General features: G+C 64.5%; 769 protein-coding genes, 21 pseudogenes and 1 riboswitch (1 of these 791 running past the window's edge). Of the genes and pseudogenes, 455 read left to right on the top strand and 335 right to left on the bottom strand.

All coding sequences use genetic code 11. The features are described 5' to 3' along the window. Positions 1–145 precede the first annotated feature (145 nt). The 5 genes from ACVIW0_RS27110 to ACVIW0_RS27090 form a co-directional block, all read right to left on the bottom strand. The gene (locus ACVIW0_RS27110; RefSeq protein WP_461355136.1) at positions 146–361 is read right to left on the bottom strand and encodes a hypothetical protein; all 216 of its coding nucleotides are present in this window, start codon (positions 359–361) and stop codon (positions 146–148) included. A 286-nt stretch (positions 362–647) separates the two neighbouring features. Beyond that, positions 648–845 (bottom strand): hypothetical protein, encoded by a 198-nt coding sequence (locus tag ACVIW0_RS27105; RefSeq protein ID WP_461355135.1) that lies wholly within the window; start codon positions 843–845, stop codon positions 648–650. Between the two features lie 511 nt (positions 846–1,356). Next, positions 1,357–1,494 carry a hypothetical protein gene (locus tag ACVIW0_RS27100; protein WP_461355134.1) on the bottom strand — a complete coding sequence of 46 codons (138 nt, stop codon included), beginning with the start codon at positions 1,492–1,494 and terminating at the stop codon, positions 1,357–1,359. A 541-nt stretch (positions 1,495–2,035) separates the two neighbouring features. Further along, positions 2,036–2,530, bottom strand: coding sequence for a hypothetical protein (locus ACVIW0_RS27095; RefSeq protein ID WP_461355133.1), 495 nt, complete (start codon positions 2,528–2,530; stop codon positions 2,036–2,038). A 189-nt stretch (positions 2,531–2,719) separates the two neighbouring features. After that, a complete protein-coding gene (locus ACVIW0_RS27090) occupies positions 2,720–3,295 on the bottom strand; it encodes an SOS response-associated peptidase family protein (RefSeq protein ID WP_461357433.1) in 576 nt (191 codons plus the stop codon). Positions 3,296–3,825: 530 nt separating this feature from the next. Here ACVIW0_RS27090 and ACVIW0_RS27085 point away from each other — a divergent pair. After that, positions 3,826–4,053, top strand: coding sequence for a hypothetical protein (locus tag ACVIW0_RS27085; protein WP_050401582.1), 228 nt, complete (start codon positions 3,826–3,828; stop codon positions 4,051–4,053). Between the two features lie 219 nt (positions 4,054–4,272). Here the strand turns inward: ACVIW0_RS27085 and ACVIW0_RS27080 are convergent, their stop codons facing one another. Further along, positions 4,273–4,806 (bottom strand): hypothetical protein, encoded by a 534-nt coding sequence (locus ACVIW0_RS27080; RefSeq protein WP_461355132.1) that lies wholly within the window; start codon positions 4,804–4,806, stop codon positions 4,273–4,275. Between the two features lie 332 nt (positions 4,807–5,138). Then, positions 5,139–6,054, bottom strand: a pseudogene (ligD, locus tag ACVIW0_RS27075) (non-homologous end-joining DNA ligase). A 174-nt stretch (positions 6,055–6,228) separates the two neighbouring features. Here ligD and ACVIW0_RS27070 point away from each other — a divergent pair. Together ACVIW0_RS27070 and ACVIW0_RS27065 are read left to right on the top strand one after the other, a co-directional pair. Then, positions 6,229–6,450, top strand: a complete 222-nt coding sequence (locus ACVIW0_RS27070) for a hypothetical protein (RefSeq protein WP_461355131.1) — start codon at positions 6,229–6,231, stop codon at positions 6,448–6,450. A 162-nt stretch (positions 6,451–6,612) separates the two neighbouring features. Continuing rightward, on the top strand, positions 6,613–6,837 hold the full coding sequence (locus tag ACVIW0_RS27065) for a DUF3606 domain-containing protein (protein ID WP_461355130.1): 225 nt from the start codon (positions 6,613–6,615) through the stop codon (positions 6,835–6,837). A 235-nt stretch (positions 6,838–7,072) separates the two neighbouring features. On the opposite strand, the gene ACVIW0_RS27060 is transcribed toward ACVIW0_RS27065, so the two are convergent. The 4 genes and pseudogenes from ACVIW0_RS27060 to ACVIW0_RS27045 form a co-directional block, all read right to left on the bottom strand. Continuing rightward, complete coding sequence (locus ACVIW0_RS27060) at positions 7,073–7,282, bottom strand: DUF1236 domain-containing protein (protein ID WP_461357432.1); 210 nt, start codon at positions 7,280–7,282, stop codon at positions 7,073–7,075. A gap of 528 nt (positions 7,283–7,810) precedes the next feature. Further along, positions 7,811–9,170 (bottom strand): annotated as a pseudogene (locus ACVIW0_RS27055) (carbohydrate porin). Between the two features lie 435 nt (positions 9,171–9,605). After that, positions 9,606–9,791, bottom strand: coding sequence for a hypothetical protein (locus ACVIW0_RS27050; RefSeq protein ID WP_461355129.1), 186 nt, complete (start codon positions 9,789–9,791; stop codon positions 9,606–9,608). 30 nt (positions 9,792–9,821) lie between these two features. After that, complete coding sequence (locus ACVIW0_RS27045) at positions 9,822–9,950, bottom strand: hypothetical protein (protein WP_461355128.1); 129 nt, start codon at positions 9,948–9,950, stop codon at positions 9,822–9,824. A gap of 410 nt (positions 9,951–10,360) precedes the next feature. On the opposite strand from ACVIW0_RS27045, the gene ACVIW0_RS27040 reads away from it, so the two are divergent. The 3 genes from ACVIW0_RS27040 to ACVIW0_RS27030 all read left to right on the top strand — a co-directional run bounded on the left by ACVIW0_RS27040 (position 10,361) and on the right by ACVIW0_RS27030 (position 17,726). Beyond that, a complete protein-coding gene (locus ACVIW0_RS27040) occupies positions 10,361–10,525 on the top strand; it encodes a hypothetical protein (protein WP_461355127.1) in 165 nt (54 codons plus the stop codon). Between the two features lie 1,805 nt (positions 10,526–12,330). Continuing rightward, positions 12,331–15,483 (top strand): DEAD/DEAH box helicase, encoded by a 3,153-nt coding sequence (locus tag ACVIW0_RS27035; protein WP_461357431.1) that lies wholly within the window; start codon positions 12,331–12,333, stop codon positions 15,481–15,483. A gap of 674 nt (positions 15,484–16,157) precedes the next feature. After that, the gene (locus ACVIW0_RS27030; protein WP_461355126.1) at positions 16,158–17,726 is read left to right on the top strand and encodes a porin; all 1,569 of its coding nucleotides are present in this window, start codon (positions 16,158–16,160) and stop codon (positions 17,724–17,726) included. Between the two features lie 204 nt (positions 17,727–17,930). On the opposite strand, the gene ACVIW0_RS27025 is transcribed toward ACVIW0_RS27030, so the two are convergent. The 4 genes from ACVIW0_RS27025 to ACVIW0_RS27010 form a co-directional block, all read right to left on the bottom strand. After that, positions 17,931–18,965: an LLM class flavin-dependent oxidoreductase gene (locus ACVIW0_RS27025; RefSeq protein ID WP_461355125.1), complete on the bottom strand. Its 1,035-nt coding sequence runs from the start codon at positions 18,963–18,965 to the stop codon at positions 17,931–17,933. A 220-nt stretch (positions 18,966–19,185) separates the two neighbouring features. Next, the gene (locus tag ACVIW0_RS27020; protein WP_461355124.1) at positions 19,186–20,109 is read right to left on the bottom strand and encodes a glutathione S-transferase family protein; all 924 of its coding nucleotides are present in this window, start codon (positions 20,107–20,109) and stop codon (positions 19,186–19,188) included. A 93-nt stretch (positions 20,110–20,202) separates the two neighbouring features. Continuing rightward, positions 20,203–20,961, bottom strand: a complete 759-nt coding sequence (locus ACVIW0_RS27015; RefSeq protein WP_461355123.1) for an SDR family NAD(P)-dependent oxidoreductase — start codon at positions 20,959–20,961, stop codon at positions 20,203–20,205. A gap of 38 nt (positions 20,962–20,999) precedes the next feature. After that, positions 21,000–21,569 carry a TetR/AcrR family transcriptional regulator gene (locus tag ACVIW0_RS27010; protein ID WP_461355122.1) on the bottom strand — a complete coding sequence of 190 codons (570 nt, stop codon included), beginning with the start codon at positions 21,567–21,569 and terminating at the stop codon, positions 21,000–21,002. Between the two features lie 104 nt (positions 21,570–21,673). Between ACVIW0_RS27010 and ACVIW0_RS27005 the strand changes: the two genes are divergently transcribed. Continuing rightward, positions 21,674–22,462, top strand: coding sequence for a crotonase/enoyl-CoA hydratase family protein (locus ACVIW0_RS27005; protein WP_461355121.1), 789 nt, complete (start codon positions 21,674–21,676; stop codon positions 22,460–22,462). A gap of 210 nt (positions 22,463–22,672) precedes the next feature. Here the strand turns inward: ACVIW0_RS27005 and ACVIW0_RS27000 are convergent, their stop codons facing one another. Next, complete coding sequence (locus tag ACVIW0_RS27000; RefSeq protein ID WP_461355120.1) at positions 22,673–22,915, bottom strand: hypothetical protein; 243 nt, start codon at positions 22,913–22,915, stop codon at positions 22,673–22,675. On the opposite strand from ACVIW0_RS27000, the gene ACVIW0_RS26995 reads away from it, so the two are divergent. Continuing rightward, positions 22,914–23,699, top strand: a complete 786-nt coding sequence (locus ACVIW0_RS26995; protein WP_461355119.1) for a division plane positioning ATPase MipZ — start codon at positions 22,914–22,916, stop codon at positions 23,697–23,699. The two genes, ACVIW0_RS27000 and ACVIW0_RS26995, sit on opposite strands and share 2 nt — an antisense overlap. 15 nt (positions 23,700–23,714) lie before the next feature. Here the strand turns inward: ACVIW0_RS26995 and ACVIW0_RS26990 are convergent, their stop codons facing one another. From ACVIW0_RS26990 to ACVIW0_RS26980, 3 genes are all read right to left on the bottom strand, one after another. After that, positions 23,715–25,226, bottom strand: coding sequence for a glycosyl hydrolase family 79 N-terminal domain-containing protein (locus ACVIW0_RS26990; RefSeq protein ID WP_461355118.1), 1,512 nt, complete (start codon positions 25,224–25,226; stop codon positions 23,715–23,717). Between the two features lie 162 nt (positions 25,227–25,388). Continuing rightward, positions 25,389–26,732 carry an MFS transporter gene (locus ACVIW0_RS26985; RefSeq protein WP_461355117.1) on the bottom strand — a complete coding sequence of 448 codons (1,344 nt, stop codon included), beginning with the start codon at positions 26,730–26,732 and terminating at the stop codon, positions 25,389–25,391. Between the two features lie 76 nt (positions 26,733–26,808). Continuing rightward, positions 26,809–27,681, bottom strand: a complete 873-nt coding sequence (locus ACVIW0_RS26980) for a phytanoyl-CoA dioxygenase family protein (RefSeq protein ID WP_461355116.1) — start codon at positions 27,679–27,681, stop codon at positions 26,809–26,811. 96 nt (positions 27,682–27,777) lie between these two features. Here ACVIW0_RS26980 and ACVIW0_RS26975 point away from each other — a divergent pair, with 96 nt between their 5' ends. Further along, entirely contained in the window at positions 27,778–28,788 is a 1,011-nt protein-coding gene (locus tag ACVIW0_RS26975) for a LacI family DNA-binding transcriptional regulator (protein WP_461355115.1), read from the top strand. 216 nt (positions 28,789–29,004) lie between these two features. Here ACVIW0_RS26975 and ACVIW0_RS26970 read toward each other — a convergent pair whose 3' ends face one another. The 8 genes from ACVIW0_RS26970 to ACVIW0_RS26935 all read right to left on the bottom strand — a co-directional run bounded on the left by ACVIW0_RS26970 (position 29,005) and on the right by ACVIW0_RS26935 (position 37,467). Then, the gene (locus ACVIW0_RS26970; protein WP_461355114.1) at positions 29,005–29,532 is read right to left on the bottom strand and encodes an NADH-quinone oxidoreductase subunit B family protein; all 528 of its coding nucleotides are present in this window, start codon (positions 29,530–29,532) and stop codon (positions 29,005–29,007) included. Positions 29,533–29,544: 12 nt separating this feature from the next. Beyond that, entirely contained in the window at positions 29,545–31,056 is a 1,512-nt protein-coding gene (locus tag ACVIW0_RS26965; RefSeq protein ID WP_461355113.1) for a hydrogenase large subunit, read from the bottom strand. A gap of 15 nt (positions 31,057–31,071) precedes the next feature. Then, a complete protein-coding gene (locus ACVIW0_RS26960; protein WP_461355112.1) occupies positions 31,072–32,520 on the bottom strand; it encodes a hydrogenase 4 subunit F in 1,449 nt (482 codons plus the stop codon). After that, positions 32,517–33,179, bottom strand: coding sequence for a hydrogenase-4 component E (locus ACVIW0_RS26955; protein ID WP_461355111.1), 663 nt, complete (start codon positions 33,177–33,179; stop codon positions 32,517–32,519). The genes ACVIW0_RS26960 and ACVIW0_RS26955 overlap by 4 nt, the downstream gene beginning before the upstream one ends. Further along, complete coding sequence (locus tag ACVIW0_RS26950; protein WP_461355110.1) at positions 33,179–34,135, bottom strand: respiratory chain complex I subunit 1 family protein; 957 nt, start codon at positions 34,133–34,135, stop codon at positions 33,179–33,181. Before ACVIW0_RS26950 ends, ACVIW0_RS26955 begins: the two co-directional genes overlap by 1 nt. Further along, positions 34,126–36,141, bottom strand: a complete 2,016-nt coding sequence (gene hyfB / locus ACVIW0_RS26945; RefSeq protein WP_461355109.1) for a hydrogenase 4 subunit B — start codon at positions 36,139–36,141, stop codon at positions 34,126–34,128. Before hyfB ends, ACVIW0_RS26950 begins: the two co-directional genes overlap by 10 nt. After that, positions 36,138–36,410, bottom strand: coding sequence for a helix-turn-helix domain-containing protein (locus tag ACVIW0_RS26940; protein WP_461355108.1), 273 nt, complete (start codon positions 36,408–36,410; stop codon positions 36,138–36,140). Before ACVIW0_RS26940 ends, hyfB begins: the two co-directional genes overlap by 4 nt. A 157-nt stretch (positions 36,411–36,567) precedes the next feature. Beyond that, positions 36,568–37,467, bottom strand: coding sequence for a CHAD domain-containing protein (locus tag ACVIW0_RS26935; RefSeq protein ID WP_461355107.1), 900 nt, complete (start codon positions 37,465–37,467; stop codon positions 36,568–36,570). A 233-nt stretch (positions 37,468–37,700) separates the two neighbouring features. Between ACVIW0_RS26935 and ACVIW0_RS26930 the strand changes: the two genes are divergently transcribed. The 3 genes from ACVIW0_RS26930 (at position 37,701) to ACVIW0_RS26920 (ending at position 39,984) form a co-directional block, all read left to right on the top strand. After that, positions 37,701–38,135 carry a MarR family winged helix-turn-helix transcriptional regulator gene (locus ACVIW0_RS26930; RefSeq protein ID WP_461355106.1) on the top strand — a complete coding sequence of 145 codons (435 nt, stop codon included), beginning with the start codon at positions 37,701–37,703 and terminating at the stop codon, positions 38,133–38,135. A 70-nt stretch (positions 38,136–38,205) separates the two neighbouring features. Then, on the top strand, positions 38,206–38,973 hold the full coding sequence (locus ACVIW0_RS26925; RefSeq protein ID WP_461355105.1) for an enoyl-CoA hydratase-related protein: 768 nt from the start codon (positions 38,206–38,208) through the stop codon (positions 38,971–38,973). A 120-nt stretch (positions 38,974–39,093) separates the two neighbouring features. Continuing rightward, positions 39,094–39,984: an aldose 1-epimerase family protein gene (locus tag ACVIW0_RS26920; RefSeq protein ID WP_461355104.1), complete on the top strand. Its 891-nt coding sequence runs from the start codon at positions 39,094–39,096 to the stop codon at positions 39,982–39,984. Between the two features lie 26 nt (positions 39,985–40,010). Here ACVIW0_RS26920 and ACVIW0_RS26915 read toward each other — a convergent pair whose 3' ends face one another. Together ACVIW0_RS26915 and ACVIW0_RS26910 are read right to left on the bottom strand one after the other, a co-directional pair. Further along, entirely contained in the window at positions 40,011–40,211 is a 201-nt protein-coding gene (locus ACVIW0_RS26915) for a hypothetical protein (RefSeq protein ID WP_461355103.1), read from the bottom strand. Between the two features lie 322 nt (positions 40,212–40,533). After that, entirely contained in the window at positions 40,534–41,268 is a 735-nt protein-coding gene (locus ACVIW0_RS26910) for an SDR family NAD(P)-dependent oxidoreductase (protein ID WP_461355102.1), read from the bottom strand. Positions 41,269–41,468: 200 nt separating this feature from the next. Between ACVIW0_RS26910 and ACVIW0_RS26905 the strand changes: the two genes are divergently transcribed. The 3 genes from ACVIW0_RS26905 (at position 41,469) to ACVIW0_RS26895 (ending at position 44,107) form a co-directional block, all read left to right on the top strand. Beyond that, positions 41,469–41,882 carry a DUF3830 family protein gene (locus ACVIW0_RS26905; RefSeq protein ID WP_021077459.1) on the top strand — a complete coding sequence of 138 codons (414 nt, stop codon included), beginning with the start codon at positions 41,469–41,471 and terminating at the stop codon, positions 41,880–41,882. 1 nt (position 41,883) lies between these two features. Continuing rightward, positions 41,884–42,822, top strand: a complete 939-nt coding sequence (gene puuE, locus ACVIW0_RS26900; RefSeq protein WP_461355101.1) for an allantoinase PuuE — start codon at positions 41,884–41,886, stop codon at positions 42,820–42,822. A gap of 142 nt (positions 42,823–42,964) precedes the next feature. Further along, a complete protein-coding gene (locus ACVIW0_RS26895; protein WP_461355100.1) occupies positions 42,965–44,107 on the top strand; it encodes a mechanosensitive ion channel family protein in 1,143 nt (380 codons plus the stop codon). 13 nt (positions 44,108–44,120) lie between these two features. On the opposite strand, the gene ACVIW0_RS26890 is transcribed toward ACVIW0_RS26895, so the two are convergent. The 5 genes from ACVIW0_RS26890 to ACVIW0_RS26870 are packed head-to-tail and all read right to left on the bottom strand — an operon-like array spanning position 44,121 to position 49,493. Next, complete coding sequence (locus tag ACVIW0_RS26890) at positions 44,121–45,653, bottom strand: ABC transporter ATP-binding protein (RefSeq protein ID WP_461355099.1); 1,533 nt, start codon at positions 45,651–45,653, stop codon at positions 44,121–44,123. Further along, the gene (gene biuH, locus ACVIW0_RS26885) at positions 45,650–46,333 is read right to left on the bottom strand and encodes a biuret amidohydrolase (protein WP_461355098.1); all 684 of its coding nucleotides are present in this window, start codon (positions 46,331–46,333) and stop codon (positions 45,650–45,652) included. Before biuH ends, ACVIW0_RS26890 begins: the two co-directional genes overlap by 4 nt. Before the next feature lie 16 nt (positions 46,334–46,349). Continuing rightward, positions 46,350–47,276 (bottom strand): ABC transporter permease, encoded by a 927-nt coding sequence (locus ACVIW0_RS26880; protein WP_461355097.1) that lies wholly within the window; start codon positions 47,274–47,276, stop codon positions 46,350–46,352. 1 nt (position 47,277) lies between these two features. Continuing rightward, entirely contained in the window at positions 47,278–48,387 is a 1,110-nt protein-coding gene (locus ACVIW0_RS26875; protein WP_461355096.1) for an ABC transporter permease, read from the bottom strand. Further along, positions 48,384–49,493 carry a BMP family ABC transporter substrate-binding protein gene (locus ACVIW0_RS26870; RefSeq protein WP_461355095.1) on the bottom strand — a complete coding sequence of 370 codons (1,110 nt, stop codon included), beginning with the start codon at positions 49,491–49,493 and terminating at the stop codon, positions 48,384–48,386. Before ACVIW0_RS26870 ends, ACVIW0_RS26875 begins: the two co-directional genes overlap by 4 nt. Positions 49,494–49,866: 373 nt before the next feature. On the opposite strand from ACVIW0_RS26870, the gene ACVIW0_RS26865 reads away from it, so the two are divergent. The 3 genes from ACVIW0_RS26865 to ACVIW0_RS26855 all read left to right on the top strand — a co-directional run bounded on the left by ACVIW0_RS26865 (position 49,867) and on the right by ACVIW0_RS26855 (position 53,066). After that, the gene (locus ACVIW0_RS26865) at positions 49,867–51,138 is read left to right on the top strand and encodes an allantoate amidohydrolase (RefSeq protein ID WP_461355094.1); all 1,272 of its coding nucleotides are present in this window, start codon (positions 49,867–49,869) and stop codon (positions 51,136–51,138) included. Positions 51,139–51,456: 318 nt separating this feature from the next. After that, positions 51,457–52,695 carry an ATP-binding protein gene (locus ACVIW0_RS26860; protein ID WP_461355093.1) on the top strand — a complete coding sequence of 413 codons (1,239 nt, stop codon included), beginning with the start codon at positions 51,457–51,459 and terminating at the stop codon, positions 52,693–52,695. Between the two features lie 149 nt (positions 52,696–52,844). Further along, positions 52,845–53,066 (top strand): hypothetical protein, encoded by a 222-nt coding sequence (locus ACVIW0_RS26855; RefSeq protein WP_461355092.1) that lies wholly within the window; start codon positions 52,845–52,847, stop codon positions 53,064–53,066. Here the strand turns inward: ACVIW0_RS26855 and ACVIW0_RS26850 are convergent. After that, complete coding sequence (locus tag ACVIW0_RS26850) at positions 53,053–53,985, bottom strand: LysR substrate-binding domain-containing protein (RefSeq protein ID WP_461355091.1); 933 nt, start codon at positions 53,983–53,985, stop codon at positions 53,053–53,055. The two genes, ACVIW0_RS26855 and ACVIW0_RS26850, sit on opposite strands and share 14 nt — an antisense overlap. A gap of 86 nt (positions 53,986–54,071) precedes the next feature. Between ACVIW0_RS26850 and ACVIW0_RS26845 the strand changes: the two genes are divergently transcribed. Then, positions 54,072–55,121 (top strand): YeiH family protein, encoded by a 1,050-nt coding sequence (locus ACVIW0_RS26845; protein WP_461355090.1) that lies wholly within the window; start codon positions 54,072–54,074, stop codon positions 55,119–55,121. Between the two features lie 232 nt (positions 55,122–55,353). Here ACVIW0_RS26845 and ACVIW0_RS26840 read toward each other — a convergent pair whose 3' ends face one another. Continuing rightward, positions 55,354–56,367 (bottom strand): formamidase, encoded by a 1,014-nt coding sequence (locus ACVIW0_RS26840; RefSeq protein WP_461355089.1) that lies wholly within the window; start codon positions 56,365–56,367, stop codon positions 55,354–55,356. 492 nt (positions 56,368–56,859) lie between these two features. Between ACVIW0_RS26840 and ACVIW0_RS26835 the strand changes: the two genes are divergently transcribed. From ACVIW0_RS26835 to ACVIW0_RS26815, 5 genes are all read left to right on the top strand, one after another. Further along, entirely contained in the window at positions 56,860–57,609 is a 750-nt protein-coding gene (locus ACVIW0_RS26835) for an SDR family oxidoreductase (RefSeq protein WP_461355088.1), read from the top strand. Between the two features lie 317 nt (positions 57,610–57,926). Beyond that, positions 57,927–58,421, top strand: a complete 495-nt coding sequence (locus tag ACVIW0_RS26830; protein WP_461355087.1) for a DUF308 domain-containing protein — start codon at positions 57,927–57,929, stop codon at positions 58,419–58,421. A 177-nt stretch (positions 58,422–58,598) separates the two neighbouring features. Then, positions 58,599–59,024, top strand: coding sequence for an organic hydroperoxide resistance protein (locus tag ACVIW0_RS26825; RefSeq protein ID WP_461355086.1), 426 nt, complete (start codon positions 58,599–58,601; stop codon positions 59,022–59,024). A 166-nt stretch (positions 59,025–59,190) separates the two neighbouring features. After that, on the top strand, positions 59,191–60,573 hold the full coding sequence (locus tag ACVIW0_RS26820) for an FAD-containing oxidoreductase (RefSeq protein WP_461355085.1): 1,383 nt from the start codon (positions 59,191–59,193) through the stop codon (positions 60,571–60,573). Positions 60,574–60,601: 28 nt separating this feature from the next. Next, the gene (locus tag ACVIW0_RS26815) at positions 60,602–61,360 is read left to right on the top strand and encodes an alpha/beta fold hydrolase (RefSeq protein WP_461355084.1); all 759 of its coding nucleotides are present in this window, start codon (positions 60,602–60,604) and stop codon (positions 61,358–61,360) included. Positions 61,361–61,629: 269 nt separating this feature from the next. On the opposite strand, the gene ACVIW0_RS26810 is transcribed toward ACVIW0_RS26815, so the two are convergent. Next, positions 61,630–62,418, bottom strand: coding sequence for an HpcH/HpaI aldolase family protein (locus tag ACVIW0_RS26810; RefSeq protein ID WP_461355083.1), 789 nt, complete (start codon positions 62,416–62,418; stop codon positions 61,630–61,632). Between the two features lie 509 nt (positions 62,419–62,927). Between ACVIW0_RS26810 and ACVIW0_RS26805 the strand changes: the two genes are divergently transcribed. From ACVIW0_RS26805 to ACVIW0_RS26795, 3 genes and pseudogenes are all read left to right on the top strand, one after another. Continuing rightward, positions 62,928–63,263 (top strand): DUF1330 domain-containing protein, encoded by a 336-nt coding sequence (locus ACVIW0_RS26805; RefSeq protein WP_461355082.1) that lies wholly within the window; start codon positions 62,928–62,930, stop codon positions 63,261–63,263. Between the two features lie 471 nt (positions 63,264–63,734). Beyond that, the gene (locus ACVIW0_RS26800) at positions 63,735–64,043 is read left to right on the top strand and encodes a DUF1330 domain-containing protein (protein WP_456784869.1); all 309 of its coding nucleotides are present in this window, start codon (positions 63,735–63,737) and stop codon (positions 64,041–64,043) included. Between the two features lie 263 nt (positions 64,044–64,306). Beyond that, positions 64,307–65,757, top strand: a pseudogene (locus ACVIW0_RS26795) (DUF5939 domain-containing protein); the annotation flags it as partial. A 68-nt stretch (positions 65,758–65,825) separates the two neighbouring features. Here ACVIW0_RS26795 and ACVIW0_RS26790 read toward each other — a convergent pair. Continuing rightward, positions 65,826–66,746, bottom strand: a complete 921-nt coding sequence (locus ACVIW0_RS26790) for a LysR family transcriptional regulator (RefSeq protein WP_461357430.1) — start codon at positions 66,744–66,746, stop codon at positions 65,826–65,828. 260 nt (positions 66,747–67,006) lie between these two features. Here ACVIW0_RS26790 and ACVIW0_RS26785 point away from each other — a divergent pair, with 260 nt between their 5' ends. Beyond that, positions 67,007–67,684, top strand: coding sequence for a cysteine hydrolase family protein (locus ACVIW0_RS26785; RefSeq protein WP_461355081.1), 678 nt, complete (start codon positions 67,007–67,009; stop codon positions 67,682–67,684). Positions 67,685–67,858: 174 nt separating this feature from the next. Here the strand turns inward: ACVIW0_RS26785 and ACVIW0_RS26780 are convergent, their stop codons facing one another. The 4 genes from ACVIW0_RS26780 to ACVIW0_RS26765 form a co-directional block, all read right to left on the bottom strand. Further along, the gene (locus ACVIW0_RS26780) at positions 67,859–68,683 is read right to left on the bottom strand and encodes a carbohydrate ABC transporter permease (RefSeq protein WP_461355080.1); all 825 of its coding nucleotides are present in this window, start codon (positions 68,681–68,683) and stop codon (positions 67,859–67,861) included. Then, a complete protein-coding gene (locus ACVIW0_RS26775) occupies positions 68,680–69,618 on the bottom strand; it encodes a carbohydrate ABC transporter permease (RefSeq protein WP_461355079.1) in 939 nt (312 codons plus the stop codon). Before ACVIW0_RS26775 ends, ACVIW0_RS26780 begins: the two co-directional genes overlap by 4 nt. Then, positions 69,615–70,937 carry an ABC transporter substrate-binding protein gene (locus tag ACVIW0_RS26770; protein WP_461355078.1) on the bottom strand — a complete coding sequence of 441 codons (1,323 nt, stop codon included), beginning with the start codon at positions 70,935–70,937 and terminating at the stop codon, positions 69,615–69,617. Before ACVIW0_RS26770 ends, ACVIW0_RS26775 begins: the two co-directional genes overlap by 4 nt. Before the next feature lie 111 nt (positions 70,938–71,048). Beyond that, positions 71,049–71,903 carry a VOC family protein gene (locus ACVIW0_RS26765; protein ID WP_461355077.1) on the bottom strand — a complete coding sequence of 285 codons (855 nt, stop codon included), beginning with the start codon at positions 71,901–71,903 and terminating at the stop codon, positions 71,049–71,051. A gap of 78 nt (positions 71,904–71,981) precedes the next feature. On the opposite strand from ACVIW0_RS26765, the gene ACVIW0_RS26760 reads away from it, so the two are divergent. Continuing rightward, positions 71,982–73,355 carry an NAD(P)/FAD-dependent oxidoreductase gene (locus ACVIW0_RS26760; protein WP_461355076.1) on the top strand — a complete coding sequence of 458 codons (1,374 nt, stop codon included), beginning with the start codon at positions 71,982–71,984 and terminating at the stop codon, positions 73,353–73,355. A 9-nt stretch (positions 73,356–73,364) separates the two neighbouring features. Here the strand turns inward: ACVIW0_RS26760 and ACVIW0_RS26755 are convergent, their stop codons facing one another. The 4 genes from ACVIW0_RS26755 to ACVIW0_RS26740 all read right to left on the bottom strand — a co-directional run bounded on the left by ACVIW0_RS26755 (position 73,365) and on the right by ACVIW0_RS26740 (position 78,609). Next, positions 73,365–74,990, bottom strand: a complete 1,626-nt coding sequence (locus ACVIW0_RS26755) for an ABC transporter ATP-binding protein (protein ID WP_461355075.1) — start codon at positions 74,988–74,990, stop codon at positions 73,365–73,367. After that, entirely contained in the window at positions 74,987–75,817 is an 831-nt protein-coding gene (locus ACVIW0_RS26750; protein ID WP_342723393.1) for an ABC transporter permease, read from the bottom strand. Before ACVIW0_RS26750 ends, ACVIW0_RS26755 begins: the two co-directional genes overlap by 4 nt. Positions 75,818–75,819: 2 nt before the next feature. Beyond that, positions 75,820–76,797, bottom strand: coding sequence for an ABC transporter permease (locus ACVIW0_RS26745; protein ID WP_461355074.1), 978 nt, complete (start codon positions 76,795–76,797; stop codon positions 75,820–75,822). Between the two features lie 198 nt (positions 76,798–76,995). Next, positions 76,996–78,609 (bottom strand): ABC transporter substrate-binding protein, encoded by a 1,614-nt coding sequence (locus ACVIW0_RS26740; protein WP_461355073.1) that lies wholly within the window; start codon positions 78,607–78,609, stop codon positions 76,996–76,998. 441 nt (positions 78,610–79,050) lie between these two features. On the opposite strand from ACVIW0_RS26740, the gene ACVIW0_RS26735 reads away from it, so the two are divergent. Further along, positions 79,051–79,350, top strand: coding sequence for an HU family DNA-binding protein (locus tag ACVIW0_RS26735; RefSeq protein WP_021077434.1), 300 nt, complete (start codon positions 79,051–79,053; stop codon positions 79,348–79,350). Between the two features lie 186 nt (positions 79,351–79,536). On the opposite strand, the gene ACVIW0_RS26730 is transcribed toward ACVIW0_RS26735, so the two are convergent. From ACVIW0_RS26730 to ACVIW0_RS26720, 3 genes are all read right to left on the bottom strand, one after another. Then, positions 79,537–80,316 (bottom strand): SDR family oxidoreductase, encoded by a 780-nt coding sequence (locus tag ACVIW0_RS26730; RefSeq protein WP_461355072.1) that lies wholly within the window; start codon positions 80,314–80,316, stop codon positions 79,537–79,539. 308 nt (positions 80,317–80,624) lie between these two features. After that, the gene (locus ACVIW0_RS26725) at positions 80,625–81,611 is read right to left on the bottom strand and encodes an ABC transporter substrate-binding protein (RefSeq protein WP_461355071.1); all 987 of its coding nucleotides are present in this window, start codon (positions 81,609–81,611) and stop codon (positions 80,625–80,627) included. Positions 81,612–81,629: 18 nt separating this feature from the next. Beyond that, positions 81,630–81,953: a hypothetical protein gene (locus ACVIW0_RS26720; RefSeq protein ID WP_461355070.1), complete on the bottom strand. Its 324-nt coding sequence runs from the start codon at positions 81,951–81,953 to the stop codon at positions 81,630–81,632. A gap of 131 nt (positions 81,954–82,084) precedes the next feature. Here ACVIW0_RS26720 and ACVIW0_RS26715 point away from each other — a divergent pair, with 131 nt between their 5' ends. The 8 genes from ACVIW0_RS26715 (at position 82,085) to ACVIW0_RS26680 (ending at position 91,029) form a co-directional block, all read left to right on the top strand. Beyond that, on the top strand, positions 82,085–83,179 hold the full coding sequence (locus ACVIW0_RS26715) for an ABC transporter substrate-binding protein (protein ID WP_461355069.1): 1,095 nt from the start codon (positions 82,085–82,087) through the stop codon (positions 83,177–83,179). Next, positions 83,157–84,173: an ABC transporter permease gene (locus tag ACVIW0_RS26710; RefSeq protein ID WP_461355068.1), complete on the top strand. Its 1,017-nt coding sequence runs from the start codon at positions 83,157–83,159 to the stop codon at positions 84,171–84,173. The genes ACVIW0_RS26715 and ACVIW0_RS26710 overlap by 23 nt, the downstream gene beginning before the upstream one ends. Continuing rightward, entirely contained in the window at positions 84,167–84,964 is a 798-nt protein-coding gene (locus tag ACVIW0_RS26705; protein WP_461355067.1) for an ABC transporter ATP-binding protein, read from the top strand. Before ACVIW0_RS26710 ends, ACVIW0_RS26705 begins: the two co-directional genes overlap by 7 nt. Then, positions 84,958–86,130: an acyl-CoA dehydrogenase family protein gene (locus ACVIW0_RS26700; RefSeq protein WP_461355066.1), complete on the top strand. Its 1,173-nt coding sequence runs from the start codon at positions 84,958–84,960 to the stop codon at positions 86,128–86,130. Before ACVIW0_RS26705 ends, ACVIW0_RS26700 begins: the two co-directional genes overlap by 7 nt. 131 nt (positions 86,131–86,261) lie before the next feature. Continuing rightward, the gene (locus ACVIW0_RS26695) at positions 86,262–87,356 is read left to right on the top strand and encodes an LLM class flavin-dependent oxidoreductase (protein WP_461355065.1); all 1,095 of its coding nucleotides are present in this window, start codon (positions 86,262–86,264) and stop codon (positions 87,354–87,356) included. Continuing rightward, positions 87,353–88,294, top strand: a complete 942-nt coding sequence (locus ACVIW0_RS26690) for an ABC transporter substrate-binding protein (protein ID WP_461355064.1) — start codon at positions 87,353–87,355, stop codon at positions 88,292–88,294. The genes ACVIW0_RS26695 and ACVIW0_RS26690 overlap by 4 nt, the downstream gene beginning before the upstream one ends. A 402-nt stretch (positions 88,295–88,696) precedes the next feature. Next, positions 88,697–89,542 carry a CmcJ/NvfI family oxidoreductase gene (locus ACVIW0_RS26685; RefSeq protein WP_461355063.1) on the top strand — a complete coding sequence of 282 codons (846 nt, stop codon included), beginning with the start codon at positions 88,697–88,699 and terminating at the stop codon, positions 89,540–89,542. Between the two features lie 251 nt (positions 89,543–89,793). Further along, the gene (locus tag ACVIW0_RS26680; RefSeq protein WP_461357429.1) at positions 89,794–91,029 is read left to right on the top strand and encodes an MFS transporter; all 1,236 of its coding nucleotides are present in this window, start codon (positions 89,794–89,796) and stop codon (positions 91,027–91,029) included. Between the two features lie 13 nt (positions 91,030–91,042). On the opposite strand, the gene ACVIW0_RS26675 is transcribed toward ACVIW0_RS26680, so the two are convergent. Genes ACVIW0_RS26675 through ACVIW0_RS26660 form a run of 4 tightly spaced genes read right to left on the bottom strand, consistent with a single transcriptional unit; the run spans position 91,043 to position 94,285 of the window. Further along, positions 91,043–91,807, bottom strand: coding sequence for an anti-sigma factor family protein (locus ACVIW0_RS26675; protein WP_461355062.1), 765 nt, complete (start codon positions 91,805–91,807; stop codon positions 91,043–91,045). Then, entirely contained in the window at positions 91,804–92,334 is a 531-nt protein-coding gene (locus tag ACVIW0_RS26670; RefSeq protein WP_461355061.1) for an RNA polymerase sigma factor, read from the bottom strand. The genes ACVIW0_RS26675 and ACVIW0_RS26670 overlap by 4 nt, the downstream gene beginning before the upstream one ends. Then, positions 92,331–93,791, bottom strand: a complete 1,461-nt coding sequence (locus ACVIW0_RS26665) for a YncE family protein (protein WP_461355060.1) — start codon at positions 93,789–93,791, stop codon at positions 92,331–92,333. Before ACVIW0_RS26665 ends, ACVIW0_RS26670 begins: the two co-directional genes overlap by 4 nt. Then, positions 93,788–94,285 carry a DUF305 domain-containing protein gene (locus ACVIW0_RS26660; RefSeq protein ID WP_461355059.1) on the bottom strand — a complete coding sequence of 166 codons (498 nt, stop codon included), beginning with the start codon at positions 94,283–94,285 and terminating at the stop codon, positions 93,788–93,790. The genes ACVIW0_RS26665 and ACVIW0_RS26660 overlap by 4 nt, the downstream gene beginning before the upstream one ends. A 236-nt stretch (positions 94,286–94,521) precedes the next feature. On the opposite strand from ACVIW0_RS26660, the gene ACVIW0_RS26655 reads away from it, so the two are divergent. The 3 genes from ACVIW0_RS26655 to ACVIW0_RS26645 all read left to right on the top strand — a co-directional run bounded on the left by ACVIW0_RS26655 (position 94,522) and on the right by ACVIW0_RS26645 (position 99,641). After that, on the top strand, positions 94,522–96,174 hold the full coding sequence (locus tag ACVIW0_RS26655; protein WP_461355058.1) for a hydantoinase B/oxoprolinase family protein: 1,653 nt from the start codon (positions 94,522–94,524) through the stop codon (positions 96,172–96,174). Between the two features lie 7 nt (positions 96,175–96,181). Further along, positions 96,182–98,221, top strand: coding sequence for a hydantoinase/oxoprolinase family protein (locus tag ACVIW0_RS26650; protein ID WP_461357428.1), 2,040 nt, complete (start codon positions 96,182–96,184; stop codon positions 98,219–98,221). A 187-nt stretch (positions 98,222–98,408) separates the two neighbouring features. Beyond that, positions 98,409–99,641, top strand: a complete 1,233-nt coding sequence (locus ACVIW0_RS26645) for an ABC transporter substrate-binding protein (RefSeq protein WP_461355057.1) — start codon at positions 98,409–98,411, stop codon at positions 99,639–99,641. A gap of 137 nt (positions 99,642–99,778) precedes the next feature. Here ACVIW0_RS26645 and ACVIW0_RS26640 read toward each other — a convergent pair whose 3' ends face one another. The 3 genes from ACVIW0_RS26640 to ACVIW0_RS26630 all read right to left on the bottom strand — a co-directional run bounded on the left by ACVIW0_RS26640 (position 99,779) and on the right by ACVIW0_RS26630 (position 103,468). Then, positions 99,779–100,615: an IS5 family transposase gene (locus ACVIW0_RS26640; RefSeq protein WP_461350771.1), complete on the bottom strand. Its 837-nt coding sequence runs from the start codon at positions 100,613–100,615 to the stop codon at positions 99,779–99,781. Positions 100,616–100,743: 128 nt separating this feature from the next. Further along, the gene (locus tag ACVIW0_RS26635) at positions 100,744–101,958 is read right to left on the bottom strand and encodes a mandelate racemase/muconate lactonizing enzyme family protein (protein WP_461355056.1); all 1,215 of its coding nucleotides are present in this window, start codon (positions 101,956–101,958) and stop codon (positions 100,744–100,746) included. A gap of 253 nt (positions 101,959–102,211) precedes the next feature. Continuing rightward, complete coding sequence (locus ACVIW0_RS26630) at positions 102,212–103,468, bottom strand: amidohydrolase family protein (RefSeq protein ID WP_461355055.1); 1,257 nt, start codon at positions 103,466–103,468, stop codon at positions 102,212–102,214. Positions 103,469–103,622: 154 nt separating this feature from the next. Here ACVIW0_RS26630 and ACVIW0_RS26625 point away from each other — a divergent pair, with 154 nt between their 5' ends. Next, positions 103,623–104,042 (top strand): nuclear transport factor 2-like protein, encoded by a 420-nt coding sequence (locus ACVIW0_RS26625; protein WP_461355054.1) that lies wholly within the window; start codon positions 103,623–103,625, stop codon positions 104,040–104,042. Between the two features lie 182 nt (positions 104,043–104,224). On the opposite strand, the gene ACVIW0_RS26620 is transcribed toward ACVIW0_RS26625, so the two are convergent. Further along, a complete protein-coding gene (locus ACVIW0_RS26620) occupies positions 104,225–104,983 on the bottom strand; it encodes a GntR family transcriptional regulator (RefSeq protein WP_461355053.1) in 759 nt (252 codons plus the stop codon). 194 nt (positions 104,984–105,177) lie between these two features. Here ACVIW0_RS26620 and ACVIW0_RS26615 point away from each other — a divergent pair, with 194 nt between their 5' ends. The 7 genes from ACVIW0_RS26615 to ACVIW0_RS26585 all read left to right on the top strand — a co-directional run bounded on the left by ACVIW0_RS26615 (position 105,178) and on the right by ACVIW0_RS26585 (position 116,570). Beyond that, a complete protein-coding gene (locus tag ACVIW0_RS26615; RefSeq protein ID WP_461355052.1) occupies positions 105,178–106,038 on the top strand; it encodes an ABC transporter ATP-binding protein in 861 nt (286 codons plus the stop codon). A gap of 2 nt (positions 106,039–106,040) precedes the next feature. Continuing rightward, positions 106,041–106,817: an ABC transporter permease gene (locus tag ACVIW0_RS26610; RefSeq protein ID WP_461355051.1), complete on the top strand. Its 777-nt coding sequence runs from the start codon at positions 106,041–106,043 to the stop codon at positions 106,815–106,817. Positions 106,818–106,859: 42 nt separating this feature from the next. Further along, positions 106,860–107,885 carry an ABC transporter substrate-binding protein gene (locus tag ACVIW0_RS26605; protein ID WP_461355050.1) on the top strand — a complete coding sequence of 342 codons (1,026 nt, stop codon included), beginning with the start codon at positions 106,860–106,862 and terminating at the stop codon, positions 107,883–107,885. Positions 107,886–107,990: 105 nt separating this feature from the next. After that, positions 107,991–109,427 carry an amidohydrolase family protein gene (locus tag ACVIW0_RS26600; protein ID WP_461355049.1) on the top strand — a complete coding sequence of 479 codons (1,437 nt, stop codon included), beginning with the start codon at positions 107,991–107,993 and terminating at the stop codon, positions 109,425–109,427. Positions 109,428–109,593: 166 nt separating this feature from the next. Next, complete coding sequence (locus tag ACVIW0_RS26595) at positions 109,594–112,017, top strand: CaiB/BaiF CoA transferase family protein (protein WP_461355048.1); 2,424 nt, start codon at positions 109,594–109,596, stop codon at positions 112,015–112,017. A gap of 13 nt (positions 112,018–112,030) precedes the next feature. Next, positions 112,031–115,345, top strand: a complete 3,315-nt coding sequence (locus ACVIW0_RS26590; RefSeq protein ID WP_461355047.1) for a carboxyl transferase domain-containing protein — start codon at positions 112,031–112,033, stop codon at positions 115,343–115,345. 142 nt (positions 115,346–115,487) lie between these two features. Beyond that, positions 115,488–116,570 (top strand): ISAs1 family transposase, encoded by a 1,083-nt coding sequence (locus ACVIW0_RS26585; RefSeq protein WP_461352951.1) that lies wholly within the window; start codon positions 115,488–115,490, stop codon positions 116,568–116,570. 196 nt (positions 116,571–116,766) lie between these two features. Here the strand turns inward: ACVIW0_RS26585 and ACVIW0_RS26580 are convergent, their stop codons facing one another. Further along, on the bottom strand, positions 116,767–118,401 hold the full coding sequence (locus ACVIW0_RS26580; RefSeq protein WP_461355046.1) for a flavin-containing monooxygenase: 1,635 nt from the start codon (positions 118,399–118,401) through the stop codon (positions 116,767–116,769). A 332-nt stretch (positions 118,402–118,733) separates the two neighbouring features. Between ACVIW0_RS26580 and ACVIW0_RS26575 the strand changes: the two genes are divergently transcribed. The 13 genes from ACVIW0_RS26575 (at position 118,734) to ACVIW0_RS26515 (ending at position 131,417) form a co-directional block, all read left to right on the top strand. Further along, a complete protein-coding gene (locus ACVIW0_RS26575) occupies positions 118,734–120,332 on the top strand; it encodes a GMC family oxidoreductase (protein ID WP_461355045.1) in 1,599 nt (532 codons plus the stop codon). A 19-nt stretch (positions 120,333–120,351) separates the two neighbouring features. Continuing rightward, positions 120,352–120,801: a hypothetical protein gene (locus ACVIW0_RS26570; protein ID WP_461355044.1), complete on the top strand. Its 450-nt coding sequence runs from the start codon at positions 120,352–120,354 to the stop codon at positions 120,799–120,801. Positions 120,802–121,101: 300 nt separating this feature from the next. After that, positions 121,102–122,136, top strand: a complete 1,035-nt coding sequence (locus ACVIW0_RS26565) for a S1C family serine protease (protein WP_461355043.1) — start codon at positions 121,102–121,104, stop codon at positions 122,134–122,136. Positions 122,137–122,788: 652 nt separating this feature from the next. Then, positions 122,789–124,084, top strand: a complete 1,296-nt coding sequence (locus ACVIW0_RS26560; protein ID WP_461355042.1) for a serine hydrolase domain-containing protein — start codon at positions 122,789–122,791, stop codon at positions 124,082–124,084. Positions 124,085–124,375: 291 nt separating this feature from the next. Then, a complete protein-coding gene (locus tag ACVIW0_RS26555; RefSeq protein ID WP_461355041.1) occupies positions 124,376–125,131 on the top strand; it encodes an outer membrane protein in 756 nt (251 codons plus the stop codon). 360 nt (positions 125,132–125,491) lie between these two features. Further along, a complete protein-coding gene (locus ACVIW0_RS26550; protein WP_461355040.1) occupies positions 125,492–125,962 on the top strand; it encodes a DUF2147 domain-containing protein in 471 nt (156 codons plus the stop codon). A gap of 83 nt (positions 125,963–126,045) precedes the next feature. Beyond that, on the top strand, positions 126,046–126,168 hold the full coding sequence (locus ACVIW0_RS26545) for a hypothetical protein (RefSeq protein WP_461355039.1): 123 nt from the start codon (positions 126,046–126,048) through the stop codon (positions 126,166–126,168). After that, on the top strand, positions 126,165–126,545 hold the full coding sequence (locus ACVIW0_RS26540) for a DedA family protein (RefSeq protein WP_461355038.1): 381 nt from the start codon (positions 126,165–126,167) through the stop codon (positions 126,543–126,545). Before ACVIW0_RS26545 ends, ACVIW0_RS26540 begins: the two co-directional genes overlap by 4 nt. Positions 126,546–126,702: 157 nt before the next feature. After that, positions 126,703–127,533 carry an oxidoreductase gene (locus ACVIW0_RS26535; protein ID WP_461355037.1) on the top strand — a complete coding sequence of 277 codons (831 nt, stop codon included), beginning with the start codon at positions 126,703–126,705 and terminating at the stop codon, positions 127,531–127,533. A 9-nt stretch (positions 127,534–127,542) separates the two neighbouring features. Further along, entirely contained in the window at positions 127,543–128,559 is a 1,017-nt protein-coding gene (locus ACVIW0_RS26530; protein WP_461355036.1) for an AraC family transcriptional regulator, read from the top strand. Positions 128,560–128,653: 94 nt separating this feature from the next. Then, complete coding sequence (locus ACVIW0_RS26525; RefSeq protein ID WP_461355035.1) at positions 128,654–129,799, top strand: L-dopachrome tautomerase-related protein; 1,146 nt, start codon at positions 128,654–128,656, stop codon at positions 129,797–129,799. A gap of 132 nt (positions 129,800–129,931) precedes the next feature. Continuing rightward, complete coding sequence (locus ACVIW0_RS26520) at positions 129,932–130,780, top strand: SDR family NAD(P)-dependent oxidoreductase (RefSeq protein ID WP_461355034.1); 849 nt, start codon at positions 129,932–129,934, stop codon at positions 130,778–130,780. Between the two features lie 25 nt (positions 130,781–130,805). Beyond that, the gene (locus ACVIW0_RS26515) at positions 130,806–131,417 is read left to right on the top strand and encodes a class I SAM-dependent methyltransferase (protein WP_461355033.1); all 612 of its coding nucleotides are present in this window, start codon (positions 130,806–130,808) and stop codon (positions 131,415–131,417) included. Positions 131,418–131,633: 216 nt separating this feature from the next. On the opposite strand, the gene ACVIW0_RS26510 is transcribed toward ACVIW0_RS26515, so the two are convergent. The 5 genes from ACVIW0_RS26510 to ACVIW0_RS26490 form a co-directional block, all read right to left on the bottom strand. Beyond that, entirely contained in the window at positions 131,634–132,413 is a 780-nt protein-coding gene (locus ACVIW0_RS26510) for an alpha/beta fold hydrolase (RefSeq protein ID WP_461355032.1), read from the bottom strand. 5 nt (positions 132,414–132,418) lie between these two features. After that, complete coding sequence (locus ACVIW0_RS26505; protein WP_461355031.1) at positions 132,419–133,714, bottom strand: O-acetylhomoserine aminocarboxypropyltransferase; 1,296 nt, start codon at positions 133,712–133,714, stop codon at positions 132,419–132,421. Between the two features lie 45 nt (positions 133,715–133,759). Next, complete coding sequence (gene pncB, locus ACVIW0_RS26500; protein ID WP_461355030.1) at positions 133,760–135,064, bottom strand: nicotinate phosphoribosyltransferase; 1,305 nt, start codon at positions 135,062–135,064, stop codon at positions 133,760–133,762. A 61-nt stretch (positions 135,065–135,125) separates the two neighbouring features. Beyond that, positions 135,126–138,668 (bottom strand): molybdopterin cofactor-binding domain-containing protein, encoded by a 3,543-nt coding sequence (locus tag ACVIW0_RS26495; protein ID WP_461355029.1) that lies wholly within the window; start codon positions 138,666–138,668, stop codon positions 135,126–135,128. Beyond that, positions 138,668–139,135 (bottom strand): (2Fe-2S)-binding protein, encoded by a 468-nt coding sequence (locus ACVIW0_RS26490; protein ID WP_461355028.1) that lies wholly within the window; start codon positions 139,133–139,135, stop codon positions 138,668–138,670. Before ACVIW0_RS26490 ends, ACVIW0_RS26495 begins: the two co-directional genes overlap by 1 nt. Positions 139,136–139,412: 277 nt before the next feature. Here ACVIW0_RS26490 and ACVIW0_RS26485 point away from each other — a divergent pair, with 277 nt between their 5' ends. From ACVIW0_RS26485 to ACVIW0_RS26450, 8 genes are all read left to right on the top strand, one after another. Next, positions 139,413–140,855, top strand: a complete 1,443-nt coding sequence (locus ACVIW0_RS26485) for a 6-hydroxynicotinate reductase (protein WP_461355027.1) — start codon at positions 139,413–139,415, stop codon at positions 140,853–140,855. Continuing rightward, a complete protein-coding gene (locus ACVIW0_RS26480) occupies positions 140,852–141,760 on the top strand; it encodes a UPF0280 family protein (RefSeq protein ID WP_461355026.1) in 909 nt (302 codons plus the stop codon). The genes ACVIW0_RS26485 and ACVIW0_RS26480 overlap by 4 nt, the downstream gene beginning before the upstream one ends. A 16-nt stretch (positions 141,761–141,776) precedes the next feature. Continuing rightward, positions 141,777–142,361, top strand: coding sequence for an amino acid synthesis family protein (locus ACVIW0_RS26475; RefSeq protein WP_461355025.1), 585 nt, complete (start codon positions 141,777–141,779; stop codon positions 142,359–142,361). 28 nt (positions 142,362–142,389) lie between these two features. Further along, positions 142,390–143,604 carry an ABC transporter substrate-binding protein gene (locus ACVIW0_RS26470; protein ID WP_461355024.1) on the top strand — a complete coding sequence of 405 codons (1,215 nt, stop codon included), beginning with the start codon at positions 142,390–142,392 and terminating at the stop codon, positions 143,602–143,604. Between the two features lie 135 nt (positions 143,605–143,739). Beyond that, positions 143,740–145,632 carry an ABC transporter permease gene (locus ACVIW0_RS26465; protein WP_461355023.1) on the top strand — a complete coding sequence of 631 codons (1,893 nt, stop codon included), beginning with the start codon at positions 143,740–143,742 and terminating at the stop codon, positions 145,630–145,632. Continuing rightward, positions 145,629–146,420 carry an ABC transporter ATP-binding protein gene (locus ACVIW0_RS26460; protein WP_461355022.1) on the top strand — a complete coding sequence of 264 codons (792 nt, stop codon included), beginning with the start codon at positions 145,629–145,631 and terminating at the stop codon, positions 146,418–146,420. Before ACVIW0_RS26465 ends, ACVIW0_RS26460 begins: the two co-directional genes overlap by 4 nt. Further along, complete coding sequence (locus ACVIW0_RS26455) at positions 146,417–147,121, top strand: ABC transporter ATP-binding protein (RefSeq protein ID WP_461355021.1); 705 nt, start codon at positions 146,417–146,419, stop codon at positions 147,119–147,121. Before ACVIW0_RS26460 ends, ACVIW0_RS26455 begins: the two co-directional genes overlap by 4 nt. A 15-nt stretch (positions 147,122–147,136) precedes the next feature. After that, positions 147,137–147,592 (top strand): MarR family winged helix-turn-helix transcriptional regulator, encoded by a 456-nt coding sequence (locus ACVIW0_RS26450; RefSeq protein WP_461355020.1) that lies wholly within the window; start codon positions 147,137–147,139, stop codon positions 147,590–147,592. A gap of 351 nt (positions 147,593–147,943) precedes the next feature. Here ACVIW0_RS26450 and ACVIW0_RS26445 read toward each other — a convergent pair whose 3' ends face one another. Continuing rightward, a complete protein-coding gene (locus ACVIW0_RS26445; RefSeq protein WP_461355019.1) occupies positions 147,944–149,140 on the bottom strand; it encodes an amidohydrolase family protein in 1,197 nt (398 codons plus the stop codon). A gap of 169 nt (positions 149,141–149,309) precedes the next feature. Between ACVIW0_RS26445 and ACVIW0_RS26440 the strand changes: the two genes are divergently transcribed. Beyond that, a complete protein-coding gene (locus ACVIW0_RS26440; RefSeq protein WP_461347304.1) occupies positions 149,310–150,083 on the top strand; it encodes a ferredoxin--NADP reductase in 774 nt (257 codons plus the stop codon). A 137-nt stretch (positions 150,084–150,220) separates the two neighbouring features. Here the strand turns inward: ACVIW0_RS26440 and soxA are convergent, their stop codons facing one another. The 8 genes from soxA to ACVIW0_RS26400 all read right to left on the bottom strand — a co-directional run bounded on the left by soxA (position 150,221) and on the right by ACVIW0_RS26400 (position 157,811). Further along, positions 150,221–150,994, bottom strand: coding sequence for a sulfur oxidation c-type cytochrome SoxA (gene soxA / locus ACVIW0_RS26435; RefSeq protein WP_461355018.1), 774 nt, complete (start codon positions 150,992–150,994; stop codon positions 150,221–150,223). Continuing rightward, positions 150,991–151,311, bottom strand: coding sequence for a thiosulfate oxidation carrier complex protein SoxZ (gene soxZ / locus ACVIW0_RS26430; protein WP_461355017.1), 321 nt, complete (start codon positions 151,309–151,311; stop codon positions 150,991–150,993). The genes soxA and soxZ overlap by 4 nt, the downstream gene beginning before the upstream one ends. Continuing rightward, entirely contained in the window at positions 151,311–151,775 is a 465-nt protein-coding gene (locus ACVIW0_RS26425; protein WP_461355016.1) for a SoxY-related AACIE arm protein, read from the bottom strand. Before ACVIW0_RS26425 ends, soxZ begins: the two co-directional genes overlap by 1 nt. Before the next feature lie 63 nt (positions 151,776–151,838). Next, positions 151,839–152,294, bottom strand: coding sequence for a sulfur oxidation c-type cytochrome SoxX (gene soxX / locus ACVIW0_RS26420; protein ID WP_461355015.1), 456 nt, complete (start codon positions 152,292–152,294; stop codon positions 151,839–151,841). Then, positions 152,281–153,555, bottom strand: a complete 1,275-nt coding sequence (locus ACVIW0_RS26415) for an FCSD flavin-binding domain-containing protein (protein WP_461355014.1) — start codon at positions 153,553–153,555, stop codon at positions 152,281–152,283. The genes soxX and ACVIW0_RS26415 overlap by 14 nt, the downstream gene beginning before the upstream one ends. A 58-nt stretch (positions 153,556–153,613) precedes the next feature. Then, complete coding sequence (locus ACVIW0_RS26410) at positions 153,614–155,800, bottom strand: xanthine dehydrogenase family protein molybdopterin-binding subunit (RefSeq protein WP_461355013.1); 2,187 nt, start codon at positions 155,798–155,800, stop codon at positions 153,614–153,616. A gap of 10 nt (positions 155,801–155,810) precedes the next feature. Next, positions 155,811–156,260 carry a (2Fe-2S)-binding protein gene (locus tag ACVIW0_RS26405; protein ID WP_461355012.1) on the bottom strand — a complete coding sequence of 150 codons (450 nt, stop codon included), beginning with the start codon at positions 156,258–156,260 and terminating at the stop codon, positions 155,811–155,813. Positions 156,261–156,413: 153 nt separating this feature from the next. Next, the gene (locus ACVIW0_RS26400) at positions 156,414–157,811 is read right to left on the bottom strand and encodes an MFS transporter (RefSeq protein ID WP_461355011.1); all 1,398 of its coding nucleotides are present in this window, start codon (positions 157,809–157,811) and stop codon (positions 156,414–156,416) included. A 986-nt stretch (positions 157,812–158,797) separates the two neighbouring features. Here ACVIW0_RS26400 and ACVIW0_RS26395 point away from each other — a divergent pair. From ACVIW0_RS26395 to ACVIW0_RS26375, 5 genes are all read left to right on the top strand, one after another. Next, positions 158,798–160,540 (top strand): ABC transporter permease, encoded by a 1,743-nt coding sequence (locus tag ACVIW0_RS26395; RefSeq protein WP_461355010.1) that lies wholly within the window; start codon positions 158,798–158,800, stop codon positions 160,538–160,540. 23 nt (positions 160,541–160,563) lie between these two features. After that, a complete protein-coding gene (locus ACVIW0_RS26390) occupies positions 160,564–161,595 on the top strand; it encodes an extracellular solute-binding protein (protein ID WP_461355009.1) in 1,032 nt (343 codons plus the stop codon). A gap of 10 nt (positions 161,596–161,605) precedes the next feature. Next, complete coding sequence (locus ACVIW0_RS26385) at positions 161,606–162,709, top strand: ABC transporter ATP-binding protein (RefSeq protein ID WP_461355008.1); 1,104 nt, start codon at positions 161,606–161,608, stop codon at positions 162,707–162,709. A gap of 114 nt (positions 162,710–162,823) precedes the next feature. Then, the gene (locus ACVIW0_RS26380; protein WP_461355007.1) at positions 162,824–164,641 is read left to right on the top strand and encodes a flavin-containing monooxygenase; all 1,818 of its coding nucleotides are present in this window, start codon (positions 162,824–162,826) and stop codon (positions 164,639–164,641) included. 48 nt (positions 164,642–164,689) lie between these two features. Then, positions 164,690–166,633, top strand: coding sequence for an alkyl/aryl-sulfatase (locus ACVIW0_RS26375; RefSeq protein ID WP_461355006.1), 1,944 nt, complete (start codon positions 164,690–164,692; stop codon positions 166,631–166,633). Between the two features lie 134 nt (positions 166,634–166,767). On the opposite strand, the gene ACVIW0_RS26370 is transcribed toward ACVIW0_RS26375, so the two are convergent. Beyond that, on the bottom strand, positions 166,768–167,835 hold the full coding sequence (locus tag ACVIW0_RS26370) for a glycosyltransferase family 4 protein (protein ID WP_461355005.1): 1,068 nt from the start codon (positions 167,833–167,835) through the stop codon (positions 166,768–166,770). A 317-nt stretch (positions 167,836–168,152) separates the two neighbouring features. Between ACVIW0_RS26370 and ACVIW0_RS26365 the strand changes: the two genes are divergently transcribed. The 5 genes from ACVIW0_RS26365 to ACVIW0_RS26345 all read left to right on the top strand — a co-directional run bounded on the left by ACVIW0_RS26365 (position 168,153) and on the right by ACVIW0_RS26345 (position 175,934). After that, positions 168,153–169,916 carry an ABC transporter ATP-binding protein gene (locus ACVIW0_RS26365; RefSeq protein WP_461355004.1) on the top strand — a complete coding sequence of 588 codons (1,764 nt, stop codon included), beginning with the start codon at positions 168,153–168,155 and terminating at the stop codon, positions 169,914–169,916. Between the two features lie 87 nt (positions 169,917–170,003). Next, positions 170,004–172,205, top strand: coding sequence for an amylo-alpha-1,6-glucosidase (locus ACVIW0_RS26360; RefSeq protein WP_461355003.1), 2,202 nt, complete (start codon positions 170,004–170,006; stop codon positions 172,203–172,205). Positions 172,206–172,247: 42 nt separating this feature from the next. Further along, positions 172,248–172,766, top strand: a complete 519-nt coding sequence (locus tag ACVIW0_RS26355) for a PRC-barrel domain-containing protein (RefSeq protein WP_461355002.1) — start codon at positions 172,248–172,250, stop codon at positions 172,764–172,766. A gap of 88 nt (positions 172,767–172,854) precedes the next feature. Continuing rightward, positions 172,855–174,093, top strand: coding sequence for an MFS transporter (locus ACVIW0_RS26350; RefSeq protein WP_461355001.1), 1,239 nt, complete (start codon positions 172,855–172,857; stop codon positions 174,091–174,093). Positions 174,094–174,308: 215 nt separating this feature from the next. After that, a complete protein-coding gene (locus tag ACVIW0_RS26345; RefSeq protein ID WP_461355000.1) occupies positions 174,309–175,934 on the top strand; it encodes a L,D-transpeptidase family protein in 1,626 nt (541 codons plus the stop codon). Between the two features lie 83 nt (positions 175,935–176,017). On the opposite strand, the gene ACVIW0_RS26340 is transcribed toward ACVIW0_RS26345, so the two are convergent. Beyond that, complete coding sequence (locus ACVIW0_RS26340) at positions 176,018–177,076, bottom strand: class I SAM-dependent methyltransferase (protein ID WP_461354999.1); 1,059 nt, start codon at positions 177,074–177,076, stop codon at positions 176,018–176,020. 194 nt (positions 177,077–177,270) lie between these two features. Further along, positions 177,271–178,698 carry a glycogen synthase GlgA gene (gene glgA / locus ACVIW0_RS26335; protein ID WP_461354998.1) on the bottom strand — a complete coding sequence of 476 codons (1,428 nt, stop codon included), beginning with the start codon at positions 178,696–178,698 and terminating at the stop codon, positions 177,271–177,273. Positions 178,699–178,851: 153 nt separating this feature from the next. Here glgA and ACVIW0_RS26330 point away from each other — a divergent pair, with 153 nt between their 5' ends. The 8 genes from ACVIW0_RS26330 to ACVIW0_RS26295 all read left to right on the top strand — a co-directional run bounded on the left by ACVIW0_RS26330 (position 178,852) and on the right by ACVIW0_RS26295 (position 187,929). After that, complete coding sequence (locus ACVIW0_RS26330) at positions 178,852–180,084, top strand: CaiB/BaiF CoA transferase family protein (RefSeq protein ID WP_461354997.1); 1,233 nt, start codon at positions 178,852–178,854, stop codon at positions 180,082–180,084. A 162-nt stretch (positions 180,085–180,246) separates the two neighbouring features. After that, positions 180,247–181,743 (top strand): ABC transporter substrate-binding protein, encoded by a 1,497-nt coding sequence (locus ACVIW0_RS26325; protein ID WP_461354996.1) that lies wholly within the window; start codon positions 180,247–180,249, stop codon positions 181,741–181,743. Between the two features lie 6 nt (positions 181,744–181,749). Beyond that, positions 181,750–182,700: an ABC transporter permease gene (locus ACVIW0_RS26320; RefSeq protein ID WP_028334331.1), complete on the top strand. Its 951-nt coding sequence runs from the start codon at positions 181,750–181,752 to the stop codon at positions 182,698–182,700. After that, a complete protein-coding gene (locus ACVIW0_RS26315) occupies positions 182,687–183,556 on the top strand; it encodes an ABC transporter permease (protein WP_461354995.1) in 870 nt (289 codons plus the stop codon). The genes ACVIW0_RS26320 and ACVIW0_RS26315 overlap by 14 nt, the downstream gene beginning before the upstream one ends. Next, positions 183,553–184,536, top strand: a complete 984-nt coding sequence (locus ACVIW0_RS26310; RefSeq protein WP_461354994.1) for an ABC transporter ATP-binding protein — start codon at positions 183,553–183,555, stop codon at positions 184,534–184,536. The genes ACVIW0_RS26315 and ACVIW0_RS26310 overlap by 4 nt, the downstream gene beginning before the upstream one ends. Next, positions 184,533–185,501, top strand: a complete 969-nt coding sequence (locus ACVIW0_RS26305) for an ABC transporter ATP-binding protein (protein WP_461354993.1) — start codon at positions 184,533–184,535, stop codon at positions 185,499–185,501. The genes ACVIW0_RS26310 and ACVIW0_RS26305 overlap by 4 nt, the downstream gene beginning before the upstream one ends. Positions 185,502–185,641: 140 nt before the next feature. Then, positions 185,642–186,712: an alcohol dehydrogenase gene (locus ACVIW0_RS26300; protein WP_461354992.1), complete on the top strand. Its 1,071-nt coding sequence runs from the start codon at positions 185,642–185,644 to the stop codon at positions 186,710–186,712. Between the two features lie 134 nt (positions 186,713–186,846). Further along, positions 186,847–187,929: an isocitrate/isopropylmalate dehydrogenase family protein gene (locus tag ACVIW0_RS26295; protein WP_461354991.1), complete on the top strand. Its 1,083-nt coding sequence runs from the start codon at positions 186,847–186,849 to the stop codon at positions 187,927–187,929. Positions 187,930–188,094: 165 nt separating this feature from the next. Here ACVIW0_RS26295 and ACVIW0_RS26290 read toward each other — a convergent pair whose 3' ends face one another. Continuing rightward, complete coding sequence (locus tag ACVIW0_RS26290) at positions 188,095–188,403, bottom strand: hypothetical protein (protein ID WP_461354990.1); 309 nt, start codon at positions 188,401–188,403, stop codon at positions 188,095–188,097. Positions 188,404–188,891: 488 nt separating this feature from the next. Further along, the gene (locus ACVIW0_RS26285; protein ID WP_016844123.1) at positions 188,892–189,287 is read right to left on the bottom strand and encodes a helix-turn-helix domain-containing protein; all 396 of its coding nucleotides are present in this window, start codon (positions 189,285–189,287) and stop codon (positions 188,892–188,894) included. Positions 189,288–189,908: 621 nt separating this feature from the next. Between ACVIW0_RS26285 and ACVIW0_RS26280 the strand changes: the two genes are divergently transcribed. Continuing rightward, positions 189,909–190,163 carry a hypothetical protein gene (locus ACVIW0_RS26280; protein WP_461354989.1) on the top strand — a complete coding sequence of 85 codons (255 nt, stop codon included), beginning with the start codon at positions 189,909–189,911 and terminating at the stop codon, positions 190,161–190,163. Between the two features lie 50 nt (positions 190,164–190,213). On the opposite strand, the gene ACVIW0_RS26275 is transcribed toward ACVIW0_RS26280, so the two are convergent. The 3 genes from ACVIW0_RS26275 to ACVIW0_RS26265 form a co-directional block, all read right to left on the bottom strand. Continuing rightward, the gene (locus tag ACVIW0_RS26275; protein ID WP_461354988.1) at positions 190,214–191,533 is read right to left on the bottom strand and encodes a dicarboxylate/amino acid:cation symporter; all 1,320 of its coding nucleotides are present in this window, start codon (positions 191,531–191,533) and stop codon (positions 190,214–190,216) included. A 100-nt stretch (positions 191,534–191,633) separates the two neighbouring features. Then, positions 191,634–193,142: a sensor histidine kinase gene (locus tag ACVIW0_RS26270; protein ID WP_461354987.1), complete on the bottom strand. Its 1,509-nt coding sequence runs from the start codon at positions 193,140–193,142 to the stop codon at positions 191,634–191,636. A gap of 179 nt (positions 193,143–193,321) precedes the next feature. After that, entirely contained in the window at positions 193,322–194,596 is a 1,275-nt protein-coding gene (locus ACVIW0_RS26265; protein WP_461354986.1) for a serine hydrolase domain-containing protein, read from the bottom strand. A 145-nt stretch (positions 194,597–194,741) separates the two neighbouring features. Here ACVIW0_RS26265 and ACVIW0_RS26260 point away from each other — a divergent pair, with 145 nt between their 5' ends. The 11 genes from ACVIW0_RS26260 (at position 194,742) to ACVIW0_RS26210 (ending at position 205,912) form a co-directional block, all read left to right on the top strand. After that, a complete protein-coding gene (locus ACVIW0_RS26260; protein ID WP_461354985.1) occupies positions 194,742–195,656 on the top strand; it encodes an intradiol ring-cleavage dioxygenase in 915 nt (304 codons plus the stop codon). A gap of 345 nt (positions 195,657–196,001) precedes the next feature. After that, complete coding sequence (locus tag ACVIW0_RS26255; protein WP_461354984.1) at positions 196,002–197,312, top strand: CmpA/NrtA family ABC transporter substrate-binding protein; 1,311 nt, start codon at positions 196,002–196,004, stop codon at positions 197,310–197,312. Positions 197,313–197,378: 66 nt separating this feature from the next. After that, positions 197,379–198,281 (top strand): nitrate ABC transporter permease, encoded by a 903-nt coding sequence (ntrB, locus tag ACVIW0_RS26250; RefSeq protein WP_461354983.1) that lies wholly within the window; start codon positions 197,379–197,381, stop codon positions 198,279–198,281. Between the two features lie 10 nt (positions 198,282–198,291). Next, positions 198,292–199,086: an ABC transporter ATP-binding protein gene (locus ACVIW0_RS26245; RefSeq protein WP_461354982.1), complete on the top strand. Its 795-nt coding sequence runs from the start codon at positions 198,292–198,294 to the stop codon at positions 199,084–199,086. 76 nt (positions 199,087–199,162) lie between these two features. Continuing rightward, entirely contained in the window at positions 199,163–199,588 is a 426-nt protein-coding gene (locus tag ACVIW0_RS26240; RefSeq protein WP_461354981.1) for a globin family protein, read from the top strand. Positions 199,589–199,720: 132 nt separating this feature from the next. Beyond that, positions 199,721–200,620 carry an SMP-30/gluconolactonase/LRE family protein gene (locus ACVIW0_RS26235; protein ID WP_461354980.1) on the top strand — a complete coding sequence of 300 codons (900 nt, stop codon included), beginning with the start codon at positions 199,721–199,723 and terminating at the stop codon, positions 200,618–200,620. Positions 200,621–200,875: 255 nt separating this feature from the next. Next, positions 200,876–201,715: an aldo/keto reductase gene (locus tag ACVIW0_RS26230; protein ID WP_461354979.1), complete on the top strand. Its 840-nt coding sequence runs from the start codon at positions 200,876–200,878 to the stop codon at positions 201,713–201,715. A 247-nt stretch (positions 201,716–201,962) separates the two neighbouring features. Then, a complete protein-coding gene (locus ACVIW0_RS26225; RefSeq protein WP_461357427.1) occupies positions 201,963–202,919 on the top strand; it encodes a DMT family transporter in 957 nt (318 codons plus the stop codon). Between the two features lie 196 nt (positions 202,920–203,115). Next, positions 203,116–204,198 (top strand): zinc-binding dehydrogenase, encoded by a 1,083-nt coding sequence (locus tag ACVIW0_RS26220; RefSeq protein ID WP_461354978.1) that lies wholly within the window; start codon positions 203,116–203,118, stop codon positions 204,196–204,198. A gap of 178 nt (positions 204,199–204,376) precedes the next feature. After that, on the top strand, positions 204,377–205,135 hold the full coding sequence (locus ACVIW0_RS26215; protein ID WP_461354977.1) for an SDR family NAD(P)-dependent oxidoreductase: 759 nt from the start codon (positions 204,377–204,379) through the stop codon (positions 205,133–205,135). Between the two features lie 108 nt (positions 205,136–205,243). Then, positions 205,244–205,912, top strand: a complete 669-nt coding sequence (locus tag ACVIW0_RS26210; protein WP_456798478.1) for an amino acid ABC transporter permease — start codon at positions 205,244–205,246, stop codon at positions 205,910–205,912. 60 nt (positions 205,913–205,972) lie between these two features. Here ACVIW0_RS26210 and ACVIW0_RS26205 read toward each other — a convergent pair whose 3' ends face one another. From ACVIW0_RS26205 to ppk2, 3 genes are all read right to left on the bottom strand, one after another. After that, entirely contained in the window at positions 205,973–206,851 is an 879-nt protein-coding gene (locus tag ACVIW0_RS26205; RefSeq protein WP_461354976.1) for a transporter substrate-binding domain-containing protein, read from the bottom strand. Between the two features lie 175 nt (positions 206,852–207,026). Further along, the gene (locus ACVIW0_RS26200) at positions 207,027–207,449 is read right to left on the bottom strand and encodes a DUF6294 family protein (RefSeq protein WP_461354975.1); all 423 of its coding nucleotides are present in this window, start codon (positions 207,447–207,449) and stop codon (positions 207,027–207,029) included. Positions 207,450–207,579: 130 nt separating this feature from the next. After that, positions 207,580–208,527, bottom strand: coding sequence for a polyphosphate kinase 2 (gene ppk2, locus ACVIW0_RS26195; RefSeq protein WP_461354974.1), 948 nt, complete (start codon positions 208,525–208,527; stop codon positions 207,580–207,582). A 146-nt stretch (positions 208,528–208,673) separates the two neighbouring features. Here ppk2 and ACVIW0_RS26190 point away from each other — a divergent pair, with 146 nt between their 5' ends. Further along, positions 208,674–209,846, top strand: a complete 1,173-nt coding sequence (locus tag ACVIW0_RS26190; RefSeq protein ID WP_461354973.1) for a fumarylacetoacetate hydrolase family protein — start codon at positions 208,674–208,676, stop codon at positions 209,844–209,846. Positions 209,847–210,310: 464 nt separating this feature from the next. Beyond that, positions 210,311–211,705, top strand: a complete 1,395-nt coding sequence (locus ACVIW0_RS26185) for a cytochrome P450 (protein ID WP_461357426.1) — start codon at positions 210,311–210,313, stop codon at positions 211,703–211,705. A gap of 88 nt (positions 211,706–211,793) precedes the next feature. Here the strand turns inward: ACVIW0_RS26185 and ACVIW0_RS26180 are convergent, their stop codons facing one another. The 3 genes from ACVIW0_RS26180 to ACVIW0_RS26170 form a co-directional block, all read right to left on the bottom strand. After that, complete coding sequence (locus ACVIW0_RS26180) at positions 211,794–211,964, bottom strand: hypothetical protein (protein WP_461354972.1); 171 nt, start codon at positions 211,962–211,964, stop codon at positions 211,794–211,796. 170 nt (positions 211,965–212,134) lie between these two features. Then, the gene (locus tag ACVIW0_RS26175; RefSeq protein ID WP_461354971.1) at positions 212,135–213,760 is read right to left on the bottom strand and encodes a Spy/CpxP family protein refolding chaperone; all 1,626 of its coding nucleotides are present in this window, start codon (positions 213,758–213,760) and stop codon (positions 212,135–212,137) included. A gap of 421 nt (positions 213,761–214,181) precedes the next feature. Further along, a complete protein-coding gene (locus ACVIW0_RS26170; RefSeq protein WP_461354970.1) occupies positions 214,182–214,643 on the bottom strand; it encodes an Lrp/AsnC family transcriptional regulator in 462 nt (153 codons plus the stop codon). A gap of 130 nt (positions 214,644–214,773) precedes the next feature. On the opposite strand from ACVIW0_RS26170, the gene ACVIW0_RS26165 reads away from it, so the two are divergent. Both ACVIW0_RS26165 and ACVIW0_RS26160 read left to right on the top strand, forming a co-directional pair. Further along, complete coding sequence (locus ACVIW0_RS26165; protein ID WP_461354969.1) at positions 214,774–217,140, top strand: transketolase; 2,367 nt, start codon at positions 214,774–214,776, stop codon at positions 217,138–217,140. A 286-nt stretch (positions 217,141–217,426) separates the two neighbouring features. After that, positions 217,427–218,860, top strand: a complete 1,434-nt coding sequence (locus ACVIW0_RS26160; protein WP_461354968.1) for an aldehyde dehydrogenase family protein — start codon at positions 217,427–217,429, stop codon at positions 218,858–218,860. A gap of 248 nt (positions 218,861–219,108) precedes the next feature. Here the strand turns inward: ACVIW0_RS26160 and ACVIW0_RS26155 are convergent, their stop codons facing one another. Continuing rightward, positions 219,109–220,071 (bottom strand): SMP-30/gluconolactonase/LRE family protein, encoded by a 963-nt coding sequence (locus ACVIW0_RS26155; protein ID WP_461354967.1) that lies wholly within the window; start codon positions 220,069–220,071, stop codon positions 219,109–219,111. Positions 220,072–220,184: 113 nt separating this feature from the next. Between ACVIW0_RS26155 and ACVIW0_RS26150 the strand changes: the two genes are divergently transcribed. Beyond that, positions 220,185–221,006: an NAD-dependent epimerase/dehydratase family protein gene (locus ACVIW0_RS26150; protein ID WP_461354966.1), complete on the top strand. Its 822-nt coding sequence runs from the start codon at positions 220,185–220,187 to the stop codon at positions 221,004–221,006. Here ACVIW0_RS26150 and ACVIW0_RS26145 read toward each other — a convergent pair whose 3' ends face one another. Together ACVIW0_RS26145 and ACVIW0_RS26140 are read right to left on the bottom strand one after the other, a co-directional pair. Next, on the bottom strand, positions 221,007–221,579 hold the full coding sequence (locus ACVIW0_RS26145; protein ID WP_461354965.1) for an invasion associated locus B family protein: 573 nt from the start codon (positions 221,577–221,579) through the stop codon (positions 221,007–221,009). 34 nt (positions 221,580–221,613) lie between these two features. Further along, positions 221,614–222,306, bottom strand: a complete 693-nt coding sequence (locus ACVIW0_RS26140; RefSeq protein WP_461354964.1) for a GntR family transcriptional regulator — start codon at positions 222,304–222,306, stop codon at positions 221,614–221,616. A 172-nt stretch (positions 222,307–222,478) separates the two neighbouring features. Between ACVIW0_RS26140 and ACVIW0_RS26135 the strand changes: the two genes are divergently transcribed. The 4 genes from ACVIW0_RS26135 to ACVIW0_RS26120 all read left to right on the top strand — a co-directional run bounded on the left by ACVIW0_RS26135 (position 222,479) and on the right by ACVIW0_RS26120 (position 227,428). Further along, entirely contained in the window at positions 222,479–224,182 is a 1,704-nt protein-coding gene (locus ACVIW0_RS26135) for an IlvD/Edd family dehydratase (protein ID WP_461354963.1), read from the top strand. 153 nt (positions 224,183–224,335) lie between these two features. Continuing rightward, the gene (locus tag ACVIW0_RS26130) at positions 224,336–225,337 is read left to right on the top strand and encodes a TRAP transporter substrate-binding protein (protein WP_461354962.1); all 1,002 of its coding nucleotides are present in this window, start codon (positions 224,336–224,338) and stop codon (positions 225,335–225,337) included. 169 nt (positions 225,338–225,506) lie between these two features. Beyond that, on the top strand, positions 225,507–226,091 hold the full coding sequence (locus ACVIW0_RS26125; protein WP_461354961.1) for a TRAP transporter small permease: 585 nt from the start codon (positions 225,507–225,509) through the stop codon (positions 226,089–226,091). Then, positions 226,088–227,428: a TRAP transporter large permease gene (locus tag ACVIW0_RS26120; RefSeq protein WP_461354960.1), complete on the top strand. Its 1,341-nt coding sequence runs from the start codon at positions 226,088–226,090 to the stop codon at positions 227,426–227,428. Before ACVIW0_RS26125 ends, ACVIW0_RS26120 begins: the two co-directional genes overlap by 4 nt. Positions 227,429–227,489: 61 nt before the next feature. Here the strand turns inward: ACVIW0_RS26120 and ACVIW0_RS26115 are convergent, their stop codons facing one another. Next, entirely contained in the window at positions 227,490–228,281 is a 792-nt protein-coding gene (locus tag ACVIW0_RS26115) for an enoyl-CoA hydratase/isomerase family protein (protein ID WP_461354959.1), read from the bottom strand. 248 nt (positions 228,282–228,529) lie between these two features. On the opposite strand from ACVIW0_RS26115, the gene ACVIW0_RS26110 reads away from it, so the two are divergent. Beyond that, entirely contained in the window at positions 228,530–229,747 is a 1,218-nt protein-coding gene (locus ACVIW0_RS26110) for an NAD(P)/FAD-dependent oxidoreductase (RefSeq protein WP_461354958.1), read from the top strand. A 1-nt stretch (position 229,748) separates the two neighbouring features. Here the strand turns inward: ACVIW0_RS26110 and rbsK are convergent, their stop codons facing one another. Next, positions 229,749–230,687 carry a ribokinase gene (gene rbsK, locus ACVIW0_RS26105; RefSeq protein ID WP_461354957.1) on the bottom strand — a complete coding sequence of 313 codons (939 nt, stop codon included), beginning with the start codon at positions 230,685–230,687 and terminating at the stop codon, positions 229,749–229,751. A 21-nt stretch (positions 230,688–230,708) separates the two neighbouring features. Beyond that, positions 230,709–231,602, bottom strand: coding sequence for a sugar kinase (locus ACVIW0_RS26100; protein ID WP_461354956.1), 894 nt, complete (start codon positions 231,600–231,602; stop codon positions 230,709–230,711). 223 nt (positions 231,603–231,825) lie between these two features. On the opposite strand from ACVIW0_RS26100, the gene ACVIW0_RS26095 reads away from it, so the two are divergent. From ACVIW0_RS26095 to ACVIW0_RS26050, 10 genes are all read left to right on the top strand, one after another. Further along, on the top strand, positions 231,826–232,674 hold the full coding sequence (locus ACVIW0_RS26095; protein WP_461354955.1) for a VOC family protein: 849 nt from the start codon (positions 231,826–231,828) through the stop codon (positions 232,672–232,674). Positions 232,675–233,003: 329 nt separating this feature from the next. Beyond that, a complete protein-coding gene (locus tag ACVIW0_RS26090) occupies positions 233,004–233,657 on the top strand; it encodes a TetR family transcriptional regulator (protein ID WP_461354954.1) in 654 nt (217 codons plus the stop codon). A 256-nt stretch (positions 233,658–233,913) separates the two neighbouring features. After that, on the top strand, positions 233,914–234,723 hold the full coding sequence (locus ACVIW0_RS26085; protein ID WP_461354953.1) for an ABC transporter permease: 810 nt from the start codon (positions 233,914–233,916) through the stop codon (positions 234,721–234,723). A gap of 58 nt (positions 234,724–234,781) precedes the next feature. Continuing rightward, positions 234,782–235,780 (top strand): ABC transporter substrate-binding protein, encoded by a 999-nt coding sequence (locus ACVIW0_RS26080; protein ID WP_461354952.1) that lies wholly within the window; start codon positions 234,782–234,784, stop codon positions 235,778–235,780. A gap of 169 nt (positions 235,781–235,949) precedes the next feature. Further along, a complete protein-coding gene (locus tag ACVIW0_RS26075; protein ID WP_461354951.1) occupies positions 235,950–236,798 on the top strand; it encodes an ABC transporter ATP-binding protein in 849 nt (282 codons plus the stop codon). A 13-nt stretch (positions 236,799–236,811) separates the two neighbouring features. Further along, complete coding sequence (locus ACVIW0_RS26070) at positions 236,812–238,218, top strand: hypothetical protein (RefSeq protein ID WP_461354950.1); 1,407 nt, start codon at positions 236,812–236,814, stop codon at positions 238,216–238,218. Then, positions 238,215–239,366 (top strand): Gfo/Idh/MocA family protein, encoded by a 1,152-nt coding sequence (locus ACVIW0_RS26065; protein WP_461354949.1) that lies wholly within the window; start codon positions 238,215–238,217, stop codon positions 239,364–239,366. The genes ACVIW0_RS26070 and ACVIW0_RS26065 overlap by 4 nt, the downstream gene beginning before the upstream one ends. Before the next feature lie 15 nt (positions 239,367–239,381). Beyond that, positions 239,382–240,575: a dihydrodipicolinate synthase family protein gene (locus ACVIW0_RS26060; RefSeq protein WP_461354948.1), complete on the top strand. Its 1,194-nt coding sequence runs from the start codon at positions 239,382–239,384 to the stop codon at positions 240,573–240,575. Next, entirely contained in the window at positions 240,575–241,438 is an 864-nt protein-coding gene (locus ACVIW0_RS26055; protein ID WP_461354947.1) for a sugar phosphate isomerase/epimerase family protein, read from the top strand. The genes ACVIW0_RS26060 and ACVIW0_RS26055 overlap by 1 nt, the downstream gene beginning before the upstream one ends. 110 nt (positions 241,439–241,548) lie before the next feature. Beyond that, a complete protein-coding gene (locus ACVIW0_RS26050; protein WP_461354946.1) occupies positions 241,549–242,694 on the top strand; it encodes an alpha-hydroxy acid oxidase in 1,146 nt (381 codons plus the stop codon). 23 nt (positions 242,695–242,717) lie between these two features. Here ACVIW0_RS26050 and ACVIW0_RS26045 read toward each other — a convergent pair whose 3' ends face one another. Both ACVIW0_RS26045 and ACVIW0_RS26040 read right to left on the bottom strand, forming a co-directional pair. Then, positions 242,718–243,410: an ion channel gene (locus ACVIW0_RS26045; RefSeq protein WP_461354945.1), complete on the bottom strand. Its 693-nt coding sequence runs from the start codon at positions 243,408–243,410 to the stop codon at positions 242,718–242,720. A 129-nt stretch (positions 243,411–243,539) separates the two neighbouring features. Beyond that, entirely contained in the window at positions 243,540–244,619 is a 1,080-nt protein-coding gene (locus ACVIW0_RS26040; protein WP_461354944.1) for a Spy/CpxP family protein refolding chaperone, read from the bottom strand. Between the two features lie 114 nt (positions 244,620–244,733). On the opposite strand from ACVIW0_RS26040, the gene ACVIW0_RS26035 reads away from it, so the two are divergent. Continuing rightward, positions 244,734–244,973 (top strand): hypothetical protein, encoded by a 240-nt coding sequence (locus ACVIW0_RS26035; protein WP_461354943.1) that lies wholly within the window; start codon positions 244,734–244,736, stop codon positions 244,971–244,973. Positions 244,974–245,467: 494 nt separating this feature from the next. Here ACVIW0_RS26035 and rocD read toward each other — a convergent pair whose 3' ends face one another. Together rocD and ACVIW0_RS26025 are read right to left on the bottom strand one after the other, a co-directional pair. Further along, positions 245,468–246,682, bottom strand: coding sequence for an ornithine--oxo-acid transaminase (gene rocD, locus ACVIW0_RS26030; protein ID WP_461357425.1), 1,215 nt, complete (start codon positions 246,680–246,682; stop codon positions 245,468–245,470). A 118-nt stretch (positions 246,683–246,800) separates the two neighbouring features. Next, positions 246,801–248,024 (bottom strand): cytochrome P450, encoded by a 1,224-nt coding sequence (locus ACVIW0_RS26025; protein ID WP_461354942.1) that lies wholly within the window; start codon positions 248,022–248,024, stop codon positions 246,801–246,803. Positions 248,025–248,241: 217 nt separating this feature from the next. Between ACVIW0_RS26025 and ACVIW0_RS26020 the strand changes: the two genes are divergently transcribed. The 6 genes from ACVIW0_RS26020 (at position 248,242) to cnbZ (ending at position 255,378) form a co-directional block, all read left to right on the top strand. Continuing rightward, positions 248,242–248,775 carry a phosphonopyruvate decarboxylase gene (locus ACVIW0_RS26020; protein WP_461354941.1) on the top strand — a complete coding sequence of 178 codons (534 nt, stop codon included), beginning with the start codon at positions 248,242–248,244 and terminating at the stop codon, positions 248,773–248,775. Further along, positions 248,772–249,362, top strand: coding sequence for a thiamine pyrophosphate-dependent enzyme (locus ACVIW0_RS26015; RefSeq protein WP_461354940.1), 591 nt, complete (start codon positions 248,772–248,774; stop codon positions 249,360–249,362). The genes ACVIW0_RS26020 and ACVIW0_RS26015 overlap by 4 nt, the downstream gene beginning before the upstream one ends. A 64-nt stretch (positions 249,363–249,426) precedes the next feature. Further along, a complete protein-coding gene (locus ACVIW0_RS26010; RefSeq protein WP_461354939.1) occupies positions 249,427–250,128 on the top strand; it encodes a TetR/AcrR family transcriptional regulator in 702 nt (233 codons plus the stop codon). 1 nt (position 250,129) lies between these two features. Continuing rightward, positions 250,130–251,323, top strand: coding sequence for an efflux RND transporter periplasmic adaptor subunit (locus ACVIW0_RS26005; protein ID WP_461354938.1), 1,194 nt, complete (start codon positions 250,130–250,132; stop codon positions 251,321–251,323). Between the two features lie 83 nt (positions 251,324–251,406). Next, positions 251,407–254,508, top strand: coding sequence for a multidrug efflux RND transporter permease subunit (locus ACVIW0_RS26000; protein WP_461354937.1), 3,102 nt, complete (start codon positions 251,407–251,409; stop codon positions 254,506–254,508). Between the two features lie 126 nt (positions 254,509–254,634). Further along, the gene (gene cnbZ, locus ACVIW0_RS25995) at positions 254,635–255,378 is read left to right on the top strand and encodes a 2-amino-5-chloromuconate deaminase CnbZ (protein WP_461354936.1); all 744 of its coding nucleotides are present in this window, start codon (positions 254,635–254,637) and stop codon (positions 255,376–255,378) included. A 148-nt stretch (positions 255,379–255,526) separates the two neighbouring features. Here cnbZ and ACVIW0_RS25990 read toward each other — a convergent pair whose 3' ends face one another. The 12 genes from ACVIW0_RS25990 to ACVIW0_RS25935 form a co-directional block, all read right to left on the bottom strand. After that, the gene (locus ACVIW0_RS25990) at positions 255,527–256,414 is read right to left on the bottom strand and encodes an ABC transporter permease (RefSeq protein ID WP_461354935.1); all 888 of its coding nucleotides are present in this window, start codon (positions 256,412–256,414) and stop codon (positions 255,527–255,529) included. 4 nt (positions 256,415–256,418) lie between these two features. After that, positions 256,419–257,360, bottom strand: coding sequence for an ABC transporter permease (locus ACVIW0_RS25985; protein ID WP_461354934.1), 942 nt, complete (start codon positions 257,358–257,360; stop codon positions 256,419–256,421). A 31-nt stretch (positions 257,361–257,391) separates the two neighbouring features. After that, positions 257,392–258,903, bottom strand: coding sequence for an ABC transporter substrate-binding protein (locus ACVIW0_RS25980; protein WP_461354933.1), 1,512 nt, complete (start codon positions 258,901–258,903; stop codon positions 257,392–257,394). A 17-nt stretch (positions 258,904–258,920) separates the two neighbouring features. Next, a complete protein-coding gene (locus tag ACVIW0_RS25975; protein ID WP_461354932.1) occupies positions 258,921–260,024 on the bottom strand; it encodes an ABC transporter ATP-binding protein in 1,104 nt (367 codons plus the stop codon). Then, entirely contained in the window at positions 260,021–261,010 is a 990-nt protein-coding gene (locus ACVIW0_RS25970) for an ABC transporter ATP-binding protein (protein ID WP_461354931.1), read from the bottom strand. Before ACVIW0_RS25970 ends, ACVIW0_RS25975 begins: the two co-directional genes overlap by 4 nt. Next, positions 261,007–261,717: a DUF1028 domain-containing protein gene (locus ACVIW0_RS25965; RefSeq protein WP_461354930.1), complete on the bottom strand. Its 711-nt coding sequence runs from the start codon at positions 261,715–261,717 to the stop codon at positions 261,007–261,009. The genes ACVIW0_RS25970 and ACVIW0_RS25965 overlap by 4 nt, the downstream gene beginning before the upstream one ends. A gap of 220 nt (positions 261,718–261,937) precedes the next feature. Beyond that, entirely contained in the window at positions 261,938–263,743 is a 1,806-nt protein-coding gene (locus ACVIW0_RS25960; protein WP_461354929.1) for a gamma-glutamyltransferase family protein, read from the bottom strand. A 108-nt stretch (positions 263,744–263,851) separates the two neighbouring features. Beyond that, positions 263,852–264,847 (bottom strand): ABC transporter ATP-binding protein, encoded by a 996-nt coding sequence (locus ACVIW0_RS25955; RefSeq protein WP_461354928.1) that lies wholly within the window; start codon positions 264,845–264,847, stop codon positions 263,852–263,854. After that, positions 264,844–265,827 (bottom strand): ABC transporter ATP-binding protein, encoded by a 984-nt coding sequence (locus ACVIW0_RS25950; protein ID WP_461354927.1) that lies wholly within the window; start codon positions 265,825–265,827, stop codon positions 264,844–264,846. The genes ACVIW0_RS25955 and ACVIW0_RS25950 overlap by 4 nt, the downstream gene beginning before the upstream one ends. Next, the gene (locus tag ACVIW0_RS25945; RefSeq protein WP_461354926.1) at positions 265,824–266,783 is read right to left on the bottom strand and encodes an ABC transporter permease; all 960 of its coding nucleotides are present in this window, start codon (positions 266,781–266,783) and stop codon (positions 265,824–265,826) included. The genes ACVIW0_RS25950 and ACVIW0_RS25945 overlap by 4 nt, the downstream gene beginning before the upstream one ends. A gap of 11 nt (positions 266,784–266,794) precedes the next feature. Next, positions 266,795–267,775 carry an ABC transporter permease gene (locus ACVIW0_RS25940; RefSeq protein ID WP_461354925.1) on the bottom strand — a complete coding sequence of 327 codons (981 nt, stop codon included), beginning with the start codon at positions 267,773–267,775 and terminating at the stop codon, positions 266,795–266,797. A gap of 103 nt (positions 267,776–267,878) precedes the next feature. Beyond that, entirely contained in the window at positions 267,879–269,477 is a 1,599-nt protein-coding gene (locus tag ACVIW0_RS25935; RefSeq protein ID WP_461354924.1) for an ABC transporter substrate-binding protein, read from the bottom strand. Between the two features lie 379 nt (positions 269,478–269,856). Between ACVIW0_RS25935 and ACVIW0_RS25930 the strand changes: the two genes are divergently transcribed. The 6 genes from ACVIW0_RS25930 (at position 269,857) to ACVIW0_RS25905 (ending at position 277,701) form a co-directional block, all read left to right on the top strand. Further along, complete coding sequence (locus tag ACVIW0_RS25930) at positions 269,857–270,105, top strand: DUF6489 family protein (RefSeq protein ID WP_229195877.1); 249 nt, start codon at positions 269,857–269,859, stop codon at positions 270,103–270,105. A gap of 8 nt (positions 270,106–270,113) precedes the next feature. Beyond that, complete coding sequence (locus tag ACVIW0_RS25925; protein ID WP_461354923.1) at positions 270,114–270,905, top strand: lipase family alpha/beta hydrolase; 792 nt, start codon at positions 270,114–270,116, stop codon at positions 270,903–270,905. Positions 270,906–270,964: 59 nt separating this feature from the next. Next, a complete protein-coding gene (locus ACVIW0_RS25920; RefSeq protein ID WP_461354922.1) occupies positions 270,965–272,515 on the top strand; it encodes a WS/DGAT/MGAT family O-acyltransferase in 1,551 nt (516 codons plus the stop codon). A 10-nt stretch (positions 272,516–272,525) separates the two neighbouring features. After that, positions 272,526–273,521, top strand: a complete 996-nt coding sequence (locus ACVIW0_RS25915) for an alpha/beta fold hydrolase (protein ID WP_461354921.1) — start codon at positions 272,526–272,528, stop codon at positions 273,519–273,521. 138 nt (positions 273,522–273,659) lie between these two features. After that, the gene (locus tag ACVIW0_RS25910; RefSeq protein WP_461354920.1) at positions 273,660–276,893 is read left to right on the top strand and encodes a bifunctional cytochrome P450/NADPH--P450 reductase; all 3,234 of its coding nucleotides are present in this window, start codon (positions 273,660–273,662) and stop codon (positions 276,891–276,893) included. 133 nt (positions 276,894–277,026) lie between these two features. Next, entirely contained in the window at positions 277,027–277,701 is a 675-nt protein-coding gene (locus ACVIW0_RS25905; RefSeq protein WP_461354919.1) for a spermidine synthase, read from the top strand. Positions 277,702–277,911: 210 nt separating this feature from the next. Here the strand turns inward: ACVIW0_RS25905 and ACVIW0_RS25900 are convergent, their stop codons facing one another. Next, positions 277,912–278,307 carry a nuclear transport factor 2 family protein gene (locus ACVIW0_RS25900; RefSeq protein ID WP_461357424.1) on the bottom strand — a complete coding sequence of 132 codons (396 nt, stop codon included), beginning with the start codon at positions 278,305–278,307 and terminating at the stop codon, positions 277,912–277,914. Positions 278,308–278,497: 190 nt separating this feature from the next. Further along, positions 278,498–279,424, bottom strand: a complete 927-nt coding sequence (locus ACVIW0_RS25895) for an alpha/beta fold hydrolase (RefSeq protein WP_461354918.1) — start codon at positions 279,422–279,424, stop codon at positions 278,498–278,500. 172 nt (positions 279,425–279,596) lie between these two features. Between ACVIW0_RS25895 and ACVIW0_RS25890 the strand changes: the two genes are divergently transcribed. The 17 genes and pseudogenes from ACVIW0_RS25890 to ACVIW0_RS25810 all read left to right on the top strand — a co-directional run bounded on the left by ACVIW0_RS25890 (position 279,597) and on the right by ACVIW0_RS25810 (position 295,666). Beyond that, positions 279,597–279,980 (top strand): hypothetical protein, encoded by a 384-nt coding sequence (locus ACVIW0_RS25890; RefSeq protein ID WP_016842898.1) that lies wholly within the window; start codon positions 279,597–279,599, stop codon positions 279,978–279,980. Then, positions 279,977–281,059 carry a PHA/PHB synthase family protein gene (locus ACVIW0_RS25885; RefSeq protein WP_461354917.1) on the top strand — a complete coding sequence of 361 codons (1,083 nt, stop codon included), beginning with the start codon at positions 279,977–279,979 and terminating at the stop codon, positions 281,057–281,059. The genes ACVIW0_RS25890 and ACVIW0_RS25885 overlap by 4 nt, the downstream gene beginning before the upstream one ends. A 26-nt stretch (positions 281,060–281,085) precedes the next feature. Beyond that, positions 281,086–281,683, top strand: a pseudogene (locus tag ACVIW0_RS25880) (GNAT family N-acetyltransferase). A gap of 183 nt (positions 281,684–281,866) precedes the next feature. Beyond that, positions 281,867–282,343 carry a phasin gene (locus ACVIW0_RS25875; protein WP_050420022.1) on the top strand — a complete coding sequence of 159 codons (477 nt, stop codon included), beginning with the start codon at positions 281,867–281,869 and terminating at the stop codon, positions 282,341–282,343. A gap of 227 nt (positions 282,344–282,570) precedes the next feature. Next, positions 282,571–283,854, top strand: a complete 1,284-nt coding sequence (locus ACVIW0_RS25870) for a DUF445 domain-containing protein (protein WP_461354916.1) — start codon at positions 282,571–282,573, stop codon at positions 283,852–283,854. 194 nt (positions 283,855–284,048) lie between these two features. Further along, the gene (locus ACVIW0_RS25865) at positions 284,049–284,819 is read left to right on the top strand and encodes an esterase/lipase family protein (RefSeq protein ID WP_461354915.1); all 771 of its coding nucleotides are present in this window, start codon (positions 284,049–284,051) and stop codon (positions 284,817–284,819) included. A 213-nt stretch (positions 284,820–285,032) separates the two neighbouring features. Continuing rightward, positions 285,033–285,902 (top strand): phenylacetic acid degradation operon negative regulatory protein PaaX, encoded by an 870-nt coding sequence (paaX, locus tag ACVIW0_RS25860; protein ID WP_461354914.1) that lies wholly within the window; start codon positions 285,033–285,035, stop codon positions 285,900–285,902. 76 nt (positions 285,903–285,978) lie between these two features. Beyond that, complete coding sequence (paaA, locus tag ACVIW0_RS25855) at positions 285,979–286,971, top strand: 1,2-phenylacetyl-CoA epoxidase subunit PaaA (protein WP_461354913.1); 993 nt, start codon at positions 285,979–285,981, stop codon at positions 286,969–286,971. Between the two features lie 13 nt (positions 286,972–286,984). Then, positions 286,985–287,272 carry a 1,2-phenylacetyl-CoA epoxidase subunit PaaB gene (gene paaB, locus ACVIW0_RS25850; RefSeq protein WP_024579339.1) on the top strand — a complete coding sequence of 96 codons (288 nt, stop codon included), beginning with the start codon at positions 286,985–286,987 and terminating at the stop codon, positions 287,270–287,272. Between the two features lie 147 nt (positions 287,273–287,419). Then, entirely contained in the window at positions 287,420–288,196 is a 777-nt protein-coding gene (gene paaC / locus ACVIW0_RS25845; protein WP_461354912.1) for a 1,2-phenylacetyl-CoA epoxidase subunit PaaC, read from the top strand. Next, positions 288,190–288,693 (top strand): 1,2-phenylacetyl-CoA epoxidase subunit PaaD, encoded by a 504-nt coding sequence (gene paaD / locus ACVIW0_RS25840; RefSeq protein ID WP_461354911.1) that lies wholly within the window; start codon positions 288,190–288,192, stop codon positions 288,691–288,693. Before paaC ends, paaD begins: the two co-directional genes overlap by 7 nt. Positions 288,694–288,695: 2 nt before the next feature. Then, on the top strand, positions 288,696–289,772 hold the full coding sequence (gene paaE, locus ACVIW0_RS25835; RefSeq protein WP_461354910.1) for a 1,2-phenylacetyl-CoA epoxidase subunit PaaE: 1,077 nt from the start codon (positions 288,696–288,698) through the stop codon (positions 289,770–289,772). A gap of 176 nt (positions 289,773–289,948) precedes the next feature. Next, positions 289,949–290,419, top strand: a complete 471-nt coding sequence (paaI, locus tag ACVIW0_RS25830) for a hydroxyphenylacetyl-CoA thioesterase PaaI (protein ID WP_461354909.1) — start codon at positions 289,949–289,951, stop codon at positions 290,417–290,419. Positions 290,420–290,438: 19 nt separating this feature from the next. Further along, the gene (gene paaK / locus ACVIW0_RS25825; protein ID WP_461354908.1) at positions 290,439–291,770 is read left to right on the top strand and encodes a phenylacetate--CoA ligase PaaK; all 1,332 of its coding nucleotides are present in this window, start codon (positions 290,439–290,441) and stop codon (positions 291,768–291,770) included. Between the two features lie 33 nt (positions 291,771–291,803). Continuing rightward, positions 291,804–293,234, top strand: a complete 1,431-nt coding sequence (gene iaaH, locus ACVIW0_RS25820; RefSeq protein ID WP_461354907.1) for an indoleacetamide hydrolase — start codon at positions 291,804–291,806, stop codon at positions 293,232–293,234. 99 nt (positions 293,235–293,333) lie between these two features. Next, positions 293,334–294,368: a quinone oxidoreductase family protein gene (locus ACVIW0_RS25815; RefSeq protein ID WP_461354906.1), complete on the top strand. Its 1,035-nt coding sequence runs from the start codon at positions 293,334–293,336 to the stop codon at positions 294,366–294,368. A 242-nt stretch (positions 294,369–294,610) separates the two neighbouring features. Beyond that, positions 294,611–295,666 (top strand): YeeE/YedE family protein, encoded by a 1,056-nt coding sequence (locus ACVIW0_RS25810; RefSeq protein WP_461354905.1) that lies wholly within the window; start codon positions 294,611–294,613, stop codon positions 295,664–295,666. 108 nt (positions 295,667–295,774) lie between these two features. Here ACVIW0_RS25810 and ACVIW0_RS25805 read toward each other — a convergent pair whose 3' ends face one another. The 3 genes from ACVIW0_RS25805 to ACVIW0_RS25795 form a co-directional block, all read right to left on the bottom strand. After that, positions 295,775–296,506, bottom strand: coding sequence for a phosphotransferase (locus ACVIW0_RS25805; protein WP_461357423.1), 732 nt, complete (start codon positions 296,504–296,506; stop codon positions 295,775–295,777). Positions 296,507–296,609: 103 nt separating this feature from the next. Further along, the gene (locus ACVIW0_RS25800; RefSeq protein ID WP_461357422.1) at positions 296,610–297,140 is read right to left on the bottom strand and encodes an AAA family ATPase; all 531 of its coding nucleotides are present in this window, start codon (positions 297,138–297,140) and stop codon (positions 296,610–296,612) included. Between the two features lie 244 nt (positions 297,141–297,384). After that, positions 297,385–298,284, bottom strand: coding sequence for a DMT family transporter (locus ACVIW0_RS25795; protein ID WP_461354904.1), 900 nt, complete (start codon positions 298,282–298,284; stop codon positions 297,385–297,387). An 88-nt stretch (positions 298,285–298,372) separates the two neighbouring features. Between ACVIW0_RS25795 and pdxR the strand changes: the two genes are divergently transcribed. Further along, entirely contained in the window at positions 298,373–299,830 is a 1,458-nt protein-coding gene (gene pdxR / locus ACVIW0_RS25790; RefSeq protein WP_461354903.1) for a MocR-like pyridoxine biosynthesis transcription factor PdxR, read from the top strand. Positions 299,831–300,098: 268 nt separating this feature from the next. On the opposite strand, the gene ACVIW0_RS25785 is transcribed toward pdxR, so the two are convergent. The 13 genes from ACVIW0_RS25785 to ACVIW0_RS25725 form a co-directional block, all read right to left on the bottom strand. Next, the gene (locus ACVIW0_RS25785) at positions 300,099–301,319 is read right to left on the bottom strand and encodes a bifunctional alpha/beta hydrolase/OsmC family protein (protein ID WP_461354902.1); all 1,221 of its coding nucleotides are present in this window, start codon (positions 301,317–301,319) and stop codon (positions 300,099–300,101) included. A 49-nt stretch (positions 301,320–301,368) separates the two neighbouring features. After that, on the bottom strand, positions 301,369–302,031 hold the full coding sequence (locus ACVIW0_RS25780; protein ID WP_461354901.1) for a sulfite oxidase-like oxidoreductase: 663 nt from the start codon (positions 302,029–302,031) through the stop codon (positions 301,369–301,371). Positions 302,032–302,043: 12 nt separating this feature from the next. Then, the gene (locus ACVIW0_RS25775; protein WP_461354900.1) at positions 302,044–303,366 is read right to left on the bottom strand and encodes an MFS transporter; all 1,323 of its coding nucleotides are present in this window, start codon (positions 303,364–303,366) and stop codon (positions 302,044–302,046) included. Positions 303,367–303,443: 77 nt separating this feature from the next. Further along, positions 303,444–304,670 carry a cytochrome P450 gene (locus ACVIW0_RS25770; RefSeq protein ID WP_461354899.1) on the bottom strand — a complete coding sequence of 409 codons (1,227 nt, stop codon included), beginning with the start codon at positions 304,668–304,670 and terminating at the stop codon, positions 303,444–303,446. 60 nt (positions 304,671–304,730) lie between these two features. Further along, positions 304,731–304,937, bottom strand: coding sequence for a ferredoxin (locus ACVIW0_RS25765; protein ID WP_029078045.1), 207 nt, complete (start codon positions 304,935–304,937; stop codon positions 304,731–304,733). 197 nt (positions 304,938–305,134) lie between these two features. Continuing rightward, positions 305,135–306,418, bottom strand: a complete 1,284-nt coding sequence (locus ACVIW0_RS25760; protein ID WP_461354898.1) for an aspartate aminotransferase family protein — start codon at positions 306,416–306,418, stop codon at positions 305,135–305,137. Between the two features lie 4 nt (positions 306,419–306,422). Then, on the bottom strand, positions 306,423–307,487 hold the full coding sequence (locus tag ACVIW0_RS25755; protein ID WP_461354897.1) for a phosphotransferase: 1,065 nt from the start codon (positions 307,485–307,487) through the stop codon (positions 306,423–306,425). 22 nt (positions 307,488–307,509) lie between these two features. Continuing rightward, entirely contained in the window at positions 307,510–308,439 is a 930-nt protein-coding gene (locus ACVIW0_RS25750) for a 2-hydroxyacid dehydrogenase (protein ID WP_461354896.1), read from the bottom strand. Positions 308,440–308,442: 3 nt separating this feature from the next. Beyond that, positions 308,443–310,062 (bottom strand): ABC transporter ATP-binding protein, encoded by a 1,620-nt coding sequence (locus tag ACVIW0_RS25745; RefSeq protein WP_461354895.1) that lies wholly within the window; start codon positions 310,060–310,062, stop codon positions 308,443–308,445. Positions 310,063–310,065: 3 nt separating this feature from the next. Continuing rightward, on the bottom strand, positions 310,066–310,905 hold the full coding sequence (locus ACVIW0_RS25740; protein ID WP_461354894.1) for an ABC transporter permease: 840 nt from the start codon (positions 310,903–310,905) through the stop codon (positions 310,066–310,068). Then, a complete protein-coding gene (locus ACVIW0_RS25735) occupies positions 310,902–311,873 on the bottom strand; it encodes an ABC transporter permease (protein ID WP_461354893.1) in 972 nt (323 codons plus the stop codon). Before ACVIW0_RS25735 ends, ACVIW0_RS25740 begins: the two co-directional genes overlap by 4 nt. 73 nt (positions 311,874–311,946) lie before the next feature. After that, positions 311,947–313,497 carry an ABC transporter substrate-binding protein gene (locus ACVIW0_RS25730; RefSeq protein ID WP_461354892.1) on the bottom strand — a complete coding sequence of 517 codons (1,551 nt, stop codon included), beginning with the start codon at positions 313,495–313,497 and terminating at the stop codon, positions 311,947–311,949. A 27-nt stretch (positions 313,498–313,524) separates the two neighbouring features. Next, positions 313,525–314,298, bottom strand: coding sequence for a class II aldolase/adducin family protein (locus ACVIW0_RS25725; protein WP_461354891.1), 774 nt, complete (start codon positions 314,296–314,298; stop codon positions 313,525–313,527). Positions 314,299–314,447: 149 nt separating this feature from the next. On the opposite strand from ACVIW0_RS25725, the gene ACVIW0_RS25720 reads away from it, so the two are divergent. The 3 genes from ACVIW0_RS25720 (at position 314,448) to ACVIW0_RS25710 (ending at position 317,085) form a co-directional block, all read left to right on the top strand. Beyond that, entirely contained in the window at positions 314,448–315,152 is a 705-nt protein-coding gene (locus tag ACVIW0_RS25720) for a GntR family transcriptional regulator (RefSeq protein ID WP_456755947.1), read from the top strand. 46 nt (positions 315,153–315,198) lie between these two features. Then, positions 315,199–316,224 carry a histone deacetylase family protein gene (locus tag ACVIW0_RS25715; protein WP_461354890.1) on the top strand — a complete coding sequence of 342 codons (1,026 nt, stop codon included), beginning with the start codon at positions 315,199–315,201 and terminating at the stop codon, positions 316,222–316,224. Positions 316,225–316,452: 228 nt separating this feature from the next. Continuing rightward, positions 316,453–317,085 (top strand): TetR/AcrR family transcriptional regulator, encoded by a 633-nt coding sequence (locus ACVIW0_RS25710; protein ID WP_461354889.1) that lies wholly within the window; start codon positions 316,453–316,455, stop codon positions 317,083–317,085. A gap of 6 nt (positions 317,086–317,091) precedes the next feature. Here ACVIW0_RS25710 and ACVIW0_RS25705 read toward each other — a convergent pair whose 3' ends face one another. Continuing rightward, positions 317,092–318,513: an amidase gene (locus ACVIW0_RS25705; RefSeq protein ID WP_461354888.1), complete on the bottom strand. Its 1,422-nt coding sequence runs from the start codon at positions 318,511–318,513 to the stop codon at positions 317,092–317,094. A gap of 88 nt (positions 318,514–318,601) precedes the next feature. Here ACVIW0_RS25705 and ACVIW0_RS25700 point away from each other — a divergent pair, with 88 nt between their 5' ends. After that, positions 318,602–319,453, top strand: coding sequence for an alpha/beta hydrolase (locus tag ACVIW0_RS25700; protein WP_461354887.1), 852 nt, complete (start codon positions 318,602–318,604; stop codon positions 319,451–319,453). A gap of 137 nt (positions 319,454–319,590) precedes the next feature. Here ACVIW0_RS25700 and ACVIW0_RS25695 read toward each other — a convergent pair whose 3' ends face one another. Beyond that, positions 319,591–320,367, bottom strand: coding sequence for an SDR family oxidoreductase (locus ACVIW0_RS25695; protein ID WP_461354886.1), 777 nt, complete (start codon positions 320,365–320,367; stop codon positions 319,591–319,593). A gap of 168 nt (positions 320,368–320,535) precedes the next feature. Here ACVIW0_RS25695 and ACVIW0_RS25690 point away from each other — a divergent pair, with 168 nt between their 5' ends. Then, the gene (locus ACVIW0_RS25690; RefSeq protein ID WP_461354885.1) at positions 320,536–321,609 is read left to right on the top strand and encodes a tartrate dehydrogenase; all 1,074 of its coding nucleotides are present in this window, start codon (positions 320,536–320,538) and stop codon (positions 321,607–321,609) included. A 105-nt stretch (positions 321,610–321,714) separates the two neighbouring features. On the opposite strand, the gene ACVIW0_RS25685 is transcribed toward ACVIW0_RS25690, so the two are convergent. The 3 genes from ACVIW0_RS25685 to ACVIW0_RS25675 form a co-directional block, all read right to left on the bottom strand. Further along, the gene (locus ACVIW0_RS25685; RefSeq protein ID WP_461354884.1) at positions 321,715–322,626 is read right to left on the bottom strand and encodes an NAD(P)-dependent oxidoreductase; all 912 of its coding nucleotides are present in this window, start codon (positions 322,624–322,626) and stop codon (positions 321,715–321,717) included. Positions 322,627–322,655: 29 nt separating this feature from the next. Beyond that, on the bottom strand, positions 322,656–323,906 hold the full coding sequence (locus tag ACVIW0_RS25680) for a Zn-dependent hydrolase (protein WP_456755940.1): 1,251 nt from the start codon (positions 323,904–323,906) through the stop codon (positions 322,656–322,658). Positions 323,907–324,046: 140 nt separating this feature from the next. Continuing rightward, positions 324,047–324,964 (bottom strand): LysR family transcriptional regulator, encoded by a 918-nt coding sequence (locus ACVIW0_RS25675; RefSeq protein ID WP_461354883.1) that lies wholly within the window; start codon positions 324,962–324,964, stop codon positions 324,047–324,049. A gap of 119 nt (positions 324,965–325,083) precedes the next feature. On the opposite strand from ACVIW0_RS25675, the gene ACVIW0_RS25670 reads away from it, so the two are divergent. The 6 genes from ACVIW0_RS25670 (at position 325,084) to ACVIW0_RS25645 (ending at position 330,555) form a co-directional block, all read left to right on the top strand. Then, a complete protein-coding gene (locus tag ACVIW0_RS25670) occupies positions 325,084–325,902 on the top strand; it encodes a putative hydro-lyase (RefSeq protein ID WP_461354882.1) in 819 nt (272 codons plus the stop codon). 84 nt (positions 325,903–325,986) lie between these two features. Next, positions 325,987–327,228, top strand: a complete 1,242-nt coding sequence (locus ACVIW0_RS25665; protein WP_461354881.1) for an ABC transporter substrate-binding protein — start codon at positions 325,987–325,989, stop codon at positions 327,226–327,228. Positions 327,229–327,259: 31 nt separating this feature from the next. Beyond that, on the top strand, positions 327,260–328,138 hold the full coding sequence (locus tag ACVIW0_RS25660) for a branched-chain amino acid ABC transporter permease (protein WP_456755936.1): 879 nt from the start codon (positions 327,260–327,262) through the stop codon (positions 328,136–328,138). Then, complete coding sequence (locus ACVIW0_RS25655) at positions 328,138–329,124, top strand: branched-chain amino acid ABC transporter permease (protein WP_461354880.1); 987 nt, start codon at positions 328,138–328,140, stop codon at positions 329,122–329,124. Before ACVIW0_RS25660 ends, ACVIW0_RS25655 begins: the two co-directional genes overlap by 1 nt. After that, entirely contained in the window at positions 329,121–329,867 is a 747-nt protein-coding gene (locus ACVIW0_RS25650) for an ABC transporter ATP-binding protein (RefSeq protein WP_456798394.1), read from the top strand. Before ACVIW0_RS25655 ends, ACVIW0_RS25650 begins: the two co-directional genes overlap by 4 nt. Then, the gene (locus ACVIW0_RS25645; protein WP_461354879.1) at positions 329,851–330,555 is read left to right on the top strand and encodes an ABC transporter ATP-binding protein; all 705 of its coding nucleotides are present in this window, start codon (positions 329,851–329,853) and stop codon (positions 330,553–330,555) included. The genes ACVIW0_RS25650 and ACVIW0_RS25645 overlap by 17 nt, the downstream gene beginning before the upstream one ends. 112 nt (positions 330,556–330,667) lie before the next feature. On the opposite strand, the gene ACVIW0_RS25640 is transcribed toward ACVIW0_RS25645, so the two are convergent. Together ACVIW0_RS25640 and otnC are read right to left on the bottom strand one after the other, a co-directional pair. After that, the gene (locus ACVIW0_RS25640) at positions 330,668–330,955 is read right to left on the bottom strand and encodes a hypothetical protein (protein WP_461354878.1); all 288 of its coding nucleotides are present in this window, start codon (positions 330,953–330,955) and stop codon (positions 330,668–330,670) included. Positions 330,956–330,986: 31 nt separating this feature from the next. After that, positions 330,987–331,643 carry a 3-oxo-tetronate 4-phosphate decarboxylase gene (gene otnC / locus ACVIW0_RS25635; protein WP_461354877.1) on the bottom strand — a complete coding sequence of 219 codons (657 nt, stop codon included), beginning with the start codon at positions 331,641–331,643 and terminating at the stop codon, positions 330,987–330,989. 177 nt (positions 331,644–331,820) lie between these two features. On the opposite strand from otnC, the gene ltnD reads away from it, so the two are divergent. The 6 genes from ltnD (at position 331,821) to ACVIW0_RS25605 (ending at position 341,445) form a co-directional block, all read left to right on the top strand. Beyond that, on the top strand, positions 331,821–332,732 hold the full coding sequence (gene ltnD / locus ACVIW0_RS25630) for an L-threonate dehydrogenase (RefSeq protein WP_461354876.1): 912 nt from the start codon (positions 331,821–331,823) through the stop codon (positions 332,730–332,732). 12 nt (positions 332,733–332,744) lie between these two features. After that, entirely contained in the window at positions 332,745–333,527 is a 783-nt protein-coding gene (otnI, locus tag ACVIW0_RS25625; RefSeq protein ID WP_461354875.1) for a 2-oxo-tetronate isomerase, read from the top strand. Beyond that, positions 333,524–334,825 carry a 3-oxo-tetronate kinase gene (gene otnK, locus ACVIW0_RS25620; RefSeq protein WP_461354874.1) on the top strand — a complete coding sequence of 434 codons (1,302 nt, stop codon included), beginning with the start codon at positions 333,524–333,526 and terminating at the stop codon, positions 334,823–334,825. The genes otnI and otnK overlap by 4 nt, the downstream gene beginning before the upstream one ends. Before the next feature lie 169 nt (positions 334,826–334,994). Then, positions 334,995–336,686, top strand: coding sequence for a methyl-accepting chemotaxis protein (locus ACVIW0_RS25615; protein ID WP_461354873.1), 1,692 nt, complete (start codon positions 334,995–334,997; stop codon positions 336,684–336,686). A 390-nt stretch (positions 336,687–337,076) separates the two neighbouring features. Next, positions 337,077–340,256 (top strand): efflux RND transporter permease subunit, encoded by a 3,180-nt coding sequence (locus ACVIW0_RS25610; RefSeq protein WP_461354872.1) that lies wholly within the window; start codon positions 337,077–337,079, stop codon positions 340,254–340,256. After that, positions 340,243–341,445: an efflux RND transporter periplasmic adaptor subunit gene (locus ACVIW0_RS25605; protein WP_461354871.1), complete on the top strand. Its 1,203-nt coding sequence runs from the start codon at positions 340,243–340,245 to the stop codon at positions 341,443–341,445. The genes ACVIW0_RS25610 and ACVIW0_RS25605 overlap by 14 nt, the downstream gene beginning before the upstream one ends. Before the next feature lie 132 nt (positions 341,446–341,577). Here ACVIW0_RS25605 and ACVIW0_RS25600 read toward each other — a convergent pair whose 3' ends face one another. Then, on the bottom strand, positions 341,578–343,089 hold the full coding sequence (locus ACVIW0_RS25600) for an acetyl-CoA acetyltransferase (protein WP_461354870.1): 1,512 nt from the start codon (positions 343,087–343,089) through the stop codon (positions 341,578–341,580). A 140-nt stretch (positions 343,090–343,229) separates the two neighbouring features. Further along, positions 343,230–344,363 carry a nitronate monooxygenase gene (locus tag ACVIW0_RS25595; RefSeq protein WP_461354869.1) on the bottom strand — a complete coding sequence of 378 codons (1,134 nt, stop codon included), beginning with the start codon at positions 344,361–344,363 and terminating at the stop codon, positions 343,230–343,232. Between the two features lie 275 nt (positions 344,364–344,638). Between ACVIW0_RS25595 and yghU the strand changes: the two genes are divergently transcribed. After that, entirely contained in the window at positions 344,639–345,511 is an 873-nt protein-coding gene (gene yghU / locus ACVIW0_RS25590) for a glutathione-dependent disulfide-bond oxidoreductase (RefSeq protein ID WP_461354868.1), read from the top strand. Between the two features lie 106 nt (positions 345,512–345,617). On the opposite strand, the gene ACVIW0_RS25585 is transcribed toward yghU, so the two are convergent. From ACVIW0_RS25585 to ACVIW0_RS25570, 4 genes are all read right to left on the bottom strand, one after another. Then, complete coding sequence (locus ACVIW0_RS25585; RefSeq protein ID WP_461354867.1) at positions 345,618–345,893, bottom strand: GNAT family N-acetyltransferase; 276 nt, start codon at positions 345,891–345,893, stop codon at positions 345,618–345,620. Between the two features lie 14 nt (positions 345,894–345,907). Further along, positions 345,908–346,525: a flavin reductase family protein gene (locus tag ACVIW0_RS25580; RefSeq protein ID WP_461354866.1), complete on the bottom strand. Its 618-nt coding sequence runs from the start codon at positions 346,523–346,525 to the stop codon at positions 345,908–345,910. A 154-nt stretch (positions 346,526–346,679) separates the two neighbouring features. Next, entirely contained in the window at positions 346,680–347,954 is a 1,275-nt protein-coding gene (locus ACVIW0_RS25575; protein WP_461354865.1) for an acyl-CoA dehydrogenase family protein, read from the bottom strand. Positions 347,955–348,133: 179 nt separating this feature from the next. Then, entirely contained in the window at positions 348,134–348,916 is a 783-nt protein-coding gene (locus ACVIW0_RS25570) for an SDR family NAD(P)-dependent oxidoreductase (protein ID WP_461354864.1), read from the bottom strand. 151 nt (positions 348,917–349,067) lie between these two features. Between ACVIW0_RS25570 and ACVIW0_RS25565 the strand changes: the two genes are divergently transcribed. The 3 genes and pseudogenes from ACVIW0_RS25565 (at position 349,068) to ACVIW0_RS25555 (ending at position 351,226) form a co-directional block, all read left to right on the top strand. Next, positions 349,068–349,862, top strand: coding sequence for an enoyl-CoA hydratase/isomerase (locus tag ACVIW0_RS25565; protein ID WP_461354863.1), 795 nt, complete (start codon positions 349,068–349,070; stop codon positions 349,860–349,862). Beyond that, positions 349,859–350,846, top strand: a pseudogene (locus tag ACVIW0_RS25560) (phosphotransferase family protein). The gene ACVIW0_RS25565 and the pseudogene ACVIW0_RS25560 overlap by 4 nt, the downstream one beginning before the upstream one ends. A gap of 2 nt (positions 350,847–350,848) precedes the next feature. Beyond that, positions 350,849–351,226 carry a DUF6285 domain-containing protein gene (locus tag ACVIW0_RS25555; protein ID WP_461354862.1) on the top strand — a complete coding sequence of 126 codons (378 nt, stop codon included), beginning with the start codon at positions 350,849–350,851 and terminating at the stop codon, positions 351,224–351,226. A gap of 130 nt (positions 351,227–351,356) precedes the next feature. On the opposite strand, the gene ACVIW0_RS25550 is transcribed toward ACVIW0_RS25555, so the two are convergent. Beyond that, complete coding sequence (locus ACVIW0_RS25550) at positions 351,357–352,136, bottom strand: enoyl-CoA hydratase-related protein (protein WP_456755912.1); 780 nt, start codon at positions 352,134–352,136, stop codon at positions 351,357–351,359. 220 nt (positions 352,137–352,356) lie between these two features. Between ACVIW0_RS25550 and ACVIW0_RS25545 the strand changes: the two genes are divergently transcribed. After that, positions 352,357–353,631: an acyl-CoA dehydrogenase family protein gene (locus tag ACVIW0_RS25545; protein WP_461354861.1), complete on the top strand. Its 1,275-nt coding sequence runs from the start codon at positions 352,357–352,359 to the stop codon at positions 353,629–353,631. Positions 353,632–353,822: 191 nt separating this feature from the next. Here ACVIW0_RS25545 and ACVIW0_RS25540 read toward each other — a convergent pair whose 3' ends face one another. After that, positions 353,823–355,403 (bottom strand): fatty acid--CoA ligase, encoded by a 1,581-nt coding sequence (locus ACVIW0_RS25540; RefSeq protein ID WP_461354860.1) that lies wholly within the window; start codon positions 355,401–355,403, stop codon positions 353,823–353,825. A gap of 284 nt (positions 355,404–355,687) precedes the next feature. Continuing rightward, complete coding sequence (locus ACVIW0_RS25535) at positions 355,688–356,563, bottom strand: SDR family oxidoreductase (RefSeq protein ID WP_461354859.1); 876 nt, start codon at positions 356,561–356,563, stop codon at positions 355,688–355,690. Between the two features lie 101 nt (positions 356,564–356,664). Here ACVIW0_RS25535 and ACVIW0_RS25530 point away from each other — a divergent pair, with 101 nt between their 5' ends. Continuing rightward, the gene (locus ACVIW0_RS25530) at positions 356,665–357,474 is read left to right on the top strand and encodes a crotonase/enoyl-CoA hydratase family protein (protein ID WP_461354858.1); all 810 of its coding nucleotides are present in this window, start codon (positions 356,665–356,667) and stop codon (positions 357,472–357,474) included. Between the two features lie 166 nt (positions 357,475–357,640). After that, a complete protein-coding gene (locus ACVIW0_RS25525; protein WP_461354857.1) occupies positions 357,641–359,185 on the top strand; it encodes an acyl-CoA synthetase in 1,545 nt (514 codons plus the stop codon). A 180-nt stretch (positions 359,186–359,365) separates the two neighbouring features. On the opposite strand, the gene ACVIW0_RS25520 is transcribed toward ACVIW0_RS25525, so the two are convergent. Further along, positions 359,366–360,793 (bottom strand): IS1182 family transposase, encoded by a 1,428-nt coding sequence (locus ACVIW0_RS25520; RefSeq protein ID WP_461354856.1) that lies wholly within the window; start codon positions 360,791–360,793, stop codon positions 359,366–359,368. Positions 360,794–361,013: 220 nt separating this feature from the next. Here ACVIW0_RS25520 and ppc point away from each other — a divergent pair, with 220 nt between their 5' ends. Then, on the top strand, positions 361,014–363,782 hold the full coding sequence (ppc, locus tag ACVIW0_RS25515; protein ID WP_461357421.1) for a phosphoenolpyruvate carboxylase: 2,769 nt from the start codon (positions 361,014–361,016) through the stop codon (positions 363,780–363,782). A 153-nt stretch (positions 363,783–363,935) separates the two neighbouring features. On the opposite strand, the gene ACVIW0_RS25510 is transcribed toward ppc, so the two are convergent. The 4 genes from ACVIW0_RS25510 to ACVIW0_RS25495 form a co-directional block, all read right to left on the bottom strand. Beyond that, complete coding sequence (locus ACVIW0_RS25510) at positions 363,936–365,105, bottom strand: SMP-30/gluconolactonase/LRE family protein (protein WP_461354855.1); 1,170 nt, start codon at positions 365,103–365,105, stop codon at positions 363,936–363,938. Between the two features lie 111 nt (positions 365,106–365,216). After that, positions 365,217–366,131 carry an SDR family oxidoreductase gene (locus ACVIW0_RS25505; protein WP_461354854.1) on the bottom strand — a complete coding sequence of 305 codons (915 nt, stop codon included), beginning with the start codon at positions 366,129–366,131 and terminating at the stop codon, positions 365,217–365,219. 110 nt (positions 366,132–366,241) lie between these two features. Then, positions 366,242–367,381, bottom strand: a complete 1,140-nt coding sequence (locus tag ACVIW0_RS25500) for a thiolase C-terminal domain-containing protein (RefSeq protein ID WP_461354853.1) — start codon at positions 367,379–367,381, stop codon at positions 366,242–366,244. Positions 367,382–367,385: 4 nt separating this feature from the next. Then, positions 367,386–367,799, bottom strand: a complete 414-nt coding sequence (locus ACVIW0_RS25495) for a Zn-ribbon domain-containing OB-fold protein (RefSeq protein ID WP_050420086.1) — start codon at positions 367,797–367,799, stop codon at positions 367,386–367,388. Between the two features lie 221 nt (positions 367,800–368,020). Between ACVIW0_RS25495 and ACVIW0_RS25490 the strand changes: the two genes are divergently transcribed. From ACVIW0_RS25490 to ACVIW0_RS25445, 10 genes and pseudogenes are all read left to right on the top strand, one after another. Continuing rightward, positions 368,021–369,268, top strand: coding sequence for an amino acid ABC transporter substrate-binding protein (locus tag ACVIW0_RS25490; RefSeq protein WP_461354852.1), 1,248 nt, complete (start codon positions 368,021–368,023; stop codon positions 369,266–369,268). A gap of 43 nt (positions 369,269–369,311) precedes the next feature. Further along, positions 369,312–370,235: a branched-chain amino acid ABC transporter permease gene (locus tag ACVIW0_RS25485; protein WP_461354851.1), complete on the top strand. Its 924-nt coding sequence runs from the start codon at positions 369,312–369,314 to the stop codon at positions 370,233–370,235. 16 nt (positions 370,236–370,251) lie between these two features. Further along, the gene (locus ACVIW0_RS25480; protein ID WP_461354850.1) at positions 370,252–371,148 is read left to right on the top strand and encodes a branched-chain amino acid ABC transporter permease; all 897 of its coding nucleotides are present in this window, start codon (positions 370,252–370,254) and stop codon (positions 371,146–371,148) included. Beyond that, on the top strand, positions 371,138–371,869 hold the full coding sequence (locus ACVIW0_RS25475; protein WP_461354849.1) for an ABC transporter ATP-binding protein: 732 nt from the start codon (positions 371,138–371,140) through the stop codon (positions 371,867–371,869). The genes ACVIW0_RS25480 and ACVIW0_RS25475 overlap by 11 nt, the downstream gene beginning before the upstream one ends. Next, a complete protein-coding gene (locus ACVIW0_RS25470) occupies positions 371,859–372,578 on the top strand; it encodes an ABC transporter ATP-binding protein (protein ID WP_456755901.1) in 720 nt (239 codons plus the stop codon). The genes ACVIW0_RS25475 and ACVIW0_RS25470 overlap by 11 nt, the downstream gene beginning before the upstream one ends. A gap of 111 nt (positions 372,579–372,689) precedes the next feature. Continuing rightward, positions 372,690–374,040, top strand: a pseudogene (locus ACVIW0_RS25465) (amidase). Then, a complete protein-coding gene (locus ACVIW0_RS25460) occupies positions 374,033–374,719 on the top strand; it encodes a DUF2848 domain-containing protein (protein WP_461354848.1) in 687 nt (228 codons plus the stop codon). Before ACVIW0_RS25465 ends, ACVIW0_RS25460 begins: the two are co-directional and overlap by 8 nt. Positions 374,720–374,973: 254 nt before the next feature. After that, on the top strand, positions 374,974–375,717 hold the full coding sequence (locus ACVIW0_RS25455; protein ID WP_461354847.1) for a 2OG-Fe(II) oxygenase: 744 nt from the start codon (positions 374,974–374,976) through the stop codon (positions 375,715–375,717). Between the two features lie 13 nt (positions 375,718–375,730). Next, on the top strand, positions 375,731–376,384 hold the full coding sequence (alkB, locus tag ACVIW0_RS25450) for a DNA oxidative demethylase AlkB (protein ID WP_461354846.1): 654 nt from the start codon (positions 375,731–375,733) through the stop codon (positions 376,382–376,384). A 38-nt stretch (positions 376,385–376,422) separates the two neighbouring features. After that, on the top strand, positions 376,423–377,637 hold the full coding sequence (locus ACVIW0_RS25445) for an MFS transporter (RefSeq protein WP_461354845.1): 1,215 nt from the start codon (positions 376,423–376,425) through the stop codon (positions 377,635–377,637). Here ACVIW0_RS25445 and ACVIW0_RS25440 read toward each other — a convergent pair. The 6 genes from ACVIW0_RS25440 to hpaH form a co-directional block, all read right to left on the bottom strand. Further along, positions 377,634–379,262 carry a thiamine pyrophosphate-dependent enzyme gene (locus tag ACVIW0_RS25440; RefSeq protein WP_461354844.1) on the bottom strand — a complete coding sequence of 543 codons (1,629 nt, stop codon included), beginning with the start codon at positions 379,260–379,262 and terminating at the stop codon, positions 377,634–377,636. The genes ACVIW0_RS25445 and ACVIW0_RS25440 overlap by 4 nt on opposite strands. Positions 379,263–379,286: 24 nt before the next feature. Further along, on the bottom strand, positions 379,287–380,159 hold the full coding sequence (locus ACVIW0_RS25435) for a fumarylacetoacetate hydrolase family protein (protein WP_461354843.1): 873 nt from the start codon (positions 380,157–380,159) through the stop codon (positions 379,287–379,289). 155 nt (positions 380,160–380,314) lie between these two features. Then, positions 380,315–381,298 carry a 3,4-dihydroxyphenylacetate 2,3-dioxygenase gene (gene hpaD / locus ACVIW0_RS25430; protein WP_461354842.1) on the bottom strand — a complete coding sequence of 328 codons (984 nt, stop codon included), beginning with the start codon at positions 381,296–381,298 and terminating at the stop codon, positions 380,315–380,317. A gap of 127 nt (positions 381,299–381,425) precedes the next feature. Further along, the gene (gene hpaE / locus ACVIW0_RS25425; protein WP_461354841.1) at positions 381,426–382,970 is read right to left on the bottom strand and encodes a 5-carboxymethyl-2-hydroxymuconate semialdehyde dehydrogenase; all 1,545 of its coding nucleotides are present in this window, start codon (positions 382,968–382,970) and stop codon (positions 381,426–381,428) included. Next, positions 382,963–383,361 (bottom strand): 5-carboxymethyl-2-hydroxymuconate isomerase, encoded by a 399-nt coding sequence (locus ACVIW0_RS25420; RefSeq protein WP_461354840.1) that lies wholly within the window; start codon positions 383,359–383,361, stop codon positions 382,963–382,965. Before ACVIW0_RS25420 ends, hpaE begins: the two co-directional genes overlap by 8 nt. 21 nt (positions 383,362–383,382) lie before the next feature. Next, positions 383,383–384,189 carry a 2-oxo-hept-4-ene-1,7-dioate hydratase gene (hpaH, locus tag ACVIW0_RS25415; RefSeq protein WP_461354839.1) on the bottom strand — a complete coding sequence of 269 codons (807 nt, stop codon included), beginning with the start codon at positions 384,187–384,189 and terminating at the stop codon, positions 383,383–383,385. Between the two features lie 111 nt (positions 384,190–384,300). Here hpaH and hpaR point away from each other — a divergent pair, with 111 nt between their 5' ends. Next, positions 384,301–384,828: a homoprotocatechuate degradation operon regulator HpaR gene (hpaR, locus tag ACVIW0_RS25410; RefSeq protein ID WP_461354838.1), complete on the top strand. Its 528-nt coding sequence runs from the start codon at positions 384,301–384,303 to the stop codon at positions 384,826–384,828. A gap of 7 nt (positions 384,829–384,835) precedes the next feature. Here the strand turns inward: hpaR and ACVIW0_RS25405 are convergent, their stop codons facing one another. Beyond that, positions 384,836–385,831, bottom strand: a complete 996-nt coding sequence (locus ACVIW0_RS25405; RefSeq protein ID WP_461354837.1) for a GntR family transcriptional regulator — start codon at positions 385,829–385,831, stop codon at positions 384,836–384,838. 269 nt (positions 385,832–386,100) lie between these two features. On the opposite strand from ACVIW0_RS25405, the gene ACVIW0_RS25400 reads away from it, so the two are divergent. The 11 genes from ACVIW0_RS25400 to ACVIW0_RS25350 all read left to right on the top strand — a co-directional run bounded on the left by ACVIW0_RS25400 (position 386,101) and on the right by ACVIW0_RS25350 (position 402,190). Next, positions 386,101–387,246, top strand: a complete 1,146-nt coding sequence (locus ACVIW0_RS25400; RefSeq protein ID WP_461354836.1) for an ABC transporter substrate-binding protein — start codon at positions 386,101–386,103, stop codon at positions 387,244–387,246. Positions 387,247–387,525: 279 nt separating this feature from the next. Next, positions 387,526–388,398 (top strand): branched-chain amino acid ABC transporter permease, encoded by an 873-nt coding sequence (locus ACVIW0_RS25395; protein WP_461354835.1) that lies wholly within the window; start codon positions 387,526–387,528, stop codon positions 388,396–388,398. Then, complete coding sequence (locus tag ACVIW0_RS25390) at positions 388,395–390,167, top strand: branched-chain amino acid ABC transporter ATP-binding protein/permease (protein WP_461354834.1); 1,773 nt, start codon at positions 388,395–388,397, stop codon at positions 390,165–390,167. The genes ACVIW0_RS25395 and ACVIW0_RS25390 overlap by 4 nt, the downstream gene beginning before the upstream one ends. Continuing rightward, positions 390,167–390,895: an ABC transporter ATP-binding protein gene (locus ACVIW0_RS25385; RefSeq protein WP_461354833.1), complete on the top strand. Its 729-nt coding sequence runs from the start codon at positions 390,167–390,169 to the stop codon at positions 390,893–390,895. Before ACVIW0_RS25390 ends, ACVIW0_RS25385 begins: the two co-directional genes overlap by 1 nt. A gap of 36 nt (positions 390,896–390,931) precedes the next feature. After that, positions 390,932–392,017: a malate/lactate/ureidoglycolate dehydrogenase gene (locus ACVIW0_RS25380; protein WP_461354832.1), complete on the top strand. Its 1,086-nt coding sequence runs from the start codon at positions 390,932–390,934 to the stop codon at positions 392,015–392,017. A 59-nt stretch (positions 392,018–392,076) separates the two neighbouring features. Next, positions 392,077–392,853: an HpcH/HpaI aldolase family protein gene (locus ACVIW0_RS25375; protein WP_461354831.1), complete on the top strand. Its 777-nt coding sequence runs from the start codon at positions 392,077–392,079 to the stop codon at positions 392,851–392,853. A 181-nt stretch (positions 392,854–393,034) separates the two neighbouring features. Continuing rightward, positions 393,035–394,558 (top strand): UxaA family hydrolase, encoded by a 1,524-nt coding sequence (locus ACVIW0_RS25370; RefSeq protein WP_461354830.1) that lies wholly within the window; start codon positions 393,035–393,037, stop codon positions 394,556–394,558. A gap of 189 nt (positions 394,559–394,747) precedes the next feature. After that, on the top strand, positions 394,748–395,242 hold the full coding sequence (locus ACVIW0_RS25365) for a GDSL-type esterase/lipase family protein (protein ID WP_461354829.1): 495 nt from the start codon (positions 394,748–394,750) through the stop codon (positions 395,240–395,242). A 223-nt stretch (positions 395,243–395,465) separates the two neighbouring features. Beyond that, the gene (locus ACVIW0_RS25360; protein WP_461354828.1) at positions 395,466–398,726 is read left to right on the top strand and encodes a transglutaminase family protein; all 3,261 of its coding nucleotides are present in this window, start codon (positions 395,466–395,468) and stop codon (positions 398,724–398,726) included. Between the two features lie 54 nt (positions 398,727–398,780). After that, the gene (locus ACVIW0_RS25355; RefSeq protein WP_461354827.1) at positions 398,781–401,315 is read left to right on the top strand and encodes a circularly permuted type 2 ATP-grasp protein; all 2,535 of its coding nucleotides are present in this window, start codon (positions 398,781–398,783) and stop codon (positions 401,313–401,315) included. Continuing rightward, the gene (locus tag ACVIW0_RS25350; RefSeq protein ID WP_461354826.1) at positions 401,312–402,190 is read left to right on the top strand and encodes a transglutaminase family protein; all 879 of its coding nucleotides are present in this window, start codon (positions 401,312–401,314) and stop codon (positions 402,188–402,190) included. The genes ACVIW0_RS25355 and ACVIW0_RS25350 overlap by 4 nt, the downstream gene beginning before the upstream one ends. Positions 402,191–402,210: 20 nt before the next feature. Here ACVIW0_RS25350 and ACVIW0_RS25345 read toward each other — a convergent pair whose 3' ends face one another. Both ACVIW0_RS25345 and ACVIW0_RS25340 read right to left on the bottom strand, forming a co-directional pair. Further along, positions 402,211–403,713 carry a sensor domain-containing diguanylate cyclase gene (locus tag ACVIW0_RS25345; RefSeq protein ID WP_461354825.1) on the bottom strand — a complete coding sequence of 501 codons (1,503 nt, stop codon included), beginning with the start codon at positions 403,711–403,713 and terminating at the stop codon, positions 402,211–402,213. Between the two features lie 1,107 nt (positions 403,714–404,820). Further along, positions 404,821–406,528 (bottom strand): annotated as a pseudogene (locus ACVIW0_RS25340) (methyl-accepting chemotaxis protein). A gap of 350 nt (positions 406,529–406,878) precedes the next feature. Here ACVIW0_RS25340 and ACVIW0_RS25335 point away from each other — a divergent pair. The 4 genes from ACVIW0_RS25335 (at position 406,879) to ACVIW0_RS25320 (ending at position 413,457) form a co-directional block, all read left to right on the top strand. Next, positions 406,879–408,261 carry an ethanolamine ammonia-lyase subunit EutB gene (locus ACVIW0_RS25335; protein WP_461354824.1) on the top strand — a complete coding sequence of 461 codons (1,383 nt, stop codon included), beginning with the start codon at positions 406,879–406,881 and terminating at the stop codon, positions 408,259–408,261. Between the two features lie 129 nt (positions 408,262–408,390). Next, positions 408,391–409,977: a B12-binding domain-containing radical SAM protein gene (locus ACVIW0_RS25330; RefSeq protein ID WP_461354823.1), complete on the top strand. Its 1,587-nt coding sequence runs from the start codon at positions 408,391–408,393 to the stop codon at positions 409,975–409,977. A gap of 4 nt (positions 409,978–409,981) precedes the next feature. Beyond that, positions 409,982–410,776, top strand: a complete 795-nt coding sequence (gene eutC / locus ACVIW0_RS25325; RefSeq protein WP_461354822.1) for an ethanolamine ammonia-lyase subunit EutC — start codon at positions 409,982–409,984, stop codon at positions 410,774–410,776. Between the two features lie 296 nt (positions 410,777–411,072). Then, positions 411,073–413,457, top strand: coding sequence for an efflux RND transporter permease subunit (locus tag ACVIW0_RS25320; RefSeq protein WP_461354821.1), 2,385 nt, complete (start codon positions 411,073–411,075; stop codon positions 413,455–413,457). Positions 413,458–413,541: 84 nt separating this feature from the next. On the opposite strand, the gene ACVIW0_RS25315 is transcribed toward ACVIW0_RS25320, so the two are convergent. Beyond that, entirely contained in the window at positions 413,542–414,045 is a 504-nt protein-coding gene (locus ACVIW0_RS25315; RefSeq protein WP_461354820.1) for a hypothetical protein, read from the bottom strand. Positions 414,046–414,450: 405 nt separating this feature from the next. Between ACVIW0_RS25315 and ACVIW0_RS25310 the strand changes: the two genes are divergently transcribed. The 9 genes from ACVIW0_RS25310 to ACVIW0_RS25270 all read left to right on the top strand — a co-directional run bounded on the left by ACVIW0_RS25310 (position 414,451) and on the right by ACVIW0_RS25270 (position 422,649). Continuing rightward, entirely contained in the window at positions 414,451–414,684 is a 234-nt protein-coding gene (locus ACVIW0_RS25310; RefSeq protein WP_461354819.1) for a hypothetical protein, read from the top strand. A gap of 196 nt (positions 414,685–414,880) precedes the next feature. After that, entirely contained in the window at positions 414,881–415,759 is an 879-nt protein-coding gene (hpnC, locus tag ACVIW0_RS25305; RefSeq protein ID WP_461354818.1) for a squalene synthase HpnC, read from the top strand. Further along, positions 415,756–416,592: a presqualene diphosphate synthase HpnD gene (gene hpnD / locus ACVIW0_RS25300; RefSeq protein WP_461354817.1), complete on the top strand. Its 837-nt coding sequence runs from the start codon at positions 415,756–415,758 to the stop codon at positions 416,590–416,592. Before hpnC ends, hpnD begins: the two co-directional genes overlap by 4 nt. Beyond that, complete coding sequence (gene hpnE / locus ACVIW0_RS25295; RefSeq protein ID WP_461354816.1) at positions 416,592–417,842, top strand: hydroxysqualene dehydroxylase HpnE; 1,251 nt, start codon at positions 416,592–416,594, stop codon at positions 417,840–417,842. The genes hpnD and hpnE overlap by 1 nt, the downstream gene beginning before the upstream one ends. A 72-nt stretch (positions 417,843–417,914) precedes the next feature. Next, positions 417,915–419,876, top strand: a complete 1,962-nt coding sequence (gene shc / locus ACVIW0_RS25290; RefSeq protein WP_461354815.1) for a squalene--hopene cyclase — start codon at positions 417,915–417,917, stop codon at positions 419,874–419,876. Positions 419,877–419,945: 69 nt separating this feature from the next. After that, positions 419,946–420,629 carry a phosphorylase gene (locus ACVIW0_RS25285; protein ID WP_461357420.1) on the top strand — a complete coding sequence of 228 codons (684 nt, stop codon included), beginning with the start codon at positions 419,946–419,948 and terminating at the stop codon, positions 420,627–420,629. A 351-nt stretch (positions 420,630–420,980) separates the two neighbouring features. Next, positions 420,981–421,625 carry a TetR/AcrR family transcriptional regulator gene (locus ACVIW0_RS25280; protein WP_461354814.1) on the top strand — a complete coding sequence of 215 codons (645 nt, stop codon included), beginning with the start codon at positions 420,981–420,983 and terminating at the stop codon, positions 421,623–421,625. Beyond that, positions 421,622–421,762, top strand: a complete 141-nt coding sequence (locus ACVIW0_RS25275) for a hypothetical protein (RefSeq protein ID WP_461354813.1) — start codon at positions 421,622–421,624, stop codon at positions 421,760–421,762. The genes ACVIW0_RS25280 and ACVIW0_RS25275 overlap by 4 nt, the downstream gene beginning before the upstream one ends. After that, on the top strand, positions 421,759–422,649 hold the full coding sequence (locus ACVIW0_RS25270) for a Rossmann-like and DUF2520 domain-containing protein (RefSeq protein WP_461354812.1): 891 nt from the start codon (positions 421,759–421,761) through the stop codon (positions 422,647–422,649). Before ACVIW0_RS25275 ends, ACVIW0_RS25270 begins: the two co-directional genes overlap by 4 nt. Before the next feature lie 78 nt (positions 422,650–422,727). Here the strand turns inward: ACVIW0_RS25270 and hpnH are convergent, their stop codons facing one another. Beyond that, a complete protein-coding gene (gene hpnH, locus ACVIW0_RS25265; RefSeq protein WP_461354811.1) occupies positions 422,728–423,888 on the bottom strand; it encodes an adenosyl-hopene transferase HpnH in 1,161 nt (386 codons plus the stop codon). A 45-nt stretch (positions 423,889–423,933) separates the two neighbouring features. After that, positions 423,934–424,860, bottom strand: coding sequence for a 4-hydroxy-3-methylbut-2-enyl diphosphate reductase (gene ispH, locus ACVIW0_RS25260; protein ID WP_461354810.1), 927 nt, complete (start codon positions 424,858–424,860; stop codon positions 423,934–423,936). A gap of 452 nt (positions 424,861–425,312) precedes the next feature. Between ispH and hpnN the strand changes: the two genes are divergently transcribed. After that, the gene (gene hpnN, locus ACVIW0_RS25255; RefSeq protein WP_461354809.1) at positions 425,313–427,928 is read left to right on the top strand and encodes a hopanoid transporter HpnN; all 2,616 of its coding nucleotides are present in this window, start codon (positions 425,313–425,315) and stop codon (positions 427,926–427,928) included. Positions 427,929–428,004: 76 nt separating this feature from the next. On the opposite strand, the gene ACVIW0_RS25250 is transcribed toward hpnN, so the two are convergent. Beyond that, a complete protein-coding gene (locus tag ACVIW0_RS25250; protein ID WP_461354808.1) occupies positions 428,005–428,652 on the bottom strand; it encodes a DUF2147 domain-containing protein in 648 nt (215 codons plus the stop codon). 102 nt (positions 428,653–428,754) lie between these two features. Between ACVIW0_RS25250 and hpnO the strand changes: the two genes are divergently transcribed. Then, positions 428,755–430,146, top strand: coding sequence for an aminobacteriohopanetriol synthase HpnO (gene hpnO / locus ACVIW0_RS25245; RefSeq protein WP_461354807.1), 1,392 nt, complete (start codon positions 428,755–428,757; stop codon positions 430,144–430,146). Between the two features lie 103 nt (positions 430,147–430,249). Here hpnO and ACVIW0_RS25240 read toward each other — a convergent pair whose 3' ends face one another. The 4 genes from ACVIW0_RS25240 to ACVIW0_RS25225 form a co-directional block, all read right to left on the bottom strand. Next, positions 430,250–431,014: an anti-sigma factor family protein gene (locus ACVIW0_RS25240; protein ID WP_461354806.1), complete on the bottom strand. Its 765-nt coding sequence runs from the start codon at positions 431,012–431,014 to the stop codon at positions 430,250–430,252. Next, entirely contained in the window at positions 431,011–431,568 is a 558-nt protein-coding gene (locus tag ACVIW0_RS25235) for a sigma-70 family RNA polymerase sigma factor (RefSeq protein ID WP_461354805.1), read from the bottom strand. Before ACVIW0_RS25235 ends, ACVIW0_RS25240 begins: the two co-directional genes overlap by 4 nt. A gap of 94 nt (positions 431,569–431,662) precedes the next feature. Beyond that, a complete protein-coding gene (locus ACVIW0_RS25230) occupies positions 431,663–431,986 on the bottom strand; it encodes a cupredoxin domain-containing protein (RefSeq protein WP_461354804.1) in 324 nt (107 codons plus the stop codon). 12 nt (positions 431,987–431,998) lie between these two features. Continuing rightward, positions 431,999–432,949 (bottom strand): metallophosphoesterase family protein, encoded by a 951-nt coding sequence (locus tag ACVIW0_RS25225; protein WP_461354803.1) that lies wholly within the window; start codon positions 432,947–432,949, stop codon positions 431,999–432,001. A gap of 239 nt (positions 432,950–433,188) precedes the next feature. Here ACVIW0_RS25225 and ACVIW0_RS25220 point away from each other — a divergent pair, with 239 nt between their 5' ends. Next, positions 433,189–433,596, top strand: coding sequence for a GFA family protein (locus ACVIW0_RS25220; RefSeq protein ID WP_461354802.1), 408 nt, complete (start codon positions 433,189–433,191; stop codon positions 433,594–433,596). A 297-nt stretch (positions 433,597–433,893) separates the two neighbouring features. On the opposite strand, the gene ACVIW0_RS25215 is transcribed toward ACVIW0_RS25220, so the two are convergent. After that, the gene (locus tag ACVIW0_RS25215) at positions 433,894–434,400 is read right to left on the bottom strand and encodes a Spy/CpxP family protein refolding chaperone (RefSeq protein WP_461354801.1); all 507 of its coding nucleotides are present in this window, start codon (positions 434,398–434,400) and stop codon (positions 433,894–433,896) included. A 226-nt stretch (positions 434,401–434,626) separates the two neighbouring features. Here ACVIW0_RS25215 and cax point away from each other — a divergent pair, with 226 nt between their 5' ends. Then, positions 434,627–435,730, top strand: a complete 1,104-nt coding sequence (gene cax / locus ACVIW0_RS25210; protein WP_461354800.1) for a calcium/proton exchanger — start codon at positions 434,627–434,629, stop codon at positions 435,728–435,730. 759 nt (positions 435,731–436,489) lie between these two features. Then, positions 436,490–436,654 carry a hypothetical protein gene (locus ACVIW0_RS25205; protein WP_461354799.1) on the top strand — a complete coding sequence of 55 codons (165 nt, stop codon included), beginning with the start codon at positions 436,490–436,492 and terminating at the stop codon, positions 436,652–436,654. 17 nt (positions 436,655–436,671) lie between these two features. Here ACVIW0_RS25205 and ACVIW0_RS25200 read toward each other — a convergent pair whose 3' ends face one another. After that, entirely contained in the window at positions 436,672–437,568 is an 897-nt protein-coding gene (locus tag ACVIW0_RS25200; RefSeq protein ID WP_461354798.1) for an alpha/beta fold hydrolase, read from the bottom strand. 6 nt (positions 437,569–437,574) lie between these two features. Next, on the bottom strand, positions 437,575–439,206 hold the full coding sequence (locus tag ACVIW0_RS25195; RefSeq protein ID WP_461354797.1) for a GMC family oxidoreductase: 1,632 nt from the start codon (positions 439,204–439,206) through the stop codon (positions 437,575–437,577). A 201-nt stretch (positions 439,207–439,407) separates the two neighbouring features. Between ACVIW0_RS25195 and ACVIW0_RS25190 the strand changes: the two genes are divergently transcribed. Beyond that, positions 439,408–440,034, top strand: a complete 627-nt coding sequence (locus tag ACVIW0_RS25190) for a pyridoxamine 5'-phosphate oxidase family protein (protein ID WP_461354796.1) — start codon at positions 439,408–439,410, stop codon at positions 440,032–440,034. Positions 440,035–440,037: 3 nt separating this feature from the next. Here the strand turns inward: ACVIW0_RS25190 and ACVIW0_RS25185 are convergent, their stop codons facing one another. Beyond that, the gene (locus ACVIW0_RS25185; protein ID WP_461354795.1) at positions 440,038–440,463 is read right to left on the bottom strand and encodes a hypothetical protein; all 426 of its coding nucleotides are present in this window, start codon (positions 440,461–440,463) and stop codon (positions 440,038–440,040) included. Between the two features lie 115 nt (positions 440,464–440,578). Beyond that, positions 440,579–441,040 (bottom strand): T6SS immunity protein Tdi1 domain-containing protein, encoded by a 462-nt coding sequence (locus tag ACVIW0_RS25180; protein ID WP_461354794.1) that lies wholly within the window; start codon positions 441,038–441,040, stop codon positions 440,579–440,581. Between the two features lie 213 nt (positions 441,041–441,253). On the opposite strand from ACVIW0_RS25180, the gene ACVIW0_RS25175 reads away from it, so the two are divergent. Continuing rightward, positions 441,254–442,426 carry a M20 aminoacylase family protein gene (locus tag ACVIW0_RS25175; RefSeq protein ID WP_461354793.1) on the top strand — a complete coding sequence of 391 codons (1,173 nt, stop codon included), beginning with the start codon at positions 441,254–441,256 and terminating at the stop codon, positions 442,424–442,426. Between the two features lie 9 nt (positions 442,427–442,435). Here ACVIW0_RS25175 and ACVIW0_RS25170 read toward each other — a convergent pair whose 3' ends face one another. Next, positions 442,436–443,263: an oxidoreductase gene (locus tag ACVIW0_RS25170; RefSeq protein WP_461354792.1), complete on the bottom strand. Its 828-nt coding sequence runs from the start codon at positions 443,261–443,263 to the stop codon at positions 442,436–442,438. A 96-nt stretch (positions 443,264–443,359) separates the two neighbouring features. On the opposite strand from ACVIW0_RS25170, the gene ACVIW0_RS25165 reads away from it, so the two are divergent. Beyond that, a complete protein-coding gene (locus ACVIW0_RS25165) occupies positions 443,360–444,274 on the top strand; it encodes an AraC family transcriptional regulator (RefSeq protein ID WP_461354791.1) in 915 nt (304 codons plus the stop codon). Positions 444,275–444,309: 35 nt separating this feature from the next. On the opposite strand, the gene ACVIW0_RS25160 is transcribed toward ACVIW0_RS25165, so the two are convergent. Next, entirely contained in the window at positions 444,310–444,954 is a 645-nt protein-coding gene (locus ACVIW0_RS25160) for a cytochrome P450 (RefSeq protein WP_461354790.1), read from the bottom strand. Between the two features lie 100 nt (positions 444,955–445,054). Between ACVIW0_RS25160 and ACVIW0_RS25155 the strand changes: the two genes are divergently transcribed. Further along, complete coding sequence (locus ACVIW0_RS25155; RefSeq protein ID WP_461357419.1) at positions 445,055–445,585, top strand: LysR substrate-binding domain-containing protein; 531 nt, start codon at positions 445,055–445,057, stop codon at positions 445,583–445,585. A 122-nt stretch (positions 445,586–445,707) separates the two neighbouring features. Continuing rightward, complete coding sequence (locus tag ACVIW0_RS25150; protein ID WP_461354789.1) at positions 445,708–446,007, top strand: hypothetical protein; 300 nt, start codon at positions 445,708–445,710, stop codon at positions 446,005–446,007. 151 nt (positions 446,008–446,158) lie between these two features. On the opposite strand, the gene ACVIW0_RS25145 is transcribed toward ACVIW0_RS25150, so the two are convergent. The 6 genes from ACVIW0_RS25145 to ACVIW0_RS25120 form a co-directional block, all read right to left on the bottom strand. Beyond that, complete coding sequence (locus ACVIW0_RS25145) at positions 446,159–446,401, bottom strand: DUF6894 family protein (RefSeq protein ID WP_461354788.1); 243 nt, start codon at positions 446,399–446,401, stop codon at positions 446,159–446,161. 145 nt (positions 446,402–446,546) lie between these two features. Then, a complete protein-coding gene (locus ACVIW0_RS25140) occupies positions 446,547–447,152 on the bottom strand; it encodes a Crp/Fnr family transcriptional regulator (RefSeq protein ID WP_461354787.1) in 606 nt (201 codons plus the stop codon). A gap of 330 nt (positions 447,153–447,482) precedes the next feature. Further along, the gene (locus tag ACVIW0_RS25135) at positions 447,483–447,974 is read right to left on the bottom strand and encodes a DUF3147 family protein (RefSeq protein ID WP_461354786.1); all 492 of its coding nucleotides are present in this window, start codon (positions 447,972–447,974) and stop codon (positions 447,483–447,485) included. Continuing rightward, a complete protein-coding gene (locus tag ACVIW0_RS25130) occupies positions 447,971–448,372 on the bottom strand; it encodes a DUF3147 family protein (protein ID WP_461354785.1) in 402 nt (133 codons plus the stop codon). The genes ACVIW0_RS25135 and ACVIW0_RS25130 overlap by 4 nt, the downstream gene beginning before the upstream one ends. A 427-nt stretch (positions 448,373–448,799) precedes the next feature. Continuing rightward, positions 448,800–450,422, bottom strand: coding sequence for an inorganic phosphate transporter (locus tag ACVIW0_RS25125; protein WP_461354784.1), 1,623 nt, complete (start codon positions 450,420–450,422; stop codon positions 448,800–448,802). Between the two features lie 483 nt (positions 450,423–450,905). Continuing rightward, entirely contained in the window at positions 450,906–452,336 is a 1,431-nt protein-coding gene (locus ACVIW0_RS25120; protein ID WP_461354783.1) for a UdgX family uracil-DNA binding protein, read from the bottom strand. 257 nt (positions 452,337–452,593) lie between these two features. Between ACVIW0_RS25120 and ACVIW0_RS25115 the strand changes: the two genes are divergently transcribed. From ACVIW0_RS25115 to ACVIW0_RS25105, 3 genes and pseudogenes are all read left to right on the top strand, one after another. Then, entirely contained in the window at positions 452,594–453,388 is a 795-nt protein-coding gene (locus ACVIW0_RS25115) for an ImuA family protein (protein ID WP_461354782.1), read from the top strand. Positions 453,389–453,449: 61 nt separating this feature from the next. Further along, positions 453,450–455,069, top strand: coding sequence for a Y-family DNA polymerase (locus ACVIW0_RS25110; protein ID WP_461357418.1), 1,620 nt, complete (start codon positions 453,450–453,452; stop codon positions 455,067–455,069). After that, positions 455,066–455,389, top strand: a pseudogene (locus ACVIW0_RS25105) (PHP domain-containing protein); the annotation flags it as partial. The gene ACVIW0_RS25110 and the pseudogene ACVIW0_RS25105, both read left to right, overlap by 4 nt. Positions 455,390–455,443: 54 nt before the next feature. On the opposite strand, the gene ACVIW0_RS25100 reads toward ACVIW0_RS25105, so the two are convergent. Further along, positions 455,444–455,917: a hypothetical protein gene (locus ACVIW0_RS25100; RefSeq protein ID WP_461354781.1), complete on the bottom strand. Its 474-nt coding sequence runs from the start codon at positions 455,915–455,917 to the stop codon at positions 455,444–455,446. Between ACVIW0_RS25100 and ACVIW0_RS25095 the strand changes: the two genes are divergently transcribed. Then, positions 455,898–458,723, top strand: a complete 2,826-nt coding sequence (locus ACVIW0_RS25095; RefSeq protein WP_461354780.1) for an error-prone DNA polymerase — start codon at positions 455,898–455,900, stop codon at positions 458,721–458,723. The two genes, ACVIW0_RS25100 and ACVIW0_RS25095, sit on opposite strands and share 20 nt — an antisense overlap. 916 nt (positions 458,724–459,639) lie before the next feature. Here the strand turns inward: ACVIW0_RS25095 and ACVIW0_RS25090 are convergent. Continuing rightward, entirely contained in the window at positions 459,640–459,927 is a 288-nt protein-coding gene (locus ACVIW0_RS25090; RefSeq protein ID WP_461354779.1) for a hypothetical protein, read from the bottom strand. Positions 459,928–460,032: 105 nt separating this feature from the next. Between ACVIW0_RS25090 and ACVIW0_RS25085 the strand changes: the two genes are divergently transcribed. The 3 genes from ACVIW0_RS25085 (at position 460,033) to ACVIW0_RS25075 (ending at position 466,050) form a co-directional block, all read left to right on the top strand. Beyond that, positions 460,033–461,424 (top strand): CoA transferase, encoded by a 1,392-nt coding sequence (locus tag ACVIW0_RS25085; protein WP_461354778.1) that lies wholly within the window; start codon positions 460,033–460,035, stop codon positions 461,422–461,424. A 150-nt stretch (positions 461,425–461,574) separates the two neighbouring features. After that, positions 461,575–462,825: an efflux RND transporter periplasmic adaptor subunit gene (locus ACVIW0_RS25080; RefSeq protein ID WP_461354777.1), complete on the top strand. Its 1,251-nt coding sequence runs from the start codon at positions 461,575–461,577 to the stop codon at positions 462,823–462,825. A 90-nt stretch (positions 462,826–462,915) separates the two neighbouring features. Continuing rightward, positions 462,916–466,050, top strand: a complete 3,135-nt coding sequence (locus tag ACVIW0_RS25075) for an efflux RND transporter permease subunit (RefSeq protein WP_461354776.1) — start codon at positions 462,916–462,918, stop codon at positions 466,048–466,050. Here the strand turns inward: ACVIW0_RS25075 and ACVIW0_RS25070 are convergent. Together ACVIW0_RS25070 and ACVIW0_RS25065 are read right to left on the bottom strand one after the other, a co-directional pair. Continuing rightward, positions 466,043–467,011, bottom strand: a complete 969-nt coding sequence (locus ACVIW0_RS25070) for an amidohydrolase family protein (RefSeq protein ID WP_461354775.1) — start codon at positions 467,009–467,011, stop codon at positions 466,043–466,045. The two genes, ACVIW0_RS25075 and ACVIW0_RS25070, sit on opposite strands and share 8 nt — an antisense overlap. Positions 467,012–467,149: 138 nt before the next feature. Beyond that, positions 467,150–468,569: pseudogene (locus tag ACVIW0_RS25065) on the bottom strand (TolC family outer membrane protein). A 240-nt stretch (positions 468,570–468,809) separates the two neighbouring features. On the opposite strand from ACVIW0_RS25065, the gene ACVIW0_RS25060 reads away from it, so the two are divergent. After that, entirely contained in the window at positions 468,810–470,672 is a 1,863-nt protein-coding gene (locus ACVIW0_RS25060; protein WP_461354774.1) for an acetyl-CoA hydrolase/transferase C-terminal domain-containing protein, read from the top strand. Here the strand turns inward: ACVIW0_RS25060 and ACVIW0_RS25055 are convergent. After that, complete coding sequence (locus tag ACVIW0_RS25055; RefSeq protein WP_137476460.1) at positions 470,669–471,448, bottom strand: enoyl-CoA hydratase; 780 nt, start codon at positions 471,446–471,448, stop codon at positions 470,669–470,671. The two genes, ACVIW0_RS25060 and ACVIW0_RS25055, sit on opposite strands and share 4 nt — an antisense overlap. A gap of 118 nt (positions 471,449–471,566) precedes the next feature. After that, complete coding sequence (locus ACVIW0_RS25050) at positions 471,567–472,226, bottom strand: hypothetical protein (protein ID WP_461354773.1); 660 nt, start codon at positions 472,224–472,226, stop codon at positions 471,567–471,569. A 325-nt stretch (positions 472,227–472,551) separates the two neighbouring features. Here ACVIW0_RS25050 and ACVIW0_RS25045 point away from each other — a divergent pair, with 325 nt between their 5' ends. Beyond that, on the top strand, positions 472,552–473,097 hold the full coding sequence (locus ACVIW0_RS25045) for a sigma-70 family RNA polymerase sigma factor (RefSeq protein ID WP_461354772.1): 546 nt from the start codon (positions 472,552–472,554) through the stop codon (positions 473,095–473,097). Positions 473,098–473,099: 2 nt separating this feature from the next. After that, positions 473,100–473,738, top strand: coding sequence for an NrsF family protein (locus ACVIW0_RS25040; RefSeq protein WP_461354771.1), 639 nt, complete (start codon positions 473,100–473,102; stop codon positions 473,736–473,738). Between the two features lie 121 nt (positions 473,739–473,859). Here ACVIW0_RS25040 and ACVIW0_RS25035 read toward each other — a convergent pair whose 3' ends face one another. Both ACVIW0_RS25035 and ACVIW0_RS25030 read right to left on the bottom strand, forming a co-directional pair. After that, complete coding sequence (locus tag ACVIW0_RS25035) at positions 473,860–474,990, bottom strand: DUF2336 domain-containing protein (RefSeq protein ID WP_461354770.1); 1,131 nt, start codon at positions 474,988–474,990, stop codon at positions 473,860–473,862. Between the two features lie 62 nt (positions 474,991–475,052). Beyond that, positions 475,053–476,201 carry a GGDEF domain-containing protein gene (locus ACVIW0_RS25030; protein ID WP_461354769.1) on the bottom strand — a complete coding sequence of 383 codons (1,149 nt, stop codon included), beginning with the start codon at positions 476,199–476,201 and terminating at the stop codon, positions 475,053–475,055. 414 nt (positions 476,202–476,615) lie between these two features. Here ACVIW0_RS25030 and ACVIW0_RS25025 point away from each other — a divergent pair, with 414 nt between their 5' ends. The 3 genes from ACVIW0_RS25025 to ACVIW0_RS25015 all read left to right on the top strand — a co-directional run bounded on the left by ACVIW0_RS25025 (position 476,616) and on the right by ACVIW0_RS25015 (position 479,173). Further along, positions 476,616–477,185, top strand: a complete 570-nt coding sequence (locus tag ACVIW0_RS25025) for a sigma-70 family RNA polymerase sigma factor (protein ID WP_456755824.1) — start codon at positions 476,616–476,618, stop codon at positions 477,183–477,185. After that, a complete protein-coding gene (locus ACVIW0_RS25020; protein ID WP_461357417.1) occupies positions 477,185–477,922 on the top strand; it encodes a hypothetical protein in 738 nt (245 codons plus the stop codon). Before ACVIW0_RS25025 ends, ACVIW0_RS25020 begins: the two co-directional genes overlap by 1 nt. 756 nt (positions 477,923–478,678) lie before the next feature. Beyond that, positions 478,679–479,173, top strand: coding sequence for a TIGR03809 family protein (locus ACVIW0_RS25015; RefSeq protein ID WP_461354768.1), 495 nt, complete (start codon positions 478,679–478,681; stop codon positions 479,171–479,173). A gap of 59 nt (positions 479,174–479,232) precedes the next feature. On the opposite strand, the gene ACVIW0_RS25010 is transcribed toward ACVIW0_RS25015, so the two are convergent. Further along, positions 479,233–480,603 (bottom strand): TIGR03808 family TAT-translocated repetitive protein, encoded by a 1,371-nt coding sequence (locus tag ACVIW0_RS25010; protein ID WP_461357416.1) that lies wholly within the window; start codon positions 480,601–480,603, stop codon positions 479,233–479,235. Between the two features lie 245 nt (positions 480,604–480,848). Between ACVIW0_RS25010 and ACVIW0_RS25005 the strand changes: the two genes are divergently transcribed. Further along, complete coding sequence (locus ACVIW0_RS25005) at positions 480,849–481,139, top strand: hypothetical protein (RefSeq protein WP_461354767.1); 291 nt, start codon at positions 480,849–480,851, stop codon at positions 481,137–481,139. A 32-nt stretch (positions 481,140–481,171) separates the two neighbouring features. Here the strand turns inward: ACVIW0_RS25005 and ACVIW0_RS25000 are convergent, their stop codons facing one another. From ACVIW0_RS25000 to ACVIW0_RS24950, 11 genes are all read right to left on the bottom strand, one after another. Further along, on the bottom strand, positions 481,172–481,819 hold the full coding sequence (locus ACVIW0_RS25000) for a pyroglutamyl-peptidase I (protein WP_461354766.1): 648 nt from the start codon (positions 481,817–481,819) through the stop codon (positions 481,172–481,174). Next, positions 481,816–482,808: a methylmalonyl Co-A mutase-associated GTPase MeaB gene (meaB, locus tag ACVIW0_RS24995; protein ID WP_461354765.1), complete on the bottom strand. Its 993-nt coding sequence runs from the start codon at positions 482,806–482,808 to the stop codon at positions 481,816–481,818. Before meaB ends, ACVIW0_RS25000 begins: the two co-directional genes overlap by 4 nt. A 297-nt stretch (positions 482,809–483,105) precedes the next feature. Continuing rightward, on the bottom strand, positions 483,106–483,906 hold the full coding sequence (locus tag ACVIW0_RS24990) for a DUF3298 and DUF4163 domain-containing protein (RefSeq protein ID WP_461354764.1): 801 nt from the start codon (positions 483,904–483,906) through the stop codon (positions 483,106–483,108). Positions 483,907–483,942: 36 nt separating this feature from the next. Beyond that, on the bottom strand, positions 483,943–486,099 hold the full coding sequence (gene scpA, locus ACVIW0_RS24985; RefSeq protein WP_461354763.1) for a methylmalonyl-CoA mutase: 2,157 nt from the start codon (positions 486,097–486,099) through the stop codon (positions 483,943–483,945). Between the two features lie 12 nt (positions 486,100–486,111). Beyond that, the gene (locus ACVIW0_RS24980; protein ID WP_461354762.1) at positions 486,112–486,582 is read right to left on the bottom strand and encodes a GFA family protein; all 471 of its coding nucleotides are present in this window, start codon (positions 486,580–486,582) and stop codon (positions 486,112–486,114) included. Next, a complete protein-coding gene (locus ACVIW0_RS24975; protein WP_461354761.1) occupies positions 486,579–488,453 on the bottom strand; it encodes a methylmalonyl-CoA mutase family protein in 1,875 nt (624 codons plus the stop codon). Before ACVIW0_RS24975 ends, ACVIW0_RS24980 begins: the two co-directional genes overlap by 4 nt. A gap of 105 nt (positions 488,454–488,558) precedes the next feature. Next, on the bottom strand, positions 488,559–489,050 hold the full coding sequence (gene folK / locus ACVIW0_RS24970; protein WP_461354760.1) for a 2-amino-4-hydroxy-6-hydroxymethyldihydropteridine diphosphokinase: 492 nt from the start codon (positions 489,048–489,050) through the stop codon (positions 488,559–488,561). A 4-nt stretch (positions 489,051–489,054) separates the two neighbouring features. Beyond that, entirely contained in the window at positions 489,055–489,435 is a 381-nt protein-coding gene (gene folB / locus ACVIW0_RS24965) for a dihydroneopterin aldolase (RefSeq protein WP_456755810.1), read from the bottom strand. Continuing rightward, entirely contained in the window at positions 489,432–490,289 is an 858-nt protein-coding gene (gene folP, locus ACVIW0_RS24960; RefSeq protein ID WP_461357415.1) for a dihydropteroate synthase, read from the bottom strand. Before folP ends, folB begins: the two co-directional genes overlap by 4 nt. A gap of 98 nt (positions 490,290–490,387) precedes the next feature. Then, a complete protein-coding gene (locus ACVIW0_RS24955; RefSeq protein WP_018270650.1) occupies positions 490,388–490,795 on the bottom strand; it encodes a DUF4332 domain-containing protein in 408 nt (135 codons plus the stop codon). A gap of 56 nt (positions 490,796–490,851) precedes the next feature. Then, positions 490,852–491,217, bottom strand: a complete 366-nt coding sequence (locus ACVIW0_RS24950; RefSeq protein ID WP_461354759.1) for a DUF2267 domain-containing protein — start codon at positions 491,215–491,217, stop codon at positions 490,852–490,854. A gap of 368 nt (positions 491,218–491,585) precedes the next feature. Here ACVIW0_RS24950 and ACVIW0_RS24945 point away from each other — a divergent pair, with 368 nt between their 5' ends. Together ACVIW0_RS24945 and ACVIW0_RS24940 are read left to right on the top strand one after the other, a co-directional pair. Further along, positions 491,586–493,205 carry a helicase HerA-like domain-containing protein gene (locus tag ACVIW0_RS24945; RefSeq protein ID WP_461354758.1) on the top strand — a complete coding sequence of 540 codons (1,620 nt, stop codon included), beginning with the start codon at positions 491,586–491,588 and terminating at the stop codon, positions 493,203–493,205. A gap of 81 nt (positions 493,206–493,286) precedes the next feature. Then, positions 493,287–494,690: a M20/M25/M40 family metallo-hydrolase gene (locus tag ACVIW0_RS24940; protein ID WP_461354757.1), complete on the top strand. Its 1,404-nt coding sequence runs from the start codon at positions 493,287–493,289 to the stop codon at positions 494,688–494,690. A 222-nt stretch (positions 494,691–494,912) separates the two neighbouring features. Here ACVIW0_RS24940 and ACVIW0_RS24935 read toward each other — a convergent pair whose 3' ends face one another. Together ACVIW0_RS24935 and ACVIW0_RS24930 are read right to left on the bottom strand one after the other, a co-directional pair. Further along, the gene (locus ACVIW0_RS24935) at positions 494,913–495,692 is read right to left on the bottom strand and encodes a class II aldolase/adducin family protein (RefSeq protein ID WP_461354756.1); all 780 of its coding nucleotides are present in this window, start codon (positions 495,690–495,692) and stop codon (positions 494,913–494,915) included. Positions 495,693–495,856: 164 nt separating this feature from the next. Then, complete coding sequence (locus tag ACVIW0_RS24930) at positions 495,857–497,506, bottom strand: glycosyltransferase family 39 protein (RefSeq protein WP_461354755.1); 1,650 nt, start codon at positions 497,504–497,506, stop codon at positions 495,857–495,859. A gap of 338 nt (positions 497,507–497,844) precedes the next feature. Here ACVIW0_RS24930 and ACVIW0_RS24925 point away from each other — a divergent pair, with 338 nt between their 5' ends. Next, positions 497,845–498,717, top strand: a complete 873-nt coding sequence (locus ACVIW0_RS24925) for a DUF308 domain-containing protein (protein WP_461354754.1) — start codon at positions 497,845–497,847, stop codon at positions 498,715–498,717. A 175-nt stretch (positions 498,718–498,892) separates the two neighbouring features. After that, entirely contained in the window at positions 498,893–499,306 is a 414-nt protein-coding gene (locus ACVIW0_RS24920) for a Ros/MucR family transcriptional regulator (RefSeq protein WP_461354753.1), read from the top strand. 94 nt (positions 499,307–499,400) lie between these two features. Here ACVIW0_RS24920 and ACVIW0_RS24915 read toward each other — a convergent pair whose 3' ends face one another. Then, positions 499,401–499,832 carry a SufE family protein gene (locus ACVIW0_RS24915; RefSeq protein ID WP_461354752.1) on the bottom strand — a complete coding sequence of 144 codons (432 nt, stop codon included), beginning with the start codon at positions 499,830–499,832 and terminating at the stop codon, positions 499,401–499,403. A gap of 167 nt (positions 499,833–499,999) precedes the next feature. Beyond that, positions 500,000–500,383: a DUF5330 domain-containing protein gene (locus tag ACVIW0_RS24910; RefSeq protein WP_461354751.1), complete on the bottom strand. Its 384-nt coding sequence runs from the start codon at positions 500,381–500,383 to the stop codon at positions 500,000–500,002. Positions 500,384–500,826: 443 nt separating this feature from the next. Between ACVIW0_RS24910 and ACVIW0_RS24905 the strand changes: the two genes are divergently transcribed. Both ACVIW0_RS24905 and ACVIW0_RS24900 read left to right on the top strand, forming a co-directional pair. Beyond that, on the top strand, positions 500,827–502,629 hold the full coding sequence (locus tag ACVIW0_RS24905) for a PAS domain-containing sensor histidine kinase (protein WP_461357414.1): 1,803 nt from the start codon (positions 500,827–500,829) through the stop codon (positions 502,627–502,629). Then, entirely contained in the window at positions 502,622–503,371 is a 750-nt protein-coding gene (locus tag ACVIW0_RS24900) for a peptidoglycan-binding domain-containing protein (protein WP_461354750.1), read from the top strand. Before ACVIW0_RS24905 ends, ACVIW0_RS24900 begins: the two co-directional genes overlap by 8 nt. 58 nt (positions 503,372–503,429) lie before the next feature. Here ACVIW0_RS24900 and ACVIW0_RS24895 read toward each other — a convergent pair whose 3' ends face one another. Next, the gene (locus tag ACVIW0_RS24895) at positions 503,430–505,073 is read right to left on the bottom strand and encodes an ankyrin repeat domain-containing protein (protein ID WP_461354749.1); all 1,644 of its coding nucleotides are present in this window, start codon (positions 505,071–505,073) and stop codon (positions 503,430–503,432) included. A 225-nt stretch (positions 505,074–505,298) separates the two neighbouring features. Between ACVIW0_RS24895 and ACVIW0_RS24890 the strand changes: the two genes are divergently transcribed. Continuing rightward, a complete protein-coding gene (locus ACVIW0_RS24890) occupies positions 505,299–505,643 on the top strand; it encodes a DUF1491 family protein (protein ID WP_461354748.1) in 345 nt (114 codons plus the stop codon). Here the strand turns inward: ACVIW0_RS24890 and ACVIW0_RS24885 are convergent. Then, positions 505,640–506,572 carry a DUF2336 domain-containing protein gene (locus ACVIW0_RS24885; RefSeq protein ID WP_461354747.1) on the bottom strand — a complete coding sequence of 311 codons (933 nt, stop codon included), beginning with the start codon at positions 506,570–506,572 and terminating at the stop codon, positions 505,640–505,642. The two genes, ACVIW0_RS24890 and ACVIW0_RS24885, sit on opposite strands and share 4 nt — an antisense overlap. Before the next feature lie 296 nt (positions 506,573–506,868). Between ACVIW0_RS24885 and ACVIW0_RS24880 the strand changes: the two genes are divergently transcribed. After that, entirely contained in the window at positions 506,869–507,063 is a 195-nt protein-coding gene (locus ACVIW0_RS24880) for a hypothetical protein (RefSeq protein WP_212018878.1), read from the top strand. 16 nt (positions 507,064–507,079) lie between these two features. After that, a complete protein-coding gene (locus tag ACVIW0_RS24875) occupies positions 507,080–507,847 on the top strand; it encodes a hypothetical protein (RefSeq protein ID WP_461354746.1) in 768 nt (255 codons plus the stop codon). On the opposite strand, the gene ACVIW0_RS24870 is transcribed toward ACVIW0_RS24875, so the two are convergent. Then, positions 507,844–508,704 carry a LysR family transcriptional regulator gene (locus ACVIW0_RS24870; RefSeq protein ID WP_461354745.1) on the bottom strand — a complete coding sequence of 287 codons (861 nt, stop codon included), beginning with the start codon at positions 508,702–508,704 and terminating at the stop codon, positions 507,844–507,846. The genes ACVIW0_RS24875 and ACVIW0_RS24870 overlap by 4 nt on opposite strands. 91 nt (positions 508,705–508,795) lie before the next feature. Here ACVIW0_RS24870 and ACVIW0_RS24865 point away from each other — a divergent pair, with 91 nt between their 5' ends. Further along, positions 508,796–509,638: an MBL fold metallo-hydrolase gene (locus ACVIW0_RS24865; protein WP_461354744.1), complete on the top strand. Its 843-nt coding sequence runs from the start codon at positions 508,796–508,798 to the stop codon at positions 509,636–509,638. On the opposite strand, the gene ACVIW0_RS24860 is transcribed toward ACVIW0_RS24865, so the two are convergent. Genes ACVIW0_RS24860 through ACVIW0_RS24850 form a run of 3 tightly spaced genes read right to left on the bottom strand, consistent with a single transcriptional unit; the run spans position 509,635 to position 513,138 of the window. Then, positions 509,635–510,261: a DUF1254 domain-containing protein gene (locus tag ACVIW0_RS24860; protein WP_461354743.1), complete on the bottom strand. Its 627-nt coding sequence runs from the start codon at positions 510,259–510,261 to the stop codon at positions 509,635–509,637. The two genes, ACVIW0_RS24865 and ACVIW0_RS24860, sit on opposite strands and share 4 nt — an antisense overlap. Next, positions 510,258–510,836: a DUF1214 domain-containing protein gene (locus ACVIW0_RS24855; protein ID WP_461354742.1), complete on the bottom strand. Its 579-nt coding sequence runs from the start codon at positions 510,834–510,836 to the stop codon at positions 510,258–510,260. The genes ACVIW0_RS24860 and ACVIW0_RS24855 overlap by 4 nt, the downstream gene beginning before the upstream one ends. A gap of 1 nt (position 510,837) precedes the next feature. Continuing rightward, positions 510,838–513,138, bottom strand: a complete 2,301-nt coding sequence (locus ACVIW0_RS24850; RefSeq protein ID WP_461354741.1) for a transglycosylase domain-containing protein — start codon at positions 513,136–513,138, stop codon at positions 510,838–510,840. Between the two features lie 286 nt (positions 513,139–513,424). Between ACVIW0_RS24850 and ACVIW0_RS24845 the strand changes: the two genes are divergently transcribed. From ACVIW0_RS24845 to ACVIW0_RS24815, 7 genes are all read left to right on the top strand, one after another. Then, entirely contained in the window at positions 513,425–513,961 is a 537-nt protein-coding gene (locus ACVIW0_RS24845) for a YcgN family cysteine cluster protein (RefSeq protein ID WP_461354740.1), read from the top strand. Between the two features lie 159 nt (positions 513,962–514,120). After that, positions 514,121–515,716, top strand: coding sequence for an MDR family MFS transporter (locus ACVIW0_RS24840; protein ID WP_461354739.1), 1,596 nt, complete (start codon positions 514,121–514,123; stop codon positions 515,714–515,716). 571 nt (positions 515,717–516,287) lie between these two features. Then, complete coding sequence (locus tag ACVIW0_RS24835; RefSeq protein ID WP_461354738.1) at positions 516,288–517,511, top strand: ABC transporter substrate-binding protein; 1,224 nt, start codon at positions 516,288–516,290, stop codon at positions 517,509–517,511. Positions 517,512–517,605: 94 nt separating this feature from the next. Next, positions 517,606–518,481 (top strand): branched-chain amino acid ABC transporter permease, encoded by an 876-nt coding sequence (locus tag ACVIW0_RS24830; protein WP_018270667.1) that lies wholly within the window; start codon positions 517,606–517,608, stop codon positions 518,479–518,481. Position 518,482: 1 nt separating this feature from the next. Continuing rightward, positions 518,483–519,409, top strand: coding sequence for a branched-chain amino acid ABC transporter permease (locus tag ACVIW0_RS24825; protein WP_461354737.1), 927 nt, complete (start codon positions 518,483–518,485; stop codon positions 519,407–519,409). Continuing rightward, on the top strand, positions 519,409–520,887 hold the full coding sequence (locus ACVIW0_RS24820; RefSeq protein WP_461354736.1) for an ATP-binding cassette domain-containing protein: 1,479 nt from the start codon (positions 519,409–519,411) through the stop codon (positions 520,885–520,887). Before ACVIW0_RS24825 ends, ACVIW0_RS24820 begins: the two co-directional genes overlap by 1 nt. A 42-nt stretch (positions 520,888–520,929) precedes the next feature. Beyond that, positions 520,930–522,171 carry an ABC transporter substrate-binding protein gene (locus ACVIW0_RS24815; protein WP_461354735.1) on the top strand — a complete coding sequence of 414 codons (1,242 nt, stop codon included), beginning with the start codon at positions 520,930–520,932 and terminating at the stop codon, positions 522,169–522,171. Between the two features lie 55 nt (positions 522,172–522,226). Here the strand turns inward: ACVIW0_RS24815 and ACVIW0_RS24810 are convergent, their stop codons facing one another. Then, entirely contained in the window at positions 522,227–523,441 is a 1,215-nt protein-coding gene (locus ACVIW0_RS24810) for an NAD(P)/FAD-dependent oxidoreductase (RefSeq protein ID WP_461354734.1), read from the bottom strand. Positions 523,442–523,524: 83 nt separating this feature from the next. Continuing rightward, entirely contained in the window at positions 523,525–525,159 is a 1,635-nt protein-coding gene (locus ACVIW0_RS24805) for a thiamine pyrophosphate-requiring protein (protein WP_461354733.1), read from the bottom strand. A 263-nt stretch (positions 525,160–525,422) separates the two neighbouring features. Here ACVIW0_RS24805 and ACVIW0_RS24800 point away from each other — a divergent pair, with 263 nt between their 5' ends. Next, positions 525,423–525,647 carry a Flp family type IVb pilin gene (locus ACVIW0_RS24800; protein ID WP_461354732.1) on the top strand — a complete coding sequence of 75 codons (225 nt, stop codon included), beginning with the start codon at positions 525,423–525,425 and terminating at the stop codon, positions 525,645–525,647. A 104-nt stretch (positions 525,648–525,751) separates the two neighbouring features. Here ACVIW0_RS24800 and ku read toward each other — a convergent pair whose 3' ends face one another. Beyond that, positions 525,752–526,729 (bottom strand): non-homologous end joining protein Ku, encoded by a 978-nt coding sequence (ku, locus tag ACVIW0_RS24795; protein ID WP_461354731.1) that lies wholly within the window; start codon positions 526,727–526,729, stop codon positions 525,752–525,754. A 255-nt stretch (positions 526,730–526,984) separates the two neighbouring features. Here ku and ACVIW0_RS24790 point away from each other — a divergent pair, with 255 nt between their 5' ends. The 8 genes from ACVIW0_RS24790 to ACVIW0_RS24755 all read left to right on the top strand — a co-directional run bounded on the left by ACVIW0_RS24790 (position 526,985) and on the right by ACVIW0_RS24755 (position 530,344). Further along, positions 526,985–527,137 carry a hypothetical protein gene (locus ACVIW0_RS24790; protein ID WP_461354730.1) on the top strand — a complete coding sequence of 51 codons (153 nt, stop codon included), beginning with the start codon at positions 526,985–526,987 and terminating at the stop codon, positions 527,135–527,137. 66 nt (positions 527,138–527,203) lie between these two features. Then, positions 527,204–527,473, top strand: a complete 270-nt coding sequence (locus tag ACVIW0_RS24785; protein WP_461354729.1) for a hypothetical protein — start codon at positions 527,204–527,206, stop codon at positions 527,471–527,473. Positions 527,474–527,483: 10 nt separating this feature from the next. Continuing rightward, complete coding sequence (locus ACVIW0_RS24780; RefSeq protein WP_461354728.1) at positions 527,484–527,660, top strand: hypothetical protein; 177 nt, start codon at positions 527,484–527,486, stop codon at positions 527,658–527,660. A gap of 160 nt (positions 527,661–527,820) precedes the next feature. After that, positions 527,821–528,018, top strand: coding sequence for a hypothetical protein (locus ACVIW0_RS24775; RefSeq protein WP_461354727.1), 198 nt, complete (start codon positions 527,821–527,823; stop codon positions 528,016–528,018). A 151-nt stretch (positions 528,019–528,169) separates the two neighbouring features. After that, complete coding sequence (locus ACVIW0_RS24770) at positions 528,170–528,439, top strand: hypothetical protein (RefSeq protein WP_461354726.1); 270 nt, start codon at positions 528,170–528,172, stop codon at positions 528,437–528,439. Between the two features lie 56 nt (positions 528,440–528,495). Next, the gene (locus ACVIW0_RS24765; protein WP_461354725.1) at positions 528,496–528,912 is read left to right on the top strand and encodes a hypothetical protein; all 417 of its coding nucleotides are present in this window, start codon (positions 528,496–528,498) and stop codon (positions 528,910–528,912) included. 87 nt (positions 528,913–528,999) lie between these two features. Next, positions 529,000–530,028: an NAD-dependent epimerase gene (locus ACVIW0_RS24760; protein WP_461354724.1), complete on the top strand. Its 1,029-nt coding sequence runs from the start codon at positions 529,000–529,002 to the stop codon at positions 530,026–530,028. Between the two features lie 58 nt (positions 530,029–530,086). After that, on the top strand, positions 530,087–530,344 hold the full coding sequence (locus ACVIW0_RS24755; RefSeq protein ID WP_461354723.1) for a hypothetical protein: 258 nt from the start codon (positions 530,087–530,089) through the stop codon (positions 530,342–530,344). Positions 530,345–530,379: 35 nt separating this feature from the next. Here ACVIW0_RS24755 and ACVIW0_RS24750 read toward each other — a convergent pair whose 3' ends face one another. Then, complete coding sequence (locus ACVIW0_RS24750; protein ID WP_461354722.1) at positions 530,380–530,652, bottom strand: hypothetical protein; 273 nt, start codon at positions 530,650–530,652, stop codon at positions 530,380–530,382. Positions 530,653–531,112: 460 nt separating this feature from the next. Between ACVIW0_RS24750 and ACVIW0_RS24745 the strand changes: the two genes are divergently transcribed. Further along, entirely contained in the window at positions 531,113–531,322 is a 210-nt protein-coding gene (locus ACVIW0_RS24745; RefSeq protein ID WP_461354721.1) for a hypothetical protein, read from the top strand. Positions 531,323–531,507: 185 nt separating this feature from the next. Here the strand turns inward: ACVIW0_RS24745 and ACVIW0_RS24740 are convergent, their stop codons facing one another. Beyond that, positions 531,508–531,696 carry a hypothetical protein gene (locus ACVIW0_RS24740; RefSeq protein WP_461354720.1) on the bottom strand — a complete coding sequence of 63 codons (189 nt, stop codon included), beginning with the start codon at positions 531,694–531,696 and terminating at the stop codon, positions 531,508–531,510. 697 nt (positions 531,697–532,393) lie between these two features. Here ACVIW0_RS24740 and ACVIW0_RS24735 point away from each other — a divergent pair. Further along, positions 532,394–532,768 (top strand): transposase, encoded by a 375-nt coding sequence (locus ACVIW0_RS24735; RefSeq protein WP_461354719.1) that lies wholly within the window; start codon positions 532,394–532,396, stop codon positions 532,766–532,768. A 15-nt stretch (positions 532,769–532,783) separates the two neighbouring features. Here the strand turns inward: ACVIW0_RS24735 and ACVIW0_RS24730 are convergent, their stop codons facing one another. Then, the gene (locus tag ACVIW0_RS24730) at positions 532,784–533,089 is read right to left on the bottom strand and encodes a hypothetical protein (protein WP_461354718.1); all 306 of its coding nucleotides are present in this window, start codon (positions 533,087–533,089) and stop codon (positions 532,784–532,786) included. Between the two features lie 95 nt (positions 533,090–533,184). Between ACVIW0_RS24730 and ACVIW0_RS24725 the strand changes: the two genes are divergently transcribed. Further along, complete coding sequence (locus tag ACVIW0_RS24725) at positions 533,185–534,627, top strand: undecaprenyl-phosphate glucose phosphotransferase (RefSeq protein WP_461354717.1); 1,443 nt, start codon at positions 533,185–533,187, stop codon at positions 534,625–534,627. A gap of 24 nt (positions 534,628–534,651) precedes the next feature. Here the strand turns inward: ACVIW0_RS24725 and ACVIW0_RS24720 are convergent, their stop codons facing one another. The 5 genes from ACVIW0_RS24720 to ACVIW0_RS24700 all read right to left on the bottom strand — a co-directional run bounded on the left by ACVIW0_RS24720 (position 534,652) and on the right by ACVIW0_RS24700 (position 538,168). Further along, complete coding sequence (locus ACVIW0_RS24720; RefSeq protein WP_461354716.1) at positions 534,652–535,236, bottom strand: hypothetical protein; 585 nt, start codon at positions 535,234–535,236, stop codon at positions 534,652–534,654. Next, positions 535,229–536,044 carry a metallophosphoesterase family protein gene (locus ACVIW0_RS24715; protein ID WP_461354715.1) on the bottom strand — a complete coding sequence of 272 codons (816 nt, stop codon included), beginning with the start codon at positions 536,042–536,044 and terminating at the stop codon, positions 535,229–535,231. The genes ACVIW0_RS24720 and ACVIW0_RS24715 overlap by 8 nt, the downstream gene beginning before the upstream one ends. Before the next feature lie 7 nt (positions 536,045–536,051). Further along, entirely contained in the window at positions 536,052–537,347 is a 1,296-nt protein-coding gene (locus ACVIW0_RS24710; protein ID WP_461354714.1) for a hypothetical protein, read from the bottom strand. A 128-nt stretch (positions 537,348–537,475) separates the two neighbouring features. Next, entirely contained in the window at positions 537,476–537,736 is a 261-nt protein-coding gene (locus ACVIW0_RS24705; protein ID WP_461354713.1) for a hypothetical protein, read from the bottom strand. A gap of 123 nt (positions 537,737–537,859) precedes the next feature. Continuing rightward, the gene (locus tag ACVIW0_RS24700; RefSeq protein ID WP_461354712.1) at positions 537,860–538,168 is read right to left on the bottom strand and encodes a hypothetical protein; all 309 of its coding nucleotides are present in this window, start codon (positions 538,166–538,168) and stop codon (positions 537,860–537,862) included. Positions 538,169–538,394: 226 nt separating this feature from the next. On the opposite strand from ACVIW0_RS24700, the gene ACVIW0_RS24695 reads away from it, so the two are divergent. The 12 genes and pseudogenes from ACVIW0_RS24695 (at position 538,395) to ACVIW0_RS24640 (ending at position 550,870) form a co-directional block, all read left to right on the top strand. After that, complete coding sequence (locus ACVIW0_RS24695) at positions 538,395–539,579, top strand: polysaccharide biosynthesis/export family protein (protein WP_461354711.1); 1,185 nt, start codon at positions 538,395–538,397, stop codon at positions 539,577–539,579. Between the two features lie 31 nt (positions 539,580–539,610). Continuing rightward, positions 539,611–541,065, top strand: coding sequence for an O-antigen ligase family protein (locus tag ACVIW0_RS24690; protein ID WP_461354710.1), 1,455 nt, complete (start codon positions 539,611–539,613; stop codon positions 541,063–541,065). After that, positions 541,040–541,813, top strand: coding sequence for a hypothetical protein (locus tag ACVIW0_RS24685; protein WP_461354709.1), 774 nt, complete (start codon positions 541,040–541,042; stop codon positions 541,811–541,813). The genes ACVIW0_RS24690 and ACVIW0_RS24685 overlap by 26 nt, the downstream gene beginning before the upstream one ends. Before the next feature lie 129 nt (positions 541,814–541,942). After that, complete coding sequence (locus tag ACVIW0_RS24680; protein ID WP_461354708.1) at positions 541,943–544,216, top strand: polysaccharide biosynthesis tyrosine autokinase; 2,274 nt, start codon at positions 541,943–541,945, stop codon at positions 544,214–544,216. A 13-nt stretch (positions 544,217–544,229) separates the two neighbouring features. After that, on the top strand, positions 544,230–545,042 hold the full coding sequence (locus ACVIW0_RS24675; RefSeq protein WP_461354707.1) for a hypothetical protein: 813 nt from the start codon (positions 544,230–544,232) through the stop codon (positions 545,040–545,042). Beyond that, positions 545,039–545,791: a class I SAM-dependent methyltransferase gene (locus ACVIW0_RS24670; RefSeq protein WP_461354706.1), complete on the top strand. Its 753-nt coding sequence runs from the start codon at positions 545,039–545,041 to the stop codon at positions 545,789–545,791. The genes ACVIW0_RS24675 and ACVIW0_RS24670 overlap by 4 nt, the downstream gene beginning before the upstream one ends. A gap of 3 nt (positions 545,792–545,794) precedes the next feature. Next, positions 545,795–546,235: pseudogene (locus ACVIW0_RS24665) on the top strand (glycosyltransferase family 4 protein); the annotation flags it as partial. A gap of 128 nt (positions 546,236–546,363) precedes the next feature. Continuing rightward, entirely contained in the window at positions 546,364–546,912 is a 549-nt protein-coding gene (locus tag ACVIW0_RS24660; protein ID WP_461354705.1) for a glycosyltransferase, read from the top strand. After that, the gene (locus tag ACVIW0_RS24655) at positions 546,909–548,201 is read left to right on the top strand and encodes an O-antigen ligase family protein (protein WP_461354704.1); all 1,293 of its coding nucleotides are present in this window, start codon (positions 546,909–546,911) and stop codon (positions 548,199–548,201) included. The genes ACVIW0_RS24660 and ACVIW0_RS24655 overlap by 4 nt, the downstream gene beginning before the upstream one ends. Beyond that, positions 548,198–549,517, top strand: a complete 1,320-nt coding sequence (locus ACVIW0_RS24650) for an MATE family efflux transporter (RefSeq protein WP_461354703.1) — start codon at positions 548,198–548,200, stop codon at positions 549,515–549,517. The genes ACVIW0_RS24655 and ACVIW0_RS24650 overlap by 4 nt, the downstream gene beginning before the upstream one ends. Next, entirely contained in the window at positions 549,514–550,140 is a 627-nt protein-coding gene (locus ACVIW0_RS24645; RefSeq protein ID WP_461354702.1) for a class I SAM-dependent methyltransferase, read from the top strand. The genes ACVIW0_RS24650 and ACVIW0_RS24645 overlap by 4 nt, the downstream gene beginning before the upstream one ends. 58 nt (positions 550,141–550,198) lie before the next feature. After that, entirely contained in the window at positions 550,199–550,870 is a 672-nt protein-coding gene (locus tag ACVIW0_RS24640) for a class I SAM-dependent methyltransferase (RefSeq protein ID WP_461354701.1), read from the top strand. 21 nt (positions 550,871–550,891) lie between these two features. Here the strand turns inward: ACVIW0_RS24640 and ACVIW0_RS24635 are convergent, their stop codons facing one another. From ACVIW0_RS24635 to ACVIW0_RS24625, 3 genes are all read right to left on the bottom strand, one after another. Continuing rightward, entirely contained in the window at positions 550,892–551,608 is a 717-nt protein-coding gene (locus ACVIW0_RS24635; protein WP_461354700.1) for a class I SAM-dependent methyltransferase, read from the bottom strand. 8 nt (positions 551,609–551,616) lie between these two features. After that, positions 551,617–552,927, bottom strand: coding sequence for a nucleotide sugar dehydrogenase (locus ACVIW0_RS24630; RefSeq protein WP_461354699.1), 1,311 nt, complete (start codon positions 552,925–552,927; stop codon positions 551,617–551,619). 79 nt (positions 552,928–553,006) lie between these two features. Next, positions 553,007–554,314, bottom strand: a complete 1,308-nt coding sequence (locus ACVIW0_RS24625; RefSeq protein WP_461354698.1) for a glycosyltransferase family 4 protein — start codon at positions 554,312–554,314, stop codon at positions 553,007–553,009. A 117-nt stretch (positions 554,315–554,431) separates the two neighbouring features. On the opposite strand from ACVIW0_RS24625, the gene ACVIW0_RS24620 reads away from it, so the two are divergent. The 12 genes from ACVIW0_RS24620 to ACVIW0_RS24565 all read left to right on the top strand — a co-directional run bounded on the left by ACVIW0_RS24620 (position 554,432) and on the right by ACVIW0_RS24565 (position 574,905). After that, positions 554,432–555,682: a glycosyl hydrolase gene (locus ACVIW0_RS24620; protein ID WP_461354697.1), complete on the top strand. Its 1,251-nt coding sequence runs from the start codon at positions 554,432–554,434 to the stop codon at positions 555,680–555,682. A 107-nt stretch (positions 555,683–555,789) separates the two neighbouring features. Beyond that, entirely contained in the window at positions 555,790–557,976 is a 2,187-nt protein-coding gene (locus tag ACVIW0_RS24615) for a bi-domain-containing oxidoreductase (RefSeq protein ID WP_461354696.1), read from the top strand. Then, positions 557,973–559,976 carry a heparinase II/III family protein gene (locus ACVIW0_RS24610; protein ID WP_461354695.1) on the top strand — a complete coding sequence of 668 codons (2,004 nt, stop codon included), beginning with the start codon at positions 557,973–557,975 and terminating at the stop codon, positions 559,974–559,976. Before ACVIW0_RS24615 ends, ACVIW0_RS24610 begins: the two co-directional genes overlap by 4 nt. Beyond that, positions 559,973–561,133 carry a glycosyltransferase gene (locus tag ACVIW0_RS24605; protein ID WP_461354694.1) on the top strand — a complete coding sequence of 387 codons (1,161 nt, stop codon included), beginning with the start codon at positions 559,973–559,975 and terminating at the stop codon, positions 561,131–561,133. Before ACVIW0_RS24610 ends, ACVIW0_RS24605 begins: the two co-directional genes overlap by 4 nt. A gap of 251 nt (positions 561,134–561,384) precedes the next feature. Then, positions 561,385–562,443 carry a calcium-binding protein gene (locus tag ACVIW0_RS24600; protein ID WP_461354693.1) on the top strand — a complete coding sequence of 353 codons (1,059 nt, stop codon included), beginning with the start codon at positions 561,385–561,387 and terminating at the stop codon, positions 562,441–562,443. 910 nt (positions 562,444–563,353) lie between these two features. After that, positions 563,354–564,625, top strand: a complete 1,272-nt coding sequence (locus ACVIW0_RS24595) for a calcium-binding protein (protein ID WP_461354692.1) — start codon at positions 563,354–563,356, stop codon at positions 564,623–564,625. A 384-nt stretch (positions 564,626–565,009) separates the two neighbouring features. After that, positions 565,010–565,624 carry a class I SAM-dependent methyltransferase gene (locus ACVIW0_RS24590; protein WP_461357413.1) on the top strand — a complete coding sequence of 205 codons (615 nt, stop codon included), beginning with the start codon at positions 565,010–565,012 and terminating at the stop codon, positions 565,622–565,624. A gap of 197 nt (positions 565,625–565,821) precedes the next feature. Then, positions 565,822–568,056, top strand: coding sequence for a peptidase domain-containing ABC transporter (locus ACVIW0_RS24585; protein ID WP_461354691.1), 2,235 nt, complete (start codon positions 565,822–565,824; stop codon positions 568,054–568,056). Further along, complete coding sequence (locus tag ACVIW0_RS24580) at positions 568,046–569,392, top strand: HlyD family type I secretion periplasmic adaptor subunit (RefSeq protein ID WP_461354690.1); 1,347 nt, start codon at positions 568,046–568,048, stop codon at positions 569,390–569,392. Before ACVIW0_RS24585 ends, ACVIW0_RS24580 begins: the two co-directional genes overlap by 11 nt. Positions 569,393–569,394: 2 nt before the next feature. Then, a complete protein-coding gene (locus ACVIW0_RS24575) occupies positions 569,395–571,425 on the top strand; it encodes a tetratricopeptide repeat protein (protein ID WP_461354689.1) in 2,031 nt (676 codons plus the stop codon). A gap of 333 nt (positions 571,426–571,758) precedes the next feature. Continuing rightward, positions 571,759–573,969: a glycosyltransferase WbsX family protein gene (locus ACVIW0_RS24570; protein WP_461354688.1), complete on the top strand. Its 2,211-nt coding sequence runs from the start codon at positions 571,759–571,761 to the stop codon at positions 573,967–573,969. Between the two features lie 12 nt (positions 573,970–573,981). Further along, complete coding sequence (locus ACVIW0_RS24565) at positions 573,982–574,905, top strand: glycosyltransferase family 2 protein (RefSeq protein WP_461354687.1); 924 nt, start codon at positions 573,982–573,984, stop codon at positions 574,903–574,905. A gap of 153 nt (positions 574,906–575,058) precedes the next feature. On the opposite strand, the gene ACVIW0_RS24560 is transcribed toward ACVIW0_RS24565, so the two are convergent. Beyond that, complete coding sequence (locus tag ACVIW0_RS24560) at positions 575,059–576,231, bottom strand: glycoside hydrolase family 71/99 protein (protein ID WP_461354686.1); 1,173 nt, start codon at positions 576,229–576,231, stop codon at positions 575,059–575,061. A 169-nt stretch (positions 576,232–576,400) separates the two neighbouring features. Between ACVIW0_RS24560 and ACVIW0_RS24555 the strand changes: the two genes are divergently transcribed. After that, on the top strand, positions 576,401–577,369 hold the full coding sequence (locus ACVIW0_RS24555; RefSeq protein ID WP_461354685.1) for a glycosyltransferase family 2 protein: 969 nt from the start codon (positions 576,401–576,403) through the stop codon (positions 577,367–577,369). Positions 577,370–577,484: 115 nt separating this feature from the next. On the opposite strand, the gene ACVIW0_RS24550 is transcribed toward ACVIW0_RS24555, so the two are convergent. The 3 genes from ACVIW0_RS24550 to rfbA all read right to left on the bottom strand — a co-directional run bounded on the left by ACVIW0_RS24550 (position 577,485) and on the right by rfbA (position 580,240). Beyond that, complete coding sequence (locus ACVIW0_RS24550; RefSeq protein WP_461354684.1) at positions 577,485–578,033, bottom strand: hypothetical protein; 549 nt, start codon at positions 578,031–578,033, stop codon at positions 577,485–577,487. Between the two features lie 238 nt (positions 578,034–578,271). After that, the gene (rfbB, locus tag ACVIW0_RS24545; RefSeq protein ID WP_461354683.1) at positions 578,272–579,339 is read right to left on the bottom strand and encodes a dTDP-glucose 4,6-dehydratase; all 1,068 of its coding nucleotides are present in this window, start codon (positions 579,337–579,339) and stop codon (positions 578,272–578,274) included. Beyond that, a complete protein-coding gene (rfbA, locus tag ACVIW0_RS24540; RefSeq protein WP_456755739.1) occupies positions 579,329–580,240 on the bottom strand; it encodes a glucose-1-phosphate thymidylyltransferase RfbA in 912 nt (303 codons plus the stop codon). The genes rfbB and rfbA overlap by 11 nt, the downstream gene beginning before the upstream one ends. Before the next feature lie 112 nt (positions 580,241–580,352). Here rfbA and rfbC (ACVIW0_RS24535) point away from each other — a divergent pair, with 112 nt between their 5' ends. Continuing rightward, complete coding sequence (rfbC, locus tag ACVIW0_RS24535) at positions 580,353–580,907, top strand: dTDP-4-dehydrorhamnose 3,5-epimerase (RefSeq protein ID WP_461354682.1); 555 nt, start codon at positions 580,353–580,355, stop codon at positions 580,905–580,907. Then, entirely contained in the window at positions 580,907–581,818 is a 912-nt protein-coding gene (rfbD, locus tag ACVIW0_RS24530; protein WP_461354681.1) for a dTDP-4-dehydrorhamnose reductase, read from the top strand. Before rfbC (ACVIW0_RS24535) ends, rfbD begins: the two co-directional genes overlap by 1 nt. A 434-nt stretch (positions 581,819–582,252) precedes the next feature. Here the strand turns inward: rfbD and ACVIW0_RS24525 are convergent, their stop codons facing one another. Continuing rightward, positions 582,253–583,560: a UDP-glucose dehydrogenase family protein gene (locus ACVIW0_RS24525; RefSeq protein ID WP_461354680.1), complete on the bottom strand. Its 1,308-nt coding sequence runs from the start codon at positions 583,558–583,560 to the stop codon at positions 582,253–582,255. Between the two features lie 227 nt (positions 583,561–583,787). Between ACVIW0_RS24525 and ACVIW0_RS24520 the strand changes: the two genes are divergently transcribed. After that, positions 583,788–586,136, top strand: a complete 2,349-nt coding sequence (locus ACVIW0_RS24520) for a glycosyltransferase family 2 protein (protein ID WP_461354679.1) — start codon at positions 583,788–583,790, stop codon at positions 586,134–586,136. On the opposite strand, the gene ACVIW0_RS24515 is transcribed toward ACVIW0_RS24520, so the two are convergent. Both ACVIW0_RS24515 and ACVIW0_RS24510 read right to left on the bottom strand, forming a co-directional pair. Beyond that, positions 586,077–588,632, bottom strand: a complete 2,556-nt coding sequence (locus ACVIW0_RS24515) for a glycosyltransferase (protein WP_461354678.1) — start codon at positions 588,630–588,632, stop codon at positions 586,077–586,079. The genes ACVIW0_RS24520 and ACVIW0_RS24515 overlap by 60 nt on opposite strands. Positions 588,633–588,818: 186 nt before the next feature. After that, on the bottom strand, positions 588,819–589,619 hold the full coding sequence (locus ACVIW0_RS24510; RefSeq protein WP_461354677.1) for a hypothetical protein: 801 nt from the start codon (positions 589,617–589,619) through the stop codon (positions 588,819–588,821). Positions 589,620–589,814: 195 nt separating this feature from the next. On the opposite strand from ACVIW0_RS24510, the gene ACVIW0_RS24505 reads away from it, so the two are divergent. The 5 genes from ACVIW0_RS24505 (at position 589,815) to galE (ending at position 594,249) form a co-directional block, all read left to right on the top strand. Continuing rightward, on the top strand, positions 589,815–591,020 hold the full coding sequence (locus ACVIW0_RS24505; protein ID WP_461354676.1) for a glycosyltransferase family 4 protein: 1,206 nt from the start codon (positions 589,815–589,817) through the stop codon (positions 591,018–591,020). A gap of 48 nt (positions 591,021–591,068) precedes the next feature. Next, positions 591,069–591,731 carry a nucleotide-binding protein gene (locus ACVIW0_RS24500; RefSeq protein ID WP_461354675.1) on the top strand — a complete coding sequence of 221 codons (663 nt, stop codon included), beginning with the start codon at positions 591,069–591,071 and terminating at the stop codon, positions 591,729–591,731. Positions 591,732–592,063: 332 nt separating this feature from the next. Further along, positions 592,064–592,693 carry a transglutaminase-like cysteine peptidase gene (locus ACVIW0_RS24495; RefSeq protein ID WP_461354674.1) on the top strand — a complete coding sequence of 210 codons (630 nt, stop codon included), beginning with the start codon at positions 592,064–592,066 and terminating at the stop codon, positions 592,691–592,693. Positions 592,694–592,856: 163 nt separating this feature from the next. Further along, on the top strand, positions 592,857–593,114 hold the full coding sequence (locus ACVIW0_RS24490; protein WP_461354673.1) for a hypothetical protein: 258 nt from the start codon (positions 592,857–592,859) through the stop codon (positions 593,112–593,114). A 139-nt stretch (positions 593,115–593,253) separates the two neighbouring features. Further along, complete coding sequence (galE, locus tag ACVIW0_RS24485; RefSeq protein ID WP_461354672.1) at positions 593,254–594,249, top strand: UDP-glucose 4-epimerase GalE; 996 nt, start codon at positions 593,254–593,256, stop codon at positions 594,247–594,249. A gap of 18 nt (positions 594,250–594,267) precedes the next feature. On the opposite strand, the gene ACVIW0_RS24480 is transcribed toward galE, so the two are convergent. Both ACVIW0_RS24480 and ACVIW0_RS24475 read right to left on the bottom strand, forming a co-directional pair. Further along, positions 594,268–595,254: a UbiA family prenyltransferase gene (locus tag ACVIW0_RS24480; RefSeq protein WP_461354671.1), complete on the bottom strand. Its 987-nt coding sequence runs from the start codon at positions 595,252–595,254 to the stop codon at positions 594,268–594,270. 37 nt (positions 595,255–595,291) lie between these two features. After that, positions 595,292–596,842: a hypothetical protein gene (locus ACVIW0_RS24475; protein WP_461354670.1), complete on the bottom strand. Its 1,551-nt coding sequence runs from the start codon at positions 596,840–596,842 to the stop codon at positions 595,292–595,294. A gap of 119 nt (positions 596,843–596,961) precedes the next feature. Between ACVIW0_RS24475 and ACVIW0_RS24470 the strand changes: the two genes are divergently transcribed. Together ACVIW0_RS24470 and ACVIW0_RS24465 are read left to right on the top strand one after the other, a co-directional pair. Further along, complete coding sequence (locus ACVIW0_RS24470) at positions 596,962–597,336, top strand: hypothetical protein (protein WP_461354669.1); 375 nt, start codon at positions 596,962–596,964, stop codon at positions 597,334–597,336. Next, the gene (locus tag ACVIW0_RS24465) at positions 597,333–597,566 is read left to right on the top strand and encodes a hypothetical protein (RefSeq protein WP_461354668.1); all 234 of its coding nucleotides are present in this window, start codon (positions 597,333–597,335) and stop codon (positions 597,564–597,566) included. Before ACVIW0_RS24470 ends, ACVIW0_RS24465 begins: the two co-directional genes overlap by 4 nt. 5 nt (positions 597,567–597,571) lie before the next feature. Here the strand turns inward: ACVIW0_RS24465 and ACVIW0_RS24460 are convergent, their stop codons facing one another. Next, positions 597,572–597,931, bottom strand: coding sequence for a VanZ family protein (locus tag ACVIW0_RS24460; protein WP_461354667.1), 360 nt, complete (start codon positions 597,929–597,931; stop codon positions 597,572–597,574). 395 nt (positions 597,932–598,326) lie between these two features. Between ACVIW0_RS24460 and ACVIW0_RS24455 the strand changes: the two genes are divergently transcribed. The 11 genes and pseudogenes from ACVIW0_RS24455 (at position 598,327) to ACVIW0_RS24405 (ending at position 614,224) form a co-directional block, all read left to right on the top strand. Next, complete coding sequence (locus tag ACVIW0_RS24455) at positions 598,327–598,989, top strand: response regulator transcription factor (protein ID WP_461354666.1); 663 nt, start codon at positions 598,327–598,329, stop codon at positions 598,987–598,989. A gap of 360 nt (positions 598,990–599,349) precedes the next feature. Beyond that, positions 599,350–600,726 carry an ATP-binding protein gene (locus ACVIW0_RS24450; protein WP_461354665.1) on the top strand — a complete coding sequence of 459 codons (1,377 nt, stop codon included), beginning with the start codon at positions 599,350–599,352 and terminating at the stop codon, positions 600,724–600,726. Between the two features lie 253 nt (positions 600,727–600,979). Continuing rightward, a complete protein-coding gene (locus ACVIW0_RS24445) occupies positions 600,980–602,374 on the top strand; it encodes a hypothetical protein (RefSeq protein WP_461354664.1) in 1,395 nt (464 codons plus the stop codon). 569 nt (positions 602,375–602,943) lie between these two features. After that, the gene (gene ccmI / locus ACVIW0_RS24440) at positions 602,944–604,074 is read left to right on the top strand and encodes a c-type cytochrome biogenesis protein CcmI (RefSeq protein WP_461354663.1); all 1,131 of its coding nucleotides are present in this window, start codon (positions 602,944–602,946) and stop codon (positions 604,072–604,074) included. Positions 604,075–604,133: 59 nt separating this feature from the next. Continuing rightward, the gene (gene ccmE, locus ACVIW0_RS24435) at positions 604,134–604,631 is read left to right on the top strand and encodes a cytochrome c maturation protein CcmE (RefSeq protein WP_461354662.1); all 498 of its coding nucleotides are present in this window, start codon (positions 604,134–604,136) and stop codon (positions 604,629–604,631) included. Continuing rightward, complete coding sequence (locus ACVIW0_RS24430; RefSeq protein WP_461354661.1) at positions 604,628–606,613, top strand: heme lyase CcmF/NrfE family subunit; 1,986 nt, start codon at positions 604,628–604,630, stop codon at positions 606,611–606,613. Before ccmE ends, ACVIW0_RS24430 begins: the two co-directional genes overlap by 4 nt. After that, the gene (locus ACVIW0_RS24425) at positions 606,613–607,119 is read left to right on the top strand and encodes a cytochrome c-type biogenesis protein (RefSeq protein ID WP_461354660.1); all 507 of its coding nucleotides are present in this window, start codon (positions 606,613–606,615) and stop codon (positions 607,117–607,119) included. The genes ACVIW0_RS24430 and ACVIW0_RS24425 overlap by 1 nt, the downstream gene beginning before the upstream one ends. 170 nt (positions 607,120–607,289) lie before the next feature. Next, a pseudogene (locus ACVIW0_RS24420) lies at positions 607,290–608,877 on the top strand (Do family serine endopeptidase). A gap of 266 nt (positions 608,878–609,143) precedes the next feature. Next, positions 609,144–609,824, top strand: a complete 681-nt coding sequence (locus ACVIW0_RS24415; protein ID WP_106319421.1) for a winged helix-turn-helix domain-containing protein — start codon at positions 609,144–609,146, stop codon at positions 609,822–609,824. After that, the gene (locus ACVIW0_RS24410) at positions 609,808–611,262 is read left to right on the top strand and encodes a sensor histidine kinase (protein WP_461354659.1); all 1,455 of its coding nucleotides are present in this window, start codon (positions 609,808–609,810) and stop codon (positions 611,260–611,262) included. Before ACVIW0_RS24415 ends, ACVIW0_RS24410 begins: the two co-directional genes overlap by 17 nt. Then, positions 611,259–614,224, top strand: a pseudogene (locus tag ACVIW0_RS24405) (bifunctional [glutamine synthetase] adenylyltransferase/[glutamine synthetase]-adenylyl-L-tyrosine phosphorylase). Before ACVIW0_RS24410 ends, ACVIW0_RS24405 begins: the two are co-directional and overlap by 4 nt. Before the next feature lie 136 nt (positions 614,225–614,360). On the opposite strand, the gene ACVIW0_RS24400 reads toward ACVIW0_RS24405, so the two are convergent. The 5 genes from ACVIW0_RS24400 to ACVIW0_RS24380 are packed head-to-tail and all read right to left on the bottom strand — an operon-like array spanning position 614,361 to position 620,323. Further along, positions 614,361–614,582 (bottom strand): formate dehydrogenase subunit delta, encoded by a 222-nt coding sequence (locus ACVIW0_RS24400; protein WP_461354658.1) that lies wholly within the window; start codon positions 614,580–614,582, stop codon positions 614,361–614,363. Then, positions 614,566–615,402 (bottom strand): formate dehydrogenase accessory sulfurtransferase FdhD, encoded by an 837-nt coding sequence (gene fdhD / locus ACVIW0_RS24395; protein ID WP_461354657.1) that lies wholly within the window; start codon positions 615,400–615,402, stop codon positions 614,566–614,568. Before fdhD ends, ACVIW0_RS24400 begins: the two co-directional genes overlap by 17 nt. Positions 615,403–615,404: 2 nt before the next feature. Beyond that, positions 615,405–618,281 carry a formate dehydrogenase subunit alpha gene (gene fdhF, locus ACVIW0_RS24390; protein ID WP_461354656.1) on the bottom strand — a complete coding sequence of 959 codons (2,877 nt, stop codon included), beginning with the start codon at positions 618,279–618,281 and terminating at the stop codon, positions 615,405–615,407. A gap of 12 nt (positions 618,282–618,293) precedes the next feature. Then, complete coding sequence (locus ACVIW0_RS24385; RefSeq protein ID WP_461354655.1) at positions 618,294–619,850, bottom strand: NADH-ubiquinone oxidoreductase-F iron-sulfur binding region domain-containing protein; 1,557 nt, start codon at positions 619,848–619,850, stop codon at positions 618,294–618,296. Beyond that, positions 619,847–620,323 (bottom strand): formate dehydrogenase subunit gamma, encoded by a 477-nt coding sequence (locus tag ACVIW0_RS24380; RefSeq protein ID WP_461354654.1) that lies wholly within the window; start codon positions 620,321–620,323, stop codon positions 619,847–619,849. The genes ACVIW0_RS24385 and ACVIW0_RS24380 overlap by 4 nt, the downstream gene beginning before the upstream one ends. 256 nt (positions 620,324–620,579) lie before the next feature. Here ACVIW0_RS24380 and ACVIW0_RS24375 point away from each other — a divergent pair, with 256 nt between their 5' ends. From ACVIW0_RS24375 to mdoH, 3 genes are all read left to right on the top strand, one after another. Next, positions 620,580–621,476 (top strand): LysR family transcriptional regulator, encoded by an 897-nt coding sequence (locus tag ACVIW0_RS24375; RefSeq protein WP_461354653.1) that lies wholly within the window; start codon positions 620,580–620,582, stop codon positions 621,474–621,476. Between the two features lie 213 nt (positions 621,477–621,689). Continuing rightward, on the top strand, positions 621,690–623,204 hold the full coding sequence (locus ACVIW0_RS24370) for a glucan biosynthesis protein G (protein ID WP_461354652.1): 1,515 nt from the start codon (positions 621,690–621,692) through the stop codon (positions 623,202–623,204). Further along, positions 623,192–625,318, top strand: a complete 2,127-nt coding sequence (gene mdoH / locus ACVIW0_RS24365; protein ID WP_461354651.1) for a glucans biosynthesis glucosyltransferase MdoH — start codon at positions 623,192–623,194, stop codon at positions 625,316–625,318. The genes ACVIW0_RS24370 and mdoH overlap by 13 nt, the downstream gene beginning before the upstream one ends. On the opposite strand, the gene ACVIW0_RS24360 is transcribed toward mdoH, so the two are convergent. Then, the gene (locus tag ACVIW0_RS24360) at positions 625,315–627,636 is read right to left on the bottom strand and encodes a sensor histidine kinase (protein ID WP_461354650.1); all 2,322 of its coding nucleotides are present in this window, start codon (positions 627,634–627,636) and stop codon (positions 625,315–625,317) included. The two genes, mdoH and ACVIW0_RS24360, sit on opposite strands and share 4 nt — an antisense overlap. 192 nt (positions 627,637–627,828) lie before the next feature. Next, the gene (locus tag ACVIW0_RS24355; protein ID WP_461354649.1) at positions 627,829–629,217 is read right to left on the bottom strand and encodes a cation diffusion facilitator family transporter; all 1,389 of its coding nucleotides are present in this window, start codon (positions 629,215–629,217) and stop codon (positions 627,829–627,831) included. Between the two features lie 836 nt (positions 629,218–630,053). On the opposite strand from ACVIW0_RS24355, the gene ACVIW0_RS24350 reads away from it, so the two are divergent. Continuing rightward, positions 630,054–630,926 (top strand): hypothetical protein, encoded by an 873-nt coding sequence (locus ACVIW0_RS24350; RefSeq protein ID WP_461354648.1) that lies wholly within the window; start codon positions 630,054–630,056, stop codon positions 630,924–630,926. 381 nt (positions 630,927–631,307) lie between these two features. Then, positions 631,308–631,802: an RlpA-like double-psi beta-barrel domain-containing protein gene (locus ACVIW0_RS24345; RefSeq protein ID WP_461354647.1), complete on the top strand. Its 495-nt coding sequence runs from the start codon at positions 631,308–631,310 to the stop codon at positions 631,800–631,802. A 114-nt stretch (positions 631,803–631,916) separates the two neighbouring features. Here the strand turns inward: ACVIW0_RS24345 and ACVIW0_RS24340 are convergent, their stop codons facing one another. The 10 genes from ACVIW0_RS24340 to ACVIW0_RS24295 all read right to left on the bottom strand — a co-directional run bounded on the left by ACVIW0_RS24340 (position 631,917) and on the right by ACVIW0_RS24295 (position 643,590). Then, on the bottom strand, positions 631,917–632,885 hold the full coding sequence (locus ACVIW0_RS24340; protein WP_461354646.1) for a zinc-binding dehydrogenase: 969 nt from the start codon (positions 632,883–632,885) through the stop codon (positions 631,917–631,919). Between the two features lie 213 nt (positions 632,886–633,098). Further along, positions 633,099–634,094, bottom strand: a complete 996-nt coding sequence (locus ACVIW0_RS24335; protein ID WP_461354645.1) for an NAD(P)H-dependent flavin oxidoreductase — start codon at positions 634,092–634,094, stop codon at positions 633,099–633,101. A gap of 246 nt (positions 634,095–634,340) precedes the next feature. Beyond that, on the bottom strand, positions 634,341–634,808 hold the full coding sequence (locus ACVIW0_RS24330) for a CBS domain-containing protein (RefSeq protein WP_461354644.1): 468 nt from the start codon (positions 634,806–634,808) through the stop codon (positions 634,341–634,343). A gap of 259 nt (positions 634,809–635,067) precedes the next feature. Then, positions 635,068–636,384 (bottom strand): oxalate/formate MFS antiporter, encoded by a 1,317-nt coding sequence (gene oxlT / locus ACVIW0_RS24325; protein ID WP_461354643.1) that lies wholly within the window; start codon positions 636,382–636,384, stop codon positions 635,068–635,070. Positions 636,385–636,615: 231 nt separating this feature from the next. After that, positions 636,616–637,908, bottom strand: coding sequence for an oxalate/formate MFS antiporter (oxlT, locus tag ACVIW0_RS24320; protein ID WP_461354642.1), 1,293 nt, complete (start codon positions 637,906–637,908; stop codon positions 636,616–636,618). A gap of 255 nt (positions 637,909–638,163) precedes the next feature. After that, on the bottom strand, positions 638,164–638,316 hold the full coding sequence (locus tag ACVIW0_RS24315; protein WP_461354641.1) for a hypothetical protein: 153 nt from the start codon (positions 638,314–638,316) through the stop codon (positions 638,164–638,166). Positions 638,317–638,564: 248 nt separating this feature from the next. Beyond that, positions 638,565–639,548, bottom strand: a complete 984-nt coding sequence (locus tag ACVIW0_RS24310; RefSeq protein WP_461354640.1) for a cysteine synthase A — start codon at positions 639,546–639,548, stop codon at positions 638,565–638,567. 202 nt (positions 639,549–639,750) lie between these two features. Next, positions 639,751–641,028 (bottom strand): formyl-CoA transferase, encoded by a 1,278-nt coding sequence (gene frc, locus ACVIW0_RS24305; protein WP_461354639.1) that lies wholly within the window; start codon positions 641,026–641,028, stop codon positions 639,751–639,753. A 61-nt stretch (positions 641,029–641,089) separates the two neighbouring features. After that, positions 641,090–642,823 (bottom strand): oxalyl-CoA decarboxylase, encoded by a 1,734-nt coding sequence (gene oxc, locus ACVIW0_RS24300; protein WP_461354638.1) that lies wholly within the window; start codon positions 642,821–642,823, stop codon positions 641,090–641,092. Positions 642,824–642,894: 71 nt separating this feature from the next. Then, the gene (locus ACVIW0_RS24295; protein ID WP_461357412.1) at positions 642,895–643,590 is read right to left on the bottom strand and encodes a GntR family transcriptional regulator; all 696 of its coding nucleotides are present in this window, start codon (positions 643,588–643,590) and stop codon (positions 642,895–642,897) included. A gap of 215 nt (positions 643,591–643,805) precedes the next feature. On the opposite strand from ACVIW0_RS24295, the gene ACVIW0_RS24290 reads away from it, so the two are divergent. From ACVIW0_RS24290 to ACVIW0_RS24270, 5 genes are all read left to right on the top strand, one after another. Continuing rightward, positions 643,806–645,935 (top strand): acetate--CoA ligase family protein, encoded by a 2,130-nt coding sequence (locus ACVIW0_RS24290; RefSeq protein WP_461354637.1) that lies wholly within the window; start codon positions 643,806–643,808, stop codon positions 645,933–645,935. Positions 645,936–646,089: 154 nt separating this feature from the next. Continuing rightward, complete coding sequence (locus ACVIW0_RS24285) at positions 646,090–646,497, top strand: hypothetical protein (protein WP_461354636.1); 408 nt, start codon at positions 646,090–646,092, stop codon at positions 646,495–646,497. Positions 646,498–646,655: 158 nt separating this feature from the next. Next, complete coding sequence (locus ACVIW0_RS24280) at positions 646,656–647,435, top strand: NYN domain-containing protein (protein ID WP_461354635.1); 780 nt, start codon at positions 646,656–646,658, stop codon at positions 647,433–647,435. 212 nt (positions 647,436–647,647) lie between these two features. Then, positions 647,648–648,037, top strand: a complete 390-nt coding sequence (locus ACVIW0_RS24275; RefSeq protein ID WP_461354634.1) for a DUF1236 domain-containing protein — start codon at positions 647,648–647,650, stop codon at positions 648,035–648,037. Positions 648,038–648,215: 178 nt separating this feature from the next. Next, complete coding sequence (locus ACVIW0_RS24270; RefSeq protein WP_461354633.1) at positions 648,216–649,277, top strand: ketopantoate reductase family protein; 1,062 nt, start codon at positions 648,216–648,218, stop codon at positions 649,275–649,277. Between the two features lie 100 nt (positions 649,278–649,377). Here ACVIW0_RS24270 and ACVIW0_RS24265 read toward each other — a convergent pair whose 3' ends face one another. Together ACVIW0_RS24265 and ACVIW0_RS24260 are read right to left on the bottom strand one after the other, a co-directional pair. Then, positions 649,378–649,980, bottom strand: coding sequence for a thiamine pyrophosphate-dependent enzyme (locus ACVIW0_RS24265; RefSeq protein ID WP_461354632.1), 603 nt, complete (start codon positions 649,978–649,980; stop codon positions 649,378–649,380). 8 nt (positions 649,981–649,988) lie between these two features. Continuing rightward, positions 649,989–650,564, bottom strand: coding sequence for a thiamine pyrophosphate-binding protein (locus ACVIW0_RS24260; protein ID WP_461354631.1), 576 nt, complete (start codon positions 650,562–650,564; stop codon positions 649,989–649,991). Between the two features lie 187 nt (positions 650,565–650,751). Here ACVIW0_RS24260 and ACVIW0_RS24255 point away from each other — a divergent pair, with 187 nt between their 5' ends. From ACVIW0_RS24255 to ACVIW0_RS24240, 4 genes are all read left to right on the top strand, one after another. Next, on the top strand, positions 650,752–651,717 hold the full coding sequence (locus tag ACVIW0_RS24255; protein ID WP_461354630.1) for a Bug family tripartite tricarboxylate transporter substrate binding protein: 966 nt from the start codon (positions 650,752–650,754) through the stop codon (positions 651,715–651,717). A 3-nt stretch (positions 651,718–651,720) separates the two neighbouring features. Then, a complete protein-coding gene (locus ACVIW0_RS24250; RefSeq protein WP_461354629.1) occupies positions 651,721–652,617 on the top strand; it encodes an amidohydrolase family protein in 897 nt (298 codons plus the stop codon). A 15-nt stretch (positions 652,618–652,632) separates the two neighbouring features. Continuing rightward, the gene (locus ACVIW0_RS24245; RefSeq protein WP_461354628.1) at positions 652,633–653,682 is read left to right on the top strand and encodes a hydroxyacid dehydrogenase; all 1,050 of its coding nucleotides are present in this window, start codon (positions 652,633–652,635) and stop codon (positions 653,680–653,682) included. A gap of 666 nt (positions 653,683–654,348) precedes the next feature. Continuing rightward, a complete protein-coding gene (locus tag ACVIW0_RS24240; RefSeq protein WP_461354627.1) occupies positions 654,349–654,564 on the top strand; it encodes a hypothetical protein in 216 nt (71 codons plus the stop codon). 8 nt (positions 654,565–654,572) lie between these two features. Here ACVIW0_RS24240 and ilvD read toward each other — a convergent pair whose 3' ends face one another. From ilvD to ACVIW0_RS24225, 3 genes and pseudogenes are all read right to left on the bottom strand, one after another. Then, a complete protein-coding gene (gene ilvD, locus ACVIW0_RS24235; protein ID WP_461354626.1) occupies positions 654,573–656,417 on the bottom strand; it encodes a dihydroxy-acid dehydratase in 1,845 nt (614 codons plus the stop codon). Between the two features lie 147 nt (positions 656,418–656,564). Next, a complete protein-coding gene (locus ACVIW0_RS24230; protein ID WP_461354625.1) occupies positions 656,565–657,383 on the bottom strand; it encodes a LysR substrate-binding domain-containing protein in 819 nt (272 codons plus the stop codon). Positions 657,384–657,453: 70 nt separating this feature from the next. Continuing rightward, positions 657,454–657,561 (bottom strand): annotated as a pseudogene (locus ACVIW0_RS24225) (LysR family transcriptional regulator); the annotation flags it as partial. 91 nt (positions 657,562–657,652) lie between these two features. Here ACVIW0_RS24225 and ACVIW0_RS24220 point away from each other — a divergent pair. From ACVIW0_RS24220 to ACVIW0_RS24180, 9 genes are all read left to right on the top strand, one after another. Further along, positions 657,653–658,678, top strand: coding sequence for an ABC transporter permease (locus ACVIW0_RS24220; protein ID WP_461354624.1), 1,026 nt, complete (start codon positions 657,653–657,655; stop codon positions 658,676–658,678). Between the two features lie 55 nt (positions 658,679–658,733). Beyond that, positions 658,734–659,756, top strand: a complete 1,023-nt coding sequence (locus ACVIW0_RS24215; protein WP_461354623.1) for a sugar ABC transporter substrate-binding protein — start codon at positions 658,734–658,736, stop codon at positions 659,754–659,756. Between the two features lie 99 nt (positions 659,757–659,855). Next, positions 659,856–661,994 carry an ABC transporter permease gene (locus ACVIW0_RS24210; RefSeq protein WP_461354622.1) on the top strand — a complete coding sequence of 713 codons (2,139 nt, stop codon included), beginning with the start codon at positions 659,856–659,858 and terminating at the stop codon, positions 661,992–661,994. Continuing rightward, a complete protein-coding gene (locus ACVIW0_RS24205; RefSeq protein ID WP_461354621.1) occupies positions 661,994–663,115 on the top strand; it encodes an SMP-30/gluconolactonase/LRE family protein in 1,122 nt (373 codons plus the stop codon). Before ACVIW0_RS24210 ends, ACVIW0_RS24205 begins: the two co-directional genes overlap by 1 nt. Beyond that, positions 663,112–664,650, top strand: a complete 1,539-nt coding sequence (locus ACVIW0_RS24200) for a sugar ABC transporter ATP-binding protein (protein ID WP_461354620.1) — start codon at positions 663,112–663,114, stop codon at positions 664,648–664,650. The genes ACVIW0_RS24205 and ACVIW0_RS24200 overlap by 4 nt, the downstream gene beginning before the upstream one ends. Positions 664,651–665,108: 458 nt before the next feature. Further along, positions 665,109–667,424 carry a bifunctional salicylyl-CoA 5-hydroxylase/oxidoreductase gene (locus tag ACVIW0_RS24195; protein ID WP_461354619.1) on the top strand — a complete coding sequence of 772 codons (2,316 nt, stop codon included), beginning with the start codon at positions 665,109–665,111 and terminating at the stop codon, positions 667,422–667,424. Then, complete coding sequence (locus ACVIW0_RS24190) at positions 667,421–668,200, top strand: SDR family NAD(P)-dependent oxidoreductase (protein WP_461354618.1); 780 nt, start codon at positions 667,421–667,423, stop codon at positions 668,198–668,200. Before ACVIW0_RS24195 ends, ACVIW0_RS24190 begins: the two co-directional genes overlap by 4 nt. Before the next feature lie 11 nt (positions 668,201–668,211). Then, on the top strand, positions 668,212–669,051 hold the full coding sequence (locus ACVIW0_RS24185; protein ID WP_461354617.1) for an enoyl-CoA hydratase family protein: 840 nt from the start codon (positions 668,212–668,214) through the stop codon (positions 669,049–669,051). 1 nt (position 669,052) lies between these two features. Next, positions 669,053–669,448 carry a RidA family protein gene (locus ACVIW0_RS24180; RefSeq protein ID WP_461354616.1) on the top strand — a complete coding sequence of 132 codons (396 nt, stop codon included), beginning with the start codon at positions 669,053–669,055 and terminating at the stop codon, positions 669,446–669,448. 52 nt (positions 669,449–669,500) lie between these two features. Here ACVIW0_RS24180 and ACVIW0_RS24175 read toward each other — a convergent pair whose 3' ends face one another. Beyond that, positions 669,501–670,337, bottom strand: coding sequence for an IS5 family transposase (locus ACVIW0_RS24175; RefSeq protein ID WP_461354615.1), 837 nt, complete (start codon positions 670,335–670,337; stop codon positions 669,501–669,503). A gap of 330 nt (positions 670,338–670,667) precedes the next feature. Between ACVIW0_RS24175 and ACVIW0_RS24170 the strand changes: the two genes are divergently transcribed. After that, a complete protein-coding gene (locus tag ACVIW0_RS24170) occupies positions 670,668–671,909 on the top strand; it encodes a flavin-dependent oxidoreductase (RefSeq protein ID WP_461354614.1) in 1,242 nt (413 codons plus the stop codon). A 170-nt stretch (positions 671,910–672,079) separates the two neighbouring features. Here ACVIW0_RS24170 and ACVIW0_RS24165 read toward each other — a convergent pair whose 3' ends face one another. Both ACVIW0_RS24165 and ACVIW0_RS24160 read right to left on the bottom strand, forming a co-directional pair. Beyond that, positions 672,080–672,532: a cupin domain-containing protein gene (locus ACVIW0_RS24165; protein WP_057015936.1), complete on the bottom strand. Its 453-nt coding sequence runs from the start codon at positions 672,530–672,532 to the stop codon at positions 672,080–672,082. 21 nt (positions 672,533–672,553) lie between these two features. After that, the gene (locus tag ACVIW0_RS24160; protein ID WP_461354613.1) at positions 672,554–673,720 is read right to left on the bottom strand and encodes an ABC transporter substrate-binding protein; all 1,167 of its coding nucleotides are present in this window, start codon (positions 673,718–673,720) and stop codon (positions 672,554–672,556) included. Between the two features lie 273 nt (positions 673,721–673,993). On the opposite strand from ACVIW0_RS24160, the gene ACVIW0_RS24155 reads away from it, so the two are divergent. The 3 genes from ACVIW0_RS24155 to ACVIW0_RS24145 all read left to right on the top strand — a co-directional run bounded on the left by ACVIW0_RS24155 (position 673,994) and on the right by ACVIW0_RS24145 (position 677,119). After that, the gene (locus tag ACVIW0_RS24155; RefSeq protein WP_024579672.1) at positions 673,994–674,488 is read left to right on the top strand and encodes a MarR family winged helix-turn-helix transcriptional regulator; all 495 of its coding nucleotides are present in this window, start codon (positions 673,994–673,996) and stop codon (positions 674,486–674,488) included. Positions 674,489–674,491: 3 nt separating this feature from the next. Then, positions 674,492–675,307 carry an alpha/beta hydrolase gene (locus ACVIW0_RS24150; protein WP_461354612.1) on the top strand — a complete coding sequence of 272 codons (816 nt, stop codon included), beginning with the start codon at positions 674,492–674,494 and terminating at the stop codon, positions 675,305–675,307. A 168-nt stretch (positions 675,308–675,475) separates the two neighbouring features. Then, positions 675,476–677,119 carry a benzoate-CoA ligase family protein gene (locus ACVIW0_RS24145; RefSeq protein WP_461354611.1) on the top strand — a complete coding sequence of 548 codons (1,644 nt, stop codon included), beginning with the start codon at positions 675,476–675,478 and terminating at the stop codon, positions 677,117–677,119. Between the two features lie 338 nt (positions 677,120–677,457). On the opposite strand, the gene ACVIW0_RS24140 is transcribed toward ACVIW0_RS24145, so the two are convergent. Beyond that, complete coding sequence (locus tag ACVIW0_RS24140; protein ID WP_461354610.1) at positions 677,458–679,071, bottom strand: DHA2 family efflux MFS transporter permease subunit; 1,614 nt, start codon at positions 679,069–679,071, stop codon at positions 677,458–677,460. Between the two features lie 23 nt (positions 679,072–679,094). Beyond that, positions 679,095–680,279, bottom strand: coding sequence for an HlyD family secretion protein (locus ACVIW0_RS24135; protein WP_461354609.1), 1,185 nt, complete (start codon positions 680,277–680,279; stop codon positions 679,095–679,097). Between the two features lie 156 nt (positions 680,280–680,435). Here ACVIW0_RS24135 and ACVIW0_RS24130 point away from each other — a divergent pair, with 156 nt between their 5' ends. Beyond that, positions 680,436–681,140 carry a TetR/AcrR family transcriptional regulator gene (locus ACVIW0_RS24130; RefSeq protein WP_461354608.1) on the top strand — a complete coding sequence of 235 codons (705 nt, stop codon included), beginning with the start codon at positions 680,436–680,438 and terminating at the stop codon, positions 681,138–681,140. A 38-nt stretch (positions 681,141–681,178) separates the two neighbouring features. On the opposite strand, the gene ACVIW0_RS24125 is transcribed toward ACVIW0_RS24130, so the two are convergent. Together ACVIW0_RS24125 and ACVIW0_RS24120 are read right to left on the bottom strand one after the other, a co-directional pair. Further along, positions 681,179–682,876, bottom strand: a complete 1,698-nt coding sequence (locus ACVIW0_RS24125) for an ATP-binding protein (RefSeq protein WP_461357411.1) — start codon at positions 682,874–682,876, stop codon at positions 681,179–681,181. Between the two features lie 148 nt (positions 682,877–683,024). Next, a complete protein-coding gene (locus tag ACVIW0_RS24120; protein WP_461354607.1) occupies positions 683,025–683,951 on the bottom strand; it encodes a LysR family transcriptional regulator in 927 nt (308 codons plus the stop codon). Positions 683,952–684,107: 156 nt separating this feature from the next. Here ACVIW0_RS24120 and ACVIW0_RS24115 point away from each other — a divergent pair, with 156 nt between their 5' ends. The 12 genes and pseudogenes from ACVIW0_RS24115 to ACVIW0_RS24060 all read left to right on the top strand — a co-directional run bounded on the left by ACVIW0_RS24115 (position 684,108) and on the right by ACVIW0_RS24060 (position 698,111). Next, complete coding sequence (locus ACVIW0_RS24115; RefSeq protein ID WP_461357410.1) at positions 684,108–685,139, top strand: class 1 fructose-bisphosphatase; 1,032 nt, start codon at positions 684,108–684,110, stop codon at positions 685,137–685,139. 11 nt (positions 685,140–685,150) lie between these two features. Next, positions 685,151–686,026: a phosphoribulokinase gene (locus ACVIW0_RS24110; RefSeq protein WP_461354606.1), complete on the top strand. Its 876-nt coding sequence runs from the start codon at positions 685,151–685,153 to the stop codon at positions 686,024–686,026. After that, positions 686,023–688,044: a transketolase gene (gene tkt, locus ACVIW0_RS24105; RefSeq protein ID WP_461354605.1), complete on the top strand. Its 2,022-nt coding sequence runs from the start codon at positions 686,023–686,025 to the stop codon at positions 688,042–688,044. Before ACVIW0_RS24110 ends, tkt begins: the two co-directional genes overlap by 4 nt. 15 nt (positions 688,045–688,059) lie before the next feature. Further along, entirely contained in the window at positions 688,060–689,142 is a 1,083-nt protein-coding gene (fba, locus tag ACVIW0_RS24100; RefSeq protein WP_461354604.1) for a class II fructose-bisphosphate aldolase, read from the top strand. A 37-nt stretch (positions 689,143–689,179) separates the two neighbouring features. After that, positions 689,180–690,645 (top strand): annotated as a pseudogene (locus ACVIW0_RS24095) (form I ribulose bisphosphate carboxylase large subunit). A gap of 12 nt (positions 690,646–690,657) precedes the next feature. Then, positions 690,658–691,083, top strand: coding sequence for a ribulose bisphosphate carboxylase small subunit (locus ACVIW0_RS24090; RefSeq protein ID WP_461354603.1), 426 nt, complete (start codon positions 690,658–690,660; stop codon positions 691,081–691,083). A 110-nt stretch (positions 691,084–691,193) separates the two neighbouring features. Beyond that, a complete protein-coding gene (gene cbbX, locus ACVIW0_RS24085; RefSeq protein WP_461354602.1) occupies positions 691,194–692,126 on the top strand; it encodes a CbbX protein in 933 nt (310 codons plus the stop codon). Continuing rightward, positions 692,123–692,839: an HAD family hydrolase gene (locus ACVIW0_RS24080; RefSeq protein WP_461354601.1), complete on the top strand. Its 717-nt coding sequence runs from the start codon at positions 692,123–692,125 to the stop codon at positions 692,837–692,839. Before cbbX ends, ACVIW0_RS24080 begins: the two co-directional genes overlap by 4 nt. A 495-nt stretch (positions 692,840–693,334) precedes the next feature. Further along, entirely contained in the window at positions 693,335–694,402 is a 1,068-nt protein-coding gene (gene chvE, locus ACVIW0_RS24075; protein WP_461354600.1) for a multiple monosaccharide ABC transporter substrate-binding protein, read from the top strand. 56 nt (positions 694,403–694,458) lie between these two features. Then, the gene (gene mmsA / locus ACVIW0_RS24070) at positions 694,459–696,033 is read left to right on the top strand and encodes a multiple monosaccharide ABC transporter ATP-binding protein (protein WP_461354599.1); all 1,575 of its coding nucleotides are present in this window, start codon (positions 694,459–694,461) and stop codon (positions 696,031–696,033) included. Further along, complete coding sequence (gene mmsB / locus ACVIW0_RS24065; RefSeq protein WP_461354598.1) at positions 696,030–697,220, top strand: multiple monosaccharide ABC transporter permease; 1,191 nt, start codon at positions 696,030–696,032, stop codon at positions 697,218–697,220. Before mmsA ends, mmsB begins: the two co-directional genes overlap by 4 nt. Before the next feature lie 57 nt (positions 697,221–697,277). Beyond that, a complete protein-coding gene (locus ACVIW0_RS24060; RefSeq protein WP_461354597.1) occupies positions 697,278–698,111 on the top strand; it encodes an inositol monophosphatase family protein in 834 nt (277 codons plus the stop codon). A 234-nt stretch (positions 698,112–698,345) separates the two neighbouring features. On the opposite strand, the gene ACVIW0_RS24055 is transcribed toward ACVIW0_RS24060, so the two are convergent. From ACVIW0_RS24055 to cobU, 6 genes are all read right to left on the bottom strand, one after another. After that, positions 698,346–699,695, bottom strand: a complete 1,350-nt coding sequence (locus ACVIW0_RS24055) for a glycosyltransferase family 87 protein (RefSeq protein WP_461354596.1) — start codon at positions 699,693–699,695, stop codon at positions 698,346–698,348. A gap of 207 nt (positions 699,696–699,902) precedes the next feature. Further along, positions 699,903–700,640: a CbtA family protein gene (locus ACVIW0_RS24050; RefSeq protein ID WP_461354595.1), complete on the bottom strand. Its 738-nt coding sequence runs from the start codon at positions 700,638–700,640 to the stop codon at positions 699,903–699,905. A 10-nt stretch (positions 700,641–700,650) separates the two neighbouring features. Beyond that, positions 700,651–700,842 (bottom strand): CbtB domain-containing protein, encoded by a 192-nt coding sequence (locus tag ACVIW0_RS24045; protein WP_021082128.1) that lies wholly within the window; start codon positions 700,840–700,842, stop codon positions 700,651–700,653. After that, positions 700,839–701,183, bottom strand: a complete 345-nt coding sequence (locus ACVIW0_RS24040) for a hypothetical protein (protein ID WP_461354594.1) — start codon at positions 701,181–701,183, stop codon at positions 700,839–700,841. Before ACVIW0_RS24040 ends, ACVIW0_RS24045 begins: the two co-directional genes overlap by 4 nt. Further along, positions 701,161–701,793 (bottom strand): 5,6-dimethylbenzimidazole synthase, encoded by a 633-nt coding sequence (gene bluB, locus ACVIW0_RS24035; RefSeq protein ID WP_461357409.1) that lies wholly within the window; start codon positions 701,791–701,793, stop codon positions 701,161–701,163. Before bluB ends, ACVIW0_RS24040 begins: the two co-directional genes overlap by 23 nt. A 46-nt stretch (positions 701,794–701,839) precedes the next feature. Next, positions 701,840–702,343 (bottom strand): bifunctional adenosylcobinamide kinase/adenosylcobinamide-phosphate guanylyltransferase, encoded by a 504-nt coding sequence (gene cobU, locus ACVIW0_RS24030; RefSeq protein ID WP_461354593.1) that lies wholly within the window; start codon positions 702,341–702,343, stop codon positions 701,840–701,842. 145 nt (positions 702,344–702,488) lie between these two features. Here cobU and cbiB point away from each other — a divergent pair, with 145 nt between their 5' ends. Both cbiB and cobD read left to right on the top strand, forming a co-directional pair. Further along, on the top strand, positions 702,489–703,412 hold the full coding sequence (gene cbiB, locus ACVIW0_RS24025) for an adenosylcobinamide-phosphate synthase CbiB (RefSeq protein ID WP_461354592.1): 924 nt from the start codon (positions 702,489–702,491) through the stop codon (positions 703,410–703,412). Between the two features lie 9 nt (positions 703,413–703,421). Further along, on the top strand, positions 703,422–704,387 hold the full coding sequence (gene cobD / locus ACVIW0_RS24020; RefSeq protein ID WP_461354591.1) for a threonine-phosphate decarboxylase CobD: 966 nt from the start codon (positions 703,422–703,424) through the stop codon (positions 704,385–704,387). Between the two features lie 43 nt (positions 704,388–704,430). Here cobD and ACVIW0_RS24015 read toward each other — a convergent pair whose 3' ends face one another. Together ACVIW0_RS24015 and cobO are read right to left on the bottom strand one after the other, a co-directional pair. After that, positions 704,431–705,879: a cobyric acid synthase gene (locus ACVIW0_RS24015; protein WP_461354590.1), complete on the bottom strand. Its 1,449-nt coding sequence runs from the start codon at positions 705,877–705,879 to the stop codon at positions 704,431–704,433. An 11-nt stretch (positions 705,880–705,890) separates the two neighbouring features. Next, positions 705,891–706,544, bottom strand: a complete 654-nt coding sequence (cobO, locus tag ACVIW0_RS24010; RefSeq protein ID WP_461354589.1) for a cob(I)yrinic acid a,c-diamide adenosyltransferase — start codon at positions 706,542–706,544, stop codon at positions 705,891–705,893. A gap of 36 nt (positions 706,545–706,580) precedes the next feature. Beyond that, positions 706,581–706,791, top strand: a riboswitch (cobalamin riboswitch). 92 nt (positions 706,792–706,883) lie between these two features. Here cobO and ACVIW0_RS24005 point away from each other — a divergent pair. Genes ACVIW0_RS24005 through cobJ form a run of 7 tightly spaced genes read left to right on the top strand, consistent with a single transcriptional unit; the run spans position 706,884 to position 714,791 of the window. Next, positions 706,884–707,258, top strand: coding sequence for a DUF1636 family protein (locus ACVIW0_RS24005; protein ID WP_461354588.1), 375 nt, complete (start codon positions 706,884–706,886; stop codon positions 707,256–707,258). Beyond that, positions 707,255–708,289, top strand: a complete 1,035-nt coding sequence (gene cobW / locus ACVIW0_RS24000) for a cobalamin biosynthesis protein CobW (RefSeq protein WP_461354587.1) — start codon at positions 707,255–707,257, stop codon at positions 708,287–708,289. The genes ACVIW0_RS24005 and cobW overlap by 4 nt, the downstream gene beginning before the upstream one ends. Next, on the top strand, positions 708,289–711,537 hold the full coding sequence (cobN, locus tag ACVIW0_RS23995) for a cobaltochelatase subunit CobN (RefSeq protein ID WP_461354586.1): 3,249 nt from the start codon (positions 708,289–708,291) through the stop codon (positions 711,535–711,537). Before cobW ends, cobN begins: the two co-directional genes overlap by 1 nt. Continuing rightward, on the top strand, positions 711,534–712,697 hold the full coding sequence (gene cobG / locus ACVIW0_RS23990; protein ID WP_461354585.1) for a precorrin-3B synthase: 1,164 nt from the start codon (positions 711,534–711,536) through the stop codon (positions 712,695–712,697). Before cobN ends, cobG begins: the two co-directional genes overlap by 4 nt. Then, positions 712,697–713,326, top strand: coding sequence for a precorrin-8X methylmutase (locus tag ACVIW0_RS23985; protein WP_461354584.1), 630 nt, complete (start codon positions 712,697–712,699; stop codon positions 713,324–713,326). Before cobG ends, ACVIW0_RS23985 begins: the two co-directional genes overlap by 1 nt. A 2-nt stretch (positions 713,327–713,328) precedes the next feature. Then, a complete protein-coding gene (locus ACVIW0_RS23980) occupies positions 713,329–714,060 on the top strand; it encodes a precorrin-2 C(20)-methyltransferase (RefSeq protein ID WP_461357408.1) in 732 nt (243 codons plus the stop codon). Next, a complete protein-coding gene (cobJ, locus tag ACVIW0_RS23975) occupies positions 714,057–714,791 on the top strand; it encodes a precorrin-3B C(17)-methyltransferase (RefSeq protein ID WP_461354583.1) in 735 nt (244 codons plus the stop codon). The genes ACVIW0_RS23980 and cobJ overlap by 4 nt, the downstream gene beginning before the upstream one ends. Here the strand turns inward: cobJ and ACVIW0_RS23970 are convergent. After that, positions 714,767–715,516, bottom strand: coding sequence for a cobalt-precorrin-6A reductase (locus tag ACVIW0_RS23970; protein ID WP_461354582.1), 750 nt, complete (start codon positions 715,514–715,516; stop codon positions 714,767–714,769). The two genes, cobJ and ACVIW0_RS23970, sit on opposite strands and share 25 nt — an antisense overlap. Here ACVIW0_RS23970 and cbiE point away from each other — a divergent pair. Genes cbiE through cobF form a run of 6 tightly spaced genes read left to right on the top strand, consistent with a single transcriptional unit; the run spans position 715,515 to position 720,632 of the window. Then, positions 715,515–716,696 (top strand): precorrin-6y C5,15-methyltransferase (decarboxylating) subunit CbiE, encoded by a 1,182-nt coding sequence (gene cbiE / locus ACVIW0_RS23965; RefSeq protein ID WP_461354581.1) that lies wholly within the window; start codon positions 715,515–715,517, stop codon positions 716,694–716,696. The genes ACVIW0_RS23970 and cbiE overlap by 2 nt on opposite strands. Then, a complete protein-coding gene (locus tag ACVIW0_RS23960) occupies positions 716,693–717,061 on the top strand; it encodes a cobalamin biosynthesis protein (protein ID WP_461354580.1) in 369 nt (122 codons plus the stop codon). The genes cbiE and ACVIW0_RS23960 overlap by 4 nt, the downstream gene beginning before the upstream one ends. Further along, positions 717,058–717,843, top strand: a complete 786-nt coding sequence (gene cobM / locus ACVIW0_RS23955; RefSeq protein ID WP_461354579.1) for a precorrin-4 C(11)-methyltransferase — start codon at positions 717,058–717,060, stop codon at positions 717,841–717,843. The genes ACVIW0_RS23960 and cobM overlap by 4 nt, the downstream gene beginning before the upstream one ends. Then, positions 717,840–719,150: a cobyrinate a,c-diamide synthase gene (locus ACVIW0_RS23950; RefSeq protein ID WP_461354578.1), complete on the top strand. Its 1,311-nt coding sequence runs from the start codon at positions 717,840–717,842 to the stop codon at positions 719,148–719,150. Before cobM ends, ACVIW0_RS23950 begins: the two co-directional genes overlap by 4 nt. Further along, positions 719,147–719,875 (top strand): uroporphyrinogen-III C-methyltransferase, encoded by a 729-nt coding sequence (gene cobA / locus ACVIW0_RS23945; protein ID WP_461354577.1) that lies wholly within the window; start codon positions 719,147–719,149, stop codon positions 719,873–719,875. Before ACVIW0_RS23950 ends, cobA begins: the two co-directional genes overlap by 4 nt. 7 nt (positions 719,876–719,882) lie before the next feature. Then, on the top strand, positions 719,883–720,632 hold the full coding sequence (gene cobF / locus ACVIW0_RS23940; RefSeq protein ID WP_461354576.1) for a precorrin-6A synthase (deacetylating): 750 nt from the start codon (positions 719,883–719,885) through the stop codon (positions 720,630–720,632). A 37-nt stretch (positions 720,633–720,669) separates the two neighbouring features. Here the strand turns inward: cobF and ACVIW0_RS23935 are convergent, their stop codons facing one another. The 3 genes from ACVIW0_RS23935 to ACVIW0_RS23925 all read right to left on the bottom strand — a co-directional run bounded on the left by ACVIW0_RS23935 (position 720,670) and on the right by ACVIW0_RS23925 (position 722,294). Further along, positions 720,670–720,861, bottom strand: coding sequence for a hypothetical protein (locus ACVIW0_RS23935; RefSeq protein WP_456755625.1), 192 nt, complete (start codon positions 720,859–720,861; stop codon positions 720,670–720,672). A gap of 354 nt (positions 720,862–721,215) precedes the next feature. Beyond that, positions 721,216–721,722: a YkgB family protein gene (locus ACVIW0_RS23930; RefSeq protein ID WP_461354575.1), complete on the bottom strand. Its 507-nt coding sequence runs from the start codon at positions 721,720–721,722 to the stop codon at positions 721,216–721,218. A gap of 35 nt (positions 721,723–721,757) precedes the next feature. After that, the gene (locus tag ACVIW0_RS23925; RefSeq protein WP_461354574.1) at positions 721,758–722,294 is read right to left on the bottom strand and encodes a carboxymuconolactone decarboxylase family protein; all 537 of its coding nucleotides are present in this window, start codon (positions 722,292–722,294) and stop codon (positions 721,758–721,760) included. 105 nt (positions 722,295–722,399) lie between these two features. Here ACVIW0_RS23925 and ACVIW0_RS23920 point away from each other — a divergent pair, with 105 nt between their 5' ends. Beyond that, the gene (locus ACVIW0_RS23920) at positions 722,400–723,422 is read left to right on the top strand and encodes an AraC family transcriptional regulator (RefSeq protein WP_461354573.1); all 1,023 of its coding nucleotides are present in this window, start codon (positions 722,400–722,402) and stop codon (positions 723,420–723,422) included. A gap of 49 nt (positions 723,423–723,471) precedes the next feature. Here the strand turns inward: ACVIW0_RS23920 and ACVIW0_RS23915 are convergent, their stop codons facing one another. Together ACVIW0_RS23915 and ACVIW0_RS23910 are read right to left on the bottom strand one after the other, a co-directional pair. After that, a complete protein-coding gene (locus ACVIW0_RS23915; RefSeq protein ID WP_461354572.1) occupies positions 723,472–724,398 on the bottom strand; it encodes a response regulator in 927 nt (308 codons plus the stop codon). Further along, positions 724,388–727,756: a hybrid sensor histidine kinase/response regulator gene (locus ACVIW0_RS23910; RefSeq protein ID WP_461354571.1), complete on the bottom strand. Its 3,369-nt coding sequence runs from the start codon at positions 727,754–727,756 to the stop codon at positions 724,388–724,390. Before ACVIW0_RS23910 ends, ACVIW0_RS23915 begins: the two co-directional genes overlap by 11 nt. Before the next feature lie 171 nt (positions 727,757–727,927). Between ACVIW0_RS23910 and urtA the strand changes: the two genes are divergently transcribed. The 7 genes from urtA to ACVIW0_RS23875 all read left to right on the top strand — a co-directional run bounded on the left by urtA (position 727,928) and on the right by ACVIW0_RS23875 (position 734,912). Then, positions 727,928–729,190: an urea ABC transporter substrate-binding protein gene (gene urtA / locus ACVIW0_RS23905; protein WP_461354570.1), complete on the top strand. Its 1,263-nt coding sequence runs from the start codon at positions 727,928–727,930 to the stop codon at positions 729,188–729,190. Between the two features lie 165 nt (positions 729,191–729,355). Continuing rightward, complete coding sequence (urtB, locus tag ACVIW0_RS23900; protein WP_050387161.1) at positions 729,356–730,282, top strand: urea ABC transporter permease subunit UrtB; 927 nt, start codon at positions 729,356–729,358, stop codon at positions 730,280–730,282. 17 nt (positions 730,283–730,299) lie between these two features. Beyond that, positions 730,300–731,433: an urea ABC transporter permease subunit UrtC gene (gene urtC, locus ACVIW0_RS23895; protein ID WP_461354569.1), complete on the top strand. Its 1,134-nt coding sequence runs from the start codon at positions 730,300–730,302 to the stop codon at positions 731,431–731,433. Between the two features lie 12 nt (positions 731,434–731,445). Then, positions 731,446–732,201, top strand: a complete 756-nt coding sequence (urtD, locus tag ACVIW0_RS23890; RefSeq protein ID WP_461354568.1) for an urea ABC transporter ATP-binding protein UrtD — start codon at positions 731,446–731,448, stop codon at positions 732,199–732,201. A gap of 207 nt (positions 732,202–732,408) precedes the next feature. After that, a complete protein-coding gene (gene urtE / locus ACVIW0_RS23885; protein WP_212023054.1) occupies positions 732,409–733,098 on the top strand; it encodes an urea ABC transporter ATP-binding subunit UrtE in 690 nt (229 codons plus the stop codon). 31 nt (positions 733,099–733,129) lie between these two features. Further along, positions 733,130–734,359: a formamidase gene (fmdA, locus tag ACVIW0_RS23880; protein WP_050400074.1), complete on the top strand. Its 1,230-nt coding sequence runs from the start codon at positions 733,130–733,132 to the stop codon at positions 734,357–734,359. 202 nt (positions 734,360–734,561) lie between these two features. Then, positions 734,562–734,912, top strand: a complete 351-nt coding sequence (locus ACVIW0_RS23875) for an FmdB family zinc ribbon protein (protein ID WP_461354567.1) — start codon at positions 734,562–734,564, stop codon at positions 734,910–734,912. 12 nt (positions 734,913–734,924) lie between these two features. On the opposite strand, the gene ACVIW0_RS23870 is transcribed toward ACVIW0_RS23875, so the two are convergent. The 5 genes from ACVIW0_RS23870 to ACVIW0_RS23850 all read right to left on the bottom strand — a co-directional run bounded on the left by ACVIW0_RS23870 (position 734,925) and on the right by ACVIW0_RS23850 (position 739,763). Next, positions 734,925–735,710, bottom strand: a complete 786-nt coding sequence (locus tag ACVIW0_RS23870; protein WP_461354566.1) for an ABC transporter ATP-binding protein — start codon at positions 735,708–735,710, stop codon at positions 734,925–734,927. Next, positions 735,707–736,480, bottom strand: coding sequence for an ABC transporter permease (locus tag ACVIW0_RS23865; RefSeq protein WP_461354565.1), 774 nt, complete (start codon positions 736,478–736,480; stop codon positions 735,707–735,709). The genes ACVIW0_RS23870 and ACVIW0_RS23865 overlap by 4 nt, the downstream gene beginning before the upstream one ends. A gap of 78 nt (positions 736,481–736,558) precedes the next feature. Continuing rightward, positions 736,559–737,503: an ABC transporter substrate-binding protein gene (locus ACVIW0_RS23860; RefSeq protein ID WP_461354564.1), complete on the bottom strand. Its 945-nt coding sequence runs from the start codon at positions 737,501–737,503 to the stop codon at positions 736,559–736,561. 161 nt (positions 737,504–737,664) lie between these two features. Further along, a complete protein-coding gene (gene hutC, locus ACVIW0_RS23855; RefSeq protein ID WP_461354563.1) occupies positions 737,665–738,408 on the bottom strand; it encodes a histidine utilization repressor in 744 nt (247 codons plus the stop codon). Further along, complete coding sequence (locus ACVIW0_RS23850; RefSeq protein WP_461354562.1) at positions 738,405–739,763, bottom strand: formimidoylglutamate deiminase; 1,359 nt, start codon at positions 739,761–739,763, stop codon at positions 738,405–738,407. The genes hutC and ACVIW0_RS23850 overlap by 4 nt, the downstream gene beginning before the upstream one ends. 85 nt (positions 739,764–739,848) lie before the next feature. On the opposite strand from ACVIW0_RS23850, the gene hutI reads away from it, so the two are divergent. From hutI to ACVIW0_RS23775, 15 genes and pseudogenes are all read left to right on the top strand, one after another. Beyond that, positions 739,849–741,063 (top strand): imidazolonepropionase, encoded by a 1,215-nt coding sequence (gene hutI / locus ACVIW0_RS23845; RefSeq protein ID WP_461354561.1) that lies wholly within the window; start codon positions 739,849–739,851, stop codon positions 741,061–741,063. Further along, positions 741,060–742,619: a histidine ammonia-lyase gene (gene hutH / locus ACVIW0_RS23840; protein WP_461354560.1), complete on the top strand. Its 1,560-nt coding sequence runs from the start codon at positions 741,060–741,062 to the stop codon at positions 742,617–742,619. Before hutI ends, hutH begins: the two co-directional genes overlap by 4 nt. Positions 742,620–742,650: 31 nt before the next feature. Next, entirely contained in the window at positions 742,651–744,318 is a 1,668-nt protein-coding gene (gene hutU / locus ACVIW0_RS23835) for a urocanate hydratase (RefSeq protein WP_461354559.1), read from the top strand. 329 nt (positions 744,319–744,647) lie between these two features. Then, complete coding sequence (locus ACVIW0_RS23830) at positions 744,648–745,802, top strand: transporter substrate-binding domain-containing protein (RefSeq protein ID WP_461354558.1); 1,155 nt, start codon at positions 744,648–744,650, stop codon at positions 745,800–745,802. Continuing rightward, entirely contained in the window at positions 745,799–746,440 is a 642-nt protein-coding gene (locus tag ACVIW0_RS23825; protein WP_461354557.1) for an ANTAR domain-containing response regulator, read from the top strand. The genes ACVIW0_RS23830 and ACVIW0_RS23825 overlap by 4 nt, the downstream gene beginning before the upstream one ends. Before the next feature lie 128 nt (positions 746,441–746,568). After that, entirely contained in the window at positions 746,569–747,840 is a 1,272-nt protein-coding gene (locus tag ACVIW0_RS23820; protein ID WP_461354556.1) for an ABC transporter substrate-binding protein, read from the top strand. A gap of 58 nt (positions 747,841–747,898) precedes the next feature. Further along, positions 747,899–748,792, top strand: a complete 894-nt coding sequence (gene urtB / locus ACVIW0_RS23815; RefSeq protein ID WP_461354555.1) for an urea ABC transporter permease subunit UrtB — start codon at positions 747,899–747,901, stop codon at positions 748,790–748,792. 62 nt (positions 748,793–748,854) lie between these two features. After that, positions 748,855–749,922: pseudogene (gene urtC / locus ACVIW0_RS23810) on the top strand (urea ABC transporter permease subunit UrtC); the annotation flags it as partial. Between the two features lie 28 nt (positions 749,923–749,950). Continuing rightward, the gene (gene urtD / locus ACVIW0_RS23805) at positions 749,951–750,700 is read left to right on the top strand and encodes an urea ABC transporter ATP-binding protein UrtD (protein WP_461354554.1); all 750 of its coding nucleotides are present in this window, start codon (positions 749,951–749,953) and stop codon (positions 750,698–750,700) included. Then, positions 750,700–751,395, top strand: a complete 696-nt coding sequence (urtE, locus tag ACVIW0_RS23800; protein WP_461354553.1) for an urea ABC transporter ATP-binding subunit UrtE — start codon at positions 750,700–750,702, stop codon at positions 751,393–751,395. Before urtD (ACVIW0_RS23805) ends, urtE (ACVIW0_RS23800) begins: the two co-directional genes overlap by 1 nt. An 83-nt stretch (positions 751,396–751,478) precedes the next feature. Beyond that, on the top strand, positions 751,479–752,516 hold the full coding sequence (locus ACVIW0_RS23795) for an aliphatic amidase (protein ID WP_461354552.1): 1,038 nt from the start codon (positions 751,479–751,481) through the stop codon (positions 752,514–752,516). Between the two features lie 196 nt (positions 752,517–752,712). Beyond that, positions 752,713–754,047, top strand: a complete 1,335-nt coding sequence (locus tag ACVIW0_RS23790) for a purine-cytosine permease family protein (protein ID WP_461354551.1) — start codon at positions 752,713–752,715, stop codon at positions 754,045–754,047. A 33-nt stretch (positions 754,048–754,080) separates the two neighbouring features. Beyond that, complete coding sequence (locus ACVIW0_RS23785; RefSeq protein ID WP_461354550.1) at positions 754,081–755,100, top strand: alpha/beta fold hydrolase; 1,020 nt, start codon at positions 754,081–754,083, stop codon at positions 755,098–755,100. A 49-nt stretch (positions 755,101–755,149) separates the two neighbouring features. Next, on the top strand, positions 755,150–755,962 hold the full coding sequence (locus tag ACVIW0_RS23780) for an AAA family ATPase (RefSeq protein WP_461354549.1): 813 nt from the start codon (positions 755,150–755,152) through the stop codon (positions 755,960–755,962). A gap of 14 nt (positions 755,963–755,976) precedes the next feature. Further along, positions 755,977–758,265: a nitric oxide reductase activation protein NorD gene (locus tag ACVIW0_RS23775; RefSeq protein WP_461354548.1), complete on the top strand. Its 2,289-nt coding sequence runs from the start codon at positions 755,977–755,979 to the stop codon at positions 758,263–758,265. A gap of 10 nt (positions 758,266–758,275) precedes the next feature. On the opposite strand, the gene ACVIW0_RS23770 is transcribed toward ACVIW0_RS23775, so the two are convergent. Further along, positions 758,276–758,863, bottom strand: a complete 588-nt coding sequence (locus ACVIW0_RS23770; RefSeq protein ID WP_461354547.1) for an ANTAR domain-containing response regulator — start codon at positions 758,861–758,863, stop codon at positions 758,276–758,278. Continuing rightward, positions 758,860–760,023, bottom strand: a complete 1,164-nt coding sequence (locus ACVIW0_RS23765) for a transporter substrate-binding domain-containing protein (protein WP_461354546.1) — start codon at positions 760,021–760,023, stop codon at positions 758,860–758,862. The genes ACVIW0_RS23770 and ACVIW0_RS23765 overlap by 4 nt, the downstream gene beginning before the upstream one ends. Positions 760,024–760,443: 420 nt before the next feature. On the opposite strand from ACVIW0_RS23765, the gene ACVIW0_RS23760 reads away from it, so the two are divergent. The 9 genes from ACVIW0_RS23760 to ACVIW0_RS23720 all read left to right on the top strand — a co-directional run bounded on the left by ACVIW0_RS23760 (position 760,444) and on the right by ACVIW0_RS23720 (position 769,847). Then, entirely contained in the window at positions 760,444–761,844 is a 1,401-nt protein-coding gene (locus ACVIW0_RS23760; RefSeq protein ID WP_461354545.1) for an amidase, read from the top strand. Positions 761,845–761,861: 17 nt separating this feature from the next. Continuing rightward, on the top strand, positions 761,862–762,857 hold the full coding sequence (locus ACVIW0_RS23755; protein WP_461354544.1) for an acetamidase/formamidase family protein: 996 nt from the start codon (positions 761,862–761,864) through the stop codon (positions 762,855–762,857). A gap of 60 nt (positions 762,858–762,917) precedes the next feature. Further along, positions 762,918–764,132: an urea ABC transporter substrate-binding protein gene (locus tag ACVIW0_RS23750; RefSeq protein ID WP_461354543.1), complete on the top strand. Its 1,215-nt coding sequence runs from the start codon at positions 762,918–762,920 to the stop codon at positions 764,130–764,132. 94 nt (positions 764,133–764,226) lie between these two features. After that, positions 764,227–765,093, top strand: coding sequence for an ABC transporter permease subunit (locus ACVIW0_RS23745; protein WP_456755588.1), 867 nt, complete (start codon positions 764,227–764,229; stop codon positions 765,091–765,093). A 13-nt stretch (positions 765,094–765,106) separates the two neighbouring features. Then, positions 765,107–766,180, top strand: a complete 1,074-nt coding sequence (locus ACVIW0_RS23740) for a branched-chain amino acid ABC transporter permease (protein ID WP_461354542.1) — start codon at positions 765,107–765,109, stop codon at positions 766,178–766,180. A gap of 3 nt (positions 766,181–766,183) precedes the next feature. Further along, a complete protein-coding gene (locus tag ACVIW0_RS23735) occupies positions 766,184–766,903 on the top strand; it encodes an ATP-binding cassette domain-containing protein (protein ID WP_461354541.1) in 720 nt (239 codons plus the stop codon). Continuing rightward, a complete protein-coding gene (locus ACVIW0_RS23730) occupies positions 766,893–767,603 on the top strand; it encodes an ABC transporter ATP-binding protein (RefSeq protein ID WP_461354540.1) in 711 nt (236 codons plus the stop codon). Before ACVIW0_RS23735 ends, ACVIW0_RS23730 begins: the two co-directional genes overlap by 11 nt. A 60-nt stretch (positions 767,604–767,663) precedes the next feature. Continuing rightward, entirely contained in the window at positions 767,664–768,425 is a 762-nt protein-coding gene (locus tag ACVIW0_RS23725) for an SDR family NAD(P)-dependent oxidoreductase (RefSeq protein WP_461354539.1), read from the top strand. Positions 768,426–768,443: 18 nt separating this feature from the next. Further along, positions 768,444–769,847: an amidase gene (locus tag ACVIW0_RS23720; RefSeq protein ID WP_461354538.1), complete on the top strand. Its 1,404-nt coding sequence runs from the start codon at positions 768,444–768,446 to the stop codon at positions 769,845–769,847. A 114-nt stretch (positions 769,848–769,961) separates the two neighbouring features. Here the strand turns inward: ACVIW0_RS23720 and ACVIW0_RS23715 are convergent, their stop codons facing one another. Then, positions 769,962–771,176, bottom strand: coding sequence for a serine hydrolase domain-containing protein (locus tag ACVIW0_RS23715; protein ID WP_461354537.1), 1,215 nt, complete (start codon positions 771,174–771,176; stop codon positions 769,962–769,964). Between the two features lie 221 nt (positions 771,177–771,397). On the opposite strand from ACVIW0_RS23715, the gene ACVIW0_RS23710 reads away from it, so the two are divergent. From ACVIW0_RS23710 to ACVIW0_RS23660, 11 genes and pseudogenes are all read left to right on the top strand, one after another. Beyond that, the gene (locus tag ACVIW0_RS23710) at positions 771,398–772,072 is read left to right on the top strand and encodes a helix-turn-helix transcriptional regulator (RefSeq protein ID WP_461354536.1); all 675 of its coding nucleotides are present in this window, start codon (positions 771,398–771,400) and stop codon (positions 772,070–772,072) included. 434 nt (positions 772,073–772,506) lie between these two features. Then, positions 772,507–772,877: pseudogene (locus ACVIW0_RS23705) on the top strand (gamma-glutamyltransferase). A 320-nt stretch (positions 772,878–773,197) separates the two neighbouring features. Further along, positions 773,198–774,865 (top strand): amidohydrolase, encoded by a 1,668-nt coding sequence (locus ACVIW0_RS23700; RefSeq protein ID WP_461354535.1) that lies wholly within the window; start codon positions 773,198–773,200, stop codon positions 774,863–774,865. Continuing rightward, on the top strand, positions 774,865–775,953 hold the full coding sequence (locus ACVIW0_RS23695) for a CobW family GTP-binding protein (protein ID WP_461354534.1): 1,089 nt from the start codon (positions 774,865–774,867) through the stop codon (positions 775,951–775,953). Before ACVIW0_RS23700 ends, ACVIW0_RS23695 begins: the two co-directional genes overlap by 1 nt. A gap of 46 nt (positions 775,954–775,999) precedes the next feature. Then, positions 776,000–777,313 carry an ABC transporter substrate-binding protein gene (locus tag ACVIW0_RS23690; RefSeq protein ID WP_461354533.1) on the top strand — a complete coding sequence of 438 codons (1,314 nt, stop codon included), beginning with the start codon at positions 776,000–776,002 and terminating at the stop codon, positions 777,311–777,313. A 1-nt stretch (position 777,314) separates the two neighbouring features. Further along, positions 777,315–778,046: an ABC transporter ATP-binding protein gene (locus tag ACVIW0_RS23685; protein ID WP_461354532.1), complete on the top strand. Its 732-nt coding sequence runs from the start codon at positions 777,315–777,317 to the stop codon at positions 778,044–778,046. Further along, a complete protein-coding gene (locus ACVIW0_RS23680) occupies positions 778,033–778,731 on the top strand; it encodes an ABC transporter ATP-binding protein (protein ID WP_461354531.1) in 699 nt (232 codons plus the stop codon). The genes ACVIW0_RS23685 and ACVIW0_RS23680 overlap by 14 nt, the downstream gene beginning before the upstream one ends. A gap of 18 nt (positions 778,732–778,749) precedes the next feature. Then, complete coding sequence (locus ACVIW0_RS23675) at positions 778,750–779,616, top strand: branched-chain amino acid ABC transporter permease (protein WP_461354530.1); 867 nt, start codon at positions 778,750–778,752, stop codon at positions 779,614–779,616. Between the two features lie 5 nt (positions 779,617–779,621). Continuing rightward, complete coding sequence (locus ACVIW0_RS23670; RefSeq protein ID WP_461354529.1) at positions 779,622–780,641, top strand: branched-chain amino acid ABC transporter permease; 1,020 nt, start codon at positions 779,622–779,624, stop codon at positions 780,639–780,641. Positions 780,642–780,706: 65 nt separating this feature from the next. Further along, positions 780,707–782,719, top strand: a complete 2,013-nt coding sequence (locus ACVIW0_RS23665; protein ID WP_461354528.1) for a copper amine oxidase — start codon at positions 780,707–780,709, stop codon at positions 782,717–782,719. Then, positions 782,716–783,021, top strand: coding sequence for a hypothetical protein (locus ACVIW0_RS23660; RefSeq protein ID WP_461354527.1), 306 nt, complete (start codon positions 782,716–782,718; stop codon positions 783,019–783,021). Before ACVIW0_RS23665 ends, ACVIW0_RS23660 begins: the two co-directional genes overlap by 4 nt. Here the strand turns inward: ACVIW0_RS23660 and ACVIW0_RS23655 are convergent. From ACVIW0_RS23655 to ACVIW0_RS23645, 3 genes are read right to left on the bottom strand one after another with little or no spacing between them, the layout of a single operon-like run. Further along, positions 783,007–784,359: an aminotransferase class III-fold pyridoxal phosphate-dependent enzyme gene (locus ACVIW0_RS23655; protein ID WP_461354526.1), complete on the bottom strand. Its 1,353-nt coding sequence runs from the start codon at positions 784,357–784,359 to the stop codon at positions 783,007–783,009. The genes ACVIW0_RS23660 and ACVIW0_RS23655 overlap by 15 nt on opposite strands. Before the next feature lie 18 nt (positions 784,360–784,377). Continuing rightward, complete coding sequence (locus ACVIW0_RS23650; RefSeq protein ID WP_461354525.1) at positions 784,378–785,043, bottom strand: HAD family hydrolase; 666 nt, start codon at positions 785,041–785,043, stop codon at positions 784,378–784,380. Further along, positions 785,040–786,302: a Tm-1-like ATP-binding domain-containing protein gene (locus tag ACVIW0_RS23645; protein WP_461354524.1), complete on the bottom strand. Its 1,263-nt coding sequence runs from the start codon at positions 786,300–786,302 to the stop codon at positions 785,040–785,042. The genes ACVIW0_RS23650 and ACVIW0_RS23645 overlap by 4 nt, the downstream gene beginning before the upstream one ends. Positions 786,303–786,520: 218 nt before the next feature. On the opposite strand from ACVIW0_RS23645, the gene ACVIW0_RS23640 reads away from it, so the two are divergent. The 5 genes from ACVIW0_RS23640 (at position 786,521) to ACVIW0_RS23620 (ending at position 791,491) form a co-directional block, all read left to right on the top strand. Continuing rightward, on the top strand, positions 786,521–788,005 hold the full coding sequence (locus ACVIW0_RS23640) for an aldehyde dehydrogenase (protein WP_461354523.1): 1,485 nt from the start codon (positions 786,521–786,523) through the stop codon (positions 788,003–788,005). Then, positions 788,002–789,390: a transaminase gene (locus ACVIW0_RS23635; protein WP_461354522.1), complete on the top strand. Its 1,389-nt coding sequence runs from the start codon at positions 788,002–788,004 to the stop codon at positions 789,388–789,390. Before ACVIW0_RS23640 ends, ACVIW0_RS23635 begins: the two co-directional genes overlap by 4 nt. Beyond that, positions 789,390–790,190 (top strand): SDR family NAD(P)-dependent oxidoreductase, encoded by an 801-nt coding sequence (locus ACVIW0_RS23630; RefSeq protein WP_461354521.1) that lies wholly within the window; start codon positions 789,390–789,392, stop codon positions 790,188–790,190. Before ACVIW0_RS23635 ends, ACVIW0_RS23630 begins: the two co-directional genes overlap by 1 nt. Positions 790,191–790,266: 76 nt before the next feature. Continuing rightward, positions 790,267–791,037 (top strand): SDR family NAD(P)-dependent oxidoreductase, encoded by a 771-nt coding sequence (locus ACVIW0_RS23625; RefSeq protein ID WP_461354520.1) that lies wholly within the window; start codon positions 790,267–790,269, stop codon positions 791,035–791,037. A gap of 190 nt (positions 791,038–791,227) precedes the next feature. Continuing rightward, on the top strand, positions 791,228–791,491 hold the full coding sequence (locus ACVIW0_RS23620; protein ID WP_461354519.1) for a hypothetical protein: 264 nt from the start codon (positions 791,228–791,230) through the stop codon (positions 791,489–791,491). 66 nt (positions 791,492–791,557) lie between these two features. Here ACVIW0_RS23620 and ACVIW0_RS23615 read toward each other — a convergent pair whose 3' ends face one another. Continuing rightward, positions 791,558–791,932, bottom strand: a complete 375-nt coding sequence (locus tag ACVIW0_RS23615; protein ID WP_461354518.1) for a hypothetical protein — start codon at positions 791,930–791,932, stop codon at positions 791,558–791,560. A gap of 306 nt (positions 791,933–792,238) precedes the next feature. On the opposite strand from ACVIW0_RS23615, the gene ACVIW0_RS23610 reads away from it, so the two are divergent. Both ACVIW0_RS23610 and ACVIW0_RS23605 read left to right on the top strand, forming a co-directional pair. Next, complete coding sequence (locus ACVIW0_RS23610) at positions 792,239–792,790, top strand: hypothetical protein (protein ID WP_461354517.1); 552 nt, start codon at positions 792,239–792,241, stop codon at positions 792,788–792,790. Positions 792,791–793,001: 211 nt separating this feature from the next. Then, positions 793,002–793,562, top strand: coding sequence for a hypothetical protein (locus ACVIW0_RS23605; RefSeq protein WP_461354516.1), 561 nt, complete (start codon positions 793,002–793,004; stop codon positions 793,560–793,562). A 124-nt stretch (positions 793,563–793,686) separates the two neighbouring features. On the opposite strand, the gene ACVIW0_RS23600 is transcribed toward ACVIW0_RS23605, so the two are convergent. Next, a complete protein-coding gene (locus ACVIW0_RS23600; protein WP_461354515.1) occupies positions 793,687–794,130 on the bottom strand; it encodes a hypothetical protein in 444 nt (147 codons plus the stop codon). Between the two features lie 239 nt (positions 794,131–794,369). Between ACVIW0_RS23600 and ACVIW0_RS23595 the strand changes: the two genes are divergently transcribed. After that, positions 794,370–804,167: a DUF5801 repeats-in-toxin domain-containing protein gene (locus ACVIW0_RS23595; protein ID WP_461354514.1), complete on the top strand. Its 9,798-nt coding sequence runs from the start codon at positions 794,370–794,372 to the stop codon at positions 804,165–804,167. Here the strand turns inward: ACVIW0_RS23595 and ACVIW0_RS23590 are convergent. Both ACVIW0_RS23590 and ACVIW0_RS23585 read right to left on the bottom strand, forming a co-directional pair. Beyond that, positions 804,161–804,508, bottom strand: coding sequence for a hypothetical protein (locus tag ACVIW0_RS23590; RefSeq protein ID WP_461354513.1), 348 nt, complete (start codon positions 804,506–804,508; stop codon positions 804,161–804,163). The genes ACVIW0_RS23595 and ACVIW0_RS23590 overlap by 7 nt on opposite strands. Then, positions 804,509–804,775, bottom strand: a pseudogene (locus ACVIW0_RS23585) (transglutaminase-like cysteine peptidase); the annotation flags it as partial. 140 nt (positions 804,776–804,915) lie between these two features. On the opposite strand from ACVIW0_RS23585, the gene ACVIW0_RS23580 reads away from it, so the two are divergent. Continuing rightward, positions 804,916–805,353, top strand: a complete 438-nt coding sequence (locus ACVIW0_RS23580) for a hypothetical protein (RefSeq protein ID WP_461354512.1) — start codon at positions 804,916–804,918, stop codon at positions 805,351–805,353. 122 nt (positions 805,354–805,475) lie between these two features. Here the strand turns inward: ACVIW0_RS23580 and ACVIW0_RS23575 are convergent, their stop codons facing one another. From ACVIW0_RS23575 to ACVIW0_RS23555, 5 genes are all read right to left on the bottom strand, one after another. Beyond that, complete coding sequence (locus ACVIW0_RS23575; RefSeq protein ID WP_461354511.1) at positions 805,476–806,726, bottom strand: HlyD family type I secretion periplasmic adaptor subunit; 1,251 nt, start codon at positions 806,724–806,726, stop codon at positions 805,476–805,478. A 12-nt stretch (positions 806,727–806,738) separates the two neighbouring features. Continuing rightward, complete coding sequence (locus ACVIW0_RS23570; RefSeq protein ID WP_461357407.1) at positions 806,739–808,892, bottom strand: type I secretion system permease/ATPase; 2,154 nt, start codon at positions 808,890–808,892, stop codon at positions 806,739–806,741. A gap of 285 nt (positions 808,893–809,177) precedes the next feature. Next, positions 809,178–810,794, bottom strand: coding sequence for a TolC family outer membrane protein (locus ACVIW0_RS23565; RefSeq protein ID WP_461354510.1), 1,617 nt, complete (start codon positions 810,792–810,794; stop codon positions 809,178–809,180). A 353-nt stretch (positions 810,795–811,147) separates the two neighbouring features. Next, complete coding sequence (locus ACVIW0_RS23560) at positions 811,148–811,639, bottom strand: hypothetical protein (RefSeq protein WP_461354509.1); 492 nt, start codon at positions 811,637–811,639, stop codon at positions 811,148–811,150. A 60-nt stretch (positions 811,640–811,699) separates the two neighbouring features. Beyond that, a complete protein-coding gene (locus ACVIW0_RS23555; RefSeq protein WP_461354508.1) occupies positions 811,700–812,236 on the bottom strand; it encodes a LabA-like NYN domain-containing protein in 537 nt (178 codons plus the stop codon). Here ACVIW0_RS23555 and ACVIW0_RS23550 point away from each other — a divergent pair. Beyond that, positions 812,223–812,627: a hypothetical protein gene (locus ACVIW0_RS23550; protein ID WP_461354507.1), complete on the top strand. Its 405-nt coding sequence runs from the start codon at positions 812,223–812,225 to the stop codon at positions 812,625–812,627. The two genes, ACVIW0_RS23555 and ACVIW0_RS23550, sit on opposite strands and share 14 nt — an antisense overlap. 272 nt (positions 812,628–812,899) lie before the next feature. Next, the gene (locus ACVIW0_RS23545; RefSeq protein ID WP_461354506.1) at positions 812,900–813,298 is read left to right on the top strand and encodes a hypothetical protein; all 399 of its coding nucleotides are present in this window, start codon (positions 812,900–812,902) and stop codon (positions 813,296–813,298) included. Between the two features lie 386 nt (positions 813,299–813,684). Here the strand turns inward: ACVIW0_RS23545 and ACVIW0_RS23540 are convergent, their stop codons facing one another. Further along, positions 813,685–814,278, bottom strand: coding sequence for a hypothetical protein (locus ACVIW0_RS23540; RefSeq protein WP_461354505.1), 594 nt, complete (start codon positions 814,276–814,278; stop codon positions 813,685–813,687). Between the two features lie 37 nt (positions 814,279–814,315). Continuing rightward, positions 814,316–815,263 (bottom strand): hypothetical protein, encoded by a 948-nt coding sequence (locus tag ACVIW0_RS23535; RefSeq protein WP_461354504.1) that lies wholly within the window; start codon positions 815,261–815,263, stop codon positions 814,316–814,318. Positions 815,264–816,015: 752 nt separating this feature from the next. Here ACVIW0_RS23535 and ACVIW0_RS23530 point away from each other — a divergent pair. From ACVIW0_RS23530 to ACVIW0_RS23460, 15 genes are all read left to right on the top strand, one after another. Then, on the top strand, positions 816,016–816,231 hold the full coding sequence (locus ACVIW0_RS23530) for a hypothetical protein (protein ID WP_461354503.1): 216 nt from the start codon (positions 816,016–816,018) through the stop codon (positions 816,229–816,231). Between the two features lie 81 nt (positions 816,232–816,312). Then, positions 816,313–816,528, top strand: a complete 216-nt coding sequence (locus ACVIW0_RS23525) for a hypothetical protein (RefSeq protein WP_461354502.1) — start codon at positions 816,313–816,315, stop codon at positions 816,526–816,528. Positions 816,529–816,599: 71 nt separating this feature from the next. Then, positions 816,600–817,106 carry an A24 family peptidase gene (locus ACVIW0_RS23520; protein WP_461354501.1) on the top strand — a complete coding sequence of 169 codons (507 nt, stop codon included), beginning with the start codon at positions 816,600–816,602 and terminating at the stop codon, positions 817,104–817,106. 1 nt (position 817,107) lies between these two features. After that, positions 817,108–818,070, top strand: coding sequence for a Flp pilus assembly protein CpaB (gene cpaB / locus ACVIW0_RS23515; protein ID WP_461354500.1), 963 nt, complete (start codon positions 817,108–817,110; stop codon positions 818,068–818,070). Between the two features lie 11 nt (positions 818,071–818,081). Beyond that, positions 818,082–819,278, top strand: a complete 1,197-nt coding sequence (locus tag ACVIW0_RS23510) for an AAA family ATPase (RefSeq protein ID WP_461354499.1) — start codon at positions 818,082–818,084, stop codon at positions 819,276–819,278. After that, complete coding sequence (locus ACVIW0_RS23505; RefSeq protein WP_461354498.1) at positions 819,275–820,717, top strand: CpaF family protein; 1,443 nt, start codon at positions 819,275–819,277, stop codon at positions 820,715–820,717. The genes ACVIW0_RS23510 and ACVIW0_RS23505 overlap by 4 nt, the downstream gene beginning before the upstream one ends. Beyond that, positions 820,717–821,643, top strand: a complete 927-nt coding sequence (locus ACVIW0_RS23500) for a type II secretion system F family protein (protein ID WP_461354497.1) — start codon at positions 820,717–820,719, stop codon at positions 821,641–821,643. Before ACVIW0_RS23505 ends, ACVIW0_RS23500 begins: the two co-directional genes overlap by 1 nt. Next, the gene (locus ACVIW0_RS23495) at positions 821,640–822,548 is read left to right on the top strand and encodes a type II secretion system F family protein (RefSeq protein WP_461354496.1); all 909 of its coding nucleotides are present in this window, start codon (positions 821,640–821,642) and stop codon (positions 822,546–822,548) included. Before ACVIW0_RS23500 ends, ACVIW0_RS23495 begins: the two co-directional genes overlap by 4 nt. 18 nt (positions 822,549–822,566) lie before the next feature. Then, positions 822,567–823,205 carry a methyltransferase family protein gene (locus ACVIW0_RS23490; protein ID WP_461354495.1) on the top strand — a complete coding sequence of 213 codons (639 nt, stop codon included), beginning with the start codon at positions 822,567–822,569 and terminating at the stop codon, positions 823,203–823,205. A 6-nt stretch (positions 823,206–823,211) separates the two neighbouring features. Further along, positions 823,212–823,673 carry a hypothetical protein gene (locus ACVIW0_RS23485; RefSeq protein WP_461354494.1) on the top strand — a complete coding sequence of 154 codons (462 nt, stop codon included), beginning with the start codon at positions 823,212–823,214 and terminating at the stop codon, positions 823,671–823,673. A gap of 9 nt (positions 823,674–823,682) precedes the next feature. After that, the gene (locus ACVIW0_RS23480; RefSeq protein WP_461354493.1) at positions 823,683–825,062 is read left to right on the top strand and encodes a pilus assembly protein TadG-related protein; all 1,380 of its coding nucleotides are present in this window, start codon (positions 823,683–823,685) and stop codon (positions 825,060–825,062) included. Next, positions 825,062–825,475 (top strand): TadE/TadG family type IV pilus assembly protein, encoded by a 414-nt coding sequence (locus ACVIW0_RS23475; protein ID WP_461354492.1) that lies wholly within the window; start codon positions 825,062–825,064, stop codon positions 825,473–825,475. The genes ACVIW0_RS23480 and ACVIW0_RS23475 overlap by 1 nt, the downstream gene beginning before the upstream one ends. A 415-nt stretch (positions 825,476–825,890) precedes the next feature. Next, positions 825,891–827,597: a type II and III secretion system protein family protein gene (locus ACVIW0_RS23470; protein WP_461354491.1), complete on the top strand. Its 1,707-nt coding sequence runs from the start codon at positions 825,891–825,893 to the stop codon at positions 827,595–827,597. A 12-nt stretch (positions 827,598–827,609) separates the two neighbouring features. Beyond that, positions 827,610–828,011, top strand: coding sequence for a hypothetical protein (locus ACVIW0_RS23465; RefSeq protein ID WP_461354490.1), 402 nt, complete (start codon positions 827,610–827,612; stop codon positions 828,009–828,011). Positions 828,012–828,213: 202 nt separating this feature from the next. After that, the gene (locus tag ACVIW0_RS23460; protein WP_461354489.1) at positions 828,214–828,780 is read left to right on the top strand and encodes a tetratricopeptide repeat protein; all 567 of its coding nucleotides are present in this window, start codon (positions 828,214–828,216) and stop codon (positions 828,778–828,780) included. 18 nt (positions 828,781–828,798) lie between these two features. On the opposite strand, the gene ACVIW0_RS23455 is transcribed toward ACVIW0_RS23460, so the two are convergent. Beyond that, positions 828,799–830,931, bottom strand: coding sequence for a fused MFS/spermidine synthase (locus tag ACVIW0_RS23455; protein ID WP_461354488.1), 2,133 nt, complete (start codon positions 830,929–830,931; stop codon positions 828,799–828,801). A gap of 142 nt (positions 830,932–831,073) precedes the next feature. Further along, positions 831,074–831,886: a sterol desaturase family protein gene (locus ACVIW0_RS23450; RefSeq protein ID WP_461354487.1), complete on the bottom strand. Its 813-nt coding sequence runs from the start codon at positions 831,884–831,886 to the stop codon at positions 831,074–831,076. Positions 831,887–832,400: 514 nt separating this feature from the next. On the opposite strand from ACVIW0_RS23450, the gene ACVIW0_RS23445 reads away from it, so the two are divergent. Continuing rightward, complete coding sequence (locus ACVIW0_RS23445) at positions 832,401–832,730, top strand: DUF5658 family protein (protein ID WP_461354486.1); 330 nt, start codon at positions 832,401–832,403, stop codon at positions 832,728–832,730. Between the two features lie 637 nt (positions 832,731–833,367). Here ACVIW0_RS23445 and ACVIW0_RS23440 read toward each other — a convergent pair. The 7 genes and pseudogenes from ACVIW0_RS23440 to ACVIW0_RS23410 form a co-directional block, all read right to left on the bottom strand. Next, positions 833,368–833,733: pseudogene (locus ACVIW0_RS23440) on the bottom strand (ERF family protein); the annotation flags it as partial. After that, positions 833,717–834,568: a YqaJ viral recombinase family nuclease gene (locus ACVIW0_RS23435; protein WP_461357406.1), complete on the bottom strand. Its 852-nt coding sequence runs from the start codon at positions 834,566–834,568 to the stop codon at positions 833,717–833,719. The gene ACVIW0_RS23435 and the pseudogene ACVIW0_RS23440, both read right to left, overlap by 17 nt. Positions 834,569–835,589: 1,021 nt before the next feature. Beyond that, positions 835,590–836,027, bottom strand: coding sequence for a DUF5658 family protein (locus tag ACVIW0_RS23430; protein ID WP_461354485.1), 438 nt, complete (start codon positions 836,025–836,027; stop codon positions 835,590–835,592). Positions 836,028–836,591: 564 nt separating this feature from the next. Continuing rightward, on the bottom strand, positions 836,592–836,945 hold the full coding sequence (locus tag ACVIW0_RS23425) for a hypothetical protein (protein ID WP_461354484.1): 354 nt from the start codon (positions 836,943–836,945) through the stop codon (positions 836,592–836,594). Between the two features lie 328 nt (positions 836,946–837,273). Next, positions 837,274–837,531, bottom strand: coding sequence for a hypothetical protein (locus ACVIW0_RS23420; protein WP_461354483.1), 258 nt, complete (start codon positions 837,529–837,531; stop codon positions 837,274–837,276). Positions 837,532–837,548: 17 nt separating this feature from the next. Beyond that, positions 837,549–837,902 carry a hypothetical protein gene (locus ACVIW0_RS23415; RefSeq protein WP_461354482.1) on the bottom strand — a complete coding sequence of 118 codons (354 nt, stop codon included), beginning with the start codon at positions 837,900–837,902 and terminating at the stop codon, positions 837,549–837,551. Positions 837,903–838,057: 155 nt separating this feature from the next. Beyond that, on the bottom strand, positions 838,058–838,492 hold the full coding sequence (locus ACVIW0_RS23410) for a hypothetical protein (RefSeq protein WP_461354481.1): 435 nt from the start codon (positions 838,490–838,492) through the stop codon (positions 838,058–838,060). A gap of 219 nt (positions 838,493–838,711) precedes the next feature. Between ACVIW0_RS23410 and ACVIW0_RS23405 the strand changes: the two genes are divergently transcribed. The 6 genes from ACVIW0_RS23405 (at position 838,712) to ACVIW0_RS23380 (ending at position 862,369) form a co-directional block, all read left to right on the top strand. Then, on the top strand, positions 838,712–839,851 hold the full coding sequence (locus tag ACVIW0_RS23405; RefSeq protein ID WP_461354480.1) for an acyltransferase family protein: 1,140 nt from the start codon (positions 838,712–838,714) through the stop codon (positions 839,849–839,851). 95 nt (positions 839,852–839,946) lie between these two features. Beyond that, positions 839,947–841,194 carry a glycosyltransferase family 87 protein gene (locus ACVIW0_RS23400; RefSeq protein WP_461354479.1) on the top strand — a complete coding sequence of 416 codons (1,248 nt, stop codon included), beginning with the start codon at positions 839,947–839,949 and terminating at the stop codon, positions 841,192–841,194. A gap of 1,635 nt (positions 841,195–842,829) precedes the next feature. Next, a complete protein-coding gene (locus ACVIW0_RS23395) occupies positions 842,830–846,516 on the top strand; it encodes an Ig-like domain-containing protein (RefSeq protein WP_461354478.1) in 3,687 nt (1,228 codons plus the stop codon). Then, positions 846,429–859,064: an Ig-like domain-containing protein gene (locus ACVIW0_RS23390; RefSeq protein WP_461357405.1), complete on the top strand. Its 12,636-nt coding sequence runs from the start codon at positions 846,429–846,431 to the stop codon at positions 859,062–859,064. The genes ACVIW0_RS23395 and ACVIW0_RS23390 overlap by 88 nt, the downstream gene beginning before the upstream one ends. Before the next feature lie 241 nt (positions 859,065–859,305). Continuing rightward, positions 859,306–860,988 carry a type I secretion system permease/ATPase gene (locus tag ACVIW0_RS23385; protein ID WP_461354477.1) on the top strand — a complete coding sequence of 561 codons (1,683 nt, stop codon included), beginning with the start codon at positions 859,306–859,308 and terminating at the stop codon, positions 860,986–860,988. Between the two features lie 10 nt (positions 860,989–860,998). After that, a complete protein-coding gene (locus tag ACVIW0_RS23380) occupies positions 860,999–862,369 on the top strand; it encodes an HlyD family type I secretion periplasmic adaptor subunit (protein WP_461354476.1) in 1,371 nt (456 codons plus the stop codon). A 196-nt stretch (positions 862,370–862,565) separates the two neighbouring features. Here ACVIW0_RS23380 and ACVIW0_RS23375 read toward each other — a convergent pair whose 3' ends face one another. Continuing rightward, a complete protein-coding gene (locus ACVIW0_RS23375) occupies positions 862,566–863,123 on the bottom strand; it encodes a hypothetical protein (protein WP_461354475.1) in 558 nt (185 codons plus the stop codon). Between the two features lie 73 nt (positions 863,124–863,196). After that, positions 863,197–868,848 (bottom strand): glycosyltransferase family 25 protein, encoded by a 5,652-nt coding sequence (locus ACVIW0_RS23370; protein WP_461357404.1) that lies wholly within the window; start codon positions 868,846–868,848, stop codon positions 863,197–863,199. 487 nt (positions 868,849–869,335) lie between these two features. Between ACVIW0_RS23370 and ACVIW0_RS23365 the strand changes: the two genes are divergently transcribed. Then, positions 869,336–869,737: a hypothetical protein gene (locus tag ACVIW0_RS23365; protein ID WP_461354474.1), complete on the top strand. Its 402-nt coding sequence runs from the start codon at positions 869,336–869,338 to the stop codon at positions 869,735–869,737. A gap of 106 nt (positions 869,738–869,843) precedes the next feature. Beyond that, positions 869,844–870,338: pseudogene (locus ACVIW0_RS23360) on the top strand (DUF4347 domain-containing protein); the annotation flags it as partial. A 239-nt stretch (positions 870,339–870,577) separates the two neighbouring features. Here the strand turns inward: ACVIW0_RS23360 and ACVIW0_RS23355 are convergent. Then, positions 870,578–873,454 (bottom strand): hypothetical protein, encoded by a 2,877-nt coding sequence (locus ACVIW0_RS23355; RefSeq protein ID WP_461354473.1) that lies wholly within the window; start codon positions 873,452–873,454, stop codon positions 870,578–870,580. 814 nt (positions 873,455–874,268) lie between these two features. On the opposite strand from ACVIW0_RS23355, the gene ACVIW0_RS23350 reads away from it, so the two are divergent. From ACVIW0_RS23350 to ACVIW0_RS23330, 5 genes are all read left to right on the top strand, one after another. Continuing rightward, positions 874,269–874,457, top strand: coding sequence for a hypothetical protein (locus ACVIW0_RS23350; protein ID WP_461357563.1), 189 nt, complete (start codon positions 874,269–874,271; stop codon positions 874,455–874,457). A gap of 84 nt (positions 874,458–874,541) precedes the next feature. Beyond that, entirely contained in the window at positions 874,542–875,432 is an 891-nt protein-coding gene (locus tag ACVIW0_RS23345) for a hypothetical protein (protein WP_461354472.1), read from the top strand. A 73-nt stretch (positions 875,433–875,505) separates the two neighbouring features. After that, entirely contained in the window at positions 875,506–878,391 is a 2,886-nt protein-coding gene (locus tag ACVIW0_RS23340; protein ID WP_461354471.1) for a peptidase domain-containing ABC transporter, read from the top strand. Next, positions 878,388–879,785 carry an HlyD family type I secretion periplasmic adaptor subunit gene (locus tag ACVIW0_RS23335; protein WP_461354470.1) on the top strand — a complete coding sequence of 466 codons (1,398 nt, stop codon included), beginning with the start codon at positions 878,388–878,390 and terminating at the stop codon, positions 879,783–879,785. The genes ACVIW0_RS23340 and ACVIW0_RS23335 overlap by 4 nt, the downstream gene beginning before the upstream one ends. Positions 879,786–879,827: 42 nt before the next feature. Beyond that, positions 879,828–881,573 (top strand): tetratricopeptide repeat protein, encoded by a 1,746-nt coding sequence (locus ACVIW0_RS23330; RefSeq protein ID WP_461354469.1) that lies wholly within the window; start codon positions 879,828–879,830, stop codon positions 881,571–881,573. 809 nt (positions 881,574–882,382) lie between these two features. Here ACVIW0_RS23330 and ACVIW0_RS23325 read toward each other — a convergent pair. Together ACVIW0_RS23325 and ACVIW0_RS23320 are read right to left on the bottom strand one after the other, a co-directional pair. After that, complete coding sequence (locus ACVIW0_RS23325) at positions 882,383–883,183, bottom strand: hypothetical protein (RefSeq protein WP_461354468.1); 801 nt, start codon at positions 883,181–883,183, stop codon at positions 882,383–882,385. A 901-nt stretch (positions 883,184–884,084) separates the two neighbouring features. Continuing rightward, the gene (locus ACVIW0_RS23320) at positions 884,085–884,285 is read right to left on the bottom strand and encodes a hypothetical protein (RefSeq protein ID WP_461354467.1); all 201 of its coding nucleotides are present in this window, start codon (positions 884,283–884,285) and stop codon (positions 884,085–884,087) included. Positions 884,286–884,973: 688 nt separating this feature from the next. Here ACVIW0_RS23320 and ACVIW0_RS23315 point away from each other — a divergent pair. The 4 genes from ACVIW0_RS23315 to ACVIW0_RS23300 all read left to right on the top strand — a co-directional run bounded on the left by ACVIW0_RS23315 (position 884,974) and on the right by ACVIW0_RS23300 (position 894,746). Further along, a complete protein-coding gene (locus ACVIW0_RS23315) occupies positions 884,974–890,115 on the top strand; it encodes a beta strand repeat-containing protein (protein ID WP_461354466.1) in 5,142 nt (1,713 codons plus the stop codon). 39 nt (positions 890,116–890,154) lie between these two features. After that, entirely contained in the window at positions 890,155–891,396 is a 1,242-nt protein-coding gene (locus tag ACVIW0_RS23310; RefSeq protein ID WP_461354465.1) for a tetratricopeptide repeat protein, read from the top strand. 263 nt (positions 891,397–891,659) lie between these two features. Further along, positions 891,660–893,369: a type I secretion system permease/ATPase gene (locus tag ACVIW0_RS23305; RefSeq protein WP_461354464.1), complete on the top strand. Its 1,710-nt coding sequence runs from the start codon at positions 891,660–891,662 to the stop codon at positions 893,367–893,369. A gap of 9 nt (positions 893,370–893,378) precedes the next feature. Then, the gene (locus ACVIW0_RS23300) at positions 893,379–894,746 is read left to right on the top strand and encodes an HlyD family type I secretion periplasmic adaptor subunit (RefSeq protein WP_461354463.1); all 1,368 of its coding nucleotides are present in this window, start codon (positions 893,379–893,381) and stop codon (positions 894,744–894,746) included. 10 nt (positions 894,747–894,756) lie between these two features. Here the strand turns inward: ACVIW0_RS23300 and ACVIW0_RS23295 are convergent, their stop codons facing one another. The 3 genes and pseudogenes from ACVIW0_RS23295 to ACVIW0_RS23285 form a co-directional block, all read right to left on the bottom strand. Continuing rightward, on the bottom strand, positions 894,757–895,314 hold the full coding sequence (locus ACVIW0_RS23295) for a hypothetical protein (protein ID WP_461354462.1): 558 nt from the start codon (positions 895,312–895,314) through the stop codon (positions 894,757–894,759). Then, complete coding sequence (locus tag ACVIW0_RS23290) at positions 895,311–896,195, bottom strand: DUF968 domain-containing protein (RefSeq protein ID WP_461357403.1); 885 nt, start codon at positions 896,193–896,195, stop codon at positions 895,311–895,313. The genes ACVIW0_RS23295 and ACVIW0_RS23290 overlap by 4 nt, the downstream gene beginning before the upstream one ends. 255 nt (positions 896,196–896,450) lie before the next feature. Then, positions 896,451–897,303 (bottom strand): annotated as a pseudogene (locus tag ACVIW0_RS23285) (YqaJ viral recombinase family protein). A gap of 247 nt (positions 897,304–897,550) precedes the next feature. Between ACVIW0_RS23285 and ACVIW0_RS23280 the strand changes: the two are divergent. Beyond that, positions 897,551–897,943: a hypothetical protein gene (locus tag ACVIW0_RS23280; RefSeq protein WP_461354461.1), complete on the top strand. Its 393-nt coding sequence runs from the start codon at positions 897,551–897,553 to the stop codon at positions 897,941–897,943. A 383-nt stretch (positions 897,944–898,326) separates the two neighbouring features. On the opposite strand, the gene ACVIW0_RS23275 is transcribed toward ACVIW0_RS23280, so the two are convergent. The 9 genes and pseudogenes from ACVIW0_RS23275 to ACVIW0_RS23235 all read right to left on the bottom strand — a co-directional run bounded on the left by ACVIW0_RS23275 (position 898,327) and on the right by ACVIW0_RS23235 (position 906,801). Next, positions 898,327–898,764 carry a DUF5658 family protein gene (locus ACVIW0_RS23275; protein ID WP_461354460.1) on the bottom strand — a complete coding sequence of 146 codons (438 nt, stop codon included), beginning with the start codon at positions 898,762–898,764 and terminating at the stop codon, positions 898,327–898,329. A 165-nt stretch (positions 898,765–898,929) separates the two neighbouring features. After that, positions 898,930–899,466, bottom strand: coding sequence for a hypothetical protein (locus tag ACVIW0_RS23270; RefSeq protein ID WP_461354459.1), 537 nt, complete (start codon positions 899,464–899,466; stop codon positions 898,930–898,932). Positions 899,467–899,693: 227 nt separating this feature from the next. Beyond that, positions 899,694–899,990 (bottom strand): hypothetical protein, encoded by a 297-nt coding sequence (locus ACVIW0_RS23265; RefSeq protein WP_461354458.1) that lies wholly within the window; start codon positions 899,988–899,990, stop codon positions 899,694–899,696. Positions 899,991–901,544: 1,554 nt separating this feature from the next. After that, complete coding sequence (locus tag ACVIW0_RS23260; protein ID WP_461354457.1) at positions 901,545–902,174, bottom strand: hypothetical protein; 630 nt, start codon at positions 902,172–902,174, stop codon at positions 901,545–901,547. An 11-nt stretch (positions 902,175–902,185) separates the two neighbouring features. After that, positions 902,186–902,506 (bottom strand): hypothetical protein, encoded by a 321-nt coding sequence (locus ACVIW0_RS23255; RefSeq protein WP_461354456.1) that lies wholly within the window; start codon positions 902,504–902,506, stop codon positions 902,186–902,188. A 1,097-nt stretch (positions 902,507–903,603) separates the two neighbouring features. After that, positions 903,604–903,833 (bottom strand): annotated as a pseudogene (locus ACVIW0_RS23250) (hypothetical protein); the annotation flags it as partial. A gap of 448 nt (positions 903,834–904,281) precedes the next feature. Then, complete coding sequence (locus ACVIW0_RS23245) at positions 904,282–904,617, bottom strand: DUF5681 domain-containing protein (protein WP_461354455.1); 336 nt, start codon at positions 904,615–904,617, stop codon at positions 904,282–904,284. Between the two features lie 582 nt (positions 904,618–905,199). Further along, positions 905,200–906,345 carry a hypothetical protein gene (locus tag ACVIW0_RS23240; protein WP_461354454.1) on the bottom strand — a complete coding sequence of 382 codons (1,146 nt, stop codon included), beginning with the start codon at positions 906,343–906,345 and terminating at the stop codon, positions 905,200–905,202. A 189-nt stretch (positions 906,346–906,534) separates the two neighbouring features. Next, on the bottom strand, positions 906,535–906,801 hold the full coding sequence (locus tag ACVIW0_RS23235; RefSeq protein ID WP_461354453.1) for a hypothetical protein: 267 nt from the start codon (positions 906,799–906,801) through the stop codon (positions 906,535–906,537). Between the two features lie 331 nt (positions 906,802–907,132). On the opposite strand from ACVIW0_RS23235, the gene dinB reads away from it, so the two are divergent. After that, positions 907,133–908,380, top strand: a complete 1,248-nt coding sequence (gene dinB / locus ACVIW0_RS23230; RefSeq protein ID WP_461354452.1) for a DNA polymerase IV — start codon at positions 907,133–907,135, stop codon at positions 908,378–908,380. A 76-nt stretch (positions 908,381–908,456) separates the two neighbouring features. Here the strand turns inward: dinB and ACVIW0_RS23225 are convergent, their stop codons facing one another. The 13 genes from ACVIW0_RS23225 to ACVIW0_RS23165 all read right to left on the bottom strand — a co-directional run. Then, the gene (locus ACVIW0_RS23225; RefSeq protein WP_461354451.1) at positions 908,457–909,782 is read right to left on the bottom strand and encodes an NAD(P)H-dependent oxidoreductase; all 1,326 of its coding nucleotides are present in this window, start codon (positions 909,780–909,782) and stop codon (positions 908,457–908,459) included. Between the two features lie 5 nt (positions 909,783–909,787). Further along, positions 909,788–910,351 (bottom strand): dTDP-4-dehydrorhamnose 3,5-epimerase, encoded by a 564-nt coding sequence (gene rfbC, locus ACVIW0_RS23220; RefSeq protein ID WP_461354450.1) that lies wholly within the window; start codon positions 910,349–910,351, stop codon positions 909,788–909,790. Between the two features lie 21 nt (positions 910,352–910,372). After that, positions 910,373–911,233 (bottom strand): GHMP family kinase ATP-binding protein, encoded by an 861-nt coding sequence (locus tag ACVIW0_RS23215; RefSeq protein ID WP_461354449.1) that lies wholly within the window; start codon positions 911,231–911,233, stop codon positions 910,373–910,375. A gap of 250 nt (positions 911,234–911,483) precedes the next feature. After that, positions 911,484–912,551 (bottom strand): NAD-dependent epimerase/dehydratase family protein, encoded by a 1,068-nt coding sequence (locus ACVIW0_RS23210; protein ID WP_461354448.1) that lies wholly within the window; start codon positions 912,549–912,551, stop codon positions 911,484–911,486. Next, entirely contained in the window at positions 912,544–913,797 is a 1,254-nt protein-coding gene (locus ACVIW0_RS23205; protein WP_461354447.1) for an HAD-IIIA family hydrolase, read from the bottom strand. Before ACVIW0_RS23205 ends, ACVIW0_RS23210 begins: the two co-directional genes overlap by 8 nt. Further along, entirely contained in the window at positions 913,797–914,432 is a 636-nt protein-coding gene (locus ACVIW0_RS23200; RefSeq protein ID WP_461354446.1) for a D-sedoheptulose-7-phosphate isomerase, read from the bottom strand. The genes ACVIW0_RS23205 and ACVIW0_RS23200 overlap by 1 nt, the downstream gene beginning before the upstream one ends. Positions 914,433–914,618: 186 nt before the next feature. Then, the gene (locus ACVIW0_RS23195; protein ID WP_461354445.1) at positions 914,619–915,785 is read right to left on the bottom strand and encodes a glycosyltransferase; all 1,167 of its coding nucleotides are present in this window, start codon (positions 915,783–915,785) and stop codon (positions 914,619–914,621) included. A 50-nt stretch (positions 915,786–915,835) separates the two neighbouring features. Then, positions 915,836–917,500 carry a GMC family oxidoreductase gene (locus tag ACVIW0_RS23190; protein WP_461354444.1) on the bottom strand — a complete coding sequence of 555 codons (1,665 nt, stop codon included), beginning with the start codon at positions 917,498–917,500 and terminating at the stop codon, positions 915,836–915,838. A gap of 155 nt (positions 917,501–917,655) precedes the next feature. Continuing rightward, on the bottom strand, positions 917,656–919,047 hold the full coding sequence (locus ACVIW0_RS23185) for an O-antigen ligase family protein (RefSeq protein WP_461354443.1): 1,392 nt from the start codon (positions 919,045–919,047) through the stop codon (positions 917,656–917,658). A gap of 26 nt (positions 919,048–919,073) precedes the next feature. Further along, positions 919,074–919,814, bottom strand: a complete 741-nt coding sequence (locus ACVIW0_RS23180) for a class I SAM-dependent methyltransferase (protein WP_461354442.1) — start codon at positions 919,812–919,814, stop codon at positions 919,074–919,076. Positions 919,815–920,316: 502 nt separating this feature from the next. Next, complete coding sequence (locus tag ACVIW0_RS23175; protein WP_461354441.1) at positions 920,317–920,721, bottom strand: recombinase family protein; 405 nt, start codon at positions 920,719–920,721, stop codon at positions 920,317–920,319. A 162-nt stretch (positions 920,722–920,883) separates the two neighbouring features. Beyond that, a complete protein-coding gene (locus ACVIW0_RS23170) occupies positions 920,884–922,041 on the bottom strand; it encodes a sugar transferase (RefSeq protein ID WP_461354440.1) in 1,158 nt (385 codons plus the stop codon). A 66-nt stretch (positions 922,042–922,107) separates the two neighbouring features. Beyond that, positions 922,108–922,746: the 3' portion of an NAD-dependent epimerase/dehydratase family protein gene (locus tag ACVIW0_RS23165; protein ID WP_461354439.1), read on the bottom strand. 354 nt of this gene lie beyond the right edge of the window; the window shows 639 of its 993 coding nt (coding positions 355–993); the start codon falls outside the window, past its right edge — the gene reads right to left on this strand; the stop codon is at positions 922,108–922,110.

Here is a 922,746-nt window from a genome sequence, read left to right as displayed (position 1 = left end):
AAGTCATCGGCGATCAGGTAGAGGGTCTGATCGATTGAGGGAACGATCGAGGGAATCCCGCCAGTCCGACGCATACGCAACTCCACAACGGTGACGCCACCCCGGGCAAGATAGGCGGCGGGGTCTGCGGAGTCGAATCAGTCGGCTACGGTTCCACGATGATCCGGAATGCCTTCCGCTGCTCGGCGGCGGCCTTGGCTCGCTCCAGCGCGACCGGGTAGATCAGCTGCTCACCGGGCTTGAACTCATAAAGGATCGCTCCGGTCTCCGAGACGAACGTGAAGAGCCAGAACCGGCGCCCGGCCGGCGCATGCCCATGCTGGCGCTCATAGCGGGCGGTGTAGACCTCGATCTCAGCCATCAGATGCGCTTGATGATCTCGTCGTTGTCGATGATCTGGAAGGTATCGTTGCTCTTGCCCACCCAGTTGACATGCGGCCATCGGACAGCACGACTTGCTCGGCTTCTCTGTCTGGAGCTCGTTTCGCCTGCCTCAGTGCGGCGGACAACTGGCGCAACCTGGCTCGCGCCCGCTTGGCCGGATTGTTGAAGTGTTTGCCCTTCGTGAGACTGTATCCATACTGGCTTTCCCCTGGTAGCGCTGCGGTCTGATCGCGTAGCTCCTTGGCTCTCTCGATAGGCGCTCTTCAAGAGAATTGGTCCGGTTTGCGAGTCGCCAGCCGCTTCGCCAGAGCCTCGGCCTCTTCTTTTGTCAACTTCTCTGCGAATGCCCCGCCCTTTTCTACCTGGGCTGGTCCTTTGAGTTCGCTATCGTAAACCATCCAGCCTTTACCACCTTGCCGAACGAGGAACCGACCTTGCATCCGGCGTCCAATAATTTCCATTGCAAGCACCACCTGTAAAAACCAGGTCGTTAGCTAGCTCGCAGAATGACGCACCCGACATTGAAGTATGTGAATCGCGAGTAGCGACTTTAGGCGAACAGGTCTTTGCCCGGCTGGAGCATCCTCACGAGCTTTTCCCAATAAGCAGCAGTGTTGCAGGCGGGCCATAGCGAGAAATTTGAACCGGGTGCAAGGTTCAGGCTACCGATCGGCGGATCGGGTGGCGGCTCCAGCACCAGCCTCTTGGTCCCCAGAGGTGCTGGGGCCGTTTTTTACATGTGTAAATGCAGACGGCGTCCATCTTGTGCGCAGGATAGCTCGGACAAGCAGACCTTTGGCCCCGGCGCATGTACCGCTCGCTGGGGCCGTTTCTTTGCCGCTCACCGGACATGATCGTAGGAACGAACGGCACTACGCGTAGTCCAAGCTCCCGTGGTCTCTGCCACGAAATGCCCCGGGAGTAGCGATCCTCGGCACTTGCGTTAGGCGCCGGGATCGCTGGTTTTGCGCATCACGCGAACAGGTCTTTCCCCTCCTGCTTCATCCTCACGAACGTCCCGCTCTCGTGGTACTCGAGCCAGCCTTGGCTGATCGCATGCTGAAGGCCGGCCCAATACTCGGCTGGCGTCGCCTTGTCCTGGTAGAGCATCGGATAATTGATCTTCTCAATGTAGATCCTGCCAACCTGGATCGGCTCGAACGCTCACGCGTGCTCCATGATCCGGCGGGCGGCTTTCTCAGGGTCGGAGTAGGGAGGATCGCCATCTGCATTGTGGAATTTCCGTCGACTTGCCCTCCAGGGCGCTCATACGGCTTGAGTTTATCTCTCGGTTTTCGGTTAATGATCATTTCAGCGCGCCGCTTTGCCAATTCGGGCAACCTCGTGCGCATGGTGCTATGTAGCACCTCTTCACCCAGCTCAATGATGATCTCTAATTGATCGTCGTATTGGCGTGTCACACGGAACGTAACGCCTCGGTGGATAGAGCTTGTCGGCATGAGCGCGATTTAGCAATTCGACGCAGCCGCCCGTACCGCAAAGATACGGGCAATCGTCCCGTCGCTGGAATAGCGCTATGCGATGTTCGTTACAGGACAGCGGCGATGTCGATCCCGTATCGCGCTAGTGCGATGGACAGCACCAAACCGAAAAGGAACAGGGTTACGACAGCAAGGCCTGAAAGGGGGCGTCAGGTCTTGTCGGCAGACCCGACAGCGCGCAGCATGTTATCTGCCCTCGTGCCCGGTGGCTCGACCACAAGGCTGTCGAATTCCATCTTGGACGAAGCCTTAATCACTGGATCGGCGGGCAGGCAGTCGTTGGGGGCGTACCACGGCGCCTTTTCAATGGCTCCGCCCTCCAGCGCCTTCGCCATCAATTGGCCGATCTCAGGTCCGGTCAATGGGACGAGACTGCCATCCTCATGCTTGTAGAGCTGGGGGCAGAAATAGAGCGCGTGGATCCGCGGGTCATAGCCGTCCAGAACGAGGAAGTATTCCGGCTTACGAAAAAGCCTTCGCTTCTTCACCAGCTGCCGGTCCCGCGTAGTGAGGGCAACACGCAGCTTTTCGCGTTCGTGCCCGACGATGGTGGCAGCTTCCAGAAGAATGAGCCAGTCCTTCGTATTTGCGTTGTCCTCATGGATGGAGACTAGAGTTCGTTGCTGTCTACCGAAGATACTCATGCGCTCCATCCGAGTTCAGGCCGACACAAGTTCGGGCCGGGCTCCAAGTGATGCGTCAGCCGGCGGGGACTACTCGACGACCGAGAGCATCGACGGCCGGGAGCGCCGTCACCGCTTCCTTAAGCGTATGCACGGCGAACCCGGAAAGTCCACCGTCGATCGCCTCAGGCACCCACACGCTTTGGGACCTTAAACAGCCGCCAAACGATCTTCTTTGTCAGGTCCGCGCATCGCAATCTTCAGTGCGTCGTCGGACAGTGGTCGTTGCAACACCTTCGCCTCATCCCATGGTGCCCGCATCCAGACGTTGCGTTCTTCCTCGGTCGTCAGGATCACTGGCATAGCCTTGGGGTGGATCGGCTCGACGACAGCATTCGGCGTGGCGGTCAGGAAACCATAGACGAGGTGAGGGCCGGGGATGGGCTTGGACTTCGTGCCCCGCTCGCCCTTGAACACGGTCCAGACGCCAGCGAACGAGGTGATCGGCCGGTCGTCACCGAGGGCGAACCAGATGACGTCTTTCTTACTGGTCTCAGGATTTGGCTCCGGCGCGTACTCTGCGAAGCTGTTGAACGGCATCAAGCAACGGTTCTCAGGCTTCAACCAGCCTCGCCAGTGTGGCGACGATGTGTTTCGAATGTTGGTGACGGGCGGTCCGCCCGTTCGCGGCCGAGGCGGCATTCCCCACCGCATCAGCACCATCTCGCACGGCAGAGCGGCCGAGATACTTAACACCGGCTCTGTTTGTCTGATGGGGAAATCTATTGCTGTTGAAGGGCAGGAATTGCTCAAGGGCCGGCGCGTCGTTCATGGATCATAGCGGCGCGAACAGCCCTTCTCCCACATATGCGCTTCAACGCTGAGGCCACAGAAGCGCGCCGCGATGCGTCAGCTGGTAGCACGAAAAGCGATCGAGCGATGGCCGCAACACAAACGGCCGGTCGTCCCGAACGTGGATCCAGCACCGTCCCGGGATCCGGTTCGGGTCGGAACACGATTAGTTCTCGCACGGCGCGGATGGCTTCGGCCGGATGTACTTCCACTACGATCAAGGGGCCGAGGGCCGCACCGTGGGAGCGATACCGCTAGCGGGCCGCAGCTCGAGCGGCTCCTGGCAAGCCTGTAGAGGATGGGTCGCTGCGGCCACCGTTCGATTCTGGCAAAACCGGCGATCGGCCTCTCAAGACGGCCACGATGCCATTTAACCGCGTCATATCAATCGGGAAAAATAGGAACCTCCCACCCAAGTTGTTGTTGGCAATGGCTACTTTGAAGTCCATTGGAGGAGACATGAAATGAAGAAGCTCATTGTATGCGGTGCCCTCGCAGCGTTCGCATTTGCTACGCAGGCCGCTAGCGCAGCTGAGTTCTATATCGTACGCGACGCCAGCACCAAGAAGTGCACCGTGGTCGACAGCAAGCCGACAACCACAACCACGACAGTGGTGGGCGACGGCGTTTACAAGACGAAGACGGAAGCTGAATCCGCGGTGAAGACCACGAAGGTCTGCACCGAGCAGTAAACCCTTCTCGCTTATAGTGGAGACTTAGGAATGCCAGTAATCTTGTTGTGGGGGATCCCCACGCTTATCGTTGTTGGCGGTGCTGGGTATTGGTTAGTTCACATGCACTGATCCTATTCGATCAGAAGCGGCTCGTCCTGAATGGACGGGCCGTTTCGGTGCAAAAAAGCGTTGCTGCAGCTCGAGCCCCGGTTGTGACATGACATGTAAGAGCTGGCTCTATGGCTTTGGGCTTGGCGAAGGTGCGGGCGAGGGTTGCTGAGGCGTCGGCGTTGGTTGAACCAGAGAGGTGATTGGCTGATCCGTGCCATTATGCGGAATGCAGGTCCCGGCATTCGCAAGTTTTCCGGCGGCTTCTTCTCGAGCTCGGCGGTGGTGGCGTCCACGGCGCCTGTCGAATTCGCCGTCATCCATCGTCGAGCGTTGACTCAAGGCGCTGTAGGCGTTCGCATAAGTCTGTTGCAACTGCTCCTCAGCGGTCAGGCAATCGGAGAGCTTCTCGAACACCAGATCGGTTTGAACCGGCGCTACGCCACCAACCAATACGACTAGAATCCATTTCATGTCTTCGCGATCCCAACATTCGAGCCTGCCTCGCAAACGTTTTGGGGAATCGAGGAGTTCCAGCGAGGTCTTGTGGTTCTCTGAGCGTTTCACCGACGACGCCCTGCGGCTTTTACGTGTAAGAGTAATCAAAGACATCGAAGGACAATTCGCTGAGTTGGATAGCTCCTCCGCCGAATCCGTGACCATGCGCACTCCGATGAGGGGCAGAGGCTTCGTCGAGAAGACCTACTGACCTGGCGATCGCGGCAAGGCATTCTTCACCCGGTGTTCCGCCGGGTGCTTTCGGTTCTTGACCTTGATCAGTCGCGGGGGGGGCGACCGGTATTGCCGCAACTTCATGTCTCGTCAGGACTGAAATCTGGCGGCTTTTCCAGTATCTCGCCTCCTCGGGCTTGCTGCACCGCGGGCATGGCGCGCCGGCACCACCGCAGGTGAAGGCATGCGGTCCGGTCCAAGGCTGATCCGGGTGATTCTAGCAGACCCAGCGGCCGTCGTCGCAAACGGTGCAGCGCGGTGAGCTAGTCTTCCCTTAGGCCGCAAAAGAAAGGATGTCGCACCTTCCCCTCGGCGGATTTGGCCCGGTATTTGATCTCGGAGAGCAGCTTCGGCTCGACCCAGATCCCTTTGTGCCTGTTGGGCTCGGTGTAGGGCTGCGTCTTGCGCATTAGCGGCGTCAGGCGCTGTCGAAGGTCGGCGGCCGAGGCTTTGTCAAAGCCGTGGTCGACTTTGCCGGCGTAGATCAGCGCGTCGCCCTCGCGCCGGCCGACATAGATGCCGTCCCAGTCGTTGCCATCAAGAGCAATGCCGGCGATGGTCAGCGTCTCACGCTGAGCGCAGATCTTCTTCACCCAGTCGCGGCTGCGGGCGCCTATCGGGTAGACACTGTCGGCGATCTTCGATACGACGCCCTCATAGCCGAGCCTGCACGTATGGGCGAGCATCTCGGCGCCGTCGATCTCGAAGCTTTCGCTAAATTGGATGGCGGAGCCGGCGACGAGCTTCTTCAGCGCGGCCTTGCGCTGCTTCAAGGGAAGCTTCCGCAGGTCGCGGCCGTTGAGATAGAGCAGATCGAAGGCCACCAGCACGATCTTGGTCGAGTGGCCGCGCAGCTCGTTCTGTAGCACCGAGAACTCTGCCGTCGGCAGCCGGCGCAACAATCTCGCCCTCCATGATCGCCGATGCCGCCGAGATGTGCCAGGCATCGTCGGCGATCTTTTTGAATCGTTTGGTCCAGTCGTGCCCGCGCCGGGTGAATATCTTCATCTCCTCGTCGGCGAGGTGTACTTGCACCCTGTAGCCATCGAACTTGATCTCGTGGATCCAGCGGGCGCCGCTCGGCACCTTGTCGATCGGCGTCGCCAGCGCGGGCGCGACGAAGCCTAGGAAGAGCGCCTTCGCTCCGATCGCCTCCGGCTTCCTCCGCTGAAGCGCCACAACGCAACTCCACAAAATAATGAGCTGCTTCAAACGGGCGTGGTCGCCAACGTTCCAGTGGGCAATTGGAACTGGTGATCTCACCTTGCGTTTTGCCAGATTGGCAAAGACAGCGAAGAAGCTGACCGCCAAGCCGCGGCGGAAGACGGCCCGCCCCTGTGATAGGAGAGCCGCATGGATATGAAAGAAGCCTCGGCGATGACGGAAGCCTCGGGGCTGATCGAGCAGGAGGACATTGGTCGGACTTCCGAAGCGCCCCGTCGTCAACCCCAGCAGCCTTCGCAAGTCGTCGCGCTGCGCTGGGGCGAGCAGCTACGTGAGGTTACCAGGCAGGCGCCGTTGCAGTCGCTCTTCATCGCCTTCCTGATCGGGATCTGGGTCGCGCGGCGGCGCTAACAGAATCCGCGAACCGGCTCGCCCCACCAAGGCCTTGCCAGCAAGGGACGATCCGAACGTTGCCGAGCCAGGGTTATGCCCCTACGCAGGTTAGGAACGAAGTCCGGCGAGTCGCTGTTCCCGGATTTGCCGCAAGAAATGAGGCGTATGAGGGATGCCAGAATGGCGAAGAAAGCGAAGACGCGGACGGCGCGTGGCCGCAAGCAGGACAGGGCACGCGTCGCCAGTGGCCAAGACTATGAGGTCCGCTACGAGGCGCGGAAGGCCGGCAAGTCTGCGGGGTCCGTGAAGAAGGCGGTCAAGAAGGTCGGCAACAGCCGCAAGCGGGTTGAGCAGCGGCTGGGATCAACAATGAAGAAATCGTTAGGAACGCGGCCGTCGCGGTGAACGTTGGCAGCCAGCTCTCTGATCTTAGTGCGGAGCAGCCCTTTTGTTGATCAGTCGATTGAACGAAAATGGTTGAGAGGTTCAGACCATATGTAGCCTTCGCGGCCGTTTCATGCTTCCCGTTTTTTGCACCGCTGCGCGTTCGGCAAAGAGTAATTCCAGCGGGCGGAGCCTGGATTGGAGCGGCGGGCCGCTTCGTTCAGCGACCCGCCACTGGAGTGAGTAGGCAGAGGGACTAGTCGATCTCCTGGACGACCTCTCGGGTCGACGGATCGACCAGCATCACGCGCTCGCGCGAGTAGACATAGCGGTACTTGGTGAGCGAGGGACCCCACTCGGCAGGCACCGCCTCGAGCTCGACTTCGCGCGGCACCGGCTGACCGACGACGATCTTCTCGCGGGTCTCCACGGGACGGACCTTGTGTTCGGTGACGTAAGAGCGGATCTTCGTGCGGTGCCACCGTCCGACGCAGTCAGGAGTGCCTGGATCTCACCGATCTTTGCAGCGCCCTTCTTCTTGGAGTCCTTGCCCGCGCGTGCGACTCGGCATTGGAAGACCGGTCGATGCGTTGCGAGCCGACGGAGATCGCCCGAGTCGCTGTCTTCATTAGTCGTGTCTTCATTAGTCGATTCAGAAGGATGCCTGTCCATGGACCGGCGGCGAGAAGCTCTGGCGGAGCCCGATCGGCGCAAGATCCGGGCGAGGTTCGAAGAGCGCTTCACTTCGGACCGGATGCCAGGAGCCTACGAAAGCCACTACGGACCGCTCGTCGTGAAGTCCGCATGGTTGAGGGGTATTCGCACAGACCTTGAGCCAAGCCAGGACGCGGCCACGCTGGGGGGCAGCGTGCGTAGCTGAGGGACGCGAAGCCTCAGGGGCGCGGCAGTCGTCGGCAGGAACGTGTCCTTGGGCCTCGAGCGGCCTGACGGGCGATATCATCCGCGTTGGAGCTCGAACAGCCGGATCCGCCGCTTAAAACTTGAGTGTCGTGCGCAGGCCGGAGACTGCCGCATTCTTGAGCGCTCTGCCCGGCATGGGGCCTGCCGGGTCGTATTGAAAGTTGGGCTGGACGGTCCAGCCGTCCCTCAGCTGATACTGATATACCGCCGTCAACAGTCCTTCGAAGCTGCGCTCCGGCCACGCCGGGCCGGCAATTGCGCGATAGTCGGCGTCGAGCGCCTGAGCCCTCTTCGAGACGTGCGCGTAACCCGCCGCGATACCGAACTTGTCATCCGGCCGTTTGTCGCTGAGGCCGATGAACTCGAGTCCGGCGTCGGCGTAGAGATCAATCAGATTGCGGTCCGCGGGACCGCCGGAGATGCGAGCGAACACACCAATTCCCCGATCATCGCTCTTGGGCACGCGATAGACCTGCTGCTCGAAGACTGCCCATCCGCCGACATCGCCTGCCAACATGAGGGGAGTGCCACTGCTGGTCGGCGCGGCAAGCGAACCGCCGTTGCCAGCGAGCTCAAGATCGGAGAATGGCCCGAAGTGGCGCCATCCGCCGAACTTGATCTGACCCGTCAGATTGGGATCGCCCTTCTTGTTGTTCCAGGCGTACTGAATCTGGCCGAGCACCAGAGGCGGATCGTTGATCCGAAAGTTGACGCCATATCGGTTGCGCTCCTGCGGATCCCCCAGACCAGGGCCGGCCTGGTTGCCGTCAAAAATGCCTCCAAGGGCGGATAGCTGATCTGTGACGTTGACCAGCAGCCGGGCGCCCATTGCAGCCAGTGGTGGCGACGGACCGCAGGTCGAGAGACGTGATTGCCGGCCATCCCATCGAGGCGTTGGTGAAGACATCCGTGTATTTCGTGTTGAAGAACTCGCTATCGGCGGCGAGTTGCCCAAACTTCAGCGAGACCTCTTTGTTGCCCCACTGCTTCTCGAAGTAGGCTTCGTAAAGTCGCGTCGACGGCAAGGCTTCGATGCCGCTGACGACGAAGACATTGTCGAGATAGTTGCGCGATAGTCCCTCGCCATGAATTTGAAAGACATTGGCGTGGAAAGTAAGCTTGTCGATGCCCGCGAGCTTCTGCAGGTCGACATCGACCGCAAGGTTCAGCCGGCCTTCGTAGATCGCTCCCTGCTTCAGCCCGCCGGAGACATTACCCAGCGTCTCGCCGATGTAGGTCACGGCGAACTTGATCCCGTATTTTTGGAAGCGGTTGGGCAGAAGCCCCAGGGTCTTTTCCTCGACGGTGCTCTCACCGGTGTCAGGATCGGCGGGCTTGTCTTCGTCGGTCTTCTTGTCCTCCTGCGCGAACCCGTAAGGGCCGGCGAGGAGCGCCGCAAGAAGAAGCGCCAGCGTCAAGCATCTAACGGCCATGTTCAATCGCACCGCATAGGACAACTCCGCGAGACGGACGCATTGGGACACGGTCGAATGGCAAACTCAAAGGTGTGTGCGCCATGGCTTGTTCCGTCTCGATCGCGGTAGGTGGCTTTCCGAAGCCCTGATTTTTAGACCATCCAGCCAGATGGACCCCCTGAGGGTATCAGGCCGGGGGCGTCGCGCGCTCTTAACGTGCCCCAAAATATTTAGGACCCCGAAACCTAATTTGTAAACGAAGCCGCAAGGTGGTGGCGGCGAACAGACGTTAAGAGTGTGCGTGTGACCCAGGGCGGACCTACTTGCCGTACTTGATAAGTACTGGCGTCATGGTTTGTCCCCATGTACGGTGCTGCACTGCTTTATCCACAGAAGCTTGCTTTGCCAGCCGCCTCAGAAGCTTTTTCTCCCGCTCTGTGAGCATGGCGAGCCTCACGCCTTCTTGACGACTTCAAAGCCTCTGTCGGCCAGTATCTTGAGAATGCTCTGCGCCAGATGGGAGCATTCATCCGGCTTGATCCATGAGGCACTGCGCCAGTCTGGGTCATCCTCTTTGGAGTACATCGTGAACGCGGACCGGATACCGGCCTCAATTGCATTCGTTATTTCGTCTGCCATGGTAGGTCGCCGGGCGACGCGAAGTCTGTTTCATTTTCCCTCGTGCTGGTGCTGCTGGAGCACGAGGTGCCCCTTTATGAATTCGGCCTGCTCCTTGGTAAGTTTCTCGGCGATATCGCCGTTCTTAAGAAGAGCGGGGCCCCTTTCGTTCTCGATCATAGACCATCCAGCCAGTAGTTCCCATTCGAACGAGGAACCTGGCCTGCATAGGCAGTTCGGCGTAATTCACTGGGTACCCCCAATTGACACATGCAATCTATACATTGGGGCATTTGGCGAGCGCCGCGGTCATTTCACTATGTGAATCGCAGTAGTCGATTTTCGGCGAACTAATTGCCCGTTACGGCAACAACGCTGACGTGCATACTTAAATGCGGTCGCCCGCCAAGCGGCGCAGACTAAAGCGCATGTTCGATCAGATAGACGTTGTTGAATACGTGGTGCTCGGCTTCGGGTTGATGGGGCTCGCCGTGAGCGCGGCCTTCTTCCTCCTCATGTCCTGAAGCCAAGGCAAGGAGAGCCGTTTCTTATCAGGCGAACTGGTCGCTCCTAGCGTGCAGGAAAACGCCATGGAAGACATGGTATCGAGCGTGAAGAAGCTTCGCGCTGAAGCCGATCTGGCGCACCAGATCGCTATGAGCGCTACAGACGATAAAAAGCGCGAGCTATACGAACGCCTGGCGGCTCACTTCAGGCAAGTGGCTGTCGAGATTGAAAAGGCGATAAGCGGCTAGGCAAGTGAATAGAAGAAACCCCGACCATGCTAAAGACGGAGCGCAGCATGATCGGTTGGGGTTCGCCAGAGTTTTGTTGGTTGCCTGGCAGCAACAGCCGATGCCAGCCGCGGCACTGCAGCGGCGAGGCCCCGGGTAGGGGACTTCGAGGCCTCGCCTTTGTGGTAGGGGCCCGGCCTTGGAGGAGCCGGGCAGGTGCTATCCCAAGCTTCTTTGGATGCGCCGTCAAGAACTCGAAAGGATTACGCGAACAAGTCCTTCCCAGGCGGAAGCAACGTCACGAACGTGCCGCTCTCGTGATACTCGAGCCTACCTTGGCCGATCGCGTCCTGAAACCCAGCCCAAAATTGAGCGGGCGTCGCCTTGTCCTGGGATCTTCTCGACTTAGATCCTGCCGCCCTGGATCGGCTCGAACGCCCGTGCATGCTCCATGATCCTCCGGGCGGCTTTCTCAGGTCGGAGTAGGGGCGGTCAACGGCGTATTTCATTCTCACTTGGCTTTGGTTGACGGAAGCATCGAAGCGATTCTCGATTCGAGATAGTCGTAGAGCCCGGCCCAGTGGTGAACAAGCTATCCGCATTGCCGGAAAGCAAAGGAACCGGACGTGTTGGTGTAGGTCGCACTCCGCTCCTGGATCGCTGTGTAAACGATGCCGCAGTCTGTGCAGCTAAAATGAATGGTGACGATGAGTGCCATAATGGCTGCTAAACCATCGAAGGCGCTTAGGGTTCCTCAAACCAGCCGAAGCGTTCCTTTGCCTCGTTGCTCTTCGTCTTCATCAGCGCGCTCGCTTGCGGAAAGTGAGGCCGTACTTCGGCCCGCATCGCCCGCAAGCAATGCCTTGCAGGTGAACGGGGACCGAGATCGACCTCGGCCGCGAGGCTCGATGCGACGGCTACAGCGATGGTCATTGTCAATAGACCAACAGCCCCGGGGCCCGGACTGGCGCAGTTCGACCAGGTTGGTCTTGGGCTCGGCCATTGGCTGCGGCTTGCGAAACGGCATCACGACGCCCTCGGCGGCGCGCATCACCGGTAGTCGGGCAAGGCCGCTGCCCATCGGGGCTGTGGATGACCGTGAGGCCTCAGGCGTCCTGCCGCAGATATCGCGCGAAGCAACGGGTGGCCCAATTGTGCAGCGCTCGACTATGGAGGTTGATGAACATTGGTAATCCCCGATTATAGGAACTCAAGACCGCAAGCGACGAGATGGGCACATGCCCGACCTTGGAATCTAGGCTATGCCTCAGGAGACATGAATGGATTCAGGAGACATGAATCGTATTGGCTGCTGTCTAGGACAGTCGGAAGATTTGCTTGGGCAAGTCTTAGACGGGAGCATCTATGCCTTGACCATCCTGCTAATGGCGTCATTCTGAACTCCTATCTAACCTATTGATCTAATTGGAGCCGAAAACTGCCCAGAATTCAGAATGGCCGTTGATATTTCAGCGAGACCTGCCTGATTTTGATTCCGCCATTCGGAGGTTCGATCCCTCCCGCCCCAGCCAGCAAACAAGCTATTGATTCGGATAGAAGAATCGATTTTCCCCGATCTCGCCCCGGCGGGCATTTCGGGGGTGGGATCGGGCCTTCTGTCTGGAAACCTGTGCCGCTTTGGTCTCCATGCCAATGGGCGGCAACCCCCGAGTCGCCCCGAGTTGCTTGTCACCAGGCGATCGGACTTTCGACATAACGATGGATTTGACGTGGCGAAGACCAGGAAGGCCCGTGCCGCTGTCGGCGCGAACAAGAAAAGCAAGGGAGCGGCGCGCTCCGGGATCTCATCGTCCTCGCCACTCGGCATGCTGGCGCTGCATCTGCTGGAGCAATGGAAGAAGTCCGGCCGTGACGGCATCGTATTCCTCGCGGACAGCGAGAACAGGGCGGAGCGCCTCGGCAGCGTGCTGCATTCGCTCGATCCTTCGCTCGAGGTGCTGGTATTCCCGCGGCTGAACACCTTGCCGTTCGACGGGCTGGAGCCGTCGCGCGAGATCGCCGGCCGGCGCAGTTCGGTGTTGCGGCGGCTTGCGAAGAGCAGGAAGCCGGTGTTCCTGGTGTCGACGGCGGAAGCGATCATGGAGCGGCTGCCGCTGCCCGCGAGCTGGACCCGCCTTAGCATCAGCCTGAAGGTCGGCGCTGTCTATTCCGAACAGGATCTCAAGGATCGGCTGGAAGCGCTCGGATACGATCTCGACGAAGAGGCGGATTATCCGGGAAGCGTTCTGTTCCACGGCATGACGTTCGAGGTGTTTCCTGCCGGCGCGTTGGGGCCGTTCAGGATCGAGCATTCCGCCGGCGTGATCCGCCGCATCGCCGGCGTCGATCCGAACGAGCACGACGTCGTCTTCGACACGCAGGAGCTGCTGATCGATCCGATGTCCGAACAGATCGCGCTGGGCGGCAAGCGGACACAGCGCGCGGTGCTGCCGGATTATTGTAAGCGCGCGCGCTGGATCGCGGACGCTGCGGTGTCCGGTCATGCCGAGAGCTGGCTCGGCACGATCACGGAGGCGGCCGGCCGCCGCGAGGTGGAGCGCGAATATCTCGGGTCCGCCGACTGGAAACGGCTCGCCAAAGGCATCAGCTGGCTACCGCGAAAGGCGGCGTTCAATCCGACGCCCGATTTCTCGAAGCTCGCCTCGTCGCGGAAGGCGCTCCGCGCCTTTGTCGCCGATACCGAGCGGGCCGGATCGCGGCTCGTGTTCGTCGCGGCGGTCGAGGACGACCTGCGCGCGATGGAGCGAATGAGCGGGATCAAGGCGGAACGCTGCGCCGACTGGAACGAGGCCGCGAAGGGGCGGGGCGGCGAAGCGGCATTGCTGGCCGACTTCGACACCGGCTTCATCGGTTCCGGCCGCAAGCCGCTGGTCGTCGTGACGGCGACCGATGTGCTCGGCAGCCGGGCGCATCATCCGCAGCCGATGGCCAAGGCCTGGGCTGCAGCCTTCGATCATCCCGACGTGCCGGAGCGCGGCGCGGTCGTGGTTCATTTGCAGCGCGGGCTCGCCGTGCTCGACGGCTTGCAGACCTTCGACATGGGCCAGGAATCGGGCAAGCAATCGGGCAACGGATCGCCGAAGGGACCATCGCGCGAGATGATCAGGCTGGCATTCGCGGGGGATGACGCCGTGCTGGTCCCGCCGGCCGACCTTGCGCTGATCTGGCCGTATGCGGCGGAGCTCGGCAGGCTGACATTGGACAAGGCCGATGGAAGCACGTGGTGGGCGCGGCGGACCAAGGCGGAGCAGGAAATCCAGATTGCCGCCAAGGCGCTCGCCAGGCACATCGCGCAGCGCCGCCGCCGTCGCGCGCCGAGGCTGGTCGCTCCCGGCCCCGCCTATGAGCGGTTCGTCGCGCGCTTTCCCTATTTCACGACGGTCGATCAGGCGAAGGCCATTCGTGACGTGCTCGATGATCTCGCCTCGGGTCATCCGATGGATCGGGTGGTCTGCGGCGACGTGGGATTTGGCAAGACCGAGGTTGCGCTGCGCGCGGCGGCGGCCGTTGCGCTGTCCGGCAAGCAGGTTGCCATCGTCGTGCCGACCACCGTCCTGGCCAGACAGCACGTCGCAACGTTCCGCAAACGGTTCGCGCCGCTCGGCATCGAGGTCGGAAGCCTGTCGCGCGCGACCTCGGCGCAGGACATGCGGGAGACCAAGGAGGGCCTGCGCAGCGGCAAGATGAAGGTCGTGGTCGGCACGCAGGCGATCGCAGCGAAGGACGTGAAGTTCGCCAAGCTCAGTCTGGTCATTGTCGACGAAGAGCAGCATTTCGGCGCCGCGGAGAAGGCGAAGCTGTCGAGCCTGGCGAAGGGCGTGCATACGCTCTGGATGAGCGCCACGCCGATCCCGCGCACGCTCGCGGCGGGGCTTGCGGGATTCAGGGAGCTCAGCGTGATCGCATCGCCGCCGGTTCATCGGCTGCCGGTCGTGACCAAGATCGCGCCAATCTCGGACGCCGCCATTGCCGCCGCATTGCTGCGCGAGCAGCGGCGTCACGGGCAGAGCTTCCTGATCTGTCCGCGCATTCAGGATCTGGACCCGATGCTGGCGCGCGTGCAGGCGGTCGCTCCGGAGCTCCGCATCGTCTGCCTGCACGGCAGACTGCCGGCCGATGAGCTCGACGACCGCATGATGAGCTTCGTCGAAGGCGAGGCGGATGTCCTGCTCGCAACCAACATCGTCGAGAGCGGTCTCGACATCCCCCGGGCGAACACCATCGTGGTGTGCTGGCCGGAAAAGTTTGGCCTGGCACAGCTGCACCAGCTGAGAGGGCGGGTCGGACGCGGCGGCACGCGCGCCTTCGCCTATATGCTGACCGAATCCAGCTCGGAGCAATCCGGCAAGCGCCTGGCGGTTCTGGAGGAGTTCAGCAGACCGGGCGCCGGTTTCGCCATCAGCGAGCGCGATCTGGACCTCAGGGGCGCCGGCGATCTGCTGTCCGAGCGGCAATCCGGCCATGTGCAGGTGTTCGGGCCGGTGCTCTACAGCCATCTTCTCAAGCAGGCATCGGAGAAGACCAACGACCGGGCCGCCGATCTGTGGGTGCCCGATCTCAACCTTCCGCTCGCGGATCTCTTGCCCAGGAGTTACGTGCAATCGGAATCGATGCGGCTTGAAATCTACGGCCGCGCCGCCAGGTGCCGGAACGAAGACGATCTGGAGGATCTGGAGGAAGAGACCTCGCGCCGCTTCGGCAAGTTGCCCGCGGCCGGCCGGGACTTCTTTGCAGCGGCCAGACTCAGGATCGATTGCAAGCGGCGCGGCATCGTGCGGCTCGATGTCGGGCCCGAGGCTGTCGCCGCGACGTTTCTGCCGGGAAGGCTGCCGAAATCCAAGGCACGATCCAAGGCACGTTCGCTCCAGCGCGACGGCGATCGCGTCTTCTACTCGGGCAACACGAATGAGCCGCCTTTCGAGCGGATCGAAGATCTGCTGGATATTTTGGACGAGTGAATGCGCCGCTGTGCCGGCGACTCCGTCCGACTCATGCGGGCTGACATCTCAGTGACATCTAGCTTCGCTACTGGATATCTCGCGTGATCCCTCCGCCATCGTTTGGCCTGCTCCGAGCAATCGGAATGCCCCTTCCAGGCCTGAGTCGGCGGTATCCGAGGCGGGTTATCTCATTCAGATGCCGGGTTTTTTGAGCCAAAATAATGGGCAAGACGGCGGAATCAGCCGCGCCCAAATCGACTCCAACCGCCGCTTTCTCAGTAGGATTACGCGTTTTGCACACCGTTCCGCCCGGTGTTGCCAAAACTTGTGCCCGCCAACGGTAACTTAAATATTCTTGTTGCATATCAATTGCTTGGTCGGACGTCGCTGTTCAAATGCCCGTGATATTTGTGCAACATTTGCCCGAAAACAGCCGCAACTCGTCCCAAACCCAGCGGTCTTTTGTTGCGTGATCGGGGGCCTTCTGTCTCATATGGAACTGCGACGGAGGGGGGCATCCCAAGGTCGTCCCGTTTTAGGTGGTTCGCTTAAGTCCCTCGCGTTCATGCGGGTGTGTCCGAAGGCGCGAAGCGACTGAGCGGGGATTTAAGGGACAAAGGGAACCAACCTGAGGGTGTTTTACCCGGCAGATCCGGAACCTTCCCTGAGATAGAGCAACTTGGAGGTTTAACATGAAGATGGTTAAGAGCCTTATCCTCGGCTCGGCGGCGGCTCTCGTCGCGGTCGGCGGAGCTCAGGCGGCCGATCTTCCCGTCAAGGCCAAAGCGGTCGAGTACGTGAAGGTTTGCTCCCTGTATGGTCCCGGTTTCTACTACATCCCGGGCACCGACACTTGCATCAAGCTGGGCGGCTACCTGCGCGTCGACGTCCTGGCCAACACCAACTCGGACGCCTCCGGCAACACCGCGGGAGCCGGCGGCGCGAACAACCGTTTCACCAACGGCTACACCTGGCGTTCGCGTGAAGACCTGAACATCGATACGCGCACCGCGACCGAGTACGGCGTGGTCCGCACCTTCTTCGACGCGACGTTCTCCTGGACGTCAGACACCTACTCCGGGCAGGGCAACGGCTCGACCGTCTATTCGGCGATCGGCGCGGTTCCGGCTCCGGGTAACGCGGGGGCCGGTAACGTCGCCCTTGGTGCGGTTGGTGTCTACTACGCCTTCATCCAGTTCGCCGGCTTCACCATCGGTAAGGCGATCTCGCAGTTCTCCGCTCCCTGGACCAACTACCCGGGCAACAACTTCGACGGCCTCGTCGGCGGCGGCGGCACGGTCACTGGTGTGAACCAGTTCACCTACACCGCGCAGTTCGGCAACGGCGTGTCGCTGGCCCTGTCGGCTCAGGATCAGTCGGCCTACTATCAGGCTGGCGTGGTCAACCTTGGTGCGCCCGTCAACTTTGGCGTTCCCGGCAACACCAACGTGTTCGGCATCAGCGACTACGCCGGCACGATCGCTCCGGACCTCGTCGCGGCTCTGCGCGTCGATCAGGCTTGGGGTCTGTTCCAGGCATCGTTCGCTGCGCATGACAACCACGTCGCCTACTACGGCGGCACTGAGTTGACCGGTCATCCGGACGACAAGTGGGGCTGGGCTGGTCAGTTGGCCCTGTCGATCAAGAACATCCCGACCGGACCTGGCGACACCATCAACTTGCAGGGCGTCTACACGAACGGTGCGACGCGCTACAACATCCAGGACCTCAGTCAGGGTGGTGCGACCACCGTCTTCGGCGGCACCAACGTTCCCGGTGCCTACCAGAGCATCGGCTTCGGCATTGCGCCGGACTCGATTTTCGTCACCGGTGGCTCGCAACAGCTGATCACGACGTACGGCTTCCGTGGCGCATACGTGCACAACTGGAACCCCTACTGGAACACCAGCATCTACGGTGCTTGGGCTGCGGTTAACTACAACAGCACGGCCAAGGGCTACATCTGCGGTCCGGCAGGCAACGGCGTCGGTGGCTCGCTCAGCAACTTCTTTGGTGCTGGTTCGGCACTGACGAGCTGCAACCCGAACTACAATTACGCGCAGATCGGCACGCAGACCCAGTGGACCCCGGTGAAGAACCTGACCTTCACGGCAGACTTGACCTACACCCATCTGGACCAGAACTTTGCTGGTACGGTCACGTTCCCCGGCAGCGCCTCGATCGGCAAGCCGGCCGCGGTCTACGAGCTGAAGGACCAGAATACTGTGACCCTGCTGCTCCGCGCTCAGCGCAACTGGTAATACCGGTTGATTTGACTGCGATCTAACAGAGCCCCCGGCGCCAAAACGCCGGGGGTTTTGCTTTGTGAGACCGGAGCGTTTTCGAGCGAAGCCTGTCCCGGACTTGATCCGGGATGGACACCGGTTCGCGTGAAGAAAACGCGTCAAACAAGAATCTGGAGCTTTCGGTTCTGATCCAATCAGAACCGAAGCTCTCTCGCTGCGTTACGCGGCGAGCATGTCGCGGACCATCGGCACCACCTTGCTGCCGTAGAGCTCGATGCTGTTCATCAGCTTCTCGTGCGGCAGCGGTCCGGCCGAATATTTCAGCTGGAAGCGCGCCGCGCCGAGCGCCTTCACGGTTGCCGCGATCTTGCGGGCGACGGTTTCCGGCGCGCCGACATAGAGCGAGCCGTGCTCGGCCTCGGAGACGAACTCGTCGCGGCCCATCGGCGGCCAGCCGCGCTCCTTGCCAATCCGGTCACGCATCACCTTGTAGTCCGGCCACAGCTCCTCGCGCGCCTGCGCGTCGGTCTCGGCGACATAGCCCGGCGAATGCACGCCGATCGGCTGCGGCCTCCGGCCGAACTGCTGGTAGGCACGCTGGTGCAAATCGACATAGGGCGCGAAGCGCTTGGGATCGCCGCCGATGATGGCGAGCATTAGCGGCAGGTCGTAATACGCCGCGCGGACCACCGATTCGGGGCTGCCGCCGACGCCGATCCAGGTCTTCAGCCGGCCGTGCTCGATCGGCGGATAGACCGACTGGCCCTTCAGCGGTGGCCGCAGCTTGCCCTGCCAGGTCACCGGCTCCTGCTTCAACAGCGCGGTGAACAGGTCGAGCTTTTCCTCGAACAGCTCGTTGTATTGCTTGAGGTCGAAGCCGAACAGCGGGAACGATTCGGTGAAGGAGCCGCGGCCGAGGATCACCTCGGCGCGGCCGTTCGAGACCGCGTCGACGGTTGCGAAACGCTGGAAGACGCGGATCGGATCGTCCGAGCTTAGCACCGTCACCGCGGAGCCGAGCCGGATGTTTTCGGTGCGCGTGGCGATGGCCGCCAGCACGGTCTCGGGAGAGGAGATCGCAAAGTCCGCCCGGTGGTGCTCGCCGAGCCCGATGAAATCGATTCCGAGCTGATCGGCCAGCACCGCCTCGTCGACGACGTTGCGGATTACCTGGGCATGCGATAGCGGCGCGCCGGCGGCATCCTTGGTGACGTCGCCGAACGTGTCGAGCCCGAATTCGAGAGAGGTGGTCATCACAGAGTCCAGTTGTCGGCGTGGCGAAGCATCCGCCACGGGCCACCCATCGCGCGCAGGCCGGGAGGTTGCTGCGGAGATGTCCGCAAGCCTGCGCTGTGGAGCCTTCGGTTGCAGATGGTGTGGAGGTATGGCTTGCTCGCCGGCCGGCAAGGTCACGCCGCGAAACGCAGCGTTTCCAGGTCGCTTGTATGCCCAGCCGCGGCGGCGCCCACGACGGTCAGCCCGGGATGACGAGGAAGCCGGCCCGCGGGAAATGCACCACCACCTCGCCGATGCGTTCATCGGAGCGGCGGATCGCGATGTGTTGCGCCGACAACGAGACGATCTCGCCGCGCACCGGGATCTTGCCGTAATCGTCCGGCATCACGCTGACGATGTCACCCGGCTTGCGGCCGTTCGGATCCGCGGGGTCGCCGAACACAGGCGATTCCGGCTGGGCCGCCGCCGCGATCTCGAGCGCGTCGGCCGCCGACATCTCGGTGCGCGTGCCGTGGCCGATGCTGCGGATGCGCTCTTCCCACGCCGCGACGTGCGGAAAGCCTTTCATGATCTCGTCCATCGTGGCGAGGCTCTGCCGCGCGTACCACACGTTCATGGAGGCGCTGACATCGGCGAGGCTGAACTCGCCGAACAGCCATGGCCTGTTGTTGCCGAGTTGTGCCTCGATCCAGTCGAGGTTGGCGCGGAACTGGTCGCGCATCTGCGGCAGCGCTGCGGTCATGGCGGCAACGTCGAACTTGGCGCCGCGCAGCTTCTCGCGATCCGCGATGAAATCCTGCGGGACCTTGTCGCCGATGCAGCCGAATACGAGATTGACCGTGTTCTGGAAGAACGGCCGGTCGGCCCACATGCCGAGCGCCCAGGGCATCCCGGCGTTGCCCGCGGGAAACACCGTCGGCGTCGGATAGCGCCGCTCCAATTCGCGGATGATGATCTGGGTGTCGCAATAGATGTCGGCGCCGATCTGCATCGTCGGGGTGCGGCGATAGCCGCCGGTCATCGGCATCAAATCCGGCCGCGGCATGATCCGGGAAATCCGCACCGAATTCCAGGCGAGCTGCTTGAATCCGAAGATGATGCGGATCTTCTCGGAGAATGGCGATTGATCGAAATGATGCAGGATCGGCGTGGGCTGCGACATGGCCTTCTCCCGGGACAGGCTGCGATCTCGACGGACCCTAGCCTGACAAGATTTGGGCGGATCGCAACCGATTTCGCCGGAGAAGGACGGCGGTCAGAACTGTTCCGCCCAGGGCCGCAGGTCGAGCTCCAGCGTCCAGGCGCTGCGATGCTGATGATGCAGCACCCAATAGGCCTCCGCGATCGCGGCGATGTTGAGCAGGCCATCCGGCCCGCGCTCGTCCTTCAATTGCGGACGCAGGCTCAGCAGCCGGTCGCCGCCGATGCCGCCGTCGACCACGATGTGGCCGACATGAATGCCCTGCGGCCCGAACTCCCGTGCCACGCTCTGCGCCAGCGCGCGCAGCGCGGCCTTGGCGGCGGCGAAGGGCGCGTAATTGGCCTTGCCGCGCAGCGAGCCGCTGGCGCCGGTGAACACCAGCGTGCCGCCGCCGCGCGCCAGCAGGGCAGGGATCGCGGCTTGCGCGAGCTGGAAACCGCCGAGCGCGTGTTCGCGCCAGTGCTCCTCGAAGCGCTGCTCGCTGACCTTGAGGAACGGCGCGGGCCGGTTCGAGCCCGCATTGTGCACGGCCATCGCCAGCGGCGCGAGCCGTTGCGCCGCCTCGACGAAGCGGGCGACATCGGCCGCAACGGATGCATCGCCAACGACATGGGTGACGTTGGCACCGCTTGCTGCGAGTTCGGCCGCCGTCGCCGCCAGCTTCTCGGCATTGCGCCCGGCGATCGCGACGGGATAGCCGCCGGCGGCAAAGCGCCGGGCGATCGCAGCGCCAAGGCCGTTGGACGCGCCGACGCCGGCAATCAGCACGCTTCCCTGCACGGCGGTCGGCTCGAGGACGGATCGGTCGTTCATGGCTTTCCTCCATCAAGCAGCCCGCGACGCGGGCAAAATCATTCGTCGGATGCCATCGCGACGATGCTGTCGCGCACCGTGCGCAGAACGGCATCGGATCGCTTCGGATCGGTGAGGACGCGCGAGATCGCGAGCGCGCCGACCATCGCACTGACAGCGACGATCGCGCGGCGATCGTCATCGTCACCGAGCGTCTCGGCGACCTTGGCGATGAAGGATTCGATGTGCGGCTCCATCACCGCACGGCACTGCGCGTCGGCGCGGCCGACATCCGAGATCAGCGCGCCGATCGCGCAGCCCGACTTGGGCTGGTCGCGATGGCTGCGGCTGAGATAGCTTCGCGCCAGCGCGCTGACGCTGACCGGCTTGTCGGGATCGCGCGAGGCGCGCGCCGATGCTTCGCCCTCGGTCAGCGCCTGTTGCAGCGCGGCGGCGATCAGGTCGGAACGCGAGGCGAAGTGGCCATAGAAGCCGCCATGGGTCAGCTTCACCTGTTGCATCAGGCTGCCGATGCTGAGCGCGTCGAGCCCCTTGTCGCGGATCTGCGCCGCGGCCTCGTTCAGGATCCGCGCACGGCTCCTGGCCTTGTCGGCCTGGGAATGGCCCATCTCGCATCGCCCCTGTTTGACTCTCCTTCTGGATTATGACCATCATGTTTCTGGATGACAACCATCATCCAGAAAATGTTCAGTCACGAAGCAGGGAGGAACAGATGTCCGGCAGCGCGAGCGAGGGGCGGGTCCGCCATGAGCGGCATGACCACATCCTGAAGATCATCATCGACAATCCCGCCAAGAAGAACGCCTTCAGCCCGGAGATGATGGCGGAGCTGTCCGACGCGCTGACCTTGCTCGACAATGACGACGGCCTTTGGGTCGGCGTGCTCTGTGCCGCCGGCGACAGCTTCACCGCGGGCCTCGACATGCCGAAATTCTTCGGCCCGACGGCGACCCGCAAGCCGCTGCCGGAGGGTAACGTCGATCCCTTCGGGCTGTCGAAACGATGCCGCAAGCCGATCGTCACGGCGGTGCAGGGCATCGTGTTCACCGTCGGCATCGAGATGATGCTGGCCGGCGATATCGTGGTTGCCGCGGACGACAGCCGCTTCTGCCAGATGGAAGCCAGGCGCGGCATCGCGCCGCTGGCGGGCGCGCATTTCCGTTATATCAGCCGCGCCGGGTGGGGCGATGCGATGTATCACTTGTTGCTGTGCGACGAGTTCTCCGCGGCTGAAGCGCATCGGATCGGCCTGGTGCAGGAAGTGGTGCCCGCCGGTCAGCAGATCGAACGTGCGATGGCGCTTGCGGCGATCATCGCACGCAACGCGCCGCTCGGAATCCAGGTGACAAAGGAAGCGGGCCGCAAGTTCATCGAAGCCGGCGAGCAGGCGGCAATTGCGATCATCCCGCAAATCCGCGAACGCGTGCTCAACACCGCGGATGCGGCCGAGGGCATCAAGTCCTTCGTGGAACGCCGCGCGGCCGTGTTCCTGGGACGCTAGACCAGTGAGATTAGGTTGAACTGGAGCGGCGCCGAACCTTCACCTCTCCCCACCCGAAGTCGGATTTATCCGACTTCGGCAAACAGAAAGGGCGCAACTTCGGGTGGACTCGAGTTGCGCGGGAGAGGTGAACCGAGACCGCCAAGCCAATTCAATCAAACTCATTGCGCTTTTTTCTCGCGCGCGTCAGCGTCGCGGCGCTAGCTGCGTTCATGATACGTGCCCTGAGAGGTCGTGGTTGTGACAATGTTGTCGCAACCGGCTGATTTCGATCGCATCGATGTTGCGACGACTCTTGTCGAGATTCGTCGAATCAGGGAAATTCGAACCATTCATTAAATTCGATTTTGTCCTGCTTTGACTCAAGCGTCCGGTAGGGATTCCCATGACAAACGCGCGCGTAATCGTTGTCGGAAACAACAAGGGCGGCTCCGGCAAATCGACAATTGCCATGCATATCGCCGTCGCGCTGATCAAGGCGGGTCAACGTGTCGCCACCATCGATCTCGACAACAAGCAGAAGTCGCTGACGCACTACGTCGATAACCGGCGGGACTGGGCGCGGGAAACCTCGTTGGATCTCGGCATTCCCGCGCATCTGTGCTTCGAGACGGTGAGCGGCAGGAGTAGCGAGGTCGAGACGCTCGGCCGCAGCGCGCTCGCCGAGATCGTCGAACGGCTCAGCCGGTCGCACGATTTCGTCGTGATCGATTGCCCCGGCCACGATACCTATCTGACGACGTTCGCGCATTCGCTGGCGAACACGCTGATTACGCCGCTGAACGACAGTTTCGTCGATTTCGACGTGCTCGGCACCGTCGATCCGAACGACTTCAAGGTGACCGGCCTCAGCCACTATTCGAAGATGGTGGAGGAGGCGCGGCGCCAGCGTAGCGCGCACGATCAGCCGGCCTTCGAATGGGTGGTGTTGCGCAATCGCCTGTCCACGATCGGATCGCGCAACAAGCGCTTGGTCGGCGAGGCACTGAACGAGCTGTCGAAGACGCTGAACTTCCGCCTGGTCGATGGTCTGGCCGAGCGCGTGATCTTCCGCGAATTCTATCCGCGCGGATTGACCGCGGTCGACGACGTCAATCAGCTTGCGCTCGGCGGCCGGCCGACCATGTCGCATGTCACCGCATGGCTCGAGATGGAGCGACTGATGACCGCGATCATGCTCGGCCATCTGGTGGCGCGCCCGCCGGAATCCGCCGAAGCCAACCGCGACGCGGCGTAGGCCAACGTCGCACCGCTACCGGCAATTCGCGTTGCCTGCGCTGGCAACGGTCAGGAAGGTGATCGTTGCCGGCGAGAAGATGATCGTTCCCGCTGTCGCGGCCTCGCCGTTCAGAGCCGGGATCTGGTCGGAAGCGCCAAGCGCGAGCGTGCTCCCGTTGAGCTGAACGGTGCCGTCGGCGGGCGTTGCATTTGCCAAAGTGTAGCGTTGCGCGGCGGCTGACAGCGCCAACCTGCGCGGCATGCGCCGGTCATTGTTGATGACCAGCAAGGCGATTGTATCGGGCATGTCGCGTGCGCAATGCGCATAGACATGGAAACCAGGTTGCGCGGGAATGCCGGCGTCAAGCACGGTGGTGCCCATCAACCGTCGCCACAACAGTGCGGCCCAGTAGTTCGGCCGCGGCACATGGCTTCGCTCGTCGAGCAGCCCGTAGTCGCTCGCGGCAAGCGTGTTGTGCATCACCACTTGGACGCCGGCCTTGGCGAGCCGTCCGAGCTGATCGAGGTAGCGGAACGTATCGGCGAAGCTTGCGGCCCAGCGGTTGCCGCCGCACGCGGTCTCGGCGGTCTCGGTCAGCCAGATCGGCTTATTCGGTGCAAGCCGGTCGCGCAGCGTCCGGTCGATGGCGAATGTCTTGCCGGTTCGCGCCAGCCATTCATCCGACAAGGCTTGCGTCACCGTGCGATCGCCGCCGCATCGCGCCGAGAGCGCGCCATAGTGGTGGTAGGAAACCGCGTCGATGCCGGCCGCCGAAACGGCGAAGCGCGCGCGCGCATCCGCTCCGGTGCCGATCGTGCCGGGGCCGAGGATCATCACGTCGGGCGCGGTGTCCTTCATCAAGGCGCGGAAGGTTGCAAAATCGCGGCCGTAGGCCGCGGCATCGTAGTGATCGGGGGCGCCGCCGATCGCGGGAAGATCCGGCTCGTTCATGAACTCGGCTGCCGCGATCCGGCCGCCGGCCGATCGCGTGAAGGCGAGCAGCTGCCGCGCCTGCTCGGGGGTCCATCGCCCCGCGGCGTCACGCGTGCCGCCGCTGATCGCAAAGGAGGTGACGATCGGCGCGTCGACCGCGTGCGAGAAGTCGATCACGTTCCGCCATTGCTGTCGCGTCAGCACGCCTTTGAAGCCGATCGGCGGAGCCGCCGGTGGCGTCTCGGTATCCGCAAAGAACGTGCTGTTGGCCCAAGTCCCGCTCACGCGCACATAGGCGGGCGAGAGCGCTGCGGCGAGCTTGCGCAGCCTGCCATCGTGCAGATCGATCGGGGTGCGCGCCGCGTACAACTCCGCCCTTGCATTCGCGCGTGCGCCGGCGTCCGCATACGGCTTCCAGAATCGCCCGCCGGTCACCTCGACCATCTCGATGTTGTAGGACTGGAAGCGCGAGTCGATGGTCGCGACGCGCGGCATGGTCGCGACGTCGAGCGTTCGTTCCGCCGCGATCACCCGCATGCAGACGCCGGCGGCAATCGCCGCGATGGCGATGCGCGTGAGGTGTTGAAGTGCGGCCCGGCGATGGTTGCGCACGGCTCCTCGCGGCGTCCTGAACTGCAGTGAATTGCAGAGTGCCGCCGCGGCGCGTTTGAATCAATGCGGGCGCGGGTCTTGCGGCTCGTTCGCGATGCGGTCGGCTCCGACGTCCGCGGTCGTCCCCCGCGAAAGCGGGGGACCCAGTATTCCAGAGGCTGATCACGCCCGCGCCGGGATTGCGGCGGGCAGCTCGGCCTGCTCGCTCGCATCGGCCGCGATGTTCTCCTGATAGGTCTCCGGCCCGATCCAGATCGCAACCACGGTGCAAGCCGACAGGACCATCGCGTAGCAGGCGACTGGCCACCAGGTGCCGTACGCCGCCACCAGCGCGGTGGCGACGAACGGTGCCGGGCCGCCCGACAGCAGCGAGCCGAGCTCGCGGGCGAAGGCGAAGCCGGCAAAGCGGCGCTGCGGCGGGAACAGCTCGGCGAAATACGCCGCCTGCGGCCCGAACATCGCCGCCGTCACCACGGCGCGGGCCAGCATGAAGGCGAGCGCGATCATGATCCACTCCTTGGTGCCGACCATCCAGAAGAACGGGAAGGCGAGCGCCACGCCTGCCAGCGCACCGAACATGTAGACCGGCCGCCGTCCGATCCGGTCCGACAAGGCGGCGAAGCCGAGGATCGCGAACAGCTCGACCGTGAAGGCCAGCATCAGCGCGCTGAGCGCGTCCGCTTTCGGCACGCCGAGCGTGGCGATCACGTAACTGAGGCCAAATACCGGGAAGAAATAGCCGAGCCCGTTCTCGGCCATGCGGGCGCCGAGCACGACCAGGAAGTTGCGCGGGTGCCGGCGCAACGCCTCCATCGCCGGATTGCTCTCGACCTTGCCGCGCGCGACCACCGCCTCGGAATAGACAGGCGTCTCGGCGATTCGCATGCGGACGAAGATGCCGACGATGATCAGGAGGAAGCTTGCCAGGAAGGGCAGGCGCCAGCCCCAGTCCATCAGCTGCTCGCGCGGCAGCATCGTCACCAGCGCGAAGGCGCCGGCGGCGAGCAGATTGCCGACGGAGACGCCGAGCGGCGCGAAGCCGCCCCAGAAGCCGCGATGTTTCGGCGGCGCATTTTCAACCAGGTAGATCACCGCGCCGCCGTACTCGGCGCCGGCGCCGAGACCCTGGATGACGCGCATCGCGACCAGCAGCAACGGCGCCCAGATGCCGATCTGCGCATAGGTCGGCAGCAAGCCGATCGCGGTGGTGCCGATGCCGATCATCAGCAGCGTTGCGACCAGCACCGGCTTGCGGCCATAGCGATCGCCGAGGATGCCGAACAGCAGGCCGCCGAACGGCCGCACCACGAAGCCGACGCCGAAGGTCAGGAACGACAGCAGCGTGCCGACCACCGGATCGCTCTTTGGAAAGAACAATTCGCCGAACACCAGCGCGGCGGCCGTGCCGTAGAGGAAGAAGTCGTACCATTCGAGCGCGGAGCCGATGCTTGCGGCAAGAATCACACGCAGGCGCGATTTGCTGGCGCCATCTGCCATCTTGGTCATTCGTTTCCCCGTTATCTGTTTTTATGCCTTGAAAGAAGCAACGCCCGCGGCCTGGCCGCGGACGTTGTCGAAGGTCTCAGGCGGCGCGCGTGAAGTAGGATTTCTTCGACGCCGACTGGGTCTCGTAGATCGATCCCTGCCGTTTGGCCGGCGGCAGCGGCATCCGCACCGGCACGTCGGTCAGCCGCGGTGCGACCACCGGCGGACCCGCCAGCAGGCGGCTGTTGAACTCGTCGAAATCCTTGACGCCCATCAGCGGCCAGGCATCGCTGGCAGCGACTTCGTAGAGCAACAGGTTGCGCGGCCGGTTCGACGTGTTGGTCGCCGAGCCGTGCAGCGCGCGCACGTGGTGGAACGACATGCTGCCGGCCTTGCCCATGCAGGGCACCGCGCGCTTGATCTCCTCCTGGATCTGGTCCGGATCGATCAGGCCTGCGAAGTGGCCATCCTCGCCGTGATGATCCCATATCGTGGCGCCGGTGTGGGTGCCCGGCGTCACCAGCATCGGGCCGTTCTCGATATCGCAATCGTCGAGCAGCACGCCGATCGCGAGGATATCGTCATTGGTGTGCGGATAGAACGCCCAGTCCTGGTGCCATTCGACCGGCGAGCCGTATTGCGCCGATTTCATGTTGAGCTTGGAGCCGTGCAGGCGAAGGCCGGGGCCGATCAGTCTGGTCAGGATCGAGATCACGGCTGGGCTGCGGACGATCTCGTCGAAGATCGGGTGCACCTTGTGCGGTGCCTTGATGCGGCGGACGCGCGGGTTCTCCGGGGTGTGGCCCGGCTCGAGGTCGTAGACATCGGTGTGCTCGGTCACGCTGGCGGCCCCGGCCACCAGCTCGGCGAGCACCGTGCGCACCTTGGCGAGGGTCTCCTGGTTGAGCACCTCGGGGATCACGATCACCCCGTCGCGCTTGTAGGCTTGGACCTGTTCGTCCGAAATCATGCCGTTTCTCCCTTTTTGTTCTATGTTAGCGCTAACATAACGATGTTAGCGCTAACATCATGGCTTGGCAACCCGGAATCGTGCACGGTCCAGCCCATGAGCTCCGAACTGACTGACCGCGGCGCCGGCCCGGCCGGCGCCGCGCCCACCCTTTCAGAGGTGGCCAAGCGCGCCGGCGTCTCCTCGATCACGGTGAGCCGGGTTGTGCGGATGCCCGATCTGGTCGCCCCTGAGACAAGGGCAAGGGTCGAGCAGGCGATGCGCGATCTTGGCTATGTGCCGAACCTCGTGGCGGGGGCGCTTGCCAGCGCGCGGACCAATTCGGTCGGCGTGCTGGTGCCGACCATCGCCAACTCGATCTTCGCCGACACCGTGCAGGGCCTGTCCGACAAGCTCGAGCCGCTCGGCTTCTCGGTGATCCTGGCGCAGTCGCGCTACGACGCGGCGCGCGAGGATCGCATGCTGGCGGCGCTGCTGTCGCGGCGGCCCGAGGCGATCATCATGGTCGGCTCACCGGCAACCGAAGATGGCAGCCGCCTGCTGCGCAATGCGCGGATTCCGATCGTCGAGACCTGGGACCTGCCGGCAAATCCGATCGACGCGGTAGCGGGCTTCGACAATTACAAGGCCGGTGTCGCCGTCGCCAGGCATCTGGTCGTGCAGGGACGCAAGCAGCTCGCCTTCATCGGCGGCGACGATCCGCGCGGCACGCGGCGCTGGCTCGGCTTCAGGGATGAGGCGCTGGCAAGCGGTCTCGCCGAGCCGCGCCGGCTGATCCTCGATCGCAAGGACTCCGGCAGCGTGGCGGCGCATGCCCGGCTGCCCGGTGTCGATGCGGTGTTCGCCGCCAACGATGCCCATGCGATCGGCTTCATGTCGGGGCTGCGCAAGGCCGGAGTGCTGCGCGACGGGCCCGCATCGGCGCAGCCGGTCGCCGTGATCGGGCTTGGCGATCTCGAGATGGGCCGGCTGATCTCGCCGACGCTCAGCACGATCAGCGTGCACGGCGACGCCATCGGCCGCACCGCGGCGACGCTGACGCTCGAGCGCGGCGGCGAGCGCCGCATCGATCTCGGTTTCGAACTGGTGCTGCGCGACAGCGGTTAGACGAGAGCATGATCAGATTAGGTTGAGGTGCAATGGCGTCGGAAGTTCACCTCTCCCTTGGGAGAGGTCGATTTGCGCAGCAAATCGGGTGAGGGGTTACGGTCTATCGAGAGAGCAAGAGCCCTCACCCGGATTGCTTCGCAATCCGACCTCTCCCCGGCGGGGAGAGGTGAACCAAGAGCGCGCCAAGCCGATTCAATCAAAACTCATTCCGCCTTAGCGTACGCCGGTGTCCGCCGCCTCGAGCAAGGCGATCAGGCCACGTAGAATGGCCATCGGCGAAGGAGGGCACCCCGGAATGTGGAGATCGACCGGAACAACCGCTGAGACCCCGCCCACCACCGCGTAGCTGCCGGCGAAGCATCCGCCATCCCTCGCGCAATCGCCCACGGCGACGACCCATTTGGGATCGGGGGTCGCACGATAGGTGTGCTCCAGCGCTTCGCGCATGTTCTTCGTGACGGGACCCGTGACGAGCAGGACGTCCGCGTGGCGGGGCGAGGCGACGAACCGGATGCCGAACCGTTCGACGTCGTAATACGCATTGTTCAGTGCATGAATTTCCAGCTCGCATCCGTTGCACGAGCCTGCATCGACCTCTCGGATCGAGAGGCTGCGGCCGAGGCGCCGTCTGGCGGTGTGGCCGACCATGGCCGCGAGCTCAGCAAGCGCAGCATCGTCCGGCCGCGGCGCTTGCTCGGTCAAGGGGTGGCGAAACAGGCCCTGGAGTAGAAGTTTGCGCATCGCTTCCAGTCCTTAGAGGTCCTGCCCTGAATAGGAGCAGTTGAACGACTTGTTGCAGAGGGGGAAGTCCGCCACGATGTTGGCTTCGATGGCGGCCTCGAGCAGCGGCCACTGAAACCATGATGGATCGCGCAGATGACATCGCTCGATCCGGTCGCCGTTCAGGCGCAGCCAGGCCAGGATATCGCCGCGGAAACCTTCGACCAGCGCCATGCCTTCGCGAGGCTCCGTCGCAGCTTGCAGCGACACGCGGACCGGGCCGGGCTCGAGCCCGGCGAGGATCTGGTCTGCCAGCGCAAGGCTCTGCTCGACTTCGCGGATCCTGATCCAGACCCGCGCGTTGACGTCGCCATCGCGGAGCACCGGGACTTCGAAACGCAGGCCATCATAGGGGGGATAGCCGGGCGTGCGCCGGGCATCATGATCGCGGCCGCTCGCCCGCCCGACGTAGCCGCCGGCGGCGAATTGCCGGGCGAGCGCCGGGGCAACGACGCCGGTGGTCACCGTGCGATCCTGCAATGAGGCGGTGTTGTCGTAGAGTTCGATCAGCGCCGGGAAATGCCGGCGGATCTGGTCGAGCGCGGCGCGGATTGCGCCGGATCCATCGCCGGCGATGTCCCGCGCGACGCCACCGGCAACGACAAGGTCGCGCATCAGGCGGTGGCCGAATGCGGCGTCGGCAGCGCGCAGTGTGGACTCGCGCAGCACGGCGCAATGCGCCTGCATCAGCGCGAACGAAGCATCGTTGCAGATCGCGCCGATGTCGCCGAGATGGTTGGCCAGCCGTTCGAGCTCGGCCATCAGTGCGCGGAGCAGGAGCGCGCGCGGCGGCACCGCAATTCGCTGCGCGGCCTCGACGGCCTGCGCGAATGCCAACCCATAGGCGACCGTGCTGTCGCCTGAAACCCGGCCGGCGAGCCGCGCGGCCTGCTCCACGGTGCTCCCCGCCATCAATCCCTCGATGCCCTTATGGGTGTAACCGAGCCGCTGCTCCAGGCGGACGACGGTCTCGCCGCTCGCCGTAAAGCGGAAATGTCCGGGCTCGATGATGCCGGCATGGACCGGGCCGACGGCAATCTGGTGCAGGCCGTCTCCCTCGGCCGGAAGGAATCGATAAGGCGCGGCATCCGGCGATGCATCGAGACGCTCGCCCAGCGGGAAGCGAACTTGCCATCGGCCATGATCGAGCCACGGACGAGAATCCGGCGTCCCCGTGGCCACCAGCCCGAACAGATCATGGATGGTGCGCTCCAGGCGAAGCGCCGGGAGATGATGGGCCGCGACCGAAGGGAATTGGCGATCGGGACACTCCAGGCTGATCACGCCGATTGCGGACGTGCGGCTATCGAGCAGCGCCATGTGCACGCTGGAGGGTTCGCCCCACAGCCCGAGCAGGCTCAAGCCGCCATCGGCAAGGGCGCCGGCAGCGGAGCGCCAGGTCTCGCCATCCACCACCGCGCGCGACCAGGGATGATGCCGTTCGACCTTGTGGCCGCTCTGGATCAGATCGATCAATGTCGGCATATCCGCTCTCCCCCGCTAACCCAGAAGGTTGGCGACGTGCTGGAACCAGACAACCAGCGGTCCCGGAAGGTAGATGCCCGCGGTCAGTACCAGCGCGAAATGCGCGAACATCGGCAGATAGGACGCATCCGCCGGCGCGGCATTGCCGCGCGGCTCGCCGAACGCAAGGCTGGTCAGGCGCAGGATCAGCGCGCCGAAGGCGAGCAGCAGGCCGAACACCAGAGGGATGGCGAGCAGCGGCTGGCGCGCAAAGGTGGAGCTGACGATGAGGAATTCGCTCATGAAGATGCCGAGCGGCGGCAGACCGGCGATCGCGACCACGCCGATCACGAGGCTCCAGCCGAGTGCCGGATGGGTTTCCGTCAGGCCGCGAATGTTGGCAATCCGTTGCGTGCCCTTCACCTGCGCGATGTGGCCGACGGCGTAGAAGATTCCCGATTTGGTGAGGCTGTGCATCACCATGTGCAGCAGGCCGGCAAAGTTGGCAAGCGGACCACCCATCCCGAACGCAAACACGATGATGCCCATGTGCTCGATCGAGGAATAGGCAAACAGCCGCTTGATGTCGCGGCGGCGGTACAGCATGAACGCCGCGAACAAGAGCGAGGTCAGTCCCATCGTCACCATCAGCGGACCCGGCGATATCGCATCCGGATTGGTGGCGAGCAGGATCTTGAAGCGAAGCACCGCATAGAGCGCCACGTTGAGCAGCAGGCCGGACAGCACGGCGGAGATCGGGGTCGGGCCCTCGGCATGCGCATCCGGAAGCCAGGCGTGCAGCGGCGCCAGGCCGACCTTGGTGCCGTAGCCGAGCAGCAGGAAGATGAAGGCGACGTTGAGCAGCGCGGGATCGAACGTCGCCGCGCGGCTGATCAGCACCGTCCACACCATGGCGTCCTGACCTTCGCCGATCACCGGCAGCGCGGCCATATACACCAGGATCGTGCCGAACAGCGCCAGCGCGATGCCGACACTGCCGAGGATGAAGTACTTCCAGGCCGCTTCCAGCGCCGCATGGGTCCGGTAGATGCCGACCATCAGGACGGTGGTGAGCGTGGCGATCTCGACCGCGACCCACATCAGGCCGATATTGTTCGACACGAATGCGAGGTTCATGCCGAACATCATGACCTGATACATCGCATGGTAGAAGCGCAGGTAGCCCGGCGTCAGCCGTCCGGTCTCGAGCTCGTGGGCGATGTAGCTCGCGCTGAACACGCTGGTGGTGAATCCCACGAAGGTGTTGAGCACGATGAAGACGATGTTGAGATCGTCGATCAAGAGATACTGGCCGGGCTGCGAGCGCGCGATGACCAGCAGCGACAGCGCGGCCAGCAAGGTGCCGAGACTGGCCAGGATATTGATCGCGGCGGTCAGCCGGTAGCCGGGCAGCACCGCAAGCACCGCCGCGGCGCAGATCGGTATCAACAGAACCCAGACGACGGCATCGGACGCCGCGTTCATCGCCGTTCTCCCCTGAATTCATCGAGCGCGCCGACGTCGACGGTGTCGAACCGCTCCCGAATCCGGAACAGGAACACGCCGATGACGATGAACGCGATCAGGATCGAAAACGCGACGCTGATTTCCACGACGAGCGGCATGCCCTTGGCGCCGGTTGCGGCCAGCACCAGTCCGTTCTCCAGCGACATGAAGCCGACCACCTGGCTGACGGCGTTGCGCCGCGTCACCATGACGAGCAATCCCAACAGCACCACCGACAGCGCGAAGGCGAGGTCCTCCCTCGCCAGCGGATCGGCCGCGCCGGTCACGCGCAGCATCAGCACCATGGAGAGGGCGACGAGCCCCATGCCTGCCAGCATGGTCGGGCCGATGCCCACCGCGGTCTCGATATCGCGATGGATGCCGAGCTGCTTGACGATCCGGTGCAGCGCCACCGGGATGATGATCGCCTTGAACAGCAGCGCGATCACCGCCGTCACGTAGAGATGCGGCGCGTTCTGGATGAAGGCCTGCCAGGCCACGGACAACGCGAGCACCACCGCATGAAGCGCGAAGATGTTCAGCAGCGCATACAGGCGATCCTGGTACAGCATCATGAAGCTGATCAGGACGAGCCCGCCGGCGAGCAGATGGGCGATGTCGAAGGCGAGGTTGTGCATCAGAAGCCCCGTGACACGAACCGAAGCAGGGTGCCGAGCAGGCCGAGCATCAGGGCGGCGCCGAGGAACTCGGGGACGCGGAAAACCCGTACCTTCGCGGTCGCGGTCTCGAACACGGCAAGCAGGACGCTTGCGACCGCAAGCTTGAGGGTGTAGGCGGCAGTGCTCGCCAGATAGGACAGCGGGCCCGCGCCTTCGGTGGTGATCTGCCACGGGAAGAACACGCAGATGATCAGGGAGACATAGAGCAGCAGCTTGAGGAAGGCGCCGAACTCGATCATGGCGAGGTGACGCCCGGAATACTCCAGGATCATCGCCTCGTGCACCATGGTCAGCTCCAGATGCGTCGCCGGGTTGTCGACCGGAATGCGGGCATTCTCGGCCAGCGCCACCATGATCAGTGCGATCATCGCCATGCCGAGCGAAACGCGCAGTCCCACTTCGGATGACGCCATGAAGGTCGCGACCGTCGACAGCTGGGTCGAGCCGGCGATGAGCGCGACGCAGAACACCATCAACAACATGGCCGGCTCGGCGAGCGCGGCGATCATCACCTCGCGGCTGGAGCCGATGCCGCCGAAGCTGGTGCCGACATCCATGCCGGCAAGCGCGAGGAAGAAGCGCGCGCTGCCGAGCAGGGCGACGACCGCGATCAGGTCGGCACTCCAGCTGAATTCAAGGCCGGACGCGAATGTCGGGACCAGCGCTGCGGCGACCCAGATCGCCGCGAACGTCACATAGGGCGTGACGCGGAACAGCCAGGAGGCATTCTCGGCGAGCACGACCTCCTTGCGTAGAAGCCGCAGCAGGTCGCGGTAGGGCTGGAAGATCGACGCGCCCCTGCGGCGCAGCAGGCGAGCCTTGATCTTGCGCACGACGCCGGTCAGGAGCGGCGCGAGCAGCAGCACAAGCGCCATCTGGCAAAGCTGAACCAAGATGTCCGAGATCACGACCATATCGCGAGCACCAGCAGCAGTGTGACGAGGGTTGCGAAGACCAGGCTGAGATAGCGGCGGATGGTCAGGAACTGGAGCTGGTTCAGCCGATCGGCGAGGAACCACACCGCTTCGGTCAACGGCGTGTACAGCCGCTCCCAGACCAGATCGTGCATATCGAGCTGGAAACGCGCCGGCCGCAGCTCACCCGGTGCGGGCATGTCGACATGCTCGCGGGTCTGGAAGATCAGCGTGCCGAAGACACGGCGGATCGGTTGGACGAAGCTCGCTCCGGAATACTGCGCCGCCGGCGTCGGATCGGTGAAGCCGCAGCCCCAGGCAGGTCCGCGCCGCAGCGCGCGCGACGCAAAGCGATGGATGACATACACCGCAAGCGAGGCGGCGGCGGTGATGAAAGCAAAGACGAGCAATCCGTTGTAGGAGCTGCGGCTCTCCTCGATCGGAACGATCGAGAGCCAGGCGTCGTTGCTCTGAACCGGCATCCGATGGCCGATAACGGCCCGCGCCACCGGCGAGAGCGCGTCAATCACCAGGCCCGGCAGAATGCCGGCGAGAAAGCACAGCGCGGCGAGACCGAACATCGCTGCGAGCGAATAGCGATCGACCTCGCCGGCGGCTTCCGCGGCCGGGCTCCGCGCCCGCCCGAGGAAGGTGATTCCGAAGGCTTTGACGAAGCAGGCGGCGGCGAGCGCCGCGGCGAGCGCCAGCAAGGCGCCGACCGCGGGCACCATGATCTTCAGCATCCATTGCGGCAGATCGGGGCTCTGCAGGACGGCCTGAAACATCAGCCACTCCGATACGAACCCGTTGAACGGCGGAAGGGCGGAGATCGCGACGCAGCCGACCAGAAAGACGAAGCTCGTGAGCGGCATGCGGTGGATCAGGCCGCCGAGCCTGTCCATGTCGCGTTCGCCGGTCGATGTCAGCACGGCGCCGGCTCCGAAGAACAGCAGGCTCTTGAAGAATGAGTGGTTGAGCACGTGGAACAATGCGGCCGTGAAGGCGAGAGCCGCCGCCAGGCCGAAGCCGTTCGCCTGAAACGCCAGCGCCAGGCCGAGGCTTGCGAAGATGACGCCGATGTTCTCGATCGTGCTGTAGGCGAGCAGGCGCTTGAGATCCTTCTCCATCAGCGCGTAGAGAATTCCCATCACGGCGGTCGCGCCGCCCAGGATCAGCACGACGACACCCGCCGACCAGCTGGGCGGCCCGAGCAGATCGAACACCACCCGGATGAAGCCGTAGATGGCGACCTTCGTCATCACGCCGCTCATCAGCGCCGAGACGTGGCTCGGTGCCGCCGGATGGGCCAGCGGCAGCCATACGTGCAACGGGACCAGGCCGGCTTTCGATCCGGCACCGAGCAGCATCAGCGCGAGCACCAATGAGGCTTCGGACGGTGCATGCTGGGCGTTGCGGATCGCCGCAAAGCCGTAGCCGCCGCCGGCTCCCGCCAGCAGCCCGAAGGCGAGCAACAAAGCCAGCGTTCCGAAACTCGCCATCACGAGATAGACGTAGCCCGCCCGGGCATTGTCCGGGTCACGGTGGTGCGTCATGACGAGCGCCCACGACGCGAGCGACATGGATTCCCAGCACAGCAGGTAGGTGAACGCATCGTCGGCAAGCACGACGAGATTCATCCCGGCCAGGAACGCCGGAAAGAAGGGAAGAATGCGCTGTGGCGCGGATTCGTGGCTGCCGTAGCCGAGGCCATAAAGACTTGCCGCGGCGCCGCCGAGATTGACCACCGCGAGGAAGAACGCGGCGAGCGCGTCGAGGCGGAAATGCGATCCCAGCCATGGCAAGCCGATCGGCAGGGTCAGTTCGGTCGCGCCGGCGTGGGCGATGAGCGAGAACAGCGCCCCGGCCAATGCGACCAGTGAAATCGCAAAGGTCGCGCCGTAGACCAGGGCCGTCGATCGGCGCGATCTGCTCGATGCGATCGCGAGAGCGGTCGTTCCCAGCAGCGCGGCGACACACCACATCTGCTGAGTGACCGCCGGGATCATGTCTGCACCTTCGGTGAGCCCGGTCCGGCCTTCAATCGTACGCCGCGGCCGCCGGCGCTGCTGACGGCCCCCTCGTTGATGACCTCGACGCCGGCCGTGCCGAGCGCGTCGATCAGTTTCACCAGCGAATCGACATTGCCTCGAATGGTACCCTCGCTCGCCTCCATGCGTTGGATGGTTGGCACCGAAAGTCCGGACAGTTCGGCGAGCTGCCGTTGGTCGATGCCAAGCAAGGCTCTGGCCGCTCGTAGCTGGGCCGCGGTGATCATCGATTGAGGCCGTCGACTGAGATTCGCGTTTGTTTGAATGTCATTTATGCACAACAAGTAGTGATGTTACAATGGCAATAAGTGATGTTTAATACATCAACTTTAGGCAAGGCCTTTGTGCGGTGGGACACGCCAATGGAAATCCGCCGATGCGCGCTTATTCGGCGATCTTCCGGTAGACCGCCGCGGCGCGGCGCAGCAGGTGGCTCTTGCGCTTCCGCGCATGCACGCGCTGGTGCTTGGCCTTGCGCTCCTCGGCGCGTTTCACGAGCGCGTCGGCGTTCTCGACCAGCTTGCGACGGACCTCGTGATCGTTCAACTCGCCGAGCAATTGCTGTCCCTTGCGCAGTTGCTTCAGCACATTGCGCCATGATGCGTATTCGTCGGGGGGCAGGCCGCCCTCGGAGAACTCGATGGCGTAGCGCAGCCGCTTGCTGGCGAGCCGGACGCGGTGGCGCTTGTTCTTGCCCATGCCCTGCAGCCCGCGGCTCTTCTGGCACAATTTGCCATGCCACCGCGCCAACCGGCGCGCGTGAAACACCGCGACCGGCACGGCCCGCCGCTGCGCGGCGCGGCGGTCTTGCCGCGCGGTCCAGGGGCCGCTGCCGACCCAGTCCCACATGCCGTCGAACCATTGCCAGTAACGGTCGCTTTGCAGCGCCTCCTTAAGGGCTTCGAACGCGTCGGTTCGCGCGGTCTCGAGCATCTGCTGTTCGGGCAGGCCCTTGCTGTTCTCGATCGCGACGTCGAGGTCGCGCGTCGCGCCGAGATGGGCGCTCAGCCATTTCAGCTCGGATTTCAGCCGCGTCCATTCGCTGTCCGCGACCATCGGGCGGTAGAAGGCGATTGCTGCCTTCAGCCGCGTCAGGGCGATACGGGTCTGGTGGAGCGCGGCGGAATCTCCGGAGCTCACGGCTTCATGGTTGATCGCGACTTCCTCGAGGCATTCAGACAGGATCAGGCGAAACGCGGTCTCACAACGCATGGCTTCGCTGAGATGGCGCGGCCGCTTCGGGCGGACAATACGCTCCCGGTCCGGACTGACCGCTGACGTCATGACACTCCCGTGGCGCCGCCGGAGCAGCAATGCGACGTGCGGCTCCCGGATCGGAGATTTCCCGTTTGGTCGGTGTCGATCAAGGGTTTTCTGCCGGAGCGCAATGCAGCGATCCGGCGACGCGATCAAAATGTCGCAACCAAAGCGGTCAAGAGGGCTGAACCGCTCGCACCGCAAGATACTTCGCGCGCGAAATATCTTGATATTTCGCATGCGAAATATATAACAGGGATATGAAAGCGGAACACCGGCTGATCTTTCTTCTGACCGTGGCCTACCGGCGGCTGCAGCGCGCCATCGATCAGGAGACGGCCGCGCATGACCTGACGTCGGCCCAGGCCGGCGTGCTGTTCTTTCTCGGGCGCAACGACGGCGCGCTGATCGGCGACGTCTCGCAGGCACTCGACATCGTGCCGTCGGCGATGACCGGGCTCGCCGACCGGATGGAGCGTGCGGGCCTCGTCAAGCGCCGCCGCGATGGCGAGGACGGGCGCAGCCAGCGGCTCTATCTCACCGTGGCGGGACAGGAGCTCGGCAAGCGCGCGGCGGCGCGGACCAGGGTGATCAACAACCGCCTGATGGACGGATTTTCGGAAGCCGAGATCGACGTGGTGTCGCGCTGGTTGAGCAGCCTGCAAGGGAAATTTCCGAAGGACAAAGAAGACTAGGGCGTTTTCAGGCGAAGCGAGTTCGCGTGCAGAAACCGCGTCAAACAGGAAGCAAGCAAAGGAGTGAGACATGAGTGAAGTGGTCGTGACGCTGGACAATGGCGTTCTCACCGTGACGATGGCGCGTCCGGACAAGAAGAATGCGATCACCAATGCGATGTATGGCGCGATGGCCGACGCGCTCGAACGCGCGGAAAGCGATCCCGCAATCCGCGCGGTGCTGATCCAGGGCGACGGCGACAGCTTCACCGCGGGCAACGATCTTGCCGATTTCGCGGCGGTGTCGCGCGGTGTACAGGGCGAGCGTCACGTCTCGCGCTTCCTTAGCTGTCTTGCCAAGGCGACGCGGCCGCTGGTTGCCGCGGTGCAGGGCAATGCGGTCGGCATCGGCACCACCATGCTGCTGCATTGCGACCTCGTCTATCTCGCGCCGACCGCGCGGCTGATCACGCCGTTCGTCAATCTCGCGCTGGTGCCGGAGGCGGCGTCGACCTATCTGCTGCCGCAGCGCATCGGCTATGCGCGGGCCTATGCGATGTTCGCGCTCGGCGAGCCGGTCGAGGCGGAGACCGCGGTCTCGATCGGCCTCGCCAATGCGGTGGTGCCGCTGACGGATCTCCGTGCCAGGGCACGTGCCGCGGCGGATGCATTGGCGAAGCGGCCGTTCGGCTCGCTCCAGCACACCAAGGCGCTGATGCGCGATCCCGCCAAAATCAGCGCGCAGATGGCGCGCGAGGGCGAAATCTTCCAGGAGCGCCTGAAGAGCGCGGAAGCACGCGAGGCGTTTGCCGCCTTCGCCGAGCGCCGCCCGCCGGATTTCTCCAAGATCGCCGGGTAAAAGATCGCCGGGTAAGCCGCCATGGGGCCGCCGCGCGCGGCCCCATGGCTTTGGGGTTGACGGCGTCATCAGCATCGAACATCCCGTGTCGGGGGCATAACGAACCCGGCGAGGCGAGGCATGAGCGACAGTCACACCCTGCGCGGCGATGGAATCGCCGCGACCATTCAGGCCGAGGGCGCCGAATTGTCGTCGCTGAGGAATGCCGAAGGGAGGGAGCTGTTGTGGCAGGCCGGTCCGCAATGGCCGCGCCATGCGCCGATCCTGTTCCCGATCGTCGGCCGGTTGAAGAACGACACGCTGCGTCACAACGGCAAGACCTATCCGATGACGCAGCACGGCTTTGCGCGGGACCGCCGCTTTGCCTGGGCGGAGCAGGGGGCCCAGTCCTGCAAGCTCGCGCTGTCAGACGATGCGGAAACCCGCGCACGCTACCCTTTCGGGTTCAGGCTAGAGGTCACCTACACGGTTGACGGCGCCGATCTCGACGTTGCCTTCGACATCGTCAACACCGGTGACGAGATGCTGCCGGCCTCGCTCGGCGGTCATCCCGCGTTCAATTGGCCGCTGGTGCCGGGCCTGCCGAAGGAGGCTTACACGCTGACCTTCGGCAAGACTGAACCCGCGCCGATCCGGCGGTTGAAGGATGGATTGATGCGGCGGCAGCCTGAACCCAATCCGGTCAAGGGTAGAACGCTTGCGCTGTCGGAGGAGCTGTTCGATGACGACGCGATGGTCTTCGACCAGGTCGCAAGTACATCGATCCTTTTCGCGGCGACACGGGGCCCGGCTGCAGCCACGCAAGGCCCGGCGATCGAAATGTCATGGCGCGGCTTTCGCGAGCTTGGCGTCTGGTCGAAGGTCGGCGGTGCGCCGTTCCTGTGCATCGAACCATGGCACGGTTTTGCCAGTCCGGCGGAGTTCGATGGCGAGTTCGCCGACAAGCCCGGCCTGATGCAGATCGCGCCGGGCGCACGTCAGTCGCTCGGCTACCGCATTCGCGTGAGCTGACGGAAGACGTTGCCGGCGCGATCAACTCAATCCGTGCGGCTGCCGAGCGCGTTGGTGAGTGCGCCGACCGACGGCGGATTTTCGTGTGCCCAAGCCTCATGCGCGGCGAGATCGCGATAGTGCTCGGCCATCCGCAACAGCCGCTCGCGGATGCCGCTGTCTTCCTCGCCCTTGGCCTGGTCGGCGAGCTGCGCCGCGCGTTCGAGAAGCGTTTTCGGATCGATCACGACAGGCTCCAAATCCGGTTTCGCCAAGCGACAACGGTCGCAGCCAAGCACAGTTCCTGCCATGGTTTGATGACAGTCAGGCTGAACCGATCGATGGCGCTGTCGTGGCTCGGGAACCCTTGAGCATGGTGAGACTAGGATCGACGGCGGTGCTTCACCTCTCCTTTGGGAGAGGTCGGCGCGTAGCGCCGGGTGAGGGATTGCGGTCTCTCGTTAGCGCTGCGGCCCCTCACCCGATTTGCTGCGCAAATCGACCTCTCCCCGCTGGGGAGAGGTAAAGCGAATCCGCTGCCAAACCGATTCGGTCCAAATTCATCACGCGCTAGTTGAACGCCATGCCGCCGCTCATCGCGATGGTCTGTCCGGTCATATAGGGACTGTTGACCAAGAGCATCACCGCCTGCGCGACCTCCTCGGCGGTGCCGAAACGGCCGATCGGAATGCGGCTGACCAGCTCGCTCTGTCCCTTCATCATGTCGGTCTCGATCAGCGACGGCGCCACCGCGTTGACGGTGATGCCTTCCTTGACGAGGCGCGCGGCATAGCCGCGGGTCATGCCCTCCATCGCGGCCTTGGATGCGTTGTAGTGCGGCCCGATCGAGCCGGCGCCACGCGCCGCGCCGGAGGAGATGTTGACGATGCGGCCCCATGTCCGGGTGCGCATCATCGGCAGCACGGCCTGCGTGCAGAGAAACGCCGATTTGAGATTAACTGCGATGGTGCGGTCGAAATCCTCTTCCGTGAGGTCGTCGACACCCTTGACGATCGCAATGCCGGCATTGTTGACGAGGATGTCGATCGGGCCGAGCTCGGACTTGGCGCGCGCAACCAGGCCCGCGACGGCGGCCGCGTCCGAGACGTCGGCGGCGACAGCGACAGCCCGGCCGCCCGCGGCGGTGATGCCCTTCGCCAGCGTCTCCGCCTCGGCCGAGCGCTCGCGATAATTGATCGCGACGGCGGCGCCGGCATCCGCCAGCATCTTGACGATGGCCGCACCGATGCCGCGCGAGCCGCCGGTCACCAGCGCCACATGTCCGTGCAGACTGTTGGTCGTCATCCACCGTCCTCCTGTGCGAGCGCCGTCACGTTCGCAGAGCGGGCGGCGCGGTGCAACGCAACCCTGCTCAAATCTGCGTTGCGGCGGACGCCCTTGCGGCCAAAAAACCGGCGTTCCGGGCCGGAATCGGCCTTGCGTCCGGCGCGGACCGGCGGCAATGGTTGGAACATCACTCCTTTCAGCCTACCCACGAGAGTCCGATGAGCAAACTGATTGTCCGCGCCGGCGATTTCACCTTTGACGCCCGTTTCGAGGAACAGCTCGCGCCGAAGACGGTCGCCGCGTTCCGCAAGGCGATGCCGTTCGAGAGCCAGGCGATCCATGTGCGCTGGAGCGGCGAGGGCGTCTGGATGCCGCTCGGCGATCTCGATTTCGGAGTCTCCTACGAGAACCACACCAGCTATCCGGCGCCGGGCCAGATCATCCTCTATCCCGGCGGCATCAGCGAGACCGAGATCCTGCTCGCCTATGGCGGCGTGCATTTCGCCAGCAAGATGGGCCAGCTCGCCGGCAATCATTTCATCACGCTGACCTCGGGGCTGGAGAACCTCACAGCCTTCGGCAAGACCGTGCTGTGGAAGGGCGCGCAGAACATCCGCTTCGAGGAAATCTGATGTGACCGAGGCCCGCTATCCGCGCGATCTCCGCGGCTACGGCCGCAATCCGCCCGATCCGAAATGGCCCGACGCCGCGCGCGTCGCCGTGCAGTTTGTGGTCAATTTCGAGGAGGGCGGCGAGAACAACATCCTGCACGGCGATCGCGCCTCGGAAGCGTTTCTGTCCGACGTGCTGGGTGCGCAGCCCTGGGTCGGCCAGCGTCACGCCAATATCGAGACCATGTTCGAATATGGCTCGCGCGCCGGGTTCTGGCGGCTGTGGCGGATGTTCACCGAGCGCAAGCTGCCTGCGACGGTGTTCGGCGTCGCGATGGCGCTGAAGCGCAATCCGGATGTGGTGGCCGCGATGCAGGAGGCCGGCTGGGATATCGCCAGCCACAGCCTGCGCTGGATCGAGCACAAGGACATGTCGGAGGACGAGGAGCGCGCGGAGATCGCACGTGCGATTGCCGTGCACACCGAGGCGACCGGCGCGCGCCCGCTCGGCTGGTACACCGGCCGTTCCTCGATCAACACGCTGCGGCTTCTGATGGAGGCGGGCGGCCTGCGTTATCTCTGCGATTCCTACGCCGATGATCTGCCGTACTGGATCAAGGCTGATAGCACCGAGCCGCATCTCGTGATCCCGTACACGCTCGATGCCAACGACATGCGCTTCATCAACGCGCAGGGCTTTGGCGGCGGCGACGAGTTCTACACCTATCTGAAGGACAGTTTTGACGTGCTTTATGCGGAGGGCGCGACGCGACCTGCAATGATGTCGGTCGGCCTGCATTGCCGCGTCGTCGGCCGCCCCGGCCGCGCCGCCGCGCTGATGCGCTTCCTCGACTACATCCAGAAGCACGAGCACGTCTGGGTGCCGACCCGGCTCGCGATCGCCGAGCATTGGCACGCCAATCTGAAGCATCTCGCCGCGGAGGCGTTCGAGATCGGCTAGCCCCGGTTCCACTACCATCGGTTTGAAGCAGGCTTTCAGCTCACCCGAAATGCATCAGGTGAATTGCTGCGTTGCACGAATGTCTGAAGCGATCGCGGATTCCGTGCGTTAGCGACCTGCAATGCGGGAGCAGGCGGGTTTCATGCGGACGTTCTTAGCCGAATTGGAACACACATTTCGCTGGGTTCCGGATTGGGTCGTTGGCCTTGGCCTGATCACGGGCGCAATCGTCGTTGCGCTTGTCGTCCATTCGGTCGCGCAACGTCTCGTCCATCGCATGGTCGGATCGAACAATGCGGTCGCGCCGATACTGCTCGACAGGACCGCTGGCCCCGCGCGGCTGGCACTGTGTCTTGCCGCCGTCGCACTGGTGCTGCCGTTGGCACCGCTCGACGATCTGCTGCGGCAGACGCTCAGCCATTTCTTCGGCGTCGCCGTGATTGCGCTGGTCGGCTGGATTTCGATCCGCGCCGTCGACATGGCGTCGGCAAGGTATCTCGACCGATTTCGCCTCGACGTTGCCGAGAATTTTCTAGCGCGCAAGCATGTCACCCAGGTCCGCGTCTTCAAGCGGGTCACCGATACGTTGATCGTCATCATCGCGGTCTCCACTGCGTTGATGACGTTCGATTCGGTCCGGCAATATGGCGTCAGCCTGTTCGCCTCCGCCGGCGCCGCCGGTCTGATCGTCGGTCTTGCGGCAAGACCGTTGCTCAGCAATCTGATCGCCGGCGTGCAGATCGCCGTCACCCAGCCGATCCGGATTGAGGACGCTGTCATCATCGAGAACGAGTGGGGATGGGTCGAGGACATCGCCTCGACCTATGTCGTGATCCGGCTGTGGGACTGGCGGCGCATGGTGGTGCCGCTGTCCTATTTCATCGAGCGCCCGTTTCAGAACTGGACGCGCGACGCGCAGTCGCTGATCGGCGCGATCGCGCTGCATGTCGACTACAGCGCCGACGTGCCGGCGATCCGCAAGAGGTTGGAGCAGGTGGCCAAGGAGTCGCGGCTCTGGGACGGCGCGGTGGTCAATCTGCAGGTGATCGACACCCATCCGCGCACCATCGAACTGCGCGCGCTGGTCAGTGCCCGCAATGCGCCGCAGTCCTGGGACCTGCGCTGCGAGATCCGCGAGAAGCTGCTGGCGTTCATCCGCGACGAGATGCCGGACGCGCTGCCGCGGGATCGGGCGATCCTCGCACCTGCGGCCGACGGATTCGGTCGGGGCTTTCTGCGCGGTGCGCCGCCGCGTCAGCAGCCGGCTGCGGCGTCGCCGAACTGATCGGTGACCTCGTCTAATGCCCGGCCATGTGTCGGCCGATCTCGGTGAGGTCGGCCTCGCTGGCGCGGGCCTCGTGCACGAAGGCGCCGTGGAACATCACGACCAGCCGGTCCGACAATTCCAGCAGTTCGTCGAGGTCCTCGCTGACCAGCAGCACCGCTGCGCCGCGGTTGCGCGCGGCCATGATCTCGGCGTGGATCTGCGCCACCGCCGCGAAATCGAGCCCGAAGCAAGGATTGGCGGCGACCAGCACCTCGACGTCGCCCGAGAGCTCGCGCGCCAGCACCGCGCGCTGCACATTGCCGCCGGACAGCGCCGCGATCGGCGTCTCCGGCGTGCGGGTCTTGATCTTGTAGCGGTTGATCTTGCGCGTCGCGTCGTCGCGGAACGCCGAACGATTGAGCCACCAGCCGCCGCGCGCGAACGGGGCGCGGTCGAATTCGCGGAACGCGATGTTGTCGGCGACGCTCATGCCGCCGACGCAGGCGTTCTTCAACGGCTCCTCCGGCAATAGCGACATCCTGTGGCGGCGCATCTCCTCGCGGCTTGCGGAATATGCTTCGCCCTGGACGCGGATCGCGCCGCTCTCGGCCTCGCGCTGCCCGGCTAAGACTTCGACCAGCTGGCGCTGGCCGTTGCCGGAGACGCCGGCGATGCCGACGATCTCGCCGCTCTTCACCGTCAACGACACGCCATGCACGGCGACCGCGCCGGCATCGTCAAGCGCGGTGAGCTTGTCGAGCTCGAGCCTGGCCGCGCCGGTCTCGCCGGTGCGCGGCGGTTGCACGGTCAGCTGCTCGGCACCGATCATGGTGCGCGCCATTTCGTCGGGTGTGAGATCCGCGACCCGTCCGGTGCCGGCTAACTTGCCGCGGCGCAGAATCGTCACGTCATCGGCAAACGCCATCACCTCGCGGAACTTGTGCGTGATCATCAGGATGGTGAGCTCGCCCGCGACCACCATGGCGCGCAGCATGCCGAGCACCTCGTCGGCCTCGCCCGGTGTCAGCACCGAGGTCGGCTCGTCGAGGATCAGGAAACGGCGCTTCAGATAAAGCTGCTTGAGGATCTCGCATTTCTGCCGCTCGCCGGCGGAGATGTCGGAGACCTTGGCGTCGAGCGGCACCTTGAACGGCATCCGCGCCAGGAACGCCTCGAGCTCGGTCTTTTCCTTGCGCCAATCGACCACGACGGGCACGTCGTCGCGCGCCAAGACGAGGTTCTCCGCGACCGTCATCGCCGGCACCAGGGTAAAATGCTGGTAGACCATGCCGAGCCCGAGCGCATGCGCGTCCTTGGGATTGGCGATGGCCTGCTGGCGGCCGCCGACCATGATGTCGCCTTCGGTGGCGTGGTAATAGCCCATGATGCATTTGACGAGCGTGCTCTTGCCCGCGCCGTTCTCGCCGAGCAAAGCGTGGAACGAGCCGGGGCGCACCTTGAGCTCGACATTGTCGAGCGCCGTGAAATCGCCGAATCGCATCGTCACGGCGATGGCATCGACGCCGAATGCGCCTGATGGTGCGGGCGGCTCGCCGATGATCACGACAGCGCTCCGATCAGGTCGGTGGATCTGGTCACCGCGCCGAACACGCCGCCCTGCATCTTGATCATCTTCAGCGCGTGGTCGTGGTTGCTCCGGTCGGTCGCCCCGCAGCAATCCTCGACTAGCACGCATTCGAAGCCGCGGTCGTTGGCCTCGCGCATCGTGGTGTGGACGCAGACATCGGTGGTGATGCCGGTAAGTACGATGTTCTCGATGCCGCGCAGCCGCAGCATCAGCTCGAGATCGGTGGCGCAGAACGAGCCCTTGCCCGGCTTGTCGATGATCGGTTCGCCCGGCAGCGGCGCCAGATCGGGAATGATGTCCCAGCCGGGCTCGCCGCGCACCAGGATGCGGCCGCAGGGGCCGGGGTCGCCGATCCCGGCGCCGATCTGGCGCGAGCGCCAGCGCTTGTTGGCGGGCAGGTCGGCAAGGTCAGGGCGGTGGCCTTCGCGGGTGTGGATGATGTGAAAACCCTGCGCCCGCATCACCGCGAGCAGCTTCTTGATCGGCTCGATCGGCGCGCGGGTGAGCGAGAGATCATAGCCCATCTTGTCGACATAGCCGCCGACACCGCAGAAATCGGTCTGCATGTCGATGATGATGAGCGCGGTGTTGTCCGGGCGCAGGTCGCCGTTGTAGGGCCAGGCATAGGGTTCGGATTTGACATAGCGCTCGGGCATGTTGAACTCGCTGGCTCTATCGGGTGATGGACAGTTCGGCCGGCGCGCCGGTCAGCGTGCGCTTCGGCGAGCAGGTGATGATCATGATCGCCAAGGTCAGGATGTAGGGCGCGGCGTTGAACAGATGATAGCCGGAGGTGATGCCGACCGATTGCAGCGCCGGCCCGAGCGCTGCGGCGCCGCCGAAGGCAAGCGAGGCCCACAGGCACAGCATCGGGTCCCAGCGCGCGAAGATGACGAGCGCGACCGCGGTGATGCCTTGTCCGGAGGAGAGGCCCTCGTTCCAGCTGCCGGGGTAGAACAGCGACAGGAACGAGCCGCCGATGCCGGCGAGAAAGCCGCCGACCATGGTGGCGCGCAACCGGATCAGTAGGACCGAATGGCCCATCGCGCGCGCCGCGTCGGCGCTCTCGCCGGCGGTGCGGATCAAGAGGCCCCAGCGCGTGGTCCTGAACGCCCAATAGAGCAGCGGTGCGATCGCGACGCCGATCAGGAACAGCGCGTTGATGCGCAGCGCCGCGCGGATCTGCGGCACGTCGCTCCACCAGCCGAAGTCGATCGCCGGCAGGCGCGCCGCGGTCGGCTCGATCAGCGGCTTGCCGAGGAAGAACGCGAGACCCGTTCCGAGCAGCATCAGCGCGATGCCGACCGCGATGTCGTTGACCCGCGGCAGCGAACAGATGCCGGCATGCAGCGCGCCGAACAGCGCGCCGGTGATGCCGGCCGCGAGCACCCCGAGCCATGGCGAGCCGGACAGATAGGAGATGCCGTAGGCGCTCATCGCGCCCATCACCAGCGTGCCCTCGAGGCCGAGATTGATGCGGCCAGATCGCTCGGTGATGCACTCGCCGAGGCTGACGAACAGAAACGGCGTCGAGACGCGGATGGCGCCGCCGAACACCGCGAGCGGAACGGTCCAGAGCCCGAGAGATGCATCCGCCATGTCAGGACTTTCCCTTCAGGAAGCCGATCCGCCCGTAGAGCGCATCGCTTGCCAGCACGAACACGAAGATGATGCCTTGCAGGACCAGCACGGAGGCATCGGGCAGGCCGAGCCGCCGCTGCAACAGGCCGCCGGAGGCCGAGATGCCGCCGAGCAGGATCGCCACCGGAATGATCGCGAGCGGATTCTGCCGCGCCAGGAACGCGACCAGGATGCCGGTGAAGCCGTAGCCCGCCGCGAGGTTGGCATTGGTGCGGCCCTGCACGGCCGCAACCTCGATCATGCCGGCGAGGCCGGCGCAGCTGCCGGCAAGGAAGCAGACCGTCATGATCAGCTTGCCGACCGAAAGCCCGACGATCTTCGCGGCGCGGATGTTGCCGCCGGCCACCCGCGCGGCGAAGCCGAACGTGGTGTGATAGATCAGGATGTAGGCGGCGACGGCTGCGACCAGGCCGAACACCAGGCCCCAATGCACGTCGGTGCCGGGAATGCTGCCGATCATGTTGGCGGCGCCGATCTCGCGCGTCGACGGCTTGTTGAGGCTCGCCGGATCGCGCATCGGCCCCTCGACCAGATGGTTGAGGATCGCAAGCGCGATATAGACCAGCAGCAGGCTCGAGATCGTCTCGTTGACCCCGCGATATTGCCGCAGGCCGCCGGACAGCGCGATCCACAGACCGCCGCCGATCATGCCCGCGATCACCATCGCGATCTGCACCACGATCGGCGCCGCGCCCTGCAACGCCAGCGCGGCTGAGGTCGCCGACAGTGCGCCGATCAACAGCGCGCCTTCGCCGCCGATGATCACCATGCCGAGCTGCGCCGGCAGCGCCGTGCACAGCGCGGTCAGGATCAGCGGAGCCGCACGGGTCAGCGTGTTCTGCCAGGAAAAGGCGGTGCCGAACGCGCCATAATACATGTAGAAATAGAGGTCGAGCGGGTTCTTGCCGTAGAGCGCAATGAAGCCGCCGAACACCGCGAGCGCGCCGACCAGCGCCGCGCCCGGGATCAGGATGTACTCGATGCTGGCGCCGTAGCGCTGGAGGAAGCCGGGATCGGCGGCCGGAGCAACGCCGGCCGCCTCAACCGATTCCGCCGCCTCGGTCGTCACGCGGTGGCTCCGATCACGCCCTCGACCAGATAGTCCATCTTCTCGAGCTCGGGATCCTGCTGGCCGCGGTCGGTGCCGCCGGCGATCACGGTCTTGCCCTTGTTGTCGGCGATCGGACCCTTGAAGATCGTATACTCGCCCGATATGAACTTGGCCTTGACGTCGTCGGCATGCTTGCGCGCTTCCGCCGAGACCATCTCGCCATAGGGCGAGACCTTGACGATCTCTTCCTTCAGGCCGCCGCGATAGAAGTTCGGGATCGCCTCGCCTGCGGTGATCATCTTGACGAACTTCGGATAGAGCGCTTCCCAATTCCATTCGGCGCCGGTGAGATAGGCCTTCGGCGCCAGCGGCGACTGGTTGACGTGATAGCCGCACACCATCGCGCCGCGGCGCGCGGCGTTCTCGACCATCGTCTTCGGTCCATCGACATGGCAGGTCAGCACGTCGACGCCCTGGTCGATCAGGCTGTTGGTCGCCTCGGCCTCCTTGACCGGCATCGACCAGTCGCCGGTGAAGATCACCTGCGTGGTCGCCTTCGGATTGGCAAGGCGCGCGCCGAGCGTGAACGCGTTGATGTTGCGCAGCACCTGCGGGATCGGCTTGGCGGCGACGAAGCCGAGCTTGCCGCTCTTGGTCGAATAGCCGGCGACGATGCCGGAGATGTATTGCGCCTCGTCGATGTAGCCGAAATAGCTGCCGGCGTTCTTCGGGTCCTTGTCGGACCACAGGCCGCCGCAATGCTCGAAGTGCATCTTCGGAAACTTGCCCGCCATCTTGACGACGTGCGGGTTGTAGTAGCCGAACGAGGTCGGAAACAGCAGCGAAGCGCCGTCGAGGTTGATCATGGACTCGATGGTCTTCTCGACCGCATCCGTCTCCGGCACCTTCTCTTCCTCGACCACCTTGATGCCGGGCAGCTTCTTTAGCGCCGCCGCGCCTTGGGCGTGGGCCTGGTTGTAGCCGTAGTCGTCGCGCGACCCGACATAGATGAAGCCGACCGTGGTTTCCGCCGCCGCCGCACCGCGAATGCCGAGCGTGCTGCCGAGCGCCAATGCCGCGCTTCCCTGCAATAAATGCCTTCGTGAAATCCTGCCAAAATCCATCGCCTGCTCCCTCCGGCGGGGCCCGCCCGCCTGTCCTTGTCGCAGCCGCCGCAACGGCGGAGCCTAAGCGAGGTGTCGCAAGCTTCGTGCCAGAGCACGTTTTGTGATCATGGTTCCATAAGCGGCTGAATATGAAAGAGAACGGTTGTCGACTTCAGGTTGCCTGGAAACTACTCAGGATCGAATTGCCTATTTTGTAAGCGATCAATCGCCGTTGTATGCAATCCCGTTAAGCAGTCGCTAACCGGCCGGCGGCCGATGCGAGCCCGCTTGTGACCAGCTCACGGCGCCCGATTTGCCGGCTGGTGAATCGGACCGGGCCTGCTACGAGTGAAGCGGGCCGCGGTGCCGGGTTGGATTGATGGGAAAGAGCATGAGCGAGACACAACCGTCCTCGAAATCGTCCCCTCTTGGTGGCGAGATCGTGGCCCGGATCAATCAGCTCGCGGCGATCTCCGAGACGCCGGAGCACCTGGCGCGTATCTTCCTCACGCCCGAGCACCGCAAGGCCGCCGATCTCATCCTGTCCTGGATGCGCGAGGCCGGCATGACCGTGCATCTCGATGCGATCGGCAATGTCTGCGGCCGCTACGAAGGCGAGCGGCCGGGCCTGCCGGCACTGATGCTCGGCTCGCATTACGACACCGTGCGGGACGCCGGCAGCTGGGACGGCCCGCTCGGCGTCGTCACCGCGATCGCCTGCGTCGCCGATCTGAACCGGCGCGGCAAGCGGCTGCCGTTCGCGGTCGAGATCGTGGGCTTCGCCGACGAGGAGGGCGTGCGTTTCGCCTCGACCCTGCTCGGCAGCCGCGCGGTGGCCGGCACGTTCGACGAGAGCGTGCTCAACACGCGTGATCGCGCCGGCACGACCATGCGCGATGCGCTGATCGCCTTCGGGCTCGATCCCGATCACATCGGCAGAGCGGCGCGCGCCCGCCGCGAGCTGCTCGGCTATGTCGAGCTGCATATCGAGCAGGGTCCCGTGCTGGAAGAGAAGGCGCTGCCGATCGGCGTCGTCACCGCGATCTCGGGCGCGACGCGGCTCGCCGCCAGTCTCACCGGCATGGCCGGCCATGCCGGCACCGTGCCGATGCCGCTGCGGCGCGATGCGCTGGCGGGTGCGGCCGAATGCATCGTTGCGATCGAGCAGTTCTGCAAGTCCGACGAACAGGGCCTGGTCGGCACCGTCGGCTATATCAACGCGATGCCCGGCGCCACCAACGTGATCCCCGGCAAGGTGTCGTTCACGATGGACATCCGCTCGCAGAGCGACATGCATCGCAAGCGCGCGGTCGCCGACATCGTGCGGCAGATCGAGGCGATCGCCAAGCGCCGCGAACTCGCCCTGCAGATCGACATCACCCATGAGAACCGCAGCGTGCCCTGCGCGCCGTGGCTGAAAGCGCAGATCGCCGAGGCGGTCGCCGCCGAAGGCCATGCCGTGTTCGAGTTGCCGAGCGGCGCCGGACATGACGGCATGGCGATGGTCGACATCGCCGACATCGGCATGATCTTCGTGCGCTGCCGCGCCGGGATCAGCCACAATCCGGCCGAGCATGTCGAGCTCGCCGACGCCGATACCGGCGCGCGGGTGCTGCTGCGCGTGATCGAGAATTTTCGTCCGCACGGTGCCGTGAATAGCTGATCTGACCGCGCCGACGCCATCTGGACCGTCATCCTGAGGTGCGAGCCTTGCGGCGCAATTGCGCCGCTAGGCGAGCCTCGAAGGATGAATCGGCCCGGCTGGTGGCCGTCGCCCTTCGAGACGCCGCTTCGCGGCTCCTCAGGGTGACGGTGCTGGAGTTGAGTGCAAAAGACGTCTGGCTGACCTTGCGTCAGCGCGCCGCAGGCACCGCCGGCGTGCCGAATCTGGACAGGTCAGATCACCATTTCCGGCCCAGCTGCCGCTTATTGCGCCCTGGCGCTGAAGCGCTAGACTTGCGCCGATTGGGGAGGGGAGGACATGCGGTCGTCCGTCGTCCAGGACGTTCAGTTCCCAAAGCAACCGGCGCTGCAGCTGATCTATGACACTGCACCGATCGGTCTTGCCTACCTCTCGCCCGACTGTCGTTATCTCCAGATCAACCAGCGCCTCACCGAGATCTGCGGCATCTCGGTCGAAGGCCATCTCGGACGCACGGTGCACGATTGCGTGCCTGCGCTCGCCACCGCGGTCGAAGACATCGTGCGCTCGATCATGGAGACCGGCGAGCCCGTCACCGGCGTCGAGGTCTACGGCCAGCGTCCGGGCCACAATGACGAGCGCTGCTGGATCACGCATTGGCATCCGCAGCGCGGGCCGAACGGCAACATCGTCGGCGTCAACGTGGCGGCCGAAGAGATCACCGATCGCAAGCGCAGCGAGCGCGAGATCCGCGCTGCGCGCGACGCGGCCGAGAAGGCCTTGCACCATCTGCAGGAGACCCAGGCATCGCTGATCGAGGCGGAGAAGCTCGCGGCGTTGGGCCGGCTGGTGGCCGGCGTCGCGCATGAGATCAACAGCCCGGTCGGCACCAGCCTCACCGTCGCCTCGGTGCTGGAGCAGAAATGCGCCGACTTCGCGGCCGAAGCGGCCCGCGGCAAGCTGAAGCGATCGACCCTGAGCGATTTCATCGAGGTCGTCGAAAGCGCCTCGTCGCTATTGGTCGGCAACCTCAAGCGTGCCGCGGATCTGGTGCAATCATTCAAGCAGGTGGCCGTCGACCGCAGCTATTTCGACCGCAGCGCGTTCGATCTCGGCGAGGTGACCGACCAGGTGCTGTCGAACCTGCGTCCGGCGCTGCCGAAGAACAACCTCGCGCTCGAGGTCGATTGTCCCTCGGGTCTGGCGATGAACAGCTATCCCGGCCCCTGGGGCCAGGCGCTGACCAATCTGTTCGTCAATGCGGCGGAGCATGCCTTTCCGGACGGCAAGGGCGGCACCATCACGGTCCGGCTGCGCGCGTCCAGCGCGGACCGGGTGGAGATTCTGTTCGCCGACGACGGCTGCGGGATGGACCGCGACGTGCTGGGGCAGGCCTTCGACCCCTTCTTCACCACCCGCCGCGACATCGGCCGCATCGGGCTCGGGCTCCACATCGTGCACAACATCGTCACCAATCGGCTCGGTGGCGAGATCCATCTCGACAGCGCCACGGGCAGGGGGACCAGCGTGCGGATCACCCTGCCGCGCCTGGCGCCGCAGCGCGGCACCGATCATTGAGGCCGGATTGGCGGGCTGAGAAGGAAATGCTCCCCGGCTTTCGGGCTGGAAAACATCCTTCCAAGGTACCCTCGCAAAAGGCATTCCACGACCCTTGCTTCCGCCCCCGCCGTCGCGACATTGTCAGGGCATTCCTGATGGTCACGACGATGAGCCAATCCGCATTCGATCCCTTCGGTGAGCCCGTCCCCGCGGTCGATTCTTCGGCTGCGAGCGAAGGCGTGTCGAAATGGCTGAAGACCGCGGGCACCAGCGTGTTCTGGGTGCTGGTGGTCGGCATCGTGCTGGCCCGCGCGGTCTATTTCGAGCCCGGCGTGTTCAGCTTCGAGCGAGCCGTTGCCTGGGCGCAGGGTCTGTTCACCGCGCTTTAGCCGCCGCTATGCGCGCCGCCGTCTTCGCGGCCTTCGTCTCCCGAATGATCCGGTCGAACGCGACCGCCGCCGGCACGTCGAGCCGGCCGGGCGATTTCAGTTGCCACAGCGTGCGCTCGATATGGACGCCCCTGATCGGGATCACCTTCAGTTTCCCGAGCCTCGCCTGATCGTCGATGGTTGCAACCGACACGATGGCGACGCCGACGCCGGATGCCACCGCCTGCTTGATCGCCTCGGTGCTGCCGATCTCGAGCGTCCGCTGCGGCTCGACGCGGTGGGCGGCGAGCGCCTGCGCGACCACCTCGCGGGTGCCCGAGCCGGGCTCGCGCACGATCAGGATCTCGTTGTTGAGCAGGCGGACGTCGATCGGGCCCGCGGCGGCCGCGAAGCGGTGATCGGGCGCTGTAATCAGCACCATCACGTCGGTGCGCCAGGCTTCGCTCGTCAGGTTCTCGTCCTCGACCGGCCCCTCGACCAGCGCGATCTCGATCTCATGCCCCAGCATCAGCGCCGCAATATCGCTGGTGTTGGCGCTGACGACATGCAGATCGATGCCGGGAAAGGCGCGGTGGAACACGCCGAGATATTCCGGGATCATGTAGGTCGCGATCGTGGTGCTGGCGCCGATCCGCAGCGAGCCGCTGTCGAGGTTGCGCAGCGCCTGCAATTCATCCTCGGCGGCGCGCTCGGCCGCGAACAGCGTCTCGGCATGGCGGGCCAGCGCCGCGCCCTCCCGGGTCGGCCGGACGCCCTTCGGGGTGCGGTCGAGCAGCCGGCAGCCGACCTGCAGCTCGAAATCCCGCACGCCCTTGGAGATCGCCGGCTGGCTGATGTGCAGGAGGTCGGCGGCGCGGGAGAAACTTCCGGTTCTCGCCACGGCCGCGAACAGGCGGAGCAGGTGCAGGTTGAGGGACATAACTTCTCTCTATCGGGGCAGTCCGAAAAGATATTAGCCAAGAGGCCCGCTTTGACGCATAAAATATTCTCTGAAAAGAGGATTTCGTGCCGGAACAACAAGACCAGGGGCAGAAGCAGGGCGCGCTGACGCGCATCATCCGGCTCATTCCCGGCATTCTGCTCTGCGGGGTGGTCACGGTCATCTCGCTCGGCGTCCAGGCCGCCGAGGAGCGCGTTTTCGACCATCCCTATATCGAGGCCCTGGTGGTCGCGATTCTGCTCGGCATGGCGGTGCGCACCCTCTGGGAGCCGTCGGAGCGCTGGCGCTCGGGCATCGCGTTCAGCGCCAAGCAGTTGCTCGAGGTCGCGGTGATGCTGCTCGGCGCCTCGATCAGCTTTGCCGCGATCGTGGCGTCGGGCGGGCTCTTGATCGGCGCCATCGCGGTGACCGTCCTGATCATGCTGGCGGTGAGCTATGGCCTGAGCCGGCTGCTCGGGCTGAAGACAAAGCTCGCGATCCTGATCGCCTGCGGCAACTCGATCTGCGGCAATTCCGCGATCGCCGCGGTGGCGCCGGTGATCGAGGCCGATGGCGACGACATCGCCTCGTCGATCTCGTTCACCGCCGTTCTCGGCGTGCTGATGGTGCTCGGCCTGCCGCTGCTGATCCCATTGTTGAAGCTGACGGCGACGCAATACGGCATCCTCGCCGGGCTCACGGTCTATGCCGTGCCGCAGGTGCTGGCGGCGACGGTGCCGGCCGGCATCGTCTCGACTCAGATCGGCACGCTGGTGAAGCTGGTGCGCGTCCTGATGCTGGGCCCGATCGTGGTCGGCCTCTCGCTGTTGGTGGCGCGGCGGCGCAAAGGTGCTGCGAAAGCCGCCGCGATCAGCCCGTTCAAGCTGGTGCCCTGGTTCATCGTCGGCTTCCTGGTGCTGGCCGCGCTGCGCTCGTTCCAGCTGGTGCCCGACATCGCGATCGCGCCGGTGACGAAGACGGCCGCGATCCTCACCGTGGTGTCGATGGCCGCCCTCGGGCTCGGCGTCGACGTGCGCGTGCTCTCGACCGTTGGCGGCCGGGTGACGGCCGCGGTCACGCTGTCGCTGATGCTGCTCTTGGGCTTGAGCATCGGTCTCGTGCACTTGTTCAAATAGAGCATGGCGAGATTCATCCGCATCGGAAGTTCACCTCTCCCTTGGGAGAGGTCGATTTGCGCAGCAAATCGGGTGAGGGGTGACGGTCTATCGAAAGAGCAAGAGCCCTCACCCGGATTGCATCGGACGATGCTTTCGCATCGCCCGCAGCAATCCGACCTCTCCCCGACGGGGAGAGGTGAGCCGAAATCACGGTGAGCGAGAGTCAACCAAAACTCATCCCGTCTGGCGGCTACTCGGCCGCCTTTGCGGTCTTGCCGAACATCCGTGTCGGTGCGGGAAAGCCGCAGGACGTGCCGTCGGTGATCTTGACCTGATCTTCCCAGGGCAGGCGGAAGCGGCCGGACACCATGTCCTGCATGAAAGTGTAGGGGCAATCCATCGCGCCGCCTTTCACCGCGACATAGCCGCGGTGCCAGAGCTGATAGATGTTGTTCTCGACGCCCCAGTTGATCCGCGCCTCGCGCACAAGGTCGGGCCGCACCTCGGCGGTGATGATCTCGTCGGCCCGTCCCGTGGTGCCGTGCGCGATGATGCTGCCGTCGAAATTGACGAACATGCCTTCGCCCATCGAGTCGAACGACCCGTCCGAGCCGCACATGCAGACATTGGCCGTCACCATCAGGTTCTGGAACGCGTTGGCCTGGTTGGTGAAGCGCCAGCTGTCGCGGATCGGCGCGGTGTAGCCCGCGGTGCGGATCATGATCTCGGCGCCCTTGTAGGCACATTCGCGCGCCATTTCCGGGAACATGCCGTCGTGGCAGATGATCAGTGCGATCTTCGCGCCCCTCGGCCCGTCGATCACGGGAATCCCGATGTCGCCCGGCTCCCACGGCTCGACCGGAATCCAGGGATGGAATTTGCGGTAGTACAGCTTGATCTCGCCGTGATCGTCGATGATCAGCCCTGAATTGTAGGGATTGCCATGCGGGTTGAACTCCATGATGGAGAAACAGCCCCAGATCCTGTTGTCGATGCAGGCCTGCCTGAAGGCCGCGACTTCGGGCCCGTCGAGCCGGCACATGATCTCCGGATTGGTATCCATCGAAAGCCCGTGCAGCGAATATTCGGGAAACACGACCAGGTCCATGGTGGCGAGATTGCGCCGTGCCTTGCCGACCATCCAGACGATGCGCTCGGTCTGCCGCGCCAGATCGGCCTTGGTCGCAACCACCGGCAGTTGCAGCTGCACCAGTCCGATCACCACGCCGTTGGGCGATTTGTTGAGGCCGCCAAGTCCAGTCATGCCTGTCCTCCCGCTTGTTTGAAGCCTTGTCATTTCGCGAACGTTCGTCGCCGCTCGTTCGGGCTCCGGGCCAGCTCTTAGCTAGCAACGATCATGCCAGCAGGATTAGAGCACCTAACAAAACTTAGGTGAGAGGGCAGCGCCGGTTGTCGGAGGAATAGCAGGCGCCTCGGAAACAAACCCCGAAGCTTGACAAAAATGACTGGTAGCGACATGAATCCGCCCGCAGCTGCAAGCTAGCGCTGCCGTAGGCGTTACCGTCATCCAACGCGTCCTCGGTCGAGTAGGTCCCAGCAGGGAGATCTCGACGCTGGAGGCGCGACGGTATGCCAATATTTTCCTGCTCTGCGATCTTTCGTGCACAAACGTCTGTTCCGCCAACGATCAATGTTGTTGTGGGCCTGACGTCCTCTGCGCTTGTTCGCTGCAAGGGTTCTCGTGGTTGCCGTGCCCTCTCTGCTGTTCAAACTTCCTGGTCCAGAGGTAGCAACCATGAAAATTACTGGCAATACGATCCTGATCACGGGCGGCACAAGCGGGATCGGCCGCGGCTTGGCCGAAGCCTTTCACGAGCGTGGCAACCGAGTGATAGTCCTCGGGCGTCGCCAAGCTGATGAGATCACGCAACGCCATCCCGGAGTGGTCGGACTGCAAGCCGACCTCAATGACGTGGATGCGCTGGCAAATCTCACGTCCGAAGTTCGTGATCGCTTCCCGGAACTAAATGTTCTCATCGCCAATGCGGGCATTTCCCAGGCCGAGGACATGATGTCGGAGAGCTGGGATGCTCGGGCCGGACAGGCCATGGTGGAGACCAACATTCTGGGCGTGTTGAGGGTTACAGCCGCTCTCTTGCCGATCCTAAAGCATCAACCAAATGCGGCCATCATGGCGACGAGTTCCGCGCTCGCGTTCGTTCCGCGCGCCGACTTCCCAACTTACTGCGCAACGAAGGCGTTTCTCCACTCGTGGCTCCAATCGCTGCGCCACCAGCTCCGCAACGTCCCGGTCGAAGTGCTGGAGCTTGCTCCGCCATATGTGCGGACCGAAATCACCGGCGCCCAGCAGGCTTCAGACCCGCGCGCTATGCCCGTTGAGGATTACGTTGCAGCGGTGATGCGGTTGCTCGAAGCTGGAGACCATCCTCGGGGCGAAGTGCTCCTCGAGCGCGACCATGCTCGACGCTGTGCCGAGCGAGACGGACGTTACGAGGCGATCTTCGCGGCCATGAACCCCGCTTGAACTGGAACAGCTAAAGAGGCGATGGGCCCGCCGTCACCTTTTTGGCTGTTCGCTCTGCGCTGACACAACAGGCCGCGCCGCTTCTCATACCCTAAAGGTCTTGGCACCAATACCTAAAGTATTGGCTCGATCGCTGTTTGATCAATATCTGACCCTGCAGCGAGCGCGAACGAACTCGCACCGTGAACCCTAGGTTCGGGACACGTCTGAATAAGTGGAGATGTTTTGTGACTCACATCGACAATGCCTCTGCCTGGTCGACCTCAGAATGGCTCAAGATATACTATTTCACCCGCTTCGCGTTTTCGACAGCCTGGGTGCTGGTCGCCCTCGGCATTGCAAAGAACCACCCGCCGTTCGCCGCGATTATGTTGGTCGGCTATCCGGCCTGGGACGCGATCGCCAACTTCGTCGACGCCCAGCGCAGCGGCGGTATCACCCGTAACAGGTCGCAGCTCCTCAACTTCGTCGTCAGCATTATCACGGCCATTGCCGTCGCCGTCGCGCTGAGCGACAGCATGGCAAGCGTGCTCTTGGTATTCGGCATCTGGGCCGGCTTTGCCGGCATCTTCCAACTCGCCACCGCCGTCGGCCGCTGGAAATCCTATGGCGCGCAATGGGCAATGATCCTGAGCGGCGCGCAATCCGCCCTCGCAGGCATCTTCATGGTCAAGATAGCGTATGGCCCGACACCGGTCGGCATCGCCGACATCGCTCCCTATGCCGCCTTCGGCGCCTTCTACTTCCTCGTTTCGGCCATCTGGCTGACCGTCAGCGAGGCCCGGCGAGGGGCATCGCGCGCGGCACACTGAGGCCACGGCAAGTATCCTCCCTTTATCCTCCCTTGGCGGCGCGTCCGAGCGCCTCTTCGGGCACCGCGCGGCTGTCTTCATGCGCTGCCGCCCGCGTCCCTCAAGCGGCGGGAGCCACCCTTTCACGCCTCATGGCAAAGCATGACACCGATCCCCTTACCGATCCAAGGAGCAGCTATGACGATTGAAGCCAAGTATCGTACGACGGCCACCGCAGCCGGCGGTCGTGATGGACGTGCCTATACCGAAGACCAGACCTTCGACCTGGAGCTGAGCACGCCGAAGGAGCTTGGCGGCAGCGGCGGCCCGAGCACCAATCCGGAGCAGCTCTTCGCGGCCGGCTATTCGGCCTGCTTCCTGAGCGCGTTGAATCTGGTGGGCCGCAAGAGAAAGATCGGCATTGCAGCCGACTCGTCGATTTCGGCGACGGTGGGGATCGGCCCGAACGGTCAGGGCGGCTTTGGCCTGGTCGTCCAGCTCTCGGCCAACCTTCCGGGGGTCGAGCGGACGACTGCGGAGCAGCTCGTCGCAGAAGCCGATCAGATCTGCCCTTATTCTAACGCCATCCGCGGCAATGTTGACGTGCACATCGTCATCGCGTGATGCTGGCACGCCGTTGTGGGGTGAACGGCTGCTAGCGGAGCCGTCGCGCTCCGCCGGCTTCGCGCCGGCGCTGGAAGACATCGGGATGAGCATCGATGGCAAAGCCCCGACATCACCGGAAACCCGCTGCACGGGCGGCGACAGCCCATAGAACGGAGCATAGACAATGAACGAGCGCGATTTCGATGCGATCATCATTGGTGCGGGGCAGGCAGGTCCTTCGCTTGCCGGCCGGCTGAACGATGCCGGCATGAAGGTGGCGATCATCGAGCGCCATCTCGTGGGCGGGACCTGCGTCAACACAGGTTGCAAGCCGACCAAGACGTTGGTCGCGAGCGCTTATGCCGCGCACACGGCCCGGCGCGGAGAAGACTATGGGTTCAAGGTCGGTGGCGCGGTGGAGATCGACATGCCCTCTGTCGCAGCCAGAGCCCGAAAGGTCATCTTGGATTCTCGGGCGTCCAACGAAAACTGGCTGGCCGCCATGCGGAACGTCGAGCTCATCCGCGGGCATGCTCGCTTCACCGTTACGAAGAGCGTCGAGGTGAATGGCGAGCAACTGACTGCGCCGCGCATCTTCATCAATGTCGGCGGCCGCGCGGTGGTGCCCGATATGCCGGGCGTCCAGGATGTAGCGGTGCTCACCAATACCGACATGGTCGCGCTCGACGAGTTGCCGCAGCATCTCGTTGTGATCGGCGGCAGCTATATCGGCCTCGAATTTGCGCAGATGTACCGCCGCTTCGGTGCGGAGGTCACGATCGTCGAGCGCATGAATCGGCTGATCGCGCGCGAGGATCCGGATATTTCGGAAGAGGTGCGCGCGATCCTTGAATACGAAGGGATCACCGTCCGTACCGGTGCGGATTGCATCGGCTTCGCCAAGCACGAGAACGGCGTCGCAGTATCCGTCGACTGCGAAAAGGACAGCTCGCCGGTGATCGGAAGCCACGTGCTGATGGCGGTCGGACGACGGCCCAACACCGATGACCTGGGGCTCGACCACGCCGGGATCGAGACTGACGCGCGCGGCTACATCATCGTGGACGACGAATTGCAGACCAATGTCGCCGGCGTCTACGCAATGGGCGACTGCAACGGTCGGGGCGCGTTCACGCACACCGCTTACAATGATTTCGAGATCGTCGCGGCCAACCTGCTGGATGGCGAGAATCGCAAGGTGAGCGGGCGCCTCACCGGCTATGCGCTGTACATCGATCCGCCGCTCGGCCGGATCGGAATGACCGAGGCGGAGGCCGCCCGAAGCGGTCGTCGGCTTCTGCATGCGAAGCGCCCGATGACCCGCGTCGGTCGCGCGGTCGAAAAGGGCGAGACGCACGGCTTCATGAAGGTCGTGGCCGATGCGGACACGCGACGCATCCTCGGCGCAGCGATCCTCGGCACTGGCGGCGATGAGGCGATCCACGGGATCCTCGACATGATGAACGCCGATCAGTCCATCGATACGCTCCGCTGGGCGGTGCCGATCCACCCGACCGTTTCCGAACTGATCCCGACCGTTCTTCTCGATCTCAAAGCCTCGCTATAGCCAGTCCACATCTGAAAAGGGAAGTCTCATGAAAAGTCTGTTGTCTGTCGCGGCCATCGTCATCGGCCTTGGTTCGTCTTTCGGGCCGGCTCACGCCGCCCAGCCGGTCAAGAACGTGGTGCTGGTCCATGGAGCCTTTGCGGACGGCTCGGGCTGGAGGGCCGTCTCCGATATCCTATCGCGCGATGGCTATAGGGTGACCGTCGTGCAGGAGCCTGAGACATCGTTGGAAGACGATGTCGCGGCCACGAGGCGAGCTATCAAGCAGGCGGGGGGGCCGGTCGTCTTGGTCGGCCACAGCTACGGGGGCATTGTGATCACGCAGGCGGGAAACGTGCCCGAAGTGCAGGCACTGGTGTATGTCGCAGCTTTGGCACATGATGCGAACGAGAATATCGCGGAGGTCCGGAGCAAGTTTCCACCATCGAGCAACAATGTGGTGAAGAGCAGCGACGGCTTTCTGACGATCAATCAAGAAAGCTTCCACCACGATTTCGCGGCGGACCTTCCGCAGGCGGATGCGGATTTCATGGCCCTGTCGCAGGTCCCCGTGAGCGAGAAGGCGTTGGGTGCGATCGTCAAGGATGCCGCATGGAGGTCCAAGCCGAGCTGGTATGCCGTTGCGACCGAGGACAAAAAGATCGATCCCGACTTCGAGCGCTTCATGGCGAAGCGGGCCGGAAGCGTCACCGTCGAGGTCAAGGGAAGCCACGCGGTGTATGTCTCGCAGCCCAAGGCGATCGCGGACCTGATCGAGAAGGCGGCCGCGGGCGAGAATACGAGATAACGCCCCGCCAAAGCGGCGACCGCGTCCTGATGGCTTTGATCCTGAAGGGGCGGTCGCCGATTATGCGATCTGACCGCGCCTCTCCGCATCGCTCACCCGCTGGATCCCCAGCGCACGCATCATGTTGAAACTGCGCTTGTAGACGGCCATGCGGGCTAACCAGGACGTGTACTCATAAAGCATTGTCAGCCCCTCAGGGACGAACGGAAATCTTCGGACAGGCCAGAGCGCTACCGCTTTTGGCCCAATGGCTGAAAGTCTTGCAGAGTTCATTGCGTCCAGCGGATTGCGCTCGTGGCAGCATTCTTGAGCATCAGAACATCCCAGCCCAACATCACGTTCGTGTAGCCCCTTGCTATAGCAGATTGGACTTGCTCTTCCGTCAGAGCGACGGCGGACTTCGCTACCTTGGCAGCCGTAGTCGCTAGCTCGAATCGTTCAACGGCTTTCAAAAAGTCCGGGGTGTTGAATTGGCCAGGGCATCCCAGTTCAACGGAGAGGTCGAGCGGGGCAAGGATTAAGGCATTGATGCCTTCCACCGCGCAGATCTTCTCAATGTTGTCAATCGCTGACCTTGTTTCGACAATTATGTTGCAAATAATCGTGCTCCCGATCTTGGGCAAATAGTCATCGAGCGATACTGCCCATCTAGAATGACCGATGAAAGGTCCAAAGCCACGCTTCCCTCTTGGTGGATAGCGTGTCATCGCTACGCATTCCGCGGCCTCTTGCGCGGTGTCGACTAGCGGAAACGCTATCCCTGCGGCTCCCATGTCGAGAGCCAGCTTGACCATAGCCTCATCGCACTTGCCGACTCTCACGATGGGACGGCAATTAGTACCGGCTGTGGATGCAATCATTGCATGGAGGTTTTCGGGGCCGATCGCTCCATGCTCCTGATCGATCACGACTGCATCTGCACCTGCCTGTGCCAAGGCTTGTGTGACGACCGCTGAAGGGATTGTGCAGATGAACGTAGTACGGACTTTGGTCGCTGGATCTGACATCTTTAGCCCCTTGTGTTTCCACCTTGAGTACTTCGTCAGTGCCGCCACCATGTCATTGACCGAACCGCTCAACAACGAGAAATTTGAACGAGTGTGGGCCGGGCTCCGTTCAACTAAGTGCCAAACACGTCCCCTTCGGCGCGGATCGACTTCGGTCTGCAACGGGTTCACAAGCCAACTGCTCGCTGGGCAGTGAAATTGCTCCGCTAAGTGTCAAGAGCCGCCCTCACGCCAAGCGTTGAATTTGGTCTGCTTAGCGTCCAGGCTGTGTGAAAAGTCGACTCTGGCAAGTTGCCGTAGAACCAAATTTCCTTCGTGAGCTTGCTTAGTGCGCTCCTGTTCTTCGGCGGTGCTTGCAAGCCCTGCTTAGCAATACGTTCTACCAAATTCGCCGCGATCGACTTTTCACACAGTCTGGACCCCCAGCAGACCTCGGCGGGCAGGCGCGGCGTGCCTATTCCCTTACAGGACATTCTTTAGGTGATCCGACACACGAGCGTGTTACAGTCGTCGAGCTTGCGACTGGCCTGGATGATTGAACGCACGAATGGGAGCGAACAATGCCAGCTTACATGATCGCCCTGAATAGAAGCGTAAGTGATCGAGCGGGATTGGAGGCCTACTGGAAAGCAGCCCCTCCAACCTTTGAGGGGCGCCATGCCAAGTTTCTCTCGGTTTATGCGCCGCTGACTCCGTTGGAATTGATGTCTTCGCTCGAAGGCGTCGTCCTGATTGAATTTCCTGATGTGGCGGCGGCTAAGGATTGGTATGACAGCCCGGCGTATCAGGAGGCAAGACAGCATAGGGAAGGTGCGGCGGACACCGAGTTCTTTATCATCGATGGTGGGGTGGTGCCGCGCGAAGATCGTCTGCCGCATATCAAAGGCCAGCGTTAGCTGATGTCAGCTTGTAGCCGTAGCCGACATTCGCTCGGAAGGCCGCAAGGGCCGCTTTTGACCCGAAGCGGCAACCAAGGGCCTCTCCTGTTGCGCCTCTGCGATACGGTGGCGAGAAACGCTGCTGCTCCCGCACCTAGCTTGCCGGCCCCATGCGCAGATTAGTTCATCGAAACGTCGCGACTTGCGTGCGCGTCTCCTGTCCTTAATCTTCCGCGTCTAGCCCGTCTGCGACATGCCGATAGGCCCAGACCAAGTCTGCTCATTGGGCAAGACCGGAAGTCGCGGTCGCAGCGTCAGAACGACGCGATTGACCCTGAACGGACCTCGACGCTCGATTAGCTTGGCCCCGCCGCGCCACTACCCTCATGCCCAACGGAGTCGTCAATCCAACGGAACCATCGGCTCGCAGAGCAATTCAACCGCCAGTGGCCCCTTTTGATTTGAGAATGCAAAGATGAGGAGGACAACATGCCGAACGGGTATTGGATCGGGCGCATCGATGTGATCAAACCCGAATACACCAAAGCCTACGGCCCCGCCCTCACGGCGGTGCTCCGCAAATACGATGCGAAATTCCGGGTGCGCGGCGGCACCTTCGAGGCGGTGGAGGGCAAGGCGCGCGAGCGCAACATCGTAATCGAGTTCAAGGACTACGAAACCGCGCTCGCCTGCTACCGCTCACCTGAATACACCAAGGCGAGGGAACTGCGCGCGGGCGCCGTGGACATCGATATCATCGTGATCGAAGGCTACGACGGCCCGCAGCCCACGGATTGAGCCCCGCTTTGGCGGCGCGGTCGTTCCATCGCCGAAAGCTCCTCCTTGCCGATCGCTTCCGTTGGCGCATCGCAGCGACATGCCCGAAGCCGGGGTAACCGGAAGCGCTCCGGCGTGCTCAAACAGCGCTTTTGACCCATATGCGACATGGCCGTATGGTCAGCGGCAACTGTGGCCACTGTGTTATGATTGTAAGCTGGCGCGGCGGCTGATAGCCTGAACGGTCGGCGAAGTTGACAGATTGTTACCGTCGAGAGCTGGCGATGACATCCATTGACGAACGGCTTCTTGAAGCCAAGATGACCCAGATCGAGCAGGCTCGTGCCTGGAGCCCGCGCGTCATCTCCAAATTCGAAACGCTGATCCGCAGCGGCGACGAGGTCAGTGTCTACCGCGCCAATCCCCTGGCCTTTGCGCGTGATCGCGGTGTGGCCGAGCCTGAGTCGATCGATCTGTTCCTCCACGCCGCTCGCGCCGGGTTGGTCGACCTGCATTGGGACATTTTGTGCCCCCACTCCGGCCTGGTGTTGGAAAGCTTCGGCAAGCTCCGCGCGCTCCGAAGCCATTTCGTCTGCGGCCTGTGCGATATCGACGGTTAGACGGACCTTGACGACTGTATCGAGGCTTCTTTCTCCGTCTCGCCGCAAGTCCGGCGCCTCGCGTTGCATGACGTTGACAACCTGTCGATTGAAGACCTGCACTGGAAGTTGAAATTCGCCGACAGTGGGCGGCTGCCAGGCGGACAAACCCGATTTATTGATGTCCTGCGTACCCTCGTGCGCGGCATGTCATATCTGCCACCCAGCGTGACGACGACGCTGTATGCCGAGATTGGACCCGGCGCTCTCTCGGGCGTCAACGTCCAGACGCAGGCTGGCTTCATGCTACCGGTCGTGGACTCATCTGCGGCTGCCGGGTCGGCGCCCAACACGCCGACGATTGTACGCGTCACCTACGATGGGCAGCGTTTCACGTCCGCTCTTTCGGCCCTGCCGTTGGGGCCTGTGGTGTCTTCGAGGTCAGCAACACCGGCCCCAAGCGCGGCTCGCTACTTCTGATCAACTGGCCGCCAGAGATAGTGACCATGCCAGAGAAACCGACGCTCGAGTTCGACCCCTACGTGTCCGGCGGCATGCTGTTAACGCGGCAGACCTTCCGCAAGCTCTTCCGCTCCGAGCGTGTGGACGAGGAGGAAGGCCTCGGCATCCGGCAGGTCACCTCCTGTTCACCGACTTGAAAGGCTCGACCGCGCTCTACGAGCATCTCGGGGATCTTAATGCCTACGCGCTGGTGCGGGAACACTTCGCCCTGCTCGATGCAGTTGCCCACAAGCATGCCGGTGCAATCGTGAAGACCATCGGTGACGCCGTGATGGCGGCGTTCTCCCGGCCGGTCGACGCCGTGGCGGCGGCGCTCCACATGTTGCAGGAAATCGGCAGCTTCAACCGCGAGCACGGCCAGCCAGCGATCATTCTCAAGATGGGCGGACTGCGGGCCGTCCATTGCCGTGACCCTCAACGACAATCTCGACTACTTCGGCCAGACCGTGAACATAGCCGCGCGAGTGCAATCATTCGCGGATGCCGGCGAAATCTGTCTGTCGGTGGCACTCTTTACAGCGCCCGGCGTTCGTGAGCTGTTGACGGCCCGGCATGTCGAGGCATTCGAGGCGCCGCTGCGCGGTGTCGAGGGGAGCGCACGAGTCTATCGCGTTACTGGTCGATCGCAGGGGCGAGGTTCGCAAATCCGCTCAATGAACCGTTTCGATCAAACTGTGCTTCATCAGAAAATCGCGCGTGTCGATGAGGACAGATCGAATCTGGTCAGCCGGTCCACCTCCGCGAGAATACCTGCCACGATCTCGCCGTTCGTTCCCCGCAGTGTCGTCACGACCACAGGCGAGCTTCCGCCATCTTCGGCCAGCGGCGCGAAGCAGATATCCTGTCCACGCATGAGAAGGGCCCTGGCCGGCACGATGCTGATGCCGACGCCCCCGGCGACCAGGCCGAGCGCAGCCGCCAGGCCGCGGATCGTCATCGTGTTGGCAGGTGTGAACCCGACAAGTTCGATGAAGCGTATGACAGGATGGCGCGGTCCTACGGACGCCCGCTCATCGTATAGTATCAGTGTCTCATTGCTGACCTCCGACAACTTGATCGGCTGGTCGCGTCCCCGGAATGCCGGATGGCCGATTGCAAGCGCGAGCATCAGCTGCTCGTTCCGGATGACGATTTGCTCGACCTGGTCGTCGACCAGCAGGGTCAGCCCGAGCGCCAGATCGATCTCTCCGTCTCGGACAGCCCGCACCTGGTCAGCGGATGCGACCTCGGCATATTCGAAGTCATACTCGGCATAGCTCTCCCGCAGATATCGAAAGATCCGTGGGGTCCGTCCGTAGAGTAGCGAGAGGTCGAAGCCGATCTTGAACCGACGCCTGCGCTCTTCGTTGAACGCCGCTACCTCACGCTTGGCCCGCTCCACTCTCGTCAGGATCTCGTCCGCGCGTTCGACCAATAACACGCCGGCTGGGGTGAGCTTGATGCCCCGGGGGCTTCGCTCGAACAGCTCGACGCCAAGCTCTGCCTCAAGGTTTGCTACCTGCCTGCTGAGTGGAGGCTGGGCGATATGGAGCTCGGCGGCCGCCTTGGTGAAACTAAGCGTCCTGGCGACGGCCACGAAATATCGGAGCTGCCGCAACTCCATCGCTCATACCAAAATAGTCTACCCCCCAATACCTATAGAATTGGCCTCGAACGATGTCCAACACTAATTGATCAGGCGCCGCCGCCGCGATGCGCAAATCAAGCGGATGAGAACCGGGCACAGCGAACGGCCGAGCGCGTGTCTCAAGCAATTGAGATGCGGGGCATTTCGGGCAGTTGAGGGCGCCGGCCATATCATTGCGCAATGGCACGCGGCTTGCTTGATCACGATAGGGCTTTCTCGCATTCGGGGCGCGCGTCATGGCAAAGTCAGGCGGGACAATCGTGGCGGAGCCAGCGCCGATCACGCTCGACTGGAGCAAGACCGCGCTCGTCATCATCGACATGCAGCGCGATTTCATGGAGCCCGGCGGTTTCGGCGAGACGCTCGGCAATGACGTCAGCCAGCTTGCCCGCGCGGTGCAGCCGATCGCCGCGGTGCTTAAGGCGGCGCGCCACGCCGGGCTGCTGGTGGTTCATACCCGCGAGGGCCATCTGCCCGATCTCTCCGACGCGCCGCCGGCAAAGGTCGAGCGCGGCGCGCCGTCGCTTCGGATCGGCGATCCCGGGCCGATGGGGCGGATCCTGATCCGCGGCGAGGCCGGGCACGACATCATTCCCGAGCTCTATCCGCTCGAGAGCGAGATCGTGATCGACAAGCCCGGCAAGGGCGCTTTCTACGCCACCGAGCTCAGTGACATCCTGCAGAAATACGGCATCGAGAATCTCCTGGTCTGCGGCGTCACCACCGAGGTCTGCGTCAACACCACGGTGCGCGAGGCCAACGACCGCGGCTATCGGTGCGTCGTGATCGCGGACGGCTGCGCGTCCTATTTCCCGGAATTCCACGAGATGGGCCTGAAGATGATCAAGGCCCAGGGCGGCATTTTCGGCTGGGTCACCGATTCAGCCGCGGTGCTGAAGGGGCTGGCTGCGTAGGGGCAAGCTGCAAAATTTCTGAATATTAGAATAACATCGCTGAGTTGCCCGACGTGTCAAGCCGCTACGGACAGCACGCTCCTGGTCGAACGCCGGCCGCCGGCTTCTTTGCATGGGGTTGTTTTCGACATTTTGGGTAGCGCCCCCTGCGACGGCCCGTGAATCCATATCGCGTTAGCCGCCTTTTACCGCGCCCGCCGTCAGCCCGGCGACGATCTGCCGCTGCGCCATCACGGTGAGCAGCAGCACCGGCGCGGTCACGATCAATGCGGCGGCGGCGAGCGGGCCCCAGCTCAGCTGGTCGAACGAGATCATGTTGTAGACCGCGACCGGCAGCGTGCGGGTCTCGCGCCCGGCCAGCACGATGCCGAACACAAAGTTGTTCCAGGAGAAGATCACCGCGAGGATGAAGGCGACCGCAAGGCCGGGCCTGGCGATCGGCAGCGCGACATGGCGGAACACCTGCCAGCGCGTCGCGCCGTCGATCAGCGCGGCTTCCTCCAATTCCAGCGGCGTGGTCTCGAAATAGCCGATCATGATCCAGATCACGATCGGCACCGTGACCACGAGATGGATGATGATCTGCGGCACCAGCGTGCCGAGCAGGCCGAGCCACTGGAACAGCAGGAACAGCGGGATCAGGTAGGACAGGCCGGGCGTGATGCGCGCGATCAGGATCACGATCGCGGATTTATGCGCGGCCATCCGCGCGATGCCGTAGCCCGCGGGCACGCCGACCAGCATCGCAAGCGCCGTCGCGCAGCCGGTGACGACAAGGCTGTTGCTGAAATAGGTCAGGAAACGGTTGGAAGCGAACACGTCGGCATAGTTCTTCCAGGCGATGTGCTCCGGGAAAAACACCGGCGGATAGGAGGCGTTGTCGATCTCGAATTTCAGCGACAGCGACGCCATCCAGAGGAAGAACAGGATAGCCGGCGAGACGATGACCAACACCGACAGCCACAGCCCGACCTGTCCCAGGATGTAGCGCGGGTTCATGCCTCGCTCCCGAGCTGCGACGTCCACAGCAGGCGCTTGCGCAGGTAGAGCAGCAGCGCTGCCAGCACGACGATCAACAGGAAGAACACCACTGCGATCGCCGAGCCATAGCCGAGGTCGTAATAGACGAAGGCGACGCTGTAGAGATAGACATTGATGGTCTCCGACGCCGAGCCGGGTCCGCCTTGGGTGATCGCGAAGATGATGTCGAAGCTTTTCACCGCGTCGATCATGCGGATCATGCCGGCGATGAACAGGAACGGCATGATCAGAGGCAGCGTGATGAAGCGGAACACCTGCCAGAAATTGGCGCCGTCGATCTGTGCGCTCTCGTAAGGCTCGGTCGGGATCGCGGCGAGGCCGCCGAGCACGATCAGCATCACCAGCGGCGTCCATTGCCAGGTCTCGACCAGCACCAGTGAGGGGATCACCGTGGTCGGGTTGAACACCCAGAGCTGTGGCGGCAGGCCGACCAGCGACAGCAGGTAGTTCAGCACGCCGAGCTGCGGATGGAACATCATGGTCCACACCAGCGCGATCGCGACTGGCGTCGCCATCATCGGCATGATGAAGATGCCGCGCAGGAAGCCGCGCGCGGCGAATTTCTGGTGAAACACCACCGCCGCCAGCGTGCCGAACACCAGCGGCAGCAGCACCGACAGCGCGGTGTAGGACAGCGTGTGCCCGACCGCCTCGACGAAGCGCGGATCGGTCGGCAGTCGCAAATAGTTGGCGAGCCCGACGAAAGTGGTGGGCGAGCCGACCTTCCATTCCTGCAGGCTCATCCAGATCGTGAACACCCAGGGAAAGATGATCACCGCCAGCACCACGACGAGCGCCGGGATCACGAACGGCCAGTAGGACGGCGGCCGCCATTCACGCGCCGGGGCGGTTTGCTCGGCCACCACCGGCTCAGTCTGTGTCACCACGCTCACGCTTTTTCGCTGCGCTCCAGGATGGGGCGGAATTGCTCGTGCGCTTTCTTCAGCTCGGTGGCGGGATCGGCGCCCGACAGCGTCGCGGTCAGCGCCGCACCGACGATGTCGCGGAATTCGGCGACCGGGATGATGACCGGCAGGCCGAGCTTCGAGATCTTGGCGGACTCGACCACCGATTGCAGCCATTCCTTGGTCTTCACGCCCTTGGCGATTTCGGCATCGTCGACGATCGAGTTGCGGAACGGCACGCCGCCGCCGGCCTGCAGCAGGCGCGCGCCCTGTCCGCGCGAGACCACCCATTGGCAGAGCAGATAGGCGGCTTCCTTATTCTTGCTCGCGGCCGCGATGCCGACGCCGTCGCCATAGGTCGACGAGAACTTGCTCTTCGGACCAGCGGGCACTAGCGTATAGCCGACCTTGCCGACGACGCGCGAGGCGGCGGGATCCTCCAGCGGCGGCGCCCAGCCGTCGGCGTCGATCCACATCGCCGAGCGGCCTTGCGTGAACGAGGCCATCGACTCCATCCAGTTGAAGCCGGCCACGCCGGGAGGCGCGCATTTGGTCAGCAGGCGCTGATAGAGTTTTGTCGCCTCGATCGCCTCTGGGCCGTCGGTCAGGATGTTGCCCTTGGCATCGAGGAATTCGCCACCATAGTTCAGGTAGAAATTGGTCCACATCGCCATGTTGGCGTTGCGCAGGCCGCGGCCGACGAAGCCGTAGATGCCTTCCTTCGGATCGGTCAGCTTCTCGGCGGCAACCGCCAACTCGTCCAGCGTCTTCGGGACCTCGACGCCCTTCTTCTGGAACAGCTCCTTGTTGTAGTAGAGGATGAAATAGTCGACCGACCACGGCAGCGACAGCATCTGGCCCTTGTCGTTGCGCGCGTATTGCAGGCCTGCCGCCGAGAAATCGCTTTCGACGAGATCAGGCAGCGTCATGCTCGGATCTTTCAGGTAGCCCGACATGTCGGCGAGCCAGCCGGCCTTCTCGAACTGCCGCTTCTGCACGTGATAGCTGAGATGCACGACGTCGAAGCTCGGCTTGCCCGAGGAGAGCTCGATCACGCATTTCTGGCGCTGCTGCTGCTCGGGGACCTGCTCCGATTCGACCTTGATGCCGGTGAGCTCGGTGAATTCCTTGATGTATTTTTGCAGATTGTCGCCGCGCGGTCCCTTGGCGAGGCTGACTTCGAGCGTGGTGCCGGAATATTTCTTCCAGTTGACCTCGGCGCGGGCCGGAAATCCGGTCAATCCAACCGCGCCGGCGGCGGCGGTGCCCGCCAGCATCTGCCGGCGCGAGATCAGGTGATGTGACATGTTTCTCTCCCAGGACTGCTTCTTGTTTGGGAGAGATACTAGCGTCTCAACTTCCTGTGCCTAGTCCCCACGAGCGCGGCGCCGCCGCATAACGCCGCGCGGGTATGGCAGCTATGCCTTCACGAAAGCGAGCAGGGTGCCGTTCGCCGCAGCCGGCGGCACAGTGATGCCGCTGCTGCTCTTCACCCCGGTCGCGCCCAGCGCCTTCTCGGTCGCGGCGAGATCGGCCGCGATCACGAGGCCGGCGCCGCCGCGATCGGACAGGCCATCCAGCGACACGCCGGGATAACGTTTGCCGAGCTGCTCCCTGGTCAGGAACACGAAGTCGGCGCGGTCGCCGCCGGACGGCACCGCGACCGCACCGTCCGCCTCGTGCCTCGAGGCGATATCGATCATCTTGGAGAGATGCGCGGCATCGGTCGCGGGATCGGGCGAGACGATCAGCACCTGCTTGAGGCGTTTTGCCCCATTGGCGTGTGTCATCAGTTCGGGAATCCACACCGTCTCGCGGGTCTTGTGCTGGCAGGCGAAGATGCGGACACCGCCGGGCGCTTCCGCGGTCGGCCACTGGAAGGTGCGGAATTTTGCCGCCGAGACCGTGCCATCAGGCAGCGTCACCGGGCGCTCGAAATCGGTCGGCCCGATCGGCGCGTAGCCGCGGGCGCGGATCTCCTCGGCCCCTTCGGCGGAATCCACCGCGGTGAATGCGATCCGTTCGATGCCTTCGCCGCGCTTCTCCAGGAAGGCGCGGGCGGGCGCATTGTGCTCCGTCGGCGTCAGCACGCCGAGCAATTCCATGTAGTCGGGGTCGAACATGATGGTGTAGTTGCCCGATCCCATATGCGCGCTGTGGGTGCCGCGCGGCGACACGGTGAAGCCGAGTCGCTTGTAGTTCTCGGCCGCCTTGTCGAGGTCCTTTACCATGACCACGGCGTGATCGATTCCGATGACGTTCTTGAGTGCCACTTGTTGTCTTCCCGGCTTGAATAAAAGAGTAGAGTAAAGCTAACCAGAATGACCGGACGCCCGCAAGAAAGGATGATGATGAGCAGCAACGCCGTGCGCTGGCCCAACTCGCTCTGGGCCGCAGCGACGCCAGCCGGCCCCGATTGCCCCGAACTGACCGGCACGCAGCAGGCCGATGTCGTCATCATCGGCGGCGGATTCACGGGCCTGTCGACCGCATTGCATCTGCGCGAGGCCAATGTCGATGCCGCGATCGTCGAGGCCGCCGAGCCGGGCTGGGGCGCCTCGGGCCGCAACAACGGCCAGGTCATTCCGACGCTGTCGCGCCCTGACCCCGACGACATTATCAAGAGGCATGGTGCGGCCGGCGAGCGCTTCGTCATCATGCTGCGCGACAGTGCGGCCATGCTTTTCGACGTCGTCAGGCGCTACAATATCGAGGCCGAGCAGGAGCAGGCCGGCTGGGTGCAGCCGGTGCATTCGCCGGGCCGGATCAAGATCGCGGAACGACGGGTGCAGCAATGGTCGAAATTCGGCGCACCGGTCGAGCTGCTGTCGCGCGACCAGACCCGCGACATGCTCGGCTCGGATGCGTGGTACGGCGGCTTCTGGAACAGGACCGGCGGTCACGTCAATCCGCTGGCGTTGGCGCGCGGCCTTGCGGGCACCGTGCTCGGCCTCGGCGCGCGGATCTATGCCCGTTCGCCCGCGCTCGCTTTCGAGCGCCGCGGCGATCGCTGGGTGGTGAAGACCGAGAAGGGCGAAATCTCCGGCCGCGCGCTCGTCGTCGCCACCAATGCCTATAGCGGCGAGTTCGCCAAATCGCTGGTGCCGGAGATCGCGACCGAGGTGATGCCGGTGCTGTCCTGGCAGATGGCGACGCAGCCGCTGTCGGACAATGTCCGCAAGACCATCATCCCCGGCCGGCAGGCGATGTCGGACACCCATGGCGAGCTGTATTTCGCGCGCTACGACGCCCGCAATCGCCTCGTCACCGGCGGCGCCGTGCTCGGCCCCGGCGACAAGACCGGGCGGCTGAAGGCGCGGGTGACCGAGCGGTTGCAGCGCCTGTGGCCGCAGATCGGCGAGGTCTCGTTCGACTATGTCTGGAACGGCTATGTCGGGATGACAGCGGATTTTCTGCCGCGCATGCATCGGCTCGGCCCGAACGCCTTTGGCTGGACCGGCTGCAACGGCCGCGCCGTCGCGCTGACCATTCCGCTCGGCCGCGAGCTGGCGAAGGCCGTGCAGGGCCTGCCGGAAAGCGAGCTGGCGCTGCCCTTCACCGAGCCGGTGCAGTACATGGCGCACGGCTTGCTGCGCAAGCTCGCGCCGTGGATGCTGGTGCTCTACCGGCAGCGCGATGCCCAGGAGCTGGTCAAAGGCGATCGCTTCGAGCTGCTGCGCTGGGCGGAGTATGTCCTCGCCTCGCGCCGGTCACCGCAGAGGTGAGCGGCCTGATCAGGCGATCAAGGCATCGCGCTTGCGCGTGAAGTCGCCGCCGGGGATCGCCGAAAGCAGCGCCTGCGTATAGGGATGCTGCGGCTTGCCGAACACCTCAGTGGTCAGCCCTTGCTCGACCATGGCGCCATCCTTCATCACGGCGACGAGATCGCAGATCTGCGCGGCGACGCGCAGATCGTGGGTGATGAAGATGATGGACAGGCCGAGCTGCTGGCGCAGCCCGGCGAGCAGCTTCAGGACCTGCGCCTGCACCGAGACGTCGAGCGCGGAGACCGGCTCGTCGGCGACCAGCACGTCCGGCTTCAGCGCCAGCGCCCGCGCCAGCCCGATGCGCTGCCGCTGGCCACCGGAGAATTCGTGCGGATAGCGGTCGCCGGCGGACGGGTCGAGCCCGACCAGCTCGAATAACCGTCGCGCCTCGGCGATCGCGGTCGCGCGGTCGGTGCCGTGCACGATCGGTCCTTGCGCCACCAGCTCGGCGGCCTTGCGCCGCGGGTTGAGCGAGGCGAACGGATCCTGGAACACCATCTGGATGTGCCGGGTCTCGCGCCTGATGGCGTCGCGGCTGAGCTTAGCCCAGTCCTTGCCATTGAGCACGATCGAGCCAGTATCAGGGTCGATCAGCCGCACGATGCAGCGTGCCAGCGTCGATTTGCCGGAGCCGGATTCGCCGACGATGCCGAGCGTCGCGCCGCGCGGCAGCCGCAGCGAAACGTTATTGACGGCGTCCGTGATCCGCGCGCCGCGGCCGAGGAAGCCGCCGGTGCGGTAGGTTTTTGAGACGCCGTCGATGGTCAGGATGTCCTTGCCGGAGAGGAGGCGCGGCGGCGGCGCCGTCAGCGGCGGAACGGCTGCGATCAACTGCCTGGTGTAGGCGTGCTGCGGGTCGTTCAGCACCGCATCGGCGGTGCCTTGCTCGACGATCGCGCCGTGCTGCATCACCACGACACGGTCGGCGATCTCGGCGACGACGCCGAAATCATGGGTGATGAACAGCACCGCCGTCTTCTTGCGCTGCTGCAAATCGCGGATCAGCTTCAGGATCTGGGCCTGCGTCGTGACGTCAAGCGCGGTGGTCGGCTCGTCGGCGATCAGGAGCTTCGGGTCGAGCGCCAGCGCCATTGCGATCATGGCGCGCTGGCGCTGGCCGCCGGAGAGCTCGTGCGGATAGGCTTTCGCGGCTGCCTTGGGATCGGGAATGCGCACATCCTCGAGCAGCGCCAGCACCCGCGCATTGATCTCGGCCTTGGACAGTCCGGTGTGGATCGCAAACATCTCGCCGATCTGGTCGCCGATCGTGCGCAGCGGATTGAGCGCCGTCATCGGCTCCTGGAAGATCATCGCGATTCCGGCGCCGCGCACCTCGCGCATCGCGGCCGGGTCGGCGGCGCAGAGGTCGCGGCCGTCGAACATCATCCGGCCCTGTTCGATGACAACATCGTTCGGCAGCAGGCGCATGATGGCGTTCGCCATCATCGATTTGCCGGAGCCGGATTCGCCGACCACGCAAAGGATCTCGTTCGACGAGACTGACAGTGAGACGTCGGACAGCGCATGCGGCCGGTCGGCGCCCTTGGGCAGGCGCACCGTCAACCCGTCGAGCGAAAGGACGGTCTCGCTCATCGGCTCTTCAGCCTCGGATTGAGCGCATCGTTGAGGCCCTGGCCGACCAGCGACACCGCCAGCACGGTGACGAGGATCGCGATGCCGGGGATCGCCGAGACGTACCATTGCACCCGGAGCACATCGCGGCCGAGCCCGATCAGATTGCCCCAGGAGGCGACGTTGGGATCGGACAGCCTGAGGAAAGCGAGCGCGCTTTCCAAGAGAATCGCGACCGCCATCACCACGCTGGCATAGACGATCACCGGCGGCAGTGCGTTGGGCAGGATCTCGCCGAGGATGAGCTGGACGTCCTTCATGCCGAGCGTCTTGCCGGCCTGCACGAATTCGCGGTTGCGCAGCGACAGGAACTCGGCGCGGGTCAGCCGCGCCGGCGCCGGCCACGACACCACGCCGACCGCGATCGTCACCGTGGTCAGCGTCGAGCCGAACACCGCGACCAAGACCAGCAGCAGCACGAAGTTAGGCAGGGTCTGGAACGCCTCGGTGATCCGCATCAGCACATTGTCGACCCAGCCGCCGTAATAGCCGGCGAAGGCGCCGACCAAAATGCCGATCAGGATCGCGATCACGGTGGCGACGCCGCCGATCAGGAGCGAAATCCGCGCGCCGTAGAAGATTTGGGCAGCAATGTCGCGGCCGGAATTGTCGGTGCCGAGCAGGAAGCGCGGATTGGAGAATGGCCACACCAGCGGCCGGCCCGCCAGCGCCAGCGGATCGCGCGGATAGAGGAAGCCCGCACTCACCGCCATCGCGATGACGAGCAGCAGCAGGATCAGGCCGATCACCGCGGCCGGGCTGCGGAAGTAGCGTTTCACGGCATCCATCGTCAGCCCTCCGCCGCAATGCGCGGATCGAGCCGTGCGTAGAGCAGGTCGACAACGAAGTTCACGACAATGACCAGCAGCGCCGAGACGAACACGATGCCGAGCAGGGTGTTGAGGTCGCGCTGCACCACGGACTCATAAGCCAGCCGGCCGAGGCCGGGCAGCGAGAACACGCTCTCCACCACGACCGAGCCGCCGAGCATGGTGCCGGCCTGCAATCCGATCAGCGTCACCATCGGCAGCAGCGCGTTGCGCAACACATGGCGGGTGATGACATGGGTCTCGTCCAGCCCCTTGGCGCGGGCGGTGCGGACGAAGTCGAGGTTGAGCACTTCCAGCATCGAGGCCCGCATGATGCGCAGGTAGATCGCAAGGAAGATCAGCCCGAGCGTCAGCGTCGGCAGCACCAGGTGCGCGGCGATATCGAGCACGCGCCAGATCCCGGTCTGGACGTTGCCGATGTCCTCGAAGCCGCCCGGCGGCAGCCATTGCAGATAGACCGAGAACACCACGATCGCCATCAACCCGAACCAGAACGAGGGGGTGGCGTAGAAGATCAGGCCGAGGGTCGAGATCAGCGTGTCCGGCCAGCGGTTGACGCCGCGCGAGGCGATCACGCCGAACACAAGGCCAAAGAAGAACGCGAACGACAGCGACGCCGTCATCAGCAGGATGGTCGGCGGCAGCCGTTCCAGGATCACGGTCGCCACCGGCTTGCCATAGATCGAGGAGAAGCCGAGGTCGAGCCGCACGAGGTGCCACAGATAATTGCCGAGCTGCGCCGGAACCGAGAGGTCGAGCCCGTAGAACTTGCGCAACTCCTTTGCCGTCGCGGCATCGCCGCCGCCCATCTGCGCCATCAGCGCATCGACAGTATCGCCCGGCGCGAGCTGCAGCAGCAGGAACACGCCGATCAGGATCAGGAACAAGGTCGGAATCGAGGCGGCGAGCCGCCGCCCCGCAAGGCTCAGGATACGCATGATTTATCTATAGCGGTTTCGAACGATGTGGGCACTGGCCTGTCGACCACCTCGCCCCGCCTGCGGGGAGAGGTCGGATCGCATCGCCAGATGCGATCCGGGTGAGGGGGTACAGGACCTTCCGCGCACGCGACTCGCGGAGATAGCCCCTCACCCCAACCCTCTCCCCGTGAAGGACGGGGAGAGGGAGAAGAGGTCTCATGCACTCAGCCAAAGATCGTGCCAGCTCGCCGAGCCCCAGCGCGGTGTGTTGGAGTGGTTGCGGGCCTTGGCGGTGATCACGGTGACGAAGATCTGCTCGATCGGCATCCAGACCGGCAGCTCGGTGTTCACCTCCTTGACGAAATCGGCATAGAGCGCCTTGCGTTTGGCCGGATCGACTTCGGTGGCGGCATCGTCGATGGTCTTGTCGACGGTCTTGTCCTCCCAGCCCCACTGGTTGGTCCACGGCGCGCCCTTGGGCTGACCGGAGCGGTACCACACCGTGGTCGAGACCGCGGGGTCGTTGCGATACTGGTGCCAGCCGGTGGCGAGATCGAAGGCGTGGTCGTCATAGACCTGCTTGAGGAAGCCGCCGCCGTCGTTGCGCACGATGTCGACCTGGATGCCGACTTCGCCGAGCGACTGCTGGATGAAGGTCGACCACAGCGAGATGTCCTCGCCCCACGGCGCCGGCAGCAGCTTCAGCGCGAAGCGGGTGCCGCCACTGGCCTTGAAGCCGGCCTCGTCGAGCAGCGCGATCGCCTTGGCCTTGTCGTAAGGGTATTGCGGCGTGTTCGGCCCCGGATAGAAATCGGTCGAGGTCGACGGGATCGGGCCGGTGCCCAGCTTGGCGAAATCGCCCAGAAAATTCTCGATGAAGAACGGCACGTTGATCGCATGCGCGATGGCGCGGCGGACCCGGATGTCGGACAATTCCTTGCGGCGGAAGTTGAACTCGATGGTGTTGGTGCGGGCGTTGCCCTCATTGCCCTTGGTCGAGACGATGAAGCGCTTGTCCTTAGCCAGCCGCGCCATGTCCGAGATCGTCAGCCCCGAGAACGGGCTGTAATGCAGCTCGCCGGCCTCCATCTGGGCGGCTGCTGCGGCGCGGTCGGTGATCACCTTCCAGACGATGCGGTCGAGATAGGGCGCGTTCGGCCGCCAGTAATCCGGATTGCGGTCGGCGATGATGTATTGCCCGCGCTCATATTTGACGAATTTGAACGGGCCGGTGCCGACCGGCGCCAGGTTGGTCGGATTCTGCCTGATGTCGCCGCTCTCATAGAGATGCTTGGCCGAGACATAGCCAAGGTCGGGCAGGGCGCGGAGCAAGAGGTTCAGCGGCATCGGCCGCTCGTAGCGGAAGATCGCGGTCTGCGGATCGGGCGTGTCGACCGCGGTCAGGAACAGTTGCAGCGTCGATCCGTAATTGAGGATCTTCTTCCACATGTTCATCGCGGTGAAGGCGACGTCCTCCGAGGTGAACGGCTTGCCGTCGTGCCAGCTGATGCCCTTGCGCAGCTTGAAGGTGACGGTCTTGCCGTCCGGCGCAGCCTCCCAGCTCTCGGCGAGCACGCCGACCGGCTGGCCATTGGCATCGAGGTCGACCAGATTCTCCTGGATCTTGCCGCCGATGATGTAGACGCCGGTCGAGGCTTGAATGCTCGGGTTGAGCTGGCGCTGCTCGGCGCCGTAATGGACGTTGAACACGCCGCCCTTGCGCGGGGTCTCCTGCGCGAAAGCCCGCATCGGATTGATGACGTTGGCCGCAATCGCGGCCGAGGTCAGAAGGGCCGTGCGGCGGTTGATCTCGAGGCGGCTCAAATCCATACGCTACTCTCCAGCACTGACATCGGGGCTTGCATAAAGGCTTGCATCGGACGGCACGCCGGTCGGCGTGGCTCCCTCACTAATGTTACCTTGGAATGGGAACTCGAGTCATTTTCTAATGCCTCGGTCTTTTGGAGGATCGTTTCCGAAACCTGAAGTGGCGGGCCGCCGTGCGTCGCAACCCGGATGGCGCGCAGCTTCGTCGCGCGCGGCGGTGCGGGATGATCAGAGTGATTCTCTCGATGGGGCGTTTCGGGAGCGCCGAAGCCGCACAAACCCTGTAATTTTAGGGGTCGGAAGCGACTTGACTGGAAAAAACACTGGAAAAAGCCCTGATTCGGGCGCTGTCCACAGCGATATTGCTGTGGTGAGTGCAGAAAACACTGTTTTTCTCGGCGTTTTCCGCCATATCGTGCCCACTCCAGAATCAATGGAGCAACCATGGCTACCCAACTGTCGAAGTCGCAAGTGATCGAGAAGATCGCGACCACCACCGAACTCTCCAAGCGCGACGTCAAGAACGTTTTGGACTCGCTCGTCGATGTCGGCCACAAGGAGCTGAAGAAGGCGGGGGTCTTCCTCGTCCCCGGCTTCGCGAAGTTCGTTGTGGTCAAGAAGCCTGCGACCAAGGCGCGCAAGGGCACCAACCCCTTCACCGGCGAAGAGATGATGTTCAAGGCCAAGCCGGCCCGGAAGATCGTCCGCGCCCGGCCGGTCAAGGCCGCCAAGGACGCGGTTTAAGATGAAAGGCCTCCGGTGACGGAGGCCTTTGCTTTTGAGCCGTTAGCCAGCCGCAGTAGGTTGCCTGCCCGCGAGAGTGTTCGAGCGCAATGGACACCGGCTCGCATGTGGAAACGCGCCAAAGCAAGCATCCGGAGCTCCGGTCCTGGTCGCGCCAGGGCCGGAGTTTCTGGAGTCGTGAGAGTTCTAGACCACCGGCGAGCGGCCACCATCGACATTGATGGCGGTGCCGGTGATGTAGGAGCCTTGCTCCGAGGCCAGGAAGCAGGCGAGGTTGGCGAATTCTTCCGCCGTTCCGATGCGCCCGAGCGGCGTGCCCTTGGCAAGGCCCTTGGCGAATTCCTCGAAATCCGTGTTCGGCGCCTGGGCGGCATGCCGCTTGACCCATTGATCGCTCATGATCAGGCCGACCAGGAGCGCATTGACCAGGATGTTGTGCTCGCCGCCTTCATTGGCCATCACCTTGGTCAGTGCCATGCCGGCCGCGCGCGACACCGAGGTCGGCGCGGAATGGCCGGCCGGCGCCTTGGCAAAGGTGTTGAGCACGTTGATGATGCGCCCCCATTTGCGCTGCTTCATGCCCGGCCACACCAGCCGGCTGAACCGGATCGCCGCGAACAGCTTGAGGTCGAGATCTTCCTGCCAGGCCTCGTCGCTGATGCTCTCGAAGGCCAGTGTGCGCGCGGTGCCGGCGTTGTTGACCAGCACGTCGATCTTGCCGAAGTCAGCTACAATCTGGTCATGGGCCTTGCTGATGTCGGCGGCTTTCGAAACGTCGCAGACGTAATCGCGCACCACGAGGCCGTCCTTGGCGAGCGCCTCGCGCGCCGCTGTGAGATCAGCCGCGCCGCGCGCGAGGATTGCGACCTTGGCGCCGGATTCCGCAAATCGCCGCGCCACCGCGATCCCGATACCCTTGCTGCCGCCGGTGACCACCGCCACGCGGTCCTTCATCGATAGGTTCATTGTTGTTCTCCCTGGGGCTGGCCCGGAGAGAACGCTATCAAACCGACAGCGCGACCAACAAGGTCATGCAGAGCAGGTGTGCCGTGACGATCAGTGCGAGATGGAGCGGGCCGGGCATCGGGATGTCTCCATGGTGGTGCGATTTGCGGTGAGCACCGCCGTCAAGCTCCCTGCCCCTGAAAGGGGGAGGGCGGGGTGGGGGTTGCTCTCCACGGACGCCGGCGTCTGCGGAAAGAGCGGATCCCCACCCGGATTGTGCTTGCGCACAATCCGACCTCCCCTTTTCAAGGGGAGGTGAAAAGCAGGCGCTAGTTCAAGCTCGCGCCGGCCGTAAAGCTGCGGTCGACGGCCTTGCTGACATCCAGCGTCTTGCCGAGGATGCCGTAGCGCGTGGCGCGGTCGGAGGCGGCCTGCACCTCCTTCACCACGGCCTCGTCGATCGCGATCGGGCTCGTCTTCTGCGCGGTGTAGGCGGCGAGCAGCACATCCTCCGGCAGTTTTGTGAGTTCGGCCGTACTCCGAGCGTATTCCGCGACATGGTCGAGCGACCACAGCCGCGCCTTGTTGAGCCGCTGCACCAGGTCCTGCACTGCCGCGCGTTTGGTCGCGATCGCATTGTCGGAGGCGACGATGAAGGTGATGGTCGGCGTCAGGCCCTCGCCATCGGCGACGACGCGCGCGTTGTCCTTCAGCTTGGCATAGGAGACATAGGGCTCCCACACCGCCCAGGCGTCGATCGAGCCGGCAAGCAGCGCGATCTTGGCGTCGACCGGGCCGAGCGGCGCGAAGGTCGCGTCCTCGATCCTGCTGCCGGCCTTCTCCAAGGTCGCGTTGATCAGGAACTGGCCCCAGCCGCCGCGTGTGCCGGCGAGGCGCTTGCCCGCGAGGTCAGCCGCCGTCTTGATCGGCGAATCCCCGCGCACCAGGATGGCCTGGGTCCGCGCATCGGACCGCGTGCCGCCGATTGCCTTGATCGGCGCACCCGAGGCATAGACGGTGAGGAACGACAGGTCGCCGGTGTAACCGACGTCGAGCGCGCCGGCATTGATCGCCTCCAGGATCGGCGCCGCGGCGGGGAATTCCGACCACTCGATCTTGTAGGGCAGGTCGCGGGCGAGGCCGGAAATCTCCAGCAGCGAGCGGTTGCCGCCCTTCTGGTCGCCGACCCGCAGCACGATCGCGTCAGCCGCCAACGCCGCCGCTGATGTCGAGAGCGTGATCACTGCGGTGATCAGTGCAGCCGCGGTGCGGCGGGTGAGGGAATGGGAAGAACCCGAGCGGGTCAGTTTGCGCATATCGATTGTCTTTCTGATTCATTCGCTGCGCGGCGGAAAGCGCGGCAGCGTTCCATCGAGTCTATGAGCAAGCCGTTCGCCGTCAACGAAACGGAAATCTGTATTCGCCGGCTGTACGGCAAGGATGATTTCGTCGCGCGTGCCGAATGGAGAAGACATCGTGCCTGGGACCGCAAGTCGCTCAAATTCGATGAAGTTGCGGCAACGGCGTTGCACTCCTCGGTGCAACGAAAGCGAAAATCCTTTCATCGTCGTGCGGTGCGATCGTGGAGAGTTCGACTGCGGCGCCCGTGACATTCGAAATTCCATTTCATTGACGGTGAACTTGTCGCGCCGCATCATTTAAGCGTTGCTTTGAGTGCAATAGCGCCGGAGAAATCGGCCTTTTTCTGAACCATGAGCTTCGACGACGGGGTGCGCTGGCGGAGACGTCTGCGCGCGGGGCGGAGCCTTGCCGAAATGCAGGAGTGAACATGTCTGTCGATAACAAGAAGACGGTGATGGACCGCCGCACATTGCTGCGTGCGGGCGCCGCCGCGGCCTTTGCCGCGCCGATCGGAGCCTATAGCGCGCAGGCTTTCGCGCCGCGGGCGATCACGCCGGCGATCGACTTCTCCGAATTCCCGATCTGCAAGGCCGCATCCGATGCGCCGCCGCTGACGGGGGCGCCGCGCAAGCTGAAACTGTCCTGGAATGCCGGCGCGGTCTGCCTCGCGCCGCTGCCGGTCGCGATCGACCACGGCTTCTTCCAGAAGCAGAACCTCGACGTCGAGCTCGTCAACTATTCCGGCTCGACCGACCAGCTGCTGGAGGCGATCGCCACCGGCAAGAGCGATGCCGGGCTCGGCATGGCGCTGCGCTGGCTGAAGCCCTTGGAGCAGGGCTTTGACGTCAAGATCGCCGCCGGCACCCATGGCGGCTGCATGCGGGTGCTGACCCGCACCAGTTCCGGCGTCGACAAGCTCGCCGACCTCAAGGGCAAGATCGTCGCGGTCGGCGATCTCGCCGGTCCCGACAAGAACTTCTTCTCGATCCAGCTCTCCAAGCTTGGCATCGACCCGGTCAAGGATGTCGACTGGCGCGCCTATCCCGGAAGTCTGCTCAACGTCGCGGTCGAGAAGGGTGAGGTGCAGGCCTTCCTGTCGTCGGACCCGCTGGCCTATCTCTGGCTGAAGGATGCGCAGTACAAGGAGGTCGCCTCCAACCTCGACGGCGAATACCGCGACAAGAGCTGCTGCATCGTCGGCCTGCGCGGCAGTCTGGTCCGCGAAGAACCGCATGTCGCGCGCGCCATCACGCAGGCGCTGCTCGATGCCGCGATGTTCACCTCGCAGAATCCGGACAAGGCGGCGAAATCGTTCCAGCCTTACGCGCCGAAGGCGGCGAGCCTCGCCGATCTCGAGGCGATGGCGCGCTACCACACCCATCACCATCATCCGACCGGCGAGGTGCTCAAGCGCGAGCTCAAGGGCTACGCCGACGACCTGAAATCGGTGCAGGTGTTCAAGCAGAGCACCGACACGGCCAAATTCGCGGAGCGGATCTATGTCGACGTATTCAGTGTCTGACACGACGACTGCTGCGGCGCCGCGCGCCACGGTCACGTTCTCGCATCTCTCCGGCAGCTACGGCGTCGGGCTCGCGGCGAGCCTCGCCTGGCTCGCGTTCGGCCTCTCGAGCCTGTATTGGCCCGATGTCGGCGATTGGTCGCGTACGGAATCGCTCGGCATCGGCGCGATCGTGATCGCGGCCTTCATCCTGTTCGGCACATTCAGCGCGGATTACCTCGGCAGCGCCGGGCAGGCGTTGCGCAAGCGCGCGCCCTGGCTGGTGGCGTTCGGTGCGTTTGTGACGCTGTGGGAGGTTGCCACCGCGAAGTTCGCCTGGCTGCCGCTGCCGTTCTTCCCGCCACCGCAGGCGATCCTCGAGGTCTACACCGACGACCTGCCGAAGCTGCTCGACAGCGTGTTCGCCTCGATCAAGCTGCAGATCGGCGGCTACGTCATCGGCGCGACGGTGGGCTTCGTCACCGGCGTCTCGATCGGCTGGTCGCAGAAGATCGGCTATTGGGTGCACCCGGTGCTGCGCTTCATCGGCCCGCTGCCGGCCACCGCCTGGCTGCCGATCGCCTTCTTCACCTTCCCGTCGAGCTGGAGCGCCTCGACCTTCCTGATCGCGCTCGCCACCGGATTCCCGGTGACGGTCTTGACTTGGTCCGGCGTGGCGAGCGTCAGCAGCGCCTATTACGACGTCGCGCGCACGCTTGGCGCCAAGCCGTCGTTCCTTGTGCTCAAGGTCGCGATCCCCGCGGCGCTGCCGCACGTGTTCGTCGGCCTGTTCATGGGGCTCGGTTCGTCCTTTGCCGTGCTCGTCGTCGCCGAGATGATCGGCGTCAAGGCAGGCCTCGGCTGGTACCTGCAATGGGCGCAGGGCTGGGCCGCCTATGCCAACATGTATGCGGCGCTGATCGTGATGTCGCTGCTGTGCTCCGGCGCGATCACGCTCTTGTTCCGCACCCGCGATCGCCTCCTGGTCTGGCAGAAGGGTGTCGTCAAATGGTAGTGCAGTCCGCCGCCGAGGCGATCACCTATCCCGCCGTCGGCGCCGAGCTCGACATCGAGGGCGTCAGCCACGCCTTCGACATTGACGGTGCGATCTTGCCCGTGCTCGACAATGTCAACCTTTCGATCGCGCCGGGCGAGTTCGTCGCGCTGCTCGGCCCGTCGGGCTGCGGCAAGTCGACCCTGCTGCGGCTGGTTGCCGGGCTGGAGAAGCCGCGCGCCGGCTCACTGCGCGAGGATGACGTCCGCATCGCCGGCCCGCATCCGTCACGCGTCGTCGTGTTCCAGGATCCGACACTGTTTCCCTGGCGCACGGTGTGGGACAATGTCGCCCTCGGGCTGGAAGCGCAGGGCATCCTGAAAACGCAGCGGCATCGCGTCGATGCCGTGATCGAGCTGGTCGGGCTGTCCTCGTTCCGCAACGCCTATCCGCACCAGCTCTCCGGCGGCATGGCGCAGCGCGTGGCGCTGGCGCGCGCGCTGGTCAACGATCCGAAAATCCTGGTGCTCGACGAGCCGCTCGGCAAGCTCGACTCGCTGACGCGGATCGCGATGCAGTCCGAGCTGGTGGCGCTATGGCAGCGCAAGGGTTTTACCACGCTGCTCGTCACCCATGATGTCGAGGAGGCGCTGGTGCTCGCCAATCGCGTCATCGTGCTGTCCGACCGGCCGGCGCGGATCAAGGCGGATATCGCGGTACAGCGGCCATACCCGCGCCATCGCGGCGATCCCTATCTCTCCGAGCTGCGCAAGCAGATCCTCGGCCTGCTCGGACTGGAGGCGACATGGTGACGTCTACGGCAAGGGAGCTGCCGCCGGCGAATGCGCCGGAGCCCGTCGCGCGCGCATTGCGGCTCGCCGAGGTGTTTGCGGCGCGCGCTCCCGCGCATGATCGCGACGCCAGCTTTCCCTTCGAGAATTTCGCCGATCTGTCGCGCGAAGGCCTGCTCGCGCTCACCGTGCCGGCAGCGCTCGGCGGCGGCGGGGCGGGCGCCCGCGACGCCACGCGCGTGCTCGGCATCATCGGCAAGGCCGATCCGTCGACCGCGCTGGTGCTGTCGATGCATTACATCCAGCACCTGGTGATGGCGCGCAGCACGCGCTGGCCGGGGCGCCTCGCACGCAAGCTCGCAAAGGAAACGGTCGAAGGCGTCGCGCTGATCAACGCGTTGCGCGTCGAGCCCGAGCTCGGCTCGCCGGCGCGCGGCGGGCTGCCGGCCACCACGGCACGCCGCACCGAGACCGGCTGGCGGCTGACCGGACGCAAGATCTATTCGACCGGCGCGCCGATCCTGAAGTGGTATTCGGTCTGGGCGAAGACCGACGAGCCGGAAACCCGTGTCGGATTGTTTCTGGTTCCGGCCGGCCTGCCGGGAACGCGGATCGAGGAGACCTGGGATCATCTCGGCCTGCGCGCCAGCGGCAGCCATACTGTGGTGTTCGATGACGTGGTGTTCCCGCTGGACTACGAGATCGACGTCCGCAGGCCCGACGACTGGAAGGTTCCTGACGTCACCCAGGCGACCGTGCATGCGATCTTCGTGGCCGCGATCTATGACGGCATCGCTCGCGCGGCCCGCGACTGGCTGGTCAAATTCCTGAAGGAGCGGGTGCCCGCCAATCTCGGTGCGCCGCTCGCGACATTGCCGCGGATGCAGGAGGTCGTCGGCGGGATCGAGGCGCGGCTCGCGGTCAATGCCCGCCTGATCGACAGCTTCGCCGCCGACTTCGATAACGGCTTTCCGCTGTCCGCGATCGAGTCTAACATCGTCAAGCTGACGGTGACCAACAACGCTGCAGCAGCGGTGGAGGATGCCTTGTCGCTGACCAGCAATCACGGCCTGTCGCGAACCAATCCGCTGGAGCGGCATTACCGTGACGTATTGTGCGGCCGGGTCCATACCCCGCAAGACGATGCCACCCGTGTCTCCGCCGGACGCTTCGCGCTGGGCGTCTGAAAAACAATGGAGCGTTTTCAAGCGAAGTGGATACCGGTTCGCGTGAAGAAAACGCGTCAAAATAAGAATCTAGAGCCTCGTTCCGATTCTATCGGAACGGGGTTCTAGCCAACAACAACGGAGTTCCCGTCATGCCGGTCGAGTTCATCGGCTTCATCACCAACAACAATGCCTCCGAGACCATCGTCCGGTCGGGCCCCGTGCTCGATCCGCCCTATATCGAGACCGTCGCCAAGGCGCATGAGCTGGCCGGTTTCGACCGCGCCCTGCTCGCGTTCCACTCGACCACGCCGGATGCATTGCAGGTCGCGCAGCATGTCCTCACCATCACGAAGTCGCTGAAGGTGATGATCGCGCAGCGCCCGGGCTTCACAGCGCCGACGCTGCTGGCGCGCCAGCTCGCGACGCTGGATCAGTTCTACGGCGGCCGCGTCTCGCTGCACGTCATCACCGGCGGCAACGCCATCGAGCTGCGCCAGGATGGCAACACGCTCGACGACAAGGACGAGCGCTACGCCCGCACCAGCGAATTCCTCGACGTGGTGCGGCTGGAATGGACCAGCGAGAAGCCGTTCAACTACAGCGGCAAGTATTACAACGTCGAGAACGGCTTCTCGCAGGTGAAGCCGTTGCAGAAGGGCGGCATCTACACCTTCGTCGGCGGCGGCTCGGATGCCGCGGTCGAGGTCGCCGGCAAACATGCCGATACGTTCGCGCTGTGGGGTGAGTCCTACGCGCAGGTGCGCGACGTCACTGCACGGGTGCGCGCCGCTGCCGCAAAACACGGCCGGCCGACGCCGCGCTTCAGCCTGTCGATACGGCCGATCCTCGCCGACACCGAGGAGAAGGCGTGGGCGAAGGCGGAGCATATCCTCGAGCGCGCCACCGCGTTGCAGGATCAGACCGGTTATCGCCGGCCCAATCACGCGACTGCCGGCGCCAAGCGGCTGCTGGCGCTTGCCGATCAGGGCGCCCGGATCGACAAGCGGCTGTGGACCGAAATCGCAAAGCTCACCGGCGCCAACAGCAACACCACGGCCTTGGTCGGCACGCCCGAGCAGGTCGCCGAGGTGTTCGCTGACTACTACGATCTTGGAGTCAGCCACTTCCTGATCCGCGGATTTGACCCGCTGGTCGATGCGATCGATTATGGCCGCGCGCTGATCCCGCTGACCCGCAAGCTGATCGAAGCGCGCGACCAGCAGCGCGGGATCGCGGCCGAATGATCCGTCTCATTGTCGCGGCGGCGCTTGCGCTCGCCGGCATCGACGGGGCCTTTGCGCAAACCACGCTGCGCGTCGGCGACCAGAAGGGCAATTCGCAGGCCGTGATGGAAGCGGCCGGCGTGCTCAAGGACGTCCCCTACAAGATCGAGTGGAAGGAGTTCGCCGCGGCGGCGCCGCTCCTGGAAGCCTTGGGTGCGGGCGCGATCGACACGGGCCTGGTCGGCGATGCGCCATTCACCTTTGCGGCCGCCGCGAATATTCCGGTCAAGGCGATCGCGGCGGTGCGGCAGTCCCGCGACGGGCTCGCGGTGCTGGTCCCGGAAAATTCGGCGATCAAGACCTTCGACGATCTGCGCGGCAAGAAGATCGCAACCGGCCGCGGCTCGATCGGCCATCAGCTGATTCTGGCCGCGCTGGAATCGAAGGGCTGGCAGGCGAGCGACGTGCAGATCGTGTTCCTGGCGCCGTCGGACGCCAAGGTCGCCTACTCGCAAGGCTCGGTCGACGCCTGGTCGACTTGGGAGCCTTATGTGAGCCAGGAAGAGGTGCTGTTCAAGTCGCGCCGCGTCATCACGGCCGACGGCATTACGCCTGGCCTCGGCTTCCAGGTCGCAACCCCGGATGCGATCAAGGCCAAGCGCGCCGAGCTCGAGGATTTCGTGCGCCGGCTCGCCGCCGCGCGCGCCTGGTCGCAGCACAATGTCGAGGGCTACGCTGCGACCTGGGGCAGGCTGATGAACATCCCGCCCGCAGTGGCGGTGAACTGGCTGACGCGGGCCAAGATCCGCATCGCGCAGATCGATGACGGCGTGGTCGCCGACGAGCAGAAGACCATCGACCTCTACGACCGCTGGGGCCTGATCCGCCAGAAGATCAACGCCGCGGAGATCGTCGACCGGTCGTTTGGTGCCGCCGTGGAGAAGGGCGCGGGGCTGTAAGCGGATGCGCGACCTCTTGAGCTTGCGCCGCAGATCTTGAGAGAGCACGTCGTGTGGCACCCCTCTCCCTAACCCTCCCCCGCAAGGGGGGAGGGAACCCATTCGTCCGTGCCTCCCTGACTCGTGCAACGAGTCAGAATGCGGTTGTGACGCGAAGTGAGGTGAGCACGCTCGTTAGGCTCCCTCCCCCCTTGCGGGGGAGGGTGGGGAGAGGGGTAAGCCGCAGCGGGATTGTTCGAATGACCGCGAAATAACCATCCACGTCGCGACGACGCCGCCGGAAGGAATTTCCCCAATCCGCGTCCGCGAAAACCGCAACGTTGCTATTTTCGTTGCGCCCTTGCCGCGCTCTCCGGCGCCGCCAAGATCAAACAGACGAACAATCGAGTCCGGGAGATCACCATGGGCCTTCAAGAAACTCGCATCGAGTCGCTGCCGTTTGTGACCGCTGAACTGAATTACCTCGCGCCGACGCCGGGCAAGCCCCGGACCTACGCTTTCGATCCGCCGCCCGGCGAACCCAAATCCACCGCGCTGCCCGAACCCCACAATGTGCCGATCTTCGACGGACGCCTGATCGCAGACAGCTTCTCGCTCGACCGCGAGGGCTTTGCGCTGGTCAAGCATCCGACCAGCGTCAAGGACTATTATGACGACAACGAGGTCCGCAACGTCTACTACCCCGCGGCCGAGGCCTTCCTGAAGGCGACGTTGAAGGCGGACCGTGTCTTCATCTTCGATCACACCGTGCGCAAGCGCGTCGAGGGCGCGGCCGATATTCGCGGCGGCGGACCGCGCCAGCCGGCGACCCGGGTCCATGTCGACCAGACCGCGGTCTCCGGCCGCAACCGCGTGTTCGAGCATCTGCCCGACGAGGCCGAGCAGCTCGTCAAGGGCCGGGTCCAGGTGATCAATCTGTGGCGCCCGATCCGCGGTCCGCTGCGCGATTCACCGCTGGCGATGGCTGACGGTACCACGGTGGCTCCGGAGGATCTGATCGCTTCCGACCTGATCTACCCGAACCGCAGCGGCGAGACCTATTCGGTGAAGTACAATCCGAACCACCGCTGGTTCTACATTCCCGAGATGACGCCGGACGAGGCGATCCTGTTGAAATGCTACGACTCGGCGACTGACGGCCGCACGCGGTTCGGACCGCATACGGCGTTCGTCGATCCGACCACGCCGGCCGATGCCGCGCCGCGCGAGAGCATCGAGCTCAGGACGCTGGTGTTCCATAAGCAGTGAAGAACGTCACTCCCTCTCCCGCTTGCGGGGGAGGGTTGGGGTGGGGGCTCTTTCCGCGAGTCGTATCGCGGAGAGAGCCCCCACCCGGATCGCATCTTCGATGCGATCCGACCTCCCCCGCAAGCGGGAGAGGTAAAGTGAGCCCGCGGAGAAGGTGAACCAAATCCGCTCTGCCTCTAAAGTTGGCACCCCCATCCAATAATGTTACGCCCTCCCAAAAGCGCTCAGGGAAGAGGCGATTCGTGGACGGGGTGGTAACCAAGGAAGAGGCGGGGATCGGGCTCCGCGCCCTGGTTCTGGCATTGTTGGCATTGGCCTCGGGCCATATGCTGTCGACGCTGCTGCGGACGATTCCTGCGATCAGCCTCGATCTGATGGCGCGGGATTTCGGCATCTCGCCGCAGGCGCTGGCGAGCCTGACCTCGATCTATCATTTCTCCTTTGCCGCCTCGCAAATCCCGGTCGGCGCCGCGATGGACCGCTTTGGCGTGCGGCCGGTGTCGCTGAGCCTGCTCGCCGGTACCGTGGTCGGAACGCTGGTCTCGGCGATTGCCTCCGGGCCTGCGAGCTTCGCGCTCGGGCAATTGATGCTCGGCGTCGCCACCTCGGGCATGCTGATGTGCCCGATGACGCTGGCCGCCAAGCAGATGTCGGCGGCGAAGTTCGGCCTGTGGTCGGGGCTGATCCTCTCGATCGGCAATATCGGCATGCTGCTGTCGGCAAGTCCGCTGGCGTTCGTGGTCGATCAGTTCGGCTGGCGGGCCGGCTTCTGGGTCGCGGTCGGCTTCGGCATTGTGGTGCTGATCGCGGTGTTCGCGCTGGTGCCGCGGCAGCCCGCCGCGCATGCGGATGATTCATCGCCGCTGCGGCAAATGGCCGAGGTGCTGCGGCTCGGCCTGTCGCGCGCCCTGCGCGGGCTGATCGCGCTGTCGCTGGTGTCGCTCGGCGCGTCGCTGGTCTTGCGCGGACTATGGGGCGGGCCGTGGCTGATGGATGTCAAGGGGCTCAGCCGGATCGAGGCCGGCAATATGCTCGGCCTGTTCACACTGGCGATGATCATAGGCCCGGCCTGCATCGGCGCGTTCGATCGCAAGTTCGGCCACCGCCGCACCATGGTGGCGGCGACGCACGCGATCGCCGCGCTGCTGCTGGTGCTGATGGCGGCCGGCGCGCCGCATTTCCCGGTCTCTGATCTGTTCGGCGTGGCGATGATGCCGTCGCAATACGACCTGGTGCTGCTGATCCTGATCGGGCTTGTCACATCGGCGCAGCCGCTGATCTACGGCATGACGCGGCAACTGGTCGATGCCCAGAATACCGGCAAGGCGCTGTCGTCGGTCAACCTCGCGTTCTTCCTCGGCGCCGCGCTGCTGCAATCGAGCACCGCCGGCGTCGCCGCGCTGTTCGGGCTGCCGGCGGTGCTGCTGTTCATCGCCTTCGCGCTGGTGATCGGGACCGTGCTGTTTTGGGCCTACACCAAAGCTTAGCGACCGGCTCCGATCAGATTGCCTGCGCCTGCTTGCGGATTTCGTTGGCAAGCGGTTTCAGCTGGTCGGCCGCGCCTCGTCCCACCACACTATAGCCCGTGCCCCCGTCGGCCCATGAGAATCCCGCGACGTCGCCGCCCGTGTGCGCGGCCATCGGCGCGTTCTGATCCGATGTCATCGGACGGCTCAGGACCACAAGCCGCTCGCCGTGATCGTCGTCATACATGAACATCGCCGCCGGCCCGTGCGCAGTGGGCACCACGCGTCCGCCCATCAGGCGATACCCCGACTTCGTGAGATCGGGAAGTTTGACCGGCTGTTGCAACCTGTTCGAAACCCATTGCACCAGTTCGGCGCTGTCGCGCAATTCGACCGGCCGGGTCCGATCGGAGGCATACACGTGATAGGAATCGCTTGCCTCCTGGGCGAGCGCGGCAAGGCCGCCCGTCGGCGCCTCCGTCGCGCCGCGGATCGCCCAACCGCCGACACCGCCGATTGCGAGCATCAGCATCGCCGCGATCGCCCAGCGGAAGGAGGCGGGACGGCGGCGCTTGCTCTCGATGATCCTCGACAGATTGAGCTGCGGCGGCAGCGGCTCCTCCGCGATCGGTGCGAGCGCTGCACGCAGCATGCTGCGCTGGTCGGAAAAGGACGCGACACGCCGGGCTTCATCCGGATGGCCTTCCAGATAGGCGGCGACCTCGGCCTGACGCTCCGGCTCGAGCGCATGGTCGACATAAGCGTGCAGATCGTCCTCCGAGATCGGGCGATTGCTCATGGCTTGCTCCGTAACTGCACGACATTCCTCTGCTGATTATCCGCTGGCCGTTCGAGTTCCTGCTGCAATCTCTCACGTGCCCGCGAGAGGCGCGACATCACGGTGCCGATCGGGATGTTGAGCACCTTGGCGGCCTCCGCATAGCTCAGGTCTTCGACGGCGATGAGTAGCAGCACGGCGCGCTGCTCGTCGGGAAGCTTCGCGAGCTTCCCGAGCACGTCCTGATAGATCAGTTTCTGTTCCTGCACCGCATCTTGTCCGATCTCGTGCTCGCCCGCCTCGTCGATGGCAACGTGTTGGAAGCGTGCGGCAGCACTGCGGAACTGGTTGATGGCGAGATTATGCAGGATGGCAAACAGCCACGACTTCGGGCTGCCGGTGTCGCGCCGCTGCGCCCAATGACTGACGGCGCGCTCTAGGCAGTCCTGCACCAAATCGTCGGCGGCCGCGCGGTTGCGGACCAGCGTGCGCGCGTAGCGGCGCAGCGCTGGAATCACCGGTTCAATCTGGTGCAGCATATCGCTCATGGCTCTTGCACCTGGATCACGGCTCCGAGCTTCGCCGGCTCGCCTGACGCGATGACGAGATAGCGCCGTTCGGCCTTGGCCGCGCTCTGCACAATCTGCCGGATCGGTCCGGTGGCGTTGACGATCGCCGAGCCCGCGGGATTGGTCATGAAGGCGGCGAGCGGCTGCACTGATCCCGTCCCGTCGGCATGTTCGGCCAATGCTAGCACGTAGTGCTGCTTGGGTTCGAGCCCGGTGACCGATGCCTGCACCACCTGGATCAGGCCCTGATCGAACAGCGAGACGCTGGTCGGCGGCTTGTCTCCCTTCGCGTGCTTCTTCGGCGCCAGCGTGAGGTGGACGGTCTGACCGGCGAGGCCGAGCTCTTGCAGGTTCTGGCGATCATCGGGATTCGGTGCAGCGTTCGGCACATATGCTATGGCCTGCGGCGCCTGGCCGATCGGGATATTGGCGATCACCTTGTTGGTTGCGGTGTCGATCGCGGCCAGCGCGTCGGCATTCTCAAGGCCGACATAGACCCGCGTGCCGTCGCCGGACGGCCAGATGCCATGCGGGAGGTTACCCACCGGAATGGTCGCGACCTCTGAGAAGTCGTCGGTACGGAACACCTTGATCTCGTTGGTGCCACCGATGGTGACGTAAGCGAAGGTCCCCTTGGCGGTCTTCGCGAAATTGACGTGGTTGGTGATCGGGCCGGTGTCGATGGTCTTGATCGGATTGAACGGCGGCTTGGCGTTGAACACCTGCGTCTTGCCGGTATCCTTCAGCGTGAACCAGACCTGCTCGCCATCGGGCGTGGCTGCGATGTTCGGGCAGAACGGGCTTTCCTGCTTGACCTTCGCGACGATCTGATGATCGGCCACCGAGACAACTTCGGTTTCCGGATTGAACGACGAGCAGATGTAACCGTATTTGCCGTCGGGCGAAAAGATCTGCATGCCCGGTCCCGCCGGCACCTCGATCCGCATCGTTTCCTTGAAGCTCGAGGCGTCGATCACCGAGATGTAATTCTCCCCGCGCACGGTGACCCAGACCTCCTTGCCATCAGGCGTGAAGAACGCCTCGTGCGGCGACCGTCCGACATAGGTGATGTGCTTGACCGCATTCGTTGCGGTGTCGATGAAGGTCACCGAGTTCGACCCGATCGAGACGATGGCGAGCGTATGATGGTCGGGCGAAAAGCCCATGCCGTGGACCAGCACCTGGCCCTTGTACAGCGGGCTGAAATTGCCCGGCTGCGGATCGCCGAGCCGGATCACGCCGAGCAGCTTGTTGTCGACCGGGTCGGTGACCGACACCGTGTTGGAGAATTGCTCCGCGGCGTAGACGCGGTCGTGATGGCTGATCGGAATGTCGGGCACGGACGCGGCGCCGGGCGCCTGTCCGGCGAAGGCGGACGTCGACAGCACGATCATGCTGCCGGCTAGCAGGCCCTTCATCAATGGGCTCGTCATCATTTGGTCTCCTGCTTCATCATGTCGTGGTGCATGTTCATGTCACCGTGGCTGCCTGCCGACGGGCCGGGTTTCGCGCTGGGTTGGGTCGGGGCGGGCGTCGTGTCCGTGACCTGTTCGCCGAGCGCGAGCTTCATGGCGTCGATCTCCTGGCGCTGTTCGACGATGATCTCCTGCGCGATGCGGCGCAGGCGCTCGTTCTTTCCGTACCGGAGTTCGATCACGGCCATGTCGATCGCCCCTTGGTGGTGCGGCGTCATCATCGCGACGAAATCGCGATCGATGTCGCCGCTCGGCCGGGCGGCCATGTCATTCATCATCTTGGTCATCGCCGCATCGTTTTCGGCGAGGAAGGCGCTCTCCTCGGCCGACTGCGCCGTCGGCGCCGGTTGGTGCGCCTCTTGCGCGAGCGCTACTGGGGAGAGAGCGACGGCAAACAGCACACGTGCGCCGAGCAGCGCGGCGCCGATGCCGGGTCTGAAGAATCGCAGGATCATCACGTTCACCCCTGAAAGTTGACTGGCACGGGTGGGACGCGGGGCGGCAAATTCTATTCCGTCGGAGGGTGCGAAGATTCGTGCCGATCACGAATTACTGAACCGTGGAATAAGTTCCGCGGCCCCCGCGCCGCGGTTTGCGATCTGGAAGCGTCTGGTTATAAGAGGGAATTCCGGTTTCGCTTGACCGGTGTCTCGATCCTCCCTGCGCCGTCCGGGCGCCAATAAGGGCCAAGATGTCCGCCAAGATCGATCCGATCACCCGCTCCGTCGTCCAGCACCGCCTGTCGTCGATCGTGAAGGAGATGGGCGAAGCCATGCTTCGCACCTCCTATTCGCAGATCCTCAATTCCAGCCGCGATTTCTCGCTGGCGATCTGCGACACCGGCGGGCGGCTGATCGCGCAGGCCGATCACATCCCCGTGCATGTCGGCGCGCTGCCGTGGGCGACGCTGGCGGTCGAGGAGCGCTTCAAGGACGTCGCGCCCGGCGACGTCATCCTGCTCAACGATCCCTATCAGGGCGGCAGCCATCTGCCTGATCTCACCGCCTTCGTGCCGGTGTTCGACGGCGGAAAAAGGCTGCTCTGGACTATCGTGCGCGCGCATCAGAGCGACATCGGCGGCGCCACCCATGGCGCCTATAATCCCGGCGCCACCGAGATCTACCAGGAAGGCATCCGCATTCCGCCGATCAAGCTCTACGAGGCCGGCAGGCCGCGCGAGGATCTGCTTGATCTGCTGGCGCTGAACATCCGCAACCCCCGTGAATTCCGCGGCGACCTCGCCGCGATGCTGGGCGCCGCGCATCTCGGCGAACGCCGGGTCGCTAAGCTGTTCAGCGAGTTCGGCGCCGAGACCGTCGAAGCCGCGATCGAGGCGATCCTTGACGCCACCGAGCAGCAGACCCGCGCCGTGGTGTCGTCCTGGAAGGACGGCGTGTTCTACGGCGAGGCGCTGCTCGACGATGACGGCCACGGCCGCAGCGACATCAAGATCGCGGCCAAGGTGACCAAAAAGGGCAGCGACATCGAGGTCGATCTCACCGGCTCCGATCCGCAATCGACCAGCTTTGTGAATTCCTCGCATGCCAACATGCAGGCCGCGGTCGCGATGGCCTTTGCCTATCTGATCGATGCCGACATCCCGAAGAACACCGGCGCGCTGCGGCCGCTGAAAGTGGTGGCGAAGCAGGGCACCATCGTGTGGGCCGATCCTGGTCGTCCCGTGACCTTGTGCACCAGCCATCCCTCCAACGAGATCGTCGAAGCCATCATCAAGGCGATGTCGGCGTCCTGTCCGGACCGCGTGATGGGCGGCTGGGGCCGCCGCTTCCGCATCGCGATCCAGGGCGAGGATCCGCGCAACGGACGCAACTTCATCTGGCACATGTTCCAGGCGCGGCCTGGCGGCGGCGCATCGCCCGGCGGCGACGGCTATTCCTCGATCGGCGAATGGCACTCGGTCGGCGGACTCAAATTCGGCAGCATCGAGGTTGCCGAGGTGCGCTTTCCCCTGCATTTCCGCCAGCACGAATTCCGGCCGGATTCCGGCGGCGACGGCCAGCATCGCGGCGGCCTCGGCGTCGCGCTCGACATGGTGCTGGAGACGCAAAAGCCGGCCAAGGGCAACACCGCCGGCGACGGCGCGCGCCACGGCCCCTGCGGCATGCTCGGCGGCAAGGACGGCGAGCCGCATCACTATCGCCTGCTGTCGGAAGGCCGCGCGCCGCGCGTGTTGAAGACCAAGGAGGTCGGCATCGAGCTGCGCCCCGGCGACTGCCTCGAGATCCGCTCCTCCGGCGGCGGCGGCTGGGGTCCGCCCGAGCAGCGCTCGGCCGAGGCGCGGGCGCGCGATGCAGCCCAAGGCCTGGTTTCGAAGGCGGTGTAGGCAAGTGATGTACACGATTGGGGTTGACGTCGGCGGCACCTACACCGACCTGGTTGCAACGGATCAAACCGGACGCACGGTTTTTGCGAAATCACCGTCCACGCCGGCCGATCAGTCGATCGGCGTCATGACGGGACTGGAAGAGCTGGCGCGTCGTCTCGGCGTCACGCGCGCGGCGATGCTGGCTGCGACCGACCGCCTGGTGCATGGCACGACGGTTGCGACCAATGCGCTCTTGGAACGCAAGGGCGCCAAAGTCGCGCTGCTGACCACCGAGGGCCATCGCGACGTCGTCGAGATGCGCGAGGGGTTGAAGCCGGATCGCTACGATCTGCGCACGCCGCCGCCCGAGCCGCTGGTGCCGCGCGAACGCCGCTTCGGCGTGCGCGAGCGGCTGAAGGCCGACGGCAGCGCGGCGATCGTACTGAATGCCGCAGCACTCGGCGATGTCATCGCCGAGGTGAAACGATCGAGCGCGAATTCGGTCGCGGTCTGCTTCCTGCACGCCTATCTCAACCCGGCGCATGAGCTTGCCGCGGTCGAACGCTTGGCCAAGGAGCTGCCCGATGTCAGCGTGTCGCGCTCCAGCGACGTGCTGCCGCAGATCAAGGAATATGAGCGCGTCTCGACCACGATCGTGAACGCCTATGTCGAGCCGACGGTGCGGCGCTATCTCTCCAATCTGGAGCGCAGCCTGCATGAGGCCGGATTCAAGGGTTCGCTGTTCGTGGTGCTGTCGCATGGCGGCATGGCGCCGGTGGAGGAAGCCTCGCGGCTTGCCGCAGGCACCGTGCTGTCGGGCCCGGCGGGCGGCATCTCCGGCAGCCGCCGCTGCGCCGAGATGCTCGGGATTCCCGATCTGGTGCCGTTCGACATGGGCGGCACCTCGACCGATATTTCCTTGATCGCAGACGGCCAGGCCTCGCTGTCGGCCGACGGCATGCTCGCCGGTCAGCGCATTGCGCTGCGCAGCCTCGACATCGCCAGCATCGCCGCCGGCGGCGGCTCGATTGCGAGCGTCGACGGCAGCCGCACCTTGCGGGTGGGGCCGGAAAGCGCCGGCTCGGTACCGGGCCCCGCCTGCTACGGCAATGGCGGCCTGGCTGCCACCGTCACCGATGCCAATGTCGTGCTCGGCTATCTCGATGCCGCGGCCTTCATGGGCGGCGCCCGGCCGCTCGATCGCGCGGCATCGGAAGCAGCCGTCGATCGGATCGCCGCGGCGCTCGGGCTGTCGCGGATCGAGGCGGCCGCCGGCATCTACAAGATGATCAATCTGAAGATGGCCGACGGCATCCGCCTGATGACCTTGCGCCGCGGCGTCGATCCCAGAAGATTCGCGCTGCTCAGCTTCGGCGGTGCCGCCGGCATGCACGCCGCTGAAGTGGCGCGCGAGCTCGAGATCAAGCGCATCATCGTGCCGACGGTGGCCTCGGTGCTGTCGGCCTGGGGCATGCTGACCAGCGATCTGCGCTACGAGGTCAGCCGCACCCATTACGGTACCGGCCGGATTTCCGCAGACGAGGTCCGCACCTTGTTCGCCGCCCTGGAGCAGCAGGCAGCCGGCCGGCTGCGCGACTGGTTCAAGGGCGATATCGCGATCGAGCGCTCGGCCGAGATGCGCTACGGCGAGCAGGTGTTCGAGATCGACGTACCGCTTGGCGATCTCGATCTCGGCGCCGCCGATCTCGTCGCGCAGATCGAGGAGCGCTTCCATCGCCGCCACGAAGAGCTCTACACCTATGCCTCGCGCGGCCAGGAAGTGGTGTTCGTCAACGCCCGCGTCGCCGCGGTCGGCAAGGTCGCGACCGGCAGCCGTGATGCAGGAAAGGCAAGTTCGGCCGCGCCGTGCGCGCCGCGCGGCAAGCGGCAAGCCTGGCTCGGTGCCTGGCGCGAGGTGCCGGTCTATGCGCTCGACGATCTCGAGCCGGGGCAATCTCTGGCCGGTCCCGCGATCATCGAGGCCGAAACCACCACGGTCCTGATCGACGGCGGCGATCGCGTCACGGTCAATCCATTGGGCTGGCTCGACATAACATTGCGCTGAAACTGCTAAACCATCACCGTCATCCCCGCGCAAAGGCAAAGCCCTTGCGCGGGGATGACGGATCGATATGGGATTGTTGCCCTGCGACGGCCGTTCCGCCATCAACATTTCATTTTTCCGGCCTTGGCTGGGGCGATAAGCTCCGCGGGAGGGAGCGCCGGCTTGTGCCGGCGTTGTGGCGATGTTGATGCAAACAAAACAACAAACTGCGATTTCCATATCCCTCGTCCTCGCAGCGGTGCTGGCGGTGACGCCGTTGCGCGCACAGCAGGCGCCGCCGGCGGCCGGCGGCGAGATCCGCGTCGGCAATGTGATGCCCTACACCGGGCCGCTCGCGGCGTTCGCGACCATCGGGAGGGCGGAGGCGGCCTATTTCGACATGGTCAACGAGCATGGCGGCATCAACGGCCGCAAAGTCAAGTTCGTCTCCGTCGATGACAGCTCCAATCCGAGGACCGCGATGGAGCAGACCCGCGATCTCGTCGAGAAGCAAGACGTGCTCTTGATGTTCGGCTCGTTCGGCACGCCGAGCAACCTCGCGGTGCGAAAGTATCTCAACGAGCGGAAGATCCCGCAGCTGTTCGTCGCCTCCGGCGACGAGGAGTGGGCACATCCGAAAAGCTTCCCCTGGACCATGGGCTGGCAGCCGACCTTCCGCGCCGAGGGACAGATCTACGCCAACTACATCCAGGCCGCCTATCCCTCGCGCAAGATTGCGGTGCTCTGGCAGAACGACCAGTTCGGCCGGGATCTGTTTCGGGGATTGCAGGAAGGGCTCGGCGACACCGCAGGGATGATCGTCGCCGACCTCGCGTTCGATGCATCGGAGACTGCGATCCAGAACCAGATCGGAATCCTGAAGAACTCCGGCGCCGACATCCTGGTGTTCGACGGCGCGCCGGCGATCGCGGCGCGTGCGATCCGCGTCGCCGCCGAGCTCGATTGGCATCCGGTGTTCATCCTCGACAATGCGTCGGCCTCGATCGCCAGCGCATTGCGCCCGGCGGGCCTGCAGAATTCGCTCGGCGTGATCTCGACCTCGTTCCTGAAGGACGCCGGCGATGCCGCCTGGAAGAACGATCCGCAGATCAAGGCGTGGGACGCCTTCATGGACAAGTACTATCCCGACGGCGACAAGGACGATATCTACGCCGTGTTCGGCTATGCCGCCGCCGACACGCTGATGCAGGTGCTGCGCCAGTGCGGCGACGACCTGTCGCGCGACAACATCATGCGCCAGGCCGCCTCGCTGAAGAACTACCAGAGCCCGATCGCGCTGCCGGGGATCGTGATCAACACCGGTCCGAAGGATTTCCGTCCGATCAAGCAGATGCGCCTGGTGCAGTTCGACGGCAACGCCTGGCAGCCGATCGGCGACGTGATCGAGAGCGCATTCACGCCGGCGCACGAGGATGATTGAGGCACGGCGGCCACTCCATCACCGTCACCCTGAGGAGCGCGCCCTTGCGCGCGTCTCGAGGGTCGACGGCCCGACTGTGGCCGTGCATCCTTCGAGACGCCGCGCGTTGCGCGGCTCCTCAGAGTCTGACTCATAAATCACCCAACCTTAGCTGCAGCCGCGATTCTGCGGGTCAGGAGCCTGATGTGTGCAATCAGCAGCCAGGCAGCTTCGGTTGCCACCGTCGCCTCGAAGTCCTTGGCGAGACGGCGGCATCTGCCGAACCAAGCGAATGTGCGTTCAACCACCCACCGCCTCGGCAGAAGCTGGAAGCCTTTGACGCCGTGAGGCCGCTCGACGATCTCGATAGTCCATGGACCGCAGTCTGAGAGCGCGTCGAGGAGTTGATTTCCGCGGTAGATCCGGTCGGCAAAGACGTGGCGCAGCCGGGGGAAGTTCATCCGCACGTTCTTCAGCAGCGGTACGGCGCCATGGCAGTCCTGAACGTTGGCCGGATGAACATGAACCCCAAGGAGGAGGCCATTGGTATCCGTCACGATATGCCGCTTGCGGCCGTAGATGCGCTTGCCTGCATCGTAGCCGCGCGGTCCGCCAGCTTGCGTGGTTGGCGCACTTTGACTGTCGATCACGGCTGCCGTCGGCTTCGGTGTCCGTCCAAGCTTTTTTCGCGCCCGTCGGACAAGCACGCTGACAATCCTCTGCCACCGGCCTGTATCCCGCCATCTATAAAAATAGCCCTGCACCGTCGAATAGGGCGGGAACTCCTGCGGCAACGCCCGCCACTGGCAGCCGGTCGAAACGATATAGAGGATCGCTTCGATCACACGACGCAGCTCCGTCTTACGCGGCCGGCCGCGCCGGTTCGCTCGCGGCAACAGGCGTCTGATCACCGCCCACTCCGCATCGGTCATATCGCTTGCATAACGCAGATCGTCCCGCCGATATTGCTCCCGAGTGATCTTGGTCCAGGGCATCGTGCTCTCCCTCGAATCTTTGCAAATCCGATGGAATCACACCCACTGAGATCACTCACCCATTTTTCAGTCAGGCTCTCAGGATGACGGGTTAGGCGGTGCCGCCGATCGGTTCCGCAAGTACAGACCTACTTCTTCAGCCCGTAATTCAACAGCCCGCCCTTGTTCTTCGGCGGATGCGCGCGCAGGCCTTCCTCGTTGGGTTCGGTGCCCCAGCCCGGACGGTCCGGGATCACGAGATGACCGTCGACGAACTCGGGCACATGGGTGAACAGCTCATGGTCCCAGGCCAGCCGATCGATGTCGGTCTCCATGATGCGCAAGTTTGGCACTGCCGCGCAGAAATGCGCGTTCATCATGGTGCAGAGGTGGCCGTAGAAATTATGCGGCGCGACGTTGACCTCGAAATGCTCGGCGGCCGCGGCGATCTTCATCGACTGCCAGACCCCGTTCCACGGCGTGTCGATGATCGCGACATCCATCGCCTGCTCGGTAAAATAGGGCAGGAATTCGCGCAGGCCCAAAAGCGTCTCGCAGGACGAGATCGGATGCGGGCTCTGGCGGCGGATATAGCCGAGCGCCTGCGGGTTGAAGGTGTCGATCTCGACCCAGAACATGTCCATCTTCTCGATGGCGCGCAGGATCTTCAGATAGCCTTCGGTCTTGGCGTTGAAGTTGAGGTCGAGCAGCAGGTCGACGTCCGGCCCCGCGCCGTCGCGGATCGCCTCCAGATGCATGCAGAGATTGCGCAGCACAGTGCGGTCGACATTGATCTCGGGCGCAAACGGCGCGCCGAAGCCGGGGCGCCAGCCCACAGGCTTGCCGTCGGTATAGACGAAGATGTTGGTCTTCATCGCCGAGAATTTCTTCTCGCGCACCTCGGCACCTATCGCCTTGACGCCGTCGAGATCGATGATGGCCGGCTTGTACCAGTCGGGATGATTGATGCGCCAGGTCGCGCAATGCGACCAGTAGACCCGGACGCGGTCGCGGATCTTGCCGCCGAGCAGATCGTAGCAGGGCACGCCGAGCGCCTTGGCCTTGACGTCGAGCAGCGCGTTCTCGATCGCCCCTAACGCCAGCGCCACCACGCCGCCGGCGGCGGGGCGCGTCGCGGCGAACAGCTCGACATAGATCCGCTCGTGCTCGAACGCGTTCTTGCCGACCACGCGCGCCGACAGGCGCTCGATCGCCGCCGTCACCCCGGGCGCGCCGAAGCCCTCGTCATATTCGCTCCAGCCGGTCAGCCCGTCCGCGGTCGTCACCTTGACGAAATGATAATTCCGCCAGCCGGCATCGCAGGCGAGCGTTTCGACGCTTTTGATGGTGGTTGATTTGCTCATGGTTCCGCCCGGCTTTTGTTGGTGTTGAGGCGAATACCAACAACGGATCGGGAGGGGCGTCAATTCGCGCCACGGCAAGGCGACAATGCGCGCAGGTTGGTGCTGCAATGTGTGGTCGTTGTTGATGGCTCGCTTGCTGTCCCGTCACCCTGAGGAGGCCGCGCAGCGGCCGTCTCGAAGGGTCGACGGCCCGGCCTTCGCCGCACGGATAGCGCGGGGCCGTGCATCCTTCGAGACGCCGCTTCGCGGCTCCTCAGGATGACGGGGAAGGAGCAGTCGGCCGGAACAGCGTCGGCCGCTGACGCTCGAACGTCTTGCGGCCGCGCTTAAAACCCAGCAGCACGTCGGGCAGTTCGGCGATCGCATTGGTACCGCTGTCGGTGTCGAGCACGACGATGTCGGCGGGGTTGCCGACCGCGATGCCGTAGTCTTTCAGGTTCATCAGCCGCGCCGGCAGCGCGGTGACGAGATCGAGGCAGGCATCGAACTCGCCGATCCCGGCATGCGCCGTATTGGCGTAGAGATTGGCCATCCGCAGCAGCGAGGCATCGCCGAACGGGGTGAAGGGATTTTGTACATTGTTGGTCGCGACCGAACACAGCACGCCACTGGCGACCAGCCGGTGCGCGATCGTCAGGCCGCGCGGCGCGTTGTGGGTGGCGTCGCGGCCCATTAGGTAGAGGTCGGTCGCGGGCAGCACGGTGACCGCGACGCCGGCCGCGACAAGGCGCGCGCTCGCTGCCTTCAGCCGCTCGGGCGGCAGCGCGGACAGCTTGGTCGCGTGTCCGATCGCGACACGGCCGTGATAGTTGCGCCGCTCGGTCTGCCGGCAGACCTCCTCCATGTGCCACCAGGACGGATCGAGGTCGAAATCGAGATGCAGATCGACATCGATGTCGAACGCTTGCGCGAGATCGAAGATGCGCGCGATCTGCGCGTTCGGATCGCTGTCGACATAGGGGCAGCCGCCGATCGCCCCGGCGCCATCATTGAGTGCGGCGACCAGCAGCTCGTCGGCGCCGGGATCGTTGGTCAGACCTTCCTGCGGGAAGACACACAGCGACAGGTCCAGCGCCCAGGCATAGTCGCGCTTCAGCGCCTTCACGGCCTCGAAGCCACGCAGCCCGATCCGCGGGTCGATCTCGACATGGGTGCGCATCCGCGTGGTGCCCGCCGTGATCGCGCGCTCGATCACTTTGGCGCCACGGGCATAGACGTCCTCGACCGTAAAGTCGCGCTTCATCGCCGCCACCGCGCGGATCGCCTCGGCGACGCTGCTGTGGTCATGGCCGCAGCGGCCGAGCAGGCAGGCCTTGTCGAGATGAATATGGCTGTCGACGAAACCGGGCAGCGCCAGCCGGCCGGCGAGGTCGACCTCGACGGCCTCGCAGGCGAGCTGCGGCGCGATCGCGGCGATCCGGCCGTCGGCGACGCCGATATCGACCGGGCCGGCGGAGCTGCGCGTCACGGCATTGCGGAAGATCAGGTCGAAGGCAGGTTTCGCGATCATCAGGCAGGAAACATCGGGTTGGTTTCAGCCTAGCGGAAGGGCAGGGAGCCGGCAGCATCAGATTGTGTGCAACCTGCTCGCGGAATTGTCTAAATAATATGCATGCACTTTGCCGTCTGGATTGTAGAGTCCTAATGTTTCCCGGAGGGCCGTTATGTCCGTCACCGCCAAAGCCGATGCCCGCCCGCTGTCCGATGCCGAGATCGTCGAGGCCTATCTGACCGCGTCGATGATCCCCGATCCGGACGCGGCGGCAGCCTATATGAAGCCGGGCACGGTGATCACCTTCACCGGCGGCCGCGAATTCGACCATCCGCGCGGGCCGGCCGGCTTCAACGCCAGGCGCTATCGTTGGGTGAAGAAAAAGAAGGACTGCTTCGATGTCTGCCCCGGCGCAGGCGAGACGGTGGTCTACAGCATCGGCACGCTGTACGGCGAATGGCTCGACGGCACGCCGTTCGAAGGCAACCGCTATGTCGACCGTTTCGTCGTGAAGGGCGGTCAGATCGTCAAGATGGACGTCTGGAACGACAGCGCCGAACGGATTTTGGTGCAGAGGGGAATTGAGGCCTGAAGAGCGCACGTCACTCTAGACCCGTCATCCTGAGGAGCGCCACCGGGTCCGCGCAAAGCGCGGCCCGATGACAGGCTCCGCGCGTCTCGAAGGGTGCACGGCCCGGCTGGTGGCCGTCGATCCTTCGAGACGGCCGCGTTGCGGCCTCCTCAGGATGACGGTGTTAGAGAGCAGCTAGGTTGTCACCGCCGCACAGCCTTCGGCAGCTTCACCACGCGGTCGCCGCCCGCCTCGTCCGCATACGGCGCCAGGATATCCAGCAAATCCCGGCCGCGCTGCGGGCTCGGCGCGACCAGCGCGCGTGTCGCGACCGAATCCAGGTGGCTGTGCATCAAGCCCATCACCTTGTCGGCGTCGCCCTTTACCAGCGCTGCGATGATCGCGCGGTGCTCGTTGATCGCGCATTCCGATGAATGCGGCCGGCTGTAGAGCGACAGCGTCAGGCAGCAGCGATAGGCGACTTCGCTGACGTAGCGCACCAGGATCGGGCTGTTCGTCATGTGGGCGAGCAGAATGTGGAATTCGGTGGCGAGCCGGATCGACACCGCGTCGGTGCCGTCGCGGGCGCGATCCTCGGCGTCGACATGCGCGGTGAGCTCGGTGACCTGTGCCTTGGTCAGCTTGCCGGCGAGCTGCCGCACCACCAGCCGCTCGAGCTCGATGCGGACGTCGAAGGCATCGCGCGCCTCCTGCCAGCTCGGCGTCGCCACCACGGCGATACGGTTGCGGCGCAGCTCGACGAGGCCTTCCGCAGCCAGTTGCCCGAGCGCATGCCGCGCAATGGTGCGGCTGACGCCGAACCGTTCGCCGAGCGAATCCTCCGGCAGCTTGGCACCGGGCTCCAGCGCCTGCTCGATGATCGCCCGGCGCAGCGCGCGGCAGATCACGCTGACCTTGTCGGACGATTCGGCCGTCTTGCTGGTATCGGCGCGTCCCGCCATTGCCGCGAATCCCTCCAAAGGTGCTTCGAAGGCCTCTCTATCATACCGCAAAAGCAATCGAGCGCCCGAATTGCATGCAGTTAGGGCTGTGGATTTGCCCAAATAAAGCCCGGCGCCGCGCCGGCCGGTTTCGCGATTACCTTGATCTGAACGGGTCGGCCGCTGGCATCCAGCTTGCATGCACTTTGCTCGTGATGCGTATGCAGCCATACTCCGAATTTGCCGGCGAGCCTGTGGCCGCCGGATCCGCGCCGACCGCGATCGAGCTGTCGGAGGCCTCCGTCACCTTCGGCCGCGGCGCCCGCGCCGTGCCGGCGCTATCAACCACCACGCTGCGGATCGCCGACGGTGAGTTCGTCGCGCTGGTCGGGCCGTCCGGCTGCGGCAAGTCGACCATCCTGCGGCTGGTCTCGGGCCTGGCGCGACCGACCACCGGCGTCGTCATCGTCGGCGGCCGCGAGGTCGCGGCGCGCGCGCGGCGGGTCGGCATGGCGTTCCAGAACCCGACCATGCTGCCGTGGATGACGATCGAAAAGAACATCATGCTGCCGCTGAAGATCGTCGAGCCGTTCCGCTCGCAATTTCGCAAGCTGCGCAAGACCGCGTTCCGCGACAAGGCCAACGCGCTGCTCGAGCAGGTCGGGCTGAAGGGCTTTGGCAGCCGCTATCCCTGGCAGCTCTCCGGCGGCATGCTCCAGCGCGCCAATCTGTGCCGGGCGCTGATCCACGAGCCGCGCATGCTGCTGCTCGACGAGCCGTTCGGCGCGCTCGACCAGTTCACCCGCGAGGAGCTGTGGGGAATCCTGCAAGCGCTCTGGATGACCCACAAGCCGACCGTGCTGCTGGTTACCCACGATCTGCGCGAGGCCGGCTTCCTGGCCAGCCGCGTCTGCGTGATGAGCGCGCGGCCCGGCCGCATCCTCGATGACTCCAGGATCGATTTCGCCCGCCCGCGCACCGTGGCGATGACCTTCGAGCCGGACTTCGTCGCGCTGAACCAGAAGCTCCGCTCCTTCATCGTCGATGCGCGCAGCGCCGCGCGCGAGGGAGCCTGACCATGTCCGTGTCAGAAATCAGGCAGAAGGCTTGGTCCGCCGCCCTGATCGTGCTGTTCTTCGTCGCCTGGGAGCTGTTCTGCCTGATGACGGGGATGTCCGACCTCGTGCTGCCGCGGCCGTCGCAGATCTTCCTCACGCTGTTCGAGAAATTCCCGATCCTGTGGCCGCACATCGTGCAGACGCTGGTGACGACGATGATCGGCTTTGTGCTCGGGGTGGCGCTGGGCGTCGCGCTCGGCGCGGTGATCGGCGTGTCAAAGACTGCCTACGACACCTGCTATCCGCTGCTGGTCGGGTTCTCCTCGATCCCGAAGGTCGCGGTGGTGCCGATCTTCGTGTTGTGGTTCGGCTCCGGCACCGTGCCGGCGGTGCTGACCTCGCTGTCGATCTGCTTCTTCCCGATCGTCGTCAACATCGCCACCGGCCTTGCCACCACCGAGCCCGAGCTCGAGGACGTGCTGAAGGCGCTCGGCGCCAGCAAGTTCGACATCCTGTGGAATGTCGGCTTGCCGCGGACGATGCCGTTCTTCTTCGCCTCGCTGAAGGTCGCGATCTCCTATGCGTTCGTCGGCGCGGTGCTGTCGGAGACCGTCGCCTCCAACCGCGGCATCGGCAACGTCATGATGACCGCGTCCTCCAATTTCAACGTGCCGCTGGTGTTTGCCGGGCTGTTCGTGCTCGCCGGCCTCGGCGTCGCGCTCTACGTGCTGTTCTCGCTGATCGAGGGCCAGGTCACGGGCTGGGCGACGCGCAAGGACAATGTCATCGCCACCTGAAGGTTTCGTTCATCGCCGTTCACTGGAATTGAGGAGGTCGCCATGCTGAAGACACTAAGCGCTGCACTGCTGGGATTGGCGGTGGTCGCGGGATCCGCCCGCGCCGAGGACACCACCATCAAGTTCACGCTGGGCTGGAAGACGCAGGGCTCGGACGCCGCGTTCTTCTACGCCAAGGACAACGGCTATTTCAAAGAAGAAGGCCTCAACGTCGTGATCGACCAGGGCGAAGGCTCCGGCGCGACGGTGACGCGCATCATGTCGGGCGCCTATGACGCAGGGTTCGGCGACGTCAACGCGATCATCCAGAACGCGGCGACCAAGCCGCAGGACGCGCCCGTGATGGTCTACATGATGTGGAACCAGCCGCCGTTTGCGATCGTCGCCAAGAACTCGAGCGGCATCAAGACCATCAAGGATTTCGAAGGCCATACGCTGGGCGGTGCGCAGGGCACGCCGACGACGCGGCTGCTGCCGGTGTTCGTGCACAAGAACGGGCTCGACGGCGAGAAGATCAAGATCTCCAACATGGCGCCGAACCTGCAGGAGCCGATGCTGATCAAGGGCGACATCGATGCCGCTTTGGTGTTCAACATCACGAGCTATTTCAACCTGGTGCTGAACCGCCAGGATCCCGATAAGGACTTCAAATGGTTCTCGTTCGGCGACTACGGGCTCGACCTCTATTCCAACGGCGTGATGGTGTCGCGCAAGCTGATCGCCTCGAACCCGAAGGCGGTGGCCGGCCTGGTGCGCGCCATCAACAAGGGCGCGATCGCGGTCGCCAAGGACCAGAACGCCGCGATGAAGGCGGCGCTGAACTACGACAACCTGATCAACGTCGAGGTCGAGAAGCGCCGGCTGCAATATTCCTTCGAGAAGCTGATCGTCTCGCCGGAGATGAAGGACATCGGCATCGGCGACATCAAGGACGACCGCATGACCCGCGCCATCGGCTTCATCGTCGACGGCTACCAGCTCACCCGCACGCCGACCCCGGCCGAGGTGTTTTCGCGGGACTTCCTGCCGCCGCGCGCGGAGCGGGAGTTGGTGTACACGGCGAATTGAGCGAACTCGTCATTGCGAGCGAAGCGAAGCAATCCATGATTCCGCTTGCGGATCTATGGATTGCTTCGTCGCTTCGCTCCTCGCAATGACGAAAGAGGGAAAACGATGGAAGTTACGGCAACCCGTCTTTTCTCAGGCCCTGACCACGACATCCGCAACGACGTCGTGCTCCGCCACGACGGCGGGGTCATAACCGGTATCTCCGGAGCCGCCGCGCCGGAGACAGGTCCGCGCTCCCTGATCCTGCCCGCCTTCATCAACGCACATGACCATGCTCGCCCGCGGGCGTCGAGCTTCGGCGCGGTCGGCATGCCGCTGGAAAGCTGGCTGCTGCGCACAGTGGTCGGCACGCCGGTCGATCCGTACCTCACCGCGGCCTCCGCGCTGGCCCGCGCGGCGCAGGCCGGCTGTGCGGCGATGATGGTGCACTACACGCGGCCGAGCGGCACCATGCCGCTCGTCGAGGAGGCCAGGGCGATTGCCCGCGCCGCCAGTGATATCGGTATCCGCTTCGCCTTTGCCATCGCGGTGCGCGACCAGAACCCGATCGTCTATGGCGACGGCGAATCGGTGTTGTCAGACCTCCCAGCCGACGATCGCGCAACGATCGAGCCGCTGTTCGTGCGCGCCCCGATGTCGCCGAAGGCCTATATCGAGCTGACCGACGAGATTGCCGCGGCGATCGGCGGCCCGAAGGTCGACGTGCAGCTCGGGCCGGCCGGCGTGCAATGGTGCTCGAAGCCGCTGCTGGAAGCGGTTGCGGAGAATTCCGCGCAGACCGGCCGCCGCATCCATATGCACCTGCTCGAGACGGTCTATCAGCGCGCCTGGGCCGACCGGCATTTTCCGGACGGCATCGTCCGCTATCTCCGCGACATCGGCTTCTTGTCGGAGCGGCTGACGCTGGCGCATTGCATCCACGCCCGGCCCGACGAGATCGAGATGATCGCCGCGTCGGGCGCCCGCATCGTCACCAATTTCTCTTCCAATCTGCACCTGCGCTCCGGGCTCGCGCCGATCGCGGCGGCGCACGCTTGCGGCTGTCCGATCGCGGTCGGCGTCGACGGCCTGGCGCTCGACGAAGACGACGATGTGCTGCGCGAGATGCGGCTGGTTCAGATGATGCATGGCGGCCTCGGCTTCAAACGGACCTGGACCCCGCGGGAATTCCTCGCGCTCGCGATCCGCAACGGCCGCCGTGCCACCGGTGCACCGGGCACGGGCGAGCTTGCCGTCGGTGCGCCGGCCGATTTCGTGCGCATCGATCTCGAGCGCCTCGAGCGCGATCAGGTTATCGACGCTGATCCGCTCGATCTGCTGTTCGCGCGCGGCAATGCCTCGCTGATCTCCGAGCTCGTGGTCGATGGCCGCACCGTCGCCAAGGCCGGCCGGTGCCTCGGGGTTGATCTTCCCACGATCGAGCAGGAATTGCGCGGCATCACGCGCGCGAGCGCTGCCACATACGCGCATGTCTTGCGCGCATGGCCGCGGCTGTCGAACTCATTGCAGCGTTGGTTTGAAGCGCAGCTCACCTGCAATTAGCTGCACAATCTCCGTTGCGCGCTGAGCAGAAATGCGCGTCGTGCTCGCTAATTCCGTCAAGCGGAAGAAAATTCCACTTGCATCACGCTCGCCACGCGGCTTCAAGTTCACCCAACAAGAAGACTGACTCAGCCGCTGCCACCGGCTGGTTGCTTGCGGGGAAGCCATGGGCGCGTTGTCGCATCTGCGGATTGTCGAGATCGGAAGTGCCGCGGCGACGAGCTATTGCGCGCGATTGTTTGCGGATTTCGGCGCCGACGTGCAGAAGGTCGAGTCGCCGGCGGGCGATCCGCTTCGCCGCGCCTCGCCGCTGACGCCGCAAGGGCACAGCGCGTGGTTTGCGTTTCTCAATTTCAACAAATCGAGCGTCGTGCTCGACAGCAGCGACGCGTCGCGGCTGCGCGAGCTGGTCGCAAGCTGCGACATCCTGCTCGATGGGCGCGGCATCGATGCGGCCGACTGTCCCGACATCGATCTCGCTGCGATCAAGCGCGACAATCCCGGCCTGATCCATCTCGACCTCGCCTGGTTCGGCGATCGCGGTCCCTACGCCGATTTCGCCGCGACGGATTCCACGATCCGCGCGCTCACGGGGCTCGTGAAGCTGGTCGGACCCGAGCAGGGGCCGCCGATGCACGCGCCGGATTTCCAGACCGGCATCCTGGGCGGGTTGTGGGGCTTCATCGCCGCCGCCGCGTCGGTGCTCGGCCGCATGCAGGACGGGCGCGGGCGCACCAGCCATCTCAGCCTGTTCGAGGCCTCCATCGCCGTCACCGAATACATCATGTTCGAGGCGTTCCAGCGTGGCGACATCATGCGGCGGATCGGCGTCAACCGGTTCTGGCCGACCTTCCCGGTCGGCATCTACGAGACGAAGCAGGGCTGGCTCGGCGTCACCACGGTGACCCCGGCGCAATGGCGCGCCTTCTGCGAGATGCTCGGGCTGAACGATTTGCGCGACGATCCGGCGCTGGTCATGGGTGTCGACCGGCTGCGCCATGTCGCCGAGATCGAGGGCAGGATCCTGCCGAGGCTGAAACAGCGCACCGCGCAGGAATGGTTCACGGAGGGCCTCAAGCGCAAGATCCCGATCGTTCCGGTGCCGGAGATCGCGGACCTCATCGCCGACGACGAGAAGCGTGCGCGCGGCGCCATCGTGCCGATCACGGTCGGCGGCGAGACCGGCTTTTCCGCCGGCACGATGCAGCGGTTGACGGCGACGCCGCCGCTGCGGGGCGGCCGCGTGCCCGATATCGGCGAGCAGCAGGCCGCGCGCGCCGCCGTGCCGCGCGTTCCGGTGCCGGCGCCGTCTGCGGCCAACCGCTTGCCGCTTGAAGGCATCCGCGTCGTCGACTTCTCGATGGGGTGGGCCGGGCCGATCTGCACCCGCACGCTGGCCGATCTCGGCGCCGACGTCATCAAGATCGAGGCGACGCAGTATCCGGACTGGTGGCGCGGCGTCGATCGCCGGCCGGCCTATGTGCTGGAGCAGATGTACGAGAAGTCGGTGCGCTACTGCATCATGAACCGCAACAAGCGCGGCATCACGCTCGACCTGACCCGGCCGAAGGGCCTTGCGCTGGCAAAACGCCTGCTCGCCTATGCCGACCTCGTGGTCGACAATTATTCGGTCGAGGTGCTGCCCAAGCTCGGCCTCGGCTACGACGTGCTGAGCGAACTGAATCCAAAACTCGTGATGATGTCGATGTCGGCATTCGGCGCCGGCAGCGTGCATCGCGATTGCCGCGGCTATGGCTCGACGCTGGAGCAAGGGTCAGGCCTGCCCAGCGTGGTCGGCGATCCCGACGGACCGCCGGTCATGAGCCATACGGCGTTTGGCGACGCCGTCGGCGGCCTCAATGGCGCCGCCGCGGTGCTGATAGCGCTCATCCATGCCAAGCTGACCGGGCAGGGCCAGTTCATCGATCTCGCGCAGATCGAATGCATGATGCCGTTCGCCGCGCCCTGGATCGTCGCGCATGCGGCCAGTGGCAAGGAGCCGGTGAAATACGGCAACCGCCATCCCGATTTCGTGCCGCATGGCTGCTTTCGCTGCGCCGGCGAGGACAGCTGGATCGTGGTCGCGGTGTCCGACGATTCGATGTGGCCCAAGCTTGCCCGGCTGCTCGGCCGCGCGGACTGGGCGGCGGACGAAGCGCTTAGGGCCGCCGCAGGCCGGCGCGCCATCGAGGCCGAGATCGAGGCTGCGATCACGGCGTGGACCTCGGCCCGCGATGCGGACGCGGCGATGACCGAGCTGCAAGCCGAAGGCGTCGCGTCCGGCGTGGCGCGGCTGCCGATCGATTTGCTGCAAGACCCGCAGCTGCATGCCCGCGGCTTCATCCAGCAGGTCGACCGCGCCTTCATCGGACGGCATCCGCAGCCGTCGATGCCGTTCCGCGAAGGCGATGCGCCGTTTGCGATCCGCTCAGTGCCGCCGACGCTCGGCGAGCACAACCGTGAGATCCTTGACGGCATGCTCGGCCTCACCGACACCGAGCTCGAAGAGCTGACAAGCGAGGGCATCATCGGCACCGAGATGCTGATGGAGGAGCAGTTGGCGGAAGAGAAGAAGCGCGCTGCGGGCTGATAGGTGGAATAGGATGTCTTTCAAGAAACTGCTGATTGCCAACCGCGGCGAGATCGCGATCCGGATTGCCCGCGCCGCCAGCGAAAGCGGGCTTGCCACCGTCGCGATCCATCCCGCCGACGATGCGGCCTCGCTGCATGTCCGCTCAGCCGACGAAGCACGCGAGATCCCCGGCCACGGCGCGCGGGCGTATCTGGACATCGAGGCGGTCATCGCTGCGGCCAGGGCCGCCGGCTGCGACGCGCTGCATCCGGGCTATGGCTTCCTCAGCGAGAACACCGAGCTGGCGCGGCGCTGCGCCGGGGAGAAGATCACTTTCGTCGGCCCGTCGCCGGAGGCGCTGGATCTGTTCGGCGATAAGGCCAGGGCGAAGGCGCTGGCGAAGAAGTGCAATGTGCCGATCATCGCCGGCACGTCGGGCGCGACCTCGCTCGACGAGGCCAAGGCGTTCTTCGCCTCGCTCGGCGCCAACGCTGCCGTGATGATCAAGGCGATCGCCGGCGGCGGCGGGCGCGGCATGCGCGTGGTCGAGGATGCCGCGAAGCTCGACGAGGCCTATGCCCGCTGCCAGTCCGAGGCCAAGGCGGCATTCGGCAGCGATGCCGTCTATGTCGAGCGGCTGATCCGCAAGGCGCGCCATATCGAGGTGCAGATCATCGGCGACCGTCATGGCGCGATCAGCCATCTCTGGGAGCGCGAATGCACCATCCAGCGCCGCAACCAGAAGCTCATCGAGGTGGCGCCGAGCCCGTCGCTGAGCGAGAGCCTGCGCGCCCGCATCATCGAGGCGGCCAAGCAGCTCGCGACCGCCGCGCGCTACGACAGTCTCGGCACCTTCGAATTCCTGGTCGATGACGAGGCAGAGGAAGGCAAAAGCGCAGGCGAGGGCGCCTTCGCCTTCATCGAGGCCAATCCGCGGCTGCAGGTCGAGCACACCGTCACCGAAGAGGTGCTCGGTATCGACTTGGTGCGCTCCCAGCTTGCGGTCGCCGCCGGCGCCACGCTGGCCTCGCTCGGCCTCGCGCAGGCCACCGTGCCGCTGCCGCGCGGCTATGCGATGCAGCTCCGCGTCAACATGGAGGTGATGGACGAGAAGGGGCTGACAAAACCGACCGGCGGCACGCTCAGCGTGTTCGACCTGCCGTCGGGCCCCGGCGTCCGCGTCGATACGTTCGGCTATTCCGGCTACCGGACCAGCGCCGCCTTCGACTCGCTGCTGGCCAAAGTCATCGTGCATTCGTCGAGCCCGAAATGGTCTGACGTGGTGCACAAGGCATCGCGCAGCTTGCGCGAATTCCGGATCGGCGGCGTCGCCACCAACATTCCGCTGCTCGGCGCCATCCTGGCGCACCAGAGCTTTGTCCGGAACAAGATCAGCACCAACTTCATCGATACGCATGTCGCGGCGCTGGTCGGCGCCGCGCAGGAGCATGCCGCGCCGCTGCTCGAGGTGAGCGCGGCGGCCGCGACCAGGGCCGTCGCCACCGAGGCGGCTCCGGAGGGCTCGCTGCCGGTGCCGGCGCCGTTGCAGGGCACGATCGTGGCGATCGAGGTCGCCGAGGGCGATCTGGTTCGTCCCGGCCAGCAGATCGCGGTGCTGGAATCGATGAAGATGGAGCATCTCGTCACCGCGCCGCATGGCGGCCGGGTGACGAAGATCGCCGGCGGTCCCGGCCTCACCTTGATGCACGGCGAGCCGATCCTGTTCCTCGAGCCGGCCGAGGTCGACGGCCATGCCGCGGAAGAAGCTACTGCGATCGATCTCGATCACATCCGTCCTGACCTTGCCGAGCTAATCGCGCGCAAGGCGATCACGCTGGACGAGAACCGTCCGGCCTCGGTGGAGCGGCGGCGCAAGACCAACCAGCGCACCGCGCGCGAGAACATCGCGCAGCTGGTCGATGAGGGCTCGTTCGTCGAATACGGCTCGCTCGCGATCGCGGCACAGCGCCGCCGGCGCAAGGTCGAGGACCTGATCAAGAATACGCCGGCCGATGGTCTCATCGCCGGCGTCGCCACCGTCAACGCGAAAGACTTCGGCGCCGACGGCGCGCGCTGCATGGTGATCTCCTACGACTACACCGTGCTCGCCGGCACGCAAGGCCACATGAACCACAAGAAGATCGACCGCATGCTCGGCCTTGCCGAGCAGTGGCGCATGCCGCTGGTGTTCTACGCCGAGGGCGGCGGCGGCCGGCCCGGCGATACCGACCGGCTCGGCATGACCGGCCTCGACGGCCCGTCCTTCGTGCAGTTCGCCAAGCTCTCCGGGCTAGTGCCCGTGGTCGGCGTTGTCTCGGGCTATTGCTTCGCCGGCAACGCCGCGATGCTCGGCGTCTGCGACGTCATCATCGCCACCAAGAACGCCTCGATCGGCATGGGCGGTCCGGCGATGATCGAGGGCGGTGGGCTCGGCGTCTATCATCCGGCCGAGGTCGGCCCTGTCTCGTTCCAGTCGTCGAATGGCGTGATCGATATTCTGGTTGAGGACGAGGAAGAGGCCACCACGGTAGCGCAGAAATATTTGTCCTACTTCCAGGGCGCCGTCGCCGACTGGAAAGCACCGGACCAGCGGCTGCTGCGCCGCGCGATTCCCGAGAACCGGCTGCGCGTCTACGACATCCGGGGCGTGATCGACCTGATCGCCGACGAGGGCTCGGTGCTGGAGATCCGCAGGGATTTCGGCGTCGGCATGATCACCGCCTTGATCCGCATCGAAGGCAAGCCGTTCGGCCTGATCGCCAACAATCCGAAGCATCTCGGCGGCGCGATCGACGCCCCTGCCGGAGACAAGGCCGCGCGCTTCATGCAGCTCTGCGACGCGTTCGACATCCCGCTCGTCTCGCTGTGCGACACGCCGGGCTTCATGGTCGGCCCCGAGGCCGAGAAGACCGCGATCGTGCGCCATGTCGCGCGGATGTTCGTCACCGGCGCCAGCATCACGGTGCCGCTGTTCGGCATCGTGCTGCGCAAGGGCTACGGTCTCGGCGCGCAATCGATGATCGGTGGTGGCTTCCACGCCTCGTTCTTCACGGTGGCGTGGCCGACCGGCGAGTTCGGCGGCATGGGCCTCGAAGGCTATGTCCGGCTCGGCTTCCGCAAGGAGATGGAGGCGATCGCGGACCCGGTCGAGCGCGAGAAATATTTCCAGACCAAGGTTGCCGAGCTCTATGCCAACGGCAAGGCGGTCTCGATCGCCTCGGTGCTGGAGATCGACGAGGTGATCGATCCCGCCGACACCAGGCACTGGATCATGGCGGGCTTGCGCTCGGTGCCGAAGGTAGAACCGCGGACGACGCGGAAGCGGCCGTGCATCGATGCGTGGTAGGGCGGCGTAGGTGAGGTGAGCACGCCGGTCAGGCTCCCTCCCCCCTTGCGGGTAGGGGAATCGCATATGGCGCTAGCGGGGTGTTGCCAAGCGATTGGAACTGGATTCTTTGGGTGTCTCTCGATTCCCGAGGGAGCCCTGAATGCGCAAGCTCAAGCGCCTGTTTCGACCGCTCAAGGACCCGCGCGCTAGCAACACCCGACATGATCTGGTGGAGATCCTCGTCATCGCCTTGGCGGCGACGCTGGCTGGCGCCAAGACCTGCACCGAGTTCGAGTTCTTTGGCCAAGGCCGCGAGGAGCTGTTGCGGCGCTTCCTGAAGCTCGAGCACGGCATCCCGAGCCACGATACGTTCAGCAATGTCTTCCGTGCTCTGGACCCGAAGGGGCTTGAAGCGGTTTTGCGCAAGTTCAGCAAGAGCTTCGGCGTCAAAGGGGTGGTCAGCATTGACGGCAAGGCGCTGCGCGGAGCCTACACACGAGGTCGGCAGGCCACGCCGCTGCATATGGTCAATGTCTGGGCCGCAGGCACTCGCATGGCGCTGGCTCAGAGAAAGGCTCCCAACCGCAACGAGGTTGCCGGGGCTCTCGAAGTCCTCGCCCTGCTCGATCTGGATGGGGCTCTTGTCACCGCCGATGCCTTGCATTGCCGGCCTGACACCGCGCAGGCCATCCGCGACCGAAAGGGGCACTACGTGTTGGCCATCAAGAGCAATCGTGGCCGGCTGTTCAAGGCCGCCAAGACGCTGGTCGACACAGCCCGAAAGCCCGCGCGAGCGAGTCAACGAAGAGCCACCGCCCACGGCCGCGTCGAGCGCCGACAGGCCCTCGTCGCGCCGGCGCCTCGGTTGGCGAAACAATACGGCTTCCCCGCCATCGCCGCAGTCGGTCGCATCGACAGTTGGCGCGCCAACTCTGGCAAGGCTGTCAAACACACGGTCCGATACTTCCTGGCATCGCGCCTGCTGTCGGCCAAAAAGCTGCTCGAGGCCGTGCGCGCTCATTGGAGCATCGAGAACAACCTGCACTGGGTCCTCGACGTTCTGTTCGACGAGGATGCCTGCCGCAGCCGCAAGGATCACGCTGCGGAAAATCTTGCTCTTATCCGCAAGCTGGCCATCAATGCTCTGCAGGCAACACCCGGCCCCGCGCGCATCAGCCACAAAATGCTCCAAGCCAGGTGGAACAACGACTTCCTTCTCTCGACCCTCGGCCATATGCGATAGCCCTACCCTTGCGGGGGAGGGATGGGGAGAGGGGTGGCCCCGGGCGAGCTGCGAGAGATCGAGCGTTGCTGTATCAACACTGCAATTGCGGAGGAGCGCTGTCCCTCAAATTGGTAGCGGAGCAAGTGGTACCCCTCTCCCTAACCCTCTCCCGCAAGGGGAGAGGGAACCCTTCCGCCGGTGCCTTCCTTACACGTCAGCCCAACCGCAACTCCGCATATCCTCCCGCCGCCACCGCGTCGCATCGCGCGCGATAGGCCGGCGCGCTGCCGCTGTAGCGGGCGACGATGCGCGTTTGCTTGCCGTCGACGTTGCGATTGATGCCGGTCATCCAGGAATCGACCTCGTTGGAGAGCAAGCCTGTGCCGAGCGCCTTGACGTGATCGGTCCAGGCAAGAGTCCCCTCGGGCGTGGCGTCGAGGAAGGTGAGGCCTTTGTCCCGTGCAAAGCGGATCAGGCCGGTGACCCAGTCGACGCTGTATTCGATGCTGCGCGGGATGTTGCCAAGCGCGGTGTGCGGGCCCATCAGCATCATCATGTTGGGGAAGCCGTCGACCATCAACCCGAGATAGGTTTCCGGGCCGTGGGTCCACTTCTGCTTCAGCCGCGCGCCGTGCGCGCCGCGGATATCGATCTTGTCAAAACTGCCGGTGATGGCATCGAAGCCGGTCGCGTAGATGATGATGTCGAAGGCATAGTCCGTGTCGGTGGTGCGGATGCCCTCGGGCGTGATCCGCTCGATCGGCGTCGCCTTGAGATCGACGAGCTCGACATTGTCGCGGTTGTAGACCTCGTAATAGAAGGTCTCGAGCGGCAGCCGCCGTGTGCCGAAGCCGTGGTTCTTCGGGATCAGCATCTCCGCGACCTTCGGATCCTTGACGCGCTCGCGGATCTTGCGCGCCACGAAATCGCTGATCGTGGCGTTCGCCGCGCGGTCGGTCAGGATATCCTTGAAATTGCCCTGCCAGATGCCGAAGCCGCGCTCGCCATAGAGCTTCTCGTAAAACGCCTCGCGCTCGGCGTCGCTGACCTCGAACGCGCCGCGCGGATCGGGCGTATGCACGAAGCAGGCAAAGGTCTCCTTGCAGCGGGCGAAGATCTCGCCATAGCCGGCCTTGATCTTGACCTGGGTTTCGGCGTCGATCTTGCCGTTATGCAGCGGCGCCGCCCAGTTGGCGGTGCGCTGGAACACGGTGAGATGGCCGACCTCGCCGGCAATGGTCTGGATGGTCTGGATGCCCGTCGCGCCGGTGCCGATCACGGCGACCCGCTTGCCGGTGAAATCCACCTTCTCCTTCGGCCAGCGCGCGGTGTGGAACGATTGCCCCTTGAAATCGTCGATGCCCTCGACGCGCGGCAGGGTCGGAGTCGACAACGGACCGATCGCGGTGATCAGGAAGCGGCAGGAGTGCTGCGCGCCGCCCTCCAGTGTAATCAGCCAGCTCCGGGCATCGTCCTGGTAGATCGCTGATGTGACGCGGCTCTCGAACTGGATGTCGCGGCGCAGGTCGAACTTGTCGGCGACGTAGTTGCAGTAGCGCAAGGTCTCGGGCTGGCCGGCGAAATGCTCCGACCATTCCCATTCTTCGAGCAGCTCCTGCGAGAACGAGTAGCCATAGGAATAGCTCTCGGAATCGAAGCGCGCGCCGGGATACCGGTTCCAGTACCAGGTGCCCCCGACGCCGGTGCCGGCCTCGAACACGCGCGTCGAAAGGCCGAGCTCGCGCAGCCGGTAAAGTTGGTACATGCCGGACAGGCCGGCGCCGATGATGATGACGTCGTAGTCCAGCGCAGCCGTCTGGGCGGTTTCGTCCTGGCGCGATGCGGCCACCTGTCGTTGCTCCCTGATCGGTTGATTGCCGCCAAGGCTAGCCGGTCTTGCTGCCGCCGACAAACATCGAACAGCGGGGCAGCCATCGCGATTTGCCGGGGTGCGGGCGCGCGGTTCGCGCGCGGCATTCCGTGGCGCGGATCGCGCGCTGTGCGCCTTTACTCGGCCCCGGAATTTCCTCTATCGTCGCTGCGGTTTAAGCACGTCATTCCGGGGCGATGCGAAGCATCGAACCACAGATGCACAATCGTGCATCGGGGAATCTCGAGATTCCGGGTCTGGTCCTTCGGACCATCCCGGAATGACGGGATCAATAAGAACAAGGAATCCGAATGAACGATCCCGTTGACGTCCTGATCATCGGCGCCGGCGCGTCCGGCGCCGCGGTGGCCTGGAGCCTGGCCGATACCAGGATGCACATCCTCTGCCTCGATCAGGGCGGCTGGATGAATCCATCAGAATATCCCAGCACCGGGCGTGACTGGGAGGCGAAATTCTTCGGCGAGTGGTCGTCCAGCCCCAACATCCGCAAGCGGCCCGAGGACTACCCGATCAATGACGACAATTCGCCGATCAAGGTCGTCAACTTCAACGCGGTCGGCGGCTCGACCGTGATGTACACCGCGCATTGGCCGCGGCTGCATCCGTCCGATTTCAAGGTGAAGACGCTGGATGGTGTTGGCGACGACTGGCCGATTGACTACGACGCGCTGACGCCGTTCTTCGAGGAGAACGATCGCATGATGGGCACCTCGGGCCTGTCGGGCGATCCGCTGTCGCCGCTCTCGCATCCGCCGATGCCGCCGCAGCCGCTCGGCCTGTCCGGCCCGTTGATCGGCAAGGCCATGAACAAGCTCGGCTGGCACTGGTGGCCGTCGGACACCACGGTCGCGACGACGGACTACGAGGGCAGGGCGCGCTGCATCAATCTCGGCCATTGCACGCCGGCCTGTGCGCAGGGCGCCAAATCTTCCACCGACATCACCTACTGGCCGCACGCGATCCGCGCCGGCGTCGAGGTCAAGACCCATTGCCGGGTGCGCGAGATCCTGACCAATGAGCACGGCATGGCCTCCGGCGTCGTCTATTACGACAAGGACGGTGTCGAGCAATTCCAGCCGGCCGAGGTCGTGATCGTCGCCTGCAACGGCGTCGGCACGCCGCGGCTGCTGCTCAACTCGGTCTCGGGAAAATTCCCGAATGGCCTGGCCAATTCGTCCGGCCTGGTCGGCAAGAACCTGATGTTCCATCCCTATGCGCAGATCTACGGTTATGTCGCCGAGCCGACCGACAGCAACCGCGCGCCGCCGACCTGCCTGTGGAGCAAGCAGTGGTATGACACCGATCTGTCGCGCGGCTTCGTTCGCGGCTACGGCGTCCAGTTCGTCCGCGGCGCCGGCCCGGTGTTTGAGGCCGTGACGAGCGAGCAGAAGGGCATCCTGCCCTGGGGCAGGGATCATCATCACGCCTTCCGCAAGCTGAATGGCCACCGGCTCGGTTTCTCGGCGATCTGCGAAGACCTCCCGGAAGAGCACAACCGCGTCACGCTCGATCCCGTGCTGAAGGACGGCCACGGCATTCCGGCGCCGAAGATCGACTACACGATCAGCGAGAACAGCCGAAAGATGATGGATCACGCGCTGGCGCGCGGCCGCGAATTCCTCGAAGCCGCCGGCGCGACCGATCTCTGCGTCAATGCGCCGATCCCCTGGGGCGGCTGGCATCTGCTCGGCACCGCGCGGATGGGCACCGATCCGGCGCGCTCGGTGGTCAACGAATGGGGCCGCTCGCACGACGTGAAGAACCTGTTTATCGTCGACGGCAGCATTTTCGTCACCTCGGGCGGCGTGAACCCGACCTCCACCATCCAGGCCCTTGCGCTCTACATCGCCGACCAGATGAAGCAGCGCCTTGCCAATCTGTTCGATTGAGAGCGTCCAGAGAACCGACATGTCCGATGCAAGACAACTGACCGCAGCCCAGCGCGCCGATCTCCGCACCATCGCCGCGATGATCGTGCCCGAAAGCGGCGAGTACAAGGTGCCGGGCGCCGACGATGCCGCGATCCAGGCCGACATGCTGGCCACGCTCGGCCGCGACACCGCGCTGGTCGCGCAGGCGCTGGACCATCTGGCAAAGCTTGCAGGCCGACCGCTCGCCGAGCTCGACGAGGCCAGGCGCGATGCGGTGGCGCAGGAGTTTCGTCAGCTTGGCGGCGCGGCCGCGGCGACGCTCGTCCGCGTCGTGCTGCAATGCTACTACCGCGACGACCGCGTGCTGCGTTCGCTCGGGCTCGAGCTCCGCGCGCCGTTCCCGAAAGGCCATGTGCTGCCTGAGGGAGACTGGTCGCTGCTCGATCCGGTCCGCGCACGCGGCGGGGTGCTGCGGCGGGCGACCTAGGGCAGGATGAGATTGGGCCGATCTGCATCAAACGGCGGAGCTTCACCTCTCCCTTGGGAGAGGTCGGCGCATAGCGCCGGGTGAGGGAGTACGGTCCCTCATTGGAGCTGCGGCCCCTCACCCGATTTGCTTCGCAAATCGACCTCTCCCGGTCGGGGAGAGGTGAAGCAAGTGCGCGGCCGAGCGGCTTCGATCTAGACTCATTTGCCCTAGCCAACCGGGCAGGGTTGCGCGGGGGGGCGTAACCACTTGCGGCGGCGGGAGCCGGTCACCATTTGAGGAGACCAAAGGATTCTCGCCATGCTGGATTTTACCTCAGATACCGCCGCCGACACGCCGTCGGCGGCGCCGGCCGATGCTGCCCAAAATGCTGCTCAAGTCGACGACCGGGCCTTGCTGGATGCCTATTCCAATGCCGTGATCGACGTGACCGACCGCGTCGGCCCGGCGGTGGTCCGGGTCGAAACCGGGCCGAAAGTGCGCAATGCGCGCGAGCGCGGCGGCCTCGGCTCGGGCATCGTGATCTCGCCCGACGGCTTCGTGCTGACCAACAGCCACGTGGTCGGATCGTCGAAGGAGATCCGGCTGCGCGACACCGAGGGCTTCGTCACCGATGCCCATGTGCTCGGCGTCGATCCCGACACCGACCTCGCGCTGCTGCGCGCCGATGGCGCACGCGATCTGCCCTATGCCTCGCTCGGCAATTCCAAGACCTTGCGGCGCGGCCAGCTCGTGGTCGCGATCGGCAATCCGCTCGGCTTCGAATCGACGGTCACCGCCGGCGTGGTGTCGGCGCTCGGCCGCTCGATCCGCTCGGTCAGCGGCCGCACCATCGAGGACGTGATCCAGACCGATGCCGCGCTCAATCCCGGCAATTCCGGCGGGCCGCTGGTGTCGTCGAACGGCGAGGTGATCGGGATCAACACCGCGATCATCAGCGGCGCGCAGGGCATCTGCTTTGCGGTCGCCTCCAACACTGCGCAGTTCGTGCTGTCGGAGATCATCCGCCACGGCTATGTCCGCCGCGCCTATATCGGCGTCGCCGGCCAGACCGCGCCGGTGCCGCGGCGCCATGCGGTGCTCGCCGGCGTCGAGAACAAGATGGGCGCGCTCCTGATGCAGATCGAGCCGGACAGCCCGGCCTCGCGGGCGAGCCTGCTGCCGGGCGACGTCGTGATTAGGCTCGACGGCATCGAGATCAACGGCGTCGACGACCTGATCCGCGCGCTCGATCACAGCCGGATCGACCGGACGCTATCGATGGACGTACTCCGCCTCGGCCGCCTGCGCGCGATCGATATCCATCCGATCGGCAGGAAGCCGGCGAAGCAGTAAGAGCAGTGCGCGCTGATATCAGACCCTCATGGTGAGGAGCCGCCAACGGGTCCGCGCGAAGCGCGGCCCGATGACAGGCTCCGCGGCGTCTCGAACCACGAGGCCCCGACTGTGGCCTCATCCTTCGAGACGCGCGTTCCGCGCTCCTTCAGGATGAGGCGTCAGAGCGGAGGCGTGATCGCGGGTCATCACCAGTATGGCCACCGCCACCCCTCATAGAGGTCCCAAGACGACACCAGGGGCGGCGCATATGGATCGACCCGGTCGTCTTCAGGGCGATAGCGATATCGTGGAACGATATAGTAATCCCACGGGGTCGGCGTGATCACGGGCGTCGTGATCACGACCCTCGTTCGTTCATGAACGATCTGTGCCTTGCGCGCCCGGGCTTCAGCAGCCGATGTCCCGAGGGTACACAGCACCAGGGCCGCTCCGAGAGCGCATGCGGCAGTCACCATCTTCATCATGCATCGGCCTCCAAGCGTGAGAGTGCAAAAGGACTCAAACCAAGCTAATTCGCCCCTGGCTGGCGAGAATCTCCGCGTCTGGCCGCTCTCGCACTTGTCGCAAAAGTTCGGAATAATAGAAGATATCGCTGAGTTGCCCGACGTGTCAAGTTGCTTGTCCGAGTGCCGGCGGCCGGTCTGCTCCTTTGCATGGGGTTGTTTTTCAATATTTGGATGATGGCGGGAAGCGGAGCCGGCGAGCGCTGTTACTGCAGCGCCGCCAGCAGCTCGTCGGGCTGCTCGACCGTCATCATGTGGCCGGCACGGCCAGCCCCGAGCCGCGCGGGAATTTCTCGTCGCGATGGGACTTCCAGCTCACTGAAATAATAGACCTTGCCGGATTGACCCAATGCGGCATTCTGGAGGCGGTTCCGACCGAACGGCGGAGGGAAGTGATGGCCAGCGCGCGACCTTTGATGGCGGCAATCGGCATCTCGCTGTTTATCGCCGCTAGCTTTCCAGCCCGGCCGACCATGGCACAGCAAGCCACTGCATCGACGGCGGAGACACTTGCCAAGCTCTCGGCGGCAACCGCCGGGCGATACCCGCCGGTCAGGGCACTGGTGCTGACGCGCGGCAACTGCATCCTTCATGAATACTACGCCAACATTTCGTCCGACGTGCTCTGGCCGGTGCATTCGGTGACGAAGAGCGTGTTGTCCATTCTCGTCGGCATCGCCATCGACAAGGGCCTGCTGCGGCTGGATCAGAAGCTGCCCGAACTGGTTGCCGAAGCGACAGAAGGCAGCATTGATCCGCGCGCGGCCGATATCACGTTGCGCGATCTCTTGACGATGTCGTCGGGCTTCGCTCGCCACGAGATGGTGGTGGCGCCGGGCTTCTCGAATCCCGGCGTCTGGATGATCAGGCGCTCCGTCGAGCACCCTCCGGGCACTCATTTTTACTATGACGATCAGGGGACCAATCTGATTGCGATCATCCTGCAGCGCGCGGTCGGCGGCAACATCGCGGCGTTTGCCAAGAACGAGCTCTTCGCGCCGCTGCATATCGAGCGCTACTACTGGCCCGTCGATAGTGATGGAAACCTGTCCGGATACAGCGGACTGCTATTGACCGGCAGGGACATGGCGAAGATCGGACTGCTTTATCTTCAGCGGGGCCGGTGGCGTGAGCGGCAGGTGGTCTCGGAGGCCTACGTCCTGGATTCCACGCGCAAGCACAACGACGGCGGCGAGCCGGCCAACGCCGGTTACGGATACCTGTGGTGGACAAAGCCGATACGCGACGGGTGGCTGGTCTATTTTGCCGCCGGCTTTCAGAGCCAGCTCATCTTGAACATTCCGGACCGCAACCTCGTGGTGACGCTGGCATCCGCCGCCTCGCTTCCCGGAGGGGCCGCGAAATTCATCAACGAGATTGTGTTACCCGCAGAGGCGGCGCTGCCGGCGGGAGCCGCGTGTGTCGGCCGCCTGGACCAGTGAACGGGAGCGAATTTTGGCCGCAATCGCGACGGACGCGTAAAGGGACGCTCACCTTCGAAGGAGGTTTTCCAACGTCACCAGCAAATGGCTGCTGCAAGAGTACTTCAAAAGCGGTCATGTCGCGTCTCTGTGCTGGGCGACGATCTGTTCAGCGCAATCGGTACCTAGGGGCGAGTGTTGCGAGGGCGACGACATTCCTTAGACGAGCGTTGCGGTGTGGCGAGGCCGCTACAGCCATCGCCGAGGACTCGGTGCATGCTGTGTTTCCCAGCATCATGCGAGATGAAGGTCATGCGGAAATTCCTTTCCGGAGTGGCGGCACTCATCGCCTTGGCGGGCCCCGCAATCGCTGCCGATTTGCGGCTTCCAGTCAAGGCACCGCCACCCATCGCGCCGGCATGGGACTGGACTGGCTGTCACATCGGCGGCCACGCGGGCTGGCTGGGCGCCTCCAAAAGGGACTGGATTGTGCGAACGGCGGGCGGCGCCCACCTCGGCGAGTCGCTCGGCGGCCATGACTCCGATAGCTGGGGCGCCGGAGTTCAGGCCGGCTGCGACTATCAGTTTGCCGGCGGCTTCGTGATAGGCCTGCAGGGCGACTACGCCTGGACGGATGCGATCGGTCGCCATGACAGCGCGCGCGAGGTGGGCGTGGCCTATCACAACCGGGTCGATGCACTGGCATCGGTCGCCGGCCGCATCGGCTACAGCTTTGGTCGCTTCCTCGGATATGTGCGAGGAGGCGGCGCCTGGGAGCGCGACGCGTACTGGGCAACAACGACGATTCTCGGCACCGCTTACGCGGCTCGCGTGACACACCCGGGATGGACCATCGGTATCGGCGGCGAATACGCTTTCACGGATTATCTGTCCGCTTTCGCCGAATATAACTATTACGACTTCGGCACCAACCGGATCGCGTTCGCGCCCCAGGTGGCCGGGCTCCCCCCGGCATTCGTAGACGTGCAGGAGCGCACAAGCGTCGTGCGCGTCGGGCTCAACCTCCGGTTCGGAGCAATCGGAGCGCCTGTTGCGGGGAGATACTGAACCACCCCGGACCATAGCTATGATGATGTCCGGCCCCTCTCGGTGACGGACGCGTACGCCGCTGCAGGGCGACGCTGCGCGTCGGCGTTGCCAAAAAGCGGCGGCCTTGCCGGCTATGCCACCTTCTCCCCATGCAGCCCTGTTCTGATGGCGCCACGCGCGATTTGATTGGCGCGATTTGTCACTGCCTGACCTTTTGAGAGAATCTAGCTTCCGCGCGCCCGCAGCAAACCACCTTCAAGCTGTAGGTAGACTGATCGGACGAAGATCGTTCGGTCGGATTTGTCGTTGCTTCGCATGATAGCTCTTTGCTCGTTCATGCAAGCCATTCCGCAACGGTCCCTCAAAGTAAGGACGCCCATGCAAGCATTTCAGTATACCCGACGCGCCGCGCTGGCGCTGGTACTTGCCACCTCGATTCCGTTCCTGACGTCCGCCGCCGATGCCGAACCGTTGCCGGCCGATGCGCTGGTCGGGATCTGGGAAGCCGACGACGGCACGGTCAAGCTCGATATGTTCAAGGCCGGATCGGAATTCCAGGCGCGCATGCTCTACGGCAACGAGATCGTGGAGGCCGACAACATCACGTTCAAGAAGGACATGCAGAACCCGGACCCTGCGCTGCGTTCGCGCTCGCTCAAGAATATCGTGTTCATCACGGGCCTGCGCTGGAGCGACGGCGAGTGGAGCGGCGGGTCGATCTACGACGCCTCTTCCGGCCGCACCTACAACTGCAAGGCCGAAATCACGAATGGGAAGATGGGCTTGCGGGGCTATCTCGGCATTCCGGCGATGGGGCAGACGCGGACGTTTCATCGGGTCCGAGGCTGACACGCCAGAGACACCCATCGCGCAATCGATATCCGGAGCTGCTTCGCGGCTCCGGCACCTTTGCGCCCGGAGGCTTGAGACCCATGGACAATCTGCTGTTTGCCGTCCTGCTCGATCTCGGCTTGATCGGGATCGCCCTGTTGTGCCTTGCCGAGAATTGCTACCTGTCGTTCCTTCCTACGCGCTGCTCGTTTCGTTTGGATTGACGGTCGCTCATGACACGAAGGGTTTTCTCGGCGTCGTCTTCGCGTCCACCTGTGGCTCCGTGCTGGGCGCGGTCGGCTGGTACGCACTTGGCCGGTTGATCGGACGCGAGCGTAGCGAACAGTTCGTCGCGCGCTTCGGGAAATATGTCCTGTTGCGCCCCGCGTTCTATCAACGGCTCATGGCGGCCTATGACGGAAAGCCGCTTCTGGTCACCGCGCTTGGTCAAGCGGTCCCGGCGGCACGCATCTATCTGCCGCTGCCCGCTGGCGTCATCGGGCTATCGTTCGTGCCTTTCGTGGTGGCCACGTTTCTCGGCGCGCTGATCTGGAACGCGCCGCTCGTGACCCTCGGTTACCTCCTGCGAAGCGTCGGCTGAGTAGCATTAATCCCAAGCTAACGCCCTGTTTATACTAACATTCCGGCCCTGGCGCCGCTGGCAACAAATGGCGCGATATGCAAGTCTATTGGCGGACTTCGACAGTGTGTAGCGGCCTGAACGCCCTAAGTTGGGTTACACACTGTGAGAGGTTACGATGAGCGACAGACGAAAGAAGACAGCGCTTGTGACCGGGGCATCTTCCGGCATGGGCAAAGAAATCGCAAAGCGCCTGATCAAGGATGGCTTCCATGTGTTTGTCGCGGCGCGACACACCGACAAGATGAACGATCTCGTCAAGCTCGGCGCCCGCGCGTTGCGCATGGACATTTCCAACGAGGACGAGATCAAGGCGACGGTCGACACCATCCTGAATGAGGCTGGCGGTGTTGATGTGCTCGTCAACAATGCCGGCTTTGGGCTCTATGGCCCCGTCGAGGAAATCGGTATTGAAGAAGCGCGCTACCAGTTCGAGGTGAACCTGTTCGGCGCGGCGCGCTTGACGCAACTTCTGCTCCCGAGCATGCGCGCCAAGCGTTCCGGAACAATCGTCAACATTACTTCCATGGGCGGCAAGATTTATACGCTGCTGGGCGCTTGGTATCACGCGACGAAGCACGCTCTTGAAGGATGGTCCGATTGTCTCCGGCTCGAACTCGCACCCTTCGGCATCAAGGTCGTCATCGTCGAGCCCGGGCTGATCGAGACAGGCTTCGGCAACGTGGTTGCCAACGGCCTCCTCAAACGGTCCGGCTCGGGACCATATGCCAGGCAGACCGAAGCCGTCGCGAAGTCGACCGTCGACGCCTATGGTCAGGGCCGCGGCACGAACCCCAGCGTGATCGCCGAGGTGGTGTCCAAAGCCGTCAAAGCGCCCAAGCCGCGCACGCGCTATGTCGCCGGCAAGTACGCCCTGCCCATGATCAAGATCCGCGAATGGTTCGGCGACCGCATGTTCGATCGCGTGATCATGAGCCAGATGCGCTAGGACGGGGCCATGAGCGCAGCGACAGCAGATCGGTGCAAAGTGCCAAAGGCCTTCTGGCAGAGCGTCGAGCATATCGGCGTGTCGCCAGCCGCGCTGTTGAGGCAAGCGCGCCTTCCAGCTACTTTGCACCTGAGCGAACAAGCACAGGTCACGACGGCGCAATACTTCACGCTGTGGCGGGCGTTGGAGGAATTGAAGCCGGAGCCGGGCCTCGGCCTTACGCTCGTCCAGCGAACGGATACGGCCGTGCACCCGCCATCGAGCCTCGCTGCGTTCTATGCGCGGGACTACCGCGACGGTTTGCTCCGCATCGCGCGATTTAAGCGCCTCTGTTCGCCCGAACAAGTGCATGTGGCGCAAGGCAAGGAGGAATGTGCGGTCACGGTCGAATGGCCATACGCGACCGAGGCCGAGCCTGCGATCTCAACGGATGTGACCTTTGCTTCACTCGTGGAGCTTGGGCGCCGGGGCACCGGGCAGTCTCTTGCTCCCTTGCGCGTCGAACTTGTCCGCGAGCGTCCCAAGAACGATGTTTATCAGAGCTATTTCGAATGCCCGGTTCGCTTTGGTGCTGCGCAAAGCCGCCTCATCCTGAAGCCGTCCGACCTCGATCGCCCATTTCCCGGGCATAATAAAGAACTCCTCGAAATCCTCACCCCGGCGCTGGCTTCAGCACTCGGCGAGCTGCAAGCGCGCAGCTCGATCAAGGAACAGGTGAAGGTTGTTCTCAAAAGAAGCCTCGCGAGCGGACGGCCAGAGCTGTCGGACGTGGCGCGCGATCTCGGCTTGAGCGAACGCACGCTGCAACGAAGGATCACCGAAGAAGGTACGAGCTTCCGCGAACTGCTTGCCGAAGCGCGGCAAGAACTCGGACGGCAGCTTCTCCTCGACCCTTCCGCTGAGATCAATGAGGTGGCCTGTCTGCTCGGCTACCAGGATACAAGCTCCTTCTATCGCGCATTCCGGGACCGGGAAGGCGTGACGCCCAGCCGCTGGCGGGAATTGAGGAGCGACAAACTTCACTAATTGGGCACTTCGAAGACATCGAGCATGGAGGCAGCCGCCGGGTGCGGCTTCTCCATGAACGCCGGAGGCTTCCCATTGCTCAGGAGCAGACAATATGAAGATAATATCAAGTCGTCGTATTCTCTTTTGCCTTGCCACCGCTCTGATGCTGGCGATTTTGGGCCCGCTGGCGTTCGTCAAAATCGAGTACGGTCGGGGCACGCCCTATCCCGATATCGGCTCGGACAATCCGGAGGGCCTTGCAAAGCTCGAGAAGCTCATCACCCTCGATTATCCTCCGGGCAACGTGGCTGTCGCAAACGATGGCCATGTTTATTTCAACTATCATCCGATCGCGCGCGCGGGGCGTTTCTCGCCGAACACGGTATTCGAATGGGCAGACGGCAAGATCACGCCGTTCCCATCCAAAGAAATGCAAAAGGAGTTTCAAGGCAGTTTCGGCATGACTATCGACAACCAGAATCGCATCTGGTTGATCGAGCCTGCGAGCTTCGATTTTCGGCACACCCGCTTGTGGGCGTTCGACCTCGCGACACGCAAGCGCGTCGACTATTTCGAGTTCCCCGGCAAGGACGCGCGGTTCGCGCAGGATTTGCGCGTTACCGCCGACGGCAAATACATCGTGCTCGCCGACACCGGCATCATGCGGTTCACGGCACCGAAGCTGATCGTCTATTCGGTCGCGGACCATACGTACCGGACCGCGCTGGGAGCGCATCTGTGCACCTCGCCCGAAGACTGGTTGATGCAAACCCCGTTTGGCGCGTATCGCCTGGGCTTTGGTCTTGTGAACGTCGCGGTCGGTCTTGATGGCATCGAAATCAGCCCGGACCAGCAATGGGTCTACCTTGCGGGCATGACGAATTCACATCTTTGCCGGGTGCCCCTTTCAGCCGTGCTCGATCCCACGATCGCCCCTTCGGATGTTGCCAGCAAGGTGGAAGATCTCGGGCGCAAACCCCTCAGCGACGGCATCACCACAGACAGGACGGGCGACGTCATTCTGACCGGTGTCGAGCATGGCGGCCTCATGGCGTTTGATCTCAATACCAGAAAGGCCAGGACCCTCGTGCGGTCGCGTGACGTGATTTGGCCCGATGGGGTCGTGACCGGTCCCGATGACTCGCTCTATTTCACGGACAGCGCACTCTCGGCCTACATGGGTCAGCTTGCGGGACCGCCCGACCAGGCACAACTGGCCGCACATCGACCGTATTTCATCTACCGCCTCAAACGCTAAGCGCTGCGTGTCTGCTGCATCATCATTGGCGCTTGCCGCAAGTTCATTGGCGCGGATGGTCACTGCCGATTGCGGGAGCCATCACTAAAGCAGCCGCGGCAGATCAAGCGCTCTTCACAGAAGGAACATCGTATGTCTGACAAAATCTGGTTCATCACGGGCGCATCGCGCGGTTTTGGCCGCATCTGGACCGAAGCCGCGCTCAAGCGGGGCGACAAGGTCGCAGCCACCGCACGCATTGCGGCGGACCTTACCGAGCTTACGGAACGCTTTGGAGAGAATGTGCTGCCGTTGTCGCTTGACGTGACCGACCCCCATGCGGTTCGGAATGCCGTTACGCGAGCCTACGGGCATTTCGGAAGGCTGGATGTCGTTCTCAACAACGCCGGCTATGCCCTGGTCGGCGCGATCGAGGAAGCCGACGAGACCGAGGTTCGGGCCGAGTTCGACACCAATTTCTTCGGCTCGCTCCGCGTGATCCAGGCCGCGCTCCCAATCTTGCGGCGTCAGCGCAGTGGTCACATCATCGGCGTGTCCAGCGTTGCCGGAATCGTCGCGGGTCCTATCACGGGTTTCTACAACGCATCGAAGTTCGCGCTCGAAGCACTCCATGACAGTCTGTCACAAGAGGTCGAGCACTTCGGGATCAAGGTGACAATGCTTGAACCCGGCGCCTATGCAACAGGGTTCGCCAGCATGGCCTCGCTCAGGATCGCAACCGCGATCGAGGCTTACAGCGCGACGAGGGCGGAAGTCTTCGCGGCAGGCGCGGCAAGCCCGTTCGGCGATCCGGCGGCGACGGCGGATGCGATCCTGAAGATCGTCGACGCCGAGAATCCTCCCCTGCGCTTCTTCGTGGGTACCGAGGGTATGCCGCGCGCCCGGGCCGCCTACGCCGAACGCCTCAAGATGTGGGAAGCATGGGAGACGGTTTCAAACGCCGCGCAAGGTGAAGCACGGCAACACAACATCGCGTCCTGACCGACCAACGCAAGGAGGGTTCGATATGAACGCCAGCGCTGTCGTAGATTTCTTTCAGTTCTTTCGCTCGTACGTCTCCAATCCGGGCCAGGTTTCGGCGATCGCCCCCTCGGGGCAGTCGTTGGCGCGACTGATGACGCAAGAAATCGTACCAGGGGCCGGGCCGGTCATCGAACTCGGACCCGGTACGGGGGTGTTCACCAAGGCACTGCTCGCGCGCGGCGTTCCCGAGCAGGATCTGCTTCTCGTCGAGTATGGTTCCGATTTCATGCGCCTGTTGCAACAACGCTTTCCAAGGGCGAGGGTGCTCTGGATGGATGCGCGACAGCTTTCGCAGTATGAGCCATTCATGGCGCCTGCCGCAGCGACCGTGAGCGGACTTCCGCTCCTGACCATGTCGCCGCGCAAGGTCATCGCCATCCTGACTGGCGCGTTCCGTCACATGCGGGAAGACGGGACGTTCTATCAATTTACCTACGGGCCGCGCTGCCCTGTGCCACGCCCGATCCTGGACCGGCTCGGGCTGAAAGCCAGCCTCGTCGGGCGCACGGCACTGAATGTTCCTCCTGCCTCCGCCTATCGCATTCGGCGGCGTCCGCAACTTCCAAAGCACGCGCTACGGCATGAAAATTGGTAATTGCGGGTTGTCCGGATCGAGTCCCTCTTGGACTTCGGCAATGTCCGTTTTGGCGCTTCTCAAGCGTTCGCAGGGATTCGGAATAATAGAAGATATTGCTGAGTTGCCCGACGTGTCAAGTTGCTTGTCCGAGTGCTGGCGGGCGCCCGGCTCCTCTGCATGGGGTTGTTTTTCGGTATTTTGGGCGATGGCGGGAAGCGGAGCCCGCGAGCGCCGCTACTGCAGCGCCGCCAGCAGCTCGTCGGGCTGCTCGACCATCATCATGTGGCCGGCGCCTGCGAGCACCACGGTGTGGGCGTTCGGCGTCGCGGCGGCGAGCGTCTTGCCGGCCTTGGCCGGGGTCATCATGTCGCGCTCGCCTAGGATGAAGGTCGCGGGCACCTTGACCGCGGCGGCAGCCGTGAGCGCGTTCTGGTAGGCGTTGCAGGCGTTGAGGTCGTTGTACAGCACGCCCGGCTTCGCCTCCTGCAACACCCGTTGCGCGCCCTGATGCATCCATAGCCCCGGCGCGAGGCTGCCGCCGAGCTCGGCCTTGAAGCCGAGGCCCCAGATCGAGACCATGTCGATCGCGGCGACGTCGTTGGCTTCGGCGGCTTTCAGCAGATCGGGGCCGACCGTCATGGTCGCGGCGGTGCCGATCAGCGCGAGGCCGGACACCTTGTCGGGATGCCGGGCCGAGGTCTCGATCGCGATCAGCGAGCCCATCGAATGGCCGATCAGCCGCGCCTTCGATGCGCCGGCAGCCGCAATCAGCGCCGCGATCCAGTCGGCCATCTCGGCAATCGTCGCTAGTGGTTGGCCTTCGGAGCGGCCGTGACCGGGCAAATCGGGCGCCAGCACGGAGAAGCCGTGATGGGCGAACCAGCGGCTGTGCAGCGCCCAGGTCGAAGAGTCGAACCCGGCCCCGTGGATCATCACGACAGCCGGGAGCGATGGGTCGAACGGCTTGCCGCCGGTGGCGATGAAGGTGTCTGATCCGTTGACGGAAAGCTGCATGGTGCTCAAGTCCTTTGCGAGGCGCGCAGCGCCTGGCCGAGATCGTCGATGATGTCCTGCGCGGTCTCGATGCCGACCGACAGCCGCACCAGCTCTTCGCCGATGCCGGCGGCCTTGAGCTGGTCAGCGTCCATCTGCTGATGCGTGGTGCTGGCGGGATGGATTACCAGCGTCTTGGCGTCGCCGACATTGGCGAGATGGCTGATCAGCTTCAATTGTTCGATGAACTTCTTGCCGGCGGCGCGGCCGCCCTTGATGCCGAAAGAGATGATCGAGCCGGCGCCGCGCGGCAACAGCTTCTTGGCCAGCGCGTAGTCGGGATGCGTTTCCAGCGACGGATGCAGCACCCAGTCGACCGCCTTGTTGGTGGCAAGCGCGTCCAGCACCGCGTGGGTGTTGCTGATGTGGCGGTCCATCCGGACGCCGAGCGTCTCGATGCCCTGCAACAGCTGGAACGCGTTGGTCGGGGACAGGCAGGCGCCGAAATCGCGCAAGCCCTCGGTGCGGGCGCGCATGATGAAGGCGGCCTTGCCGAACTGCTCGTCGAAGACGATGCCGTGATAGCCGGCATAGGGCTCGGTGAGCTGCGGGAACTTGCCGGAGCCGCGCCAGTCGAACCGGCCGCCGTCGACGATGACGCCGCCGATCGCGATGCCGTGGCCGCCCATCCATTTGGTCGCCGAATTCATCGTGACGTCGGCGCCGAGCTCGATCGGCTGGCTCAGATAGGGCGTCGCGAAGGTGTTGTCGATCAACAGCGGAATCTTCGCATCATGTGCGATCTGCGCGACCGCGGGGATATCGAGGACTTCGAGGCCGGGATTGCCGATGGTCTCGCCGATCACCAGCCGCGTGTTCGGTTTGATTGCGCCGCGGAACTCGTCGAGCGCGCGCGGCTTCACGAAGGTGGTGGTGATGCCGAACCGCGGCAGCGTGTGCGCCAGCAAATTGATGGTGCCGCCATAGAGCGAGGCGGAGGCGACGATATGGTCGCCGGCATTGAGGAGGGTTGCGATCGCCAGATGCATCGCGGCCATGCCGCTGGCGGTGCAGATCGCGCCGACGCCGCATTCGAGTGCGGCGATGCGTTCCTCCAGAACCGCGGTCGTCGGGTTCGAGATGCGCGTATAGATGTGGCCGGCACGTTCGAGGTTGAACAGCGCCGCGGCGTGGTCGGCGTCCTGGAACACGTAGGACGTGGTCTGATAGATCGGCACCGCGCGGGCGCCGGTTAAGGGATCGGGGCGCTGGCCGGCGTGCAGGCTCAGGGTTTCGAAGGCAGGCGGCTTGGGTGCGGGCATGCGAAACTCTTCGGGTGAATCGATGAGAGTGGCTAGACTTGGAATTTAGACGTGAACTGCGGTGCGAACGCGGCCGACATTGCCGAACACGCGCAAATAGCGCTCGACCTCCGAGGGGATGCCGGTCGCCTTCTCCGGATTGTCGGAGAGTTTCACGGCCGGGCGTCCGTCGACCGAGGTCACCTTGCAGACGATCGAGATCGGATCGAGTTCGGCGGAGCCGTCGGGCGCGCAGCCGACGAAGTCGTTGGTGAGGTTGGTGCCCCAGCCGAAGCTGACGCGCACGCGGCCCTTGAAGTGACGGAACGTGTCCTCGATCGAGCCGACATCCATCGCGTCGGAGAACACCAGCAGCTTCTCCTTGGGATCGCGGCCCTTCTGCTTCCACCACTTGATGATCTCTTCGCCGGCGGTGATCGGCGGCGCGCTGTCGGGACGAAAGCCGGTCCAGTCGGCGACCCAGTCCGGCGCGTCGCGCAGGAACGGCTTGGTGCCGAAGGCGTCGGGCAGCGCGATCAGCAGATTGCCGCCATAGGTGTGGCGCCATTGGTCGAGGATGCGATAGGGCGCCCAGCGCAGCGCCTCGTCGTCATTGGCGAGCGCGGCGGCCACCATCGGCAGCTCATGCGCATTGGTGCCGATCGCCTCGAGGTCGTTGTCCATCGCCAGCAGCACGTTCGACGTTCCGGTGAAGGACGGGCCGAGGCCTTCCTTCACCGCTTCGACGCACCAGCGCTGCCACAGGAAGCCGTGGCGGCGGCGGGTGCCGAAATCGGACAGCCGCAAGCCGTCGAGCTTCTGCAGTCGCTCGACCTTGGTCCACAGCTTGGCCTTGGCGCGGGCGTAGAGCACGTCGAGCGCGAAGCGGCCATAGGTCTTGGTCGCCGCGCGCGAGCGCAGCTCGTTGAGGATCGCGAGCGCCGGGATCTCCCACATCGTGGTGTGGGTCCATGGGCCGTGGAAATGCAGCTCATACTGGCCGTCGACCTTGTGCAGCTCGTATTCGGGCAGGCGGAAGGTCGAGAGCCAGTTGATGAAATCGGGCGAGAACATCTGGGTCTTGCCGTAGAACGTGTTGCCGGCAAGCCAGATCAGTTCCTTCTTGCTGAAGCGGATGGTGCGCGCGTGGTCGAGCTGGGCGCGCAGCTCGCCCTCATCGATGACCTCGGCGAGCCGGATATGGGTCGAGCGGTTGATCACCGAAAAGGTCGTGCGGGTGTCCGGGTAGCATTCCCGGATCATCTGCTGCATCAACAGCTTGTAGAAATCGGTGTCCAGCAGGCTGCGCACGATCGGATCGAGCCGCCAGCCATGGTTGTAGGTCCGGGTCGCGATATCTGTCACGGTCATGCGGGAACCTTAGCCTGCCCCGCGCCGCCCGCCCAGTGGGTATCGGGCGGAACATGGCAGGTCAGCGCGCTATGGTCTGCCGTATACGGCCGACGGTCGCGGCGATATCGGCCCACTCCGGCTTGTCCGGGGCAAATTGCCGCCGGAGGAAGGCGGCGAGCTCGGCGACCTGGCCGTCGCTCATGCTGTCCTTGAAGGCCGGCATATAGCCGAGGTCGGTCACGGCCGGCTTGGCGATGCCGTGCAGGATCACCTGGATCAGATTGTCGGGCGCGTCGCTGTGCAGATTGCTGTTGAGCGCCAGCGACGGCCGGCTGCCGAACAGCGGCGGGCCGCCGACCTCATGGCAGACCGCGCAGGCGCCTTGATAGATCCGCCCGCCCGCCGATGCGGCGGTGGTGACGGCGGTGCCGGCCTCGAGCTTCGCCGCAAGCGCATCGTGGGTCGATCGGTCGGTGCCGTCGTTGAACGAGGCGAGATAGACCGCCATTGCACGGATGTCCTGGTCGGGCAGCGCGGCCAGTTCCGCGACGACGGGCGCCATCGGTCCCGCGGCGACGCCATGCAGGCGGGACGCGCCGGTGCGCAGATAGGCGTACAGCTCATCCTCGCTCCAGGGGATCGGCGCCTTCGACAGCGACGTCAGCGCCGGCGCCTCCCAGCCCTCGGCAAAGCCGCCGGCGAGATAGGCGCTCTGCCGTTCGGCGCCGAGCGCATTGCGCGGCGAGTGGCAGGCGCTGCAATGACCGAGACCCTCGATCAGATAGGCGCCGCGATTCCAGATTTCCGGCTTCGATGGATCGGGTCGGAATGGTCGCGGCTGATGGAACAGCGCATTCCATCCGGCGAGCAGCGGCCGCAGGTTGAATGGAAACGCCAGCGCATTCGCCGGTGTCTCGGCGCGCACCGGCGGCTGCGCCATCAGATAGGCATAGAGCGCCTGCAGGTCGGCATCACTGGTCCTGGCGAAATGCGTGTACGGAAACGCCGGATAGAGATGGCGCCCGTCGCGATGAATGCCCTCGCGCATCGCGCGCTCGAAGGCGGGATAGGACCAGGCGCCGATACCGGTGTCGATATCGGGCGTGATGTTGGTCGTGTAGATGGTGCCGAACGGCGTCTCGAGCGGCCGGCCGCCGGCGTTCGCGATGCCGTGCTCCGAAGTATGGCAGACGGCGCAGGCGCCGAGCGCTGCGAGCTGCTTGCCGCGCGCGATCGTTGCCGTGGAATAGACCGAGGCATCGGGCCGGGCGATCGGCGCGATCGCGCGCCAGGGCAACACGGCTGCGCCGATCCCGATCGCTGCTGCGCAGAGCGCGGCAAGGCCGGCGAGCACGCCACCGCGTTTGGCAAACGGATTTGGCCACCTGTTGAGGTCGGCCGGCTGCGCCGGCGGCGCAATCGGGGCGGGCGTCACCGGCTGCTCGCCGTGCAAGCCCTTCAAAATGCGCTCCGGCGTGAACGGCAATTCGCGGAAGCGCACGCCGGTCGCATCGTAGATCGCGTTCGCGATCGCAGCCGCGCTCGGTACCGAAGCGGATTCGCCGACGCCGAGCGGCGGCTGGTCCTGCCGCGGCAGCATCAGCACATCGATCTTGGGCAGCTCGGGGAATTTGATGATGGGGTAGGCGCCCCATTCCCGCGCCGTCACCGCGCCGCGCTCGAAGGAGACCTCCTCCATCAGCGCGCGGCTGGTCGACTGGATGACGTTGCCCTCGATCTGGTGCCGCACGCCCTCCGGGTTGATCATCAATCCGGAGTCTTGGCCGGCGACGACGCGCGTCACGCTGACATCGCCGGTTGCCTTGTTGACCGCGACGTCGGCGATCCACGCCGACCACGCCGCGCCGTAGCCGGGAAACTTGCTGTGCACGTAGAGCGCGTAGGCAAAGCCACGGCCGCGGACGATATCGCCGTCCGCCTCCGGCTCCTTCCACACCGGCCGCGGCGTCCAGCCGGCGCGCTCGGCGACCGCATTGACGAGATCGATCGCGCGCTTGTCCTTCAGATAGCGCAGCCGGTACTCGATCGGATCGACCTCGGCCTCGGCGGCAAGCTCGTCGATATAGGATTCATGCGCAAAGGTGTTCGGCAGCGCCGAGACGCCGCGAAACCAGGAGGCGCGCACGATCGGCGGCATGTCGTTGGCGACCACGCGCATGGTCTCGTAGTCGTAGGGCGGGATTGCGGTGCGGTCACCCATCTCGAAGACGGCGGCCTCAGGCGCGATCCGCCCGGTGAGCAGCAGCGCCAGCGTCGGCGCGCCGTTCGAGGGATAGCGCGTATTGAAATCGTAACCGGCGACGCTGCCGTCGGCATTGAGCCCGCCATTGACGTCCATCAGCTGCGCGGTGCCCTTCGGCTCCCAGGCGTGCTCCTGCTCGCGGGTGAGCTGGACCCGCACGGGCCGGCCGACCGCGCGCGACAGCAGCAGCGCGTCGGCGGAGACGTCATCGGCGCAGTTGCGGCCATAGCAGCCGGCGGCCTCCATCCGGATCACGTCGATCTCGGATTCCGGCCGCTGGATCAAGAGCGCCAGATCGCCGCGCAGGATGTGCGGGTTCTGGGTGCCGGACCAGACCCGGATCGCACCGTCGCTGTAGTCGGCGACCGCGCAGGACGGGCCGATCGAGCCGTGCATCTGGTAGGGCCAGAGATAGGTCCGTTGCATCGGCTTCGCCGCCGCCCTGATCGCGGCGTCGACGTCGCCCTTGTCGATCAGCAGGCGCGGCGTCGCGGGATTGGCTCGCAGCACCTGCTCGATGTCGGAGAGATCGGTCAGCGCAGGCCCCGGCTTCCAGCTCACCTTGAGCTGTGCGGCGGCCTTGATCGCGTTCTCCTCGCGCTCGGCGACGACGCCGACGAAATCGCCGATCCGCACCACCGCGACGAGCCCGGGAATGTCTTGCACCGAGGCTTCATCGACCGCGATCAGGCTGGTGCCGACGAACGGTCCGGCGTCGACGCCGGCATAGGGCGGACGGACGACACGGCCATGCAGCATGCCGGGCACGCGCATATCGTGGACGTAGACAAGCTCGCCGGTCGCCTTCGCCGGCAGGTCGACGCGCGGCACCGACTTGCCGACGATGGAATAGCTGTCGACCGTCTTGACCGGCACGTCGTCGGCGAGTTCGAGCCGGATGGTTTCATCCGCGATCAATTCGCCATAGCTGACACTGCGGTTGTCACGGCCGCGGATCAGGCCGTCCTCGATCGTGAGTTCGTCAGCCGGCAGTTCGAGCCGTTCGGCCGCGCGCGCTAGCAAAAAATGCCGTGCTTGCGCGGCCGCCTTGCGCAAGGGCACGGCCGTGATCTGGATGGTCTCGCTCGCGATCGTCGCGCCCTGGTTCGGCACCACGGCGGTGTCGCCGAGGACCACGACGACGCGGGCAAAGGAGACGTCGAGCTCTTCGGCGACGATCTGCCCGAGCGCGGTGCGGATGCCGGTGCCGAGGTCGACATGGCCGTTATAGGCATTGACCGAACCGTCCGCCGTGATGGTGATGAAGGTCTCGAATGCGCCTTCCGCGCCGAGCACCGCGGGACGGACGACGGAGAGCGAGCCGCGCTTGCGTTGCTCGGGAGGCCGTACCTCCGCCATCAATCGCGCGCCTCGAGCGCGTGGCCGGCGGCGCGCATCGCCGCGCGGATGATCTCGATATGCGCGCCGCAGCGGCACAGATTGTAGCGCAGCGCCTCCAGCACCTCGTTCTCGGACGGACGTGGATTGCGCGTGAGCAGCGCCTTGGTCGTGATGATCATGCCATTCAGGCAATAGCCGCACTGCGCGGCCTGCTCGCGAATGAAGGCATCCTGTACGGGATCGGGATGTTCGCGCGTGCCGAGCCCTTCCAGCGTGACAATGCTGCGTCCCGCACAGCCCTCGATCGGTATCACGCAGGCGCGCGCCGCGACGCCGTCGATCAGCACCGCGCAGGCGCCGCACTCGCCGAGACCGCAGCCATATTTCGGTCCGTTCAATGCGAGGTCGTTGCGCAGCACGTAAAGCAATGCGGTGTCGGGAGCGGCGTCGACATCATGATTCCTGCCGTTGACGGTCAGGCGCATTGCCCCGGTTCTCCCCTGATGTTTGCGCTGCGATGTCAGCATCCGATCGCGGATGAGGATAACGTTTGTATACAAACGTGCAAGCGGCGGCATGCCGCGCTGCAGCGAGTGCACGCTTTATGAACAGGGTGCGCAAGCGAATGGCAGGGTTTGATTGCAAAGGTCGCTTGACAGCTGTCGGGCTCGCGCGCAGGATCATTCGTATACGAACGATATAGGCAGGGAGGCGGAAGCGCAGTATGATCGACCGCCACCACAAGTCCCAGGCTTGGTCACGATGGCTGACACAATGACCGTCGCCGCCGGCGACAAGATCCGCTGCGATGCCTGTCCGGTGATGTGCTACATCAAGCCGGGCGCGGCCGGCGCCTGCGATCGCTACGCCAACCACGACGGCACGCTGGTGCGCGTCGATCCGCACGTGGTGCTGGAGCGCACCGTCTCGCATGGCGGCAAGCTGGTGCCGTTCCAGGTGAGCGGCGACTGGGACGGCAAGATCGTCCGTCAGCCCGAACTCTTCGTCACCGCGATCGGCGCTGGAACCACCTATCCGGACTACAAGCCGGCGCCCTTCATCGTGTCGTCGGAGGTCGACGGCGTCGACATGGTCACCGTGGTGACCGAAGGCATTTTCTCCTATTGCGGCGTCAAGGTGAAGATCGACACCGACCGCTATCTCGGCCCGGAGACCGCGACGGTGCGCGCCGACGGCGAGGCGGTTGGCCACGTCACGACCAGCGAATACGGTTCGCAGATGCTCTCGCTCGGCGGCGTGCATCATCTGACCGGCGGTTCCAAGAAGGAGGGCCGCGTCACTTGCGACACGCTGATGGACCTCTCCAACTGCAAGGCGGTGGAGCTGACCATCGACGGCGGCGCCACCGTCGTGGTGCAGGCCGGCAAGCCGCCGATCGTCAACGGTGTGGCGGAAGAGCGCATGCGGGTCGGCTGCGGCTCCGCGACCATCGGCATGTTCGCCAAGCAATGGCACGGCAAGGTCGATGAGGTCGTGGTGGTCGACGACCACATCACCGGCGTGCTGAGCGAGCATCAGGCCGGCAAGCTGCTCGACATCGCCGACACCGGCATCAAGATGAAGGGCCGGCGCTCGACGCCGGGCCGCTATTTCCAGGTCGCCGATCCCGGCACCGGATGGGGCGGCACGAATATCTCCGATCCGCTGTCGATCCTGGGCCCCTTCAATGCCAAGGAGGCGCGCCCCGGGCTCACCATGCTGATGGTCTCGACCACCGGCGAGCATGCGTCCTACTACGTGCTCGACGAGGCGTTGCAGCCGGTCGAGACCGAGATGCCGGCTGACCTCCGGTTCTCGGTCGAGCGCATCCAGGAGAATTGCGAGCCGGCGCTGTGCACCGTGCTGTTCATGGGCGGCGCCGGCGGATCGCTGCGCGCCGGCGTCACCGACAATCCGGTGCGGCTGACCCGTTCGGTGAAGGATGCGCTCACAAGGGTCACCAGCGGCGGCGCGCCGGTCTATGTCTGGCCGGGCGGCGGCATCACCTTCATGGTCGATGTCACGCAGATGCCGGCCGGTGCCTTCGGTTACGTGCCGACCCCTGCGCTGGTGGCGCCGATCGAGTTCACGATGCGGCTGTCGGATTACGCGGCGCTCGGCGGTCATATGGACTATGTCCGGCCGCTGTCGTCGTTGCGGGACAGTGCCGAGGTCAGGCCATATCTTCCGGGACGGCGCGCATGAGGCGGCTGCCGCAGATCGCGCTTCTTCCTGACGGCAAGCGGCTGCATTTGCAGGACGGTCCGATTGATCTGGTCATTGAGGCCAAGGGCAAGGACACCGAGATCCGTGCCGCCTATCGGACCGCGGCGGAGCGCTTCACCGGTTTGCTCGATGAACTCTGCGCGGAACTCCCGGGATTGCGGAGCGCGGCCCAGCCGAAGCACAGCACGCTGAAGGGCGTGGTCGCGCGGCGCATGCATGCGGCGGTCGCGCCATTTGCTGCCGACTGCTTCATCACGCCGATGGCGGCGGTCGCAGGCTCGGTCGCCGAGGAAATCCTCGGCGCGATGTTGCAGGCGGCAACGCTCGATCGCGCCTATGTTAACAATGGTGGCGACATCGCGCTGCATCTCGGCGATGGCGAGCAATTCACCGTGGGCCTGATGGACCGGCCGGACCACCACGGCGTGATGCACACGATGACCGTAGATAGCGACATGCCGGTCCGCGGCATCGCGACCAGCGGCCGCCACGGCCGCAGCTTCTCGCTCGGCATTGCCGATGCCGTCACCGTGCTGGCGCAGACGGCATCGCAGGCAGACGCGGCCGCGACGGTGATCGCCAATGCGGTCGATCTGCCCGATCATCCCGCGATCCTGCGCATTCCAGCCAATGAGTTGCAGCCGGACAGCGATCTGGGCCCGCGGCTGGTCACGCGCGATGTCGGACGGCTCTCGGAACACGAGATCGACCAGGCGCTGGAGGCGGGGGCGGCGCGGGCCCGCGACCTCCTGATGGCGGGATTGATCGAGGGCGCGGCATTGCGTCTACTGGGCGAAACGCGAATTGTCGCTGCAAGTGGGGTTGGGGCGCCGGCGCCGCAGGCGTTTCAGGGACAAACGATAGAGCACATGCTGCAGGCATGACCGGGAGCGAGGCAAGATGAGCGCCGTCATTCGCAAGATCGTCACCGTGGTCGAGGAGACCCATCTGGAGATGGGCAAGACCATCGCGCCGCCGACAAGGCGCGCCGCCGCGATTGCCGTGATCGAGAACCCCTTTGCCGGCCGCTATGTCGAGGATCTGTCGCCGTTGATCGCGATCGGCGAGGAACTCGGCGAATTGCTCTCGAAGCGCGCCGTCGCCGCGCTCGGCATCGACGGCGCCAAGGCGCACAGCTACGGCAAGGCCGCCGCCGTCGGCGAAAACGGCGAGCTCGAGCACGCGGCCGCGATCCTGCATCCCAAGATGGGCGCGCCGGTGCGCAAGGTGCTCTCCAAAGGCGCGGCGCTGATCCCATCGTCGAAGAAGCGCTCAGGCCCCGGCACCGCGCTGGATATTCCGCTCGGGCACAAGGATGCGGCCTTCGTGCGCAGCCATTTCGACGGCATGGAGGTGCAGATCAACGACGCGCCGCGGGCCAACGAGATCATGGTCGCGGTCGCGGTGACCGACAGCGGCCGGCCGCTGCCGCGGGTCGGAGGGCTGACGGTGGACGAGATCAAGGGCGAAGACGGATTGCGATAATCTCTTTGCAGAACAACTGGAGGACGGGATGCGTGGTTATTTCGTAGGGGCGGGATTGGCGATCGCGGTCGCGACCATGGCAACAAGCGCCATGACGACGCAGGCCATGGCGCAGAGCGAAATCAAGATCGGCGAGATCAACTCCTATTCGTTGCTGCCGGCGTTCACCGAGCCCTACCGCAAGGGCTGGCAGCTCGCGGTGGAAGAGATCAACGCCGCCGGCGGCATCAACGGCAAGAAGCTCATCGTCATTTCCAAGGATGACGGCGGCAAGCCGGCCGATGCGCAGACCGCGGCCAACGAGCTGGTGTCGAGCGAGAACGTCGCGATGCTCACCGGTACCTTCCTCTCCAATATCGGCCTCGCCGTCTCTGACTTCGCCAACCAGAAAAAGGTGTTTTTCCTGGCCGCGGAGCCGCTGACCGACGCCATCACGTGGTCGAAGGGCAACCGTTATACATTCCGCCTGCGGCCGTCGAATTACATGCAGGCCGCGATGTTGGTGGAAGAGGCCGCAAAACTGCCCGCAAAACGCTGGGCGACGATTGCGCCGAACTACGAATACGGCCAGTCGGCGGTCGCGGTGTTCAAGAAGCTGATGTCGGAGAAGCGGCCCGATATCCAGTGGGTCGACGAGCAGTGGCCGCCGCAGGGCAAGATCGACGCCGGCCCGGTGGTGCAGGCGACTGCCGCCGCAAACCCCGAGGCGATCCTCAACGTCACCTTCGGTGCCGATCTCGTCAAGCTCGTGCGCGAGGGCAACACCCGCGGCCTGTTCAAGGGCCGAACGGTGGTGAGCTTTCTGACCGGCGAGCCGGAATATCTCGATCCGCTGAAGGACGAGACGCCGGAAGGCTGGATCGTGACCGGCTATCCCTGGTACGCGATCAAGACGGCGGAGCACGACGCATTCCTGAAGGCCTACCAGGCCAAGTACAATGATTATCCGCGGCTCGGCTCGATCGTCGGCTACCAGACCATCAAGGCGGCCGCGGCGATCCTCGCCAAGGCCGGCTCGAGCGATCCGGAGAAGCTGATCGCGGCAGCCGAGGGCATCTCGATGCCGTCGCCGTTCGGCGAGATCACCTTCCGCAAGATCGATCACCAGTCGACGTTAGGGGCCTTCACCGGCAAGACCGCGCTGAAGGACGGCAAGGGTATCATGGTCGATAGCGCCTATCGCAAGGGCTCGGACTATCTGCCTGGTGATGCCGAGATCGAAAAGCTGCGGCCGAAGGATTGAGGTTGCTTCACGTCGCGTAGGGTGGGTTAGCCGAAGGCGTAACCCACCAGCTTGTTTGTGCGAACCGATGGCAGGTTACGCTTGCGCTAACCCGCCCTACGAACTGACATTTGTGTTCTCCAACGCGGACCGCCCATGGCTTTCTACGTCGTCCAGTTCCTGACCGGTCTTGCCAGCGCGGCGTCGCTGTTCCTGGTCGCTTCGGGCCTGTCGATCATCTTCGGCGTGACGCGGATCGTGAACTTCGCGCATGGCGCGTTCTACATGCTCGGCGCCTATGTCGCGTTCACGCTGACCGAGCGCTTCTCGGGCGCGTTCGGTTTCTGGGGTGGGATCGTCGTCGCGGCACTCGTCGTTGCAGCGATCGGCGTGCTGGTCGAGATGGTGCTGCTGCGCCGGATCTATCATTCACCGGAGCTGTTCCAGTTGCTCGCCACCTTCGGCCTGACGCTGATGGTCGAAGATCTCGTGGTCTTGATCTGGGGCCCGGACGATCTGGTCGGCCGCCGCGCGCCGGGCTTCAAGGGCGCGATCGATTTCTTCGGCCAGAATATTCCGAGCTACGATCTGTTCCTGATCGTGCTCGGGCCGGTCGTGCTCGGCGTGCTCTGGCTGTTGTTCCAGCGCACCCGCTGGGGCGTTCTGGTGCGCGCGGCCACGCAGGACCGCGATATGGTCGCGGCGCTCGGCGTCAATCAGAAATGGCTGTTCACCAGCGTGTTCGCGCTCGGCGTCTTCCTGGCCGCGCTCGGCGGTGCGCTGCAGATCCCGCGCGATGCGGTCAATCACGCAATGGATCTGCGGGTCATCGTCGAGGTCTTCGTCGTGGTCGTGATCGGCGGTCTCGGCAGCATCATCGGCGCCTTCGTCGCGGCGGTGCTGGTCTCCGAGCTCAACGCCTTCGGCATCCTGATCTTCCCGAAGATTTCGATCATCCTGGTGTTCCTGGTGATGGCGGTGGTGCTGATCGTCCGTCCCTGGGGCCTGTTCGGCAAGCCGGAGTCGCCGGCGCGGCGCACGCCGGGCCTCACCGTCAATCCGTGGCGGCCGCTGACAACGAATGAACGGCTGGCCGCGATCGCCGTGCTCGTGGTCGCCGCCGCGCTGCCGTTCGTCGTCGGCAATTACCTGCTCACTGTCGGCTCGGAGATCGCGATCTTCGTGATCTTCGCCGTCAGCCTGCACTTCCTGATGTCGGTCGGCGGGCTCGCCTCGTTCGGCCACGCCGCCTATTTCGGCCTCGGCGCCTATGGCGTGGCGCTGCTCGCCAAGATGGCGGGCCTGCCGATGATCGCCTGCCTGCTGCTCGGCCCGCTGCTCGGGCTATTGGGCGCCGCGGTGTTCGGCTTCTTCGCGGTGCAGCTCTCGGGTGTCTATTTCGCGATGCTGACGTTGGCCTTTGCGCAGATCGTCTGGTCGATCGCGTTCCAGTGGGTGTCGGTGACCGGCGGCGACAACGGCATTTTGGGGGTCTGGCCTGCGAACTGGGCGGCGAGCCCGTCGCATTTCTACTGGCTGTCGCTCGGCATCGCCGCGCTCGCGGTGGTGATCCTGCGCGTCATCGTGTTCTCGCCGTTCGGCTTCGCATTGCGGGCCACGCGCGATTCGCCGCTGCGCAGCGAGGCGGTCGGCATCGACGGCAAGCGCATCCAGTGGACTGCGTTCGTGATCGCGGGCACGGTTGCCGGTCTTGCCGGCGCGCTGTTCGCCTATCTCAAGGGCAGCGTATTCCCCGACAATATGGGCATCTCGCTGTCGGTCGACGCGCTGGTCATGGTGCTGCTCGGCGGCGTCGAGACGGTGTCGGGTGCGGTGGTCGGCGCCATCGTCTACAAGGCGCTCAATATCTGGCTGGTCAGCCAGACCGATCTCTCCAAGCTCGTGCTCGGCGGCTTCGTGGTGCTGATCGTGGTCGCGTTCCCGAAGGGCATCGTCGGCACGCTGGAAGCGTTCATGCATCGCCGCCGCAAATCCTCGTCATCGGCGTCGTCGCCATTGCTGACCTCCCGCGTCGAGAGCGCCGAATGAGCATGGTCCCCACATTGCTGTCGGTCGAAGGGCTGACCAAATCCTATGGCGGCGTGCATGCCGTGCGCGGCGTTTCCTTTGAATTGCGCGCCGGCGAGATCCTGGCGCTGATCGGGCCGAACGGCGCGGGCAAGAGCACCTGCTTCGACATGCTCAATGGCCAGAACGTTCCAGACTCTGGCCGCATCCGCGTGCTGGGCGCGGAGACCACCGGCAAGAAGCCGCGGGTGATCTGGCGCATGGGAGTGGGGCGCACCTTCCAGATCGCGGCGACATTCCCGACCATGACGGTGCGCGAGAACGTGCAGGTCGCGCTGGTCTCGCACGGTGGGCAGCTGTTCAATCTGTGGGCCTCGACCGCGCGGCACGCCCGCGACGAAGCGGGGCGACTGCTCGACCTGGTCGGCATGGGTGCCTATGCCGAGCGGCCCTGCGGCGAGCTCGCCTATGGCGACGTCAAGCGGCTGGAGCTTGCGATCGCGCTCGCCAACCAGCCAAAACTGCTTTTGATGGACGAGCCGACCGCCGGCATGGCGCCGCGCGAGCGCGTCGAGCTGATGCGGCTGACGGCGCGGATCGCGCGCGAGCAGTCGATCGGCGTGCTCTTCACCGAGCACGACATGGACGTGGTGTTCGAACATGCCGACCGCATTCTGGTGCTGAACCGCGGCAGCTTGATCGCCGAAGGTTCGCCCGTGGAGGTCCGCGGCAATGCCCAGGTGCGGGCGATCTATCTCGGCGAAGGCCTGCTCTATGACGCCCGGCACCGCGAGGGAGCATCGGCATGAAGCTCACGGTGAAGGATCTCAACAGCTTCTACGGTCCGGCGCACATCCTGTTCGACATCGCGCTCGAGGTCGGCGAGGGCGAGGTGGTCGCGTTGCTGGGCCGCAACGGCGCCGGCAAGTCGACCACGTTCCGCTCCATCGTCGGCCTGGTCGAGAACCGCTCCGGCCGCGTGATGTTCGAGGGCAGGGATGTCTCCGAGCTGCCGACACATGCGATCGTGCGTGGCGGGCTCGGCTATGTGCCGGAGGAGCGGCGCATCTTCACGGATTTGACGGTCGAGGAGAATCTCGAGGTCGGCCGCCAGCCGAAGCGGCCGGGCGCGCCGCAATGGGATCGCGAGAAACTGTTCGAGCTGTTCCCGAATCTCGGCGAGATGCGCGGCCGCCCCGGTGGGCGGATGAGCGGCGGCGAGCAGCAGATGCTGACGATCGCGCGCACCTTGATGGGAAATCCCTCGCTGGTGCTGCTCGATGAACCCTCCGAAGGTCTGTCGCCAAAAATCGTCGAGCAGATGGTCGATGCGATCCTGGCGATGAAGAAAGAGGGCGTCAGCATCGTCGTGTCGGAGCAGAATCTGCATTTCGCCCGGCTGATCTCGGATCGCGCCTACATCATCGAGCGCGGCCGGATCTGCTTTGGCGGCACCATGGCGGAACTCGATGCGCGTCCGGATATCCGCGACGCACATCTGTCGCTGTAAAGGGCGGGGTGGATAATGGCGAGGAGTGCTGCACAGAAGCGAACCGTCAAGGCGGCGAAGCCCGGCTACGTGCTGGACGAGCAAATCGGCTTCATCCTGCGCCAGGTGTCGCAGCGCCACGCCGTGATCTTCGCCCGCGAGATCGGAATCAATTTGACGCCCACGCAGTGGGCGGCGCTATCGAAGCTGTCCGAGGTTGGGCCGTGTTCGCAGAACCAATTGGGGCGGCTGACCTCGATGGACGTTGCGACCATCAAGGGCGTGATCGATCGCCTGACCGCGCGCGGCTTGACCGAGACCTCGCCCGATCCCGACGACGGCCGCCGCCTGCTTGTAAGCCTCACCCGCGCCGGCCAGCAGATGGCCGACAAGGCCGCGCCGAATGCGCTGGTCATTTCAAGGGAGACGTTGGCGCCGCTCGACGCCAAGGAGCGCGAGACCCTGATCGCACTGCTCGGCAAGCTGCGGTGATTGCAAATCTATTCTGACCAAAATCCCTCACCGTCACCCTGAGGAGGTCACAAGCGACCGTCTCGAAGGGCCGACGGCCCGGCTGGTGGCCGTGCACCTTCGAGACGCGCTACGCGCTCCTCCAGCGACAAAGGCAAAGCCTTTGCGCGGGGATGACGGAATTGGCTTACTCAGCTTGCTCAGTGTCATCACCCGCGCATGCGGGTGATCCAGTATTCCAGAGACGGCCGTGCTTGAGCCGTTAGGCTGCGGCGTACTGGGTCGCCCGGTCGAGCCGGGCGACGACGACAGTGGATGAGGACACAGCTTCGCATCCTCTCAGGATGACGGGGAGGGCTCGTCTCAGGCTCGTTACTTCGCCACGATCTCCGGCACTTTCCCCGCGGGCGGCGTATTCCGGCTGCGCTGGGTGCGGACGATGCCGTCGATGATGGTCATGCCGATGCCGGGAAGGTCGCCGAGCTGAACGCTCTCCAGGATGTTCTTGCCCGGCGAATGCTGCGCCTTGTCCATCAGCACGAAATCGGCGGAGCGGCCGAGCTCGATCAGGCCGCAATCGAGCTCGCGCATCCGCGCGGTGTTGCCGGTCGCCAGGCAGAACGCCAGCTCGGCCGGCAGCTCGCCTAGCGAGGACAGCAGCGAGACCATGCGCAGGATGCCGAGCGGCTGCACGCCGGAGCCGGCCGGTGCATCGGTGCCGAGAATGACGCGGTGCAGATCGCCCATCTCGCGCGCGGTGCGCAGCGTGAACAGCGCCGACCGCTCATTGCCGTTATGCACCAGCTCCAGCCCGCGCTTGCAGCCCTCGCAGATGCAGCGGATCTGGTCGTCGGGCAGCGCCGTGTGGCCGCCATTGATATGGCCGACCACATCGGTGTCGGCCTCCAGCACCACGTCCTTGTCGATCAGGCCGGAGCCCGGGATCGAAGGTCCGCCGGTGTGGATCGTGCTCTGAATGCCGTATTTGCGCGCCCAGCCGACCATCTTGCGCGCCGTCGGCCCGTCCTTGACGCCGCCGAGCCCGACCTCGCCGAGCAGCTTGACGCCGGCCGCGGCCATTTCCTTGAAATCGTCCTCGACCATTTCACATTCGATCACCGGCGCGCCGGCATGCACCTTCACGCCGCCCGGTCGCAGCGTCCAGAATGCGCGCTGCGCGAAGATCGCCATCGCCTTCAGCCCGACCACGTCGCGCGGCCGTCCCGGCATGTGCACCTCGCCGGCCGAGATCATGGTGGTGACGCCGCCGTGCAGATAGCTGTCGATCCAGTTGATCTGGTTTTGCCGCGGCGTCCAGTCGCCGGCGACGGGGTGGACGTGGCTGTCGATCAGCCCGGGCGCAACCGTCGTTCCCATGGCATCGACAATGGTGGTGGCGCCTTCGGTATCGACGTCCTTGAGGCGGCCGATCGCTGATATCTTGCCGTTCTCGGCGACAATGGTATCGGCGTCCAGGATTGGCTTCTCCAACGCTCCCGAGAGCAAGAGCCCGATATTGCGGATCACCAGCTTGCTGGGGCCGGTGGCCTGGGGCGCGTCGTGAGCCATGGGTGTTTTCCTGTTTTCTTTCCGAAATTGCCCGGGAATTTGAGCCCGGCTTGACTTTCGGATCAAGCCGGATTATTCGTTTGTATACGAATGATCGTATACAAACGATCCGGCCGGTCAACAGGGTCCACGTCCGTTTCCGCCGCGGCACAAATCAGGGGTTGGTGCGATGAGCAATTTCAACCAGGAAAGCGTCCTCAGCGTCCACCACTGGACCGACACGCTGTTCTCCTTCAGGACCACGCGCAATCCGTCGTTCCGCTTCCGCAACGGCGAGTTCACCATGATCGGGCTGAAGGTCGGCGAGAAGCCGCTGCTGCGCGCCTACAGCGTCGCCAGCGCGAATTACGAGGACACGCTGGAATTCTTCTCGATCAAGGTTCCGGACGGCCCGCTCACCTCGCGCCTCCAGCATCTGAAAGAGGGCGACGAGATCATCGTCAGCCGCAAGGCGACCGGCACGCTGGTGATCGACAACCTGGAGGACGGCCGCAACCTCTATCTGATCGGCACCGGCACCGGGCTGGCGCCGTTCCTCAGCGTGATCAAGGATCCCGAGACCTATGACCGGTTCGAAAAGGTCGTGCTGCTGCATGGCTGCCGCCGCGTCAAGGAGCTCGCCTATGGCGAGATGATCACCGAGACGCTGCCGCAGGACGAACTGATCGGCGAGCTGGTGCGCGACCAGCTGATCTACTACCCGACCGTGACGCGCGATCCGTTCCGCAATCGCGGCCGCATCACCGACCTCATCACCTCCGGAAAACTGTTCGCCGACATCGGCCTGCCCGCGCTCGATGCCGCGCATGACCGCGTGATGATCTGCGGCTCGCCGGCGCTGGTCGCCGACACCCGCACGCTGCTGAATGGCCGCGGCTTTGTCGAGGGCAATCACGGCGAGCCCGCGCAGTTCGTGGTGGAGAAGGCGTTCGCCGAACGCTGATCAGCTTTCAACCCTCATGGTGAGGAGCGCGGCACGCGCGTCTCGAACCATGAGGCCACACTCGGGCCTCGTCCTTCGAGACGCTTGCTCCGCAAGCTCCTCAGGATGAGGTGCGAGATCGTCCCCAGCCCACGAAATCACGGCCGCACCGCCGGCGTCTCGATCGGCATGCCGCGCGCCCGTGACATCAGATAGAGCTCGAGCTCGACGAGCTCCGGCGAGCCATAATCATAGGCCTGCGCGCGGATGCCGGTGATGCAGGCGCGCAGCCGCCGCTGCAGCGACCCGAGCGATTGCCATTCCAGCCGGTAGAGCGGATAGCCGGTCGGCTGGCCTTGCGTGATCGCGCTGCCCGCGAGCTTCTTGTCCCAATTATCATCGTGGCAGTTCGCGCAGGCCAGATTGAGCTGGCCCTGCCGCTGCATGAACAGCGCGTGGCCCTTGTCGACGAACGGCGCGAGCTCCGGGTCGTCGCCGGCCGCGATCGGCACGCCACGCGATTGCTGCGCGACGTAGGCGGTCAGCGCCAGCAGCTCACGGCTTTCATAGGCAAAGGGTGACGCCTGCTGATGATTGGTGCGGCAAAGGTTGATGCGACCTTCGAGGTCGACCGGTCTTCCCAGCGCCTTATCGAAGGCCGGGTAATACGCGGCGACGCCTTTCATGCTGACGCGCGCATCATTGTGGCAGTCGGCGCAGGCCTTGTCCGCGCTGCCGACCTTGCGCTTCCACAGCGCTTCGCCATCGAGCACAAAGAGCATGCCGGGATTGGCGGTGTCCTCGTCCTGCATCGCCTTGGTGTCCGCGCTCATGAAGCTAGCGCCGGAGCGGCGCTGATCGGGCGGAATCTCGGTGGCGAGCGCCGCGCCCGCCATGGCCGTCAGCAGCGCGATTGAGACCGCAAGCCTCATTCGACCGTGATCGAAGCCTGCGCGGTCTCCGAAAACCCCTTATCGCCGATCCACTCGAATTCGAACTTGCCGCTTTCGGTCACCGTGGTGAAGAAGGTGATGAACGGATTGGCCGCGATCGCCGGATAAAGATCGGCGCGGAACACCTCGGTGCCGTTAAAGCGGCAGGTGAAGCTCGTGATGATGTCGCGCGGCACCACGTTGCCCGACGCGGTGTGGCGATAGCCGGTCTCCATGATGTGCGACATCAGCGTCTTGATCTCGATGACGTCGCCGCGCCTGGCCTTCTTCGGCACGTTGATCAGGGCCGACGGCATCAGATCGCCTCCTCGGTGCAGGCGGCGAGGGTCACCACGACGTCAACGGTCGCCGACCAGAAGCTGTCGTCGGACAGCCGTGCGATGGCGGTGACCTTCTGGCTGTCGGCGAGGCGGATGCGGGTCGATATTTGCGCACGCCCGGCGCGTGGCCCGAGATAGAAATTGCCGATGTTCGGCTGCGGGTTCTTCTCGTTGAAGACGTGGATGCTCTTCACATACTCATCCGCCGTCATCGGGCTGGTCACGCTGACCGTCATCGGCACGGTGTTGCCGTTCTCGACCAGCGGGGGGATGTCGAGCTTGACCTTGCCTGTCAGCACATTGGCTTCGCCGACGACGTTGCGGATCGCCGCCGACTGCATCGCCGGCGTCGCTTCGACGGGGCGCACGATCACCAGCGCCGCGGCGCCGCCGGCGAGGCTCAGGAACGTGCGGCGTGTGGTGTGGTCTGGATTCGCCATCGCTATCCTTTGTCCGCGCATGATCTTGTCGGAAAACCGGTTCCCACCTTTCCGGATCAAGCGCTAGTTCCGCAGCGTCACAAGATAAGCCACGATATCCTCGATCTGCTCCGCCGACAGGATCGGCTTGCCGCGCCACGCATTGCCGACGCGGGTGAGCCCGTCGACGCGATAGTAGGACGGCATGATCGTCGCCGTATTGAGGTGCGATGCATCGACCAGCCGGAGCCGCAATTGTCCCTCCGACCAGCGGCCGCCGCTGCCCGCGAGATTGGGCGCGAGGTCACCCTGGAACGCCTGCTCGGGAAATGGGCCGCTGTGGCAGAGGATGCAAGTGGAGGAACGCTCGACGACCAGCGCACGGCCGCGCGTGGCATCACCACTGGTTCCCGTCAGCGAGACCGGAATCGCATCGCCGACGATGGTGTAGGGCCGCAGTTCCTCGGCGCCGGCGGACGCGCAGGCCGCGAATGCAGCCGCGGCGAGCAATGCGATGAGGGAACGCCTAGCCAAATGCATCTCCCGTGATGGCTTTGAACCAGTCGAGCGCCTGATCGGCCTCGCGCTGGCGCACCTCGCGCGGCGCATCGACCGGGCTCGTGGTGACCTCGGCCTCGGCGTATTGATCCTCCTTCGGTTGATAGATGCCCTTCAGCGAGAAGGCGTAGCCGGGAGCGACCGTGTTGTAGCAGGCGCCATCGAGCCGCGGCATCTCCGGCGCCTTGCCTGCAAGTGAATTCACAATCGCGGCTGCACAGGCGCGTCCCTGCGCCGCCGCGGCGGAAGCGGATTTCGGAATGCCGCCGGCAATCGCGGCGTCGCCGATGACATGGATGTTGGGGACGAGCTTCGAGGCAAAGGTCACGGGATCGATCGGGCACCAGCCGGTGTGGTCGGCGGCGCCGGCGATCTCGGCGATGCGACCGGCCTTGTGCGGCGGGATCACGTTGGCAACCGCCGCGGTGTAATTGCCGAAGTCGGTGACGATCTCATTGGTCGCCGGATCGACCGACGTCACCCGGCCGCCCTGCGACAGCGCGATCCGCTCGATCATGCCGGGATAGAGTTCTGTCCAGGCTTTCTCGAACAGCTTCTGCTGCGAATAATTGTCCTTGGCGTCGAGCACCAGGATTTTCGACTTCGGCTTGTTCGCCTTCAGGTAATGCGCAATCAGGCTGGCGCGCTCGTAAGGCGCCGGCGGACAGCGCAGCGGCGCGGCCGGCACCGCGATCACGACGACGCCGCCGTCGTCCATGGCCTCGAGCTGCCTGCGCAGCAGCAGGGTCTGCGCGCCGGCCTTCCAGGCATGCGGCATCTTCTCGGCAGCGCCTTCGTCATAGCCGGGCAGGGCGCCGAAGTGCATGTCGATGCCGGGGGCGAGCACGAGCCGGTCGTAGGACAGCGTCATGCCGTCGGAGAGCGTGATGCTGCGCGCCTGCGCATCGACCTTGGTGGCCGCCTGCGCGGCGACGGTGATGCCGTCGGCCGCAACCCTGTCGTAGCTGAATTGCTGGGCCGAAAGTTCGCGCAGGCCCGCGATCACCTCGTTGCTGAACGGGCAGGCGGTGAAAATCTTGTTCGGCTCGATCAGCGTGATCTGGAGCTTGGCATCGAGCCGCCGCAGTGCGCGCGCGCAGGCCGCGCCACCGAAACCGCCGCCGATCACCGCAATGCGCGGCGCGGCCTGCGCCAGCGCCGGACGCGCCAGTGCGGCCGCTGCTGCGACGGCAGCGGCGCCACGGATCACATCCCTGCGCGTCTGATGACGCGAGACGGCCATGCACGACAATCCGGAAACAATGAAGCGGCGGCCGGTCGGGCCGCCGCTTCGGGTTTGATCAGGCGAAGGAGATGTTCTGGTTGCGCAGCGGGAAGGAGCGGATGCGCTTTCCCGTTGCCGCAAAATAGGCGTTGAGCACCGCCGGCGCCGCAACGCCGATGGTCGGCTCGCCGACGCCGCCCCAGAACCCGCCGCTCGGCACCATCACCGATTCCACCTTGGGCATTTCGTTGATGCGCATCGAGTTGTAGGTGTCGAAATTGGTCTGCTCGATGCGGCCGTCCTTCACGGTGCAGCCGCCGTAGAACAGCGCGCTGAGGCCATAGACGAACGAGCCCGCGATCTGCCGCTCCACCTGCGCCGGATTGACGACATAGCCGGGATCGGTGGAGGCGACGATGCGATGCACCTTGATCTTGCTGCCGTCGGTCACCGAGATCTCGGCGGCGCCGGCAACATAGCTGCCGTAGCCCATCACCTGAGCGATGCCGCGATAAACGCCCTGCGGCGCCGGCGTGCCCCAGCCGATCTTCTCGGCCACGGCATTGAGCACCGCGAGGTGCTTGGGATGCTTGCCCATCAGCTTGCGGCGGAATTCGAGCGGGTCCTGGCCTGCGGCCAGGGCCAGCTCGTCCATGAAGCATTCCATGTAGATCGCGTTGTGATTGACGTTCACGCCACGCCAGAAGCCGGGCGGCACGTGCGGATTGCGCATGGCATGCTCGACCAGCAGGTTCGGCACCGAATAGCCGATCGCAGCCTCGCCGGATTGCGCGACGCCCTGGAACGCGGCGGGGTCCATGCCGTTCTGCAGCGCTTCCGGGCGTAGCGAGAACAGGATGGATTGACCCGACAGCCGGTAATGCAGCGCGACCAGATTGTTGTCGGCATCGAACGCGCCGGTCAGCTTGCACTGCGTGATCGGGTGATATTTGCCGTGCTGCATATCCTCTTCGCGCGACCACAACAGCTTGATCGGCGTGCCCGGCATCTGCTTGGCGATCGCCACCGCCTGCCGCACATAGTCAGTCATGCCGCGCCGGCCGAAGCCGCCGCCGAGCATCAGCTTGTGCACGTCGACCTTGTCGGCCGGCAGGCCGGAGGCCTCGAGCGCCGCGGCGAACGCGGCCTCGCCATTCTGCGTGCCGCACCACACCTCGCATTTGTCCGGCGTGTAGAGCGCGGTGGCGTTCATCGGCTCCATCGTGGCGTGGTTCTGGTAGGGGTAGCTGTAGACAGCTTCCACCTTCTTGGCCGCGCTGGCGATCGCCGCCTTGGCGTCGCCATTCTGGTTGCCGACATAGGCCGGCTGCGCATTGTCGAGCCCTTCGGCCAGCCACTTCGCGATGGTCTCGCTGGAGACTTTTGCGTTGTCGCCTTCGTCCCAGACGATCGGCAGCGCATCGAGTGCGGTCTTGGCGTGCCACCAGGTGTCGGCGACGACCGCAACCGCGCTGTCGCCGACCGGCACCACCTTCGTGACGCCCTTCATGCCCGCGATCTTGGCTTCGTCAAAGCTCTTCACCTTGCCGCCGAACACCGGGCAATCCTTGATCGCGGCGTTCAGCATGCCCGGCAGCTTGACGTCGATGCCGTAGATCATCTTGCCGGTGGTCTTGTCGACGGTGTCGAGCCGCTTCAGGCCCTTGCCGGCGATGGTCCAGTCCTTCGGGTCCTTCAGCTTGACGTCGGCCGGCGGTTCGAGCTTGGCGGCGGCCTCCGCGACCTTGCCGTAGGTCGTGGTCTTGCCCGACGGGGTATGGGTGATGACGCCGTTGGAGACCTTGCACTCCGTGGCCGGCACCTTCCATTCATTGGCCGCGGCCTGGATCAGCATCACGCGGGCGGTGGCGCCGCCCTTGCGGACATAGTCCTGCGAAGTACGGATTCCGCGGCTGCCGCCGGTGGAGAAATCGCCCCAGGCGCGCTTGCGGGCGACGCTCTGGCCGGGCGTCGGATATTCGGTGGTGACCTTCGACCAGTCGCATTCCAGCTCTTCGGCGACGAGCTGGGCGAGGCCGGTGAGCGTGCCCTGGCCCATCTCGGAGCGGGCGATGCGGATCACCACGGTGTCGTCGGGCCGGATCACCACCCAGGCGTTGATCTCGGGGGCACCGTCAGCGGCGCGCACCACCGCGGGGCCGCCGAACGGCAGGTCGAGGCCGAGCGCGAGGCCGGCGCCGGCGGCTGCCGTGCCGATCACGAAGGCGCGGCGGTTGAGTTTGGGCGTCACGTGCTGATTCATCCCTGCCTCCTCACGCGTTCGCGGCAGCATGGATCGCCTCGCGCACCTGCTGGAAGGTGCCGCAGCGGCAGATATTGGTGATGGCGTCGTTGATGTCGTCGTCGGATGGCTTCGGATTGTCCTTCAGCAGCGCCGCGACCGCCATGATCATGCCGCTCTGGCAATAGCCGCATTGCGGCACGTCGTTCGCGATCCAGGCGAGCTGCACCTTGTGCATCGCGCCGTTCGCCGCGAGACCCTCGATGGTGGTGATTTCCTTGCCGGCCACTTCGCTCACCGTGACGCCGCAGGAGCGCATCGCGACGCCGTCGACATGCACGGTGCAGGCGCCGCATTGTGCAATGCCGCAGCCGTATTTGGTTCCCGTCAGTCCGACATTTTCCCTGATCGCCCAGAGCAGGGGCGTGTCGTCCTCGACGTCTACTGTGATTGTCTTGCCGTTGATTTTGAGGTTTGCCATCGCGATCCCCTGAATGGTCCAATCCTCCGATCGGACTCCGGCGCGATGTTGGCCTTGAAACTGGAACGGTTCAAATCAAGAAAACGCGTTTGCAGCGCGGAAGAAAGTTGATAGCGCGGTGTTTTGGTCGCGCCCTCGCGCGCGACATGCCTGTCATGTCTTTTGCGGTGAGGTGACGGCGAGGCGCAGGAAGCTCATGACGCTGCCGAGCGCGGCAAACCCGGCACCCAGCGCCAGCGCCACGGTTGCGCCCTCGCGGTCGGCCAATGCGAAGCAGAGCGCGGCGAGGGCGGCGCCGGTGGTCTGGCCGGTCAGCCGCGCGGTCGCGACGATGCCGCTGGCGCTGCCGCTGCGATGCGACGGCGCGCTCGACATGATCGCCTTCATGTTGGGGGTCTGGAAGAACCCGAACCCGATGCCGCAGACCATGGTGCGCCAGACGATGTTGGCGACGCTGGGCTCCGTCGGCAGGGTCGCCAGCAGCACCATGCCGAGCCCGAGCAGCAGCATGCCGATGCCGCCGAGGATGCCGGCCGGATAGCGGTCCGACAGCCGGCCGCCGATCGGCGCCATGAAGGCGACCACCAGGGGCCACGGCGTCATGAAGAAGCCGGTCTCGACCTGCGAGCGGTGTAGTATGTCCTCGAAGTAGAACGGCAGCGACACGAAGGCGAGGCCCTGCACGGCGAATGAGCAGACCGCGGTCGCGGCCGACAGCGCGAAGATCGGCCGGCGGAACAGATCGATCGGCAGCATCGGCGCCGGATGATCGGCATGCCGCCGGGTCAGGATCCAGCCGAATACGACGGCGCCGACCAGCTCTGCGATCACAAGCGCGGGCGCTGTCTTGTGGGCGGCGCTGCCGATGCCGATGATGAACAGGCCGAGGCAGGCGCAGGCGAGCGCCGCGCCGGTGAAGTCGAAGGCGTGGGTGGCGCGCGGCGTCTTCGGCAACGTCTTCAGGCCGATCAGCAACGCGACGATGCCGAATGGAATGTTGACGGCGAACAGCCAGGGCCATGGGCCGAGCGCGAGGATGCCGGAGGCGATCGTCGGCCCCAGCGTAAAGGCGGTCGCGACCACGAGTGCATTGTGGCCGAAGCCGCGGCCGAGCATCTTGCTTGGATAGACGAAGCGGACCAGCGCGGTGTTGACGCTCATCAGACCGCTGGCGCCGAGCCCCTGCAGGGTGCGCGCGACCAGCAGGCTCGGCAGCGACCACGCCAGCGCGCAGCCGAGGGACGCCAATGTGAACAGCAGCAGGCCGCCGAGATAGATCCGCTGGTGGCCGACGATCTCGCCGAGCGCGCCGAGAGGCAGCAGCGTTGCGACCAGGGCGATCTGGTAGACGTTGACGACCCAGACCACTTCCGCAGGGCTGACATGCAGATCGCTCGCGATCGCGGGCAGCGCGATGTTGGCGATCGCGGTGTCAAGCGAGGCCATCGCCAGTGCGGTGAAGATCGCGGCCACCGCCCAGCGCCGGGTCTCCCAAGGCAACCCATCTGTGATCGGCGCCGCTGTCGCGGTGGTCGGGGTCTTCTCGAGCATGTCTGAAACGTCTCCGGGACGCCATGTACTACGCGGGCTTCCTGTTCCCCAGTCGCGCCATTGCATGATGCGTATGCGAAGCGGCCTTGCCGGGCGCGCCGGCACGCTCGTACCGAGGGGAGAAGCACACGGCGAAGTTTCTTCGTTTTTTCAGAATTAATTCTTGACGCGCACCCCAACTCAGATGTTCAATATGCCCGTCTCGCCCGACACGAGGGGCGCTTCGCGGTCGTCACGAACGCGGGTCGAGATGCGGTGGACGCTGCGCGTGGCCTGACGAGAGCACGCAAGGCGGACGGCGAAGTCGTGCAGGCCTGACGCCCTAGTGGTAGGTGTCTTTTCCGATTGCGCAATGCGCGTTGCGAAGACGGTGACAACAAAGCCCAGTCTCGCCGGGGAGAGCACGTATAAGCCGTAACCCATCGCGCAGGGAAAGCCGGGTTGTTTCCGGTTACACCTGTGGTCCTACCCCCCGTGCTTTCTACCTTATGCACGGGGCCCATGGGTGCGATCGGCACCCGGCTTTCCCTGCGCCCTCACCAACGGAGAGGGCGGAACGAACAGCAAGACTCGGACAATCATGTCGCGAGAATGCGATGCTATATTCCATCCTCAACTGTCATCGCCCGGCTCGACCGGGCGATCCAGTACGCCGCGGCTTCTCCGCTCAAGCACAACCGTCTCTGGATACTGGATCACCCGCTTTCGCGGGTGATGACACCGAGAGTGTGCCAATTGAATCGAGACCGATCCTCATTGTGGTCGCGGCGAGGACCGGGACGACGATGAAATTGGGATGCGTGAGCGGGATCAATCGAACGCGTGTTCCCGCAGTGTGTCACACAACCGCACGCAGACGACTTTCGGATAGCTTGCGTCGCAGGCACGATCGACTACCCTTGGCATACGAGCAGGCGCGACGTCAGATCGGGCCGCAACAGGGGAAGCGCGCATTGCACGGACCGAGCGACCGGCGCAGCGAAGCCATGCGAAGCGCCGGTGAAGCCACCCGGCGCCGCGCGCTTACCGGTCTCTGGGTCGCGGTATTGCTGGCGATCCTCAGCTTCCTGGTCATCTATCCCGTCCTTATGCTGCTGCTCGGCGCCCTCACCGACACCAATCCGGTGGTTGACGGCATACGCCTCAGCCTGGGCCATCTGTCGATCACCAATTTCCTCGCGGTGCTCGCCAATCCGAATGTCGGCGAAGCGCTGATCAACACGCTGATCGCCTGCGGCGGCGGCACCGTGATCGCGGTCGCGATCGGGCTGTTGTTCTCCTGGATCGTGGTGCGCACCAACACGCCGTTCAAGGGCTTCATCGCCGCGGCCAGCATCCTGCCGCTGTTCGCCCCGCCGCTGGTAGCGGGCGTGGCCTGGGCGATCCTCGGCTCGCCGAAGACCGGGTTGATCAACACGATGTTCAAGTGGATCGGCTCCGACCTGCGCATCGATCTCTATTCGATGTGGGGCATGGTGTTCGTGTTCGGCATCTACTACGCGCCCTATGTCTACATGTTCACCGCCTCGGCGCTGCGCAACATGGATCCGAGCCTGGAGGAGGCCGCGGAGATCTCCGGCGCCAGCGCGTTCGCGACGCTGTTCACGGTGACGTTCCCGCTGATCATGCCGGCGATCGCCTCGGGCATGCTGCTGTCGTTCATCGTGATGCTCGGCATCTACGGTATTCCGGCCGTGCTCGGCGCGCCGACCAACCTGAACGTGCTCACGACCTACATCTTCAAGCTCACCAACTGGTCGCCGCCGCTCTACAACACCGCGGCCGCGGTCGCGATCATCCTGATGGTGGTCACGGGGCTGTTGGTCTATCTGCAGCAGAAGCTGCTCAGCGGCCGCAGCTACACCACCGTCGCCGGCAAGGCGTTCCGGCCGCGCAGCCTCGATCTCGGGCCGTGGCGCTGGCTCACCTTCGGGCTCGGGATCGTCTATCTCCTCGTCGTCGTGGTGCTGCCGTCGCTGGCGCTGATCGTCGCGGCGTTCCGCAAGTTCATGTTCATCCGCGACGCCGCCAGCCTGTTCGACATGCGGCAATATTCGCTGATGCATTTCGAGAGCATCTTCGACAATCCGCTGACGATGAAGTCGATTTACAACGCGCTCGAGGTCGGGATCATCACCGCAGTCGTCGGCGGCGCGCTCGCCTTCGCGATCGGCTACACCATCCATCGCACCCGTGTCGCCGGGCGCGGCGCCATCGACCTGATCTCGACGTTGCCGGTCGCGATCCCCGGGCTGGTGGTCGGTGTCGCCTATCTCTGGGCCTGGATCGGCGTGCCCGGCGGGCTTTACGGCACGATCTGGATCCTCGCGCTCGCCTTCATCGCGCGCTTCATGCCCGACACCGTGAAGGCGCTGTCGACCTCGTTCCTGCAGATCCATCGCGAGCTCGAGGAAGCCGCCTGGGTCTGCGGCCGGGGCGTGCTTGGCACCATCACCTCGATCGTGCTGCCGCTGGCGCGGCCGGGCGTGCTGGCGTCAATGACGCTGCTGTTCGTGCTGGCGATCCGCGAGCTCGGCTCGTCGCTGTTCCTCTACACCAGCAACACCATGGTGATGTCGGTGCTGCTGCTCGACTATTACGAAGGCGGCAATATCGGAAAGACCGCGGCCTTCAGCCTGGTGCAAACCGTGCTCCTCGGTGTCCTGATCGGCGGCGCCAACTGGCTGTCGCGCGGGGCTGCGCAGGGCAACGTCGCACGGACCGGATAACAGGAATGCGGGAGGGATTGACGATGGACAGACGAACCTTCACCACGCTGGTGCTGGGAAGTGTCGCGACGCTCACGCTGGCGCCGGCGGCACGGGCACAGGAGTTCGGCCCGGCGGAATTGATCGCGGCCGCCAAGGCCGAGGGCAAGCTCGTATTCTACACCGCGAATTTCGCTGAGATCGAGCAGCAGGTCATCAAGGCCTTCAACAAGCGCTTTCCGGAGATCAAGGTCGAGATGGTCCGCGCGCCCGGCGGCCAGCTCATCACCCGCGTGAAGACCGAGGCGGCCGCCGGCAAGCTGATCGCAGATGTGGTCGACCATTCCGACCGCGCGCTGATGCAGCCGCTGGAGGACCTTTTCCAGGAATACGCGCCGCCGAACGCGGCCGACTATGACCCGCACGCGCTGATCTCGCCAAAGCTCTGGCCGCGCGCCACGATCGCATGGTCGATCGGCTACAACACCGAGCTGGTGAAGGATCCGCCGAAATCCTGGATGGATCTGACCAAGCCGCAATATGACAAGTTGATCGGCCAGGTGTTCGCGCAGTCCGGCGGCACCACCTGGACCCGAATCATGTTCGAGCGCCAGGTGCTCGGCGAGGATTACTGGGCCAAGCAGGCCGCGACCCATCCCGTGCTGTATCCCTCCGGCGCGCCGACCGCCGATGCCCTGGTACGCGGCGAGATCGCGATCGCGCCGCTGCTTTACAACGTGATCTATCAAAAAAAGAAGGACGGCGCGCCGATCGAGATCTTCTTTCCGCCCGAGGGCGCGCCGGTCAATCCCTATGCGAGCGGCATACCGAAGACCGCAGCGCATCCCAACGCGGCCAAGCTGTTTCCTGAACTGGAGCCTGTCCAAGGAAGGGCAGACCTTCATGATCAAGGAACTCGGCAATCTCACGTCCCTGAAGGCGCCGCCGGCATATCCGGAAGGGTTCGATCCCAAGGCGGTCAAGCTCTGGTATCCGAACTTCGACGAGTATGTGAAGCTGCATGCGGCGTGGGTGGCGGAATGGGACAAGACGTACGGGTATCGGCAATAGGCTGATGGTGCAGCGATGACGGCGACGCTCGAGGTCAGCGATCTCAGGAAGCAGTTTGCGATCGGCCGCCCTGCGGTCGACGGCGTCAGCTTTGGCGTGCCGGCCGGCGAGATCGTGGTGCTGCTCGGACCATCCGGCTGCGGCAAGACCACGACATTGCGCTGCGTCGCCGGGCTCGAGCATCCGACCGGTGGGGAGATCAGCATTTCCGGTCGCGTGGTGTCGGCACCGGACCGCGGCATCCTGGTGCCGCCCCGCGCGCGCAACCTCGGCATGGTGTTCCAATCCTATGCGGTGTGGCCGCACATGACGGTGCGGCAGAATGTGAGCTATCCATTGAAGCACCGCACCGTCGGGCGCACCGATGCCGCCCGCATGGTCGAGGAGGCGCTGGAGTTGGTCGGGCTATCCGACTATGCCGATCGACCGGTGGTGGCGCTGTCCGGCGGACAGATGCAGCGCGTCGCGCTGGCGCGCAGCATGGTGTACCGGCCGCAACTGCTGTTGCTCGACGAGCCGCTGTCGAACCTCGATGCCAAGTTGCGGCTGCGGCTGCGCGACGACCTTCGCGTCATTCTCAAGCAGACCGGGATGACCGCGCTCTATGTCACCCATGATCAGGCGGAGGCAGTCGTGCTTGGCGACCGGATCGGCGTGATGCGCGACGGCAAGCTTCTGCAGATGGACACGCCCGACGTGATCTACAACCGTCCGGCCGATCTGTTCATCGCCAATTTCACCGGCGCCACCAACGAGCTCGCCGGCCGGCTCGTCGCCTGCAACGATGGATATGGCTTAGTCGATTTCGGCGACGGCCGGCGCGGCGAGGTCGTCCTGTTCCAGCCGCTGGCGCCGGATGAGAAGGTGCGCGTGGCGCTGCGGCCCGAGAACATCGCGATCGGCCGGCCCGATGGCGCCAATACATTCTCGGCAAAGGTGCTCGACCGTCGCTACCATGGCACCCAGACCGCCTACGGCCTCGAGCTGTTCGGCAAGCGGCTGGAAGCGATCGAGCTCGGCACCGCCGCGCGCCATCAGGTCGGCGTCGAGGCACAGGTCGCCTTGCCGCGTGAATGCCTGTGGGCCTATCGCGATACGGGGTCGACGTCGCATGACTAGTGGTGCCGCGGCGGTCTTCACCGGCTTGCGATGATGAGTATGGCAAATCGTGTCGATATCGGCTTATCTGGCGGGAACAAGGACAAAGAACCGCTGGAGCGAGGCGCCCTTTCGATGACGATGACCGAGCAAGCCGATGCAAAGCCCGCCGCGATCGACAAGGAGCGGCTGCGCCTGAAGTATCAGCATGAGCGCAACAAGCGGCTGCGTCCCGACGGCAACGACCAGTATCTCCAGATCAAGGGCCGGCTCGCGCATTATCTCGACGATCCCTACACGCCGGTGGTGGAGCGCACGCCGAAGACCGATCACGTCACCTTCGCCTTCATCGGCGGCGGTTTTGCCGGGCTCGCCACCGCGGCGCGGCTGACCGAAGCCGGCATCAAGGACGTGCGCATTATCGAGAAGGGCGGCGATTTCGGCGGCACCTGGTATTGGAACCGATATCCCGGCGCGCAATGCGACACCGCGTCGATGGTCTACATGCCGCTGCTGGAAGAGACCGGCCACATGCCGTCGGAGAAATACGCGCATGCGCCCGAGATTCTGGCGCACTGCCAGCGGATCGGCCGGCAGTTCAATCTCTACGACAACGCGCTGTTTCACACCGAGGTGACGAGCCTCGATTGGGATGCGGCGCAATCGCGCTGGATCATCCGCACCACCAGGGGCGATGCCTTCACCGCGCAATATGTCGGCATCGGCACCGGCCCGCTGCATGTGCCGAAGCTGCCCGGCATTCCCGGCATCGAGCGCTTCAAGGGCCACTCGTTCCACACCAGCCGCTGGGACTACGACTACACCGGTGGCGATCCCCGGGGCGCGTTGATGGAGAAGCGCGCCGACAAGCGCGTCGGCATCATCGGCACCGGCGCAACGTCGGTGCAGTGCATTCCGCACCTCGCGCGTGCCTGCAAGGAGCTCTACGTGTTCCAGCGCACGCCGTCGTCGGTCGACGTGCGCGGCAACGGCCCGATCGATCCCGACTGGTTTGCCGGTATCGCGACGCCGGGCTGGCAACAGCGCTGGCTGGAGAATTTCACCGCCAATCAGGCCGGTGGATCGGCCGAGGAAGATCTGGTGCAGGACGGCTGGACCGACCTGTCGAAGCGGATCCGCGCCAAGGTGATGCTGCTGCCGCGCGAGCAGCGCACCCTGGAAAACATGCGTGCCGTGTTCGAGGATTCCGATTTCGAAAAGATGGAGGAGATCCGCAACCGGGTCGATAGCATCGTCCGCGATCCCGAGACCGCCAGGAATCTCAAGGCGTGGTACGGCCAGCTCTGCAAGCGGCCATGTTTCCACGACGCCTACCTTCAGGCCTTCAACACGCCGGGCACCCATCTGGTCGATACCGACGGCAAGGGCGTCGAGGAGATCACGGAGAACGGGATCGTCGTCGCGGGCAGGGAATATGCGCTCGACTGCATCATCTATGCGTCCGGTTTCGAGGTCGGCACCGAGTACAAGCGCCGCGCGGGCTTCGATCTGACTGGTCGCGACGGCGTCAAGCTGTCGGAGCACTGGGCGCACGGCATGCGCACCAAGCACGGCATTCATGTGCACGGCTTCCCCAACGTGTTCTTCGTGCAGCCGACGCAGGGCGCCAATCTGATCTCAAACGTGCCGCACAATCTGACCGAAGCGGCGCGGACCATCGCGCTGATGGTCGCGCATGCGCAGGACAACGGCTTCAAGGAAATCGAGGTCAGCAAGGAAGCCGAGGATCGCTGGGTCGAGCTGCTGCTCACCGCGGTCGGCCGGATGATCGGAGGCCCCGATTGCACGCCCGGCTACTACAACAATGAGGGCCGCGAGCCGGGGCCCGCGGCCAAGCTCAATGTCGGCTATCCGGCCGGCCCGTTGGCCTACTTCAAATATATCGATGGCTGGCGCAACAACGGCCAGTTCGACGGCGTGCAGTTCCGCTGAGCGACGCACGATCGAATCCGATGTCCGCCTGACCAGGAGTGCTTGAGCATGACCCAGACGAATGCAGGTGAAACGCCGCACGAAGGGCCGAAGGCGGCATCCGCGTCGGTGATCGCGCAGCACGAGGCCACGCTGAAGGCACTGCCGTTTGCCGACACCAGGGATTTCGACGACGCCGCGCGGGGCTTCGTCGGCACCGTCGAGAACGCGCGCGTCACCTCGGCGCAGGGCAGGGTGGTCTGGAGCCTCGAGCCCTACAGCTTCCTGTCCGAGGAGAAGGCGCCTGCGACCGTCGATCCGAGCCTGTGGCGGCAGTCGCGGCTCAACATGCATCACGGCCTATTCGAGGTGGTGCCGGGCGTCTATCAAGTGCGCGGTCTCGACATCGCCAACATGACGCTGATCGAGGGCGACAAGGGCGTGATCGTCGTGGATACGCTGACCTCGATCGAGGGCGCCCGCGCCGCGATGGAATTGTACTTCCAGCATCGCGGCAAGCGGCCGGTTGCTGCCGTCATCTTCACCCATACCCACACCGACCATTGGGGCGGTGCCCGCGGCGTGCTCGACGATGCCATGCTGACGGCGGGCGTGCCGATCATCGCGCCGAACTTCTTCATGGAGCACGCGGTCTCCGAGAACATCATCGCGGGGCCGGCAATGCTGCGCCGCGCGCAATACCAGTTCGGTCCGTTCCTCGCCAAGGGCGTGCGCGGCCATGTCGATTGCGGCCTCGGCAAGACCATGGCGGCGGGCGGCGTGGCGCTGCTGCGGCCGACCGACCTGATCATCGCGACCGGCGACACGCGCGTGATCGACGGCGTCGAATTCGAATTCCAGATGGCGCCGAACAGCGAGGCGCCGGCGGAGATGCACTTCTTCATCCCGCGCTACAAGCTCCTCAACCTCGCGGAGAACTGCACGCACAATTTCCACAATCTGCTGCCGTTCCGCGGCGCCGACGTGCGCGACGCGCTGGCATGGTCGAAATATCTCGGCGAAGCCCTGCAGATGTGGGGCGGCAAGGCGGAGGCGATGTGCGGCCAGCACCATTGGCCGGTCTGGGGGCGGGAGCGGATCGACACCATGATCCGCGAGCAGCGCGATCTCTACAAATACGCGCACGACCAGACCATCCGGTTGATGAACCACGGCCTCAACGCAGCGGAGATTGCCGAGACGATCCGGCTGCCCTCGAGCCTCGAAGGGGCCTGGCACGGCCGCGGCTATTACGGCCACATCAGGCACAATGTGAAGGCGATCTACCAGAAGTATCTCGGCTGGTACGACGCCAATCCGGTCAATCTCGATCCCTTGCCGCCGGTCGAGGCCGGCAAGAAATATGTCGAGTATATGGGCGGCGCCGCTGGGATCCTAAAGCGCGCCGCGGCCGACTTCGCCAAGGGCGAATTCCGCTTCGTCGCGCAGGCCGTCAGCCATCTCGTGTTCGCCGAGCCCGACAACCAGGCGGCGCGCGCATTGCTGGCTGATACGTTCGAGCAGCTCGGCTATGCAGCTGAAAGCTCGACCTGGCGCAACGCCTATCTGTTCGGCGCCCAGGAGCTGCGGCAGGGCATGCCGAAGACCCCACCGCGTTCGCCGATGCCGCGCGAGACGTTGGCAGCGCTTCGCACCGAGCAGCTCTGGGACGTGCTCGGCATCCGCCTCAACGGCCCCAAGGCCGAAGGCAAGCGCATCGTGCTGAACTGGAGCTTTACCGATACCGGGGAGAGCTTCGTCCTCAACCTCGAGAATTCGGCGCTGACCTATGTCAAGGGCGCGCAGGCCGCCGATGCGCATGCCGGCTTCACCTTGGCGCGCAGCGTGCTCGACGAGGTCATTGCCAAGTTGACCACGTTCCCGGACGCCGTCGGTGCCGGCAAGATCGAGGTGGCGGGCGATCCGCTGCGGCTCGGCGAATTGATGGGGCTGATGGACGAATTCCCGCGGATGTTCGAGATCGTCGAGCCGAAGCGGACGGTGGTGACGTGACTATGTCATTTCGCGGCGACGCTGCGCGCTGCGCCGCCCGACATGACGGTATTATTGGCAATCGAATGACCCGACGGAGCGCCACGGACAGTGCCGGCCGGCCCGCCGGATCATTCGATCGGCCGCTGCAACTCTTATTCGGCGCTCGAGACGAGCTTGAAGCGCGGCTTGGCTTCCATCAGGCCGCGATAGGCGGCGAGATAGTCGAGCGCCATCCGGCGCGCGGTGAAGCGGGTCTCGAACTGCTTGCGGATCGCGTCGCGGTTGAGCGTCGACAGCCGGCCGACCGAGGAGATCGCGCTGATCTCGTCCTCGACGATGAAGCCGGTCAGGCCATCCTCGATGATCTCCGGGACCGAGCCGCGGTTATAGGCGATCACGGGCGTGCCGCAGGCCATCGCCTCGATCATCACGAGGCCGAACGGCTCCGGCCAGTCGATCGGAACCAGCAGCCCGATCGCGCCGCTGAGAAAGTCCGGCTTCTCGCGGTCGCTGATCTCGCCGATGAACTCGACCAGCGGATTGCTGGTGATCTGAGGCTTGATCAACTCATCGTAATATTCCTGGTCGGCGCGATCGACCTTGGCCGCAATTTTCAGCGGAATGCCGCAGCGGGTCGCGATCTTGATCGCACGATCGACGCCTTTCTCCGGCGCGATGCGCCCGAGCACAGCCAGATAGGATGGCTTGGCCGGTTGCGGCGTCAGCAGATTCTCCGGCAGGCCGTGATGGATGGTGCGCACCCAGTTCGCCTGCGGCACCGGCCGCCGCTGCGCGTTGGAGATCGAGATGACGGGGACCTTGGAGAAAGTGTTGAAGACCGGCTGATGCTCCGGCAGGTCGAGCCGGCCGTGCAGCGTGGTCACGAACGGCGTCGGCTGCCGCGTGAACAGCGACCATGGATAATAGTCGAGATGGCAGTGCAGGAAGTCGAACTCCTCGTCGTCGGCTTTCTGCCGGACGCGCTCCAGCATCACCATGTGCAGCGCATTGGGATCGCGGACGGAGCCGTCGAGGCGCAGTGCCTTCGGCCAGGTCGCATCGAGCTTCGCGGAGGTCTGTGAATCGCCACTGGCGAACAACGTCACGTCATGTCCAAGTGTTACAAGTTCTTCGGTCAGCCAGTGCACGACCCGTTCGGTGCCGCCGTAGAGTTTGGGGGGAACAGCCTCCGTCAGCGGGGCAACCTGCGCGATGCGCATTTCTCCGTCTCCTGTTTGTAATGTGGAATGAACCAGACCCCTCTGCCCTGTGATGGCACTGATGTGCCGAAGACGGGAACGTTCTCGCACGTGCGAGGTTCCTTATGGGTGTGTGAATTCCGGCTTCTTTCTTCCATCACACTGTGGTCTTGCTGATGCCATCTCGCTCCAACACGTTTTTGCCGACGCCAGCGTTGCAAAATTGTTGCGCAGTGATGGCTGCACGAAGGAATCACACCGCCGCCCCTCACGTCATCGTGCACGAGAGCTTCGACTAAAATTTTCTCGTTCACCTTCAACAGCTTTTGCAGGACGTCATGGACCATCTGTCAGGATATGCGCATCGCCCCTTCCCCTTTGTGCTGCGCTATCTGCGCCGGCGGCTTCCGTCGCATGTTGTAATCTTGTCGGCCGTGGTCGCGGCGGTTGCCTGTTCGGTGGGCACGCAATACGGCGTGAAGAATCTGGTCGACGCGCTGTCGGCCGGTCCGTCGGCTGCAAATGGCGTATGGCTGGCATTCGCTTTGCTCATGTCGCTGATCGCTGCCGACAACTTCATGTGGCGGATCGCGAGCTGGACGGCGAGCTACACCTTTGTCAGCGTCACCGGCGACCTGCGTCGCGACATGTTTCGCCATCTCACCGGCCACGCGCCGAGCTATTTCACCGACCGGCTGCCGGGCATGCTGACCAGCCGGATCACGGCGACATCGAACGCGGTCTTCACCGTCGAGAACATGTTCGTGTGGAACGTGTTGCCGCCATGCATCGCAACCTTTGCCGCGATCACCCTGGTTGGGACCGTAAGCCTGACAATGTCAGCCGTGTTGATCCTGATCGCGGGAACCATGGTGGTGGCAATGTTCCGCATGGCCGCCGCGGGCCGGCCGCTGCATGACGATTTCGCCAACCGGGCGGCCGCCGTCGATGGCGAGATGGTTGACGTCATCAACAACTTACCGCTGGTGCGCGCGTTCTGCGGCCTCGGCTATGAGCACGACCGCTTCGACGCCACCGTGAACCGGGAACTCGTCGCGCGTGGCCGTTCCCTGCGCTATCTCGAAAAGCTTCGCCTCATTCACGCCGCCGTGACCGTGATCCTGACGATCGCGATGCTGGCCTGGGCGCTCTCGCTCTGGCAGCAGGGCCAGGCTACCACCGGCGACGTGGTGCTGGTCTGTACGCTGGGCATTTCTATCCTGAGCGCCACCCGCGACCTTGCCGTTGCGCTGGTCGACGTCACCCAGCATGTCGCGCGCCTGACCGAGGCGCTGGCGACGCTGCTGCAGCCGCATGAGCTGAAGGACCATCCGGAAGCCGAGGCGCTGGTCAAGAGCGGCGCGGCGATCGCCTTCAACAACGTCTCGTTCCGCTATCCCGGCGGCTTGCAGGTGTTCGAGCGCTTCAGCCTGCGCATCCAGCCAGGCCAGCGGGTCGGGCTGGTCGGCCAGTCCGGCGGTGGCAAGTCAACATTGTTTACCCTTCTGCAGCGCTTCTACGATGTCGAGCAGGGCAACATCACGATCGACGGCCAGGACATCTCGCGCGTCACCCAGCAGAGCCTGCGCGCGGCGATCTCGGTGGTGCCGCAGGATATCTCGTTGTTCCACCGTTCGATCCTGGAGAACATCCGCTACGGCAGGCCCGATGCCACCGACGACGAGGTGTTGCGGGCGGCGATCGCGGCGCGCTGCGATTTCATCGAAACCTTGCCCGAAGGCATGAACACCATCGTCGGCGACCGCGGCGTCAAGGTGTCCGGCGGCCAGCGCCAGCGCATTGCGATCGCGCGCGCTTTCCTGAAGGATGCGCCGATCCTGCTGCTCGACGAGGCCACCGCGGCGCTCGATGCGGACTCCGAGGAGGCGATCCGCGAGGCGTTGTCGCGGCTGATGCGCGGGCGTACGGTGGTCGCGATCGCGCACCGCCTCGCGACCCTGCGCAGCTTCGACCGCGTGGTCGTGCTGCAGGGCGGCCGGATCGTCGAGGACGGTCCGCCCGATATCCTCCTGAAGGGCAGGGGCCCCTACCGCGACTTGGTCGCGCGCGAGATGGGCCGCCTCTCCACCAGCGCGGCCTGACCCCGCGCCATCAAGCGTGTTCTTGCGTTCCGGTGCGTTCGTTCGAACCGAGAGTCGAGACTCGAGCCAAGGTCGCCAGAGGTTCAGATGGCAGCTGACGTCGTTACGCAGATCATCACCGGTCGCATCACCGAGCGCGTCGCCGAATCGCCGTTCTACATTCCGATGACCGGGCCCGCGGCGCGGCCGCGGCGCTCGCTCAAGCATGACGACACCTTCATCGTGCTCGACAGCCATGGCGACATCGGCGCCTCCGCCGGCGGCCCCGACGGCCTGTTCAACGCCGACACGCGCTACCTCGCGCGGCTGGAAATGGTGCTGGAGAACGTGCAGCCGCTGCTGCTCGGCTCCAACATGCGCGACGACAATTCGGCGCTGACGGTCGATCTCACCAATTCCGATGTCTATCGCGACGACCGCCTGACCTTACCGAAGGATACGCTGCACATCGTGCGCTCGATCTTCCTGTGGCGCGGCACCGCCTATCAGCGCATCGGCCTGCAGAATCACGGCGATCACGCTGCGAGCTTCGATCTCACGTTGTTGTTCGACAATGATTTTGCCGACCTGTTCGAGGTGCGCGGCGAGCGGCGGCCGCGGCGCGGCATCGGCTCGAGCAAGCTGCTCGGTCCGACCGACGTCGTGCTGGAATATTGCGGCCTCGACGAGCAGACGCGGATCACCGCGCTGCACTTCGATCCGCGACCGACACGGTTGTCGGTCAACGCTGCGACCTACCATTTCGATCTCGAGCCGGCGCAGGTCACCTCGCTGTTCGTCGCGGTGTCCTGCAACAAGCCGATCATGCAGAAGCCGGTGCCGTTCTTCCGCGGGCTGTTGGCGCATCGCCGCGAGATGCGCAACTCGTCGGCCGGCGCGGCCTCGATCGAGACCTCGAACAACATCTTCAACGAGGTGCTGTGCCAGGCGATGGCCGACCTCAACATGCTGATGACGGAAACGCCGCAGGGCCGCTATCCCTATGCCGGCATTCCCTGGTATTCGACGACATTCGGCCGCGACGGGCTGATCACCGCGCTGCAGATGCTGTGGGTCGACCCGCGGATCGCCAAGGGCGTGCTGAAGCGGCTGGCGCTGTTCCAGGCCAAGGCGGTCGATCCGTTGGCCGATGCCGCGCCGGGCAAGATCCTGCACGAGATGCGCGGCGGCGAGATGGCCGCGCTTCGCGAGGTGCCGTTCGCGCACTATTACGGCAGCGTCGATTCGACCCCGCTGTTCGTGCTGCTGGCCGGGCTCTATCTGGAGCGCACCGGCGACGTCGAGACGTTGCGCGAGCTGTGGCCTGCGGTCGAGGCCGGACTGCAATGGATCGATGGTCCGGGCGATCCGGATCGTGACGGTTTCGTCGAATATCAGCGCGCGACCGATGAAGGGCTCCGCAATCAAGGCTGGAAGGATTCCTTCGACGCCATATTCCACGCCGACGGCACGCTGGCCGAGGGCAATATCGCGCTGGCGGAAGTGCAGGGCTATGTGTTCGCCGGCAAGCAGCTCGCCGCGCGTACGGCGCGGATCCTTGGCTTTGCTGACAAGGCGGCGAAGCTGGATGCCGAGGCCGAGCGGCTGCGCGAGCGGTTCGAGGCGGCATTCTGGTGCGAGGAGCTCGGCACCTATGCGCTCGCGCTCGACGGCGCCAAGCGGCCGTGCAGGGTGCGTACCTCGAATGCCGGGCAGACATTGTTTTCCGGCATGGTGCGCGAGGACCGTGCGCGACGGGTCGCCGCCGATCTGATGAGCCAGAAGTTCTTCTCGGGCTGGGGCATTCGCACCGTCGCCGCAGGCGAGGCGCGCTACAACCCGATGTCCTATCACGACGGCTCGATCTGGCCGCACGACAATGCGCTGATCGCACTCGGACTGGCCCGCTACGGCCTCAAGCATTCGGTCGCGCATCTGTTCAAGGGGCTGTTCGACGCTGCGAGCTACATGGAGTTGCGGCGGCTGCCGGAGCTGTTCTGCGGCTTCCGCCGCGAACGAAGGCGCGGCCCGGTGCTCTATCCCGTCGCCTGCGCACCGCAGGCCTGGGCGAGCGCGACGCCGTTCACGCTGCTGGAGGCGGCGCTCGGGCTCGAATTCGACACCGTGCGCGGTGAGATCCGCCTGCGCGATCCGCGCCTGCCGGAATTCCTCAACGACGTGGTGCTGCGCGACCTTCGGCTCGGCGCGTCCAGTGTCGATCTGCGGCTGCGTCGCCACGGCGACGAGGTGTCGCTCGAAGTGCTGCGCACGCGCGGACAGATCCAGGTGTCGATCGTGCTGACGCATTGAGCGTTGTCGCGCGGCGGACCGGGCAATCGTGGGGAGAGGTAAATGCGTGCTGGGATCATGATCATGCTGGTCGCAGCGATGCTGCTGACATGCGCAGATGTCCGTGCCGCGGACGATGCATCGCCGGCGCCGACACCATCCTCGCCGCCGGCAGCTCAAGAGCCGCCAGCAGCCCCTGCGGCACCGAAGGAGCAGGCCAAGGAGTCGCCGCCGCCGTCGGTGACCGTGATCGGCGCGCGCGATGCGCATGGCATTCTCGGGCGTGACGTGCGCAGCTCTGCCAATGAGGACATGGGCCGCATCGTCGACGTCATCGTCGACCGCGACGGCAAGGTCCGCGCCGCGGTGATCGATTTCGGCGGCTTCCTCGGCGTCGGTAGCCGCAAGATCGTGGTCGATTGGAACGCGCTGCGTTTCGCCGGCGTTTCCAGCAAGAGCGACAGCATCACGCTGGATCTCAACAAGCAGCAGGTGAGCGCTGCGCCCGAATACAAGGAAGATACGCCGCTGATCGTGTTGGGCGCGGCTGGCAGTCTCCATCCATGGGATTACGAACATTAGGGGGCTCAAACTGGTCGCGCGTCCGAACTCTTCATTCGAGACGGTTGGCGACGATCGTGAGAAGCGATCAGCCGGCAGCACCAATATTGTGTCGATTGTCCCCGATCAGCCCAATGCCGAGCCGCCGCGCGGGCCGTCACGCGAGAGCCAGCACGGGCTCGACTGGTTCATCTTCTTCCTGGCCGATGTGCAGACCGGCTTCGGCCCGTTCATCGCGGTCTACCTGACGACGCAGAAATGGACCCAGGTCGAGATCGGCTTCGTGCTGTCGATCGGCGGCATCATCGGCCTGCTGGGCCAGATGCCCGGCGGGGCGATCGTCGACGCGGCGCGCTCGGAACGGGTGGTCGCAGGCTGCGCGGTCGCCGCGATCGGATCGGCCGCGCTGGCCTACGCGCTGTGGCCGATTTTCCCCGTGGTGACGCTCGCCGCGACACTGCACGCGCTTGCAAGCTGCGTGCTGGGACCTGCGATCGCCGCGATCAGCCTCGGCCTGGTCGGGCCCCGGGCGATTGGCGAGCGGCTCGGGCGTAACGCGCGCTTCGCCTCGCTCGGCAACGGCTCGGCTGCGGCGTTGATGGGCGCCTGCGGCTATTTCCTGTCGAGCCGTTCCGTGTTCCTCGTCACCTTCATCCTGGCGATCCCGACACTGTTGTCGCTGGCCCGGATCCGCGAGCGCGAGATCGACATCGCGCAGGCGCATGGCGAGGTGAAGCGCGAGGTCCCCGACAAGCGGGCCACCAGCGTCTTCACTCTGGTGCGGCACCGGACGCTCCTGATCTTCGCCGGCGCGATGATGCTGTTCCAACTGGCCAACGCCGCGATGCTGCCGCTGATGGCAGGCGTGGTCACCGCGCGCTCGAGCCAATGGGCGCCGGTGCTGATCGCCGCCTGCATCATTGTGCCGCAGGCGATCGTCGCGCTGTGCTCGCCGTCGGTCGGCCGCAAGGCCCAGGCTTTGGGCCGGCGACCGTTGCTCCTGCTGGCCTTCGCCGCGCTGGCGATCCGCGGCCTGTTGTTCGCGACGGTGCGCGATCCCTATCTGCTGGTCATGGTGCAGATCTTCGACGGCATCACCGCGGCGATCTTCAGCGTGCTGGTGCCGCTGGTCGTGGCTGACGTGGCGTTCGGCAGCGGCCATTTCAACCTGGCGCAGGGCATTGTCGGCACCGCGGTCGGCATCGGCGCGTCGCTCAGCACTGTGCTGGCCGGTTATGTCAGCGACAAGCTCGGCAGCAGCACCGCCTTCATGGGCCTCGCGGGCGTTGCCGCGCTGGGGCTGTTCATGATTTGGCTGGTGATGCCGGAGACGCGGCGGGCGGCGTGAGGGCGAGGGCAGCTCTCTCGGCCGTGACCCTCCAGGCGGGGGATTTCGACGACTACGGGTCGGTTTTGGCCGCGGGACCCTTCCTCCTGCATGCGGCGTCATATATGAGTGATTTGCTGCTGGAACGAGCCGATGCCGGCGGCGGTTAATCAATCCAAAATCGTGCTCTGGTAGGGATCGACGCAGCGCGGCAGGCATTTCGACCGAGGAATGGCATGAAGAATCGAAAGACGACGGCGCAGACCACCGGAGCGATGCGGCGTTGGGGGCGTCCCGCCTTTGCGACATTCGCGGCGATGGTCACATTCGCGTCACCGACCGGCGGCGCGGCGGCGAAGCAGCAGCGTCCGGCAGCAACCGTCGAGGCGACGGCGCCGCGGGCTGCGGGCGAGCCGATCATGGCGATCGTGTCGATCAGCGCCCAGAAGGTGACTTTCTACGACGCCGACGGCTGGATCTATCGCGCGCCGGTCTCGAGCGGCGTCAAGGGACGCGAGACGCCGGCCGGCGTGTTTGCGCTGGTCGAGAAGGACAAGGACCATCACTCGACCATGTACGACGATGCCTGGATGCCGAACATGCAGCGCATCACCTGGAACGGCGTCGCGCTGCATGGCGGACCGCTGCCGGGCTATGCGGCCTCCCATGGCTGCGTCCGGATGCCCTATGACTTTGCCGAGAAGCTGTTCGACAAGACCCGGATCGGGATGCGGGTGATCATTGCGCCGAACGACGCGGCCCCGGTCGACTTCACCCATCCGGCGTTGTTCGTACCCAACGCACAGGCGATCGCGGCGGCTCCGGCGCGCGCCGAGAAGCTGGCCCGCGAGGCCGCGGATGCGGCCAAGGCTGCCGACGAGGCGAAGAAGGCCTCCGTAGCTGCGAGCAAGGAAGCCGCACTGTCGACGCCGGCGTCGCTGCGCAAGCTGGAGCAGATCAAGATCCGTGCCGACGCCGCGGTCGCGTCCGCCGACAAGGCGTTGGCCAAGGCCAAGACCGACCAGGCCAAGGCGCGTGCCGAGGATCTGAAGCAGAAGGCGGTCGCCAAGGCTGCGGAAGCGACCGCGCAGTTCGAGGCGGCCCAGGGCGACGCGAAGCCGAAGCTCGATGCCGCAGCCGCCGCGAAGGAAGCCTTCAAGGCGGCCGAGGCCAAGAAGGCCGACAGCGAGAAGGCGGCGACCGAGGCCAAGCTCGCACTGGAGCCGGTCTCGGTCTACATCAGCCGCGCGACGCAGAAGCTCTACGTCCGGCGCAACACCCATAAGCCATGGGCCGACGGCGGCGAGGTGTTCGACTCGAGCATCGAGGTTCCGGTCACAATCCGCGATCCGGACAAGCCGATCGGCACGCATATCTATACGGCGATGGCGCGCAGCGACTCCGGCCTGCGCTGGACCCAGGTGACGATCGACGACGGAGACAACGCCAAGGACGCGCTCGACCGCATCACCATCCCGCAGGATGTGCTGGATCGCATTGCGCCGACCGCCGTGCCGCGCTCTTCGATCATCATCTCGGACGAGCCGTTGAGCGCCGAGACCAACTATCGCACCGAGTTCGTTGCCGTGCTGAGCAACCAGCCACAGGGCGGCTTCATCACGCGCAAGCCGACACCGCGGCCGATGGATGAGGATTATCCGATTGCCAGCAGGGACGACGACGGCTTCGGCTTCTTCTCCCAGCGCAGCTGGAATCCGCAGTCCGGCACCCAATACGGCTATCCGCAATACGGCAATCCTCAAGCGCCGACCCAGTACGGCAATCCGTATTATGGCAATCCGCAAGCCGCCAATCCGCGCCGGCGCGGCGGCCAGTACTACTGGCAATCGCAGGACTGGTAGCCGGGCGCTGACGGCGTAGCCGCAGAGGTCAGCACTGAGCAATGGACGGCGGTGCAGTACCGCCGTCCATTTGCGTTGTGCAGTTACGGGCGAGCTTCCAGGATCAGGTTGAACGGCGTTTCCGCCGCGCGGCGGAAGCGCGAGAAGCCGCCCTGGCGTGCAACCTCGCGCAGCCTGGTCTCTCCGGCCTGCGCACCGAGCGCAAGCCCGACCTCCTGATCCAGCGAGGCCGGCGTGCAGATCATCGTCGAAGCCGCGTAGTAGACCCGCCCGATCGGATTGAGGTTGTCCTCCAGCCGGTCGCCCGCGAACGGCTCGATCAAGAGGCAGGTGCCGTCATCGGCGAGGGTGGAGCGGGTGTGCCTGAGGGCGCCAACCGGATCGCCCATGTCGTGCAGGCAGTCGAAGAAGCACACCAGATCGTAGTTGTTGGCAGGGAATGTCTTGGCGGAATGCGTCTGGAATTGGACGCGGTCCGACAATCCGGCCTCCTTTACGGCGATCCGCGCCGCATGGATCGAGCCGTCGTGATAGTCGAAACCGTAGAAGGTCGATTTCGGAAACGCCTCCGCCATCAGCCGCGTCGAGACGCCATGGCCGCAGCCGACATCGGCGACAACAGCGCCCTGCTTCAGCTTGTCGACCACACCCTCCAGCGCCGGCAGCCATTCCTGCACCAGATAATGCTTGTAGCTGGTGCGGAAGAAGCGGGCGGTGCCGCAGAACAGGCACTCGCTGCGCTTGTTCCAGCCGACACCCTTGCCTGTCTTGAACGCGTCGGTGATTTTCGGCTCGTCGAGGAAGGTCGCTCCGACAAGGCTTCCCACCGCGCCGAGGAAGACCGGGCTGTCCTCGTCGGCCAGCGCCAGCGCTTGCTCGGGCAGCATCGAGAATTTTCCGGTCGCGCTGTCGTATTCGATGTAGCCGGAGGCCGCCTGCGCCGAGAGCCATTCCTGAACGTAACGCCCGGCCGTTCCCGTTGCCTTGGCCAGCGCCGCGGCATTCATCGGTCCTTGCTGGGCAAGCGCCTTGTAGAGCCCGAGCTTGTCTCCCAGCAGCATCAGCGAGGCGTTCATCGCCGCGCCGACATCGCCAATCATCTTACCCATGAATGAATTAAGACGCTCCTCGTTGACGTCCATGATGCTCCTCCATCGCAATCGCGTTTTGTGAAAAGTTCATCATTCGCAATTTCATGCATGCGTCGTCGTCCGGGTGGGCACCCGGGAGGAGCAGCATGATTGCACAAATAGGTTCGGCGGCGGAGGCTGATTGTTACGCGGGTGGCTGGGATCCCAGAGCGGCCAGACTTCACGACCTTGCGAGGCGTCGCGCGTTAGGCCGCTGCTCGCGGCATGATCAGCTTTTTGTACAGCGCGCTGTAGCAGGCGGCCGACAGGTCCCAGCTGTAGGACTTGGCCATCGCACTGGCGCGCATGGCGTTGAGGCGATCCTTGGCGCGGTAGGCGTCGAAGGCGCGCCTGACACCGCCGAGGAAGGATTCCGGCGATGGTTGGGAGAACAGGAAGCCGGTCTCGCCGTCGGCGATGGTCTCCGCAAGCCCGCCGGTCTGGTGGCCGATCGGCAGCGAGCCGAAGCGCTGCGCGTACATCTGGCTGAGGCCGCAGGGCTCGAAGCGCGACGGCATCAAGGTGAAATCGCTGCCGGCGAAGATCCGCCGCGCCTGCCCATCGTTGAAGCCGATCATGACGCCGATCGCGTCCGGCCGGCGCCGGTGCGCGGCGACCAGCGCGTCCTCGATCGCGGGTTCGCCGCTGCCGGTGACGACGATCTGCCCGCCGGCCTCCAGGATCTCGTCCGCGGCCGACAGCACGAGGTCGACGCCCTTCTGATGGACCAGCCGCGCGACCAGGCCGAAAATCGGCCCGCGCGAGACCGCAAGCCCGAATTGCCGGCGGACATAGTCGGCGTTGGCCTGCTTGCCCTTCCAGTCGCCGGCGCCGAACGGCTGCGCAAGCTGGGCGCAGTGGCGGGGGTCCCAGCTCTCGTCGATGCCGTTCAGGATGCCGGTCAGCTGGTCGGCAGCGGAGCGTACGCGCAGCAAGCCCTCCAGCCCGCAGCCGAGCTCCGCCGTCGTGATCTCCCTCGCATAGGTCGCGCTGACCGTGGTCAGGTGCGAGGCGTAGACGAGGCCGCCCTTGAGGAAGGACAGCTTGTCGTAGAACTCCAGCCCGTCGATGTGGAACGAGCTTTCCGGTGCGCCGATCCGCCGCAGCGAGTCCTTCGGAAACAGGCCCTGATAGGCGAGGTTGTGGATGGTCAGGATCGACGGAATCCGCAGCTGACGCCAGGCGAGGTAGGCAGGTGTGAGCGCGGCCTGCCAATCGTTGGCGTGAACGAGGTCGGCTGCCCAATTCTTGTCCAGCGTTCCGGCTGCAAGTTCGGCAGCGGCCGAAGCAAAGCGCCCGAAGCGGATGTCGTTGTCCGGCCAGTCGCGGCCGGACTCGTCGCCATACGGATTGCCCGGCCGGTCGTAGAGCTCCGGACACAGCAGCACGTAGACCGGCAGCCCGTCCTTGGTCGATGCGCGGCCGAGCGTGCAGGCCGGCATCTCGGCAAGCGCTGCGCATTGCCCGACGATCTCGATATGCGTGAATTGCTCGACCACATCCCGGTAACCGGGAAGCATGATCCTGACGTCGCTCCATGGCCGGAGCGCCCGGGGAAGTGCGGCGGAAACGGCGCCGAGCCCGCCCACGCGGACGAAATCGTCCATCTCGGTCGTGACGAATAAGACCTTCAACAAGCGCCCTCGTTCCAGCCCGACACAGGGCTATGCAAGATCGGGTCCAATCTGCCTTTGAGTAAAATGCAAGACCGCCCGCGGTCCCGGTCTGGACGAGACGCTTTCCTGTCGGGGCGGCTCACTTTAGGGTCACGCGACGCCGAACAACCAATGACGAACGTGGAGGAAGCCTTGCCGACGACCATAGCCGCGGACGATGAGGGGAATTTGACAGGGAGTTTCGACGGCCTTCGCGTGCTTGATTTTTCGACCACGATCGCCGGACCTCATTGCACGCGGATGCTCGCCGACATGGGCGCTGAGGTGATCAAGATCGAGCCCGCCGAGGGCGAGACGATGCGGACGCGACCGCCGCTGCGCAACCAATGCTCGACGGCGTTCGGCCAGCTCAATATCGGCAAGAACAGCCTGGTGCTCGACCTGAAGTCGCCGGCCGGCGTCGAGGCCGTACGTCGGCTGATCGCGACCGCCGACGTGCTGGTGGAGAATTTCCGCCCCGGCGTAATGCGACGGCTGAAGCTCGATTATGCCCCGGTGCGCGACCTCAATCCGAAGCTGATCTTCTGCTCGATCTCCGGCTACGGCCAGACCGGCCCGTCAGCGGAATTGCCGGCCTATGCGCCGGTAATCCATGCCGCCTCGGGCTACGAGATGGCGCATCTCGCCTACCAGCCGGGCCGCTCGCGCCCGGACTATTGCGGCATCTATCACGCCGACGTGCTGACCGGCGTCTACGCCTTCGGCGCGATCTCGGCGGCGCTTTATCAGCGCGGCGTAACCGGCAGGGGCCAGCACATCGACGTCTCGATGCTGGAATCGATGCTGAGCCTGACCCTGAACGAGCTCCAGTGGTCGCAATTCGAGGTCAAGCAGACCCAGCGGCCGATGTTCGGCCCGATCGAAACTACCGATGGCTACGTGATGGTGGCGATCGCCAGCGAGAAGACGTTCCAGAACCTGATGCAGGTGATCGGCCGGCCCGAATGGGTGTCCGATCCGCGCTTCGCCAAATATTCCGATCGGCGGGACAACTGGGCCGGCCTGATGGAGGGCGTCGAGACATGGTCGCGCACGATCAGCACCCAGGCCTGCCTTGCCGCGCTCAATGAATATGGCGTGCCGTCGTCGGCCTATCGCACCGTGCGCGAGGCGCTCGCCGATCCGCAAATCGCCCATCGCGGCGCGCTGGCCGAGGTCGAGGACGGCGGCGGCAGCTTCAAGGTGCTCAATCTGCCGTTCCGCATGTCCGGTGCTGCGGTCGGTCCGCGCAAGCGGGTGGCGACGCTCGGCGAGCACACGCTATCCTATCTGAAGGAGATTGGTCTCTCCGACGATCAGATCGCGGGCTTCGCAACGCGACCGGCAAGCGCGGCAAGCAATTAAGCCTGCGGCTTTTTCAACCGCTTTACGGTCTTGTCGCGCGCGGCGATTCCGGACAAGCTGCAGCCGGCACACGACGATCCGGAACGCCGGACGTCGCCCACCTGGGAGGGAGCATCAATGAAGCTGGTCGGGCGCGCGCACGCAGTTGTGCGCATATTTCTTATGGCGGGATTAGGCGCGGCCGCATTCGCTGCGCCGGCCCATGCGCAGAAGCAGGGCGGCACGCTGACCGTAGGCCAGGAACTGGACATTCCCGGCTTCGACCCGCTCAAGGTCGGCGTCTACGACACATCGGCCAACACTGCGGCGGCCGCGATCTTCGACACGCTGATGACGCTCGACGAGAAGGGCGAGCCGAAGCCGAAGCTCGCGCTGTCCTGGGAGCATTCCGACGACTTCAAGACCTGGACCATCAAGCTGCGGCCCGGCGTCAAATTCCACGACGGCACGCCGTTCAATGCGCAGGCGGTGAAGGAGAATTTTGATCGCCAGAAGGATCCGGCCAACAAGTGCCGCTGCGCCTTCTACATTTCCAGCATCAAGAGCGTGGACGTCGTTGACGACCTCACGGCGCGCTACAATTTCAGCGACCCGGCGGTGAATTTCCCGGCGACGCAGTCGATCCAGAGCTCCAACAATGTGATGCAGTCGCCGACCGCGTGGAAGACCAAGGGCGACGATTACAATCGCAACCCGGTCGGCACCGGTCCCTACATCCTGAAATCCTGGACCGCCGGCGACCGCATGGTGCTGGAGAAGAACCCGGACTATTGGGACAAGGGCAAGCCCTATCTCGATCGCATCATCCTGAAGCCGTTGCCGGATGCGCAGTCGCGCTTTGCCTCGCTGCAATCGGGTGAGGCCGACGTCATCTGGGACGATGAGTACGACGCCGACAATATCGTCAAGGCGCAGAAGGATTCCAGCCTGACCGTGCATTCCTATGCCGGCTCCGGCGCGCAGGTCTACGCGTTCAACACCAAGGCGGCGCCGTTCGACGACGTCCGCGTGCGCCAGGCGCTGGTGATGGCGCTCGATCGCAAGAAGATCTCGCAAGCCATCACCAACGGCCTGGCGCGGCCGGCCAGCAATCCCTATGGCGATGGCTCCTGGGTCAAGTGCAAGGATGACGGCGCGCTGCCGGAAGACGTCAACAAGGCCAAGGCGCTGCTCAAGGATTACGGCAAGCCGGTCGATTTCAAGATGATCGTCTCGGCGACGCCGCGCGGCCGCACCGTTGGCCAGGTGCTGCAGCAGATCTGGAAGCGGGTCGGCGCCAACATGGAGATCGAGCAGGTTGACCAGGCCACGATCGTGCCGCGCGCCTTCATGCGCCAGTTCCAGCTGACGCCGTGGCGGATCGTCGATCTCGCCGATCCCGATCCGCAGATGTACGCCAATTTCCACACCGGCAGCCCGGTGGCGCTGGCGAATTTCTCCGATCCGGAGCTGGATCGCCTGCTGGAGCATGCCCGAACCACCGCCGATGTCGCCAAGCGTACCGAGGACTATTGCGCAGTCAGCCGCCTGATCAACAAGGAGGCGATCTGGTTCTGGACCTTCCAGAACACCTATTACGCGATCTCGAGCGCGAAGGTGAAAGGCATGCCGAAGATGTTCAACGGGGTGCTCGACGTCTCCTACGCCTGGAAGGAATAGCCTTTCATGCTGTTCTTCGTCGCGCGCAGGCTCCTCTATCTGGTGCCGGTGCTAATCGCGGTTTCGGTACTGACCTTCGTGATCGCCTCGCTGCTGCCTGGCGATCTCGCCTATGTGATCCTCGGCGACCAGGCGACGCCGGAGAACGTCGCGGCGCTGCGTCACGACATGGGGCTCGATCAGCCGATCTGGCTGCGCTATCTCGGCTGGCTGTGGCACATCCTGCAAGGTGACTTCGGACGATCGTTCCGCACCGGGCAGACCGTGCTGCAGGCGGTCAGCGAGCGCATCCCGGTCTCGTTCGAGCTGATGATCCTGGCCGAGCTGATCGGGCTCGCGATCGGGGTGCCGCTCGCGATCGCCTGCGCGGCCAAGGCGGGCTCCGCGTTCGACCGCTTCATGACCGGCTCGGCCTTCGGCATGCTGTCGGTGCCGACCTTCCTGTCCGCGATCCTGTTGATCTATCTGTTCGCGGTCGAGCTGCGGCTATTGCCGGCGACCGGCTATGTGCCGTTCACCGAGGATCCGGTCGCCAATCTGCGCTTCATGGTGCTGCCGGCGCTGACGCTCGGGCTTGCGGAATGGCCGGGCATCATGCGGGTGCTGCGCTCCGACATGATCGCGGCGCTGCAGGAGGACTATATCGCGCTCGCCAAGGCGAAGGGCCTGAAGCCGTCGCGCATCCTGTTCGTGCACGCGCTGAAGCCGTCGTCGCTGACGCTCGTCACCATCACCGGCATCAATATCGGCCGCTTGATCGGCGGCGCCGTCATCGTCGAATCGATCTTCGCACTGCCGGGGATCGGCCGTCTGCTGGTCGGCGCGATCTATACCCGCGACCTCATCATCCTGCAGGGCGTGGTGCTCTTGGTTGCCGCCGGATTCGTGATCATGAACTTCATCGTCGACATGCTCTACGCCCTGCTCGACCCGAGGATCCGCCATGGCCACGCTTGAGCTGAGCCTAGACGAGTCCCATGCGGAGCCGGTGCGGCGCCGCCGCCAGCTCGGCATGCTGTTCTGGATCGCGGCCGGGTGGATGGTGCTGGTGTTCGCGGTCGCGATCTTTGCCGACCTGTTGCCGCTGCCGAGCCCGACCGACATGGACATGCTGGAGCGGCGGGCGCCGATCTCCGCCGAGCACTGGCTCGGCACTGACGGTCTCGGCCGTGACGAGCTGTCGCGGCTGATCCATGGCGCGCGGATCTCGCTGATCGTCGGCCTCTGTGCGCCGATGATCGGCGTCACCATCGGCGGCGCGCTCGGCATGCTCGCGGGTTATTTCCGCGGCCGCTTCGAATCCTTCGTGGTCGGCAGCATGGATGTGCTGCTGGCGTTCCCACCGCTGATCCTGGCGCTTGCGGTCACCGCCTATCTCGGCCAGTCGATCTTCAACCTGACCTGCATCCTCGGCGTGCTCGGCATTCCCGCCTTCATGCGGGTCTCGCGCGCCGCGACCCTGTCGCTGGCGCGGCGCGAATTCGTCATCGCGGCGCAGGCGCTTGGCGCCACCCATGCGCGCATCCTGCTGCGCGAGCTGCTGCCCAACGTGATGCTGCCGCTGCTCGCCTTCTTCCTGCTCGGCGTCGCCGTCACCATTGTGGTCGAGGGCTCGCTGTCGTTTCTCGGCCTCGGCGTGCCACCGCCGATCTCGAGCTGGGGCAGCATGATCGGCGAGGGGCGCGAAAGCCTTGATGTGGCGCCAATGCTCGCCTTCATTCCGGCGATCGCGATGTTCCTGACCGTGCTCGCGTTCAACCTGATCGGCGACACGATGCGGGCGCTGACCGATCCCAGGCAGGGTGCGCTATGAGCGGTGCGTTGCTGTCGGTCGAGAACGCGGTGGTCGACCTGCCGACGCCGCGCGGCAATCTGCGGGCGGTGGATCATGTCGATCTCGCCGTCGGCGCCGGCAGGACGCTCGGCATTGTCGGCGAGTCCGGTTGTGGCAAGACCATGCTGTCGCGCGCGATCCTGCAACTCTTGCCCAAGAAGGCGAAACTGTCCGGCCGGGTGATGTTCGACGGCCAGGATCTGACGGGATTGTCGGCGGAGAAGTTACGCAAGCTGCGCGGCCGCTCGCTCGCGGTCGTGTTCCAGGACCCCATGACCTCGCTCAATCCGGTGCTGACGATCGGCACCCAGCTGATCGAGACCATTGTGGAACATCTCGAACTCGATCTCGCCCAGGCCAGGCGGCGCAGCATCGAACTTCTGGCGGCGGTCGGCATTCCCGCGCCCGAGCAGCGGCTGGCGCAATATCCGCACCAGCTCTCCGGCGGCATGCGCCAGCGCGTCGCGATCGCGGTGGCGCTGTCCTGCGAGCCGCAGCTTTTGATCGCCGACGAGCCGACCACCGCGCTCGATGTTACGATCCAGGCGCAGATCCTCGATCTGTTGGCGCGCGAGCAGCAGCGCCGCCATATGGCGATGATCATCATCACCCATGACCTCGGCGTGGTCGCCGGCCGCACCGACGAGGTCGCGGTGATGTACGCGGGGCGCGTCGTCGAGCGCGCGCCGACGCCGGCCTTGTTCAAGCGGATGCGGATGCCTTACACCGAGGCGCTGCTGGCCGCGCTGCCGAAGCTCGACGTCGCGCCGCATACGCCGCTGCCGGTGATATCAGGGCGGCCGCCGGATCCGACCCGGCCGCTCAAGGGCTGCTCGTTCTCGCCGCGCTGCCGCTATTCGGCCGGGCGTTGCGGCGCGGAGAAGCCGCGGCTCAGTCCGGCGGAGACGCCTGAGCATCTCTATGCCTGTTTCCATCCGATCGCGGGGGCCGGCGCATGATGCTGCAGGTCGCATCCGATCCGCTGATGAAGGTGGAAAACCTCGTCGTCGAATATTCGGTGGGCGGCAAGACCATCCATGCCGTCTCCGATGTCAGCCTCGAGATCGCGCGCGGCGAGACGCTGGGACTGGTCGGCGAATCCGGCTGTGGCAAGTCGACGCTCGGCCGCGCCGTGCTGCAATTGCGCCAGGCGGTCTCCGGCAAGGTGCTGTTCGACGGTCACGATCTCACCAGCTTGAAAGGCGAAGCGCTGCGCCAGATGCGGCAGCGCGTGCAACTGATCTTCCAGGACCCGATTGCCTCGCTCAATCCGCGACGGCGGATCGGCGATATCGTCGCCGAGCCGCTGGTGATCGCCGGCGTCAAGGATCAGGACCAACGCAAGCGGCGCGTCAGTGAGGTGCTGTCGGCCGTCGGCCTCGACCCCATTCTGGTGAGCGGGCGGCTGCCGCATGAATTCTCCGGCGGCCAGTGCCAGCGCATCTGTATCGCGCGCTCGCTGGTGCTCAATCCGGAATTCGTGATCTGCGACGAGCCGGTGTCCGCGCTCGACGTTTCAATCCGCGCCCAGATCCTCAACCTGTTGGAGGAGATGAAGGCGCGCTACGGTCTGACCCTGCTGTTCATCGCCCACGACCTCGCGGTGGTGAAGGCGGTCTCGGATCGCGTCGCGGTGATGTATCTCGGCCGGCTCTGCGAGGTCGCTCCGTCGGAGCAGCTGTTCGCGCGGCCGGCGCATCCCTATACCGCGCTGCTCATCGAAGCGATTCCGGTGCCCGATCCGGATGTGCGTCCAACCCAGAGCGTGCCGGTCGGCGAGCCGCCGTCGCCGATCGCGCCGCCCTCCGGCTGCCGCTTCCGCACCCGCTGCCCGCGGGCGGATGCGCGCTGTGCCAGCGAGGTGCCGGAACTGCGCGTGGTTGCGCCCGGCCAATACGTGGCTTGCCATCATCCGCTGGTGTGAATAGGGCTTGCGCTCTGAATAGATATTGGCCTTCGACCCCGCCGCATGGCGGCTTGCTCGAAAATGGGGTCATGAACGTTTGTCCCGCGCGGGCAGCCGTGGCAAGGTCCGCCGCAAGAACAAAGCTCGGGAGAACAGCGATGAAGAGTTTCCAGGTCGTCGATTTCAACGCCCCCTTGAAAGAAGTTGACCAGCCGACGCCGCAGCCGTCGGGCACGCAGGTCTTGATCAAGGTCAAGGCTGCCGGCGTCTGCCACAGCGACCTGCACATCTGGGAGGGCGGCTATGATCTCGGCCATGGCCGCAAGCCGCTGTCGCTGAAGGATCGCGGCGTCTCGCTGCCGCGCACGATGGGCCATGAGACGGTCGGCGAGATCGTGGCATTCGGGCCCGATGTCAGGGATGCCGACAAGGGCGGCCTCACGGTCGGCGATGTCGTGCTGGCGTATCCGTGGCTCGGCTGCGGCAAATGCCCGACCTGCCTCGGCGGCGACGAGAATATGTGCGCGATCAAGCCGAATGCGCTCGGTGTCTATTGCGATGGCGGCTACGCCGATCACATGACGGTGCCGCATCCGAAATATCTGCTCAACCTCAAGGGGCTCGATCCGGTCACCGCCGCGCCTTACGCCTGCTCGGGAGTCACGACCTACAGCGCGCTGAAGAAGGTCGAGAAGGATTTCGACACGCCGATCGTGATCTTCGGCGCCGGGGGGCTGGGCCTGATGGCGCTCTCGCTGTTGAAAGCGATGGGCGGCAAGGGCGCGATCGTGGTCGATATCGACGCCAGGAAGCGTGAGGCGGCCGAGGCCGCCGGTGCGCTCGCGACCGTCGACGGCAAGGCGCCCGATGCGCTGGAGCAGCTGATCAAGAAAGCCGGCCAGCCGATCCGCGCCGCGATCGACCTGGTCGGCAACGCCCAGACCTCGCAGCTCGGCTTCGACTGCCTGACCAAGGGCGGCAAGCTCGTGATCGTCGGCCTGTTCGGCGGCGGCGCGCCGTGGGCGCTGCCGCTGATTCCGATCAAGGCGGTCACCATCCAGGGCAGCTATGTCGGCAATTTGCGCGAGACCCAGGAGCTGCTCGACCTGGTGCGGACCAAGAAGATTCCGGCGATCCCGGTGACGCCGATGCCGCTGGCCAAGGCGAACGAAGCGCTGACCAATCTGCAGAAGGGCCAGCTCGTCGGCCGCGCGGTGTTGACGCCGTAAGATCAACTCCCCGTCATTCCGGGATGGTGCGTCAGGACCAGACCGCAGATGCGCAATTGCGCATCGGGGAATCTCGAGATTCCGGTTCGATGCTCCGCATCGCCCCGGAATGACTGTTGTGTTCCGGAGACCCCATGTCCGCCAACAACGCCCTCCACATCGCCGTCCTCGGTGGCGACGGCATCGGCCCCGAGGTGATGGCGCCGGCGCTCGAAGTCTTGCGCAAGATCGAGGGATCGGCCGGCCTCAAATTCCGTTTCACCGAGGCACCGGCCGGCGCCGGCCACTACAAGGAAACCGGCAAGTCGATGCCGGACAGCACGATCCGGCTGTGCGAGGAGGCGGACGCGATCCTGCTTGGCGCCTGCGGCCTGCCGTCGGTGCGCTATCCCGACAATACCGAGATCGCGCCGCAGATCGAATTGCGGATGATCTTCGATCTCTATGCCGGCGTGCGGCCCGCGCGATTGATCCCGGGCGTGTCGAGCACGATCGTCGGCGCCGATCAGAACGGCATCGACCTCGTCGTGATCCGGGAATCGACCGAGGGCCTGTTCGCCTCGATGGGCAAGGGTGTCGTCACCGACAGCGAGGCGCGCGAGACCATGGTGATCACGCGCCACACCTCCGAGCGGCTGTTCGAATTCTCGTTCCGGCTTGCCGAACGCCGCAAGGCGCGCGGCAAGGTTGGTGGCGGGCTGACCTGCGTCGACAAGGCAAACGTATTTAAGGCGTTCGCATTCTTCCGCGGCATCTTCGACGCCACCGCGAAGCGTCATCCGGACGTCAGGGCCGATCACCTCTACATCGACGCGGCCGCGGCGGCGCTGGTGAAGCGTCCATGGGATTTCGACGTCATGGTGACCGAGAACATGTTCGGCGACATCCTGTCCGATCTCACCGCCGGCCTGATCGGCGGCATGGGCATGGCGCCGTCGGCCGACATCGGCGATCGCTACGCGGTGTTTCAGCCGTGTCACGGCACGGCGCCCGACATCATGGGGCAGGGCAAGGCCAACCCGACCGCGATGATCCTGTCGGCCGCGATGATGCTGGACTGGCTCGCCGACAAGCACGGCCTCGAAGGCGCAGCCGAAGCCGGCGAGCGGATCGAGCGCGCGGTCGACAAGGTCTATGCCGGCGGCATCAAGCCGTTCGAGTTCGGCGGCAGCAACGGCACCGCCGACGTCGCGAAGGCCGTGCTGGCGGCGCTTTAACAAAGACACCGGGACGGACGACCTAACGTCCCGTCGTGTGAGGCGCGCGCGGAGCGAGCCTCGAAACATGCACGGCGACGGGCCGTCGACCCTTCGAGGCTCGCTCCGCTCGCGCCTTCAGGATGACGGAGAAGAAGAGGGGGCCGAAGCCCCCTCGCTGGGCGATCAGCGCCAGTGTCCGCCGTGATGCGCGCCACCGTGATGGCCGTGATGCCGATACCCATGATGATGGTGGCGCGGGTTGAAGTGCCGACGATGATGCCAGCCGTGATGACGCGGTCCGTAGCCATAGCCCGGTTGCCAGTAGCAGCGGCCCCAGCGGTCACAGATCTGGCGCACCTTGTCGACATTGGATGTTTCGCCTGCGATGTGGCCGGCCTGCGGCAGCCCGTTCGGCATCGCCGATGCCGCGCCGGACATCAACGCTGCGCTTCCGAGCGCGGCGAGTCCAATAACGGCAAGCTTGATATTCATTGAGTTCTCCTTGGTTGAGGCCTGGAAACGTCCATGCGGCCGCTTCGTTGCTGCGACAAAAAGACGAGCCGTGCACTTGGTTCTGGCGAGGCCGGTTCAACGCAGCAAATGCGGGAGTTGTGAGATGGTCGCGTGCGCGGGCGACAATTGGCCGCGCGACAGAATGGCGACGCGTCGCGCTCGCATGTGCTGCATCTGGTGCAGCCGGAGCGCGAGCTGGAAAAGCTTGCCCTATGCACGCCGAGCGCGAAAGCGCGTGCCCAAGCCGAAGCGATCGATGACGTGATGCCTGCCGGCCCTTGACGATCCGCGCGTTCGAGGCGGACTGAAGCAACCTGCATCACAGATTGTTGAGAGCGGCCGCAGCCAAAGAAAAAGCGCTGCCATCGTCGATGGCAGCGCTTCGACAACCTCCGGCCGACCGGCCCGGCGGCCGATCCCTGCGGCGTGGTGGATCGCGTTCGCGGCCTCGCGATCCGATCCGCGGCTCAGTCTTCGTTGGCGGCGATCGATTCCATCAGCGACACCAGCTGGCGCTGCACGGTCTGATCCTTGATCTTGCTGTAGGCGCGCAGCAACCGGAGGCTGAACGCGCTGTCGAGGAACAGCAGGCTCTCGACTTCGCGGGCCTTGTTGTCGCCGTCGTAGAAGAAGGTGACCGGCACGTCGAGCGCGGTCGCGATCTGCTGTAGGCGGGCGGCGCCGACACGGTTGACGCCTTTCTCGTACTTCTGGACCTGCTGGAAGCTGACGCCAAGCTTGTCGCCGAGCTCGGCCTGCGAGATCTTCTGCTCGACGCGGCGCAGGCGAATCCGCTTGCCCAACTCAATGTCCGGCTTGCCGGCGCTGCGCTGCTTCATCTTCTTTGCTGCTGATCTGTTCATTCTTGTGACCCGTCCTTAATCGAGAATCCCTGGCCCGGTCGGGTCAGGGACACGTTGATGATGTACCGCGTTAAGCTCGAGTGGATCGTCAGTTCGTCCGAACGACGAATTCCAAGAAGATCGCGGGATGGTATCCAAACGCACATGCGCATTGGAAGCACCCTTTACCGACACGGCCGACTACCTGAAGTCGATCGCACTAAGGTGTCTCTCGACACCCCGCCCTCAACATTTGGCAAAATATTGACCAAATCACAACTAGCGCGAGTTTGATCGTCACAGATTTTGCGCGCATGCTTACTGGGCGGCACTGCACTGCGCCCGTAAATCTACGGGCAACTGTATTGTACGGGCGTCTTTGTAAGGATGCAACCCCAGCTAGTGCATCCTGAGGTCGCGGCGATGGTCCAAGGTTGCTTGACTGAATCGCAATCAGTGCGAAAAGTTTGACGTAAGTCCAAGTCAGGCTTTCGGAATGTTGCTGGACAATTGCCCAAAAGTTCTGAATCATCTGGAACAAATCTGTGCCTGCGAGAAGCCGGCGAACTCTGGCGGGAGCGGCCAATGAAGCGAAAGAGGGGTACTCCCCGACTCTACCTCGCGGCTTCGGGAGTGGAAGATATGCCGGTGGCAAATACGGAAGAACGGTTGCTGGCACTGCTTGCAACTCTGGAAGAATGTCAGGCGTTTCTGACAGACCGGGCGAATACGGAGACGGCGCGGCTGCTGTCCCTTGCCATCCTCGAACTCCGGATGGAGCTCCACAAGGTGACGGATTCCGAGCTGAAGGCGCTGTGTGACATGATCGCGTCGGACGAGCCGGTGCAGGAACCGGCGACCAGGCCGTTGCCGCCCTATCTGAGGCTGATCAAGTAAGCGAGCGCCCGCGGCCAGACGCGGGACGCTGCCGGCTTGAGCTGCGCCGCTCAGCCCGCGGTCACGTCGACCGCCTCGGCGCCTTCGAGCACGCGCCGGGCCTTGTCACGGTCGAGGTCACCTTCCCATGCCGCAACCACGACGGTGGCGACGCAGTTGCCGATCAGATTGCCGAGGGCGCGCGCCATGCCGATGAACCAGTCGACCGAGAGCACCAGCACGAGGCCGATCGCCGGGATGCTCGGCACTGCATTGAGCGTTGCCGCCAGGATCACGATCGCCGAGCCCGGCACGCCATGCGCGCCCTTCGAGGTGATCAGCGAGACGCCGAGCACCAGCAGCAGGTCGCCGAGCGACAGCGGCGTGTTGGTCGCCTGTGCGATGAACACGACGGCGAGCGTCAGGTAGATCGAGAACGCGTCGAGGTTGAAGGAGTATCCGGTCGGGATCACGAGGCCGACCACCGAATCCTTGACGCCGAGCCGTTCGAGCTTGCGCATGATCTGCGGCAGCACCGCGTCGGAGGACGCGGTGGCTAGCACGATGGTCAACTCCTCACGCAGGTAGCCGAGGAATTTGAGGATGTTGATGCCGGCAAGCGCCATCACCCCGCCGAGCACGCCGAGCACGAAGATCGCGACTGAGATATAGAACAGCGCGACCAGCGACAGCAGCTGCTTCAGCGAACCGACGCCGTATTTGCCGACCGTGTAGGCGACCGCGCCGAGCACGCCGATCGGCGCGACGCGCACGATCAGGCCCATCGCGCGGAACAGCACGGTCGAGACCGCGTCGATGAAGGAGGTGATCTTCTCGCCCTTTTCGCCGCCGACCAGCGCCAGGCTGACGCCGAAGATAATGGCGAAGAACAACACCTGCAGTACGTCGTTGCGCGACAGCGCGTCGAACGAGGTGGTCGGGATGATGTTGAGCAGGAAGCTGCCGACGCCTTCGCCCTTCAGCTTCTGCGCATTGCTGGCGTAGTTGCCGAGCGCCTTGGGGTCCAGCGTCGAGGTGTCGATGTTCATGCCGTGGCCGGGCCCGAACAGATAGGCGAGCAGCAGGCCGACGATCAGCGCGACCGTGGTCATGGTCTCGAAATAGACCAGCGCCTTGACGCCGACCCGTCCGACCTTCTTGAGGTCGCCGGCGCCCGCGATGCCGTGCACCACGACGCAGAACACGATCGGTGCCACGATCATCGAGATCAGCTTCAGGAAGGCATCGCTGAAGATCTTCAGCCCGATCGCAAAATCGGGCGCGGCCATGCCGATGATGATGCCGAGCAGCAGCGCGACGAGTACCTGCACGAACAGCGATGTGTAGAGCGGCTTTCGTGCCACGGTGGCTTCCGCTGCGATGGTCGACATGAATTCCCCCTGTTTATGGCGGCGCTCTTGCCGGCCGAACTCGTCGTATCTTAGCAACTTGCGTGCCAAGATGTCGCAGGATTGGGGGCCATTTGCCCGGTCACTCGCCGGTTTCGAGGGTGCTGGTCACCGTATAGACGACGCCATCGGGCAGGAAATCGACCGTGGCCTCGCCGCCGAGCTGGTCGCGGGCGCTGCGCTCGATCAGCCGGGAGCCGAAGCCGCGCTGCACCGGCGCCGCCACCGGCGGGCCGCCGGCCTCGGTCCAGATCATCCGGAGCTTCGGTCCGGGGGCTTCTTGCAGGATCTCCCAGTCCAGCGTCACCGTGCCGGTGTCGTTGGACAATGCGCCATATTTGGCGGCGTTGGTCGCCATCTCGTGCAGGATCATCGACAGCACCAAAGCGAGCCGCGGCGACAGCGGTACGCGTGGGCCGAACATCCTGACCCTCTCGGAGGTGTTGAGGAGATAGGGCCGCAGCACGCGGCTGACGACGTCCTGCAAGTCGGAGCCCTGCCATTTGTCGGTCGAGAGCAGATTGTGCGCCTCGGCCAACGCGCTGAGACGTCCCTCGAATTTCTCGCGCTCGGCACGGCTCGCGCTGCGGAAGGTCTGGGTGGCGATCGACTGCAGGATCGCCAGCGTGTTCTTGACGCGGTGGTTGAGCTCCTCGATCAGCAAGTCGTGCAGCATCTCGCCCCGCGCGATCGTGGTCGCCATCCGCAGGGCAAAGCCGAGGCCGACCATGAGCAGAACGCCGCCGATCACGCTGGTGATCGAAAGGGTGCGCCACAGTGGCGCCACCAGCGAGTTCTCGGCGATCCCGGCTGCGACGGTCCAGTCGGTGACGCGCGACCGGGTGAAACCGGTGATCAGCGCCACGCCTTCGAGCGAGACGGTCGGCAGCGTCGCCTCGCTGCGGCGGATCATCTCGGCAAACAGCGATGGCGATGCGCGCTGGCCGATGGTCGCCTGCGGGTTCGGCACCCGCGCCAGGTTGATGCCGTCGCTGTCGAAGATCGAGATGGTCCAGTCCTGGTTGAGGCGCTGCTTCTCGATGATGGCCTGGAAGACCTCGATCGGCGGGCTGAACGAGATGTCATAGAGCACCTCGCCGTCGCGGATCACCGGGACTTCGACGGTGATGATCAGCCGCTGCTTCACCGCGCCGAAGAACAGGTTGGAGTATTGCGGCTGCCGGGTCGCGAACACCTTCTCGACGATATCGAGATTGTTGCGCGGCGGCAGGCTCGCGGTATCCGTCGTCAGCGAGGAAAACGCCTGGCGTCCGCTGCGGTCGGCCACCAGGATCACGCCGTCCTTGCCGTACTGGTCGAGGAAGCCGGCCGCGACGCGGCGGAAATTGCCGAAGTCGCTGTTGCGCAGCGAATTGGTCAGCGCGAGCACCTCGAGCCCGCCGGTCATGCGCTGCATTTCCGCATCGAGCAGCAGGCGCACATTGCGCGCGGTCTCCAGCACGCGCTGCGTGGCGGCCTGGCGCTCCTGCCGGTAGTTATGAAAGACGATGCCGACCGCGAAAATAATCAGCGGCAACATCGTTCCCGCGACCAGAAGCGCGAGACGCACTGGCAATGTCAGTTTCGGCACGTAGTCCCCGGGTCGGTGCCCATTTGCAGTGAGCTTAGGGGAGGCCGGAAAAATCCGCCAAAGGAAACAGCTTGATATCAGAAAGATTCCACGGAGCCATGATGCTCAAGCGAGATGTGCGCCGCGGAATAGCTTTTGCCCCGAGAGGGACCGAAAGGTCTTACTGAAAGGCCTTGGCGTCAGAGGTTGCTCTCGGTGATCGCGGCGTAGACCATGGTGCGTAGCTCGCGCCGCAGCGGATAGGCGCTCGACGGCAGCACCTGGGTCATGAAGATGGTGATCAGCTCTTCGGCCGGGTCGATGAAGAACGACGTCGTTGCGGCGCCGCCCCAGTTGAATTCGCCCGGGCTGCCGGCGATCAGCGTCTGCGACGGATGCATGGTGACCGCGAAGCCGAGGCCGAAGCCGATGCCGTTATAGGCGGCTTCGGCGAACATCGAGCGCGACATCGCCGGCAGGTCGACGCCGCCGGGCAGGTGGTTCGAGGTCATCAGCTTCAGCGTCTTCGGGCCGAGCAGGCGGACGCCGCCGAGCTCGCCGCCATTGAGCAGCGCCCGGCAGAAGGTCAGATAGTCGGCTGCGGTCGAGCACAGTCCGCCGCCGCCCGAGATCAGCGAGGGCGGCGACAGGAACGAGCTGGTCGTCGGATCGTCCTGCAAGGTCAGCGTGCCCTTGCGCTCTGCGGCGAGCGGATTGAAGCCGCCCTGCGGATCGGCCGAGTAGCAGGCGGCAAAGCGGTGCGCCTTGTCGGAAGGCACGAAGAAGTCGGTGTCGCTCATGCCGAGCGGCTTGAAGATGCGCTCCTTCAGGAATTGCTCGAACGGCTGGCCTGAAATCTTGCCGACGAGATAGCCGAGCACGTCGGTCGAGACCGAATAGTTCCAGGCCTCGCCCGGCGAGAATTCCAGCGGGATCTTCGCCAGGTCCTCGATCATGCTGTCGAGCGTGCCGGCCTTGATGACCTCGCCGATCTTCTTCTCGCGATAGGCGGCGTCGACATTGGAGCGCTGCTGGAAGCCGTAGGTGAGGCCCGAGGTGTGCCGCAACAGATCGACGATCTGCATCGGCCGCGTTGGTGGCCGGGTCAGGAAGGCAGGCGCGGTGCCGGCGATGAACACGCCGAGATTCTTCCATTCCGGGATGTACTTGGCGACCGGCTCGTCGAGCGCGACCTTGCCTTCCTCGACCAGCATCATGAACGCGACCGAGGTGATCGGCTTGGTCATTGAATAGATGCGGAAGATGGTGTCGTCCTTGACCGGCACCTTGCGCTCGAGGTCGGCAAACCCCTGCACGGTGGAATGCACGATCTTGCCGCGGCGATAGATCAGGACCTGGGTGCCGGGAAAGCGGCCGGCATCGATGTAGCGGCTCTTCAGATGCGCTTCGAGGCGGTTCAGCGCGGTGGTCGACATTCCCGCGGATTCGGGCGAGGCAGGCGTGGGGGCTAACATCGGGCGTTTCTCCGGCTGGCAAGGCAGCCTTGATAGCCGAAAAGTGTCTGTTTCACCAACCGGCCGCTGCTTACCGGCGCGGGGTCGGTGGTGTAGGCTCGCCAGCGCAATCGCGCCCAAAAAGGGGTTCAAGGGAAACGCCGAGATGACCCAGTTCAACGAAACCGAGCTCACCGCCGCCGTGATCCGCAGCTTCGACCAGACGCCCGATCCCAGGGCCAAGTTCCTGCTCCAGGAACTGGTGAAATCGCTGCACGATTATGTGCGCAGGACCGATCTCACCTTCGAGGAGTGGGACCACGCGATCGGCTTCCTGACCCGCACCGGGCAGAAATGCACCGACATCCGCCAGGAATTCATCCTGCTGTCCGACGTGCTCGGCGTGTCGATGCTGGTCGATGCGGTCAACCACCGGGATCGCGACGGCGCCACCGAGACCACCGTGCTCGGCCCGTTCTATGTCGGCGAGCACAAGGTGACGGCGCACGGCACCGACATCTCGGCGAGCCTGCCCGGCGAGCGCATGTTCGTGCAAAGCCGCGTCACCGATCTCGACGGCAAGCCGCTGGCCAATGTGCCGGTCGATGTCTGGCATGCGGACGACGACGGATTCTATGACTCGCAGAAGCCGAGCTATGCCAGCGAAGGTCCGTCGTCGCGGGCGCGCTTCATCACCGATGCCGACGGCCGCTTCTTCTTCCGCACCATCGTGCCGTGCAGCTACCCGATCCCGACCGACGGCCCGGTCGGGCAGATGATCACGCAGACCAATCGTCACCCGATGCGGCCGGCGCATGTGCACTTCCTGGTCAACGCCAGGGGCTACGAGCCGCTGATCACGCACGTGTTCGTCGAAGGCGACAAGTACATCGACTCCGATGTCGTGTTCGGTGTGAAGGACGAGTTGATCGCCAAGGTCGAGCGGCGCACCGATCCTGTGATGCCCGACGGCCAGCGCTCGGATGGGCCGTGGAGCCTGATGACCTACGAATTTCACGTGAAGCCCGGGAGCGGAATGGCTCCGGCGCCGCTCGGCACCAAGGTCACTGAAGACGCCTGACCGCGATCCGGCAATCCGTCTGCTCGATTCTTGTGCATCGCATAAGAATTGAGCGAATCGCAATTTTTGGCAGCGCGCGGCGCGTTCGCGCGTACTGCGACATGTTGCGCAAGACTTTGCAATAACATCAATTTTTGCAGTGCAGTAGCTTGGCACAAGGCTTGAATGGTCGAGTGCCGACGCCATTGAAGCCGTCCCTCGAGGCCACCCCATCGGATTTCTGACGCCGCCAGTCCGGGGCCTCCCCGGTGCATGCCCTTTTGCGCCCTGCGCGCGTCGCCACCCGACGAGAGGTGCTCGACCCACAGACGCAACACCGCAACGCAACGACGTAAAGGACGACCGATGACCAAGCCCAGCAACACGCCCCCGAGCCGTGCGATCAGCCGTCGCCGCCTGCTGAAGGCGAGCAGCGGCGCCGCCGCGCTGCTCGCCGCAGCCAAGCTCAACTTTCCCGCTGGTGCATTCGCGCAAGGTGCGGGCCCCGAGGTGAAGGGCGCCAAGCTCGGCTTCATCGCGCTGACCGATGCCTCGCCGCTGTTCGTCGCCAAGGAGAAGGGCATCTTCGCCAAATACGGCATGCCGGACGTCGAGGTGCAGAAGCAGGCCTCGTGGGGCACCACGCGCGACAACCTCGTGCTCGGTTCCGAGGGCAACGGCATCGACGGCGCGCATATCCTGACCCCGATGCCGTATCTGATCTCGGCCGGCAAGGTGACGCAGAACAATCAGCCGACGCCGATGTACATCATGGCCCGGCTCAACCTGAACGGCCAGTGCATCTCGGTCGCCAAGGAATATGCCGATCTCAAGGTCGGTATCGACACCACGCCGTTCAAGGCGGCGCTGGAGAAGAAGAAGGCATCCGGCAAGGCGGTGAAGGCCGCGATGACCTTCCCCGGCGGCACGCATGATCTCTGGATCCGCTACTGGCTCGCCGCCGGCGGCATCGATCCCGACAAGGATATCGAGACCATCGTGGTGCCGCCGCCGCAGATGGTGGCCAACATGAAGGTCGGCACGATGGACTGCTTTTGCGTCTGCGAGCCGTGGAATCTGCAGCTGATCCACCAGGACATCGGCTACACCGCGATCACGACCGGCGAGCTCTGGGACAAGCATCCGGAGAAATCGTTCGGTCTGCGCGCGGCCTGGGTCGACAAGAACCCGAAGGCCGCGAAGGCGCTGCTGATGGCTGTCATGGAAGCCCAGCAGTGGTGCGAGAAGATGGAGAACCGCGAGGAGACCGCGGCGATCTGCGCCAAGCGGCAGTGGATCAACTGCCCGGTCGAGGACATCACCGACCGCATGAAGGGCAAGTTCGACTACGGCACCGGCCGCGTGGTCGACAACTCGCCGCAGCAGATGCGATTCTGGAGCGATAATGCTTCCTACCCCTATCAGAGCCACGACCTCTGGTTCCTCACCGAGGACATCCGCTGGGGCAAGTATGAGGCGGGTTTCGACACCAAGGCGCTGATCGCCAAGGTGAACCGCGAGGACATCTGGAAGGAGGCTGCCAAGGAGCTCGGCGTGTCCAACATTCCCGCTTCCACCTCGCGCGGTAAGGAGACCTTCTTCGACGGCAAGGTGTTCGATCCGGAGAATCCCGCCGCCTATCTGAAGTCGCTGTCGATCAAGCGCGTCGACGTCTGAGCCGACGACCAGAGGGCCGCGCTTTTCCTGCGCAGCCCGTCGCCCGACCACGGAGATACTTTGTCAATGTCGATGCCTGCCATGAAGACCGAAATGTTGGAGGTCGCCACTCCGCCGGCCGCTGCCGCGGCGCCGGTCGTGACCATGACGCCGAAGCGCGCGCCGCGCGCCGAGGCCTACGCCAGGATGGCGAAGGAGACCGCCGCGCGTGTCGTCCCGCCGCTGATCGTGGTCGCGTTGCTGCTCGTGGTATGGGAGCTGATCTGCCGACGCACCGGCTCCAGCCTGCCGCCGCCGTCAAAGGTGTTCAAGGACACCAAGGAGCTGATCCTCGATCCGTTCTTCGACAATGGCGGCATCGACAAGGGCCTGTTCTGGCACCTCTCCGCCAGCCTGCAGCGCGTCGCCTACGGCTATTCGCTGGCGGCGATCGCCGGCATCGCGCTCGGCACGCTGGTCGGGCAATCGGTCTGGGCGATGCGCGGGCTCGATCCGCTGTTCCAGGTGCTGCGCACGATCCCGCCGCTCGCCTGGCTGCCATTGTCGCTCGCCGCATTCCGCGACGGCCAGCCCTCGGCGATCTTCGTCATCTTCATCACCTCGGTGTGGCCGATCATCATCAACACCGCGGTCGGCATCCGCAACATTCCGCAGGATTACCGCAACGTCGCCGCCGTGGTGCAGCTCAATCCGCTGGAGTTCTTCACCAAGATCATGATTCCTGCGGCCGCACCCTACATGTTCACCGGCCTGCGTATCGGTATCGGTCTGTCCTGGCTCGCGATCGTCGCCGCTGAGATGCTGATCGGCGGCGTCGGCATCGGCTTCTTCATCTGGGATGCGTGGAATTCCTCGCATATCAGCGAAATCATCCTGGCGCTGTTCTATGTCGGCATCATCGGCTTCGTGCTCGACCGCCTCATCGCGGGGCTGGGCAAGATCGTGACCCGCGGCACCGCTGCCAACTGAGGGACAAGTCATGCAGGCCTATCTGAAGCTCGATCACGTCGACAAGACGTTTACCCGCGGCAGCGCCACCACGGAGGTGTTGAAGGACATCAACCTGACGATCGAGAAGGGCGAATACGTCTCGATCATCGGCCATTCCGGCTGCGGCAAGTCGACCCTGCTCAACATCGTCGCCGGCCTCACCGGCGCAACCAATGGCGGCGTGCTGCTGGAGAACCGCGAGGTCAATTCGCCCGGGCCGGATCGCGCCGTCGTGTTCCAGAACCACAGCCTGCTACCGTGGCTCACGGTATACGAGAACGTCAAGCTCGGCGTCGACAAGGTGTTCGCGAAGACCAAGAGTAAGGCCGAGCGCGACGCCTGGGTGATGCACAATCTCAGCCTGGTGCAGATGGCGCACGCCAAGGACAAGCGGCCAAGCGAGATCTCCGGCGGCATGAAGCAGCGCGTCGGCATCGCGCGTGCGCTCGCTATGGAGCCGAAGGTGCTGCTGCTCGACGAGCCGTTCGGTGCGCTCGACGCGCTGACCCGGGCGCATCTGCAGGATTCGGTGATGGCGCTGCACCAGAAGCTCGGCAACACCATCCTGATGATCACCCATGACGTCGACGAGGCCGTGCTGCTGTCGGATCGTATCGTGATGATGACCAACGGCCCGGGTGCGCGAATCGGCGAGGTGCTCGAGGTGCCGCTTGCGCGGCCGCGCAAGCGGCTCGAGCTCGCGACCAATCCCGGCTACCTGAAGTGCCGGCAGCGCGTGCTCGAATTCCTCTACGAGCGCCACAGCTTCGTCGAGGCGGCATGAGCGACCCGTCGCTCATGTGAAGTGCTTTTCTGTCTCGCCGCAATGGCGCGGCGTGGAAGCGTACACGGAGGCATACATGACGGAAGACCAGATCAAGCTCGTCCAGGAGACCTTCGCCAAGGTTGCGCCGATCTCGGAACAGGCGGCGGTCATCTTCTATGACCGCCTGTTCGAGGTCGCACCGGCGGTGAAAGCGATGTTTCCGTCGGATATGGCCGAGCAGCGCAAGAAGCTGATGGGAACGCTTGCTGTCGTTGTCAACGGATTGAGCAATTTGCCGTCGGTGCTGCCCGCCGCGAGCGCGCTGGCCAAACGTCATGTCGGCTATGGTGCCAAGCCCGAGCATTATCCGGTGGTCGGCGGCGCGCTGTTGTGGACGCTGGAGAAGGGCCTCGGCGAAGCCTGGACGCCTGATGTTGCCGCCGCTTGGACGGCCGCCTACGGAACGCTGTCCGGCTACATGATCTCGGAAGCCTATGGCAGCGCGCAGGCGGCCGAGTAGGGTCGGCTGTCGTCGGCGTTCGCCGCGCGACATGCGTGCGTAGCGCGCTGAGCGCCATCGTCCCCAGCGCATTCGACGCCGCGAGCCTTCTCAACTATGGTTCACCCCGTTCCGCCAACGGGTGAACCAACAATGATGTTCCTGGAAACGCCGCCAAAACTGATTCCGACCGAGATCTTCTCCGCCGTGCCCGCCGAATTCCGCCGCAAGGTGGCGAGCGAATGGGCCGATGCCAACCGGCCGGGCGCGGTGACCGACTGCTTCATCGAAGGGCCGTCGTTCGATGCCGATGGCAATCTCTACATCGTCGACATTCCGTTCGGTCGCATCTTCAGGATCGCGCCGGACAAGTCATGGTCGCAGGTCGCCGAATATGACGGCTGGCCGAACGGGCTGAAGATCGATCCGATGGGCCGCATCCTGATCGCGGATTACCGGCACGGGCTGATGGAGCTCGACCCCCGATCGGGCGAGGTCACCCCGCTGCTGCGCTCGCGCAATTCGGAATCGTTCCGCGGCTGCAACGATCTGCACATCGCCTCCAATGGCGACATCTATTTCACGGATCAGGGCCAGACCGGGCTGCACGATCCGACCGGCCGCGTCTACCGGTTGCGGGTGAACGGCGCGCTCGACTGCCTGATCGACACCGGCATCAGTCCGAACGGCCTGGTGCTCGATCCGCGCGAGGCCGTCCTGTTCGTTGCGATGACGCGCGACAATGCGGTCTGGCGCGCGCCGTTGATGAAGGACGGCAGCGTTTCCAAGGTCGGGCGCTTCTGCTCGCTGTTCGGTCCGAGCGGACCCGACGGCATGACGATGGATAGCGCGGGGCGGCTGTTCGTCGCGCATGCTTCGCTCGGCCATGTCCTCGTGTTCGCGCCGAACGGCGAGTGCATCGCGCGGATCAAGTCCTGCGCCGGACAAAGCTGCACCAATGTCGCGATCGGCGGCGCCAACCGCGACCGCCTCTACATCACCGAATCTGTGACCGGGTCGGTGCTGGTCGCCGATATCGGCGGACTCGGCTGATGCTCACGCGCCGGCGGCGCTTGACAATCGTTGAGAGGTGCGAGTGCGCGCCGGCCAGCAAGTGTCGTGCCGGCGAAGGCCGGGACCCATGACCCCAAATCTGCGTTGTACCATGCTGGGGCCGCAGCAACCTTCATAACTGAGTTTTATGGCTATGGGTCCCGGCTTTCGCCGGCACGACGATGGGGAGACATGATGCCTTGTTTTCCCTATCGTCGCGCGGAGCCACAGGGGAACACGCAGAACGAGGCGATCGTGCAGACAAAAAAATTCGGCAGCAACGGCCCGCAGGTCGCGGTGATCGGGCAGGGCACCTGGTATCTCGACCGCGGTGACCGCAAGGCGGCCGTCGCCGCGCTGAAGCGCGGCATCGATGGCGGCATGACGCATATCGACACTGCGGAGATGTATGGCGACGCCGAGCTGGTGATCGCCGATGCCATTGCCGGCCGCCGCGACGAATTGTTCCTGGTCTCAAAGGTATTGCCGAGCAACGCCTCGCGGCGCGGCACCATCACCGCCTGCGAGCGCTCGCTGAAGCGGCTGAAGACCGATCGGCTCGATTGCTATCTGCTGCACTGGCGCGGAACCTTTCCGCTCGCCGAGACGGTCGCGGCGTTCGACGAATTGGTCGCGGCCGGCAAGATCCGCTCCTGGGGCGTCAGCAATTTCGACGCCGACGATCTCGACGAGCTGCGCGATGTCGCCGGCGACGGCAAGATCGCCTGCAACCAGGTGCTCTACCATCTGCAGCAGCGCGCCATCGAGCACGCCGTGATTCCGTGGTGCGAGCGACACGGCGTCGCCGTCGTCGCCTATTCGCCGTTCGGGCACAATGATTTTCCGCTGCCGTCGACCAAGGCCGGCGCGGTGCTGCAGCAGGTCGCGCAGGCGCATAAGGCGACGCCGCGCCAGGTCGCGCTGAGCTTCCTGACGCGGCTGCCGTCGGTGCTCGCGATCCCGAAGGCGTCGAATGCGGAACACGCAGCGGAGAACGCGGCCGCAGGCACGCTCACGCTCGGCGGCGACGAAATCGCCGCGCTTGATGCGGCGTTCCCGCGCGGGCCGAAGCCGCGCTCGCTGCCGATGCTCTAATTCGCGAGATTCACGCCGTTTCGCTGCACACAGTGCTTAACAAACGGTTTCAGTCGCGGCCGCGCGCGGCCTGCGGCGGGCGGTCGCGCGCGCTGGTGCATATCGGAGTCCCGTTTTCGGGCATTGTTCTCGCGGTGGAATTGGCGTTCTGTCAAATCAGCAGATTCCCCTTATTTTGCTCATCGAGATTGCCGTGACACCGCCCCCCGCCGCCGTAGCCGCCAGGCTGGACAGCGTTCCCCTTTCATTGCCCGCCAAGACCGCGCCCTCAACGACACGCGTCGCACGCAACAGGGCGCCTGCGCGCACCGATCGGCCCTTCAAGGGCATTGCGCTGATCCTGCTGTCGACGGTGTTTCTGGGCACCTCCGACGTCACTGCGAAATATCTCTCGTCGACGTTGCCGTCGATCGAGATCGCCTGGATCCGCTTCCTGGTGTTTGCACTGATCATGGTGCCGGCAATGGTGCCTGGCTCGCCGCTGTTTGCGCTGCGCAGCAGCCGTCCTGGCCTGCACGTGGCGCGCGGCGCCGCGCTGCTCGGCTCCTCGCTGATCTTCATCACGGGCCTGGGCTTCCTGCCGATCGCCGAAGCCTCGGCCACCAGCTTCGTCTCGCCGCTGTTCGTTACCGCGCTGTCGATCGCTTTCCTCGGCGAGCGGGTCGGCATGCGGCGCTGGATCGCGACCGCGGTCGGCCTCGCCGGCGTGTTCATCATCCTGCGGCCGGGCACCAGCGCCTTCCATCCCGCCGCGGTCTTTCCGCTCGTCTCGGCGCTGGCCTGGGCCGGCACGCTGATCCTGACGCGCATGATGAGTGGCAGCGAGCGCCCGGTCACCGTCATGACCTATTCGTCGATTGTCGGCGTCGCCATCGTCAGCGCACTGGTGCCATTGGTCTGGGTCACACCGACCTGGCACGACATCATGTTCGGCATCCTGATCGGCGTTGCCTCCACCGTCGGACAGTGGATCGTGGTGCTGGCGTTCCGTTACGGCGATGCCTCGGTGCTGGCACCGTTCTCCTACACGCAGCTGCTGTGGGTCAGCATCCTCGGCTTCCTGGTCTTCGGCGAGGTGCCCGACCGCTGGACCATCCTCGGCGCGAGCTTCATTGTCGCCTCGGGCCTCTACACCGCGCATCGCGAGCGCGTCAGACGGTCGCAGTTGCTGACCGCGGCCAGCGAGCCGTCGCCGAACGCCTGACCGGGGCTGCCGCCCTGCGAATTCTCCGACGGCACCCAGTCCTACGCCGGCAAGGGCGTTCTACGCTATGCCTGGTGACCCTCCGTGCTATAGCGTCTTGAAGCGAAAGCCGGCGCGGACTTGATCCGCGGCGGTGTATTTCGCGAGACGAAATACGCATCAAAATGAGTGGGGCAAAACCCACGCGGAGGGAAACATGCGCGCAGCGATCTTCAGGAATGGCGAGATTGTCGTCGACCAGATGCCGGCGCCGAAGCCGGGCGCCGGCCAGGTGCTGGTCAAATCGCTCGCCTGCGGCATCTGCGGGTCCGACCTGCACGCGCGCAAGCACGCCCACCGCATGGTGGAGTTGAGCAAGTTTCTGCCCGGCCGCACGCCGATGGATCTGTCGCGCGACGTCGTGTTCGGCCACGAGTTCTGCTGCGAGATCCTCGATTACGGCCCGGGCACCACGGGCAAGCTGAAGCCCGGCACGCGCGTCTGCTCGCTGCCGGCGCTGCTGACGCCGGAGGGGCCGAAGGGCATCGGCTATTCCAACGATTACGCTGGCGGCTATGCCGAGCAGATGCTGCTCAGCGAGCCGCTGCTGCTCGAAGTGCCGAACGGGCTTGCCGCCGAGCACGCCGCGCTCACCGAACCGCTTGCGGTCGGCGTGCATGCGGTCGCGATGGCCAACATCAGGGGCGGTGAAGTGCCGCTGGTGATCGGCTGCGGGCCGGTCGGGCTCGCGGTGATCGCGGCGCTGAAGATCAGGGGGCTCGGTCCGATCGTCGCCGCGGATTACTCACCGGCGCGGCGCGCTCTTGCCGAGAAGATGGGCGCCGACGTCGTGGTCGATCCCGCGAAGACGCAGCCCTATGCGAGCTGGGCCGAGCACGCCCAGATGACCGAGGCGGAGAAGGCGGCGCGGCCGCCGCTGCAGGCCCTGCTGCCGCCGCTGAAGCCGGCGCTGATCTTCGAATGCGTCGGCGTGCCCGGCGTGTTGCAGCAGGTGTTCGAGGGCGCGCCGCGCAGCGCCCGTGTCGTCGTGGTCGGGGTCTGCATGGAGACCGACAAGTCCGAACCGATGCTCGGCATCATCAAGGAGCTCAACGTCCAATACGTGCTCGGCTACACGCCGGAGGAGTTCGCCTATTCGCTGCGCCTGATCGCGGAAGGCCAGGTGGACGCGGCGTCGCTGGTCACCGGCCGCGTCGGCATCGACCGCGTCGCGCAGGCCTTTGCCGATCTCGCCAATCCCGAGGCGCACACCAAGATTCTGGTCGAGCCTTGGCGGTGAGTTTTTGTAGGGTGGGTTAGGCGAAGGCGTAACCCACCGTTCTCTTCGTGATGAGCAAAGTCGGTGGGTTACGCTTCGCTAACCCACCCTACGGACCGCCTTTCGGCCGCGCGGTTTGCATTTCGTGGCACCGAACCTATAGTTCGCTGTCCCTTATCGCACTGACAGCACCCACCTCATGCGCGTTACAATCATCACGGGAGGCGGCTCCGGCATCGGCGCGGCGGTTGCGCGCCGGCTCGCCGGCCCCGAGCAATCCCTGATGCTGCACGGGCAGGGCGCCGAGGCCACAGGCCTCGCGCGGCTGAATGCGGTTGCGGAGCAATGCCGCAGCAAGGGCGCGAAAGTCGCGGTCGCGACCGGCGATCTCGCGGCGGCCGGCGCGGGCACGTCGCTGGTGGAGGCCGCGCGCGCCGCATTCGGGCCGATCGATGCCATCGTGCACGCCGCGGGCTTTGCCGACCGTCGCGACTTCGCCAGCCTGCCGCGCGCGGCGCTGGAGCGCGCCTTCGCGGTGATGGCGGCGGCATTCCATGAAATTGCAGCGGCTGCGCTGCCTGACCTCACGCGCAGCGCGCACGGCCGCGTCGTCGCGGTCTCCAGCTTCGGGCCGCATCGCTTCGTGCCGGGCGCGACCTATCCGGGATCGGCTGCCGCGAAGGCGGCGCTCGAAGTGCTGGTCAAGTCGCTCGCGATCGAGCTCGCCGCCTCGGGCGCCACGTCAAACGCCGTGATGCCCGGCTACACCCGCAAGGATCCCGGCCTGTTCGGCGCGCTTGATACCGCGACCTGGGATCGAGTCGCAAAGGCCAACCCGATGCAGCGGCTGGCCGAGCCCGACGAGGTCGCCTCGGTCGTCGCCTTCCTGCTGTCGCCGGACGCGGGCCACGTCACCGGTGCCACGCTGCCGGTCGACGGCGGCCTGACCTTGATGTGACGGCGTGGGCGAGGGCAGGGCAGCGCAGCGGACCGATGTCGCCATGCCTGGCGTCATGATCGGCATCGCGGGGATCGCCGGCTTGACCACCTGCAACCGAGGGGCAGGATGAACTACGTCTGGGATTTCGGGATCCTCGCCAAATACAGCCATCTGTTCTGGCTCGGGCTCGGCTGGACCATGGCCTACACGATCGGCACCATCATTCTGGGGACCTTGATCGGCCTGATCGTCGGCATGCTGCGGCTCAAGCGGATTCCGGTGATCGACTGGCTCCTGATTGCCTATATCGAAACCTTCCGCTGCACGCCGCTGCTGGTGCAGATCATCTGGTTCTACTACGCCTTTCCGGTGGTGATCGGCGTCAACATCCCGGCGCATGTCGCCGCCGTCAGCGTGCTCTCGCTCTATGGCGGCGCGTTCTATGCCGAGATCGTGCGCGGCTCGATCGAGAGCGTGCCGATCGGGCAGTGGGATGCGGCGAAGGCGCTCGGCTTCCGCGGCTGGCGCCTGATGCGGCTCGTGATCCTGCCGCAGGCGCTGAAGCCGATGATGGCGCCCTACGTCAACCAGTCGGTGACGCAGCTCAAGAACACCTCGCTGGTCTCGATCATCGCGGTGCCCGACCTCGTCTACAACGCAACCCTGATCAACGCCGACACCTACCGGCCGCTCGAGGTCTACACCATCGTGGCGCTGATCTATTTCGCGATCCTGTTCCCGTCGACGCTGGCGGCCAGGCGGCTGGAGCGCGGGCTGACTTACGACAAGGTGTGAGGTCGCTTACCTGTCCCGAAGGGAGAGGTGAAGGATCGATCTCACGCCAGAAGCAATCCCTCAGATACTCAACTCCACCGGCACGTCCTCCGGCTTGACGCCGGCAAGTCCGAGGCCCTTGACGAACCATTCGCGCATCTGGCCGATGCCGCGGTTGTAGTCGACCCACACCGAGAGGAAATCGCGCCAGCGCTTGTCCTGCTCGCGCCGCACCGCCATGCCGCTCGCGATCGTCACCGACGGCGAGGTCAGGATCTTGTAGGTGCCGAGATTCGGGTTCTTGGCGATTGCGGTCAGCCCGAGCACCAGCGCGTTGACCACGCAATCGACCCGGCCGGACGACATCTCCAGCATCACCTCGTCGCGCGACTTCAGCGACTTGATGGTGGCATTCGGCGCAAAGCGCCGCGCCACCGCCTCGTTGGCCGAGCCGACATCGACCGCGATCCTGACCTCGGGCTTGTTGATGTCGGCCCAGGTCTTGGCCTCCAGCCCCTTCTTCAGCATCGCGCCGAACGGATGCGGGAACACCAGATTGGTGAAATCGACCACCAGCGCGCGCTGCGGCGTGGGGTTGAGCGCGAAGCCGAGATCGATCTTGTTGGCCTGCAGATCGAGAATCGAATTGCCGTAGGTCGACTCGACATATTCCAGCTTGACGTCGAGCAGTTTTGCCAGATCGTTGGCCATCTCGATCGAGAAGCCGGACCATGTTCCGGTGGCGAGGTCCTTGTTGAAATAGGGCAGCTCGCCCGGCAACACCGCGATGCGCAGCACCTTGTTGGCGCGGATGCGATCCAGCGTGTTGTCGGCCGCGGTCTGCGCCGAGGCCGGCGTCGCCATCGCGGCCGCGAGCGCCGCGCCGCTGCCGATCCCGAGCGCATAGCGCAGCGCGTCGCGGCGATCTTCGGAAATGTTGATGTCGTCGGATTGAGTCAAGCGGGCCTCCCTGCACCAGATCGGGGGAAGCCTAGCGTCGGGTTCCGGTGCCAGCAAGGGCGCACGCCTGCGTCATTAGTAGGCGAGGCGAGGGCGCGGCTGCCTATGTTCTGCACTTCACCGCCACGTCCGCCGGCGGGAGGTCGAACAAGGTCACGAACCGCGCCCTTGGAGCTCAGCAGCGATAGGTCATGTTGGCCCCGGTGATCGAGGAAAAGAAAACGGCAGGGAAGCTCAGCTCGGCGACCCAATCGAGCACCTGGTTGTCGGTCTGGGTTGCAGGGCTCGAAAGGTGGGGAAACTGGAAAAGCACCGTTCCATGTACATCCAAAAGAACGAGATGATCGATGACCCAAACATCACCGTCGTCGGTCGAAAAGAATTTGGCCAGCAATTCCGCCGTTCCGTCCGAACGCAGCCTGAGAGTCGGGCCGTTGTTCAGGGTGCCGTTCAGGAAGCCGGACAGCTTGCAATCGCCGTAACGGATCGGTGCGCTCCAGCTGAGGTCAAGGGTCTGGATGGCATAGGTCGCAACAGCCTTGTCGATTTTCGGCAGGTCCGACGCTGAGCTTTTGCTTTCGCGATGTTCCTTCAACATAGCCTACTCCTCCTTTTCGCCCGCGAATTGCGAGCGACCTCCGGTTTAAGGGGAGAACGCAGGAAGACCAGTGAACTGCCTCACAACCTGCAATCGCGATTTGGTGATCTTCGCGCGCAGGTGGGGCGACTCAATACCGCCCCGGCACGTACATCTCCGGCGGAATCGGGCCGCGGTGATAGTCGGGGTTGCGTACCCGCGGCGGCAGCACCACCGGTTGGTGGGTGACCGACTGGTAAGGGATCTGGCTCAACAGATGCGAGATGCAGTTGAGCCGGGCGCGCCTCTTGTCGACGGCATCGACGATCCACCATGGCGAGTCCGGCAGATGGGTGCGCTCCAGCATGGTCTCCTTCGCCTTGGTGTAGAGCTCCCAGCCGGTCCGCGCCTCGACGTCCATCGGGCTCAGCTTCCACTGCTTCAGTGGATCCTGGATCCGCATCGCGAAGCGGAACGCCTGTTCCTCGTCGGTGATCGAGAACCAGTATTTCAGCAGGATGGTGCCGGAGCGGATCAGCATGCGCTCGAATTCCGGCACCGAATTGAAGAACTCCTCATACTGCTCGTTGGTGCAGAAGCCCATCACCTTCTCGACGCCGGCGCGGTTGTACCAGCTGCGGTCGAACAGCACGATCTCGCCGCCGGCCGGCAGATGCGAGACGTAGCGCTGGAAGTACCATTGCGTGCGCTCGCGCTCGTTCGGCGCGGGCAGCGCCGCGATCCGGCAGACCCGCGGGTTGAGCCGCTGGGTGATGCGCTTGATAACGCCACCCTTGCCGGCGGAATCGCGGCCCTCGAACAGCACCACGACCTTCTTCTTCTCGTGCTGCACCCAGTCTTGCAGCTTGACCAGCTCGCCCTGCAACCGCAGCAATTCGCGGAAGTAGAATTTGCGGTCGATCGACGGCTTGCCGGCGGCGGCGGCGTGGTCGAGCTCGTCAAGCCTCATGTCGTCGAGCTCGAGCTCGAGTTCCTCGTCGAGGCTGTCGACCATCTCCTGCTGGATGCGGGCGCGCAAAGCTTCGTCCCGCAAAGCTTCGTTCCGAGAGGCTTCGTCGGTGAGGTGGGGGGCGGTCATGAAGGTCCGTCTTTCGATGTGCTAGATGGGGCGCCGGGAGCATTGACGGGCGATGTTACCCCTCTATGACAAGGGCATGACCGCCGTTGCACGCTGCCCGCGGGACTGTGCTAACAAGCGACCACAAGATCAAAAAGGAGACGCCGATGATTTCGCTCACGCCAAAAGACGTCCTGCCGGAGGACGGCACCGCCGGCACGCTGGTCGGACGAGTCTGGCTGCCGCAGGCCGGCGGGCCGGCCGTGGTCGCGGTGCGTGGTGACGGCGTGTTCGACGTCACCGCGCGCTTCCCCACGGTGAGTGCGCTGTGCGAGGAGAGCGATCCGGCAGGTGCGCTGCGTGCGACCAAGGGCGAGCGGATCGGCGATCTCGAGGCGATCCTCGCCAACACGCCGCCCGACGGCCGCGACAAGGCGAAGCCGCATCTGCTGGCGCCGGTGGATCTGCAGGTGCTGAAGGCCGCCGGCGTCACCTTCGCGATCTCGATGCTGGAACGCGTGATCGAGGAGCGGGCGCGCGGCAATCCGTCCTCGGCCGAGGCGATCCGCAAGGAGGTGGTGCGCCTTGTCGGCGACGATCTCTCCAAGCTCAGGCCCGGCTCCGACCAGGCGATGCGGCTGAAGCAGGTGCTGATCGACCAGAACGCCTGGAGCCAGTATCTCGAGGTCGGCATCGGCCCCGACGCCGAAGTCTTCACCAAGGCGCCGACGCTGTCCTCGGTCGGCACGGGTATGGATGCCGGGCTGCATCCGAAGTCGACCTGGAACAACCCGGAGCCGGAGGTCGTGCTTGTCGTCTCCGGCGCCGGCAAGATCGTCGGTGCCGCGCTCGGCAACGACGTCAACCTGCGCGACTTCGAGGGCCGCTCGGCGCTCTTGCTGTCGAAGGCCAAGGACAACAACGCGTCGTGTGCGATCGGCCCGCTGCTCCGGCTGTTCGACGCGACCTTCTCGCTCGACGACGTCAGGAAGATGGATGTGGATCTCACCGTGAAGGGCACCGACGGCTTCGTGCTCGAGGGCCATTCCTCGATTTCCAAGATCAGCCGCGACCCGACCGACCTGGTTGCGCAGACCATCGGCCCGGTGCATCAATATCCCGACGGCTTTGCGCTGTTCCTCGGCACGATGTTCGCGCCCGTGAAGGACCGCGACGCCAAGGGCGAGGGCTTCACCCACAAGCGCGACGACATCGTCATCATCGCAGCCCCGCAGCTCGGCAAGCTCGTCAATCGCATGCGTAGCAGCGACCAATGCGAGCCCTGGACCTTCGGCGTCGGCGCGCTGATGAAGAATTTGGCGCAGCGCAAGCTGCTGTGAGGAGAAGCGTAGGGTGGGTTAGCTGAAGGCGTAACCCACCGACTTCGTGCCGCGGAAAAGAGGGGCCATCGTGGGGTGAGCACGCTCGTCGGGCTCCCTCCCCCCTTGCGGGGGAGGGTGGGGAGAGGGGTAGGCCCCGGGCGAGATGATGAATGAGTATGTCGCTTTCGCAATGTCGGTCGCGTGTTGCGAACGCACATGGAGAGAGCACGTCGTGTGGTACCACTCTCCCTAACCCTCCCCCGCAAGGGGGGAGGGAACCCTTCCTCCGTGCTCGCCTCACTTGGTCATAGCACCGATCATACATAACTTGCCGCCACGGTGCTGAACGGCATGAAACGGCCAACGCAGGTATCGTCATCGCGGCCGCGCCCGCCGTCATTTCGTGCTGCAACATGGAACGCGGCTTGAGGAACCGATCGTTTTTCCTGTTGTTGTTCGCCGGTACATTGAACGTTTTCACGGTGGCCATAGTGCTGTGCCACGACGCCGATTATTGCCCGCCTGTCCCGCATCCTCCGCAAGGCCGGCTTGGATTCATCGAGCTGCTGACCAGGTTGCGGCGAAATCCGCTGGAGTGCTGGAGCGAGGATTTCTTTCAACAGCCCATCGTCAAGCTGCGTCTGCCGTTCACCGATGCATTTGTCGTTCACGATCCGCACGCCATCAAGCACGTGCTGATGGACCGGGCGGAGAATTACCCGAAAGACACGATCCAGCGCCGCATCCTTTCCGCCGGATTGTCCGACGGCCTGCTGAGCGTCGACGGAGAGCGTTGGGAGATGCAGCGGCGAACACTCGCTCCGATCTTCGCGCGCCGCAACGTCGCCTCCTTCACGATGCCGATGCTGATCGCCGCCAACGAGCTGTCGGCGAAATGGGCCACGATGGGATGCAATGCCACGGTGGATGTTGCCGCCGACATGACGCTGGTCACGCTGAACGTGCTCGCGCTGACCATCTTCTCGGACGGCATCGGCGATGATCTCGACGAATTCCGGATGGCGATGAATGCCTATTTCGGCGTGATCGGTCGCATCGGGGCGCTCGATCTGCTCGGCGTGCCCAGATTCGTGCCGCGCCCGGGTCATCGCCGCCTGCGCGCGACGATGACCTACTTCGAGGCCGTGATCGACAGGATCATCGACGTTCGATGTCGGGGACGTACAGTCCCTGTCGAGGGCCCGAGCGATCTGCTGACCTTGTTGTTGCGTTCGCCGGATCCTTCGACCGGACGGCAGCTGAGCCCGCGGGAGATTCGCTCCAACATCCTTACCTTTCTCTCCGCGGGACATGAGACGACCGCAAACACGCTCGCCTGGTCGATCTTTCTGCTGTCGCAGTCGCCTGAGTGGCGGTCGCGTGTCGCGGCGGAGGCCGAGCGCGAGCTGTCCAATCCGGCCGATGACCTCGCCGAGCGGCTGGTCGTGACAAAGGCGGTGATCGAGGAGGCGCTGCGCCTCTATCCTCCGATCGCGGCCCTCAGCCGGACGGCGCGCGAGGCGGACAGGCTGGGCGACCTGGCGGTCGCCGCGCGCTCCCTGATCGTGATCGCGCCCTACGTCCTGCATCGGCATCACAGGCTATGGCGCCGCCCCGATGCATTCGACCCCGCGCGCTTCCTGCCGGAGGCGCGCAGCGCAATTCCGCGGTTCGCCTATCTGCCGTTCGGGGTCGGGCCGCGAACCTGCATCGGCGCGTCGTTCGCGCAGCAGGAGGCGGCTATCGTCCTCGCGGTCCTGGTCCGCGATTTCGAGATGAAGTTGCTGCCGCACGCCGACGTGCAGCCGCTCCAGCGCATCACGCTGCGTCCGGCGCATGGACTGCCGATGGCGATCAGCCGGAGGTCGACGCCGTAGCGCTTGCTACGCAAGATATTTCCATTCGAGTCCGTCAGGGCGATCCCTGCGCCGCGACTTCGGCGGCTGCGCGCTGCGCGGTGATGTGCTAGCATTTGCTGCTGTCGCCTTCGTTGTCGAACATGTTCAGAAACCTGGGCGACAGATCAATCGCATGCCGCAACTTGTGCGCGCGCAGATGCGCGAAATTCGGAGCGACCGCTTGTCGCGCCGTTGTGTGAACCAGTTCATCCTCGTCCGCGCCGATCCGTTTCAGCATGGTGGCTCGACGCGAACAGAAGGAGTCGCGGACATGAACGAGCAGCCATCAAATGGAATGCCCGATTGGCTCACGACGGACATGCTGGTGATCGCCGTCGCACTGGCGATCATCGTGGTGGGAATCTGGATCGCGCCGTAGCGGCCGCGGGTGCGCGGCGATGACGCGCCTCACAGGCCGATCATCCGGAAGATCATGCCGCCGATATTCGGACCATGATGGTGGTGGCGGCGATGACGGCCTCGCGGAGCTTCGTCGTTGCTTGCGGCCATCGCGTTCCGGCCGCCGTTCCGCTCGGGGCCAATCGCGTCGAATGCGGCCTTCTGCTCGTCGTTGAGCGCGTTGTAGAAGGTGTCCAGCGCAGGACGCACCGTGCCGATCGCCTGCAGCATGGCATCGAGCCGGGCTTCGACCGCCGCAAGGCGCGCCGGCGGCGTGCGGGCGTCGGTGGGCGGGCAGGATGATTTCAAGGTATCCTCGGCCTTGGTTGCCGCGTCCCGCAAGGCGTCGAGGCTCGCCCGCTGTGCGTCGGTCGGCTTGACGTCGCGATCGATGATGTCGCCGGGCCATGCGATGGCGGCAGGCTGCGCGGTGTTGCAGGTGGTGTTGTCCGACGTCGCCTCACGCTGGCCGCGGTGCTGATCCGCCACCAGGGCCGTCACCTTGGCTTTCTGATCGTCGCTGAGCATCCCATAGAACTTCTCCAGCGCGGGCTGCAGGATGCCGACCGCATCGCGCATCGCCTGGAGGCGCTGCTGCATCGCGGAGAGCCGGCTCGGCGCGGTCAGCGGCACGTCCTTGGGGCAGGAATTGAGTATGGTCTCGGACGCCCTCTGCGAGGCGCTGGCGAGTTCGTCGAGTGCCGCGCTCTGCTCGGCATTGGGCTGGATGGCGCTGCGGAATTGCTCGATCGGGAAGCCCGCGATGTCGCTTCTGTCGCTGCCGCACATGTCGGCGAGAGCGTTGGCCTGACTGTTGCGCGATCGACCTGTGGCCGGCGGCCGGGGACCGGCATAGCCGGGCAGGTAATAGGCATAGCCGCTCAACGCATTGTAGTCGTAGGGTCCGAACAGACCGGCATAGAGATCGCCGTAGCCGTAATCCCAGAAGTACGGGTCGTAGCCCCAACCCCACCAGGTGTAGTCGTAGAGATCGTAATAGGCGTAGGGCCAGAACACCGGGCCGACCCAGCCATAACCGCCATTCGGATGGCGCCACCAGCCATCGCCATTGCGATAGCCCAAGGCGGCTCCGGCGGCGGCGGTCGTGATCGCGGCGCGCGTCATCGGGTTGCGCAAGCCGCCGGGCCTGCTCATTGCGGTTCTGATCTGGCGCGAGGCCAGCGAGCGCCCCACGACGCTCGCATTGCGCCGCATCGCAGCGGGCGAGGCGGCGGCGCGGCCGGCGGCTATGCCCGGCGCGGAGCGTGCCGCGCGCGCGGCAGGACGGAATTGGGAATGGCGTGCGGCTGAGCCGCCGCTAAACCTCGTCCCGGCTCTTGCTGCCGGACGAATGGTGTGAAAGCCGCCGCCGCGCGGGCCGCCGGCGTGAAAGCCGCCGCCATGAAACCCGCCACCGCCACCGCGAAATCCGCCACCGCCGTGGAAACCGCCGCCTCCGTGAAATCCACCGCCGCCGCCATGGAAGCCGCCACCGCCATGACCTCCACCTCCGCCGCCATGGCCGCCGCCGCCGCGGGCATCGGCACGACCTGCGAACAGCGCGGTCGATGCCGCGACCGCGATGATCGCGGCGAACGCCAACACGGCATATTTGCTGCGGGCAGCCGCCAGCATCGGTGTCACCCTTCGGCAGTCAGTAATGCCTGACGTCAACATCGCACCCCGCCGTCGGGTTCCATCGGCGATGCGGTTATTTGCCGCGCGGTTCTTGCGGCGCGGACGCCCGCGCCCGTGGTTGATCAGGCGAATCCAGTACGCCGCGGCCTCTCGACACAAGCACTGCTGCCTCTGGAATACCGTTCACCCGCATGCGCGGGTGATGACACCGGCGGTGTAGCAACTTGTATCGAGAACCACCATCATCGTCGTCCCGGCGAAGGCCGGGACCCATAACCCCAAATATAAGTTGTCGCGCGATGCGGGAACGACAAGTCCCTCTCACAACAATTGCTGCGGCGTATGGGTCCCGGCCTTCGTCGGGACGACGGCATACATTTTGGCGCGAGCGATCGCACAAATCAGATGCGCGCAGCCGCTACACCGGCAACGCCGTCGAATACTTCACCTGGCTGAGCGCAAAGCTCGACTCGATCGAAGCGATGCCGTCGAGCCGGGTCAGCTTGTTCTTCAGGAATGCTTCATAGGAGGAGAGGTCGGCGGCGACCACGCGCAACAGATAGTCGCGGTTGCCGGTCATCAGGTAGCATTCGAGCACCTCGTCCCATTTCGAGATCGCGCGCGCGAAGCGGTTGAGGTCTTCCTCCTTCTGCCGCGCGAGCTTGATCGAGATGAAGACCGAGACATGCAGCCCGATCGACTTCTGGTCGACGGTCGCGATATAGCGCGAGATCACGCCGCGGTGCTCGAGCAGCTTGACCCGGCGGTGGCACGGCGACACCGACAGCCCGACCTTGTCGGCGAGTTCCTGCATGGTCATGCGGCTGTCGGTCTGGAGCAGACTCAGGATCTTGCGGTCGATGGCGTCGAGGGCAGGCATTGGGATGAACTCGCTGGTTGCGGCCGGATCGTGGGAATTTATGCCAATTTTTCCTGTGCTGTCGCGTGGAATTGAGATTTTCGGCGGCGCAGCCGGCAGTAACATCGGGAATATCGCTCGGAGCCCTGCCATGGGAATTGCGCCTGAACGCCTCGACATGCTCACAGCCCTGGCCCGCAAGGTGCTGTGGCTGTCGTCGTGGACCATCCACCACGCCAACCATATCAGGCCAAATACCGATGGGCTGAAGGTCGGCGGCCACCAGGCCTCGTCGGCCTCGCTCGCCAACATCATGTCGGCGCTTTACTTCTCGGTGCTGCGTCCGCAGGACCGCGTCGCGGTGAAGCCGCATGCGAGCCCGGTGTTTCACGCCATCCAGTATCTGTTCGGCCACCAGACCCGCGACAAGCTGGAGAATTTCCGCGGCTACAAGGGCGCGCAGTCCTATCCCTCGCGCACCAAGGATGCCGACGACGTCGACTTCTCCACCGGTTCGGTCGGCCTTGGCGTGGCGCAGGCGCTGTTCGCCTCGCTGGTGCAGGACTATGTCAAGGCGCATGGCTGGATGAACGATCGGCCCGAGGGCCGCATGATCGCGCTGGTCGGCGACGCCGAGATGGACGAGGGCAATATCTTCGAGGCGCTGCTGGAGGGCTGGAAGCACGGCCTGCGCAACACCTGGTGGGTGGTCGACTATAACAGGCAGTCGCTCGACGCCGTGGTGCGCGAGGGATTGTGGGCCAAGTTCGAGACCATGTTCCGCAATTTCGGCTGGGACGTGGTGATCGTGAAATACGGCAAGCTGATGCTGGAAGCGTTTGCCGAACCCGGCGGCGAGGCGTTAAGGCGCTGGATCGACAATTGCCCGAACCAGATGTACGCGGCGCTCTGTTTCCAGGGCGGTGCTGCGTTCCGCAAGCATCTGCGCGACGATATCGGCGACCAGGGCGACGTCTCGGCGCTGATCGATCGCCGCAGCGACGACGAGCTCTTGGCGCTGATGTCGAACCTCGGCGGCCACGATATGGCAAGCATGATCGAGGCGTTCGAGGCTGTTGATCACGACCGTCCGGTCTGCTTCATCGCCTACACCATCAAGGGCGTCGGCCTGCCGATGCAGGGCCACAAGGACAACCACGCCGGCCTGATGACGGTGGCGCAGATGGAGAAGTGGCGCACCGCGCAGAACATCCGCTCCGGCCATGAATGGGACAAGTTCGAAGGCCTGCCGCTAGAGCCCGCGAAGCTCGAGGCGTTCCTGGCCGAGGCGCCGTTCAACCGCGAAGGACGCCGCCGGCTCTCGGCGCCTGAAATCGAGGTGCCGGAGCGGCTGGCCTTCAAGGCCTCGGCGCAGATGTCGACGCAGCAGGGCTTTGGCCTTGTGCTGCACGAGCTCGCGCGCGGCGACAGTGAGCTCGCCTCGCGCATCGTCACCGTGTCGCCCGATGTCACCGTGTCGACCAATCTCGGTGCCTGGGTCAACCGCCGCGGCCTGTTCGCCAAGGCGGAGAACCACGATCTGTTCCGGCAGGAGAAGATCCCGTCGGCCTACACCTGGGAATACTCGCCGAAAGGGCAGCACCTCGAGCTCGGCATCGCCGAGATGAATCTGTTCATCATGCTCTCGGCGCTCGGCCTGTCGCAGCAGATCAACGGCGCGCGGCTGCTGCCGGTCGGCACGCTGTACGATCCCTTCATCGAGCGCGGCCTCGATGCGCTGAACTATGCCTGCTACCAGGACGCCCGCTTCATGGTGGCGGCGACGCCGTCGGGCATCTCGCTGGCGCCGGAAGGCGGCGCGCATCAGTCGATCAAGACGCCGCTGATCGGCATGGGACAGGACGGGCTCGCCTCGTTCGATCCGGCCTTCGTCGATGAACTTGCCGTGATCATGGGCTGGGGCTTTGGCCACATGCAGCGCGAGGGTGCCGAGGGTGGTTCGGTTTACTTGCGACTCTCGACCCGGACGCTGGAGCAGCCGCAACGCATCATGACGCCGGAGCTGCAGCGCGACATCACCGATGGCGCCTACTGGATGCGCAAGCCCGGCCCGAACTGCGACGTCGTGATCGCCTATACCGGCACGGTCGCGCCGGAGGCGATCGAGGCAGTCGGCCTCATCGGCGAGAGCCACCGCGATGTCGGTCTCCTGGCGGTCACCTCTGCCGACCGGCTCTATGCCGGTTGGTCCGCGGCGCGGAATTTGCGCCGCGACCGCCGCGGCGCGCAGCATTCGAGTCATATCGAGCGCATGCTGGCGCCGCTCGGCCGCGACTGCGGCATTGTGACCGTGATCGACGGCCATCCGGCCTCGCTCGGCTGGCTCGGCAGCGTGCGCGGCCACCGCCTCGAGGCGCTCGGCGTCGAGCATTTCGGCCAGACCGGCACGATCGGCGACCTTTACCGCCATTACGGCATCGACGCCAATGCCATCATCGACGCGGCGGAAAGGGTGTCGGTCGGCGCCCCTGTGCGGCATCGCAAGATGGCGGTGTGACTGCATAGTCGCGTCGTCATTCCGGGGCGGCGCGAAGCGACGAGCCCGGAATCCATTTAGCCGCAAGTTCGGTGGCGAAATGGATTCCGGGCCTGCGCCAAGAGGCGCATCCCGGAATGACGGGGAGCAAGGCTTGCCACCCTGATGCCAGCGACCTTATATCCCGTTCGCGTGCACGAGCCGCGCCCCGCATATGGCGGGTTCAATTCGCCCTGCTTTCGTGCAAGGATGCCTGCCGAACGCTTTCCGTTCCCCTTATCCATACGCCCCCTACAAGAGGTTTCCGATGGTCAATCGCATGCAATTCTACATCGACGGCGCCTGGGTCGATCCCGTCGTCAAAGGCAAGTCCACCCCGGTCGTCAATCCGGCGACCGAAGAGGCGATGTATGAAGTTGCGCTCGGCTCCAAGGCCGATGTCGACAAGGCAGTCGCCGCCGCCAAGCGCGCCTTCGAGACCTATTCCCAGACCAGCCGCGAGGAGCGCATCGCGCTGCTCACCAAGATCGTCGAGGTCTACAAGGGCCGCATGAAGGAGATCGGCGCCGCCGTCTCCGACGAGATGGGCGCGCCGCTGCCGATGGCCGAGAAGCTGCAGGCCGGCGCCGGCCTCGGCCACCTCATGAACACCCTCGAAGTGCTCAAGAAGTACGAGTTCGAGGAGACCATGGGCACCGCCGTGATCGTGCGCGAGCCGGTCGGCGTGGTCGGCATGATCACCCCGTGGAACTGGCCGCTCAACCAGATCGCCTGCAAGGTCGCGCCCGCGCTTGCCGCCGGCTGCACGATGATCCTGAAGCCGTCGGAGTTCACCCCGACCTCGGCGCTGATCTTCGCGGAAATCCTCCATGAAGCCGGCGTGCCGAAGGGCGTCTTCAACCTCATCAACGGCCTCGGCCCGGAGGTGGGTGCGGCGATGAGCGAGCACCCGGACATCGACATGATCTCGTTCACCGGCTCAACCCGCGCCGGCGTCGACGTCGCCAAGCGTGCGGCGCCGACCGTCAAGCGCGTCAGCCAGGAGCTCGGCGGCAAGTCGCCGAACGTGATCCTGGAAGGTGCCGACCTGACCAAGGCGGTGACCGGCGGCGTGATGCACATGTTCAACAACTCGGGCCAGTCCTGCAATGCGCCGTCGCGCATGATCGTGCCGCTCTCCAAGATGAAGGAAGTGGCGGCGATCGCGAAGGGCGTCGCCGACAAGACCAAGGCCGGCGACCCGCGTGCCGACGGCACCACGATCGGCCCGGTGGTCAACCGCGGCCAGTGGGACAAGATCCAGGCGCTGATCCAGAAGGGCATCGACGAGGGCGCAACGCTCGTCGCCGGTGGTCCGGGCCTGCCCGAAGGCGTCAACAAGGGCTTCTATGTCCGTCCGACCATCTTCGCCGACGTCACCAACGACATGACGATCGCCCGCGAAGAGATCTTCGGTCCGGTGCTGACCATCCTCGGCGCCAAGGACGAAGCGGAAGCCGTGAAGATCGCCAACGACACGCCGTATGGTCTTGCCGGTTACGTCTCGGCCGACACCGTGGAGACCGCGCGCCGCGTTGCCCGCCAGATCCGCGCCGGCAACATCAACCTGCAGGGCGTGCCGAATGAGCGCAGCGCGCCGTTCGGTGGCTACAAGCAATCAGGCAACGGCCGCGAGTGGGGCCGCTACGGTCTGGAAGAATATCTCGAGGCCAAGGCGGTCGCCGGCTACAACGCCGCGTAAGCTGAAGCTGCGAGAGACACGGATTTTGGCGCCGGGGCGGATCACCGCTCCGGCGTCAGACGTTTTGGGACCTGGAAGTTTTTCATCGTCGTCCCGGCCTAGTGCGCAATTGCGCACGTAGGGCCGGGTACCACAGGGTTTCGTTTTGCGAAGATCACGGCCAGCGAGCGAAGCGAAGCAATCCATCTCTCCTCATGCGCGGAAGGATGGATTGCTTCGTCGCTTCGCTCCTCGCAATGACGGTCGGATCAACCGCCAGGCGCGCCCTGGGTGTTGACGTAAAGCGCGTAGATCGACTGGCTCGCCGCCATGAACAGGCGGTTGCGCTTGACGCCGCCGAAGCAGAGATTGGCGCAGCGCTCCGGCAGTGCGATGCGGCCGATCATGACGCCGTCGGGCGCGAACACCACGACGCCGTCGAGCTCGGGATCGCCCATGCCCCAGCCACACCACAGATTGCCGTCGATGTCGCAGCGCATGCCGTCCGGCGTGCCCGGGCCGGCGTCGATGAAGACGCGCTTGTTGGAAATCGTCGTGCCGTCGGCTGCGACGTCAAAGGCCAGGATCTTGCGGTTCGGCTCGCCGCGGGATTCCACGACGTAGAGGATCTTTTCGTCCGGCGAGAAGCACAGCCCGTTCGGGCCGAGCACGCCCTCGGCGACGATGGTGGCCTTGCCGGATTCGGGATCGAGCCGGTAGACGTTTGGCGCTATCTCGGGATCGGCCTTGTAGCCCTCGTAGTTGCCGAGCAAGCCGAAGATCGGATCGGTGAACCAGATCGAACCGTCGGACTTCACCACGACGTCGTTCGGCGAGTTCAACCGCTTGCCGCCGAAGCTATCGATCAGCACCGTAATCGATCCGTCATATTCGGTGCGCACCACGCGACGGCCGCCATGCTCGCAGGTGATCAGCCGGCCCTGGCGGTCGCGAGTGTTGCCGTTGGCGAAGTTCGACGGCTTGCGGAAGATGCTGACCGCGCCGGTCTCTTCCTCCCATTTCAGGATGCGCTGGTTCGGGGTGTCGCTGCACAACAGATAACGGCCGTCGCCGAACCACACCGGCCCTTCGGCCCAGCGCAGGCCGGTGGCGATCCGCTCGACGGCGGAAAGTTTTAGCCAGTATTTCTCGAAGCGCGGATCGAGCGCGTGGATCGCGGGATCGGGATAGCAGGTCGCGGGACGCCAGCCGGCGGAATGAACATCGGACATTTGCTGTTCTCGTTGTTGTGTTTCGATGGTGTTTCCTTGAGCGCATGGTTTGCTATCATTGTCGGCCTGCGACCGCAATTCGCTCGCAGCAATCAGGACAGACGAGGGACGGCATGCCACGCATATTGATGACCGGCGCATCGGGCGGAATCGGAACAAGCCTGCGCAAGCTGTTGCCGCCGATCTATCCGGACCTCCTGCTGAGCGACATCAAGCCGCCCGCCGATCTCAGCAACAAAGAGAAATTCAAGGCGGCCGATCTCGCCGACCTCGCGCAGGTCGAGGCGGTTTGCGAGGGCGTCGACGGCATCCTGCATTTCGGCGGCTATTCGGTCGAGGGCTCGTGGGATGCGATCCTGCAGGCCAACATCATCGGCTGCTACAATTTGTTCGAGGCGGCGCGCAAGCAGGGCGTCAAGCGGGTGATCTTCGCCTCGTCCAATCACGCGGTCGGCTTCTATCCGCGGCATCATCGCATCGGCACCGACGTCACCGCGCGGCCGGACAGCCGCTACGGGGTGAGCAAGGTGTTCGGCGAAGGCATCGGCGCGCTCTATGCCGACAAGCACGGCATCAAGGTGACCTGCATCCGGATCGGCAATTTCGGCGAGGCGCCGCTCGATCACCGCAGGCTCTCGATCTGGCTCAAACCGGAGGACCTGGTGCAGCTCTGCCGCATTGGGCTCGAGCATCCCGATATCCATTTCGAGGTGCTGTACGGCGCCTCCTACAATGAGCGTTCGTGGTGGGACAATCACCGCGCCTACGATCTCGGCTACCGCCCGACCGGAAGGGCTGAGGATTTTCGCGAGCACGCGATGGCCGAGCAGGCCAAGCTGCCGCCGGATCCGATCGGCGATTACTACCAGGGCGGCACGTTCTGCAGCATGGAGTTCGACGGCGACAGAACGCGAGTCATCGACTGGAAGACGTGATCAGTCCTCGCATTGCGGCAGCTGCTTGACCGCCTCAGTGTGCTCGCGCTGCGGCTCAGTCGCGCTTTTCCCGGACGTCGCCTTGGGTGCGCTTCCGGGCCCGTCATAGACTTGCGAAAAGTGGTTGAGCGGGAAGCTGAGGCTGATCTTCTGCCCGGTCAGGTTCTTCGCTTCCACCGCGATCGCCTGCGCGTGCTTGAGCCGTTCGATCAGCTCGCCATTGGCCTCCAGCGTGCCGCCGCAGCCGAGCGTGTAGCAGTGCGTCCTCGCGATCTGCATCGGCTCGTCCTGATCGATGCGGAGGCTGATCGTGCCTTCCAGCATGGTCCGCGTGCCGACATTGGCGGTGAGCAGCGCGCGCGTGCTGCTCTGCGGCGAGATGCTGATGGTGCCGCCCGACGGCGCGCACTTGCCGCGCGCGGCGGCCGCGACGAAGCAACTCGCCTCGGTCAGGCAGGTCTTGCTCCAGGGCTCATAGCTGAGCTCGGCCGCGCGCGCATCGGCTGCCTCACCGACGCTGCCGAGTGCAAGCTGCGCCGCGAACGATCCCACCAACAAAGCCACATAACGCATCGCCGTCTCCTTCACGAGGGGGCCGCGTATCGCGCTATTGCGGCTTTTTGTCGTTGGAGATGCGGACGAGATAATCCGCCTTGCTGTACTGCATGTGATCGACGCAGAGCTGCGCCAATGCCCAGCTGTCGCGGCCCTTCAAGAGCTCGATCATCAATTCATGCTGGCGCCGCGACAGCGCGAGGCCCTGGCTGTCGGCGAGATTCTTGGCGCGCATCGGCAGCGTCAGGTTCATGTAGTCCTGCAACGAACGCACCAGATACGGATTGCCGCAGGCCGAGAACAGCGCGAGGTGGAACGCATCGTTGGTCTCGTGAATGCCACGCATGTCCTGCGCGTCGGCCCTGATGCAGTACTGCCGTTGCAGCTCGCTCAGCTGGTCGATGAGGCCTTGAGGCGCGGGCAGGGCGATCATCAGCGCGGCCTGCCGCGTCAGCATCTCGCGCACCTCGTAGATCTGCCGCACTTCCTCAGCCGAATAGAACCGCACCGTGGCGCCGACATTCTTCTCGCGCAGCACGATGCCCTGGCGCTCCAGCTGGAACAGGGCCTGACGCACGAAATGCCGGCTCGCGCCGTAGCGCTGCATCAAGGTATCCTCGACCAGCCGCAGGCCGGGCGCGAAGCGGCCGAAGATGATGTCCTCCTCCAGCCGGCGGATCACCTCTGCCTGCTCCTCCTCGCGCGAGGGGGCCTGGAGTTCGGACAAGGTGGGCTCGGCTTTCATGTGCTCTCGGCTTCGGATTGATGCCGGAGGTCAGCATGGCGTCCGGGTTATTGTCAATAATGAGGACGAGTTTGCCGCGGACCGGCGGTGCTCTACCGCCGGATTATCTCATATTGACAATAATTCCTGCCGCTCCTTAAGTGCATCAGAACAACCACGGGACGAGAAGAAAATGGCCGACGGACTTCGCAAGGGACTGACCAGCTATGGTGACGCCGGCTTCTCGCTGTTCCTGCGCAAAGCCTTCATCAAGGCGATGGGCTATTCGGACGACGCGCTCAATCGCCCGATCGTCGGCATCACCAACACCTTCAGCGACTACAATCCCTGCCACGGCAACGTGCCTCAGATCATCGAGGCGGTGAAGCGCGGCGTGATGCTGTCGGGCGCGATGCCATTCGTGTTCCCGACCATCTCGATCGCCGAGAGCTTTGCGCATCCGACCTCGATGTATCTGCGCAATCTGATGGCGATGGATACCGAGGAGATGATCCGCGCCCAGCCGATGGATGCGGTGATCGTGATCGGCGGCTGCGACAAGACCCTGCCGGCGCAGCTCATGGCGGCAATCAGCGCCGATCTGCCGACGGTGGTGATTCCGGTCGGCCCGATGGTAGTCGGCCATCACAAGGGCGAGGTGCTCGGCGCCTGCACCGATTGCCGCAGGCTGTGGGGCAAGTATCGCGCCGGCGAGATCGACGATCACGAGATCGAGGCGGTAAACGGCCGTCTTGCGCCTTCCGTGGGTACCTGCATGGTGATGGGCACGGCCTCCACCATGGCCTGCATCACCGAGGCGCTCGGCCTGTCGCTGCCGATGAGCGCGACGATCCCGGCGCCGCATGCAGAACGCTTCCGTTCCGCCGAGGCCAGCGGCCGCGTCGCCGCCGAGATGGCCAAGACCAAGGGGCCGAAGCCGAGCGAGATCCTGACGCCGGCCTCGTTCCGCAACGCCCAGGTCGTCATGCAGGCGATCGGCGGCTCGACCAACGGGCTGATCCATCTCACTGCCATCGCCAACCGCTCGCCGCACAAGATCGACCTCGCGGCGTTCGACAAGCTCGGCCGCGAGGTGCCGGTGCTGGTCGACCTCAAGCCGTCGGGCGACCACTACATGGAGCATTTCCATCATGCCGGCGGCGTGCCGAAGCTGATGGCGCAGCTCGGCGACCTCATCGACCTCGATGCCAAGACCATTACCGGCCAGACCTTGCGTGAGGTCGTGGCCAACGCAGAGGATGTGCCGGGACAGGACGCGATCCGCTCAAGGGCCAACCCGATCAAGTCCGAAGGCGCGATGGCGATCCTGCACGGCAATCTCGCGCCGCGCGGTGCCGTCATCAAGCAATCCGCGGCAAGTCCGAAGCTGCTGCAGCATACCGGCCGCGCCGTGGTGTTCGAATCGGTCGAGGACATGACGCTGCGGGTCGACGATCCCGCGCTCGACGTGACCGCCGACGACGTGCTCGTGCTGCGCAATGCCGGGCCGAAGGGCGCGCCGGGCATGCCCGAAGCGGGCTATTTGCCGATCCCCAAGAAGCTCGCGCGTGCCGGGGTAAAGGACATGGTCCGCATCTCCGATGCGCGGATGAGCGGCACTGCGTTCGGCACCATCGTGCTGCATATCACGCCGGAGTCCGCCGTCGGCGGCCCGCTCGGGCTGGTGAAGAACGGCGACATGATCCGGCTCGATGTCGCCAAGCGCAGCATCGATCTCCTGGTCGACGAGGCCGAATTGCAGAAGCGCCGAGCCGCGCTGACCCCGGCCGGCACGCCGGACTGGGCCAGGCGCGGCTATGCACATCTCTTCAATGAAACCATCCTGCAGGCCGACGAGGGTTGCGACTTCGACTTCATGCGCGCCAAGGGGAAGTAACGGGCAAAGTTCGACGTGCTGGCCGAATTGTCGATAATTTCTGCGATGCGGCGCTCATTCGCGCCTGCGACGAGCTGATCACCTCTGTTTTATTGACAATCCCGCGGGACAGGTGGGATGATCGTGTCAATCAAAAACAGGGGGAACGTCGCGATGGGCTATTTTGCCAAAATCGTCGGGATCGCCATGGCCGTGGCAGCGCTCCTGCTGCCCGCGCGTGCCGGCGCGCAGGAGGTCAAGCACTTCCGCTTCGCCTACGACCAGCCGCGCAACACCGGCTATTCGGTCGCCGGCGATCTCTTCGCCGACAAGCTCAAGGAGTTGAGCAAGGGCACGTTGATCGTCGATCAATATCCCGGCGCGCAACTCGGCCAGGAGCCGCAGCTGCTGCAACTCGTCAAATCGGGCGATATCGAGTTCGCGATCATCTCCTCCGCCAACACCGCGACGATCTCGCCCCAGGCCGGCGTGATGTCGCTGCACTTCCTGTTCCGCAACGACGCGCATGTGACCAAGGCGCTGGCCGATCCGCAGGTGTTCGATGCGATCAGGACCATGATCGACGAGACCACTCAGGGCCTGCATGTGATCGGCACCGGCTCGCAGGGCGTGCGCCACATCTACAGCAAGCGGGAAATCCACAACGTCGGCGAGCTCAAGGGCCTGAAGGTCCGGGTGCAGGCCACTGCGACCGAAGACACCATGTTCCCGGCCTACGGCGCGCAGACCGTGCACATGCCGTTCGGCAGCGTCTACACCTCGCTGCAAACCGGCGTGGTCGACGCCGCCGAGAACAGCATCAACGTCTATCTCGTCAACAAGCACTATGAGGTCGCGCCGGTGCTCTCGATCACCGAGCACGAGGCCAACAATGCGCTGCTGTTCGTCTCCGACAAGCTCTGGCAGAGCCTCTCCGCCGAGCAGAGGCAGTGGGTGCAGGCCGCCGCCAACGAAGTCAGCGCCAAGGAGCCGCAGAAGGCGTTCGAGCTGGAGCGCACTGCGCTGACCAAGCTGAAATCGTTCGGCGTCAAGGTGGTCGAGGACGTCGACAAGAAGAGTTTTACCGCGATCGCCGATCCCTATCTCGACAAGCTGGCCAAGGATCTCGGCCCGCATGCGGAGAAGATCAAGAATTTGATCCGCGCGATCAACTAGCTCACTCCTTGCGTCGTCCCGGCCTAGTGCGCAGTTGCGCACGGAGCCGGGACCCATACGCCGCGGCCTATCTGCTGAAGGACTGGCCGCCGTTTTTTTCAAAACGACACGCGCCGGTGGTTATGGGTCCCGGCCTTCGCCGGGACGACCTACGAGGAAGGAGCATTCGATGGCCATCGCCGACAGACTGGTGTTGCAACGGCAGCGGCATCTGAAATGGCGGGCGCTCGACCGGCTCGAGTTGATCCTGATGATGCTGTGCGGCCTGCTGTGCTTCGGCTTCTCGCTGTCGGTGACCGCCGACATTGTCACCCGCACCATCGGCCATCCCTGGCTATGGTTGCAGGAGGTGACCTCGACGCTGTTCATCTACGCGATCTTCATCGGCGCCGCGGTCGCGACACGGCGCAACGATCATCTCTATCTCACCGCGATCTCGGAGGCGATGCACGGCAGGTCGCGGACATTCGTCGAAATCGTCATCCGCCTCGTGGTGCTGGGCGTCGCCTTCTGCCTGGTCTGGTACGGCTATCAGAACTACCTGCGCGGCTTCGGCAGCTTCCGCCTGCCGTCGGGCACGCCGATCGCCTCGCTCTATGCGGTGATCCCGCTGTCCGGCATCCTGATCGGCCTGTTCACCATCGAGCAACTCATCAACGGCATCCGCAACGGCTTTGATCATCCGGAGCCGCCGGATGACGACCTTGCGATCCCGGCGATCAACACCAGCGCGATCACGGGAGCACAGCTGTGAGCGCACCGGTCGTGCTCGTGCTGATGTCGTTCTGTTTCCTGTTCTTCGGCTATCTAGGCGTGCCCGTGCCGTTCTCGTTGATGGCCGGCGTGTTCATCGGCGCGGCGCTGTCGGACGTGTCGCTCGCCGCCATCATCCAGAAGATCTTCGACGGCGTCGATTCCGAAGCACTGCTGGCGATCCCGTTCTTCCTCCTGGTCGGCGAGCTGATGAGTTCGGCGAATGTCGTGGTCCGCATCGCCAACCTGTCCGTGTCGCTGGTCGGCCATATCAGGGGCGGGCTGTCGCAGGTCGTCGTCGTCTTCAGCATGTTCTTCTCGGAAATGTCGGGCTCGACCACCGCCGATGTCGCCGTCATGAGCCGCGCGCTCGGCGGCCCGATGCGGCGGGAGGGCTACGAACCGGCGTTCATCGCCGCGATCATCGCCTCGGCCTCGACGATCGCGGCACTGGTGCCGCCAAGCATCACGGCGGTGGTCTATGGCGCGGTCGGCAACGTCTCGATCGCCGGCCTGTTCATGGCCGGCGTGGTCCCCGGCCTGATGATCGGCTTCGGGCTGATGATCTATTGCTACTTCTTCGGCCCCTCCGGCCTGCGCAAGCCGCGGGCGCCGCTGCGCCAGGTCGCCTTCGCCGCCGGCGACGCCGCGCTGCCGCTGATGATCCCGGTGATTCTGCTCGGCGGCATCCTGACCGGCTGGTTCACGCCGACCGAGGCCGGCGTGGTCGCGGTCGCCTATATCATCATCGTGGTGATCCCGGCGCTGAACCGCGGGCACCTGAAGAAGATCCCGTACGACTTCTGCCTTGCCGGCCTGATCTTCTCTCTGCCGCTGATCACGATCGGCGCGGCGAACGCATTCGGCTGGATGCTCGCCTATCTGCGCGGCGCGATCTACATCGCCGACTGGATCACCTCGATGGCCGGCAACGATCCGCACCTCATCATGCTCTTGATGGTGCTGCTGTTCACCGTGGTCGGCGACTTCATCGAGCCGGTGCCGACCATCATCATCTTCATGCCGCTTGTCAATGCGCTGACCCAGGCCGGCGACATCAACGGCGTGCACATGGGCGTGGTGCTGATCGCGACGCTGGCCTTCGGCCTGATCACGCCGCCCTACGGGCTGGTGCTGCTGATGGCCTCGAAATTCGTCGGCATCAGTTTTGCGAAGGCGTTGCGGGCGGCGCTGCCGATCTATGTCGTCTTTCTCGTGACGATCTGCTTCACGATCTATTTCCCGAAGGTCGTGCTGTGGCTGCCGAAGCAGGTGATCCCGGAATCGGTCGGCTGCTTCAAGGCACCCGGCGGCACGGGCTACATCTGCCCGAATTAATCTTACCAACCCCTCAGGATGAGGGGAAAGACCGACTCTAACGCTGTCGTAATTATTGTCCCTACTTCGACTTACTGGTGAACTTCTTCACGGCGGCGCGAAAATCGTCGGTATGCATGGTCGCGATGATCTTGTGCTCCTCGGCATCGAGCTGCTGCTTGGTCGGCGTAGTGGCGGCCTGATACACCAGTGATTTGGTTGCGGCGATCGCGGCCGGCGGATTCTTGGCCAGGCGCTCGGCGAGTTGCCGGGTGGCCGCCTTAAGCTCGGTCGCGGGCACGGTCTTGACCACCAGCCCCCATTCATAGGCCTGCTGCGCAGTGAAGCCGTCTTCCGCGAGGAAAATCTGCAGCGCACGCCGGGTGCCAACGGTGCCCACGATGCCGACCGTGCTGCCGCCGTCCGGCGACACGCCGATCTTGGCATAGGCGGGCGTGAAGCGGGCATCGTCCGCGGCGATGCACAGGTCGGTCACGAAGGCGAGGCCCATACCGGCGCCGGCCGCCGAACCATGCACACTGGACAGCACGATCTTCGGCATCCGCCGGACCGTCTCGATGAAGGCGTGGTAGTGGTGCAGCATCTCGCCGACCACGGGCGTGACGTTGTTGGCCTCGGTCGCGGCGCCGATGGTTTGCAGATCGCCGCCGGCGCAGAAGGCGCGGCCTTCGCCCTCGATGACCAGCACGCGGACGTCCTTGTTGGCTTCGACCTCGGCGCTCAGTTGCTCGAGCTTTTTGGCGATCGTCAGGTCGATCGCGTTGAACGCGGCCGGCCGGTTCAGCGTGATGGTGGCGATGGCACCGTCGATGCGGAGCAGAGCGGGGTCGTTGGCGGAGGCGGGTGCTGGCATTTTGAAGACCTTGGGCTTGTTATTTCCGGACATTTAAGGCCTTGTCGGGAGCCGTGGCAATCCGGCTCGGCGCCGCGGCGGGCCCCGAATCGCCGGAGACCCCCTTGCATCGGCGCGGTCCATGAGGCCAAATAGCCGGCGCCTTCGGTACGCAGACACGAGCGCTGTGGGGACGGGGCAAGCAAGCTAACATCGACAAGAGGAAACGGCATGGGTCACGCCTGCTCGCGCGTATTTGGGTTGTTCCGATGACAGGCTCGGTCATCATCGTCGGCGCCGGACATGCCGGCTTCCAGCTCGCGGCGTCGCTGCGCCAGGCGGGCTTTTCTGAGCGCATCGCCCTGCTCAATGACGAAGGCCATCTGCCGTATCAGCGGCCGCCGCTGTCGAAGGCCTATCTGAAGGGGACCGGCGGGCCCGAGACCCTGATGTTCCGGCCCGAGAAATTCTACCACGACAACAAGATCGAGCTGATCACCGATCGGGCGCATGCGATCGACCGCAATACGCGGAAGGTGGCGCTCGCCTCCGGCACCTCGCTCGACTACGGCCATCTGGTGTTCGCGACCGGTGCGCGGAACCGGCTGCTCGATATTCCCAACGCCAGGCTCGAGGCGGTTCGCTATTTGCGCATCCTGGATGAGAGCCAGGCGCTGCGCGATTTGATTGCGCCCGGCATGCGCGTCGTCGTGATCGGCGCCGGCTTCATCGGGCTCGAATTCGCCGCCACCGCGCGGGCCAAGGGCCTCGAGGTCGACGTGGTTGAACTGGCGTCGCGTGTGATGGCGCGGGCGGTGACCGCGGAGATTTCCGAGTTCTCGCAGTCGCGCCACGCTGCGGCCGGTATCCGGATTCATCTCGGCGTCCAGGTCACGGCGATCGAGGCCGATGGTGCCAAGGTCACCGGCGTCAGCCTGAGCAACGGCAAGCACATCTCGGCCGATCTCGTCGTGGTCGGCGTCGGCGTGCTGCCGAATGTCGAGCTCGCCGCGGAAGCCGGGCTGCCGGTCGCATCAGGGATCATCGTCGACGAGCATCTGCTGACCGCCGATCCGAATGTGTCGGCGATCGGCGATTGCGCGCTCTACACCAGCAAGCGGTTCGGCGGCTCGCTGCGGCTGGAGTCGGTGCAGAACGCAACCGACCATGCGCGCTGCGTGGCATCGCGGCTGACCGGCAAGACCGAGGTCTATGACGGCCTGCCGTGGTTCTGGAGCGACCAGGGTCCCGACAAGCTGCAAATGGCGGGTCTCACCACCGGCTACGACCGCGTCGTGGTGCGCGGCGACCGCGCGCAGGGCGCGTTCTCGGCCTTCTGCTATCGCGGCGACCAGCTGCTTGGCATCGAATCGGTCAATCGCGCGGGTGATCACATGTTCGGCCGCCGGCTGCTCGGCGCCGGCGGCTCGATCACGCCGGAGCAGGCGGCGGATGCGAGCTTTGATTTGAAGAGCGCGCTGACGTAGTTCATGCGTCGTCCCGGCCTTCGCCGGGACGACTCGTGGAAAGAACACGGCTAACCTCTTCCGCCGTCGGCATCGACGGCGCGGCGCCCATCCGTTGCACGCAGATCGAGGCGGCAGCGTTGGCGTAGGCCAGCGCGTCGCCGAGTTGCTTGCCGATGGCGAGCTGCGAGGCGAGGGCGCCGACGAAGCAGTCGCCGGCGCCGGTGGTGTCGACGGCCTTGACCTCGCGTCCCGGCACCAGCAGCGGCTGGTCGTCGACCAGCGCCAGCACGCCGCGCTTGCCGAGCGTGATGCAGACGATCTTGCCCAGGCCCAGCGCACGTGCCGCCTCGGCAAAGCGGGAGGGGGCGTCGCTGTCGCGCAGCTCCGTTCCCGTGAGCAAGCCGAGCTCGGTCTCGTTGAGGATCAGGACATCGACCAGATCGAGCAGCGCCTTGTCGGCCTCCTTTGCCGGCGCCGGATTGAGGATGGTGGTGGCGCCGGCGGCGCGGGCTCGCCGGAAAAATGCTGCGATCGACGGCAGCGGAATCTCGAACTGGCTGACCGCGACATCACCCTGCGCAAGCACGGGGGCTGCGACATCATCGGCATCGACCAGCCCGTTGGCGCCCGGCACCACGACGATGGTGTTGTCGGCATTGGCAAGCGTGATGATCGCCGTGCCCGAATGCGTGCCGTCGGTATCCTTGACGAAGGAGAGATCGACGCCTTGCGCGGCCAGGAAAACTCTCAGCTCTCTGCCAAACGCGTCGGTGCCGAGCCGGCCGATCAGCGTGGTCGGCATGCCGAGCTTGGCCGATGCCACCGCCTGGTTGGCGCCTTTGCCGCCGGGGAAATACAGCACGGCCTCGCCGGCGACGGTTTCGCCGACCTTCGGATGGCGCTCGGCGGTCGCCACCACGTCCATGTTGATGCTGCCTGCGACGAAGACGCCCCCCATCCCTAACCCCATTCAGCCGTGTCAGGCTTCCGCGCGGAACTCCTGCTTGACCGCCGCGATATCGGCGAGCGTCGGCAGGCCGGCCTCGTTGCCGAGCTTCTGGATCTTGAAGGTCGAAGCCGCGCGCGCGAACTTGAAATGCTCTTGCCAGCCTTTGCTCGGATTCGAGAGATAAGAGTAGATGTAGGCCCCGTGGAAGACGTCGCCGGCGCCGTTGGTGTCGATGACGCGCTCGCGCGGGATCGGAAACGCCGGCAGCGTGCGCACCGCGCCCGCCTCGTCATACCAGAGCAGGCCGCGCTCGCCCATGGTAACGCCGCCGACCTTGCAGCCGCGGCTCTTGAGATAGTCGAGCATCTGCTCCGGCGTCTTGTCCATCTGCTCGCACAGCCGCTCGGCGACGATCGCGATATCGATGAAAGCGAGCAGCTCGTGGGTGTTGGTGCGCAGGCCGCCGCCGTCCAGCGAGGTCAGGATGCCGTCCTCGCGGCAGAGTTTTGCGTAGTGGATCGCGGCGTCCGGCTGGTGGCCGTCGATGTGCAGTGCGCGGCAGCCCTTGATGTTCAACAGCGGAAAGGGATGGATGTGCTGGTCGTCGCGGCAGCGGACGATGGCGCGCTTGCCGTCATGGGGCATGATGAAGGACAGCGAGGAGGAGTTCACCTTGCGGGGATGGAACGAGATGCCGTACCGGTCGGCCATGTCCCAGAACATCCGTCCCAGCCAGTCGTTGGCCATGGTGGCGATCAGGTCCGGCTGGACGCCGAGCTTGGCGCAGCAGAACGCCGCGGTCACCGCGTTGCCGCCGAACGAAACCGCATAGGCGTCGGCGACGTGCTTCTCGTCCCCAACCGGCATGTGATCGGTGATGAAGGTGACGTCGATATAGGTCTGTCCGATGAAGAGAGCCTGCATTCGTTGTCCGTCGTCGCTTGATGTGGTCCCGGTCGATGATCAGACTAGCACTGCTGGTCGGCCGGTATCGCTGAAAATATTCGCAACCCTGCTTGGTTTACAGGTAGAGATGGTGGATTCCCCGGGCTGAGCTGGCATGCGGCATAACGGCTGCTCGCGGGCCGTGGTTCCGGAGCGGGTTAAGGAGAGGCACAATGACGGCAGATTCGGGGAGACCACAGCCATGATTATCGGCCTCGATCATGTCGTCGTCCTGACAGCCGACATCACCGCCGCCAGCGCCGCCTATGAGACGCTGTTCGCGCGGGCGCCGGCCTGGCGCAACAGCGGCGACGGCGCCGACCGCGTGCTGTTCACGCTCGACAACACCACGCTGGAATTGATGGCGCCGCGCGGCGACGTTGCCGCAGCCCAGCGCGTCCGCGGCGCGCTCGTGACGCAGGGCGAGGGGCTTGCGAGCCTTTGCTTCCGTGTCGGCGATATCGCCAGGATGCACCGCCGGCTCGATCGGCTGACCTTGAAGCCCGAACCGGTCACCGCGGTCGAGAGCCGCGACGAGACCAGCGGCGCCACGCTGTCGTGGAAGCGTACGCGCGCCGCGACCGATGCGACGCGGGGCATCCGCATGTTCTTCCTGGAGCGAGAGCAGGAGCGGCCGCTGTCGGTGCGCACCACGCCGGCCTCGATCACCGCGATGGATCATGTCGTGGTCTCGACCGCCGACCCGGAACGCGCCGCCGCGCTCTACGGCGCGCGGCTCCGGCTCGACATGGCGCTCGACCGCTCGCATCCGGACTGGGGCCGGCTGATGTTCTTCCGCTGCGGCGACCTCGTGGTTGAGGTCACGCACCGGCCGGGCAAAGCGGACGCTGACGCGCCGGACCGGCTGCGCGGCATCTGCTGGCGGGTGGCCGACATCGACGCCACGCATGCGCGGCTGGTTGCCGCCGGCGTCGACGTCTCGGAGATTCGCACCGGCCGGAAGCCCGGCACGCGCGTGATGACGGTGCGCAACGGCACGTGCGGCGTGCCGACGCTCCTGGTGCAGCCCTCGCAGGGAAGGCCAGACTAGGCCGCAGGTTGTGCGCGCGTCGTCACGCCAGCGCGCGTGACTGGGAAATGAGTGCGCAAAACTCCTTCGTCATTCCGGGGCTCGCGAAGCGAGAACCCGGAATCCATCAAGCCACACGTTCTGTGGATGAATGGATTCCGGGCTCGCGCCAAGTGGCGCGCCCTCAGGTGCGCAATTGCGCACCGGGGAATGACGAAGCGGGTGTTTGCGACGACATCATTCGTTCTCAAACCGCGTGCGTCATGCTACATTCATCAATTCAGCATCACCGGGCAATCGAATTGGCCAAGGCTAAGCGGATACAGAGATGGCAGCGCGATCCCCAGGGGATGCGGCTGCGGATTCTCGAGGCGGCCAAGCAGGAATTCGCCGCCCATGGCCTCGCCGGCGCGCGGGTCGACCGCATCGCGGCCAATGCCGGCGCCAACAAGCGCATGCTGTACTACCATGTCGGCAACAAGGAGGATCTTTATCTCGAGGTGCTGGAGGGCGCTTACGAGAAGATTCGCGCCGAGGAGCGCACGCTCGATCTCGAGCATCTCGATCCGCCCGAGGCGATCGGGCGCCTGATCGACTTCACCTGGAACTATTTCCTGCGCAACCCCGAGTTCCTGGCATTGCTGAACACGGAAAACCTCGCCAAGGCAAAACACCTGAAGCGCTCGACCAAGGTCAAGTCGATGCATTCGCCCTTTGTCGAGATGATCCGCACTGTGGTGACGCGCGGGGTCGAGAGCGGCGATTTCCGCGTCGCGGTCGATCCGGTGCAGCTCTATATCTCGATCGCGGGGCTCGCATTCTTCTATCTCTCCAACAGCGCCACCTTGAGCGTGATCTTCGGTCGCGACCTCTTGAAGAAGGACGCCCGCGACGAGCGCCTCGAGCACATGACCGCGCTGGTGCTGGCGGCGCTGACCGGCAAGTCCACCGCAGCGTTCAGCGCGATGCCGGCGCTGCGCGCTGCGGAACACCGGGTGGTGTGAGCCGGCGCGTTCGCCTTCATTGCTGATGCCCATAGCCCGGATGAAGCGAAGCGTAATCCGGGACGCCCCTATCGATGGCAAGCCCGGCCCCCGGATTTCGCTTCGCTGCATCCGGGCTACGCAACATTCCGCGATAATTTCTCGTCTGACGAAAACTGGGATTTCGGCGCGATTTTGCCGCGTGCGATGGGCTGGACAGTATTTATCCAACAGGTTAATTTCAGCGCGAACAACAGAGACGGCAAGGGAGCGTGGCGTGGCGGAGGCAAAGAGCCCTTCGGGCCTGTCGAAGGTGCTGAATGCGGCGTGGGTGCGCCCTTTCCTGTTCCTGGTCGTCATCGTGGCGGCCTGGGATCTCTCGATCCGGCTGTTCCACATTCCGGCCTATCAGATCCCGTCGCCCGGCGACGTCGTTGCGGTGCTGATCAGCGACTGGCCGGAACTGCTGCGGCAGTCCTGGCCGACCACCTATGCGACGATCTGCGGCTTCCTGCTCTCGGCGCTGTTCGGCATTCCCACAGCGATGCTGATCGCGGGCTCGAAGACGGTCGAGAGCTACGTCTATCCGCTTTTGGTGTTTTCCCAATCGGTGCCGAAGATCGCGATCGCGCCGCTGTTCGTGGTGTGGTTCGGCTTCGGCATCATCCCCAAGGTGATCTCCGCGTTCCTGCTCGGCTTCTTCCCTGTGGTGGTCTCGGCGGTGCAGGGCTTCAAGTCGGTCGACCCCGACATGGTCGATCTGGCGCGGGCGATGCAGGGCAGCCGCTTCAAGGTGTTCTGCGCCGTCAACCTGCCGCATGCGATGCCGGCGATCTTCTCCGGGCTGAAAGTTTCGGTGACGCTCGCGGTGGTCGGCGCCGTCGTCGGCGAGTTCGTCGGCTCCAATTCCGGCATCGGTTATGTGATGCAGCGTTCGATCGGCACCTTCGACCTGCCGACGATGTTCGCCGCATTGGTGATCCTGGCGCTGCTCGGCGTCATCCTGTTCTGGATCGTCGACCGCATCGAGCGGCTGGTGATCCCCTGGCACGTCAGCCAGCGCGACGACATCAGCTTCGCGTCCTAGCGCGGCAAACGGACAAGCGGCCCACGCAAGGGCCGCGGACAATAAGGGGAGAACAACCATGAAGCGTTTGATTGCGGTCGCCGGCGCCGCACTGGCCTGGACCGCGCTTGCGGTGGCACCGGCCGCCGCGGCGGACAAGGTCGTGCTGATGCTCAACTGGTACGTCTATGGCGAGCACGCGCCGTTCTATTACGGCAAGGCCAAGGGCATCTACGCTGCCGAAGGCATCGAGCTCGAGATCCAGGAAGGCCGCGGCTCGGCCGCCACCACGCAGGCGGTCGCCGCCAAGACCGCGGACTTCGGCTATGTCGACGTGCCCACGATGATGCGCGCGGCGGTCAAGGGCGCACCGGTGATCGCCACCGGTGTGCTGCTGCAGACCAGCCCGATGTCGGCGATGGGCTTCGTCGACAAGAACATCAGGAAGCCGGAAGACATCAAGGGCAAGACGGTCGCGATCACCCCGGCGGACTCGATGACCCAGATCTGGCCGCTGTTCCTGAAGAAGACCGGGCTGAAGGAAAGCGACTTCAACACGGTTGCCGGGGACGGCCAGACCAAGCTCAACGCCGTGATCAACGGCCAGGCCGATCTGTTGCTCGGCTACGTCATGGACCAGTCGATGAAGATCAAGGACGCGACGGCAAAGGACGTCTATCCGATCAAGTTCGCCGACTACGGCATCAACATGGTGTCGTCCGGCATCATCGCGAATTCCGACTATGTGAAGGCCAATGCCGACCTGGTCCGCCGCTTCATGTCGGCGACGACGAAGGCGGTGGAAGCCGCCGAGAAGGACCCGAAGGCTGCCGCGCAATCGATCCTCGACGCCAATCCGAAGGGCGGCAAGATCGACACGCTGACGGAGGGTTTCGAGCTGACGATCCCGCTCTATCGCACGCCCGAGACCAAGGACAAGCGTCCGTTCCAGGTCACCGACCAGAACATGACCGAGTCGGTCAATCTGATGGTCGAATATGGCGGCCTCGACGCCAAGGCGAAGGCCAATCCGAAGGCGTTCTACACCAACGACTATCTGCCGAAGGGTAATTCGTGACCCGTCAACCCCCGCTGTCGTCCCGGCGCAGGCCGGGACCCATAACCACCGGCATTCATTGTTGCGGAAGGTCTCTCATCAAGTGCCCGAACGAGAGGACGCGGCGTATCGGTCCCTGCTCCGTGCGCAATCGCGCACTCGGCAGGGACGACGGGTGGAGAAAGGCGCGATGAATCCCTTACCGAAGCCAAGCGATATCATCCAGCCCGCCGCGCATCTGCGCCTGGTGTCGGACCGTGCGGCCGGTGCCACGCCGGGCATCAAGCTCTCGGGCGTGTCGAAGACCTACCGGTCGCGCGACGGCGATGTGCCGTCGTTGCGGCCACTCGACTTCACCATCAATGACGGCGAGTTCTTTGTCGTGGTCGGGCCGTCCGGCTGCGGCAAGTCGACGCTGCTGAAGATGATCTCCGGGCTGCTGCCGCCGACATCAGGCGAGGTGCTGGTCGACGGCGAGGTGGTGACCAGGCCGCACGGCAATGTCGGCATCGTGTTCCAGAACGCGCTGCTGCTGCCGTGGCGCAACATCCTCTCCAACGTGATGCTCCCGATCGACATGAAGCGGCTCGCCCGCGACAAATATCTCGACCGCGCCAAGGCGCTGCTGAAGCTGGTCGGGCTCGAGGGCTTCGAGAAGAAGCTGCCCTGGCAGTTGTCCGGCGGCATGCAGCAGCGCGCCTCGATCTGCCGCGCGCTGGTGCACGATCCCAAGATCATGCTGATGGACGAGCCGTTCGGCGCGCTCGATGCCATGACGCGGGAGCGCATGAATGTCGAACTGATGCGGATCCAGCGCGAGACCGGCAAGACGGTGCTGCTGATCACCCACTCGATCCCCGAGGCCGTGTTCCTCGCCGACCGCGTGCTCGTGATGACCGAGCGGCCCGGTGCGATCGCCGCGATCTACGACGTGCCGATGCCGCGGCCGCGCTCGCTCGAGACGATGTCCGATCCCGTCTTCACCGAACTGGTGCAGCGGATCCGCAAGCATTTCTTCACGCAGGGGTCGCTGGACTAGCGCCGAGCCTTCCATGCCGCTTCGCCTCAAAGTCAACGAGATCGCCTTCTTCGAACGGCCGCTGGGATTCGCCCGGCCGTTCCGCTTCGGCGCAGTGACGATCACGGCGTCGTCGCAGCTGTTCGCGCGGGTCGAGATCGAGGTGGAGGGCAAGGGCCGGGCGACCGGCGCCAGCGCCGAGATGCTGGCGCCGAAATGGTTCGACAAACGCCTGCATTTGACGGCCGAGCAGACGATCGACGAACTCCGCCGCTCGCTTGCGACCGCCCGCGAGCTTTATCTGGCGAATAGCGGTTTTGACACAGCGTTCGGTTTGCACGCCGCGTGTATAGGTCGGCAGGTTGCGGCCTGCGCCGCGGAGGACATTCCGCCGCTCGCCGCCGGATTCGGCCCGGCCGAGATCGACAAGGCGATCCTGGATGCGCTGCTGCGCGCGGTCGGGGCGAATTTCTTCGACGGCATAGCCGGCAATATCGCAGGCATCGACGCACGGCTGACGCCCGATCTCGACGATGCAGCGATCGCGCGGTTTCTTGCGACGCGCCAGCGGCTCGACCGCGTCGCGGTCAGGCATACGGTCGGGATGGACGACAAGGTTGAGGGTGAGGGCGGTGTCGCGGACGCCAACGAGAACGCGGGGGCACGCTATTTCAAGCTCAAGCTGAATGGCGACCCGGAGCATGATGCGGCGCGGCTGGCGCGGATCGGCAGCGAGCTCGCCAAGCTGCCTTACGCTATGAGGATCACGCTTGATGCCAACGAGCAATATGCCGACCTTGCCGCGCTGAACGCGCTGGTCGACCGGCTCGATCACGATCCGGAGCTAGGGTCGATCGCGGCAAGCCTGCTCTATATCGAGCAGCCGCTGCCGCGCGATATCACGAAGGCGTCGCCGCTCGGGACGCTGGCGGCGCGGAGCTTCATCATCGACGAGGCCGACGATTCCTATGATGCCTTCCCGCAGGCGCGGGCGCTCGGCTATCGCGGCATCTCCTCGAAATCGTGCAAGGGCATCTACAAATCGATCATCAATGCCACGCGTGCGGCGGCGTGGACTACGGATAGCGACCAGTACTTCATCAGCGGCGAGGACCTGACCTGCCAGGCCGGGCTCGCCGTGCAGCAGGATCTCGCGCTCGGCGCGCTGATCGGCGTCGTCCATGCCGAGCGCAATGGACACCACTACGTCGACGGTTTCGCCGATACCCCGGCTGATGAGGCCGACGCCTTCCTCACCGCGCACCCCGATCTCTACACCCGCGACGGCGGCAAGGTCCGCCTCGCGATCCGTGACGGCGGTCTGCTGACGGGATCAATCGCCGCCGCGCCGGGCTTTGCCAGTTCGGTCCATCCGGACTGGTCCACCATGCAGCCGCTGAAGCGGCCAACACCACGCGTTTCCCAGGAGCAGACAGTATGACGACCAAACGCCTCGGCCTGATCATGAACGGCGTCACCGGCCGGATGGGGCTCAATCAGCATCTGATCCGCTCGATCGTCGCGATCCGCGAGCAGGGCGGCGTGCTGCTTGCGAACGGCGACCGCATCATGCCCGATCCGATACTGGTCGGCCGCGACGCCGAGAAGGTCGGCGCATTGGCGAAACGCTACAACATCGAGCGGCACACCACCGATCTCGATCGCGCGCTCGCCGACAAGAACGACACGGTGTTCTTCGACGCCGCCACCACGCAGGCGCGGCCCTCGCTGCTGACCAAGGCGATCAACGCCGGCAAGCACGTCTATTGCGAGAAGCCGATCGCGACCAATCTGGAAGAAGCCGTCGCGGTGGTGAAGCTCGCCAACGCAAGAGGGCTCAAGCACGGCACCGTGCAGGACAAGCTGTTCCTGCCCGGCTTGAAGAAGCTCGCCTTCCTGCGCGACTCCGGCTTCTTCGGCCGCATGCTCTCGGTGCGCGGCGAGTTCGGCTACTGGGTGTTCGAGGGCGGCTGGCAGGAGGCGCAGCGGCCGTCGTGGAACTATCGCGCCGAGGATGGCGGTGGCATCATCCTGGATATGGTCTGCCACTGGCGCTACGTGCTCGACAATCTGTTTGGCGAGGTCGAGAGCGTGGTCTGCATCGGGACAACCGATATTCCCGAGCGCTATGACGAGAAGGGCAGGAAGTACCAGGCGACTGCCGATGATTCCGCCTATGCCACCTTCAGGCTGAAAGGCGGCGTGATCGCGCATATCAACATGAGCTGGGTGACGCGGGTCTATCGCGACGATCTCGTCACCTTCCAGGTCGACGGCACCCATGGCTCGGCGGTGGCGGGCCTGACCGACTGCGTGATCCAGGCGCGCCAGGCGACGCCGCGGCCGGTGTGGAATCCGGACGAGAAGCGCATGCACGATTTCTATGGCGACTGGCAGACGCTCCCTGAGAACGTCGTCTACGACAACGGCTTCAAGGAGCAGTGGGAGATGTTCATTCGCCACGTCTGCGAGGATGCGCCCTACAAATATACGCTGCTCGAAGGAGCCAAGGGTGTGCAGCTCGCCGAATGCGCGCTGAAGAGCTGGAAAGAGCGGCGCTGGATCGACGTCGCCCCGATCGTGGTCTGAGAGAGTGCTTTTGTCATGAACAAGTCAGTCCTGCCGACCTCGTCACTGTCGCTGAAACTCCCCACCGCAGGCGGAGGTCTCGAGACCTATCGCCTCGCGGCGTCGCGGACGTTTCCGGCGAAACTTGAAGGCACGCTCAATCGTGTGGCGTTCTCCGCCGCCCATGTGGTCGCCGATCCCCGCGCTGACGTCGATCCGTGGCTGACGGCCGCGATCGATTGGGACCGGACGATCGCATTCCGCGAGCATGTCTGGGACCTCGGCCTCGGCGTCGCCGAAGCCATGGACACCGCGCAGCGCGGCATGGGGCTGGACTGGGCGACCTCGCTCGAATTGATCCAGCGCTCGGTGAAGGCGGCAAAGGCCAGGGGCAATGCCCTGGTGTTCGCCGGCGCCGGCACCGATCATCTCGCGGTCGAGGATGCGAAGTCGATCGAGGACGTGATCCGTGCCTATGAGGAGCAGATCGCGGCGGTCGAGAAGGCCGGCGGCCGCATCATCCTGATGGCGTCGCGCGCGCTGGCGAAGCTCGGCAAAAGCGCGGAGGATTACGCTGGGGTTTACGACCGCGTGCTGTCGCAGGTTCGCGAGCCCGTGATCATCCACTGGCTTGGCGACATGTTCGATCCGGCGCTGTCAGGCTACTGGGGCACGGCCGATCTCGACAAGGCGACGGACATTGCGGTTGCGATCATCAACGCTAATGCGGCCAAGGTCGATGGCGTCAAGGTCTCGCTGCTCGACAAGCAGCGCGAGATCGACATGCGGCGGCGGCTCGACCTGCGGGTCAAGATGTATACCGGTGACGACTTCAACTATGCCGAACTGATCGCCGGCGACGACAAGGGCTTCTCCCACGCACTGCTCGGCATCTTCGATGCAATCGCGCCGGCCGCGTCCTACGCACTGTCGCGGCTCGCTGCCGGCGATGAGGCTGGCTTCCACGATGTGCTCGGGCCGACGGTGCCGCTGTCGCGCCACATCTTCAAGGCGCCGACGCGCTTCTACAAGACCGGCATCGTGTTCATGGCGTACCTCAACGGGCATCAGGATCACTTCACGATGGTCGGCGGACAGGAGAGCGCGCGCTCGACGTTGCATCTCGCCGAGCTGTTCCGGCTCGCCGACCAAGCCGGGCTGCTCGCCAATCCGGAAGCCGCGACACGCCGGATGGCGACGATCCTGGCTACGCGCGGTATCGACGCCTGATGCGCGACTTTTCCCACGATCACCGCTGGCTGTCGCTGAACACGGCGACCGTTCGCAAGCAGGGCGATCTCACAGCCATCATCGACGCCTGCGCCCGCCATGGCATCCGCGCCATCGATCCCTGGCGCGACCAGGTTGCCGATGTCGGCCTCGATCGCGCCGTGCGCGCGGTCAGGGATGCCGGGCTCGATCTGTCGGGCTATTGCCGCGGCGGCATGTTCACCGCCGATCACGCGCATCGCAGCGCGGCGCGCGACGACAACCGCCGCGCGGTCGATGAGGCCGCTGCGCTCGGCGCCTCCTGCATCGTGCTGGTGGTCGGCGGCCTGCCGCAATACTCGCGGCCGGGCAGCGCACCGTCAAAGGACATCGCGGCCGCGCGCAACCAGGTGCATGACGGCATCGCCGAGATGCTGGAGTATGCCAGGCAGGCAAAACTGCCGCTCGCGATCGAGCCGCTGCATCCGGCCTATGCCGCCGACCGTGCCTGTGTGAACACCACGAGGCACGCGCTCGACATCTGCGACGCGCTCGATCCCGGCCGCAGCGGCGCGATCGGGGTCGCACTCGACGTCTACCACATCTGGTGGGATCCGGAGCTGATGAGCCAGATCGCCCGAGCCGGCAAGGACCGCCTGCTCGCGTTCCATGTCTGCGACTGGCTGGTGCCGACCAGGGACATCCTCAACGACCGCGGCATGATGGGCGACGGCGTCATCGACATCAAGTCGGTGCGCGCGGCGGTCGAAGCGGAAGGCTTTGCCGGTTATTCGGAGATCGAGATCTTCTCGAACGACTGGTGGACGAAGCCGATGGATGCGGTCTTGACGACGTGCATCGAGCGCCATCGCTCGGTGGTTTGACCCAGCGGCCGGTGCGGTGGACAAGGCGAAGCGTGCCCGCTATGCCGGATGCTGTGGTGTGAACGGCAGAGAGCCGTTGAACGCCGCGGTCCGGACCTTCGGAGCACGACATGCGCTTGAGCCATTGCCACAACTTCCATGATTTCCGCGAGCTGGCGCGGCGGCGGCTCCCGGGGCCGATCTTCAATTATATTGACGGCGGCGCGGACGACGAGGCCACGCTTCGGCAGAACACCGCGAGCTTCGAGCGTTGCGACCTGGTGCCGAACGTCCTGCGTGGCGTGGAGAACGTCGATCTCTCGGTCACCGTGATGGGGCAGAAGCTGGCGACGCCATTCTATTGTTCGCCGACCGCGCTGCAGCGTCTGTTTCATCATGATGGCGAACGGGCCGTCGCCGCCGCGGCGTCGAAATTCGGCACGATGTTCGGCGTGTCGTCCCTTGGCACCGTGAGCCTCGAGGAATTGCGCAGGGCCTATGCGACGCCGCAGGTCTACCAGTTCTATTTCCACCGGGATCGCGGCCTGAACACGGCGATGATGCAGCGCGCCAAGCAGGCCGGCGTCGACGTGATGATGCTGACGGTCGACAGCATCACCGGCGGCAACCGCGAGCGCGACCTGCGGACCGGGTTCTCCATACCGTTCCGCCTGACGCTCGGCGGCATGCTGCAATTCGCCGTCAAGCCGGCCTGGGCCATCAACTACGTCACCCATGAAAGCTTCAAGCTGCCGCAGCTCGACGAGCATGTCGACATGAGCGGCGGCGCGATGTCGATCGGGCGGTATTTCACCGAAATGCTCGATCCCGCCATGAGATGGGACGACGTCGCCAAAATGGTTCGGGAGTGGAATGGCCAGTTCTGCCTGAAGGGCATCATGTCGGTCGAGGATGCCAGACGCGCCGTCGAGATCGGCTGCACCGGCATCATCCTGTCCAACCACGGCGGCCGGCAGCTCGACGGCTCGCGGGCGGCGTTCGATCAGCTGGCCGAGATCGTCGATGCCGTGGGCGACCGGATCGACGTGATGATGGACGGCGGCATCAAGCGCGGCAGCCATGTGCTGAAAGCGCTGTCGCTGGGCGCCAAGGCCGTCGGCCTCGGTCGGGCCTATCTCTATCCGCTGGCATCAGCCGGCCAGGCCGGAGTCGAACGGGCGCTCGGTCTGCTGCAGGCGGAGCTGATGCGGGACATGCGGCTGATGGGATGTTCCTCGATCAGCCAGCTCTCTCGCGCAAACCTGCGGTTCAGATAGCGCCCGGCCACCCTGCATCGCGCTCACGAATCCTGATCGCTGTGCGAGATCTCGAGCGTGACGAGCCGCGCCAGCAGCGTTGCGGGATAGAGCTGGCCGAAGATCGCCTCGAGATTGCACAGGCTGCGTGCGATCGGGTGCAGCGGGGCGACGTCGCCATAGCCGGTGGTCGTCAGTGTCATGAAGCTGAAATAGATCAGTTGGTTCGCCAGCGCCGGACTGTCTTCCATCTTCATTCCGGAAAAGGCGTTCGGCAGCAGCGTGCCGAGGAACGTGTAGAGGGCCGAGAAGATCACGGCGACGGATAGGTAGAGCAGGACGGCGCCGATCACGCGGTGATAGGTGACGCGGCCCGGCGCAAACGTCGCGCGAGCCACCGTCACAGCGAGGGTGACGCCGACGATCAGCCACGAGCCGGCGAACAGATTGAGGTCGAGGATCGAGGGCGCACGCAGCCTCAGGACTCCGCCCGTGACGATCATGGCAAGCGCAACCAGCATCGCGGTGACGGCAAGCGCGCTGCCCGACATCACGAATACGCCGCCGACCAGGAAGAGGGCGAGCAGCAGTTCGAAGATCTGAAACTCGAACAGGCCGAGCGCCTGCAGAGGTGCCACCACGAACATCATGACAAGGATCAGGACAGTGAGCACGGTCAGCAGGGAATCGCCCCAGCGATCGCGTAGCTCACTGATGCTCGTCCAACTGCGTTTCACGTCCTGCCCCGTCACCCGGCACGGCATCAGGATGCCGGTGCCGAACATTGCTGTGCGGCGGCCGCAAAGGCAAGCCGGGGGGACCGGTGTCGCGCGCACCGGGGCGTCAAGATCGCAGGCCAGTGAGCCTCAGGGGCTCGCGACCTGCTGCAGTGTGTTGAAGCGGGCCTTCTGCTCGCTGCTCAGCGTGGCGTAGAACTTGTCGAGCGCAGGCTCGATCAGCTTCGCGGCTCGCTGCATGGCCTCGAGCCGGTGCTGCATCGCCTCGAGCCGGCCGACCGGGGTCAGCGGCATGTCGTTCGGGCAGGCCGCCTGCAGGTCCGCTATGGCTTTCGTGGTCGCATCGCTCAGGTGGTCGAGCGCTACCTTCTGCTTGCCTGCCGGATGAAGCGAGGCCTCGATCCGGTTGATCGGCAGTTGGGCCAGGTCGGATTTCGAATCGTCGCAATTTCCGGATTGCGCGGTCGTTTCCTGCTGCTGTGGTGAACGTTTGCCGAGATGCGGACCGAGCGCATTGAAGCGGGCCTGTTGCTCGTCGCTGAGCGAGCTGTAGAAATTCTCCAGCGCGGGCCGCACGATCTTGATCGCCTCGAGCGTCGCACTGATGCGGTTCAGCATCGACCGCAGGCGGCCGGCCGGGGTCAGCGCATAGCTGTCGGTGCAGGAGTCCTTGAAGACATTGGCGGCCTGCGCCGCGGCACCCTTCAGATCGTCCAGCAAGGCGCGCTGCTGCTGGTCCGGCCTTACCGCCCGCGCGATGTCGGCAAGCGGCCAGGCGGTGACACCCTTGTCCGGCTCACCGCACAGCTGCTTGATCGCCTGCGAGCTCGTATCGGCGCGTTGACGGGACCGAGCGCGGCCTGCGGTCGCCGGATAATCGCCGGGCTCGATGCTGGCATAGGCGGAGTAAGGACTGTTGGTGTCCCAGAACACGGTGTCGACGAAGTCGTCATAGGCGTAGGCCCAATAGCCGGGCTCGTAGGCATAGGACCAGAACGTGTAGTCGAAGATGTCCGAATAGGCGTAAGGCAGGAACACCGGGCCAAGCCACGCCACGAACGCCGCGCGGTGGCCGCGCCGCCAGGCATTCCGCGGAGCCCAGCCGCCTTGCCGCGCCGCGAGTGCCGCCTGGCCTTGCGCGCCGGCCTGTTCGCGGAAGCGCGCGGCAAATCGTTCGCGCTGCGCCGCCTGCGCCGCGGCGGTGGTCACGGCGGCGGCCCCAACCGTCGCTGCCGGCGCCAATCGCTGCTGCCGGGCAAGGTCGGCTTGCTGTGAGCGTTGCTCGCGCTGCAGTAGGCGGTTCTGCGCCTGCAGGGCGCGATCGTGGGCGCGTTGCGCGCGTGCGCCTTGAACCTTTTGCGACTGCAATTGCTGCACACGCTGCTGCAGGCGATCGATCCGGGTTTGCCGCTCCGCGGTCTGGCGCGAGAGCGTGTCACGCTGCCGCTGCTGCGCGGCCTGCTGCCGTTGCTGCGTGAGCTGCTGCCGCTGCTGCGCGCGCTGTTGAATTCGCTCGGCCGGCGACGGCCGCTCGCTCACGCGCGCCGGCGGGCTCGGCCGTGATGGTGCGGCCACATGGGGAGCAGGGCGCTGCGGTGCCCCACGGCGGAATTCGGGTCGATGCGCTGCAACGCGTGGCGCGGCGATGTGGGGAGCCTGGCGCACCGACGGGGCGGCGAAATGCGGTGCCGGGCGCGGCGCCATCGCCGGTCGCTGCGGGGCATGGAAGGCCGGTGCGGCCGGTCGAGCTATTGCGGGCGGTCTCGCCATCGCGGGTGGGGCGGCGTGGACCATCGGCGCGGAAGGATGCGCCATCGCGGGCGGCGCGGCCGGACGTGCCGCCGCTGCTGGGGCTCCACCTCTTGCGTGTGGTTGGGCGGCCGCGCCGCTCGCCGTCAGCGTCGCGGCGCCGGCCAGAAGCATGGCAAAGCAGATACCGTGGGGAGGCATGAGCGTGGCTCTCCGTCCATCCCTGCCCGCAAAGCTTCAACGCACAGATGTCGAAATCGTTCGCGTTGGCCATCGCCGGCGGAGCGGAATTCCGACGCAGGGAACCGTCAGGAGACATCCTGCGTCAAAGCGGCCGCGATCCGCTCCGTTGCCCAGTCGACCTGATCTGCGGTGATCACCAGCGGCGGGGCGATCCGGATGGTGTGCTCGTGGGTGTCCTTGGCGAGGATGCCGCGCGCTTGCAGCGCCAGGCAGTAGCGGCGGGCGCCGCCGGCTTCCGGGTGGAGTTCGATCGCCAGCATCAAACCGCGCCCGCGCACCTCGCGGATGACGTTGGCGCGGATGTCCTGCAATCCGGCGAGAAAGCGCGCGCCCTGTTGCGCCGCGTTCTCGATCATCCCTTCCTCGACCAGCACCCGTAGCGCTGCGCGTGCCACCGCGCAGGCCAGCGGGTTGCCGCCGAAGGTCGAGCCGTGCTGGCCCGGCCGCAGCGTGCCGAGCACCGCGTTGTTCGAGAGCACCGCCGACACCGGATAGAAGCCGCCCGACAGCGCCTTGCCGAGCAGCGTCACGTCGGCCTCGATGCCCTCGTGCTGCTCGGCGAGCAGCTTGCCGGTGCGGCCGAGCCCGGTCTGGATCTCGTCGAGCACGAGCATCACGTTGCGAGCGGTGCACAGCTCGCGCACGCGCGCGAAATAGCCCGGCGGGGGAAGGATGACGCCGGCCTCGCCCTGCACCGGCTCGACCAGGAAGGCCGCGGTGTTCGGCGTGATTGCCTGCTCGAGCGCCGCGGCATCGCCGAACGGGATGATCTTGAAGCCCGGCGCGAACGGGCCAAAATGATCGCGCGACCCCGGGTCGGTCGAGAAGCCTACGATTCCGAGCGTGCGTCCGTGAAAATTGTTGGCGCAGACGATGATCTCGGCCTGCCCATCCGGCACGCCCTTGACCTCATAGGCCCATTTGCGCACCGACTTGATCGCGCTCTCCACCGCTTCGGCGCCGCTGTTCATCGGCAGCACCTTGTGCGAGCCGGTCAGCTCCGCGAGCTCGCGGTAGAAGGGAGCGAGCTGGTCGTTGTGGAAGGCACGCGAGGTCAGCGTCAGCCGGCGCGCCTGCTCGATCATGGCTGCCAGGATCTTCGGATGACAGTGGCCCTGACTCACCGCCGAATAGGCGGAGAGACAGTCGAGATACCGGTTGCCGTCGATATCCCAGACCCAGACGCCTTCGCCGCGGGACAGCACCACCCCGACCGGCTCGTAATTGTAGGTGCCGAACTGCGCTTCGGTTGCGAGGAAATCAGTGACCGATGCATTCATCATGCGTCACTCCCGCTACAGCGCACGAGAGATTACATCAATCCGTGCCTGCAGTTGATTTGGGTATCAGTTCCTCCACAGGGAAGTGTTGTCGCCGGCCAAATTCGCAGGGGACAACCTATGCGTTGATGCGGCATGGCACGCTGAGGAAGCCGCGGAAGCGCACCCGGCCGCCGCGCACCGGCTCGCCGTCGAGCGCATAGTTCGGGAAGCGCTTGAGGAAGCGCGAGATCGCGGTGGCGCCCTCGAGGCGCGCCAGCGCCATCCCTGCGCATTGATGCGCGCCGGTGCCGAAGGCGAGGTGGCGGTTCGGCGTGCGTGCGACGTCGAAGCGCTCTGGCTCGGGGAATTGCGCGGGGTCGCGGTTGGCGGCGCCGATGCACAGCGTGACCAGCGTGCCGGCCGGCAGCTTGATGCCGCCGAGCTCGGTCTCCTCCACGATCATCCGGTTGCCGAGCTGGTTCGAGCTCTCGTAGCGCAGCATCTCCTCGACCGCGGTCTTGATCAGCTCGGGCTGCGCGATCAGCCGCTGCTTCTGATCCGGATTCTGGGTGAGCGTCACCAGCCCGTTGCCGATCAGGTTGGTTGTCGTCTCGTGGCCGGCGTTGAGCAGGAAGATGCAATTGTGCAGCAATTCCTTTGCCGTCAGCCGCTCGCCATTGTCCTCGCCCTGGATCAATCGCGTGAGCACATCACGTTCGGGATTGCCCGGCTTGGCGCGGCGCCGCTCAACGAGGGTTTCGAGATAGCCGAGAAAATCCTTCACCGCGTTGTTGCCGCGGTCGAACGCCTCCTTGCCGATCACCGGCTCGAGCGCGCCGAGAATCGCCAGCGACCAGTCGCGCAGCGGCTGGCGCTCGTCATGCGGCACGTCGAGCAGATTGCCGATCACCTCGACCGGGATCGCCGAGGCAAAATCGTCGATCAGCTCGAAACGGCCCTTCGCGGCGATCCGGTCGAGCAGGCTGTCGACCAGCGCGATCAAATCCGGCTCCATGCCGGCGATCGCCCGCGGCGACAACGCGCCCATGATCAAGCGTCGCACGCGGGTGTGCGCCGGCGGATCGTTGAAGACGAGGCTCGTGGTGTGATGCTCGTAGAGCAGCGAGTCGCCATATTTCGGCAGGAACTCCTTCTTCTTGTCGGAGGAGAATGCCTTGGTGTTCTTGTAGGCGGCGATCAGGTCGTCGTAGCGGGTGAGGAAATAGCAGCCGTTCGGCAGCCGCTTGACCGGCGCGGTCTCGCGCAGCGCGCGATAGGTCGGGTAGGGGTTGGCGTAGAACTCCGGCGTCAGCTTTTCCAGGTCGAAGCCGTCAGCCAGCTCTCGCGCGCGCCTGTCCATGGCGGATATCCAACCCTGATTAGTTTCATTTGCAACTATCGTAAGCCGCGGGCGGCGGCCGCGCAACACAATTTGCAAGCCGACGGAACGGCGCGCCGCGCGCCGCGCGATGCCTGTAAATCGCAGAGCCACATGCGGTATTGCGCTTTGATGAAGTGCGCGCGCCCCTCTACAGTTGCGGCCAAACAAGCCAAACAAGAGAGAACCGGAAACGCCGATGCATGCCCGTGCCGAGCCCGCGGCCTCCTGGCCCGAGGAGATTTTTTCGATATTGCAGCGCTTCGAGGTGCGCCAGGTGCCCTACGTGCCGGACGCCGGGCATTCGGAGCTGATCGAGCGGGTGCTGGGTTCGACCTCGATGCGCGGTATCGCGCTGACGACCGAGGAGGAGGGCGTGGCGCTGCTCGCGGGCGCCTGGGCCGGCGGCCAGCGCGGCGTGCTGCTGATGCAGTCGAGCGGCGTCGGCAATTGCATCAACATGCTGTCGCTGGTGCAGATCTTCCGCCTGCCGTTCCTCACGCTGGTGACGATGCGCGGCGAATGGGGCGAGTTCAATCCATGGCAGGTGCCGATGGGCTCAAACACCCAAGGCATTCTCGAATTGTCCGGGATCAAGGTGTTGCGCGCCTCGCATCCCACTGAAGTCCGCGAGGTCGTCGAGGCCGGCGCAGCGCAGGCTTACAACGCCTGCACGCCGACCGCCGTCCTGCTGTCGCAGCGCCTGATCGGGGCAAAGGTCTTCACCAAATGAGCAAAGCCAATCTCCTCGACCGCCGAGCCGTGGTTTCCGAACTGCTCAGGGATCGCAAGGGCGCTTTCGCCGTCGGCGGCCTCGGCGCCTCGACCTATGACATTGCCGCGGCCGGCGACCACGACCGCAACTTCTATCTCTGGGGCGGCATGGGCGGCGCCGTGATGATCGGGCTCGGCCTGGCGCTGGCCCAGCCGACCTTGCCGGTCGTCGTGATCACCGGCGACGGCGAGATGCTGATGGGCATGGGGAGCCTCGCCACTGTCGGCTTGCAGCAGCCCAAAAACCTCTCGATCATCGTGCTGGACAATGAGGCCTATGGCGAGACCGGCGGCCAGGCCAGCCATACCGGTGGAACCGTCGACCTCGTGGGTGTTGCCAAGTCCTGCGGAATCGGCGATAGCCGCGCGATCAGCACGATGGCCGAGGTCGAGGCTTTTGCCTTGTCTTTGCAAGACGTTACGGCGGGACCCCGGTTCGCCAGCGCGAAGATCGACGGGGCCAATCTGGAGCGCGTGCTGTCGAGCCGCGACGGCACCTACATCGTGAACCGCATCCGCGGGTCGATCGGCCACACTCCAATTTAAAGTGGCTTTCGCAGTGCAATAGAACCTTGACTTTTGGTAAAGTGAGTGATTACTCACGACCCAAATGTCTACCTTACGCATGACGAGTGACTTGCGGCGTCAGTTGATCCTGAGCGCCGCAAAGCGGTGTTTCGCCCGCAACGGCTTTGCCGGCACCACGACAAAGAGCGTGGCGGCCGCGGCTGCCATTTCGGAGGGGCTGCTATTCAAGCACTTCCCGTCGAAGGCGGCGCTCTATGCCGAAATCCTTGCCGAGGAGTGCGAGGCCGATCCCGATCTCGCGCATCTGCTTGGCCAGGAGCCCTCGACCGCGACGCTGGTCGAGCTGGTGGAGGGCATGGTCGGCCACTTCATGAAGCTGCGCGATGCGCCGGACCAGGAAGAGGTGCAGCGGATGCGCCTGATGGTGACGAGCCATCTCGACGACGGCGAGTTTGCCCGCCTGCTCTACAACAAGGTCGGCAAGCTGATCGGTCCGACCTTCGCCGCCTCGCTCGATCGGGCGATCGCCGCCGGCGAGGCGACCCGGATCGGCGACGAGCCGCTCAACCTGTTCTGGTTTGCGCATCACACCGTGCTTATGGGCGCGCTGACGCAGCTGCCTGCGACACCATGTCTCCCGTACGGCGATGCCGCCGCGGCCGAGCGGCAGCTTTGCCAATTCATTCTTCGCGGCATCGGACTTACCGAAGCCGCAATTTCAACTCATTTGGGCCGCCAGCCGTCGCCGAGCGCAGGACCGTCGGTAACTGCAGAAAGTGCATGACATGAATATTCAGACCGAAAGCCACATCTCGGGGCAACCGATCAAGGAGAAGCAGGCCAAGCGTCCCGTCAAGCTGGTGCGCTGGTTCATCATCGTGGGGTTGCTGCTGGCGCTGCTGGTCGGCGCGCTGGTCGGCTTCAACGCCTTCCGCAGCCACATGATCGCGCAGTTCTTCGCCAACAATAAGCCGCCGCCTTCGAACGTCTCGGCCGCCGAGGCGAAGACGGAAGTGATTCCGAACCTGCTGACCGCCGTCGGCGATCTCGTCGCCGTGCATCAGGTCAACGTCACGACCGACGTGCCGGGCCGCATCACCGAGATCCTGTTCACCGCCGGCAGCCACGTGAAGGCCGGCACTCCGCTGGTGCAGCTGTTCGACGCGCCGGAGCAGGGCGACCTTGCCAACTACAAGGCGCAGGCGACGGTGGCCGAACTGCAGCTCGACCGCGCCAAGCAGCTCGCGTCGCGTCAGTTCGGTCCGCAATCGACCGTCGATACGGCGCAGGCGGCTTATGATCAGGCCAAGGCAGGAATTGCCAAGACTGAAGCATTGATCTCGCAGAAGCTGGTGCGCGCGCCGTTCGAAGGCGATCTCGGCGTTCGCCAGGTCGAAGTCGGCCAGTATCTGACGGCCGGGACGCAGATCGTGTCGCTGACCGATCTGTCGGTGCTGTACGCGAACCTGACCGTGACCGAGAAGCAGAGCTCGCAGATCAAGGTCGGCCAGGCCGTGCGGGTTTCGGTCGACGCCTATCCGGGCCGCACCTTCGACGGCAAGATCACGACCATCGAGCCGCAGATCGCGACCGACACCCGCAACATCCGGGTCCAGGCCACGATCCAGAATCCGGACAGCATCCTCAAGCCCGGCATGTTCGCGACCACCACGATCGTGTTGCCTGAGAAGCCGCCGGTCGTGACCATTCCGGAAACTGCGGTCGATTACACGCTGTACGGCGACTCCGTATTCCTGATCACCGAGAAGAAGGGCGAGGACGGCAAGACCACCCTGACTGCCGAGCGCACCTTCGTGAAGACGGGTAACCGCGTCGAAGGCCGCGTCGAGATCCTCAAGGGCCTGAAGGCCGGCGACAAGGTCGTGGGCGTCGGCCAGATCAAGCTGCAGTCGGGCATGGCGGTCGCGATCTCGACCGATCCGCCGCCGCCGGTGCCGGCCGAGCCGCCGCGTTACTGATCTCCACTATCTGAATTCGGAGGGCCGATTGGCCCTCCGCCACTTGCGCCGAATACCGGCAGACAACACGAATCGAGTTGGCGATGGCCTTCACTGATATTTTCATCAAGCGCCCGGTGCTGTCGGTCGTCGTCAGCCTGCTGATCCTGCTGATCGGCTTGCGCGCGGCGATGGTGCTGCCGATCCGGCAATATCCGAACCTGTCGAACACCGTGGTGACGATCACGACGTCCTATCCCGGTGCGTCACCCGAATTGATCAATGGTTTCATCACCACGCCGATCGAGCAGGCCGTCGCCTCGGCCGAGGGCGTCGACTACATGACGTCGAACTCGGTGCTCGGCACCTCGACGATCCAGGTCTACATCAAGCTGAACCACGATCCGAACCAGGCGCTGACCGAGGTGCTCGCCAAGGTCAACTCGGTCAAATATCTAATTCCGAAGGAAGCCTTCGATCCGGTCATCACCAAGGCGACCGGTGACACCATCGCCGTGATGTATCTCGGCTTCTCCAGCGAGGAGCTGACCGGATCGGCGATCTCGGACTATCTGACCCGCGTCGTGCAGCCGGTGCTCTCGACGGTCGACGGCGTCGCATCGGCCGACATCCTCGGCGGCCAGACCTTCGCGATGCGCGTCTGGCTCGATCCGACCCGGATGGCCGGACGCGGCGTGTCGCCCAACGACGTCGCCGCCGCGATCGCCGCCAACAACTTCCAGGCGGCTGCCGGCCAGACCAAGGGCTTCTTCATCGTCTCCAACGTCTCGGCCAATACCGACCTGCAGAACATCGATCAGTTCAAGCGCATGATCGTGAAGGCGAAGGACGGCGGCTTCGTGCGCATCGAGGACATCGCGACCGTGGAGCTCGCGGCGCAGTCGACCGACGCCAGCGTTGCCTTCAACGGCGAGCACGCGATCTTCATCGGCATCAAGGCGACGCCGCAGGGCAACCCGCTGAGCCTGGTGAAGGGCGTCCGCGCGCTGTTCCCCGACCTCGAGCGCAATCTTCCGCCGTCGATGAAGATGAAGGTGGCCTACGATTCCACCAAGTTCATCCAATCGTCGATCGACGAGGTGGAGAAGACGCTCGGTGAAGCGGTCCTGATCGTCGTTGTCGTGATCTTCCTGTTCCTGGCCTCGTTCCGCTCGGTGATCATCCCGGTCGTCACCATTCCGCTGTCGCTGGTCGGCGTCTGCATCCTGATGCTGGCCGCCGGCTTCAGCTTCAACCTGCTGACGCTGCTCGCGATGGTGCTGGCGATCGGCCTTGTCGTCGACGACGCCATTGTCGTGGTGGAGAACATCCATCGGCATCTCGAGGAGGGCCTGCCGCCCGTGCAGGCGTCGCTGAAGGGTGCGCGCGAAATCGTCGGCCCCGTGATCTCGATGACGATCACGCTGGCGGCGGTGTACGCACCGATCGGCTTCCTCGGCGGCGTGACCGGCACGCTGTTCCGCGAATTCGCCTTCACGCTCGCCGGCTCGGTGATCGTGTCGGGCGTGATCGCGCTGACGCTGTCGCCGATGATGTGCTCCGTGTTCCTGAAGAGTGCGGAGGAGGGGCGTTTTGCCAGACTGGTCAGTCGTGTGTTTGGCGCAATGACCCGCGGCTACGGCCGCCTGCTCGACCGTTCGCTCGATTACCGGCCGATCACGGCGCTGTTCGCCCTGACCATCCTCGGCCTGGTCGGCTTCCTCTACATGCACATCCAGAAGGAACTGGCGCCGCAGGAGGACCAGGGGATCGTGTTCGCGGTGACCAAGGCGCCGAAATACGCCAACATCGACTACATCGATTTCTACGGCGACAAGATGGACAAGGAGTTCCAGAAGTTTCCCGAGACCGACTTGCGGTTCATCCTGAACGGCATCACCGGTCCGCAGGGCGGCTTCGCCGGCGCGCTGTTGAAGCCGTGGGATGAGCGCAAGCGTACCGCGCAGCAGTTGCAGCCGCTGATGCAGGCGGAACTGTCGAAGCTCGAAGGCATCAGCGCGTTCGCGTTCAGCCTGCCGCCGCTGCCCGGCGGTCCCGGCGGTCTGCCGGTGCAGATGGTGATCTCGTCGACGGCCGGCTTCCAGCAGGTGTTCGAGCAGATGAGCAAGCTGAAGGATGCCGCGCGCAAGAGCGGCCTGTTCATCGTCACCGATAGCGACCTTGACTTCAACCAGCCGGTGGTCCGGGTGAAGGTCGATCGCTCCAAGGCGAGCGACCTCGGCATCACCATGCAGTCGATCGGCGGCGCGCTGGCGACGCTGCTCGGCGGCAACTATGTCAACCGCTTTAATCTGGAAGGGCGCTCCTACCAGGTGATCCCGCAGGTGCCGCGCGCCGCCCGGCTCGCGCCGGAAGCGTTCAACGATTACTACGTCCCGACCGCAACCGGACAGCTGGTGCGGCTGTCGACCGTTGTGTCGGTCGAGACCGGCGTCGATCCGAACGCGCTGACCCACTACAACCAGCTTAACTCGTCGACCTTCCAGGCCGTGCCGATGCCCGGCGTCTCGATGGGCCAGGCGGTCGAGTTCCTGCAGGGTGAAGCCAAGAAGTTGCCGTCCGGCTTCAGCTACGACTTCCTGGCGGACTCGCGGCAATATGTCCACGAAGGCAATCAGCTGCTGGTTACCTTCGCGTTCGCCATCATCATCATCTTCCTGGTGCTGGCGGCGCAGTTCGAGAGCCTGCGCGATCCGTTCGTGATCATGATCTCGGTGCCGATGGCGATCGTCGGCGCCCTGATCCCGCTGTTCTTCGGCGTCGCGACGATGAACATCTACACCCAGGTGGGTCTGCTGACGCTGGTCGGACTGATCACCAAGCACGGCATCCTGATGGTGGAGTTCGCCAACGAGCTGCAGCTCAACGAGGGACTGGACCGCCGCTCGGCGATCGAGATGGCGGCCCGGATTCGTCTGCGTCCGATCCTGATGACGACGGCGGCGATGGTCACCGGCCTGCTGCCGCTGCTCACCGCCACCGGTGCCGGCGCCGCCAGCCGCTTCTCGATCGGGCTCGTCGTCGTGACCGGCATGACGATCGGCACGCTGTTCACGCTGTTCGTGCTGCCGATGGTCTACACGGTGATCGCGACCGACCACCAGGCCGCGGCCCGTTCCGACCGCGCCAAGCAGATCGCCGACTACGAACTGGAAGGCCGCGGCGGCGCACTGAAACCAACCTGAGCCCTCCAGGCTCATGCTCACGGAGAAGGCGGCACCGGCGAAAGCCACTGCCGCCTTTTTCTTTGTCTCGTGATAGCCTTGCCGAACGGCGAGGCCGAATGTCCTCGCCACCCTGGAGGATCAGGCATGGCGAGCGAATTTGCAGCAGGCAATTACCGGTTCATTCCGGCCGTGTTCCAATATTCGAGCGGCGCGCAGGCGAACGCCGGCTACGAGATCGAGCGGGTCCGCTTCGATCACCTGCTGCCGCTCGCGGAAGGCTTTGCGCGGATCGCGGCCTACATCAAGGACGCCGGCCAGCCGCTGACCTCGTTCTGCGCCTGCGAATTGCGCTCGCCGGCCGCCTTCACCGAGGACGGCTTCCGCGCCTTCAACCAGCACTATGTCAAGACGCTTGCCGAATGGGGCCTGTTCGACGGCACCATCAATCCCGTGGCGCGCAGCAATGTCTGTCCCGAGATCGATCCGCCGGCCGAGCCGTCGTTCCATGCATTCTCCTTCACGCGGCCGAGCCCGAGCACGTCGCCGTCCTTCGTGATCGCCGGCGGCGCCGAGGCGCGCGACGGCACTGCCCCCTATCCCGACCGCATCGTTTGCTATCGCGATCTCAGCCCGGGCGCGTGGCGGGAGAAGGTCCGCTTCACCGCAGGCGAGATGGAGCGCCGTCTGGCGGAGTTCAGCTTCGGTTGGCAGGACACCACTGCGGTGCAGGCCTACACCGTGCACGACATCCATCCCGTTGTCGTCGACGAACTGGTCCGCCGCGGCGCCACGCGCTCCGGCCTGACCTGGCACTTCTGCCGCCCGCCGGTGATCGATCTCGAATACGAGATGGATTGCCGGCGGGTGTTGCGGGAAGTGGTGGTTTAGACGAATCGCCTTTGCCGGACCCGTCATCCTGAGGTGCGAGCGGAGCGAGCCTCGAAGGATCGACGGCCACCAGCCGGGCCGTTCATCCTTCGAGACGCGCGCAAGAGCGCGCTCCTCAGGATGACGGGGAGGGAGTGGAGGCCGACTGTCACCGCGCCTTCGGATCCAGCGCGTCGCGCAGGCCGTCGCCGACCAAATTGAACGACAGCACGACCAGGAAGATCGCAAGGCCCGGCCAGATTGCCATCCACGGTGCGCTGGTCAGGAAGCGCTGCGCGGCGTTGAGCATGCTGCCCCAGGACGGCGCCGGCGGCTGCTGGCCGAGGCCGAGGAAGGAGAGGGCGGCTTCGGCGATGATCGCTGCCGCGATCGACAGCGTCGCCTGCACCAGGAGCGCCGGCAAGATGTTGGGCAGGATGTGGACCAGCGCGACGCGCCAGCGCGGATTGCCCATCGCGCGCGCCGCCTCGACAAAGTCCTCGACCTTGACGTTGATCACCTGGCCGCGGGTCAGGCGGATGAAGATCGGGGTTGCGGAGACGCCGATCGCGATCATCGCATTGCCGAGGCTCGGGCCGAGAAAGGCCGATAGCGCGATCGCCAGGATCAGGAACGGGCAGGCAAGCATCGCATCGGTGATGCGGCCGATCAGCGCATCGACGAAGCCGCCGCGATAGCCCGCGAGCAGGCCGAGCGGAACGCCGATCGCCAGCGCAATGCTGACCGAGATCAGGCCTGCCAGCAGCGAGGCGCGGGTGCCGTACACGACACGCGCGAGGACATCGCGGCCGAGGTCGTCGGTGCCGAACCAGTGCTGCGCCGACGGCGCCTTGCGCACCAGCGACCAGCTTGCCGCGATCGGATCGTAGGGCACGATCAGCGGCGCGAACACCGCAAGCAGGACGAAGAAAGCGATCACCAGCAGGCCGGCGACGGCGCCCTTGCGCCGTTTCAGCCGCCGCCAGGCGCGGCGCGACGGGCTCTCCAGCGTATCGGAGGCGGCAAGCGGGACCAGCCCGAGCGCGGCGTCGGTCATGGCGTCAGCCCCTTAGCCGCGGGTTGACGAGGATATAGGCGACGTCGGCGATCAAATTGAGCGTGATGTAGATCGTTGCCGTGGTCAGCACCACGCCCTGCACGACGGCATAGTCGCGGTTGAAGACGGCATCGACGATCAGCTTGCCGAAGCCCGGGATCGAGAAAATCTGTTCGGTAAGCACTGCGCCCGACAGCAGCGTGCCGAGCTCGAGCGCGCCGAGCGTGATGATCGGCGTCAGTGCGTTGCGCATCGCGTGCTTGAGGATCACCGTGCGTTCGGAGAGGCCTTTGGCGCGCGCGGTGCGGACATAATCGCTCTCCAGCACCTGCAGCATGGCACTGCGGGTATGCCGCATCAGGATCGCCGCGATCGCATTGCCGAGCACGAAGGCCGGCATGATCGACGCAGCCAGGCTGGCGCGCCAGTTTTCGCTCAAGGGAACGTAGCCCGAGGCCGGCAACCAGCCGAGCTTGATGGAGAACAGGAAGATCAACATGATGCCGAGCCAGAAATTCGGCGTCGAGATGCCCCACAGCGCGAACAGATTGGCGCCGTAGTCCCAGGCGGTCCCTTTCTTGACCGCGGAGACGATGCCGGCCGGAATGCCGATCAGGAAGGCGATCACGATGGCCATGCCGCCGATCTGCAGCGTCACCGGCAGCTTCTGCGCGATCAGGCTCAGCACCGGCATCTTGTTGCGCAGCGATTCGCCGAAATCGCCCGACAACACACCCTTGATCCAGTAGACATATTGCACCGGGATCGGTTGATCGAGGTGATACTGCTGCCGTATCTGCTCGATCACGGCGGGGTCGCGCTCCTCGCCGGCCATCACCAGCGCGGGATCGCCCGGCAGCAGATGTTGCAGCGAGAAGATCAGGATCGACACGAAGAACAGCGTCGGGACCAGCTGAACCAGCCGCTTGGCGAGGAAGTTCAGCATCGTCGGCCCCGCGTGCCCTGCGCCGTGGCGATCATTTCAACTTCAGCCCGACCACGCGCACCAGGCCGTCGGGTATCTGCCGGTAACCCTCGAGCCTGGTCGTGTGCGCGATCAGCAGCTTGCGATGATAGAGGTAGATGATGGGCTCGTCGTTGAGCAGGATTTTGGTCAGCTTCTCGTAGATCGCCTTGCGCTGCGCCGGATCGGCGATCAGCCGGGCGTCCTCCATCAGTTTGTCGGCTTCCGGATTGGAATAGCCGCCGTCGTTCTGCGGCGCCTTCGCGTGCATGAAGATGTAGGAATTGCCGTCGGGATCAATCCGGCCGCTCCAGTTGATCTGGAATATCTGGAATTCGCCGGCCTGGGCCTGCTTGAAGGTGGTGGCGAACTCGACCACCCGGATCTTGATGTCGAAGCCGGCTTCTGCCGCCATCGACTGGACCACCTGGGCGACTGCTTCGTATTCCGTGCCCTTGGGCACCATGTAGTCGACGGTCACCGGCAGCGCGATGCCGGCTTCCTTCAACAGCGCCTTGGCCTTGGCGACGTCGGCGCCGCGAACCGGAAACGCCTTCTGGTAATAGGGATGGGTCGGAGAGACCCATTGATTGCCCGGCGTGAACTCGCCGTTGAAGACCACCTGGTTGAGCGCTTCGCGATCGATCGCCAGATCCAGCGCCTGACGCACCTTGACCGACTGGCTGAGCGGTCCCTTGGCCTTGTCGTTGGCGATGTTGATGGTCAGGCCGAGATAGCCGAGCTCGGGCGCCGTCGACAGCACCAGCTTCGGGTCGGAACGAACGTCCTTGATATCGGTCGCCAGCACGCGCTCGATCAGGTCGAGCCCGCCGGATTTCAGATTGGCGAGCCGAACCGTGGCGTCCACGATCGGCAGATAGACGATGCGATCGATGAAGACGTTGTCCTTGTTCCAGTAGTCGGCGAATTTCTCGAACACGATGCGGTCCTGCTGCACGCGCTCGACGAATTTGTACGGACCGGCGCAGACCGGGTGCAGGCCGAACTTGTCGCCGGCCTCCTTCGCCGCCTTCGGCGACACCATCATGCCGGACCGGTCAGTGAGCTGGGCGATCAGGGGAGAGTATGGCGTCTTCAGCACCAGCTTGATGGTGAGCGGATCGACCACCTCGACGTGATCGACGCTGGCGAGCTCCGATTTGCGGAACGAGGTCGGCAGCGTCATGTGGCGATCGAGCGAGAACTTGGCGGCTTCCGCATCGAACGGCTCGCCGTCCTGGAACTTGACGCCGGCCCGCAGTTTGATCGTGACTTCCTTGCCGTCGGCCGAGGTTTCGTGCGACAGCGCGAGCTGCGGCACGATGTTGAGCTTTTCGTCGATGTCGAACAATTTGTCGCAGACGGCGGCAAACACGATCCGGCCGACATAGGTGCGTGCGGTCGAGGGATCGAGAATATCCGGGTCCTCGGCGAGGCCGATCCGCAACGTGGTCTGGGCCTGCGCGCCGGCGCCGAGCGCCAGCAACAGCGCCGCGGCCGTCGCCGCCAAACGAAACATCTTCATCGCACCATTCCCTATGTTCACGCGCCGACCTCGGTCCCGCCTGTACCAACCCCGGACCGTCCGGCCCCTTCTGCTGCGCCAAAGGCAGCGAGCAGTTTTTCCAGTGTCGGCGAGAAGCCGCCGTCGGACGGGACGATCGCATCCGCCGGCGGCAGCTCCGCCGTCCGGTGACATGCCGTTGCATGTCCGGTGCCATCTTCGACGAGATGCGGCATTTCGCTGCGGCAACGCGCGACGGCATAGGGACATCTTGTGTGGAAGCGGCAGCCCTTCGGCGGATTGAGCGCGCTCGGCAGCTCGCCTTGCAGGACAATCCGGTTGCGTTTTGCCTTCGGTTTGGGCACCGGGATCGCCGAGAGCAATGCTCGGCTATAGGGGTGGCGCGGCGCGGTGAACAGCGCTTGCGCATCCGCGGTCTCGACGATGCTGCCGAGATTCATCACGGCGACGCGGTCGGCGATGTGCTTCACGACGGCCAGATCGTGCGAGACGAAGATGTAGGCGAGCTTCAAGCGATCCTGCAGGTCGCGCAGCAGATTGAGGATCTGCGAGCGGATCGAGACGTCGAGCGCCGACACCGGCTCGTCGCAGATGATCAGCTTCGGCTCGACCGCGAGCGCGCGCGCAATCGCGATGCGCTGGCGCTGGCCGCCGGAGAATTCGTGCGGGTAGCGGCGGGCGAAGCGCGGCTCCAGCCCGACCAAACGCAGCAGCTCCTCGACCCGCTCGCGGCGGCCGGCCGCTGGCACGAGATTGTGCAGGGCCAACGGCTCGGCCAGGATCTGGCTCACCGTCATGCGCGGGTTGAGCGAGGCGTAGGGATCCTGGAAGATCAGCTGGGCGTCGCGGCGGAACGCGCGCAATTGCTCGGCATCAAGCGTGCCGAGGTCGCGGCCCTCGAAACTGACGCGGCCGGCATCCGGCTCGATCAGCCGCAGCACCAGCCGGCTGACGGTGGATTTGCCGCAGCCGGATTCGCCGACCAGGGCCAGCGTCTTGCCGGCCTCGACCGTGAAGCTGACGCCGTCGACTGCCTTCACATGGGCGGTCGGCCGGCCGAACACCGAGCGCTCGGCGACGAAATGCTTCACCAGCCCTTCGACCTCGAGCAGCGCGGTCATGACACCAGCCGTTCAAGCGGCGCGCGGAGGCAGCGCGAGGCGTGGTTCGCGCTCAGCATCGCCAGCGGCGGCGGCGATTTTGTGCAGGCATGCGCCACGAACGGGCAACGCGCGGCGAAGCGGCAGCCCGCGGGCGGGGTCGCCATGTTCGGCACCATGCCCTCGATGGTGGCGAGATGGCTGGTGCGGCGGTCGAGCCGCGGGATCGAGCCGAGCAGGCCGACCGTGTAGGGATGCTGCGGATTGGCAAATAGCTCGTCGACCGGGGCGCGCTCGACGATCTCGCCGGCATACATCACCGCGACCTCGTCGCAGACTTCGGCGACGACGCCGAGATCGTGGGTGATGAGGATGATCGCCGCGCCGCTGGCGGCCTTCAGCTCGCGCATCAGATCGAGGATCTGCGCCTGTAGCGTGACGTCGAGCGCGGTGGTCGGCTCATCGGCGATCAGGAGCTGCGGATCGCAGGCTAGCGCCATCGCGATCATCACGCGCTGACGCATGCCGCCGGACAGCTTGTGCGGAAACTCGTCGATGCGTTTCTCGGGCGAGGGGATGTGGACGCGGCGCAGCAGCTCGATGGCGCGTTCGCGCGCCGCGCGCCGGGAGCCGCCGCGATGACGTAAGATCGTCTCGGTGATCTGGTCGCCGATGCTGAAGCTCGGGTTGAGCGAGGTCATCGGCTCCTGGAAGATCATCGCCAGCCGATTGCCGCGCAGGTCGCGCAGGGTCGCATCCGGCACCTCGAGCAGGTCGAAGCCGTCGAAACGGATTGCGCCGGACACCGCAGCGGATTGCTTTGGCAGAAGCCCCATGATCGCCAGCGACGTCACGCTCTTGCCGCAGCCAGATTCACCGACCAGGCCGAGCGTGGCGCCCTTGGCGACGGACAGGTCGACGCTGTCGACCGCATGGGTGATGCGGCCGTCGTCGCCGTGGAAGGCGACGCGCAGGTCCTCGATCTCGATCAACGGACCCGCACTCATTCGCGGCCCGCTTTTGCGGCTGCGATGCCGGCGTCGATCCTGGCGCGGTCGCTGATTCCGGCCGGGTTGTCCCGGGTCGGCATGAAGCCCCGGAACGGCACCCAGTGCGCGCGGCTGACCGCTTCCAGCCGCTCCAGCTCGCGCAACGGATCGGTGTGGTCATCGACGCGCAGGTCGAGCAACGGCCATTCCTCGCTGCCATGGATCAAGAGGGCCGCCGATTGCTTGCCGCGCTTGTCGCCGCCGGCCGCTTCGCCTGCGAACATCGCCTTGATCAGCCGCTCCGCGAACGGCAGCTGTTCACTCGCGGCATAGACGCGCGCGGTCTCCTCGAGCACCGCAGGTCCGGCCAGCATGTTGCCGGCGATCGAGAAACCGTCGCCGGCGATCTGGCCGAACCAGTCGATGCAATCCTTGCCGGAATGCGCGGCGATGCGGCCCTTGTTGTCAATGACATGCACCTGCCGGCTCTCGCGGCCGCCGTCGGGCGCGATCAGCTCCGCGATCACCTCATGCGGGCTTTTGCCGTCGCGCAGCAGCGCCAGGCCGTCGATGCCGTAATAGGGATTGACCAGCGCCTGCGTCGCGATGGCGGCGATCCCGGGCGCGATGTGCGGCACCAGCGCGCCGACCGCGAAGAACCGCGTCGCGACGGCAATGCCGAGCTGGCCGGTGGCGCTGTCGCGGGCGATGATCGACCAGGTCATCTTGTGTCTCTACTCCCTCTCCCCGCTCTTCGCGGGGAGAGGGTGGGGGTGAGGGGCTTGTTCCGCAAAGATGGTACAAATTGAGTTCGCGGAGACTCCCCCTCACCCGGATCGCATCTTCGATGCGACCCGACCTCTCCCCGCAAGCGGGGCGAGGTGAAGTTTGAGGCTCGCTCCGCGATCCGACCCGACGTCATCATGTTGTGGCGATCACCTTGTCTTAGCGCCCTGCGGCGTAGCCCTGCATGCCGCGCGGGTTGGCGGCGGCGCGGCGGCGGTGACCGACCTTCGAGGCCGCGGTGAGGCGGCCTTCCGACCAATCGGGACCGATCTCCACGACATGGCCGCGGCGTTTCAATTCGTCGATGGTCGATTTCGGCACGCGGTTTTCCAGCACCAGCACGCCGGGCCGCGAGGTGCGCGGCCAGAACGAGATCGGGAAATGCTCGGAGTGCCAGGCCGGCGCGTCGATCGCCTCCTGCAGATTGAGCTTGGCGTGGACATGACGCAGGAAGAACTGCGTGATCCACTGGTCCTGCTGGTCGCCGCCCGGCGAGCCCCAGGCGAGATACGGCGCGCCGTCGCGCAGCGCCATGGTCGGCGACAGCGTGGTGCGCGGCCGCTTGCCCGGCGCCAGCGATGCCGGGTGGTTCTCCTCCAGCCAGAACATCTGGGCGCGGCTGCCCAGGCAGAAGCCGAGCTCGGGAATCACCGGCGAGGATTGCAGCCAGCCGCCGGACGGCGTCGCCGAAATCATGTTGCCGGCCTTGTCGATGATGTCGAAATGCACGGTGTCGCCGCGCACCTCGCCGAACCGGCCGACCGTCGGCTCGCCCGCGCCCATGGCGCCGACGGCCTCGCGATGGCCTTCGGCGTGGCGCAGCTTGATGACGCCGCCGAAACCTTCGACCGAGCCGGGGCGAAAGTCGAGCGACGCCTTGTCCTTCGAGATCAGTCCGCGCCGTTCGTTGTTGTAGGCATCGGACAGCAGCGTCTCGATCGGGATGTCGGTGAACTTCGGATCGCCGTAGAACGTCTCGCGATCGGCATAAGCGAGCTTGGCGGCCTCGATCTGCAGATGAATGAAGTCGGGACCTGCGGGATCGAGCCCGTCGAGCTCAAAGCCCTTCAGCAGCGCGAGCTGCTGCAGCATCACCGGACCCTGGCTCCAGACGCCGCACTTCTGCACGGTGTAGCGGCCGTAATCGTAGGTCAGCGGCGCCTCGATGGTCGGCTGCCAGCGCGCCATGTCGTCGGCCGACAGCACGCCACGGTGCGGCGAGCCGGAGACGTCCATCACCTCCCGGGTGCGGCAGAATCTGTCGATCGCCTCCGCGACGAAGCCCTTCGACCACGCCTGCCGCGCGCGCTCGATCTGCGCGACACGGTCGCCGCCCGCGCTCTCCGCCTCGTCGAGGATGCGCGCGTAAGTTTCCGCGAGTGTCTTGTTGGTGAAGATGGTGCCGGGCTTCGGTGCCTCGCCATTGGGCAGATAGACATCGGCCGATGTGGTCCAGTATTTCCGGAACAGCTGCTCGACGGTCTTGATGGTGGCGGAGGCGCGCTCGACCAGCGGATGGCCGTCACGGGCATAGCCGATCGCGGGCTCCAGCACGTCGCGCAGCCGCAATGTGCCGTAGTCGCGCAGCAGCAGCATCCAGGTTTCGAACGTGCCGGGCACGCAGGCGGCGAGCAGGCCGGTGCCGGGCACCATCTCGAGCCCCTCGCTGCGATAATGCGCGATGGTCGCCTTGGCCGGCGCCGGGCCCTGGCCGCAGATCACTTCGGTTTTGCCGCGCTTGACGTCGTGCACGATGATCGGGACGTCGCCGCCGGGGCCGTTCAGATGCGGCTCGACCACTTGAAGCGTGAAAGCGGCCGCAACGCCGGCGTCAAAGGCATTGCCGCCCTTCTCCAGCGTCGCCATGCCGACCGCGGTCGCGATCCAGTGCGTCGAGGTGACGACGCCGAAAGTGCCCTCGATCTCGGGCCTTGTGGTGAATGGATCGGGATTGACGTTGCTCATGGTTATTCACTGGTTCGGCGGCTTGCTGGGCTTGTTGCGCGCGCACTTGATCACAGGCGAGCTGGTATGCCAACCGCTTGGTGGACATGGCCGCTCCCATCCGCGTGATCATGCCGGAACGGCGGCGGCAGGGCTGTTGACGGCATGGCAGGCGACGCCGTCGATCAGGTCCGGCGTCTTCCGGCGGCAGAGGTCGAAGGCGAGGGGACAGCGCGGATTGAACGCGCAGCCCGATGGCGGATCGATCGGGTTCGGAATCTCGCCCTTGACCGGGATGCGCTGGCGGCCGGACATCGCAAGGTCCGGAACCGCGCCGAGCAGCATCCTGGTGTAGGGCATCCGCGGGTTCTCGAACAGTTTCCGGCCCTCGGCGATTTCGACGATGCGGCCGAGATACATCACGCCGATCCGGCTCGCCATGTGGCGGACAACCGCGAGATTGTGGCTGATGAACAGATAGGTCAGGCCGAACTTGTCCTGCAAATCGCGCATCAGATTGAGGATCTGCGCCTGCACCGAGACGTCGAGCGCCGAGGTCGGCTCATCGCAGACGATGAACTCGGCTTCCGACGCCAGCGCGCGGGCGATCGCGATGCGCTGGCGCTGGCCGCCGGAAAATTCGTGCGGGAATTTCTGGCCGTCGTCGGGGTGCAGGCCGACCAGCGAGAGCAATTCGCCGACCCGGGCCTTGATGTCGCGCTCGCCCTGGATCAGGTCGAAGGCGCGGATCGGCTCGGCGACGATGGCAGCGACCCGGTAGCGCGGATTGAGGCTCGCATAGGGATCCTGGAACACCATCTGGATGCGCCGGCGCAACCGGCGGCGCGCCTGGCCCTGCCGCGGATCGGTCATCGAGACGCCGTCGATCACGACTTCGCCCGAACTCGGCGGCAGCAGGCCGACCACCATGCGCGCAACCGTGGTCTTGCCGGAGCCGGATTCGCCGACCAGCGCAAAGGTCTCGCCGCGCTTGATGTCGAAAGAGACGCCGTCGACGGCCTTGAGATATTCGAGATGGCCGCCCTCGAGCACGCGGTTGAGCCACGGCTTCGAGACGTCGAACACGCGGCGCAGGTTCCTGACCTCGATCAATGTCCCACTCATGCCGCGGTCTCCTTCGCGGGATCGAACAGATGGCAGGCGACGGATTGCGTGCCCTGCCGGATCGGCTCGGGGCGCTCGACCCGGCAGCGATCGAAGACAAATGCGCAGCGCGGATTGAACGGGCAGCCCGGCGGGATCGCCGACAGCCGCGGCATCGAGCCGGGAATCTGCACCAGGCGCTTGTCCTCGCCCGCAAGCGTCGGGATCGCGCCCATCAGGCCACGGGCGTAGGGATGCAAGGGATTGCGCACCACCTCTTGCACCGGGCCGATCTCGGCGATGCGGCCGGAATACATCACCGCGACGCGGTCGCAGGTTTCGGCGATCACGCCCATGTCGTGGGTGACCAGCATCACCGCGGTGCCATGGTCGCGGCCGAGCCGCTTGATCAGCGCGATGATCTGCGCCTGCACCGAGACGTCGAGCGCGGTGGTCGGCTCGTCGGCGATGATCAGCTCGGGCTCGGCGCAGATCGCGAGCGCGATCACGACGCGCTGGCGCATGCCGCCGGAGAATTCGTGCGGATAGCCGTCGATGCGCTTCTCCGGCGCGGGGATGCCGACCTCGGCCAACAGATCGATGGCGCGCCGGCGTGCGGCGCTTTCGCTCAGGTTGGTGTGGGTGCGGATGGTCTCGACGATCTGGTCGCCGATCCGGTAGAGCGGATTGAGGCTGGTCAGCGGATCCTGGAAGATCATGCCGATCCGCTTGCCCCTGACGCGGCGGATCTCCTCCGGCGGCAGATGGTCGATGCGCGTGCCCGACAGCTCGATCTCGCCGGCGCAGATGCGGCCAGGCGGATCGATCAGCCCGATCACGGCAAGGCCGGTGACCGATTTGCCTGCGCCGGACTCGCCGACCACGCCGAGCACCTCGCCCTTGGCGATCTCGAACGACACGCCGTTGATGGCGCGCAAGGTGGCGCGGCGGGTGACGAATTCCACCTCGAGATTGCGCACGGAGAGAACGGGCTTGGTCATCGGAGCTTTGGGTTGAGCGCGTCGCGCAGCCAGTCGCCGAGCAGGTTGATGGAGAGGATCAGGCCGGCCAGCGCAATGCCCGGGAAGGCGACGATCCACCATTCGCCGGCGAACAGATAGTTGTTGCCGATCCGGATCAGGGTGCCAAGCGAGGGCATGGTGTCGGGCATCCCGGCGCCGAGGAACGACAGCGTCGCCTCGGTGATGATCGCGAGCGCGAGGTTGATGGTGGCGATCACCAGGATCGGTCCCATCGTGTTCGGCAGCACGTGGCGGAACATGATCTTCGGCGCCGGCAGGCCGATCAGCTGCGCTGCCGCCACATAGTCCTTGTTCTTCTCGACCAAGACCGAGCCGCGCACGGTGCGGGCATATTGCACCCAGAAACTGAGCCCGATCGCGATGATCAAGACGCCGAGCGTGCTGATCTCGTCGAGCCGGTTGCCGAGCAGCGATTTGGCGACGCCGTTGACCAGAAGCGCGATCAGGATCGCCGGGAAGGTGAGCTGCACGTCGGCGATCCGCATGATCACGGTGTCGACCACGCCGCCGAAATAGCCGGCGATCAGGCCGAGGGCGATACCGAGCGCGCCGGCGAAGACCACGCCGGCGATGCCGACCGCAAGCGAGATGCGCAGGCCGTAGAGGATCGCCGAGAGCACGTCGCGGCCCTGCTCGTCGGTGCCGAGCAGGAACGGGCTCTGGCCGTCGGCGGTCCACAGCGGCGCGATCCGCGAATTAATTAGCTGGAGCTGCGCCGGATCGAACGGGTTCTGCACCGCGAGCCAGGACGCGAAAATCGCCAGCAGGAAGAACAACAGCGTGATCGCAGCGGCGATCATCGTCAGTTTGGAGCGGCGGAACGAATAGAAGATGTCGCTGTCGAGCGCGCGGGCGAACCAACCGGCAGCGGGCTGGTGGTCTTGCGTGCGATGGGGGACGACGGCGTCGGACATCGGTTGGTCCCTCACGCCGCGCGGCCGACGGTCGAGCGCAAGCGCGGATCGACCACGGTGTAGAGGATGTCAACCACGAGATTGATGGTGACGAAGATCAGCGAGACCATCAACAGATACGCAGCCATGATCGGGATATCGACGTTTTGCACGGCCTGGACGAACAGAAGCCCCATGCCCGGCCATTGGAACACGGTTTCGGTGATGATGGAGAAAGCAATAACCGAGCCAAACTGCAGGCCGGCCACGGTGATCACGGGAACCAGGGTGTTCTTCAGCGCGTGACCGAAATGGATCGCGCGAGTGGTCAGGCCGCGGGCACGGGCGAAGCGGATATAGTCGGTGCGCAGCACTTCCAGCATTTCGGCGCGCACCAGCCGCATGATCAGGGTCATCTGGAACAGCCCGAGCGTGATCGCCGGCATGATGATCGCTTTCCAGCCGGAGACGGTGAGCAGCCCGGTCGACCACCAGCCGAGCTTCACCACCTCGCCGCGCCCGAACGAGGGCAGCCAGCCCAAGGTTACGGCAAACAGATAGATCAGCAGGATGCCGATCAGGAAGGTCGGCAGCGAAATGCCGATCAGCGATATCGCCTGGAATAATCTGGCCAGGATGGTGTCGCGACGCAATGCCGAATAGACCCCCATCAGGATGCCGGCCACCATCGCAAAGATGGTGGCGACGATCGCAAGCTCAAGCGTTGCCGGCAAGCGCTCCGCCAGCAGCGAGGAGACCGGCAGGCGGAACTGGTAGGACACGCCGAACTTGAACTGCAGCGCATTGATGACGTAGCGGCCGAACTGCACCAGCACGGGATCGTCGAGGCCGAGCGAATGCCGGATCCCGGCGCGCTGCGCGGCCGAGGTGTCGATCGAGACGATCTGATTCACCGGATCGCCGGCGAAGCGGAACATCGCGAAGGCGATGATGCCCACGGCGAGCATGACGCCGATCGCCTGCAGGAAACGGCGAAGAGTGAAAGCGAGCATCTCTACCTTTCACTGCTTTTGACATTTGGGGCGCGGCCTTGCGCGGCCGGAAAACGCGAGGTCCCGGAAGCGTGCGCTTCCGGGACCCAATTCGCCGAGACCACTATTCACCCTCTTTGGTCGCCCAGTACAGCAGCACCTGGTTGTCCGCGCGCTGGGTCAATTTGACCTTTTTAGACACGCCCCACACCAGCGGCTGCTGATGCAGCGGAATGTAGCCGTAATCCTTGATGACGATCTCATAGGCTTGCTTGATCAACTGATCGCGCTTGGCGGTGTCGCTCTCGACCAGCACCTTGTCGGTGAGCGCGTCGACGTCCTTGTTGCAATAGCCGCCGAGATTGGCCTCGCCTCTCGTGGAATCCTTCGGATCGTCGCGGCAGCCGAGGATGTCGTGCAGCACATTGTGCGAGTCGGACGTGGCGGGCGTCCAGCCCAGCATGAAGAACGAGGTCTGGTAGCCGCCGGGCTTCAGCACCTTGCCGAAATACTGCGCCTTCGGCTGCGCCAGCAGGTTCACCTTGACGCCGATGCGGGCCAGCATGCCGACCACCGCCTGGCAGATCGCGGCGTCGTTGACGTAGCGGTCGTTCGGGCAATCCATCGTGACCTCGAAGCCGTTCGGATAGCCAGCCTCGGCCAACAGCTTCTTGGCGCCTTCCGGATCGAGCTTCGGCCGGGTGAACTCCTTCGACAGCGGATAGAGCTCGGGCGCGATCATCAGGGTCGAGGGCGTCGACATGCCGCGCATCACGCGGGTCTTGATCAAGTCGACGTCGATCGTCTTGTAGAAGGCTTCGCGGACCTTGATGTCCTTGAACGGATTCTTGCCCTTGATATTGGAGAACAGCAGCTCATCGCGCGCCATATCCATGCCGATGAAGATGGTGCGGATCTCCGGCGCGGTCATGACAGTGGCGACGCCGCTGGAATTGACGCGCTGGATGTCCTGCAGCGGAACCGGTTCGATGACATCGACCTCGCCCGAGAGCAATGCGGCGACGCGGGTGGCATCGGAGCCGATCGGGGTGAAGATGATCTCTTTCAGATTATGCTCGGGCTTGCGCCAATAGCCCGGAAACGCCTTGAACACGGTCTTCACGCCGGGCTGATGGCTCTCGATCGTGAAGGGGCCGGTGCCGTTCTCGTGCAGCGCCGCGTAGCTCGGCGTGGTCGCCGAGGCCGGCGTCGGTGCAACGGAATTGTTCTCCTCGCTCCACTTCTTGTCCATGATGTACCAGCTATCCCACTGCGAGATCAGGATGGGATTGGGCGAGTCCAGCGTCACGTCGACGGTGCTGTCGTCGACCTTGGTGAACTTGGCATCGGCCGGGACGTTGCTCAGGAAGTTGGAGCCCTTGGCGCGGACGCGGTCGGCGGAGAACAGCACGTCGTCGGCGGTGAAGGGGTCGCCATTGTGGAATTTGACGCCCTTGCGCAGATGGAAGCGCCATTTGGTCGGGCTCAGCGTCTCCCAGCTTTCCGCCAGGGCCGGAATGATCTTGAGGTCCTTGTCGCGGGCGGTGAGGCCTTCGTAGACGTGCGCATGGTGCGCGATCGTCGTGGTTTCCTTCAGCGTGTAGGGATCCAGCGACTTCAGCTCGCCCTGGTTGGCATATTTCAACGTCTGCGCCGACGCCGGCAAGGCAACGGCGACCAGTGCGACGGCAGCCGCCGCAAACAAACTCCAACGTACCGACATGTGATCCCGCGTCCCCGTTTTTGTCCGCCGGCTGCTTTGTCCGGCTGGTATTATTGATGCATGTTGCCAGAGTTTACCGGCCGCGCAAGCGCGATTTGCCAAAGGGTTAACCTGCTCGCGCGGGTGCAGCGCAACCACCGGGATTTCAGGATAGGCGGTCGGTATCGGCGCGTGACATTCGACTTTCGGAGTGCTGCGCGTAGGCCACGGGAGCGATCCGCGGCGCGCGCTGTCAATGCCGGTCGCGGCAAGACAGGTTGGTTGACCATAACGGGTGATTGAGGCCGACTGCATCTTGCGGCAGGCGGGGCCGACTTGCGCAACGCACCCCGTCGCGGCGATACTGCGGCCGGGTCACGGCGCATTTGAGGAGGCGGATATGAAAGTCAACGTCGAGATAGATTGTACGCCCCTCGAAGCGCGGCAGTTCTTCGGCCTGCCCGACGTGGCGCCGATGCAGAATGCCGTCATGGACAAGCTGCAGCAGCAGATGCTGTCGAACATTGATAAGATTTCGCCGGAATCGCTGCTGCAGAGCTGGTTCACCTTCGATCCCAAGCTCGCCGAGCGCTTCCAGGACATGTTCGTGGCGATGGCCGGCTTCGGCGGCACCAGCAAGAAGAAATAGTGCCCGACATGGACAGGAGCGTCGATGGGACCGAACGCCGGTTGCGCCCGCCCAGCCTGTTCCTGATGCTGGCGGAAGCGCGCGGCGTGCTTGAGCTCAATTCGAGCCTGCTGCTGTCGCCGCTGCTGATGCAGGCGCCGAAGGGCGACCGTCATCCGGTGCTGGCGCTGCCGGGCTTCCTCGCCAGCGATCTGTCGATGGCGCCGATGCGGCGCTATCTGAAGGAGCTCGGCTACGACGCCTACGCCTGGAACATGGGCCGCAATTTCGGTGGGATTTCCAGCAGGCGAGCTGCGCTGCGCGACCTGCTGAAGCGGGTTCATGAGGTCGCCGGGCGCAAGGTCTCGATCATCGGCTGGAGCCTCGGCGGCGTTTATGCGCGCGATCTGGCGTCGCAGATGCCCGAGCTGGTGCGCTCCATCATCACGCTCGGCAGTCCGTTCGCCGACGACATCCGCGCCACCAATGCGACCCGGCTGTACGAGGTGCTGTCAGGCGAGCGGGTGGACGATATCCCGGAGGTCCGCGCCGCGATCGCCGGCGACATGCCGGTGCCGGCCACCTCGATCTATTCCCGCACCGACGGCATCGTGAACTGGCGGACCTCGCGGGTGCGGCCGTCGGCGACCGCCGAGAACATCGAGGTGCATCTGGCCAGCCATATCGGCCTCGGCGTCAATCCCGCGGCGCTGTGGGCGATCGCGGACCGGCTGGCGCAGCCGGAAGGCGAGTTTCGGCATTTTGACCGGTCCGGCCCCTTTGCCATTGCCTACGGACCGGCAGAACAGGCACTATCCTAAACCATACGACGAGAGGCGCCGCCAAGGCGCCCGCGTGAGTCGGCTCTCGGGAGGAGATCATGAGCGACGCCAAGAAGCTGTCCTCGCTGGACGCATCGTTTCTCTATCTGGAAACGCCGGAAATGCCGATGCATGTCGGCAGCATGGCGATCTTCCGCCTGCCCGACGGCTACAAGGGCGACTTCTTCGAGGAGTTCAAGGCGATGATCGCCTCACGGCTGCACATCGCGCCGATCCTGAAGGCGCGCCTGCAGAAGGCGCCGCTCGACATCGACCATCCGTCCTGGGTCGAGGACGACCAGTTCGACATCGACCGCCATATCTTCCGCGCCAGCCTGCCGGCGCCGCGCGACCGCGCCACGCTGGAGCGCATCGTCGGCTGGATGCACGCCAAGCTGTTGAACCGCGCCCGCCCGCTCTGGGAGTTCTACGTCTTCGAGGGCATGAAGGACAACGAGATCGGACTCTATTCCAAGATGCACCACGCCTGCATCGACGGCGGCGCCGGGGCTGCGCTGACCAGCATGATCTACGACCTGACGCCGGTGCCGCGCGAGATCGAGCCGCCGAGCGCGAAGAAGGTCGCGCAGGAGCCGCGCGACATCGCCGCCAATCTGATCGATGCCTATCAGCAGCTCTGGACCCAGCCGTTCGAGGCCGCCGCCGCCGCGCAGAAGAGCCTGGAGCTGCCGCGCTCCGGCAAGAGCGATCTCGGCTCGATCCTGTTCGACAACGCCATGTTCCAGATCGAGAGCGCGGTGAAGTTCGCGGGCTCGATGCCGACCGTGATGAAAAGCCTGTCCGACGTCGTCGCCAAGGTCGCCGATCCCCGTACGCGCGAGAGTCTGCAGGCGATGTCCTCGCCGCCGACCATCCTCAACAAGGCGATCTCGTCGGAACGCAGCTTTGCCGGCACCTCGATCTCGCTGTCGCGCGCCAAGGCGCTGGCGAAGGCGTCCGGCGGCAAGCTCAACGACGTCGTGCTGGCGCTCGCCTCCGGCGTGGTGCGGCGCTATCTGATCAGCCAGGGCGCGCTGCCGAACAAGTCACTGACCGCCGGCGTGCCGATCTCGCTGCGCGAGGAGGGCAATGCCGAATCCAACAACCAGGTGTTCGGCATGATCTGCTCGATCGCGACCGACGTCGAGGATCCCAGGAAGCGGCTGGAAACCATCATCGCGCAGTCCACCAAGTCCAAGGAGATGTCGCATCCGCTGCGCGCCCTGATGCCGCAGGTCTCCAACATCTCCATGCTCGGCGCACCGATCCTGGTGCAGATCATGGCGCTGCTCTACAGCCGTTCCGACCTCTCCAACGTGCTGCCGCCGGCGACCAACATCACGGTCTCGAACGTGCCGGGGCCGCGGCAGACGCTGTACGCGGCCGGCGCCGAGCTGCTGCACATCTTCCCGGTTTCGATCTCGACCCACGGCGTTGCGCTCAACATCACCGTGCAGAGCTACCGCGATCAGCTCGATTTCGGCTTCATCGTCGGTGCCAACATCATTCCCCATGTGCAGGTGATGTGCGACATGCTGCCGCTCGAGTTCGATGCACTCGAGGCGGCGTTCGCGCCTCCGCCTGCGGACATCAAGGGCGCGGCCGAATAGGAACTTCACAATGATCGAAATGCCACCGCTGCAGTTCGCCGAGACGAACGGCATCCGCATGGGCTTCTACGAAGCGGGCCCCAAGACTGACACGCCGCCGGTGGTGCTGTGCCACGGCTGGCCCGAGCTGGCGTTCTCCTGGCGCCACCAGATCAAGGCGCTGGGCGAGGCCGGCATCCGGGTGATCGCGCCGGACCAGCGCGGCTATGGCGCGACCGACCGGCCGGAGCCGGTCGAGGCCTATGACATGGAGCACCTGACCGGCGACCTCGTCGGCCTGCTCGACCATCTCGAGATCGACAAGGCGATCTTCGTCGGTCACGACTGGGGCGGCTTTGTCGTCTGGCAGATGCCGCTCAGACATCCGTCGCGGGTCGCCGGCGTCGTCGGCGTCAACACGCCGCATTGGGACCGGGCACCAATGGATCCGATCGCGCTGTTCCGCCAGCGCTTCGGCGACCAGATGTACATCGTCCAGTTCCAGGATCCGGCGCGCGAGCCCGACCGGATCTTCGGCAGCCGGGTCGAGCAGACCTTCGATGCCTTCATGCGCAAGCCGGCCGCGCGCCCTCCGGGCACGCCGGAGGAGCAGCCGATCGCCGGTGTCGGCGCGTCGGCGCGGCTCAATCTGGCGTTTCCGCAGATGATCGCGAATTACGATGCCAAGCACGATCCGCGGACGCCGATCCTGTCCGCCGAGGAGAAGAAGGTGTTCGTCGATACCTTCAGCAAGACCGGCTTCACCGGCGGCATCAACTGGTATCGCAACTTCACCCGCAACTGGGAGCGTTCGGCCGGGCTCGACCATCACGTGCGGGTGCCGTCGCTGATGATCATGGCCGAGAACGACGCGGTGCTGCCGCCGTCGGCCGCCGACGGCATGGAGCGACTGGTGCCGGACCTCGAAAAATACCTGGTCAAGGACAGCGGCCATTGGACGCAGCAGGAAAAGCCTGACGAGGTCAGCGCCAAGCTGATCGAATGGCGCAGAAAGCGGTTTGGGTGACGAGGAGGCGATCGCGGGTTGCTTGATGTCATTCCGGGATGGTCCGAAGGACCAGACCCGCAATCTCGAGATTCCGGGTTCGATGCTGCGCATCGCCCCGGAATGACGGAATAGAGTGCAGCAGGGGACAATCTCAACATGGCGTCCGGCAACAGACTGAGTCCGATCCCGCATCCGCCGACGAAGCCGGTGGTCGGCAACATGCTGTCGCTGGATTCGACCGCGCCGGTGCAGCATCTGGTGAAGCTCTCGAAAGAGCTCGGCCCGATCTTCTGGCTCGACATGATGGGCGCGCCGCTCGTGATCGTGTCCGGCCATGACCTGGTCGACGAGCTCTCCGACGAGAAACGGTTCGACAAGGCGGTGCGCGGCTCGCTGCGCCGCGTGCGCGCGGTCGGCGGCGACGGGCTGTTCACCGCCGACACCAAGGAGCCGAACTGGAGCAAGGCGCACAACATCCTGATGCAGCCGTTCGGCAACCGCGCCATGCAGTCGTACCATCCGAGCATGGTCGATATCGCCGAGCAGCTGGTCAAGAAATGGGAGCGCCTCAACGCCGACGAGGAGATCGAGGTCGTCCACGACATGACGGCGCTGACGCTCGACACCATCGGGCTGTGCGGCTTCGACTACCGCTTCAATTCGTTCTACCGCCGCGACTACCACCCGTTCGTGGAATCGCTGGTGCGCTCGCTCGAGACCATCATGATGACCCGCGGCCTGCCGCTCGAGGGTCTGTGGATGCAGAAGCGACGCAAGATGCTCGTCGACGACGTCGCCTTCATGAACAAGATGGTCGACGAGATCATCGCCGAACGGCGCGGCAATACTGCCGCGTCCGACGACAAGAAGGACATGCTGGCCGCGATGATGACCGGCGTCGATCGCGCCACCGGCGAGCAGCTCGACGACGTCAACATCCGCTACCAGATCAACACCTTCCTGATCGCCGGCCACGAGACCACCTCCGGCCTGCTGTCCTGCACGATCTATGCGCTGCTGAAGCATCCCGAGGTGCTGAAGAAGGCTTATGAGGAGGTCGATCGCGTCCTCGGTCCCGATCTCGATGCCAAGCCGACCTATCAGCAGGTGACGCAGCTCACCTACATCACCCAGTGCCTGAAGGAGGCGCTGCGGCTGTGGCCGCCGGCGCCGGCTTACGGCATCGCGCCGCTCAACGACGAGATGATCGGCGGCAAATACAAGCTGAAGAAGAACACCTTCATCACCGTGCTGGTGATGGCGCTGCACCGCGACCCCTCTGTCTGGGGCCCGAACCCCGATGTGTTTGATCCCGAGAATTTCAGCCGCGAGGCCGAAGCCAAGCGCCCGATCAACGCCTGGAAGCCGTTCGGCAATGGCCAGCGCGCCTGCATCGGCCGCGGCTTTGCCATGCACGAGGCGGCGCTGGCGATCGGGATGATCCTGCAGCGCTTCAAGCTGCTCGATGTGCATCGCTACCAGATGCATCTGAAGGAGACGCTGACGGTCAAGCCCGACGGCTTCAGGATCAAGGTGCGACCGCGCGACGACAGGGATCGCGGCGCGTTCGCCGGCGGCACGAACGCGGTTGCGGCCGCGCCGAAGGCGCCGCGCGCGCCGACCACGCGTCCCGGCCACAACACGCCGATGCTGGTGCTCTATGGCTCCAACCTCGGCTCGGCCGAGGAGCTGGCAACCCGCATGGCCGATCTCTCCGAAATCAACGGCTTCGCCACCCGGCTCGGCCCGCTGGACGATTATGTCGGCAAGCTGCCGGAAGAGGGTGGCGTGCTGATCATCTGCGCCTCCTATAATGGCGCCGCGCCCGACAACGCGACGCAATTCGTCAAATGGCTGGAGAGCGACCTGCCGAAGGACGCCTTCGCCAAGGTGCGCTACGCCGTGTTCGGCTGCGGCAACAGCGACTGGGCGGCGACCTATCAGTCGGTGCCACGCTTCATCGATGAGCAATTGACCAGGCACGGCGCACACGCAGTCTATCCGCGCGGCGAGGGCGATGCGCGCAGCGATCTCGACGGCCAGTTCCAGAAATGGTTTCCGGAGGCGGCCAAGGTCGCGACCAGGGAATTCGGCATCGACTGGAATTTCACCCGCACCGCCGAGGACGAGCCGCTCTACGCAATCGAGCCGGTGGCGCAGGGCGCGGTCAACACCATCGTGACGCAGGGCGGCGCGGTGCCGATGAAGGTGCTCGTCAACACCGAACTGCAGACCAAGGACGGCGCCCATCCGTCGGAGCGCTCGACCCGGCACATCGAGGTCGAGCTGCCGGCCAATCTGAAATACCGGGTCGGCGATCATCTCAGCGTGGTGCCGCGCAACGATCCGACCCTGGTCGATTCCGTCGCGCGCCGGTTCGGCTTCCTGCCCGCCGACCAGATCCGTCTCCAGGTCTCGGAAGGCCGCCGCGCGCAATTGCCGGTCGGCAACGCCGTGTCGGTCGGGCGGCTGCTCACCGAGTTCGTCGAGCTGCAGCAGGTCGCGACCCGCAAGCAGATCCAGATCATGGCCGAGCACACGCGTTGCCCGGTGACCAAGCCGAAGCTGATGGCCTATGTCTGCGACGACGATGCCTCGGCCGCGTATTACCGTGCCGAGGTGCTGGGAAAACGCAAATCGGTGTTCGACCTGCTCGAGGAATATCCGGCCTGCGAGCTGCCGTTCCACCTTTACCTTGAAATGCTGTCGCTGCTGGCGCCGCGCTATTACTCGATCTCGTCGTCGCCTGCGGGCGGAGCGCAGCGTTGCAGCGTCACTGTGGGCGTCGTCGAAGCGCCCGCGAACTCGGGCCGCGGCATCTACAAGGGGATCTGTTCCAACTATCTGGCGCGCCGCCGCGTCGGCGACGTCGTCCATGCCACGATCAAGGAAACCAAGGCGGGCTTCCGCCTGCCCGACGATAACGCGGTGCCGATCATCATGATCGGGCCGGGCACCGGCTTGGCCCCGTTCCGCGGCTTCCTGCAGGAGCGCGCCGCGCGCAAGGCGCAGGGCGCGACGCTCGGCCCTGCGATGCTGTTCTTCGGCTGCCGTCATCCCGAGCAGGATTTCATCTATGCGGATGAGCTGAAGGCATTCGCCGCCGACGGCATCAGTGAGCTCTTCACCGCGTTCTCGCGCGCCGATGGGCCGAAGACCTATGTGCAGCACCTCGTTGCTGCCCAGAAGGACCGGGTCTGGGAGCTGATCCAGAAGGGCGCGATCGTCTATGTCTGCGGCGACGGCGGCAAGATGGAGCCCGACGTCAAGGCAACCTTGATGTCGATCTACCGCGAGCGCACCGGCGTCGACACGGACGCCGCCGCGCGCTGGATCGAGGAGATGGGGACGAGGAACCGCTACGTGCTCGACGTGTGGGCGGGTGGGTAGTTTCCCGCCTTTGTAGCCCGGATGCAGCGAAGCGAAATCCGGGAGCGGTCGCTCCGCATTGAAAGAGACCCGGATTGCGCTGCGCTGCATCCGGGCTACGGCAGAGGTGCTGCCCTATGCTACAAGCCGCCGCATGATTCCCTGGGAAAAGATCGATACCGCGCGTATTCCCGGCACCGAAGGTGAATTGCGCCTGATGCGGCGAGGCCGCGAATTCTCGATCATGCTCGGCACCAACGAGCTGATGAACAGCCGCCTGTCGGGCTCGGAAGAGGCGCTGGCGACGCTTGCGGCGAAGAAGATCGAGAAGGTCGCAAAGCCGCATTTTCTGATCGGCGGCCTCGGCATGGGGTTCACGCTGCGGGCCGCGCTCAAAGTGCTCGGAGGCGAGGCGAAAATCACGGTGGCCGAACTGGTGCCGGCGGTGGTTGCCTGGGCGAGAGGCCCGATGGCGGAGATCTTCGGCGACAGCCTGAACGATCCGCGCGTCAGAATCCGGGAGGAAGACGTTGCCGGTGTCATCGAGCGCCACCCGCGCAGCTTCGATGCCATCCTCCTCGATGTCGATAACGGCCCCGAGGGCCTGACCCGCAAGGCCAATGATGCGCTGTACGATGTCGCCGGGCTCAAGCTCGCGCACACCGCATTGCGACATGGAGGGGTGCTCGCCGTCTGGTCGTCCGGGCCGAACGCAAAATTCCCGAAATCGCTGTCCCGGGCCGGGTTCGCGGTCAACGAGATCGCCGTCCGCGCCACCGGAAAAGGCCGCGGCGTCCGCCACGTGATCTGGATCGCGGCCAAGGACTAGAGCCTGATGAGATCAGGTTGAGCTGAAGCCGCGTCGAAAATTCACCTCTCCCTCGGGAGAGGTCGATTTTGCGCAGCAAATCGGGTGAGGGGTACGGTCCATCGAGAGAGCAAGAGCCCTCACCCGGATTGCACGCGACGATGCTTCGCATCGCCAGGTGCAATCCGACCTCTCCCCAATGGGGAGAGGTGAACCGAGACCGCGCCTAGCTCAGAACATCGTGTTGCTGTTCGCCGGATTTTCCGGAATGGGCTGCACCACGTCCCAATGCTCGACGATCTTGCCGTCCTCGAGCTTGAAGATATCGATGATCGCATTGCCACGGGTGCCGGGCTCGCGCACCGCATGGACATGCAGGATCACGTAGTCGCCGTCGACGAATGAGCGCTTGATCTCGCTGTGCGAGTTCGGAAATTTTTCACGCAGGAAGCCGATGAACTTGCGGAAGCCTTCGGGGCCGTCGGCCGCGCCGGGATTGTGCTGCACATAGCGGTTACCGACATAGGCGAGCGCCGCGTCGGCGTCCTTCTGGTTCAGTCCCTTCTCGTAGAACGCCAGCACCGCCTTGCGGTTGGCCTCCTGCTGCGCCTCGCCGGTGGCCGCCATGGCCGAGGACGACGCGAGCGCGAGGAGGAAAGCGGCGACGGCTGTCCGCGGCCGGAGAAGGGTCTTCATCTGGTTGCTCCCGGTGGCTGATGGTGCGCGAGCCGCGCGATGCATCGCGTTGTCTATCGCCTTCGGGCGGCCGCCGGAAGAACGCACCCCTGGCTCACATGGTTACCGGGAGATACCAGCCTCACGCCGCCTTCGCCGCAGCGCCATGCGCGTGCTTATCGATGGCGTCGATGATCTGCGGCCACATCGGAATCGGTAGTGCATGGCCCATACCCTCGATCATCAGGAGCTTCGCGCCCGGGATCGAGGCTGCGGTGTCCTTGCCGCCTTCGGGATGCACCAGCGGATCGACTGTGCCGTGGATCACCAGCGTCGGCGCCTTCACGCTGCGCAGCCGCTGCTTGCGGCTGCCGGAGGCCAAGATGGCGCGGAGCTGCCGACCGACGCCCTCCGGATTGAGGCCGCGCTCGAAGGTGCGGCGTGCGCGCTCGGCATCGAGCGCCTCGTCTTCGGGGAATGAGCCGTTGCGCAGCACCTTCCAGGTCTGGCCGTAGCGGACGAAGTATTCTTCCTTGCTCTTCGGCGGCGGCGCCATCAGCACCGCGGTCGCCTCGCGGGTCAGCCCCGGGATCTTCGGGTTGCCCGTGGTTGACATGATCGAGGTCAGCGAGCGCACGCGCTCGGGAAAGGTGATTGCAACCTCCTGCGCGATCATGCCGCCCATCGAGGCGCCGACCAGATGCGCCTTGCGGATGCCGAGCGCGTCCATCAGGCCGATCGTGTCCCGCGCCATGTCGGACAGCCGGTAGGGCGCCGCGACCGGGATCTTCAGGAAGCGCAGCTTGATGAGTTCAAGTGCGGTCAACCGCTTGCCGCCGCTCATTCGCGAGGACTTGCCGATATCCCTGTTGTCGAATCGGATCACGCGAAAACCGCGCGCGGCGAGCTGGCGGCAGAACGCGTCGTCCCAATGGATCATCTGGGCGCCGAGGCCCATGATCAGCAGCAGCGGCTCGGCATTGGCATCGCCAAAAACCTCGTAGCAGATGTCGATGCCGTTGGCCCGGGCGAGCTGCGGCGGCTGATGGGCGAGCGTGGTCACGGGCATCCCCTGCTGGTGTCGCGATCAAGAACCTGTATGCCACGGATTGACGCAGCGCAGAAGAGCATCGACGTCGCCGGGCGCGCCGCACTGTTGACCGATTACCGTCAACAGTGTCGTATGGCACAAACAAGTGGAAGCGCGGCAAGCGCCCGGAATTGGCGAGGAGGAACGCCGCATGGCCGACAAGGGCAACGACCCTGCCGTGATCTGGCAGACGATGATTGGCGAGATGGAGAAGGGGTTCAACTCCTTCGGCAACCAGCTGATGAGCTCGCCTGAATTTTCCAAGGTGATGAATCAGGCCGGTGGCGTCGCGGCCGGCGCGCAGAAGCAGCTCGGCGAGCTGATGGAGAAATATCTGCTGGCGATGAACCTGCCGAGCCGCGCCCAGCTCGTGGGCATGGCCGAACGCCTGCAATCGATGGAGAACCAGCTCAACGAGATCAAGACGCTGCTGCAGCAGGTGCATCACAATTCGCTGGCGCCGGACGACGGCCACGGCGCAACGCCACGGCCGCCGCGCACCAAACAGCCGCCAGCGGAGGGAGGCAGCAAATGAATGCTCCCACCGGATTTGACTTCGCCGCGATCTCGGAGCGCGTGCAGTCCGAGGTGCAGCGCGCGATCCAGCGCAGCATCAAGGGCGTCGAGTACTTCTCGTCCTCCGGACCGTCGCTCGGTGAGACGCCGAAGGACGTGCTGTACTCGCGCGGCACCATGAACCTCTATCACTACCGGCCGCAGGCCAGTGAGGTCTATCGCGTGCCGGTCTTGATCGTGATGGCGACCACCAACCGCGGCTACATCCTCGACCTGGTGCCGGGGCAGAGCTTCATCGAATTTCTGCTCAAGCGCGGCTTCGACGTCTACATGCTGGACTGGACCGCGCCGAAGCCCGAGGAGAAATCGCTGCGCATGGAGGACTACGTCCTCGACTTCATCCCGGAATCGGTGCGTCGGGTGCAGCAGGATTCCGGCGAGAAGGACGTCTCGGTGATCGGCTATTGCTTCGGCGGCGTGCTGTCGCTGCTCTATGGCGCGATCTTCAACGACGGCCCGATGAAGAATTTGATCTGCTTCACCACGCCGATCGACTTCCGCGAGATGAAGCTGTTCTCGAATTTCGCCGACCGCCGCTATTTCGACGTCGATCGCCTGATCGACAGCACCGGCAACATGCCGCCCGAGCTGATCCTGCAATCGTTCGACATGCTGCGGCCGGCCGCGCGCGTCGTCGGCCAGATCCAGCTCTGGGACAACATCTGGAACGACGAGTTCGTCAAGTCGTACCGGATGTTCGACCGCTGGGCGACCGACACGCTGCCGCTCGCCGGAGAGTATTTCCGCGCCATCACTAAGGACCTGATGTGGGACAACAAGCTCTACAACGACACCATGACGGTCGGCGGCCGGCCGGCCAGGCTTGCCGACATCAAGGTGCCGATCCTGCACGCGGTCGCCGAGCACGATCACATCGTGCCGTATGACGCGGCAAAGCATTTGATCACCAAGATCGGCTCCGAGGACAAGGAGGAGGTGATGCTGAAAGGCGGTCACGTCTCGCTGGTCGCCGGCGCCAATGCAATCAAGCGGCTGTGGCCGAAGCTGGACTCCTGGTTGGGCAAGAGGTCGACCTAAGACGGGTCGACTTGAGAGAGATCGACATGACCGAACAACGTTCCTATCCGCGCCACGTCAAGACCGAGGCCGGCGACATCGAGTTCCGCCTGATGAAGCGCGCCGACGAGGCCGCGGTACTGGCCTTCGCGCAGAAGCTGCCGACGCACGATCTGCTGTTCCTGCCGCGCAATATCAGCCAGCCGAAGGTGCTGTCGGCCTGGATCAACGAGATCGAGCGCGGCGACATCACGAGCCTGCTCGCGATCAAGGACGGCACGGTGGTCGGTTGCGGCACGCTGGTGCGCGACCCGCATTCCTGGTCGCCGCATGTCGGCGAGATCCCGGATGGTGGTGTCGCCAGACGTACGCGGGCAGGGCGTCGGCCGGGCGTTGTCGCAGGAGACGTTTGCTATTGCCCTCGGCGCCGGGCTGGAGAAGTTCTCGGTGCAGATGACCGTCGACCAGCGGGCGGCGATCACGCTGTTCGAAAGCCTCGGTTTCAAGGCGGAGGCGCTGCTGCGCGACCACGTCAGGGACGTTGAGGGCAAAACCCACGACATCGTCGTGCTCGGGCACAATGTGGCGCAGGTCCGGGCGCAGATGGAGGCGTATGGGCTGCCTGGAGCAGTCGGAGGTGTTTAAGCACCTCTGACTGCCGGTTCCGCGGGCAATTTGCCGGATATTCATGCTGTTCACGAGTTCGTGATATCGCGGTGCAACATCAATGTTGCGTCGCACCATAGGGCGTGCCATAACACCGCTGCCCCGGGCCAATCCGGACGGGGTGAGCCCATAGCTCAAACCTGAGGATGGAGAGAGACCCCAATGACCACTGAAACCAATTCCGTGCTGAACAGCGTCAAGGAAGCCTTCGCGCCCGTCACCGAGGCGTTCACCAAGCTCCAGAACCTGGAAGTTCCGGAAGCCGCCCGTGAGTTCGTGAAGAAGCAGGCTGAGGCCGCCAAGACCCGCGCTGCCGATGCCTATGCCGGTTCCGAGAAGGTGACCAACGTGATCGAGACCGCCGTTGCCGGTTCGGTGACCGAAGCCGCCAAGATCAGCCGCAACATCCAGCAGGCGATCTACCAGGACGCCGAGGCGTTCTTCGCCGGCATCGACAAGCTCGCTTCGGCCAAGTCGCTGAGCGAAGCCGCCCAGATCCAGTCGGACCTGGTCCGTGCGCGTGGCGAACTGTTCGTCTCGCGGGCGAAGGCGACGTCAGAGTATCTCGGCAAGCTCGTCACCGACGGTGCGAAGACCGCGCAGGACAACTTCGCCAAGGTCTACGGCAAGACCGCCTGATCGCGCTTGCACTGACCGACTGCCCTTTTCGAAGGCCCGCCATTTCGCGGGCCTTCTTTTTTACCTCCTCGAACGTCATCCTGAGGTGCGAGCGGAGCGAGCCTCGAAGGATGGCCGCGAGCGACGGTGCTTGTGGCCATCCTTCGAGGCGCGCAAAGTGCTCGCACCTCAGGATGACGACCGTGTGCGCGGCATCCAGTTAGGCTAGCGTTCAGTCGAAAGTCCCCATGACCCTTCCCGCCGTCCTCATCGCAACGCCCGTCGATGCCGAACGCGCCGCAGAGCTGCGGCGCGTGAAGTGGCTGGCGACCGGCGTGTTGGCGACAACGCTCATCGTCTTCATTGCGTCGAAGATTCTGCTGCCGGTGCATCCAGCCTTCGGCTTCATCGCCGCCTTTGCCGAGGCCGCGACCATCGGCGGTCTGGCCGATTGGTACGCCGTCGTTGCCCTGTTCAAGCGGCCGCTGGGGCTGCCAATCCCGCACACCGCGATCATCCAAAGCAATCAGGAACGCATCGCCGAGAAGCTGGGCGAATTCATCGAGAACAATTTCCTGGAGTCGGGGCCGGTCGAGGCCAAGCTGCGCGAGATCGATTTCGGCAGCTTCATCGCCGACTGGCTGCGCGACCGCAAACGCTCCGAGGACCTCGCCCGCTTCGTGCTGCGGATGTTGCCCGAAGCGTTCGCGGCGACCGAGAGCTCGGGCTTGATGCAGTTCATCAGCCGCCGCGTCACGACGCAGGTGCTCTCGATCGATCTCGCGCCGCTCGCGGCCGGCGCGCTGCGCGGCTTCGTGCAGGAGGGCAAGCACGGCGGGCTGCTCGACGATCTGCTCCGCGTGCTGCACCAGACGCTGACGCAGCAGGAGACCATGGCGGTGATCCGCGACAAGGTCCGCGCCGAGATGCCGACGCTCCTGCGGCTCTATCGTGCGGACAAGTTCGTGGTGAACCGGATCATCGCCTCGGCGACGAAATTCTTCGAGGAGGTGCGCAACGATCCGCAGCATCCGTTCCGCGGCGAGTTCGACCGCATGCTGCTGTCGTTCGTCGACCGGCTCGGCAGCGACAAGGCATTCGCCGATCGGATCGACGGGCTCAAGCGCGACCTGCTGGCGCGGCCGGAGCTCGCCAATCTCGGGCGGACCATCTGGGCCAACGTCAAGGACTTCATCGAGCGCAGCGCGTCGGGCGAGTCGCAGGTGTTGCAGCATCAGCTGGCCCGCATGTTCGTCGAGGCCGGCGATGCGCTCGACGGCGATGCGGACCTGCGCAGCGAAATCAATCAGGGGCTGGTCGCGATCCTGCGCACGGTCGTTGCCGAACAGAAGAGCGGCGTCTCGAGCTTCATCGCCGACCAGATGAAGAGCTGGGACATGGAGCAGTTGATCTCGCTCATCGAGGTCAATGTCGGCAAGGACCTGCAATACATCCGCTTCAACGGCTCGCTGATCGGCGGGCTTGCCGGCCTTGCGCTTTACACGCTGGAATATGCGCTGCGCCTGCTGTGACCGATTGGGCACGGCGACCACATTAGTTGTGGCAAGTGTGACCTGGACCGCTTGCACGAAAGTGATCGGTTCCCTAGCTTTTCATGATCGTTTGTTGCGTTGCGGAACGATTCCGCCGGGTTTGCGTCAACCCTATTGACTCACCTGATGATCCCCTTGCCGGCCGCCACGACGGCGCCGGAACAGGAGTTGAAATGTCCGTTGCTGCGCAGACGCTACGCGCGCCGTCCAGGACGCTAATGTTTCTGGAAGGCCGCGCCATTCACGAGCTCGGTGCCTTCCTTGGTGCATTGCCGCTGCTGTCTCTCGCGCCGCGCGGCGATGGGCATCCGGTGCTGGTGCTACCCGGACTAATCGCCTCCGACATGTCGACGCGCCCGCTGCGCGACTTCCTGGGGAGCAAGGGCTACGCGGTCAGCGGCTGGCGCCAGGGCCGCAATCTCGGGCTGCGCGCCGGCGTGCAGGACGGGATGGTCGACCTGCTGCAGGAGATGAATGAGACGACCGGTCGCAAGGTCTCGGTGGTCGGCTGGAGCCTCGGCGGCCTCTATGCGCGCCAGCTCGCCAAGATGATGCCGGAGCGCGTGCGCCAGGTGATCACGCTGGGCAGCCCGTTTGCCGCCGGCCCGAAATCGACCAATGCCTGGCGTGTCTACGAGATGGCCAGCGGCCGCCGCGCCGATGAGGAGGATTCCCGCTTCGGCGGCTCGCTCGCCAGCGCGCCGCCGGTGCCGACCACCGCGATCTTCAGCCGCACCGACGGCGTCTGCGCCTGGCAGGGCTGCCGCGAGCAGTCCTCGTCGATGACCGACAGCATCGAGGTCGAGAGCAGCCATTGCGGCATGGGCCATCACCCCGCCGTGGTCTACGCGGTCGCCGATCGCCTCGCCCAGAAGGAAGGCGAGTGGGCGCCGTTCGACCGCAGCGGCTGGCGCAGCCTGGTCTATCCGGATCCCAACCGCTGACTTTGTTTGCCTCGCCCCGCCTGCGGGGAGAGGCCGGAACGCATGAAGCGAAGCGCAATGCGATCCGGGTGAGGGGGCTCTCCACGAGTCGTTTCTTACCGTTCTTGCGGAGGCAACCCCTCACCCCAACCCTCTCCCCGCAAGAGCGGGGCGAGGGAGAAGCCAGAGCGGCGACATTGTCGTTCCTCGACAAAACGCGCTATGCGTTGCGGCATGCCGCAGCCGCTTGCCCGCATCGTCGATCAGCTGAAGCGCGAGCCGTCACGCACCGGCTCGATCATCATCACCGTATTCGGCGACTCGATCGTGCCGCGCGGCGGCGCGGTGTGGCTCGGCACGCTGCTCGAATTCTTCAAATCGCTCGACATCGACGGCAATGTGGTGCGCACCGCGATGTCGCGGCTGGCGGCCGACGGCTGGCTCGAGCGCAGCAAGGTCGGCCGCAACAGCTTCTATCGGCTGAATGCCAAGGGCCGGCATACCTTCGACACCGCGACGCGGCACATCTACGATCCGCCGCCGTCGGACTGGACCGGCCGCTTCGAGCTGCTGCTGATCGGCAATGCCGAAGACCGCGACGCCGCGCGCGAGGCGCTGAAGAATGCCGGCTTCGGCAGCCCGCTGCCCGGCGTGTGGGTCGCGCCTTCGGGCGTGCCGATCCCCGATGAGGCGTCGCGCGCAATCCGTCTCGAAGTCTCTGCGGAAGATGACAGCGGACGCCGGCTGCTCAGCGAAAGCTGGCCAATCGGTCGCACCGCGGATGCCTATCTGAAGTTCATCAAGACGTTCGAGCCGCTGCACGGCTGGATCATGCGTGGCGAGAGACTGAGCGACGCCGACGCCTTCACGGCGCGGATTCTATTGATCCATCACTATCGCCGGGTCGTGCTGCGCGATCCGCTGCTGCCGTATCAGCTATTGCCGAAGGATTGGCCGGGCAGGGCGGCGCGTAAACTCTGCGGCGAGATCTATCGCGGGCTGCTTCCGCCGTCGGAACAATGGCTTGACGACCACGCAACCAACGAGGACGGGCCGCTGCCGAAGCCCAACGGGGCGGTGGCGCGGCGCTTCGAGGGTGTCTGAACATATTACAAAAACGTCTTGCATTTCAAAATTTGTGTTATATATTCCCGCCTAACAACGCACTGGGAGGTCGGCCATGTATACGCAGGCGCTCAACTCATCCGACGGCGACGATCGCGGCGTCGAGGATGCTGCCCGTGCCAGTCAGTTCCAGGCCCGCATCGATGCCGACGAGCGCATCGAGCCGAACGACTGGATGCCTGCGGCCTACCGCAAGACGCTGACGCGGCAGATTTCCCAGCACGCCCATTCCGAAATCGTCGGCATGCTGCCCGAGGGCAACTGGATCACCCGCGCGCCGTCGCTGCGCCGCAAGGCCGCGCTGCTCGCCAAGGTGCAGGACGAATGCGGCCACGGCCTCTATCTCTACGCCGCCGCCGAGACGCTCGGCACCTCGCGCGAGGAGCTGGTCGACGCGATGCTGGCGGGCAAGGCGAAATATTCCTCGATCTTCAATTATCCGACGCTGACCTGGGCCGACATCGGCGCCATCGGCTGGCTGGTCGACGGCGCCGCGATCATGAACCAGATCCCGCTGTGCCGCTGCTCCTACGGCCCCTATGCACGCGCGATGATCCGCGTCTGCAAGGAGGAGTCGTTCCACCAGCGCCAGGGTTTTGAGATCATGGTGACGCTGTGCCGCGGCACGGCTGAACAGAAGGCAATGGCGCAGAACGCGCTCGATCGCTGGTGGTGGCCGGTGCTGATGATGTTCGGGCCGCCCGACCAGGTCAGCCAGCACAGCGACACCTCGACCAAGTGGAAGATCAAGCGCTTCTCCAACGACGAGCTGCGCCAGAAATTCATCGACGCCACCGTGCCGCAGGCCGAGTTCCTCGGGCTCACGATTCCCGATCCCGGCATGAAGCAGAACGAGAACGGCAATTGGGTGCACAGCCCGATCGACTGGGACGAATTCAAGCAGGTGCTGGCCGGCAACGGCCCCTGCAACCGCGATCGCCTCGCCGCGCGCCGCAAGGCGCATGAGGAAGGCGCCTGGGTGCGCGAGGCCGCGATGGCCTATGCCGAGAAGCGCAAGCGCCGCCAGCTCGCGCAAGCCGCCGAATAAGGGAGCGCTGGAGATGGCCACGCCGAACGTTCCGCTCTGGGAAGTCTTCATCCGCAGCCGCAACGGGCTTGCGCACAAGCATGTCGGCTCGCTGCACGCAGCCGACTCGACGCTCGCACTGCAGGCCGCGCGCGACATCTACACCCGTCGCGGCGAGGGGCTGTCGATCTGGGTGGTGCCGTCGAATGCGATCACCGCGTCGGATCCGTCGGAGAAGGGCATGATGTTCGAGCCGGCGGAATCCAAGATTTACCGCCATCCGACGTTTTACGACGTTCCCGACGAAGTCGGGCATATGTGAATTTTCATCCGTCATGGTGAGGAGGCGCGTTAGCGCCGTCTCGAACCATGACGCCCAGATCGTGATCGCAGCTCATCCTTCGAGACGCCTGCTGCGCAGGCTCCTCAGGATGACGTCGAGCAAGTGGATGCAGGTGGATTAGAGAACATGGCGACCGCCAACATCGAAGTCTCCGAAACGCCGCTGGTGCTCTACGCGCTGCGCCGCGCCGACGATGCGCTGATCCTCGGCCACCGGCTGTCCGAATGGTGCGGCCATGCGCCGGCGCTGGAAGAGGACATGGCGCTCGCCAATATGGGGCTCGACCTGCTCGGCCAGGCCCGCGAGCTCTACACCTATGCGGCCAAGGTCGAAGACCGCGGCAACGACGAGGACAAGTTCGCCTATCTGCGCGACGTCAGGCAGTACCGCAATCTGCTGCTGGTCGAGCAGCCGAACGGCGACTTTGCCCGCACCATGGTGCGGCAATTCTTTTACGCGGCGTTCGCCGATCTCTACTGGCGCGCGATGATGGCATCCTTCGATCCGACGCTTGCGGCGATCGCGGCGAAGTCGGAGAAGGAGAGCGCCTATCATGTCAGGCATTCGTCGGAATGGATCGTCCGCCTCGGCGACGGCACCGCGGAGAGCCATCGCCGCGGGCAGAATGCGATCGACGACCTCTGGGCCTATACCGGCGAGATGTTCGCGGTCGACGACGGCGAGCGCGGCCTGATCGACGCCGGCATCGCGATCGATCCGGCGGCGCTCAAGTCGCGCTGGCTGAAGACCGTGACCGGCATCGTCAACGAGGCGACGCTGGCGTTGCCGAACAGCGACTGGATGCAGCAGGGCGGCCGCGTCGGCAGCCATAGCGAGCATCTCGGCCATCTGCTCAGTGAGCTGCAATCGATGCAGCGGACCTTTCCGGGGGCCACATGGTGACCGCCGCGCTCGGCGATGCCGATCTGCGCCAACGCGCCTGGCGCGCGGCTGCGCAAGTGGTCGATCCTGAAATCCCCGTGCTGACCATCGCCGATCTCGGCGTGCTGCGCGACGTCGCGGTCCGCGACGGCCATGTCGAGGTCGCGATCACGCCGACCTATTCCGGCTGCCCCGCGATGAACATGATCGCGCTCGAGATCGAGCTCGCGCTGGAGCGGGAGGGCATTCACCGGCCGAAGGTCCGCACCGTGCTGTCGCCGGCCTGGACCACCGACTGGATGAGCGAGGACGGCCGCCGCAAGCTCCGGGAATACGGCATCGCGCCGCCGCTGCCGGGCTCCTCGCGCCGCGCGCTGTTCGGCGAGCAACAGGTGGCGTGCCCGCGATGTGGCTCCAGCGATACCGAGCTTCTGTCCGAATTCGGCTCGACCTCCTGCAAGGCGCTGTGGCGTTGCAAGAGCTGCCGCGAACCCTTCGATTACTTCAAGTGTCATTGACCATGTCGACCCCACGCTTTCACCGTCTGTCCGTCAGCGACCTGCGCCGCGAGGCGTCGGACGCGATCTCGATGACCTTCGCGATCCCCGACGATTTGCAGGACGACTACCGCTTCACGCCCGGCCAGTATCTGACCTTGCGCACCACGATGGACGGCGAGGAGGTGCGCCGCTCCTATTCGATCTGCTCCGGCCCGGACGACGGCGAGCTGCGCATCGCGGTGAAGAAGGTCGACGGCGGCGCGTTCTCGAACTGGGCCGCGGACGAGCTGAAGGCCGGCGACGAGCTCGACGTGATGACGCCGACCGGCCGCTTCGGCGTCGCGCACGCACCCAGCGAGGCGCGGACCTATGTCGGCTTCGCCGCCGGCAGCGGCATCACGCCGATCCTTTCGATCATCAAGGGCGTGCTGGCGCGTGAGCCGACTAGCCGGTTCTTCCTGTTCTACGGCAACCGCTCGACCGAAGGCGTCATGTTCCGCGAGGCGCTGGAGGAATTGAAGGACCGCTTCATGCAGCGGCTGTCGGTGTTTCACGTCATCTCGGGCGAGGAGCAGGACATCCCGATCCTGCACGGCCGGCTCAACGGCGACAAGGTGCGGGTGCTGCTGCGCTCGCTGGTGCCGGCCGCAACCGTCGATCACGTCTTCATCTGCGGCCCGGCCGCGATGAGCGAGACCATCGAGGCGACCTGCCGCGAGATCGGCATCGCCGGCGAGCGCATCCATGTCGAACGCTTCGTCTCGGAATTCGGCGGCAAGCCACGCCCGAAAATCGTCGTTGCCGCCGGCGCGCCGCCGAAGGCGATCGCCGGACTGATCATCGACGGCAAGCGCCGCGAGGTCCCGGTGGCCGACGGCGAGTCGATCCTCGACGCCGCGCTGCGCGCCGGCATGGACCTGCCGTTCGCCTGCAAGGGCGGCATGTGCTCGACCTGCCGCGCCAAGCTGGTCGAGGGCGAGGCGCCGATGGACCTGAACTATTCGCTGGAGCCGTGGGAGCTGAAGGCGGGGTTCATCCTCACCTGCCAGGCCAAGCCGTGCTCGGAGAAGGTCGTGGTCGATTACGATCATGTTTGATTGTTCATCGTCATTCCGGGATGGTCCGAAGGACCAGACCCGGAATCTCGAGATTCCGGGTTCGATGCTTCGCATCGCCCCGGAATGACGGGAGTAGTGTTGACGGCTCGTGCGCCGCACTGAAGAGTTGACACCAAGAGGCCCGTCGCAACGGGCCCGTGCACAGGGAGTTCGACGTGAATGTGAAGGCCACGCTATTGCCCGAGGACTTGGCGCCGGAAGATCTGGCCCGCGCCTGCGCGGACGCGATGTGGAAGGAAGACGACGCCAGCAAGGGCCTCGGCATGGAGCTCATTGAGATCAAGCCCGGGCAGGCGACGATGGCGATGACCGTGCAGCCGCACATGGTCAACGGCCAGCGCATCTGCCATGGCGGCTACATCTTCACGCTCGCCGATTCCGCCTTCGCCTTTGCCTGCAACAGCCATAACGATCGCGCGGTGGCGGCGCAGGGCAACATCACGTTCATCCGGCCCGGCAAGCTCGGCGACCGGCTGGTCGCGACCGCGCGCGAGATCTCGCGCAGCGGTCGCTCCGGAATTTACGACGTGCGGGTCACCGCCGGCGACAGCGTGATCGCCGAATTCCGCGGACATTCGCGGGTGATACAAGGCAGCTGGCTGCCGGATACGGACATCAAGGCATAAGGCTTCAGGGGAAACGTCGATGGCAACGGCAAAGCTCAAGGTCAGGGATGGCGGCTATCACGCCGAGCTCGATGCGGCTGAACGCGCCTCGCGCGACGAGATCATGGCGTTGCAGACCAGGCGGCTCGCCTGGTCGCTCAAGCATGCCTATGACAATGTTGCGCACTACAAGAAGTCGTTCGACGCCGCCGGCGTGCACCCCTCAGACTTCAAGCAGCTTTCCGACCTCGCCAAATTTCCCTTCACGGTGAAGACCGACTTGCGCGACAATTACCCCTTCAACATGTTCGCGGTGCCGCGCGAGCAGCTGGTGCGGGTCCATGCTTCCTCGGGCACGACAGGCAAGCCGATCGTGGTCGGCTACACCAAAGCCGATATCGACACCTGGGCGGACGTGATGGCGCGCTCGATCCGCGCCGCCGGCGGCCGCACCGGCATGCTGATGCACAATGCCTATGGCTATGGCCTGTTCACCGGCGGCCTCGGCGCGCATTACGGTGCCGAACGGCTCGGCTGCACCGTGATCCCGATCTCCGGCGGCATGACCGAGCGCCAGGTGCAGCTGATCAACGATTTCAAGCCCGACATCATCACGGTGACGCCGAGCTACATGCTGGCGATCCTCGACGAGTTCAAGCGGCAGGGCCTCGACCCGCGCAAATCGTCGCTCAAGTTCGGCATCTTCGGCGCCGAGCCCTGGACCAACGCGATGCGCATCGAGATCGAGCAGGCCTTCGACATGGACGCCACCGACATCTACGGCCTGTCGGAGGTGATCGGCCCCGGCGTCGCCCAGGAATGCGTGGAGACCAAGGATGGCCTGCACATCTGGGAGGATCACTTCTATCCGGAGGTGATCGATCCCTTGACGGGCAAGGTGCTTGCCGACGGCGAGAAGGGCGAACTGGTGTTCACCTCGCTGACCAAGGAAGGTTTTCCGATCATCCGCTATCGCACCCGCGACCTGACGCGGCTGTTGCCCGGCACCGCGCGGCCCGGCATGCGGCGTATGGAGAAGGTGACCGGTCGCTCCGACGACATGATCATCCTGCGCGGCGTCAACGTGTTCCCGACCCAGATCGAGGAAGCGCTGCTGGCGACCGACTGGTGCGGCGGTCATTTTGTCATCGAGCTGACCCGCGAGGGCCGCATGGACGAGATGACCGTGCTCGCCGAAGCCCGGCCCGAGAGCTGGGATGGCGAGGGGCTGACCGCGCATGCCGAGAAGCTCTCCTCCTTCATCAAGAACACCATCGGCATCTCGACCCGAATCCGCGTCGTCGCGCCCGAAACGCTGGAGCGTTCACTCGGCAAGGCGAAACGGGTTTACGACAAGCGGCCGAAAGCCTAGCCTTGCGCCGACATCAAGAGGGCGCAGGGTACGATGACACATTCGACTGAGACGACCGCCGCGGAGATCGTGGCCGATATCCACGACAAGAGGGTCACGGCGCTCAGCGTCGTCGCGGCGGCGCTCGATCGTGCCGAGCGGCTCAAGCACCTCAACGCCTTCATCGTGCTGAACCGCGACGGCGCGCTGGCCGCGGCGCGTGAGGTCGATGCCGGTAAGCGCACCGGCGCGCTGGCCGGGCTTCCCATCGTCGTCAAGGACAACATCAACACGTCGGACCTGCCGACATCGGGCGGCACGCCGGCGCTGCAGCACGCGCGACCCAAGCGCAACGCGCCGTCGCTGCAAAAGCTGCTCGACGCCGGCGTCGTCGTTGTCGGCAAGACCAATCTGCACGAGCTCGCCTTCGGCATCACCAGCACCAATCTCGCGCCGTTCGCCGGGCCGGTGCGCAATCCCTACGACACCAGCCGGATCCCCGGCGGGTCGTCGGGCGGAACGTCGGCGGCGATCGCCGCGCGGATCACCACCTGCGGCCTCGGTTCGGACACCGGCGGCTCGACCCGCGTGCCCGCCGCGCTGACCGGGACCGTGGGCCTGCGCCCCTCCGTCGGCAATGGCGGCGCCGAGCGGCGCTATCACGACGACAACCAGGTGGTTCCGATCAGCCATACCCGCGACACCGTCGGTCCGATGGGCCGCACGGTCGCCGATGTCGCGCTGCTCGACGCCGTGATATCGGGCACGCCGCAGGCCGCGGCAATTCCGCTGCGCGGCGTACGGCTCGGCATTCCCGCCTGCTTCTGGGGCGGCCTCGATCGCGATGTCGAGGCCGTTGCCCGCGCAGCCTGCGCCGCGCTCACGGCGGCTGGTGCGGTGCTGGTCGATGTCGATATGCCCGACCTGTTCGAGCAGAACGGCAAGGTGTCGTTCGTGGTCGCGCTGCATGAGCCGATCGCCGACATCCCGGCCTGGCTTGCTGCCTCCGGGATCGAAGGAATCACGCTTGCCGATATCGCCGCCAAGGTCGCCAGCCCCGACGTCGTGGGCGCGTTCGGCGCCATCACCACAGACGCGTTCGGCGCCGCCTATGACGATGCGATCAAGGTGCAACGGCCGGCGCTGCAGGCGATCTACGCGGCGTATTTCCGGGACAACAGGCTGGATGCCATCCTGTTTCCGACCACGATCGCGCCTGCACCCGTGATCGACGAGAAGACCGGCTCCGGCGAGATGTCGGTCAATGGCGGCGCACCGGCGCCGACCTTCGGCACCATGATCCGCAACACCGATCCCGGCAGCAATGCCGGCTTGCCCGGGCTGTCGCTCTATGCCGGCATGACGCCCGGCGGCCTGCCGGTCGGGCTCGAGCTTGACGGTCGCGTCGGCAGCGATGCCAGGCTGCTCGGGCTTGGCCTGTCGATCGAGGCGATCCTGGGCACGGCCCCACCGCCGAAGCTCTGAGCAGGCCTTCAACAAGCCCCTTGAATTGGTCGGTCAGTCGATTAGTCATGGCCTGAGGCCACCCGGCCGCCACGATCCATGCGCTTTGCGGCGCGCTTCATGACCAGGACTGGACTGCTGATGCCGCCGGCCTCGCAAACAAACCGTCATCCCGTTGATGCCCGCTGCGTCCGCCTGCTGGCGAAAGCAGAGAACGCGGCGGCGGTGGCGCCGGTGGTCGAGACCCACGTCCTTTCGCGCGGCGACAATGACATCCTGATCGAAGTGAAGGCCGCCGCGGTCAATCCGTCCGACGTCAAGGCCGCGACCGGGTTGATGCCCTATGCCGTATTCCCGCGCACCTCCGGCCGCGACTATGCGGGCATTGTGATCGACGGCCCGTCGGGCCTGATCGGGCGCGAGGTGTTCGGTTCGTCCGGAGACCTCGGCATCCGCCGCGACGGCACCCATGCCACGCATCTCGTGGTCGAGGCCGCTGCCGTGGTGGAAAAGCCCGCCGGCATGTCCTGGAACGAAGCCGCCGGAATCGGCGTGCCCTTTGTCACCGCGATGGAAGGCCTGCGCCGCGCCGGTCTGCCGAAACCGGGCGAGACCGTGCTCGTGATGGGCGTCAACGGCAAGGTCGGCCAGGCCGCGGCGCAGATCGCGAGCTGGCACGGCGCGCGCGTGATCGGCGTGGTGCGCAAGAGCGAGCCCTATGAGGGCCACAGCAATGCGCCGGTCGAGGTGATCGATGCCTCCGCCGTCGATGTGGCTGCACGCGTGCGCGAGCTGACCGGCGGCAAGGGCGCCGACATCGTCTACAACACGGTCGGCGATCCCTATTTCCAGGCCGCGCACAAGTCGCTGGCGTTGCGCGGGCGGCAGATTCTGATCGCGGCGGTCGACCGCATCGTGCAGTTCAACATCCTCGAATTCTATCGCGGCCAGCACACCTATGTCGGCATCGACACGCTGGCGCTGTCGTCGGTTGCGACCGGCGAGGTGCTGCGCGAGCTCGCGCCGGGCTTTGCCGGCGGACATCTGAAGCCGTTTCCGATCCAGCCGAGCGCCATCTATCCGCTGGAACGGGCCAAGGCCGCGTTCGTTGCCGTGGCAGGCTCGTCGCGCGACCGCGTGATTTTGCGGCCATGATGACGGGACAAACTAAAGCATGATGAGATTGGGTTTGATCTGGAGCGGCGGCGGAAGTTCACCTCTCCCTTGGGAGAGGTCGGCGCGTAGCGCCGGGTGAGGGGTTACGCTCTCTCGTTGGAGCAGCGGCCCCTCACCCGATTTGCTGCGCAAATCGACCTCTCCCCAATGGGGAGAGGTAAACCCAGCCTGCGGATCCGATTCAACCCAAACTCATCCCGCTCTAGGATCAAGAGAACAGCATGGACCCCGCCACGATCGTCATCCTCGCCGCCCTCGTCATCGGCCTGATCTACGGCTCGGTCGGGCTCGTCAGCGGCTTCTGCATGATGAGCGGCCTGCGCGGCTGGTGGGCGGAGGGCGACGGCCGGCTGGCACGCACCTATGCGCTGGCGATGGGGATTGCGATCGCGGCCTCGCAGCTCCTTGCCGCGGCGGGGCTCGTCGATCTCGGCAAGTCGATCTATCTGCAACCATCCTTCTCGGCGCCGGTGATGTTCATCGGCGGGCTGTTGTTCGGTTACGGCATGGTGCTGTCGAACGGCTGCGGCTCGCGCGCGCTGGTGCTGCTCGGGCGCGGCAATCTGCGCTCCTTCGTGGTCGTGATCGTGCTCGGCATTTTTGCCGAGATGACGCTGAAGGGCCTGATCGCCCCGGCGCGGATCGCGATGGTGCAGGGCTCGCAGGCCACCGTCGCGGCCAATTCGGTGCCGGCGCTGCTGGCAAGCGCCGGCCTCGGCCCGGTGACGGCGCGGATGGTCGCGGCCTCGGCGCTATCGGCCGTCCTGATCATCTTCGCCTTTGCCCACGCGCCATTCCGCAAGTCGCCGGGCCAGATCGCGGCCGGCCTGATCGTCGGCCTGCTGGTGGCGGGCGGCTGGTACGCGACCGGCTATCTCGGTGCCGACGATTTCAATCCGGTGCCGGTGACGTCGCTCACCTTCATCGCGCCGATCGCCGACGCCCTGCAATATGTCATGCTGTCGACCGGTTCGACGCTGAATTTCGGCATCGTCACCGTGTTCGGCGTGTTCGCCGGCAGCCTCATCACGGCGATTGCAACCGGGCGCTTCAAGCTCGAAGGCTACCGGTCGCCGCAGCACATGCTGCGCTCGGCAGGCGGCGCAGCGCTGATGGGCGCGGGCGGCGTGATGGCATTCGGTTGCTCGGTCGGGCAGGGGCTGACCGGATTGTCGACGCTGTCGCTGTCGTCGTTCATCGCCGTGGCCGGCATCATGCTCGGCACCGGCGCGGGCCTGCGCGGCGCGCTGCGGGTCAGGCCACTTGCCGCGGCCTAAGGCGTTAACTCATAACCGTCGGCTGCCAGTCATAAAGCGGAAGTTGCCCAGTTCGGTAGTTATCGGCGGCTTATGACCCGAAGCGGTCACCGAGCCGCTACCGCTTACTCAGACCGCTCTAACTTCGGCAAGCCGCTTAATCGAGTATTCATCGTCCCAGCAAACGGCAGCTTGCCACGCGGCTGCCGCCTGCGCCGCTATGTCATGCGTGACGCTGTCGAGACCGGCAGCGTTATGGGGCAGCGCCAGGTCGAGGTCGGGGACGTCAACATGCGACTCGTCCCAGTCAATCAGCGCGACCCGATCCGCGGTCATGCGGATATTGCGCGGGTTAAGGTCACCGTGGACGACGCAGGTCTGACGTCCGATGAGCCGCGCCCACGCGGCTCGGCATCGAGCAACGCCCTCAGGCGGCATAGCGCCAAGGTTGATCCTCGTCCCAGTCTCGGCGTGCAGGAGATCGGTCGACGATCGCCAGCCAGGGCGCTGCGGCCAGCTCGCAGTCAACCGATGCAGCCGGCGGAGCACGTCGGCCACCCGACGCCAGTCCGCCTCCGTCTCTGGCGGCCCGCCCTCGACGTATGTCATCACCACCAGACCGTCCGCAAACAGCCGGCCGTCTGTCGTCGGGATTGGCACCGGCACGGTCAGGCCTTCACGGTCGAGGTACCGGAGGAGTTCGGTCTCCCAAGCGAGATCAGCGTCGCTCCTGGCACCTAGACGACCGACCGCGAGACGCTCATCGACACGCAGGCTCCACACGTCGTTAGCGACGCCACCAGCGAGCCGTTCGACGCGAACTGCGTCTTCACCCCACCGCCGGAGTACCTCCCATCCCACTGACGACATAAAGCGCACTCCTCCGTCGAGCTTGTTGGTCAACTGACTTCCGACAACTTCGTCGCAAGCGACTCTCTCAGTTCAACGGTCACTAGTGCGGCCCTTAGTCTGCCACCTGGCATTTTGATAGGATTTCATCCACGACCTGTCCAAGCGAGGCCGTGGCGTCGATTACAATGCCATTTTTCGGGATGCTTTCCTTCGTCGCATATAACCGCGCAATCAGCTTCCGTTCGCTCGGTCTTCCACCAAATTCATCTTGTGGCCTCGCGGTCAGCCGCCGGTTCAGCGTATCGAGATCAACGTTGAGAATAAATACCTTGTCAAACAAATCAATGAAATGGTGGAAATTCCTTGAGCCTCCACAGAAGAAGGACTGAGGGTTACGTTGATCAGCAATCAGGGATTTGACTTTCCCTACATTCCAAATCCAGCGCTCGTGCCCAAACGTGGTGTTGGTCATCACGCTCTCGCGGGCAAGGCCCTGCAATGGCTCACTGGTCTCAGGATCGCCATAATAAGCTAACTCCCGATCACCGTGGACGACATGGTAACCGCGCCGCTGCAGTTCTTCAGCCACCGTGGTTTTGCCGGCACCAGAAAGGCCTTCAATCAAATAGTTTCTGATGCCCATTTCCGTTCTTCCGATCCGTTCCATTGAAAGGTCATTTCGGTACTCAGCTTCGCAATGCTCCGCCATCGACCACTTCACTCACATTTGCATCCGAAGAATTTGACATTTGGTCGACCGCAGCACAATCGACACCCTTCGATGACATGTCGCCTATTGGCCCGAGGCCGACATGCAGCTACGTCGGTTTCGACGTCAGCTTCCGAGACCGAAGCGGACGTGACGAATCTATGAGGGCGGGCCCTCATTACGCCCGCGCCGGCGCATCCGCGAGCGAGCTCAACGCGATGCCGCCGACGATCAGGGCCGCAGCGATCGCCAGTGAGAGATCGATCGGCTCGCCGAGCAGCAGTGAAGCGGTCACGATGCCGACGATCGGCGTTCCCGTGGTGCCGAGCGATGTCGTCAGCGCCGGCAGGCTCTTGTTGACCATGGACATCGCCCAATAGGCGAGCGCCGTGCCGATGAAGCCGGAATAGAGGAACAGCAGCACGAGATGCGGGGACCATGTCACCGTGGGCACGCCCTCGGTGACCAGCGCCGTCGTGGTCAGCACCAGCGTCGCGACCAGCACCTGCCACAGCAACAGCTGCAGCGGCGTCGCGATCCAGCGGTGCGAGCGGATATAGATAATGTTGGCGGCCCAGCAGATCGCGGCGAGGATGATCATGCCGGCGCCGGCGATGACGTGCAGATTGCTCCAGTCCAGCGATGCCGGGGTGAGGATCACGCCGAGGCCGGCAAGTCCCGACGCGACGCCAACGAGCTTCAGCGCGCCGAGCCGTTCGGTTCGCGCCGCACCTGCCGCCAGCGCCACCCAGAGCGGCGTCGTGTAGCCGAGCACGATGCCCTTGCTGGCCGGCAGATAGCGCAGGCCGGCGGCGACCAGGGTCGAGAAGAACGTCATATGCAGCAGCGCCACGCTGAGCACGACCGGGACATCGGCGATCCGCGGAATGATCAAATTGCTGCTGGCGCGCAGGATCACCGATAGCGCGATCAGCGCGACCCAGCTCCGGATCGATGCGGTCCACAGCGGCGGCACCGCCGCGACCAGCGATTTGGTGACTGACCAGTTGATGCCCCAGGCCAGCACCACGACGATGAACAAAGCGGCGGCTTTGGCCGGCGATAGCGATTGATTCACGGCGGTATCCTTGCAGGCGATACCGCTTGTGAATAGGATCGCGCTGGCTCTATCGAAAGAGCCAGATCTGATAGAACTAAGGAGCCAGATGATCCTCGCCGAATTGCTCGAGCTGAAGCGATCGGACGACGCCGGGCTGGCCGCGCAGCTGACGCAACAGCTGCGCGCGCTGATGGCGAGCGGCCGGATCCGGAGCGGCGCCGTGCTGCCGTCGAGCCGCACGCTTTCAGCCGAGCTCGCGGTCTCGCGCAACACGGTGACGCATGCCTATGAGCAGCTCGCGGCCGAGGGGTATCTGCGCGTCGCCGCGCGGCGCCGTCCGGTGGTGTCAGACGATATCGAGGCGCGCTTTGCCAAGCCTGTGCCGGTGCTACGACGCGATGGCCCCCGCAGACCGCTGCTGTCGCCCTGGGCCTTGCGGCTTTCCGAGACGGATTGGCCGCTGTCCTACCAGGCCAATTTCCGGCCGCTGCGTTCCGGGCTGGCGGATGCGCGCGAGTTTCCGCACCAGATCTGGGGGCGCTGCCTGCGCCGCAGCGCGCTGCGCCGCCGCTTCAACGACCAGACCGTGATCAACCGCCCGAGCCTGCGCGAAGCCTTGCGCGACTATCTCGAAATCAGCCGCGGCGTGCACGCCGAGGCCGATCAGATCCTGATCCTGCCGACCGCGCAGGCGGCGCTGACGCTGATCGCCGCAACCGTCATCGCGCCGGGCGATGCGGTGTGGACCGAGGATCCCGGCTATCCCGGCGCCGCGGCGGCGTTTCGCGCGGCCGGCGCCGACGTCGTCGGTGTCAGGCTCGACCAATGGGGCATGATGCGGACGCGCGCGGCGCGTGCGCCGAAGCTGATCTTCACGACGCCCTCGCATCAGCATCCGACCGGGCGGGTGATGCCGGTTGCGCGCCGCACCGAATTGTTGGCTTCCGCCGCGCCCGGCAAGACCTGGATCGTCGAGGACGATTACGACGGCGAGTTTCACTATGACAGCCGTCCGATGCCGGCGTTGCAGGGGCTCGACCGCGAGGGACGCGTGCTCTATCTCGGCACGTTCGCAAAAGCGATGACGGCCGATATCCGCATCGGCTATCTGGTGGTGCCGCCGCAACTGGCGCGAACCATGGAGATCGCGCAGCGGCATCTCGGGCTGATCGCGTCCGTGCATGTCCAGGAAGCGCTGGCCGATTTCATGGCTGACGGGCATTTCCCGGCACACATCAGGCGCATGCGGCGGATCTACCGGTCGCGCCGCGACCATCTCGCCGCGGCGCTGGCGCGGCAGCTGGGCGGGGTGCTGACGGTCGAGGTCCCGCCGGGCGGCATGCAGTTGATCGCCCGCTTCAAGGATGCTGCCGCCGATCAGGGCGCCGTGACGCGGCTGGTGGCCGCCGGTGTCGAGGTGCGCGCGCTGTCAAGCCTTGCGCTGGAACGGCCGCGCGACCACGGCCTGCTGCTCGGCTTCGCGGCCTGGCGCGAAAGTGAGATCGGCGCCGCGGTCCGCACCATGGCGAACTGCCTGACCGGCAAGCGCGCGGCGCGCGGGTAGATGGCGAGGGGGCTTGCAGGATTTCGGAATATTAGAATTATATGGCTGAGTTGCCCGACGTGTCAAGTGGCTTGGAGCATGATCCGGAAAAGTGCGAAGCGGTTTTCCGAAAAGATCATGCTCAAACAAGGAGCTAAGGCGCGATAACAATACAACCCAATCTCCGCGCTTCAGTCGGTCGCCGGCTACCGCCGGCTCCTTTGCATGGGGTTGTTCCTCGATATTTGTCAGCGCGCCCTTGCGCCGGCTCTTTTCCTGCGTCGCAGGCTCACTCCGCCGCCCTGGTGACGATCCGCACCTCCGAGGTCAACGTCTTGTGCACCGGGCACTTGTCGGCGATCTCCATCAGCCGCTTGCGCTGGTCGGTGTCGAGGTCGCCGTCGATCCTGATGACGCGCTCGATCTGGTCGAGCATGCCCTCGCGCGTCTCGCACTCCTCGCAATCCTTGGCGTAGATCTTGTTGTGCTGGAGCGTCACGGTGATGCGATCGACCGGCAGCGCCTTGCGGTCGGCATACATCCGCATCGTCATCGAGGTGCAGGCGCCGAGCCCGGTGAGCAGGAAATCGTACGGCCCGGGGCCGCTGTCGTTGCCGCCGACCGCAACCGGTTCGTCGGCGATCAGCCGGTGCGGACCGGTGGTGACGAGCTGCTGGAACTTGCCGTTGCGGGTCTCCTGCACCACGACGTTGCGCGGCGCGCTGCCGGTATCGGCTGCCGGCTGCGGCGCAAGATCGAGATAGCGTTCGGCCCAGGCGCCGATCACGTCGGCGACGTAGGCGGCGTCCTGCTTGCCGCTCAGGAGATGATCCGCGCCTGCAAGTGAGACGAAGCTCTTGGGGTGCTTGGCCGCGATGAAGATGTTGGTGGCGTTGTCGATGCCGACGGTGTCGTCGGTCGGCGCGTGCATGATCAGCAGCGCCTTGCGCAGCTGCTTGACCTGCGCCATCAGATTCTGCTCGGCGACGTCGTCGAGGAATTCGCGCGTGATGCGGAACGGACGGCCGGCGAGCGACACCACGCCTTCTCCCTGCGCGCGGATGTCCTCGATCCGATCCTTGAAGAAATGCGTGACGTGGCCGGGGTCGGACGGCGCGGCGATGGTGACGACCGCCTTCGCTTCGGCAATCTGGCCCGCGGCGGCGAGGATCGCGGCGCCGCCGAGGCTGTGGCCGATCAGAATCGCCGGCGCCTTGCGCGTCTCGCGCAGGTGGTCGGCGGCGCGGACCAGGTCGGCGACGTTCGACGAGAAGGTCGAGTTGGCGAAATCGCCCTCGCTGGAGCCGAGGCCGGTGAAATCGAAGCGCAGCGTGGCGATGCCCTTGGCGGCGAGCGCGACCGCGATGCGCTTTGCCGCCAGCACGTCCTTGCCGCAGGTGAAGCAGTGCGCGAACAGTGCATAGGCCTTGATCGGGCCGTCGGGCGTATCGAGTGCGGCGGCAAGCTGATGACCGCCCACACCGGTGAATTGAAAGCGTTCGTGCGGCATCTTTTGCTCCGGATGGTTCTAAACCTCTCCCATCGGAGAGGTGAGAAAGTCAGTCGCCAGAATAGCGCTGTTCGGCCCAGGGATCACCGCGATTGTGATAGCCGCGCACCTCCCAGAAGCCCGGCGCATCCGCAGTCAGGAATTCGATGCGCTGCAGCCATTTGGCACTCTTCCAAAAATACAGATGCGGCACCACCAGCCGCACCGGGCCGCCATGTTCCTGCTCCAGCGGCATGCCGGACCAGCTATGCGCGAGCAGCGCGTCCTCGGCGGCAAAGTCCTCGATTGGCAGATTCGTCGTGTAGCCGTCATACGAGTGCAGCACGACGAAGCGCGCATCCTCGCGCGGCTGGCAGGCGGCGAGCAGGTCGCGTGTGGCGAGCCCCTCCCACTGATTGTCGTAGCGCGACCAGGTCGTGACGCAGTGGATATCCGAAACAAATTGCGTCTGCGGCTGCGCCGTGAATTGCGGCCAATCCCAGTAGATCGTCTGCTCGACCGCGCCGTAGACGTCGAGCCGCCAGCGCTCCCGCGTGATGTTCGGCAGCAGCCCGAGATCGAGCACCGGCCAGTCCTTGGTCAGATGCTGGCCCGGCGGCAGGCGCTGCTCTTCCGGCCGGGTAATCTTGCCGGTGAGGAATTTGCCTTCGCGCGCCCAGCGCTGCTTGCTGCGCGTCAGCTTGCTCTCGGGTGGCTCCTGGTCGTCGGTCATGGCGTCAGTCCATCATTCGTGGCGATGCATCGCCGAGTCGTGCTTGGTGTCGCGCATGGTCGAGTAGATCAGCAGCGACAGGAAGATCATGCCGCTGAGATAATAGTAGAACCAGTCCTCGTGCCCGATGCTCTTGAAATAGAGTGCGACCGCGGGCGCGGTGCCGCCGAAGATCGATACCGTGATGGCGTAGGGCAGGCCGACGCCGAGCGCGCGGACATTGGTCGGGAACAGCTCGGCCTTCACGATCGCATTGATCGAGGTGTAGCCGGCGACGAAGATCCAGGCGCCGCAGATCAGGAGGAAGGCGATGAAAGGCGATTTGGTCTCCTTCAGCGCGGTCAGGATCGGGATCGTGGCCAGCGTGCCGGCGACGCCGAAGAAGATCAAGAGCGGCTTGCGGCCGATCTTATCGGAGAGGCCGCCATAGATCGGCTGCAGGAAGGTCGCGAAGATCAGCGAGCCGAAGATCACGAAGGTGGTCTGGTCCTCGGTCAGGCCGACCGACAGCTTCACGAAGGTCTGCATGTAGGTGGTGAAGGTGTAGAACGCCGCGGTGCCGCCGGCAGTGAGGCCGACCACCAGCAGCAATTCGCGCGGGTAGTTCAGGAGGCCGACGATCGAGCCGGTCGGCTTGGAGACCTTCTTGGCCTCCTCGAACGCCTCGGTCTCGTGCAGGCCGCGCCGCATCACCGCTGCGAAGATCGCGAGCAAGGCACCGATCACGAAGGGAATCCGCCAGCCCCAGGCCTTCAGCTCGTCCGGGGTCAGGAACACCTTCTGCAGCAACAGCAGCACGATGATCGCGGTGAGCTGGCCGCCGATCAGTGTGACGTACTGGAAGCTGGAGTAGAAGCCGCGATGCTTGGGGTCGGCGACCTCGCTGAGATAGGTGGCGCTGGCACCATATTCGCCGCCGAGGCTCAAGCCCTCGATGACGCGGGCGAGCGCCAGGATCGCCGGGGCCGCAATGCCGATCGTGGCATAAGTCGGCGTCACCGCGATGATCAGCGAGCCGAAGCACATGCAGACCACCGACAGCGTCAAGGACAGGCGGCGGCCGTAGCGGTCGGCGATGAAGCCGAACAACCAGCCGCCGAGCGGGCGCATCAGGAAGGTCGCGGCGAACAGCACGGCGGCATTGAGCTGCTGCACCACCGGGTCGCTGTGCGGGAAGAACGCCGGCGCGAAATACAGCGCGAACGCGGTGTAGGCGTAGAAATCGTACCATTCGACGAGATTGCCGACCGATCCGATGAAGATCGCCTTCACCCGCCGCTCGACGTCATGGATGTCGAGATGATCGCTCGCGGATTGAGCGGTTTGTTCGGACATTGGCAGGCCTCCCCGGATTCTCTGGCACGATTCCGGGGCAACCTATCCCATTTGCGTGGGGCGATGTAACCTGCTCTTCAGGCGTTCTTGCCGAACAGAACCGGCAGTTGACGCGGGCCGCGCACCGTGCCTTCCGACCAGGTCACCTTGCCGGCCGGGTCGAGGCGGAAATCCGGAATCCGCTTCAGCCATTCCTCGATCGCGACCTGCATCTCCATTCGCGCCAGATTGGAACCGACGCAGCGGTGGATGCCGAGGCCGAAGGCGGCATGGCGGTTCTCCTTGCGGTCGATCACCACCTTATCGGCATCGGGGAACATGGCGGGGTCGCGGTTGGCCGCAGGGAACGACAGCAGCACCATGTTGCCGGCCTTGACCGGGCAGCCGGAGATCGTGGTTTCCTTGATCACCTCGCGCGCCATCGTGACCGGCGAATAGGCGCGCAGGAATTCCTCGATCGCGGTCGGGATCAGCGCGGGCTCCGCAACCAGGCGCTTGCGGTCGGCGGGCGTCTTGGCGAGGTGCCAGAGCGAGGAGCCGATCGCGCTCCAGGTGGTGTCGATGCCGGCGATCAACAGCAGCCGCAGCGAGCCGAGCACGTGCTCGTCGGTCAGCGGCTGGCCGCCGGGGCCCTTGGCCCGCAAGAGCTGCGAGATCAGATCGTCGCCCGGCTCAAGCTTGCGCTGCTCGAGATGGGCCATGAAATAGCCGGTCATCTCGCGCACGCCGTTCATCAGCTCCGCTTCGTTCTTGATGCCGAGCTCGAGGATCTGGTGGATCCACTTGATGAAGAGGTCGCCGTCCTTCTCGGGGATTCCCAGCATGTGCGCGATGGCGCGCACGGGGATGTGCTTGGTATAGCGCGCCGCGGCGTCGCAATGGCCATCGGCGATGAATTCGTCGATCAACTCGTTGCAGATCGCGCGCACTCGCGGCTCCAGCCGCTTCATCGCATCCGGCGTGAACGGCGGCAGCAGCACCTGTTTGGCGGGCTTGTGTTCCGGCGGATCGGATGTGATCGGCGGTGCGCGGGCCGTGATCTCGGGGCGGATGTCGCGCACGATGACGCGGCGCGAGGAGAAGTGCTCGGTGTCGTAGGCGATCTCCTTCACCGCCTGATAGGTGGTCGGCATGTAGCAGCCGAGGAAGCGCTCGGTGTGCACGACCGGCGAGGCCGCGCGCAGCGTCTCCCAGATCGGGAACGGGTCGTCGGTCCAGACCGGATCGGTGTGGTCGAAATCATGCACCCAGTCGGTGACCGGGGGATGCTCGGGCAGAAAGCTTGCGGACGGGGAATCGGACATCAGCTCGTTTCCTTCTCGTTCGATCAAACGCTGGTCGGCAGAGCGGGCGGCGCGCGGCCGTTACTCCTCGGTGACTTCGATCGCGATTTCCGGGCAATTGGTCTGCGCGAGCCAGGCCTTGTCCTCGAGCCCGGCGGGAACGGTCCCGTCGCCGGCCTCATGGGCGTTGCCGTATTCGTCGAGCTCGAACAGTTCGGGGGCGAGCGATTTGCAGCGCGCGTGACCCTGGCATTTGTCCTGGTCGACGCGGATTCTGAGCTTGGACATGCAAGCGCTCTCCCTCGGCTCTGGCGCGCTGCGGAGCGCGCCCGGTTTCCTCATTTGCGTATGATGCAAGTTCTAGCTTGCTTGGGCGGTCAGCCTCAAAGCCGGATTCGCCAAGTTATAGTCTATTACATTATCGTCGGGCGCGCGCGTCAAGCGAAAATTCAGGGGGCGCCGGCCGTTTGGGATGGTGGGGGCGGTCAGCCCGGCGAATGTTCCTGCAGCGCCTGGTCGAGGGCGTCGACCAGCAGGTCGACATGCTCCGCACCAAAGACCAGCGGCGGGCGAATCTTCAGGACATTGCCGCCTGGCCCCGCCGCGCTGATCAGCACGCCGTTTTCGCGCAGCGCGTTCACGATCCGCGCCGCCTGCTGGCCGGCGGGCGCGCCGCCATGGCGCAAGTCGACACCGATGAACAGGCCGGCGCCGCGGACCTCCGCCACCAGTTCATGCCGCGCGCGCAATGCGTCGAGCCGCTGGCGCAGAAGCGCACCGGTACGCCCGGCGTTCGCGACCAGGCCTTCCCGCTCGATCACGTCGAGCACCGCCATGCCGGCGGCGGCCGACACCGGATTGCCGCCAAAGGTGTTGAAATAGCGTGAGCGGGCGCCGAACTCCTTCAGCAACTCTGGTCGCGCAGCCATCGCGGCGATCGGATGGCCGTTGCCCATCGGCTTTCCCATCGTGACCATGTCGGGAACGATGCCGTGGCGGGCAAAGCCCCATAGGCCCTGGCCGCAGCGGCCGAAGCCAGGCTGCACCTCGTCGGCAATGAACAGCGCGCCGGCCGCGTGCGCGGCCTCCACCGCCGGCCGCAGGAAGCCCGGCGGATCGGCGAACACGCCGTCGCTGGAGAAGATCGTATCGACCAGCAGCGCGGCCGGACGAATGCCGCTGCGGGTCATATCCTCGAACGCTGCACGGACGTGGCTTGCAAAGATCTCGCCCGTTTCGTCGCCGGCGGACTGCGGCGCCGGCACCAGACGGACATGGGGCGCGGTCGGCTCGGGCAGTCCGAGCGACGGCGACAACTCGGCCAACGCGCCCGTCACGCCGTGATAGGCGGTCCGGGTGACGATGACGCCGGTGCCGCCGGTGCAAGTGCGGGCGACGCGGAGCGCCAGATCGTTGGCCTCGCTGCCGGTGCAGGTGAACATCACTTGGCCGATTTCGGCCGGGAAGGTCGCGAGCAGCCGCTCGGCGTAGTCGAGGATCGTCTCGTGCAGATAGCGGGTGTGGGTGTTGAGCACCGCGGCCTGCCGCGCGATCGCCTCGATCACATGCGGATGGCAGTGGCCGACGCAGGCGACGTTGTTGTAGGCGTCGAGATAGCGCTTGCCTGCGGCGTCATACAGCCAGATGCCGTCGCCGCGCACGACATGCACCGGCTGCTCGTAGAACAGCCGGTAGGCGGGACCGAGCAGGCGGTTGCGGCGCGCGATCAGCGCTTGGGTCGATTCCTGGGTCGAGGTGTCGGCCGGCATTGTGTCAGTCTCCCTGGCAGGCACGCTCGATCTGCCGTGTGGCCTCTGTTCGCGTCAGTGTCGCGATCCGGGCGAGCCGGGCCGACGCTTGCTTGTTGTTGCGCAGGATATACCCGCTGTTCTCCGGATAGCGAACGGCCCTGATGTTGCTGATCACGATTGTCATCACCATGCGGGTCGCGATCAGGTCGAACAGGATGCCGCGCTCGCGCGGCTCGAGCGGCGAGACCGCGTGATAGGCCGCGACCAGATCGAGCGCCGGCGCCAGCGGCTCGTCGCTGTCGGTCACCTGATAGGCCGCCGCGATCGCGAGGTCGTTGATGCGCGCCGTTGCGGTCATGTCGCCGAAATCGATGATGCCGCCGACGCGGGCCTGCGAGGCCGCGTCGACGACGATGTTGTGCGGATTGAGATCGTTGTGCAGCGGTTGCTTCGGAAGCTGCGCCAGCACAGGCACGGTGTCGGCCTCGAAATGATCGAGGACGCGTTCGACCAGCTCGCGCTGGGCTGATGGCACCGCGCCGAGCAGCGGCCGCAGTTCGGCGGCATGCTGGATGTCCCAGAGCAATTTGTGGTTTGCACCGGGATGAACGAAGTCGCGCAGCGCACGTGCGAGCCGCGCTGCGCAGCGGCCGACGTCTCCGCGCAACGACGCCGACGGCGGCGCCTGATGCATCGGCGTTCCCGCAAGGAACGTCAGCAGCCGCGTCACCCTGGTCGAGCCGTCGTCAAAGCCGATGTCGAGCTCGGCTGCGCCATTCCGCGCAGGGATGATGCGCGGGATCGGCAGCAGCGGATCACGGACCGCGACGTGACGCAGCGCCTCGGTCTGCAGATTGGTGACGGCGCGATCCTCACTCGGATTGGCGATCTTGAGGACGTATTCGCATCCATCTGGCGTGCGCAGCCGGAAATTCTGGTCTCGCTCGCTGTCGAGCCGGCGGATCTCGGCCGACAGGCCGTAGTGCTCCCTGACAAGCGTCAGCGCATGTGCCTCCGCAATCGGCTCGGCGGCGCGCAGCCCGTCGAGCGGGTGCGCGGCGTCTGTGGACGAGCGGGAGATCTGCATCTGACGCTCCTCGATATCGCAATCAATAACCGCGGGCGCGGTCGATCGCATGCGGCGGACGCCGTCCGGCGCGGATCGCGTCTGCCGTCGTGGCGAGCGTGGTCGCGACGGCGCTGATGCTGACGTCGCTGGCGTCATGCGGCGTGATGGTGATCCGGGGATGATGCCAGAACGGATGTGTCGCGGGCAACGGCTCGGTCGCGAACACGTCGAGCGCAGCGCCGGACAGCTGACCGCTCTCGAGTGCTGTAAGCAGATCGGCTTCCACCAGATGCTCGCCGCGGCCAACCTGGATCAGGTAGCCCTCGCGGCGCAGCCGACTGAACAGATCGCCATTGAGGATGTTGCGTGTCTCCGGCGTCAGGGGCAGGAGATTGACCAGCACCTCGGTCTCGCCGAGCATCGCGGCTAGACCGGCGGGTCCGTGAAAACTGCGGCTCGCCGATGAAATCGCCTTGGCGGTCCGGCTCCAGGACATCACGGGAAAGCCGAGATGGGCGAGGTCGACGGCGACGCGCCGGCCGATCTCGCCATTGCCGAGGATGCCGACCGGGACATCCTGCGCGCGGCGCTGCGCGCCGCGTTGCCAGATTCGGTCGCGCTGCTGGGCGCGGAAGGCGGCAAAGCCACGCTGATGCCCGATCGCATGCCAGGCAATGAAGCCCGACATCATCTGCCCCTGTCCGGGATCGACCACGCGCACCACGTCGACACCGGGCGGCAGGCTCGGGCAGGCCATGATGTTGTCGACGCCGGCGGCGATCGAGCATACCGCCTGCAGATCGGGATAGCGCTCGAACGCGTCGTCGGGCGGATGCCAGGCGAGGGCGAGACGGACATCCGCGGCATCGCCGGCGTGATCGACCACCTCGACGCGCGGCGCAATGCGCGCCAGCTCCGCGCCGAAATAGTCGCGCAGGTCGAGTCTGCTGCTGATCAGGACACAACGCATGGTTCAGGCCGCACGCGATGAAGATATCTGGCCGGGCACCGCGGCGAGCAGCTCGCGTGTATAGGGATGTTCGGGGGCCGAGAACAGCGCGGCAGTCGGCTTCAGCTCGACGATCGCGCCGCGCTGCATCACCGCGATCCGGTCGCAGATTTGCGCCGCCACTCGCAGATCGTGGGTGATGAACAGCATCGACAGGCCGAGCCGCGCCTTGAGGTCTTCCAGCAGGTTCAGCACCTGCGCCTGCACCGAGACATCGAGCGCCGAGACGGCTTCGTCGGCGACGATGATCTCCGGCTCGAGCGCAAGCGCGCGGGCAATGCCGATGCGCTGGCGCTGGCCGCCTGAGAACTCGTGCGGATAGCGTTCCATCGCGCTGGCATTGAGGCCGACCAGGCCGAGCAGCTCAGCGGCGCGCTGATGTGCGACCGCCGGATCGGTGCCGTGGGCGATCGGCCCGTCGGCGATGATGTTGCCGACCTTGCGGCGCGGGTTGAGCGAGGCGAATGGATCCTGGAAGATCATCTGGATGCGGCTGCGTTCCTTGCGCAGCGCGCGGCCAGCGATACGGGTGAAATCGGTGTCGCCGAGACGGACCGTGCCCTGATCCGGCTCGATCAGGCGCATCACGAGCCGGGCGACCGATGACTTGCCGGAACCGGATTCACCGACCAGGCCGACGGTCTCGCCTTGCAGAATGTCGAAATTGACCTCATTCGCGGCGCGCACCCGCCGCTCGGGCTGGAACCAGCCGCCGCCGCTGACATAGGTCTTGTCGAGACCGATCACCTCGACCGCCTTGGCGCGATCCGCAAGCGGCGCACGCGCCGGCGGCTGCATCGAGGGCACCGCCGCGAGCAGCGCGCGCGTGTAGGCATGCTGCGGACGCCGCAACACCTCGTCGGCCGCGCCCTGTTCGACCACCTTGCCGTGCTGGAGCACGACGACGCGGTCGGCGATATCGGAGACGACGCCGAAATCGTGGGTGATGAACATGACCGCCATGTTGCGGCGGCGCTGCAAGTCGCGGATCAGCTCGAGGATCTGCGCCTGCGTGGTGACGTCGAGCGCGGTGGTCGGCTCGTCGGCCACCAGCACGGCCGGCTCCAACGCGAGCGCCATCGCGATCATCGCGCGCTGGCGCTGGCCACCCGACAGCTGATGCGGGTAGGCGTGCGCCGAACGTTCGGGCTCGGGCAGGCCGACCTCGCGCAGCAGCTGCAACGCTTTCTGCTTGCGTTGCCGCGGCGTCAACAGATTGTGCGCCTCGAACATTTCGGCGATCTGGTCGCCGATCCGCATCAACGGATTGAGCGCGGTCATCGGCTCCTGGAACACCATTGCGATGTGGCGGCCGCGTAGCGCAAGCCAGCCGGTGTCGTCGAGGGTGAGCAAATTTTGGCCGTCATAGCCGATCTCGCCGGCCTCGCGGATGATGGTGTCGGGCAACAGCCCCAGCAGCGCATGCGCGCACATCGACTTGCCGGAGCCGGACTCGCCTACCACGCAGAGGATCTTGCCGGGCACGAGATCGAACGAGACGCCGTCAACGGCGTAGGGACGGTCGGAGCCCGGCGGCAGCGCGAGCTTCAAATTCTTGATCGAGACGACGGGTGCGGCCGACATGCGTCAACGCCCTTCCTTGTTGAGGCGCGGATTGAACGCGTCGTTGAGGCCTTCGCCGATCAGGTTCAGCGCCAGCACCGAGAGCAGGATCGCGATGCCGGGGAACAGCGTGATCCACCAGGCCTGGCGGATCACGGTGCGGCCGGCGCCGACCATGTAGCCCCAGGACATCAGGTTGGGATCGCCGAGGCCGAGGAAGGAGAGCGAGGATTCCAGGAGGATCGCGGTCGCGACCATCAGCGAGGCCAGCACGATGACGGGCGACAGCGCATTGGGCAGGATCTCGCGCCAGATGATCCAGCTGTGGCTCTGACCGGTGACGATCGCGGCCTGGACGTATTCGCGGGTACGCAGCGACAGCACCTCGCCGCGGACCAGGCGGGCGACCGGCGGCCAACTCACGATCGCGATCGCCAGCACGATCGAGACGATCGAGGGCTGCAGGATCGCGACCAGCACGATGGCGAGCGCGAAGCTCGGCACGGTCTGGAAGAATTCGGTGAAGCGCATCAGGGCGTCGCCGACCTTGCCGCCAAAATAGCCGGCGAGGGCGCCGACGGGAATCCCGACCGCGAGCGCGGCCATGGTCGAGACCAGGCCGACCAGCAGCGAGACGCGGGCGCCGTAGATGATGCCGGCCAGCACGTCGCGGCCGAGTGCGTCGGTGCCGAGCGGCAGACCGGGCACCGTGAGCGGCGGCAGGAACGGCCGCTGCACCATGCGCCAGGGCGAGGTCGGAAACAGCAGCGGGCCGAAGATAGCGATCGCGATCGCAAGCAGCAGGATCACGAGCCCGATCATGCTGCCGGGGTTGCGTAGCATGGTACGCCAGAACTTGCTCATGAGGCGAACTCGATGCGGGGATCGACCGCGCGGTAGATCAGGTCGGTGATCAGGTTGAAGGCCAGCACCATCGCCGAGCACACCACGAAGACGCCGAGCAGCAGATTGTAGTCGCGCTGCAGCAGCGCCTCGTACATCAGCCGGCCGATGCCGGGCCAGGCGAACACGGTCTCGGTGAGCACGGCGCCGCCGACCAGCGTGCCGGCCTGCAGGCCCGCCAGCGTCACCACCGGCAGCAGCGCGTTGCGCAGCACGTGGCGGCGCTGGATCACGGCGTCGCGCAGGCCCTTGGCGCGTGCGGTCTTGACGAAATCGTGCCGTTTCACCTCGAGCATCGAGGCACGGGTCATCCGGGCATAGGTGGCCATGAAGAACAGGCCCATCGTCGTCGCAGGCAGGATCAGATGGGCGCCGACGTCGAGCAGATGGGCGAGACCGGTGTAGTTGGCGCCGACGGTCTCGTAGCCGAAGCTCGGCAGCCAATCCATCGCGACCGAAAACAGCAGGATTGCCATCAGCGCCACCCAGAACAGCGGCGTGGCGTAGAAGATCAGCGCCAGTATCGTGATCGCAGTATCGGCCCAGGTGCCGGCAAAGCGTGCGGCCAATGATCCGAACAGAACGCCGAGCAGCAACGAGATCACGAAGGCCGTGACGGTCAGCAGCAGCGTCGCCGGCAGCCGCTCGGCGATCAGCTTGGCGACCGGCATCTGCTGGCGGAACGAGAAGCCGAGATCGAACGTCACGATGCCCTTGACGTAGCGGTAGAGCTGGACCGGCACCGGCTGGTCGAGCCCGAACTTCTCCCGCAGTTGCGTGACGAAGATCTGGTCGCTGGCGCCGGCCTCGCCCGCCATTACCATCGCTGGATCGCCCGGCGCCATGCGGATCAGCATGAAGTTGAGGACGACGATCGCGAGCAGGACGACCACGGCCTTGGCAAGTCTCTGGGCTATGAATGCGAGCATCGGTGACTTCGGTTGTGTTCGGGAAAGGAGGGGGCCGCGGCGCCTTGTGCACGCCGCGGCCCGGCAACGAGCTCTATTTGTCGAGCCAGGCGTCGCGGAAGCCGTCGTTGACGCCGATCGCGGTCGTGATCAGGTTCTTGACGTTGCAGCGGGTGATGGTTGGGAATTGCAGTTCAAGCAGCCAGGCCACCGGCACATCGTCGACCAGGACTTTCTGCGCCTTGTCATAAAACGGTTTGCGTGCCGCGTCGGGGAAGGCGACCGCGCCGTCGGCAAACAGCTTGTCGATTTCCGGGTTCGAATAGCCTTCGACGTTGTTGAACGGATTGCCCTTGACGATCTGGCTGGAGACATAGGTGCGGCTGACGCCAAGCGCGGGATCGCCGTACTGATAGACATAGGTGAAGGCGATATCGTAGTCCCATTCCGAGGTCTTCTGGTTCCAGCCTGCGACATCGGTCGAGAGCATTTCGACGTTGATGCCGACGTCCTGCAGGTTCTGCTTCACGGCCTCGGCCCAGCGCTGCCAGGTTTCGCCATAGGGCAGTGGCAGCAGGCGGACCTTCTCGCCGTTGTAGCCGGCTTCCTTGAGCAGCGCCTTGGCCTTGGCCGGGTCGTAGTCGTATTTCGCCACGTCGCTGCTGTAGTACTTGATTGACGAGCTCGACGGGCCGGTCGCGACCTTGCCGAGGCCGTTCCAGATCACGTCTTTCGCGAAATTGCGATCGAGCGCGTACATCACCGCCTGGCGGAATTTCTTGTTCGCGGTCGGGCCGGAGCGGTTGTTGAGCCACAGCCATGACAGCGGGCTGAAGAACTCCCAGCCGGCGCCGGTGACGCAGACGCCCTTCAGCTTGGACAGGCGCGGCACGTCGAAATTCTCGACCGAGCCGCCTGGCAGCACGTCAACCTTGCCGGTCTCGAACGCCACCGCACGTGCGGCGGCGTCGGGGATCACGTGCCAGTAGATCTCGTCAAGATGCGGCAGGCCCTTGATGTAGTAGCTCGGATTCTTGACCAGGCGGATGAACGAGCCCTTCTGCCATTCCTTGAACATGAAGGGGCCGGTGCCAACAGGCGTATTGTTGGCGGGGTTGGTCTTGAAATCGGTGCCTTCATAGATGTGCTTCGGGATCATCGGCAGCGATCCGACTTCGAAGACGCCGATAAACGGCCCGAACGGCTGCTTCAGGTTGAAGATCACCGTGTTGTCGTCAGGTGTCTCGATCTTGTCGACTTGCGCGAAATTGCCGCGGGCGCGCGGGTGGGTCTGCTTGAGGAATTCGATCGAGAACACGACGTCGGCCGAGGTGAACGGCTTGCCGTCATGCCAGGTGACGCCCTTGCGCAGCTTGAAGGTATAGGTCTTGCCGTCCTCGCTGACGCTCCAGCTTTCGGCGAGACCGGGCAGCGGCTCGAGTTTCGCTGAATAGCGCAGCAGGCCTTCATAGATGTTGCCGGCGACCATCTGGGTCGGGCCGTTCTGCACCAGGCCCATCATCAGGCCAGGCGGCTCCGGCTGGATCACCGCGTTGATCACGCCGCCGGATTTCGGCTCCTCGGCGAAAGCCGCGGTGCTCAGGGCACTCGCCACCAAAAGACTCAACAGAACTCGCTTCAACATGTTCAGGCTCTCTTGTTCGAATACGCTCTAGTTGACGAAATCCGGATCGGTGCGCGCGAGCATGCGCTTGAAGGCGGCCCACTCGGTATCGGGCACGCCGTTGGTCTCGATGCCGTCGTAGAAGGTTGCGTATTGCCCGGCGGTCTTGTGCGCGACCGCGTCCGACAGCGGTGCGATCTCGGCGCCGGCGGACTGGATCGCAAGCTGCGCGCGGCAGGATCGCTCCAGATTGTGCATCAGCTTGAACGCCTCTGAGACCGAGCGGCCGCAGGTCAGCATGCCGTGATTGCGCAGCACCATCACGAACTTGTCGCCGAGGTCGGCGACCAGGCGCTCGCGTTCGTCGAGATCGAGCGCGATGCCTTCGTAATCGTGATAGGCGAGGCAGCCGGTGAACTGCATCGACCATTGATTGAGCGGCAATAGTCCCTGCTTCTGGCAGGACACCGCGACGCCGGCCACGGTGTGGGTGTGCAGCACGCAGGCGACGTCCGGCCGCGCCGCATGCACCGCGCTGTGGATGGTGAAGCCGGCCGGATTGATACCGAGCCCGAGCGGGTCGTCGATCACGACGCCGTCGAGATCGACGGTGACGAGGTTGGACGCCGTCACCTCCTCGAAGCGCATGCCGTAGGGATTGATGAGGAAGCGGTCATGGCTGCCGGGCAGCCGCACCGAGATGTGGGTGTAGATGCTGTCATCGAGCCCGAGCCGGTGGATCAGCCGGTAGGCCGCGGCGAGGTCGATGCGGAATTGCTGGTTCTGGTCCTTCACGGCGTCGGGCCGCACATGCGTCGTCATCGTTGCTGCTAGTCCCTGTCCGCGGGCCGTTTTTGTTGCGTTGCAATGCCCGCGCCAATAAACTGTCGACAATCTAAGAATTGATCAAGTCTAAACTGTCGACAATCGACGATTAAATAATGTACAAGGGTCGAAACGGACCCTTTTTGATGCGCACGATTTCCCCTCCGGTCGGCTTGCCGGCCCTCAATGAGACCGACCTTGTCGGCCAGGTCGCCCGGCGTCTGACCGAAGCCATCGTGCAGGGGCGGCTGCCGCCGGGATCAAAGGTCGTCGAAGCCGGAATTGCGCGCGAGCTGGGAGTGAGCCGGGCGCCGGTGCGCGAGGCGGCGCGGCTGCTCGAACAACAGGGCTTGCTGGTCGCCAATCCGCGCCGCGGCTTCTTCGTCCGGCAGTTTGCCGCCGACGATATCGACGAGATCTACGACCTGCGTCTGTGCGTCGAACGTCATGCCGCGGTGCTCGCCGCGCGCAACCTGACGCCGGAGACGCGCGACAAGCTGCGCCGCCAGATCGACGTGCTGCACGAGACTGCCGATCTCGACGATCCGGCGCGGCAGGTCGAGGAGGACTACCGCTTCCATCGCCTGATCTGCGAGATCGCCGGCAACCGGCGGATGCTGCGGCTGTTCGACGATCTCGCCTCCGAGCTGCGCATGGTGATCGGCCTGATCGGCCGCCTTTATGACGATCCGCACGAGATCGCACGCACGCACGAGCCGGTGCTCGCCGCGATCGAGGCCGGTCATCCCGAGCGCATCGTCGCTCATGTCGATTACCACATCGGCCATGCCTGGCGCGAAGTCGGACGGCTGGTGCGCGAGATTCCGCCGTGGCCGGTGGCGGCGAAATAGCCGTGCGATCTTGCGATCTTTCTGATTCATCCAACAGGAGTGTCCCGTGAAGGCCGTCTACAGTGATCTGCACCGCAGCCATGATCCGCAGTTCTTCCTGGTCCGCGGCGTGGTCCAGCGCACCACCGAGCAGCCCGAGCGCGCCGATCGCCTGCTGGCAGGCCTGAAGGCCGGCAAGCACACGCTGATCGAGCCGACCAAATTCGGGCAGGGGCCGCGTGCCCGCGTGCACAGTCCGGAATATCTGAGCTTCCTTGCCGAGGCCTGGGATGCGTGGACCGCGCTCGGCGATGCCGGGCCGGAGATGATCGCGAACATCCACCCGGTGCGCAACGCTGCCACCTATCCGACCCATATCGTGGGCAAGCTCGGCTGGCACACGGCGGACACCGCAGCGCCGATCGGCAAGGGCACCTGGGCCGGCGCCTGCGCCTCGAGCGATGTCGCGGTCACCGCCGCGCAGATGGTGCTGGACGGCGAGGATGCGGTTTATGCGCTGTGCCGTCCGCCCGGCCACCACGCCTATCGCGACATGGCCGGCGGCTTCTGCTTCCTCAACAACAGTGCGATCGCGGCCGAGCATCTGCGCCAGAAGCATGAGCGCGTCGCGATCCTCGACGTCGACGTGCATCACGGCAACGGCACGCAGGGCATTTTCTACGAACGGCCGGATGTTTTCACCGTCTCGATCCACGCCGATCCGTCGTTCTTCTATCCGTTCGTCTGGGGCTATGCCCATGAGCGCGGCGCCGGACCCGGCCTCGGCGCCAATCTCAACATTCCCCTCGCCAGGGGCACCGGCGACGACGACTACATGAAGGCGCTGGCGGCGGCGGAGCGGGCCATCCGTTCCTTTGCGCCGACCGCGCTCGTGGTCGCGCTCGGTCTCGATGCTTCCGAGAAGGATCCGCTCGCGGGTCTCGCCGTCACCACCGATGGCTTCCGCCGGATCGGCGAGGGGCTGGCCCGGTTCGGCCTGCCGACGGTGCTGGTGCAGGAGGGCGGCTATCTCTCCGATATCCTCGGCGCCAATCTGACGGCGGTGCTCGGCGGGTTCGAGGCCGCGCGCTAAAGCATGATACGGAAAAGTACGAAGCGGTTTTCCGAAAAGATCATGCTCAAACAAAGAGCTAAAGCGCGATGACGATTCAACCAAATCTCATCGCGCTTTAGCGCCTTGCACGAACCGGCCAGTTGCTGGCCAGTTCGCGAACAGGTCTGGAAGGGATAAGGTAAGTGTTTGACTTCTCTGATATCCTGTTCTCAGCTACGGTCTGATGGGTCGATAATCGTTGCTGTAATGGGACAAATCGTTCGTAAGCCGTTCAAAACCTACCACCATGGCGACCTTCGCGAAGCGCTGATCCAGGCCGCGTTGCGCGAAGTCGAGCTTGGCGGGCCGGAAGCGATCAGCATCAAGGCTTTGGCCAAGCAGCTCGGCGTCTCGCAGCCGGCGCCGTACCGGCATTTCGCCGACCGCGAGGCCTTGCTCGAGGCGGTTACCGCGGAGGCGTTCCGGCAGTTCAACGTGATCATGCGCGAGGCGATCACGCAGCCGGGCAAGGGCTCGAAACTATCGCGCTTCGCGCAGGCCGCGCTCGCCTTCGGGCTCGAGCGCCACGGCATCTACCGGCTGATGTTCGCGTCGCGCACCATGGCCTGCGCGCCCAAGGGCAGCGAGCTGCACGTCGCGGCGATGGAAACGCTGGCGCTGTTGATCGAGTCGTTCGAGGCGCCGGCCGTCGGGCTGTTGCGCGAGCGGCAGGCGCTGAAGATCTGGGCCGGGCTGCACGGCATCGTGATGCTGGCCGAGCAGGGCCTGCTCACCGGCGAGTCCGCCCAGATCAGCCGCGAAGAGCTGCTGGACGAAATCGTCGAGCAGACCAAGCTCGCGCTTACCGTCGCGCTGCAGGCGGCGGAAGGTAAGGCATAGGCCGCGTTAGCGCGGCGGCCGCGGATCGATCGGGGTGGTGCCGCGCACGCCCAGAATGTCCTCCAGCACCTTTGCGCCGGCCAACAGCTGCGCCTCGGCGCGCGGCTTGGCCACCATCTGCAGGCCGATCGGCAGGCCCGACGCGGTGAAGCCGCAGGGCAGCGACAATGCCGGGCAGCAGGCCAGCGTGATCGCGTAGACGATGCCGAGCCACTCGACGTAATTGTCGAATTCCTTGCCGGCGCATTCGGCGACATAGCGGTGCTCGACCGGGAATGGCGGCACGATGGTCGCGGGCGCCAGCAGCAGGTCGTACTTGTCGAAGAATTCGAGCGCACGCTGCGTCATCGCGACGCGTTGCGCCTCGGCGCGCTCGAGCTTCTCGACGGTGAGCTTCAGCCCCTCCTCGATGTTCCAGATCACCTCGGGCTTCAGCAAATCGCGCTTGGTGCGCAGCAATTCGGCCTTGCTGATCGCGAAGTCGAACGCGCGCAGCACGTGGAAGCACTCATGGGCTTCGCGCAGGTCGGGATGCGCCTCTTCGACGATCGCGCCGGCTTCCGCAAAACGCTCCGCCGCCTTGCGGGTCACCGCCTTGACCTCGGGATCGACAGGGGTGATGCCGAGATCGGGCGAATAGGCGATGCGCTTCGGCTTGTTGCCGGAGCGTGCCGCGGACAGGAACGATGTCGGCAATGCGGGCAGCGACAGCGGATCGGCGGCATGCTCGCCGCTCATCGCGTCGAGCAGAAGGGCGAGGTCCTCGACATTGCGCGCCATCGGTCCTTGCACGCCGAGGGTGCGGTCGACGCCGAATTTCGGCGTATGTGCGACGCGGCCGATCGAGGGCCTGAGGCCGACGACGCCGCAGAAGCTCGCCGGGTTGCGCAGGCTGCCGCCCATGTCGGAGCCGTGCGCGAGCCACGCGGTGCCGCTGGCCAGTGCCGCCGCGGCGCCGCCGGAGGAGCCGGCGGCCGAGCGCGACGTGTCCCAGGGATTGCGGGTCGAGCCGAACACCTCGTTGAAGGTGTTGGCGCCGGCACCGAATTCCGGCGTGTTCGACTTGGCGTAGATCACGCCGCCGTTCTGTTCGAGGCGCTCGACCAGGATGTCCGACTTCGCCGGGATATTGTCCTTGAAGATCGGCGAGCCCAGCGTGGTCAGCACGCCGGAAACCGCGGTGAGATCCTTGATCGGAACGGGAAGCCCCGCGAGCAGGCCGCGCTCGCCGGCCGGCTTCTGCATCAGGGCCTTGGCGTGGCTGCGGGCACGGTCGAAGCAGAGCGTCGGCAGCGCATTGACCTTGCCGTCGACCTCGGCGATGCGCTGTTCCAGCACGTCGAGCAGATCGAGCGGCGTAACGTCGCCGGCCTTCAGCTTCTCGACGACGGCACACGCCGTTTCCTTCACCAGGCCCTGATCAGCCATGCACCGTTGCTCCTATGCGTTCTGTTGGCTTGTGCTGTAGAACATTTCTTGCCGTCGTGGCAATGCGACGAGAACCGAAGGGGCAGGGATGGCAGCGTTGTTTTCCGCGCTGGACTGGCGCGCGATGAGCCAGCGGGAGCGTGACCTCGGCTTGAACAATGGCGTCGCCGTCAAGGGCAGCGCCGAGCTCGTCGCCGGTTGGGAGCAGCGCTCGGCTGCGATGCGCCAGCAGCACGCGCAGCATCTCGACCTCAGATACGGCCCGCGCGAGCGCAACCGGATCGATGTCCTGAAAGCCGGCGACGGTGCGCCGACGCTGTTGTTCATCCATGGCGGCTATTGGCAGGCCCGTGCCAAGGAGGTGTTCACGATCTTTGCCGAGGGGCCGCTGGCGCATGGCATCAACGTCGCGCTGATCGGCTACACGCTGGCGCCGGATGCGACGCTCGATGACATCGTCGCCGAGATCCATGCCGGCATCGATTTTCTGGCTGGGCAACTGCCCGCGCTCGGCGCGGCCTCCGGCGGCATCGTCGTATCCGGCTGGTCGGCCGGTGGCCATCTGACATCGATGGCGCTGTCGAACGCCAACGTCCGGGCCGGCATGGCGATCTCAGGCATCTATGACCTCGAGCCGATCCGCCACTCCTATCTCAACGAGAAGCTCAGGCTCGACGAAGCCGCGTCGCGGCGCAACTCGCCCATGATGCAGGAGGGCGGCCCGGCAAAACCGCTGTCGCTGGTGGTCGGCGGTGCCGAACTGCCGCTGCTGCGCAAGCAGACCGCCGATTTCGCCGGTCATCGCGCCCGCTACGGTCTGCCGGTGACCTATGAGGAGATCCCCGGCGCCGATCATTTCTCGATCATGCGCGAGATGCAGGCGCCGCAGGGCCGCATCACGACGCTGATCCGGCAGTTGTTCGAGCGGACGGCGGGGTAACGTCATCCCCGCGCAATGCGTAGCGTTGTCGCTGAGGTGCGAGCGAAGCGAGCCTCGAAGGGTGGCGTGGCCCGTGGCCCATCCTTCGAGACGCCGCTTCGCGGCTTCTCAGGATGACGGTGGTGCAAGCGGCGACGTCAGCCCCACCCCGACGTCAGCCCGCCATCGACCGTGTAGATCACGCCCGAGGTATAGCCCGCGCGGTCCGACGCCAGGAACGCCATCAGGTCGCCGATCTCGCGCGCATGCGCGGGACGGCCGAGCGGCAGGCCCTTCTGAAATTCGGTGTAGCGGCTCTCGTCGCCGAACTGGTTCCTGGCGCGGGTCTTGAGCAGCGTGACGTGGCGGTCGGTGCCGACCGGGCCGGGATTGATGCCGACGACGCGGATGTTGTCGGCGAGGCTCTTGCCGCCGAGCGCACGGGTGAACGACATCAGCGCCGCATTGCCGGCGCTGCCGCAGATGTAATTGGCGTCGAACTTCTCGCCGGCCGCGCCGATGTCGTTGATAACAACGCCGCCGCCGCGCGCCTTCATCTGGGCATAGATCGCACGCGTCAAATTGATGTAGCCGAACACCTTGAGCTCCCAGGCATGGCGCCAGGTCGCCTCGTCGATCTTGTCGATCGAGCCGCCCGGGATATCGCCGGCATTGTTGACCAGGATGTCGATGTCGGCCGACTCCTTCGCCAGCCGCGCGAGGTCGTCCGATTTGCGCAGATCGACCACGCTGATCGCGGCATCGATCTGGTGCGCGGAGCGCAGCCGTTCGGCCAGCGCCTTCAATTGCTCGCCATTGCGGGCGGCGAGCAGCAGATTGGCGCCTTCCTCGGCAAAGGCTTCGGCGGCGGCCGCGCCAATGCCCTTGGAAGCGCCGGTGATCAGGACTCGCTTGCCGCGCAGATGCAGATCCATGGGATGTCTCGCTGGTTTTGAGGAACGGATATCGGCGAAATTGGTGGGGCAGGGTCGCGCCGCGGTCAACACTGCACTGCAGCGTTGCGCTCGCACGCAGTTTGGTCCATTGCAGGGCGATCAGAATAGGCGGCATTGCCGGCCGGGCAAATCACAAGGGTGTTCTCGATGAGCAAGAAGCAATATCGAATTGCGGTCATTCCCGGCGACGGCATCGGCAAGGAAGTGATGCCGGAGGGCCTGCGCGTCGTCGAGACGGCGGCCAGAAAGCACGGCGTTGACGTCAAGTTCGATCATTTCGACTTCGCCTCCTACGATTATTACGAGAAGCACGGCGAGATGATGCCGGCCGACTGGAAGGACAAGATCGGCAAGCATGACGCGATCTATTTCGGCGCGGTCGGCTGGCCGGCCAAGATCCCGGATCACGTCTCGCTGTGGGGCTCGCTGATCAAGTTTCGCCGCGAGTTCGATCAGTATGTCAATCTGCGCCCGGTGCGGCTGATGCCCGGCGTGCCGTCGCCGCTGGCGAACCGCAAGCCCGGCGACATCGATTTCTGGGTGGTGCGCGAGAACACCGAGGGTGAATACTCCTCCGTCGGCGGCCGCATGTTCCCGGACACCGACCGCGAATTCGTCACCCAGCAGACCGTGATGACCCGCACCGGCGTCGACCGCATCCTGAAATTCGCGTTCGATCTGGCGCAGTCGCGGCCGAAGAAGCACCTGACCTCGGCGACCAAGTCGAACGGCATTTCCATCACCATGCCCTATTGGGACGAGCGCGTGGAGGCGATGGCCAAGAACTATCCGGGCGTGAAGTGGGACAAGTACCACATCGATATCCTGACCGCGAACTTCGTGCTGCATCCGGACTGGTTCGACGTCGTGGTCGGCTCCAACCTGTTCGGGGACATCCTCTCCGACCTCGGCCCGGCCTGCACCGGCACGATCGGCATCGCGCCGTCGGGCAACATCAATCCGGAAGGCGATTTCCCCTCGGTGTTCGAGCCGGTGCACGGCTCGGCGCCTGACATCGCCGGTCAAGGCATCGCCAACCCGATCGGCATGATCTGGTCGGGCGCCATGATGCTGGAGCATCTCGGCGAGAAACAGGCGGCAGCCGCCATCGTCGGCGCGATCGAGCGCACCCTCGGCGAACGCACGCTGCGCACCCGCGATCTCGGCGGCAACGCCGACACCACTGCGTGCGGCAAGGCGGTCGCGGAGATGGTGGATTAGGGTTGCTGTGTAGGGTGGGTTAGCCGAAGGCGTAACCCACCGTCTTTATGGCCGCAGAAATGGTGGGTTACGCCTTCGGCTAACCCACCCTACGGTCTGCGACGATTACCCCTTCACGATCCGTCGGCAGTGCTCCCATGCCGCGTGGATCAAATTCTCGCTCGCCTCGGGCGTGCGGAAGGCTGAGTGCGCCGACAGCGTCACGTTCGGGATCTTGGTCAGCGGGTGATCCTTCGGCAGCGGCTCGATGTTGTAGACGTCGAGGCCGGCGTGGCGGATGTGACCGGACTTCAACGCATCGATCATCGCCTGCTCGTCGACGATGGCGCCGCGCGCGGTGTTGATCAGCACCACCCCCTTTTTCATCTTCGCGATCCTGTCGCGCGTGATCATGCCGCGGGTCTCGTCGTTCAAGAGCAGATGGATCGAGACCACGTCGCTGTTCGCCAGCACGGTGTCGAGCTCGGTGAATGCGACGCCGGGATGGCTCTTGGGCGACCGGTTCCAGGCGATCACCTTCATGCCGCTGCCGAGCGCAATGCGGGCGACCTCGGCGGCGATGCCGCCAAATCCGACCAGGCCGAGCGTCTTGCCGGTCAGCTGCATGCCGTCTTCGCGCAGCCAGTTGCCGGCGCGCATCTCGCGGTCCATCTGCGCGATCACCCGCGCCGACGACCACATCAGCGCGATCGCGGACTCAGCGACCGCGGTGTCGCCGTAGCCCTTGATCAAATGCACGGAGATGCCGAGCTCGGCGAGCTCCTCCGGGTTCATGTAGCTGCGCGCGCCGGTGCCGAGGAACACGACGTGCTTCAGGCCGGTGCATGTCTTTGCAATGTCGGTCGGCAGCGCGGTGTGGTCGACCACCGCGATCTCGGCGCCGTCGAGCACCGCGGGATAATCCTCGGACTTGATGTCCGGGTTGCGGTTGATCCGCATCCTGGGATCGCCCGGTTTTTCCAGCCGCTCGGTGATGACAGCGAGCGATTCATTGGCGTCGACAAACACTGCGCGCACGAAAGCCTCCATCGAAGCAAGGAAAGATGTCAGGATGCGACGCCGGCGAGCGCCAGCACCGTATGCAGCAGGACGTTGGCGCCGGCCGCACAGTCGGGCTGGGTAGCGTCTTCCAGCTCGTTGTGGCTGATGCCGTCCTTGCAGGGCACGAACACCATCGCGGCCGGCATCACCGTGTTGAGGTTGCAGGCATCATGGCCGGCGCCGGAGGTGATGCGGCGATGCGAATAGCCGAGCTGCTTTGCGGCGTTCTCCACCGCGTCGACCAGCTTCGGATCGAAATGCGTCGGCGCCTTGCGCCAGACCAGGTCAAGCTGCACCTCGACCTTGCGCTTTGCTGCGATCTCGGCGACCGCGGCACGCAGATCGCGATCCAGCGCATCCATGATCGCGGCATCGGCGCTGCGGCAATCCACCGTGAAGGCGATCTCGCCGGGAATGACGTTGCGCGAGGGACTCGCGATCACGGCTTCGCCGATGGTGCCGACCGCCTTCGGGCCGTGCTTCTTGGCGATGCTTTCCATCGCCAGCACGATCTCCGACAGCGTCGCCAGCGCGTCGCGGCGCAGCGGCATCGGGGTCGATCCGGCATGGCTCTCGAAGCCCGTGATCTTGCCGTCGTACCACAACACGCCCTGGCCGGAATCGACCACGCCGATCGTCTTGCCCTCGGCCTCCAGGATCGGGCCCTGCTCGATATGCAGCTCGACGAAGCCTGAGAATTTCTGGCGGCCGACCGGCGCATCGCCGCGATAGCCGATCGAGTCCAGCGCCTGCGCCACCGTCACGCCCTCGGCGTCCTTGCGCGAGAGGATGTCGTCGGTGGTGAAATCGCCGACATAGGCGGCCGAGGCCATCATCGCCGGCGCAAAGCGCGAGCCTTCTTCATTGGTCCAGTTGCAGATGCAGATCGGCAGCTCGGTCTCGATCCCGGCATCGTTCAGCGTGCGCACCAGTTCAAGCGCGGCGAGCGTGCCGAGGATGCCGTCATATTTGCCGCCGGTCGGCTGTGTGTCGAGATGCGAGCCGACGCCGATCGGCGGCTTCGACATGTCGCGTCCCTTCCGCAAGCCGAACATCGAGCCGAGCGCGTCGATCTGCACCTCGAGGCCGGCGTCCTCGCACGCCTTGCGGAACCAGTCGCGCACCTGCTTGTCCTCGGCGCTCAAGGTCAGCCGCCGCACGCCGCCCTTCTGGGTTGCGCCGAACTGCGCGGTTTCGTGGATGGCACCCCAGAGGCGGGCGGAATCGATCTGCAGGTTGGTGGCGGCTCGGCTCATGCTGACATTCCATTTTGTATTCGGTCATTCCGGGGCGAAGCATCGAACCCGGAATCTCGAGATTCCCCGGTGCGCGGTTGCGCACCTGAGGTCTGGTCCTTCGGACCATCCCGGAATGACAGTTCATCTCCGGCCTTCGTTCAATGACGCGCCGCTTTCGCGTCGTCAACCGCCACGCTCGCCTGTGCGATCTGCCTGGCGAGATGGGCGACGCGCTCGATGGCGACCGCATCGGGGGAGGCGAGCCAGCTCGCGGTGAAGGTGAGCGGCGGCAGCTTGAGGTCGGTGTCGAGCAGTTGCAGCCGGCCGTCGGCCAGCTCGTTCTCGACGATCGCCGACGGAATCACCGCAATGCCCAGCCCTTCATTGGCCATGTGGATCACGGTCGCGAGCGAGGTCGAGGCGTGCAGCCGGATCGGCGGCAAATCGGGCGCGTTGAACAATGCTCGCACGGTCTCGTAGGGCTGCGTCTTGCGCGGAAAGGTGATGATCGGAAACCGCGCCAGATCCTGCCGCGCCACCGGACCGTCGCAGAGGCCGAGCGCCGGGCTCGCCAGGAAGCCGATCGGGTAATCGCACAGCACATGGTTGTGGGCGCCGGACGCCGATATCGGTCCGAGCACGAAGGCGAGCTCGATCTCCTGCGCCAGCAGCCGTTGCGTCAGATTGGGCGTGATGTCGACCTCGATCTCCAGCGACAGGTTCGGATAGATCTCGTTGACGCTCTTGACCAGCCGCGGCAGCCAGGTGTGCACGATGGTCTCCGCGACACCGAGCCGCAGCGCGCCACGCATCGCCGAGCGATCGCCGACCTCGGCCATCATCTCCGAGCGCAGGCCGATCAGCTTCTCGGCATAGACCATCATCAGCCGTCCGCTCGGCGTCGGCGAGGCCACCCGGTGATCCCTGTTCAACAGCTTGACGCCCATCTCGCGCTCGAGCTGGGCAATGCGCTGGGAGATCGCCGGCTGGGTGGTGTTGAGCCGCTGGGCGGCGCCGCGGAAGCTGCCGAGCTTGACGACCCAGAGGAAAGTTTCGATCGAGCGGAAGTCCGTCATTGAAGAATTTTCCAGATCGATAAATCTATATTATCGATTTTGATTAGAAAGGACGATTAGACATTATATCACGCTTGGTGTTGGTTTGTCCTTGTCGAGATTATGGGCAGGAGGCTCCGATGACCGTTTTTGCGGCAGTGCAGCGATCTCAGGGTGAAGCGGTGCTTCCAAGCGTCGAGGCGCGGCGCGCCTGCCGTGACGGCACGGCCTCGGTCACCACAGCCGGTCTCGCCAATGGCTTCGTCCAGGGCAATCTCGCGATCCTGCCGGAAAAGCTCGCCGGCGCCTTCCACCGCTTCTGCCAGCTCAACCCGAAGCCGTGCCCGATCATCGGCATGTCCGACGTTGGCGATCCCCGTATCCCCGCGCTCGGCCTCGATCTCGACATCCGCACCGATGTGCCGCGTTACCGGGTCTGGCGCGACGGCGAGGTGGCCGACGAGCCGACCGACATCACCAAGTACTGGCGCGACGATCTCGTCACCTTCGTGCTCGGCTGCTCCTACTCATTTGAAGAAGCGCTGCTCGATGAGGGGCTGCCGATCCGTCACATCGAACGCAATCTGCGTGTGCCGATGTACCGCACCAATATCGCCTGTCAGCCGTCGGGGCCGTTCGCCGGACCGATGGTGGTGTCGATGCGTCCGTTCAAGCCGGCGGATGCGATCCGCGCGGTGCAGATCACCTCGCGCTTTCCATCGGTGCATGGCGCGCCGGTGCATCTCGGCCATCCGCATGCGATCGGCATCAAGGACATCGCCAAGCCCGATTACGGCGACGCGGTGCCCGTGGCCGATGACGAGATTCCGGTGTTCTGGGCCTGTGGCGTGACGCCGCAATCGGTGATCGCAAGTGCGAAGCTGCCGTTTGCGATCACGCATGCGCCGGGCCTGATGCTGGTGACCGATCTCAGGAACAAGCAGCTCGCTGTGCTTTGAATAGGCATTTCGTGCAATTCATTGAGGCTTTACTGCAAACTACAAGCATCACATCGATAACAGGCTGACCAAGGGGAAATTTCGATGACGATCTCTCGCCGTAACGTATTGCTTGGCGCCTCCGCCGCCGCGCTCGTGCCGATGATGGCGCGCGCGCAAACCTCCGAAGTGGTGATCGGCGTGCTCTACCCGCTTTCGGGCGCCAGTGCCCAGATGGGCGTCGACGCGCAGAAGGCCTACGAGACCGTGCTCGAGATCATCAACAAGAAGTACGATTTCGATCTGCCGCTCGCGAAGGATGAGGGATTGCCGGGGCTCGGCGGTGCAAAGATCCGTCTCGTCTATGCCGACCACCAGGGCGACCCGCAGAAGGGCCGTGCGGAGGCCGAACGCCTGATCACCCAGGAGAAGGTCTGCGCAATCGTCGGTACCTATCAGAGCGCGGTCGCGGTGACGGTGAGTCAGACCTGCGAACGCTATCAGGTCCCGTTCGTCTCGGCTGACAACTCGTCGCCGAGCCTGCATACCCGTGGCCTGAAATTCTTCTTCCGCGCGGCGCCCCACGACGAGATGTTCTCGAAGGGCATGTTCGACTTCTTCGATGCCATGAAGAAAAAGGGTACCAAGATCGAAACGCTGGCGCTGTTCCACGAAGACACCATCTTCGGAACGGACTCGGCGAACGCGCAGACCAAGCTGGCCAAGGAGCGCGGCTACAAGATCGTCGCCGACATCAAGTACCGCGCTAATTCGCCGTCGCTGTCGGCCGAGGTTCAGCAGCTCAAGGCTGCCAATGCCGACGTCCTGATGCCCTCGAGCTACACCACCGACGGCATCCTGCTGATCAAGACCATGGCCGAGCTCGGCTACAAGCCGAGCGCCATCGTCGCGCAGGCCGCAGGCTTCTCCGAGAAGGCGTTGTATGATGCGGTCGGCGACAAGCTCGACGGCGTGATCACCCGCGGCAGCTTTTCGCTCGATCTCGCGGCCAAGCGGCCGATGGTCGGCAAGATCAACGCCATGTTCAAGGAAAGGTCGGGCAAGGACCTCAACGACAACACCTCGCGCGAGTTCATGGCGCTGCTCGTGATCGCGGATGCGATCAATCGCGCCAAGTCGACCGACGGCGAAAAGATCCGGGAAGCGCTCGCCGCGACCGACATTCCGGCCGAGCAGACCATCATGCCGTGGAAGCGCATCAAGTTCGACGAGATGGGCCAGAACAACGACGCCGATCCGGTGCTGCTGCAATATGTCGGCGGCAAGTTCGTCACCGTGTTCCCGGCGCAAGCCGCGGTCGCCGAAGCCATCTGGCCGATGAAGTGACGGTCGCGCGCGGGGGCGGGGGCAACACGCTGTGACAGCCGATACCATCATCCAGAGTCTGGCGAGCGGCCTTTTGATGGGGCTGCTCTACGGACTGATCGCCGCAGGCCTCGCATTGATCTTCGGATTGATGGACGTCGTGAATTTCGCGCACGGCGAGTTCCTGATGATCGCGATGTACGCGACCTTCTTCCTGTTCGCGTTCTTTGCGATCGATCCGTTGCTGTCGGCGCCGTTGGTCGCCGCGGCGCTGTTCGTGTTCGGCGCGGTGGTCTATCTGTTGATCGTCCGCTTCGCGATGCGCGCCAAGGCCAATGCCGGCATGGTGCAGATCTTCTCGACCTTCGGCCTTGCGATCGTGATGCGGGGGCTCGCGCAGTTCTTCTTCACGCCCGACTATCGCAGCGTCACCAATTCCTGGGTCGGCGGCAAGACGGTGTCGATCGCCGGCATCTACCTGCCGGAGCCGCAGCTGATCGGCGCCCTGGTCGCGATCGTGGCCTTCGTCGCGCTGTATTTCTTCATCAACCGCACCGATTTCGGCCGTGCGCTGGAGGCGACACGCGAGGACGCCGGCGCGGTGGCTCTCGTCGGTATCGACAAGAACCGGGTGTTCGCGCTCGGCTGGGGCCTGGGTGCGGCGCTGGTCGGCCTTGCCGGCGCCATCATGGCGATCTTCTTCTACGTCTATCCCGATGTCGGCGCGTCCTTTGCCCTGATCGCCTACGTCACCGTGGCGCTCGGCGGCTTCGGCAGCGTGTTCGGCGCCTTTGCCGGCGGCATCCTCGTCGGCCTGGTGGAAGCGACCACCGCGCTGATCCTGCCGCCGTCGCTGAAGTCGGTCGGTATCTACGCCGTCTATCTCCTGGTCGTCTTCATCCGCCCGCGTGGCCTGTTCGGATCGATGTGATGGACACCCACTTCGCCCAACGCCGCAGGCGTGACCTGATCGTGGCGCTTTGCCTTGCGGTGATCGCCGCGCTGGCGCCGCTGTTCGTCAAGGACGTCTACGTCCAGAACATCATGGTGCTGACCCTGATGTATGCGGCGCTGTCGCAAAGCTGGAACATCCTGTCCGGCTATTGCGGACAGATCTCGCTCGGCCATGCGCTCTATTTCGGCCTCGGCGCCTACAGCACCGCGCTCCTGTTCACCAAGTTCGGCGTGCTGCCGTGGTTCGGCATGCTGGCGGGCGGGGCGATCTCGGCGGTGATCGCGATGGCGCTCGGCTATCTCTGCTTCCGCCTGCGCGGGCATTATTTCGTGATCGCGACCATCGTGATCGCCGAGATCGCGCTGCTCCTGATCCAGAACTGGGATTGGGCCGGCGCTGCGCTCGGCATCGATATCCCGATGCGCGGCGACAGCTGGCTCAAATTCCAGTTCGCCCGTTCGAAACTGCCCTACCTCTACTTCGCGCTGACGCTCGCCTGCGTCGCCTGGCTCGTCACCTGGTGGCTGGAAGATTCCAAATGGGGCTATTGGTGGCGCGCGGTGAAGGACAATCCCGACGCTGCCGAAAGCCTCGGCGTGGTGGTGTTCAATTCCAAGATGGGCGCCGCGGCGGTGTCGGCCTTCCTGGTCGCGATCGGCGGCAGCTTCTACGCCCAGTTCGTGTCCTACATCGATCCCGAAAGCGTGATGGGCTTCCAGTTCTCGCTGCTGATGGCGCTGCCCGCGGTGTTAGGCGGCATCGGCACGCTGTGGGGGCCGGCGCTTGGCGCCGTCATCCTGATCCCGCTGACCGAGCTGACCCGCTCCTATGTCGGCGGTTCGGGGCGCGGCGTCGATCTGATCGTCTATGGTGCGTTGATCGTCGCGATCTCGCTGGCGCTGCCGAAAGGCCTTGTCAGCGTGTTCGGAATGCTCTCTGGGCGCAAGGGAGCCGCACGATGACGGCACTCCCTGAAACCCCGCTGCTGGAAACCCGGGGCGTCTGGCAGCGCTTCGGCGGCCTCGTCGCCAACAGCGATGTCTCGATCTCGGTCGGGCGCGGCGAGATCGTCGGCCTGATCGGCCCGAACGGCGCTGGCAAATCGACGCTGTTCAACCTGATCGCCGGCGTGCTGCCGCCGACCCAGGGCTCGATCATGTTCGACGGCGAGGACGTCACCCGGCTGCCGGCGGCCGAGCGCTGCCAGCGCGGCGTCGGGCGCACCTTCCAGGTGGTCAAGAGTTTTGAGACCATGACCGTGATCGACAACGTCATCGTCGGCGCGCTGATCCGCAACACCAAGATGCGCATCGCGCGGCAGAAGGCTTACGAGGTGCTGGAGTTCTGCGGCCTGGCCGCGCGCGCCGACAAGCTCGCCGCCGATCTCGTACCGTCTGAGAAGCGCCGGCTCGAGGTCGCGCGTGCGTTGGCGACCGAGCCCAAGCTGCTGCTGCTCGACGAAGTGCTCACCGGCCTGACGCCGGTCGAGGCCCAGACCGGCGTCGAGCTGGTGCGCAAGGTGCGCGCCACCGGCGTCACCGTGCTGATGGTCGAGCATGTGATGGAAATCGTGATGCCGCTGGTCGACCGCGCCATCGTACTCAACCTCGGCAAGGTGCTGGTCGAGGGCAAGCCGACCGAGGTCGTCCGCAATCCGGAAGTCATTTCTGCCTATCTCGGGGATCGTCATGCTGTCGGTGCGTGAAGTCACCACCGCCTATCAGGGCCTGGTCGCGATCTCCTCGGTGTCGGTGGACGTCACCAAGGGCGAGATCGTCTGCGTCGCCGGCGCCAACGGCGCGGGCAAGTCGACGTTGTTGAAGTCGATCGCCGGCGCCGAGCGCCCGCGTTCGGGCAGCGTCACCTTCGACGGCAAGCGGATCGACGGCCAGCCGCAGCACGTCATCACGGCCGGCGGCATCGCCTTCGTGCCGGAGAACCGCCGGCTGTTTCCGCGGCTCTCGGTGCGCGACAATCTGCGGCTCGGCAGCTACCTCTATCGCAGCGAGGCCAATCGCGATGCGCCGCTCGATCTGGTGTTCAACCTGTTCCCGCGGCTCGGCGAGCGGCTCGAGCAGCGCGCCGAGACCTTATCCGGCGGCGAGCAGCAGATGCTCGCGATCGGCCGCGCGCTGATGACGCGGCCACGCCTTCTGATGCTCGACGAGCCGTCGCAGGGCATCATGCCAAAGCTCGTCGACGAGATCTTCCAGGCCGTCAAACGCATCCGCGATGCCGGCATGACCGTTCTGATCGTCGAGCAGCGGATGGCCGAGTGCCTCGAGATTGCCGACCGCGCCTACATCCTGCAGACCGGCCGCGTGCTGATGCAGGGCACAGCGGCCGAGATCAGCGGCAATCCGGATGTTCGGAAAGCGTATCTGGGGCTGTAGCCCACCGTCATTGCGAGCGCCGCGAAGCAATCCATCTCTCCCACTCAAGGAAGGATGGATTGCTTCGTCGCTTCGCTCCTCGCAATGACGGTGAGGACCGCAATCCTGGTGCCTACTTGCCTTGTTCCTTGCCGTCTTCGATCTTTTCGACCTTCGCCGCAAGGTCCGGCACGCGGCTCACGCGGTAGGTCGCGTTGCTGCAGGTCAGCGTCCAGGCTTCGTTGTCGGGCTTCGAGAGCTTGTCGTCCCGTTCCGCCTTGAGCGGCTTGTCGCAGGCATAGCCTTGCGCGCGCAGCTGGGTTGCCAGCAGGCCTTGCAAGGTCTCCTCGGTCCGCGCGACTGAACCCGCCAGACCGACGGCGAACGGCACCGCAAATGCCACGCCTATGAACCTCTTCATGACTGTCCTCCGCATGCGATCCTCCGCTTGTCTACTGAGGGTGATCCGGCAGCACGAGCCCGAAGGTCCTGGTCAAATCCGCCACCTGTTCGGGCGAGAGATAGCGCGGGTTCAGCCCGCGCAGCAGCAGATAGAGTTTTGCGGTTTCCTCCAGTTCCTCGGTGGCGAACACCGCCGCTTCCAGCGTGTCGCCGGAGACCACCGGGCCGTGATTGGCCAGCAGCACCGATGAATATTTGCCGGCCAGCCCTTTGATCGCATCGGCAACGGCGGGGTCGCCGGGACGATAATACGGCACCAGCGCGGTCTGGCCGCACTTCATCACATAATAGGCCGTCATCGGCGGCAGCGCGCCACGCGGATCGATCTCGGGCAGCATCGACAGCGCGACCGAATGGGTCGAGTGCAGGTGCACCACCGCGCCGGCGGACGAACGTGTCTGGTAGAGCGCGGTGTGCAGCGGCACTTCCTTGGTCGGGGCATCGCCGGAGAGGAGGCGGCCATTGCCGTCGAGACGCGACATTTTCGCCGGATCGAGGAAGCCGAGCGAGGCGTTGGTCGGCGTCACCAGCCAGCCGCCGTCGTCGAGCCGGACGCTGATATTGCCCGAGGAGCCCGGCGTCAGCCCGCGCTCGAACAGCGAGCGGCCGAAGCGGCAGATGTCCTCACGAAGCCTTGTTTCGCTCATCCGCTGTCGCCTACCTTATGTCGCCCGCCTTATTTGCGTTGGCGCTATCCGTTTTCCGCTTTGTCTCATGCTTTGGCAGCGCGGCCAAGCCGTGATAGGCAAGCAGCAAAAGCGCATGATCCGGAAAGATGGGAAACCGTTCCATGCGCAATCAAGTAAAAGTTTGAGGATCGCCTTATGTCCAGTTCCGCAACACCACACGTCGCCGTCATCGGGCTGGGCTCGATGGGATACGGCATGGCAACCTCGCTCAAACGGGCCGGCTTTGCGGTGACCGGTTGCGACGTATCGGCCGATGCCGTCGCGCGCTTCGTGGCCGACGGCGGCAAGGGCGCGAAGACGCCGGCCGAGGCGGCCAGGGATGCCGACATCGTCGTCAGCGTCGTGGTCAATGCGGCGCAGACCGAAGCCATCCTGTTCGGCAAGGACGGCGCCGCCGAGACCCTGGCCAAGGACGCGGTCTTCATTTCCTCGGCGACGATGGACCCCGATATCGCGCGGCGGCTCGCAAAGCAGCTCGAGGCGACCGGCCGGCACTATCTCGATGCCCCGATCTCCGGCGGCGCGCAACGCGCAGCGCAGGGTGAGCTGACGATCCTGGCTTCCGGCAGCGCGGCAGCGTTCGCAAAGGCGCGCCCGGCGCTGGATGCGATGGCCGCGAAACTCTACGAGCTCGGCGATGCCGCCGGGCAGGGCGCCGCGTTCAAGATGATCAACCAGCTCTTGGCCGGCGTGCACATCGCCGCCGCCTCGGAGGCGATCGCCTTTGCCGCCAAGCAGGGCCTCGACATCCGCAAGGTCTATGAGGTGATCACGGCCTCCGCCGGCAATTCCTGGATGTTCGAGAACCGCATGCCGCATGTGCTCGACGGCGACTATGCACCGCGCAGCGCGGTGGAGATTTTCGTCAAAGACCTCGGCATCATCCAGGACATGGCACGCAATGCGCGCTTCCCGGTGCCGGTCTCCGCCGCCGCGTTGCAGATGTTCCTGATGACCGCGGCGGCCGGCATGGGCCGCGACGACGATGCCTCGGTAGCGCGGATGTATGCCCAGGTCACCGGCACCAAGCTTCCCGGCGCGAAATAAGAGGATTTTGCGATGCCCCGCTTTGCCGCCAACCTCACCATGATGTTCAACGAGGTCCCGTTTCTCGACCGCTTCGAGGCGGCCGCGAAAGCGGGCTTCACCGCGGTCGAGTTCCTGTTTCCTTACGACCATCCGGCCGAGGAGGTCGGCAAGCGGCTCAAAGGCAATGGACTGACGCAGGCGCTGTTCAACCTGCCGCCGGGCGACTGGAACGCCGGCGAGAGGGGTTTTGCCGCGCTGCCTGATCGCTTCGCCGATCTGCAGGCGAGCCTGAAGACCGCGCTGCCCTATGTGCAGGCGACCGGCGTCAAGCGGGTGCATCTGATGGCGGGGATCGCCGACCGCAGCGATGCCAGGGCGGTTGCGGCATTTCGCAAGTCGGTCGCCTATGCCGCCGAGGTCTTCGCGCCGCACGGCCTCGACGTCGTGATCGAGCCGATCAATCCGCGCAACGTACCCGGCTACTTCCTCAACGATTTCCTGTTCGCGCGCGACCTGATCAACGAGCTCAGAATTGCGAACCTCAAGCTGCAATTCGACATCTACCACTGCCAGATCATCCATGGCGACGTCACGATGCGGCTGCGCGAGATGATGCCGATCATCGGCCACATCCAGATCGCCTCGATCCCCTCGCGCAACGAGCCCGACGGCGAGGAGCTGAACTATCCGTTCCTGTTCGGCGAGCTCGACCGGCTCGGCTATGGCGGCTTCGTCGGCTGCGAATACAATCCGCGCGGCAAGACCACCGACGGTCTGGCCTGGTTCAAGCCTTATACCGGAGTGAAGCCGTGACCTCAGCCGGAAAGCTGTCCCTTGGCTGCATCGCCGACGACTACACCGGCGCCTCCGACCTTGCCAACACGCTGACCCGCGCCGGGCTGCGCACGGTGCAGACCATCGGCGTGCCCGCTGACGATCTTGCGCTGCCCGAGGTCGACGCCGTCGTGGTATCGCTGAAGAGCCGCTCGATCGAGGCCGGCCTCGCCGTGACGCGTTCGCGCGCGGCGGAGGCCTGGCTGCGCGGCCGTGGCGCCAAGCACATCCTGTTCAAGATCTGCTCGACCTTCGATTCCACCGACGCCGGCAATATCGGCCCGGTAATGGACGCGCTGCGCGCCGACTCCAAGGACAGCATCGTGCTGGTGACGCCGGCGTTCCCGGAAACCGGCCGCACCATCTACCAAGGCAATCTGTTCGTCGGCTCCGTGCCGTTGAACGAGAGCCCGTTGAAGGACCACCCGCTCAACCCGATGCATGATTCCAATCTGGTCCGGGTGCTGGCGCGCCAGAGCAAGACCAAAGTCGGCCTGGTCGATCTCGCGACCTTGAGCCGCGGCGCGGCGGCGGTGCGCGCAAGGCTCGCCGAGCTCGCGCAAAGCGGCATCGGCGCTGCCATCATCGACGCGGTGTTCGACCGCGATCTCGAGACCATCGGGCAGGTGGCGCTGGATCATCGTCTGTCGGTCGGCGCTTCCGGGATCGGACTCGGGCTGGCGCGGGCGCTGGTCGCCGCCGGCGAGGCCCGGTCGAACGCCGCCGACGCGCAGCCCGCGGCGGCAGTCGGCGGCCCGGCGGCCTGCCTCGCCGGCAGTTGCTCGCAGGCAACCCTGCGCCAGATTGCCAACGCCGAGAAGGTGATGCCGGTCCTGCACCTCGATCCCGAGCGGGTGGTCGCCGGCAAGGACGAAGCGCAGCGCGCGCTCGCTTGGGCCAGGGAAAAGCTCGCGGCAGGTTCGATCCTGATCGCGAGCAGCTCGACCCCGGACGAGGTGGCCGCTCTGCAATCGCGTCATGGCCGCGATGCAGCCGGACGTGCCATCGAGCAGGCCATGGCCGACATCGCGGATGGTCTGGTGCAGTCGGGTGTGCACAGGCTGGTGGTCGCCGGTGGTGAAACTTCGGGCGCCGTGGTCGATCGCCTCGGCATCCCGGGATTCCTGGTCGGCGCGGAAATCGCCGCGGGCGTGCCGGTTCTGCGCGCGGTCGGCACCAAGACCGGCACCAAGACCGGCGCGATGGTGCTCGCCCTGAAATCAGGCAATTTCGGCGGGCCGGAGTTCTTCTCGGACGCGCTCGCATTGATGCCGTGATGCGGCCGCCGCACATCATGTCAGCGCGGTGACAGCGCATCTCAGTAGTTCAACGGGGAGCCAAATTAACCCTACTTAAGGAGCGGGACTGGCTTTGATGCGTGCGGCGCACCGCCGCGCCCCGAGCCATTCGATTGGGCTTCGCGAGCCCGCGTCCAAGAGACTCACGATGTTCGCCAAATTCTCGATCCGCGCCAAGATCATTGCCGCGGTTGCATTCCTGCTCGTCGCGCTGACGGGCATGGGCCTACTTGCAGTCTGGAATATGCGGGCGATCAATGCCAACACGGTCGACATCACGACCAACTGGCTGCCGAGCGTGCGCATGCTCGGCGAGCTGCGCGCCGGAGTCATCACCTATCGCAACGTGATCCGCGAGCACATGCTTGCCGAGACGGCCGAAACCAAGCTGGCGCAGGAAAAGACGCTGGCCACCGTGATCGAGATGATCGCCAAGGCGCGTACGGCCTATGAGCCGATGATCACGACCGCGGGCGAACGGGCGTTCTACAATCAGTGGGTCGAGACCTGGGACAAGTACCGCAAGGGTACCGAGCAGGTGATGGAGCTGTCGCGCCGGGACGCCGGCAAGATTGCCCACGACGCGCATGAGCTCAACACCCAGGTCGTGAACAAGATCGGCCTTGAGGCGGACGAAATTCTCAACAAGGACATCGCCTATAACAACACCGGGGCCGACAAGGCCGCGCAGGATGCCGCCGACAGCTACAATTCGGCCTTCATGCTGCTCGCGGCGATCCTCGGCGGCGCCGTCCTGATCGGCATCGGCGTCAGCTTCTACCTGGTTCGTGACGTGTCTGCCGGTATCGCGTCGATCATCACGCCGATGCAGGCGCTGGGGCGCGGTGACCTCACCGCAGACGTGCCGCACCAGGGCGAGAAGACCGAGATCGGCGCGATGGCCGATACGCTGCAGGTGTTCAAGGAAGCCCTGATCGCCAAGAAGGCGGCGGACGAAGCTGCCGCCGCCGATGCCGAAGCCAAGATCGAGCGCGGCCGCCGGGTCGATGCCATCACCCGCAATTTCGAGCAGATGATCGGCGAGATCGTGCAGACCGTGTCGTCGGCCTCGACCCAGCTCGAAGCCTCCGCCAGCACGCTGTCGTCGACCGCCCGCCGTTCGCAGGAACTGACCACGTCGGTTGCCGCCGCGTCCGAGGAAGCCTCGACCAACGTCCAGTCGGTGGCCTCGGCGACCGAGGAGCTGTCGTCGTCGGTGACCGAGATCAGCCGCCAGGTGCAGGAATCGGCGCGGATGGCCGGCGACGCCGTCGGCCAGGCGCGCACCACCAATGATCGCGTCAGCGAGCTGTCGAAGGCCGCCGCACGCATTGGCGACGTGGTCGAGCTGATCAACACGATTGCCGGCCAGACCAATCTGCTGGCGCTGAACGCCACCATCGAGGCGGCGCGCGCCGGCGAGGCCGGCCGCGGCTTCGCGGTCGTGGCGTCCGAGGTGAAGGCGCTCGCCGAGCAGACCGCCAAGGCGACCGGCGAGATCGGCCAGCAGATCGCCGGCATCCAGACCGCGACCCAGGAGTCGGTCGGCGCCATCAAGGAGATCTCGTCGACCATCGAGAAGCTGTCGGAGATCTCGTCGACCATCGCCGCTGCCGTCGAAGAGCAGGGCGCGGCGACGCAGGAGATTTCCCGCAACGTGCAGCAGGCGGCGCAGGGCACCCAGCAGGTCTCGGCCAACATCACCGACGTGCAGCACGGCGCCAACGAAACCGGCTCGGCTTCCAGCCAGGTGCTGTCGGCGGCACAGTCGCTGTCGGGCGACAGCAACCGCCTCAAGCTCGAGGTCGGCAAGTTCCTCGAGGCCGTCCGCGCCGCCTGAACCGGCGCCAATCGGACCGGCGACCGGGATCGTTCTCCGGGCAGCTCGTCGCAGCGTGGTGGGCCGGCCGGCGCACCACCACGCTTTGCATTTTCGCAGAGCTGCGATGCGCTAGCCTACTGGCGGCCGCAACGGCGTGCTCGGGTTGCTCGCATTCGCAGCAGAGCCGTCTCTTTTTGCCGATGATCCGAGGGCCGATTGACGGCACGCCGCCCGCACGGTCGATCGAAGCGCGCGTGTTCACTGCGCTATGCCAAGGAAGTGAAAGGCCGCCGCGGCTGCGCAGGTTGGCGTTTTGCCCGGCATCGGGTAAATCGGCCGTTATCGGAACGGCTTTTGCAATGCCGATTCCTCTGCCTGGGCGGGCTTCATTTCGGGAACGCTGCTTTTATGATCGCACTGGTCCGTATCGCGCTGAGCCGGCCATATACTTTCGTCGTGCTCGCGATCCTGCTGCTGATTATCGGACCGCTGGCGGCGCTGCGCACGCCGACCGACATCTTTCCCGAAATCCGCATCCCCGTGATCGGCGTGGTCTGGCAGTACACCGGCCTGCCGCCGGACCAGATGTCCGGGCGCATCACCACCCCGTTCGAACGTGTGCTGACCACGACGGTCAACGACATCGAACACATCGTCGCCAACTCCTATAACGGCTTTGGCATCGTCAAGATCTTCTTCCAGCCCAATGTCGACATCCGCACCGCCAATGCCCAGGTCACCGCGATCTCGCAGACCCTGCTCAAGCAGTTGCCGCCGGGCGCAACGCCGCCGCTGATCCTGAACTACAGCGCCTCTACGGTTCCGATCATCCAGGTCGCGCTGTCGGGCGAAGGCCTGACCGAGCAGAACCTCGCCGACATCGGCATCAACCAGCTGCGCACCCCGCTGGTCACGGTGCCCGGCGCCGCGATTCCGTATCCGTTCGGCGGCAAGCAGCGCCAGGTCCAGATCGACCTCAACTCGACCGCCCTGCAGGCCCGCGGCCTTTCGGGCCAGGACGTCGCCAACGCGCTCGCCGCGCAGAACCTGATCACGCCGGTCGGCACCCAGAAGATCGGCGGCTTCGAATACACCATCAACCTCAACAACTCGCCCCTCAAGATGGAGGAGCTCGGCGACCTGCCGATCAAGCAGGTCAACGGCGCGATGGTCTATGTCCGCGACGTCGCCACCGTCCGCGACGGCAACCCGCCGCAGACCAACATCGTCCATGTCGACGGCAACCGCTCGGTGCTGATGATGGTGCTGAAGGCCGGCGCGATCTCGACGCTGGATATCATCGCCGGCATCAAGCAGAAGGTGATCGACGTCAAGGACCAGCTGCCGGACGCGCTCAAGATCGGCTTCATCGGTGACCAGTCGGTGTTCGTCCGCGGCGCGATCACCGGCGTCGCCTTCGAGGGCGTGATCGCAGCGCTCCTGACCAGCGTCATGATCTTGTTGTTCCTCGGCAGCTGGCGCTCCACCATCATCATCGCGGTGTCGATCCCGCTGTCGGTGCTGGGTGCCATCATCATGCTGTCGGCGATCGGCGAGACGCTGAACATCATGACGCTCGGCGGCCTCGCGCTCGCGGTCGGCATCCTGGTCGACGACGCCACGGTGACGATCGAGAACATCAATTATCATCTGGAGCAGGGCAAGCCGGTCGAGCAGTCGATCCTCGACGGCGCCAACCAGATCGTGACGCCGGCCTTCGTCTCGCTGCTCTGTATCTGCATCGTGTTCGTGCCGATGTTCTTCCTCACTGGTGTCGCCCGCTTCCTGTTCGTGCCGATGGCCGAAGCTGTGATGTTCGCGATGCTCTGGTCGTTCATCCTGTCGCGCACCCTGGTGCCGACGATGGCGAACTTTCTGCTTCAGCCGCATGTCCATCACGAGGGCGCGCCGCCGAAGTCGCGCAATCCTTTTGTCTGGTTCCAGCGCGGTTTCGAGGCCCGGTTCGAGCGGATCCGCGCCGGCTATCGCGGCCTGCTGGCGATGGCGCTCGGCCACCGCAAGGTGTTCGTCGGCGGCTTCCTCGCGGTCGTCGCCGCGTCGTTCCTGCTGGTGCCATTCCTCGGGCGCAACTTCTTCCCTGCCGTCGATGCCGGCAACATCCTGATGCACGTCCGCACCCAGGTCGGCACCCGCGTCGAGGAAACCGCCAACCAGATGGCTGACGTCCAGAAGGCGATCCGCAAGCTGGTCCCCGGCGAGATCGAGACCATGACCGACAACATCGGCATGCCGATTTCCGGCATCAACATGACCTACAACAACACCGGCGTGATCGGGCCGCAGGATGCCGACATCCAGATCAAGCTGAAGGAAGGTCACAAACCGACCGAGCAACATGTGCGAACGCTGCGCGAGCAGTTGCCTCGGCTGTTCCCGGGCACCAGCTTCTCCTTCCTGCCGGCTGACATCGTCAGCCAGATCCTCAACTTCGGCGCGCCGGCGCCGATCGATCTGCAGATCCGCGGTGCCAATATCGAGGCCAACTTCGCCTATGCCAACAAGCTGCTGGCCAAGATCAAGCGGATTCCGGGCATCGCCGACGCGCGGATCCAGCAGTCGCCGAACAACCCGACCTTCAACATCGATGTCGACCGCACCCGCGCTCAATATGTCGGCCTGACCGAGCGCGACGTCACCAACGCCCTGGTCGTCAACCTCGCCGGCTCGTCGCAGGTGGCGCCGACCTACTATCTCAATCCCGACAACGGCGTGTCCTATTCGATCGTGATGCAGACGCCGCAATACCAGATCGACTCGCTGAGCGCGCTGCAGACCCTGCCGATCACCGCGACGGGCAACACCCAGGCGCCGATCCTCGGCGGCATCGCCGACATCAAGCGCGCGACCTCGAGCGCGGTGGTGTCGCAATACGACATCCAGTCGCTGGTGCAGATCTACGCCACCACGCAAGGTCGCGATCTCGGCGGCGTCGCCACCGACGTCCGTCAGCTGATCGCCGACACCGCCAAGGAGGTGCCGAAAGGCTCCTCCGTGGTGCTGCTCGGCCAGGTGCAGACCATGAACTCGGCCTTCACCGGCCTGCTGTTCGGCCTGCTCGGCGCCGTCGTGCTGATCTACTTCCTGATCGTGGTGAACTTCCAGTCCTGGTCGGACCCGTTCGTGATCATCACGGCGCTGCCCGCAGCGCTCGCCGGAATCGTCTGGATGCTGTTCACGACGGAGACGACGCTGTCGGTTCCGGCGCTCACCGGCGCCATCATGTGCATGGGCGTCGCCACCGCCAACAGCGTGCTGGTGATCAGCTTTGCGCGCGAGCGCTATGAGGAGCTCGGCGACCCCATCGCGGCGGCGCTAGAGGCTGGTTTCGTCCGGTTCCGCCCGGTGCTGATGACGGCGCTCGCCATGATCATCGGCATGGCGCCGATGGCGCTGGGGCTGGGCGAGGGCGGCGAGCAGAACGCGCCGCTGGGCCGGGCCGTGATCGGCGGCCTGATCTTTGCAACCTTCGCGACGCTGATGTTTGTTCCCGTGGTATTCAGTATGGTACACAAGAAGCAAGGCGCCAAAGTCGCCGCCTCATCGGAGATTCCGCATGCAGCCCACTGAACAGCGCCCCCCGGTGTCTGGCCGGAGAATGGGCATATTCGGCGTGGTTGCACTGGTCGGCGCCGGACTGATCGTCGGCACCGGCATTCGCGCCCGTGAGGAGCAGGATAGCCGCTTGAAGGAATGGACCGACGACCAGGCCGTTCCGACCGTCGCGGTGGCCCTGCCCAATGCCCGCGCGCTCAGCCCGACGATCGAGCTGCCGGGCCGGCTCGAGGCCTATTCCCGCGCGCCGATCTATGCCCGGGTATCCGGCTATCTCAAGAATTGGGACGCCGACATCGGCGCCCGCGTCAAGGCCGGCCAGGTGATCGCCGAGATCGAGGCGCCCGATCTCGACCAGCAATTGCTGCAGGCACGCGCCGATCTCGCCAGCGCCCAGGCCTCGGCCAAACTCTCCGAAGCGACGCTGAACCGGCGCAAGACGCTGGTGGCCTCGAACTTCGTTTCTGCCCAGGAGATCGACGAGCGCACCGCCGACCTCTCCAACAAGAACGGCGCGGTGAAGGCCGGCCAGGCCAATGTCGAGCGGCTGGAAGCGCTCGCCGGCTACAAGAAGATCACGGCGCCGTTCGATGGCGTGGTGACTTCGCGCGACACCGATGTCGGCGCGCTGATCAATGCCGGCGGCAACTCGGGTCCGGCGATGTTCACGATCTCCGACATCACCAAGCTGCGCGTCTATGTCAACGTGCCTCAGAACTATGTCCCGGCGATCAAGATCGGCGCCAAGGCGACGCTGGTGCTGCCGGATTACCCGAACCGCAGCTTCCAGGCGACGGTGGAGGCTTCCTCGCAGGCGGTCGATGTCGCCTCCGGCACTACGCGGATGCAGCTCGGGCTCGACAACTCCTCCGGCGAATTGATGCCGGGCAGCTATGCCAGCGTGAAGCTCAATCTGCAGCGCGAGTCCACGCCGCTCAGCATTCCCGCCAGCGCGCTGATCTTCAACAGCAGCGGCCTGCGGGTCGCGACCGTCAGCCCCGACGACAAGGTGCTGTTCAAGACCGTGAAGATCGGCCGCGATCTCGGCAAGGAGATCGAGATCGCCTCCGGCCTCGCGCCCGACGACCGCATCATCACCGCGCCGCCGGACGGCCTCGCCGATGGCGATCATGTCCGCGTCACCGGCGCCAGCGCCAAGGGCAAGCCGACCACCGCGTCCGAAAAGCAGGACGTGAAAGGCTAAATCGCAGGGCCCGTAGGCCCGTAGCCCGGATGAAGCGAAGCGAAATCCGGGGCAGGTCTATCAGCGGACAGAGCGCCCCCCGGATTGCGCTGCGCTCCATCCGGGCTACGTGCCCGCCGCGAGTTTTGAGACCTACCCCACCCGCCATTCCAGCATGCCGTCGTCAGCGGTAACGATGTTGCCGGTGCTGCCGACCGGCGTGCGATCCATGTCCTGGAGATGCGCCAGCGTCGCCGTATCGCTCGCCGGGATGCGGCCGAGCGTGCGGCGGCCGTCCTCGGTGCGCAGCATGGCGACGCCGTGCTCGACCTCGCCATTGGCGCGATAGATCACGGTGAAGGCCTCGACCTTGCCTTTACCCGCCGCTTCCGCGGTAAAGTCGGGCACGTTGCGCCGGTTGCGGTCGGCCTCCGCCTGCACGGAGGTGTCCTGCTTGAGCGCGGCCGTCGGCGCCGCGCGCGACAGCACCAGGCCGTGGTGCTTGGTGACGAAGCCGCCCTGGCCGTAGAGTAGGCCGAGCGTGCCGCCGCTTCTTAATTTGCTCACCATCGCGCAGGCCGAATGCGTCATGTAGGTGTTGAGCGGCGCACCGAAGAAGGTGAGGCCACCCGTGACGGTCGGCTGCACGTCAGGCCCGAGGCCGAGCGTGCGGCGCGCCATCTTCGGCACGCAGGGGAAGCAGCTATAGAGTTCGATCGCATCGAACTTCCTGCCGTCGCCGCCGACGAGGTCCATGACCGCCTTCAGCACCGCGGTCTGCGCGTGGCTCTCGACGAACTGGTCGCGGGTCAGATAGTCGCGCGGCTCCTCCGCCGAGGCGCCGCCGAGCGGATAGATCAGCTTCTCGTCCGGCACCCCGGCGGCGCGCGCTTTCGCAAGGCTGGTCAGGATCAGCGCGCCGCCCATGTTCACCGTCGGGTTCGCCACCATCAGCTTTGTGTACGGCCAGGCGATCATCCGGTTGTCGGGCGTTGCGGTGGTGATCTCGTCGCCGCTGAACTGCTTCTTCAGCCACGAGTTCGGATTGGCGGCCGCAACCCTTGCATAGGTCGACCACAGGTCGCCCGACTCCTTCAGCGCCTCGCGCGGCGTCTGGCCCCAATGCGCCGAGGTCGCGGACTCATAGAGTGGATAGACGGTGATCGGCCTGAATACGCCGAGTGCAACAGCCATCGGCTTCTGGAACGCGGCGCCGCGCTTCGGCTCCTCGACGTCGTGCGCGAACGGCGTCCATGGCAATTCGACGCCGGCGCGCTGCGCCTTGGTCGCGGTCGACTGCGCCTCCGCGCCGCACACCGCGGCGACGCTGCATTCGCCGCGCGCGATGCGCTGCGCCGCCTCGTGCAGATAGCGGATCGGGCTCTCGCCGCCGACCGGCCCGTAATAAAGATGCGAAGGCTGAATGCCGAGCCGTGCGGCGAGCTGCTTCTCGGGATCGCGGTAGCGCCAGCTCAGGAAGTTGACGACGTCGAGCGACTGCAGGTCGGCGAGCAGTCTTGCGCCGCTGTCGGCCTCGGCGCGCTTCAGTGCTTTTTCCAGCAGCGTAAGCGGCTCGAGGCCGGCCGCGATGTCCTTCGGACGATCGACGATCTCGCCGACGCCGACGATGACGGGAATGCGGTCTTCGGGCATGCTGTTCGACATTCTTCTTGTTTCACTCTGCGGTACTGGATTCGATGATTGGTCTAGGCGTCATTGCGAGCGGAGCGAAGCAATCCACGTCTTCGCACGGGGATGGAATGGATTGCTTCGTCGCTTCGCTCCTCGCAATGACGGCGGGTGTTCTACTCCGCCACCAGATTGTTCATGTGCTCGACGGCCTCGACAAACTCTTCCTTGAACTCCTGCACCACGGCGCCGGCCGACTTCACGCTGTCGATCAGGCCGACGCCTTGGCCTACGAAATAGCTGACGAGATCGCGCGCCTTCTCGTTGCCGGCAGCGGCTGCGCGGTCGATGGCGTTGAAGGCGTCGCGGCTGACGATGCTTTGCAGCGGCATCGGCAATGCGCCCGGGCTGTCCGGCGCGCGGTCCCAGGCATCGGTCCACACCGAGCGGAGCTGCCGTGCCGGCTTGCCGGTGCGGCCCTTGGAGCGGATCGCGTCGCGCGAGGAGGCCGCGATCATCTTCTCGCGGAAGATCTCCGAGGTTTCCGACTCCACGGTGGCGAGCCACACCGAGCCGGTCCAGGCGCCGGCCGCACCCATCGCCATGCAGGCCGCCATCTGGCTGCCGGTCATGATGCCGCCGGCGGCGAGCACCGGCACGTCGCGGATCTTCCTGACTGCCTTGATCACCTCGGGTACCAGCACCATGGTCGAGACCTCGCCGCAATGGCCCCCAGCCTCGGTACCCTGCGCAACGAGAATGTCGACACCGGCCGCGACCTGGCGCAGCGCGTGTTCCTTGGAGCCGACCAGCGCCGCCACCGGCACGCCGTGCTTGCGGCCCATCTCGATCATCGCCTTCGGCGGCAAGCCGAGCGCATTCGCGATCAGCCTGATCGGGTGGCGGAACGAGACCTCGAGCAATTGCAGCGCAGTCTCGGCATCGAACGGCTGCGGCTGGTTGTCGGCGACGCTCCTTGCGGTCAGCTCGATGTCGTATTTCTTGAGGAGATTGCGGGTGAAGTCGCGATGCTGCTGCGAGACGCGCGCCTCGAGGCTCTTCCAGGTGACGTTCTTCTCGCCCGCGGTCGAGATATTTTCCGGGATCAGTACGTCGATGCCATAGGGCTTGCCGTCGACATGCGCGTCGATCCACTTCAATTCCTGTTCAAGCGTTTCCGGCGAATGCGCGGTCGCGCCGAGCACGCCGAAGCCGCCGGCGCGGCTCACCGCCGCCACCACGTCGCGGCAATGGCTGAAGGCGAGCAGGGGGAAATCGATTCCCAGCATGTCGCAGATCGGTGACTTCATGGACTGGTCTCTCCCGGCGGCTGTTTCTTGTGCTCGTTGGCATCAGCCTCTGCGACGCTAGCGCATGACGGTCGGCGAAGCCAAGCGGGTTTCGGCTGCGGCGATCTTGCGTGCAGGCGCTGCTTGGCTGGATCGCTCGCAGCGCATTCCGCTGGATAGAAAATGCGATCCGGCGGGGCTGGGCAAAGCCTGGCGTGCCCACCATCTAGTGCGGGCATGCGGGTGGGCGCGGCGGTCGCCGCACCATGGAAAAATGGAAACCGGGAGCCAACGACGTGACTGACACCTCTGCCTACGAGCCGCCGAAAGTCTGGACCTGGAACAAGGAGAGCGGCGGGCGCTTCGCCAGCATCAACCGGCCGATCGCCGGCCCCACCCATGAGAAGGAATTGCCGGTCGGCCGCCATCCGCTGCAGCTCTATTCGCTGGCGACGCCGAACGGCGTCAAGGTCACGGTGATGCTGGAGGAGCTGCTCGCCGCCGGCCACAAGGGCGCGGAGTACGACGCCTGGCTGATCAAGATCGACGGCAACCAGTTCGGCAGCGGCTTCGTCGCGGTCAATCCCAACTCGAAGATCCCGGCTCTGATGGACCGCAGCGGGCCGGAGCCGATCCGGGTGTTCGAATCGGGCTCGATCCTGGTTTACCTCGCAGAAAAATTCAGCGCGTTCCTGCCGACCGACGTCAAGACCCGCGCGGAGACCTTCTCCTGGCTGTTCTGGCAGATGGGCGCGGCGCCCTATCTCGGCGGCGGCTTCGGGCATTTCTATGCGTACGCGCCGACCAAGATCGAATACGCCATCGACCGTTTTGCGATGGAGGTGAAGCGCCAGCTTGACGTGCTCGACCGCCGGCTCGCCGACAACGAGTACCTTGCGGGCGACGTCTATACAATCGCCGACATGGCGGTGTGGCCCTGGTACGGCAGCCTCGCCAAGGGCCTGCTGTACGGCGGCGGCGAATTCCTCTCGGTGCAGGACTACAAGAACGTGCAGCGCTGGACCGACGCGATCGCGGCACGGCCCGCGGTGAAGCGCGGCCGCATGGTCAACCGCACCTGGGGCGAGCCCTCGAGCCAGCTCCACGAGCGGCACGACGCCAGCGATTTCGAAACCAAGACGCAGGACAAGCTCGAGCGGACGGCGTAGCTGTCTCTTTGTAGGGCGGATTAGCCGGAGGCGTAATCCGCCGTCCTGCCCCTCACAACGATCGGTGGGTTACGCCTTCGGCTAACCCGTCCTACGCTTTCGCGCATCACTCCAACAAATCTTCATACTCCGGATGCTTCTTCATGAAGCCCTGGATGAACTCGCACGTCACGACGAGCTTGATGCCTTGCGCGCGGACCGCGTCGAGCGTGGCACGCGCGATCTTGGAGCCGATGCCGCGGCCGCCGAGCTCCGGCGGCACTTCGGTATGAACTAGCGTGATCGCATCCGGCGTCTTGCGGTAGACCACGAACGCGGTGGCGCCGTCGACGGCGAGCTCGAACCGGCTCTCGGCTGTGTTATCCCGGAATGCTTCGCTCATGGTCTTGTCCTCGGCTATTTCGTCTTTGCGCCCTCGGCCGCGGGAAACACCACGCGGTCGTCGGTGCGGCAGTAGCGATCGGCGAACATGCGGCCGATCGGGTGGTAGCGGTCCATATGGACGCGCATCGCGCCATGGTCCCACAATTCGTCGCGAATGTGGAAGTGGATGCCTTCGCCCATGATCAGCTCGCGGTCGCCATTGACGTCGATCAGCTTCCAGGTCCTGCACTCCATCGCGAAAGGCGCGTCGGCGAGCCGCGGCACCGCGATCTTGCTGGATGGCGCGAGCTTCAGCCCGAGATAGGCGGGCTCGCCGATCTCGGGCGGGAAGTCGCCCGAACTCTCGTGCATCGCGCGCGCCAGCGGCTCGTCGGTCAGATTGACCACGAACTCGCCTGATCGTTGGATGTTGACCATCGTGTCCTTCTCGCGGCCGTCCGGCCGGCGGTTGACCGCGAACATGCAGAGCGGCGGGTCCTCGCAGAACACGTTGAAGAACGAGAACGGCGCCGCGTTGACCACGCCGTCGGCGCTTTGACTTGTGACCCATGCGATCGGCCGCGGCAGCACGAAGGAGGTCAGCACCTTGTAGCGTTCGCGCTGGGTGAGGTCGCTTGCGGCATATTCCATGGCATGATCCGAACATGAGTAGGGCGGGTTAGCGCAGCGTAACCCGCCGCCGGCGGTTCGGAAAGCAAAAGGCGGGTTACGCTTGCGCTAACCCACCCCACGACTCTGCTTGTTCACCTCTCCCGACTAGAGCGGAGAGAGGGAGAAGAACAGCCTACGGCATGCTCAGTTCATGCCGGCCGACCACCATCCAGTGCACCTCGTCCGGACCGTCGGCGAAGCGGAGATGGCGGACGTCCTGGTACATTTCGCCGAGCGGCGACCATTGCGAGATGCCGGTGGCGCCGTGCAACTGGATCGCCTGGTCGATGATCTTGCAGGCGCGCTCGGGCACCATGGCCTTGACCATCGAGACCCAGACGCGGGCTTCCTTGTTGCCGAGCACGTCCATCGCCTTGGCCGCCTTCAGCACCATCAGCCGCATCGCTTCGATTTCGCAGCGCGCCTGCGCGATGATCTGCATGTTGCCGCCGAGATGGGCGATCTTCTTGCCGAACGCTTCGCGGGTCAGGCCACGCTGCACCATCATGTCGAGCGCCTTCTCGGCCTTGCCGATGGTGCGCATGCAGTGATGGATGCGGCCCGGTCCGAGGCGGACCTGCGAGATCTCGAAGCCGCGGCCTTCGCCGAGCAGCATGTTCTCCTTCGGCACCCGGCAATTGTTGAAGCGCAGATGCATGTGGCCACGCGGTGCGTGATCATGGCCGAACACGTGCATCGGCCCGAGGATCTCGACGCCGGGGGTGTCGATCGGCACCAGGATCTGCGACTGCTGCTTGCTCGGGGCGGCGTCCGGATTGGTCTTCACCATCACGATCATGATCTTGCAGCGCGGGTCACCGGCGCCGGAGATGTAATACTTCTCGCCGTTGATCACCCACTCGTCGCCGACCAGCTTGGCGGTGGTCGAGATGTTCTTGGCGTCGGAGGAGGCGACGTTCGGCTCGGTCATCGCATAGGCCGAGCGGATCTCGCCGTTGAGCAGCGGCTTCAGCCACTTCTCCTTCTGCGCCTTGGTGCCGACGCGCTCCAGCACCTCCATGTTGCCGGTGTCGGGCGCCGAGCAGTTCATGGTCTCCGAGGCCAGCGGGCTCTTGCCGAGCTCGGCGGCGATATAGGCGTAGTCGAGATTGTTGAGGCCTTCGCCGGTCTCGGCGTCGGGCAGGAAGAAGTTCCAGAGGCCGACTTCCTTGGCCTTGTCCTTGGCCTTCTGCAGGATCGCGAGCTGTTCGTCGGTGAAGCTCCAGCGGTTGGTCTTCTTCTCGCCGGCGCGATAGAACTCGACCGACATCGGGTCGACGGTGTCGCGGATGAACTGCTTCACATGATCGTAGAGCGGGCGAACCTTGTCCGACATCCGAAGGTCGTTGAGCTCGTCGCCCGGATTGAGCGTGTAGTTCGTGGTGCGCGGCACATAGGCATGCTTCATTGTCTTTTCTCCCTCGCGAAGGCGCGTTTCGCGGCGGACAATAGACGCGCGCGGCGCCAAGCGCGAGCACCCATTTTCGCAGGATCGCTACCGCATCGCGGAATATCGCTGCGGCGTTTCAAACGTTGTTTGAACGCCGGCACTCGCGACGCGCCACCGGTGTTGCGGCAAGCGCCAACTCAGAACGCCGTATACCCGCCATCGATCACAAAGCAATCCGCCGTATGATAGGACGACGCCTTGCTCATGAGGTAGACGGCGATGCCGCCGAAATCGCTCGGCTCGCCGAAGCGGCGCAGGGGGATGCGCGGCATCACATTGGCGACGAACTTGTCGTTGGCCATGATGCCGGCGGTCATGTCGCTCTTGATCCAGCCGGGCAGGATCGCGTTGGCGGTGACGCCGTGACGGGCGAGCTCGACGCCGAGCGCGCGGCACAGCGCGTTCAGCGCGGCCTTGGTGCCGGCATAGTGCTCGTTGCGCGCGGTGCCGAACAGCGAGGCGAGGCTCGAGGTCGCGACCAGCCGGCCGAACTTGTCGCCGGCTTCGGAGCGCTCGGTCATGTGGCGTGCCGCAGCCTGGAATACGTGAAACACGCCGTCGAGATTGGTCGCGAACATCTTGCGCCACTCCTCCTCGGTGCGGTCAATGAAGGAGCGGCGACCGCCGCCGCCGATGCCGGCATTGGCGAAGCAGCCGTCGACGCGGCCGAAGGTGTCGAGGGTTGCCTTCATCGCGGTCTTGACCGAGCCGGGATCGCTGACGTCGCAGAATTGGGTTGCGACCTTGCCGGGCCCGGCCTTCATCGACGCCGCGGCATTGGCGTTTTTTTCCGCGTTGCGGCCCCAGATCGCGACATTGCAACCGGCGGCGTTGAGCGCCTGCGCGATGCCGAGGCCGATGCCGCCATTGCCGCCGGTGATGACAGCGACGCGGCCGGTGAGATCGAAGATGCCACTCATTGGGGTTTCCATTTGGTTTGGTGCGCGCTAATCACGCGTTATCGGATGGGCCTGCCGCCGACCATGGACAAGCCCGGCACAAAAATCAAATATGGGTCGAAACATCGACCTACCGCGGTACCAACCGCCGAAGCGACGCAAAGAGGAAACCATGCAGTTCAAGCACGTCACGCTCGACTTCGACGGATCGGTCGCGATCCTCAAGCTCGACCACCAGGAAGTCATGAACGCGGTCTCGATCGACATGCTCGGCGGCCTCGCCGAGGCGCTCGATGCGATCGACGACAAGCGCGACGAGGTGCGCTGCCTGGTGATCACGGGGGCGGGCAGGGCGTTCTGCACCGGCGCCAATCTGCAGGGCCGCAACCAGCAGCAGAAGCCCGGCAGGAGCAATGCCGGCGCGGCGCTGGAGACCGCGTTCCACCCGTTCCTGCGTCGATTGCGTAAGCTGCACTGTCCGATCGTGACGGCGGTGAACGGTCCGGCCGCCGGCGCCGGGATGAGTTTCGCATTGATGGGCGACCTCATTTTGTGCGCGCGCTCGTCCTATTTCCTGCAGGCGTTCCGCCGCATCGGGCTGGTGCCGGATTGCGGCTCGACGTGGCTGCTGCCGCGGCTGATCGGCAAGGCGCGTTCGGTCGAGCTGTCGCTGCTCGGCGAGCGGTTGCCGGCCGAGAAAGCGCTGGAATGGGGCCTCGTCAACCGCGTCTATGACGACGGCGCGCTGATGGAAGAGACGATGAAGCTCGCTCATGATCTCGCCAACGGCCCGACAGTGGCGCTGTCGCTGATCCGGAAGCTCTATTGGGACAGCCCGGAAAACACCCTCGAGGATCAGCTCAATCTGGAATTCGAGTCGCAGCGGATCGCGGGCAGCGCCGAGGATTTCAAGGAAGGTGTCACCGCATTCCTCGAGAAGCGACCGGCGAAGTTCAAGGGCAAATGATCGAGACCGAACTCGCCCGCTGTGTCGCCGCGTTTCATCCAGGTGCGACCGGCGTCACCGGCGCCGCAAAGCTCTCCGGTGGGGCCAGCCAGGAGACCTGGACGTTCGACATCGTGCACCCGGACGGCACGATCGGCGCGATCCTGCGCCGCGCGCCGCCGGGTTACGGCGCCGCGCCCGGCCGCGCCGCCGGGCTCCAGGCCGAGGCCGCGCTGATGCAGCTCGCGCATGACGCGGGTCTGCCGTCGCCGAAGGTGATGCACGTGCTGACGCCCGAAGACGGCCTCGGCCGCGGCTTCATCATGGCGCGGATCGAAGGCGAGACCATCGCGCGGAAAATTTTGCGCGACGAGGAATATTCGGCCGCGCGGCCGATGCTGGCGCGCCAGCTCGGCCGCGTCATCGCCGGCATCCATGGCCTGCCGCAGGCCAAGCTGCCGAAGCTGCGCAGCCTGACCGCGACCAAGGAGATCGAGGATCTCGCCCGCGAGTATCACAGCTTCAACTGGCCGCGGCCGGTGTTTCGAGCTGGCGCTGCGCTGGCTGCGCGATCACGATCCCGGCCCGTCGTCCGAAGTGACGCTGGTGCATGGCGATTTCCGCCACGGCAATCTGATCATCGGCCCCGACGGGGTGCGCGCGGTGCTCGACTGGGAGCTCGCGCATTTCGGTGATCCGATGGAGGATCTCGGCTGGATCTGTGTCAACTCCTGGCGTTTCGGCAAGATCGACAAGCCGGTCGGCGGCTTCGGCACGCGCGAGGATCTGTTCGCGGGCTATGAGGAAGCCGGCCGCAAGGCCGACCCCGACCGCGTGATGTTCTGGGAAGTGATGGGCACGCTGCGCTGGGGCGTGATGTGCTGCGGCATGATGCAGCGCTTCCGCATCGGCCCTGACCATTCGATGGAGCGCGCGATGATCGGGCGCCGCGCGTCGGAGACCGAGATCGATTTGTTGCGGTTACTTGCTCCGCGGGGAAAATAGCCATGCAGGACGAACCGACACCCACCGAACTGATCAAGGCCGTCGCCGATTTCCTGCGCAACGAGATCGCGCCGGCGATCAAGGGGCACAACGGCTTCAAGCTCCGCGTCGGCATCAACGCGCTCGACCTGGTGACGCGGCAGCTCGCACTTGCCGAGGCCGGCGATGCGACCGAAGCCACGCGGCTGAAGGCGCTGCTCGGTGCCGACGGCTCGCTGATGGAGCTGAACCGCGCGCTGTCGGAGAGGATCGCAAGCGGCGAGGTCGATCTGACAACGCCGGGGCTATCGGAGCATCTCTGGCAGACCACGATGGACAAGCTCGCCGTCGACCAGCCGAACTACGCGTCCTACAAGCGGGAGTTGGGAAATAAGGCGTAGCGGATACCAAAACTCGTCATTCCGGGATGCGCCGCAAGGCGCAGGCCCGGAATCCATACTCACGATGGTGGTTATGGATTCCGGGCTCGATGCTGCGCATCGCCCCGGAATGACGGGAGGAGGAATGCGATTACCGCCCCAGCCACTTCGGCGGCCGCTTCTCCGAAAACGCCTTCGGGCCCTCGATGTAATCCTGCGAGGCGGCCATCGCCTTCACCGCGGGATATTCGCGCTGCTCGGTCATGGCCTGCTCGAGCGAGACTTCGAGGCCCTTCTGGATCGCCTGCTTGGAGGCGCGGATCGACATCGGCGAGTTCTTGGTGATGGTCTCGGCCCAGCGCTCGGCGGCAGCCAGCGCCTCGCCCTGCGGCACCACCTCGTTGACGAAGCCGAGCTCGAGGCCCTCCTTGGCGCTGACATGGCGCGCGGTCAGGATCATGCCCATGGCGCGCTTCAATCCGATCTGGCGCGGCAGCCGTTGCAGGCCGCCGGCGAGCGCGGCGAGACCGACGCGCGGTTCGGGCAGGGCGAAGGTCGCATTCTCCGCGGCGATGATCAGGTCGCAGGCCAGCGCGACCTCGAACCCGCCGCCCATCGCGACGCCGTTGACGGCGGCGATGATCGGCTTGTCGCAATCGAAGCGGGTGGTGAGCCCGGCGAAGCCGCCCTTGTCCCAGCCGCGCTTGCCGCCGGCCGCCTGCCATTTCAGGTCGTTGCCGGCGCAGAACGCCTTGTCGCCGGCGCCGGTGACGATCGCGACCCACTGCTCCGGATCGGCGGAGAACTCGTCGAACACCTTGTTGAGCTCGAAATGCGCGTCGATATGCAGCGCGTTGTAAACCTCGGGCCGCGACAGCGTCACGATGGTGATGGGACCCTTGCGCGTCACCTTGGAGAATTTCAGATCCATGTTTGCTCCCGTCGATTTTCTGCGGCGAAGAATATTGCCGATATCCTAGCGCCTGCGCACCGGTCCGTGCCATCCAATTACGCAACGCGACCGCGCGTGCAAGCCTCACCGGCCTGCTTGACTTGGCGGCGTGCTTCTCACCTTAATCGATCCGAACGCGGATGCGCGATAGCGCCTCAACGCAAAACCAGAATCAACAAGATCTTCGGGAGAGACCGCCTTGGATTTCAATCTGCCGGCTGACCTGACAGCCTATCTCGCCGAGCTCGATCAATTCATCGAACGCGAGATCAAGCCGCTGGAAGCGGCTGACGACAACATCCGCTTCTTCGATCACCGCCGCGAATGGGCGCGCACCGATTTCGACAAGGGCGGCCTGCCGCGACACGAATGGGAGCTGTTGCTGCGCAAGGTCAAGAACCTGGCCGACGCCGCCGGCCATCTGCGCTTCGCGATCCCGAAACGCTACGGCGGCAAGGACGGCTCCAATCTCTGGATGGCTGTCATCCGCGAGCATTTTGCCTCGAAGGGGCTCGGCCTGCACAACGATTTGCAGAACGAGCACTCGATCGTCGGCAATCTGCCGATCGTGACCATGCTCGACCGGTACGGAACCGACGAGCAGAAGGCGATGATCGACGGCTCGATCACCGGCAAGTACCGCATCACATTTGGTCTCACGGAGCCCGAGCACGGCTCCGACGCCACGCACATGGAAACCCGGGCGGTGCCGGCGACCCGTGACAACGTCAAGGGCTGGATCATCAATGGCGAGAAGATGTGGACGACGGGCATGCATGTCGCCACGCATTGCGCGCTGTTTGCCCGCACGTCAGGCAATGACGGCGATGCCCGCGGCATCTCCTGCTTCCTGGTGCCGGCGAAATCGCCGGGCGTGAAGGTCGAGGAGTATATGTGGACCTTCAACATGCCGACCGATCATCCGCGGGTCAGCTTCACCGACGTGTTCGTGCCCGAGGATGCGCAGTTCGGCGAGGTTGGCCGCGGCTTGTCGCTGGCGCAATGCTTCGTGCATGAGAACCGCATCCGTCAGGCGGCGAGCTCGCTCGGCGCCGCGGTCTATTGCATCAACGAGAGCGTGAAATATGCGCGCGAGCGCAAGCCGTTCGGCAAGGCGCTGGCCGAGAACCAGGCGATCCAGTGGCCGCTGGTCGAGCTTGCCACCCAGGCCGAGATGCTGCGGCTGTTGATCCGCAAGACCGCCTGGGAGATGGACCAGTTGACCCAGGCGCAGGTCGAGCACACGCTGTCGGACCGGGTCTCGATGTGCAACTTCTGGGCAAACCGGCTGTGCTGCGAGGCTGCCGACCGCGCCATGCAGGTGCATGGCGGCATGGGCTATTCGCGTCACAAGCCGTTCGAACACATCTACCGCCACCACCGCCGCTATCGCATCACCGAGGGCAGCGAGGAAATCCAGAAGCGCAAGGTGGCGGGCTTCCTGTTCGGCTACATGGGAGCGGGGAAGCATTGAGTTAAGAGGATGAAGGACAGATGAGAGCCATTCTCTCCACCGTCGTCCCTGCGAAAGCATGCGAAAGCAGGGACCCATAACCACAGAAGGTCGTTGCTGGAGCGAGATGCGGCCCCAGGGTATTGCCACCGCTAACAACGGTGGTTATGGGTCCCGGCTCGCGCTTCGCTTGGCCGGGACGACAGAGGGAGCTAATTCACCTGCCGGTCCTTGCCCGCCCAGTACGGTTCACGCAGGCTCCGCCGCAAAATCTTGCCCGACGGGTTGCGCGGCAGCGCCGGGATGAAGTCGACCGATTTCGGCGTCTTGTAGCCCGCGATCCGCTCGCGGGTGAAGTTGATGATGTCGGTTGCGGTCGCGCTCTTGCCCGGCTTCATCACCACCACGGCCTTCACCGCCTCGCCCCATTTGTCGTCGGGAATGCCGATCACCGCGGCTTCCGCCACGTCAGGATGATCGCACAACGCGCTCTCGACCTCGGCCGGATAGATGTTCTCGCCGCCGGAGATGATCATGTCCTTGATGCGGTCATGGATGTAGAGATAGCCATCCTTGTCCATGTAGCCGGCATCCCCGGTGCGCAGCCAGCCGTCGCTATCGATGGTGCGCGCGGTCGCCTCGGGCAGATTCCAGTAGCCGGCCATGTTGGAGCCGGAGCGGGTGGCGATCTCTCCGACTTCGCCCGGCGGCAGCGGCTTGCCATTTTCATCGAGGATCGCAAGCTCGACGCCGGGCAGCGCCTTGCCGGCCGAGCGCATCCGCTCGAGCCCCTCGATGTGGTCCTCCGGCGGCAGCGCGACGATGGTGCCGGTGGTTTCGGTCATGCCGTACATCTGCACGAAGCCGCATTTGAAGACGTCGATGCATTCCTTGAGCAGCGCCGCCGGGATCGGCGAGGCGCCGTAGAGCATGTATTTCAGGCGGGAGAAGTCGACCTGCCGCGCGCGCGGCTGCCGCACCACGAACTGCATCGCCGCCGGCACCATGAACAGTTTCGTAATGCCGGACTGCTCGATGAAGTCGAGCACCTTGGTCGGGTCGAACTCGCGCGCGATCACACCGCGGGCGCCGTGATAGAGCCCCATCACGCCCCAGCCGGAGCCGCCGATGTGGAAGATCGGCATCGCCACCAGCGAGACGTCGTCGGTGGTCCACCGGTTCCACTCCGGCTTCTCGGCCTCGTTGCCGCTCTGCACGAGGTTGAGGAAGTTGGCGTGCGACAGCATGGCGCCCTTCGGCTTTCCGGTGGTGCCCGAGGTGTAGAGCTGGATCGCGATGTCCTTCGGCGCGATTGCAACCCGCGGGTCGTCGCCGCTTTGCGCGTCGCGCCAGGCGAGATAGTCGAGCCATTCCGGCGCGCCGCCCTCGGTGGTGATGATGCTGCGCACGTTCGGCAGCTTGTCCTTGATGTTGCGCGCCTGGGTGATGAACTCTGGACCAACGAACAGGATCGGCGCCTTGCAGTCATCGACGATGAAGGCGACTTCGGGGCCCGCGAGGCGCCAGTTCACCGGCGCCATCACCACGCCGGCCTTCATCGCGCCCATCAAGAGTTCGAAATAGAAGTCGCTGTTCTTGCCGAGATAGGCGATGCGCTCGCCCTTCTTGAGGCCCATCGCGATCAGCGCGTTGGCGACGCGGTTGGTCTTGACGTCGAACTCGGCGAAGGAGGTCTGCCGTCCCTCGAACTCATAGGCCAGCGCATCGCCGCGGCTCTTGGCGCGGTCGCGCACCATGTCGGCAAGGTTGGTCAGCTTCGGCGCGTCGGACATGTTTCCCCCGTGACGTCTTGTTTTGGTTGCGCGGAGTGTGACGGCATCGCGCGGGAAAAACAATGCAGAGGAAGTAAGCCGCCTCAACAACGTCGTCCCGGGCAAGCCAACGAGTCGGCGCGAAGCGCCGCCCGATGACAGGCTCCGCGCGACCCGGGACCCATAATCACAGGATTGCGTTGTCGAGCGCGCTGTGGCCACAGCGTGCGCAATCAAGCGCAGCGGCGGTTATGGTTCCCGGCCTTCGCCGGGACGACAGTTGAGTGTGAGGCGCAACGCGAGCTTCAACCCCGCGCTGCGCGATCCTTCTCGTTCTGCGCCTTGATCGACTCGCGCGCCTTGGTCCAGTCGTCGTCGCTCCAGTCGCGCAGCTGGTAGAAATTGCCGCCCATCGCCAGCGCCTGCGCGCCGTCCATGGCGATAGTCTCGCCGTTGATCCAGTCGCAGCCGCCGGAGATCAGAAACACCGCGAGGTTCTGCAACTCCTCCATGGTGCCGACGCGGCCCATCGGGTTCATCGCCTTGGTGCGCGCGCCGGCCTCGTCGCCGGGCTTGATGCGCTTGCTCATGCCCTCGGTCGGGATCTCGCCGGGCGCGATGGTGTTGAGGCGGATGCCGTGACGGCCCCACTCGATCGCAAGCGACATGGTCATGGCATGGATTGCCGACTTGCTCATCGCCGACGGCACCACATAGGGCGAGCCGTTGCGCACCCAGGTCACCGTGATCGACACCACGTTGCCGCGATGGCCGCCGGCGATCCAGCGCCGGCCGACCGCGTGCGTCACGTAGAACGTGCCGTGCATCACGATGTTGGCAACGGCATCAAATCCTCGCGCGGAGAGCTCTTCCGAGCGCGAGATGAAATTGCCGGCGGCGTTGTTGATCAGATCGGTCAGCGGACCGCTGGTGGTCCAGATCGCCTCGATCATCTCGTCGACCGCCATCGCATTGCGGATATCGACGCCGTGGCTGACCACGCGCCCGCCATGCTCGGCCATCAGCTCGGTGGCGGTCTCGTCGCACACGCTCTTGCGGCGGCCGCAGATATGGACCTCGGCCCCGAGCTGGAGGAAGCGGGTGGCCATGGCCTTGCCGAGGCCGGTGCCACCACCGGTTACCAGGATGCGCCGCCCGGCAAGAAGCTGATCGGTGAACATCGTTTCCTCCACGGGGGTTGTCAGTTAATTGGTCGATTGACTAAAAGCGGACAACGGCCTTTCTGTAAAGCGCCAACTCAGGGAACAAAGCGGAGGGAATGATGCAAGATCGCGTTTCGATATCGATATCGGACGGTATCGCCGATGTCCGGCTGGTGCGGGCGGACAAGATGAACGCGCTCGATGCCGCGATGTTCGAGGCATTGGTCGCCGCAACCGACCGGCTTTCCAAGGAAAAAGGTGTTCGGGTGGTGGTGCTGTCCGGCGAGGGCCGGGCGTTTTGTGCCGGGCTCGACATGAGCCGTTTCGCCGCCATGAAGGATGGCGGTAACGGAGTGCCTGGCGGCGCGAACCGCGACCTCACGATCCGGACCCACGGCAAGGCCAATGCCCCGCAGCAGGCAGTCTGGGGCTGGCGCCAGCTTCCGGTGCCTGTCATCGCCGCGGTCCACGGCGTCGCCTTCGGCGGCGGCTTCCAGCTCGCGCTCGGCGCCGACATGCGCTTTCTGTCGCCGGATGCGCGGATGTCGATCATGGAGATCAAATGGGGCCTGGTGCCTGACATGGCGGGCACGCCGATCCTGGCAAGCCTCGTGCGCGACGACATCCTGCGCGAGCTGACCTATACGGGTCGCATCTTCTCGGCGCAGGAGGCCCAAAGCTATGGCCTCGCCACCCGGGTCTGCGACGACCCGCGCGCCGCAGCATTCGAGGTCGCGCGCGAAATCGCCGGCAAGAGCCCGGATGCGATCCGCGCCGCCAAGCGGATGCTGAATAATCTGTCGGTCGATCCGGCCGCCGCGCTGCTCGCGGAATCCGTCGAGCAGCAGAAGCTGCTCGGCAGCCCGAACCAGACCGAATCCGTGCGCGCCAATCTGGAGAAGCGCGCGCCGAAGTTTGCGGATGTGTGACAGCGGCGACAATAGTCATTCCGGGATGGTCCGAAGGACCAGACCTCAGATGCGCAGTGCGCATCGGGGAATCTCGAGATTCTCAGGTGCGCAATTGCGCACCATAGTTCGCGCTTCGCGCGCCCCGGAATGACAAGTTAACCCGACACAAGATCGGACAACGACAATGGAAACGTCCCACCCCTTCCGCGGCATCGTCAGCGGCGATCGCCGGCGCGATCACGCTGCGGTGGCCGAGCGCACCGAGCGCATCGCCTCCGGCCTCAACAGGCTCGGCGTCAAGACGGGCGACAGCGTCTGCATGCTGATGCGCAACGACATCGCCTTCATCGAGGCGGCCTATGCGGCGATGCGGCTCGGCGCCTATGGCGTGCCGATCAACTGGCACTTCAAGCCGGAGGAGATCAACTACGTGCTGACGGATTCCGGCACGCGCGTCCTGATCGGCCATGCCGATCTGCTGCATCCGCTGCGCGGCGCGATCCCGGATGATGTCACCGTGTTCAGCGTGCCGACGCCGCCGGAAATCCTTAGCCACTACAAGATTAATCCCGATCATCTCGCGACGCCGGACTTCGCGATCGACTTCGAATCCTGGCTGGCGCAATTTCCGCGCTATGACGGGCCCGTGGTGCCGCAGCCGCAGAACATGATCTACACCTCGGGCACCACGGGCCATCCGAAGGGCGTGCGCCGTTTCGCGCCGACGCCGGAGCAGTCCGCCAATGCGGAAGCGATGCGCGCGATGATCTATGGCTTAAAGCCCGGCGCGCGCGCAATCCTGCCCGGACCGCTGTATCATTCCGCACCGAATTCCTTCGGGCTGCGCTCCGGCAAGCTCGGCGGCGCGCTGGTGCTGATGCCGCGCTTCGACGCTGAGGAGTTTCTGGCCCTGATCGAGCGCGAGAAGATCGACACCATCTTCATGGTGCCGACGATGTTCATCCGCCTGATGAAGCTGCCGGAGCAGGTGCGCCGGAAGTACGACATGTCGTCGCTGCGCCACGTCATCCATGCCGCCGCGCCCTGTCCGGCCGACGTCAAGCGTGCCATGATCGAGTGGTGGGGGCCGGTGATCTGCGAATTCTACGGTTCGACCGAGTCAGGCGCGGTGACGTTCGCGACGTCGGAGGACGCGCTGAAGAAGCCCGGCACGGTCGGCAAGATATCGCCCGGCGCCGAGCTGCGCTTCATCGGCGACGACGGCTGCGAGGTGGCGCAGGGCCAGATCGGCGAGATCTATTCGCGGATCGCGGGCAATCCCGATTTCACCTATCACAACAAGCCCGAGAAGCGCGCCGAGATCGACCGCCAGGGATTCATCACCTCCGGCGATGTCGGCTATATCGATGCGGAGGGCTACGTCTTCATCTGCGACCGCAAGCGCGACATGGTGATCTCGGGCGGCGTCAACATCTATCCGGCCGAGATCGAGGCGGTGCTGCATGCGGTGCCCGGCGTGCATGATTGCGCGGTGTTCGGCATTCCCGATGCCGAGTTCGGCGAGGCGCTGATGGCGGTGGTCGAGCCGCAGCCGGGCGTGACGCTCGACATCGCGGCGGTCCGGGCGCAGCTGAAGACCGCGCTCGCCGACTACAAGGTGCCGAAGCACATCGAGATCCAGACCAATCTGCCGCGCGAGGATTCCGGAAAAATCTTCAAGCGCCGACTGCGCGACCCCTATTGGGAGCGGGCGGGGCGGAGGATTTAGCGACACAAACTCGCCGTCGTCCCGGCGAAGGCCGGGACCCACAGCCACAGCTGGGCGTGGTCATGACGGGCTGCGGCCACAGCTTCGCACAACATGTCGCCTTGTGGTTATGGGTCCCGGCCTACCAGGCCGTGTAGGAAGTCGGCGTGTTGCTTGAAGTTGAGGGACGAGGTGTCGGCCTCAAGCTGGACGGGGCCGGAGCGCTTGGAGCAGAGCGGGTACGCCCTTGATGGCGATCATTCTTTTGATGTTGTAGCCGGTGATGCTGAGTGCCAGTTCGGCTTTGGCCTTCCGCAATCCGCGGAGAAGGAAGCGCGGGATACCCATCAGCCATTTGACGGTCCCGAACGGATGTTCGGCGACCTGCCGGCGGAGCTTCATCCAGCTCGGATCGGCCATGGCACGCTGGTGCATGGCCTCGCGGTCGTCGTCATGGAAGCCGCGCACGATGATCCGCCGCGCCGCTTTGGTGCATTGCGACTTCAGCGGGCAGGACGGGCAGGCTTGCGTCCGATATTCCTTCTTCTGTTTGGTGCGGGAGGTCTTGAAGAGGTGGAGGATCTCGCCGGCCGGGCAGTTCCAGCTGTCGTTCTCCCGGTCGTAGCTGAACTGATCGCGGCTGAAGTATTGCTTGCCCTTCGGATTGACCCGTTCGGCGCGGGGCACGATCGCGGTGATGCCGTCCTGCTCACATTGCTTGCCGTGGGCGCCGTTGGCGTAGCCGGTATCGGCAACGACGCTGACCTGATCGGCGCCGACGGCCGCCTTGCCCTGCCGGGCCATCGGATGCAGCTGCTGCAGATCGTTGCTCTCGTTGGTCAGATCGAACGCGACGATCAGGGCGTGCTGGGCATCGACCGCGATTTGCGCATTGTAGGCCACCTGATGGCCGCGCGGCGTGCGCATCAGCTTGGCCTCAGGCTCGCCCAACACCTTCTGCTTGAGGCCTTCTTGAACCAGCTGCTTGGCCTGCTGCTGCAACGCCGCCCGCTGAGCCTTCAACGCAGCAAGGGCTGCCGCCACGTCGGCCTTGGTTGGCTCAAGCGGCGTCTCCTCGGCATCGGCCTCATCCATGGCCGTCAGGTACTCGGCGATCTTGCGCTCGATCGCCGCGTCCCGTTCCGCAAGCTTCTTCTTGGTGATCACCTGCTTGCGGCTGGCAGCCGCAGCAATCTTGCTTCCATCGATCGCCAGGACTTCGCCTCCAAACACCGATTGCCCGCGGCAGAACTTTATAAAGGCCCGGCAGACCCCGACAATGGCTTCCGGATGATCCTTGCGGAAGTCCGCGATGGTCTTGAACACCGGTGTCAGCCGATTGATCAGCCAAAACACCTCAACATTGCGCTGCGCCTCACGCTCAAGCCGCCGGCTCGAACGCATCTGGTTCAGGTACCCGTAGATATAAAGCTTCAACAGATCGCGCGGATCGTAAGGCGGCCGTCCTGTCGCCTCCGCCTCAACGTGCGAGAAACCTAGTTCGGCAAGATCCAGGCTGTCCACAAAGCCGTCAATCACCCGCACCGCGCTGTCCGCCGCGATCACATCGTCCAACGTCTCGGGATAGAGCGTCACCTGATAACGCGACTGGCCAACAACGTGTGCCATCATGCCCCCGAATCAGTCTCACCCTCCAAAATCCAGCATCACAGCATGGTTTTTACACGGCCTGCTACGCCGGGACGACGTTGGCGGACGCGTGCACCGCGCAAGTTCATCTTGCGCTGCGGCAAAAAAAGCGCACACTTGGGAGCGAGCCGGGCAACCTCTGGAGTAGCCAGCCATGTCTTCCCAGACTTTGTCTCCCCAGACTTTGCCTCCCCAGACCATGCCTTCCGAGACCGACCGGCGCGCGGCCGAAGTGCAGGCGCAGGAGGAGGATGCACGGCTGCGGAACGACATCCGCCTGCTGGGGCGCGTGCTCGGCGACACCGTGCGCGACCAGGAAGGGGCCGACGTGTTCGACCTGGTCGAGCGCATCCGCCAGACCTCGGTCCGGTTCCATCGCGACGAGGACAAGCTGGCGCGGCGGGAGCTTGAGGGCATCCTCGACGGCATGTCGATTGCCGAGACGCTGCAGATCGTCCGCGCCTTCAGCTATTTCTCCCACCTCGCCAACATCGCCGAGGACCAGAACAACATCCGCCAGATGCGCAGCCGCGGCCCGAGCGGGGCGCCGCGACCGAGCACGCTGGAGCAGACGCTGGTGCATGCCCGCCAGGCCGGCATCAGCCCGGCCGATCTGCGCAGCTTCTTCAAGAGCGCGCTGGTCAGCCCGGTCCTGACCGCGCATCCGACCGAGGTCCGCCGCAAGAGCACGATGGACCGCGAGATGGAGATCGCGGATCTGCTCGATCGCCGCGAGCGGCTGCAGATGACGCCGGACGAGGTTGAGGCCAGCGACGAGCAACTGCGCCGCGCGGTTGTGACGTTGTGGCAGACCAATCTGTTGCGCCGGACCAAGCTGACCGTGCTCGACGAGGTAGCCAACGGCCTGTCGTTCTACGACTACACCTTCCTGCAGGAGGTGCCGCGGCTGCATTGCGCGCTGGAGGACCGGCTGGACAAGGAGGGCGGCGAGGCCGGCGATCTCGCCTCGTTTCTCAGGATGGGAAGCTGGATCGGCGGCGACCGCGACGGTAATCCGTTCGTCACCGCGGAGGTGATGCGCGGCACGCTGCGGCTGCAATCGAGCCGGGTGCTGAGCTTCTATCTTGAGGAGCTGCACGCGCTCGGCGCCGAGCTGTCCCTGGCGGCGCATCTCGCCGACGTCTCGGACGAGCTGCGTACGCTTGCCGAGCGCTCGCCCGACACCTCACCGCATCGCAGCGGCGAGCCGTATCGTCTGGCCGTCTCGGGCATCTACGCTCGGCTGGCGGCAACCGCGAGGAGGCTCGAGGTCGAGACCACGCGGCCGCCGGTCGGTAAGGCCGAACCGTATGCGAGCGTCAGGGAATTCCAGGCGGATCTCGACGTGCTGAATCGCTCTCTGATCGCGAACAATTCCGGCGTCATCGCGCGCGGCCGCCTGCGGCATCTGCGGCGGGCGGTGGATTGCTTCGGCTTCCATCTGGCGCGGCTCGATATCCGCCAGAACTCCGCGGTGCACGAGCGCACCATCGCCGAGCTGCTCGACACCGCCAATCCCGGCATGTCCTATTTGGCGCTCGGTGAGGACGCGCGCGTCAGCCTGCTGCTCGGCGAGTTGCGCAGCGCGCGGCCGCTGGTGTCGCCCTTCGTCAAATATTCCGAGGAGACCCAGAGCGAGCTCGCCGTGTTCCGGGCCGCGGCCGAGGCGCACGCCAGATTCGGCCCCGAGGTGATCTCCCAGTGCATCATCTCGATGTGCAAGGGCATGTCCGACATGCTCGAGGTCGCGGTGCTGCTCAAGGAAGTCGGCCTCGTCAATCCGTCCGGCCGCAGCGCCATCAACATCGTGCCGCTGTTCGAGACCATCGAGGATCTGCAGGCCTCGAGCCACATCATGGACCGCATGCTGGTGCTGCACGACTATCGCAAGCTGGTCGACAGTCTCGGCAGCGTGCAGGAGGTGATGCTCGGCTATTCCGACAGCAACAAGGATGGCGGCTTCGTCACCTCGGGCTGGGAGCTCTACAAGGCCGAGATCGGCCTCGTCGAGGTGTTCGAGCGGCACGGCGTGCGGCTGCGCCTGTTCCACGGCCGCGGCGGCTCGGTCGGCCGCGGCGGTGGGCCGAGCTATGATGCGATCATCGCGCAGCCCGGCGGCGCCGTGAACGGCCAGATCCGCATCACCGAGCAGGGCGAGATCATCTCCTCGAAATATTCCAACGCCGAGGTCGGCCGCAGCAATCTGGAGATCCTCGCCGCGGCGACGCTGGAAACCAGCCTGCTGCAGCCGCGGCAGAGCGCGCCGCGCCCCGAATATCTCAAGGCGATGGAGGAGATTTCCGCGCTCGCCTTCAAGGCCTATCGCGGGCTCGTCTATGAGACCGAAGGCTTTGCCGATTATTTCTGGGGCTCGACCGTGATCAACGAGATCGCGACCTTGAACATCGGCAGCCGTCCCGCCTCGCGCAAGAAGACCCGCGAGATCGAGGATTTGCGCGCGATCCCCTGGGTGTTCTCCTGGGCGCAATGCCGGCTGATGCTGCCGGGCTGGTATGGTTTCGGCGCGGCGGTCGAGACCTGGATCGCGGAGCATCCGGAGCAGGGGATGCCGTTCCTGCAGGAGCTGTATCGGGAATGGCCGTTCTTCCGCACGCTCTTGTCAAACATGGACATGGTGCTGGCAAAGAGCTCGATTGCGATCGCGTCGCGCTATGCCGAGCTGGTGCCTGATGTGGCGCTGCGCGAAAAGATCTTCGGCCAGATCCGCCGCGAATGGCATCTCTCGATCGAGACGCTGCTCGACATCATGGGGCACGACCGGCTGCTGCAGGGCAATCCGCTGCTGGAACGCGGCATCCGCAACCGCTTCCCCTATATGGATCCGCTCAATCACGTGCAGGTCGAGCTGCTCAAGGAGCATCGCGCGCAGAATCCGGACGAGCAGGTGCTGCGCGGGATCCAGATCACGATCAACGGGATTTCGGCGGGACTGAGGAACAGCGGCTGACGTCGCGCGGCATCACCGGTGTCGTCCCGGCGAACGCCGGGACCCATAACCACGACCGGTCGTTTTGTGTGACGCTGGAGCCCCAGCGTTTTAAAACGATCGGCACTGGTGGTTATGGATCCCTGCTTTCGCAGGACCGACAGCGCATTTGCGTCAGCAGTTGTGCGCGCCCTTGGTCTCCACATAGACCGCATACAGCGACTGGCTCGCGGTCATGAACAGGCGGTTGCGCTTCTTGCCGCCGAAAGTGAGGTTGGCGCAGGTCTCGGGCAAGAGGATCTGGCCGATGCGCGCGCCGTCAGGCGCAAACACCTGCACGCCGTCATAGCCCGGTCCGACCCAGCCGGCACCGACCCAGATATTGCCGTCGATGTCGACCCGCAGACCGTCCGGGAAGCCCGACTTGCCGTCCAGCGTCATGTCGATCAGCGTGCGCGGGTTGGACAGCTTGTCGCCGTTGAGATCGTACTGCCAGACGATGTTCTTGGCGTTCGGATAATGCGTGATGCCGGTGTCGCAGACATAGACCTTCTTGTAGTCGTGGCTAAAGGCGATGCCGTTCGGCTTGAACGGCTCGTCGGCGACCTTGGTGACCTGGCCGGTCGCGGCATCGATGCGGTAGACGGCTTCCTTCTGGTAGGGCTGCTTCGATCCGGTGTTGGCCAGCTGGCCCTCATAGATCGAGATCGCGCCGTAGCCGGGATCGGTGAACCAGATCGACTTGTCGTTGGGGTGCACGACCATATCGTTCGGCCCGTTGAGCTGCTTGCCATTGGCCTGCTCCGCCAGTGACGTGACGGTTCCGTCGTGCTCGTAGCGCACCAGCCGGGTGCGCTCGGCAGTGATCTGGCGGCCCTCGAAATCGAAGGTCGAGCCGTTGGCCTCGTTCGACGGCTTGTGGAACTGCTCGGAGATGTGGCCGTCATCGTCGAGATAGCGCAGCTGCCGGTTGGCCGGGATATCGCTCCACACCAGATACTGGCCTTGCGCGTTCCAGGCCGGGCCTTCGGCCCACAGGCAGCCGGTGTACAGCCGCTTGATCGCGGTGTTGCCAACCTTGGCCTTGAAGCGCTTGTCGTCGATCACGATGATATCCGGATCGGGATAACGCTGCGGCTCCGCATTGGGCCCGAAGTCACGCGCCGCAGCATCGGATGCCGCCATCGCGGTTGCAGCAAGCGCGGTTGCGCCGCGCAAGATCGTTCGACGGTCGAACGCCTGCGTTCCGTCGCCCTCGTGTTTCGCGGTGTGGCTTGGAGTTGTGTTGCTTGGATTTGTCACGAAAGTCCTCCCAGGTTTCTTGTTATCGGGGAGGACGATCATACCCCCGCAATTCTGGCACAATGCGGGCACGCGATGACGAAACAACCAAAGACTGTATCGCCTCCGCGATTTCGCGGAAGCGATACTTTCATAAAACTGTTAGATCGAAATTCAGATCGGATCCCAGGTGAAGACGTCGGCCGAGCGGTCGAGCTTGGCGAACGATCCCTTCAGCGCCGGCATGCCGTGCTCGGCAATGGTCTCTGGCGTCCAGCCTTCGCTGCGATGCACCGAGCGCACCGGACGATGCTGGCCGAACAGGAAGATCTCGTTCATGCGCACGCCGAAAATCTGGCCGGTGACGTCCTTGGCGGCGTCCGAGAGCAGATAGGCGCAGACCGGTGCGATCTTCTCGGGCCCCATCTGCTTGATTTTCTCGACACGGGCCTTCTCGGCATCGGTCTCGGTCGGGATGGTGCCGATCATGCGGGTCCAGGCGAAGGGCGACACGCAGTTCGAGCGCACGTTGAAGCGGCCCATGTCGAGCGCGATCGACTTCGACAGGCCGACGATGCCGAGCTTGGCGGCGGCGTAGTTGGCCTGGCCGTAATTTCCGATCAGGCCGGAGGTCGAGGTGAAGTGCACGAACGAGCCTGATTCCTGCTCGCGGTAGATCCGCGCCGCCGCGTGGCTGACATAGAACGAGCCCATCAGATGCACCTTGATGACGGCCTCGAAGGCCTCCACGCTCATCTTGTGGAAGATCATGTCGCGCAGGATGCCGGCATTGTTGACGACGCCGTCGAGCCGGCCGAAGTGATCGGTCGCGGTCTTCACGATCTTGCTGGCAGGAATGGCTTCCGCGACCGACTCGAAATTGGCGACCGCCGTGCCGCCGCGCTTCTTGATCTCCTCGACCACTTCCTCGGCGGGTGCTGCGCTGGAGCCTGCGCCGTCCGCCGCGCCGCCGGGATCGTTGACCACGACCTTGGCGCCCTCCGCCGCGCACAGCAGCGCGATCTCGCGCCCGATGCCGCGGCCCGCGCCGGTGACGATGATGACCTTGTCTTGCAGTGATTTTGCCATGTGGGTTCTCCTTGTATGTGTCCGTCATTCCGGGGCGATGCGTCAGCATCGAACCCGGAATCTCGAGGTTCCGGGTTCGCGCTTCGCGCGCCCCGGAACGACGGAGGTTGTTACTTCTCGTTGGTAAAGATGATCGTGCCCGACGCGGCGAACATGCCGCCGACGCCGTGGCAGACCGAGATCTTGGCGTTCGGCACCTGCGCCGGTGCAATGCCGCGCATCTGCCGCACGCTCTCCTGCAGCGCATACATGCCGTACATGCCGGAGTGCATGTAGCTGAGGCCGCCGCCATTGGTGTTGAGCGGCAGCTTGCCGCCGGGGCGGGTGTTGCCGTCGGCGATGAACTTGCCGGTTTCCTCGTAAGGCATGAAGCCGAGGTCGCCGAGGCCGTACAGCGGCAGATGTGCGAAGGCGTCGTAGATCATCAGATGATCGACGTCCTTGTGGGTGATGCCGGCCTCCTTGAACGCCAAGGGGCCCGCCACCTTGAAGGCGCGCGAACTGTCAAAAGTCTTCATCTGGCTGACCATCGGCGTTTCCACGCTCTCGCCGGTGCCGAGGATATAGACCGGCTTTTGCGGGAAATCCCTGGCGCGGTCGGCCGAGGTCAGGATCAGCGCGCCGCCGCCGTCGGTGACGAGGCAGCATTGCAGCAGCCGGAACGGATAAGCGATCATCCGCGAGTTCAGGACGTCGGCGACCGTGATCGGATCCTTCATGGTCGCGCGCGGGTTCTTCGCCGCCCATTCGCGCTGCACGACCGCGACCATCGCGAGCTGCTCATGCGTGATGCCGTGGGTCTTCATGAAGCGCAGCACCGGAATCGGGAACATGCTCGGCGGACCGTAGACGCCGAACGGCGCTTCGAACTGGCCGTTGAGGCTGTCCGGCGCAGTGAAGCGCGGCTGCTTGCCGATCATCGACTTCCCGCTCTCGGCATGGGTGATCAGCACGGTCTTGCACAACCCGGCCTCGATCGCCGCGGCGGCATGGCGAACATGCAGCATGAAGGAGCAGCCGCCGACCGAGGTGCCGTCGACCCAGGTGGGCGTGATGCCGAGATAATGCGCCACCTGCTGCGGGGTCTCGACTGCGGTGGCGAAGCCGTCGATATCGGACAGCTTCAGGCCGGCATCTGCGATCGCGTTCAGCGCCGCATCCGCGTGCAACTGGATCTGCGACATGTTGGGGATGACGCCGAGCTCGGTGGTCTCTGCCGCGCCGACGACGGCAACCTGGTTCCTGCGCATTGTGTTATCCCTTCGCCGGACGGAACAGGGGAAGGGTGATCTTGTCGTCGAGGGCCTCGAAGGCGACCTCGAGCGGCATGTCGAGCTCGAGCGCTTCCGGCGTCTGCGGACAATCGATGATGTTGCTCATCATGCGCGGGCCCTCGTCGAGTTCGACCACGGCGATCGCGTAAGGCGGCGTGAAGCCGGGCGCGGCGGGGCGATGGTTGATGACGTAGCTGTAGAGCTTGCCCTTGCCGCTGGCCTTGAACACGGAGACCTTGCGCGAGGCGCAGGAGGGGCAGAACGGCCGCGGCGGGAAGTAGACATTGGCGCAGGCGTCGCAGCGCTGCAGGCGCAGCTCGCCGGCCTTGGTGCCGTCCCAGAAATGCTGGGTCTCGGGTGTCGGTTTTGGTTTCGCGCGCGCGGGCTCGGCCATGTCTGATGTCTCCTCCCGAAATCGTTACGGTCTTGATGCGCCATCGGACCGAGGCCCGTCAACGGTCCATCCATGCTCCGCGCAGCGGCCTGTGTCCCGCGCATGCCGCATATTCCGCCCCTCGCACAATTGCTGAGGCCACGATGCTTGTGCCGTTCCGATCCGGCGCGTAGAAGAGCCGCGTCCAAGATACGTTAAAGACACCCGGGAGGAATAACATCATGCTGAGGATCATCGGCGCGGCGCTCGCTGCCAGCCTCGCATTTGCCACGCAGGCGATGGCCGCCGACGCACCGTCGGAGATCAAGATCGGCACGCTCTACGCGTCCTCGGGGCGCTATGCCTCGATCTCGATGCCGGTCTACAGCTCGCTGAAATTGTGGGTCGAGCAGAAGAACGCCGAGGGCGGCGTGTTCGTGAAGGCGTTCGACAAGAAGATCCCGATCAAGCTGGTCTCCTATGACGACCAGAGCAATACGGCGACCGCCTCGACGCTTTATAACCAGCTCGTCACCCAGGATAAGGTCGACCTGCTGGTCGCCGACTCCGGATCGGTGCTGACGGCGCCCGCGGTTGCGATCGCGCGCGACCACAAGATGTTCCTGTTCGACCAGACCGGCACCGGCGCGAGCTTCTTCTCCAAGGACAATCCCTACATCGCGCTGATGGCCGATCCGGTGTCGACGATCTGGCCGAAGCCGGTCGCCGACTTCATCAGCCATGACGGCCCGGGCCTCGGCATCAAGAAGATCGCGATCCTCTACGCGACCAACGAGTTCACCGGCACCCAGGCCAACGCGTTCCGCAAGTTCGTCAAGGAGTCCGGCGCGCCGATCGAGATCGTCTACGACCAAGGCGTCCCGACCGAGACCACCAACTACAACGTCATCATCAACAACATCAGCAATGCCAATCCGGACGCGGTGATCCATTTCGGCTACGCGCCGAACGACATCGCCTTCCTGCGCAACGTTCAGGACGTCGGCACCAAGTTCAAGATGCTGTTCGCGATCTATGCCGGCCTCGAGACCGAGCTGCTCGAGAAGAACGTCGGCGCCAAGGGCCTCGAGCACATCTGGACCTATGTGCCGCCGTCGGAACTGGATTATCCCGTCAATTTCGGGATGAACATGAAGGATTTCCGCGCCGCCTGGACCAAGAAATACAATGACGGCAAGATGGAGTTCGGCTTCAACGCGGTGGCTGGCTATACCACGGCGCTGGTGATCGAGAAGACGCTGTCGGTTGCGACCAGCCTCGACCAGATGGAGCTGCGCCGCGCGGTGTTCTCGCTCAGCGGCCAGCTCAAGACGTTGGACGGCACCTTCGCGCTGGACGAGACCGGCGGCCAGATCGGCGAATTGACGCCGCTCGGCCAGCTCACGGTCGACGAGCACGATCACATCAAGTTCGTCTCGATCTATCCGCCCGAGACCGCCACCGGCAAGCCGATCTATCCGGCGCCGTGATGCGGTTCAATACGGCAAGTAACCTTCGGCGGCGAGCGATAGCATGACCTATGCGCTCGTTGCCGGCGTGCTGTTCGGGCTCTATTTCAGCCTGGTCGGCATCGGCCTCAATCTCGTGTTCGGCGTGATGCGCATCGTCAATCTTGCGCATGGCGACATCCTGATGCTCGGCGCCTTCATCGCGCTGGGCGTGGTCGGCATTGCCGGCATCGACCCGCTGTTCGCGGTGCCGCTGGCCTTCGTGGTCTTCGTGCTGGCGGGCGTGCTGCTTTACTGGGTGCTGGTGCCGCGGTTGCAGGGCTCGGCCAATCCGGAGATGCTGTCGATCATCCTGTTCTTCGGCCTGTCGCAGGTGATCGAAGCCGTCACCACGATCTTCGCCGGCACCAGCGAGCGCTCGATCCAGAGCCGGCTGCTGGGCACCGTATTCACGACCATCAAGGTCAAGTGGTTCGGCGGCAAGGCCGCTGGCGCTGGGCCGATCCAGATATTCGGCCAGGGCTTTCCCGCGCCCTGGGTGATCGCGGCGATCACCAGCCTGATCGCGATCGGGCTGGTCTACCTCTATCTCTACCACACCCGGCTCGGCACCTTGACGCGCGCGGTGATGTCGCGGCGCGACGAGGCCTTGGCGACCGGCATCGATGTCGACCGCGTCTCGGCGGCGGCGTTTGGCATCGGGCTCGGGCTCGCGGCCATCGCCGGCGTGTTCGCGCCCTTCATGTTCGGCTCGGTGACGCCGGCGTTCGGCGCCGATGCCACGGTGACCTCGTTTGCGATCGTCGTGCTGGGTTCGCTCGGCAATCCGCTCGGCACCGCGCTCGGCGGCGTCGTCTACGGCCTCTGCTACATGCTGGTGCAGACCTATCTCAGTTCCTGGGCCGACTTGCTGCCCTATGTGTTGTTGATCGTGATCCTGTTGCTGCGCCCGAGCGGTCTGCTCGGAAGGCGGGTGCGCGTTGCATAGCGCCTCGAAACACTTGTTGTTCATCCTAGCGCCGCTGGTGGTGGTGTTCGCCCTGCTGCCCGGTGTCTATCAAAACCATCTCTTGCTGTTCAACTTCGTGATCTTCCTGATCCTCGCGCAGGGCGTGAACATCATCTATGGCTTCACCGGCTATCTGCCGTTCGGCTATGTCGGCTTCTTCGGTGCCGGCGCCTATGGCTTTGCCATCATGGTGATGCATCTGCAGACGCCGGCGGCGCTCGCCGTGCTGGTCGGCGGCGCCGTCGCGGTTGCGCTCGGCCTGCTGCTGACGCCGCTGCTGCGGCTGTCGGGCGCCTATTTCGCGATCGCCAACCTCGCGGCCTCGCTCGCGGTGCTGCACTTCGTCGCTAACCCGGCGCTGGAGGGGATCACCAAGGGGCCCTACGGCGTATCGCTCACCGGCACCTTCAACCCGACCCATGCCTATTACGCCGCCGTCATCGTCATGGCGCTGACGGTTGGTGCGGTGGTCTATCTGAAGAACTCGGCGTTTGGGCTGGCGCTGCAAGCCGTACGCGAGGACGCTGTGTCGGCCTCGATGGCCGGCGTCAATATCGTGAAGATGCGGGTGATCGCCTGGCTCGCCTCGGCGCTGGTCGCGGGCCTCGCCGGCGGCATCTACGCCTGGTACGTCTCGGTGTTCTATCCCGACAACGTGTTCTCCGGCGAGTTCTCGATCTTCGCGATCGTGTTCGCGCTGTTCGGCGGCGTTGCCACCATCACCGGTCCGATTGTCGGCGTGCTGATCCTCTACGGCATCTACAATCTGATCGGCTTCACCACGCCGCAATATTTCCAGCTGATCTACGGCCTGTTGATCATGGGCTTGGTGCTGTTCCTGCCCGCAGGGCTGGTGTCGCTGGCAACGCGCAGGGGGTGGCATGTCCCCTGAGAGAACCCCGATCCTCAACGTCTCGAAGCTGGTCAAGCGCTTCGGCGGCTTCCACGCGCTCGACGGGCTGAGCTTTCACGTCGTTCCCGGCGAGATCCTCGGCCTCGTCGGTCCCAATGGCTCGGGCAAGACCACGGCGATCAACGTGATCTCCGGGCTCTATGCTCCCGATGGCGGCGAGGTGGTGTTCGATGGCACATCCTCCGGCGGCGTCGCCTCGCACAGGCTCGTCCATCGCGGCATCAACCGCACCTTCCAGGTGCCCAAGCCATTTTTGTCGCTGACGGTGCGCGAGAACATCCAGGTGGCGCTGGCCTATGGCGGCGCGACCGGCACGCCGCCGTCGATCGCCGAGCTGCTGGACGAATATCGGCTGAAGGAGGTCGCCGACCGCCCCGCCGCCGATCTCAACAGCGCGCAGCAGAAGATGCTTGATCTGACCCGCGCGCTCGCGACGCGGCCGCGGCTGTTGCTGCTCGACGAGCTCGCCGCCGGTCTCAACCCGGCGGAGCTCGACTGGATCGCCGGCCGCATCAAGGCGCTGGCCGCGACCGGCATGGCGATCATCGTGGTCGAGCATCTGATGGGCTTCATCGAGCAGATCACCGACCGCGTCATCGTGCTCAATGCGGGCAAGGAGATCTTCGAGGGGACGCTTGCGACCGCGGTGCGCGAGCCGCAGGTGATCGAGGTGTTTTTAGGAGGCGAGCATGCCCACTGACGCAGCGCCGCTTCTGGACGCCAGCGGTGTCGATGCGGGCTATGGCACCATGCAGGTGTTGTGGGGCGTCGATCTCGACGTCCGCCCCGGCGAGACCGTGTTGCTGCTCGGCGCCAATGGCGCGGGCAAGACCACCTTCCTGAAGTCGCTGGTCGGCCTGATCGAGGCCCGCAGCGGCCACATCAAGCTCGGCGGCGAGGATATCACCAGGATGCGGTCCTCGGACCGCATGAAGCGCGGCATGACCTACATGTCGGAGCTTGCGGTGTTTCCCGACCTGTCGATCGAGGAGAACATCCGGGTCGGCGCGCAGGCGCTAGGCCACGCCGATCCGGGCGCGCGGGTCGACGAATTGTACGGCCTGTTTCCGGTGCTGCGCGACAAGCGCCGCGACCCTGCCTCCAGCCTGTCCGGTGGCCAGCGCAAGATGCTCGGCATCGCCAAGGCATTGTCGGCCGAGCCGAAGCTCTTGGTGATGGACGAGCCCTCGGCCGGGCTATCACCGCTGTTCGTCAAGGAGGTGCTGCGCGCCCTATCGAGCCTTCAGGGCCGCGGACTGGCGCTCCTGATTGCCGAGCAGAACATCGGCTTCCTCGAGATTGCCACCCGCGTCTTCGTGCTGGAAGGCGGCCGGATCCGCTTCTCCGGCACGGTTGCCGAGATGAGCGGCAATGAAGAGCTGCACCGGGCCTATTTCGGGCTGAAGTGATAGTGATGCGCGGCTGGCGGCCGGCGCACTGGAAATCGGCCCCGGTTCGCGCGACAATCAGCTGAAACCATCAAGCGCACGCAATGAAGTGCCAGCCGTGAAGTGAAAACCATGCCGAAAAATCCGACACTCGCCTCCCTTGCCGCCGATCTCGCCAGCGGCGCGACCTCCGCCCGCAAGCTCGTCGAGCAGTGCATCGCCAGGATTGCCGATCCGGCAGGCGAGGGCCAGCGCACCTTCATCCATGTCGATAAGGAGGCTGCGCTGGAGGCCGCCGACGCCATGGACCGGCTGCGCAAGGCCAACGCGGCCCCGTCGCCCTTCGCCGGCATTCCGGTCTCGATCAAGGACCTGTTCGACATCAAGGGGCAGGTGACGCGGGCGGGCTCGCGGGCGCTGGAGGATTCCGCGCAGGCGGATGCCGATGCGCCGGTCGTCGCGCGGCTCAAGCGCGCTGGCTTCGTCGTGATCGGCCGCACCAACATGACCGAGTTCGCCTATTCCGGCATCGGCATCAATCCGCATTACGGAACGCCGAAGAGCGCCTGGAACCGGAGCGTCGGCCATGTGCCCGGCGGCTCGTCCTCCGGCGCGGCGGTCTCGATCGCCGATGGTATGGCGTTCGGCGCGCTCGGCACCGACACCGGCGGCTCCTGCCGGATCCCGGCCGCCTTCAACGGCATCGTCGGCTACAAGCCGACGCAGCGCCGGATTCCGCTCGATGGCGGCGTGCCGCTGTCGTTCACGCTGGACAGCTACGGCCCGCTGGCGAATTCGGTGGCCTGCTGCGCGGTGCTCGATGCCGTGCTGGCCGACGAGCCGGTGACGCCGCTCACCCCGCGCCCGGTCAAGGGCATGCGGCTCGCGGTGCCGACCACGGTCGCGCTCGATGATCTCGATGATGCCGTCGCAAAAACCTTCGAGCGCGCGCTGGCGTCGTTGTCGCGCGCCGGCGCCTTGGTCGAGCGCATCGAGGTGCCCGAATTCCTCGACGTTGGCGTGATGAACGCCAAGGGCGGATTTTCCGCGGCCGAGAGCTATGCGTGGCACCGCTTCCTGCTCGCCAGCAAGGGCGACATCTACGATCCCCGCGTCGCGGTGCGGATCCAGCGCGGCGAGGGCTTTCTGGCGGCCGACTATATCGACCTCGTCAACGCGCGGCGCTCGTTCATCGCCCGCACCGAGGCGCGGATCGCGCCCTACGACGCGCTGGTGCTGCCGACCACCGCGAACCTGCCGCCGAGCATCGCCGCGCTCGCCGATGACAAGGCATTCGCCACCGAGAACCTGCGCGCGCTGCGCAATCCCCTCACTGATCAACACGCTCGATGGCTGCGCGATCTCGCTGCCCGCGCATCGTGAGGGGGAAGCACCGGTCGGCCTGATGCTCGCCGCCGCCGGCGGTTCGGATCGCCGCGTCTTCGAGCTCGCGGCCGGAATGGAGACCGTCATCCGTGTTTGATCTCACCTTCAACATCGACGACAAGGGCGTCGCCACGCCGCTGACGCTTGAAATCAAACAAGCCGTGATCGCCGGCTGGACCGGCCGCGATCCGGTCGCACGCGACAAGCACATCGCCGAGCTCGAGGCGCTCGGCATCGCGCGGCCGGCGACGACGCCGATCTACTACCGCTGCTCGGCGCGCCGGCTGACCTTCGCCGACGCGATCGAGGTCTGCGGCGAGGAGTCCAGCGGCGAGGTCGAGTTCGTGCTGATCGGCTGGCAGGGCCGCACCTTCGTCGGCTGCGGCTCCGACCATACCGACCGCAAGGTCGAGAGCTACAGCGTCACCGTGTCGAAGCAGATGTGCGACAAGCCGATGGCCTCCGAGCTCTGGGAGCTTGAGGACGTCATCGGCCACTGGGACCAGCTCATCCTGCGCTCCTGGGCCACAATCGGCGGCGAGCGTGTGCTCTACCAGGAGGGCACGCTCGATCACATGCTGCCGGTGAAGGACCTGATCGCCCGAGGCTTCGAGCATGGCGCGTTGCCCGACGGCTGCGCCATGTTCGGCGGTACCTTCGCCGCCAAGGGCGGCATCCGCCCGGCCAGCCGCTTCGACTTCGAGCTGGAAGACCCGGTGCTGAAGCGCAAGATCAGCCACGGCTATGACGTGATCACGCTGCCGGTCAGGGGCTGAGCTCTTTCCGCGCGTCGTTCCTTCGACAGCCGAGCGACACTCTCTCCACACGTCGTCCCGGCGAAGCCGGGACGACCCATAACCACAGGACATTGTGGTTGGCACGCTGTGGCCCCAGCGATTTCAACAACTGGCGACGGTGGTTATGGGTCCCGGCTTTCGCCGGGACGACAGCGGAGAGGGGCGAACTTCCCTGGCATTTCGTGCCGGAAATCGGGTGGCGCGAGCCCCGATCATGGGCCAGATTCCATCCCATGACAGCAACAGCCAAGTCCCTCACCCGCCCAGCCTCGGGCATTCCCGCCCGCGTCGACGCGCTCGATTGGGATCAGATCACAACTGAGCTCGACGGGCAGGGCTGCGCCGTCCTCAATGGCCTGCTCACGCCTGAGGAATGCGACGCCATCGCCGCGCTGTATCCCGATGACGGCCGGTTCCGCAGCAAGGTCGTGATGGGCCGCCACGGCTTTGGCCGCGGCGAGTACAAGTATTTCTCCTATCCGCTGCCGGATCTGATCGCCGAGCTGCGGCCGGCGCTGTATGCGCGGCTGACCGCGACCGCCAATCGCTGGAACCAGACGATGGGGATCGACATCAATTATCCCCCATCGCATGCGGCATTCCTGAAGCGCTGCCATGATGCCGGACAGTCGCGGCCGACGCCGCTGCTGCTGCAATATGGCGAGGGCGATTACAATTGCCTGCACCAGGATCTCTATGGCGAGCACGTGTTCCCGATCCAGGTCGCGATCCTGCTGTCGCAGCCGGGACGCGATTTCACCGGCGGCGAGTTCGTGCTGACCGAGCAGCGGCCGCGGATGCAGTCGCGGCCCGAAGTGGTGCCGCTGGCCAAGGGCGATGCGGTGGCGTTTGCCGTGCATCATCGCCCGGTGCAGGGGACGCGCGGTCCGTATCGTGTCAATCTGCGCCATGGCGTCAGCCGGATCAGGTCGGGCCATCGCCACACCGTGGGCGTGATCTTCCACGACGCAAAGTGAGTGCGAGTGAGACGTGGCCGCTGACCTGTTCGAGACCATTGGCGATGCAAGGCCGCCGCGCGAGACGATCGCGGACGGCGCCGTGCTGTTGCGCGGTTTTGTCCGGCCGTTCGAGGCCGAGCTGATCCCGGCACTACGCGTCATCGTTAAGCAAGCGCCGTTCCGGCATCTGATCACGCCGGGCGGCCACCGCATGTCGGTCGCGATGACCAATTGCGGCAGTGTCGGCTGGGTCTCCGACGCGAGCGGCTATCGCTATGATCCGATCGATCCTGATAGCGGACAGCCTTGGCCTGAAATGCCGGAGGTGCTGCGCAGGCTCGCCGCCGATGCGGCCGGTGAGGCCGGCTTCAACGGCTTCGCGCCGCAGGCCTGCCTGATCAACCGCTATGTGCCCGGCGCCAAACTATCGCTGCATCAGGACAAGGACGAGCTCGACTACGGCGCGCCGATCGTCTCGATCTCGCTCGGGCTGCCGGCGATCTTCCTGTTCGGCGGGCTGAAGCGCAGCGACACGCCGCGACGCTACCGGCTCGAACATGGCGACGTTGCGGTGTGGGGCGGGCCGTCACGGTTATTTTATCACGGCGTAGCGCCGCTCGCCGACGGCGAGCACAGCGTGCTCGGCCGCCAGCGCATCAATTTGACCTTCCGCAGGGTGCGTTGACCCTCCCGCAAATGGGGCGGGTGGTCTAAACTCCTGACATGACCCCCAAGGCCGACCGCGCCGTCAATCGCACCGGCGTCTATCTCGCCGTGCTGCAGCTCGTGTTCACGCTGGGCTGGACCACTTACCTGATCTATCTGCCCAAGCTCTGCGCCGAAGTCGGCATCGCGCCTTCAACGGTGATCCTGATCCTGATGATGGATCAGGGCATCTTCACCATCACCGACACCGCGATGGGCATGGCCGCCGACAGGATCTCAGTCCTGGTCGGCCGTCTTGGCCTGTTCGTCGGCGTCCTCGCCGCGATCTCCTGCGCCGCCTTCATCGCGCTGCCCTATGTCGCCGGCACCGGGCCGGGCGCGAAGGCCTGGCTGATCGCGCTGATCGTGATCTGGGCCGTGACATCGTCGGCGTTGCGCGCGCCGCCGCTGACGCTGCTCGGAAAATATCGCGCGCAGCCGTCGGTGCCGTTCCTCGCCGCGCTGGCGATGCTGGGCTACGGCATCGCCGGCGCGGTCTCGCCCTATCTTGGCGTCGTGCTGCGCGATCATGATGCGCGGCTGCCGTTCGCACTGTCGGGCGCCGTGCTGCTGCTGACCGCGCTTGCGTTCTCCGGGATCGAGCGGCGCGTCGCGGCGGAGACGGAGCCCGCGCGGCTCGCGCCGCCGGCCAAGCGGCTCGGCGCGGTGCCGATGTTCCTGATCGGATCGATGGTGCTCCTCTCGCTCGGCTATCAGCTGCACTTCAACATCAACAGCGCCCCGTTCTATTTGCGCTTTGCCAAATCGAACGAGCTGCAATGGCTGATGCCGGTGTTCTGGATCGGCTTCAACATCGCGATGTTTCCGGCCAGCATCGTCGTCAAGCATCGCGGCGGCCTGATCGTGATGGGCGCGGCGGGACTGCTCGGCGCCTTCGCCATCGTCGCCGCCGAGATCGCCGGCAGCCTCAACGTCCTGATCGCAGCGCAGTTCATGGCGGGAGCCGCCTGGGGCTGCATGCTGATGAGCGCGGTGTCCGCGGCGCTCGCGATCGGCGAGACCGGCGCGGAGGGCAAGGTCACCGGCCTCGTGTTCTCGGCGCTGGCGCTTGCGACCTTTGCGCGGATGGCGGCGGTCGCGGGCGGCCTGCAGAAGATGCCGGACTATGCGCCGCTGGTGCACTGGGCGCCGGTCGCCTGCTGGTCGGTCGCCGGCGCCGGCCTGCTCGTGATCGCCGCGTCGCGGCTGCAACGCGGCGTGAAGAGCGCCTAGTCGTTCCGCGCCGGGTGGATGAACGCCCAGGGCGAGACTTCCGAATCCGTCGGCACCTCCACCGAGATCACATAGGGCCCGCCGTCGGCCAGCGCCTTCTCCAGCACGGGGCGGAAGTGATCGGGCGAGGTGACGCGCGCCGCGCCGACACCGAAGGATTCCGCGAGCTTGACGAAATCCGGATTGACCAGGTCGGAGGCGACGACGCGGCCGTCGAAGCGCTCGCGCTGATCGCGGCGGACGTTGCCGTAGGCGTTGTTGTTGAACACCAGCGTCACCACGCCGATCTTGAACTGCACGGCGGTAGCGAGCTCCTGCACGGCGAACATGAAGCCGCCGTCGCCGGTGATGGCGACCACCGGCTTGTTCGGATTGGCGACCTTGGCGCCGAGCGCGGTCGGGAATCCCGAGCCGAGCGTGCCCTGATAGCCCGAGGTGACGAAGGTGCGCGGCTCGTAGATCGGAAAGCCGTACCAGGAAGCGAAGCCGACCTGCGACAGCTCGTCGGTGACGATGGCATTCGCCGGCAGCACCTCGCGCAGGATCTTCAGGTACGCCATCTGCGGCTGGATGCGCTGGATCTCCTGTTCGGTCGCCGCGGTCGCCTCGCGGATCGCGGCGCGGCGGCCTGAGGTCTTGCGGTAGCCGGCCTTGCGCACGGCCGCGACGAGGTCGGCGGTCGCGGCCTTGGCGTCGGCGATCACGCCGGCATCGGCCGGCCAGCGGCGCAGCTCAACCGGATCGATGTCGATGCGGACGCATTTCAGGCCGGCCGGCTGATACGGCCAGCGCGACATCGTCGGCAGCTCGAGCCGCGTGCCGATGCCGATCATCAGGTCCGTCTTCGGCCACAGCTTATAGGCCGAAGCCATCGTGAGTCCGAGCTCATGCGCGTTGGAGACGATGCCGCGGCCGCTGCGGAAGGCGACGACCGGCGCGTCGATCATCTCGGCGAGCTCGAGGATCTCCTCGCGCGCCTCGATGGCGCCGCTGCCGACGAAGATCATCGGCGTCTTGCTGCCGGCGATCAGGTCGGCGGCCGCCTTGATGCGGTCGGGATCGGGCTGCGGCGCCGGCAACGGGTCGAACGGCTTGACGGCTGCGACCTGGGTGCGCTGGGTGAACACGTCCCACGGCATCTCCAGCGACGCGGGGCCGCGCCGGCCCGACAGCATCTCCTGGAACGCGCGCGACACCATCGCCGGCGCGTTATCGGGGTATTCGATCCGCTCCGCCCATTTCACGAAGCTGCGCAGCGTCGCGAGCTGGTCCGGCATCTCGTGCAGATGGCCGCGGCCCTTGCCGAGGAATTGCGTCGGCACCTGGCCGGTCAGGCACAGCACCGGCTCGTTGCAGCCGAACGCGGTCAAGAGCGCCGCCGAGGCGTTGAGCACGCCGGGGCCGGGCACCACGCTGAACACGCCAGGCTTGCCCGAGGAGCGGGCGTAGCCGAACGCCATGTAGCCGCAGGCCTGCTCATGCCGAGCGCCGATCACCTTGAGCTGCGCCTGATGGAACGCGTCGAACAGGCCATAGATCTGCGCGCCGGGTAGGCCGAACACGGTGTCGACGCCGTGGGCGACGAGACCATTGACGATCGCTTCGCCGCCGGATGTTGAGGTCATGGCACTGTTCACTTGCTTGCGGGGTTAGATGGCTTCGTCGACGACGCCGTTGCGCAGGATGCCGACGCCTTCGGCCTCGACCTCGACGACGTCGCCGGGCTTCAGATAGCGTGGCGGATCGAACCGCGCACCTGCGCCGGTCGGCGTCCCCGTGACGATGACGTCGCCCGGAACCAGCGTCGTGAAGGTCGAGATGTAGTTGATGAGGTAGCGGAAGCCGAAGATCAAGCGCGAGGTGCGGTCGTCCTGCCTGACCTCGCCGTTGACCCGCGTGGTCAGCCTGACATCGGCGATCTGCGCCTCGCTGCTGTAGGGCACGATCCACGGGCCGAGACTGCCGGTGGAATCGAAGTTCTTGCCCTGGGTGACGTTGAACTTGGCGTGGCGCACCCAGTCGCGGATGGTGCCTTCGTTGCAGAGCGTGATCGCGGCGACGTGATCGAGCGCGGCGCTCTCTGGAATATGCCGGCCGGCCTTGCCGATCACCAGCACCAGCTCGCCCTCATAGTCGAGCTGCGGCGAGGCCCGCGGCCGCACCACCGGCCTGTTGTGGCCGACGAAGGAACGTGGCACCCGCAGGAACATGCTGGGGTATTTCGGCGCGTCCGAACCGTCCTTGTACTCGGCATTGCGGTCCGGATAGTTGACGCCGATGCAGATGATCTTGTCCGGCGCCGGGATCGGCGGCTGAAAGGCGACCGCGTCGAGCGCGTGGTCGGGCGACCGCTTGGCCGCGTCGTCCACGAGTTTTGTGAGCGCGCCGGCAGCGATCGCCTCGCGCAAGGTCGGATAGTCCCTGGCGAAGCGCGACGAGAGATCGACGATCCCGCTGTCGGTGACGGCGCCATAACTGGAGGCGCCGTTGACGGAATAGGTGGCGAGGCGAGGTGAGGGCATTAGCAGTCCCATAATTGGTGTCGTCCCGGCGAAAGCCGGGACCCATGCGCCGCGGCCATCGGAATGGGTACGCGGCTCGACATTCTTTCGGCAACCCTATTCGGTGGTTATGGGTCCCGGCCTTCGCCGGGACGACGTGTGGAGAGAGGCGTGCACTAATCCGCAACCAGCACGTCGGCGACGAAGCGCGGCTCGCGCACCGCTTGGCCGGCGAAGGTCGAGCCTTCCTCGAACCAGGAGCGCGGTGCGGGCGCGCCCCACAGCGTCTGGCGCCGCGGATCGCGCAGCGACCAGCGCAGCGGCTCGTGGTCGTGATCCCCGGTGAAATAGTCACTGGTGTAGAGCTCGATGCGATGGCCGTCGGGATCGCGGATGTAGAGGAAGAAGGCGTTGGAGATGCCGTGCCGGCCCGGGCCGCGCTCGATGTTCTTGAGGAAGCCAGAGGAGGCCATCACGTCGCAGAGATGCACGATGTTCATCGCGGTCGGCACCCAATAGGCGATGTGGTGCAGGCGCGGGCCTTTGCCATTGGTGATGGCGAAGTCGTGGACATTGCCCTTGCGGTGCATCCAGGCCGCCGCGATGCGCCCCTGGTCGCCGTCCTCCTCGGCATATTCGGTGAGGCGGAAGCCGAGCCGGGCGTAGAAGTCGACGGTATCCTGCACCTCGGCGGCGAACACGTTGAAATGGTCGAGCCGCTGCGGATGGCAGCCCTTGTAGAGATCGTAGCGGCGCAACAGATGCGGGCGCTTCTCCATCGTGGCGTAGAGCTCGATCTGGAAGCCGAACGGATCGGTGAATTGCAGCGTGCGGCCCTGGAACGGCCGGTCGACGAAAGCGTAAGCGATGCCGTTCTCGGAGCAGAAGGCGGCCGCCTTGTCGAGGTCGCCGTCATTGCCGACCTTGAAGCCGAGCCGGTTGCAGGCCGCCTTCGCCGCCTTGCGCAGCACCACCGAGTGGTGCTGGTGCTCTTCGCTGGCGCGCAGATAGACCGATTTGTCGTCGCGGTCCTCGACGTGGAGGCCGACCGTCTTCTCATAGAAGGCGGCGCTCTTGTCGAGGTCGGTAACGTCGAGCACGGCATGGCTGCAGCGGATGATGTTGAACGGCGGATCGAAAACGTGCGTCGGAACGGGCATTGGTGTTTCCCTGTCTTTCGTCATTCCGGGATGCGCCTCTTGGCGCAGGCCCGGAATCCATACTCACGATCGTGGTTATGGATTCCGGGGCTCGCCGCTACGCGTCGCCCCGGAATGACAGTGGTAGTTAAATTCCCAGTTTCTGAATCTTGTGTGTCCCGCGCGCGAGCGAGACGTGCTTGGTTTCCATGTAGAAGTCGAACGAGTAATCGCCGCCGTCGCGGCCGATGCCGGATGACTTCATGCCGCCGAACGGGGTCGGCAAATGGCGGACGTTTTCCGAATTGAGCCAGATCATGCCGGCCTCCAGCGCATCGGCGACGCGCAGCGCGCGGCCCATGTCGCCGGTCCAGACATAGCCGGTCAGGCCGTATTGCACGCCATTGGCGATCTCGATGGCCTCTCGCTCGTCCTTGAACGGGATCACGGTGAGGAACGGGCCGAACACCTCTTCCTGCGCGACGCGCATGGTCGCGTTGGCGCCGGTGACCAGCGTCGGCTGAACATAGTGGCCGCCGCCGGGGCCGTCATGCGGCTTGCCGCCGACTGCGATCGTGGCGCCGTCCTTCTTCGCGACGTCGAAATAGCTGCAGACCTTGGCGAGATGCCGCTCATGGATCAGCGGCCCGATCTCGGTCGCGGGATCGAGGGGATGGCCGACCTTCAGTGCCTTCACCCGCGCGGTCAGCTTCTCGACGAACTTGTCGGCAACGCTCTCCTGAACCAGCAGCCGGCTCGACGAGGTGCAGCGCTCGCCATTGAGCGAGTAGATCATGAACACGACGGCATCGAGCGAGCGGTCGAGATCGGCGTCGTCGAACACGATCACCGGGTTCTTGCCGCCGAGCTCGAAATGCACCCGCTTCAGGGTCGGTGCGCCCTGCGCCATGATCGCCGAGCCCGTCGCGCTCTCGCCGACAAACCCGATCGCCTTGATGGCGGGATGCTCGGTCAGGGCCTTGCCGGCCTCCTCGCCGAAGCCGTGGACGGTGTTCAGCACACCGTCGGGGAGGCCGGCCTGTTTTGCCAGTTTGACCAGCAGGTCGGCGGTCACCGGCGACCACTCGGCGGGCTTGTGCACGACCGTGCAGCCGGCGGCGAGCGCCGGCGCGATCTTCCAGGTCGAGAGCATGAACGGCGTATTCCACGGCGTGATCACGCCGACCGGGCCGATCGGCACCCGGGTCGAGATGTTCCAATGCTCGTCCGAGGGCGTGTTGAGGCCGTCGCGGGCCTCGCCGCATTTGTCGGCAAAGAAGCGGAAATTCTCCGCGGCGCGGATCGCGGCCTTGGCCATGAAGCGGTGCGCCTGGCCGGTGTCGATGCATTCGAGCACCGCGATGTCGTCGGCGCGCGCCTCGATCGCGTCGGCGACGCGATGCAGCAGCTTGCGGCGCTGCGCCGCCGGCATGTCGCGCCAGACCTTGAAGGCCTTGGCGGCGGCGGTTGCCGCGCGGTCGATATCCTCGGCATTGCTGCGCGCGACGCTCGCCAGCACCATGCCGTCGATCGGGGATTTCGTCTCAAACGTCTGGCCGGAGGCCGCCGGCACGACCTTGCCGTCGATCACATTGCCGATGCCGTCTGCCTTCAATTTCGCCAGCAGGGGGCCGGCGCGATCGCGGTTGGCCTGGAACACGTCGGCCGACGGTTTCGCTGTCGCTTTATCCATTGACCGTCTCCACCTTCAATGCGTCGTGGATGTTGTTGCGTTTCCAGCTGGTCTCCTTGTCGTTGATCTGCATGTCGAACGACAAAGCGAACTTGCTGTTGGCGAACACCGGATCGAGATGGGCCGATAGCGCCCTGAAGATGTGCTCGCCGGCCGTCTTGCGGGCGGCGAGGTCGCGGCCTTCGCCGAGCCGCAGCACCATGTCGAGGAAGCCGTAGGTCTTGCGGCCGTCGGCGATCGCGTAGTGCTCGCACCTGATGGCGCGGACCCGGATGCCGCCGAGCGGAAAGATGCCGGTCTCGACCGCGGCCTTGCGGACCAGTTCGACGGTCGCGCCCATGTCGACGAGATCGTCGAGATTGGCGGAATATTCAAGCGTGAAATGCGGCATGCAGCGCTCCTGCTGGGTGCGTCAGGCGAAGTAGCAGCTCACGGACCCGTACGGTCCGTAGTCGGCCTGGATGGTGTCACCCTTGCGGGTTTCGATCGGGCGGATGAAGGAGCCTGCCAGCACGACTTGTCCAGCCTCCAGCGCCAGTCCGTTCGGCGCGATCTTGTTGGCAAGCCACGCCACCGCGGTCGCCGGATGATTCAACACGCCGGCGGCCAGACCGGTTTCCTCGAGCTGGCCGTTTCGAAAGCACAGCGCGCCGATCCAGCGCAGATCGGCCTCCAGCGGGCGGATCGGCCGGCCGCCGAGCACGATGCCGGCATTGGCGGCGTTGTCGGCGATGGTGTCGAAGATCTTGCGCGTCGCCTTGGTCTCGGGATCGACGCGTTCGACACGCGTATCCAGGATCTCCAGCGCCGGCACCACGAAGTCGGTGGCGTTCAGCACGTCGAGCAGCGTGCAGTTCGGCCCCGCCAGGCGATGCTTCATCACGAAGGCGAGCTCGGCCTCGACGCGGGTCGCGATGAAGCGGTCGGTCGGCACCAGGCCGCCATCGGCAAAGAACATGTCGTCGAGCAGGACGCCGGAATCCGGCTCGTCGATATTGAGCGCGCTCTGCATCGCCTTCGAGGTCAGGCCGATCTTGTGGCCCTTGACGACGCGGCCCTGCGCCACCTTCATCTCGACCCAGGCCTTCTGAATCGCGTAGGCGTCGTCGAGGGTAATGCGGGGGAATTCCAGCGAGAGCTGGCGGATTTGCTTGCGGGTCTTTTCCGCATTGTCGAGCCGCTCGGCGGCAGCGCGGATATCGTCCTTGGAGAGGGCCATGCGTGCTACACAAAAGTGGATGCCGGGAAGATGATTAACATGTTAAATGAATTCCCGCAAACTGAATCGGGGCATGCTGCAATGCGAAATTTCGTTGCGGTGGATTAGGTCATGGCGCGCAAGAAATTGGATGAGATACGGCCGGAGGACGATGCGTCGGCGCGACGGACCCCGATGCGCGAGTTCTCGCGCTCGCTGCCGATGTCGCTGCTCCGCGCGCGCGAGGCGGTGATGCGGCAATTCCGGCCGTCGCTGCGCAATCACGGGCTGACCGAGCAGCAGTGGCGGATTTTGCGCGCGCTGACCGCGGTCGACGAGATCGAAGTGACCGAGCTCGCCCGCATGGCGTTTCTGCTCGGCCCGAGCCTGTCGCGAATCCTGCGCGATCTGGAGGCGCGTGCGTTGATCGAGCGCAAGGCGGCGCAGAACGACGCGCGGCGTGCGGTGGTCTCGATCTCCGCCAAGGGATTGAAGCTGATCGAGGCGGTGGCGCCGACCTCGGAGGTGATCTACGCCGCCATTACAAGACGCTATGGCGCGCGCAAGCTTGCGGAGCTGCAGGAGATGCTGGGCGCGCTGGAGACGAGTCTCGCCGGAATGGGCGCGGCCGATGACGCCGACGCCGAGGGAGGCGAATAGCCGCCGCTCAGGCCATATACGGCACCCGCGAGATCACGTTGATGGCGCGGAATTCCGCGATCCAGCCCGCGACCTTGGAGTGGGACCATTCGATATGGCGGCGCAGGGTCGCGGCCGCCGCGTCGCCGTCGCGGGCGCGCAGGGCTTCGATGATCACGAGATGTTCGTCCATGAAGGAATCGATCTGCGGCGCGGTGAGCGCGACCTGAATGTGCTTGCCGATCACGAACGCGCAGTGGGTGCGCTTGAGCGCTTCGAGCATCTCGCGATTGACGCCGTAACCCAGGCAGCGGATATGCAGGTCGCCCTCGATCTCGTCGAGCTCGCCGACGCCGACGTTGCTGCGGAATTGAATGCCCTCGCGCAGCCGCTCGGCCATCCGATCAAGCAGCGCCGCAGGAATCTTCGCCGCGGCTGATTTCAAGAGCAGCGGCTCGAGGGTCGCGCGCACCTCGAAGATGTCGCGCAATCGATCCTCGTCCAGCGGCACCACGTACCAATGCGCCTTGGCGCCTTTCTCCAGGATTCCGATCGCCTGCGCACGGAGCAGCAGATTGCGCGCGACCGTGCGCCCGACCCGGAAATGCCGCGCCAGCGCCAGCTCGCTGACACGGAAGCGTCCGAACAGCGAGCGGTAGATGATCTCGCGTTCGAGCTTGTAATAGAGGGTGTCCCAGGCATCGCTGCGCACCGCCTCGACCGGGCCGTCGGTCAGCCCGAGCATCTCGGGGGTGATCGGCACGCGCCGCGGTTCGACCTTGCGCTTGCCGGCGATGACGCCGCGGCCGTCGAAGCGGCGCACCAGGCCGATGTGCTCGAGCTGCTCGAAGGCCTGCCGCACCGGCGAGCGGCTGGAGCCGAACAAGGTTGCGATCGCCGACTCCGAGAGAACGGCGCCGGGCGGAACATCGCCGGCCCGGATGTGCTTCGCCAGTGCGCTCTTGATCAGCGCGTAGGCCGGCTGTTTCCGTCTGGTCTGCGATTTCGCTCTTGGAATCGACATCGATGACTGCCCGTCGGTCACATTACGTAGCAGGCATTTACGCACCGCCGCCAGCGAAGTTTTGGCTATTGCGTGCAATGTGCAATCATGTTTAGCTGGGTCGGTACGTTTGGATCGATTGTCGCCGTTGCACGTTTTGTGTGCCGCAGCGGCGCTGATGTTTGTTCGTCGCGCTGTTTTGATGGCTGCGGATCGGGCAACGGGTCTATGCGTCCAGCTCGTCTCAATGCAGCCGGCATCCAAGTTCGGCGCTATCAAGGGAGGATTGAATGAAACTGACGAGGCGTGAGTTTTCCGCCGGCTTGGCGGCAGGTCTCGCTGCTCCCGCGCTGATGCGCAGCGCGTGGGCGCAGGGCGCGACCATCAAGATCGGCATGTGCGTGCCGGTGACCGGTCCGGCAGCGGAGCAGGGGCTGTGGGCCCAGAACGGCGCCAAGCTGGCGCTGGCCGCGGTCAACAAGGCCGGCGGCGTGCTCGGCAAGCAGGTCGAACTCGTGATCGAGGACGACCAGACCACCAATCCCGGCATCGTGCTGGCATTCTCCAAGCTCGCCGCGCAATCCGACATCGTCGCCTTCCTCGGCTCGATCCGCTCGACCCAGGTGCAGGCGATGGCCCCCGACGTGATCAAGGTCGGCAAGCCCGTGATGATAGGCGGCACCAATCCCGATCTCACCCATTCCGGCAATCCATGGCTTTTCCGCTTCCGGCCGAACGACAATTATTCCGGCCGCGTAATCGCCGATTTCGGCGTCAATACGCTCGGCAAGAAGAAATGGGCGATCGTGCATTCCACCGACGCCTTCGGCACCGCGGGCGGCAAGGCGCTCACCGAGGCGCTGACCAAGCTCGGCGCGCCGCCGGTGCTCGACCAGGGCTATGCCAACCAGAGCCAGGACTTCACCCCGGTCGTGCTGGCCGTGAAGCAGTCCGGCGCCGACGTGCTCGGCACCTACTTCACCTTCGAGAACGACCTCGGCATCTTTGCCCGGCAGCTGCGCCAGCTCGGCGTCAATATTCCCTGGGTCGGCTCGCCCTCGGTGGTGGCGGTGTCCTCGACCAAGCTCGCCGGCCCCGCGCTGTTTGGCACCTATGGTGTCGCAGATTTTGCCGAGGACTCCAGCGAGACCGCGAAGGCATTCGGCAAGGCCTACCGCGATGCCTACAAGACCGCGCCCGACAACCAGAGCGCCTGGCCGTACGACGCGATCACGATCCTGTCGGCGGCGATCAACAAGGCCGGCTCGACCGATCCGGCCAAGATCCGCGAGGCGATCCTGGCGACGCAGAAATTCGCCGGTGCCGAAGGCGAGTACAATTTCGACAAGAACGGCGACGGCCTGCACGGCTACAACGTCGTGAAGAACGACAAGGGCACGATCGTCTACGACAAGCACATCGACTTCAACGATTGATCAGGCCGGTCAGGGAGGCACGAGTGGATGGGTTCCCTCCCCCCTTGCGGGGGGAGGGTTAGGGAGAGGGGTAAGCCGCACGGGCGGAATTCGTGGCTTACCCCTCTCCCTAACTCTCCCCCGACGCAAGTCGGGCCTGCCCGACTTGCGCAAATTTACGATGCGCAACCGGGGTAGATCCGGTTGCGTGGGGAGAGAGCCCTACCACCTCCCGAACGACAATCACTCCGATCCGGCTGGTGCCGGGATGTTCGTTTCGCCTTTCAATCGAGCGCTGTCATGGATCTGGTTCTTCAACTGCTATTCACCGGAATCGGCATCGGCGCGGTCTACGCGCTGGTCGCGCTCGGTTTCGTGCTGATCTTCCGCGCCACCAATGTGGTGAACTTCGCGCAGGGCGAATTCTCGATGGTCGCCGCCTATCTGATGGTGGTCTGCGTCGAACTCGGCCTGCCTTACTGGCTGTCCTTCGTGATCGCGCTTGCCGGCATGGCGCTGCTCGGCGTCATCTTCAACCTCGGCGTCTATTATCCGCTGCGCCACCGCACCTATCTGCCTGTGATCATCGCCACCATCGGCGCCTCGATCCTGCTGTCGAACTCGGTGCTCGCGATCTACGGTCCGCAGCCGCAGGTGCTGCAGGGCTGGTTCGATACGCCCGGCATCCAGCTCGGCCCGGTCTATCTCGACAGCCAGTATCTCCTGATCATCGGCGTCACGATCCTCTTGGTGCTGTTCAATTTCTGGTTCTTCGAGAAGACGCTGCTCGGCAAGAAGCTGCAGGCAACCTCGCAAGACAAGGAAATGGCCTCGCTGCTCGGCATTTCCGTCTCCAGCATGATCATGATCACCTTCATCTATTCGGCCGTGCTCGGCGGTCTCGCCGGCATCCTGGTGGCGCCGGTGCTGTTCGTCTCGATCCAGATGGGCTCGACCATTGCGCTGAAGGCATTTGCCGCGACCATCATCGGCGGCTTCGGCGATGTCGCCGGCGCCATCGTCGGCGGCCTCGCGCTCGGCGTCATCGAGACGTTCGGCGCGGCCTATGTCTCGGTGCCCTACAAGGACGGCTTTGCCTTCCTGGTGCTGATCGCCTTCCTGGTGTTCCGGCCGCAGGGCATCTTCGGCGAACGCGTCGCGGAGAAAGCATGAGCGCCAGCGACAACATGATTCCGGCGCCGGCCGTGCGCTCGAAACCGCTGATCATCCGGCATCTGCCGTATTTTCTCGGCGCAGCGGTGCTGGTGGCGCTCGCCGCCAGCATGCAGTTCGACGGTTACGTGCTCAATATCCTGCTGCAGGCCACGACCTTCTCGATCGCGGTGTTCGGGCTGTCGGTCGTGCTCGGCCTGTGCGGCCAGATCAACCTGGCGCAGGCCGCGTTCTTCGGCTTCGGCGCCTATGCCGTCGGCCTCGGGACCGCCGACCTGCATCTGAACTTCTGGCTCTGCCTGGTTGGCGGCTGCGTGATCACGCTGATCGCCGGCGCTTTCCTCGGCATGTCGACGCTGCGGCTCGGCGGGCATTACCTGGCGATGGTGACGATCTCGTTCCAGCAGATCGTGACGCTGGTGATGATCAACGCGATCGGCGTGACCCATGGGCCCGACGGCGTCGCCAACATTCGCCGCCCCGAGCTGTTCCAGTCGTCGCAAAGCTATCTCGCGTTCTGCGTCGCGATGCTCGCCATCATCGGCTATCTGGTCTGGCATCTGCCCGACACCAAGCTCGGCCGCGCCATGCGCGCGGTGCGCGACAACGAGCTCGCGGCCGGCGTCAACGGCATCGACGTGTTCCGCACCAAGGTTTCCGCCTTTGCGGTGTGCGCGGTGCTCGGCGGCCTTGCGGGCGGCCTGTTCGCCGGCGGCTTCGCCTATGTCAGTCCGGACCAGTTCTCGTTTGCGGAATCGATCCAGTTCCTGACCATGTCGCTGCTCGGCGGCGTGGCCTCGCCGATCGGCTCGGCGATCGGCACCGGGCTGCTGATCCTGATCCCGGAATGGCTGCGCTTCCTCAAGAGCGTGCCGGGTCTCTACCTCGCGATCTACGGCCTGTCGGTGATCCTGATCATCCGCTTCATGCCCGACGGCATCTGGGGCTTCGTGTCCGACGCCTACACGCGCTGGCGCGCGGATACCAGGGCGCCGCCCGTTGCCGGAGCGCTCCAGCTCAAGCCCGCGACCACGGGCGGCGACATCGTGCTCGAGGTCACCGGGCTCTCGAAGCATTTCGGCGGCCTCAAGGCGGTCGACGACGTCGACATCGCGGTGAAGCGCGGCAGCGTGCATGCGCTGATAGGACCGAACGGCTCCGGCAAGACCACGACGCTGAACGTGCTGTCCGGCCTCTACAAGGCGACATCAGGCAAGATCGTGCTCGACGGCACCGACATCACCGCCATGGCGCCGCATCAGCGCACGGCGGCGGGTCTCGGACGCACCTTCCAGAACATCCGCCTGTTCCGCTCGATGACGGCGCTGGAGAATGTCGAGATCGGCGCCGAGCGGCCCGGCAACACCATGATCGGGAAGGGCGATGACGCGCTGACCGAGCGCGCAATGGAGGCGCTGACTTTCGTCGGCCTCGGCAGCCGCGCCAACGAGCTGATCTCGAGCTTCTCCTACGGCCATCAACGCCTGATCGAGATCGCGCGGGCGCTGGCCTCGAACCCGACCTTGCTGCTGCTCGACGAGCCGGCCGCCGGCCTCAACTCGACCGAAAAGCTCGAGCTGCACGAGCTGCTCAAGCGCATCGCAGCCCAAGGCCTCACCATCCTGATCATCGATCACGACATGACGCTGGTCTCGGAAGCCGCCCAGCACATCACCGTGCTGAACTTCGGACGCCGCATCGCGGACGGCGAGTCGATGGCGGTGCTGCGCCATCCCGACGTCGTCTCCGCCTATCTCGGGAGCGAATGATGCCGCTGCTCGAAATCCGCAATCTCGTGGTCCGCTACGGTGAGATCGAAGCGCTGCGCGGCATCACCATCGCCGTGGAGCAGGGCCAGGTGGTCACGCTGCTTGGCGCCAATGGCGCCGGCAAGTCGACCACGCTGCGCGCGATCAGTGGCCTCGCCAAGCCCGCCTCGGGCGACATCCTGTTCGACGGTCATTCGATCGCGGGCCTCGGGCCGGAAGCGATCGTCCGGCTCGGCATCTCGCATGTGCCGGAAGGCCGCCGCGTGTTTCCGGGCCTCACGGTGAAAGAGAACATCATGCTCGGCGCGTCGAACCGGAAGGTTTCGGCGTCCCAGATCTCGCGCGAGGCCGACGCGATGTTCGATTTGTTTCCCGATATTCGCGCCTTCTCCAACGCGCTGGGCTGGACGCTGTCCGGCGGCCAGTTGCAGATGGTGGCGGTGGCGCGCGGGCTGATGGCGAAGCCGCGGCTGCTGCTGCTCGACGAGCCGTCGCTCGGTCTCGCACCTGTGATCGTGCAGGCGGTGTTCCGCATTATTTCGCAGATCAGGAAGGACACCACGGTCTTGCTCGTCGAGCAAAATGCGCGCATGGGACTCTCGGTCGCCGATCACGGTTTTGTCCTCGAAACCGGGCGGATCGTGCTCGGTGGCAAGCCCGACGAATTGTGGGGCAATGAAGCCATCGCTGCCGCCTATCTCGGCGGCCACGCCAAGACCCACGCCTGACACCGTCCCGTGCTTTACTGAGCGAGCTAGTTCTTCATGGTCACCATCAAGGTCGATAATCTCATCAACTTCGTGTCGGAGGTATTTTCGCATTCGGAGTCCTCTCCGGAAGAGGCGAAGCGCATCGCGACCTACCTGACGACCGCGAACCTCACCGGCCACGACAGCCACGGCGTGATCCGCGTGCCGGTTTATGTCCGGTGGAAGAAGATGGGCTCGATCGTGCCGAACCAGACCCCCGAGGTCGTGGTCGACACGCCGTCGCTCGCGGTGGTCGACGGCAAGTTCGGATATGGCCAGACCGTCACGCCGGTTGCGGTCAAGCTCGGCATCGAGAAGTGCAAGAAGGCGGGACTCGCCGCGGTCGCGCTGCGCAACTCCGGCCACCTCGGCCGCGTCGGCGACTGGGCCGAAATGGCCGCCGCGGAAGGTCTCGTCTCGATTCATTTCGTGACCGCGGCGGGCTCGCTCTTGGTCGCGCCCTATGGCGGCGTCGAGAAGCGGCTGTCGACCGCGCCGTACTGCGTCGGCATTCCGCGCCAGGGCCAGGACCCGATCGTGCTCGATTTCGCGACGTCCGTCGTCGCCGAGGGCAAGTGCCTGGTGGCGAGCCGCGGCGGCAAGAAGCTGCCGATCGGGGCGCTGGTCGATGCCGACGGCACGCTGAGCGAAGACCCGCATGTGCTGTATGGCCCGTACACGCCCGACGGGCCGCGCGACCACACCAAGGGAACCGGCGCGATCCGCGCGTTCGGCGATCACAAGGGCTCCGGTCTCGCCTTCATCTGCGAATTGCTCGGCGGCGCGCTGACCGGCACCGGTGCGACGTCATCGGATCGCCGCTTCGCCAACGGCATGATGGCGTTCTACATCGATCCCAAGGTGATCGACACCAGCAACTTCTTCGACGGCGAAATCACCCGCTACACCGATTTCATCCGCGCCACCAAGCCGATCGCGGGCACGGAGTCCGTGCTGGTTCCGGGCGATCCCGAGCGCAAGACCCGCGCCGATCGCACCAGGAATGGCATCCCCTTGCCTGACGACACCTGGGCGGCGATAGTGAATACCGCGCGCGAAGTCGGCGTCAGCGAAGTCTCGATCCAGCGGGCGACCAGCTGAGGTCCGCTCCTCCAGGAAACGCAGCTGCCCTTCAAGAAGCACAAAAGGAAACGTGATCAATGGCAAACAAGGTCAAGCAGGTCTGGGCATCGGGCAAGGCGGTGGTCAACGCGTGGCTGGCGATCCCCTCCGGGTTTTCCGCCGAAGTGATCGCGCAATGCGGCTTCGACAGCGTCACCGTCGACATGCAGCATGGTGTGCAGGACTATCAGTCGATGGTGCAATGCTTCCAGGCGATGCATGCCCATCCGGTCACGCCGATGGTCCGCGTGCCCTGGAATGAGCCCGGCATCATCGGCAAGGTGCTGGACGGCGGCGCCTATGGCGTGATCTGCCCGATGGTCAACACGCCGCAGGAAGCCAAGAACCTCGTCTCCTACGCAAAATATCCGCCGAAGGGCGTGCGCTCCAACGGTCCGATCCGCGCCGGCATGTATGGCTCGGCCGGCACCTATCAGCAGACCGCCAACGACGAGATCGTGCTGCTGCCGATGATGGAGACCAAGACCGCGGTCGAGAACATGGAAGCGATCCTCGATGTCGAAGGCATCGACGGCGTCTATATCGGCCCGTCCGATCTCGGCTTCTCCTACGGCCTGGTGCCGAAGCTCGATCGCGACGAACCGGAGATCCTCAAGATCTACGAGAAGATCATCAAGGAGTGCGGCAAGCGCGGCCTCAACCCGGGCATCCACTGCTCCGGCGCCGAAGGCGCGGTGCGCGCCATCAACATGGGCTTCAAGCTCGTCACGCTGTCGAACGAAGTCGGCCTGATGCAGGTCTACGCCAAGATGCAGGTCAACGCGACCCGCGAGAAGTCCGGCGGCAAGGTGTAACGTGATCTCTCCCTCTCCCCGTTCTTCACGGGGAGAGGGCTGGGGTGAGGGCTTCTGTCCGGCGAGCATCGTTGTAGTTGGCAGTGTGCTTTGCCCCTCACCCGAATTCTCGCTACGCGAGAATTCGACCTCTCTCCGTAAAGAACGGGGAGAGGTAAAGGAAACACCAAGGAGAGTTCCCATGGCCACCGCACAAACGATCCGCCTGCACGCCGACGACAGCGTCCTGATCGCGCGCGCGAGCCTGCCGCCGGGACTGGAAGTGGCCGAGGGCGTCACCACGGTCGATCGGATTCCGGCTGGCCACAAGGTCGCGATCAAGCCGATCGCGCAGGGCGAGCCGATCCGCCGCTACGGCCAGATCATCGGCTTTGCGACGCAGCCGATCGCGCCCGGCCAGCATGTGCACACCCAGAATTGCGGCATGGGCGATTTCGCCAAGGACTACGCTTATGGCGTCGACGTCAAGCCGGTGCCGAATTTCGATCTGCCGGCGACGTTTGAAGGCATCCGCCGCGCCGACGGCCGCGTCGCGACGCGCAACTATATCGGCATCCTCACCTCGGTGAATTGCAGCGCTCATGTCGCCGGGATCGTCGCCGACATGTTCAAGAAGAACCCGTTCACCGGCGACAATCCGCTGGCCGATTACCCGAATGTCGACGGCGTCGTCGCGCTGACCCACAAGACCGGCTGCGGCATGACCCAGGACGAGCCGCTGGCGCTGCTCCGCCGCACGCTCGGCGGCTATGCGCGGCACGTCAATTTCTCCAACGTCATCGTGCTCGGCCTCGGCTGCGAGGTGAACCAGATCGGCGGCCTGATGGCCGAGCAGAAGCTCGCCGGCCGGCTGCGCGCGATGGACATCCAGGAGGTCGGCGGCACCCGCAAGACCGTCGAAGCCGGCGTTGCCTTCGTCAAGGAAGCGCTCGCCGACGCCAACAAGGTCAAGCGCGAGGCGGTGCCGGCGAGCGAGCTCACGGTGGCGCTGCAATGCGGCGGCTCGGATGGATACTCCGGCGTGTCGGCCAATCCGGCGCTCGGCGCGGCGAGCGATCTGCTGGTCCGCCACGGCGGCACGGTCATTCTCTCGGAGACGCCCGAGACCTATGGCGCCGAGCATTTGCTGACCCGCCGCGCCGTCAGCCGCGAGGTCGGCGAGAAGCTGGTCGGCCTGATGCGCTGGTGGGAGGAATACACGAGCCGCGAGGGCGCCGAGATGAACGCCAATCCGAGTCCCGGCAACAAGGCCGGCGGCCTCACCACCATCCTGGAGAAGTCGCTCGGCGCGATGGCGAAAGCCGGCAGCACCAACCTCGTCGACGTCCTGCACTACGCCGAGCCGGTGACAAAAAAGGGTTTTGTGTTCATGGACACGCCCGGCTACGACCCGGTCGCCGCCACCGGGCAGGTCGCCGGCGGCGCCAACCTGGTTTGCTTCACCACCGGCCGCGGCAGCGTGTTCGGCTGCAAGCCCGCGCCGTCGATCAAGCTCGCCACCAACACGCCGATGTACAAGCGGATGGAAGACGACATGGACGTCAATTGCGGCACCATCCTCGACGGCGAGGAGAGCGTGCAGGAATGCGGCCAGCGCATCTTCGACCTCATCCTCAAGACCGCCTCCGGTCAGCCGACCAAGAGCGAGAGCTTCGACTTCGGCGGCGCCGAGTTCGCGCCGTGGGTACTCGGCGCGACGATGTAGTTGCGCGACGATCTCGCTCTGTACCCCGCTGGCCACCAGCTGTGGTAATGTGCAAGGTGTCTGCCATTGCCGCTTATCGAGAGATCACGCGGTATGGGTCCCTGCTTTCGCAGGAACGACGAGTTCTGTTGACGCGGCGTCCCGGATTGCGCTTCGCTCCATCCGGGCTACGGACTGGATGTAGGACACATGCGCGCGCGTCGGTTGGGGATTATTGTATGTCTCGCATTGCTGAGTTTCGGCGCCGCCTCGGCTGACGCCGCGACCATCGTCGCGCTGGGCGCGAGCAACACCTACGGCAAGGGCGTGGCGCGCAACCAGGCCTATCCCGCGCAGCTCGAAGCGATCCTGCGCGCCAAGGGAATGAACGTCCGTATCGTGAATGCCGGCATCAATGGCGACACCACGGAAGGGATGCTGCAACGGCTCGACCGGTCGGTCCCCAATGGCACCCGTGCGGTGATCCTGCAGCCGGGCGGCAACGACCGGCGCAAGGGCAGCCCGGACCGGACCGCGGATATCCAAAGCCGGCTCAGCGCCCGCGGCATCACGGTGATCATGCTCCCCAACGGGATGCTGGGCGGACTTCCGCATCAGCCCGATGGCGTGCACCTGACCCCCGAAGGCTATCACATGCTTGCCGAGCAGCTTGCGTCGCAGGTCTCCGGCGCGATCGGCCGCTAGTCCCTGTAGCCCGGATGGAGCCAACGGGTCGCGCGAACGCGCGCCCGATGACAGGCTCCGCGAAAATCCGGGACTCTCACCGCGGATAAAATCCCCGGATTGCGCTTCGCTCCATCCGGGCTACGGCTTCGCTCGCTGCTTGGGCAGCCTATGCCCGTTGTTAGTGCTTGATGTCGACCGGAACCAGTGTTCTGCTCAAAAAAGCTGCTGGAGTCCTCGGTCCGTGTCGATCTTCGTCGCACTGCATCACGTCACGCACTACAAATACGACCGGCCGATCGATCTCGGGCCCCAGACCATTCGGCTCCGGCCGGCGCCGCATACCCGCACGCCGATCCTGAGCTATTCGCTCAAGGTTACGCCGGCCAACCACTTCGTGAACTGGCAGCAGGACCCGCAGGGCAACTGGCTGGCGCGCTACGTGTTTCCGGAGAAGGCGACCGAGCTCAAGGTCGAGGTCGACTTCACCGCGCAGATGACGGTGGTCAATCCGTTCGATTTCTTCGTCGAGCCCTACGCCAACGCCTTTCCGTTCGAATACCCCGCCGATCTCAAGACCGAGCTTGCGCCTTACCTTGAGACGGAAGCACCCGGGCCGTTGCTCGCGGCGTATCTGAAGGGGGTTCCGCGCCAGGCCGACTCGACCGTCAATTTCCTGGTCGAGCTGAATTCTCAGCTGCAAAAGCAGATCAGCTACGTCATCCGCATGGAGCCCGGCATCCAGACGCCGGAGGAGACGCTGGCCGCGGGCTCCGGCTCCTGCCGCGATTCGGCGTGGCTCCTGATCCAGGCGCTGCGCCATCTCGGGCTCGCGACGCGCTTCGTCTCCGGCTATCTCATTCAGCTGCGGCCCGACATCGATCCGCTCGAGGGGCCGCGCGAGGTCGAGAGCGATTTCACCGACCTGCACGCCTGGGCCGAGGTCTATCTGCCCGGCGCCGGCTGGATCGGGTTCGACGTCACGTCCGGCATGCTGACCGGCGAGGGCCACATCCCGGTCTGCGCCACTCCGCATTACCGCTCGGCCGCGCCGGTGTCCGGCACCGCGGGTATCGCCAATACCGAGTTCGGCTTCGAGATGAGCGTCAAGCGGATCCGCGAGGCGCCGCGGATCACCCGGCCGTTCTCGGACGATTCCTGGGCGCGGCTCGACCGGGTCGGCGAGCAGGTCGATGCCGACCTGACGAAAGACGACGTGCGGCTGACGATGGGCGGCGAGCCGACCTTCGTCTCGATCGACGATCTGGAATCGCCGGAATGGAATGTCGCCGCGGTCGGCCCGACCAAGCGCGCGCTGGCCGACGAATTGATCCGCAAGCTGCGCACGCGGTTCGCGCCGGGCGGCCTGCTGCATTACGGCCAGGGCAAATGGTATCCCGGCGAGAGCCTGCCGCGCTGGGCGTTCGGCCTCTATTGGCGCAAGGACGGCAAGCCGATCTGGAAGAACGCCGATCTGATCGCAAGCATCGAGAATTCGCGCAAGGCCGAGGTGGCCGATGCCGAGCGCTTTGCCGTCGGCACCGCGAAGAAGCTCGGGCTCGGCGCCGACTATGTCATGCCGGCCTATGAAGACCCGGCGTTCTGGCTGCAGCGTGAAGCCGGGCTGCCGCCCAACGTCACGCCCGATAACTCCAAGCTGACGGATGCCGAAGAGCGCGCGCGCCTGGCGCGGGTGTTCGACGAGGGACTGACGACGCCGAAGGGCTTTGTGCTGCCGATCCAGCGCTGGACGCCGCTTGCCGACAAGATCCCTGCGCGCTGGCGCAGCGAGCACTGGAAGATCCGCCGCAGCCATCTGTTCGCATCACCCGGCGATTCCCCGCTCGGCCTGCGGCTGCCGATCGGCTCGCTCGAACATGTCCCGCCGGAGGACTATCCTTACATCGTCGAGCAGGATCCGATGGCACCGCGCGAGGCGCTTGCCGATGCGGAGCTGAAGCAGGCGCTGAAGGACATCCCCGAGCCGCTGCCGGTGCGCACCGCAATGGCGATCGAAGTCCGCGACGGCGTGCTCTGCGTCTTCATGCCCCCGGTCGAGAAGGTCGACGACTATCTCGAGCTGATCACGGCAATCGAGGCGACCGCCGAGGAAACGCAGCTCGCGGTGCATGTCGAAGGCTATTCACCGCCATATGATCCGCGCGTCGAGGTGATCAAGGTGACGCCCGATCCCGGCGTGATCGAGATCAACGTGCAGCCGGCGCAAAGCTGGCGCGAGGCCGTCGATATTACGCTCGGCCTCTATGAGGACGCCGCGAAGACACGGCTTGGCGCCAACCGGTTCCTGATCGATGGCCGCCACACCGGCACCGGTGGCGGCAACCACATCGTGGTCGGCGGTAGCAAGCCGGAGGATTCGCCGTTCCTGCGCCGGCCCGATCTCTTGAAGAGCCTCGTGCTGTACTGGCAGCGGCATCCGTCGCTGTCTTACCTGTTCTCCGGCATGTTCATCGGCCCGACCAGCCAGGCGCCGCGCATCGACGAGGCGCGGCACGACGGGCTCTATGAGCTCGAGATCGCGCTGTCGCACGTGCCGCCGTCGGGCATGGACGCGCCGCTGTGGCTGGTCGATCGTTTGTTCCGGCATATCCTGGTCGACATCACCGGCAACACCCATCGCGCCGAGATCTGCATCGACAAGCTCTATTCGCCCGACAGTCCGACCGGCCGGCTTGGCCTCGTCGAATTCCGTGCGCTCGAAATGCCGCCCGATCCCAGGATGTCGCTGGCGCAGCAGCTTCTGATCCGCGCGCTGATCGCAAAACTGTGGCGCGAGCCGCAGCAGGGCAAGTTCGTGCGCTGGGGCACCGCGCTGCATGATCGCTTCATGCTGCCGCATTTCCTCTGGGAGGATTTTCTCGGCGTGCTCGCCGAGCTCAAGCAGTCCGGCTACGACGTCGAGCCGGAATGGTATCAGGCGCAGCTCGAATTCCGTTTCCCCGCCTTCGGCCGGGTTCATCACGGCGGTGTCGGCCTCGAGCTGCGGCAGGCGCTGGAGCCCTGGCACGTGCTGGGCGAGGAGGGCACCTCGGGCGGCACGGTGCGCTATGTCGATTCGTCGGTCGAGCGGTTGCAGGTGAAGGCGACCGGATTCGTCGAGGGCCGCCACGTCATCACCTGCAACGGCCGGCGGATGCCGATGACCGAGACCGGCCGCTCCGGTGAGGCGGTCGCCGGCGTCCGTTTCAAGGCTTGGCAGCCGGCCTCCGGCCTGCATCCGACCATTCCGGTGCACGCGCCGCTGACGTTCGACCTGATCGACACCTGGAACGGCCGCTCGCTCGGCGGCTGCGTCTATCACGTCGCCCATCCCGGCGGCCGCAATTACGAGACCAAGCCGGTCAATTCCTACGAGGCCGAGGCGCGGCGGCTGGCGCGCTTCCAGGAACACGGCCATACCCCCGGCAAGATCGAAACGCCGCCGGAGGAACGCACAACTGAGTTTCCCTTGACCCTCGACTTGCGGACGCCGCTCCTGCACTAATTGGAGCGCGTTCCAGCGAAATCGGATCATTCTCTGGGACGCAGGGGAAGTGGAATGACCGTGTCGGGTGGCCAAGGCGGCAGCAGTCAGGAGAGCAGGGCCCGGCCCGGCCAGCGCCGGATGGCGCAATGGACCCGGGACTACGTCCGGCTGCCCGGCATTCCCGACGAATATATCGCCGAGAACGGCGCGCCGCGGCCGGCCTGGGCGCGCTTCTTCGATGCATTTGCCGCGCTGTCGCCGGCCGATATCGAGCGCCGCTTCGCCAATGCGGACCGTCATCTGCGCGAGGCCGGCGTCACCTATCGCGCGCCCGGCGATACGTCGGACCGGATCTGGCCGCTCAGCCATCTGCCGTTGATCATCGACGCCGCCGACTGGCGACAGCTCGCCGCCGGCGTCGCGCAGCGCGCGCAGCTTCTGGAAATGGTGCTGGCCGATCTCTACGGCGACGGCCGCCTCGTTGCTGACGGCGCGATCCCCGCGGCGGCGATCGCCGGCAGCAGCGAATATCTGCGCGCGGTCAGCGGCATCAAGCCGCCGGGCGGCCGCTATCTACATCTCTATGCCGCCGACATCGGCCGCGGACCCGACGGCCGCTGGTGGGTGCTCGGCGATCGCACGCAGGCGCCGTCGGGCGCGGGCTATGCGCTGGAAAACCGCCTGGTGCTGTCGCGCGCCTTTTCCAATCTCTACAAGTCGATGAATGTCGAGCGCGTCGCGCCGTTCTTCGAGGCGTTCCGCGATTCGCTGCGCGCCAGCGCCGACCGCGACGAGCCGCGGATCGGCCTGCTGACACCCGGCGCGTTCAGCGAAACCTATTTCGAGCACGCGACCCTGGCGCGCTATCTCGGCTTCCTCTTGGTCGAGGGCGACGATCTCGCGGTCTCCGGCGACCGCGTCCATATCCGCACCGTTGCCGGATTGAAGCGGCTCGACGTGCTGCTGCGCCGGGTCGATTCCAACATGCTCGATCCGCTCGAGCTCGATGCGTCGTCCTATCTCGGCGTGCCGGGCCTCGTCGAGGTGCTGCGCAAGGGCGGCGTCGTGGTCGCCAACATGCCGGGCTCCGGCGTGATGGAGGCCCGGGCGCTGCTCGGCTTCCTGCCCAATCTGTGCCGGCGCCTGCTGAGCGAGAACCTCATGATGCCGCACATCGCGACCTGGTGGTGTGGCCAGAAATCCGCCCGCGAGCAGGTGCTGTCGCGGCTCGACGAATTTGCGATCGAAGGCGCCTATGGCCGCGGTGTCGCGGATTTTCCCGGCCACGGCCCGGTGCTCCCCGGCGAATTGTCGGCGGCGGATCGCGATCGCCTCAAGGATGCGATCAGCCATCGCGGCATCGACTATGTCGGCCAGGAGCTGGTGCGGCTGTCGACCACGCCGGTGTGGGAGAACGGCCGGATCACGCCGCGTCCGTTCGTGCTGCGGGTGTTCGCGGCCGCGACGCCGAACGGCTGGACCGTCTTGCCCGGCGGCTTCTGCCGGATCGCCGACCGGGCCGATGCGCGCGCGGTGTCGATGGGCGATGGCGCGGTCTCCGCCGACGTCTGGGTGGTCTCCGACAGGGCGGTGGCCACCTCGACCTTGCTGCCGGCGGTCGATACCGTCCGCATCCGCCGCATCGCCGGCGTGCTGCCGAGCCGCGCCGCCGACAATCTGTTCTGGCTCGGCCGCTATCTCGAGCGCGCCGAGGCCACCATCCGCCTGATCCGCGCGCTGTGCACGCCGCTGCGCGATCCGGCGCGCGCCAATTCGAACGGCAACGCGCCGGCGATGCATTCGGCCGAGCGCATCCAGCGCCTGCTGGTGACCTGGGGCGCGGCCACGCAGACCGCGCGGGCCAATCCGGCCAAGGTCGCGCTCGAAGCGTTGCAGAACGAGGAGAAGTTCGGCTCGGCGCTGTCGCTCGTGCGTTCGGCGCAGCGCACGGCGACCTCGCTCCGCGAGCGGTTGTCGCCGGACGCTTGGCAGGTCATCACCGAAATGGCCGACCGGCTCGCGATCGAGGTGCATGACGATGATGGCGTCGTCAGCGCCGCCGAATTGACGTTGCAGGAGCTCGCGAGCTTCGCAGGCCTGGCGCAGGAGAACATGAACCGCGCCGCCGGCTGGCGCTTCCTCGACATGGGGCGCCGCGCCGAGCGCGCCATCAACACCACGCGCTTTGCCCGCCAGTTCGCCTATGACGAGGCCGGCGACGAAGACCTCGACGTCCTGCTCACGCTGGTCGATTGCCAGATTACCTATCGCTCGCGCTATCTGGTGCAGCCGCTGCTGACGCCGGTGCGCGATCTTGCGGTGCTCGATCCCTACAACCCGCGCTCGGTGGCGTTCCAGGTCGCGGCGCTGAACGAGCATATCGCCGCGCTGCCGAGCCTGAAGGAGCACGGCCTGATCGAGCGGCCGCAGCGGCTCGCGGTCGCGCTGGAGGCGATGCTGACGACGGCCGAAGCCGGCAGCCTCGACGTCAAGACGCTGTTCGCGCTGGAGCAGGATCTGCTCAACCTCTCCGATGCGATCGGGCTGCATTATTTCCCGCACGGACCGAACGCCAGCCGGCCGGAGAAGCTCACGGGGCTGGCGTGATCTACGACATCCGTCACGTCACGACCTATAGCTACGAGACCCAGGTCAGTTTCGCGCGCTGCGCGCTGCGGCTGGAGCCGATCAGCGGCGACGGGCAGCAGCTGATCTCGCATGCGGTCGAGATTCGACCCAAGCCCGCGGAGCGCACCTCCCGGCGCGACTTCTTCGGCACGCTGACCGAAAGCGTCCTGATCGAGACCGCGCATCGCAGCCTCCGCATCGATTCCCGCTCGCGGGTCTCGGTGACGCGGCAGCCGCCGGCGCGTGACGCCGCGAGCCCGTCCTGGGAGAGCGTGCGCGATCACGCCTTCGAAGGCTTGAGCCTCGATGCGGCCTCGCCGGTCGGCTATGTCTTTGCCAGTGCGCTGGTGCCGGTGTTGCGGCCGGTGACAGCCTATGCGTCCGCGAGCTTTGCGCCCGGTGGCGGCATCCTCACCGGAGCGGCCGACCTGATGCACCGCATCCGCGGCGACTTCAAATACGATCCCAAGGCGACCGTGATCTCGACGCCGCTGCGCGACGTATTCGAGAAGCGCCACGGCGTCTGCCAGGACTTTGCCCATGTGATGATCGCGGGCCTGCGCGGGCTCGGCCTGCCCGCGGCCTATGTCAGCGGCTATCTGCGCACCATTCCGCCGCCGGGCCGGCCGCGGCTGCAGGGGGCGGATGCGACCCATGCCTGGGTCTCGGTCTGGTGCGGCAGCGAGCTCGGCTGGGTCGGGTTCGATCCGACCAACGATCTGATGGTCGGAGGCGACCACATCATCCTCGCCATCGGCCGCGACTTCGCCGACGTCTCGCCGGTCGATGGCGTCATTGTCGGTGCGCGCAAGCAGAAGCTCAGCGTCGCGGTCGACGTGCTGCCGGTGGAGTGAGGGAGCGGGTGTGACTTCGATCAGGCGACGTGCCGCTTGCCGGATTTGTCCCATCCGATCGGGCTGACGACGACGCGGTCGCGGCCTTCGTGCTTGGCTTGATAGAGCGCAAGGTCCGCGGCCTTGAGCAGATCGCGCGACGTACGCTCGTGGTCGGGCACGAGGCAAGACACCCCGATGCTGACGGTCGGCAGCTCCTGCTCGGTCTCGCGTGCGGCCGTCAGCTTGGCGCGAATCTGTTCGGCGACATCAAGCGCGCCGGCCTTGCCGATGCCCGGCAGCAGCACCGAAAACTCCTCACCGCCGTAGCGCGCGCCGAGATCGGTGACGCGCTTGGCGGTGGCTGCGATGCACCGCCCCACGGTGGCGAGCACGGCGTCGCCGGCCTGGTGTCCGTAGGTGTCGTTGAAGGCCTTGAAATGATCGACGTCGATCATCAGCAGCGAGACCGGCGATTTCGCGCGCATGCCGCGCCGCCATTCGACGTCGAGGGTGTCGTCGAGACGGCGGCGGTTGGCGAGGCCGGTCAGCGCATCGGTGCTCGCGAGGTGCGCGAGCCGGCGTTCCGCCGCGACGCGCCGTTTGAGAGCAGCCAGCAAATAGAACATCAGCACGATCGAGAAGCCGCACAGTGCGGCCACCACGCTGCCGATCAGCCAGACCTGCTGCCACCAATCGGCATAGATGCCGCTGAGCGCGAGACCCTCGGCGACGATCAGGCGATGGTTGCCGACCGCCTGGAAGACATAGAGCCGGCTGACATGATCGACGAGCGATTTGGTCATATAGGAGCCGGATTGCCGTGCCGGGTATTGCTTGAAGACCAGGGAGTCCTTGATGCTTTGCCCGATCTTGCCGATCTCGAACGGTGCGCGCATCAGTATCACGCCATCGGCGTTGAACAGCGCCATGCTGTCGCCGAGGCCGAAGTTCAGCTTGCGAAACAAATTGTGGAAATAGCTGAGCCGCATGCTGCCGGCGACCACGCCGGCAAACGAGCCGTCGTCGTTGCTGATGCGGCGGCTCAGGCTGATCAGATATTCGCCCTCCGGCGTGACCCAGGGCGCGCTGACGAACAGACCACGGTCCGGTTGGGTCCGCTGCGCCTGGAAGAAGTCGCGATCGGCGAAATTCGCGGTCCGCGGCGTCAATGTCCGGGAATCAAGCGTGACGTCTCCCGCGGCATTCAGCACCAGGATCGAGCCGAGATCCTTGGCCGTGGCGGCGCGGTCGAACAGCAAGACCTGGCGAAGCTCCGGGCTGATCTTGGTCAGCTCCGGCAGCTTGACGCCGTCGGCGACCGCCTGCAGCGAGAGGTCATAGAGCTCGATGTTGCGGTCGATTTCGCTGGCGATCGAGGCGACGAGATTGGTCGCGCCTTGCTTCGCATGCTGATAGTCCTTGTCCGCCATCTCCCAGAGGATCGAAGCGCAGATCGCCGAAAAGCCCAAAACGAGGCCGATCCCGAGCGCAAGGAGCCGTTTGGTCGGCACCGCCTTCGGCCTTGGCACAAGCCCATTCATTGCACGCTTCCACTTCCCCCCGCGCCCCCGCGCTTTGACGTTTTCTATGGGGGCATCAAATTGAGAAAGGCGACCTGAAGCGCGGGCAATTTATGCGCGAGCGTTGGCAGAGCCTTAACCATCCGGATTGGCCGGGACCTGTCGCGTGCTTTGGTCTGCGGGGCGCGCGAGCAGAAGCTCGGTGTGCTTATGGTCAGCCTCAGCGAGGGCGCTGGGCGCCGCCGAGCTACCCTGTGGTTGCGCGACAAATCATTCGGCTTTTCAGAATTTAACTTGACAACCGACCCAACTTAGATGTTTAATGCGTCCGTCTCGCCCGATCGAGGGGCGCTTCGCGGTCGTCACGAACGCGGGTCGAGATGCGGTGGACGCGGAATGCGCAGTCGACGAATGCGCATGACGCGGACGGCGAAATCGTGCAGGCCTGACGCCCTAGTGGTAGGTGTCTTTTCCGATTGCGCGGGTGCGCGTTGCGAAGACGGTGACAACAAAGCCCAGTCTCGCCGGGGAGAGCACGTATAAGCCGTAACCCATCGCGCAGGGAAAGCCGGATTGCTCCGGTTACACCTGTGGTCCTACCCCCGAGCTTTCTACCCTTTTGCTCGGGGCCCATGGGTGCGATCGGCACCCGGCTTTCCCTGCGCCCTCTTCGAGAAGAGGGCGGAACGAAGAGCAAGACTCGGACAATCATGTCGCGAGAACGCGAAGCTGTATCGCCATCCTCAGCTGTCATCGCGGGGGATCCAGTACGCCGCGCCCTTTCGGCCCAAGCACAACCGTCTCTGGAATACTGGATCACCCGCTTTCGCGGGTGATGACACCGACAGTGTGGCAATTGAATCGAAACCCACCCTCATCGTCGTCCTGGCGAAAGCCAGGACCCATTACCCCGAATGAGATTTGTTGCGCGACGCTGGGGCCATAATCCCTACGACAATCGAATGCGGGGGTCCTGGCTTTCGCCAGGACGACGATGAAATAGGTCGCCTCAACACATCAAACAGGACGGCATCATAACCGGCGCATACATTCGCGGGTGATGACATCGAACAAGACATTCTTGACGCAGCCCCGGGATTTGGATTGGCCCCAGCAGCCACTTTGTCGCTACGTCCCCGTCCGCCGCAGGCCGTCAGCGGCATCGCTGCGCAAATTGCGGAAGAACTGTTCGACCTCGCGCGACAGCGTCTCGGCGGTTGCGGTCAGATCGTTCGACGCCGCGAGCACCGCTTCCGCCGCCTTGCTGGTCTGGTCCATGTCGTCGCGGAGCGAGCCGACGTTTGTGACCAGGGTTTCGTTGCCCTGGGCCGCCATGTGCGCGTTGGCCGAGATTTCGCGGGTGGCAGCATCCTGCTGGCCGATCGCGCTTGCGATGTTGGCCGTGACGTCGTTGATCTCGCGCACGGCCTGGCCGATCTCGCGCACCGCGGCCACCGAGTTGCGGGTGGAGGCCTGGATCAGGCCGATATTCTCGCTGATCTCGGCGGTTGCCTTCGCGGTCTGCCCGGCCAGCGCCTTGACCTCGTGCGCCACGACGGCGAAGCCGCGGCCGGCATCGCCGGCGCGGGCGGCTTCGATGGTGGCATTGAGCGCGAGCAGGTTGGTCTGCTCGGCGATCGCCTGGATCAGGTTCAGCACGCCGTCGATGCGCTGGGTGGTGGCGGCGAGGCCCTCGATCTCGGTGATCGACCGGTCGGTGCGCACCCCGGCCTGATCGACCGCGCCGGAGGACTGCTTGACCTGGCGGCCGATCTCCTCGACCGAAGCGGAGAGCTCTTCGGCCGCGCTCGCCACCGCGGAGACGTTGCTCGAGGCCTGTTCGGTGGCGCCGGCTGCGGCAACCGCACGGCCGCTGGCGTCCGCCGCGACGGTCGCGATGGTCTGCGCGGTTCGCCGCATCGTCGCGGCGTTGTCCTGCACCGCGCGCAGCACCTCACCGATGGTGCCGCGGAATGCGTCGACGAAGCTCTCGATGTGCCGGCCACGCGCGTCACGGGCCTCGGAATCCTGCAGGACTTGCGCATTCAGACTGCGATTGCGCTCCATCGCCTCCTGGAACACCTTGATGGCGCGCGCCAGGGCGCCGATCTCGTCGCCGCGCCCGACATGGGGCACTTCGACATGGTCGTCGCCTTCGGCGACGCGCTTGATGGTCGCGGTGATCTGCGACAGACGGCCGGGCCACCGAGCGGGCGATGATCAGGACGCCGAGCACCACCACGATCAGGGCGGCTGCACCGAGCCCGGTCAGCAGCAGCGCCAACGCCCGGTTGGCGTCGGTCTGCCGTGCCAGTCGCTTGCTGCGCTCGGCATAGACCTTGGACAGCGCCTCGAGGTCCTTGTTCAGCGCGGTGCGCACGTCGCGGTTGGCGTCGTTGTCGCCCCACTCACGCCCGGCTGCGGCGCCGATCTCGATGCCGCGGCGAACCAGCTCCTTGCGGAATTCGACGAATTGCTCGATGCGCGCCTTGAACGCCGCGAACTGGGCGGCGTCGTCGGCCTGCACCAGGGTTTCCCAGTTCTTGACCACGCTGAGGATGCGGTCGCTGAACGCCAGCAGCCCGTCACCGTATTTCTTCACCGCCGCCGGATCGGTCGACATGTAGATGCCGCGGGATTCCATCACCACGGCATAGACCAGCGAGTTGACCCGCTCGACATTGAGTGCGGCGCGGCTCGCGAGGTCGACGGCCTCGGTCAGCTCGGCGTTGCGCCGCGCGTTGGTGTCGGACAGGAAGGTGATGGCTGCGGTCAGCGCCGCGATCAGCGCAAACGTCGAGTACAGCCGGGCAGCAAGCGAGAATCGGGATGCCATTGGTGGCCGGGATCTGGGGGTCGGAGATGTGACGGGGACGGGCATTGCGGGCACTCCAAGAGGCCGGGGAGTACCGTCGGCCAATTAAAGCTTATGCAAAATGTTCATGGATAATGTCTTAACGAGCGCGGTTTCCGCCGGCCGCAACCCGTTAAATCTCCAAACAATCCCAATGTCTTATGAGGGGTGCTCGGAACCTTCCTGGTTGTGCCGCCTTGCCGCGCCGTCGAGTGACGGGCCGCCATCATCATCACACATCAACATCCCCTGCGCGGTGGCAACGATGCCGATGGCACGACTTTCGCAAAGAGGTGCTAGGTTACGTTGCCCCAGCCTCGACGTGAACTCCCATGCACTATCGTCACACCATCGGCGCAACCAACTACGCATTCGACGATCTGCGCATCCTGCTTGCCAAGGCCTCGCCGCCGCGGTCCGGCGACCGCCTGGCCGGCCTCGCAGCCGACAGCGCGGAGGAGATGATCGCCGCGCGGCTTGCGCTGGCCGACGTGCCGCTCAAGCAATTCCTCGACGAGCCGGTCATTCCCTACGAGGACGATGAAGTCACGCGCTTGATCCTCGACAGCCACGACGTTGCCGGCTTTGTGCCGGTGTCATCGCTCACCGTCGGCGGTTTCCGCGACTGGCTGCTGTCCGATGCCGCCACTGGAGACACGATCAGGAAGATCTCGCGCGGCATCACGCCGGAGATGGCGGCGGCGGTGTCGAAGCTGATGCGCAACCAGGATCTGATCCTGGTGGCGAAGAAGTGCGAGGTCACGACCCGCTTCCGCAACACCATCGGTCTGCGCGGCCGCATGAGCACGCGGCTGCAGCCCAACCATCCGTTCGACGACCCCAAGGGCATCACCGCCTCGATCCTCGACGGGCTGCTGCTGGGATCGGGCGATGCCTGCGTCGGCATCAACCCGGCAAGCGACGATCCGAAGGTGATCGGCACCCTGCTGCGGCTGCTCGACGACATCATCGCGCGGCTCGAGATTCCGACGCAGGGCTGCGTGCTCACCCATGTCACCACTACGCTCGGACTGATCGGGCAGGGGCTGCCGGTCGATCTCGTGTTCCAGTCGATCGCCGGCACCGAGGCGGCCAACCGCAGCTTCGGCGTCGACCTGTCGCTGCTGCGCGAGGCGCGCGAAGCCGGGCTGTCGCTGCACCGGGGCACGGTCGGCGACAATGTGATGTATTTCGAGACCGGGCAGGGCTCGGCGCTGTCGGCCAACGCCCATCACCAGGTCGACCAGCAGACCTGCGAGGCACGGGCCTATGCGGTGGCGCGCGCGTTCGATCCGCTGCTGGTCAACAGCGTGGTCGGTTTCATCGGCCCCGAATACCTGTATGACGGCAAGGAAATCATCCGTGCCGGGCTCGAGGATCATTGCTGCGGCAAGCTGCTCGGCCTGCCGCTCGGGATCGACGTCTGCTACACCAACCATGCCGAGGCCGATCAGGACGACATGGATAATCTGCTGACGCTGCTTGCGGCCGCTGGCGTCAATTTCATCATGGGGGTGCCGGGCGCCGATGACGTGATGCTGAACTATCAGTCGACATCGTTTCACGACGCGCTCTACATCCGCGACCTGTTCGGCCTGAAGCGGGCGCCCGAATTCGACGCCTGGCTCGTGCGTGTCGGCCTTGCCGGGCAGGACTTCCGCCTCGTTGACGATGCGGAGCGGCTGCCCAACCTCGCGGCGAGGCTCCTGACCTGACGGGATAGCGAAATTCTGCAGAGCAACTATCTCGGCGTTATGACGTTAGGGAGTGCCACAATGTTGAAGAATTTCTGGCCCAGCGTTCCGCGTCGTGGTTAGATTTGCAGGTGCTTCGGGGTCATATTGATGAGAGCTGAGGGCATAGAGACAGCACGGCGTATCCTCTGCGTCTTTCCGCGCTATACGTCGTCGTTTGGCACCTTCGAGCACTCCTATCCCCTGACCGACGGCGTCAAGGCGTTCATGCCGCCGCAGGGCCTGCTGCTGATCGCGGCCTATCTTCCCGAGAACTGGCCGGTCCGGTTCGTCGACGAGAACCTGCGGCCCGCGACCGCGGAGGATTTCGCGTGGGCGGATGCCGTGTTCGTCAGCGGTATGCACATCCAGCGCCAACAGATGAACGACATCTGCCGCCGCGCGCATGAGCATGACCGCGTGGTCGCGATTGGCGGCCCCTCGGTCAGCGCCTGCCCGGACTACTATCCCGCATTCGACTACCTTCATGTCGGCGAGCTCGGCGACGCCACCAACGAGCTGATCCGGCGCCTGGCGGAGGACATCAGCCGTCCCGGTGAGCAGGTGGTGCTGACAACCGTCGACCGCCTGCCAATGACGGACTTCCCGCTGCCGGCCTATGAGCTCGCCGAGACCAAGAAGTACTTTCTCGGCAGCATCCAGTTCTCCTCGGGCTGCCCCTATCAGTGCGAGTTCTGTGACATCCCCGGGCTCTATGGCCGCAATCCGCGGCTGAAGTCGCCGCAGCAGATCATCGCCGAGCTCGACAAGCTGCGCGCCTGCGGCGCGACCGACACGGTCTATTTCGTCGACGACAATTTCATCGGCAACCGCAAGGCGGCGAGCGAATTGCTGCCGCATCTGATCGCGTGGCAGAAACGGACCGGCTATGTGACGCGCCTTGCCTGCGAGGCGACGCTCAACATCGCCAAGCGACCCGAGATCCTGGAGAAGATGCGCGAGGCCTTCTTCGTGACGATCTTCGTCGGCATCGAGACGCCCGACCCCGATGCGCTGAAGGCCATGCACAAGGATCAGAACATGATGGTTCCGATCCTGGAGGGCGTGCGCACCATCAATTCCTTCGGCATGGAGGTCGTCTCGGGCATCATCATGGGGCTCGATACCGACAAGCCGCAGACCGGCGACGCGCTGATTTCATTCGTCGAGGAATCGCGGATTCCGCTGCTCACCATCAACCTGCTGCAGGCGCTGCCGAAGACGCCGCTGTGGGATCGGCTCGAAAAGGCGGGCCGGCTGGTCGATGACGAGGGCCGCGACTCCAATGTCGCGTTCCTGCTGCCCTATGAGGACGTGGTCAGTTCCTGGCGCAAATGCATGGAAATCGCCTACGAGCCGAAGAAGCTGTTCGAGCGCTATCTGCATCAGTGCAACTACACCTATGCGAACCGCATCAAGGTGCCGGTCAGCCCTGAAATGAAAAGCTGGGCCAACATCCGGCGCGGCCTGATCATGCTGCGCAACATCTTCTGGAAGGTCGGCGTGCTCGGCGACTACAAGCGGGTGTTCTGGAAGTTTGCGCTCGGCCGGCTCAAGCGCGGCGACATCGAGGGGCTGATCTCGGCGACGCTGGTCGCGCATCATCTGATCACGTTTGCGCGTGCAGCCTCCAGCGGCCGGCAGAACGCCTCGAACTACTCGATCCGGCTGCGCGAGGCGTCCGTTCCCGCCGAATGACAGCATGACGACACCGCCAGCGCCATCGCTCCCTTCGCTTCCCGATCTGCGCGAGCTCACGCCGGCGCGCGTCGGCCTCGGCCGGTCCGGGGCCAGCCTGCCGACCGATGCGCTGCTCTCGTTCACGCTCGACCATGCCCGCGCCCGCGACGCCGTTCACGCCGCCTTCGATGTCAGCGGGATTGCCAACGGCGTTGCCGGCCTCGGCATCACGCCGCTTCAGGTATCGAGCCAGGCGCAGAGCCGGCGCGACTATCTGCGCCGGCCCGATCTCGGGCGCATGCTGGATTCGGCATCCCGGCGATCGCTGGAGGGCGGCGGCATCACCGCGTGCTCCTGCGCCATCGTGATCGGGGACGGCCTGTCGCCGACCGCGGTCAATGTGCACGCGGTCGAACTGCTCCGGCATCTCTTGCCGCAGCTTGCGGCCGACAAGATCGATGCCGGCGCGGTGGCCATCGCGTCGGGGGCGCGTGTCGCGCTCGGGGATGAGATCGGCGCCATCATCGGCGCGCGCATGCTGGTGATGCTGATCGGCGAGCGGCCGGGCCTGTCCGCGCCCGACAGCCTCGGCGCCTATCTCACCTTCGCGCCGCGGATCGGTCTGACCGACGCCGATCGCAACTGCGTCTCCAACATCCACCGCGCCGGGCTGAGTTATGCGGACGCTGCATTCAGAATCGCCTGGCTTGTGCGCGAAGGCCTGGCACGCCAGATCACCGGGGTCGCGTTGAAGGATGAAAGCGGCGGTGGATCGTCACAGAATGCGCTGCCAGGGTGTGGCAAATCAGTTACTTAAGGGCTGATATCGGCGGTTCCCCGTCGATTTGGCGCGCGCCGCGCGCTTGCGAGCAAGGGGACGGACGGGTAAAACCGGCGCCGGTCAATATTCGCGTGTTTTCAAGGACTAGCGCCGAACAATCGCGCTCACCCGCCTCATTCGCGCTCCCGAAGCATGATCCGGAAAAGTGCGCAGCGGTTTTCCGAAAAGATCATGCGCAAGAAAGAAAGCTAAAGCGCGATGATTCAATCCGGTCTCATCGCGCTTTAGACCCAAGCTAGACAGATTGAGCCGTTTGCAGAACTGGACAGGGCATGCTCGAAAAGAATTCCGAAAGTCAGGTCCACGTCGAGAAGGTCGAAGAGCCGCGCTCGGGGCCCAGCATCGCCTTCGGGATCGAACGGCTCGGCCTGATCCCGATGCGGGCGCCGATCCTGTCCTGCATCGTGCTCGTCCTGTTGTTGATCGGCGCCTTGTTCGGCGTGCACCGGATCAAGATCGACGACTCGCTGTCGCAGCTGTTCCGCTCCGAATCCAAGGATTACAAGCAATACGAGGCGGTGACCAAGCGCTTCCCGGCGACCGAGTTCGACGTCCTCGTCGTGGTCGAAGGCAAGACGCTGCTTGAGCGCGACAATCTCGGCAAGCTCCGTGACATGGTCACGGACCTGCAACTCGTCGAGGGCGTTCGCGGCCTGGTGTCGCTGTTCTCCGCGCGCCAGGCGCCGGAGCCGGGCAAGCTGCCGGCGGCGCTGTTTCCGAACGAGCTTCCGGAGGGCGCGGCCTACGACAAATTCGTCGAGACCGTCAAAACCAACGAGATCATCCGCGGCAAGCTCTTGTCGGAGGATGGCACGCTCGCGCTGGTCGTGCTGTCGCTCGAGCCGGAGGTGGTCGGCAGCAACAAGCTCGGCAAGGTGGTCGGCGACATCAGGAAGATCATGGCCGACGATCTCGGCGGCAGCGGGCTCAATGCCCAGCTGTCCGGCGTGCCGGTCATGCAGCTCGAAATCCGCAATGCGGTCGAGCGCGACGGCCTGACCTACAACATCCTCGGCATCCTTGCCGGCTGTGTCATCGCCATCATCTTCTTCCGCAAGATCTCCTTCATGGTGGCGGCGGCGTTCCCGCCGATGATCGCGATCCTGCTCGCGCTCGGCGGCCTCGGCTGGGCCAATTTCAATCTCAACATGTTCCTCAACGTGATGACGCCGCTCATCATGGTGATCAGCTTCTCCGACTCGATGCAGCTGACTTTCGCGGCACGCGACCGGCTGATCGCGGGGCAGGACAAGTTCACCGCGTTCAAGAACGCGGTGCTGGTGGTCGGCCCGGCCTGCGTGCTGACCCACGGCACGGCCGGTATTTCCTTCATCGCGTTGCAGTTCTCGGATTCCGACCTGATCCGCAAATTCGGCGAGGCCGGACTTGCCGCGACCATCATCGCGCTGGTCGCGGTGCTCTCGCTGGTGCCGGTGTTCGGCATCCTGTTCGTCCGCAACGAGAAGGTCTTCGCCGTCAAGTTCCAGAGCGCGGACGCCGGGGTGCAGGCGCTGCGCAATTTCTGCTACTGGATCGCGGTGCGCATGGTCGGCCGTCCCGGGCTGTTCAGCCTGCTCGCGCTGATCGTGGTCGGCGGTCTCGGCATCATCTACGCCAATCTCGAGCCGCGTTACCGGCTCGCCGACCAGGTGCCGGACAAGCGGCAGGCAGTGGCGGCGTCAGGCCGGCTCGATGCCAAGCTGACCGGAGCCAATCCGGTCGACGTCTTGATCGAATTCCCCAAGGGGGAATCGCTCTACTCGCCCGAGACGCTGAAGACGATCGCCGACGTGCATGCCATGGTCGAGGACAGTGCCGGCGTCGGCAACGTCTGGTCGCTGGAAACCTTGCGGCGCTGGCTCGCCGAAAAGGCCGGCAGCAACGATGTCGCGACCCTAAAGCAATATGTCGGCGTGATTCCCGAACATCTGGTGCGCCGCTTCATCTCGCAAGATCAGGATGCCGTCGTGGTATCGGGCCGGGTACCTGATCTGGATTCCAGCCAGCTGCTGCCGGTGGTGAACAAGCTCGATCACTCGCTCGACAAGGTGCGCGCCGAGCATCCCGGCTACGAGATCGCCGTCACCGGCCTGTCGGTGATTGCCGCGCGCAACAGCGCCAACATGATCGAGAAGCTCAACCGCGGCCTCACGGTGGAGTTCGCGCTGGTCGCGATCTTCATCGGGCTCGCGTTCCGCTCGGTCGTGGTGATGTTCTCCTGCATCCTGCCCGGCATCTTCCCCGTGGTGCTGTCGGGCACCGTGCTGTGGCTGCTCGGGGAGGGGCTGCAATTCGCCAGCGTGGTGGCCTTGACCGTGTCGTTCGGCCTTGGGCTCTCCGCCACCATCCACTTCCTCAATCGCCTGCGGCTGGAGACCAAGCCGGGCGTCACGCCTGAACTCGCGGTGGAGCGCGCCACCGTGCTGGTCGGGCCGGCGCTGATCCTGACCACGGTGGTGCTGGCCTGCGGCCTCGTCGTCACCGTGTTCTCCGACCTGCCGTCGCTGCGCCTGTTCGGCTGGCTCAGCGCATTCTCGATGGTCGCAGCCCTGGTCGCGGACCTGTTCATCTTGCGGCCGACCTCGATGTTCCTGATTAACCTGTCGCAGAAGCTGCGCGGCAAGGGCGGGCAGCCGGCGCCGATCGAGAAGGCCTGATGCTCCGATCAACAAAAGGCCCGGTTCCGACGCGTTCGGAACCGGGCCTTTTGTTGGCCTGTGAAATCGGTCGCTGAGCGTCGGTCAGCTCTTCGTCATCGTGATCGAGACGCCGCGGATCTCGCCCTTGGAGTCGATCTGCACCACCTGCTTGGAGCCGTTGGTCTGCAGGTTCAGGTTCGCGGCAAAGCCGGAGGCCTCGACGAACACGTCGATCCGTCCGCCGCCCGCGGTGCCCTGCAGATTGCCGAAGATGTTGCGGCTGGCCTCGCTCCAATTGCCGGAGATCCGGTCGCCCTGGCTGGTGACATCGCTGGAGAGGTCGAACTTGTAGCTGTCGCTGGCGCAATGCAGGGACTGCTTCAGGTTCATGCCCGACGGCGCGACCTTGTAATCAGCCTTGCAGCGAATCCGTTCCGTGGTGCCGTTGGACAGCGCCACCGTGCCCGTTCCGGCCCACGAACCGGCAAAGCCGGCGAAGGGGCCGGCGGCCTGGGCGTGCACGGCGGAGGCGGACAGCATCAGTGCGGCGCCGACGCCCACAGCCCTGAGGGCCTGACCATAAAGGCTGGAACCAAACTGTGTCATTGTGAATTTTCCCATCAAAATCAACGCTTCCTACGCAAGAAAGCGTCTCGCCGCATCGAAGTTTAGTGTCACCGAAGAATGTTAGGTTCAAACGACAGCAGCGCCGTCCCTGCGGCTTTATTGTCACCGAACAGAATCAGACACTGCACGCCTGATGACAGCATGTAGCTTTGCGCAAGTGCTGCCCGCAATAGTCAAACGCGACAAAGTGATGGCATGAATCACTTTTTTGAATCAATGGCTTATGCGGGGGTTTACAGCGCCGTAAATTTAGCCGCATTTAGTGCTGCTTGTCGTCAATCCGTTGCCGCGTTACGTGGCGTCTGCAATCCCCAAAATCCGTCCCGGCCGTGCCGAAGCGCTTTTCGGGAACAGATTTTCTGCTGTCGGAAATGAAGGAATACGATGCGTAAATTTCTCTTGGCACTTGCCGTGTTCTCGATCCCGCTCGCGTCCAGCGCCGTCGCCCAGCAGGGACGCGGCACGCCCGATGAGCAGAAGGCCTGCACGCGCGACGTGCAGCGTCACTGCCGCGCCGTGATCGATCAGGGTGATTTCACCATTCTCGCCTGCCTGCAGCAGAACCGCAGCAAGATCAGCGCCGCCTGCGACCAGGTGCTGAAGACCCACGGTCAGTAAGACTGAATACAGGTCTCAAGGGACCGCTACCGACACCGCGGCTGGCAGCCATGCCGGCCGCGGCCGCTCATGCTGGCGGTCACAGATAGCATTGGTTTTGGTGGCGTATTCACCTATATGGGGCTCGCAAATCCCCCGCATGCGCTCGACCGTTCGCGCCTGCGTCGTGCCATGACCAGTGTAGCCCAAATCTCCCATGACCACCGCGAGCGACCTGCGATCCGGAAAGACCCATCGCGACGAGAATTTTCCCGTCGCGTCGTGGATCATTCATCCGCGGCATCGCGCCCTGATCCTGGCGTTCTATAATTTCGTCCGCACCGCCGACGATATCGCCGATCATGCCACGCTGCCGGCCGATGAGAAGCTGCGCTATCTCGACCTGATGGAGGCCGAGCTGCTCGGCAATGGCGCGACCCAGAAGGAAGCCGTCAATCTGCGCCGGGCCCTCGCCGAGCGCGGTATGCCGCCGCGCCACGCGCTCGACGTGCTGGTGGCGTTCCGCCTCGACGTCACCAAGCTGCGCTACGAGACCTGGGACGACGTGATCGACTATTGCCGCTACTCCGCGATGCCGGTCGGGCGCTTCATGCTCGACGTGCACGGCGAAGATACCTCGACCTGGGCGGCGTCGGACGCGCTGTGCGCCGGTCTGCAGATCAACAATCATCTTCAGGACTGCGGCAAGGACTACCGCAACCTGAACCGCGTCTACCTGCCGCGCGATGCGCTGGCTGCCGCGGGGGCAACCGTCGAGATGCTCGGCGAGGCGAAGTCGCCGCCGGCCCTGCTCAAATGCCTGCAGGCGCTCGCTGTGCGCACCGAGGCGCTGCTCGACCGGAGCAAGTCGCTCGCTGCGGAAGTGAAGGATTTCAGGCTCGGGCTCGAGATCTCGGTGATCCAGGCCTTCGCCGACAAGATCGTCGCCATGCTGAAGGTGCGCGACCCGCTCAGCGAGCGCGTGCATCTGAGCAAGCTTGAACTGCTGCTGCAGAGCCTCGGTGGCGTTGCCGGCGAGACCGCGCAGCGCGCGACCGGACGGCGTGCAGCATCCAGGACGACGGCAGGCGCATGAGTGCTGAGGCGGCGGCCAACGCAAATTACGGAAGCGCCGCGTCCGGCAGCTCGTTCTATGCCGCGATGCGCATCCTGCCGCGCGCGCAGCGCGAGGCGATGTTCCAGATCTACAGCTTCTGCCGGCAGGTCGACGACATCGCCGATTCCGACGGCCCGCGGCCGGAGCGGCTGGCCGCGTTGCAGCAGTGGCGCGACGATATCGACGCGCTCTATGCCGGGCATCCGCCGGAGCGGCTCAAGGACTATGTCGGATCGGTGAAGGCGTTCGGCCTGAAGCGCGAGGATTTCGTCGCGATCGTCGACGGCATGGAAATGGACGTGCCGCAGGACATCCGCGCGCCGGATCTCGCGACGCTCGATTTGTATTGCGATCGCGTCGCGAGCGCGGTCGGCCGGCTGTCGGTGCGCGTGTTCGGCCTGCCCGAGGAGGATGGCATCCAGCTCGCCTATCACCTCGGCCGCGCGTTGCAGCTCACCAACATCCTGCGCGACATCGACGAGGATGCCGGTCTCGGCCGGCTCTATTTGCCGCGCGAGTGGCTCTGGCATGCCGGCATCACCAACAACGACCCGGCCCGCGTCACCGCCGACCGCGCGCTGCCGAAGGTGTGTGCGCCGCTCGCCGAGCGTGCCAAGATGCATTTCCAGAAGTCCGACGAGATCATGAAGCGCAATTCGCGCCGCGCGGTGCGCGCGCCCCGGATCATGTCGAAATACTACCGCGCGATCCTCGATCTGTTGATCGCGCGCGGCTTCGCCGCACCGCGTGAGCCGGTGCGGGTGTCCAAGGCGGCCAAGATCGGCATTCTTCTCCGTTACGCGATCATCTGATGCAAAAGACCGTTCATATCATCGGTGCCGGCATTTCCGGCCTCTCCGCCGCCGTGCGGCTCGCCAAGGGCGGTTACAAGGTGGCCGTGCACGAGGCGACGCAGCAGGCCGGCGGCCGCTGCCGCTCCTATTTTGACGCAGCCACCAATCTCACCATCGACAATGGCAACCATCTTTTGCTGTCGGGCAACCGCCATGCGCTGGGCTATGCGCGCTCGATCGGCACCGAGGCCGGCCTGGTGGGACCTGCGCGTGCGCAGTTTCCGTTCGTCGATCTGGCCGGCGGCCAGCGCTGGCAGCTCGATCTCGGCGATTCCCGCCTGCCGCTGTGGGTGTTCGACGAGGCGCGGCGCGTGCCGGACACCACCCTGCGCGACTATCTCGCATTGGCGCCGCTGGCCTGGGCCGGCACCGGTGCACTGGTCGGCAACACCATTCCCTGTACGGGCACGCTGTATGACCGCCTGGTGCAGCCGCTGCTGCTCGCGGCGCTGAACGTCGATCCGCCGGAGGGCTCGGCCGGGCTCGCCGGCGCCATCGTGCGCGAGACGCTGCTGGCGGGCGGGCAGGCCTGCCGCCCTCTGATCGCGCGCGACGGCTTGAGCTCGGTGCTGATCGAGCCGGCCGTGAAGCTGCTGCAGGATGGCGGCCACAGCGTCCGGTTCAGTCACGAATTGCGTGCGCTCGTTATGTCGGGTGATCGCGTCAGCGAGCTCGATTTTGGCAACGGCGACAAGATCGCGCTGGCGGCCGACGATGCCGTCGTGCTCGCGGTGCCGCCGCGCGCCGCGGCATCGCTGCTGCCCGGCCTGAAAACCCCGACCAAATTCCGCGCCATCGTCAATGCGCATTTCCGCGTCGATCCGCCACGCGACGCCGCGCCCATTCTCGGCGTGATCGGCGGTCTCGTCGAATGGCTGTTCGCGTTCCCGCAACGGCTGTCGGTGACGATTTCGAACGGCGACCGCCTGGTCGACATGCCGCGCGAAGAGCTTGCGCAGGCGATCTGGCGGGATATCTGCAAGGCATCCGGCGTGTCCGGCGACCTGCCGCCCTGGCAGATCGTGCGTGAGCGCCGCGCCACATTCGAGGCGACGCCGGAGCAGAATGCCCTGCGTCCGGGGCCCGCAACGGCGCAAAAAAACCTGTTCCTTGCCGGCGACTGGACTGCTACCGGGTTGCCGGCAACCATCGAGGGATCGGTGCGGTCGGGTGATCGCGCCGCCGATCTGGTTCTGGCGACGCGCTAGATTCGAATTCGACCTGTTAAGCGGCCGCGGCTTTCGATCAGCCGGTCCGCGATGAAGAGGATATCGAGCGAAATGCTTTCGAGAGATCACGGCATTGCAGTCGACCCGGTCGCGCTGGAGAAGAGCATCTCCAAGGCAACCGAAGCGCTGCTCGGCTACCGCCAGTCCGACGGACATTGGGTGTTCGAACTCGAGGCCGACAGCACGATTCCAGCCGAGTACATCCTGCTGCGTCACTATCTCGGCGAGCCGGTCGATGCCGCGCTCGAGGCCAAGCTCGGCAATTACCTGCGCCGCGTCCAGGGCGCGCATGGCGGCTGGCCGCTGGTGCATGATGGCCCGTTCGACATGAGCGCCAGCGTGAAGTCGTATTTCGCGCTGAAGATGATCGGCGATTCCATCGATGCGCCGCATATGGTGCGGGCGCGCGAGGCGATCCGCTCGCGCGGCGGGGCCTCGGGCAGCAACGTGTTCACGCGCTTCCTGCTCGCGCTCTATGGCGTCGTGACCTGGCGCGCCACGCCGGTGCTGCCGGTCGAGATCATGCTGCTGCCGATGTGGTCGCCGTTCCACATCAACAAGATCTCCTACTGGGCGCGCACCACCATGGTGCCGCTGATGGTGCTGGCCGCGCTGAAGCCGCGCGCAAAGAACCCGAAAGGCGTCGGCATCGACGAGCTGTTCCTGGAGGATCCGAAATCGGTCCGCATGGCGCCGAAGGCGCCGCATCAGAGCGCGAGCTGGTTCTATCTGTTCCGCTCGCTCGACGCCGTGCTGCGCGTGATCGAGCCGATGTTTCCGAAGCGCCTGCGCCAACGCGCGATCGACGCCGCGCTCGCCTTCACCGAGGAGCGGCTGAACGGCGAGGACGGCATGGGCGCGATCTATCCGCCGATGGCCAACATCGTCATGATGTATGATGCGCTCGGCAAGGACGAGAATTTCCCGCCGCGTGCCACCACCCGCCGCGGCATCGACAAGCTGCTGGTGGTCCGCGACGACGAGGCCTATTGCCAGCCCTGCGTCTCGCCGGTGTGGGACACCGCGCTGACCTGTCACGCACTGCAGGAAGCGGGCGGCGACGACACGCTCGCCAAGGCCAAGCAGGGCCTCGACTGGCTGAAGCCGCGCCAGGTGCTGGACCTGAAGGGCGACTGGGCGGTGAAGGCGCCGGACGTTCGTCCCGGCGGTTGGGCGTTCCAGTACAACAACGACCATTATCCCGATCTCGACGATACCGCCGTGGTGGTCATGGCGATGGATCGCGCGCGCCGCCACACCGGAACCCGGGAATATGACGAGGCGATCGCGCGCGGCCGCGAGTGGATCGAGGGGCTGCAGAGCCGCGACGGCGGCTGGGCCGCGTTCGACGCCAACAACCTCGAATATTACCTCAACAACATCCCGTTCTCGGACCATGGCGCATTGCTCGATCCGCCGACCGAGGACGTCACCGCGCGCTGCATCTCGATGCTCGGCCAGCTCGGCGAGACCGCCGAGAGCAGCAAGGCGATGGCCGACGGTATCGCCTATCTGCGCCGCACCCAGCTCGCCGAGGGCTCCTGGTACGGCCGCTGGGGGCTGAACTACATCTACGGCACCTGGTCGGTACTGTGCGCGCTTAATGTCGCAGGCGTCGATCGCAACGACCCGATGATTCGGAAAGCGGTCGACTGGCTGGCCTCGATCCAGAATCAGGACGGCGGCTGGGGCGAGGATGCCGCCAGCTACCGGCTGGATTACAAGGGTTATGAAGTCGCGCCATCGACGTCCTCGCAAACGGCATGGGCCTTGCTTGGCTTGATGGCGGCCGGAGAGGTCGAAAACCCCGCAGTTGCGCGGGGGGTGGAGTACCTAAAGGCAACACAGACCGAAAAAGGGCTGTGGGACGAGCAGCGATACACGGCTACGGGGTTTCCGCGGGTATTTTACTTGCGATATCATGGCTACTCGAAGTTCTTTCCGCTCTGGGCGCTGGCGCGGTATCGGAATTTGAGAAGCACCAATAGCAGGGTGGTAGGGGTCGGGATGTGATTGTTGAGGCGGGGGGCCGCCGCGACCGTGGGCAGAATTGATCCTCGGCCGGTACTGATTGTGACTGGATTGGTGCAGGAGGCCCGCATCGCGGCAGGCCCCGGCATGATCGTAATCTGCAGCTCGAGCGATCCGCAGCAACTGCGTGAACTGCTGGCGACGCTGGATCCGAAGACTTTCCGTGGCGTGATTTCGTTCGGAGTGGCCGGCGGGCTCGACCCGTCGCTGAAGTCGGGCGACGTCGTGGTCGCGACCGAGGTGATGTCGGGCGATACCCGCTTCCTGGCCGCCTCCGCCTTGAACGAGGAGATGATCGCCAGTGCCGCGCTGAAGCGCCGCAGGATCGTCCGCGGCAGCCTTGCCGGCGTGGAAGAGGTGATCGCGGCAAAGGCCTGCAAGGCCGCACTGCACTCGATCACCGGCGCCGCCGCAGTGGATATGGAGAGCCATATCGCGGCAGCCTATGCGGCCAAAGCAGGCATTCCGTTCGCAGCCCTGCGCGTGATCAGCGATCCCGCGCACCGTGCGCTGCCGGAGCTAGCGAAGTCAGCGGTGAAGCCAAACGGCGACATCGACCTGCGCAAGGTGCTGCGCGGCGTCGCGCGCAATCCGCGCACGCTCCGGGCGCTGGTGTCGACCGGGATCGACTTCAACCGCGCGCTGCGCTCGCTGCGCAGCTGCCGCGGCTTCCTGCTCGGCAACGAGGTGCTGATGCCGGTGGACGACGTCATGGTTGCGGCGAAGGCGGCCTGATCCAACCGTCCCGGGTAGGGACGGGCTTCTCGGGACACCAATCTCAAAACAAGGCCCGATCGCATTGCGATCGGGCCTTTGCTTTGGTGTCCGATTGTTTGGCGGCGATGCCGCCCGTACTGCCGTCCTGGTGCGCTCAGCAGGGCTGCCAGCGCTGTATTGGCCGCTGGGGCGGGCTGACCCTACCGTCCGGCGCCACCTCCTCAATCCCAGAAGGGAGGCTGTGTCCGGTCGCTGCACGCGGGATGGCAGGCGCGCGTCCTGGCGCCGCAGTGAACCCTAGACCTTGACAGACCCCGGCATTCAGCCGAGTGTGAATAACGATCCTTTATTCATGAATTAAGGTTCACGATGCCAATCGCGGCGGTTCGCCTCACTCAGCTGGTCGAGACCAAGACACGGATTCTGGACGCCGCGAGGGAAGCCGTGGCGCTGAGCGGGTGGAAGGACGCCCAGATCGCGCTGATCGCCGCACGGGCGGGCGTGGCCACCGGCAGCGTGTATCGCTACTTCGACTCGAAGGCGGACCTGTACGCGCAGGTGCTTGCGCTGGTGTCCGAGCGCGAGGCGGCCGTGGTCGCCGCGATCGTCGAGGCCGAGGGCTCGGCGTCGCAATGCCTGGTGGACGCGATCTACACCTTCTCGGTCCGGGCGATGCGCGGCCGCCGGCTGGCCTACGCAATGATCGCCGAGCCCTGTGAGCCCGAGATCGACGCGGCGCGCCTGAAATACCGGGCGGCGCTCGCCGACCAGATCGCCCGGCTGGTCCGGCGCGGCATCGCCAATGGCGAGTTCGTCGAGATCGACGCGAATGTCGCCGCATCCTGCGTAACCGGTGCGTTCATGGAGGCGCTGGTCGGTCCGCTGGCGCCCGAGGCTGCTCCCGATTCCGATGCGGCGAGGGCGATCGCGCAATCGATCGCAGGGCTCGCCGCCCGCATGCTGTTTCGCCACACGACGCCTGAATTGACCCCAGTATCGCGAGTCTCCGCATGAATGCGCGTGTCGAGCCGGACGGTGTCGCGGAAGCGAGAGCCAGCACCGAGATCACGCTGGACAATGAGTGCGACGTCCATCCGGTGCTGAACGAGGCGGCGCAGAATCTGTGCATCGACGGGAGCTGCGCGCAATGAGCACGGCGCTGGCCGCGGTGCGGATCGGCTTCATCGGCGCCGGCCGCGTCGCGCAAACGCTCGCGCCGGCATTCGCCCGCACGGACCTGAATGTCACGGCGTTCTACAACCGCGGCGCCGATGCCGCGCAGCGGCTCGGCTCCCGCGTCCCCTCGGCACGACCGATGACGGATGCGCAGCAGGTCGTGGACGACTGCGACATGGTCTTCCTCACCGTGAGCGACGATGCGATCCTGCCGGTCTGCCGCGACCTGCGCTGGCAGCCGCGTCACCGCGTGGTCCATTGCAGCGGCGCGACCGAGCTCGCGGCGCTCGATCATGCCAAAACCGCAGGCGCGGCCACCGGCGGTTTTCATCCGATGCAGATGTTCGCAAATCCCGACGTCGCGCTCGAGGGATTGCGCGGATGCACCGTCGGCATCGAGGCCGAGGGCGCGTTCAGGCGCGACCTCGAATGGCTTGCGACCCGGATCGGCTGCCAGCCGCTGGCGCTGCCGGCCGGGGTGCGGGCGCTGTATCACGCCTCGGCCTATTATGTCGGTCCGTTCCTGATCTCACTGCTCAAGGAAGGCGTCGAGCTCTGGAAGAGCTTTGGCGCCAGCGAGGCCGACGCGCTGCGCGCGATGATGCCGCTGCTGCGCGGCACGGTCGCGGCCGTGCTCGACGGTGGCCTCGCCAACGGCATGGGCGGCTGCGTGGCGCGCGGCGATGTCGGCACCATCCTCAAGCATCTCCGCGCGCTCGACGAGCGGTTTCCGTCCTCGGGCGCGTTGTATCGCGAACTGGCGCTGCGCAACGTCCCGCTCGGGATCGAGCGCGGCACGCTTAGCGCGCCGCGCGCGGCGGAGATCGAGCGATTGCTGCTGCGGACGAGATGGGAAGACTAGGCGGCATCCTGATCCAACAAAAAGCCCCGGTTCGCTGAACCGGGGCTTTGATGTTTCTGCGTTCGCTCAGGTCGTGCGTCAGGCGGCGGTGGAAGCCTTCTGCTGCTGCTTGGCGGCGGCGGCTTCGGCTTCGTCGCGGCGGATCTCCGACAGCTTCTTCTGCACCTGCTCGGCGAAGATGTACTGCGCCGGACGCTGCTTCGACATGTCGATCTCCGGCGCCATCGGGCCCGTGGTCTTGATGCCGCGCAGCGCGACCCACATCGCCTTCAGCGGGTTGTTGATCGCAGCGGTCGCCGCGGTCGGCTCGTAGCCGCAATGGGCCATGCAGTCGGCGCACTTCTCGTACTTGCCGGTGCCGTAGCTGTCCCAATCGGTGGTGTCCATCAGCTCCTTGAAGGTCTTGGCGTAGCCTTCACCGAGCAGATAGCAGGGCTTCTGCCAGCCGAAGATGTTGCGCGCCGGCATGCCCCAGGGCGTGCACTCGTATTCCTGGTTGCCGGCGAGGAAGTCCAGAAAGAGCCCGGAATGCATGAAATTCCACTTCTTGCCCTTGCCGAGTGCAAAGACGTCGCGGAACAGCTTCTTGGTCTTGGTGCGGTTGAGGAAGTGCTCCTGGTCCGGCGCACGCTCATAGGCGTAGCCCGGCGACATCGAGACGCCGACGCCGAGCTCGGTGGTGAAGTCGAGGAATTTGGCGATCTCCTCGGCCGGGTGGCCATCGAAGATGGTGGCGTTGACGTTGACCGTGAAGCCGCGTGCCTTCGCCGCCTTGATCGCGGACACGGCGCGATCGAACACGCCCTTCTGCGACACCGCCTTGTCGTGATGGTCCTTCAGGCCGTCGAGATGCACCGAGAAGAACAGGTAGGGCGACGGCTCGAACAGATCGAGCTTCTTCTCGAGCAGCAGCGCGTTGGTGCACAGCGAGACGAACTTCTTGCGCGCCACGAGGCCGCGCACGATCTCGCCGATCTCCTTGTGGATCAGCGGCTCGCCGCCGGGGATCGCCACCATCGGCGCGCCGCATTCATCGGCCGCGTCCCAGCATTCCTGCGCCGTCATGCGGCGATTGAGGATCGCATCGGGATAGTCGATCTTGCCGCAGCCGACGCAGGCGAGGTTGCAACGGAACAAGGGTTCCAGCATCAGCACGAGCGGATAGCGTTTGCGGCCAAGCAGCTTCTGCTTGATCAGATAACCGCCGATACGCATTTCCTTGAAGAACGGTATAGCCATTAGACGATTTTCTTTCTGCACTTATTCAACGGAAGTGGGTTCAGATCAGCCCGCAGTCAGATCGGCCGGCAGCCGGAATTCGATATTCTCCTCGCGACCCGGAACGACCGAGACCGACACCGGTCCGATGCGCCGCAGGGCCTCGATGACATCGTCGACCAGAACTTCGGGTGCCGATGCACCCGCCGTAATGCCGACGGCCTTCGCATCCTTCAGCCAATCCGGGTTGAGCTCGCTCCCATCGGCAATGAGATAACTCGCGACACCAACCTCGGTGCCGATCTCACGAAGCCTGTTCGAGTTGGAACTGTTGGCGGCCCCCACCACCAAAATGACATCCACCAGCTTGCTTAGGTCCCTTACCGCAGATTGGCGGTTCTGTGTCGCATAGCAGATATCCCTGATGTCCGGGCCTTGAATATCTGTAAATTTTGCCTGAAGGGCCGCGATAATGTCCCTGGTGTCGTCCACGGACAGGGTTGTCTGGGTGATATAGGCGACCGGGGCGTCGGTCGGCAGCCGCAATTCCGCCACATCCTCAACGCTCTGGACCAGGAAAACCGGCCCCGGAACCTGTCCCATGGTGCCCTCGACCTCAGGGTGGCCGGCATGGCCGATCAGGATCAGAGCGCGGCCTTTCGCGATGTAGCGCTTGCCCTGGTTGTGGACCTTGGTGACCAGCGGGCAGGTGGCATTGAGCACCGGCAGGTCGCGGGCTTCCGCCTCCTCCTCGACGCTCCGGGCGACGCCATGCGCACTGAACACGGTCACCGCCTTGGCCGGCACCTCCGACAGGTCCTCGACGAAGATCGCACCCTTCTTCTTCAGGCTTTCGACCACGTGCTTGTTGTGCACGATCTCGTGGCGGACATAGACCGGCGGGCCATACTTCGCGAGCGCGCGTTCGACGATCTCGATCGCGCGCACAACGCCTGCACAAAAGCCGCGCGGCTGGGCAAGAAACACTTCCATCGGACGTCCGTTACGCAAATTGCACCAATCTCATTCCATGTCCTGCGGCCGTTTCGGCAACGCGCTCCACAAGTCGGACGTCGCAACGTCGGTTGCAATGTCCGCGTCATCACAGTTCCTGCACGGGATCGGCGGCCCCAAGCGCATGGAAATACAGGGATTTGTGGCAAAAAGGTAGCGCTTCGAAGGGCGGTACCATTGGTTGGGAGGGGTGTTTGAGGTAATATGGTATGGGATCGGGGCCCTGCGACCCTCCGTCCCCCTCACTTGTTCGTCACTTTATCGCCCACTGATGCGGTTTATACCGGCCCCTCGTGGCCGCTCCTGTGGTTTGGAACCTCTTCGCCATTCCGTCGAGGAAGGTAACCAAAACAACATTAGATCGGTCCCCGGAACTCCGCTACAGAGCGGGCGTTTTCGGCCATGCTTCCCCGAGATTAGAAAGAAACGAAGTGCTGACAAATATTGTCGTCTCCGTTGTTAGGACCTGTACGCGTTTTGCCCTTCCGGTTGTCATTATCGCTGTGCTGCTGTCGATCGGCGCCGGCTTCTACACGGCTCGCAACTTCTCGATCAACACCGACATCAACAAGCTGATCTCGCCGGATCTGGATTGGCGCAAGCGCGACAACCAGTTCGAGGAAGCATTCGATCGCGAGCGGCTGATCCTGGCGGTGGTTGAAGCCGCGACGCCGGAGCTCGCCAGCTCGGCGGCGAAGGCGCTCACCGCGAAGCTGCAAGCCGACAAGAAGAACTTCGAGGCGATCACCGCGCTCGGCTCCGGCGAATTCTTCGAGCGGAACGGCCTGCTGTTCCTGCCGACCGAAGAGGTCGGCAAGGTGGCGGGCCAGCTCGAATCGGCCGCGCCGCTGATCGAGATCATGGCCGGCGATCCCTCGATCCGCGGACTGACCGGCGCGCTCGAGACCGGCCTTGCCGGCGTCAAGCGCGGCCAGGTCAAGCTCGACAATGCCGCGCCGCCCTTCAACCTGATCTCCGAGACCGTCGAGACCGTCCTCAACAAGGGCAACGCCACCTTCTCCTGGCGCGAGCTGACCAGCGACAAGCCGCTGACCGATTCGGACAAGCGCGCCTTCATCGAGATCAAGCCGAACATCGACTATTCGGCGCTGGAGCCCGGCAAGGCCGCGACCGATGCCATCCGGCAGGCCGCTGCCGATCTGAAGTTCCCGACCGAATATCACGCGCGCGTTCGCCTGACCGGACCGGTGCCGATCGCCAACGAGGAATACGCCACTGTGCAGGACGGCGCGATCACCAACGGCATCGGCACCGTGGTGATCGTCTTGATCATCCTCTGGCTGGCGCTGCACTCCGGCAAGATCATCTTCGCCGTGTTCGTCAACCTGTTCATCGGGCTTGCGCTCACCACCGCGGTCGGCCTGATGATGGTCGGATCGCTGAACCTGCTTTCGATCGCCTTCGCGGTGCTGTTCGTCGGCCTCGGCGTCGACTTCGGCATCCAGTTCAGCGTGCGCTACCGCTCCGAGCGCTACAAGAACGACAATCTGACGCTCGCGCTGGAAAACGCCGCGCGCCGCTCGGCGGTGCCGCTGTCGCTCGCCGCGATGGCGACCGCTGCCGGCTTCCTGTGCTTCCTGCCGACCGACTACAAGGGCATCTCCGAGCTCGGCAAGATCGCCGGCGCCGGCATGTTGGTGGCGTTCGTCACCAGCATCACGGTGCTGCCGGCGCTGCTCGACCTGCTCAACCCGCCGGGAGAGAAGGAGCCGGTCGGCTACGCGTTCCTGGCGCCGGTCGACCACTTCCTGGAAAAGCATCGCGTCCCGATCATCGTCGGCACGCTGCTGGTCACGGTCGCCGGCCTGCCGCTGCTGCACTGGATGAAGTTCGACTTCAACCCGATCAATCTGCGCAACAAGCAGGCGGAATCGATCGCGACTTTCCTCGACCTGAGGAAGGATCCGAACACCGGGGCCAACGCCATCAACGTGATGACGCGCTCGGAAGCCGACGCCAGGAAGATCGAGGCCAAGCTCGGGAAGCTGCCGGAAGTGTCGCGCGTGATGTCGCTCGACAGCTTCGTGCCGGACGACCAGCCGGCCAAGCTGAAGCTGATCGCGCAGGCCGCCAAGACGCTCGGCCCCGCGCTCAACCCGGACTCGGTCGATCCGGCGCCGTCGGATCAGGAGAATGTCGAGTCGCTGAAGAGCTCGGTCGACAGCCTGCGCAGGACCGCGGGTGACGGCAAGGGACCGGGTGCGGTTGCTGCGCGTCGGCTCGCCGACGCCTTGCAGAAGCTCGCCGATTCGAACCAGGCCACCCGCGACAAGGCGCAGGATGTCTTCGTCGCGCCGATGAAGATCGTGTTCGACCAGCTCCGCAATACGCTGCAGGCCCAGACCGTCACGTTGCAGAACCTGCCGCCGGAACTGGTCGCGAGCTGGAAGACCAAGGACGGCCTGATGCGCGTCGAGGTCGAGCCGAAGGGCGACCCGAACGACAACGACAATCTGCGCCGCTTTGCCGACGCCGTGCTCGCCGCCGAGCCGACCGCGATCGGCGGGCCGGTCTCGATCCTCAAATCGGGCGATGTCATCGTGAATGCGTTCATCCACGCCGGCATTCTGGCGCTGGTCACGATCGGCCTGCTGCTGTGGCTGACACTGCGCCGCATCGTCGACGTGCTGATGACGCTGGTGCCGCTGCTGGTCGCCGGCATCGTCACGCTGGAGATCTGCGTCCTGATCGGGCTGCCGCTCAACTTCGCCAACATCGTCGCGCTGCCGCTGCTGCTCGGCGTCGGCGTGGCGTTCAAGATCTACTATGTCACGGCCTGGCGGCAGGGCAGGACGAACCTGCTGCAATCGAGCCTGACGCGGGCGATCTTTTTCAGCGCGCTGACCACGGCGACCGCGTTCGGCAGCCTGTGGCTGTCGAGCCATCCCGGCACCGCGAGCATGGGCAAGCTGCTTGCGCTGTCGCTCGTCACCACGCTGGCTGCAGTGCTGCTGTTCCAGCCGGCGCTGATGGGCAAGCCGCGCGAAACCCTCAAGGAGGAGGACATCGCCAACGACGTCACCTGACGCATCGGCCGCCTGCTTTTGATCGGGCTTGGCGGCCGATGCCGCCAAGCCGCAATTGCAGGCGATGCTGGCCGTGTCAGTGCGTCGGGCGCGCGATGTCCGGTAGCAGGCAGATATCGCCGACCGTGTCAGCGGACGCATTGGCGTTGCTTGGAGGCTGCTTCTGGCCCGGCTTGCTGGCGGGGGCGACGGCGCCGGTGGTCTTCTGCGGCGCTGTTGATTTGGGAACGGTGCCCTTTGCTGCGGGGCTGCCTGCGGCCGCCGGATTGCCGGCGGCGCTCACCGGGATCGGCGGACCGACGCGGGTCCAGGTCTCGCCGCCGCACAGGAAGCCTAGCACGCAGCCCTGGATCTCGAGCTGGTCGGTGCCGACCGGCTTGATGGTCGAGCTGTAGAGCTGGCCGTCCTTGGCGTTGTAGACTTGGCCTTCCCACGCATCGGCGCCGGCCTTCTTCTTCATGTCGATCAGGATCGGCATGCCGAGCGTCGGCCTGCTCTGCTTCGCAGGATCAGGGTTGTTCTTATCCTTGCCGCCGGGGGTTTTTTCCCAGGACACTGCCCCCCACATGTTGCCATTACACTGGGCGACGCGGATGATGGCGACACCGTCGGCGACTTTCCAGTCGCCGGTCGGGTCCGCTGCAAGTGCCGGTGATAAGACGGTGGCCAAAAATAAACCCGAAAAGGCTATTGTGCGCGCGAAAGTTCTTGGGCAGTGCAACATGGTCCAAACCTGTGCTTAACTAGACGATCCGAGCGGGGGTCAAAACGCCGCTAGCGAGCGTTTTAAGTTGACGAGATGGCCATCAACCGACGTATGTAACGAATGGTAAGTTCCAATTTAGACGTTTCCGAGATTTTTGTGGAGCGGGAGGGGCAGCGCGGTGCCATGCACACGCGTCACCTCAACGAGCAGCTCGTTCGCGTCCTCAAGACCATCGGCTACGACGTCGGATTCCAGAAAGGGCAAGGCCAGTACCTCTTTGATCGTCAGGGGGCTCGCTACCTCGATCTATTGAGCGGATTTGGCGTTTTTGCGATTGGCCGCAATCATCCGGCCCTGCGCCAGGCACTGAAGAGCGTGCTCGACGCCGATCTGCCCAATCTGGTGCAGCTCGACGTCTCCACGCTCGCCGGCGTGCTCGCGGAACGGCTGCTGGACTATGTTCCATATCTGGACAAGGTGTTTTTCGCCAATTCCGGCGCGGAAACCGTCGAAGCTGCGATCAAGTTCGCGCGCGGCGCGACCGGCCGTCCCGGCATCGTCTATTGCGGGCATTCGTTCCACGGCCTGTCCTATGGCGCGCTGTCGCTGACCGATGATTCGAATTTCCGCAGCGGTTTCGAGCCGCTGCTGCCGGGCTGCACCCCGATACCCTTCAACGATCTCGAGGCGCTGGAGAAGGCGCTGTCGTCGCGCCAGGTCGCAGCGTTCATCGTCGAGCCGATCCAGGGCAAGGGCGTCAACATGCCCACCGACGAGTTCCTGCCCGGCGCGCTGGCGCTGTGCCGCAGATACGGCACGCTGTTCATCGCCGACGAGATCCAGACCGGCATCGGCCGTACCGGAAAATTCCTCGCGATCGAGCACTGGGGCATCGAGCCCGACATGGTGCTGCTGGCGAAAGCACTCTCCGGCGGCCACGTGCCGATCGGCGCGCTGCTGACGCGCAAGAATATCTTCGACAAGATTTTCAACCAGATGGACCGCGCGGTCGTGCATGGCTCGACCTTTGCGAAGAACGATCTGGCGATGGCCGCCGGCATCGCGACCCTCGATGTCATCAAGGCCGAGCGGCTGGTCGAGAACGCCGCCAAGCGCGGCGCCGAGCTCCGCCTCGCGCTGACGCGCATGGTGCCGGGCTATGAATTGATGAAGGAAGTCCGCGGCAAGGGCCTGATGATTGGCGTCGAATTCGGGCCGCCGAAATCGCTGCGGCTGAAGGCGTCGTGGAATCTGCTGGAGACCGCCAACAAGGGTCTGTTCTGCCAGCTGATCACGGTGCCGCTGTTCAAGGATCACAAGATCCTGACCCAGGTCGCCGGCCACGGCCTCCACACCATCAAGCTGCTGCCGCCGCTGACGATCACCGAAGAGGATTGCAGCTGGATCGAGAAGTCGTTCGACGACGTGATCGCCGGCAGCCACAAGGTGCCCGGCGCGATCTGGTCGCTCGGCAAGACGCTGGTCGACAACGCCGTGCGCAAGTCGGCGTAAGCTCGAAATCTGTAGCCCGGATGCAGCGAAGCGTAATCCGGGGATCTCGATCCTTGCGAGACCGTTCCCGGATTGCGCTTCGCTTCATCCGGGCTACACGGCATCACCCCTCCTTGTTCGCGCGCATCGCGCTCTCGAACTTGTCGCCAAATTCGGAGAGCTCGTCGGCGCCGAGATCGCTGACCGCCCAGTAATTCAGGCCGCGGTCGCTCCAGCGCCGGATGTTGAAACCCTGCAAGATCGAGGTCTGCGCCGCCTTCCGTTCGGTGCTGGCGGTCTGCGCCACGAACAGGTTGATGACGTGCTGGCGGCGCTTGTAGACCACGGCGCCGATCTCGCGGGCATTGACGTAGTCGAGCCGGCCGCCGATCAGGGTAAAGCCCTGCGCGGTGAGATCGATCACCGGCGGCGAGACATTGAGCTTGCCGTTGAACCAGGGCTTGACCGTATGCTGGTCGGTCGACACCACGTCGATCAGGTGGCCGGCCTGCAGCGAGCGCAGATGCGCCGATACCACCTCGTTATCGATGCGCTGCTCGTCGTCATTGCGCAGCACGATCGCAACCAGACCGGTCGCGGCCATCGCCGACACCGCCGAGCCCATCGCGAAGCCGCGCAGCACCGAACGCCGGGTCGGCGCGGCCTGCGGCTGCGGCAGCGCCTTCTCGATCTTGCGGCGCAGCTCGAGCGGCGCCTTGTAGCGCACGTCGCTTTCGGCGATCGCCTGGCGGATCTCCTGATATTCCTTCATCAGAGCGGCGCAATGCGCGCACCCCTCGACATGGGCTTCCACTTCGCGCGCATGGCCGGCATCGAGTTCGCCGTCGATCAGCGCGTGGATCAGCACTTCGGCTTCCTCGCAGGTCATTTCGCTTGCTCCTGTTCCGCAAGCCAGGCCGATCGCAGCATGGCGCGGGCGCGCGCGAGGCGGGACATCACGGTGCCGACCGGCACGGCGGCGACATCGGCGATCTCGCGGTATGATAGATTCTGGATTTCCCTGAGCACGAAGGTCTCGCGGAATGGCTCGGCGAGCGCCGCCACCAACTTGCGTACGGTGTCGCCGTCGAAGCGGCGCAGCATCTGCCTTTCCGGGGTCTCCGGGGCTTCATTCCACATCGGCGTCTGCTCGCCGCCTTCCGGCAGCTCCTCGACCGCGGTGGGGGCGGTCTTGCGCCGTGCATATTCGGCGCGGCAGACATTGCGCAGGATCGCGAACAGCCACGGCTTCATCGCGGGGCCGCGATAGCTGTCGAAATGCTTGTAGGCGCGCAGATAGCATTCCTGCACCGCATCCTCGGCGTCGGCGGCATCGCGCAGCAGATAGCGCGCCAGGGTATAGGCGTCGTCAAGGTAGGGCAGCGCGGCGTCGCGGAAACGCCGCGCTTTTTCGGGATCGTCTTGCGACGCATTGACAACCATCGTGTTCTGCCCGGCATGTCGAGAGACGGCTTGTGCCCGGGCGGGGGCTGTGGGCCACCGACCGGGCATGGTTGTGATTGTATGGCTGGTCACGTTACCCAACCTTGACACTGCCTGTCATGTGCGGATGCAGCGAGCAGAAATACTTGTACTCGCCCGGCTCCGTGAAGGTGAACGAGAAGGTGCCGTCGGTATCCATGGTCTTGGAGCGGAATTTGCCCGCACACACCACGGTGTGCGGGATGTCGTCGCGGTTGGTCCAGGTCACGGTGGTGCCGACCTTCACGTCGAGCGGATTCGGCGCGAACGAGAAGTTGTCGATATGAACCGCGGTATCTTCGGCGCGGGCCGCCGCGACCGGCAGCAGCATGGTCGCGACCACGGCGATCCCGAAGTCGCGTCGATTGATCGAACTCATCGGTCTCTTCCCTTAGCCCTGCAGCGGCGTGTCGATGATCGCCAGCGGCTGGCTGTTCTGCTTGAAGTTGATGCTGGCGACGCCGAGCATGCTGCGCAGCTTGGCATCCTCGACCTTCATCGGGCCGGGCGAGGGCGCGGACCCCGGCGCCGGCTGCGGGAACGCGGTCGAGCGCGCGGTGTGGAAGGTGACGCTGCCCTCGACCTTCTGCATCACCTGGTGGATGTGGCCGTTGAGCACGGTGACCGAACCGAAGCCCTTGACGTATTCCAGCGCGCGGGCCCCGTCTTCGGTGCCCCAGCCCCATTGCGGATAGACCGTCCACAGCGGGATGTGGGCGAACAGCACGATCGGCGTCGACTTGGAGCGGCCCTTGAGGTCGTTCTCCAGCCATTCGAGCTGCTCGTTGCCGAGATTGCCGAGGCCGCCGCCCTTGAGGTCGACGACGTTGACGAGGCCGATGAAATGCACGCCTCCGGCGTCGAAGGAATAATAGCCCGGACCCTTGGTGCCCTTGCCGTAACGCTCCTTGTAGAGCTTGACCTCCTCGTCGATGAAGTCGTGTTCGCCCGGCACGTAATGCACGTCGAGCTTGGCCTGCGAGATGATGCGATCGGCATCATCGAATTCGGACGCCTTCGACAGATGCGTGATGTCGCCGGTGTGGATCATGAACGACGGCTTGACCGGCATCGCCCGGACCTTGTTGATGGCCTCCTCCAGCGTGCCGATGGCGTTCGGGTTGGCCGGCTTGTCGAAGCCGACATGGCTGTCGCTGATCTGCATGAAGGTCATGCCGGTGGCCTCGGCGGCCTTGGCCGAGCCGACGATGCCGAGCGAATGCGGCACGCCGCCGGTGACCGTCCACAGCACGCCGGTGCCGGCCCAGGTCATGCATTCCAGCACCTTGCGTCGGCTGACGCCTTTCTCCTCATCGTGGTGATTGTGATCGTGTCCGCTCATGACAAGTCTCCCGTGGGCCCAGGGATTGGGTTTCCGGGGAGGTGATCGGCAGGGCCGGGGCTTTATTCCCGGGACTTTGGAGGAGGTTGAGGGACGGGATGACGATTTCGTGAGAGCCGGAAAGCCGGCTGTCTCAGCGCGTCGCGCGACAGCTGGACGCAAGGGCAAGATGCGGCATTGATGGTCTCGGGCCCCCGGCGCTATCGATCCGGCAAACCACTGATCGACCGGAGGAAACCATGCCTGACGTCACCGGCGGCTGTCATTGCGGCGAGGTTCGTTACGCGGTCACCGCGGAACCGATCGTCCATACGCTGTGCCATTGCACCGATTGCCGCCGCCATGCGGGCGCGCCGATGGTCGGTTGGGTGATGGTCGCCGAAGCCATGCTCAAGGTGACCAAGGGTCAAGCCAGGATCTACCAGTCCTCGGAACATGGCCGGCGGCATTTCTGCGCGAACTGCGGCACCGGGCTTTTTTACACCAACGGCAACATGTTGCCCGGATATATCGACATCCAGAGCGGCACCTATGACGATCCCGACGCGGTGCCGGCCACCATGCACATCCAGGTCGCGGAGCGGCTGCGCTGGATGGAAACCGCCCACGAGCTGCCGGCCTTCGACCGCTTCCCGCCGATGGAATGACCGGCGGGCGGCGACGGATCGCGCCGCAGCATCGCGCAACAGAGATGAACGGCCGCAACACGGCTGTCTTGCAGCCGTCAGCATAATGTCAGCGCTGCCGCGTATGGTGGATGGGCTTGCTTTGCCGAAGCGAGCCGGCATCACGCCGAGCACCACGGCAAACACCAAAAAGCGTTCCAGTACTGCGTGAGTGGCTTCCGCCGTCCCCGCGAGGGGACGGCGGTTTCTTTTGGCGAGCTTCCATGATGCTCGCACCAGTCGAACGCCATTCACTGATAACGCAGCGACCGTCTGGCCCTATTCGTCCTCGTCTTCCGGACCGCCCTGCTGTTCGATCGCGTTGCGCACGCTGCGCATGACGGCGAACGAGACGAAGGCCATCCTTCGCTTCTGGTCGTCGCTCAACGTCTTGTAGAGCGGCTCCCAGGCATCGGAGAGCTTCTTGAGATCGGTCCCACGTTGAATGAGCCGGTCCGCTCTGCGTTGCATCAATTCGATGGGATTGCCGTCATGAAGCCCGTCCATCGCGCCGTTCTCGTGCAATTCGGCAATCCGCTCCAACCGGGTCTGCCGATTTTTCGCTCGTGTACGGATCGCGTCCTCGATGGCCGGCCAGTACTTCTCCTGGTCGGGGGTGAGCTGCAAGGCGGCCTTGACGATGCCGACGCGCATGTCGGTCAGGCTCTTCAGGTCGGCGGCGCTGAGCGGCGCCATGCCCACGGTCGACGATGTCTCTGCTGCGAAGGCGAGAGGCGAGGTTGTCACCAAAAGTGCGATCGCTGCGGCGGCTGTGGTCCTCGTCATTGCGAGCTCCTGAGCTGCTTGTCGTGGATGTCCCCGAGCAGCAAGACACGGTTGGATCCGCTGTCGGTTGATCTAGGTCAAAGGTAGCGAGTTCGAGATAGGAATGCGCGTCAGACCGTTCGCAAGACACCGCCCGACCTCGGCGATGCGGGTTGAGCTAGATCAAGCTGAAGCGGCTCGCGGTGTTCAGAAATTGCTTTCCAACTCCCTGTTGCCGGGCGGTCCCATGCAGCTCCTATTCAAGGAAGTTCGCCACAATCCGCTACTCTGGATGCTGGTCTTCGTGCCGATTGTGCTGGTGGTCGAACAGGTCGCTCCCACCGCGCACACGGCTCTGTTTGTCCTCGCCGTCCTGAGCATCGTGCCGCTGGCCGCGCTCCTCAGCCACGCAACGGAGAGCGTCGCCGAGAAAACGGGCGACGCGATCGGAGGCTTGCTCAATGCGACGCTGGGCAACCTGACGGAATTGATCATCGCGGTCGCCGCGCTTCATGCCGGGGAATACATGCTGGTCAAGGCATCGATCGCCGGCGCCATTGTCACCAATTCACTCTTCATGCTCGGCGCATCGTTCCTGCTCGGCGGTCTCCGTCATCATGTCCAGCAATACAATCGGGCCGGCGGCAGGATGTATGCGGCACTGCTGCTGATGGCGACGATCGCGCTGCTTGCACCCGCAGCCGTTGCCGACCTCGATCCGGCGAGAGGCAAGGTCATGGCACAGACGCTCAGCACCGGCCTCGCTGTGTTGCTGATCTGTGCCTACGCGCTCGGCCTGCTGTTCTCGCTCAAGACGCACAAGGAGCTGTTCGAGAGCGGGGAGCACACCGAGGCCGGCAGCGCGGGTTGGCCGATCGGACTTGCTGTCAGCACGCTGCTCGTGGTGACGGTGCTGGTTGCTCTGGTGAGCGAGATATTCGTGAGTTCGGTGCAGAAGGCTGGAGAGACGCTGGGATTGAGCTCGGCGTTCGTCGGTTTCATCATCGTCGCGCTGGTCGGCGCGGCGGCGGAAATGGCGGTCGCGTTCTCCGCGGCGCGCAAGGACCGGCTGGACATGAGCGTCAGCATCGCGCTCGGAAGCGCGTCCCAGATCGCCTTGTTTGTCGCGCCGGCGCTGGTTCTTCTCAGCTATGTCATCGGCCCGAAGCCAATGGACCTGCAGTTCTGGCCGGGTGCGGTGACGATGGTCATGATCGCCTCCGTCACGTCCTGCTTCATCACCAACAGCGGGAGGTCGGCATGGTTCATCGGCGCCTTGCTGGTGTTCATCTACGCGATCTTCGCCATGACGCTGTATATGGTGCCGCCGGGATCGTACGGGCCGGTCTGAGCGGCAACGCGCTTGCTCGATCAGGCAAGGCTCTCGGGCAATACGGAGCAAGATGTTATCATCTTGCTCCGTTGGCTCTGCCTACTGGCAGAGATGCTGTCGGCCGTCCTCGCCACGGAAATACGTTCCGGGCTGACAGACGAAGCCCTGACCGTTGGAAGGATAGCGATAGTAGCCGTAAGCGCCGGCTGCGGCCGCGGCTCCCACGGCCGCCGTCCCATATACTGCTCGTCGCGTCTGGCGACGGGCAACACCTGCGACACTCACAGGTGTCAAGGGACGACCGACCCGCGCCTGGGCGCTCTCGACGGAAATCAAGACGCCGCCTTGTTCCGACCGGCCGACGGATAGCAGCGTGGCACACGCGATGATGATTGTCGCTAACGCGAACGTCCCTGGACTTGTCTTCATGGCTCTCCTCCAATCCTGCCGATCCTATCCGGCCAGTTCTGCTTGGAGAGCCGTTGATTTGGATCAAGCGTTTCCAGATGCCCGGATAGCCGGGACGGCCGGCGATCGGATGTGAGGCAGCGCGCGCGGCCAAACGTCCTCAGGCACAATCTGCACTTTGCTGCCGAAGCAACCTGGCTAGAATGTCTGAATGGTTCCATGACATTCGGTCTCGCCTCTCCGTCAGGCGAGAGATACATTCCTTGCCGAGTTCACCTATTCGTTTGCATGCTGCAGAGTGCAGCCAAGAGGACGACCGTGCGGAAAGCGGATGTCACGTGCGCCTGCTGTGGCGCGGGTTTCCGGCGCTTGGAGCTGTGGTCCGAACCCGGCACCAAGGGTGAGTATCACTGTCCCGTCTGCGACTATCTGCTCGAAGCATTCGATGGCACCAACCTGATCGCCTATCGGCTGACGATCCAGCCGGTGCGGGCGCCGGTCTATTCGGCGAAGTACATTGGCGATCAGCGATGACTTGGTGATCGCTGCCATCAGCGCGCGGCAAACGTCCTGACCGCAGCAACCATCAATTCCGGTGCCTCCTGCGCGACGCAATGGCCGACGCCCGCAAAGGTCCAGCGGCTGGCGTGCGGGATCAGGGCCGCGGTGCGGTCGGCCATCTCCTTGTAGATCGGCCATGACTGCGCGGCGGTGGCGATGCGGACCGGACAGGCGATCTCGGAGAACCACGGAAACGGATTGCCTCTGATGTCGCCGGTGTAGATCTGCTCCATGGCCTCAAAGATCGGCCCCAGCAGCGCCGACTCGATCTGCGGCGTGCAGCGCAGGCGCATGCGGCCGTCGTCGAGCTTTGCATATCCATGATTCACATAGGCCCACAGCGACGGCTCGGTCCACGACGCGAACGCCGGCGCGGCACGCAGCCGCTGGTACAGATCGCCGGCATTGTCGAACTCGGCCCGGCGGCGCAGCACGCCCTGCACCGATCCGTTCGCGATGCCGCTGAGGCCACCGCTGCGCGGTGTACGCGGATCCATCGCGGTCGGCTCGGTCACGAACAGCCGCGCGAAGCGATCCGGCATCAGCTTGGTTGCGAGCAGCAGGTCGGTGGCGCCGGCACTGTGGCCGATGCCGTAGATGTCATGGAGGCCGAGGCGCTCCACGACCATGCAGAGGTCGTCGGCGAAATCCTGGAAGTGATAGCGATCGGCGGCCGGCTTGTGGCTCAGCCCGTGGCCGCGGCGGTCAAGCGCATAGACGGTGTAGTCGGAGGCTAGCGCCTCCGCAACTTCGGTCCAGACCTCGGCGACAAAGCCGGTGCCGTGCAGCAGCAGCGCCGGCGGCTTGCCGGACGAAGGCTCGCCCCATCGCGCCAGCGCGATCTGCGCACCGGCATCGCCAATGAGAATGCGCCGTGGCTGCGTCATCGGTTGCTATCGCGCATCTTGCAAAATCATCGCCGCGCCCTTCTCGGCGATCATCGCGGTCGGCGTGTTGGTGTTGCCGGAGGTGATGGTCGGCATCACCGAGGCGTCCGCGATGCGCAGCCCGTGCAGGCCGTAGAAGCGCAGCCGCTCGTCGACCACGGCCATCGGATCGCTCGCCAGTCCCATCTTTGCAGTGCCGACGGGATGGAAGATCGTGGTGCCGATATCGCCGGCGGCTTTTGCCAGTGCTGCATCGTCGTCGCCGACCGAGGGGCCGGGCAGGAACTCCTCGGGGTGGTATTGCTCCAGCGCCTTCTGCTTCATCAGTCTGCGCGTGGTGCGGATCGCGTCGGCCGCGACCTGTCGGTCGTCGTCGGTCGAGAGATAGTTCGGCGCGATCGACGGCTTGTCGTCGGGCGCGGTCGATTTGATGCGCACGGTGCCGCGCGAGGTCGGCTGCAAATTGCAGGCGCTGACCGTGATCGCGGGGAAGCGGTGCAGGGGATCGCCGAACTTGTCGAGCGACAGCGGCTGCACGTGGAACTGGATGTTGGCGCGCGAGCGCGTCGCATCGGAGCGCGTGAAGATGCCGAGCTGCGATGGCGCCATGGTCAGCGGCCCGCGGCGGCGGAATGCATAGTCGAGGCCCATCAGGCCGCGGCGGACCAGGTTGTAATAGGTCTCGTTCAGCGTGCGCACGCCCGACACCTTGTAGATCGCGCGCTGCTGCAAATGATCTTGCAGATTATGACCGATGCCCTGCACGTCGGCCACGATGTCGACGCCGAGCGGCGACAGCCATTCGGCCGGGCCGATGCCGGAGCGGTGCAGCACCTGGACGGATCCGATCGCGCCGGCGCAGAGGATCACCTCGCCTTTGGCGCGCGCCTCGATGGTCTCATTGCCTTGCCCATTGCCTTGGCGGAACAGCACGCCGGCGGCCCGGCCGCTCTCGATGATCAGGCGGTCGACCAGCACGTCGGTCTCGAGCCTGAGATTGCTGCGATTCAAGGCCGGCTTGAGGAAGCCGCGCGCCGACGACCAGCGCCGGCCGCGCTTCTGGTTGACGTGGAAATAGCTGGTGCCTTCGTTGTCGCCGGTGTTGAAATCGGGAATCCGCTTGATGCCCATCTGCTCGGCGGCATCGCCGACCGCATCGAGGATCTGCCACGACAGCCGCGGCGCCTCGATGCGCCAGCCGCCGCCGGTGCCATGATGCTCGCTGGCGCCGAGGAAGTGATCCTCCAGCCGCTTGAACACCGGCAGCACGTCGCTGTAGCTCCAGCCGGTGAGGCCGAGCTGTCGCCAGTGGTCGTAGTCCGCGGCCTGGCCGCGCATCGAGATCATGGCGTTGATCGCCGACGAGCCGCCGATCACCTTGCCGCGCGGATAGGCGAGTGATCGGCCGTTGAGGCCGGGTTCGGCCTCGGTCTTGAACATCCAGTCCGAGCGTGGGTTGCCGATCGCAAAGAGATAGCCGACCGGGATGTGAAACCAGATCCAGTTGTCCTTGCCGCCGGCTTCCAGCAGCAGCACGCGCTTGTTCGGATCGGCCGACAGGCGGTTGGCCATGATGCAGCCCGCGGTGCCCGCGCCGACGATAATGTAGTCGTAATCACCCTCGAGCCTTCGCGGCATGTCCTCGGTCCCGGCAAGCGTCTCTTGTTGGCTCCTATTAGTCAGACGCAGCCGGTCGAGACAAGCCCGGCGGCGGATGCCGGGCTTACGCCTTTGCGCATAATTCGGACCGGATTCGGAGTTGGGCGGCTTTTCACGCCCATTCCGAATGAATAGGCTTTCTCCTTGCACATGATTGGCCCAACTTGCTGGAGAATTGCCGTGGCAGACCCGGTCCGCGCCCCTTTTTACCACGACGGAATGCGTGAGTTGCAGGATCGTTTCGACGGTCGTCGTGTCGCCGACGGCCTCCAGAAGCATCGCCTCCACTTCGAATTCTGGGAGCAGGATCGCAAGCTCATCGAGGAGACGCGGTTCTTCTTCATCGCGACGAGCTATCAGGACAACGTCGATTGCTCGATGCGTTCCGGCGATCCCGGCTTCGTGAAGATCACCGGGCCCGATACGCTTGAATTCCCCGAGTATGACGGCAACAACATGTACCGCACGCTCGGCAATATTCATCGCAACCCGAACGTCGGGCTGCTGTTTGTGCGCCTCGACGGCAAGACGTTTCGGACCCGCATCCGAGGCAAGGCGACGATTCACGACGACGCGGAGACGCTTGCCAGGCACCATGGCGCGAAGGTCGTCGTGCGCGTCACATGCGAGATCTTCCCGAATTGCCCGCGCTACGTTCCGGACCTGATGGGCGCCTCAGCGGACGTGCCGCCGAATCTGTTCGTTCCCCGGCCGGGCTACGAGCCGCCCGCACCGGAATGGAAGAGCCGGGATTACCTCAAGGACGTCCTCTCGAAATACGATCCGCACCGGAAGCGTGAGGTCTAGCGATCAAGGCAGCGGTGCCATGTAGGGAATGCTGGCCACCAGCGCGAACACCTGCACCGCATTGCACGCCATGCCACCCCAATGCAGCCGGCGCAGCCGCCGCGCGGCGGTCGGATCGCCTGAATCTCTCGCGTCTGCTTCGGCATCGAGCCGACGCAGAAACCATCGCCGCGCCAGCACCGCGAATCCGGCGACCAGGGCGACGCAGAGTGCGGTGAGCGGCCGGCCCGCCGCGACAAAGGCGAGCGTCCCGATCACACCGGAGACGGTCAGCACCAGGAAGTAGGCGTTGAACATGCCGCGCAGCAGGCGGGTGACCGGCGGGAGGTCGAGCTTCACCAGCAGGAACGCCGGCGCTGCCAGCAGGAAGTATCCCATCGGCACCAGCAGGATGATGGTGGAGAACAGGACCGCTTGATCCGGCGTCATGCAGCCGCTCCGTATTTGGAAGAAGAGGGATTTCGCTGCGGAACCTGGGGTAGTATCCCTGCGGGATATGCCCCGCACTATTGGGCTTTGGTGGGATGCGATCGTGTCGGTCGGGTCAGTCAGTGACAACGATCTTGACGGTAGACCCGTCCGGCAAGTCCTTGGTCTCCGAATACATCTTTGCCGTAAAGGCGATCCAGTCTCGACAAGAGCACATCCATACATTGTCGACCGTATACTCGCCCCCGAACAGCGGCAGCGTCGTGAAGGCGTAGCACTGGGAAGGGCCAAGGATCAGTCCTGCCGACCGGCACCGGTCGATCAATGGACGCAGCAGCCAACCATCCGCGTCATCGACGCAACGTTCGCGAAACGCACCCTCGGAAGCGGCGATCCTTGCGATCGAGCCCGCCGACACTTCCAGCATGTGAATCGCTCCTGTGGCGTCCGCCAAAAATATGTCCGCGAACAGGCTGGCTCCCAGGACGCGGCTCCCGGCAGGCAGTATGTCCGACCAGGCAGCGAGCTGGGCGAGCGTGATTTCAACCGGAAGGAAGTCTGAGCGGCCCTGTTCCATCCTGAGATCATGAATGCCCGTTCGCGCTGCGGCAAGCCGGAAGTTCTCTGTGCAGGTGACGTCCAAGCATGGCCCGGCGCTTTCCGCCAATTTCGGTCGCTCTGCATTTGCCGCGCCGTGGGCCCCAGCCAGAGGCATGCCACATCTGTTTGGGTGGACTGGCTCTTGCATGCTAGAGGTGACTTTCGTCCAACCTTCGAGGCCAGAATTCTCATGCCCATCGTCAACCGCGTCGCCGATCTGCAACCCGATATCCAGGCCTGGCGCCGCGACATCCATGAAAACCCCGAGCTGCTCTACGATGTGCACCGCACTGCATCATTCGTGGCCGACCGTCTCAGGGAGTTCGGCTGCGACGAGGTCGTGACCGGGCTCGGCAAGACCGGCGTGGTCGGGGTCATCAAGGGCAACAAGGGGCCGGCCAAGGGCGACGTCAAGGTGATCGGCCTGCGCGCCGACATGGACGCGCTGCCGATCCACGAAGAGACCAATTTGCCTTACGCCTCAAAGACGCCGGGCAAGATGCACGCCTGCGGCCATGACGGCCACACCGCGATGCTGCTCGGCGCCGCGCGCTATCTCGCCGAGACGCGCAATTTCGCCGGCGACGTGGCGGTGATCTTCCAGCCCGCCGAGGAGGGTGGGGCAGGAGCGGCCGCCATGATCAAGGATGGCCTGATGGACCGCTTCGGCATCGAGCAGGTGTACGGCATGCACAACGGTCCGGGAATTCCGATCGGTTCGTTTGCGATCCGTCCGGGCCCGATCATGGCGTCCACCGACGAGGTCAACATCAACATCGAAGGGCTCGGCGGCCACGCCGCGCGGCCGCACAAATGCATCGATTCGGTGATGGTCGGCGCGCAGCTCATCACCGCGCTGCAGTCGATCGTGTCGCGCAGCGTCGATCCGCTGGATTCCGCCGTGATCTCGATCTGCGAATTCCACGCCGGCAACGCCCGCAACGTGATCCCGCAGACCGCGGTGCTGCGCGGCACGGTCCGCACCCTGACCCCGGAGGTCCGGCAACTGATCGAGAAGCGCATCGGCGAAGTGGTCAAGGGCGTGGCCCAATTGACCGGGGCCCGGATCGATCTCGACTACAAGCGCGGTTATCCCGTCACCGTCAATCACCCCTCGCAAACCGAGTTCGCCACCCGCATCGCCAAGCAAGTGGCTGGCGACGGCAACGTGCACACGATGCCGCCGCTGATGGGCGGCGAGGATTTCTCCTACATGCTGGAAGCCCGCCCCGGCGCCTTCATCTTCTGCGGCAACGGCGACAGCGCGGGCCTGCACCACCCCGCCTACAATTTCAACGACGAGGCGATCGTCTACGGCACCTCGTATTTCGTGAAGATCGTGGAGGACGCGCTGGCGGCGTGAGGCGCGTTGTCAGCCGTCGGTCGAAACGGTCACGGACTTCCACGCTGCGATCTCCTGCTTGAGACGTTCGATTCTCTCGGACACGAGTTGGAGGGCATCGCTGCCGAGCAGGAGCTGTGGCGGAGGATTGCCGGACTCGATCAGGCCGAGAACGGCTGCCGCGAGCTTGTCCGGATCGCCCAGCTGCTTGCCGCTTTTGGCCTGTCGCGCCTGCCGGATCGGATCGAACAGCGCATCGTAGTCGCTGATCGATCGCTCGGTCCGGATCATTGAGCGTCCTGCCCAATCGGTCCGGAAGGAGCCGGGGCAGAGCGCGGTGACGTGGACGCCGAACGGTGCCATCTCTGCGCGCATGACTTCCGAAATGCCCTGAAGGGCGAACTTGCTTCCGCAGTAATAGGCGATGCCCGGCATGGTGATCATGCCGCCCATCGATGTCACGTTGACGATGAAGCCACGGCGCCGTTCGCGGAACCGCGGCAGGAAGGCTTTAGCGACCGCGACGGCGCCGAAGACGTTCACGTCGAATTGGCGCCGCATCTCGTCGAGAGGCGATTCCTCCAGGATGCCCTCGTGTCCGTAGCCGGCGTTGTTGATCAGCACGTCGACCGGCCCATGGTTCTCCTCTGCCTGCCGGACGATTTCGGTCATCCGGTCGAACTCCGTCACGTCGCACAGGATGGATGCCACTGCCGGCAGGCGTTCTGCCAGGGCGGCCCGCGACTGTGCGGAGCGGACGGTGCCGATGACGTTGTGGCCCTGGCGGCTCGCGGCCGCCGCGATCGCGAAGCCGAAACCGGAGTTCGCGCCGGTGATGAAGAAGGTCTTCCGTGACATGGATTGGTTCCCGTCTTGATAGCCAGTGTTTGTGACTGATAGTCTTGAGAGCCCCGGTCATCGATCGCGAAAACTCGGAAAACCTTGCCAAATCCTATGAAGGTCGAGAAGCGGAGATCGGAGCGCCACGCACTGGTGGAACTCGCCGGGCTGCTGGCGCCCCGCCCGGGATACAATCCAACAGAGCTTGACGGAGTTCGCATTCTCAGGACCGAGGCGGTCCTTCATGACGTTCCCGTGCTTTACAAGCCCGGCGCAGTTTTCGTGCTGCAAGGCCGCAAGCGGGGCATGCTTGAGGGCGAGGTCTATCTCTACGACGAGAAGCACTATCTCGCCGTATCCGTGCCGGTGCCGTTTCGGATGGAGTCCGTGGCCAGCGCAGCCCGCCCCCTGCTTGCGGTCTATGTCGAATTCAACCTGGGTCTGGCCGCCGAGATTGCTTCGGCAGTGCAGGCGAGGCGTTCCGATCCGGCGGCCGGCAAGGTGAGATGTCTGGTCTCGAGCCCGATGGAGCCGGCTATCGAGGACATTCTGCTCCGTCTTCTGCGAGCGCTCCGTGATCCCGTCGAGCTTGCGGTTCTCGGAGCCGGCATTTTGCGCGAACTGCATTATCGCGTGCTAATCGGCCCGCAGGGCGGCGCGATGATTTCAGCCCTGCAGCAGCGCGGCACGTCCGGAAGAATCGTGCAGAGCCTCGCCCGATTGCGGGCAACCTATCGTTCCGAGATATCGGTCGCCGCGCTGGCCAGTGAAGCAGGGATGAGCGTTCCTTCCTACCACGTCCATTTCAAGGCTCTGACCGGCAGCACTCCGATCCAGTATGTGAAGGCGATGCGGCTGCACGAGGCGCGGCTGATGATCGCGCGCCAGGACAAGACGATCGCCGAGGTCGCAGCATTGGTCGGTTACGCCAGCCCCGCCCAGTTCAGCCGAGACTTCAAACGACACTTCCGGCGCACGGCATCGGAAGAGGCGAAATGGGTTCGTCAACATCTCGGTGAGCTGGTCTGAACGTTTCGCTCATCGCCCCACAAGGCGTAGCGGCCTCACGCATCCCAGCGCACCGGCAGCGTCACCGGGCCGCGGAACACCCAGCCGCGGACGATCGGCGGCGCCTCCGCGCGGAGGCGCAGATTCCGGAACCGGTCGAACAGCATCGGCGCCACGATCTTGCCGACGGTGAGCCGCGACACCCAGGTGCCGGCGCAGAAGTGCGGTCCGGCGCCGAATGCCAGGTGCGATTGCTTGGGCCGCATCACGTCGAAGCGATCGGGCTCGGCGAAGCGGTTGCCGTCGCGGTTGGCGGCGCCGACGCAGAGGCCGATCTGAAGCCCCTCGGGCAACGCCGTGCCGGAGAGATCGACGTCGCGGGTGACGCGGCGCGGATACATGCCGATCGGCGAGATCCAGCGCACCGCTTCCTCGAGCGCAGCCGGCCATAGCTCCGGCTTCGCCAGCACGCCGTCTTTCTGCGCTGGATTTTCCAGCAGGCCGAGGACGAGGGTCAGGATCGCATCGCGCGGTTCGTTCAAGCCGCCGCCGATGATCACCTTGATGTTGGCGCGGATGCCCTCGATCGGCATCGGCGGATCGGCATGGACCATCGAGGACAGGATCGACGGATTCGGCTGGCCGCGATGCTCGTCGAGCACCGCGTCGATCGCGGCGTCGACATCGGCGCTCGCCTGCATCGCCTTGCGCTCGATCTCGGCATCGGCGGCATAGTTGCCGGCGCCGTCGATCAGCGCCTGCTGAAGGCTAGCGCCCCAGCCTGCTCAGGTTCGTCTCGTTCTGCTGGATGCCGCCGGCCATGGCGACGTCCATCTCAAGCAGAACCAGTGCGACATCGTGCTGGGTCCGGTCGGGATCGTCGGCGAAAGTTACTTCAGGCGCCACATCCTCACCGATCACTATGTCTGTGTGATGGATCCGGCCAATCCGCTGGCGCGCGGCCGGATCGCGCTGTCGGCCTATGCGAAGGCCGCGCATGTCTTCATCACCCATAGCGGCGAGTGGCAGCCGCTATATCTCGTTGCGCTCAGGGCGAGGAAGGTCGAGATCGCGCCGATGGTGGGCCTGCCGAACCACGACAGTCTGGAGCGCATCATCACCGGCACAACGCTGGTCGCGACCGTCCCGCATCATCTGGCGCGGGCGATGCGCGGCAGCCTGCACGTCGCGTCGCTGCCGTTCCGGGTGCCGATCTCGATTGACATGTACTGGAGCGCCAGGACGGCCAAGTCCGGCCTGCACAAATGGGCGCGCGGCCTGCTGGCCGAGGTCGCCAGGATCGCGGCATCGACGCCCGCGATCAGCCCTTGACGTATGTTATCGTTGCTTATCGAGCAACGTCCTACATTGGCGAAACGGGCAGATCGGCAAGTCGGCGATTGGAAACGCAACGGCGCGCTCCCGCCAGCTCAGCCCACCAATGGATGGAGCACATGAAGAAGAAGCGGAATCGGTTCAAGCAGACCACGTCGTTACAGGAGCGATTGGGTAGTTTCGCGAAGCAGGCGAGGGAAAAGGCAAGGCGTACGCCGCCCGGCAAGGAGCGGGAAGATTTTTTGCGGCGCGCTCGCAGTGCCTACACCGCCGCGCATATTGAGAAGTGGCTGTCATCCCCTTCCAGCGAGATCGACTTAGGAACTGCGCCTTTTCGGCGTCGCTGGTCGATAGGGATGGGCAACATGAAGAACCCTTGCGGCAAGCGTACGCCGAGGCAGATAGAGAAATTGCGCTAGAGCATGATCCGGAAAAGTTCCGAAAAGATAATGCTCAAGCAAGGAGATGAGATCATGATGCGATTCCGTGGATACGCATCATGATCTCGCGTGCCTCTGAAGCTGGAAGAGCCTCGTTCTCGTAACCGGCGTTGGCGCACCAGCGATTCAGTCACCTTCGGGCAGGGCGCCCTTGAGTGTCGCCAGCCTCTTCGCTGTGCAGCCAAATTCGGAACAGCGGACGCTGGTCTCGGTTCACTTCGAGTGTCCAATCCTCGCCAGCCTGCAAGCTCTCCTGAGCGTCCCGCAGCAGCGAACGTGCCTCTTCCCAAGCAGCGGCATCGTCGGACAGCTCGATGCCATCCGTGGTGTAGAACGGGTCGGTGCCAGAAATCCTGAAGTAATAGCTCGGCATGCGGGCCAAAGCCGGCCCGGCCGCATCGTTCCTAAGCGCCTTCGAGCGGTTGAAGGTTCAGTTCGTTAAATCCACCGATCTCGACGACCTTTTCGATATCACGCAGGGTGACGACGCTGTCGTGAATATCGAGAATGCCTTTTGCTCAAAAGAATTGCAGGACCCGGTTGACATGCACCGCGCTCAGGCCAAGCGCTTCCGCTAGTTTTGCCTGAGTGACGGGAAACCGGAACTGGTCCTCGGCGACCATGTCGATCGCGGCCAGGCGCTGGCGCAACTCCGCCACCAAATAGGCCATGCGCGCGGCAGCAGGACGCGTGCCAAGGCTGACGATCCATTCCCGGAACAGCACCGCGTCGATCAACGTCTCGCGCCACAAGGCTTCCGCAACGGCAGGGCGCAGACTGATGACCTGCCTTAACGCCCGGTGGTCGATGAAGCCGACCCGCGCCTGCGTCAACGTGATGAGGTCGTGATCCATTCGCTTGAGAAACATCCCGTGGAGGTCTGGCATGTCGCCTGCGATGTGAAACGACAGGATCTGCCGCTTGCCGCCGTCCGATACTTTGGCACGGTATGAGAAGCCGCTTAACATGACGCAGCAGTGGCTGCTGATCTCGCCCTCCTGGATGATGGATGTGCCGGCGCCGAGATCGCGCACGCTCGATACGATCGAACGCAGCGCGGCGGTATCCTCCTCGGTGAGACCGGTATGAAGCCTCACTTTGCGGATCATCATGTCAATCGGCATGTGCTGCAGCCCCTCCGGCGAATTTGGACCATTCCGGGCCAATCGCCGGTGTTATGAGCCGACCATACCCTACTCTGCGACAGCGGGGAGGGGATTTACATAAGTTAAGATTGGTAGATGAGGCAGGTTAAGGCGAAGGCCGCAGGCAGCTCCTGGTTGCGGACCCGCGCCTTGGAGAGGCGACTTCCTGCTGCGGGTTTCGGCGATGCCGCCAACGGATGTTAGTGCCGCCGACATCGACAGCGATGACGATACCGTGCGTGACCTAGCGTCGCTGTGCGCGAGGGTGTCAGCACGAAGGCCGCAAGCGTGGGCTGAATCGAGGCGTTCTCAGTTGGAGCGCCTTCGCGTGATGGCGGCGCCTCCGCTGTTATCGGCGATGCGCTCTCGCTGAATCTGACGCGCGAGGCGCCAGATCAACCAGGTCGCGCACGAGACGAGCAGCCAGGCCAGCGTGGCGACGGCAAAAGCGGCTGCCACGCTATCGGTCACGAGCCAGGAAAACGAGACGGCAAATGCCAGCATGCCGATCGCCCCGAGCGCGGCGCCTATGGCATCGAGCGACGCAGCCTCCTGTCCGCGCCGTTCGCCGTGGAGATTTGCTTTTCGCTTGCGGCGGATTTCGTGCTTTTCGATCAGCGTCGCGCTTGCGCAGAAGATGGCGGGAAGCGCCAGGAACAGGCCTCCGACGGCCGCACCGTAGCGGCTGCTGATGAGGCCGGTCAGAACCGTCGCGGCTCCGCCGAGCGCAAACCGGATCAGGTATTCGTACCAGCGGCTCTCGTGCAACGATGACGATGAAACGCCGATTGGCAGCTTCATGCTGCTCCTCCGCCAAGGTTGAGGCCAAGGCTGGGGCCAAGATTGGGGCCAACACTGAGGCCAAGACCGAGGCCGAGCAGGCCGAATGCGACCGCCAGCCAGACCACGAAGGATAGCAGTGTGGCAGGCAGCGCGCGCATGCGCGCACGCATGAGCAGGTGGCAGACGACGATGCTATAGACTGCAAGCGCAATGCAGCCGGCCATCATCGTGCGGCTTTGCAGCGCAGCGTAGCCGGGGCCGTGTTGATGAATGGCGATGCCCAATGTGGCAAGGGCAACGGAGGGCGCGGCGCCGAACAGGCCGGCGAAGCTTTTCGGGCGCAGGATGTCCCCAAGCATCGCGAAGGCGGAGACGACGGCGCCGCCAATGAGAAACCGCACGATGTACTCGGTCATGGCGCTGGTCCAGCTTTTGAGTTGTGGGCTGCGCGCTTGCGAAGCTGGCCTCTGGTTTTTGCAGGGTTTGAACGGGAAACCCGTCCAATGCTCCGAATACAAGGCCGTCGATGGTGGGGCTGTTCCAATGCGCGGCATGGCGACGCGTCTATGTCGCAGACGTCTCGCAATCGCGGGACCGTCTCAAAAGAAAAGGCCCGCACCTGAGAGGATGTGAAGCTTTGTCCTCATCCACTGCTGTCGTCGCCCGGCTTGACCGGGCGACCCAGTACGCCGCGCCCTATCGGCTCGAGCACAACCCTCTCTGGAATACTGGATCACCCGCATGCGCGGGTGATGACACTGAGCAAGCTCAGCAAGCCATTCCGTCACCCCTGAGGTGCGAGCCTTTCGTCTGGCGCGTCTGCCGCGCCGAAAGCGGGGGGCATCAGAACACGTGGTAGAACACGTAGTACAGAACGCCCGAGAGGATCATCGCGGCCGGCAGGGTCAGCACCCAGGCCATCGCGATGTTGCGGATGGTCGACCATTGCAGGCCGGAGCCGTTGGCGGCCATCGTGCCCGCGATGCCTGACGACAGCACATGCGTGGTCGAGACCGGCAGGCCGTAGCCATCGGCAGCCGCGATCGTCGCGGCCGCCGTGATCTCGGCGCAGGCGCCCTGCGCGTAGGTCAGGTGGGTCTTGCCGATCTTCTCGCCGACGGTGACGACGATGCGCTTCCAGCCTACCATGGTGCCGAGGCCGAGCGCGATCGCGACGGCGAACTTCACCCAGCTCGGGATGAACTTCGTCGCGCTGTCGAGCGAGCCCTTGTACTGGTTCAGCGTGGCGATGTCGGCTGCGGAGAGCTCGGCTTCCTTGTCCTTCATCAGGAAGCGGATCGCCTCGGACGCCAGGTACATGTCGTTGCGGGTGTTGCCGACTGCGTCGGCCGGGAACTTGGCCAGCGATCCGTACTCGGCAACCTGCTTGCCGATGTCGCGCACCAGCACCGCAAGCGACGGATAGGTGCCTTCGTTGATCTGGTGCTGCGCGACGTAGTTGGTCACGGCCGGACGCGGATTGCCGATCACGTTGTAGCCGGCGGCCTTGCCTTCGATGACCTTGCTGGCCGCGGTCGAGTGCGCGGCGAACTGCTCGATCTGGTGCGCCGGCAGCGCGCGGTTCAGCGCGTAGGCGGTCGGCACCGTGCCGATCAGGATCAGCATGATCAGGCCCATGCCCTTCTGACCGTCGTTGGAGCCGTGGAAGAAGCTGACCAGCGTGCAGGTCAGGATCAGGATGCCCCGGATCCACCACGGCGGTGGCTGGTTGCCGACCGGCTCGCCGAACAGCGCCGGCGTGGCGCGCTGCAGCACGCCCTTGAGGATGTAAAGCAGGCCGGCCGCGAGCACGAAGCCGAACAGCGGCGACAGCAGCAGCGCCTTGGCGATGCCGGCGGCCTGGGTCCAGTCCACGCCGGAGGTGCCGTCACGGCCGCGCAGCACCGCGTTGGTAATGCCGACGCCCATGATCGATCCGATCAAAGTGTGGGAGCTCGAGGCCGGCAGGCCGAGCCACCAGGTGCCGAGATTCCAGAGGATGGCGGCGATCAACAGCGCGAACACCATTGCAAAGCCGGCGCTGGAGCCGACCTGCAGGATCAGTTCGACCGGCAGCAGCGAGACGATGCCGAACGCGACGGCGCCGCTCGAGAGCAGCACGCCGATCAGGTTGAACATGCCCGACCAGACCACGGCGACATGCGCCGGCAGCGAGCGGGTGTAGATCACGGTGGCGACCGCGTTGGCGGTGTCGTGGAAGCCGTTGACGAATTCAAAGCCGAGCGCGATCAAGAGCGCAACGAACAGCATGATGTAGGGCAGGAACGACGTGACGCGCGTGCCGGTGGCGTCGACGTCGGCATAGATGCTGTAGGCAACGAACAGCAGCGCGGCCGCAACCACGCCCAAATAAATAACCCCGGTCATGGGGTGGAAGCCTTTGTCGAGGTCCGGGCCTTTTTTTAAGGCGGGCTCGATCGAGCCGGGTAATGCCATATCGCTCATGGTAAACTCCTGTCCCAATGCCTCCGATTTTGATCGATGCATATGACAGGCAATTGAAATCGGGCCGCGAAATGAGGCGTTCGTCAGCGGCCGTGGATAGCGAGCGGAATTTTTGTGCAACGCATTGATGGCCCACGCGCCTTGGCGGCCTCGTGACGAATTTCAGCGACGCCCGGATTTGGGGACGCGTTGGATTTCGAGCCGCCTGGAATCCAGCTCGTCAAAAATTCACGTCACCAGGAAATCCGGTGCGGACTGGAAGCGAGCGAGGAGGGAAGGATTGCAAGATGAGGTGGCGCGCCGCACGATCGGGGCTAGCAAACCGCACGGCGCGCCCGCCTCGGGGTACGCCATGGCGTGAACATGACGCCCGATTACCTGCGGAACATGTCACAGTACCACGGATCAATTAAAGGTTGTAGGTATTTGTTTGTCGCTTAGAACAATTTCACGTTGAAGTGTGGTTCCACAGGCTGGTGGAACTCAGGCCGCGCGGGCCGAATTGCGCAACTGATCTGCGACGATTTTCAGGTCGTTGATAAAGCGCTGATATTCCAGCGCCTTGGCTTTCTCGTCGGGCAATCGCAACAGATAGGACGGGTGCACGGTGACGAGCACCTTGGTGGTGTCGTGGTTGATCAGGCGGCCGCGGTTCTTGTTGATCGGCGTAATCTTGCCGAGCACGCTTTGCGCCGCGGTGGCGCCGAGCGCGACGACGAACTCCGGCTTGATGGCGGAAAGCTCGCGCTCATACCACTGACGGCAGGCGCGGATCTCCGGCGTGTTCGGCTTCTGGTGCAGCCGGATCTTGCCGCGCGGCACGAATTTGAAGTGCTTCACCGCATTGGTGATGTAGACCTTGGCGCGATCGATGCCGGCTTGCTCAAGCGCGCGATTGAGCAGTTGCCCGGCCGGTCCGACAAACGGGTGGCCGGCGAGATCCTCCTTGTCGCCGGGCTGCTCGCCGACCAGCATCAGCGTCGCGCTTTGCGGTCCTTCGCCGAACACGGTTTGCGTCGCGTCCTTCCACAGCGGGCAGGCGCGGCACTCGGCGGCCTCGTCGCGCAAGGCGGCGATCGTATCGTGAGCCTGCTTGTTTGCAGTCGACTTGCGAGGCATCGGCTGATCCCGTTGCTGCGGCTCGGCCGCCTTGCGTGCGATGAAGGGGCCGCTGGTCATGCGCATGGCGTCTTCGATCAGCGGCTTAATGATCGAGTCCCCCGGCAGGTTCCTCCAATAGGCCTGTGGCATCTCCATCACTTTCAGCCGCGCCGGATTGGCGAAGCCGTTGTCATGGCGCCGCCAGGCCTCCTCGAGCCGGTCCTCGCTCGGCACCTCGGATTTGGCGACGCCCGGCGTGATCGAGATCGCGTGCCCATCCCAATGGGCGCAGACGTCGGGCGTGAGGATCGACCACGGCATGTCGGCGAAGCGGCCGGCGAAGAAAGGTGCGGCGCGTTCGACGATGCGATGCTCCGGCTCGAACCAGGCGACATAATGTGCCGTCCGCTCGCGGCCGATCTCGCGGAAGCGGAGCTGCGCGTGCATCCGATCGATGTCGCGATAGACCGCGCGCGCCATCGCGTGGACCTCGGCGACATCGGGATCGGTAGCCGCGCCGAGCAGATCGTGATGGCTGCGCAGCCGCCAGAGCAGGCGATAGAGCAGGGCGAAGCGCGCATCGTCGCGATGCAGGATCGCGGCCTTTGCGAGCTCGATGAATTTGGCCGACACGCTGAACTGCGCCTGCGGTGCATCGGGCAATTCATTCGCGCAGGCCGCCGAGGACAATTCGTCATCGCGGCGTATGGTCCACGTGACCTCCGCGGGCTTCACGTCATGTGTCGCCAGGCGCCGCGCGGCCTTGCGCCAGCCTTCGAAATCGGTGTCGTTGTCGAGCACGATGATACGCATGCGATTGCTCCGTTTCCGTCACGCCGCCATTTTCAGGGCCTTCCGCGCCTGACGCTGCGGGCGATCCGGCTGCGGCCGCTTTTCGGCTGCTGAATCCCATTGATTCCACTGATGAATCGATGAGCTCACCAATCCGATTGACTCCGCGGGCCCTGTTAGCTTTATATTAGAACATATCATGAACAAATGGGCCAGTCCCTGGTTCTCTGTTCAGATAAGTGACGGCCTCAAATTTTGGTTGGGAAGGAGCGGCGCATATGAATGGCGCACGCATGGGTACGCTTGCGTCTCTGCGCGGCAGCATCGCGCGCATCGAGGCGCCATCGGAGGCGGCGATGCCGAACCGCATCGCGCTCGGCCACACGAGCGCGGACGCGATGCTGCGCGGCGGGCTTGCGCCGGCCGCGCTGCACGAGGTGTTCGCCGCCGGCCATCAAAGCGGTGCTGCGACCGGCTTCATCGCAGGGCTCGCCGGACGGGTGTCGACGCGCAAGCCGCTGGTCTGGGTGCGGCAGGATTTTTCCGATCGCGAGAACGGCGCGCTGTCGATGCGTGGGCTCGCCGAGCTCGGCCTCGATCCGCGCCTTCTGGTCACGGTGCGTGCCGCCGATGTCGACGGCGCCCTGCGCACCGCGGCCGATGCGCTGGTCTGCGATGCGCTCGGCGCGGTCGTGCTCGAAATCTGGGGCCAGGCGCGTCAGCTCGATCTCGTCGCCAGCCGCAAGCTGACATTGGCCGCGCAAGCCTCCGGCGTCACCGCGCTGGTGCTGCGGATCGCGGCCACGCCAATCCCCTCGACCGCGGAGACGCGCTGGATCGTGCGCGCGGCGCATTCGCCGCCCGGCCATGCCGCAAGCGCCTGGGGCGCGCCGCGCGTCGAGGCCGAACTCGTGCGCAACCGTCATGGCCCGGTAGGGCGATGGATCATGGAATGGAAATGTGATGAGTGCCAATTCAGTGAACCGTCGGCGTATCCTCAGCCTGTGGCTGCCACGCCTGCCCATCGATCGCATCAAGCGCAAGCTCGCGCAGGACATCGCCTCGCAAGCTGAGGCTCGGGAGGCGGCAGAACCTTCAGGTGAGGTGAGCACATCGGCAGGGCTCTCTCCCCCCTTGCGGGGGAGAGTTGGAGAGAGGGGTAGCCACGAGCACCGCCCGTGGGGCTCACCCCTCTCCCTAGCCCTCCCCCGCAAGGGGGGAGGGAACCCATCCGCTCATGCGTCCCTTACGAACGAGGCGAAACAAGCGGACCTCCCCAGCGTCGTGGTCGCAAAAGACCACAACGCCATCCTGCTGCATGCAATCGACGAGGCCGCGATGCGCGCCGGGCTGTCGATCGGGTTGCCGCTCGCCAATGCGCGGGCGATCTGTCCGGAGCTCACGGTCTATGATGCCGATCCGGCCGCCGATCTGAAGACGCTGAACGACATCGCCGACTGGTGCGACCGCTTCACGCCGCTGGTCGCGCTCGACGCGCCATACGGCCTGTTCCTCGACATCACCGGCTGCGCGCATCTGTTCGGCGGCGAGCGGGCGCTGCTGCAGATCGTGACCCATGCGCTGAGCCGGCGCGGCTTTGCCGTCAGCGCCGCGATTGCCGGCACCTCGATCGCGGCGCGCACTCTGACGCGTCACGCGTCGGGCAAGATTGTCGCCGATGGCGAGGAAGCGCAAGCGGTCGGTCCGCTGCCGGTGTCGGCGCTCGGTGCCGATGCCGCGATCACCACCGGTCTGCGCCGCGCCGGGTTGAAGACCATCGGCGATGTCGCCGCGCGCGCGCCGCACGAGATCTCGGCGCGGTTCGGTGCTGATTTCACCAGCTTGCTCGGCCACGCGCTCGGGCGGGGCGATGCCCCGATCAGTCCGCGCAAGCCGCTGCCCGATTACATCGTCGAGAAGCGTTTCCCGGAACCGATCGCCACCGACACCGTGATCGCGCTGACGCTGCAAAACCTCGCCAAAATGCTGGTTGCGGCGATGGACAGGCAAGGTAAGGGCGCCCGGCAGCTGGAGGCGAGCTTCTTCCGCACCGACGGTGCGGTGCGCACGATCATGGTCGAGACCGGCCGGCCGGTGACACGGCCGGAGATGATCGACCGCCTGTTCCGCGAGCGGCTCGATGCGCTCAACGATCCGCTCGATCCCGGCTTCGGCTTCGATCTCATTCGTCTTGCCGCCGGGCGTACCGAGATCGTGGTGCAGCAGCAACGCGATCTCGACGCGACCGTGCACGACAATGACGAGATCTCGGCGCTGATCGACCGCATCGCCGCCCGCATCGGGGGAAAGCGCGTCGTCGTGCATCTGCCGCTCGAGAGCCACATCCCCGAACGATCTGCGCTCGCATTGCCGGCGCAGCATCATCTGGCCGCCGCCAGCGCCGCCGCCTGGCCGGAGCGCGCCATCGGCGAGCCGCCGCTGCGGCCGCTCAGGCTGTTCGAGCCGCCCGAGCCGATCAAGGTGCCGTTCGCGAGCGTGCCCGACGGCCCGCCGCATCAATTCACCTGGCGGCGCGCTCTGCATGCGGTGGTGCGGGTCGAGGGCCCCGAGCGCATCGCGATGGAATGGTGGAAGCAGGACGGCGCGGCGCTGACGCGCGACTACTTCCGCGTCGAGGACGCCGAGGGCCAGCGCTTCTGGATTTTTCGCGATGGTCTTTACGAGAGTGAGCTGCGCGACGAGGAAGGCAAGCCGGTTCCGGCCAACTGGTATGTGCACGGGTTGTTCGCATGACAACATCTCTGCCCGACTATGCCGAGATCGGCATCACCAGCAATTTCTCCTTCCTGCGCGGCGGCTCCGATCCGCGTGCCTATGTGCATCAGGCGAGCGAATTGAAGATTCCCGTGATCGGGCTCGCCGATCACAACACGCTGGCCGGCGTGGTGCGGGCCTGGAAGGAGCTCGACAACGAGAAGGTTCTCCATCCGCCGAAACTCCTGATCGGCGCCCGCATCGTCTTCATCGACGGCACGCCCGACATCCTGGTCTATCCGCGCGACCGCGCCGCCTATGGCCGGCTGTGCCAGCTCTTGACCCGCGGCAAGCGCGGTGGCAGCAGAGCGTTTTCCAGCGAAGTGGATACCGGTTCGCGTGAAGAAAACGCGTCAAAACAAAAATTCGAGCGGGTGGAGAAGGGCGACTGCCGGCTCACGCTGTCCGATCTGATCGATTTCGCAGAAGGCCAGCTTCTGGTGCTGGCGCTGCCGCATCGGTTCGAGGCGTCGAAAGCGCTCGATCTGCTCGCGCGGTTGAAGGCCAGCGCCGCCGACGGCGTCTGGCTGGCCGCGAGCCTGCTCTATCGCGGCGACGACAAGCGTCGTCTCGCGCGGCTGCATGATCTCGCCACCGATGCCGGTGTGCCGCTGCTTGCCACCAACGAGGTGCTCTATCACCATCCCGCGCGCCGTCCGTTGCAGGACGTGCTGACCTGCATCCGCGAAAAGACCACGATCGAAGCCGTTGGCCGCAGGCTCGAGGCCAATGCCGAGCGGCATCTCAAGCCGGCGCATGAGATGGTCAGGCTGTTCCGCGATTTGCCGGATGCGATCGGCGGAGACCATGCGCTTTGCCGACCGCATCAGCTTTTCGCTCGACCAGCTCAAATACCAGTATCCCGACGAGCCGGTGCCGCCGGGCAAAACCGCGCAGCAGCATCTGGAGGATCTGACCTGGGCCGGCGTCGACAAATATTTCGGCGGCGAGATCGACGACAAGCTGCGCGCCACCCTGAACAAGGAGCTGGCGCTGATCGCCGAGCTGAAATACGCGCATTACTTCCTCACCGTGCACGACATCGTGCACTATGCGAGGAGCCAGAACATCCTGTGCCAGGGGCGCGGCTCGGCGGCGAATTCCGCGGTTTGCTATGTGCTCGGCGTCACCTCGGTCGATCCGACCAAGGTCGATCTCTTGTTCGAGCGCTTCATCTCCAAGGAGCGGCTGGAGCCGCCCGACATCGACGTCGATTTCGAGCATTCGCGGCGCGAGGAGGTGATGCAATATGTCTATCGCCGGTACGGCCGCCACCGCGCCGCCATCATCGCCACCGTGATCCATTATCGTCCGCGCAGCGCGATCCGCGATGTCGGCAAGGCGCTCGGCCTGACCGAGGACGTCACCGCGGCGCTCGCCGACACCGTGTGGGGCAGCTGGGGCAAGGGCCTCAACGACATGCAGGTACGCCAGGCCGGGCTCGATCCCAAGAATGCGATGATCAATCTCGCGGTCGAGCTCGCCACCGAGCTGATCGAGTTTCCGCGCCATCTCTCGCAGCATGTCGGCGGCTATGTGCTGACCCAGGACCGGCTCGACACCTATGTGCCGATCGGCAATGCCGCGATGGACGACCGCACCTTCATCGAATGGGACAAGGACGACGTCGACGCGCTGCACATGATGAAGGTCGACGTGCTGGCGCTGGGCATGCTGACCTGCATCCGCAAATGTTTCGACCTGATCGCCGATCACAAGGGCAAGCGCTGGGAACTCGCCTCGGTCCCGCAGGACGAAGAACCAGTCTACGACATGCTGTGCCGCGGCGAATCGCTCGGCGTGTTCCAGGTCGAGAGCCGGGCGCAGATGAACATGCTGCCGCGCTTGAAGCCGCGCACCTTCTACGATCTCGTCATCGAGGTCGCGATCGTGCGCCCCGGCCCGATCCAGGGCGACATGGTGCATCCCTATCTCAGGCGGCGGAACGGCATTGAGAAGGTGACCTATCCATCGCCGGCGCCCGATAAGGGCGACAAGGACGAACTCTACAAGGTGCTGCACAAGACGCTCGGCGTGCCGCTGTTCCAGGAGCAGGCGATGCGGATCGCGATCGAGGCGGCGCATTTCACCTCGGAGGAGGCCAACGGCCTGCGCCGTTCGATGGCGACCTTCCGCAACCTCGGCACCATCGGCAGCTACGAGGAGAAGCTGGTCGGCAACATGGTCGCGCGCGGCTACGATCCGGAGTTCGCACGCAGCTGCTTCGACCAGATCAAGGGCTTTGGCTCCTACGGCTTCCCGGAAAGCCACGCCGCGAGTTTCGCGCAGCTCGTCTACATCTCCTCATGGCTGAAGCACCATCATCCCGATGCGTTCTGCTGCGGGTTGTTGAACTCGCAGCCGATGGGCTTCTATGCCCCGGCGCAGATCGTCGGCGATGCCCGCAAGAACGGGGTCACGGTGCGCGAGGTCGATGTCTCCTTCAGCTTTGCGCAGAACACGCTGGAGGAGAAGGTCGGCGAGCACTGCGCAGTGCGCCTCGGCTTCCGCCAGATCGACGGCTTTCATTGGCTCGATGAGGACGAGGAGCGGTTGAAACAGTTACAGTCGTCATTCTCCGATGCGCAATTGCGCATCGTGGGCGAGCAAAGCTTGGATGCTTATGAGTCAGGGACGCACGAATGGATGGGCTCTCTCCCCCCTTGCGGGGGAGAGTTGGAGAGAGGGGTAAGCCACGACCACCGCTCGTGCGGCTTACCCCTCTCCCTAACCTCGAGAGCGAGCTTCGCTCGCCTCGGACCCCGCAAGGGGGGAGGGAACCCGCCTACCTCCCGCGCGGCTTCGAACAGAGCGGAACAAGACTGGGCCGACCGCATCGTCGCCGCGCGCAACCGCCGGCCGTTTACCTCGCTGGAGGATTTCGCGCGCGATACCGCTCTGCCCAAGCGTGCGCTGATCCTGCTCGCTGACGCCGATGCGTTCCGCTCGCTCGGGCTCGACCGCCGCGAGGCGCTGTGGGCGGTGCGGCGGCTGCCCGATGACGTGCCGCTGCCGCTGTTTCAGGCCGCCACCGCGCGCGAGCAGCCGGATGAAGGCGCCAAGCCGCTGCCGGAGATGCCGCGTCCCGAGCAGGTGGTCGCCGACTATCAGACCATCCGCCTGTCGCTGAAGGGCCATCCGATGGAGTTTTTGCGCGAGATGTTCACCAGGGAACGCGTCGTCGCCTGCCACACCATCAACCGCAGCAACGACCGTCGCCGCGTCCGTTGCGCCGGCGTGGTGCTGGTGCGGCAGCGGCCGGGCAGCGCCAAGGGCGTCGTGTTCATGACGCTGGAGGACGAGACCGGCATCGCCAACATCGTGGTGTGGCCGAAGGTGATGGAGCAGTACCGCAAGGAGGTGATGGGCGCGCGCCTGATCCTGGTCGAGGGCTATATCCAGAGCAGCCCCGAGGGCGTGACGCATCTGGTGGCGCAGCGCATGACCGACCGTTCCCACGATCTGATCGGCCTCGCCAACGAATCCCTCTCCCGCAAGCATCCGGTGCCGGCCGGCCCCGCGCTGATCGAGCCGCTCAACGACGACCGCCGCGATCACGGCGACAACTCGCCGCAAAAAATCCGTCACCCCCGCAACGTCCGCATCCTGCCGCCGTCCCGCGATTTCCATTGAGGCCGCCATTCCCAGGTGCGCAATTGCGCACCTGAGGGCGCGCCTCTTAATGCGTGAACGGATGGGTAGAGCGAAGCGAAACCCATCAATTCCTTTCCGCGGCCCCATCGCTGAGTTTATCATCGGGCCGCGCGCTGCGCGGACCCGTTGGCTATATCCATCCTACGAACTGGTCCGGTTATTGTGGAAGCGGCGGTGAGGTGAGCACACTTCCCGGGCTCCCTCTCCCCTTGCGGGAGAGGGTGGGGAGAGGGGTGGCCCCGGGCGAGATGATCGATGAGCGCATTGCCTTCGCAAGTTCGTTGTTGGTTGACGAGAGGAATACGCGCGCGTGCCACTGAGTTGCCCGACGGACAACTCAGCAAAAACCTGTCAATCCCGATTGATGAAAATATTTCGCTTTATCGGAAGCGCAACTCAGTGCTATAAATCCGAAGTCTCGCCCGACACGAGGGGCGCTTCGCGGTCGTCACGAACGTGGGTCGAGATGCGGTGGACGCCGATTGCGCAGTCGACGAATGCGCATGAAGCGGACGGCGAAGTCGTGCAGGCCTGACGCCCTAGTGGTAGGTGTCTTTCGGATTGCGCAATGCGCGTCGCGAAGACGGTGACAACAAAGCCAAGTCTCGCCGGGGAGAGCACGTATAAGCCGTAACCCATCGCGCAGGGAAAGCCGGGTTGTTTCCGGTTACACCTGTGGTCCTACCCCCGTGCTTACTACCCATTGCACGGGGCCCATGGGTGCGATCGGCACCCGGCTTTCCCTGCGCCCTCTGCTAAGCGAGAGGGCGGAACGAACAGCAAAGCTCGGACAGATCATGTCGCGAGAATGCTGACACGTAGCTTACGCGGAGCTTACGCGAAGCTTACAAGACGCCTGCTTTCGCAGGCGGATCAATCCATTCGCAGCTGCACACTATTCCACCGCGGCGCCCACCGGCGGTCCGCCCGGCGGGCGGTGCAGGAAGGTGATCGACGCATAGGCGCCGACCCACGAGCCGGCCGCGGCGAAGGCGACATACACCCAGTTTTCGGTGTAACTGATCACCGCATAGGACGAGAGCAGATACCAGATGCTGCTCCAGGTCGCCGCCGGCACGCGCTTGCGCGCCACGACGGCGGAGGTGAACATGACATAGACCGCGTCGGTCGCCGCGGTCGCGACGAAGACTGCGCCGGCAGTGAGGGGATCGATGGCAGCCATTGCAACTCCTGTGTGGGTCAGGCAGAGCTAAACTCACGAGAAAAATTGGGCATCGCCTTTCTGTCATCATGCTCGGGCATAGAATAATCGCAAACGGGAATGCGCATGCAGAGCATTCGTGAAATCCTTTTCGATCTCTGGACCGGCGCCGGTGGCGCACCGGCCGCGCTCGATGCGGTCACACTCACCGGCAGCGAGCCGCAACTGCCGTCGTCGTTTCGGGTCGCCGCCGCCGCGCAGGCGCCGATCGCAGCCGCCGGCCTTGCCGCGGCCGAGATCTGGAAAGCCCGCAGCGGCGAGGGGCAGGAGGTCGCGGTCGACATCCGCCATGCCGTCGTCGAATGCCGCAGCGAGCGCTATCTGCGCGTCGACGGCAAGCCGCCGCCGGCGGTCTGGGACAAGATCGCCGGCGTCTACCGCGTCAGCGACAACCGCTTCGTCCGCCTCCACACCAATTTCCCGCATCACCGCGATGCCGTCTGCAAGGTGCTCGGCTGCAATGCCGAGCGCGACGAGGTTCAGGCCGCGCTGCTGCAACGGGACGGCGAGGCGTTCGAGACCGCGGCCTATGCCGAAGGCGGCGTCGTCGCCCTGATGCGCTCACATGACGAATGGTCGGCGACCCCGCATGCCAGGGAGCTGGCGAAACTGCCGCTGATCTCGATCGAGAAGATCGGCGAGGCTGCGCCCAAGCCCTGGCCTGCCGGCGACCGGCCGCTGGCCGGCATCCGGGTGCTCGACCTGTCGCGCGTGATCGCAGGTCCCGTCGCGGGCCGCACGCTCGCGGCGCATGGCGCCGACGTGCTGCTGGTCTCCGGCCCCGACCTGCCGGCGATCCCGTGGCTGACCATCGACACCGGCCGCGGCAAGCTGACGAGCCTCATCGAACTGAAGAGCGAGCAGGGACGGGCGGTGATGCGCGGCCTGGTGGCGCAGGCCGATATCCTCTCGCAGGGCTATCGCCCGCAGGCGATTGCACGGCTCGGCTTCGCGCCGGAGGACGCCGCGCGGATCAATCCCGGGATCGTCTATGTGACGCTGTCGGCCTATGGCCATGCCGGACCATGGGCGGAGCGCCGCGGCTTCGATTCGCTGGTGCAGACCACGACCGGCTTCAACCATGCCGAGGGGCAGGCGGCCGGCGTCGACGGACCGAAGGAATTGCCGGCCCAGATGCTCGACCATGCCACCGGATATTTCATGGCGTTCGGCGCCATGATGGCCAAGGCGCGCCAGGCCCGCGAGGGCGGCAGCTGGCACGTCCGGGTGTCGCTGGCGCAGACCGGGCGCTGGCTGTGGAATCTCGGCCGTCTCGAAACCGGCCTTGCCACCGAGGACCTCAAGGCGGATGCGGTGCGGCCGTTCATCGAGCAGCTGCCGTCCGGTTTCGGCACGTTGAGCTCGGTCCGGCACGCGGCGATCCTGTCGCGGACCCCGGCGCATTGGTCCCGTCCGTCCATGCCGCTCGGCAGCCATCCCCCGGAGTTTCCCGGATGAGATATTCAGCTGCCGTTCATGCCGACGAAACTTTAACCTCAAGCGCAGCCAAACCACGTTTTTTAGGTTGTTTGCGACACCAATTCGGCACTATTAGCGCACCGCTGAGGCCGTCTCGCCGGCAGCGGCAGCGACCGAGCCCCGGACCGCATGCTTAGAGAGCTTAGCAAACGAATGCAGACCCTTAGCCGACCGCGGCTGGTGACGGTGGTGGTGGTGGCGGCGCTGGCCGGTGCCGCCGTGTACGGCTATATGCGTCTCAGCGCGGCCAAGCCGACGCCATCGTCCGAGGTGTCCAGCCAGTCCCGCAAGGGCGGATCGCGCTATACCCCGACCGCGCCCGAATGGGCCAGCCTGACCTTCCAGGCGGTGACCGAGCATACCTTCCGCTCCGAACTGGTGACCGAGGGCAAGATCGGGATCGACGAAGATCGCTCGACTCCGGTGTATTCGCCCTATACCGGGCGCGTCACCCGCCTGCTGGTGCGGCCGGGCGAGAGCGTGATCAAGGGACAGCCGCTGTTCGTGATCGAAGCCGCCGACACGGTGCAGGCGCAGAACGATTATGTCGCGGCGATGACAGGCCTCAACAAGGCGCAATCGGCGCTCGACCTCGCCACGATCCAGGAGAAGCGCGCCAAGGACCTGTCCGACGGCAAGGCGATCCCGCTGAAGGATTATCAGCAGGCGCAGGCCACGCTGGTGCAGGCGCAGAACGATGCTCGCTCGGCGCAGACCCTGCTGGAAGCCGCGCAGAACAAGCTGCACATCCTCGGCTTCGGCGACGACGCCATCACCACGCTGCAGCAGAAGGGCCGGCTCAATCCGGAGACGACGGTGTTCGCGCCGCTCGGCGGCACCATCGTGCAGCGCAAGGCCGGTCCGGGCCAGTATGTCTCGACCGGCGCCAGCGACCCGGTCTATGTGATCGGCGATCTCTCCACCGTCTGGCTGATCGCCTATGTCCGTGAGTCCGACGCCGACAATGTCGCGGTCGGGCAGGACGCCAGCTTCAGCGTGATGGCGCTGCCGGGCAAGACGCTCACGGCCCGGATCAACTACGTGGCCGCGGCGATCGATCCGACGTCGCGGCGGCTCTTGGTCCGCGCCACCATCGACAATGCCGACAACCGCCTGAAGCCGGAGATGTTCGCCAACGTGACGCTGTATTCGAAGGGCGAGCATCCGGCGGTCGGCGTGCCGAAGCAGGCGCTGATCTATGAGGGTGATCAGGTTCGCGTCTGGGTCGCGAAGCCCGACGACAAGTCGATCGAGCTGCGTCAGATCAAGCCCGGCCTTATCAACGGCGATCTCGTCGAGGTCGCCGGCAACCTCAAGCCGGGCGAGCAGATCGTGACGAAGGGAAGCCTCTTCATCGACCGCGCCGCGTCCGGAACCTAACGACGCATGATCCGGAAAACGGGGACCCGGCTTTTCCGGATCGACCATGCCCAGCAAGAAAAATCCTCACCGTTGAAAGCTCCGATCTGAATGGATCGCCTTGTCGCAATCGCCGTCAATCGCCGCTACTTGATGGTGGCCTTGTTCGCCATCGTCTTCATCGGCGGTCTGCTCGCGTTCCAGCAGCTCAACATCGAGGCCTATCCCGACCCGACCCCGCCGATGGTCGACATCGTGACCCAGAGTCCGGGCCTCTCGGCCGAGGAGATCGAGCGCTACATCACGATCCCGATCGAGACCCAGGTCGCCGGTATCAAGAACCTGAAGACCATCCGCACCATCTCGCTGTACGGCCTTTCCGACGTCAAACTGCAGTTCTCCTTCGACTACACCTATGACGAGGCGCTGCAGCAGGTGCTGAACCGGCTGTCGCAGCTCGTACCACTGCCGGGCAACGTGCAGCCCGGCATCTCGCCGACCAGCCCGATCGGCGAGATCTTCCGCTACCGGCTGAAGGGGCCGCCGAACTACAGCGTGCTCGACCTCAAGACGCTGCAGGACTGGGTGCTGCAGCGCCGCTTCCGGGCGGTACCCGGCGTGATCGACGTCACCGGCTGGGGCGGCAAGACCAAGACCTACGAGATCCAGGTCGACTTCAACAAGCTGGTCGCCAACGGCCTGACGCTGCCGCAGGTGCTGCAGGCGGTCTCCAACGCCAACATCAATGTCGGCGGCAACACCGTGAACATCGGCTCGCAGTCGGCGGTGGTGCGCGGCGTCGGCCTGATCCGCTCGATCGACGATCTCGCCAACACCATGATCGCGCAGTCCGGCGGCAATCCGGTGCTGGTCAAGGACGTCGGCGCGGTCACGATCGGCGAGAAGCCGCGGCTCGGCATCGCCGGCATCGACGGTGACGACGACATCGTGCAGGGCATCGTGCTGATGCGCCGCGGCGAGCAATCTTCGCCGACGATTTCCCGCGTCGAGCAGCTGGTCAACCAGATCAACAATTCGACCATCCTGCCACCCGGCGTCAAGATCGAGCGCATCTACGACCGCAAGGACCTGATCGAGCTCACCACCCACACTGTGCTGCACAACATGGTGGTCGGCATCCTCTTGATCGTGCTGCTGCAGTGGATCTTCCTCGGCGATCTCCGCAGCGCGCTGATCGTCGGCGCGACGATCCCGTTCGCGCTGTTCTTTGCCGTGATCATCCTGGTGCTGCGCGGCGAATCCGCCAACCTGCTGTCGGTCGGCGCGATCGATTTCGGCCTGATCGTCGATGCCACCGTGATCATGGTGGAAGCGGTCTTCCGCAGGCTGTCGCAGACCACGGCGCTGTCGGAGATCGAGCGGGCGCACATCTCCGAGGATACGGTGATGGGGATGAAGAGCCATGCGATCCTGTCGGCCGCCGCCGACGTCTCGCGCTCGATCTTCTTCGCCGCAACCATCATCGTCGCCGCGTTCCTGCCGCTGTTCACGCTGGGCGGCGTCGAGGGCAACATCTTCGGGCCGATGGCGCGGACCTATGCCTATGCGTTGGCGGGCGGCCTGCTGGCGACCTTCACGATCACGCCGGCGCTGAGCGCGATCATCCTGCCGGCGCATATCCATGAGACCGAGACCTGGATCGTCAAGAAGCTCGACGCGATCTACCTGCCAGTGCTGAACTGGGCGATCGCCAACCGCAAGATCGTGATGGCCGGCGCCGCCGGCCTCGTGGTCACGACCATCATCTTCGTGCGCTTCCTCGGCCTCGAATTCCTGCCCAAGCTGGAAGAGGGCAATCTGTGGATCCGCGCCACGCTGCCGCCGACGATCTCGCTGCAGGAGGGCAACGCCTATGTCAACGAGATGCGCAAGTTGATCCGCAGCCGCCCCGAGGTGGTGTCGGTGGTGTCGCAGCACGGCCGTCCCGACGACGGCACCGACGCGGCCGGATTCTTCAACGCCGAGTTCTTCGCGCCGCTGAAGCCGGCCAGCGAATGGCCGAACACGCGCGACAAGGACGAACTCACCGCGCAATTGCTCGGGCAGCTGCAGGACAAGTTCCCCGGCGTCGAGTTCAACTTCTCGCAATATCTGCAGGACAACGTCTCGGAGGCGGTGTCGGGCGTGAAGGGCGAGAACTCGATCAAGCTCTATGGCAACGATTTGCAGGCGCTGACCGACACCGCCAACAAGATCAAGTCCGTGTTGTCGACCGTGCAGGGCGTCACCGACCTCGCGGTGTTCACCTCGCTTGGCCAGCCGACCGTCCAGATTGACGTCGATCGCGCGCGGGCGGCGCGTTACGGCCTGTCCCCGGGCGACATCAACGCGACGATCAAGGTCGCCGTTGGCGGCGACAGCGCGGGCGATCTCTATGAACCCGGCAGCGACCGGCACTTCCCGATCATCGTGCGGCTCGCGCCGGACTACCGCAAGAGCGCCGAGGCGATCCAGAACCTGCGGGTCGGGGCGAACAATCCGAATGGCGGCATCACGCAGATCCCGCTGAGCGAGGTCGCCTCGATCAAGCTGGTCTCGGGCGCGGCCTACATCTATCGCGAGCAGCAGGAACGCTATCTGCCGATCAAGTTCTCGGTGCGCGACCGCGACCTCGGCAGCGCGATCCTGGAGGCGCAGCAGAAGGTCAACGAGCAGGTCCAGTTGCCGCCCGGTTCGCGTCTCGAATGGGTCGGCGAGTTCGGCAATCTGCAGGACGCGATCAAGCGGCTGTCGATCGTGGTGCCGATCAGCCTCGTGCTGATCGCGGTGCTGCTGTTCTTCAATTTCGGCTCGATGGTTGACACTATGCTGGCGATGAGCGTGATTCCGATGGCGATCTTCGGCGGCGTGCTCGGGCTCTTGATCTCCGGCATCCCGTTCAGCGTGTCGGCGGCGATCGGCTTCATCGCGCTGTTCGGCATCGCCGTGATGGACGGCATCATCATCCTGTCGCAGTTCAACCAGCTGATCGACGAAGGCTACGACCGGATGCGCGCGGTGATCCGCACCGGCGAGTTGCAGCTTCGTCCGGTGCTGATGACCTGCGTCGTCGCCGGCATCGGCCTGTTGCCCGCGGCGGTGTCCGAGGGCATCGGCTCGCAGGTGCAGAAGCCGCTCGCCATCGTCGTCGTCACCGGCATGATGCTGGCGCCGCTGGTGATCCTGATCACGCTGCCGGTGCTGATCTCCTACTTCTCGCGCCGGCCGAGGGATAGCGTCAGGTGAAGCCGTAGAGCCGTGCCGGATTGTCGACCAGGATGGTCTTGCGCACCGCGGCGTCCGGCGCCCAGACCGGAAGCTGGTTGAGGAGGCGGCCGTCGTCGATCTGATGCAGCGGCGTCACGTCGGTGGCCTTCTTGCCCGGCGGCGTCACCGAATCCGGGTGCGGCCAGTCGGTGCCCCAGACGATGCGCTCGGCATTGGCCGCGATCAGCGCCTGCGCCAGCGGCGCGGCGTCGGCATAGTCGGGCGCGAGCTTGGAGGCGCGGTAGGCGCCGGAGATCTTGACGTAGGCCTTGCCGGACTTGACCAGCGCGAGCAGGTCGTCAAACCCCGGCTGGCCGGTGCCGAGCGCGGCTTCGGCGCCGCCGAAATGGTCGAACACCACAGGCACCGGCGCCGCGGCGACCAGGTCCTTGATCGCGGAGATCATCGCGAGGCTGGTGAACAGCTGGACATGCCAGCCGCGCGCCTTCATCCGCTCGATCGCGGCCGAGAAGCGTTGCCGGCCGACATTGGGATCGTTGACGCCGCCGGTCGCGAGGTTGAGGCGGATGCCGCGGAAACCGGCCTTGTGCATGGCATCAAGATCGCCCTCGCTGGTCTTGTCATCGATCACGGCAACACCGCGCGCGGTCGGCCCGCGAGCGATCATGCCGAACAGCGTCGACGAATTGTCGGGGCCGTAGACGCTCGGGGTCACGATCACCACGCGCTCGATATGCAGCGCCTTGTGCAGCGCGCTCATCTCCTCCGGCGAGGCCGGTTCCGGGGTGTAGACGCGGCCGGCGAAGAACGGGAACTGGGCGGGATCACCATGGATGTGGGTGTGGCAGTCGCACGCACCGGCAGGCACGTCGAAATTCACCGCGGTCGATGGTTGTGCGGCCTTGGAAAATGCGTTGCTGCTGGTCATGGTCACTCCGGCTGCGATGGAAGCCAGCATCATATCGCGTCGCGTCAGCATTGGACGTCTCCCTGCGTGCTCGGCTGTTATGCGCGCACTCCGCGCACCGGCGTTGTTGATGGCCGGCGGGGCGGGAGGTTATCGGCGGAGAGAGCGGGCGGGAAGGGTCCGTTCGCTGCGCGAACGGTTCCACAAAACCTATTGTCCGGACGGCGTGCGCAGGCCGTGCCAGGCGTCGCGGACCTGGTGGTAATGCACCTCGGGCAGATAGTCCGGCGTCTTGAGATTGAGCGTCTTGACGTCGAGGCGGCCGACCGCGCTGAGCAGTGTGTAGGAAGCGACCACGCGGTCGCGCTGCGCTCCGATCAACCGCGCCCGCGCCGTGATCAAATCCTGCTGGGCGTTGAGCACGTCGACCGTGGTGCGCTGGCCGCCGGCGGCTTCCTTCTGCACGCCGGCGAGCGCAACCTCGGCGGCCTTCACCTCCGACTCGGAGGCCGACACCGCGATCTTGGCGCCCTCATTGGCGACCCAGGCGCTGACCACGGCGGTCTTGGCCTGATTGCGCACCTGATCCAGCACCAGCCGGCTCTGCGCCGCCACTTCCTTGGCCTGCCGGGTCTGCGATGCCGCGGTGCCGCCGTCGTAGATCGGCTGGGTGATCTGACCGATCACCGACGCCTGATCGGTGCCGAAGGTGCCGAGCGTGGGGTCGGTATCACGGGCGCGGCTGACGCTGCCCTGGACCGAGACGTTCGGCATCAGACTGCTCTCGGCGACGCGGATCGAGGTCGAGGCGACGTCGACGTCGAAACCGGCCGCGGTCACGGCGGGGTGCTCGCGGAGCGACAATGCGATCGCGTCCTCGCGGCTGCGCGGCAGCAGCCGGTCGGTGGTCTCGGCGGGCCGCAATTGCGACGGCGGGTTGCCGATCACCTGCGCATACGTGGCCTGGCTGATCGCGAGGTTGACCTCGGCGGCGTTGAGATCGGCGAGGCCGCGGTTGAGCCGGGCTTCGGCCTGGGCGGTGTCGGTCGGCGTGACGTCGCCGGCATTGAGGCGGCGCTGCGTGATCGCCTGGGTCTCCTTCAGGAAGGCGACGTTGGAGCGCTGCGCCTCGACCAGGGTCTGGTTGGCCAGCACGTTGGTATAGGCGGTGACGGCGTCGAGCAGCACGCCCTGGCCGACATTGCGCAGCGCCTCGCGGCCGGATTGCACCTGCAACTCGGCGACGCGGACGCTGTTGGCGGTCTTGAAGCCGTTGAACAGGGTCTGGGTCACCGTGACGCCGATCTGCCAGGGCTTCAGCGTCGCGGTCTGGATGACGTTGCCGGGCAGCTGGTCGCGCACCGCCTGCAGGCCGACCGAGAGACCGGCGGTGATCTGGGGGCGGTAGCCGGCCAGCGCCTGCGGCACATTCTCGTCGGTGGCGCGTTGTGCGCGCCCGTTCGGCATTGAGCTGCGGATTGGTCTGATAGGCCTTGACCAGGGCTTCGGGCAGGCTCTCGGCGCGGGCGGCAGGACAGCTCAGCAGCGCGCACGCCAAGGCGCCAAGGCCGATGCCCGACAAAAGCACGCGCCTCGCTACCTCGCCGATATCAGCGGCACGCTCAACCATGTGGTCCCGCACACTAAAGCCCCGACAGTCCGCCTCCGCCGACGCCGTCGACACATCTACCTGTTTACGGGGCGGCGCCGCCACAGGCAAACCGCGCCCCGACATCTGCACATCTTTCGGTTCTTGTCTGTTGCCGGTTCGTCACAGGCGAACGCAACTGTCATATGAAGTATAAGTTCGAACCGCCGGCCGTCGATTCAGCGGCGCCGGTTATCCACTGCCTGCCCGGGTTCATTGCAGATGCCCAAGTTTTTCTCTGACCCCGAGGCGATCGCGGAGCACATCGTTCGTGACGTCGGAACCGAGCTGGTGGTCGGGCTGCCGCTCGGCCTCGGCAAGGCCAACCACGTCATCAATGCGCTGTATGCGCGGGCGGTCGCCGACCGCTCGATCAATCTGACGCTGTTCTCGGCTTTGACGCTGGAAAAGCCGAAGCCGAACAGCCTGCTCGAACAACGCTTCATCGGCCCGGTGATCGATCGCCTGTTCGGCGGATATCCGGATCTCGCCTATGCGGATGGACTGCGTCACGGCGCGCTTCCGCCCAACGTCAAGGTGATCGAATTCTTCTTCCTCGCGGGACAGTGGCTGTATCGGCCCTTCGCGCAGCAGAACTACATCTCCGCCAATTACACCCATGCGGCGTCCTACCTGCTGTCGCGCGGATTGAACGTCGTTCCCCAACTGGTCGCCAAGCGCATGGTCGACGGCGTGCCGCGCTACAGTTTGAGCTGCAACACCGACACGACGCTCGACGTGCTGGACGCCCGCGCGCAGGGCAAGGCGTCGTTCAAGCTGATCGGCCAGGTCAATTCCGAGCTGCCGTTCATGCCCGGGCCCGGCGACTTGCCCGCGGATGAATTCGCCGCGGTGCTCGACAGCCCGGACACCGACTTCCCGCTGTTCGCGCCGCCATCGGAGCCGATCAGCGATACCAAATATGCGATCGGATTGCATGCGGCCGGACTGGTTCGCGACGGTGGCACGCTGCAGATCGGCATCGGGCAGGTCGGCGATGCGCTGGCGCAGGGGCTCGTGCTCCGCCATCGCGACAACGCCCACTTCCACGGCATCATGCAGCGCCTTGCGCCCGGCACCGAGCAGCTCGCGGCAGCCGAGACCGGGCCATTCGAGAAGGGCCTCTACGGCGTCAGCGAGATGCTGTTCGAGGCGTTCATCGGGCTGATCGATGCCGGCATCCTCAAGCGCGATGTCGACGGCGTGATCCTGCACGGCGCATTCTTCCTCGGACCGAAATCCTTTTACCGCGCGCTGCGTGAGATGCCGGGCGAGCAACTGGCGCGTATCCAGATGATGCCGGTGTCCTTCACCAACGAGATCTTCGGCGAGGAGACGGGCAAGCGCCGCGCCCGCCTCGATGCGCGCTTCGTCAACAACGCGATGATGGCTACGCTGCTCGGGGCTGCGGTCTCTGACGGGCTCGAGAATGGCCAGGTCGTGAGCGGCGTCGGCGGCCAGTACAATTTCGTCGCGCAGGCCTTCGCGCTGGAGGGCGCGCGCTCGGTGCTGGCACTTGAGGCGACCCATCAGTCCGGCAGGCAGGTGCAGTCGAATATCCGGTGGTCCTACGGCCACCAGACCATTCCGCGACACCTGCGCGACATCTTCGTCACGGAATATGGCGTTGCGGATACGCGCGGGAAATCCGACGCGGACGTGATCGCCGCGATGCTGCAGGTATCGGACTCGCGCTTCCAGGGTGAGCTGATGCGGCAGGCCAAGGACGCCGGCAAGCTGCCGCGCAACCACGAGATCGCAGCGGCCCATCGCGAAAATTTTCCCGAGCGCATCGGCGCTGCGCTGAAGCCCGCGCGCACCGCCGGGCTCCTGCCGTCATTTCCGTTCGGCAGCGACTTCACCGAAGTCGAGCAGCGGCTGATTCCAGCCTTGCAGCTCTTGCAGCAGGCGCAGCGCGCCCCGCTGCGGCTCGCCGGCCTGCTGTGGCAGGGCATGCACCATCCGCCCGACGCCGCCGACCGCGAATGCCTGGCGCGGCTCGGCCTCGACAAGCCGACGCATGTTGCCGAGCGCGCCTATCGCGCGCTCGTCACCGCCGCACTACAAGGAAGCCGGGGAGATTAGCGGTTCTTGTTGACCGGCTTGCGCTTCTCGATGAAGGCCGCCATGCCCTCGGAGCGGTCCTCGAGCGCGAAGGTCGAGTGGAACAAATTGCGCTCGACATTCATGCCTTCCGCGAGCGGCGTCTCGAACGCGCGGTTGACGGCTTCCTTGGCCATCGCAACCGCCGGACGCGACATCGAGGCGATCTTCTCGGCCGCGGCGAGCGCCTCTTCCATCAGCTTGTCGGCCGGAACGATCCGCGACACCAGGCCGGAGCGCTCGGCTTCCGCCGCGTCCATCATCCGCCCGGTGAGGCAGAGGTCCATCGCCTTCGACTTGCCGATCGCGCGGGTCAGCCGCTGGGTGCCGCCGATGCCGGGAATGGTGCCGAGGGTGATTTCCGGCTGGCCGAACTTGGCGGTGTCGGCGGCGATGATGATGTCGCACATCATCGCGAGTTCGCAACCGCCGCCGAGCGCATAGCCCGCGACCGCCGCAATGGTCGGCTTGCGGCAACGCGCGACGCGGTCGCCGCCGATCGCGGTGAAGTCGCTGTTGAACATGTCGATGAAGCCCTTCGGCTGCATCTCCTTGATGTCGGCGCCGGCGGCGAAGGCCTTCTCGCTGCCGGTGATCAGGATGCAGCCGATCTTGTCGTCGGCCTCGAGATCGTCGACCGCCGCGGCGATCTCGCGGAACACGCCGAATGACAGCGCATTCAGCATTTTCGGCCGGTTCAGCGTGATGACGCCGACCGGTCCCTTGCTCTCGACGATGATGAATTCGAACGTAGCCATGGCGCAAACCCCGTGCCTGATTTGGCGGGCAATGTGCCCGCTGGCGGGATGCGCTTCAAGTGGCTGCAACGAGGCTTTGGGCCGCGCCCGCGGCGCTTCTGCGCCGCAGGACCCTCGGCTAGGCCATGAACATCCGTGCGGCGGAGGCCACCGTGAGCAGGGCGCCGAAGCCGATGAAGATCTTCCCGATCAGCGAGGTCTGGTCCAGGCTCGCGCTGTCGCTGCTCGCCAGAACGGGGGCCGGCTTGGGGGCGGCCGTGGCGGCAGGCGGGGGCTGCGGCGCAGGCGCTTCCTGTTGCGCGGTCTGCGGTTGAGCCGGTTGCGGCTGTTCCGCCGGCTGCCCCTGCTGCAGGGCCCGGTCAACATCGTTGAGCTGGTCGGACGCGACCACGTTGCTATCGGGTTGCGTGTCGGAGGCAGCCATCATGGGATTGACGCTGGCGGGCGGGGGGCTCGCATTGCCGTCGCCGGAGGTCAGCTCCGCATTGGCATTGGCGATCGTGGCGGGCATGCCCGCCGAGGTCACGCTGCCGGCATCGCTCGTGGCCTTCTTGCCCTCGGATTTATCAGCGGTCTTCGAAGACTGCTGACGCGCATGGCGCCGGCCATGCCGCGAACTCTGTTGCGCGGACGTGTCGGTGGTTGCGTTGTCGGATTTTGATGCAGACGCGTCCGAACCGGCCGCAGATGCCGGCAACGGAGCTGCGAGACACACGACAAGCCCTGTCAGCCCTGTCGCAATCATCAAGCCCAAGCGCCCGCTGGCTTTGATCTTCATTCTGATGATCTCCCCATGATGCCCGCCCAGAGGCGAAAAGAGACCCGGCTGCGTGTCCACACCGGGGCAGAAAGAGGGAATCTTCGGGCCTGAGGGGGCAAAAGCTGGGCAATTTCGTCCCACCGGCTCGTCGGCGGCGACAGCCCGGTGCTTGTCGGACCGATCGGTGTTATGAGCCGTTCCGTCTGAAAACCCCCGAGAGCGATTCTTTGCGGCTGATGCTCGGCGCGGCCTGGCCGGAGGATCGCGATCACGAATTCGTGATGTTGTTGGTTTGCCGCGTAACGAACTGAAAGATCGGCCGAATTGCAATTCAGGAGCCTGCGTGCGCGAACGTGAGGATGAATGGACCGACCTGATGCGGTCGGCCATTTCAGGCGATGACGCGGCGTATCATCGCCTGCTCAGGGCCATCACGCCGGTACTCCGTGCCGCGGCGCGACGTGGCTTGGCGCGTGCGGGTCAACCGGTCGATCAGTCCGAGGACATCGTGCAGGACATCTTGTTGGCGGTGCATTTGAAGCGACAGACCTGGGACACCAGTGCGCCGTTCGCGCCGTGGCTGTTTGCGATCGCGCGCAACAAGCTGATCGATGCGCTGCGCCGCCGCGGCCGGCGCATCTTCGTCAACATCGATGATTTTGCCGAGACGCTACCGGGGGAGGCGCCGGAGCCGACGGCCTCGCCCAGCGAGGTCACCGCGCAGCTGCAGGCGCTGCCGGCGCGGCAGCGCGATGTCCTGCAATCGATTGCGGTCGACAGCGCCTCGATCAAGGATACCGCGGCGAAATTCTCGATGACCGAGGGCGCGGTGCGGGTCGCGCTGCATCGCGGGCTTGCGAGCCTCACCGCGAAATTACGGGACCGATGAGCATGGATACCGATCAACTCATTCGAACCCTTGCCGCCGACAATGCCTATCGCGCGCGTCCGATCGGTCTGGCGCTGATGCTGGCGCTGCTGGCGGCGGCGCCGGTCTCGCTCCTGATCTTCTTCGCCGAGCTCGGCGTGCGGCCGGACGTGATGAGCGCGATGCACAATCCGTTCTTCGACCTGAAATTCGCAGTGACCCTAGCGCTCGCTGCCTCGGCGACCGCGGTCAGCCTGCATCTGTCGCGGCCGGAAGCCTCGCTGCGCGGTTTCGGCTGGTGGCTGCTGATTCCGGCCGGCATCCTCGTTGCCGCCATCAGCGGCGAGATGATGATGCCGCAACGGACGCCGATGATGACGCGCCTGATCGGCAAGAACTCGATGGCGTGCATGACCGCGATCCCCGCGATGTCGCTGCCGCTCTTGGTCGGTGCGCTGTACGGGCTGCGGCAGGGCGCGCCGGCACGGCCGGCGGTCGCAGGCGCGGTGGCCGGCCTGCTGTCGGCGGGGCTTGCGGCAACCGTCTATGCCTCGCACTGCACCGATGACTCGCCGCTGTTCGTCGCCACCTGGTACACGCTGGCGACGGCGATCGTCGCGAGTGTCGGCGCATGGATGGGAAATCGGGCGTTACGCTATTAGCGATCGTAGCCCGGATGGAGCCAACGGGTCGCGCGAACGCGCGCCCGATGACAGGCTCCGCGAAATTCGGGTCTTTATCCGCGGAAGGACTGGTCCCGGATTGCGCTGCGCTCCATCCGGGCTACCGCAGATGAGATTGGGATAACTCAGCCACAGGCGCGGACTGCTGCATGCGATGGAAGCGCAGCACCTGCTGCGCGGTCGATGGCCGCAGCCGCTCATAGGTGTCCTTGCAGGCCTGCAAATCGGTCGGCTCGGTGCCCGAGATCTCGTCGCGCAGGTTGATGATCGATCGCACCGTCGACCATGACAGGCCAGAGACCTTGGCCAGGATCATCACGCCCTCGGCGCGGGTTTCGATCATCATGTTCTCTGCAATGCTGACCGAGACGTTGGCGAGCGCAGCGAGCGAGGCGTTGGTCTCGTCGAACTTGCCGGCCTCGGCGAAAGCGGCGAGCTGGAATTCGTCGAGCCGTCCGTCCTGGTAGAGCGATTTGACCAGCGCGTGCGCGATGGTGGTGTCCGACGTCACGGCGGCCGGTGCCGAGCGCGCGCGTCGCGTTGCCTCCTTCACCGCGATCGGAATCTCCTTGGCCTGCTGCGGATTGGCGGCCTCGAGCCGCTGCCTGACCGTGTCCGAGGCCTTGGCGACCAGCTTGAGATAGAGATGCCGCGGGATGTTCGGGCGCAGGCCGACGCAGGTCGACAGGTTCTCGTCACCCTCGGCGCGGCTGACCAGGCGGGTGAAGCCGCGCTCGGTGAATTCCGCGCCGGGATTGTTGACCGCGCTCTGGATCACCTCGTCATTGCCGCGCAGTACCAGCACATCGGTGACGGCGCCGCTCAGCGACTTGCGGTTGGAGATCGCGAGCAGATGCGCCTGGCTCTTGCTGCGCGCCATCTCGATCAGGGTGTCGTCGTCGAGCCTCGGCGACAGCGTCAGCACGGGGCCTGCGACCTCGATCAGGTCGTCGAATGCCAGCGTGCGGATGGTCTGCGGCGGCGCGGTGTCGATCGGGGCGAGGCGGTTGGCGAGCAGCGCCTTGGCCGAGCTTTCGATATGCTCGAGCAGGCATTGGAAGACGTCGTCGAACAGCACGATCTGCTCATCCGAATAATTCACCGAGCCGTTGATGAAGAGGTCGGTCACCCGGCGCAGCGTCTCGACACGGCGTGCGACGGTGCCGTGGGCGAGGGTGGTCTGCAATTCGTCGAGCAGACTTTCAGGGGCGGTCGCGGGCTTCGAACTCATGACTCTGTCCTGGAGCGGTGGCGGCGGCTTCTCCGTCGCCGTATTGGGAAAATGAAAGGGGTTCAGGCGCCGGCGATGCGGTTGCGTCCCCTGGCCTTGGCTGCGTAAAGCGCGCGATCGGCGCGGGCGAGCAATGTGTCGGAGGTTTCCTGCGGCTTCAGTGTCGTGACGCCTGCGGAGATCGTGACCCGCATGCCCGGCGAGAACGCGCTCCAGTCGAGGTCGGCGATGATCGCGCGCAGCCGCTCGAGCGCGCGCGTCGCTTGGTCCTGCGACAGGCCGGGCAGCACCAGCAGGAATTCCTCGCCGCCGTAACGGCCGAAGCGATCGATGCTGCGCAGATTGGCGAACATGCCGATGGCGAAGGTGCGCAACGCCTCGTCGCCGATCGGATGGCCGTAGACGTCGTTGATGCGCTTGAAATGGTCGAGGTCGATGAGCGCGATCGCGCAGGAGCTGCCGCTGCGGGCACAGCGCGCGATCTCGTCCTCGAGCGTGCGCATGATGCTGCGGCGGTTGGAGGTGCCGGTCAGCTCGTCGAGCTCGGCGAGTTCCTCGATGCGGCGGTAGGCCTCCTTCAGCTTCAGTCCGCTCTGATACAGCGATTGCTGCATCGTGCTCGAGAAGATGCCGAGACACATGCAGCGCCCGATCGTCAGCGCGAACACCATCATGGTGGCGAGGCGGTCGATCTTCGTGGCGGTCGGCATCCCGATCGCCTTGTCGGTTCCGAGGAATAGCGCGGCGAGGCCCAGCACCATGATGGTCCAGACCACAGCGGTCTGCCGCGCCGAGGTGCGCAGCGCGCCGAAGCCGAACACCACGAACAGGTTGCAGAGGAACAGCACGCCGACTTCCGGCGCGATGTAGGTGAACAGCAGCAGGTTCACCATGTTGACGGCCGATTGCGGCGCGACCAGATAGTGGTCGCGGAAGCGCTCGTGAAAGCCGCGCTCCGAGAGCACGACATAGACGGCGACCAGCGAGAGGCCGGTCAGGGCATACCCCGTCGCCACCGCAACGGTCGTGGTGCCGGCATGCGCGTAGATCAGCAGCACGACGGCATCGAGCACGAAACAGGCGGCAATCATCGATTGGATCTGGCGGCGCTGCCTCGCCCGGCGCGCCAGGCGCTCGCGCGTCAGCCTGGGACGGCCGCTGTCCGATGCATCCGCGATCGGGCCGGGAAGTGACGTCGCAGCGCTGCCCATGGTCTCGCCATTGCTGAAATCCGGCGAAATCTAAGCGGGAAAGCCTTTAGGTTTGGTATCTTTTGGAACCGAAACAACCCCGGTGAAACCCGGCCATGGCCCTTGTTTCGTAAGGATAATCCGGCCGGCTGGGCCGGCCGGGTGCGATCGTGGCGAGGGCTTCCGCCGCGGCCCCCTTCGCGACGGCGCTGGTATGGCTGCGAAGCCTTGCTATGGTCGCGCGCGAAGCGAGCCTGCGAGAGTTTAAAGTATTATGATACCATTCTTGGAGTCGCCGACGATTTTCCCTCATTGGAATCGCCGACTGTGTCATAGATCACACATGCGGTCCGGACATTGCCGTAATGTGAAGAATCTTGGCTCTCGCGTCGAACCACGCGCCACCCCCCTCAGACCAACTTTGCGAGACGGCCATTGAGCGCGACACAGGCGGCTTCAGACGATGTTCTGATCGCTCGGATCGCTCAAGGCGACCGGCTTGCCATGCAGGTGCTGTACGGACGGCATCATGTCAGGGTGTACCGCTTCGGGCTTCGGCTGGTGCGGGACGAACAGGTGGCGGAGGACCTCATCAGCGAGGTCTTCCTGGACGTGTGGCGTCAGGCGGGCAAATTCGAGGGACGATCCGCCGTTTCAACCTGGCTTCTGGCGATTACCCGGTTCAAGGCGTTGTCTTCGCTGCGGCGCAGGAAAGACGCCGAACTGGACGATGAGGCCGCGAACGCGATCGAGGATACGTCCGACGATCCGGAAACGGCAGTGCAGAAGAAGGACACTGGTGACACGCTGCGCAAGTGCCTGACAGGACTATCGGCGGAACATCGGGAAATTGTCGATCTTGTCTACTATCACGAGAAATCCGTGGAAGATGTCGCTGAGATCGTAGGGATTCCGGAGAATACCGTGAAGACGCGCCTGTTCTATGCGCGCAAGAAACTTGCCGAGTTGCTGAAGGCAGCCGGTGTCGAGCGAGGTTGGCCATGATGGCTGCGAGCAACAAGAAAGTGCAGGGCCAGGATCCTGACGATGTCGAGATGCTGCTGCCCTGGCACGCGGCCGGCACGTTGAACGCGCGTGACGCGCGCCGTGTCGAGGACGCGCTCGCGTCCGATCCGGAGCTCGCCCGGCAATATGCCGTCATCCGCGAGGAATATGCCGAGACCATCGGCCTCAACGAAAGCCTCGGTGCGCCGTCGGCGCGCGCCATGCAGAAGCTGTTTGCCGCGATCGATGCCGAGCCGGAGCGCAAGCCGTCGGCGGGCGCGCGCGTGTCGGCGGGGATCTCGGAGTTCTTTTCCAAATTGTCGCCGCGGACGCTGGCCTGGTCGTCCAGCGTCGGTGCGGTCGTGGTGTTGCTGCAGGCGGGCGTGATCGGGGCGGTGCTGATGCGCAGTCAGCCGGCCCCGTTCCAGACCGCCTCGCTTGATGCCGTCGAACAACGCAGCGCGCCGGCTGCGCCGAGCCCGGCCAGTGCGCCGGTCACCCGTGACCTCGGTGCCAGTGTGGCGGCGCCGCCGACGCGGCTGTTGGTGCGCTTCGCGCCCGATGCCCGGATCGCCGACATCACCGCGCTGCTGGACAATTATCAGGGCGCGATCGTCGACGGGAAAGGCGGCATGTTCCGCTTGCAGTTCCGTGCGATGGACAAGGACAGCGTCGCCGCGCTGATCGCCCGTCTGCAAAAAGAGAAGATCGTCAGCCTCGCGGTCGAAACGCCGTAGGCGACGGACGATTTCCCGGTCGAGGTTAGTTGCGGCCGGATCGGACGCGGCCATTGTCGCGGTTGCGGACAAACCGTCGCAGCCCTCGCAACGTCCTCATCGCAATAACACTTCCGTGAGCCGCGTGTTGAACGAACCCGCGTGGTCGTTCGCATCGGAGGTTTCCACTGCAAATCGCCTTGCTGCGCAGTGATTTTCGGCACGCAGCGCCTGAAACGGTACGGCGGAACCGCGCCGGGAAAAGGTTAAAAAAATCGCCGAGGATTTGAACGTCCGCCTTCCTCTCACGACTTATGTGTGTGGGAGCGGTTTATCCCTCCCCGGCTATATCAGGCGCGAGCGCCCATCCACCCCAAGCGCCCATATGGCTTTGACCCGTCCGGTTGTCCCCCCGGACGGGTCTTTGCTTTTTGGGACACCCTTGCATGACCGGCTGGCCGGCCCAGCGGATGCCCCAGGCCTTGCGCGGCGCGATCGCGAACGCCACGGCAAGGTGCGCGATGGCGGCGACGATTGCTGTGGATCATCCGGCTGCGCGGGGCGCGGACACGATGCGGATCGCAGCCATGCAAGCCGATGACCTGACGATGGTTCGCGCAAGAAACTCCGTAGTCGAGCGGACTTCTTTCGTCGCCCGTTGCCGATTAAGAATTCAGTTAGACTTTATTTACCTTTTCCACAGAATATCAGGGTCGCGTCCAGTTGATTCGGTTCCGTTGCGTCTGCGTCCGTTTCTTTCCTTACGGGCAAGTTTGAATGACACATCGGACCGACGTGGCCAGAGGCCAGGAAATCGTTGCACGCTGGTGCAACCTCGCCGAGCAAAGGCTGGAATACCTTACCGAACTGTTCGAGACCGGACGCTGGCGCCGCTATCACACCGAGCAGGCCTTTCTCGAGAACATCAGGGAAGCCCGCGCCGCGGTCGACATCTGGCGGGAATTGCTGACGCGCGAAGCCGCCCTCGATAATTCGCCGATCGACCTGGCCTGGCTCGGCCGCGGCAAATCGATCCTGCCGCCGCGCCGCTTCTCGCCGAGGCCGGAGCGCCGGTCGGACGCCGCGACACTGGCGGAGGCCGCGATGACCGCGGTTGCAGCCGCGCTGGAGACGGCGGCCGAGGTGCTGGAGGAGCCCCCCGCCGTCACTGATGCGCCGCCGCTGGAGATGCCCCCTCCGGCGGCGCGGCCGCCGGTGCTCGATCTCGACACCATCCAGCGCCGCTATCCGCTGCTGCGCAACGCGCTGTAGAGCATGATCCGGGAAAGTGTGAAGCGGTTTTCCGAAAGATCGTGCTCACACAATACGCGCTAGCGCCGAACCGCATTGGCGCCGACAACGAGCTGGGCATATTGCTGGGCGCCGCCCGCCGACAGATCCGACGTGATCGGGCGGGCATGGTCGAGCCCGACCACCGCGCCGCCCGGGGTTTCCGAGATCATGTTGTTGTTGATCAGCGCGGAGCCGGCGCCCGGCACCACCGAGACGCCGATGCCGACGAACGCCTTGCGGATCACATTGCCTGATATCGCGACATCGCGCAGGTACTTGCCCCAGCCGGCGACGATGCCGAAGGTCGGCGCATTCTCGATCACGTTGCCGCTCACGGTGCTGTCGGCCTCGACATAGATGCCGATGCCGGCGCCGTCGTTCGGGTCGGTGCCGACCGGGCGCTTCGGCAGCAGGTTGCGGATGATGTTGCCCTGCACCACGGCGATACGGCCGCCCTCGTTGAAATTGCAGACGGAGACGCCGATCGCGGCGCCGTCGACGGTGTTATTGGCGATGACAGCGGCCTCGAACGAGAACTCCGAATAGAGCGCGACTTCGCGGACATTGCTGACGCTGTTGTCGGTGATGTGGATGTTGGACGCCGAATTGCCGCGCACCGCGGAGAAGTCGCAGTTTCTGATGCGGTTGCCGCGCACGATCACATTGCCGGCGCGGAACGCGTTGATGGCGTTGCCGTACTGCCCGGAGCCGCCGGGGCCGGCCTTGATGTCCTCGATGCGGTTGTCGGCGACGATCGAGCCGTCATCGCCGATCGCGCTGCGCAGGATCTCGACGCCGTTGTCGTTGGTGCCCTTGATGGTGTTGCGCGCGACCAGCAGGCCGAGTGCATCGAACGACACCAGCGCGGTGCCCGCGATGTCGGTGAAGATGTTGTTGCTGACGTCGCCCGCCATCTGCTCGAACCAGATGCCGCTGCCGCCGCTACCGGTGACCTGGCAATCGGTGATGCGGATGTCGCGGCCGGACAGGCAATGCACCAGGCCGCGCCGCGCCGGCAGCGGGATGCTGCCGCCGTCGAAGGTCAGCCCCATCAGGACGACGCCGCCGGCGCCTTCGGCTTCCAGCAGCGAGGCGCCGCCGTTGAAGACAAGCCGGCTCGCGCCGCGCACGCCGATCAGCTGGCTGCCGGGCGCAAGCCGCACCAGGCCGCTGCGATAGACGCCGGGTGGGAATGCCAGCGGCACCTGCGCGCGCGCGGCATCGTCGATCGCGCGTTGCAGATTGCGGGTCTGATCGTCGGGGCTGCCGGGGCGGACGCCATATTGGGTGACGTCGCGGCCGAGCGAGCCGGCCGATTGCGCCGCACGCGCAGCGTCCGGCGACATCGCAAGCACTCCGGTTGCGCCGGCGGCGGTTGCTCCGATCAGATGGCGGCGGTTGACGTCCATGGGCATGGCCCTCGCACATAGTCGCGAGCGGTGACGTTCGCGGGTCGAGTGGTAGCGCGAAAGGCGGCGCGGCATGGTGAATACGCCGACGCAGCGGGGCGATTGTTGACGGTAGGGTTAATCGCGGGTGCAACCGATTCACGTCGCTGCACACCTCGTCATTCGATGCAATTTTAGCATTTGCCGGTGTCTACGGTTGACGCGTCTGGACTATTGCTCGCCCGCTGGCTTGAGAGGAGAGACCGGTGTTTGACGTGGGAGACCTGGTTGTCTGCATCGACAACGGCCCGAAGAAAGGAGCCATTGGGCCGGTAGTGCCCATCCATCATCTGCTGCACAAGGGGCGCATCTACCGTGTCAATTTCATCGGGACGACCTGGACGGGGAGTCTGACCGTCGGGCTATCAGGCGTCGCGTTACCTCCTCCGATGATTGGGTTCGAGCCTTACAGATTCCGCAAGATCGATCCTGCGGAGCCTGAATTTATTGAAATGATGCGCAGCTTGCGTACGCGTGAGTTGGAGGATGCCAACTAGGGGCGTGCACTTGCACCGCCCGATCCGCACCCTCACGCGCGCGAGGCGTGCCGGGTCAGTTTCACCAGCTCCAGCAGCATGGCCTCGCCGGCATCGACCAGCGCTTCCAGCGTGATCGATGATTTGCCGGGTACTGCCGTGCCGTCATGGGCGAGCGGCGGAACATGGACGAATTGCACGAGACGGAGACCATTGTCGTCATTGACGGCCTCGATCGCGCGCCAGCTCAGATAGTTGCAGAGATAGCTGCCGGCATCGCGCGAAGCCCGGGCATCGATCCCGGTCGCCAGCGCGGCACGCAGCAGCTTTTCGCTGTGCGGCCCGAACATTTGCGCATCGGCGCCGCTCTCGATCGATCCCTTGCGCGCAAGCTGGCGTCCGGCATCGGGGAAGCGCGTCGTCACCGCGTTGCGGGCGCGGCTTTCGATCCGCAGATGCGAGCTGCGGCCGGCGAGGCCGAACATCAACAGCGCCTGCGGGCGATGTTCTGCGATCAGCTCCGGTAATTCGCGGTCGACGGCGGCATAGGTGACGTCGAAGATATGGCTCGATAGCGCGACGTCGTCGAAGGCCGGTCGGCGCAGCGCAGTCAGCCGCTTCACCAGCGGCATGGTCGGGTTGAACGGCGCGCCCGGGAACGGGCCGAAGCCGGTGAGCAGGATGCGCAGCTTCCCGCTCAATGCAGCAGCTCCGCGATCTCTTCGGCGGCGACGGCGGGCGAGATCCGGCCGGCGGCGACCTCGGCTTCCATCTTCTTGACTTTGGCGCGGATCGCGGCGTCCGAGCGCAGCCGCGCCATCAACCGGCTCTCCAGCATCGACCACATCCACTTCACCTGCTGCTCCTTGCGGCGGCCGGCGAACTCGCCCGAGGCGGTCATCGCGGTGCGGTGGTCGAGGATCTTCTGCCAGAGCCTGTCGAGCCCGGCGCCGGTCAGCGCCGAATAGGTCTCGACCGGCGGATGCCAATGCTCGGAGCGGGGGCTGAGGATGTGCAGCGCGCTGCGATAATCGGCGGCGGCAAGATTGGCGCGCTTGAGGTTGTCGCCGTCGGCCTTGTTGATCGCGATCATGTCGGCGAGCTCGACGAGGCCCTTCTTGATGCCCTGCAACTCGTCGCCGGCGCCGGGCAGCATCAGTGCCAGGAAGAAGTCGGTCATGTCGCAGACCGCGGTCTCGGACTGGCCGATGCCGACGGTTTCGACCAGCACCACATCGAAGCCGGCCGCCTCGCAGAGCAGCATGGCCTCGCGGGTTTTCGCGGCGACGCCGCCGAGCGTGCCCGAGGAGGGCGAGGGGCGGATGAAGGCCTGGTCGGAGGCGGCGAGCCGCGCCATCCGCGTCTTGTCGCCGAGGATCGAGCCGCCGGTGCGCGCCGAGGAGGGATCGACCGCCAGCACCGCGACCTTGTGGCCGCGCTCGATCAGGAACATGCCGAGCGCATCGATTGTGGTCGACTTGCCGACCCCGGGCGAGCCGGTGATGCCGACCCGTACCGCCTTGCCGGTGTCGGGCAGCAGCGCCTGCACCAGCTCGCGCGCCGCCGCCTGGTGATCGCCGCGCCTGCTCTCGACCAGCGTGATCGCCCGCGCCAGCGCGGCGCGGTGGCCGGTACGGAGGGCACGGGCGAGGGCGGGGATGTCGGGAGAAGCGGGCTTCGCGGCGTTCATGGTCTTGGTTTACAACGGCTGGCCATGGCAGGCGAGGGGAACGCGGATTGGCACGTCGCAGGGGCGCACTGCCAAAATGTCGAGGAACAACCCCATGCAAAGGAGCCGGCGGCGGCAGACGCTCGAAGGCTGCTTGACACGTCGGGCAAATCAGCGGCATTCTTCCATTATCCAGAAATCGCGCCGTAACCAGTAGCCCGGGTGAGCCAACGGGTCGCGCGAACGCGCGCCCGATGACAGGCTCCGCAATGTCCGGGGAAACCGGTCCCGCATCGCTTCGCTCATGTGGGCTACGAACTATTGCTGCTCGTCCGCGTCGCCCGTCGGCCGCGTGCCGGCGAAGATCTTTGCGCCTTCCGGCGTCAGATACGGCTTCAGAGTTTCCCAGGGCACAAAGATGACGTACTGGCCTTCGGCGTAGGGGCCGACCGCATAGGGCGGGTAGTGGAACGTCAGGCCGGAGCTCTTGCCCGCGTCAGTCGACGGCGCCAGCGTCACGGCGCCGATCTTGAGCAGCGTCGGCTTGAGCCCCTTGTACCACTGGGCGGTCGCTGTCTCGCCGGCATCGCGCCGCTTCTTCTCGGCGTTGAGCGCCGCGATGACCGCCTTGCGCATTGCCGTCAGGGTCGGGCCGTTGTCGGCGGTCTCGGTGAAGAACGGGCGGATGCTGATGCGCTTCTTTGCTGTCGTGTCCCAAAGAATGGTATTGACGTCGGAGTTCGGGTGCGCGCCCAGAGTGTTCATGTAGTCATCGCGCAGCACGCTGACATAGCGGCCGTCGACGATGGAGCGCACCGAATATTTGCGCTCGAAAGAATAGCCGCCGCGGTCCTTGAACAGCTCGGGCTCCTGCTTGCGGTCGTTCGCAGCTTCAGCCGCGTTCTTGTCGATCCATTTCTTGCCCTCGGCGAGGCAATCGGCCGCCAGCGCGCTGTCGGCCTTGATCTTGTCGTCGAGATAGACGCTGGCCGCGATGCTCGCATTCTTGATCGCAGCATCGGGCTTGGGATCAGCGGCGCGCGCCGGAAGGCAGAGGCAAGCCAGCAGGCCGGCAAGGCCCATGATGCGGGCAGGCGTCAGCAAGCGAGCGGCGCGCATGGAAAACTCCAGGTGGGAGAGGACCGCGCGGCAGCGCTACTCCGCCGCCGCGCTGTGGCCGAGCCGCGTGTTGAGCTTGTGGATCAGCTCCTCGGCGGCCTCCGAGATCACGGTGCCCGGCGGGTAGATCGCCTCGGCGCCGGCCGCATACAGCGCATCGTAATCCTGCGGCGGCACCACGCCGCCGATGATGATCATGATGTCCTCGCGGCCGTGCTTCTTCAGCGCGGCCTTCAATTCCGGCACCGCGGTGAGATGCGCCGCGGCGAGCGAGGAGACGCCGAGGATGTGGACGTCGTTCTCGACCGCCTGCCGCGCCGCTTCATCGGCGGTTGCGAACAGCGGCCCGATATCGACGTCGAAGCCGACATCGGCGAAGGCGGATGCGATCACCTTCTGGCCGCGGTCATGGCCGTCCTGGCCGATCTTTGCCACCAGGATGCGCGGGCGGCGGCCCTCGGCCTCCTCGAACGCATCGATCAGCGCCTGCACCTTCTCGACCTTGTTGGACATCGCCGCTGCCTCTCGCTTGTAGACGCCGGTGATGGACTTGATCTCGGCGCGGTGGCGGCCGAACACCTTTTCCATCGCGTCCGAGATCTCGCCGACGGTGGCCTTGGCACGCGCGGCATCGATCGCGAGCGCCAGCAAATTGCCGTTGCCTTCGCCGGCCGAGCGGGTCAGCGCGGCCAGCGCCGCATCGACGTCGGCCTGGTTGCGCTCCTTCTTGAGCCGCGCGAGCTTGTCGATCTGCAAGCGCCGCACGGTGGAGTTCTCCACCTTCAAGACGTCGATCGGCTTCTCGTTGTCAGGCTTGAACTTGTTGACGCCGATCACCGCCTGGCGACCGGCATCGATCCGCGCCTGGGTCTTGGCGGAGGCTTCCTCGATCCTGAGCTTCGGCACACCGGCCTCGATCGCCTTGGCCATGCCGCCAAGCTCCTCGACCTCCTGGATGTGACCCCAGGCCTTCTTCGCGAGATCGTGGGTCAGCCGCTCGACATAATAGGAGCCGCCCCAGGGATCGATGATACGGTTGGTGCCGCTCTCCTGTTGCAGGAACAATTGCGTGTTGCGGGCGATGCGCGCCGAGAAGTCGGTCGGCAGCGCCAAGGCCTCGTCCAGCGCGTTGGTGTGCAGCGACTGGGTGTGGCCCTGGGTCGCCGCCATCGCCTCGATCGTGGTGCGCATCACGTTGTTGAAGACGTCCTGCGCGGTCAGCGACCAGCCAGAGGTCTGGCAATGCGTGCGAAGGCTGAGCGAACGCGGATCCTTCGGGTTGAACTGCTTCAAGAGCTTGGCCCACAGCAGCCGCGCCGCGCGCATCTTGGCGACTTCCATGAAGAAGTTCATGCCGATCGCCCAGAAGAACGACAGCCGCGGCGCAAAACGATCGACGTCGAGGCCGGCGGCAAGGCCGGCGCGCAGATATTCGACGCCGTCGGCCAGCGTATAGGCGAGCTCGAGGTCCTGCGTCGCGCCGGCTTCCTGCATGTGGTAGCCGGAAATAGAAATGGAATTGTATTTCGGCATCCGCTGCGAGGTGTAGGCGAAGATGTCGGAGATGATCCGCATCGAGGGCGCCGGCGGATAGATATAGGTGTTGCGCACCATGAACTCTTTCAGAATGTCGTTCTGAATGGTGCCTGACAGCTTCTCCGGCGGCACGCCCTGTTCTTCGGCGGCGGCGACGAACAGCGCGAGGATCGGCAGCACCGCGCCGTTCATGGTCATCGACACGCTCATCTGGTCGAGCGGGATGCCGGCGAACAGCGTGCGCATGTCGTAGATGGAATCGATCGCGACGCCGGCCATGCCGACGTCGCCGGAGACGCGCGGATGATCGGAGTCATAGCCGCGATGGGTGGCGAGGTCGAACGCGACCGACAGGCCCTTCTGTCCTGCCGCGAGGTTGCGGCGATAGAAGGCGTTGGAATCCTCCGCCGTGGAGAATCCGGCATATTGCCGGATGGTCCAGGGCTGGTTGACATACATCGTCGGGTAGGGGCCGCGCAGATAGGGCGCGATGCCGGGCCAGGTCTCGAGGAAATCGATCCCCTTGAGATCGGCTTCGCCATAGATGGACTTCACCGGAATGCCCTCGGGCGTGAGCCACGGCTCCGCGCTCCCAGCCGGCGCCGCGACGGCGACAGGCTGGAAGGCGACATCGGCGAAATTGGGAATGCGGGTCATTCCTGGGCTTCCTCAATCATGGTCCGGATGCTGATGGCTGACGATGGTCGCCATCTTGTCCGGTCCGTAATTCTGCATCGTGGTCTGGCTCGGCAAATTGGCGATGCCGACCACCCAGCCCTGGCGGGACTCGGTTCCGAATTGCTGCGTCGGGATCACCCGGTCGGGCCGGTCGAAGGCGCCGGTCATGATCTCGATGCGCGGACCATCGATCCGGCGGAAGCTGAGCGGCGTGCCGCAGGCGGCGCAGAAGTCGCGCTCGGCGATCGAGGAGGATCTGAACGTCGCCGGCTTGCCGCGGGTCCAGGCGAAATCCTCCTTGTTGATGTCGGCGAACGAGGCGAACGGCGCGCCGGAGGCCTTCTGGCACATCCGGCAGTGACAGATGCTGACGCGGTTCGGTGCCGCGGACACCGCGAAGCGCACGGCGCCGCACTGGCAGCCGCCGGTCAGAACGGGTTTCGCTGGTGCCTCTGCCGTCATGCCTGCTCCATCCGCCGATAGACGTCGCGCAATGTCGCCAGCGCGTCACCGCCGGCGAAGATGAACTCACCGATGCCGGCCGCCCGCAGCGCCGCTTCCTGGTCGCCGGGCCGCCCTGCCAAATAGATATGCCTTGCTGCGGCGCCGTGAAGGGCCTTGGCGGCCTCAGCGGCACTGGCGGCATAAACCTTATCCGAGGAACAAATGCACGCCATCGCAGCGCCGGAGGCCTTGAAGGCCGCGGCGAGCGCCGCCGGATCGGCAAAGCCTTCGTTGTCGATGGCCTCGATCCCGCCGGTCTCAAAGAAGCTCTTTGCGAAGGTGGCGCGGGCTGTGAAGTCGGCGGGCGTGCCGAGATTGGCGAGGAATATCTTTGGCCGTGCGCCACGCGCCTTCAGCGCGGCATCCGATTTGTCGCGCAGCGCCTCGAACGGCTCGGCGAGCCGCATCGGCGCCAGCGCATCGAACCGGATCTTGGCATCGGCCGTCGACACCGGCGCCGACGGTTTCACGTCCAGCACTGCGGGGACGTCTTCGTGCAGGTTGGGGAATTCGCTGGCGCCGGTCAGAACGTCGCGGCGCTTGGCGACATTGGCTTCGCGCTGTGCCCGCGTCGCGGCGACCTTGTGCTGGATGAGCCCCTGTTCGAGGGCCGGGAAAATGCCGCCGGTCGTCTCGATCTCCTGGAACAGCGTCCACGCTGCTTCGCAGAGCTGCGCGGTCAGCGCCTCGATGCCGCCGGCACCCGCCGCCGGATCGGAGACCTTGGCGAGATTGGACTCCTCGAGCAGTACCAGTTGGGTGTTGCGCGCCACGCGCCGGGCGAAATCATCCGGCAGGCCGAGCGCCAGTGTGTGCGGCAGCACGGTGATCGCATTGGCGCCGCCGAGCCCGGCCGCGAAGGTCGCAATCGTCGCGCGCAGCATGTTCACGTTCGGATCGCGCCGGGTCAGCATCCGCCAGGCGGTCTGCGCGTTGACGAAGATCGGCTTCGGCACAAGACCGCCGGCTTGTTCGATCCTTGCCCAGAGGCGGCGCAACGCGCGGAATTTCGCCATGGTCAGGAACTGGTCGGCATCGGCGCTGAGGCGAAACGAGACGGCTGCGCGCGCCGCATCGAGATCGATCCCGGCGCCTTCCAGCATGCGCAGATAGGCAACGCCTACCGCGAGCGTGAAGGCGAGCTCCTGCACCTCGGATCCGCCGGCATCATGCACCGGCCGGCCGTCGGCCAGCACGAACGGTCCCTTGAAGCCGCGCTTGATCAGGCCGTTGACCACCTGGCCGAACGGCTTTTCGTAGTCGGCCCAGGCGCCGGGCGCAGCACCGCGCGCGGCGACCGTGCTGAGCGCCTGGTAATTGAAATGCAAGTCGAGCTTGGCCGGATCGAGCTTGCGGGCCTCGACCATGTCGGCAAACGTCTCGCCGGCGTTCTCGCGCCCGAGCACCGGGTTGAGCGCGATCATGATGCCGGCATCGAGATGGACGCCGCCGCAGGCCCGCGCCAGCGTCTTCTTGCTGGCGTCGGCGAGGCCGAAGCCGCGCGCGCCGGGACCACCGGCGAACTCGAATTCGAGCCCGGTCGCGCCGTTGTCGAGGTCCTGCAACGCCTGCGCATTGGCCTGTGCGGCATCGGGATGATCGACCCGCTGCAGGATCTGCCAAGGGGTTGCGGCGGCCCGACCGGCAAGCGGGCTGGCGTTGGCGGCGCGGCGGTAGATCGGATCGATCCTCAGGCCATCATAGGTCTTGCCGACCAGCTTCTCGAACGGGGCGCCCTTCAGCACGCCGTCGACCAGCTTGCGCCAGTCGTCATAGGTCGCGGCTGCAAAATCCGAAGCCAGAGGCAAATCGTCAGTCGAGGTCGTCATCCGCCCAAATCGTCCTTCATCGGCCCCGCGAGAGGTCCCTTGATTTGGCCGGAAATTGCCACGGGCGGGCGGCCAAGCCAAACTTTTGTTTGCGGTCGATCGGCTTTAATCGAGGTCCGCGAGGCGGAAAATACCGTCGGTCGAGACGCTTGCAAGCGCATCGGCGACGCGGCGCCCCGCGATGACACGGTCGGGAACGATCTCGGCCAGCGGCACCAGCACGAAGGCGCGTTCGAACAAACGCGGATGCGGCAGCGTCAGTTCCGGCTTGTCGAGTGTGACGTCGTCATAGGCGATCAAATCGAGGTCGAGGGTGCGCGGACCCCAGCGCTGCTCGTTCTTGCGATCGCGGCCGAATTTGCTTTCGATCTTGTGCAGCGTGAACAGCAGCGCGTGCGGATCGAGACTGGTGTCGATCTCGATGCAGGCATTGATGAAGCTGTCCTGCTGCTGTTCGCCCCAGGGCGGCGTCGAGTAATCCGACGAGCGTGCCAGGAGAGCCGCCTGCGTCATGCCGCAGATGTTGGCGATCGCCTTGCGAAACGTCCCGCGGACGTCACCGACATTGCCGCCGAGTGCGATCAGGACGTCGGCCATCGGTTCAACTGTGTGGCAGCGGATGCCGCGAGCGGGTCAGCACCACGCCGACATCGTCGAAGATCGCGGCGATCGGCGCGTGCGGCTTGTGCACGGTGACCTTGACAGCCCTGACGCGCGGGAAGCTCGCCAGGATATCCTCGGCCACCGCGCCGGCGGCGCGCTCCAGCAGCTTGTAATTGGTGTTCTTGAACGCCGACGTCGCGGTCGCCACCACGTTGGAATAGGACACCGTGTCGGAGAGGCGGTCGGTGCGCGAGGATTCCGAGAGGTCGGTATAGAGCTCGAGGTCGATGACGAAGCGCTGCCCGACTTCCGTCTCATGTTCCATCACGCCATGGCGGGCATGGATGACGATCCCGGTGATGAAGATCGTGTCGGTCATTGCTGTCCCTCGATTGCCGCGGCCACCCGCAGCGCCTGAACGGTTTCGGCGACGTCATGCGCGCGGATGATGCGGGCGCCATGCTGTGCGGCGATAAGATGCGCCGCGAGCGAGCCGCCGATCCGCTGTTGCGGCTCCGACGGCACGACCGTGCTGATGAAGCGCTTGCGCGAGGCGCCGACCAGCACCGGCAGGCGAAACGAATTGAGCTCGGCGAGCCGCGCCAGCGCGATCATGCTCTGCTCCGGCGTCTTGCCGAAGCCGATGCCGGGATCGAGCACGATCCGGTCCCGCGCAATGCCGGCGCTTGCGGCGATCGCGAGCGAGCGTTCGAAGAATGCCGTGATGTCCTGCATGATGTCGATCGCGGGATCGGCGCTCTCGCGATTGTGCATGATGATCACCGGCACGCCGCGGGCGGCGACGACGGCCGCCATGCCTGCATCGCGCTGCAAGCCCCAGACGTCGTTGGCGATCACGGCGCCCTGGTCGAGCGCCCAGGCCACGACCTCGGATTTCATGCTGTCGATCGAGACCGGCACGCCAAGCCCGATCACCTCGGCCAGCACCGGCTTCAGCCGCGCCAGTTCATCGTCGGCCGTCACCGGTCGCGAGCCATAGGGGCGGGTCGATTCCGCGCCGACGTCGATGATGTCGGCGCCGTCGGCGACCAGCTTGCGGGCCTGCGCCAGCGCCTGTTCGGGCGCGATGAACCGGCCACCGTCGGAGAACGAGTCCGGGGTGACGTTCAGGATACCCATCACCGCCGGATAAGGCCGCGACAGCAAGGCCGGCAGCACCGCGGGTCCGGCCGGGCCGGCCACCGCCGATGCTATGGGCTTGGTCGCCATCATGCGGTGGCTTTGCGCTGCCATCAGCGGCAAGTCAAGGTGTCGCGATGACGGCTGGCGCCCGTGGCCGCTTGCCCGGTTAAGACTGGCTAATAGGTGGGCTAATAGGTGATTTTTGGAGGCAGCTTGCGTGCCTCTTCGATCAGCAACTCGACCGATTTTTCCGACGGCATCACGCGGACCAGCTTACGCCGCACGTTGGCGTCCTTCATGCTCTGCGCCAGCCGCGACGGGTTGCGGTGGGCAAGCTCGCGCACGGTGGTGACGCCGGCGGCGCGAACCAGCCCGACCTTCGCCTTGCCCATGCCGGGAATCCGCATGTAGTCGGAGATGTTGGCCCATTCGAGCAATTGCTGTTCGCTGATTCCGGTCTTGGCGGCGAGCGCCTTGCGTCCCTTGACGGTGCGGGCGGCTTCAAGCAGCGCGTCGGTCGTGCGGATTCCCTGTGATTTCAGTTTGGTGGCGCAATAGGCGGACAAGCCTTCGATCTCGGAGAGGGGGTATGTCATGATACTCGTATGCAGGTAGAAGGGAGCGCACGTGCAACGGCGTCGAGAGGAGGGCTTCAGGCGAACTGGCTGAGCCCCGGTGTCCCCGAAATGATCTCGCCCATTTGATCCGCTCCGATTTTGTCGCGGCCGAACCTGAAAAGTTCACGCGCGACGTTCTGAATCTCACTCATGCTCAGGCCAAGCGCCATCAGCCGGGTGCCGACAGCCATCAGGCCGCCGCCCATCAGCCGCGACAGTCCACCGTTGTTGTTGGAGGCGGCGATCGCCGCTTCGGCGCCGGGGATTTGGTCGATCAGAGCCTGGACCTTGTCGGAAGGTCCCTCGTTACGGAGGAAACCCAGAACGATGCCGACGGTTTTTTCAGCGACAGCGCCATCGATGCCGGCCTTCGCGGCCAGCTGCCCAACCAATTCGTCCATCTTGCCCCGCCTCAACCGGACTTTGCCGGATCGTTCTTGAAGATTTATCTTGAGCGCCTGTGTCACGAAATACAAGCGATCAGCGCATTTCAGTTCGCATTCTTTTTCGATCGCGTCGTGACTGTGGCCTCGCTGCAAGAGTGAGCGGCGGATTCACACCATCTTGTCGCAATGCGCAATGCCTTTCGTCACTTTGCCGGGAATAAAATATGAGGAACTGGTGGCGCGACAACGTACGACGGCATCCGACGACGGTTTCAATCGAACGGCAAGATGCAATATGATGGTGTGGGTCGAATAGATTGGGTTCGAATGGATCAGGTTCGAATGGATCGACCCGAATTAAATCTGCGTTAAGAGGCGAAGCGATGGCGACCTCCGACAACAAGTCGGCCGATACCGGCGAGAAGATTTTTATCGGCAAGGGCGAGGAGACAGCCTGGTTGACGCTGGCACTTGCCAATCGGCATGGCCTTGTCACCGGCGCGACCGGAACCGGCAAGACCGTCTCGCTTCAAGTCATGGCCGAAGGGTTTGCGCGCGCCGGCGTTCCGGTTTTCGCAGCCGACATCAAGGGCGATCTCTCCGGTATCTCCGAGGTCGGCGAGGCCAAGGACTTTATCGTGAAGCGGGCCCAGCAATTGGGCTTGACCTTCCAGCCCGATCAGTTCTCGACCGTCTTCTGGGACGTGTTCGGCGAGCAGGGCCATCCGGTGCGTGCCACCGTCACCGAGATGGGACCGCTGCTGCTCGCGCGGATGCTCGATCTGAACGACGTGCAGGAGGGCGTGCTCAATGTCGCCTTCCGCGTCGCCGACGAGAACGGCCTCACGCTGATCGACATGAAGGACCTGCGCGCGCTGCTGGACGCGATCGCGCCCGACGGCAGCAAAAAGGCCGCCGACGACGGCGAAGATCCGCTGGCGTCGGTCCGCAAGGCCGCGCAGAGCTACGGCAATGTGTCCAAGGCGACGGTCGGAACGATCCAGCGCCAGCTCCTGGTGCTCGAGAACCAGGGCGGCGCCAAATTCTTCGGCGAGCCGGCGCTGACCTTGAAGGATTTCATGCGCACTGATCGCGACGGTCGCGGCATGGTTAATATCCTGGTCGCCGACAAGCTGATGCAGAGCCCGCGGCTCTATGCCACGTTCCTGCTCTGGATGCTCTCGGAACTGTTCGAGGAGCTGCCGGAGGTCGGCGACCTGCCGAAGCCCAAGCTGGTGTTCTTCTTCGACGAGGCGCATCTGCTGTTCACCGATGCGCCGAAACCGCTGATGGACAAGATCGAGCAGGTGGTGCGGCTGATCCGCTCCAAGGGCGTCGGCGTCTATTTCGTCACCCAGAATCCGATCGACGTGCCGGACAAGGTGCTGGCGCAACTCGGCAACCGTGTGCAGCACGCGCTGCGCGCCTTCACGCCGCGCGACCAGAAGTCGGTCGCCGCGGCGGCGCAGACCTTCCGGCCCAATCCGAAGCTCGACACCGCGCGGGTGATCATGGAGCTCGGCAAGGGCGAGGCATTGGTGTCGTTCCTCGAGGGCGGCGGCACGCCGTCGATGGTGGAGCGCATCATGGTGCGGCCGCCGTCGGCGCGGATCGGGCCGATCACGCCGGAGGAGCGCAAGGCGATCATGGATGCGAGCCCGGTGAAGGGCAAATACGACACCGCGATCGACGCGGAATCCGCCTATGAGATCATCCAGAAGCGGCTCGCCGGCGCCGCCGCGCCGGCAGATGGCTCAGGGGGCGAAGGCGGCGGGATCCTCGGCCACATCGGGGCCATCGCCGCCACGATCTTCGGCACCAATGTCAAGCGCGGCCGGCTCTCCACCGGGCAGGTCATCGCGCGCAACGTGACGCGCTCGGTGACCGACAAGGTGGTCGGCGGCGTGGTGGCCGATCTCGGCAAGTCGGTCGGTGGATCGCTCGGCGGATCGATCGGCCGCGCATTGGTGCGCGGCGCGCTCGGCGGCATCCTGCGCAGGTAGCATCGCGACGGGCAGCCGGCTTTGCCTCCGGCGGCCGGCGCGCTACAACGGCGGCAACGTCCAAGCAACAGGATACAAGCGATGTCCAACGCCAAGCTGCAGCCGGTCCTCGACCGCATCGATGCCGATTTCGACAACAGCCTCGAGCGGCTGTTCACGCTGCTGCGGATCAAATCGATCTCGGCCGATCCGGCTTTTGCCAATGACTGCAAGGCGGCCGCCGATCATCTCGCCAAGGATATCGCAACCCTCGGCTTCAAGACCGAGGTGCGCCCGACCGCCGGCCATCCAGCCGTGCTCGGCAAGCTGAACCGCGCGACCGACGGGCGCCCGCATGTGCTGTTCTACGGCCATTACGACGTGCAGCCGGTGGATCCGCTGAATCTCTGGCACCGGCCGCCGTTCGAGCCTGTGGTGACCGACCATGCCGACGGCCGCAAGATCATCGTTGCGCGCGGCGCCGAGGACGACAAGGGACAGTTGATGACCTTCGTCGAGGCGTGCCGCGCCTGGAAGAACGTGACGGGATCGCTGCCGGTCGACATCACCATCGTCATCGAGGGTGAGGAGGAGATCGGCTCGAAGAATTTCGTGCCGTTCCTCGAGGCCAACAAGGCCGAGCTCAAGGCCGACTTCGCGCTGGTCTGCGACACCGGCATGTGGGACCCCAACACGCCGGCGATCACCACCTCGCTGCGCGGCCTGGTCTATGACGAGGTCAAGATCAAGGCCGCCAATCGCGACCTGCATTCCGGCGTGTTCGGCGGCGGCGCGCAGAACCCGATCCGCGTGCTGACGCGGATCCTCGGCGGCCTGCATGACGACAACGGCCACATCACCATCCCCGGTTTCTATGACGGCGTGAAGGATCTGCCGCCGGACATCCTGGCGCAGTGGAAGCAGCTCAACCTGACGCCGGACAGCTTCCTCAAGCCGATCGGCCTCTCGGTGCCGGCCGGCGAAAAGGATCGGCTCCTGATCGAGCAGGTCTCTTCGCGCCCGACCTGCGACATCAACGGCATCGTCGGCGGCTACACCGGCGAGGGCTCCAAGACCGTGATCGCGGCCGAGGCGTCGGCAAAGGTCTCGTTCCGCCTGGTCGAGGGACAGGATCCCGAGAAGATCCGAAAAGCGTTCCGCGATTATGTGACGGCGCGCCTGCCGGCCGACTGCAAGGCCGAGTTCATCGATCATTCCGGTGCGCCGGCGATCGCGCTCGACTGGAACATGAAGCCACTGGCGGCCGCGCGCCGCGCGCTGACCGACGAATGGGGCAAGGAGGCGCTGCTGATCGGCTCCGGCGCGTCGATCCCGATCGTCGCCGACTTCAAGCGCACGCTCGGCCTCGACAGCGTGCTGATCGGCTTCGGCCTCGACGACGACAACATCCATTCGCCGAACGAGAAGTACGACCTCAAGAGCTACCACAAGGGCATCCGCTCCTGGGCGCGGATTCTGGCGGCGTTCGCCGAGGCGAGTAAGTAAATCGCGCCGAACGTTGGGTGCCGTCGAGCGCGGCCTTGTAGCCCGGATGCAGCGAAGCGAAATCCGGGACGGTCGATTGGCGTCACCCCGGATTACGCTGCGCTCCATCCGGGCTACGAAGAGGCAACGACACGTGAAAACGCCGCCCGGGATTGGGCGGCGTTTTGATTCCGGTAGCGTAGAGGGTGTTGGCGGAGAGCCTACCCGAAGATTGTGAAATTTTCAATCACGGTAGCCGGGATTGACCCGGTCGAGCTTGCGCAGCAGCGGCGGCCAGACCAGCTGGGTCGAGCGCAGCTCGGCGCGGTCCGGGTTGGAGAGCAGCTCGGTGTTCTTGTCGATCGCGAGCTGGTCGACCGGGTAGGCGAGCGGGCCGAGCGCGCGGGTCGCCACCTGCATCGAGCAGGCGCGCTCCAGATGGTACATCCGCTCGAAGGCGGAGGCGACCGAGCGGCCGACCGTCAGCGTGCCGTGATTGCGCAGCAGCATGTGGTTCTTGGTGCCGAGATCGCGCTGCAGACGCGGCCGCTCGTCGTGATCGAGCGCGATGCCTTCATAGTCGTGGTAGGCGAGGTCGTGGGTGACGAGCTGCGCGGTCTGGTTCAGCGGCAGCAGCCCCTCGGGACCGCTCGACACCGCGGTGCCGTCGATCGTGTGGAGATGGAGCACGCAGCCGGCATCCTCGCGCACCTCGTGGATCGCCGAATGGATGGTGAAGCCGGCCGGGTTGATGCTGTAATCGCTCTCAGAAAGCTGGTTGCCGTCGAGGTCGACCTTGACCAGGCTCGACGCGGTGATCTCGTCGAACATCAGCCCGTAGGGGTTGATCAGGAAGTGATGCTCCGGCCCCGGCACGCGGGCCGAGATGTGGGTATCGACCAGATCGTCCCAGCCATAGAGCGCGACCAGCCGGTAGCAGGCGGCGAGGTTGATCCGCTGCTCCCACTCCGCCGCACTCATGTTCGATGGCACTTCCTTTAGACGCGCTTCCGCTGGCGACATGGCGATTTCTCCATTGATCGTTGTTGCTTGATTCAAGCGTAGCGCTGCTGCCCGAGCGCAGCAAGGCAGCATACCGGCGTGACAGTCATGTCGGCATGCGGCCCACGATACCAGCGGAGATCGTCGGTGGGCAGCCGCGCGATGGTTGTTCTGTGGGTGACGCGCTACGGCGCCGGGATCGCCAGCAGGCTTGAGATACTGCGGCCGCGGATGTCGTAGACGCGGGCGAACACCACGTCGTCGCGCTTGATCTCGACCATCACGGGGGCGGCGAGACCCTTGCAGTAGAACTCGCCGAGCGTCATCGCGAAGTCGGCAGCATTGCTGTCCCAGCCGATCGTGAAATCGGGCCCGAGCGCGACCTGCGCGGGGCGCTGCGGACCGCACACCGCGACCTTCCACTTGCGGTGCTGCGGCGGCACTTCCTGCCGCTCCGCCAGCTGCTCGCGCAGCCCGTCGGAGGCCTGCTTCAGCGCCAGGCCCCAATAGTCCAGCATGAAGAAGTTGTCGGCGGTGCGCACCGTGCCGGCGATGTGGTTGAAGTGCGTGTATTGATACGGATGCAGGCGGATCATCTCGCTGAGCGGCAGCAGCAGGCCGAAGGCGAACACCGCGAGCGCCGCAGGCTGCCAGGCGCGGCGGTTCTCGCCGAGCCAGTCCATGCCGCGCGCGAAGGCGACGCCGGCGAGCACCGCCATCGGCGGGATCACGAAGATGAAATGGCGGATGCCGTTATAGAGCGCCGGCCGCTTCACCATCGCGATCACCAGCGGCAGCGTCGCAGCGAGCGTCAGCATCAGCATGATCGACTTGCGCTTCGCGGGCATGTCGTTGCGCGACAACGACATGAACGTCGCGATGACCGCTGCGGTCAGCAGCACCAGCAGCACTTCGGGAAGCTGCAGCGCGAACAGCGTCGGCAGATAGGACCATGGCATGTCCGGCACCGACACCAGCGCGCCGTCGAACATCTCCTTCCACGGCTTCTCGAAGAAGTGCGAGAAGTAGGTCACCGCTTCCAGCGGATGCCCGGGCTCCATGATCGACCACGGCCAGATCAGGCCCATCACGAGATAGCCGAGCACCAGCCCCGGCAGCAGCACATAGACGGCGTGGGCAAAGCGGTGGACCGCCTCGCGTGCGCCCTGCTTGCGGAATTCCTCGATGAACAGCGGGATGAAGCCGACCACGGCGTAGATCAGCGCGAGCCCGCCCAGCACGCGGCAGCCGATCGACAGGCCGGCCCCCAGACCAACGATCAGGATCGTGCGCGGCGAGGGCGCCGGATATTCCTCGATCAGGCGGACGAGACCCAGGATCAGCACGATCATCGCCACGGCGAACGGCGCATCCTTCGGGTTCATGAACATGTGGCCATAGAAGGTCGGGCACAGCGCCAGCAGCAGCAGCGCCGCCAGTCCCGCCAACGGGCCGCCGACGCGGCGCGCCAGGCGCCAGGTGACGGCAAGGCCGATGACGCCAACGATCGCGCCGAGCAGGCGGCGCGTCTCGAACAGTTCGAGCGGAATGACCTTGTGCAGCAGGGCCGCGGCCATATCGAAGCCGCCGCCGTACATATAGAGGTTGGCAAACGACAGCGCGCCGGTGTCCTTGAATCCGGAGCCGTACATGCGCAGCAGCAGGTCGGCATATTCGGCGTGGGTGTAGTCGTCCCAGCCGAGACCGTAATCGCGGAATGTGAGCCCGGCGACCACGGCGACCACGCCGAGGACGAGGAATGCGAGATCGTCGCAGGTCTTCTCCGCCGAGCGCCGTGCAGGCGCCTCGAAGGCAGACGTCGTAATCGATGACATGGCTAGTGGTACCGGCGTGCCTGTGGCCCTGATTGGCGCTTTAGGGCCTCATTCCCCGGCATCCATAGCGCAGTTCCGTTTCCAAGTAATTGGTAATTGTGGCGTAATTTCCCAAGTGCGTTGCAATAAATTGGCAGCAATTCGTAGCCAGTAGATCTACGGGAGCGGCTCCAAACGCGGTCCTGGCGATCGCCGTCGCGAGCCGCATCGCGGCCGGTTAAGCGGGATTTTAGGGAACTCTACCTACAATTGGCGGTTGGCGGTGTGGGCAATATGACGGTATCGTGGCATAGGCGGCCCGTGCCGATTTTCGGTTGGGGCTCCAGGGGGTTAGTTCGATGAAGGTTGGTCTGTTGGTCGTCGGCGCGGGCCTCGTTGTGGCAGGCTTGGCGGCGATCGGCTTCGGAATCCCCTACAAGGAATTCAGTGTCGGCAGCACGTTGATCACGACGGGCGTGACCGGCGCCTGCACCGGCGCGATCGTTCTGGCCCTTGCCGCCGTCCTTGGCGAGCTCCAGGCCATGGGCGGACGGCTCGACGCGGTCGTTGCCGTGGGTCTGCGGTCCGGTGGCCCGTCGCCGTCTGCAACTTCCCCGCGCAACGCGGCCGACGATTCGGTGTTCCCACCGCCACCTGAGCCGAAGGTCGCGGCGCCCCCACCGCTGGCCCCCCCATCCGCGCCGCCCTGGCACGACGAAATCGCCCCGCGTGGCGCGTCGGGCGAGCTGCCGCAGCCCGTGCCGGGCGCAACGAGTCCGGACGGTGAACTAGCGCCGCCCAAGCGGCGCAATTTGATGTTCTCATCCTCGCGGAAGGAGCGGACCCAGACGCGTGGCGCCGAACCGTTGACGCCGGACCTGCTGTCGCCGGAGCTGCGCCCGAAACCGGCCGCTGCGGCCGAGCCTGCACCAGCGACGTTCGACGATGCCTGGCCGAAGGCCGACCGGCCGCGGTCGGTCGATGTCGCGCCGCGGCGCACGCCGCGGCCGTCAACCTTCGGCGAGACTCAGCCGGCCGCCGCCTCGCCGTCATCGGGCCATCCGCCGCCGCCCCAGGAGCAGCCCCCGGTGACGGTGCTCAAATCGGGTGTGGTGGACGGCATGGCCTATTCGCTCTATTCGGACGGATCGATCGAGGCGCAGATGCCGGAAGGCATGATGCGGTTTGCCTCGATCGACGAGCTCAGGTCGCATCTGGAACAGAGGCCGTGAATCTACGGCAATACTTGCGCGTGGCCGGCGCGAAGCCGGAAACATCGCCGTTCTTGTCAGGATTGCTGTAATCCGCTCATATTCGCGAAGTAGTACGCGATTCAATTGATGTATTGCTGCACGTGGATACTGTCCGGTGGCGCCGGGCCGTCGAGAGCACGGGGAAATTTGAGCCATGTCCGATATGTCAGGCAAAACGCCGGTCGAGCTGACCGCAAACATCGTTTCGGCCTATCTCAGCAACAATCCGACGCCGGCCTCGGATATCCCGAACCTGATCAGCCAGGTCCACGCCGCCTTGCTGCGGGTGTCGAGCGGACGCGCTGACGTGCCGAGCGAGCCGGCAAAGCCCGCGGTGTCGATGAAGAAGTCGATCACGCCGGAGTATCTGGTCTGCCTCGAGGACGGCAAGCGCTTCAAATCGCTCAAGCGCCACCTGCGCACCCAGTACAACATGACGCCGGAGCAGTACCGCGACAAATGGGGGCTGCCGGCCGACTATCCGATGGTGGCGCCGAACTACGCGGTGGCGCGATCGCAGCTCGCCAAGAAGATGGGCCTCGGCCAGCAGGCACGGAAGCGGAAGTAACAGAGCATTTTCGAGCGAAGTGGATACCGGTTCGCGTGAAGAAAATGCGTCAAACTAAAATCTAGAGCCCGTTCCGATTAAATCGGAATGGGCGCTACGCGGCGGAGGCCAGCGCCTCGCGCGCATCGTTGCGGATGCGATCGACCATCGAGCGCAGGCCGTTGGAGCGCTGCGGCGTCAGATGGTCGCGGAAGCCGAATTCGTCGAACAGCGCCAGCGCATCGGTATCGAGGATCTGCTTCGGCGTGTGCCCGGAAAACAGCGTCAGCACGATCGCGACCAGGCCGCGCACGATGTGGGCGTCGCTGTCGCCGAGATAGATCAGCCGCGGCTCGCCATTGCCGTCGCGCTCGACGCGCTTTGACAGCCAGACCTGGCTGACGCAGCCCTGCACCTTGTTCTCGGCCGAGTGCTCCGCCTCCGGCAACGGCGCGAGCGTGCGGCCGAGCTCGATGACATAGCGGTAGCGGTCATCCCACTCGTCCAGCAGCGCAAAATTGTCCCTGATTTCGTCGATCGTCGTCATCGTGGCCCGCGTCCTATTCTCAACGGCTTATATAGGAAGCAGCGCCGCGAAAGCGATGAAAATGGAACCGGTTCCCGGTTGTTTTGACGTGTTTTTTTCACGCGAGCCGACGGCCAACCCGCATCAAGTGCGGGACAGGCATCGCTCGAAAACGCGCTGGCTTGCCCTCACGGCGTCGGCGGCAGGTGGAATTCGATGCTCTGATCGTCCGCAGTCAGCGTGTCGCGGGATGCGGCCATCGCCAGATCGGCATCGTCCTTGCCGATCGAGCCGGTGTGGTCCGGCGGCTTCTTGTCGGTGATGATCTGGTAGAGCTTGCGCGCCCCGTCGGTCGCGCGCTGGCCGATCGCGGTCGCGGCCTGGCCGCCGACTTCGCAGGCGGACGGCTGACGCTTGCAGAACTGACCCATGTCGTTGATCGTCGCGGTCGCGGCCGACACCGCGTCCGAGGCGCTGATCTGCGGCGTCTTGTCCGCTTCGGGGGTTTTGTCTCTCGGCAGCAGCACGAGCACGAGCCCGAGCCAGAATGCCAAACGCAACAGGAAGAACATGGCGCGATCCCGGTCGTCTGTCTTGTCTTTTGCTTCTTGCGCGGTGGAGGCCGCGATTGGCCTTGAGGGTTAGCATCGGTCGATAAACCGGAAGTATCCGCATTGAAGTAAATCGGCCCGAAAATCGCGGAAAACTCGCCTGAATTGATTCGCCGTAAATTTTCGATTGATGGCGGCCTCAGGGGGCCGGATGCGCCGAATCCGCCGCGTCCACCATTTCGAAACCATAGATCATCGCATCCGGAAACCAGCCGTTCACCATCCCCGACAAATGAGCGGTGAATGGCTGCGTCGAAGCCTCCCAATGCACGGTGTTTGGCGGCAGGCCACCCCGCCTTAGCGTTCGCTTAAGTTCGCTCTGACACGTTGACCTGCAATCACGAAGGAGGCGTTCCGGCGCGTCTAGCTGACGATTGAGCCGAAGCGCGAGTGCTGTGAGTAGTTTGAGTCTGATCCATGATTGCCTGGATGCGCTGCTGCATCCGTCGGCGCAGTATGATGCGCTGACGCGTGCGCGCCATCGTGCCTTCATGGCGCCGCGGCTGCTCGGCAGCCTGGTGGCGCTGGCTTCGTTTCCTGTCTTTCTGGCGATGCGCGGCGCGCCGACGGCGATCGAAGTCGCGGCATTCGCCTGGCTGATCGCACCGATCCTGCTGTCCTGGTTCCTGTCGCGCACCGGTCGCTATGAGGGCGCGCACGTGCTGTCGTCGCTGGCGCTTGCCGGTCTCGTGATGATGATCGCGGCCTCGACCGGCGGCATCGCATCGTTCGCAGCCGTCTGGCTCGTCGTGATTCCGATCGAGGCGGCGCTGTCGGCGTCGCGGCGCGTGGTCGCCTTTGCCTTTGCGCTGGCGATGATCTGCGCTGCCTTGCTCAGCATGCTCGGTCACTACCACGTGCTGCCGCTGGTCGATCCCGCGGTTGCGTCGAATGGCACGCTGGCCGGCTTCGGCGTCGTGTCGGCGATCTTCTATGCCGCCGGGCTCGCCTTCGGCGCGGAATCGCTGGCGCGCACCAGCGTGGCGCTGCTCTATGTCGAGGAAGAGCGCTACCGGCTGCTCGCCCACAACATGAGCGACGTGTTGTCGCGGCACAGCCGCAACGGCGCGGTGCGCTTCATTTCGCCCGCGGCAGAGATCATGCTCGGCGTGCCGGCCTCGCGGCTGTCCGGCCACGGCCTGTTCGGCCGCGTTCATGTCGCCGATCGCCCGGCCTATCTCACGGCGTTGTCGGATGCGGCGCGCGGCGAGTCCCGCAGCGTCGAGTTCCGCGTGCGCCGCGACGGTGCGCGGGGCGAGGCCGCTGCCGAATTCATCTGGGTCGAGATGCGCTGCCGTGCGCTCGATCAGACCGCTGCCGATGCCGAGGTCGTCGCCGTGATGCGCGACGTGACCGATCGCAAGCTGCAGGAGCAGGCGCTGGAGCAGGCGCGCAACGCGGCCGAGCAGGCCGACGCCTCGAAGACGCGCTTCCTTGCCACCATGAGCCACGAGCTGCGCACCCCGCTCAATGCCATCATCGGCTTTTCCGAGATGATCGCGCAGGAAGAGGTGCTCGGGTTCGACGCGGCCCGCCGCAAGGAATACGCCCAGCTCATCAACGATTCCGGCCAGCATCTGTTGTCCGTCGTCAACGGCATCCTCGACATGTCGAAGATGGAGTCGGGCAATTTCGAGATTTCGCCGGAGCCGTTTGCGCCGCGGCCGGCGCTACTCAATTGCTGCAACCTGGTGGCGCTGAAGGCGCGCGAGAGCGGCGTCGACCTCGTCACCCGCGTGCCCGACGATCTGCCGATCGTGAACGGCGATCCGCGCGCATTCAAACAGATCGTCCTCAACCTCGTCTCCAACGCCATCAAGTTCACCGAGCGCGGCGGCAAGGTGACCGTGTCGGCCGGCGTCGAGGGATCGCGGCTGCTGCTGCGCGTCTCGGACACCGGCGTCGGCATTGCCGCTGACGACCTCAAGCGGATCGGCGATCCGTTCTTCCAGGCCGGCAAGACCTATCAGCGCCGCCATGAAGGCACCGGCCTCGGCCTGTCCATCGTGAAGGGGCTGGTCGGCCTGCACCACGGCGACATCAATGTGGAGAGCAAGGTGGGCGAGGGCACCATCGTGTCGGTCGCGCTGCCGCTGGCGTTCGTCCCGCCGGCGGCGGTCGAGCCGTCCAGCAATGTCTCGACCCTGAAGCCTGCGCTGCGTTCCGGACTCCAAGAGCAAACCCATCAGGTGAAGAAGAGTGCCTAGACAGACTTTGGATGACGACGAAACGCCGCGCCGTCGCCGCGGCGCCAAGGCGGTGGCCATCGCGGCCGAGGACGAACGTGGCCTCGTGCTGCGCCTGATGCTGCACAGTCCGAAGGACCTGATCGCCGGCGTGCTGGCCCTGTCTGCCATCGTTGCTATCCTGATCAATGCGCTGTTCCTGCAGGCCGGCCGGCATCCGTCGCCGATGTTCGGCGGTTCGGTGGTGACGCTGCCGCCGCCGCCTCCAGCAGTCGCTGCAGCCAGCCCGATGCCGCGCCCGCGCCCGGCCGAGGCGGCTGCGCGCTCAGCCGAGGCCGCTGCGATGGAGACGACCAAGACGGTCGACGTGAAGCCGGTGGAGACCAGGTCGGTCGAAGCCAAACCGGAGCCCAAGCCGGTTGAAGCCAAGCCGGCCGACCCGATAGCCAATCTGGTGACGAAGTCGACCTCAGCGCCGCCAGCCGCCGCTCCGTCCCCGGCCGCCGCGCCGTCCAGCGTCGTTCGTCCGCCGGCGCCGATCCCGACCGCGCATCTGAGCCCGGCCGGCAAGCGCATCGCCGCGGTCCAGCGGACGCTGACGGAGTATGGCTACGGCCAGCTCAAGCCGACCGGCACGATCGGCGCCGATACCCAGCACGCGATCGCGAAGTTCGAGCGCGCGCGCAAACTGCCGGTGACGGGCCAGATGTCGGATCGCCTCGTGCGCGAACTCGGCGCGATGATCGGGCACTCGATCGAGTAGGACCTATTTTGGCCGGGCTTGAGCCCGGCCATTTCACGTCTGACGCATCAGAATGTCGTCAGACCGCTTCGCCCAGCAGAACGTCTCTGACCTCATCCGAGAACGGTTTCCTGCGGCCGGCAAGCAGCACCCATTCCGGATCGTCGCGATCGGCAATGCCGCGCGGCATGCCGTGATCGAGCAGGGCCTGCGCACAGCCTGCCCAATCGCCGCCTTCGACCGGCTCGTTGCAGGAGGCCCAGGACAGGCTTCCGGAGGCGTTGTCGCCAAAGCCATGCCGTTCGGTCCACTCTGCACCATGCTCGAGCAGGAAGCGCGTCAGCCCGGCATTGCCGCGGAACACCGCATGATTGAGCGCCGAGGCGTCCCAATCGCCGCCACGCACTGCGATCGGCCAGCCAAGCCCGACCATCAGCCGCACCGCATCGTCGCCGCCGACTGCGGCGAGCTCGGGAAGCAACCGCAACTGCTGCGCTGAGAGCGAGCCCGGAAGATCGGGCCGCGCGGCCTGGATCCGCCGCGCTTCGTTCTCATTGCCGCTGCTGCATGCCGCGACGAACCGCTCGTCATCGCCGAGGGTCTCGTCACCGGTCCGCTCGCGCAGCAACGCGGCGACCTCGGTCAGGCCGAATTGCAGCGCGAATCTGTAGGCGCTGAGACCACCCGGTGTCGCGATGTGCGGGTCTGCGCCGGCGTCGAGCAAGGTTGCGATGCACGTCGGCGACCGCCGCCGCCGGATCGCCCACATCAGCGGCGATCCGCAATCCGTCAGCGGCGCATTGCCGGCGGGCTCGTTCGGATTGCCGCCGTGCCGCAGCAGCAATTCGAGCGCTGGCAGATTCTCGTCGTCGAGCACCTTGTACATCGCATTGGTGCCGGCGATCCGTGCGCCATGCTCGAGCAGCAGGCCTGTCGTGACAGAGCCTTCGAGCGAATGGTACAGCGATTCATTGTCGTTCGGATTGGCGCCGGCTTCGAGCAAAAGTCTTGTCAGCGCAAGATCTTGGTTGCGCCCGGCGGCGCCATAGAGCGCCGATAGCGGATTGCCTTCATCGGGCGCGTCGAGCGTTCCGGGCGGCCAGCGGCTGCCGATATGCTGGTCGGGATCGGCGCCGGCCTGCAGCAGCAGGCGCGCGCAGCGATGCAGCCGCGCTTGATACTCCGGAATCTGCAGCAGGCTGGAATGTGTGACCGCGATCAGCGGCGGCAGTTTGAGCGGACCGCCGGGACGATTGACCCATGCGGGATCGTTGGCCGCGGTACGCCGGACCGTCTCTTCATCGCCGATGGCGCAGGCGAGATAGGGATCGTCGGCCACAAGGCCCGGATATTCAGTGAGCATCCGCACCGCCACGCGCGGATGCGCGCGATCGCTGGTGCCGCTGACGTCCGCGGCATAGACCAGTTGCAGCCAGCGGCGCACCCGATCGTCCCGGCTTTTGCCGGGCGGCAATTGAGCCTCGAGATAGCGGCGCAGGTCCGGCCACGAAGCGAAGCCGAGATCGCGCGCCACGCAGGACTGCGCGTCGTGCAGCCGAAGATCGAGTGCTGCGATTTGCGCATCGCTGCGTCCGGCCGCCGCCGGAAGCGCCTGCCGGAAACGGGCGTAAGCCTCCGGCGCCTGCCGCCGGTAAAGGCGGATGAGCTCCTTGGCCTGCTTCTTCAGATGTTCGAGATTCAATCGCGCGGGCGATCGGTTCATGGCAACCTCCGTGCATCACTGCCGATGGTCCACAAAACCGGCTGCACAAAGGCTTGGTTGGCCGCGTATTCGATGCAAGTGGGTTCGACCCTTCCCGTGGACCCGGGCGCGGCTTGCACCGCAGATGCGAGGATATGAGCGGCGGTTGTATCGGTCAACCCGCCGCTGCGTGACGAGATCCGTGACAGTTGGACGTGGCCGCGCTGCTGGCCTATAGGTCGGCGCATGCGATTGAAGACCAGCATATGGGTCGCGGCGTATCTGCGCCGCTGCCAGACCGAGGGCGTGTTCGGCGCAGTCCGCAAGAAGGGCGCCGAGGAGGCCGGCGCCGTGTTCGTGAAGGTCGCGCTGATGGACGGCAATGCGATGCTGTATGCGCCGGCGCCGCAGACGGTCTATGACGACAGCCGTCCGGTCGAGCGGCTGTTCGTGCCGACGGCGCCGCAGCCGGTGTCCGAGCCGTTAGTCGAGGAGCGGTTGACCAAGGAGCTGCGCTTCGATCCCGATGCCTGGATCGTCGAGACCGAAGATCGCGCCGGGCGGCACTTCCTCGATCTGGCGAAGGCCTAGCTTCCGGATTTCTGATTGCGGATCGCGGGCGCGCTGCCGGGCTGCACCGTGGGGCGCGTCTGCGCGGATGTCGCGCGGACATGATGGCGCTCGTCGTCATAGAGCGACGAGCGATACTTGTTGCGGGCCACCGCCATGGTCGAGCCGCGCCACGCCGCCAGCATCACCAGCGCCGAGCGCTCGCTGAGGCGGTCGTAGAGCCGCGACAGCCGGTAGACATAATTGACCGACGAGCCGGATTCCGGATTGAGGAACATCAGGATCCGCTGGAACGCGGCGCTCGACACCTCAAGCGCCCGCATCGCGCAGGCAAGCGGCTCGCCACCGGGATCGTTGACGACGTCAGCGGCGATCCGCGACGGCAGGATCAATGCCTCGCCGAGCTCGCGGGTGAAGTTGTCGACGTCCTCGGCAAACGCCGCCATCTCCAGGATATGAATCGCGCGCGCGGCGCGCGCAGCCGGAATCCGCGCCGCGGCCTTCAGCGGCGTCTCCTGCAGATTGTGCAGGATCTGCGCGCGCTCCTTTGTGTTGGCGGCAAAGAACATGTCGCAGATTTCGGCAGCATCGTTCGGCCGCATCGCAAGGCTCGCGGCCATCCGCAGTTCGGCCTCGGTCGGAATCCTAGCCGGCAGCGCGGATGGTGCGGGCGCGGCAATCGGCGCGGCGGCCGGCACCGGCTGGCCGGGCTCGGCGCGGCGCAGCCCGAGCTTGTCCATGATCCTGGCGGGTGTGGCCGGATAGATCGCAAGCCGCGCGCGGACCGAGGCGCGGGTTGCGTCGTCGACCTCGTCGATCAGGCGTGACGTCAGCTCGACGAACTGGCGCTCCTCATCGGCGGAATGCGCGCTCGCCTGCACATAAAGGTCGGTCAGGACGCGCAGCAAAGTCGGGCGGATGTCGACGCCCTCGCGGCGGGAGAGCGTCATCAGCCCATCGAAACCAGGAAATAACGGAGCTGCGCTCATCTCGGGCGTACGCGACTTGCCAGTAGGACTCGGTTTTGAAAACCTTGTGGCCGCGAGCCTACGCAGGCTGTTTTAAGACGCAGTTAAGGAAAACAAGCCGTGAAGGCAAACGCTCGAATTTGCCCGTGGCTATTAAGGCACAGCGCCATATCCGTAACCGTCCGTATCGGCAGTTTAAGATGTCGTTAACCATGCCCGTTCTTAACTCGGCGTGCGCGGGGCAAATCATGTCCGTGCGGGGCCAGAGAGAACGGAACATGGGCACCATCGTTGAGTTTCCGGCGGATGCGGCTGCACGGCGGCCGAGTGTTGTCGGTGCTGCCGGCGAAGGCATGGGGACCGTGCTGATCCTTCCCGTCGTCCGGATCGAGCGAACGACGGAGGAGACCGGCGGTGGTCGCGGGCCGGAGCAGGGCACTGCGCAGGGCCGCCGTCGCCGACGCCGCTCCTGATCGCGGACATCGTGCAATGCCGCAGCTTGTGCAGTGGACCGCCGCCCGGCGGTCACTCCCGGCGCTGATCCTGTTATTGGCGGGCACAGCGCTCGCGGGCTGCAGCGGCGGCGATTTCGGCCGCACCCGCGCCGATTTTCGCAACGACGACATGCATCGCTGGATCGGGGCCGAGGCGACCGGCAGCGTCGGCAAGAACGCCTCGCAATTCCAGCTCACCGAACACGAACGCCAGCTGCGCGATCTCGCCTATCAGTTCATCGAGCCGCCGCTGTCGCGGCCGGCCTGGAAGAGCGTGTTCGGCGATTACCAGCCGCTGCCCGCACCATGGCGGCAGAATGTCGTGTTCGATCGCACGATGTATGGGCGCAATCTCATCGACGAGCCGCACCGCTCGTTCGCGTCGCGCTATTCGCTCCTGATCGACGAGGTGCGTGACGACATCACCCGCTTCGAGCCGTTCTTCGCCACCGCGGCCCAGGTGATCGAGCTCGACCGCAAGCGCAGCGCCAGCCTCAAGATGATCGCCGACGTATCGCCGAGGGAGCGGGCTGATGCGGTGGCGCGGATGGAAGAGAACGCGCTGATCGTGCAATGGGTCCAGCAGAGCCTGGAGCGGCGGATTGCGTCCTATCGCTGGGCGCTGGAGCGGCTGGTGATCCAGGCGCCCGACGGCATGGCGGCCGACGCCGAGCGCCAGATCAATGAGCTCGCCCGGCTCACCGCCAACGCGCCGCTGATTTCTGCGCCGGTCACGGGCCACGCCGTGGTGACGAAGGGCTAGGCGCGCTTCATCTTCCTCGCCGTCGACTTGGCACGGCGGCTGCTCGCTTGCCGCGGCAGGCTTGCAATGAACGCCTTCAGCGCATCGGACGGCGGCTGCGCCGACGGATAGGCGAGACCGACCTGGCGCGTCACCTCGACATCGATCGAGCGCATTGCGACGTCGGGATTGCCGCGCGCCACGCCTTCGGGGACGATCGCAACGCCGACCCCGGCCGCAACCAGCGCCATCGCCCATTCCTCGGATTCCGCGATCGCCACCGGCTTGCGCGGCGGCGAGGTACGCTTGAAGAATTCCTGTTGCTCGCAATGGCAGCGGTCGATCATCGGAACGCCGGCGAAGTCGGTGGTCCGCAGCGTCTCCTTCAGAGTGAGGGGATGTGACGGCGGCAGCGCTGCGACGTAACGCTCGCTCCAGAGCGGGATGAAGTGCTCGCCGGCGCCGGTCATGGTCTTGGCGACGATGCGCGCATCCGCTTTCTCGTTGGCGCCGACCAGCCGGAGCGCGAGATCGGCATTGCCGGTCAGCGGTTTCAGCAGCGCGATGGTCCGCGCCTGATCGAGCGTGCGTAACAGGCCGAGCGTCAGCGCCTGCTTTGTTGCTGGCTTGCGGAACAGGTTTCGCGCGGCATCCGCCTCGTCGATGATCCTGCGGGCGATGCCGTGGAATTGCGCGGCCGACTCCGTCGGCGCCATGCCCTTCTTGTGCCGGATGAACAGCGTGGTGCCGAGCTCGGCCTCGAGATTGGTGATCGCCGCCGAGATCGACGGCTGCGAGATGAAGCAGCGCTTTGCCGCCGCGGTCAGGTTGCGCTCGCGGTAGACCGCGGCGAAGTAGCGGAGTTCGCGGATATCCATAGGTCTATCCTATCGTATCGATAGAGAAACAATATTTTACCTATGGAATGGCGAGTGGCAAGTCTGCCTCGGCCCTAGCGGAGGATTTGTCATGCGCATCCATCATCTCAACACCGGCACCATGTGCCCGATCGGCAAGCGGCTCGTGAACGGCAGCGGCAGCATCTTCCAGCGGGCGCGGATAGTCTGTCACTGTCTGCTGGTCGAGAGCAATGACGGCCTCGTGCTGGTCGACACCGGGATCGGGCTCGGCGACATCGGCGATCCGCCGCGGCTCGGGCGTAAATGGGTCCGGCAGACCACGCCGCGGCTCGACCCGGCCGAGACCGCTGTCCAGCAAGTGAAGGCGCTCGGCTTCTCGCCTGATGATGTGCGCCATGTGCTGCTGACGCATCTCGATCGCGACCATGCCGGCGGCGTGCCTGACTTTCCGAAGGCCAGGGTGCATGTCCACCGCAGGGAATACGATATGGCGGTGACGCATCAGGTCGCACCGCCGGTGGGACGCTACATCACGGCGCAGTGGCAGCACGGGCCCGACTGGGCGTTCTATGACGCCGATGGCGAGGACTGGTTCGGCTTCAGGGGCGTGCGCGCACTCGGCGATCGCGAGCCGGACGTTCTGATGATCCCGCTGCACGGCCACACGCTCGGACATTGCGGCATCGCGGTGCGCGACAAGGGCAAGTGGCTGCTGCACGCCGGCGATGCCTACTTTCATCACGCGCAGCTCGATGCAAGGCCGCGGATCCCGCTGGTACTCGGCATGTTCCAGCGCCGGGCGGACATGGATCGCGCGACGCGCGTCCAGAATCAGGAGCGGCTACGGCAATTGAAGGCGGCGCATGGCGCCGACGTCACGATCGTCAACAGCCACGATCCGGTCGATTACGAGAACTGCCGCTGCGGCCGGCACGTGGCATTGGCAAGCTAGCGCTTGCGTGCTGCGGGCGGCGGGGCCGGAGCGGGCTGCGGCGGAGGCGGCGGTGCCTCCTGCTTGGCCGCGACCGGCTCGCTTTGCACCTTGCACGAGGCGGCCGCGAGCGAGGCCTGCGCCTGCGGCATCAGGCCGGGCTCCGGCGCCAGCGCCTTCAGCAGGATCAGCCCGGTCGAGGTCGGCGAGTCGATGATCAGCCGGTCGGCCGCGGTGACTTCCTCGTCCTCGGGCAGATCGTTGTGCTGCGCCTCGGTCATCAGGTCGAGCTCGATCACCTTCTTGCCGGCCGAGCGGTCGTTGATCGCGTAATAGGCCACCTCGTTGCGGGTGTAGAACGACACCGAGGTGTAGGCCTGGCTGACCGGCACGGTCAGCTTGAGCGGCCCGGTCGAGAGATCGTAGCGGCAGATCGCCACCGCGAAGGCCGGATCCATCAGCGGCATCGGCGCGTGGCTCGGGTCGGCCAGCGGCAGCTGCGTCACCTCGTTGAGCTTGGTCATCGGCGTCAGCCGCGAATAGGCGTCCTGCGAGGCGATGCGCGGCAGCGCCAGCACGCTGACGAGATGCACCACGCCGCCGAGCAGCACGCCTGCGAGGATGGTGAGCAGCACGCGGATCATGAACAGCCCGTCGTTGCGATCGAGGGCATCGGCGCGTCGCGCTGGGTGCGGGTCGCGACCCCGACCGGCGTGTCGTACAGCCGCAGCATCAGCGCATAGCGCTCGATGCCGCCGGTCGGCAGCCAGTTGCCGGCGCGCGAGCGTGAGGCGATGTGGATCTCGAACGTGCCGTCGGAGGCGCGCATGATCTCCTGGCTGGTGAAGCCGTAGCGCTGCAGCGAATTGGCGACGAGGTGGCCCTTGCGGTCGAACAGCGTCAGCGTCCAGAACCGCGCCGCCGGGGTCACGCCGCTGACCACGACGTCGCAGCGGCCGTCGAGCGGCTTGTTCTTGTCGTCGGTCGTCGCCGAGAACGCGATGCCGTCGCCGGTGCCGATCGGCAGCTCGCCGCTGCGCGCGATGGTGGCGCGCGAATAGGGATCGACGTCGGAGGTGCCGATCTTCGGCCGCGCGGTCCAGGCGCCGATCTTCAGCGTGCCGAGATCGGTGCCGCGCGTCGCCGTCGCATAGGTCAGGCCGAGGCCGACGGCGGTGGCGATCACGAGAGCCAGCAAAGTGGTGAGGAGCAGCCGCACGTCAGTTCTTGCGTGGCACAGATGGTGTCGCGCCGTCCGGCCCGGCCGCGGCAACGTAGTTTTCGGGGAACGCCAGCGCGCTCGAGGACTCCGCTTGGCCGGTCTTCGAGGGCTCGTTCAGCGTGGTCTTGCCGGTGGTCTTTTCAGCGGTTCTGGCGGCATCGTCGAGCAGCTTCTCGACCCGCACCAGGATATCCGCACCCCGCTTGGTCAGCACCGGCGGCGGACCCGGCTTGGTCTCAAGGACGCGCGGCGCCGCATTGGCCTGGGCATTGGCCTGCGCCGCCTGCGGCAGCTTCTGGCCCATGCCGACGCCGGTGAGCTCGCGGACTTCCACACCCTGGTGCGCAGCAACCATGATGTCGTGCCAGGTCTGCGCCGGCAGCGAGCCGCCGGTCATGCGGTTGGTCGGCGAATAGTCGTCATTGCCGTACCACACCGCGCAGGTGAAGTTGCCGGTATAGCCGACGAACCAGGCGTCGCGATAGGCGTTGGTGGTGCCGGTCTTGCCCGCGGTCGGAATGCCGTCGAGCGCGGCGCGGCGCGCGGTGCCTTCGCTGACCACGTGGCTCATCATGCCGGCCATGTCGGCGGCGATGTTCGGCGGGATCGCCTGCCGCGGCTTCGGACCGTCGCGGTCCCAGCGCCAGACCAGATCGCCGGCGCCGGTGCGGACCTCGAGCACGGCATGCGGCGTCACGGACTTGCCGCGGTTCGGGAAGGTGGCATAGGCGACCGCATGCTCGAGCACCGTGACTTCGTCGGAGCCGATCGGCATCGACGGCGTATCGGGCAGCGGCGCCGTGAGGCCGAACCGCCGCGCCACCTCGACGATCGCGGCGCGGCCGAACTTGGCCGGATTGGGCGCCTTCGGCTGCAGCTTCTGGCCGATCGCAATCGACAGCTTCACCGGGATGACGTTGATCGAATTCGTGATCGCCTGCGTCAGCGTGATCAGGCCGGAATAGGAGTGGCCATAGTTCTGCGGGCACCAATTGCCGATGCAGACCGGACCGTCGACGATCTTCGAATTGGGCGTGAAGCCGTTGAGCAGCGCGGTGGTGTAGACATACGGCTTGAACGAGGAGCCGGGCTGGCGATAGGCGTCGGTGGCGCGGTTGAACTGGCTCGATCCGTAGTCGCGTCCGCCGACCATGGCGCGAACGCCGCCGTCGAGATCGGACACCACGGTCGCGGCCTGGGTCGCGTGATAGTCGCGACCGAACTGGCGGAGCTGGTTCTCGATCGCTTCCTCGGCCGCGTGCTGCACGTTCATGTCGATCGCGGTGCGGACCACGAAGACGCGCTCGGTGTAGGATTTCGGGAAGGTGTCGACCAGCTTGCGCATCTCGTCGAAGGCGTAGTCGAGATAATAGTTCGGCGAATTCTCGTCGCGCCGGTCGACCGCGACCGCGGGATTGCGGCGGGCGCCGAACACCTGGCCGTCGGTCATGAAGCCGGCATCGACGAGATTGTCGAGCACGACATTGGCGCGGGCGCGCGCCGCGGGCAGGTTGATGTGCGGGGCGTATTTGGTCGGCGCCTTGAACAGGCCGGCGAGCATCGCGGCTTCCGCGAGGTTCACGTCGCGCACCGACTTGTTGAAGTAGAAGTGCGCGGCGCCGTCGACGCCGAAGGTGCCGCCGCCCATATAGGCGCGGTCGAGATAGAGCTTGAGGATCTCGTTCTTGGTCAGCCGCGTCTCGAGCCAGATCGCGAGGAAGGCTTCCTTCACCTTGCGCTCGATGGTGCGCTCGTTGTTCAGGAACAGGTTCTTGGCGAGCTGCTGGGTGATCGACGAACCGCCCTGGCGGACGCCGCCGGCCTGCGCGTTGGTGACGAGCGCGCGGGCGAGGCCCGGCACGTCGATGCCGAAATGGTCGTAGAAGCGGCGGTCTTCGGTGGCGAGCGTCGCCTTGATCAGGTTGTCCGGAAAGTCTTCCAGCGGGATCGAGTCATTATGCTTGATGCCGCGGCTGCCGATCGGGTTGCCGTAACGGTCGAGGAACGTCACCGCGAGGTCGGACTTCTTCAGCCAGTCCTCGTCCGCGGTCTCGCGAAACGCCGGGATCGCGAGCGTCAGCAGCAGGATCATGCCGGCGAGCCCAAGGGTTGCGGCTTCCGACAGTGGTTCGATGAACACCCAGCGCTTCCAGCGGCCGACATAGAAGCGGTCCATGAAGGTGGAATAGCGCTCGTAGAGCTCGCGCAGGCCCTTGCCCGACGAAAATAGTGTCGAGTCGATACGCGCATCGAGGTCCAGGAAAAAATTCCGGACCTTCTGTTTCCAATGCGACGGCATGATCTGAAAGGACCGACCCTTGATCAGTTTGACAGCACTGCGGGCGCCCTAACGGGCCCAGGCCAGCGTCTTGCTTCGATGTTGCGGCAATCCCAAGGCGCTTTTGCGTCGTTGGGGACTCGTTCCACTTTCTATCCGAGCGGCTGCCATAAACCAATGGCGCGGCTGGCGAATTTAATGAAAGGCCTAACGCTGCCCACCGCCTTTTGCGACCCCGCAATCGCACCCCCTTGCGGAGGGGGCGCCGGCATCCCAAGAAAAGCTGCACCGTCAATTCAGGGATATCATGACCGCACCGTCTAAGCGCCCGTCGGACCAGGAAGGATTCTTCTGGAAAACCAAGACGTTGGAGGAAATGTCCAACGCCGAATGGGAGAGCCTGTGTGACGGCTGCGCCCGCTGCTGCCTGGAGAAGCTCGAGGACGAGGACACCGGCAAGATCTACTTTACCCATATCTCCTGCAAGCTGCTGGATTCCGGCCTGTGCGCCTGCAAGGACTATCCGAACCGTTCCGACCAGGTTCCGGATTGCGTCCGCCTGACGCCCGAGAATGTCCGAACCCTGAACTGGCTGCCGCCGAGTTGCGCCTACCGGCTGGTCGCCGAGGGTAGGGACCTTTACTGGTGGCATCCGCTGATCTCCGGCGATCCCAACACCGTTCATGAAGCCGGGGTCTCGGTGCGCGGTCGCGTCGAGGGCACCGAGATCGACGTCAACGACGCCGATCTCGAGGATCACATTGTGCGGTGGCCAGCCTTGTTGCCGAAACGCGCCCAATTGAAGAAGCGGCCGAAGCCGCTCGGCAAGCCGACCAAGGCGTGACGTTGCCGCTGCGTCCGCGATCACGTCATTGCGAGACCATCGCGGTGGGATGCACCCATGCGCTGGGGTGCCTGCCTCAGCAGGCAATTGCTGCATAAATTGCAAAACAGAGAATGATTCCATCGCAGGACGCGCCTGCGCAGCAGCATTACGCCTCAAATGAACAAGTATGAACGGCAGAGCCGTTTTCCTGCCGACCAACAGACATTGCCTGAGGACATTGCCGAAGAGCTGTCCCGTCTTCCAAGCGAGGTGATCGAGCTCAGCGACGCGCCGCCGCTGGCGCCGCCGGCACCGCTCCATCCGGACGAAGTCCGCACCATCGTCATCAGCCTGATGCTGACGATGTTCCTGGCCGCGCTCGACCAGACCATTGTCGCGACCGCGCTGCCGACGATCGGGCGCCAGTTTCACGACGTCACCAATCTGTCCTGGGTGATCACGGCCTATCTGCTCGCGTCCACCGCGGTGGCGCCGGTGTTCGGCACGCTGAGCGACATCTATGGCCGCCGCATCATGATCATCACCTCGCTCAGCCTGTTCGTGGTCGGTTCGGTGCTGTGCGCGATCGCGCCCAGCATGACCATGCTGATCATTGCCCGCGGCCTGCAGGGGCTCGGTGGCGGCGGCATCATGCCGGTGGTCCAGACCGTGATCTCCGACGTGGTGACCCCGCGCGAGCGCGGCCGCTATCAGGCCTATTTCTCCAGCGTCTGGATGGCCGGCGGCATTCTTGGCCCGGTGGTCGGCGGCGTGTTCGCCGAGCATCTGCACTGGTCGATGATCTTCTGGATCAACCTGCCGCTCGCAGCCGCCGCGCTGGCGCTGCTGCTGCCGAAGATGGGCAAGATCCCGGTGTTCCACCGCAAGCGCGAGGTCGACTGGCTCGGCGGCGTGCTGCTGATGGCCTCGGCCGTCGTCTTGATGCTGGTGCTGACCTGGGGCGGCACGCGTCTCTCGTGGTTGTCGCCGACCATCACCGCGATGATCGGCGCCTCGATCGCGCTCGCCGGCGCCTTCGTCTGGCACGCGCGCCGCGCCGACGAACCGTTCCTGCCGCTGTCGCTGCTCGGCGGCTCGGTGGTGCCGTTCGCGATGGGCGCGGGCGGCTGTGCGCTCGGCGCCATGGTCGGCCTCACCGTGCACCTGCCGCTGTACTACGAGGTGGTCTATCACCTCACCGCCAGCGAGGCCGGCCTTGCGCTGATCCCGCTTGCGGCTATCTCGACCTTTGGTGCGGCGATCGCCGGCCGGACCATGGCGAAGGCCAAGCACTACAAGCGCGTCGCGATCGTCGGCACGTCGGCGGCTGCGATCTGTGCCGTCGGCATGGCGGTGACGACGCTGCCGCTGTGGGGCTTGCTGCTTGTCATGAGCGTGTTCGCGCTCGGGCTCGGCACCACGTTCCCGATCAGCGTGGTGTCGTTGCAGAACGCGGTGGCGCGGCCGCAGGTCGGCACCGTGACCGGTGCGATGAACTTCTTCCGCGCCATGATGGCCTCCTTCACGGTTGCCGCCTTCACCACGATCCTCTTGATGACGCTCGGCACCGATATCTCGCTCGCCGGTGAGCATCATGCTGCTTCCGCCGGCGCCGTCAGCGCGATCCCGATGGCCGACATGATCACCGCATTTCGCTACGTGTTCGGCGCCGCCGCCGTGCTGCTGACCACGGCTTCGATCTGCATGATCGCGATGGAAGAACGCCCGCTCGCCGGCCCCGCCACGCGACCGCCGGCGGAGATGGCGGAGTAGGCTGTCGCCTCATTCACCGGAGTCGGGTCTGCGAGTCATACAACCGCTTTCTCGCGACATGATCTGTCCGGGCGGTGCTCTTCGCCGCTCAATTCGGTAGCAAGCGCGCGTGAGGGAGCTACCGGCGGCAGGGCTCCCTCCCCCCTTGCGGGGGAGGGCTGGGGAGAGGGGTACCACACGACGTGACCTCTCCGCGTCGTCACGATGACAAGCACACAAGTTGCGAAGGCGATACGCGCACCGATCAGCTCGCCCGGGGCCACCCCTCTCCCCACCCTCTCCCGCAAGGGGAGAGGGAGCCTGACGTGCGTGCTCACCTCACCGTCATTGCAATGACGATTTGAAAGACCTGCGTCCCACGCTTTTATTCCCGCGCTGCCTCATCTTTGTTCAGCCGCAAACCGCCCACCCACTACTTTAGTTGCCATCCGTGCATGGCGATCTGCGCGCAGTTCCACTTGCTGCGCATTTTGTCGCGGCTATAGTCCCGCCCCAAGAGCTCGAAGCAGCCGAATAAGAACAAGAGGAGTGAAACAGGGTGAAAAGAACATCGCGACTGCCTGTCCAAGCGATGCAGCAACTTGCCGGAGCGGCCGTGTTGGGCCTGCTGGCTGTGGCCTCGAGCGGAGCGCGGGCCGCCGACACGCTCAAGATCGGCGTGATCGCCGAAGCTCAGGCGATTGCGGGAGCCTCGATCCCGCAGGCCGCGCAGCTCGCCGCCGACGAGATCAACGCCAAGGGCGGCATCGATGGCCGCAAGATCGAGATCGTCTCCTACGACAATCACTCCTCCTCGGCAGATTCCGTGCGTGCGTTCCAGCGCGCGGTCAATGAGGACAAGGTCAACGTCGTCATCTCGAGCTACATCAGCGAAGTGGTGCTGGCGCTCGAGCCGTGGGCCTCGCGCCTGAAGACGCCGTTCGTCACGCCCGGTGCGGCCTCCAACGAGATCAGCAAGAGCGTCCACGCCGATTACGAGAAGAACAAGTACACCTTCCACGGCTACCTGACCTCGGCGGCGCTGGCGCTGTCGGTCTGCGACGCCGCCAAGGAGCTCCTGGTCGATCAGAAGCACATGAAGACCGCGGTCATCATGAGCGAAGACGCGGCCTGGACCAAGCCGCTCGACGCAGGCTACGAGGAGTGCCTGCCCAAGATCGGGCTCAAGGTCGTCGACCATATCCGCTTCTCGCCCGACACCACGGACTTCACGCCGATCTTCAACAAGGTCGAAGGCGCGAAGCCCGACGTGATCATCACCGGCATCTCGCATGTCGGCGTGCAGCCGACGGTGCAGTGGAAGAACCAGCAGGTGCCGATCCCGATGTTCGGCATCTCCTCGCAGGCGACCAACGAGACCTTCGGCAAGGACACCAATGATGCGGCGGAAGGCGTGCTGTATCAGGGCGTGTCGGGCCCGAACGTCGCGGTGACGCCGAAGTCGGTGCCGTTCGCGGACGGCTTCAAGAAGCGCTACGGCAACTACCCGTCCTATGCGGGCTACACCGCCTATGACGAGGTCTACTACATCGCCGATGCGGTGAAGCGCGCCGGCTCGGTCGAGGCCGACAAGATGGTCGATGCGCTGGAGAAGACCGATTGGGAAGGCACCATCGGACGCGTCCAGTTCTACGGCAAGGACGATCCGTTCACCCATTCGATCAAGTACGGCAAGGGCCTGATCACCGGACTGATGCTGCAGTGGCAGGGCGGCAAGCAGGTCGCGGTCTGGCCGAAGGAGGTCGCCAAGAGCGACCTCAAGTTCCCGAGCTTCGTCAAGCTCACCACCAACTGACCGATGACCATGCTCCCGGGCCGGTCCCGGGAGCATCCGCATTCAGTTCCGCGTCCTCCACAACAGGCAGCCCTGCTGCCGCGGCCGATATGAGATGCTTGCCTTACAAATCCTGATCGATGGCTTTGCCATCAGTGCGCTCTATGCGCTCGGCGCCACCGGCTTCACCCTGATCTTCGGTGTCTCCGGCGTGCTCAACCTCTCCCACGGCGCCATCATGGTGGCCGCAGCGGTCGCGGCCTGGGCCGCGGCCAGCGTGCTGCACCTCGACATCTACACCGGCGCGCTGTTCGGTGTCGGCGTGGCGCTGATCGTGTCGTTCGCGACTTATTTCGCGGTCGTCAAGCCGATCCAGAATTCGAGGCGGATCCCCAATGAGGAGAAGGAAATCTTCGTCCTCACCGGCACGCTGCTGTGGGGCATCATGATCCAGGAGCTGATCGCCTATTTCTTCACCAACAATGCCAAGACGGTGCTGCCGATCGTCGAGGGCGTCGTGGATATCTTCGGCAACCGCACGCCGCGCAACAACATCTTCACCGCGCTGGTGTGCTGCCTCGTGATCGGCCTGCTGTGGCTGCTGGTGAACCGCACGCGGACCGGCAAGGCGGTGCTGGCGGCCTCGATGAACCCGCGCGGCGTCACCTTGCTCGGGCTCGAGCTCACCCAGATCTACATCGTGGTGTGGGGCATCTACGGCATTTTGGCCGGGATCGCCGGCGTGCTGCTCGGCATGTTCTTAGGCGTCAGCTCCTACAGCGTCGGCCCGTTGACCGCGAGCGCGTTCTCGATCGTGGTGCTCGGCGGCCTCGGCAGCGTGTCGGGCTCGCTGATCGCGGCCTTCGTGGTCGGCTATCTCGAAACCATCACCGCCTACATGATTTCGCCGGCCTACCGCACCATTCCGGCGCTGCTGCTCCTGGTGTTCGTGATGTATATCCGGCCTCAGGGCCTGTTGGGGAGGCGCTGAGATGGCCAACTTCTTCACCTCGCGCCTGTTCTTCATTTCGCTCGCCTGCGTGGCAATCGCGGCGACGCTGCCGCTCTATGTCTCAGGCTACATCCTCGGCCTGCTCACCGTCGCGTTCTATTTCGGCGTGTTCGCGATGGCCTGGGACCTGTTGTTCGGCTTCGCCGGCGAGGTCAATTTCGGGCCGACCTTCCTGATCGGCACCGGCGCCTACACCGCCGGCATCCTCAACAACCAGTATGGCTGGTCGGTCTATGTCTGCATCCTGCTCGGCGCGCTGGCCTCTGTGGTCGCGGGCTTCGTGCTGGCGCTGCCGGCGCTGCGGGTGAGGGGGCCGTATTTCGGTCTCACCACGCTGGTCGCGGTCTTGATGCTGCAGAACTTCGTCGTGGTGTTCGCCGATCTCACCGGCGGCGAGATCGGACTCACCATTCCCGATGTCATCTCCATCAATGCCGGCACCAATTACTGGATCGCGCTCGGCTTCATGACCGTGAGCGCGGCGATTCTGTACGGCCTGTCGCAATCGCCCGTCGGACTGGTGTTGCAGGCGAGCGGACAGGATCCGGTGCAGGCCGGCGCGCTCGGCTTCAACATCGTCAAGCACAAGCTCGCGGCCTTCATCGTCAGCGCGTTCTTCTCGGGCCTGTCGGGGGCGCTGTTGGTGTTCTACTTCGGCACCGCCTCGGTCGGCACCGTGGTCGACGTCGCGGTCGGCGTCAACGTGATCGTCTCCGCCGTGCTCGGCGGCCGGCGCACCGTGCTGGGGGCGGCGCTGGGTGCGATCTTCCTGATCGTCGCCGGCGAATTCCTGCGCCCGACCGGCGAGCTTGCAACCTTCATCGTCTCGGGGGTGGCGCTGCTCGTCGTCCTGTTCTTCCCCGGCGGCTTCCTCGGAGCGGCCCTGTCACGCGAGGCGCGCTCCTGATGGATCAGACTGTGACCACCGCAACCCTCACCGTCCGCGGACTGACCAAGAGATTCGGCGGCCTCACCGCCGTGAAGAACCTCTCGTTCGACCTGCATCCCGGCGAGATCCTCGGCCTGATCGGGCCGAACGGCTCCGGCAAGTCGACCGCGATGAAGAGCGTGATGGGCATCGAGCGTCCGACTGCGGGCGAGGTGCTGTTCGAGGGCGAGAACGTCGCTGGCCTGCCTGCGCACAGAATCGCGCGCAAGGGTTTTGGCATGGTGTTCCAGCACTCGCGGCCGCTGAACCGGCAGACCGTGCTCGAGAACATCATGGTCGCGCTGCTGCCCGACAGCCTGTTGATGCTGTTCCCCGATAAGGCGCTGACCGAGCGCGCCAAGTGGATCGCCGCGCGCGTCGGCCTGGGGGCGGTGATGAACCGCCGTCCGCCGACGCTGCCGTTCGCCGATCTGCGCCGGCTGGAACTGGCGAAGGCAATCGCGCGTGATCCAAAAGTGGTGCTGGTCGACGAGCCCTTCGCCGGGCTGACCAGTGCCGAGGTCGGCATGTTCTCGCAATTGATCCGCAGCTTCCGCGACGAGGGGCGCGCGGTGATGCTGGTCGACCACAACGTCAAGAGCGTTGCCGCGCTGGTCGACCGCGTGCTCGCGATGTATCTCGGCGAGGAGATCACGACCGGCCGCGCCGCGGATGTAATGAAGAACGAGACGGTGCGGCGGGTTTATCTCGGCGGCGCGATCGAGACCCATGCGCGGCCCGAGACCTCGTTCAAGGACAAGGTGCCGCTGCTGCAGGTCGAGAATGTCAGCGTGCATTACGGCAAGGCGCAGGCGCTGGAGAACGTCTCGATCCACGTCCATGAAGGCGAGTTCGTCTCCGTCGTCGGCCTCAACGGTGCCGGCAAGACCACGCTGTTCAACACCATCTCGGGCTTCCTGCCCTATACCGGTGAGATCCTGCGCAGCGGCCAGACGTTGCGCGGCACCGGGCCGGCCAAGATCGCCCGCTCCGGCCTCGTGCAGTGCCCGGAATCGCGCGAGCTGTTCGGCGAGATGACGGTGCGGGAGAACCTCGACCTCGGCGGCCAGCATCTCGACGATGCGGCGCGGGCGAAACAGCTCGCCTGGCTGTTCGAGCTGTTCCCGATCCTGAAGGAGCGTCAGGGCCAGATGGCGCAGACGCTGTCCGGCGGCGAGCAGCAGATGCTGGCGATCGGGCGCGCGCTGATGATGCAGCCGCAGATCCTGATCCTCGACGAGCCAACGCTGGGCCTCGCGCCCGTCATCCTCGAACTGTTGTCGAAGGCGCTGGAGAAGCTGCGCCAGACCACCAAGATCACGGTGCTGCTCGGCGAGCAGAACGTGACGTTTGCGCTTCCGCATGCCGACCGCGTCTATGTGCTGGAGCACGCGCGGATCGTCTGGGAGGGCGATCCGGGCCGGTTCGCCGCGGAGGCCGGCAAGGACTTTCTGTAACGTTCGAAATTCCAAAACAAAGACAAAGCAAGGGAGATCATCATGCCACGCTATTCAACCGCCACCCGTGCGAGCCTGTTGGCGACGGCGCTCGCGCTGTGCCTCGCGGCGCCGGCCTATGCGCAGTCCAGCGATCCGATCAAGATCGGCGTCATCGCCGAGGTGCAGGCGATCGCAGGGGCGGCAACGCCGGGCGGCGCGCAGATCGCGGCCGACGAGATCAACGCCAAGGGCGGCGTGATGGGCCGCAAGATCGAGATCGTCACCTACGACAACAAAAGCTCGTCGGCCGATTCGGTGCGCGCCTTCCAGCGTGCGGTGAGCGAGGACAAGGTTTCGGCCGTGATCGCGAGCTACATCAGCGAGGTCGTGCTGGCGCTCGAACCGTGGGCCGCGCGGCTGAAGATGCCGCTGATCACGCCCGGCGCCGCCTCCAACGAGATCACCAAGGCCATCCACAACGACTATGAGAAGAACAAGTACACCTTCCACGGCTACCTGACCTCGGCGGCGCAGGCGCAGCTGGTCTGCGATGCGGCCAAGGAGCTTCTGGTCGACCAGCTCAAGTTCAAATCGGTCGCGATCATGAGCGAGGACGCGGCCTGGACCAAGCCGCTCGACGTCGGCTACGAGGCCTGCCTGCCGAAGGTCGGGCTGAAGGTGGTCGAGCACATCCGCTTCTCGCCCGACACCACCGACTTCACGCCGATCTTCAACAAGGTGGAAGCGGCCAAGCCCGACGTGATCGTCACCGGCATCTCCCATGTCGGCGTGCAGCCGACGGTGCAGTGGAAGAACCAGCAGGTGCCGATCCCGATGTTCGGCATCAGTGCGCAGGCGCTGAGCCCGACATTCTGGGGCGACACCAACGGCGCGGCCGAAGGCGTGCCATCGCTCGCGGTGGCGACGCCCGACGTCGCGGTGACGCCGAAGACAAAGCCGTTCGCGGCCGCCTTCAAGGCCAAGTTCGGCACGCCGCCGGCCTATACCGGCTACACCGCCTATGACGAGGTCTACATCATCGCGGAAGCGATCCAGCGCGCCGGCTCGACCGATCCGGACAAGATGGTCGCCGAACTCGAGAAGACCGACTTCGAAGGCACGATCGGCAAGATCCAGTTCTACGGCAAGAATGACGAGTTCACCCACGGCATCAAGTCCGGCCCGGGCGCCGTCACCGGCCTCGTGTTCCAATGGCAGAACGGCAAGCAGATCACGGTCTGGCCGAAGGCGATCGCGGAGGGCCAGATGAAGTTTCCGAACTTCGTGAAGCTGTCGCAGTAAGCAGCAGCGAGCATTGGAGAAAGCGAGGGCGGTCACGCGGTGGCCGCCCCTTTTGCTATTTGCGCGTCGGCGGCGCTGCCTGGATCGTCGGCGCGGCGGCCGCCAGCAGCGCGGCGCGATCGCCGTTGCGCGGCGGATAGATGCGCTGCCGGTTGATGGTCTGCTTGGTGAGTTTTGCGGCTGCGCCTGTGGTGTGCACCTCGCGGTCCCAGCCGGTGGTGTAGAGCGCGCCCCAGGCGCCGAGATCGAGCACCGTCACATACCAATCGATGGTGAGCGGCAGCAGCTTTTCGCCGAACAGGTCGGCCACAACATTGTGCCCGGCGAAGCGGCCCATCGGCCGCGCGAACTGGCACGACATCACGGTCGGATGTTCGCCGTCGATCAGGCAGGACGCGACGTCGCCCGCGGCGAACACGCCGTCGAGACCCTCAACCCGCATGGTATGATCGACCGCGAGTCGGCCGAGCGCGTCGTGCTTGCCCGCCAGCATCGCGGCAAGCGGGCTCGCGCGCATGCCGGCGCACCACACCACGGTTTTGGTCGGAATGATCTCGCCGCTGTCGAGCGTGATGCTGTCGGCGCCGACGGCATTGACCCTGACATTCAGCCGCGTCTCGACGCCGAGCGCGGCCAGTGCCTCGTTGATGACGGGACGGCCAGGCGCGCCGAAGGTCGCGCCGACCACCGGATTGGGATCGATCAGGATCACGCGATGATCGCCCGTGATGCCGGCGTGCGCGAGCTTGGCCGGCATCTCGGCCGCGACCTCGATCCCGGTGAATCCGGCACCGACGACCGCGACCGTCGAACGCGCCGGCGACGGCGGCGCCCTGCCGAGTGCCGCCAGATGCGCGTCGAGCTGCATCGCGGCGTCATAGGTGTCGACGTCGAAACCGTGCGCGGCAAGGCCTGCTATGGCAGGGCGCATCAGCTCGCTGCCGGTCGTCAGCAGCAACCGGTCGTAGCTCAGGCGCTCGGCGCCCGCGCCGGTCTTGACCACGACTTCGCGCTTCGCCGCATCGATCGCCGTGACCTCAGCCACTCTGTGCCCGACCCCCACCGGATCGAGCAGGTCCTTGAGCGGCAGCGCGACGTCGCCGAGATCGACCTCGTAATTGCGTACCCGGATGTTGTGATAGGCGTTGCGATCGACGACGAGGATCTCGGTGTCCGCCGCCTGCGCGCCGACCTCGTCACGCTTGCGGGCCGCACCAAGCGCAGCCCACAGCCCGGCAAAGCCGGCCCCCAGCACCAGGATGCGCGCCATTGCTCCCTCCGATGTTGCGTCGGAGGGAGCTTGCCTGCGCTTGCGAGGTCAAATCAAGTGGGTGAGGGGCGTGTGAGGTCGCCTCACGTCCCCGGCCGCGACACCTCAGTTTCCTTGCTGGTGATGAATTCCAGCAGCACCGGGATGCCTTCCTTGGTCTTCTGAATGCCGCGCTTGATCGCGGGGATGATGTCTTCCGGCTTGGTCACCCGCTCGCCATAGCCGCCGAAGGCGCGCGCCATCGCGGCGTAGTCGCCGGAAATATCGGTGGAGCGATATTTCTCGGTCGAGATCGGCATCACCTTCAACTCGATCGCCATCGAGAAATTGTTCAAGAGAATCGACATGATCGGGATCCGCTCGCGCACCGCGGTCTCGAAATCCATGCCGGTGAAGCCGATCGCGGCGTCGCCCCAGACGTTGATGCAGAGCTTGTCCGGCTTTGCCAGCTTGGCACCCATCGCAAGGCCGAGGCCGTAGCCGAGCTGCGTGGTCTTGCCCCAACCGATATAGGACAACGGCTCGACCGATTTCCAGAACGGCGACAGCTGGTCGCGCGGGCTTCCGGCGTCATGGGTGATGATGGTGTTGTGGATATCGACGGTGTGCTGCAGGTCCCACAGCACGCGGTAGGGATTGAGCGGCGCGTCGTTATGCGTCAGCTTGGGCATCCATTTGGCGAGCCATTCCTTGTGGGACGCGGCGATCTCTTCCGCGACCGCGCCGGCGTTGCGGTCCGAGGTCACGGTCTTGCCGATCTCCTCGAGCAGCGCGTCGAGCACGAGGCCGGCGTCGCCGACCAGGCCGATTTTGGCCTCGACGTCCTTGTTGATGTGGTTCGGATCGAGCGTCGAATGGATGATGGTCTTGCCCTTCGGCATCGCGATGCCGAACGAGGTCTCGGTGAAGGAGCAGCCGATGCCGAAGATCACGTCGGCCTCAGCGAGGAATTTCGGGACCGCGCGCGGCACTGCGAGGCCGCCGGAGCCGAGCGATAGCGGATGCGTCTCCGGGAATGACGATTTGCCGCCGAGGCTTGTGGTGACCGGGATCGCGAGCCGCTCGGCGAGGCGCTTCAGCTGCGGCCAGGCCTTCGCGTAGTGTACGCCCTGGCCGGCATAGATCACCGGACGCTTGGCGTTGATCAGCAGCGCGGCGGCTTCCGTCACATGGACAGGATCGGCGCCGTAGCGGGTGCGCAGCACCGGCGTGTAGTTCAGCGGCTCCGGCACCTCCTCGTTCCACATGTCGGCAGGGATTTCCACGATCACCGGACCGCCGCGGCCGTTCTTCAATTTGGTGAAGGCGCGGCGGAAGATGTTGCCGACCTCAGCTGCGATGTTGATCGGCTCGGACGATTTCGAGAACGCCTTCATCGCCTGGCTGGAATTGAAGTTCGGGTCGATGTTGGCAAGCCTGCGCGGATAGCCCATCGGCAGCACCAGCACGGGCACGGATTCGCCGTAGCACTGCGCGACGCCGCCCATCGCGTTCTCGGCGCCGGGGCCGTGCTGCATGCAGAATGCGCCGATCTTCTCGCCCGAGGTGACGCGCGAGATCGCGTCCGCCATGTGCACGCCGATGCGCTCCTGGCGCACCATCACGGGACGGATGTCGGCGGCGGCGGCGTATTCGATCAGATGGTTGACCGGGTAACCCGTGAGGATCTCGATCCCCTCGCGCTTCATGATTTCCGCGATCGCGGTGCCGAGCTTCATGACGGTCACTCCCTGTGGATGCGGCCGGTTCGTTCCGGCCTCGTTGTCGTCCTGTCCGATAAAGGAACAGGATTCCGCCGACGGGTAAAGCCGAGCGGCGGGCCGGATCGGGTAGTCCTGATATGCGTTTACGCCCAATCGCGGGCGAATTCCGCGCGCGGCGGCACCGTGATGCAGGCAAAACTGGCAGCGAGTTTCTGCGCAACCTTTAAGCGACCGTTCATCCTGTCCCTCAATGGGCCGTCAACCAATGTGGCCTAGTTTTGCTGGAATATTACTACGGCGCGGGAGACAAAGCCGCGAGCGTCGGACAGGAGCTTTTCATGCGCGCGTTGCTGGCAAGATTTCTGCGAGATGAGGTCGGAGCGACCGCGATCGAATACGCCATCATTGCTGGCGGCATCAGCATCGTGATCGTCGCGGGCGTCAGGGGCATCGGCACCCAGGTGGCGGGACAATTCACCGCCGTCAGTTCGGCATTCAAGTAAAGCGCTGCAAGTAAGCGCCGAGAGGCGCCGCTTCATCGCGTTCCCGCTTCAGCCGTCCCGGTCGTCTCCATTCAACACGCGCAGCATCGGCATGCGCGCGAATTTCAGCCGGCCTTCTTCCGCGCCGCGGTGCCCTGCGCGCGTGTTGCCTTCTCGGCCTTCTTCGGCTCGGGCTTGGCGGCTTCCTTGGGCTCGCGCTTGCCGCTGCCCGAGATCGGCAGCAGCATCTCGCGCTGGCCCTCGAGGCGCTTCTTCGGCTTCTTGCCCTTGGCCGCCTTTGCTTCATTCCTGGCGGGCGCGGCCTGCTTCTCGTTGGCAAGGCTCTTCTTCAGCGCGTCCATCAGGTTGATGACGTTGCCGCTGGCCTTGGCTGCGGGCTTGGCGATCTTGATGCCGTTGCGCTTCTGGTTGATCAAATCGATCAGCGCCTGCTCGTAGCGGTCCTCGAACTCCTCCGGATCGAACTCGGCGGACTTCTGCTCGACGATGTGCTTGGCGAGATCGAGCATGTCCTTGGTGATCTTCACGTCCTGGATGTCGTCGAAATACTCCTTCTCGCTGCGCACCTCATAGGGGTAGCGCAGCAGCGTGCCCATCAGCCCGTTGTCGAGCGGCTCGAGCGCGATGATGTGCTCGCGGTTGGTCAGCACCACGCGGCCGATCGCGACCTTGTCCATGCTGCGGATGGTCTCCCGGATCACCGCGAAGGCGTCGTGGCCGACCTTGCCGTCGGGCACGAGATAGTAGGGGCGGATCAGATACCGGCTGTCGATCTCGCTGCGCGGCACGAATTCGTCGATCTCGATGGTGCGGGTCGAATCCAGCGCGATGTCCTCGAGCTCTTCCTTGGTGACCTCGATATAGGTGTCGGTGTCGACCTTGTAGCCCTTCATGATGTCGTCGGTTGCGACTTCCTCGCCGGTCTCGGCATCGACCTTGGCGTATTTGATGCGGTGGCCGGTCTTGCGATTGATCTGGTTGAAGGAGACCTTCTCGGTATCCGACGTCGCCGGGTACAGGGCAACCGGGCAAGTCACGAGCGAAAGGCGCAAAAAGCCCTTCCAGTTGGCGCGAGGGGCCATAGGGAAAACTCCAATTACGCAACCGACGGAACGGTCAAGGATAACACCGGGAACCCCAGTTTGAAACAACATGGCCCGGTGAATCTCGTAACGGCGTTAACCGTGGCCTCAAGCCTGCGCCCGTTTGACGCGGGTGCGCGGGGTCGCCGTCGGTCCGCTGTCAAACGGTTCGGAACGTCACTCCAGATCACGCGTTGGCCTTGCGAAGGGGAGCGGCAATCGCCGGAATTACAGGCACTTAAGCAAGGAGGTCCCATGGCAACGGAACGACGCGGTCAGATCACTGAAACCCCGACCGAGGCGCGCCAGGCCGAGCCTGGACCTTCGGTCCTCGCGCTGCTCACGGCCTCGACCGGGCTTGCCGTCCTGATCCTCGGCATCGTCTGGTTCGTCTTCTTCCGCGTGTAATGCGGCTGTGGCGCGGACGCCAGTGCGAGGTCTCTCATGTTAAATTGAGATGGCGCGCGGCGCCGCGTGGTCGTGACGCTGCGCGCGGCCTCCCCACGAGCGCTGATCTCCCGGCGCGCGGCCACGATTGCTGAAGTTGAACTCCGGATCGTCTCACCTGGCACTTTTCCGAAGCCTTCCGAAACCAACGATTTTCAGCCAAAGGATTTTCTTGAAACGGAATTCGTTGAGCGACGACGCGCGGCTTCACGAGATTTTGCAATGATGATCTGTGATGCGGCGGGCGAATTGCTCACGCGCCGCGTCACGAGATCATCGAAATTGACTGCTAGCTGATTTGAATCAGATGCGTCTCGAGCTTGAAATGTTGTATCGGCAAGAAGAAAAAAATTCGCTGTTGGTGCGCCTGAAGGAGAAAAGCGCATCGGGCGTCTTCGTCGGACTGACGGTGCTGGCGATGGCGGGGTGGATTTATCTTCTCAGCTCGATGTTCCTGAAATTCATGCTCTGGTGGCTCTCCTGAGATCGTTCTTGCGAGAACAACTCCGATTGGCACCTGATCATTTTTGCGTCGTTCGGTTGCACAAAGATTCCAGCGGCTGAACAATCTTTCGGCGGGCGCAATCATGATGTCGTCACAAGTCCAAATGTTAATAACATCGGGGCGAATGTGGACGACTGTGATGCTTTCTCCTGTTCTCATTCTCGCGGCGGCATTCGTCGCAGGTTTCTTCTCCGGCTTCGCCGCGCGCGCGTGGCGATCGCACCGGCGCCGCGCGCAATACCGGATCTATGCGCCTTATGTGGCGCCGTCGGCCGCCAGATCGTCGAGACGGGAGCAGCCGGTCAGCGCATTCGGCCATGTGCGCCGTGCGTTCTAGCGCCTAGTTCGATCGAGGTAGCGCGACAGTGGGGTGGCTCGGGGTTGGCGTGCGATGTGCAATCGGTCATCTTGTCTTCGTTATGGCAGCTGGGCCGGGTGCCGGCCCAGCTTGTGGTCGGCTCTCGGCAGCGTGAGGGAACTTGCACAGCATGAGTGATCTCAGGGGGCATTCGCCGAGGCGGTATGTCGTCGATGTCAGTGGCCAGCGGGTGCTGGTCGGTCTCACGCTCGAAGAGACGTCGGAGTTCGAGGGCCTCGACTCCTCGCTGCCGGACCGGGAAGACCAGGGGCAGGGGCATCTGCCGTCGGCCGGCGAGGGACGATGGCTGGAACTCTACGACAAGCACGACAAGGCTTGGATCAAGTGGAAGGCCGATCTGAGGGCCGGCTACGAGGGTAATTCACCTTTTTTTAACTAAGACCGGGCGATTTTTGACCTATCCTGCCTGAATGGGCCCGAACCGGATACCGACTGATGTTTCAGCTGTTTTTGCGGGCTCGCGCGCATGACCTGATCAGGTCGCGGCGTGGCGAGGAAGGTTTCAAAGCTCGGTCGGCCGAGCGCGATGCCGAGACCGATCGCGCCCGGATCGGATCGATCATGGCCGCGATCGAGGCCGCGTTGCAGGCGGCCGAAAGCGAGCAGACCGGCCTTGGCCGCCGTGTCGACGATGTTCTGGCCCGCGCCGCGGTGACGCTGGGCAACGGCACCGACGAGTATCTGGAGCGCGAGGCGCTTGACAACTATCATCAGGACCTGTTTGACGCCGAGATCTCCAACGGCCAGCGCCGGCTGAAGGAATTGGCGACCGAGATCGCGCACTTCAAGTTCATGAAGGCCGCGGTATTGAGCCGCTTTCCGGACTACAAAGCTCCGGCCGCCAGCACCTGACGTGCCTTGCAGCCGGCGCGAAAGCGGAAGCTGCGGCCGCGCCTGACGTCGTCGGCTCCGGCGCAAGGCGAAACACACAGGCAGGACGTGGTGATCGCAGGCAATCTACTCGTCACCGGCTGCGCCGGCTTCATCGGCTTCCATCTGGCGGAGCATCTGCTGCGGGCAGGGCAACCGGTCATCGGCATCGACAATCTGAACCATTATTATGACCCGGCGCTGAAGCGCGCGCGGCTCGATCTGCTCAAGCAGCACCCCGGCTTCACCTTCGTCGAGCTCGACCTCGCTGATCGCGCCGGGATGAAGGCGCTGTTCGAGCGTTATCGCTTCGAGGTGGTGGTGCATCTCGCCGCGCAGGCCGGCGTGCGCTATTCCCTGCAGAACCCGCACGCCTACGTGGATTCCAATCTCGAGGGCTTCCTCAACATCCTCGAGGGCTGCCGGCATACCGCCTGCAAGCACCTGCTGTTTGCGTCTTCGTCGTCGGTCTATGGCGCAAACACCAAGCTGCCGTTCTCGATCCACGACAACGTCGATCATCCGGTCAGCCTGTACGCCGCGACCAAGAAGGCCAACGAGCTGATCGCCCATTCCTACAGCCACCTCTATCGCATTCCGACGACAGGGCTGCGGTTCTTCACCGTGTATGGGACGTGGTACCGGCCGGACATGGCGCTCTATGCGTTCGCGGACGCGATCACGCAGGGCAAGCCGATCCAGCTGTTCAACAACGGCAATATGCGGCGCGACTTCACCTATGTGGATGACGTGGTCGAGGCGATGGTGCGGCTGATCGGTCGTCCGCCCGAAGGCGACGCCGCCTGGTCGGGCGCGCATCCCGATCCGGGATCGAGCAAGGCGCCGTGGCGGGTGTACAATATCGGCAATTCGAGGCCGGAAGAGCTGATGCATGTGGTGTCGCTGCTTGAGCAGGGCTTCGGCCGGCAGGCCGACAAGCAGTTGCTGCCGATGCAACCTGGGGATGTTCTGGAGACGTCGGCCGATGTCTCCGACCTCGAGCGCGAAATCGGTTTTCGCCCGCGGACGCGGATCGAGGACGGCATCGCCCGGTTTGTCGCCTGGTACCGGGACTATCACACCGTCGATCGGCCGTAGTGCTCCTGCCGAATCCGGGCGCGATAAAAGCTGGTTCGGCGTGGAACGGAGTTTGGTCATGAGAGTTGTCACTGGTTTTGCAATCGCTCACGCCGTGATCATCATCTCCGGCATCATCGTTCCGGCGCACGCAATCGACGTCAAGGTGGCACGCTCCTGCGATGCCTTGGTGGCAAAGGCGTTCCCACCGCTCCAGCCCGGCAATCCCGCTTCCGGCAGCGCGAGGGGCGGCGCGAAGGCGCAGCGGGACTATTTCAGCAAGTGCGTGGCCAATGGCGGCAAGATGGAAGACGACGCGCCTCCGAATTCGAAATAACACGCGTCGCGATGCGCATTCCGGATTAGCGATGCTTATGGCGATTCGTGGCGCTCAGCTGTTTGCCTGATGATCGTGCAAAACATGTAGAATGAAGCGGCAAACGCATGAATGCGCGCCCGCTCTCCATGCAAACCGGACGCGTCGCTCCGCTCGATTTGAATTAGAATAGAGCTATCGTGCTTGAGTTCGGTGGAGGCGAATATCGCGCCTGCCCGGTTGCGCGCGCGAAACCATTTCGCCGCATCGCTGAGAACGGGATCGGGGCCGCCAGACACCGCTTCAACATTCGCAACCGGTCGCAACACTCTGCGATCCTTGATGAGTGGGGATAGCAGATTTTGCGTCGATGGAGCAGGCTTGGTGGAATATCTTGTGCGCGGCTGAGCGCGTCCTCATCGAGTCATCGCTGTGACGCGGCGATATTGTGATTCCCGGCCGACCCGCGTTCAGCAGCTCAAGCGACGGCGCCTATCGATGTTCGCCAAGCAATTTCATGCGCTTGCTCGAACTCCCGATCTTCGCTGAGTTGCGTTGTCTGGTTGCGCGCCTTATCGCTGCCGCGGCCGTCGCATCTCTGCGACACATTCAGGCCATCGATCGAGCGCTTCGCGATCAGGTTGTGGAACCTGATGGAGAAAATTTAACGCGGAGCCGTGTTTGTCGCAAACCTGCCCCATTAACCGCTTTCCATGTGCGCGAACTAACCCTGTCATCCAAACTTCAATCACATCGCTCATACCCTTAACCGCAGAGCGAGGGCGCGCCATGAAGCAGCATAAAATTCAACGTTTGCATCAGCCGATCGAAGAGGCGTTGCTCGCGACCAATCAATCGTTGCGCAACGAGGTCGTTGCATTGATGCTTGATATCGCGGAACTACGTGAAATCCACGAGCGTCCGGGTTCGTCGCGTTCGTTCGGCATGTCCCGTGATCAGAATACCCCGCGCGTCGCGCTGCGCCGGATTCACAGCTAAGTCCGTCAGCCCATTCCTCACTGAGCAGAATTTGCGGCCACATCCAAGCCATCCGGCGAGGATGCTGGCACGCTCACTGTTGTGGGCAATTCAATTTCAAATTGAACAATCCTCCGGCCCGACGCTCGTTGGGGCGAGCTGACGGACGCTTGCTACGAAGGATTGCAGTGGAGCGGCAGGGGCTGTCAGTGTTCCTGCCGCACGGGCTTGTGCGTCACGACATCGAACAGGCGCTCGCGCAGGATCCAGGTCTGCAAGACCAGCTCGACGGCGGTATGCCGAAGCTCCGAATTCTCTGCAACTAGGCGCTCCAGTGCGTCGGTCGCCTCGCTGGACGCGGATTGGTTCCCCTCGAAGACCTTGAGACGCGCCATAGTGTCGATCCTCGCAAAAGTGGTGATCTGAGACTGGCGCTGACTGGCGTCAGCACAGAATAGTTCGCGCGTTGTCGGGCGGTCGCAGGGTCCGCCGGATGGCCTCGGGTGGGAAAGCGCTTAATTGATAAATCGTGGATCAAGTTATGAGTGTTAGGTCTCGTGAAAATAATCCTCAAATATGTTGAAACTCTCATGACACCTAACGTCTTAGTAACTACTGCCGCACGCGCGTGCCCGCAAGCTGCCGGGCGCGAAAGCTGCCGGATTAGTTTGTTAGGCTTTAAAAGCCGCGGGATTGGTTTGTTAGAGTTTTGTGAGAATCCTACTTGACCGGCGGCGGTGCTATCACAATGGAACATGGTGCCCCACAATCTGTCGACAGGCCGATCGGATATTCTCATTTACTTCTCATTGGGGAATGCAAATGATGCGCCAGTTATCCAGATCAAATTTGCATACCCCAAAAGTAGTATAACTTTTTTTCTCGGCCGCTTGCCGCGGGGGAATATTGCTCAATTATCTCGGTAAGTACCTTGCAGCTTCGGCGTTTCTTCGCACAATGCGTTGCTGCCGATGGCAAGCTTGAGGCTCCCGAAACACCCCCCGGGAAATCCTCAATTTGAATTTCCTGTTGCATTTACATAGCTTATAGGCCATGCGATTATTGCTAATCTAGGGGGCAATGAGATGACCAATGAGGCGTCATTCTACTGAGGAGATCAGTTCCAAGGTCAGACAGGCCGAGGAACTCATGGCGCGGGGGCAGTCACAAGCCCAAGCGTGCAAAGTGCTGGGCGTTAGCGTGATGACATTTCACCGCTGGCGCAAGCAGGAGGCCGCGCGCAGTCACCAGGCGAATGGTACTGTTACCGAATTCGCTGCTCACACCGAAGATCGAGATGGGGTCCCCCCTGTCCGCAACCGTATTGACGAATTGCGGCTGGAAAATGAACGGCTGCGCCGGATCGTGACCGATCTGCTGCTCGAGAAAATGAAGATCGAGGAGAAGCTTGCGCTCAGATCCAGCGGCGGCAGCGGTTTGTCCCGCCGAGGTGAAGTTCAGAGCTGACGATAGGCTGATCCGCTAGTGGATTCGTGAGGGCCTGGGCGCCAGCAGCAGCTGGTCGCTCAGATGCGCTTTTTCCGAGCGTGCGCGCAGCTCCTCGAGGATCGGTCGCAGTCTGGCCTGTGCGAGGTCCAGACCATTGACGATATCCTGATTCGGCATTGCGGCCGGAAACCGGGCCGATCGCAGCTTTGTTTCGACTGCCTTGACGAGCACCTCGACGTCATCGCGATGTTGACCCGCGACCAGTTCGGCGCCCATCAGACGGATCAAGTGAAGAAGGGCCACAAGCGCGGCCTCGGTTTCGCCAGCCGATGCACTCATCGATGCTCTCTGCCTGAGATTGCCGGCAGGTCTTGCGAGCTCACGACCTGCCTGATATGAAACATACGAATTGTTAACACGAATGTTAATTCCCGATGACCGACCTTTCGGACGCTCGATTAGCGAAGGTACCGGTTAACTTCGGCGCCTTCTCGTTCGCTTTTGCCTCGCTCGAAGCGTTTGCCGTCGTTTTCGAGATGATCATCGTCGTGCTGTCCAGCATCATTGGCGGCGCGGCCTATCATCTGTTTTACTACCACACGATTTATAGCAACAGCTTCGAGGGTTTTCTAGGGATCGGGGTCCTCGCCGGCATCCTTCACATGTTCGTGGCGAAGTCGCAGGGCCTCTACAACCCGCAGGCGCTGGCCGGCCTCGACCGGCGCTGGAGCAGTCTGCTCGGCGGCTGGCTGCTGGTCGTGCTGCTGATGACCCTGATCATCTTCCTGTTGAAGGTCGGCTCCGGCGTCTCGCGCGGATCGGTGCTGTCATTCGGCATGATCGGCGGCCTTGGGCTGGTGAGCGGACGCATGCTGCTGCAAGCGCCGCTGCAACGCGCGATCGACCGCGGCATGCTGGCGACGCGCCGTGCGGTCGTGATGGGGATGGCGGACGAACTGTCGCGCGTGCGGCAATCGAGCCTGCTGCGCGACTTCGGCCTCAGTGAGGTGCGACGGGTTCAGCTGTCCGACCAGTCCGACCACGAGGGCGATCGCGCAGCCGTCGCGTCGGCCATTCGCGCGGCGCGCGAATGCGGCGCCGACGAGATCATCCTGGCGATGCCCTGGCAGCAGGAGCTGCGCATCCAGTTCGTGTGCGATCAGCTGCGGGCGTCACCGTTGCCGGTGCGGTTGCTGCCGGATCGGACGGCGGAACGGTTCCTGGCGCTCCGGATGGTGGCGACCGGCCCGATACCGACGCTGGAAATGCAGCGCTCGCCGCTTACCTCGCTGGAGCGTGCCGGCAAGCGCCTGTTCGACATCGTGGCCTCCAGCGGCCTCCTGGTGCTGTTCGCGCCGCTTCTGATCGGAACGGCGATTGCGATCAAGCTCGACTCCCGGGGGCCGATCCTGTTCCGGCAGCGCCGCAACGGGTTCGACGGCAAGCAATTCTATATCCTCAAATTTCGTTCGATGCATGTACTCGAGGATGGCGACGTCATCACCCAGGCGCGGCCGAACGATCCGCGGCTGACCGGGATCGGCGCGACGCTGCGCCGGCGCAGCATCGACGAGCTGCCGCAACTGGTGAACGTGCTGCGCGGCGACATGTCGCTGGTCGGGCCGCGGCCGCACGCGCTGGCGCATGACGACAAATATTCGAAGCTGATCGCAAGCTATGCGCAGCGCCAGCACGTCAAGCCCGGCATCACCGGCCTCGCCCAGGTGCAGGGACTGCGCGGTGCAACGCCTGCGATCGAGGACATGCAGCTGCGCGTCGCGCACGACCTGATCTACATCAAGAGCTGGAGCTTCATGCTCGACCTGCGCATCCTGCTCCGCACGGTCGGCGCGGTGCTGCGGCACAAGGGTATCTGACGGCTGTCCGCGCCCCGGCGCGCGTTACTCCGGAATATTCTGGTTGGCATCCTTGAATTCCGCCTCGATGATGCGCCGGTTGGCATCGGACGCCACCCGGTAGGCCTGGCCGATCGCACCCTTCAGCTCCGGCGCGCGGCTCAGGATCAGGCGAATTTGCCGCTGCAGCAGATCGACCAACTCGACATCGCGCGTGGTGTCGACCTGCGCCAGCAGGATTAGGCGCGGCGCGATCAGGTCGCTGCGGTTGAAGCCGGTGTAATAGGACATCTTCAATGCTTTCGACGCGGTCGGGTTCAACCAGTCGAACCGTCCGGTCGCCGAGGCGAGGCCGAACCAGGCGCCGGAATCCATCGGCGAGAGCCGAAGTGCGCGCGTGAAGGCGGCTTCGCCCGCCTCGGGCGATGGCTGCAATTCGCTCCAGCCGTCGCGCAGCCACAGCTCGCTCCTGATCGCGCCGATATTGGCCGCAAGCGACGGCTTGACGCGCAATGCATCGGCGGCCAGCCACCACGCCGACAACGCCAGCGTCACCGCACCGATCGCTGTTGTCGCCGGCTTAAAGGCCGGCGACAACAATCGCACATAGCGATGCAGCGTGTCAGCCATTGTGCGAGCCTTCGTGTTTGCCTTGGAGTGAACCTTGGCGCGCCACGCGGTTGCCGGTCGCCAGCAGGGTTCGCCGCGGTCCCTCCAGCTTGACGCAGCTCAGGCGGCCGGTCGCATAGGCGCCGGTGTCGACATTGATGCGGTTGCGCAGCAACTCGGCCTCATGCACCGGCGTGTGGCCGTGGACCACGACCTTGCCGAAATCCTCTTCCGACATCAGGAAGTCGTCGCGGATCCAAAGCAGGTCTTCCTTGCGCTGCTGGTTGAGCGCGACGCCGGGCCTGACGCCGGCATGCACGAAGAAGTAGCGGCTGTGCACGTAGCAGATCGGCAGCGAGCGCAGGAAGGCGAGATGGGCCGGCGGCATCTGGCGAACCAATTGCCGGGCCAGCGCCCGTCGCTCCGCGGCATCGGGATTGGGCGAGGGCGAGAGCCCGTAGGACATCAGCGTTTGCAGGCCGCCGAACTGCCGCCACTGCGCCAGCATGTCGGGATTGACGAGAAACTCCAGCAGGCAGGCTTCGTGATTGCCGAGCAGGCAAACCACGCCGCGGGTGCGGCGACGTTGCTCGAGCATGGCGATCACATCGCGCGAGTCCGGTCCGCGATCGATGTAGTCGCCGAGAAACACCTGGATCGGCCGCGCCGGCTGCGACTTGCGGATGTCGGCATCGATGCGCGCGCAGATATCGTGCAGCAGGTCGGCATGGCCATGGATATCGCCGACCGCGTAGATGCAACTCTCGTCGCCCTCGTCATGGTCGAGGCCGCCGGTCTGGCCGACAAGACGCCGGAGGAGGCTACGCATCTGCCGTCTAGCCCGCCTGCAGCCGTGGACGGCTGATGCGCTGGGCCAGTCCTGTTCCGATCACGGCTCCCAAAACGATCACTCCGGGCAGTGCCGGCAATTCCGGCAAGGTGAAAGCGGCAAGCGCCTGCGTCAGCAATACCGCCGCCGCGGCCGCGGAATAGGACCAGTCACGGCCGCGATTGCGGGCGCCGGCCGTGAATGCCGCGATGCCTACGACCGTAGCCGCGAGTAACGTCCAGAACATGGCGGAACCGAACTGCGCGATCAAGGCGGCCGCGCTGGTCGCGACCACCGGCCGCGTGGCTGCGCCTTGCCAGTCCATGTAGGTCGACGCCAGCATTGCCGTGGTGCCGGCGCCGCTGCCGAGCGCGGGCAGGTCGGCGAGCAGATTATGGGTCGATTGCACGAGCTCGGCCGGCGCATCGGCGAAGGCAATGGCAAGCGGGACATCCGGATGACGGTTGGCGAGCGCGGTCGCCAGCGCAATCAGCGCGATCGCAGCCGCCGCAGCAGCGCTGCTCCAGCGATGCAGATGAAGTTTTCGCGCGGCGAACGTCATCAGGACGAGCGCGATGCCGGCGGCGAGCGCGATTGCGGCACCGCGACGGCCATACCAGCAGGCGCAGACGGTGCACAACAGCGCGCTCGCGGCAAACAGCCAGCGCAGCTGCGCCAACCGCGCCTGGGTGCGGCCGTCGCCGTGCCCGCCGCCGATATCGAGCGCGCGCGCCAGGCTGAGCGGGACGCCGGCGAGGACCACGAGCAGGAAGCCGTTTGCCGTCTCATTACGCGCAGCGCTGGCCGCGCCCAGCCACGTTTTGAGCGGATCGCTGTCCGATAGCAGGATCAGGCCCGCAACCGCCGCCGTCACGGCGATGCTGCGTGCCACCCCGTCGGCGCGGCGGGCATCGATCGCGATCGCCGCGGCGGTGATCATCACTGACAGAAACGAAAGCCAGGCCAGCAGCGCGCCAAGGCTTGCGCCGGTATCGATCGTGATGCTGCCGGTCAGCGATGCGCCGAGCGTTTCGCCGGCGAACTTCCACACCGGATTCGCCAGGGCCGGCAGCGGCAGCATCTGCAGGATGATCCAGAGCACCGGCAGCAGCGCTGCGGCCATCGCGGGGCCGGCGATCGATTTCAGGAACGACAGTTCACCGGGGCGGATCGCCGTCAGGCTTGCCAGCAGTCCGAGCGACGTTGCGGCACCGACCAGACCGGTGGCGATCGATCCGTCGATCAAGCCGAGCGGAATCGACGCGCCGATCAGGATGCAGATGAAAGCCGTGACGTTCCACACGAGAAGGGCAATTCCTGAGGAGGTTGTTCCTGCGGAGGATGAGAACGCGAGGCAGCGGGATGCCCCGGGCTTGCCGCGAGGTCAATGGGAATCGGGCGCGTCCAATGAGGCGGGGTTATGCGGCGTTATTACGGGCGGCGCAGGGCGAGCAGCGGCGTGGAGCTGCGAAACCAGCGCGACCAGACCAGCGGCGCGAAGCTACTCGCGAGATAGCCGCCTTGCAGCGCCACCATCGCGATGACCATGCACAGCAAGGTCTCTGACCACGCGCCTCCGATCACGACGAGCAGCGCGAGCTCTGCAAGCGCCACCAGCGCCAGCACCAGACAGTGCTGGCGTAGCCCGAGCACGGCGCCGCCGATCAAATTGCCGAGGAAGACAAATAACATAACCAAACCCTGCGCCTGCATCCTAGCGGGCCGGGTGCTAAGCCGGGGTTAATCTGATGGTCGGAAATCCACGGGATGCGGCGGCGATCGGCGATGCCGGCGGCTATGTTAATCGATTAACATTTAGAACGGGCGCAGGTCGCCATAGCTATAGGCCGCCCAATAATCGCGGCCGCCATACGGCCCGTACGCGCCATAGAGCGGGGCGCATGAATAGCGGTCGGGACAGCCGCGCCAGCACATCCGCTTCCACTGGCAGATATCGCCGTGACAATATTGCAGCCGCTGGCAATTGCCGCTGATCCGCTCGACCGCGCGCGGAGCTTTATAGACGGCCAATTCAGCGGCAAAAACGCTTGAGCCGCCAACCATGAAGGCGACCGTGCCCAAGGCAATTCCAAAGGCAATCGTCAGGGACTTCGTGCGGGCCATCGACCCCTCAATCGGTTAACGCAAACTTCTCATTCACAGATAACTGGAGCATCACGCAAAATCAAAGCCGGACTGATGTCGCGCCGGGTCTTTCTCGCACGGCGGTGCGTTGGTGTCGCCGAATTGCCGCACCTTGCTAACATTCTTTATCAATTGTACCGCAATATATCGCGGAACCTTGTGATTGTGTTAATCGGCGTGTTACGGCACGGCCGGAGTATTTTGAATGTCGCGTGCGAATTTCATTCGGGTGATGTTATTGCTTGCGGCTGCCGGATGGGTCGGCGGTTGCCATTACATGCCGACCAGTGGTCCGACCAGTTCTGATGTGCTTGCCGGGCAGAAGGACGCGGAAAGCCTGCCCTATGCGATGGTGAAGATCACGCCGCAGGTCGAGAACGTGCTGGCGTCGTTCGCGCCGCAACTCGCCGGCGGCATTCAGGGCCCGCCGCCCAAGGACATCCATTTCGGCATCGGCGACGTCGTCAGCGTCACGATCTTCGAGGCCGCCGCCGGCGGCCTGTTCATTCCGGTCGAGGCCGGCGTGCGTCCCGGCAACTACATCACGCTGCCGAACCAGAACGTCGATACCGACGGCAACATCTCGGTGCCCTATGCCGGCGCGATCCGCGCCAAGAACCGCACCCCGACCGAGGTGCAGCGCTCGATCGTCGATGCGCTGAAGAATCGCGCGATCGAGCCGCAGGCCGTGGTCGCGCTGATCGAGCAGCGCACCTCGCTGATCTCCGTGCTCGGCGAGGTCAATTCACCGAACCGCTTCCCCGCCAATGCCGCAGGCGAGCGGGTGCTCGATGCGATCACGCGCGCCGGCGGCCCGAAAGGACAGGGTTTCGACACCTGGGTGATGCTGGAGCGCGACGGCAAGCGCACCACCGTGCCGTTCGGCCAGCTGGTCTACGAGCCGAAGAGCAACATCTACGCGCATCCCGGCGACACGATCTATGTCTACCGCGAGCCGCAGACCTTCGTCGCCTTCGGCGCCTCGGGCGCGCAGGGCCAATTCAATTTCGAAGCCTGGCGCATCTCGCTCGCCGAAGCGGTCGCCAAGGCGGGCGGTCTGAACGATTCTTCGGCCGATCCGGCCTCGGTGTTCGTCTATCGCGGCGAGCTGCCGGAGGTGGCCGCCAAGCTCGGCGTCGACGTCAGCAAATACTCAGGGCCGATCATCCCGGTCGTCTACAACATCAATTTCCGCGATCCGGCCGGCTATTTCCTGGCCACGCGTTTCCAGTTGCGCAACAAGGATGTGCTCTATGCGTCGAACGCGGCATCCGTCGAGGACGCCAAGTTGATGCAGCAGATCCGCCTTGTCACCGCAACGGCGAACGATCCGATCGTGGCCGCCTACAACGCAACCTTACTTCGTAATTCGATCAAGCTTGCGCCCTGATTTTGGGGCGTGAGCCGGCGTGGCCGGCTTCATGACGCGACTACGATTACCTTCCGGCGCGGGCGAGGCGACGGCGTTGCCATGGCCGGTGCGCTGGTCGTCGTGGCTGTTCTGCGCCGTCGTTGCGCTGGCGCCACTGCCGCTCGGTTCGGTCGGCGCCGTTGCGCCCGCGATCTGGTCGATCCTGCTCGGGATCGCACTGCTCGGCGTGCTGCCGATGCGCCTGCGCGGCAGCCAGCTCGCGATCCTCGTGGTGACGGCGCTGTTGACGGCGCTCGCCATGCTGGTGCTGCACGAGCAATCGGCGGTGCGGCCCTGGCTCGGCGCGGCGCCGAACGCGCTGTGGGCGGAGGCCAGCCAATTGCTGCCGGCCGAGCTGCCGCCCGTCGTGGCGATCGCAGCCAATCTGCCGTTCTATTCCGCCGGTGTTGCGATCGTCTGCCTGCTCAGTTTCGCCATCGGCGTGGTGCTCGGGGCCAATCGCATCCTGGCGCGCGGCTTGTTACGGGCGGTGGCGCTCGCCGGCCTCGTCTATGCGATCGGCGGCCTCGTCACCTTCGCGATCGATCCGACCCGGATCTATCTGCTGCACGAGAAGCAGGCGCATCTGGAGTGGCTGACCTCGCCGTTCGTCAACCGCAACACCGCCGCCATCTATTATGGTTGTTGTGCCCTGATCTGGCTGCTGTTCGGCTGCGAGCTGATCGAGCGGCATTGGCCGTCGCGCCGGGTCAGCCTGCCGCGTCTGCTGGCACGCTTCGACGGGCCGGCCCGACGCCGGCTTATCGGCCATGCGTGCGGCTGGCTCATTTGCCTGCTCGCCATGTTTCTGACCGGGTCGCGCGGCGGGGTCGGGATCTCGCTGCTGGCCGCGGTCGTCGGCGCCGCAATCCTGTTTCGTAAGCGGATGCCGCGCCGTTACGGCCTGATCGTGGCGCTCGGCATCGGCAGCCTGGTCGCGCTTGCTTTGCTGCAACTGCTCGGCGGCGGCGTCGGCGCGCGCTTCAGCACGATGGGCCTGTCGGACGAGGGACGGTTCTCGACCTATCGCGCGACCTTGCGGATGATCTGGGAGCACCCCTGGCTCGGCGACGGGTTCGGATCCTTCGAATGGGTCTATCCGGCCTATCGCACCGACGATATCTCGCTGCGCGGGACCTGGAACCGGGCGCACAACAGCTGGCTCGAGCTGGCGTCCGACGGCGGAATGTTAATGGCCGGCGCCGTCATGATCGCGCTGCTCGCAGCCTTCGGCGTGCTCGCGCATGGCGTGCGGACGCGCCGCCGCGACATCATCGTACCGCTGGCGGCGCTGTGCGCGTCGGTTGCCGGTGCGCTGCATTCGATGATCGATTTCTCGCTCCAGATCACCGGCTATGCCGTCGTTATCGCCGCCTTGCTCGGGGCGGGCCTGTCGCAGTCCTTCCGCTCCGGCGGCGCCCGCGGCGACCGTGACAGCCATGTTACGGCCGGGGCGGCCGGTTAACGTTGATTTCGCGCGTCGTGCGGCGCTGGTTGCCGGGCAGGGTTTTAATTGGCGCGATAACTCTGACTATGCTAACGAACTGTTAGTATTCGTTAGGGAGATAGCTGTGTTCACATTTGAACGATCCGGCGGTTTTTCCGCCTCGCGGCTGGCGGTTTTTATGATGCTGGCGTTCGCGGCGCCCGGCGGCGCTGCGATGGCGCAAACGCCTGGCGGGCTGGTCCAGCTCTCGCAGGCGGTCACGAATTTCAAGGCCAATCCGGAGCAGTTGCTGACCCAGTTTCCGAACGCGGGCGTGGAGTTGACCTCGCGGGCACGCGATTTCGCCGTCAACGATCCGACTGCGCTCGATCCGCTGATCGCACTGCTTGCCAAAGCAAGCAAGGATCAGAAGACGGCGATCGCCGCCGGTCTCGCCCAGGCCGCGCGCATCGTGGTGCGCAGCAACCAGCCCTACGCCACGCGCATCCAGCAGGCGATTGCCGACACCAAGGACCTCGACACCGTGATGGCGTTTGCCGCAGCGTCGGGTGATACCGGTACCGCCGCGACCGGTGCCGGCGGCGCGGGCAGCGCCGGCGCATCCGGCGGCCAGACCAGCGCCATCGGTGCCAATGGCGCCGGAGGCGGCACGCTCGAGGCGATCAACGGCAACAGTGTGAACACCGGCATCTTCAGCTTCACCTCGTCGGTCAGCAGTTCGGGCAGCACGACGGGCACCACACTCATTACCACAGTGACTCCCTGAGCGGGCTTGCGGTCGCCAATGAAGAACTCTCTGCAGCAATGCGCTTCGATGTCGGCGGCGGGACGCGTTCCTGCGCCATTGGAGGGCGCGAGGGCAGGATCCATCCTGCCGGCGCGGCGATAGGACGAGATGCTTCAGCGCAACCAGATTCCGCCGACTGTCGATCTGAGAAATCGTCCGGCCGAACTGCCGTCGCTGGCGGAAACCTTCGACGCCTTCGTCACCTATCTGCTGCGGCAGTACTGGGTGATCCTCGGCACCGCCGGGCTCTGCCTGTTCGGCGGCATCTGTTATCTTGCGACGGCGGCGCCGAGCTACACCGCGCTTGCCACGATGATCATCGACACGCGCAAATTCCAGGTGTTCCAGCAGCAGTCGCCGGCGAACGACGTCCCCGTCGATTCCTCCGCGGTCGAGAGCCAGGTCGAAATTCTGAAGTCGGAGAACGTGGCGCTCACCGTGATCCGCGACCTCAAGCTCAACGAGGACCCGGAATTCATCGGCTCCAAGGCCGGCGCGGCGGGAGCGGTGCTGGATTTCGTGACCGGCCTGTTCGCCGGCAGCGCGCCGCCGAACGAGTTCGACCGGACCCGGCGCGCGGTCCGCACCTTCCAGAAGCAGCTCGACGTCCGCCGCCGCGGCATGACCTATGTGATCGAGGTCAGCTTCCGCTCGCTCGATCCGGAGCGCGCGGCGCAGATCGCCAACGCCGTCGCCGACGCCTACATCGTCGACCAGCTCGATTCCAAGTACCAGGCGACCCGCCGCGCCAGCGTCTGGCTGCAGGACCGCATCCAGGAGCTGCGCACGCAGGCATCCAATGCCGAGCGCGCGGTGCTCGACTACAAGAAGACCAACAACATCGTCACCTCCAGCGGCAAGCTGCTCAACGAGCAGCAGCTCGGCGAGCTCAACACCCAGCTGCTGCATGTGAAGTCGCAGGTCACCGACGCCAAGGCCAAGCTCGACCGCATCGAGGCCGTGGTGAAGGGCGGCGTTCCCGATGCGACGGTCGCCGATACCCTGAACAACCAGGTCATCACCAAGCTGCGCTCGCAATATCTGGAGCTTGCCAACCGCGAGGCCGATTGGTCGTCGCGCTATGGCTACAATCATCTGGCCGCGGTCAACCTGCGCAACCAGATGCGCGAGATCCAGTCGTCGATCATCGACGAGCTGAAGCGGCTCGCCGAAAGCTACAAGAGCGACTACGCGATCGCCCTGCAGCGCCAGGACGAGATCGAGCGCGCCGTCAACGATTCGGTGTCGCAGTCGCAGTCGACCAACCAGGCGCAGGTCACGCTGCGCGAGCTCGAGAGCTCGGCACAGACCTATCGCTCGCTCTATGACAACTTCCTGCAGCGCTACATGGAAAACGTGCAGCAGCAGTCGTTCCCGGTCAGCGAGGCGCGGGTCATCACCCGTGCCTCACGTCCCCTGAGCAAGAGCCATCCGCAGACCTTCGTCGTGCTCGCGCTCTCGGCGCTCGGCGGTCTGATCGCCGGCCTCGGGCTCGGCGTGCTGCGCGATCTCTACGACCGGGTGTTCCGCACCGCTGAAATGGTCGAGACCATCCTCGACGCCGATTGCGTCGCCATCGTGCCCCGCGTCGCGCCGGGCCAGCTCAAGCCGCCGCTGGCGGGGCGCCCCAATTTGCCGGTCCGTCCGCGCACGATCCAGCGCGGCGACGAGGCGGTGCTGTGGGCGGCGATCGACTCGCCGTTCTCGCGGTTCTCGGAAGCGATCCGCTCGATCAAGGTCAATGCCGACCTCAATGTCACCAAGCCGTCGAAGATCCTCGGTCTGACCTCGGCGCTGCCCAACGAGGGCAAGTCGACGCTGGCCTTCGTGTTCGCGCAACTGGTGGCGCAGAGCGGGGGGCGCGTGTTGCTGATCGATTGCGACCTGCGCAATCCCTCGCTCAGCCGCAAGATCGCCGCGACCGCCGAGCGCGGCATCCTCGACGTGCTGTCGAACAACGCGACATTGCAGGACGTGCTGTGGCGCGATCCGGAGACCGGCCTTGCGTTCCTGCCGGGCGCCACACGGTCGCGCATCGCGCATTCGCACGAGGTGCTGGCTTCCGACCAGATGAAGGATTTCATCGACGGGGTCCGCAGCCAGTATGATTACGTGATCGTCGATTTCCCGCCGCTGACGCCGGTGGTCGATGTCCGCATCACGGCGCACTTCGTCGATTCCTTCGTCTTCATCGTGGAATGGGGCAAGACGCAGGTGCAGGTGGTCGAGCGGGCGTTGCGCAGCGCCCGCGCGGTCAACGAGAACCTGCTCGGCGTCGTGCTCAACAAGGCCGATATCGCCGCGATGAGCCGCTACAGCGGCTATGGCGGCAAGAACTACTATTACAATGCGCACTATGGGCGATATGGCTACACCGAGTGAGACACGCGGTGCGATGTCCCGGCGTACCGCGGTCTGGTTCGCGCGCGGCTTGCTGGCCGTGGTCGCGTGCTCGTCGGTCGCCTGGGGCGCGACCACCTTGCCGGCCTTTGTCGACCAGGCCCGGCTGGATGGCGCCAGCGACCTGATCCTGCGCAACGTCCCGGTCAGCGATGCCGAGCTTGGCGCGCTTGCGCCGGCGCTCTCCCGCGCCGCGGCGCCATCGGATTGCATGCCTGCGAGCGATCGCAGCGCGGCGGTGATCCGGCTGCGGCTTGCCGAGAACGCGCTCGCTTCCGGCGATCAGGTCGACGCCCGGATGGGTGAGCTCGATGCGGCGATCCGCAAGTCGCTCGGCTGCGCGCCGTCCGATCCCTATCTCTGGCTGGTGCTGTTCTGGCTTCGCAACACGAGGCAGGGGTTGAGCGACGCCAATTTCGACCTGCTGCGGATGTCGTACCGGCTCGGACCCAATGAGGGCTGGATCGTCGTCAAGCGCAGCGCCATGGCGCTCGCGATGCTCGATGCGCTGCCGCCCGACCTTTCGGCCGAGGTCGTGGCCGAGTTCGCGCGCCTGGTGAAGACCGAGCTCTACACCGAGGCGATCGATCTGCTGAAGGGACCGGGCTGGGTGCACCGGGAAAGGCTGCTGGCCGGCCTTGCCGCCGTTCCACAACGCAACGCCGACATCCTGACCAAGACCATGGCCGACATCGGATATGACCTCGACCGCCGCTCGCCGGCGGAACGGCGCAACCTGGAGCGCAAATCGACCGACCGTCTCGACGAGCCTGCCCGAATGACGCCCGAAGCGGGGGCTAGGCCATGACGATGGAATTTCTCGTCGGACGACACAACGCGCATTATGAGGGCGTCTATTCGGCGCAGGAGCGCGACTGGCGCCGCGTCTGCGCGGTCGACAAGGCCGATCATATTGCCGGCCTGCTTGGTGCGTCCGCTGCCAGGATCGGCAGTGTGCTCGAGGTCGGCTGCGGCACCGGCGCCGTGCTGGCGCGGCTGTCCGCGATCGGTGTCGGCCGCGATTTCACCGGCATCGACGTGATCGATCCTGCGACCAATTTGGAGACCGAAGGCGCTGCTTCGGCTCCGTTCCATTGGTCAAGCTATGACGGTGCGACGATCCCGTTCGCCGACCGATCGTTTGATCTGGTCTATGCCAGCCATGTGCTGGAGCACGTGCCCGAGCCGCGCGCGTTCCTGCACGAGCTCGCTCGTGTCTCGCGGGACTTCATCTATGTCGAGGTGCCCTGCGAGTTGCACGCGCGGACCAGCCGCGGGGCGCTGCAATCGACGCTCGTCATCGGCCATATCAATTTCTACACGCCCGATACGTTCCGGCTGCTGCTGGAGACCGTAGGGCTCAAGGTCAAGGACTTCGGCACCTGGGATCACAGCCTGCCGGTGCATGCTTTTCATTCGTCGCGGTTCAAGGGGCTGGTGAAGAGCATCGTGCGGAAGTCGCTGTTGTCGGTCGGCCCGGGCGTTGCGACGCGGCTTGCGACTTATCATTGCGGAGCGATCTGCCGGCACGATGCGGTGCCGCGACGGGACCAATAAGCCATGGCGCCGCGCGTGGTCGTCTTCAACAACATGATCACACCCTATACCAACCGGCTCTACAACGAGCTGGTTGACCGTGGGCTTGATCTCGCCGTGTTGTCCTGCACCGCGCAGGAGGCCGATCGGTTCTGGGCGGGCTCGTTCACGCCGCGCTACACCACGCGTACGGTGCCCGGCGTCTCGATCCCGCTGTCGCGATCGCGTCACACCCATGTCAATATCGGGGTCGGGCGCGCCCTGAATGCGCTCGCGCCCGAGCTGCTGTTCGTCAACGGGCTGTATCCTTCGATGCTGGCCGGCGCGGCATGGGCGCGCACCAACGGCAAGGCGTTGGCGCTGACCACCGACGGTTGGCGCGAGACCATGCCCAACACCCCCTATCACCGGCTGGCGCGGCCTTGGCTGCTGCGCCAATGCGACGCGGTGGTGTGTTGCAGCGACAAGGGCAGGGCCTATTTCCGCGAACAGGGAGTGGCCGACGACGATCTGTTCGTGGTGCCGCTGGTGCCGGCATGGGATCCGCCGGCAACCGTGCCCGCCTTCCACGACCGCCCATTTCATCTGCTCTGGTGCGCCCGCATCAACGACGACGCGCCAAGAACGCGATCTTCTTCGAGAACGTCGCGATCGCGCTTGGCAGGGTGCTGCCCGGGCTCAGGGTGCGCGTGGTCGGGTCCGGCGCCGCCGAGGCGCGGATGCTGGCGCGGCTCGGTGATGCCGGCATCGATGTCCGCCACGACGGCTATGTGCCATGGCAGGCGATCTCGGATGTCTATCTGCAATCCCGGCTGCTGCTGCTGCCCTCGCTGCTGGAGCCGTGGGGGCTGGTGTGCAACGAGGCGATGCAGTGCGGCGTGCCCTGCCTGGTGTCGCCGCATGTCGGGGCAGGCGGCGAGTTGGTGCGCGATCGCGATAACGGCCATGTTTGCGCGCTCGATGAACAGGTGTGGGTCGAGGCGGCACGCGGCCTGCTTGAACATCCCGCGCGCTGGGAAACGATGTCGGAGCGCGCCCGGCAAAGCGTGCGGTGCGATGCGCTTGCCGACGCCGCGGCGCGCTTCACCGCTGCGGTCGATCATCTCGTGAGGGCGCCGGCCCGGCAGGAGGCCATGCCATGATCGGACGATGGTGGTGGCGAACCGATGTGTTCCTGCACGCCTATCTGGTGATGGTGCTCGGCTGCATCTATTTCCTGTTCAATTTCATCGAGGGCATCTCGTTCGCGGAACGGGCCGGCGAATCCACGCTGTTTCGCGGCGCGTGGCTGCTGCTCTACATTCTCTTGATGCTGCATATTGCGGTCGACCGGAAGCGGTTCGGCCTGCTGGTGCTGCAATCGCATCTCTATCTGACGTTCATGGCCTTCGCGCTGCTGTCGCTCATGCTGAGCGCCGACCCCGCCGGCTCGTCGGTCAAGTTCGCGATGTATCTGTTGACCACGATGTTCTCGGCCTGGGTCGTGATCAGCTGTCCGGTCGATCGCCTCGTCGATACCTTGTTTCGGATCGGGATCGTGGTCCTGATCGTTCACGTCGTGCTGTTTCCGGTAATCGGCTCGCAATGGGACTACGACCCGCTGCATCGGCCGACGGTGCTCGGCACCCAGGCCTATGCCGGCGTGTTCGGCCACAAGAACCTCGCAGGTGCCTTCTTCGGCCTGATGGTGCTGATCTGCTTCGTGCGCATGCTGGCGGGGCCGCGCAAGCAATTCGGCTGGTCGCTGCTGCTGATTGGCTGTCATCTGTTTGCACTCGCCGCCGCCGGCGCGGCAGGACCGCTGATCAGCATGCTGACGGCGCTCGCCGTCACCTTCGGGCTGCTGCTGGTGGTGCTCGGGCACAGGGGCGCTGCCGCGATCTACTGGCTTGGCCTCGCCTTCGTGGCGCTTGTCGTGTTCGTCGTGCCCAGCGACGAATTGTACGGGCTGGTCGGCCGCAGCGGCAACCTGACCGGCCGCTCGTTCCTCTGGTCGGTGTGGCCGTATTTCTTCTGGCGGCACCCCTGGCTCGGCTACGGCTTCTCCGGGTTCTTCAACGAGCTACCGAACTCGCCCGCGAACGAACTGACCAACATGGCGCCGTGGAATACCGAGTTCGGCTCGTTCGAGAACTCCTACCTCGACGCCTTCCTCCAGTTCGGTCTGCTCGGCGGCGTGCTCTACATCTTGCTGCTCGGGCGAGCGTTGTGGAACACCATCGTCTTCACCTTCGAGCGGCGAGGAATGTACTGGCTGGCGCCGTTCGCGATGCTGCTGTTCGTCGTGGTCGCCTCGGCCAACGATTCGAGCCAGCTGCTGCACAATTATTTCGGCTGTGTGCTGGTGTTCTGGTGCTATTTCGGGCCGGAGGCCAGGCTGCAAACGGTGCAGCGGCGGGCGTTCACCAGATTGCGTGTGAGTGAGGCGTGAGTGCGTTGACCGACAGGTTGGATCGCGCGGCGGACCAGTCCCGGGTCGCCGCTGCTATGAGCGGTTCGTTCCGCCGGCTGCGCCGTGCCGGCGGCAATGTCGCGCTCGGCCTGCTCGATCAGGCGCTGCTCAGCGGCGCCGCCTTCGTGCTGACGATTGTGCTTGCCAACGTGCTCGACATCAATTCGTTCGGCCGGTTCAGCGTCGCCTGGTCGTTCTCGATCCTGATCGAGGCGGTGCTCCTGCGCGGCCTGTTCGACGACGGCCTGCCGGCGACCGCGCATCGCATCCCGAGATCGTCGTGGCCGCAGCTCCGGCTCGGCCTTTATCTGTCGTCGCTGCTGGTCTCGGGTACGCTTGGCTTGCTGCTGGTGATGGCAGGCCTCGTGATCGCCGCGATCGGCGGCGAAGCGGGCGGGCTCGTGATCGCAACCGGGCTCGCGATCCCCGCCGTTCGGCTGCAAAGCATGTTCCGCCGCGTCTGCTATCTCGACGGGCGGCTGCCGCGCGCGGTGGCGTCGTCGCTGACCTATTGCGGGGCGTTGGTCGCCTCGGCCGGGCCGATGATCGCCCTGAAGCTCACCGGCGCGGCCGCAGCGATGGCGTGCATCGCGATCTCAGCCGCGGTCGCCGCGAGCCTGCTGCTGGCCCACACCAGCGAGCTGGCTTGGCCGCAGGCAAGAATCTTCCGCGGCTCGCTGCGGCGCCTGTTCCGGAACGGCCGCTGGTTCGTCGCGACGTCACTGACCTATTGGATCGGCAGCATCGGGCTGATCCCGGTGTGCGGCGTCCTAATCGGGCTCGACGCCAGCGCGTCGCTGCGGATCCTGCTGCTGGTGTTCGCCCCGCTCAGCCAGTTCTGCGCGACGATGTTCTCGGTCCGCCTGCCGGAGATCGCATCCGAGCTGCGCGCCGGCCGGCGCAGCGCCGTCGCCGCGGCCGCGCGCGAAAATGCCCTGCTGCTCGGATCGATCGCCGTGGCTTATGGCACGGCGATCGTGCTGCTCGGCCAGCGCATTCTCGCGCTCGTCATCCATGGGCAGACTTATCAGATCGGTACCGGAAGCCTCGCCTTGATGGGCGGTGCGATGGCGCTCGACGCGGTGTGGCTCGGCCTCGCATTGCCGCTGTTTGCCACCGGCAAGCCGCAGCGGTTCATGCTGAGCCGGATCGCAGGCCTCGTCGCGCTGTGCTGCGTGCTGCCGTTCGCGGCCGAGGCGTGGGGGGTGATGGGCGCGGTTGCGGCGATGGTCGCCTCCAGCGCGGCGTCGGTGATCACGGTCGTGCTGACCAATTCGGCGCGAGAGCAGGCATGACCGACGACGCACCCGGCCGCGTGCTCTCGAAGCTGCATATCGGCGCTTTCAATTGCGGCATCGAGGGCTGGATCAATACCGACATCACGATGCATCTGTGGATCGCGCGCCTGCCGTTCGCGGCGAAGGCGCTGCATCTCGCTGGTCTGCTGAGCGATGCCCGCTATGCCGAGCATCAGCAGGGCAAATTCGCGGGGCTCCGCCATATGGACCTGACCAAGCCGCTGCCTTTCGCGGATCGCAGCCTCGCCGCGGTGTTCAGCGCGCATGTGTTCGAGCATCTGTTCCCCGATGAGGTCGAACGGCTGGCGCGCGAGATCGTGCGGGTGCTGGCGCCGGGCGGAGTGTGCCGCATCGTCGTCCCCGACATGGAACGGATCGTCGCGCTGTACGATCCGGCGGCGCCGCAGGCCTTCCTCAAGTGCGTGTTCGAGATCGAACGTCGCAAGGAGGCGGCCTTCGCGCATCACTGGGGTTTTACCCGCGCCTCGCTGGCGGCGCTGTTCCGCGACGCCGGGTGCTCGGAGACCCACACGAGAGCCTATCGCGAGGGCGTTTGTCCCGATATCGACCGGCTCGACAACCGGCCGGACGAATCGATCTTCTTCGAGGCCATCAAGTGAGCGGGAAAGATCGCATGTGTCGTGCTAGACCGACGCGACCGGTAGCAGGAGACTGATCGTGCTGGGCGCCATTCAGGCCCGATTTTCCAGTGCGGCACGCCAGCGGCGCGGCGAGTTCCTCGTCCGTACCGTGAACCTGCCGCTCGATGCGAAGATCCTCGATCTCGGCGGCGGCACCGGCCGGCACATCCGCGCGATCCTGCCGCGCCATAGCGACATCACGGTTTGCGACATCTCGGCCGACGATCTGAAGGCGGCGCGCGAGCGCTTCGGCTTCAAGACCGTGCTGCTGCGGGAGACCGAGCGCCTGCCGTTCGACGATCAGGCGTTCGATTTCTGCTTCTGCTCGTCGGTGATCGAGCACGTCACCGGGCCGAAGCAGGACGTGGTGACGATCGCAAGCGACGCGGATTTTCTGAATGTCGCGCGCGAGCACCAGAACCGCTTCGCCGCCGAGATCTCGCGGGTCGCAAAGTCCTTCTACGTGCAGACGCCGTACCGGTACTTTCCGATCGAGAGCCATACCTGGCTGCCCGGCATCATCGTGCTGCTGCCGCGACGGCTCCAGATCGCGCTGATCGACACGTTCAACCGCTTCTGGTTCAAGCGGACCGCGCCCGACTGGCACCTGTTCGACTGGCGCGAGATGACGGAAACCTTTCCGGACGCAAAAATCTATCGCGAACGCTATCTCGGCATGACCAAGTCGCTGATGGCGATCAAGACGTGAGGCGGGCGTCCGCCTGCCGCGTCAATGGTCGCGGCGGGCCAGGATGTTGATCAGCGTGCCGATTGTCGCTCGGCGATCGAGCGCCGGCGGCAGCGGGGAGCCGGCAAAGCTGGAGCCGAGCATCGTGAGGCCATGCTGTCGCAGCAGGCCCTGCATTGCGGCCGGCGAGGTGTCGAATTTGGAGAAGGCGAGATAGCGGAACAGCGGCCGCGCCGTTACGCGTGACGATGCCGCGTGCGCGAGCTTGTAGCCCTGGCGCAGCAGCGATCTGCGGTTCGGGATTGAGACCAGCAGCACGCCGCCGGGCCTGAGCACGCGGTGGATCTGGCGGAGGCACTGCGCCACGTCGGGGACATATTCCAAGACGCTCGCGCACAGCACGCCGTCGAACGATCGATCGGCGAAGGGCAGGTCTGCGATGGTCGGGATATGCCGGAAGGTCAGCCGTTCGGCCGGCGGGTCGGCGAGGCGGCGGCGCGCCGCCGCGATCATCTCCGGCGAGGCATCGACGCCGGTGACGTCGCAGCCGCGTGCGGCGAGCAGGCGCGAAAGCGTTCCAGTGCCGCAACCCGCATCCAGCCAGCGCTGTCCGTTGAGGTCCATGGTTCCGAGCAGGCCGAACATCGCGGCGGTGCGCGCCCTGAAGGTGCGGCTCTGATGCAGCGCCTCCCATCCCGACGAGATCTCGTCGTGGAAGCGGATTTCGGGTCGGTCGCGGGTCTCGGCCATGGTCGCCATGGTCATCCCTACCAATGGAAGCCGCTCACTCTGGCGCTGACTTCGTCGGGCAGTCCGATATCCGACAGTTCGAGCACGGTCTGGTCGGGGCGGCTTGCCGTCAGCGCCGCGAGGAAGCGCGGATCGGCCGTCGTCAGCACGATGATGTCGGCCCATTCGACCGTCGCCGCCACGTCGTCATGCAGCAGGCCGACCAGCTCCGGGTTGCGCATCAGGAAGTCGCGGTTGGCGCCGATCAGCTGCGATAGCTGCACATTGGGGTCGTAGATCCGGATTTCGCGCCGCTCGCCGCGCAGGCTCTTGACCAGCTCGACGAACGGGCTGTCGCGCACATCGTCGGTGCCGGCCTTGAAGCTGATGCCGAGGAAGGCGATGCGGCGCCCCTCGTGCGACAGGATCCAGTCGGCGCCGCGCGACATGATCATGTCGTTGCTCGGCAGGATGCTTTCGAGCACCGGCGTCGACAGCCCGCGGCTGTGCGCCAGGTGCTTCAGCGCCTTGACGTCCTTGGGCAGGCACGAGCCGCCGAAGGCAAAACCCGGCCGCAGGTACGCCGGCGAGATGTTGAGCCGCGTGTCCTGCAGGAAGATGTTCATGACGTCGCGGCCGTCGATGCCGAGCGTCTTCGCGATGGTGCCGATTTCGTTGGCGAAGCTGACCTTCAGCGCATGCCAGCTGTTGTCGACATATTTGGCAAGTTCCGCGGTCTCGACCGGCGGCGTGATCTTGGCGCCTGGCAGGTCCTTGTAGAGCGCCATGACGCGATCGGCGGTTTCCTGATTGAAGGCGCCGACCACGGTCTTCGACGGCGCGTTGAAGTCCGCGATCGCTGAGCCTTCGCGCAGGAACTCGGGATTGAAGGCGAGGTCGAAATCGCGTCCGATCCTGTTGCCGGAGGCTTCCTCGATCAGCGGCCCGACGGTGCCGCGGGTGGTGCCCGGCAGCACGGTAGAGCGGATCGTCACGGTGTGCGGCGCGTTCTTGGCGCGCAAGCCGCGGCCGATCTCGATCGCGACCTGCCGGATCGCGGTGAGGTCGAGATTGCCGTTGCCGGAGGAGGGCGTGCCGACGCAGACCATCGAGATGTCGCTGTTGACGATCGCCTCGGTGGCGTCGGTGGTCGCGGTCAACTGGCCGGTTGCGACCGCGCGCGCCACCTTGTCGGAGATGCCCGGCTCGATCACCGGTGACTTGCCTTCGCGGATCAGGTCGACCTTCGCAACGCTCTTGTCGACGCCGATGATCTGGTGGCCGAGCTCGGTGAAGCAGGCGGCACAGACCGTTCCGACATAACCCAGGCCGAATATGCTGACGTTCATGCTTCGACCTTCGACAGCTTGGAGACGCGCGCCTGGCCGCGCCCGCGCCGCGCTTGGCATGAGTGAGGCGGCAGCGCGTTCAACGTGATGCCCGCCCGGCGGCGGCATTGGCGTTGACGCCGGAGGCCTGTGAGGTCGGCCGCTCCGCGGTTGTGCTGGCGCGTGGCGCGCGGCTCCGCGAGGCTTTCCTGGCGAACAGCGCTTCATAGGCCGCGAGCAGCTTCGGCTCCTCATGGGTCCAGGACAATGCGCGCTCGACGCGGCTGCGGCCGAACGCCCCCATCGTCTGGCGCAGCGACGGATCGTCGATCAACGTCATGATCTTGCTGGCAAAATCCTGCGGGTCGTTCTTCGCTGCATAGAGCGAGGCACCGAGCGCCGAGCGGCGGCCCTCGCGGACGTCGAACTGCACGATCGGCCGTCCGAGCGCCATGTACTCCATGATCTTGTTCATGGTGGAGATGTCGTTCATCGGCGTCACGCGGTCCGGGTTGACGCAGACATCAGCGGTCGAGAGCATCGTGAACAGCGCATCGTCGGCGATCGCGCCGGTGAAGTTCACATAGTCGGAGAGCTGCATCTCCTCGCAGAGCCTGACCACCGCGTTCCACTCCGGGCCGGTGCCGGCGATGTTGAACTGGATGTCGGTGCGGCCGAGATCGTGCACGATGTGGCCGATCGATTGCAGCAAGAGATCGATGCCTTCCGACTGGCCGATCACGCCGACATAACCGACGCTGTAGCGCCGGCCAGGGCGCCAGGCCGGATCGGCCGGGCGCGAGCGCACCCGCTCGAGGTTGGGGCCGGAGCGCACCACGAAAACCCGGTTGGCGGGCATGCCGCCGCGCGTGACGGCGATCTCGCGATAGGATTCGTTGGTCGCGATCGAGACGCTTGCCGTCTTGAAGGTGAGATATTCGACCAGCCGCAGCAGATGCCAGAAAAAGTCCCGTCGGCCGAATTTCGCCTCATAGAGCTCGGGATTGACGTCGTGATGATCGAACACGAAGCGCTTGCCACCGAGCTTGAACAGCAGGCCGATCAGGAAGATCAGGTCGGGCGGATTGCAGCCCTGGATCACGTCGAAGCCGTGCTTCCACGCCACCTTGATTGCAAGCCAGGTTTCCCAGAACAGTGCGACCGGATATTCAATGAGATAGGCGGCGATGCCGCGCGCTTCCACCGGCATCGGATGGCGGTAGATGTGAATGCCCTCGAGACATTCGTAGGCTTCGTCGTGCCCGCGGCCCTGTGGGCAGATCACCGAAACCTGATAGCCCGCCTTGCGCAGCGACGTTGCCTCGCACCACACCCTGCGATCGAAAGGAACCGGAAGGTTCTCGACGATGATCAGGATCCGCCGCGGTGATGGTTCAGCTCTCGACATCTGCGATGATCTATACCATTGACCTAACAACATCACAATCCGACTAACATTGGCATTAACATGCGCGACTTGCACTTAGCAATCCCGGCGCGGATGTGACGGCGACGAGACGAGGACATGGCAGGCAAAGTGAGGGATTGGGGTCAAAGGGCGTTGATTGCGCTGGTTTTGAGCGGGCTCGCGCCGCTGGCCCACAAATGGCCGTTGTCGTGGGCCGGCTCGACCTCAAACGATGCGCTCGTTGCGAGCCGCCTGGACGCGGTGATCCCGTCGACGCTGTTCGGCATGACCGTCAACGCGATCGGGCAGTCGCAACCACAGTCGCAGCCTTGGCCCGAGCTCAAATTCGACGGCGTTCGGCTGTGGGGCGCGATCTACTGGGCGCAGATCAACCCGGCGCCTGGCGTCTACAATTGGGCGCGCTTCGACGCCATCCTTGCCGCCGCGGAGCGCGAGCACGTCGATATCGTGCTCAATCTCGCCTTCACGCCACGCTGGGCCGCGTCGGTGAAGGACGCGCCGCCTGCGTTCACGCCGGGCGCAAGCTCGCCGCCCGCCGATCTGGCGTCATGGGATCAATGGGTGCGCGCGGCCGTCACACGATCTGCAGGTCGTATCAAATACTGGGAAATCTGGAACGAGCCGGAAGATCCCAAATATTATTCGGGCGATATCGCCACCATGGTCCAGATGCAGAAGCGGGCCTACGAGATCATCAAGGGCGCCGATCCCGATCTGATCGTGCTGACGCCGCCGTCCAACGGCACACCCGACGGATATCGCTGGCAAAAGGCCTTCATGGCGCAAGGCGGCGGGCAATATGCCGATGTGTTCGCCTTCCACGGCTATGCCAGCGAACCCGAGGCGGTGATTGGCATCATTGGGCGCTTCAGGCAGATCCTTGCCGCGCATGATCTCTCGGCAAGGCCGATCTGGGACACCGAGGCGGGCTGGTCGTCCTATGAAGACAATCCGGACGGGTGCCTGGCGCGGGCCTACATCCTGAAATGGATCAGCGGCGTCGACCGCTTCTATTGGTACGAGTTTGCCGGCGGCGGCAGCGATTTTGGAAAGTTATGGGATCCGGCGCGCGGGCTGCTTCCGAGCGGAATTGCCTATCGCACGGTCCAGTCGTGGTTGGTCGGCGCGAGCGTCGTGGCCGCAGGCAGGACGTCGCCGACGACCTGGCGGGTCGAGCTTCGCATGCCGGACGGCCGCAATGGCCTGATCCTGTGGACCACCAAGGGCCGGTCGCTCACTCGGATCGATTCGCATTTTCACCGTTACCAGGGCCTCGACGGCGGCGAAGGAGCTGTCACCAACGGCGAGGTCGAGATCTCGCCGAAACCGGTGCTGTTGCTCGAATGATATCAATGTTAAACCCCGGTGGCGGGATAACTATCGATGTTCTCGGCTTCAGTGCCGGCGGCGGGCGCGATACAAGGGCGCTGTTAAATTGAGGCGATTGACCGACTGTGAAGCAGATCGCGCAGAACTATAAGAGCGGCGAGCTCAAGCTGATCGATGTGCCGGCGCCGCGCTGCCGCCCCGGCGGGGTCCTGGTGCGCACGGCATTCTCGGCGGTGTCGACCGGCACCGAGATGATGAAGTTCACCGAAGGCCGCCTGTCGCTGCTCGGCAAGGCGCGCGCGCGACCTGACCAGGTCGCCAAGGTGGCGCGCTCGGTCCGCCAGCAGGGATTGCTTGCGACCTATCAGAAGGTGATGAACCGGCTCGATTCCTACACGCCGCTCGGCTACTCGCTGTCGGGTACCGTCGTGGAGGTAGGCGAAGGCGTCGGCGGCTTCTCGGTCGGACAGCGGGTCTGCTGCGGCGGCAATCAATATGCGACCCACGCCGAATATAATTGGGTGCCGGTGAACCTCTGCGTGCCGCTGCCGGACGGTGCCGCGCTCGATCAGGCCGCCTTCACCACCATCGCCTCGATCGCGCTGCAGGCGATGCGCCAGTCGGAGATCCGTTTCGGCGAGACCGCCTGCGTGATCGGCCTCGGCCTGATCGGGCAGATCATGGTGCGCCTGCTGCGCGGCGCCGGCGTCGTGGTCACGGGTCTCGACCGGCTGGAGGCGCGCTGTCGGCAGGCCGAGGCTGCGGGGGCTGCCGCCTGTGCCGTCGCATCCGAGGATGCCGCGGCCTCCTTTCGCGCCCCGATCGATCGGCTGACCGCCGGCAACGGTGTCGATTGCGTGTTCATCACTGCGGGCAGCGATGATCCCGAGCTCGCATCGCGTGCAGCGGCGCTGCTGCGCGACCGCGGCCGCATCGTCGATATCGGCAAATGCACGCTGAACCTGCCGTGGAACGAATTCTACGACAAGGAGCTCGACGTTCGTTTCTCGCGCTCCTACGGCCCCGGCCGCTACGATCCGCTCTACGAGGAGGGCGGCATCGATTATCCGATCGGCCATGTGCGCTGGACCGAGAAGCGCAACATGGAGGCGATCGTCGCGCTGCTTGCTGACGGGCGGCTCGATTTTTCCTCGCTGATTTCCGAAACGGTGCCGCTGGAGCAGGCAACATCGGCATTCGAGCGCATGAGCCGGGGCGAAGTCGGGCTCGGCATGGTGTTCGCCTATCCGGACGCCGCTCCCCGCATGATGCAGATGACCTATCGTCCGGCGGTTGCCCCGCGCAACGGCCGGGTGCGGCTCGGCGTCATCGGCGCAGGCAATTATGCCTCCAGCATGCTGCTGCCGCAGCTCGCGAACAACGCACGCGTCGATCTCGTCGAGGTCGCCACCAATACCGGCCTGAGCGGCGCGACGGCGGTGCGCAAGTTCGGCTTCGCGCGCGCCTCGACGGATGTCGCCTCCGTGCTCGGCGCCGACGACATCGACGCGGTGCTGATCGCGACGCGCCATGCCTCCCACGCCGTGCTTGCGGCGCAGGCGCTGCGCGCCGGCAAGGCGGTGTTCGTCGAAAAGCCGCTGGCGATCGACGCCGGTTCGCTCGGCCAGTTGGAGCAGGTGATCCGCGAGACCGGCAACAACAGGCTGATGGTCGGCTTCAACCGCCGCTTCTCGCCGCTGCTGCAAGCGATGCGCGCAGCATTCGTGTCGGCAGGCCCGCAAACCCTGCAATATCGCGTCATCGCCGGGCCACTGGAGAAATCATCCTGGTATTTGCAGGCTGACAGCGAGGGCAGCCGCTTCGTCGGCGAAGGCGGCCATTTCATCGATGTGTTGTCCTGGTGGCTCGGCACTGAGCCCGTGCGCGTCTCTGCGAGCGCGGCCGGCAAGGATGTCGACAATCTCGTCGCTACCTTCGACTTTGCCGACGGCTCGGTTGCGAGCCTCAGCTATCTCACCGGCGGCGATCCACGCGTGCCGAAGGAGGCGCTCGAAATATCGGCAAGCACCGGCTTTGCCGCCTTCGATAATTTCGCAGGCTTCGAGGTCTGGCACGCCGGACGGCGGACGACGAAAAAAGCGCGGCTGGACAAGGGCCAGCGGCCGATGCTGGATGCCTTCATCGCGGCGGTCGCAGCGGGCGCCGCGATGCCGATCGGGCTGGATTCGCTGCTTGCAACCACCCGCGCGACGCTTGCGGTGCAGGAGAGCGCGGCCGCCGGCATGCCGGTCGATCTGACACGTGGCACCGCAGAGCGGGGCGCTGTGCGCGCCGCGACCGGCGCGAGATGAATCCGGCCTGGTACCTGCGCAGGCTGCGGCGCATGGAGCCGTCCGAGCTTGCGGGACGGGTGAACGACCAAATGCTGCGCCAGCTTTGGCGGATCTCTCCACCCGATGTCGCGCGGCGCACCGGCATCAGGCTCGCGCCGGGCACACAGCAGCCGCGGCTGAAGCCGCTGCCTTCGCCGGATCGCGCGCCGCCACAAGCCGCCGAGCGGCTGATCGCGTGCGCCAACCGCGTTCTCGCCGGACACTGGCGGATCTTTGCCAGGGATCATGATGCCCTCGGCGAACGGCCCGACTGGTTCGTCGACGTCCGCAGCGGCAAACGGGCGCCCGCTGAAACCTACGCGTTTGCGGTTCCGTATCGCGACGAAGCCGCGGTTGGCAACATCAAGTACATCTGGGAGCCGTCGCGTCACCACCATCTCACGGTGCTCGCGTCCGCATACTACCTGACCTCGGATGAACGCTACGCCAGCCGCGTCGCCGAGCATCTCACAAGCTGGTGGCGCGAGAATCCATTTCCGTGCGGCCCGCACTGGATCAGCGGCATCGAGCTTGGCGTGCGGCTGATCTCCTGGGCCTGGGTGCGCCAGCTGTTGCAGGGCTGGCCCGGCGCGCCGGCGCTGTTCGAGCACAACGATCAGTTCCTGACGCAGCTCTATGCGCATCAATACTGGCTGTCGCAGTTTCCAAGTCGGGGCTCGTCCGCCAACAACCACATCATCGCGGAAGCCGCCGGCCAGTTCGTGGCGGCCTGTGTGTTTCCCTTTTTCCGCGACAGCGTGCGCTGGCGCGTGCAATCCGCCGCGACGCTGGCACATGAGGCGGTTGCGCAAACGCTTGGCTGCGGCAGCAACGCCGAGCTCGCGACCCATTATCACGGCTTTGTCCTCGAACTCCTGCTCGTCGCGGCGGTGCAGGGCGACGCGTCGGGACATCCGCTCGACGATGCTATCTGGACCAATATGTGCCGCATGAGCGACGTCATTGCTGCGATGCTCGACGATCGCGCGCATCCGCCGCGTCAGGGCGATGGCGACGACGGCATTGGCCTGCTGCTCGACGATCACGCCGGCAATCGCTGGCTCGGCTTGCTCGCCGCCGGCGCGCGCCTGTTCGGCGCGCTGCCATGGTGGCCGCGATTGCCGGAGTCCGATCTGCGCACTTTTTTTCTGGCCGACGGCATCGCGGCGCGCGCGGTTGCGGGGCGGCCGGAGCGCCGTCCGCATTTGCTAGCTGAAGCAGGACAGGCCTTTCTCGTCGATGCCGAGCGCGCGGTGTGGTGCCGCTGCGACCACGGTCCGCACGGCTTCGGCCGGATCGCGGCGCATGCGCATGCCGATGCGCTGTCGCTTGAATGCAGGATCGGCGGGGTCGATGTCCTCGCCGACCCCGGCACTTATTGCTATCACGGCGATCCGCGCTGGCGCGCCTATTTCCGCTCCACGCTGGGCCATAACACGCTCTGCCTGCTTGCGCGCGACCAATCGGTGTCGGGCGGGCCGTTCCTCTGGATCCGGCATGCGCGGAGCCGGCTGATCGCGACCAGTGGCCTGGATGACCGTGATGCAGACGCGAGCTGGGTCGCGGAGCACACGGGATATCGCGACGAAGCGGGTCTGGTGCATAGCCGCTCGGTGCGCTTGCAGCGTCAGGCGGCGCGGCTTGTCGTCACCGATATTTTGCTTGGGGAAGGACTTGGCGATAAAGACTTTGCAGTGCCGGCGCGCCTCAGCTGGCATCTCGGTCCCGAGGTTGAATGCAGGCTCGACGGGCGCACGGCGCGGCTCACATGGCCTGGCGGACGCGGCGAGCTCGATCTGCCCGCCGGGCTGAGCTGGACGTCGTATCGCGGTGACGAGACCGTGCCGGCCGGCTGGTACTCGCCATCGTTCGATCTCAAAGTGCCGGCGACGACGCTGATCGGCTCCGGTGCGCTCGCCGCCGGCCAAAGCCTGGTGACGGAGCTGCGCTGGTCGCGAGACTTGGCGCCCCGATCATGAAGATCCTGGTCGCTCACAACAGGTTTCAGGGGGGGCGCGGCGGCGAGGACGTTGTGTTCGAGGCCGAAGTCGACCTGCTGCGCGGCGCGGGACACAGCGTGGAAACCCTCACGGTCAGCAACGAGACGATCAACTCGTTTGCGGCGCGGATCGCGACCACGCTGTCGATCGCAGACAATGCGGAGGGCAGGCGGGTCATGGCGGATGCGATCGACCGCTTCCGCCCCGATGTCGTGCACGTCCACAATTTCTTTCCGCTGCTGTCGCCCGCGGTGTTCGATCTGTGCCGGCAAAAGCACGTGCCCGCGGTGGGGACGCTGCACAACTATCGCACCATCTGCACCGGCGGCATGTTGCTGCGCGACGGCCGCATCTGCCACAAATGCCTGGATCGCGGTCATCTCTGGGGCGCTGCGCATCGCTGCTACCGCGGATCGCTGCCGGGCTCGATGGCCTCGGCCTACATGATCGCGCAGCACCAGCGCCGCGGCACCTGGACGCGTCCCGGGCTGCGCCTGATCGCGCTGACGCAGTTTGCCAAGACCCTGTTCACGCAGGCCGGCTTCGATGCGGACCGGATCGACGTGAAGCCGAACTTCATGGCCGATCCCGGCGCGCCCGATCCGGCCGCGCCGCGCGCCGGATTGCTTTATGTCGGACGGCTGAGCCGCGAGAAGGGCGTCGGGGTGCTGCTCGATGCTGTCGCCGGGACGGACGTGCGGCTGCGGATCGTGGGCGAGGGACCGGAGCGCGCCGCGCTCGCGGCGCGGGCGTCCGGCAATGTGACGTTCCTCGGTGCGCTTTCGCGCGCGGAGGTGCTGCGCGAAATGGCGAAGGCGCAGGCCTTGGTCGTGCCGTCGCTCTGGTACGAGGGCTTTCCGATGGTCGTGGTGGAGGCGTTTGCGCGCGGCACGCCGGTGATTGCCTCCGAGATCGGCGGACTTGCCGAGGTGGTGAGTGCCGGCAAGACCGGCGCGCTGGTGCCGCCGGGCGATGCGGCTGCGCTCAGGCGCGGGATCGCCGACACCCTGGGCGCCCCCGACCTCGCTGCGGCCTGGGGACGGGCCGCGCGGGCCGCCTATCTCGAGCTCTACGCGCCGGGTGAGAACCTTCGACAGCTCGAAACGATCTACGCGCGCGCGGCGCGCCGCGGCTAACATTTGTGAATTCTCTGCTTAATGTTATTGCATATGCGAGTTCTCGCTAAGCCACGGCAAAGCCTTGGCAAACCAGACATTAATGTTAACAAAGCGTGACTGATTGACGCTGCGCTATTGCGAATTAACAATTAACCAAGTCGTGACGTGCGTGCACCCTTGGGTTGCGTCACGATGAATCGATTGTGAATCAGTAGCTTAACTATGGTCGAGCAGCTTGAAACCTCGTATTTCAAACAGGAGCTATATCGATGGCGACCCAGAATCTAAACCAAACCCAGCTCAAAGCAGCGATCCAGTCCACGATCGATACCGCGACCCAGCAACAGATTATTAACTATCTGGTCAACGCGGGGATCGGCTACACCAACCCGGACGACGGCGCGACGATTCCGGTGCAGCAGGGGGCATTGATTGCCGTCCCGGATCCGAGGGCCAATGTTCTCATCGAGACCAACCCCATTAACATTGTTGCCGCTGACGCCAACCTGAAGGCGATCATCGAGGCCACCAGCCAGAACGTGTTGCTGACGGTCACCGGCAGCACCCCGCTGCTGGTCGCAACCGGCAGCGGCAATGATGTGGTTACCATCGAGAACACCGGCGATGTGACGGTTTACACCGGCGGCGGCCGTGACACGATAATTGGCGGTACGGGCAACGACTCGCTCTATGGCGGTGCCGGCAACGACGAGATCCACTCGGGCTCCAATGCGTCGCACGGCTCCCTCGTGCAGGGCGGCGTGGGCAACGACACGATCTATGGTGGCGCGGGCGCCGATACGCTGTATGGCGGCGATGGCAACGACCTGCTGGTCGGCGGCACCGGAACTGTTGCGATATATGCTGATGCCGGTACCGACATCGTCTACTCCGGCAGCACTTTATCGCACGCGACGGCACTTTACGGCGGCTCGGGCAACGACTCGCTCTACGGCGGTGCCGGCAACGACACGCTGTATGGCGGCACTGGCAGTGATACGCTGGTCGCCGGATCGGGCACGCAGACCCTGATTGGCGGCAGCAACACCAACTCGTTTGTCGGCTCACTCCTCGGTACGGCATCGATGGTCGGCGGCTCCAGCCAGGATTCCTTCTACCTGCAAAACCTCTTAAGCAGCGACACCATCGACGGTGGCGCAGGCACGGACACCCTGACCTTCCGCGATCACGCCTCGACCGACGTGACCAGCATCACCACGAACAGGGACGGTTCTATGGACGTCAACTTCAGCAATGGCCAGGTGACCCATATCAACCACATCGAAACCCTGGTCTACGACATCGATGGTAAAACGACCCAACTGTAAGATCCCGGGCCTGAATCAAGCGAATCCGAACTAAGCGAAGGCGCCGCGTCACCATGGTTGAGGCGGCGCTTTTTTGCAGATGATGTTCAGAAATGTTGTCTGATGACCTCGCAGCGTCGCAGCTGCTGCAACCGTGAGTCATCGCGCCATCTTCACCAGCCTGAATACGCAGTACCATCACATGCCCAAGTGATGAGCGGAACTTTGTCGACCGATCCGCGTCGAATCCCCTTCATTACAAGTTCCACGCCTAGGGATGATCGCGGCCGTGGTCGATCGGACGTCCTCGGCCCGCCCGCGCCTCTGACAGCTCGCGGCAAATTTGTGTTAATTTGTTATAGTCGGCATCCGACATGGCACCGCGCCGACCCAAGTCGGTGAGGGAATCGCCTGGAAACCGCGGCCGATTCCACGATTTTCGCCCGGCCCGGAGCCGCAGCTTGCAACCAGAACGCGCGATAACGGTGGCCGATTTGCTGGCCGGTTGTGAAGTTTGACGCTTTTTTGGAAAAGCTGTCACGCCGTGCAGAAATATTTTTTCAGATCAGAAAATCGCGCCGAAAGCTGCGCAACGCCTGCGAAATTTCGCGCTCCGATGCGATCCGGGGACCCGATGAAACCCCGTATAATCACTACCCTTTTTTGCGCCGCGGCTAACATTCGTGAGTGGCTTGCGCTGAATGTTATTCCGTATGCAAATTCTCGCTAAGTCACACAAAAGTCTCGGGGAACCAGATGTTAATGGCGCATTGCTGATTGACACTGCGCTATTGCGGACTTAACAATGGACTTAACAAGTTCGTAACGTGTGTCCACATTTGGGTTGCGTCGCAACAAACCAGTTGTGAATCAACGGCTTAAATGCGGGCGAGCGGCTTGAATCCTCGTATCCCAAGCAGGGGCTACATCGATGGCGACTTACAATCTAGACCAAACCGACCTCAAAGCAGCGATCCACTCCACGATCGATCATGCGACCCAGCAACAGATTCTTGACTATCTGATCAACGCGGGGGTCGGATACACCAGCCCGGACGACGGCACGGAGATTCCGGTGCAGGTGGGTGCGGGGATTTCCAACCCGGATCCGGCGGCCAATGTTCTCATCGAGACCAATCCGATCAACACTGTAAACACTGATGCCAACCTGAAGGCGATCATTGAAAACACCAACAGTGACGTGACGCTGACGGTGAACGGCAGCACCCCGGTGCTGGTTGCGACCGGTCATGGCGACGATCAGGTATTCATCAACAATACCGGCGATACGACGGTTCTCACCGGCTCGGGCAACGACACGATCTTCGGTGGTGCGGGTCACGACTCGATCGACGCAGGCTCCGGCAACGACGTGCTGATCGACAACGTCTCCGGCCAAAGCACGCTGGATGGCGGCAAGGGTAATGATCTGCTGGTCGGCACCGGTGCCGACACCCTGAACGGTGGCGCCGGCAGCGACACGCTTTACGGCGGCAGTTCGTCGGAGCTGCATGGCGGTACCGGCAACGACGTGCTGGTGTCCGGTAGCACTGCCGGCAATTCCAGCACGCTGGATGGCGGCAAGGGCAACGATGCGCTGTACAGTGGTGCAGGCAACGATAGCTTGGTTGGCGGCGCCGGCAACGACTCGCTGTATGGCGGCTCGGGCGCCGATACGCTGTATGGTGGCACCGGCAACGATCTGCTAGTCGGCGGCACCGGCACTGTTGCCGAGTACGGCGGCAGCGGCAAGGATGTGCTCTACTCGGGCAGCGATGCGTCGCACGCGACCTCGCTGTTTGGCGGCGACGGCAACGACTCGCTCTACGGCGGTGCCGGCAACGACACGCTGTATGGCGGCTCCGGCAGCGATACGCTGGTCGCCGGTTCGGGCACGCAGACGCTGATCGGCGGCGACGGCAAGGACTCGTTCGTCGGCTCCGACACCGGTACGGCGTCGATGGTCGGCGGCTCTGGCCAGGACTACTTCTACCTGTCCAACCTCAACAGCAGCGATACCATCGACGGTGGCGCAGGCAGCAAGGACTCCCTGACCTTCCTCGATCACGCCTCGACCGACGTGACCGGCATCACCGCCGGCACGGATGGTTCTCTGGACGTCAACTTCAGCAATGGCCAGGTGACCCAGATCAGCAACATCGAGTACCTGATCTTCAACGATGGTCAGTCGACCAAGCTGTAAGATCCCTGGTCTGAACCAAGCGGATCTGCACTAAACGAAGGCGCCGCCTCAACCCTGGTTGAGGCGGCGCTTTTTTGCGATTGCAGGAGCAATGTCGTCTGATGACCTTGCAGTGTTGCAGCCTGCTCCAATTGTGAGTCATCGCGCCATCTTCTTCACCAGCCTGAATAGGCAGTAGGCCATCGCGTGCCAATGTGATGATCGGAACTTATCGACCGATCCGCGTCGAATCTCCCCGTCTCCATCACAAGTTCCACGTCTGGTATTTTCGCCAGCGGATGTTATAAGTTAGTCCGTCACATTCGGACCATGTAGCTTTTGTAAAGGCGTGCTCGCCTAACATCACGCGAACCCCGCGGAGCTCTCGAATTGGCCAAGAAGAAATTGCTGAATGCCGGCGCTGGATCGACGGTTACCAAGCGAATCCAGCCGCTCCTGGCAGCCCATGAATGGGAAGAGATTCGATTGGACGTCGATGGCGGCGTGAGCCCGGATGTCGTCGGGTCGATCACCGATCTCTCGCGGTTGTTCCCGCTGGCCTCGTTCGATGCCATCTGGTGCTCGCATGTCATGGAGCATCTCTATGCCCATGAGATTCATCCGACATTTGTCCAGTTCCGTGAAGTTCTCAAGCCGGACGGCTTCGCGCTGATCATGTCGCCCGATCTGGAGGCGGTGGCTCAGCACATGCTGACCCAAGGCCTCGGCGCGATCGCCTATGTCTCGCCGGCCGGTCCGATCCGGACACTGGATATGATCTACGGCCATTCCGGCGCGATCGAGCAGGGACGCCACCACATGGCGCACAAGACCGGCTTTTCGTGCGATCGGATGGGGAACCTGCTGCTCAGCGCCGGTTTTCCGACCGTTTCCGTCCGCAGCGGGAATTTCGAGGTTTGCGCGCTGGCGCTGATGCCGCAGGCCCGCGAGGAGCAGATCCGGCCGCAGCTCGAGGCCTGCGGCTTCGACTTCAGCGAGACGGTGAACGCAGTTGCGTAGTGGTCGATGTTGAACAATGTTATAAAGTTCCGTGGTTAAACCACCCGCGGCACCGTTCGAAACCGGCTTCCAGACCCGCCGCTTCACATATCTTTTTGAGGCTGCGTGCTGAAAATGCTGCGTTAGCGAACTAACAGTGATAAGTTATAATTCGCGCGAGCCCCGTGATCGTGCGCAGTGGAAACTTCGAGGCCTCCATGACCAAACACCTCTCGCTCGTCGGCGCACCTTCGGTGGAGGCACTGCCCCCCTCGGGCCTCGCCTGCCTCGTCATCGTGGCACGGCAGCACGGTTTGCATCTGACGCCGACCCAACTGATCCACGACAATCTCCTGGGCGAGCAGGAAGTCACGCTGGCCGAGCTTCTGAAGTGCGCGAATTCCTCGGGCATGACGGCCAAGGCCGTCACGCTGGACTGGCAGGGGCTGAGCCATCTCAAGCGGGCGCTGCCGGCGATTGTCCGGCTGCGCGATGGCAGCCATATGGTGCTGCTGCGGCTCGAGGGCGATGAAAACAGCGCCCGGGTGGTGTTGCAAGATCCGAACGCCAGCGAAGATGCGCTGCTCGTGATCGATCAACCGCGCTTCGAGGACATCTGGTCGGGCGATGTCGTCATGGCCAAGCGCGATTACGCGATCTCCGACGAGACCCAGCCGTTCAGCCTGGGCTTTGTCGCCGCCCTTGTGTTCCGCGAGCGGCGCATCCTGCGCGACGTCGCGATCGCGGCGCTGATCCTGGGCTTCCTCGGCCTGGCGCCGATCATGTTCTGGCGGCTGCTCTCGGACAAGGTGATCTACTACAAGGCCTTCAACACGTTCTACGTGCTGTGCGTCACGATGCTGGTGATCATCGCGTTCGAGGCCGCGTTCTCATTCCTGCGGCAGTACCTCGTGCAGCGCCTGACAGCACGTCTCGACGTCAAATTGTCGACCTATGTGTTCGAAAAAGTGCTTAATCTGCCGATTGATTACTTCGAACAGAACCCTGTCGGCCTGATTTCCCGGGACATTCGTGAAGTGTTCCGGATTCGCGGGTTCCTGACCGGGCAGCTGTTCGGGACCATTCTCGATTCGACGACGCTGATCTTCTTCCTGCCGGTCATGTTCTTCTTCAGTCCGATCATGACGCTGATCGTGCTTGCCTTTGCGGCGCTGATCGTCACCTGGCTTGTCCTGATGCTGCCGATCTACCGGAAAAGGTCGACGGCGGTTCTCGCGGCTGAAGGCGCACAGGGCGCGTTCCTGATCCAGAGTCTGAACGGAATGAGAACGATCAAGTCGCTGGCGCTCGATGCACGCCAGCGGCACATGTGGGATGTGCTGGTTGCGCGCGTCGCCAACGCGCGTCTTGCGGAAGGCATGAGCGGGATTGCGATCCAGACCGTGGTGCGTCCGCTGGAGCGGTTGGCGGTGAGCGCGCCCTATGCGCTCGGCGTCTACCTCGCCATCACGAGCGACGATCCGATGTACATCGGGGCGCTGTTTGCCTTTCTGATGCTGTCGCAGCGGGTCGCCGGACCGCTGATGCAGATGGCGCAACTCGTCAACCAGTATGACGAGGCGCGCACGGCTGTCGCAATCGTCGGCAAGCTGGTCAACCAGCCGCCAGAGGAGGGGCGCACCGGCCATGGCGTCAGGGTGCCGCTGAAGGGGCTGGTCGAGTTCTCCGGCGTCACGTTCAAGTACAAGGGCGCGGTATCGCCGGCGCTGAACAATGTCTCGTTCGAGATCCCACTCGGCACCACGCTCGGCGTGATGGGCAAGAGCGGCTCGGGCAAGACCACGATCACCCGGCTGTTGCAGCGGCTGCATTCCGACTATGGCGGGCTGATCAAGGTCGACGGGATCGATGTTCGCGAATACGATGTCGACCATCTCCGGCGCAATATTGGCGTCGTGCTGCAGGAGAACTTCCTGTTCAGCGGCACCATCCGCGAGAATATTTCGGCGGCAAAGCCGGATGCGACGTTCGACGACATCGTCAGGGCAGCGCGGCTGGCGGGCGCCGAAGAATTCATCGACAAGCTGCCGCGCGGCTACGAGACCTATATCTACGAGGGATCCACCAATCTCTCCGGCGGCCAGCGCCAGCGCCTCGCGATCGCGCGCGCGCTGATCGTCAATCCGCCGATCCTGATCCTGGACGAAGCGACCAGCGCGCTCGACGCCGAGAGCGAGACGATCGTCAATGCGAACATTTCGCGGATCGCGCATGGGCGTACGCTGATCATCATTTCGCACCGCCTGTCGTCGCTGACCAAGGCCGATGCGATCCTCGTGCTCAATCGCGGCGTGGTCAACGATATCGGGCGCCACGAGGAGCTTCTGGAACGAAACGATATCTACAGCTCGCTGTGGTACCAGCAGAATACGCACCTCGCGCCGACGGGGCGCAGCGACAAGAACTTCAGGAGTCCGACCCTTGTCTCCTAATCAAGCTTCGCTCGCGACCGTTCGCCAGTTCCAGTCCGAAACCGATGCTATCCGCGAAGCCGCCGAGCCGCAGCTGGCCCGCGCGACGCTGTTCGTGCTGTCAGCATTCCTGGTCGCGATTGTGCTGATCATGTGCCTGATGCGCGTCGACCGGGTGATCATGAGCGTAGGGGGCAGGATAGTTCCCGTCGATCAGATCAACGTGCTGCAGGCGTTGGACCCGTCGATCATCAAGACGATCGATGTTCGGGAGGGTCAGCAGGTCGAGACCGGGCAACTGCTTGCGACCCTCGACTCGACGTTCACCGTGGCTGACGTCACGCAGTACAAGCTGCAGATCGCGAGCCTCGACGCGCAGGTTGCGCGCGATGAGGCCGAATTGTCCGGAAAGCCGCTGTCGTACGCTCCATCCAGTGACCCGGATGTCACGCGGTACAACGCCCTGCAAAAGGCGCTCTACGACCAGCGCGTTGCCCAGTACAACGCGCAGGTGACCAGCTACGATTCCAAGATCAGCCAGACCGAAGCGACCATCGCGAAGGCGAAGAAGGACGACGAGCGGTATGGTCAGCGTGCCGAGATCGCCGGCAAGATCGAAGACATGCGCTCGACGCTCGCCGAGAGCGGTAGCGGGTCCAAGCTGAACCTTTATCTATCGCAGGATACCCGCCTGGAGCTGTTGCGTCAGATCGACAATACGCACAACACTCTGCTGGAAGCGCAACACCAGCTCGACTCGTTGAAGGCGGATCGCAAGGCGTTCATCGAGCAATGGAACGCGCAGCTGAGCCAAGATCTGGTCACCACGCGCAACAGCCTGGACACCGCCCGCGCAGCCTATGACAAGGCCGTCAAGCATCAGGATCTCGTCCGTTGGACGGCCGCGGAGCCCTCGGTCGTCCTGACCCTGGCCAAGCTCTCGGTCGGGTCCGTGCTGAAGCCGGGCGATCCCTTCATCACGCTGATGCCGCTCAAGACGCGGCTCGAGGCTGAGATCCGGATCCTGTCGCGTGATATCGGCTTCGTCCGGCCGAACGATCCCTGCACGATGAAGATCGATGCCTTCAACGCCGCGGAGCACGGTACGGCGCGAGGCAAGATTCGCTGGATCAGCGAAGGCGCCTTCACGACCGATGATGACGGAAAGCCCGTCGATGCCTACTACAAGGCGCGCTGCTCGGTCGACCAAACCAACTTCAAGGATGTTCCGGCGAACTTCCGCCTCATCCCCGGCATGACGCTGCAGGGCGATGTCAATGTCGGGACCCGCTCGGTCGCGATGTATCTGCTCGGTGGCATGCTGCGCGGCATGAATGAGTCCATGCGCGAGCCATGACAGTGTCGGCACGATCCCTGATTGGCTTGCTCCGGCCCCGTGCGCCCCGTTCAAACTCAACACAGTTTGAACGGGGGCTGGAGGCGTACGAGAACCGGCAATATCTCGAGGCGCTGCGCCTTTGGCGGCTCGCCTCGCAAGCGGGCAACCCGGAGGCGGATTACCGGATCGGGTTGCTCTATGCGCGGAACGAGGGCGTCATCGGCAACCTTCCGGACGCGGTTGCGTGGTACGAGCGCGCCGCCGTTAAAGGACATACCGAAGCGCAATTCCAGCTTGGCTTGATCTACCTCAACGGCGTCAAGCCGACGGTCGGACCGAACCGGCCTGAGATGTGGCGGCAATCTACCGCGCAGCGTCTCGGCGACAAGGCGGCCAATCTCCACGATCTGGTCTTCCCGAACGGAATCGGCGTGCTCAAGGACGTCGACGCCGCTTTCCTCTGGATGTCGGCGGCGGCTGAGGCCGGCAAGGCGGAGGCGCAGGCGATCCTGGGCGACATGTACGCCAGTGGGGCGGGCTGCACCAAGGATCACGCAGCCGCGTTGCGCTGGTATGAGGCCGCGGCCGAGCAGAAGGCGGCGTCCGGCGAATTCGCGCTCGGCGATGTGCATTATCAGGGCCGCGGCGTTCCTGTCGATTTCGAGCAGGCGGCGATCTGGTATCACAAGGCTGCGGAGCAGGGACACGTCCGCGCGCAGGTGGCACTCGCGTTCATGTGCCTCAAGGGGACCGGGCTCCCGGAGAATGCCGAGGAAGCCGCGCGGCTGTTCCAGAGCGCCGCCGCCCATGACGATACGATCGCGCTCTACAACATCGCGCTGTTGCGGCTCGCCGGCAAAGGCGTTGCCAAGGATGTCGACAAGGCCGAAACCGCGTTGCGCAAGGCGGCGCGGAAAGACTATCTGCCGGCGATCCAGGCCCTGGCCGAGTTCTATGCGCTCGGCACCTCTGCCGAGCCGGATCTGCGCGAGGCGGCCTATTGGTACGAAAAGGCGGCCGAGCGCGGCGATGTGCAGGCGCAGTTCTTCACCGGGCGTTTCTATGCCACCGGCACCGGTGTGCCGCCCAGCGTCCGCCAGGCGGCGAAGTGGTTCGAGCGCGCGGCCGAGAGCGGCCACGCCACGGCGGCCCACAACATTGCGGTGTTCTATCTCAACGGCAATGGCGTGACGCGTGACGTCGCGACCGCGATCAAGTGGTTCGAGCGCGCGTCCGAGGGCGGCATCAGCGCCGCGGCGGTGCAGCTTGGCCGGCTCTACTCGGCGGGCAACGGCGTGCCGCGCGACCGGGTGCGCGCAGCGGAATGGCTGAGCAAGGCGGCCGATGGCGGCGACGCTGATGCCAAAATGGCCTATGCCATGTTCCTGATCCAGGAAGAGCCGTCCGACGCGCGTCTTGCAGAAGCACGCACGCTGCTGACCGACGCGGCCGAGCGTGGTCATCCTGCTGCGGCATTCCAACTCGGCGGGCTGCACATGGGACGATCCGGCGGCACCGTCGATCTGTCGGCCGCGGCGCAATGGTTCAAGCGTGCGGCAACCGCCGGTCATGTCGAGGCCCAGCACACGCTGGCGCTGCTGTATTCCGATCCCAAGAGCGGCCTCAAGGATCCGCAGGCCGCCGCCAACTGGATCGTCAAGGCCGCCGACGGCGGCAACGCGGCGGCGCAGTTCAAGCTTGCCGTTATGTATTGTACCGGGCAGGGCGTCGAGCAGGACCTCGCCCAGGGCGTGAAGTGGTACGAGGCCGCAGCGCGCCAGGGCCACACCACAGCGCAATACAACCTGGCCGTGATGCTCGGACGCGGACAGGGGTGCGACGCCGATCCGGCAAAGGCGGCCGAGTGGTTCGAAGCAGCGGCAAAGCAGGGCATGGTCGAAGCCCAGCTCGCGATCGGCGATGCACTGCGCGCCGGCAACGGTGTCGCGCAGGACAGCGATCAGGCGCTGCACTGGTATCGACAGGCGGCGCAGCAGAACAACGAAGGCGCGCAACGTCGTCTGCAGGCGATGGGCGAGAACGTCGGCTGAGATTGTTGGATGCGGACATCTCGTCGCACGCGAGCAGGGACAGAGATGGTGATCGGCTTTGTTTTTGAGCGCGAAGGCACGGAAGCGGGCACGTCCGCGTGACAATCTAGGCAGAACTAACAATGGCTTTCATATCGACGATAGCGAGATTGCGCTAATGTGGCATTCGCCGAACAAATGCTCGTGTGACCTCAGGTTGTGTGAAGATGATCGGTAAGCACCGCGAGGTCACGAGCGACGGCGTGTCAGGCAACATTGTCCCGGGATCGACTTCCGCGTGACCGGGAAAGAAACTGGAGCCGACGTTAAGCGTTGGCAGGAGATTGAGTAACAATGAACAAGATGGTCGAACGGAGCGTCAGGGATACGAAGGATATGTTGCCCGTTGCCAGTCCGGTTCAGCAGGACGACGTCTCGCAGAGCTTCTTCCTGGATCCCGATGTGGGCGATCTCCAGGCCGGGCAGAGGCTGCGTGGCGCGATCCTCGAATATTCGGGGCGAGGGATCTCCGGCTGGATTGTCGATGCCCAGTCGCCCGCTTCAACCGTCTCGCTCGCGCTTTTCGTCGGCTCCCACTGTGTCGAAGAGGGACGAACCGGTCGGCCCGTCCGGGCCAGCATCGGCCCGCAGAGTGCGATCGGCCGTCCCGGTTTTCGTATCGATCTATCCAAGCCGGGCGTGCGCCGCCGCTTGGCGCGCGCGCTGAGAAATACGCTCGTCGAACGCGACCATGTGCAGATCTATCTTCGCATCAGCCTGAACGATGGCGAATACTACGAATTGCCGCTGTTCGAGAAACTGGCGTCGAGCAGCGAGGTGATCCTCGCGCTCGGCTTCTCGACCGACGACTACGACGATCTGCTGTTTCCGAACAGCGACAACAAGATAGTTTCCGGATCGCTCGACGCCTCCAAGAAGGAGGTGCGCTTCGTCTGCTTCTACCTGCCGCAATTCCACTCATTCGCGGAGAACGATCGATGGTGGGGGCCTGGCTTCACTGAATGGACCAACGTCTCCCAGATGCGTCCGCAGTTTCCGACCCACCAATCTCCGTGGTTGCCCGCCGATCTCGGGTTCTACGACATGAGATTGATCGAGACCCGCCGGCAGCAGGCAGAGTTGGCTCGCCGTTACGGCGTTCATGGCTTTTGCTACTATGCGTATTGGTTTCAGGGACGAAGGCTTTTGGAGCAGCCGCTCAAGCTTCTGCTGGAGGATGGCGAGCCAAACCTGCCGTTCTGCATCTGCTGGGCGAACGAAAACTGGTCGCGCCGATGGGACGGTTCCGACACCGAGCTTCTTCTCGGCCAGAATCACGCTCTTGAAGATGATGTTCGCTTCATTGATGACATGGCGGACATCCTTCTCGATGATCGCTACATCACCGTCGACGGTCGAAAGATACTGCTGATCTACCGTCCCTCGCTGATCCCGGACAAGGAGCGCTTGTTCCAGACCTGGAGGCTCCGTGCGAAAGAACTCGGCATCGGAGAGCTGCTGATCTGCAATGCCATGACCTTCGGCGAGTTCGATCCACGGGAATTCCATTGTGATGCCGCAGTGGAATTCCCGCCTCATACCGTGTCAGCCAGGGAGCTGAGCCGCGCGGAGGTCGAGGTGCCGTCGGACTTCAGCGGAAAGCTCTATGACTATCTTGAAGCCATGCGCTCGACGCTCGGCAAGGTCTACGACTTTCCGTTCTTTCCGTCGGTCATGCCGCGCTGGGACAACACGCCGCGCAAAGGCTCACGCGGGCATGTGTTCGTGAGATCGAGTCCCGAGGCGTTCGAAGTCTGGCTTCGCGAGGCGGCGGAGCGGGCTCGTCGAAGCTCTGTCGGAGAGCCGATCGTATTCATCAATTCGTGGAACGAATGGGCCGAGGGAGCTCACCTGGAGCCGGACTCCCGCTACGGCCGTGCTTATCTCGATGTCGTGAGGCGGGTGTCCGCCGGCGATTCGATCTCGGCGGAGCTGCGCTCAAACCCCGCTCTGCTGGACTGCCTGAGCCGGTCGGAGCTCGAGCAGGCGATCAAGGGAGCGGCAGTTCATGTCGAGGTGCTTGCCAATCTGCAGCGCAACGAAGGCGCCTTGACGGGATTCCAGAACCTTCGCGAGGGCTTGCCGGTTGAAATGGAGGGAGCCGTCGCGAGCCCTGACGGTTCCTTGTTTGTGATTGAGAGCATCAATTCGCAAACCGAGGAGCGCGTGGTGGTAGACCCGCGCTACCGAGTGCTGATCCGCGGTTGGGTTTTTGCCAAGGATGGCTTCGAACCGCTCAGAAATCGCATCGCATTTCTGGTGCTGTCTCCGGAAGGAGAAACCAATGCAGGCAAGAGCGGCTACTGCCTGGTGGTCGATTGGCACGAGCGAATGGACGTGACGGAGTATATGAAGGCGACTGCCCGCGAGTGCTGTTTCGGCTTCGAGGTGGGTTTTCTGCTCAAGGGATTGCCGGATGGGCAGTACAGGCTTTCGATTCTCGAGGTCGGCGAAGGAGAAAACCTGATCGTTGGATCAAGCCATTCTCTGATCGTTCGGCATTGAGTTGAGGATCCGATGTTAGCCAGCGTGGTGATTGCCTGCTACAAGCACGAGGCCTATCTCGAGCACTGCCTCGAGACGGTTTTCGATCAGACACATCCTGAACTCGAGCTGATCATCGTCGACGACAACTCGCCGGACAACAGTTTCCAGTTGGCCGAGAGGCTCCTGAAACGGAAGTCCTTCGCCAAGCGCTTCGCGTCGTGCAAGCTGCTGAAGAATCCCGTGAACATGGGAGCCCATTTCGCCTGGAATCGTGCGCTGTCTCTGGCAACGGGCGACATGCTGTTCCTGCTTAACTCGGACGATGCCTTTTCGAAGGAGCGGGTCGAGGCCTTTGTCGGTCGCCATGGCGCCGAAAAGCTGTTCTTCGGGTTCTCTGCGATTGAACCGATCGACGAGAACGGGAAATCGATCAAGAGCTATCAGTTTCCAGCGCGCCTCAGATACGCAACGAGTCAGGCTGCGGGGACCGATCGGCCGCTGTCCTGGTCTTTCCTGGAGTCGCAGATCGCGGCTTCAACGGGAAATTTTGTGTTGAGCGCGGAACTGTTGAGGCGGACCGGGTGGTTTGCAGATCTAAAATACTGTCACGATTGGGAGTTCGCGCTGCGAGCGATCACGATCGTTGAACCAAAATATATCGAATCCGATCAATACATGTATCGGTTGCACGCATCCAACAGTTTTCGCGGGCTAAGTTCGGTGGCCGAGAGCGAGACCAGGGCTTGCATGCAGACCTATTCGCTGCGCGCGATGGTCTCCAGACCGTCCAACCGGACTTGTCTCAGCCCCCTGAACATGGGGGACGCTTTCTATCGGCTGATCAAGAACTACCCGAACTTCAATTATTGGATGCGGCAACTCTACGCGCCCTATATGGCCGAGCACAGGACGGTCGAGAAGAACCAGTGGACCGTTCCGGCTGAATGGCGCTAGCGACATGCGGTGGACGCTGGATCGCAGGCTAAAGAAGCCTATGCGCGTCCACACCTTGTATCGTCCGTCAAACCTGTTCCGTTCCGATCAAATCGTAACGGAGGTGTCAGACTCGCGCGTCTTGTGCGGGCGATCTGCCGTTCATTCGACCGCCTAGCAAAGGTTCGGCTTTCCCTTGGCTTGATCGCTAAGATCCTTCAGGACCTTGCGCAAGGCCTCCAGGCGCTCGGTCTTGCACGGCAGGGTAGGGACCAACCAGCCACCTTCGTCGTTTTCATTCCAGGCATAGATCAGGATCGCAGGAGATTTCAGCTCAGCCGGCTGGGCAGACCTCCAGTCGATCGCGCGACGCAGATGATCCGACAGCTCTTGCCCGGTCGGCGCAATGAAGAAGTTCTCCATGCCCACGCCGGGGCGCTGCTTGGCCTCCCACGGTACCGGGCGTTCGATGCGCGGGCGGCGGTCCCAGCCGGTCATCACGGTGGGGATGACGGGCAGCCGGCTCTTGGCCAGTTCATTCCAATCCCGCTCCGCGCCGCGCGCAAGGTCGGCATAAGAACCACGGACGGGACCGTAAACTCCGGCATAGGAGCTGACCGCGTCGGCAGTTAGAAAAGCGCCCTGTTCATAGAGCAGCTTCTTGTCACCGGTGAGCACCAGGTACGGATCGCCGTGACCTGCGTCCTTTACGCGGGTTCGGAATTGCTCGATCTGGGACCGGAGGTTCTCGACCCCGCCCCACCGCTTCTCAACGTCGGCAACGTGGATGAAGCCGAGAAAATACAGCGGCCTGCCACCCGCTACTCTCAGGTAATTGTCATCGCCCATGAGCTTGACGTGTTCATCAAGCAGCGGACTTTGCTGGTCGCGGGAGCCAAATCGAGGGAACTCCGTAAAAATGCAGTACGAAATCTGCTTCTTGATAGGGCTTTCCCTAAACACCTTGAGAGCTCGCGACATCGGGTCGCCCGGGCCGTAGGCGACAAAGGCCCAGTAGTCGATGCCCGCGAAGACGGCCTGCTTGATCTCCTTGTCGATCGTCTCCTGCGTGATCTCCGGGAAGGCGACCTCGGCGCGGTTCGTTCCAGTGGTTTCTTTCGCGAAGAACGGAACTCGCCAATGATACTGCTGGGGTGAGAGCGATGTTTCGACCGCTTTGGTGGGCGTTGAGCCAGGGGCATACCACGCGTCCCACCTGAGCGCGCCCACGAGGGGCCGACCGGTGGGGGAGGCCACTTGCTTGGCTGCCAGGCCACGCCCAAAGCCGTAACTAAGGCCGGCGGCCGAGCCCAGGGCGAAAAACAATCGTCGTGTTAGCATTGTCATGCACCCGTCGTTGTTTTCGTTTTCCCAAACATCCTGTTGATTCTCCTCAAAAACACCCTAATGATCGACAGATGATAAGGCTAATGTTAGGCCAAACTTTTTCGGCGCGATGAACCTAGATCGGCTAGAACCGATCAATGTTGATTGCAACGCACAGGGACCGCGTTTGATGCAGATGGTTGCATGGGAAAATGAATCGACTGCGATTTGTGATCGTATCCGCAGCACCCGTGGAACGCTCAAGATTGTCCTTAAGACAAAGGATGACCCGTTTTTCCTTGCGGATTGGGTCGCTCATCACAAGCAGATTGTCGGCAGCTCGAACCTGATCATTTTTGACAATGGATCTTCCGACAGCAAGGTCCTGTCTGCGTACAAGGAGCTGGGGCCGGACGTGTTGCTCGCGAGCTTCGGCGGGTTTCACAACAATCTGCACAATCCAAAGAACTTCGAGACGCTTTACGCCAGCCTGTCGGCGTCTTCCGATTTCTATTGCTTCCTGGATACCGACGAGTTTCTGGCGTTCTATGACGGCGAACGCTTCACGAGCGACGCGTCGATATTGCGTCATTTGAACGACAAGGAAGGCGGCGCGTTCATTCCGTCGACCTGGCTGTACAACGCGCCTTCCTATCGCGACAGGATGCTATGCGGCGCCGATTTGAGCACGCTGCGGAATGGCCTCACCTGGGGCAAGCCTTTGATCCGTTCAGCGGCTTCGCCACTGTCGGGAGAGGTGAACCACAATTGCCAAATCGCAAAGGGAAAGAAGCCGCCCACGCCGTTGTTTGGATTCTTCCTGCTGCATATGGCAACGCTGTCTCCAGCGCAGAGGGTCCGTGCCAATCTCAACAAGCTGATTGCTCGCGGGTTCATGGAGCGTGGGGATTCGGTCGAAAAGGTCTTGGAACGGGATCTGTCGCGAGCCACCGAAAACGAGAAGCTGTACGTAACCGAGATCAAGCGGATGCTTTCTCTTCGGGAAGACCCCGGTTCCGAACAGGCTCCGCTGGCGGCCGGATCGATGCGCATTGACCGGTCGGGCAAAGTTGAATTTGCCTCGCCCGCCGAGCAGCGCGTGTTTGCCGAATTCGCCGCTTCCTTTGGCGCTCTCTGCGACCAAACGCTGCCGTCTTGAGGTTGGATCGGCCTGTCTTGTCTGCCTGCCTTGCCAGGGCATTGCCGCCTTCGATGCTCGGACGGCAAGCCTTGGTGCGACGTCGCCTTCGACGTGGATCGCGCGAGCTCAAGCCCTAGGCAGGCTCTGCCGAGAACGACTGCAGGATGGCTTCCGCAGCTTCTCGTTTCGCAAGCGGCATGAAAAACGACATATCGCCGGCCGTCGCGATCTCGCGCGCTATTTCTCTAACGCAGTGATAGCCGGGGCGAGAGCTGAAGTCGTGCATGCCGATGATCGCAGTTGGACTGCAGTGCAGGACGATCTGCGCAAAGCACGCGACCCTGAAACGACCGTCGACGAGATACAGGTCGGCATTGGCGCTCTCTGGCGTGTTCCAGATGGTCGTGTGATAGTCCGGCCAGCGCGGCTTCGTCGACGGGTCGATCGGAAAGCCCCAATCGCCGGTTCGTCCGATGTCGATGAAAGTCAGATGAGGCTTGGTGCGGCTCGAGGCGCAGGCACGATCGACTTGATCCAGCCAGTCCTGCGAGGAATCGACCGACAGAACAGAATTCTTGACGTGTTTCGACGCAATGACCGTACTGCCGCCTGTTCCAAACTCGACGTAGTCACGGCTGTTCTTCACGAATGATAAGAAGAGATCCGCTTCTTCCTTCGACATTCTTGGCAACAATTGACGTCTCCTCCGTGTTCGCAGTCCGAGAGTGACTTGTCGTCATCCGAGGCGCAGGACGCGTCTGATGCCAGCACGTTTTCGCGCATCCGGATCAGCGTCTCGGCTCACTTCCCAGGCTTGCAAATGAATCCTTGCGCTGGAGATCTCCCGGCCGATCGATCGCCGCAGTCCCCATTGCATCCCCCGATCGCCGGTCGCGCCGGCGATCGGGGAGAGCGGCGGACTACTGGTTCAGCCCGACGCGCTCCACCTTGTAGCCGCGCTCCAGGATCGCGCGCCACCAGGGTTGCTCGTCGACGTACCAGCGCACGGTCTTGGCGATGCCGGTCTCGAAGTTCTCCTCGGCGCGCCAGCCGAGCTCGGTTTCGAGCTTGGTGGCGTCGATGGCGTAGCGGCGGTCGTGGCCGGGACGATCGGCAACGAAGGTGATCAGCTGCCGCCGCGAACCTGAAGCCGACGGCGCGACCTCGTCGAGCAGGTCGCAAATGCTTTCCACGACGTGCAGATTGGTGCGCTCGTTGCGGCCGCCGACATTGTAGGTCTCGCCGACCCTGCCGTGCTCCAGCACCAGGGTCAGCGCCTTGGCGTGGTCCTCGACGAACAGCCAGTCGCGGATGTTCTGGCCGTCGCCATAGACCGGCAGCGGCTCGCCGGCGAGCCCCTTGATGATCATGTGCGGGATCAGCTTTTCCGGGAAGTGATAGGGGCCGTAATTGTTCGAGCAGTTGGTCACCAGGGTCGGCAGCTCGTAGGTCTCGCGCCAGGCTCGCACCAGATGATCCGACGAGGCCTTGCTGGCCGAATAGGGCGAGTTCGGCGCATAGGCCGTGGTCTCGGTGAACAGCCCCTCATCGCCGAGCGTGCCGAACACCTCGTCGGTCGAGATGTGCAGGAAGCGGAACTGGTCGCGCTTCTCGGGCGAAAGCGTGCGCCAGTGGCGCAGCGTCTCCTGCAGGATCGTGAAGGTGCCGACGATGTTGGTCTGGATGAATTCGCCGGGGCCGTCGATCGAGCGGTCGACATGGCTTTCCGCGGCGAGATTCATCACCGCATCGGGCTGATATTTCTCGAACAGCCGGCGCAGGCTCTGCGCCTCGCAGATGCAGGCCTTCTCGAAGCTGTAGTTCAGGCTTTCGGTGGCGCGGGGCAGCGAGTCCAGATTGGCCGCGTAGGTCAGCTTGTCGATGTTGACGACCCGGGCATGGGTATCGCGCAGCAAATGGCGGACGACGGCGGAGCCGATGAAGCCGGCGCCGCCGGTGACGAAGATCGTCGATCCCTTAAACCGCATGTTTGAATACCTCGGCGGTGCGGGGTTGGCCCTGGAACGAGCGGTAGACCGACAGCAGATACTCGCCGTAGCTGCTCTTGGCGGTCTTCTGCGCCACCTTCGCGAAGGCTTCCAGCGAGATGTAGCCCTGGCGCAGCGCGATCTCCTCGGGGCAGGCGATGCGCAGCCCCTGGCGCTGCTCCAGGATCTGGACGAAATGGCTGGCCTCGACCAGCGAGGAGTGGGTGCCGGTGTCGAGCCAGGCAAAGCCGCGGCCGAGCACCTCGACATAGAGGTCGCCGCGCTCGAGATAGGCCTTATTCACGTCGGTGATCTCGATCTCGCCGCGCGGCGACGGCTTGATGCCGGCCGCGATGTCGACCACGTCATTGTCGTAGAAGTAGAGGCCGGTGACGGCGACGTTGGACTTCGGCCGCTTCGGCTTCTCCTCGATCGAGAGCGCCAGGCCGGTGTCGTCCAGCTCCACCACGCCATATTGCTCCGGCGCGTTGACAACGTAGCCGAACACGGTGGCGCCCTTCTTGCGGACCGAGGCGGCCGACAGCATGCTGGGCAGGCCGTGGCCGTAGAAAATGTTATCGCCCAACACAAGGGCGACGGAGTCGTCGCCGATGAAGTCGCGGCCGACGATGAAGGCGTCGGCGAGACCGCGCGGGGTCTCCTGCGTAGCATAGGAGAACCTGATGCCGATCTCGTGGCCGTCGCCGAGCAGCCGCTGGAACAGCGGCTTGTCTTGCGGCGTCGAAATGATCAAAATGTCGCGAATTCCGCCCAGCATCAGCGTCGACAGCGGATAGTAAATCATCGGCTTGTCGAACACTGGCAGCAGCTGCTTGGAGACGACAGTGGTCACGGGGTAGAGGCGCGAGCCGGTTCCACCGGCGAGGATAATGCCCTTCATGGTCCCTCACAGTTTGACTATCAAAACATAACAGATAGCGTGCGCCGCACAAGTTTGTTATGAGTATCAAATTAACATTTGTGGGCCTGCTCAAAACTGGAACCTGCGTTACATGAACGTCATCAAGACCGAGCTCCCAGAAGTCCTGATCGTCGAGCCGAAGCTGTTCGGCGACCAGCGCGGCTTCTTCCTCGAGACCTACCAGTTTCCCCGTTACGTCGAACACGGCATCACGCGCCCCTTCGTGCAGGACAACATGTCCCGCTCGGCCTATGGCGTGCTGCGCGGGCTGCATCTGCAAAACCCGCTCACCCAGGGCAAACTCGTGACCGTGCTGCGCGGCAAGGTGCTCGACGTCGCGGTCGACGTGCGCGTCGGCAGCCCGAATTTCGGCAAGCATGTCGCGGTGGAGCTGAGCGAGGACAACCGCCGGCAATTATGGGTGCCGCGCGGCTTCGCCCACGGCTTCGTGGTGCTCTCGGAAACCGCCGACTTCTTCTACAAATGCGACGATTTCTACAGCCCCAAGGACGAGCTCTCGATCCGGTGGAATGATCCCGCGATCGGGATCAAATGGGGCGTCGACAAGCCACAGCTGTCGGCCAAGGATGCGGACGCGCCGCTCCTGGCCGATGCCCGCAACCTTCCGACCTACGGACAAATCTGATGCGGATCTTGTTGACGGGAACACGCGGGCAGGTGGGCAGTGCGCTGAAGCCGCTGCTGGAAGGTCACGGCACAGTCATTGCGCCGCCGACCGCGGAGTTCGATCTGTCGAAACCGGATCAATTGACGGGCCAGCTTGAAAACCTGAAGCCCGATCTCATCATCAATCCGGCGGCCTATACGGCAGTCGATCGTGCCGAGGACGAGCGCGAGCAGGCGTTTTTGATCAACGCCAGGGGGCCCGAGACGCTCGCGAGATGGGCCGCGGCGAACCATGTGCCGCTGGTGCATTTCTCCACCGACTATGTCTTCAACGGTTCGGGTGACAGACCGTGGCGCGAGGATAGTCCGACCGAGCCGTTGTCGGTCTACGGCGCCAGCAAGCTGGCCGGCGATGTCGCGGTGCAGGCGGCGGGCGGAGCGCATCTGATCGTGCGCACGTCGTGGGTCTATGCCGCAAAGGGCACCAACTTCCTGCGCACGATCGCGCGGCTCGCCGGCGAGCGCAAGGAGCTGCGGATCGTGGCCGATCAGATCGGGGCGCCGACCTCGGCGCAGGCGATCGCCAGCGCGGTGGCGGGCATCGTTCTGCCGAACCTCACTACGTTGCACGACCAGCTCGCGCGTAGGGGCGGTGTCGTCAATCTGGTTTGCGCCGGCGAAACCAGCTGGCACGGCTTTGCCAGCGCCATCGTCGGCGGGTTGAGGTCGCGTGGCGTCACGCTGGCCGTCGAGACCATCGCGCCGATCGCAACGGCGGATTTTCCGACCAAGGCGGTGCGTCCGGGCAATTCGCGGCTGGATCTGACCCGGCTGAAGGCGCAGTTCGGCGTGGCGATGCCGACCTGGCAGGAAGCGCTCGCGCACGAGCTCGACGCCTATGTCCAACTCGGCGCGCCCGCACATGCCTGAGGCGCCCTGATATTGGGTGAGCTGGAACGGCGTCAAAAGTTCACCTCTCCCTTGGGAGAGGTCGATTTGCGCAGCAGATCGGGTGAGGGGTTGCGGTCTATCGAGAGAGCTAGAGCCCTCACCCGGATTGCTCTGGACGATGCTTCGCATCGCCAGGCGCAATCCGACCTCTCCCCGCCCGAAGTCGGATTTATCCGACTTCGGCAAACAGAAAGAGCGCAACTCGGGTGGACCCGAGTTGCGCGGGAGAGGTGAACCAAGACCGTGCCAAGCCGATTCAACCAAAACTCATCCCGCTTGAGAACATCTTCGCGCGCAGAGAGCCGGTTCGCGTCGAAGGATGCGCATCAAAAACAAGCCCGGTTCTGATCTGATCGGAACCGGGGCTTCGGGATTGCATTGAGTGGCGGCGATCGCCGGTCAGGTGCGGCCGCTCAGCGCGGCCGGCCGATGCTGTCGTAGGTGAAGCCGTGCGCCGCCATCTCGTCCGGACGGTAGATGTTGCGCAGGTCGACCACGACCGGATGCTTCATCTCCTGCTTGATGCGCTTGAGGTCGAGCGCGCGGAACTGGCGCCATTCGGTCACGATGACCAGCGCATCCGCCTGACGCGCGCACTCATAGGCATCCTTGCAGTACTCGATCTCGGGCAATTCCTTGCGCGCCTGCTCCATGCCGATCGGATCGTAGGCCCGAACCTTTGCGCCGAAATCGATCAGGCCGTTGATCAGCGGGATCGAGGGAGCCTCGCGCATGTCGTCGGTATCGGGCTTGAAGGTCAGGCCGAGCACGCCGATCGTCTTGCCTCGCAGCTCGCCGCCCATCACGTTGGCGACCTTGCGCGCCATCGCGCGCTTGCGGTTGTCGTTCGCGGTCAGCGTGGCTTCGACGATTTTCAGCTGGACGTCGTGGTCGAGCGCCGTCTTGAACAGCGCGCGGGTGTCCTTCGGGAAGCACGAGCCGCCATAACCTGCGCCGGCATGCAGGAACTTGGTGCCGATCCGGTTGTCGAGCCCGATGCCGCGCGCGACCTCCTGCACGTTCGCCCCGACCCGCTCGGAGAGATCGGCTATCTCGTTGATGAAGGTGATCTTGGTGGCAAGGAACGCATTTGCGGCGTATTTGATCAATTCAGCCGTGCGCCGTGCGGTATAGAGGATCGGCGCCTGGTTCAAATAGAGCGGGCGATAGACTTCGCCCATCACCCGCTTGGCCCGATCGTCCTCGGTGCCGACGACGATCCGGTCGGGATGGCGGAAATCCTGGATTGCGGCGCCTTCGCGCAGGAACTCGGGGTTCGAAGCAACGGCGAAATCCGCCTCGGGATTGGTCTCGCGGATCAGGCGCTCGACCTCGTCGCCGGTGCCGACCGGCACGGTCGACTTCGTCACCACCACGGTGAATTTCTTGAGTGCTGCGCCGATCTCCTTGGCGGCAGCATAGACATAGCTCAGATCGGCATGGCCATCGCCGCGGCGCGAGGGCGTTCCGACCGCGATAAACACGGCATCAGCGTCGGCGACGGCGCCGGTGAGCTCCGTCGTGAAGCTCAGCCGTCCGGCGGCGGCGTTGGTTTCGACGAGCTTGTCGAGGTCCGTTTCGTAGATCGGGATCTTGCCGCGCTTGAGGGCTTCGATCTTACCGGCGTCCTTGTCGACGCACACGACCTGATGGCCGAAATCGGCAAAACACGCTCCGGACACGAGACCTACATATCCCGTTCCAACCATTGCAATCTTCATGAATCCGCTCGTCGATCAGTGTGGAGAGGAGGAGTTAGCACTAGCACAATTGGCACCGACAACGCCAAGTTTTATAACGTATAGTTTGTGTTGGAGCTCGGCGGCTTTTTGTGCAAACGGTGATCGCCTCGGTGCAGGTGAGTGCTCGCTAGTCACCTTGGGCGCGCCATGGACACATTCTCAACTTGAAATCGACCGACAATCGAGCCGCCGTTTGAGGGGTGGACATGAGCACGAAGACGATTGGCAAGCAGAGGCCCTCGGGAGCTGATTACGCGTCGTTGCAAACGCAGTTCACCAGATACGATCGCACGACGTTTTCCGGGTTTGTCTATGACCGCGCCGATCTCGGCCGGCGCTACACCGTCGAACTGCTGGTCGACGGCGAGCCATACATGTCATCATTGTGTGACGAGCTTGTAACGGAGCTCGCCGATGCCGGAATAGGCGACGGGCGCTTTGGCTTTACGTTCAATGTGCAGGATCAGGTCAGCTCGAACGCTGGGACGGTCGAGGCAAGATTGGCCAACATCGGCAGTCCCGTCGGTGTTCCGATTCGCTGCGATGTCGCGGCACCGCAAGCGGAGTGGCATCGGATCGCAGACATCGAATGGGTCGGAGGTTTGCGCTTCGAGGGCTGGCTGTCCCGCGACATCGACGAAGATATCGAAATCCTGATCGCGCAGCGGCCGGTGATGACGGTGAAGCCCACCGGCTGGACCAACGTTGCGCGGGGAAGCGAGTTCGGTGTCGGCCGTCGGATCGATTTTCATCTGCCCGAGAATTTTGCCGACGGTCGCATGCGCGGCCTGTCGGCGCGAACGGTTTCCGGACGCAGCCTGATCTCGGAGCCGGTCCCCTTTGTCGCCTTCGAACGCGGATTGGAGCAAACGCTCGCGGATCTCGGGCGCTGGGACAGCGAGCGGCTGCGCGGAGAACTGTTCGACCGCGTGCTGCCGGCCTCGATGCCGCTTCACGCCTATCGAAGCTGGAAGGAGCGCTTCGCGCCGGCAACGCAACCGGAACAATCCGACGTTTCATCGGAGGCCGCGGTCGTCCTGATCGGCGAGAACAGGGTGGATGAAAGCATCGAGAGCCTCGAAGCCCAGGGGCACTCGGCCTGGTCGGCGGTGTGCCTGCCGGCGCAGGCCTTCAGTCGGTTCGATCCGGAAGCGGCGCGCGACTTCGTCGACGGCGATGCCGCCAACAGCGAGTTCTTTGTGTTCTGCCTGAGCGGGACGATCCTCGCAGGGGATGCCTTGCGGCGCTTCGCCGCTCTGTTCGCGTCCGAACCCGGCTGCGATCTCGCCTATGGCGACGTCGAGATTCCTGCGGGCGCCGGTGCGATCTGGCCGCTGGCGTTTTCGGCGTTCGATCTCGAACGCGCGCTCGAGCAGGGCTATGGCGCGTACTGTTTTGCCGTGCGCCGCCAGCATGCCGTCGAGGCGCTGCGATCGGCGACGTCGCTCTACGACATCTTCCTGTCCTGCGCGGAGCCTGGTCGAGCCTATCATCTTCCTGGATCGATTGCGGCCCTGCCGCAGATCGCTGCGTCGGCTGCAACCGGCGAACTGGCCGCCGCAAGCAAGGCCTATCTGGCCAGAGCCGGCATCGAGGCGAGTGTCGCGCCGCGCAAGGCGGGGCTGCTTCCGGCCGTTCAGGTCAAGCGCGCCGTCGATTGGAACGAGCGCACCACCATCATCATCCCGACCAGAAATCGCGCCGAACTACTCAAGCGATGCATCGAGACGGTCACGCCGGCCGCCAACGAGACCAACGCCCGAATTCTTGTCGTCGATAACAGCTCGACGGAGCCTGAAACGCTCGACTATCTGGAGAGCCTGTCGGAAGAGGAAATCGACGTCATCTCCGTCGAGGGACCGTTCAATTTCGCTTCCATCTGCAACGCCGCAGTGGATTGCGTCGACGCCGAGAACATCTGTTTCCTCAACAACGATATCGAGGCGCTCGACGACGGCTGGCTGGCGGAGCTGCTGTGGCGGCTCGCCGCGCCCGATGTCGGGGCCGTCGGCGCAAAGCTGCTGTGGCCGAGCAGCGTCGTGCAGCATGGCGGGGTGGTGCTGGGGGCCAATTTCTCGGCCGCCCACGCCTTCAACGACCGGATGGACGGTGATCCCGGCTACGGCGATCTGCTCCAGGTGGCGCACGAATGCTCGGCGGTGACGGCCGCGTGCCTCCTGATGCGCAAGCGCGATTTCGTGGCCGTCGGCGGCATGGACGCGACCCGCTTTCCGATCAGCTTCAACGATATCGATCTGTGCCTGAAGCTGCGCCAGCTCGGCAAGCGGATCGTGTTCACGCCCGACGCGAAACTCGTTCATCTGGAATCTGCAAGCCGGGGTCGCGATTCCGCACCGGATCGCAAGGCGCGCTTCAAGCGCGAGCTGTCGATGCTGCGCGCGAAGTGGGGCGAGGTGCTGCTCGACGATCCCTATTACAGCCCGTTGCTGGGGCTCGACTCGACGCCGTTCTCCTCGCTGGCATGGCCGCCGCGATCATGGAAGCCGCGCGCCAACCTGCCGCCGGTGCCGGCCGCTCCGCCGGTCGGGATGTAGCCGGACATCCTTGCTCACCCAGCCGAGCACGGCGGCAATCCTTCGATCGGCATCAAGGCCCGGTGGCAGCCGCAGGTCGGTGTCCCGGCCACGTCCCGATGCCGTCGGCCTCCAGTCCGTCGCGGCGGCCGGCAGCCCGGTTGCCTTGAGCGCGTCCACCAGCGGATGCCCAAAGGCGGGTTCGCCGATGTCGAGAACCAGCTTCGTGATGCCGTGAGCTTCGATGAGCGTGGTGATGTCGTCGACGGCGATGTCGCCAGTGACCAGGACATTGCTCCGCTGCATCAGCTTGAGATCGTCGAGCGTCGTACCGAGCACAATGATCTCGACGTCTTCGCCGGCATTGGCGATTTGATCGCTCAACGCCCTGATGAAGCGAAACTCCGCCGCGCTGGCGTGCAGGGCGAGCAGACCGAGACGCGCCGGGCCGCTCTCGGCGTGACGCCGCGCCGGTGGTACAGGCGGGTCGTTCAGTCCAGTCACTTGCAAGCCGAGCACCGCTTCCGCAAACGCTACGCCGTCCTCGCCGATCGCGGTCACGCGTTGAGCCCCGCTGATCAAGCCGGTCCAGTCCGGATCAATGCCCGATCCAGTTGCCGCGCGCCGTGCAAGCGCCGTGTCGATGATCAGGATGTCGTAGGCGAAGCGTTCTGTGAGCTGCGCCAGACATGCGGCGGGGATGCGGTTCGGCTCCGCAATCTCGAGCGAGCGGACCTTGAGCTCGGTGAGCCGCGTCAGCAAGGCCTCGCGGCCCTCAGGCGTTGCAACATCGAGTGCGATCGACTGCGGTGCTCCGCCATCCGGGTCGAAGATGGTTGCCAGCTGGCGCGGTCCCTCCGTTCGGATCTGCACGACCAGCCCGCGCTGATCGTCCGCCGCGAGTTGGGCGCATCGCCTGATGGCGATCTCGCGGCCAATCGCGGAGCCGCAGAGGATGACATACGGGCCGGCGGTGTGCGGTTCGTTCGCGAGCAGCTTGAGCTCCAGCGCCGCGCGACAATCGCGGAGCGGATCGGCGAGCAGAAACGCGGCGCACTCCGTCGCGTAGCGCCGGTAGCGCTGCTCGAGAACGCGCAGATTGCGCAGCACCAGCGAACGCTTCTCGCCGAGAAACGAGCGCGAGCCCTCGTGCCCGACAAACACCGACGGGATACACACGTTGCGGAGACCGGCCTCTGCCGCGCGCAGGCAGAAGTCGACGTCTTCGAGATAGCCGCGATAGAAGTCGTCGGAAAGCTCGCGCACGGCGTCGAGGCATTCGCGGGTGATGTAGAGACAGAATCCGATGCCGTTGGGGATGTCGATCGCCCTCCCGGAATTTGCCGTGCCCGCGAGTTCGTCGAGCAATGCTATCTCGTCCGGCGAGGGCAGGGGATTTGACCGGTTCGGGATCGGGAAGCTGGTGAATTCGCCGTTGTTCGACAGCGGCGTCGCGGTACCCACGCGCGGTGTCGATTGCACCGCGCTGCGCAGCCGTTGCAGCGCGTATTTCGGCACGATGGTGTCCGAGTTCAGCAGCACGACGTCGCCGGCATCGGTTTCGCCGAGTGCCCGGTTGACCGCGCCGACAAAGCCGAGATTCTGCTCATTGATCAGCAGGTGGATGCGCGACGCGGCAGCCAGCTCGGCGAGCAGGCGCTTGATGTCGCGCTCGGGCGACGCATCGTCCACCACGACGATGGTCGAGCCCGGCGTGCAGGCGGCGGCCGTCAAGGCGCTCTCGATGCAGGCGCGTGTCGCGGCCAAATCCCGGTACACCGGGATGATGATGGTGAGCGGTGGCGTTTCGCCGTCTCGCGCGCGCTCAGCCCGTGGCGGCGCGTTGCGATGATCCGGGGCGCGATTGGCCGGGAGCTGAACGCTTGCAATGATCCGGCCGGCTTGCGCGATCTCGAGCCGCTGCGAGGTCGCCGATGGCGGGCGGATCAGGCGGAAGCTCGCGGCGTGCCGCCCATCGCGTGCGAATCTGTGGCGGGGATCGGAGGGAAGCTGGACGGCGCTGGATTGGTCCGCCTGCGCCAGGGAGAGCTGCGGGTCGTCAGCGCCTCGCCACGTCACCCATCCCTTCACCTCTTCATCCAGGAAGTCGACGCGGGCGCAGCTGTCCTGACCGCCCTGTTCGAGCTGCACGAGAGCGGCCCTGACCGAATCCGGATCGTCGTCGCGCCGTGCGATGGTCCGTGCGGCCTCGATCCGCTGCACGCCGTCACCCCACGTCATCATGCGCCGCGCGGCAACCAGATCGTCCGGTTCGAGTTCGATCGCCCTGGCAACGCTGGCGACAGCGTCATCCCTGAGACCAAGGCGAGACAGCGCTTCTGCGCGCAGCAGGTGGGCGCGGGCGCCCGGATGCGGCATGATCCGGCAGCGGCGGTCGGCGAGCGCGAATGCCAGCCGGAAATTGCGCGCCTCCAGCGCCGCGACCGCAGCCCGCTCGAGATCGACGTGATGGAGCGTTCTGGACGTAAAGGCGATCTTGCGCGCGTCGGCGGTCAAATGTCGCCCTTATCTGCCGGATGTCAGCCTGTCGTCTTCACGGCGCTCTGCCGGCTGCGGAATACGCGCACGCGGCCCTCGAGACGCGGTCCGTCCACGCGTGGCGCCGGGTTGATCTGTTCGACGCGCCTCGGCTGCTGCGGCGCAAGTGGCGCGGCCTGCACGCGGCGTTCTTCGAGATTGAGCTTAAGGCCGACCAGGGGTTCCCGTCCCGACGGGCCGGACACCACAATCCGGTTCCCGGTCACGCGCAGGGCCCGGCGCGCCAAGGAAGATCGTCTCGGCCGAGATGATGTAGCGATCCACGCTGGGCCCGGTGGCCTCCAGCGAGAAGCCGGTGATGGCCAGTGCCCGGCCCCGGGTTCCGGCGAAGGTTCCGAGCGGAACGAACTGGTTGTCTCCCTGCTGCGGCCGGGCGAACTTGACCGCATATTGCAGGTTGAGATCGCGCGGCTTGTTCGGCCATTCGAGCGAGATGCCCTCGATCCGGGCGGGAGCGGACGGTCCGGCGATCCAGGTATTCGGGCCGACGGTCACGTCACCGAGGCCGGCGACATGCGCGAGCAGCTTGAGGTCGCTCTGCCCATTGGCGCCAGCCTGAGGCGCGAATTCGGGCTCGAGCTCGGGCTCAAAAGCATCGAATGGCTGGTTGTCCGGCTGCGTGGCCTGCTGGGCCTGGGCCTGCTGGCCCTGGGCCAGCGGCTCGATCTTGATGTTGGCGGCGGTCGACCCGCCGACGCGCCCCGCGCTGACCTCGACGATCAGGCGGCTCGGCCGGGCGACCGACACGACCAGCGCGCTTTCGGGCGCAAACAGGGTTCCATTGGCGGCGTCAGGTCCGCTAATGATATTACAATTGTTAAGACTGGCGCGGTCCGCATATACGCGCACCACCGGAGGTGACATCTTATCATCCGCGCTATTGTACCGAACCAGGAAGAGGCCCCGTGCCAGATCAATGGTTTTCTGCTGAATCTGTTCGTTCATCGTCGCCTGCGAGCCTACGGAAGGGATTGATATGTCGCCCGCAGTGTGCCCCAAAAATCTGTGTGATAGAAGGGGGCTTAATGTTAATCCGGTAAGATAGTTTCACCCGTGCATATCGATGCCACACTTCCGGTCATGATGCAGAACCTGACGCCAATCGAAGATCGCACGGCCGGGGGGCGCGCCCGCCCGCCAATGAACGTCCTCTTCGTCCACAATAACTTTCCAGCCCAGTACCGCCACATTGCGCGCGCGCTTGCCGAGCAGCCCGGCAACAAGGTCGTCGCGGTCGGCTCGTCGACCGCGAGCGCGACGCCGGATATCCGGCTGATCAAATATTCGACGACCAAGTCGGACTCCGCGATCGTGCATCCCTTTGCCCGCCGCTTCGACGTCGAATCGCGGCGGGCCGAGGAGGTTCTGTATGCGCTGTCGTCGCTGTCGGGGCAGGGCTTCGTGCCCGACCTGATCTTCGCGCATCCCGGCTGGGGCGAGACGCTGCCGTTGCGCACGATGTTTCCGCGCGCGCGGATCATCCTGTATTGCGAATTCTTCTACGGCGCGGAGGGCAGGGACGTCGGTTTCGATCCCGAGTTTCCGATGACCGGCCTCGACGGCAATGTCGCGCTTCACCTGAAGAATGCGACCACGCTGCTGGCGCTTACGGAATGCGATTCCGGCGTGTCGCCGACACCGTGGCAACGATCGACCTTTCCCCGCGAGTTTCAGAGCAAGATCGAGGTCATCCACGAGGGCATCGACACCGACGAGGTGAAGCCCAATCCGGTCGCGCGGTTTCAGCTTCCGAACGGCGCGACACTCTCGGCCGAAGATGAAGTGATCACCTATGTCTCGCGCAATCTGGAGCCGGTGCGCGGCTTCCACATCTTCATGCGGTCGCTGCCGAAGATCCTGGCGGCGCGGCCGAATGCGCTGGTGGTGATCGTCGGCGGCAGCGGGACGTCCTATGGGGCAAATCCGCCGAAGGGCTCGAGCTGGAAGTCGATGTTCCTGGACGAGATCAGGTCGGACATCGACCTGCGCCGCGTGCATTTCCTCGGCTGGATTCCCCGGGACCAATATCTCGCGCTGCTGCAGATTTCCTCGGTCCACGTCTATCTGACCTACCCCTTCGTGCTGTCATGGTCGCTGCTGGAAGCCATGAGCGCAGGGTGTGCGGTGGTGGCGTCCGACACCGCCCCGCTGCGCGACATCATCTCGGACGGCAACGGCCTGTTGGCACCCTTTTTTGATATTGATGCGCTGTCGGATCAGGTAATCTCGGTGCTGACACGGCCCAAGGCCTTCAAAAAGATGCGAATGAAGGCGAGGAGCTTCGTGAGGGACAATTACGACGCGAAACGGGTCTGTCTGCCCAGGATGCTGACGCTCGTTGGATGAAGGTGTCCTCCCGTGCGATCGCGCGGGGGATCACGCCAGGAGTTTGCGATGCCGCTTGTCATTTCGGTTGCCCAGCGCAAGGGCGGGGTCGGCAAGACGACTCTTGCGGTCCTGCTGGCCGCAGAACTGGACCGGCGCACCGGCGTGGTGGGATTGGTCGACGCCGACTCCCAGGCATCCGCCTGTCACTGGGCCGAGCCCGGCAATCTCACGTTCCCGGTCTACCAGCTTGATCCGGAAACCCGCCCCGTCGCCGAATGGGCCAAGCTGATGCGCCAGATTCCGCATCAGATCATCGTGGTGGACTCCGCCCCCAACGATCGGGTGCTCGGCGCCGTGCTCGCGGTCGCCAATATCGTGCTGATGCCCTGCACGCCGTCCGGCCTCGACATCGAGGCCACCGCGCGGACGATCGACATCGTGCGCGAGGTCCGTGCCGCGCGGCGTACCGCGCTCCGTGCCATGATCGTTCCGAACCGCGTCGACCAGCGCACCCTTGAAGGCCAGCAATTGATCGAGGAGCTGGATACGCTGGACGAGGAGATCGGGCCGATGATCGGAAACCGCTCGGCCTATGTTCGTGCGGTTGCGCTCGGCCAATCGGTGGCCGATTTCGCCGGCGGGACGCCCGCCGATCTCGAGATCAAGATGCTCGCCGATCTCGTCATGAACTGGTGCGGGATCGCGCCCAGGCAACGCGTGACCAGTTAACAGATGGCGCCGGCGGGTTCACGTCGGGCTAACCATGCCTGCACGGGAACGACAAATTCTGCGCCGCAACCGGCCCTGCATCTGGTCGCGGTGTCCGCGGGAACCGCGGGGAAAAGCCCGAAAAGGACGACACATCTGCCGTCCATCGTGCATGGCAATGCTGCCGCGGGCGTCTTCATTTGCAACCGATAAGCCTGCCGGCGCAGCCAACGCCGCTTGGTTAACGGACTGCGCGCGCGCCCCCTCGCATTTGAAGCAAATGCCGCCGCGCGCTTGAGCCGAAGCGCAAGACATTTCCCATACATGCTTCCCGGCACGGTGGGGAGTGAAGAATGTACAGCGTCAAGAAAGTGATGGCCCTGGTTCTGGCCATCGTCGCGCTCGGGACCAGCGCACGGGATACGCAGGCCGGAATGATCGGTTTTCCGCTGCCGCTGCGCGGCGTGATCGAGCAGATCCGCTTCAGCGAGCCGACGCTGGCGCCGATGGCGTACACCATGTTCTGCATGCGCTATGCCGACGAATGCAAGCCGAAAGCCCGCGCCCGCATCGTGTTCCGCGGCGGCGCGACGCGCCTGACCAGGCAGCGCATCGCCGACCTGATCGAGGTCAATGCGCAGGTCAACCGCCAGATCGCTCCGCAGCGCAACGAACGCGGCCTCGCCGGCGAGGAATGGCTGATCAATCCGGCGCGCGGCGATTGTAACGACTATGCGGTCAGCAAGCGCCATGAGCTGTTGGCGCGCGGCTGGCCGATGCGCAATTTGCTGCTGAGCGAAGTGGTGACCTCCTGGGGCGAGCATCATCTGGTGCTGGTGGTCCGCGCCAAGGGCGGCGACATCGTGCTCGACAATCTCAATGCGCAGATCCGCAGCTGGTCGCAGGCGCGTTATCGCTGGGTCAGGATGCAGACCCCTGACAACCCCGATCACTGGGCCGCCGTCGCACAGGGCGGCGTCTGAATTCCTGAGTACACTCCATCGATCGAAAGTGGCGAGGCGAGACATTTCGCCGCGCCACGTTCGTTTGAGGTATGGATGACGATCACAAGATCGCTGCGCTCACATTCCGGAACGATTGCCGGCTTGACCGGTTGATCCCGATCACATCCATCGAGGCATCGTCATGAAGTTGGCCCGCCTATTTGCGATCGCAACGCTGGCGCTTGCCGCCGCAGGCCCCGTGCTCGCACAGGGCACCGGCCAGACCATGCAGGGCGGATCCCGCTACTCGATCGACGGACCCGGCGGCGGCGTTCCGACCTCGCGGCCGCAGGCGACCCGGCCGGTCCCGCCGGCAACACCGGTTTATCCTCACGGGAGAGCGTCGCGCCAGGCGCCGCCGGTCGGCCAACAGAGCAACGTCCCGCTGGGGTCGCGCTAACCCTCACGTCGGCGCGTAAGCGGGGCGGTCTTAACGCTATTCCCATCGCCGTTTTGCCGCGCCAGACGGAATGTCGTACCCATGCAGGCGCTGCGTCTGTTGAGACGCAGGATGGGTCCGCGCAGGGACGACATTTTCAATGACTAGCAAGGGTTCGATACTGATCACTGGCGGCGCGGGATATATCGGGTCCCACTGCGCCAAGGCCGTTGCCGAGGCCGGATTTGTTCCGGTCGTCTACGACAATCTGTCCACCGGTCATCGCAACTTCGTGCAATGGGGACCGCTGGTCGTCGGCGACGTCGCCGATCACGATAAGATCACCGCCACCATCCGCGCGCATGATGCGCGCGCCGTGATGCATTTCGCCGCGTTCAGCGCGGTCGGCGAATCCGTGGCGGATCCGCAAAAATACTTCACCAACAACGTCGCCGGCACGCTCGGCCTGCTGCGCGGCATGCGCCAGGCGGGCTGCGACCGCCTGGTGTTTTCCTCGACCGGCGCGGTCTACGGCAATGCCGGGCGCGATCCGATTCCGGAGAGCGCCGCGGGGCCGACCGTCAATCCCTACGGCCGCTCCAAATACATGATCGAGCAGATCCTGGCGGATTATCGCGCGGCCTATCGGTTCAACTCGGTCTGCCTGCGCTATTTCAACGCCTGCGGCGCCGATGCGTCCGGCAGCATCGGCGAGCTCCGCGATCCCGAGACGCATCTGATCCCGCGCGCGCTGATGGCGTTGCTCGGGCACGTGCCTGACTTCGCGATCTTCGGCGAGGATTACGACACGCCTGACGGCACCGCGGTGCGCGACTATATCCATGTCGACGATCTCGCCAGCGCCCATATCGCCGCGCTCGAGCTGCTGTTGAAGGGAGACGCCGGCGGCGTGTTCAACCTCGGCACCGGCACCGGCTATTCGGTTCGCGAGGTGCTTGAGGCGATCCGCGCCGAGACCGGCGAAGCGGTGCCGAGCGTGGTGCGTGAACGCCGCGCCGGCGATCCGCCGATCCTGGTTGCCGATCCCTCGAAGTCCGAAAGCGGCCTCGGCTTCAAGGCGAGCCGGTCGGATCTCGGCACCATCATCCGCTCGGCCTGGGCCTGGCACCAGAAGGCGCATCCGCGCCGGCGCTAACCAATCGCGCTAGCGACCTCATTCCAGCGTGATGTAGTGCTGCTCCGCCAGGCGGGCGAGGAACGGCATGTCGACAAAGCTCGTCACCAGGAAGACGGCGACCAGCGCCAGCACGGTCAGCATCAGGCCGCGCTCGCCATAGAGCTTCTCCGGCTTCTGCGCCGACGACCCCGGTGACGTCGACATCGAGAAGTAGGTGGTGAACAGCATCACCACCAGCGGCATCGCGAGGATGTACTCGATGCGGTACTTCACCAGGAACACCGACAGGAAGAACACCGAGAACAGCGAATAGCTGAGACAGGACGCGGTCAGCGACACCTCGGTATAGTCCGCAAAGCTCGCGCGGTAGCGCGCCAAAAGCTCCCGGCCGTGGGAGGCGGCGATCTCGCGATATTCCGACAACCGCTTGGCCGCCATCAGGAATGCGCCGCCGAACCAGTAGCACAGGATCACCGAGCCCGGCGGCAGCGAGGTCGGGTCGATCATCGCCCAGCCGATCAATAGCCGCAGCGGATTGTTGACGGATTCCGAGATGACGTCGAAATAGGCCTTGTCCTTGCTGCGCAGCGGCGGGACGTTATAGACGATGCCTTGAAGTGCAAAGATGCTGGTCGCGAGCAGCATCAGGCGGCTGCTCGCGGCCGCGCAGGCGAGGCCAATCGCCACCAGCAGCAGCCATTCCAAGCCGATGATCTTGCCGTCCATCACGCTCTGCACCGCGGAACGCTGCGACTTGGTCGGATGATGCCGGTCGAAGCCGCGGTCGAACCATTCGTTGATCACGTAATTGGCCGACGCGATGCAGACTGCTGCGACGAGGCCAAGGATGATCGAGGCGGCAGGATGCTCGCCTCTGGCGCCGCGCAACAGCCAGGCCAGGATGATGCCGGGAAGGATGAAGATGTGCTTGGTGCTGTGATCGAGCCTGAGGATCGCGAGATACTGCCGGATGCCCGCGGCAGGCGGCTTGCTGGCTTCGACCTTGCTGTCCATCAGCGCCATCGCGCGGTTCCTTGTCCTGTTATCCTCGATCGATCGCCTAATTGAGCAGGTAGACGTCGAAGCTCTCGTCGGTCTTCGCCTGGCCGAAGCGGTGGATCATCGTGGTCGCTGCGCGGAAGTCGCTGATGTCGGCGGCTGAGGCGCGGAACGTCCGCCAGTCCTTGCCTTCGTCATAGATCTGGTCGGGCACGATCGCATCGAGCCGGTAGGCCAGCAGGATGATGACGGGCGCGCCACGGGTGTCGCGGAGTTCGCGCGCCAGGCGCAGCGTCGCGCCGAGATCGCTGTCCATTTTGCCCTTGCGCGAGAAGATCACGACGCTACCGAACCTGTGGTCGCGTGCGAGATAGAGCGGGTTCCTGACGTAATAGGGCAGCGCCTCGACCAGATATTCCGGTTCGCTGAGGATGACGGCATTGGCGAGATCGGGGCGTGAGGCGATCAGGCGGCCGAGATCGGCGCTGCGGCTTGCGACAACGCCGGTCGCGGCATTGCGCAGGTCGTTGATGCCGGCGGCGGTCTGGATCGCGAGCACCAGCAGCAGCGAGACGCGCCCGATCGCCGGCAGCAGTCCGGCGGATGCCGCGGTGATCTTGCTCCAGCCGATCCAGTACAGCGCGATCAGGAAGCACAGAAACACCGCGGCGTGGCGGTAGGCGCCGTTGGCGGCGACGGCGAAAAACAGCGACGTCAGCAACAGGGCGGCGATCGCGGCGAGAAAGGCGGGCCGGCGTGGCAACAGACCGAGCGTCGCGCCGAACAGCAGCACCGATCCCACGACCGAAGGCAGCAGATTGGCAAACAGCGCGCCGAGCGACGTCGCGCCCGGATTCACCAGCGCCAGCATCGCAGCGGTCAGCGGCGAGGCGCGCGACCAGTCGCGCGCCGCCGCATCGTTATAGGTCGGCAGCATCGTCACCGCGCAGATCGCGACGCCGATCGTCGCGATGGTCGCATTGATCCCGAAGTTGGTCAGCTGCGGCGACCAGCCCCAGCCGTGAACTTCGAGCAGGTCGAGCAGCCAGAACAGCAGCAAGGCGCCGGCCATGATCGCGCCGACGACATTGGTGTTGGCGAGCAGCAACAGCAGCACGCCGAGCACGACGCCGCGGTCGCGGTGAACCGAATAGCAGGCCGCGATCGCGAACAGGAACAAGGCCGAGATGCCGTAATTCCTCGCCATCACGACATATTCGAACAGCAGCGCATGGCCGGTGATCAGCAGCAGGACCAGCGGCCGCGGAAACGGCGATCGGAAGATCAGCAGCGCGACCGTGACGAACCCTACCGCGAAGGCAACCCCAGGCAGCACTTCGACCCGGCCGACCGCGGCATGCGCGCCGCGCAGCAGCAGATACCAGAGGGCAGGGTGGCCTTCGCCATGCAGCCCTCGCAGCATCGCGATCACATCGTCGCCATCAAGGGCGATGGTGAGCGCGCGGACCTCGTCGCGCCACATCACGTGACGGGAAATCTGGAAGCCGGTCAGCGCGATCCAGCCCGCGAGGAGCAGGAGGTCCGGCCACGACCGGCGCTCGCGCTTCGGCGCGAACAGCCAGCCGTCCAGGATTTGCAACGGGCGGGTCAATGAATCCTGCTGTATCCGGGAACGCCGGACGGCGGCGTCATCTGCGGCTTCGTCATTTGTGTTAACAGTAAAAGCCACCTAGAATGTTGTAACATTATGGGCAATGCAGGCTAACATTTATGACGTCGACGCCGGCCCAGAGGACGCTCGGAGATATCGGCCCTGCGCATCCCGAAGTGGAGTTCGCGCTGGTGCTGGCGCGGACCATCGATTCCGTGAATTCCGACCCGCAGCAGCTGCGCACCGCGATCTACGAGCTTGCGCGGCAGAAGCCGCAGCAGCTCGCGCATCAGGATCCCAGGGAAAAGGCCCGCCTGATGTTCGAGGTCCGGCCGCGCGACGACGCAGCGCTGTCGCCGGGACGCTACGCGCTGATCCTGAAGGCGCAGGCCTACGACCTCACGGTCGAGGGCGCGGTGACCGACAAGCGGCACTGCCTGCAGCGGAAGGCGGCGGCGAATGGCGTGTTCTACTCGGAATGCGAGAAACCGTGAGCGGCGCGGCCGTCCGGTTCAGTGTGGTGCTGGCGCTGTTGCTGTCGTCGCGTGCCGCCATCGCAGCCCCCGACGCTGAGACGGCGAAGCGGTGCCTGCGCGCCGCCTACATGGTCTATCCGTACAAGCGGCCGGGAGCGACGCCGATGAATGGTGACCGGCTGAATTTCTTTCAGCAATGCATGGCGCAAGAGGGCACCAGGTCAGCGGAAGCGCCGAAGCGCGATTGAGCGGTTCAACCCGCGGATTGTTCCGCGCGCGATCGCAGCCGGCCGAGCTGGCTGCGCAGCACCAGCAGGATGAAGTGACCCGCACTGATGCCGGCGAGCCCGCCCGCGATCTTGACGATCGCATCGAGCAGCCGGCCGTGACGGTCCGGCGTCAGCAATTGCATCGCCTCAAGCGTGAACGAGCTGAACACGACAAACAGCACGATCAGGGTGGTCCGCCGCGGGTAGCCGATCACGAAGGCCGTGGCCATCACCGCATATGCGGCGAAGCGCTCGGTCTGCGGATGGAAAAACGACGGACGGTCCTGGATGGGGGACAACGTGACGAATGCGATGAAGGCCAGCGCAAGCCAGCCCGCAACCACGCCAAACGTCCTAATCTTCGAAACAAGCAATCAAGTATTCCCGGTCCCTGTGTCCAGTTGCATTAGCGCATTGCTCACGTCCGCGAAAATGAATTCCTGCCGAAGGTTAACCGGCCGCCGTCAGTGATATTGCTCACGGTATCGACGCGTCAGGTCGGCGACGATGGACAAGCGGGCGTATATCCGAGTTGTTGGTATCAAAATACCGCGAATTGAAACCAAGCCTCATTGCGTCCGCATCTTACGGCGGGAACCGGTCGCGCTTGCGCGGGTTCCCGGGATGTGCACCTGACGAAAAAATTAGCTTTGCCCTGCGGCTCCATTCATAAGCCGTTCACGGCGCGAAGCCTCATTTGATGCCCGGACTATCGCAATGCTCACTCTCGGAGGCCAAAGTGCGTCTGCTCGTCGTTGAGGATGACCCGGATTTGAACCGCCAGCTCACCACCGCGCTGACGGACGCCGGCTATGTGGTCGATCGTGCGTTCGACGGCGAGGAGGGGCATTTCCTTGGCGACAGCGAGCCCTACGATGCCGTCGTGCTGGATATCGGCTTGCCGAAAATGGACGGTATCTCGGTGCTGGAGGCCTGGCGGCGCAACAAGCGGGTGATGCCGGTCCTGATCCTGACCGCGCGCGACCGCTGGAGCGACAAGGTGCAGGGCTTCGATGCCGGCGCCGACGATTATGTCGCCAAGCCGTTCCACCTCGAGGAGGTGCTGGCGCGGATCCGCGCGCTGTTGCGCCGCGCCACCGGGCATGCGCAGGTCGAGCTGGTGTGCGGGCCGGTGGTGCTCAACACCCGCACCAAGCGGGTCAGCGTCAACGGCAACCCGATCAAGCTGACCTCGCACGAGTACAACCTGCTTGATTATCTGATGCACCACACCGGGCGGGTGGTCTCGCGCACCGAGCTGGTCGAGCATCTCTACGACCAGGACTTCGACCGCGACTCCAACACCATCGAGGTGTTCGTCGGCCGCATCCGCAAGAAGCTGGAAGTCGATATTATCCAGACGGTTCGCGGCCTCGGCTACATGCTGTCGCCGCCGACCTAAAGTTACAGTTGCGTTTTGTTTCGGTGTCATCGTCCGCCGCCGGGTCGCGCGAACGCGCGCCCGATGACAGGCTCAGGCGGACGATCCATTATTCCGAGACGCCGATGTTTGATGGAGGGGCCGCGGCGTACTGGATTCCCCGCATTCGCGGGGAATGACAATTGTAGTGCCCGAATGTCTTCGCGTGAAGAAGTGCGATTAAACAAGAGGATGAGGGCATATCCTATTGCGTTGGATCACGCTCTTAAGGCGCTTGATCGCCAGGCGGGCCTTGTCATGATCCGCGCCGGGAGGACTGGATTCGCTGATGTCTGAATCCCTGATGTCTGTCGCCGACACGCCGTTCGAGTTCGTGCCCTGATGGGCGGCAGCTCGCTTGCGACACGCCTGTTCGTCTCGGCGACCGCCTGGGTGGTGGTGATCCTGGCGATCACCGGCGTCATCCTGTCGTCGGTCTATCGCGACGCGACCGAGCGCGCCTTCGACCGCCGGCTCAATCTCTATCTGCGCACCCTGATCGCCGAGGTGGCGACGCCGGACGAGCCGGCGGATCGCCAATTCCAGTCGCTCGGCGAGCCGCTGTTCGACCTGCCGCTGTCGGGCTGGTACTGGCAGATCGCCCGCACCGACACCGAAAAGGGCGAGACCCGGGCCTCGCGCTCGCTGTGGGACAAAAAGCTGCCGAAGCTCGAGGAGCACGGCGCCGAGCTGACTGCCGCCGGCGTGCGGCTCGGCTATGTCGACGGGCCCGAAGGCCAGAGCCTGCGCATGGTGGAGCGCCCGGTCGATCTCGGCGCCGACGGCAAGTTCCTGGTCAGTGTCGCCGGCGACGCCACCGAGATCTTCGATGAGACCCGCAGCTTCGACTATTACCTGTTCGGCACCTTCGCCGCGCTCGGTATCGTGCTGCTGCTGACCACGATCTTCCAGGTGCGCTACGGCCTGGCACCGCTGAAGCGGATCTCGGATTCGATTGCCGATATTCGCTCCGGCCGCGCCGAGCGGCTGGAGGGCCGCTTCCCGGTCGAGATCGCGCCGCTGGCGCGCGAGACCAACGCGCTGATCGATGCCAACCGGGAGATCGTCGAGCGCTCGCGCACCCATGTCGGCAATCTCGCCCATGCGATCAAGACGCCGCTGTCGGTGATCGTCAACGAGGCGGCCACCCATTCCGCCGATCCCTTCGCCGGCAAGGTGCTGGAGCAGGCCGGTCTGATGCGCGACCAGGTCGCCCACCACCTCGAGCGGGCGCGGATCGCCGCCCGCGCCACCATCGTCTCGACCATCACCGACGTCGCGCCCGCGATCGAGGCGCTGCGCCGGACGATGGAGAAGATTCATCGCGACCGCGATCTCACCATCGAGGCCAAGGCCGATCCGGCGGCGCGGTTTCGCGGCGAGCGGCAGGATCTTGAGGAGATGGTCGGCAATCTCGTCGACAATGCCTGCAAATGGGCCGCCTCGCAGGTGTTGATCGAGGTCGCCCTGGTTCCGCCGGAGGCGTCGGGCGCGGGACCGAGGCTGCGCATCGTGGTCGACGACGACGGCCGCGGCCTGTCGGAGGCCGAGCGCGCCCAGGTGGCGCGGCGCGGCCAGCGGCTCGACGAATCGAAGCCCGGCTCGGGGCTCGGCCTGTCGATCGTGACCGATCTCGCCGGCCTCTATGGCGGCCATCTCATCCTGAACGACGCCCCGATCGGCGGCCTGCGGGCCGAGCTGGTGTTGCCGGCGGTGTAGGCGAGCAATTCCATGAAACCAGCTCATAGGAGCGCTTTTTGGGTATCGTCATTCCGGAGCGATGCGAAGCATCGAACCCGGAATCTCGAGATTCCGGGTTCGCTTCGCGCCCCGGAATGACGATGTTCGACGCCGCCGCATCGTGCCTGGCGCCGCCATTCTTCCTAAACGCGTTCTTAACGCGGCCGCCTCTATCATCGCGGGCGGACGGGCTGCGGCGTTTGCCGGGCATCAAGCTTTCACGACCGGGCGCATGAGCCAGAAATCGACCGAGCGGCTGAGGGATTATCTCGCGCAGCTTCCGCCGCAATCGCAGGCGCTGCTGATGCGCGAGCTGGAGCGCGCGGTCGAACGCGGCGACGACGTCGCCGTCGCCAATCTGGTGCTGGAGCAGCTGCGCAAGATCGTGCGCGGCGCCGAGGAGGACGAGCGGATCGAGCCGCGCAGCGACGATCCGGCGCGGCTGCTGTTCCGGCCGCTGGAGCCGTTCCTTGCCGAGACCAATTTCCCGACCCGGCCCGGACAGCTCCGGCGCGCCTCGCTGCTGCCGATCTGGCAATGGCTGGCCCGCGAGGGCGCGCCCGAGGCTATCAGCGAATTCGAGGCGGCGCTGGCGGCGGCGACCGAGAACGGCCCGATCGAGATCGCCGCGCGCAAGTTCCAGCTGGCCGCCGCAGAGGCCATCATCAAGATCGCAGGGCCCAGCCAGGACGACCGCCAGCGCGCGCTGGCGCGCGTCGGCCCGCCGAGCGTGGTCGAGGACCTGCTGCCGATCGGCCTGGTGCTGCAGGCGCGCGAGGCGCTGGAGACCCTGGGTAGCCGGCTGCCGCGCCAGATCCGCGTGTTCGCCGACTCCCAGATCGCCTCCGCCACCGACGCGCTGAAGCTGCCGTCGCTGCAGACGCCGCAGCTCCTGCCGTTCGCGCTGTCGCTGATCGCGCAGCGGCTCGCCGCGCCGTGGCAGATCGTCCGGCTCGCGATCAAGATGGCGGCCTCCGACGACGAGCTGCGGGTCGCGGCAACGCCCTACGGCGTCGCCGTCACCATCGCGCTGCATGATTTGTCGTTCGTCGCGGCCTGCCTGCGCACCGACATCAAGCGCGGGCATTTCGAGTATGTCGGCGAGCAGCTCAAGACCCTGCATGACGGCGTCCGCGGCCTGCGCACCGAGCTCGACCTGCGCAACGATTCCACCTGGGGCCGCCAGCTGACGTCGGTGCGCGCCGACACCTCCAACGCGCTGCAATCGGAGATCGACAGCGTGCCGGGCCGGGTCCGCCGCATCCTGCGCCAGCGCGCCGACAAGGACATCACGGCCGGCGCCAAGATCGACATGTCCGAGGTCGAGGACGTCGCCGCCCTGATCGATTTCGTCGCGGTGTGCCGCACCTATGCCAGCGAGCTCGCCATCAACGAGGTGACGCTGCGCACCTTCTCGGACCTGCAGCATTATGTCGAGCAATCGACCGAGGGGCTGGTGCAGTCATTGCGCGGTGGCGACGCCCGGGTCCGCGCCTTCCGCCAGCAGCAGGTCAAGGCCGCGATCCGCTTCTGCGAAGTGCTGTTCGGCCACGACTACGCCTCGCTGATGAACCGGGCGGCGGAGAATGCCGTGACGGGTGAGCGGAAGTCGTCTCGCGCAGGGTAGCGCAGTCCAGTGCTGTCATCGCAATTATAGCAGCGTCATTCCGGGGCTCGCGAAGCGAGAACCCGGAATCCACTCACCCGCGCAGCTTGTGGCCCGATGGATTCCGGGCTCGTGCTTCGCACGCCCCTGAATGACGACAAGGCATTACGGTGCATTTAATTGCAATGTGCACCAGCACAAAGCACTGCCGGACTATCTTATGGGTCGCGGCAATTCCCGCGCATGTTCGACGGCAAAACCGACGAGCCCGTCCAATGCGGGCGATAGGCATTCACACAATTTCGGAATAATGGAAGTGTGCCTCTGAGTTGCCCGACGTGTCAAGTCGTCCTTTGAGCGCCGGCGGCCGCCGTCCGGCTCCTTTGCATGGGGTTGTTTTCGCAGTTTTTGGTAAAGCCCGCCTTGGCCCGGAAATGCCGTTGCTGGACCGCTGGAATGGCACTGGAAAATCACCCCGTTCCGACCTTCCGCCGATCCAGCAATTGTCAATTGCCGGGCTCGCCGCCGGTGGTGTAAAGCGATTCTAAGGCGGCTTGCCGGAAGCCGCCGTTCCATCCGGGAACCGCTTGATGACGCTGTGGTTTGTGTTCGCGCTGATGACGGTCGCGGCGATCTTTGCCGTGCTGTGGCCGCTCAGCCGCCGCGGGCGCGCGGATAGCGGCGGCAGCGAGGTCGTGGTCTACCGCGACCAGCTCGCCGAGATCGACCGCGACATGGCTTCAGGGATCATCGGCGCCGCCGAGGCCGATGCCGCGCGGATCGAGATCAGCCGCCGGCTGCTGGCCGCGGCCGACCAGAGCGGACGTGACACCCCGGTGCAGGGCAATCTGACGCTGCGGCGTGCCGCCACGGTCGTCGCGCTGGTCGGGCTGCCGGTGATTGCCTCGAGCTTCTATCTCGCGCTCGGCTCGCCGCGGCTCGGCGACTTCCCGCTTGCCGAACGCAGCAAGGTCGCCGATGCCAACCAGCCGCTCGCCAATCTGGTCGCGCAGGTCGAGGCGCATCTGGAGAAGAACCCGACCGACGGCCGCGGCTGGACCGTGCTGGCGCCGGTGCTGTCGCGGCTCGGTCGCTACGATGATGCGGTGCGCGCCTATCGCAACGCCATCAGCTATGCCGGCGACAGCGCCGATCGCCGCGCCGATCTCGGCGAAGCCTTGATCGGGACCGCCGGCGGCGTCGTCACCGCGGAGGCGAAGACGGAGTTCGAGCGCGCGGTGGCGCTGAATGGCGACGACGCCAAGGCGAACTATTTCCTCGGTCTCGCCGCCGAGCAGGACGGCCGCAAGGCTGATGCCGCCGCGCTCTGGCAGAAGATGCTGGCGAAGGCGCCGTCAGATGCGCCGTGGCGGCCGCTGGTGCAGGCGGCGTTGGTGCGGGTCGGCGGCACCGTGCCAGACGTTCCCCCGGGCGTCAGCGCGCCGAGCCTGCCGGACGGTGCAATGGCTGCGGCCAAGGACATGAGCGAGGCCGATCGCAGCACCATGATCAAGGGCATGGTCGATCGGCTGGCGACGCGGCTGAAGACCAATGGCGACGATGTCGAGGGCTGGCTGCGGCTGGTGCGCGCCTATCTCGTGATGGGGGAGCGCGACAAGGCGATCAGCGCGCTCGCTGATGCCCGTCAGGCGGTCGCCAACGATGCGAACCGGTTGCGTCAGCTCAATGAAGGGCTGAAGAATCTCGGGTTGGATGGATAAATCATGACACCGAAACGAGCGCGGCGGTTTTCGGATGATGTCATGAGCAAGGATGCACCATGACCAGGAAGCAACGGCGTTTGACATTGATCGGCTGCGCGCTTGCTGTGCTGGCGATCGCCGCGGGCCTGGTGCTGAACGCGCTGCGCGATTCCATCGTGTTCTTCTCGACGCCGTCGATGGTCGCCGAAAAGCATCTCGGTCCGGGCAAGCGTTTCCGCCTCGGCGGACTGGTGGAGCAGGGCTCGCTCAAGCGCGGCGACAATCTCGCCGTGACCTTCACCGTCGCCGACGGGGCTGCGACGCTGCCGGTCGCCTACAAGGGCATCCTGCCGGATTTGTTCCGCGAAGGGCAGGGCGTCATTGCCGAAGGCGCGCTCGATGCGGATGGCGTGTTCCGCGCCGACACCGTGCTCGCCAAGCATGACGAGACCTACATGCCGAAGGACGTCGCCGATGCCCTGAAGAAGCAGGGCCATTGGAAGGACGATTACGGCAAGAAGCCGAACAATATGCCGAGCGCCTCCGCGGCGCCGACCCAGGGAGCCGTTCGGTGATCGCCGAAAGCGGACATTATGCCCTCGTGCTCGCGCTCGCTCTGGCGCTGATCCAGTCGATCGTGCCGATCGTCGGCGCGCGCTGGCGCGATGCGGCGCTGATGAACGTCGCGCGCTCGACCGCGCTGGCGCAATTGCTGTTCGTCGCGGCCTCGTTCGCGGCGCTGGTGACGCTGCATGTCACCTCGGATTTCTCGGTCGCCAATGTCTACGAGAATTCGCATTCGCTGAAGCCGCTGCTCTACAAGATCACCGGCGTGTGGGGAAACCATGAAGGCTCGATGCTGCTGTGGGTGTCGATCCTGGCGCTGTTCGGCGGCCTCGTCGCGGCGTTCGGCAACAATCTGCCGCTGTCGCTGCGGGCGCATGTGCTGGCGGTGCAGGCTTGGGTCGCCAGCGCGTTCTATCTGTTCATCCTGATCACCTCGAATCCGTTCCTGCGCATCGCCAATCCGCCGCTCGAGGGCCGCGACCTCAATCCGGTGCTGCAGGACATCGGCCTCGCGGTGCATCCGCCGATGCTCTATCTCGGCTATGTCGGCTTCTCGATCTCGTTCTCGTTCGCGGTGGCGGCGCTGCTGGAAGGGCGGATCGACGCCGCCTGGGCGCGCTGGGTGCGGCCGTGGACGCTGATGGCGTGGATCTTCCTGACCCTCGGCATCGCGATGGGCTCCTACTGGGCCTATTACGAGCTCGGCTGGGGCGGCTGGTGGTTCTGGGATCCGGTCGAGAACGCCTCGCTGATGCCGTGGCTTGCCGGCACCGCGCTGTTGCATTCGGCGCTGGTGATGGAGAAGCGCAACGCGCTGAAGGTCTGGACGGTGCTGCTGTCGATCCTGACCTTCTCGCTGTCGCTGCTCGGCACCTTCCTGGTGCGCTCCGGCGTGCTGACGTCGGTGCACGCCTTCGCCACCGATCCGACCCGCGGCGTGTTCATTCTGCTGATCCTGTTCGTGTTCATCGGCGGCAGCCTGTCGCTCTATGCCTGGCGCGCGCCGGCGCTGAAGCAGGGCGGGCTGTTCGCGCCGATCTCGCGCGAAGGCGCGCTGGTGCTCAACAATCTGCTGCTCACCACCGCCTGCGCCACGGTGTTCATCGGCACGCTGTATCCGCTGGCGCTCGAGGTCCTGACCGGCGAGAAGATCTCGGTCGGTGCGCCGTTCTTCAATTTCACCTTTGCACCGCTGTTCGTGCCGCTGCTGCTTGCGGTGCCGTTCGGGCCGCTGCTGGCCTGGAAGCGTGGCGATTTGCTGGGCGCGGCGCAGCGGCTGATGGTGGCCGGTATCGGTGCGCTGGTTGCGATCGCGCTGGTGTTGGCGTGGACCTATGGCGGCGCGACGCTGGCGCCGCTTGCGATCGGGCTTGCGGCGTTCGTCATCGTCGGCGCGCTGTGCGATCTCGCCGAGCGCATCGCGCTGTTTCGGATTCCGCTGTCGCTCTCGCTGCGCCGTGCGCGCGGCCTGCCGCGCGCCACCTGGGGCACGGCGTTTGCGCATGCCGGTCTCGGTGTCGCCCTGATCGGGATCGTCTGCGAGACCGCCTGGAACAGCGAATATATCGGCTCCATGAAGCCGGACGACACAGCCCGCGTCGCCGGCTACGAGCTGCGGCTCGACGGCCTGACCCCGCGGCAGGGCCCGAATTTCCGCGAGATGGTCGCGCAATTCACCGTGACCCGTGACGGCGAAAAGATCAGCGTGATGACGCCGTCGAAGCGCAACTTCACCACCCGCGGCGCCTCGACCACCGAGGCCGCACTGCTGACCCGCGGCGCCAGCCAGCTCTACATCTCGCTCGGTGATGCCGCGGCCGACGGCACGATCGCGGTGCGCATCTATCACAAGCCGCTGGTCCTGATGATCTGGTGGGGGCCGGTGCTGATGGCCTTCGGCGGCCTGCTGTCGCTGTCCGACCGCCGCTTGCGGGTCGGTGCGCCGAAGCCGGCCAAGGCCGCCGCGCGCGCCTTGCAGGCGGCCGAATGATGCGGCCGCGCAGCCTCGCAGCCGCGGTGATTGCGGCGATCCTGATGCTCGGCGCGATGCCGGCCCGCGCCGTGCTGCCCGACGAGATCATGACCGATCCGGCCAAGGAGGCGCGGGCGCGCGAGCTCTCCAAGGAACTGCGCTGCATGGTCTGCCAGAACCAGTCGATCGACGATTCGGAGGCGCCCTTGGCGCGCGACCTCCGCCTCTTGGTGCGTGAACGCATCTCGGCCGGCGACAGCGACGCCCAGGTGATCGATTTCCTGGTGGCCAGATATGGCGAATTCGTGCTGCTCAAGCCGCGCCTCAACGAGCATACGCTGGTGCTGTGGCTGACCCCGCCGCTGGCGCTGCTGCTGGGCGGTTTTGCGCTCTGGCGGCTCGGCCGGCGCAGGGCAAATCCGCAGCCCGGCGGGGCGGATTCCGGCCCCGGATTGACCTCCGAGGAGGAAGTCCGGCTGGAACGGCTGCTGGCGGCCGAATCCGCGCCGGACAAGCCGGTTTAGTTCCCGTTTAAGCCCTTATTTTGCCTGCGCTATTCTGCCGCAGCATCGGCCGCCTCAATTACCAAAGTTTAATTCCGCAGCCAGCGCGCTGTAAGGCTGATGACCCCATGTTCAGACGCATCAGGTGCTTGCCCGGCACCAATTGATTCTGGCCCTGGAGATTTCAGCCAATGACCGAACGTCCCGACCTCTCGACCCTTCCGTCCTACAAGGCGCCGAAGCGCGCGCTGTTCTCTGCCCGCAAACTCGCGCTGATGGCCTCGGTCGTGGCCGGCCTCGGTGCCGCCACCTACGGCTTCAGCCCCTCGCATAATCCCGCCGACCTGTTCACGACGCCTGCGCATGCGCAGGTCAATAACGAGGTCAAGAAGGTCCAGCAGCCGGTCGGGTTCGCCGACATCGTCGAGCGCGTCAAGCCGTCGGTGATCTCGGTCAAAGTCAACATTCGCGAGAAGGTCGCGAAGGACGACAGCGGCAACAATGACGATTCGCCGTTCCAGCCGGGTTCGCCGATGGAGCGCTTCTTCCGCCGCTTCGGCGGTCCGGATGGCTTGCCCCCGGGTCTGCGCGGTGGACCGCGTGGCGGTGGCGTGGTGACCGGCCAGGGCTCCGGCTTCTTCATCTCGGCTGACGGCTATGCCGTGACCAACAATCACGTGGTCGACGGCGCCGACAAGGTCGAAGTCACCACCGACGACGGCAAGACCTATTCCGCCAAGGTGATCGGCACCGACCCGAAGACCGACCTCGCGCTGATCAAGGTCGAGGGTTGGCCCGAACTTCCAGTTCGCCAAGCTCTCCGACAGCAAGCCGCGCATCGGCGACTGGGTGCTGGCGGTCGGCAATCCGTTCGGCCTCGGCGGCACCGTGACCGCGGGCATCGTCTCCGCCTCCGGCCGCGACATCGGCAACGGCCCGTATGATGACTTCATCCAGATCGACGCGCCCGTGAACAAGGGCAATTCGGGTGGCCCGGCGTTCGACGTCTCCGGCGAGGTGATGGGCGTCAACACCGCGATCTACTCGCCGTCCGGCGGCAGCGTTGGTATCGCGTTCTCGATTCCCGCGCAGACCGTCAAGAGCGTCGTCGCCCAACTGAAGGACAAGGGCTCGGTCAGCCGCGGCTGGATCGGCGTCCAGATCCAGCCGGTCACCTCCGAGATCGCCGACAGCCTCGGCATGAAGAAGGCCGAAGGCGCGCTGGTCGCCGAACCGCAGGCCAACGGCCCCGCGGCCAAGGCCGGCATCGAGTCCGGTGACGTCATCACCGCCGTCAATGGCGAGCCGGTGAAGGATGCGCGCGAACTCGCCCGCACCATCGGCGGCATCGCGCCCGGCAATGCCGTGAAGCTGAACGTGCTGCACAAGGGCCAGGACAAGGTCGTCAACATCACGCTCGGCCAGTTGCCGAACAACCTGGAAGCCAAGGCAGACACCGACAACAGCGACAAGGGCAACTCGTCGCGCGGCACCGATGTGCCGAAGCTCGGCCTCACCGTGGCTCCCGCCAACAGCGTGGCCGGCGCCGGCAAGGAAGGCGTGGTCGTGACCGAAGTCGATCCCAAGAGTGCTGCCGCCGAGCGGGGCTTCAAGGAAGGCGACGTGATCCTCGAGGTCGCCGGCAAGTCGGTCGGCACCGCCGGGGAGGTCCGGGATGCGATCACTGCGGCCCGCGGCGACAACAAGAACAGCGTTCTGATGCGCGTGAAGAGCGGCGGTTCGTCGCGCTTTGTGGCAGTGCCGCTGGCCAAGGGATAACTACATATGAGTTGGAAAGCGTCGCCGGCATTCGTCGCCCCCGCCGACGGCGCTTTCCGGGGGGCGGGCCCCTTGCTCGCTCCCTATGTTGCCTTTCGATGGAATATGCCCCCCTCCGTCGGAAGGTCTCAGGGCGGTGAAGTCCCCCAGCTTCACCGCCCACTTTTTCCCAACATTTCGAGATTGCGCGCGGTCGTCTTGCATGTGCAGGCCGGCCGCGCCATGCTGACAGAGGGCCCATTCCCGTGACCGCAACCGCTCCGCAAATGCGCATCCTGATCATCGAAGACGACCGCGAGTCAGCCGACTATCTGGTCAAGGCATTCCGCGAAGTCGGCTACATCGCCGATCTCGCCTCCGACGGTGAGGAAGGGCTGTCGATGGCCGAAACCGGCGATTACGACGTGCTGGTGGTGGACCGCATGCTGCCGAAGCGGGACGGCCTGTCGCTGATCGGAATCCTGCGCGACAAGGGCAACCGGACGCCGGTGCTGATCCTCTCGGCGCTCGGCCAGGTCGACGACCGCATCAAGGGCCTGCGCGCCGGCGGCGACGACTATCTGCCGAAACCTTATTCCTTCGCCGAGCTGCTCGCCCGCGTCGAGGTGCTGTCGCGGCGCAATGTCGGGCCGGCCGAGGAGACCACCTACAAGGTCGGCGACCTCGAGCTTGACCGGCTGTCGCATCGCGTCGCCCGCGGCAAGGACGAGCTGACCTTGCAGCCGCGCGAGTTCCGCCTGCTCGAATATCTGATGAAGCACGCAGGGCAGGTGGTGACGCGCACGATGCTGCTCGAAAATGTCTGGGACTATCATTTCGATCCGCAGACCAACGTCATCGACGTGCACATCTCGCGGCTGCGCTCGAAGATCGACAAGGGCTTTGAGCGTCCGCTGCTGCATACCATCCGCGGCGCGGGGTATATGATCCGTGACGGCATTCGGTAAACTGATCCGGACCACGGCGTTTCGGCTGACGCTGGTCTACCTGTTCCTGTTCGCGCTGTTTGCCGCCTCGCTGCTGGCTTACTTCGCCTGGAACACGCGGCGGCTGATCACCGAGCAGATCACGACGACGGTCAATGTCGAGATCAGCGAGATCACCGACATCTACACCCGCCGCGGCCTGCGCGGCCTGCTCGGCACGATGGGCAACCGTGCGCTGCGGCCGGGCGCCAACCTCTATCTCGTGACGGCGCCGAACGGGCAGATGCTGGCCGGCAATGTCGGCGCGCTGGCGCCGGGCGTGATGAGCGTGCAGGGCTGGACCGAGACCGCCTATCGCCGGCTCGACGACCAGGACCAGACCGATCACCGCGCGCTGGTGCGGGTCACCCAGATGGAGAATGGCTTCCGCCTGCTGGTCGGGCGCGACCTCGAGGAGCGGCGGCGGTTGTTCGGCATCGTCGCCAAGGCGGCGCAATGGTCGATTTTGGTCGTGATCGTGCTCGGCCTCGGCGGCGGCATCTTCGTCGCGCGCCGCGTGCTGCACCGGATCGACGCCATGACCGGCACCACCAAGCGCATCATGGCGGGCGATCTCTCCGGCCGGCTGCCGGTCGGCCGCAGCGGCGACGAGCTCGACCGCCTCGCGGAAAATCTCAATGCCATGCTGGAGCGCATCGAGGCGCTGATGACGGGGCTGAAGGAGGTCTCCGACAACATCGCCCATGACCTGAAGACGCCGCTGACGCGGCTGCGCAACCGCGCCGAGGAGGCGCTGGCGCGATCGAGCTCCGAGGCCGACTATCGCGCGGCGCTGGAGCGGACCATCGAGGAATCCGACGGCCTGATCCGCACCTTCAATGCTCTGCTGATGATCGCGCGCGCCGAGTCCGGCCAGGCGCGCGGCAACATGGACGATTTCGACGGCGCCGACGTCGCCAATGGTATCCACGAATTGTACGAGCCGCTGGCCGAGGACGACGGCATGACGCTGCAGGTCAAGACCGCGCCGGCGCCCATACACGGCAACCGCGAATTGATCAGTCAGGCGGTCGCCAACCTGGTCGAGAATGCCATCAAATATGGCAAGCCCGATCCGGGCGTGGAGCCGATGAAGGCCGATGCGCGCGAAATCTTGATCGAGGCGCGGCGCGAGGGCGATCAGGTGCTGCTCTGCGTCACCGACCATGGTCCTGGGATCCCCGAGGGCGACCGCAAGCACGCGGTCGAGCGCTTCGTCCGCCTCGAGGCGAGCCGCACCTTGCCCGGTTCCGGTCTCGGCCTCAGCCTGGCCTCGGCAGTGGCCACGCTCCATGGCGGCGAGCTCAGGCTCGGCGACGCCCATCCGGGGCTGGTCGCGACCCTGGTGCTGCCGGCGCGGGCCGGCGGCAGTGACAGGCTTGCGGCTCAAACGCAGGATGTGCCACAGAAGGCGGCATGAATGCCGCCGCGCCGGGGAACGCGGATCGACATCGTCTGGCCGCGCGGTTCGCGGACGGACCGCATGTCGCCGCACCCGTATCCGCCGATCAACGCCTGACCGACTGGTTCGCCGAGCTCGAGCCGGCGCAATCGGCCGCGCTCGCGGTGCTGCTGGAATATCCGTTCGCGCGGGACATCCTGCGCGGCATCGCCGAGTTCTCGCCCTATCTGTTCGAGCTCGCGCGCGCTGATGCCGCGCGGCTGATCCGGATCCTGTCATGCGACCCGGAACAGCATCTCGCGGGCCTGATCGAGACCACCTCGCGCGAGGTGGTCTCCGCCGGCAGCGAGGCCGAGGTGATGCATCTGCTTCGCCGCATGAAGGCGGAAGCCGCGTTGATGATCGCGCTGTGCGACATCGGCGGCGTCTGGCCGGTGATGCGGGTGACGGCGGCCCTGACCGACATCGCGGTGAATTCGGTGCAATCGGCGCTGCGCTATCTGTTCCGGCAGGAGGTCGCGCGCGGCCGGATGACCGCCGCTGATTCCGAACATCCCGAGATGGGTTCGGGCCTGATCGTGCTCGCGATGGGCAAGATGGGCGCGGGTGAGCTGAACTATTCCAGCGATATCGACCTGATCGTGTTCTTCGATCGCACCGCCACCTCGCTCGCCGAGGACATCGAGCCGCAGCCGTTCTTCGTGCGCGTCACCCAGGCGATGGCGCGGATGCTGCAGCAGCGCTCGGGCGACGGCTATGTGTTCCGGGTCGATCTCCGCCTGCGCCCGGACCCGGCCTCGACCCAGGTCGCGATCTCGACCGACGCGGCCTTGAACTATTACGAGCGCGAGGGACGCACGTGGGAGCGCGCCGCGATGATCAAGGCGCGGCCCTGCGCCGGCGATCCCAGGGCCGGCGAGGCGCTGATCGGCGAGCTCGCGCCGTTCGTCTGGCGCAAGCACCTGGACTTTGCAGCGCTCGCCGACGTCCACGACATGAAGCGGCAGATGCAGACCTATCGCGGCCAGAGCGAGATCTCGGTCGAGGGCCATAACGTCAAGGTCGGCCGCGGCGGCATCCGCGAGATCGAGTTCTTCGCCCAGACCCAGCAGCTGATCGCCGGCGGCCGCCATCCCGAGCTGCGGGGTGCGGCCGACGCTGGAGGCGCTCAACGTGCTCGCCCACAGCAACTGGATCACCTTCGAGGCGCGCGACGAGCTGACGACGGCCTACGAATTCCTGCGCCGGGTCGAGCATCGGCTGCAGATGATCGCCGACGAGCAGACCCATTCGCTGCCCGAAGAGCCTGACGACGTCGAGCGGTTCGCGCATTTCTTCGGTTATCCAAATCGCGAGGCGTTCGCCACGGATCTGCTCGGCCAGCTCAAGATCGTGCAGAACCATTACGGCAAATTGTTCGAGGGCGACGATCCAACCGGCACCGCGAAGCTGCCGGATGTCGACTACGGCGCCGGCCCGGACGACGGCCGCCTGATCGAGCATCTCGCCCAGCTCGGCTTCAAGAAACCGGTTGCGGTCGCAGGCACCGTGCAGCAATGGATCGCGGGCGATTATCGCGCGCTGCGCGTGGAGGCGACGCGGGCGGCGTTCCTTGAATTCATTCCCGGCCTGATCGACGGTCTCGCGCCATGCCGAGGAGCCTGACGATGCGGTGGTGGCATTCGACCGTTTCCTCGGCGCGCTGCAACGGGGCGGGCGGCTGATCTCGCTGCTCAGCCAGAACCGCGATTTCGTCGCGCTGGTGGCGCTGATCCTCGGCGCTGCGCCGCGGCTCGGCGACATGTTGGCGCGGCAGCCGCAGATCATGGATGGCCTGGTCGACCCACGCTTCTTCGGCGCGATGCCGGACAAGAAGGAATTGTCGGAGCGGCTTGCCGCCACGCTGCAGGATGCGTCGTCCTATGAGGACTTCCTGGATCGCCTGAGACTGTTCGGCCAGGAGAGCCTGTTCCTGATCGGCACGCGGATCCTGTCCGGCACCGTGTCGGCGCAGCACGCCAGCACCGCCTTTGCCGACGTGGCGGAGGGCATCGTGCACACCGTGCACGGCCTCGTCACCGACCAGTTCGCCGCGCAATATGGCCGGATCAAGGGGCAGGAGACGGCGATCGTCGCGATGGGCCGGCTCGGCAGCCGCGAGATGACGGCGTCCTCCGATCTCGATCTGATCACGCTCTACGATTTCGATAGCGAGTCGCCGGATTCCGACGGCGAGCGTTCGCTGCACGGCGCGCAGTATTTTGCCCGCTTCACCCAGCGTCTGATCAGTGCCTTCACGACCCGCACCAATTACGGCGTGCTCTACGAGGTCGACATGCGGCTGCGTCCCTCGGGGCGCGCCGGTCCGGTCGCCTCGCGGATCGATGCGTTCGCCGACTACCAGGAGCGCGAGGCGTGGACCTGGGAGCATATGGCGCTGACGCGCGCCCGCGTGATCTCGTCGTCGCCCGAGTTCCGCAAGCGGATCGAGACGATTATCCGCAGCGTGCTGACGCGACCGCGCGATGCCGCGTCGACCGCGGCCGATGTCGCCGACATGCGGCGCGCGATCGCGCTGGAAAAGGGTGAGGACGACGTCTGGGACCTCAAGCTCGCCGCCGGCGGGCTCGTCGACATCGATTTCATCGCGCAATATCTCCAGCTCGCGCACGCGTCAGTGAAGCCGGAGATCCTCAGCGTCTCGACGCTGCAGGTGCTGGACAATGCCGCCAAGCTTGGCCTGCTCGGCCAGTCCGAGGCCGAGATCCTGCGCTCGGCAGCGCGGCTCTATCATGATCTGACGCAGATCCTGCGGCTCTGCGTGACCGGCAAGTTCAATCCCGAGACCGCGGGCGAACACCTGCGGCGCGTGATGGCGCGCGCAGGCGATGCGCCGGATTTCTCCGCGCTTGAAGCGCGCCTGCGCGAAACCCAGAGCGAGGTCCGCCGCGTGTTCAATGCGATCGTGGGCGGCGGGTAGAGGGAGACCCGTCATCCTGAGGAGCCGCGTAGCGGCGTCTCGAAGGATGCACGGCCACCGGCAGGGCCGTCGACCCTTCGAGACGGCCGCGTTGCGGCCTCCTCAGGGTGACGGAGATAGAGCAGGGCGCGGCCGGCTACGCCTGCTGCTTCAGCTTCTGCAGCGCGTCGAGCACGTCGGGGTCGAGGCCGGTGCCGCCGGCGTCGAGATGGGCGAAGATCTGCTTGCGCATCCGTGGGTCCCAGAACTTCCAGATGTGCTCGGAGATGCCCTGTACGGCGCGGTCGTGGCCCTGGCTGTGGAAGAACTTCCCGATCTGGTTCGCCATATAGACCAGCTTGTCAGGCGACGATGACATAAGCGGACTCCTTGCCGGGCGCCGCGCCTGTGACGCGTTCCGGATGCGTGAAGATTTCAAATCCATCGGCGCGGGCGATCGCGGCGAGCGTGATGCCGGCGGCATCGGCCATCCGCACCGCAAGCGCTGTTGGCGCCGACACGGCCGCAATCAGCGGCGCGCCGATCGCGGCGGTCTTCTGCACCATCTCGACCGAGACGCGGCTGGTCAGCAGCACCATGCCTTCGCTCGTGACCACCTGGTCGCGGGCCAGCGCGCCGGCGAGCTTGTCGAGCGCATTGTGGCGGCCGACATCCTCGCGCAGCACCACGATGCCGCGCGTGGCGGTCCAGAACGCGGCGGCGTGCACGGCGCGGGTCTGGTGATTGATCTCCTGCAGCGGCGCGACCGCCGCGACCGCGCTCATGATCTCGCGCGGCGAGAACACGCGGCCCGCGGGCACCACCGCGGCCGGCCGGACCGCCTCGGCGATCGAATCGATGCCGCAGAGACCGCAGCCGGTCGGGCCGGCGATATTCCTGCGGCGTTGGGCGATCTGCTCGGCCTTGTCGGGATTGAGCCACATCCTGAGCTCGATGCCGTCATCGAGCTCGACGATGTCGAGCGTCTCGATCTCGTCAGCCGATTGCACGATGCCTTCGCTCAGGCTGAAGCCGACGGCGAAATCGCCGAGGTCCTCGGGCGAGCCCATCATCACGGCGTAGGTGCCGCCATTATAGGTCAGCGCCAGCGGTGTCTCTTCCGGGATCAGGCGCGCGCCGTCGCTGAAGGCACCGTCGCGCCAGACCTTGCGGATCGCCTTGTGGACCGGTTCGCGCATCGCTACTCCGCGGCTTCCACCACCGGCGCGATGCGGCGGGAGTGGCGTGCCTGTTCGTCATAAGCCTTCTGCCAGTCGGACGGACCGTTCGACGGCGAGATCTGCACGGCCGTCACCTTATATTCCGGACAGTTGGTCGCCCAGTCCGAGAAGTCGGTGGTGATGACGTTGGCCTGGGTGTCCGGATGGTGGAACGTGGTGTAGACCACGCCCGGCGCGACGCGATCGGTGATCTCGGCGCGCAGCGTGGTCTCGCCGGCGCGGCTCGCCAGGCGCACCCAGTCGCCGTCGCGCACGCCGCGCTGTTCGGCGTCGTGCGGATGGATCTCCAGCCGGTCCTCGGCGTGCCAGACCACGTTCTCGGTGCGCCTTGTCTGCGCGCCGACATTGTACTGGCTGAGGATGCGGCCGGTGGTGAGCAGCAGCGGGAAGCGCGGACCGGTACGTTCGTCGGTCGCGACATATTCGGTGACGATGAATTTGCCCTTGCCGCGCACGAAGCCGCCGATATGCATCACCGGCGTGCCTTCCGGCGCCTTCTCGTTGCAGGGCCACTGCACCGAGCCGAGTTCGTCGAGCTTGGCATAGGAGACGCCGGTAAAGGTCGGCGTCAGCGCCGCGATCTCGTCCATGATCTCCGACGGATGGTTGTAGTGCATCTCGAAGCCCATCGCCTTGGCGAGCAGGATCGTCACTTCCCAGTCGGCGTAGCCGTTGCGCGGCGTCATCACCTTGCGGACGCGCTGGATGCGGCGCTCTGCATTGGTGAAGGTACCGTCCTTTTCCAAGAAGGTCGAGCCGGGCAGGAACACATGGGCGTAGTTCGCGGTCTCGTTCAGGAACAGGTCGTGGACGATGACGCATTCCATCGCCGACAGGGCCGCCACCACATGCTTGGTGTTCGGATCGGATTGCAGGATGTCCTCGCCCTGCACGTAGAGGCCCATGAAGGTGCCTTCGATCGCGGCATCGAACATGTTGGGGATGCGCAGGCCCGGCTCCTTGTTGAGCTTGACGTTCCACATCGCCTCGAACTGCTCGCGTACGGCGTCGCCCGAGATATGGCGATAGCCGGGCAGCTCGTGCGGGAACGAGCCCATGTCGCAGGAGCCCTGCACATTGTTCTGGCCGCGCAGCGGGTTCACGCCGACGCCGGGCCGGCCGATATTGCCGGTCGCCATCGCGAGGTTGGCGATCGCGATCACGGTGGTGGAGCCCTGGCTGTGCTCGGTGACGCCGAGCCCGTAGTAGATCGCGCCGTTACCGCCGGTGGCATAGATCCGTGCCGCCTCGCGCAGATCGTTCGGATCGACGCCGGTCAAGATCGCAGTGGCTTCGGGGCTGTATTTCTCCTGGGCGACGAAGGCCGCCCATTCCTCGAACTCGCTCCAGTCGCAGCGCTCGCGCACGAAGCTCTCGTTGACGAGGCCTTCGGTGACGATGACATGGGCGAGCGCGGTGATCACGGCGACGTTGGTGCCGGGCATCAGCGGCAGGTGCAGCGCCTTGACATGCGGCGATTCCACCATCTCGGTGCGGCGCGGATCGAGCACGATCAGCTTGGCGCCCTGGCGCAGCCGCTTCTTCAGCCGCGAGGCGAACACCGGGTGAGCCGAAGCCGGATTGGCGCCGATGATCATGACGACGTCGGTGTCTTCCACCGAGTCGAAATCCTGCGTGCCGGCCGAAGTTCCAAAGGTTTGCGACAGGCCGTAGCCGGTGGGCGAATGGCAGACCCGGGCGCAGGTGTCGACATTGTTGTTGCCGAAGCCGCCGCGGATCAGCTTCTGCACCAGATAGGTCTCTTCATTGGTGCAGCGTGACGAGGTGATGCCGCCGACCGCGTCGCGACCGTATTTCTGCTGGATGCCCTTGAACTTCGCGGCGGCGAAGTTGAACGCCTCGTCCCACGACACTTCCTGCCAGGGGTCCTCGATCCGCTCGCGGATCATCGGCTTCAGGATGCGTTCCTTGTGGGTGGTGTAGCCCCAGGCGAAGCGGCCCTTGACGCAGGAATGGCCGCGATTGGCCTTGCCGTCCTTCCACGGCACCATGCGCACCACTTCCTCGCCGCGCATCTCGGCCTTGAAGGCGCAGCCGACGCCGCAATAGGCGCAGGTGGTGACCACCGAATGCTCAGGCTGCCCAATCTCGATCACGGATTTTTCGGTCAGCGTCGCGGTCGGGCAGGCCTGCACGCAGGCGCCGCAGGACACGCATTCGGAGCCGAGGAAGCTCTCGCTCATGCCGGGCGAGACGCGGCTGTCGAAGCCGCGGCCGGCAATCGTCAGCGCGAAGGTGCCCTGCACCTCCTCGCAGGCGCGGACGCAGCGCGAGCAGACGATGCACTTCGAGGGATCGTAGGTGAAGTACGGATTGGATTCGTCCTTCGGCATCCAATTGTCGTTTTCGCAGCCGCGCGATTTGGCGAAGACGTGGTTCTCGCCCTCATAGCCGTAGCGCACGTCGCGCAGGCCGACCGCACCCGCCATGTCCTGCAATTCGCAGTCGCCGTTGGCGGCACAGGTCAGGCAGTCCAGCGGATGGTCGGAGATGTAGAGCTCCATCACGCCCTTGCGCAGCTGCTTCAGCCGCTCGCTCTGGGTGTGCACGACGAGGCCGTTCGTCGCCGGCGTGGTGCACGAGGCCGGCGTGCCGGCGCGGCCTTCGATCTCGACCAGGCAGAGCCGGCAGGAGCCGAAGGCGTCGACCATGTCGGTCGCGCAGAGCTTCGGGATCTGTGTGCCGGCTTCCATCGCCGCGCGCATGATCGAGGTGCCCTCGGGCACCGTGATCTGATTGCCGTCGATGGTCAGCGTGACCATCGTCTCGGATCTGGACTTGGGCGTGCCGAAATCGGTTTCCTGGATCAGCGACATCGCGATCTCCTGTTATTCCGCGGCCTGCAGCCGGGCCGGTGCGGGACCAAAATCTTCCCGGAAGTGTTTCAGGGCGCTCATCACGGGGTAGGGCGTGAAGCCGCCGAGTGCGCACAGCGAGCCGAACTTCATGGTGTTGCAGAGGTCTTCGATGACGGCGAGGCTTTCCGCCACGCGCTCGCCGTTGATGATCTTGTTGATGGTCTCGACGCCACGGGTCGAGCCGATCCGGCACGGCGTGCATTTGCCGCAGGATTCGACCGCGCAGAACTCCATCGCGAAGCGCGCCTGCTTGGCCATGTCGACGCTGTCATCGAACACCACGATGCCGCCATGGCCGATCAGGCCGTCGCGCGCGGCGAACGCTTCGTAATCGAACGGCGTGTCGAACAGCGCGCGGGGGAAGTAGGCGCCGAGCGGACCGCCGACCTGCACCGCGCGCACCGGGCGTCCGGTGAAGGTGCCGCCGCCGATCTCGTCGACGAGCTCGCCGAGCGTGACGCCGAATGCGGTCTCGAACAGGCCGCCATATCTGATGTTGCCGGCGAGCTGGATCGGCATCGTGCCGCGCGAGCGGCCCATGCCGAAATCGGCATAGGCCTTGGCGCCGTTGTCGAGGATGAAGGGGATCGCCGCGAACGACAGCACGTTGTTGATCACGCTCGGGCGACCGAACAGGCCCTTATGCGCGGGCAGCGGCGGCTTGGCGCGGACGATGCCGCGGCGACCCTCCAGGCTCTCCAGCAGCGAGGTCTCTTCGCCACAGACATAGGCGCCGGCGCCGACCCGGACTTCGAGATCGAACTCATGCGCCGAGCCGGCGATGCGCTTGCCGAGCAACCCGGCGCGGCGGGCGGCTATGATCGCGGCGTTCATCGCCTCGACCGCGTGGGGATATTCCGAGCGGATGTAGATGTAGCCCTTGGTGGCGCCGACCGTGATGCCCGCGATCGTCATGCCCTCGATCACGACGAAGGGGTCGCCTTCCATGATCATGCGGTCGGCGAAGGTGCCGCTGTCACCCTCGTCGGCGTTGCAGACAATGTATTTGCGATCGGCATTGGCCTGCGCCACGGTCTTCCACTTGATGCCGGTCGGGAAGCCGGCGCCGCCGCGGCCGCGTAGGCCCGAGGTCGTGACATCAGCAAGGATCTGGTCGGAGGTCAGCGTCAGCGCCCGCTCGAGGCCCATATAGCCGCCATGGGCGCGGTAGTCGTCGACCGAGCGCGGATCGACCACGCCGCAGCGCGCGAAGGTCAGCCGGGTCTGGCGCTTCAGCCAGGGAATCTCGTCCGTGACACCAAGCCGCAGGGCGTGCTGGCCGTTGCCGGCCATCGCATCGAGCAGCGCAGGGACGTCCGCCGGCGTCACCGGACCGAAGGCGATCCGGCCCTGCGCGGTCGAAAGCTCGACCATCGGCTCCAGCCAGCACAGTCCGCGCGAGCCGGTCCTGATAATCTCGATCGCTGCGCCACGCGCTGCTGCGGCCTGCGCGAAGGCGAGCGCGACGTCGTCTGCGCCGACGGCGACCGCCGCGGCATCGCGGGGAACGTAGAGTCGCATCGTCATCGCTGCGCCTCCGCGACCAGCGCGTCGATCCGTGCTTCATCGAGCCGGCCGATCACGCGGCCGTCCAGCATCGCCGACGGCGCGGTGGCGCACAGCCCGAGGCAGTAGATCGGCTCCAGCGTCACGCGGTCATCCGCCGTGGTATTGCCCAGGGCAACGCCAAGCTTGGCTTCGGCGCGCGCCGCAAGCGCATCGCCGCCGGCGGCCTGGCAGGCCTCGGCGCGGCACAGCTTGAGGACGTGGCGTCCGGCCGGTTGCTTGCGGAAGTCATGGTAGAAGGTGAACACGCCGTGCACCTCGGCGCGGGACAGATTGAGCGCCTCGGCGACCATCGGAATCGCAGGCTCCGGCACGTAGCCGAACGCCTCCTGCAGCGCGTGCAGGATCACCAGCGTGGCGCCTTCAAGCCCGGCATGCTCGGCGATGATCTCGGCGCCGCGCGCCTTGTCCCAAGGTTCGTATCCCACCGTCATCAGCGCTTCTCACGATCTGTTTTTTGCTTTGAACATCAGAGTTGGAATCGTTCGAAACATCAATAAAGCTGTCTCATGCGGCGATTGCGAAACGCGATTAATAGCGTTGTCGAATGGGTCGATCCGGGATCGCAATAATGTTCTGGAATCACGCACTTCCGGGGCGCTTTGGATTTCGGGATCGCAGCCCGATCGTGCTACCTATGGCCGCGTCGGAGTGCCGCCCGGGGCACCGATTTCGGAAGGGGTTTGGACCTTGATCGACAAGCTGGAACTTCTGCTGGCGCTGGCCAAGGAACGACATTTCGGCCGGGCTGCGGAAGCCTGCGGCGTCACCCAGCCGACCATGTCGACCAGCCTCAAGCAGCTTGAGGAGATCCTCGGCGTCATGCTGGTGCAGCGCGGATCCCGCTTCCAGGGTTTTACGCCGGAGGGCGAACGGACGCTGGACTGGGCGCGGCGCATCGTCGGCGATGCGCGCGCGATGAAGCAGGAGATCAACAGCCTGAAGGACAAGCTGTCGGGCGAGATCCGGATCGCCGCGATCCCGACCGCGCTCGGCATGGTGGCCTCGCTCACCACGCCGTTCCGGGCGCGCCATCCCGATGTCCGCTTCCGCATCCAGTCGTGTACGTCGGCCGATGTGCTCGGCCTCCTGGAGAACCTCGAGGTCGATGCCGGGCTGACCTACATCGAGAACGAGCCGATCGGCAAGGTTCGCACCATCCCGCTCTACAACGAGAGCTATCGTCTGCTGACGGCGCCGGACGCGATGTTCGGCGACCGCAAGCAGGTGACGTGGAAGGAGGTCGGCACCGTGCCGCTCTGCCTGCTGACGCCCGACATGCAGAACCGCCGCATCATCGATCGCGCGCTGACCTCGGTCGGCGCGGAGGCGACGCCGACGCTGACGTCGAATTCACTGCTGGTGCTCTACACCCATGTCAAGACCGGACGCTGGGCCAGCGTGATGCCGGCCAAGCTCGCCGAGACGCTCGGCCTTGCGGATGCCGTGCGCAGCATTCCGATCGTCGATCCGGTGGTGGACTACAGCATCGGCCTCGTGATCCCGCAGCGCGATCCGATGACGCCGCTGATCGCGGCCCTTGTGCAGGTCGCGCGCGAGGTCGCGCCGACGCTGCAGAGCGCGTAAGGCGCGGCCATCGGCTGAGGCGCTTCCATCATGGTTCCTGCCTGAGACGGACGCGGGGCTGCCCCTTGCGAAGCGATTCCTGTTTTCCGCCCGATCATTCAGATGAAGCGGCACGCTCGCCGCGAAGCAATTGTTTCGCGAGCGCGTTAGCGTGGAACTCAGCGGCGGCTCGGCGGTTTCATTGCGGCGTCCCGGTCAGCGAGAGGAGCCGCTTTGAATCGTCGCCAGTTACTCCACGGGTCGGCCGTGTTGCCGACGCTATTGCTGTTGCCGGAGCGCGAGGCCGCGGCCGCAGGGTACACGCCGGACGCGCCTTTCAACCCGTCGATGGTGAGGGAGATGGCGCGCAACCTCGCAGCCAAGTCGTTCGAGGCGCCGGACGAGAAGTTGCCGAATGGCCTGACCGACCTGAACTACGACCAGTACCGCTCGATCCGTTTCGTGCCGGAGCGCGCGTTGTGGCGCGGCGCGAAGCTGCCGTTCGAAGCGCAGTTCTTCCATCGCGGCTTCTTCTACAAGAACAAGGTCAAGATCTTCGAGGTCGCGGGCGGCAAGGTCAGCGAGGTCGGCTACAGCAAGGACATGTTTTCGTTCGGTGAGACGGTACCCCCCTTCACCGAGACCGATCTCGGCTTCGCGGGATTTCGGATCCACGCGCCGATCAGCAAGCCGGATTATTACGACGAGGTCTGCGTCTTCCTCGGCGCAAGCTACTTTCGCGCCGTGGCCAAGGATGAGACCTATGGCCTGTCGGCGCGCGGCCTGTCGATCGATACCGGCGAAGCCAAGGGCGAGGAGTTTCCGTTCTTCAGGGCGTTTTGGCTCGAGCGTCCGGTGCCCAACGCGACCTCGCTGGTGATTCATGCCTTGCTCGACAGCAAGAGCTGCGCGGCAAGCTATCGCTTCACGATCAGGCCCGGCAAGACCACGGTGTTCGATGTCGAGGCATCGCTCTATCCGCGTGCCGATCTCGAGCACATAGGCCTTGCGCCGATGACGAGCATGTTCTTCTTCGGACCGAACGATCGCAATGAGGTCGATGACTTCAGGCCGTCGGTGCACGATTCCGACGGGCTCGCGATCTACAACGGCAAGGGCGAGAGCCTGTGGCGTCCGCTGAGCAATCCGCGCGACCTTCAGATCAGCACATTCCAGGACATCAATCCGCATGGCTTCGGGCTGATGCAGCGGGAGAAGAATTTCTTTGCCTATCAGGATATCGAATCGAGCTTCGAGAAGCGTCCGAGCCTGTGGGTTGAGCCGATCGGCGACTGGGGCGAGGGCGCGGTGACCCTGTTCGAGATCCCGACCAAGGAGGAGATCCACGACAACATCGCCGCGTTCTGGCGGCCGAAGGCGCCGCTCAAGGCCAACAGCGAGACCAATCTGACCTATCGGCTGCATTGGGGACCGGACGCGCCGAAGCCGAATTCGCTGGCGCGCTTCACGCGCACCGGCATCGGCGCACATGGCGAGAACAGCAAGCTGTTCGTGCTCGACCTGTTCGGCGACAATCTGAAGGGGATCGATCCCGCGAGCATCAAGGGCGTCGTGTCGGCCGAGAAGGCCGAGATCACGAACATCGTCACGCAGCCGAACCCGAATACCGGCGGATGGCGGCTCAGCTTCCAGTGCGCGGTCAAGAAGGAGCCGATCGAGCTGCGCGCGCATCTGGCGCAGGACGACAAGCCGGTCTCGGAGATCTGGGTCTATCGATGGGCGCCATAGTCACGTCGCCTCGTCCGGACTTCGCTACGGCCGACGGCTTCCTGCCACGCGAGAGCCCGCTTGCGATGGCGGCGGCCGATCTTGGCCAGCCGCCGCATCTGGTGAGCAAGCCGGTGTCGGTCGGTGCGGGCATGTTGATGCGCCGCGCCTTCGTGCTGATGCTGACCGTCGCACTGACCGGCGCCGGTGCCTACGAGATGTACATGGTGGTCCAGGTCGGCGGCGTGACGATCATGGAATGGATGGTGCTAGTGCTGTTCGTGGCGCTGCTCGCCTGGATCGCGTTCTCGTTTGCCTCGGCGCTGGCCGGCTTCTTCGTGCTGCTTCGCCGCAAGGGCAACGCGTTGCCGATCTGTGAGGACGCTCCGTTGCCGCAACTAACGAGCCGGACCGCGGTGCTGCTCCCGACCTACAACGAGAATCCGCATCAACTGATGGCGCGCCTGCGCGCCATCTACGAGTCCGTCGAGGCGACCGGGCAGGGCGAACGCTTCGACTGGTTCATGCTGAGCGACACCCGCGATCCCGATATCTGGATCGCCGAGGAGCAGGCGTTCATCGCGCTGAGCGAGGCCTATGGCGAACGGCTGTACTACCGGCATCGCGCCGACAACACCGCACGGAAGTCCGGCAATGTCGGCGAGTGGGTCATGCGGTTTGGCGGCGGCTACCAATTCATGATCGTGCTCGACGCCGACAGTCTGATGTCGGGCGATACCATGGTGCGAATGGTTCATGCCATGGAGAACAATCCACAGGCGGCGCTGCTGCAGACGCTGCCCGTCATCGTCAACGCGCGCAGCCTGTTCAGCCGCCTGCAGCAATTTGCCGGCCGGCTCTACGGGCCGATGGTCGCCGCCGGCGTCGCGTGGTGGCACGGCTCCGAGGGCAATTACTGGGGACACAATGCCATCATCCGGATTCAGGCTTTTGCGGAGCAGGCCGGCCTGCCTGAACTCACCGGACGCAAGCCGTTCGGCGGACACATCCTGAGCCACGATTTCGTCGAGGCGGCGCTGATGCGGCGCGCGGGCTGGGGCATCTACATGGCGCCGGTGCTCGGCGGCAGTTTTGAGGAGGTGCCGCCGTCGCTGCTGGATTTCGCCGCGCGCGACCGGCGCTGGTGCCAGGGCAATCTGCAGCATCTCGCCGTGCTGAGGACGCGCCGGCTGCACTGGATTTCGCGGCTGCATTTCATGACCGGGATCGGATCCTACATCACCGCGCCAATGTGGCTGGCATTCCTGCTGCTCGGGATCCTGATCTCATTGCAGGCGCGCTTCATTCGCCCCGAATATTTTCCGAAGGGTTTTTCGCTGTTCCCGAACTGGCCGGCGCAGGACCCGGTGCTCGCCGCCTGGGTCTTCGGGCTGACCATGGCGCTGCTGATCGTGCCGAAGCTGCTCGGCTTTATCCTGCTGCTGGCGCGGTCGGACGTGCGCCGGCAATTCGGCGGTGGCTTCCGCGCGCTTCTGGGCGTCATCGCCGAGGTGCTGATTTCGGCCATGATCGCGCCGGTCATGATGGTGTTCCAGTCGATTGCCGTCGTCGAGATCCTGCTCGGTCGCGACGCAGGTTGGCAGACCCAGCGGCGCGATGACGGCGAGGTCGAGCGGCGGGAGCTGTACCGGAAGTACGGCGTGCCCACCGCCTGCGGCGTCGCGATGGCGGCCAGCGCCTATGCGGTGTCGTTACCGCTGCTGCTGTGGATGTCGCCGGTGATCGTTGGCCTGTTGTGCGCGATCCCGATCGGCGCCTGGACTGCCAAGCCTGCGATGCGCGGGTTGTTCGTGACGCCGGAGGAGAGCGGTCCGCCGAGCGTGCTGGTCCGCGCCAACGAACTGGCGTCGCAGCCTGCCCACGCATCAGCGCCCGCGCTGGCGACGTTGCGGGCGGATGCCGGCCTGCTGCATCGTCACCTGTCGTCGCTTCCGCCGGCGCGGCGCAGCGGCCCGGGAGACGTCGATCTTGATCGCGCGGTGGCGCGTGCGCGGATCGAGGCAAGCGACAGCTTCGACGAGGCGGTCACGCATCTCACGCCGCGCGAGACGCTGGCCGTGCTCGGCGATCCCGCGCTGCTGGAAGGCGTGCTGGCGAAGTCGCGTGGGGGCTAGGCCGCTTCCGGCAGCCTGGTCCGCAGCGCGCGGGGATCGCGGGGCAGGGTGACGCGGACCACGGTGCCGACGCCGAGCTTGGAGCGCAGCTTCATCGAGCCGCCGTGCAGATTGGTGAGCGAGCGCGCGATCGCAAGTCCGAGGCCCGAGCCCTGGTAGCTCTTGGTGAGCTGGCTCTCGACCTGCTCGAACGGCTTGCCGAGCCGTCGCAGCGAATCCGGTGCGATGCCGATGCCGCTGTCGGCGATCAGGAGCACGATCGAGTCATCCAGAATCTGGCCGCGTACCAGCACGCGGCCGTGGTCGGGCGTGAACTTCACTGCGTTGGAGAGCAGGTTGACGATGATCTGCTTGACCGCGCGGCGGTCGGCGACGACCGAGATCGTGCTTTCGATATCCGATTCCAGCGACAGGCCCTTGTGCTCGGCGCGGCCGGAGACCACCCGCAGCGACTCGGCGAGGATGCCGGAGACGTCGAGCGGCTCCATGTCGAACTTCATGCGGCCGGCCTCGATCTTCGACATGTCGAGGATGTCGTTGATCACTTCGAGCAGATATTTTCCGGAGGTCAGGATGTCGTGGCAGTACTCCTGGTACTTGTCCGAGCCGAGCGTGCCGAACAGGCCAGAGCCCATGATCTCGGAGAAGCCGATGATGGCGTTGAGCGGCGTGCGCAGCTCATGGCTCATATTGGCGAGGAATTTCGACTTCGCGGCGTTGGCATCCTCGGCGCGGGTCTTTTCCTGCGAGTACTTCTCGGCGAGGTCGGCGAGCTCGACGGCCTGCCGTTCGAGCTCGGATTGCGAGCGCTGCAGGTCGATCACGGTGGCGCGAAGGCGCAGGTCGTTGTCGACCAGCTTCTGCTCGTGCGCCTTGATCCGGGTGATGTCGGTGCCGACCGAGACGTAGCCGCCGTCCTTGGTGCGGCGCTCGCTGATATGCAGCCAGCTGCCGTCGTCGAGCTGGGCCTCGAAGGTGCGGGCGCCCGGCGCCGGCACGCCACTTTCGTGCAGGCGGGTGCGCACTTCGGGCATGCTGCCGACCTCGATCACGGTCTCGTAGGAGGTGCCGGGGCTGACGGCCGAGTCCGGCAGCTTGTGCAGCCGCTGGAAGTGCGAGTTGCAGAGCACCAGGCGGTCGTCGGCATCCCACAGCACGAAGGCCTCCGGAATGGTCTCGATCGCGTCGCGCAGGCGGAGGTCGGCTTCCACCGACTTCTCGGCGAGGCTCTTCTGCTCGGTGATGTCGACCGCGATGCCGATCAGGTGCAGACCGCCGTCGGCCGCGGCGTGGCTGAGCTCGCAGCGCACGCGGAGCCAGATCCAGTGGCCGCCGACATGGCGCATGCGGAAGCTCTGGTCGATATGATCGATCTTGCCGGAGATCAGCTGGTCGGCGAAGTCGAACAGGTTGATGTCGTCGGAGTTCACCAGCGCGTTGACCTCGCCGAAGGTGAGCAGGTCGTTGCGGGTGTCGAGGCCGAGCAGGGTGAACATCGACTGCGACCAGAAGATCCTGCCGCGCGACAGGTCCCAGTCCCACAAGCCGCAGCGGCCGCGGTTGAGCGCAGTGTCGATCCGGCCGCGCACGGCGTCGTTGATCAGGTCGCCCTCGCGGGCGCGGGTCGATTGCCAGTGGAAGGCGAAGCCGAGGATCAGCACCACGAAGCTCGTGGTCGCCGACAGCGTCACCGAGAGCGCGGCGTCCGATCCCCAGATCGGCTCGTTCATCTCCTGGATCACGACGACCTGGCCGGGCAGCGACTTGACCAGCGCCGAGATCGCCAGCGCGCCGGTGCCGTTCGGCAGCGTCATGTCGCTGACGGTGCCCTGCTGGCCCGGTGCGATCAGGAGCTGCGCAGTGGAGACGATGTCGAGGATGCGGTCGTTCTCGCCGGCGCCGTCGATCGGCACCCGCGCAAGCACGCGGTGATCGGCGCTGGTGATGATGACGTGGCGGCCATAGGCGATGCCCCAGGACGGGATCAGGTCCGGCAGCAGTTCCTGCATCCGCTCGATGTTGGCGAGACGTTCGCGACGCACCGAGGTGAGGCGATCGAGTCGCTCGGCGAGGATGTCGGAGAGCGCGGCAAGGTCGCGCTTCATCGCGCCGCGCTTCTGCCGGTTCTGGTCGATCACCTGGACGAAGGCGCCGAGGCAGATCGTGATGAGGAAGGCGATGATGAGGGTCGGCACAGCGCGGCGCAGTGCAGGTTCGGCCGTCAAGAGTCTGTGATAAGCCGGTTTCGCGATCGATTGCGCCAATCCCTTGATCGAATCGGATTGGACGCACGCGTTCGCTGCATGCGCGCGCGCCATGCCTTAGACCCCCGCTCTAAGCTGATTTTTACCCGGTTCGGATGCTCCCCACGATGCGTCCGAATCATGATCATTTGAATCCAGATTTCCGGGACTGTCGAGAGTCAACGATTCGTTAATGCGAAATAATTCTTGCCCAAAACAGAATCGGCGTGCGCAAAGTGAGTCCGAAAGGAGAACGGCCCCGTAGAATTACGCGCGCTCCGGCTCTGCGTGACTGATCACACGCTTCACCGTGGGAAAGGCGCGGCGCATCTTGCGTTCGATTTCGTCGACGCCTTCGTGCACCTTGATCACACTCATCGTGGGCGCGGCGCGGCAGTGGAAGTTGACGATCTCGCCGGCGTCGGTGTTGCGGACCCGCACATTATGGATGTCGTGGATCGCGCCGCCATCGGCAAATCCGGTCAGCGCCGCCTTGATGGTTTCGACGCGCTCGGGCGCGGCATCGGTTCCCCACGGCAGTTCCGGCTCGAGCGGCTCGATATGGGTGTCGACCTCGACGTCCTCGCCGAAGTCTTCGCGGATCGCGCGCTCGAGTTCGTGGGCGATGTCGTGCGCGGCATCGAGCGCCATGTCGCTGTCGACCTCGAGGTCGATGCTGACGATCAGCTTGCCGCCGATGTCATGAACGGTAACATGGTGGATGGCGAGGCCGGAGTTGCGCGCGATCACCATGATGCGTTCGCGTACGCTCTCATTGTCGCGCGCCACCGGCACCGCGGTGAAGGTGAGGTCGGCGTCGCCGAAGGTCTTGGTCATTGCCTCCTGCGCCCGGCGCTTGATGTCCTCGACGCGGTCGATCGGGTAGGTGCGCGGTACTTTGGCGATGGCGTCGATGAAGTGCGTGGCGCCGACCATGCGGACCCGAAGGCGGTCGACGTCGACCACGCCCGGCACGGCCTTGATGGCGGCGGTCGCCTTTTCCAGCGCGCCTTCGGGCGCGCGGTCGAGCAGGGTCTCGACCGTCTCGCGCGCCATGCGCAGGCCGAGCAGCGCGATCATCACGGCGACCGCGATGGCGGCCGCGGCATCACCCCACCAGAAGCCGAAGCCCGCCAGCACCAGGCCGACGATGACGGCGACCGAGCCCATCACGTCGGAAGCGAAATGCAGCGCATCGGCGGCCAGCGCCTGGCTCTTGGTGTCGCGCGCGGCGCGGTGCAGCGCGCGGGCGCGCCACAGATTGACGCCGATATCGAGCAGCAGGACGATGAACGGAATCGCCGAGATCGACGGCGGCGGCGCGCCTTCGCGGAGATGGCTGTAGGCCTGGACCAGGATGCCGCCGGCCAGCACATAGAGCAGGGCGATGACGCCGAGCGCCGAGACGCTCTCGAACTTGCCGTGGCCGTAATGATGCTCGGCATCGGCCGGCTGGTCCGACACCCGCACCACCGCCCAGGTGATGATGGTGGCGACCAGGTCGATCGACGAGTGCAGCGCCTCCGAGATCAGCGCCAGCGATCCGATCGCGACGCCGACGACGAATTTTGCCAACGCCATGGTGCCGCTGGCGAGGATCGAGATCGCCGCGACGGAGGTCTTGGTGGAGGGTGCGCTGGTATCGGAAGAGCTCATGGGCGGCGGTTTAGCAGGCCATCTGTGAACATCAAGTGTCGTGGGTCATGCGTCATGCGCAATCGCAACTCACTTGCAAGAGTGAATATAGAGAGAGTTGTTGCGAACTAGTCCGAATCCGGGGCTTGCGTTGCACAACTTCACGGGCCTCATTCAGGCATCAAGCGTCGTTCTCGCGGCGTGTTTCGCCCGAGCCTTGCAAGATCATGTCGCCCCGAAACAAGAGGGCGCAGGGAATGCCGGGTGCGCGCTGCACCCGCGGTCCCGTGTGCAAAAGTGGAAACAAAAACGCACACGAGCATACAGGTTCAGCGGGAGACACTCCGGCATTCCCTGCGCGATGGGTTGACGGCTTACTTCGTGCTCTCCCCGGCGAGACCGGGCTTGCTTGTCACCGTCTCCGCAAGAGCGCTTACGCGCCTTGCAGCGAGACACCTGCCACTGGGGCGTCAGGACCACACGACTTCACCGTCCGCCTCATGCATGCTCGTCAGTCACACAAGCGGCGGCCACCGCATCTCATCGCAACACCCGTGACGATCGCGAAGCGCCCCTCGATCGGATGAGACGGGGAGTTCATACATCGAATTTCGCTTCGGATAAAGCGAAATATTTTTGGGACGAGGGATTGACGGGTTTTGCTGAGTTGCCCGTCGTGTCGAATAGGCAACAGTCGTCATCACCGCTACCGGACGATCCTGCTTATCACGCGACGCCAGGCGCGCTATCATGACCATTGCTTTGACAAGATTGAACGGGAGGCTGGGCATTGATCGACCCTGACGGATGCCGAGACAACCGTCTTGGATGACATTGGACGGAAGAGGGACACTCCAATGAACTCCACGCCCACGCCGAATGCAGGTGAGCCTGGTGAGGGCCCGATCGCGAGCGCCGATGAGCGACTTGCGGAAGCCCACAGGCAGATCACCCGCGCTGATGAAGAGCTCACGCGTTTGAGCGAGCAGCTTGCAAGGATAGAGCGCGACGCTGCGGCCCCGCCGCCGAATAAGCCTGACCCACCGTCGGCCGGGTCCGCACCTGCTTCGTCCGAAACTGCCCCTGCTTCGTCCGAACCAGGCCCGCAATCATCATCCGGAAGGCCGGCTTTCCGGGCCCTCGCCGCCTTGTCGATGGCGGCGTGTGTGGTGGTCGCCGTCCTGGCTTCGCAGTCGTCGTATGGTGCGCGAGCCAAGCTGGTTGTCGCCCGCTGGGTGCCGCAGCTCGCGTCAACTCCGTCATTGCCGCCGGATGATCCGCCGCGTCCCGCGCAGCCCGCTCCATCTGCGGTTCAAGTTGCCGCGGCGGACGCCCCGCCACCGCAACCGGCGCCGGCGCCTTCGACCGCAACGCAGGACGCCGCGCCGAAAGCAACGCAGGACACCGCGCCGCCAGCTCCTGCTGCGCGTTCGGATCAAACCGAGCTGCTGCAAACCATTGCGCGCGATCTCGCGAACATGCAGCGGAACATCGAACAGCTGAAGGCGGACCAGCAACAAACGGCCAGCGAGAGCTCCAAAGCCATTTCGGAACTCAAGGCAAGCCAGGAGGAGTTGAAGCGGGCGCTCGCGAAGGTTTCCGAGCCGAAGACGTCGGCGCCTGCGACGCAGCCGGCTCCACCTGCGCGCAAGCCCCAGCGGACATATGAGCCGCCTTACGCGAGAGCGCCGCCGCGAATGCCGAGGGAATGGCTCTACGACGATTGGTAGTCGTCGATGCGATGATCATCGATTCTGATCCGGCAGCAGCGCGCCTCGATCGAGAGATCGGCGCGTTGTCGCTTTCGGTTCTCCCCAATCAGCGCAGTGGTCACGTACCCCGTCAAGCAGGGCGATAATGTGACGTCGACACAGTGTTGACGCGCCATTCGAAGAAGTTCGGTTCAGTCATGTTGCTGACGCATTCTCTGGCTTAGTCGGGCGCGATAACCAAAAACACTGTGTGGGACCGCTGCGGTTCCCACAATGGTTCCGTCGCCGGAATTGGCGCGAGTCCGCAAAAGTACTGGTCCGAATGAACGCCTCCACGTTCGCTCGATCCTGTCTTGCGGAGTCGGGAACCGAACGATCGAAAAAATCAGTCAAGGAGTTATGATGCTGTTCGGCTCGAGCGCCGCAGTCTGCGGCGCCGTGATTGCGCTCGCTATTTTTGGCCCCGCTACAGGAAGTGAAATCGGTACCGTTCATTCAAGCGACGTCGTCAACGCGGCCTGTGGAGATGCGATCGTTGGCGCAGCGTCCATGTACAATCCGTTCAAGCCCGGCAAGGAAGAGGGCGGTCCAAGCACAGCCTCCGGCGAGCGCTACGATCGCACGGTCTGGGCGGCCGCGATCAAGACAAGCCTGCGCCGGAAGTTCGGTGGGGTCCAATTCGGTGCGAGGCCGAAATATGCGCTGGTCGAGGCTGTCGGCAAGAAGGTCATCGTCAAGATCAACGATGTGGGGCCGCTCAGGCCCGGCCGCATCATCGACCTCAATGAGCGGACGATGCGCTACTTCGATCCGAGCCTGGAGATCGGAGTCATCGGCGACGTGAAAGTCAGCCCGCTTGCGGGGGATTATTGGGTTCCCGGACCTGTCGGCTGAACATCGAACGCGAAAGAGCGCGTAGGGCGGGTTAGCCGAAGGCGTAACCCGCCGTTGCGTCCGAGACGGGATGGCGGATTACGCTGCGCTAATCCGCCCTACGCTCCTATGCTCCTACAGCGTCACCACGATCTTGCCGAGGTGCTTGTTGGCTTCCATGTGCTCGAAGGCCTTGCCGATGTCGGCGAATTTGTAGACCTGGTCGATCGGCAGCTGCAGCTTGCGCGCTTCGACCGCCGGCCAGATGTCCTTGCGCACCTCGTCGAAGATCGCGCGGATCTCCTCGATCGTGCGGGTGCGGAAGGTGACGCCGATATACTGGATGCGGCGCGCCGCGTGCAGATCAAAATTGAAGTCGCCATGGGTGCCGCCGAGCCGGCCGACATTGACGATGCGGCCCTTGACCTTGGTCGCCTTGAGGTTCTGGTTGGCGACCGGTCCCGAGACCTGATCGACGATCAGGTCGACGCCTTCGCCTGATGTCGCCTGCAACACCTGATCGACCCAGCCGGGATCCTTCGAATCCACCGCGAGGTCGGCGCCGAATTCCGTCAAGCGGCCGCGCCGCATCGGATCGGTCGAGGATCCCACCACGAGCCTGGCGCCCTTCAGTTTTGCAATCTGCATCGCCATCAGGCCGACGCCGGAGCTCGCGCCCTGGATCAGCACGGTCTGGCCCGGCTGCAACGCGCCGTTGGTGACGACGGCGTTGTGCATGGTGGCGAGTGCGACGGGAAGCGTGGCGGCCTCGTCGAAGTTCATGTTCGATGGCGCCCGGAACAGCCGGCCGTGATCGGCCAGCGTGTATTCGGCGAACGCCGCGCCGCCGGAGCCCATGATCTTGTCGCCGACCTTGACGCCCTTGGCCTCGGGGCCGAGCTCGGCGACCTCGCCGGCCCATTCCATGCCGAGCACGGTGCCGATGCCGCCGGCCGCGCCGTGCGCGTGGCCTTTGGTCATGCCGAGATCGGCGCGGTTCAGCCCGCAGGCGTGCACCTTGACCAGCACCTGGGTGCCCTTCGGGGTGGGTTTGGCGACGTCAGTGATTTCGGGGCCGTTAGGGCCGTAGACATAGGCTTTCATGGGCTTGTTCTCGGGCTTGGTCTCGTTGTGTCGTCTGATGCGAGCTGAGTCAGCGGAGAATATGTTCCGTCATCCCCGCGCAAAGGCTCCGCCTTTGTCGCTGGAGGAGCGCGCAACGCGCGCGTCTCGAAGGATGCAAGGCCCGGCTGGTGGCCGTCGACCCTTCGAGACGCGCTGCGCGCTCCTCAGGGTGACGGATCACCAGTGGGGTATTTACTCCGCGGCCTGGCGCTTGGCCCCGGACATCATCGCCTCGAGCCGTTCGCGGATGATCGCTTCGGCCTCGTGGACGATGCGCGACACCAGCTCGGCGCAGGTCGGGATGTCGTGGATCAGGCCCTGCACCTGGCCGGCCGACCAGATGCCCTCGTCGGCATCGCCGGTCGCATAGACCATCTTGCCGCGGGCGCCGGCGACCAGCTCGCGGACGTCCTCGAACTTGGCGCCTGCCCTTTCCATCTGCACCACCTTGGTCGAGATCGCGTTCTTGGCGACGCGCGAGGTGTTGCGCATGGTGCGGAAGATCAGCTCGGTCTCGCGCTCGTCATTGGCGACGATGCGTTCCTTGACGAGTTGATGGATCGGGCTTTCCTTGGTGCACATGAAGCGCGTGCCCATGTTGATGCCTTCGGCGCCGAGTGCGAGGGCGGCGACGAGGCCGCGGGCATCGCCGAAGCCGCCGGAGGCGATCATCGGGATCTTCACCTTGTCGGCCGCGGCGGGGATCAGGATCAGGCCGGGCGTGTCGTCCTCGCCGGGATGTCCGGCGCATTCAAAGCCGTCGATCGAGATCGCGTCGGCGCCCATCCGCTCGGCGGACAGGGCGTGGCGCACGCTGGTGCATTTGTGCAGCACCTTGATGCCGTGCTTCTTGAACTCGTCGACATGCTCCTGCGGCTTGTTGCCGGCGGTCTCGACGATCTTGATGCCGCTCTCGATGATGGCCTGGCGATACTCGGCGTAGGGCGGGGGCTTGATCGCGGGCAGGATGGTCAGATTGACGCCGAACGGCTTGTCGGTCAGCTCGCGGCAGCGCGCGATCTCCTTGCGCAGATCGTCCGGCGTCGGCTGCGTCAGCGCGGTGATCATGCCGAGCGCGCCGGCATTGGCGACGGCGGCGACCAGCTCCGCGCGCCCGACCCATTGCATGCCGCCCTGCACGATCGGGTGGTCGACGCCGAACATTTCGGTGAAGCGTGTCTTGATCATTCTGCCCTCGTTTCCATCGGAATTTTCCGCGACGCGGACGGCTGCGCACGGTGTTGTTTTTGGATGTCGACGGAAGGATGCAGTCCGGTCCGGCAAATGTCTACCGGCGACCTGCGGCGCGCCCATGCGGAAATGACGGGACGCGCGGCGGTCCGCGCGAGGGCGGGGCAGAAGGCTTCGATGATCCGCTCAGGCGCTGGTGATCGACCACGCAGCGCCTGGCTGAGAGCGACAGGATCGAGACGGCTATTGGGTCGGCTGGGCCTGCTCGGACGTTTGATAGGCCGTCACGGTGCGCGCCATGGCAGCCGTCGCTTCCTCATCGAACGCGGCCGCGATGTCGCGCATGCTGACGACGCCGATCAGGCTGTAATTGTCGATCACCGGCACGTGGCGGATGTGGTGCTTGGTCATGAGATGACGGATGTGCTCGAGCGTGTCGCTCGAATTGCACGACACCAGCTGCTGCACCGAGACGAACTGCGACACCTTCATGTTGGCGCCGGCCGCACCGTGCGCGGCGATCGCGCGCACCACGTCGCGCTCGGTGAACATGCCGGCGCAGGTGTTGCCCTCGGTGCGAACGACATCCTTGACCACGAGCGCGCTGATATTGCTCGCACGCATCAGCTGCGCGGCGATCGCGACCGTCTCGTTCATGCGGACCGTGGCGACGCGGGGGGTCTTCTTGCGCAGGATATCTCCGACTTGCATGGCAACCTCCTTGGGATCATCGTTGATTGAAGTCTGGTATACATAATACCAATTGTCAACCAGCCGGCTGCATGAATCTACCACTGGCAAACAGCTTAAATAGGCAGGTTTGCTGACGTGTCGGACGATTGTGAGCGGTCGTGGGCCGGCAAGCGATCACAGCGATTTCAGTATCTGGTATCTGGCATCCCTGACGATGCCAAACGAAAGAGGCGCACGGAGTGCGCCTCAATCAGTCCGGCAGGTGATGATCTCCAGATCAGGCGGTTTTGGCGCCCGGTGCGGTCTCGGTCGCGGCGGCTGCTTCGTTGCCGTGGATGAAGGCGCGGCGCATCGGCTTGATCACGAACAGCGCCATCAACGCCGCGGTGGCGTTGAGCGCGACCGCGATCACGAACACCGCCTGCCAGCCATAGTTGGCGGCAACGATGCTGGCGGCCGGCACCAGCAGCGCGGCGGTGCCCTTCGCAGTGTAGAGCATGCCGTTGTTGGTGGTGGCGAACTTCGCGCCGAAGGTGTCGCCGGAGGTCGCCGGGAACAACGAGTAGATCTCGCCGAACACGCCGAAATAGACTGCGGTCGCCAGCACGAACACCAGCGGGTTGTGGCCCCAGGTCGACAGCGTCAGCAGCATCAGCGCGCCGGTGCCGAACGCGATGAACATGGTGTGCTCGCGGCCGATATTGTCGGAGACCCAGCCGAAGAACGGCCGTCCGAAGCCGTCGAAGATGCGGTCGAGCGAGATCGCAAAGGTCAGCGCGGCCATCTGGAAGCCGGCGAGCGACACCGGCGTATTGGCAATCTTGTAGTCGTGCGCGATCGGCGCGATCTGCGCCGCCGCCATCAGGCCGCCGGAGGCGACCATCACGAACACCAGATACATCACCCAGAAGATCGGGCTGCGCAGCACCTGCGGCGGCGTGAAATCGATCTTGGTCTGCGGCAGATTGAGCTGCTTCTTCTTCGGCGGGATCGTGACTGAGGGCCTCTGGATGAAGAAGGCGAGGATGAAGACGATCAATCCCTGCCCGATGCCGAAATCGAAGAACGCGGCCTGATAGCCGCTCGCGGCGATCATGTTGGCGATCGGCACCACAGTGATCGCCGCACCCGCGCCGAAGCCGGCCGCCGTTGCGCCGGCGGCGAGGCCGCGGCGATCGGGAAACCATTTCAGCGCATTGCCGACGCAGGTGCCGTACACCGCGCCCGCGCCGATGCCGCCGACCACGGCCGCAACGTAGAGCAGGGTCAGGGAGTCCGCATAGGAGTTCAGCACCCAGGCCAGCGCGATCATGATGCCGCCGAACATGATGACGATCCGCGGACCGTATTTGTCGACGAACCAGGCCTCGACCGGCACCAGCCAGGTCTCGGTCACGACGAAAATCGTGAAGGCGAACTGGATCGCCGCGCGGCCCCAGTGGTGCGCGCCGTCGATCGGATCGACGAACAGCGTCCAGCCATATTGCAGGTTCGCGATCATCGCCATGCAGACGATGCCCATGACGAGCTGCAGCCAGCGGAAGCCGCTGGACGAAGGTTGAGCTTGTGTTGCGGCAGTATTGCTGGAAACCATCAAGTCCTCCCGAGCGCGCCTGGTCTTCGTGAGACCCAGTGTCGCAATTCTTGTGGCGTATCGTCGCAAGCGCTCGGCGGAAGTTGGTATACTATATCCCAGAAAGCAAGCTGATATTCTGCTGCGACGCAGCAAAACTGGCATACTTTGGCTTCACGGCGGGTGCCGAAACATGAAAAACGCCCGGCGATCGGCCGGGCGTTTTCGTAAGCGGAAGAGTGGGTGCGTTGCTTACACCGTCGCCGATTTCGCGACCACGATTTTCCGCCATGGCTTGAGCACCGCGATCGCAAGCAGCGAGGCCAGGATGTTGGCACCGGCCGCGACCATGAACACACTGTCCCAATGGCCCGACGACTGCTGCATGTAGTTGGCGATCGGCACCAGCAGCGCGGCGGTGCCTTTCGCGGTGTAGAGCAGGCCGGCGTTCGTGGTGGCGAACTTGGCGCCGAACGTATCCGTGCAGGTCGAGGGGAATAGCGAGTAGATCTCGCCCCAGGCAAAGAACACGAAGCCCGAGAGCAGCACGAACCAGATCGGATCGTGACCCCAGAGATAGAGCATCCAGATGCCGAAGCCTTCCATGCCGAAGGCGATGAACATCGTGTTCTCGCGGCCGATCATGTCGGAGATCCAGCCGAAGAACGGACGCGTCAAACCGTTGAGCACGCGGTCGATCGTTGCCGCGAAGGTCACCGCGGTCATGGTCATGCCGATCAGCGTCACCGGGATGCTGTCGACCTTCCAGTCGACCGCGATCGGCTTCAAATTCGCCGTGACCATCAACCCGCCGGCGCCGACGATCACGAACATGAAGTACATCAGCCAGAAGATGGGCTGGCGCAGCACTTCCGTCGGCTGATAGTTGCGCCTGGTCTGGATCAGATTGGCGTTCTGCACCACCTGCGGCACTTGCCCCGCCTTCGGCGCAAGCAGGAAGAAGGCGAGCAGCACGATGATGATGCCCTGGCCGAGACCGAAATACAGGAAGGTGGTCTGGAAGCCGGAGTCCTTGATCATCGCCTGGATCGGCGCCACCGTGAGCGCGGAGCCGGCGCCGAAACCGGCGGCGGTGATGCCTGCGGCGAGGCCGCGCTTGTCGGGAAACCATTTCAGCGCGTTGCCGACGCAGGTGCCATAGACGCCGCCGGCGCCGATGCCGGCGATGATCATGCCGAGATAGTAGCCGTTCAGCGAGGTCGCCTGCGCGTTGATCGCCCACCCGATTGCGCACAGGATGCCGCCGATCAGCACGACGAGGCGCGGACCGTATTTATCGACGAACCAGCCTTCGACCGGCACCAGCCAGGTCTCGAACAGCACGAAGAGGGTAAAGGCCCATTGGATCGAGGCGCGATCCCATCCAAACTTCTTTTGGATGTCGGGGACGAAGAACGTCCACCCGTATTGGTAGTTTGCGATCATCACCATCGCGGCGACGCCGATCGCGAGTTGCGTCCAGCGATAGGTGTCGCTGACACGCGCGGCCGCGGGAGCCGCAGTTGCCTGAACCATGTCCGACATTGATCCTCCCAGTACGCGCTTATGGTCATTCTGCTTTTGGCGCGGCGTGGTCATCTTGGTATTCGATATGCCAAGGTTCAAGCTGTCGCAGGGGTGGCGTGCGCATATGCCGCAGAAGACTCAGGCGCGCGCGAACACTAGTCCAGTGCGCAAAAAAATGGCCCCGAAAACCGGGGCCATTGGTCGAAGGTTCAATGTCAGGTCGCATCTTGCGCCGAAACAGCCGCGGCGAAGCGCGCCTGTAATCCCGGGGCCTTAGAGACCGAAGCGCGGCAGGTCGCCGTTGCGGTTGGCGATCTCCGCGCTTTTCATCAGCAGACGGTCGATCGAGGCCAGCAGGCGGCCGAGCAGGGTATCGGCGGGCGCGAGCGCGATGGCGGTGGTCTTGATGGCAGTGGTCTTGGACATTGTCGTCCCCTTTGGCTGGAGGCCAGCAACGGGCCGGCTCATCATCTGCCGCCAAACTATGTATACCAGATGCCAGATACAACGAGCTTGTTTGCATAGCAGCATTCACGACTGTGCAATGCAGCAAAATGAGCCGATTGGCATCCCAGATCGGGGCTTCTGGCCGCCATCTTGCTGGGATGAGGGCGGGGAAGATGAGAGCGGCGGGGCGGCTGATGGAGGTGCAATTCCGTACCCCGACGGCCGCCTCAACTCATCCAGCGTGGCAGCGGCAGGTTTTTCTTGCGCAGGAAGTCTGCGTTGAAAAGCTTGGACTGGTAGCGTTGGCCGCCGTCGGCGAGGATGGTGACGATGGTCTTGCCGGGGCCGAGTTCGCGCGCAAGCCGCATCGCGCCTGTGATGTTGATCGCGCTGGAGCCGCCCAGCACCAATCCCTCATGCTCGATCAGGTCGAACAGCACAGGGAGCGCCTCCTGATCCGTGATCCGGTAGGCCATGTCGATCGGTGTGCCTTCGAGATTCCTGGTAATGCGGACCTGACCGATGCCCTCGGTGATCGAGTCGCCCTCGATCGTCAGCTCGCCCCTGGTGAACCAGTTGTAGAGGGCGGCGCCCATGGGATCACTCAGCGCGATCTTCACGTCGGGGTTACGTTCTTTCAGGGCGCGCGCGACCCCGCCCAAAGTGCCGCCACTGCCGACGGCACAGGTGAAACCGTCGATCCGGCCGTCGGTCTGCCGCCAGATCTCCGGACCGGTGGTGCGATAATGGCCGTCGCTGTTGGCGACATTGTCGAACTGATTGGCCCAGAAAGCGCCGAGTTCCACGGCGAGGCGGCCGGAATAGCGCGCATAGTGGCCGGATTCGGAATAGGGCACCGCAGGGATCAGGCGCAGATCGGCGCCATAGAGCCGCAGCAGATCCTGCTTCTCCCGGCTTTGCGTGTCGGGCATCACGATCACCGAACGATAGCCGCGCGCATTGGCGACCAGCGCGATGCCGATGCCGACATTGCCGGCGGTGCCTTCCACGATGACGCCGCCCGGCTTCAGCTCGCCGCGCCGCTCGGCGTCGTCGATGATCGCCAGCGCCGCGCGATCCTTGATCGAGCCGCCGGGATTGAGGAATTCGGCCTTGCCGTAGATGTTGCAGCCGGTGGCTTCCGATGGCCCGCGCAGCCTGATCAGGGGCGTGTTGCCGATCGCCTCCAGCACACCCGAGCGAACATTCATGCTGCCGCACCCTTTGTTTGTTCCGGTATCCTACGCCGGGCTGGTCAGTGCGTTGGTGCTGTTCTCGGCTTGATTTGGGAAGCATCTCTCTCGCTGGCGCGGCGAGCGCAGCGCGTTTGTTCTTTTGTGCAGATTTCCCTATCGCAAACAAAAATGGCCGCGGTTGCCCGCGGCCATTCGTGATGTCGATTGATCGCTGGCCTTACTCCGCCGCCTGCTTGCGCGGCGGATCCAGCGCGCCGGAATCGTGGATCTCGGCGACCTGGTGATCGCTGAAGCCGAGCACCTCGCGCAGGATCTCATCGGTGTGCTCGCCGAGCAGCGGCGAGCGCTGAACGTCGCTCGGCGAATCCGACAGCTTGATCGGGTTGCCGACCGAGAGATACTTGCCGCGGGTCGGGTGATCGACCTCGACCACGGTGCCGGTCGCGCGCAGCGACTGGTCTTCGGCGAGTTCCTTCATCGACAGGATCGGGCCGCAGGGGATGTCGTCCCGGTTGAGGATCTCCATCGCCTCGAATTTTGTCTTCGTCATCGTCCACTGTTCGATACGAGCAAAAATCTCGTTGAGGCGCGGCAGGCGGGCCGGCGGCTTGGCGTAGTTCGGATCGGTCTTCCAAGAGGGCTCGCCGATCACGTCGCAGATCTTCTCCCAGACCGGGGCCTGGGTGATGAAGTAGATGTAGGCGTTCGGGTCGGTCTCCCAGCCCTTGCACTTCAGGATGCGGCCGGGCTGGCCGCCGCCGGAATCGTTGCCGGCGCGCGGCACGGCATCGCCGAACGGAATGCCTTCGCCGTATTGGCTGTATTCCTTCAGCGGCCCATGGGCGAGGCGCTGCTGGTCGCGCAGCTTGACGCGCGACAGGTTCAGAACCCCGTCCTGCATCGCCGCGGTGACGCGCTGGCCACGACCGGAGTGGGTGCGCTGATAGAGCGCGGTGACGATGCCGAGCGCGAGATGCAACCCGGTGCCGCTATCGCCGATCTGCGCGCCGGTGACCAGCGGCAGGCCGTCGCGGAAGCCGGTGGTCGAGGCGGCGCCGCCGGTGCACTGCGCGACGTTCTCGTAGACCTTGCAGTCCTCATACGGGCCGGGGCCGAAACCCTTGATCGAGGCGACGATCATCTTCGGGTTGATGGCCTGGATCTTCTCCCAGGGGAAGCCCATGCGATCGAGCACGCCGGGCCCGAAATTCTCCACCAGCACGTCGCACTGCTTGATCAGCGCGGTCAGCACTTCCTTGCCCTTCGGGTTCTTGGTGTCGAGCGTGATCGAGCGCTTGTTGTGGTTCAGCATGGTGAAATACAGGCTGTCCACGTTCGGAATGTCCTGCAGCTGGCCGCGCGTGATGTCGCCGACGCCGGGACGCTCGACCTTGATCACGTCGGCGCCGAACCAGGCCAGCAATTGCGTGCAGGTCGGACCCGACTGGACGTGGGTGAAATCGAGAATGCGAACGCCCTTCAGCGCCTTTGTCATAATGTTTTGCTCCGTACTCTAATTTGCCCCTGCACCCGCAGGGAGTGATGGGTTGAGGGGTTTACTTCTTCTTGCTCAGGACGCTCTGCGGATTGAGGTTGCCGATGCGGCCGCTCTCCGAGCCCGCCGCCGGATCGATCACGGCATTGATCAGTGTTGGCTTGCCCGAATCCAGCGCCGCGTTGACCGCGCGCTTCAATTCGTCGGGCGAGGTGGCGTTGACGCCGACGCCGCCGAAGGCTTCCATCATCTTGTCGTAACGCGAACCCTTGACGAACACGGTGGTCGCCGGATCGTCGCTTGTGCCGTTGACGTCGGTGCCGCGATAGATGCCGTCATTGTTGAAGATCACGACGCAGATCGGCAGCTTGTAGCGGCAGATGGTCTCGACCTCCATGCCGGAAAAACCAAAGGCGCTGTCGCCTTCGACCGCGAGCACCGGCAAGCCGGTCTCGACCGCGGCCGCGATCGAATAGCCCATGCCGATGCCCATCACGCCCCAGGTGCCGACGTCGAGCCGCTTGCGCGGCTTGTGCATGTCGACGACGCCGCGGGCCAGGTCGAGCGTGTTGGCGCCCTCGTTGACGAAGATGGTGTCCGGACGTTCCGCGATGATGGCGCGCAGCGCGCCGAGGGCGCCGTGATAGTCCATCGGCGAGGCGTTGCTCATCAGTTTCGGCGCCATCTTGGCGACGTTGTCGTCGCGCTTCTTGGCGACGGTGGCGAGCCAGTCGCTCGGTGCGGCCGGCCAGTTCGCGCCCATCGCATCGAGGAACGCGGCGACGCAGGAGCCGATATCGCCGACCACGGGAGCTGCGATCTCGACGTTGGAATCCATTTCCTTCGGCTCGATGTCGACCTGGATGAATTTCTTCGGAGCCTCGCCCCAGGTCTTGCCCTTGCCGTGCGACAGCAGCCAGTTGAGCCGGGCGCCGATCAGCATCACGACGTCGGCTTCCTTCAGCACGGTGGAACGCGCGGCACCCGCGCATTGCGGATGCAGGTCGGGCAGCAGGCCCTTGGCCATGCTCATCGGCAGGAACGGCACGCCGCTCTTCTCGACGAAAGTCTTGATCGCCTCGTCGGCCTGCGCGTAGGCCGCGCCCTTGCCGAGGATAACAAGCGGACGCTTTGCGCTCTTCAGGACATCGAGCGCGCGCTTCACCGACGACGGGGAGGGGATCTGCTCGGGCGCCGCATCGATCACCTTGACCAGCGACTTCTGGCCGGCGTCGGCATTCATCACCTGCGAGAACAGCTTTGCCGGCAGGTCGAGATAGACGCCGCCCGGGCGGCCCGACACCGCGGCGCGGATCGCGCGCGCAAGGCCGATGCCGATGTCCTGGGCGTGCAGCACGCGGAACGCCGCCTTGCACAGCGGCTTGGCGATCGCGAGCTGGTCCATCTCCTCATAGTCGCCCTGCTGCAAATCGACGATCTCGCGCTCGGACGAGCCCGAGACCAGGATCATCGGGAAGCAGTTGGTGGTGGCATGCGCCAGCGCGGTGAGGCCGTTGAGGAAGCCGGGGGCGGACACCGTGAGGCAGACGCCGGGCTTTTTGGTCAGGAAGCCGGCGATCGAGGCCGCATAGCCGGCGTTCTGCTCGTGGCGGAACGAGAGCACGCGAATGCCCGCCGCCTGGGCCATGCGGCCCAGGTCCGTGATCGGGATACCCGGCACACCATAGATGGTGTTGATGCCGTTGAGCTTGAGCGCATCGATGACGAGGTGGAAGCCATCAGTCAGTTCTTGCTCGGTGCCCGGTGCCTCGGACTTCGCAGCGGTATTCAGCATCGGCATCGTCTCCCTGATCGTTCTTGTTCGGACGATCTGTTTGTCGTCAGAAGCGTGTGGACTCGAAGTATCTAAGTGAACAGTTCCTGACCGTGCGCCTCGACATAGGCGGCAAGACCAAGCGTGTGATCGCGCGCGCGCTTCTCGGCAAGCTCGGTGTCGCGTGCTTCCAGTGCCTCGATGATCCCGAGATGCTCGGGCAGCGAGGTCGCGGTGCGGTCCTTGCGGCCGATCGTGAGCTGGCGATAGCCGCGCACATGCAGCAGGAGGTCGTTGGTGAGGTCGACCAGCACCGGCGATTCCGACAGCGAGATCAGCGCCTGGTGGAAGGCGATGTTGGCCCTGGAATATTCCTCGACGTGATCCTGCGGCAGGCGGTCGTCGCTGAAGTCCTTGAAGAAGTCGCGCAGCGCCGAGATGTCCTTCTTGCGCGCGGTGGTGGTGATCAGGCGCGCCGCCATGCTCTCCAGCGCCGCCCAGGCGCGGATCATGTCGACGATCTCCGACTTGGTGCGGCGGACCACGATGATGCCGCGGCGCGGCACGGTCTTCACGAAGCCGTCCTGCTCGAGCATCGCGATGGCTTCGCGGATCGGCGTGCGGCTGACGCCGAGACGCTCGGACAACGCGCGCTCGTCGAGCATCACCGGCTCGGGCGTCGCGTAGATGTCCATCTTCAGAATCGCTTCCTTCAAGGCTTCATAGGCCTTGTTCTTGAAGCTCGTCTCCGGCGCGATCCGGACGATGGCGATATCTGTGTCAGCCATGTTGGGCGACGCCTTGGTCTGTTTCGGTTCAGGCACGACTCGTCTCCTCCTCTTGGAGACGTCTTCTTAGCAGAAGAAATTACCCTAGATTTTTGGCATGCCAAATACCAGAATGTCAAGACGTGCTTATTTTTCGGCATTTTTGGGGGACGACCGACCTTGACAATTGCGTTTTTGGCATACCAAATGCCACGAATTGTCCCAGGAGGAAGCCGATGTCAAATTCGAAGGATGCGGTCCGCAAAATTCTCGATGCGGTCAAGGCCGACAAGCGCACGAGCCTCACCGCGCCCGAAGGCAAGGTGGTCTGCGACGCCTACGGCATTCGGGTGCCGAAGGAGGGCGTCGCCAAGTCGGCCTCCGAGGCCGCGCGGATCGCCTCCGAGATGGGCTTCCCGGTCGTGATGAAGATCGTCTCGCCCGACATCCTGCACAAGACCGAGGCGGGCGGCGTGGTGGTCGGCGTCAAGAGCGCCGCTGACGCCGAGAAGAGCTACGAGACCATCCTGGCCAACGCCAGGAAGTACAAGGCCGACGCCAAGATCGAGGGCATCCAGGTCCAGCAGATGCTGGGCGGCGGCACCGAGGTGATCGTCGGCTCGATCACCGACGGCTCGTTCGGCAAGCTGGTCGCCTTCGGCCTGGGCGGCGTGCTGGTCGAAATCCTCAAGGACATCACCTTCCGCCTTGCGCCGGCGACGAAAGAGGACGCGCTGTCGATGCTCGACGGCATCCAGGCCCATGAGATGCTGAAGGGCGTGCGCGGCGGCGAGCCGGTCAACCGCGAGGCGCTCGCCGACGTCATCGTCAAGGTGTCGCAGCTGGTCAGCGATTTCCCCGAAATCGTCGAGCTCGACCTCAATCCGGTGTTCGCCACCAGCAAGAATGCGATCGCCGCCGACGTCCGCATCGTCGTCGACTTCGACTACAAGCCGCGCCCGGCGCCGCGTCCGACCGAAGAGATCGTCGCCGCGATGAACCGCATCATGCAGCCGAAGGGCGTGGCCGTGATCGGCGCCTCCGCCGAGGACGGCAAGATCGGCAACTCCGTGATGAAGAACCTCATCAACGGCGGCTACAAGGGCGAGATCTATCCGATCCACCCCAAGGCAGAAGAGATTTTGGGCTACAAGGCCTACAAGAGCGTCAAGGACGTGCCCGGCGTGATCGACACCGCGGTGTTCGCGATCCCGGCGAAGTTCGTCGCCGGCGCGCTCGCCGAATGCGGCGAGAAGAAAATCCCGGGCGCAGTGCTGATTCCCTCGGGCTTCGCCGAAGCCGGCGCGCCGGAATTGCAGGCCGAGATCGTCGAGGTCGGCAAGAAGTACAACATCCGCCTGATGGGGCCGAACATCTACGGCTTCTACTACACGCCGGCCAATCTCTGCGCCACGTTCTGTACCGCCTATGACGTCAAGGGCCACGCCGCGCTGTCGTCGCAGTCGGGCGGCATCGGCATGGCGATCATCGGCTTCTCGCGCTCGGCGAAGATGGGCGTGTCGGCAATCGTTGGTCTGGGCAACAAGTCCGATATCGACGAGGACGATCTGCTCGCCTTCTTCGAGCAGGATCCTAACACCAACCTGATCGCGCAGCACTGCGAGGACCTGAAGGACGGCCGCGCCTTCGCGGAAGCCGCCAAGCGCGTCTCCAAGAAGAAGCCGGTGGTCGTGCTCAAGGCCGGCCGCACCTCCGCGGGTGCGAAGGCCGCCTCGTCGCACACCGGCGCGCTCGCCGGCAACGACAAGATCTATGAGGACGTGTTCAAGCAGTCCGGCGTGATCCGCGCGCGTTCGCTCCGGCAGCTCCTGGAATTCGCCCGCGGCGTGCCGGTGCTGCCGACGCCGAAAGGCGAGAACGTGCTGATCATCACCGGCGCCGGCGGCTCCGGCGTGCTGCTGTCGGATTCCGTGGTCGACAACGGCTTGTCGCTGATGGCGATGCCGCCGGATCTCGATACCGCGTTCCGCAAGTTCATCCCGCCGTTCGGCGCGGCCGGAAATCCTGTTGATATCACCGGCGGCGAGCCGCCGATCACCTATGTCAACACCGTGAAGCTCGGCCTGTCGGATGAGCGCATCCACGCGCTGATCCTTGGCTACTGGCACACCATCGTGACGCCGCCGATGGTGTTCGCGCGCAACATGGTCGAGGTGAAGAAGGAGATGGAGGCCAAGGGCTTCGTCAAGCCGATCGTCGCCTCGCTCGCGGGCGACGTCGAGGTCGAGGAGGCTGCCGAATATCTCTACCAGAACGGCATCCCGGCCTACGCCTATTCGACCGAACTGCCGGTCGAGGTGCTCGGCGCCAAGTACAAATGGGCCCGCGGCGCCGGCCTGTTGTGATCTGACCCAACGATCGACGCCGCTTCGGATCGCTTCCGAAGCGGCATCAAGACCCGGTTAACGGCATCCGAGAAAACGGGGGCTAACGGATAATCCGGCTTTAACGGGCGACCGATTACACGTCGCCTGGGTTGCACGGAGGCGTTTTCCCCACATGTCGGTTCAGGTCGATTCGGATTTTGCGAGCGAAGATCGCGCACGTGCGCAGATCGGTGCGGCGGTGAGCTTTTTGCTCCGGGACACGAGCGGCATCGCGCGCGAGCATGCCGTCGAAGCCATCGTCGAGATGGTGCGCCAGGTTGCAAGTCTGCCGCCAACGCTGGACACGCCATCGATTCAGCCGCTGATGAGCGGCATCGCCTATCGCGACTTCGTCATCGATGCCTACCGCCGCGATGTCGATCGCTGGCGCGCGACCATCCGCCGGTCGAACGGCAAGAAAATCCGGATCGCCTCGCCGCCGGCGGTGCGCGACGAGGCAACGACGACGGCGGATGCGATCACCGCCGAAAAGGCCATCGAGTTCGCCAGGCGGGCAATCGACATGGGCGAGGTGCTCTGAGCCGTAGTACGGCGCTAAGGCTGCCGCGGCGGCAAACGTCGGGGCGATAAGGCTCGGCCTATGCTTGGGACGCGCGATGTGCTCCGATACGGCGGCTGCGCCGGTTCCGAAGTCGTCGACCGGAATCTCGATCCATCGTGTCCCAGCCGAGAAATGCCATGCCGTCCGAACTCCGCTCGCCCCGCCTCGCCGTCCTGATCGACGCCGACAATGCGTCCGCAAAGATCGCCGACGGGCTGTTCGAGGAGATCGCCAAGATCGGTGAAGCCAGCGTGCGCCGCATCTACGGCGACTTCTCCAATCCGAGGTCCAGGGCCTGGGCCGATATCCTGTCGAAGCACGCCATCATCCCCCAGCAGCAATTCGCTTACACCACCGGCAAGAATGCATCCGACATCACCCTGGTGATCGACGCCATGGACCTGCTGCACAGCGGCCGGTTCGACGGCTTCTGCCTGGTGTCGTCGGACAGCGATTTCACCCGGCTCGCCGCCCGCATCCGCGAGCATGGCATCGACGTGTTCGGGTTCGGCGAGCAGAAGACGCCGGAAAGCTTCCGGCAGGCTTGCCGCCGGTTCGTCTACACGGAGAATTTGCGCGGCGGCGCGACGAGCCATAAGGATGCGGCCGTGCGTCCCCAGCCTCTGCAGCCGCCGGACGCCGCCACGCCCATCCTCAAGAACGTGATCAGCCAGATGGCCAGCGAAGACGGCTGGGTGACGCTCGGCGAGGTTGGACGGCAGCTCGCCAATCTCGCATCGGATTTCGATCAAAGGACCTACGGCTTCCGCACCCTCGGTGAACTGGTGCGCAGGACCAACGCGTTCGAGATCGAGTCGAAGGGCGGGACGATGCGGATTCGCATCAAGCCGGCGGCTGCGCCGCCGCCAAGACGGCGCGCGCCAAGACGGCGAATCGATCAGAAATCGCCGCAATGAAAAGCGCGCGGCTGCGCTGAAACGGTCTTTGAATCTGAACCAATGATGAATGCCGCTACGGATAAATATCCGGAGCGGCATCTTCATTTGCGTGGGAACTGAACGAGTTGCGGCGGAACTGGAATTTCCGCACAAGTTGCCGCGCTGGAACGGGAACGTCTCGTTCCCTGCGGTGTTGAAGGGGGCGTCTTGCAACTCGGAGGAGGACAACCATGAACAAGCGTTTTGCCGTTTCCCTTGTCGCCGCGGCCTCGCTGCTCGCGTCCGGGTCGGCCTTCGCGCAGTCGACGACTGCCGCGGGCGCCGCCAACGGTGCGCGGGCCGGTGGCGAGATTGCGGGCCCGGTCGGTGAGATCGTCGGCGGTACGGTTGGTGCTGCAGTCGGCGCCGGCCTCGAGATTCCGAATGCCGTGATCGGGGCGGTCCCGCGCGACGAGCCGTCGGTCGTGGTGCGTGATCGCGTCGTGGTCGGCGAGCCGCTGCCCGACACCGTCGTGCTGCGCCCGGTGCCGCGCTACACCGAGTATCGCTATGCCGTGGTCAATGATCGCCGCGTCATCGTGGAGCCGCGCACCCGCCGGATCGTGAAGATCATCGACTGATCGCGCGTGTTCCCGCTTGTCGACATCCTCGCGGGCAGATCGCCCGCGAGGATTTTCGCATGGCACAGGCCCGCTTTTTTCATGAAGCGGCCGGTTGGCCTGACGGCCCGATCCCCTAGACTGGCCGGCAACGGAAGGACGCAGCAAGCGTCCGCGGTCAACAGCAGGGGATGGAAACATGGGTCGCAAGATCGTGATCGTCGGCGCCGGTGCGGTCGGCGGCTATGCCGGTGCGCATATGGTGCAGGCGGGTGAGGACGTCACCTTCATCGATCCCTGGCCCGAGCATGTCGCGCACATGCGCAAGCACGGGCTGCGCGTCACCCATGCGATGGACGTGGCGGAGTTCTCGGTGCCGGTGCGCGCGCTCGATGTCACGGACGCGCAGCAGCTCGCAAAGGAGAAGCCGGCCGATATCGCCTTCGTCTGCATGAAGTCCTACGACACGGCCTGGGCCACCATGCTGATCCGGCAATATCTGGCGGCCGACGGCTATGTTGTGTCGCTGCAGAACTGCATGAACGAGGAGACCATCGCCGGCGTCGTCGGCTGGGGCAAGACGCTCGGCTGCATCGCAAGCAGCATCACCGTCAATCTGCCAGAGCCCGGCCATATCCACCGCGGTGCCGGCAAGGGCGGAGCGGCGCACACCGTCTTTCGCGCCGGCGAGGTGCATGGCCGCATCACCGCCCGGGCCGAGGAGGTGTGCCGGCTGGTCGGCTATTCCGACAGCGCCAAGGTGACTTCAAATCTCTGGGGCGAGCGCTGGTCCAAGCTGGTCGCCAATGTAATGGGCAACGGGCTATCGGCCTGCACCGGCCTATCGGGCCGCGAGGTGCTGCAAAACGAACCGCTGCGCCGCTTCTCGACCAAGCTCGGCAGCGAGGCGATCCGCGTCGGCCAGGCGCAGGGCTATCAGCTCGAGGAGATCCTGCATCTGCCGCCCGAGACCATCGCTCGCGCCGGCGAGGGCGACGAGGCAGCAACGCGCGCCTGCGACGAGCAACGTTTCAAGGACGCCAAGCGCACCTCGTCGGCGCAGCGCCCCTCGATGGGCCAGGACATGCAGAAGGGCCGCCGCACCGAGATCGAATTCCTCAACGGTTTTGTGGTGCGCGAGGGCGAGAAGCTCGGCATCGCCTGCAGCGCCAACGCCGCGCTGACCGACATCGTCAAGCGCGTCGAACGCGGCGAACTCGCGCCGGATCCGCAGCACATCACGGAGTTGAGGATGAATTGAGCGGCGCTCGACGCCCCGACGCGGACCGCCGTCATTGCGAGGAGCGAAGCGACGAAGCAATCCATCTTCCCATGCGCGGCGGAAATATTGAGGCAGTCGCCTAAAGCAGCTGCCGGACCCCCATCCCGTTCATGAACCGCTCGCGGATCTGCACGGGGTCGCGCCGCGTCGTGCCGGTGCCGGGCTTGTCGTCGATGCGAACGCCGATCAGCGTCGGGCCTTCGATCTGCTTCGACTGCGCGATCAGCCGCTCGAAATCGTCCTCGTCGGCGGCCCACGAGCTGTTGGCAAGGCCGCTGGCGATCGCGACCGCGACGATGTCGGTATGGCCGGCGGCCGGCGTCGGCTGGCTGCCTGTGATCTGGTAGATGCCGTTGTCCATCACCACCATGGTCAAGTTCGGCGGCGCCAGCGTCGCAACGGTCGAGAGGCAGCCGAGCTGCATCAACAGCGAGCCGTCGCCCTCCAGCGCGAACACGCGCCGCTTCGGCTGCGCCAGCGCGACGCCGAGCGCGATCGGAAACGCAAGTCCCATGCTGCCCAGCATGTAGAAATTCTGCGGGCGGTGGCCGGCGGCCCACAGATCAAAGTTGGTGTTGCCGATGCCGCCGATCACGGCCTCGTCCGTCAGACCGGCGACGAGGCGCTGGGTGAGATCGAGCCGGTTCATCACCTTGGTGTTGCGTGCGTGGGTGTTGGTCATGGCTGATCTCACTTGTCGAAGGTCTTGCCGCCGGTGAGCAGCGGCGAGAGGATCAGCGCCACCGGCGCCTGCGTGGTGACGGCCTGCTTGATCGAGCGGTCGGCGATGAATTCGAGCTCGTCGAGCCTTGTGATGGTGTGATGCTCCACGGCAAGCGAATCCAGCACCGGACGCATGGTGCGGCAGACCAGCGCCTGGCCGTAATTGAACTCGCCGAGCGTGCCGCGCTCGGAGACGAACATGATCAGCGGGATCTGGTAGGGCACTGCGAGCGAGGCCAGCACGTTGGCCAAGGTTGCGAAACCTGAGGTCTGCATCAGCACGGCGCCGCGCATCCCCGCCATCCAGGCGCCCGAGACGATGCCGACGGCCTCTTCCTCGCGCGCGGTCGAAAATGTCGTGAAATAGGGATCGGCGTGCAGGTTCTTGATCAGCGTGGTCAGCACCCGGTCGGGCACATAGGGCACCAGCTTGATCTCGTTCCGCTTCAGCGTCTGCAGCACGATACCGTGCCAGGCGGTCGCCGCATCCTGGGACTTATCCTTGGCTTTATCTTTGGACGAGGCTTGTTCCGCGGCCGCCATCCTGGTCTCCCTGCTCGCGCGACGCTGATGGCCGCTTGCGGCACAAAACTTGACGCGGCTCAGGTGATTGTCAACATGTCGCGGCCGCAACGCGACCTGCGCAATTCGGCGATCGCAGCGCCGAACCGGCGTGCGATACAGGCGGCAACGACAATGGGACGGAACGATCAACGGACGGGAGGCGTCGATGGCCGGATGGGTCTGGCGGACCGCCATTGCGGCGGCGGCCGCGGTGATGGCCGGGCTCGCATCCGCGCAGCCATACCCGGCCAAGGCCGTTCACATTCTCGTTCCCTATCCGCCCGGCGGCGGCGTCGACGTGCTGACGCGGACGCTGGCCGAAGAGGTGTCGAAGACCTGGACGCAGTCGATCGTGGTCGAGAACCGGCCGGGCGCCGGCGGGGTGATCGCCTCGCAGGCGATCGCGAGCTCCGCGCCCGACGGCTATAATCTGATCATGGTGGCGAGCGGCCACGCCACCAATCCGTTCCTCTATCCAAAGCTGCCTTACGACACCTTCAAGGATTTTTCGCCGATCTCGCTGCTCGCGTCATCGCCGAATGTGCTGCTGGTGCGCGCGGACTCGCCGTTCAAGTCGATCGGCGACGTCATCGCCGCGGCCAAGGCGAAGCCGGGCAGCCTGTCGTTCGCCCATGCCGGCAACGGCACCTCGACTCATCTGGCCGGCGAGCTGCTCAACAGCTTGGCAAAAATCGAGATCAATGCGATCCCCTACAAGGGCGGCGCGCCGGCGATCAACGATCTGCTTGGCGGGCAGATTCCGATGTCATTCAACAATGGGCCGGAATCGGTCGGCCAGTTGCAGGCCGGCACGGTTCGCGCGCTGGCGGTGACGACGGCGTCGCGCGCGCCGTTCCTGCCCGACGTGCCGAGCATGTCGGAGACCGTGCCGGGCTATGACACCGAGGTGTGGTGGGGGCTGCTTGGCCCCGGCAACATGCCTGCCGATCTCGTCGCGAAAATCTCGCATGATTTCGTCGTGGCGGTGAATACCGATGCGGTGAAGGAGCGTCTCGGCAAGCTCGGCGTGATTTCAATCGGGAGCACGCCGGACAAATTCGCCGTCAAGATCAAGGCCGATTACGATAAATGGGAGCCGATCATCAAGGCCGCCGGCATGAAGGCAGAATAGACAATGGCTGCGTCGGAAATTCCTGCCTGCCTGCCGCCGCGTCCGGTGACGCCGCCGCGGGAGAAGCTGCCGCCGAAGGCCTGCGACACCCATGCGCATGTGTTCGGCCCCGCCGACCGCTTCCCCTATGCCGGCGATCGCAGCTACACGCCGCCGGACGCACCGCTTGCGAGCTATCTCGGCATGCTCGATGCGCTCGGGTTCACCCGCGGTGTGCTGGTGCAGGGCAGTGCGCATGGCCACGACAATTCGGCGATGCTGGATGCGTTGCAACGCGAGCCCGCGCGCCTGCGCGGTGTCGCGGTGGCCGATGCCGATGTCGCACCGGGCACGCTGCGGCAATGGCATGTGCTCGGCGTGCGCGGCTTGCGCTTCAACCATTTCTTCCGCGGCGGGCAGCTGCACTATCGCGGTGGCATCCCCCTGAATGTTGCGAAGACACACGCGGGCGTGATGGCGGAGCTTGGTTGGCATCTGCAGGTCTGGATCGATGTGAAGGATTTGCCGGACACGATCCCGGCGCTGAAGGCGCTGAGCTTGCCGGTCGTGGTCGATCACATGGGCCGCACCGATGCGGCCGCCGGCGTCAACACCGTGGGCTTCCAGAGCCTGCTGCGCGCGGTGGATGAGGGCTGGTGCTGGGCCAAGCTCTCAGGCGTGCATCGCCTGAGCCAGCGGGCGCCGGATTATCCGGATGCGCGGCCGTTCCACGAAGCGTTGGTCGCGGCGAATCCTGAACGGCTGGTGTGGGGCGGCGACTGGCCGCATCCGCGGGTCGAGGGCGAGATGCCCGATGCCGGCCATCTGCTGACGCTGTTCCAGCAATGGACGCCGGATGCGGCGGCCCGGCACAGCATCCTGGTCGACAATCCGGCACGACTCTATGGCTTCCCAAACTGAAGGCTGCTCGAAGATATGACCGTCAACAACAAGCGCGTGTTCTATGTCAAATACCTCGCCCACGAGATCTATGTCGACATCCTGAAGAAGCGGCCGGATGTCCGGCTCGACCGCCTGGAGAACGAGACGCCGGAGGCGACGTTCGCGCCGGTGCTTGCCGATGCGCATGCCTACCAGATCGGCGCCGCCCGCGACGAGCTGGCGCCGCATTTTCATGCCCATGCCGAGCTGTTGAAGCGCGCGCCGAACCTTCTGATCGTCTCGTCGAACGGCGCCGGATTCGATCCCGTCGATGTCGACGCCTGCACCGCCGCGGGCGTGCTGGTCGTCAACCAATCGGGCGGCAACGCCAATTCGGTCGCCGAGCACGCGCTCGGCATGATGCTGACGCTGTCGAAGCGGATCATCCAGTCCGACCGCCGGCTGCGGCGCGAGGCCAACGTCAACCGCAACGATCTGATCGGCAACGAGCTCAAGGAGAAGACCGTCGGCGTCGTCGGTCTCGGCAATGTCGGCCGCCGCATCGCCGAGCTGTGCAAGGGTCTCTTGCACATGAAGGTGATCGCCTACGATCCGTATCTGACGGCGGATGAGATGGCCAAGCGGGGCGGGGAGAAGGTCGAGCTCGACGATCTGCTGCGCCGCTCGGACTTCGTCTCGATCTCCTGTCCGCTCGACAGCAAGAGCCGCGGCATGATCGGCGCGCGCGAATTCGCGCTGATGCAGCCGCACGCCTATTTCGTCACCACCGCGCGCGGCTTCATCCATGACGAGAAGGCACTGGAAGAGGCGCTGCGGGACAAGCGCATCGCCGGCGCGGGCCTCGACGTCTGGGCCAAGGAGCCGCCGCCGCCGGATCATCCGCTGCTGCAATTCGACAACGTGCTGGCAAGCCCGCACACCGCCGGCGTCACCCGCGAGGCGCGCATCAACATGGGCCGGATCGCGGCCGAGCAGATCCTCGACGCCCTCGACGGCAAGCGCCCGCCGCGCATCATCAATCCGGAGGTCTGGCCGGTGTATGCGCGAAGGTTCGAGAAGGCGTTCGGGTTCATGCCGGGGTAGTTGAAGTCGAATGCCGCCGCTGTGTTAGGTGAGCACGCTGCTCAGGCTCCCTCTCCCCTTGCGGGAGAGGGTTGGGGAGAGGGGTGGCCCCGGGCGAGATGAGCGGCGCTATCGCAATTCGCATGCGACATCGTTGCAGCGGTAGGCAAGCCCAAATGAGAGAGTTGGCCGTGTGGTACCCCTCTCCCTAGCCCTCTCCCGCAAGGGGAGAGGGAACCCTTCCGTTGGTGCGTCCCTTACGGTGAGGTGAGAGCGCGTCGTGGGGCTCGATAATCACGGAGAAAATCTCCTTCGTCGTATCCCCAAAACAAGCAATAAACCCACTGCCAAACCGCCGCCGCGCGAAGCGTCCGTTGTTATTTTCCCTGAGATATCGACGGCTTAGCCCGAAATCGCCATTTTCTGTCCGTGCCCGGCCATTCGGGGCACCGAAGGAAAACGTGCCATGCGACAGGTCCAGTCATTGCTCCGCAACGCGCCCGCGAAAATCGGCCGCCGTCTTGCGCAGATTGTCGCGATCGCTGCCGCCAGCCTGCCGCAGGCCGGCGCCTAGTTTTCCACCGCTGCGAAGCGCCGCATCCGCGGACGCCGAATTAACTCAACCCCATTTCGCGTTAGTGCTAAAGCGGTACTCCCCGGCTCTTCCGGACCAGCAGGGAGGGTTCCATGTCACGCTTCGTCGTTCATTTCATGAAGGACGTGCTCGGCGACAACGGCCGCGAGCGCGAGGTTTGTCAGGGCGCGCTTGAGATCGATGCCTCGAGCGAGAGCCAGGCCACCGAAATGGCCAAGCTCAAATTCTGTCAGCAACAATCGCTATGCGACTGGTCGCTGCATGCCGACCGCATCCGGATCGAGGCGGCCGACTTGCACGCGAACTGACGCCTCAACTATTCAGGCAGGATGCGCACCGCACCCTTCGCCGCGCTGCTTGCGAACGCTGCATAGGCCTTCAGCGCGGTCGAGACGGCGCGCTTGCGCGGCGCTGCCGGCTTCCACGCCGCATTGCCCTTGGCTTCCATCGCGGCGCGACGGCGCTTCAGTTCGGCATCGTCGACCCTGAGGTTGACCTTGCGGTTCGGGATGTCGAACTCAATGATGTCGCCTTCCTCGACCAGGCCGATCAGTCCGCCTTCGGCCGCCTCCGGCGAGACGTGGCCGATCGACAGGCCGGACGATCCGCCGGAGAAGCGGCCGTCGGTGATCAGCGCGCAGGCCTTTCCGAGGCCCTTCGACTTCAGATAGCTGGTCGGATAGAGCATCTCCTGCATGCCCGGGCCGCCGCGCGGACCCTCATAGCGGATCAGCACGACATCGCCGGCCTTCACCTTGTTGCCGAGAATGGCGTCGACCGACGCATCCTGGCTCTCGAAGATGCGGGCGGGACCAGAGAACGTCAAAATGCTCTGGTCGACGCCGGCGGTCTTCACGATGCAGCCGTCTTCCGCAAGGTTGCCGAACAGCACGGCAAGCCCGCCGTCCTTGGAGTAGGCGTGCGCGGCATCGCGGATAACTCCCGTTTCGCGGTCGAGATCGACCTCGTCGAAGCGGCGGTCCTGGCTGAAGGCTTCCTGGGTCGGCACGCCGCCCGGTGCCGCGCGGTAGAAATTGCGCACCTTGTCGCTTGATGTCCGCACCACGTCCCAGCGGTTCAGCGCGTCGTCGAGCGTCGCGGCATGCACGGTCGGGCCGTCCGTTGTGAGCAGCTTGGCGCGATCGAGCTCGCCGAGGATCGCCATGATGCCGCCGGCGTGATGCACGTCCTCCATGTGGACGTCCTGCACCGAGGGCGCCACCTTGCAGAGCACCGGCACCTTGCGCGAGAGGCGGTCGATGTCGGCCATCGTGAACGGCACCTCGCCCTCGCGCGCGGCGGCGAGCAGATGCAGCACGGTGTTGGTAGAGCCGCCCATCGCGATGTCGAGCGTCATCGCGTTCTCGAACGACTTGAAGTTCGCGATGTTGCGCGGCAGCACCTTGGCATCGTCCTGCTCGTAATAGCGGCGGGCGAGGTCGACGATCAGATGGCCGGCCTCGACGAACAGGCTCTTGCGGTCGGCATGCGTCGCCAGCACCGAGCCGTTGCCCGGCAGGGCGAGGCCGAGCGCCTCGGTCAGGCAGTTCATCGAGTTCGCGGTGAACATGCCGGAGCAGGAGCCGCAGGTCGGGCAGGCCGAGCGCTCGATCACTGCGACCTCTTCGTCCGAGACGTTGGAGTCGGCGGCCGCGACCATCGCGTCGATCAGGTCGACCGCGCGCTTCTTGCCCTTGAGCTGAATCTTGCCGGACTCCATCGGGCCGCCCGAGACGAACACGGTCGGGATGTTGAGCCGCAGCGTCGCCATCAGCATGCCCGGCGTGATCTTGTCGCAGTTGGAAATGCAGACCATCGCGTCGGCGCAATGCGCGTTGACCATGTATTCGACGCTGTCGGCGATCAGCTCGCGCGAGGGCAGGCTGTAGAGCATGCCGTCATGGCCCATCGCGATGCCGTCATCGACCGCGATGGTGTTGAACTCTTTTGCCACCCCGCCGGCTTTCTCGATTTCCCGCGCCACCAATTGCCCGAGGTTCTGCAAATGGACGTGGCCGGGCACGAACTGGGTAAAGGAATTGACCACCGCGATGATCGGCTTGCCGAAATCCTCGTTCTTCATGCCGGTGGCGCGCCAGAGGCCGCGAGCACCCGCCATGTTGCGGCCGTGCGTGGTGGTGCGGGAGCGATAGGCGGGCATGATAAATCCTTGGGCTGTGGGCATTTTTTAAGGGGAGACGGGGGTCCTTATGCCCGCCCGCGGCGGCCTGTTCAAGCGCGGAACCGCATGGCTGAACCCCGCAATTCGGGCAAGGCCGGGCGGTCTGCGCGGCGCGCAGCGTCGCCGCTATTCCGCAGCGAGACCGGTCGGCATCGGGATCGCGACCTTCGGGCGCGTCTTGGCCGCGCGACGGTTCTTCTTGTTGAAGCGGCTGCCGGCCAGCAGCACTGCTGCGGCGCGCAGCTGCTCGCGCAGCCATTGATTGGTGGTGTCGTCTTCGGCAGTGGCGTGCCAGTAGAGATAATTGACGTGCGGGTTGATCGGGAACGGGCAGGGGAAGCATTGCAGCTCGCCGGGATCTTCCAGCACGGAAGCGGCGCTTTCGGATGCCGTCAGCAGCATGTTGCTGCGGGTCACGACGTGACAGGCGGTCGCGAAATTCTGGCAGGTCAGGCGCACGGTGCGGGTCAGACCGAGGCGCTGCAGCTGAAAATCCTCGAACGAGAGGCCGCTGCGCCGCGACGTCACGCAGACATGCTCCATGCGCAAGTAAGCCTTCTTGTCGAGCCGTGCGCCGAGCTCGGGATGGCCGCGCCGCGCGAACACCGCGATGTGCTCGGTCAGGATCTGCTCGCGCCGCACCTCCGCCGACAGCGGCAACAGCGTATCGATCGCGACATCCAGCGTGCCGGCGGCAAGCTCGCGCTCCAAATTGTTGCGCTCGCAGCGCACGGTCGCGATCTCGACCAGCGGCGCCACGCCGCTGATCCGGTTGATCAGCGCACCCAGCATCGGCGCCTCCAGGTTGTTGCGCAGGCCGATCACGAACCGCTTCGATGTCCTTGCCGGATCGAACCGGTCGGCGTGAGTCAGCGTGGTCTCGAGGCCGTTGAGCGCCTGGCGCACCGTGGTGATGATCTGGCGCGCCAGCGGGGTCGGCGTCATGACATGGTTTGCGGCGCACGAACAGCGGATCGTTGAACATCGCGCGCAGCCGGCTCAGCGCATGGCTCACCGCGGGCTGCGTCAGGTTGAGGCGGAAGCAGGCGCGGCTGACGCCACCCTCGGAATAGATCGCGTCGAATACCACGAACAGGTTCAGGTCGACGTCGCGTACATGCATGAAAATGATCTATCCGTATCCGTCGAATGCATTTGACGAATATGAGCTGCCACTCTTAAAGTCTCAAGCAAAATAATACCTGGAGGAAACGATGAGCGTGCAATCGCCATCGCGCGGCGTTGCTGTCCCTGCGGCATCATCTCGCCCGGCTGCAATGCTTGCGAAGCCGAGCCAGGAGCAGATCGTGCTCCTGCTCACCATAGCGCTTCTTGTCGTGTTTGGCCTGACGCTGAACGGCTTTGCCACCGTCTCCAATCTCCTGAATCTGCTGCGCAGTATTTCGATCCTCGGCGTGCTCGGCCTCGGCATGGGGCTGATCGTGATCAGCCGCGGCATCGACCTTTCCGAAGTCGCGATCATGGCGGGTTCCTGGGCGATCGCGCTGATCTACATCCAGAACGGCATGCCTGTTTTCACGGCAGTGCTGCTGGCGCTGGCGATCGCGGTGCTGATCGGCGTCGTCAACGGCGTGATGGTCGCCTTCGTCGAGGCGCCGGCGCTATTCGTGACGCTCGCCGCCGGCTTCGTGATCTATGGCCTCGCGTTCTGGATCGCGCCGGCCTGGGTAGTCTATGCGCCGAAGAATGCACCTAGCCTGATGTATCTCGGCGCCGGACGGCTGCTCGGCATCCCGGTTCCGATCCTGGTGTTCGCGGTCGCGGCGATCGCGATGCATTTGTTCCTGTCGCGCAGCTCGATCGGGCGCTTCATCTATGCGCAGGGCGACAATCCCGAGGCCGCGCGGCTGACCGGCATTCCGCTGCGGCCGCTGATCGTGCTGGAGCACGTGCTGGTTGCGCTGCTCGCCTGGATTGCAGGCCTGGTCTGGGTCGGCACCACGGGCAGCATGCAGATGGCGATCACGCAGGGGACCATGATCTTCGACGTCGTACTGGTCGTCGTGATCGGCGGCATCAGCCTGATCGGCGGCCGCGGCAGCGTGTTCAGCGTCGTGGTCGGCTGTATCCTGATCGGCACGCTGCTCAACGCCTTCACCATCATGGACGTCAACAGCGAGGTGCAGAACATCATCAAGGGCGTGGTGCTGCTCGCCGCCATCGTGCTCGACAATTGGCTGCATCCCCGCGACGAGGAGACCGCGCGACAGGGCGACTGAACGAGCCTTCGTGCTAAATCAAATCAATCAAAAGAATTTCTTTGTGGAGGAGACGATGAAGACGACCAAGTTCTGGACGATCCTGCTGGCCGGCGTGACGCTGGCCGCGACGCCATTTGCGGCGTCGGCGCAGGAGGAAGGCACCAAGACAGCTCGCGAGCTGCGCGCCGTCTACGACAAGGCGCTGCAGGGTAAGACGATCGCCTATCTGCCGATCGCGCTCGGCGTGCCGCTGTCCGACGAATGGGGCCGGGTGGTGCAGGAGGAGGCCGAATGGCGCGGCATGAAATACATCGTCCGCGATCCCAACAACAATCCGTCGGCGATGCAGCAGGCACTCACTGCGCTGGTCGACCAGAAGCCCGACGTGCTGATCGTGCAGAACCCGAGCGTCACGCTGTTGATGAAGGATTTGAAGCGCGCCGAGAGCCAGGGCACGCATGTGATCCAGATCAACATGTCCTCGAACTACAAGTCCGGTGCCTTTGTCGGCGCCGATTGGCGCGAGATCGGCAGGATGCTCGCGAACGAAGCCGTCAAGGCCTGCGGCACCGGCTCGGGCAAGTCGGGCAAAGTGCAGATCGTGCAGGGCGAACTGACCGCGGCCGCTAGCGTCGATCAGGTCGGCGGCATCATGGAGGTGCTGAACAAGGATCCCAACATCAAGGTGGTCTCGAACCAGGCCGCGAACTGGGACGCCAACACCGCGCTCAACGTCACCGCGACGGTGATCCAGCAGCATCCCGACCTCTGCGCCTCGATCGGCTTCTGGGGCATCATGGAGTCGGGCGCCGCGCAGGCGATCCGCAATGCCGGCAAGATCGACGACGTCAAGGTGTTCGCCTCCGGCGAGGGCTCGCAGCTCGATTGCGATCAGGTCAATTCGGGCAATTTCTACAAATTCCTGAGCTACAAGGCGACCGAGCAGGGCCACGACCTGATGTTCGCGGCCGAGACGCTGCTGATGTCCAGCGACAAGCCGGGCACGAAGAACCTGTCCTATTACACGCGGCCGATCTGGCTCGATAAGTCGAACGCCTCCGGCGCCAACTGTTTCGCGCTACCCAAGAAAAACTAACAAGGCGCGGGACAGCCGGCGCGGGGGGCATTCCCGCGCCGGCTGTATCAAGGATCAGAATCCGGAACTGTGAAAACCGGATCGAGGGAGTGCCTGACGATGTCGATGGCTGTCGATTCCTTTGCCGCATCGGTGCGGCGGTTCTCGCCCCGGCTGCTGCTCTCGGAGCTGTTGCTGAAGCAGTGGTTCGAGCCGGTCGTGCCGTTCACCGTGATGATCGGGTTGTGGGCGTATTTCGCGCTCACCATCCCCGACTATGCGTCGGTGCAGAACTCGGTGTCGCTGCTGCGGCTGTTCGCCGAATTCGGCTTCGTCGCGCTGGCGATGGGCTTCTGCCTTGTCACCGGCGGCATCGACCTGTCGGTCGGCGCGATCTTCGCGCTGTGCAATTTCGCGGCACTGTATTTCCTGCTGGTGCGCGAATGGCCGGTCGGCCTCGCCGTGCCGGCGACGCTTTTGGTCGGGGCGCTGCTCGGCAGCATCAACGGCTTCCTGATCGGCTTCCTCAAGACGCGGCCGTTCCTGACCACGCTGGTGACGCTGATCATCCTGCGCGCCTCGGTCAATCTGCTCAACACCTCTTACGCCCAGGTGTTCGCGACCAATTCGGTCGACAGCGATGCCTGGGATTTCATCGGCGGCGGCAGCGTGCTCGGCATTCCCGTCAACGCGGCGACGCTGTTCGTGGTGCTCTTGATCTGCCACATCTTCCTGTCGCGCTCGCGCTATGGGTGGCATCTCACCGCGATCGGCGCCAGCCGCAAGGCGGCACGCCATGCCGGCATCCGCGTCCGGTTGATGCTGTTCATGACCTATGTGTTGTCGGGCACGCTGTGCGCGGCGAGCGGTATCTTCTACGCGGCGCGTCAGGCCTCGACGGATTCCACCACCGGCGTCGGCTGGGAATTCCAGGCGCTCACCGCCGTGGTGCTCGGCGGCGTCTCGCTGGCCGGCGGCAAGGGCACGGTATGGCGGGCGATGATCGGCGCGCTGATCATCTTCCTCCTCATCAACGGCCTCGTGCGGATGGGCATCCCTGGCTATGTCACGTCGGCGGTGACGGGCATGATCCTGCTCGCCGCCGTCGGCATCGACGTCAAATGGTCGAAGAACCGCGGCAAGGCGATCCAGAAGATCTATGTCAATCCGGCGTTCGTGCCGCTGGCCTCGGCGCCCGCGGTGCAGCCGGGCGCGGCGTCGCCCTATGCGCAGAACGACCGGCTGATCAATGCGCAGGCGATCGGTGTCGATCAGGTCGAGGGGCCTGAGGATGTCATCCTCGACCGCCAGGGCCGGCTTTACGGCTCGACCCGCGACGGCAATGTGATCCGCTTCTCCGGGCCGAACTTCGAGACCCGCGAGGTGTTCGCCCATATCGGCGGCCGGCCGCTCGGCATGCAGTTCGACCGCGACGAGAATCTGATCGTGGCGGTCGCCGGCATGGGCGTCTACGGCGTCGCGCCCGATGGCCGCATCTTCAAGGTCACCGACGAGACCAATCGCACCTGGTACAAGCTGAACGACGATTCTCGCCTGCGCATGGCCGACGACCTCGACATCGCGCCCGACGGCAAGATCTATTTCAGCGACTGCACCACGCGCTACGAGATGACCACCAACACCCTCGACATTCTCGAGGGCCGGCCGAACGGCCGCGTGGTCTGCTACGACCCAGCGACCAAGACCACGCGCACCGTGATCAACCACTTCTATTTCCCGAACGGGATCTGCGTCTCTCATGACGGCAAGTCGATCCTGATTGCCTCGACCTCGCTGTGCAAGGTGTTCCGGCACTGGATCGACGGCCCGAACAAGGGCAAGACCGAAGTGCTGATGGACGAGCTGCCGGGCAACCCCGATAACATTAACCGCGCCTCCGACGGCACCTACTGGCTGGCGCTGGTCGGCATCCGCACGCCGACCTTCGATCTCGCCGCGCGCAAGCCCGGCTTCCGGCTGCGCATGGTCAAGCAGGTGCCGACCGACGAATGGCTGGCGCCCGCGCTCAATCATGGCTGCGTGTTGAAGTTCAACGAGAAAGGCGAGGCGCTGGAATCCTGTTGGGATCCGACCGGCATCTCGCATTCGACCCTGACGTCGATGCGCGAGCACCAGGGCTATCTCTATCTCGGCGGGCTCGAGAACAACCGGATCGGCCGCATCAAGCTCGACGGCGTCGACGACAGCTGGACCGGCTACGACGCGTATTGGGGTGCGAAGAGCAGGGTGGCGAAATAATGGGATTTTTCGATCATCTGCTGCGCGATATCCGCAGCGTCATCGACCGCGACGGCGGCCAGAACGCGATCCCGCCGCTCGACGGCGCGCTCAGCCCGAACGACCGGCTCGATACCGCGGTGCCGATCGGCGAGCCGCTGCCCGGCGTTGACGACGTCATCGCCGCCGGCGACGGCGCGGTCTATGTGTCCGCCGGCCGGCAGGTGCTGAAGCTCAGCGGCGCGGATTTCGCGACGCGGACGCTCATTGCCGAGTTCGAGGACGATGCCGGCGGGCTCGCATTGCATCCGGACGGCCGCCTGCTGGTCTGCGTCGCGGGCAGGGGGCTGGCCGCGATCGATCCGGCCAAGCCCGCGCCGCGCTGGCTGGAGGCTGCCGGCGGCAGCGCGCTCACCGGACTGTTGTCGGTGACGGCGGCGCAAGATGGCCGCATCTATGCCGTCGAAGGCAGCGCCGGCCGCCGTCCGAGCGAGTGGCGGCACGATCTGATGGAGAAGCGCGCCAATGGGCGGCTGATCGGCTGCGGCGCCGGCCTCGACAATCCGCAGGTGCTGCTGCGCGATCTGCCATACCCCTATGGCGTGATGGTCTCGGTCGACGGCAACAGCCTGTGGCTCACCGAGAGCTGGGCGCATCGCCTCAGCCGGTTCGCGCTCGGCGGCAACGGCCTTGGCCCGCGCGAGACCGTCGCGACCAACATGCCGGGCTATCCGGCGCGGCTGCATCCGGACGGCCGTGGCGGCATGCTGCTCGGTATGTTCGCCCGCCGCACTCACCTGATCGAGTTCGTGCTCAAGGAAGACGATTTCCGCGAGGAGATGATGGCGACGATGCCGCCCGAATACTGGGTGGCGCCGGCGCTGGTCGGCGGCAGCGATTGCCTGGAGCCGATGCAGATCGGCAGCGTCAAGGCACTCGGCATCCAGAAGCCCTGGGCGCCGCCGCGCTCCTATGGCCTGCTGGTGCATCTCGACGCCGAAGGCGATGCGATCGACAGCCTGCACAGCCGCGCCGGCGGCCGCTTCCACGGCATCACCGCCGCCTGCGCTACGCCATCCGGCACCGTGATCGCCGCGCGCGGCGCGGGGCGCCTGCTGCGTTATTCGGGAGATCTGCGATGAATGACGGTGTGATGCAGGCAACGCCCGCGCCCCAATCGGCAACCCGCGAGCCGGTGCTGCGGATCTCGAACGGCTCCAAGATCTATGGCGGCGTCCACGCCATCGAGGGGGTCAATTTCGATCTCTATCCCGGCGAGGTGCATGCGCTGGTCGGCGAGAACGGCGCCGGCAAGTCGACACTGTGCAAGGCGATCGCCGGCGCGATCAACCTCACCTCCGGTGACTATCTGCTCGACGGCGAGCCGGCCAATTTCGAGCAGCCGCGCGATGCGCTCAATGCCGGCATCTGCATGGTCTATCAGGAGACCAGCCTGGTGCCGACCATGACCGCGGCGCAGAACATCGAACTCGGCAACGAGAAGCTCTTGACGCGCTTCCGCACCCTGAACATCCAGGCCCAGCAGCTGTTGCAGTCGCTCAACTTTCACGTCGATCCGGCGACGCCCGTGGCGCTGCTTGGCACCGCCAAGAAGCAGATGGTGGAGATCGCGCGCGCGATCTACAACAAGGCCCGCATCATCATCTTCGACGAGCCGACCGCGTCGCTGACGCCGGAGGAGATCGTCCACTTCTTCCACCTGGTGCGCGATTTGCGCGCCCGCGGCGTCTCGATCATCTACATCTCGCACGCGCTGGAGGAATCGCTGCAGATCGCCGACCGCATCACCGTGCTCCGCGACGGCAAGCTCGTGATCACCGCGCCGGCCAGGCAGCTGACGCGTGACGCGCTGGTGCAGCACATGGTTGGGCGCGAGGTGGCACAGGCGGTCTATGGCGGCAAAGCGAAGACCCATCAGCGCCGCGAGAAGGTGCTGACGGTCGAGAACGTCACCATGGGCATGGCGGTCAAGAACATGTCGTTCTCGGTCTATGCCGGCGAGGTGGTCGGCATCGCCGGCCTGATCGGCTCTGGCCGCACCGAGATCGCCAAGATCGTCTATGGCGCGCTGAAGCGCAATCTGGTCAATGGCGGCACCATCCGGCTGCGCGGCAAACCGATCCGCTATCGCGTGCCGCGGCAGGCGATCAATGACGGCATCGCCTACATCACCGAGGACCGCAAGGCCAACGGCTTCTTCGAGACCATGGTGGTCGACGACAACGTCTATATCGGCAGCCTTGCCACACGAAAGGGCTGGAGCTTCCTGCTGTCGCGCGCGAGGCGCAGCAAGCTCGCCAACTACTGGGTCGACCGGCTGAAGATCAGCGCGTTGCAGCGCAAGGCGCGGATCATCGAGCTGTCGGGCGGCAACCAGCAGAAGGTGGTGCTGGCCAAGACGCTGGTGCAGGAGCCCTCGATCATCTTCTTCGACGAGCCGACCCGCGGCGTCGACGTCGGCACCATCCCACATATCCACGGCGAAATCCGCCGCCTCGCCGACGAGGGCAAGGCGGTGGTGGTGATCTCGTCCTATCTGCCGGAGATCCTGGCCGTCTCCGACCGCATCTTGGTCGCCCGCACCGGCCGCATCGTCGCCGAGTTCGACGCGGCGGATGCGACGCAGGACAAGATCCTGTACGCCGCGGTGCATTGAGAGACACGCGAATTGCCGTAGGGCGGATTAGCGCAGCGTAATCCGCCATCGCGCCATGTTGCCGCGAGCGGCGGATTACGCCTTCGGCTAATCCGCCCTACGGCTGTACGCCGCGGTGGGCAGCGCGGTCTCCATGTCGTCATTCCCCGGTGCGCGATTGCGCACCTGAGGGCTCGCGAAGCGAGAGCCCGGAATCCATTCGGCCGCGCATCATGCGGCTCGATGGATTCCGGGCTCAGCCCTTCGGGCTGCCCCGGAATGACGAGTGGATGGGTGCGTGCCAGTCGCCCCATATTCGGCGTCGTCCCTGCTCCCGTGCGCAATTGCGCACTAGGCAGGGACGACAGTCTGGGGGCGCGGCCATCCCACCCTTGACAAATATTTTAAGTATAAAATATTATGCCTCGTCGGTCAACGGCAGGAACCTGCCCGGCCGCCGAAGCCAACGGGAGAACGCCATGCGTATCGTGTGCATTGGAGGCGGGCCGGCCGGGCTTTATTTCGGCATCCTGATGAAGATGCTTGATCCCTCGCACGTGATTTCCGTCGTCGAGCGCAACCGGCCCTACGACACCTTCGGCTTCGGCGTGGTGTTCTCGGATGCGACCATGGACAACATGCGCAAATGGGATCCGGTCACCGCTGACACGATCGAGCAGGCCTTCAACCACTGGGACGACATCGAGGTCCTGATCAAGGGCCGGCGCATGCGCACCACCGGGCACGGCTTCGTCGGCATCGGCCGCAAGCGGCTGCTCAACATCCTGCAGGCGCGGGCCGAGGAGCTCGGCGTCGAATTGATCTTCGAGCGCGAGGTGAATTCCGATCTCGAATTCCCCGATGCCGATTTGATCGTGGCGTGCGACGGCGTCAACTCGAAGATCCGCACCAAGTACGTCGAAGCTTTCCAGCCCGACATGTTGATGCGGCCGAACCGCTATATCTGGCTCGGCACCAACCGTCCGTTCGATGCCTTCACCTTCGACTTCCGCAAGACCGAGCACGGCTGGTTCCAGGCGCATATCTACAAGTTCGAGGAGGGCGCCGCGACCTTCATCGTCGAGACCACCGAGGAGGCGTATCTCGCCCACGGCCTCGACAAGATGGAGCAGGGCGATTCCATCGCGTTCTGCGAGAACGTGTTCAGTGAAATCCTCGAAGGGCATCATCTGGTCTCCAACGCGCGGCATCTGCGTGGCTCGGCCTGGCTGTCATTCCCCAGGCTGATCTGCGGCAAGTGGACCACATTCAACGGCAACAGCCATGTCGTGCTGATGGGCGATGCCGCCCACACTGCGCATTTCGCGATCGGCTCGGGCACCAAGCTGGCGCTGGAGGACGCGATCGAGCTGACCAACCAATTCAAGATTCACGGCGCGACGCGCGACAGCATTCCGAAGGTGCTGGCGGCTTACGAGGAGCTGCGCCGGGTCGACGTGGCGCGGATCCAGAACGCCGCGCGCAACGCCATGGAGTGGTTCGAGGTGGTTGGTTCGCGCTATGCCGACACCCTGGAGCCCGAGCAGTTCATGTATTCGCTGCTGACCCGCTCGCAGCGCATCAGCCATGAGAACCTGAGGCTGCGTGACAAGACCTGGCTCGAAGGCTACGAGCGCTGGTTCGCGGAGCGCAACGGCGTGCCGGCGACCAACGACCGGGTCACGCCGCCGATGCTGACGCCGTTCCACATCCGCGGCCTCTCGCTGCATAACCGGATCATCGTCTCGGCGATGGCGATGTATTCGGCCGAGGAGGGCATGCCGAACGATTTCCATCTGGTGCATTTCGGCTCCCGCGCGCTCGGCGGCGCCGGCCTGCTGTTCACAGAGATGACCTGCGTCTCGCCGGAGGCGCGGATCACGCCCGGCTGCTGCGGCCTGTGGAATGATGAACAGGCGACGGCTTACAAGCGCATCGTCGACTTCGTGCACCGGAATTCGCAGGCGAAGATCGGCATCCAGCTCGGCCATTCCGGCCGCAAGGGCTCGACCCGCGTCGCCTGGGAGGGCATGGACGCGCCGCTCCCCGACCACAACTGGCCGCTGGTGTCGGCTTCGTCAGTGCCTTATCTGCCCGACGGCCAGATCCCGGAGCCGATGAGCCGCGCCGAGATGGACGAGGTGCGCGAGCAGTTCGTTGCGGCGGCGAAGCGCGCCGCGAGCACGGGTTTCGACATCCTGGAGCTGCACTGCGCGCACGGCTATCTGCTGTCGAGCTTCCTGTCGCCGCTGACCAACCGCCGCACCGACGAACATGGCGGATCGATCGAGAACCGCGCACGTTATCCGCTGGAAGTGTTCCGCGCCGTCCGTGCGGTGTGGCCGGAGGACAGACCGATGTCGGTGCGCCTGTCCTGTCACGACTGGGCGGAAGGCGGCAACACGCCCGAGGACGCCCTGGCCTTCGCAAAACTGTTCAAGCAGGCGGGAGCCGATCTGATCGACTGCTCCTCGGGGCAGGTCTGGGCCGACGACCATCCGGTCTATGGCCGGCTCTACCAGACGCCGTTCGCCGACAAGATCCGCAACGAGGTCGGCATCGCCACCATCGCAGTCGGCGCGATCTCGGAAGCGGATCACGCCAACTCGATCATCGCCGCCGGTCGCGCCGATCTCTGTGCCATCGCGCGTCCGCATCTCGCCGATCCGGCCTGGACGCTGCATGAGGCCGCCAAGATCGGCGTCAAGCAGATCGCCTGGCCGAAGCAATATCTGTCGGGCAAGTCGCAATACGAGGCCAATCTCGAACGCGCCGCAGCGGGAGGCAAGGCATGACACGGTTCTGGCCCAACGCCCATGCGCTGGTGACCGGTGCCGGTTCCGGCATTGGCAGCGCGACGGCGATCGCGCTCGCAAAGGCCGGCGTACGCGTCAGCATCGCCGGACGCCGGATCGACGCGCTGGAAGCGACTGCCGCGTCGCTCGGCAAGCAGGCCGGCGCCGTCGTTTCGATCGACGTGACGGATGAAGCTGCGGTGACCAAAGGGGTGGCGCAGATCGAGGCCGAGGCAGGCCCGATCGACATCCTCGTCAATAATGCCGGCAAGGCCGGAAGCGCGCCGTTCGACAAGACGAATGCAGCGCTGTGGGCCGACATGCTGGCGAGCAACCTCTCCAGCGTGTTCCTGGTGACGCACGCCGTGCTGCCCGGAATGGCTCAGCGCGGCCGTGGCCGGGTGATCAACGTGGCCTCGACCGCGGGTCTAACCGGCTATGCCTATGTCTCGGCCTATGTCGCCGCGAAGCACGGCGTCATCGGGCTGACGCGTTCGCTGGCGCTGGAATATGCGCGGCGCGGCGTCACCGTTAATGCGGTCTGCCCGGGCTACACCGACACGCCGCTGGTGGCGGATGCCGCCGCCAACATCGTTGCCAAGACCGGGCGCAGCGAGCAGGAAGCCCGTGCCGCGTTGGCAAAGGTCAATCCGATGCAGCGGCTGGTGACGCCGGAGGAGGTCGCCGACAGCATCCTCTGGCTTGCCTCTGCGGGCGCATCGTCGATCAACGGACAAGCCGTCGCGGTTGCCGGCGGCGAAGTCTTTACCGGGTGAAGGAAACCATCATGTCCGAGATGAAAGCAAAGCTGCGGCCGTTCAAGGATTATCCCGCAAAGCACTTCCGCTGGCAGGCCGACGCGAGCGGCCGCGTCGCGACCATCACGCTGAACCGGCCGGACAAGAAGAACCCACTGACCTTCGAGTCCTACGAGGAACTGCGCGATCTCTTCACCAACCTCAAATACGCCTCCGACGTCCGCGCCATCGTGCTGACCGGCGCCGGGGGCAATTTCTGCTCCGGCGGCGACGTGTTCGAGATCATCGAGCCATTGACGCGAATGCCGATGCCGGACCTCCTCGCCTTCACGCGGATGACCGGCGAGGTGGTGCGCGCGATGCGCAAATGCCCGCAGATCATCGTCGCCGCGATCGACGGCATCTGCGCCGGCGCCGGCGCGATGCTGGCGCTGGCGTCCGACCTGCGGCTCGCGACGCCGCAGGCCAAGACCGCCTTCCTGTTCACCCGCGTCGGCCTTGCCGGCGCCGACATGGGCGCATGCGGATTGTTGCCGCGCGTGATCGGGCAGGGCCATGCTGCCGATCTGCTCTATACCGGCCGCGCGATGAGCGCCGACGAAGGTTTTGCGTGGGGTTTCCACAACCGTCTGGTGCCGGCGGCGGAGCTTGCTGCGGCCGCGCAAGAACTGGCGCGCTCGCTTGCGGACGGGCCGTGGTTCGCGCATGGCGTGACGAAAACCATGTTCAACCAGGAATGGGCGATGGGTGTCGACGAGATGATCGAGTCCGAAGCGCAGGCGCAGGCAATATGCATGGTAACCGGTGATTTCCGCCGCGCCTTCGAGGCTTTCGCCGCCAAGCAGAAACCCGCCTTCGAGGGCAATTGAGATGATCGAGATCCTGCAACCGGAAGAGTGGGCCAAGCCGATCGGCTACGCCAACGGCATCGCCGCGCGCGGCAAACAGATCTTCATCGCGGGCCAGATCGGCTGGAACGGACAGTGCGTGTTCGAGACCGACGATCTGGTGGCACAGATCGGCCAGACCCTGCGCAACATCGTCGCGGTTGCCGCCGCTGGCGGCGCCGGACCGGAGCACATCGTGTCGATGACCTGGTACCTCGTCGACCGCAAGGAATATTCCGCGCGGCTGAAGGAGATCGGCACGGTCTATCGCGACGTGATCGGCCGGCGCTTTCCGGCAATGACCGCGATCCAGGTTGCCGGCCTGATCGAGGACCGCGCCAAGGTGGAAATCCAGGCGATTGCGGTAGTGCCGGATTGACTGTTCTGGCGGCGGATTGCCAGCCCGTCATCCTGAGAGTCTGACTCATAAATCACCCAACCTTAGCTGCAGCCGCGATTCTGCGGGTCAGGAGCCTGATGTGTGCAATCAGCAGCCAGGCAGCTTCGGTTGCCACCGTCGCCTCGAAGTCCTTGGCGAGACGGCGGCATCTGCCGAACCAAGCGAATGTGCGTTCAACCACCCACCGCCTCGGCAGAAGCTGGAAGCCTTTGACGCCGTGAGGCCGCTCGACGATCTCGATAGTCCATGGACCGCAGTCTGAGAGCGCGTCGAGGAGTTGATTTCCGCGGTAGATCCGGTCGGCAAAGACGTGGCGCAGCCGGGGGAAGTTCATCCGCACGTTCTTCAGCAGCGGTACGGCGCCATGGCAGTCCTGAACGTTGGCCGGATGAACATGAACCCCAAGGAGGAGGCCATTGGTATCCGTCACGATATGCCGCTTGCGGCCGTAGATGCGCTTGCCTGCATCGTAGCCCCGCGGTCCGTCAGCTTGCGTGGTTGGCGCACTTTGACTGTCGATCACGGCTGCCGTCGGCTTCGGTGTCCGTCCAAGCTTTTTTCGCGCCCGTCGGACAAGCACGCTGACAATCCTCTGCCACCGGCCTGTATCCCGCCATCTATAAAAATAGCCCTGCACCGTCGAATAGGGCGGGAACTCCTGCGGCAACGCCCGCCACTGGCAGCCGGTCGAAACGATATAGAGGATCGCTTCGATCACACGACGCAGCTCCGTCTTACGCGGCCGGCCGCGCCGGTTCGCTCGCGGCAACAGGCGTCTGATCACCGCCCACTCCGCATCGGTCATATCGCTTGCATAACGCAGATCGTCCCGCCGATATTGCTCCCGAGTGATCTTGGTCCAGGGCATCGTGCTCTCCCTCGAATCTTTGCAAATCCGATGGAATCACACCCCACTGAGATCACTCACCCATTTTTCAGTCAGGCTCTGAGGAGCGCGTAGCGCGTCTCGAAGGATGCACGGCCCGGCTGGTGGCCGTCGGCCCTTCGAGACGCCGCTGCGCGGCTCCTCAGGGTGACGGACATAGATGGGAATGTGCTGAAGCAATGTTAAGCCTAAGCCTAATCATCGCCGGCCGGCGGAAGTCCCGAGCCACAAACCCGCTTGCGGGCGGGCAACGGGCCATGCGACCCTAGGCCAAAGCGTAAAAACGTCCTGTTGTGAGTGGAGTAAGGGACGATGAAGGCGATTATCGTCGGAGGCGGAATCGGAGGCCTCACCACTGCGTTGATGCTGCGCTCGCGCGGCATCGCTTGCGAGCTGTACGAGCAGTCGGAGACGATCCGCGAGCTCGGCGTCGGCATCAACACACTGCCGCATGCGATCCGCGAGTTGGCGGGGCTTGGTCTGCTCGACAAGCTCGACGAGGTCGCGATCCGCACCTATGAGCTGTTCTATCTGACGCGGCACGGCCAGCAGGTCTGGCACGAGAAGCGCGGGCTCGATGCCGGCCACGACGTGCCGCAATTCTCGATCCATCGCGGCCGCCTGCAAGGCGTGATCCATCACGCCGTGATCGAGCGGCTCGGCGCGGATGCGATCCGCACCGGCTGCCGGCTCGGCTCCTTCACGCAGGACGAGGGCGGCGTGTCGGCGTATTTTTTCGACCGCAGTGGCGCCCATGTGCACACCGCGCGCGGCGACCTCCTGATCGGCGCCGACGGCATCCATTCCAAGGTGCGCCAAACGCTGTTTCCGGGCGAGGGTGGGCCGTGCTGGAACGGGCTGATGCTGTGGCGCGGCGCCACCGACTGGCCGACGTTCCTGACCGGACGTTCGATGATCATCGCCGGCGGGCTGAACGCCAAGGCCGTGATCTATCCGATCGCACCGGGTTCGAGCCCGGCGAGCCGTCTCACCAACTGGGCGGTGCTGGTGCGGATCGGCGACGGCACCTCGCCGCCGCCGCGCCGCGAGGGCTGGTCCAATCTCGGCCGCCGCGAAGAAATGATGCCCTATGTCACTGGTTTCACGATTCCGCAGGTCGACTTCGCCGGCCTGATCAACGCAACGCCGGAGTTCTGGGAGTATCCGTGCTGCGACCGCGATCCCTTGCCCTATTGGTCGAGCGGCCGCGTCACGCTGCTTGGTGATGCCGCGCATCCGATGTATCCGGTCGGCTCGAACGGCGCCTCGCAGGCCATCCTCGATGCGCGCTGCCTCGCCGACATGCTGGCGCGATCGGAGCATCCGCGCCAGGCGCTGGCGGCCTATGAGCGGCAGCGGCTGCCGATGACCGCCGACATCGTCGCCTCCAACCGCCGCGGCGGGCCGGAGGGCGTGATCGACGCCGTCGAGCAGCTCGCGCCGCAGGGTTTCACCGACGTCGACACCATTCTCAATTACGAAGCGCGCGAGGCGATCGTGCGCGGCTATGCCGCCAAGGCCGGCTTCGCCGCGCGCGTGGTGGCGCGGCAGTAGGACAAGCCGACACGATTGCTTCTCACGGTGACACGGCAACTTCTGATCCGTCACCCTGAGGAGGCCGCGACGCGGCCGTCTCGAAGGGTCGACGGCCACCAGCCGGGCCGTGCATCCTTCGAGACGCGCTGCGCGCTTCTCAGGATGACGGAGACAGATTCGCGCGTAGGCTACGCCGGAGGCGGCGGCAGGAAGTGGATGTTGTGCTCGGCGGCGAGCCGGACCACGTCATCCGGGTTCTGCTCCTTCATGTTGTGGATCGCCCAGAACAGGTCGTAGAGCCTCCGCGTCGGCGACACCCAGAACAGCGTCTTGGCCGGCTGCTGCGACTTGTTGAAGATGCCATGCGGCTTGCCCATCGGCAGCCGCACCAGATCGCCTGGCGTGGCCGACTCGTCGGCGCCGTCCAGCATGAAGTCGAGCTTGCCCTCGAGGATGTAGAGATACTCGTCCTGGTCGGGGTGGATATGCGGCGGCACGAAAGTGCCGGGCGGGAAGGTGGCGTGCCAGGAGAAGGAATGCTCGGTGCGGCTCTTCGGCACGTAGGTCTGGCCTAGGATGCTCCAGGAAATGCCCTGCATGCCTTCATTGGCGCGGGTGATGCCGGCGATCTCGTCTTTCATCGTCATGACTCCTCCATGAGTTTACTTGGCGGCGCAGTCCTTGGCGTAGCGGTCGCCGTAGTTCGAAAACACCTTTTCGACGATTTCGGTCTGGAATTTGCCGTCCGGACGCTTCGCGACTTTGGTGAGGTAGAAATCCTGGATCGGATAGCCGTTGTTGTTGAACTTGAAGTTACCGCGCAGCGAGGTGAAGTCGGCCTTTCTCAGTGCGGCCGCGACCGCGTCCTTGTTGGAGAGGTCGCCCTTCACCGCTTTCACCGCGCTGTCGATCAACAGTGCTGCGTCATAGGCCTGCATGGCATAGGTGCCGGGCACGCCGTTATAGGCCGCCTCATAGGCCGCGACGAATTTCTTGCTCTGCGGATTGTCGAGGTTGGGTGCCCAGTTGGCGCCGCCGAACATGCCGACCGCGGCGTCCTGCTGCGCCGGCAGGGTCGATTCGTCGACGGTGAAGGCGGAGAGCACCGGCACGGTGGCGCCGGCCTGCTTGTACTGCTTGACGAGGTTCACGCCCATGCCGCCCGGCATGAAGGTGAACAGCGCGTCCGGCTTCTGCGCGGCGATCTTGGAGAGCTCGGGCTGGAAATCCAGCGTGTTCAGCGGCGTGTAGGATTCCTCTGTGATCTCGCCCTTGTAGTCGAGCTTGAAGCCGGCGACCGAGTCGCGGCCGGCCTGATAATTCGGCACCAGCAGGTAGACGCGCTTGTAGCCGCGGTCCTGCGCCACCTTGCCGAGGATCTCATGCACCTGGTCGTTCTGATACGAGGTCACATAGAAGAACGGGTTGCATTCCTTGCCGGCGTAGCTTGAGGGGCCGGCATTCGGGCTGATCAGGAAAGTCTTGCTGTCGGTGACCGGGCGGTGGATCGCCAACAGGATGTTGGAGAAGATCGGGCCGACCACGAAATCGACCTTGTCGCGCTCGAGCAGGCCGCGCACCTTGACCACGGCGGCGTCGGGCTTCAGCTCGTCATCGGCGTTGACGATCTCGACATCGCGGCCGGCCATCTTGCCGCCGAGATCCTTGACCGCCAGCGCAAAGCCGTCACGAACCTGCTGGCCGAGCGCAGCGGCAGGCCCGGAGGTTGTCACCAGCACGCCGATCTTGATCTTCTCCTGCGCGGACGCCGGGGCGACCGCGATCCCCAGCAGCGCCGCCAGTCCCACGAGCTTCGTCAACTGCTTCATGTCTCTCCCCCAACCACTGGCTCGATGCCTCGGCCGCTTTTGGCCTCAGCTTAGTCTGACGCGCGCGACCGCCGCAAGCGATGTGGCATTGCGTCAGGCTACCAGTTGCGCAACATGCAAGCGCCGCGCCAATTGCTTGAAGTTTAAAGAAATTGCAGGATCGCGCCGGGAGTTCAGGCCGGATTCGCAATTGTCCTTGCGGCGCACCGCGAATTGCTTGAAGCTCAAAACAACCGGCTCGGCCGGAACCCGCCGCGGAGGCACGATCGCCGCATGATCCTCGATTCCGAAACCAAAGCCGTCGAACTACCCGACGATCACGGCACCGAGCTCAGGCTGTGGCTGCGGCTGTTGACCTGCACCACGCTGATCGAGGGCGAGGTGCGCAGCCGGTTGCGCGAGAAGTTCGACGTCACGCTGCCGCGCTTCGACCTGATGGCCCAGCTCGACAAGGTGTCCGACGGCATGACGCTGTCGGACCTCTCGAAGCGGATGATGGTCTCCAACGGCAATGTCACCGGCCTGGTCGAGCGCCTGGTTGAGTCAGGCCATCTCGATCGCCGCACCTCGGAGACCGATCGCCGCGTGCAGTTCATCCGGCTCACAAAACTCGGCCGCGCCGAATTCCGCAAGATGGCGGCCGAGCACGAGAAATGGATTGCCGATATTTTCGGCGACCTATCACCAAAGGACATCCGCGAATTGATGCGGCTGCTCGCCAAGGCCAAGGGCTCGGCCCAGCGCTCCGCCAAGGCAAGGACTGCTTAAACCGTGAGCGCGATCGATTACGAGGTCGAATACAACAATCGGGCGCGGGTGCCGGAAAACCCGGCGCTGATGGCCGGCTGGGCGAGGGACTCCGCAAGCTATCGCGAGCAGCATCCGCCGCGGCGGCTGAGCTATGGCCCGGGCAGCCGCAACGTCATCGATCTGTTCGAGGGCAATGGCGGCGGGCCGCTCGTGGTCTTCATCCATGGCGGCTACTGGCAGGCGCTGGATGGCTCGTCATCGAGCCACTGCGCGCGCGGCCTCAACAGCCACGGCATCGGCGTCGCGGTGCCGAGCTACGATCTCTGCCCCACCGTCTCGGTCGCCGACATCATCGGCGAGATGCGCGCGGCGTGCCGTGAACTTGCAAAACTCGGCCGGCCGCTGGTCGTGTCGGGGCACTCCGCCGGCGGACATCTTGCCGCATGCATGTTGGCGACCGATTGGCCGGCCTATGATGCGGCGCTGCCGAACGATCTGGTCAGGGCTGCTTACGCGATCTCCGGCCTGTTCGAGCTCGAGCCGCTGGTCGGCACCTCCATCAACAAGGCGCTCGGCCTTGACCGCGACGCAGCAAGGGCGGTGAGCCCGCTGCTCTGGAAAGCTCCTGCCGGCGCGACGCTCGATGCGGTGGTTGGCGGCGCCGAGAGCGCCGAATATCACCGGCAGAGCCGGACCATCGTCAATGCCTGGGGCGGAGCGGGCGTGGCGACGCGGTTCGGCATCGTGCCCGATGCCAATCATTTCACCGCGATCGCGCCGCTCGCCGACCCGGACTCGGAGATGGTGGCGCGGCTGAAGCAGCTGACGCGAATCTGAGTTTCCAGGGGGGATCGCAGCCATTCTCCACCCTTGCGCCAAAACCCTTGCGCCAAATTATTTTAAGTATAAAATGATTGGCATTGGAACGCTGCCGGGCGTCCTTGATACTGGTCTTCTCGATATTTGGTCTTTGACCTTTCTGGACAGAAAGCGAGGGGCAATCGAATGTCAGGTGAATTTCCCGGGCTCGGCCCTTCCGGGCATGTCGACGATTTCGCACGGCGCAACCTGCCACCATTAGAGCAATGGCCGCAGCTGCTGCTCGACCGGCCGGAGTTCAACTATCCCGACTATCTCAACGCCGCGGTCGAGCTGACCGACCGCATCGTCGAGCAGGGGATGGGCGATCGCATCGCGCTGATCGGCAATGGCCGTCAGCGCACCTACAAGGAATTGACCGACTGGTCGAACCGCCTCGCGCATGCGCTGGTGGAAAATTACGGCGTCAAGCCCGGCAATCGGGTGCTGATCCGCTCCGGCAACAACCCGGCGCTGGTCGCGGCCTGGCTCGCGGCGACCAAGGCCGGCGCCGTCGTCGTCAACACCATGCCGATGCTGCGTGCGGGTGAGCTCGCAAAGATCGTCGACAAGGCGGAGATTGCGGTGGCGCTCACCGACAGCCGGATCGCGGACGAGCTGGTGGCCTGCGCCAAGACCAGCAAATTCCTCAAGCAGGTTGTCAATTTCGACGGCACCCAGAACCACGACGCCGAGCTCGACCGGATCGCGCTGAACAAGCCGGTCAAGTTCGATGCGGTGAAGACCGGCCGCGACGACGTCGCGCTGCTCGGCTTCACGTCGGGCACCACGGGCGAACCGAAGGCGACCATGCATTTCCACCGCGATCTCCTGATCGTCGCGGACGGCTATGCGCGGGAAGTGCTGAAGGTGACGCCGGACGATGTGTTCGTCGGTTCGCCGCCGCTTGCGTTCACCTTCGGCCTCGGCGGCCTTGCGATCTTCCCGCTGCGCTTCGGCGCTACCGCGACGTTGCTGGAGAATGCGGCGCCGAGCGAAATGATCCGGATCATCGAGACCTACAAGGCAACGATCTGCTTCACCGCGCCGACCGCCTACCGGGCGATGATGGCCGCGATGGACAAGGGCGCCGATCTGTCGTCGCTGCGGCTCGCGGTCTCGGCCGGCGAGACGCTGCCGGCGCCGGTGTTCGAGAGTTGGACCAAGAAGACCGGCAAGCCGATCCTCGACGGCATCGGCAGCACCGAGCTGCTGCATATCTTCATCACCAACCGCATCGGCAGCGCCGTTGCCGGCACCACGGGCACACCCGTCTCCGGCTACCAGGCGAAGATCGTCGACGAGGACATGAACGAGCTGCCGCCGGGGCAGGTCGGCAAGCTTGCGGTGCGCGGCCCGACCGGCTGCCGCTATCTCGCCGACTCCAGGCAGACCAAATATGTCCGCGACGGCTGGAACATCACCGGCGATGCCTTTGTCAGCGACGAGAACGGCCGGCTGTCCTTCGTGGCACGCGCCGACGACATGATCATCTCGGCCGGCTACAACATCGCAGGTCCCGAGGTCGAGGCGGCGCTGCTCGGGCATCCCGATGTCGCGGAATGCGCCGTGGTCGGCGCGCCAGACGAGGAGCGCGGGCAGATCGTCTCGGCGTTCGTCGTACTGAAGCAGGGCGCGCGCAGCGACGATGCCGAGGTCAAGCTGTTGCAGGATCACGTCAAGGCGACGATCGCGCCCTACAAATATCCCCGCGCGATCGCCTTCGTCGAGACGCTGCCGAAAACCCAGACCGGAAAGATCCAGCGCTTCAAGCTGCGCGAGGCAAGCTAAAGCGTGATGAGTTCTCGTTGAATCGGCTTGGCGCGGTCGGGGTTCACCTCTCCCGCGCAACTCGGGTCCACCCGAGTTGCGCCCTTTCTGTTTGCCGAAGTCGGATAAATCCGACTTCGGACGGGGAGAGGTCGGATTGCGCCTGGCGATGCGAAGCATCGTCCAGAGCAATCCGGGTGAGGGCTCTCGCTCTCTCGATAGACCGTACCCCTCACCCGGCGCTGCGCGCCGACCTCTCCCATGGGAGAGGTGAACCTTCGAGGCCGTACCAGCTCAACCTAATCTCATCAGGCCTTAGCAAGAGGAGAGGGCGACGGCCTGGGTCGTCGCCCCGGGGATTAATGCGCCGCGCTGCCGCCGGCCACATTCTTCGGCTTTCCGGTCAACAGGATTGCGATCGCGGCGAACACCAGCACGATGCCGATCACGGCGAAGGTGTCGCTGAAGCCCAGCACCAGCGCCTGCCGCTTCACGATATTGCCGAGCGCCACGATCGCCTGGTTGTGCGCGGTCGCCGGATCGGAGATGCCGTGGCTCAGGAAGTAGTTGGTGACCTCGGCGATCCGACTGCGCACTTCCTCGCGGCCGAGGTCGACCGACTGGCCGATGATATTGGAGTGGAACTGCTCGCGCTTGGTGACGATGGTCGAGAGCAGGGCAGTGCCGATCGCGCCGCCGAGGTTGCGCATCATGTTGGAGATGCCGGAGGCCGCCGGCGCGTCCTGCGGTGCGACGCTGCCGAGGCTGACGGCCGACAGCGGCGCCAGCATGATCGCCTGGCCGATCGCGCGGACGATGTTCGGGACGAAGAACTGATCGCCGGAGTAATCCAGCGACATCTGGATGTTCATGAACGACGAGACCGCGAACAGGATCATGCCGATGAAGGCGATGTAGCGGGCATCGAAGCGCTGCATCAGCTTCGGCACCAGCGGGATCAGGATCAGCTGCGGCAGGCCGGTCCAGGCCAGGACCTGCCCGATCTGCTCGGCATTGTAGCGCTGCACCTGGCCGAGATAGGCCGGCAGGAGATAGACCGAGCCGAACAGCGCGAAGCCGACGAACACCGCCGAGATGGTGCCGAAGCCGAAGCTGCGCTGGGTCAAGAGGCGCAGCCGGATCAGCGGCTTCTCGACGACGAGCTCGATCCAGACGAACAGGGTGAGGCTGACGGCTGCGACCACCGCGAGCTTGACGATGAAGGGCGAGCCGAACCAGTCGTCCTTGTTGCCTTCCTCGAGCACGGCCTGCAATGACGAGAGACCGATCGCCATGGCGATAATGCCGAGCCAGTCGCCCTCGCGCAGCAGATGCAGCTGCATCGGCTGCTGTTCCAGCGTGAAATAAAGGGTGATGACCATGACCGCGGTCGGGATCACGTTGACGAAGAAGATGGTCTGCCAGCCGTAATTCTCGGTGAGATAGCCGCCGATGGTCGGGCCGATCGCCGGCGCAAAGGTCACGGCAAGCGCGAACATCGCAAGGCCGACCGGCTGTTGCACCTTCGGCAGCTTGGTGAAGACCAGCGTGAACGCCATCGGGATCAGCACGCCGCCGAAGAAGCCCTGCAGGCCGCGCATTGCGATCATCGACGGCAGGTCATGGGTGAAGGCACAGGCGACCGAGAAGATCGCGAACAGGGTGGCGAAGCTGAGGATGATCTTGCGGAACGAGAACACCCGGCTGAGATAGTCGGTGAGCGGGATCACCACGATCTCGCCGATCAGATAGGACGTCGAGATCCAGGAGCCGTTGTCGACGCCGGTTCCGATGCCGCCCTCGATGTTGAGCAGCGAGGCGTTGGTGATCTGGATGTTGAGGATCGCCATGAAGGCGCCGATCATCGCGGCGACGATGGAGATCCAGACGGCCAGGCTGGCCCGGTTGGGGTCGGCTGTGACCGCCGCTGCGCGCGGCGCAGCGGCCGGGGAGGAGAGCGCGAGGTCGGACATGACATCACCTGTTTTGGTATCGTTCACTTGAACGCGGCGACTGCGAGCTTGGGAGAGGCGCTGGAGCGCGGCGCCTCGGCCGGTTGCGATGCGGTCGCGATGCTCGGGATCACGGACATGCCGGGCCGCAACTCGACCGGCGTCGCGTCGAGCGCGATCTTCACCGGGATGCGCTGCACCACCTTGGTGAAGTTGCCGGTGGCATTATCAGGCGGAAGCAGCGCGAATTCCTGGCCGCTGGCGGGTGCCAGGCTGTCGACATGGCCGCGCACCACCTGTCCCGGGAACATGTCGACCGCGATCTCGACCGGCTGGCCCTTGCGGACATTGGTGAGCTGCGTCTCCTTGTAGTTCGCGATCACATAGGCGCCGGTGGCCGGCACCAGCGACATCAGCTGGGTGCCGGCCTGCACGAACTGGCCGGTGCGCAAGGTGCGATTGCCGACCACGCCGTCGATCGGGGCCGTGATGGTGGTGTAGCCGAGGTTCAATTCGGCCTGATGCTGGAGCGCGGTGGCGCGCGCCTGCGCCGCGATGGCCTGGGCAATGTCGGCCTTGAGCAGCTCCACCTGACGCAGCGCGGAGGCGAGGTTTGCGGTATCGCGGGCGACGGCGGCCTGCGCGCTGGCGTAGCGCGACTGCGCCTGCTGCGCGTTCTGCACGCTGCCGAAGCCGGTGCCGGCGAGATCGGTGTAGCGCTTGTTCTCCTGCTCGGCAAAAGTCTGGTTCGCGGTGTCGACGGCGAGCGTCGCGCGGGCCGCTTCGATCACGGATTGCTGCACGTCGAGCTGCGCGCGCTTGCTGGTGATCGCAGCGTCCGCAGCGGCGACGTCGGCCTTGGCCTGATCCAGCGCGACCTTGAAATCGCGCTCGTCGATCCGCGCCAGGATCTGGCCGGCGCGCACATGCTCGTTGTCGCCGACCAGCACCGCGCTGAGATAGCCGGAAACCTTCGGCGCAATCGTGGTGTTGTCGGCCTTCACATAGGCGTCGTCGGTCGAGATCTGGAAACGGCCGACCGTCCAGTAATCCCAGCCGTACCAGGCCCCGCCCGCAAGGACGGCAAGCGCTGCGCCGGCCAGCAGCACGCGGCGGAGCTTGCCTTTGGCGGCAGGAGGCTTGGCGGCTTCGGGGGTGGCGATCAATTGCTTGGCGGTCTCGGCCGGAACCTGGCTCTCGGCCTTGAATGATGTCTCATGCTGGCTCATGGCGGCGCTCCTGATCCGTTCTATCCCATTGGAAGACCTTGCAAATCTCGGCATCCGGTGGTGGGATTAATTAGGAAACTTGATGTTTTCCAAAATAGGGCCCATATTGGGAGTGTCAATAGAATGACAGTCATCATCTAAAAGCATGGCTCGCGGATGAACCGGATCGACAAAGACCAGACAGTGCAAACCGTGCCGGAGCGGCGCGGCCGTGGGCGACCGCAGCTGCGCTCCGACGACGAGACGCGCGCGCTGATCTATGAGGCCGCGCGCCGCGAGTTCTCCGAGCGCGGGTTCGCAGCGGCCAATATCGCCGACGTGGCCTGCCGCGCCGGCGTCTCCACCAAGACGCTCTATCGGTTGATCCCGACCAAGCTGGCGCTGTTCGAAGGCACGGTGACGGACCGGATGGACCGCTTCATATCCACCGTCAATCTCGGCGCCTGCGACGGCCGCGATATCGCGGCGGCCCTGGAGCGGGCGCTGCTGGCCTGCGCCGAACTCATCCTCGATGCCGAGGTCATCGCGCTGCAACGCATCATCCTGGCCGACAGCGACAAATTCCCCGACATCGCCGAGATGTTCTACGAGAAGGCGATGCAGCGGACCCTTGGCGCATTGGCGGCGTGGCTGGGTGCGCAGCAGCGGCGGGGACGGATCGCCGTCGATGACGCGCAGGCTGCCGCGGGCATGCTGCTCGGCATGCTCGTCTTCCAGCCGCAACGCGACGTGATGTACGGCCACAGGCCACCGCTGTCGCGGGCACAGGTGGAGGCCCGCGCCAAGGCTTGTGCGGCGCTGTTCCTGTCCGGATGCGCCGCGCCGGCCGACCAGATCAAGACGCAGAGCGGAGACGCGTGAGGTCGGAGCCGCCGCGCTTTCGTCCTAAGCAGGTCGCGTTACTTGGCGGCGACCGCCGATGCGGGAGGCTGCGTCAGCACCTGGCGGATCATCCGCGCCAGATCGGCCTTGCGATAAGGCTTCGGCAGCAACGTCACGTCGGGGTCGAGACGGCCGTGATGGATGATCGCGTCCTCGGTATAGCCCGACGTGAACAGCACCCGCACCGAGGGCAGCCTGGCGGTCACCGCATCGGCCACCTGCCGGCCGTTCATGCCGCCGGACATGATGACGTCGGTGAACAGCACGTCGCAGACGAAGCCCTTGTCGACCGCAGCCAATGCTTCCGGACCGTTGGCGGTGACCATGGTGCGGTAGCCAAGCTGCTCGAGCTGGGCGCTGACATAATTTCGGACCAGCGGATCGTCCTCGACGACCAGGATGGATTCATTGCCGCCGCGGGTGTCGGCCGGAGGCGGCGGCTCGACGTCGACCATGTCGCCCATGCTGCGCGGCAGATAGAGCTTGATCGAGGTGCCGTGGCCCTCTTCGGAATAGATCTTGAGATGGCCGTCGGACTGCTTGATGAAGCCGTACACCATGCTGAGCCCGAGGCCGGTGCCCTTGCCGGTGTCCTTGGTGGTGAAGAACGGCTCGAACACCTTGTCGCGGATCGCTGCCGGAATTCCGCCGCCGGTGTCGCTGACCGCGACCATCACATATTCACCCGCCCGCACATCGGGATTGGCGGCGGCATAGACCTCGTCGAGGATGACGTTGCTGGTCTCCAGCATCAGCTTGCCGCCGTCGGGCATCGCATCGCGGGCATTGACCGCGAGATTGAGCAGCGCGGTCGCCATGTGGTTGGGGTCGATGAAGGCCGGCCAGGCGTCGGGCTCGAGCGCGGTGTCGATCTCGATCTGCTCGCCGAGCGACGGGCGCAGCAGCCGCGCGGTGTCCTGCACCAGCGTGTTGAGGTTGGCTTCGCGCGGTTGCAGCGGCTGCTGCCGCGAGAACGCCAGCAGATGCTTGGTCACCTCGGCGCCGCGAAAGGCGGCATCGCTGATCATCTTGGTGACCGACGACAGCGCGGCATCGTGCTCGACGGCCTCGGCCAGGATGTCGATCAGGCCGGTGATGACGGTCAGGATGTTGTTGAAGTCGTGCGCGATGCCGCCGGTGAGGTGGCCGACGGCTTCCATCTTCTGCACCTGGCGCAACTTCTGCTCGGCTTCGAGCTGCTCGCGGGCGGCCTCGACCTCGCGGGCGCGCATGAAGATCTCGGCTTCCATCTGCTCGGTGCGCTCGCGCAGCCGGTCGGTCAGCTCGGCCTGCTCGGCACCGCGCTGCTTAAGCTGGATGAAGCTGGTGACGTCCTCGACCCGATGGATGATGTAGGTGAACTGTCCGGTCGGCCCGAACACCGGCGTGTTGCGCGGGCTCCAGAAACGTTCCTCGAATCCGCCGCCCTCTGACTCGGGCTTGCGGATGTCGTATTTCTGCACCGTCATGGTGTCGGGACGGCGAAACTGGACCACACGCTCCAGTGAGGCGCGCAGGTTCCGTACGCCGTCGGCGGCTGGATCGTCCGGATTGTCGGGAAATACTTCGAACAGGTGGCGCCCCAGGACCGCGGCGCGCTCGGTCTTGGTGGCACGCAGATAGGCGTCGCTTGCTGCCACGATGCGAAAGTCGGGCTGCGTCAGCACCAGATAGAGGCCGGGCGCCGCCTCGAATAACGCCTTGAAGTCAGGCATCGGCGGGGACTGGTTTTGCAGTTCATCCTCCCTCGCAGGGATACGGTCCGCCACTGACCGCACTCCAGATGTGACACGCGTCTGCCGGAACTTCAATGGTTAACATACGGCACCAACTCGATTTTTTCGATCGGTCGATGGTCCGGCACTAGCGCGAATTCGGCAAGTACCGCCAGCCCTCCTTGCCGAGGAATTCCAGCATGGCCTGCGCGGGCGGCAGCAGGATCTTGTCGGTGCGCCGGATCGCGTGCCACTGCCGGACGATCGGCAGGCCCTTGATCTTGAGCACCACCAGCCGGCCGTCCTCCAGCTCATGGAACACGGTGTGCTGCGAGATGAAGGCGATGCCGAGCCCGGCCATCACCGCCTGCTTGATGGTCTCGTTGCTGTCCATCGCCATGCCGAGCTTCGGCTCCAGCCCGACCCGCTCGAAATATTGTTGCATCAGCATCCGCGTGCCTGACCCTTGCTCGCGGGTAATGAAGGTCTCGTTGGCGAGCTCGGACGGAGCGACGTGCCGCCGCCGTGCCAGCCGATGGTCGGGCGCTGCGATGATGAAGTGCGGATGCCGGCCGAGCGGCTTCATCTCGACCTCGACATCGGCCGGCGGCCGGCCCATCACGGCGATGTCGAGATCGTAGCCGCGCAGCGCGTCGCGGATCTCCTCGCGGTTGCCGATCCGCAGCGTGACCTCGATCTTGGGAAAGCGGCGCGAGAATGCCGCGATCGCGAACGGCACGAAGTACTTTGCGGTCGAGACCGCGCCCATCGCAACCCGGCCGCCGCTGCGGCCGGCGATCATGTCGAGCGATTGCTCGCAGTCTTTCAGCGCGGCCTCGATCCGCTCCACCAGTGCCAGCACATGCGCGCCGGCATCGGTCAGCGCCATGCCGTCGCCGGTGCGCTGGATCAGCGGCAATCCCGCCAGCGCCTGCAAATTGCGGAGCTGCAGCGTCACCGCCGGCTGGGTCAGGTTCAGCCGGTTGGCCGCCGAAGTGATCGAGCCGGCCTCGTGCAGGGTCGACAGCGCGCGCAGCTGGCGGATGGTCAGATCCCGCGAGAAGTTGCCGGCCATATGACAAGCTCCATAAGAAATACTTTGCCCGGACCAAAGATAATAAAATTTCCCTAATTGGGCAATTCGCGCGTTGATACGGCGAGGGCGACTCCCTGAGGTCGCCTCTCGAAGCCTCGGGACAGAGGGCGCGAGCATAGGGAGAGGCCGGTGGAGATTCGTCCTGCATTGCATGCCCATCTGGAGTGGCCGACGCGGCATAACCCGCTGCGCGCCGCGACCGTTGCGGTGATCGAAGCGCTTGCGGCGGCGGCGATCGAGCTGTCGCGCACCATTGCCGCCGGGCCGCTCGCCGGCATCGGCGGCGACAGCGGCGGCGTCAATCCCGACGGCGATCGCCAGAAGACCATCGACATCGTCGCCGACGGCCTGATGCGCGAGGCGTTGCGCGCGGCGCCGGTCGCCGCTGTGCTGTCGGAGGAGGCGGAGCTGCCGGAGATCCTCGATGCCGATGCGCCGCTCTGCGTCGCGATCGATCCGCTCGATGGATCGGCCAATCTCGAGAACAACATCTCGATCGGCACGATCTTCTCGATCCGGCCGAAGGGCAACGACATCCTCTCGACCTTCTTCGAGCCCGGCACGGCGCAATGCGCCGCCGGCTGCTTCATCTACGGTCCGCAGACTGTGCTGGTGCTGGCGCTCGACCAGTGTGTCGACTGCTTCACGCTGGATCCGCGAAGCGGCGAGTTCGTCCTCACCGCGCGTGACCTGCGGGTGCCGCAGGACGCCTCGGAATTCGCCATCAATGCCTCGAACCGGCGGCACTGGAGCGGCCCGGTGCGCAACTACATCGACGACTGCCTCGCCGGGGTGAACGGCGAGCTTGGTCAGGATTACAACATGCGCTGGATCGGCTCGCTGGTGGCGGAAGCCTACCGCATCCTGATGCGCGGCGGCGTGTTCCTGTATCCGGCGGATGCGCGCCAGGGGTATCGCGAGGGCCGGTTGCGCCTGCTCTACGAGGCGCATCCCATCGCACTGATCATGGAATGGGCCGGCGGCGCCGCGTCGAACGGCCGCTCCCGCATCCTCGAATTGTCGGCACGCACGCCGCATCAACGCGTGCCGCTGATCATGGGATCGACGCGCGCCGTGCGCGACGTCGATGCGATCCACCTGACGGTCGAGCCGTTGTTCGAGAGCAGCGATGCCCCGCTGTTCGCGCGGCGCGGCCTGTTCCGCTGAAGGGGGAACGCATGTCTCGCAGGCATCCCATCATCTCGATCACCGGCTCCTCCGGCGCCGGCACCACGTCGGTGAAGAAGACGTTCGAGAACATCTTCCGCCGCGAGAACGTGGTCGCGGCCTATGTCGAGGGCGACGCCTTCCACCGCTACGACCGCGTCGAGATGCGCAGCCTGATGTCGGAGAAGGCGGAGAGCGGCAACAAGCACTTCAGCCATTTCAGCCCCGAGACCAATCTGTTCGAGGAGCTGGAGAAGCTGTTTCGCGACTATGCCGAGACCGGCACCGGAACGACGCGGCACTATGTCCACGACGAGGAGGAGGCGCGGCTCTACGACGCCAAGCCGGGCACCTTCACCGCCTGGGAGGCGCTGCCGGAGAATTCCGACCTCTTGTTCTACGAGGGCCTGCATGGCGCCGTGGTCACCGACAAGGTGAATGTCGCGCAGCACGCCGACCTCAAGATCGGCGTCGTGCCTGTCATCAACCTCGAATGGATCCAGAAGCTGCATCGTGATCGCAGCCATCGCGGCTACTCCACAGAGGCGGTGACCGACACCATCCTGCGCCGCATGCCGGACTACGTGAATTACATTTGCCCGCAGTTCACCGAGACCGACATCAACTTCCAGCGCGTGCCGACGGTCGATACGTCGAATCCGTTCATCGCGCGCTGGATCCCGACCCCAGATGAATCGATGGTCGTGATCCGCCTGAAGAATCCGCGCGGCATCGATTTTCCCTATCTGCTCTCGATGATCCCGAACAGCTTCATGTCGCGCGCCAATTCGATCGTGGTGCACGGCGCCAAGCTCGATCTCGCGATGCAGCTGATCCTGACCCCGCTGATCCTGCAACTGATCGAACGAAAGAGGCGAACGATATGACCGCACTTGCGTCCATTGCGAGCCGCCCCGACGTCAGCCATGACGAGATGGCCAACGCCATCCGCTTTCTCGCCATCGACGCGGTGGAACAGGCGAAATCCGGCCATCCCGGCATGCCGATGGGCATGGCCGATGTCGCGACCGTGCTGTTCACCGACTTCCTGAAATTCGACCCGGCCGAACCGGCCTGGCCCGACCGCGACCGCTTCGTGCTGTCGGCCGGCCACGGCTCGATGCTGCTCTACGCGCTGCTCTATCTCACCGGCTACGAGAGCATGACGCTCGATCAGCTCAAGGCGTTCCGGCAGTGGGGATCGCAGACCCCGGGGCATCCGGAATACGGGCATACGCCCGGCGTCGAGACCACGACCGGGCCGCTCGGGCAGGGCATTGCGACCGCGGTCGGCATGGCGCTCGCCGAGCGCTTGATGAATGCCCGCTTCGGCGACGATCTCGTCGACCATTACACCTATGTGATCGCCGGCGATGGCTGCCTGATGGAAGGCCTCAGCCATGAGGCGATCTCGCTCGCCGGCCATCTGCGGCTGAACCGGCTGATCGTGCTGTTCGACGACAACCGCATCTCGATCGACGGCGCCACCTCGCTGTCCTGTTCGGACGACCAGGCGGCACGATTTGCGGCCAGCGGCTGGAACGTCTGCCGCATCGACGGCCACGATCCACAGGCCATCTCCGCGGCGATCCGGCAGGCCCGGTCGAGCGATCGCCCCTCGCTGATCGCCTGCCGCACCGTGATCGGGTTCGGTGCGCCGAACCGGCAGGGCAGCGAGAAGGTGCATGGCGCGCCGCTCGGCACCGACGAGGTGGCGAAGACCCGCGGCGCGCTGCGCTGGCCGTATCCGGCGTTCGAAATTCCCGATGCCGTGCTGGCGGAGTGGCGCGAGCTCGGCAGCCGTGGCCGCGATGCACGACGCGCCTGGATCGAGCGTTCGCGTGCCGCCTGCAAGGCCGACACGGGCGAACGGTCGCCGTTCCACGACGCGCTGAACCGGAAACTGCCCTGCGCCTATGCCAAGGCGATGGCGGCGCTCGTCGCGCGTTTTGCGACCGAGCAGCCGAAGCTCGCGACGCGACAGGCCTCGCAGCAGGTCATCGACGTGATCGCGGAGGCGCTGCCCAATCTGCTGGGTGGCTCGGCCGATCTCACGCACTCCAACCTGACGCAGGCGAAGTCGCAGGTCTCGGTGCGGCCGGACATGCTGGACGGCAGCTACATCCATTATGGCATCCGCGAGCATGGCATGGCGGCGGCGATGAACGGCATCGCGCTGCATGGCGGCTTCATCCCCTATGGCGGCACCTTCCTGAGCTTTGCCGATTACAGCCGGCCGGCGATCCGTCTCGCCGCGCTGATGGGGATTCGTGTCATCCATGTGATGACTCATGACTCGATCGGGCTCGGCGAGGACGGGCCGACGCATCAGCCGGTCGAGCATCTGGCGGCGCTGCGCGCGATCCCGAACGTGCTGGTGTTCCGCCCCGCCGATGCGGTCGAGACGGCGGAAGCCTGGGATTGCGCGCTGAAGGCGGAGAGTTCGCCGTCGATCCTCTGCCTGTCTCGGCAGGCGCTGCCCACGGTTCGCACCGATATCAAGGACAACCAGGTCGCGCTCGGCGCCTACGTTCTGGTCGAGCCGGCCTTCGCGCGTGACGTCACCCTGATTGCAACGGGTTCGGAGGTGGCGATCGCGCTCGAAGCCGCAAGGCTGCTGGCGGAAGACGGGGTACACGCCGCGGTCGTCTCGGCCCCGTGCTTCGACCTGTTCCGCCAGCAGCCGAGCGACTATCGCGCGAAGGTGCTGGGCAGCGCGCCGCGCGTCGGCGTGGAAGCCGCGGTCGAAGGCGACTGGGCGCGTTGTCTCGGTGACAACGGAGCCTTCGTCGGCATGACCGGCTTCGGCGCCTCCGCGCCGGCTGACGTGCTGTACCGCGAATTCGGCATCACGCCAGCGGCGGTCAAAGCCGCAGCACAACAGCTCATGCAACGAGCGAATTGAAAGGAGGACGCCACGATGGCGCGGATCACATTGAGGCAATTGCTGGACCACGCCGCCGAACGCGGCTACGGCGTGCCGGCCTTCAACATCAACAACATGGAGCAGGGCCTCGCCATCATGGAGGCGGCGGCTTGCTGCGACGCGCCGGTCATCATCCAGGCCTCGCGCGGCGCGCGGTCCTATGCCAACGACATCATGCTGGCGAAGATGATCGACGCGCTGGAGGAGATGTATCCGCAGATCCCGCTCTGCCTGCATCTCGATCACGGCAACGAGGAGGCGACCTGCGCCACCGCGATCCGCTATGGCTTCACCTCCGTGATGATGGACGGCTCGCTGAAGGCCGACGCCAAGACCGCGGCCGACTATGACTACAATGTCGACATCACCCGCCGGGTGGTCGACATGGCGCACTGGGTCGGTGCCTCGGTCGAGGGTGAGCTCGGCGTGCTGGGTTCGCTCGAGCATGGCGGTGGCGAGCAGGAGGATGGCCACGGCGTCGAAGGCGCGGTGAGCCACGATCAGCTGCTCACCGATCCCGACCAGGCGGTCGATTTCGTCCGCGCCACCAAGGTCGACGCGCTGGCGATCGCGATGGGCACTTCGCACGGCGCCTACAAGTTCACGCGCAAGCCCGACGGCGAGATCCTGGCGATGCGCGTGGTCGAGGAGATCCACACTCGCCTGCCCAACACGCATCTGGTGATGCACGGTTCGTCCTCGGTGCCGCAGCCGCTGCAGGACATGTTCAACCAGTTCGGCGGCGAGATGCCGCAGACCTGGGGCGTCCCGGTCGAGGAGATCGTCCGCGGCATCAAGCATGGCGTGCGCAAGGTCAACATCGACACCGATTGTCGGCTGGCGATGGCCGCAGCCTTCCGCAAGGTCGCCGTGCAATCGAAGAGCGAGTTCGATCCGCGCAAATTCCTCAAGCCCGCGATGGATGCGCTGCGCGAGCTCTGCCGCGAACGCTTCGAGCAGTTCGGCACCGCCGGCAATGCCGCCCGGATCAAGGTGGTGGCGCTGCCAGAGATGGCCCGTCGGTATCGTGCCGGCGCGCTCGATCCGCAGATTGGAAAGATCACTCAGGCCGCCTGAGCAGATGGCCGGCGAAAGACAGGAGATTCAGATGAATATGCAGCAGTCGATCACCGTGCGTGGCAAGGATCGCTACAAGTCCGGCGTGATGGAATACAAGCGGATGGGCTATTGGGAGCCGAACTACGAGCCCAAGGACACCGACGTCATCGCCATGTTCCGCGTCACGCCGCAGGACGGCGTCGATCCGACCGAGGCTTGCGCGGCGGTGGCCGGTGAATCCTCGACCGCGACCTGGACCGTGGTATGGACCGATCGGCTGACCGCCGCGGAGAAATACCGCGCGAAGTGCTATCGCGTCGATCCGGTGCCGAATTCGCCGGGCAGCTACTTCGCCTATATCGCCTACGACCTCGATTTGTTCGAGCCGGGCTCGATCGCGAATCTGACGGCGTCGATCATCGGCAATGTGTTCGGCTTCAAGCCGCTGAAGGCATTGCGACTCGAGGACATGCGGCTGCCGGTCGCCTATGTGAAGAGTTTCCAGGGCCCGGCGACCGGCATCGTGGTGGAGCGCGAGCGGCTCGACAAGTTCGGCCGCCCCTTGCTCGGTGCCACCGTGAAGCCGAAGCTCGGCCTGTCCGGCCGCAACTACGGCCGTGTTGTTTATGAAGCGCTGAAGGGCGGGCTCGACTTCACCAAGGACGACGAGAACATCAACTCGCAGCCCTTCATGCATTGGCGTGAGCGCTTCCTGTACTGCATGGAGGCGGTCAACCGCGCGCAGGCCGCGACCGGCGAGATCAAGGGCACCTATCTCAACGTCACCGCGGCGACCATGGAGGACATGTACGAGCGTGCCGAGTTCGCCCATGAGCTCGGCTCCAACATCGTCATGATCGACCTCGTGATCGGCTACACCGCGATTCAGTCGATGGCGAAGTGGGCGCGCCGGAACAACATGATCCTGCATCTGCATCGGGCCGGCCACTCGACCTACACCCGGCAGCGCAGCCACGGCGTCTCGTTCCGCGTGATCGCGAAATGGATGCGGCTGGCCGGCGTCGATCACATCCATGCCGGCACCGTGGTCGGCAAGCTCGAGGGCGATCCCAACACCACGCGCGGCTACTACGACATCTGCCGCGAGGACTTCAACCCGATGCAGCTCGAGCACGGCGTGTTCTTCGACCAGAATTGGGCGAGCCTCAACAAGCTGATGCCGGTGGCCTCCGGCGGCATTCATGCCGGCCAGATGCACCAGTTGCTCGACCTGCTCGGCGAGGACGTCGTGCTGCAATTCGGCGGCGGGGGGGCGGCACCATCGGTCATCCCCGCGGCATCCAGGCCGGCGCCACCGCCAACCGCGTCGCGCTGGAAGCGATGATCCTCGCCCGCAACGAGGGCCGCGACTACGTCCACGAAGGGCCGGAGATCCTGGCCAAGGCGGCGCAGACCTGCACGCCGCTGCGCGAGGCGCTCGAGGTCTGGAAGGACGTCACCTTCAACTACGAATCGACCGATGCCCCCGATTTCGTTCCCACGCCGAGCATGGCGGTCTGACAGGAGGTTCTCATGCGCGTGACCCAAGGCTGCTTCTCTTTCCTGCCCGATCTGACCGATGAGCAGATCGCTGCGCAGGTTCAGTACTGCCTCGACAAGGGCTGGGCGGTGAACATCGAGTTCACCGACGATCCGCACCCCCGCAACACCTATTGGGATATGTGGGGCCTGCCGATGTTCGACCTGCGCGATGCCGCCGGCATCATGAAGGAGCTCGCCGATTGCCGGCGGGTCTATGGTAACAGCTACATCCGAATCTCCGGCTTCGATTCCAGCCATGGCTGGGAATCGGTGCGGCTGTCCTTCATCGTCAATCGGCCGCGTTCGGAACCCGGCTTCCGGCTCGACCGCCAGGAGGCCGCCGGACGCAACCAGCGTTACGCGACGCATGCCTATGCGGCCGATCGCCCGGAGGGCGAACGCTACGCCGATCATTGACCGCGTCCGGTTGGCAAGCCAGGCGGGTTGCTCCCTCGACCGTCTGGTCCGGATGCACTTCTCCGTCGTCGCCGCAGCGACGACGGAGCTTTTCTGACAGCGAGAGGATGATGACACAAGCGCAAGAAAAGATCGGCGAGCAGACCCGCGAGACCCCGCTCGAGACCGTCGACCTCCGGCATGAATTCGCCGACCTCGGCATTGGTGACGTGCTCGACCAGCTCGATTCCGAATTGATCGGCCTGAAGCCGGTGAAGACCCGTATCCGGGAGATCGCCTCGCTGCTTTTGGTCGAACGCGTCAGGCAGAAGATGGCACTGGCGACGACATTCCCGACCCTGCACATGTCGTTCACCGGCAATCCCGGCACCGGCAAGACCACGGTTGCGCTCAGGATGGCCGGCATCCTGCACAAGCTCGGCTTCGTGCGCCGCGGCCACGTCATCAGCGTCACGCGCGACGATCTTGTCGGGCAGTATATCGGCCACACCGCGCCGAAGACGAAAGACATCTTGAAGAAGGCGATGGGCGGCGTGCTGTTCATCGACGAGGCCTATTACCTCTACCGTCCCGAGAACGAGCGCGACTACGGCCAGGAGGCAATCGAAATCCTGCTGCAGATCATGGAGCAGCAGCGCGAGGATCTGGTGGTGATCCTGGCCGGCTATGGCGACCGCATGGAGAAATTCTTCCAGAGCAATCCGGGCTTCCGCTCCCGCATCGCGCATCACATCGACTTCCCGGACTATTCGGACGGCGAGCTGCTGCGGATCGCCGAGCTGATGTTGCAGCAGCAGAATTATCGTTTCTCCCCTGAGGCACGCGAGGCCTTCACCCGGTACATCGGCATCCGCAAGGACCAGCCGCTGTTCTCCAATGCGCGCTCGGTCCGCAACGCGCTCGACCGCATCCGCCTGCGCCAGGCCAACCGGATCGTGGCGAAGCTCGACCGCACGCTCACCGCCGCCGACGTGATGTCGATCGAGGCCGGCGACGTGCTGGCCAGCCGCGTGTTCGCCAAAGGAGCGGGCGAGGGGCGATGAACCAGGCGCTCGCAATGATCCGGACCTCCGGGATGCGCGACATCATTGCGAACGCCCGCGCCTTGATCTTCGATGTCGACGGCACGCTGGCCGAAACCGAGGAGGTGCACCGCCGCGCCTTCAATGAGGCGTTTGCCCAAGCCGGGCTCGACTGGTTCTGGGATCAGGTCACCTACCGGCGGTTGCTCCAGGTGGCCGGCGGCAAGGAGCGGATTCGGGCGTTCGACAAGCGCAACGCGGTTCCGTCGCTGACATTTGCCGAGATCGCCGATTTGCACAGGATCAAGACCGCGCGCTACGCCGCGTTGATTTCCGCGGGCGGCTGCCCGTTGCGACCGGGGGTGCGCGCCTGGCTCGCCGGTGCACGCCGCCGCGGCCAGCGCCTGGCGATCGCCACGACCACCTCGCGTGGCAATATCGATGCGCTGCTCTCGGTCGCGCTCGGGCTGGATTGGGCCGATCTGTTCGAGGCGATCGTGGCCGGTGACGACGTGCCGCGGAAGAAGCCGGCCCCTGATGTCTATGTCGAGGTGTTGGCGCGGCTCGCGCTTGGTCCGTCGGATTGCATTGCCGTCGAGGATTCCGGAAATGGCCTCGCTGCTGCGGCGCAGGCCGGTATCCCCACGGTCATCACCCGCAGCACCTATTTCAGCGACGACGATTTTGCCGGGGCGTTGCTGGTTGTCGATGATCTCTCGGAGATCGACGCCTGAAGCTGCGGCTGGCACCGGCTGGCAGTCCCGATTAATTTATTCATTCAGTGAAATAAATGATGCTTGCATCCCTAGCGTAGCGGAGGCACACTCCGACCAAAGGTTGCTGAGGGCAGATGCACCACCTCATGACGCTCCATTCGCCGATCAATTTATTCGGACAGTTAAATAAATGACCAGTCGGTGCTTGCAGACATATGGCAGGGGCAACATCCACCGAAGGTTGCTGGAAACAAGTACCGCACCACCAGGCTTTCCGGCGGACGCTGGTGCGCGCCGACAATGCCGAGAGACACGCGGCCAATGATCCCCCGCTTCATTCCTGCGCCTCGTCCGTCCCACGACATGACTCGCGGATGAAAAATTTCGGCTGGTGACGATCCCCGCGCGATCCGACATCGCGGCAGACCTGCGACCAGCCCACCAATGATAGCCGTCGATTGACGCTGTCCACGGCAACGGTAAACCAACTCAAAAAAACCAAGGGAGTGAAGCATGTTCAAGTTGAAGACCACGTTGTTCGCGCTGGCGTTGGCAGGTCTCTCCGTGGCCGCATCGGATGCGTTCGCGCAGAGCAAGGCCACCATCGGCATCGCGATGCCGACCAAATCCTCGGCGCGCTGGATCGACGACGGCAACAACATGGTCAGGGTGCTGAAGGAGCGCGGCTACGGCACCGACCTGCAATATGCCGAGGACGACATCCCGAACCAGCTCTCCCAGGTCGAGAACATGGTGACCAAGGGGGCCAAGGTGCTGGTCATTGCCGCGATCGACGGCACCACGCTGTCCGATGTCCTGAAGCAGGCCAAGGCCCAGGGCATCACGGTGATCGCCTATGACCGGCTGATCCGCGACACGCCCAATGTCGACTACTACGCGACCTTCGACAATTTCCAGGTCGGCGTGCTGCAGGCGAGCTCGATCGTGAATGCACTGGGGCTGAAGGACGGCAAGGGTCCCTTCAATATCGAGCTGTTCGGCGGCTCGCCCGACGACAACAATGCCTATTTCTTCTACGACGGCGCGATGTCGGTGCTGAAGCCGTATATCGATAGCGGCAAGCTCGTGGTCGGCAGCGGCCAGATGGGCATGAACAAGGTCGCCACCTTGCGCTGGGACGGCGCGACCGCGCAGGCGCGGATGGACAATCTGCTCAGCGCCTTCTACGGCAAGAAGCGCGTCGATGCGGTGCTCTCGCCCTATGACGGCCTGTCGATCGGCATCATTTCCTCGCTGAAGAGCGTCGGCTATGGCAGCAAGGACCAGCCGATGCCGATCATCAGCGGGCAGGATGCGGAAGTGCCCTCGATCAAGGCGATGCTGCGCGGCGAGCAATACTCGACCATCTTCAAGGACACCCGCGACCTCGCCAAGGTCACCGCCGACATGGTCGATGCCGTGCTGAGCAAGAAAGAGGTCAGTGTCAACGACACCAAGACCTACAACAACGGGGTCAAGGTGGTTCCGTCCTATCTGCTCAAGCCGGTCGTGGTGGACAAGACCAATTGGGAGAAAGTCCTGATTGACAGCCGCTACTATAAGCGCTCGCAGTTCGAGTAGGATGGATCGCCGGGCGAACCGCGCCAAGGCCAATCGACGCTGCAGGACATGATCCGATGACGGCAATGCTTGAGATGCGCGGCGTCAGCAAGAGCTTTGCCGGCGTGCAGGCGCTGCGCGACGTCAGCTTCACCGTGGAAGCCGGCGAGATCCATGCCCTGGTCGGAGAAAACGGTGCCGGCAAGTCGACCCTGATGAAGGTGCTGAGCGGGGTCTATCCCGCCGGCAGTTATGACGGGTCGATCGTGTTCGATGGCGAGGAACGGCGGTTCCGCGACATCAACGACAGCGAGGCGCTCGGGATCATCATCATCCATCAGGAGCTGGCGCTGATCCCGCTGATGTCGATCGCCGAGAACATCTTCCTGTCGCATCCGCCGTCGCGCTTCGGCGTCATCGACCGTCACGCGGTGCACCGGCGCACCGCCGCGCTGCTGGCGCAGGTCGGCTTGCGGGAGGCTCCGGACACGCTGATCACCGACCTCGGCGTCGGCAAGCAGCAGCTGGTGGAGATCGCCAAGGCGCTGTCCAAGCGGGTGCGCCTTTTGATCCTCGACGAGCCGACCGCCAGTCTCAACGAGGCCGACAGCGCTGCCTTGCTCGATCGGCTCCTGACCTTCCGCGAGCAGGGCATCGCCTCGATCCTGATCTCGCACAAGCTGAACGAGGTTGCGCGGGTTGCCGACCGCATCACGGTGCTGCGCGACGGCCGCACCGTCGACAGCATCGACTGCCGCACCGAGCGGATCGAGGAGGATCGTATCATCCGCAGCATGGTCAACCGCGATCTCGCGCATCGCTTTCCGAAGCGAAGCGCCGAGATCGGCGAGCCCGTGATGAGCGTGGAGAACTGGTCGGTGTATCATCCGCTGCATCCCGAGCGGCAGGTGATCAAGAATGTCGATTTCAAGCTGCGCCGTGGCGAGGTGGTCGGCATCTCCGGCCTGATGGGCGCCGGCCGCACCGAGTTCGCCATGAGCCTGTTCGGCCGCGCTTGGGGCACCAACGTCACCGGCACGGTCCGCCTCGAAGGACGTGAGGCCGATCTGTCCAGCGTGCCGGCCGCGATCGCTTCCGGACTTGCCTATGTGACCGAGGACCGCAAGCAGCTCGGGCTGATCCTGGCCGCCGACGTCCGCAAGAACGTGACGGTGGCGAGCCTCGGCAAGGTGTCGGAGCGCGGCGTGATCGACGATGTCGTCGAGCTGAAGGCCGCGAGCGACTACCGCACCCGGATGCGGATCCGCTGCTCCGACGTCTACCAGGCGACCGGCGACCTTTCGGGCGGCAACCAGCAGAAGGTGGTGCTGTCGAAATGGCTGATGACCGATCCGAAAGTGTTGCTGCTCGACGAGCCGACGCGCGGGATCGACGTCGGCGCGAAATACGAGATCTATTCGATCATCAACGAGCTTGCCGAGGCGGGCAGGGGCGTCGTGGTGATCTCGTCGGAGATGCCCGAGCTGCTCGGCATCTGCGACCGGATCTGCGTGATGAATGACGGCGCCTTCGTCGGTGAGTTCGCCAGGGAGGACGCGACCCAGGAGAAGATCATGCGCGCCATCATGCGCAATGTCAGGATGTCCGGCGTGGATGGCGATGCTGTGCAGGTGGGAGGCGGAGCGCAATGACCGACAAGACGGTGTCACTTCCCGAGGCCCCGAAGCATTCCGGCTTCATCAAGAACAATCTGCGCAACTACGGCATGCTGCTGTCGCTGCTTGCGATCATGCTGTTCTTCGAGATCGTGACCGACGGCACGCTGTTGCAGCCGCTCAACCTCACCAATCTCGTGCTGCAGAACAGCTACATCGTCATCATGGCGCTCGGCATGCTGCTGGTGATCGTCACCGGGCATATCGACCTTTCGGTCGGCTCGGTCGCGGGCTTCGTCGGCGCGGTCGCGGCGGTCTTGATGGTGCGCTACCATGTCGGCTACCCGATCGCGTTCGTCGCCTGCCTGCTCCTGGGAGCTGCGATCGGCGCGGCACAGGGCTACTGGGTCGCCTATTTCAAGATTCCCTCCTTCATCGTGACGCTGGCGGGGATGCTGGTGTTCAAGGGCCTGGCGCTCGCGGTGCTGCAAGGCCAGTCGGTCGGGCCGTTCCCGCCGACCTTCCAGAAGCTGTCGTCGGGGTTCATTCCCGAGCTGTTTCCCAGCGCCGGAACCTTGTACCCGACGTCGTTGCTGATCGGCGTCGCGCTGGCGTTCATGCTGGTGCTGGCCAGCGCAAAGAGCCGGGCGCGCGAGCTGGCCCACGGCATCGAGGTCGAGCCCTACGCCTTCTTCATCGTCAAGAGCATCGCGCTGGCGGGTGCGGTGCTCTACTTCACCTATCTGATCGCCTCGCATCGCGGCCTGCCCAATGTGCTGGTGATCATGACCGCGCTGATCGCGCTCTATGGCTTCGTGACCCGGCGCACCGTGGTCGGCCGGCAGATCTATGCGGTCGGCGGCAATGCCAAGGCGGCGAAGCTGTCCGGCGTCAAGACCGAGCGGCTGACCTTTCTCACCTTCGTCAACATGGGCGTGCTGGCCGCGCTCGCCGGGCTGGTGTTCGCAGCCCGGCTCAACACCGCGACGCCGAAAGCCGGCCTCGGCTTCGAGCTCGACGTGATCGCCGCCTGCTTCATTGGCGGCGCCTCGGCCTATGGCGGCGTCGGCCGCGTCGGCGGTGCAGTGGTCGGTGCCATGATCATGGGCGTGATGAACAACGGCATGTCGATCCTCGGTATCGGCATCGATTATCAGCAGGTCATCAAGGGTCTCGTCCTGCTGGGCGCCGTCTGCATCGATGTCTACAACCAGCGCCGCTGACTGCGACGTGGTCACATTTCTGCGGTAGAATGCCTGGGCAACGCAGGAGAATGCCGCATGAAATTGTCCCATGCCGATGCGCTGACCATCGGAAACATCCTCACTGAGGTCGGCCGCAGCGAGATCATGCCGCGCTTTCGCCGCGTGCGGGAGATCGAGGTCCGCACCAAGACATCGGCGTTCGACGTCGTCACCGAGGCCGACGAGGTTGCCGAGCAGGCGATCTCGGCGGCGCTGCTGCGGGCGTTCCCGAATGCCGCCGTGATCGGCGAGGAGGGCACCGCGCGCGATCCTGCCGCCCTCGATCAGGTCGGAACCGCGGAGCTCGCCTTCATCATCGATCCGATCGATGGCACGCGGAATTTCACCTCCAACCTGCCGCTGTTCGGCAGCATGGTGGCCGCCACCATGCGCGGCGAGATCGTGTTCGGCGCGATCCATGATCCCGTCAGCAACGACACCGCATTCGCGCTGCGCGGCGAGGGGGCGTGGCTCGATCTGCCCGACGGCAGGCGGCATGATCTGAAGGTGGCCGCGGCGGTGCCGGTCAATCAGATGGACGCGGTGGTCGGCGTCAACTTCCTGCCCGAGCCACTGCGCGCGATCGTCGCCGGCAATCTGTCCAAGCTCGGCGCCAGCGCCTGGCTCCGCTGTGCCGCGCATGAGTATCGCATGGCAGCGTCCGGCCATTGCCATCTCTTGATCTACAACAAGCTGATGCCCTGGGATCACGCCGCGGGCTGGTTGTTGCATCGTGAGGCCGGCGGCTACAGCGCGCATTTCGACGGATCGCCCTACAAGCCGGTCAATCTGACCGGCGGCCTGCTCTGCGCGCCCGATGAAGAGAGCTGGCATACGGCCCGGCAGGCGATTCTGACGCGCACGGAATAGGGCGGAAGGTGCGTTAGCGCGAGCTTGGATTCGCAACGACGGAGCAGGCCTCAGGTTCAACTGCCAAACAGCTTGTTCAGTGTCATCACCCGCGAAAGCGGGTGGTCCAGTATTCCAGAGACGACTGTGCTAGAGCCGAGAAGCCGCGGCGTACTGGATCGACCCGGTCGAGTGGGCGATGACAGTTTTAGTGGGGACGCAGCTTCGCATTCTCGTGACGCGCCGTCGGGCAACTCAGCGCTTGGCGATCTCGGCCGGCGCGTCACAAGAAGCGGGCAGATGCCTGATCCGTCGCGCCACCAGCGCGACGAGGGCCGCGGCAGCGACCGGTGCCAGCTGCAGGCCGTTGGCGCCCGCAGGCACCATCGCGAACGGCGTCACATAAAGCGCGGCAAGTGCGATGCGCTCGTATGGAAGCCAGCCCTGCGCAAGCGCTTGCGCGACCAGCCACGCGCCGGGGATCGCCAGGATCACCATCTCGTAGCTGCCGAGCGACGGCACGCACAGCGCGGTTGCCGCCACCATCAGCGCGATCTCGGCCGCGCCGCCGCGGCGTTTCCGCAGCGTCGCGATCAGAACGGCGATAGCGATCGCGGCCGAGGCCATCTGAACGGCCCAGGCAACGCTGCTCGAGCCGCCGGCCAGCCTGATTGCGGCGTAGGGACTTGCGAACTTCTCGAAACCGGGCTGGCCGCCGAGGCTCCAGGCGCCGGCTTCCGGCAGAACGGCAAGAAATTTGTACCACGGCTCGATCCCGAAGCTCGCGGTGGCCGCCAGCACGAGAACCAGCGTCGTTGCGACCGCAGCACCAAGCGCGCGCCAGCGTCGCGTCAGGATCAGCACCAGCGGGGCAAGCAGGGCGACCTGCGGCTTGTAGGCAAAGCATCCGAGCAGGACGCCGGCGATCACCGGATGGCGGTCCAGCGTCACCGCCGATCCGCCGAGCAGCGCCGCCGAGAACAGCGAGTTCTGTCCGAACAAGGCGCACACCCAGACGCCGGGAAAGGCGAGCGCGGGAACGATCGATCCGCCCTTGAGGATGGCCCTCACCGCCGCTGCATAGGCGGCGCCGGTCGCGACCACCCAGATGATCGCGGCGGTTGCAAACGACACCAGCGCGAAGGGAAGCCAGAGCAGCAGCGAGGTCGGTGGGTAGAAGAACGGCGCGTAGGTCTTGTGACCGAGCACGGCCGCGACCGCGGCGCGGCCCACATCACCATAGGCATCGCCGGCGTGGCCTTCGCGCGCGAGCTTTGCCGCGGTCCAGAATGCCGCGAAGTCGGGGCCGACATCCATCGTCGGTGCCGCCCATGGGATGATCGCGACGCAGCCGATGAGCAGCAGGAGGAAGACGCGGGTGAAGGCGGTGACGCGATCGGCCGTCAGCCAGTCGGCGTCGCGCAACGCGGCGACCAGCGCGCGGCTCCGCCGCGAAGATTGTGCTGTCGACGCACCGGACGACTGGCCGATCGCGCCGCGCTCTGTCACCGCGCCGCGAGCTGCGTCAGCCTGCGCCGCGAGATCAGCCGCGGCATGATCGGCGAAGGCCAGGCTGTGCCCCTCGAGGTTCGACTTTTGCGACATCGGCCGCTTCATTCCGATTGCGTCGTGCACGCGCCAGCTGTGGACCAAATCGTCTAAGGTTGCGTAAACCCGGCTGCTGCAAATGGGGTGAGGCAGAAAGTAGGGCCTGGCGATGGACATTGCCCTTGTCCAGGCCGCGCATGGTAAAGAAACCCCCAACGCGCGGCCGGGCAGAAGGGCGGCGCGAGTCTCTATCGAGCGATGAGGTCAGGCTTCCGCGGGCCGGTCGAAATAGGCGAACGCGGCGCTGGTCAGGCTGCCGAGCAGCGACCAGAACACCAGGCTGGTCAGTGTGACCGCGACCACAAACTGATGTGACAATGACGAGGGCACGTTGGTCTCGACATGCTCGAGCTCAGGCGCGCCGATCAAATGCGGCAGCATGATCAGGACCACGCCGGCGATCGCGGCCGGCGCCGAGCGCCGGAAAACGATCAGCCCGAGGCCGGCCGAGGTCGCCAGCACCGCCATCGTCCACCAGATCTGGCGCGAGAGCAGCGGCGCGGTGGGAACGCCAGGTAATTCGGGCGGCAGCCCGAGGCCCGGGGCGATGGTGAACACGGTGAAGCCTGCGAGGCCCCACATCAGACCCTCATGCCAGGAGATCGACTCGCCGGTGGCGCCGCTGCGCACCGAAAAGAAGCCGCACAGCAGCAGCGCAAAGCCGATCGCGGTCAGGATATTCGCGCCCGCCGTGTAGAGATTGCGCTCCAGGCCGTCCTTCGGCTCCCAGGCCTCCGCACCATGTGCCGCGTCTGCATGATCGTGCACCAGGATAGCGTGCGGCAGCGTGGAGGCTTCATGCTTGTGCTCGGCGGCCTTCTCATAGACCTCGGCCCTGAGGATCAGGGGCACGGTGCCGTACTGCTGGACCGCGGTGACGATCAAGCCAACGATGAATCCGGCGATGACCGACGAGAAGACGATCGAGCGAAACGTGCTCATGCCGACAGGGTCAGTGGCAGGGGAAGGCGTTGGAGTGGCGCACGTCGTGCGCGGCGTTGTGGATCACGTCGATATGCGAGAAGCCGACCACGCCGACGATGAACAGGCCGAGCGTCATCGCCATCAGAGACTGGGCAAGCCGGCCGACCTGTCTTGTGGCGACCGGCAGATGCTGGGCTTGCGCGGTCTGGGACTGGCTCATGGTCGTTCTCCACGTTCGATTTGGTCGGCTTCTAGCAGCTTTCGGGCGATGTCGCGACTGGTAAGATGCAGATTTGTTGCAACCGGGATGCGCTTGCCTTCAATCTTGGCGCGCGCCGCGGCCCTGAACGCATCCTCAAAGCGCGCGAAATAGCGGAGGCAGGCGGGCGGCGTCGGGTCGGCGCCGAGCAGCGTCCGAAACGCGCCGCGATGCACGGCGCAGATCGCGTCGTGCTCCGGGAGGGCAAAAACCAGGGAGGCGATATCGGCGCGCCAGTGAACGCCGCCGGTCGCGGTGCCGCGTCTAGCCGCAGACTGGTCAGCGCCGGACGGTGAATTCATCCGGACCACGCCGCGATTCCCAGTTGGCCTGCTCGAGCTCCGGACGATCGCATTCGGCCTGGGGATATCCGATGCAGAGATAGCCGATGAATTTCCAGGCGGCCGGGATATCGAGGATCGTATGAATGCGGGGCGGATTGAGGATCGAGATCCAGCCGAGCCCGATGCCGTCGGCGCGCGCGGCAAGCCACATCGCGCAGATCGCAGCCACCACGGAGTAGTCTGAGGTCTCCGGCATCGTCGCGCGGCCGAGGCCGGAGCCGATCTGATCGGTCTTGTCGGCGAACACGGCGAGGTGGCCGGGCGCCTCTTCGAGGCCTGACAGCTTCAACGCGGCGTATTTCGCGGCGCGCTCACCTGAATAGGACCGCAGCGCATCGGCGTTGCAGGCCTTGAAGTCTTCGATGACGGCGCGGCGCCGCGCCGCATCGTCGACAATGACGAACCGCCAGGGCTGGCTCAACCCGACCGACGGCGACAGGCAGGCGATTTCGATCAGGCGCTCAATCGTGCCATCCGGCAGCGGATCAGTCCGGAAGCGGCGCACGTCGCGCCGCCACACGAACAGCTCGTGCAGTTGCCGGCGAAACGTGTCGTCGAATGAGATCATCGCGGGGCCTTTGGCTGGGTCGATCTCGGAGTTCATTTAAGCTGCATTACTTAAGCTTCATGGGCAGGCCCGCAACGACGAATTCGACTTCGTCTGCGACGCCGGCAATGGTCTGGTTCATCAGGCCGGCGGCATCGCGAAACGTCCGCGCCAGTGCATTGTCAGGCACGATGCCGAGGCCGACCTCGTTGGTGACGAAAATGACCGGGCTGCGCTGATGCTGTAGCGCGTCCGCCAGCCGCGCCACCTCCCGCGACCAGTCGCGCTCCGCATGCAGCAAATTGGAGAGCCAGAGCGTCAGGCAATCGACCAGCCTTGCGCCGCCGCCATCGGTCGCGGACAGCGCCTCCACGAGATCGAGTGGCACCTCGCGCTCGATCCAGTCGTTGCCCCGCCGCGCGCGATGTTTTGCGATCCGCTCGTTCATCTCCGCATCGAGCGCCTCGGCGGTCGCGATATAGACCCGCCGCCCCGGAAAGCTCCGCGCACGAAGTTCAGCGCGCCGGCTTTTCCCGGAGCGGGCTCCACCCGTGATCAGAATTACCGCCATGCAATCTCCTGTTACGTCCGCTCTAACCACCAATCGCGGGGAAACACAAAGCCGAAATCGGCCTCGGAGGGCTTGCACTCGGCCGATGTCTTGCGCATCAGGGGGATCGCGGCGAGGAGTGGGTGAAGTGGGATTTGCGGGTGCGATGGCGATGGCGATGGCTGTGGATGCCTTGATTGGCTGGCCGTCCGCGGTGTTTGCCCGCATCGGGCATCCCGTGACCTGGCTCGGCCGGCTGATCAATCTTCTCGACCGCGCCTGGAACCGGGACGCTGATGCGCCTTCGTTGCGGCGCGTGGCAGGTGTTGCGGCGGCCATCCTGGTGATCGCGCTGGCGGCAGCGATCGGTTGGGCGATTCAGTCCGCGCTCGCATCCGGGTGGGTGCGTGTTATTCTTGTTGGTGTCCTGGCGTGGCCGCTGTTGGCGTTGCGCTCGCTGCATGACCATGTCGCCGCGGTAGCAAATCCGCTCACCTCCGGCGACGTCGCGGCCGCACGTCTGGCGGTCGCGCAAATCGTCGGCCGCGATCCGGCAACGCTCGACGATGCCGGCATCGCGCGCGCGACCATCGAGAGCCTCGCCGAAAATGCCTCCGACGGCATCGTGGCGCCGGTATTCTGGGGCGCGCTGTTCGGCCTGCCGGGAATTTTGGGCTACAAGGCGATCAATACGCTGGACTCCATGATCGGCCATCGCACCGAGCGGCATGAGGCGTTTGGCTGGGCGTCGGCCCGGATCGACGATCTCGCCAATCTCATTCCGGCGCGGCTGAGCGGCCTCCTGTTCGTGCTGCTCGCCCCAGATCGTTCGCAGGCGTGGGCGTGCATGCTGCACGATGCGCGCCGCCATCGCTCACCGAATGCCGGTTGGCCGGAAGCGGCGATGGCCGGCGCGCTCGGCGTGCGGCTCAGCGGTCCGCGGATCTATCACGGTCGCGTCGCCGATGAGCCTTGGTTGAACGAGGGCGCCCGCGATCCGCTTGCCGCCGACATTCTCGCCGGCCTGAAGCTTTATCGTCACGCCATGATGCTGCTGGCCGGGGTGTTCGTCGCCCTGGCGTTGCTGTAAGAGCGGCACATGCAAGAGCACGGTGGAAATCTCGACGTCGCCCGGCAACGCTTCGGCGGGGCTGCGGAAGACTGGATCGACCTGTCGACCGGGATCAATCGGGTACCTTATCCCGTGGTCGACGTCGAGCCACGGCAATGGAGCGCGCTGCCATCGCGATCCGAGATCGAAACGCTGCACGCCGCCGCGCAGCAGGCCTACAGCACCAGCGCGCCGATCGTGGCGATGGGCGGTGCGCAGGCCGCCATTCAGTTGCTGCCGCATCTGGCGCCGGGCGGGCGCGCGCGCATCCTTGGGCCGACCTATAACGAGTATGCTGCAGTGCTGTCGGCGGCCGGCTGGGACGTCACCGAGGTGTCCGATCTCGCCGCACTCGCTGGAGCGGACATCGCCGTCGTCGTCAATCCGAACAATCCCGATGGACAGCGCCATGACCGGCACGACCTGCTGGCGCTGCTGCCGCGCGTTGGCCGGCTCGTGATCGACGAGAGTTTTGCGGATGCCGTACCCGGTATCTCGCTTGCGTCGGAAGCGGGACGAGCGGGCCTCCTGATCCTACGCTCATTCGGCAAATTCTATGGGCTGGCCGGCTTGCGGCTCGGCTTCGCCGTTGGCGGCGAGGCTGACATTGTTGCGCTTGCGGCAATGGTAGGGCCATGGCCAGTTTCCGGCGCCGCAATCGCGATCGGGCGGCGCGCCTTGCTCGATCGGGAATGGGCCAAGGCGACTGCTGCACGTCTGGCGGAGGACTGCGCCAGGCTCGATACGGAGACGCAAGTGCAGGGTTGGACGCTGGTCGGCGGCACGCCGCTGTTTCGTCTCTACGACGTCGGCGATGCGCTGGTTGCACAGGAGAAACTTGCCCGTGCGCAAATATGGTCGCGCGTCTTCCAGCTAAAGCCGGGCTGGCTGCGCCTCGGTCTGCCGGGCAGCGAAACCGAATGGTCTCGCCTTTCCGCCGTACTGTCGGTCTGATTGTTGCGTTCGCGCGAACCGGTGTCCACTTCGCTCGAAACGCCTAGCGCGCCAGCGCAAGCAATCCTTCGACATCGAGATGGGTCTCGATGTGCTCGGCCAGCGCGTCGAGCGCGCTCTCGACCCTCGCGCCATAAGGCTGATCCGCCGCGGGGATGTCGAGCCGTGCAAGGAACGCCTTGCGGAAATCGTCCGAGGTGAACAGGCCGTGCAGATAGCTGCCGTGAACGCGCCCGTCGGCAGAAACGGCGCCTTCAGCCAGGCCGCCAAGCCATGAAAAAGGCCGCGCGCGATCCGCCCCATCGGTGCGCCCGATATGGATCTCGTAGGCGCTGATCGGTTGATCGGTCGCAGCATGTACCGCGCTGACGCGGGTCAGCGTCTTCTGTTCGGTCATGGTGGTCGTGACATCGAGCAGTCCGAGGCCGCGGGTTTCACCGGCAGGACCCTCGATCCCCTCGGGGTCGGCGACGATCTGTCCGAGCATCTGGTATCCGCCGCACAGACCCAGCACATGGCCGCCGCGGCGATGATGCGCGAGCAGGTCGATATCCCAGCCTTGTGCACGCAGGAAGGCGAGGTCGCCGCGGGTCGATTTCGAGCCGGGCAGGATGACGAGCCGCGCATCACCCGGGATGGCTTCGCCAGGCCGCACCATCACGAGATCGACGCCGGGCTCGAGCTTGAGCGGATCGAGATCGTCGAAATTGGCAATCCGCGACAGCGCCAGAAACGCGATCTTGCACTGGCCGGGCTTGCGCGCCTCGCCGAGCCCGAGCGCATCTTCGGCCGGCAGCTCGCCGGCGCGAGCGAACCACGGCAGCACGCCAAAGCCACGCCACGCGGTGCGGGCTCCGATCAGGCGGTAGCCGTCGTCGAACAGCGAGGGATCGCCGCGGAATTTGTTGATGACGAAACCTCGGATCATCGCGGCGTCGTCGGGATCGATCACCGTCTTGATGCCGACCAGCTGCGCGATCACGCCGCCGCGGTCGATGTCACCGACCAGCACCACGGGGACATCAGCCTGGCGCGCAAAGCCCATATTGGCGATATCGGACTTGCGCAAATTGACCTCGGCCGGGCTGCCGGCGCCCTCGACCAGCACCAGGTCGGCGCGATCCTTCAGACGCCCAAAACTCTCCAGCACCGCGCCCATCAGCGACGGCTTCATGGCGGCATATTCCCGCGCGCGGGCGGTCGCGATGCGCTTGCCGTGCACGATGATCTGGGCGCCGACATCGGTTTCCGGCTTCAGCAGCACCGGGTTCATATCGGTGTGCGGCTCGACGCCAGCGGCGAGCGCCTGCAAGGCCTGCGCGCGTCCGATCTCGCCGCCGTCGACGGTGACGGCCGCGTTGTTGGACATGTTCTGCGGCTTGAACGGCAGCACGCACAGGCCGCGTCGCGTGGCAGCGCGCGCGAGGCCGGCGACGATGAGCGACTTGCCCACATCCGAGCCGGCTCCCTGGATCATCAATGCGCGCGCCATGGTGCTGCCTGTCAGAATTCGACGCCCGGCTGCGCCTTGATGCCGGAGCGGAACGGATGCTTCACCAGCGTCATCTCGGTAACGAGATCGGCAATCTCGATCAATTCGTCCTTGGCGTTGCGTCCGGTGAGCACGACATGCGTCATCGGCGGCTTCGACGTCGTGAGATACTCGACGACATCATCGATCGCGAGATAGTCGTAACGCAGCGCGATGTTGATCTCGTCGAGCACCACCATCCGCAGGTTCGGATCTGCGATCAGCTGCTTGGCCTTTTCCCAGCCCGCTTGGGCGGCCGCGATGTCGCGGGCGCGATCCTGCGTCTCCCAGGTAAAACCTTCGCCCATAGCGTGGAATTGACAGAGATCGCCGAAATGCCCGGTCAGCAGGCGGCGCTCGCCGGTATCCCACGCGCCCTTGATGAACTGCACCACGGCGCAGGGAAAGCCGTGCGCCACGCAGCGCAGGATCATGCCGAAGGCGGAGGACGATTTTCCCTTGCCGGCGCCGGTATGAACGATGATCAGGCCCTTCTCGCCGCTCTTGGTCGCCATGATCTTGTCGCGGGCGACCTTCTTTTTCGCCATCTTGGATGCGTGGCGCGCGTCCAGCGACGTCTCGCTGCTGACGATCTCGTCTTCGGCCCCGTTTCCTTCAGACGTCATGGCGTTCCTTCGGCTTGACAAGTTCGAGCCGCGGACGAATGGTGGGCCCGCGTTGGTTCCTGTCCTATGACAGGCGAAGAGGGAATGCGATAGGGCTCAAGTCGGGCCTGAAAAGCAGCCGCCCCCGCGACCGTGACCGGAGAGATGCCCAAAGCCACTGATTCCCCAAAGGGATCGGGAAGGCGGGGATCGAAGGGAGAAATCCTGCTCCGCAAGCCGGGAGACCTGCCAGCGCAGCAGTTGTGAGACCGGCGGACGGGGTGTTCCGCGACGGGGAACGGGCCTGTTCACATCAGGCTCGTGTGCCTCATCGCTTCCCGTGTCAATCCAGGAAGGGCGATGAGCGTTACACTTCATGTCTGTATCACCTGCCGCGCCGGCCAGACGCTGGGCGAAGGTGAGACCGCGCCCGGCGCGCGCCTGCACGCCGCGCTGGTCGAGGCCGGCGTGCCCGATGACGTCAATCTGGTTCCCGTCGAATGTCTGTCAGCGTGCAGCCAGGGCTGCTCGGTCGCGCTCAGCGCGCCGGGGCGGTGGTCCTATGTCTATGGCCGCTTGTCCGAAGCCAATGCCAGGGATGTGATCGCCGGCGCCGCTGCCTATGCCGCGGCGCCCGACGGCATCGTGCCGTGGCGCAGCCGTCCCGAAATCTTTCGCAAGCAATCGCTTGCCCGCATTCCACCTCTTCCCGTCGTGCCGGAGGCCGCCGAATGACTACTCTCGCCAAGGTTCCGGTCACGGTCGTGACCGGCTTTCTCGGATCCGGCAAGACGACGCTGATCCAGCACCTGATCCGCAATGCCAACGGCAAGAAGCTCGCGGTGCTGGTCAACGAATTCGGCAGCGAAGGTGTCGACGGCGACATCCTGAAGGCGTGCGCCGACGCCAATTGCCCGACCGAGAACATCGTCGAGCTCGCCAATGGCTGCATCTGCTGCACGGTCGCCGATGATTTCATCCCGGCGATGGAGCAGTTGCTGGCGCGTCCCGTGCGGCCCGATCACATCGTGATCGAGACATCGGGCCTTGCGTTGCCGAAGCCGTTGCTCAAGGCGTTCGACTGGCCGGAGATCCGCTCGCGGATCACGGTCGACGGCGTGATCGCGCTGGCCGATGCCGAGGCCGTTGCCGCCGGCCGCTTTGCGCCTGATGTGGCCGCGGTCGACGCGCAGCGCGCCGCCGACGACAATCTCGACCATGAGACGCCGCTGTCGGAGGTGTTCGAGGACCAGATCGCCTGTGCCGATATCGTGCTGCTGACCAAGGCCGATCTCGCCGGAGCGGAGGGGATCAAGGCGGCAAAAGAAGTGATCGCGGCCGAGATGACGCGCGAGGTGCCGATGCTGCCCATTGTCGACGGCGCCATCGATGCCCGCGTGATCCTCGGGCTCGAGGCTGCGGCGGAAGAGGACCTAGCATCACGGCCCTCGCATCACGACGGTGAGGACGAACACGAGCACGACGATTTCAATTCGGTGGTGATCGATCTTCCGGAGGTTACGGATATCGATGCGCTGCTGGCCTCGATCAAGGGGCTGGCGCGCGAGCAGAACGTGCTGCGCGCCAAGGGCTACATCGCGGTCGAGGGCAAGCCGATGCGGTTGCTGGTGCAATCGGTCGGCGAGCGGGTGCGGCATCAGTTCGACATGCCCTGGGGCGTGCGGCCGCGGCAGTCGAAGCTGGTTGTGATCGGCGAACACGGCGATATCGATGAAGCCGCAATCAGGGCACGGCTTGGTGTCTGATGCACGTCGTCTTTCGCGAGAGCCGCGGCCTTGAAGAGACCGCGACACCAAGGGACCTCGGCCAGGATCCGGCCGATCTCGTGGTGTTGTCGTTCTCCGACAGCGATCTCGCGGCGTTTGCGGCCGGCTGGCGGCGCGGCCGCGCCGCGCTGCCGTCGCTGCGGCTCGCCAATCTCGCGGAGCTGCGCCATCCGCTGTCCGTCGACACCTATCTCGAGCGGACGCTCTCGCACGCGCGCGGCATCCTGATCCGGCTGATCGGCGGCGAGCCGTATTGGTCATACGGTCTGGCCGCGGTGCACCGTCTCGCGAGGGAACGCGGCATCGCCCTGGTGGTGCTGCCGGCGGACGGACGCGACGATCTGCGGCTTGATGAATTTTCGACGCTGCCGGTCTCGACGCTGCGTCGCCTGAAAGTGCTGTGCGACAAGGGCGGCCCCGTTGCCGCGCAGGCCGTGATCGCGCAACTGGCGCTGGCGTCCGGGCTCTATGCCGGACCTATTGTCGGTGAAATCGATCTTCCCGAGATCGGCGTCTACGATTCCGGGCGCGGTGCGGTCGCGGCGCTGCCTGCATCGGATGGCCGGCCGCTTGTGCTGGTGACTTTCTATCGTTCGTATCTGGCGGCCGGCGACACCGCGCCGGTCGATGCGCTGATCGATGCGTTGCGGGCGAAGGGATTCGATGCCCACGGCGTCTTCGTCACTTCGCTGAAGGCGGCTGGCGTCGCCGATTCGCTGCGCGCTCAGTTCGCGCAGCGCCCGCCGGCCGCCATCGTCAATGCGACTGCGTTCTCCGCGGCGGGCGACGACGGCTCAACGCCGTTCGATGCGGCCTCGTGCCCGGTGTTTCAGGTCGCCCTGTCCACGGCGCGGCGCGAGGATTGGGCGGAGTCGCTGCGCGGTCTGTCGCCCGGCGACCTCGCGATGCATGCGGTGCTGCCGGAGGTCGACGGCCGCTTGTTTGCCGGCGTCGTGAGCTTCAAGTCGCCGGGCGAGCGTGATCCCGAGTTGCAATTCGCGCATCTGGCACACCGGCCGGATGCCGAGCGCGTCGCAGCCATCGTTGCACGCGTCGCAGCCTGGCATCGGCTCGCGAGCAAGCCGGCCCAAGACAAGACGGTCGCGCTTGTGCTGTCGAACTATCCAGGCCGTCCGCATCAGATCGCGCATGCTGTGGGCCTCGATGCGCTTGCTTCGGTCGAGACGTTGCTGGCCGATCTCGCGGCGGCGGGATTTAAGCTTGAGCCGGTGGGGTCGCTGGGCGACGTGCTGCTCCGCTCGAAACTGACATGGGATGTCGCCGAATATCGCGCAGCGGTTTCCAACCTCCCGCGGCAGTTACTGGACGATCTCGCGCGCGCATGGGGCGCGCCGGAGGATGATCCCGATTGTCGCGACGGCGCCTTTCATTTCGCCGCGATCGAATGCGGCAAGTCGGTCATCGCCGTTCAGCCGGAGCGCGGCGATGCCACTCGCCGCGACGCCGATTATCATGATCTCTCGCGCACGCCTCGCCATGCCTATGTCGCGTTCTATCTGTGGCTCAGGCAGCAATGCATCGATGCCGTCGTCCATATGGGTGCGCATGGCACGCTGGAATGGCTGCCCGGCAAGTCGGTTGCGCTGTCATCGGCGTGCTGGCCGGAGGCGCTGATCGGCGATCTGCCCGTCATCTATCCCTTCATCGTCAACGATCCCGGCGAGGCCGCGCAGGCCAAGCGCCGGATCGGTGCGGTGACGATCGGTCATCTGCCGCCGCCGCTGGCGCAGGCCGCGGTGCCGGAAGCCTTGCGCGGTCTCGAGCGCTTGCTCGATGAATATTCGACCGCTGATGGCCTCGATCCGGCGCGGCGGCAGCGCCTGATCGCCGCGATCCGCGAGGAGGCGCGGATCGCCGGTCTGGAGGACGATCTCGGTCTCGCAGCCTCGGTCTCCGCAGCCGAAGCTATCCCGCAGATCGATCGTTTCGTCTGTGATCTCAAGGAAAGCCAGTTCGGCGACGGCCTGCATGTGTTCGGGCATGGCGCGTGCGGCGACGCGGAGCGGGCCGCGTTGCGCGAGGCGCTGGCGGGGCGGCGTATCGCGCCGGGACCATCGGGTTCGCCCTATCGCGGGCGCAGCGACGTGCTGCCGACCGGGCGCAATCTGTTTTCAGTCGATCCGCGCGCGGTGCCGACGCCGTCGGCGCATGCGCAGGGCGTGAAACTCGCCGAGGAGCTGCTGCGTCGTCATTTGCAGGATCACGGCGATTGGCCGAAAGGACTGGTCGTCGATCTCTGGGGCTCGTCGACGATGCGCACCGCCGGCGAGGACTTTGCGATGGCCTTGCATCTCGCCGGCATCGCGCCGCGCTGGGATCACGGATCGGGCCGGGTGGTCGGCTACGACGTCATCGCACCGGCGGAACTGGGTCGTCCCCGTATCGACGTCACGCTGCGCGTGTCGGGCTTGTTCCGCGACGTCTTTTCCGGGCTGGCCCACTTGTTCGAAGCGTCGACGCAGGCGTTGTCCGAACGCAGCGAGGAGGCGGACGAGAATCCCTACCGGCAGCGCATCTCGCGCGTGTTCGGTCCGCGCCCCGGACACTATGGGGCCGGCATTGCGTCGATCGCTGATGTCTTTACTCCGGAGGCGCGCGAGGCGGCCGGCGAAGCCTGGCTATCGGCATCCTCCTGGGCCATCTCCTCCGACGGCGAGATTCGACCGGACCGCACAGGCATCGAAGCCAGGCTCGCGGCTGCCGACAGTTTTGTTCATACCCAGGACCTGGCGGAGACCGATCTGCTGCTGGCCGCGGATTACGCCGCGCATGAGGCCGGCATCGCCGCCGCGGCCCGGCGGCTCGGCGCAAAAGCCCCGTCGCTCTATCACCTCGATGCGACGCGGCCGGATCAGCCGCATGCCCGTTCACTGATGGAGGAGATCTCGCGGGTCGTGCGCTCGCGCGCCGCCAATCCGGCATGGATCGCCGGCATGATGCGCCATGGCTTCCGTGGTGCTGCCGAGATATCAGCGACGCTGGAACATATGGCTGCGTTCGCGCATCTCGCCGGCGCGGTCCCGCCGCATCTGTTCGACCTCTATTACGACGCCACGCTCGGCAATGACGAGGTTCGCGCGTTCATGGCGCGCGAGAATCCGGCGGCACTGGCTGCGATCGACACTTGCTTCACCCGATTGCATGATGCCTCGCTCTGGCAGACGCGGCGCAATTCGATCGCGGCGGCGTTGCGGGAGGCCTCATGAGCGCGATCGCGGTCAAGGGCTGGTGCCCCGGCGCATTGCGGCCGATGCAGTCGGGCGATGGCCTCGTGCTGCGCATTCGCCCGCGCGGCGGGCGGCTGGAGGCCGCACAGGCCGCGGGAATTGCAGAGCTGGCGGGGCAATACGGCAACGGCCTGATTGACCTGACCAGCCGTGCCAATCTCCAGATCCGCGGTGTCAGCGATGCAAGCTATCCGCCCTTGATCGATGGGCTCGCCGGGCTCGGCTTGCTGGACCCGGATCCGGATACCGAGGCGCAGCGCAACGTGCTGGTGACGCCGTTCTGGACGACCGATGACGATACACGCTCGCTTGCTGCCGAGCTTGAGCGCGCGCTTGCCAGTGCTTCGCTCGATCTTCCCACCAAGTTCGGCTTCGCAATCGATGATGGCCGCGCGCGCGTGCTTGCCCGCGCGTCGGCGGATATCAGGATCGAGCGCGATCGCAACGGAGGACTGCTGGTGCGCGCCGATGGCGCGCAATTCGGGCTTTCCGTGACGCAGCGCGAGGCCGTGCAGGTGGCACTGGCGCTGGCTGAATGGTTCGTCGCCTCCGACGGCGCTCAAGGTGAAAAGCGGCGGATGGCGGCTCATCTGGTCGGTGGCATGAGGTTGCCCGACTCTCTTCGTGGCGATGCCGAGCCCGTGGCCCGATCGCCAGAGCCTGCGCCGGGCCTCTATTCGACGGGTGCGATGGTCGGCATTGGCTTCGGGCAAATGCCGCATCGGACGCTCGGCGATCTCGCCGCCTGCGGGCGAGCGCTTCGCATGACGCCGTGGCGGATGCTGCTGGTGGAGGGGATGCGCGAGATGCCTCGTGGCGCGGACCTCATCACTGAGGCCGATGATCCGGCGCTGCGCGTCAGCGCCTGTAGCGGCGCACCGCGCTGCGCCGAGGCGCACGCTGACGCGCGTGCGCTGGCGTCGACGCTGGCCAAGCATATCCTACCCGGTGCCCGGCTTCACGTCTCCGGCTGCGCCAAGGGCTGTGCCCATTCCGGTTCTGCCGACGTCACCCTCGTTGCGTCAGGCGAAGGCTTCGATCTCATTCGCCGCGCCACGACGCGGGATGCGCCGGTCCTGCGCGGGCTGACCAACGCCGCCATCATCGCAAATCCCTCCGTGCTGATGGGAGGCCATTGATGCCGCACATTTATGAGACCGACGGCGCGGCGATCTATCGGCAATCCTTTGCCACCATCCGCTCCGAGGCCGATCTCGCGCGCTTCACGCCCGACGAGGAGCCGGTGGTCGTGCGTATGATCCATGCCGCGGGCATGGTGGGCCTGGAGACGCATGTCCGTTTCACGCCCGGGATGGCTGCGCGCGCCCGCGCCGCCCTGCAGCAGGGCGCGCCGATCCTCTGCGACGCGCGCATGGTGTCGGAAGGGATCACGCGCGCACGGCTGCCGGCCGGCAATGCCGTGATCTGCACGCTCGGTGATCCCAGGATTCCCGGACTCGCGCAGTCGATGCGCAACACGCGCTCGGCGGCCGCGCTCGAACTCTGGCGGCCGCATCTCGACGGCGCCATTGTCGCGATCGGCAACGCGCCGACCGCGCTATTTCATCTGCTCAACATGCTGGAAGATGCCGATTGCCCACGGCCGGCGGCGATCATCGGCTGCCCGGTCGGCTTTGTCGGCGCCGCCGAGTCCAAGGCGGCATTGATGGCTGAGCCGCCGGCGCCGGCGCTGACGGTCGAGGGACGGCTTGGTGGCTCGGCGATCACGGTTGCCGCCGTCAATGCGCTAGCGAGCCGGAGCGAATGACGGTGGGACGCATCATCTGCTGCGGCCTCGGCCCCGGCGATCCGGACCTGATGAGTGTGCGCGCCGACCGCATCGCGCGTGCCGCGAAGCATGTCGCCTATTTCCGCAAGAAGGGGCAGTTGGGGCAGGCGCGCCGCATCGTCGAAGGCCTGCTCGCCGCTGACGTCAACGAATATCCGATGGAATATCCCGTCACCACGGAAATCGCGTTCGACAGCCCTGATTATGCGCGGCTGCTCGCCGAGTTCTATGACGCATGGGCCGAGCGGCTGGCGCGGCTCGCAAGTGAGACCGACGTCGTCGTGCTCTGCGAGGGCGATCCCTATTTCTACGGCTCGTTCATGCATCTGCATGCGCGCCTGCAGGGGCGTGTCGAGATCGAGGTGATCGCCGGCATTCCCGGCATGGTCGGTTGCTGGAATGCGGTCGGCCAGCCGATCGCGCTTGCCGACGATGTGACCACGGTCCTGATGGGCACGCTGCCGGAAGCCGAGCTTGCGCAGCGGATGCGGAGCTCCGACGCGCTGATCGTGATGAAGACCGGTCGCAATCTTCCAAAGATCCGCCGGGCGCTGGCGTCTGCGCGTCGGCTCGACGATGCCTGGCTGGTCGAGCGCGGCACTATGCCGGACCAGCGGGTCGCGCGGCTCGCTGAGATCGGCGAGGCCGACGCTCCGTACTTCGCGATTGTGCTGGTGCACGGGCAAGGGCAGCGCAGGGAGGTCGCGCCATGACCGGCACGTTGACCGTCGCGGGACTGGGGCCGGGCGACGAGGCGCTGATCACGCCGGAAGTCACGGCTGCGCTCGCGGCGGCGACCGACATCGTCGGCTATGCGCCGTACGTGACGCGCGTGCCGCCGCGCGACGGGCTCACGCTGCATCCCTCGGACAATCGCGTCGAGTTGCAGCGTGCGGGCGAGGCGCTGCGGCTGGCGTCCGAGGGGCGCCACGTCGTCGTGGTGTCCTCCGGCGATCCCGGTGTGTTCGCGATGGCATCCGCCGTGTTCGAAGCGCTGGAGGACGCGCCGCAGTGGCACGAGCTCTCGATTCGCGTTCTCCCCGGCGTGACCGCGATGCTGGCGGCGGCAGCGAGCGCAGGCGCACCGCTCGGCCATGATTTCTGCGCGATCAATCTCTCCGACAATCTCAAGCCCTGGCCGCTGATCGAGAAGCGTCTGCGGCTCGCCGCCGAAGCCGACTTTGCGATCGCGATGTACAATCCGCGTTCGGCCAGCCGCCCCGATGGCTTTGCGCGGACGCTGGAGATCCTGAAGGAGGCGGGCTGCCGCGAGCGCATCGTGATTTTCGCGCGCGCCGTCAGTACGCCGGAGCAGCGGATCGAGACGGTCGAGCTGCGCGATGCCCGGCCCGAGATGGCCGATATGCGCACGCTCGTGATCGTCGGCAATTCGGCGACGCGGCGGGTCGGCCGCTGGGTCTATGCGCCGAGGCAGGTTCGATGACCGAGCCATCCCATCACGTCACTCACGCTTTCCACCCGCGGCCTGCCCGGCAGGAGTGGCCGCATGATCATGATCACGGGAAAGCCGAGCGCGCGGGCGGCGTCGATCTTGGCGCGGGCGCCGGTGCCGCCGGAATTGCGGGCGACGATCCATTCGATGGCGCGCGCGCGCATCATCTCGAGTTCGTTCTCGAGCGTGAATGGTCCACGCGAGACAATGACGTCGGCATCGGGCAATGGAAGCATTTCGCCGGGCGGGTCGACGAACCGCAGCGTATAGGCATGCTGCGGCCGGGCGCCGAACGGCGCGATGTGCTGGCGGCCGATCGCGAGGAACACGTTGGCGCGGCTATCCGGCAAGGCCGTGACCGCGGAGACGACATCCGCGACCTCGATCCAGCGATCGCCGGATGTCTTGACCCATGGCGCGCGTTCGAGCGCGAGCAGCGGTGTTCTGGTTTGCGCGCAGGCGGCGATCGCATTGCGGCTCATTTCGGCAGCGAAGGGATGCGTCGCGTCGATCACATGCGTGATGCCTTCACTGCGCAGGTAGTCGGCAAGACCGCTGGCGCCGCCGAAGCCGCCGGTCCGCGTCGGCAGCGGCTGTTCGGCAGGAGCTGCGGTGCGGCCGGCATAGGAATAGACCGCGACGATGCCGGCGCGCGCGATTTCGGCGGCGAGCATGTTCGCATCGGCCGTTCCGCCCAGGATCAGGGCGCGCATCATGAATAATCCCTGGTTGACCATCATCGGTATCGGCGAAGATGGCCTTGCCGGCCTCTCGGATGCAAGCCGAAAGGCGCTTGGCGAAGCGGAGGTGGTCTTCGGCGGCGAACGGCACCTTGCGCTGGCCGGCATCACCGATCGCGGCCGGGCATGGCCGGTGCCGTTCGATGCGGACATCGTGCTTGAATGCCGCGGCCGTCCGACGGCCGTGCTCGCCTCGGGCGATCCGTTCTGGCATGGCGCGGGCGGAAGCCTTGCCGAAAAATTGCAGCCCGGTGAATGGATCGCGCATTCCGCGCCCTCGACCTTCTCGCTGGCAGCGGCGCGTTTGGGCTGGCGGCTGGAAACCGTCGTCTGTCTCGGCCTTCACGCCGCACCGTTCGAGCGGCTGTTGCCGCATCTCGCGCGCGGCGCACGCATCATCTGCCTGACCCGTGATGGCAAGGCGGTCTCTGATCTCGCGCGCTGGCTCACCGAACGCGGCTGGGGGTCCTCTGGGATGTCGATGCTGTCCGCGCTCGGCGGACCGCGCGAATCCATCACGCAGCATCGCGCGGACAGTTTTACAGGCGACGCGGGCGATAGCCTGGTCGCGGTCGCGCTGGAGGCAAGGGGAGGCCAAGGGATCGCGCGCAGCTCGGGTCTTCCCGATGCGCTGTTCGTGCATGACGGGCAGTTGACCAAGCGGCCGGTGCGGGCGCTCGCGCTGTCGGCGCTTGCGCCGCGACCGGGCGAGCGGCTGTGGGACGTCGGCGCCGGCTCGGGCTCGATCTCGATCGAATGGGCGCTGTGCGGCGGAACCGCGATCGTGGTCGAAGCGCGCGGCGAACGCGCCGCGAATATCCGCAGCAACGCGGCGAATTTCGGCCTGGCGCATCGGATCACCGTGATCGAAGGCGAGGCGCCAGGCATTCTGTCAGACCTTGCGGCACCGGATGCTGTGTTCATTGGCGGCGGCCTTGATGCTGCAATGCTCGATGCGATCTGGCCGCGCATCGCGGCGGGAACGCGCCTGGTGGCGCATGCGGTGACGCTGGAGACCGAGGCGCTGCTGTCCGATCTGCACCAGCGCCATGGCGGCGAACTGATGCGGGTCGAGATCGCACAGGCCGAGCCGTTGGGGCGGTATCGCTCCTGGAAGGCGGCGCGTCCGATCGTGCAGTGGAGCGCTATCAGATGAAGGTCGCGGGCCTGGGATTCAGGAGCAGTGCCAGTGTCGCCTCGCTGCGCGACGCGCTCAATGCCGCAGGCGGTGCCGAAGGCCTTGCGGCGGTTGCGACAGTGAGCGACAAGGCAAATGCGGCGGCGTTGAAGGGGCTGGCACGGGAATTGGGTTTGCCGATCCGCGGCATTCCCGCCGAGCTATTGGCTGAAGTAAAGACCGCGACACAATCCGAGTTGATCACAGCCAGGTTCGGAACGGGCTCGGTGGCGGAAGCCGCAGCGCTCGCGGCCGCCGGGCGTGATGCGCGCCTGATCGCGGTCAGGACGACGTCGCAGGATCGGATGGCCACTGCTGCGATCGCGGAAGGAGACGATGAATGACGGTGCATTTCATCGGCGCCGGACCTGGCGCTGCCGATCTCCTGACTTTGCGCGGGCGCGATCTGATCGGCTCTTGCCCGGTATGCCTCTACGCCGGATCGCTGGTGCCTGCAGGCGTTCTGGCGCATTGCCCGAGCGATGCGCGGATCGTCAACACGGCGCCGCTGTCGCTCGACGAGATCATCGCCGAGATCGCGACGGCGCACGCCGGGGGCAAGGATGTCGCGCGGCTGCATTCGGGCGACCTCTCGATCTGGTCGGCGATGGGCGAGCAGCTGCGTCGGCTGCGTGCGTTGCGGATTCCCTATTCGGTGACGCCAGGAGTGCCGGCGTTCTCGGCGGCCGCGGCGGCCTTGGAGTCGGAGCTCACGCTGCCGGGCCTTGCGCAATCGGTGGTGCTGACGCGCACGCCGGGCCGGGCGAGCGCGATGCCGGGCGGCGAGACGCTCGCGGCCTTCGCCGCGACCGGCGCGGTGCTCGCGATTCATCTGTCGATCCATTTGCTCGCCAAGGTCATCGCCGAGTTGACGCCGCATTATGGCGCCGATTGCCCGGTGGCGATCGTCTGGCGCGCGAGTTGGCCGGACCAGCGCATCGTGCGCGCCACGCTGGCGACGCTCGATGCCGCGGTTGGTCCCGAGCTCGAACGCACCGCGCTGATCCTGGTCGGCAAGACGCTGGGCGCCGGCGATTTCGCCGAAAGCCGTCTCTACGCGGCCGATTACGACCGCCGCTACCGTCCGGTGGGAGAGACGCCGCGCTTTCCGGAACCATCACGATGACCGCGGGGCTCGTGATCTCGGCACCGGCGTCGGACGTCGGCAAAACGACGTTGACGCTGGCGTTGGCGCGCGCCTATCGCAATCGCGGCCTGAAGGTGCAATGCCTCAAGAGCGGGCCGGATTACATCGATCCGGCCTTTCATGCGGTGGCGACCGGGCGCGCATCCGTCAACATCGATAGCTGGGCGATGGCGCGCGAGGCGATCGCACATCTGGCAAGTCGCGGCGCCGATGCCGATCTCGTGCTGGCCGAAGGCTCGATGGGATTGTTCGATGGCGTCGCGACGCGCGGCCTGTCCGGCACCGGCGCCACCGCCGACATTGCCGAGATGATGGGATGGCCGGTGCTGCTGGTGATCGATCCCTCCGGCCAGGCGCAGACGGCGGCTGCGGTCGCGGCGGGATTGCGCGATTTCCGCGCCGGCGTGCGGCTGGCCGGTGTCGTTCTCAACCGCGTCGCCAGTGCGCGGCACGAAGCGCTGGTACGCAGCGCCATGAACCACGCGGGCATTGCGGTGCTGGGTGCGCTGCCGCGCCATGCCGAGATTGCCCTGCCGAAACGGCATCTCGGCTTGGTGCAAGCCGAAGAGCAGGCCGAGATCGATGGCCTGATCGACGAAGCTGCGCGCTTCGTCGCCGAGCATGTCGATCTCGACGCCGTGCTGCAGTCGGCGCGGGCCTGGTCGTCGCAATCGACCGCGCCCAGCCTGGGCATCACGCCGCCCGGCCAGCGCATCGCGCTCGCGCGGGACGCCGCCTTCTCGTTCGTCTACCCGCATATGCTGGAAGCCTGGCGCGCGGCTGGGGCCGAGATCGTGACGTTCTCGCCGCTCGCCGACGAAGGCCCCGACGCGAACGCTGACGTGTGCTGGCTGCCTGGCGGCTATCCTGAATTGCATGCCGGCCGGCTTGCCGCCAACAGGCGATTCCTCGGTGGCTTGCGCTCCTTCGCCGAAACCAGGCCGGTACACGGCGAGTGCGGCGGCTACATGGTGCTAGGGATAGCGTTGACCGATGCCGAAGGCGCGCGCCACGCGATGGCGGGGTTGCTCGGCCTCGAGACCAGCTATGCCAAGCGCCGCATGCATCTAGGTTACCGGCTTGCCGAACTCGTTGCGCCGATGCCCGGCCAAGGTCCCGGTGAGCGCCTGCGCGGCCACGAGTTTCACTATTCGACGATCATCGCGCAGCCGGACACGCCGCTCGCGATGGTGTGCGATGCGACCGGCGCGATCGTTGCGGAGACCGGATCGCGGCGCGGCAATGCAACCGGGACATTCTTCCATCTGATTGCGGAGGATCGATGAGCGGAATGGTTTCGTTCGTCTCGGCCGGTCCCGGCGATCCCGAACTCCTGACGCTGAAAGGCGCCGCGCGGCTGCGCGAGGCCGACGTGGTGCTCTATGACGACCTCGCATCGGGCGCGATCCTCGATCTCGCGCGCCCCGGCGCCAATCTCGTCGCGGTCGGCAAGCGCGCCGGGCGGCTGTCGGCCCGGCAGCATCATGTCAGTCGTCTGCTGGTCGACTATGCGGCGACCGGCGTGCGGGTGGTGCGGCTGAAGTCCGGCGATGCCGGCATTTTCGGACGGCTTGAGGAGGAGATCGACGCACTGCGCGCGGCCGGCATCGGCTACGAGATCATTCCCGGCGTGACCTCGGCCTCGGTTGCCGCAGCCCAGGCCGGCATTCCGCTGACGCGACGGCTGACCTCGCGCCGGGTGCAGTTCGTCACTGGCGCCGACGTCACCGGCGGGTTGCCCGCGGATCTGAATTGGGCGGCGCTGGCCGATCCGGAAGCGACCACGGTCGTCTATATGGGCCGGCGCACCTTTCCGGCGCTGGCCGCGCAATTGATCGCGCACGGCCTCGCGCCGCATACGCCCGCGCTGTTGGCGGAGTCCCTCGGCCATGCCGACGAGCGGCTTCATCGCAGCACGATTGCGGAGCTGGCCGAACAGGTCGCGCATGCCGGTGTTGCCACGGCGGCTGCGATTATACTGTTCGGCGCGCTGGCACCGGAAGACAGGTGATGCGGCGATGTTGACGCTGTCCCTGATCGGTATCGGTTGCGGCGATCCGCGGCAGCTCACGCTGGCCGCGATCGCTGCGATCAACGCCGCCGACCTGATCCTGATCCCGCGCAAGGGGAGCGCGAAGTCGGACCTCGCCGAATTGCGCCGAACGATCTGCGCGCAAGCGCTGAGCAACGACCGCACGCGGATGGCCGAGTTCGACCTGCCGGTGCGTGATGCCGGCGAGGAGGACTATCGCAAGGGCGTCGACGATTGGCACGATGCGGTCGCCGCGACCTGGTCGCAGGAAATCGCGCGCCATCTCGGCGGCGAGGGGCGCGTCGCGCTGCTGATCTGGGGCGATCCTTCGCTCTACGATTCGAGCCTGCGGATCGCGCAACGGCTCGATCCGCGGCCAACGATCGAAACGATCCCGGGCATCACCTCGATTCAGACGCTGTGCGCGGCGCATGCGCTGCCGCTCAACGAGATCGGCGAGCCGTTCCTGGTCACGACTGGCCGGCGGCTGCGCGAGGGTGGTTGGCCCGCCGGCGTCGACACCATCGTTGTGATGCTCGACGGCGGCGCCGCCTTCCAGACGCTGGATGCTGCGGGCCTGACGATCTGGTGGGGCGCCTATCTCGGCATGCCCGATCAGATCATCATGGCGGGGGATCTCGCGGAGATCGGCCCACGCATCGTCGCCGCGCGGCGGGAAGCGCGCGCGCAACACGGCTGGATCATGGACAGCTATGTCCTGAAGCGGAGATCGTGATCGGGGATTGCGCCGGCATGCGATGCGCCGTCGCCAGTCAGGTCTTCAACCCGCGAATGGACGGCTGGATGGTGAGGCGATAGGCAACGAGCCTGTCGCCCTCGAACTGCTCGAGCGTTGTCTCGCAGACCGGGCAGCGATACTCGCCCTTGCTTGCTGATCCGGATGCCAGCTCAAGGCGTCGGAATCCGGCCCCGCAGCGCGGACACGTGACGTCGTCCTTCTTCATCAACGCACCCCAGAACAACACCGGCGGTATTTTGTAACCCAGACCGCGCGGCGGAACTATGGTCATGGCCGGAGGGCTGCGGACCATTCGTGCATGGGAATAAACGATGCATCCGCACCGAGCGGGAGGCAATCTGCCGGTCACGCCGAACGGGTGGCAAATCCTAACGCATTCCGCAAATCCGGCAATGGGTTATGGCTCGGCCTTAAAAGTCTTGGGCCGCCGAGCCGGCGCAATAATCGCGGCTCCGATGTTGCCGTGTTCGAGGGATGCTGCGCCTGCTCAATCCGCCGGCGTGCGCGATCGCCGGTGTGCGCGAGGGCCCACCGGCGTTCAATTGCGATCAGCCGAGATCTATTGCCTGGTCAGGCGAACCACGTCCTGCCTCAGCAAGTAAAGCGAGACGGCAAGCAGGACGACGTCCTTCATCAGGAAGGGCACGTTGCCGGTCATCGCGGGGAAACCTCCGGCGGCAACGTCCCAGCCATCGGGCATGAACGGGATGATGGTGACGGTTGCGATGAAGGTGCCGGTCGAGCCAAGCGCGCCGAGCACGCCGAGGCGCTTGTCCCAGAAGCCTGCGAGCAGCAGGGATCCGAAGGTCCATTCCGAGGCGCCGAGGAAGTAGCTGGCGCCGGCATGGCCGAAGGCCGGATACAGCCACCAGATCAGCGGCCCGTTGCTGATGAACGGCACCAGCCGTTCGAATTCGTAGGGGAACCACTTCTGGTACCCGAAGAACAGGAACATGATCACCATCGCGGCGCGGATGACGTGGTAGTCGAGATCCTCGGCGAGCAAACCGGACCTGTACAGTGCGCGAACAATCGGACTTTGCGTGGTGCTGGAAAGCGTTGTCATGGTCGTGATCCCTTGTGTGACATCCCCCGGTCGCTTCACGCGACGGCGGGGAAGTCGATGTCGGTGTCGTTGATGCGGTTGAAGACGTTGGTGAAGGTGATGGTCGCGAACGCCAGGCTGATCTCGACCAGCTGCGCGTCGCTGTAGCCGGCCGCCTTGATCGCGGCGAAGTCCTCGTCGCTGACGGTGCCGCTCGACTGCGCGAGCTTGCGAACGAAGCCGATCAGCGTGTCCTGCCTGGCATCGCCGGTGAGCCCGCCATCGCGGATCTGCTTCAATGCGTCGGCCTTCACGCCGGCGAGCCTGGCGAGATGGGAATGCGCGGCGACGCAGTAATCGCAGCCGCCGGCGGCGCTGATCACGAGCTTGATGATTTCCCGATCGCGCTTGGACAGGCTGCCGCCGGCCAGCACCGCGTCGGCGGCGAGGATCGACTTGAGCGCGGCAGGGCCGTGGGCGGCGACGGCCGCATAGGCGTTCGGGACGCTGCCGGCCGCCTTCTTGATCTGGGCATAGATCTGGCCGGACGGGCCGGTATCGGTTTCGAGATTGGGGACTGAGAGACGAGACATGGTGCAACTCCGTGTTTGCGGTGGTGAGCGAGTACGGAGTGACAATAGGGGCGTGAAATGAGACATTGAATGTTCATATTACTCGATTATATGCTCAATCGTCTCATGAATTGCCTCAAGGGGGAACTGGCCGTGGATTGGCTCAGTCGGCTGTTCGAAATGATGCCGGTGCGCGGGCGGCTCGATATTCGCTGCAGTTACAGCGTCCCCTGGCGTATCGAGCAGGGCCCGGGCGTGACCAACGAGATCCCCTATCACGCGGTGCTTGCCGGCTCGGCGATTCTGGACGATCCCGCGGGCGGACAGCCGTTGCTGCTGAAGGCCGGAGACATCCTGCTGCTTCCCGGCAACCCGCGACACGTGATGCACGACGGAAGCGGGGCGACGCCGCTGCAGGCGCGTAACCGGGCGGCGCGGAATTTCACGATCAGCGAAAACCTCGGCTCGGACGAGCGGCTTGACTTGCTGTGCGGGCACTTCGCGATTGCACCTCCGCACGACCGTCTGTTGCGCAGTTATCTTCCGCCGCGTCTTGTGGTGCATGCCGGCGCAGGTACGGAAAAGGGGACGGCTGCGCAGCTCGCCGGACTTGTGTCCCTGATGCGCAGCGAAACGGCCGACGATCATCTCGGCGGCCACGCCATGCTCAACGCGCTGTCGACGGCAATGTTCGCGCTGGTGTTGCGGCTTGCGAGCGAGAGCGATGCAACGTCACAGGGACTTCTCGCTCTGGTCGGCGATCCCAGGCTCGCGCCGGCGGTGGCCGCCATGTTCAACGCGCCTGCGCACGCATGGTCGCTGCCGGAGCTGGCGCGCCTGTGCAACATGTCACGCGCCACGCTGGCGCGGCAGTTCCAGGAGAAGCTCGGGCGATCGGCGAACGATCTGCTCACCGACATCAGGATGACGCTCGCAGCAAATGAGTTGAAGGTATCATCGCTTTCGACCGGCGCCGTTGCTGAGATGGTCGGTTATCAATCGGAGGCCGCCTTTCAGCGCGCCTTCAAGAGCCATATGGGCGTGACGCCGGCACAGTGGCGAAGAGCGCAGCCACCGGCACCGGACGTGCCGCCGGGACCTGCTGCATCGGCTGATCGGAACGGGAGTTCGCCGATTGTGGATGCGTAGGCATGCCCGCTTGCGCGTGAAGCGCAGCGCGCAGCCATCCGGCATCGGCTCAGGACTTGCGGTGTCTGGCGTTGACCGCGATCGCCGCGGCGGCGGTGCGGTTCTCGACCCCGAGCTTGGCGTAGATCTGCTCGAGATGCTTGTCGACGGTGCGTGGGCTTAAGCCCAGGATTTGCGCGATGTCGCGGTTGGTCTTGCCTTTCGAGAGCCAGGACAGCACCTCGCCCTCGCGAGTGGTGAGGCCGAGCTCGCTGGAGAATTCGGCCGGCATGTCGCCGCTGGTGTCCTTGGCGAGCCGCAGCAGGAACTCGTTGGGACCAAGCTTGCCCATATATTGCAGGCGTAGCTGCTCATTGCCGGGGAACGACGCTACCGTCGCGGTCTTCTTTCCCGTCCCGCCTTTCTGCGCCTGTTCGAGCCATTGCGGCATCGGCTCCGGCAGCGCGAAATTGTCGGCGGCGTCGGCGAGCGTATCCGACAGCAGCCGCTGCGCCTGCGGCGTCGCCCACAGCAGGGCGCCCGCGCTGTTGACCGCGAGCAGATAGCGGCCGGAGACGTCGAGCGCCGCGCGGGCGCTCTGGGTCATCCGGGCATTGGCGAGATGGACCCGGATGCGCGCCAGCATCTCCTCGACCACGATCGGCTTGGTGACATAGTCGACGCCGCCGGCCTCCAGCCCGCGCACGATGTGCTCGGTTTCGGCCAGCCCCGTCATGAAGATGATCGGCACACCGTCGAGCCCGGCGTCACGCTTCAGCCGCCGGCAGGTCTCGAAGCCGTCCATACCCGGCATCACGGCATCGAGCAGCACAATGTCGGGGGTGATCTGGTCGACGATGCGCATCGCGGACGCGCCGTCGAGCGCGACCATCACGGTCATGCCGGCGCCGTCGAGCGCGTCGGTCAGCAGGCGCAACGTCTCCGGAGAGTCGTCGACGACGAGCGCGACGTCGCGCTTTCTTTGTTCAATGGTCATAGCTGTGCAATGTCTTCAACGTCGCCATGTATTGATCGAGATCGAACCGGTCGATCAGCGCGCGCATCTGGCCGACGAAGTCGGTATGTTCGGGATGTTCATTGCCGATCTCGTCGAGCTTGAGCTGGATCGCCCTGATATAGCCGAGCTGGCCGAGGCTGATCAGCTCCTCGACATAGTTCACTGGCGGGCGCGAACCGCTGTCGGGTTTCCAATGCGGAGGGGAGGTCGGCTCGGCCTCGTACTGCCATTCGATCTTGAGCAACTGGCGAATGGTCTCGAGCAGGCGCGGGATGTCGATCGGCTTCATCAGATAGCCGTCGTGGAACGGCTGCGCCAGCGGCGCGCCGTGGGCCTCCAGCGCGCTGGCCGAGATCATCAGGATGCGCGCCTGGTGATGGCCTTCGGAGCGCAGGGTTTCGGCGACCGTCCAGCCGTCCATGCCGGCCATCGAGATGTCGAGCAGGAACATGTCGGGACGGCAGTGCTGCGCGAGGGCAAGGCAGGCCGGCCCATCGGGTGCGCTGAGCAGGATGAAGCCGAGCGGCGCCAGGATCTCGCGCAGCAGGTCGCGGTGGGTCGGATCGTCGTCGGTGATCAGGATCGTCTTGCGCGGACCGTGATAGCCATAGACGGGAGCCTCGACCGGCGCGTCGCGGCGCGGATTTGTGACCTCGGACAGCAGGAGCTTGACGCGGAACGTGCTGCCGGTGCCGACCGTGCTCAGGACCTTGATGTCGCCGCCCATCACGCCCGCGAGCAGGCGGCTGATGGTCAGGCCGAGCCCGGTGCCGGTCTGCGGCTGGGTGACGCCGAGCGCGCCGCGCTCGAACGGGGCGAAGATCCGCTCGAGGTCGTCGGGCTGGATGCCCGGCCCGGTATCGATCACCTCGAACTCGGCGACCGGGCTGCGGTAATGCACCACGAACTGCACCTGCCCGGATTGGGTGAACTTGATCGCATTCGAAAGCAGGTTGATCAGGATCTGGCGCAGCCGCTTCTCGTCGGCATAAACCACGACCGGCAGCACTGCCGGCCGCTTGAACACGAAGTCGATGCCCTTGGCCGCGGCTTGCAGCCGGAACATGCCGACCAGCTGTTCGAGGAAATCGTTCAGCCGCACCTCGTCGCGCGACAGATAGAGGCGGCCGGCCTCGATCTTGGAGATGTCGAGAATGCCGTCGATCAAGCCCGACAGATGATCGGCGCTGCGGCGGACCACGCGCACCTGCTCGCGCGGCCGAATGTGGAGACTGTCGTCCTGCTCCAGCAATTGCGCGTAGCCGGAGATCGCATTCAGCGGCGAGCGCAGCTCGTGGCTGAGGCCGACGACATAGCGGCTCTTGGCGAGATTGGCGGACTCGGCGACTTCCTTGGCGCGCTGCAATTCGGCATCGGTGCGCTTGTGGGCGTCGATTTCCTGAATCAGCAGCGTGGTCTGCCGCCGCGTTTCCGCCTCCGCGGCGCGCCGGCTCTGTTGCGCCAGCACGAACAGCCAGGCGACGACGCCGATAATCAGGGTGAGCGCGAAGAACACCTTCCACAGCACGTCGGCCAACAATTCGTTGGCGTGCACGGCCGCGGTGGTCTGCAAATAGATCAGGCCGAGCACCAGCGCGACGAGGCCGGCGGAGACTGCGAACACGCCGAGGTAGTGGCCGAGCTGCGAATTGAGGCGGGCATAGATCGGCTGCGGCATCACCTTGCCGAGCGCGTCCGACACCTGCGCGCCGATCCGCGCGTGCGGCTTGCAGAGATCGTGGCAGCGCGCGTCGAGCGAGCAACACAGCGAGCAGATCGGGCCCGCATAGGCCGGGCAGGAGGCCATGTCCTCGGGCTCGAACGCATGCTCGCAGATACAGCACTGGATCGATTCAAGGTTCTGCCAGCTCCGTTTCGGCTTGCGCGCGATGTAGTACTTGCCGTCGGTCGCCCAGGCAATCAGGGGAGCCGCAATGAACGCGACCGCAAGCGCAACGAAGGCGGACAGCGCCTTCGCGGTCGGGCCGAACAGGCCGTAGAACGCGCTGATCGAGACCACGGTCGCGATCGTCATCGCGCCGACGCCGACCGGATTGATGTCGCAGAGATGCGCGCGCTTGAATTCGATGTGCTGCGGCCGCAAGCCGAGCGGCTTGTTGATGACGAGATCGGCGACCAACGCGCCGACCCAGGCGATCGCGACGTTGGAGTAGAGCGCCAGCGTCTGCTCCAGCGCCTTGTAGACGCCGATCTCCATCAAGAGCAGCGCGACGACGACGTTGAACACCAGCCACACCACGCGGCCGGGATGCGAATGGGTGAGGCGGGAGAAGAAGTTCGACCAGGCGATCGAGCCGGCATAGGCGTTGGTGACGTTGATCTTGACCTGCGACAGGATCACGAAGGTCCCGGTCAGCGCCATCGCGAGGTCCGGCTGCGACAACACATAACGGAAGGCCTCGAGATACATGTTGGCGGGCTCGGCCGCATGCTCGGCCGAGACGCCGTGGCTGAGCGCGAAGAAGGCGAGGAAGGAGCCGGCCAGCAGTTTGAGCGCGCCGAGCACGATCCAGCCCGGACCGGCGCCAACCAGTGCGATCCACCAGGCCTTGCGTGAGGTGCGGCGGTCGCGCGGCAGGAAGCGCAGGAAGTCGACCTGCTCACCGACCTGCGCCACCAGCGCGAACACCACCGAAGCGGCGGTGCCGAACAGCAGCAGATCGAGATTCCCTGCGGGATCGCCGTGATCGCCGGCGAATGTGCGCCACTCGGTGAAAGAATGCGGGTTGGCCCAGGCAATTGCCGCGAACGGCATGATGTGGAGGATGATCCACAGCGGCTGGGTCCAGAGCTGGAAGCGGCTGATCAGCGTGATGCCGTAGATCACCAGCGGAATGATCACGACCGCGCTGATCAGATAGCCGATCGGCCGCGGGATGCCGAAGCACATGTCGAGCGCGCTGGCCAGGATCACCGCCTCGATCGCGAAGAAGATGAAGGTGAAGGAGGCGTAGATCAGCGAGGTGATGGTCGAGCCGATATAGCCGAAGCCGGCGCCGCGGGTCAGCAGGTCGATATCGATGCCGCATTTGGCGGCGTGGTAGGCGATCGGCAGCCCGCATAGGAAGATGATGACGCTGACGACCAGGATCGCGGCGGAGGCGTTCATCGCGCCGTAGTTCAGCGTGATGGTGCCGCCGATCGCCTCCAGCGCCAGGAACGAGATCGCGCCGAGCGCCGTGTTGGCGACGCGGGCGGCGGACCAACGCCGAGCGCTCTTGGCGGTGAAGCGCAGCGCGTAGTCTTCCAGCGTCTGGTTGGCGACCCATTGATTGTATTGGCGCCTGACGCGGTCTATCCGCTGCCGCCCTGCCACTTCGCCTTACTCCTGGTCCACGATGCGCTGATCGCGGGCAAATCCCGTACCAAAAACCTACGTCGCTATTTTGCGGTGCAGTATACGCGATCTCACGTATCAGTGCGCTGCACAAAAGTGAGCAATCGTCGCCTCATCAATAACAGCGTTCTCGAACCAGATGGGGTGCTCATGTCAGACGAAACAAAACCAGGCCTGAAGTCTCCGCTCCGGCGCAAGCTCTTGATGGGAATGGCGGCCTTGCCGGCCGTTTCGATGCTGGGCCGGCCCGCTTTTGCCGACATTCCCGCAACCTCTGCGGTCAACACCACGGGTCTTGCAGTCACCGATAGCGAAGTCACGGTCGGCATCCTGCACTCGGTGACCGGCACCATGGCGATCTCCGAGACCGGCTCGGTCGAGGCCGAGAAGCTCGCGATCGAGCAGATCAACGCCGCCGGCGGCGTGCTCGGCCGCAAGATCAAGTTCATCCAGGAAGACGGCGCCAGCGACTGGCCGACCTTCGCGGAAAAGGCCAAGAAGCTCCTGGTGAACGACAAATGCGCGGCCGTGATGGGCTGCTGGACCTCGGCCTCGCGCAAGGCGGTGCTGCCGGTGTTCGAGCAGTATAATGGCATGCTGTACTACCCGACCTTCTATGAAGGCCTCGAGCAGTCCAAGAACGTGATCTACACCGGCCAGGAGGCGACGCAGCAGATCATCGCCGGCCTCGACTGGGTCAACAAGACCAAGGGCGCCAAGAGCTTCTATCTGCTCGGCTCGGACTACATCTGGCCGCGCACCTCGAACAAGATCGCGCGCAAGCACATCGAGAATCATCTGCAGGGTTGCAAGGTGGTCGGCGAGGAATACTTCCCGCTCGGCTCGACCCAGTTCAACTCGGTCATCAACAAGATCAAGCTGACCAAGCCCGACGTGATCTACGCGATCATCGTCGGCGGCTCCAACGTCGCGTTCTACAAGCAGCTCAAGGCGGCCGGCATCGACCTGTCCAAGCAGACGCTGCTCACGATCTCGGTGACCGAGGACGAGATCGACGGCATCGGCGGCGAGAACATCGCGGGCGCCTATGCCTGCATGAAGTACTTCCAGTCGCTCGACAACGCCAACAACAAGGCCTTCGTGCCGGCGTTCAAGAAGATGTGGGGCGAGAAGACCGTGATCGGAGACGTCACCCAGGCTGCCTATCTCGGCCCGTGGCTGTGGAAATTGACGGTCGAGAAGGCGCAGAGCTTCGACATCGACAAAATCGCGGCGGCATCCCCCGGCGTCGAGTTCAAGGGCGCGCCGGAAGGGTACGTCCGGATCCACGAGAACCATCACCTCTGGTCGAAGACCCGCGTCGGACGCGCCAAGGCCGACGGCCAGTATGAGCTGATCTACGAGACCGCCGATCTGGTCGAGCCGGATCCGTTCCCCAAGGGCTACCAGTGAGCCAGTAGCCCGCGTGAGCGGAGCGATATGCGGGACCGTCCCGGGTATCGCTACCACTCACCCGGGCTACGAAGCTCTGCAACGTAGCGGCGTGGACGTCATCGCCCACGTCACTGATCGGGCGCCGCTTGGTCGCGGCGCTGGCCCCTTGGACTGGAGAACCAGATGTTCGGCGACTATTCGATCAGCGACCTCGGTGCCATCCTTGCGATGCAGGGATTTGCCGGGCTCATCCTGTTCTCCGTCTACGTGCTGATGGCGCTCGGGCTTGCCATCATCTTCGGCCAGATGGGCGTCATCAACATGGCGCATGGCGAGTTCATGATCCTGGGCGCCTACGTCACCTGGATGACGTCGAACGCCGTGCAGCACGTCGCGCCATGGCTGTTCCCCGGTTACTTCTTCATTGCAATGATCCTGGCGTTCATCGCCTCCGGTGCGCTCGGCATGCTGGTCGAATGGGCGCTGATACGCCATCTCTACAAGCGCCCGCTCGACACGCTGCTGGCGACCTGGGGCCTCAGCCTGATCCTGCAGCAGGCCTATCGCTCGATCTTCGGCGCACGCGAGGTCGGCGTCGAGCTGCCGGAATGGATGATGGGCTCCTGGCAGGCGACCGACTCGATCCAGATCCCGATCAACGGCATGTTCGTGATGGCGCTGACCATCCTGATCACGATCGCGGTCGCCTACGTGCTGTTCTGGTCGAGCTGGGGCAAGCAGGTGCGCGCCGTGGTGCAGAACCGCGTGATGGCAGGCGCCGTCGGCATCAATACCGAAAAGGTCGATCGCTACACGTTCGGTCTCGGTTGCGGCATCGCCGGGATCGCGGGCTCGGCCTTCACCATGATCGGCTCGACCGGGCCGACCGCGGGCCAGCTCTACATCGTCGACACCTTCCTGGTCGTCGTGTTCGGCGGCGCCGCCTCGCTGTTCGGCACCATCGCCTCGGCCTTCTCGATCTCGCAGACCCAGTCGACGCTGGAGTTCTTCCTGTCGGGATCGATGGCCAAGGTGATCACGCTGCTCACCATCGTCGCGATCCTGATGGTGCGTCCGCAGGGGCTGTTCGCGCTCAAGGTCCGCAAATAAGAACAAGCAGGCTGGTCATGATCAACTCGCGCTTTTTCAATCGCTCTGAACTGCTCGGCTTCCTTGCGCTCGCGGTGCTGCTGTTTCTCATCCTGCCGCTGTCGCTCGACATCTTCCGCCTCAATCTGGTTGCCAAATATCTGACCTACGCCTTCGTCGGCATCGGCCTCGTGCTGTGCTGGGGCTATGGCGGCATCCTGAGCCTCGGGCAGGGCGTATTCTTCGGCCTCGGCGGCTACTGCATGGCGATGTACCTCAAGCTCGAGGCATCGTCGGTCGCGAACACCAAGATCCAGTCGACGCCGGGCATCCCCGATTTCATGGACTGGAACCAGCTGACCTCGCTGCCGTTCTTCTGGAAGCCGTTCCACAGCTTCCCGGTGGCGCTGATCGCGATCATCCTGGTGCCGGCGATCTTCTCCTTCATCATCGGTGCCGCGATGTTCAAGCGCCGCGTCGGCGGCGTCTATTTCGCGATCATCACCCAGGCGATCGCCGCGATCATGACCATCCTGATTGTCGGCCAGCAGGGCTACACCGGCGGCATCAACGGGATCACCGACCTGCGCACGCTGCATGGCTGGGATATCCGCACCGATCACGCCAAGTACATCCTGTATTTCGTCGAGGTGGTGTTGTTGTTCGGCTGCATCTGCGCCGCGCAGTTCATCCGCCTGACAAAACTCGGGCGCATCCTGGTGGCCATGCGGGAGCAGGAGGATCGCGTGCGCTTCTCCGGTTACAGCGTCGCCAACTTCAAGATCTTCGCGTTCTGCGCCGCGGCGGTGTTCGCTGCGATCGGCGGCGCGATGTTCACGCTCGAGGTCGGCTTCATGTCGCCGTCCTTCGTCGGCATCGTGCCGTCGATCGAGATGGTGATCTACACCGCGGTCGGCGGCCGGATGTCGATCTTCGGCGCGGTATGGGGCGCGCTCTTGGTCAACTTCGCCAAGACCAGCCTTTCGGAATCCTTCCCGCAGCTCTGGCTGTTCGGCCTCGGCGCGCTGTTCATTGCGGTCGTGCTCGCCTTCCCGAACGGGCTGTCCGGGATCTGGGCGGACCATGTCCAGCCCCGCATCGATCGCCTGTTGTCATCGCGCAAATCGAAATCGGCGGCCGGCATGATCGCCGACGGCGCACCGGCCGAGTGAGGAGGGACCATCATGCTCGTCGGCCATCAGCCCAAGGACTTCCTGCTCGCGGTGTCCGGTCTCACCGTGTCCTTTGACGGCTTCAAGGCCGTCAACGACCTCTCCTTCTATGTCGAGGAGAACGAGATCCGCGTCATCATCGGCCCGAACGGGGCCGGCAAGACCACGGTGCTCGACCTGATCTGCGGCAAGACAAAGGCGACCTCAGGCTCGATCCAGTTCCGCGGCCAGGAGCTGACAAAGCTGCGCGAGAACGAGATCGTGCAGGCCGGCGTTGGGCGCAAGTTCCAGACGCCGTCGGTGTTCGAGGATCTCACCGTGTTCGAAAACCTCGAGATCTCCTTCCCGCGCGGCCGCACCGTGTTCGGCTCGCTGACCTTCCAGCGCGACGAGGCCGTCAAGCAGCGGGTCGAGGAGGTCGCCGAGATGATCTTCCTGAAGGACCGCCTCAACACCTATGCCGACCAGCTCAGCCATGGCCAGAAGCAATGGCTCGAGATCGGCATGCTGCTGATCCAGGACCCGGACCTCCTGATGCTCGACGAGCCGGTCGCCGGCATGAGCGTCTCCGAGCGCGCCAAGACCGCCGAGCTGCTCAACCGCATCATCAAGGACCGTTCGGTGCTGGTGATCGAGCACGACATGAAGTTCGTCGAGGACATCGCCCACAAGGTCACGGTGCTGCACCAGGGGCAGATCCTGTCCGAGGGGACGATGGAGCACGTCAAGAACGATCCGAAGGTCATTGAAGTCTATTTGGGGCATTGATCGATGATTGGAACGCCACAAGCGGCAGCCGCAAACTCGCTTCACCTCTCCCCCTGTGGGAGAGGTCGGATCGCATCGTCAGATGCGATCCGGGTGAGGGGTTCCGCTCTCTCGCGCGACCGAACCCCCTCACCCGAATTGCTGCGCAATTCGACCTCTCCCCGTCGGGGAGAGGTGAAGAAGCCGATCCGGCGATAGAGGACGCTTATGCTGGCAATCAATGATCTTCACGTCGCCTACGGCCAGAGCGAGGTGCTGCACGGCCTCAACGTCAAGGTCGCGTCGAACGAGATCGTCGCGATCATGGGCCGCAACGGCATGGGCAAGACCACGCTGATGAAGTCGCTGATGGGCATCCTGCCGGCCAAGAGCGGCTCGGTGTCGATGGACGGCACCGAGCTCGGGGCGATGAAGAGCTACGAGCGGGTCGCGAAGGGCCTGGCCTACGTGCCGCAGGGCCGCATGATCTTCTCCACCATGACGGTGAAGGAGAACATCGAGACCGGCCTTGTAGTGTCCGGCGGCTCCGAAGTGCCCGGCGACATCTACGAGCTATTCCCCGTGCTGCTCGAAATGAAGGGCAGGCGCGGCGGCAATCTCTCCGGCGGGCAGCAGCAGCAGCTCGCGATCGCGCGTGCGCTGGCCACCAAGCCGAAGGTGTTACTGCTCGACGAGCCGACCGAAGGCATCCAGCCGTCGATCATCAAGGACATGGCGCGCACGTTGAAGCGGATCCGCGACGAGCGTGGGCTGTCGATCGTCGTCTCCGAGCAGGTGCTGAGCTTCGCGCTCGACATCGCCGACCGCGTGCTCGTCATCGAGAACGGCGAGATCGTCCGCGACGATCCGCGCGACAGCGTCGATGCCGCGCAGATCTCGAAATATCTGTCTGTGTAACCACCACCAGTAAGCGAAGGGGAGCAATGCGATGCCAGATACACTGATCAAGGTCGATCTCAGCAAGTCGGCCTATGAAAACGACAAGATCCACAACCGCTGGCATCCCGAGGTTCCGATCGTCGAGTGGGTCAGTCCCGGCGACGACTTCATCATCGAGACCGTCGATTGGACCGGCGGCTTCATCAAGAACAATGACTCTGCCGACGACGTGCGCGACATCGATCTGTCGATCGTGCATTTCCTGTCCGGCCCGATCGGCGTCAAGGGCGCCGAGCCCGGCGATCTCCTGGTCGTGGACTTGCTCGACGTCGGTCCGTTGAAGGAGAGCCTGTGGGGCTTCAACGGCTTCTTCTCCAAGCAGAATGGCGGCGGCTTCCTCACCGACCACTTCCCGCTGGCGCAGAAGTCGATCTGGGACATCAAGGGACTCTACACCTCCTCGCGTCACGTCCCCGGCGTCAACTTCGCCGGTCTGATCCATCCCGGCCTGATCGGCTGTCTGCCCGATGCCAAGATGCTGGCGGCGTGGAATGCGCGCGAAGCCGAGCTGATCGCGACCAATCCGACCCGGGTGCCGGGCCTCGCCAATCCGCCGTTCGCGCCGACCGCGCATGCCGGCCAAGCCAAGGGCGATGTCAAGGCCAAGATCGGCCTCGAGGGCGCGCGCACGGTGCCGCCGCGCGAGCATGGCGGCAATTGCGACATCAAGGACCTGTCGCGCGGCTCGAAGATCTATTTCCCGGTCTATGTGCCGGGCGGCGGGCTCTCGATGGGCGATCTGCATTTCAGCCAGGGCGACGGCGAGATCACGTTCTGCGGCGCGATCGAAATGGCCGGCTGGCTGCACATCAAGGTCGACGTCATCAAGGACGGCGTCTCGAAATACGGCATCAAGAACCCGGTGTTCAAGCCGTCGCCGATCACGCCGAACTACAAGGACTACCTGATCTTCGAAGGCATCTCGGTCGACGAGGCCGGCAAGCAGCACTATCTCGACGTCCACATCGCCTATCGCCAGGCCTGTTTGAACGCGATCGAATATCTGAAGAAGTTCGGCTATTCCGGCGCCCAGGCCTATTCGATCCTCGGCACCGCGCCGTGCCAGGGCCACATCTCCGGCGTGGTCGACGTGCCCAATGCCTGTGCCACGCTGTGGCTGCCGACCGAGATCTTCGACTTCGACGTCATGCCGTCGTCGGCGGGACCGATCAAGCACATCAAGGGCGACGTGCAGATGCCGATCTCGCCCGACAAGTGACGCTCTAGAGCATGATCCGGAAAAGTGGAAACCGGTTTTCCGAAAAGATCATGCTCAAACAAAGAGATGAGATCATGATGCGATTCCGTGGAAACGCATCATGATCTAAGTGATCCCTGCGCGAAGGGTGCGGGACGGCTGCGTATTCGCCGCCCCGCATCCATTCGCCGGATGTCACACGACTGCGCAAGGATTTAAGGAAATGCCGATCTACGAATATCTCTGCAACGACTGCGGCCCGTTCACCGACATGCGGCCGATGGCGGAATGCGATCTGCCGCAGGACTGCCCGCAATGCGAGACGACGTCGCCGCGCGTGATCCTGACCGCGCCGGCGTTCTTCTGCATGCCATCGGACAAGCGCAAGGCGCACGCCACCAACGAGCAGAGCCGGCACGCGCCGAAGACGCTCGATCAGTACAAGGCCGCGCACGGCCCGGGCTGCGGCTGCTGCTCCCCGTCGGGAAAGAAGAAGCCGGCGCGGCTGATGACCAAGACCAAGAACGGCGCCAAGGGCTTTCCGACCGCGCGGCCCTGGATGATCAGCCATTAATCTAGCTGACCGTCACGCCTGTTCGGCGACCTTCAGGGCCTCGGTACGGATCTCCTCGACCAGCCGCTCCTTCAGCGCGACGAATTCCGGCGTGGTCTTGATCTTGTAGGAGCGGGGATGCGGGAGATCGACCGTGATCTCCGCCTTGATGCGGCCGGGACGGGCGCTCATCACGATGACGCGGCTGCCGAGGAAGATCGCTTCCTCGATGTCGTGGGTGACGAACAGCACCGTCTTCTGGTCGCGCTCCCAGATCCCGAGCAGCATCTCCTGCATCAAGGCCCGGGTCTGGTTGTCGAGCGCGCCGAACGGCTCGTCGAGCAGCAGGATTTTCGGATCGTTGGCGAGCGCACGGGCGATCGCGGTGCGTTGTTGCATGCCGCCCGACAGCTGCTTGGGCCAGTGATTTTCGAAACCCGAGAGCCCGACCCGGCGGATGAAGGCGTCGGCGATGTCATGGCGCTCGGCTTGCGACACGCCGCGCTCGCGCAGGCCGAAAGCGATGTTCTCGCGCACCGTCAGCCAGGGAAACAGCGTGTAGGACTGAAACACCATGCCGCGATCGGCGCCGGGGCCGGTGACCTCTCGGCCATCGAGCGTGACCCGTCCGCTGGTCGGCCGGTCGAGGCCTGCGATGATCCGCAGCAGGGTGGATTTACCGCAGCCGGAAGGGCCGAGGATGGTGACGAAGTCGTTGTCGCCGACATCGAGCGTGGTCGGCTCGAGCGCCCGGGTCGGCGCGTGGCCGGCGCGGGCGGGGAAGGTTCGCGCGACCTGATCGATCCGAAGCAGGGTCATGCGAGCTTCCACGGGAACAGCCAGGCGTTGAACGCCTTGAACAGGAAATCGGAGATCAGCCCGATCAGGCCGATCACGATGATGCCGAAGATAATCTGCCCGGTGTTGAGCAGCGCCTGGCTGTCGGTGATCATGTGGCCGATGCCGGACGACGAGCCGATCAGCTCGGCGACGATGACGTAAGTCCAGGCCCAGCCGAGCACTAGCCTGAGGATCTCGGCGATCTCCGGCGCGGCGGAAGGCAGCAGCACGCGGCGGATGATGCCGCTGTCGCGGGCGCCGAGCGTGTAGGCGGCTTCGACCAGGTCGCGCCGCGTGGCGCCGACGTTGACCGCCACCAGCAGGATGATCTGGAACACGGCGCCGATGAAGATCACCAGCAGCTTCTGCAACTCGCCGATGCCGGCCCACAGGATCAGCAGCGGGATGAAGGCGGAGGCCGGGAGATAGCGCGCAAAGGACACGAAGGGTTCGAGGAAGGCCTCGACCGGCTTGTAGGCCCCCATCAGCACGCCGATCGGCACCGCGATCAAAGCGGCAAGGGCAAAGCCGCCGATGACGCGCCAGATCGTCATGCCGATGTCGAACAGGAAGCCTTGCCTGGCGAGCAGCTCATAGCCTTCCTGCACCATCGTCAGAGGATTGGCGAGGAAGGTCTTCGACACATGGCCGCCGAACGTCGCCCAGGACCAGAGGGCGACGAACAGCACGAAGAAGGTGAGGCCATAGGCCACGCGCTGCTTCGACGTGGTGGGTTCGAGGGGACGCATCAATCGATCCGGGGCTATCTTATGCGCCGATCCCGCCCGCGGTCTCGCGAGGCGGGACCGGCCAAATTCGTCGTTGCGTTACTTGATGAAGCTGGCGTCGTAGATGTCCTCGACCTTCGGTGCGGACTTGATGATGCCGACCTCGAGCAAGAGCTCCGCGGCGTCCTTGTTGAAGGTGAGGAAGTCGCCGGCGAAGAACTTCTGGTTGGCGGCCTTGTCCTGCCAGCGCAGGTATTTTGCCGAGTTGCCGAACTGCTCACCGGTCTGCTTCACGTCGGCGCCCATGATCTCATAGGCCTTCGCCTGATCCTTGGCGATCATGTCGAGCGCCTCGAAATAGCTGTCGGCCAGCGCCTGCGCCGCCTTCGGATTGTCGGTCAGGAATTTCGGCGTGCAGCCGAACGTGTCCATCACGATCGGATAATCGAGCGTGGTGGCGATGATCTTGCCCTTGTCGGGGGCGGCGCGCACCGTCGACAGATATGGCTCGTAGGTCATCGCGGCGTCGTTCTGGCCGGAGACGAAGGCCTGTGCCGCGGCGGCAGGCTCCAGATTGACCACGGTGACGTCCTTCACCGTAAGGCCATTCTTCTTCAACATCCAGGCCAGGGCGAAATAGGGCGAAGTGCCCGGTGCCGATGCTGCGACGGTCTTGCCCTTCAAGTCCTTGATTGCGGCGACGTCGTTGCGCACGGCCATGCCGTCGGCGCCGTAGCTCTTGTCGAGCTGGAAGATCTGCTTGGTCGCGACGCCATTGGCGTTCCAGGAGATCCAGGTCTCGACCGTCGTCGCCGCGCACTGGATGTCGCCCGAAGCGATCGCCAGGTGACGGTCCTTCTGCGGGATCTTCTTCAAGGTCACGTCGAGGCCGTTCTTCTTGAAGATGCCGGCCTCCCTGGCGAGCGTCAGCGGCGCGAAGCCGGTCCATCCGGAGATGCCGACGCCGACCTTGACGTCATCCGCGAACGCGGCGGTGGACGCCAGCAAGACTGCGATGGCTGGCAATAGCTTGAAGGAACGCATGATCGTCGATCCCTTGAACGATGGATTGAACCCAGTTGATGTCGTCACGTCAGTGATGTGCTCACGTCAGTGATATCTTCACGTCGGTCGCGGCGGATTGCCGCATGAAGCGTGTCGGTGGCTGATGATGCCGTGCATGAATTATGCCGCGCAAGCCGTGTTCAGCCTCCCTTGAAGCGAGCCACCAGGCGGTGCGTCTCGCCCGGATAATGCAGCCGCACCGCGGTCACCGTGCGCGCGCTGCGCCAGGTGTAGCGGTCGATGACGAGGCAGGGCGCGCCAACCGCGATGTCGAGCGCCTTGGCTGTGCGATCGTCTGCCACGACCGCGCTGATGGTATGCTCGGCCTCGGTCCACGGCACGTGATGCAGCAGCCACGATCCCGGCGGTTCGCGCGAAAAATCCGCGGTTGCGGCCTCCGGAACCGTGGCGAGATCGATCAGCCTGTCCTCGACGGCAAACGGCACGTCGTCGGCGCTGTGCCGGCAGGCGATTGCGATCACCTTGCCGGCCGTGGTCACGCCGAGCCGGGCGCGATCGGCCGATGTCGCGGTGCGCCGCCGGCAATCGATCAGCTGATAGCCGTAGCTGCGGCCGAGCGCGGTGATCTCGGCCCTGATGTCGGCGATCTTGAGCACCGCCGACATGTGCTGCGGACGGCGCACGAAGGTGCCCGCCCGCCGCCGCCGCTCGATCAGGTCCGCGTGTGCCAGTTCCGACAGCGCCTTGTTCACCGTCATGCGCGAGCAGCGATAGCGCGCCATCAACTGGTGCTCGAACGGGATGCGGTGGCCCGGCGGCCATTCGCCGGTCAGGATCCGGGTCTCGATGTCGAGCCGGATCCGCTTGTAGAGCGTCGGCTTGCCGGCGGCACGCGGCTTGGCCTGATCGGAAGCGAGGCTCATGCGACGAGCCTCCGGACGCTGGCGTTGAATCGTTCGCGCGCGCTGTCGCGCAGCCGGTGCCGTCCGCCCGCGACCACCTTGTCGCCTCCGGCCCAGACGCAGTCGATTGCCTCGCTGCCGGCCGCAAACAGCCAGCCGTCGAGGAGTGCGTCGCCCGACCGACCCGCCAGCGATGGATGCGCGCGGTCGAGACTGACGATATCGGCCCGTGCGCCGGGCGCGAGCCCGGACTTCGCTTGCGCCAGAGCCTGCGCGCCGCCCGCCAGCGCGTGATCGAACAGAGCGCGGCCGGTGGATGCGCCAGGGCGCCCCGACAGCACGTTGCGCTCGCGGTGCTTCAGCCGCTGGCCGTATTCGAGCTGGCGCAGCTCGTCGGCGACCCCGACCAAAACGTTCGAATCGGTCCCGATGCCGAACCGCCCGCCGGCGGCGAGGAATTCGCGCGCCGAAAAGATGCCGTCGCCAAGGCTTGCTTCGGTCACCGGGCAAAGGCCGGCGACCGCGCCGTTGCGGGCAAGTGCGGCGACTTCCTGCTCCGTCATGTGAGTCGTGTGGATCAGGCACCAGCGCTGATCGACGGGCGCATGGTCGAGCAGCCATTCGACCGGCCGTTGCCCCGACCAGGTCAGGCAATCCTCGACCTCGCGCAGCTGTTCGGCAGCGTGGATGTGGATTGGTGCTCCCTCGGCAAGCGGAATGATCGCTGCGAGCTCATCCGGCGCCACGGCGCGCAGGCTGTGCGGGGCGATGCCGATATTGGCGCCGGGCAATTTCCGGATCGTCTCCCGCGAGGCTGCCATCAGCGCCGCGAACTGGTCGACCGAGCAGATGAAGCGGCGCTGCCCGGCATGCGGCGTGGCGCCGCCGAACGTGCCATGGGCATAGAAGCTCGGCAGCAGCGTGAGCCCGATGCCGGAGGCCGCAATCGCCTCCGCGATGCGCACGGCCATCTCGGCCGGATTGGCGTAGGGCGAGCCGTCGCGATCATGGTGCAGATAGTGGAACTCGCCGACGCGGGTAAAGCCCCGCTCGAGCATCTCGATATAAAGAAGTGTCGCAACGGCTGTGACGTCGTCCGGCGTCATGGTCAGCGCGAAGCGATACATCGTCTCGCGCCAGGTCCAGAACGTGTCGGCGGTATTGCCGCGCAGTTCGGCGAGACCGGCCATACCGCGCTGAAAGGCGTGGCTGTGCAGACTCGCCAATCCCGGAACCGCCAGTTGGTGACGTTCGTCGCCGGCGGCCGGTGCAACGCCTGCGGTCAATGAGGTGATCGTGCCGTCGGCGACGACAACCTGCACATCATTGGCCCAGCCCGAAGGCAGCAGCGCACATGCGAAATGCAGTCGTGTCATTTTTCCACGCCGGCTGGACAGAACCTCGACACGATTATATGTCTAGACATATAAGTCAAGCATCCCAGCTCGAGGGGACGATCGCATGGCAGAGCGCTTCGACCGCATCTGGCACAACGCCCGGCTCGCCACGATGCGCAGCGACCGCGCCGATGTCGGCGAGATCGAGCAGGGCCTGATCGCGGCGCGCGACGGCCGCATCGTCTATGCCGGCGCGCAGTCGGATTTTCCTGTCGATGCCGACACTATTGAGCGGATTGATTGCGGCGGCCGCTGGATCACGCCCGGGCTGGTCGACTGCCACACCCATCTGGTCTACGGCGGCAACCGTGCGCATGAGTTCGAGCTGCGCCTGAAGGGCGCAAGCTATGAGGAGATCGCGCGCGCGGGCGGCGGCATCGTCTCGACCGTTGCCGCAACGCGCAGCGCGACCGAGGCTGGGCTGGTCGCCGGCGCGTTGCCGCGGCTCGACGCCCTGATCGGCGAGGGCGCAACCACCGTCGAGATCAAGTCCGGCTATGGCCTCAATGCCGAGACCGAGATGCGGCAGCTTGTGGCGGCGCGCAGCCTCGGCCGTCTGCGGCCCGTTGCGATCCGCACGTCGTTTCTCGGTGCGCATGCGCTGCCGCCAGAGGCCAACGGCGACATGGACCGCTACATCGATCTCGTTTGCAACGACATGCTGCCGGCGGTGGCCAAGGCCGGCCTGGCGGATGCCGTCGATGGCTTCATGGAGGGTATCGCATTTTCCGGAGAGCAGATGACGCGGGTATTCGAGGCGGCGCGTGCGTTCGGGCTGCCCGCGAAGCTGCATGCGGATCAACTGTCGAATCTCGGCGGCGCGGCACTCGCTGCAAAATTCTCCGCGCTGTCGGCCGATCATCTGGAGCACACCGATGAGGCCGGCGTCGCCGCGATGGCGAAGGCGGGGACCGTGGCGGTCCTGCTACCCGGCGCATTCTATTTCATTCGCGAAACGCAGAAGCCGCCGGTCGAGCTGTTCCGGACGTACGGCGTGCAAATGGCGCTGGCGACGGATTGCAATCCCGGCAGCTCGCCGCTGACCTCGCTGCTGCTTGCAATGAACATGGGCGCAACGCTGTTCCGCATGACCGTTGCCGAATGCCTCGCAGGCGTGACGCGGGAAGGGGCGCGAGCGCTCGGCATGCTCGCCGAGACCGGCACGCTGGAGGCCGGCAAATATTGCGACCTGGCGATCTGGGACATCGAGCGTCCGGCCGAGCTGGTCTACCGCATCGGCTTCAATCCCTTGCATCGCCGGGTGTGGAGGGGCCAATGAGCGCTGCGGCTGCGCCGATCGTCGTAACACCCGGAACGGTCCGCCTCGACGTGCTGGCGCGCGTGCTCGCGGGCACGCCCATCGTGCTCGATCCGTCATTCTGGCCGCGCATCGAGGCGGCCGCAGCGATCGTCGCGAAGGCTGCGCAGGTCGACATTCCCGTCTACGGCATCAACACCGGCTTCGGGAAGCTGGCCTCGACGCGCATCGCGCCAGACCAGACTGCGCTGCTTCAGCGCAACCTGATCCTGTCGCATTGCTGCGGCGTCGGCCCGGCCACGCCGGAGCCGATCGTGCGCCTGATGATGGCGTTGAAGGTGATCTCGCTCGGCCGTGGTGCATCCGGCGTGCGGTGTGAGGTGATCGCGCAGCTGCAGGATATGCTCGCGCGCGGCGTCTCACCGCTGGTGCCGCAGCAGGGCTCGGTCGGTGCCTCCGGTGATCTGGCGCCGCTCGCCCACATGACCGCGGTCATGATCGGCGAGGGGCACGCGTTCCTTGATGGCAAAATCGTGCCGGGTCGTGACGCACTGGCCGCCGCCGGCCTCGCGCCGTTGACGCTTGGTCCCAAGGAAGGGCTGGCGCTGATCAACGGCACGCAATTTTCGGCCGCCTACGCAATCGCCGGCCTGTTGCGCGCGCATCGTCTTGCGTGCGCCGCGCTGGTGACGGGGGCGCTGTCAGTCGATGCGGCGATGGCCTCCACGGCGCCGTTTCGCCCCGAAATTCAGTCCTTGCGCGGTCATGACGGGCAGATCGCCGCGGCGGCGACCTTGACCGCATTACTCGATGGCAGCGACATCAGGCAGTCGCACCTCGAAGGCGACGAGCGCGTGCAGGATCCGTACTGCCTGCGCTGCCAGCCGCAGGTCGCGGGCGCGGTGCTCGATCTGCTCGCGCAAGCCGCGCGCGGGCTGACCATTGAGGCCAATGCCGTCACTGACAATCCGCTGGTTCTGGTCGAGACCGGCGAGATCGTCTCGGGCGGCAATTTTCATGCGGAGCCGGTGGCGTTCGCCGCCGACCAGATTGCGCTGGCGCTCTCGGAGATCGGCGCGACCAGCGAGCGGCGGATCGCAACCCTCGTCGACCCCGCCTTGAACTTCGGCTTGCCGCCATTCCTGACGCCCGAGCCCGGCATCAATTCCGGCTTCATGATCGCCGAGGTGACAGCGGCCGCGCTCTATGCCGAGAACAAGCAGCGCGCGATGCCGTGCTCGATCGATTCCACGCCGACCAGCGCCAATCAGGAAGATCACGTCTCGATGGCCGCGCATGCCGCGCGCCGTCTGTCCGACATGGCTGACAATCTCGCGTCGATCCTCGGCATCGAGCTGCTGGTCGCAGCGCAGGGCATCAACTTGCGCGCACCGCATGCGACCAGTGCGCCGCTCGCTGCCGTCGTTGCCGCATTGCGTGCGCATGTGCCGGCGCTCGCCGCCGACCGCTACATGGCCGACGATCTCGCGCGGGCGGCTGGACTGATCGACGCCGGCGCGTTGCCGGCCGCTGCGATCACAGCCCTGCCGACCGATCCATTCCCAAGACTCACCTAGAAGACTTGCTTAGCCGACAGGGACATCCGTCATGAATCGCCGACTGGACAACGAACGCATCATCCGTGCTCCCCACGGCACCGACATCAGCGCGAAGAGCTGGTTGACCGAGGCGCCGCTGCGCATGCTGATGAACAATCTGGATCCTGATGTCGCCGAGCGCCCGAGCGAGCTCGTGGTCTATGGCGGCATCGGCCGCGCGGCGCGCGACTGGGAGAGTTTTGACAGGATTGCCGCGTCCTTGCGCAAGCTCGAAGGTGACCAGACGCTGCTGGTGCAGTCCGGCAAGCCGGTTGGCATTTTCCGCACCCACACTGATGCGCCGCGCGTCTTGATCGCGAATTCGAATCTGGTGCCGCATTGGGCGACCCTCGATCATTTCAACGAGCTCGACCGCCAGGGCCTGATGATGTTCGGACAGATGACGGCAGGGTCGTGGATCTATATCGGCAGCCAGGGCATCGTGCAGGGGACCTATGAGACGTTCGTCGAGGTCGGCCGCCGGCACTATGGCGGCAGCCTCGCCGGCAAGTGGATTTTGACCGCGGGGCTCGGCGGCATGGGCGGTGCGCAGCCGCTCGCCGCGACCATGGCCGGCGCCTCGATGCTTGCGGTCGAATGCCAGCCGAGCCGCATCGAGATGCGGTTGCGCACGGGATACCTCGACCGCCAGGCGGCGACGCTCGACGAAGCGCTGGGGATCATCGCCGACGCGGCCAAGAGCCACAAGCCGGTGTCGGTCGGTTTGCTCGGCAATGCGGCCGAGATCTTTCCTGAGCTGGTGCGCCGTGGCGTGCGGCCTGACATCGTCACCGACCAGACCAGTGCGCATGATCCGATCAACGGCTATCTGCCGAAGGGATGGACGCTCGGCGAGTGGGAGGCGCGGCGCGCTGCCGATCCGAAGGCGGTCGAGACGGCGGCCAAGACCTCGATGGTCGATCACGTCCAGGCGATGCTGGATTTCCACGCCCAGGGCATCCCGACGCTCGACTACGGCAACAACATCCGCCAGATGGCCAAGGACATGGGCCTGAAGCAGGCGTTCGATTTTCCGGGTTTCGTTCCGGCCTATATCCGTCCGCTGTTTTGCCGCGGCGTCGGTCCCTTTCGTTGGGCGGCGCTGTCGGGCGATCCCGAGGACATCTTCAAGACTGATGCCAAGGTCAAGGAGCTGATGCCGAACGACAGCCATCTGCACAATTGGCTCGACATGGCGAAGGCTCGCATCAAGTTTCAGGGGCTGCCGGCGCGGATCTGTTGGGTCGGTCTTGGCGACCGTCATCGCCTCGGCCTTGCCTTCAACGAGATGGTGGCGCGTGGCGAGCTCACGGCGCCCATCGTGATCGGCCGCGATCATCTCGACAGCGGCTCGGTGGCGAGTCCGAACCGCGAGACCGAGGCGATGCGCGATGGTTCGGACGCGGTGTCCGACTGGCCGCTGCTCAATGCACTGCTGAATTGTGCGAGCGGCGCCACCTGGGTGTCGCTGCACCATGGCGGCGGTGTCGGCATCGGCTATTCGCAGCATGCCGGCATGGTGATCGTCGCGGACGGCACCGCGGAGGCGGCGCGCCGGCTCGAACGCGTGCTATGGAACGATCCTGCGACAGGGGTCATGCGCCATGCCGATGCCGGTTATGAGACGGCGATCGACTGTGCGCGCGCCAACGGGCTCGATCTGCCGAGCCTGCGCTGACGCGATCCCGTGCGATAGCGATCAATATGTTCGCCGCTCTCAACTCTCCGGTTGATGTAGCGAGGCGATCGGCCGGACATGTCTTGCGACGGGAAACCGCCGGTGCAGCTACCGGAGATAGGCGGTCCGCAGAGCGCTGCACCTGTGCTCCGTCGGCGATGACACATTTATAGTCTGCCTGCTTTCGCGTCAGCGCGCTGACAGGATGAGCGGCGAGGGTCCTTGTCTCGCGGCAGACGACATGCAATCTTTCGCTCCCGGCAATGCCGTTCGAGAGCAATAAGAACAATAATCCCTCTCGTCCCTCCAATTCTGTCGAGGGCCTGATCATGTCGAACCTTACCCGGACGACCTCCGCTCCATGGCGGATAGGAGTGCTGTTCTCGCGAACCGGCTTCATGTCGGTGATCGAGGAGACCCAGTATCAGGGTACACAACTCGCGATCGAGGAAGTGAATGAAGCGGGCGGGGTGTGCGGCCGCGAGTTGGTTCCCGTCGCCTACGACCCCGGTTCGGATTCTGCCGCCTACGGCCACTATGCCAAGCGGCTGATGGTCGAGGACCAGGTCAGCACCATCTTCGGCTGCTACACCTCGTCGAGCCGCAAGGCGGTGCTGCCGGTGGTCGAGCGGCTGAACGGCCTGCTTTGGTATCCGACACTTTACGAAGGCTTCGAGGCGTCGCCCAACGTCATCTATACCGGCTCCTCACCGAACCAGAACAGTCTCGCGCTGTGCCGCTATCTGATGGATACGTTCGGGACGCGGTTCTATTTCGTGGGGTCGGATTACATCTTCCCGCGCGCATCCAACCGCGTGATGCGGGAACTGCTCAAGGCCAATGGCGGTTCGGTCGTGGGTGAGCGCTACGTCAATGTCTTTGCGCGCTGGCAGGACTTCGTGCCCATCATCCAGGACATCAAGCGCGTCAGGCCGGATGTGATCTTCTCGACCGTGGTCGGCGAAGGCACGGTGTTTCTCTATCAGGCCTATGCCAATGTCGGGCTCGATCCGAAGCAGACCCCGATCGCGAGCCTCACGACGACGGAAGCCGAAATTGCCGCCATGGGCTTCGACGTCGGCGAGGGGCACATCACGGCGGCATCGTATTTCCAGGGCGTGGAGGGCAGCGCCAACAATGCCTTCGTGCAGCGCTTCAAGAAGCGGTTCGGTTCCGATATCTCGACCAACATGTGCGCCGAGGCATCCTATTTCCAGCTGCATCTGTTCGCCAAGGCGCTCGAGCAGGTCAATTCGCTCGACACCGAAGTGCTGCGCTCGATGGTGTTCGGTACCAGCTTTGACGCGCCGCAAGGAGCAGTGACAGTCAACCCGATGTCGGGGCATACTGATCTCTGGACCCGGATCGGACGCGCCAATCGCCAGGGCCAGTTCGATGTCGTCAGCCAGTCGAAGGAGCCGGTGCATGCCGATCCGTTCCTGATCGGATATGGTCGTGCAACGCAAACAGGAAGCGTCCAATGAACGAAATGTCGCGTAAGCCGCAGCTGAGCCGGGACGTCGGCGGACGCAAGACCATGGTTCAGGAACTTACCGATCTGTCGGCTGTGGTGGTTGCGCCGGTCGACGACCAGATCGGCATGTTGTTGCGCGAATTGCAGCGGTTCCGGATGCGGGTGCGTCAGGTTTGGCCGATGCCGGAGAGCGTGCCGGCCGATGCCGACGTGGTGTATTGCGAATATTCTCCGGATCTGGCGCGGCGTCTGCCGTGGATCCCCGGCGATGCGCGTTCCGCACTGGTCGTGATCCTGCCGGCGACGGAGACCGTGCAGGCCGACGCGCTGTGCCATGCGACGCCCAACGCCGTGTTGCCGCGGCCGTTCACCCAGAATGCAGTGTTGTCCAGCCTGGTGCTGGCGCGCAGCCAGTTCAGTTACGAACGGCGGCTGCGCAGCAAGATCGAGAAGCTCGACGACAATCTGCGCTCGATGCGCACCGTGGAACGAGCCAAGGCCATTTTGATGGCGACGCGGCAGATGCCGGAAACCGAAGCCTATGGCTTCATCAGGCGGCAGGCGATGGATCGTCGCGTGTCGGCAAGTGCAGTCGCCGCGGCGATTGTTGACTCGTTCGAACTGCTTGGTTACGATCATCAACAGTAAGCCCCAATAGCGGGGGCCGGCGGCAACAGAGCCGCCTTCGACACAACCGGCAACAAAGCCCTCCCAATGCTCGCGTCAGCGCGCATCGGGAGGGCTTTTTGCTTTTTCAGTCCTGAAGGGAGCTAAGGATGAGCATTTCACGGCGGACTTTGCTGAGGAATACCGCAGCACTTGGCGCGTTTGCCGGCGCCGGACTGCCGCACATCTGGATCAAGAACGCCGACCTCGCTTACGCCGCCGGCGGCGAGATCAAGGTCGGCGTGCTGTTCTCGCTGACGGGCGGTCTCTCGATCATCGAGAAATCGCTGCACGACGCCACCATGATGGCGATCAGCGAGATCAATGCCGCAGGCGGCATCAACGGCATGAAGGTCTCGGCGATCGCCGAGGACGGCGCATCCGACCCGAAGACGTACAACGAAAAGGCGTCAAAACTCGTCATCCAGGACAAGGTGCCGACGGTGTTCGGCTCCTATACCTCGGCCAGCCGCAAGGCCGTGCTGCCGGTGTTCGAGAAACGCAACAATCTCTATTTCTACCCGACCTATTACGAAGGCTTCGAATGTTCCAAGAACGTCGTCTACACAGGCGCCGTGCCGAACCAGCAACTCTCGAACTTCATTCCGTGGATCATCAAGACGCTCGGCAAGAAGAAGTTCTTCATCGTCGGATCGAATTACATCTATCCGCGCGAGATGGCCAAGGTCTCGAAGATCCTGATCGAGAAGAACGGCGGCGAATGGATCGCTGACGAATATCTTGAACTCGGGCATTCCGAGTGGGGTTCGATGGTCAACAAGATCAAGGGTTCCGGCTGTGACGTCGTGCTGTCCAATGTGGTCGGCGATTCCGTGGTGGCGTTCTACCGCGAATACAAGAACCAGGGCCTGACCCACGACAAGTTGCCGATCTGCGCAACCGTAACCTCCGAGATCGAGATCGCGGCGATGGGCGCCGAATATGCCGTCGGCAGCTACACCTCGTTCCCGTACTTCCAGGCGATCGACACCGACCGCAACAAGGCCTTCGTCGAGCGCTACCGGGCCTTCGTCAAGGATCCGAAGGCCGTGACCCATCACGCGCTGGAATCGTCTTACTTCCAGGTCTTCCTCTGGAAGCAGGCGGTGGAGAAGGCCGGCGAGGTCACGCCGGTTGCGATCCGCGAAGCGGTGAAGGGACAGGAGTTCGACGCACCGAACGGCCACGTCAAGATCGACCCTGACAATCTGCATACCTACCTGACGCCGCGTATCGCGCAGTGGCTCCCGGATGGACAAGGCAAGATCATCGACGCGTACAAGGAGCCGACGATCCCGCTGCCCTATGTCGCCTACGGTGAGACCCCGACCAACCTGTTCTGCACGGGCAAGGGGCTCGATACGGTCAAGCTGAAAACCTGACGACAGCAAACATCATCCGCCGCGCTGGCTTTGGCGCGGTGGATGACGGGGTAACGGCATGCTTGAAGTCCTCTTCATTGGTCTCAGCCTGGGGTCGATCCTGCTTCTGGTCGCCCTTGGTCTTGCGATCACCTACGGCGCGATGGGCGTCATCAACATGGCGCATGGCGAGATGGTCATGGTCGGCGCCTATGTCACGGTGCTGTCCGGCATCTGGCTCGGCACCAACATCTTCGTCGCCATTCCGTTGGCTTTCATCGTCACCGCTCTGCTCGGTCTTCTGATCGAGCGCGTGGTGGTGCGCAGGCTGTATGGCCGCCTGCTCGATACGCTGCTGGCGACCTGGGGAATCGCGATCCTGATCCAGCAGGCGGTGCGGCTCGAATTCGGCCTGTCGTTCCTCGGCATCCACATTCACGGCCTCGGCCCCGGCCTGCAGAATGTCAGCGTGCCGCCGGTCTTGCAAGGCACGTTCTCGATCCTCGGCGCCGATATCAACCGCTACCGTGCCTTCATCATCCTCGTCACCGCGATCCTCGCGCTCATCACGTGGTTCATCGTCTACCGCACCTCGCTCGGGATGCAGGTGCGCGCGATCATCCGCAATCCGAAAATGGCGGCGGCCTGCGGTATCGACGTCACGCGCGTCAACGCGTTGACCTTCGCCTTCGGTTCCGGCTTGGCCGGCGTGGCTGGTGTCATGATGTCCGGCTTCAAGACGGTGTTTCCGGACATGGGCACCTCGATGGTGGTCGACGGCTTCCTCGTGGTCGTCATGGGCGGCGTCGGCAGCCTGCTCGGCTCGGTGCTTTCCGCCGGCATCCTCGGCGAGATCAACGGGCTGGTTGCCGCGGCGACCAACGACATCCTGGCTCGCGCCGTGGTGTTCGGCGTCGTCATCGCCATCATCGTGCTCAAGCCGAAGGGCCTGTTCGCCCTGAAAGGCCGCTGATGGCGCTGACCCCGAAACGCCGGATCGACTGGGCCATCTATGCCGCGTTCGTGGTGCTGGTGATGCTCCTGCCGCTGGTCATGGACTCATTCTGGCTCAACCGCGTCGCCAAATATCTCGTCTACGGCATGCTCGGAATAGCGGTGGCGCTGTCATGGGGCTATGCCGGCATCCTCAATCTGGGGCAGGGGCTGTTCTTCGGCGCCGGCGCCTACATGCTGGCGATGTCGCTGAAGCTTGCGAGCACCACCAGCCTGCAGCAGGGCTCCGACAAGCCGGTGCCCGACTTTATGCTGTGGAACGCCGAGCCGGGCGCGCCGACCGAACTATGCTGCATCACCAAGGCGTCGTTTCTCTGGTTGCCGTTCCAGAGCGAGTGGTTCGGGCTCGCGATGGGGTTGGTCTTGCCGGTCCTGATCGCGCTGGTGCTCGGCACCATCGTGTTCCGGAAGCGCATCTCCGGCGTGTTCGTCTCCATCATCACGCTGGCGCTGGTGCTGCTGGTACGCCTTGTCGTGATCGATGCCCAACCGGTCACCAACGGCTTCAACGGCCTGACCGACCTCGGCTGGTTCAAGGTCGCTGGCTTTGAATTCGACCCCTACATCCTCCCCACCTACTACCTGGTTGCGGTGTCGCTCAGCCTCGTGCTGGTCGGCGCGCGGCTTCTGATCGACACCCGCGCAGGCCTGATCCTGCAGGCGGTGCGCGACGACCAGAACCGGGCGCGTTATCTCGGCTTCGACGTGCCGGCCTATCAGACCTTCTTCTTCGCGGTTTCGGCGGCGATCGCGGGCTTCGCCGGCATGCTTTACGTGATCGTGTCAGAGTTCGCCTCGCCGACATTCATGGACCTGACCTTTTCCATCACCATGGTGGTGTGGGCGGCCGTCGGCGGACGCTCCTCGATCCTCGGCGCGTGCATCGGCGCGATCCTCATCAACACCATCTCCGCGACGGTCAGCGAGACCGAGGGCTTCGCCGAGGCCTGGAAGGCGATCATCGGTCTGATCTTCGTCCTGGTGGTGCTCTATTTGCCGCGGGGCCTCGCCGGGCTCGCCCACGACTTCGTCGCTCGCATGCTCGCGCGGAAGGCCGGTACGGCGCAGCAACCCGGTACGGGTCGGCGACACGTCCTCGCAGCTTGCGGAGTAGCCGATGGCACGGACGGCTCTCACCATCGACGGACTGGGTGTCGACTTCGAAGGCTTCAAGGCCGTCAACGGCGTGACGATGACGATCGACGAGGGCGAACTGCGCGTGCTGCTGGGCGCCAATGGCGCCGGCAAGACCACGCTGATGGATCTGATCTCCGGCAAGACCAAGTCGACCTCCGGCCGCGTGTTTCTGCACGATACCGACATCACGAACTGGGAAGAGCACAAGATCGCGCGCGCCGGAATCGGCCGCAAGTTCCAGATTCCGAGCGTGTTCAAGGAGCTCACGGTCCGCCGCAATCTCGAAGTGGCGAGCTGCAGGAATCCCGGGGTATTCGCCAATCTGCGCTTCGGCTTTGGAGCCGCCGCCGAACGCAACGTCGACGAGGTGCTCGAGTTGATCGGCCTGACCGAGGAGGCCGGTTCTGTCGCGGCCTATCTAAGCCATGGCCAGACCCAGTGGCTCGAGCTCGGACTTCTGATCACCCAAAATCCAAAGATCATCCTGCTCGACGAGCCGACCGCGGGGATGACACAGGCGGAGACGCACAAGACCTCGCTGATCGTCAACAACCTCAAGGGCCGGCACACCATCGTGGTGGTCGAGCACGACATGGCGTTCGTACGCGAGATTGCCGAGCGCATCACGGTCCTGCATCTCGGACAAGTGCTGGCCGAGGGCCGTGTCGAGGAGATCGAGAACAATCCAAAGGTCCGTGAAGCCTATCTGGGATCGAAGGGGATTTCCTGATGCTGAGCTTCGCCCATGTCGACAGCTTCTACGACCGCAGCCATATTCTTCATGACGTCTGCCTCGACGTGCCCGAAGGCACGGTCACTGCGGTGCTCGGCCGCAACGGCACCGGCAAGACGACGCTGCTCAAGACGCTGATGGGCTTGACCGACCGCATGAGCGGCGAGATTCGCCTTGACGCGGTCGACCTCGGCAGGCAGCCGACATTCCGGCGCGCGCGGTCCGGGATCGTCTACGTGCCGCAGGGGCGCGAGATCATCCCGGATTTCTCGATCCGCGAGAACATCCTGATGGGGTCGTTTGCGCGGACCGACGGCCGGCGCGAGATCCCGCCGCTGGTCGCCGAGCTGTTCCCCTATCTGATGCAAAACCTGAACCGCAATGGCGGCGTGCTGTCCGGCGGTCAGCAGCAACAACTTGCGATCGCCCGCGCGCTCGCCGGAGATCCGAAGATCGTCCTGCTCGACGAGCCGAACGAAGGCATCCAGCCGTCGATCGTCGAGGATATCGAAAACGTCATCATCCGGCTCAATCGCGATTTCGGAATCACCGTCATCCTGGTCGAGCAGAACGTCTCGTTTGTTCGCCGTGCAGCTCATCGCTTCGCGATGATGGAGAAGGGGCGTGTGGTGGCAGGCGGGGATATCGGTGAGCTCAGCGACGCGCTGGTCCATCGCCACATGGCGGTGTGACCGGGGGCGCCGAGGAGTAGGAAATATCCGGTGCAGGAAGAACCGCACCGGCAGTTTGTAGTCAAAACCGCAAGGAGAGCGACATGTTGCACGGTGATATTTCTTCCAGCAAGGACACGGTCGGCGTTGCCGTGGTCAATTACAAGATGCCGCGCCTGCACACCAAGGCCGAGGTGCTGGAGAACGCGCGCAACATCGCCAAGATGGTCGAGGGCATGAAGCTCGGCCTGCCGGGCATGGATCTCGTGATCTTCCCGGAATATTCGACCCACGGCATCATGTACGACTCCAAGGAGATGTACGAGACCGCATCGTCGGTGCCGGGCGAGGAAACCCGCATCTTCGCCGACGCCTGCCGCAAGGCCAAGGTCTGGGGCGTGTTCTCGCTAACCGGCGAGCGCCACGAGGAGCATCCCAACAAGGCGCCGTACAACACCCTGATCCTGATGAACGACAAGGGCGAGATCGTCCAGAAGTATCGCAAGATCATGCCGTGGGTGCCGATCGAGGGCTGGTATCCCGGCGATTGCACCTACGTCTCGGAAGGCCCGAAAGGGCTGAAGATCAGCCTGATTATCTGCGATGACGGAAATTATCCCGAGATCTGGCGCGACTGTGCGATGCGCGGCGCCGAGCTGATCGTGCGCTGCCAGGGCTACATGTATCCAGCCAAGGAGCAGCAAGTGATTATGGCCAAGGCTATGGCCTGGGCCAACAACGTCTACGTCGCGGTCGCCAACGCCTCCGGCTTCGATGGCGTCTATTCCTACTTCGGCCACTCCGCTCTCGTCGGCTTCGACGGAAGGACGCTCGGCGAGTGCGGCACCGAGGAGAACGGCATCCAGTACGCGCAGCTCTCGGTGTCGCTGATCCGCGATGCCCGCCGCAACATGCAGTCGCAGAACCATCTCTTCAAGCTGATGCACCGCGGCTACACCGGCTTGATCAACTCGGGCGACGGCGACCGCGGCCACGCGGTGTGCCCGTACACATTCTATAAGAACTGGATCACGGACCCCGAGGGGACGCGGGAGATGGTCGAGGCCATGACGCGCCCGACCGTCGGAACCGACGAATGTCCGATCGAGGGCATTCCGAACCAGAAAGTCGCGCATCGCTAAAGCATGATCCGGAAAAGTGCGAAGCGGTTTTCCGAAAAGATCATGCTCAAACAAAACGCTAAAGCGCGATGACGATACAACCAAATCTCATCGCGCTTTAGGCGACATCGACGATCGGCGGCGGCGCGAGCATTCGCGGCGGCTCGGTTCGAGGCAATGGCGGGCATCTTCACATCCGGCAAACAAGGGCGACATCATGAGCGGTCAATCGAATAGCGGGCTGGTTCATCAGACCGAGGAGCAGATCGACGATCTTCTCGGTCATGAATTCGAGCACGAGCCGGTGCCGATCAGCGCCCGGCGCAGCGCCTTCTCGGTCACCATGGTGTGGCTGGGCTTTCCCATGATCATCACCGGCGCGATGACCGGATCGCTGCTGGTGCTCGGCATGGGCTTCAAGAATGCGCTGGTGGCGATGATCATCGGCAATCTGATCATGTTCGCCTATGTCGGCGCGCTCGGCCTGATCGGCACGCGGCGCGGCATGAACTTCGCGCTGATCGCGAGCATCGTGTTCGGAAAGAAGGGCTATGTGCTGGCCTCGGGCCTGCTGTCGACCCTGCTGCTCGGCTGGTATGCGGTGCAGACCGGCATCACCGGCGCACTGATCTCCTCGACCTACGGCCTCAACTATGTGGCGATGACCATCGTCGCCGGTGTGCTCTATATCGGCATCACCTTCGTCGGCGTGAAGGGCCTGCACTATATCGGGCTGGCGTCGGTGCCGCTGTTCGTCGTGCTCGGCCTCTGGGTCGCCGCCGATGCGGCCTCGACCACGACCGCAGCGGCGATCTTCGGCTATGCCGGCAACAACGGCGTCGCCAGCATGTCGATGGGTGTCGGCCTCACGGTGGTGCTGGCGCTGTTCATCGATGCCGGAACGGTGACGGCTGACTTCAACCGCTGGGCGCCGAGCCCGCGGGCGTCGCTGTTCGCGACCTTCAGCGCGTTCCCGTTCGCCAATCTGGTGGCGATGTTGGTCGGCGGCGTGATGACGGCGGCGCTTGCGGTGCCGAACGCCAATCCATTCGGCGTCGACAACATGTTCGGCTTCATGAACGGCAAGCAGCTCACCTGGCTCAGCATTCTGGCCTTCATCTTCCTCTACACCAATCTCGGCTCGGTCTGCTCGCACTGCCTGTACAATGCGGCCACCGGCTGGTCGCGGATTCTCGGCACCAACATGCGGCTGATGGCCGTGATCCTCGGTGCCATCGGCATCGTGGTTGCCGCCGGCAACGTCTGGGCGTTCTTCATCCAGTGGCTGTCGTTGCTCGGCATCATCGTGCCTCCGATCGGCGCGATCATCCTGGTCGACCAATATCTGTTGCGTGCCGACGCGCGCGCCGACTTGGACTGGCGGGCCAAGCCGTTCATCGCCTGGGGCATCGGCTCGCTGTGCGCCTTTGCGGTTGAAAATCTGATGCCAGGGCTGTCCACCGCGATCTCGGCCGCGGTAGTCGCCGGCGTCGTCTACGGGGCGATCGCGCGGGTTGAGTCTCCGACCGAGAAGGTGGCGCGTCCGGCGTAAGCGCGAGCTCAATCAAGCAAGAAGGGTACGGCAATGAGCATCGACTATCAGATCCATGATCTCGGCAATTTGGTCTTGCAGGGCGGTGCGACCATCCGTGACTGCAAGCTCGCCTACAAGACCTATGGCCAGCTCAACGCGGCCAAGGACAATGTGATCGTCTATCCGACCTGGTACTCCGGCCAGCACTATGACAACGAATGGCTGATCGGACCGGGCATGGCACTCGATCCGGAAAAATACTTCATCATCATTCCGAACATGCTCGGCAATGGCCTGTCGTCGTCGCCGAGCAACACGCCGGAGCCGTATAACGGGCCGCGCTTTCCGCAGGTGACCGCCTATGACAATGTGCGGGCCCAGCACCGGCTGGTGACCGAAAAATTCGGCATCAAGCACATCCGCCTGGTGACCGGCTGGTCGATGGGCGCGTTGCAGACGTTCCATTGGGGTGCGCTCTATCCCGATATGATGGATCTCCTGGCCCCGTTCTGCGGTTCGGCCAAATGCTCGCGGCACAATTTCGTGTTCCTCGAAGGCGTCAAGGCCGCGCTCACGGCGGATGCCGCCTGGAAGGAGGGGTGGTACACCGAAAAGCCGGCGCGTGGCCTGCGCGCCGCTGCGCGGGTCTATGCCGGCTGGGGCTTTTCGCAAGCGTTCTATCGCGAACAGCTCGACATCAAGACCATGGGCTATTCGTCGCTGGAGGATTTCCTGGTGGCGTTCTGGGAGGGTTTCTTTCTGCCGAAGGATCCCAACAATCTGCTGACCATGCTGTGGACCTGGCAGAACGGCGACATCAGCGCCAACGAGATCTACAAGGGCGACTTCAAGGCCGCGCTCGGTGCAATCAAGGCCAAGACCTATGTCATGCCGGGCCGGACCGATCTCTACTTCCCGCCCGAAGACAGCGAGAACGAGGTCGCGCACATGCCGAACGCCAAGTTCGTGCCGGTGCCGTCGATCTGGGGCCACTTCGCGGGAGGGCCGGGGACCAATCCGGTCGACGTCGCCTTCATCGACGCCAAGCTCAAGGAACTGCTCGCATCGTGATCTCGAACGATTGCGAACGGCTGCCTGCGCGATCATGGGAGGCGTGAGCTTGTCCAATCCCGCACTGCTGCTTGATCAGTACCGCATCCGCGAGGAGCCGTATTACCGGCCGCTCAGGGATGAGGTCGTATTGTTCGGGGCAGCCTATGCGAGCCGCATGCCGGTGATGCTGAAGGGCCCCACCGGCTGCGGCAAGACCCGCTTTATCGAATACATGGCCTGGCGGCTCGGCCGGCCGCTCATCACCGTCGCCTGTCACGAGGATATGACGGCGGCCGATCTTGTCGGCCGCTGGCTGCTCGATGCACAGGGTACGGTGTGGAGCGACGGGCCGCTGACGACGGCCGTGCGTCTCGGCGCGATCTGCTATCTCGACGAGATCGTCGAGGCGCGCCAGGACACCACCGTCGTGATCCATCCCTTGACCGACGATCGCCGTGTACTGCCGTTGGAGAAGCGCGGCGAGCTGATCCACGCCCATTCCGACTTCCAGCTCGTGATCTCCTACAATCCGGGCTACCAGAGCGCGATCAAGGACCTCAAGGAATCCACCAAGCAGCGCTTTGCGGCGCTGGATTTCGGCTACCCCGACCGACCGGCCGAAACCGAGGTGGTGTCGCGCGAGGCCGGCATCGAGCCTGATCTTGCCGATCTCCTGGTGAAGATCGCCCAGCACAGCCGCAACCTGAAGGGCCAGGGCCTCGACGAGGGCGCGTCGACCCGGATGCTGGTCAATGCCGGCCGCCTGATCGGATGCGGCATCAGCCTCGAAAAGGCGTGCGAGACCACGATCGTGGTCCCGCTGACCGATGACATCGACACTAGGAACACGTTGCGTGACGTGATCTCGGCCTGTGCGTGAATGGACATTCGGAGGTGGCGGTCGCGCAAATCAGTTCGCTCGATAGCTTCCGATCCGGGCGCCGGCTTGCGGCACTGCTGCGCGGCCACGATGATCTCGGTGCGGCCGTGCAGGCGGCGCGGGCGGCTCTGCACCGGACAGGTCCGCTTGATCATCTCGCGGCCTGGGACGAGGCCGTGCACGAACTGTTTGTGGCCAATCTCGGCGAGGCCGTTGTCCTGGCTTTCTTGCACCTATCGGAGCAATGGCCGGCGCGGCGACCGACCGATGATCTGATCGCGATCGGACGCGCGGCCCGGAACGTCGGCCGCAACGCGGGAAGTCGCGCCGCCCATGCAGCGCTGACCGAGATCTCCAGGGTGCTGCTGCGGCTCGCGGGGGCTGGAGAACTCACCGCCGTTCTTGCTGCGCTGGCCCAGCTCGCGGCTGTGGGACCGGAATCGCTGGGGCTTGCGCTCGGCCGGCTGGAGCCGCTGCTGGCGCATGCCGGCGGTGAGGATTTTGCCGCCTGGGTCTCTGCCGGCTTGCGCGCAAGCGGCGGCCGCGCCTCGCGGCGGCGCGCTTATTTCGCGCTCGACGATCCGCTGTCGGCGCGGCTGTTCGCCGTCGGCCGCACCGGCGATGATTTCGCCCGGCTGGAGAAGCGCCTCGTCGCGACCACGATTGCGCTGTGGAATCGGAAGCCGCGTTTCCGCAAGCTTGCCGTTGCGCCGACGCCGGTGCCGCGGCGCACCTCGCTTGGCGCCGGCCTGATCGGCCTGCCCGAGACTTTTCCCGGCTTCGAGGGTGAGGGGGCGGACTTGATCTATCTTGCGGCGGTCGCGCATGCCGGTGCGCATCTGGCGCATTCCAATGTCCGCTTTCCCGTGGGGCGATTGAAGGCGTTGCAGATCGCGCTGGTCTCGCTGGTCGAGGATGCCAGGGTCGAGACGCTGGCGTCGCGCGAGATGCCCGGCCTGCGCCGGCTTTGGCTACCGTTCCACACCGCGACACCGTCAGGCCAGGCGACCGCGGCCGGATTGTTGACGCGGCTGGCGCGGGCGCTGATCGATCCCGACTATCAGGATCCGGATGCGTGGGTGACCAAGGGCCGTCGGCTGTTTGCCGATGCCGCCGCCCGTTGGACCGATCCGGCCATCAGCCGGGAGATCGGCGGGCTGCTCGGCAACGACATCGGGCAGATGCGGCTGCAATTCAATGCCAAGAGCTATGTCGTCGAACCCGCCTATCGCGACGACAATCTGGCGCTGTGGGATTTCGGCGACCAGGCGGACAGTCCGACCGAGACGATCGAACTTGCCGTCGACTCGATGCGGATCGAACGGCGGGACGATCCGAGCGGCCAATCGAGTGACGACAACGCAAAGCCGGACGAGACGCTGCGCGCAAAGGCCAGCACAGTGACCCTGCTGGACGGATTTCCGGTCGCGACCTACCCGGAATGGGACTACGCGGCGCGTAGCGAGCGGGCGGACTGGACGACGATCCTGGAAGCCGACGCCGCTACCTCCGCGCAGCCGTTCGATCCTTCGACGGACAGCGAGGCGATGCGCTGGATCACCGAACTGACTCGTGACGCCTCGATCGGTCGCCGGGTCCGTCAAAAGGGCCAGCGCGACGGCGACGCGCTCGACATCGACGCGGCGATTGCGCTGACGATCGAGCGGCGTGCCGGCAGCATCAGCGAGCCTAGGGTCTACCAGCGCGACACGCCGGGGCCGCGCGATCTTGCCATCCTGCTGCTGCTGGACCTGTCGCAATCGACCGCGGACCGTGACCGTCGCGGCCGGACGGTGCTCGATGTCGAACGCAAGGCGGCCGCGATCATGGCGGCGGCGGTCGACGCCGCCAATGATGCGATCGCGGTGCATGGCTTCAGCTCCGACGGCCGCGAGCGCGTCCGCTATCTCCGCATCAAGGGCTTCGAGGAGCCGATGGATGCCGTCGTCCGTTCGCGTCTCGCCGGACTTGGCAGCAGCCATTCCACCAGGCTTGGCGCGGCGTTGCGCCATGCCGGCGGCTACCTCGCCGGTCGGCGTGCGTTCCGCAAGGTGCTGCTGGTCCTCACCGACGGCGAGCCGTCCGACGTCGATGTGCCCGATCCGCAATATCTCGTCGAGGACGCGCGCCGTGCCGCCCAGCAGCTGCGGCGGCGCGGCACCGATATTTTCGCCTTCGGCATCGGGGAGGACAGCTTTCCCCGGCTCGATCGGATTTTCGGCGAGCGCTATGCGCTCCGCGTGCCGCGCATCGAGGTGCTGCCGCAGCGGGTCATGCAGCTCTATGCCGAACTGAAGAAATAGTTGCAGCGACCTAGCCGGTTGCCCGGGGCAGGGCGCCCTTCGCGGTAATCTCGGCCGAGAGCTCCTCGATCGTCTTGCGCTGTTCCATGGCGGTCCGCCGGATCAGCGCAAAGGCGGCCGGTTCGGCCAGCGCATGGGTGTGCATCACCTGGAGCACCGCGGCGAGCACGACGCGGCGGGATCGAAGGCGCTGTTCGAGCTTGAGCACCTGCTGCTTCAACTCGTCGCTGCGTTGGCGCCGTTCGAAGGCGAGCACGAGCGCGGCATAGATGCCGGCCGAGCGCAGCGGCTTGACCAGGAACGAGGCCGGATCGAGCTCGAGCACCAGCTTCAGGCGGCTCGGCGTTTCCGTGCCGAGCAGGGCGATGATTGGGCTTCGTCCGAGCGAGGTGCGCTGCGCCGGAGAGGCAAGCGGCAGGAACTCGTCGTCGATCAGCGTCACGTCCGGACGGCAGTCGATATGGGCGTCGCCATCCCATGTCACGATGTCGATCCCGAGACGCTCGAACTGGCGCCTGACGATGGAGGCATCGCGCTCGTCCTTGATGGCGACGAGCGCCTTGCGTCCGCGCAGCGAAAATGAAGACGGCTTGGTCATTTCACAACCCGCAAATGCGGCGCATTCGGCGACGTTGCATCCCTTGCAGGGCTGGCGGCGACGTCGAGCTGCGTCAGATAGGGATCCGGCTTAACCGGAGCGTCGGCTTCCCAGAAGATGTCAAACTGTCCCTCCGCGTTGGAGACGGCGAGCCGCGGCGTCAGGACGCAGTGGTTGTTGCTGCCGTCGATCCAGACCGGGCCTTGCGGCGAATTGTAGCGGTGGCCTGCCGCGGCGCGCCGCACCTCGCCGATATCGGATGTACCGGCGCGCTGCAACGCACGGGCCAGCAGATAGACCGCGACATAGGCGGATTGCCCGTCCACCGAAGGGCTGCTGTGCGCACCGTAGCGCGCTTTCCAGCGCGCGACGAAGGCCTGGTTCTCGGGCAGGCGAATGCTCTCGAAATAGGCTGACGATGTGATGCATCCGGCCGACGCAGGCCCTACGATCTTGAGTTCCGGCTCGCACAGGCTGCAGCTGACCATCGGGATCTTGAGACCAGCAGCCGTGGTCGCGGCATGAAAGGCTCGAATGAAATCGTAGCTCGAACTGCCGACCAAGGTATTGAACACCACCGGCGGCCTGCGGCGCACGATCTCGTCGACGATGTGACCGACGGCGCTCTCGCCAAGTTCGAGCAACCGCTCGGCGAGAATGCGGCCTCCGGCGGCCGTCGCCAACTCGCGGGTGACGCGATTGGTCTCCCAGGACCAGACATAGTTGGAGCCGACGCAGAAGATCTCGCGCGACAGATTGTCCAGCACGTAGCGCACCAGCGGCAGCACATTGTGGTTGGGCGAAGCGCCGACATAAATCACGTTGTCCGAGCATTCGAACCCTTCATAGCGAGCCGGATGCCAGAGCAGACGGTCGGTGCGCTCGACGATCGGCAGCACCTGCTTGCGCGACGCCGAGGTGTAGCAGCCGACAATATGCTCGACGCCGATATTGCGAATGAGGTCGTCGCAGGCCGTGTGATATTCGGAAACTATTCCGCGGGGATCGCGGACATGCGCCGCTATCGAGAAGTCGAAGCCGTCCTGGCTGTTGATCTCGTCGACCGCCATCATCGAGCTCTTCAGGAGCTCGCGTCCCATCGCCTGATAGGGCCCGTGCTGCGAGCAGATGATGCCAACGGGAATGGACGGCTTTGTCATCGACGACTTTCATTGCGACGCGCGAAGGAAATCATCTTCGCAGAGGTCGGTGCAAGAGGTCATGCCGATTTGCTGCGCATGCACCTCGTGAAATTTGTGCAGCTTGCCTCGTTGACAATGCGCTGCACATCTCCTTAGAATTTTCTGCTACAGGGCTACCTGTCGAACCTTGCGCGCGTCGATTTGGCCGATGACGTCCCGGTCGCCGCGCAGAGTGCTCCGTTCGATCCGGGCCCCACGCGATAGTTCATAGCCGCGGCATTTGAGCCATTCGTCACCTTCGTTTTGGAGGGGCGGGTGGCTTTTTGCATTTGCCGCCAAACACATTGGCGACACGTCCGTGTCGTCAAGCCGGAGGCGCATGCGCGGTGATGGGCAGTGCCTGCGCTTGCGTCGTGCCAAGTGCGGGGATGGGAATCGATGCCGACGACGGAACTTCAATATCTCGGACTGATCGAGATCGGGCAGCAAATCCGGGCCAGGAAACTGTCGCCGGTCGAGGTGACCAGGACGATGCTCGGACGGATCGAGCAGCTCGACGGCAAGCTCAAGAGCTACGCGCATGTGATGGGCGATGCCGCGCTTTCGGAAGCTGCGGCCGCCGAGAAGGAGATCGCCTCCGGCAAGATCAAGGGGCCGCTGCACGGCGTGCCGATCGCCGTCAAGGATCTGTGCTGGGTCAAGGGCGCGCCCGCCGCGCACGGCATGACGATCCATCGCGATTTCCGTCCGAGCGAGGATGCCACGGTGGTCGCGCGGCTCAAGGATGCCGGCGCGATCATCCTCGGCAAGCTGCAGCAGACCGAGGGCGCTTACGCCGATCATCACCCGAAGATCGATCCGCCGAAGAATCCATGGAATGCCGATCTGTGGCCCGGCGCGTCCTCGAGCGGTTCCGGCGTCGCCACCGCCGCGGGGCTCTGCTTCGGTTCGCTTGGAACCGACACGGGTGGATCGATCCGCTTCCCCTCGGCCGCCAACGGCATCACCGGGCTGAAGCCGACCTGGGGCCGCGTCAGCCGTTACGGTGCGTTCGAACTCGCGGCGACGCTCGATCACATCGGCCCGATGGCCCGCAGTGCGGCCGATTGCGGCGCGATCCTCGCCGTGATCGCGGGCCAGGATCCCAAGGACACCACATCGGTGCCATTGCCGGTGCCCGATTATCTCGCCGGCCTGACCGGAGATTTGCGCGGCTTGGCAATCGGCGTCGATCGGCGCTGGACCAGTGAGGGCACCGATGAGCCGGCCGGCAAGGTGCTCAGCGAAGGCCTGCGTGTGGCGGCCGATCTCGGCGCGACAATCAAGGACATCACCTTCCCCGATCCGAAAGCGGTCATCGAGGACTGGTTCCCGCTGTGCGGCATCGAGGTCGCGGTTGCGCACGAGGAGACCTATCCCGCGCGCAAGGACGAATACGGTCCGGCGCTCGCAGGCCTGCTCGATCTCGGCCGGGCGCAGTCCGGCATGGATTACCAGAAGATCGTGCTGCGGCGCGAAGCGTTCCGCGGCGCGGTGCGGCTGCTGTTCGATACGGTCGATCTGATCGCAGTGCCAGCCCAGGCATTCGCTGCGCCGACCTTGGCCAAGATGGCGGCGCTCGGCGAGGACCCGTCGCTGATCACCGGGCTGCTGCGCTTCACCTGTCCGTTCGACATGACCGGCAGCCCGACCGTGACGCTTCCCGGCGGCTTCGCGCCGAATGGTGGTCCGGTGGCTTTCCAGTTTGTCGGCCGTCACTTCGACGAAGCAAGCCTCGTCCGTGCGGGCGATGCGTTCCAGCGCGTCACCGACTGGCACAAGCGCCATCCCGCGATCTGAGCTGAGGAGCCGTTCGCATGACCGATGACTGGTTGAAGAATTCCATCATGGCCAGGCGCGCCGTCGCCAAGGGTGCGACCGGCACGACCCATAGTCTGACGATCGAGCAGCAGGGCGGATTCCATTACGTCTATGGGCCCTATGCCAAGCCGACGCTCTCGATCGACCCCGGCGGGGTGGTCGTGGTCGAGACCGAAGATGCCTTCGGCGGCGTGCTCACCAGCGAGAGCGACAGCCCCACCGCGAAGCTCAACTTTCCTTACCTAAATCCGCAATGCGGACCGATCGCGGTCAAGGGCGCCAAGAAGGGCGATTGTCTCGCCGTCTATATCCGCGATGTCGAGACCCGCGGCGCGCAGCCGGCCGGGACCACCTGCATCATTCCGGAATTCGGCGGCCTGGTCGGCACCGCATCCACGGCGCTGCTCAATCCGCCGTTGCCCGAGCGCGTCAAGAAGCTGCATGTCGACCGCAACGGCGTGCGCTGGAACGACAAGATCACGCTGCCCTATGAGCCGTTCATCGGCACCATCGGCGTGTCGCCCGAGATCGAGGCGATCTCCTCGCTGCAGCCGGATTATCACGGCGGCAACATGGACCTGCCTGATGTCGCCCCCGGCGCAATCATCTATTTTCCGGTGCACAGCGAAGGCGGGCTGCTCTATGTCGGCGATTGCCACGCCACGCAGGGGGACGGCGAGCTCTCGGGCGTCGCGCTGGAGCAGCGCGCGACCGTGACGCTGCAGATCGATCTGATCAAGAACTGGAGCTTCGCCTGGCCGCGGCTCGAGACGGCTGACTTCATCATGACCATCGGCAGCGCCCGCCCGCTCGAGGACGCGGCGCGCATCGCCTATCGCGAGCTGGTGCGCTGGATGAGCGCCGATTACGGCTTTGACGAGATCGACGCCTACATGCTGCTCAGCCAGGCCGGCCGCATGCGGCTCGGCAACATGGTCGACCCCAAATACACGATGGGGGCGTCGATCCTGAAGAACTACCTCAAGGCGTGAAACTTCCAACATCATTCAACGACAGGGAACATCGCGATGAAATCGGGGCGACTAGTCGGAATGGCTTTGCTCGGTGCAATGCTCGGGACCGCGGCAATCGGCACCGCTCGGGCGGCAGAACCGCCGCTGAAGATCGGCTTGCTGGAGGACGTCTCCGGCGACCTCGCGTTCATGGGCATGCCCAAGCTGCATGGTTCGCAGCTTGCGGTCGAGGAGATCAACAAGAGCGGCGGGATTCTCGGCCGGCAGATCGAATTGATCCATCTTGATCCCCAAGGTGACAATGCCCGCTATCAGGAGTTCGGCCGCCGCCTGCTCAACCGCGACAAGGTCGACGTGCTGATCGGCGGCATCACCTCCGCCTCGCGCGAGGCGTTGCGTCCGATCGTCGATCGCACCACCACGCCGTACTTCTATACGAACCAGTATGAGGGCGGTGTCTGCGACGCCAGCATGATCAGCATGGGCGCGGTGCCGGAGCAGCAATTCTCGACCCTGATCCCCTGGATGGTCGAGAAGTTCGGCAAGAAGGTCTACGTGATCGCCGCGGACTACAATTTCGGCCAGATCTCGGCGGAGTGGAACCGGAAGATCATGAAGGATCTCGGCGGCGAGGTCGTCGGCGAGGAATTCATCCCGCTCGGCGTGTCGCAGTTCGCGCAGACCATCCAGAACATCCAGAAGGCGAAGCCGGATTGGCTGCTGACCATCAATGTCGGCGCCGCGCAGGATTCGTTCTTCGAGCAGGCCGCCGCGGCCAATCTCAACCTGCCGATGGGGTCCTCGATCAAGGTCATGCTCGGCTTCGAGCACAAGCGGTTCAAGCCGCCGGCGCTCAACAACATGCATGCGACCGCGAACTGGTTCGAGGAGATCGACACGCCCGAAGCCAACGACTTCAAGAAGCGCTGGCACGCCAAGTTCCCCGACGAGCTCTATATCAACGACATGGGCTACAACGCCTACAACGCGCTCTACATGTACAAGACGCTGGTCGAGAAGGCGAAGTCGATCAAGCTCGAGGACATCCGCAAGGTGATCGCGACCGGCGACGCCTGCATCGAAGCGCCTGAGGGCAAGGTCTGCATCGATCCGAAGAGCCAGCATACCTCGCACCGCATGCGCCTGATCTCGGTCGGGCCCAAGCACGAGGTGACCGTCGAGAAGGACTACGGAACCATCCAGCCGTACTGGTTGGGCGAGATCGGCTGCGACCTCACCAAGAAGAACGACAAGGATCAGTACACGCCGAGTCATCTTCCCAGCAAATCATGATGCACACGGGCACGAATCTTGCTCGTGCATTGCATCTCGAATTCAAGGCGAACCGGCGCCGCAATGATGCGGCGCCGTGGTCACGGAGACTGGAATGTCGGCTGAACTCTTCTCGGTATTCTATCAGTTCGCCGACGTCTTCGCGTTCCTGATCCTGTCAGCGGCGGGCCTCGCCATCGTGTTCGGCATGATGGGCGTCATCAACATGGCGCATGGCGAGTTCATCATGTGCGGCGCCTATGTCACCGTCGGCCTCGTCAATCTCGGCGTGCCGCTGCCGATCGCCCAGATCCTGGCGGCACTGACTGCCGGAATCATCGGCATGATCGTCGAGTTCCTGATCGTGCGGCGCTTCTACAAGCGTCCGCTCGATTCGTTGCTCGCGACCTGGGGCCTCAGCCTGATCGTGACGCAGTCGATGCTGCTGATCGTCGGCTCCGCGGTGCGCGGCATCGGCACGCCGGAAGGCAGCTTTGCGATCGGCGGTTACACGTTCTCGACCTACCGCCTGGTGCTATTCGGCGCCGCGGTGGCGGTGCTGGCCGGACTCTACATCATCTTCATGAAGACGCGGTTCGGCGTGATCGCGCGCGCCACGATGCAGAACGCGGCGATGGCGAAGGCGCTCGGCGCGCGCACCGGCCGGATCTACTCCATCAGCTTCGGGATCGGCACCGCGCTTGCGGGTCTCTGCGGCGCGCTCTACGCGCCGACCATGACGCTGATCCCGACCATGGGCGCGACCTTCGTGGTCGAGAGCTTCGTCACCGTGGTGATCGGCGGCGCCAACGTGCTGCTCGGGACCGCGCCGGCCGCGGTGTTCCTGGCGATGATCCGGATGGCGCTGAATGCGAGCTACGGCCAGATCATCGGCCAGATCGGCATGCTGTTTGCCGTCATCCTGATCATACGTGTGCTGCCCGAAGGGCTATCCAGCGTGCTGGTGCGTCGTGGGCGCTAGACGGGAATTTCCGATGTTGAAGCTGCTCGAGGGCCCGCAGACGCTCGGACGGGGCAAGATATTCTGGTCGTGCTTCCTGGCCGTGCTGGCGGGCGCGCTGATCTATCCGCTGTTCGCCGACTCCTATGACGTCGGCAATTTTGCCTACTTCCTGATCTGGATCTTCATGGCGCTCGGGCTCTGCCTGATGTGGGGCTATGGCGGCATGCTGTCGTTCGGCCAGACCTTCTTCTTCGGCATCGCCGGCTACGGCTATGGCGTGCTTGCCATCAACATGGGCGGCGGGACGGCGACGATCGCCGCGCTGGTGCTCTCGGTGATCATCGCGATGATCGCGGCCGGGATCCTCGGCTACTTCATGATCTGGGGCGGCATCAGCGGGATCTTCTTCGGCATCGTGACGCTGTCGGCGACGCTGGTGCTTGCCTTCTTCCTTGGGCAGACCGCGGGTCCGGAATGGCATATCGGCCCGGCGCGGCTGAACGGCTTCAACGGCATGAAGGGGATGGACCCGCTCACCGTCGGCAGCTTCGATATCGAGGGATCGGCGCTTTATTACGTGATGATCGCTCTGATCGTGATCGTCTATATCGCGCTGCGCATGCTGGTGAACTCCAGCGTCGGCAACGTGATCGTGGCGACAAGGGAGAACCCGCAGCGTGCCGAGATGCTTGGCTACGACGTCCGCAAATATCAGCTGCTGACCTTCGTGATCGGTAGCGGCCTCGCCGGGCTCAGCGGCGCGCTGTACACCTCTTGGGGGCAATTCATCACGCCGTCCAGCATCGGTCTGCCTGCGGCGGCGATGCCGATCGTGTGGGTCGCGTTCTCCGGACGCAACGATCTCACCGCGACCCTGGTCGGCTCGTTCCTGTTGCTGTTCGGCTTCCAGACCATCACGGTCTACAGCCAGCAGGCGGCGCTGGTGTTGATGGGCGCGCTGCTGCTCGCCACCGTGATGCTGGCGCCGCAGGGTTTCGTGCTCGGCATCGGCAAGCTCGCGGTCGATTGGTGGAGCAGGCGCCGGCATCGCGACGAGGGCCCGGCGCTCGCGGAAGCCGGCCGTCTGCAATCGGATGAGACCTGAGCCATGGCACTCGTCGAGGTGAAAGGCGTATCGAAGCGTTTCGGCGGGTTGACCGCCGTCTCCGATGTCGACCTGACGGTCAATGCCGGCGAGGTCCATTGCCTGATCGGGCCCAACGGCGCCGGCAAGAGCACGCTGTTCAAGCTGATCGTCGGCCTCTATCCGCCGACCACCGGCAGCATCTTCTTCGACTCCACCGATATCACTGCCGAGCGGCCGTTTGCGCGAGTGCAGCGCGGCATGAGCATCAAGATGCAGGCGCCGAGCGTGTTCAAGGAGCTGCCGGTGCGGCAGAACATCCAGATCGCGTTGCAGGAACGTCTTTCGGGCGCGGAATGCGCAGCCGAGGAGGAGCGGCTGCTGACGCTGCTCAATCTGTCTGACGACAGCGGCAAGCTCGCCGGTGCGCTGTCGCACGGCCAGCAGCAATGGCTGGAGATCGGGATGGCGCTGGCCTTGCAGCCGCAACTGCTGTTGCTGGACGAGCCGACCGCAGGGATGTCGCCGGAAGAAACCTACAAGACCGGCGAGCTGATCAAGTCATTCAATGCCGAGGGCATGACGGTGCTGGTCGTCGAGCATGACATGGCGTTCGTGCGTCAGGTCGCGCAACGCGTCACCGTTCTGCACCTCGGAAAAATCTTCGCCCGCGGCAGCCTCGATGCCATCCTGGAAGACGAGAAAGTCGCGGAAATCTATCTGGGTAAGACCCATGCCCACTGATCGCATTCTGGACGTGTCGGGACTTTGGGCGGGCTACGGCGCCACGCCGATCCTGCAGGGCGTCAGCATGCAGGTCGCCCGCGGCGAGATCGTCGGGGTGATCGGCCGCAACGGCGTCGGCAAGTCGACCTTGATGCGCTGCCTGATCGGCCTGCTGCAGAGCTGGCGCGGCACCATCAGCTTCATGGATCAGGATGTCACCCAGCTCGAGGCCGATGCGCGGGCGCGCGCCGGCTTCGGCTACATCCCGCAGGGCCGCGACGTGTTTCCGCAGATGAGCGTCGAGGAGAATCTACAGGTCGGCGAGCTGATCGGCGGTCCCGACGGCAAGAAGCTGCCCGAACTGGTCTATGAGTATTTTCCGCGCCTGAAGGAGCGCCGGCGCCAGATCGCGGGCACGATGTCGGGCGGCGAGCAGCAGCAGCTTGCGATCGGCCGCGCGCTGATCGGCAATCCGGTGCTGATGATCCTCGACGAGCCGTCCGAGGGCATCCAGCCGTCGATCGTGCAGCACATTTGCGAGGCGCTGAAATCGTTCCGCACCGAACTCGGCACCACGATCGTGTTCGTCGAGCAGAACCTCGACACCATCCTGGAGATCGCGCAGCGCTGCTACATCATGGAAAAGGGCAAGATCACCCGGTCGCTGGCCGGCGAGGAGGTCAACGCCGACAATGTGCGCGCGCAGCTGTTGCTGTGAGCGGCTGAGCGTGCGGCGAGGAATTGCGTTCGACAGTCGATAATAACGGAGGGAATCGACATGGATCTGGGACTCAAGGGAGCGAAGGTTCTCGTCACCGGCAGTACCAAGGGCATCGGCAGGGCGATCGCCGACACGTTCGCGGCCGAAGGTGCCAATGTCGGCATCTGCGCGCGCAACCAGGCGGACGTCGAGGCTGCTGTCACCGCGATCAAGGCCAAGGGCGTTGCGGCGTTCGGCAGCGCCGTTGACGTCTCCAACGGCCCGGCGCTGAAGGCCTGGGTCGCCGATATGGCTGCAAAACTCGGCGGCATCGATGTCGTGGTCGCCAATGTCAGCGCGCTCTCGATCGGGCAGGACGAGGAGAGCTGGGAGAAGGAATTCTCCACCGACATGATGGGGACGGTGCGGCTCGTCAATGCGGCGATGCCGTATCTCGAGAAAAGCGGCGCTGCGGCAATCGTGACAATCTCCAGCGTGTCGGGGCGCGAGGTCGATTTCGCCAGCGGTCCCTATGGCACCTTCAAGGCCGCGATCATCCACTACACGCAGGGTCTTGCCTATCAGCTCGCGGCCAAGGGCATCCGGGCCAATTCGGTGTCGCCGGGCAACACCTATTTCGAGGGCGGCGTCTGGAACATGATCAAGGACGGCAATCCCGAACTGTACAAGACCGCGCTGGCACTCAACCCGACTGGCCGCATGGGCACGCCGCAGGAGATGGCCAACGCCGCGGTGTTCCTCGCCAGCAAGGCGGCGAGCTTCATCACCGGGACCAATCTCGTGGTGGACGGTGCGTTGACGCGCGGCGTGCAGTTCTAGCCCGGGGGCGACAGCGACATGTCGGCAGATCCATTGCACTACAAGTCAATCACCGAGATTTCCGGGCTGATCCAGCGCGGCGAGGCCAGGTCTTCGGAGATCACGGAGGCGATGCTGAGCCGGATCGCCAAATTGGATGGACAGTTTCACGGCTACGCGCACGTCCTTGCGGAGCGGGCCATGGCCCAGGCGAAGCAGTACGATGCCGAGATCGCCAGGGGCATCTGGCGCGGGCCGCTGCACGGCGTTCCGATCGGGCTGAAAGATCTCTGCTACACGACGTTTGCGCCGACCGCGGCCGGCACCACGATCCACGCGAAATTCGTGCCGTCGTTCAACGCCACGATCGTGGACCGGCTCGAGATTGCCGGTGCGGTGACGCTCGGCAAGCTGAAGATGACGGAGGGGGCCTATACCAGTCACCATCCCGCCGTTCAGGCCCCGCTCAATCCGTGGAATGTGAACTATTGGGTCGGCTCGTCGTCGACCGGATCGGGCGTCGCGACGTCGGCGGGGCTTTGCTTCGGTTCGATCGGCAGCGACACCGGCGGCTCGATCCGGTTTCCGTCAGCAACCTGCGGCTTGACCGGCATCAAGCCGACCTGGGGCCGCGTCAGCCGGCACGGCGTCTTCCCGCTGGCAGACTCGCTCGATCACGTCGGGCCGATGTGCCGCAGCGCTGCGGATGCCGGAGCGATGCTCGGCGTCATCGCGGGCGCCGACGCCAACGATCCGACCGCGCTGCGGGCGCCGGTGCCGAACTATCTGGCAGGCATCGGCGACGGCATCAGGGGGCTGAAGATCGGCGTCGATCGCAGGTACACCCAGGAGGGCATCGATCGGCAGGTTGTCGGTGCTTTGGTGCAAGCCGAGCGCACGCTCGCCGCTCTCGGCGCCGAGATCCGCGAGATACATTTCCCGCCCTATCAGAAGCTGGTCAGCCAGTGGATTGCGATGTGCTCGGTGGAAACGGCGGAGGCGCATCTCGACACTTATCCGTCGCGCAAGTCGGACTACGGGCCCGACCTCGCCCAGCTGATCGAGCAGGGCAGGGCAACCGGCGGTGTCGATATTGCCGCGATCCATCATGAGCGGCTGAAGTTCGCAGGCAGCCTAGCCGCGATGTTCGAGGATATCGATCTGCTGCTGATCCCGACCATGCCGGTGCCGATCCCGACGCTCGGCAAGATGAGCGAATACGGCGCCGACCCGACCGTGCTGCTGAACATCCTGCGCTTCACGGCGGTGTTCGACTTCTCGGGCAGCCCGACCATCACGCTGCCGATGGGCATGGCGTCCGACCAGATGCCGCTCAGCATGCAGCTGGTCGGGCCGCATCTGTCCGAGGACGTGCTGGTCCGCGCCGGGGCCGCATTCCAGTCGGTGACGGACTGGCACACGAAACGGCCGCCGATCGACTAGCGCGCCGTCAACGATCTTGTCGACGTTCCAGAACAGCGGCACCGGCGCGCGCACGATGTCTTTCAACGCTTTGCGCGTCGCGGCCGGCTGGTTGTATTGCCCTGCCGCAACCGTTCAGGCCTTGCCGGCAAGTCTGGCCGCAATCGCGCGGTAGCCGCGCATCCACATGTGATCGAGATCGAGGTCCATCGGCAGCGGCTGCGAGGAGACGCGCGCGATCACGATCTCGCTGGCCGGATCGATATGGATCCACTGGCCGTGGATGCCGACCGCGGCAAACGGCGTTTCGCGCCGGTCGAGCGTGTACCATTTGCTGCGGTAATTGCCGTTCGGGAACACCTTGGTCAGGTCGCCGCGCGACCAGGCCTCGGCATTGCCGTTTTGCCTGATGTCGTCGACCCACCAGCTGGGGACCACCTGTCGGCCGTTGCTGATGCCGTGATTGCGCATCATCTCGCCGAACCGGACGAGGTCGCGCAGCGTCGCGCAGATGCCGCCGGCGACGCGCGCCGCGCCGCGCGAATCGACCGTGATGTAGGCGTCGTGCTCGGCGCCCATCGGCTGCCATAGATAGTGCGACACGATCTTTGCATAGGACATGCCGCAGGCGCGCTCATAGACCCAGCCGAGCACGTCGGTGTTGGTCGAGACGTAGTGGAAGGTCTGGCCATGCGGCGCGCCGTTCGGCCGCAGCGTGCGCAGATAGGCGCGCAGATTGCTCGGCGGAATCGCCGGATCCGGCGGCTCCCAGCCGGTCGAGCGCCGGTAGTTCATGATGTCGCCGTCGCGCGCCATGTAGTCCTCGTCGAAGCGAATGCCGACGCTCATGTCGAGCAGATGCCGCACCGTGCAGCTGCCGCCGTACACCGATCCTTCCATCTCGGGGATGTAGCGCGTCACCGGCGCGTCGGGATCGAGCCTGCCGTGATCGGTCAGGATGCCGCCCAGCGTGCCGGCGACCGACTTGCTGACCGAGAAGATCAGGTGCGGCGTATCCGGCGTCAGGCCGTGGGCATACCATTCGAACGCGACCTGTCCGCGATGCGACACCACGATGCCGTCGGTGTGGCTCGCGCGCAGCGCCGCGCCGACGCCGATCGTCTCGCCGCGCGGGCCGGCGAAGCTGACATCGTCGAGATAGCGCGGCGCGAAGGACAGCAGCGCAGGAGACACTGATGCTGTTGCGCCGCGCGCGATGTTCGCGGTCGGCAGCAGTTCGCGGACATTGCGGAATGCCCACTCGTTGAACGGATGCTGACGCCAGTTGGCCAGCGTGACCTGTTCGTCGGCCGCTGATGGGAAGGCGGCCATGATGCGACGCGAATTCATTGTTGATCCAGCGATGCCATTGGGAGACGTGCGAAGTTCCGCATGCGCCACGCCGCTCGCAATCAACCGGATGGTGGAGGGGCCGTCGGGTTACCCTGGCGTAACCGCTTCCGGATGTGCGCTTGGCCCGCAATTTGCTTGACTATGCCCTGCGGCTGCCTCAGCGTGACGGGCATGCGACGCGCAGACGTTCGCCATCGGGAAACATCGGGAGGTAGGTCATGATCGCGCTTCTGGGCCGACCGGATCCGGCAACCACGCAAGCCATTCAGTTCGCGCGCGGGATTCTCGAGGGGTCGGCGACGGCGTTCTACGAGGTCGACGGCAATCTGACCCTCAACCGCTTCGTGCTGTCCAGCAACGTGCCGCCGAGTTTCCACGACCAGTATCTGGCCGGCATGAACCGGCTCGATCCGTTGCATCCGCGTTCCGCCAGCAACCGGCCGATCGCGCGGCTGAGCGTGGCGCTCAATCAATGCGCAACCCAGGAGGCTGCGACCTACCGCGCCTTCGCCGGGCAATGCGGCGTCGCCGACATGATCGAGTTCTTCTTCCGCCGCAACGACCGGATCGTCGCCGGCATGAGCGTGCTATGGGCGCCGGGCTGCACCATCCCAGATGGCAGCATGAACATCGCGGAAAAGATCCACGACTATCTCGAATTCAACCTGACCAGCCGGCTGTCGTCGAATGCCGACGAGCCGGCGCGCTACGGCCTGACCTCGCGCGAGATGGAAGTCGTCGAGCTCTTGTGCTGTGGCCGCACCAACCGCGAGATCGGCGAGTGCCTGAACATCGGTCTGGCCACGGTGAAGACCCACCTGATCCACATCTTCGAGAAGCTCGGCGTCGAGACCCGCTCGGCCGTCGTGGCCCTGATGTCGCGGCCGCATTAGGGGCGAGAGTCCACCGCTCTCTCCACACGTCATCCCGGCGAAGGTCGGGACCCATAACCACAGGGTTGTGTTGTTGAAGAACGCTGTGGCCACTCGTGCCGCGCAACTATTCGCCTTCGTGGTAATGGGTCCCGGCCTTCGCCGGGACGACGTTGAGTGTGTGGCACGACCGGTGAACCATATATCCACGTTCTCGCGACACGGCATTCCGCAATATCCGTCGGGTTAACTTGTCTCTCCCCATCATTCCCCGGTGCGCAATTGCGCCTGGGGAATGACGGCGGTGGAAAGGCGTCAAGCTACGTTTTGCCACCCGATCCACCGTACGGTGGATTGCTGCCGCCGCCCACGCCGGCGGAGAATCCCGCAAAGACCGGTGTCGTATTCGACAATGTTGGCGAGCGACCGCCGTCGCAGACATTGAAGGATTCGACATGCGTGATTTCATGGCCGTCGGCCGATCGGTGGCGGTTGCCGAGCGCGGCATGGCTGCAACCTCGCACCCGCAGGCGACGCTGGCCGCGGTCGAGATGCTGAAGGCCGGTGGCCACGCTGTCGATGCAGCGGTCGCGGCGGTCGCGGTACGGGCGTGGTCGAGCCGCAGATGACCGGGATCGACGGCGCGCTGTCGCTGGAGACGACGATTTCGCCTGATATCCGGGACGAGATGCGCGCCCGTGGTCACGATGCGCGGTTTTCCGAGGAACCGATCGGCGGCTGTCAGGCGATCCGCATCGACCACGCCCGCGGCGTCCTGTTCGGCGCCTCCGACCACCGCAAGGACGGGCTGGCGCTGGGGTTCTGAGGCGCGCCGCACAATTTCGGATTAATAGAACAGTACCGCTGATTTGCCCGACATGTCAAGTCGCCATGTCGAGTGCCGGCACGCCGCCGGCTCCTTTGCATGGGGTTGTTTTCCATGTTTTGGCAGTGCGCCCCCGCGGAGGCAGGCAATTCGCCATAGCGCAGCCCTTGCGGGGAGGCGGCGGAGCATCCACCGGACGGTGGATTGTTCCAAATGCCGACATGCCGAACCTTTGGCGTCACGCTGGTGTCGTGCGCGGTCGGCTGCCGTGCACCGCAAGTTGCGCGCCACAGGCTTATCCAATCGAGAAGTTGATCCGCATGACCAGGACATTCGCCGACACGGTCTTCCGCAACGGCCGGATCTACACGTCGAACCGGGCGCAGCCCTGGGCGAGCTGCGCGGCCGTCAAGGCCGGCCGGTTCATCGCCGTGGGCGAGCAGCGCGACGTCGCGACACTGATCGGCGAGGGGACCGCGACGGTCGATCTCGACGGCTGCATGGCGATGCCGGGGATCGTCGACATCCACAATCACATCATGATGGGCGGGCAGGCCGATCTGTACGAGCTGCGCTTCTCCAACGCCGACAGCATCCCAGGGATCGCCGAAACCCTGCACAAGGCTGCGTCGGCGGCCAAGCCCGGCGCCTGGATCGTCGGCGGGCAGTTCGGCAACAATCTGCTGAACGAGATGAACACCGCGGAGTCCTGCGCGCTGCTCGATGCAGCTTGTCTCGGGCATCCCGTCGTGCTGCGCGACGACACCTATCACAATCGCTGGGCAAGCTCGGCGGCGCTGCGGCTCGCCGGTGTGCAAGCCGACAGCCCTGATCCAACCGACGGCGAGATCGGCCGCGACCTCAAGACCGGGACCTTGACCGGGATCATGATCGAGGCCGCCTCGGGCCTGGTCGAGCGGGCGCTCGCGGCCTCCGGTCACTACACCGCCGAGATGGACCGCGCGGCGGTGGCCCGTTCGATCTCGGTGCTGAATGCCTATGGTGTCACCGCCTTCATCGACGCCGCCAGCATGCAGCCGATCATGGCGGCGCTGAAGGGGCTCGACGACCGCGGCGAGCTCACCGCCTGGGCGGTTTGCGCGATGCCGGTGGTCGAACCGGGCTTCATGTTCGGCAAGGCCGGCGAGGAGCTGTTTGCGCTGCGCGAGGATTACCGCGGCGCGCATGTGAAGCCCGACTATGTGAAGGTGTTCCTCGACGGCGTGCCGGGCGCCAAGACCGCGGCCTTCCACGAGCCGTATGCCGCCGATCCCGTGCGCGGCTGCTGCTTCCGCGGCGCCACCATGCTCACCGTGCCGGACCTGATCCGCTGGCTCGGCCGCTGCGAGAAGCTCGGCCTGGCCGCCAAGATCCATTGCGCCGGAGATGCCGCGGTGACGCAGGCGCTCGATGCCATCGACGTCGTGCGCAGCTTCAACGGCCCGACCCATCTGATTCACCAGATCGCGCATGCGAGCTATATCGCGCCCGACGACATCAAGCGCTTCGCCGAGCTCGGCGTCGCGGCCGATCTGTCGCCGATCATCTGGTATCCGACAATCTTTCTCGAGGCGCATAAGGCCGCGATGGGCGAGGAGCGTGCGCAGCGCTTCTGGCCGAACAGAGACCTCAAGGAGGCCGGCGCACTGATGGCGGGCGGCTCCGACTGGCCTGTCATCCCGATCCCCGATCCCTGGCAGGGCATCGAGGGCATGGTGACAAGACAAAATCCTACCGGCGATTTTCCCGGCAAGTCGCTGTGGGCCGAGCAGGCGCTCGATCTCGCCACCGTGATCGACATCTACACCATCGACGCCGCGCGCGCGGCCGGGCTCGGCCAGACGATCGGCTCGATCGAGGTAGGCAAATCGGCCGATTTGATCGTGCTCGACCAGATGATCTTCGACATCCCGCCGGATCAACTTGCCGATACGCGGGTCGAAATGACCTTCTTCGAGGGCCGCAAGGTCTACCAGCGGGGCGCGTGATGACAGCGGTGGATCAGATACCCGTCACGGTGCTCACCGGCTTCCTCGGCAGCGGCAAGACCACGGTGTTGAACCATCTGCTGCGCCAGAAGGAGCTCAATGGCGTCGTCGCCATCATCAACGAGTTCGGCGAGGTAGCGCTGGATCATCTCCTGGTCGAGAGCAGCGAGGATCGCCTGGCGTTGCTCGACAATGGCTGCATCTGCTGCTCGGTCCGCGAGGACCTCATCGAGACGCTGGCCGATCTCGCCGCCCGCCGCGCTGATGGTACGATCCGGCCGTTCCACCGCGTGCTGGTCGAGACCACCGGGCTCGCCGATCCCGTGCCGGTGCTGCACACGCTGATGACGGCGCCCGACATCGTCCGCCGCTACCGGATCGACGGCGTGGTCGCGACCGTCGATGCCGTCAACGGCGCGCATACGCTTAAGGCACATGACGAGGCCGTCAGGCAGATCGCGGTTGCCGACCGGCTGCTGGTGACCAAGACCGATCTTGCCGCCGAGGATGCGCTGGCGCGGCTCGACGCGCGGCTTGCTGCAATCAATCCGGTCGCAACGCGCGCGCATGTGCGGGACGGGATCGTCGATCCGGCCGCGGTTCTCGATGCCGGGCTGTTCGATCCGGCGGCGCGGTCGGCCGATGTCGTCAGCTGGTTCGACCTGGCGGCGCAGGCGGCGAACGCACCGCACGATCACGCCGATCACCATTGCGATGGCGAGGATTGCGGGCACCACAGCCACCATGCGCACGACGCAGGCGTGTCGTCCTACAGCCTTATGATCGACGAGCCGATCCAGCGCGAGGCGTTCCTGCGTTGGCTCGACTATGTCGCAGCCCTCAAGGGCGAGGACCTGCTGCGCTTCAAGGCGATCGTGCATGTCGCCGAGCAGCCCGATGCGCCCTTGGTGGTGCACGGCGTGCAGCACGTGTTCCATCCGCCGATCACGCTTGGCGGCTGGCCGTCGGCAGACCGGCGCTCGCGGCTGGTCTTCATCGTGCGCGGCATCCCGCGCCAGATCATCGAGAACACCTTGTGCAAATTTGCCGCGGTGAACCGTAACGCAATTCGACGCTCAGCGGCGTAGGTCAGTGCTCGGATGGTTTCATTATTGGTTGTGGAGGGAGAGGGACATGACTGAGACAAAGAACGGCAAGGGAGCTGGCGCGTTCAACCGGCGCGCGCTGCTGAAGGCGGCCGGTGCCACCTGCCTCGCATCGGCGATCAACGTGCCGCTGGTCAACGTCGCGCGGGCCGCCGGCAATACGATCAAGATCGGCTGGGTCGGGTGCCTCTCCGGCGTCCGAGCACCTTTCGCCGAGCCCGACACCTGGATCCATGAACGCATCAAGGCGCGGCTGAAGGACGGCCTGAAGATCGGCGGCAAGACCTGGCAGGTCGAGTTTGTTTTCAAGGACAATCAGTCCGACCCCAACCGCTCGTCGGTGGTCGCGAGCGAACTGGTGCTGCGGGAGAAATGCGACCTGATCCTGATCGAGGACGGCGACGCGCAGGCACCGGTGCAGGAGCTCGCCGACGCCCGCGGCATTCCATCGATTTCGACCATGGTGCCGTGGCAAGGCTGGATGTTTCCGCGCAAGTCGACGCCCGACAAGGGCTTCCCCTACAGCTATCACTTCTTCTGGGGCGCCGATGACGTCGTGAAGAATTTCCTCGGCATGTGGCAGTCGGTCGACACCAACAAGAAGGTCGGCACGCTCTATATCGACAATCCCGCCGGCCAGGCGTTCTCCGACTCGAAGGTCGGTCTGCCCGGCGGCATCACGGCTGCGGGCTACCAGGAATTCTCCGCCGGCAAATTCCAGATTGCGACCGACGATTTCACCAATCAGGTGTCGTCGTTCAAGAACAGCGGCGTCGACATCGTGTCCGGCTTCACCTACGGCAATCACTGGGTGACGCTGTGGAATCAGGCGGCCCAGGCTGGCTTCAAGCCGCAGATCTGCACCGTGGCGGCAGCGTTCCTGTTTCCGAGTGCGGTGAATGCACTCGGCGATCGCGGCGACGGCATGTCCACCGAAGTGTGGTGGACACCGGCCTATCCGTTCAAATCGTCGCTGACCGGGCAGAGCGCCGCCGAACTGGCCGCGGAATGGGAGAAAACGACCGGCAAGCAATGGACTCAGCCGATAGGTTATGCCCACGCCTTGTGGGAAGTTGCGCTCGCCGCATTGCAGAACAGCGACCCGAAGGACAGGAATTCGCTGCGCGATGCCATCGCCGGTCTCGATATGGAGACGGTGGTCGGACCGGTGAAGTTCAAGGGAACGCCGATCAAGAACGTCGCGGTGACCTCGCTGTCGGGCGGGCAGTGGCGCAAGACCAGGGGCGGCAAGTCGAAATACGAGCTGCTGATCGTGCACAACGGCACCGCGCCGTTCATTCCGAAGCAGGCCGATCTCCAGCTGCTCTCCAAGCTGGCCTGAGATGGCACCGCTTCTGCGCGTCAGCAGGCTTTGCAAGCGCTTCGGCGAGATCGTTGTCGCCGACAATGTCAGCTTCGCGCTGGCGCGCGGCGAATGCCTCGGCGTGATCGGTCCCAACGGCGCCGGCAAGAGCTCGTTGTTGAACCTGATCGTCGGCCTGCTCATGGCCGACGGCGGGTCGATCATGCTCGACGACACCGAGATATCCGGGCTGCCGCCGCATCGCCGGGCGCGGATGGGGCTCGGGCGCGCGTTCCAGATCCCGCAGCCATTCCCGCACCTCTCCGTCTACGAGAACGCGCTGGTCGCAGCGTCCTACGGCGCGGGTCTCTATGGCGAGGCGGCGTCGGACTGGACCATGGAGGTGTTGCAGCGGACCGGGCTCGACGCCAAGGCGGGCAAGCTCGCCGGCGCCTTGCCGCTGATTGATCGCAAGCGGCTGGAATTCGCCAAAGCGCTGGCCTCGAAGCCCAAGCTGATCCTGCTCGACGAGATCGCGGCCGGGCTGACCGAGCCCGAGGTCGAACGCTTGGTCGCGATCATCCAGTCGGTGAAAAAAGACCATGCCATGATCTGGATCGAGCACATTCCGCACGCGCTGCGCGCGGTGTCGGATCGCATCCTGGTGCTCGATTTCGGCCGCAAGGTGCTGGAAGGACCGCCAGCTGACGTCATGGACAGCGCAGTGGTGCGCGAGATCTACATGGGATTGAAGGCCGATGGCGTTGCTTGACGTGAACGGCCTGCAGATCTTCTACGGCGATCTCCAAGCCGTGTTCGACATGAACTTCACCGTCGCGGACGGCGAGGCGGTGGCGCTGGTCGGCGCCAACGGCGCCGGCAAGTCGACCTTCCTGAAGGCGCTGGTCGGGCTCAACGAGGAGCGCCGCGGGGCGGTGCATTTCGACGGCGTCGACATCTCGCAGATGCCGGCCGAAGACGTGTCGCGGCTCGGGCTCATCATGGTGCCCGAGGGCCGGCTGCTGTTCGAATCACTGACCATCGAGGAGAACCTCTTGATGGGCAGCGTCAATCGGCGCAAGGGCGGCTGGACCTTGCGGCGGGTGTTCGAGCTGTTCCCAATTCTTGAGGAGCGGCGGCGGATGTTCCCCGGTCAGCTCTCTGGCGGTCAGCAGCAGATGGCGGCGATCGGCCGGGCGCTGATGTCGAACCCGCGGTTGCTGCTGTGCGACGAGATCTCGCTCGGGCTCGCGCCTGTCGTGGTCGAGCAGATCTATCGCTCCTTTGCCGATATCCGCCGCGAGGGCACCGCCGTCGTGCTGGTCGAGCAGGACGTCAAGCGCGCGCTCGCGACCTCGGAGCGAATTTATTGCCTGTTGAAGGGGCGGGTCTCGCTGACCGGCCCGGCGCAAGGAATGCAGCCGGAGCAGCTGACCCACGCCTATTTCGGTAGCTAGCCAGGATTGGCAACGAAGATGATCTGGGTTGAGACGTTGATCAACGGAGTGCTGTTGGGCGGGCTCTATGGCCTGCTCGGGATCGGGCTCGCGCTGGTGTTCGGCGTGATGCGCGTCGTCAACATCGCGCATGGCGAGTTCATGGTGCTGAGCGCGTTCTGCGCGGTGCTGCTGTCCAATATGTTTCCGCAGGTCTCGCCGCTGTTGATGCTGATCCCGGTGATCGCACTGTCCTTTGCGGTCGGCTGGCTCTACCAGGCTGTGATCGTCAACCGCGTCGTGACCTCGCCCGATCCGCTGTCGCCGCTATTGCTGACCTTCGGCGTGTCGGTGATCCTGCGCAATGTGATGGTGGAAATCTTCGGCGCGGACGTGCGCAGCCTCCAGGTCGGCGAGCTGTCCCGCGCCAGCCTCGAGGTCGCCGGCCTCAACATCGGCATCATGCCGCTGCTCACGCTGGTGCTCGCCGCATTGCTGTTCATGGCGCTGCAACTCGTGCTGCGCCATACCGAGTTCGGGCGGATCGTGCGCGCGACCGCCGACCGCCGCGACATCGTCCGGCTGTCCGGGGTCAAGCCCGACCGGGTCTATAATTATGTGATGGGCCTGTCGCTGGCGCTCGGCGCGATCGGCGGCGTGCTGCTTGCGGTGCGCTCGAGCTTCACGCCGTTCTCGGGTGGCGAGCGGCTCCTGATCGCCTTCGAGGTCGTGGTGCTCGGCGGGCTCGGCTCGTTCTGGGGCGCGCTGCTTGGCGGCATCGCGCTCGGCATGGCGCAGCTGATCGGGCTGAAGATCGATCCGAATGCCGGGCTGCTCTACGCGCATCTCCTGTTCTTCATCATGCTGCTGATCCGCCCGTCGGGTCTCGTGTCGAGCAGGGTGTGACGCCGATGCCGACACGGACAATTCTCCTGGTCTCTGGCATCGTGCTGGTTGCGGTCATCGCCGGCGCGCCCTTCGTGCTGAACGAAGGCTTTCTGCGGCTCGCGACCGAATGCCTGCTGCTGCTGACGATGGCGCAGATGTGGAACCTGCTCGCGGGCTATGCCGGGCTGGTGTCGCTCGGCCATCAGGTCTTCGTCGCCTTCGGCGCCTATGCGCTGTTCCTGATCTCGGGCTGGCTCGAGATCACCCCGATCTGGGTGCTGCCGGTGGCGCCGCTGGTCGCCGGCGCCGTCGCGGCGATCATCGCGTTTCCGCTGTTTCGGCTGCGCGACGCCTATTTCTCGATCGCGATGTGGGTGTTCGCCGAGATCATCGGCGCCTTCACGATGAAGTCGCAGGCGGTCGGCGGCACCTCCGGCGTGCCGCTCGCCACCAGCAAGCTGATCGATTTCGACTGGTTCGAGCCGACGATGTTCTGGCTCGCCGGCGGCCTGACGCTCGTCACCATCGCGGCGCTCTACAAGATGATGACCTCGAGCTTCGGGCTCGGGCTGATGAGCGTGCGCGACAACGATCTTGCGGCGATGAGCGTCGGCGTCGACGTCCGCCACAACCGCTTCATCGCCTTCGTGCTGTCGGCGGCGGGATGCGGGCTTGCCGGTGCGCTCAGCTTCATGGGCAATCTGTTCATCGCGCCGCTGGCGGCGTTCGATGTCAACTGGTCGGTCTACATGATGTTCATCGTGATCATCGGCGGCATCGGAACGCTGGAAGGCCCGATCCTCGGCGTCATCATCTTCTTCGGTCTGCGCGAGCTGATGACCGGACCGCTCGGCCTGTCCGGCGGCTGGTACCTGGTCGGGCTCGGCCTCATCGCCGTCGTCGTGATGATCGTGGCGCCGCGCGGCATCTGGCCGGCCTTGCGCGACCGTCTCGGCGTGCGGTTGCTCGATGTCCACCGGGCCGCGCCGTGCCCGGCCACGGCCGCGATCCTGCCGGCGACATCAGAACGGGTTACCGGATGAAGCGGGCCTTCACGCCGTCACCTTTGCTTGTATTCTGAGCGTTCTGGCTTTGAGTGGAGGGCGAGATGGCTCTGATATCCCGGCATGGCGGATGGGCGTTGGCCGGTCTGGTCGCGGCGACATTGGCGGCTCCGCCATCGGCGCAGGCCGAGCGCAGGATGTGGCCGCAGGCGGCGGCGACGCACCCGATGGATGGGCTGACGACGGACGAGATCCGCTCGGTCTCCGAAACCCTCCGCGGCGCCGGCAAGCTCGACGATGCGACGCGGGTCGTCTCGATGACGGTCGAGGAGGATCCCAAGAACGAGGTGCGGGCGTGGAAGCCCGGACAGCCGTTCGCGCGCCGCGCCAGCGCGACGCTGTTGAGCGGCGGGCATCTCTACGAGGCGCATCTCGACCTCGCTGCGCGCAGCCTCGTCGGCTGGGAGGAGATCAGGGATCATGAGGCGGCGCTAACCATCGACGAATTGATGTCCGCCGGCGATCTGCCGAAGCAGGACCCGCGCTGGATTGCCGCGATGGCCAAGCGCGGCATCACCGATTTCAAGGACGTGCTGTGCCTGCCGCTGACGGTCGGGCCGGTCACCGATCCGGCCCTGAAAGGCCGCCGGCTGCTCAACGTCCCCTGTGTCGACACCGCGGGTGCCGCCAACAATCTCTGGGGCAAGCCGATCGAGAACCTGTTCGCCCAGGTCGATCTCAAGAGCAAGACGGTGCTGTCGGTGACCGATCTCGGCGTGGTACCGCCACCGCCGCAGACGCCCTCGCACGCCTATGCCGACTCCGGAAAATACCGCAAGCCCCCGAAGCCGATCGAGATCATGGCGCCCGAGGGCAGCAATGTGAAGGTGGAGGGCGGCCAGGTCCGCTGGGACAATTGGTCGTTCCATGTCCGTCTCGAGCCGCGCGTCGGCGCCGTGCTGTCGCTGATCCGCTACGACGACCACGGCAGCTTCCGCGATATCGCCTATCAGATCTCGGCGAGCGAGATGTTTGTGCCCTATATGGATCCGGCGCCGACCTGGTCGTTCCGCGCCTATATGGATATCGGCGAGTACGGCTTCGGCGTGCTGTCCAGCGAATTGCAGCGCGGCATCGACTGTCCCGAAGGCGCGCATTATCTCGATCTGACGATCTCGGACACCAAGGGCAATCCGGTCGTCTCCAAGGGCGCGGTCTGCATCTTCGAGCGCCCGACCGGCGATCCGATCTGGCGCCACAGCGAGCTGATCAACAACACGGCCGAGGTGCGGCCGAACAATGAGCTGGTGGTGCGGATGGCGCCGGTGGTCGGCAATTACGACTATCTGGTCGACTACGTGTTCGACCGTGCCGGCAACATCGATGTCCGGCTCGGCGCCTACGGCATCGACGCCACCAAGGGCGTGGCGAGCAAGACATTGAGCGACCCGACCGCCGCGCAGGATACCGCCTACGGAACGCTGGTCGACGAAGGGCTGCTGGCGGTCAACCACGATCACTACATGACGTTCCGGATCGACATGGACGTCGACGGTACCGCGAACCGGCTGGTCGAGGACCGCTTCAATGTCCGCCGGCTGGAGCAGGGCCAACGCAAGAGCCTCTGGCAGGTCGACACCAGGCCGGTCACGACCGAAGGACCGGTCACGACGCCGCTGAACGCGGCGCAGTTCAGGATCGAGAGCGCGGGCAAGACCAACAAACAAGGCTACCGCACCAGCTATCAGATCATGCCCGGCCACTCCGACGTCTCGCTACTGGCCAAGGACGATCCGATCCAGCTGCGCGCCGGCTTCAGCGCCTACACGCTGTGGACCTCGGCCTACGCCCGGGACGAGCGCTACGCCGCGGGCATGTATCCGAACGGAAACGCCGAGGTCGATGGTCTGCCGAAATGGACCGCGGCGAAGCGGCCGATCGAGGACCGCGACCTGGTGCTGTGGTACACGGTCGGCTTCCGCCACGTGCCGCGCGCCGAGGATTGGCCTGTCATGCCCGGCCTGTGGCATGGATTCCGGCTGCGGCCGTTCAACTTCTTCGATCGCAATCCCGCGCTCGACGTGCCGCCGATGGTGAATGCCAGGGATACGAAATGAAGGCCCGCACGTATCGCATCGGCGCGCTGCTGGCGTTGCTGGCGACAGCGCCTGCCGCGCCTGGCGCAGCGGCTGAAAGCAGCATTGATGATGCGTCCTTGCTCTATCTGAGCAGCGGCGATTGGGAGCGCCAGTCCGCGCCGCGCAAGATCGCGCTCGCGGCCGATTTCATGCGGATCTTCTGCACCGTTCAGACCATGTCGGCCGCGACGCTGGCCGATTGCCTCGATCGCGACAAGGCCGATGGCGCGCCGTTCGAGCGCGCCATGGCCTGCGTCAGCGCTTTGTCAGCCGGCCGCTGAGAGGCCGGCGTCAATTCCTTCGGCGATCCGCTTCACGTCGACTGACGTGAGGATCAGCGGCGGGGACAGGATGAGGTTGTTGCCGGAGACCCGCAGCATCACCCCCGCCTCGTAGGCGGCGTCGGCGACCTTGGCCATCGTCTTCTTGTCGGCGGGTTTCTTGCTGTCGCGATCGGCGACCAATTCGAGCGCGGCCATCAGGCCCTTGCCCCTGACGTCGCCGACCAGCGCATGCTTTACTTTCAGCGTGGCCAGCGCCTGGGCGAGGTCCTTGCCGCGCGCGGCGGCATTCTCGTCGAGCTTGAGGCGGCGGGTCTCGGCGAGTGCCGCCAGGCCCGCAGCGCAGCCGACCGGATGGCCCGAATAGGTGTAGCCATGGCCGATCGAGCCGAATGTCGTGGTGTCGGCCTCGAAGGTTTCCGCGACGGCTTCACCGATCAGCGTCGCGCCGAGCGGGAAATAGCCCGAGGTGATCGCCTTGGCCATCGTCATCATGTCCGGCTTCACGCCCCATAGCCGCGAGCCCGACCATGCGCCGGTGCGTCCGAAGCCGGTGACGACCTCGTCGGCGATCATCAGGATGCCGTGGCGATCGCAGATCTCACGCGCTAGTTTCATGAAGCTGTCCGGCGGCACGATCACGCCGCCGGCACCTAACACCGGCTCCATGATGAAGGCGGCGATGGTGTCGGCGCCCTGGAACGCGATCTCTTCTTCCATCGCCGCCGCGCAGAGCTGCGCAAGCCTGGCGGGATCGGTTTCGTTGAAGGGATTGCGATAGGTCGACGGCGCCGGGATGTGGAACACGCCCGGCAGCATCGGCTCATAGTTGCGGCGGAAATTGGCGTTGCCGTTGACGGACGCGCCGCCGAAATGGGTGCCGTGATAGCCCTTCTTCAGCGCCAGGAACTTGGTACGGTCGGCCTGGCCCTTGATCTTCCAGTATTGCCGGGCAAGGCGCAACGCGGTCTCGACCGAGTCCGATCCGCCCGAGGTGAAGAAGGCGCGCACCATGCCTTCAGGCTTGAACCATTCGGTGAGCTCGTAGGCGAGCTCGATCGAAGGACCGCTGGAGGTGCCGCGGAAGCCCGAATAGTATGGCAGCGCGCCGAGCTGGTCTGATATCGCCTGCTTGATCGGATCGCAGCTGTAGCCGAGATTGACGTTCCACAACCCGCCGACCGCATCGATCACGGTCTTGCCGTCAATGTCGGTAACTTCGACGCCTTCGCCCTGCATCACGATCCGCGGCGGCTGCGCCCGCATCTCGGCGGGATGGGCCATCGGGTGCCAGATCGGCTTGGCGTTGTTCTCAACCAGGAAGTTTCTGTCGCGCATGTTGGTTCTCAATTTAGCTCAGTCGAATTGCAGCCCGAAATGCCGCAGCGCCTCGCCGTAGGACGCGGCCGGGTTGCGCACATCAAACAGCACCGTGCGCATGTTGCACGCAACGGCGCCTGCGATGTTGCGGCGCTGGTCGTCGACGAAGACGCAATTGTCTGCCTCCAGCGCCAGTTCGGCCAGCACGCTTTGATAGGCGCGGGAATCGGGTTTCAGGATCCCGGTGTGGGTGGCGTCGACGATGGTCTCGAAGCGCTTGAGGATCGAAAGACGGTTGCGGAAATCGGCGCCGTAGAACAGGTCGAGCTCGTTCGACAGGATGGCGAGCCGCAACCCGGCATCGGCAGCGAGCTCGATCGCGCGCACCGCCTCGGGGCGGATCACGGTGTCGGGATCGGCACCGCGCACCCGTTTCACGAAGGTTTCCATGTCGTGCCAGTCTTCGCCGAGCATGCGGCCGACCTCGCGGCTGCGGGTCAGCCAGTAGTCGCGTTCCGAAATCTCGCCGCGCTGCATTGACGTCCACAGCGGATCGCTGTCGGGCGCGAATGGTCCGAGCCATTTCAGCGTGCATGGCGCGAGCCCGAGCGTGCGCTCGGTCAGGTCATGGGTCTCGAACAGGGTCTTCGAGATCACCCCGCCGAAGTCGAGCACCAGCGCCTGGGCGTGCGGCCTCATCATGCGGCCGCCGTCGTGCGGCCGGGGCGGACAATGCCGGCCGCGACCCAGCGGTCGAAGATCGCGAGCACCGTTTCGTTGAATGCGGCGCTGTTGATGTGATCCTTGATCTCATGCAACTCCACCGGCGGCTGGACCGCCGACCGCATCGCGTCAACAAAGGCGGCGAGGGCGTCGGGATCGTGCAGGGCCTCGCCCTCGCGGTCCCATTGCTGGATGCCGCCGGCCGGCAGCACGAAGGCAACCGGTGCGCTGGCCTGGGCCAGCTTCCCGGCGATCGCGCGGGCGATGCGCTGGCGATCGGCGGCCCCTGAGGTCGCCGACGCAAGCAGCCGGTTATGCGCGTGGAACGGCCGATCCGACAGCTCCTTTGGAACGCCAAGCCATGCCGGAAAGTCGACCATGTCGATCGCCCCGGGCGCAACGATCTGCGGAATGCCGGCTCGGCCCGCATTCTCCAGCCTGTCGGCGCCGGAATTCACCACCGAGCCAGTGAGCTGATTGGCGACCTCCTGCAGGCTGAGGTCGAGTACGGCGGCAAAACCGCCTTGGGCTGCGATCGATTCCATCGCGCGGCCGCCCATGCCGGTGGTGTGAAAGACGACGACCTCATAGCCGCGCCGCTCCAGCTGCGGCTTGAGCTCGACCATGTAGCGCAGGCAGCTCTTGCCAAGCGATGTGATCGCGACCACCGGCCGGTCCCGGCTAGGCTTGATCGCGCTCTTCGCGGCGCCGACGATCGCGCCGCAGGCTTGCGACAGCACGGCCGTGCAGGTGCCGTTGAGGCCGTAGAGCCCGCCGGCCCACAGGATCATCATCAGGTCGGCGGCGACGCGCTCGGGCGGAATCAAATGCGAGAAGGCGACGGTCGAGACGATCAGCTTGGGCAGGCCGAGCGGCAGCGCCTGCGCGACGTCGAGCGCAAGATCGGTTCCCATCGTGCCGCCGATCGCGATCACGCCGTCGATGGCATCGCGCGCGGCGAGCTCGCGCGCGAGTTTGGTGGCGCCGACCGCCATTAGCGACATCGCGGTATTCTCGTCGCCACTCGATGCGACCGCCGCGATCGTGGTCTGCGCAGCGGCCGCCACCGCGTGCTTGTCGTGCGCCGGCTGGTACGGCGGATCACCGAGCACGCTGATGTCCATCATGATGGTTCTGCCGCCGGCACGCGCGATGCACTCGCTCATGAACAGCAGTTCGTCGGCCTTGGTGTCTCCCGTTCCGATCAGGAGAATGCGGGGCTCTGTCATCTCGGGCATGACCTTCGGCTCGCCAGCGGCGTGAGGAATGTGGACGAGTTGGTTTGCACCCAGCGTGCGGGAGCGTTCGGCCATCGTGCGATCACGCTATGGGGATGCTCGCTGCGGTGACATCCACCTATCGGTTGATTGCTGCCAAAGCCTTGATTTGGCGAGGATTGCATCACGCCAGCGATCCCGGTCGGGAGTCGCTTTCGCCACCGTCACAATGATCCCGCATGCAGCAAGCCCAGATCGATCAACTCCGCTCGGCTGCTATTCCGGCCCAGCAGCTCTTCATTGGCGGCCAACCTGCCCAGGCGGTCGGCGAGGCGCGGCTTGACGTCGTGTCGCCGATCGACGGCCAGCTGCTGACGACCATCGCCGACGGCGATGCGGCCGATATCGACGCCGCGGTGAGGCATGCGCGGCAGGCCTTCGAGCAGGGCAGCTGGTCGCGCGCGGCCCCGGCGCAGCGCAAGAAGGTGCTGCTGCGGTTCGCCGAGCTGATCGAGCGGCACGCGCTCGAGATCGCGGTGCTCGGCGTCCGCGACAATGGCACCGAGATTGGCATGGCCTACAAGGCCGAACCGCTGTCGGCGGCCGGCACGATCCGCTACTACGCCGAGGCGATCGACAAGGTGTATGGCGAGATCGCGCCGACCTCAGGCGACGTGCTCGGGCTGGTACATCGCGAGCCCCTCGGCGTCGTCGGCGTGATCGTGCCGTGGAATTTTCCGCTGATGATCGGAGCGTGGAAGATCGGTCCCGCACTCGCCGCCGGAAATTCGGTCGTGGTCAAGCCGCCGGAGCTCGCATCGCTGACGCTGCTGCGGCTTGCCGAGCTCGCGACCGAGGCGGGCTTGCCGGATGGCGTGCTCAACGTCGTCACCGGCCGCGGCGCATCGGCCGGCGAGGCGCTTGCGCTACATATGGATGTCGACGTGCTCGCCTTCACCGGCTCGGGCGCGGTCGGGCGGCGGCTGCTGGAAGGTGCGGCGCGGTCGAACCTGAAGCGCGTGCATCTCGAGCTCGGCGGCAAATCGCCCAATATCGTGTTCGCCGATGTGCCAGACATCAAGCATGCGGCCAAGGTCTCCGCGAACGGCATCTTCCGGAATTCGGGCCAGGTCTGCGTCGCCGGTTCGCGGCTGCTGGTGCAGTCGCAGGTCTACGATCGCTTCATGGCTGAATTGCTCGATGCCACCGCGAGGCTCAAAGTCGGCGATCCCCTCGAATTGACCTCGGACATCGGTGCCGTAGCGAGCAAGGTACAGCTACGCAAGAATCTCGACGCCGTTGCCCGCGCGGAGGAGCAGGGCGCGAAGCGGCTGGTTGGCGGCGAGCAGATTCGCGCCGAGAGCGGCGGCAACTTCATGGCGCCCGCGATCCTCGCTGAGGTGACGCCGGCGATGGAGGTGTGGCGCGAGGAGGTGTTCGGCCCGGTGCTCTCGGTCACCCGGTTCGACAGCGAGGAAGATGCTGTCGCGCTTGCCAATGCGACGTCCTATGGACTTGCGTCCGCGGTGTGGACCGAAAGCCTCTCGATGGCGCATCGCATGGTGCGAGCCATTAGAGCCGGCGTCGTGCACGTCAACGCCTATGGCGGCGCCGACATCACGGTGCCGCTCGGCGGCTTCAAGCAATCCGGATTCGGACGCGACAAGTCGCTGCACGCGCTCGATGCCTATACCGACCTCAAGACCGCCTGGATCGCGCTATGACATCTGCAACTGCCGAACGCTCAGACGTTCTGAACCGATTGCTCGATGCCGAGCAGGAGCGTTTTCGCGCGCTGCATCCGCGCTCGGCCGCGGCTTGGCAGCAAGGCAGGCAGCACTATCTCTATGGCGGCCCGTCGCACTGGATGCGGCGCTGGGCCGGCGGCTTCCCGGTCTATGTCGAGGAGGCGCTGGGCGCGCATATCAGAGACATCGACGGCCGCGACTATATCGATTTCTGCCTTGGCGACACCGGCGGCATGTGCGGGCACGCGCCGGAGGCGGTGACGGAGGCGGTGCTCAATCAGCTCAAGCGCGGCGCGACCATGATGCTGCCGACCGAGGACAGCATCTGGGTTGGTGCCGAGCTGTCGCGCCGCTTCGGTCCGAAATACTGGACGCTGACGACGTCGGCGACCGACGCCAACCGCGCCGCGATCCGCATCTCGCGCATGATCACCGGCCGGCGCAAGGTGCTGGTGTTCTCCGGCTGCTATCATGGCGGCGTCGAGGAGGCGCATGTCGAGATCCGCGACGGCCGCGTCGGGCTGCGCAACATGATCCATCCCAACGGCATCGATCATGATGCCGTGAGCCGCGTCGTCGAATTCAACGATGTCGCGGGCCTCGAGGCGGCGCTGGCGCATGGCGACGTCGCCTGCGTGCTGACCGAGCCGCTGATGACGAATTTCGGCATGATCCCGGTCGATCCCGGATTTCACCAGGCGTTGCGCGACCTGACCCGCCGTAGCGGCACCGTGCTGATCATCGACGAGACCCACACACTGTCCTGCGGACCGGGCGGTTACAGCCAGGCGTATGGCCTGGAGTCCGACATTCTCGTCGCGGGCAAGGCGATTGCGGGCGGCGTCCCTGCCGGCGTGTTCGGGCTCAGCCAGGAGATCGCCGAGCGGCTGTGGAAGCTCGTGCCTCACGTCAATCCGCGCGCGCGGCAGTCCGCGCATCTCGGCTTCGGTGGCACGCTGGCCGGCAACGCGCTGACGGTCGCGACCATGCGCGCGGTGCTGGAGAAGGTGCTGACCTCTGCAAATTACGAGCGGATGATCGAGACCGCGACCTGGCTCGCGCAGGAAGCACGCCGGCTGATCGAAGCGGCCGGTCTGCCCTGGCACGTCACGCAGATCGGCGCCCGCGCGGAGATCATGTTCATGCCGCAGCCCCCGCGCAACGGCGCCGACGTCATTGCGGGGAGACAACCGGATCTCGAGACCTTGCTGCATGCGTTCTACATGAACGAGGGCATCCTGGTGACGCCGTTCCACACCATGCTGCTGACGTGCCCGGCGACCTCGGCGCGCGACGTCGACAAGCATACGGCGGTGTTGGCGCGATTCATCGATTTCCTGCGCGGCGCGGGAGCAATCTGATGCAGCCGCCTCCGTTCGATCTTGAGGGCCGGGTTGCCATCGTCACCGGCGGAGGCCGGGGGATCGGCGCCGCGATCGTGACGCGGCTCGCGCAGGCCGGCGCGATCGTGGTGATCGCCAACCGGACGCTTGACGTAGCCGAGGCGCTGGCGCGTGGCCTCACGGCCGATGGACGGTTGGCGCATTGCATTCCGTTCGACCGGCTCGATAGGGGCAGCTTGCGCGCGATGGTCGACGGTGTCGCCAGCAAGTTCGGCCGGCTTGACATCGTCGTGCACAATGCCGGCGGTTGTCTGTGGGCCTCGCTCGAGGAGATTGATGAAGCCAGGCTCGACGAGACGCTGGCGCTGAACCTGAACGCCAGCATCTGGCTCGCACAGGCCGCCAGTCCGCATATGCGCGCCAACAGGTTCGGGCGCATCCTCGTGACGTCGTCGGTGTCGGCGCGCGTCGCGATGGGCGGCGGCGCGCATTACTCGGCGGCAAAGGCCGGCGTCAACGCGTTCATCCGTGGCGCCGCCTTCGAGCTGGCGCGCGACGGCATCACGGTCAATGGCGTCGAGGCCGGCTTCATCGAGAAGCCCGGCCGCGGCAGCATGAGCGCGCCGGAGATCAAGGCCAAGCTCGAGCGCTTCATTCCGATGGGGCGCATGGGGAGCGCCGACGACATCGCTTGCGCGATGCTCTACCTCGCTTCCGTTGAAGCCAGATACGTCACCGGGCAGACCATCGTGGTCGATGGCGGTTCGACCTTGCCCGAAACCGGATTCGCCGTCGAACGGCAATGGGGGTCTAGATGAGCATGATCGCCGCGCAAACCCGTTCCGCATTTGTCGCGAGGGAACACCGGTTTCGACATTTCCGGATCATGCTGTGATGCCGCGGCTCGACGGAAAGACCGCGCTGGTGGCCGGCGCGGCCACCGGGATCGGCCGGGCCACGGCCGTGCTGCTGGCGCTGAGCGGCGCGCGCGTCGTGCTGTTCGGCCTCGGTGACGCCGAGCTACAAACCGCTGCGGCCGAGTGCGGCGGGCAGGCGATCCATGGCGACGTCACGCGTCCGGACGACGTTGCGAAAGCCGTCACCGCCTGCGGCGCGCGGCTCGATGTCGTCGTCAATGCGGCGGGTTTGATCGTGCCGGATCAGCCCGCAAGCGTCTCTGACGAGGTCTGGGCCAAAACGCTCGATGTCAACCTCACCGGGACGATGCGCGTCTGTCGCGCATCGCTGCCGCTGCTCCGGCAGCGCGGCGGCGCGATCGTCAACATCGCTTCCGTTGCCGCGTTCAATGCCAGCCCGGATAGTGCAAGCTACGCCGCCAGCAAGGCGGCCGTCGTCGCCTATACACGCTCGCTGGCCTATGCGCACGGCGCCGACGGCATCCGTGCCAATGCGGTCGCGCCCGGCTGGGTGCGGACGCCGATGAGCGCCCAAGAGATGCAGTTGCTCGCCGAGCAGAACGGCACCACGGCCGAGAGCGAGTTTCGCGCCGTCGAACGACGGATCGCCTTGGGACGGATGGCCGACCCCGCCGACATCGCGGCATGCTGCCTGTTCCTGGCGTCCGACGAGGCGTCCTTCGTCACGGGAGCGGTACTGGTCGCCGATGGCGGCGGCCGCTCGCCGACACAAAATCGCGCAGTCTAGAGCCGCGTTCCGGTGAACCGAAACGCGGCTACAGATTGTTTGACGCGTTTTCTTCACGCGAACCGGGGTCCGCTTCGCTCGAAAACGCTCTGGAGCGGTCGATTGGCGTCCAGGTGTGGCCGCCGGCACCTTGATAAGGACCGGTGGATTTGGCACTCTCGCACGTCACGTCATTCGATCGAGGGGCGTTATGAACAAGTCATTTTCTGTGATCATTGCCGCGGCCGCTTCAATCGTCGTGCTGTCGTCGACGGCGGCGAAATCTGGCGAGGTCTACCCGTTTGGTGATCCGCCGTACCGGCTGGACTTCGTGCAGGAGCCTCAGATCGAATCAGGCTGCTGGAAATGGAATTGGCAGCTGTACCAGTGGCAGGACTACTGCCCGGTCTACGTCTATCCGAAGGCTTATATGTTCTCGCGCTCGTCGCGCGTCGTGCTCCACTCCAAGGGGTGAGCAGCAACCTCGCGACTTGAAGAGCTCTGCGTCACGCCAATCGGAGCGACGCAGAAGCACATGTTCTTATGAGTGCGCGATGGTGCAGGCGACCTGCTGGTGCTTGCCGAAGTTGAGCAGCGCGTTTTCCCGGAAACCGTCCAGCCAGATGCCGCGGCCGGCATAGCGATAGCCGACGCCCATCGGAACGTGCCGCACATGGATGCCGCCACGACCGGTCAGCAGCGAGGCGGTGACCACTTCGCCCTCGACCGACACGGCGTGCGGGCACAGCGGATAGTGATGGCCATTCTCGCAGGTGAAGACGATCTCGGTGCAGGTGCCGACCGGTGCCTTGGTGATCAGGCCGAGATCCGCGGCCGCCGCCGGCCGGGAATTGCCCGACAGGGCTGCACCCAAAGCCAGAATTCCCGCGACCATGTAGCCAATTCGAATACGCATCAGTGCCCCCTCGTCCAGCGATAGGCTAAGTAATTGAGAAAAAATATCTCGCGCTAAATGAGCAAAAAAAGCCTCCAAGGTCAAACCTGCGACAGCGGTCGGCAGAGGGGTCGTGCGCTGGGTGTTGCAGGTTTGCTGCACTGGAACGGAATTGAGCGGAAGGCTGTCCGGCCGCGACAACATGCCTTTACTGGCCACAATTGGCCTGCAAGTGGTGGGAGGTATTTGAGTCGTTTCGCAGGGACTGCTTTCAGCGCCTGACCGGGTCGCATCGCGAACGGGGCCGCGCGAACATCGGGGGTGGGAATGGACTTCCGTGATGCAATCGCAGGTTCGCTCCTGACCGTGATGATGGTCTCGACGTCTGCGCTGTCGGCTCAGGCGCAGACGCCAGCTCTTCAAGCCCCGAACGGCCGGGCCGCGGCAGCGCAGGGCGATCAATCGTTTTCCGGGCCGAGCTTCCGCAAGGGCTTGTGGCGCTTCATCCGAACGCTCGACGTCGTCAGGACCGCCAACAAGAATTTCAAGTATCGCGTGGTGAACGCGGAAACGACGCGCTGCGTCGACCCCACCTTCGCGATGAAGGCGACCTTTTCGCCGGATCCGGTCGGAAGCTGCGTCTCCGACAAGCCTGAAAAGGTCGGCAATCAATACACCTTCGGACACCGATGCGATTACATGGGAGCGGTCAGCACCGTCATCACGGTGCGCAGCGACGAGGCCTATACCGAGCTGAATGAGGTCAGCACCGGCGAGCATCCGAGGACCGACATGGTCGTCGCGACCAGGATCGGCGACTGCGACGATGGGACGGCCGCCAGTCCCGAAAAGTCGGCCGCCGGGCGCCTGCAGCAGTAGCTGGAGATCAGGAGCGGCCGGCTCGGTATCGGCGCGCTGAAGGCTCGGCTTTGGCCGCCGGTGCCTCGCCTTTGACGGTGGAGAGTCGCAACCAAAAGGGCGAGCGTTTACCTGACCTTAACGCGAAGTATTCTGAAATGACGTCAGGTTGGGCGTGCTTCAAGGCGAAGTCACGCGAAGCGCATCGTGCGGCCGATTAAGGATTCAACACATGGTATCGCGTGAGGACTTCGGGCAGTCGAAGGTCTGCGCATGCGCGCTTGGCGCGGTGATCGCGCTCGCCGTGTCCTTGCTTGCGCCGCAGAGCGCCCTGGCCGACGAGAGCTTCAACGGGCCGACCTTCCGCAAAGGCATGTGGCTTTTCGTGCGGACGATGGAGCTGGTGTCGCCGTCGAACGGACGTCAGAAGCTGCTCGAGCGCGAAATGACCCGCTGTGTCGACCCGACCCAGTCGATGAAGGCGACATTCTCGTCACCGTCGATCGGAAACTGCCATTCATCGAGGCCGGAAAAGATCAGCAACAAGTACATCTTCTCCAACCGCTGCGACTACATGGGGCCGGTCTCCACCGTCATTACCGTTCTGAGCGATGAGGCCTACACTGAGGTCAACCAGGTCCACGGTCAGGCGCCGCGGATGGACCGGGTGGTCGCCCGCCGGATCAGCGATTGCCATGAGGACAGGGCGCAGCTTGGCCAGCCCGCCGCTGCTGCATCGAGCGACGTTTCGCGCGAGCTGGAGCAGGAGACTGCTGAGGGCGATCCGCTCTAGATCATGATGCGTTTCCACGGAATCGCATCATGATCTCATCTCTTTGTTTGAGCATGATCTCCGCGCAAACGCGTTTGTCGCGAGGGAAAACCGGTTTCCGGATCATGCTCCTAACGCTGTGCCGTCAGATCTTCTGCTGGTTGCCCGGCCCGCTCACCTTGACAGTGATCTTCTGAATTTCGGTACGGCCGCCCTGGTACTTGACTTCGATGGTCAGGGCGTCGTCGCCGAGGAATTCGGGCGGCGCCTTGTAGAAGGCGACATAGGCCGGCACCTCGAGCGCCAGGCAGGCCTTGTAATTGGTGGCCTTGGCTTTTGCCGTCTTCACCACGACTTTTCCGGCAGTGGGGGGCGTGACCAGCCTGATGGTTGGCAATGGCCCCGACGTGCAGTCAGGTAATACATTGAGATAAATGCCGATTTGGGTGTCCCGGTTGGCCAGGGTCCGGACCTGGCGTTCGACCGTGGTCTCCTGTGGGACGGGCGTTGGTGTCGGCGCTTGCGCACATGCCGCGCCGGCCATGCCGCCAAGTAAAACCGCGGCGCATCCCAGAAGAATCACCCGCATCGACCACTCCAAATCACCGGCAACATGCAATAGAGCCGCGTCGGCCAATATCGACTTTCGGCCAAGCCAAATTGGCTAAGCCGTTGTTCTTCCAGCTGCGACCTGTTCGATCTTTACCACACTCGCAGGGAAAGCATTGATTAACCAAATACATTTCTTGACCGGGGGGAGGGTTAACAATAGCCTAAAACTAAATTTTTCTACAATTTTTCCTCTAAACGCTTTATGCGGAGTTGATAATGCAGGGTTCGTTTCAGGTCGCTCAGGCTACCGGCACCGGCAATTCTACCAATTCGGCTCCCGTACGAATTTACACGCTGACCAAGCCGCTGACCGATCAAGCGGTGGTCGTCAACCTCGGATACGACCAGAAAGTGAAGGTCGACTTCTCGGCGATCGCCAAGGAGAAGATCACGCTGGTTCATATCGGCGAAAAGCTGATCATCCTGTTCGACAACCAGTCGACCGTCACGGTCGAGCCGTTCTTCGACTCCCGCGCGGATCACCAGAACAACATCACGATCGAGATGGCGCCCGGTCGCGACGTCTCGGTGCAGGAATTCGCAAGCCTGTTCCCGATCAGCACGGATGGCTCGGTGTTGCCCGCGGCCGACAATGGCGGTAACTCGAACGGCAATGCGCAGGCGAGCGGTGCGAACTTCAGCCCGTTTGCAGTTGATCCGCTGGCCCCGCCGCCTCTCAATACGTTGGCTCTGCCGGAAGAGCGGCCGCCTCTGCCGTTCACTCCGCCGCCGACCGGGTTCGTGGAGACGCAGCCTACCACGCCCGACAAGCCCACCATTTCCCTGGGCACCGCGCCGGGCCTGACCGTAGATGAGAGCTTCCTCACGGTTGCCACCAACGGGATCGCCGGCTCGGGACAACTTCCGGCGGGATCGACCGTCGCGACCGGGCTCATGCCGTTCTCGATCACTGCGGCGGGCGGCCAGCAGTCGTTGACCTTCACGCTGTCGATCAGCGCGCCCGGAGCGGATTCCGGATTGATCGATTCCCAAACCGGCAATCACGTCTACCTGTTCCTAGAGAACGGCCAGGTCGTGGGCCGGGAGGGCACGAACGCCGGGACTGCGGCGACCGGTCTGGCCGATTTCACGGTCTCGGTTGATTCCACCGGCCACATCACGCTGACCGATCTGCGCAGCGTGCACGAGAACACGCCCGGCAACTCGAACGAAGGAATCACGCTGGCGTCCGGGTTGATCACGGTCACGGCGACGGTGACCGATAACTTCAACCAGACGGCAACCGCGACCGCTGATGTCGGTTCGCATCTGACGATCTTGGACGACGGTCCGCTCAATCCGACGGTGACGCTGTCTGGGGCGAATCCGGGCGAACTGCTGACATTCGACGGCGGTCTGGCCGGCGGTAACTTCGTCGGCGTGCAGAACGTGCACGACACCAATGCCTCGGCAACCGTCGCGACGGAGAACTTCTCCGGTGCGTTCACGTTCGGCAATTTGGACGCTGCCGGTGCCGACGGCGGTACGACGGCGATCAGCTACACGCTCGGCCTGCACGCCGGCGTAGTCGACGGCAGCGCCAGCGGACTCACGCATGCCGGCAGTACGATCTTCCTCTACGATATCGGCGGTGTGATCACCGGCTCGACCTCGGCCACCGCAGGCGGCATCACCGCCGGCAACACGGTGTTTACGCTGAGCGTAGGCCCCACCACCGGCATCTTGACACTGACCCAGTTCGAGTCGATCGATCACACGCACACGGATACTTACAACGGCTCGTACATCAATGACATCAAGTCGCTGGCTGCGAACCTGGTCGATCTGAAGGCAAGTGCCGTTACCACCGACAATGATGGCGATACGTCCGCCACGATCTCGGCGGTGCTCGATCTGGGCGGCAGCATTCAATTCGGCGACGACGGTCCGAAGGCGCCGACGGTGACGCTCTCGGGATTGAAAACGGGAGAACTGCTGACGTTCGACGGCGGTCTGGCCGGCGGCAATTTCACCGGCACCCAGGACTCGCACGACACCAACGCGTCGGCGACGGTCGCGACCGAGGACTTCTCCACCGCGTTCACGATCGGCAACACCAACATCTACGGTGCTGATGGAGCCGGTGCGACCACGATCAACTACACGCTGGGCTTCCACGCCGGAGTGGCTAACGGTGTCGACAGCGGTCTGACCCATGCCGGCAGCACGATCTTCCTGTACGACGTCGGCGGCGTCATCACCGGTTCGACTTCCACGACCGCTGGCGGCATCAACGCCGGCAACACAGCATTCACGCTCAGCGTAGATCTCACCACCGGCGTTGTGACGCTGACTCAGCTGGAGTCGATCGACCATTCGCAGACCGACACTTACAACGGCTCGTACATCAGCGATATCAAGCAAATCGCAGCGAACCTGGTCGACCTGACCGCGAGCGCATTCACCACCGACAGCGAGGGTGACAAGACGGTCACGGCTTCGGCCTCGATCGATGTCGGCCACCAGATCCAGTTCGGCGATGACGGCCCGCAGACCCCGACCGTCACGCTGGCGGCGTTTACCGCGCCGGTGCTGCTGACGTTCGACGGCGGCCTCGCCGGCGGCAATTTCACCGGCACCCAGGACTCCCACGACACCAATGCGTCGGCGACGGTCGCAACCGAGAACTTCTCGGGTGCGTTCACCATCAGCAACACCAACCTCTATGGTGCTGACGGCGCCGGTGCGACCACGATCAACTACACGCTGGGCTTCCACGCCGGAGTGGCTAACGGTGTCGACAGCGGTCTGACCCATGCCGGCAGCACGATCTTCCTGTACGACGTCGGCGGCGTCATCACCGGTTCGACTTCCACGACCGCTGGCGGCATCAACGCCGGCAACACCGCGTTCACGCTCAGCGTAGATCTCACCACCGGCGTTGTGACGCTGACTCAGCTGGAGTCGATCGACCATTCGCAGACCGACACTTACAACGGCTCGTACATCAGCGATATCAAGCAAATCGCAGCGAATCTGGTCGACCTGACCGCGAGCGCATTCACCACCGACAGCGAGGGTGACAAGACGGTTACGGCGTCGGCATCGGTCGATGTCGGCCACCAGATCCAGTTTGGCGACGACGGCCCGCAGACCCCGACCGTGACGCTTGCGGCGTTCACCGCGCCGGTACTGCTGACGTTTGACGGCGGCCTCGCCGGCGGCAATTTCACCGGCACCCAGGACTCCCACGACACCAATGCGTCGGCGACGGTCGCGACCGAAGACTTCTCGGGTGCGTTCACCATCAGCAACACCAACCTCTATGGTGCTGACGGCGCCGGTGCGACCACGATCAACTACACGCTCAGCTTCCACGCCGGCGTCGCCGATGGCAGCGCCAGCGGCCTGACCCATGCCGGCAGCACGATCTACCTGTACGATGTCGGCGGTGTGATCACCGGTTCGACCTCGGCCACGGCAGGTGGCGTCACCGCCGGCAACACCGTGTTCACGCTGAGCGTCGGCCTGACCACCGGCATCGTGACGCTGACCCAGTTCGAGTCGATCGATCACTCGCAGACCGACACCTACAGCGGCTCGTATATCAACGACGTCAAGCAGCTTGCTGCGAATCTGATCGACCTGACCGCGAGCGCGTTCACCACCGACAGCGAAGGCGACAAGACGGTTACGGCTTCGGCCTCCTTTGACGTCGGTCACCAGATCCAGTTCGGCGATGACGGCCCGCAGGCGCCGACGGTTTCGCCGGGAGCGTTCAACGCACCGGTGCTGCTGACGTTCGATGGCGGCCTGGCCGGCGGCAACTTTACCGGTACCCAGGATTCGCACGATACCAATCCGTCCGCGACGGTCGCGACCGAAGACTTCTCCGGCGCGTTCGCAGTTGGCAGCACGAGTCTGTACGGAGCGGACGGACCTGGGTCCACGACCATCAGTTACACGCTCGCTCTGCACACCGGCGTCGCCGACGGCAGCGCAAGCGGACTCACGCATGCCGGCAGCACGATCTACCTGTACGACGTCGGCGGTGTGATCACCGGTTCGACCTCGGCCACCGCGGGCGGCATCACCGCCGGCAACACGGTGTTCACGCTGAGCGTGGGCCTGACCACCGGCATCGTGACGCTGACCCAGTTCGAGTCGATCGACCATTCGCAGACCGATACCTACAGTGGGTCCTACATCAACGACATCAAGCAGCTTGCCGCCAACCTGATCGACCTGACGGCGAGCGGGTTCGTCACAGATAGCGAGGGTGACAGGTCGGTCACGGCGACGGCCACGATCGATGTCGGCCACCAGGTCCAGTTTGGCGACGACGGCCCGCAGACCCCGACGGTGACGCTGGCGGCGTTCACCGCGCCGGTGCTGCTGACGTTCGACGGAGGCCTGGCCGGCGGCAACTTCACCGGCACCCAGGACTCCCACGACACCAATCCGTCCGCGACGATCGCAACCGAGAACTTCTCGGGCGCGTTCACCATCAGCAACACCAACCTCTATGGTGCCGATGGTGCCGGTGCGACGACGATCAACTACACGCTGGGTCTCCACAGCGGTGTGGTCGACGGCGTCAGCAGCGGCCTCACCCATGCCGGCAGCACGATCTACCTGTACGACGTCGGCGGTGTGATCACCGGTTCAACTTCGGTCACCGCGGGCAGCATCACCGCCGGCAACACCGTGTTCACGCTGAGCGTCGGCCTGACCACCGGCATCGTGACGCTGACCCAGTTCGAGTCGATCGACCACTCGCAGACCGACACCTACAGCGGGTCCTACATCAGCGACATCAAGCAGATCGCTGCGAACCTCGTCGATCTGACGGCGAGCGCGTTTACGACGGACCACGAAGGCGATAAGACAATCACGGCCTCGGCCTCGATCGATGTCGGGCACCAAATCGAGTTCGGCGACGACGGCCCACAGACCCCGACGGTGACGCTGGCGGCATTCAGGGCGCCGGTGCTGCTCACGTTCGACGGCGGTCTCGCCGGCGGCAACTTCACCGGCACCCAGGACTCCCACGACACCAATGCGTCGGCGACGATCGCGACCGAAGACTTCTCCGGGGCGTTCACTATCGGCAACACCAATTTGTACGGCGCTGACGGTGCAGGTGCAACGACGATCAACTACACGCTGGGCTTCCACAGCGGTGTGGTCGACGGCGTCAGCAGCGGCCTGACCCATGCCGGCAGCACGATCTATCTGTACGACGTCGGCGGTGTGATCACCGGCTCGACCTCGGCCACCGCAGGCGGCATCACCGCCGGCAACACGGTGTTCACGCTGAGCGTCGGCCTGACCACCGGCATCGTGACGCTGACCCAGTTCGAGACGATCGATCACTCGCAGACCGATACCTACAGCGGGTCCTACATCAACGACGTCAAGCAGCTGGCCGCCAACCTGATCGACCTGAAGGCAAGCGCGTTCACCACCGACAGCGAAGGTGACAAGACGGTCACGGCCTCGGCCTCGATCGACGTCGGCCACCAGATCTCGTTCGGCGACGACGGCCCGCAGACCCCGACCGTGACGCTGGCGGCGTTCACGGCGCCGGTGCTGCTGACGTTCGACGGCGGCCTGGCCGGCGGCAACTTCACCGGCACCCAGGACTCCCACGACACCAATGCGTCGGCGACGATCGCGACCGAGAACTTCTCGGGCGCGTTCACGATCAGCAACACCAACCTCTATGGTGCCGATGGCGCCGGTGCGACCACGATCAACTACACGCTCGCCCTGCACAGCGGCGTGGCCAATGGTAGCCCCAGCGGGCTGACCCATGCCGGCAGCACGATCTATCTGTATCTCGACAGCGTGACGGGCATCGTGACCGGCTCGACCTCGGCCACCCAGGCCGGCATCACCGCCGGCAACACGGTGTTCACGCTGAGCGTCGGCCTGACCACCGGCATCGTGACGCTGACCCAGTTCGAGACGATCGATCACTCGCAGACCGATACCTACAGCGGGTCCTACATCAACGACGTCAAGCAGCTGGCCGCCAACCTGATCGACCTGAAGGCAAGCGCGTTCACCACCGACAGCGAAGGTGACAAGACGGTCACGGCCTCGGCCTCGATCGACGTCGGCCACCAGATCTCGTTCGGCGACGATGGCCCGCAGACCCCGACCGTGACGCTGGCGGCGTTCACCGCGCCGGTGCTGCTGACGTTCGACGGCGGCCTGGCCGGCGGCAACTTCACCGGCACCCAGGATTCCCACGACACCAATGCGTCGGCAACGATCGCGACCGAGAACTTCTCGGGCGCGTTCACGATCAGCAACACCAACCTCTATGGTGCCGATGGCGCCGGTGCGACCACAATCAACTACACGCTCGCCCTGCACAGCGGGGTGGCCAATGGTAGCCCCAGCGGGCTGACCCATGCCGGCAGCACGATCTATCTGTATCTCGACAGCGTGACGGGCATCGTGACCGGCTCGACCTCGGCCACCCAGGCCGGCATCACCGCGGGCAACACGGCATTCACGCTCAGTGTCGGCCTCACCACCGGCATTGTGACGCTGACCCAGTTCGAGACGATCGACCACTCGCAGACCGATACCTACAGCGGGTCCTACATCAACGACGTCAAGCAGCTGGCCGCCAACCTGATCGACCTGAAGGCAAGCGCGTTCACCACCGACAGCGAAGGTGACAAGACGGTCACGGCCTCGGCCTCGATCGACGTCGGCCACCAGATCTCGTTCGGCGACGACGGCCCGCAGACCCCGACCGTGACGCTGGCGGCGTTCACCGCGCCGGTGCTGCTGACGTTCGACGGCGGCCTGGCCGGCGGCAACTTCACCGGCACCCAGGACTCCCACGACACCAATGCGTCGGCGACGATCGCGACCGAGAACTTCTCGGGCGCGTTCACGATCAGCAACACCAACCTCTATGGTGCCGATGGCGCCGGTGCGACCACGATCAACTACACGCTCGCCCTGCACAGCGGCGTGGCCAATGGTAGCCCCAGCGGGCTGACCCATGCCGGCAGCACGATCTATCTGTATCTCGACAGCGTGACGGGCATCGTGACCGGCTCGACCTCGGCCACCCAGGCCGGCATCACCGCCGGCAACACGGTGTTCACGCTGAGCGTCGGCCTGACCACCGGCATCGTGACGCTGACCCAGTTCGAGACGATCGATCACTCGCAGACCGATACCTACAGCGGGTCCTACATCAACGACGTCAAGCAGCTGGCCGCCAACCTGATCGACCTGAAGGCAAGCGCGTTCACCACCGACAGCGAAGGTGACAAGACGGTCACGGCCTCGGCCTCGATCGACGTCGGCCACCAGATCTCGTTCGGCGACGACGGCCCGCAGACCCCGACCGTGACGCTGGCGGCGTTCACCGCGCCGGTGCTGCTGACGTTCGACGGCGGCCTGGCCGGCGGCAACTTCACCGGCACCCAGGACTCCCACGACACCAATGCGTCGGCGACGATCGCGACCGAGAACTTCTCGGGCGCGTTCACGATCAGCAACACCAACCTCTATGGTGCCGATGGCGCCGGTGCGACCACGATCAACTACACGCTCGCCCTGCACAGCGGCGTGGCCAATGGTAGCCCCAGCGGGCTGACCCATGCCGGCAGCACGATCTATCTGTATCTCGACAGCGTGACGGGCATCGTGACCGGCTCGACCTCGGCCACCCAGGCCGGCATCACCGCCGGCAACACGGTGTTCACGCTGAGCGTCGGCCTGACCACCGGCATCGTGACGCTGACCCAGTTCGAGACGATCGATCACTCGCAGACCGATACCTACAGCGGGTCCTACATCAACGACGTCAAGCAGCTGGCCGCCAACCTGATCGACCTGAAGGCAAGCGCGTTCACCACCGACAGCGAAGGTGACAAGACGGTCACGGCCTCGGCCTCGATCGACGTCGGCCACCAGATCTCGTTCGGCGACGACGGCCCAAAGGCGCCGACGCTGACGGTGAGTGCGGCAACGGTGGGCGTCGACGAAACGCCCGGCGTCCAGACGGTCAGTGGCGCGAGCGACGTTCTTGGCTCCACCGCGATTGCGTTCAACGGCGCGGCGAATACGGTTGCCGGGCTGTTTGCGACCGTCGCGAACGCAGGCACCGATACCGACGTATCGTCCGCGGTGCTGGACAACGGTGCGCTCAGCTTTGCCTCTACGGGGGCCGCCAGCATCCTGACGGCAACCGGCGGCAGCTACGGCGCGGATGGCGCGGGAACCACGGTCTACGCCCTGAGCGTGCTCAATGCCGCGTCCGGTCTGACTCTGACGGATGGCACGGCGATCACGCTGTCACTTGATGCCAGCGGCCGGATCATCGGTACGGTCGGCGCTGATGCCGCCAACCCCAGCCTGACCGGCAAGGTGGCGTTCGCGATCGCGATCGATCCAGCGACCGGTCAGCTCTATGTGGCGGAATACCTCTCGCTGCATCAGAACGACACGACCAACCCGAACGACGTTCTCACGATGGCGGCCGGCAAGGTCGGCGCGACGGTCACCGTGACCGACTCCGACGGCGATCATGCAACGTCGTCCGCCGACATCAGCAGCCACATCAGCTTCCTCGACGACGGCCCGACGCTCGGCGCGTTCGTCAACGGGACGCTGCCGAACGACATCGGCTCGGTAAACGGCACCTTCGCCGTGAACTTCGGCGCCGACGGGTTTGGCGGCTTCACGCTGACCGGTCCGGCCATTGCCGGCATCACCTATTCGACGGTCAATTTGACCGACGCCGGTGGTCATGTGATCGGCTCCGAACTGATCGCATCCGCTGGGGCGACGCAGGTGTTCGATCTGAAGGTATACGAAGACGGCACCTACACGTTCGACCTGCTGCATCCGCAGGCGTCGTCGACGGTCACCGACAGTCTATTGGGGTTGACCAGTGGACACGTACCGTGGGTCGAACTGGCCGATGGCAGCATTGAGTTCTCTTCGCCCAATGACGTGAATTCTTCGCAGCAAGGCTTTGGCGTTGCGAATAACTTCCTCAACTTTGGCGAAACATTCACGATGGAGTTTCATGTTCCAAGTACGGGGGTCGGGACGAATGATTTACCCAACTCGAACCCGCAGCTCGTGGACTCTGTGAACTTCAGTGTTAATTCAGCCAATCCGGGTGACGCTGTTACATGGATTGCGACCGACACCGTCCATAACATCACACAATCCGGAACGGCTTTTGTCGACGCGACAGGCACGCATCTGCTGATCGATCCGACGATCGCGTTCAATTCCCTTCAGGTCACGGGAAGCACACCCGGCGAATCCATTCGCTTAACCGCGGCGGAGATCGGGAAGACGGTTCTGCCGTCCGACCAGAACCTGTCGTTCGGGATCGTGGCGACCGACGGCGATGGCGATCATACGACGTCGTCCACCTTGGGCATTCACGTCGTCGCCGGCGATGGGAGCGGCAACTTCGCGCTGACGGGCGGCGCAACCGCCGATGTCATCGCGACCAGCTCGCACACCGATACCGTTGTTGGCGGCGCCGGCACGGACATCGTCGACTACCGCGACGACACGACCGGAGTCACGGTCAACCTGCAGAGCGGTACCGGCTTGGGCGGCACTGCGCAGGGTGATACCTATAGCGGGATCGAGGGCATTCTCGGCGGCAGCGGCAACGATACGCTGACCGGCCTCACCGTCGGCGGCAACTATCTCGATGGCGGTCCCGGCAATGACATTCTGAACGGCGGTTCCGGCAACGACACCTTCGTCCTGCAGCTGAACGGTGGCGGCCACGACACCATCAACAACTTCAACGCGCTGTCCGACCAGATCTTCGTCAACCTCGGCGACAACCTGTCGATCGGCCAAGCCTCCACCGTCGCCGCCGCCAATTTCCATACCGGCGACGAGACCAACGCCGCGACGTGGAATGGCGGTACCGGCAAGGAGTTCGTGTTCAATGCCGCGACCCAGGAACTATGGTATTCGGCCAACGGCACCGGCACCGACAAGGTCGACCTTGCTCACGTCAGCACCGGCGTGCCGGCCGCGGCGAACGTTCACGTCTACTGATCGGCCCTGACAAGATCCGCAAACCCCGTCGAGTTTTCGACGGGGTTTGTTTTTGCTCGCGTCGCTACATCAGCACGGGCAGGAAGCCCGGGAGCGGGGTCTGCGGCCTCGAGCGGCTCCACCCCGGTCCATTCTGCCTCCGCCGCATTGGCGGCCGCGGGAGCGGCGTCGAACTCGTCGCCGAGCGGCAGCCGCTTGGCGTAAGGCGCCGCAAACAGCTGGACGCCGTGCTCGTTGATCGCAAACATCGGTGTGAAGTTGCCGAGCTCGCCGTCGTCGATCAGCTCGGAGCGGCGGCTGTCCAGGATCAGCCAGTGGCCGTCGAGCCGCGCCGCCAGCACGGCATGATCCTGCCGGATGGCGCGATCGCGGCCGAGCACCAGGCGCAGCTCCTCGCGCGGGAAGCCGGCTTCGCTGAGCGCGATGTATTTTGCGATTGCGTAGTCCTCGCAATCGCCCTTGCCGGTCGCAAAGGTGGCGAGCGGGGCGGTCCAGCGGTCGGCTTCGCCATGCTGGGCGAAGTCGCTGACATAGCGGATCGCCTGGTTGACGGCGCGGTTGGCCTCATCCAGCCGGTCGCGCCCGGACTTGGACTTGACCGCATTGATCAGGCGGAGGAACTGCGCGGCATTGGGCGGGCAGGCGGTCGCATTCTCCCGGCACTGCGCGAGTACGGTCTGCTCCTTCGCCAGATCGGATTCGAGGCCGCGCCATTTGCGCCACAGGCCGTTCTCCCGGTGCGCGGAAGGTGAACAGGCCGAACGGCTCGCTGCCTTCAGGCGGCAGCGGCTTCGCGGCGGGCGAGGCGTCGGTCGCGGTATTCGTCGGCGTCAGCGCGGCGGTGCGAAGCGCGTTCGGGCCGCGGCCGCGCTGCCGGTCGAGCTTGGCCAGCACGTCGCTGATGGTGAAGAAAGTGGCTGGCGGGCGGTTCGATGCGGCGTCCGACGCCGCTGCGAGCTCGCCGGCGGGGGTGCCAAGAGAGGCGCCAACGGAGAATTCGTCGGCAGCGAACGCTGACGGCGCTGTGCAAAGACTTATTGAAAATGCGGCCACGGCGATCAGCGCCGACGCGGCCAACTTCACCGACTTCATAATGACGTCCCCACTGCCGGGGACCGTCAACGTCTGTGCGTCGATCTGCGTCCCCGCTGTTATCGGGACGCAGACTGGCGTCTTGGCCGCTTAATCGGAGTTAAGTGGAGGGCCGTCGCCCGGCATTGTCGCAAAGGCGGTCAATCCAGGGTTTCCCGGTTCGTTCGAAATTGAACGACCGCAGGTCATGAACGGTTAATCACGCGCCGGCGCCGATCAACGTTCGCGCAGGGCCTCGTCGCGCAGCAGCCGGGCCGGCTTCACGATGTAGTCCAGCACGGATTTTTCGCCGGTCAGCACCTCAACCGTGGTCACCATGCCCGGAATGATCGGCAGCGGATGCTGCTCGGTGCCGAGATGGTTCTTGTCGGTGCGCACCATGACCCGGTAGAACGTCTCTTGCCGTTCGGTCTTCTCCGCCTTGTCGTCGACGATGGTGTCGGCACTGATGCGTTCGACCTTGCCCTTCAAGGATCCATAGACCGAGGAATCATAGGCGCTGATCTTCACCACCGCGTCCTGGTCCGGACGGATGAAGGCGATGTCCTGCGGCCGGATCCGTCCCTCCACCAGCAGCGTGTCGTCCAGCGGCACGATATCCATCAGATTGGCGCCGGGCTGCACGACGGCACCGATGGTGCTGATGTTCAATTTGTTGACGATGCCGTGGACCGGCGCCTTCAGGTCGGTGCGGCGCACCCGGTCCTGGGCCGATTTGATATTCTCGTCGAGCACGGCGAGGTCGGCGCGCGACTTGGCCAGATCCTCGTCGGCCTGCGAACGGAACGACGCGGTGATGTTGGCGATCTTCGACTGTGCTTCGGCCAGCTGTCCCTTCATCTCGGTGGCCTGCCGATCGAGCCGCAGCATCTCGATCTCGGGCACCACCTTCTGCTCATAGAGCTTGCGCGTCAGGGTCTGCTCGCGTTCCAGGAGCTTCAGCGAGCCGGTGAGGCGGGTCACCTGCTGGTTGAGCACGTCGATGTCCTGCGCGACCTTCTGACCCCGCATCTTGAACACGCTGGTCTCAGTCGCGACGGCGGCGGGAACCATCTTGTCGAGATCGTCCGGGAAGGTGAGCTCGCTGCGGCCGCGCGCCTCGGCATCGAGGCGGGCCACCCGCGCCGCCATCGCCGCGCGGCGCTCGCGGATCTCACCGAACTCGGAGGCGAACTTGGTGTCGTCGATGCGCATCAGGGACTGGCCCTGCTGAACGATGTCGCCCTCGCGCACCAGGATGTCGCCGACGATGCCGCCTTCGAGCGATTGCACCACCTGCATCTGCCGCGACGGTACGACGCGGCCGCTGCCGCGCTTGACCTCGTCGAGCACGGCGAAGTGCGCCCAGACCACAAACGTCGCCAGCAGCGCGCAGGAGGTCCACAGCAGCATGCGGGAGGTGCGGGGCGTGCGCAGCAGCGCCGCGGACCGGATGTCGTTTGCAAAGGCAAAATCGGAAGACGCCATAATATTCGCTCGTTACGCAGATTTCGGCTGGATCGTATTCTCGGGCGACGGCGGCGTCGACGCGGGCTTGCCCTGAAGCAAAGCGAGCACCTTGTCGCGTGGGCCGTCGGCCACCAAGCGGCCATTGTCGAACAGCAGCAGGCGATCGACCATGTTGAGCAATGACAGGCGATGGGTCGAGATGATGATGGTCATGCGCTCGTCGCGCAGCCCCTTGAGGCGCTCGAGGAATTCCTGCTCGCTGCGAATATCGAAATGCGCCGTCGGCTCGTCGAGGAACAGCACGCGAGGCTTGCGGATCAGGACGCGCGCGAGCCCGATAGCCTGCTTCTGGCCGCCCGACAGGCTGCGGCCGCCTTCCGAGATCGGCATGTCATAGCCCATTGGGTGGCCGGCGATGAAGCTCTCGACGCCGGAGAGCCGCGCGGCGAGCAGGATTTCCTCGTCGGTCGCCTCCGGCTTGCCAAGGGCGATGTTGTCGCGCAGCTTGCCGTAGAACAGGTCGGTGTCCTGCATCGCAAAGCCGATACCGGCGCGCAGGTCCGAAGGATCATATTGGCGCGAGTCGACGCCGTCGACCATGATCCGGCCTTCCTTCGCCTCGTAAAATCCGAGCAGCAGCCTGCCGACCGTGGTCTTGCCGGATCCGACCCGGCCGATGATGCCGACTTTCTCTCCGCCCTCGATCCTGAAGCTGACTTTCTCGAGCGCGTTGCCCGGCGCGTTGGGATAGGCGAACGAGACGTTCTCGAAGGCGACCTTGCCGTCGTCGATTCGTCGCGCGACATAGGACCGGGTCGGAGACCGTTCGCGCTCGAGCGACATGATGCGGTCGATCGCCTTGAGCGACGACAATGTCTGCGTTCCCTTGGTGATGACTGAGGCGATGCCGGCGATCGGCGCCAGGATGCGGCCGGCCAGCATGTTGGCCGCGACCAGCGCGCCGACGCTCAGCTTGCCGTCGAGGATCAGGAAGATGCCGACGATGACCAGCAGCAGGCTCGTGATCTGCTGCGCAGTGCTCGCGCTGGTCAGCGACATCGACGACCAGAAATGGACGTCCTCGCCGGACCGGGCGGTCGCCGCGACCGAGCGCTCCCACAAGGTCTGCATGCGGGCCTCGGCGCCCGTCGCGCGGACGGTTTCGAGGCTCGACAGCGATTCGACCAGCACGCCGTGCCGGGCGGCCGATTCAGCCTGCAGGCGTTTCATCGCGCGGTCGAGCGGGCGCTGCAGCAGGAAGCCGACCAGCATGACGAGCGGCAGCATGATCAGGGGAATCCAGGCCAGCGGCCCGGCGATGATGAACAGCACCCCGACGAACAGGATCGCAAACAGCAGATCGGTCGCCGACACCACGCTGCCGGAGGTGAAGAATTCGCGCACCGAGTCGAAGTCGCGGAGTTGATTGGCGATGATGCCGACCGAGGTCGGCCGCTGCGCCATCTTCACGGCCATCACATGCTCGAAGATGTTGGCGGCGAGCACGACGTCGATGGTCTTGCCGGTGACGTCGATCATGCGGCTGCGGACCATGCGGAAGATGAAATCGAACACGATGCCGAGCCCCATGCCGATCGAGAGCGCGATCAGCGAGGGGATCGCGCCGTTGGGGATGACGCGGTCATAGACGCTCATCGTGAACAGCGGGGTCGCGAGCGCGAGGACGTTGGTCAGGAAGGCCGCGATCGCGATGTGTCCGTAGCTGCGCCAATGCGCCTTCACCACCGACCAGAACCAGTGGTTCCGGGGGATGTCTCCGGCGGCGAGGGTACGCGCATCGGCCTGCGCCGCGCTTCGCACCAAAAACGCGTAGCCGGTATAGTCCGCAGCAAGCGAGGCGATGCCGGCGACGCGCGGGGTGCGCGGGGACGCAGGGTCGACGATCTTGATCGACTTGTTCGCCGGGTCGACGCCGAGCAGGATGAGCGCGGAGCCGTCCTTCATGATGAGGACGGCCGGCAGCACCAGCGCGGGAATCTCCGCAATCTCGCGCTTGACGGCCTCGGTCTCGAGGCCCGCCCGTCGCGCGGCGCGGTCATAGAGCGAAACTGACAGTCGTCCATCGGTGATCGGAAGTCCGCCGAGCAGCGCTTCGCGGCTCACGGCGCGGCCGTGATGCGCGGCGAGATAGGTCAGCGATGCGGTGAGGGGATCGTCGCCCAGCGTGCGCGGCCGGCTGGTCGCGGCAGGCGTTGAAGTTGCATCATCTGACGGGGAGCGGCCGGCATCAGCCGCCGCGCTGGGGGGTCGAAACAACAACTGAAACCTCGAGAACCAAAATGGAAATGCAGAAATCGCATTCGAAGATCTGCATGGAGACTACAACAAACAGCGAACGAAATCAGCGAAACTTGCTTTAAGTATTAATACGGGAATCGAAAGGGCCGCGTTTGGGGCCCTTTCGGAAGTCCTGGTCCTGGTCCCGGCTTGGTCTTGGCCTAGCGGCTGCTATCGAGCGGAACTCGGGAAGGCCGACAGCAGCCAGTGCGGTTTGGTCGACGCATAGGAGCTGGCGTTCGCCGTGACCGACGGGTCCGCGTAAATGACGTTCGGACCGTCAGCCGCATTCTTCTGCTGCTGCATCCATTCCGCCGATCCGGGCACCGAAGCGGTCGTCGTCGAGCCGGTGAAGCGGTCCGCAAAGCCGGTATCCTTCGGCTGTGCTGCCGCATAGTCCTCCCTGTAGCCCTTGGCGGGGCGGGCAGCGGCAGTGGGAGCCGGAACGGCGGCGTGCAGCGGCTCGGATCCGGTTTGCGGCAGGTTCACGCGCAGGGTGGGGAACGAGTAGCGCGGCAGGCCAATCGACAGCATGTCGGTCGGCGCGGCATCGACCGGGGGCGGAGCCTTCAGATACTCGATCAAGGTGCCCATCGCGGCCAGCAGCTGATAGTCGGCGAAAACGACCACGCTGCGGGCGGAGGTAAGCGAGACCGACGCATTGAAGAACTGGTTCTGCGCGTTCAGCAGGTCGATCAGGGAGCGCTGGCCGAGTTCGTATTCCTTCTGGAAGGCAGCAATGGTCTTGCGGTCCGCTTCGAGCTGACGCGTCAGAGCCGAGATACGCGTGGCCGTAATCGTACGGGCATTCCACGCCTTGTCGATCGATTCATAGGCGTCGCGCTGCAAGCGGGCGTGGCGCATGGTGGCCTCGGTGTAGCGCTCGGCCTTCTCCGACCTGTTCCAGGCGTCCTGGCCGCCGCGGAAGATGTCCCATGACATCACCACCTTGCCGCTGTAATCCTCGTGGGTCACGGCGGGGTTGCCCGGGGCAGTCACGTAGGGGAATGAATTGTCGTAGTGGGTCGCGCGGCCCTCGAGATAGAATTTCGGGCCGAACGTTCCATCGGTCGCCTTGAACGCATGCTTGGCGGCGTCGGCGTCGGACTGGGCCGCGGCGATCGTCGAATTGAACCGCAGCGTGGTCGCCAGCGCTTCGTCACGGCTGTTCGGCAATCCACCGAGAGGGGCGGGGAAGCGAACGTTGATCGGCTCGAGCCCAACGACCTTGCGGTACTTCGCCCGCGCGTCGTCGAGGCTGCGCTGGAATTCCGCGAGCGCCGCACGGGCGGCCTCGACGCGTTCCCGTGCCTGCTCGAGGTCGCCTTCGCCGGCCCGGCCGCCGGAGAAGCGGGAGTTCACGTTTGCAAAGATCTTCTCGTGATTGGCGACGTTCTGCTGGGCAAGGCTCACCAGGCGGATATAGCGCACGACGTCCATGTAGCCTTCGGCGGCGTCGAGGGCGAGCAGCTCGGTCCGTTCCTTGACGCGCGAGGCCGCCGCATTGACACGCGCGGTCTGGCGCCAGACGTCATAGATCGACGAAAAGCCGTCCCACAGCAGCTGGCGCACGACCACCGATTCCTGGCTGCCGTTGCGCCACGGGCCTGAACCTACGGTCGGCGTCTGCACGGTGTTGATGACGCCGGGCGGCTGATCGAATTTCTCCGGACCGTAGCTGGCGTCGACGCGCACTTGCGGCAGCAGCGTGCTCTGCGTCTGTCTCAGCTCGCTTTCGGTCGCACGCCGGTTTGCCGAAGCCTCGCCCACGCCCGGATTGGTCAGCATCGCCTGACGTAATGCATCATTAATGGAAAAAACCTCGGCACGCGCTGACGTTGCCGCCAGGCAAAGGCACGCGATGACCGTGTATGCCGATTTCATTATTCCGCCCCTACTCACAAAAAATATTACGTAGAATCTGCGGAAGGCTAGCAGCGGACAGTTCCGCGACCTATGACATTTCAGCCACACAGTGGCTCTAAGTGAGGCGGAGCGGCCGGGCATGAATGGCGGGAGGTATCGAGATTTTTATTAAAATTCAACGGTTTGGGCGCCGTTGGATGGGCGATCCGGCTGATGCCGGCTAGCAACACCGGTAACCGGAACAGTTAAGGCCGTCTTAACGCCGGGACCAACGGCTACTGCTCGCGACAGGTGGCAAGATAGGTTGCAACGAAGGGCGTGGCTTTCGAGTCGGACGAGGGGATCTCCAGGCGGCTGGTCAGCTTGTACAGAGACTTGCTGCCAAAATAGAACCGGTAGATCTCGGCGGTGGACTCATCCACGCGGGTCGCGAAGATCGATGCCGCGGTCCGATGGGCGGCAGCAAAGACATAGGTCGTGAGCTTGGGCGGCTTGCCTTCCGTCGCGATTGACGTTCCCCAGGTGACCGTGAAGGTTTCGCCATCGATCACCACGGCAGGCCGGACCGTCTCCAGATCGTCCTCGATCCACTCGGCGTCGCTGCCTTTGCCGGAACCGCCAAGCTCGACCCGTTTGCCGCGCGGCGTGTCACAGCTGAACCTGACAGGCTCTGCGATCGCGGCATCTATTGTTGTCAGAACAACAAGACGCAGCCGACCGACCTCCACATTGCCTCTCCCTTCAGCAGCTGGGCTGGTTCGCGTCATACTGATGTCTCCAACCAGCCCGCGCAACTCGGCGATCTACGGACGCGTCGGCCAGCGACCTCACTCGGGCGCGATCGGATGCGGTGGACGCTCGATCGATGACCTGAGGCTCTCGAGTTCAACGAAGGCATCGGCGTGCCTGCGAAGCTCATCGGCGATCATGGGAGGTTTGGTTCGAATGCTGGAAACGACGGTGACGCGCACGCCCATCCGCCTGACAGCTTCGACAACGGCTCGCAGGTCACCATCGCCGGAGAACAGAAACATCTGGTCGATGCGGGGCGCGATTTCCAGTGCGTCGACCGCGAGCTCGATACCGATGCTGCGCTTGATGCGCCGCCGTCCATCGCCGTCCTCATGCTGCTTGGCCGACTTTCGTCTGACTGCATATCCATTGTAGTCGAGCCAATCCACCAGCGGTCGCAGGCTGCTGAATTCGTCGTCGTCTCTTACGACCGTGTAGAAATAGGCCCGGACGATTTGCCCGTGCTTGCCGAACTCAACAAGCAAGCGCCGGAAGTCGACTTCGAAGCCGAGGTTTTTGACCGTGGTGTGGAGGTTCGCACCATCGATAAAAAGGGCAATGCGATCGGTCATCCAAATCCCCGTGACGCCGGATCAGTCGCTGTACTTTTTGGTCTGGAAATACGTTGGGCGCACGGTCGCGCCCTCACTGAAATGCCTGATCCTAGAACAAGGACTCGGGGTGGATGAAGCGGAAAGTTCGGCCAGCGCGTTAGGAGTATCTCATCCAGCGCATGCCGATCCGGCCGAGCCGAGCCTCTGTCTACGCAAGTTGCTGTTGCCTGCGCAACCGGAATGCTTTTACCATCAACCAGCTGACGTGCCATTTGTCATTGCGCTGTATTTGCCAAAGATCGCTGATTTTGCGGGTTTCGTTTTCGAAGGTCTGAATTTTTGTTGCCGGGGAGAGGACGGTTCAGCGTCCCTGACTGCACAAACAGTTTGCTCTTGCTCGCGGACGTGACCGAAGGAGGTACGTCGATCGGGTTAGCTTGCCGTCGGATCAGCGATCAGGAGGGAGCAACCTGGTTGAAGCGCGCAAGATGCGTGGTCGTCCTTTCCCTTTGCATCCTGCTGTCCTGTTGCGGCGCTGCGCGGCAGGCCAACGAAAAGGAGGCGGGACCGGCAGCGGACCCAACAACGGAGACGGCAACAGCGGCCACCGAGCCGACACCCGCGCCGACAACGACACCGACGCCAACAGCGACAACGACACCGGTACCGGAAACGACAGGGATGCCATCACCACCGGCGGAAACGGTCAATCTGAGCGGCGCACTCGCGGAATGTCGCAACAGCTTTCCGGATCAGATTGCGCTGGCGGTGGCGAGGGCGGCTTGCGTGATCAAGGCAACCGAACCGGTACGGCCGCTGTTGCCGTTTCCCGACTTGCTCGACCGGGAGAACGCCCTGCGCAAGACGCTGGCGGAGCAGGTTCAGGCAAGAACAATCTCCCTGCTCGAGCGAAACATCCAAATCCAGAAGCTCCATTCGCAACTGCTCGACGAAGAGCGCAGCAGACTGCCTGTGGCACCGGCGGACGCGAGCAAGCCGCCGCTGGCGGTCACGCAGTGGCGGCAATCCAACGGGGAGAGTTGCGGGCGGCTCGGAGGGGATTCCGGGACGTGCTACTGAGAAGAGCCGTCTTTCTGTAGAGTAGGCTCGCGCTACCCTATGCGTCCGAGGGCACTCGCGCGGTCCGTGCCGATCCTCATCACATGACGAGCCGTGGCAGATTGTTGGAAAGCTTGTCGGAATCGACCGTGCCAAGCTGAAAAAATTCGCGATCGTCAAGACAGACCGCCAATGAGAGCTTCGCTATTGCCGTGAGGCCGATGCTTCGGTGATCGGCATACGCCGGGCTGCTGAACGGAGCGAGCCGATTTGTCGGTCTGCATTTCTGTTACGAGGCCAGTCCGACTGGCTAGGGGTCCTAATCGCCTCATACTTGGTCGACTACAAATACAACCATAGGTCAGGCGCTATGGTCACGAGGAAGCCGAGCGATCGGGTACTTCTCCCTATTGCAACGCAACAGATCGATCCCTGGCCTGCTTGATTCCACCGGCAAGTGCCTTTGCGTATAGCTCGCGCGCCTTTGTCACGTCGCCGAGTGTTCCATAGGTTTTCCAGGTGGAAAGAACGAGGGGATCATAGGTTTCCGCAAGCATAAAGCTTGCCTGTGCGCTACTCCTCCCGACGGCGTGTTCGAGCACGATCCGCGCGGCACCGATATCGCCTTGGACGAGCAGAGCGCTGGCGCGCGCAAGCAACCTGGCAACTTCCGGATCGCCTTGCGCCTCAGCGATCGCTGGCTGCTCGATCGCAGCCGCCTCCGCGGCTTGAGTTAACTTGGGTTCGCGGCCCCGTGCCGGCGCCTGGGCCGTGTCGCCCTCCTGCTTGAGAGACTGTCGCAGTTCTATCGTCGCGCTCTTTGCGGCCTTCTTTGCCTGCACCGCTTCGTCACCAGCCTTGCTTGACAGCGCCAGCTGGGTTTCAAGGTCCCGCCGTGCCCTCGCAAGCTCGCGAGTCAGCGCCTCGGCCCTGTCGTGTTCCGTCTTCAAAGACTGTCGCAGCTCCGCGATGGCGCTCTCGGCGGCCTTCTTCGCCTGCACTGTCTCGTTGCCCTCCTTGCTTAACAGCGCTAGTTGCCTATCGAGCTCGCGCCGCGCTGTCGCAAGCTCGCCAGTCAGCGTCTCGGTCCGATCGTGCTCCTTCCGCAGAGACCGTTGTAGCTCCAACTATCTCTCTCTCCGCGGCCTGACCGAGTTGCGTCGCCTGATCGCGCGCCTTGTTCGCCTGCGCTGTCTGCATCTCGATGGTCTGCTGCGCGCTCGCCAGTTCATTTGCCAAGGTCTCTGCGCGGCGCCGCTCTTTTTCAGCGGACTGTTGCTCTTCCGGCTGCACTGGCTCGGTGGCTTGCTTGCCGTGCGCAGTATCCCGCGACGCCTGCGCGATCGCCCGGTCGGCTTGCTGATGAAGACCCGGCTCTCGCGCCGATGAATCTCCCTTTTGCTGGTCTTGGCTTGAGACCTGGGTCTCCTTCCTGGCGACCTCTACACCAGCTGTGTCAGGCCTGACGTTATGCTGCTCATCAATGGATCGAGCCACGTGGGCGGAGAGTTCAGCGTGGAAATACCAGCCAATGAGCGACGCCCCGACCATCGCTGCGGCGATTGAGGAGATGGCGCGCCGCGCGGTCCGTCCGCGTTCATGCTTGCTCTGCTCGGCCCGCGCTTCAACGAGGACGCCAGTGACCGGGTCCGCGTTCGTCACCAGACGAGTCAATTCCGTCACCCTCGCACGTTCGGCGAGGCCCGAGGGGAAACAAAAGGAGCGGGGCCCTGGCGACGCCGGCGGGGCGATCGATCCACTTTGCTTTGGCGGAATAAACTCGTCTCGCAGAATAAATTCATCACCTTCCTCTGGAAGGTGCATTGTTTGCCAATGCGTCGGCGTGATCTCGCTTGGCGCGCCATTTTTCCGAACCCACCCACTCCCCTCGGCCGACCATTGAGCAGATTCGAAGCGTCCGCTTACGTCATCCTCAAGAATGACGAACGTTCCGTCCTTTGGAGCGGTGTCGATTATGCGGCGCATGCAAAAGACGCCTATTCGATGCGGTTATCCAATTCTTAAAAGGACTTCGGCAATGCACAGATCCTAGCCCACCCCACCAAAGGCCTCAAGAAAAAGTCATTTTGGTCTTTGGCGGTAATCCGATTGCAGCACGGCGGCGGGCACGAACCAGGCTGCGCGCGATCGGGAGAACGCCCTGTGCAAGAGGCTGGCAGAACAGGTTCAAGCAAGAACGATGTCCCTGCCAGAACGAAACATTCAGAGGCGGAGCTGTTCGACGAAGAGCGCAGCGGGCTGCCGGCCGCGCCGGCGGACGCGAACAACGTGCCGCTGGCGGTCACGCGGTGGCGGCAATCCAACGGGGAGAGTTGCGGGCGGCTCGGAGAGGATTCGGGGACGTGCTACTGAGGCGGTCAATCCGAAGGACAACCGGCGGGAACTTGCGAAGCCGGATTGTGACGCTGCCACCGTCGACCTCGTTGGCGCGACGGATTCGTCGGTATCGCGCTCTGGATGTGCTGTCACCGTATTCGCACGGAGCGGACAGGCTGAAATGTCGCGAAATACCAAAACGCCTATAATTTAGGGGGTTTCGTGCGAACAGTTTCGGATTGCCGCGGACGAAAAGGGCGCTCGGCCGCGACGCAGGTAGGGTTAATAAACGATTACCAATCGACAGATTTCTCGCAACGCATTATAAGAAAATCCTAGTTGGCCCTGGATTTGCCCTGCCAACATATTGCGTAAATTTCATGTAAAAGGGATATTTTCCTATGCTGAAGCTCTACATCCAGACCACTGAAGCCTTCAAGCGTCTTGCCTCGGACAAGGACGGCGTTGTGTCGTTCGAGTACGTGATCGTCGCCGCCTGCATCGTCGCCGCGGTTGCCGCTGCGTTCGGTACGGGCACCGGTACCGGTATCGGCAAGGTTCTGAGCGACGCGATCACCAAGATCGGCACCGCGGTCGGCAACGCTGTCAGCGCCTAACTCCGATAGTTGAATGCTGTTGGCAGTTTTTTCTGTCAACAGCCGTCAACCGGATGTGCAAGCCTGAAGGAGGCCTCTCCCATGTTGCAGTCTTACATCAAGGTCACCGAAGCGTTGAGTCGTCTGCGCACGGACAAGGACGGTGTCGTGTCGTTCGAGTATGTGATCGTCGCCGCTTGTATCGTCGCCGCTGTTGCCGCTGCTTTCGGTACCGGTACCGGTACTGGTATCGGCCAAATTCTGAGCGACTCGATCACCAAGATCAGCACCGCGGTTGGCAACGCGGTCAGCGCTTAAGTCCAGAAGGACGGAGCCCCGGAGGGGGGCATTATTTTGTGCCCCCCGCCTTCTTCTGAGGCGAATATTTCATGAATTGGATTGCGTCCACGACCGCGTGTCTGGAAATCGCATTGTTGTTCTATGTCGCAACGATCGATATCGCGACACGGTTGATCCGAAACGAAATCTGTCTGGCGCTGGCGTTCCTCGGGATCGCCGGTCAATTGGCCAGCCCGACGCAGATCGGCCAGTCGCTGATCGTCGCCGCAATTCTGTTTCTGGTGCTCTTCGTGATCTATCAGCGGGGAGCGATCGGCGGCGGCGATGTCAAGTTGCTGGTTGCGCTGGCGATCGGACTGCCGCTGCCCGGTGTGATCGAGTTGCTGACGGCAACCGCATTGGCGGGCGGCGTTCTGGCCGCGGTGCATCTGATGATGCGCCGGCTGCCAGCTCCGCGGCTGGCTCCCGCCGGGTCGTCACTGGTGCGCCGGGTCTACGCGGTCGAACGCTGGCGGCATTTGCGACATGCGCCGCTGCCTTACGGGGTCGCGATCGCATGCGGCGGTATCTGGACTATTTTGAGCAAGGGATTTTGACATGTCATCCGCATTGCGAGTCTCCATCATCATGGTGCTGTTGCTTGCAGCCACGGCACTCGGGATCATTGCCTTCAACGTGAACCTGCCGAAAGACCCGGTCGTTGCGCAGGTTGCGGAAAAGCCGGCGGCCGCGCCGGCGACGGTCGGCTATTTCGTCGCGACACGGCCGCTGCCGAAGGGCACGCTGGCGCGTGACGAGGATTTCTCGGTCCGCCAGGCGGCGCCGAATCGCGTGCCGGCCGGAGCGATCCTCGAAACGCCTGACGCCAAGGCAGGACTGCCCGGCTCCCTGGTTCGCAAGTTCGTCGACACCGGCAGCGCCATCACTCTCGAGGATATTCTGCGTCCGAAGGATCGTGGCTTCCTCGCCAGCGTTCTGGCGCCGGACAGCCGTGCTATCAGCATCAAGGTCGACGAGGAGACCGGCGTCTCGGGTTTGATCCGGCCGGGTGATAATGTCGACGTGGTCTTGACCCAGGTGTTCGAGAAGGCTGCTCCGGTGAAGCGGGCCGTCAGCGAAACCGTTCTGTCGAACGTGCGCGTCATCGCGATCGACCAGGAGATTGCGCAGGGCGGACGCCCGCTCACCAATGCCGTCCCCGGCAAGACCGCGCAGACCGTCTCGCTCGAGCTCAAGCCGGAGCAGGTCAAGAAGGTCGCCGTCGCCAAGCAGCTTGGGACGCTCTCGCTCGTGGTCCGGGCTGCGGCCGAGCAGTGGGACAAGGCCGACGCCGGTGCGACCTCGAGCTGCGACGTATCGCCCGAGCTGGCGCGCCAGAGTGCCGTTGCGGGCCAGAGCACGATGGTGGCGATCTATACCGGCAGTGAGGTCAAGCAATATTCGGTCAGGAGGCAGGATGCGGACGATGATGCCCGAGCGAACTGCGACGCCGTGGTCGGGGCCGAGGCGCAGACGACGGCGGCGGCCAGTGACATCGGCAAGGGACCGGAGAAGCGTTGATGAGTGTGAACATGGCAGTGGTTGACCAACCCGAAGAGACGACCTCCGTTGTCGCGCGTAACCGCATTGTCTGCTTCGTCAACGACGAGCTGAGCGCTGCGGCTCTTCGCAAGGGTCTTGAGGGCAGCAATCTGGTGATCCGGCGCGGCACCATCCGTCACGCGACGCGCATGCTCGAGACCGATACCGATCTGACCGCGCTGGTGACCGACATCAGCGGGATCGACGATCCGTTCACGGAGCTGGAACGTCTGGCGAGCGTCTGCCCGCCCGACGTCAAGGTGTGCCTGATCGGCGAGAACAGGGAGATCATCTTCTACCGCGAGCTGATGGAGATCGGTCTTACCGAGTACCTTCCAACGCCGATCACCCGGGATATGGTGCTGGACCAATTGCGTCCGAAGTTGCTCGGCGACAGCACGACCGCCCACAGTGACCGCGATCGCGGCGGACATGTGGTCTCGATCTGCGGTGCGCAGGGCGGTGCCGGTGCGACCAGCGTCGCGATCAACCTCGCGCTGCAACTGGCCGAGACCACCAAGGCCAAGGTCGCGCTGCTCGACCTGCATTTGCAGGGCGGCGAGACCGCGGTGATGCTGGGCGTCCGACCCGGACCGGGGTTGCGCATTGCGCTCGAAAACCCGATGCGGGCCGACACGCTGTTCCTGGAGCGCGCGGCAATCGAGGTGAACGACCGGGTTTGCCTGATTTCCGGCGACGAAGACCTCGATGCCAAGCTCGATATCACTGAAGCCGGCGTCCGCCACGTGATCGGCCTGCTTCGGCAACGCTTCAACTACGTCGTGGTCGACGTGCCGGTGCCGTTCCCGGCATCGATCTATCCGGTCATCCAGATGTCGCGTCACGTGCTGGTACTGCTGGAAGCCGAGGTGACCGGCCTGCGCAACGCCCATGCGCTCCGCAATGCCGTCACCAACATCGCCGGCAAGGATCGCGTCTTCACCTTGCTCAACCGCGCCGATCGCGCGGGCGGCCTGCCGCGGGCGACGATCGTCAAGGCGCTGGGCGCCGAACCCGACATGGTGATCCCCGATCTCGGCAAGGGCATGACCCAGGCCGTCAACCTCGGCGTTCCCGCGCTCAAGCACGTATCCAGGCTGCGTCGGCACCTCGCCCCGATCGTGCGCGAGATCACCGGCCTCGGCGCCATGAAGAAGGCAGGCTGGAAGAGGTGGCTCGGGCTATGAAAAAGTTCGGTAGGCGCGCAGACGAGATGCCAATGCGGATGCCCGCAGCCGTGCCGGACGCGCCGGCTGCGGCGCCGACCGTGCGGCCGGTGCCGCCGCCCTTGCCGCCGGCGGAGACCAGCCTGGCGTCATCGGCGCCGAGCCTGCTCGCACCGTCGCCGAGGCATGAACAGCCATCTCACCATCCGGTGATGTCGGCCTCGCTGCGCGAGCGGATCATCGAGCAGATCGAGCCGTCGGTCGCCACGACCGTCCCCCGCGACGTGCTGCGGCGGCAGATCGAGGAAATCATCCACGGCATCGCCAACCAGGAACGGTTGGAGCTGTCGGGCCGCGAGCAGCTCTTCCTGGCGGAAGAGATCGCCGACGACATGACCGGCTACGGGCCGCTTCGCCCGCTGCTGCTCGACGAGACGATCAACGACATCATGATCAACGGGCCGAGCAACGTCTACGTCGAGCGGGCCGGCAAGCTTGAGCGGGTCGCGGTGCGGTTTCGCGACAACGACCATATCGCCACGGTCGCCCAGAAGATTGCGTCGCAGGTTGGCCGCCGCGTGGACGAATCGAGCCCGATGGTGGACTGCCGTCTGCCGGACGGCAGCCGCGTCAACATCATCCTGCCGCCGCTGGCGATCCACAGTCCCTGCATCTCGATCCGAAAGTTTCCGAGCCGGCGTTACAATATCGCCGGGATGATCGAAAACGGAACGATGAACGCAGCCATCGGTCAATTGCTGGAGATCGCTTCTCGCTGCCGGCTCAACGTTCTGGTCTCCGGCGGCACCGGTTCGGGCAAGACCACTTTGCTGAATGCGCTTAGCCAGTTCATCGACCACAGCGAGCGCATCGTCACGATCGAGGACGCTGCGGAATTGCAGCTCCAGCAGCCGCATGTGATCAGCCTGGAGACGCGTCCGCCCAGTCTCGAGGGCACCGGGCAGGTGACGCAGCGCGACCTGTTGTGGAATGCGCTGCGTATGCGTCCGGACCGCATCGTGGTGGGCGAGGTGCGCGGCGCCGAGGCGTTTGACATGTTGCAGGCCATGAACACCGGCCATGACGGTTCGATCTCGACGGTGCACGCCAACAGCACGCGCGATGCGCTGACCCGCGTTGAAAATATGGTGCAGATGGGGCAGGTCAATCTGCCGTCGCGTGCCATCCGCTCCCAGATCGTCGCCGCTCTCGATCTTATCGTGCAGGTTGAGCGCATGCGCGACGGCCAGCGCCGCATCGTGCAGATCAGCGAGGTGATCGGCCTTGAAGGCGAAGTGATCACCACCAACGACATTGCGCTGTTCGAGTACAAGGACGAGGACATTCACGGGCGGATTTCGGGTACCTACCGGTCCACCAACGCGGTCCCGAAATTCAAGAGCCGCCTCGTCTATTTTGGGCTCGATCGGGCCTGGGCAGAAGCGATGAGGCAGATCTGATGTCAACGCCCTTGGTGATCGTCCTGCTGCTGCTGCTGTGTGCGACCATCAATACGCTGTGGCTCGATTCGCGGCAGCGGCGAATGGACCGCCAGATCGAGATTGCACTGCCGACGGCTGAAGCGGCAACCATGGTGTCGATCCGCCGCGCCGCCAAGACGTCGCGTTGGGGGAGGCTGCATCGCTTCGCCAATTATCACCCCCAGATGGTGTACTCGGTGCGCCCGATCTATGTGTTTCTTGCGGGGCTCCTGGCAGCGGTCGGCATCATCTACCTCAATCAGGTGCTGAAATTTCCCGGCCTCTATGCCGGCATCGCCGCGGCGGTCGTCGCGGTCCTGGTGGTGCGTGGCCTGTTCGGATGGCAGCAGCGCAAATACGCCAATCAGCTATTCCACCAACTTCCCGACGCGGTCCAGCTGGTGACCAGCACGGTTCGGTCGGGATTGCCCGTTCACGAGGCGTTTCGCACCATCGCCCGCGAGATGCCGCAACCGACATCCGGGCAGTTTGCCATCGTCTGTAGCGAACTCAATCTGGGCCGGTCGCCCGAGGAGGCCGTGGAAGCCGTCTATCAGCGAACGCTGGTGCCGGAATATGCCATGTTCGCGGTCACGCTTGCGGTGCAATTGAAGACCGGCGGCAGCTTGGCGGAAACGCTGCAAACGCTGGGCGAGACGGTCAGCCAGCGGGTTGCGCTGGCAGCCCGCGCCCGGGCGCTCGCCGGAGAGGTGATCTTTTCCTCGCGCGCGCTGACCTTCGCGCCGGTGCTTATTGGCGGGCTGCTCTACTGGATCAATCCGCAGTCGGTCGATCTGCTGCTGACCGATCCACAAGGCAACGTGCTGCTCGCCTATGCGGCGTGCTCGGTGCTGCTGGGCCATTTCGTGATCCGCTGGATGGTGAGAAGGGAAACCACGCTATGACAGGTGTTCTCGGTCTTGCCACCCTTGCCGTCGCCATATTGGCCGCGACCTGCCTCTTGATCATCCGCGAGGTCCATCTCCGCGCCCTCGACGCCCGCGTCTCGAACGCCGTGCTCGGGATTCCCGACCGATCGAACTCGTCCAAGGACCTGATCGGCTGGCTGTCGTCGGTCGGCTCGCGCTACCGGCGCTTCTACGCCCAGGAGAATCTCGGCCAGTTGCGCATGGTGCTGCAGGCGGCGGGCTTCAATCACTATCGCACGCTGCCGATCTGGATCGGCTTCAAGACGGTCAGCTCGTTCGCATTCCCGATCGCGGCGTTTTCGCTCACGCAGATTGTCGGAAGCTCGTTCACCGACGTGATGATCTTCACGTTCCTCGGCCTGGCATTCGGAATCATGATTCCGCGCCTGATTCTGATGGTCCTGAAGCGCCGCTTCGATGCCGCCATCCGGGTCGGCACGCCCGATACCATCGATCTGCTGGTGGTGTGCAGCGAGGCGGGCATGGGCCTGGAGAGCGCGCTCGAACGCGTGGCGGAGGAGATGCGCGAGACCAATCCCGCCATCAATCATGTCCTGCGCGGCCTGCTTGATGATCTGAGGATCCTGCCGAACCGCGCCGATGCGTTCGACAAGCTGGCCGCCACGTCGGATGGCCTGCGCCGCTTCGGCACCATGGTCAGCCAGAGCCTGCAATATGGCACGCCGCTCAGCCAGGCGCTGCGCAGCATCGCGGTCGACCTGCGCCGGGAACGCATCACCAAGCTCGAGGAGCGCGCGCACAAACTGGGCGCCAAGCTCACCGTTCCGATGGTGCTGTTTCTGCTGCCCGCGATGTTCGTCATTCTCGGCGGAAGCCCGTTCCTGCATCTGATCCGTACATTCTCCGGCATCGGCAAGTAAGCCATGAGCGCAACTGCAATGACCGTCGAGACCAACCTGGCTTACGACCGGACAACCCGAATCCTGGGCAGCGCCTGGTTCTTCGTCCTGGGACTTACCGTGGCCCACAAGCTGGGGTCATCGGGTGGTGAGCCCTGGCCTTCGCTGATCGCGAGCTTCTGTACCGCGGTGTTCTACCTGATGTTGGCGTTGCTGATCCTGACACGGGCGCCGGCAAAAGCGCAGGCCGAGGGTCTGCTGCCGAAAATTGCGGCGTTCGTCGGCACCTACTGGCCGTGGACGATCACCTTCTTCGACAGGACCGAGGGCGCGTTGCCGAACCTGATCTCCACGGTTTGCGTGCTGACGGGCTTGATCATGATTCTCGTCACTGTCCGGCATCTCGGGCGGTCGTTCAGCCTGGTGCCGCAGGCGCGTTCGGTGGTGCAGACCGGTCCCTATCGGTGGATCAAGCATCCGCTCTATCTGTCGGAAGAGATCGTGTTTCTGGGTGTCGTGCTGCAGCATCTGAGCTGGGTGACGGTAGCATTGCTGGTCCTGCACATCGGCATCCAGGTTTGGCGAATTCATTACGAGGAGGACGTGCTTCGGCGCACGCTTCCGGAATATTCCAGCTACGAGATATCGCGCTGGAGATTGATCCCCTATGTCTGGTGAGTGGTCATGCAGCACCGGAAGCGCCGTGTGAACGGCAAGCGTTCTTTGATCCGGGATCAACGCGGCGCCGTCGCGTTCGAGATGTTGTTCGTCTTCGCCAGTCTGATGATCGGCATTCTTGTGCCGTTCGCTGATCTTGCGGTCGCCTGCTATCAATATGCAACGGCATGGGACGCGCTGCGCGCGTTCGGACAGTCCATCCAGTACTCGCCGCCGCAAGACGTAACGAACACCACGGCTTGGGCGGCGGCTGCAACCGCCAAGGCCGACAGCCGCTATCCAATTCAAAGCTTGACGGTGATCTGCGGCACTGCCGTGTGTTCCGGCACCAACACCGTGACGCCAATGTACTATTCCTACAGCACGACGGTGACCTTGAATCCGATGGTGCTGAAATCGGTGCTGTGCAACAGCGGCAACAGCAATGCCTGTGCGTTCACATTGCCTTATACCGAACGGTTTCAATAGGAGGGTCGCATGCGTAATTTGCTCCGTAGCCGCAGAGGATCGGCCGCATTCGCAACCGTGGTCGCGCTGATCCCGCTGCTCGGTATGATCGCGCTCGGTGGCGAGGCGGGGTCGTGGTACGTCACTCAGCAGCGCGCGCAGAATGCCGCCGATGCCGCCGCCTATTCGGGCGGCCTGCAGGCGGCCTGTCTCAATAACGCGTCCACGTGCACCACGACAGCGACCACGGTCGACTATAGCGGTAAGCAATTCGCCGCGCAGAACACGTTCTGCAATTCCGGCGATACGTCCTATCCCGGCTCGAAATGCTCGACGAGCCTTCCGAGCGGCATCTCACAGAGCGTCCAGATCGCGTCGCTCGCAACGTATGGCGGGACGGCGGGACTGTACGTTCAGGCCAAGGTCAGCCAGACGCAGCCGGCCTATCTGGCCAAGGTGCTCGGGCTTTCCACCGTCACGATTGGCGCGGTCGCTGTCGCCAAAGTTTATCAGGTGGCGCCAAATCCACCGTGCGTCCTGGCCTTGTCGGGTTCTCTGAGCTTCCAGGGGAGCCCCAATATCAATGCGCAGAATTGCGGCATGTTTTCGGACAGTAAGTCCAGCAGCGCCATAGACTTCACGGGCGGCGGCATGACCCTCAACGGTCCATTGTCTGCCGCAGGCGGCTGCACGGGGACTACGACCTGGTGCAATAAGGCTTTTCTCTATCAGCAGCCGGTTCAAAACCCCTACACCGCTCTCGATGGCGCCCTTACCACTTTGTGTGGAACGAATCCGACGCTCCCGACCAAATGCGGTCTCCCAGTATGCACAGGATCGGGGCTCGTCGCTTACACGGCCGCCACCCCATGCACGAATGATAAAGTCCACATTACATCTAATACGCCCATATCTCTGAACGGAACGGGTTCGACCTGTACCCCCACGACATCCTTCTGCGTATACTTCATCTCAGGCGATCTGAAAATCACAGGAACGCCCACGATCTCAGGTACAGCGACCTTCATTCTGCTGCCAGGGGCGACAATCAGCAACCAAGGGAATGCGGTGATCAACATCACCGGGCCGTCGACTGCCCCATCATCGCTTCCTTCGGCACTCCAGTCTTCTGCCAGCTTGTTCCAGTACATGTCCATGTACGACGCTTCAGCGACGGCTGTGCAGTTTGGCGGAAATACCAACATCAATCTCACAGGAACCATTTACGCGCCAACCGCGGCCGTGACGTTTCAGGGCAATCCGACGATCAACATGGGCAACGGAGCAACCTGCGGCCAGTTGATCGCCGCGTCGGTCGCATTCAATGGCAATGCTACTCTCGACAGCTCTGGTTGCCCGACCCAGGTGCAAGTGAAGAGCCCGCCGCAATACGTTCAGTTGGTGCAGTGATGAGAAGGCTCGATCAGCGCGGCGTCGCGGCATTGGAGTTTTGCCTGATCGCGGTGCCGCTCTTCACCCTGATCTTCGCGATCTTCGATTTCGGACGCTATGCGGTCACGCTGCAGTCGTTGCGGGCGCTCGCCAATGCGGGCGCCCGGGCGGTCATGATCAATTGCTATAGCAACGCTGCCATCCAGAAGAATTCGCCGACCAGCTGCGGGGGCGATCCGCTGTCGACCTCGGCGAAACAGGCGATCGCTCCATTTCTCTATGCCGGCGGTCTGACGCCGACACTGAGCGTCCCCGCAGCGGCGACCAGTCCGATCATCGTGACAGCGTCGCAACCCAACTTCACCATGCTGATGCCGATCTGGGGCACCAAGCTCAACGCGCCGAGCGTGACGACCCAGATTCCGTTCTGAGGAGCGTCGATTCGTTGGTGCTGATCAGGCTTGCCTGGGTTCCTGAGCGTCAGATTGGCCGCCGCCTGTCGGGTAGGCCGGGACTAGCCCAAGTGGGCTATGGAAGTGGTGCGCACTGGCAACATCGCCGAGTTTTCTAAGGCCTTGCCGCGGTACCGAGGGGCTCTTTCCTTGCAATCGGGGCGGGTGGCGGGGGATGATATTCGGGCCGCCATTTGGCGGCCTGGCGTGTGGGGAGATCCGGAGCGGGCTCGTTTTGCTTTCGCTCGGCGCGCCGGGGAATGGGAATTCGTGAAGTAACTATTTGTAGTCGGACAAACTGTAAGCTCTGCGGCGTGGTGCACGAACGGGAGTGATCGGGGCGAGGCCGTAGATTTACGGGGGTCGTCGCGGAGACGCGGCGAAGGGGATTGGCATGATGGGAAGTCGCGTTTCGGCCGATGCGGGACTTGGGCTGGTCGCCTTCAGCGCGATGGCGTTCGGCGCTGCGATTGCCCTGTTTCATTGCATCGATCCAGCCGCCGCCGCAGACCGGCGCGCGCCATCATCCTCATCCTCCTCCGGCGTCTTCCTGAGCGAGATGAGCGACGTCCAGCGCGTCAGGGTGACGGTCAACAAGTCGCGTACCTTCAGGGTCGACACGGCGTTTTCCTCGATCGTCGCGGGCTCGCCTGAGATCGCCGATGTGAAGTCGCTGAGCGACCACCTGATCTACGTCCAGGGCAAGAAGACCGGCACCACCAATGTCATCCTGTTCGACAGCGGAATGAAGCAGATCGGCATCCTCGACGTCGAGGTGACCATCGATATCGGAAATCTGCAACAGAACATTCAGTCCGGCACCGGGACGCGCGGCATTCGCGTATCGGCGTCCGAAGGCCAGGTGGTGCTGAGCGGCGTGGCCGCCGACGCGGTCTCCGCCGAGCGCGCGATGACGATTGCTCAGGGCAGCGTGCCGCAGGGGGGAATCGTAGTCAACGCGATGAGCGTTGCGGCACCACAGCAGGTGATGCTCGAGGTGCGCTTCCTCGAGGTCAACCGGGCCGCGGGACGTGACCTCGGCGTGAACCTCTACGCGGCGAACGCCAACGGGACCAATGTCGGCAACACGGGGCTTGGCGGAGTTACGCGCGCGCAGCGCGTGCCGATTGGCGGGAATACGATAAACAGTAATGGAAGTGTGACGATTGACGGGAACACCACGACCACAAGCACAACCAGCAGCAACAATGTGGGTGCCTATCCGACCGGCAGCCTTCCTGTGCTCGGAACACTCGGAACGCTCGCCACCACCGCCGGCGGCGTGGCTGCGCCTCCGTTCGGAAGCCTGCTGACCAGCATCTTGCGGACCAGCAACGGCAGCTCCGTGGACCTTTTGATTACCGCCCTGGAAACCAAGGGACTGGCCCGCCGGCTGGCGGAGCCGAATTTGACCACGCTGTCGGGCGATGCCGCGCGCTTCCTGGCCGGCGGCGAATTCCCGGTGCCCGTTGCATCGACGCAGGTCGCGGGCTCACTGCCGACCGTGACCATCGACTACAAGAAGTTCGGCGTCGAGCTGGCCTTCGTGCCGACGGTGCTTTCGCGCGGGGTGATCAACCTCCGCGTCGAGCCCTCCGTCAGCGAGCTCGATTTCGCCAACGCGGTGACCATCGCCGGCACCACGATCCCGGCGCTGACCCGCCGCGACGCGCGCACCACGGTCGAGTTGCGCGACGGCCAGAGCTTCGCCATCGCAGGTCTCTTGCAGACCCGCAATCAGCAGGACGTCTCGCAACTGCCATGGATCGGCTCGGTGCCGGTGCTTGGATCCCTGTTCAGCAGCAAGTCCTATCAGCAGCAGGAAACCGACCTCGTCATCATCGTGACGCCGCGCCTGGTGGCGCCGGCGGCACCCGGCCAGCAACTGGCATCGCCGCTCGATTCGCGCCTGCCGGCCAACGACGTCGACTTCTTCCTCAACGGCCAGATGGAAGTGCGCAAGCGCTACGACGACTACGTCAATTCCGGCGGCGAAGTGAAGGGACCCTATGGCCATATCATCGCGCCGAACGCGGTCGTGCCTGTTCCGCCACCGGCGGCCGTTGGTGTAAACCAACCGGTCGTGAAAACCCTGAACTAGAGGAGGCGAGAGATGACCATCCGATACCTGGCTTTGCTCGCACCCTTCCTGCTCGGTGGCTGCTACGGCGTCTACGGGCATGACGAGATGGACCGCTACATCCAGCGTTCCGACACCATCACGATGAGTGCCGGTAACGCCAAGGAGGTTAACGCGGTCACGCACACGATCCATCCGTGGCCGGCCTATGTCGGCGACCGCCGGATCGCATACGACGCGCGACGGACGGGTACTGCGATCACCCGCTACGGCACTCAGCAGCGCCCGCTGGATCAGCTTCCCGACATGGGCGACCCGACCAAGGCGATGGGTCAGCCGCCGCCCGTCACGACGATTCAGAATGTCAACACGACCGGATTGGGAGCGGGGACCGGTGGATCGGTGGCCGTCGGGGTGGGAGGACCTGCCAGGTGATCGGCTGAAGGCTCGCTGCCGCCTGGGGCATTTGCCCGTCGGGACCTCGATTTTCGCGATCCTGGCGGGGTTTGGCGGATGCCGCAGCCGGAGCTTGGAAGGGAAGTGGCGACGTGAGGTTCTGGTACCGACCCCGGTGTTTCGGTCGTGCCGTCTGTTTTTCGTAGGTAGTTTCGCGATGATGTTTCGAATGGGGCAAGAGATGCGCTGGACTTGGGGAACGGGACGAGGATTGCGTCGTCTCGCGCCGGCGTTGCTCTGTTGCGGCCTGGCGACCGGCCTTGGCGCCTGCGACTACACGACCCGGGAGGCCGCGATCGTCGCGCCGGTGGATCCGCCTGGTGGGGACCCCGTGCAGGAGCCGACCGACGTCAAATATTATCCCTCCGACGAGCCGGTGCGGCTGGGGCTCGAGCACTACAATCGCGGCAATTACGGTACCGCCCAGCGCTATTTCAAGGATGCGGTCGAGAAGGCGCCGAAGGACGTCACGGCCTGGGTCGGGCTCGCCGCGAGCTATGACAAGATCCGCCGCTTCGATCTTGCCGATCAGGCCTATGCGCAGGCGATCCGGATCGGCGGCGAGACCGTCCAGATCCTCAACGACCAGGGCTATTCGCTGATGCTGCGAGGCAATCTCAGCGGCGCGCGGCGCAAGTTCGAGAAGGCATACTCGCTCGATCCCGGCAACCCGGTGATCGCCAACAACCTCGAGCTTCTCAACGGCAGCCGCAAGTTCATCGAGCGGCCGCCGAACAATCAGCCATAGGCTGATCAACTGGGCTGATCAGCGCCCGAGCTTGGCGTCGAGAACGGCGCCGAGAATGTTGGCATAGTCGTCGGTCCATGGCACCCGCGCGCCGGGATCGAGGCGCGTCCATCCCTGCGACGGCAGATCGCCCAGATCCTTTTCATCGCGGGCAAACGCGACGACGTCGGATGCCGCCCGGCCATCCTCTGGCGTCGCCAACGGTGGTGTCTGAAGCTTGCCGAATGCGACGAGGCCCTCAGCAAGGCCGACCGCGGCGGCGGGCCCCCTTAGCGCCATGTGTCGGTTCGAGATGTGCAGAACGATGAAGCCGTGGGCGGTGAGGTGCGCCAGATATCCTCCGATCGCCTCGCGGGTCAGCAAGTGCACAGGAATGGCATCGGAGGAGAAGGCGTCGAGCACGATCAGATCATAGCGCTCCGGTGACGCCGTCAGGGTGAGCCGCGCGTCTCCGAGCACGATGCGGATATCCGGTCCGCATTCCGACAGGAAATGAAACAGGGCGGGGTCGCGCGCGATCCGGACCACCTGCGGATCGAGCTCGAAAAACGTCCAGTTCTCGCCGTCCTGCCGATGGCAGGCGAGGCTGCCGGTGCCGAGCCCGACCACCGCCACCCGTGTCAGCCGCCCCTGCGCGTGGCGGGCCGCCACGATCGCGTCGCTGATCGGCCCGCCGAAATAATAATACGTGGTCGGTTCGGGGCGCCCCTTAATCGGCGTTCGATCAGGATTGCGCACCCGCTCGGCGCCATGCGCGGTGGTGCCATGCATCAGCAAACGAAACTGCCCCGAGCGGTCCTCGACCACGCGATGCACGCCGAAGAAGCTGCGGACCTGCTCGATGGGGGCGAACAGGGGGTCGAGCCTGGCGACCATAAAGGCGAACGCCGCAAGGCCAAAGAATATCGCCGGTCGCCGACGCACCAGCACCATAACGCCGGCCAGCACGATAAGTGCGATATCGACAGGCAGCGTGGTGCTGGCTGGAATCCGAACGCGCAGCCAGACCATGCCGAGGGTCAACGCGGCCAACACCAGACCGGGACCACTCTGCCGCAACAGCCGGCCAGCCCCGCCGTCAAGCGCGACGGGCATCGCCAGCAATGCGGCCAGGACCAGTATCGGATACTCGGCGACACCGTTGAACAGATGCGGTGCGATTAACCCGGCGAAGATTCCGCCGATCATGCCGCCGAATGAGGTCCACAGGTAGAATTCGGTCAGGCGTGCCGGTTCCGGCCGGCGGCGATAGAGCTCGCCATGACAGGCGAGCGCGATCACCAGAAAACTCGCGAGATGGATCACCAGCACGACGCCAAAATACAGCCTAACCAGCGTCGTCGCGGTTGCGACGAGAGCCACCGCAGCGAACGGCACCAGCTTCAGCACGGTCTTGTGTGCCACCCAAGCCCGCTCACGGAAAATCGCCACGAAGGTCAGCAAATAGAGCGACAGTGGCAGCACCCACAGGAACGGCGCAGCCGCCAGGTCGACTGAGATCGCAGCCGTGACGGCGACGACGAGGCCGGCCGGAATCGCGGCGAGCACGGCCCACATCGTTCGTGCGGCGGTTGTCGTGGGGGCGGTGGCGGCTCCGTAGCCCGCCTGCTTGATTGGACGCTTGCCGGCGCCGGCGACAACGACTGTCGCGGCCACGATCAGCGACATCAAAAGGAAGTAGCCGAGTGACCACAGCTGGATCTGCGTCCGTAAGGTCAACAGCGGCTCGACGACAAAGGGATAGGTCAAGAGCGCGACGAACGAGCCCAAATTGGACGCCGCATACAATAGGTAGGGATTGGCAGCCTGCGGATGACCGCTCGCCGCGAACCAGTTTTGCAGCAGAGGGGCAGTCGCGGCGAGCGCGACGAACGGCAGGCCGATCGAGGCGGCGAACAATGCCAGCAGCCAAAGTTCGAGCCCGTGCTGTGGCGCCGTTTCGAAGCCTTGCGCGATACCGACCGGCAATGTCGCGGCAGCGATCGCCAGCAGCGCCAGGTGAACGAGAGCCGATGGCCTCGGCGACAATGTGCGGCTGAGCACGTGGGCGTAGGCATAGCCCAGCAGCAGCGCCGACTGGAAGAAGACCATCGCAACCGACCAGATGGCTGCAGCACCGCCAAGCCGGGGCAGCACCATCTTTGCAAACATCGGTTCGATCGCAAACAGCAAGAGCGCAGAGAGGAAGAGCGCCGCAGGGTATATCATGGGCGCGAAACGCAGTGCGGGCGCGGTTATCGGTTGAAGGCTTGCCTGGCCATCAAAATGCATGATGTTTCCGGATCATATGGCCCTACCGTCCGGTCGTCGCCGTTTCACTCTTGGATGCTCGATGCCGCAGATGTCGGACTGGCCAGATCACGCTATTGATGATGTCGACTCGTTCGGCAGGCACGAGCCCCGTTGCGGGATACTCGTTGGGTTTCGGCACGCATGCAGTGCCAAAGAGAATGTCCCAGAACGGAAAAAAAGCGGCAAAGTTCTTGTCCCGATGCTCGGCCAAGACCGAGTGGTGGATGCGATGCCATTGCGGGTTGTTGATCCACGTCACATACCGACCGAGCGGGATGCGTACATTCAGGTGAGCGCAAGCGTCAGGAAGAAAGAAGATGAAGCCCGTTGCGATCGCCATATCCGGCGGGATGCGAAACAGGATCGCCAGAATAGGCAGAAACGCGTCAGCCAGCACTCGCTCGAGCCAGTAGTGTCGGGCACCGGTAATGAACGTCACGGCGTTTGCGCTGTGATGGAACGAATGCATCGACCAAAGAAATGGGATGGCATGCTGGAGACGATGGAATGTATATTTGTAGAGATCGAGCGCCAAAACGACGAATGTGAGAGACGCGTACCACCAGTAGCCTTCGGTCGGTAGGTGAACCCAGCCGACCCCGGTGATGCTCGCTATCTTGCCCGCGACAATTGCTGCGAGCGGAGCGAGCGAGATAGACAATCCGAGGTTGGCAATAACCGCAAGCCAATCATCCTGGAATTCGGAAGTAGGGACATCTGCGATGGGCCATTTTTTTTCAACGAGCCGACTGCCGTAGATGGCTCCCAGCAACAGCGCCAAGTAAAAGGCAGCATGTGCAATTTCACTCGACATAGGAAATGACCCGCCGATTAAATGCAGTCCTTGATCGCTAGGGCAGCCCTCTGGCGTCGCCAGCGAAAATCAATCGTCAACAAACGTCCGAGACAAAAAGGCAGTAGGCATCCGCCGTCTGGATGCTGAAAAGCTTATATTTCCTTATACCTCCATCGAGCGCAAGCCGTGGTTTTTGCGGGATTCCGGTGCGGCTTTGTTCCGACTCGGTTAACGGGCGTCGCTCAGCGCTTCCGATTGAAATGCCCCGCTTTACCATAGCTTTATTCACTGTTCTTCGAGCGGACGAACTCGCCGGAAGGCGACTTCGGTTTAAGCGAAATTTGATGCGTTATCCACGTGTTCGCGGCGGCTGATCTGCATCAAACAGCATTATTCGGGCAGCAGGCTGCGACACGGAGCCTCGGCGAACCGTGCCAACCTTGAGAAAATATAAAGCTTTTTGGCTTAGACACCCTCCAATTCCATCCTCGCCGATCCTTTCAACTCCGCCATTGCCTCAGGATTCTTTGATATGACCAAGCCAGGCATCTTCAGCATCGAGGGCTTAAAAGCGAATTGGGTCAAGACGCTCCTGCTGCTGTCCTGCTTGTTGCTGGGTTGTGCCGACTTTGTGACCACGAATGTGATCTTGGATCTCGGGATGGGCGAGCTGAACCCGCTCATGAGGCTGGCGCAGGCCTGGCTCGGCGTATGGTGGCTCATTCCGAAGCTCGGTCTAACGTTTCTCGTGACGTGGCTGCTTTGGCGCAGCAAGAACGTTTACAACGTTTCCCTTGTGGTGGCCTTCTGCTCCACGCCCGTACTGAACAACATCGTCCTCATCATCGCCGGCACGAACTGAATTAGTCTTTTCGCCCACCGTGGCGCAATTGGCAAATTCGCAGGCAAGTGAGGTTCGAAGCATAGAAAATGCACCGACCGGCCAAATTCAGTCTTCTATCGCCAGACCCGACGGCAAGTAAGCACACAACATTCCGTTCGGGTGGACCGTACTGCCAAAACCGAGAAGCTCGATGAAAATCGTCGATCAATATCGGAAAAGTGAACGAGCGACCAAACGTGATTGGGTCTGAAGGAAACTCATAGCTCGTTCCCTTAGGAGGTACGTTTCGAGGATCGTCCGGATTGACGCTCGTCCTTGCCATGTATTCCTCGAACGAAACAAAGCGCTCCTCGCTCTGGGGATACATTAGGCGGTACGAACATCGAGCCCAATCTGGCCCCGGCCAATTTTAACAACCTTGAATGAGAGGAAGACGGTCAGAAATGCGAGTAGGACAGGCCGAGCGCAAGCGGTATCAAACGCAAGCTCATATTGTTCGGCCTCGGACAATTGCTCGACGCAGTCCCGCTCGATCGCTTTGTGGCGAGGTGCTGGAGATCGGAATAGTGTCGGGCGGCCGGAGAGTCTGTCAGCTTGCTATAAGCCCACCGCGCTTGAACTTCCAACAAGGGAACGTTTTGCAGTCTCAACTTATCCGCTTTCTATAAGTGAGGGCCGCGCCCATACGGTGCGGCGACTCGATATCTTTCATTGCACAGACCGGCAAGTCCGAGGATATCCATTCCCCGGAGGCGTGAGCGAGCAGGGTGGTGAGGTGAATGTGCCCGGTGCTAGTCTCGATCCGAGTGGTTTGGATGGTAGCGATCTCGTGCCGGCTCAGTGTCTTGCGCACGATGTCGAGACCCGCAGCGAGCGACGCATAACGGAAAGTCCGATCGTCATCGCGCAGGAACGGCGAGCGGATCATCGCAGTCTGGGTTTTTTCTGGATTAGTCAACTCGGCTTGCGCTTTGGCGAGCGCGGCGGCGATCGCGCCGATATGTTCACTGGCCTGATGCATCGACGCTCTCCATCTCAAGCGGATCAAAACTGATGGCGCCAGATTTCGCGCGCTTGGCGCGAACGCCATGGCCGAACGCTTCCTTGGCATCCTCGGGCACAAGCTTTTTCAACTCCGCTTTCGCCCGTTCGTGGTCGCCGTGGGCGACGCGGGTATGGAGATAGCTTGCCCCGTATTCAGCCCATAGCGTGGAAGCGGTCATATCGACGACCTTGACGGCCGCCAGGCGCGGACGCGGCGCCTCGCTCCCGAACAGGGCCGGCGGCTCGCCGCTTTGGACGCAACGCCAGAACTTCTTTTCCGCGGTTAGCAGGAGGTGTTGGTACAGCGGGTCGGCATGGACCGTGATCTCGATCCATTTGCCGCCCCCGGTAATTACCGACAGCACCGCCGACCTTGCCGCAATCACCCACATGTTGTGCTGCAGCTGCGCCATGTGCTTTTCGGCTGCGGCTTCCTCGCTAAAAGCCCAAGGCAGCATGAACTTAGCTTCGAACACTGCGCCGGTTTGTTCGACGATGCCGTCGAGCGTGGCGGCCATCCACGTATGGACGGGATGCCGAACCCTTTTCTGGACGTCGGTGACGGTTTGTCCCGTACAGCCTTGGTACCAATTGCGGTTCAAATTTTCCGTTGTAATGCCAAGTTGAACGATCAGGTTGCCCGAAAAATCCTCCGCGGCGATCTCACCGCGCTTTTCCCGCCAGAGGCGAACGAGCTTGTCCTGATCATCGCCCATGATGATCCGCGCATCCGAACCGCCGATAAAGGCTCGTCGATCATGATGGTTGAACTTGATGACGGAACAGCGCGCCTCGGCGCCGTTGGCTTGAATTGTGGCCACCGGTATCTCCTTGGTTTGACATCACGCGGCTTGCCGCCGCACCGCCAAAAGCCCCGCACCTGCAGGGGGAGACACCGAGGCCATCGGCTAGGCCCGGTCGACTCAGTAACGCTCGTTTTGCCGGCGAAGGCCAGTCCTTTCCGCAGCAAGATTGTTGCTCTTTTGAGCCCAAAATCTTGATGCTTCAAAGCCGTGGAGGGATTCTACCGAACGCAAACCGACCGCGCACAAAGGCAGACCAATGGCGTCGTTTCGACAAATCAAAGCCAATCGAAGCAACGCCGAGCGCAGCACCGGCCCGAAAACGGCCGATGGAAAAGCGAGGTCCAGCCAAAACGCCTACCGCCATGGCTTGGCACGACGCCGCCAAGACGATGCTGCGCAACTGATGCGCTTCATGTCTGTCTTGGATGGCGCTTGCCTCGGCGACCCGGCGGCGTCGGAGCTGCTGGCTGCCGTCGCACAGGCCAAGCGAGACTTGCTGCGCACACGAGAGGTCCGGCAGGCGTTGTTTGTTGGCCAACCTATCCGAATGTCCGGCCATAGAAACCTTGCAGCGCCTCAAGGGTCTGGAACGCTACGAGCGCAGCGCGTTCGCCGCACAGAAGCGCGCTCTTCGCTCGCTAACATCAAAGCAAGCCTGAGCGAGACCGATTTGGCTACGTTCCGGAAAGTTCCCACGACGTGGCCAGGCGGATCGGATCGTCACGGCCGATCGAATTGATACGCTCCGGCCTCGCGTCAAGGTTGTCTCCCGTGTCAGCGCATCACTTTGTTTTTAGCAAGCGGTCTGTCGCCGGGCGGCTATGGCGCCAATGCTAACATGCTGGCACAAATCCCCGTTACAACCGGTGAGATCGTGTCGTTTCGGCGACCTGGGCAGAGGCTCGGCGGAAGCTCTACCCAGAACGTCACCATCAACTTGGGTGCCGTCACTGTCAGCGACGATGCTGATTTTCAACGGGAAATGGTTCTCTTGCCCTGGATCAGGTGATATCGCTAGCGCCACAGTTCACTGTGCGCTCGCGATGATCAGAAGATTGTTCAGTACTGGCGTGGAGCAGAACGCCACTACGAGGGCGACATTGTAAGGATTGTTGCTGCGCCAAAGTAGCCACATCATGAGGTAGGTGAAAGCTAGCTTGGGGACCAGCCACCAAGGACCCAGCAGTCTTTGCGCGACATGCATGAATGGATTCGCCTCGCCCCCGCCGAGATTGAGGATCGTGTTAGTGGTAAACAGATCGGCGATCCCAAGGATTAGGACGACGAGCACCAACAGCGTTTTGGCGAGGTAGCGTGCCCCCAACATAACCTCGTAGGCGTACGCGACGCCATCAGGATCGTTCTGCTTGAACCAGTGCTGTGCAGTGTCGGTAGTCGCAAAGACCTGCAGATGCAGCGGGTCGCCGACGTTCTTGCTTGTGTCGGTATAGATCCAAACCTTCATTCGTCAGTTGCCCCATAAAGCTCGTCAATGCTCTCATTGAGAATAGCTCTGCGAAGGTGATATAACTACAGACGTAGTTTTACGGGCCGAAGTTTGCTCTGGCTCACAGACGGTCGCCCCGATGGTCGACGTATCCCGCAGGGGGATCGACGCGCAAATCATTTTGACGGTAGGCGCCATGTCTAACGAAAATTCTAGCCACACGCCAAGCGGGTTGCATAGCTTGACGCAAGGAAGAATTCAGCCCAGTCGTGCATAAGAGTTCGACGCTTTTCCAGTTTGGCCCCACGCTGGTAAGCGGCGGTCGTTTCAGATTTGTATTCGTGGGCCAGCGCAGCCTCTCGAACGCCGTCGGGATGGTCTGTGCATTCCTCCGCCCAAGTCGCAAAAGTCGCTCGGAAGCCATGGACAGTGACGTGCCCGTAGCCCATCCGATCTAGTACAGCGAGCACTCGTGGCCGGCCGGGTTGGTGAAGATTAGTTCACGCTACTGGCCTTTGCTTAGCTCGTCGAGCACATCTAGCGCGGGCTGCGAGAGCGGGACGCAGTGGTCCCGGTCCATGTTCATCCGTCGCCGGGGATCCGCCACACCGCACCGGTCGGATAGGTCCGATCGATCTCGGACCATCTGGCGCCGAGGATTTCATTTGTGCGGCACACCGCGAATAATAGGAAGCGCAGCGCCATCCCGGCGCGTTCCTCAGCCGTACGAAGCTCACTCATAAACTGCGCCGCATCCGCATAGGGAAGGGCCGGGTGGTGGCGAAAGAAACGCTTGGGCCGCTTTGGTAGCTTTTCGCGGAGTTGCTTCGTCAATTCGGCTGGATTGCGGAAGTAGAGGTCGTCAATGTCGGCGTTCTTTGCGATAATAGTTTCGATCCAGCCGCGCACCCGGTTAACGGTCTCGCGTTTCGTCAACCAGATGGGCGCGAGCAGTTGGTGGATGTAGCTTGGCTTGATGTCTGCGATGGTCAGCTTTCCGATCGTCGGATAGGCCTACCGCTTAAGGGAGGAAGGCCACTGATCGCGGTGTTTCTCGGTCCGCGTGGACCACAACGCGCGGATGTAGACCGAGCGTCGCCAAGTACAACTCGGGACTTAGGAGCCGCACTTTTCCCGAAACTGAAAATAGTCCTTGGCTAACCGCTCGACTGTGGGGTCTATTTCAAAAAAGGCCCAATCTCGGCCTTCACGAGCATAGCAAGCGAGCGCGGCACTTCCAAGGCCGATCACGGCAACTCGGCGCTTACACACGGAAGAATCGCCCGAAGGGGCCTTGGGAGCTGTAATACGTCATCGGCACTGTGGATTCGTCGGGCAACAGGCTCTTCGCGCCGTGCATTGTGGTGCCGCTCATAAGGATAAGAGTAGGCTTGCCCGCATCGGAAATACTGTTGACGCGATAAACGTTAAAGAAGCTGTGCCCGGCAGCGATCTGCTTCCCAGCGTTCTGTGGCAGCACCTGAAAGAAAAGCAGGAGAGCGACGGCAATCCTAAAACGCAAGCTGCGCCTCGAAAAATTCACCAGAAACTAAGCGCTGGGAGAACATACAACGCATAAAGCAGCACGACGGAAAACGGTACGGAACTGATGACATCGAGAAGAAATTGTCCGGCTCTGAGGACTGCCAAAAGCAGTAGTGGTAACGCAATATCCATTGCGAGCTTGCGATGGCCGCCTGAAACTAGAGTTGACCGCATTAGGCAGGCCGCGATCAGTGCCAGGGGACATTCCCAGACGGCGTTGAAGATCAACGGCGCGATCAGCGCATTGAAGACGCCACCGAGGACTCCTCTGAGCGAGAGAAAGAAATAGAACTCGGTCAAATGCGCAGCTGGAGGACGCCTGTTGGCCAGTTCGCCGTGGTAGACCATCCCAATGGTAGCCAACAGTCCAGACGGCGGCGGACTGCCGATCGAGGGAAAGCTCAGGTTCAATCAGCAGAGGGTAGGCCAGCAGCGCGAGCAAGCTGCCTGCGTTGCTGACGGCATAGAGGAAGTAGGGATCTCGGGCGTCCTTGTGGACCCCGTCAGAAACCAGTGCTGAAGGAGTGGAGCCCTCGTCGAAATAACGAACACGGGAATTCCGCAGGCCAAGGTGAGGCGCGCCAAGAGCCATAGAACCGGTGATTGCGTAGCGACGGGACATCCATACCAAGCGATAAGGGCAGAACGGCGGCCGCGAGCGGCAACAGGACACACACATGGAGAATGACCTGAGCCAGACGTGAGAGCCGCGTCAGTAGATGCGCATAGGCATAGCCGAGCAGCAACATGGCCTGGAAGAAAACGAGGCAGGTGCTCCAGACGGCGGGCGCGCCGCCGAGCTTCGGCAGCACCATCTTGGCCACCATTGGCTCGACGAAGAACATCAGGCCTGCGCTCAAGAAGAGGGTAGTCGCGAACATCGGTATCGCGATGGAAAAGCCAGTCCGTTTTAGACCTGCGCTTGTCAAATTGCTCATGAAAACCGGTCGACCCATAAAATTGGGTAACCTACCATCGCATTTCTGAGTTGAGCAACGCTGGCGCCCGGTAGTTAACGGAGGTCGGCCCTCATCAGTATCGCTAAACGGCGCAAATCATCGCCGCGCCGCGAGATCCATCCCGGATAAACGCGAACTGCCGCCCAGTTGCTCACGCCGGAGGGGGGGTGTAGATTCCACCAATTTCAGGCGTGAAATATGAACAAAATGGATACTGCATTCGCCGCTTCGGACGCGGCGATCGTGCATAGTCGGATTTCGGTTGGGAACCGCATTCCGGAGCTCGACGGAGCGCGCGGCGTTGCCGTCTTGGCAGTCCTGATCGGCCATTACTTTGGCGAGGGTGAGCACGCGATCTACAGCCTCCGGTACGGATGGATGGGCGTCAATCTTTTCTTTGTGCTGTCCGGATTCCTGATCGGCTCCATCATCCTAGAGCGCAAGGACAGTCCGAATTTCGTGACTGTCTTCTATACCAGACGCGCGCTCCGCATCCTGCCGGCCTACTTCGCAACGGTCGCCGCGACACTTGGGTTCATCTGGCTCTACGGGCCATCGGCCTGGATCGACCCTCCGCTTCCCACCGCATCCTATTTTACATTCACTCAGAATCTCGTGATGGCGTGGTCTGGCGGGATGGGCACGTTGTGGCTGTTGCCGACCTGGAGCCTGACCGTGGAGGAGCAATTCTATCTGGCCGTCCCGTTGCTGATGATGTGCATCCCGGCGCGCGCGCTGCTGCCCGCGATCATCACCGGCATCGTGCTGGGCTTGCTCACGCGCTCGTTTCTCTACGCGAATGGCGCCGACATCCCGGCCAGGATGCAGCTGTTCAGCAACGGCCATGTGCTCTTGCTCGGCGTGCTCATCGCCTATGTCCACCACCGTTCTATCAAGGTGCCGGAGATCGTCCTTCGCCTCATCCCCTTGGCTCCGCTGGTGGCATTCGTCACTTTGATCTTCGCGATGGGACAGTTCTTGCTCCATGTCTTTCTGGATCTGGTCCCAACCCTCTTTGCCTCCTACATCCTTCTAGCCGTACAGGGCTGGGCAGGACTCCGGTTCCTGCGCGCGAAGATATTGCAGGCCTTCGGCACGATCTCGTATTGCCTCTACCTGATCCATCAACCGATCAATGGCGTGCTGCATGGTCTGATATTCGACAGCAGGCCGGATATTGGGACGACGCAGCAGATCCTCGTCACGGTCGCCGCCGTCGTCGTGTCGGTTTGCATTGCGGCGCTGTCGTGGATTGCCATCGAGCGACCGCTGTTGCGGATGGGCAGATGCTTCGCATATTCACCCGTGTTGCCTGACCTGAACAAGACTCATGCCTAGCGGTCCCCCGATCCGATCTGAGAGGCGGTTTTGATGACCCCGACACGGCCGATTGCAGTTGGGTTCAGCAACAGCGCTGGGCGCCGATGAATCAAATGCTGCACTGGGATGTTTCGAAGGAAGATGACCCGGCGCAAGCGTTGGCCTGCGCTGTCCTGCTCGGCCTCACGATCATTGCGGCGGTACTGATGCTTGTCAGCGGCGGCGGCCACGCCGGGATCGACTTTTCGTGCTTTTGGGGCGCCGGCACGCTGGCGCTCGAAGGTCATGCGGCCACCGCCTACGACTGGCAGCAACTGCAACAGCTACTTGCGCTGCGGCTGCAGCAGATCAATCACACACCCTACCCATACGATGAGGTCCCGGTGCCGTTTTTCTATCCGCCGGTGTTCTTCCTAGTTCTGGCGCCGCTCGCGCTGCTACCGTTTCCGATCGCATTCGGGGTCTGGAGCACGGCAAAACTGCTCTGTTGGCTGCTCGTTGTGCATGCGATCCGGCCGCGCTCGGCCGCACTGCTGCTTGCACTCGCCGCTCCGCCCGTGTTCTACGATTTCATTGCCGGCCAAAGCTCGCTGCTAGCAGCGTCGCTGCTCGGCGGCGTATTGCTGACATCGGATCGGCGTCCGATCCTCAGCGGCGTCTTGTTGGGGCTGCTGATCTTCAAGCCTCAATATGGCGTTCTTCTCCCCTTTGTGCTGATCGCGACGAAACGCTGGCGCCTCTTCATCACGGCATCTCTTGTCGTGCCGGCGCTGCTGCTGATCAGCGGCATCGTCTTCGGCTGGGACACATTCGAGGGTTTTCGTACGGCGGCAACTTTCGCTACGACACAGTTCCACCTAAGTGGCGCACTGCCCTGGGCCAAGTTACAAAGTGTCTATGGCCTTTTTCGGCTTGCCGGTCTTGGCTACGGATTGGCCATGTCGCTGCACGTCGCCATAGCGCTAGCAGCCTCGATCTGGGTGCTGTTGACATGGCGCCGCAATGCCAGTCTCGCGGTCCGAGCCGCAAGCCTGCTTGCGGCGACGCCGCTCATCTCGCCCTACTTCGCGATCTACGACATGCCGATCCTGGCGATCGCGCTGGTCTTTCTCATGAACGCAACCACGGAAGACCAGATCTCGGCGCGTTCGAAGCAACGCGGCTTCCGGACCGGTGTGAGCGTGATATTCGTCCTGGGGTACGCTTTTCCGTTCGTGTTCGTGCCCGTTGGTCCTTTCATGTGCGCGACCGTGATCGCGCTCATCTTGACGAGATACCGACGACTAGAGGCAGACGAGATCGCCGCAGGAAAGCCGCTGCGAAGATCTGCGACCATGCGGGGCCCGCAAACCCGAGCCTGAACGTGATCCAGGGCCGAGCTCGCTCCGGCGCGAGCCCAGCTTGGGATCGCCGGCCGCGCGCCCGCGGCGAAATCATTTTCCGCAAGCCGCGAAGCCGGCCGGAAACAAACCCGGCCTAGCTAAAGGTATATCGGTAATGCGATTTCAGAAGATTGTATCAAGAGGTTAGTTTGGCAAACCGGCCCAACAGTCTTCATTGGGGAACCGGAAATCTAGAGCATTGGCAAACGGGGAGGCGGTACCCGGCGCCTCCGGAAATGCGAAGGGCCGCCTCGGCAAAGGCTGTCCCAAATCGCAACTCGAAGTCTCGCAGTCCCAGAACTGCACCTCCGACCCGGCACTGCAAATTCGCCCGGATCCAGATCCGGCACCCGGAAGGTACGGGCAATCGTGCCGCTGCCGGCATAGCGTTAGCGATGTTCGCTACGAGCCAGCGGCGATGTGCCGCCGGATCGAAGCGGCACGAGCTCCCGCCACCAGCATGACCCTCTCGGATTTCAGGGTGGAGTTCTGAAGGCGCAATCGCTGCGGCAGCGCAAGCAACGACCGAAGTTGCGCCCGAAGCTGCCTGGCGAAGTGGCGGCAGGCCCAGGGGCCTCGCATTGGTTGCGAGGGCCTTTACGGTCCCTGGCCGGGCGCGCGCCCGACTCAAGGCCCATCTGCGCCGAGCCCATCCGAACGCTGCTGGACAGAGTAGGCGGCACCGTCGTGTCCGCTTTCGTCGTGGGAGCGCCAATTGTGAGATGAGGCCGGACAGCAATAGGTTGGCGGATGCGAAAATTCGTCTTCGCCCAATTGCCGGCGAGGATGAGCGCGCCTTCCCCCGTAAAGCTACGGGTGTCACTTGTAACGCAAAGGAACCCCTTGTCGGTTCGGCGTTAATGTTAAAAACGGGGATCGCCTGTGGCTGTAGACGCCCGCGCAAATTTGCGGCAAATTGCATCTAACTTAGGTTGTGGGACACTTGCTCGGATTTTGTGCGGGCAACAGTGCAAGCGTTCTCACGGCGCAGCAGTTTAAAGACGAAAAATTTTAATAGGTGCGGAGTTCGGAGCCGCACCGAACCGGGCAGGGTAGTGCGTTCGGAAGTCATTCATAGCGTGGCGGACAAGCAAATAAAGTTATCACGTGTAGCAATCGCTTGTTGGTCGAAATGCTCGCATTTTTTTAGACGAGCGTTTGAGTAGTTTGATGAACTGATTTTCGACTGCAATCACACTGCTCTGTACTGGCAGAGTTTTAGGAGTGTGTATTGAGTCGCGTTCGTTTCGTGCGGAAGGCCATTTCACCAATCGACTGGGCTGCAGTTGAGGAGCGCCTCCGCGCGATTTCAAGATTCCCGTCTTCAGTCTCGGCAGATCATTCGATCGCACCCTCATTGCGCACGAAGTTTCCGCTGCTGCCGATTGATCAGCCAGCGTCGATTGCGGTCGTCACTGGATCGATGTGCCGGCAACGGTGCGCGATCAGTACGAACAGGTGTCATTGCCAGGCGGCGATCCGATCTAGATGAATCGGAATTTTTAGGACCAGGCCTATTGCGGGGCAGCATCATGACTATTCGTTCCAATGTCACTTCAATTCTTCCAAACACGTCAGCCGACAATGGAACGGCTCAATCAGCGGAGAGCGTTCATGGAAGCAAGTAACAGGCGTGAAATCGCCTTCATCGATCCCGGCATCGATGACCTCGAAACGTTGCTCAATGGTATCCGGCCTGATGTTGAAGCGATCCTGCTCTCTAACGGCGAGCCCGCACCTCGTCAGATGGCACGCGCACTGAGGGGACGGGAGGGGTTAGAAGCGATCCACGTCGTCGCTCACGGAAAACCCGGCGAAGTTAGCTTTTCCGGCGGCAAACTGACAAAAGCAGAGGTTCAAGCGAGTCGACGCGACCTCGCTCAAATCGGTTTATCGTTGGCGCCTGGGGGGCAGATTGGACTGTGGGCCTGTCAGGTAGGCGGCGAGGACGCGCAGGCGAGCGATTTTGTGACGTGTCTTGCGGCGGCGTGCGGCGCTCGTGTGGCTGCGACCAGCGACATGGTCGGGCACGCCAGCAAAGGGGGAGTCTGGCATTTGGATTCGGCGGTGCCATCGCCGATCACGGATCGTGCGATCCGCACCTATCAGGGCGTGCTCGATAGTGGCAACGGCACGACCGTGGATAATCTGAACGTTCTCGATGCGATCAAAACCAACGATACCAACGGTGTCGAATATGTCTATTGGGGTGACATTTCGACCTTTCTGACGACAAGCACGAATGCAACGCAAACCGTCACGATTCAACAGGCGTTCCAGGCTGGCCAGCTGTTGCTGACGTTCCAGGTTGGATCGAATTATTACACCATCGGCTATAACAGCGTGGCGTCCGTTTATTACCAGAGTACGCTTGCGACCGGCTTTTTTCTTGAACAGACCGACCAGTACGGCACGCCTGTCGGCCATTTTGATGCGATCACCGGCCAGACGGTTAGCGGATCGCCGCAGGCGTTGATCAGTGGCTTCACTGGGGCAATCTCAAGCTTTGTTCTGCAAATTAGTAACCTTGGCTTGTTCGCCGCTACGACTCAGTTGATCACCGACACGATCGATGGCAGCGCCGGCAAGGACAATATCCAAGGCATTGCCAGCAACGCTGCAATTCACAATATCATTCAAGGAGGAGCGGGAGCGGACGTTCTTACGGGCGGCATTGGTTCTGACTATTTCGTTTTTGCGAGAGCAACCGACTCCCCTGCGGCGGGACAGCTCAATTCAGGCGGACAACTTGCGCAAACTTGGGACCAGATCACGAATTTCCAGGTTGGTTCGGACAAGCTCGACTTTAGCCAGTTGATCAGTGATCAGTCGGTCTCGAGCGCTGGAGGCGTGACCGCGTTCGCGGCCGGGCTTGCGGAATTTCGCTGGTTTGGTCCACAGCCGGCGAACACCAGCTCGATGGGTTCCGCCAACGGCTATGGCGTTTGGTACGCCCCCGATGGATCCGGCGGAGTCTACGTTTATGCCGACACGAATGGCGATGGCGTTGCAGATCTAAAGTTTGACGTCGCGGGCGTTACCGCGCTCAATCCGGGGGACTTTATTGCCGTAGATCCGCCGAGCGCGTTCGCGGTCCATATCAATCCGATCGAACCCAGCCAGTCAAACCAGTGGCTGATCAATCTCGCCGATGCAAATGCGGGGGTCACCGTAACGGGCACAGTGACCCACTTCACCCCGAGTGCTCAGCTCATCGTCACGCTGAATGGCCACAACTATACCGCTACTGTCTTGGCCAACGGCACCTGGTCGGCTGTCATTCCAGCCGCTGATCTGGCCCATGCCGTTCTGCCGGATGGGAGCTATACGCTCTCTGCGACGATTAAAGTTGGATCGAGTAACGCTGCCTCCGACTCACATTCGATAGTGGTTGACGAGACGCCGCCGACAATTGCGATCAGCACGATCGCTGGCGACAACCGTCTCAACCTGGCGGAATCCGCCTCCAACCTGACCATCAGTGGCACCAGTACGGGAGTGGAGAACGGCCAGACCGTCAGCGTAACGCTGAACGGGCACACCTATACCGGGACGGTGACCAACAATGCCTGGTCGGTGACCGCACCGGCTGCGGACCTGGCCCACGCGCAGCTACCGGACGGCAGCTACTCCGTGACCGCCAACGTGTCGGATCTGGCCGGCAACCCGGCCACCCAGGCGAGCAAGACGCTGACGGTTGACGAGACGCCGCCGACGATTGCGATCAGCGCGATCTCTGGCGATAACCGTCTCAACCTGGCGGAATCCGCCTCCAACCTGACCATCAGTGGCACCAGCACGGGAGTGGAGAACGGCCAGACCGTCAGCGTGACGCTGAACGGGCACACCTATACCGGGACGGTGACCAACAATGCCTGGTCGGTGACCGCACCGGCCGCGGACCTGGCCCACGCGCAGCTGCCGGACGGCAGCTACTCCGTGACCGCCAACGTGTCGGATCTGGCCGGCAACCCGGCCACCCAGGCGAGCAAGACGCTGACGGTTGACGAGACGCCGCCGACGATTGCGATCGGCACGATCGCCGGCGACAACCGTCTCAACCTGGCGGAATCCGCCTCCAACCTGACCATCAGCGGCACCAGCTCCGGCGTGGAGGCGGGCCAGACCGTCACCGTCAGCCTGAACGGCCACGACTACAGCGCGACCGTTCTCGCCAACGGCACCTGGTCGACCTCGGTTGCCCAGGCCGACGTCGCCGCGCTCACCGACGGCGGCAGCTACACGGTTTCCGCCAGCGTCTCCGACGTCGCCGGCAACCCGGCTTCGGCCACCCACGGCATCTCGGTCGACGAGAGCGCCAGCATCGCGATCAACACCATCGCCGTTGACGACGTCATCAACGCCGCCGAGTCGCAGTCTGCCCTGACCATCAGCGGCACCAGCTCCGGCGTGGAGGCGGGCCAGACCGTCACCGTCAGCCTGAACGGCCACGACTACAGCGCGACCGTTCTCGCCAACGGCACCTGGTCGACCTCGGTTGCCCAGGCCGACGTCGCCGCGCTCACCGACGGCGGCAGCTACACGGTTTCCGCCAGCGTCTCCGACGTCGCCGGCAACCCGGCTTCGGCCACCCACGGCATCTCGGTCGACGAGAGCGCCAGCATCGCGATCAACACCATCGCCGTTGACGACGTCATCAACGCCGCCGAGTCGCAGTCTGCCCTGACCATCAGCGGCACCAGCTCCGGCGTGGAGGCGGGCCAGACCGTCACCGTCAGCCTGAACGGCCACGACTACAGCGCGACCGTTCTCGCCAACGGCACCTGGTCGACCTCGGTTGCCCAGGCCGACGTCGCCGCGCTCACCGACGGCGGCAGCTACACGGTTTCCGCCAGCGTCTCCGACGTCGCCGGCAACCCGGCTTCGGCCACCCACGGCATCTCGGTCGACGAGAGCGCCAGCATCGCGATCAACACCATCGCCGTTGACGACGTCATCAACGCCGCCGAGTCGCAGTCTGCCCTGACCATCAGCGGCACCAGCTCCGGCGTGGAGGCGGGCCAGACCGTCACCGTCAGCCTGAACGGCCACGACTACAGCGCGACCGTTCTCGCCAACGGCACCTGGTCGACCTCGGTTGCCCAGGCCGACGTCGCCGCGCTCACCGACGGCGGCTCACCGACGGCGGCAGCTACACGGTTTCCGCCAGCGTCTCCGACGTCGCCGGCAACCCGGCTTCGGCCACCCACGGCATCTCGGTCGACGAGAGCGCCAGCATCGCGATCAACACCATCGCCGTTGACGACGTCATCAACGCCGCCGAGTCGCAGTCTGCCCTGACCATCAGCGGCACCAGCTCCGGCGTGGAGGCGGGCCAGACCGTCACCGTCAGCCTGAACGGCCACGACTACAGCGCGACCGTTCTCGCCAACGGCACCTGGTCGACCTCGGTTGCCCAGGCCGACGTCGCCGCGCTCACCGACGGCGGCAGCTACACGGTTTCCGCCAGCGTCTCCGACGTCGCCGGCAACCCGGCTTCGGCCACCCACGGCATCTCGGTCGACGAGAGCGCCAGCATCGCGATCAACACCATCGCCGTTGACGACGTCATCAACGCCGCCGAGTCGCAGTCTGCCCTGACCATCAGCGGCACCAGCTCCGGCGTGGAGGCGGGCCAGACCGTCACCGTCAGCCTGAACGGCCACGACTACAGCGCGACCGTTCTCGCCAACGGCACCTGGTCGACCTCGGTTGCCCAGGCCGACGTCGCCGCGCTCACCGACGGCGGCAGCTACACGGTTTCCGCCAGCGTCTCCGACGTCGCCGGCAACCCGGCTTCGGCCACCCACGGCATCTCGGTCGACGAGAGCGCCAGCATCGCGATCAACACCATCGCCGTTGACGACGTCATCAACGCCGCCGAGTCGCAGTCTGCCCTGACCATCAGCGGCACCAGCTCCGGCGTGGAGGCGGGCCAGACCGTCACCGTCAGCCTGAACGGCCACGACTACAGCGCGACCGTTCTCGCCAACGGCACCTGGTCGACCTCGGTTGCCCAGGCCGACGTCGCCGCGCTCACCGACGGCGGCAGCTACACGGTTTCCGCCAGCGTCTCCGACGTCGCCGGCAACCCGGCTTCGGCCACCCACGGCATCTCGGTCGACGAGAGCGCCAGCATCGCGATCAACACCATCGCCGTTGACGACGTCATCAACGCCGCCGAGTCGCAGTCTGCCCTGACCATCAGCGGCACCAGCTCCGGCGTGGAGGCGGGCCAGACCGTCACCGTCAGCCTGAACGGCCACGACTACAGCGCGACCGTTCTCGCCAACGGCACCTGGTCGACCTCGGTTGCCCAGGCCGACGTCGCCGCGCTCACCGACGGCGGCAGCTACACGGTTTCCGCCAGCGTCTCCGACGTCGCCGGCAACCCGGCTTCGGCCACCCACGGCATCTCGGTCGACGAGAGCGCCAGCATCGCGATCAACACCATCGCCGTTGACGACGTCATCAACGCCGCCGAGTCGCAGTCTGCCCTGACCATCAGCGGCACCAGCTCCGGCGTGGAGGCGGGCCAGACCGTCACCGTCAGCCTGAACGGCCACGACTACAGCGCGACCGTTCTCGCCAACGGCACCTGGTCGACCTCGGTTGCCCAGGCCGACGTCGCCGCGCTCACCGACGGCGGCAGCTACACGGTTTCCGCCAGCGTCTCCGACGTCGCCGGCAACCCGGCTTCGGCCACCCACGGCATCTCGGTCGACGAGAGCGCCAGCATCGCGATCAACACCATCGCCGTTGACGACGTCATCAACGCCGCCGAGTCGCAGTCTGCCCTGACCATCAGCGGCACCAGCTCCGGCGTGGAGGCGGGCCAGACCGTCACCGTCAGCCTGAACGGCCACGACTACAGCGCGACCGTTCTCGCCAACGGCACCTGGTCGACCTCGGTTGCCCAGGCCGACGTCGCCGCGCTCACCGACGGCGGCAGCTACACGGTTTCCGCCAGCGTCTCCGACGTCGCCGGCAACCCGGCTTCGGCCACCCACGGCATCTCGGTCGACGAGAGCGCCAGCATCGCGATCAACACCATCGCCGTTGACGACGTCATCAACGCCGCCGAGTCGCAGTCTGCCCTGACCATCAGCGGCACCAGCTCCGGCGTGGAGGCGGGCCAGACCGTCACCGTCAGCCTGAACGGCCACGACTACAGCGCGACCGTTCTCGCCAACGGCACCTGGTCGACCTCGGTTGCCCAGGCCGACGTCGCCGCGCTCACCGACGGCGGCAGCTACACGGTTTCCGCCAGCGTCTCCGACGTCGCCGGCAACCCGGCTTCGGCCACCCACGGCATCTCGGTCGACGAGAGCGCCAGCATCGCGATCAACACCATCGCCGTTGACGACGTCATCAACGCCGCCGAGTCGCAGTCTGCCCTGACCATCAGCGGCACCAGCTCCGGCGTGGAGGCGGGCCAGACCGTCACCGTCAGCCTGAACGGCCACGACTACAGCGCGACCGTTCTCGCCAACGGCACCTGGTCGACCTCGGTTGCCCAGGCCGACGTCGCCGCGCTCACCGACGGCGGCAGCTACACGGTTTCCGCCAGCGTCTCCGACGTCGCCGGCAACCCGGCTTCGGCCACCCACGGCATCTCGGTCGACGAGAGCGCCAGCATCGCGATCAACACCATCGCCGTTGACGACGTCATCAACGCCGCCGAGTCGCAGTCTGCCCTGACCATCAGCGGCACCAGCTCCGGCGTGGAGGCGGGCCAGACCGTCACCGTCAGCCTGAACGGCCACGACTACAGCGCGACCGTTCTCGCCAACGGCACCTGGTCGACCTCGGTTGCCCAGGCCGACGTCGCCGCGCTCACCGACGGCGGCAGCTACACGGTTTCCGCCAGCGTCTCCGACGTCGCCGGCAACCCGGCTTCGGCCACCCACGGCATCTCGGTCGACGAGAGCGCCAGCATCGCGATCAACACCATCGCCGTTGACGACGTCATCAACGCCGCCGAGTCGCAGTCTGCCCTGACCATCAGCGGCACCAGCTCCGGCGTGGAGGCGGGCCAGACCGTCACCGTCAGCCTGAACGGCCACGACTACAGCGCGACCGTTCTCGCCAACGGCACCTGGTCGACCTCGGTTGCCCAGGCCGACGTCGCCGCGCTCACCGACGGCGGCAGCTACACGGTTTCCGCCAGCGTCTCCGACGTCGCCGGCAACCCGGCTTCGGCCACCCACGGCATCTCGGTCGACGAGAGCGCCAGCATCGCGATCAACACCATCGCCGTTGACGACGTCATCAACGCCGCCGAGTCGCAGTCTGCCCTGACCATCAGCGGCACCAGCTCCGGCGTGGAGGCGGGCCAGACCGTCACCGTCAGCCTGAACGGCCACGACTACAGCGCGACCGTTCTCGCCAACGGCACCTGGTCGACCTCGGTTGCCCAGGCCGACGTCGCCGCGCTCACCGACGGCGGCAGCTACACGGTTTCCGCCAGCGTCTCCGACGTCGCCGGCAACCCGGCTTCGGCCACCCACGGCATCTCGGTCGACGAGAGCGCCAGCATCGCGATCAACACCATCGCCGTTGACGACGTCATCAACGCCGCCGAGTCGCAGTCTGCCCTGACCATCAGCGGCACCAGCTCCGGCGTGGAGGCGGGCCAGACCGTCACCGTCAGCCTGAACGGCCACGACTACAGCGCGACCGTTCTCGCCAACGGCACCTGGTCGACCTCGGTTGCCCAGGCCGACGTCGCCGCGCTCACCGACGGCGGCAGCTACACGGTTTCCGCCAGCGTCTCCGACGTCGCCGGCAACCCGGCTTCGGCCACCCACGGCATCTCGGTCGACGAGAGCGCCAGCATCGCGATCAACACCATCGCCGTTGACGACGTCATCAACGCCGCCGAGTCGCAGTCTGCCCTGACCATCAGCGGCACCAGCTCCGGCGTGGAGGCGGGCCAGACCGTCACCGTCAGCCTGAACGGCCACGACTACAGCGCGACCGTTCTCGCCAACGGCACCTGGTCGACCTCGGTTGCCCAGGCCGACGTCGCCGCGCTCACCGACGGCGGCAGCTACACGGTTTCCGCCAGCGTCTCCGACGTCGCCGGCAACCCGGCTTCGGCCACCCACGGCATCTCGGTCGACGAGAGCGCCAGCATCGCGATCAACACCATCGCCGTTGACGACGTCATCAACGCCGCCGAGTCGCAGTCTGCCCTGACCATCAGCGGCACCAGCTCCGGCGTGGAGGCGGGCCAGACCGTCACCGTCAGCCTGAACGGCCACGACTACAGCGCGACCGTTCTCGCCAACGGCACCTGGTCGACCTCGGTTGCCCAGGCCGACGTCGCCGCGCTCACCGACGGCGGCAGCTACACGGTTTCCGCCAGCGTCTCCGACGTCGCCGGCAACCCGGCTTCGGCCACCCACGGCATCTCGGTCGACGAGAGCGCCAGCATCGCGATCAACACCATCGCCGTTGACGACGTCATCAACGCCGCCGAGTCGCAGTCTGCCCTGACCATCAGCGGCACCAGCTCCGGCGTGGAGGCGGGCCAGACCGTCACCGTCAGCCTGAACGGCCACGACTACAGCGCGACCGTTCTCGCCAACGGCACCTGGTCGACCTCGGTTGCCCAGGCCGACGTCGCCGCGCTCACCGACGGCGGCAGCTACACGGTTTCCGCCAGCGTCTCCGACGTCGCCGGCAACCCGGCTTCGGCCACCCACGGCATCTCGGTCGACGAGAGCGCCAGCATCGCGATCAACACCATCGCCGTTGACGACGTCATCAACGCCGCCGAGTCGCAGTCTGCCCTGACCATCAGCGGCACCAGCTCCGGCGTGGAGGCGGGCCAGACCGTCACCGTCAGCCTGAACGGCCACGACTACAGCGCGACCGTTCTCGCCAACGGCACCTGGTCGACCTCGGTTGCCCAGGCCGACGTCGCCGCGCTCACCGACGGCGGCAGCTACACGGTTTCCGCCAGCGTCTCCGACGTCGCCGGCAACCCGGCTTCGGCCACCCACGGCATCTCGGTCGACGAGAGCGCCAGCATCGCGATCAACACCATCGCCGTTGACGACGTCATCAACGCCGCCGAGTCGCAGTCTGCCCTGACCATCAGCGGCACCAGCTCCGGCGTGGAGGCGGGCCAGACCGTCACCGTCAGCCTGAACGGCCACGACTACAGCGCGACCGTTCTCGCCAACGGCACCTGGTCGACCTCGGTTGCCCAGGCCGACGTCGCCGCGCTCACCGACGGCGGCAGCTACACGGTTTCCGCCAGCGTCTCCGACGTCGCCGGCAACCCGGCTTCGGCCACCCACGGCATCTCGGTCGACGAGAGCGCCAGCATCGCGATCAACACCATCGCCGTTGACGACGTCATCAACGCCGCCGAGTCGCAGTCTGCCCTGACCATCAGCGGCACCAGCTCCGGCGTGGAGGCGGGCCAGACCGTCACCGTCAGCCTGAACGGCCACGACTACAGCGCGACCGTTCTCGCCAACGGCACCTGGTCGACCTCGGTTGCCCAGGCCGACGTCGCCGCGCTCACCGACGGCGGCAGCTACACGGTTTCCGCCAGCGTCTCCGACGTCGCCGGCAACCCGGCTTCGGCCACCCACGGCATCTCGGTCGACGAGAGCGCCAGCATCGCGATCAACACCATCGCCGTTGACGACGTCATCAACGCCGCCGAGTCGCAGTCTGCCCTGACCATCAGCGGCACCAGCTCCGGCGTGGAGGCGGGCCAGACCGTCACCGTCAGCCTGAACGGCCACGACTACAGCGCGACCGTTCTCGCCAACGGCACCTGGTCGACCTCGGTTGCCCAGGCCGACGTCGCCGCGCTCACCGACGGCGGCAGCTACACGGTTTCCGCCAGCGTCTCCGACGTCGCCGGCAACCCGGCTTCGGCCACCCACGGCATCTCGGTCGACGAGAGCGCCAGCATCGCGATCAACACCATCGCCGTTGACGACGTCATCAACGCCGCCGAGTCGCAGTCTGCCCTGACCATCAGCGGCACCAGCTCCGGCGTGGAGGCGGGCCAGACCGTCACCGTCAGCCTGAACGGCCACGACTACAGCGCGACCGTTCTCGCCAACGGCACCTGGTCGACCTCGGTTGCCCAGGCCGACGTCGCCGCGCTCACCGACGGCGGCAGCTACACGGTTTCCGCCAGCGTCTCCGACGTCGCCGGCAACCCGGCTTCGGCCACCCACGGCATCTCGGTCGACGAGAGCGCCAGCATCGCGATCAACACCATCGCCGTTGACGACGTCATCAACGCCGCCGAGTCGCAGTCTGCCCTGACCATCAGCGGCACCAGCTCCGGCGTGGAGGCGGGCCAGACCGTCACCGTCAGCCTGAACGGCCACGACTACAGCGCGACCGTTCTCGCCAACGGCACCTGGTCGACCTCGGTTGCCCAGGCCGACGTCGCCGCGCTCACCGACGGCGGCAGCTACACGGTTTCCGCCAGCGTCTCCGACGTCGCCGGCAACCCGGCTTCGGCCACCCACGGCATCTCGGTCGACGAGAGCGCCAGCATCGCGATCAACACCATCGCCGTTGACGACGTCATCAACGCCGCCGAGTCGCAGTCTGCCCTGACCATCAGCGGCACCAGCTCCGGCGTGGAGGCGGGCCAGACCGTCACCGTCAGCCTGAACGGCCACGACTACAGCGCGACCGTTCTCGCCAACGGCACCTGGTCGACCTCGGTTGCCCAGGCCGACGTCGCCGCGCTCACCGACGGCGGCAGCTACACGGTTTCCGCCAGCGTCTCCGACGTCGCCGGCAACCCGGCTTCGGCCACCCACGGCATCTCGGTCGACGAGAGCGCCAGCATCGCGATCAACACCATCGCCGTTGACGACGTCATCAACGCCGCCGAGTCGCAGTCTGCCCTGACCATCAGCGGCACCAGCTCCGGCGTGGAGGCGGGCCAGACCGTCACCGTCAGCCTGAACGGCCACGACTACAGCGCGACCGTTCTCGCCAACGGCACCTGGTCGACCTCGGTTGCCCAGGCCGACGTCGCCGCGCTCACCGACGGCGGCAGCTACACGGTTTCCGCCAGCGTCTCCGACGTCGCCGGCAACCCGGCTTCGGCCACCCACGGCATCTCGGTCGACGAGAGCGCCAGCATCGCGATCAACACCATCGCCGTTGACGACGTCATCAACGCCGCCGAGTCGCAGTCTGCCCTGACCATCAGCGGCACCAGCTCCGGCGTGGAGGCGGGCCAGACCGTCACCGTCAGCCTGAACGGCCACGACTACAGCGCGACCGTTCTCGCCAACGGCACCTGGTCGACCTCGGTTGCCCAGGCCGACGTCGCCGCGCTCACCGACGGCGGCAGCTACACGGTTTCCGCCAGCGTCTCCGACGTCGCCGGCAACCCGGCTTCGGCCACCCACGGCATCTCGGTCGACGAGAGCGCCAGCATCGCGATCAACACCATCGCCGTTGACGACGTCATCAACGCCGCCGAGTCGCAGTCTGCCCTGACCATCAGCGGCACCAGCTCCGGCGTGGAGGCGGGCCAGACCGTCACCGTCAGCCTGAACGGCCACGACTACAGCGCGACCGTTCTCGCCAACGGCACCTGGTCGACCTCGGTTGCCCAGGCCGACGTCGCCGCGCTCACCGACGGCGGCAGCTACACGGTTTCCGCCAGCGTCTCCGACGTCGCCGGCAACCCGGCTTCGGCCACCCACGGCATCTCGGTCGACGAGAGCGCCAGCATCGCGATCAACACCATCGCCGTTGACGACGTCATCAACGCCGCCGAGTCGCAGTCTGCCCTGACCATCAGCGGCACCAGCTCCGGCGTGGAGGCGGGCCAGACCGTCACCGTCAGCCTGAACGGCCACGACTACAGCGCGACCGTTCTCGCCAACGGCACCTGGTCGACCTCGGTTGCCCAGGCCGACGTCGCCGCGCTCACCGACGGCGGCAGCTACACGGTTTCCGCCAGCGTCTCCGACGTCGCCGGCAACCCGGCTTCGGCCACCCACGGCATCTCGGTCGACGAGAGCGCCAGCATCGCGATCAACACCATCGCCGTTGACGACGTCATCAACGCCGCCGAGTCGCAGTCTGCCCTGACCATCAGCGGCACCAGCTCCGGCGTGGAGGCGGGCCAGACCGTCACCGTCAGCCTGAACGGCCACGACTACAGCGCGACCGTTCTCGCCAACGGCACCTGGTCGACCTCGGTTGCCCAGGCCGACGTCGCCGCGCTCACCGACGGCGGCAGCTACACGGTTTCCGCCAGCGTCTCCGACGTCGCCGGCAACCCGGCTTCGGCCACCCACGGCATCTCGGTCGACGAGAGCGCCAGCATCGCGATCAACACCATCGCCGTTGACGACGTCATCAACGCCGCCGAGTCGCAGTCTGCCCTGACCATCAGCGGCACCAGCTCCGGCGTGGAGGCGGGCCAGACCGTCACCGTCAGCCTGAACGGCCACGACTACAGCGCGACCGTTCTCGCCAACGGCACCTGGTCGACCTCGGTTGCCCAGGCCGACGTCGCCGCGCTCACCGACGGCGGCAGCTACACGGTTTCCGCCAGCGTCTCCGACGTCGCCGGCAACCCGGCTTCGGCCACCCACGGCATCTCGGTCGACGAGAGCGCCAGCATCGCGATCAACACCATCGCCGTTGACGACGTCATCAACGCCGCCGAGTCGCAGTCTGCCCTGACCATCAGCGGCACCAGCTCCGGCGTGGAGGCGGGCCAGACCGTCACCGTCAGCCTGAACGGCCACGACTACAGCGCGACCGTTCTCGCCAACGGCACCTGGTCGACCTCGGTTGCCCAGGCCGACGTCGCCGCGCTCACCGACGGCGGCAGCTACACGGTTTCCGCCAGCGTCTCCGACGTCGCCGGCAACCCGGCTTCGGCCACCCACGGCATCTCGGTCGACGAGAGCGCCAGCATCGCGATCAACACCATCGCCGTTGACGACGTCATCAACGCCGCCGAGTCGCAGTCTGCCCTGACCATCAGCGGCACCAGCTCCGGCGTGGAGGCGGGCCAGACCGTCACCGTCAGCCTGAACGGCCACGACTACAGCGCGACCGTTCTCGCCAACGGCACCTGGTCGACCTCGGTTGCCCAGGCCGACGTCGCCGCGCTCACCGACGGCGGCAGCTACACGGTTTCCGCCAGCGTCTCCGACGTCGCCGGCAACCCGGCTTCGGCCACCCACGGCATCTCGGTCGACGAGAGCGCGCCGACCCTGGCGGTGACGGCGATTGCGCCGGACAACGGCACGAGCGGCAGCGACTTCATCACCAACACCACGACGGTGTCGGTCAGCGGCACGATCGACGTGGCGGATGCCAACCGCACGGTCACGGTGAAGGACGGCTCGACCACGCTCGGCACGGCGACGGCCGATGCGAGCGGCAACTGGACGCTGGCGAACGTGACGCTGGCGCAGGGCACCCACAGCCTGACCGCGTCGGCGACCGACGTCGCCGGCAACACCGGTACCTCGGCAGCGCAGGCGGTGACGATCGATACCACCGCGCCGACCCTGGCGGTGACGGCGATTGCGCCGGACAACGGCACGAGCGGCAGCGACTTCATCACCAACACCACGACGGTGTCGGTCAGCGGCACGATCGACGTGGCGGATGCCAACCGCACGGTCACGGTGAAGGACGGCTCGACCACGCTCGGCACGGCGACGGCCGATGCGAGCGGCAACTGGACGCTGGCGAACGTGACGCTGGCGCAGGGCACCCACAGCCTGACCGCGTCGGCGACCGACGTCGCCGGCAACACCGGTACCTCGGCAGCGCAGGCGGTGACGATCGATACCACCGCGCCGACCCTGGCGGTGACGGCGATTGCGCCGGACAACGGCACGAGCGGCAGCGACTTCATCACCAACACCACGACGGTGTCGGTCAGCGGCACGATCGACGTGGCGGATGCCAACCGCACGGTCACGGTGAAGGACGGCTCGACCACGCTCGGCACGGCGACGGCCGATGCGAGCGGCAACTGGACGCTGGCGAACGTGACGCTGGCGCAGGGCACCCACAGCCTGACCGCGTCGGCGACCGACGTCGCCGGCAACACCGGTACCTCGGCAGCGCAGGCGGTGACGATCGATACCACCGCGCCGACCCTGGCGGTAACGGCGATTGCGCCGGACAACGGCACGAGCGGCAGCGACTTCATCACCAACACCACGACGGTGTCGGTCAGCGGCACGATCGACGTGGCGGATGCCAACCGCACGGTCACGGTGAAGGACGGCTCGACCACGCTCGGCACGGCGACGGCCGATGCGAGCGGCAACTGGACGCTGGCGAACGTGACGCTGGCGCAGGGCACCCACAGCCTGACCGCGTCGGCGACCGACGTCGCCGGCAACACCGGTACCTCGGCAGCGCAGGCGGTGACGATCGATACCACCGCGCCGAGTGCGGTTGCGACGGTGACGGGCCTGAGTGTTGACACTGGCAGTTCGTCGAGCGACTTCATCACTAACGTGTCTTCGCAGACGGTAAGCGGAACCTATACTGGTACGTTGGGAGCTGACGAATCGATTTGGTTCAGCGTGGACGGCGGAACGTGGAGATTGGCGTCGGTCAACGCAAACAGTCACACCTGGTCTGGATTTGGTGTGACGCTGTCGTCTGGCACGGGCACGCTGTCTGTACGGACGATCGACACGGCTGGGAACATCACGGCAGGCACCGGTCACAGCTATACGCTCGACCAGACCGCGCCGACCGGCGGCACACCCGCGCTGACGGCGGCCTCCGACTCGGGCTCTTCGAGCACGGACAATATCACCAAGGTCACCAATCCAACGTTCACGGTTGCGCTGAACCCGACTGTTGCGGTCGGCGACACAGTGCAGCTGTTGCTCGGCGGTTCGGCATTGGCGCATAACGTCACGCACACAATTACCTCGGCAGACATCAGCGCCGGCTCTGTGAACCTGGCGGTGACGGCGGGTGACCTGGGCAGCGACGGCTCGAAGTCAATCGTGGCCAAATTCACCGACTCCGCGGGCAACACCTCGACCACCTCGGTTGACGTGATCACGCTGGATACCACGGCGGACGTGGCCCCGACGTTGGCTCTAAGTACGTCCACGAGCACCACAAGTGGAAACAATTACGCGACTGAAAGCCTTAAGATAACGGGCTTCGATGGCGACTTGTTTGCTTCTACAATAACTCTAACAGACACCCACGGGCATACAGCCACACACACACTGAGCGCTGGCGAGATAAACACCGCTGCGACCACCGGAACGGTAACCGTAACCAGTTGGACGAATCTCGGTACTTTGCTAAAGAATGATACAATCACCGCGACGGTTCAGGTCACTGACGTTGCGGGCAATTCGACGACGCATAATGGTACGTTCAATACCGGAGGTGTCATCAGCGCTCCTGCCGGTGTTGCCGGCGAGGCAATCAACCTCGGTCTTGATGTTGCAACCAGCTCTGCTGGATCTGTAACCGTTACAATTGAGAACCTGCCAAATGGCTGGATGCTAAACGACGCAGCCCAGAACGCCGACGGCTCCTGGTCCATAACAAGCTCGGACCTTGGTTTGCTCAGCGCTACAGCTCCATCGGACTTTTCAGGTGCATCAATACTGCATATCACGGAAACATGGACGAATTTCGATGGCGCAATCGGCACAGCTACTGTCGAAGACAATTTCGAGGCTTATTCCGTTGGCTCTCCGATCTTCGCATGGTCCGGCGACGACACCCTGACCGGCTCAAGCGGCCACGACACGTTCGTGTTCTCGCAGCCGATCGGCAACGATTTTGTACACAGCTTCGAGGTCTCGTCGGACGTCATCGACCTGATCAGCTACGGCTGGCAGAACTTTGCCGACGTCCAGGCCCACACCGCCGACGACGCCAACGGTAATGCCGTGATCACGCTGGCCGACGGCCAGACCATCACGCTGGACGGGGTGCATGCCGTGGACCTGACCGCGGCAAACTTCGAGTTCGACGTGACGCCGACGGTCGAAAATCCGGGTGCAATGACCATCGGCGATGGCGCGATGCTGCCGTTGTCCGGCATCATCCACAACACCGGCACGATTGAGCTGCAGGCTTCCGGCGACGACACGCTGCTGCAGCTGATCCAGACCGGCATCACGCTCAACGGCGGCGGTGAGGTGGTGCTGTCCGACGATGACCACAACGTCATTGCCGGCCCGGTTCCCAATGTCACGCTCGACAACGTCGACAACGTCATCTCGGGTGCGGGCCAGATCGGGCAAGGCAGCCTGACCCTGAGCAACGAGGGCACCATCGATGCCACCGGGACCCATGCCCTGGTGATCGACACCGGCGCCAACGTGATCGCCAATGCCGGCACGCTGGAGGCGACCGGTACGGGTGGACTGGTGCTCGCTAGTGCCGTGGCCAATAGCGGCCTGATCTGGGCCAACGGCGGTGCAGTCACCGCAGAGGGCGCGGTTACCGGCAGCGGCAGCGCCTTGATCAGCGGGGCCGGCACCATCGAGTTCGGGGCAGCCTCTGCAGCAGGTGTCACCTTCGACACGACCGCCGCCGGCCATTTGATCCTGGATGATGCGTTCCACTTCTCTGGCACGGTGAGCGGCCTTGATGCCAATGACGACATCGACATCAAGGGCATCAGCTTCGGTGTTGGCACCGCGTTGACCTTCACAGAGAACCAAGCGGGCACCGGCGGCACTTTGACGGTGTCAGATGGCGCTCATACGGCAAATATCGTGCTGCTTGGACAATACGATCCGAACGGGTTTGCGGAGAAGGCCGATGCCACGAATGGGACCGTGATCACCTATGATCCGCACCACCTCGCCTGAGGGGCGTAAGCTTCACGGGCGAAGATTGATCGGGGCAGAAGCCAAACCCCGTAAGTTTACCCTGCTGCCGTTTTTGGGCAGGCAGCGGCTTTAGCGCGGCCGCCGGCCATGCTAAGCAGCATAGATTGCATGATTAGTTTACTTGGACCTATTCGCTGCGGCCTGTTGGCCGCGCATCATTTTTAAGGGATGGCTCCGGCCAATTTTCCGCGTGAGTACCCTTCGTAAAAGAGCGGACGAATTGCGGCAGGCACTGCAAGCCTGCCGGGGTTATTTTGTGACCGCGGCCATATTCAGCCTGGCCATTAACCTGCTCTATTTGGCTGGCCCGCTGTACATGATGCAGGTCTACGACCGCGTGATCTCGAGCGCCAGCGAGATCACGCTGCTGATGCTGACACTGGCGCTATTGCTGGCGTTCATGGCGCTCGCGGGTCTCGATGCCGTACGCGCTCGTGTGCTGACACGCACCAGCATCCGCCTCGATCGGAAGATCGCGCCGCGCGTGATGACCGCCATCATCGACCATTCGACAAAGATCGGCGGTGCGCGGAGCCAGCTGCTGCGCGATTTCGATACGTTCCGCCAGTTCATCACCGGAGCCGGAATTCACGCGATCTTCGACCTGCCTTGGGCGCCGATCTATATTGCGGTGATTTTCGCTCTGCACCCATTCCTGGGCGCTTTTGCGCTGGGGTGCACGATTATCCTGATCCTGATGGCCCTTCTCAACGAATGGATCGTCAAGCCTCCGTTGTCCGAATTCAGCGAGGCGGCAAATCGAAATTACAGTTTCACCGAGATGAGCCTGCGCAACACGGAAGTGGTGCGCGCAATGGGGATGACCGCCGGCCTGCTGAAGCGCTGGGGCCGGGACCGCGACCGAATGCTCGATCGCCAGGTCGCCGCAAGCGAACGCGTGGCCACGATGCAGAGTTTGATCCGCTTCCTGCGGCTGTCGATGCAATCATTAATCCTCGGTCTCGGCGCCTATCTGGTGATCGAGCGGATGACCACCGCTGGTGCCATGTTTGCCGCCAGCATCCTGCTTGGCCGCGCCCTGCAGCCGGTCGAACAGATCGTCGGATCCTGGCGCAGTTTTGTCTCGGCCCGCGGCGCATTCCTAAGGGTGCAGGAGCTATTGGGAGCTAATCCGCCGCGCCAATCAGGACTGACGCTGCCACGGCCTGAAGGCCGCCTTTCCGTAGAAGCGCTGTCCTTTGCTGTGCCTGGAACATCGAGGCCCATTCTGCGCGGGGTCACCTTCCAAATCGAACCGGGCGAAGTGCTGGGAATTATCGGCCCCTCGGGTGCCGGCAAATCCACGCTGGCGCGCCATATCGTTGGCGTTCAGGCGCCATCCGCAGGTGCCGTCCGCCTCGACGGGGCGGACGTTTCAAGCTGGATCAGGTCGTCGCTCGGCGCGCATCTTGGCTATCTGCCTCAGGATATCGAGCTATTTGCCGATACGGTGGCAGCCAATATTTGCCGGTTCAAGGATGGAGACGACAAGGACATTATTCTGGCGGCGCGAATGGCCGACGTGCACGAGATGATCCTGCGGCTCGTCGACGGCTACGACACCCAGGTCGGGGAGGGCGGCGCGATCCTATCCGGAGGCTACCGGCAGCGCATCGGCCTCGCACGCGCGGTCTACGGCAATCCGAGCCTGGTCGTGCTCGACGAGCCGAGCTCGAACCTCGACTCGGAAGGTGACGCAGCACTCGCAGAGTGCATCACGGCGCTGAAGAAACGTGGAACGACGGTACTCATCATTTCGCATCGACCGGCAACGATCGGGGTGGCCGATAAACTCCTGGTGTTGCGTGACGGTGTTGTCGAGATGTTTGGCGCACGCCATGAAGTCCTGTCGCGTCTGACACGTCCCGTGCCGGTACCGGCCGTTCGAGGGGCGGCGAGCTAGGAGACCCCTCATGTCATTGCTTGATCTTGCCGACCTGACGATGCGTCCGGGCGCGGTTCCACGCCATAGAGAACTCGCCAACAAGGATGGGGCGCCAAACGATTCCATTCGCAACATTGCGCTGGCGGGTTGGCTGATCATCGCGATCTTTTTCTTCGGTCTCGGCACCTGGGCCGTTACCGCGCCGCTCAACGGGGCCGTGGTTGCCAACGCCGTCGTGAAGGTCGATGGCAACCGCAAGAGCCTCCAGCACCTCGATGGCGGGATTGTCAAGGAATTGCATGTCAGGGAAGGCGACAGGGTGCTCGCCGGCGATCTGCTGATTGTTCTCGACGAGACCCAGGCTCGCGCCGAACATGAGGTGCTGACCCAGCAATATGCCGTGCTACGCGCAACGGAAGTCCGGCTGCTCACAGAGCTTGACCATGGCTCCCAGCTTGTCATGCCGCCAGAGTTGAAGGCGCGATCTGACGATCCCTATTTCAAAAGCGTCTGGAACGGACAGGTCAGTCAGTTTGATACCCGCCGGGCATCGCTGGAAGGGCAACGAAGCGTCGTCCGCGAGAAGATCAACCAACTGGGATCCCAGATCGTTGGCGCGGAAGCGCAGGTGAAATCATTCACCAACCAGATCGAGTCCGTGCGCAAGGAGGCCAAGGATATCGCTCCGCTTGTTGAGCGAGGGCTGATCGCCCGTCCCCGCATCCTGCAGTTGGAGCGGACGGCGTACGGTCTCGAAGGCCAGATCGCCGATGCGAACGCCAGCATCGCCAAGGCGCGCCAGGCGATTGCAGAGCAGGAGCAGCAGATCGCCCAGTTCGACAATGACCGGATGACCGACGTCACAAAGGACTTGCGCGACACGCAAGCCAAGCTGCTCGAGGTGATCCCGAAGGCGATGAACGCCAAGGCCGTGCTGGGCCGAATGGAGATCCGCGCGCCCTATACCGGACGCGTGGTCGGGCTCAACGTATTTTCGGTGGGAGGCGTCATCCAGCGTGGTGACAAGATTTTGGACATCGTGCCGGACGAGGATTCGTTGACAATCGAGGCGCAGGTGGCGGTCGAAGATATCAGCGACGTGCACCCGAACACGCGCGCGGAGGTTCACCTAACGGCCTACAAACAGCGAATCGTTCCGATTATTCATGGCGACGTCATTCTGGTCTCGGCGGACCGATTGACCGATCCGAAGACAAACAATCCCTATTACACGGCCTTCGTTCGCATCGACCAGGACGAACTGGCGGCCATGACCAACATTCACCTTTACCCCGGAATGCCGGCAACCGTGATGATCCCAACGGTCCAGCGAACCGCGTTTGATTACATCATCGGGCCACTCGTGATGTCGTTCAACCAGTCATTCCGGCAGCGATAATCGCTCGGGGGCCGATGCGCGTTGCGCTCGCAACGCACATAACTAAAGGTGAAATCTTCGCATGCATGACGGATAGAATCAGGCGGTAAGGCTTAACGGAAGATTACCGACGAAGCCGATCACTAAACGCAGGAAGAACGAACCCAATTGGCGGGAGTGCAGCGTCGAGCAGCGAGGCCGCACCGACCAGCCCAATTTAGTCTCCTATCGTCAGACCCGACGGCAAGTAAGCAAGCAACGTTCCGTCGGATGGACCGTACTTCCAAAAGCGGGCGGCGCGGTGAAAACCATCGATCAATATCGGAAAGCTGAACGAGCGACCAAACGTGATCGGATCTGAGGGAAACTCATAGTTTGTTCCCTTAAGAAGTACACTTCGAGGATCGTTCGGATTGACGCTGGTCGTTGCCATGTATTCCTCGAACGAAACGAAGCGTCCCTCGCTCTCCGGATACCAGACATTAGGCGGTACGAACATCGAGCCCAATCTGGCCCGGCCAATTTCAACAACGTCGAATGAGAGCACTCCGGTCAGAAATGCGAGCAGGACGGGCCGAGCGCAAGCGGTGCCAAAGGCAAGCTCATATTGTTCGGCCTCGGACAACTGCTCAAATGCCGTCCCGCTCGACCGCTTTGTGACGAGATGCTGCAGATCGGAATAGTGTCGGGCCGCCGGAGAGTCTGTCAGCTCGCTATAAGCCCACCGCGCTTGAACTTCCAACAAGGGAACGTTTTGCAGTCTCAAGTTATCCACTTTCTCTCGATCGAAATTGGGCTCGCTCTATCCAGGCCATTACGCGATTGCGCCATATCGGTGGTATCCGAAACTATTCGGTGCTCAGCCGATCGCTGACACCATCGTCGCGCTGAACCACCAGAGGAGGGATGCACACGTAGCTTTGCATTGCGGGATACGCTGAATTCATAGCCCCATCGATCCCTTGATCCTGATCGACGATCGATGTTCCAGGAAACGGTACCAGTTGCTTCTTGAGCGGCAGAACGCGACCCAGCAGTTGCCTCGCACCGCGTGGACTAATCGAGTAACCTTGTGTTCCATAGGCGTGTCTGAGCCGGTGGGGGCGATAAATTGGTCGTCCGGCCGAAGTATCACTCCAGGCGAATGGTTCGACTCGATTGTAAAACCGAAGCTCCGAAGCGGAAAACCCAAGATCGATCCAGAGAAAGAGCGGATCGTAAATGAAACCCCACAAGACAATATCCCAATCGTCAGGCAACTGGGCCAGCACCGCCAATCGGTGCTCATCGAATGCAGGATGACTAAGCGCGTCGTCCTCGAAAATCGTCAAAGGCTGGTCCTGAGACGCGGCCTTTCGCCAAAGGTGGATGTGAGAGAGTGCGCAACCCAAGGCTCCCGCGCTGTATTCAAGTCGCGGGGCAATGAGCCCCTCCCGTTCGAGTTGTGAGCGATCCAGCTTGCTGCCGTCGATCGCTGAAACTCGTTCAAAGTTGCCGAGCCGGGCATTGCGAGACTTGAACTTATCCCAGCGAGCCGTGCTTTGGTCCAAATTGATAACGTGGATATTGTTCGTTGATGGCTTACACGCATGCGTTGCTCGAGGCGGCGTATTTGTCCCCTTCGCAAGCAGGAATGTACCTAAGCCATTTGATATGATCGAGCGAGCCGCAGCCTCGGCGCCGACTGGATTTAGGTGAAAGGCGTCCTGAAAAATGTCAGTGCGGCAGGCGAAGTGCGCTTCCAGATCGCACAAGACGTGTTCTTCAGCACGCGCGGCCGCGCGAGTGGTCTCGTTGACCAATGCACGACTTCGGGTTGCGGCGGGGTCGATGCCTTCGCCCCGCAGATGGGGAATGGTCGCGAACCAAAGCTCGATGCCAAACGATCGCGCGGCCAGAGAAAAGAGATCGAGTAGCCGACGACGATCCACGACGCTCGGAGCGATAAGCAAATTTTGGTCACGCCACGAGTTGGTTGCGTTGAGGTCGACGATGGGCTCGAGCCAACAATCGCGGCTCCAAAAGCTCGCTTCAAGATTCGCGACATCAACATCCACAATTCCGGTCATCAGAATCACAACGTCGGGCTTGAGCGGTATGATCTTGTTGAGAAACAGATTCAGCATATGGAGAGTGGTCGCTCCGCTGTAGCCACCGTTTCTCACGACGACATCTACAGCACTCTCGCTACGCAGAATGGTTTCCAGCTTTGCGCAAAGCCGGTCATCGGGATCGAGGTACATTCCTTCGACCACGCTGTCGCCGAGAACGATCACAGTTTGAGCCGCTGTAGCTGGCGAACTTGTGCCACGAATGAAGCCGAGGGCGTCAGTCTCCAGAAGATATGGCTTCCGAACGAGGGACTGCTTCCGACTTTGAACATACTCCTCTGAAGGTGTGTGAGACAGGGATACGTTCGCAGGATACTCCTTCAATCGTATCATCCGTTTTGGCGTGCTGGCCGGAACGGTGTTCATTCCCGATGTTTCCCGTGTGGGTCTTGCTGCAAGTTCTCCGGCAATAAGCGGTCGGATTGCCTCGCCGTCGGATGCGAAGGTCAACCATCCGTATACTTGCCGAGTGTCGAGCACTTGTGAAATTCCCGCTCGACGCGCGCTATCGGAAAACACGACGTATTCGTACCGGCCGGAGGCATCATCGTAGGTCAGTTGTGGTATAACGTCTGCGCGAACCAGATATGTGCAATGAACGACGGGAACTTCGTAGAGCCCTGGAGAGGAACGGCTCAGGATATTGTTGTATTCGTCGCTCGGCAGAAAATATCCGTTTGCGTCGATCTTTTGGTGATAGTTCGAGTATAGTGGCCTGTCTCGATCAATGCATTTGAGCAGCGGCGCTACGATCGGACGATTCAGATCCGCAAGTTGTCGCAGGGTCGGCGGACGCAGATAGTTGTCGACGTCGACCACGAAATAGTAGTCGCATTCCAGAGCCAAAGTCCGATTCATGCTGTGCTGACGGATCCGTCCCAGCACAGAGAAGCGAGTAGCATTCCACTCGTGGTCGGCAAAATCCTCGACCCGTTCGGTGACGTCGCTGCTGTCCAATTCTACATGCGAGTACCGCGGTCCAACACGGTCGAGCCAGGCGTGAAGAATGCTGGCAGTGTCATCTTGGTTATTGTTGGTGCGGATGTGAATCGCAATCCTATCCGGCGGATAATCGAGCGCCTCGATGCATTCCAAATACAGAGGCAGATGGCCTGCTTTGCTCTTGGCGAGTATTGCTATTAGTACTTTGGGAAGAAGACCTGCAGCGCCGGGCTGCGGGGGCGAAGCCGAAAGCTCGACCATTTCGGAGATTCGGTCTTTTGCAAAACGTAGGTTGTCCTCGACGCGCCTCTTCAGACCTTCATCGATTGATGGAATTTGAAGGATGCGCAGGCAGGCGTCGACACAGCCTTCATAGTCGCCAGACCAATAGGCATTGACCGCGAACTCGTCGAGAAGCCCGAATTCATAAATCCATTCCTCGGCGAATAATGCTCCAACAGGCATCGGCAAATTGATGCCACGACGAGCAATGTCGGCGCCCTGCTTGTTACGGCCCTTTAGGCGGCAATAGCGGCTGGCGCCGTGTAACGCTTCGGCTCTTAGCGGTTGAGCTTCGGCGGCCCGCTGATACGCCGCAATGACCTCGTCTTCTGGGTGGCTGAGAGCCTCCTTCAGCCTTGCCGCGCTGTAAAGGGAAATGAAAACCTCTTCCTGCCAGAAGCCCATTTCGGCACGAGCCAAGTAGTAGGTGAGTGCTTTCTCGGGTTCATTGCAGTCTCGGTAGCTCTGAGCAAGATAGAACGTATAACGGGAGCGGAGGAACGTATCCGTCTCGCTCTGCAAGGCGCCCTCCAGGAGCGCAGCATCCTTGCGATACTTCGTTGGATCTTGGCTGCGCGCCCCCCCGCCACCGATCTGGATCGCAAAGCCGGAGGCCGTCTCCCGACCTTGAGCGTCGGCCGGCATTTCGACGAACTCGTGGAGCACGCCCCGGAAATAGAATTCCTTTTTGTTGCTGCAAATGTGTGGTCGATAGTGGCGGATGCCGTTGTGGTTGATCGCCACATCATAGAGGTCGGCGGACATGCCAGACTTGAACCCAGCAACATCGAAACCTGGCTCGATGGTGAGCGCGTCATCGGCGTCAATGATGAACGCGTAGTCGACGTCCGGTCTGCGGCGCAGGCAGGCCATCGCGTGCGATCGGTTATATGCGAAATTCCGCCAGGGTTCGTCGATGACTTCGCCCGGTAGCCCGTTTTTGTCGAGCCATTCCCTTATGACAGCCTGCGTGCCGTCAGTTGATCCTGTGTCTTCAATCAGCACATAGTCGATCATGGGACGAACGCTGTCGAGGCAACGGACGATGACGGCCGCTTCATTCTTGACGATCATGCATAAGCCGATCGACTTTCCGTTTGGTTTCGACAATCCTGACTCCTTGACCTCGGGCTTTATGCTTCTGCGCTCGTTATCGGGCCGCGAAGGGGGCGACGCAGCAGAAGCCTCAGTTGACGATGCCGAGCTATCCTCAAGTGCCGCACGAACTTCGGTCGCATCAATCGATGCGATCCAGGATTCGCTATCGGCGACACCGTAAGAAATGAGCAGGCGTCGTCCGTCTTGATGCCAGGCCAGACCCGCAGCGAACTCGACCCCCTTCTCCTTGAAATAGAACGGGCGACTGAGCCGGCTCAGATTATTGTCGCGATCGAACCATACAAAGCGATGCTGATAGAACCTTCGATCGTTCTGCCACTGAACTTCGTGGACGAGTGCGAGCCATCCTTGGTCGAATTCGATGAGTGGCGTTCCGCCTCGAAACTGTTCGACGGCAAAGCTAGCATCACGCTGTGAGACAAGTTCCCCCCTGTCGTTTACGATCCTGGTCGGTCCACATGAGTAGACGAAATGCAGGCTTGCGCCGTTGGCTTGTGGCATCCAGTTCTTTTCGTGGAGCCGGGGACCCTCCGGACGAAGCACGCGCCACTGGGTGAGCCGGGCTTCCGAATTGCTTCGCTGTTCAATCCGGGCGATTAACTGTTCGCACCAGCCGTCAGCATTCAACTCGCGGACGCATGAACTGCCCCACAGCGAGCCATTCCAACTGAACAAACGGATATCCTCGAGTCCTTGCACCTCTTTAAATTGGGCTATTGGGAAGTCGGCGGGAGGCAGGATTTCGGCCGACGTTTGCACGCCGAGATCCGGATCGAGCCGTAGCAGAAAGTTGCGAGTCCGAATGGGATCGCCGTTGTCGGTCTTATAGGTGCCGTCTTCGAGAAGATAAAAATTCACTGCGCGCTGGACGAGATAGAGGTCATTTCCATGACGCGAGACGGAAGGGTTGGTTGGCCGATAACCTTGAGGCACATCGTGGTGCACCGGGCGTGCTGAGAACGATTGAAATAGTTGCCGTGCTGATTGCAGGTAAAAGAACAAATTGGACCGCGCGAGCTCGCGTGGGTCGTCCGGAATTGTTCGGTTGAGCGCCAATCCATTGCAGATTGAGTACCCACGGTCCCAGCGGGCGGCGTCCTGACTGTAATTTGCAGCGATCGAGAATTCCTCACGCAGGCCGCTCTGATAGACATCGGTTTCGATGAAAAGGATGTCGTTCTCGGGAATTGGTATTGAAAGTCCAAGTTCGGAAAATTGGAGGCTCGTCTCATGTTTGCCGTGTTCTCGATAGTATCGCGCTAAATCGTAAAGGGGCTCAGCGCGTGTCGGCCGCTGCTTGAATGCCTCAAGGGCCTCGCTGGCGAACGCGTCCTCATCGCCCATATCTCGCAGACAACGCGCAAGCTGCAGTCGTGCCATCCATGCCTCTTCGTCCCACCCTCCCATGCGCGCACGCTTGGCAAAGGCTGCCGCGGCTTCGGCATAGCGGCCGGCGTCGCGATAGGACCACGCAAGATAAAACCAGTACCTGGCGTTGTCGGGCTCGCTTTCCAGCGCAGCCTTGAGCAAACGGATATCCCGTTCCGATTTGTCTCCGCGGTTTGCGCCGCTGGCGTGATCGATATACCGGGCGCCGCGCAATTCCGCGACGTCTCCTGGGACGGCAATATATTCGTGTGTAACTCCAACATACTTCGAGCCGCTATCGCGCCTCACCAGTCGCGTATTCCAGTAGCTCAATCCGCCCGATGCTTGCTGCAAGAGGCGGTAGCCCGGAGCCTTGAGCAGCTTGCGAAATTCGACGTCGTCGACGATTAGCTCCATGTCGGCGTCGTTGAACAGGACATAGTCGAAATCAAGCTTAGAGGCGCAAGCGCGATCGAGCGCGTCGTTCCGGGCCTGGCCGAAATCATCGAACGGAATCGTGTGGAGTTCACCCGGAAGGTTGCGCCGGGCGAAGAATGTTCTGATGAAGTCCTGAGTGCCGTCGGACGAGCCGGTATCGCAAATGACCCAGCACGATATGTGATCGGCGACTGCCGACAAGCAGCGCTCGAGATTTGTCATCTCGTTCTTGACGATCATGTTCAAGCAAAGGCGCTTATCTTCTGTCACCGCCAAACTTTTTAGGTTGGTGCAAGCAATTAGAAAAAGATCAAACTCAAACGGGTTCGACGCGCCATGCTCCGGAACGATCAGCGTAGCTGAAAATGTTCGAGTAGCAAATTCAGCAAGTTGCGTCGCTCGAAGCGAGTTGGAGCGCTGGGGATGGAACCGGGAACCGAAATAATTTGTCCTAACTCGCTTTCAATTTTGAATCTGCTTGCTCTTTTTGTCGATCTGCTTATGGTAAAGGCATTATTAATTTTTGCGGCCGTCTGCGCTTCAGACGAGTGTATTTGGAAAAACGTTCAATCTTGGAATGTGACCGTCAGCTGGTTGTTGATGGCTTAGAGTGGACCAAGCAGACAACCACCGAAGGTTGAAGCAGCGTATTTAATCGGTTGGAGCATCGACTTCCGGATGAAGGGATTTCGGGCGTCGATCTTGGTTGTGAATTGGGTGGCGTAGTATGGTTGAGTCAGGTAGAGCCGGTAAGTCGTCGATTTCCCATAGCTTTTCGTCCATTGCACCTCCCTTGGCGGCGGCGGGCGTCGCCAAATATGCAGGGCTTCTTTCTGCCGGGATCTCCAATGAGATCACCGTGACCGGGTCATTGCCGCACGGCCCAACTTCCCAAAACGTCACATATTTCGTCATCGATCGATCTTCGAAGACGATCGTCTCCCAAGTCATTCTTCCAGACGCGTCCGAGCTTTTCAAAGCGGTCGAGATGCGGCTGAAGGTCGGACGCTATGCGAGCGCTTACGACATCGGCACCTTCGATGCGAACGGAGAGTTTACGGCATGCCCGTTCCTTTCCGTGCGCAGTTCTCTGAACCTTGCGCCACCAAGCGAACCGACCAGCGGGTGATTCCTGCTGCGTTAGTGGGCGTCTGCATTTTTGATTTTTAGGTCGAGGCGGCACGCCGCGCTTGGCCTGACGTCAATTTGTTGTAAGTCAAAACAGGACCAATTTCATGGCCCACCAATCAGAATTTCTGTTCGTCGATCCGTTCGTCCCTGATCTGGATACACTGCTGGGGAATCTGCGGCCTGAGGTTCGAGCGGTTGTGCTCGATTGCAACAGGCCTGCAGCAAAGCAGGTGGCAGAAGCGCTGAGTGGTGCTGAGCGATTGGATGCGATCCATGTTGTCGCGCATGGCGCACCAGGTCGGATCGTCTTCAGTTCGGGAGAATGGTCGTCGGCGACGTTGGCAGACGATGAGGGTGAACTTGCAACGATCGGGCGAGCACTTAAGCAAGGCGGTGACTTGCGCCTGTGGAGCTGTCGTACAGCGCTCGCCGACGACGGTGAGCGTTTTCTAGAGGCTCTCGCAAATGCAACCGGCGCTGTCGTTCATGGCGCCAGCAACTCTATCGGAGCTGAGACGCTCGGTGGTTGTTGGATGCTCGATTCGAGGAGCAACGACCGCTCGGTGGATGCGCCGATGACTGTGCTTGGCGCGCAATCTTATCTTGGCTTGCTCGCCGCAGTTTTGACTCTCAATGGCACGCTCGGAGACGCAGGTTCGCCCGTGATCAACACGTTCTACGTGGTTGATCTTAGCACCTTTGCGATAGTTTCTTCATTTCAACTGCCTTCCAAGGGTTTTGGCGCCGGGACTGGGAACGTCCAAACCTTCAGCATTGAGACCTTTCTTCCTAGCGTGACGGGGACCTACGGAGTTTACTACAATTCGAACGGGAATAACTACATCTCGGTCGGAACCATCACAAACGGAGTATTTTCGGGCGGCGGTACGGCGAACGGCGATACATTCACATCGGGGAGCGTTTCCGCCTCAACCGGTGCAACGGGCGCGACTGGTCCAACCGGTGCGACGGGCGCAACTGGTGCCACCGGCTCGACGGGCGCCACGGGTGCGACCGGCGACACCGGCGCAACTGGAGCCACGGGATCGACCGGCTCGACAGGTGCCACTGGAGCCACCGGCTCGACTGGCGCCACGGGTGCAACCGGCGACACCGGCGCAACTGGAGCCACGGGATCGACCGGCTCGACAGGTGCCACTGGAGCCACCGGCTCGACCGGCGCCACGGGTGCGACCGGCGACACCGGCGCAACTGGAGCCACGGGATCGACCGGCTCGACAGGCGCCACTGGAGCCACCGGCTCGACTGGCGCCACGGGTGCAACCGGCGACACCGGCGCAACTGGATCGACGGGCGCCACGGGTGCGACGGGAGACACCGGTGCAACTGGAGCCACGGGATCGACCGGAGCAACGGGTGCGACCGGCTCGACAGGTGCAACCGGAGCCACCGGCTCGACCGGCGCAACTGGAGCCACGGGATCGACAGGCGCCACGGGTGCAACCGGCGACACCGGCGCAACTGGATCGACGGGCGCCACGGGTGCGACGGGAGACACCGGTGCAACTGGAGCCACGGGATCGACCGGAGCAACGGGTGCGACAGGTGCAACGGGTGCCACCGGCTCGACGGGTGCAACCGGAGCGACCGGTTCGACGGGTGCGACCGGCGACACCGGCGCAACTGGAGCCACGGGATCGACCGGCGCGACAGGCGCCACTGGAGCCACCGGCTCGACAGGCGCCACGGGTGCAACCGGCGACACCGGCGCAACTGGATCGACGGGCGCCACGGGTGCGACGGGAGACACCGGTGCAACTGGAGCCACGGGATCGACCGGAGCAACGGGTGCGACCGGCTCGACAGGTGCAACGGGTGCCACCGGTTCGACGGGTGCGACCGGAGCAACCGGCTCGACAGGCGCGACCGGCTCGACGGGCGCAACTGGTGCGACCGGCTTAACCGGTGCCACGGGTGCGACGGGTGACACCGGCGCAACTGGAGCCACGGGATCGACCGGAGCAACGGGTGCGACCGGCTCGACAGGTGCAACGGGAGCCACCGGCTCGACAGGTGCGACCGGAGCCACCGGTTCGACGGGTGCAACCGGAGCCACCGGCGCGACAGGAGCCACCGGCGCCACGGGTGCAACCGGAGCCACCGGCTCGACAGGTGCGACCGGAGCCACGGGTGCAACAGGTGCCACGGGATCGACCGGAGCAACGGGTGCGACCGGCTCGACAGGTGCAACGGGTGCCACCGGCTCGACGGGTGCAACCGGAGCCACCGGCGCGACAGGTGCGACCGGAGCCACCGGCGCGACAGGTGCGACCGGAGCCACCGGCTCGACAGGTGCAACCGGAGCCACCGGCTCGACAGGTGCGACCGGAGCCACCGGCTCGACGGGTGCAACCGGAGCCACCGGCGCGACAGGTGCGACCGGAGCCACCGGCTCGACGGGTGCAACCGGAGCCACCGGCGCGACAGGTGCGACCGGAGCCACCGGCGCCACGGGTGCAACCGGAGCCACCGGCTCGACCGGAGCAACGGGTGCGACCGGCTCGACAGGTGCAACCGGAGCCACCGGCTCGACCGGAGCAACGGGTGCGACCGGCTCGACAGGTGCAACCGGAGCCACCGGCTCGACGGGAGCAACCGGAGCCACCGGCGCGACAGGTGCAACCGGAGCCACCGGCTCGACGGGGGCCACCGGCGCAACCGGCTCGACGGGTGCAACAGGTGCCACCGGCTCGACCGGAGCAACGGGTGCGACCGGCTCGACAGGTGCAACCGGAGCCACCGGCTCGACGGGAGCAACCGGAGCCACCGGCGCGACAGGTGCAACCGGAGCCACCGGCTCGACGGGGGCCACCGGCGCAACCGGCTCGACAGGTGCAACGGGTGCCACCGGCTCGACGGGTGCGACAGGTGCCACCGGCGCCACGGGTGCGACCGGAGCCACCGGCGCGACAGGTGCCACCGGAGCCACCGGCTCGACAGGGGCGACCGGAGCCACCGGCGCGACGGGTGCGACCGGAGCCACCGGCTCGACGGGGGCGACAGGTGCCACCGGCTCGACCGGAGCAACGGGTGCGACCGGCTCGACGGGTGCCACCGGTGCGACGGGTGCAACCGGAGCCACCGGCTCGACAGGTGCAACGGGTGCCACCGGCTCGACGGGTACCACCGGAGCCACCGGCTCGACAGGTGCAACGGGTGCCACCGGCGCCACGGGTGCCACCGGAGCGACAGGTGCGACCGGAGCCACCGGCTCGACAGGTGCGACCGGAGCCACCGGCGCGACGGGGGCGACAGGTGCCACCGGCGCCACGGGTGCGACCGGAGCCACCGGCGCGACAGGTGCCACCGGAGCCACCGGCTCGACAGGTGCAACGGGTGCCACCGGCTCGACGGGTGCGACCGGAGCCACCGGCTCGACGGGGGCGACAGGTGCCACCGGTTCGACCGGAGCAACGGGTGCGACCGGCTCGACGGGTGCCACTGGTGCGACGGGTGCAACCGGAGCCACCGGCTCGACAGGTGCGACCGGAGCCACCGGCTCGACAGGGGCGACCGGAGCCACCGGCGCGACGGGTGCAACCGGAGCCACCGGCGCGACGGGTGCGACTGGTGCAACCGGAGCCACCGGCGCGACAGGGGCGACCGGAGCCACCGGCTCAACGGGTGCAACCGGAGCCACCGGCTCGACGGGGGCCACCGGCTCGACGGGTGCCACCGGTGCAACGGGTGCCACTGGTCGGACCGGTGCGACGGGTGCAACCGGACCAACAGGACCCACTGGACCGACGGGCCCGCAAGGCAACACTGGTGCAACGGGTCGAACAGGAGCCACCGGTGCGACGGGAGCAACGGGTGCCACCGGCTCGACGGGTGCAACAGGTGCCACCGGATCGACCGGAGCAACGGGTGCCACCGGCTCGACGGGTGCAACTGGAGCTACCGGCTCGACGGGTGCGACAGGTGCCACCGGCTCGACGGGGGCAACAGGATCGACTGGCGCAACCGGACGAACGGGAGCCACTGGCGCAACTGGGCCGAGGGGGCCGACCGGTCCAACAGGTCCACGAGGCAACACCGGCGCAACAGGTCGTACCGGAGCCACGGGTGCTACAGGCTCGACGGGAGCCACGGGGGCAACCGGGGCGACCGGAGCAAGTGGGGCAACCGGAGATCCTGGCGCTACGGGAGCCACAGGTGCTACGGGCTCGACGGGTGCAGGCGGAGCCACGGGTGCGACAGGTTCGCCAGGCTCGACTGGGGCAACCGGCTCGACTGGCCCGCGTGGTCCGAAGGGTCCGACTGGTCCGAGCGACCACAGGGGCCATACCGGCCCAACGGGTCCGACGGGCACTGCCGGAGCGACCGGTGCGACGGGAGCTGGCGCGACAGGCTCGGCGGGTGCAACAGGGACGTCCGGTCATCATGACGATCAGACGTCGCTGACAACGACGATCAGTCCTGACACGACGGTTGGATCGTTGAATCCGGTGCTTCTAAAATTGGAGGCTGCAGTCGCGGACCTGGCGCTTGCAATGGCGGGAGGGTCGATGAACGGCCAGCAGTTGCAGGCCGATCTTACGACGATCAAGAGCTTGGCGCAGATGCTGTTGTCCCGCATGGGCAACACGGATGGCGGCTCAGCTTTCGATCAGAACAGCCCGGGTGGTGCCGGAACGATTGGTCAATTCGATCAATCAAACCGGCCCAACCTCAACTTGCCGAAGCACGACCATTAAGGTCGGCGACCGAAGTAACGACTGACAAGGAAGCCAGGGATCGCGCATCCCTGGCTTCTTCTTCGATTAGGCCGGGAACTGCCGATGGCTGGCACTGCCATGATCGACCGCCGACGCTTCCTCATTCTCGCGGGCAGCGCGGCAATTGTCGCCGTCGAAGGCAGCAGGAAGACTCTCGGACGCGAGATCGCTCCGACAGAAGACCTGCTGAATGCTCCGATCGAACTATCAGGAGATTGGCATGCGGCACCAACCGATGCCGTGATGCGTGTGCTCAACCGTATACGGGCGGTCGATCTATCAGGATTCCGATTGCTGTCGGATCGGCAACCCAAGAGAATCCGGATCGAAAATCGCGGCGAAGTCACGCCGGCGATCTGGCTGCATACCGATCAACCTGACATGGCCTCGATCGTCGTGAACGTCGGTTACGCAGATTGGTGCAGGCTTGCCTATCAATTCGGTCACGAACTAGGGCACGTCTTGAGTAACAGCTGGCAATTTGCTGCTAAGCCGCAACCCCCGACGCAATGGCTCGAGGAGGTGCTGGTGGAGACATTCTCGGTTCGCGGTCTGCGGCTGCTTGCCGACAGTTGGGAGCGATCGCCACCATTTGCTGGAGACGCTGATTTTGCGCGGGCTATACGTCAATACAGCACAGCGCTGCTCGATAAATTCAAGGCTGATGATCTTTCTCCAGCCGAGTGGTTCCGCACCAATCGAACGAAGCTGGAAGCCAGATCTGGGAAGGAAGTTCCGTGGGGGCCCGCGGTTGTCGGCATCCTTCAGATCTACGAGGACGTCAAGGCGGGCAAACCCGCCTGCCTTGACGATCTGGGGGCCTTGAACCGCTGGCCGGAACGGACTTCCGTTCATCTCGAGCGCTATCTCGACTTCTGGACAGAAAGCTGTGTTGCGATTGGTTCCACCGGCGAATTGCCAAACCGGCTCCGGCGATTGTTTGCGATCGCGTGAAACGTCGGTGGAGCGGGTCTGCGGGAATTTCGGTGTCACGACCCGTCGAATTCGTCTAGATTGCCGGGATATAGTGAGGAATTTTATTCTGCCGTCGATTTTGGAGGGTGACGTGGACCCGCACAGGGGAGCCTTTGGGGAGCCCGGGCCGGGCAAGTATGTCCGCTTGCTGCAGAACGCCATTAACGATCTTCGTGCCGACGACGAAGCGTCGCGTGATGCGCTCTACCGCCGGGCCCGCGCACTTTTGGAGATCCGGCTCGCCGCAGCAAGGGATTTGTCGCAAGCCCAAGTGGAGAATGAGAAAGGTGATTTCGACGAGGCGGTGTGGCGCGTCGAAGGGCAGGTCCGCCTCGGCGCAGGGGCGCCGGTAAGAACGCAGTCGCACAATGCGTCCGGTGAGCTCACCTCAGCTCAGAGTGATGACCGATCGCACACTGTGGTGTCGCGAGATGCTCCTTCTGAAGGTCCGCGAGGGCGCCCGCAAATCGCCCAAGGGCCGAGCGCGTGGCAAGCGGTCAAGGCGCGCTTCGTGGCGCAATGGTCCGCTCTCCCGCGTACATTCATGAATCTTGTCCGTGGAGGCGGCGAGTCAGTGACTGGTCTAGGTGTCCGTGCACGCCTCTCGATACAACGGATTTGCACGGAGTTCGCCACAAAGGTCAATGTGGAGGCTCGGCCAAAACCGCTTGTCGTTTCATCCGGGCCGAAATCAATCGGGGGCGACCCGCAACAAGGGCACTCGATCGATCGCCTGGAAGCGCAACGCACTCCGCAATATCAGGCGCGATTGCAGGCGGTTATTCAGGTGGCACGTCATTACGGCGTTGAGCTTGATGCCAGCGAATTGAGGGCTGGTGAATCCGAGATATATCCATCACCTGCAGCACTTTCGACCTGGGCACAGAATGCCGGGCTGTGGTCTCGCGCGATACGAACCAGTTGGCGCCACTTGCAAGGGATGAGCGAAGCTGGTCCCGTCGTCCTGTTGTTTGCCGACGGCAGCGCCGCGCTCATGGTCGGCGCAAATGCCGATCAGAATATCGTCATGCTTAGGGATCCCGGCGCCCCGGCAGAGGCGGCCGTGCCCGTCGACGAGTTGCGTCTTTCTCAGGTCTGGAACGGTGAGGCCCTTCTGCTCCGCGCGAGCCGAAGTCGTGTCGCAGCCGACGCGCCGTTCAATCTGCGCTGGCTTTTCGATCTCGTGCTGCACGAAAGGCGCCTGTTGCGCGACATCGGCATCGCCTCGCTCACCATCAGCTTCCTCACTATCTTCCCACCGCTCTTGGTGATGACGATGGTGAACAAGGTCCTGCAATTCCATAGTACGTCTACCTTGGTGATGCTTGCGGCCGTCATGGCCGTCGTCATCGTGTATGAATCCCTTTTGGGGCACGCGCGACGTCATATCATTGCGGTCGTCGGCGCAAAGCTCGACGCAAAACTCAATCTTCACGTCTTCAATCGACTGCTTCGCCTGCCGCTCGATTACTTCGAGCGCCATCCTGCGGGCGAAACGATGTATCGCATCGCGCAAGTCTATCGCGTCCGCGAATTTTTGACGGGGCGCCTTCTGTCGACGTTTCTCGACCTGATGACGCTTTGCGTGCTGCTCCCGTTCCTGTTTTATCTTAGCCCCATCCTGGCCAGCATTGTTCTTGGCTGCGCCTGTGCAATATTGCTGATCATCATCGCATTCCTGAAGCCCATGCGCGAGATGTACGGTCGAGTCACGACCGCTGAGACGTGGAAGTCGGCGACGCTCGGTGAGACGATCGTAGGTATCAAGACGGTCAAGGCTTTGGCTCTCGAACCCCAACGTCGCGCCCTCTGGGATGAACGCATTGCCGAGGCCGGGAAATGGCGGCTGGAGTTCGGCCGTTTGTCCAACTGGCCGCAGACGTTGGTTACACCGATCGAGCGCGTGATGGTGCTTGGCACGACCATGCTGGGTGCGTATCTCGCGATGAGCGACTCGTCAGGCTATATGGTGGGAGGACTGTTCGCGTTCCTGATGCTGAGCGCCCGGGTCGCCCAGCCGCTGGTCGGGCTGGCGCGATTGATCGAGGACTATGAGGAAGTGGGCGCAGCGATTGGAGAAGCAAGTTCCGTCCTCAATCGGCCAAGCGAGAGCAGCGCAAGGGCGGCGGGCCTGAAACCGAAATTTGCAGGCGAGATCGCCTTCCAGGATGTCAGCTTCACTTACCTCAACACGACCGTCCCGGCGCTCGAGCGGATCAGTTTTTCGGTTCCGGCCGGATCGACGCTCGGAATCGTCGGCCGTAGCGGATCAGGCAAATCCACGGTTACGCGCCTGCTGCAAGGAATCAATCGTGACTACAAGGGATTTGTGAAGATCGATGGCGCCGATCTGCGCGATGTCGATCTGCGTCACCTTCGGCAGAGCCTTGGCGTTGTCTTGCAGGAGAACTTCCTTTTTCGCGGGTCCATCAGGGATAACATTATCGCCGGTCGACCCGGCTTGACGTTGTCTGATGCCGTCCATGCAGCAAGGCTTGCTGGCGCTGAGGAATTCATTGAACGAATGCCCAATGGCTTCGAAACCTACATCGAAGAGGGATCTCCCAACCTTTCCGGTGGCCAAAGACAGCGGCTGGCGATTGCACGAGCGCTCATTACGGATCCGCGCATCCTGATATTGGACGAAGCGACCAGCGCGCTCGATCCGGAAAGCGAAGCGGTGGTAACAGCAAATCTCGAGCGGATCGCAACAGGGCGGACGATGATCATCGTTTCGCACCGGCTGTCATCGCTGGTCGGCTGCGACCAAATTCTTGTTCTTGACCAAGGCAAGATCGTCGACTGCGGCGCGCACAACGTGTTGGTCGAGCGTTGCGCGATTTATCGACAACTTTGGAAGCAGCAGAATCGACATAGCGAATCGACGCGCTCGTCGATTTCTCCGAAGCTGGTCTCGGGTGGAGCAAACGAACCATGAGCGAAGTCCAGGCCAATCTGCTGCCGCTCCCGTTGAAGGCCAAGAAGAGCGATCCGACGTTGCCGGTAATCCTTGAGTTCCAACAGCCTTCAACCGCAATTATTAATGCGCCGGTGCCGCGTTCAGCCCGCGGCACGATCTGGATGGTCTCCACCATGGTCGCTGCCTTGGTCCTCGTTGCGGGTGTATTGCCCGTCGACCAGGTCGTAACAGCGCGCGGCCTGGTCGTCTCGCAATCTTCCACCATTCTCGTACAGCCACTTGAGACCGCAATCGTTCGTTCAATCGAAGTGAGCGAAGGCCAGCGGGTACGGGCAGGCGACGTACTAGCGCGCCTCGATCCAACCTTTGCGGAAGCAGATCGGGTGGCCCTGGAGGGGCAACTGAACAGCCTCGAGCCCGAACTTGCGCGCCTGCGCGCTGAAGCGGGTGGCCAGACGTTCATGTACTCCGGCAATGATCCAAACTGGACTTTACAGGCTTCGATTTTCAGTCATCGAAAGGCGCAGTTCGATGCCAAGATCGAAAACTACGAGCATCGCCTGCAAGAACTGAATGCCGTTATAGCGAGGGCGGACTCGGATGCAGTAGGCTATCGTGATCGCCTAGGTGTGGCTCAAAGCATTGAGGATATGCGCCGGCAGCTGGAAGCGACCCAGACAGGAAGTCGGCTGAATTCGCTGATCGCCAAGGATACACGCGTTGAGATGCAGCGGTCGCTTTCCAACGCGATTGCTACAGGGGAGGGAGCAAAGCGCGATCAATCGGCACTCGCTTCCGACCGCGATGCTTATGTCCGTGGCTGGAAGGCCGAAGCATCGCAGAAGTTGCAGGAGATCACCGTCAAAGCGGCCGATACACGCGAGTTGCTGACCAAGGCGAACCTTCGGCGCAAACTGGTCGAGATCCGCGCCGAGCTTGACGCGATCGTACAATCCGTCGCAAAAGTCTCGGTGGGATCGGTCATGCAGTCAGGCCAGCAATTCATTACGCTCGTGCCAGCTGACGCGCCGCTTGAGATCGAGGCCAACATTGCCGGCAAGGATAACGGCTTTGTACATGTCAAGGATCCGGTGGCGATCAAGTTCGATACCTTTCCGTTCTCTCAGTACGGTATGGCCGAGGGAGTCGTACGCATCGTGAGCCCCGACAGCTTTAATGCTCAGGTCGAAGCACGCAATCCCACCAGTGCCATTCCGACTACGAATCTGGAGCCGTTTTATAGAAGCCGCATAAGTATCGATCGTGTAGCGCTGCACGACGTCCCGGCGGGTTTCCAGCTCACGCCGGGCATGCCCGTGACCGCTGATATTAAAGTGGGGCACCGCACAGTGCTGAATTATATGCTCGGCCTGATGCTTCCGGTGACGCAGGAAGCGATGCGCGAGCCGTGATCAAGTTGGCTTTGCTGTGGTACCCAATGGAGCCTTCTGGAAATGCTCTTTGATCGCTTGATCGGAAAGGCGTCGCCCGAGACGGCGCTACGTCGGGCGATCGCTCTCATCGAGAAAGAGCGGTTTGCTGATGCATTGCCGCATCTGGCCCGAATGGCGGAAGCTGGCAGCACGGAAGCTGCATATCACATCGGAAAGCTCTACCTTCAGGGCGCTGGCGTTCCGCTCAGTCGAGCGGAGAGCGCGCGTTGGCTGGAGCGCGCGGCGTTGAATGGCCACGTGGAGGCACAGTCGCTGCTTGCGGCGCTCATGCTCCAAGGGCTTGGCCCGCAAGCACGTCAAGACGACGATGCTGCCGCACGATTGTTTTCGCAGGATAGCTCGGCGAAACCGGATTTCGAAGCTGCCCTGAAGTGGGCTCGTATGGCAGCTGACGCGGGCTCTCCCGACGGGCAAGCTCTGCTGGCCTACATTCTGACCTATGGTCTGCCACCGCTTCGAGACCTTATACAGGCGAGGGAATGGTATCGCCGCTCCGCCGCCGCGGGCTGTGCCCAAGGACAATTGGGCTACGCTCTGTCGCTTGCGGCAGACCCAAACCGAGCCATTCACCGGGACGAGGTCGTCGAAAACATGCGAGCAGCGGCGGCCGCTGAAATTCCTACGGCCGTCTTCATGCTGGGTGTCCTGATCGAAGGTGGGATCAGTGGCGCGTATGATCAAGTCGCCGCCGCTGAGCTGTACCACAAGGCCGCGGAGTTGGGACATCGCGGCGCGCAGATAAAATGGGGTACTATACTGATCGAAGGTACCGTTGTTGCGAGAGATCTCGTTTTGGGGGAGACGTGGCTTCGTCGTGCTGCCTTGGCAGGCGATGTTCGCGCCGCGGAGTTGGTAGGCGACCTCTACGCAAAGGGCGGCGCACTACCGCCCAATTACGTGGAAGCGGCAAGCTGGTATCGCCGCGCAGCCGAAGGAGGCAATGCGGCGGCTGCTCGGTCGTTGAGTTCATTTTATATGACCGGAGCCGGAGTACCTCAGGACAAACATGAAGCGGACCGATGGTTGCGGATCGCTGCTGAGGCCGGAAATGTGGATGCTCAAGTCGACCTCGGAAATGATCTGCTGGAACGAGCGGTCAGAGGGGAGGAATGTCCTCCGGTCGCAGATTGGTTCATGCAGACAGCGCAACGCGGCAATCTTGTCGCCGCGTTCAATCTTGGCGTTTGCCTTCTGCAGGGCATCGGCGTTGAGCGCGACGAACAGCAGGCGGCCGTCTGGCTGCGGCGCGCAGCCGAGGGGGTTCCAGAGGCGCAGTTTATGATTGGTCGTCTTGTTGCCGAGGGCCGAGGTGTCCCATCAGATCTGAAAGCTGCACGGGGTTGGTTTGCACGTGCGGCGGAGGGAGGGATCACCGATGCTCAGGTTGCATTGGCTGAGATGCTCGTGAACGCTCGAGGGGGACCACAGGACGCTCCTGCCGCGCTCAAATTATGTCAACAGGCGGCCGCGAAAGACCACGCCGGAGCAATGTTTGCACTAGGCGCGATGTATAGCGGCGGCCACGCCATTCCCGTTGATCGAGCCAAAGCCGAGCATTGGTTTCGCGCGGCTGCAGAGCGTGGGCATGGCCAAGCTCAACTCATGCTCGGGCGCTATTTGCGTAGCGGCGCGGCTGGCCGTAGTGACCCCGAGCAGGCGAGCTACTGGCTGGAGATGGCCGTTGCCCAAGGCGTCGTAGATGCAGACGCAGAGCTGGCGGAACTGACGAGAAACACGTCAAGATGATGTTGCGATCGCGCCTGCCGAGTTGACAAGATACGAAGTTTGATAAGGCTGGACCCGCGGAAAGCAAGCGGCGGCAAGGTTATGGTTGAGGTTGGAAAGGGCATCGATTGCGCGTGAATACCTACTCGCGCCCTGCGGGACTCGTCCTTGAACGGTGATCCTCCTTGAACGGTAATGCTGAAATTTAGATCAGCGGTAATCCCTAGCGCAAACTTATTCAGTGCAAGGCTTACTATCGGCCAGGACGTGATCGTTTCGGTAGCCCATGACCTCGTATGGAGTGCTCGATGGAGCGAGTAGCTGCAAGACACCTACACTGGAATGGCTTTCTTCTGCTTTCCAAGCCAGATGGGGCGATCATTCACGAGGGCCGAAACAGCCGCGGTTCTTACCAGAAAAATGGGGACGTTCTATTTGTGCAGTGGGAACGGTTTGGTGCGGATAAGTTCACTAAGGTTGGTACCTATGGGTAGACTGGAGGTTGCTCGATGCGGCGCCTCGAGTTCAAGATATTAACGTTGTTGACGCGTTTGGCGTCCGCTACTTGGCGAACCGCATCAGCGTAATTGTGCCGGAGGCAGGCACAGAGATCGAGCTCCGTCTGTGTACAAGCGACGTGCTCGCATTCCGCCAGATATTTATTGATTCCGAGTACGACTTGAAGGATCTACCCGCATCCGCATCTACTATTATCGATCTTGGCGCCAATATTGGCTTAGCGACACTTTATTTTGCCGCGCGCTATCCGCACGCCGCACTCATGGCGGTCGAGCGCGAATCGGAGAACTTCGACCCCTCGTTTAGGTTAGCTAGCTTAGAAGCTCTTGAAGCCGATGGGGCAATGCTGGTGAGGCCCCCAGTGTCTTGCAGCTTTCCTTCCAAGCCTGCAGATATTGCTCGAGCGGGATAGCGCTGCGGCCATCCCATCGGTTCAGCGCACCAAGCGCCTCAATGCCGCTCGGGTTGCGCTCGTATTCTTCGAGGATGAAAAGAGATGCGACCTGCGCAAACGGGTTCAGGCAAGGGTCCGCCTCCAACGCGGCACGATGCTGCCTGAACCAAGCTCCGGGATTCTTTGAATTGCCTTGTTCAGTCGCCAATTTTCCGTAGCGCGCGACAGCATTTTGTCGATAGACCGCGACGGCGGCGCCAAAGCCGCTGTCATCCCTAAACGGAGGATCGCGCGACCAATTATCCGCCAGCAGGGCGAGGCCTCGCAGCGTGAAGGCTTCTACTAGAGCCTCCTCCAGCCATTGGCTCGGTGCTGCAGGTTTGGCATCCGGTCGCCATGAGTTGGAGGTGACGTGTCCTAACTCGTGACCAAACTGATAGGCGAGCCTCGACCAGTCACGTCCCCCAACGTCGACGACGATCCAGGCAAGGTCGGTTCCGTCCTCGTGAAGCCAGACAGCGGGAGGGCCGCTGGTCCGCTCCTCAACGCGAAGGCGGGCGGGTTGGTCGTTCGAAACAAGGCGGAAACCATCGAGGCAAGCAGTACGCATCCGCTCAACGACCAGCACAGCCGCATGCGGAATCATGCGACCCCAATCACCCGCAAGTTCGATTGGGGCGGTGCGCAGGCCCGCACCATGATCGGCTTTTGAAAACACGGAGCATATCCTTCGGGCTATCGCAAAGTCACGACCTGACGCTGATTACATAAAAGATACTGTGATTGAAGCAATGCGCAATATCGTCTCTTCGCGGCGGCTTAGAATGAGCGCCCAAGTCCAAGCGCGCTTTGGCGCTTTGGGGTCCGTCGACGCCTACCTAGTTCGGCCTGTTCGCCCTTCAGCTTCTATCGAGCGGTGATCGATGGTACGGCGGCTGCTTCATAGAAGAGGCAGCAGGTCGACGATCCAATAGATACCGACGTCCGCGCAGTGAGGAGACATAGCTGCGCGCCGCATAGCCGGCGTCTATATTCCATGAGATGGAGCGTTACGGACTGTGAGCGCAGAAGATCGGCATTTTCATCGCCCGCCCGCGGGTTGTCAGGCCGAACGCGCTAGGCCAGAAGGCGATGTTTTTTAATCTCCCTGATTACCGTAAGTCGTCTGGCTTGCGCTGCATGGAGTAGGCCCTCGAACAAGACGAAGACCTCGCGCGCCTGGATGTAGACGTCCGTGTTGATGGAATGCTGATCGAAACCGTATGCGCCAGGCGCGTCTCGATCTCGGTCGTGGCACAGGATCGAGCCGCTAACTCAGCGCGTTTTGACGAACGTAATAGTCGGCCTCGTCCTCTAACTCAGGTGCAATCCCGACCAAGTCGATAACGATGGCAGACCCCGGCCGAAATCAGCGAAGATCCGGGTGGTCCGGATGGTAGCGATCTCTTGCTGACTCAGGCTTTTGCGGACGGTGTCGAGGCCAGAGGCAAGCGAGGCGTAGCGGAAGGTCCGGTCATCTTCCCGGGGGAAGCACGCGCGGATAGTAGCTATCAGGGTCTTTGCCGGATTGACGAGATCGGCCTGGGCCCAGCCGGGTGGCGACGATGGCGCCAATACCTTCACGGGACTGCAGCATCGGCATTCTCCACCTCGACGGCTTCGAAGGCGATCGCGCCGGAATCGGACCGCTTGGCGCGCACGCCGTGGCCGGCCGCCTCCCAGGCGTCCTCGGAGACGAGCGCCTTCATTTCCGCTTTCGCCACCTCGTATTCGCCATGGGCGACGCGGGGTGCGCAGACCTGGCTGATCTTGTGGAGCACATCGATTGGGTCGATCGCTTCGCTTAATTGTTGCGCAGCCGACCCTCCTTTACCCAACACATGAAATCCAATCGAACCGGATTTCGAGCACGTGGTCCTATAGGCCAACCACGTTAGATCGAATTGTTCTGATCCTCGTGCAAGGGTTGTTGACGACGCGCCGCTCCCGCCCCGGAAGCGGCCGCTTCATGGTTAAAAATGTATTTACAATTGGAAATGCTGGTGTTTAGCTGTTGCCATAATAAAGTGCATTTTCGCGTTGCCCCGCGTTGATCGGGGCTCTGATTAAAGTCAAAGGTTAAGTAATGTGGCGTGAGGACGAGCAATCGTCATAACGGCTGGAACGTGCCCGATCGGCACCTCCGGCTATTTTTATTCGCGTGCAGGTAATTTTGGGTGGATGCTGTCGGTGGAAGCGCATTGGGGCTTCCGCGACGTCACAAGCGATTATTGCGGTGCACCCGGGAGGGTAGCCTGATGATTGATTTGGAATGACGTTGGCAATGTTTGGCCCATTCGGGCCAACGAAATTCTGAAGAGACCGTCTTCGATTGAAGTCGCACACGTCCGTGGAGCACGCGCTCCCGCGGACCGTGAGGTTGCGCGTCAACATCAGGCGGGTTGCGAGTTTCCGGAACAGAAAGCGCGGCCGCATTGCCGCGGCGGAACGTGAACAGGGAGATTCGGTATGGCGACGTACAAGTTTGATCCCGCAACGGGCACCTACATCCTAGTCGGCGACGCAGCACTCCTATCCGATCCCGCCATAGCGAACTATTCGCTAGTCACGGATCGTCCGGACTATTCACCGGGATCGACCGCGCTCTTCACGGCCAACGTCGGCGTGGGTGACACCGTAACGTTCAATGTTGTCGACGTGGCCGGAACGCCCGTATCAGGAACAAATGCGCCCTGGGCGGTCACGGATGGTGGCGCCGGCGACCTCGACGGCCTCGTCAACGGCGTGATCCAAACGAACTGGTTGGTCGGGCAGGATGCCGCGGGTGAAGCGTTTGTACTGAGTGCAACCGATCAGGCGGCGGGCCTCATGATGACCACAGCGTTTACTGACGCTACACCCGTGCCTGCGGTTCCCGGTACGGCAAACGGGACCATCTTCACCGCCGGAGCGGAAGGTACGGGAACAGGCGTCATCAATTCCTTCTTGCGCGTTCAGGCAAACGGGACCGAGCAAGGTTATAACACCGACGGGACGCTTGAATTCGATTCCAAGGCCGGCAACTTCACGCATAGCCTGACCCTCGCTGACATTCCGCTCGTCACCATCGGCGGCGTCCAATATCGAGAGTTTCGGCTCGATATCAACGAAAATACGGGCGCGCCCATTTCCTTAGACGCGCTGAAGATCTTCTCGTCGAATGTGGATAATCTTACAGGATTCAACAATACGACAAACACGTTCTCTTCCGGCTCGTCGACGTTACTTTACAATCTTGATGGCGCCGGTGACGTCACGATCAAGCTGACCGATTGGAATACCGGGAGTGGTCACGGCGACTACATCATTGACATTCCCGAATCCAATTTTCCCGCCAGCGGCAACCCCTTCCTTTACCTCTATTCTGCCTTCGGAACGCCGGACGCATCGGACGGTGGCTTCGAGGAATTTTACGTCATTACCCAGAACAATCCTGCGATCACAATCACCAAGACGGCGCAGATATCGCCGGATTCTGGTACCATCGGCTCGATCGACAATGCGAACGAAAACATCGTCTATACGATCACCCTTACCAACAATGGCAACGTCGCTCTTACAGGCGTTGCGCTAACGGATGCTATCGAAGGCTATTCAGCTGCCGCACTTGGTGTTCCTGGCGCCCCGCTCGGAGGCGCGACCATCACGGAAGGCGGCGCGGGCACCCATGGCAACGCGACGCTCGATGTGGGTGAAACCTGGACCTACACCCTCAACTACGATGTGACGGCGGCTGATGTCACCCGCGAGCAGGGTGCCAGCGACGATCTGAACATCCACAATACCGCGACCGTCACGACCACGCAGGGCGTTGGTGGCTCTGCGTCCGCGGACGTGCCGGTGACGCCGGCAAACCCGGCGTTCACGATAGCCAAGGACGTGGCGTCGGTGAGCGGCGGCGCAGGCCCGAGCAATCTGAGCGCGGACAACGCGGGCGACACTATCAACTACTCGATTGTGCTGACCAACACCGGCAATGTGTCGCTGACCGGGGTGACGCTGTCGGATCCGTTCGCGACCACGGTGAGCGCGTCGCACACCGACAGCGGTTCGGGCACTCACGGCGACAACGTCCTCGATGTCGGCGAGATCTGGACATACACGGCAACGCATGTGGTAAGCCAGGCGGATATCGACGGCGGCGGCCCGCTGGTCAACCTTGCGACGGCGGATACCGACCAGACCGGTCCGCAGTCGGACGACGCCTCGACGCCGGTGATCCAGAGCCCGGCATTCACGATCGCCAAGGACGTGACGTCGGTGACGGGCGGCGCGGGACCAGGCAATCTGAGCGCTGACGGTGCGGGCGATATCGTCAACTACTCGATCGTGCTGACCAACACCGGCAACGAGTCGCTGACCGGGGTGACGCTGTCGGATCCGTTTGCGACCACGGTGAGCGCGACGCACACCGACAGCGGTGCGGGCACTCATGGCGACAACGTCCTGGATGTTGGCGAGGTCTGGACCTACACGGCGACGCACGTTGTGACCCAGGCGGACATCAATGGCGGCGGCCCGCTGGTCAACCTTGCGACGGCGGATACCGACCAGACCGGTCCGCAGTCGGACGACGCCTCGACGCCGGTGATCCAGAACCCGGCATTCACGATCGCCAAGGACGTGACGTCGGTGACGGGCGGCGCGGGACCAGGCAATCTGAGCGCTGACGGTGCGGGCGATATCGTCAACTACTCGATCGTGCTGACCAACACCGGCAACGAGTCGCTGACCGGGGTGACGCTGTCGGATCCGTTTGCGACCACGGTGAGCGCGACGCACACCGACAGCGGTGCGGGCACTCATGGCGACAACGTCCTGGATGTTGGCGAGGTCTGGACCTACACGGCGACGCACGTTGTGACCCAGGCGGACATCAATGGCGGCGGCCCGCTGGTCAACCTTGCGACGGCGGATACCGACCAGACCGGTCCGCAGTCGGACGACGCCTCGACGCCGGTGATCCAGAACCCGGCATTCACGATCGCCAAGGACGTGACGTCGGTGACGGGCGGCGCGGGACCAGGCAATCTGAGCGCTGACGGTGCGGGCGATATCGTCAACTACTCGATCGTGCTGACCAACACCGGCAACGAGTCGCTGACCGGGGTGACGCTGTCGGATCCGTTTGCGACCACGGTGAGCGCGACGCACACCGACAGCGGTGCGGGCACTCATGGCGACAACGTCCTGGATGTTGGCGAGGTCTGGACCTACACGGCGACGCACGTTGTGACCCAGGCGGACATCAATGGCGGCGGCCCGCTGGTCAACCTTGCGACGGCGGACACCGACCAGACCGGTCCGCAGTCGGACGACGCCTCGACGCCGGTGATCCAGAACCCGGCATTCACGATCGCCAAGGACGTGACGTCGGTGACGGGCGGCGCGGGACCAGGCAATCTGAGCGCTGACGGTGCGGGCGATATCGTCAACTACTCGATCGTGCTGACCAACACCGGCAACGAGTCGCTGACCGGGGTGACGCTGTCGGATCCGTTTGCGACCACGGTGAGCGCGACGCACACCGACAGCGGTGCGGGCACTCATGGCGACAACGTCCTGGATGTTGGCGAGGTCTGGACCTACACGGCGACGCACGTTGTGACCCAGGCGGACATCAATGGCGGCGGCCCGCTGGTCAACCTTGCGACGGCGGATACCGACCAGACCGGTCCGCAGTCGGACGACGCCTCGACGCCGGTGATCCAGAACCCGGCATTCACGATCGCCAAGGACGTGACGTCGGTGACGGGCGGCGCGGGACCAGGCAATCTGAGCGCTGACGGTGCGGGCGATATCGTCAACTACTCGATCGTGCTGACCAACACCGGCAACGAGTCGCTGACCGGGGTGACGCTGTCGGATCCGTTTGCGACCACGGTGAGCGCGACGCACACCGACAGCGGTGCGGGCACTCATGGCGACAACGTCCTGGATGTTGGCGAGGTCTGGACCTACACGGCGACGCACGTTGTGACCCAGGCGGACATCAATGGCGGCGGCCCGCTGGTCAACCTTGCGACGGCGGACACCGACCAGACCGGTCCGCAGTCGGACGACGCCTCGACGCCGGTGATCCAGAACCCGGCATTCACGATCGCCAAGGACGTGACGTCGGTGACGGGCGGCGCGGGACCAGGCAATCTGAGCGCTGACGGTGCGGGCGATATCGTCAACTACTCGATCGTGCTGACCAACACCGGCAACGAGTCGCTGACCGGGGTGACGCTGTCGGATCCGTTTGCGACCACGGTGAGCGCGACGCACACCGACAGCGGTGCGGGCACTCATGGCGACAACGTCCTGGACGTTGGCGAGGTCTGGACCTACACGGCGACGCACGTTGTGACCCAGGCGGACATCAATGGCGGCGGCCCGCTGGTCAACCTTGCGACGGCGGATACCGACCAGACCGGTCCGCAGTCGGACGACGCCTCGACGCCGGTGATCCAGAACCCGGACGTCTCAATCGACAAGACGGCGACCATTCAAGATGGTCATGCTGATCAAGTTGGAGACATCATCAACTACACCGTAGAGGTTACGAACACCGGCAATATTACGCTGACCGATGTTCACGTAACCGACTCGTTCGAGGGAGCTCCCGACGTTACCCTCAGCAACTCGAACACCTTCGATCCTAGTACTCACACGGGCAACACTTTCCTCGACCCCAATCACAATGGAACGCTCGATCCCGGCGAGACATGGACGTACACATATCAGCATGTAGTTACGTCGACGGATCTGTCGACCCACGGTATCGACGGAGACAATAGCCTCGACAATACCGCCACTGTCACGACGACAGCACCTGACCTTGGCCCATTGTCGGATTCGGCGTCAATCCCGATTCTGCTTGGGCCTGGCGTGCGTACGCCGGGCTTCTGGTCGCAGACAGGAAATCAGAACAACAGCTGGCTGAAGTTCTGGGACGGTATAGTTGGTAATGAAGGCAAGCAGTCTGGTACCAATGGCTTCCCCAATGGGGAAATCACACTCGCGGTGAACTCGCCAAGCTCCAACACGGGCCATCTTGTCGATACGAACGGAGACGGGGTGTTTACGAGCGCCGACAATGCACCGAGTGGCAAGGTCAGTGCGGGCCTGTTGATCGGCGATTTCAATCTCGACGGCGTCCAGGATAATGGAGAAAGCACGTTTTTCATCAACTTCAATGACGCGTTGACGCTGTTGAGTGCCAATCAGAAGCAGCAGCAGAACGCGGAATATCAGGAAGGAAGGGCGTTAGTCGCGAGTTGGTTGAACTATCTCGCCGGAAACCCAATCGAAGCGAGCGATCCAACAAAGGTGGACGCCAAAGACGCGATCCAGTGGGGCGTCGACTGGCTGCTCAAAACGACAGCCCAAACTGACGGCAACATCACTCTGAACGATTTAAACACCCATGCAGTCGCGGCCGGATCAACCCAGTGGAACGTCGGCATTGATGGCCCTGATGCGGGCACCAGCGCGACCCACTACGCGTCGATCCCGCAGTATAACCCGGCTCTTGATATCCCCGGGGGCGTTCAGATCCTAGGTGTACTCGATGAGTACAACAATCATGGCACAATCTACGGGACCGTGATTGCGACGACGCCGTAGAATGTTTGATCTGCTTGTAAAACGGTCCCGAGACCGTCGTTGAAATTAGGTAACGGCGGCGCTTCGGAGCCGCCGTTATTGCTCGGAGGTCCGGCTGCATTGACGACGCAGGATGAGATCGGCGAAATTCGTAGCCAGGCGCACCAAAGTTATCTCGCCGGCGATTTCCATGGGGCGCTGCAGTCGCAGGTCGCGCTGGTCAATAGCAATCGGCGGTCTGGAGAACTAACGCCTCACGATTTTCGCTTTCTCGCCCTGTGTTATCAGTCGATCGGAGACCTCCGCCAGGCCTACATCGCTTGGCGGGAAGCACACTCGCTCGATCCGGATGATGCGGTAACCAAGTCAAATCTTGCGCTTGTTGCTGCGAAGTGCGGGAAGGTCGATGAGGCAATCAATCTAGCTGAAGACTCGGTAAAGAGACGTCCGGACGACGCGAATTGTTGGACCGTCCTTGCGAATGTTTACTTTCACGCGGGTCATTTGGAAGAAGCACGACAGGCTGGCCTGCAATCTCTTAAAATCAGCGACCGGTCAGCGAGCAATATGGCCTGTCTTTCACACGTCAAGGTGCCGCCATTTGAAACGGCGGATTGTCGGCGAAACGTAATAGCCTACTCGCTTTGGGGAACCAAGCCGCGTTACCTGATTGGCGCAGAACGAAACGCGAGCTTGGCTCCCTCGATCTATGAAGGTTGGTCATGCCGCTTTTATGTTGACGACAGCGTGCCGGCCGACAGTCGACGTCGTCTGATTGATCTCGGCGCGGATTTGGTCATGATGCCGCGACCGAGAACAGCCTTCGCCGGCTTGTTCTGGCGTTTCCTTGTTGCCAACGATCCCGGAGTGGATCGCTATCTCGTCCGAGACGCGGATTCGATTGTCAATGTTCAAGAACGGGTGGCTGTTGACGATTGGATTTCCTCGGGGCGGCACTTCCACGTCATGCGAGATTTCTGGACCCACACCGCTGTCATGTTTGCCGGGCTTTGGGGAGGCGTGCGAGGCGCCCTGCCGCCACTTGATCCCCTTATCAAGCAATTCCTTGCCGAGTCCTGTGAGTACCCGGAGCGAACGCTAGACCAGCAGTTCTTGCGCAGCGCGATATGGCCGATCGTGCGTCAGTCGGCGCTGGTTCATGATTCAATTTTTCGATTTGGCGGAGCGGTTGAGTTTCCGCGCCATGGCCGGAGGGCATCGGGCCGTCACGTTGGGCAAAACGACGCTTCGGAACGATTGCAGAGGGGCCATGAACTACGAGCGCCGGAGGTCAGCTTTTGAGGGGTGCGAAAGCGATCCCAGTCGCTTCGTCGGAGCAATACCGGGCCGCTGCCTGGGCCGCCAAACCGGCTCAATTTCCCGTAACGCTACGGGGCTTTACCTTTCGATCGAGAATGGATTTCGCGAAGCGGATGCCTATGCTAAACGTTGTTTGCAATTAGCGTTAAAATTTATAACCAGCTGCCAACCGTTCCAAGACCGCGCCAAATTGCTTGGCCCTTGTACCTTGTTTTGATTAGAGGGGCGGGTATCCGCCTGATTGCATGAGCGTGTCCTTTGCAAGAACGGACGAACTCCGGCGCCTGCTGCAAACCTGCCAGGCGTACTTCGTAACGGCCGGAATCTTCAGCCTGGCGATCAACCTGCTGTACCTCGCCGGTCCACTTTATATGTTGCAGGTCTATGACCGCGTGATCTCGAGCGCAAGCGAGATCACGCTGCTGATGCTCACCATCGCGCTGCTGCTGGCCTTCACGGCGCTGGCCGGGCTCGACGCGGTTCGCGCGCGGGTACTAACCCGCGCCAGCATCCGCCTCGATCGGAATATTGCCGCGCGGTTGATGACGGCAATCATCGGCCGCTCGAGTGCCGGCGGGGCCCGCAGTCAGGCGCTGCGGGACTTCGATACATTCCGTCAGTTTGTGACCGGCACGGGAATCCATGCCATCTTCGACCTGCCGTGGGCTCCGATCTATATCGCCGTGATCTTCGTGCTGCATCCAGCGCTGGGTGCTTTTGCGCTCGGCAGCTCGGTCCTTCTTGTGCTGATGGCGTTGCTCAGTGAGTGGCTGGTGAAGCTGCCGCTGACGGAGTCCAACGAGGCCGCTGCGCGCAGCTACGGCTTCACCGAAATGAGCCTGCGGAATACGGAAGTCGTGCGCGCGATGGGCATGACCAAGGGCTTGCTGCAGCGCTGGCGTCGCGATCGCGACCGGATGCTGGAGCGGCAGGTGGCGGCAAGCGACCGCGCCGCCACCATCCAGAGCCTGATCCGGTTCCTGCGGCTCGCCATGCAATCGTTGATCCTCGGTCTCGGCGCCTATCTCGTCATCGAGCGGCTCACAACGGTCGGTTCGATGTTTGCCGCCAGCATCTTGCTGGGCCGCGCCTTGCAGCCGGTCGAGCAGATCGTCGGCTCCTGGCGCAGTCTGGTGTCGGCGCGGGCGGCATTCCTGCGGATTCGCGAACTGCTCGCCTCCGACCCGGTCCGCGAGGCCGGGCTCAGCTTGCCGAGGCCCAAGGGCCGCCTATCGGTCGAAGCACTCAGCTTTGTGCCGCCCGGAACCTCCAAGCCCATCTTGCGCGGGGTGACGTTTTCGATCGAGGCCGGAGAGGTGCTCGGCATCATTGGTCCCTCCGGCGCCGGCAAGTCGACACTGGCGCGACACCTCGTCGGGGTGTTGACGCCGTCGGCCGGCGCCGTGCGCCTGGACGGCGCCGATGTTTCGACCTGGGTCAGGAAAGCGGCCAGTGGCCATGTCGGCTATCTGCCTCAGGACATCGAGCTGTTCGCAGACACCGTTGCGGCCAACGTCAGCCGTTTTGAGGAGAAAACGGACAGCGAGGTGATCCTCGCCGCTCAGCTGGCCGGCGTCCATGAGATGATCGTGCGGCTTCAGAGCGGCTACGACACCCAGGTCGGAGAGGGCGGAGCGATTCTGTCGGGAGGCTTCCGACAGCGCATCGGACTGGCTCGGGCAGTCTACGGCAATCCGAGCTTCGTCGTCCTCGATGAGCCAAGCTCGAACCTCGATGCTGAGGGCGACGAGGCACTGTCGGATTGCATCGTGCAATTGAAGAAGCGGGGGACCACCGTCGTCATCATCTCGCACCGGCCGGCAACCATCAGCGTGGTCGACAAGATCCTCGTCCTCAGAGAGGGGCTCGCTGAGATGTTCGGACCACGTCTTGAAATCATGTCGCGCCTGACCCGTCCCGTGCCTTTGCACGCGGTGCAGGGCGCGGGCAGTTAGGTGGTTTCCATGGATTTGGCCATTCTCGAAGGGAACCTCAGGAAGCTCCTCTCACTTGCCGCGCGCGCGCCGGCCGGCGCAGGCGGAGCACTCAGCGACTCCATCAAGGACATCGCTTTGGCCGGCTGGGTCATTATCGGGCTGTTCTTTGGCGTCATCGGCATTTGGGCGGCGACGGCTCCGCTGAACGGTGCCGTGGTGGCAAACGCCGTCGTCAAGGTAGATGGCAACCGCAAGAGCGTCCAGCATCTGGATGGCGGCATCGTCAAGCAGCTGCACGTCAAGGAAGGCGACCAGGTTGGTGCCGGCGATCTGCTCATCGTCCTCGATGAGACCCAGGCGCGCGCGGAATACGAGGTTCTCACCCAGCAGCATGTCGTGCTGCGTGCCACGGAGGTACGTCTCCTCATCGAGCTCGATCACGGGTCCAAGCTGGTGATGCCTGCCGACCTAAAAGCACGTTCCGACGACCCGTATTTCAAAAGCGTGTGGAATGGGCAGGTCAGCCAGTTCGAGAGCCGCTTGGCGGCCATTGCAGGACAGCGCAACGTCATTCGTGAAAAGATCAACCAGCTCGGTTCGCAGATTGTCGGTGCCGAGGCGCAGGTCAAGGCATTTACCGATCAGATTACTTCCGTTCAAAGGGAAGCGAAGGATGTCGCGCCATTGGTCGAGAGAGGCCTGATAGCGCGGCCGCGCATTCTGCAACTGGAGCGCACCGCGTATGGCCTCCAAGGCCAGATCGCTGATACCAATGCCAACATCGCAAAGGCCCGTCAGGCCATAGCCGAGCAGGAGCAGCAGATGGCTCAGCTCGACAACGACCGCATGACCGAGGTCACCAAGGATCTGCGTGACACCCAGGCTAAGATCCTCGAGGTGATCCCAAAAGCGATGAATGCGAAGGCCGTATTGGGCCGAATGGATATACGTGCGCCTTACAGTGGTCGGGTGGTTGGACTCAACGTGTTCTCGGTGGGTGGCGTCATCCAGCGTGGCGACAAGATCCTGGATATTGTGCCGCTACAGGACGGCTTGACGATCGAAGCCCAGGTCGCTGTCGAGGACATCAGCGACGTGCATCCGAACACCCGCGCGGAGGTGCATCTCACGGCATACAAGCAGCGCATCGTGCCGATCATCCACGGCGACGTTCTATTGGTGTCGGCGGACCGCTTGATGGATCCCAAGACCAACAATCCTTATTACACCGCATTTGTGCGGATCGATCAGGACGAGCTCGCTGCGATGCCGAACATTCAGCTTTATCCGGGTATGCCGGCGACAGTCATGATCCCGACCGTGCAGCGCACGGCCCTCGAATATATCGCCGGTCCGCTCATCATGTCGTTCAATCATTCGTTCCGGCAGAGATAATCGAAATGCGCTAGGCCGGGAAGCGATGCTTCTTGATCTCTCTGATGAGCAGGAGGCGTCTGGCTTGCGCCGCATTGAGCAGGCCCTCGAACAAGATGAAGGCCTCGCGCGCTTGGATGTAGACGTCGGTGTTGATGGAATGCTGATCGAAACCGTATGACGCCAGACGCGTCTCGATCTCGGTCGTGGCGACTGGATCGAGCCGCCAACTCAGTGCGTTTTGACGTACGTAATAATCGGCCTCGTCTTCGAACTCAGGTGCAATCCCCACTATGTCGATCCTGCGTAAGGCGGCCTCGACAGCCTTTTGCCGATAGGTCACAAGCAGCCGGTGGCGCAGCAGGCGGTAACGCTGGATCTCCCAGGAAAGCTCGGCGACGTCGATTGCGAGTAACCATTCGATGGCAGACCGCGGCGCCAAATCAGCAAAGATCGCTTGGCGCAGCGCTCGGTAATGGTCAAGCCGCTCGCCGGGGAGCAGCAGGGGAGGCGGAGCCAACACCTCAAACTCCACCGGCGGCGTTAATGTTGCAGTTGGCCCAAGTGCGGTTTGGCCTGGCCCGTTCATGGTCGGGATGCCTCCGATTCCGAGTGCGGGTGCGCAGCCGCGTTGACAACGGCAGCCTCAAGTGGGCTGTGCTCCGAATTGGCTGACCACAGGTCATGCGCCACCTGCAACGGCTCGATCTTCAGATTCGCCCACCAAGCCCTTTCGTTTCCGTGCCGGTGCAGATCCTGGTGATGGGCGCGGCATAATGGCACGGTGTATTCATCGCTGACCTTGCGACCGAGAGCCCTTGGTTGGGCGAACTTCAAATGGTGCGCATCGCAGGGCCTTTGCCGACAGACCAGGCAGGGTTGGTTACGGACGAACAAAAGGTGCGCCTTGCTTCGCTTGCGTGGGGGCTCCTTGGGAAAGGTCAGTCCCGTCTCTCGTACCGCTGGCGCGTCCTCGATGCTCGCAAGGGCCTCCGGGCGCGGCTCTCCCGAAAGGCGGGGGTCTCGAAGGGCAGGAGCCTGTTCGACCATGCCGGTTCGGTCTGCCTCCTGAAGTTTGGTCAGATAGGCGGCCTCGACGAGTTTGGCATCCGGCTCGCAAAGGGTGTTTTTTAGCGCAAGGCTGGACTTAGCCCAAATGAGCAGGTCCGCGCCGGCAGATAAGACCGAGAGCTGGCTTAACAGCCGCTCGCGGAGTTCAGCCGACTGCGGTGAGTCCAGTACCGGCGCTCGGTTGAGAATGCCCTTGGCCGGCTTGGCTTTCGCGCCGGTGAGCGATTGTGGCGCTTGAGCCGGTGGACCGGCCACAGCGTCTGGCGCGTCTAGATCGTCCTCGCCTGCGATGCCAACGAGGGCGAACAGGGCGTAACGGCGGGCGTAGGTGAGTGCCGCTCCCATGCGGTGCGGGGCCTCGACGTCCTTGACGGCGCAAACCGGCCAGTCCGAGGAAATCCATTCTCCGGAGGCGTGAGCGAGCAGGGTGGTGAGGTGAATGTGCCCGGTGCTAGTCTCGATGCATGGTGGCGATCTCGTGCCGGCTCAGGGTATCTTGCGCGCGATGTCGAGACCCGCGGCGAGCGACGCATAACGGAAGGTCCGATCGTCATCGCGCAGGAACGGCGAGCGGATCATCGCAATCTAGGTTTTTCTGGATTGGTCAGCTCGGCTTGTGCTTTGGCGAGCGCGGCTGCGATCGCGCCGATATGTTCACTGGCCTGATGCATCGACGCTCTCCATATCAAGCAGATCAAAACTGATGGCGCCAGATTTCGCGCGCTTGGCGCGAACGCCATAGCCGAACGCTTCCTTGGCATCCTCGGGCACAAGCTTTTTCAACTCCGCTTTCGCCCGTTCGTGGTCGCCGTGGGCGACGCGGGTATGGAGATAGCTTGCCTCGTACTCAGCCCATAGCGTGGAAGCGGTCATGTCGACGACCTTGACGGCCGCCAGGCGCGGACGCGGCGCCTCGCTCCCGAACAGGGCCGGCGGCTCGCCGCTTTGGACGCAACGCCAGAACTTCTTTTCCGCGGTCAGCAGGAGGTGTTGGTACAGCGGGTCGGCATGCAGCGTAAGTTCTATCCATTTACCGCCCGCGGTAATTACCGACAGCACCGCCGACCTTGCCGCAATCACCCACATGTTGTGCTGCAGCTGCGCCATGTGCTTTTCGGCTGCGGCTTCCTCGCTAAAAGCCCAGGGCAGCATGAACTTGGCTTCGAACACCGCGCCGGTCTGTTCGACGATGCCGTCGAGCGTGGCGGCCATCCACGTATGGACGGGATGCCGAACCCTTTTCTGGACGTCGGTGACGGTTTGTCCCGTGCAGCCTTGGTACCAATTGCGGTTCAAAATTTTCCGTTGTAATGCCAAGTTGAACGATCAGGTTGCGCGAAAAATCCTCCGGGGCGATCTCACCGCGCTTTTCCCGCCAAACGCGAACGAGCTTGTCCTGATCATCGCCCATGATGATCCGCGCATCCGAACCGCCGATAAAGGCTCGCCGATCGTGATGGTTGAACTTGATGACGGAACAGCGCGCCTCGGCGCCGTTGGCTTGAATTGTGGCCACCGGTATCTCCTTGGTTTGACATCACGCGGCTTGCTGCCGCACCGCCAAAAGCCCCGCACCTGCAGGGGAGACACCGAAGCCATCGGCTAGGCCCGGTCGACTCAGTAACGCTCGTTTTGCCGGCGAAGGCCAGTCTTTCCGCAGCAAGATTGTTGCTCTTTGAGCCTGAAAACTTGATGTTTAAAGCCGGTGGAGGGAATTCTACCGAGCGCGAAACCAGCCGCGCAAAGGCAGGCCAATGGCGTCGTTTCGACAAATCAAAGCCAATCGCATTAACGCCAAGCGCAGCACCGGCCCGAAAACGGCCGATGGGAAAGCGAGGTCCAGCCAAAACGCGTACCGCCATGGCTTGGCGCGGCCGCGCCGAGCCGATGCTGCGCAACTGATACGCTTCATGTCCGTCTTGGATGGCGCTTGCCTCGGCCATCCGGCGGCGTCGGAGTTGCTGGCTGCCGTCGCACAGGCCAAGCGAGACTTGCTGTGCACACGAGAGGTCCGGCAGGTGATGTTGGCTAACCTATCAGAATGTCCGGCCGTAGAAATCCTGCAGCGCCTCAAGAGCCTGGAGCGCTACGAGCGCAGCGCGTTCGCCGCGCAGAAGCGCGCTCTTCGCTTGCTAAGATCAAAGTAAAGCCTGGGCGAGACCGATTTGGCTTCGTTCCGGAAAGTTCCCTCGACACGGCCAGGCGGATCGCTCGTCCCGATCGAAATGATTAGCTGCCGCGTCGCGTCAAGGTTGTCTTCCGTATCAGCTGATCACTTTGCTTGGCAAGCGGTCAATCGCCGGGCGGCTATGGCGCCAATGCGAATGCTTGCACAAACCCCTGCTACAACTGGTGAGATAATGTCGTTTTGGCGACCTGTCAGGGCCTCGGCGGAAGCTCTACCCAGAACGTCACCAGCAGCTTGGGTGGTATCACTGTGAACAGCCTTGATCGTGTTAGCGACGATCCTGATTTTCACCGGGGACTGGCTCTCTTGTCCTGTATCAGGTGATATCGCGAGCGCCACAGTTCACTGTGCGCTCGCGATGATTAGAAGATTATTCAGTACTGGCGTGGAGCAGAACGCCACTACGAGCGCGATATTGTAAGGGTTGTTGCTGCGCCAAAGTAGCCACATCATGAGGTAGGTGAAAGCTAGCTTGGGGATCAGCCACCAAGGACCCAGCAATCTTTGCGCGACATGCATGAATGGATTCGCCTCGCCCCCGCCGAGATTGAGGATCGTGTTGGTGGTAAACAGATCGTCGAGCCCAAGAATTAGGACGACGAGCACCAACAGCGTTTTGGCGAGATAGCGTGCCCCCAAGATAACCTCATAGGCGTACGCGACACCGTCGGGATCGTTCTGCTTGAACCAGTGCTGTGCCGTGTCGGTGGTCGCAAAGACCTGGAGATGCAGCGGGTCGCCGACGTTCTTGCTTGTGTCGGTATAGATCCAAACCTTCATTCGTCAGTCGCCCCCATAAAGCGTCGCTAATGCTCTCATTGAGAATAGCTCTGAGAAGGTGACATAACTACGGACGTAGTTTTACGGGCTGTAGTGTGCTCTGGTTCACGGACGGTCGCCCCGATAGCCGGCGTATCGCGCAGGGGATGCGGCGCGCAAACCATTTCAACGGTAGGCGCCATGTCTAACGAAATTCCAGCCACGCGCCAAGCCGGTGGCATTGCTCGACGCAAGGAGGAATTGAGCCCAATCGTGCATAGGAGTACGACGCTTTTCCAACTTGGCTCCGCGCTGGTAGGCGGCGGTCGTTTCAGATTTGTATTTGTGGGCCAGCGCAGCCTCTCGAACGCCGTCGGGATAGTCTGTGCATTCCTCCGCAAGTCCAAACGTCGCCCGGAAGCCATGGACGGTGACGTGCCCGTAGCCCATCCGATCCAGCACAGCGAGCACGGAGTACAGCCTGCCGACGAAAGCGCCAATTTTACTGGTGATACCCATGCGTCGCAGCTGATCGATGCCGGCGTGGATATTGTCACCATCTCGAAGCGGCTCGGGCACGCAAAGCCGGACATCACCTTGCGTGTCTACGCCCACTTGTTTAGGAACGACGGCAAGGCGGCAGCGGCGATCAATGCGGCGCTGCGTGCCAATTTTGCGGTCGTTCTCTCCGAGCCTTCCGCTAAGATTTGGCGAAGCGATCACCGGCCGAGATCGTTCGAGCAAATGACACTGCCGAGCTTGAGATCGATGCCTATGAGGGCATCTGGGCGACGGCTAGCACGGTTGTTTAGGCGCCCGCCGACCTGAACCGGCCGACTGGCACGCGCTCTGCAGTCAAGTTGATGCTGGGAATTTCAGTGTCCCAGTTCGGGAAGGAAACGCCGCCGGGCATGTATTTTTGAGACCGGCGGCGTCTTTTCTTGGGGCGATCAGGCGGTCTGGTCGGCCGCCATCCGTCGAACATCGTCAAGAAGTGAGACTGCAGTCGCCCCACTGTGTTCGGCGCTGATGTCGTGGATGGGATCGAGCGCCAGCAGCAGATCGCCCGCCCTCACGTGCTGTCCATTCTCGACATGAAGTGCGATGATCTTGCCGGGGTCGAGCAGCCGGATCACTTTGGCTTTGCTCGGCGGTGTCGATCTTACCGGGCGCCACCGCATGCACTCGAGCCGGCGGTAGAACGACCAGGCAAGCGCTGCTGCCAAGAACAGGCAGATCGTGAGCATCGTCGCGACGGGCAGGGACGAGGCCGCCAGGAATTCGCGGTCCCGCGAAGAACTTTTCTCTTCACGGGTCGGGATTTGATGGCTGAAACGTCGCGATCTTACGAGCGCCGTCCCATAGTTCTACCGGCTGTCCGATTGCGAGTTTCCTTGCCTCGCGCTTCGCCGCGTTATCGTCGTCAACGGGAAGGTCAATCCGACCGATTATGTGACCGTCTTCCCCAAGAAAGTAGATTTTGTAGTTGTGCACCGGCGTGGAGCGTCGTCGCATCATTTGCCCTCCCGCTTGCGCTCCTCAATCGCGAGATGCCACTTTATGAATTCGGCCCGCTCCCTCGTGAGTTTCTGGGCGACGTCTCCGTTCTCTAGAAGTGCTGGACCCTTCCGTTCTCGATCATAAACCATCCAGCCCGTGGTACCCATTCGAACAAGGTATCGGGCCTGCATAGGCGGCTTTGCGTAATTCACAGGGAGTGCCCCAATTCACAGATGCAATCCGACAATTTGGCGTTTCGTCAGCGTCGCGGTCATTTCACTATGTGAATCACGGTCGTCGACTTCAGGCGAACAGGTCGAGCGGCCCCAGCAGCTGTTGGGACCCTAGGAGGCTTTAAGCTGCTGGGGCCAGCTACCGGGCCCGTTGGTGCGTGCGGGCCGGGTCGCGCCTATTGCACGAAAATCGCGATGCTGATCATCACAAACGGGCTTAGTCCGAAAAGGATGATGCAGACGCTTTTGGGGAGTTCACCGATCATAGGTCTACTCCAGCGTGTTGGTCCGGAGCGTACGTCGATGGAACTAGCTCCGAAAGTGCAATTTGTGCCACTTTTCCCGGCTCCGTAATCTTACGGATTCTGGTCAGCGATATCGGAAGAAGTGGCAGTCGCAACGCGTCTACCTCAAGTACGCCAAATGTCGTTGTCGCCGCGCCTCTCTTGCCCGAGACGCTGCTCAATCATCCTCACTCCAGTCTGGTAAACTTCGATCAGACGCCGCGCGTTCTGAATAGATACAAACGCTGCATGAGAGATGACCGCCCCGTTGCCGATCGCATTATCCTTGAGTTCCTGAATTCGGGGCGATTTGGCTCTTATAATGAGCCATCGCCTCCCTGAGAGCTTCACTCATAATTCGGCTTCCAACAATCGCTCCGCAAGTTCGCCTGATTTAGCTGGCGCTGATAGACACCCTCGCGGATGACAACGAGATCGAGCTTCGGGCCGGGCGGTCGCATGCTGGGTGAGATGGCCGGCCCAGATTAGGCGTAGCACGGGCCGTTGCTTTTCGGTCGGGAAAAAGTGGCAATGGGTATTGTGGAACCCGTGACGTGCTAGTCCTCAACGCATCGCATCCGGTCGCGAAAAAGCACCAGTGAACAGCAATCGCTTAGGCGGGCGCAATCCGTGGGGCTTATGCGGAGATTAAAGAACAGACCGGGAGCCAGAATTTTTCCGAGATTGCTGAGATCGTTCCAGAGCAGCCAGCTCCAGCGGAAAGGCCCCGACGGAGGAGACACGCGTCGGGGCCTTTGGGGGGCGAACCGCAGAAACAAGCCGATTAACGGCCTAGTCCCGTCCCTTCGCCATAGAGCTCCCGCTCGCGCTGTATCTGGTCGCTGCTGAGTGGCTGTGCTGCCGGATCGAAGCCCTTCCATCCGGACTGCTGCCACGTCGCCGTGCGCTTGCTCATGTCGACTGATGACCGGTCGAGCACCGCCTCCGCTCGACTGCGATCCTGGTCGTTCACGCGCACAGAGACGAGTGTGCCGCCACGACGCACGCCTTCGGCGTATCGCGAAGCGTCTTCTTCCGGGACGCCCGCTTGGGTCAACGCGCCGATGATCCCACCCGTTGCGGCGCCCGCGGCAGCACCGGCTGCCGTGGAGACGAGCCATCCAGCTGCGACGACCGGTCCAACGCCAGGAATTGCAAGCAAACCGAGGCCGGCAAGCAGACCCGCGGCCCCGCCCAGACCTGCGCCGATACCTGCACCCGCGCCGGCTCCTTCTGCCCGGTCGTCGACGCCGTCACGGTCTCGATCGACTTTGCCATCCCGTCCATGCCAGCCCTCTCCATTGTTTGCGACGACGCTGATATCGGAAGAAGGGACGCCGCTCTGCTCTAATTGCCGGACGACACGCTCAGCGTCGGCATAATTGTCATAGAGGCGAGAAATCGTGGTTGTCATGCTGGTCTCCTTCAATTCGCTGGGTTCACGTTGCCCTGGAAGTCCAGGCTGACCTCGGTCTGTTTGTCGCCCTTCTTGGCCTTGCCTCGCCAGACGCCGCTGTCGTCCTTTTTGAGATCGGACACATCGGAATAGCCAGCGGCCTCGATCCGCGACTTCGCCTGGCCCTCAGTGAAGCTGTTTCGGCCCGCCACCGGTGCCGTCGAGTTGTTTTCACCCGAACGATTGACGGCGCTGTTGTTTGGGCCATTCTTTGCTGGCTGTGATTGCGCCGACACCGACGCTGAGCTCAGCAGAGCTGCCGTGGATACGATAACGAACACTCGCAACATATTTTTTTGTCCTCTGGCTTGGTGATTGCCGAGGGCAAATGAACGACAACCAGATTGGTTGCTAAGTGCGTTAGGCGCTGGCGGACTAGCCTGGATCGCTTATCGTATGTTAAGGAGCAGCTCGTTCGCGGCCCGCGTGATCCTCACGAACGTCCCGCTCTCGTGGTACTCGAGCCAGCGCTGAGCCTTGGCGCACTGCGGCCTAATATTCGGCCGGCGTCGCCTGCATGGGATAGTTGATCTTCTCGATGTGGATGCTGCCGTCCCTGAATGGGCTCGAACGCACGGGCGTACTCCATGATCCTGCGGGCAGCTTTCTCGAGGTCGGAGTAGGGGCGGTCGCCAGCGTATTTCATTCTCATTTGGCTTTGGTTGACGGAAGCATCAAAGCGATTTTCCATTCGATATAGTCGAAGAGCCCGGCCCAGTGGTGAACAAGCTTTCCGCATTGCCGGCAGGCAAAGGACCCGGACGTGTTGGTGTGGGTCGCACTCCGCTCCTGGACCGCTGAATAGAGGATGCCGCAGTCGGTACAGCTAAAATGAATGGTGACGAGGGGTCCCATAATGGCTGCAAAACCATCGAACTCGCTTAGGGTTCCTCAAACCGGCCGAAGCGTCGCTTGCCCCGTTGCTCTTCATCTAGAGAGACCATGAAGCGCTGGAGTAGGTCAGGGAGAAATCGCAAGGCTGCTTGTTAGAGAACCGAAACAAAAAGTCAGGCTGAACCCGCGTCTATTCGGTAGCTGTTAGGATCTAAAGTGCTCTGTCCGCAATCCGCTTGAACCCCAATTGAACGAACCAAGAGAGCAGGGCGCGCCTGCCTTCCTGGATGCTCGTCGATAGTCCTCTTTGCTGCAGCGATCGCTTGCCGCGTGCTTTGATAGGTCATTGTTCTGATGGTTTGGCCGCCCCCTAGAGGCGCAATCTCAACCAAGAACCCGCCGCCGGGTTGCTCGACGACCACCAGCCGGTTCGCTGAATATTCGAGATTGCCTCTCACGTCCGTTGGTCCTGTTCCGTGTCAAATAAACAATTGCAAGGGGCGCAGAGTTCCTGCCGAGTGAGCATCCTTCGTTGCGGCGCCGCCGCAATTCGTCATCGCTCTGCCGGCCACCAGGTCGGCGGGTTCATCGTGCAGATCTCGTTCGTCCGCAATGCCACCAGATGGCTGCACTTGAACGGATGGCCGTTCCGGCGCGAGCACTCCTTGCAGCGCATGTACCGTTCCAGCTCGTGGATCGGTGTCCACTTTGGGCGCCTCACGATGTCGACGGCGACCGTCTGATGGGTGTCGCAGCGAGGCACTTCACCTCGAGATAGCGATATCAATGGTGCTGGTGACCGGCCTCGTTGGTGCGGCGGCAGATATTGTCGGTGCGGTCCCCCGTGCGCCGCAATTCGGCTGGGATGGCGCAGCAGGTTGGCACGGTTGGGGGCCACGGTGGGCTAAGCTCGGTGGTTCCGCCGGGCATGGGGTCGGCTGGCGGCCCGTCCCGGTGCTCGCGAAATGGGCGGCCGTCCGACCGGCGGTCATCCCGGGACCGGCCGTCGCTAGGTGGGCCTGATATCCGACCTGGTTGCTGGCGGTGGAAAGAGCGCAACGTTGCCGCCCCGCCGCCCTCCGAGCAGACGCAGTTCGCAGGGGCTGTCACCACCGCGCGAACCGTCTGCAAGGCCGCCCGAACGAGCCGGCGGGGTTCGCAGCAGCAGACAGCAGGCGGTTTGCCGCGCTCTGCGGCATCAGATCGCCGGCGGTTGGGCCGGACTGAATCCTCAAAGCTTCATATCCTGGTCGCTGACAACCATGATGACCTTATCGCCGGGTGCGGCACTTCCGGGATATTGCTTTCGTACCTGATGGAGCAACCGCGCAGCGCCTGCATCCTTGTTCAGAGCCAGGGTGTGAATCTGACGCAGAAGTGCTTCCCAGCGCGTCATTATCACCTGGTCCCCGTCGAGCTCGATTGCGATATCTTCATTTGCGACCTTGCGGAACAGATGGGCAGGCGAGGTCTGGCGCGCCGCTTGCCGCGGCCGGCCGTTTGGATCGCCGGACTGGCCCTTCTTGAACCGGCCTCCCTTCGGCGGATTCCGATACCCGGTTGTCATCTCGGAGATTCCCGGGGTGTGACAGTTGTTCCCCGCGGTCGGCCGCGGCGTTTTGCCTTTTTCACGACAGCCTCTACTGTATTGGAAAGATTGCGGCAGGTTGCAGCAAAATCCGAAACAAAAGAAGGCAAAACTCCGGGGCACGATGGCACGGAACGTAAGCTCCAAAGCCGACCTTCGTGGGTGATCGTGAGCGGGCTGAAGATGGCGTTGCGGGAAGAGCTGGACTGACCTCGGCAGTGTAGGACGGAGTCCCGCAATCGCGAGGTCAGGCGTCTTCGCGCCGACAATGACGCGCTCGGCTGAATGCCAGGCGATGACAGTCCAAGGCCATTCCGGCAGATCGCGCCAGCAAGCAGCAGACAAGTGTGTCGCAAGCGGATGCTGATTCCCGATGCTCCCTGTTATCTTGGAGGGAATTCCCTGTTCTCGGAAAATCTTTCCCTGCTAGAATTCGACAAAGCTGCCTGCAACACTGGGTGTTCCGGAAGGAAGGGCCTTTGGATGCACCCAAATGCAAGGATTTCCTGAAAATCCCCTATTTGCAGGGAATTGGCGCGGAGATCGGGTTGCGGATTCTTCTTAGTTCGGCATCAGCACCGCATCGACGCGGCGGCTGCTTCTCGTGCTGATGATGATGGCGCCGTTGCGGATGGCAAATCGCGCGCCGACGAGTCTTGGAATCTTTTCGGTCAGCGGTGATGGCAGCGGAATCATTCCGCCGGTGACGGGATCGCCGACGTTGATCGGCGGCCCGCCCGCGCCGGCCGAAGGCGCTGCCTTGATGTACTCCTTGATCAATAGAGTCTCTTCCCGCGACAGATTGAGTGCGGCCTGCTCGCTGATCGCCGCTCTCTTTTCCGCCTCGGCCTTGTCCCGCGCTTCTTCCTGTTGCGCGGCTTCGCGCTTGGCTGCGTCCTGTTCGAGCTTGGCGAGGCGCTCCCGCAGCGGCACGAGCTCCCGCCGCAGCATGACGATCTCGGATTTCAGCGAAGAGTTCTGACCAAGCGCAATCGCTGCGGCAACGCAGGCAACGACCGAAATCAGGCTGAGACATGCAACGGCAAGTCCCGTCACCCCGACGCGATTGACCGTTGCCCGATCCGGCACGTCGCCCGCCGAATGCCGACGCCGCGCCCGGGCAAATCGCGGCATGCTGCTGCCGAGCAATGTCAGGAGACGCGACAGCCGGGAATCGTCCGGGCCCGCAGCGTGAATCGAGCCGAAGGCCGGTTCGAGGACGATCGGGGCTTGCGCGGACAGATCGAGTGATGCGGCCGAGGAGCCGGCGTTCGAGGTCGTGCGGTCGGCCAGGTCGTCATCCCTCACGCGAGGGAACCGGCGTTCGATGTCGCTGGCCTGGTCGACACCAGCATCGCTGGTCGCATCGGGCGCGTTGGCTGCAACGGCCTCCAGCAGCTCGGTCTGCCGTTCCATGAGTGCCTGCTCGTCGAGTTCTTGCGCGCTAAGCTCCTGCTCGGCGCGGGAGGCTTCAAGCGAGCTCCATAGCGCAAGCCCGGATTCCGTGATCTGCAGCCCGGCCTCATTGATCGAAGCCCATCCGGATTGGAATACGTCGGCGTCGCCAAGTTCCGACGAACGCTTCAACTTCGTGGCTGCATCGCCCGCCGCGATCATGCGCTTAACCTCGCGACTGACCTCCTCGAGCGGGATCCGCTGTTCCGGTCTTGCAGCCAGCACACTCAAGATCGCCAGATTGAATCTCATGTGGCGCCTCTCGATGCCCCATCAGCCGGTCGTGCAGCCGGCCGCCTCCCGTGCCGACCTCGGTCAGTCAGGGAGTCAAGCGAACTGTAACGGCTCCCCGAGGGGCAAACAATCCGGCTCCAGGCGCACGACCGATGGATAAGTCTGTCCGCCAACGGACCGCGTCGCGATCGGGGTCGCGCAAGCTGTTCAAAGAAACTCGCGAAGCCTGGAGAGCTCGATCACGTGCTCGGGGGACAGCACCTCGGGGACGAGCGGAGGCTGTGCCTTGGTCCGGATCTCATAGAGATGCCGCGTCTTCTCGGGCTTGTCCATGAAATCGCGAATGCATTGATCGAGCGTTGCGTTGACGACCATATAGGGCGCGCGATCCTCTCGCCTGGCGTTGTTGAGAGACGGCCATTTGTAAAGGGTGGCCGCAGCCTGGAAGTCCACCTGATGAGAGTGGTCGGTCATTCCAGGATATCTACCTGAAAAAGCCTGCCCGTCAACGCACGCCGGCAAGCGAGCGAACCGCTGCGGCAATCTGCGCGCATTGTGCGTCGTCGCGAATCGTCGAACGGCCGTCGCTGCGGCTCGCTCTGATTTGCTTCGATTGCCGCGGGCAGCGGTCTCGATCTCCAGCGAGCCGAGATCGGCGTCGACGGAGAGAGGCCTGCCGAAGAACAGGCCGGCCGATTGCTTCGCGCGGCGAGCGCACGAGAAGGGAGGACAAATTCCACGTTGACTGGAATCTGATTTGTTCCTATTTTGTTCTTTCGGTCGGGGCAAGCGTAAGCGGGGCGAGATGGCAGCCGCAGCCACCATTCTGCACGCGGACCTCGATGCATTTTACGCGTCGGTCGAGCAGCTGCTTGATCCGTCGCTGCGAGGCAAGCCAATCGCCGTCGGGGGTGGGGTGGTGCTTGCCGCGTCGTATGAGGCCAAGGCCTTCGGCGTCCGCGGCGGTATGTCGGGTCGGGACGCGCGCGAACTGTGCCCGCAGCTGATTTTTGTCGACGGCCATTTCAGGGATTACCAGCGGCTGGGCGACGCGGCCATCGACGTGCTCGGCGATTTCACGCCGCTGGTCGAGCGCATCTCGATCGACGAAGCCTTCGCCGACGTTGCCGGCTGCACGCATCTGTTCGGAACGCCGGCGGACATCGCCGCGACGATCCGGCGGCGCGTGCGCGCCGAACTCGGCCTCCCGATCTCCGTGGGCGTCGCACGCACCAAACATCTGGCGAAGATCGCCTCCCAGGTCGCAAAGCCCGACGGGCTTGTCGTCGTCGGCCCCGACGCGGAGCTCAGCTTTCTGCACGAACTTCCGGTCGAGTTGATGTGGGGCGTTGGGCCCGTCACCAGAACACGGCTGGACGCGATCGGCGTTGCGACGATCGGTCAACTCGCGACATTGTCGGAACGCTCGCTGACGCGGTTGCTTGGTCCGGCGGCAGGCGCGAAGCTCGCCGCGCTGGCCTGCAATCGCGATCCGCGACAACTCGTGCCGCATCGGCGCGCGCGATCGGCGGGGGCACAATCGGCGCTCGGCCGCAAGCCCGCGACCATGCAGGTCATCAGGCCGACGCTGTTGCATCTCGCCGACCGCGTCGCGACGCGGCTGCGGGCGAAATCCCGGCCCGGCCGCACCGTGACGGTGCGGGTGCGCTTCGCCGACATGAAATCGGTGACCCGCGCGATCACGCTCGATGCGCCGGTATGCGCGACGGTGATCCTGGCGCGACTCGCCGAGGATCTGGTGCGTGCAACCCTTGCCGATCATCCGCGCGAGCGGATCATTTCGTTGCTGGCGATCTCGGTGTCGCACCTCGAAGAGCACTGGGACCTTGCGCTGGAGCTTCCGCTCGGATTGGCCGATGACGCGCTCCGTCCCGGGAGTCCAGCTGGGATCGCGCGCTGGGCAGCGGACTGTGCGATCGACAAGATCCGCGATCGCTTCGGCTGGGAGGCGATCGGATACGGCTCAGCCGCGCTGGAGGCGGTTCGCTCGGTACCTGACGCGTTCCGCATGCTTTCCGAGAAGGAGCTATAGAGCGTGATCCGGGAAGTGCGAAGCGGCTTTGCGATAGATCACGCTCAACAATAAGCTAACGCGCGATAATGCCGCCCTAAGCAGCCGCAGGGCGTATGAATGACGGCCTGCCGAAGAAGACGGTGTCTTGCTCCTGGCGCAGCGCGTCGCACATTCGGCCTGCCGGAATCTCGACGTCGTCATATCCGAGCACGTGGTCTCGCGGAATGTTCCGCCGCAGACGGCAACCTTCTGCAAGACCGATCGGAAGAAGGCGCTCGGCGTGAGCGACCTGCGCGTTCTCGCACAAACCGTAGGTCATGTAGTGGCCAAGCCCGTCGAGGATTTCGCCAGCCCTGAGATCCCGCTTCGCGGCTGCAACCACATCGACACACGGCGAGCCGAGCGGAGCGATGGCTGCGTCCTTGAAGATCGCCGCGCGTGCAACCGTGAACGGGACTTCAAAGTGACAAAGATGATAGGGCCAGTAGAAGCAGTAGAGGGGGCCTGCTCCCATCTTGTAGAGCGACAAATAGTGCTTCTCGACCGTATCGTTCGTCGTCCCAAGTACGAATATGCCTGGGTTTGGCATCGCTCCCACGCAATAGTCCACGATGCCAGGACCGTCGAGAAGCTCATCGACCGGGTACCAGTTGACCGCTTCCTGGATCGGGGTGCCGGCCTCGACGACCGGGCCGTGCATTCCGCGCCGCGCGACCCGCATGCCCGTCGCATTGGCAACGATCGCGTTCTCGAAGGATATCTTGGTGCCGTCAGCGAAAGACGTGACCATCGGGGCCTTCATGCCCCATTTTCTGGCAAACCCTTCCTGGGTCGTGGGATTGCGGTAGGGATCGTGCAGACCCTTGATGTTCCCGCACAGCACGGGCCTGATACCCAGTCCCTTGACCCACCGGTACAGATTCATGATGACGCCTGGCTGGTCACCTTCCGTGTTGGTGATGACGACCCCGGCGCGGTCGGCATACGTCTTCAGGATCGGGCCGAGAGTGCCGTCCAGTTCGGCATTCATCATGACGACGTGCTTGGTCCGGGCGATCGCCTGCATCACCACGCCGGCCGCGAATTCGATCGTGCCGGTGACCTCTAGAATCAGATCGATCCCGTCCGCGTTGCAAAGAAGCATTGGGTCGTCGGTGATCGCGCGCCGGCCCCGGGCGATGCAGTCGTCGAGTTCGTCCACGCGGCGCACTTGCGTGACGTTGCTCTCTCCGGATTCAGCGTAGGCCTTGCGGGCTTCATCGATGTGACGATTGCAGATCGCAGCGAGTTCGATGCCCTTGGTGTACTGCAGCATCTGGCGCGCGATGCCTTTGGCCATGAACCCGGCGCCCACCATTCCCACCCTGATCGGGGTGCCGGCGCGTTGCAGCCGCTCGAGCTCGCGGTCGACGATGAACATGCTATCTACCCCTCATCGGCCGTCGCGACGAGCCGGCGCTCGTCCACAAAATCAGGCCAGCTGCAGTCCTTTTCCGAGATGACGGCGGGCTCGGCGGGCCACTTGATGCGAAACGCAGGATCATTCCAGCGCACACCCCGCTCGGCGGTCGGCGTGTAGAACTCGGATACGAGATACGTGACCTCGGTCTCGTCCGCGAGCGTCAGAAAGGCGTTCGCGCATCCCTTCGGGACGAGGAGCATGCGATAGTTTTCGGCACTGAGCTCGACCGTGATGTGATGCATGAACGTCGGCGAGTCAGGCCTCAGATCGATCAGAACGTCGTGGACGGCGCCGCGAACGCAGCGCAGGAGCTTGTCTTCCTGATAGGGCGCGACTTGGTAATGGAAGCCGCGCAACGTATGCTTTTGGCGGTTGAAGGAGATGTTCATCTGGGCGATCCGGTTGGGCAGGCCGTGTTCGTCGAACTCCTGGCTGCACCAGCCGCGGGCAAAAAACCCGCGGCTGTCGGCTCGCTTTTCCAACTCTACCGTGCGAGCGCCCTTAATTTCGGTGGTTTTGAAAATCATCGAATCCTCCGAGACTTAGGGTCATCCGGCCGGGCAAAGCACGCGCGAGCCGTGTACCTCGTACCCAAGCGACACCAAGGGGAGGTCCGAGAGCGCCTGACGCACCGGCTCGCGTTTCTCCGGCTTCACGATGAACATGAGGAAGCCGCCGCCGCCGGCACCGCACAGCTTGCCACCCTCGGCGCCTGCCTCGAGGGCGCGCGTGTAATAGCCATCGATCTCGGAGGTGCTGATCTTGGAGGCGAGACCGCGCTTCAGCGTCCAGCCGCGGTGAAGAGCCTCGCCCACCTGCTCGAGCGCGATCTGTTGACCCGAGCAGATGGAACGAAATTCGAAGGCGTCGTTGCGCATGCGCCGCAGAACGTCCAGATTTCGCGACGTATTGCTTCGCTGCTCGGTGAGTACCGAAGCGGCGGGGCGCTGATGGCCGGTCCAGAACATCATGATGTTGCTGAACAGGTAGGCGACAGAACCGCTTCGGGCCGGCTGCGGCTCGACCGTGACGCGGCCGCCGCGTCCGAACCGGAGCAGATTCAGGCCGCCGAACGCGGCGGCGTATTGGTCCTGCTTGCCGATCGGCTCCTTGAGCACTTCCATCTCGATATGGCAGGCCTCCTCGGCCAGCTGGCCGGCGGTGACGCGCTCGCCGCGGAAGGCATGGAGCGCGTGGAGCAATCCAACTGCGAAGGCGCTCGATCCGCCCATGCCCGTGGAGGCGGGCATGTCGGCGACGGTGCTGATGAAGATCGGAGGTTCGATGTTGAGAAACTTGAGGCACTCACGCGCAATGTTGTTGTCAATCTCCTCGATCGTATTGACCTGCTCGGTGCGCGAGTAGTTGAGCCGGATCGGCTCGTTGAAGAGGTCGCTGTGGCGCTTCACGGTGACGTAGACGTATTTGTCGACGGCCGCGCTCAGGACGGCGCCTTCCTCAACCTCGTAGAATTCCGGTAAATCCGTGCCGCCGCCTGCGAAGCTGATCCGCAGCGGGGTCCGTGTCATGACGATATCGGTCGGACGCCAACTGGCGTAAGCAGGTTTGAGCCACTCCGTGTTCGGGACAACGGATGTATGCTCGAGTTCCCGCGTCGATAAAGTTTCCACTGCGCTCGGCCTCCTGACCTGTCGACACTTAGGCTCGAATTCGGCTCACGTTGGCACGGATCTCCGTCCACCTGAGCGACTCGTCAATCGTTCCGCTGTCAAGCAGATGCCGCAACCAGCTCAGACGCGTAAAACGCTTGTCCTTGAATGCACCATGCTTCAGGCCGATGCTCTGGAATGCGGTATAGAGCTCCCTCGCTCCGTCCGTCGCCGTCCATCGGAAGCTGAATTCCGGAAAGGTTCGCTTGAACTTGGCAAAATCCGCCTTGTAGGTGCGCTGATCAGCTCCGGGCTGCGGCACGCTCGCGAGCTCGCAACCGGGAACGCTTTGCGCCGCAATCTGCCCGAGGTCGCGAATCTGGTGGTTGAGTTGGTCAGCACCGACATTGAACGCCTGGTTATGCACGCTCTCCAACGGCGCCTCGAGCACGGCCTGGAACGCGCGCGCAACGTCCTGGACGTGGACGACCGGCCGCCAGGGCGTACCGTCGCTCTGAATCACAATGCGCCCTGTCGTGAAGGCATTGCCCATGAAATCGTTGAGGACGGTGTCGAACCGCATCCGCGGTGACAGGCCGTAGACGGTCCCGTTGCGGCAATATGTCGGAGAGAAGCGATCGTCGGCGAGGGCGCGCAGCGCGATCTCCGCTTCGACCTTGGAGCGGGCGTATTCGGTGCGCGGCGCGAGCGGCGCAGTTTCGTCGACGACTGCCGCTTCGGAAGTCCCGTACATGATGCAGGAGGATGAAAAAATGAAGCGCCGGACGCCCGCCTGCTTCGCCAGCTTCGCGAGCCGGATCGTTCCCTGCGAGTTGATCTCCCGCGTCCAGGCTTCGTTCAAATTGCCGATCGGATCGTTGCTGAGTGCCGCCAGATGAATCACCGCGTCGAAACCGGCGAGTTCCTTGGCCGTAACCTCGCGCAGGTCCTGACGGATCGTCGGGACCTCGCCGAGGTCGGGGACGAGTGTGCAGGCGGAGAAATATCCGGTGTCGAGACCGACCACATCGAAGCCCTGACGCTGGAGCCAGGGCGCTATGACCGATCCGATATAACCATTGTTGCCCGTGATCAGGATGCGCTTGTTGTCAGGCATATTCCGGGGTTCCATTCAGCATTTGCCGGGTGAGGTCGAGGAGCGAGCAGGCATCGGTCACGCGCTGGAAGGGGCAGTCGGCCGCCGCCGCTGCGGCAGCGTCGCGTTCGTCGTCACCGACGAACAGCGTGCGCGTGAGATCGAGGTGGAAGTCACGTTGCGCCTGGTAAAGCAGACCGGGCTTCGGCTTGCGACAGTCGCAGCCGTCTTCCCAACCGTGCGGACAATAGTATATCGCGTCGATCCTGCCTCCCGCCTGCGCAACGTCTCGCTTCATGCGGTCATGTACGGCTTCGAGGTCGGCCTCACTCATGACGCCGCGACCAATGCCGGGTTGGTTCGAGGCGATGATCGTGCGGTAGCCGCGGTCGTGCAGGAGCCGGAGTGCTTCGAGAGAGCCCGGGCACCAGGTCCACTCATTCCAGTTCCGTACGTATTGCGCCTGCGGCGGCTTGCGGTTGAGCACGCCGTCGCGATCGAGGATCACGGTCGGCTTGCGCCGCATGAAGGCTTCTGTCGCGGGTAGCCGGTCCAGCGAGCCGACGCTGTAGTAGCGGTGATCGCTCGCATAGGCCGTGAGCCGCCCTTGTCGAGCGAGTGGTGTATAGATCGCCTCCTCGAGCAGCGTGTCGCGCTCAGGCAGCAGCGCGAGGGCGAGGTCGGTCAGGATCGCGTAACTGATTTCGACCTGCTGAAGCCCGGGGGTCGTGCGCAAACGATCGAACACGCTGACATGACCGTCGCGGTCGAGCAGGGCGCTGCCCCGGGAGTAACGATCCTTGTTGTTATAGACGGTGATCAAAGCGGGCTTCCCGGCCTCGCGGAATCTGGCCCACAGCCGGTCCATCTGCATCGGCCAGTAGTTGTCGCAGTACAGCAGCAGGAAGCAGGGATCGATCATGTGCCGAGCGGTCGCCACTCGGCTGCTGGTCAGCTGGTCGGGCTCCGTGACCGAGTACTCGATGTGCACACCCCAGTCACGACCATCGCCGAAATGGTTCTGTACGACCTCGGGCAAATATCCGAGAAGGATCAGGACGCGTTCAAAACCCTGGTCGCGCAATTGCTCGATCTGGTACTCGAGGAAGGGACGCCCGAGAACCGGCACCATCGGCTTGGGCCGATCGTTCGTGATCGGCTGCATTCGAGTGCCGCGGCCACCGGCCAGGATGACCGCCTGCGTCGGCCGGTCATAGATCCGGCCTTCGATGCGAGCCTGGCGAGACGTGCCGTCGAGGGCGGCCATTAGTTCAAACCTGGTCTGTCGGCAACGAGACACCTTGTGACCGCATGACAGATCGCCGAATGGACGTCCTCGACGAGCTCGTATTTGCCTTTCTCGGTCTCGACGCACACCGGCTCATCCACCAGACCCCGCAGCACGCCGCCGTCAAATCCGAGCAGTGCCACGGTGGTGAGCTTCTGCCTTTGCGCCAGTTCGACCGCGCGAACCAAGTTCGGGGAGTTGCCGCTCGCAGAAATGCAGGTCAACACATCGCCCGGGGTCGCGAAATTCTCGAGCTGGCCCGAGAAGGCCCGCTCGTAACCTTCATCGTTCGACAGAGCCGAGAACCACGACATGTTGTCGGACAGGCACATGACTTTTAACGGTCGGCAGCCCGAGCGTTTGGTGGCCTTGCCAAGGTCATTGACCCAGTGAGAGGCGGTTGAAGAGCTGCCGCCATTTCCGGCGATGTAAATGAACGCTCCCCGGTCGCGAGCCTCACGGAAAATATCGACCAGTCTCTGGACCGCGTGCACCTGAACTTCCGCCAGAACACGCCGCACATTCTCGAAATGCGTCGAGATGACGTCTGATGTCTCCGGTGGTGTCGAGATCACCGGCGGCACAAGTGGTGATTCAGACCGAATTGTGCGCATACGCCGGGTTCTCCAAGGTGAACAATGGCTCAAACCTCTGAGTGTATTAGACGCCAGTTCGTGCCGCGCGACATTCACTCTTTGGGGGTAGGCCGGATGGCGACCGCAAACATCACTGGTCGCGGGCAAGATATTTCCGCGCTTCATGACGACCGGCAGAGCGCACATTTCAGGCTCTGCTCTGCGTCATGCCGGCAATGGCGACATGGCGGCGGCTGCGACTTCGCTGAGCCGGGACTTGCGATCGTGGAGCTGCGGAAGCGGCTCAATTCCGATTGCAGACAGGATATGCTCCCAGCGGTAGACCCAATCATGCCGCTGCAGGCTGCGTACGGCGTTCGTTCGGCGCACGCGGGCTATCCGCTCCGGCTGCGCATCCAGCTCCTCGATCACGGCCGCGATGTCGCTTGTCTGCGGAGAAACCTCAATCACCGCATCTGGCCAATCGAAATACTCCTTGAACTCGGCGCATTGCGGCGCGTTTCCAAGGATGACGGCGCCCCCGGCGGCGCCCTCGAACAGGCGTGACGGCAGGACCTGTTCGCCTGCGACCTTGCGCGAGTTTGCACCCGCGACTGCCGCGGGATTGAAGCCCATGAAGTAGCGGGTGCGCTTGATGGTGTTGGCAAGAAGCAGTCGGTGCTCCCGCCAATCCTTGACCTGCGAATTGCCGCTCGAGAGCGAGTCATAAAGGTAGAAGAAGTTGCGGCGTTCTGCTAGCGCCACCAATTGCTGATGCGGCCCCGCCGCGCGATTGCCCATCGAATATACATCGATGACCCGCTCGGGGGGCGATGGATACGGTGTGGCAATCAGGCAATCGACGGCGGGCGCCAGGAAGGAACAGGGCGCGTCCGTGTACGCGGAAAGGCGCGGTATGCTTGCGCTGTGAAGCAGAAACACGTGGTCGAATTGGTCGAGTAATCTCAGGTAATGGCGGTCCTCTTCGAGCGTGCTGGACCAGAGCTCGATCAGATATGCCACGGCGATCTTGCAGCGACCGCGCCAATTTCGGATGCGCGAGAGCTCAACGAAACTTTGCGGGCTCCAGGCCACGAAGAAGAAGACGTCGTAGTTCTGCTCGAGCTCGACCCGCTCGATCGTTGGCGCGTTCTTCAGTCCGAGCCCCTTGCGAACACCGTTGACCAGCCTGTTGAAGTCGCTCTGGACGCTCTGGCTGTCATGAGGCGGCAGAATGCCACCGAGAGTTTTCGTCAGGTAGTTGTCGATGCCAGGCGCGACGAGGTCTGCATGATCGCACTCGGTTACGATACGGCAGAACTCGTAGGATGATGCGAAATGGGCTCGATCTTTCGCGTTGAAGTCGGAAGCAACGAGGATTCGTCTCTTCAAGGACCGGTCCTCCATTTACCTTTTAACCAGCCTGGCCTCTGGATTCGGATCTACGCCGTCAAGGCGCGCTGAGGACGCTGGACTCGGTCGGAGGGATCAGAATGCATTGCGGGCAAGGGATGCCGTCCCAGTATCATGTCTGCGGCTTTCTCTGCGATCATGAAGACGGCCGCGGACGTGTTGGCGGAGGGAACGGTAGGCATGATCGAAGCATCGGCTATCCGCAGGTTCTCCAAACCGCGGACACGCAATTGATCATCAACGACCGACGCCGGGTTGTCCTGTGGGCCCATTTGGCACGTCCCGCACGGATGATATGACGTCAGTCCGGCCTCCCGCGCAAACTCCAGGCACTCGGAGTCGCTCGAGACCGAAGGGCCGGGCAATTCCTCTCCGGAGTAGTAAGGCTGAAGCTCGGGGGCGGCGAGCAGCCGCCGCATCATCCTGATGCCGTCAACGGCAACGCGCTGGTCCCTTTCGTCCACGAGAAAGTTGGGTTGAATGATCGGGGCACGGAATGGATCTGGCGAGCTCGCGCGGACGAACCCGGTGCTGTACGGCCGCAGCTGATAGAACCCGGGCTTGAGGACGGGAAAGCGCTCCCGGAGATTGGAATAATTCCCGATGGCAACGTCTATTTGAACGTCCGGAGTGGAGCAGAGATCCCGCGAATTGGCGAAGCCGTACACGAGGGACGGGCTGAGGGCGAGAATGCTCGGACGGCCGAGGACCCATTTGGTGCCTTCCCGAAGTAGGCTCAAGCCGTGCCCGCTAACTGTCTTGCCCTTCACCCGAACGATGAAATGGATCATGTAGTGGTCTTGCAGGTTCTGGCCGACGCCAGGCAGCTCATGCAGGAGCGGAACCCCCAGATCGGCGAGCAATGCCGGTGAACCGACGCCTGAAACCTGCAGCAGCTTCGGGGTGTTCGCAGCTCCCGCGGTGAGGATCACTTCGCGACGTGCTTTCACTTCGCGGGCGGGACGGCCAGGTCCTTGCGCGTACCGAACGCCAACCGCTCGTTTTCCCTCGAACAGCACCGCGGTGGCCTGGGCTCTGGTCCGGATCTCCAGGTTCTTCTTCCCGGCGACGGGTCGCAGAAACGCCCGCGCTGCGCTGACGCGCCAGCCATTCTCGATGTAGCGCTGATAATATCCGAAACCCGCCTGCCGTGCGCCGTTGTAGTCGGAATTGTGCGGGAGTCCGAGGTTGTGCGCAGCCTCAATGAATGAATCGCAAAGCGGGTGTTTCCAGTCGCAGTCGGTGATGGGCAGCGCTCCGTCGATACCTCGGTACGTGGTGTCGCATGTCCCGATTCTTCGTTCAGTTTTCTTGAAGTAGGGCAGCACGTCGGCGTAGCCCCAGCCGCGGTTGCCGCGTCGGGCCCAACCATCGAAATCGTCGGAATGGCCCCGGTTGTAGTTCATTCCGTTGATGGCGGTCGAGCCACCGAGCGTTTTGCCTTGCGGGATCGGTATGGCGCGGTTTGCCGTTGCCGGGTTCGGCTCCGTTTCGTACTGCCATGCGTATTTCGGGATGGATGCGGCCTTATAGACCCCGGCGGGGACACGCAGGAACACGCTGTAGTCCGGCGGGCCCGCCTCGAGCAGGCACACAGTGCAGGCTTCGGTAGCCGCGAGCCGATTGGCTACTACGCATCCTGCGGCCCCGGCACCGACGATGACATAGTCGAAAACCTCTGCGTCCGCCGACATTGCTTCTACCCCACGGGTGCCACTGCATGGTGGATGTTAGCGGACAGGTCTTTGCGCCACTTGGTTCATCGGTGTTACCCCTTCGGGGAGCTTTTTGAGATCGTCATTCGCAGGCCTGCTTCGGAGCAGGCGCGGCTCACCATGACAGGGGGGGGTCAGGCAGGCGGCGACGCTTCGCGTGCACTGGCCGGCAGGGGCGAGCCGGTTCCCGGTGCCTCGCGTTCATCCGAACCCAGCAGGTAGCGGTAGATCATCGTCGTGCCGATGCCGAAGCCGATCAGGCACCAGAACCAGATTCCCTGCATCGGCGCCTCGAGTGCGACGTCGAACGACGCGTTGATGATGCAGGACGAGGCGTAACAGGCGATGAACAGCATCAGCGTGGCCCATTCGGTGTGCCCGCGGCTGTAGGCCAGCACCATGGCGCGAAGCAGCGTGCCATACCAAACGGCGAGAAAAGCTACCCACAGCACAAGCCCCGGCACCCCCGCGCGCGCCAGGATCGTCATATGGGCGCTGTGCGGGCTACGCAGGGGGCGCTCGCTGTTAGCCCTCGCGAGCCCGTCCTCGACAGCCAGGTTGACCCCAAATCCGCGGCCGGTCCAGAAATACGGTCCATGCACCGTCTTCTCGACGATGGTCCGCCACCAATTCGCGCGCCACTGCGTGGTGTCCTCGGTCTGGGCGCCTCCCTGGCCGACGATGCTGGCCATATTCTCGACGATCTGCGCAACGCTGACCCGCCGTTCGGTCGAGACGCGGGCTTCCTGGTAGCCGGAGACACTGATCTCGATCGCGTAGGAAGTGGCAAGCAGCATAGCGCCGGCCGCGGCGATGATGAGCACTGAACGCAGTTTGCCGAGCGCCAGCGCCGCCAGAACGACAGGCACGGCAAATGCAAGAACGGCAGCACGGCTAACGGCGCTGACCATAACCACGGCCATGATGAGACAGGCCGTCCAGATCGGAGTTGGCTTGCGCAAGCCTGCGAGGACGAACACGGTGGCGCCTGCAAGGTGTGTCGCGACCTCACCGGCGCCGAGCCAGATTAGGCCGACGCTGGTGCCGGGTATCGTCGGTATATCGTCTGCAAAATAGAAGCTGAGTGGAAACAGGATGGGGACGAGGGGAACGTAGATATCCAGGAATTTCTGATAGTAACCAATGATCCTATCGATCCGCCGATAGTCTTCGATCAGAAGGGCGGCAACGACGAAGGCGAAGCCCCCATACACGAGGATCACGCTGTCGCGCAATGCGTCGAAACCGTAGGTGTCAAGATAAGGAAAGGTGCGCAACAGGACCCAGCCCATGGCCACCGCGAGAGGGAGGCTCGGTCCGGATGCGAATACGGCCACCAGGCAACCCGACCGCAACAGCACCAACAGCCCAACGACGAAGGCGATCTCGCCGACGAAAAACGGCCGATAGCCCCAATAGGCAAAACCCTTTCCCATCAGCGCATATCCTGCCAGGGCGCAGCAGAGCGCGAGGGTGTAGCGGTCGCCCAGGCTGGCAGAACGTGAAAGTGGGAGCGAGGTGGTCATGATCAGTCAGGCATTCATCCCCTTGCTTACGGCCTGTAGGCGACCATACGCAGACCTCCGTCGATCGCCAGCTTTTGCATGCCGACGTGCAGAAGCGCACGCAACGGGGACGCCTCGGGATACCGGACATGCCAGCGCTGGCGCTGGACGCGGTCGAATCCATTCTTCTTCAGGAGCCTGGCGAGCGCCGCGGGAGTGAAGAAAACGATGTGGCCCGGCCTTGCTGCTTCGCGCCAACGCTGACCCATCAGCCGTGCTGGGAAGCCGGCTGCATTGGGAGTGGTGATCAGGAGCCAGCCGCCCGGCGACAGGCGCTCGTGCAAGCCCGCCAGCACGCGGCCGGGGTCACGAAGGTGCTCAATGACCTCGAGGGACACGATCCCGTCGAAGCTCGATCCTTCCGGGAGGTCCGCAAGATCCCGGTAGACTGCAATGCCACGTTCGGCAAGGAACTGATACCCGAACGGTTCGATAGCGGTGAGCTTGGCGCCGCGCTTCATCAATTCGAAAGTCATTGCGCCGCGGCCAGCACCGAAATCCAGGATGCGCATGCCGGAAAGGCCACGTACGCCCAGCGTATCTGTCAGTGAATCCACAAGACATCGGGCGACAGCTTCATCCGTAGCGCCGGTTTCGACGGTGTTCTGCTCAGGTTCCTTCCATCCTTCGCGGTAATAGTCCGCGAGCTCCGACTCGTCCGGATAAGGATCACGGAAGATCGTGCCGCATTCACGGCAGCGCAGGAAGCGGGGCGCCTGCCAGTGCACGCAAGCGTCTCCCTGGTGCCTGCATTGAGGACAGATCGGAATATTCATCTTGATGGTTTACCCTTCATATGCCCGTCGCGCCGCCGCTCTCTCCTACGCAACAACCGCCGCTGATGGCGTCAGCCGGGATCAGCAGGAAATTGGACTTTGTTCCAGCCAGAACTGGTTCTCGCATGCCTTGCAGATCGCCCGCGCAAACCCGGCGGAGCGGTATCGGTTTGCGGAAATTGTCGATATCCGACCGTGGCTGGTGAAGGTTCGATACATCGTCGCACAGGCTCGCGTTGGTGCTCGCGTGGTCTTGTTGTCGGCCCGACAGCCCGAGACTAGTGGTTGCGTACGCCCCTGTTGCCGAGAAACACGGGCTATCGGAATTCCTTTCGGAAGTACTTCGCTGGGGGTACCAGCTTCGTCGGGCCACGCTTAGTGCCCGGAACCCGATTCGCCGAACACCCGCCAGAATAGAAGACGTCGGCGTCCCGCCGCGCGCCGGAAGCGGCCGTCATCGTCCGCGCCACCAGCCGATGCTCAGATCCCACAGCACAGACCGCAGCGGAGAAGCGCCAAGCGACCAAAGGGGCGCCGATCCGAGGATCATTCGTCCGGTCGTGGTACTCGTGTCGATCGGCGTGCCGAGGATGCGAAGGCCGACGCCCTTGCGGCCCAGCCGCTCGATGAGCGCCAGCACTCCGCGGGTCGAGTGCGCCACGCGATAGGGCTTCGTGATCGCTATCACGTCCCCTTTCCGGGTGACCTCGATCGCGCGCTCCAGCTCCGGCATCTTTCCGAAGACGCTGGCCTTCTCGCAAAAGTGCTCTTGCGCCCCGAGCGCGGCCAGGTCGCGCTTCTGGGCATCAAGTCGCGCGATGGGCTCGAGTGGACCAACGCGACAATAGCTCACGATCACGGCCTTCCTCCTAGCTTTCACCTGGCTCAAGCAGGTTGAAACGCGCCGCTTTGGACGGTGGTCCATGGCGGTCTCGCGGCAACCATCGTGAGCGGGTCTTCCGTCCACCGCGCTGAACGCCGCCTCGGCTCCAAAGCCGGTTCAAGTGCGCAGGCTGGACGACTAACGGGCTCCCTTTGCACCCAGCACGGCGGGCAGCGTTTGCAGCATGATGTACACGTCCAGCCAGAATGACGAATTGCTGATGTAGGAAAGATCCTGTTCTCTCAGAACCTGCAGATCGCCGTCGCTCCGGGACGAGACCTGCCACAGTCCGGTGAGGCCCGGCAGAACGCTGGTGCGCAGTGACTGGAATTCCTCATCGAGCTGTTCGATATGGTAAGCGGGGAGGGGGCGCGGGCCGACCAGACTCATGTCGCCACGGATGACATTCCAGAGCTGCGGCAGTTCATCGATGCTGGAACGGCGCAGGAAATTGCCGATAACAGGCAGAATGCGTGGGTCGTTCCGCAGTTTGAAGAATTGTTGCCACTCGGCGCGCGCATGCGGGTTACGATTGAGATGCTCCTCCAGCAGACGGCCGCTATCGGCATACATGGTCCGCAACTTGTACATCTTCACCAGCTTTCCGCGGAATCCAACGCGCTGCTGGGCAAAGAAAGCCGAACCCGGATCGATTAGCTTGATCAATATCGCGGCCAGCGCCACGACGGGCAGCGCCAGCAGCGCCAGCGGAACAGCGAGTACGAGATCCAGCATTCGTTTGAGGAGCCGGTTCTGCCGGGAGTATCGTGCGAGGTCGCGGTATTGATTGACCGGAGCGATCAGGGCGGTTGAGCCATCCCACAAGTCGAAATTAATCAGCAGAGTTCGCAGCGCGGCCTCTACATAATGGCCGATCAAGAGGAGACAAGCCGCATAGGCGATCTCGACGAAGATCACATGGACGATGTTTCCGCCGTCGCCCTGCGCCATCGTGACGATGGTCCACGTCGCCACGACAATGCCAACGCCTCGGGTGCGTTGCCGGAAACGCTGATAGGGCTCCGGACCTGGACTGCTGTAGAGTCCGGCTGCGAAGAACGCGAAAACGGCAAGGAGCACCGCGACCCCAAGATGCTCCGGTGCCGGCAATCCGACCGCTTGGGCCAGCAAGCTGGTACAGCAGCCGGCGTACAATGCAGCGGCGAGATCGCCACTGAACAGCAGGGGCGCCACGATCGACTTGCAATGCCGACGGACCAATCCAAAGCCAGGTTGGCGGCCAGAGGGCAGGTTCGCGTGGCTCGCCTGGCGCAGGTTCAGCCCCTGGTCGGTCATGGTACTGGCTTCCGTTCGATCCAATGGAAGATGTCGTCCGGCGGCGAAGTCGGAGGACGTCTACTGCTATGCGGCTGCGATGTTGGAGAGATCGGGTTTGCCAAGAACTCGCCCTTCGATCCAGCGGTAGGTGGGAACGAGACCCTGCCGCAACGTCGTTCCGGGTTCCCAGCCGAGGACCGTCCTTAACCGCGAGTTGTCGCTGTTGCGGCCGCGCACGCCCTGCGGCTTCGATATGTCGTGACGCTTGATCACGGACTTGCCGGCGATGGCGGCAATGATGTCGACCAGTTCGTCGACCGTCACCAATTCGTCCGTGCCGAGGTTCAGCGGCAGGGAATAGTCCGACTGCATGATGCGATAAATGCCTTCGACGCAATCGTCGATGTACATGAACGAGCGTGTCTGCTTGCCGTCGCCCCAGATCGGCATTTCGTCTCCGCTGCGGAGACCAGCGATCTTGCGCGAAAGAGCTGCGGGCGCCTTTTCGCGGCCGCCGTCATAGGTGCCGAGCGGGCCGTAGACGTTGTGGAAGCGGACGACGCGCGTGGGCAGGTGCCAGTCCTCGGTGAAGTACTGGCAGAGCTTTTCGGTATAGAGCTTTTCGAGCCCGTATCCTTCTTCCGGATCGGCGGGAAACGCATCGTCCTCGCGCAGCGGGACGACGTCGGGATTGCGCTGCAGATGTTGCGGGTAGACGCAGGC

This window comes from Bradyrhizobium sp. USDA 4454 (assembly GCF_054822705.1).
The sequence above is the reverse complement of the archived record's forward strand: the minus strand, read 5'-3'. Positions and strand labels throughout refer to the sequence as shown.

Excerpts from the sequence above, each read along its gene's own strand:
- ACVIW0_RS27110 (WP_461355136.1), bottom strand. The coding sequence starts at position 361 with ATGGCTGAGATCGAGGTCTACACCGCCCGCTATGAGCGCCAGCATGGG.
- ACVIW0_RS27105 (WP_461355135.1), bottom strand. The coding sequence starts at position 845 with ATGGAAATTATTGGACGCCGGATGCAAGGTCGGTTCCTCGTTCGGCAA.
- ACVIW0_RS27100 (WP_461355134.1), bottom strand. The coding sequence starts at position 1,494 with ATGCTCTACCAGGACAAGGCGACGCCAGCCGAGTATTGGGCCGGCCTT.
- ACVIW0_RS27095 (WP_461355133.1), bottom strand. The coding sequence starts at position 2,530 with ATGAGTATCTTCGGTAGACAGCAACGAACTCTAGTCTCCATCCATGAG.
- ACVIW0_RS27085 (WP_050401582.1), top strand. The coding sequence starts at position 3,826 with ATGAAGAAGCTCATTGTATGCGGTGCCCTCGCAGCGTTCGCATTTGCT.
- ACVIW0_RS27080 (WP_461355132.1), bottom strand. The coding sequence starts at position 4,806 with ATGGTCACGGATTCGGCGGAGGAGCTATCCAACTCAGCGAATTGTCCT.
- ACVIW0_RS27070 (WP_461355131.1), top strand. The coding sequence starts at position 6,229 with ATGGATATGAAAGAAGCCTCGGCGATGACGGAAGCCTCGGGGCTGATC.
- ACVIW0_RS27065 (WP_461355130.1), top strand. The coding sequence starts at position 6,613 with ATGGCGAAGAAAGCGAAGACGCGGACGGCGCGTGGCCGCAAGCAGGAC.
- ACVIW0_RS27050 (WP_461355129.1), bottom strand. The coding sequence starts at position 9,791 with ATGGCAGACGAAATAACGAATGCAATTGAGGCCGGTATCCGGTCCGCG.
- ACVIW0_RS27045 (WP_461355128.1), bottom strand. The coding sequence starts at position 9,950 with ATGATCGAGAACGAAAGGGGCCCCGCTCTTCTTAAGAACGGCGATATC.
- ACVIW0_RS27040 (WP_461355127.1), top strand. The coding sequence starts at position 10,361 with ATGGAAGACATGGTATCGAGCGTGAAGAAGCTTCGCGCTGAAGCCGAT.
- ACVIW0_RS27035 (WP_461357431.1), top strand. The coding sequence starts at position 12,331 with ATGCTGGCGCTGCATCTGCTGGAGCAATGGAAGAAGTCCGGCCGTGAC.
- ACVIW0_RS27030 (WP_461355126.1), top strand. The coding sequence starts at position 16,158 with ATGAAGATGGTTAAGAGCCTTATCCTCGGCTCGGCGGCGGCTCTCGTC.
- ACVIW0_RS27025 (WP_461355125.1), bottom strand. The coding sequence starts at position 18,965 with ATGACCACCTCTCTCGAATTCGGGCTCGACACGTTCGGCGACGTCACC.
- ACVIW0_RS27020 (WP_461355124.1), bottom strand. The coding sequence starts at position 20,109 with ATGTCGCAGCCCACGCCGATCCTGCATCATTTCGATCAATCGCCATTC.
- ACVIW0_RS27015 (WP_461355123.1), bottom strand. The coding sequence starts at position 20,961 with ATGAACGACCGATCCGTCCTCGAGCCGACCGCCGTGCAGGGAAGCGTG.
- ACVIW0_RS27010 (WP_461355122.1), bottom strand. The coding sequence starts at position 21,569 with ATGGGCCATTCCCAGGCCGACAAGGCCAGGAGCCGTGCGCGGATCCTG.
- ACVIW0_RS27005 (WP_461355121.1), top strand. The coding sequence starts at position 21,674 with ATGTCCGGCAGCGCGAGCGAGGGGCGGGTCCGCCATGAGCGGCATGAC.
- ACVIW0_RS26995 (WP_461355119.1), top strand. The coding sequence starts at position 22,914 with ATGCATATCGCCGTCGCGCTGATCAAGGCGGGTCAACGTGTCGCCACC.
- ACVIW0_RS27000 (WP_461355120.1), bottom strand. The coding sequence starts at position 22,915 with ATGGCAATTGTCGATTTGCCGGAGCCGCCCTTGTTGTTTCCGACAACG.
- ACVIW0_RS26985 (WP_461355117.1), bottom strand. The coding sequence starts at position 26,732 with ATGACCAAGATGGCAGATGGCGCCAGCAAATCGCGCCTGCGTGTGATT.
- ACVIW0_RS26980 (WP_461355116.1), bottom strand. The coding sequence starts at position 27,681 with ATGATTTCGGACGAACAGGTCCAAGCCTACAAGCGCGACGGGGTGATC.
- ACVIW0_RS26975 (WP_461355115.1), top strand. The coding sequence starts at position 27,778 with ATGAGCTCCGAACTGACTGACCGCGGCGCCGGCCCGGCCGGCGCCGCG.
- ACVIW0_RS26970 (WP_461355114.1), bottom strand. The coding sequence starts at position 29,532 with ATGCGCAAACTTCTACTCCAGGGCCTGTTTCGCCACCCCTTGACCGAG.
- ACVIW0_RS26965 (WP_461355113.1), bottom strand. The coding sequence starts at position 31,056 with ATGCCGACATTGATCGATCTGATCCAGAGCGGCCACAAGGTCGAACGG.
- ACVIW0_RS26960 (WP_461355112.1), bottom strand. The coding sequence starts at position 32,520 with ATGAACGCGGCGTCCGATGCCGTCGTCTGGGTTCTGTTGATACCGATC.
- ACVIW0_RS26955 (WP_461355111.1), bottom strand. The coding sequence starts at position 33,179 with ATGCACAACCTCGCCTTCGACATCGCCCATCTGCTCGCCGGCGGGCTC.
- ACVIW0_RS26950 (WP_461355110.1), bottom strand. The coding sequence starts at position 34,135 with ATGGTCGTGATCTCGGACATCTTGGTTCAGCTTTGCCAGATGGCGCTT.
- hyfB (WP_461355109.1), bottom strand. The coding sequence starts at position 36,141 with ATGATCCCGGCGGTCACTCAGCAGATGTGGTGTGTCGCCGCGCTGCTG.
- ACVIW0_RS26940 (WP_461355108.1), bottom strand. The coding sequence starts at position 36,410 with ATGATCACCGCGGCCCAGCTACGAGCGGCCAGAGCCTTGCTTGGCATC.
- ACVIW0_RS26935 (WP_461355107.1), bottom strand. The coding sequence starts at position 37,467 with ATGACGTCAGCGGTCAGTCCGGACCGGGAGCGTATTGTCCGCCCGAAG.
- ACVIW0_RS26930 (WP_461355106.1), top strand. The coding sequence starts at position 37,701 with ATGAAAGCGGAACACCGGCTGATCTTTCTTCTGACCGTGGCCTACCGG.
- ACVIW0_RS26925 (WP_461355105.1), top strand. The coding sequence starts at position 38,206 with ATGAGTGAAGTGGTCGTGACGCTGGACAATGGCGTTCTCACCGTGACG.
- ACVIW0_RS26920 (WP_461355104.1), top strand. The coding sequence starts at position 39,094 with ATGAGCGACAGTCACACCCTGCGCGGCGATGGAATCGCCGCGACCATT.
- ACVIW0_RS26910 (WP_461355102.1), bottom strand. The coding sequence starts at position 41,268 with ATGACGACCAACAGTCTGCACGGACATGTGGCGCTGGTGACCGGCGGC.
- ACVIW0_RS26905 (WP_021077459.1), top strand. The coding sequence starts at position 41,469 with ATGAGCAAACTGATTGTCCGCGCCGGCGATTTCACCTTTGACGCCCGT.
- ACVIW0_RS26895 (WP_461355100.1), top strand. The coding sequence starts at position 42,965 with ATGCGGACGTTCTTAGCCGAATTGGAACACACATTTCGCTGGGTTCCG.
- biuH (WP_461355098.1), bottom strand. The coding sequence starts at position 46,333 with ATGCCCGAGCGCTATGTCAAATCCGAACCCTATGCCTGGCCCTACAAC.
- ACVIW0_RS26880 (WP_461355097.1), bottom strand. The coding sequence starts at position 47,276 with ATGGCGGATGCATCTCTCGGGCTCTGGACCGTTCCGCTCGCGGTGTTC.
- ACVIW0_RS26870 (WP_461355095.1), bottom strand. The coding sequence starts at position 49,493 with ATGGATTTTGGCAGGATTTCACGAAGGCATTTATTGCAGGGAAGCGCG.
- ACVIW0_RS26865 (WP_461355094.1), top strand. The coding sequence starts at position 49,867 with ATGAGCGAGACACAACCGTCCTCGAAATCGTCCCCTCTTGGTGGCGAG.
- ACVIW0_RS26860 (WP_461355093.1), top strand. The coding sequence starts at position 51,457 with ATGCGGTCGTCCGTCGTCCAGGACGTTCAGTTCCCAAAGCAACCGGCG.
- ACVIW0_RS26855 (WP_461355092.1), top strand. The coding sequence starts at position 52,845 with ATGAGCCAATCCGCATTCGATCCCTTCGGTGAGCCCGTCCCCGCGGTC.
- ACVIW0_RS26850 (WP_461355091.1), bottom strand. The coding sequence starts at position 53,985 with ATGTCCCTCAACCTGCACCTGCTCCGCCTGTTCGCGGCCGTGGCGAGA.
- ACVIW0_RS26840 (WP_461355089.1), bottom strand. The coding sequence starts at position 56,367 with ATGACTGGACTTGGCGGCCTCAACAAATCGCCCAACGGCGTGGTGATC.
- ACVIW0_RS26835 (WP_461355088.1), top strand. The coding sequence starts at position 56,860 with ATGAAAATTACTGGCAATACGATCCTGATCACGGGCGGCACAAGCGGG.
- ACVIW0_RS26825 (WP_461355086.1), top strand. The coding sequence starts at position 58,599 with ATGACGATTGAAGCCAAGTATCGTACGACGGCCACCGCAGCCGGCGGT.
- ACVIW0_RS26820 (WP_461355085.1), top strand. The coding sequence starts at position 59,191 with ATGAACGAGCGCGATTTCGATGCGATCATCATTGGTGCGGGGCAGGCA.
- ACVIW0_RS26815 (WP_461355084.1), top strand. The coding sequence starts at position 60,602 with ATGAAAAGTCTGTTGTCTGTCGCGGCCATCGTCATCGGCCTTGGTTCG.
- ACVIW0_RS26810 (WP_461355083.1), bottom strand. The coding sequence starts at position 62,418 with ATGGTGGCGGCACTGACGAAGTACTCAAGGTGGAAACACAAGGGGCTA.
- ACVIW0_RS26805 (WP_461355082.1), top strand. The coding sequence starts at position 62,928 with ATGCCAGCTTACATGATCGCCCTGAATAGAAGCGTAAGTGATCGAGCG.
- ACVIW0_RS26800 (WP_456784869.1), top strand. The coding sequence starts at position 63,735 with ATGCCGAACGGGTATTGGATCGGGCGCATCGATGTGATCAAACCCGAA.
- ACVIW0_RS26790 (WP_461357430.1), bottom strand. The coding sequence starts at position 66,746 with ATGGAGTTGCGGCAGCTCCGATATTTCGTGGCCGTCGCCAGGACGCTT.
- ACVIW0_RS26785 (WP_461355081.1), top strand. The coding sequence starts at position 67,007 with ATGGCAAAGTCAGGCGGGACAATCGTGGCGGAGCCAGCGCCGATCACG.
- ACVIW0_RS26780 (WP_461355080.1), bottom strand. The coding sequence starts at position 68,683 with ATGAACCCGCGCTACATCCTGGGACAGGTCGGGCTGTGGCTGTCGGTG.
- ACVIW0_RS26770 (WP_461355078.1), bottom strand. The coding sequence starts at position 70,937 with ATGTCACATCACCTGATCTCGCGCCGGCAGATGCTGGCGGGCACCGCC.
- ACVIW0_RS26760 (WP_461355076.1), top strand. The coding sequence starts at position 71,982 with ATGAGCAGCAACGCCGTGCGCTGGCCCAACTCGCTCTGGGCCGCAGCG.
- ACVIW0_RS26755 (WP_461355075.1), bottom strand. The coding sequence starts at position 74,990 with ATGAGCGAGACCGTCCTTTCGCTCGACGGGTTGACGGTGCGCCTGCCC.
- ACVIW0_RS26750 (WP_342723393.1), bottom strand. The coding sequence starts at position 75,817 with ATGGATGCCGTGAAACGCTACTTCCGCAGCCCGGCCGCGGTGATCGGC.
- ACVIW0_RS26745 (WP_461355074.1), bottom strand. The coding sequence starts at position 76,797 with ATGCGTATCCTGAGCCTTGCGGGGCGGCGGCTCGCCGCCTCGATTCCG.
- ACVIW0_RS26740 (WP_461355073.1), bottom strand. The coding sequence starts at position 78,609 with ATGGATTTGAGCCGCCTCGAGATCAACCGCCGCACGGCCCTTCTGACC.
- ACVIW0_RS26735 (WP_021077434.1), top strand. The coding sequence starts at position 79,051 with ATGGCTACCCAACTGTCGAAGTCGCAAGTGATCGAGAAGATCGCGACC.
- ACVIW0_RS26730 (WP_461355072.1), bottom strand. The coding sequence starts at position 80,316 with ATGAACCTATCGATGAAGGACCGCGTGGCGGTGGTCACCGGCGGCAGC.
- ACVIW0_RS26725 (WP_461355071.1), bottom strand. The coding sequence starts at position 81,611 with ATGCGCAAACTGACCCGCTCGGGTTCTTCCCATTCCCTCACCCGCCGC.
- ACVIW0_RS26720 (WP_461355070.1), bottom strand. The coding sequence starts at position 81,953 with ATGATGCGGCGCGACAAGTTCACCGTCAATGAAATGGAATTTCGAATG.
- ACVIW0_RS26715 (WP_461355069.1), top strand. The coding sequence starts at position 82,085 with ATGTCTGTCGATAACAAGAAGACGGTGATGGACCGCCGCACATTGCTG.
- ACVIW0_RS26710 (WP_461355068.1), top strand. The coding sequence starts at position 83,157 with ATGTCGACGTATTCAGTGTCTGACACGACGACTGCTGCGGCGCCGCGC.
- ACVIW0_RS26705 (WP_461355067.1), top strand. The coding sequence starts at position 84,167 with ATGGTAGTGCAGTCCGCCGCCGAGGCGATCACCTATCCCGCCGTCGGC.
- ACVIW0_RS26700 (WP_461355066.1), top strand. The coding sequence starts at position 84,958 with ATGGTGACGTCTACGGCAAGGGAGCTGCCGCCGGCGAATGCGCCGGAG.
- ACVIW0_RS26695 (WP_461355065.1), top strand. The coding sequence starts at position 86,262 with ATGCCGGTCGAGTTCATCGGCTTCATCACCAACAACAATGCCTCCGAG.
- ACVIW0_RS26690 (WP_461355064.1), top strand. The coding sequence starts at position 87,353 with ATGATCCGTCTCATTGTCGCGGCGGCGCTTGCGCTCGCCGGCATCGAC.
- ACVIW0_RS26685 (WP_461355063.1), top strand. The coding sequence starts at position 88,697 with ATGGGCCTTCAAGAAACTCGCATCGAGTCGCTGCCGTTTGTGACCGCT.
- ACVIW0_RS26675 (WP_461355062.1), bottom strand. The coding sequence starts at position 91,807 with ATGAGCAATCGCCCGATCTCGGAGGACGATCTGCACGCTTATGTCGAC.
- ACVIW0_RS26670 (WP_461355061.1), bottom strand. The coding sequence starts at position 92,334 with ATGAGCGATATGCTGCACCAGATTGAACCGGTGATTCCAGCGCTGCGC.
- ACVIW0_RS26665 (WP_461355060.1), bottom strand. The coding sequence starts at position 93,791 with ATGATGACGAGCCCATTGATGAAGGGCCTGCTAGCCGGCAGCATGATC.
- ACVIW0_RS26660 (WP_461355059.1), bottom strand. The coding sequence starts at position 94,285 with ATGATCCTGCGATTCTTCAGACCCGGCATCGGCGCCGCGCTGCTCGGC.
- ACVIW0_RS26655 (WP_461355058.1), top strand. The coding sequence starts at position 94,522 with ATGTCCGCCAAGATCGATCCGATCACCCGCTCCGTCGTCCAGCACCGC.
- ACVIW0_RS26650 (WP_461357428.1), top strand. The coding sequence starts at position 96,182 with ATGTACACGATTGGGGTTGACGTCGGCGGCACCTACACCGACCTGGTT.
- ACVIW0_RS26645 (WP_461355057.1), top strand. The coding sequence starts at position 98,409 with ATGCAAACAAAACAACAAACTGCGATTTCCATATCCCTCGTCCTCGCA.
- ACVIW0_RS26640 (WP_461350771.1), bottom strand. The coding sequence starts at position 100,615 with ATGCCCTGGACCAAGATCACTCGGGAGCAATATCGGCGGGACGATCTG.
- ACVIW0_RS26635 (WP_461355056.1), bottom strand. The coding sequence starts at position 101,958 with ATGAGCAAATCAACCACCATCAAAAGCGTCGAAACGCTCGCCTGCGAT.
- ACVIW0_RS26630 (WP_461355055.1), bottom strand. The coding sequence starts at position 103,468 with ATGATCGCGAAACCTGCCTTCGACCTGATCTTCCGCAATGCCGTGACG.
- ACVIW0_RS26625 (WP_461355054.1), top strand. The coding sequence starts at position 103,623 with ATGTCCGTCACCGCCAAAGCCGATGCCCGCCCGCTGTCCGATGCCGAG.
- ACVIW0_RS26620 (WP_461355053.1), bottom strand. The coding sequence starts at position 104,983 with ATGGCGGGACGCGCCGATACCAGCAAGACGGCCGAATCGTCCGACAAG.
- ACVIW0_RS26615 (WP_461355052.1), top strand. The coding sequence starts at position 105,178 with ATGCGTATGCAGCCATACTCCGAATTTGCCGGCGAGCCTGTGGCCGCC.
- ACVIW0_RS26610 (WP_461355051.1), top strand. The coding sequence starts at position 106,041 with ATGTCCGTGTCAGAAATCAGGCAGAAGGCTTGGTCCGCCGCCCTGATC.
- ACVIW0_RS26605 (WP_461355050.1), top strand. The coding sequence starts at position 106,860 with ATGCTGAAGACACTAAGCGCTGCACTGCTGGGATTGGCGGTGGTCGCG.
- ACVIW0_RS26600 (WP_461355049.1), top strand. The coding sequence starts at position 107,991 with ATGGAAGTTACGGCAACCCGTCTTTTCTCAGGCCCTGACCACGACATC.
- ACVIW0_RS26595 (WP_461355048.1), top strand. The coding sequence starts at position 109,594 with ATGGGCGCGTTGTCGCATCTGCGGATTGTCGAGATCGGAAGTGCCGCG.
- ACVIW0_RS26590 (WP_461355047.1), top strand. The coding sequence starts at position 112,031 with ATGTCTTTCAAGAAACTGCTGATTGCCAACCGCGGCGAGATCGCGATC.
- ACVIW0_RS26585 (WP_461352951.1), top strand. The coding sequence starts at position 115,488 with ATGCGCAAGCTCAAGCGCCTGTTTCGACCGCTCAAGGACCCGCGCGCT.
- ACVIW0_RS26575 (WP_461355045.1), top strand. The coding sequence starts at position 118,734 with ATGAACGATCCCGTTGACGTCCTGATCATCGGCGCCGGCGCGTCCGGC.
- ACVIW0_RS26570 (WP_461355044.1), top strand. The coding sequence starts at position 120,352 with ATGTCCGATGCAAGACAACTGACCGCAGCCCAGCGCGCCGATCTCCGC.
- ACVIW0_RS26565 (WP_461355043.1), top strand. The coding sequence starts at position 121,102 with ATGCTGGATTTTACCTCAGATACCGCCGCCGACACGCCGTCGGCGGCG.
- ACVIW0_RS26555 (WP_461355041.1), top strand. The coding sequence starts at position 124,376 with ATGCGGAAATTCCTTTCCGGAGTGGCGGCACTCATCGCCTTGGCGGGC.
- ACVIW0_RS26550 (WP_461355040.1), top strand. The coding sequence starts at position 125,492 with ATGCAAGCATTTCAGTATACCCGACGCGCCGCGCTGGCGCTGGTACTT.
- ACVIW0_RS26545 (WP_461355039.1), top strand. The coding sequence starts at position 126,046 with ATGGACAATCTGCTGTTTGCCGTCCTGCTCGATCTCGGCTTGATCGGG.
- ACVIW0_RS26535 (WP_461355037.1), top strand. The coding sequence starts at position 126,703 with ATGAGCGACAGACGAAAGAAGACAGCGCTTGTGACCGGGGCATCTTCC.
- ACVIW0_RS26530 (WP_461355036.1), top strand. The coding sequence starts at position 127,543 with ATGAGCGCAGCGACAGCAGATCGGTGCAAAGTGCCAAAGGCCTTCTGG.
- ACVIW0_RS26525 (WP_461355035.1), top strand. The coding sequence starts at position 128,654 with ATGAAGATAATATCAAGTCGTCGTATTCTCTTTTGCCTTGCCACCGCT.
- ACVIW0_RS26520 (WP_461355034.1), top strand. The coding sequence starts at position 129,932 with ATGTCTGACAAAATCTGGTTCATCACGGGCGCATCGCGCGGTTTTGGC.
- ACVIW0_RS26515 (WP_461355033.1), top strand. The coding sequence starts at position 130,806 with ATGAACGCCAGCGCTGTCGTAGATTTCTTTCAGTTCTTTCGCTCGTAC.
- ACVIW0_RS26510 (WP_461355032.1), bottom strand. The coding sequence starts at position 132,413 with ATGCAGCTTTCCGTCAACGGATCAGACACCTTCATCGCCACCGGCGGC.
- ACVIW0_RS26505 (WP_461355031.1), bottom strand. The coding sequence starts at position 133,714 with ATGCCCGCACCCAAGCCGCCTGCCTTCGAAACCCTGAGCCTGCACGCC.
- pncB (WP_461355030.1), bottom strand. The coding sequence starts at position 135,064 with ATGACCGTGACAGATATCGCGACCCGGACCTACAACCATGGCTGGCGG.
- ACVIW0_RS26495 (WP_461355029.1), bottom strand. The coding sequence starts at position 138,668 with ATGGCGGAGGTACGGCCTCCCGAGCAACGCAAGCGCGGCTCGCTCTCC.
- ACVIW0_RS26490 (WP_461355028.1), bottom strand. The coding sequence starts at position 139,135 with ATGCGCCTGACCGTCAACGGCAGGAATCATGATGTCGACGCCGCTCCC.
- ACVIW0_RS26485 (WP_461355027.1), top strand. The coding sequence starts at position 139,413 with ATGGCTGACACAATGACCGTCGCCGCCGGCGACAAGATCCGCTGCGAT.
- ACVIW0_RS26480 (WP_461355026.1), top strand. The coding sequence starts at position 140,852 with ATGAGGCGGCTGCCGCAGATCGCGCTTCTTCCTGACGGCAAGCGGCTG.
- ACVIW0_RS26475 (WP_461355025.1), top strand. The coding sequence starts at position 141,777 with ATGAGCGCCGTCATTCGCAAGATCGTCACCGTGGTCGAGGAGACCCAT.
- ACVIW0_RS26470 (WP_461355024.1), top strand. The coding sequence starts at position 142,390 with ATGCGTGGTTATTTCGTAGGGGCGGGATTGGCGATCGCGGTCGCGACC.
- ACVIW0_RS26465 (WP_461355023.1), top strand. The coding sequence starts at position 143,740 with ATGGCTTTCTACGTCGTCCAGTTCCTGACCGGTCTTGCCAGCGCGGCG.
- ACVIW0_RS26460 (WP_461355022.1), top strand. The coding sequence starts at position 145,629 with ATGAGCATGGTCCCCACATTGCTGTCGGTCGAAGGGCTGACCAAATCC.
- ACVIW0_RS26455 (WP_461355021.1), top strand. The coding sequence starts at position 146,417 with ATGAAGCTCACGGTGAAGGATCTCAACAGCTTCTACGGTCCGGCGCAC.
- ACVIW0_RS26450 (WP_461355020.1), top strand. The coding sequence starts at position 147,137 with ATGGCGAGGAGTGCTGCACAGAAGCGAACCGTCAAGGCGGCGAAGCCC.
- ACVIW0_RS26445 (WP_461355019.1), bottom strand. The coding sequence starts at position 149,140 with ATGGCTCACGACGCGCCCCAGGCCACCGGCCCCAGCAAGCTGGTGATC.
- ACVIW0_RS26440 (WP_461347304.1), top strand. The coding sequence starts at position 149,310 with ATGAGCAATTTCAACCAGGAAAGCGTCCTCAGCGTCCACCACTGGACC.
- soxA (WP_461355018.1), bottom strand. The coding sequence starts at position 150,994 with ATGAGGCTTGCGGTCTCAATCGCGCTGCTGACGGCCATGGCGGGCGCG.
- soxZ (WP_461355017.1), bottom strand. The coding sequence starts at position 151,311 with ATGCCGTCGGCCCTGATCAACGTGCCGAAGAAGGCCAGGCGCGGCGAC.
- ACVIW0_RS26425 (WP_461355016.1), bottom strand. The coding sequence starts at position 151,775 with ATGGCGAATCCAGACCACACCACACGCCGCACGTTCCTGAGCCTCGCC.
- soxX (WP_461355015.1), bottom strand. The coding sequence starts at position 152,294 with ATGCATTTGGCTAGGCGTTCCCTCATCGCATTGCTCGCCGCGGCTGCA.
- ACVIW0_RS26415 (WP_461355014.1), bottom strand. The coding sequence starts at position 153,555 with ATGGCCGTCTCGCGTCATCAGACGCGCAGGGATGTGATCCGTGGCGCC.
- ACVIW0_RS26410 (WP_461355013.1), bottom strand. The coding sequence starts at position 155,800 with ATGAATCAGCACGTGACGCCCAAACTCAACCGCCGCGCCTTCGTGATC.
- ACVIW0_RS26405 (WP_461355012.1), bottom strand. The coding sequence starts at position 156,260 with ATGGCAAACCTCAAAATCAACGGCAAGACAATCACAGTAGACGTCGAG.
- ACVIW0_RS26400 (WP_461355011.1), bottom strand. The coding sequence starts at position 157,811 with ATGCTCGAGAAGACCCCGACCACCGCGACAGCGGCGCCGATCACAGAT.
- ACVIW0_RS26395 (WP_461355010.1), top strand. The coding sequence starts at position 158,798 with ATGCGAAGCGCCGGTGAAGCCACCCGGCGCCGCGCGCTTACCGGTCTC.
- ACVIW0_RS26390 (WP_461355009.1), top strand. The coding sequence starts at position 160,564 with ATGGACAGACGAACCTTCACCACGCTGGTGCTGGGAAGTGTCGCGACG.
- ACVIW0_RS26385 (WP_461355008.1), top strand. The coding sequence starts at position 161,606 with ATGACGGCGACGCTCGAGGTCAGCGATCTCAGGAAGCAGTTTGCGATC.
- ACVIW0_RS26380 (WP_461355007.1), top strand. The coding sequence starts at position 162,824 with ATGACGATGACCGAGCAAGCCGATGCAAAGCCCGCCGCGATCGACAAG.
- ACVIW0_RS26375 (WP_461355006.1), top strand. The coding sequence starts at position 164,690 with ATGACCCAGACGAATGCAGGTGAAACGCCGCACGAAGGGCCGAAGGCG.
- ACVIW0_RS26370 (WP_461355005.1), bottom strand. The coding sequence starts at position 167,835 with ATGCGCATCGCGCAGGTTGCCCCGCTGACGGAGGCTGTTCCCCCCAAA.
- ACVIW0_RS26365 (WP_461355004.1), top strand. The coding sequence starts at position 168,153 with ATGGACCATCTGTCAGGATATGCGCATCGCCCCTTCCCCTTTGTGCTG.
- ACVIW0_RS26360 (WP_461355003.1), top strand. The coding sequence starts at position 170,004 with ATGGCAGCTGACGTCGTTACGCAGATCATCACCGGTCGCATCACCGAG.
- ACVIW0_RS26355 (WP_461355002.1), top strand. The coding sequence starts at position 172,248 with ATGCGTGCTGGGATCATGATCATGCTGGTCGCAGCGATGCTGCTGACA.
- ACVIW0_RS26345 (WP_461355000.1), top strand. The coding sequence starts at position 174,309 with ATGAAGAATCGAAAGACGACGGCGCAGACCACCGGAGCGATGCGGCGT.
- ACVIW0_RS26340 (WP_461354999.1), bottom strand. The coding sequence starts at position 177,076 with ATGGACGTCAACGAGGAGCGTCTTAATTCATTCATGGGTAAGATGATT.
- ACVIW0_RS26330 (WP_461354997.1), top strand. The coding sequence starts at position 178,852 with ATGACGAACGTGGAGGAAGCCTTGCCGACGACCATAGCCGCGGACGAT.
- ACVIW0_RS26325 (WP_461354996.1), top strand. The coding sequence starts at position 180,247 with ATGGCGGGATTAGGCGCGGCCGCATTCGCTGCGCCGGCCCATGCGCAG.
- ACVIW0_RS26320 (WP_028334331.1), top strand. The coding sequence starts at position 181,750 with ATGCTGTTCTTCGTCGCGCGCAGGCTCCTCTATCTGGTGCCGGTGCTA.
- ACVIW0_RS26315 (WP_461354995.1), top strand. The coding sequence starts at position 182,687 with ATGGCCACGCTTGAGCTGAGCCTAGACGAGTCCCATGCGGAGCCGGTG.
- ACVIW0_RS26310 (WP_461354994.1), top strand. The coding sequence starts at position 183,553 with ATGAGCGGTGCGTTGCTGTCGGTCGAGAACGCGGTGGTCGACCTGCCG.
- ACVIW0_RS26305 (WP_461354993.1), top strand. The coding sequence starts at position 184,533 with ATGATGCTGCAGGTCGCATCCGATCCGCTGATGAAGGTGGAAAACCTC.
- ACVIW0_RS26300 (WP_461354992.1), top strand. The coding sequence starts at position 185,642 with ATGAAGAGTTTCCAGGTCGTCGATTTCAACGCCCCCTTGAAAGAAGTT.
- ACVIW0_RS26295 (WP_461354991.1), top strand. The coding sequence starts at position 186,847 with ATGTCCGCCAACAACGCCCTCCACATCGCCGTCCTCGGTGGCGACGGC.
- ACVIW0_RS26290 (WP_461354990.1), bottom strand. The coding sequence starts at position 188,403 with ATGAATATCAAGCTTGCCGTTATTGGACTCGCCGCGCTCGGAAGCGCA.
- ACVIW0_RS26285 (WP_016844123.1), bottom strand. The coding sequence starts at position 189,287 with ATGAACAGATCAGCAGCAAAGAAGATGAAGCAGCGCAGCGCCGGCAAG.
- ACVIW0_RS26280 (WP_461354989.1), top strand. The coding sequence starts at position 189,909 with ATGCCGGTGGCAAATACGGAAGAACGGTTGCTGGCACTGCTTGCAACT.
- ACVIW0_RS26275 (WP_461354988.1), bottom strand. The coding sequence starts at position 191,533 with ATGTCGACCATCGCAGCGGAAGCCACCGTGGCACGAAAGCCGCTCTAC.
- ACVIW0_RS26265 (WP_461354986.1), bottom strand. The coding sequence starts at position 194,596 with ATGTTAGCCCCCACGCCTGCCTCGCCCGAATCCGCGGGAATGTCGACC.
- ACVIW0_RS26260 (WP_461354985.1), top strand. The coding sequence starts at position 194,742 with ATGACCCAGTTCAACGAAACCGAGCTCACCGCCGCCGTGATCCGCAGC.
- ACVIW0_RS26255 (WP_461354984.1), top strand. The coding sequence starts at position 196,002 with ATGACCAAGCCCAGCAACACGCCCCCGAGCCGTGCGATCAGCCGTCGC.
- ntrB (WP_461354983.1), top strand. The coding sequence starts at position 197,379 with ATGTCGATGCCTGCCATGAAGACCGAAATGTTGGAGGTCGCCACTCCG.
- ACVIW0_RS26245 (WP_461354982.1), top strand. The coding sequence starts at position 198,292 with ATGCAGGCCTATCTGAAGCTCGATCACGTCGACAAGACGTTTACCCGC.
- ACVIW0_RS26240 (WP_461354981.1), top strand. The coding sequence starts at position 199,163 with ATGACGGAAGACCAGATCAAGCTCGTCCAGGAGACCTTCGCCAAGGTT.
- ACVIW0_RS26235 (WP_461354980.1), top strand. The coding sequence starts at position 199,721 with ATGATGTTCCTGGAAACGCCGCCAAAACTGATTCCGACCGAGATCTTC.
- ACVIW0_RS26220 (WP_461354978.1), top strand. The coding sequence starts at position 203,116 with ATGCGCGCAGCGATCTTCAGGAATGGCGAGATTGTCGTCGACCAGATG.
- ACVIW0_RS26215 (WP_461354977.1), top strand. The coding sequence starts at position 204,377 with ATGCGCGTTACAATCATCACGGGAGGCGGCTCCGGCATCGGCGCGGCG.
- ACVIW0_RS26210 (WP_456798478.1), top strand. The coding sequence starts at position 205,244 with ATGAACTACGTCTGGGATTTCGGGATCCTCGCCAAATACAGCCATCTG.
- ACVIW0_RS26200 (WP_461354975.1), bottom strand. The coding sequence starts at position 207,449 with ATGTTGAAGGAACATCGCGAAAGCAAAAGCTCAGCGTCGGACCTGCCG.
- ppk2 (WP_461354974.1), bottom strand. The coding sequence starts at position 208,527 with ATGACCGCCCCCCACCTCACCGACGAAGCCTCTCGGAACGAAGCTTTG.
- ACVIW0_RS26190 (WP_461354973.1), top strand. The coding sequence starts at position 208,674 with ATGATTTCGCTCACGCCAAAAGACGTCCTGCCGGAGGACGGCACCGCC.
- ACVIW0_RS26180 (WP_461354972.1), bottom strand. The coding sequence starts at position 211,964 with ATGCTGAAACGGATCGGCGCGGACGAGGATGAACTGGTTCACACAACG.
- ACVIW0_RS26175 (WP_461354971.1), bottom strand. The coding sequence starts at position 213,760 with ATGCTGGCGGCTGCCCGCAGCAAATATGCCGTGTTGGCGTTCGCCGCG.
- ACVIW0_RS26170 (WP_461354970.1), bottom strand. The coding sequence starts at position 214,643 with ATGCCTGCCCTCGACGCCATCGACCGCAAGATCCTGAGTCTGCTCCAG.
- ACVIW0_RS26165 (WP_461354969.1), top strand. The coding sequence starts at position 214,774 with ATGGGAATTGCGCCTGAACGCCTCGACATGCTCACAGCCCTGGCCCGC.
- ACVIW0_RS26160 (WP_461354968.1), top strand. The coding sequence starts at position 217,427 with ATGGTCAATCGCATGCAATTCTACATCGACGGCGCCTGGGTCGATCCC.
- ACVIW0_RS26155 (WP_461354967.1), bottom strand. The coding sequence starts at position 220,071 with ATGTCCGATGTTCATTCCGCCGGCTGGCGTCCCGCGACCTGCTATCCC.
- ACVIW0_RS26150 (WP_461354966.1), top strand. The coding sequence starts at position 220,185 with ATGCCACGCATATTGATGACCGGCGCATCGGGCGGAATCGGAACAAGC.
- ACVIW0_RS26145 (WP_461354965.1), bottom strand. The coding sequence starts at position 221,579 with ATGCGTTATGTGGCTTTGTTGGTGGGATCGTTCGCGGCGCAGCTTGCA.
- ACVIW0_RS26140 (WP_461354964.1), bottom strand. The coding sequence starts at position 222,306 with ATGAAAGCCGAGCCCACCTTGTCCGAACTCCAGGCCCCCTCGCGCGAG.
- ACVIW0_RS26135 (WP_461354963.1), top strand. The coding sequence starts at position 222,479 with ATGGCCGACGGACTTCGCAAGGGACTGACCAGCTATGGTGACGCCGGC.
- ACVIW0_RS26130 (WP_461354962.1), top strand. The coding sequence starts at position 224,336 with ATGGGCTATTTTGCCAAAATCGTCGGGATCGCCATGGCCGTGGCAGCG.
- ACVIW0_RS26125 (WP_461354961.1), top strand. The coding sequence starts at position 225,507 with ATGGCCATCGCCGACAGACTGGTGTTGCAACGGCAGCGGCATCTGAAA.
- ACVIW0_RS26115 (WP_461354959.1), bottom strand. The coding sequence starts at position 228,281 with ATGCCAGCACCCGCCTCCGCCAACGACCCCGCTCTGCTCCGCATCGAC.
- ACVIW0_RS26110 (WP_461354958.1), top strand. The coding sequence starts at position 228,530 with ATGACAGGCTCGGTCATCATCGTCGGCGCCGGACATGCCGGCTTCCAG.
- rbsK (WP_461354957.1), bottom strand. The coding sequence starts at position 230,687 with ATGGGGGGCGTCTTCGTCGCAGGCAGCATCAACATGGACGTGGTGGCG.
- ACVIW0_RS26100 (WP_461354956.1), bottom strand. The coding sequence starts at position 231,602 with ATGCAGGCTCTCTTCATCGGACAGACCTATATCGACGTCACCTTCATC.
- ACVIW0_RS26095 (WP_461354955.1), top strand. The coding sequence starts at position 231,826 with ATGATTATCGGCCTCGATCATGTCGTCGTCCTGACAGCCGACATCACC.
- ACVIW0_RS26090 (WP_461354954.1), top strand. The coding sequence starts at position 233,004 with ATGCGGCTGCGGATTCTCGAGGCGGCCAAGCAGGAATTCGCCGCCCAT.
- ACVIW0_RS26080 (WP_461354952.1), top strand. The coding sequence starts at position 234,782 with ATGAAGCGTTTGATTGCGGTCGCCGGCGCCGCACTGGCCTGGACCGCG.
- ACVIW0_RS26075 (WP_461354951.1), top strand. The coding sequence starts at position 235,950 with ATGAATCCCTTACCGAAGCCAAGCGATATCATCCAGCCCGCCGCGCAT.
- ACVIW0_RS26070 (WP_461354950.1), top strand. The coding sequence starts at position 236,812 with ATGCCGCTTCGCCTCAAAGTCAACGAGATCGCCTTCTTCGAACGGCCG.
- ACVIW0_RS26065 (WP_461354949.1), top strand. The coding sequence starts at position 238,215 with ATGACGACCAAACGCCTCGGCCTGATCATGAACGGCGTCACCGGCCGG.
- ACVIW0_RS26060 (WP_461354948.1), top strand. The coding sequence starts at position 239,382 with ATGAACAAGTCAGTCCTGCCGACCTCGTCACTGTCGCTGAAACTCCCC.
- ACVIW0_RS26055 (WP_461354947.1), top strand. The coding sequence starts at position 240,575 with ATGCGCGACTTTTCCCACGATCACCGCTGGCTGTCGCTGAACACGGCG.
- ACVIW0_RS26050 (WP_461354946.1), top strand. The coding sequence starts at position 241,549 with ATGCGCTTGAGCCATTGCCACAACTTCCATGATTTCCGCGAGCTGGCG.
- rocD (WP_461357425.1), bottom strand. The coding sequence starts at position 246,682 with ATGAATGCATCGGTCACTGATTTCCTCGCAACCGAAGCGCAGTTCGGC.
- ACVIW0_RS26025 (WP_461354942.1), bottom strand. The coding sequence starts at position 248,024 with ATGGACAGGCGCGCGCGAGAGCTGGCTGACGGCTTCGACCTGGAAAAG.
- ACVIW0_RS26020 (WP_461354941.1), top strand. The coding sequence starts at position 248,242 with ATGCATGCCCGTGCCGAGCCCGCGGCCTCCTGGCCCGAGGAGATTTTT.
- ACVIW0_RS26015 (WP_461354940.1), top strand. The coding sequence starts at position 248,772 with ATGAGCAAAGCCAATCTCCTCGACCGCCGAGCCGTGGTTTCCGAACTG.
- ACVIW0_RS26010 (WP_461354939.1), top strand. The coding sequence starts at position 249,427 with ATGTCTACCTTACGCATGACGAGTGACTTGCGGCGTCAGTTGATCCTG.
- ACVIW0_RS26005 (WP_461354938.1), top strand. The coding sequence starts at position 250,130 with ATGAATATTCAGACCGAAAGCCACATCTCGGGGCAACCGATCAAGGAG.
- ACVIW0_RS26000 (WP_461354937.1), top strand. The coding sequence starts at position 251,407 with ATGGCCTTCACTGATATTTTCATCAAGCGCCCGGTGCTGTCGGTCGTC.
- cnbZ (WP_461354936.1), top strand. The coding sequence starts at position 254,635 with ATGGCGAGCGAATTTGCAGCAGGCAATTACCGGTTCATTCCGGCCGTG.
- ACVIW0_RS25990 (WP_461354935.1), bottom strand. The coding sequence starts at position 256,414 with ATGACCGACGCCGCGCTCGGGCTGGTCCCGCTTGCCGCCTCCGATACG.
- ACVIW0_RS25985 (WP_461354934.1), bottom strand. The coding sequence starts at position 257,360 with ATGCTGAACTTCCTCGCCAAGCGGCTGGTTCAGCTGGTCCCGACGCTG.
- ACVIW0_RS25980 (WP_461354933.1), bottom strand. The coding sequence starts at position 258,903 with ATGAAGATGTTTCGTTTGGCGGCGACGGCCGCGGCGCTGTTGCTGGCG.
- ACVIW0_RS25975 (WP_461354932.1), bottom strand. The coding sequence starts at position 260,024 with ATGACCGCGCTGCTCGAGGTCGAAGGGCTGGTGAAGCATTTCGTCGCC.
- ACVIW0_RS25970 (WP_461354931.1), bottom strand. The coding sequence starts at position 261,010 with ATGAGTGCGGGTCCGTTGATCGAGATCGAGGACCTGCGCGTCGCCTTC.
- ACVIW0_RS25965 (WP_461354930.1), bottom strand. The coding sequence starts at position 261,717 with ATGACCTGGTCGATCATCGCCCGCGACAGCGCCACCGGCCAGCTCGGC.
- ACVIW0_RS25960 (WP_461354929.1), bottom strand. The coding sequence starts at position 263,743 with ATGAGCAACGTCAATCCCGATCCATTCACCACAAGGCCCGAGATCGAG.
- ACVIW0_RS25955 (WP_461354928.1), bottom strand. The coding sequence starts at position 264,847 with ATGAGTGGGACATTGATCGAGGTCAGGAACCTGCGCCGCGTGTTCGAC.
- ACVIW0_RS25950 (WP_461354927.1), bottom strand. The coding sequence starts at position 265,827 with ATGACCAAGCCCGTTCTCTCCGTGCGCAATCTCGAGGTGGAATTCGTC.
- ACVIW0_RS25945 (WP_461354926.1), bottom strand. The coding sequence starts at position 266,783 with ATGTCCGACGCCGTCGTCCCCCATCGCACGCAAGACCACCAGCCCGCT.
- ACVIW0_RS25940 (WP_461354925.1), bottom strand. The coding sequence starts at position 267,775 with ATGCTCGCTTTCACTCTTCGCCGTTTCCTGCAGGCGATCGGCGTCATG.
- ACVIW0_RS25935 (WP_461354924.1), bottom strand. The coding sequence starts at position 269,477 with ATGTCGGTACGTTGGAGTTTGTTTGCGGCGGCTGCCGTCGCACTGGTC.
- ACVIW0_RS25930 (WP_229195877.1), top strand. The coding sequence starts at position 269,857 with ATGAAAGTCAACGTCGAGATAGATTGTACGCCCCTCGAAGCGCGGCAG.
- ACVIW0_RS25925 (WP_461354923.1), top strand. The coding sequence starts at position 270,114 with ATGGACAGGAGCGTCGATGGGACCGAACGCCGGTTGCGCCCGCCCAGC.
- ACVIW0_RS25920 (WP_461354922.1), top strand. The coding sequence starts at position 270,965 with ATGAGCGACGCCAAGAAGCTGTCCTCGCTGGACGCATCGTTTCTCTAT.
- ACVIW0_RS25915 (WP_461354921.1), top strand. The coding sequence starts at position 272,526 with ATGATCGAAATGCCACCGCTGCAGTTCGCCGAGACGAACGGCATCCGC.
- ACVIW0_RS25910 (WP_461354920.1), top strand. The coding sequence starts at position 273,660 with ATGGCGTCCGGCAACAGACTGAGTCCGATCCCGCATCCGCCGACGAAG.
- ACVIW0_RS25905 (WP_461354919.1), top strand. The coding sequence starts at position 277,027 with ATGATTCCCTGGGAAAAGATCGATACCGCGCGTATTCCCGGCACCGAA.
- ACVIW0_RS25900 (WP_461357424.1), bottom strand. The coding sequence starts at position 278,307 with ATGGCGGCCACCGGCGAGGCGCAGCAGGAGGCCAACCGCAAGGCGGTG.
- ACVIW0_RS25895 (WP_461354918.1), bottom strand. The coding sequence starts at position 279,424 with ATGCCCGTGACCACGCTCGCCCATCAGCCGCCGCAGCTCGCCCGGGCC.
- ACVIW0_RS25890 (WP_016842898.1), top strand. The coding sequence starts at position 279,597 with ATGGCCGACAAGGGCAACGACCCTGCCGTGATCTGGCAGACGATGATT.
- ACVIW0_RS25885 (WP_461354917.1), top strand. The coding sequence starts at position 279,977 with ATGAATGCTCCCACCGGATTTGACTTCGCCGCGATCTCGGAGCGCGTG.
- ACVIW0_RS25875 (WP_050420022.1), top strand. The coding sequence starts at position 281,867 with ATGACCACTGAAACCAATTCCGTGCTGAACAGCGTCAAGGAAGCCTTC.
- ACVIW0_RS25870 (WP_461354916.1), top strand. The coding sequence starts at position 282,571 with ATGACCCTTCCCGCCGTCCTCATCGCAACGCCCGTCGATGCCGAACGC.
- ACVIW0_RS25865 (WP_461354915.1), top strand. The coding sequence starts at position 284,049 with ATGTCCGTTGCTGCGCAGACGCTACGCGCGCCGTCCAGGACGCTAATG.
- paaX (WP_461354914.1), top strand. The coding sequence starts at position 285,033 with ATGCCGCAGCCGCTTGCCCGCATCGTCGATCAGCTGAAGCGCGAGCCG.
- paaA (WP_461354913.1), top strand. The coding sequence starts at position 285,979 with ATGTATACGCAGGCGCTCAACTCATCCGACGGCGACGATCGCGGCGTC.
- paaB (WP_024579339.1), top strand. The coding sequence starts at position 286,985 with ATGGCCACGCCGAACGTTCCGCTCTGGGAAGTCTTCATCCGCAGCCGC.
- paaC (WP_461354912.1), top strand. The coding sequence starts at position 287,420 with ATGGCGACCGCCAACATCGAAGTCTCCGAAACGCCGCTGGTGCTCTAC.
- paaD (WP_461354911.1), top strand. The coding sequence starts at position 288,190 with ATGGTGACCGCCGCGCTCGGCGATGCCGATCTGCGCCAACGCGCCTGG.
- paaE (WP_461354910.1), top strand. The coding sequence starts at position 288,696 with ATGTCGACCCCACGCTTTCACCGTCTGTCCGTCAGCGACCTGCGCCGC.
- paaK (WP_461354908.1), top strand. The coding sequence starts at position 290,439 with ATGGCAACGGCAAAGCTCAAGGTCAGGGATGGCGGCTATCACGCCGAG.
- iaaH (WP_461354907.1), top strand. The coding sequence starts at position 291,804 with ATGACACATTCGACTGAGACGACCGCCGCGGAGATCGTGGCCGATATC.
- ACVIW0_RS25815 (WP_461354906.1), top strand. The coding sequence starts at position 293,334 with ATGACCAGGACTGGACTGCTGATGCCGCCGGCCTCGCAAACAAACCGT.
- ACVIW0_RS25810 (WP_461354905.1), top strand. The coding sequence starts at position 294,611 with ATGGACCCCGCCACGATCGTCATCCTCGCCGCCCTCGTCATCGGCCTG.
- ACVIW0_RS25800 (WP_461357422.1), bottom strand. The coding sequence starts at position 297,140 with ATGGGCATCAGAAACTATTTGATTGAAGGCCTTTCTGGTGCCGGCAAA.
- pdxR (WP_461354903.1), top strand. The coding sequence starts at position 298,373 with ATGATCCTCGCCGAATTGCTCGAGCTGAAGCGATCGGACGACGCCGGG.
- ACVIW0_RS25785 (WP_461354902.1), bottom strand. The coding sequence starts at position 301,319 with ATGCCGCACGAACGCTTTCAATTCACCGGTGTGGGCGGTCATCAGCTT.
- ACVIW0_RS25780 (WP_461354901.1), bottom strand. The coding sequence starts at position 302,031 with ATGACCGACGACCAGGAGCCACCCGAGAGCAAGCTGACGCGCAGCAAG.
- ACVIW0_RS25775 (WP_461354900.1), bottom strand. The coding sequence starts at position 303,366 with ATGTCCGAACAAACCGCTCAATCCGCGAGCGATCATCTCGACATCCAT.
- ACVIW0_RS25770 (WP_461354899.1), bottom strand. The coding sequence starts at position 304,670 with ATGTCCGATTCCCCGTCCGCAAGCTTTCTGCCCGAGCATCCCCCGGTC.
- ACVIW0_RS25765 (WP_029078045.1), bottom strand. The coding sequence starts at position 304,937 with ATGTCCAAGCTCAGAATCCGCGTCGACCAGGACAAATGCCAGGGTCAC.
- ACVIW0_RS25760 (WP_461354898.1), bottom strand. The coding sequence starts at position 306,418 with ATGCCGGCCGACACCTCGACCCAGGAATCGACCCAAGCGCTGATCGCG.
- ACVIW0_RS25755 (WP_461354897.1), bottom strand. The coding sequence starts at position 307,487 with ATGCAGATCTCCCGCTCGTCCACAGACGCCGCGCACCCGCTCGACGGG.
- ACVIW0_RS25750 (WP_461354896.1), bottom strand. The coding sequence starts at position 308,439 with ATGCGTTGTGTCCTGATCAGCAGCAGACTCGACCTGCGCGACTATTTC.
- ACVIW0_RS25745 (WP_461354895.1), bottom strand. The coding sequence starts at position 310,062 with ATGTCGGCCGCACCCGTCGTCTCGATCAAGAATTTGAAGCTCGCGCTG.
- ACVIW0_RS25740 (WP_461354894.1), bottom strand. The coding sequence starts at position 310,905 with ATGAGCAAGTTCTGGCGTACCATGCTACGCAACCCCGGCAGCATGATC.
- ACVIW0_RS25735 (WP_461354893.1), bottom strand. The coding sequence starts at position 311,873 with ATGCTCGCATTCATAGCCCAGAGACTTGCCAAGGCCGTGGTCGTCCTG.
- ACVIW0_RS25730 (WP_461354892.1), bottom strand. The coding sequence starts at position 313,497 with ATGTTGAAGCGAGTTCTGTTGAGTCTTTTGGTGGCGAGTGCCCTGAGC.
- ACVIW0_RS25725 (WP_461354891.1), bottom strand. The coding sequence starts at position 314,298 with ATGACGACGCATGTGCGGCCCGACGCCGTGAAGGACCAGAACCAGCAA.
- ACVIW0_RS25720 (WP_456755947.1), top strand. The coding sequence starts at position 314,448 with ATGCGCACGATTTCCCCTCCGGTCGGCTTGCCGGCCCTCAATGAGACC.
- ACVIW0_RS25710 (WP_461354889.1), top strand. The coding sequence starts at position 316,453 with ATGGGACAAATCGTTCGTAAGCCGTTCAAAACCTACCACCATGGCGAC.
- ACVIW0_RS25705 (WP_461354888.1), bottom strand. The coding sequence starts at position 318,513 with ATGGCTGATCAGGGCCTGGTGAAGGAAACGGCGTGTGCCGTCGTCGAG.
- ACVIW0_RS25700 (WP_461354887.1), top strand. The coding sequence starts at position 318,602 with ATGGCAGCGTTGTTTTCCGCGCTGGACTGGCGCGCGATGAGCCAGCGG.
- ACVIW0_RS25695 (WP_461354886.1), bottom strand. The coding sequence starts at position 320,367 with ATGGATCTGCATCTGCGCGGCAAGCGAGTCCTGATCACCGGCGCTTCC.
- ACVIW0_RS25690 (WP_461354885.1), top strand. The coding sequence starts at position 320,536 with ATGAGCAAGAAGCAATATCGAATTGCGGTCATTCCCGGCGACGGCATC.
- ACVIW0_RS25680 (WP_456755940.1), bottom strand. The coding sequence starts at position 323,906 with ATGAGCCGAGCCGCCACCAACCTGCAGATCGATTCCGCCCGCCTCTGG.
- ACVIW0_RS25675 (WP_461354883.1), bottom strand. The coding sequence starts at position 324,964 with ATGACGGACTTCCGCTCGATCGAAACTTTCCTCTGGGTCGTCAAGCTC.
- ACVIW0_RS25670 (WP_461354882.1), top strand. The coding sequence starts at position 325,084 with ATGACCGTTTTTGCGGCAGTGCAGCGATCTCAGGGTGAAGCGGTGCTT.
- ACVIW0_RS25665 (WP_461354881.1), top strand. The coding sequence starts at position 325,987 with ATGACGATCTCTCGCCGTAACGTATTGCTTGGCGCCTCCGCCGCCGCG.
- ACVIW0_RS25655 (WP_461354880.1), top strand. The coding sequence starts at position 328,138 with ATGGACACCCACTTCGCCCAACGCCGCAGGCGTGACCTGATCGTGGCG.
- ACVIW0_RS25650 (WP_456798394.1), top strand. The coding sequence starts at position 329,121 with ATGACGGCACTCCCTGAAACCCCGCTGCTGGAAACCCGGGGCGTCTGG.
- ACVIW0_RS25645 (WP_461354879.1), top strand. The coding sequence starts at position 329,851 with ATGCTGTCGGTGCGTGAAGTCACCACCGCCTATCAGGGCCTGGTCGCG.
- ACVIW0_RS25640 (WP_461354878.1), bottom strand. The coding sequence starts at position 330,955 with ATGAAGAGGTTCATAGGCGTGGCATTTGCGGTGCCGTTCGCCGTCGGT.
- otnC (WP_461354877.1), bottom strand. The coding sequence starts at position 331,643 with ATGAGCGAAACAAGGCTTCGTGAGGACATCTGCCGCTTCGGCCGCTCG.
- ltnD (WP_461354876.1), top strand. The coding sequence starts at position 331,821 with ATGTCCAGTTCCGCAACACCACACGTCGCCGTCATCGGGCTGGGCTCG.
- otnI (WP_461354875.1), top strand. The coding sequence starts at position 332,745 with ATGCCCCGCTTTGCCGCCAACCTCACCATGATGTTCAACGAGGTCCCG.
- ACVIW0_RS25615 (WP_461354873.1), top strand. The coding sequence starts at position 334,995 with ATGTTCGCCAAATTCTCGATCCGCGCCAAGATCATTGCCGCGGTTGCA.
- ACVIW0_RS25610 (WP_461354872.1), top strand. The coding sequence starts at position 337,077 with ATGATCGCACTGGTCCGTATCGCGCTGAGCCGGCCATATACTTTCGTC.
- ACVIW0_RS25605 (WP_461354871.1), top strand. The coding sequence starts at position 340,243 with ATGCAGCCCACTGAACAGCGCCCCCCGGTGTCTGGCCGGAGAATGGGC.
- ACVIW0_RS25600 (WP_461354870.1), bottom strand. The coding sequence starts at position 343,089 with ATGTCGAACAGCATGCCCGAAGACCGCATTCCCGTCATCGTCGGCGTC.
- ACVIW0_RS25595 (WP_461354869.1), bottom strand. The coding sequence starts at position 344,363 with ATGAAGTCACCGATCTGCGACATGCTGGGAATCGATTTCCCCCTGCTC.
- ACVIW0_RS25585 (WP_461354867.1), bottom strand. The coding sequence starts at position 345,893 with ATGAGCGAAGCATTCCGGGATAACACAGCCGAGAGCCGGTTCGAGCTC.
- ACVIW0_RS25580 (WP_461354866.1), bottom strand. The coding sequence starts at position 346,525 with ATGGAATATGCCGCAAGCGACCTCACCCAGCGCGAACGCTACAAGGTG.
- ACVIW0_RS25575 (WP_461354865.1), bottom strand. The coding sequence starts at position 347,954 with ATGAAGCATGCCTATGTGCCGCGCACCACGAACTACACGCTCAATCCG.
- ACVIW0_RS25570 (WP_461354864.1), bottom strand. The coding sequence starts at position 348,916 with ATGAGTGGCATCTTCGATCTCACCGGCCGCGTCGCTGTCATCACCGGC.
- ACVIW0_RS25565 (WP_461354863.1), top strand. The coding sequence starts at position 349,068 with ATGCAGTTCAAGCACGTCACGCTCGACTTCGACGGATCGGTCGCGATC.
- ACVIW0_RS25555 (WP_461354862.1), top strand. The coding sequence starts at position 350,849 with ATGCAGGACGAACCGACACCCACCGAACTGATCAAGGCCGTCGCCGAT.
- ACVIW0_RS25550 (WP_456755912.1), bottom strand. The coding sequence starts at position 352,136 with ATGGATCTGAAATTCTCCAAGGTGACGCGCAAGGGTCCCATCACCATC.
- ACVIW0_RS25540 (WP_461354860.1), bottom strand. The coding sequence starts at position 355,403 with ATGTCCGACGCGCCGAAGCTGACCAACCTTGCCGACATGGTGCGCGAC.
- ACVIW0_RS25535 (WP_461354859.1), bottom strand. The coding sequence starts at position 356,563 with ATGTTCACCGATCAGCTTCTTGCCGGGCGGCGCATCCTGGTAACCGGT.
- ACVIW0_RS25530 (WP_461354858.1), top strand. The coding sequence starts at position 356,665 with ATGCAAGATCGCGTTTCGATATCGATATCGGACGGTATCGCCGATGTC.
- ACVIW0_RS25525 (WP_461354857.1), top strand. The coding sequence starts at position 357,641 with ATGGAAACGTCCCACCCCTTCCGCGGCATCGTCAGCGGCGATCGCCGG.
- ACVIW0_RS25520 (WP_461354856.1), bottom strand. The coding sequence starts at position 360,793 with ATGGCACACGTTGTTGGCCAGTCGCGTTATCAGGTGACGCTCTATCCC.
- ppc (WP_461357421.1), top strand. The coding sequence starts at position 361,014 with ATGCCTTCCGAGACCGACCGGCGCGCGGCCGAAGTGCAGGCGCAGGAG.
- ACVIW0_RS25510 (WP_461354855.1), bottom strand. The coding sequence starts at position 365,105 with ATGATCGTCCTCCCCGATAACAAGAAACCTGGGAGGACTTTCGTGACA.
- ACVIW0_RS25505 (WP_461354854.1), bottom strand. The coding sequence starts at position 366,131 with ATGGCAAAATCACTGCAAGACAAGGTCATCATCGTCACCGGCGCGGGC.
- ACVIW0_RS25500 (WP_461354853.1), bottom strand. The coding sequence starts at position 367,381 with ATGCGCAGGAACCAGGTTGCCGTCGTCGGCGCGGCAGAGACCACCGAG.
- ACVIW0_RS25495 (WP_050420086.1), bottom strand. The coding sequence starts at position 367,799 with ATGGCCGAGCCCGCGCGCGCGAAACCAAAACCGACACCCGAGACCCAG.
- ACVIW0_RS25490 (WP_461354852.1), top strand. The coding sequence starts at position 368,021 with ATGCTGAGGATCATCGGCGCGGCGCTCGCTGCCAGCCTCGCATTTGCC.
- ACVIW0_RS25485 (WP_461354851.1), top strand. The coding sequence starts at position 369,312 with ATGACCTATGCGCTCGTTGCCGGCGTGCTGTTCGGGCTCTATTTCAGC.
- ACVIW0_RS25475 (WP_461354849.1), top strand. The coding sequence starts at position 371,138 with ATGTCCCCTGAGAGAACCCCGATCCTCAACGTCTCGAAGCTGGTCAAG.
- ACVIW0_RS25470 (WP_456755901.1), top strand. The coding sequence starts at position 371,859 with ATGCCCACTGACGCAGCGCCGCTTCTGGACGCCAGCGGTGTCGATGCG.
- ACVIW0_RS25455 (WP_461354847.1), top strand. The coding sequence starts at position 374,974 with ATGACAGCAACAGCCAAGTCCCTCACCCGCCCAGCCTCGGGCATTCCC.
- ACVIW0_RS25445 (WP_461354845.1), top strand. The coding sequence starts at position 376,423 with ATGACCCCCAAGGCCGACCGCGCCGTCAATCGCACCGGCGTCTATCTC.
- ACVIW0_RS25440 (WP_461354844.1), bottom strand. The coding sequence starts at position 379,262 with ATGACCTCAACATCCGGCGGCGAAGCGATCGTCAATGGTCTCGTCGCC.
- ACVIW0_RS25435 (WP_461354843.1), bottom strand. The coding sequence starts at position 380,159 with ATGCCCTCACCTCGCCTCGCCACCTATTCCGTCAACGGCGCCTCCAGT.
- hpaD (WP_461354842.1), bottom strand. The coding sequence starts at position 381,298 with ATGCCCGTTCCGACGCACGTTTTCGATCCGCCGTTCAACATCATCCGC.
- hpaE (WP_461354841.1), bottom strand. The coding sequence starts at position 382,970 with ATGGATAAAGCGACAGCGAAACCGTCGGCCGACGTGTTCCAGGCCAAC.
- ACVIW0_RS25420 (WP_461354840.1), bottom strand. The coding sequence starts at position 383,361 with ATGCCGCATTTCACGCTTGAATATTCCGCCAATCTCGACGATCTCGTC.
- hpaH (WP_461354839.1), bottom strand. The coding sequence starts at position 384,189 with ATGGCCCTCTCCAAGGACGATATCCGCGCTGCCGCCGAGCGGCTCGAC.
- hpaR (WP_461354838.1), top strand. The coding sequence starts at position 384,301 with ATGGCGCGCAAGAAATTGGATGAGATACGGCCGGAGGACGATGCGTCG.
- ACVIW0_RS25405 (WP_461354837.1), bottom strand. The coding sequence starts at position 385,831 with ATGTCGATTCCAAGAGCGAAATCGCAGACCAGACGGAAACAGCCGGCC.
- ACVIW0_RS25400 (WP_461354836.1), top strand. The coding sequence starts at position 386,101 with ATGAAACTGACGAGGCGTGAGTTTTCCGCCGGCTTGGCGGCAGGTCTC.
- ACVIW0_RS25395 (WP_461354835.1), top strand. The coding sequence starts at position 387,526 with ATGGATCTGGTTCTTCAACTGCTATTCACCGGAATCGGCATCGGCGCG.
- ACVIW0_RS25390 (WP_461354834.1), top strand. The coding sequence starts at position 388,395 with ATGAGCGCCAGCGACAACATGATTCCGGCGCCGGCCGTGCGCTCGAAA.
- ACVIW0_RS25385 (WP_461354833.1), top strand. The coding sequence starts at position 390,167 with ATGCCGCTGCTCGAAATCCGCAATCTCGTGGTCCGCTACGGTGAGATC.
- ACVIW0_RS25380 (WP_461354832.1), top strand. The coding sequence starts at position 390,932 with ATGGTCACCATCAAGGTCGATAATCTCATCAACTTCGTGTCGGAGGTA.
- ACVIW0_RS25375 (WP_461354831.1), top strand. The coding sequence starts at position 392,077 with ATGGCAAACAAGGTCAAGCAGGTCTGGGCATCGGGCAAGGCGGTGGTC.
- ACVIW0_RS25370 (WP_461354830.1), top strand. The coding sequence starts at position 393,035 with ATGGCCACCGCACAAACGATCCGCCTGCACGCCGACGACAGCGTCCTG.
- ACVIW0_RS25365 (WP_461354829.1), top strand. The coding sequence starts at position 394,748 with ATGCGCGCGCGTCGGTTGGGGATTATTGTATGTCTCGCATTGCTGAGT.
- ACVIW0_RS25355 (WP_461354827.1), top strand. The coding sequence starts at position 398,781 with ATGACCGTGTCGGGTGGCCAAGGCGGCAGCAGTCAGGAGAGCAGGGCC.
- ACVIW0_RS25345 (WP_461354825.1), bottom strand. The coding sequence starts at position 403,713 with ATGAATGGGCTTGTGCCAAGGCCGAAGGCGGTGCCGACCAAACGGCTC.
- ACVIW0_RS25335 (WP_461354824.1), top strand. The coding sequence starts at position 406,879 with ATGCACTATCGTCACACCATCGGCGCAACCAACTACGCATTCGACGAT.
- ACVIW0_RS25330 (WP_461354823.1), top strand. The coding sequence starts at position 408,391 with ATGAGAGCTGAGGGCATAGAGACAGCACGGCGTATCCTCTGCGTCTTT.
- eutC (WP_461354822.1), top strand. The coding sequence starts at position 409,982 with ATGACGACACCGCCAGCGCCATCGCTCCCTTCGCTTCCCGATCTGCGC.
- ACVIW0_RS25320 (WP_461354821.1), top strand. The coding sequence starts at position 411,073 with ATGCTCGAAAAGAATTCCGAAAGTCAGGTCCACGTCGAGAAGGTCGAA.
- ACVIW0_RS25315 (WP_461354820.1), bottom strand. The coding sequence starts at position 414,045 with ATGACACAGTTTGGTTCCAGCCTTTATGGTCAGGCCCTCAGGGCTGTG.
- ACVIW0_RS25310 (WP_461354819.1), top strand. The coding sequence starts at position 414,451 with ATGCGTAAATTTCTCTTGGCACTTGCCGTGTTCTCGATCCCGCTCGCG.
- hpnC (WP_461354818.1), top strand. The coding sequence starts at position 414,881 with ATGACCACCGCGAGCGACCTGCGATCCGGAAAGACCCATCGCGACGAG.
- hpnD (WP_461354817.1), top strand. The coding sequence starts at position 415,756 with ATGAGTGCTGAGGCGGCGGCCAACGCAAATTACGGAAGCGCCGCGTCC.
- hpnE (WP_461354816.1), top strand. The coding sequence starts at position 416,592 with ATGCAAAAGACCGTTCATATCATCGGTGCCGGCATTTCCGGCCTCTCC.
- shc (WP_461354815.1), top strand. The coding sequence starts at position 417,915 with ATGCTTTCGAGAGATCACGGCATTGCAGTCGACCCGGTCGCGCTGGAG.
- ACVIW0_RS25280 (WP_461354814.1), top strand. The coding sequence starts at position 420,981 with ATGCCAATCGCGGCGGTTCGCCTCACTCAGCTGGTCGAGACCAAGACA.
- ACVIW0_RS25275 (WP_461354813.1), top strand. The coding sequence starts at position 421,622 with ATGAATGCGCGTGTCGAGCCGGACGGTGTCGCGGAAGCGAGAGCCAGC.
- ACVIW0_RS25270 (WP_461354812.1), top strand. The coding sequence starts at position 421,759 with ATGAGCACGGCGCTGGCCGCGGTGCGGATCGGCTTCATCGGCGCCGGC.
- hpnH (WP_461354811.1), bottom strand. The coding sequence starts at position 423,888 with ATGGCTATACCGTTCTTCAAGGAAATGCGTATCGGCGGTTATCTGATC.
- ispH (WP_461354810.1), bottom strand. The coding sequence starts at position 424,860 with ATGGAAGTGTTTCTTGCCCAGCCGCGCGGCTTTTGTGCAGGCGTTGTG.
- ACVIW0_RS25250 (WP_461354808.1), bottom strand. The coding sequence starts at position 428,652 with ATGTTGCACTGCCCAAGAACTTTCGCGCGCACAATAGCCTTTTCGGGT.
- hpnO (WP_461354807.1), top strand. The coding sequence starts at position 428,755 with ATGGTAAGTTCCAATTTAGACGTTTCCGAGATTTTTGTGGAGCGGGAG.
- ACVIW0_RS25240 (WP_461354806.1), bottom strand. The coding sequence starts at position 431,014 with ATGACCTGCGAGGAAGCCGAAGTGCTGATCCACGCGCTGATCGACGGC.
- ACVIW0_RS25235 (WP_461354805.1), bottom strand. The coding sequence starts at position 431,568 with ATGGTTGTCAATGCGTCGCAAGACGATCCCGAAAAAGCGCGGCGTTTC.
- ACVIW0_RS25230 (WP_461354804.1), bottom strand. The coding sequence starts at position 431,986 with ATGAGTTCGATCAATCGACGCGACTTCGGGATCGCCGTGGTCGCGACC.
- ACVIW0_RS25225 (WP_461354803.1), bottom strand. The coding sequence starts at position 432,949 with ATGAGCGGACACGATCACAATCACCACGATGAGGAGAAAGGCGTCAGC.
- ACVIW0_RS25220 (WP_461354802.1), top strand. The coding sequence starts at position 433,189 with ATGCCTGACGTCACCGGCGGCTGTCATTGCGGCGAGGTTCGTTACGCG.
- ACVIW0_RS25215 (WP_461354801.1), bottom strand. The coding sequence starts at position 434,400 with ATGACGAGGACCACAGCCGCCGCAGCGATCGCACTTTTGGTGACAACC.
- cax (WP_461354800.1), top strand. The coding sequence starts at position 434,627 with ATGCAGCTCCTATTCAAGGAAGTTCGCCACAATCCGCTACTCTGGATG.
- ACVIW0_RS25200 (WP_461354798.1), bottom strand. The coding sequence starts at position 437,568 with ATGACGCAGCCACGGCGCATTCTCATTGGCGATGCCGGTGCGCAGATC.
- ACVIW0_RS25195 (WP_461354797.1), bottom strand. The coding sequence starts at position 439,206 with ATGCCGCGAAGGCTCGAGGGTGATTACGACTACATTATCGTCGGCGCG.
- ACVIW0_RS25185 (WP_461354795.1), bottom strand. The coding sequence starts at position 440,463 with ATGACGCCGGATCAAGCGGTCCTGTTCTCCACCATCATCCTGCTGGTG.
- ACVIW0_RS25180 (WP_461354794.1), bottom strand. The coding sequence starts at position 441,040 with ATGGAACAGGGCCGCTCAGACTTCCTTCCGGTTGAAATCACGCTCGCC.
- ACVIW0_RS25175 (WP_461354793.1), top strand. The coding sequence starts at position 441,254 with ATGCCCATCGTCAACCGCGTCGCCGATCTGCAACCCGATATCCAGGCC.
- ACVIW0_RS25170 (WP_461354792.1), bottom strand. The coding sequence starts at position 443,263 with ATGTCACGGAAGACCTTCTTCATCACCGGCGCGAACTCCGGTTTCGGC.
- ACVIW0_RS25165 (WP_461354791.1), top strand. The coding sequence starts at position 443,360 with ATGAAGGTCGAGAAGCGGAGATCGGAGCGCCACGCACTGGTGGAACTC.
- ACVIW0_RS25160 (WP_461354790.1), bottom strand. The coding sequence starts at position 444,954 with ATGCAGGCGAGCGCCGATGTCGACGCCGCGATCGACGCGGTGCTCGAC.
- ACVIW0_RS25150 (WP_461354789.1), top strand. The coding sequence starts at position 445,708 with ATGAAGAAGAAGCGGAATCGGTTCAAGCAGACCACGTCGTTACAGGAG.
- ACVIW0_RS25145 (WP_461354788.1), bottom strand. The coding sequence starts at position 446,401 with ATGCCGAGCTATTACTTCAGGATTTCTGGCACCGACCCGTTCTACACC.
- ACVIW0_RS25140 (WP_461354787.1), bottom strand. The coding sequence starts at position 447,152 with ATGCCGATTGACATGATGATCCGCAAAGTGAGGCTTCATACCGGTCTC.
- ACVIW0_RS25135 (WP_461354786.1), bottom strand. The coding sequence starts at position 447,974 with ATGAAGCTGCCAATCGGCGTTTCATCGTCATCGTTGCACGAGAGCCGC.
- ACVIW0_RS25130 (WP_461354785.1), bottom strand. The coding sequence starts at position 448,372 with ATGACCGAGTACATCGTGCGGTTTCTCATTGGCGGCGCCGTCGTCTCC.
- ACVIW0_RS25125 (WP_461354784.1), bottom strand. The coding sequence starts at position 450,422 with ATGAGCGATATGGCATTACCCGGCTCGATCGAGCCCGCCTTAAAAAAA.
- ACVIW0_RS25120 (WP_461354783.1), bottom strand. The coding sequence starts at position 452,336 with ATGCGTATCATCGTGCTCGACAACGACACCGATTTCGAAGGCTGGCGC.
- ACVIW0_RS25115 (WP_461354782.1), top strand. The coding sequence starts at position 452,594 with ATGAATGGCGCACGCATGGGTACGCTTGCGTCTCTGCGCGGCAGCATC.
- ACVIW0_RS25095 (WP_461354780.1), top strand. The coding sequence starts at position 455,898 with ATGCGCTTTGCCGACCGCATCAGCTTTTCGCTCGACCAGCTCAAATAC.
- ACVIW0_RS25100 (WP_461354781.1), bottom strand. The coding sequence starts at position 455,917 with ATGCGGTCGGCAAAGCGCATGGTCTCCGCCGATCGCATCCGGCAAATC.
- ACVIW0_RS25090 (WP_461354779.1), bottom strand. The coding sequence starts at position 459,927 with ATGGCTGCCATCGATCCCCTCACTGCCGGCGCAGTCTTCGTCGCGACC.
- ACVIW0_RS25085 (WP_461354778.1), top strand. The coding sequence starts at position 460,033 with ATGCAGAGCATTCGTGAAATCCTTTTCGATCTCTGGACCGGCGCCGGT.
- ACVIW0_RS25080 (WP_461354777.1), top strand. The coding sequence starts at position 461,575 with ATGCTTAGAGAGCTTAGCAAACGAATGCAGACCCTTAGCCGACCGCGG.
- ACVIW0_RS25075 (WP_461354776.1), top strand. The coding sequence starts at position 462,916 with ATGGATCGCCTTGTCGCAATCGCCGTCAATCGCCGCTACTTGATGGTG.
- ACVIW0_RS25070 (WP_461354775.1), bottom strand. The coding sequence starts at position 467,011 with ATGCTGACGCGACGCGATATGATGCTGGCTTCCATCGCAGCCGGAGTG.
- ACVIW0_RS25060 (WP_461354774.1), top strand. The coding sequence starts at position 468,810 with ATGCCCAAGTTTTTCTCTGACCCCGAGGCGATCGCGGAGCACATCGTT.
- ACVIW0_RS25055 (WP_137476460.1), bottom strand. The coding sequence starts at position 471,448 with ATGGCTACGTTCGAATTCATCATCGTCGAGAGCAAGGGACCGGTCGGC.
- ACVIW0_RS25050 (WP_461354773.1), bottom strand. The coding sequence starts at position 472,226 with ATGAAGATCAAAGCCAGCGGGCGCTTGGGCTTGATGATTGCGACAGGG.
- ACVIW0_RS25040 (WP_461354771.1), top strand. The coding sequence starts at position 473,100 with ATGGATACCGATCAACTCATTCGAACCCTTGCCGCCGACAATGCCTAT.
- ACVIW0_RS25035 (WP_461354770.1), bottom strand. The coding sequence starts at position 474,990 with ATGAGTTCGAAGCCCGCGACCGCCCCTGAAAGTCTGCTCGACGAATTG.
- ACVIW0_RS25030 (WP_461354769.1), bottom strand. The coding sequence starts at position 476,201 with ATGGGCAGCGCTGCGACGTCACTTCCCGGCCCGATCGCGGATGCATCG.
- ACVIW0_RS25020 (WP_461357417.1), top strand. The coding sequence starts at position 477,185 with ATGGCTGCGAGCAACAAGAAAGTGCAGGGCCAGGATCCTGACGATGTC.
- ACVIW0_RS25015 (WP_461354768.1), top strand. The coding sequence starts at position 478,679 with ATGACACATCGGACCGACGTGGCCAGAGGCCAGGAAATCGTTGCACGC.
- ACVIW0_RS25010 (WP_461357416.1), bottom strand. The coding sequence starts at position 480,603 with ATGGACGTCAACCGCCGCCATCTGATCGGAGCAACCGCCGCCGGCGCA.
- meaB (WP_461354765.1), bottom strand. The coding sequence starts at position 482,808 with ATGAACGCCGCGAAGCCCGCTTCTCCCGACATCCCCGCCCTCGCCCGT.
- ACVIW0_RS24990 (WP_461354764.1), bottom strand. The coding sequence starts at position 483,906 with ATGCGCGCCGCTCGCTTGCTGACGCCTGCCCGCATCATGGGCCTTGCC.
- scpA (WP_461354763.1), bottom strand. The coding sequence starts at position 486,099 with ATGACCCGCATTCCCAATTTCGCCGATGTCGCCTTCCAGCCTGTCGCC.
- ACVIW0_RS24980 (WP_461354762.1), bottom strand. The coding sequence starts at position 486,582 with ATGACGGCAGAGGCACCAGCGAAACCCGTTCTGACCGGCGGCTGCCAG.
- ACVIW0_RS24975 (WP_461354761.1), bottom strand. The coding sequence starts at position 488,453 with ATGACGACCTCGACTGACGATTTGCCTCTGGCTTCGGATTTTGCAGCC.
- folK (WP_461354760.1), bottom strand. The coding sequence starts at position 489,050 with ATGGCCGACGTCCTGATCGCACTCGGCGGCAATGTCGGTGACGTCCGC.
- folB (WP_456755810.1), bottom strand. The coding sequence starts at position 489,435 with ATGACCGACACGATCTTCATCACCGGGATCGTCATCCATGCCCGCCAT.
- folP (WP_461357415.1), bottom strand. The coding sequence starts at position 490,289 with ATGATGGCGACCAAGCCCATAGCATCGGCGGTGGCCGGCCCGGCCGGA.
- ACVIW0_RS24955 (WP_018270650.1), bottom strand. The coding sequence starts at position 490,795 with ATGACATACCCCCTCTCCGAGATCGAAGGCTTGTCCGCCTATTGCGCC.
- ACVIW0_RS24950 (WP_461354759.1), bottom strand. The coding sequence starts at position 491,217 with ATGGACGAATTGGTTGGGCAGCTGGCCGCGAAGGCCGGCATCGATGGC.
- ACVIW0_RS24945 (WP_461354758.1), top strand. The coding sequence starts at position 491,586 with ATGGCGACCTCCGACAACAAGTCGGCCGATACCGGCGAGAAGATTTTT.
- ACVIW0_RS24940 (WP_461354757.1), top strand. The coding sequence starts at position 493,287 with ATGTCCAACGCCAAGCTGCAGCCGGTCCTCGACCGCATCGATGCCGAT.
- ACVIW0_RS24935 (WP_461354756.1), bottom strand. The coding sequence starts at position 495,692 with ATGTCGCCAGCGGAAGCGCGTCTAAAGGAAGTGCCATCGAACATGAGT.
- ACVIW0_RS24930 (WP_461354755.1), bottom strand. The coding sequence starts at position 497,506 with ATGTCATCGATTACGACGTCTGCCTTCGAGGCGCCTGCACGGCGCTCG.
- ACVIW0_RS24925 (WP_461354754.1), top strand. The coding sequence starts at position 497,845 with ATGAAGGTTGGTCTGTTGGTCGTCGGCGCGGGCCTCGTTGTGGCAGGC.
- ACVIW0_RS24920 (WP_461354753.1), top strand. The coding sequence starts at position 498,893 with ATGTCCGATATGTCAGGCAAAACGCCGGTCGAGCTGACCGCAAACATC.
- ACVIW0_RS24915 (WP_461354752.1), bottom strand. The coding sequence starts at position 499,832 with ATGACGACGATCGACGAAATCAGGGACAATTTTGCGCTGCTGGACGAG.
- ACVIW0_RS24910 (WP_461354751.1), bottom strand. The coding sequence starts at position 500,383 with ATGTTCTTCCTGTTGCGTTTGGCATTCTGGCTCGGGCTCGTGCTCGTG.
- ACVIW0_RS24895 (WP_461354749.1), bottom strand. The coding sequence starts at position 505,073 with ATGAACCGATCGCCCGCGCGATTGAATCTCGAACATCTGAAGAAGCAG.
- ACVIW0_RS24890 (WP_461354748.1), top strand. The coding sequence starts at position 505,299 with ATGCGATTGAAGACCAGCATATGGGTCGCGGCGTATCTGCGCCGCTGC.
- ACVIW0_RS24885 (WP_461354747.1), bottom strand. The coding sequence starts at position 506,572 with ATGACGCTCTCCCGCCGCGAGGGCGTCGACATCCGCCCGACTTTGCTG.
- ACVIW0_RS24880 (WP_212018878.1), top strand. The coding sequence starts at position 506,869 with ATGGGCACCATCGTTGAGTTTCCGGCGGATGCGGCTGCACGGCGGCCG.
- ACVIW0_RS24875 (WP_461354746.1), top strand. The coding sequence starts at position 507,080 with ATGCCGCAGCTTGTGCAGTGGACCGCCGCCCGGCGGTCACTCCCGGCG.
- ACVIW0_RS24870 (WP_461354745.1), bottom strand. The coding sequence starts at position 508,704 with ATGGATATCCGCGAACTCCGCTACTTCGCCGCGGTCTACCGCGAGCGC.
- ACVIW0_RS24865 (WP_461354744.1), top strand. The coding sequence starts at position 508,796 with ATGCGCATCCATCATCTCAACACCGGCACCATGTGCCCGATCGGCAAG.
- ACVIW0_RS24860 (WP_461354743.1), bottom strand. The coding sequence starts at position 510,261 with ATGATCCGCGTGCTGCTCACCATCCTCGCAGGCGTGCTGCTCGGCGGC.
- ACVIW0_RS24850 (WP_461354741.1), bottom strand. The coding sequence starts at position 513,138 with ATGCCGTCGCATTGGAAACAGAAGGTCCGGAATTTTTTCCTGGACCTC.
- ACVIW0_RS24845 (WP_461354740.1), top strand. The coding sequence starts at position 513,425 with ATGACCGCACCGTCTAAGCGCCCGTCGGACCAGGAAGGATTCTTCTGG.
- ACVIW0_RS24840 (WP_461354739.1), top strand. The coding sequence starts at position 514,121 with ATGAACAAGTATGAACGGCAGAGCCGTTTTCCTGCCGACCAACAGACA.
- ACVIW0_RS24835 (WP_461354738.1), top strand. The coding sequence starts at position 516,288 with ATGCAGCAACTTGCCGGAGCGGCCGTGTTGGGCCTGCTGGCTGTGGCC.
- ACVIW0_RS24830 (WP_018270667.1), top strand. The coding sequence starts at position 517,606 with ATGCTTGCCTTACAAATCCTGATCGATGGCTTTGCCATCAGTGCGCTC.
- ACVIW0_RS24825 (WP_461354737.1), top strand. The coding sequence starts at position 518,483 with ATGGCCAACTTCTTCACCTCGCGCCTGTTCTTCATTTCGCTCGCCTGC.
- ACVIW0_RS24820 (WP_461354736.1), top strand. The coding sequence starts at position 519,409 with ATGGATCAGACTGTGACCACCGCAACCCTCACCGTCCGCGGACTGACC.
- ACVIW0_RS24815 (WP_461354735.1), top strand. The coding sequence starts at position 520,930 with ATGCCACGCTATTCAACCGCCACCCGTGCGAGCCTGTTGGCGACGGCG.
- ACVIW0_RS24810 (WP_461354734.1), bottom strand. The coding sequence starts at position 523,441 with ATGGCGCGCATCCTGGTGCTGGGGGCCGGCTTTGCCGGGCTGTGGGCT.
- ACVIW0_RS24805 (WP_461354733.1), bottom strand. The coding sequence starts at position 525,159 with ATGAAGCTCGGCACCGCGATCGCGGAAATCATGAAGCGCGAGGGGATC.
- ku (WP_461354731.1), bottom strand. The coding sequence starts at position 526,729 with ATGGCCCCTCGCGCCAACTGGAAGGGCTTTTTGCGCCTTTCGCTCGTG.
- ACVIW0_RS24790 (WP_461354730.1), top strand. The coding sequence starts at position 526,985 with ATGGCAACGGAACGACGCGGTCAGATCACTGAAACCCCGACCGAGGCG.
- ACVIW0_RS24780 (WP_461354728.1), top strand. The coding sequence starts at position 527,484 with ATGCGTCTCGAGCTTGAAATGTTGTATCGGCAAGAAGAAAAAAATTCG.
- ACVIW0_RS24775 (WP_461354727.1), top strand. The coding sequence starts at position 527,821 with ATGCTTTCTCCTGTTCTCATTCTCGCGGCGGCATTCGTCGCAGGTTTC.
- ACVIW0_RS24770 (WP_461354726.1), top strand. The coding sequence starts at position 528,170 with ATGAGTGATCTCAGGGGGCATTCGCCGAGGCGGTATGTCGTCGATGTC.
- ACVIW0_RS24765 (WP_461354725.1), top strand. The coding sequence starts at position 528,496 with ATGTTTCAGCTGTTTTTGCGGGCTCGCGCGCATGACCTGATCAGGTCG.
- ACVIW0_RS24755 (WP_461354723.1), top strand. The coding sequence starts at position 530,087 with ATGAGAGTTGTCACTGGTTTTGCAATCGCTCACGCCGTGATCATCATC.
- ACVIW0_RS24745 (WP_461354721.1), top strand. The coding sequence starts at position 531,113 with ATGAAGCAGCATAAAATTCAACGTTTGCATCAGCCGATCGAAGAGGCG.
- ACVIW0_RS24740 (WP_461354720.1), bottom strand. The coding sequence starts at position 531,696 with ATGGCGCGTCTCAAGGTCTTCGAGGGGAACCAATCCGCGTCCAGCGAG.
- ACVIW0_RS24735 (WP_461354719.1), top strand. The coding sequence starts at position 532,394 with ATGAGGCGTCATTCTACTGAGGAGATCAGTTCCAAGGTCAGACAGGCC.
- ACVIW0_RS24730 (WP_461354718.1), bottom strand. The coding sequence starts at position 533,089 with ATGAGTGCATCGGCTGGCGAAACCGAGGCCGCGCTTGTGGCCCTTCTT.
- ACVIW0_RS24725 (WP_461354717.1), top strand. The coding sequence starts at position 533,185 with ATGACCGACCTTTCGGACGCTCGATTAGCGAAGGTACCGGTTAACTTC.
- ACVIW0_RS24720 (WP_461354716.1), bottom strand. The coding sequence starts at position 535,236 with ATGGCTGACACGCTGCATCGCTATGTGCGATTGTTGTCGCCGGCCTTT.
- ACVIW0_RS24715 (WP_461354715.1), bottom strand. The coding sequence starts at position 536,044 with ATGCGTAGCCTCCTCCGGCGTCTTGTCGGCCAGACCGGCGGCCTCGAC.
- ACVIW0_RS24705 (WP_461354713.1), bottom strand. The coding sequence starts at position 537,736 with ATGTTATTTGTCTTCCTCGGCAATTTGATCGGCGGCGCCGTGCTCGGG.
- ACVIW0_RS24700 (WP_461354712.1), bottom strand. The coding sequence starts at position 538,168 with ATGGCCCGCACGAAGTCCCTGACGATTGCCTTTGGAATTGCCTTGGGC.
- ACVIW0_RS24695 (WP_461354711.1), top strand. The coding sequence starts at position 538,395 with ATGTCGCGTGCGAATTTCATTCGGGTGATGTTATTGCTTGCGGCTGCC.
- ACVIW0_RS24690 (WP_461354710.1), top strand. The coding sequence starts at position 539,611 with ATGACGCGACTACGATTACCTTCCGGCGCGGGCGAGGCGACGGCGTTG.
- ACVIW0_RS24685 (WP_461354709.1), top strand. The coding sequence starts at position 541,040 with ATGTTACGGCCGGGGCGGCCGGTTAACGTTGATTTCGCGCGTCGTGCG.
- ACVIW0_RS24680 (WP_461354708.1), top strand. The coding sequence starts at position 541,943 with ATGCTTCAGCGCAACCAGATTCCGCCGACTGTCGATCTGAGAAATCGT.
- ACVIW0_RS24675 (WP_461354707.1), top strand. The coding sequence starts at position 544,230 with ATGTCCCGGCGTACCGCGGTCTGGTTCGCGCGCGGCTTGCTGGCCGTG.
- ACVIW0_RS24670 (WP_461354706.1), top strand. The coding sequence starts at position 545,039 with ATGACGATGGAATTTCTCGTCGGACGACACAACGCGCATTATGAGGGC.
- ACVIW0_RS24655 (WP_461354704.1), top strand. The coding sequence starts at position 546,909 with ATGATCGGACGATGGTGGTGGCGAACCGATGTGTTCCTGCACGCCTAT.
- ACVIW0_RS24645 (WP_461354702.1), top strand. The coding sequence starts at position 549,514 with ATGACCGACGACGCACCCGGCCGCGTGCTCTCGAAGCTGCATATCGGC.
- ACVIW0_RS24635 (WP_461354700.1), bottom strand. The coding sequence starts at position 551,608 with ATGGCGACCATGGCCGAGACCCGCGACCGACCCGAAATCCGCTTCCAC.
- ACVIW0_RS24630 (WP_461354699.1), bottom strand. The coding sequence starts at position 552,927 with ATGAACGTCAGCATATTCGGCCTGGGTTATGTCGGAACGGTCTGTGCC.
- ACVIW0_RS24625 (WP_461354698.1), bottom strand. The coding sequence starts at position 554,314 with ATGTCGAGAGCTGAACCATCACCGCGGCGGATCCTGATCATCGTCGAG.
- ACVIW0_RS24620 (WP_461354697.1), top strand. The coding sequence starts at position 554,432 with ATGGCAGGCAAAGTGAGGGATTGGGGTCAAAGGGCGTTGATTGCGCTG.
- ACVIW0_RS24610 (WP_461354695.1), top strand. The coding sequence starts at position 557,973 with ATGAATCCGGCCTGGTACCTGCGCAGGCTGCGGCGCATGGAGCCGTCC.
- ACVIW0_RS24605 (WP_461354694.1), top strand. The coding sequence starts at position 559,973 with ATGAAGATCCTGGTCGCTCACAACAGGTTTCAGGGGGGGCGCGGCGGC.
- ACVIW0_RS24600 (WP_461354693.1), top strand. The coding sequence starts at position 561,385 with ATGGCGACCCAGAATCTAAACCAAACCCAGCTCAAAGCAGCGATCCAG.
- ACVIW0_RS24595 (WP_461354692.1), top strand. The coding sequence starts at position 563,354 with ATGGCGACTTACAATCTAGACCAAACCGACCTCAAAGCAGCGATCCAC.
- ACVIW0_RS24585 (WP_461354691.1), top strand. The coding sequence starts at position 565,822 with ATGACCAAACACCTCTCGCTCGTCGGCGCACCTTCGGTGGAGGCACTG.
- ACVIW0_RS24570 (WP_461354688.1), top strand. The coding sequence starts at position 571,759 with ATGAACAAGATGGTCGAACGGAGCGTCAGGGATACGAAGGATATGTTG.
- ACVIW0_RS24565 (WP_461354687.1), top strand. The coding sequence starts at position 573,982 with ATGTTAGCCAGCGTGGTGATTGCCTGCTACAAGCACGAGGCCTATCTC.
- ACVIW0_RS24560 (WP_461354686.1), bottom strand. The coding sequence starts at position 576,231 with ATGACAATGCTAACACGACGATTGTTTTTCGCCCTGGGCTCGGCCGCC.
- ACVIW0_RS24555 (WP_461354685.1), top strand. The coding sequence starts at position 576,401 with ATGCAGATGGTTGCATGGGAAAATGAATCGACTGCGATTTGTGATCGT.
- ACVIW0_RS24550 (WP_461354684.1), bottom strand. The coding sequence starts at position 578,033 with ATGTCGAAGGAAGAAGCGGATCTCTTCTTATCATTCGTGAAGAACAGC.
- rfbB (WP_461354683.1), bottom strand. The coding sequence starts at position 579,339 with ATGCGGTTTAAGGGATCGACGATCTTCGTCACCGGCGGCGCCGGCTTC.
- rfbA (WP_456755739.1), bottom strand. The coding sequence starts at position 580,240 with ATGAAGGGCATTATCCTCGCCGGTGGAACCGGCTCGCGCCTCTACCCC.
- rfbC (WP_461354682.1), top strand. The coding sequence starts at position 580,353 with ATGAACGTCATCAAGACCGAGCTCCCAGAAGTCCTGATCGTCGAGCCG.
- rfbD (WP_461354681.1), top strand. The coding sequence starts at position 580,907 with ATGCGGATCTTGTTGACGGGAACACGCGGGCAGGTGGGCAGTGCGCTG.
- ACVIW0_RS24525 (WP_461354680.1), bottom strand. The coding sequence starts at position 583,560 with ATGAAGATTGCAATGGTTGGAACGGGATATGTAGGTCTCGTGTCCGGA.
- ACVIW0_RS24520 (WP_461354679.1), top strand. The coding sequence starts at position 583,788 with ATGAGCACGAAGACGATTGGCAAGCAGAGGCCCTCGGGAGCTGATTAC.
- ACVIW0_RS24510 (WP_461354677.1), bottom strand. The coding sequence starts at position 589,619 with ATGAACGAACAGATTCAGCAGAAAACCATTGATCTGGCACGGGGCCTC.
- ACVIW0_RS24505 (WP_461354676.1), top strand. The coding sequence starts at position 589,815 with ATGAACGTCCTCTTCGTCCACAATAACTTTCCAGCCCAGTACCGCCAC.
- ACVIW0_RS24500 (WP_461354675.1), top strand. The coding sequence starts at position 591,069 with ATGCCGCTTGTCATTTCGGTTGCCCAGCGCAAGGGCGGGGTCGGCAAG.
- ACVIW0_RS24495 (WP_461354674.1), top strand. The coding sequence starts at position 592,064 with ATGTACAGCGTCAAGAAAGTGATGGCCCTGGTTCTGGCCATCGTCGCG.
- ACVIW0_RS24490 (WP_461354673.1), top strand. The coding sequence starts at position 592,857 with ATGAAGTTGGCCCGCCTATTTGCGATCGCAACGCTGGCGCTTGCCGCC.
- galE (WP_461354672.1), top strand. The coding sequence starts at position 593,254 with ATGACTAGCAAGGGTTCGATACTGATCACTGGCGGCGCGGGATATATC.
- ACVIW0_RS24480 (WP_461354671.1), bottom strand. The coding sequence starts at position 595,254 with ATGGCGCTGATGGACAGCAAGGTCGAAGCCAGCAAGCCGCCTGCCGCG.
- ACVIW0_RS24470 (WP_461354669.1), top strand. The coding sequence starts at position 596,962 with ATGACGTCGACGCCGGCCCAGAGGACGCTCGGAGATATCGGCCCTGCG.
- ACVIW0_RS24450 (WP_461354665.1), top strand. The coding sequence starts at position 599,350 with ATGGGCGGCAGCTCGCTTGCGACACGCCTGTTCGTCTCGGCGACCGCC.
- ACVIW0_RS24445 (WP_461354664.1), top strand. The coding sequence starts at position 600,980 with ATGAGCCAGAAATCGACCGAGCGGCTGAGGGATTATCTCGCGCAGCTT.
- ccmI (WP_461354663.1), top strand. The coding sequence starts at position 602,944 with ATGACGCTGTGGTTTGTGTTCGCGCTGATGACGGTCGCGGCGATCTTT.
- ccmE (WP_461354662.1), top strand. The coding sequence starts at position 604,134 with ATGACCAGGAAGCAACGGCGTTTGACATTGATCGGCTGCGCGCTTGCT.
- ACVIW0_RS24425 (WP_461354660.1), top strand. The coding sequence starts at position 606,613 with ATGCGGCCGCGCAGCCTCGCAGCCGCGGTGATTGCGGCGATCCTGATG.
- ACVIW0_RS24415 (WP_106319421.1), top strand. The coding sequence starts at position 609,144 with ATGCGCATCCTGATCATCGAAGACGACCGCGAGTCAGCCGACTATCTG.
- ACVIW0_RS24400 (WP_461354658.1), bottom strand. The coding sequence starts at position 614,582 with ATGTCATCGTCGCCTGACAAGCTGGTCTATATGGCGAACCAGATCGGG.
- fdhD (WP_461354657.1), bottom strand. The coding sequence starts at position 615,402 with ATGCGCGAACCGGTCCACAAGGCGATCCGCAAGGTCTGGCGCGACGGT.
- fdhF (WP_461354656.1), bottom strand. The coding sequence starts at position 618,281 with ATGTCGCTGATCCAGGAAACCGATTTCGGCACGCCCAAGTCCAGATCC.
- ACVIW0_RS24385 (WP_461354655.1), bottom strand. The coding sequence starts at position 619,850 with ATGACGATGCGACTCTACGTTCCCCGCGATGCCGCGGCGGTCGCCGTC.
- ACVIW0_RS24380 (WP_461354654.1), bottom strand. The coding sequence starts at position 620,323 with ATGACGGTGGGATACGAACCTTGGGACAAGGCGCGCGGCGCCGAGATC.
- mdoH (WP_461354651.1), top strand. The coding sequence starts at position 623,192 with ATGGGCGCCATAGTCACGTCGCCTCGTCCGGACTTCGCTACGGCCGAC.
- ACVIW0_RS24360 (WP_461354650.1), bottom strand. The coding sequence starts at position 627,636 with ATGGCGCGCGCGCATGCAGCGAACGCGTGCGTCCAATCCGATTCGATC.
- ACVIW0_RS24355 (WP_461354649.1), bottom strand. The coding sequence starts at position 629,217 with ATGAGCTCTTCCGATACCAGCGCACCCTCCACCAAGACCTCCGTCGCG.
- ACVIW0_RS24350 (WP_461354648.1), top strand. The coding sequence starts at position 630,054 with ATGAACTCCACGCCCACGCCGAATGCAGGTGAGCCTGGTGAGGGCCCG.
- ACVIW0_RS24345 (WP_461354647.1), top strand. The coding sequence starts at position 631,308 with ATGATGCTGTTCGGCTCGAGCGCCGCAGTCTGCGGCGCCGTGATTGCG.
- ACVIW0_RS24340 (WP_461354646.1), bottom strand. The coding sequence starts at position 632,885 with ATGAAAGCCTATGTCTACGGCCCTAACGGCCCCGAAATCACTGACGTC.
- ACVIW0_RS24335 (WP_461354645.1), bottom strand. The coding sequence starts at position 634,094 with ATGATCAAGACACGCTTCACCGAAATGTTCGGCGTCGACCACCCGATC.
- ACVIW0_RS24330 (WP_461354644.1), bottom strand. The coding sequence starts at position 634,808 with ATGCAAGTCGGAGATATCCTGCGCAAGAAGACCCCCCGCGTCGCCACG.
- oxlT (WP_461354643.1), bottom strand. The coding sequence starts at position 636,384 with ATGGTTTCCAGCAATACTGCCGCAACACAAGCTCAACCTTCGTCCAGC.
- oxlT (WP_461354642.1), bottom strand. The coding sequence starts at position 637,908 with ATGTCGGACATGGTTCAGGCAACTGCGGCTCCCGCGGCCGCGCGTGTC.
- ACVIW0_RS24315 (WP_461354641.1), bottom strand. The coding sequence starts at position 638,316 with ATGTCCAAGACCACTGCCATCAAGACCACCGCCATCGCGCTCGCGCCC.
- ACVIW0_RS24310 (WP_461354640.1), bottom strand. The coding sequence starts at position 639,548 with ATGAATGTTCGCTCGGGTGTGCTGGAGGCGATCGGCAACACGCCCCTG.
- frc (WP_461354639.1), bottom strand. The coding sequence starts at position 641,028 with ATGACAAAGGCGCTGAAGGGCGTTCGCATTCTCGATTTCACCCACGTC.
- oxc (WP_461354638.1), bottom strand. The coding sequence starts at position 642,823 with ATGCTGAATACCGCTGCGAAGTCCGAGGCACCGGGCACCGAGCAAGAA.
- ACVIW0_RS24295 (WP_461357412.1), bottom strand. The coding sequence starts at position 643,590 with ATGGCTGACACAGATATCGCCATCGTCCGGATCGCGCCGGAGACGAGC.
- ACVIW0_RS24290 (WP_461354637.1), top strand. The coding sequence starts at position 643,806 with ATGTCAAATTCGAAGGATGCGGTCCGCAAAATTCTCGATGCGGTCAAG.
- ACVIW0_RS24285 (WP_461354636.1), top strand. The coding sequence starts at position 646,090 with ATGTCGGTTCAGGTCGATTCGGATTTTGCGAGCGAAGATCGCGCACGT.
- ACVIW0_RS24280 (WP_461354635.1), top strand. The coding sequence starts at position 646,656 with ATGCCGTCCGAACTCCGCTCGCCCCGCCTCGCCGTCCTGATCGACGCC.
- ACVIW0_RS24275 (WP_461354634.1), top strand. The coding sequence starts at position 647,648 with ATGAACAAGCGTTTTGCCGTTTCCCTTGTCGCCGCGGCCTCGCTGCTC.
- ACVIW0_RS24270 (WP_461354633.1), top strand. The coding sequence starts at position 648,216 with ATGGGTCGCAAGATCGTGATCGTCGGCGCCGGTGCGGTCGGCGGCTAT.
- ACVIW0_RS24265 (WP_461354632.1), bottom strand. The coding sequence starts at position 649,980 with ATGACCAACACCCACGCACGCAACACCAAGGTGATGAACCGGCTCGAT.
- ACVIW0_RS24260 (WP_461354631.1), bottom strand. The coding sequence starts at position 650,564 with ATGGCGGCCGCGGAACAAGCCTCGTCCAAAGATAAAGCCAAGGATAAG.
- ACVIW0_RS24255 (WP_461354630.1), top strand. The coding sequence starts at position 650,752 with ATGGCCGGATGGGTCTGGCGGACCGCCATTGCGGCGGCGGCCGCGGTG.
- ACVIW0_RS24250 (WP_461354629.1), top strand. The coding sequence starts at position 651,721 with ATGGCTGCGTCGGAAATTCCTGCCTGCCTGCCGCCGCGTCCGGTGACG.
- ACVIW0_RS24245 (WP_461354628.1), top strand. The coding sequence starts at position 652,633 with ATGACCGTCAACAACAAGCGCGTGTTCTATGTCAAATACCTCGCCCAC.
- ACVIW0_RS24240 (WP_461354627.1), top strand. The coding sequence starts at position 654,349 with ATGTCACGCTTCGTCGTTCATTTCATGAAGGACGTGCTCGGCGACAAC.
- ilvD (WP_461354626.1), bottom strand. The coding sequence starts at position 656,417 with ATGCCCGCCTATCGCTCCCGCACCACCACGCACGGCCGCAACATGGCG.
- ACVIW0_RS24230 (WP_461354625.1), bottom strand. The coding sequence starts at position 657,383 with ATGACGCCGACCCCGCTGGCGCGCCAGATCATCACCACGGTGCGCCAG.
- ACVIW0_RS24220 (WP_461354624.1), top strand. The coding sequence starts at position 657,653 with ATGAGCGTGCAATCGCCATCGCGCGGCGTTGCTGTCCCTGCGGCATCA.
- ACVIW0_RS24215 (WP_461354623.1), top strand. The coding sequence starts at position 658,734 with ATGAAGACGACCAAGTTCTGGACGATCCTGCTGGCCGGCGTGACGCTG.
- ACVIW0_RS24210 (WP_461354622.1), top strand. The coding sequence starts at position 659,856 with ATGTCGATGGCTGTCGATTCCTTTGCCGCATCGGTGCGGCGGTTCTCG.
- ACVIW0_RS24205 (WP_461354621.1), top strand. The coding sequence starts at position 661,994 with ATGGGATTTTTCGATCATCTGCTGCGCGATATCCGCAGCGTCATCGAC.
- ACVIW0_RS24200 (WP_461354620.1), top strand. The coding sequence starts at position 663,112 with ATGAATGACGGTGTGATGCAGGCAACGCCCGCGCCCCAATCGGCAACC.
- ACVIW0_RS24195 (WP_461354619.1), top strand. The coding sequence starts at position 665,109 with ATGCGTATCGTGTGCATTGGAGGCGGGCCGGCCGGGCTTTATTTCGGC.
- ACVIW0_RS24190 (WP_461354618.1), top strand. The coding sequence starts at position 667,421 with ATGACACGGTTCTGGCCCAACGCCCATGCGCTGGTGACCGGTGCCGGT.
- ACVIW0_RS24185 (WP_461354617.1), top strand. The coding sequence starts at position 668,212 with ATGTCCGAGATGAAAGCAAAGCTGCGGCCGTTCAAGGATTATCCCGCA.
- ACVIW0_RS24180 (WP_461354616.1), top strand. The coding sequence starts at position 669,053 with ATGATCGAGATCCTGCAACCGGAAGAGTGGGCCAAGCCGATCGGCTAC.
- ACVIW0_RS24175 (WP_461354615.1), bottom strand. The coding sequence starts at position 670,337 with ATGCCCTGGACCAAGATCACTCGGGAGCAATATCGGCGGGACGATCTG.
- ACVIW0_RS24170 (WP_461354614.1), top strand. The coding sequence starts at position 670,668 with ATGAAGGCGATTATCGTCGGAGGCGGAATCGGAGGCCTCACCACTGCG.
- ACVIW0_RS24165 (WP_057015936.1), bottom strand. The coding sequence starts at position 672,532 with ATGAAAGACGAGATCGCCGGCATCACCCGCGCCAATGAAGGCATGCAG.
- ACVIW0_RS24160 (WP_461354613.1), bottom strand. The coding sequence starts at position 673,720 with ATGAAGCAGTTGACGAAGCTCGTGGGACTGGCGGCGCTGCTGGGGATC.
- ACVIW0_RS24155 (WP_024579672.1), top strand. The coding sequence starts at position 673,994 with ATGATCCTCGATTCCGAAACCAAAGCCGTCGAACTACCCGACGATCAC.
- ACVIW0_RS24145 (WP_461354611.1), top strand. The coding sequence starts at position 675,476 with ATGTCAGGTGAATTTCCCGGGCTCGGCCCTTCCGGGCATGTCGACGAT.
- ACVIW0_RS24140 (WP_461354610.1), bottom strand. The coding sequence starts at position 679,071 with ATGTCCGACCTCGCGCTCTCCTCCCCGGCCGCTGCGCCGCGCGCAGCG.
- ACVIW0_RS24135 (WP_461354609.1), bottom strand. The coding sequence starts at position 680,279 with ATGAGCCAGCATGAGACATCATTCAAGGCCGAGAGCCAGGTTCCGGCC.
- ACVIW0_RS24130 (WP_461354608.1), top strand. The coding sequence starts at position 680,436 with ATGAACCGGATCGACAAAGACCAGACAGTGCAAACCGTGCCGGAGCGG.
- ACVIW0_RS24125 (WP_461357411.1), bottom strand. The coding sequence starts at position 682,876 with ATGCCTGACTTCAAGGCGTTATTCGAGGCGGCGCCCGGCCTCTATCTG.
- ACVIW0_RS24120 (WP_461354607.1), bottom strand. The coding sequence starts at position 683,951 with ATGGCCGGCAACTTCTCGCGGGATCTGACCATCCGCCAGCTGCGCGCG.
- ACVIW0_RS24110 (WP_461354606.1), top strand. The coding sequence starts at position 685,151 with ATGTCTCGCAGGCATCCCATCATCTCGATCACCGGCTCCTCCGGCGCC.
- tkt (WP_461354605.1), top strand. The coding sequence starts at position 686,023 with ATGACCGCACTTGCGTCCATTGCGAGCCGCCCCGACGTCAGCCATGAC.
- fba (WP_461354604.1), top strand. The coding sequence starts at position 688,060 with ATGGCGCGGATCACATTGAGGCAATTGCTGGACCACGCCGCCGAACGC.
- ACVIW0_RS24090 (WP_461354603.1), top strand. The coding sequence starts at position 690,658 with ATGCGCGTGACCCAAGGCTGCTTCTCTTTCCTGCCCGATCTGACCGAT.
- cbbX (WP_461354602.1), top strand. The coding sequence starts at position 691,194 with ATGACACAAGCGCAAGAAAAGATCGGCGAGCAGACCCGCGAGACCCCG.
- ACVIW0_RS24080 (WP_461354601.1), top strand. The coding sequence starts at position 692,123 with ATGAACCAGGCGCTCGCAATGATCCGGACCTCCGGGATGCGCGACATC.
- chvE (WP_461354600.1), top strand. The coding sequence starts at position 693,335 with ATGTTCAAGTTGAAGACCACGTTGTTCGCGCTGGCGTTGGCAGGTCTC.
- mmsA (WP_461354599.1), top strand. The coding sequence starts at position 694,459 with ATGACGGCAATGCTTGAGATGCGCGGCGTCAGCAAGAGCTTTGCCGGC.
- mmsB (WP_461354598.1), top strand. The coding sequence starts at position 696,030 with ATGACCGACAAGACGGTGTCACTTCCCGAGGCCCCGAAGCATTCCGGC.
- ACVIW0_RS24060 (WP_461354597.1), top strand. The coding sequence starts at position 697,278 with ATGAAATTGTCCCATGCCGATGCGCTGACCATCGGAAACATCCTCACT.
- ACVIW0_RS24055 (WP_461354596.1), bottom strand. The coding sequence starts at position 699,695 with ATGTCGCAAAAGTCGAACCTCGAGGGGCACAGCCTGGCCTTCGCCGAT.
- ACVIW0_RS24050 (WP_461354595.1), bottom strand. The coding sequence starts at position 700,640 with ATGAGCACGTTTCGCTCGATCGTCTTCTCGTCGGTCATCGCCGGATTC.
- ACVIW0_RS24045 (WP_021082128.1), bottom strand. The coding sequence starts at position 700,842 with ATGAGCCAGTCCCAGACCGCGCAAGCCCAGCATCTGCCGGTCGCCACA.
- ACVIW0_RS24040 (WP_461354594.1), bottom strand. The coding sequence starts at position 701,183 with ATGAATTCACCGTCCGGCGCTGACCAGTCTGCGGCTAGACGCGGCACC.
- bluB (WP_461357409.1), bottom strand. The coding sequence starts at position 701,793 with ATGATCTCATTCGACGACACGTTTCGCCGGCAACTGCACGAGCTGTTC.
- cobU (WP_461354593.1), bottom strand. The coding sequence starts at position 702,343 with ATGGCGGTAATTCTGATCACGGGTGGAGCCCGCTCCGGGAAAAGCCGG.
- cbiB (WP_461354592.1), top strand. The coding sequence starts at position 702,489 with ATGGCGATGGCGATGGCTGTGGATGCCTTGATTGGCTGGCCGTCCGCG.
- cobD (WP_461354591.1), top strand. The coding sequence starts at position 703,422 with ATGCAAGAGCACGGTGGAAATCTCGACGTCGCCCGGCAACGCTTCGGC.
- ACVIW0_RS24015 (WP_461354590.1), bottom strand. The coding sequence starts at position 705,879 with ATGGCGCGCGCATTGATGATCCAGGGAGCCGGCTCGGATGTGGGCAAG.
- cobO (WP_461354589.1), bottom strand. The coding sequence starts at position 706,544 with ATGACGTCTGAAGGAAACGGGGCCGAAGACGAGATCGTCAGCAGCGAG.
- ACVIW0_RS24005 (WP_461354588.1), top strand. The coding sequence starts at position 706,884 with ATGAGCGTTACACTTCATGTCTGTATCACCTGCCGCGCCGGCCAGACG.
- cobW (WP_461354587.1), top strand. The coding sequence starts at position 707,255 with ATGACTACTCTCGCCAAGGTTCCGGTCACGGTCGTGACCGGCTTTCTC.
- cobN (WP_461354586.1), top strand. The coding sequence starts at position 708,289 with ATGCACGTCGTCTTTCGCGAGAGCCGCGGCCTTGAAGAGACCGCGACA.
- cobG (WP_461354585.1), top strand. The coding sequence starts at position 711,534 with ATGAGCGCGATCGCGGTCAAGGGCTGGTGCCCCGGCGCATTGCGGCCG.
- ACVIW0_RS23985 (WP_461354584.1), top strand. The coding sequence starts at position 712,697 with ATGCCGCACATTTATGAGACCGACGGCGCGGCGATCTATCGGCAATCC.
- cobJ (WP_461354583.1), top strand. The coding sequence starts at position 714,057 with ATGACCGGCACGTTGACCGTCGCGGGACTGGGGCCGGGCGACGAGGCG.
- cbiE (WP_461354581.1), top strand. The coding sequence starts at position 715,515 with ATGAATAATCCCTGGTTGACCATCATCGGTATCGGCGAAGATGGCCTT.
- ACVIW0_RS23970 (WP_461354582.1), bottom strand. The coding sequence starts at position 715,516 with ATGATGCGCGCCCTGATCCTGGGCGGAACGGCCGATGCGAACATGCTC.
- ACVIW0_RS23960 (WP_461354580.1), top strand. The coding sequence starts at position 716,693 with ATGAAGGTCGCGGGCCTGGGATTCAGGAGCAGTGCCAGTGTCGCCTCG.
- cobM (WP_461354579.1), top strand. The coding sequence starts at position 717,058 with ATGACGGTGCATTTCATCGGCGCCGGACCTGGCGCTGCCGATCTCCTG.
- ACVIW0_RS23950 (WP_461354578.1), top strand. The coding sequence starts at position 717,840 with ATGACCGCGGGGCTCGTGATCTCGGCACCGGCGTCGGACGTCGGCAAA.
- cobA (WP_461354577.1), top strand. The coding sequence starts at position 719,147 with ATGAGCGGAATGGTTTCGTTCGTCTCGGCCGGTCCCGGCGATCCCGAA.
- cobF (WP_461354576.1), top strand. The coding sequence starts at position 719,883 with ATGTTGACGCTGTCCCTGATCGGTATCGGTTGCGGCGATCCGCGGCAG.
- ACVIW0_RS23935 (WP_456755625.1), bottom strand. The coding sequence starts at position 720,861 with ATGAAGAAGGACGACGTCACGTGTCCGCGCTGCGGGGCCGGATTCCGA.
- ACVIW0_RS23930 (WP_461354575.1), bottom strand. The coding sequence starts at position 721,722 with ATGACAACGCTTTCCAGCACCACGCAAAGTCCGATTGTTCGCGCACTG.
- ACVIW0_RS23925 (WP_461354574.1), bottom strand. The coding sequence starts at position 722,294 with ATGTCTCGTCTCTCAGTCCCCAATCTCGAAACCGATACCGGCCCGTCC.
- ACVIW0_RS23920 (WP_461354573.1), top strand. The coding sequence starts at position 722,400 with ATGAATTGCCTCAAGGGGGAACTGGCCGTGGATTGGCTCAGTCGGCTG.
- ACVIW0_RS23915 (WP_461354572.1), bottom strand. The coding sequence starts at position 724,398 with ATGACCATTGAACAAAGAAAGCGCGACGTCGCGCTCGTCGTCGACGAC.
- urtA (WP_461354570.1), top strand. The coding sequence starts at position 727,928 with ATGTCAGACGAAACAAAACCAGGCCTGAAGTCTCCGCTCCGGCGCAAG.
- urtB (WP_050387161.1), top strand. The coding sequence starts at position 729,356 with ATGTTCGGCGACTATTCGATCAGCGACCTCGGTGCCATCCTTGCGATG.
- urtC (WP_461354569.1), top strand. The coding sequence starts at position 730,300 with ATGATCAACTCGCGCTTTTTCAATCGCTCTGAACTGCTCGGCTTCCTT.
- urtD (WP_461354568.1), top strand. The coding sequence starts at position 731,446 with ATGCTCGTCGGCCATCAGCCCAAGGACTTCCTGCTCGCGGTGTCCGGT.
- urtE (WP_212023054.1), top strand. The coding sequence starts at position 732,409 with ATGCTGGCAATCAATGATCTTCACGTCGCCTACGGCCAGAGCGAGGTG.
- fmdA (WP_050400074.1), top strand. The coding sequence starts at position 733,130 with ATGCCAGATACACTGATCAAGGTCGATCTCAGCAAGTCGGCCTATGAA.
- ACVIW0_RS23875 (WP_461354567.1), top strand. The coding sequence starts at position 734,562 with ATGCCGATCTACGAATATCTCTGCAACGACTGCGGCCCGTTCACCGAC.
- ACVIW0_RS23870 (WP_461354566.1), bottom strand. The coding sequence starts at position 735,710 with ATGACCCTGCTTCGGATCGATCAGGTCGCGCGAACCTTCCCCGCCCGC.
- ACVIW0_RS23865 (WP_461354565.1), bottom strand. The coding sequence starts at position 736,480 with ATGCGTCCCCTCGAACCCACCACGTCGAAGCAGCGCGTGGCCTATGGC.
- ACVIW0_RS23860 (WP_461354564.1), bottom strand. The coding sequence starts at position 737,503 with ATGCGTTCCTTCAAGCTATTGCCAGCCATCGCAGTCTTGCTGGCGTCC.
- hutC (WP_461354563.1), bottom strand. The coding sequence starts at position 738,408 with ATGAGCCTCGCTTCCGATCAGGCCAAGCCGCGTGCCGCCGGCAAGCCG.
- ACVIW0_RS23850 (WP_461354562.1), bottom strand. The coding sequence starts at position 739,763 with ATGACACGACTGCATTTCGCATGTGCGCTGCTGCCTTCGGGCTGGGCC.
- hutI (WP_461354561.1), top strand. The coding sequence starts at position 739,849 with ATGGCAGAGCGCTTCGACCGCATCTGGCACAACGCCCGGCTCGCCACG.
- hutH (WP_461354560.1), top strand. The coding sequence starts at position 741,060 with ATGAGCGCTGCGGCTGCGCCGATCGTCGTAACACCCGGAACGGTCCGC.
- hutU (WP_461354559.1), top strand. The coding sequence starts at position 742,651 with ATGAATCGCCGACTGGACAACGAACGCATCATCCGTGCTCCCCACGGC.
- ACVIW0_RS23830 (WP_461354558.1), top strand. The coding sequence starts at position 744,648 with ATGTCGAACCTTACCCGGACGACCTCCGCTCCATGGCGGATAGGAGTG.
- ACVIW0_RS23825 (WP_461354557.1), top strand. The coding sequence starts at position 745,799 with ATGAACGAAATGTCGCGTAAGCCGCAGCTGAGCCGGGACGTCGGCGGA.
- ACVIW0_RS23820 (WP_461354556.1), top strand. The coding sequence starts at position 746,569 with ATGAGCATTTCACGGCGGACTTTGCTGAGGAATACCGCAGCACTTGGC.
- urtB (WP_461354555.1), top strand. The coding sequence starts at position 747,899 with ATGCTTGAAGTCCTCTTCATTGGTCTCAGCCTGGGGTCGATCCTGCTT.
- urtD (WP_461354554.1), top strand. The coding sequence starts at position 749,951 with ATGGCACGGACGGCTCTCACCATCGACGGACTGGGTGTCGACTTCGAA.
- urtE (WP_461354553.1), top strand. The coding sequence starts at position 750,700 with ATGCTGAGCTTCGCCCATGTCGACAGCTTCTACGACCGCAGCCATATT.
- ACVIW0_RS23795 (WP_461354552.1), top strand. The coding sequence starts at position 751,479 with ATGTTGCACGGTGATATTTCTTCCAGCAAGGACACGGTCGGCGTTGCC.
- ACVIW0_RS23790 (WP_461354551.1), top strand. The coding sequence starts at position 752,713 with ATGAGCGGTCAATCGAATAGCGGGCTGGTTCATCAGACCGAGGAGCAG.
- ACVIW0_RS23785 (WP_461354550.1), top strand. The coding sequence starts at position 754,081 with ATGAGCATCGACTATCAGATCCATGATCTCGGCAATTTGGTCTTGCAG.
- ACVIW0_RS23770 (WP_461354547.1), bottom strand. The coding sequence starts at position 758,863 with ATGACCAAGCCGTCTTCATTTTCGCTGCGCGGACGCAAGGCGCTCGTC.
- ACVIW0_RS23765 (WP_461354546.1), bottom strand. The coding sequence starts at position 760,023 with ATGACAAAGCCGTCCATTCCCGTTGGCATCATCTGCTCGCAGCACGGG.
- ACVIW0_RS23760 (WP_461354545.1), top strand. The coding sequence starts at position 760,444 with ATGCCGACGACGGAACTTCAATATCTCGGACTGATCGAGATCGGGCAG.
- ACVIW0_RS23755 (WP_461354544.1), top strand. The coding sequence starts at position 761,862 with ATGACCGATGACTGGTTGAAGAATTCCATCATGGCCAGGCGCGCCGTC.
- ACVIW0_RS23750 (WP_461354543.1), top strand. The coding sequence starts at position 762,918 with ATGGCTTTGCTCGGTGCAATGCTCGGGACCGCGGCAATCGGCACCGCT.
- ACVIW0_RS23745 (WP_456755588.1), top strand. The coding sequence starts at position 764,227 with ATGTCGGCTGAACTCTTCTCGGTATTCTATCAGTTCGCCGACGTCTTC.
- ACVIW0_RS23740 (WP_461354542.1), top strand. The coding sequence starts at position 765,107 with ATGTTGAAGCTGCTCGAGGGCCCGCAGACGCTCGGACGGGGCAAGATA.
- ACVIW0_RS23735 (WP_461354541.1), top strand. The coding sequence starts at position 766,184 with ATGGCACTCGTCGAGGTGAAAGGCGTATCGAAGCGTTTCGGCGGGTTG.
- ACVIW0_RS23730 (WP_461354540.1), top strand. The coding sequence starts at position 766,893 with ATGCCCACTGATCGCATTCTGGACGTGTCGGGACTTTGGGCGGGCTAC.
- ACVIW0_RS23725 (WP_461354539.1), top strand. The coding sequence starts at position 767,664 with ATGGATCTGGGACTCAAGGGAGCGAAGGTTCTCGTCACCGGCAGTACC.
- ACVIW0_RS23720 (WP_461354538.1), top strand. The coding sequence starts at position 768,444 with ATGTCGGCAGATCCATTGCACTACAAGTCAATCACCGAGATTTCCGGG.
- ACVIW0_RS23715 (WP_461354537.1), bottom strand. The coding sequence starts at position 771,176 with ATGAATTCGCGTCGCATCATGGCCGCCTTCCCATCAGCGGCCGACGAA.
- ACVIW0_RS23710 (WP_461354536.1), top strand. The coding sequence starts at position 771,398 with ATGATCGCGCTTCTGGGCCGACCGGATCCGGCAACCACGCAAGCCATT.
- ACVIW0_RS23700 (WP_461354535.1), top strand. The coding sequence starts at position 773,198 with ATGACCAGGACATTCGCCGACACGGTCTTCCGCAACGGCCGGATCTAC.
- ACVIW0_RS23695 (WP_461354534.1), top strand. The coding sequence starts at position 774,865 with ATGACAGCGGTGGATCAGATACCCGTCACGGTGCTCACCGGCTTCCTC.
- ACVIW0_RS23690 (WP_461354533.1), top strand. The coding sequence starts at position 776,000 with ATGACTGAGACAAAGAACGGCAAGGGAGCTGGCGCGTTCAACCGGCGC.
- ACVIW0_RS23685 (WP_461354532.1), top strand. The coding sequence starts at position 777,315 with ATGGCACCGCTTCTGCGCGTCAGCAGGCTTTGCAAGCGCTTCGGCGAG.
- ACVIW0_RS23680 (WP_461354531.1), top strand. The coding sequence starts at position 778,033 with ATGGCGTTGCTTGACGTGAACGGCCTGCAGATCTTCTACGGCGATCTC.
- ACVIW0_RS23675 (WP_461354530.1), top strand. The coding sequence starts at position 778,750 with ATGATCTGGGTTGAGACGTTGATCAACGGAGTGCTGTTGGGCGGGCTC.
- ACVIW0_RS23670 (WP_461354529.1), top strand. The coding sequence starts at position 779,622 with ATGCCGACACGGACAATTCTCCTGGTCTCTGGCATCGTGCTGGTTGCG.
- ACVIW0_RS23665 (WP_461354528.1), top strand. The coding sequence starts at position 780,707 with ATGGCTCTGATATCCCGGCATGGCGGATGGGCGTTGGCCGGTCTGGTC.
- ACVIW0_RS23660 (WP_461354527.1), top strand. The coding sequence starts at position 782,716 with ATGAAGGCCCGCACGTATCGCATCGGCGCGCTGCTGGCGTTGCTGGCG.
- ACVIW0_RS23655 (WP_461354526.1), bottom strand. The coding sequence starts at position 784,359 with ATGCGCGACAGAAACTTCCTGGTTGAGAACAACGCCAAGCCGATCTGG.
- ACVIW0_RS23650 (WP_461354525.1), bottom strand. The coding sequence starts at position 785,043 with ATGATGAGGCCGCACGCCCAGGCGCTGGTGCTCGACTTCGGCGGGGTG.
- ACVIW0_RS23645 (WP_461354524.1), bottom strand. The coding sequence starts at position 786,302 with ATGCCCGAGATGACAGAGCCCCGCATTCTCCTGATCGGAACGGGAGAC.
- ACVIW0_RS23640 (WP_461354523.1), top strand. The coding sequence starts at position 786,521 with ATGCAGCAAGCCCAGATCGATCAACTCCGCTCGGCTGCTATTCCGGCC.
- ACVIW0_RS23635 (WP_461354522.1), top strand. The coding sequence starts at position 788,002 with ATGACATCTGCAACTGCCGAACGCTCAGACGTTCTGAACCGATTGCTC.
- ACVIW0_RS23630 (WP_461354521.1), top strand. The coding sequence starts at position 789,390 with ATGCAGCCGCCTCCGTTCGATCTTGAGGGCCGGGTTGCCATCGTCACC.
- ACVIW0_RS23625 (WP_461354520.1), top strand. The coding sequence starts at position 790,267 with ATGCCGCGGCTCGACGGAAAGACCGCGCTGGTGGCCGGCGCGGCCACC.
- ACVIW0_RS23620 (WP_461354519.1), top strand. The coding sequence starts at position 791,228 with ATGAACAAGTCATTTTCTGTGATCATTGCCGCGGCCGCTTCAATCGTC.
- ACVIW0_RS23615 (WP_461354518.1), bottom strand. The coding sequence starts at position 791,932 with ATGCGTATTCGAATTGGCTACATGGTCGCGGGAATTCTGGCTTTGGGT.
- ACVIW0_RS23610 (WP_461354517.1), top strand. The coding sequence starts at position 792,239 with ATGGACTTCCGTGATGCAATCGCAGGTTCGCTCCTGACCGTGATGATG.
- ACVIW0_RS23605 (WP_461354516.1), top strand. The coding sequence starts at position 793,002 with ATGGTATCGCGTGAGGACTTCGGGCAGTCGAAGGTCTGCGCATGCGCG.
- ACVIW0_RS23600 (WP_461354515.1), bottom strand. The coding sequence starts at position 794,130 with ATGCGGGTGATTCTTCTGGGATGCGCCGCGGTTTTACTTGGCGGCATG.
- ACVIW0_RS23595 (WP_461354514.1), top strand. The coding sequence starts at position 794,370 with ATGCAGGGTTCGTTTCAGGTCGCTCAGGCTACCGGCACCGGCAATTCT.
- ACVIW0_RS23575 (WP_461354511.1), bottom strand. The coding sequence starts at position 806,726 with ATGGCGTCTTCCGATTTTGCCTTTGCAAACGACATCCGGTCCGCGGCG.
- ACVIW0_RS23565 (WP_461354510.1), bottom strand. The coding sequence starts at position 810,794 with ATGCTGACCAATCCGGGCGTGGGCGAGGCTTCGGCAAACCGGCGTGCG.
- ACVIW0_RS23560 (WP_461354509.1), bottom strand. The coding sequence starts at position 811,639 with ATGACGCGAACCAGCCCAGCTGCTGAAGGGAGAGGCAATGTGGAGGTC.
- ACVIW0_RS23550 (WP_461354507.1), top strand. The coding sequence starts at position 812,223 with ATGCGATCGGTCATCCAAATCCCCGTGACGCCGGATCAGTCGCTGTAC.
- ACVIW0_RS23555 (WP_461354508.1), bottom strand. The coding sequence starts at position 812,236 with ATGACCGATCGCATTGCCCTTTTTATCGATGGTGCGAACCTCCACACC.
- ACVIW0_RS23545 (WP_461354506.1), top strand. The coding sequence starts at position 812,900 with ATGCCATCACCACCGGCGGAAACGGTCAATCTGAGCGGCGCACTCGCG.
- ACVIW0_RS23535 (WP_461354504.1), bottom strand. The coding sequence starts at position 815,263 with ATGCGCCGCATAATCGACACCGCTCCAAAGGACGGAACGTTCGTCATT.
- ACVIW0_RS23530 (WP_461354503.1), top strand. The coding sequence starts at position 816,016 with ATGCTGAAGCTCTACATCCAGACCACTGAAGCCTTCAAGCGTCTTGCC.
- ACVIW0_RS23525 (WP_461354502.1), top strand. The coding sequence starts at position 816,313 with ATGTTGCAGTCTTACATCAAGGTCACCGAAGCGTTGAGTCGTCTGCGC.
- ACVIW0_RS23520 (WP_461354501.1), top strand. The coding sequence starts at position 816,600 with ATGAATTGGATTGCGTCCACGACCGCGTGTCTGGAAATCGCATTGTTG.
- cpaB (WP_461354500.1), top strand. The coding sequence starts at position 817,108 with ATGTCATCCGCATTGCGAGTCTCCATCATCATGGTGCTGTTGCTTGCA.
- ACVIW0_RS23510 (WP_461354499.1), top strand. The coding sequence starts at position 818,082 with ATGGCAGTGGTTGACCAACCCGAAGAGACGACCTCCGTTGTCGCGCGT.
- ACVIW0_RS23505 (WP_461354498.1), top strand. The coding sequence starts at position 819,275 with ATGAAAAAGTTCGGTAGGCGCGCAGACGAGATGCCAATGCGGATGCCC.
- ACVIW0_RS23500 (WP_461354497.1), top strand. The coding sequence starts at position 820,717 with ATGTCAACGCCCTTGGTGATCGTCCTGCTGCTGCTGCTGTGTGCGACC.
- ACVIW0_RS23495 (WP_461354496.1), top strand. The coding sequence starts at position 821,640 with ATGACAGGTGTTCTCGGTCTTGCCACCCTTGCCGTCGCCATATTGGCC.
- ACVIW0_RS23490 (WP_461354495.1), top strand. The coding sequence starts at position 822,567 with ATGACCGTCGAGACCAACCTGGCTTACGACCGGACAACCCGAATCCTG.
- ACVIW0_RS23485 (WP_461354494.1), top strand. The coding sequence starts at position 823,212 with ATGCAGCACCGGAAGCGCCGTGTGAACGGCAAGCGTTCTTTGATCCGG.
- ACVIW0_RS23480 (WP_461354493.1), top strand. The coding sequence starts at position 823,683 with ATGCGTAATTTGCTCCGTAGCCGCAGAGGATCGGCCGCATTCGCAACC.
- ACVIW0_RS23475 (WP_461354492.1), top strand. The coding sequence starts at position 825,062 with ATGAGAAGGCTCGATCAGCGCGGCGTCGCGGCATTGGAGTTTTGCCTG.
- ACVIW0_RS23470 (WP_461354491.1), top strand. The coding sequence starts at position 825,891 with ATGATGGGAAGTCGCGTTTCGGCCGATGCGGGACTTGGGCTGGTCGCC.
- ACVIW0_RS23465 (WP_461354490.1), top strand. The coding sequence starts at position 827,610 with ATGACCATCCGATACCTGGCTTTGCTCGCACCCTTCCTGCTCGGTGGC.
- ACVIW0_RS23460 (WP_461354489.1), top strand. The coding sequence starts at position 828,214 with ATGCGCTGGACTTGGGGAACGGGACGAGGATTGCGTCGTCTCGCGCCG.
- ACVIW0_RS23455 (WP_461354488.1), bottom strand. The coding sequence starts at position 830,931 with ATGTTTGCAAAGATGGTGCTGCCCCGGCTTGGCGGTGCTGCAGCCATC.
- ACVIW0_RS23450 (WP_461354487.1), bottom strand. The coding sequence starts at position 831,886 with ATGTCGAGTGAAATTGCACATGCTGCCTTTTACTTGGCGCTGTTGCTG.
- ACVIW0_RS23445 (WP_461354486.1), top strand. The coding sequence starts at position 832,401 with ATGACCAAGCCAGGCATCTTCAGCATCGAGGGCTTAAAAGCGAATTGG.
- ACVIW0_RS23430 (WP_461354485.1), bottom strand. The coding sequence starts at position 836,027 with ATGAAGGTTTGGATCTATACCGACACAAGCAAGAACGTCGGCGACCCG.
- ACVIW0_RS23415 (WP_461354482.1), bottom strand. The coding sequence starts at position 837,902 with ATGGTCTACCACGGCGAACTGGCCAACAGGCGTCCTCCAGCTGCGCAT.
- ACVIW0_RS23410 (WP_461354481.1), bottom strand. The coding sequence starts at position 838,492 with ATGAGCAATTTGACAAGCGCAGGTCTAAAACGGACTGGCTTTTCCATC.
- ACVIW0_RS23405 (WP_461354480.1), top strand. The coding sequence starts at position 838,712 with ATGAACAAAATGGATACTGCATTCGCCGCTTCGGACGCGGCGATCGTG.
- ACVIW0_RS23400 (WP_461354479.1), top strand. The coding sequence starts at position 839,947 with ATGCTGCACTGGGATGTTTCGAAGGAAGATGACCCGGCGCAAGCGTTG.
- ACVIW0_RS23395 (WP_461354478.1), top strand. The coding sequence starts at position 842,830 with ATGGAAGCAAGTAACAGGCGTGAAATCGCCTTCATCGATCCCGGCATC.
- ACVIW0_RS23380 (WP_461354476.1), top strand. The coding sequence starts at position 860,999 with ATGTCATTGCTTGATCTTGCCGACCTGACGATGCGTCCGGGCGCGGTT.
- ACVIW0_RS23370 (WP_461357404.1), bottom strand. The coding sequence starts at position 868,848 with ATGATCGTCAAGAACGAGATGACAAATCTCGAGCGCTGCTTGTCGGCA.
- ACVIW0_RS23365 (WP_461354474.1), top strand. The coding sequence starts at position 869,336 with ATGGTTGAGTCAGGTAGAGCCGGTAAGTCGTCGATTTCCCATAGCTTT.
- ACVIW0_RS23350 (WP_461357563.1), top strand. The coding sequence starts at position 874,269 with ATGAACGGCCAGCAGTTGCAGGCCGATCTTACGACGATCAAGAGCTTG.
- ACVIW0_RS23345 (WP_461354472.1), top strand. The coding sequence starts at position 874,542 with ATGGCTGGCACTGCCATGATCGACCGCCGACGCTTCCTCATTCTCGCG.
- ACVIW0_RS23335 (WP_461354470.1), top strand. The coding sequence starts at position 878,388 with ATGAGCGAAGTCCAGGCCAATCTGCTGCCGCTCCCGTTGAAGGCCAAG.
- ACVIW0_RS23330 (WP_461354469.1), top strand. The coding sequence starts at position 879,828 with ATGCTCTTTGATCGCTTGATCGGAAAGGCGTCGCCCGAGACGGCGCTA.
- ACVIW0_RS23315 (WP_461354466.1), top strand. The coding sequence starts at position 884,974 with ATGGCGACGTACAAGTTTGATCCCGCAACGGGCACCTACATCCTAGTC.
- ACVIW0_RS23305 (WP_461354464.1), top strand. The coding sequence starts at position 891,660 with ATGAGCGTGTCCTTTGCAAGAACGGACGAACTCCGGCGCCTGCTGCAA.
- ACVIW0_RS23300 (WP_461354463.1), top strand. The coding sequence starts at position 893,379 with ATGGATTTGGCCATTCTCGAAGGGAACCTCAGGAAGCTCCTCTCACTT.
- ACVIW0_RS23295 (WP_461354462.1), bottom strand. The coding sequence starts at position 895,314 with ATGAACGGGCCAGGCCAAACCGCACTTGGGCCAACTGCAACATTAACG.
- ACVIW0_RS23280 (WP_461354461.1), top strand. The coding sequence starts at position 897,551 with ATGGCGTCGTTTCGACAAATCAAAGCCAATCGCATTAACGCCAAGCGC.
- ACVIW0_RS23275 (WP_461354460.1), bottom strand. The coding sequence starts at position 898,764 with ATGAAGGTTTGGATCTATACCGACACAAGCAAGAACGTCGGCGACCCG.
- ACVIW0_RS23265 (WP_461354458.1), bottom strand. The coding sequence starts at position 899,990 with ATGCTCACGATCTGCCTGTTCTTGGCAGCAGCGCTTGCCTGGTCGTTC.
- ACVIW0_RS23260 (WP_461354457.1), bottom strand. The coding sequence starts at position 902,174 with ATGACAACCACGATTTCTCGCCTCTATGACAATTATGCCGACGCTGAG.
- ACVIW0_RS23255 (WP_461354456.1), bottom strand. The coding sequence starts at position 902,506 with ATGTTGCGAGTGTTCGTTATCGTATCCACGGCAGCTCTGCTGAGCTCA.
- ACVIW0_RS23245 (WP_461354455.1), bottom strand. The coding sequence starts at position 904,617 with ATGACAACCGGGTATCGGAATCCGCCGAAGGGAGGCCGGTTCAAGAAG.
- ACVIW0_RS23240 (WP_461354454.1), bottom strand. The coding sequence starts at position 906,345 with ATGAGATTCAATCTGGCGATCTTGAGTGTGCTGGCTGCAAGACCGGAA.
- ACVIW0_RS23235 (WP_461354453.1), bottom strand. The coding sequence starts at position 906,801 with ATGACCGACCACTCTCATCAGGTGGACTTCCAGGCTGCGGCCACCCTT.
- dinB (WP_461354452.1), top strand. The coding sequence starts at position 907,133 with ATGGCAGCCGCAGCCACCATTCTGCACGCGGACCTCGATGCATTTTAC.
- ACVIW0_RS23225 (WP_461354451.1), bottom strand. The coding sequence starts at position 909,782 with ATGTTCATCGTCGACCGCGAGCTCGAGCGGCTGCAACGCGCCGGCACC.
- rfbC (WP_461354450.1), bottom strand. The coding sequence starts at position 910,351 with ATGATTTTCAAAACCACCGAAATTAAGGGCGCTCGCACGGTAGAGTTG.
- ACVIW0_RS23210 (WP_461354448.1), bottom strand. The coding sequence starts at position 912,551 with ATGCCTGACAACAAGCGCATCCTGATCACGGGCAACAATGGTTATATC.
- ACVIW0_RS23205 (WP_461354447.1), bottom strand. The coding sequence starts at position 913,797 with ATGGCCGCCCTCGACGGCACGTCTCGCCAGGCTCGCATCGAAGGCCGG.
- ACVIW0_RS23200 (WP_461354446.1), bottom strand. The coding sequence starts at position 914,432 with ATGCGCACAATTCGGTCTGAATCACCACTTGTGCCGCCGGTGATCTCG.
- ACVIW0_RS23190 (WP_461354444.1), bottom strand. The coding sequence starts at position 917,500 with ATGTCGGCGGACGCAGAGGTTTTCGACTATGTCATCGTCGGTGCCGGG.
- ACVIW0_RS23185 (WP_461354443.1), bottom strand. The coding sequence starts at position 919,047 with ATGACCACCTCGCTCCCACTTTCACGTTCTGCCAGCCTGGGCGACCGC.
- ACVIW0_RS23170 (WP_461354440.1), bottom strand. The coding sequence starts at position 922,041 with ATGACCGACCAGGGGCTGAACCTGCGCCAGGCGAGCCACGCGAACCTG.